Origin of the sequence: Psychrobacter sp. PL19, from assembly GCF_017875835.1 — a bacterium.
Lineage (GTDB): Bacteria > Pseudomonadota > Gammaproteobacteria > Pseudomonadales > Moraxellaceae > Psychrobacter.
The window spans coordinates 2,191,510-3,114,255 of sequence record NZ_JAGING010000001.1 but is presented as its reverse complement, the minus strand read 5'-3'; the positions used below and the strand labels follow the sequence as shown (position 1 = coordinate 3,114,255).

The 922,746-nt window shown below is 43.0% G+C and carries 697 protein-coding genes, 12 tRNA genes, 3 rRNA genes, 2 other RNA genes, 16 pseudogenes, 1 riboswitch and 1 other annotated feature (2 of these 732 cut by a window edge); of the genes and pseudogenes, 428 read left to right on the top strand and 302 right to left on the bottom strand.

Translation table 11 applies throughout. The annotated features are described in order from the left end of the window. From H4W00_RS12490 to H4W00_RS12480, 3 genes are all read left to right on the top strand, one after another. Window positions 1-1,066: the 3' portion of a TPM domain-containing protein gene (locus H4W00_RS12490; RefSeq protein ID WP_209958728.1), read on the top strand. It extends 101 nt beyond the left edge of the window; 1,066 of the gene's 1,167 nt are visible here — the last part of the coding sequence; its start codon lies beyond the left edge, outside the window; it ends in the stop codon at window positions 1,064-1,066. A gap of 110 nt (window positions 1,067-1,176) precedes the next feature. After that, the gene (locus tag H4W00_RS12485) at window positions 1,177-1,707 is read left to right on the top strand and encodes a TPM domain-containing protein (RefSeq protein ID WP_209958726.1); all 531 of its coding nucleotides are present in this window, start codon (window positions 1,177-1,179) and stop codon (window positions 1,705-1,707) included. Between the two features lie 160 nt (window positions 1,708-1,867). Next, a complete protein-coding gene (locus H4W00_RS12480) occupies window positions 1,868-2,863 on the top strand; it encodes an adenosine deaminase (RefSeq protein ID WP_209958724.1) in 996 nt (331 codons plus the stop codon). A 153-nt stretch (window positions 2,864-3,016) separates the two neighbouring features. Here the strand turns inward: H4W00_RS12480 and H4W00_RS12475 are convergent, their stop codons facing one another. Then, entirely contained in the window at window positions 3,017-3,892 is an 876-nt protein-coding gene (locus H4W00_RS12475; protein WP_209958721.1) for an SIR2 family NAD-dependent protein deacylase, read from the bottom strand. Window positions 3,893-3,927: 35 nt separating this feature from the next. Between H4W00_RS12475 and H4W00_RS12470 the strand changes: the two genes are divergently transcribed. From H4W00_RS12470 to H4W00_RS12360, 26 genes and pseudogenes are all read left to right on the top strand, one after another. Further along, window positions 3,928-4,290 (top strand): hypothetical protein, encoded by a 363-nt coding sequence (locus H4W00_RS12470; RefSeq protein ID WP_209958719.1) that lies wholly within the window; start codon window positions 3,928-3,930, stop codon window positions 4,288-4,290. A gap of 537 nt (window positions 4,291-4,827) precedes the next feature. Beyond that, entirely contained in the window at window positions 4,828-9,201 is a 4,374-nt protein-coding gene (locus tag H4W00_RS12465; RefSeq protein ID WP_209958717.1) for a hemagglutinin repeat-containing protein, read from the top strand. Next, entirely contained in the window at window positions 9,201-9,611 is a 411-nt protein-coding gene (locus tag H4W00_RS12460) for a hypothetical protein (protein WP_209958715.1), read from the top strand. Before H4W00_RS12465 ends, H4W00_RS12460 begins: the two co-directional genes overlap by 1 nt. A 95-nt stretch (window positions 9,612-9,706) precedes the next feature. Next, window positions 9,707-9,871: pseudogene (locus H4W00_RS12770) on the top strand (hemagglutinin repeat-containing protein); the annotation flags it as partial. Between the two features lie 99 nt (window positions 9,872-9,970). Then, window positions 9,971-11,779 (top strand): hypothetical protein, encoded by a 1,809-nt coding sequence (locus tag H4W00_RS12455; protein ID WP_334684975.1) that lies wholly within the window; start codon window positions 9,971-9,973, stop codon window positions 11,777-11,779. Continuing rightward, a complete protein-coding gene (locus H4W00_RS12450) occupies window positions 11,780-12,136 on the top strand; it encodes a hypothetical protein (RefSeq protein ID WP_209958714.1) in 357 nt (118 codons plus the stop codon). It abuts the gene before it with no gap. 90 nt (window positions 12,137-12,226) lie between these two features. Beyond that, a complete protein-coding gene (locus H4W00_RS12445) occupies window positions 12,227-12,649 on the top strand; it encodes a hemagglutinin repeat-containing protein (protein ID WP_209958711.1) in 423 nt (140 codons plus the stop codon). Window positions 12,650-12,661: 12 nt separating this feature from the next. Then, window positions 12,662-13,881, top strand: a pseudogene (locus H4W00_RS12440) (IS3 family transposase). Continuing rightward, window positions 12,937-13,053: a sequence feature (AL1L pseudoknot), on the top strand. Its footprint overlaps the pseudogene before it by 117 nt. An 88-nt stretch (window positions 13,882-13,969) precedes the next feature. Then, window positions 13,970-15,172 carry a hypothetical protein gene (locus H4W00_RS12435; RefSeq protein ID WP_209958709.1) on the top strand — a complete coding sequence of 401 codons (1,203 nt, stop codon included), beginning with the start codon at window positions 13,970-13,972 and terminating at the stop codon, window positions 15,170-15,172. Between the two features lie 1,134 nt (window positions 15,173-16,306). Continuing rightward, complete coding sequence (locus H4W00_RS12430; protein ID WP_209958706.1) at window positions 16,307-17,584, top strand: VENN motif pre-toxin domain-containing protein; 1,278 nt, start codon at window positions 16,307-16,309, stop codon at window positions 17,582-17,584. 65 nt (window positions 17,585-17,649) lie between these two features. Beyond that, window positions 17,650-18,549, top strand: a complete 900-nt coding sequence (locus H4W00_RS12425; protein ID WP_209958704.1) for a tetratricopeptide repeat protein — start codon at window positions 17,650-17,652, stop codon at window positions 18,547-18,549. A gap of 6 nt (window positions 18,550-18,555) precedes the next feature. Then, window positions 18,556-18,984 (top strand): hypothetical protein, encoded by a 429-nt coding sequence (locus H4W00_RS12420; protein ID WP_209958702.1) that lies wholly within the window; start codon window positions 18,556-18,558, stop codon window positions 18,982-18,984. Window positions 18,985-19,084: 100 nt separating this feature from the next. Beyond that, window positions 19,085-19,264: pseudogene (locus H4W00_RS12765) on the top strand (hemagglutinin repeat-containing protein); the annotation flags it as partial. Window positions 19,265-19,276: 12 nt separating this feature from the next. Continuing rightward, window positions 19,277-20,614: a hypothetical protein gene (locus H4W00_RS12415; protein WP_334684974.1), complete on the top strand. Its 1,338-nt coding sequence runs from the start codon at window positions 19,277-19,279 to the stop codon at window positions 20,612-20,614. A 2-nt stretch (window positions 20,615-20,616) separates the two neighbouring features. Next, window positions 20,617-20,982, top strand: a complete 366-nt coding sequence (locus H4W00_RS12410) for a hypothetical protein (protein WP_209958700.1) — start codon at window positions 20,617-20,619, stop codon at window positions 20,980-20,982. Between the two features lie 147 nt (window positions 20,983-21,129). Continuing rightward, window positions 21,130-21,492, top strand: coding sequence for a hypothetical protein (locus tag H4W00_RS12405; RefSeq protein ID WP_209958698.1), 363 nt, complete (start codon window positions 21,130-21,132; stop codon window positions 21,490-21,492). A 528-nt stretch (window positions 21,493-22,020) separates the two neighbouring features. Continuing rightward, on the top strand, window positions 22,021-22,386 hold the full coding sequence (locus H4W00_RS12400) for a hypothetical protein (RefSeq protein WP_209958696.1): 366 nt from the start codon (window positions 22,021-22,023) through the stop codon (window positions 22,384-22,386). A 170-nt stretch (window positions 22,387-22,556) separates the two neighbouring features. Further along, window positions 22,557-23,282 carry a hypothetical protein gene (locus H4W00_RS12395; protein ID WP_209958694.1) on the top strand — a complete coding sequence of 242 codons (726 nt, stop codon included), beginning with the start codon at window positions 22,557-22,559 and terminating at the stop codon, window positions 23,280-23,282. A gap of 1,126 nt (window positions 23,283-24,408) precedes the next feature. Beyond that, window positions 24,409-24,669 carry a hypothetical protein gene (locus H4W00_RS12390; RefSeq protein ID WP_209958692.1) on the top strand — a complete coding sequence of 87 codons (261 nt, stop codon included), beginning with the start codon at window positions 24,409-24,411 and terminating at the stop codon, window positions 24,667-24,669. A gap of 365 nt (window positions 24,670-25,034) precedes the next feature. After that, entirely contained in the window at window positions 25,035-25,295 is a 261-nt protein-coding gene (locus H4W00_RS12385; RefSeq protein ID WP_209958690.1) for a hypothetical protein, read from the top strand. A 194-nt stretch (window positions 25,296-25,489) separates the two neighbouring features. Then, window positions 25,490-25,684: a hypothetical protein gene (locus H4W00_RS12380; RefSeq protein ID WP_209958688.1), complete on the top strand. Its 195-nt coding sequence runs from the start codon at window positions 25,490-25,492 to the stop codon at window positions 25,682-25,684. 334 nt (window positions 25,685-26,018) lie between these two features. Further along, the gene (locus tag H4W00_RS12675; protein WP_334684838.1) at window positions 26,019-26,357 is read left to right on the top strand and encodes an IS630 transposase-related protein; all 339 of its coding nucleotides are present in this window, start codon (window positions 26,019-26,021) and stop codon (window positions 26,355-26,357) included. 13 nt (window positions 26,358-26,370) lie between these two features. Then, window positions 26,371-26,862: pseudogene (locus H4W00_RS12670) on the top strand (IS630 family transposase); the annotation flags it as partial. A 16-nt stretch (window positions 26,863-26,878) separates the two neighbouring features. Continuing rightward, window positions 26,879-27,547, top strand: a complete 669-nt coding sequence (locus H4W00_RS12370; protein ID WP_209958685.1) for a hypothetical protein — start codon at window positions 26,879-26,881, stop codon at window positions 27,545-27,547. Window positions 27,548-27,721: 174 nt separating this feature from the next. Beyond that, entirely contained in the window at window positions 27,722-27,988 is a 267-nt protein-coding gene (locus H4W00_RS12365) for a transposase (RefSeq protein WP_334684973.1), read from the top strand. A gap of 68 nt (window positions 27,989-28,056) precedes the next feature. Next, window positions 28,057-28,386, top strand: coding sequence for a hypothetical protein (locus tag H4W00_RS12360; protein WP_209958683.1), 330 nt, complete (start codon window positions 28,057-28,059; stop codon window positions 28,384-28,386). Window positions 28,387-28,683: 297 nt separating this feature from the next. On the opposite strand, the gene H4W00_RS12355 is transcribed toward H4W00_RS12360, so the two are convergent. Continuing rightward, window positions 28,684-28,760, bottom strand: a tRNA-Arg gene (locus tag H4W00_RS12355). 437 nt (window positions 28,761-29,197) lie between these two features. Here H4W00_RS12355 and H4W00_RS12350 point away from each other — a divergent pair. The 4 genes from H4W00_RS12350 to queF all read left to right on the top strand — a co-directional run bounded on the left by H4W00_RS12350 (window position 29,198) and on the right by queF (window position 33,099). After that, a complete protein-coding gene (locus tag H4W00_RS12350) occupies window positions 29,198-29,836 on the top strand; it encodes a c-type cytochrome (RefSeq protein WP_334684972.1) in 639 nt (212 codons plus the stop codon). 353 nt (window positions 29,837-30,189) lie between these two features. Then, entirely contained in the window at window positions 30,190-31,152 is a 963-nt protein-coding gene (locus H4W00_RS12345) for an ABC transporter ATP-binding protein (RefSeq protein ID WP_209958677.1), read from the top strand. Window positions 31,153-31,184: 32 nt separating this feature from the next. Further along, window positions 31,185-31,958, top strand: a complete 774-nt coding sequence (locus tag H4W00_RS12340; protein ID WP_209959249.1) for an ABC transporter permease — start codon at window positions 31,185-31,187, stop codon at window positions 31,956-31,958. Between the two features lie 262 nt (window positions 31,959-32,220). Next, on the top strand, window positions 32,221-33,099 hold the full coding sequence (gene queF, locus H4W00_RS12335) for an NADPH-dependent 7-cyano-7-deazaguanine reductase QueF (protein WP_209958675.1): 879 nt from the start codon (window positions 32,221-32,223) through the stop codon (window positions 33,097-33,099). Between the two features lie 147 nt (window positions 33,100-33,246). On the opposite strand, the gene H4W00_RS12330 is transcribed toward queF, so the two are convergent. Further along, the gene (locus H4W00_RS12330) at window positions 33,247-34,965 is read right to left on the bottom strand and encodes a proline--tRNA ligase (RefSeq protein WP_209958664.1); all 1,719 of its coding nucleotides are present in this window, start codon (window positions 34,963-34,965) and stop codon (window positions 33,247-33,249) included. 637 nt (window positions 34,966-35,602) lie between these two features. Here H4W00_RS12330 and H4W00_RS12325 point away from each other — a divergent pair. Continuing rightward, on the top strand, window positions 35,603-36,298 hold the full coding sequence (locus H4W00_RS12325; protein ID WP_442966474.1) for a DUF4230 domain-containing protein: 696 nt from the start codon (window positions 35,603-35,605) through the stop codon (window positions 36,296-36,298). 295 nt (window positions 36,299-36,593) lie between these two features. Here H4W00_RS12325 and H4W00_RS12320 read toward each other — a convergent pair whose 3' ends face one another. After that, window positions 36,594-38,279 (bottom strand): cryptochrome/photolyase family protein, encoded by a 1,686-nt coding sequence (locus H4W00_RS12320; protein ID WP_209958660.1) that lies wholly within the window; start codon window positions 38,277-38,279, stop codon window positions 36,594-36,596. Window positions 38,280-38,497: 218 nt separating this feature from the next. Here H4W00_RS12320 and H4W00_RS12315 point away from each other — a divergent pair, with 218 nt between their 5' ends. The 7 genes from H4W00_RS12315 (at window position 38,498) to H4W00_RS12285 (ending at window position 47,349) form a co-directional block, all read left to right on the top strand. After that, entirely contained in the window at window positions 38,498-39,166 is a 669-nt protein-coding gene (locus H4W00_RS12315) for a phosphoribosylanthranilate isomerase (protein ID WP_209958658.1), read from the top strand. A gap of 203 nt (window positions 39,167-39,369) precedes the next feature. Then, window positions 39,370-40,644 (top strand): tryptophan synthase subunit beta, encoded by a 1,275-nt coding sequence (trpB, locus tag H4W00_RS12310; RefSeq protein WP_334684971.1) that lies wholly within the window; start codon window positions 39,370-39,372, stop codon window positions 40,642-40,644. Window positions 40,645-41,012: 368 nt separating this feature from the next. Next, window positions 41,013-41,837 carry a tryptophan synthase subunit alpha gene (gene trpA, locus H4W00_RS12305; RefSeq protein WP_209959245.1) on the top strand — a complete coding sequence of 275 codons (825 nt, stop codon included), beginning with the start codon at window positions 41,013-41,015 and terminating at the stop codon, window positions 41,835-41,837. Window positions 41,838-42,267: 430 nt separating this feature from the next. Continuing rightward, the gene (gene accD / locus H4W00_RS12300; RefSeq protein ID WP_209958656.1) at window positions 42,268-43,218 is read left to right on the top strand and encodes an acetyl-CoA carboxylase, carboxyltransferase subunit beta; all 951 of its coding nucleotides are present in this window, start codon (window positions 42,268-42,270) and stop codon (window positions 43,216-43,218) included. 449 nt (window positions 43,219-43,667) lie between these two features. Continuing rightward, window positions 43,668-45,062 carry a bifunctional folylpolyglutamate synthase/dihydrofolate synthase gene (locus H4W00_RS12295; RefSeq protein WP_209958654.1) on the top strand — a complete coding sequence of 465 codons (1,395 nt, stop codon included), beginning with the start codon at window positions 43,668-43,670 and terminating at the stop codon, window positions 45,060-45,062. Between the two features lie 199 nt (window positions 45,063-45,261). Continuing rightward, on the top strand, window positions 45,262-46,521 hold the full coding sequence (locus H4W00_RS12290) for an SPOR domain-containing protein (RefSeq protein ID WP_209958652.1): 1,260 nt from the start codon (window positions 45,262-45,264) through the stop codon (window positions 46,519-46,521). Between the two features lie 273 nt (window positions 46,522-46,794). After that, the gene (locus tag H4W00_RS12285; protein WP_209958650.1) at window positions 46,795-47,349 is read left to right on the top strand and encodes a DUF2726 domain-containing protein; all 555 of its coding nucleotides are present in this window, start codon (window positions 46,795-46,797) and stop codon (window positions 47,347-47,349) included. Window positions 47,350-47,533: 184 nt separating this feature from the next. Here H4W00_RS12285 and H4W00_RS12280 read toward each other — a convergent pair whose 3' ends face one another. From H4W00_RS12280 to gatC, 10 genes are all read right to left on the bottom strand, one after another. Continuing rightward, window positions 47,534-48,553, bottom strand: a complete 1,020-nt coding sequence (locus H4W00_RS12280; protein WP_209958647.1) for a DUF1853 family protein — start codon at window positions 48,551-48,553, stop codon at window positions 47,534-47,536. Window positions 48,554-50,014: 1,461 nt separating this feature from the next. After that, the gene (locus H4W00_RS12275; RefSeq protein WP_209958645.1) at window positions 50,015-50,320 is read right to left on the bottom strand and encodes an addiction module antidote protein; all 306 of its coding nucleotides are present in this window, start codon (window positions 50,318-50,320) and stop codon (window positions 50,015-50,017) included. After that, window positions 50,313-50,642 carry a type II toxin-antitoxin system RelE/ParE family toxin gene (locus H4W00_RS12270; RefSeq protein WP_334684970.1) on the bottom strand — a complete coding sequence of 110 codons (330 nt, stop codon included), beginning with the start codon at window positions 50,640-50,642 and terminating at the stop codon, window positions 50,313-50,315. Before H4W00_RS12270 ends, H4W00_RS12275 begins: the two co-directional genes overlap by 8 nt. A gap of 148 nt (window positions 50,643-50,790) precedes the next feature. Next, window positions 50,791-50,979 carry a hypothetical protein gene (locus tag H4W00_RS12265; protein ID WP_209958644.1) on the bottom strand — a complete coding sequence of 63 codons (189 nt, stop codon included), beginning with the start codon at window positions 50,977-50,979 and terminating at the stop codon, window positions 50,791-50,793. A gap of 66 nt (window positions 50,980-51,045) precedes the next feature. Continuing rightward, window positions 51,046-51,345 carry a hypothetical protein gene (locus tag H4W00_RS12260; RefSeq protein WP_209958641.1) on the bottom strand — a complete coding sequence of 100 codons (300 nt, stop codon included), beginning with the start codon at window positions 51,343-51,345 and terminating at the stop codon, window positions 51,046-51,048. A 728-nt stretch (window positions 51,346-52,073) separates the two neighbouring features. Next, a complete protein-coding gene (locus tag H4W00_RS12255) occupies window positions 52,074-53,315 on the bottom strand; it encodes a tyrosine-type recombinase/integrase (RefSeq protein ID WP_209959240.1) in 1,242 nt (413 codons plus the stop codon). Between the two features lie 163 nt (window positions 53,316-53,478). Then, window positions 53,479-53,555, bottom strand: a tRNA-Pro gene (locus H4W00_RS12250). Between the two features lie 111 nt (window positions 53,556-53,666). After that, complete coding sequence (gatB, locus tag H4W00_RS12245) at window positions 53,667-55,205, bottom strand: Asp-tRNA(Asn)/Glu-tRNA(Gln) amidotransferase subunit GatB (RefSeq protein WP_209958639.1); 1,539 nt, start codon at window positions 55,203-55,205, stop codon at window positions 53,667-53,669. After that, entirely contained in the window at window positions 55,205-56,701 is a 1,497-nt protein-coding gene (gatA, locus tag H4W00_RS12240; RefSeq protein ID WP_209958637.1) for an Asp-tRNA(Asn)/Glu-tRNA(Gln) amidotransferase subunit GatA, read from the bottom strand. The genes gatB and gatA overlap by 1 nt, the downstream gene beginning before the upstream one ends. Window positions 56,702-56,789: 88 nt before the next feature. Continuing rightward, window positions 56,790-57,104, bottom strand: a complete 315-nt coding sequence (gatC, locus tag H4W00_RS12235) for an Asp-tRNA(Asn)/Glu-tRNA(Gln) amidotransferase subunit GatC (protein WP_209959238.1) — start codon at window positions 57,102-57,104, stop codon at window positions 56,790-56,792. 744 nt (window positions 57,105-57,848) lie between these two features. On the opposite strand from gatC, the gene H4W00_RS12230 reads away from it, so the two are divergent. The 33 genes from H4W00_RS12230 to rplQ all read left to right on the top strand — a co-directional run bounded on the left by H4W00_RS12230 (window position 57,849) and on the right by rplQ (window position 77,957). Continuing rightward, window positions 57,849-58,886 (top strand): rod shape-determining protein, encoded by a 1,038-nt coding sequence (locus tag H4W00_RS12230; RefSeq protein ID WP_209959236.1) that lies wholly within the window; start codon window positions 57,849-57,851, stop codon window positions 58,884-58,886. Between the two features lie 252 nt (window positions 58,887-59,138). Then, window positions 59,139-60,074 carry a rod shape-determining protein MreC gene (gene mreC, locus H4W00_RS12225; RefSeq protein WP_209958634.1) on the top strand — a complete coding sequence of 312 codons (936 nt, stop codon included), beginning with the start codon at window positions 59,139-59,141 and terminating at the stop codon, window positions 60,072-60,074. Between the two features lie 92 nt (window positions 60,075-60,166). After that, complete coding sequence (gene mreD / locus H4W00_RS12220) at window positions 60,167-60,652, top strand: rod shape-determining protein MreD (RefSeq protein WP_209958632.1); 486 nt, start codon at window positions 60,167-60,169, stop codon at window positions 60,650-60,652. A 146-nt stretch (window positions 60,653-60,798) separates the two neighbouring features. After that, complete coding sequence (locus tag H4W00_RS12215) at window positions 60,799-61,530, top strand: Maf family protein (protein WP_209958629.1); 732 nt, start codon at window positions 60,799-60,801, stop codon at window positions 61,528-61,530. 146 nt (window positions 61,531-61,676) lie between these two features. Then, window positions 61,677-63,290, top strand: a complete 1,614-nt coding sequence (locus H4W00_RS12210; RefSeq protein ID WP_209958627.1) for an Rne/Rng family ribonuclease — start codon at window positions 61,677-61,679, stop codon at window positions 63,288-63,290. 461 nt (window positions 63,291-63,751) lie between these two features. Then, on the top strand, window positions 63,752-64,063 hold the full coding sequence (gene rpsJ / locus H4W00_RS12205; RefSeq protein WP_010196670.1) for a 30S ribosomal protein S10: 312 nt from the start codon (window positions 63,752-63,754) through the stop codon (window positions 64,061-64,063). 49 nt (window positions 64,064-64,112) lie between these two features. Continuing rightward, entirely contained in the window at window positions 64,113-64,751 is a 639-nt protein-coding gene (gene rplC, locus H4W00_RS12200; protein WP_209958625.1) for a 50S ribosomal protein L3, read from the top strand. Between the two features lie 14 nt (window positions 64,752-64,765). After that, window positions 64,766-65,368 carry a 50S ribosomal protein L4 gene (gene rplD, locus H4W00_RS12195; RefSeq protein ID WP_209958623.1) on the top strand — a complete coding sequence of 201 codons (603 nt, stop codon included), beginning with the start codon at window positions 64,766-64,768 and terminating at the stop codon, window positions 65,366-65,368. Further along, a complete protein-coding gene (gene rplW, locus H4W00_RS12190; RefSeq protein WP_209958621.1) occupies window positions 65,365-65,712 on the top strand; it encodes a 50S ribosomal protein L23 in 348 nt (115 codons plus the stop codon). Before rplD ends, rplW begins: the two co-directional genes overlap by 4 nt. An 11-nt stretch (window positions 65,713-65,723) precedes the next feature. After that, window positions 65,724-66,548, top strand: a complete 825-nt coding sequence (gene rplB / locus H4W00_RS12185; protein WP_209958619.1) for a 50S ribosomal protein L2 — start codon at window positions 65,724-65,726, stop codon at window positions 66,546-66,548. 12 nt (window positions 66,549-66,560) lie between these two features. Then, a complete protein-coding gene (rpsS, locus tag H4W00_RS12180; RefSeq protein WP_209958617.1) occupies window positions 66,561-66,836 on the top strand; it encodes a 30S ribosomal protein S19 in 276 nt (91 codons plus the stop codon). Window positions 66,837-66,846: 10 nt separating this feature from the next. After that, window positions 66,847-67,176 (top strand): 50S ribosomal protein L22, encoded by a 330-nt coding sequence (rplV, locus tag H4W00_RS12175; protein ID WP_201556517.1) that lies wholly within the window; start codon window positions 66,847-66,849, stop codon window positions 67,174-67,176. A gap of 3 nt (window positions 67,177-67,179) precedes the next feature. Next, window positions 67,180-67,905: a 30S ribosomal protein S3 gene (gene rpsC, locus H4W00_RS12170; RefSeq protein ID WP_209958613.1), complete on the top strand. Its 726-nt coding sequence runs from the start codon at window positions 67,180-67,182 to the stop codon at window positions 67,903-67,905. Window positions 67,906-67,908: 3 nt separating this feature from the next. Then, entirely contained in the window at window positions 67,909-68,322 is a 414-nt protein-coding gene (gene rplP, locus H4W00_RS12165) for a 50S ribosomal protein L16 (RefSeq protein ID WP_209958610.1), read from the top strand. Beyond that, complete coding sequence (rpmC, locus tag H4W00_RS12160) at window positions 68,322-68,519, top strand: 50S ribosomal protein L29 (protein WP_209958609.1); 198 nt, start codon at window positions 68,322-68,324, stop codon at window positions 68,517-68,519. The genes rplP and rpmC overlap by 1 nt, the downstream gene beginning before the upstream one ends. Beyond that, complete coding sequence (rpsQ, locus tag H4W00_RS12155; RefSeq protein ID WP_209958606.1) at window positions 68,516-68,791, top strand: 30S ribosomal protein S17; 276 nt, start codon at window positions 68,516-68,518, stop codon at window positions 68,789-68,791. Before rpmC ends, rpsQ begins: the two co-directional genes overlap by 4 nt. A gap of 179 nt (window positions 68,792-68,970) precedes the next feature. Then, window positions 68,971-69,339, top strand: coding sequence for a 50S ribosomal protein L14 (gene rplN / locus H4W00_RS12150; protein ID WP_010196702.1), 369 nt, complete (start codon window positions 68,971-68,973; stop codon window positions 69,337-69,339). A gap of 8 nt (window positions 69,340-69,347) precedes the next feature. Beyond that, window positions 69,348-69,665 carry a 50S ribosomal protein L24 gene (gene rplX / locus H4W00_RS12145; RefSeq protein ID WP_209958604.1) on the top strand — a complete coding sequence of 106 codons (318 nt, stop codon included), beginning with the start codon at window positions 69,348-69,350 and terminating at the stop codon, window positions 69,663-69,665. Between the two features lie 21 nt (window positions 69,666-69,686). Continuing rightward, a complete protein-coding gene (gene rplE, locus H4W00_RS12140) occupies window positions 69,687-70,223 on the top strand; it encodes a 50S ribosomal protein L5 (RefSeq protein ID WP_209958602.1) in 537 nt (178 codons plus the stop codon). Between the two features lie 12 nt (window positions 70,224-70,235). Further along, complete coding sequence (gene rpsN, locus H4W00_RS12135) at window positions 70,236-70,541, top strand: 30S ribosomal protein S14 (RefSeq protein WP_209958599.1); 306 nt, start codon at window positions 70,236-70,238, stop codon at window positions 70,539-70,541. Between the two features lie 11 nt (window positions 70,542-70,552). After that, entirely contained in the window at window positions 70,553-70,951 is a 399-nt protein-coding gene (gene rpsH / locus H4W00_RS12130) for a 30S ribosomal protein S8 (protein ID WP_209958597.1), read from the top strand. Window positions 70,952-71,171: 220 nt separating this feature from the next. Further along, entirely contained in the window at window positions 71,172-71,705 is a 534-nt protein-coding gene (gene rplF, locus H4W00_RS12125) for a 50S ribosomal protein L6 (RefSeq protein ID WP_209958595.1), read from the top strand. Between the two features lie 11 nt (window positions 71,706-71,716). Further along, window positions 71,717-72,067: a 50S ribosomal protein L18 gene (rplR, locus tag H4W00_RS12120; RefSeq protein ID WP_209958592.1), complete on the top strand. Its 351-nt coding sequence runs from the start codon at window positions 71,717-71,719 to the stop codon at window positions 72,065-72,067. A 2-nt stretch (window positions 72,068-72,069) separates the two neighbouring features. Beyond that, the gene (gene rpsE, locus H4W00_RS12115) at window positions 72,070-72,585 is read left to right on the top strand and encodes a 30S ribosomal protein S5 (RefSeq protein ID WP_010196711.1); all 516 of its coding nucleotides are present in this window, start codon (window positions 72,070-72,072) and stop codon (window positions 72,583-72,585) included. Window positions 72,586-72,605: 20 nt separating this feature from the next. After that, window positions 72,606-72,785: a 50S ribosomal protein L30 gene (rpmD, locus tag H4W00_RS12110; protein WP_209958590.1), complete on the top strand. Its 180-nt coding sequence runs from the start codon at window positions 72,606-72,608 to the stop codon at window positions 72,783-72,785. Beyond that, the gene (gene rplO, locus H4W00_RS12105) at window positions 72,785-73,225 is read left to right on the top strand and encodes a 50S ribosomal protein L15 (RefSeq protein ID WP_209958588.1); all 441 of its coding nucleotides are present in this window, start codon (window positions 72,785-72,787) and stop codon (window positions 73,223-73,225) included. The genes rpmD and rplO overlap by 1 nt, the downstream gene beginning before the upstream one ends. A 19-nt stretch (window positions 73,226-73,244) precedes the next feature. Then, complete coding sequence (secY, locus tag H4W00_RS12100; protein ID WP_209959234.1) at window positions 73,245-74,576, top strand: preprotein translocase subunit SecY; 1,332 nt, start codon at window positions 73,245-73,247, stop codon at window positions 74,574-74,576. 45 nt (window positions 74,577-74,621) lie between these two features. Then, window positions 74,622-74,738, top strand: a complete 117-nt coding sequence (gene rpmJ / locus H4W00_RS12095) for a 50S ribosomal protein L36 (protein ID WP_010196721.1) — start codon at window positions 74,622-74,624, stop codon at window positions 74,736-74,738. Window positions 74,739-75,000: 262 nt separating this feature from the next. Beyond that, the gene (gene rpsM / locus H4W00_RS12090; RefSeq protein WP_209958586.1) at window positions 75,001-75,357 is read left to right on the top strand and encodes a 30S ribosomal protein S13; all 357 of its coding nucleotides are present in this window, start codon (window positions 75,001-75,003) and stop codon (window positions 75,355-75,357) included. 20 nt (window positions 75,358-75,377) lie between these two features. Continuing rightward, window positions 75,378-75,767: a 30S ribosomal protein S11 gene (gene rpsK / locus H4W00_RS12085; RefSeq protein ID WP_192518015.1), complete on the top strand. Its 390-nt coding sequence runs from the start codon at window positions 75,378-75,380 to the stop codon at window positions 75,765-75,767. Between the two features lie 48 nt (window positions 75,768-75,815). Further along, entirely contained in the window at window positions 75,816-76,457 is a 642-nt protein-coding gene (gene rpsD / locus H4W00_RS12080) for a 30S ribosomal protein S4 (protein WP_058025563.1), read from the top strand. 113 nt (window positions 76,458-76,570) lie between these two features. After that, window positions 76,571-77,578: a DNA-directed RNA polymerase subunit alpha gene (locus H4W00_RS12075; RefSeq protein ID WP_087040762.1), complete on the top strand. Its 1,008-nt coding sequence runs from the start codon at window positions 76,571-76,573 to the stop codon at window positions 77,576-77,578. A 19-nt stretch (window positions 77,579-77,597) separates the two neighbouring features. Next, the gene (gene rplQ / locus H4W00_RS12070) at window positions 77,598-77,957 is read left to right on the top strand and encodes a 50S ribosomal protein L17 (protein ID WP_209958584.1); all 360 of its coding nucleotides are present in this window, start codon (window positions 77,598-77,600) and stop codon (window positions 77,955-77,957) included. A 116-nt stretch (window positions 77,958-78,073) separates the two neighbouring features. Here the strand turns inward: rplQ and H4W00_RS12065 are convergent, their stop codons facing one another. Beyond that, on the bottom strand, window positions 78,074-78,694 hold the full coding sequence (locus tag H4W00_RS12065) for an L-threonylcarbamoyladenylate synthase (RefSeq protein ID WP_209958582.1): 621 nt from the start codon (window positions 78,692-78,694) through the stop codon (window positions 78,074-78,076). A 325-nt stretch (window positions 78,695-79,019) separates the two neighbouring features. After that, on the bottom strand, window positions 79,020-79,781 hold the full coding sequence (locus H4W00_RS12060; RefSeq protein WP_209958580.1) for an elongation factor P hydroxylase: 762 nt from the start codon (window positions 79,779-79,781) through the stop codon (window positions 79,020-79,022). A 180-nt stretch (window positions 79,782-79,961) separates the two neighbouring features. On the opposite strand from H4W00_RS12060, the gene H4W00_RS12055 reads away from it, so the two are divergent. The 6 genes from H4W00_RS12055 (at window position 79,962) to lysM (ending at window position 84,527) form a co-directional block, all read left to right on the top strand. Beyond that, a complete protein-coding gene (locus H4W00_RS12055; protein WP_209958578.1) occupies window positions 79,962-80,552 on the top strand; it encodes a YceD family protein in 591 nt (196 codons plus the stop codon). Window positions 80,553-80,888: 336 nt separating this feature from the next. Then, window positions 80,889-81,071 (top strand): 50S ribosomal protein L32, encoded by a 183-nt coding sequence (gene rpmF, locus H4W00_RS12050; RefSeq protein WP_209958576.1) that lies wholly within the window; start codon window positions 80,889-80,891, stop codon window positions 81,069-81,071. A gap of 443 nt (window positions 81,072-81,514) precedes the next feature. Next, window positions 81,515-82,483 (top strand): ACP S-malonyltransferase, encoded by a 969-nt coding sequence (fabD, locus tag H4W00_RS12045; protein WP_209958574.1) that lies wholly within the window; start codon window positions 81,515-81,517, stop codon window positions 82,481-82,483. Then, window positions 82,480-83,208, top strand: a complete 729-nt coding sequence (gene fabG / locus H4W00_RS12040; protein WP_209958572.1) for a 3-oxoacyl-ACP reductase FabG — start codon at window positions 82,480-82,482, stop codon at window positions 83,206-83,208. The genes fabD and fabG overlap by 4 nt, the downstream gene beginning before the upstream one ends. 274 nt (window positions 83,209-83,482) lie before the next feature. Next, window positions 83,483-83,719 carry an acyl carrier protein gene (acpP, locus tag H4W00_RS12035; RefSeq protein ID WP_025652201.1) on the top strand — a complete coding sequence of 79 codons (237 nt, stop codon included), beginning with the start codon at window positions 83,483-83,485 and terminating at the stop codon, window positions 83,717-83,719. 298 nt (window positions 83,720-84,017) lie between these two features. Beyond that, on the top strand, window positions 84,018-84,527 hold the full coding sequence (gene lysM, locus H4W00_RS12030; protein WP_209958570.1) for a peptidoglycan-binding protein LysM: 510 nt from the start codon (window positions 84,018-84,020) through the stop codon (window positions 84,525-84,527). 166 nt (window positions 84,528-84,693) lie between these two features. On the opposite strand, the gene queG is transcribed toward lysM, so the two are convergent. Beyond that, the gene (queG, locus tag H4W00_RS12025; RefSeq protein ID WP_209958567.1) at window positions 84,694-85,908 is read right to left on the bottom strand and encodes a tRNA epoxyqueuosine(34) reductase QueG; all 1,215 of its coding nucleotides are present in this window, start codon (window positions 85,906-85,908) and stop codon (window positions 84,694-84,696) included. Between the two features lie 210 nt (window positions 85,909-86,118). Here queG and H4W00_RS12020 point away from each other — a divergent pair, with 210 nt between their 5' ends. Further along, window positions 86,119-87,963 carry an NAD(P)H-hydrate dehydratase gene (locus H4W00_RS12020; RefSeq protein WP_209958565.1) on the top strand — a complete coding sequence of 615 codons (1,845 nt, stop codon included), beginning with the start codon at window positions 86,119-86,121 and terminating at the stop codon, window positions 87,961-87,963. 177 nt (window positions 87,964-88,140) lie between these two features. Here H4W00_RS12020 and H4W00_RS12015 read toward each other — a convergent pair whose 3' ends face one another. Continuing rightward, window positions 88,141-88,659, bottom strand: a complete 519-nt coding sequence (locus H4W00_RS12015) for a DUF4124 domain-containing protein (protein ID WP_209958562.1) — start codon at window positions 88,657-88,659, stop codon at window positions 88,141-88,143. Between the two features lie 967 nt (window positions 88,660-89,626). Here H4W00_RS12015 and H4W00_RS12010 point away from each other — a divergent pair. The 7 genes from H4W00_RS12010 (at window position 89,627) to H4W00_RS11980 (ending at window position 96,781) form a co-directional block, all read left to right on the top strand. Continuing rightward, entirely contained in the window at window positions 89,627-91,339 is a 1,713-nt protein-coding gene (locus tag H4W00_RS12010; protein ID WP_209959232.1) for an acetolactate synthase 3 large subunit, read from the top strand. Continuing rightward, on the top strand, window positions 91,339-91,836 hold the full coding sequence (ilvN, locus tag H4W00_RS12005) for an acetolactate synthase small subunit (RefSeq protein WP_209958560.1): 498 nt from the start codon (window positions 91,339-91,341) through the stop codon (window positions 91,834-91,836). The genes H4W00_RS12010 and ilvN overlap by 1 nt, the downstream gene beginning before the upstream one ends. A 179-nt stretch (window positions 91,837-92,015) precedes the next feature. Continuing rightward, window positions 92,016-93,032 (top strand): ketol-acid reductoisomerase, encoded by a 1,017-nt coding sequence (gene ilvC / locus H4W00_RS12000; RefSeq protein ID WP_209958557.1) that lies wholly within the window; start codon window positions 92,016-92,018, stop codon window positions 93,030-93,032. Window positions 93,033-93,290: 258 nt separating this feature from the next. Continuing rightward, complete coding sequence (locus H4W00_RS11995) at window positions 93,291-93,716, top strand: hypothetical protein (protein WP_209958556.1); 426 nt, start codon at window positions 93,291-93,293, stop codon at window positions 93,714-93,716. Window positions 93,717-94,118: 402 nt separating this feature from the next. Continuing rightward, window positions 94,119-94,331, top strand: a complete 213-nt coding sequence (locus H4W00_RS11990) for a cold-shock protein (protein ID WP_010196799.1) — start codon at window positions 94,119-94,121, stop codon at window positions 94,329-94,331. A gap of 640 nt (window positions 94,332-94,971) precedes the next feature. After that, window positions 94,972-95,721, top strand: coding sequence for an electron transfer flavoprotein subunit beta/FixA family protein (locus H4W00_RS11985; protein ID WP_209958554.1), 750 nt, complete (start codon window positions 94,972-94,974; stop codon window positions 95,719-95,721). A gap of 127 nt (window positions 95,722-95,848) precedes the next feature. Beyond that, window positions 95,849-96,781: an electron transfer flavoprotein subunit alpha/FixB family protein gene (locus tag H4W00_RS11980; RefSeq protein ID WP_209958552.1), complete on the top strand. Its 933-nt coding sequence runs from the start codon at window positions 95,849-95,851 to the stop codon at window positions 96,779-96,781. Between the two features lie 77 nt (window positions 96,782-96,858). Here the strand turns inward: H4W00_RS11980 and H4W00_RS11975 are convergent, their stop codons facing one another. Together H4W00_RS11975 and H4W00_RS11970 are read right to left on the bottom strand one after the other, a co-directional pair. Further along, on the bottom strand, window positions 96,859-97,662 hold the full coding sequence (locus H4W00_RS11975; RefSeq protein WP_209958550.1) for a TrmH family RNA methyltransferase: 804 nt from the start codon (window positions 97,660-97,662) through the stop codon (window positions 96,859-96,861). 55 nt (window positions 97,663-97,717) lie between these two features. Continuing rightward, window positions 97,718-98,701 carry a class 1 fructose-bisphosphatase gene (locus H4W00_RS11970; RefSeq protein WP_209958548.1) on the bottom strand — a complete coding sequence of 328 codons (984 nt, stop codon included), beginning with the start codon at window positions 98,699-98,701 and terminating at the stop codon, window positions 97,718-97,720. A gap of 447 nt (window positions 98,702-99,148) precedes the next feature. On the opposite strand from H4W00_RS11970, the gene H4W00_RS11965 reads away from it, so the two are divergent. From H4W00_RS11965 to H4W00_RS11955, 3 genes are all read left to right on the top strand, one after another. After that, complete coding sequence (locus H4W00_RS11965) at window positions 99,149-100,192, top strand: aspartate carbamoyltransferase catalytic subunit (RefSeq protein WP_442966473.1); 1,044 nt, start codon at window positions 99,149-99,151, stop codon at window positions 100,190-100,192. A 163-nt stretch (window positions 100,193-100,355) separates the two neighbouring features. Beyond that, window positions 100,356-101,537: a dihydroorotase gene (locus tag H4W00_RS11960; protein WP_442966472.1), complete on the top strand. Its 1,182-nt coding sequence runs from the start codon at window positions 100,356-100,358 to the stop codon at window positions 101,535-101,537. Then, window positions 101,530-102,096, top strand: coding sequence for a DUF2127 domain-containing protein (locus H4W00_RS11955; protein ID WP_209958541.1), 567 nt, complete (start codon window positions 101,530-101,532; stop codon window positions 102,094-102,096). The genes H4W00_RS11960 and H4W00_RS11955 overlap by 8 nt, the downstream gene beginning before the upstream one ends. Before the next feature lie 123 nt (window positions 102,097-102,219). On the opposite strand, the gene H4W00_RS11950 is transcribed toward H4W00_RS11955, so the two are convergent. The 3 genes from H4W00_RS11950 to H4W00_RS11940 form a co-directional block, all read right to left on the bottom strand. Then, complete coding sequence (locus tag H4W00_RS11950; RefSeq protein WP_209958539.1) at window positions 102,220-103,503, bottom strand: cation:proton antiporter; 1,284 nt, start codon at window positions 103,501-103,503, stop codon at window positions 102,220-102,222. A 101-nt stretch (window positions 103,504-103,604) separates the two neighbouring features. Beyond that, window positions 103,605-105,215 carry a DUF2254 domain-containing protein gene (locus H4W00_RS11945; protein WP_334684969.1) on the bottom strand — a complete coding sequence of 537 codons (1,611 nt, stop codon included), beginning with the start codon at window positions 105,213-105,215 and terminating at the stop codon, window positions 103,605-103,607. Window positions 105,216-105,290: 75 nt separating this feature from the next. After that, the gene (locus H4W00_RS11940; RefSeq protein WP_209958537.1) at window positions 105,291-106,844 is read right to left on the bottom strand and encodes a YihY/virulence factor BrkB family protein; all 1,554 of its coding nucleotides are present in this window, start codon (window positions 106,842-106,844) and stop codon (window positions 105,291-105,293) included. Between the two features lie 282 nt (window positions 106,845-107,126). Between H4W00_RS11940 and wrbA the strand changes: the two genes are divergently transcribed. Further along, window positions 107,127-107,744, top strand: coding sequence for an NAD(P)H:quinone oxidoreductase (gene wrbA, locus H4W00_RS11935; RefSeq protein WP_209958535.1), 618 nt, complete (start codon window positions 107,127-107,129; stop codon window positions 107,742-107,744). Window positions 107,745-107,990: 246 nt separating this feature from the next. Further along, entirely contained in the window at window positions 107,991-108,464 is a 474-nt protein-coding gene (locus tag H4W00_RS11930; RefSeq protein WP_209958533.1) for a hypothetical protein, read from the top strand. A gap of 148 nt (window positions 108,465-108,612) precedes the next feature. On the opposite strand, the gene H4W00_RS11925 is transcribed toward H4W00_RS11930, so the two are convergent. Next, on the bottom strand, window positions 108,613-109,383 hold the full coding sequence (locus tag H4W00_RS11925) for a DUF3108 domain-containing protein (RefSeq protein ID WP_209958530.1): 771 nt from the start codon (window positions 109,381-109,383) through the stop codon (window positions 108,613-108,615). 570 nt (window positions 109,384-109,953) lie between these two features. On the opposite strand from H4W00_RS11925, the gene H4W00_RS11920 reads away from it, so the two are divergent. Both H4W00_RS11920 and groL read left to right on the top strand, forming a co-directional pair. Then, entirely contained in the window at window positions 109,954-110,244 is a 291-nt protein-coding gene (locus tag H4W00_RS11920; protein ID WP_010196840.1) for a co-chaperone GroES, read from the top strand. A gap of 198 nt (window positions 110,245-110,442) precedes the next feature. Next, entirely contained in the window at window positions 110,443-112,083 is a 1,641-nt protein-coding gene (groL, locus tag H4W00_RS11915) for a chaperonin GroEL (RefSeq protein WP_209958527.1), read from the top strand. 265 nt (window positions 112,084-112,348) lie between these two features. Here the strand turns inward: groL and H4W00_RS11910 are convergent, their stop codons facing one another. Beyond that, window positions 112,349-113,101, bottom strand: coding sequence for an IS5 family transposase (locus H4W00_RS11910; RefSeq protein WP_209958524.1), 753 nt, complete (start codon window positions 113,099-113,101; stop codon window positions 112,349-112,351). 192 nt (window positions 113,102-113,293) lie between these two features. Here H4W00_RS11910 and H4W00_RS11905 point away from each other — a divergent pair, with 192 nt between their 5' ends. Further along, entirely contained in the window at window positions 113,294-113,680 is a 387-nt protein-coding gene (locus H4W00_RS11905) for a hypothetical protein (protein ID WP_209958522.1), read from the top strand. A 346-nt stretch (window positions 113,681-114,026) separates the two neighbouring features. Here the strand turns inward: H4W00_RS11905 and yaaA are convergent, their stop codons facing one another. Next, window positions 114,027-114,827: a peroxide stress protein YaaA gene (gene yaaA, locus H4W00_RS11900; protein WP_209958520.1), complete on the bottom strand. Its 801-nt coding sequence runs from the start codon at window positions 114,825-114,827 to the stop codon at window positions 114,027-114,029. Between the two features lie 427 nt (window positions 114,828-115,254). On the opposite strand from yaaA, the gene H4W00_RS11895 reads away from it, so the two are divergent. The 7 genes from H4W00_RS11895 (at window position 115,255) to H4W00_RS11865 (ending at window position 120,530) form a co-directional block, all read left to right on the top strand. Next, window positions 115,255-116,442 (top strand): NAD(P) transhydrogenase subunit alpha, encoded by a 1,188-nt coding sequence (locus H4W00_RS11895; RefSeq protein ID WP_209958517.1) that lies wholly within the window; start codon window positions 115,255-115,257, stop codon window positions 116,440-116,442. Window positions 116,443-116,559: 117 nt separating this feature from the next. Beyond that, window positions 116,560-116,895, top strand: coding sequence for a proton-translocating transhydrogenase family protein (locus tag H4W00_RS11890; protein WP_209959228.1), 336 nt, complete (start codon window positions 116,560-116,562; stop codon window positions 116,893-116,895). Next, window positions 116,892-118,292: an NAD(P)(+) transhydrogenase (Re/Si-specific) subunit beta gene (locus tag H4W00_RS11885; protein WP_209958515.1), complete on the top strand. Its 1,401-nt coding sequence runs from the start codon at window positions 116,892-116,894 to the stop codon at window positions 118,290-118,292. Before H4W00_RS11890 ends, H4W00_RS11885 begins: the two co-directional genes overlap by 4 nt. A 260-nt stretch (window positions 118,293-118,552) precedes the next feature. Continuing rightward, window positions 118,553-119,104 (top strand): acyl-CoA thioesterase, encoded by a 552-nt coding sequence (locus tag H4W00_RS11880; protein WP_209958512.1) that lies wholly within the window; start codon window positions 118,553-118,555, stop codon window positions 119,102-119,104. Window positions 119,105-119,262: 158 nt separating this feature from the next. Further along, the gene (iscX, locus tag H4W00_RS11875; RefSeq protein ID WP_209958510.1) at window positions 119,263-119,475 is read left to right on the top strand and encodes a Fe-S cluster assembly protein IscX; all 213 of its coding nucleotides are present in this window, start codon (window positions 119,263-119,265) and stop codon (window positions 119,473-119,475) included. Between the two features lie 72 nt (window positions 119,476-119,547). Next, window positions 119,548-120,057, top strand: a complete 510-nt coding sequence (locus H4W00_RS11870) for a GyrI-like domain-containing protein (RefSeq protein ID WP_209958498.1) — start codon at window positions 119,548-119,550, stop codon at window positions 120,055-120,057. A gap of 35 nt (window positions 120,058-120,092) precedes the next feature. After that, window positions 120,093-120,530 carry a GNAT family N-acetyltransferase gene (locus H4W00_RS11865; protein WP_209958496.1) on the top strand — a complete coding sequence of 146 codons (438 nt, stop codon included), beginning with the start codon at window positions 120,093-120,095 and terminating at the stop codon, window positions 120,528-120,530. A gap of 237 nt (window positions 120,531-120,767) precedes the next feature. Here H4W00_RS11865 and dapE read toward each other — a convergent pair whose 3' ends face one another. Both dapE and H4W00_RS11855 read right to left on the bottom strand, forming a co-directional pair. Continuing rightward, window positions 120,768-121,964: a succinyl-diaminopimelate desuccinylase gene (gene dapE, locus H4W00_RS11860; RefSeq protein ID WP_334685012.1), complete on the bottom strand. Its 1,197-nt coding sequence runs from the start codon at window positions 121,962-121,964 to the stop codon at window positions 120,768-120,770. 101 nt (window positions 121,965-122,065) lie between these two features. Then, window positions 122,066-122,833 carry a 2OG-Fe(II) oxygenase gene (locus tag H4W00_RS11855; protein WP_209958484.1) on the bottom strand — a complete coding sequence of 256 codons (768 nt, stop codon included), beginning with the start codon at window positions 122,831-122,833 and terminating at the stop codon, window positions 122,066-122,068. A gap of 119 nt (window positions 122,834-122,952) precedes the next feature. On the opposite strand from H4W00_RS11855, the gene H4W00_RS11850 reads away from it, so the two are divergent. The 11 genes from H4W00_RS11850 (at window position 122,953) to H4W00_RS11800 (ending at window position 133,302) form a co-directional block, all read left to right on the top strand. Continuing rightward, window positions 122,953-123,828 (top strand): 23S rRNA (adenine(2030)-N(6))-methyltransferase RlmJ, encoded by an 876-nt coding sequence (locus H4W00_RS11850; RefSeq protein WP_209958481.1) that lies wholly within the window; start codon window positions 122,953-122,955, stop codon window positions 123,826-123,828. A gap of 10 nt (window positions 123,829-123,838) precedes the next feature. Next, complete coding sequence (gene pssA / locus H4W00_RS11845) at window positions 123,839-124,780, top strand: CDP-diacylglycerol--serine O-phosphatidyltransferase (protein ID WP_209958479.1); 942 nt, start codon at window positions 123,839-123,841, stop codon at window positions 124,778-124,780. 731 nt (window positions 124,781-125,511) lie between these two features. Then, a 16S ribosomal RNA gene (locus H4W00_RS11840) occupies window positions 125,512-127,050 on the top strand. A gap of 77 nt (window positions 127,051-127,127) precedes the next feature. Then, window positions 127,128-127,204 (top strand) — tRNA-Ile (locus H4W00_RS11835). A gap of 8 nt (window positions 127,205-127,212) precedes the next feature. Further along, a tRNA-Ala gene (locus H4W00_RS11830) sits at window positions 127,213-127,288 on the top strand. A 348-nt stretch (window positions 127,289-127,636) separates the two neighbouring features. Beyond that, window positions 127,637-130,495 (top strand): 23S ribosomal RNA (locus H4W00_RS11825). A gap of 180 nt (window positions 130,496-130,675) precedes the next feature. Then, a 5S ribosomal RNA gene (gene rrf, locus H4W00_RS11820) occupies window positions 130,676-130,790 on the top strand. Together the 16S, 23S and 5S rRNA genes with 2 tRNA genes alongside form the textbook arrangement of a ribosomal RNA operon. 288 nt (window positions 130,791-131,078) lie before the next feature. Continuing rightward, complete coding sequence (locus H4W00_RS11815) at window positions 131,079-131,423, top strand: hypothetical protein (protein WP_209958477.1); 345 nt, start codon at window positions 131,079-131,081, stop codon at window positions 131,421-131,423. Window positions 131,424-131,732: 309 nt separating this feature from the next. After that, window positions 131,733-132,146, top strand: coding sequence for an OsmC family protein (locus tag H4W00_RS11810; protein WP_209958475.1), 414 nt, complete (start codon window positions 131,733-131,735; stop codon window positions 132,144-132,146). A 1-nt stretch (window position 132,147) separates the two neighbouring features. Beyond that, entirely contained in the window at window positions 132,148-132,612 is a 465-nt protein-coding gene (locus H4W00_RS11805; RefSeq protein ID WP_209958473.1) for a flavodoxin family protein, read from the top strand. A 12-nt stretch (window positions 132,613-132,624) separates the two neighbouring features. Continuing rightward, a complete protein-coding gene (locus H4W00_RS11800; protein ID WP_209958471.1) occupies window positions 132,625-133,302 on the top strand; it encodes a DUF938 domain-containing protein in 678 nt (225 codons plus the stop codon). Window positions 133,303-133,432: 130 nt separating this feature from the next. On the opposite strand, the gene H4W00_RS11795 is transcribed toward H4W00_RS11800, so the two are convergent. After that, window positions 133,433-134,224, bottom strand: coding sequence for a dienelactone hydrolase family protein (locus H4W00_RS11795; RefSeq protein ID WP_209958469.1), 792 nt, complete (start codon window positions 134,222-134,224; stop codon window positions 133,433-133,435). Between the two features lie 623 nt (window positions 134,225-134,847). Between H4W00_RS11795 and H4W00_RS11790 the strand changes: the two genes are divergently transcribed. Further along, window positions 134,848-135,636: an MBL fold metallo-hydrolase gene (locus H4W00_RS11790; RefSeq protein ID WP_209958467.1), complete on the top strand. Its 789-nt coding sequence runs from the start codon at window positions 134,848-134,850 to the stop codon at window positions 135,634-135,636. Window positions 135,637-136,051: 415 nt separating this feature from the next. On the opposite strand, the gene H4W00_RS11785 is transcribed toward H4W00_RS11790, so the two are convergent. The 7 genes from H4W00_RS11785 to leuS form a co-directional block, all read right to left on the bottom strand. Then, window positions 136,052-136,127 (bottom strand) — tRNA-Lys (locus H4W00_RS11785). Between the two features lie 159 nt (window positions 136,128-136,286). Then, window positions 136,287-136,362 (bottom strand) — tRNA-Lys (locus H4W00_RS11780). Window positions 136,363-136,858: 496 nt separating this feature from the next. After that, window positions 136,859-138,874 carry a MacB family efflux pump subunit gene (locus tag H4W00_RS11775; RefSeq protein WP_209958465.1) on the bottom strand — a complete coding sequence of 672 codons (2,016 nt, stop codon included), beginning with the start codon at window positions 138,872-138,874 and terminating at the stop codon, window positions 136,859-136,861. A gap of 110 nt (window positions 138,875-138,984) precedes the next feature. Then, complete coding sequence (locus H4W00_RS11770) at window positions 138,985-140,316, bottom strand: efflux RND transporter periplasmic adaptor subunit (RefSeq protein ID WP_209958463.1); 1,332 nt, start codon at window positions 140,314-140,316, stop codon at window positions 138,985-138,987. Window positions 140,317-140,520: 204 nt separating this feature from the next. Further along, complete coding sequence (holA, locus tag H4W00_RS11765) at window positions 140,521-141,606, bottom strand: DNA polymerase III subunit delta (protein ID WP_209958461.1); 1,086 nt, start codon at window positions 141,604-141,606, stop codon at window positions 140,521-140,523. A gap of 30 nt (window positions 141,607-141,636) precedes the next feature. Further along, complete coding sequence (locus H4W00_RS11760) at window positions 141,637-142,377, bottom strand: LPS-assembly lipoprotein LptE (RefSeq protein ID WP_334684968.1); 741 nt, start codon at window positions 142,375-142,377, stop codon at window positions 141,637-141,639. A 39-nt stretch (window positions 142,378-142,416) separates the two neighbouring features. Beyond that, window positions 142,417-145,158: a leucine--tRNA ligase gene (leuS, locus tag H4W00_RS11755; protein ID WP_209958459.1), complete on the bottom strand. Its 2,742-nt coding sequence runs from the start codon at window positions 145,156-145,158 to the stop codon at window positions 142,417-142,419. A gap of 399 nt (window positions 145,159-145,557) precedes the next feature. Between leuS and H4W00_RS11750 the strand changes: the two genes are divergently transcribed. After that, window positions 145,558-145,935: a Spx/MgsR family RNA polymerase-binding regulatory protein gene (locus H4W00_RS11750; RefSeq protein ID WP_209958457.1), complete on the top strand. Its 378-nt coding sequence runs from the start codon at window positions 145,558-145,560 to the stop codon at window positions 145,933-145,935. A gap of 76 nt (window positions 145,936-146,011) precedes the next feature. Here H4W00_RS11750 and H4W00_RS11745 read toward each other — a convergent pair whose 3' ends face one another. The 14 genes from H4W00_RS11745 to H4W00_RS11680 form a co-directional block, all read right to left on the bottom strand. Then, window positions 146,012-146,245, bottom strand: a complete 234-nt coding sequence (locus H4W00_RS11745; RefSeq protein WP_209958455.1) for a hypothetical protein — start codon at window positions 146,243-146,245, stop codon at window positions 146,012-146,014. A 9-nt stretch (window positions 146,246-146,254) separates the two neighbouring features. After that, a complete protein-coding gene (gene argB / locus H4W00_RS11740; protein WP_209958453.1) occupies window positions 146,255-147,163 on the bottom strand; it encodes an acetylglutamate kinase in 909 nt (302 codons plus the stop codon). A gap of 268 nt (window positions 147,164-147,431) precedes the next feature. Next, window positions 147,432-149,309: a phosphomannomutase gene (locus H4W00_RS11735; protein ID WP_209958451.1), complete on the bottom strand. Its 1,878-nt coding sequence runs from the start codon at window positions 149,307-149,309 to the stop codon at window positions 147,432-147,434. A gap of 104 nt (window positions 149,310-149,413) precedes the next feature. Then, entirely contained in the window at window positions 149,414-149,878 is a 465-nt protein-coding gene (gene dut, locus H4W00_RS11730; protein ID WP_209958449.1) for a dUTP diphosphatase, read from the bottom strand. Between the two features lie 199 nt (window positions 149,879-150,077). Continuing rightward, window positions 150,078-151,229: an IS200/IS605 family element RNA-guided endonuclease TnpB gene (gene tnpB / locus H4W00_RS11725; RefSeq protein ID WP_209957110.1), complete on the bottom strand. Its 1,152-nt coding sequence runs from the start codon at window positions 151,227-151,229 to the stop codon at window positions 150,078-150,080. 168 nt (window positions 151,230-151,397) lie between these two features. Continuing rightward, entirely contained in the window at window positions 151,398-152,801 is a 1,404-nt protein-coding gene (gene mgtE / locus H4W00_RS11720) for a magnesium transporter (RefSeq protein ID WP_209958447.1), read from the bottom strand. A gap of 185 nt (window positions 152,802-152,986) precedes the next feature. After that, window positions 152,987-153,835, bottom strand: coding sequence for an IS3 family transposase (locus H4W00_RS11715; protein WP_334684932.1), 849 nt, complete (start codon window positions 153,833-153,835; stop codon window positions 152,987-152,989). A gap of 29 nt (window positions 153,836-153,864) precedes the next feature. After that, on the bottom strand, window positions 153,865-154,176 hold the full coding sequence (locus H4W00_RS11710; RefSeq protein WP_209957413.1) for a transposase: 312 nt from the start codon (window positions 154,174-154,176) through the stop codon (window positions 153,865-153,867). A gap of 148 nt (window positions 154,177-154,324) precedes the next feature. Then, entirely contained in the window at window positions 154,325-156,364 is a 2,040-nt protein-coding gene (locus H4W00_RS11705) for a UvrD-helicase domain-containing protein (RefSeq protein ID WP_209958444.1), read from the bottom strand. 472 nt (window positions 156,365-156,836) lie between these two features. Further along, the gene (gene hemB / locus H4W00_RS11700; RefSeq protein WP_209958441.1) at window positions 156,837-157,844 is read right to left on the bottom strand and encodes a porphobilinogen synthase; all 1,008 of its coding nucleotides are present in this window, start codon (window positions 157,842-157,844) and stop codon (window positions 156,837-156,839) included. Window positions 157,845-158,110: 266 nt separating this feature from the next. Further along, complete coding sequence (locus H4W00_RS11695; protein WP_209958439.1) at window positions 158,111-159,973, bottom strand: efflux transporter outer membrane subunit; 1,863 nt, start codon at window positions 159,971-159,973, stop codon at window positions 158,111-158,113. After that, the gene (locus H4W00_RS11690) at window positions 159,970-163,335 is read right to left on the bottom strand and encodes an efflux RND transporter permease subunit (protein ID WP_209958437.1); all 3,366 of its coding nucleotides are present in this window, start codon (window positions 163,333-163,335) and stop codon (window positions 159,970-159,972) included. The genes H4W00_RS11695 and H4W00_RS11690 overlap by 4 nt, the downstream gene beginning before the upstream one ends. A 35-nt stretch (window positions 163,336-163,370) precedes the next feature. Next, entirely contained in the window at window positions 163,371-164,771 is a 1,401-nt protein-coding gene (locus H4W00_RS11685; RefSeq protein ID WP_209958435.1) for an efflux RND transporter periplasmic adaptor subunit, read from the bottom strand. Between the two features lie 476 nt (window positions 164,772-165,247). Further along, window positions 165,248-166,177, bottom strand: a complete 930-nt coding sequence (locus H4W00_RS11680) for a polyprenyl synthetase family protein (protein WP_209959226.1) — start codon at window positions 166,175-166,177, stop codon at window positions 165,248-165,250. Window positions 166,178-166,761: 584 nt separating this feature from the next. On the opposite strand from H4W00_RS11680, the gene rplU reads away from it, so the two are divergent. The 17 genes from rplU (at window position 166,762) to H4W00_RS11595 (ending at window position 186,972) form a co-directional block, all read left to right on the top strand. Next, window positions 166,762-167,073 carry a 50S ribosomal protein L21 gene (gene rplU, locus H4W00_RS11675; RefSeq protein WP_209958433.1) on the top strand — a complete coding sequence of 104 codons (312 nt, stop codon included), beginning with the start codon at window positions 166,762-166,764 and terminating at the stop codon, window positions 167,071-167,073. 91 nt (window positions 167,074-167,164) lie between these two features. Continuing rightward, on the top strand, window positions 167,165-167,422 hold the full coding sequence (gene rpmA, locus H4W00_RS11670; RefSeq protein WP_209958430.1) for a 50S ribosomal protein L27: 258 nt from the start codon (window positions 167,165-167,167) through the stop codon (window positions 167,420-167,422). Window positions 167,423-167,856: 434 nt separating this feature from the next. Continuing rightward, window positions 167,857-168,558, top strand: a complete 702-nt coding sequence (gene lolA / locus H4W00_RS11665; RefSeq protein ID WP_209959223.1) for an outer membrane lipoprotein chaperone LolA — start codon at window positions 167,857-167,859, stop codon at window positions 168,556-168,558. Between the two features lie 935 nt (window positions 168,559-169,493). After that, window positions 169,494-170,123 carry an NADH-quinone oxidoreductase subunit A gene (gene ndhC / locus H4W00_RS11660; protein ID WP_209958427.1) on the top strand — a complete coding sequence of 210 codons (630 nt, stop codon included), beginning with the start codon at window positions 169,494-169,496 and terminating at the stop codon, window positions 170,121-170,123. A gap of 188 nt (window positions 170,124-170,311) precedes the next feature. Beyond that, on the top strand, window positions 170,312-170,980 hold the full coding sequence (locus H4W00_RS11655) for a NuoB/complex I 20 kDa subunit family protein (protein ID WP_209958425.1): 669 nt from the start codon (window positions 170,312-170,314) through the stop codon (window positions 170,978-170,980). 145 nt (window positions 170,981-171,125) lie between these two features. Beyond that, window positions 171,126-172,901: an NADH-quinone oxidoreductase subunit C/D gene (nuoC, locus tag H4W00_RS11650; protein ID WP_209958424.1), complete on the top strand. Its 1,776-nt coding sequence runs from the start codon at window positions 171,126-171,128 to the stop codon at window positions 172,899-172,901. 241 nt (window positions 172,902-173,142) lie between these two features. Then, complete coding sequence (nuoE, locus tag H4W00_RS11645; RefSeq protein ID WP_209958423.1) at window positions 173,143-173,652, top strand: NADH-quinone oxidoreductase subunit NuoE; 510 nt, start codon at window positions 173,143-173,145, stop codon at window positions 173,650-173,652. Next, window positions 173,649-175,073: an NADH-quinone oxidoreductase subunit NuoF gene (gene nuoF, locus H4W00_RS11640; RefSeq protein WP_209958420.1), complete on the top strand. Its 1,425-nt coding sequence runs from the start codon at window positions 173,649-173,651 to the stop codon at window positions 175,071-175,073. The genes nuoE and nuoF overlap by 4 nt, the downstream gene beginning before the upstream one ends. Window positions 175,074-175,083: 10 nt before the next feature. Further along, the gene (nuoG, locus tag H4W00_RS11635) at window positions 175,084-178,233 is read left to right on the top strand and encodes an NADH-quinone oxidoreductase subunit NuoG (protein WP_209958417.1); all 3,150 of its coding nucleotides are present in this window, start codon (window positions 175,084-175,086) and stop codon (window positions 178,231-178,233) included. A gap of 52 nt (window positions 178,234-178,285) precedes the next feature. Beyond that, window positions 178,286-179,278, top strand: a complete 993-nt coding sequence (gene nuoH / locus H4W00_RS11630; RefSeq protein ID WP_209959221.1) for an NADH-quinone oxidoreductase subunit NuoH — start codon at window positions 178,286-178,288, stop codon at window positions 179,276-179,278. 44 nt (window positions 179,279-179,322) lie between these two features. Beyond that, on the top strand, window positions 179,323-179,871 hold the full coding sequence (nuoI, locus tag H4W00_RS11625) for an NADH-quinone oxidoreductase subunit NuoI (protein WP_209958415.1): 549 nt from the start codon (window positions 179,323-179,325) through the stop codon (window positions 179,869-179,871). Beyond that, window positions 179,868-180,611, top strand: coding sequence for an NADH-quinone oxidoreductase subunit J (gene nuoJ, locus H4W00_RS11620; protein ID WP_209958413.1), 744 nt, complete (start codon window positions 179,868-179,870; stop codon window positions 180,609-180,611). Before nuoI ends, nuoJ begins: the two co-directional genes overlap by 4 nt. A gap of 98 nt (window positions 180,612-180,709) precedes the next feature. Continuing rightward, on the top strand, window positions 180,710-181,018 hold the full coding sequence (gene nuoK / locus H4W00_RS11615) for an NADH-quinone oxidoreductase subunit NuoK (RefSeq protein ID WP_209959220.1): 309 nt from the start codon (window positions 180,710-180,712) through the stop codon (window positions 181,016-181,018). 4 nt (window positions 181,019-181,022) lie between these two features. Then, complete coding sequence (gene nuoL, locus H4W00_RS11610) at window positions 181,023-182,897, top strand: NADH-quinone oxidoreductase subunit L (RefSeq protein WP_209958411.1); 1,875 nt, start codon at window positions 181,023-181,025, stop codon at window positions 182,895-182,897. A gap of 1 nt (window position 182,898) precedes the next feature. After that, window positions 182,899-184,527 carry an NADH-quinone oxidoreductase subunit M gene (gene nuoM / locus H4W00_RS11605; RefSeq protein ID WP_209958409.1) on the top strand — a complete coding sequence of 543 codons (1,629 nt, stop codon included), beginning with the start codon at window positions 182,899-182,901 and terminating at the stop codon, window positions 184,525-184,527. A gap of 3 nt (window positions 184,528-184,530) precedes the next feature. Continuing rightward, a complete protein-coding gene (locus H4W00_RS11600) occupies window positions 184,531-186,009 on the top strand; it encodes an NADH-quinone oxidoreductase subunit N (RefSeq protein WP_209958406.1) in 1,479 nt (492 codons plus the stop codon). Between the two features lie 93 nt (window positions 186,010-186,102). After that, the gene (locus tag H4W00_RS11595; RefSeq protein ID WP_209958404.1) at window positions 186,103-186,972 is read left to right on the top strand and encodes a ferredoxin--NADP reductase; all 870 of its coding nucleotides are present in this window, start codon (window positions 186,103-186,105) and stop codon (window positions 186,970-186,972) included. A gap of 260 nt (window positions 186,973-187,232) precedes the next feature. Here H4W00_RS11595 and H4W00_RS11590 read toward each other — a convergent pair whose 3' ends face one another. After that, a complete protein-coding gene (locus H4W00_RS11590) occupies window positions 187,233-188,012 on the bottom strand; it encodes a hypothetical protein (RefSeq protein ID WP_209958402.1) in 780 nt (259 codons plus the stop codon). Between the two features lie 674 nt (window positions 188,013-188,686). Between H4W00_RS11590 and H4W00_RS11585 the strand changes: the two genes are divergently transcribed. Continuing rightward, window positions 188,687-189,562 carry a mechanosensitive ion channel family protein gene (locus H4W00_RS11585; protein WP_209958400.1) on the top strand — a complete coding sequence of 292 codons (876 nt, stop codon included), beginning with the start codon at window positions 188,687-188,689 and terminating at the stop codon, window positions 189,560-189,562. A gap of 123 nt (window positions 189,563-189,685) precedes the next feature. Here H4W00_RS11585 and ybeY read toward each other — a convergent pair whose 3' ends face one another. Together ybeY and H4W00_RS11575 are read right to left on the bottom strand one after the other, a co-directional pair. Further along, window positions 189,686-190,279 carry an rRNA maturation RNase YbeY gene (gene ybeY, locus H4W00_RS11580; protein ID WP_209958398.1) on the bottom strand — a complete coding sequence of 198 codons (594 nt, stop codon included), beginning with the start codon at window positions 190,277-190,279 and terminating at the stop codon, window positions 189,686-189,688. Between the two features lie 163 nt (window positions 190,280-190,442). Beyond that, window positions 190,443-191,531, bottom strand: a complete 1,089-nt coding sequence (locus H4W00_RS11575; protein WP_209959219.1) for a PhoH family protein — start codon at window positions 191,529-191,531, stop codon at window positions 190,443-190,445. Window positions 191,532-192,370: 839 nt separating this feature from the next. On the opposite strand from H4W00_RS11575, the gene H4W00_RS11570 reads away from it, so the two are divergent. The 5 genes from H4W00_RS11570 (at window position 192,371) to H4W00_RS11550 (ending at window position 197,213) form a co-directional block, all read left to right on the top strand. Continuing rightward, window positions 192,371-193,633 (top strand): FAD-dependent monooxygenase, encoded by a 1,263-nt coding sequence (locus tag H4W00_RS11570; RefSeq protein WP_209959218.1) that lies wholly within the window; start codon window positions 192,371-192,373, stop codon window positions 193,631-193,633. Between the two features lie 74 nt (window positions 193,634-193,707). Further along, window positions 193,708-195,036, top strand: coding sequence for an FAD-dependent monooxygenase (locus H4W00_RS11565; protein ID WP_209958395.1), 1,329 nt, complete (start codon window positions 193,708-193,710; stop codon window positions 195,034-195,036). Between the two features lie 26 nt (window positions 195,037-195,062). Beyond that, the gene (locus tag H4W00_RS11560) at window positions 195,063-195,692 is read left to right on the top strand and encodes an OmpA family protein (RefSeq protein WP_209958393.1); all 630 of its coding nucleotides are present in this window, start codon (window positions 195,063-195,065) and stop codon (window positions 195,690-195,692) included. Window positions 195,693-195,727: 35 nt separating this feature from the next. Next, window positions 195,728-196,333 carry an OmpA family protein gene (locus H4W00_RS11555; protein ID WP_209958392.1) on the top strand — a complete coding sequence of 202 codons (606 nt, stop codon included), beginning with the start codon at window positions 195,728-195,730 and terminating at the stop codon, window positions 196,331-196,333. A 190-nt stretch (window positions 196,334-196,523) separates the two neighbouring features. Continuing rightward, window positions 196,524-197,213 carry an OmpA family protein gene (locus H4W00_RS11550; RefSeq protein WP_209958389.1) on the top strand — a complete coding sequence of 230 codons (690 nt, stop codon included), beginning with the start codon at window positions 196,524-196,526 and terminating at the stop codon, window positions 197,211-197,213. Window positions 197,214-197,239: 26 nt separating this feature from the next. On the opposite strand, the gene H4W00_RS11545 is transcribed toward H4W00_RS11550, so the two are convergent. The 3 genes from H4W00_RS11545 to nadA all read right to left on the bottom strand — a co-directional run bounded on the left by H4W00_RS11545 (window position 197,240) and on the right by nadA (window position 201,783). Then, window positions 197,240-198,151, bottom strand: a complete 912-nt coding sequence (locus H4W00_RS11545; protein ID WP_209958387.1) for a lysine exporter LysO family protein — start codon at window positions 198,149-198,151, stop codon at window positions 197,240-197,242. Window positions 198,152-198,353: 202 nt separating this feature from the next. Further along, entirely contained in the window at window positions 198,354-200,642 is a 2,289-nt protein-coding gene (locus H4W00_RS11540) for an L-aspartate oxidase (RefSeq protein ID WP_209958386.1), read from the bottom strand. 1 nt (window position 200,643) lies between these two features. Beyond that, window positions 200,644-201,783 (bottom strand): quinolinate synthase NadA, encoded by a 1,140-nt coding sequence (gene nadA, locus H4W00_RS11535; RefSeq protein ID WP_209958383.1) that lies wholly within the window; start codon window positions 201,781-201,783, stop codon window positions 200,644-200,646. Between the two features lie 776 nt (window positions 201,784-202,559). On the opposite strand from nadA, the gene H4W00_RS11530 reads away from it, so the two are divergent. The 4 genes from H4W00_RS11530 (at window position 202,560) to H4W00_RS11515 (ending at window position 207,542) form a co-directional block, all read left to right on the top strand. After that, the gene (locus H4W00_RS11530; RefSeq protein ID WP_209958382.1) at window positions 202,560-203,687 is read left to right on the top strand and encodes an NUDIX hydrolase; all 1,128 of its coding nucleotides are present in this window, start codon (window positions 202,560-202,562) and stop codon (window positions 203,685-203,687) included. A gap of 474 nt (window positions 203,688-204,161) precedes the next feature. Further along, window positions 204,162-205,022, top strand: coding sequence for a carboxylating nicotinate-nucleotide diphosphorylase (gene nadC / locus H4W00_RS11525; RefSeq protein WP_209958379.1), 861 nt, complete (start codon window positions 204,162-204,164; stop codon window positions 205,020-205,022). Between the two features lie 254 nt (window positions 205,023-205,276). Continuing rightward, on the top strand, window positions 205,277-205,918 hold the full coding sequence (locus tag H4W00_RS11520) for a MarC family protein (RefSeq protein WP_209958377.1): 642 nt from the start codon (window positions 205,277-205,279) through the stop codon (window positions 205,916-205,918). A 241-nt stretch (window positions 205,919-206,159) separates the two neighbouring features. After that, window positions 206,160-207,542: an NAD(P)-binding domain-containing protein gene (locus tag H4W00_RS11515; RefSeq protein ID WP_209958376.1), complete on the top strand. Its 1,383-nt coding sequence runs from the start codon at window positions 206,160-206,162 to the stop codon at window positions 207,540-207,542. Between the two features lie 270 nt (window positions 207,543-207,812). Here the strand turns inward: H4W00_RS11515 and H4W00_RS11510 are convergent, their stop codons facing one another. Next, complete coding sequence (locus H4W00_RS11510) at window positions 207,813-208,415, bottom strand: LysE/ArgO family amino acid transporter (protein WP_209958375.1); 603 nt, start codon at window positions 208,413-208,415, stop codon at window positions 207,813-207,815. A 152-nt stretch (window positions 208,416-208,567) separates the two neighbouring features. Here H4W00_RS11510 and H4W00_RS11505 point away from each other — a divergent pair, with 152 nt between their 5' ends. After that, window positions 208,568-209,347: a hypothetical protein gene (locus tag H4W00_RS11505; RefSeq protein ID WP_209958374.1), complete on the top strand. Its 780-nt coding sequence runs from the start codon at window positions 208,568-208,570 to the stop codon at window positions 209,345-209,347. Window positions 209,348-209,383: 36 nt separating this feature from the next. Then, window positions 209,384-210,001, top strand: coding sequence for a hypothetical protein (locus tag H4W00_RS11500; RefSeq protein WP_334684967.1), 618 nt, complete (start codon window positions 209,384-209,386; stop codon window positions 209,999-210,001). An 11-nt stretch (window positions 210,002-210,012) separates the two neighbouring features. Here H4W00_RS11500 and H4W00_RS11495 read toward each other — a convergent pair whose 3' ends face one another. Next, the gene (locus H4W00_RS11495; RefSeq protein WP_209958373.1) at window positions 210,013-210,567 is read right to left on the bottom strand and encodes an IS30 family transposase; all 555 of its coding nucleotides are present in this window, start codon (window positions 210,565-210,567) and stop codon (window positions 210,013-210,015) included. A gap of 330 nt (window positions 210,568-210,897) precedes the next feature. On the opposite strand from H4W00_RS11495, the gene H4W00_RS11490 reads away from it, so the two are divergent. Continuing rightward, on the top strand, window positions 210,898-211,938 hold the full coding sequence (locus tag H4W00_RS11490) for an SEL1-like repeat protein (protein WP_334684966.1): 1,041 nt from the start codon (window positions 210,898-210,900) through the stop codon (window positions 211,936-211,938). Window positions 211,939-212,114: 176 nt separating this feature from the next. Next, window positions 212,115-212,705, top strand: a complete 591-nt coding sequence (locus H4W00_RS11485) for a hypothetical protein (RefSeq protein ID WP_209958372.1) — start codon at window positions 212,115-212,117, stop codon at window positions 212,703-212,705. Window positions 212,706-212,939: 234 nt separating this feature from the next. Here the strand turns inward: H4W00_RS11485 and rluB are convergent, their stop codons facing one another. Next, the gene (gene rluB / locus H4W00_RS11480) at window positions 212,940-213,875 is read right to left on the bottom strand and encodes a 23S rRNA pseudouridine(2605) synthase RluB (protein ID WP_209958371.1); all 936 of its coding nucleotides are present in this window, start codon (window positions 213,873-213,875) and stop codon (window positions 212,940-212,942) included. Window positions 213,876-213,988: 113 nt separating this feature from the next. Continuing rightward, window positions 213,989-214,213, bottom strand: a complete 225-nt coding sequence (locus H4W00_RS11475) for a hypothetical protein (protein ID WP_209958370.1) — start codon at window positions 214,211-214,213, stop codon at window positions 213,989-213,991. Window positions 214,214-214,690: 477 nt separating this feature from the next. Here H4W00_RS11475 and H4W00_RS11470 point away from each other — a divergent pair, with 477 nt between their 5' ends. The 23 genes and pseudogenes from H4W00_RS11470 (at window position 214,691) to H4W00_RS11360 (ending at window position 241,112) form a co-directional block, all read left to right on the top strand. Next, a complete protein-coding gene (locus H4W00_RS11470; RefSeq protein ID WP_209958368.1) occupies window positions 214,691-215,767 on the top strand; it encodes a polysaccharide biosynthesis/export family protein in 1,077 nt (358 codons plus the stop codon). A 29-nt stretch (window positions 215,768-215,796) separates the two neighbouring features. Next, window positions 215,797-216,228 carry a low molecular weight protein-tyrosine-phosphatase gene (locus H4W00_RS11465; RefSeq protein ID WP_209958366.1) on the top strand — a complete coding sequence of 144 codons (432 nt, stop codon included), beginning with the start codon at window positions 215,797-215,799 and terminating at the stop codon, window positions 216,226-216,228. A 31-nt stretch (window positions 216,229-216,259) separates the two neighbouring features. After that, window positions 216,260-218,494, top strand: a complete 2,235-nt coding sequence (locus tag H4W00_RS11460) for a polysaccharide biosynthesis tyrosine autokinase (protein ID WP_209958364.1) — start codon at window positions 216,260-216,262, stop codon at window positions 218,492-218,494. 30 nt (window positions 218,495-218,524) lie between these two features. Next, on the top strand, window positions 218,525-220,648 hold the full coding sequence (locus H4W00_RS11455; RefSeq protein ID WP_209958362.1) for a polysaccharide biosynthesis protein: 2,124 nt from the start codon (window positions 218,525-218,527) through the stop codon (window positions 220,646-220,648). Between the two features lie 179 nt (window positions 220,649-220,827). Continuing rightward, entirely contained in the window at window positions 220,828-222,627 is a 1,800-nt protein-coding gene (locus H4W00_RS11450) for an ABC transporter ATP-binding protein (RefSeq protein ID WP_209958360.1), read from the top strand. A 51-nt stretch (window positions 222,628-222,678) separates the two neighbouring features. Continuing rightward, window positions 222,679-223,779 (top strand): dTDP-glucose 4,6-dehydratase, encoded by a 1,101-nt coding sequence (rfbB, locus tag H4W00_RS11445; RefSeq protein WP_209958358.1) that lies wholly within the window; start codon window positions 222,679-222,681, stop codon window positions 223,777-223,779. Continuing rightward, the gene (rfbA, locus tag H4W00_RS11440) at window positions 223,776-224,657 is read left to right on the top strand and encodes a glucose-1-phosphate thymidylyltransferase RfbA (protein WP_209958356.1); all 882 of its coding nucleotides are present in this window, start codon (window positions 223,776-223,778) and stop codon (window positions 224,655-224,657) included. Before rfbB ends, rfbA begins: the two co-directional genes overlap by 4 nt. Beyond that, window positions 224,657-225,055: a sugar 3,4-ketoisomerase gene (locus tag H4W00_RS11435; protein WP_209958354.1), complete on the top strand. Its 399-nt coding sequence runs from the start codon at window positions 224,657-224,659 to the stop codon at window positions 225,053-225,055. Before rfbA ends, H4W00_RS11435 begins: the two co-directional genes overlap by 1 nt. Continuing rightward, the gene (locus H4W00_RS11430; RefSeq protein WP_209958345.1) at window positions 225,052-226,224 is read left to right on the top strand and encodes a formyltransferase family protein; all 1,173 of its coding nucleotides are present in this window, start codon (window positions 225,052-225,054) and stop codon (window positions 226,222-226,224) included. The genes H4W00_RS11435 and H4W00_RS11430 overlap by 4 nt, the downstream gene beginning before the upstream one ends. Next, entirely contained in the window at window positions 226,224-227,333 is a 1,110-nt protein-coding gene (locus tag H4W00_RS11425; protein WP_209958344.1) for a DegT/DnrJ/EryC1/StrS family aminotransferase, read from the top strand. Before H4W00_RS11430 ends, H4W00_RS11425 begins: the two co-directional genes overlap by 1 nt. 81 nt (window positions 227,334-227,414) lie before the next feature. After that, window positions 227,415-228,365, top strand: a complete 951-nt coding sequence (locus tag H4W00_RS11420; RefSeq protein ID WP_209958341.1) for a glycosyltransferase family 2 protein — start codon at window positions 227,415-227,417, stop codon at window positions 228,363-228,365. A gap of 7 nt (window positions 228,366-228,372) precedes the next feature. Further along, window positions 228,373-229,236 carry a glycosyltransferase family 2 protein gene (locus H4W00_RS11415; RefSeq protein WP_209958339.1) on the top strand — a complete coding sequence of 288 codons (864 nt, stop codon included), beginning with the start codon at window positions 228,373-228,375 and terminating at the stop codon, window positions 229,234-229,236. Between the two features lie 183 nt (window positions 229,237-229,419). After that, window positions 229,420-230,634 (top strand): annotated as a pseudogene (locus H4W00_RS11410) (IS256 family transposase). Between the two features lie 155 nt (window positions 230,635-230,789). Further along, complete coding sequence (locus H4W00_RS11405; RefSeq protein ID WP_209958337.1) at window positions 230,790-231,860, top strand: DegT/DnrJ/EryC1/StrS family aminotransferase; 1,071 nt, start codon at window positions 230,790-230,792, stop codon at window positions 231,858-231,860. Window position 231,861: 1 nt separating this feature from the next. Beyond that, complete coding sequence (locus H4W00_RS11400; protein ID WP_209958334.1) at window positions 231,862-232,419, top strand: acyltransferase; 558 nt, start codon at window positions 231,862-231,864, stop codon at window positions 232,417-232,419. 671 nt (window positions 232,420-233,090) lie between these two features. Continuing rightward, window positions 233,091-234,071 (top strand): glycosyltransferase family 2 protein, encoded by a 981-nt coding sequence (locus H4W00_RS11395; RefSeq protein ID WP_209958332.1) that lies wholly within the window; start codon window positions 233,091-233,093, stop codon window positions 234,069-234,071. Window positions 234,072-234,187: 116 nt separating this feature from the next. After that, window positions 234,188-235,252, top strand: coding sequence for a glycosyltransferase (locus H4W00_RS11390; RefSeq protein WP_334684965.1), 1,065 nt, complete (start codon window positions 234,188-234,190; stop codon window positions 235,250-235,252). A 22-nt stretch (window positions 235,253-235,274) separates the two neighbouring features. After that, on the top strand, window positions 235,275-236,366 hold the full coding sequence (locus H4W00_RS11385; RefSeq protein WP_209958326.1) for a glycosyltransferase: 1,092 nt from the start codon (window positions 235,275-235,277) through the stop codon (window positions 236,364-236,366). Next, entirely contained in the window at window positions 236,356-237,435 is a 1,080-nt protein-coding gene (locus tag H4W00_RS11380; RefSeq protein WP_209958325.1) for a hypothetical protein, read from the top strand. Before H4W00_RS11385 ends, H4W00_RS11380 begins: the two co-directional genes overlap by 11 nt. A gap of 10 nt (window positions 237,436-237,445) precedes the next feature. Next, a complete protein-coding gene (locus H4W00_RS11375) occupies window positions 237,446-238,573 on the top strand; it encodes a glycosyltransferase family 4 protein (protein ID WP_209958322.1) in 1,128 nt (375 codons plus the stop codon). After that, window positions 238,574-239,170, top strand: coding sequence for a sugar transferase (locus tag H4W00_RS11370; RefSeq protein ID WP_209958320.1), 597 nt, complete (start codon window positions 238,574-238,576; stop codon window positions 239,168-239,170). Window positions 239,171-239,177: 7 nt separating this feature from the next. Further along, window positions 239,178-239,834: an acetyltransferase gene (locus tag H4W00_RS11365; protein ID WP_209958317.1), complete on the top strand. Its 657-nt coding sequence runs from the start codon at window positions 239,178-239,180 to the stop codon at window positions 239,832-239,834. A 60-nt stretch (window positions 239,835-239,894) separates the two neighbouring features. After that, a complete protein-coding gene (locus H4W00_RS11360) occupies window positions 239,895-241,112 on the top strand; it encodes a DegT/DnrJ/EryC1/StrS family aminotransferase (protein ID WP_209958315.1) in 1,218 nt (405 codons plus the stop codon). A 69-nt stretch (window positions 241,113-241,181) separates the two neighbouring features. Here H4W00_RS11360 and H4W00_RS11355 read toward each other — a convergent pair whose 3' ends face one another. Further along, a complete protein-coding gene (locus tag H4W00_RS11355; RefSeq protein WP_209958313.1) occupies window positions 241,182-242,030 on the bottom strand; it encodes an IS630 family transposase in 849 nt (282 codons plus the stop codon). A 181-nt stretch (window positions 242,031-242,211) separates the two neighbouring features. Here H4W00_RS11355 and H4W00_RS11350 point away from each other — a divergent pair, with 181 nt between their 5' ends. Next, window positions 242,212-243,285, top strand: a complete 1,074-nt coding sequence (locus H4W00_RS11350) for a glycosyltransferase family 4 protein (RefSeq protein WP_334684964.1) — start codon at window positions 242,212-242,214, stop codon at window positions 243,283-243,285. A gap of 128 nt (window positions 243,286-243,413) precedes the next feature. Here H4W00_RS11350 and H4W00_RS11345 read toward each other — a convergent pair. Then, window positions 243,414-244,163 (bottom strand): annotated as a pseudogene (locus H4W00_RS11345) (IS630 family transposase); the annotation flags it as partial. 304 nt (window positions 244,164-244,467) lie between these two features. Between H4W00_RS11345 and H4W00_RS11340 the strand changes: the two are divergent. Beyond that, window positions 244,468-245,624 (top strand): annotated as a pseudogene (locus H4W00_RS11340) (RNA-guided endonuclease InsQ/TnpB family protein). Between the two features lie 12 nt (window positions 245,625-245,636). Next, complete coding sequence (locus H4W00_RS11335; RefSeq protein ID WP_209958307.1) at window positions 245,637-247,085, top strand: capsule assembly Wzi family protein; 1,449 nt, start codon at window positions 245,637-245,639, stop codon at window positions 247,083-247,085. Window positions 247,086-247,343: 258 nt separating this feature from the next. Here the strand turns inward: H4W00_RS11335 and scpB are convergent, their stop codons facing one another. The 8 genes from scpB to mrdA all read right to left on the bottom strand — a co-directional run bounded on the left by scpB (window position 247,344) and on the right by mrdA (window position 255,653). After that, window positions 247,344-247,931 carry an SMC-Scp complex subunit ScpB gene (gene scpB / locus H4W00_RS11330; protein WP_209958304.1) on the bottom strand — a complete coding sequence of 196 codons (588 nt, stop codon included), beginning with the start codon at window positions 247,929-247,931 and terminating at the stop codon, window positions 247,344-247,346. 230 nt (window positions 247,932-248,161) lie between these two features. Continuing rightward, entirely contained in the window at window positions 248,162-248,974 is an 813-nt protein-coding gene (locus tag H4W00_RS11325; RefSeq protein WP_209958303.1) for a segregation and condensation protein A, read from the bottom strand. 4 nt (window positions 248,975-248,978) lie between these two features. Then, window positions 248,979-250,061, bottom strand: coding sequence for a tryptophan--tRNA ligase (locus H4W00_RS11320; protein WP_209958300.1), 1,083 nt, complete (start codon window positions 250,059-250,061; stop codon window positions 248,979-248,981). Window positions 250,062-250,247: 186 nt separating this feature from the next. Next, window positions 250,248-251,369, bottom strand: coding sequence for an LpxL/LpxP family acyltransferase (locus H4W00_RS11315; RefSeq protein WP_209958298.1), 1,122 nt, complete (start codon window positions 251,367-251,369; stop codon window positions 250,248-250,250). Between the two features lie 333 nt (window positions 251,370-251,702). After that, a complete protein-coding gene (gene rpsI / locus H4W00_RS11310; RefSeq protein ID WP_209958296.1) occupies window positions 251,703-252,089 on the bottom strand; it encodes a 30S ribosomal protein S9 in 387 nt (128 codons plus the stop codon). A 10-nt stretch (window positions 252,090-252,099) separates the two neighbouring features. Then, window positions 252,100-252,528, bottom strand: coding sequence for a 50S ribosomal protein L13 (gene rplM / locus H4W00_RS11305; protein WP_209958293.1), 429 nt, complete (start codon window positions 252,526-252,528; stop codon window positions 252,100-252,102). 282 nt (window positions 252,529-252,810) lie between these two features. Further along, window positions 252,811-253,575: a 16S rRNA (guanine(966)-N(2))-methyltransferase RsmD gene (gene rsmD / locus H4W00_RS11300; RefSeq protein WP_209958291.1), complete on the bottom strand. Its 765-nt coding sequence runs from the start codon at window positions 253,573-253,575 to the stop codon at window positions 252,811-252,813. A 92-nt stretch (window positions 253,576-253,667) separates the two neighbouring features. After that, window positions 253,668-255,653 carry a penicillin-binding protein 2 gene (mrdA, locus tag H4W00_RS11295; RefSeq protein ID WP_209958289.1) on the bottom strand — a complete coding sequence of 662 codons (1,986 nt, stop codon included), beginning with the start codon at window positions 255,651-255,653 and terminating at the stop codon, window positions 253,668-253,670. A 537-nt stretch (window positions 255,654-256,190) separates the two neighbouring features. Between mrdA and H4W00_RS11290 the strand changes: the two genes are divergently transcribed. The 6 genes from H4W00_RS11290 to adk all read left to right on the top strand — a co-directional run bounded on the left by H4W00_RS11290 (window position 256,191) and on the right by adk (window position 263,475). Further along, window positions 256,191-257,525 carry a hypothetical protein gene (locus H4W00_RS11290; RefSeq protein ID WP_209958287.1) on the top strand — a complete coding sequence of 445 codons (1,335 nt, stop codon included), beginning with the start codon at window positions 256,191-256,193 and terminating at the stop codon, window positions 257,523-257,525. Window positions 257,526-257,770: 245 nt separating this feature from the next. After that, complete coding sequence (locus H4W00_RS11285; RefSeq protein ID WP_334684963.1) at window positions 257,771-259,798, top strand: heme lyase CcmF/NrfE family subunit; 2,028 nt, start codon at window positions 257,771-257,773, stop codon at window positions 259,796-259,798. 75 nt (window positions 259,799-259,873) lie between these two features. Next, window positions 259,874-260,470: a DsbE family thiol:disulfide interchange protein gene (locus tag H4W00_RS11280; RefSeq protein ID WP_334684962.1), complete on the top strand. Its 597-nt coding sequence runs from the start codon at window positions 259,874-259,876 to the stop codon at window positions 260,468-260,470. 83 nt (window positions 260,471-260,553) lie between these two features. Continuing rightward, window positions 260,554-261,060 (top strand): cytochrome c-type biogenesis protein, encoded by a 507-nt coding sequence (locus H4W00_RS11275; protein ID WP_327193134.1) that lies wholly within the window; start codon window positions 260,554-260,556, stop codon window positions 261,058-261,060. Further along, entirely contained in the window at window positions 261,057-262,337 is a 1,281-nt protein-coding gene (gene ccmI, locus H4W00_RS11270) for a c-type cytochrome biogenesis protein CcmI (protein ID WP_209958283.1), read from the top strand. Before H4W00_RS11275 ends, ccmI begins: the two co-directional genes overlap by 4 nt. A 472-nt stretch (window positions 262,338-262,809) precedes the next feature. Beyond that, entirely contained in the window at window positions 262,810-263,475 is a 666-nt protein-coding gene (adk, locus tag H4W00_RS11265) for an adenylate kinase (RefSeq protein WP_209959214.1), read from the top strand. Window positions 263,476-263,597: 122 nt separating this feature from the next. Here the strand turns inward: adk and secB are convergent, their stop codons facing one another. The 4 genes from secB to rsgA form a co-directional block, all read right to left on the bottom strand. After that, window positions 263,598-264,050, bottom strand: a complete 453-nt coding sequence (gene secB / locus H4W00_RS11260) for a protein-export chaperone SecB (protein ID WP_209958281.1) — start codon at window positions 264,048-264,050, stop codon at window positions 263,598-263,600. Window positions 264,051-264,273: 223 nt separating this feature from the next. Further along, complete coding sequence (gene grxC / locus H4W00_RS11255) at window positions 264,274-264,537, bottom strand: glutaredoxin 3 (protein WP_209958278.1); 264 nt, start codon at window positions 264,535-264,537, stop codon at window positions 264,274-264,276. Between the two features lie 301 nt (window positions 264,538-264,838). Next, entirely contained in the window at window positions 264,839-265,294 is a 456-nt protein-coding gene (locus H4W00_RS11250) for a rhodanese-like domain-containing protein (protein ID WP_209958276.1), read from the bottom strand. Between the two features lie 189 nt (window positions 265,295-265,483). Beyond that, window positions 265,484-266,587: a ribosome small subunit-dependent GTPase A gene (rsgA, locus tag H4W00_RS11245; RefSeq protein WP_209958273.1), complete on the bottom strand. Its 1,104-nt coding sequence runs from the start codon at window positions 266,585-266,587 to the stop codon at window positions 265,484-265,486. A 234-nt stretch (window positions 266,588-266,821) separates the two neighbouring features. Between rsgA and orn the strand changes: the two genes are divergently transcribed. Continuing rightward, a complete protein-coding gene (gene orn / locus H4W00_RS11240; protein WP_209958272.1) occupies window positions 266,822-267,421 on the top strand; it encodes an oligoribonuclease in 600 nt (199 codons plus the stop codon). A gap of 110 nt (window positions 267,422-267,531) precedes the next feature. On the opposite strand, the gene H4W00_RS11235 is transcribed toward orn, so the two are convergent. Further along, window positions 267,532-268,383 carry a UDP-2,3-diacylglucosamine diphosphatase gene (locus tag H4W00_RS11235; protein ID WP_209958269.1) on the bottom strand — a complete coding sequence of 284 codons (852 nt, stop codon included), beginning with the start codon at window positions 268,381-268,383 and terminating at the stop codon, window positions 267,532-267,534. Between the two features lie 60 nt (window positions 268,384-268,443). Then, window positions 268,444-268,956, bottom strand: a complete 513-nt coding sequence (locus tag H4W00_RS11230) for a peptidylprolyl isomerase (protein ID WP_327193090.1) — start codon at window positions 268,954-268,956, stop codon at window positions 268,444-268,446. Between the two features lie 502 nt (window positions 268,957-269,458). On the opposite strand from H4W00_RS11230, the gene H4W00_RS11225 reads away from it, so the two are divergent. From H4W00_RS11225 to H4W00_RS11210, 4 genes are all read left to right on the top strand, one after another. Then, a complete protein-coding gene (locus H4W00_RS11225) occupies window positions 269,459-271,201 on the top strand; it encodes a glutamine--tRNA ligase/YqeY domain fusion protein (RefSeq protein ID WP_209958267.1) in 1,743 nt (580 codons plus the stop codon). A gap of 568 nt (window positions 271,202-271,769) precedes the next feature. Next, window positions 271,770-272,408, top strand: a complete 639-nt coding sequence (locus H4W00_RS11220; protein ID WP_209958264.1) for a peroxiredoxin — start codon at window positions 271,770-271,772, stop codon at window positions 272,406-272,408. A gap of 205 nt (window positions 272,409-272,613) precedes the next feature. Beyond that, window positions 272,614-273,273, top strand: coding sequence for a glutathione S-transferase family protein (locus H4W00_RS11215; RefSeq protein WP_209958262.1), 660 nt, complete (start codon window positions 272,614-272,616; stop codon window positions 273,271-273,273). 724 nt (window positions 273,274-273,997) lie between these two features. Beyond that, window positions 273,998-274,897 (top strand): META domain-containing protein, encoded by a 900-nt coding sequence (locus tag H4W00_RS11210; protein ID WP_209958259.1) that lies wholly within the window; start codon window positions 273,998-274,000, stop codon window positions 274,895-274,897. A 99-nt stretch (window positions 274,898-274,996) separates the two neighbouring features. Here H4W00_RS11210 and ruvC read toward each other — a convergent pair whose 3' ends face one another. Next, window positions 274,997-275,581 (bottom strand): crossover junction endodeoxyribonuclease RuvC, encoded by a 585-nt coding sequence (gene ruvC / locus H4W00_RS11205; RefSeq protein WP_209958257.1) that lies wholly within the window; start codon window positions 275,579-275,581, stop codon window positions 274,997-274,999. Window positions 275,582-275,790: 209 nt separating this feature from the next. Here ruvC and H4W00_RS11200 point away from each other — a divergent pair, with 209 nt between their 5' ends. Then, window positions 275,791-276,432 (top strand): FxsA family protein, encoded by a 642-nt coding sequence (locus H4W00_RS11200; RefSeq protein ID WP_209958254.1) that lies wholly within the window; start codon window positions 275,791-275,793, stop codon window positions 276,430-276,432. A gap of 371 nt (window positions 276,433-276,803) precedes the next feature. Here H4W00_RS11200 and ssrS read toward each other — a convergent pair. Continuing rightward, window positions 276,804-276,999: non-coding RNA, 6S RNA (ssrS, locus tag H4W00_RS11195), on the bottom strand. A gap of 253 nt (window positions 277,000-277,252) precedes the next feature. Between ssrS and gpmI the strand changes: the two genes are divergently transcribed. Both gpmI and H4W00_RS11185 read left to right on the top strand, forming a co-directional pair. Then, entirely contained in the window at window positions 277,253-278,881 is a 1,629-nt protein-coding gene (gene gpmI / locus H4W00_RS11190) for a 2,3-bisphosphoglycerate-independent phosphoglycerate mutase (protein WP_209958252.1), read from the top strand. Window positions 278,882-279,157: 276 nt separating this feature from the next. Next, a complete protein-coding gene (locus H4W00_RS11185; protein WP_334684961.1) occupies window positions 279,158-280,660 on the top strand; it encodes a S41 family peptidase in 1,503 nt (500 codons plus the stop codon). Window positions 280,661-280,695: 35 nt separating this feature from the next. Here the strand turns inward: H4W00_RS11185 and H4W00_RS11180 are convergent, their stop codons facing one another. The 3 genes from H4W00_RS11180 to H4W00_RS11170 all read right to left on the bottom strand — a co-directional run bounded on the left by H4W00_RS11180 (window position 280,696) and on the right by H4W00_RS11170 (window position 285,003). After that, a complete protein-coding gene (locus H4W00_RS11180; protein ID WP_209958246.1) occupies window positions 280,696-282,267 on the bottom strand; it encodes a sigma-54-dependent transcriptional regulator in 1,572 nt (523 codons plus the stop codon). Between the two features lie 168 nt (window positions 282,268-282,435). Further along, complete coding sequence (locus tag H4W00_RS11175) at window positions 282,436-284,301, bottom strand: sensor histidine kinase (protein WP_209958244.1); 1,866 nt, start codon at window positions 284,299-284,301, stop codon at window positions 282,436-282,438. 66 nt (window positions 284,302-284,367) lie between these two features. Beyond that, entirely contained in the window at window positions 284,368-285,003 is a 636-nt protein-coding gene (locus H4W00_RS11170) for a response regulator (RefSeq protein WP_209958242.1), read from the bottom strand. Window positions 285,004-285,463: 460 nt separating this feature from the next. Between H4W00_RS11170 and H4W00_RS11165 the strand changes: the two genes are divergently transcribed. Then, window positions 285,464-286,567 carry a D-alanyl-D-alanine carboxypeptidase family protein gene (locus tag H4W00_RS11165; protein ID WP_209958239.1) on the top strand — a complete coding sequence of 368 codons (1,104 nt, stop codon included), beginning with the start codon at window positions 285,464-285,466 and terminating at the stop codon, window positions 286,565-286,567. A 122-nt stretch (window positions 286,568-286,689) separates the two neighbouring features. Next, the gene (locus H4W00_RS11160; protein WP_209958237.1) at window positions 286,690-287,382 is read left to right on the top strand and encodes a thiamine phosphate synthase; all 693 of its coding nucleotides are present in this window, start codon (window positions 286,690-286,692) and stop codon (window positions 287,380-287,382) included. 289 nt (window positions 287,383-287,671) lie between these two features. Here H4W00_RS11160 and H4W00_RS11155 read toward each other — a convergent pair whose 3' ends face one another. After that, on the bottom strand, window positions 287,672-288,001 hold the full coding sequence (locus H4W00_RS11155; protein WP_209958235.1) for a TraR/DksA family transcriptional regulator: 330 nt from the start codon (window positions 287,999-288,001) through the stop codon (window positions 287,672-287,674). 487 nt (window positions 288,002-288,488) lie between these two features. Between H4W00_RS11155 and H4W00_RS11150 the strand changes: the two genes are divergently transcribed. The 5 genes from H4W00_RS11150 to ruvB all read left to right on the top strand — a co-directional run bounded on the left by H4W00_RS11150 (window position 288,489) and on the right by ruvB (window position 294,010). Further along, window positions 288,489-289,706, top strand: coding sequence for a phosphoglycerate kinase (locus tag H4W00_RS11150; RefSeq protein ID WP_209958234.1), 1,218 nt, complete (start codon window positions 288,489-288,491; stop codon window positions 289,704-289,706). 281 nt (window positions 289,707-289,987) lie between these two features. Beyond that, window positions 289,988-290,392 (top strand): hypothetical protein, encoded by a 405-nt coding sequence (locus H4W00_RS11145; RefSeq protein ID WP_209958232.1) that lies wholly within the window; start codon window positions 289,988-289,990, stop codon window positions 290,390-290,392. A gap of 539 nt (window positions 290,393-290,931) precedes the next feature. Next, window positions 290,932-291,969, top strand: a complete 1,038-nt coding sequence (fba, locus tag H4W00_RS11140; RefSeq protein WP_209958230.1) for a class II fructose-bisphosphate aldolase — start codon at window positions 290,932-290,934, stop codon at window positions 291,967-291,969. 235 nt (window positions 291,970-292,204) lie between these two features. Next, window positions 292,205-292,825, top strand: a complete 621-nt coding sequence (ruvA, locus tag H4W00_RS11135) for a Holliday junction branch migration protein RuvA (RefSeq protein ID WP_209958228.1) — start codon at window positions 292,205-292,207, stop codon at window positions 292,823-292,825. A gap of 204 nt (window positions 292,826-293,029) precedes the next feature. Continuing rightward, entirely contained in the window at window positions 293,030-294,010 is a 981-nt protein-coding gene (ruvB, locus tag H4W00_RS11130) for a Holliday junction branch migration DNA helicase RuvB (protein WP_209958226.1), read from the top strand. A 72-nt stretch (window positions 294,011-294,082) separates the two neighbouring features. Here the strand turns inward: ruvB and H4W00_RS11125 are convergent, their stop codons facing one another. The 4 genes from H4W00_RS11125 to H4W00_RS11110 all read right to left on the bottom strand — a co-directional run bounded on the left by H4W00_RS11125 (window position 294,083) and on the right by H4W00_RS11110 (window position 298,566). Further along, window positions 294,083-295,744 (bottom strand): ABC1 kinase family protein, encoded by a 1,662-nt coding sequence (locus H4W00_RS11125; RefSeq protein WP_209958223.1) that lies wholly within the window; start codon window positions 295,742-295,744, stop codon window positions 294,083-294,085. Between the two features lie 88 nt (window positions 295,745-295,832). Further along, window positions 295,833-296,531, bottom strand: coding sequence for a ubiquinone biosynthesis accessory factor UbiJ (locus tag H4W00_RS11120; protein WP_209958221.1), 699 nt, complete (start codon window positions 296,529-296,531; stop codon window positions 295,833-295,835). Between the two features lie 100 nt (window positions 296,532-296,631). Continuing rightward, a complete protein-coding gene (gene ubiE / locus H4W00_RS11115; RefSeq protein ID WP_209959209.1) occupies window positions 296,632-297,495 on the bottom strand; it encodes a bifunctional demethylmenaquinone methyltransferase/2-methoxy-6-polyprenyl-1,4-benzoquinol methylase UbiE in 864 nt (287 codons plus the stop codon). 357 nt (window positions 297,496-297,852) lie between these two features. Further along, entirely contained in the window at window positions 297,853-298,566 is a 714-nt protein-coding gene (locus H4W00_RS11110) for an FFLEELY motif protein (RefSeq protein WP_209958219.1), read from the bottom strand. Between the two features lie 376 nt (window positions 298,567-298,942). On the opposite strand from H4W00_RS11110, the gene H4W00_RS11105 reads away from it, so the two are divergent. Continuing rightward, window positions 298,943-300,652: an ATPase gene (locus H4W00_RS11105; protein WP_209958216.1), complete on the top strand. Its 1,710-nt coding sequence runs from the start codon at window positions 298,943-298,945 to the stop codon at window positions 300,650-300,652. Window positions 300,653-301,410: 758 nt separating this feature from the next. Next, window positions 301,411-303,018 (top strand): inorganic phosphate transporter, encoded by a 1,608-nt coding sequence (locus H4W00_RS11100; RefSeq protein WP_209958214.1) that lies wholly within the window; start codon window positions 301,411-301,413, stop codon window positions 303,016-303,018. A gap of 210 nt (window positions 303,019-303,228) precedes the next feature. On the opposite strand, the gene H4W00_RS11095 is transcribed toward H4W00_RS11100, so the two are convergent. Beyond that, window positions 303,229-304,905 carry an aminotransferase class I/II-fold pyridoxal phosphate-dependent enzyme gene (locus H4W00_RS11095; RefSeq protein WP_334684960.1) on the bottom strand — a complete coding sequence of 559 codons (1,677 nt, stop codon included), beginning with the start codon at window positions 304,903-304,905 and terminating at the stop codon, window positions 303,229-303,231. Between the two features lie 535 nt (window positions 304,906-305,440). On the opposite strand from H4W00_RS11095, the gene msrB reads away from it, so the two are divergent. From msrB to H4W00_RS11065, 6 genes are all read left to right on the top strand, one after another. Beyond that, complete coding sequence (gene msrB, locus H4W00_RS11090) at window positions 305,441-305,866, top strand: peptide-methionine (R)-S-oxide reductase MsrB (protein WP_209958211.1); 426 nt, start codon at window positions 305,441-305,443, stop codon at window positions 305,864-305,866. A gap of 219 nt (window positions 305,867-306,085) precedes the next feature. Further along, a complete protein-coding gene (locus tag H4W00_RS11085; protein ID WP_209958209.1) occupies window positions 306,086-306,580 on the top strand; it encodes a glutathione peroxidase in 495 nt (164 codons plus the stop codon). A 423-nt stretch (window positions 306,581-307,003) separates the two neighbouring features. Beyond that, window positions 307,004-307,079, top strand: a tRNA-Val gene (locus H4W00_RS11080). Window positions 307,080-307,117: 38 nt separating this feature from the next. Then, window positions 307,118-307,194: transfer RNA gene (locus H4W00_RS11075), tRNA-Asp, on the top strand. Window positions 307,195-307,745: 551 nt separating this feature from the next. Then, on the top strand, window positions 307,746-308,651 hold the full coding sequence (gene folD, locus H4W00_RS11070) for a bifunctional methylenetetrahydrofolate dehydrogenase/methenyltetrahydrofolate cyclohydrolase FolD (RefSeq protein ID WP_209958207.1): 906 nt from the start codon (window positions 307,746-307,748) through the stop codon (window positions 308,649-308,651). Further along, window positions 308,651-309,292, top strand: a complete 642-nt coding sequence (locus H4W00_RS11065; protein ID WP_327193106.1) for a phosphate-starvation-inducible protein PsiE — start codon at window positions 308,651-308,653, stop codon at window positions 309,290-309,292. The genes folD and H4W00_RS11065 overlap by 1 nt, the downstream gene beginning before the upstream one ends. Window positions 309,293-309,437: 145 nt before the next feature. Here the strand turns inward: H4W00_RS11065 and corA are convergent, their stop codons facing one another. Together corA and H4W00_RS11055 are read right to left on the bottom strand one after the other, a co-directional pair. Continuing rightward, window positions 309,438-310,649: a magnesium/cobalt transporter CorA gene (gene corA, locus H4W00_RS11060; protein ID WP_209958205.1), complete on the bottom strand. Its 1,212-nt coding sequence runs from the start codon at window positions 310,647-310,649 to the stop codon at window positions 309,438-309,440. A 176-nt stretch (window positions 310,650-310,825) separates the two neighbouring features. Then, on the bottom strand, window positions 310,826-311,215 hold the full coding sequence (locus H4W00_RS11055; RefSeq protein WP_209958203.1) for a DUF2237 family protein: 390 nt from the start codon (window positions 311,213-311,215) through the stop codon (window positions 310,826-310,828). A gap of 527 nt (window positions 311,216-311,742) precedes the next feature. Between H4W00_RS11055 and H4W00_RS11050 the strand changes: the two genes are divergently transcribed. The 12 genes from H4W00_RS11050 (at window position 311,743) to H4W00_RS10995 (ending at window position 328,161) form a co-directional block, all read left to right on the top strand. Next, window positions 311,743-313,050, top strand: a complete 1,308-nt coding sequence (locus H4W00_RS11050; protein ID WP_209958200.1) for an ATP phosphoribosyltransferase regulatory subunit — start codon at window positions 311,743-311,745, stop codon at window positions 313,048-313,050. A 153-nt stretch (window positions 313,051-313,203) separates the two neighbouring features. Continuing rightward, window positions 313,204-314,493: an adenylosuccinate synthase gene (locus H4W00_RS11045; RefSeq protein ID WP_209958198.1), complete on the top strand. Its 1,290-nt coding sequence runs from the start codon at window positions 313,204-313,206 to the stop codon at window positions 314,491-314,493. Between the two features lie 639 nt (window positions 314,494-315,132). After that, complete coding sequence (gene ndk / locus H4W00_RS11040; RefSeq protein WP_209958196.1) at window positions 315,133-315,564, top strand: nucleoside-diphosphate kinase; 432 nt, start codon at window positions 315,133-315,135, stop codon at window positions 315,562-315,564. Window positions 315,565-315,924: 360 nt separating this feature from the next. Beyond that, the gene (gene rlmN, locus H4W00_RS11035; RefSeq protein WP_209958194.1) at window positions 315,925-317,193 is read left to right on the top strand and encodes a 23S rRNA (adenine(2503)-C(2))-methyltransferase RlmN; all 1,269 of its coding nucleotides are present in this window, start codon (window positions 315,925-315,927) and stop codon (window positions 317,191-317,193) included. Window positions 317,194-317,497: 304 nt separating this feature from the next. Beyond that, window positions 317,498-318,325 (top strand): type IV pilus biogenesis/stability protein PilW, encoded by an 828-nt coding sequence (pilW, locus tag H4W00_RS11030; protein ID WP_334684959.1) that lies wholly within the window; start codon window positions 317,498-317,500, stop codon window positions 318,323-318,325. Next, window positions 318,322-319,137: a helix-turn-helix domain-containing protein gene (locus tag H4W00_RS11025; RefSeq protein WP_209958192.1), complete on the top strand. Its 816-nt coding sequence runs from the start codon at window positions 318,322-318,324 to the stop codon at window positions 319,135-319,137. Before pilW ends, H4W00_RS11025 begins: the two co-directional genes overlap by 4 nt. Window positions 319,138-319,279: 142 nt before the next feature. Beyond that, the gene (ispG, locus tag H4W00_RS11020; RefSeq protein ID WP_209958190.1) at window positions 319,280-320,395 is read left to right on the top strand and encodes a flavodoxin-dependent (E)-4-hydroxy-3-methylbut-2-enyl-diphosphate synthase; all 1,116 of its coding nucleotides are present in this window, start codon (window positions 319,280-319,282) and stop codon (window positions 320,393-320,395) included. Between the two features lie 69 nt (window positions 320,396-320,464). Beyond that, the gene (gene hisS / locus H4W00_RS11015) at window positions 320,465-321,778 is read left to right on the top strand and encodes a histidine--tRNA ligase (protein WP_209958188.1); all 1,314 of its coding nucleotides are present in this window, start codon (window positions 320,465-320,467) and stop codon (window positions 321,776-321,778) included. 183 nt (window positions 321,779-321,961) lie between these two features. Further along, on the top strand, window positions 321,962-322,771 hold the full coding sequence (locus tag H4W00_RS11010) for a YfgM family protein (protein ID WP_209958185.1): 810 nt from the start codon (window positions 321,962-321,964) through the stop codon (window positions 322,769-322,771). A 243-nt stretch (window positions 322,772-323,014) separates the two neighbouring features. After that, entirely contained in the window at window positions 323,015-324,223 is a 1,209-nt protein-coding gene (bamB, locus tag H4W00_RS11005; RefSeq protein WP_209958183.1) for an outer membrane protein assembly factor BamB, read from the top strand. A 367-nt stretch (window positions 324,224-324,590) separates the two neighbouring features. Further along, complete coding sequence (gene der, locus H4W00_RS11000; protein WP_209958181.1) at window positions 324,591-326,012, top strand: ribosome biogenesis GTPase Der; 1,422 nt, start codon at window positions 324,591-324,593, stop codon at window positions 326,010-326,012. A gap of 202 nt (window positions 326,013-326,214) precedes the next feature. Beyond that, complete coding sequence (locus H4W00_RS10995; protein ID WP_209958179.1) at window positions 326,215-328,161, top strand: sensor histidine kinase; 1,947 nt, start codon at window positions 326,215-326,217, stop codon at window positions 328,159-328,161. 336 nt (window positions 328,162-328,497) lie between these two features. Here the strand turns inward: H4W00_RS10995 and H4W00_RS10985 are convergent, their stop codons facing one another. Both H4W00_RS10985 and H4W00_RS10980 read right to left on the bottom strand, forming a co-directional pair. Beyond that, entirely contained in the window at window positions 328,498-329,664 is a 1,167-nt protein-coding gene (locus H4W00_RS10985) for a D-alanyl-D-alanine carboxypeptidase family protein (protein ID WP_209958175.1), read from the bottom strand. A gap of 624 nt (window positions 329,665-330,288) precedes the next feature. Next, complete coding sequence (locus H4W00_RS10980; protein ID WP_209958173.1) at window positions 330,289-330,723, bottom strand: MCR_0457 family protein; 435 nt, start codon at window positions 330,721-330,723, stop codon at window positions 330,289-330,291. A 784-nt stretch (window positions 330,724-331,507) separates the two neighbouring features. Between H4W00_RS10980 and H4W00_RS10975 the strand changes: the two genes are divergently transcribed. The 3 genes from H4W00_RS10975 (at window position 331,508) to H4W00_RS10965 (ending at window position 334,504) form a co-directional block, all read left to right on the top strand. Beyond that, window positions 331,508-331,951, top strand: a complete 444-nt coding sequence (locus H4W00_RS10975) for a 5'/3'-nucleotidase SurE (protein ID WP_334684958.1) — start codon at window positions 331,508-331,510, stop codon at window positions 331,949-331,951. 385 nt (window positions 331,952-332,336) lie between these two features. Further along, the gene (locus H4W00_RS10970) at window positions 332,337-333,128 is read left to right on the top strand and encodes a peptidoglycan DD-metalloendopeptidase family protein (RefSeq protein ID WP_209958172.1); all 792 of its coding nucleotides are present in this window, start codon (window positions 332,337-332,339) and stop codon (window positions 333,126-333,128) included. A gap of 62 nt (window positions 333,129-333,190) precedes the next feature. Continuing rightward, window positions 333,191-334,504, top strand: a complete 1,314-nt coding sequence (locus tag H4W00_RS10965; RefSeq protein WP_209958170.1) for a lytic murein transglycosylase — start codon at window positions 333,191-333,193, stop codon at window positions 334,502-334,504. Between the two features lie 205 nt (window positions 334,505-334,709). Here H4W00_RS10965 and H4W00_RS10960 read toward each other — a convergent pair whose 3' ends face one another. Both H4W00_RS10960 and H4W00_RS10955 read right to left on the bottom strand, forming a co-directional pair. Next, window positions 334,710-335,621 carry an SMP-30/gluconolactonase/LRE family protein gene (locus H4W00_RS10960; RefSeq protein WP_334684957.1) on the bottom strand — a complete coding sequence of 304 codons (912 nt, stop codon included), beginning with the start codon at window positions 335,619-335,621 and terminating at the stop codon, window positions 334,710-334,712. 76 nt (window positions 335,622-335,697) lie between these two features. Beyond that, on the bottom strand, window positions 335,698-336,861 hold the full coding sequence (locus tag H4W00_RS10955) for an iron-containing alcohol dehydrogenase (protein ID WP_209958168.1): 1,164 nt from the start codon (window positions 336,859-336,861) through the stop codon (window positions 335,698-335,700). A gap of 245 nt (window positions 336,862-337,106) precedes the next feature. Between H4W00_RS10955 and H4W00_RS10950 the strand changes: the two genes are divergently transcribed. Together H4W00_RS10950 and H4W00_RS10945 are read left to right on the top strand one after the other, a co-directional pair. Beyond that, the gene (locus H4W00_RS10950) at window positions 337,107-337,607 is read left to right on the top strand and encodes an alpha/beta hydrolase fold domain-containing protein (protein ID WP_209958166.1); all 501 of its coding nucleotides are present in this window, start codon (window positions 337,107-337,109) and stop codon (window positions 337,605-337,607) included. Between the two features lie 191 nt (window positions 337,608-337,798). Beyond that, window positions 337,799-338,041, top strand: a complete 243-nt coding sequence (locus H4W00_RS10945; RefSeq protein WP_209958163.1) for a hypothetical protein — start codon at window positions 337,799-337,801, stop codon at window positions 338,039-338,041. 130 nt (window positions 338,042-338,171) lie between these two features. On the opposite strand, the gene H4W00_RS10940 is transcribed toward H4W00_RS10945, so the two are convergent. The 8 genes from H4W00_RS10940 to H4W00_RS10905 all read right to left on the bottom strand — a co-directional run bounded on the left by H4W00_RS10940 (window position 338,172) and on the right by H4W00_RS10905 (window position 347,430). Then, window positions 338,172-339,785 (bottom strand): ATP-binding protein, encoded by a 1,614-nt coding sequence (locus H4W00_RS10940; RefSeq protein WP_209958160.1) that lies wholly within the window; start codon window positions 339,783-339,785, stop codon window positions 338,172-338,174. A 123-nt stretch (window positions 339,786-339,908) separates the two neighbouring features. Beyond that, on the bottom strand, window positions 339,909-340,592 hold the full coding sequence (locus H4W00_RS10935) for a response regulator (RefSeq protein WP_209958158.1): 684 nt from the start codon (window positions 340,590-340,592) through the stop codon (window positions 339,909-339,911). Window positions 340,593-340,860: 268 nt separating this feature from the next. Then, on the bottom strand, window positions 340,861-341,439 hold the full coding sequence (locus H4W00_RS10930; protein WP_209958156.1) for a PepSY domain-containing protein: 579 nt from the start codon (window positions 341,437-341,439) through the stop codon (window positions 340,861-340,863). Between the two features lie 233 nt (window positions 341,440-341,672). Beyond that, window positions 341,673-342,404, bottom strand: coding sequence for a PAP2 family lipid A phosphatase (locus H4W00_RS10925; protein ID WP_209958153.1), 732 nt, complete (start codon window positions 342,402-342,404; stop codon window positions 341,673-341,675). A 47-nt stretch (window positions 342,405-342,451) separates the two neighbouring features. After that, on the bottom strand, window positions 342,452-342,925 hold the full coding sequence (locus H4W00_RS10920; RefSeq protein ID WP_209958151.1) for a diacylglycerol kinase: 474 nt from the start codon (window positions 342,923-342,925) through the stop codon (window positions 342,452-342,454). 603 nt (window positions 342,926-343,528) lie between these two features. Next, window positions 343,529-344,887, bottom strand: coding sequence for a sensor histidine kinase (locus H4W00_RS10915; protein ID WP_209958149.1), 1,359 nt, complete (start codon window positions 344,885-344,887; stop codon window positions 343,529-343,531). Window positions 344,888-344,986: 99 nt separating this feature from the next. Next, entirely contained in the window at window positions 344,987-345,673 is a 687-nt protein-coding gene (locus tag H4W00_RS10910) for a response regulator transcription factor (protein WP_209958147.1), read from the bottom strand. 80 nt (window positions 345,674-345,753) lie between these two features. Beyond that, window positions 345,754-347,430 carry a phosphoethanolamine transferase gene (locus H4W00_RS10905; RefSeq protein WP_209958145.1) on the bottom strand — a complete coding sequence of 559 codons (1,677 nt, stop codon included), beginning with the start codon at window positions 347,428-347,430 and terminating at the stop codon, window positions 345,754-345,756. A gap of 116 nt (window positions 347,431-347,546) precedes the next feature. Here H4W00_RS10905 and H4W00_RS10900 point away from each other — a divergent pair, with 116 nt between their 5' ends. Next, entirely contained in the window at window positions 347,547-348,032 is a 486-nt protein-coding gene (locus H4W00_RS10900) for a winged helix-turn-helix domain-containing protein (RefSeq protein WP_209958143.1), read from the top strand. After that, window positions 348,029-348,583: an IS630 family transposase gene (locus H4W00_RS10895; RefSeq protein ID WP_209959199.1), complete on the top strand. Its 555-nt coding sequence runs from the start codon at window positions 348,029-348,031 to the stop codon at window positions 348,581-348,583. Before H4W00_RS10900 ends, H4W00_RS10895 begins: the two co-directional genes overlap by 4 nt. 88 nt (window positions 348,584-348,671) lie before the next feature. Here the strand turns inward: H4W00_RS10895 and H4W00_RS10890 are convergent, their stop codons facing one another. From H4W00_RS10890 to H4W00_RS10880, 3 genes are all read right to left on the bottom strand, one after another. Further along, window positions 348,672-349,301 carry a DedA family protein gene (locus H4W00_RS10890; protein ID WP_209958141.1) on the bottom strand — a complete coding sequence of 210 codons (630 nt, stop codon included), beginning with the start codon at window positions 349,299-349,301 and terminating at the stop codon, window positions 348,672-348,674. A gap of 908 nt (window positions 349,302-350,209) precedes the next feature. Beyond that, window positions 350,210-351,073 carry a hypothetical protein gene (locus H4W00_RS10885; protein ID WP_209958139.1) on the bottom strand — a complete coding sequence of 288 codons (864 nt, stop codon included), beginning with the start codon at window positions 351,071-351,073 and terminating at the stop codon, window positions 350,210-350,212. A 1-nt stretch (window position 351,074) separates the two neighbouring features. Further along, window positions 351,075-352,040, bottom strand: a complete 966-nt coding sequence (locus H4W00_RS10880) for a polymorphic toxin-type HINT domain-containing protein (protein ID WP_209958136.1) — start codon at window positions 352,038-352,040, stop codon at window positions 351,075-351,077. Between the two features lie 155 nt (window positions 352,041-352,195). Here H4W00_RS10880 and H4W00_RS12665 point away from each other — a divergent pair, with 155 nt between their 5' ends. Further along, complete coding sequence (locus H4W00_RS12665; protein ID WP_334684838.1) at window positions 352,196-352,534, top strand: IS630 transposase-related protein; 339 nt, start codon at window positions 352,196-352,198, stop codon at window positions 352,532-352,534. Window positions 352,535-352,547: 13 nt separating this feature from the next. Beyond that, window positions 352,548-353,039, top strand: a pseudogene (locus H4W00_RS12660) (IS630 family transposase); the annotation flags it as partial. Here the strand turns inward: H4W00_RS12660 and H4W00_RS10870 are convergent. The 3 genes and pseudogenes from H4W00_RS10870 to H4W00_RS12650 all read right to left on the bottom strand — a co-directional run bounded on the left by H4W00_RS10870 (window position 353,026) and on the right by H4W00_RS12650 (window position 354,959). Continuing rightward, the gene (locus H4W00_RS10870; RefSeq protein ID WP_209958134.1) at window positions 353,026-354,099 is read right to left on the bottom strand and encodes a leucine-rich repeat domain-containing protein; all 1,074 of its coding nucleotides are present in this window, start codon (window positions 354,097-354,099) and stop codon (window positions 353,026-353,028) included. The pseudogene H4W00_RS12660 and the gene H4W00_RS10870 overlap by 14 nt on opposite strands. Window positions 354,100-354,115: 16 nt before the next feature. Then, window positions 354,116-354,607 (bottom strand): annotated as a pseudogene (locus tag H4W00_RS12655) (IS630 family transposase); the annotation flags it as partial. 13 nt (window positions 354,608-354,620) lie between these two features. Then, window positions 354,621-354,959 (bottom strand): IS630 transposase-related protein, encoded by a 339-nt coding sequence (locus H4W00_RS12650; RefSeq protein ID WP_334684838.1) that lies wholly within the window; start codon window positions 354,957-354,959, stop codon window positions 354,621-354,623. Between the two features lie 357 nt (window positions 354,960-355,316). Here H4W00_RS12650 and H4W00_RS10860 point away from each other — a divergent pair, with 357 nt between their 5' ends. Together H4W00_RS10860 and H4W00_RS10855 are read left to right on the top strand one after the other, a co-directional pair. Further along, window positions 355,317-357,647 carry an AAA family ATPase gene (locus H4W00_RS10860; protein ID WP_334684956.1) on the top strand — a complete coding sequence of 777 codons (2,331 nt, stop codon included), beginning with the start codon at window positions 355,317-355,319 and terminating at the stop codon, window positions 357,645-357,647. After that, complete coding sequence (locus tag H4W00_RS10855; RefSeq protein ID WP_209958133.1) at window positions 357,644-358,921, top strand: McrC family protein; 1,278 nt, start codon at window positions 357,644-357,646, stop codon at window positions 358,919-358,921. Before H4W00_RS10860 ends, H4W00_RS10855 begins: the two co-directional genes overlap by 4 nt. A 339-nt stretch (window positions 358,922-359,260) precedes the next feature. Here H4W00_RS10855 and H4W00_RS10850 read toward each other — a convergent pair. Both H4W00_RS10850 and H4W00_RS10845 read right to left on the bottom strand, forming a co-directional pair. After that, a tRNA-Asp gene (locus H4W00_RS10850) sits at window positions 359,261-359,337 on the bottom strand. Between the two features lie 38 nt (window positions 359,338-359,375). Next, window positions 359,376-359,451 (bottom strand) — tRNA-Val (locus tag H4W00_RS10845). Window positions 359,452-359,855: 404 nt separating this feature from the next. On the opposite strand from H4W00_RS10845, the gene H4W00_RS10840 reads away from it, so the two are divergent. The 7 genes from H4W00_RS10840 to H4W00_RS10810 all read left to right on the top strand — a co-directional run bounded on the left by H4W00_RS10840 (window position 359,856) and on the right by H4W00_RS10810 (window position 370,813). After that, window positions 359,856-361,493, top strand: a complete 1,638-nt coding sequence (locus tag H4W00_RS10840) for a cardiolipin synthase (RefSeq protein ID WP_209958132.1) — start codon at window positions 359,856-359,858, stop codon at window positions 361,491-361,493. A gap of 135 nt (window positions 361,494-361,628) precedes the next feature. Then, a complete protein-coding gene (locus H4W00_RS10835) occupies window positions 361,629-363,257 on the top strand; it encodes a tetratricopeptide repeat protein (RefSeq protein WP_334684955.1) in 1,629 nt (542 codons plus the stop codon). A 276-nt stretch (window positions 363,258-363,533) separates the two neighbouring features. After that, window positions 363,534-365,189, top strand: coding sequence for a 3-deoxy-D-manno-octulosonic acid transferase (locus tag H4W00_RS10830; protein WP_442966471.1), 1,656 nt, complete (start codon window positions 363,534-363,536; stop codon window positions 365,187-365,189). A gap of 301 nt (window positions 365,190-365,490) precedes the next feature. Next, window positions 365,491-366,237, top strand: coding sequence for a 16S rRNA (uracil(1498)-N(3))-methyltransferase (locus tag H4W00_RS10825; RefSeq protein ID WP_209958128.1), 747 nt, complete (start codon window positions 365,491-365,493; stop codon window positions 366,235-366,237). A gap of 217 nt (window positions 366,238-366,454) precedes the next feature. Then, the gene (locus H4W00_RS10820) at window positions 366,455-367,579 is read left to right on the top strand and encodes an extracellular solute-binding protein (RefSeq protein WP_209958125.1); all 1,125 of its coding nucleotides are present in this window, start codon (window positions 366,455-366,457) and stop codon (window positions 367,577-367,579) included. A gap of 71 nt (window positions 367,580-367,650) precedes the next feature. Continuing rightward, the gene (locus tag H4W00_RS10815; protein WP_209958122.1) at window positions 367,651-369,339 is read left to right on the top strand and encodes an ABC transporter permease; all 1,689 of its coding nucleotides are present in this window, start codon (window positions 367,651-367,653) and stop codon (window positions 369,337-369,339) included. A gap of 292 nt (window positions 369,340-369,631) precedes the next feature. Further along, window positions 369,632-370,813 carry an ABC transporter ATP-binding protein gene (locus H4W00_RS10810; RefSeq protein ID WP_442966470.1) on the top strand — a complete coding sequence of 394 codons (1,182 nt, stop codon included), beginning with the start codon at window positions 369,632-369,634 and terminating at the stop codon, window positions 370,811-370,813. Between the two features lie 45 nt (window positions 370,814-370,858). Here the strand turns inward: H4W00_RS10810 and H4W00_RS10805 are convergent, their stop codons facing one another. Further along, window positions 370,859-371,851: a methyltransferase gene (locus H4W00_RS10805; protein WP_209958117.1), complete on the bottom strand. Its 993-nt coding sequence runs from the start codon at window positions 371,849-371,851 to the stop codon at window positions 370,859-370,861. Window positions 371,852-371,910: 59 nt separating this feature from the next. After that, entirely contained in the window at window positions 371,911-372,186 is a 276-nt protein-coding gene (locus H4W00_RS10800; protein ID WP_209958115.1) for a hypothetical protein, read from the bottom strand. 1,296 nt (window positions 372,187-373,482) lie between these two features. Here H4W00_RS10800 and gyrA point away from each other — a divergent pair. The 4 genes from gyrA to H4W00_RS10780 all read left to right on the top strand — a co-directional run bounded on the left by gyrA (window position 373,483) and on the right by H4W00_RS10780 (window position 378,936). Then, window positions 373,483-376,305 carry a DNA gyrase subunit A gene (gyrA, locus tag H4W00_RS10795; protein ID WP_334684954.1) on the top strand — a complete coding sequence of 941 codons (2,823 nt, stop codon included), beginning with the start codon at window positions 373,483-373,485 and terminating at the stop codon, window positions 376,303-376,305. 261 nt (window positions 376,306-376,566) lie between these two features. Continuing rightward, window positions 376,567-377,637, top strand: a complete 1,071-nt coding sequence (gene rarD, locus H4W00_RS10790) for an EamA family transporter RarD (protein ID WP_209958112.1) — start codon at window positions 376,567-376,569, stop codon at window positions 377,635-377,637. Window positions 377,638-377,914: 277 nt separating this feature from the next. After that, the gene (locus H4W00_RS10785; protein ID WP_209958109.1) at window positions 377,915-378,583 is read left to right on the top strand and encodes a glutathione S-transferase; all 669 of its coding nucleotides are present in this window, start codon (window positions 377,915-377,917) and stop codon (window positions 378,581-378,583) included. A 104-nt stretch (window positions 378,584-378,687) separates the two neighbouring features. After that, on the top strand, window positions 378,688-378,936 hold the full coding sequence (locus H4W00_RS10780; RefSeq protein WP_209958107.1) for a hypothetical protein: 249 nt from the start codon (window positions 378,688-378,690) through the stop codon (window positions 378,934-378,936). Window positions 378,937-379,126: 190 nt separating this feature from the next. Here the strand turns inward: H4W00_RS10780 and H4W00_RS10775 are convergent, their stop codons facing one another. Then, window positions 379,127-380,098, bottom strand: a complete 972-nt coding sequence (locus tag H4W00_RS10775) for an ATP-binding protein (RefSeq protein ID WP_209958105.1) — start codon at window positions 380,096-380,098, stop codon at window positions 379,127-379,129. A gap of 119 nt (window positions 380,099-380,217) precedes the next feature. Between H4W00_RS10775 and H4W00_RS10770 the strand changes: the two genes are divergently transcribed. Then, window positions 380,218-381,300: a serine/threonine-protein kinase gene (locus tag H4W00_RS10770; protein ID WP_209958102.1), complete on the top strand. Its 1,083-nt coding sequence runs from the start codon at window positions 380,218-380,220 to the stop codon at window positions 381,298-381,300. Window positions 381,301-381,306: 6 nt separating this feature from the next. On the opposite strand, the gene H4W00_RS10765 is transcribed toward H4W00_RS10770, so the two are convergent. The 4 genes from H4W00_RS10765 to H4W00_RS10750 form a co-directional block, all read right to left on the bottom strand. Then, on the bottom strand, window positions 381,307-381,834 hold the full coding sequence (locus H4W00_RS10765) for a hypothetical protein (protein WP_209958100.1): 528 nt from the start codon (window positions 381,832-381,834) through the stop codon (window positions 381,307-381,309). A gap of 444 nt (window positions 381,835-382,278) precedes the next feature. Continuing rightward, window positions 382,279-382,363, bottom strand: a tRNA-Leu gene (locus H4W00_RS10760). Window positions 382,364-382,560: 197 nt separating this feature from the next. Then, window positions 382,561-384,390 (bottom strand): sigma 54-interacting transcriptional regulator, encoded by a 1,830-nt coding sequence (locus H4W00_RS10755; RefSeq protein WP_209958098.1) that lies wholly within the window; start codon window positions 384,388-384,390, stop codon window positions 382,561-382,563. Window positions 384,391-384,443: 53 nt separating this feature from the next. Then, window positions 384,444-385,868 carry a two-component system sensor histidine kinase NtrB gene (locus H4W00_RS10750; RefSeq protein WP_209958095.1) on the bottom strand — a complete coding sequence of 475 codons (1,425 nt, stop codon included), beginning with the start codon at window positions 385,866-385,868 and terminating at the stop codon, window positions 384,444-384,446. A gap of 139 nt (window positions 385,869-386,007) precedes the next feature. On the opposite strand from H4W00_RS10750, the gene rimO reads away from it, so the two are divergent. The 12 genes from rimO (at window position 386,008) to H4W00_RS10690 (ending at window position 401,314) form a co-directional block, all read left to right on the top strand. Continuing rightward, window positions 386,008-387,645 carry a 30S ribosomal protein S12 methylthiotransferase RimO gene (gene rimO / locus H4W00_RS10745; RefSeq protein WP_327192919.1) on the top strand — a complete coding sequence of 546 codons (1,638 nt, stop codon included), beginning with the start codon at window positions 386,008-386,010 and terminating at the stop codon, window positions 387,643-387,645. Between the two features lie 168 nt (window positions 387,646-387,813). Beyond that, window positions 387,814-388,539, top strand: a complete 726-nt coding sequence (pyrH, locus tag H4W00_RS10740) for a UMP kinase (protein WP_209958093.1) — start codon at window positions 387,814-387,816, stop codon at window positions 388,537-388,539. 124 nt (window positions 388,540-388,663) lie between these two features. After that, window positions 388,664-389,218 (top strand): ribosome recycling factor, encoded by a 555-nt coding sequence (frr, locus tag H4W00_RS10735; protein ID WP_209958090.1) that lies wholly within the window; start codon window positions 388,664-388,666, stop codon window positions 389,216-389,218. Window positions 389,219-389,513: 295 nt separating this feature from the next. Further along, complete coding sequence (gene uppS / locus H4W00_RS10730) at window positions 389,514-390,269, top strand: polyprenyl diphosphate synthase (RefSeq protein WP_209958088.1); 756 nt, start codon at window positions 389,514-389,516, stop codon at window positions 390,267-390,269. A gap of 182 nt (window positions 390,270-390,451) precedes the next feature. Beyond that, window positions 390,452-391,261, top strand: coding sequence for a phosphatidate cytidylyltransferase (locus H4W00_RS10725; RefSeq protein ID WP_209958086.1), 810 nt, complete (start codon window positions 390,452-390,454; stop codon window positions 391,259-391,261). A gap of 237 nt (window positions 391,262-391,498) precedes the next feature. Continuing rightward, on the top strand, window positions 391,499-392,701 hold the full coding sequence (gene dxr / locus H4W00_RS10720) for a 1-deoxy-D-xylulose-5-phosphate reductoisomerase (RefSeq protein WP_209958084.1): 1,203 nt from the start codon (window positions 391,499-391,501) through the stop codon (window positions 392,699-392,701). Between the two features lie 119 nt (window positions 392,702-392,820). Next, the gene (gene rseP / locus H4W00_RS10715) at window positions 392,821-394,197 is read left to right on the top strand and encodes an RIP metalloprotease RseP (RefSeq protein WP_209958082.1); all 1,377 of its coding nucleotides are present in this window, start codon (window positions 392,821-392,823) and stop codon (window positions 394,195-394,197) included. A 263-nt stretch (window positions 394,198-394,460) separates the two neighbouring features. Then, window positions 394,461-396,908 (top strand): outer membrane protein assembly factor BamA, encoded by a 2,448-nt coding sequence (bamA, locus tag H4W00_RS10710; RefSeq protein WP_209958080.1) that lies wholly within the window; start codon window positions 394,461-394,463, stop codon window positions 396,906-396,908. 123 nt (window positions 396,909-397,031) lie between these two features. Further along, window positions 397,032-398,048, top strand: a complete 1,017-nt coding sequence (gene lpxD, locus H4W00_RS10705) for a UDP-3-O-(3-hydroxymyristoyl)glucosamine N-acyltransferase (protein ID WP_209958079.1) — start codon at window positions 397,032-397,034, stop codon at window positions 398,046-398,048. A gap of 159 nt (window positions 398,049-398,207) precedes the next feature. Next, window positions 398,208-398,735 (top strand): 3-hydroxyacyl-ACP dehydratase FabZ, encoded by a 528-nt coding sequence (gene fabZ, locus H4W00_RS10700; RefSeq protein ID WP_209958077.1) that lies wholly within the window; start codon window positions 398,208-398,210, stop codon window positions 398,733-398,735. 180 nt (window positions 398,736-398,915) lie between these two features. Further along, window positions 398,916-399,695, top strand: coding sequence for an acyl-ACP--UDP-N-acetylglucosamine O-acyltransferase (gene lpxA / locus H4W00_RS10695; RefSeq protein ID WP_209958075.1), 780 nt, complete (start codon window positions 398,916-398,918; stop codon window positions 399,693-399,695). A gap of 266 nt (window positions 399,696-399,961) precedes the next feature. Next, a complete protein-coding gene (locus H4W00_RS10690) occupies window positions 399,962-401,314 on the top strand; it encodes a sodium-dependent transporter (RefSeq protein ID WP_209958072.1) in 1,353 nt (450 codons plus the stop codon). Window positions 401,315-401,423: 109 nt separating this feature from the next. Here H4W00_RS10690 and tgt read toward each other — a convergent pair whose 3' ends face one another. Further along, window positions 401,424-402,575, bottom strand: a complete 1,152-nt coding sequence (gene tgt, locus H4W00_RS10685) for a tRNA guanosine(34) transglycosylase Tgt (protein WP_209958070.1) — start codon at window positions 402,573-402,575, stop codon at window positions 401,424-401,426. Window positions 402,576-403,143: 568 nt separating this feature from the next. On the opposite strand from tgt, the gene H4W00_RS10680 reads away from it, so the two are divergent. Further along, window positions 403,144-403,764, top strand: a complete 621-nt coding sequence (locus tag H4W00_RS10680) for an SOUL family heme-binding protein (RefSeq protein ID WP_327192926.1) — start codon at window positions 403,144-403,146, stop codon at window positions 403,762-403,764. A 96-nt stretch (window positions 403,765-403,860) separates the two neighbouring features. Here the strand turns inward: H4W00_RS10680 and asd are convergent, their stop codons facing one another. Further along, window positions 403,861-404,985: an aspartate-semialdehyde dehydrogenase gene (gene asd, locus H4W00_RS10675; protein WP_209959190.1), complete on the bottom strand. Its 1,125-nt coding sequence runs from the start codon at window positions 404,983-404,985 to the stop codon at window positions 403,861-403,863. Between the two features lie 388 nt (window positions 404,986-405,373). On the opposite strand from asd, the gene H4W00_RS10670 reads away from it, so the two are divergent. Then, on the top strand, window positions 405,374-406,492 hold the full coding sequence (locus H4W00_RS10670) for an endonuclease/exonuclease/phosphatase family protein (RefSeq protein ID WP_209958065.1): 1,119 nt from the start codon (window positions 405,374-405,376) through the stop codon (window positions 406,490-406,492). Window positions 406,493-407,196: 704 nt separating this feature from the next. Here H4W00_RS10670 and H4W00_RS10665 read toward each other — a convergent pair. Beyond that, the gene (locus H4W00_RS10665; protein ID WP_209958063.1) at window positions 407,197-408,600 is read right to left on the bottom strand and encodes a peptidylprolyl isomerase; all 1,404 of its coding nucleotides are present in this window, start codon (window positions 408,598-408,600) and stop codon (window positions 407,197-407,199) included. 231 nt (window positions 408,601-408,831) lie between these two features. Further along, on the bottom strand, window positions 408,832-411,744 hold the full coding sequence (locus H4W00_RS10660) for an LPS assembly protein LptD (RefSeq protein ID WP_209958061.1): 2,913 nt from the start codon (window positions 411,742-411,744) through the stop codon (window positions 408,832-408,834). 499 nt (window positions 411,745-412,243) lie between these two features. Between H4W00_RS10660 and H4W00_RS10655 the strand changes: the two genes are divergently transcribed. Both H4W00_RS10655 and murU read left to right on the top strand, forming a co-directional pair. Further along, on the top strand, window positions 412,244-413,347 hold the full coding sequence (locus tag H4W00_RS10655; RefSeq protein ID WP_209958059.1) for an aminoglycoside phosphotransferase family protein: 1,104 nt from the start codon (window positions 412,244-412,246) through the stop codon (window positions 413,345-413,347). 82 nt (window positions 413,348-413,429) lie between these two features. Further along, window positions 413,430-414,158 carry an N-acetylmuramate alpha-1-phosphate uridylyltransferase MurU gene (gene murU / locus H4W00_RS10650; RefSeq protein WP_209958057.1) on the top strand — a complete coding sequence of 243 codons (729 nt, stop codon included), beginning with the start codon at window positions 413,430-413,432 and terminating at the stop codon, window positions 414,156-414,158. Between the two features lie 448 nt (window positions 414,159-414,606). On the opposite strand, the gene cydB is transcribed toward murU, so the two are convergent. The 6 genes from cydB to H4W00_RS10620 form a co-directional block, all read right to left on the bottom strand. After that, a complete protein-coding gene (gene cydB, locus H4W00_RS10645) occupies window positions 414,607-415,623 on the bottom strand; it encodes a cytochrome d ubiquinol oxidase subunit II (RefSeq protein WP_209958055.1) in 1,017 nt (338 codons plus the stop codon). After that, window positions 415,623-417,131 (bottom strand): cytochrome ubiquinol oxidase subunit I, encoded by a 1,509-nt coding sequence (locus H4W00_RS10640; protein WP_442966445.1) that lies wholly within the window; start codon window positions 417,129-417,131, stop codon window positions 415,623-415,625. The genes cydB and H4W00_RS10640 overlap by 1 nt, the downstream gene beginning before the upstream one ends. Window positions 417,132-417,932: 801 nt before the next feature. Beyond that, a complete protein-coding gene (locus tag H4W00_RS10635; protein WP_209958053.1) occupies window positions 417,933-420,413 on the bottom strand; it encodes an esterase/lipase family protein in 2,481 nt (826 codons plus the stop codon). A gap of 527 nt (window positions 420,414-420,940) precedes the next feature. Next, window positions 420,941-422,047: a tetratricopeptide repeat protein gene (locus tag H4W00_RS10630; RefSeq protein ID WP_209958051.1), complete on the bottom strand. Its 1,107-nt coding sequence runs from the start codon at window positions 422,045-422,047 to the stop codon at window positions 420,941-420,943. 172 nt (window positions 422,048-422,219) lie between these two features. Further along, entirely contained in the window at window positions 422,220-422,858 is a 639-nt protein-coding gene (gene coq7 / locus H4W00_RS10625) for a 2-polyprenyl-3-methyl-6-methoxy-1,4-benzoquinone monooxygenase (protein WP_334685009.1), read from the bottom strand. Between the two features lie 213 nt (window positions 422,859-423,071). Further along, window positions 423,072-424,412: an MFS transporter gene (locus H4W00_RS10620; protein WP_209958046.1), complete on the bottom strand. Its 1,341-nt coding sequence runs from the start codon at window positions 424,410-424,412 to the stop codon at window positions 423,072-423,074. 474 nt (window positions 424,413-424,886) lie between these two features. Here H4W00_RS10620 and H4W00_RS10615 point away from each other — a divergent pair, with 474 nt between their 5' ends. Together H4W00_RS10615 and H4W00_RS10610 are read left to right on the top strand one after the other, a co-directional pair. Continuing rightward, a complete protein-coding gene (locus H4W00_RS10615; protein WP_209958044.1) occupies window positions 424,887-428,315 on the top strand; it encodes an autotransporter assembly complex protein TamA in 3,429 nt (1,142 codons plus the stop codon). Window positions 428,316-428,422: 107 nt separating this feature from the next. Beyond that, on the top strand, window positions 428,423-433,432 hold the full coding sequence (locus H4W00_RS10610) for a translocation/assembly module TamB domain-containing protein (RefSeq protein WP_209959185.1): 5,010 nt from the start codon (window positions 428,423-428,425) through the stop codon (window positions 433,430-433,432). A gap of 194 nt (window positions 433,433-433,626) precedes the next feature. Here H4W00_RS10610 and hemP read toward each other — a convergent pair whose 3' ends face one another. Continuing rightward, window positions 433,627-433,785 carry a hemin uptake protein HemP gene (gene hemP, locus H4W00_RS10605; protein WP_227672156.1) on the bottom strand — a complete coding sequence of 53 codons (159 nt, stop codon included), beginning with the start codon at window positions 433,783-433,785 and terminating at the stop codon, window positions 433,627-433,629. 304 nt (window positions 433,786-434,089) lie between these two features. Between hemP and H4W00_RS10600 the strand changes: the two genes are divergently transcribed. From H4W00_RS10600 to H4W00_RS10510, 19 genes are all read left to right on the top strand, one after another. Continuing rightward, complete coding sequence (locus H4W00_RS10600; protein ID WP_209958042.1) at window positions 434,090-435,406, top strand: NUDIX domain-containing protein; 1,317 nt, start codon at window positions 434,090-434,092, stop codon at window positions 435,404-435,406. Window positions 435,407-435,752: 346 nt separating this feature from the next. Further along, the gene (locus tag H4W00_RS10595; RefSeq protein WP_209958040.1) at window positions 435,753-437,006 is read left to right on the top strand and encodes a lipocalin family protein; all 1,254 of its coding nucleotides are present in this window, start codon (window positions 435,753-435,755) and stop codon (window positions 437,004-437,006) included. 378 nt (window positions 437,007-437,384) lie between these two features. Then, entirely contained in the window at window positions 437,385-438,830 is a 1,446-nt protein-coding gene (locus H4W00_RS10590) for a glyceraldehyde-3-phosphate dehydrogenase (RefSeq protein ID WP_209958038.1), read from the top strand. A gap of 306 nt (window positions 438,831-439,136) precedes the next feature. Continuing rightward, window positions 439,137-440,390, top strand: a complete 1,254-nt coding sequence (gene cgtA, locus H4W00_RS10585) for an Obg family GTPase CgtA (protein ID WP_209958035.1) — start codon at window positions 439,137-439,139, stop codon at window positions 440,388-440,390. Between the two features lie 138 nt (window positions 440,391-440,528). Beyond that, the gene (gene proB, locus H4W00_RS10580) at window positions 440,529-441,701 is read left to right on the top strand and encodes a glutamate 5-kinase (RefSeq protein ID WP_209958033.1); all 1,173 of its coding nucleotides are present in this window, start codon (window positions 440,529-440,531) and stop codon (window positions 441,699-441,701) included. A 212-nt stretch (window positions 441,702-441,913) separates the two neighbouring features. Beyond that, window positions 441,914-443,029, top strand: a complete 1,116-nt coding sequence (gene hemE / locus H4W00_RS10575; RefSeq protein ID WP_209958030.1) for a uroporphyrinogen decarboxylase — start codon at window positions 441,914-441,916, stop codon at window positions 443,027-443,029. Between the two features lie 268 nt (window positions 443,030-443,297). After that, window positions 443,298-444,365 carry an N-acetyl-gamma-glutamyl-phosphate reductase gene (gene argC, locus H4W00_RS10570; RefSeq protein WP_209958028.1) on the top strand — a complete coding sequence of 356 codons (1,068 nt, stop codon included), beginning with the start codon at window positions 443,298-443,300 and terminating at the stop codon, window positions 444,363-444,365. Between the two features lie 200 nt (window positions 444,366-444,565). Next, complete coding sequence (locus H4W00_RS10565) at window positions 444,566-445,456, top strand: hypothetical protein (protein ID WP_209958026.1); 891 nt, start codon at window positions 444,566-444,568, stop codon at window positions 445,454-445,456. A 235-nt stretch (window positions 445,457-445,691) separates the two neighbouring features. Beyond that, a complete protein-coding gene (locus H4W00_RS10560) occupies window positions 445,692-446,099 on the top strand; it encodes an ATP-dependent Clp protease adaptor ClpS (RefSeq protein WP_209958024.1) in 408 nt (135 codons plus the stop codon). A 679-nt stretch (window positions 446,100-446,778) separates the two neighbouring features. Continuing rightward, a complete protein-coding gene (clpA, locus tag H4W00_RS10555; RefSeq protein WP_209958022.1) occupies window positions 446,779-449,355 on the top strand; it encodes an ATP-dependent Clp protease ATP-binding subunit ClpA in 2,577 nt (858 codons plus the stop codon). A 247-nt stretch (window positions 449,356-449,602) separates the two neighbouring features. Continuing rightward, window positions 449,603-450,358, top strand: a complete 756-nt coding sequence (locus H4W00_RS10550; RefSeq protein ID WP_209958020.1) for a uracil-DNA glycosylase — start codon at window positions 449,603-449,605, stop codon at window positions 450,356-450,358. 112 nt (window positions 450,359-450,470) lie between these two features. Then, on the top strand, window positions 450,471-451,025 hold the full coding sequence (tadA, locus tag H4W00_RS10545; protein WP_209958017.1) for a tRNA adenosine(34) deaminase TadA: 555 nt from the start codon (window positions 450,471-450,473) through the stop codon (window positions 451,023-451,025). A gap of 182 nt (window positions 451,026-451,207) precedes the next feature. After that, window positions 451,208-451,960 carry a (d)CMP kinase gene (gene cmk / locus H4W00_RS10540; RefSeq protein ID WP_209958015.1) on the top strand — a complete coding sequence of 251 codons (753 nt, stop codon included), beginning with the start codon at window positions 451,208-451,210 and terminating at the stop codon, window positions 451,958-451,960. Between the two features lie 356 nt (window positions 451,961-452,316). Continuing rightward, window positions 452,317-454,020 (top strand): 30S ribosomal protein S1, encoded by a 1,704-nt coding sequence (gene rpsA / locus H4W00_RS10535; RefSeq protein WP_209959183.1) that lies wholly within the window; start codon window positions 452,317-452,319, stop codon window positions 454,018-454,020. Window positions 454,021-454,452: 432 nt separating this feature from the next. Further along, on the top strand, window positions 454,453-454,755 hold the full coding sequence (locus H4W00_RS10530; RefSeq protein WP_209958013.1) for an integration host factor subunit beta: 303 nt from the start codon (window positions 454,453-454,455) through the stop codon (window positions 454,753-454,755). A gap of 327 nt (window positions 454,756-455,082) precedes the next feature. Further along, window positions 455,083-455,499, top strand: coding sequence for a lipopolysaccharide assembly protein LapA domain-containing protein (locus tag H4W00_RS10525; RefSeq protein WP_209959181.1), 417 nt, complete (start codon window positions 455,083-455,085; stop codon window positions 455,497-455,499). An 83-nt stretch (window positions 455,500-455,582) separates the two neighbouring features. Next, window positions 455,583-456,290 (top strand): orotidine-5'-phosphate decarboxylase, encoded by a 708-nt coding sequence (gene pyrF, locus H4W00_RS10520; RefSeq protein ID WP_209958011.1) that lies wholly within the window; start codon window positions 455,583-455,585, stop codon window positions 456,288-456,290. 67 nt (window positions 456,291-456,357) lie between these two features. Continuing rightward, entirely contained in the window at window positions 456,358-457,155 is a 798-nt protein-coding gene (locus H4W00_RS10515) for a metallophosphoesterase (protein WP_209958010.1), read from the top strand. Between the two features lie 329 nt (window positions 457,156-457,484). After that, complete coding sequence (locus H4W00_RS10510; protein ID WP_442793108.1) at window positions 457,485-458,252, top strand: histidine phosphatase family protein; 768 nt, start codon at window positions 457,485-457,487, stop codon at window positions 458,250-458,252. Between the two features lie 60 nt (window positions 458,253-458,312). Here the strand turns inward: H4W00_RS10510 and H4W00_RS10505 are convergent, their stop codons facing one another. Both H4W00_RS10505 and rpsT read right to left on the bottom strand, forming a co-directional pair. After that, window positions 458,313-459,464, bottom strand: coding sequence for an FAD binding domain-containing protein (locus tag H4W00_RS10505; protein ID WP_334684951.1), 1,152 nt, complete (start codon window positions 459,462-459,464; stop codon window positions 458,313-458,315). A gap of 550 nt (window positions 459,465-460,014) precedes the next feature. Then, the gene (gene rpsT / locus H4W00_RS10500; RefSeq protein ID WP_209958006.1) at window positions 460,015-460,281 is read right to left on the bottom strand and encodes a 30S ribosomal protein S20; all 267 of its coding nucleotides are present in this window, start codon (window positions 460,279-460,281) and stop codon (window positions 460,015-460,017) included. A gap of 653 nt (window positions 460,282-460,934) precedes the next feature. On the opposite strand from rpsT, the gene H4W00_RS10495 reads away from it, so the two are divergent. Both H4W00_RS10495 and rraA read left to right on the top strand, forming a co-directional pair. Beyond that, window positions 460,935-461,636 carry an NAD-dependent epimerase/dehydratase family protein gene (locus H4W00_RS10495; protein ID WP_209958003.1) on the top strand — a complete coding sequence of 234 codons (702 nt, stop codon included), beginning with the start codon at window positions 460,935-460,937 and terminating at the stop codon, window positions 461,634-461,636. 157 nt (window positions 461,637-461,793) lie between these two features. Continuing rightward, the gene (rraA, locus tag H4W00_RS10490; protein ID WP_209958000.1) at window positions 461,794-462,327 is read left to right on the top strand and encodes a ribonuclease E activity regulator RraA; all 534 of its coding nucleotides are present in this window, start codon (window positions 461,794-461,796) and stop codon (window positions 462,325-462,327) included. Between the two features lie 379 nt (window positions 462,328-462,706). Here the strand turns inward: rraA and H4W00_RS10485 are convergent, their stop codons facing one another. Then, window positions 462,707-464,341: a BCCT family transporter gene (locus tag H4W00_RS10485; RefSeq protein WP_209957998.1), complete on the bottom strand. Its 1,635-nt coding sequence runs from the start codon at window positions 464,339-464,341 to the stop codon at window positions 462,707-462,709. Window positions 464,342-464,855: 514 nt separating this feature from the next. Between H4W00_RS10485 and mfd the strand changes: the two genes are divergently transcribed. The 3 genes from mfd to H4W00_RS10470 all read left to right on the top strand — a co-directional run bounded on the left by mfd (window position 464,856) and on the right by H4W00_RS10470 (window position 470,985). After that, entirely contained in the window at window positions 464,856-468,545 is a 3,690-nt protein-coding gene (gene mfd, locus H4W00_RS10480) for a transcription-repair coupling factor (protein ID WP_209957996.1), read from the top strand. Window positions 468,546-468,702: 157 nt separating this feature from the next. After that, window positions 468,703-469,134 (top strand): HIT domain-containing protein, encoded by a 432-nt coding sequence (locus H4W00_RS10475; protein ID WP_209957994.1) that lies wholly within the window; start codon window positions 468,703-468,705, stop codon window positions 469,132-469,134. Between the two features lie 450 nt (window positions 469,135-469,584). Continuing rightward, complete coding sequence (locus tag H4W00_RS10470; protein ID WP_209957992.1) at window positions 469,585-470,985, top strand: adenylate/guanylate cyclase domain-containing protein; 1,401 nt, start codon at window positions 469,585-469,587, stop codon at window positions 470,983-470,985. A 137-nt stretch (window positions 470,986-471,122) separates the two neighbouring features. Here H4W00_RS10470 and fdx read toward each other — a convergent pair whose 3' ends face one another. The 8 genes from fdx to H4W00_RS10430 form a co-directional block, all read right to left on the bottom strand. Next, window positions 471,123-471,461 (bottom strand): ISC system 2Fe-2S type ferredoxin, encoded by a 339-nt coding sequence (gene fdx, locus H4W00_RS10465; RefSeq protein ID WP_209957990.1) that lies wholly within the window; start codon window positions 471,459-471,461, stop codon window positions 471,123-471,125. A 120-nt stretch (window positions 471,462-471,581) separates the two neighbouring features. After that, entirely contained in the window at window positions 471,582-473,459 is a 1,878-nt protein-coding gene (hscA, locus tag H4W00_RS10460) for a Fe-S protein assembly chaperone HscA (protein ID WP_209957988.1), read from the bottom strand. 208 nt (window positions 473,460-473,667) lie between these two features. Further along, window positions 473,668-474,249: a Fe-S protein assembly co-chaperone HscB gene (hscB, locus tag H4W00_RS10455; protein ID WP_209957987.1), complete on the bottom strand. Its 582-nt coding sequence runs from the start codon at window positions 474,247-474,249 to the stop codon at window positions 473,668-473,670. A 116-nt stretch (window positions 474,250-474,365) separates the two neighbouring features. Beyond that, window positions 474,366-474,686, bottom strand: a complete 321-nt coding sequence (iscA, locus tag H4W00_RS10450; protein WP_209957985.1) for an iron-sulfur cluster assembly protein IscA — start codon at window positions 474,684-474,686, stop codon at window positions 474,366-474,368. Between the two features lie 181 nt (window positions 474,687-474,867). After that, window positions 474,868-475,281: a Fe-S cluster assembly scaffold IscU gene (gene iscU / locus H4W00_RS10445; protein WP_209957983.1), complete on the bottom strand. Its 414-nt coding sequence runs from the start codon at window positions 475,279-475,281 to the stop codon at window positions 474,868-474,870. Between the two features lie 134 nt (window positions 475,282-475,415). After that, window positions 475,416-476,642 (bottom strand): IscS subfamily cysteine desulfurase, encoded by a 1,227-nt coding sequence (locus H4W00_RS10440; RefSeq protein ID WP_209957981.1) that lies wholly within the window; start codon window positions 476,640-476,642, stop codon window positions 475,416-475,418. Then, window positions 476,639-477,139, bottom strand: a complete 501-nt coding sequence (locus H4W00_RS10435) for an Rrf2 family transcriptional regulator (protein ID WP_209957979.1) — start codon at window positions 477,137-477,139, stop codon at window positions 476,639-476,641. Before H4W00_RS10435 ends, H4W00_RS10440 begins: the two co-directional genes overlap by 4 nt. Window positions 477,140-477,794: 655 nt before the next feature. Further along, window positions 477,795-478,439: a hypothetical protein gene (locus H4W00_RS10430; RefSeq protein WP_209957977.1), complete on the bottom strand. Its 645-nt coding sequence runs from the start codon at window positions 478,437-478,439 to the stop codon at window positions 477,795-477,797. Between the two features lie 504 nt (window positions 478,440-478,943). On the opposite strand from H4W00_RS10430, the gene H4W00_RS10425 reads away from it, so the two are divergent. Then, the gene (locus tag H4W00_RS10425) at window positions 478,944-479,216 is read left to right on the top strand and encodes an HU family DNA-binding protein (protein ID WP_209957974.1); all 273 of its coding nucleotides are present in this window, start codon (window positions 478,944-478,946) and stop codon (window positions 479,214-479,216) included. A 382-nt stretch (window positions 479,217-479,598) separates the two neighbouring features. Beyond that, entirely contained in the window at window positions 479,599-481,473 is a 1,875-nt protein-coding gene (locus tag H4W00_RS10420) for a SurA N-terminal domain-containing protein (protein ID WP_209957972.1), read from the top strand. 159 nt (window positions 481,474-481,632) lie between these two features. On the opposite strand, the gene purH is transcribed toward H4W00_RS10420, so the two are convergent. The 6 genes from purH to mrcB all read right to left on the bottom strand — a co-directional run bounded on the left by purH (window position 481,633) and on the right by mrcB (window position 489,466). Further along, window positions 481,633-483,213, bottom strand: a complete 1,581-nt coding sequence (gene purH / locus H4W00_RS10415) for a bifunctional phosphoribosylaminoimidazolecarboxamide formyltransferase/IMP cyclohydrolase (protein WP_209957970.1) — start codon at window positions 483,211-483,213, stop codon at window positions 481,633-481,635. Between the two features lie 303 nt (window positions 483,214-483,516). Then, window positions 483,517-483,780, bottom strand: a complete 264-nt coding sequence (gene fis / locus H4W00_RS10410) for a DNA-binding transcriptional regulator Fis (RefSeq protein ID WP_442793109.1) — start codon at window positions 483,778-483,780, stop codon at window positions 483,517-483,519. A gap of 234 nt (window positions 483,781-484,014) precedes the next feature. Then, a complete protein-coding gene (locus H4W00_RS10405; RefSeq protein WP_209957965.1) occupies window positions 484,015-484,881 on the bottom strand; it encodes a DUF3426 domain-containing protein in 867 nt (288 codons plus the stop codon). Window positions 484,882-485,064: 183 nt separating this feature from the next. Beyond that, window positions 485,065-485,991 carry a 50S ribosomal protein L11 methyltransferase gene (gene prmA / locus H4W00_RS10400; RefSeq protein ID WP_209957963.1) on the bottom strand — a complete coding sequence of 309 codons (927 nt, stop codon included), beginning with the start codon at window positions 485,989-485,991 and terminating at the stop codon, window positions 485,065-485,067. A gap of 105 nt (window positions 485,992-486,096) precedes the next feature. Continuing rightward, on the bottom strand, window positions 486,097-486,903 hold the full coding sequence (locus H4W00_RS10395) for a tetratricopeptide repeat protein (RefSeq protein ID WP_327192952.1): 807 nt from the start codon (window positions 486,901-486,903) through the stop codon (window positions 486,097-486,099). 82 nt (window positions 486,904-486,985) lie between these two features. Next, a complete protein-coding gene (gene mrcB / locus H4W00_RS10390; RefSeq protein WP_209957959.1) occupies window positions 486,986-489,466 on the bottom strand; it encodes a penicillin-binding protein 1B in 2,481 nt (826 codons plus the stop codon). 409 nt (window positions 489,467-489,875) lie between these two features. Between mrcB and H4W00_RS10385 the strand changes: the two genes are divergently transcribed. Next, the gene (locus tag H4W00_RS10385; protein WP_334684950.1) at window positions 489,876-492,905 is read left to right on the top strand and encodes a heavy metal translocating P-type ATPase; all 3,030 of its coding nucleotides are present in this window, start codon (window positions 489,876-489,878) and stop codon (window positions 492,903-492,905) included. Window positions 492,906-493,050: 145 nt separating this feature from the next. Here H4W00_RS10385 and H4W00_RS10380 read toward each other — a convergent pair whose 3' ends face one another. Next, a complete protein-coding gene (locus H4W00_RS10380) occupies window positions 493,051-493,773 on the bottom strand; it encodes a Bax inhibitor-1/YccA family protein (protein ID WP_209957955.1) in 723 nt (240 codons plus the stop codon). Window positions 493,774-494,114: 341 nt separating this feature from the next. Between H4W00_RS10380 and H4W00_RS10375 the strand changes: the two genes are divergently transcribed. After that, a complete protein-coding gene (locus H4W00_RS10375; RefSeq protein WP_334684949.1) occupies window positions 494,115-495,119 on the top strand; it encodes an NAD(+) kinase in 1,005 nt (334 codons plus the stop codon). A 45-nt stretch (window positions 495,120-495,164) separates the two neighbouring features. Beyond that, window positions 495,165-495,476, top strand: a complete 312-nt coding sequence (locus H4W00_RS10370) for a YeaC family protein (protein ID WP_209957951.1) — start codon at window positions 495,165-495,167, stop codon at window positions 495,474-495,476. Between the two features lie 205 nt (window positions 495,477-495,681). On the opposite strand, the gene H4W00_RS10365 is transcribed toward H4W00_RS10370, so the two are convergent. From H4W00_RS10365 to H4W00_RS10345, 5 genes and pseudogenes are all read right to left on the bottom strand, one after another. After that, window positions 495,682-496,056 (bottom strand): HopJ type III effector protein, encoded by a 375-nt coding sequence (locus tag H4W00_RS10365; protein ID WP_209957948.1) that lies wholly within the window; start codon window positions 496,054-496,056, stop codon window positions 495,682-495,684. Window positions 496,057-496,220: 164 nt separating this feature from the next. Further along, a pseudogene (csrA, locus tag H4W00_RS10360) lies at window positions 496,221-496,388 on the bottom strand (carbon storage regulator CsrA); the annotation flags it as partial. Between the two features lie 368 nt (window positions 496,389-496,756). Then, complete coding sequence (locus H4W00_RS10355; protein ID WP_209957945.1) at window positions 496,757-498,040, bottom strand: aspartate kinase; 1,284 nt, start codon at window positions 498,038-498,040, stop codon at window positions 496,757-496,759. Between the two features lie 302 nt (window positions 498,041-498,342). Further along, window positions 498,343-501,027: an alanine--tRNA ligase gene (gene alaS / locus H4W00_RS10350; protein WP_209957941.1), complete on the bottom strand. Its 2,685-nt coding sequence runs from the start codon at window positions 501,025-501,027 to the stop codon at window positions 498,343-498,345. Window positions 501,028-501,209: 182 nt separating this feature from the next. Beyond that, a complete protein-coding gene (locus H4W00_RS10345) occupies window positions 501,210-501,464 on the bottom strand; it encodes a hypothetical protein (RefSeq protein ID WP_209957939.1) in 255 nt (84 codons plus the stop codon). Between the two features lie 553 nt (window positions 501,465-502,017). Between H4W00_RS10345 and H4W00_RS10340 the strand changes: the two genes are divergently transcribed. After that, entirely contained in the window at window positions 502,018-502,263 is a 246-nt protein-coding gene (locus H4W00_RS10340) for a hypothetical protein (protein ID WP_209957937.1), read from the top strand. 384 nt (window positions 502,264-502,647) lie between these two features. Here H4W00_RS10340 and H4W00_RS10335 read toward each other — a convergent pair whose 3' ends face one another. Continuing rightward, window positions 502,648-504,090, bottom strand: coding sequence for a L,D-transpeptidase family protein (locus tag H4W00_RS10335; protein ID WP_209957936.1), 1,443 nt, complete (start codon window positions 504,088-504,090; stop codon window positions 502,648-502,650). Between the two features lie 449 nt (window positions 504,091-504,539). On the opposite strand from H4W00_RS10335, the gene prmB reads away from it, so the two are divergent. Both prmB and aroC read left to right on the top strand, forming a co-directional pair. After that, window positions 504,540-505,724, top strand: coding sequence for a 50S ribosomal protein L3 N(5)-glutamine methyltransferase (gene prmB / locus H4W00_RS10330; protein WP_209957933.1), 1,185 nt, complete (start codon window positions 504,540-504,542; stop codon window positions 505,722-505,724). Window positions 505,725-505,808: 84 nt separating this feature from the next. After that, window positions 505,809-506,912, top strand: coding sequence for a chorismate synthase (aroC, locus tag H4W00_RS10325; RefSeq protein ID WP_209957931.1), 1,104 nt, complete (start codon window positions 505,809-505,811; stop codon window positions 506,910-506,912). A 78-nt stretch (window positions 506,913-506,990) separates the two neighbouring features. Here the strand turns inward: aroC and creC are convergent, their stop codons facing one another. From creC to H4W00_RS10310, 3 genes are all read right to left on the bottom strand, one after another. Further along, complete coding sequence (gene creC / locus H4W00_RS10320) at window positions 506,991-508,739, bottom strand: two-component system sensor histidine kinase CreC (protein ID WP_209957929.1); 1,749 nt, start codon at window positions 508,737-508,739, stop codon at window positions 506,991-506,993. Between the two features lie 46 nt (window positions 508,740-508,785). Further along, complete coding sequence (locus tag H4W00_RS10315; protein WP_209957927.1) at window positions 508,786-509,607, bottom strand: response regulator; 822 nt, start codon at window positions 509,605-509,607, stop codon at window positions 508,786-508,788. A gap of 298 nt (window positions 509,608-509,905) precedes the next feature. Next, window positions 509,906-511,267 carry a glycerophosphodiester phosphodiesterase family protein gene (locus H4W00_RS10310; RefSeq protein ID WP_209957926.1) on the bottom strand — a complete coding sequence of 454 codons (1,362 nt, stop codon included), beginning with the start codon at window positions 511,265-511,267 and terminating at the stop codon, window positions 509,906-509,908. Between the two features lie 163 nt (window positions 511,268-511,430). On the opposite strand from H4W00_RS10310, the gene H4W00_RS10305 reads away from it, so the two are divergent. Then, entirely contained in the window at window positions 511,431-512,102 is a 672-nt protein-coding gene (locus H4W00_RS10305; RefSeq protein ID WP_209957924.1) for an alpha/beta hydrolase, read from the top strand. A 122-nt stretch (window positions 512,103-512,224) separates the two neighbouring features. Next, window positions 512,225-512,583, top strand: a transfer-messenger RNA (tmRNA) gene (gene ssrA / locus H4W00_RS10300). A 291-nt stretch (window positions 512,584-512,874) separates the two neighbouring features. On the opposite strand, the gene H4W00_RS10295 is transcribed toward ssrA, so the two are convergent. From H4W00_RS10295 to ppsA, 6 genes are all read right to left on the bottom strand, one after another. Further along, window positions 512,875-514,215, bottom strand: coding sequence for a questin oxidase family protein (locus H4W00_RS10295; protein WP_209957922.1), 1,341 nt, complete (start codon window positions 514,213-514,215; stop codon window positions 512,875-512,877). A gap of 366 nt (window positions 514,216-514,581) precedes the next feature. Continuing rightward, the gene (gene rplI, locus H4W00_RS10290) at window positions 514,582-515,082 is read right to left on the bottom strand and encodes a 50S ribosomal protein L9 (protein WP_209957920.1); all 501 of its coding nucleotides are present in this window, start codon (window positions 515,080-515,082) and stop codon (window positions 514,582-514,584) included. A gap of 24 nt (window positions 515,083-515,106) precedes the next feature. Then, a complete protein-coding gene (gene rpsR, locus H4W00_RS10285; protein WP_209957918.1) occupies window positions 515,107-515,334 on the bottom strand; it encodes a 30S ribosomal protein S18 in 228 nt (75 codons plus the stop codon). Between the two features lie 16 nt (window positions 515,335-515,350). Then, window positions 515,351-515,773 carry a 30S ribosomal protein S6 gene (gene rpsF / locus H4W00_RS10280; RefSeq protein WP_209957917.1) on the bottom strand — a complete coding sequence of 141 codons (423 nt, stop codon included), beginning with the start codon at window positions 515,771-515,773 and terminating at the stop codon, window positions 515,351-515,353. A 313-nt stretch (window positions 515,774-516,086) separates the two neighbouring features. After that, window positions 516,087-517,067: an RDD family protein gene (locus H4W00_RS10275; RefSeq protein ID WP_334684948.1), complete on the bottom strand. Its 981-nt coding sequence runs from the start codon at window positions 517,065-517,067 to the stop codon at window positions 516,087-516,089. Window positions 517,068-517,335: 268 nt separating this feature from the next. After that, window positions 517,336-519,720, bottom strand: coding sequence for a phosphoenolpyruvate synthase (ppsA, locus tag H4W00_RS10270; protein WP_209957915.1), 2,385 nt, complete (start codon window positions 519,718-519,720; stop codon window positions 517,336-517,338). A gap of 771 nt (window positions 519,721-520,491) precedes the next feature. Here ppsA and ppsR point away from each other — a divergent pair. Both ppsR and sthA read left to right on the top strand, forming a co-directional pair. Further along, window positions 520,492-521,388 (top strand): posphoenolpyruvate synthetase regulatory kinase/phosphorylase PpsR, encoded by an 897-nt coding sequence (gene ppsR, locus H4W00_RS10265; RefSeq protein WP_334684947.1) that lies wholly within the window; start codon window positions 520,492-520,494, stop codon window positions 521,386-521,388. Window positions 521,389-521,560: 172 nt separating this feature from the next. After that, entirely contained in the window at window positions 521,561-523,210 is a 1,650-nt protein-coding gene (gene sthA / locus H4W00_RS10260; RefSeq protein WP_327192966.1) for a Si-specific NAD(P)(+) transhydrogenase, read from the top strand. Window positions 523,211-523,384: 174 nt separating this feature from the next. Here sthA and H4W00_RS12645 read toward each other — a convergent pair whose 3' ends face one another. The 3 genes from H4W00_RS12645 to H4W00_RS10245 all read right to left on the bottom strand — a co-directional run bounded on the left by H4W00_RS12645 (window position 523,385) and on the right by H4W00_RS10245 (window position 524,751). Continuing rightward, window positions 523,385-523,579, bottom strand: a complete 195-nt coding sequence (locus H4W00_RS12645; RefSeq protein ID WP_442793104.1) for an ABC transporter permease — start codon at window positions 523,577-523,579, stop codon at window positions 523,385-523,387. A 5-nt stretch (window positions 523,580-523,584) separates the two neighbouring features. Next, window positions 523,585-523,794: a hypothetical protein gene (locus tag H4W00_RS10250; protein WP_209957913.1), complete on the bottom strand. Its 210-nt coding sequence runs from the start codon at window positions 523,792-523,794 to the stop codon at window positions 523,585-523,587. 78 nt (window positions 523,795-523,872) lie between these two features. Further along, on the bottom strand, window positions 523,873-524,751 hold the full coding sequence (locus tag H4W00_RS10245; protein WP_209957911.1) for a YihY/virulence factor BrkB family protein: 879 nt from the start codon (window positions 524,749-524,751) through the stop codon (window positions 523,873-523,875). A 1,043-nt stretch (window positions 524,752-525,794) separates the two neighbouring features. Between H4W00_RS10245 and glpK the strand changes: the two genes are divergently transcribed. The 4 genes from glpK to H4W00_RS10225 all read left to right on the top strand — a co-directional run bounded on the left by glpK (window position 525,795) and on the right by H4W00_RS10225 (window position 530,714). Then, a complete protein-coding gene (glpK, locus tag H4W00_RS10240) occupies window positions 525,795-527,399 on the top strand; it encodes a glycerol kinase GlpK (RefSeq protein WP_209957908.1) in 1,605 nt (534 codons plus the stop codon). 396 nt (window positions 527,400-527,795) lie between these two features. Then, on the top strand, window positions 527,796-528,308 hold the full coding sequence (locus H4W00_RS10235) for a hypothetical protein (RefSeq protein WP_334685008.1): 513 nt from the start codon (window positions 527,796-527,798) through the stop codon (window positions 528,306-528,308). A 483-nt stretch (window positions 528,309-528,791) separates the two neighbouring features. Continuing rightward, window positions 528,792-529,817 carry an endonuclease/exonuclease/phosphatase family protein gene (locus H4W00_RS10230; RefSeq protein ID WP_209957903.1) on the top strand — a complete coding sequence of 342 codons (1,026 nt, stop codon included), beginning with the start codon at window positions 528,792-528,794 and terminating at the stop codon, window positions 529,815-529,817. Between the two features lie 204 nt (window positions 529,818-530,021). Continuing rightward, window positions 530,022-530,714, top strand: a complete 693-nt coding sequence (locus H4W00_RS10225; RefSeq protein WP_209957896.1) for a TetR/AcrR family transcriptional regulator — start codon at window positions 530,022-530,024, stop codon at window positions 530,712-530,714. Between the two features lie 278 nt (window positions 530,715-530,992). Here H4W00_RS10225 and H4W00_RS10220 read toward each other — a convergent pair whose 3' ends face one another. From H4W00_RS10220 to H4W00_RS10200, 5 genes are all read right to left on the bottom strand, one after another. Further along, entirely contained in the window at window positions 530,993-531,949 is a 957-nt protein-coding gene (locus H4W00_RS10220; RefSeq protein WP_209957894.1) for a hypothetical protein, read from the bottom strand. Window positions 531,950-532,089: 140 nt separating this feature from the next. Beyond that, window positions 532,090-537,411, bottom strand: coding sequence for a DUF11 domain-containing protein (locus H4W00_RS10215; RefSeq protein WP_209957891.1), 5,322 nt, complete (start codon window positions 537,409-537,411; stop codon window positions 532,090-532,092). 172 nt (window positions 537,412-537,583) lie between these two features. Beyond that, complete coding sequence (locus H4W00_RS10210) at window positions 537,584-539,662, bottom strand: hypothetical protein (protein WP_209957889.1); 2,079 nt, start codon at window positions 539,660-539,662, stop codon at window positions 537,584-537,586. Between the two features lie 78 nt (window positions 539,663-539,740). After that, window positions 539,741-540,205, bottom strand: coding sequence for a hypothetical protein (locus H4W00_RS10205; protein WP_209957887.1), 465 nt, complete (start codon window positions 540,203-540,205; stop codon window positions 539,741-539,743). 287 nt (window positions 540,206-540,492) lie between these two features. Beyond that, window positions 540,493-542,514 carry a hypothetical protein gene (locus H4W00_RS10200; RefSeq protein ID WP_209957885.1) on the bottom strand — a complete coding sequence of 674 codons (2,022 nt, stop codon included), beginning with the start codon at window positions 542,512-542,514 and terminating at the stop codon, window positions 540,493-540,495. A gap of 555 nt (window positions 542,515-543,069) precedes the next feature. Between H4W00_RS10200 and aceE the strand changes: the two genes are divergently transcribed. Together aceE and H4W00_RS10190 are read left to right on the top strand one after the other, a co-directional pair. Beyond that, window positions 543,070-545,883 carry a pyruvate dehydrogenase (acetyl-transferring), homodimeric type gene (gene aceE / locus H4W00_RS10195; protein WP_209957883.1) on the top strand — a complete coding sequence of 938 codons (2,814 nt, stop codon included), beginning with the start codon at window positions 543,070-543,072 and terminating at the stop codon, window positions 545,881-545,883. A gap of 41 nt (window positions 545,884-545,924) precedes the next feature. Continuing rightward, window positions 545,925-547,676 (top strand): 2-oxo acid dehydrogenase subunit E2, encoded by a 1,752-nt coding sequence (locus tag H4W00_RS10190; protein ID WP_209957881.1) that lies wholly within the window; start codon window positions 545,925-545,927, stop codon window positions 547,674-547,676. A gap of 173 nt (window positions 547,677-547,849) precedes the next feature. On the opposite strand, the gene H4W00_RS10185 is transcribed toward H4W00_RS10190, so the two are convergent. Next, the gene (locus tag H4W00_RS10185) at window positions 547,850-548,479 is read right to left on the bottom strand and encodes an OmpW/AlkL family protein (RefSeq protein WP_209957879.1); all 630 of its coding nucleotides are present in this window, start codon (window positions 548,477-548,479) and stop codon (window positions 547,850-547,852) included. Window positions 548,480-549,231: 752 nt separating this feature from the next. Here H4W00_RS10185 and H4W00_RS10180 point away from each other — a divergent pair. Then, window positions 549,232-550,212, top strand: coding sequence for an ion transporter (locus H4W00_RS10180; protein ID WP_209957877.1), 981 nt, complete (start codon window positions 549,232-549,234; stop codon window positions 550,210-550,212). Between the two features lie 77 nt (window positions 550,213-550,289). Here the strand turns inward: H4W00_RS10180 and H4W00_RS10175 are convergent, their stop codons facing one another. The 3 genes from H4W00_RS10175 to H4W00_RS10165 all read right to left on the bottom strand — a co-directional run bounded on the left by H4W00_RS10175 (window position 550,290) and on the right by H4W00_RS10165 (window position 555,637). Further along, entirely contained in the window at window positions 550,290-550,958 is a 669-nt protein-coding gene (locus tag H4W00_RS10175) for a TerD family protein (protein ID WP_209957875.1), read from the bottom strand. A 102-nt stretch (window positions 550,959-551,060) separates the two neighbouring features. Continuing rightward, a complete protein-coding gene (locus H4W00_RS10170) occupies window positions 551,061-552,179 on the bottom strand; it encodes a helix-turn-helix transcriptional regulator (RefSeq protein ID WP_209957873.1) in 1,119 nt (372 codons plus the stop codon). Between the two features lie 614 nt (window positions 552,180-552,793). Further along, on the bottom strand, window positions 552,794-555,637 hold the full coding sequence (locus tag H4W00_RS10165; RefSeq protein WP_334684946.1) for an ATP-binding protein: 2,844 nt from the start codon (window positions 555,635-555,637) through the stop codon (window positions 552,794-552,796). A gap of 348 nt (window positions 555,638-555,985) precedes the next feature. Between H4W00_RS10165 and rsmG the strand changes: the two genes are divergently transcribed. From rsmG to H4W00_RS10125, 8 genes are all read left to right on the top strand, one after another. Continuing rightward, window positions 555,986-556,705: a 16S rRNA (guanine(527)-N(7))-methyltransferase RsmG gene (gene rsmG, locus H4W00_RS10160; protein WP_209957871.1), complete on the top strand. Its 720-nt coding sequence runs from the start codon at window positions 555,986-555,988 to the stop codon at window positions 556,703-556,705. 141 nt (window positions 556,706-556,846) lie between these two features. Then, window positions 556,847-557,626, top strand: coding sequence for a ParA family protein (locus H4W00_RS10155; RefSeq protein WP_209957869.1), 780 nt, complete (start codon window positions 556,847-556,849; stop codon window positions 557,624-557,626). Between the two features lie 158 nt (window positions 557,627-557,784). Further along, entirely contained in the window at window positions 557,785-558,975 is a 1,191-nt protein-coding gene (locus H4W00_RS10150; protein ID WP_209957866.1) for a ParB/RepB/Spo0J family partition protein, read from the top strand. Between the two features lie 75 nt (window positions 558,976-559,050). After that, entirely contained in the window at window positions 559,051-560,838 is a 1,788-nt protein-coding gene (msbA, locus tag H4W00_RS10145; protein ID WP_209957864.1) for a lipid A export permease/ATP-binding protein MsbA, read from the top strand. A gap of 131 nt (window positions 560,839-560,969) precedes the next feature. Next, window positions 560,970-562,226, top strand: coding sequence for a tetraacyldisaccharide 4'-kinase (lpxK, locus tag H4W00_RS10140; protein ID WP_209957862.1), 1,257 nt, complete (start codon window positions 560,970-560,972; stop codon window positions 562,224-562,226). Window positions 562,227-562,278: 52 nt separating this feature from the next. Continuing rightward, window positions 562,279-563,124: a 3-deoxy-manno-octulosonate cytidylyltransferase gene (gene kdsB / locus H4W00_RS10135; protein WP_209957860.1), complete on the top strand. Its 846-nt coding sequence runs from the start codon at window positions 562,279-562,281 to the stop codon at window positions 563,122-563,124. A gap of 110 nt (window positions 563,125-563,234) precedes the next feature. Then, on the top strand, window positions 563,235-564,365 hold the full coding sequence (locus tag H4W00_RS10130) for a DNA polymerase III subunit delta' (protein ID WP_209957858.1): 1,131 nt from the start codon (window positions 563,235-563,237) through the stop codon (window positions 564,363-564,365). 123 nt (window positions 564,366-564,488) lie between these two features. Beyond that, window positions 564,489-564,836 (top strand): PilZ domain-containing protein, encoded by a 348-nt coding sequence (locus H4W00_RS10125; RefSeq protein WP_209957856.1) that lies wholly within the window; start codon window positions 564,489-564,491, stop codon window positions 564,834-564,836. A gap of 96 nt (window positions 564,837-564,932) precedes the next feature. Here H4W00_RS10125 and ppk2 read toward each other — a convergent pair whose 3' ends face one another. Together ppk2 and H4W00_RS10115 are read right to left on the bottom strand one after the other, a co-directional pair. Further along, window positions 564,933-565,946, bottom strand: a complete 1,014-nt coding sequence (gene ppk2, locus H4W00_RS10120) for a polyphosphate kinase 2 (protein WP_334684945.1) — start codon at window positions 565,944-565,946, stop codon at window positions 564,933-564,935. A 258-nt stretch (window positions 565,947-566,204) separates the two neighbouring features. Next, the gene (locus tag H4W00_RS10115; protein ID WP_209959165.1) at window positions 566,205-567,743 is read right to left on the bottom strand and encodes an acetyl-CoA C-acetyltransferase; all 1,539 of its coding nucleotides are present in this window, start codon (window positions 567,741-567,743) and stop codon (window positions 566,205-566,207) included. Between the two features lie 963 nt (window positions 567,744-568,706). Here H4W00_RS10115 and H4W00_RS10110 point away from each other — a divergent pair. The 4 genes from H4W00_RS10110 to H4W00_RS10095 all read left to right on the top strand — a co-directional run bounded on the left by H4W00_RS10110 (window position 568,707) and on the right by H4W00_RS10095 (window position 573,736). After that, the gene (locus H4W00_RS10110) at window positions 568,707-570,107 is read left to right on the top strand and encodes a 3-oxoacyl-ACP reductase (protein WP_209957854.1); all 1,401 of its coding nucleotides are present in this window, start codon (window positions 568,707-568,709) and stop codon (window positions 570,105-570,107) included. Window positions 570,108-570,427: 320 nt separating this feature from the next. Beyond that, window positions 570,428-571,345: a MaoC family dehydratase gene (locus H4W00_RS10105; RefSeq protein WP_209957852.1), complete on the top strand. Its 918-nt coding sequence runs from the start codon at window positions 570,428-570,430 to the stop codon at window positions 571,343-571,345. Between the two features lie 173 nt (window positions 571,346-571,518). Continuing rightward, window positions 571,519-572,094: a beta-lactamase hydrolase domain-containing protein gene (locus tag H4W00_RS10100; protein ID WP_334684943.1), complete on the top strand. Its 576-nt coding sequence runs from the start codon at window positions 571,519-571,521 to the stop codon at window positions 572,092-572,094. A gap of 190 nt (window positions 572,095-572,284) precedes the next feature. Continuing rightward, window positions 572,285-573,736 (top strand): serine hydrolase domain-containing protein, encoded by a 1,452-nt coding sequence (locus tag H4W00_RS10095; protein WP_209957849.1) that lies wholly within the window; start codon window positions 572,285-572,287, stop codon window positions 573,734-573,736. A 119-nt stretch (window positions 573,737-573,855) separates the two neighbouring features. Here the strand turns inward: H4W00_RS10095 and H4W00_RS10090 are convergent, their stop codons facing one another. The 3 genes from H4W00_RS10090 to H4W00_RS10080 all read right to left on the bottom strand — a co-directional run bounded on the left by H4W00_RS10090 (window position 573,856) and on the right by H4W00_RS10080 (window position 578,308). After that, window positions 573,856-575,106: a cation:proton antiporter gene (locus tag H4W00_RS10090; RefSeq protein ID WP_209957847.1), complete on the bottom strand. Its 1,251-nt coding sequence runs from the start codon at window positions 575,104-575,106 to the stop codon at window positions 573,856-573,858. Between the two features lie 338 nt (window positions 575,107-575,444). After that, entirely contained in the window at window positions 575,445-577,328 is a 1,884-nt protein-coding gene (gene ilvD / locus H4W00_RS10085; RefSeq protein WP_209957845.1) for a dihydroxy-acid dehydratase, read from the bottom strand. A 224-nt stretch (window positions 577,329-577,552) separates the two neighbouring features. Continuing rightward, the gene (locus H4W00_RS10080; protein WP_334684942.1) at window positions 577,553-578,308 is read right to left on the bottom strand and encodes a hypothetical protein; all 756 of its coding nucleotides are present in this window, start codon (window positions 578,306-578,308) and stop codon (window positions 577,553-577,555) included. A gap of 413 nt (window positions 578,309-578,721) precedes the next feature. On the opposite strand from H4W00_RS10080, the gene H4W00_RS10075 reads away from it, so the two are divergent. The 3 genes from H4W00_RS10075 (at window position 578,722) to dusB (ending at window position 582,765) form a co-directional block, all read left to right on the top strand. Further along, on the top strand, window positions 578,722-579,162 hold the full coding sequence (locus H4W00_RS10075) for an HIT family protein (protein ID WP_209957840.1): 441 nt from the start codon (window positions 578,722-578,724) through the stop codon (window positions 579,160-579,162). Between the two features lie 396 nt (window positions 579,163-579,558). Further along, window positions 579,559-581,607: a BCCT family transporter gene (locus H4W00_RS10070; RefSeq protein ID WP_209957838.1), complete on the top strand. Its 2,049-nt coding sequence runs from the start codon at window positions 579,559-579,561 to the stop codon at window positions 581,605-581,607. Between the two features lie 111 nt (window positions 581,608-581,718). Next, the gene (gene dusB, locus H4W00_RS10065; RefSeq protein ID WP_209957836.1) at window positions 581,719-582,765 is read left to right on the top strand and encodes a tRNA dihydrouridine synthase DusB; all 1,047 of its coding nucleotides are present in this window, start codon (window positions 581,719-581,721) and stop codon (window positions 582,763-582,765) included. Window positions 582,766-582,853: 88 nt separating this feature from the next. Here dusB and H4W00_RS10060 read toward each other — a convergent pair whose 3' ends face one another. The 4 genes from H4W00_RS10060 to H4W00_RS10045 all read right to left on the bottom strand — a co-directional run bounded on the left by H4W00_RS10060 (window position 582,854) and on the right by H4W00_RS10045 (window position 585,814). After that, a complete protein-coding gene (locus H4W00_RS10060) occupies window positions 582,854-583,069 on the bottom strand; it encodes a hypothetical protein (RefSeq protein WP_209957834.1) in 216 nt (71 codons plus the stop codon). Window positions 583,070-583,164: 95 nt separating this feature from the next. Then, complete coding sequence (locus H4W00_RS10055) at window positions 583,165-583,629, bottom strand: hypothetical protein (protein ID WP_209957832.1); 465 nt, start codon at window positions 583,627-583,629, stop codon at window positions 583,165-583,167. A 394-nt stretch (window positions 583,630-584,023) separates the two neighbouring features. Next, window positions 584,024-584,554 (bottom strand): inorganic diphosphatase, encoded by a 531-nt coding sequence (locus H4W00_RS10050; RefSeq protein ID WP_209957830.1) that lies wholly within the window; start codon window positions 584,552-584,554, stop codon window positions 584,024-584,026. A 342-nt stretch (window positions 584,555-584,896) separates the two neighbouring features. Then, window positions 584,897-585,814 carry a lipoyl protein ligase domain-containing protein gene (locus H4W00_RS10045; RefSeq protein ID WP_209959160.1) on the bottom strand — a complete coding sequence of 306 codons (918 nt, stop codon included), beginning with the start codon at window positions 585,812-585,814 and terminating at the stop codon, window positions 584,897-584,899. A gap of 454 nt (window positions 585,815-586,268) precedes the next feature. On the opposite strand from H4W00_RS10045, the gene H4W00_RS10040 reads away from it, so the two are divergent. The 4 genes from H4W00_RS10040 to pncB all read left to right on the top strand — a co-directional run bounded on the left by H4W00_RS10040 (window position 586,269) and on the right by pncB (window position 592,516). After that, on the top strand, window positions 586,269-587,732 hold the full coding sequence (locus H4W00_RS10040) for a coniferyl aldehyde dehydrogenase (protein ID WP_209957827.1): 1,464 nt from the start codon (window positions 586,269-586,271) through the stop codon (window positions 587,730-587,732). Window positions 587,733-587,993: 261 nt separating this feature from the next. Continuing rightward, window positions 587,994-589,973, top strand: a complete 1,980-nt coding sequence (locus tag H4W00_RS10035; RefSeq protein WP_209957824.1) for a glycine betaine ABC transporter substrate-binding protein — start codon at window positions 587,994-587,996, stop codon at window positions 589,971-589,973. Window positions 589,974-590,055: 82 nt separating this feature from the next. Next, window positions 590,056-590,964, top strand: a complete 909-nt coding sequence (locus tag H4W00_RS10030) for an ATP-binding cassette domain-containing protein (RefSeq protein ID WP_209957822.1) — start codon at window positions 590,056-590,058, stop codon at window positions 590,962-590,964. 298 nt (window positions 590,965-591,262) lie between these two features. Next, on the top strand, window positions 591,263-592,516 hold the full coding sequence (gene pncB / locus H4W00_RS10025; protein WP_209957820.1) for a nicotinate phosphoribosyltransferase: 1,254 nt from the start codon (window positions 591,263-591,265) through the stop codon (window positions 592,514-592,516). A gap of 120 nt (window positions 592,517-592,636) precedes the next feature. Here pncB and xseB read toward each other — a convergent pair. The 3 genes and pseudogenes from xseB to H4W00_RS10010 all read right to left on the bottom strand — a co-directional run. Then, window positions 592,637-592,873, bottom strand: a pseudogene (gene xseB, locus H4W00_RS10020) (exodeoxyribonuclease VII small subunit); the annotation flags it as partial. 218 nt (window positions 592,874-593,091) lie between these two features. Beyond that, window positions 593,092-594,684, bottom strand: a complete 1,593-nt coding sequence (gene xseA, locus H4W00_RS10015; protein ID WP_209957817.1) for an exodeoxyribonuclease VII large subunit — start codon at window positions 594,682-594,684, stop codon at window positions 593,092-593,094. 239 nt (window positions 594,685-594,923) lie between these two features. Next, a complete protein-coding gene (locus H4W00_RS10010; RefSeq protein WP_209957816.1) occupies window positions 594,924-595,304 on the bottom strand; it encodes a hypothetical protein in 381 nt (126 codons plus the stop codon). Window positions 595,305-595,678: 374 nt separating this feature from the next. Between H4W00_RS10010 and H4W00_RS10005 the strand changes: the two genes are divergently transcribed. From H4W00_RS10005 to purF, 11 genes are all read left to right on the top strand, one after another. After that, the gene (locus H4W00_RS10005) at window positions 595,679-596,338 is read left to right on the top strand and encodes an alpha/beta hydrolase (protein ID WP_209957814.1); all 660 of its coding nucleotides are present in this window, start codon (window positions 595,679-595,681) and stop codon (window positions 596,336-596,338) included. A gap of 218 nt (window positions 596,339-596,556) precedes the next feature. Continuing rightward, a complete protein-coding gene (zapE, locus tag H4W00_RS10000) occupies window positions 596,557-597,657 on the top strand; it encodes a cell division protein ZapE (protein WP_209957811.1) in 1,101 nt (366 codons plus the stop codon). Between the two features lie 256 nt (window positions 597,658-597,913). Further along, the gene (locus H4W00_RS09995) at window positions 597,914-598,567 is read left to right on the top strand and encodes a nitroreductase family protein (protein ID WP_442966468.1); all 654 of its coding nucleotides are present in this window, start codon (window positions 597,914-597,916) and stop codon (window positions 598,565-598,567) included. 136 nt (window positions 598,568-598,703) lie between these two features. Next, window positions 598,704-600,023, top strand: a complete 1,320-nt coding sequence (locus H4W00_RS09990; RefSeq protein ID WP_209957807.1) for an NAD(P)H-dependent glycerol-3-phosphate dehydrogenase — start codon at window positions 598,704-598,706, stop codon at window positions 600,021-600,023. Between the two features lie 57 nt (window positions 600,024-600,080). Further along, window positions 600,081-600,539 carry a phosphohistidine phosphatase SixA gene (sixA, locus tag H4W00_RS09985; RefSeq protein ID WP_209957805.1) on the top strand — a complete coding sequence of 153 codons (459 nt, stop codon included), beginning with the start codon at window positions 600,081-600,083 and terminating at the stop codon, window positions 600,537-600,539. Between the two features lie 189 nt (window positions 600,540-600,728). Further along, on the top strand, window positions 600,729-601,964 hold the full coding sequence (gene gspL, locus H4W00_RS09980; RefSeq protein ID WP_209957802.1) for a type II secretion system protein GspL: 1,236 nt from the start codon (window positions 600,729-600,731) through the stop codon (window positions 601,962-601,964). A 149-nt stretch (window positions 601,965-602,113) separates the two neighbouring features. Then, on the top strand, window positions 602,114-602,659 hold the full coding sequence (gspM, locus tag H4W00_RS09975; RefSeq protein WP_209957800.1) for a type II secretion system protein GspM: 546 nt from the start codon (window positions 602,114-602,116) through the stop codon (window positions 602,657-602,659). A gap of 226 nt (window positions 602,660-602,885) precedes the next feature. After that, window positions 602,886-603,428: a DUF4870 family protein gene (locus tag H4W00_RS09970; protein WP_334684941.1), complete on the top strand. Its 543-nt coding sequence runs from the start codon at window positions 602,886-602,888 to the stop codon at window positions 603,426-603,428. A 178-nt stretch (window positions 603,429-603,606) separates the two neighbouring features. Further along, complete coding sequence (locus H4W00_RS09965) at window positions 603,607-604,641, top strand: quinone-dependent dihydroorotate dehydrogenase (RefSeq protein ID WP_209957798.1); 1,035 nt, start codon at window positions 603,607-603,609, stop codon at window positions 604,639-604,641. Window positions 604,642-604,701: 60 nt separating this feature from the next. Next, window positions 604,702-605,199, top strand: coding sequence for a CvpA family protein (locus tag H4W00_RS09960; RefSeq protein WP_209957795.1), 498 nt, complete (start codon window positions 604,702-604,704; stop codon window positions 605,197-605,199). A 307-nt stretch (window positions 605,200-605,506) separates the two neighbouring features. Then, window positions 605,507-607,042, top strand: coding sequence for an amidophosphoribosyltransferase (purF, locus tag H4W00_RS09955; protein WP_209957793.1), 1,536 nt, complete (start codon window positions 605,507-605,509; stop codon window positions 607,040-607,042). 147 nt (window positions 607,043-607,189) lie between these two features. Here purF and H4W00_RS09950 read toward each other — a convergent pair whose 3' ends face one another. From H4W00_RS09950 to yajC, 6 genes are all read right to left on the bottom strand, one after another. Then, complete coding sequence (locus tag H4W00_RS09950) at window positions 607,190-607,546, bottom strand: AzlD domain-containing protein (RefSeq protein WP_209957790.1); 357 nt, start codon at window positions 607,544-607,546, stop codon at window positions 607,190-607,192. Then, window positions 607,536-608,258, bottom strand: a complete 723-nt coding sequence (locus tag H4W00_RS09945; protein ID WP_327193137.1) for an AzlC family ABC transporter permease — start codon at window positions 608,256-608,258, stop codon at window positions 607,536-607,538. Before H4W00_RS09945 ends, H4W00_RS09950 begins: the two co-directional genes overlap by 11 nt. Before the next feature lie 135 nt (window positions 608,259-608,393). Continuing rightward, window positions 608,394-609,815 (bottom strand): MATE family efflux transporter, encoded by a 1,422-nt coding sequence (locus tag H4W00_RS09940; protein WP_209957788.1) that lies wholly within the window; start codon window positions 609,813-609,815, stop codon window positions 608,394-608,396. 275 nt (window positions 609,816-610,090) lie between these two features. Continuing rightward, entirely contained in the window at window positions 610,091-611,098 is a 1,008-nt protein-coding gene (gene secF, locus H4W00_RS09935) for a protein translocase subunit SecF (protein WP_442793113.1), read from the bottom strand. 291 nt (window positions 611,099-611,389) lie between these two features. Beyond that, entirely contained in the window at window positions 611,390-613,267 is a 1,878-nt protein-coding gene (secD, locus tag H4W00_RS09930) for a protein translocase subunit SecD (protein ID WP_209957784.1), read from the bottom strand. Between the two features lie 540 nt (window positions 613,268-613,807). Next, window positions 613,808-614,086, bottom strand: coding sequence for a preprotein translocase subunit YajC (yajC, locus tag H4W00_RS09925; protein ID WP_209957782.1), 279 nt, complete (start codon window positions 614,084-614,086; stop codon window positions 613,808-613,810). A gap of 623 nt (window positions 614,087-614,709) precedes the next feature. Between yajC and H4W00_RS09920 the strand changes: the two genes are divergently transcribed. The 3 genes from H4W00_RS09920 (at window position 614,710) to H4W00_RS09910 (ending at window position 620,199) form a co-directional block, all read left to right on the top strand. Beyond that, the gene (locus tag H4W00_RS09920; protein WP_442793114.1) at window positions 614,710-615,915 is read left to right on the top strand and encodes a CNNM domain-containing protein; all 1,206 of its coding nucleotides are present in this window, start codon (window positions 614,710-614,712) and stop codon (window positions 615,913-615,915) included. Between the two features lie 512 nt (window positions 615,916-616,427). Further along, complete coding sequence (locus H4W00_RS09915; RefSeq protein ID WP_209957781.1) at window positions 616,428-616,922, top strand: hypothetical protein; 495 nt, start codon at window positions 616,428-616,430, stop codon at window positions 616,920-616,922. A 271-nt stretch (window positions 616,923-617,193) separates the two neighbouring features. Beyond that, complete coding sequence (locus tag H4W00_RS09910; RefSeq protein ID WP_209957780.1) at window positions 617,194-620,199, top strand: LysM peptidoglycan-binding domain-containing protein; 3,006 nt, start codon at window positions 617,194-617,196, stop codon at window positions 620,197-620,199. A gap of 119 nt (window positions 620,200-620,318) precedes the next feature. Here H4W00_RS09910 and H4W00_RS09905 read toward each other — a convergent pair whose 3' ends face one another. Then, a complete protein-coding gene (locus H4W00_RS09905; protein WP_209957779.1) occupies window positions 620,319-621,509 on the bottom strand; it encodes a transglycosylase SLT domain-containing protein in 1,191 nt (396 codons plus the stop codon). 1,139 nt (window positions 621,510-622,648) lie between these two features. Then, the gene (locus tag H4W00_RS09900; RefSeq protein WP_209957777.1) at window positions 622,649-623,491 is read right to left on the bottom strand and encodes a Nif3-like dinuclear metal center hexameric protein; all 843 of its coding nucleotides are present in this window, start codon (window positions 623,489-623,491) and stop codon (window positions 622,649-622,651) included. A gap of 337 nt (window positions 623,492-623,828) precedes the next feature. Here H4W00_RS09900 and H4W00_RS09895 point away from each other — a divergent pair, with 337 nt between their 5' ends. Next, the gene (locus H4W00_RS09895; protein ID WP_209957768.1) at window positions 623,829-625,157 is read left to right on the top strand and encodes a S1C family serine protease; all 1,329 of its coding nucleotides are present in this window, start codon (window positions 623,829-623,831) and stop codon (window positions 625,155-625,157) included. A gap of 85 nt (window positions 625,158-625,242) precedes the next feature. Here H4W00_RS09895 and yfaE read toward each other — a convergent pair whose 3' ends face one another. The 9 genes from yfaE to H4W00_RS09850 all read right to left on the bottom strand — a co-directional run bounded on the left by yfaE (window position 625,243) and on the right by H4W00_RS09850 (window position 638,637). Next, window positions 625,243-625,509 (bottom strand): class I ribonucleotide reductase maintenance protein YfaE, encoded by a 267-nt coding sequence (gene yfaE / locus H4W00_RS09890; RefSeq protein ID WP_209957765.1) that lies wholly within the window; start codon window positions 625,507-625,509, stop codon window positions 625,243-625,245. 110 nt (window positions 625,510-625,619) lie between these two features. Then, window positions 625,620-626,753: a class Ia ribonucleoside-diphosphate reductase subunit beta gene (gene nrdB, locus H4W00_RS09885; protein ID WP_209957762.1), complete on the bottom strand. Its 1,134-nt coding sequence runs from the start codon at window positions 626,751-626,753 to the stop codon at window positions 625,620-625,622. 79 nt (window positions 626,754-626,832) lie between these two features. Continuing rightward, window positions 626,833-627,189 carry a hypothetical protein gene (locus tag H4W00_RS09880; protein WP_209957760.1) on the bottom strand — a complete coding sequence of 119 codons (357 nt, stop codon included), beginning with the start codon at window positions 627,187-627,189 and terminating at the stop codon, window positions 626,833-626,835. 161 nt (window positions 627,190-627,350) lie between these two features. Further along, window positions 627,351-628,238, bottom strand: a complete 888-nt coding sequence (locus H4W00_RS09875; protein ID WP_209957758.1) for a hypothetical protein — start codon at window positions 628,236-628,238, stop codon at window positions 627,351-627,353. A gap of 751 nt (window positions 628,239-628,989) precedes the next feature. Then, window positions 628,990-631,266 (bottom strand): class 1a ribonucleoside-diphosphate reductase subunit alpha, encoded by a 2,277-nt coding sequence (nrdA, locus tag H4W00_RS09870; protein ID WP_209957756.1) that lies wholly within the window; start codon window positions 631,264-631,266, stop codon window positions 628,990-628,992. 584 nt (window positions 631,267-631,850) lie between these two features. Further along, window positions 631,851-632,210 (bottom strand): YbeD family protein, encoded by a 360-nt coding sequence (locus H4W00_RS09865; protein WP_209957754.1) that lies wholly within the window; start codon window positions 632,208-632,210, stop codon window positions 631,851-631,853. 254 nt (window positions 632,211-632,464) lie between these two features. Then, a complete protein-coding gene (gene rpoD / locus H4W00_RS09860; RefSeq protein WP_209957752.1) occupies window positions 632,465-634,345 on the bottom strand; it encodes an RNA polymerase sigma factor RpoD in 1,881 nt (626 codons plus the stop codon). Between the two features lie 708 nt (window positions 634,346-635,053). After that, on the bottom strand, window positions 635,054-637,222 hold the full coding sequence (locus H4W00_RS09855) for a DNA primase (protein ID WP_209957750.1): 2,169 nt from the start codon (window positions 637,220-637,222) through the stop codon (window positions 635,054-635,056). A gap of 299 nt (window positions 637,223-637,521) precedes the next feature. Next, window positions 637,522-638,637, bottom strand: coding sequence for an outer membrane protein assembly factor BamD (locus tag H4W00_RS09850; protein ID WP_209957747.1), 1,116 nt, complete (start codon window positions 638,635-638,637; stop codon window positions 637,522-637,524). A 763-nt stretch (window positions 638,638-639,400) separates the two neighbouring features. Here H4W00_RS09850 and H4W00_RS09845 point away from each other — a divergent pair. Continuing rightward, a complete protein-coding gene (locus tag H4W00_RS09845; RefSeq protein WP_334684940.1) occupies window positions 639,401-640,636 on the top strand; it encodes an RluA family pseudouridine synthase in 1,236 nt (411 codons plus the stop codon). An 87-nt stretch (window positions 640,637-640,723) separates the two neighbouring features. Continuing rightward, on the top strand, window positions 640,724-641,749 hold the full coding sequence (locus tag H4W00_RS09840) for a polyphenol oxidase family protein (RefSeq protein ID WP_209957745.1): 1,026 nt from the start codon (window positions 640,724-640,726) through the stop codon (window positions 641,747-641,749). 123 nt (window positions 641,750-641,872) lie between these two features. On the opposite strand, the gene H4W00_RS09835 is transcribed toward H4W00_RS09840, so the two are convergent. Continuing rightward, window positions 641,873-643,105: a YeeE/YedE family protein gene (locus H4W00_RS09835; RefSeq protein ID WP_327193151.1), complete on the bottom strand. Its 1,233-nt coding sequence runs from the start codon at window positions 643,103-643,105 to the stop codon at window positions 641,873-641,875. A gap of 842 nt (window positions 643,106-643,947) precedes the next feature. Between H4W00_RS09835 and H4W00_RS09830 the strand changes: the two genes are divergently transcribed. Then, window positions 643,948-644,598, top strand: a complete 651-nt coding sequence (locus H4W00_RS09830) for a flavodoxin family protein (protein WP_209957741.1) — start codon at window positions 643,948-643,950, stop codon at window positions 644,596-644,598. A gap of 484 nt (window positions 644,599-645,082) precedes the next feature. Here H4W00_RS09830 and H4W00_RS09825 read toward each other — a convergent pair. Beyond that, a pseudogene (locus tag H4W00_RS09825) lies at window positions 645,083-645,384 on the bottom strand (integrase core domain-containing protein); the annotation flags it as partial. Window positions 645,385-645,555: 171 nt separating this feature from the next. Here H4W00_RS09825 and H4W00_RS09820 point away from each other — a divergent pair. The 3 genes from H4W00_RS09820 (at window position 645,556) to H4W00_RS09810 (ending at window position 649,297) form a co-directional block, all read left to right on the top strand. Continuing rightward, on the top strand, window positions 645,556-646,887 hold the full coding sequence (locus H4W00_RS09820; RefSeq protein WP_209957739.1) for a c-type cytochrome: 1,332 nt from the start codon (window positions 645,556-645,558) through the stop codon (window positions 646,885-646,887). 78 nt (window positions 646,888-646,965) lie between these two features. Further along, window positions 646,966-648,567, top strand: coding sequence for a flavin monoamine oxidase family protein (locus tag H4W00_RS09815; protein WP_209957738.1), 1,602 nt, complete (start codon window positions 646,966-646,968; stop codon window positions 648,565-648,567). A 76-nt stretch (window positions 648,568-648,643) separates the two neighbouring features. Continuing rightward, the gene (locus H4W00_RS09810) at window positions 648,644-649,297 is read left to right on the top strand and encodes a c-type cytochrome (protein ID WP_209957724.1); all 654 of its coding nucleotides are present in this window, start codon (window positions 648,644-648,646) and stop codon (window positions 649,295-649,297) included. 76 nt (window positions 649,298-649,373) lie between these two features. On the opposite strand, the gene H4W00_RS09805 is transcribed toward H4W00_RS09810, so the two are convergent. The 4 genes from H4W00_RS09805 to tolQ form a co-directional block, all read right to left on the bottom strand. Then, entirely contained in the window at window positions 649,374-650,666 is a 1,293-nt protein-coding gene (locus tag H4W00_RS09805; RefSeq protein ID WP_209957721.1) for a PD40 domain-containing protein, read from the bottom strand. Between the two features lie 135 nt (window positions 650,667-650,801). Then, window positions 650,802-651,839, bottom strand: a complete 1,038-nt coding sequence (locus tag H4W00_RS09800) for a cell envelope integrity protein TolA (RefSeq protein WP_334684939.1) — start codon at window positions 651,837-651,839, stop codon at window positions 650,802-650,804. Between the two features lie 147 nt (window positions 651,840-651,986). Next, window positions 651,987-652,445, bottom strand: a complete 459-nt coding sequence (gene tolR / locus H4W00_RS09795; protein WP_209957718.1) for a protein TolR — start codon at window positions 652,443-652,445, stop codon at window positions 651,987-651,989. Then, entirely contained in the window at window positions 652,442-653,164 is a 723-nt protein-coding gene (tolQ, locus tag H4W00_RS09790; RefSeq protein WP_209957716.1) for a protein TolQ, read from the bottom strand. Before tolQ ends, tolR begins: the two co-directional genes overlap by 4 nt. 784 nt (window positions 653,165-653,948) lie before the next feature. On the opposite strand from tolQ, the gene H4W00_RS09785 reads away from it, so the two are divergent. The 8 genes from H4W00_RS09785 (at window position 653,949) to guaD (ending at window position 670,405) form a co-directional block, all read left to right on the top strand. Next, window positions 653,949-655,244: an NCS2 family permease gene (locus tag H4W00_RS09785; RefSeq protein ID WP_209957715.1), complete on the top strand. Its 1,296-nt coding sequence runs from the start codon at window positions 653,949-653,951 to the stop codon at window positions 655,242-655,244. Between the two features lie 693 nt (window positions 655,245-655,937). Next, window positions 655,938-659,189: a bifunctional proline dehydrogenase/L-glutamate gamma-semialdehyde dehydrogenase PutA gene (gene putA, locus H4W00_RS09780; protein ID WP_209957713.1), complete on the top strand. Its 3,252-nt coding sequence runs from the start codon at window positions 655,938-655,940 to the stop codon at window positions 659,187-659,189. 11 nt (window positions 659,190-659,200) lie between these two features. Then, window positions 659,201-659,893, top strand: coding sequence for a 1-pyrroline-5-carboxylate dehydrogenase (locus H4W00_RS09775; RefSeq protein ID WP_209957710.1), 693 nt, complete (start codon window positions 659,201-659,203; stop codon window positions 659,891-659,893). Window positions 659,894-660,759: 866 nt separating this feature from the next. Further along, complete coding sequence (locus H4W00_RS09770; protein ID WP_209957708.1) at window positions 660,760-662,124, top strand: uracil-xanthine permease family protein; 1,365 nt, start codon at window positions 660,760-660,762, stop codon at window positions 662,122-662,124. A gap of 928 nt (window positions 662,125-663,052) precedes the next feature. Further along, a complete protein-coding gene (locus H4W00_RS09765; RefSeq protein ID WP_209957706.1) occupies window positions 663,053-664,903 on the top strand; it encodes a xanthine dehydrogenase small subunit in 1,851 nt (616 codons plus the stop codon). A gap of 217 nt (window positions 664,904-665,120) precedes the next feature. After that, on the top strand, window positions 665,121-667,688 hold the full coding sequence (gene xdhB, locus H4W00_RS09760; RefSeq protein WP_209957704.1) for a xanthine dehydrogenase molybdopterin binding subunit: 2,568 nt from the start codon (window positions 665,121-665,123) through the stop codon (window positions 667,686-667,688). 16 nt (window positions 667,689-667,704) lie between these two features. Then, the gene (locus tag H4W00_RS09755; protein ID WP_209959154.1) at window positions 667,705-668,784 is read left to right on the top strand and encodes an XdhC family protein; all 1,080 of its coding nucleotides are present in this window, start codon (window positions 667,705-667,707) and stop codon (window positions 668,782-668,784) included. A 229-nt stretch (window positions 668,785-669,013) separates the two neighbouring features. Further along, the gene (guaD, locus tag H4W00_RS09750) at window positions 669,014-670,405 is read left to right on the top strand and encodes a guanine deaminase (RefSeq protein ID WP_209957702.1); all 1,392 of its coding nucleotides are present in this window, start codon (window positions 669,014-669,016) and stop codon (window positions 670,403-670,405) included. A gap of 158 nt (window positions 670,406-670,563) precedes the next feature. Here the strand turns inward: guaD and H4W00_RS09745 are convergent, their stop codons facing one another. Next, on the bottom strand, window positions 670,564-671,796 hold the full coding sequence (locus H4W00_RS09745; protein WP_209957699.1) for a JmjC domain-containing protein: 1,233 nt from the start codon (window positions 671,794-671,796) through the stop codon (window positions 670,564-670,566). 489 nt (window positions 671,797-672,285) lie between these two features. Here H4W00_RS09745 and H4W00_RS09740 point away from each other — a divergent pair, with 489 nt between their 5' ends. After that, the gene (locus tag H4W00_RS09740) at window positions 672,286-672,480 is read left to right on the top strand and encodes an NF038104 family lipoprotein (protein WP_209957697.1); all 195 of its coding nucleotides are present in this window, start codon (window positions 672,286-672,288) and stop codon (window positions 672,478-672,480) included. Between the two features lie 187 nt (window positions 672,481-672,667). On the opposite strand, the gene purB is transcribed toward H4W00_RS09740, so the two are convergent. Beyond that, window positions 672,668-674,077, bottom strand: coding sequence for an adenylosuccinate lyase (gene purB / locus H4W00_RS09735; protein ID WP_209957695.1), 1,410 nt, complete (start codon window positions 674,075-674,077; stop codon window positions 672,668-672,670). A gap of 176 nt (window positions 674,078-674,253) precedes the next feature. Then, the gene (gene mnmA, locus H4W00_RS09730; protein WP_334685007.1) at window positions 674,254-675,480 is read right to left on the bottom strand and encodes a tRNA 2-thiouridine(34) synthase MnmA; all 1,227 of its coding nucleotides are present in this window, start codon (window positions 675,478-675,480) and stop codon (window positions 674,254-674,256) included. Window positions 675,481-675,740: 260 nt separating this feature from the next. Here mnmA and ispF point away from each other — a divergent pair, with 260 nt between their 5' ends. From ispF to H4W00_RS09690, 8 genes are all read left to right on the top strand, one after another. Continuing rightward, a complete protein-coding gene (gene ispF, locus H4W00_RS09725; protein ID WP_209957693.1) occupies window positions 675,741-676,232 on the top strand; it encodes a 2-C-methyl-D-erythritol 2,4-cyclodiphosphate synthase in 492 nt (163 codons plus the stop codon). Between the two features lie 196 nt (window positions 676,233-676,428). Further along, window positions 676,429-676,779, top strand: coding sequence for a Grx4 family monothiol glutaredoxin (grxD, locus tag H4W00_RS09720; RefSeq protein WP_209957691.1), 351 nt, complete (start codon window positions 676,429-676,431; stop codon window positions 676,777-676,779). Between the two features lie 229 nt (window positions 676,780-677,008). Further along, window positions 677,009-677,569, top strand: coding sequence for a hypothetical protein (locus H4W00_RS09715; protein ID WP_209957689.1), 561 nt, complete (start codon window positions 677,009-677,011; stop codon window positions 677,567-677,569). A gap of 237 nt (window positions 677,570-677,806) precedes the next feature. Beyond that, entirely contained in the window at window positions 677,807-679,702 is a 1,896-nt protein-coding gene (gene mnmG, locus H4W00_RS09710) for a tRNA uridine-5-carboxymethylaminomethyl(34) synthesis enzyme MnmG (RefSeq protein WP_209957687.1), read from the top strand. 527 nt (window positions 679,703-680,229) lie between these two features. Beyond that, window positions 680,230-681,189, top strand: a complete 960-nt coding sequence (locus H4W00_RS09705) for an AEC family transporter (protein WP_209957685.1) — start codon at window positions 680,230-680,232, stop codon at window positions 681,187-681,189. Between the two features lie 644 nt (window positions 681,190-681,833). Continuing rightward, the gene (locus H4W00_RS09700; protein ID WP_209957683.1) at window positions 681,834-683,339 is read left to right on the top strand and encodes a hypothetical protein; all 1,506 of its coding nucleotides are present in this window, start codon (window positions 681,834-681,836) and stop codon (window positions 683,337-683,339) included. 17 nt (window positions 683,340-683,356) lie between these two features. Continuing rightward, window positions 683,357-685,390 carry a hypothetical protein gene (locus H4W00_RS09695; RefSeq protein ID WP_334684937.1) on the top strand — a complete coding sequence of 678 codons (2,034 nt, stop codon included), beginning with the start codon at window positions 683,357-683,359 and terminating at the stop codon, window positions 685,388-685,390. 12 nt (window positions 685,391-685,402) lie between these two features. Continuing rightward, window positions 685,403-686,095 (top strand): hypothetical protein, encoded by a 693-nt coding sequence (locus tag H4W00_RS09690; protein ID WP_209957680.1) that lies wholly within the window; start codon window positions 685,403-685,405, stop codon window positions 686,093-686,095. Window positions 686,096-686,406: 311 nt separating this feature from the next. Here the strand turns inward: H4W00_RS09690 and H4W00_RS12760 are convergent. Then, window positions 686,407-686,760: pseudogene (locus H4W00_RS12760) on the bottom strand (transposase); the annotation flags it as partial. A gap of 65 nt (window positions 686,761-686,825) precedes the next feature. Here H4W00_RS12760 and H4W00_RS09675 point away from each other — a divergent pair. The 3 genes and pseudogenes from H4W00_RS09675 (at window position 686,826) to H4W00_RS09665 (ending at window position 688,970) form a co-directional block, all read left to right on the top strand. Continuing rightward, window positions 686,826-687,266 (top strand): transposase family protein, encoded by a 441-nt coding sequence (locus tag H4W00_RS09675; RefSeq protein WP_209957675.1) that lies wholly within the window; start codon window positions 686,826-686,828, stop codon window positions 687,264-687,266. Between the two features lie 8 nt (window positions 687,267-687,274). Beyond that, window positions 687,275-687,760, top strand: a pseudogene (locus tag H4W00_RS09670) (transposase family protein); the annotation flags it as partial. Window positions 687,761-687,899: 139 nt separating this feature from the next. After that, window positions 687,900-688,970, top strand: a complete 1,071-nt coding sequence (locus H4W00_RS09665) for an ornithine cyclodeaminase family protein (RefSeq protein ID WP_209957673.1) — start codon at window positions 687,900-687,902, stop codon at window positions 688,968-688,970. 306 nt (window positions 688,971-689,276) lie between these two features. Here H4W00_RS09665 and H4W00_RS09660 read toward each other — a convergent pair whose 3' ends face one another. From H4W00_RS09660 to katG, 3 genes are all read right to left on the bottom strand, one after another. Then, window positions 689,277-690,296, bottom strand: a complete 1,020-nt coding sequence (locus H4W00_RS09660; RefSeq protein ID WP_209957672.1) for an LLM class flavin-dependent oxidoreductase — start codon at window positions 690,294-690,296, stop codon at window positions 689,277-689,279. 603 nt (window positions 690,297-690,899) lie between these two features. After that, on the bottom strand, window positions 690,900-691,787 hold the full coding sequence (locus tag H4W00_RS09655) for a LysR substrate-binding domain-containing protein (protein WP_442793116.1): 888 nt from the start codon (window positions 691,785-691,787) through the stop codon (window positions 690,900-690,902). A gap of 649 nt (window positions 691,788-692,436) precedes the next feature. Continuing rightward, complete coding sequence (katG, locus tag H4W00_RS09650; protein ID WP_209959146.1) at window positions 692,437-694,617, bottom strand: catalase/peroxidase HPI; 2,181 nt, start codon at window positions 694,615-694,617, stop codon at window positions 692,437-692,439. An 855-nt stretch (window positions 694,618-695,472) separates the two neighbouring features. Between katG and H4W00_RS09645 the strand changes: the two genes are divergently transcribed. The 5 genes from H4W00_RS09645 (at window position 695,473) to H4W00_RS09625 (ending at window position 702,156) form a co-directional block, all read left to right on the top strand. Next, complete coding sequence (locus H4W00_RS09645; protein WP_209957669.1) at window positions 695,473-697,140, top strand: AmpG family muropeptide MFS transporter; 1,668 nt, start codon at window positions 695,473-695,475, stop codon at window positions 697,138-697,140. 48 nt (window positions 697,141-697,188) lie between these two features. Further along, a complete protein-coding gene (gene prmC, locus H4W00_RS09640; protein ID WP_209957666.1) occupies window positions 697,189-698,157 on the top strand; it encodes a peptide chain release factor N(5)-glutamine methyltransferase in 969 nt (322 codons plus the stop codon). Between the two features lie 329 nt (window positions 698,158-698,486). Then, entirely contained in the window at window positions 698,487-699,260 is a 774-nt protein-coding gene (locus H4W00_RS09635) for a HesA/MoeB/ThiF family protein (protein ID WP_327193172.1), read from the top strand. Window positions 699,261-699,441: 181 nt separating this feature from the next. Continuing rightward, entirely contained in the window at window positions 699,442-700,755 is a 1,314-nt protein-coding gene (locus H4W00_RS09630; RefSeq protein WP_209957661.1) for an ABC1 kinase family protein, read from the top strand. Window positions 700,756-700,887: 132 nt separating this feature from the next. After that, on the top strand, window positions 700,888-702,156 hold the full coding sequence (locus tag H4W00_RS09625) for a YbfB/YjiJ family MFS transporter (RefSeq protein ID WP_334684936.1): 1,269 nt from the start codon (window positions 700,888-700,890) through the stop codon (window positions 702,154-702,156). Between the two features lie 95 nt (window positions 702,157-702,251). Here H4W00_RS09625 and H4W00_RS09620 read toward each other — a convergent pair whose 3' ends face one another. After that, window positions 702,252-702,740, bottom strand: a complete 489-nt coding sequence (locus H4W00_RS09620; RefSeq protein ID WP_209957658.1) for an Lrp/AsnC family transcriptional regulator — start codon at window positions 702,738-702,740, stop codon at window positions 702,252-702,254. Between the two features lie 234 nt (window positions 702,741-702,974). Between H4W00_RS09620 and leuA the strand changes: the two genes are divergently transcribed. Continuing rightward, the gene (gene leuA, locus H4W00_RS09615) at window positions 702,975-704,750 is read left to right on the top strand and encodes a 2-isopropylmalate synthase (protein WP_209957656.1); all 1,776 of its coding nucleotides are present in this window, start codon (window positions 702,975-702,977) and stop codon (window positions 704,748-704,750) included. A gap of 325 nt (window positions 704,751-705,075) precedes the next feature. Next, window positions 705,076-705,681, top strand: coding sequence for a hypothetical protein (locus tag H4W00_RS09610; protein WP_209957654.1), 606 nt, complete (start codon window positions 705,076-705,078; stop codon window positions 705,679-705,681). A 111-nt stretch (window positions 705,682-705,792) separates the two neighbouring features. Here the strand turns inward: H4W00_RS09610 and accC are convergent, their stop codons facing one another. The 4 genes from accC to H4W00_RS09590 form a co-directional block, all read right to left on the bottom strand. After that, entirely contained in the window at window positions 705,793-707,154 is a 1,362-nt protein-coding gene (gene accC / locus H4W00_RS09605; protein ID WP_209957651.1) for an acetyl-CoA carboxylase biotin carboxylase subunit, read from the bottom strand. Between the two features lie 80 nt (window positions 707,155-707,234). Then, window positions 707,235-707,663: an acetyl-CoA carboxylase biotin carboxyl carrier protein gene (gene accB, locus H4W00_RS09600; RefSeq protein ID WP_209957649.1), complete on the bottom strand. Its 429-nt coding sequence runs from the start codon at window positions 707,661-707,663 to the stop codon at window positions 707,235-707,237. 363 nt (window positions 707,664-708,026) lie between these two features. Beyond that, the gene (locus tag H4W00_RS09595) at window positions 708,027-709,394 is read right to left on the bottom strand and encodes an MATE family efflux transporter (RefSeq protein WP_209957647.1); all 1,368 of its coding nucleotides are present in this window, start codon (window positions 709,392-709,394) and stop codon (window positions 708,027-708,029) included. 543 nt (window positions 709,395-709,937) lie between these two features. Beyond that, window positions 709,938-710,411: an EVE domain-containing protein gene (locus H4W00_RS09590; RefSeq protein ID WP_209957645.1), complete on the bottom strand. Its 474-nt coding sequence runs from the start codon at window positions 710,409-710,411 to the stop codon at window positions 709,938-709,940. A gap of 507 nt (window positions 710,412-710,918) precedes the next feature. Between H4W00_RS09590 and hemW the strand changes: the two genes are divergently transcribed. Continuing rightward, window positions 710,919-712,256 carry a radical SAM family heme chaperone HemW gene (gene hemW / locus H4W00_RS09585; protein ID WP_209959142.1) on the top strand — a complete coding sequence of 446 codons (1,338 nt, stop codon included), beginning with the start codon at window positions 710,919-710,921 and terminating at the stop codon, window positions 712,254-712,256. Between the two features lie 181 nt (window positions 712,257-712,437). Here the strand turns inward: hemW and H4W00_RS09580 are convergent, their stop codons facing one another. Beyond that, window positions 712,438-712,578 (bottom strand): entericidin A/B family lipoprotein, encoded by a 141-nt coding sequence (locus H4W00_RS09580; RefSeq protein WP_209957643.1) that lies wholly within the window; start codon window positions 712,576-712,578, stop codon window positions 712,438-712,440. 390 nt (window positions 712,579-712,968) lie between these two features. Between H4W00_RS09580 and H4W00_RS09575 the strand changes: the two genes are divergently transcribed. Beyond that, window positions 712,969-713,604 carry a tRNA (cytidine(34)-2'-O)-methyltransferase gene (locus H4W00_RS09575; protein WP_209957641.1) on the top strand — a complete coding sequence of 212 codons (636 nt, stop codon included), beginning with the start codon at window positions 712,969-712,971 and terminating at the stop codon, window positions 713,602-713,604. 55 nt (window positions 713,605-713,659) lie between these two features. Here H4W00_RS09575 and H4W00_RS09570 read toward each other — a convergent pair whose 3' ends face one another. Genes H4W00_RS09570 through tusD form a run of 4 tightly spaced genes read right to left on the bottom strand, consistent with a single transcriptional unit; the run spans window position 713,660 to window position 715,256 of the window. Next, a complete protein-coding gene (locus H4W00_RS09570) occupies window positions 713,660-714,025 on the bottom strand; it encodes a TusE/DsrC/DsvC family sulfur relay protein (RefSeq protein ID WP_209957639.1) in 366 nt (121 codons plus the stop codon). Continuing rightward, entirely contained in the window at window positions 714,022-714,351 is a 330-nt protein-coding gene (locus H4W00_RS09565; protein WP_209957637.1) for a hypothetical protein, read from the bottom strand. Before H4W00_RS09565 ends, H4W00_RS09570 begins: the two co-directional genes overlap by 4 nt. Window positions 714,352-714,411: 60 nt before the next feature. Beyond that, on the bottom strand, window positions 714,412-714,735 hold the full coding sequence (locus H4W00_RS09560) for a hypothetical protein (protein ID WP_209957635.1): 324 nt from the start codon (window positions 714,733-714,735) through the stop codon (window positions 714,412-714,414). A 23-nt stretch (window positions 714,736-714,758) separates the two neighbouring features. Continuing rightward, entirely contained in the window at window positions 714,759-715,256 is a 498-nt protein-coding gene (gene tusD, locus H4W00_RS09555) for a sulfurtransferase complex subunit TusD (RefSeq protein WP_442966467.1), read from the bottom strand. A 415-nt stretch (window positions 715,257-715,671) separates the two neighbouring features. Between tusD and glnE the strand changes: the two genes are divergently transcribed. The 6 genes and pseudogenes from glnE to H4W00_RS12640 form a co-directional block, all read left to right on the top strand. Next, the gene (gene glnE / locus H4W00_RS09550) at window positions 715,672-718,527 is read left to right on the top strand and encodes a bifunctional [glutamate--ammonia ligase]-adenylyl-L-tyrosine phosphorylase/[glutamate--ammonia-ligase] adenylyltransferase (RefSeq protein ID WP_209957631.1); all 2,856 of its coding nucleotides are present in this window, start codon (window positions 715,672-715,674) and stop codon (window positions 718,525-718,527) included. A gap of 211 nt (window positions 718,528-718,738) precedes the next feature. After that, window positions 718,739-719,668, top strand: coding sequence for a branched-chain amino acid transaminase (locus H4W00_RS09545; RefSeq protein WP_209957629.1), 930 nt, complete (start codon window positions 718,739-718,741; stop codon window positions 719,666-719,668). Between the two features lie 223 nt (window positions 719,669-719,891). Continuing rightward, the gene (locus H4W00_RS09540; protein ID WP_334685006.1) at window positions 719,892-720,833 is read left to right on the top strand and encodes a polysaccharide pyruvyl transferase family protein; all 942 of its coding nucleotides are present in this window, start codon (window positions 719,892-719,894) and stop codon (window positions 720,831-720,833) included. Between the two features lie 236 nt (window positions 720,834-721,069). Next, window positions 721,070-722,023 (top strand): N(5)-(carboxyethyl)ornithine synthase, encoded by a 954-nt coding sequence (locus H4W00_RS09535; RefSeq protein ID WP_209957624.1) that lies wholly within the window; start codon window positions 721,070-721,072, stop codon window positions 722,021-722,023. 129 nt (window positions 722,024-722,152) lie between these two features. After that, window positions 722,153-723,298, top strand: coding sequence for a hypothetical protein (locus tag H4W00_RS09530; protein WP_209957622.1), 1,146 nt, complete (start codon window positions 722,153-722,155; stop codon window positions 723,296-723,298). A 186-nt stretch (window positions 723,299-723,484) separates the two neighbouring features. Then, window positions 723,485-723,661, top strand: a pseudogene (locus H4W00_RS12640) (IS3 family transposase); the annotation flags it as partial. Here H4W00_RS12640 and H4W00_RS09525 read toward each other — a convergent pair. The 3 genes from H4W00_RS09525 to H4W00_RS09515 all read right to left on the bottom strand — a co-directional run bounded on the left by H4W00_RS09525 (window position 723,594) and on the right by H4W00_RS09515 (window position 725,991). Next, on the bottom strand, window positions 723,594-724,253 hold the full coding sequence (locus tag H4W00_RS09525; protein ID WP_334685005.1) for a glycosyltransferase family 2 protein: 660 nt from the start codon (window positions 724,251-724,253) through the stop codon (window positions 723,594-723,596). The pseudogene H4W00_RS12640 and the gene H4W00_RS09525 sit on opposite strands and share 68 nt — an antisense overlap. Before the next feature lie 96 nt (window positions 724,254-724,349). Then, window positions 724,350-725,813, bottom strand: a complete 1,464-nt coding sequence (locus H4W00_RS09520; protein ID WP_209957619.1) for a glycosyltransferase family 39 protein — start codon at window positions 725,811-725,813, stop codon at window positions 724,350-724,352. Between the two features lie 4 nt (window positions 725,814-725,817). Beyond that, window positions 725,818-725,991 carry a hypothetical protein gene (locus H4W00_RS09515; protein WP_209957616.1) on the bottom strand — a complete coding sequence of 58 codons (174 nt, stop codon included), beginning with the start codon at window positions 725,989-725,991 and terminating at the stop codon, window positions 725,818-725,820. A 298-nt stretch (window positions 725,992-726,289) separates the two neighbouring features. On the opposite strand from H4W00_RS09515, the gene H4W00_RS09510 reads away from it, so the two are divergent. Further along, entirely contained in the window at window positions 726,290-727,177 is an 888-nt protein-coding gene (locus H4W00_RS09510) for a glycosyltransferase (protein WP_209957614.1), read from the top strand. 41 nt (window positions 727,178-727,218) lie between these two features. On the opposite strand, the gene H4W00_RS09505 is transcribed toward H4W00_RS09510, so the two are convergent. The 3 genes from H4W00_RS09505 to H4W00_RS09495 all read right to left on the bottom strand — a co-directional run bounded on the left by H4W00_RS09505 (window position 727,219) and on the right by H4W00_RS09495 (window position 729,992). Beyond that, window positions 727,219-728,328: a glycosyltransferase family 8 protein gene (locus H4W00_RS09505; protein ID WP_209957613.1), complete on the bottom strand. Its 1,110-nt coding sequence runs from the start codon at window positions 728,326-728,328 to the stop codon at window positions 727,219-727,221. Between the two features lie 110 nt (window positions 728,329-728,438). Continuing rightward, window positions 728,439-729,134: a putative nucleotide-diphospho-sugar transferase gene (locus H4W00_RS09500; protein ID WP_209957611.1), complete on the bottom strand. Its 696-nt coding sequence runs from the start codon at window positions 729,132-729,134 to the stop codon at window positions 728,439-728,441. An 84-nt stretch (window positions 729,135-729,218) separates the two neighbouring features. Further along, a complete protein-coding gene (locus H4W00_RS09495) occupies window positions 729,219-729,992 on the bottom strand; it encodes a hypothetical protein (RefSeq protein ID WP_209957608.1) in 774 nt (257 codons plus the stop codon). A 433-nt stretch (window positions 729,993-730,425) separates the two neighbouring features. Here H4W00_RS09495 and H4W00_RS09490 point away from each other — a divergent pair, with 433 nt between their 5' ends. Both H4W00_RS09490 and H4W00_RS09485 read left to right on the top strand, forming a co-directional pair. Further along, window positions 730,426-731,226, top strand: coding sequence for a glycosyltransferase family 25 protein (locus H4W00_RS09490; protein ID WP_209957606.1), 801 nt, complete (start codon window positions 730,426-730,428; stop codon window positions 731,224-731,226). A gap of 275 nt (window positions 731,227-731,501) precedes the next feature. Next, window positions 731,502-732,665 carry a glycosyltransferase gene (locus tag H4W00_RS09485; RefSeq protein WP_209957604.1) on the top strand — a complete coding sequence of 388 codons (1,164 nt, stop codon included), beginning with the start codon at window positions 731,502-731,504 and terminating at the stop codon, window positions 732,663-732,665. A 5-nt stretch (window positions 732,666-732,670) separates the two neighbouring features. Here the strand turns inward: H4W00_RS09485 and H4W00_RS09480 are convergent, their stop codons facing one another. The 4 genes from H4W00_RS09480 to aspS all read right to left on the bottom strand — a co-directional run bounded on the left by H4W00_RS09480 (window position 732,671) and on the right by aspS (window position 737,568). After that, window positions 732,671-733,531: a hypothetical protein gene (locus tag H4W00_RS09480; protein ID WP_209957601.1), complete on the bottom strand. Its 861-nt coding sequence runs from the start codon at window positions 733,529-733,531 to the stop codon at window positions 732,671-732,673. Window positions 733,532-733,650: 119 nt separating this feature from the next. Continuing rightward, window positions 733,651-734,367 carry a glycosyltransferase gene (locus tag H4W00_RS09475; protein ID WP_209959140.1) on the bottom strand — a complete coding sequence of 239 codons (717 nt, stop codon included), beginning with the start codon at window positions 734,365-734,367 and terminating at the stop codon, window positions 733,651-733,653. A 251-nt stretch (window positions 734,368-734,618) separates the two neighbouring features. Continuing rightward, window positions 734,619-735,590, bottom strand: a complete 972-nt coding sequence (locus H4W00_RS09470) for a lysophospholipid acyltransferase family protein (protein ID WP_209957599.1) — start codon at window positions 735,588-735,590, stop codon at window positions 734,619-734,621. Between the two features lie 151 nt (window positions 735,591-735,741). Next, the gene (gene aspS, locus H4W00_RS09465) at window positions 735,742-737,568 is read right to left on the bottom strand and encodes an aspartate--tRNA ligase (RefSeq protein WP_209959137.1); all 1,827 of its coding nucleotides are present in this window, start codon (window positions 737,566-737,568) and stop codon (window positions 735,742-735,744) included. Between the two features lie 571 nt (window positions 737,569-738,139). Here aspS and sohB point away from each other — a divergent pair. From sohB to H4W00_RS09440, 5 genes are all read left to right on the top strand, one after another. Continuing rightward, a complete protein-coding gene (gene sohB, locus H4W00_RS09460) occupies window positions 738,140-739,129 on the top strand; it encodes a protease SohB (protein ID WP_334685004.1) in 990 nt (329 codons plus the stop codon). Window positions 739,130-739,589: 460 nt separating this feature from the next. Beyond that, entirely contained in the window at window positions 739,590-740,837 is a 1,248-nt protein-coding gene (locus tag H4W00_RS09455) for an acyl-CoA dehydrogenase family protein (RefSeq protein WP_209959134.1), read from the top strand. A 61-nt stretch (window positions 740,838-740,898) separates the two neighbouring features. After that, on the top strand, window positions 740,899-742,323 hold the full coding sequence (locus tag H4W00_RS09450) for a phosphotransferase family protein (RefSeq protein WP_334684935.1): 1,425 nt from the start codon (window positions 740,899-740,901) through the stop codon (window positions 742,321-742,323). A 144-nt stretch (window positions 742,324-742,467) separates the two neighbouring features. Further along, window positions 742,468-743,220, top strand: a complete 753-nt coding sequence (locus H4W00_RS09445) for a histidine phosphatase family protein (RefSeq protein WP_209957594.1) — start codon at window positions 742,468-742,470, stop codon at window positions 743,218-743,220. Between the two features lie 188 nt (window positions 743,221-743,408). Beyond that, window positions 743,409-744,278, top strand: coding sequence for an SDR family oxidoreductase (locus tag H4W00_RS09440; protein WP_209957591.1), 870 nt, complete (start codon window positions 743,409-743,411; stop codon window positions 744,276-744,278). A 181-nt stretch (window positions 744,279-744,459) separates the two neighbouring features. On the opposite strand, the gene H4W00_RS09435 is transcribed toward H4W00_RS09440, so the two are convergent. Both H4W00_RS09435 and H4W00_RS09430 read right to left on the bottom strand, forming a co-directional pair. Further along, the gene (locus H4W00_RS09435; RefSeq protein ID WP_209957589.1) at window positions 744,460-746,151 is read right to left on the bottom strand and encodes an AMP-binding protein; all 1,692 of its coding nucleotides are present in this window, start codon (window positions 746,149-746,151) and stop codon (window positions 744,460-744,462) included. Window positions 746,152-746,847: 696 nt separating this feature from the next. Continuing rightward, window positions 746,848-747,462: a hotdog domain-containing protein gene (locus H4W00_RS09430; RefSeq protein WP_209957587.1), complete on the bottom strand. Its 615-nt coding sequence runs from the start codon at window positions 747,460-747,462 to the stop codon at window positions 746,848-746,850. 185 nt (window positions 747,463-747,647) lie between these two features. Here H4W00_RS09430 and xthA point away from each other — a divergent pair, with 185 nt between their 5' ends. From xthA to H4W00_RS09415, 3 genes are all read left to right on the top strand, one after another. After that, window positions 747,648-748,466: an exodeoxyribonuclease III gene (xthA, locus tag H4W00_RS09425; protein ID WP_209957585.1), complete on the top strand. Its 819-nt coding sequence runs from the start codon at window positions 747,648-747,650 to the stop codon at window positions 748,464-748,466. A gap of 112 nt (window positions 748,467-748,578) precedes the next feature. Further along, a complete protein-coding gene (gene argJ / locus H4W00_RS09420) occupies window positions 748,579-749,802 on the top strand; it encodes a bifunctional glutamate N-acetyltransferase/amino-acid acetyltransferase ArgJ (RefSeq protein WP_209957584.1) in 1,224 nt (407 codons plus the stop codon). A gap of 337 nt (window positions 749,803-750,139) precedes the next feature. Beyond that, window positions 750,140-750,538: a DUF4377 domain-containing protein gene (locus H4W00_RS09415; protein WP_209957582.1), complete on the top strand. Its 399-nt coding sequence runs from the start codon at window positions 750,140-750,142 to the stop codon at window positions 750,536-750,538. A gap of 122 nt (window positions 750,539-750,660) precedes the next feature. Here H4W00_RS09415 and H4W00_RS09410 read toward each other — a convergent pair whose 3' ends face one another. Continuing rightward, complete coding sequence (locus H4W00_RS09410) at window positions 750,661-752,094, bottom strand: L-serine ammonia-lyase (protein ID WP_209957580.1); 1,434 nt, start codon at window positions 752,092-752,094, stop codon at window positions 750,661-750,663. A gap of 477 nt (window positions 752,095-752,571) precedes the next feature. Between H4W00_RS09410 and H4W00_RS09405 the strand changes: the two genes are divergently transcribed. Next, complete coding sequence (locus H4W00_RS09405; protein WP_209957578.1) at window positions 752,572-753,975, top strand: solute carrier family 23 protein; 1,404 nt, start codon at window positions 752,572-752,574, stop codon at window positions 753,973-753,975. A gap of 431 nt (window positions 753,976-754,406) precedes the next feature. Here the strand turns inward: H4W00_RS09405 and H4W00_RS09400 are convergent, their stop codons facing one another. After that, on the bottom strand, window positions 754,407-755,339 hold the full coding sequence (locus H4W00_RS09400; RefSeq protein WP_209957576.1) for a DMT family transporter: 933 nt from the start codon (window positions 755,337-755,339) through the stop codon (window positions 754,407-754,409). Between the two features lie 397 nt (window positions 755,340-755,736). Here H4W00_RS09400 and H4W00_RS09395 point away from each other — a divergent pair, with 397 nt between their 5' ends. Beyond that, window positions 755,737-756,819, top strand: coding sequence for a WG repeat-containing protein (locus tag H4W00_RS09395; protein ID WP_209957574.1), 1,083 nt, complete (start codon window positions 755,737-755,739; stop codon window positions 756,817-756,819). 141 nt (window positions 756,820-756,960) lie between these two features. Here H4W00_RS09395 and H4W00_RS09390 read toward each other — a convergent pair whose 3' ends face one another. Then, window positions 756,961-757,983, bottom strand: a complete 1,023-nt coding sequence (locus H4W00_RS09390) for an alpha/beta fold hydrolase (RefSeq protein WP_209957571.1) — start codon at window positions 757,981-757,983, stop codon at window positions 756,961-756,963. 31 nt (window positions 757,984-758,014) lie between these two features. Further along, entirely contained in the window at window positions 758,015-758,179 is a 165-nt protein-coding gene (locus H4W00_RS09385; RefSeq protein WP_209957569.1) for a rubredoxin, read from the bottom strand. A 337-nt stretch (window positions 758,180-758,516) separates the two neighbouring features. Here H4W00_RS09385 and H4W00_RS09380 point away from each other — a divergent pair, with 337 nt between their 5' ends. Then, on the top strand, window positions 758,517-759,086 hold the full coding sequence (locus H4W00_RS09380) for an adenine phosphoribosyltransferase (protein WP_209959126.1): 570 nt from the start codon (window positions 758,517-758,519) through the stop codon (window positions 759,084-759,086). Window positions 759,087-759,362: 276 nt separating this feature from the next. Here the strand turns inward: H4W00_RS09380 and H4W00_RS09375 are convergent, their stop codons facing one another. Next, complete coding sequence (locus tag H4W00_RS09375; RefSeq protein ID WP_209957566.1) at window positions 759,363-760,304, bottom strand: transaldolase; 942 nt, start codon at window positions 760,302-760,304, stop codon at window positions 759,363-759,365. Window positions 760,305-760,745: 441 nt separating this feature from the next. Here H4W00_RS09375 and pheA point away from each other — a divergent pair, with 441 nt between their 5' ends. The 6 genes from pheA (at window position 760,746) to H4W00_RS09345 (ending at window position 767,872) form a co-directional block, all read left to right on the top strand. Next, the gene (gene pheA / locus H4W00_RS09370) at window positions 760,746-761,930 is read left to right on the top strand and encodes a prephenate dehydratase (protein WP_209957564.1); all 1,185 of its coding nucleotides are present in this window, start codon (window positions 760,746-760,748) and stop codon (window positions 761,928-761,930) included. Window positions 761,931-761,999: 69 nt separating this feature from the next. After that, window positions 762,000-763,130: a histidinol-phosphate transaminase gene (gene hisC, locus H4W00_RS09365; RefSeq protein ID WP_209957561.1), complete on the top strand. Its 1,131-nt coding sequence runs from the start codon at window positions 762,000-762,002 to the stop codon at window positions 763,128-763,130. A 37-nt stretch (window positions 763,131-763,167) separates the two neighbouring features. Continuing rightward, on the top strand, window positions 763,168-765,525 hold the full coding sequence (locus H4W00_RS09360; protein ID WP_209957559.1) for a bifunctional prephenate dehydrogenase/3-phosphoshikimate 1-carboxyvinyltransferase: 2,358 nt from the start codon (window positions 763,168-763,170) through the stop codon (window positions 765,523-765,525). A gap of 337 nt (window positions 765,526-765,862) precedes the next feature. Beyond that, the gene (gene rarD / locus H4W00_RS09355) at window positions 765,863-766,804 is read left to right on the top strand and encodes an EamA family transporter RarD (RefSeq protein WP_209957557.1); all 942 of its coding nucleotides are present in this window, start codon (window positions 765,863-765,865) and stop codon (window positions 766,802-766,804) included. Window positions 766,805-766,887: 83 nt separating this feature from the next. After that, complete coding sequence (gene folB, locus H4W00_RS09350; RefSeq protein WP_209957555.1) at window positions 766,888-767,328, top strand: dihydroneopterin aldolase; 441 nt, start codon at window positions 766,888-766,890, stop codon at window positions 767,326-767,328. Window position 767,329: 1 nt separating this feature from the next. Then, window positions 767,330-767,872 (top strand): 2-amino-4-hydroxy-6-hydroxymethyldihydropteridine diphosphokinase, encoded by a 543-nt coding sequence (locus H4W00_RS09345; protein WP_209957552.1) that lies wholly within the window; start codon window positions 767,330-767,332, stop codon window positions 767,870-767,872. A gap of 67 nt (window positions 767,873-767,939) precedes the next feature. Here the strand turns inward: H4W00_RS09345 and H4W00_RS09340 are convergent, their stop codons facing one another. From H4W00_RS09340 to ggt, 11 genes are all read right to left on the bottom strand, one after another. After that, window positions 767,940-768,383 (bottom strand): PACE efflux transporter, encoded by a 444-nt coding sequence (locus tag H4W00_RS09340; RefSeq protein ID WP_209957550.1) that lies wholly within the window; start codon window positions 768,381-768,383, stop codon window positions 767,940-767,942. 182 nt (window positions 768,384-768,565) lie between these two features. Continuing rightward, entirely contained in the window at window positions 768,566-769,489 is a 924-nt protein-coding gene (cysE, locus tag H4W00_RS09335) for a serine O-acetyltransferase (RefSeq protein WP_209957548.1), read from the bottom strand. 229 nt (window positions 769,490-769,718) lie between these two features. Next, a complete protein-coding gene (locus H4W00_RS09330) occupies window positions 769,719-770,162 on the bottom strand; it encodes a YtoQ family protein (protein WP_209957545.1) in 444 nt (147 codons plus the stop codon). A gap of 121 nt (window positions 770,163-770,283) precedes the next feature. Next, window positions 770,284-771,246, bottom strand: a complete 963-nt coding sequence (locus H4W00_RS09325) for an RNA methyltransferase (RefSeq protein WP_209957543.1) — start codon at window positions 771,244-771,246, stop codon at window positions 770,284-770,286. Further along, on the bottom strand, window positions 771,246-771,641 hold the full coding sequence (locus H4W00_RS09320) for an Hpt domain-containing protein (RefSeq protein WP_327193223.1): 396 nt from the start codon (window positions 771,639-771,641) through the stop codon (window positions 771,246-771,248). The genes H4W00_RS09325 and H4W00_RS09320 overlap by 1 nt, the downstream gene beginning before the upstream one ends. Window positions 771,642-771,718: 77 nt before the next feature. Beyond that, complete coding sequence (dnaE, locus tag H4W00_RS09315; protein ID WP_209957541.1) at window positions 771,719-775,423, bottom strand: DNA polymerase III subunit alpha; 3,705 nt, start codon at window positions 775,421-775,423, stop codon at window positions 771,719-771,721. Window positions 775,424-775,747: 324 nt separating this feature from the next. After that, entirely contained in the window at window positions 775,748-776,200 is a 453-nt protein-coding gene (locus H4W00_RS09310; protein WP_209957538.1) for a DUF4236 domain-containing protein, read from the bottom strand. Window positions 776,201-776,417: 217 nt separating this feature from the next. Continuing rightward, a complete protein-coding gene (glcF, locus tag H4W00_RS09305) occupies window positions 776,418-777,629 on the bottom strand; it encodes a glycolate oxidase subunit GlcF (RefSeq protein WP_209957536.1) in 1,212 nt (403 codons plus the stop codon). A gap of 67 nt (window positions 777,630-777,696) precedes the next feature. Next, complete coding sequence (gene glcE, locus H4W00_RS09300) at window positions 777,697-778,764, bottom strand: glycolate oxidase subunit GlcE (protein WP_209957533.1); 1,068 nt, start codon at window positions 778,762-778,764, stop codon at window positions 777,697-777,699. After that, window positions 778,761-780,245, bottom strand: a complete 1,485-nt coding sequence (locus tag H4W00_RS09295; protein WP_209957531.1) for an FAD-linked oxidase C-terminal domain-containing protein — start codon at window positions 780,243-780,245, stop codon at window positions 778,761-778,763. Before H4W00_RS09295 ends, glcE begins: the two co-directional genes overlap by 4 nt. 227 nt (window positions 780,246-780,472) lie before the next feature. Continuing rightward, window positions 780,473-782,431 (bottom strand): gamma-glutamyltransferase, encoded by a 1,959-nt coding sequence (gene ggt / locus H4W00_RS09290; RefSeq protein ID WP_209957528.1) that lies wholly within the window; start codon window positions 782,429-782,431, stop codon window positions 780,473-780,475. A gap of 1,031 nt (window positions 782,432-783,462) precedes the next feature. Between ggt and H4W00_RS09285 the strand changes: the two genes are divergently transcribed. Then, window positions 783,463-791,226: a YadA-like family protein gene (locus H4W00_RS09285; RefSeq protein WP_209957527.1), complete on the top strand. Its 7,764-nt coding sequence runs from the start codon at window positions 783,463-783,465 to the stop codon at window positions 791,224-791,226. An 82-nt stretch (window positions 791,227-791,308) separates the two neighbouring features. Then, window positions 791,309-791,749 carry an outer membrane protein assembly factor BamE gene (locus tag H4W00_RS09280; RefSeq protein WP_209957526.1) on the top strand — a complete coding sequence of 147 codons (441 nt, stop codon included), beginning with the start codon at window positions 791,309-791,311 and terminating at the stop codon, window positions 791,747-791,749. 397 nt (window positions 791,750-792,146) lie between these two features. On the opposite strand, the gene H4W00_RS09275 is transcribed toward H4W00_RS09280, so the two are convergent. Next, window positions 792,147-792,392 (bottom strand): hypothetical protein, encoded by a 246-nt coding sequence (locus H4W00_RS09275; RefSeq protein WP_209957524.1) that lies wholly within the window; start codon window positions 792,390-792,392, stop codon window positions 792,147-792,149. Between the two features lie 829 nt (window positions 792,393-793,221). Further along, window positions 793,222-794,466 carry an amidohydrolase family protein gene (locus H4W00_RS09270; protein WP_209957522.1) on the bottom strand — a complete coding sequence of 415 codons (1,245 nt, stop codon included), beginning with the start codon at window positions 794,464-794,466 and terminating at the stop codon, window positions 793,222-793,224. Window positions 794,467-794,852: 386 nt separating this feature from the next. Between H4W00_RS09270 and H4W00_RS09265 the strand changes: the two genes are divergently transcribed. The 3 genes from H4W00_RS09265 (at window position 794,853) to H4W00_RS09255 (ending at window position 819,091) form a co-directional block, all read left to right on the top strand. Then, a complete protein-coding gene (locus H4W00_RS09265; RefSeq protein ID WP_209957520.1) occupies window positions 794,853-795,275 on the top strand; it encodes a tetratricopeptide repeat protein in 423 nt (140 codons plus the stop codon). A gap of 1,459 nt (window positions 795,276-796,734) precedes the next feature. Then, window positions 796,735-797,712 (top strand): OmpA family protein, encoded by a 978-nt coding sequence (locus H4W00_RS09260; protein ID WP_209957518.1) that lies wholly within the window; start codon window positions 796,735-796,737, stop codon window positions 797,710-797,712. A gap of 88 nt (window positions 797,713-797,800) precedes the next feature. Then, the gene (locus H4W00_RS09255; protein WP_209957516.1) at window positions 797,801-819,091 is read left to right on the top strand and encodes a tandem-95 repeat protein; all 21,291 of its coding nucleotides are present in this window, start codon (window positions 797,801-797,803) and stop codon (window positions 819,089-819,091) included. A gap of 64 nt (window positions 819,092-819,155) precedes the next feature. On the opposite strand, the gene H4W00_RS09250 is transcribed toward H4W00_RS09255, so the two are convergent. Further along, window positions 819,156-819,638: a hypothetical protein gene (locus H4W00_RS09250; RefSeq protein ID WP_209957513.1), complete on the bottom strand. Its 483-nt coding sequence runs from the start codon at window positions 819,636-819,638 to the stop codon at window positions 819,156-819,158. Between the two features lie 601 nt (window positions 819,639-820,239). On the opposite strand from H4W00_RS09250, the gene H4W00_RS09245 reads away from it, so the two are divergent. The 3 genes from H4W00_RS09245 to H4W00_RS09235 all read left to right on the top strand — a co-directional run bounded on the left by H4W00_RS09245 (window position 820,240) and on the right by H4W00_RS09235 (window position 825,237). Next, window positions 820,240-821,685 (top strand): TolC family protein, encoded by a 1,446-nt coding sequence (locus H4W00_RS09245; protein ID WP_209957510.1) that lies wholly within the window; start codon window positions 820,240-820,242, stop codon window positions 821,683-821,685. Between the two features lie 92 nt (window positions 821,686-821,777). Beyond that, window positions 821,778-824,075 (top strand): type I secretion system permease/ATPase, encoded by a 2,298-nt coding sequence (locus H4W00_RS09240; protein WP_209957508.1) that lies wholly within the window; start codon window positions 821,778-821,780, stop codon window positions 824,073-824,075. Then, window positions 824,068-825,237 (top strand): HlyD family efflux transporter periplasmic adaptor subunit, encoded by a 1,170-nt coding sequence (locus H4W00_RS09235; protein WP_209957505.1) that lies wholly within the window; start codon window positions 824,068-824,070, stop codon window positions 825,235-825,237. The genes H4W00_RS09240 and H4W00_RS09235 overlap by 8 nt, the downstream gene beginning before the upstream one ends. Before the next feature lie 411 nt (window positions 825,238-825,648). Here H4W00_RS09235 and H4W00_RS09230 read toward each other — a convergent pair whose 3' ends face one another. After that, complete coding sequence (locus H4W00_RS09230; RefSeq protein ID WP_209957503.1) at window positions 825,649-827,463, bottom strand: NAD(P)/FAD-dependent oxidoreductase; 1,815 nt, start codon at window positions 827,461-827,463, stop codon at window positions 825,649-825,651. A gap of 354 nt (window positions 827,464-827,817) precedes the next feature. Between H4W00_RS09230 and H4W00_RS09225 the strand changes: the two are divergent. Both H4W00_RS09225 and H4W00_RS09220 read left to right on the top strand, forming a co-directional pair. After that, a pseudogene (locus H4W00_RS09225) lies at window positions 827,818-827,958 on the top strand (integrase core domain-containing protein); the annotation flags it as partial. Window positions 827,959-828,253: 295 nt separating this feature from the next. Further along, the gene (locus tag H4W00_RS09220) at window positions 828,254-829,393 is read left to right on the top strand and encodes a M14 family metallopeptidase (RefSeq protein WP_209957500.1); all 1,140 of its coding nucleotides are present in this window, start codon (window positions 828,254-828,256) and stop codon (window positions 829,391-829,393) included. A gap of 1,277 nt (window positions 829,394-830,670) precedes the next feature. Here H4W00_RS09220 and H4W00_RS09215 read toward each other — a convergent pair. Further along, window positions 830,671-831,051, bottom strand: coding sequence for a hypothetical protein (locus H4W00_RS09215; RefSeq protein ID WP_209957498.1), 381 nt, complete (start codon window positions 831,049-831,051; stop codon window positions 830,671-830,673). Window positions 831,052-831,416: 365 nt separating this feature from the next. Here H4W00_RS09215 and H4W00_RS09210 point away from each other — a divergent pair, with 365 nt between their 5' ends. The 4 genes from H4W00_RS09210 (at window position 831,417) to H4W00_RS09195 (ending at window position 839,236) form a co-directional block, all read left to right on the top strand. Further along, complete coding sequence (locus H4W00_RS09210) at window positions 831,417-833,804, top strand: type I restriction-modification system subunit M (protein WP_209957496.1); 2,388 nt, start codon at window positions 831,417-831,419, stop codon at window positions 833,802-833,804. Continuing rightward, window positions 833,804-835,096 (top strand): restriction endonuclease subunit S, encoded by a 1,293-nt coding sequence (locus tag H4W00_RS09205; RefSeq protein ID WP_209957494.1) that lies wholly within the window; start codon window positions 833,804-833,806, stop codon window positions 835,094-835,096. Before H4W00_RS09210 ends, H4W00_RS09205 begins: the two co-directional genes overlap by 1 nt. A 74-nt stretch (window positions 835,097-835,170) precedes the next feature. Further along, window positions 835,171-835,782, top strand: a complete 612-nt coding sequence (locus H4W00_RS09200) for a hypothetical protein (RefSeq protein ID WP_209957491.1) — start codon at window positions 835,171-835,173, stop codon at window positions 835,780-835,782. 151 nt (window positions 835,783-835,933) lie between these two features. Continuing rightward, a complete protein-coding gene (locus tag H4W00_RS09195; RefSeq protein WP_209957489.1) occupies window positions 835,934-839,236 on the top strand; it encodes a type I restriction endonuclease subunit R in 3,303 nt (1,100 codons plus the stop codon). A 955-nt stretch (window positions 839,237-840,191) separates the two neighbouring features. Here H4W00_RS09195 and H4W00_RS09190 read toward each other — a convergent pair. The 12 genes from H4W00_RS09190 to H4W00_RS09135 form a co-directional block, all read right to left on the bottom strand. Further along, window positions 840,192-840,503 (bottom strand): addiction module antidote protein, encoded by a 312-nt coding sequence (locus H4W00_RS09190; protein ID WP_209957487.1) that lies wholly within the window; start codon window positions 840,501-840,503, stop codon window positions 840,192-840,194. Continuing rightward, window positions 840,496-840,822, bottom strand: a complete 327-nt coding sequence (locus H4W00_RS09185) for a type II toxin-antitoxin system RelE/ParE family toxin (RefSeq protein WP_209957485.1) — start codon at window positions 840,820-840,822, stop codon at window positions 840,496-840,498. The genes H4W00_RS09190 and H4W00_RS09185 overlap by 8 nt, the downstream gene beginning before the upstream one ends. Before the next feature lie 368 nt (window positions 840,823-841,190). Next, a complete protein-coding gene (locus H4W00_RS09180; protein WP_209957483.1) occupies window positions 841,191-843,338 on the bottom strand; it encodes a DUF3987 domain-containing protein in 2,148 nt (715 codons plus the stop codon). 109 nt (window positions 843,339-843,447) lie between these two features. Next, a complete protein-coding gene (locus H4W00_RS09175; protein ID WP_209957480.1) occupies window positions 843,448-844,125 on the bottom strand; it encodes a hypothetical protein in 678 nt (225 codons plus the stop codon). Next, a complete protein-coding gene (locus H4W00_RS09170; RefSeq protein ID WP_209957479.1) occupies window positions 844,118-844,405 on the bottom strand; it encodes a hypothetical protein in 288 nt (95 codons plus the stop codon). The genes H4W00_RS09175 and H4W00_RS09170 overlap by 8 nt, the downstream gene beginning before the upstream one ends. Continuing rightward, the gene (locus H4W00_RS09165; RefSeq protein ID WP_209957477.1) at window positions 844,402-844,686 is read right to left on the bottom strand and encodes a helix-turn-helix domain-containing protein; all 285 of its coding nucleotides are present in this window, start codon (window positions 844,684-844,686) and stop codon (window positions 844,402-844,404) included. Before H4W00_RS09165 ends, H4W00_RS09170 begins: the two co-directional genes overlap by 4 nt. Window position 844,687: 1 nt before the next feature. Beyond that, window positions 844,688-844,984 carry a helix-turn-helix transcriptional regulator gene (locus H4W00_RS09160; RefSeq protein WP_209957475.1) on the bottom strand — a complete coding sequence of 99 codons (297 nt, stop codon included), beginning with the start codon at window positions 844,982-844,984 and terminating at the stop codon, window positions 844,688-844,690. Between the two features lie 126 nt (window positions 844,985-845,110). Next, window positions 845,111-846,016 (bottom strand): hypothetical protein, encoded by a 906-nt coding sequence (locus H4W00_RS09155; RefSeq protein WP_209957473.1) that lies wholly within the window; start codon window positions 846,014-846,016, stop codon window positions 845,111-845,113. A 190-nt stretch (window positions 846,017-846,206) separates the two neighbouring features. After that, window positions 846,207-847,670, bottom strand: a complete 1,464-nt coding sequence (locus H4W00_RS09150) for a tyrosine-type recombinase/integrase (protein ID WP_209957471.1) — start codon at window positions 847,668-847,670, stop codon at window positions 846,207-846,209. A 220-nt stretch (window positions 847,671-847,890) separates the two neighbouring features. Beyond that, window positions 847,891-847,966 (bottom strand) — tRNA-Arg (locus tag H4W00_RS09145). A gap of 64 nt (window positions 847,967-848,030) precedes the next feature. Next, window positions 848,031-848,825, bottom strand: a complete 795-nt coding sequence (locus H4W00_RS09140; protein ID WP_209957469.1) for a hypothetical protein — start codon at window positions 848,823-848,825, stop codon at window positions 848,031-848,033. 65 nt (window positions 848,826-848,890) lie between these two features. After that, window positions 848,891-849,385 (bottom strand): hypothetical protein, encoded by a 495-nt coding sequence (locus H4W00_RS09135; RefSeq protein WP_209957466.1) that lies wholly within the window; start codon window positions 849,383-849,385, stop codon window positions 848,891-848,893. 675 nt (window positions 849,386-850,060) lie between these two features. Between H4W00_RS09135 and H4W00_RS09130 the strand changes: the two genes are divergently transcribed. The 3 genes from H4W00_RS09130 to recD all read left to right on the top strand — a co-directional run bounded on the left by H4W00_RS09130 (window position 850,061) and on the right by recD (window position 861,634). Beyond that, the gene (locus H4W00_RS09130) at window positions 850,061-854,533 is read left to right on the top strand and encodes an exodeoxyribonuclease V subunit gamma (RefSeq protein ID WP_209957464.1); all 4,473 of its coding nucleotides are present in this window, start codon (window positions 850,061-850,063) and stop codon (window positions 854,531-854,533) included. 101 nt (window positions 854,534-854,634) lie between these two features. Beyond that, on the top strand, window positions 854,635-859,173 hold the full coding sequence (locus H4W00_RS09125; protein ID WP_334684934.1) for a UvrD-helicase domain-containing protein: 4,539 nt from the start codon (window positions 854,635-854,637) through the stop codon (window positions 859,171-859,173). Window positions 859,174-859,282: 109 nt separating this feature from the next. Beyond that, a complete protein-coding gene (gene recD / locus H4W00_RS09120; RefSeq protein WP_209957460.1) occupies window positions 859,283-861,634 on the top strand; it encodes an exodeoxyribonuclease V subunit alpha in 2,352 nt (783 codons plus the stop codon). 94 nt (window positions 861,635-861,728) lie between these two features. On the opposite strand, the gene H4W00_RS09115 is transcribed toward recD, so the two are convergent. Both H4W00_RS09115 and H4W00_RS09110 read right to left on the bottom strand, forming a co-directional pair. Continuing rightward, window positions 861,729-862,292, bottom strand: a complete 564-nt coding sequence (locus H4W00_RS09115; RefSeq protein WP_209957458.1) for a hypoxanthine-guanine phosphoribosyltransferase — start codon at window positions 862,290-862,292, stop codon at window positions 861,729-861,731. A gap of 109 nt (window positions 862,293-862,401) precedes the next feature. Beyond that, complete coding sequence (locus H4W00_RS09110; RefSeq protein WP_209957456.1) at window positions 862,402-863,073, bottom strand: hypothetical protein; 672 nt, start codon at window positions 863,071-863,073, stop codon at window positions 862,402-862,404. 693 nt (window positions 863,074-863,766) lie between these two features. Here H4W00_RS09110 and H4W00_RS09105 point away from each other — a divergent pair. From H4W00_RS09105 to H4W00_RS09095, 3 genes are all read left to right on the top strand, one after another. Then, window positions 863,767-865,446, top strand: a complete 1,680-nt coding sequence (locus H4W00_RS09105; RefSeq protein WP_209957454.1) for a carbon starvation CstA family protein — start codon at window positions 863,767-863,769, stop codon at window positions 865,444-865,446. A 287-nt stretch (window positions 865,447-865,733) separates the two neighbouring features. Further along, window positions 865,734-866,048 carry a cory-CC-star protein gene (locus tag H4W00_RS09100; protein ID WP_327193625.1) on the top strand — a complete coding sequence of 105 codons (315 nt, stop codon included), beginning with the start codon at window positions 865,734-865,736 and terminating at the stop codon, window positions 866,046-866,048. Between the two features lie 115 nt (window positions 866,049-866,163). Further along, window positions 866,164-867,171: an ArsA family ATPase gene (locus H4W00_RS09095; RefSeq protein WP_209957452.1), complete on the top strand. Its 1,008-nt coding sequence runs from the start codon at window positions 866,164-866,166 to the stop codon at window positions 867,169-867,171. 80 nt (window positions 867,172-867,251) lie between these two features. Here H4W00_RS09095 and H4W00_RS09090 read toward each other — a convergent pair whose 3' ends face one another. Together H4W00_RS09090 and H4W00_RS09085 are read right to left on the bottom strand one after the other, a co-directional pair. Next, on the bottom strand, window positions 867,252-869,051 hold the full coding sequence (locus H4W00_RS09090) for a DUF3482 domain-containing protein (RefSeq protein ID WP_334684933.1): 1,800 nt from the start codon (window positions 869,049-869,051) through the stop codon (window positions 867,252-867,254). A 291-nt stretch (window positions 869,052-869,342) separates the two neighbouring features. Then, on the bottom strand, window positions 869,343-870,722 hold the full coding sequence (locus H4W00_RS09085; RefSeq protein WP_209957449.1) for a DUF2868 domain-containing protein: 1,380 nt from the start codon (window positions 870,720-870,722) through the stop codon (window positions 869,343-869,345). Window positions 870,723-871,326: 604 nt separating this feature from the next. Here H4W00_RS09085 and H4W00_RS09080 point away from each other — a divergent pair. Beyond that, a complete protein-coding gene (locus H4W00_RS09080) occupies window positions 871,327-872,835 on the top strand; it encodes a nucleobase:cation symporter-2 family protein (protein WP_209957447.1) in 1,509 nt (502 codons plus the stop codon). Between the two features lie 261 nt (window positions 872,836-873,096). Further along, window positions 873,097-873,837 (top strand): SDR family oxidoreductase, encoded by a 741-nt coding sequence (locus H4W00_RS09075; RefSeq protein WP_209957445.1) that lies wholly within the window; start codon window positions 873,097-873,099, stop codon window positions 873,835-873,837. 162 nt (window positions 873,838-873,999) lie between these two features. Here H4W00_RS09075 and H4W00_RS09070 read toward each other — a convergent pair whose 3' ends face one another. The 5 genes from H4W00_RS09070 to prpF form a co-directional block, all read right to left on the bottom strand. After that, on the bottom strand, window positions 874,000-875,514 hold the full coding sequence (locus H4W00_RS09070; protein WP_209957443.1) for a bifunctional 2-methylcitrate dehydratase/aconitate hydratase: 1,515 nt from the start codon (window positions 875,512-875,514) through the stop codon (window positions 874,000-874,002). 227 nt (window positions 875,515-875,741) lie between these two features. Beyond that, window positions 875,742-876,305, bottom strand: coding sequence for a GNAT family N-acetyltransferase (locus H4W00_RS09065; RefSeq protein WP_209957441.1), 564 nt, complete (start codon window positions 876,303-876,305; stop codon window positions 875,742-875,744). 27 nt (window positions 876,306-876,332) lie between these two features. Beyond that, on the bottom strand, window positions 876,333-876,926 hold the full coding sequence (locus H4W00_RS09060; protein WP_209957438.1) for a GNAT family N-acetyltransferase: 594 nt from the start codon (window positions 876,924-876,926) through the stop codon (window positions 876,333-876,335). A 136-nt stretch (window positions 876,927-877,062) separates the two neighbouring features. Beyond that, a complete protein-coding gene (locus H4W00_RS09055) occupies window positions 877,063-878,916 on the bottom strand; it encodes an ABC transporter ATP-binding protein (RefSeq protein ID WP_209957435.1) in 1,854 nt (617 codons plus the stop codon). Between the two features lie 215 nt (window positions 878,917-879,131). Next, entirely contained in the window at window positions 879,132-880,364 is a 1,233-nt protein-coding gene (gene prpF, locus H4W00_RS09050) for a 2-methylaconitate cis-trans isomerase PrpF (RefSeq protein ID WP_209957434.1), read from the bottom strand. Between the two features lie 148 nt (window positions 880,365-880,512). On the opposite strand from prpF, the gene H4W00_RS09045 reads away from it, so the two are divergent. Further along, window positions 880,513-880,734 (top strand): TA system antitoxin ParD family protein, encoded by a 222-nt coding sequence (locus tag H4W00_RS09045; RefSeq protein ID WP_209957431.1) that lies wholly within the window; start codon window positions 880,513-880,515, stop codon window positions 880,732-880,734. Window positions 880,735-880,751: 17 nt separating this feature from the next. Further along, window positions 880,752-881,042, top strand: a complete 291-nt coding sequence (locus H4W00_RS09040; protein WP_209957429.1) for a type II toxin-antitoxin system RelE/ParE family toxin — start codon at window positions 880,752-880,754, stop codon at window positions 881,040-881,042. A gap of 239 nt (window positions 881,043-881,281) precedes the next feature. On the opposite strand, the gene acnD is transcribed toward H4W00_RS09040, so the two are convergent. The 5 genes from acnD to H4W00_RS09015 form a co-directional block, all read right to left on the bottom strand. Next, window positions 881,282-883,927 (bottom strand): Fe/S-dependent 2-methylisocitrate dehydratase AcnD, encoded by a 2,646-nt coding sequence (gene acnD, locus H4W00_RS09035; protein WP_209959117.1) that lies wholly within the window; start codon window positions 883,925-883,927, stop codon window positions 881,282-881,284. Between the two features lie 334 nt (window positions 883,928-884,261). Continuing rightward, a complete protein-coding gene (gene prpC / locus H4W00_RS09030) occupies window positions 884,262-885,392 on the bottom strand; it encodes a bifunctional 2-methylcitrate synthase/citrate synthase (protein ID WP_209957427.1) in 1,131 nt (376 codons plus the stop codon). A gap of 88 nt (window positions 885,393-885,480) precedes the next feature. Beyond that, window positions 885,481-886,374, bottom strand: coding sequence for a methylisocitrate lyase (gene prpB, locus H4W00_RS09025; RefSeq protein WP_209957425.1), 894 nt, complete (start codon window positions 886,372-886,374; stop codon window positions 885,481-885,483). A 608-nt stretch (window positions 886,375-886,982) separates the two neighbouring features. After that, the gene (locus H4W00_RS09020) at window positions 886,983-888,275 is read right to left on the bottom strand and encodes an NRAMP family divalent metal transporter (protein WP_209957423.1); all 1,293 of its coding nucleotides are present in this window, start codon (window positions 888,273-888,275) and stop codon (window positions 886,983-886,985) included. Between the two features lie 266 nt (window positions 888,276-888,541). Continuing rightward, window positions 888,542-889,588, bottom strand: coding sequence for a LysR family transcriptional regulator (locus H4W00_RS09015; RefSeq protein WP_209957420.1), 1,047 nt, complete (start codon window positions 889,586-889,588; stop codon window positions 888,542-888,544). A 338-nt stretch (window positions 889,589-889,926) separates the two neighbouring features. On the opposite strand from H4W00_RS09015, the gene H4W00_RS09010 reads away from it, so the two are divergent. Further along, entirely contained in the window at window positions 889,927-890,823 is an 897-nt protein-coding gene (locus tag H4W00_RS09010; protein ID WP_209957418.1) for a hypothetical protein, read from the top strand. Window positions 890,824-891,199: 376 nt separating this feature from the next. Here the strand turns inward: H4W00_RS09010 and H4W00_RS09005 are convergent, their stop codons facing one another. The 3 genes from H4W00_RS09005 to H4W00_RS08995 form a co-directional block, all read right to left on the bottom strand. Further along, window positions 891,200-891,772, bottom strand: a complete 573-nt coding sequence (locus tag H4W00_RS09005; RefSeq protein WP_209957415.1) for a manganese efflux pump MntP — start codon at window positions 891,770-891,772, stop codon at window positions 891,200-891,202. 4 nt (window positions 891,773-891,776) lie between these two features. Then, window positions 891,777-891,950: riboswitch (yybP-ykoY riboswitch) on the bottom strand. 80 nt (window positions 891,951-892,030) lie between these two features. Further along, complete coding sequence (locus H4W00_RS09000; RefSeq protein ID WP_334684932.1) at window positions 892,031-892,879, bottom strand: IS3 family transposase; 849 nt, start codon at window positions 892,877-892,879, stop codon at window positions 892,031-892,033. Window positions 892,880-892,908: 29 nt separating this feature from the next. Next, window positions 892,909-893,220, bottom strand: a complete 312-nt coding sequence (locus tag H4W00_RS08995) for a transposase (RefSeq protein WP_209957413.1) — start codon at window positions 893,218-893,220, stop codon at window positions 892,909-892,911. Window positions 893,221-894,071: 851 nt separating this feature from the next. Between H4W00_RS08995 and chrA the strand changes: the two genes are divergently transcribed. From chrA to H4W00_RS08980, 3 genes are all read left to right on the top strand, one after another. Further along, entirely contained in the window at window positions 894,072-895,280 is a 1,209-nt protein-coding gene (gene chrA, locus H4W00_RS08990) for a chromate efflux transporter (protein ID WP_209957411.1), read from the top strand. A 311-nt stretch (window positions 895,281-895,591) separates the two neighbouring features. Continuing rightward, window positions 895,592-896,542 (top strand): EamA family transporter, encoded by a 951-nt coding sequence (locus H4W00_RS08985; RefSeq protein WP_209957409.1) that lies wholly within the window; start codon window positions 895,592-895,594, stop codon window positions 896,540-896,542. A gap of 383 nt (window positions 896,543-896,925) precedes the next feature. Continuing rightward, window positions 896,926-897,495 (top strand): plasmid pRiA4b ORF-3 family protein, encoded by a 570-nt coding sequence (locus H4W00_RS08980; protein WP_209957407.1) that lies wholly within the window; start codon window positions 896,926-896,928, stop codon window positions 897,493-897,495. 264 nt (window positions 897,496-897,759) lie between these two features. On the opposite strand, the gene H4W00_RS08975 is transcribed toward H4W00_RS08980, so the two are convergent. The 3 genes from H4W00_RS08975 to H4W00_RS08965 form a co-directional block, all read right to left on the bottom strand. Beyond that, window positions 897,760-899,040, bottom strand: coding sequence for a tyrosine-type recombinase/integrase (locus tag H4W00_RS08975; protein ID WP_209957405.1), 1,281 nt, complete (start codon window positions 899,038-899,040; stop codon window positions 897,760-897,762). A gap of 841 nt (window positions 899,041-899,881) precedes the next feature. Then, window positions 899,882-901,009 carry a zinc-binding dehydrogenase gene (locus H4W00_RS08970; RefSeq protein ID WP_209957402.1) on the bottom strand — a complete coding sequence of 376 codons (1,128 nt, stop codon included), beginning with the start codon at window positions 901,007-901,009 and terminating at the stop codon, window positions 899,882-899,884. 78 nt (window positions 901,010-901,087) lie between these two features. Continuing rightward, window positions 901,088-901,765 (bottom strand): glutathione S-transferase family protein, encoded by a 678-nt coding sequence (locus tag H4W00_RS08965; protein ID WP_209957400.1) that lies wholly within the window; start codon window positions 901,763-901,765, stop codon window positions 901,088-901,090. Window positions 901,766-901,964: 199 nt separating this feature from the next. Between H4W00_RS08965 and H4W00_RS08960 the strand changes: the two genes are divergently transcribed. Beyond that, complete coding sequence (locus H4W00_RS08960; RefSeq protein WP_209957398.1) at window positions 901,965-902,120, top strand: helix-turn-helix domain-containing protein; 156 nt, start codon at window positions 901,965-901,967, stop codon at window positions 902,118-902,120. 444 nt (window positions 902,121-902,564) lie between these two features. Here H4W00_RS08960 and H4W00_RS08955 read toward each other — a convergent pair whose 3' ends face one another. Next, window positions 902,565-903,041, bottom strand: a complete 477-nt coding sequence (locus H4W00_RS08955) for a hypothetical protein (protein ID WP_209957396.1) — start codon at window positions 903,039-903,041, stop codon at window positions 902,565-902,567. A gap of 444 nt (window positions 903,042-903,485) precedes the next feature. Here H4W00_RS08955 and H4W00_RS08950 point away from each other — a divergent pair, with 444 nt between their 5' ends. Next, the gene (locus H4W00_RS08950; protein ID WP_209957394.1) at window positions 903,486-903,860 is read left to right on the top strand and encodes a hypothetical protein; all 375 of its coding nucleotides are present in this window, start codon (window positions 903,486-903,488) and stop codon (window positions 903,858-903,860) included. 143 nt (window positions 903,861-904,003) lie between these two features. Here the strand turns inward: H4W00_RS08950 and H4W00_RS08945 are convergent, their stop codons facing one another. Further along, window positions 904,004-904,759 carry a zinc-dependent peptidase gene (locus H4W00_RS08945; protein WP_209957392.1) on the bottom strand — a complete coding sequence of 252 codons (756 nt, stop codon included), beginning with the start codon at window positions 904,757-904,759 and terminating at the stop codon, window positions 904,004-904,006. 219 nt (window positions 904,760-904,978) lie between these two features. Next, complete coding sequence (locus tag H4W00_RS08940; protein ID WP_209957390.1) at window positions 904,979-905,263, bottom strand: hypothetical protein; 285 nt, start codon at window positions 905,261-905,263, stop codon at window positions 904,979-904,981. A gap of 422 nt (window positions 905,264-905,685) precedes the next feature. Here H4W00_RS08940 and H4W00_RS08935 point away from each other — a divergent pair, with 422 nt between their 5' ends. The 3 genes from H4W00_RS08935 (at window position 905,686) to H4W00_RS08925 (ending at window position 909,777) form a co-directional block, all read left to right on the top strand. After that, complete coding sequence (locus H4W00_RS08935; protein ID WP_209957388.1) at window positions 905,686-908,055, top strand: circularly permuted type 2 ATP-grasp protein; 2,370 nt, start codon at window positions 905,686-905,688, stop codon at window positions 908,053-908,055. 116 nt (window positions 908,056-908,171) lie between these two features. Then, window positions 908,172-908,957: a transglutaminase family protein gene (locus tag H4W00_RS08930; RefSeq protein ID WP_209957385.1), complete on the top strand. Its 786-nt coding sequence runs from the start codon at window positions 908,172-908,174 to the stop codon at window positions 908,955-908,957. 79 nt (window positions 908,958-909,036) lie between these two features. Then, window positions 909,037-909,777 (top strand): peptidase, encoded by a 741-nt coding sequence (locus H4W00_RS08925; RefSeq protein ID WP_209957382.1) that lies wholly within the window; start codon window positions 909,037-909,039, stop codon window positions 909,775-909,777. Here the strand turns inward: H4W00_RS08925 and H4W00_RS08920 are convergent. The 5 genes from H4W00_RS08920 to yghU all read right to left on the bottom strand — a co-directional run bounded on the left by H4W00_RS08920 (window position 909,745) and on the right by yghU (window position 916,541). Then, window positions 909,745-910,044, bottom strand: a complete 300-nt coding sequence (locus H4W00_RS08920; RefSeq protein ID WP_209957380.1) for a hypothetical protein — start codon at window positions 910,042-910,044, stop codon at window positions 909,745-909,747. The genes H4W00_RS08925 and H4W00_RS08920 overlap by 33 nt on opposite strands. A gap of 150 nt (window positions 910,045-910,194) precedes the next feature. Further along, window positions 910,195-911,439, bottom strand: coding sequence for a DUF819 family protein (locus H4W00_RS08915; RefSeq protein ID WP_209957378.1), 1,245 nt, complete (start codon window positions 911,437-911,439; stop codon window positions 910,195-910,197). 494 nt (window positions 911,440-911,933) lie between these two features. After that, complete coding sequence (locus H4W00_RS08910; protein WP_209957376.1) at window positions 911,934-913,613, bottom strand: DEAD/DEAH box helicase; 1,680 nt, start codon at window positions 913,611-913,613, stop codon at window positions 911,934-911,936. 591 nt (window positions 913,614-914,204) lie between these two features. Further along, window positions 914,205-915,407: a DUF1176 domain-containing protein gene (locus H4W00_RS08905; protein WP_209957374.1), complete on the bottom strand. Its 1,203-nt coding sequence runs from the start codon at window positions 915,405-915,407 to the stop codon at window positions 914,205-914,207. A gap of 282 nt (window positions 915,408-915,689) precedes the next feature. After that, window positions 915,690-916,541 carry a glutathione-dependent disulfide-bond oxidoreductase gene (gene yghU, locus H4W00_RS08900; RefSeq protein WP_209957371.1) on the bottom strand — a complete coding sequence of 284 codons (852 nt, stop codon included), beginning with the start codon at window positions 916,539-916,541 and terminating at the stop codon, window positions 915,690-915,692. A gap of 279 nt (window positions 916,542-916,820) precedes the next feature. Here yghU and H4W00_RS08895 point away from each other — a divergent pair, with 279 nt between their 5' ends. After that, window positions 916,821-918,197, top strand: coding sequence for a DHA2 family efflux MFS transporter permease subunit (locus H4W00_RS08895; RefSeq protein WP_209957369.1), 1,377 nt, complete (start codon window positions 916,821-916,823; stop codon window positions 918,195-918,197). Window positions 918,198-918,365: 168 nt separating this feature from the next. Here H4W00_RS08895 and bfr (H4W00_RS08890) read toward each other — a convergent pair whose 3' ends face one another. From bfr (H4W00_RS08890) to H4W00_RS08880, 3 genes are all read right to left on the bottom strand, one after another. Beyond that, the gene (bfr, locus tag H4W00_RS08890) at window positions 918,366-918,848 is read right to left on the bottom strand and encodes a bacterioferritin (protein WP_209957367.1); all 483 of its coding nucleotides are present in this window, start codon (window positions 918,846-918,848) and stop codon (window positions 918,366-918,368) included. Window positions 918,849-918,922: 74 nt separating this feature from the next. Then, a complete protein-coding gene (gene bfr, locus H4W00_RS08885) occupies window positions 918,923-919,411 on the bottom strand; it encodes a bacterioferritin (protein ID WP_209957365.1) in 489 nt (162 codons plus the stop codon). A gap of 381 nt (window positions 919,412-919,792) precedes the next feature. After that, a complete protein-coding gene (locus tag H4W00_RS08880; RefSeq protein ID WP_209957362.1) occupies window positions 919,793-919,984 on the bottom strand; it encodes a (2Fe-2S)-binding protein in 192 nt (63 codons plus the stop codon). 723 nt (window positions 919,985-920,707) lie between these two features. Between H4W00_RS08880 and H4W00_RS08875 the strand changes: the two genes are divergently transcribed. Next, window positions 920,708-921,019, top strand: a complete 312-nt coding sequence (locus H4W00_RS08875; protein WP_209957360.1) for an ArsR/SmtB family transcription factor — start codon at window positions 920,708-920,710, stop codon at window positions 921,017-921,019. A 285-nt stretch (window positions 921,020-921,304) separates the two neighbouring features. Here the strand turns inward: H4W00_RS08875 and H4W00_RS08870 are convergent, their stop codons facing one another. Then, entirely contained in the window at window positions 921,305-922,027 is a 723-nt protein-coding gene (locus H4W00_RS08870) for a sulfate/molybdate ABC transporter ATP-binding protein (protein WP_209957358.1), read from the bottom strand. A 135-nt stretch (window positions 922,028-922,162) separates the two neighbouring features. After that, window positions 922,163-922,746, bottom strand: partial view of a sulfate ABC transporter permease subunit CysW gene (gene cysW / locus H4W00_RS08865; RefSeq protein WP_209957356.1) — the 3' portion only. 337 nt of this gene lie beyond the right edge of the window; only the last 584 of its 921 coding nucleotides appear in the window; the start codon falls outside the window, past its right edge — the gene reads right to left on this strand; the stop codon is at window positions 922,163-922,165.

Here is a 922,746-nt window from a genome sequence, read left to right as displayed (position 1 = left end):
GGATAGTACCTCGAATATACAAAATCGTAGCGTTGAGGACCTAGCGGGCATTGCCAAAGTAGGCAAAGCCAATGAGGCTATCAATGATGCGGTACTAGGTAATGATGCTATTAATGAAGCAGTGTTGGGTAATGATGCTCTAAATCCTAATGCTGCTAATACTGATGTTGCTAATAGCGCGACTAATACTCAGGCAAATAATGCTACTTTACCGCCAGTCCAGTCCAGTGCCGCTAGTATAGATGCTGATAAACTGATATTAAATCAGCCAGTCGTTGACCAAGCCAATATTTTAACGGCTCAGCAAAAGCAGCGTTTAACCGAGCAGCTGAGTAGTATTTACCAGAAAGGTTTGGCTCAAGCGGCGGTAGTTATTGTACCGACTACTAATGGTCTACCGATTTTTGACTATGCGTTACAAGTTGCAGATAAATGGCAGTTGGGTGATAAAGACATCGATGATGGCCTGTTAATTGTGCTGGCAGTCAATGATCGTGAGATCTATATTTTAAGCGGTTATGGACTCGAAGGTGTGCTGCCTGATTCCGCACTCAATCGTATTATCCGTGAAGATATTACGCCGCTTTTTAAACAGAACGATTACGCTGCGGGACTTGCTGCGGGTGTTAGTGCCCTCGAAACTCGCCTAAATGCGGATCCTGAAGTGTTGGCACGTGCTGACGCTCAAGCTGCTGAGCGTAGTACTCAGCAAGCCACAGATGAGAACCCGTCATCAATTGCCCTATTCGTTATGGCCTTAATATTCGGTAGCTTTATTACTAGTATCTTTGGCCGTGTGTTTGGCTCTATCTTAACTGCTGGTGGCTTTTTTGCCGGTTCACTGGCATTAGGTGGGGGCTTTTTCATGACCCTGATCATGGCGATATTCTTGTGGATGTTCTTAATTGCTCGTGGTTCTGGCGGTGGACGCGGAGGACGTGGCGGTGGAATGTTCTTCCTACCGGGCTTAGGTGGCGGTAGTAGCGGCGGCGGCGGATTTGGTGGCGGCGGTTTCGGTGGTGGTGGTGGCGGCTTCGGCGGTGGCGGCGCAGGTGGTTCGTGGTAGACTTATTGATTAGACCACATTTAATACGTGACAGCATTTATTAGGCTATATGCATTAAGCTATATTTACTAAATTGTAGTCGCTAGTAGCGTACTTGAGGAAATAATATAATGGCACAAAACAACTTAACCTCATCACAGCCAAGTTTTGCTCGCTGGTGGCGTCAAGTCTTATTTGTCCCAATGCTACATAGCAGGTGGTTGACAGCAGAGTCCAAAGCGCGTTTGACGACCAAAGTGACCAAAGCGGAGCGCGGGCATCGCGGTGAGATATTTTTGGTTATAGAAAACAACCTACCCATTCAAGAGGCTTATCATACTAACTGCCGTGCGCGCGCTATTGACCTATTTAGTGAGTATCGGGTCTGGGATACCGAAGAGAATACCGGTGTCTTAGTCTATGTGAATATCTGTGAACAAAGCTTAGATATCGTCGCTGATCGTGGCATCAGTACGCATGTCAGCCCCACAGTATGGCGAGCAATGTGTGACAAAGCAGTAGCAGGTATCGCTAATAAAAAGACAGAACAGAGCTTGACTGACTTGCTAGATGAAATTGGGCAATTACTCGGTCAGTATTATTATCTTGAAAACAATCCGGAAGGCAATGAGTTGTCTGATACGGTAGTTTTCTTGAAGTAGTTTCTACTACTAAAATAGTGCTGATTTTGAGATTCATTTTTTATGAGTCAATTTACCCTGAGGGTATTGTGCTTTGTATCATAAAATATTTGTGCAGAGTGCTATAAATCAAAAATTACTTGACGTTATTAACCAAAGTAAAAAGTATTACTGGAGCCATATGATTGACTTAATAAGAAGGTTGCCAAAAGCTGAACTGCATTTACATATTGAAGGCTCACTAGAACCTGAGCTAATGTTTAGGCTAGCCAAAAAAAATAATATTGAGATTCCCTATAAAAATATAGAAGATGTGAGAGATGCTTATAATTTTACCAATTTACAAACCTTCTTAGACATATATTATGCCGGTGCCAACGTACTTATTACCAAAGATGATTTTTATGATTTGACCTGGGAATATATTTTAAAATGTGTTGAAGATAACGTTATTCACACTGAAATATTCTTTGACCCCCAAACGCATACTGCAAGAGGAATACCTTTTGCGACGGTAATAACCGGCATCAAAGAAGCGTTAGCGGATGCAAAAGAAAAGTATGGCATTACCTCTTGTATTATCATGTGCTTTTTGAGGCATTTGTCACAAGAAGAAGCCTTTGAAACGTTAGAACAGTCTTTAATGTTTAAAGAAGACATCGTTGGTGTTGGCCTCGATTCTGCAGAGCTAGGAAACCCGCCTTCGAAGTTTGAACAGGTGTTTAAAAAAGCCAAAGAACAGGGCTTTAAGTTGGTGGCTCATGCCGGTGAAGAAGCTGATTTTACCTATATTTATGAAGCTTTAGATTTGTTAGGTATTGATAGAATTGACCATGGTGTTCAATCTATCAACAGCCCAGAACTTATGCAAAGACTTAAAGATGAACAAGTACCGCTTACCGTTTGTCCGAACTCAAATATCGAGCTAAAAGTTTTTGAGGCTTACACAGAGCATAATATAAAAGAGCTATTAGATTATGGACTGAATGTCAGTGTAAATTCAGATGATCCAGCCTATTTTAAAGGTTACATGAACCAAAACTTTATAAACTTGTATGAAAACCTACCATTATCGGAAGATGATGTTATCACCTTGGTAAAAAACTCCTTTAGATCTTCATTTATAGATGAAGATTTAAAAAAAGAGTACTTAGCTAGAGTTGATAGAGCGGTATAAATATAATTAGCACAGCTATTCATATCGTTATTAGCTAGCATCAGTAACCTGTGTCTTGAAACAATAGAATAAGTCCCTTATCTATGCTTTAAGCTTCTAGTAGACCATTGGCATTAGAAGCTACTCTGTCAGTGCTCAATATTGCTAATATTATTACGGCTGTAGCGCAATGACCTGTTTGATCAGTTGCGGCATCACTATCCCTGCCTTAGCTGCTAGGGTAATATCAACTACGGTATTGGGTGTGGGATCAGGATTTATTTCGATAATTTTAGCGCCGCTTTGCTTGGCCAACTGCGCAAGTCCAGCGGCTGGATACACCAGACTTGAGGTGCCGATACTGATAAATACCTCACAACGCTCGGCGTTACTTTCTGCTGTTTGCCAGGCCTGCATAGGTAATGACTCACCGAACCAGACAATATCAGGTCGAATATAACACCCACAATGTGTGCAATTTAATAGTTTATCGTCATGATTTCTGACTATATTTGAGCTCTCGGACTGTTCATTAGACTGAGTGGGTAATGTATTGTGGTCAGCGTTATGAGTCTTGGATTGATTATTAGGCTTATTATTGGATTTATCGTTATAAGGCTGGTCACATTGACTACAGCGATTATGCCAAAGATGTCCATGTAAATGAGTGACCGTGCTGCCAGCTTGTTCGTGCAAATCGTCAACGTTTTGAGTGATTAAACTAAGCTGCTGCTTATGTAACTTAGCATGCTGCTGCCATTGAGCCAGAGCATGATGCGCCGGATTAGGTACTTTATCGCTTACTAGTTGCCTACGCCATTGATACCACGACCATACCAGCTGAGGATCACGTGCAAAAGCGGTACAAGTCGCTAAATCCTCAGCGCGGTATTGTTGCCATAAGCCAGTTTGCTTATCCCGGAAAGTAGGGATGCCACTTTCTGCTGAGACCCCAGCTCCCGTTAAGATACAAATACGCTTTTTTGAAACTAACAATTCGGCAGCACGCTTCACGTCGCCTACTAACGCTGCTGATAACGCTGTTAACATGGCATAACCCCTGCTAATAATGGATATATACCCTCATGATAGACGGAATTTGGTGGCTTGTCATATTGCTTGCAGTGGGCGCTGGTCTATGGTTGCTGGCACATAAGCGCGGTGCTAAAAAGGATGACGTAAACACGGTCGCCACGCGTACAAAAGTGGCTTCTAACGATGCGCTACAAAAAACAGCTGTTATGCTTAAACAACACTTTCCTGACTATCGTGTCACTCGTAAAGGAAATCATTTGCTGATTATCAAACAGGGCAAAAAAATCGCGATGATTACTATTGATAAGAAGCTCGCCACCGGTCAGCGTCGTTTGGGTGACGTGCCTATCCTTAACTATCATCGTACACCCAGCCGCACACAATTAAGCACGAACTTACAAGAAGTCAAGTAGTCTAAAATAGTTAGGCGATGTCAGGACAGTTAGAACAATACGGATAATATTAAAGTGCTAAAGCCAATAAATCTTTGATTCAAGTTTTAAAGGTAATAACAAGTAACAGCCAAGCACATAAAGCGTTGGTATCAAAGGGGTTTAGAGGTGTGAGGTAATACTAGGGAAGGGTGAAATACGATTATTGGTGCGCTCGGCGGGAATCGAACCCTCGGCTTCGGAGGCTAGACCCACCATATTTCGTTAACTAATCTTAATGTATAATAACCTGCCATGGTATACGTAGAAATGGCTTAAGTAAGATGCACTGAATGACCTTTAGCATAATTTAAAGCAATATATGAAGTCCTAATATCCAATTTTGGTCACTATTAAAGCATCAATATGATGTATTTACAGTAGTATAAATACATCGTATTGATGTCTTATTTTTTATGGCTCACCTCTTTAACTATTCTCTAAGCATCTATACCCTAAGATCATCTAAACAATCTGCTGTGAAAGTGGTTTACTATTTCCACTACTATCAAAAATTTAATGCTATTAAATCCATCACCTTTTAAGCAACAGGCACCAAACGTTGACAACCAAATTAAAGATGGTGGTCCTGCCTTATCTAATTTGCAACAAGGAGATGGCCCTACTAATAATACGGCTATTAACGTAGCCACTTCACCATCTGGTGATGAAATAAGAAGCGTCAATGGAGCCACGAGCCTACCTAATAATAGCTTGTACAATATCAATCCAGACAAGCAAAATGACTATTTGATTGAAAGTGATCCGGCCTTTACAGGTTATCGCAATTGGCTAACCTCAGACTATATGTTAGAGCGGCTACAGTTTGATCCCAATATTACTCAAAAGCGCTTAGGCGACGGTTATTACGAGCAACAGTATATCCGTGATCAAATCATGATGCTGACAGGACGCTATTATCTACAAGATTACAGCACCCAAGATGCTCAGTTTAAAGGGTTGATGGATGCGGGGGTCACAACTGCGCAGACGTTAAATCTACGTCCAGGCATTGCTCTGACGGCAAGCCAAGTCGCCAGTCTCACTAGCGATATCATTTGGATGGAGCAGCAACAAGTCACTCTCGCTGATGGTAGTACTCAAAGCGTACTCGTGCCTAAAGTCTATGTGCGTGCTAAACAAGGCGCGATCAGAGGAGACGGTAGTTTCATTGCAGCTGAGAGAGTCAATCTCAGGCTGACAGGTGATTTGGATAACCAAGGGCTCATCTCTGCTCAAAAAACGCTCAATATCACGGCAAACAACATCAATAATACTAACGGTGGGCGTCTGAGCGCGGCTGATGCTAGATTGAATGCTGAGAATAAGATAACTAACGTCGGCGGTAGTATCTCCGCTGACAATACGTTAGGTCTAAAGGCCAAGAGTGTTAAAAATACTAGCACCACATTTACAACCAATAATCAGCTTGGCGCCAGTAGCGCGACACGCACAGGTATCGATCAAATAGGATCAATCCGTGTCGGTGATGGTCTGCGAGGTCAAGTAGATGCTGATGGTAAAGTGCTAACTACTTTGGCTATCAGCGCTACCAATGATGTCACTTTCAATGCTGGGGTTCTAAACAACCAAGGAGGCAAGACTCAAATTGTCTCTCAAGAAGGCGACGTGGTTTTTAACGCTATCAAGACTGGCAATGAAGTTCGTGCCATTGGCGACGCTAATAACTACTACATAGACGGTCAAACCCAAGATATTGGCAGTCGTGTTACAAGCGATGGCGACTTAGATATCACTGCCAAAAATGTTTCAGGAACGGCAGCGATACTGACTAGCGATGGTGGTAATACTTCTATTTACGCTGAGAACGACGTCACCTTTGTCGAGGGCCGTGCCACCCAGAGTTTCTCAACGGCTAATAAAATGACCAGCACTGGGTTTTTAAGTAAAAAAACCACTCAAGACCGTTTCGATAGCCAACGTGATAGTGCTATTAGCAGCAATATTGAAGGCGATAAAATCATCGTTAAAGCAGGACAAGATATCAACTTCACTGGCACCAACGTTATCAGTGATCGCGGCACGCAGCTGTCAGCAGGTCGTGATGTCAATATTCTAGCCGCTGAGAACACTTCTGGTGAAAGCACTTTTAGTCAAACCAAAAAATCAGGCTTATTCGGTGCAGATGGGGGTATGGGATTCACTATTGGCAAGCAGCAAACCGATGACAGCAATGCCAAAACAGCACTTACTCATACTGCTAGTAACATTGCTGCAATCGATGGTAACGTCATTATTGATGCCGGCCGCACCTATCAACAGACAGGCAGCAACCTCGTCGCAGGAATGGGTGCAGATACTGGTGCATATATCAATGACGCCCCTGATAACAGCAGTCGTGGCAACGTTGTCGTACGCGCCCAAGACATCAATGTCGATAATGTCATGGATGTCTATACCAATCAAAGCGAGCAAAAGTTCAAGCAAAGCGGTTTTACTGTTGCCGTTTCTAATAGTCTCATTGACAGCGCTAAGAGCATTGACAGTTTAGTGACTGCTGCTGGTAACACAGACAGCACTCGCATGAAAGGCATGGCAGGAGTTGCAGCAGCGCTCAAAATTAGAGGCTTAGCTAAGAAAAACGACGATGGTATTAGTCAACTCGGCGCCCTCAAAAACGGTAATCTTAAAGAAGCAGGCAATACTCGCATACAAGCCACTTGGGGTACCTCAAAGAGCCAATCGAATAGCTCAAGCTATACTGAGCAAAACCAAGCTTCAAACATCACTACCAACAACCTAGCGCTTATCGCTACCGGCGCAGGTACTGAGAGCGACATCAACATCAATGGCAGTAATCTCAACGTCACCAATGATGCCCTGTTCCAAGCCGACAACGACTTCAACGTCAATGGTGTCGCACAAAACAGCAATACTCGTAGTGATAATAAGAGCTCAAGCGCTGCCATTGGGGGTTATGCCAGCTTTGGTCAAAACACTAGTGCAGGCATCACTGCTAATGCTAGCCGTGCTAAAGGCTATGCCAACAGCGACAGCACCACCTATGCCAACAGCCAAATCAACGTTGGTGGCACCACTACCTTAGACATTGGTAACGACTTAAGTATCAAAGGCGGCGTGATTAACACGAATAGAGCGCAAGGTACTATTGGTGGTAACACCACTATCGAATCGCTACAAGACACCGCCACCTATGACAGCGACCAAAAGAACATGGGCTTTAGCGCTGATATCGATATAGCAGGCGGTGGCGCAGGCTCCAGTCTCTCCGTCAATGGTGGTAAGACGAATGTCAATGCTGACTATAAGGGTGTTGGCGAGCAGTCAGGACTCTTTACCGGAGATGGCGGCTTTGATCTTGCTGCTAAAGGAAAAACCACGCTAATAGGTGGTGCCATTACCACCACTGATACGGCGGTAGCGGCTGGGCGCAATAACTATACGAGTCTTGGCGGTATCACCACTCAAGACATCGATAACACCACGAGTTATAAAGGCGATGCGATCTCTGTAGGTTTAAGTGTGGGTAAAGATAAAAACCCTAGCATGAATGGGCTTGGCTACGGCACAGATGGTGATAGTGATAGCAGTGTGACTCGTGCAGGTATTACGGGTGTCGCTGGTAATAAAGACATCACCACGGATAATCGTGCAGAGTATGCAGGTGCACTTGAGAATGTGTTTGATGAAACTCGTGTGAATGAGGAGCTTGGGGCGCAGACGCAGATTACGCAGGAGTTTGGCAAGGAAGCACCGAAGGCGGTTGGGGATTATGCGAGTAGCCGTCAACTAGATCTTATCAATGAAGGTAGAGTAAATGAAGCCGATAAATGGGCAGAAGGTGGCGCTTATCGCGTTGCGCTACATACGTTAGTTGGTGCTATTGCCACAGGTAGTGTAGAGGGTGCATTAGCCAGTGGAACGACGGCAGTTTCTGTACCAGCGGTAGATAAGTATTTAGAGAAACAAGGCGTTGATGAGACCACTCGTGATGCACTTTTATTAGGTTTATCAGCGGCAGCTGGCGCAGTCGTTGGCGGTGATACTGCTAGTACAGCTACAAGTTTTAGTCAGACGCAGAATAACTATTTGACCCATAAACAAATTGCCGAATGGGGTAAAGAGTTAGAGTCTTGTGTTAAAAATAGAGGCAGTCAATGTACTATATCGGCTAAAGAAGCTATTAATAATAAATACACTAAAAAATCTGAACAGCAGCAACAAGAACTAAAGTCAGCTTGTGGTGCAAATGGTAATGCACAAAAATGCGATATCATAAGAAACAACTACTACAATGTTGAGGGTATACCATACGATAAACAAGCTGATAAATATGCACCAAAAATTATAAGCTACGGTTATGGATCAAAAGCTAGTAGTAAGTTGGGTGTAATACAAACCATGCATAACATGGAAGCAGAAGGCGTATTTATTCAGCAAACTGCTAATCAAGAAAGAGAAAAAGGTCGTTCTGGTAAGGCTTTTGCGATGGAGATGGCTCCTGTAATAGCTGGAAGTGTTATAGCAGGAAAAATGGGTAGTAGTCGTGGTAATGTTACTAAAGTAGTTCCCAATGGTAAACACATTCAAGTTGAAACCAAAACGCGTATTATTTCTGGTGCAAAAGTAGAAGACAAACCAACTGGTCGAGTAATAACAGGGAATGTAGATTTAAAACCAACCATAGATAGAATCAATAGCGGACAAAAGTCTAAACACCGTAACGATGGTGAAAACTTTAGAAATAGTCAAGGTAGATTACCCGCTAAACCAAAAGGATATTATACTGAGTATGTTGTATCTCCTCCTCCAACTTTTAGATATCCTGGTGCTCAAAGAGTTGTAGTTGGTAAAAATGGAGAAACCTATTATACTCCTAACCATTATGAAAGTTTTATAAGGGTTCAATAATGAACAATATCGAAATAAAAGATTGTTTAGATATGGTTAATATTCATGAAAACGGTATAGTGATAACTTTAAATAAAGAGTATCTTTCTGGTAAAGATGTCGCTAAAGATATTGAAAGTCAGCTACCTAATAACAATGATCTAGAGGTTGAAAACTGGGATGCCTTTTATGATAATTTATGTTCTTTAGACTATGAACTTGATAAGAAATTTAAAAGTGTAACTATAATTCATAGTTCATATTTAGATGTAAATGACGACTCAATGATTACTTATCTTCAAATTATTTTTGACGCTTGTAACAGTTACTATAAATCTACTGATATTAACGAGGGGTTTAGTTTGCATGCTGTTTTTTTATCTAAGCATATGACTATTTACAAAGAAGTAGAGTCTCTAGAATTCTATTGATTCCGACATATAAACTATATGGAGCTCCCACCTCTAAAATGGCCTAAACTTAAATAAAAGCTACGATACAATAAGTGTCGTAGCTTTTTTCATTTATCTATGCCAACAGCCAAATCAACGTCGGCGGCACCACAACCCTTGACATCGGCAACGATCTAAACATCAAAGGGGGCGTCATTAATACAGGTCGCGCCCAAGGCACTATCGGTGGCGATGTCAACATAGAGTCACTACAAGACACCGCTACCTATGACAGCAAACAAAAGAACGCAGGCTTTACTCTTGATGTGGCTTTAGAGGGTGCAGGGCCTAGTCTATCGGTCAATGGCGGCAAGACCGATATCAATGCAGACTCTAAGATGGTAGCTCAGCAATCAGGCATCTTCACAGGGGATGGCGGCTTTGATCTAGAAGTTGGCGGTAAGACTACTCTAATTGGGGGCGCTATAACTACGACTGATGCCGCCGTAGCAGCAGGACGTAATAAGTATGTCAGCAAAGGCGGTATCGTCACCCAAGACATTGAGAACTACAGCAACTATGAGGGTGATGCAATACAAGTTGGTTTAAGTTTAGGCAATACTACAGGCAAACCACAAGCGACGATGAATGGGCTTGGCTATGGCACCGATGGCGATAGTAATAGTAGTACTACCAAAGCTGGTATTACTGGAATAGCAGGCAATAGCGGTATCACCACTGATAATCAAGCAGAGTATGCAGGGGCTCTTGAGAATGTGTTTGATGCTACAAGAGTCAATGAGGAGCTTGGGGCGCAGGTTGATATTACTAAGGAATTTGGCAAGGAAGCGCCAAAGGCAGTGGCTGAGTTCTCTGGAAATAGACAGACACAGTTGATACTCGATGGTGATTTAGAGGGTGCTGAAAAGTGGGCAGATGGTGGCGCTTATCGGGTTGCCCTACATACCTTAGTTGGCGCTATTGCTACTGGTAATGTGGAAGGTGCACTAGCAACTGGTACTACAGCGGTGTCTATTCCCGCGGTAGATAAATATTTAGAAGAACAAGGTGTTGATGAGACTACGCGCGATGCATTACTACTAGGCTTATCGGCTGCTGCTGGCGCTATTGTAGGTGGAGACACGGCCAGTACTGCAAGTAGTGTCAATCAGACGCAGAATAACTTCTTAAGTCATAAAGATAGAAAAGCCCTGAACGCATTGTTAGGCAAAGCTAAGAGAAATGGTGGGCTTAGTCTAAAAGACTCAGAAAATTTAATATACTTAGTACAATATGATCAGGTCACTAATATACTGCTAGAAGCATATAGAAAAAATCCATCTTCCTTAAGTGTAACAGATCGTAAGTTTCTGGAAGTAGCATTAAATGATTTGATGGCAAAAGGTGGTTATGATGCAGTAGCAGCTAAAACACTTATTAGTGGAAGTTCAGCCGCAGGGTATACTACAGACAACTTTTTAAATGCCCCTAAAGTTGCAAGTGAGGTATCGAATGCAAGAGGTGATTTCTGGGATAATCCCCTAAAGTTCTTGTCTTATACTAGACCTAAAAGTGAGAATCAGGAGGTCTACAATGAAGCTCTTGCTACCAGTAGTATCAATACTCGACAAAGAGAGCTATCTAGATTGGGTGGCGATGCTATATTTGTATCGCCTGGTGCTTTAGGATTAGCTCTACGTGGCGCATTGGCAGCTAAAGGTGTATATGATGTCGGTTATGGTGGTGCAGCAATTTACGATGGTCAATATAAAGCGGGTATAGTTAAAGTTGGTATTGGTGCTTTAGAGATTGTGCCTGCTGTTGCGTTGGGTTCAGTTAAAGCTGGAACAAATAGATTAAATAATCAAAATAAAAATAGAACTTTCGAGTCCACTGATCCTCACGTTGCAGATGTAGCAAATTATATTGAGAGCAAATATCCAGGCTTAATTAAAAATGTAAATGTTCCAGTACGTAGGGGCGATGGTTCGTTAATTACTGACGCTGATATATTACTCACCAATGGAACAATAATCCAAATAAAATCTGGCGGAGGTAAGGGATTGACAAGTCAAATTCAAAGAACAGAGACTGGCACTGGTGCAAAAACTGTGGGCTATGGTCCAGACTTGAAACCATCAATTGTAAAAAATGGGCAAGGCAAAGTTACTAAAAATATTGACGAACTCATTGAAATGGTGAAATAGATGAAAATTATAACCATGTATATTGAAAATGACAAAGCAGAAATGATTTATAAATCAGGTGAACATGTACATGAATGTATCTATATTCCTAGTTCTCATATAGCTAATTTGATAATAAATACATACGATGATTGGAATGTCGAACTTGATGAAGAAGAAATTAAATTTATAGCAAATAAAATAGGAAAGTTTAAAGCCTATTCTATAACTTGGAAGTCAGATATAAGTTTATATGAATATGTTATTAGTTTAAGTGATAAGTTAAATTTTATTCTAGATAACGACAAGGGGAACGTAAATAGTGATAAAGAGATAGCAGCAATGAGTTTCAATGAATTCTTGAATTGGATAAGCTAATTAATATTAAATAATGTCTATCAAAATTATATAGACGTAGCTTTACTACTTCTCTTGCGAAACCCAATCAATACAGTAAGAGATAACGTTATGAAAGAATACTTAACACATCAAGAAGCTTATGAAGCTATGTTTGCTTTTTTAGAAGATTATTACAACAGGTCAAAGTCCAACGAAATAGCTAACGACGTCAACATCAAAGGCGGCGTGTTTGATACCGACAAAGCACAAGGCATCATCCGTGGTAACGTCAATACCGAATCGCTACAAGATACGGCCACCTATGATAGTAATCAGAAGAACATGGGCTTTAACCTTGATGTCGATCTAAAAGGCGCAGGCTCAAGCCTATCTCTCAATGGCGCTAAAACCAATATCAATGCCGACTATAAAATCGTCGGTCAGCAAACAGGTCTCTTCGCCAACGAAGCCGACTTAGTTGTTGAAGACAAAGGCAACTTTAAAGGCGCCGTCTTGAACCGGCCCGGGATTGTCGGAGACTTAACATTCTGAGAGAATACGACAATGAAAACACGAAACTATACCCCTGAGATTAAAGAACGCGCTGTTCGCATGCTGATTGAAGCCGCGAGCGACTACCCCTCCACATAGTCAGCTATCCAAGCTATTGCCCCTAAAATAGGCTGCACACCTGAAACTCTACGATCCTGGCATAAGAAGCATATAGAACAAACCATTCCTGCCTCGGTACAAGCTCAAAGCCAAGAGCAACGTATCAAAGATCTTGAACGCGAAAATAGAGAACTCAAGCAAGCCAATGAGATTATACGTAAGGCTGCTGCTTTTTTCGCCCAGATAGAGACGGGCCGTTCACCAAAATAATGGTTAATTTCATCGACGACAATAAATTCCTTTATGGGGTCGAGCTGATTTGTAGAGTCCTACCGATTGCCCCATCAACTTACTATCACGCTAAGAATTTAGAGAGTTGCCCTGAAAAGCGCTCACTACGCAGTCAGCATGACGACTATTATCTCAGCGAGATTAAACGCGTCTGGCAGAACAGTAAATGTCGTTACGGTGCGCGTAAAATCTGGCAGCAGATGAAAGCTGACAGGTTAAAGGTTGCTCGATGTACCGTAGAGCGTTTAATGAGACAGCATGGCCTACAAGGCGTCTGGCGTGGCAAAGGTAAGATTACCACCAATAGCCGTGACGATCAGCTGCGGGCTGATGACTTAGTGAAACGTAACTTTACAGCCAGTCATCCCAATCAGTTATGGGTTGCTGACTTTACTTATATCAAGACGACTAGCGGCTGGGTTTACACGGCCTCCATCATTGATGTGTTCGCTCGTAGCATTGTCGGCTGGAAGGTGGCCAATCGTATGAATACCAAATTAGTATTAGATGCCTTAGAGCAAGCCCTGTCTGACAGAGGCAAGCCTAAGGATGTTATTCACCATAGCGATAGAGGCAGTCAGTATTTATCCATTCGCTATACGGATAGAATGACCGAGGTGGGCGTTCAAGCATCCGTGGGTACGACGGGTGATTCATACGATAATGCGTTAGCTGAAACCGTCAATGGGCTGTACAAGACGGAGGTGATTCATTATTTAAAAGAGCAATGGAATGGCATAAATGATGTTGAATTAGCAACGCTTGAGTGGGTTGATTGGTTTAATAAGATACGTTTGCACAGCGCGATTGGATATGTATCGCCTTTTAAGTATGAGTCAATGTATTATGATAATCTTAATCGGTTAAGCCTAGTGGCCTAACTTAAATAAACAGTCTCCGATATAGTCGGGGCGGTTCAGTATTCTCACCACTGACAATCGCGAAGCACTCGCGGGTAAGCTTGAGAGTGTGTTTGATGCCACTCGTGTGACTGAGGAGCTGCAAGCACAGAATCAGATTACTAAAGAGTTCGGTAAGGAAGCGCCGAAAGCGGTTGGGGATTTTGCGGTTAATCGACAAATAGATCTTATTGAACAAGGCAAAGTAGATGAAGCTGACAAATGGGCAGAAGGTGGCGCTTATCGTGTTGCCCTGCATACCTTAGTTGGTGCTATCGCTACAGGTAGTGTTGAAGGCGCATTAGCAAGTGGGACAACCGCTGTCTCTATTCCTGCGGTAGGTCGTTATCTTGATGAGCAAGGCGTTGATGAGACGACCAAAAGCGCTATATTGCTAGGATTATCAGCAGGTGTAGGTAGTGTTGTTGGTGGAAATACAGCAGGTGCAGCTAGTAGTGTCAATCAAACTCAGAATAATTACTTGAATCATATTGAACATGAAATATTGAATGAATTACGTGCTAAGAAAGAACGTATGACTGGCAAAGGAAACGTACGTTTATGTAATAGAAGCGCAGAATGTAGAGCAGAACTTGCTGATATAAATAAAGATATTAAGATTTATGAGGATCTAAGTGCTGATCGTGATGCAGAGTTCAACGCTGCTTATGATAATTGCAGAAAGGGTGCGGGCTGTAATAAATTCTATGATCTTCATGTTACTCAGAGAATAAGATGGAATGAATCAGCTGACGAATTATTTAAATCTGAGCGTCAGAAGTGGACAGCTGTAAGTGATGATGAAAATGCTTTTCATAACTATGATGCTAATGGAAAACTTTCATATCTGTCTGGTGGCAAGTTACGGTATAAGAAATACGTTCATGATAATGGTCAGCTTGAAATTGTAGTAGACTCATTGCAAAATAATAAAGTCGTTTATGATCCAAAAAATGCTGGAAGCTATAACTACTATAGCTCAGTTAAAGGTACACCTGCTACAGATACATTAGGACATATAGACTATGATGTTGATCCTTATATAGATTTTGGTAGCGGCAAAGGAGACACAACAACAATATCTCAGCGAAGAAAAATTCCTGTTAGTAAAACACTTCCTTATGTTAAGGTTTCAACTACGGCTGGGAAATTGTTTGGAGAATTACAAGACCCAAATAACTTTCCAGGGTGGAATCAAAAAAATATGGTGCAATTAGAAAATGATAAAGCTATTTTGAAATATAAAGAGGCAGAAGGAAATGCTAGAAAATAGTTTAATTAAATATGCAGTAATTACTACTTTTTCAATATTGTTGGGATGTTTTTTTATTTTTCTGTTCATCCAAGCAGGTATAACTGACAACTCGTTATATTTATCAACTGTTATAATGAATTTTATAGCTAGTTGCTTTATATGGTCGCGAAGTAAAAGAAATATATACTTTGTATTCGGTTTCTTGCTTGTTAGTTTTTTTACAATGTTTGTTGGAAATTTTTCAGATTCAAAATTATTATTTATCATTTACTTGGTAAATGGTGCTTTGTTTCCTGCATTAGCAATTGTTTACTTAAATTTGCTCGAAGGATATAAAAATGGATTATCTATAATTCTATTTACTATATTTTTTTACTTAGTTTTTCTATTGGCTTTTAATGGCTCACTATTTTTTACTTATGCATTTTTCTCAACATGGGTTCATGTTTAAATTTTAAAAGGTAGTTGATTCTAAAACTACGAAATAACTTGTATCATAGCTTTTTATTTCTCTATGCCAACACTCAAGTCAACGTTGGTGGCACTACCACCTGTTTTAGGTACGAAAGGAAGTATAGCGAACAAATTGAGCCAAGCATATATAGATAGAGCTTTAGAAGATTTTAAAAAGGAAAATAAATGAAAAATAAATTTTTCATTTTAATCGCTATTATCTTGATTTCTGCTTTGTTTTTTTTATGGATGGCAATTATACAATGCTTATAATTTATGATTATTCATGATTTAAAACAACTAAAAAAAGAGAAGGTACAGTGTAAAAATTAAGAAAATAATGTTAAATATATTTTTTATGCTATTGTTTTTTTAGTTGTTTTTCTAGCGTACGACTTTTATAAAGGCTTTCAAATAGGTATGGGAGTTTAACGCCTATAATAGTTGAAAATTGTTATATTTAAAAAGAAACGAAAAAGCTACGACTCTTAATGAATCGTAGCTTTTTCGTTTCTCCACGCCAACAGTCAAATTAATATTGATGTCATCAGCAGGGCCAATGAAGAGCTTGGGGCGCAGGTTGAGATTACCCAAGCCTTTGATCAAGAGCGTCGTAAGGTTAAGACGGATATTAATACGAAAGAGAAGGATTTAAGAGACGAAGCACAAGAAGCTCGTGATATTGGAAACTTTCCACTTGTGGTAGAAAAAGAAAATGCTGCGAACAAAGTCAAAAATCAAGGTCTGCTCTTTGATGGTATAACGGGTGCTATTTATGGACCGAACAGCAATGGCATTACAGGCTACGTTGCAAAAGCTGCTAGTCCATTTGTAGCGAATCAAATTGGAGATTATTATAAGGATAATAAAGTATTTAATGAGGTTGATGGTGGTAATCGACTAGAAACGAATAGCCCTGCTCACATTCTTGCTCAAGGTATATTAGGAGCTGCTATTAGCTTTGCAACTGGTAATGATGCACTTACAGGAGGCTTATCTGCTAGCGCAGGAGAAGCCTCAGCACCTCTGATCTCTAAGTTCTTATATGGTACTTCTGATTCTTCTGATTTAACGGCTGATCAAAAGGATACCGTTAGTGCAATTACTAGTGCTCTTGGTGTTGGTATTGGTGCGACAACAGGTAGTGCCAATGACGCAGCCAATGCTGCTGAAACAAACAAGGTGGCGGTTGAAGATAACTGGGCAGCAGAAGGCCATTTCTCAACAACAGCAGCAGTGATGTATTTAGGTGGTTTTCCTCCAAAAGTAGCCGAAGCGATAGGTTATGCCGCATGGGGACCTGATACTGATACTCGTAATGCAATTACATTTTATAATGTAGCTGGAGACAGAAATGTCACTGCTCAAAGAGAAATACATTTACTTGATAGTATGACGAACTTGAATGATATAGCTCAGCAGAGAACAGACATTGAAACATTCTTAGTTCCGATATTAAGAGAGATATACTTAAATCCAGCGAGAGCTTCTGAAATATTGAAAAACCCTAATGTGCAGAATGCCTTACACTCTTACGGAGATTCCTTTGCTCATGTAAGAGCAGACGGTACTCACTATGCTCCGTGGCAAGGTCATTTAGAAGATATGGAAAATCCTGATCAACCCAATAGTAATCCTCAGGCATATAAAAATTATGTTGAAGGTTTACAAAAGCTTGTAAATCGTGCAACGAGGCAGAACATTAATGGTAGTGCAATTAATCGTATAGCTAATGAAGTTGTAAGAGTAAATGGTGAAAACGATCAAATATCTACTATTCAGAACATTGTTAACGATAATTCTTCAGGTAGAAACAACATAAAAGCTGAATCAGCAATTCCAGGTTGCAGATTAAATCAAAAGTGTGCCATAAGTGGATCTTTAGTTGATCCCCAACTCAATTTAATACTTAATGGAATACCGAAGCCTAAACCAAAGCCTATTCCTAAAGGGTATATTCCTATGAGAGATAGATAATAGTTGTAAGGTGTAATTATTTAAGTGTAAAACTATACATTAATAAAGCATAAGGAGTACTACTATTGAATAAGATAACGCTTTCGTTAACAATTCTAATATTAACTATAAAAATAGTAGAGAGTGTAGCTATGACTCCTACCTTAGTAACAAAAGCTTTGATAATTAGCGACTGTCAGATTCCTGATTCTGGTATAGATATAGGGTTATCTAAAGAAATAAGTATTCAAGAGCTTGTAGATATGAAACAAAAAGTTCTAAATGGTGAACTACAAGAGGCAAATGCTCTATATAGCTATTTGAGAGATGATTATTCTGATATGGCTATCTGTTGGCTAAAGCTAGCAGCTAATGAAAATAATGCTTATGCTCAGAATACTTTAGCTGAGAATTATCTCATAGGGCAGTATTTAGAAAAAGATATTAATAAAGCCATTTATTGGTACGAACAAGCTGCACAGGGTAAAGAGTCGTATGATTACTCTAAGATAAGTTTGGGTGATATATACTCTAACGGTCAATATATTGCTAAAAATGATAAAAAAGCAATGTTTTGGTATACAAAGGCTACTCAAGGAGATAAAGAGAGCCCAACTTATGGTAATGCTTTATACAAAGTGGCATATGCTAATCAATATGGTGTTGGAGTTGCAAAGAATGAAGATAAAGCTTTAGAAATCTACAATGAAATTCTTGATTTACCTCTAAATATTGCTAGAGATGATGTTAAATACCTAGCAAATGCCAACATGTATGAAACAGGTCTTGGCGTCAGGAAGGATATTAAAGAAGCAGCAGACTATTATTTTTATGCGGCAATAGACGGTGATAAATCTGCTCAATTCAAGATGAATGAGTTGTACCGAGAAGGCAAAGGTGTTCCGCAAGACAGTGATATGGCAAATGGTTGGCTTGAAATCTCTCAGCTGACTCCAGAACAATTATCAGTCAGTATTTATGAGTAGAATAATATGAAATCTGTTATTAAAAAGATATTTGTTTGGATACCAATTGCTATTGTAACTTTAGTAGTGTTGTCCATTGGCATCACTTATGCAAAAGCTCAGACCTATCACTGGATCATTGCTCCATTCTCAGGTGGTGGCAGCGAACCCTATATTTTTTATTGGGACAAGAATTCTACTAAACCTGAAAATAGCGAAGGTAAAGCTTATGCCCAATTTAAAATGGCATTTGGCACACCGCCTAATAAAATAGAGAAAATGTATTTTTTAACTTACACTGAGTACGACTGTAATAGCAGCACTATGAATCTTAAAACAGAGCTGTACGCTGTAGGTGTTGCTCTTCCCTTACGTACATCTACTGACACTAAAGAACACAAAGAAGGTAATATCTTAGGATTAGACTATTTGTACGATAAGCTTTGTAAAAAATAGATTAAAACAAATATTTAATAAAGTTCAATACTACTTTTCTAGTTTTATAACGCACAATTAATATGTTTAATAATTATCCAAAAGCTACGACTCTCAACGAATCGTAGCTTTTTTATGTCCATATGCCAACAGCCACATCAATGTTGGTGGAACCATCACCTTAGACATTGGCAGAGATGTCAACATCAAAGGCGGCGTCCTCAATACCGACAAAGCACAAGGCATCATCCGTGGTAACGTCAATACCGAATCGCTACAAGATACGGCCACCTATGATAGTAATCAGAAGAACATGGGCTTTAACCTTGATGTCGATCTAAAAGGCGCAGGCTCAAGCCTATCTCTCAATGGCGCTAAAACCAATATCAATGCAGACTCTAAGATGGTCGGTCAGCAAACAGGTCTCTTCGCCAACGAAGCCGACTTAGTTGTTGAAGACAAAGGCAACTTTAAAGGCGCGGTCTTCCTCACCTCAGAGGAAGCACAAGCCAATCGCAAGAGCAATATTGTCTTCAAACAAGGCGTCACCTCAACCGACATCGTAAACACCACAAGCTATGAGGGTGATGCGATCTCTGTTGGTCTCAGTGTTGGTAAGATCAAAGATAAACCACAAGCCACCATGAATGGTCTCGGCTATGGCACCGATGGCGATAGTGATAGCAGTATCACCAAAGGCGGTGTGAGTGGCTTTAATGATCCACAAGGTAATCTGACTACAGAGAACCGTGAAGCTCTTGGCGGCAAGCTTGAGAACAACTTCAATGCCAATGCTGTGTTAAAAGACCTCAACGTACAAGTTGAAATCACCAAAGAATTCCGTAAAGAAAGCTTTCAAGCCATTAACGACTACACTGGCACTCGCCAAGTTGACTTACTCAAGCAGCTTGAAACCGCTAGTGACGAGCAAAAGACAGCCATTTATAATGAAATCTACAAACTACAGTACCAAAAGCGTTTATTACAAACCTTAGTAGGCATACTAGCAGGATTACCTGAACCTGCCATCACTCAAGGTAGCTTACAACTGGCAGCCACCAAAATGCGTAAAGAGAGCTTGGACAATTCAAGACAGTCACCAGGGGTGGTATATACTGATGAAAACGGCGATAGCCAAGTCATCAATAACGTCTCCTACGACAGTGGCTATTTTGATGGGGTTAAATTGGGTGGTACGCGTTTATCTACTGATGTGATTTGTGGGGAGGGGAATACACGTTGTGCTAGAGATGCTAATAATCAACTATTGACTGATGTAAATGGTAATTATATTTATGAAGGTAATGATAAATATCCCACCTACCAAAGCTTAAAAGATGATAAGAAAGAATTCAAACCTCAAATTGGCGCTACAGGTGGCTTTCAGGCAGAGCAAGGAACCTTGTTTGGCTTTGAATACAAGCCTGGTGGACTTATCGACATGAATATCGAAAGCTTCGCGGGTCCGCATGATTTGGCAGGGGGTCAAGGGCCAGGCTATTATGGCGATGATGGCAATACGAAGCCTGGTGATAAGCCATTCCAAGGGATTGTTACAGGCGCTGCCATTCCAGCTGTCGCACCATTTGCATTAGCAGACTTACTATCACCCGATATAATGATTATGCTATTAAAACTAGGAGGTAACTGATTATGAAAGTTCTGTATTTACTGATATTTAGCGCTGTATTAAGTGCTTGTAATACATTTAACGTTGTCCCTGGATATAGTCCTTATGTATCATTGTCTCCACCTTATATACAACATTGGCAAAAGTCAGATACTATTGGCCGTACCAACGTTGATAAGCGTTGGCAAGACTTTCAGAGCTGCGGGGTTAAGAAGTATTTTGATGGTAACCTAGATTTAACAGTAGTGTATCCAGACATGACTATTGAACAAATGTCAAAACGTAGAAAAAAAATAGAATCTTGCATGAAAAATAAAGGCTATGTTTATCTTGGTGCAACCGAATGTGTCGATGGTAAGAATAATAAGCTAACGGGGTTGTGTAATTAGTCTTAGCTTATCTAAATCATTTAACATAGCGCAGGCATTTAGCTTGCGCTTATTTTTTAGCGATCCAGTCTCTGCACCATTTGCGCTAGCGGACTTACTCTCGCCCGACATGATGGCAATACTCTTACAGTTATCAGGAAATTAACCATGAGAATTTTTTGTTTATCCATACTTGCAGTTATACTAAGCGCTTGTAATACTTTCAATGTCGTCCCAGGCTATAATCCATATGTATCATTAGCACCACCTGTGATACAAGGCTGGCAAAAAGCAGATAACGTTGGTCGCACCAACGTTGATAAGCGTTGGCAAGATTTCCAGAGTTGTGGAGTAAAAAACTATAATAATGGAACATTGGACTTATCAGTTGAGTACTCAAACATGAGTACGGATGATGTAATAAAGCGTCGTAGGAGAATAGAGTCTTGTATGAAAAATAAAGGCTATATTTACCTTGGCAGTAAATGTGTTGATGGCAAGAATAATAAGCTAACAGGGCTGTGTAATTAGGAGGTAACTGATTATGAGAATTCTTTGTTCATCCATACTTGCAGTTATACTAAGCACCTGCTCAGCCTTTAACGTTGTCCCTGGCTATATCCATATGTATCATTAGCACCACCTCATATACAGCGATGGCAAAAGTCAGATACTATTGGCCGTACCAAAGTTGATAAGCGTTGGCAAGACTTTCAAAGTTGCGGGGTTAAAATCTATCGTGATGGCCACTTGGATTTAAACGTACAATATCCAGGGATGACTAGTAATCAAGTGTCGGAACGCAGTAAGAAAATAAGATCATGCATGAAAAATAAAGGCTATATTTATTTGGGTGAAACAGAATGTGTCGATGGCAAGAATAATAAGCTAACAGGACTGTGTAATTAGCTTTAGCTTATCTAAATCATTTAACATGGCGCAGGCATTTAGCTTGCGCTTATTCTTTTCTAGCAATCCAGCTGTCGCCCCATTTGCATTAGCAGACTTACTCTCACCCGATATAATGATTATGCTATTAAAACTAGGAGGTAACTGATTATGAGAATGATTTTTTTATCCATACTTGCAGTTTTATTAAGCGCCTGCTCAGCCTTTTATGTAGTGCCTGGTTATAGTCCTTACGTTTCATTAGCACCGCCTCAGATACAAGGTTGGCAAAAGGCAGATACTGTTGGTCGTACTAATGTAGATAAGCGTCGGCAAGATTTTCAGAGCTGTGGAGTGAAAAACTTTCGTGATGGTAGTCTAGATTTAAATAATCATTATCCAGGTATGACGAGTGAAGATGTCAGTAAGCGCAGTAAAGCTATTAGAAGTTGTATGAAAAACAAAGGCTATATCTACTTAGGTGAAACAGAATGTGTCGATGGCAAGAATAATAAGCTAACGGGTCTGTGTAATTAGCTTTAGCTTATCTAAATCATTTAACATAGCGCAGGCATTTAGCTTGCGCTTATTTTTTTAGCGCCATAACTCTATCTAATCCTGGTATCTTCAACGATAAAGAAGCCTCCTTAGCCAATGCCGCCAAACAGAACACCAATGATACTAATAAAGTAGGCGCTCTAGTCGTCATGAATCAGCCAACAGGTAAGTATGATGGCTGGTGGATACTATCGTCATTAACTTCAGAGTTAATGTATGCTGGATATGACAAGTTTAATGATACTTTAGGTGGCAGGCTGCCCTTAACTAATTCAGAAAAACTCAATCAAGATATCTACCTTGACGCTATGGAAAAAGGCTTACAGATAGATACCAGTAATCACAGTCGAGGTGGACTGACCGGTAGCGTTGCTCTAAAAGACTTAAATAACAATCAGAATATTACAAATATTCCTATTCGTCAGTCACGCTTTTATGGTACTGCCACTAACGTACAGGACTACGCTGATCAGCTTGCCAAAAATGGATATACTTATGTGGGTATAGACAAAGATGGTAATGAGGTTGTTTATCAAAGCGGTGCTTATTCTGCAGTACACAAAGCGGACTTTGTCGGTCGTCCTCCGATAATATTAGGCGGTAATCCTGCGACAGGGGGCGAGTGCTGGGCATGTTATTCACACAGTAGTTATTATGCGGAGATACCAGCAGAGTACCTAACGAATAATCAAGGTCAGTATATTAATAATGCAGGTAAAGTTGTTTCAGAAACACAGAAAGTAGAAAATCCACTTTATGTAGATTTTGTAGATAAATGGGGTACGCCAAAAGACAATATTAATCCATCAATTCCTGTTTTGGTTAAGCCTAAAAACCCTCAATTAGAAGGAGTTTATAATGAAGATGCTTTTTAATATCATAACAGTCGTTTTCTGCCTAAGTTTATCCGCTTGTAACTATGGTATCTTTGATTGGAATAACCAAAATATCGATAAAACTAGAGCTTATAAGTTGACGCAAAGCTGCCGTATAGAACAGCAAAACATTGCAAGGAATAGTTTAGGTACTAAATATAACGATGAGGTTGATATTGATATACTAAATAAGTGTATTGAAAACCATAACTACAAATTCAAATCCGACCCTAAATACAGGTAGGAATAAGGAGTTTGAATACAATGAAGAGCCTTATGACTATTAGTGCTTTATGCTTATTTCATACAGGCTGTCAATCTTGTCGCTTTCTTGACTGGAATTGTAGTGAGCCAAATCCCAAATGGTCTAACTCAGTTGACGAATGTCAATTAACCCAAAGACAGAAAGCTAAACAGATTTTAAAAGAAAAATATTCGGATGATATACAAAATAATATTAATTATCAATGTATAAAAAATACCAATTATCAGTATAAGTAGTAAGGTGGATTTCAATTAAAATGAAAAACATTATTAGTTCCATTATGGTATTGGTGTTTATTTCAGGTTGTGTATTTCCTGGGCCTAGTTGTGGCTATGACATCAATTGTAATAAAGATATCAGCAATACTGCGTGGTATAAGAAAAGAACATCATGCATTAATGAACAACAAAACATAGCCAAAAAATTATTGAAACAGAATTACAATGAAAAAATTGATAGTGAAATTTATAGCGAGTGTGTTAAAAATACGGACTATAAATTTAGGACCACAGGCTAATTACAATGAATATTAATCTTAGTGTTTTGACTCTCATTTGTATGTTTTTAATCAGCGGTTGCAGTTATGGAATATTCGACTGGAATCAAATTCATCTTGATGAAACACCTGGATATAAAAAACGTGCAGAGTGTACAAGCTCTCAACAAGCTATAGCTAGACAAGTACTTGGTTCTAGTTACAACTATGAGATAGAACAACATATTTTTAATAAATGTGGTTCTAATCCAAATTACAAGTTTAAGACTTCAAACTAAATTGCGGTCTTGATCAGACTTTATAAGCAGATTCATACTAATAGATTGAAACCAATTAATCATGACTGCAATTAGAAGGAGTTTACAATGAAGATGCTTTTTAATGTAATGGCAGTCACTTTATGCTTAAGTCTGTCCGCTTGTAACTACGGTATCTTTGATTGGAATAATAAAAATCTTGATAAAAGAAAGGATTATCAAGCATGGAGTAGTTGTATTACCGATCAACAAAGTATTGCAAGGGTAAAATTGCAAGATAAGTATAACAAAGTAATTGATCAGTACATTTTTGAAAAATGTAGTAATAACTCTAACTATAAGTTTAAATCTGACCCTAAATATAGGTAGGAATAAGGAGTTCAAATACAATGAAAAGCCTTATTAAGACCAACGTTATCATGATGTCGTGTCTGATATTATTAGGATGTTCCCCGTGTAAACTAGGGGACTGGAATTGTAGCGAAATAAACTCTCAACTCTCAAAAAATGTTAATGAATGTAACAGTACGCAGCAGGCGGCAGCTAGATCATTCTTAGGTTCACAGTATACTGATAAAGTAAGAACAAATATATTGAATAGCTGTATAGATAATACAAACTACAAGTTTAAGACTTCAAACTAATTTGTCATCTTAATCAGGCTTCAATAAGCAGATTCATACTAATAGATTGAAGCCAATTAATGCTAAAGTCTCAATCAGAAGGAGTTTATGATGAAGATGCTTTTTAATATTATGACAGTCGTTTTCTGCTTAAGTCTGTCCGCTTGTAACTACGGTATCTTTGATTGGAATAATCAAAATATTGATAAGACTAGAGCTTATAAAGAAAAAAATGCTTGTGTTTCTTCTCAACAAAACATTGCAAGAACAATATTAGGTAGTAACTATAATAAGGCTGTTGATGATGACATTTATTACAAATGCTTAGAAACACCATCCTATAAGTTTAAATCCGATCCTAAGTATAGGTAGGAATAGGGAGTTTCAACATAATGAAAAGCCTTATGACTATTAGTGCTTTATGCTTATTTCTTACAGGTTACCAATCTTGTCGCTTTCTTGACTGGAATTGTAGTGAGCCAAATCCCAAATGGTCTAATTCAGTTGATGAATGTCAATTAACTCAAAGCCAAAAAGCTAAACATATTTTATAAGGGAAATTCGTAATGAAAATAGTTAAGATCACACTCATTTTTTTAATGCTAAATATGAGTGGCTGTGTTTTAAGTGATTATTACCAACAAGACTGTGCAATCAGTGGAGACTACTACAAGCAACTACCACCGGATGAACAAAAGCGTTTAAATAAGAAGTGTGGCGGCGCACCGCAATGGAAATTGGTGAAATCAGATAATAATTAGACCTCTTGCGAAAGTACCAGTTCATTGACTTCCACTGATGGAGTTACGAGGGCTAGCGATGACTTATGCAAGAGGTCTATTAAGGTGTTGATGAGACTACTAAAAATGCTCTACTTTTAGGGTTGTCAGCAGCTGCTGGTGCTATCGTAGGTGGAGACACGGCAGGTACAGCTAGTAGTGTGAATCAAACGCAGAATAATTATTTGACTTACATACAGGAAGCTGCAAGAGCGAAAGAGCTATCAGCTTGTAATACTAACGAATGTCGTATAGTCAATTTCCTTTAAAAATGTTATAAACTAAACCAACTAACCTATTACTATTATAAATACTCATGACTTATTCACTAGATTTTCGCAAACAAGTCCTTAAAAGCTTGGACGGGGGTATGACCTTTGCTCAAGCGGTTGATTTCTATGATCTTAGTCCAACCACCATACAAAACTGGAAGCGGCGTGTCCACAGCAAAACAACAAGGCAAACTAAACCTCATAAGATAAGCGATGACGTTCTGCTCAATGATGTTAAAGAGCATCCTGACGATTACCAGTATGAGCGAGCTCGTCGATTAAACTGTAGCCCATCAGGCATTTATCACGCCTTAAAGCGCTTAGGTATTAGCAAAAAAAAAGACCTTAGAGCATCCAAAAGCTTGCCCCCTAAAGAGAGCTAAGTATCTAAGCAAACTCAACGACTATATCACTCAAGGCTTTGCTATTGTATACATGGATGAAAGCGGCTTTGAGTCTGAAACCCTGCGTCCCTTTGGCTATGCACCCATTGGAACCCCATGCATTGATAGCTATAACTGGCAAAGTAAAAAAAGAACCAACGTTATTGGTGCTTTATATGAAAAGATACTGTTTGCGCTTGATTACTTTAATAAGAATATCAATGGCGACATATTCTACAACTGGTGCAAATATACCTTAATTCCAAGCCTTAAACGTAAGTGCGTGATTGTGATGGATAACGCAAGCTTTCATAAACGTGTGAAAAGACTGCTTAACAGGCATGGTCACAGGCTTCTATTCTTACCCCCTTATAGCCCTGACTTAAACCCTATTGAGAAAAAATGGGCACAAGCAAAGTTTCTACGCCAAGGATGGATGGAAAACGACTTATCTAAATTGTTTTATGATATTAATCCTTGTCATAACACTTTTATTTTGAATTGACTATAGAGCTGTTTTAGTGAAATATATCGATATAGATAAGGAGCAAAACGAAGAATTCAACGCAGCGTATAAAGGGTGCCGTAATGCTAATACAGATTCATGTAAAACGTTTGATTACCTCCATGTCACTCAACGGAGAGATTTAAATGCTAAGGCAGGTCAAAACCTCATAAATGATCTTAAATCGGGTAACTTGAATAATAATTGGAATCAATTATCAGATGACAAAAATATTTTCCATAACTTTGGTCCTGATGGTAAACCGAGAAAGTTACCTAATGGACAATATCAGTATAAAAAGTTTGTTAGCAAAGATGGACGGCTTGAAGTAATTGTTGATAGTGGCAAAGATGGGGTTCTCAAGCCTAATGAAATTAAATCGAGTAATATAGTAACCGATCCTACTAATGCAGGAAGTTATAATTATTATGCACCAAATAAACTATCTCATCTAACTTATGATGTTTCTCCATATATCGATTTTGGCAACGTTAAAGGAGATAAAACTAGTCTAATAGATAGGAGAAAAGTTCCAACTCCTTATAATATTGAGACTGGAACTATATTAGGCAATTTGCCTAATGTAAATAAAAACTCGAATTCGATTTTAGGTCAAAAATATTACGAAAAAATTATCAATGATAAAATTAACAATGCTACTAAAGCATTTGAACAAGCGAAATAAGCCAATGAGAAAAAAGGAAAAGTATATATATATAATTTCGTTCATTATTATTATGAAAGGATGCTGTTTGCCCTTGATTACTTTGAGACAAACATTAATAGTCACGTATTTTATGACTGGTGCAAACACACCTTAATTCCAAATCTTGAAACGAAATGCGTGATTGTAATGGATATGAGCAAGGATAGAGCAAAGCACTGCTTTGCCCGAGCGCAAGGTAAGAGCTGTGCTCGAGTGACTCGGTTTCATAAAAATAAGCGTATTCAAAAACTACTCAATAGGCATGGCCATCGCATTCTATGGCTACCACCGTACAGCCCTGATCTTAACCCTATCGAGAAAAAATGGGCTCAGGCTAAATTCCTACGCCAAGGTTGGATGGAGAATGATCTACCTAAACTATTTCATGATATGGGCTGTATCGATTTTATAAGGACTTAACTATATCTTGTATTCGAGAAAAGAACTTTTGGAATAAAGGTATAACTAAAGAACTACTTGATATTTATATGAATTCTCAAGTAGTGAACAAAAAGCTATACCATTTATTTTATGCTTTAGAAAACCACGTTTTATGTTTAAGTGATTTTAAAAGTATATTATTAAAGTTATTTATTGAAATAACTACAGCCAGTCTATCTGATGAAACTAAACAAATTGTTTACAGTGAAATGGACAAATTAACCAAAATATTGCAGAGAATATATGATGAAGCGGTCGATGATGAGGACGATGTTACTCTGAGTCTATGCTTAGATGTTTGGGATAATTTGTTAAGGTCAGATAGCTATGAGGTAAAGCGAGCAACTAGGCATATTGAAAATGGACTGCTGAGTTAGCGATTATTACTTCGAAAATGGACTAAGTAACCATAACCGACTTTTAACAACTTTGGTCACAAAATGGTCACCGTTTGGTCACCGAGCACTTGGTCACTGATTTTTAATTGTAGGATGTATGAACGTAAACTTGTAATAAATACATTATTGTAGGGCAGGCTATTTATTAAGATTCAGTATAGATATATTATCTGACCCTCATTAATAAAGGGTTCGAAGAGAAATAGCAGACACAAAAAAACCTCAAACAATCTAATGCTTGGGGCGAAATTTGAACAAAACTTAAGCTATAAATAGTGGTGCGCTCGGCGGGAATCGAACCCACGACCCTCGGCTTCGGAGACCGATACTCTATCCAACTGAGCTACGAGCGCATTGTCATTACTTAAAATATCATCACTCAAAAGTATGATTATCTAAAGGTATAATTGTTTAAAATATCGACGATTAATCGTGGTTTATTTTAAATTGTTTTTATTTAAACAAACACCCTGTTTTAAAGAGCATGGAGAAATAAAGACCGCCTAGTCTAACAAATAAAAGCTCAAAAGCCAATCGGTGAAACGGATGATTAATATTTTTTAAGAAAAAACAACACAGTCAGTAAACAAGCATGGCAATCTAACCCTCTTTTCCCTTATAATGAAGGGGAGAATGCCCATTGATGATCACCGATTACAATTGTGCCCGCTAACCTGAAGCCTGTTTGCTATTGATGATGACTTCATCAAACGAAGATAAACAGAGCGTCTCTGTTGAGCCAGCCACTTGTATACGTAATAAGAGAACGTGACGAATGAGAAAAGTAGTTATGTTATCGGCAGCTGCCATTCTAGGAATCGCTAGTATCGCAGTGAGCCAAGCTGAAGATATCGCAGAAACTCCCGTAACCACTTCTGATGTAGCAGAAGCTAAGGAAGTTGTAGCAGAGGCTCCTGAAGTGCTTGGTGACGATACCCAGGCCGCCGCCGATACAACAACCGATGCTGCTGCTGACACAACAATGGCTGCTGCCGCTCCAGTTGCTGCACCGATGGTCGCTGTCGCTGACGAAGAGCCTATTCCACAAGATACGCCACAAGTGCAAAAGCTAATTGCCCTGTATCCAAACCTTATTGCACGTATTCAGCCTGTTGGCCAAGTGTGTTTTGAAGAAGGTGATATCTGCGATGTGACGGCGCGCTCATCTGGTCCGTCAGCCGGTGACGGACCTCGTGACGGTGTGGCTGTTTATAATGCTGTATGTCAAACCTGTCACGCAGCAGGCTTGCTCGGTTCACCGATTCTAGGTGATGTTGGCGCTTGGGGACCACGGATAGCGCAAGGTGCAGAGACTTTATATACTCATGCTATCAATGGCTACAATGCCATGCCTGCTAAAGGTGGCGCTGATATCCCTGATGAAGAAGTACAAAATGCTGTCGATTACATGATCAGCGAAGCCAGCTAATTGGTCGCCATTAGCACGGTTAGCAACTGTCAATAGAATTGAGCATTGAAGAACATCGAGTTGATCAGTTAATTATTGACTCATCTACTTACTCATAATTTAGTTTGCTTTTTATGATGTTCGAATCTGCAGTTTGTTCTACTGCCTACGTTTAAAAAGCGCCTATTTCATGTGATGAGATAGGCGCTTTTTTGTGGCTACTCATTGCATTCTTCACAATATATAGCGTATCAATATGATGCTGATGACTTCATACAGTTGAAATCTATCAGTAGCAGCCTCACATTAAGGCACTACAACATCTATTTTATAATTCATGTTATTTATTTCATAAACCTATAAAAGAGGTATTCATGTCTGAAGTACCAGCGCTTTCTGTCCAGAATTTATCCAAAACTTACGGCAACGGCTTTTCAGCGCTAAAAAATGTCAGCTTAACGGTGCCACAAGGTGGGTTTTTTGCGCTGCTTGGGCCAAACGGTGCTGGCAAGTCAACAATGATTGGCATTATCAGCTCTTTGTTCCAACCGACCAATGGTAGTGTGCAGATTTTCGGCGCTGACTTGCTAGCCAATCCTTCGGTAGCCAAGCAGTATCTAGGCGTGGTGCCGCAAGAGTTCAATTTTAACCAGTTTGAAAAAGTAGAAGATATTTTAATTACTCAAGCGGGTTATTTTGGCATATCCGCTAAAGAGTCAAAGCCGCGTGCCGAGCGCTTGCTAAAAGCATTAGGTCTGTGGGACAAGCGCGATAGCATGTCGCGAGAGCTGTCAGGTGGTATGAAGCGCCGGTTGATGATTGCGCGGGCATTGATTCATAAGCCTAAACTATTGATTCTTGACGAGCCCACTGCCGGGGTCGATATTGAGTTGCGCCGCTCGATGTGGGAGTTTATGCAGCAAATTAATATTGAAGAAAACACCACTATCATTCTCACGACTCACTATCTAGAAGAAGCCGAGCAGCTGTGTAAGCGCATTGCAATCTTAGATCATGGCGAGATACGTATTAATACTGAAATGAAAGATTTGCTGGCGCAGTTGTCGGTCGAGACTTTTGTGCTAGATTTGACTAAACCGCTCACTCAGCCTTTAAAGATAGATAAGGTAACTGCAATTGCCCAGCCCGATGAGATGACTGTAGAAGTGACCTTGAGTAAGGGCGAGACTCTCAACTGTGTTTTTGACCAGCTCACCAAGCGTGATGTCAAGGTGGCTAGTATGCGCAACAAGTCTAACCGTCTAGAGGAACTGTTTATGCGGTTAGTAGACAAAAATGTTCAGAATGAGGACAGTATGAAGGAGGCAGGGTTATGAAACAGCCAGTAGTTATAGACCCTAATGAGACCATGTCTTGGGCCAAAAAGTGGATTGCTTTTCGCACTATATTAGTAAAAGAAATTCGTCGCATCATGCGCATCTGGCCACAAACTTTGTTACCACCAGTCATTACCATGGCTTTATATTTTGTCATCTTTGGTAAGATGATCGGCTCAAGAGTAGGAGACATGGGCGGTGTACCCTATATGCAATTCATTGTGCCTGGTCTCATCATGATGGCGGTTATTACCAACAGTTATTCTAACGTGGTATCGAGCTTTTTTAGTGCCAAATTTACCGCCAGTATTGAAGAGCTGTTAGTATCTCCAGTTTCTAAACATGCCATATTATTGGGTTATATCGGTGGTGGTATTTTTCGCGGTCTGATTATTGCTATTGTTGTTTCTATCGTCGCGCTATTTTTTACCAAGTTAGGTATCGACCATCTATTTGTCACTATCTTTACGGTGCTAGGAACGTCTATCCTGTTCTCGCTCGGCGGCTTTATTAACGCGGCATATGCACGTTCATTTGATGACATTACTATTATTCCAAGCTTTGTATTGACACCGCTAACCTTTCTGGGCGGGGTATTTTATTCAATGGAAAATTTATCTACATTCTGGTACAACGTCTCACTATTGAATCCTATCGTTTATATGGTTAACGCTTTCCGTTACGGTATTCTCGGTCACTCTGATGTCAATGTTTGGTATTCGATGATGGCCATTTTTGTATTTTGTGTGGTGTTCTATATCATCTCTTACCGTCTATTGAGTAATGGCTCGCGTATTCGCTTGTAGATAAATACTGAGCTTAATCAAAAGTTATCAGTATGAACCTTGATAATAAACAACCAGTAATAAATAACAGTTACGAATAATAGTAATACAAACTAGGTATGGCGAATACTAACTAAAATAGATATGGGTCATACATTGACAAGACTGACAATTTTCTTGCTTACTGTGTGGCTGCGTTATTTCAGAGGCCTTGGCAATTTCCAACAGTCATACTGACAGTATCTGTTTTAGAGTAGACCAGTTATATAATGAGGAAGTATAAATGAGCATCCATGGTATTTTGGGCGAGCAAACCACTGATTATCCAACCCAGTATAGTCCTGAGACCCTATATCCTATTGCCCGAAGTATTGGGCGTGATGCTATTGGCTGGCAGGATGCTAAGTTGAAAGTTGGCGTAGATTGGTGGCATGCGTTTGAGATGTCGTGGCTTAATCTGCAGGGTATCTCGCAAGTGGCAATGGCGCGTTTTAGCATTCCCGCCAGCTCGTCATATATTGTCGAGTCTAAATCATTAAAGTTATATCTTAACAGCATTAACTTCACTGAATTTAGCAGCTGGGAAGAAGTACAAACCCTGATTGCTAAAGACTTATCAGCTTGCGTGCAAGCCGAGGTAAAATTTGAGTTAATCGGTTTAAGTAATACTGAGTCAGGACTGCTGATTAGCCAACCTGAGGGCATTTGTATTGATGAGGCCTTGGCAGATAGCATAGGCAAAGTCGCGCTCACTCTCCATCCTGATGCCTCATTGCTTGGTAATATGGCTGTAACGGAACAATCGAACATTACTGAAATAGACAAAAAAAGTGGTCAGTCCCATACTTTTTATTCTAATTTACTACGCAGTAATTGTCCGGTAACCAATCAGCCGGATTGGGGCACTCTGGCGGTGTCGATGACCAGTACGTGTGCAGTTGATGATGCCGCTATGCTACGTTACATTTTAAGCTTTCGTCAGCATAATGGCTTTCATGAGCAGTGTGTGGAGCAAATATTTGCCGATTTGAGCCGCTACTATCAGCCCAGTTCATTGATGGTACGTGCGTGGTATACACGCCGCGGTGGTATAGATATTAATCCTTGCCGCGTCAGTGAGTTGTCATTACTACCAGCGCCAAGCCGTTTGATTCGCCAGTGATTTGATGGGTCAGAAATTTGATTTGTAAGACAATAACAGTATCTATATGATTTCAGTAATTTTTAGCTGAGTTATTAAGCATAAAAAAGCGCCTATCCCAGTTAATGAGATAGGCGCTTTTTCGTTAGCTAAGATTGTCTTGCTAAGCTATTTACTACTCACTTTTGCTAGAACTTCCTCGCGATTTAACATTAGCTTTTCATTATTACGGCGATTGACGTACTCGTATTTGTCTTCGGCAAGGTTGCGATCAGACACGACGATACGGTGCGGAATACCAATCAACTCAAGATCAGCAAATTTAACCCCAGGGCGTTCGTTACGATCATCAAGTAACACGTTGATACCAAGAGATTTAAGCTGTTCATATAAAGCAGTGGCCGTCTGCATGACTAGATCTTCTTTGGACTTCATCGGTACAATAGCCACTTCAAACGGCGCGAGAGAATCGGTAACGTCTGGCGTTGACGGCCACATAATGCCAGCTTCATCATAATTTTGTTCGATAGCAGCGGCAATAATACGACTAACACCAATACCGTAACAGCCCATCAATAAGGTTACTGGCTTACCATCTTCGCCTGAAACTCTACAGTTCATCGCTTGCGAGTATTTATCTCCCAACTGGAAGATATGACCGACTTCAATACCGCGTTTGATTTGTAGCGAGCCTTTACCATCTGGGGACGGATCGCCCTCTTGAACATTACGGACGTCGACGATGCGCGTGATACGTGTATCACGTGTCCAATTCATGCCTGTGGTGTGCTTATTCATTTCATTGGCGCCAGAAACAAAGTCAGATAAGGTCGCTGCCGCGCGATCAACAAACACTGGCATATCGAGATCAACACCGATATAACCTTTATGCAGACCCGCCGTTTTTAACTCTTCATCGGAGGCCAGGGTAAGCGGAACGTTGGCTTCTTCTATTTTTTCAGCTTTAACAGTATTTAGTTGGTGATCACCGCGTAGGACAATCGCGATCAGCTGCGGCTCGTTAGTCACTGTATGACCATGTACGATAAGGGTTTTTACGGTGGTTGAGAGCGCAACACCTAAGTGCTCAGCGACTATTTTACAGCTCGTCATATTTTCCGTTAAGACATCTTCACGTGGCATCGTTGGCGGTTGACGTTCAGCGGTACTGACCGACTCGGCAAGCTCAACGTTCGCCGCATAATCAGAAGAATCTGAAAAGGCAATATCGTCCTCACCACTATCGGCAAGCACATGAAACTCATGTGAGGCAAAACCGCCAATTGAGCCAGTATCGGCTTGTACGGCGCGGAAGTCGAGGCCTAAGCGGGTAAATATACGGGTATAAGCCTCAAACATATCATAATAAGTTTTGGCCAATGACGCTTGGTCAACATGAAATGAATAGGCGTCTTTCATGGTAAATTCACGCGCACGCATTACCCCAAATCGCGGACGAATCTCATCACGAAATTTACCTTGAATCTGAAAGAAGGTAATGGGTAGCTGCTTATAACTGCGCAGCTCCCCTTGCGCTAAGTTGGTAATCACCTCTTCATGGGTCGGACCTAGTACAAAATCACGATCATGACGGTCTTTAAAACGTAATAGCTCAGGACCATAATCATTAAAACGTCCCGTAGTCTGCCAAAGTTCAGCGGGCTGGGTCATCGGCATTAACACTTCTTGCGCACCGATATTTTGCATCTCTTCGCGAACGATACGCTCGACTTTCTGCAATACGCGCAGCCCCATGGGCAACCAAATATACAATCCAGAAGCGATTTTACGAATAAGACCGGCACGCACCATCAATTGGCTTGAAGCGATATCGGCATCACTTGGGGTCTCTTTTAGCGTAGCAAACAAAAACTGACTGGCTTTCATAAATAAAGCATAACCTTATCAACGATAAAATAAAAAATAAACAGTAGAAGGCCAAGCATTTGCGAATGGTTTGATGACCACCGCAAGCTCATCTTTATAGCGACTGTTTATAGCCACAACAACAAAGGAATGGACCGTAGTGAAGGTATTAATAATTAACCTATACGACGATTTCAAACCTGATAAATAAATTTTTGTCGACATTTTCTCGATACAATCGGACTATGTTAGGTAAACTTTGTCTAAGACGCAATGACTTTTTTCTTTTTCAGCTTTAACAGCGCAAAAACAGGTAAATAGTGCTAAAAATAAAGCAGTTATTGAATCGTTTTTATGGCAGTTCACGATGGATAACCCACCAGTTTTTATCAGTACGCTTATAGGAAGTTGTCTGGAAAATTAGTAGTCATTACCTGCAGTTATCTTAGAAAAGTAGCATTTATACCGTAGGATCTATTCATGATATGTCGTATATTCATAAATATTGATTATAAATTCTGAGGCAACTTATATGACAGGTCCTGATAACCACTCTTCAGATGATGATCGGTCAATTGACCACTCTTCAATTGATAGCCCCTCAATAAGTAATAATGGCGCTATTAGCAAGCATGCTAAAAAACCACCTATTGCGACGATGTCATGGTTGTTATTGCTTGTCGGTTTGGCTGCAGTAGCTTTTGCTATTTATATCGCACAGCAGGCCGAAGCAGAACAACCCATTGAGACCGTTACTCGTGAGGGTGTGGTAACACAGATACAGCAGCTGAACCGCTTACAAACGGTGGCTTTTAGTGTGGATACCGTTATTACTAGCCAACGTCAAGGCAGCTGGATGAAGCTATGGCAAGATCAACAAAAAGGCTTGTTTATCGCTCGCGGGCGCGTGGAAGCCGGTATTGATTTGAGTGCGTTAACACCAGAGATGGTACAAGTAGTGCAACCTATGGATCAAGTTAACGTCAGTAATACGAACGATGCTAACGATAACGCGTCGGCTGCTGATACTAATGTGCCGACTTCTATCATGCCGCAGATTAATATCACCTTGCCGCCGTCAGAAATATTTTCAGTGTATCTAGATGATATTGAGATTTACGATTGGCAAACGGGTGTTTTTGGTATGACGCAGGTCGATCCTAAAATTTTAGCGCAAGCACAAAGTATGGCCAAAAAAGAAGTATTAGAGCGAGCATGTCGCGGTGATATTATGACTATGGCCCTAAAAAATGCCCAAACTCAATTGCAGCAGTTATTCTCTCTCACAGGTGCGGTGGTGACTGTGACGACCCAAGGTACAGGCGCGTGTCAAATGCCCTTAAAAACGTCATAGCGTTTCGATAACAGAATAACTGATCAGATCTGTCTTAAATTGACTCAAACTACTTGTAGCGTACTAGCGATGAGTCGCAAAAAATATTCTGTATAATTTTGTACGTGAGACCGGCGTTATTGACGAGAGATAGCACTGACCCTAATCATCGGTTTTAAAGTCAGTGTTATTTTCCAAAAATATTACAATGGTTATTCAATTGGTAGTGTTTGCTTAGCTGCAGTATGGAAAATCGGGTTGCAGCCAATCAATATTTGCAGTGGTCTTAATAACTGATCAAACAACTGATACTTTACTATTTCTTAAATTCAGCAATGGCCAGTTGTCGTGCCACTTTATGCTCTACCATCGGCACTGGATAGTCGATTTTGACCAGTTGACCATTATTGATGAGCATCTTGCGCAATTTATCTTCGCTATGCAAGATGCTGGCAGGAACCTCTTTTAGCTCAGGTAGCCAGGTCTTGATAAATATCCCATCAGGGTCATGGCTTTTGGCTTGGCTGAAAGGATTCATAATACGAAAGTAGGGCGCCGCATCGGTACCGGTCGAAGCGCTCCATTGCCAGCCACCATTATTAGATGCAAAATCGCCATCTATTAGCTGCTGCATAAAATAACGTTCGCCCCAGCGCCAATCAATCAATAAGTCTTTAGTCAAAAACATCGCCGTGACCATACGCAAACGATTGTGCATAAAGCCTGTGGCACTGAGGCAACGCATCGCTGCATCGACCAAGGGAACCCCAGTCTTGCCGGCACACCATGCGTCAAAGTCATCATGATCATAGGACCAGTTAATACCGATATCTAGCTCGTCTTTATAAGCGTGATGACGGATAAGGGCTGGCTTGTCAGCTAGGACATGACGATAAAAATCTCGCCATGCAAGCTCGCTAATCCAGCGATTAATATCGTTGCTGTTGCCTACATCGCCTGCATCGCTGTCTACATACGCCTCACTTTCGCTGTTGCTATTCAGCGCTCTGGTCGCTTGTAAGTAGCAATATCTAGCACTGATTGACCCAATAGTAAGATAGGCCGACATCTGGCTAGTAGCCTGTAAGCTAGGAACGTCACGGCTCACATTGTAGTTATCAATATCATCAGCAATAAATTGATCTAAACGATGGCACGCAGCAACCTCACCAGCAGGGTAGGCATCACGCGCCTGGTCAAGCTGCGCCTCACGGTCAACTGGCTGCATGGCCTGATTGGTGTGGGCGTCTTTTAATGAACCTAGATAGTCTTTAACAACATTTTCACCCAATATTGTTATCGTTTCAACGGTGTTTGCACTAGCCGTTGTTTGAGTTAAGGCAAGCAGTTTATCTTTGCATGTAGCACTGTTATTAGTACTGCTATTAGCACTGTTATCAGTATTGATCGCCTGCGCTTCATGTATTTGAATGGGGCTGGTATCTAAGGTATGCTGCCATTTTTTATAAAACGGTGTAAATACCTGATACATGCTGTCGTCATTAGTAGTGATGCTTTTCGGTGGCAAAACACATTGATCATGCCAACGAATAAATTCAATATCCTTTTTGGCCAGCCGCTTAGCTAATTGTTCATCACGCGCAATTTCATTACCTTCGTATTCACGATTGGCCATCACGCCGCTGATATTTTGGCTGTCACAAAGCTCGCTAATAGCACCTACACAGTCAGAAAATTGTGGGCAGACATAGACGGTTAACGTGATATTCAACTGTTGACTCAAATCTTGGGCCAGCTTGGGTAAGGTGCGAGCGATAAGGTCTAGTTGTGATAACGAATTATCGTGCGATTGCCATTGTTCAGGCGTAAAAAAAAATACCGCAGTGACCTGACCCTCGTTTAAATGGGCACGTTCGCAAAGAGCGGTTAATGCGGTATTATCACGTACTCGCAAGTCACGTCGAAACCACATCAAATAATGTGGTTGGATAGCAGTAGTCTCAAGGGCTGAGCTTTTATTAGGTGACGTGGTAATGGGCATAAGTGATCCTTTTTATTTTCATAAACGAAACTATGAATAAAAGTGTGCTAGGATAAGTTTTCAGATGCAATTTATTTAGCATTTGATTAACAAATCATAATTATTATGATGACTGGTGTTTAGCGCTATTGTCGCCATATTGATCTACTGTACTAATCGTAATAAAGCGCTTTGCTACGGCTTTTTTCGTTAGGATTATAAATTTTTAAGGTCATAAAATGCACGTGAAGTTTTGTGGTTTTACTCAGCTTGCTGATATTCATGCCGCCACCCAATCAGGTGTTGATGCGGTAGGCCTAGTGCTATATCCGCCAAGCCCACGTGCCGTGACTCATGCGCAAGCGCAAGTACTCAGTGCTGCTGTACCGGCTTTTGTTAGTGTGGTGGCCTTAGTGGTTAACATGCTGCCTGAGCAACTGTCTGATCTGGCTGACAACGTGGCATTTGACATCATTCAATTCCACGGTGACGAAAGCCCTGAGCAATGCCAACAGCTTGCTGGGGCAGTGAATAAACGCTGGATAAAAGCGTTACGCATTAATACTGAACAAGATACCTCTAACAGCGTAAATACGCAAATAGAGCGCTTTGCTGAAGCAGGCGCTAGCAGTATTTTACTTGATGCCTATCATCAACATAAATATGGCGGTACAGGTGCGCGCTTTGATTGGGATTTGATACCACACAACAGTGCGCTACCGATTATTCTCGCTGGTGGTCTTAACGCCCAGAATGTCGCCGCGACACGTGATCTACCCCTTTATGGGGTCGATGTCAGTGGCGGGATTGAACACGACAAGGGCAAAAAAGACAATGCTAAGATGCGCGCCTTTATGAAAGCGGTTAAGCGTGACCGATGGCAAAATAACACGCTAAGCGACCTTTAAACTCAAGTCAATGGCACCATTATAATAGACTTGCAAGTTTGTCCTATTTGAATGTTCACTAATAGCTTATCTGCTTTTTAACGTTCATTCTTCTCCGTTACTATCAAGACATCATTATCAAGACAGCTATCGAACCGTTATTTTTAAGAGCGCTATCTAAACAATTATCCCAAAAAATACCACTTCTTACAGTAGGAATTACCATGAGTTATGTTGCTAATAAATCCCCATCTATCACAGCAGACGCTATTAACACCTTTGTTAATCCAGAAAACGTGCAAGACTTTAACCAATATCCTGATTCACGCGGGCATTTCGGCGTCCACGGTGGTCGTTTTGTCTCCGAAACCTTGATGGCAGCGCTTGAAGAGCTAGAGGCGTTATATAATAAAGTCAAAGTAGATCCAGCGTTTTGGGAAGAATATCACAACGATTTAGTCAATTATGTCGGTCGTCCAACACCCTTGTACCATGCCAAGCGTTTGAGTAATGAAATTGGTGGGGCGCAAATTTACTTTAAGCGTGAAGACTTAAATCACACTGGTGCACACAAGGTAAATAACACTATCGGGCAAGCGCTATTGGCCAAAATGTGTGGCAAAAAACGTATTATTGCAGAAACGGGCGCCGGGCAGCATGGCGTTGCTACTGCTACTATTGCAGCGCGTTTGGGACTAGAATGCATTGTCTATATGGGCGCTGATGATGTCGAACGCCAGAAGACCAACGTTTACCGTATGCGTTTGCTTGGTGCGACTGTCGTACCTGTCACTTCTGGCTCACGGACGCTCAAAGACGCGCTGAACGAAGCCATGCGCGATTGGGTGACTAACGTAGACACCACTTACTATATTATTGGTACAGTGGCAGGCCCGCATCCTTATCCATTACTAGTTCGCGATTTTCAGGCGATTATAGGTAAAGAGACGCGTGTTCAGCATCTAGAGCAGACTGGCAAATTACCAGATGCCTTGGTCGCTTGTGTTGGCGGCGGTTCAAACGCTATCGGGTTATTCTTTGACTTCTTAAATGATACTGACGTCAAAATGTATGGTGTCGAAGCCACCGGTGAGGGCATCGAAACCGGTCGTCATTCAGCCCCACTCGCAGCAGGTCGGATTGGTGTCTTACATGGCAACCGTACTTATCTGATGGCAGATGATGACGGTCAAATTCAAGAAACTCACTCCATTTCAGCTGGACTTGACTATCCTGGTGTTGGTCCTGAGCATAGTTTCTTAAAAGACATGGAACGTGTTGAGTATGTCGGCTGTACGGACAAAGAGGCGTTAGCAGGTTTTCATGAATCTACGCTTAAAGAAGGTATCATTCCAGCGCTTGAAACAGCGCACGCTATCGCCTATGCCCTTAAGCTTGCTAAAACTATGACGCCTGATCAGACCATCGTGGTCAATATGTCTGGTCGTGGTGATAAAGATTTGGATTCAGTCATGAAAGCGGAAGGGCTTGAGTATTAATAAAATTTTGATTGATTATCGTCAAAAATAGTCAGTGTGTTTTTCAGTACGTCTTTTAGTGCTCTCTGCTAAACATAGCAGAGGGCTCTTAAGATAGTGATATTTTATATCGTTATTCCTTATGCGGTGTTTAAAATGTCAAAGCCTGCTCAATACTTTACACGCAGGACATCTAGTACCTATCGAAAGCTGGCAGCAGCACTCTATTATCGAACAATTAGACAGTGAGGCGTTGCGCCAAATTGACGCTGTTATATAAACGGCTCCAATAGATTTTGATAAATCTGTCCAACAAATACCTGTCTTACGTGATTCTATAACAACAAATCAAATTCAATTAAGAGACCATTATGACCAGAATTGAAACTATGACCAGAATTGAAACTACTTTTGAAACTTTAAAAGCACACAATAAAAAAGCCTTGATTCCTTACATTATGGCCGGCGATCCCAATCCTCAAACTACCGTAGGCCTGCTACACGATTTAGTTAAGCATGGTGCAGATATGATTGAGATCGGATTGCCATTCTCAGACCCAATGGCAGATGGTCCAACAGTGGCTTTAGCTGCGGAGCGTGCTTTAGATGCCGGTACCAGTACCCGTGATGCCTTAAAAATGGTGGCAGAATTCCGCACGAAAGATACCCAAACCCCAATCATTTTGATGGGCTATCTTAATCCGGTTGAAATTATTGGTTACGACAACTTCGTCGCGCTGTGTGAGCAGGCGGGTGTCGATGGCGTTTTGATGGTTGATTTACCACCATCAGAGGCCGGTAGTTTTACTCAGCATTTGACTGAACATACGATGAATGAGATTTTCTTATTATCGCCAACCACTGTAGCTGAGCGTCGCCAGCAAGTGCTGACCTATTGTGGCGGCTATATTTATTACGTATCGCTGACTGGTGTGACTGGCTCAGCAACTTTGGATACTGACGATGTGGCAAAACACGTCCAAGCGATTAAAGCAGAGACGGATTTACCCGTTTGTGTGGGCTTTGGTATCCGTGATGGCGCATCGGCCAAAGCGATTGGCGCGCATGCAGATGGTGTTATTGTTGGTAGTGCGTTGGTACAAAATTTCGCTGATATAGATCCTAACGATAATACTGCCGTTGCTGCTGCTCAGCAAAATATTATGGCCAAAATGGATGAGTTACGTGAAGCGTTAGACAGCTTAAGTGCATAAGTTAATATAAGAAGAGTCAATTTAAAATTAATAGTAAGTCAAGACTCGATAGGTATTTGATAGAGGGAGACGGGCGACTGTGAGAGCTGTTATGAATCATAGCGTTGAGTATTCCTTATCAAATGGCAGCCATAATAAACGATACTGAAATAAACGGCACTGAAATAAACGGCACTGAAATAAACGATACTGACAATAAATATATGCGTAATTATCGATAGTAAACAATAGTTATAATGGTAATGTTTATAGTGACAATACGGAATGACTTTGCTAAAGTTAGTTTACGTGTGTAAACTAACCCAACGCATAAATTGTTACAATTACGCGTAAGCGTGTGTCATAACAGCTCATGCTATGACTGTATTCAACTCCCAATTTAACTCTCAGCGACAAGTATGTGAGCAAACTTGTCGATAAGCCTACGATAATGGCAAATAATATGACTGATATAACAACCTCTGACTCTCATAACGATGGCGCTGATACTCTGGTAGTGAATGCTAATATTGCTGGACACTCATGGTTCAAGCGCTCAGTACCTGGCATCAAGCAGCAACTATCCGCGCCACTGACCGCAGTGGAGACCGAACCATCAACAGAATGTACCAGCTGTCATTCGATGATTACCAATACAGCGCTTATTTTCAACTGTTACATCTGCCCGCATTGCGACCATCATCTGGCGATGACGGCACGTGAGCGTTTGCATTGGCTTTTAGATCAAGTGGACGGCGAGCTTGGGCAAGAATTTACTGCCAAAGACCCGCTCGGGTTCATTGATAGCAAGCCGTACCCACAGCGTATGACTGAAGCGCAGACTAAAACTGGTGAGACTGAAGCGTTAATTGTTATGTATGGCAAGCTTCGTAACCTTGATGTGGTCGCTTGTGCTTTTGACTTTCGCTTTATGGGTGGCTCGATGGGCTCGGTGGTCGGTGATCGCTTCGTGCAAGCCGCTGAAAAAGCCTTGGCAGAAAATAGACCCTTGGTTTGTTTTGCGGCATCCGGTGGCGCGCGCATGCAAGAAGGCATACTGTCATTGATGCAAATGGCACGGACAGGCGCCGCGATTGAGCGCTTAAGAATTGCTGGCATCCCCTATATCGTAGTATTGACCAATCCAGTTTATGGCGGCGTTACTGCCTCCTTGGCCATGTTAGGTGATATTCATTTAGCGGAACCAAAAGCGATGATTGGCTTTGCTGGTAAGCGTGTGATTGAACAAACGGTTCGCGAGACTTTAGAAGAACCGTTCCAGCGTGCAGAATTCTTATTAGAACATGGCGTAGTCGATGAAGTGGTGCATCGTCATCAGCTGATCGATACTATTTATCGTCTGCTAGCAAAACTATGTAGCGTGCCAAACGTTGATGTCTAGTGCATGACTAATTAACTGACTCAGCGTCAATAGCTAAATAAATAGCGGTGCTGAGCTATATATTGATCGTCGCTTAGTTGATAGATTCCTCTAATAGCATTTACCGAACTTTAACGGTAAATGCTATTTTTGCTTTTGAGCGCCACTATTGAGCGCCATCATTTAAGTGTTATAGTTAAAATACCTTAAAAACGCGACGGTACTGCTGGTATGAGCTTTTTGCAGCCTCTGTCTGCGTAGGCACAGCAAGCAAGAAGAACCTATGCCAGCAGTATGTTGTGTATCGATATCACTTTTCATTGACTATACTAGCTGGGTTAACAGTTTATTTCTAACTGTTGGTTTTAATTTACTGCCTCTAGTTTCCCGCTTTTAATTTCGGTTTTTAGTAGGCTTGATATACACTGAGTTAATGCTCTATTACAAGTTTCTTAACATAGGTCCCGTCCATGTCTGCACTTTTAACTTCCAGTCCTGTTAATCCTGATAGCCCTAATGGCAACGCCAGCCTAACCGAGTGGCTGGACTATATGCAGCAAATACATGTCACCGCCATAGATATGGGGTTATCACGAGTATTGCCAGTAGCCGAGTACTTAGGCGTGGTGCAATCGGCTAAAGATGAGGCTTATGTATTTACCGTAGCTGGCACCAATGGCAAAGGCTCTACCACCGCAGTTATCAGTGAAATGTGCCAGGCTGCGGGTTATAAAACGGCTTTATATCAGTCGCCGCATTTAAGCTGCTTTAATGAGCGAGTCCGTATTAATGGCGAAATGGTTAGTGACCAGACCTTGATTATAGCTTTTACCAAGGTAGAGATAGCACGTTTACAATGCGCTTTAACACTATCCTTCTTTGAGATGACGACATTGGCCGCGCTGCTCATATTTGCTGAAGCCGACTGTGATGTCTGGGTTTTAGAAGTGGGATTGGGTGGTCGCTTAGATGTGGTCAATATTATTGATTGTGATATGGCAGTGATTACTAATATTGGTATCGATCATGTCGATTGGTTGGGGGATAATGTTGAGGATATTGGTGCTGAAAAGGCCGGTATTTTACGTAACAATGTGCCTTTGATTTTTGGCGCTACCGATATGCCAAACAGCGTGCAGAAAATTATCATCACCCACAGTGTCAGCTGTTATCAAGTGCAGCGAGACTTTAATTACCGCCTGCTTGACGCGCAAACCTGGCAGTATAGTAATGCTGCCGTCACGCTACAGTTACCACGTCCTGCGCTATCATTGATGAATACGGCTAACGCTTTATCAGCGGTGCTGGCAAGTCCGCTTAATATCGATATTTCAGCTATTGAACACGCATTACAAACGGTGACGTTAGCAGGGCGCTTTGATTACCGAGAGAGTAAAGATCGTTGTTGGTTGTTTGATGTGGCGCATAACGAACAAGGGGTTGAGTTTTTATTGGCGCAGTTATTACCACTGTGGCAGGAGCACCTTAACCGTCAAACAAGTAATGTGACAACTACGGTTAGCTCTGATAATGTTAAGACAGCCAGGGTTAAAACCAGTAGGATCAAAATGTTGTTCTCGATGCTTGGTGATAAAGATATTGATAAGGTGGTACAGCGTTTAACGGAAGCTGGATTACCGATTACTGAGTGGTTTATTGCAGAAATTGACTATCCACGTGCGGCTAGCACTGAGCAATTACAGAATATTTTGGCGAAGCATGTTGATAAGAGTTGTGTACATGAATTTAGTAGTTTATCTCAGGCCACACAGGCGGTTATAAACGCCAGTCAGCCGCAAGATCTAATTCTAGTCTGTGGTTCTTTCCATACCATTGGTGAAGCGCTTGCAGCACTTGAAATATAATAGTTTATCTTAACAAAGAGTTAGCTTAATGTTAATTTTGACCACAGTGCGATAGCAGACAGCGTGAAAAATATGTTTTATAATCAAAGCGCTGTTATAAAAATAAGACAATACCTGACAACTGATGACGTTAGCGGTTGGCAATAATTACTGTTATGCTGATCAATCAGCCCTACTACCAACTAAGAGACGTAAACGGATGAACTTTTCGAGACAAGCCTTATTGGGCATTGGGATGATTATAGGTGGTAGCGTGATGCTGTACGCTATGGTGCAGCAAATTGGTGTGGATAATGACCCCCAACCAAAGCCGGCTATGGTGGACAAATCGTATACTGAACAAGCATCACCGCAGCCATTAACGACAGATATTGACACTGAAAAGCGTCTTTTGGCACAAAAGCAAAAAGAGCGTGCTGCGCGCGTGGCTGAGCAAGAAAAACGTGCTCAACAGTTTTTGACTGAGCAAGAAACCGCTGAGGCGCAAGCGTTGGCCAAAGCACGTGCTGAAAATCAGCAGTACATGGCAAACAGTGTTTCAACTGGTGGAGACAGCGACAGCCCAGAAGCAGCACAAAATGCTACTGCTGCTCCAAAAGTACAGCCAAGTACTGATAATTCAGCGACTACCACGCCAGCTGTGTCTGCTGCAAACTTGAGCGACAGCGACACGCAAAAAGCGGCACAGGCCCAAAAAAAAGAATCGCTGAGGCAGGTAGAACTTAAGAAACAAGCCGAAGCTAAGAAACTAGCAGACAGTAAGAAACAGGCCGAAGCCAAGAAACTAGCAGACAGTAAGAAACAAGCCGAAGCCAAAAAACAAGCGGACGCCAAGAAACAAGCCGACGCTAAGAAACAAGCCGACGCTAAGAAGCAGGCTGAAGCGCAAGCAACGGCTGAGCGCAAAAAACAGGCTGAAGAAAAATCAGCTACTGAAGCCGCTAAAAAAGAATCGCCCAAATCGTCTATAGATTACACCGTCAAAAGTGGTGACGGTCTATTAAGGCTGGCGCGCCAATACAATATGCCTGTTGAAGCCTTAGCACAAGCCAATGATATTGCACCGACTGCTGATTTACAGGTTGGGCAGGCATTGACTATTCCCTCCCGTAAGCAGGTCCAACGTTTAGAGCGTGAAGCGGCTACTGTTCAACAGGCGCGCGAAGATAAGCGTGATGCTAAGCAAAGGCTGCGCGAGGCACGTAAAGAAGTTAAAGAAACGGATGCCAAAGGCAGCTTTGGGGTACAGGTTGCTTTGGCGAACAATCAGGCGACTGCTGATGAGATGGCCAAAAAACTAAAATCAGCTGGCTATCAAGTCAAGACCAGCGCTACTAGTCGCGGTGTACGGGTCGTTGTTGGCCCTGAACGCGGTAAAGTCGCTGCATTAGCGTTAAAAGATCAAATTAATAGCGACCCTAAGGTCAATACTACCAGCGCTTGGGTGCTTTACTGGTAATAAGGTTGCTGTATAGTTAACGCTTCATTTAGACAGCATTATAACTTCTCAACTTTCCATTTTTTTGACTCTCAAAACACGACAGAGAATGTCGTGTTTTGTGGTTTATAGATTGCCGATTATGGCAAGCTTATATAAAGTGAGCACCATTTATTTTTTCTTCTGTATGACACGTTAGCCTATAGGGGTTGCCGTGTAGTGACTGGTTATTTAAAATGTGTCATGTGGCCATGATAGATACTCAGTCACTTTGATATTTTATAAGGTAAAACTATGTCGTTTGGTGTTATATTTTTAGTATTGGCTGTTGGGTTCTTAGGTTTAATTACGCTGCCAAAGTTAATACCGTTCTTCACTGCAAAGCGTCAAGCAGAGTCTAAAAATACTGATCCTACACCACAACCCGTTCGCGGTGATGATTTGGCTATTTGGCCATTTGCGCCTATGCCTATTATGACTGATACCGAAGTGCTGTTCTTTCATAAACTAAAAAATGCATTGCCAGAATATCATATCTTTGTCCAGGTCCAGCTGTCACGCATTATTGCAGCGAATAGTGATGAGACTTCTGAACGTAGCTTCTGGTTCAATCGTATCTGCCGACAAAGCGTAGATTATGTGGTGGTCGCGCAAGATGCGCAGACCTCACTGGTTGCTATTGAGCTTGATGACTGGACCCACAGTAGTAAATCTCGTCAAAAAGCCGATGATAAGAAAGACAAGGCCCTTGCTAGTGCCGGTATTCCCATCGTACGCTTTCATGCTGAGCGCATGCCTAGTGCTGACATGCTTAGGTATGAACTGATGCAGGTTATTGAGACTTATTAGAGTAAGTCACCTTTCAAGTAAACCATCCTGACCGGCATTGATTTCAGTTTGTATCGTTAAAATACCTTAAAAACGCGACGGTACTGCTGGTATAAGCTTTTTGTAGCCTCTGTCTGCGTAGGCACAGCAAGCAAGAAAAACTTATGCCAGCAGTAGGTTATGTATCGATATTACTTTTCATTGACTATAGGACAACTAAGGGCTCATAGGGTTCTTGATTAGACCTTTGAATAAAGTACAGCCCTTGTGGCAAGGTCGTTAAACTAGACAACACCTGAGTGGTATTTCTATGTTTATTATAAAAACTTCGCTGAGTAAACCATTCAATATAATGAGCTCGGCGTATATCTGTGAGGTTCGAAAAAGGAGTTATCGCTGCTTCAAGGTTATTAGTTAAATCTTTAATTTGGCTTTTATTTTGATTAGAAGTCTCTGACCTAGCATCGGAGCTTTGATTATTAGGCGTCGCCAACCAGCGGTCTATGGGTAAGCTAGGCTCAAGCCACTCAGGGTAACTGAAATCAGTTATGGCAATCGGCAAAAAAAATCGGCCCTTTATAACGGCATAGCGCTGATCAATTTTGACTTGGCCATGATTGTTGGTGTCTACCGATACGGTACGAAACTGTTTGGTTTGCATATGGGTCATCTTACGCTGCAAGTTATCATTGGAATTGATACCGACCCAATTGACGGGCGTAAATGGTGCTGAACCCATAAAAAACTTAATCGCTAACTCCCAGTGCTCGGTTATCTTCTCTTGATGATTGTATAAAACCAAATCTAGCTCACCAATGGTTTGTTTACCGCAGAATAACTGGACGTTACTCGCTAGCATTTCATAATGATGCAACTTACGCGCAAAACCATCTTCCAACCAAAACAATAATAGCCCTTCAAAATGAAAACCCAAACGATTGGGGCTGGGCCTTATTAGCAAATAGCGGGTTAGCTCTTGATAGGCATTAGTAGTGTCAAGCTCATTCAAACGTTCGTGATAGGCGGCATATTGTGCTCGCCAAAAGTTAGGGCTATGCACCGCAATCGTCGGATTAGTTTGATGTGGCGCAAAATCTAACCACTCAGTCAATACGTTTGGGCAGGCAAGGGCATATGCTAAGTCACGCACATAAGGTCGTTGATATTCTTCCCACGGTGTACTGTTTTTGAGAGTAGGAGAGGGCTGAGAGGTAGGCTCGAGCATAGGATGAACCAAAGTGAGTTGTAGAGGATTTACCCTAACGGCTCGTCTAGTAAAAGTCTAGCTATAGTAGGTATGTAGTGGCCAACTAATTTAGGACAGCTGATAAGAGGTTTTTGTTAAAGTATCGTTTTTCTTTCTATAGCGGTGTCAGGTAGTTGTTGAAAGTATAGGTTTTATATTTTTATATATTGACGATACCAACAATAATACCAACAATCATTTTTGATAATACTATTTTTCGGCTGTTTGCAGCTCATTGGATATTATTTTGTAATTGATTGTACTATTTGAGAGTTCGGTATTATTCAGTATTGTCATAGAGCTATTTACTCTTAGGTTCATTCTATATATTCGTTTATAAGAATACTAACTAAACAACACTATTTTTAGCTTGCAACTTTCTTGCATGAGGTCAAATTCTGAATAGGGGGTGACTTGTCACAAAACTACCTTGTACCTGAAAGAAACTATCCATCATTAGCATGAATTGCACCCGTGCGCGTACTGTTCCATAAACCCACCCTAACGTGTCCAACAACTCAATTTTAGCCGCGCTTAGCATGTGTAATAACTACCCCTTTTTATGGACTCCAAAAAATCCTTTTTTATAGTGTGCAAGTATTATATAAATCACCTCTTTTTATGGACTCTAATTATTATTGTGAATAGCCTTTTTATAGTGTAAAAAAACCCTGTAATTGGTGCTTACCTCGCGTGTGCGCGCGATACTTGTCTATAAACTAGATAAGCCTTTGTAGCTACTGGGTTTGCTAATAGTGTAATGATGAGGTTATGAGCTACTTAATGTCAGCATTATCGGAGTTTGAGTGTATGGTTTTGACAGGTTTTCAATGTAAGGTTTTATAAGGTTTTGACCGTTGGCGGTGTCGCTGTAAATGTTAAGTTTAGTTAAGTTCTTGGGCTTATCATCGGTGGGCAAAATGTACGGTTTTGTATGGTTCTTGATATGGGGTTTTATGGGGTTGTTGAGGCAATCTAAGGTAGATGATTGTAGATGATTTGATGGAGCAATCTTGCGTAGTGAGTGTTGCTAATATTGAAATAAAAGCGAGGTTTTGTGAGGTTCTACGCTTGCGGTGGTAAGCTTTATACTGCTTAAATGGCGTTGTAATGGCGTTGTAACGCTATAGGCTAATGATAGCGATGCTTTGCGCTATCGTCCCCTCTATCCATTTTTTGTGATCCGTATCGCTGGGTAAAGGTAATTTCATTTTATGACTATACTTTTTTACTGCCTGTAAACTGATTTGAACGTCAACATTGGTCAACATGTTGCACCTCATATCAAAGTAAACATTGTGGATCAATAAACCTTAGGGAAATCCTAGTGTTTTTGGACACTATAAAAAGGGCTGATTGGTGGGTTTTTCGGACTACTATAAAAAAAGGCAGACGATAAACGCCTACCTCTTAAAATAATAATTGAATACTGTTCAACGTCTAAGCGTCTAAGCAAGGTTCTGCTTTAGGGGTCAAAGTGATTTGTAAGCCCATGCCGTCAATAATCTTTAGCATGGTATCAAAACGCGGCTTTTCTGATCTCAACGTCTTATAAAGGCTTTCGCGTCTTATACCTGTCTTTTGTGCCAGCTCGTTCATTCCTTTTGCTTTTGCCACATCGTTTAAAGCTTGGATAAACTCGCTAGGCATACCATCAGTTAATATTTCGTTTAAATAAGCATTGATGAGAGTTTCATCTGTCAGGTATTCCGCCACATCAAATTGGCTAGTTTTAATATCAGTCATTAGGAAGCTCCTTTTCTTGATCCGTGACTTGCTGCCATAGTGTGCAAGCCTTAGTAATATCGTTTGGTTGGCTGTCTTTACTGCCTCCTATCAACAATAGATAGAGGGTATCTCCTTGCTGGGCATAATAGACACGGTAACCGTTACCTTTGAATATACGCATCTCATAGATACCGCCTGTGTCTGGCAGAAGCTTATGGTCACCAAAATTACCACCTTGCGCTCGCTTAATACGTGCTAATACACCAACTTTACCTAGTGGATCTTTCAGCTTATGCAGCCAGCGACTAAATTGTTCGGTTTGGTTAATGTCAATCATCATGGCAAATTATTAGAATACTTATGCTTGATTGTAAACTTTTGGATAATAGATAACAAGTTGTGATTGTGTTCGCTATTTTGTTTACCTTTGATCTATACAAAACTCTAGGCATAAAAAAGGCAGACGATGAACGCTTACCAATATAGTTTTATACCTCTAAAAACCTGCTAAAGTTGCCATAAGCCTTGTCATGTAAGGGCAGAACATCTTTAGCTCTGCCCATGCCAGTAGTAGGCAGTTGCATAGATGGATTGTTTGCAGTGGTTGGTTCGGTGTTGTGCGAGGTGTCACCAGTAAAAGGGATCACTGGTGTATTTTGCGTAGTTTGTAGCTCCATGACATACCGCTACGGTGTGTAACGGCTCATGGTTGCTATATTATGGGGTAGGGCTTAATAGAGGTTCTATAGTAAGGTAGTAATACTAGCGTTTAAAGATGGATTATTTTGGCTGTATGGTTTTGAATTATCCACTTTAGTAAGTTGAGCCATTGCATACATTACTCTATCTACAGTCTTGTATGCTTGGTGTGGCACTGTTTTTAAGTCATCGGCTGGCGTATCTGCTAGGCTTTCTAGTCGTTTATCGAGATTGTCATTATCAGCAATAAGCTGCACTACCTGCTCTTTAAGGTCGTTGATAAGTTGATTGCTTGTTTCTAGTTCGCCTTGCACTATTGTTTCAGGCTCTCCTTTTGCTGCCATCTCAAGAGTCTTATAGATACTATGCGCTTGTGATCCATAGCCATACTCATCTATTATAGATTATTCTTGTTTGGCTCTTTCCGCCGCACTTACGACATTAGTGTCTATTAGTTTAAATGATCTTATCCCGTCCTTAGGCTCTTTAGCTGTCACCATATCATCGCCAGTCACGCTATAATCTAGCGTCCTACCTTTCTCTAAAGGCAAGTTGAGCTTCTTTAAAAAGCCAATTTTCTGCAGTTCTTCTAAACTATAATAAAAGTCTATTTCAATAGGCTCGTAAAAATCTAAATCTAAATCTGCATCATCATCTTTTAGGCAATCATCATAAAAAAATTACAAAACATCATATAGTCGAGAAAGCCATCTTTTGCGATCTCATGAAATAGCGTACTGGTTTTATACTTACAATCAATATCGTTGTATGAGTAAATGCGGTAATGTTGATCTATGTAATATTCGTTTACTAGCTCATCAAAATTGTTATGCAGCAAAAAAGATATGATCTCTTTAATTGGCTCTCCTAGCTTATACGACATAAAACATAAGAAGTCTTTTGGTGATATATAGCAGTTCGCTTTCTCTATTGCTGCATCTAGTAATCCCACAATTCACACCCCTACACCCTTAAATCAAAGTAGGTGCAAGGCAGTGACAGCATAAGGGTGTGTGAACGGCTGGCTTTTGGGTAATTAGTCCTAGCCAGGCATAGTTGTTATAGCTAAGCCCTAACTTAGCTTTTGTGCTTGTTGCTTAAAGTTACCGTGTATGACGTTATCCAACTTGCCAGCGTAAGCATCATCAATGAAGTTTGCCCATTCGTTCATCATCTTGGTTCTGTAGGGTAAATGCTGCGCCCCGTTGTATGCCTTGCTGATCTTGTTCTCTTTTTCATGTGCCAGCTGTAGCTCTATGGCTTCGTGCATAAATTCTTGTTCGTGTAGGGTAGTGCTGGCAAGTCCACGAAAGCCGTGACCAGTCATACGCCCTTTATAGCCCATGCGCCATAGGGCAGTGATAAATGCGTTCATGCTGTATGGTTTACGGGTTGAGGTATTAAAGAAAACATACTTGTCCGAAAAGCCTAGTTGTTTGATTTGCTCTAAGAGTGCCATTGTTTGCGGTACTAACGGTACTAGATGCGGTCTATCCATTTTCATCTTGTCGGCTGGTATGCGCCATACTTTAGCTTGATAGTCTATTTCTGCCCACTCCATAAAGCGTAGTTCTTGCGTTCTCACAAACGTGTAGCACAAAAACCATAAGCCTAGCTTTATCAGTACATCACCATCATAGGCGTTAATGTCTTGTAGTAGCTTTGGTAATTGCTGGCTAGTGATACGACTATGGTGCTTTACCTTATGCGGTTTTAGCGCTTCGGTTAAGTCGTTGGCTGGGTTGGTATTGATTAAGCCCTCACGTATGGCTTGTTTGAATATCTGCCCTACTTGACGTATTGCACGCCTTGCCATATCACTAGCGCCCCTCGCTTCGATAGCTTTACCGATAGCCAAAACATCAGGAGCGGTTATGTCCTCTATATTCATGTTACCAATGAACGGCTTAATATCGCGTTGGTACTGTGAGTAATCACGGCTATAGGTAGTAGGGGCTATATGTGACTTGCGGTCATCATGCCAGCGCTGGGCTATGGTATTGAACGCCCGTGATCCGTCATTGTCAGCTTGTTGGCGTTTTTTATCGTCTTTGGGATTCACACCATCAGCTATTAATCTTTTGATTTCAATATTGCGCTGGCGTGCATTTTGTAAGCTCATTACTGGATAAGTGCCAATAGTGAGGGTTTGCTGTTTGCCTTGCCAGCGGTAGGCGCTGATCCATGACTTAACGCCCGTATAACGCACCCATAATTGCAGCCCGTTACCATCGCTATGTTTATCAGGTCGTTTTGTATCAATAGAGGTGGGGCTAGGAGTTAGCTTGTTGATACCTGTATGGGTTAGGGGTATGGGTCTATCCTTTGTTGGTATTGTCCATGTTGGTACTGCTCAATACCAACAATAATACCAACATTCTATATAGAACGCCATACACCTATAAGGCAGTGAAAACCCAAAAAACGCCCAAAATAAAGGGCAGACAGTCAATGACGGTCTACCCTATATCTATGTTTGGTCGGAACGGCAGGATTTGAACCTGCGACCCCTACACCCCCAGTGTAGTGCGCTACCAGACTGCGCTACGCCCCGAATGCCTGACTATTCTACGCAAAATCTTGCATATTGCAAGAGTTAATTATTTCTCGAATCTGCAAATAGATTTTACTGACAACAATCAGTCCAGTTTACTACTAATTAACCTTAACCCAATAACTCTTTTAGGATTTGATTCACCTGTTGTGGGTTGGCACTACCGCGGCTGGCTTTCATCACTTGCCCGACCAGACCGTTAAAGGCTTTTTCCTTACCACCACGATACTCTTCAACCATAGCTTCATTGTTGGCAATCACATCTTCAACGATAGCTTTAATAGCGCCGGTATCAGTTTCTTGTTTGAGACCCTTGGCTTCGATGATTTGATCCGCGGCATCCTCGGCATCACCAAATTCGCGCTCATATAACGCGCTAAAAGCTTTTTTAGCCAGCTTACCTGATAGTGTGTCATCAAAGAGTCGTTTGAGCATACCGGCTAATTGCTTAGCGCTAATAGGAGAGGTTGTAATGTCTTTATCGTCTTTATTCAGCGCACCCAACAAGTCACCCATGACCCAGTTAGCAGCAATCTTGGCGTGTTGCTGACCGACTTCGCTAACCACAGCTTCAAAATAATCAGCCAGCTGACGGCTACCAGTCAAGATACGCGCGTCATATTCAGATAGCTCAAGCTCGATCTCTAAGCGCGCACGGCGTGCCACTGGTAGTTCAGGCATTGTTGCTCTAATGGTATCAACGGTATGTTGCTCAATACGCACTGGTAGCAAGTCAGGGTCAGGGAAGTAACGATAGTCGTTGGCTTCTTCCTTGCTACGCATGGCGCGGGTCTCGTCTTGCTCTGGATCATAAAGCATCGTCGCTTGTACGACTTTACCACCTTCCTCGATAATATCAATCTGACGTTCGATTTCACGGTTGATAGCGCGTTCGATATTGCGGAATGAGTTTAGGTTTTTGAGCTCAGTACGAGTACCCAGTGGCGTACCAGGTTTGCGTATGGAGACGTTACAGTCACAACGGAACGAACCTTCCGCCATGATGGCATCAGAGATACCCAGCCAGGTGACCAGCTGATGAATGGCTTTGATATAAGCAAGTGCTTCATGAGCTGAGCGCATATCAGGCTCTGAGACAATCTCAATCAGCGGCGTGCCAGCGCGGTTGAGGTCCACGCCGGTCATACCATCGACCGCATCGTGGACAGACTTGCCCGCATCTTCTTCTAAGTGAGCGCGTGTGATGCCCATACGTTTAGGGTATTCGTTGTTATCACCTTCATTAACTACCACATCAATATGGCCACGACCAACGATAGGGTTGGCCATTTGGGTGATTTGATAGCCTTTTGGTAAGTCAGGGTAAAAGTAGTTTTTACGGTCAAAGGTATTGAATAGTCCAAGTTCAGCATCAACGCCCATCCCAAATTTTAGCGCGCGTTCTACTACGCCACTATTGAGGACAGGTAAGACACCAGGCAGACCTAAATCCACGATGCTGGCTTGGGTATTGGGCTCATGGCCGAAGTCGATTGGCGCGCTTGAAAAGATCTTACTGTCGGTATTGAGCTGACAGTGAACCTCAATGCCAATGACCACTTCATAGCCATCGACCAATAGCTCTGAACGCAAAGCCTCAGGGCGTACAGTATTTTCATGGACGGTGCTGTTATCAGTTGCTGTATTCATTATACCGTCTCCTTAGCGATGGCAGAGTGTTGTAAATGATGATCGGTATGCTGCTGGAACAGATGCGCGGTAGTCAGCAGTTGGCTCTCTTGCCAATGCTGTCCGATCAACTGGAGACCAACAGGCAACCCTTCAGAGGTCAGGCCAACTGGTTGGCTGAGCGCAGGCAAACCGGCTAAGTTAACCCCAATGGTATAAACGTCGCCCAGATACATGGTGGCGGGATCTAAGTTGTCGCTAAGTTTATAAGCGGCGGTTGGTGCCGTTGGGCTGGCAATCACATCACAGTTGGCAAAAGCGTCATCGAAGTCTTTGATGATTAAGCGGCGTACTTTTTGAGCTTTAATATAGTAAGCATCAAAATAACCGGCTGATAGAGCATAAGTCCCCATCAAGATCCGGCGTTGTACTTCAGGGCCAAAGCCTTCAGAGCGTGAGCGCGTGTATAAGTCGATTAAGTCCTTTGGATTTTCACAGCGATAACCAAAACGCACGCCATCGAAGCGCGATAAGTTTGAAGAGGCTTCGGCGGGTGCTAGCATATAGTAAGTCGCCAGGGTGATTTCAGGGTCAGTGATATTCACTTCGACAATCGTCGCACCAAGTTCCTCATACTTATGTAATGCCGCGCGCACCACCTTATCGACTTCGGCATTTAGTCCCTTACCGAAATACTCTTTGGCAATTCCGATACGCAGACCTGCGAATGGCTTATCGCCTGCTTGCGCTTCGGCATCGTTGATATCTTGCACGTAGTCGGGGATGTCGTATTTAATACAAGTGGCATCGCGTGGGTCATGGCCGACCATAGGCTGTAATAGATAAGCGCAATCTTTGGCGCTACGACCTAGGCTGCCGGCTTGATCCAGACTTGAGGCATAGGCAATCATACCAAAACGCGAGACTCGGCCATAAGTAGGCTTAATACCGGTCAAACCACAAAACGAAGCGGGCTGACGAATAGAGCCACCAGTATCACTAGCGGTCGCAACTGGAATAAATCCTGCTGCTACTGCTGATGCGCTACCACCGGATGAGCCGCCAGGCACGCGCTCAAGATTCCATGGATTCTGCACTGTGCCATAATAAGAGCTGCTATTGTCTGAGCCCATCGCGAACTCATCCATATTGAGCTTGCCGAGACTAATCATGCCGGCCCTAGCAATATTGGTCACAATAGTCGCGTCATAAGGTGAGACAAAATTATGCAGCATTTTAGAGCCGCAGGTGGTCAGTACGCCTTGGGTACAAAAGATATCTTTATGCGCCATCGGCACGCCAAGTAGTGGACGCTTATCGCCTTGCGCACGCATCTCATCTGCTGCCTGCGCTTGTGCACGCGCGGTCTCAGAAGTATGGGTAATAAAGCTATTAATCTTGCTATCTAAAGCGTCAATACGCTTGATATAGTGTTCGGTCAGCTCAAGGCTACTAAATTGTTGGTCTTGTAAGCCCGTAATCAGCTGCTGGGTACTTAATAGATGAAGTTCAGACATAAGGGGTCGTCCGTCAAAATGTTAACTGCATAAAATAAAATAAAGCTAAATAAAATCAGTTGGTCAGTCGAAGTTTTTAAGCGAAAAGCTATTCAATAACTTGCGGTACTAGGTATAAGCCTTGCTCAACGGCTGGCGCGACCGATTGATTGCGTTCACGATTGATATCATGCTTGGCAACATCCGCACGCAAGTCTTGGCAGGCTTCATGAATATTAGCCAACGGGGTTAAATCTGTGGTATCTACGGCTGCTAAGGTATTCATTAAGTTTAAAATCTTGCTGATATCATTGGCGTAGCTGTCAGCTGTATTTTCGTCAATACCCAACCGCGCTAGGCTGGCAACTTCTAGGATTTCGTGGCGGCTGACGCTACTGTCAGTCGTTGACGGTTGCTCGGACATATTTGACATTGTTTCTCCAGGGAAGGACAGTGTTTGTTAAAATAAGCGCCTGTTAATAGTCCTCAATACGCTTATAGATTTAATGGTAAATATAATTAGGGTTTTGAGCTTGTATTATTAATAAGGTACTGAGCTTGTTTTATTGAGAGTAGGGATCATTATTGCGGCCTACTTGATAAGCGCTATTGCTATTGAGGCAGTGCTTTTACTTTTAGTAGGCGCTAAAATAACAATGAGTACTTTTTATCAGTGTTTTTATCATAATCAGTGACACATTATAAAGCATCTGAACCAAGTTTACAGAGCATGCGGCTTGATTGCTGCCCAATCTCAGTTAAGATAGGTGAGTTTGCTATAATGACGGTATAGTTGTTGATTTATTATTAATCGTTTACCTATTAAGCCATGAAATACGTTACAGTGACCGAGAAACGCTAAGCAAAAATCCTGTACGAATGTGAAGCCTTGTTATTTGTTTGTTAAAACCGCACTTGCTGTCGTTTCAAACGTCGTAACAAATTCTATCACTTAAGATTAAAATCCTTGCTTACTAATGTAAATATCTATGTTTTTTTTGAGCTAAATCGGTATAATTTAGGCCGATTTCATTGTTTCATTGTTTTTTTAGTTCTGACGGGTTGCGACGATAAGTTTTCGCTACAGTCAATACTCAACGACGACCTACTCGACACTGACGAGTAGCCCCTCAGTCACCTCATTCGCCTCATTTGTAAGACGCTGGATATATTAGTCATGAACCTGTTTGGATTTTTATCAAATAATATCGCAATCGACCTCGGTACTGCTAACACCCTAATCTTTATTCCTAATAAAGGTGTGGTGCTCAACGAGCCAACAGTGGTCGCCCTACGCAGTAATCGCACGCAAAACCCTACGGTAGCGGCGGTTGGTATTGATGCCAAGCAAATGCTTGGGCGTACTCCTGCCAACATTACGGCCATTCGTCCACTAAAAGACGGGGTGATCGCTGACTTTGAAGTAACACAAAAGATGCTCAAGCATTTTATTGGAAAAGTGAAGGCTAAGCGCTTCATGGCCCAGCCTAATGTGGTGGTCTGTGTGCCATGCAAGTCAACCTTAGTTGAGCGTAAAGCCATTCGTGAGGCAGTGTCATCAGCAGGTGCTAGCAAAGTTCTCTTACTAGAAGAACCGATGGCAGCGGCGATTGGTGCCGGCATGCCGGTCCATGAAGCCAGTGGCTCTATGGTCGTCGATATCGGTGGCGGTACCACTGAGATTGCTGTAATCGCATTGTCAGGCTGTGTTTATGCAGAATCAATTCGTATCGGTGGCGATATATTTGATGAAGCCATCATCACTCATGTACGTCGTACTCACGGTTGTGTGATTGGTGAAACCACTGCTGAGCGTATCAAACAAGAGGTAGGCTCAGCGCTTAATGAAGATAACTCGCTAGAAGTGGAAGTTCGTGGTCGTAGCATGGCAGAAGGGGTTCCTAAGACCTTCACGGTCAATTCTGAAGAAATTCAAAAAGCGCTGAGCGATCCCTTAAGCGGTATCATTAGTGCGATAAAAGTAGCTCTTGAACAAACGCCACCTGAACTGTCGTCGGATATTGCTGAACGTGGCATTGTCTTAACTGGTGGTGGTGCGTTACTGCGTGACCTAGACAAGCTGATCTCAAAAGAGACTGGTTTGCCAGTGACTGTCGCTGAAGACCCACTAACTTGTGTCAGTCGTGGCGGCGGTATTGCGCTTGATTTTATTAATAATAAAAGCCTGAATATGATTTTTGTATAAGTATTCTAGATAAACACTCTAGATAGTATATTTCTAAATGGGTAATGCTGGTTAACTTGACTTGGCTTATTTAACACCAGAGCCACAGGCAGCCAAAGCCAATAGAGCTGCCTGTTATAGTATCAAAAAATGGTAATAATAAGGCGCATTGAGACACAGTATATGGTCGCCGACAGTTAACTTTTTTGTAGCCAGTACTGTGTTCTGATCAAATTAGAACTGCTAAATTAGAACTGCTAAATTAGACTCCTTATGACTCCAAGTATTTTTGTACGCCAGCCGCTCTCACTTCGTAAGACTGCTATTGTATTAATAATAGCCTTGATACTGATGTGGTTTGACAGCAAAAATCCAGAATGGTTCCAACCGGTTCGCAATATTAGCCATGCCGCTATGCAGCCTATTTATGAGCTGTCTTTATTACCGAGTTATGCTCAACATTGGGCAAGTGATAGCATGCAATCAAAAGAAACGCTGCGCCGCGAAAATGTACGATTAAAGTCGCAAGTGATTCACGCGCAAGCCAAGCTACAGCAGCAAGATTATATTTTGGCTCAAAACGCGCGCTTGCAAGGTATTTTATCAACCACTAAGCCTGAACAATTTGAGCTCAATTTGGCCCAAGTTATCGGTACCGATACCAGTCTGCTCAAGCAAATCGTCGTGCTTAATAAAGGCGCACAAGATGGGGTAGAAGTTGGGCAGACAGTCATTGATGAAGATGGTATTTTGGGACAAATTATTAATGTTTATCCTAATACCAGTCGTTTATTGCTGATTACTGACGAGCAACAGTCGGTTGCAGTGACTGTTAAGCGTACGGGCCAACGTGCTATTGTCACTGGTGAAGGTATACCGACGTCATTGCGTCTTAACTATGTGTTCAAAACCTCAGATGTGCGGGTCGGTGATGAGCTGATTTCCTCAGGTCTTGGGGGGCGTATTCCAGCAGGTTATCGAGTCGGTCGCATTACCTATATCAATGACACGCAAGCAGATAATTTTAGAACGATCAAAGTGTCGCCAGCGGCTAATTTTGTTGATAATTCTTACGTATTAATTTTACAAGATAAGACAGTAAGTGCGGATAGTGAGTTATCGTCATTAATGTCCACCGACAAGACCAGCACTGATACAACGAGTACTGATATTGTCACTATAGCGCCGCGCTTGCACTCAGCAGGATAACCACTGAGTCCTTATCCGTTACTGCTTATCCTACTCATCGCTAAATAAACGTTAAAGCAGTCGCCGCTACATACTCGTTAAGGTCAGCATTCATGGTGCATTCCAACTCTGAGCACTCAACTGGCTTGTTGCTGTTCGCAATTATCCTAAGTTTCGTGGTTTCTTCATCACTCAATGTCTATCCATTAAGTCCAAATATGGCCACCCTGCGCCCGATGGTGATGATTATGGTGCTGATCTTTTGGTTACTGTTTCAGCCGCGTTATGTTGGTATCTTTACCGCCTTTACTATAGGTCTTATTGCAGACTTACTAATGGACACGCGATTAGGGCATCAAGCCTTTGCCGCTGTAGTGGTCGCGTTGGTAACTAAAATAAGCAGCACTTATATTAAGCAATTGGACACCTCTGCGGCATGGCTAATAGCAACACTAGGATTATTAGTGTTTCAGCTGAACCTATGGATATTACAGCTGATCACCCAAAATACATTGGTAGCTCAGTCAGGGGCATCCTTAATAATGAGCATTATTAGCTGGCCTTTGGTGCTATTAATTTTACGCAAATTTATTTATTAGATGGTTCAGCAACCACTGCAATACCTATTGTAAGCACTACTTGAATAAAAATTACGGGCTATTTTATACTTTTTGAGTAGCTGGCTAACTGTCAAAGCGTCTGACATCGCAAACCCTATATAACGTAACAATACAAGAGAATAGCGATGGATATTATTTTGGCTTCTGGTTCACCGCGGCGTCGCGAGTTACTCACTAGTGCACAGCTGGATTTTAGTATCATGAGTGTTGACGCCGATGAAACCCCTCTCTATGGCGAGCTACCAAAAGATTATATCGAACGTATGGTCGCCAGCAAAGCTGCAGCGGCTATCGAACAGCTAAATACCAGTTCTAAAAGTGAAAGCACTGAATTATCTACATTTTCTACCTCGTTTAATAAGTCATTTATAATGCTAACTGCCGATACCATCGGTGTCTTACCGGATGGCCGAACGGTATTGACCAAACCAATAGATCGCCATCATGCCTACAGTATGTGGCAGGAAATGTCTGATAACACTCACCAAGTATGGACCGCCGTACAAGCGACGCTAATAACACCAATTGACGATTTTAATAACAGTGCGGGGCAGAATGCCACTGATCTTATTAATAGCTGGGATACTAATAGCCATGTTGCAGAAACCTTTAGAGCCCTATGGCAGCAGCAAATTATTGAGCGCACTGAAGTAACCTTTGTGCCATTAACAGTGGATATGATGACAGACTATTGGAACAGCGGTGAACCTGCTGATAAAGCGGGTGGTTATGGCATCCAAGGCTTAGCCGCCGCATGGGTCACTCGGATCAATGGTAGCTATACCAATGTGGTCGGGTTGCCTTTAGCGCAAACACTGGCCTTAATCAAAGAAGCGAGTGCCGTGGTTATAAGTTAGATAGTAACAATAGGGTAACTGCGCAGCTGCCTGCACATAATGACACGCTAGGGTAATGGGCAGGGTCGAGTCGCATTTGCTACACTGTAAGAATAGAAAACGATTAACTCCTAATAAGAAAGCTGAGCGATAAGAGAAGAGACCCTATGTCTGAAGAGCTGCTGATCAATATCAGTCCAATGGAATCCCGTGTCGCAGTTTTAGATAATGGTGTGCTGGGTGAAATTTATATTGAACGCCATCATAAGCTAGGCTTAGTTGGCAATATTTATTTGGGCACGGTAGTACGCGTCCTGCCAGGAATGCAAGCTGCCTTTGTCGATATTGGCCAATCACGGACGGCATTTTTGCATGTTAATGATATGCAGCGAGCGCCACGTCAACCAGTAGCGGCCACTAATAAATCTGAAGATAAGACTGATAAAAACGCCATTACTGACAACGATGAGAACAATGCTGCCATACCTGCTACTAATTTGGCAGTGACGCCGCCAGTGGTCAGCCCGCAAAGCACCACTATAGTACCCACCGCCAGCAAACTTCTGATTCAACATCGCCTGCACGAAAGCCAACGTATTTTAGTACAAGTGACCAAGGACCAGTTGGGCAGTAAAGGCGCACGTCTGACTACCAATGTTTCCTTACCTTCACGCTATCTGGTTTATTTGCCTTCTAGTGATCATATCGGTATTTCCCAACGTATTGATAGCGAAGAAGAGCGCACGCGTCTAAAGACCGAACTTACTAGCCTGATGCAAACGGTTAACCTGCAAGGTGGTCTTATCGCCCGCACTGCTGCTGAGCGTGTACCAGTAGATAAGTTAGAGGAAGATGTTTATTATTTATTGCAATTGTGGCGTACTATTCGCGCGCGCAAGCAGGAAATGAAACACAATCAAAGCTCAGAGTTAATCTATCAAGAGCTTTCCTTGCCGCTACGATCTATTCGCGACCTAGTACATGAGGGCACCGAAAAGGTCATTATCGATAACGCTCAGATATATGAGAAAGTCAGGACTTTTGCCAAAGAATTCGTACCTTTCGTTTATGATCGTATCGTTCACTATACCGCTGAGCAGGCGTTATTTGATGTGCACCGAGTTGAAGAAGACTTGCGGGATGCGCTAAAACGCCGCGTTGATCTGAAGTCTGGTGGCTATCTGATTATCGATCAAACTGAAGCCATGACTACCATTGATGTCAATACTGGCTCTTTCGTCGGTGGTCGCTCATTAGAAGATACCGTTTATAAGACTAATCTAGAGGCCACTCATGCTATAGCACGGCAGCTGCGCTTGCGCAATTTAGGCGGTATTATAATCCTAGATTTTATCGACATGCTTGAGCAGCAGCATAAAGACGATGTACTCGAGAGCTTACAGTCTCAGCTAACGCAAGACTATGCTAAAAGTAATATCACTCAAGTTAGTGAGTTGGGCTTGGTAGAAATGACTCGCAAACGTACTCGAGAGTCGCTAGGGCAGCAATTGTGCGAGCCGTGTTCAACCTGTCAAGGTCGCGGTTTTGTCAAAACGGCTGAGACTGTTTGCTTTGAGATTTTTCGCGAAATCATGCGCTGCGCCCGTACTTACAATTCACCCAAGAAGTTCACTGTGGTCGCGCATGCGGCGGTTATTGACCTACTATTGACTTCGGAAGCAGACACGGTAGCCGATCTTGAATATCTACTGGGGCGGGTGATCACTTTTGATGTAGAAAATCTTTATACTCAAGAACAATACGATATTGTCTTAGATTAAGGCACTACCTAATATTAAGTTATCTGTACTTACTGAGTTCATAAGTTAAAATTAATACTGTAAAGTAAATGTAGATCAATCAAGAATGGCTGAAATAAAATCGATAAGTTTTGTTGATAGATAGCCCCTAAAGTGCTCTGATATTACTCTTGCAATTAACAAAATACTCTGTATAATGTATACCACTGATTTATATGCGCGCGGCCAATTAAAAAGCTGGCGCCATGACAGCTAGAGCATCGTTTCTAGCACTATTTCATTATGCCCTTGCTGCTTTCCAATAAATGGGAGAGACGGCGGGGCTTTAAACTATTTTGCTTTTAGCACGCTACTGGTTCTGTTAAAGAACAGCTTCTGATTAAGAACAGCAGGCCGCTCGAAGTAAATATTTAACCAAACGGCTTTTGGTCATCCACTTGCAAAGCAAGAATGACGAAAGCACATATTAGGAGCTTGCTGGCATGGCTAACCAGAGAATCCGTATCCGTCTCAAGTCTTTTGATCATCGTCTGATTGATCAATCTGCACAAGAGATCGTTGATACTGCAAAGCGCACCGGTGCGCAAGTTTGTGGTCCTGTACCGTTGCCGACTCGTATTGAGCGTTTCAACGTTCTAACCTCGCCACACGTCAATAAAGATGCTCGTGACCAGTACGAAATCCGTACTCACAAGCGTATGGTTGATATTGTTCAGCCTACTGACAAAACTGTGGACGCGTTAATGAAGTTAGACTTAGCGGCGGGCGTAGACGTTCAGATTGCTTTGGGTTAATGCACATTAAACGCCCAATCCATTAATAGAAGATATAAAGAGGTTTAAAATGGCGATTGGTTTAGTCGGTAAAAAATGCGGCATGACCCGTGTCTTCACTGCAACAGGTGATTCTATCCCTGTGACAGTGGTTGAGATCGATGCAAACCGCATCACTCAAGTAAAAAATACTGATATAGATGGCTATCAAGCTATTCAAATTACCACAGGTACTCGTCGTGACAGCCGCGTAACAGCCGCACAAAAAGGTCACTTCGCAAAAGCTGGCGTTAAAGCCGGTCGTGGTGTTTGGGAATTTCGTGCTAATGACAGCGATCTTGAAGGTCGTGAAATTGGTGGTGAAATCCTAGCTGACCTATTTGAAGAAGGTCAGATGGTTGATGTCACAGGAAATAGTAAAGGTAAAGGCTTTCAAGGCGGCGTAAAGCGTCACAACTTTAGCATGCAAGATGCCACCCATGGTAACTCAGTATCTCACCGTGCCATTGGCTCAACTGGTCAAAACCAGTCACCAGGTAAGGTATTTAAAGGTAAGAAGATGCCAGGTCAAATGGGTAACAAGCGTGTTACAGTTCAAGGCCTAGAAGTGGTTTCGGTTGATGCCGAAAAAGGATTACTTGTCATCAAGGGTGCTATCCCAGGTGCCACCGGTGGCGATGTCATCGTACGTCCGTCAGTCAAAGCCTAAGCAAGGGGATTAACGTGGATTTAAAAACAGTTACAGGTGCGGCGGTTGAGCTTTCTGATACGGCTTTTGGTCGTGAATTCAACGAAGCATTAGTGCATCAAGTCGTCACCGCATATCTTGCTGGTGCTCGCCAAGGTACACGTGCACAGAAAACCCGTGCCGAAGTTTCTGGCGGTGGTATTAAGCCATGGCGTCAAAAAGGTACTGGTCGCGCTCGTGCAGGCTCTATTCGTAGCCCAATCTGGCGTGGTGGTGGTCGTACATTCGCCGCCAAACCACAAGATTGGTCACAGAAAGTCAACCGCAAAATGTATCGCGGTGCTATGCAGTGCATCCTAGCCGAATTAATACGTCAAGAGCGTTTAATTTTGGTTGAAGAGCTGAGCGTTTCTGGACCTAAGACCAAAGAGCTGATCGCAAAGTTAAATGAGTTAAATGCATCTCGTGCATTAATCGTCACCAAAGAAGTTGACGAAAACTTATATTTAGCAGCGCGCAATATTCCAAACGTCAATGTACTTGGTACAAACGAAGTGGATCCAGTGAGCTTGATCGCGTATGACAAAGTGATCATGACAGTCGAAGCTGCGAAACAATTTGAGGAAGCACTAGCATGAATAACGCAAGACTTTATCAGGTCTTAAGAGGGCCTGTATTCTCAGAAAAATCTCAAATGCTTGGTGACTCACTTGGCGTTCAGGTATTTAAAATTGATTCTAATGCTACCAAGCTTGAAGTCAAAAAAGCAGTTGAGCTAATGTTTGAAGGTGTTGAAGTTTTAAAAGTAAACACTTTGAATGTTAAAGGTAAGACAAAGCGTTTTGGTAAAAACATCGGCCGTCGTAATGACTACAAAAAAGCCTATGTCACCTTAAAAGCTGGTCACGATGTACAAATGGCTGATGCTGGTGAGGAAGTAGCTGCTACTACCTCTACTAGTGAAACAGCGAACAACGAATAAGGATAACACTCATGCCTATCGTAAAAGCGAAGCCAACATCACCAGGCCGCCGTTTTGTTGAAAAAGTGGTGCATCCACACCTTTATAAAGGTCGTCCGTTTGCAGCGCTTCTAGAATCAAAAAGCAAGTCAGGTGGTCGTAATAATAATGGCCGCATTACTACTCGTCATATTGGCGGTGGTCATAAACAACATTACCGTATTATTGACTTCAAACGTACCAAAGACAATATTCCAGCAACGGTAGAGCGTATTGAATACGATCCTAACCGTACTGCACATATTGCCTTGCTTAAGTATGCTGATGGTGAGCGTCGCTACATCATCGCTGCTAAAAAACAAGCCGTTGGTGATACCGTGCTATCAGGTGAAACGTCTCCAATTCGCCCAGGTAACTGTCTACCGCTTAAAAATATCCCATTGGGTACTGTGATCCATAATATCGAGCTTAAAATCGGTAAAGGCGCACAGATGGCTCGCGCAGCGGGAACAAGCGTTCAGTTACTAGGTCGTGACGGTGTTTATGCGATTCTTCGCCTGCGTTCAGGTGAGACTCGTCGTGTACACGTTAACTGCCGTGCCGTTATTGGTGAAGTCTCTAATACTGAAAACAACTTGAAATCACTTGGTAAAGCGGGTGCTTCACGTTGGCGTGGTATTCGTCCTTCCGTTCGCGGTGTGGCGATGAACCCTGTTGATCACCCACATGGTGGTGGTGAAGGTCGTAATAAAGGTCGCCATCCAACCAGCCCTTGGGGTCAGAAGTCTAAAGGACTTAAAACGCGTCATAATAAGCGTACTGACAGTATGATCATCCGTCGCGCCAAGAAGAAATAAAGGAAGAATTTCATGCCTCGTTCATTGAAAAAAGGTCCATTCATAGACGCGCACTTGTTTGCCAAAGTTGAGACTGCATTAGAAACCAACTCACGCAAACCCATTAAAACTTGGTCGCGCCGTTCTATGATTCTGCCACAAATGGTTGGCCTAACCTTGTCTGTTCACAACGGCCGTACTCATGTACCGGTTATCGTGAGCGAACAGATGGTTGGTCATAAACTAGGTGAATTTGCCCCGACTCGTACGTATCGTGGTCATGGCATTGACAGAAAAGCTAAGAAATAAGGTGCTTACCATGGAAGTAACTGCAAAATTACGCGGTGCCGCCATATCGGCACAAAAAGTTAGACTCGTTGCTGATGAAGTTCGTGGCAAATCTATTGAACGTGCTTTGGATATCCTGACGTATAGCAATAAAAAAGGTGCTGTGTTTGTTAAGAAATGTCTTAACTCAGCCATCGCCAATGCCGAACATAATCACGGCTTAGATATTGACGACCTGAAAGTCGGCACTATCTACGTTGATGAAGGCATTACGCTAAAGCGTATCCTACCACGTGCTAAAGGTCGCGCTGATCGTATCAGCAAGCGTACCTGTCACATCACTATAAAGGTAGGAGAATAAGTCATGGGTCAAAAAGTACATCCAATCGGAATACGTCTTGGTGTTGTCAAAAAGCATAACGCAAACTGGTATGCTAGCCCTAAACAATACTCAGAATACCTAATCAACGACATACAAGTTCGTGAATATCTACGCAAAAAACTAGATAACGCTATGATTAGTAATATTATGATCGAGCGTCCTACTGGTGCTGCTAAGATTACCATCGCCACTGCGCGTCCTGGTATTGTTATCGGTAAAAAAGGCGAAGATATCGAAAGACTTCAAAAAGAATTGACCAAAATTATGGGCGTACCTGCTCAGGTCAACATTGAAGAAATCACGTCACCTGATCTCGATGCGCGTCTGGTAGCAGATGGTATTGGTAGCCAGCTTGAGCGTCGTGTTATGTTTCGTCGTGCGATGAAGCGCGCCGTACAGAACAGCATGCGTTCTGGTGCTAAAGGTATTAAAGTTGAGCTGTCTGGCCGTCTTGGCGGTGCTGAGATTGCTCGTACTGAATGGTACCGTGAAGGTCGTGTGCCACTGCATACGCTACGTGCTGATATTGACTATTCGTCAGTACGTGCGGAAACTACTTACGGCACCATCGGTGTAAAAGTTTGGATCTTCCGTGGCGAAATCCTTGACGGCATGAATAGCGTATATAATCCCGTCAAAGAAGAGCAGACTCGTGCGCCAAAACGCCGTGGTCGTGGTGGAAACCGTCGAAACACAGACAGAGGTTAAACTATGTTACAGCCAAAACGTACCAAGTTTCGTAAAATGCACAAAGGTCGTAACACTGGGCTAGCTCATCGTGGAAGCACCGTTGCATTCGGACAAATTGGTCTAAAATCTTTGACTCGCGGTCGTATGACTGCCCGTCAAATTGAAGCGGCACGTCGTACCATTACTCGTAAAGTTAAGCGTGGTGGTAAGATTTGGATTCGTGTATTCCCAGACAAACCTATTACCAAAAAGCCTTTAGAAGTACGTATGGGTAAAGGTAAAGGTCCTGTAGAATATTGGGTATGCGAAGTCAAGCCTGGTAAAGTATTATATGAAATTGAAGGGGTTTCAGAAGAACTTGCTCGTGAAGCGTTAACGCTTGCTGCAGCAAAGCTGCCCTTTAAAACTACCATTGTTAAGCGGACGATAATGTAATGAAGATCAGTGAATTACGTGATAAATCATTAGAAGACCTGACTCAGTTACTTGATGAAAAGCAACTTGATGCTTTCCGTATTCGTATGGCTAAAGCAACCGGTCAGTTGGGGAATACCCATGAAGTTCGTGGCAATCGTCGTACGATTGCTCAGCTTCAGACTTTGATTAACGAGAAACAGCGAGGCGACTCATGAGTGATAACAATCAAGCAACCGCAAATGCTAGCGTCCTAACAGGACGAGTTGTCAGCGATAAGATGGACAAGTCCATCACGGTTTTGATTGAGCGTCTGGTTCGTCATCCTTTGTATGGCAAGCAGCTTCGTCGTTCGACTAAAATCAAAGCCCATGATGAGAACAACGTTTGCCAACAAGGCGACCTTGTCCAAATCAAAGAAACGCGTCCAATCTCAAAAACTAAGTCGTGGACTTTAGTAAATGTGGTTGAAAAAGTAGAGAAAATCTAAGTAAATTGCATTATTAACCAGAAGCTGTTAAAATGTCCGCCTTTTTAAGGATGCTGATTGCGCCGAGCGTATATCACTCATATTAAGAGTAATGCGGTCATTTACATTAAATGCCGTCTACTCATACTGTGCTAGCGGCAGCAACTGGTTTTTATTGCTCATACGTGCGGAGTAACGCTATGATTCAGGTTGAGTCAATGCTGGAAGTTGCAGATAATAGCGGTGCAAGACGAGTTCAGTGCATTAAAGTACTGGGTGGCTCTCATCGTCGTTATGCATCAGTCGGCGATATCATCAAAGTAACGGTTAAAGAAGCCATTCCTCGCGGTCGTGTTAAAAAAGGCGATGTGATGAATGCGGTAGTTGTACGTACCAAAAAAGGCGTTCGTCGCCCCGATGGTTCTGTGCTACGTTTTGACGACAATGCTGCGGTATTGTTGAATCAAAACAAAGCGCCGATTGCAACTCGTATTTTTGGACCGGTAACTCGTGAACTACGTGGTGATCAGTTTATGAAAATTGTATCCCTAGCACCAGAAGTATTGTGAGGTAACCCATGGCTAAATTACGAAAAGGCGATACAGTTATTGTTATTGCTGGTAAAGACAAAGGCAAACAAGGTACTGTACAAGCTGTAAAAAACGATCGTATTAAAGTTGAAGGCATTAATATTGTCACTAAACATCAGAAGCCAAATCAGGCAACTGGCGTTGAAGGCGGTATCATTAAGCAAGAAGCTTTTCTGCATCTCTCAAATGTCGCAATTTTAAATGCGCAAACCCAAAAAGCAGACCGTATTACTTACCAATTTAACGAAGACGGCAAAAAACAGCGCGTTTATCGTTCAAATGGTGAAGTCGTGGCGACTGCGTAAGACACTAAGGGTGTAATGGTAATGGCAAGATTAAAAGCTTTATATAACAATGAACTAAAGCAGCAGATCAAAGAAGATCTTGGTTTAGCTAACGTGATGCAAGTGCCTAAAATCACTAAAATCACACTTAATATGGGTGTAGGCGGCGCGTCTCAAGACAAGAAATTGCTTGAAGGTGCAGTAGCTGATATGACGGCGATTGCTGGTCAAAAACCTGTAGTCACCAAAGCGCGTAAATCAATCGCTGGCTTCAAAATTCGTGAAGAATGGCCAATTGGTTGTAAAGTAACGCTACGCGGTGAGCAAATGTACGAATTTTTAGATCGTCTCATTGCCGTTGCAATTCCTCGTGTTCGTGACTTCCGCGGTTTTTCACCTAAAGCTTTCGATGGTCGTGGTAACTACTCATTGGGTATCAAAGAACAAATCGTATTCCCAGAAGTAGACTTTGACAAGATTGATCGTATCCGTGGCATGGATGTGACAATTACCACGTCAGCTGCTACTGATGATGAAGGTCGTGCGCTGCTTAAAGCATTCGGCTTCCCATTTAAATAAGGTAAAGACGTTATGGCAAAGAAGAGCATGATCAACCGCGAATTAAAGCGCGAAAAAATGGTTGCTAAGTACGCTGATAAGCGTATCAAGCTAAAAGAGACTATCGGTGATATCAACGCAAGTGATGAACAGCGTATGGAAGCAATGCTAGAGCTACAAGCTCTACCACGTAATTCATCGCCAGTACGTCTGCGTAATCGTTGTGCTATCACAGGTCGTCCTCATGGCTACTTCCGTAAGTTTGGCTTATCACGCAATATGCTGCGTGAGCGAGTCATGCAAGGCGATGTGCCTGGTGTTCGTAAAGCAAGCTGGTAAGGAGTAACTACATGAGTATGCAAGATACCGTTGGGGATATGCTAACCCGTATTCGTAACGCCCAAATGGCTAATAAAGTATCCGTAGCCATGCCAAGTTCAAAACTACGTAAATCAATCGCTGACCTATTAGTTAGTGAAGGTTATGTGGCTAATGCTGTTGTTACTGCAGAAGATAACAACAAAGCAACTCTATCTATCGAACTAAAATACTTCGAAGGCAAAGCTGTCATCGAAACTATTCAGCGCTTTAGCCGTCCTGGTTTACGCCAGCATCGTGGTAAAGACGCTATCCCTACTGTTAAGCAAGGTATGGGTGTTGCTATCGTATCTACTAGCCAAGGTATCATGAGTGATCGTGCTGCCCGCGCTGCTGGTATCGGTGGTGAAGTTGTCGCATTTGTAGCGTAAGCTACCCGACGATGAAGTCTATTTGCATCTCGTTAGAACTATATTAATCTTATGATAATGCATTATAAGGTTGATATAAAATCAGCCTCATTAATTATTTAAAATTGATAGGTGTCTAACGGGGTCAATTATGCTAAGCTAACACGCTTTTTAGCCTGTTAGTTTTTTCGCTATTATTTATTGCTAACAGAAGCTGTTAATTTTTTTAAGGAATATTCCTATGTCTCGTGTGGCTAAAGCCCCAGTGACGCTGCCAAACGGCGTAAGCGTCACTCTGAACGATCGGCAGGTCGAAGTGAAAGGCAAGAACGGCAATTTGTCTTTACGCCTGCATGAATTGGTCGAGCTGAAACAGGAAGATGATGTTGTTACTCTCTCACCTACAGTCGATTCAAAAGAAGCCATGATGCATACTGGCACCATCCGCGCCCTACTTAACAACTATGTTATAGGCGTGAACGAAGGCTTTGTAAAACGCCTTCAATTGATCGGTGTTGGTTATCGCGCGCAAGCTACTGGCAATAAAGTAACCCTAAACGTTGGTTACTCGCATCCAGTAGAATATACGTTACCTGAAGGTGTGTCAGCTGAAACCCCAACGCAAACTGAAATTGTTTTAAAATCAAACAATAAGCAGCAGCTTGGTCAAGCAGCGGCTAAAATCCGTGGTTTCCGTCCACCAGAGCCTTATAAAGGCAAAGGTATTCGTTATAGCGACGAACATGTGGTTCGTAAAGAAGCTAAGAAAAAATAAGGTGAGATGAAATGTTTGATAAAAAAGCAGCTCGTCTGCGTCGATCTAAAAAAACCCGTGCGCATATTCGCTTCTTAGGTGTTCATCGCCTAACAGTTAATCGCACACCAAAGCATATCTATGCCCAGATTATCTCTCCGAACGGTGGTGAAGTGATCGCTCAGGCATCTACCTTAGACGGCAGCTTGCGCTCAGGCGCGACTGGTAACGTTGATGCAGCGACGTCTGTAGGCCAAATGATCGCAGAACGCGCAAAAGCAGCTGGTATTACTAAAGTTGCCTTTGACCGTAGTGGTTTTAAATATCATGGTCGAGTTAAAGCTTTAGCTGAAGCCGCTCGTGAAAATGGATTGGAGTTTTAATCATGGCTAGAAATGATAAAAATGATAAAAATGAACAAACAGACGGTTTAGTAGAGCGTTTGGTTACTGTTGACCGCGTTGCAAAAGTGGTCAAAGGTGGTCGCATTTTCTCTTTCACTGCTTTGACAGTAGTGGGCGACGGCAATGGCCGTGTTGGTTTTGGTCGCGGTAAAGCACGTGAAGTGCCAGCTGCTATTCAAAAAGCACTAGAAGCTGCCAAACGTAATATGATTACCGTTGAGCTAAATGATGCAACCTTGTATCATCCGATCAAAGCACGTCACGGTGCTAGTAAAGTCTATATGCAACCTGCATCTGAAGGTACTGGCGTAATCGCTGGTGGCGCAATGCGTGCGGTATTAGAAGTTGCTGGTGTCAAAGATGTTTTGACTAAATGTTATGGTTCTACCAATACTGCTAACGTTGTACGTGCAACGTTTAATGGTTTACGTGATATGTCAACTCCAGAAAAGATGGCAGCTAAACGTGGTAAATCTGTAGACGAAATTTTGGGCTAACTTAGACTAGGCGAGTTACGATGAAAACAATGAAAGTCACTCAATTAAAATCAGGTGCCCATCGCCTCAAGAGCCACAAAGCGAGCTTGAAAGGATTGGGTTTACGCCGTATTAATCATACTGTTGAAGTTGAAGATACTCCTTCAAACCGTGGTATGGTCAATCGCGTTAACTACATGGTAAAAGTGGAGGAAGCGTAATGGGACTTAGATTAAATGAATTATCACCAGGTGTTGGCGCGAAAAAAACCGCCCAACGTCGTGGTCGTGGTATCGGCTCAGGCCTTGGTAAAACTGGTGGCCGTGGTGTAAAAGGTCAGAAGTCACGTTCAGGTTCTGGTATTCGCAGAGGGTTTGAAGGTGGTCAAATGCCATTATTCCGCCGTCTACCTAAATTTGGCTTTACCAGTAAAATGGCAATGACGACTGCAGAAGTCCGTTTGTCTGAACTGAATAAAGTTGAAGGCGATATCGTTAACGTTATTACTCTTAAAGCGGCTAACCTTATTCGTCACGATATGAAACGTGCCCGTATTATCTTGTCAGGTGACGTCACTAAAGCTTATACCTTCCAAGGTGTAAAAGTGACTAAAGGTGCCAAGCAAGCAATCGAAGCTGCTGGTGGTAGCATCGAGGAGTAGCAACGTGTCAAAACAATCAATGTCATCATCTGGTATACCGCTCAATCCTTTTGCGTTTATACGTAAGTATGACGAGCTATGGACGCGTTTACTGTTCTTAATTGGCGCATTGATTGTTTATCGTTTAGGGTCGCACATTCCAGTACCCGGTATTAATCCAGTCAATTTGGCAGACCTGTTCTCTCGCAATGAAAACACCATCTTGAGCATGTTTAATATGTTCTCAGGTGGTGCGCTTGAGCGGATGTCTATCATGGCGCTTGGCATCATGCCGTATATTTCAGCGTCGATTATTGTACAGATGATGTCAGCGGTACTGCCGTCGCTTGAAGCCCTCAAAAAAGAGGGTGAAGCAGGTCGACGTAAGCTTAACAAGTATACCCGACAAGGGACACTTGCTTTAGCGTTGGTACAGTCATTAGGAATGTGCGCTGGCCTTATTAGCCAGAATCTAACTCTGTCGTCCGGACTTACCTTTTATATCCCAGCGGTTACTTCTTTAGTAGCTGGCGCTATGTTCTTAATGTGGCTTGGTGAGCAGATTACAGAACGCGGTGTGGGTAATGGTATTTCAATGCTAATCTTTGCTAGTATTGTTGCCGGTACGCCAGGTATGATTTCGCAATCTATCGAACAGGTCAATCAAGGGCAGATGAACTTGATTGTACTCTTTATCTTTGTAGTGCTCGGAGTCGCGGTCACCGCGGGTATCGTTTATATTGAACGTGCTCAACGTCGTGTGCCGGTAAACTATGCGCAAAAGCAACAACAAGGTCGTAAAATTTATGCTCAGCAGCAATCACATTTGCCACTGAAGCTTAATATGGCAGGGGTTATCCCTGCTATTTTTGCCAGCTCATTGTTGTTATTTCCAGCAAGTTTAGGGCAATGGGTTGGTCAATCAACCGATCCCACCTTTGTGCAAAAGATACTACAAAATATGGCTTTGGTATTGTCTCCTGGACAGCCGCTATATCTAGTCCTGTTTGGTGCGATGATTATTTTCTTCTGCTACTTTTATACAGCATTGGTCTTTAGTCCGCGCGAAGTTGCCGAAAACCTTAAACGTAGTGGTGCGTATATTCCAGGTATTCGTCCTGGACAACAAACTCAACGATATCTCGATCATGTATTAAATCGACTGACCTTTATTGGCGCGATGTATATGACGGTTATTTGTTTAATGCCGATGGTCGTCCAGTCGTCATTTGGTGTACCGTTTCAACTCGGTGGTACATCATTACTGATTATGGTGGTTGTGGTAATGGACTTCATCTCGCAGATCCAAGCGCATTTGATGACCCATCAATATCATGATCAGACGTTAATTCAGTCGCCCACGCAACCTTAAATACTTTGTATTAAGTAAGCGGTGCGATATTTCAAGGAGCATGCGATGAAAGTCCAAGCATCAGTTAAGAAGATTTGTGGTAGCTGTAAAGTTGTACGCCGTAAAGGCCGTGTGCATATTATTTGCACAGCAGAACCACGCCACAAACAACGTCAAGGTTAATCAAATAAGTAGAATACGGCATTGTGCCTATGCTACCAATTGAATTAACACTTGAAAAATAACGGCGGATGCGATATCATCCGCCACTTGCCGTAGTTTGTACCGATATCTTTTATAGCTTGACGCTATTTGGCCAGTCTGCCTAGCAGATTAGTGCGATAGTGATAACTGTGAAAGGCTAGGTATCAACAGCAATAAATCTGAAAAGCAATGCGCTATTTATAATGAATAATGCTTGTTTTTCTTTAATGGGGAGAAATCGATGGCTCGTATTGCCGGCGTCAACATTCCGGATAATAAGCATGCTGTTATTTCGCTAACTTACATTTTTGGTGTAGGTCGTACCACTGCTAAGAAAATTTTAGAAGCAGTTGGCATTGCACCGACCACTAAAATCAGTCAGTTAGATGATTCACAGTTAGACGCTATCCGTGCACAGATTACAAATTTTACGACTGAAGGTGATCTTCGTCGCGAAGTATCAATGAATATCAAGCGTTTGGTTGATCTAGGCTGCTACCGTGGTATTCGTCATCGTCGTAACTTGCCTGTAAATGGCCAACGTACGAAAACGAATGCGCGTACTCGTAAGGGTCCACGTAGAGCAATTAAAAGATAATTAACTTAGGAAGCTAAAAGATGGCAAAAGACACTCGTAGTCGCAAGAAAGTGGCTCGTCGTTCAGTATCGGAGGGCGTCGCCCATATCCATGCGTCTTTTAATAACACCATTGTTACGATTACCGATCGTCAAGGTAATGCATTGGCTTGGGCCACTTCAGGTGGACAAGGCTTCCGTGGTTCACGTAAATCTACACCATTTGCAGCTCAGGTTGCAGCTGAAGTCGCTGGTAAAGCGGCTCAAGAATATGGTGTTAAGAATATCGATGTTTTGGTCAAAGGACCAGGACCGGGTCGTGAGTCTGCGGTAAGAGCACTAGGTGCATTGGGTTATAAAGTTAACAGTATTTCTGATGTAACCCCAATCCCACACAATGGTTGCCGTGCGCCGAAAAAGCGCCGCGTCTAATATTAAAGACGAAGCTTTTTATTAAAAAAGCTTACAGGAGACATGAATATGGCCCGCTATATTGGACCAAAACTTAAATTATCACGTCGTGAAGGGACAGACTTAGGTCTTAAGTCTGGCGTTAAACCTTACGATGTGAAAACGAAAAAAGCTGGCCGTCCGCCTGGTCAACACGGCGTCAGCCGTAATAAAACCTCGGAATATGCATTACAGTTACGTGAAAAACAAAAAGTTAAACGTATCTATGGTGTGTTAGAGCGTCAGTTTGCAAACTATTATAAAGAAGCGGCTCGTAAGCGCGGTGCTACTGGTGAAAACTTGTTAGCCATGCTAGAAAGTCGTCTAGATAATGTGGTTTATCGCATGGGCTTTGGCTCAACTCGCGCCGAAGCACGTCAGCTAGTCAGCCATCGCACAGTGATGGTAAAAAAAGCCGGTCGTGATGAGTTTGTTCGTGTGAACATTCCTTCAATTCAGCTGCAAGATGGTGATGTCATCGCTATCCAAGAGAAATCTCGCGAACAATTGCGTATTAAAAACGCGATTGAACTGGCTACCCAACGTGGTATCCCAGAATGGCTAGATGTTGATCACAGCAAATTACAAGGCACGTTCAAAAAAGCGCCTGATCGTATTGATCTACCTGCTGAAATCAACGAAAGCTTGATCGTTGAGCTATACTCTAAATAACTGACGTTGCGACTGATGTTAATACTGACATCAATGAATGTTGATGTCAGTAAATAATTCCAGTAAACATAAGTAACGTTAATTAAACCAGTTAAATAAATCGAGGTGACATCATGATGCTAAATGCAACTGAGTTTCTAACGCCGAATGCCATTAACGTGGACACGGTTAATGAAACGATTGCGAAAGTCACGCTCGAACCGTTAGAACGCGGCTTTGGGCATACCCTAGGGAATGCCTTACGTCGTATCTTGTTATCTTCATTACCTGGCGCTGCTGTCATTGAAGCTGAGATTGATGGTGTTGACCATGAATACTCAACGCTTGAAGGCTTGCAAGAAGACGTACTTGACCTGCTTTTGAACTTAAAAGGCTTGGCCATTACTCTTCATGACCAAAATGAAGTATTTTTGACCTTGGATAAACAAGGTCCAGGCACCATTACTGCTGCAGATATTGCCCTGCCGCATAATGTCGATATTATCAATCCAGAATTGGTATTGGGTACATTAAGCGACCGTGGTCATCTTAAGATGCGTCTGCGCGTAGTCATGGGTCGTGGATATGAGCCAGCAAATCAGCGCCGTGAAGATGGCGATACCAAAGCAATTGGTCGTTTAAAGCTTGATGCAAGCTTTAGCCCAGTGCTGCGAGTCGCTTATCAGGTTGAGAACGCACGTGTAGAACAACGTACCGATCTTGACCGTCTTATCGTCGAGCTTGAAACTAATGGCACTATTGATCCAGAAGAAGCAATTCGTAAAGCAGCAACTATCTTGCAACAACAGATTTCTATCTTTGTTGACTTAGAAGCTGAAGAAGCGCCTGAGCCTGTGAAAGAAAAAGAAGAGGTTGATCCAGTGCTATTACGCCCTGTGGACGACCTTGAACTAACGGTTCGCTCAGCCAACTGCTTGAAAGCTGAAAACATTTACTATATCGGTGATTTGGTCCAGCGTTCAGAGACTGAACTACTTAAAACCCCAAATCTTGGTAAGAAATCATTAACGGAAATCAAAGACGTACTAGCGTCTAAAGATTTAGAGCTCGGTATGCGCCTAGATAACTGGCCACCCGCTGACTTACGTGTTGATGATCGTTTCTCTTATCGTAGCCGTTAAACTTTAAGGATATTTGACCATGCGCCATCGTAAGAGTGGAGTCAAGCTGGGTCGTACCGGCAGTCATCGCAAAGCAATGTTCCAGAACATGACCAACTCGTTATTTGAGCATGAACTGATTAAAACAACATTACCAAAAGCTAAAGAATTACGCCGCGTTGCTGAGCCATTAATCACTATGGCAAAAGACGATAGCGTCGCTAATCGTCGTCTAGCATTCAGCCGTATGCGTAGCAAAGCTATGGTAGGCAAACTATTTGGCACGTTAGGTCCTCGTTACCAAACGCGTCCAGGTGGTTATCTGCGTATCGTAAAATGCGGTAATCGTGATGGTGACAATGCACCAATGGCCTATGTAGAATTAGTTGATCGCGACTAAATCTATACGCTATCTGTATATTTTATAAAAAAGCCCCAATAATATGGGGCTTTTTTTTGCGTTGATATTTTTAAATGTTTATTAGCGCTTATTTATTTCTTATAACCACCGCTTATTCATAATAATAGCGAGCTGACGTCGGCGGCACCTTGTCTAATGATTTCAGGTTGGCCGCTGGTCATATCTACGATGGTAGTGAGCTTAGTCGTTTTTATACCAGCGTTGATTAGGCCGTCTATCTGATTGCCTAATAAGTCCTCGATATCGAAAGGATCATCCAAAACATGGTCATGGGTAGGTAATATTAATGAACTGGTCAAGATGGGCTCACCCATTGCTGTTAGCAATGCTTGAGCGATAGGATTGCTAGGAACACGAATACCAATTGTTTTTTTCTTAGCATGCGCCAGTTTTTTAGGTACATCTTTAGTGGCGTTTAAAATAAAAGTAATCGGCGCTGGCGTATGAGCCTTAAGTTGCTTAAATTGCACATTATCTACTGCCGCATAAGTGGCAATCTCACTTAAATCACGGCACAGTAGAGTAAATTGATGCTTATCGTCGAGCTCGCGAATTTGCTTAAGCTTATCAAGTGCATCTTTAGCCCCTAGTCGGCAACCAAAAGCATAGCTGGTATCAGTAGGGTAGATCAGCAATTGATCAGCGCGTAGTAAGTCAGCAGCTTGCTCAATCAGGCGTGGTTGTGGGTTGTCAGGATGAATATAGAATATTTGCATGAGAGCTCCTATTTAATAATATTACAGGTCTTATAGTTTTGGCTTTGTGTCGTTATGATTATTAATATGCTGATTAATTGGACGTCACTATTGATTCGGTGCGTCTGATGTAAGTATGTATTGTCTTCTCTTACGTTTAGACAAATTATATCAGTTACATCATTAGTATAGTACCAAAGCAAATATGGATTATAGAGGTAAGGCGTTACCAGTTGTAGGTACTTGTTTAACAGCTTGTTTGATAGCATGTCTGGTAGGTAGCGGGCAAATAAAACAGCTGATATCTAATACAATAGATAACGCAAAGCGCGGTTAGTAATTTAAGCTATTTGATAATACAGATCGTTAATAATGCTCGCAGTAATGTTTTCGCATCACGAGGTAGGTTTTTTGGTGCGGCAAGATATTGGGCAGCCTGTCGATAAACATCAGCAGTAAAGGTGCTAGCGCTAGTATCAAAATCGGCAAACAGGTTGTCTTGTGAGACTTGAAAAGGCCGTCTACAGGCAAGAGTAAATAAACACTCTAAGGCCTGGGGCTTTATTTCTAGGCACTCAAATGCGTGCTGTTGTGCTGCTGAGCGTCCATCTGGTGCATACCAATAGCCAAAGTCTGGCAGTTGCCTACGCCTTTCGCCGGCAATACACCAGTGACTAACTTCATGCAAAGCACTAGCAAAAAAACCATGAGCAAATTCAATACGCGCAGGATTGGTGTTATCAGCAGGAATATACTCAGGCTCACTACCACTGCGAACTAATTTTACTTGTTGGCTAGCAAACAGCCTATCAAACAGGGTCATTAAGCTGCTAGTAGCTAACTGTTCGTCATAGCTATTTAGAATACCCGTATCATCACTAACACTAGTACCAATACTAGCATCACTATTTTCTTTTCTATCGAGCGCCTCAATATTGCACAGCGATTGCCGTGCCAGATAGCTCAAATGCTCATCTATGTGAGTTTGTATTGGGCCATTAGCGTCTGCTATCTCATTTTCTAACGCTACCAAATGTTGCAATAAGACCTCGGCGTCAACAGTGTTTAACAAGGTGGAAAAATCAGGATTGGCGGTGTGAGAGATCATAAGTAAATAATTAGCCGAATGAAGGGTCAGATAGTAAAAAACGTATTTTCGACCTTGCCCGCTAAGCTATTATCGCGTCAAATGTCAAAAATCGTAACATACTAGCGCTAGCGTCGTCTTGAGCTTTCGGTTAGTATGGCAGGCAATATTATACACCGTTTTTGACTAATGAGGCCGCGCATGTCAAGTACTCCAGCGAACAAACCATCAGCAGTTCACACCGGTGCTACTCAAGCGTCTATCTTAGTAGATATGCCTGAACATATTTCTTTAGATAAGTGGGCTGATAGCGGTTTTGAGTGGCAAGGCGAAGTAGTGCCGACGACTTTTTCGCGTCTGGCTGCGCAATTAACCACAGAGCACGAGCAACCAAAATTACAAATAGACGCTAAGTTATATCGTCGTAATAATGTTTTGCACCTTGCTTTTAAAACGACTGGTGAGGTATGGCTAAACTGTCAACGCTGTTTGCAACCGGTGGCAATTGATATCACAGATGATTGTGATATTGCGTTATTAGATGATGAAAGCCAAGTACGTATAGTAAATGAGGAACAAGACTACTTGTTATTAAATGAGGTGATTAGCGATCAGACACCTGAGCGTTTATTGCTACTTAAGAATTTAGTTGAAGATGAAATACTGCTCAAAATTCCAATGGCAGCAAAGCATGATGACTGTGAGATGGCTGTTGAGCAAGTGGGAGATATACCTGAAGAGGAAACAGAAAACCCCTTTGCAGCACTGGCTGCATTAAAAGGTAAACTATAAGCCAAACCCTTAATCACCGCGCTTAATTATCTTGCATTAACCTAGCTGTCTCGCCTTTTAGTATTTTTATACATAACAGCGCAAGGCAGGGCTTTATTAATCGGTTAAACATGCGTATAATATCCCGTTTATTGCTTTCTAGCAACGTGCCGTTGGTAGACAGAAACTAACTGAGCGAATTATCCATAGATTTTAGACTTAGTTAGCCTCTCAATGCACGTGGCAAACCCTTTATTAATGATGCTTAAGACTTAGGTTGTTGTGATTACATAGCCTCTGTCAGTATCGATTAAAGCTGAATTTCAAGCTTATCCCTTTAAGTATAGGAGCTATATCATGGCCGTTCAAAAAAGCCGCAAAAGCCGTTCACGTCGTGACATGCGCCGTTCACATCACCGTATGACTGTCGCTGAACTCAGCGTAGATGCCACCACTGGTGAAAAACATCAGCGTCATCATATGACCAAAGATGGTTTCTATCGTGGTCGTCAGCTGTTCAAAGTCAGTCAAGACGCTTAAGTTATTGGCTATATAATAGTTGATGCAAGAATACAATAGCGGCCGTAGTAGCTACGATATTCAAGTACAACTATTATTAAGCAATAAACATTGAGCTAATAAAAGCCAAGTTATTTCGCCATCAACTATTAGGTGGCTGGATAACTTGGCTTTTTGTTATGCGTTATCTGCTGAACATTTTGTTTACGATGCATGGCAATTATATACAGCGTGCCATAGCCACAAAACTTAGTTACAGCAGAAGTAGCGCTTTGTTACCCAAGGTCAGCCTGCTCAGTAGCTATGATAATAGTATTCAGCAGTGTATAGTTTGCTAACAATCAGCTATGATTGATGGTTCGTTAAAACATTATTTTAGAATAAATTCCCCAAATAGCCTCTAATTTAGAATACCATCCTTATTTATTTTAGGGATATTTCCAATTATATAAGGAATATTGTCTATGGCATCCGCACCAGATATGACAAAAAAACAGCCCTCTCGTATTGCAGTCATTTTTCCTGGACAGGGCTCGCAAGTAGTTGGTATGACTACCGATCTGGCTGAATTTTATCCTCAAATTCACGACACCTTTACTGAAGCTAGTGCCGCTCTGGGCGAAGACTTGTGGGCAATCTGTCAAGATGAAAACCGACTCAACCAAACTCAGTATACTCAGCCGGCATTATTGACGGCCAGCATCGCAATTTGGCGTGTTTTGCAAACTAAAATGGACAAAGCGCCTTGTTATCTAGCCGGTCACTCTTTGGGCGAATATAGCGCTCTTTGTGCCGCTGGTGTGATTCCTTTTGCCGATGCGGTAAGACTGGTACATAAGCGTGGCCAATTGATGAAACAGGCAGTCGAAGGTATTGATACGGCTATGGCAGCGGTATTAGGACTAGAAGATCATCGAGTCGAAACCCTATGCGAACAGGCAACTGAGCATGTCGATGGTGCCATCGTCGGAGCGGCGAATTTTAATAGTCCAGGACAGGTGGTGGTATCGGGTAACGCTGCTGGTGTTAACGCGGTAATCGATAAAGTGCAGAACACTGGCAAAAAAGCCATTGCTCTAAAAGTTAGCGTGCCGTCACATTGTGCGTTGATGCAGCCGGCGAGCAGAGCGTTAGCTGAAGCCTTAGCAGCAATACCATTTAACCAAGCCAATATTCCAGTTATTCAAAATCGCAATGCTCGAGTTGAGACCAGTGCTCAAGGTATCAAGCAAGCCCTAACTGAGCAGCTCAGTGAGCCGGTGTTATGGTCACAGACCATGCAGGAGTTAGCGGACAAACAAATTAATGTCTTAATTGAATGTGGTAGTGGCAACGTATTGAGCAATTTAGCCAAACGTCAAGCGCAGCCTATTGCCAGTTATCCGGTAGACAAGCCTGTTCGCCTAGATAAACTTATGGAGATTTTAGTATGAGCCGAACGATTACTTTAGTTACCGGTGCAAGCCGTGGTATTGGTAAAGCGGTTGCCAAACGCTTTGCTAAAGAAGGACATTTTGTTATTGGTACTGCAACCACAGAAAAAGGTGCCGCACTTATTGACACTTATTTGCATGATTCAGGTGGCATTGGACGAGTGTTAGATGTCCGTGATAGTGCGCAGATCGATAAGTTGTTCGAAGAGATTGAAAGTGTGTATGGTGCGGTACAAGTACTAGTGAACAATGCCGGTATCACTCAAGATGGCTTGTTGATGCGCATGAAAGATGATGACTGGGACAATGTGGTTGATACTAACCTGTCATCAGTGTACCGAATGAGCAAACGCGCTGTTCGAGGTATGATGAAAGCGCGCCGTGGCCGTATTATCAATATCAGCTCTGTCGTTGCGCAGATGGGTAACGCTGGACAATCTAACTACGCCGCTACCAAAGCTGGGGTCGAAGGTTTCAGTCGTACGCTTGCGCGTGAAATTGGTTCACGGCAAGTAACCATCAACTGTGTTGCTCCAGGCTTAATCGAAACGGATATGACTGACGAGCTCGACGAGCGCCTGCTCAATTCTATGTTGGATGCTGTACCGATTAGCCGTCTTGGCCAGCCAGAAGACATCGCTGCTGCGGTGCTGTTTTTGGCAAGTGACGAGGCCAGCTATATCACTGGAGCTGTTATTCCAGTCAATGGCGGCATGTATATGTAGTCTGAAAAATAGACGTTACACATTGATAATAAAAATTTGCGTGAACGAGTGTAAACTCTAATAAATGGTGCTACAATAGCGGATACTTTTGTGTCAAAGACCTGTATGATAGCAAGTCTTAATCAGACATTAGATAAGAACGTACAGTAGGTTATAGGGTACTGAATCGGCAACGCTGATTTGATAATCACCATCTTATATGAAATGCTGTCGGCGTGAAAAACAGCGCTATAGCAATTTATCAAAAATAATAGATGAACAAGGAGAGATCTACATGAGTAATGATACCGAGTTAAGAGTAAAAGCCGCAGTAGCTGAACAATTGGGCATGAATGTTGAAGACATCAACAATGATGCTTCATTTATGGAAGACCTAGGTGCGGATTCATTGGACCTAGTTGAATTGGTCATGTCATTTGAAAGTGATTTTGGCATTACTATTCCTGATGAAGATTCAGCAGAATTGACCACTGTTCAAAAAGCAATTGACTACGTACAGGCTCAACTATAAGTAACCACCGTTACCCATTATAGTTCGTTCTTTGAACCGCTTATCCGCAAAGGTAGGCGGTTTTTTTATGGATATAATTAAATATTTTATAATCATATAAAAATCCAAAAAACTACTTACATAAGTGACGTGTATTTAACATTAATCAACACACTTTTACGATGCAAAACTATCCAAATCTAAGGCCTTTGTTACACTCATAATCGGTGACAACAACAATGTTTTCTATAATCCATTACTGTCATTTATATAAATAACAAGATTAATAATTAATAACAACTTAACAAGGAGTTTATATATGGGAATGTTTAGCTTCGCAAAAGACATTGGTGACAAGATTTTTAACCGTGATGATGACCAGCATGATGCTAAAGTAGACACTAACGCTGATGCTAACACGCCAGCAGCCAGTGGCGAGCCCTCTGCTCAGTCGGTAGCAAGCCTTCTTCTACGTCGTATCCAGCAGCAAAATCTGAATATTAGTAATTTAAAAGTTAAATATAGCGGTTCAACAGATACGGCAGAGATTAGTGGCTCAGCTAAAACTCAAGCTGACCGCGAAAAGGCTATTATTGCTATCGGCAACGTACAGAATGTCGCAAAAGTTATTGATAATATCGACATTGAAGAAGATGCCCCTGAATCTACGATGTATACGGTCAAGTCTGGTGATAGTTTGTCCAAGATTGCCCGGGATGTTTATGGCTCATCTAGCGATTATTTGAAGATATTTGAAGCCAACAAGCCTATGCTTGCTGATCCAGATAAAATATACCCCGGTCAAGTATTGCGTATTCCTAAGCCATAGATTTTTAATCTGTAATCTGTAATCTGTAATCTGTAATCTGTAATCTGTAATCTATAGTTTTGTTGGCTATTCCTTCTTAGACTAGAATACCAAGTACAAAAAACGCCTTTTAATTGTTAAAAGGCGTTTTTCATTGTCCATATTTTTATCAATATATAAATCCTATCTAAAGTAGCGATAGTTTATGACGCTGTTCGTTAATTGCCCACTCAATATGCTCATCTAGCATGTCACTGTGAACACCCAACTTAGACTGTAATTGCGTGATGATATCTATACTGGCATTAGCATTACCCAAACCAATAGTGATATTGCGTAAAAAGTTAACGTAGCCTGTGCGCCTGAGCGGGCTGCCTTCCGTGTATCGCAAAAACTCTGTCTCCTGCCATTGCCACAATTCAACTAAGCTACTGTTATCAAGTTTATGCCTGGGGGTAAAGTCATCTACTGGCGTTAATTGGGCATAGCGGTTCCACGGACAGACTAGCTGACAATCATCGCAGCCGAAGACACGATTGCCAATGGCACGGCGGTACTTAGTGTCAATTGACCCTTTGTGCTCGATAGTCAAATAAGAGATACAGGCCGATGCATTGAGCTCGTAGGGCGCGACAATTGCCTGGGTAGGGCAGATATCGATACAGGCGCTACAACTGCCACAGTGGGCCTCAACGGGCTCATCATCAGGCAATTCGAGACTCATAAACAGCTCGCCCAGCACAAAGAACGAGCCAGCTTGCTTATTAAGCAATAAAGTATGCTTACCTGTCCAACCCAGTCCAGCCGCATCGGCTATGGGACGCTCAAAAATAGGAGCAGAGTCGCTAAACGGTCGAAAAATAAACTCGGTCTCAGCGCCAATATCTAAATGCCGCCACTCAGGCAGCATGCCTTCAATCTTTAGTGCCAATTGTTTTAGACGACCCCGCATGGTTTTATGATAATCACGCCCACGGGCATACCGGGCAATGATGCCCTGATTAGGCCGAGCATTATCGGCGACCGTTCGCGGTGTTGGCGCTTGGGTCAGATAATCCATCCGGACACTGATGATGGTTTTTGCCCCTTCTACCAGCTGTTCAGGATGTGCACGTAGATCGTGATTGTTATGCATAAATTGTAATTGGCCTTCATAACCTTTAGCTAGCCAACGTTGTAGCTGTTCCATTTGTGCAATAAATAACGGATGGTGCACCGACAAAAAACCACAATCAGCAAATCCTAAAGCTTGTGCCTGAGTTTTAATCCATTGTTTTACTTCGGTTGTCGTCGCAAAGCTCGTTAGGTTATTGACCGTGATATTATCTTGCGCCTTACTACTGCCTACTGATGGCTGTGTGGATTTTTTAGATGGCAGAACCACTTGAGATTTTGTATTCATAAATAATGATAAATGATAGCGTGAATACCGTTATGATAAGCCAGTTAGCGAAGAGCGCAAGGGCAAAGATGCATAAATCTGCATGAGTATTGATATATAAGAGTAATACATAACGATAAGGACGCTTTTGCTAAGCTTATATGAGTTAATACCGTTCATGTTGATAAAAATTAAGTCATAAATTATTAGGATAATAATTGAGGATCAGCTATGTCAATGCAAGCGACTTTACTCTCGCCACAGACAACGATGCCTATTGCGTTATATAACAGCCAGCAACTTTATACGATAGAGCAGGCATGGTTTGCACAAGGTCATGATAGTTTTGGATTGATGCACCAAGCGGCTTGGCAGATGGCACAGCATATCAAACAGCTGAGTGCTCTAAAGTCTTCTGCCTCTCGTTCAGCAGGCATGAGTCCGAGTTACCCGCGTGATAGTCGTCAGCAACGAGCTAGTATTTGGGTGGGACAAGGTAATAATGGTGGAGACGGCTGGCTGATTGCTTATTATTTACAGCAAGCGGGCTGGCAGGTACAAGTCATAATCGTTAGTAGTGATAAAAGCAGTAAAGCTACAGTCAATGATAATAAGACTAATAATAAGGCTGCTAACAATAAAGGTGAACAAGCCTCTATAGCTGATGCGATCAAGGCAAAACAGCTGGCGTTGTCTATTAACTGCCATTATCAATATTTTGAAGATAGCGTGTATAGCCAAATTAATACTACTCAAAGTAATACAGACAATAACGCTCGACCACGTGAAGCTCCTTTCACCGATATTCCCTTGGCCAATGTGTATGTCGACGCGTTATTTGGGATTGGATTGGACCGCATACCCACAGGAGTCTACAAGCAAGCAATCACTAGCTTTAACTGGGCTGCTAAGCACGCTACTGCCACTGAGTCTTTGGTGGTGGCCGTTGACATTCCGAGTGGTCTGGTGGCATCCACGGGTCAAGTATTTGAGCGTATAGCCATACAGGCTGATGTGACCTTGTGTCTGATTGCTCGTAAATTCGGTCTTCATACTAAAGACGGTAACGATTATAGCGGAGAAGTGCTTGATATACCGCTGATACCTTATCAAACGACTGATCAAGCATTGACGCCAGTCGCGACTTTGCTTAATACCGCACACGACCTATCTGCACGCCGACAAAACAGCTATAAAGGCAGCTATGGTCAGGTACTAATAATCGGTGGCAATCGAGTTGATGGCTCACAAGGTATGGGCGGGGCGGCAATATTAGCAGCTTCCAGCGCGATGGCGACCGGAGCGGGTAAAATCACTGTCGCTTGCCATGAAGCCTTTCACGGCGCGTTATTAACCTCGCTACCAGATGCGATGACTATCAGCTTGCATGATGAGGATGGGGTCAAACGCTTAATTGCAGATGCTAGGGTGGTGGCTATTGGCATGGGGCTCGGTCGTGATAAAAAAGCACAACATTTATTTATAACTTATATCCAAGCTGCAATCGCACAGGGCAAGCCTATAGTAATAGACGCCGATGGTCTTTATCATTTAGCCTCATTGCATGTCGATAACCCTGAACTAGTAGCACAGCTGCGACAGTACAGTACTGAATACTCAGTTTGTTTGACCCCACACAGTGGTGAAGCAGCGAAACTGCTTGATAGAGAGGTAAGTGACGTAGAAAGCGATAGATTAGCTGCAATAAAACAGTGTGCGGCGATTTATGGCGGTGCCTGGGTACTCAAAGGGGTAGGTTCCTTAGTATTAGAGCCGGTATTAGAGCCGGTATTAGAGCAACACAAAGTATATGTCTGTGGCACCGGTAACGCGGGTATGGCAACGGCGGGTATGGGGGATATATTATCTGGAGTGACCGCCGGTTTATTAGCCCAACAAGATTTAGAGGGTGAATTACACAGTTTACATCAAGCCGTTCTTATTCATGGGCTGGCAGGAGATAGGCTGGTGAATAGTGATAACAATGCATCGTTATTGATTGGACAGCGAGGTCTACAGGCACAGGATATGCCTGCGGCCATTCGGCATGTGATGCAATTACTGATCATTCATTGACTGATTAATCCTAACCTATAGTCAATGAAAAGTAATATCGATACATAACCTACTGCTGGCATAAGTTGTTCTTGTTTGCTGTGCCTACGCAGACAGAGGCTGCAAAAAGCGTATACCAGCAGTACCGTCGCGTTTTTAAGGTATTTTAACTATATTATCGATAAAATAGCCTTAAAACTAGGTGGTCGAGCCGTTACAGTATTGACTGATTGCTTGTTGAACCCGTTCACGCTTTAGCTCAATTTCACGGCCATCTAAATACTGGCGCTTACCGCTAGCGTCCATTTCATAAATACGGCCACCCACGTTGAGGTTGGTTAAGTTATTACGTAATGATTGACAGCGCTGAGCATTCGCATTTGCCTCTTGATCTCTAATACGCGCCTCTAATTGTGCAACGCGCTGATCCTCTGCATTTTGGGTGTTATTATTTTGGTTGGTTTCAGTTTTACCTGCCAGTTGGCCGGTATTGGTTTGTCTGCCATCACTACGAAACTCAATGACTTCAATATTTTTACCATTTTTCGGCGCATGCTGACTGTATTTAACTTCACCATGGCTGCCGATAGATTTATACACCTGGATGGCATGACTGGCATTCATAGTTAGTGCCAGCATACAGGTGGTGCTAAGCGTAACCAGCAGCTTAGTAGCGGTACTTATGGTAGGCGCATATGTAGTAGGCGCATATGGCATAATGGCAATCCTTTCAAATGATAATAAAAACATGCGCAGTCATATAAAAACATCGTATCGGTCTGTTGATAACCTTGCTAGTACAGTAGAATTTGATTCTAGCAAAGAACTATTATGAATGCATACTATTTAATAACCAATAGTTAGGGGTAGGCGTTAGAAGTTTTCCTTGACAATAGCGCCCAAACCATCGAATATAATAGGTGTTGGTTGGTCAGTGAGCGGCTTTTATTACATTGCCGTGGCACTTGGAAATAATAACGACAGGTTACTTATCGGTAGCTCATGTGGTTCTATTTTCTTTGTGACAATGATGCAGCAAAGATAGCAGTTATCGTAACTACTATTAATGATTGCATTTATTGTCTCCGGACTTATCTGTCTACAATGACTAAGATGAACTTATTATTTTAAATCTGTTAAATGCAATCTATGCGGTAAGTAGGCATTGATAGAAAGCATCATATAGCGTGCTGACGTTATGGTAACTTCTTGATAGGTGCGCAATACGATTTAGCATTAAATGTGATAGATGCTCTATTGTTATATATCAAGGTATATAATGAACCATAGTTCGCATCGATAACAAATAATAAACTTCCTTTATAGATGCCCACGCATCTTGTCACGGTACATCGATAATTTCTTGTCACAAAACTGACCCTATAAAGTGCTGTATTTGAGTCGCATACTGTCTTACAACACAGTGGTACTTGGATATAATGGACACACATTCTTGATATGGACAAGGGCTAGTGACTGTTCTCATAAGTATAAAACAACCACGTTTTGGCGTCGCTGTTTACTACTGTGAAAAACTGCTAGTTTGCGCCGCAAAATAAAGGTGATGACAGTGACACAGACTACACAAAGTCCGAATATGACCGGACACACTCAAACGGCTAACGCCGCCAAAAACTTCCCTGAAAAGCAACGAAAACTCGCTGAAGGTAGTGATCAACCAGTAATGCTATCAGGTGCTGAAATGTTGGTGCAAGCGTTGACCGACGAGGGTGTCAAATATATTTTTGGCTATCCAGGCGGTGCGGTCCTGCATATTTATGACGCCTTGTTTCAGCAGGAACAAATTGAGCATATTTTAGTACGTCATGAGCAAGCAGCGGGCCATATGGCTGATGCCTACTCACGGGTCACCGGTAATACGGGTGTGGTGCTAGCGACTTCTGGTCCGGGTGCGACTAACACAGTTACTGCTATTGCCACTGCCTTTATGGATTCAGTACCGATGGTAGTGATTGCCGGTCAGGTACCGAGTAGCTTAATCGGTGAAGATGCTTTTCAAGAAACCGATATGATTGGGGTATCACGTCCTATCGTCAAGCACAGCTTTCAAGTGCGTCATGCTAGCGAAATTCCGATGATTGTCAAAAAAGCCTTCCATATTGCCAAGGCTGGTCGTCCGGGTCCCGTGGTCATTGATGTTCCTAAAGATATGACTGCACCTAGCGAAAAATATGCTTATGAATACCCAGCAGAAGTGTTCGTACGTTCTTATCAGCCTTCGATTAAAGGCCATAGCGGTCAAATAAAAAAAGCCGTTGAGACCTTACTCGCTGCAAAACGCCCGGTCGTTTATGCGGGTGGTGGTGTCATTTGGAGTAAAGCTCATAAAGAGTTGACTGAGCTTGGTCATCGCTTAAATTTACCCGTGACCAACACCTTGATGGGGCTAGGTACATTCCCAGGTTCTGATCCGCAGTTTCTTGGTATGCTTGGTATGCATGGCACCTATGAGGCCAATATGAGCATGCATCATGCGGACGTCATTTTGGCAGTCGGCGCACGTTTTGATGATCGTGTGACTAACAATGTCAAAAAATTCTGTCCTAATGCGACCATCATTCATATCGATATTGACCCCACTTCTATTTCAAAGACTGTCTTTGCCCACATTCCTATTGTTGGTGACGTAAAATCGGTACTGACGGACATGTTAGGAATCATTGGCGAAGATAAAGAATTAGAGCAGCATGCATTACTAGACTGGTGGTCACAAATCAATGAATGGCGTAAACGTCATGGCTTGCGTTATGACACTAGCACAGACAATGGTATCAAGCCGCAAAGCGCCGTACAAACCTTATGCAAAGTGACTAATGGTAATGCCATTATCACCAGTGACGTTGGTCAGCACCAAATGTTCGCCGCACTTTATTACACCTATAAAGAGCCAGGTCAATGGCTTAACTCGGGTGGTCTTGGTACTATGGGTGTTGGCCTGCCGTATGCTATGGCGGCCAAACTTGCCTATCCTGATCGCGATGTGGTTTGTGTCACCGGTGAAGGCTCTATTCAGATGAATATTCAAGAGCTGTCAACCTGCTTACAATACAATCTACCGGTCAAAATCTTTAATATAAACAACGCGCAGCTAGGTATGGTAAAGCAGTGGCAGGACATGGTGTATGAAGGCCGTCACGCGCAGTCTTATATGAACTCGCTACCAGACTTTGTAAAATTAGCCGAAAGTTATGGTCACGTCGGGATCAAAATTACCGACCCTGAGACTATGGAAGCACAAATTGCTGAAGCAATGGCCATGACAGACAAGCTAGTATTTATTGATGTTCATGTTGATCGCAATGAGCATGTGTATCCGATGCACGTTGCTGGGCAAACGATGCGTGACATGTGGTTATCAAAAGGGGAGCGTACTTAATGCAACAACAACATCTGATTTCGGTATTAATGGAAAACGAAGCGGGGTCGTTGTCGCGGTTAGTCGGCTTATTCTCCCAACGTGGTTACAATATTGAGACTCTGAACGTCGCACCGACCGACGATCCGACCATCTCACGCTTGACCTTGACCACCACCACCTCCCCTGAAAAAATTGAGCAAGTGACCAAGCAATTGCATAAGCTGATTGAAGTGGTTAAGGTGCTTAACTTATCAGATACTGTACACGTTGAGCGCGAACTAATGCTGATTAAAGTTCGCGCTACTGGTAACGTGCGTGAAGAGATTAAGCGCAGTGCTGATGTCTTTCGAGCACAGATTGTTGACGTCAATGCCAATTTATATACCATTCAAATCGTTGGTGATACTGCCAAGCTTGATGGCTTTATTGAGGTCATCGGTCGCGAACGTATCTTAGAAGTGGTACGCTCGGGTACGATTGGCATTGCCCGTGGTGAAAAAACGCTGAGTATATAACATCATTCTTGTCATTTTATCTAATTGAAAGTATTTAGACTGTTGCAGCTTATCTTAGATAAAATTATTTATTCGAAATTTAAAATCATGCTTATATATTAAGCCATCTTAAGCTAAAGGTGGCGATATAAGCGTTTACTATCCATGGCTTTCCATGATTGAGGAAAAGGACTCTACTTATGAACGTTTTTTATGATAAAGACTGTGATCTATCTATTATCCAAGGCAAAAAAGTTGCCATTATTGGTTACGGTTCACAAGGTCACGCCCACGCCTTAAACCTACAAGAATCTGGCGTAGATGTGACTGTTGGCTTACGTGCTAACTCAAGCTCATGGAAAAAAGCTGAAAATGCCGGCCTAAAAGTCGCCGAAGCACAAGATGCCGTAAAAGGCGCTGACGTGGTCATGATTTTGACCCCTGATGAGTTCCAAAAGCAGCTATACAATGACGTGATTGAGCCTAATATTAAACAAGGTGCTACTCTAGCCTTTGCTCATGGTTTTGCCATTCATTATAACCAAGTTGAGCCACGTGCCGATCTCGACGTTATTATGGTTGCCCCTAAAGCGCCAGGTCATACGGTACGCTCTGAGTTCGAAAAAGGCCGTGGTATTCCTGATCTTATCGCCATCTATCAAGATGCATCAGGTCAAGCCAAGCAATTAGCCTTGTCGTACGCTGCTGGTGTGGGTGGCGGTCGTTCCGGTATTATTGAAACTACCTTTAAAGATGAAACTGAAACTGATCTCTTTGGTGAGCAAGCAGTACTGTGTGGCGGCGCCGTTGAGCTGGTCAAAATGGGCTTTGAAACCCTAACTGAAGCCGGTTATGCACCAGAAATGGCCTACTTTGAGTGCTTACATGAGTTAAAGCTGATTGTTGACTTGATGTATGAAGGCGGTATTGCTGATATGAACTACTCAATCAGTAACAATGCCGAATATGGCGAATATGTGACTGGTCCTGAAGTTATCAATGAGCAATCACGTGAAGCCATGCGTAATGCGCTAAAACGTATCCAGTCTGGCGAATACGCTAAAATGTTCATCACTGAAGGGGCGACTAATTACCCATCAATGACCGCTCGTCGTCGTAACAATGCTGAGCATGAAATTGAACTTACTGGTGCTAAATTGCGCGGTATGATGCCTTGGATTGGTAGTAATAAAATTATCGATAAAGACAAAAACTAAGTGGTTACTTAACAGCTTTTAACCAGCTGTGGAGTCAATACACTCCAAAACAGTTATTACCCGTGCGATCAAGTTGATTGTACGGGTTTTTTTATGAGTTTTCTTCGGACTGGTTTGTGAGGGGTAATTTGATGGATATCCAGTATTCGGCTTGAAAACCTATGTTGGCTGCCTAATATAAGAGTCCGGCATAGTTGTTAATCAGTTAACGACCGCCGCATTTATTTTTCCTTATTCTCAGATTATAGGTTGTGTGTTGTGCAAATACCTTTTCCAGACTGGCTGACGCCGCAGTTCGCATATATTGTCCTCAGCGCCATAGTTGCCGTTCTCATTTGGACAGAAGGGGAGATGCTCAAGCGCACTGATGGCAAGCTGCCTAAATCATTATTATTTCAAATCAGCTCTCTATTAGATACAGCCTGGTTTTTTGTCTCAGTAGTCATGCTATATGTGATAGATTTAACACCTCTAGCTACTGCTGTTCCTGCTGCCTATGGGATTTACACTATCTTTGGCTGGGTTTATGGCACTCGCTTAATCAAACGCAAAGGTATTCCAGACTCGCCCAAAGATTTAGTCGTACCCCCTAAATACATTGCCTACAGCCAGTCATTTTCGTTGATATTCTTTGCCCTTTGTTTATTGGTATTGACCTCTCCATGGTTACCGCTATCTAACTAACCAGTAGCCTAGGGTATGACCTATGACTTATGACTGGTACTAGCGAGTAATCAATGATTTATTATGTGTCATAAAGTCCAAAGCGACAATAAATAATAATTATTAGACAATTATGCTCTCGAGCTAAAAACCTGAAATATATAAGCGAATAGGCTATAAGAATGCCATAAAAGTCTGGTTAGATAGCTAGTTGATCATTTACAAAAAGACCTAATTTAAACTTCTACCGTTAAGAAAAGCTGTTATAATAAATTTGTACTCATAGGATTTAAGACGAAAGTGAACTATCTTAAAGATATACCACCTTCGACTTCGAGCATCTGCTCACAAATCAGACGAGTATATATCAATTAATCGGTGACGACACACGTCTCGCCAACAGTTAAAGAGTTAGGAAAATTTATGTCAGATAAAGTTGAAGGCACTGTAAAGTGGTTTAATGAAGCTAAAGGTTTTGGTTTTATCGCTCAAGACAATGGCGGACAAGACGTATTCGCTCACTACAGCGCTATCCAAGGTGGCGGTTTCAAAACCCTAGCCGAAGGACAAAAAGTGTCTTTCATCTTAGGTGATGGCAAAAAAGGCCCACAAGCTGAGCAAATCGAGGCTATCTAATCTAACTGACGACTAGTTTCGGTTGATTTATCAGTCATTACTACAGTCACCAGTTAATAGATACTTATAGATTACTATGTCGTTAACACGACAAAAATACTGTTTAGATTGTATATTAAGAGCAACCTCTCATCAGGTTGCTCTTTTTTGTTATAAAAATGCTTTTAATGACGTTCGTGATAGTGAGCTGTTAATAAGTCGGGTTAAGTAATCGTCGGAAAATAAATTGGTATTATAAATGACAACAAAATATCAAGCATGTTGAGGGCGAGTAATGCTATAAAGGTAGAGAAACCCAAACTATTAAATAAAAAAAGGGACGATTTTATAGATTTAAAGGCTATTTTCTAGAGAATGGTGACAAATTTATGACGCATTATTCACGCCCTTGTCTTGACCTTATCGGCATGCTCACGCAAGATAGTTGAGTATAATAAATAACGATGAACTTAGGTTTTGTATCACTTGTCAACAATCTTGCTAAGCAAGTACATTTTATTTCGGTATTCCCTTGCAGGGGTTTTATTGATTAGTGACCCCTGGCTAAGTCATAATATCTGATTGAAATTTTGAACGACAATAAACCAGTGGTTTTTAATTTATAATTTTTTAATTCATAACATTAATAAACGAGGAACGTATGAAAGCATTAGTAGCGGTCAAGCGTGTCATTGATTATAACGTCAAAGTTCGTGTAAAAGCTGATAACTCTGGTGTGGATCTATCCAACACCAAAATGTCTATTAACCCCTTTGATGAAATCGCGGTTGAAGAAGCGGTGCGCCTAAAAGAAGCGGGTGTGATCGACGAAATCATTGTGGCCTCAATTGGGCCAAAAGAATCACAAGAACAGATCCGTGCTGCCTTAGCACTGGGTGCTGATCGCGGTGTACTGGTAGTATCTGATGACAAGCCTTATCCGCTACAAGTAGCTAAAATCTTGAAAAGCATTGCTGAGCAAGAAGGCACCGACATCATTTTATTGGGTAAACAGGCCATTGATGATGATAACAACCAAACTGGTCAGATGCTTGCTGCGCTAATGGGTGCTGGTCAGGGTACATTCGCCTCAGAAGTTAAAGTCGAAGGCGACAAGGTCCATGTTACTCGTGAAGTGGATGGTGGCCTACAAACTGTTGAACTTGCGTTACCGGCGATTATTACTACCGATTTGCGTTTAAATGAGCCACGCTACGCGAAGTTACCAAATATCATGAAAGCGAAGAAGAAGCCGCTTGATGAAAAAACACCAGCAGATTTTGGTGTAGAAATGGCCTCTAAGCAAGAAATTATTAAAGTCGAGCCACCTGCCGAGCGTAAAGCTGGTATCAAGGTGGGTTCAGTTGATGAGTTGGTCGACAAGTTACGAAATGAAGCACAGGTAATTTAATCTTTGCTTTGGTGCATACACAGTAGTTATAGGTTTGCCGTCATACTCCGAAAGCTAGTCTGATAAATAACTATGTGCATAACTGATCGTACAAATCGACGATACGAATAAATAAGGGACAAAAATAATGGCAATTTTGGTATATGCAGAACATGACAATGCCAGTCTAAAAAAGGCAACCTTGAATACCATCACTGCTGCTAAGCAAATGGGCGATGATATTCATGTATTGGTCGCAGGTAGTGGTAATCAAGCGGTAGCTGACGAAGCTGCAAAAGCAGAAGGCGTGAGCAAAGTACTTCTTGTAGACAATGCTGCCTATGAGCACCAAATGGCAGAAACTATTGCACTGTTGGTAGTCGATCTTGCTGGTGATTATAGCCACATCGTCGCTCCAGCAACCACAACTGGCAAGAACTTTATGCCACGTGTCGCCGCTTTACTTGATGTGAGTATGCTGTCAGACGTGACTGCGGTCATTGATGCGCAGACATTTGAACGTCCTATTTATGCAGGTAATGCGACGGCAACCGTTAAGACTACAGAAAGTAAAGTTGTCTTAACGGTACGTACTACCGGTTTTGACGCTGCTGTAGCTGAAGGTGGTTCAGCGACTGTTGAAACTATCGATAATGTGCAACAGTCTGACAAATCGAGTTTTGTCAATGAAGAGATGGCTACCTCTGATCGTCCTGAACTGACCTCAGCTAGCATTGTGATTTCTGGTGGTCGCGCGTTAGCAAATGGTGAGAACTTCACTAAATACATTGAGCCATTGGCTGATAAATTGGGCGCTGCTGTTGGCGCATCACGTGCCGCTGTCGACGCAGGCTATGTTCCAAACGATATGCAAGTGGGTCAAACGGGTAAAATCGTAGCCCCAGACTTGTACATTGCTGCCGGTATTTCAGGTGCTATCCAGCATTTAGCGGGTATGAAGGATTCTAAAATCATCGTGGCGATTAACAATGATCCAGAATCACCAATCGCTAGTGTGGCTGATTACTTCTTAGAAGCCGATTTATTTGACGCGTTACCTGAGCTTACCAGCAAGGTTTAATAACCAGTGATAAGACAAACATAAAAATCCCGCCATCAATGATGGCGGGATTTTTTTATGCTCAAAAGAGAGGTCGTTTAGGAGTAGTGGCGCTGACGTAAGGTTTCATATAAACAAAGCGCGCCTGCAATGGCGACATTGAGACTTTCTTGACCATTAGGTTGTGGCAATGCAATAGGGGTAGCACATTGCATTAAGTCAGCACAAACACCTTGACCTTCATGGCCCATGATCCAAGCGATTGGCGCCCGGAGATCATGCTCGTAAATTAAAGTATCGGTATGCGAGCTGGTTGCTAATAGTGGGACTTGCACATGATCTAGAATCTCTGTGCTGCTCAGTCCTTCATAAATATTTAACGCAAACTGCGCGCCCATGCCGGCACGTAAGGTTTTAGGTGACCATGCTTGGGCAGTCGCGCTGGTGCACAATACAGTATTGATACCGACTGCTGCTGCGGTTCGCAGTAGGGTACCGACATTACCGCTGTCCTGTACATCATTGAGAATCAGGCAATCATTATTGATCATTGGTAGGCTTGGGGTCGGTATGTCAATAATCGCCATGATATCGATGCCAGCGCCTAAGCTACGAATGCTTTGATATAAGGGGTCAGACACGGTTAAAATAGCAGTATAGGTTGGCAGACGGGTCAAAATCTGCTGCACCTCGATATCTGCCCGTGCTGATTCCGCTAGTAATATTTGTACAAATGGATAATCACTACGCAGCGCCGCGTCGATTAGATGTACGCCTTCAAGTATGGTCTGCCCCTGTTTTTTGCGCTGGCGTGCCTGTGATAAAAGCGCGCCTGCCAGTTTTACCGTCTGGTTTTTATCTGAGGTAACTAAGATAGTGGGCTCATTTAGATTCGATGTCATAATAGACCGTTTAAAAGTAAACATTAAATTAAAAATGACTTATAACAAGTCTGTCTTATTTTTCGCTATGCTGTGCATGTAATTCTTTCACATAATTGACTTCGTTTTGGCTGCCGAGTACCACTGGGATACGCTGATGAATATCAGTGGGATCTATATCAAGAATACGATTGACGGCGTCAGTTGCCGCGCCACCAGCACGCTCAATCAATAGGCTCATGGGATTGGCCTCATACATTAAACGTAATTTGCCGGCTTTATGCGCATACTTAGTATCAAAAGGATACGCGAATAAGCCACCACGACATAAGATACGATGCACGTCACCGACCATTGCTGCTACCCAGCGGGTATTAAAGTCGCGACCGCGTACTCCAGTCTCGCCAGCAATGAGCTCATCGATGTATTGTTGCATGGGCGCGCGCCAGTAGCGATAGTTTGAACCATTGATAGCATATTCGCTAGTGTCAGCAGCGATTTGCACATTATCTTCTATCAGCACATAATCATCGCTATCTGGATCTAGACTAAACATGACGACATTATCAGCGACAGTCAGTGCCAACATAGTAGAGGTGCCGTATAATAAATAACCCGCTGCTAGCTGCTGATTACCGGGCTGCAAAAAATCACTATTTTCACTGATGTGACCTTGGCGTTGATAGGGTAGAATAGAAAAAATTGTTCCTACTGCCATGTTGATGTCAATATTTGAAGAGCCATCCAGTGGATCGAATAACACTAACAAGCTGCCATCCGCATTGGCAGGAGTGGCATTATCAAGCTCTTCTGAAGCCACGCCGGCACAATGTGTGTTTTGCTCCAAAGCATTCAAAAGTAAATCATTGGCCAGTACATCCAGCTTTTTTTGCTCTTCGCCTTGAATGTTTTGATTGCCTGCTTCGCCTAAAATATCTGCTAATGCGCCTTTTCTAAGTAACTGTGAAATAGTTTTGCCAACGTCAGTGATGGTCATAATTACATCGCTAACCACAGGATTGGCTGCATGGTTGTTTAGGTATTGCGCTAGGGTCGTCATAAGGCTTCCTGATAAATGGGATTAAAAATTAAAGAGTGTTAAAGGTATTATTTAGTAGGTGAGGCTACACTTGCGAAAAATATAATATAAGCCAAAATAGGCCGTTAAGCGGGCAAATATTTAAATAGCCGATGCCGCATCTTTGTCCTGACCACAAAATCAGCTACACTATATCCATTATTATTTATAAGTTGAGCAAAAGTATTATCCGTGACGGTCAACAGCCGTCCATTTGCAGCATCGCTAGTAGTGTTATTGAGATTATTGATGCTAGTAGCTACCACTGCGGTAAATTGTAGCAAATAAGCATCAAAATGTCCTTGTATCTATACTCATCGCTATAAATGAATAGAAAGTTATGAATGAAGTCATATAAGCCAAATCAATATAAACCGACAATAAAGACTTGCCATTATGCCAAATTTTATAAATAACAGTTCAATAAATATGGTATCGCCATCTGACGATGCCAAGTTTGATCCTGATAACATTCACCAACGGCTTAATAAATCGTTAAGCCGTCCGCAGCTGAATACCGATGGCAGTCTTCGGCATTTCTTGGGTGTAGAAGGCCTGAATAAAGCACAACTGCAAGCTATTATCGCTAAAGCAGAAACGTTTTTTGATGATAATGGCCAGCTTATAAACAGCCCAGAGCTTAGAGGCTGTACAGTGATGAATCTGTTTTTTGAGCCGTCAACGCGTACTCGAACCACCTTTGAGGTGGCAGAAAAGCGTTTGGGTGCCAACGTGTTAAACATTGATATCGAACGCTCTAGCACCAAAAAAGGTGAGAGTCTGCGTGATACGCTCTGGAACTTGCAGGCGATGACCGCCGATATCTTTGTGGTACGGCACTCAGCCTCTGGCGCTGCTCATTTTATGGCTACTGAGGTGACACCAGACATCGCTATTATTAATGGCGGTGATGGTTGGCATGCGCATCCGACCCAAGGAATGCTCGACATGTTGACCATTCACCGCGAAGCGCCGCGTCCGTTTGAGGCGTTATCAGTCGCTATCATTGGTGATATCAAGCATTCACGAGTGGCACGTTCAGACATTAGTGCTTTGCAAACGCTGGGGGTAAAAGACATTCGGGTCATTGCACCACGTACTCTATTACCTAAGGGCATTGAGCGCTTTGGGGTACAGGTGTACGAAGATATGAACAGCTGTGTGACCGATTGCGATGTCATCATGGGTCTTAGAATACAAAATGAGCGTATTGGCTCGCCTTTACTGGCCTCATCTAGCGAGTATTATAAGCATTACGGCATTACCCCTGAGCGGGTAGCATTGGCTAAACCTGATGCGTTAATCATGCATCCAGGGCCGATGAATCGCGGGGTGGAGATTGCCTCAAGTGTCGCTGATGGTGCGCAGTCAGTGATCTTAAAGCAAGTCAATAACGGCGTTGCTATTCGTATGGCAGTGTTGGCAATGGCGATGGAAGGGCAACGTGCGCATCAAGCGGCTAGAAAATTCTAGCCAGTTCTACCAAGATAAAGATGCTGGTTATGCTGGCCAGTTTATCTGGAAGGCGACCGAATTATCTCGATTTTAGCTTATTTTATTTCGCTATCTTATTTATTTAATGCTTATTAATACGGTAATAACCTCTATGACCAACGTTATAACCCCTCATGTACAGATGCTTGACTTACTGCCTAAAACCTTTAAAAACTCGCTACCAAGCGCTACCATAGATCAGTTGGCAAACTTTGCAGCTGAGCGTGAGACTTGGCTGCTACCGCCACTGGTTGATCTGTGTGCACGCATGCGTGAGCCTGGACAACAGCAACACGGAACCCTCGCTTCAGAAGGGCGTGCTGCACGTGCTAATGGTTTTTTGCATGTGGTTATTCCACCTGATACCAGTCCTATTTTAGAAAATGGCTCGTTACTTAAAGGTCTACGTGAGCGCGCGCTTGAAGATGGCGGTATTTATTTGCATATTCTGGGCGCCTTGAGCGCTGGTCTTAAAGGCGAGCGCCCTTCTAATATCGCTGGCCTAAAAAAAGGTGGCTGCATTGCGGTTTCTAACGCTCGCCGGCCTTTTAGCAATGATTTAGTACTACTGCGGACCCTGGAGTACGCAGCAACTTTTGCCATGAAAGTATTCTTTTATCCTGACGAGCCCAGCTTATCTAATGATGGGGTGGCGCATGAAGGCTATATTGCTTCATACCATGGTTTACAAGGCATTCCGTGGATTGCTGAAACTGTGGCATTATCAACTCAATTATTGATGGTTGAAGAGACCGGAATAGCGGCACACTTTAGTCAGCTGTCCTGCAAGTCTTCGGTAGAACTGATGCGCTGGGCCAAAAGTAAAAAATTGCCAGTGACTTGTGATGTGGCTATGCATCAGCTGTACTTAACGGATGATAATCTAGAAGGGTTTAATGCGATGGCCTACGTATTGCCGCCATTGCGTAGTAATACCGATCAAAAAGCACTACGTCGTGGTTTAACAGACGGTACCATTGACGCCATTTGTAGTCATCATGAGCCATTAAATGCCACTGCAAAAAAAGCCCCGTTTGAAGAGAGCAAACCCGGTATTTCAAATTTTGATACTTTTATGGCGCTAGCCTGCCAATTGGTACGTGATGAGGTGCTCACCTTGGAGCAACTGGTCGATAAAATCTGCCTGAATCCTGCAAAAATTGCAGGCATTGATACACAATATCAAGATATTGGTGGCGCCATAGTGGTTGATCCCAATCTTGAATGGCAGGTGACCGCGGAAACGATGCACTCTAGCGGCAAAAATACCCCTTTCTTTACTCAACGGTTACAAGGGCGCGTTGTGGAGACTTTCTTTGGCTAACTTGCCCCCTCAGGACGACAGTCAGCAGCTGCCCCCGATGGGTCAACAGCACAAGCCAACAGGCAATAATAACCCCAAGAAAAGACCGCGACCCAAAGTAAGTAAGTCCAGCGAATCCATTAAAGCAGTCGCAATTTATGAACTGGTAAAAGGTATTGGCGCGCTGATAGGCGCCGTTGCGTTATGGCTGTGGCATACAGATATGGAGCGCTGGCTGTCAACAGCAACACACTCTTGGCAACAGAGTTTTGGCCGCCTGCTTGCCCCGCAAGTCGAGAGCGCGGTACAGATTGCGCAGCAGGCCGGCAAAAACTGGACGTTATTCTTGTTATTAATATTTTCTTATGCGAGCCTGCGCTTTATTGAGGCTTATGGACTATGGCAAGATAGAACTTGGGCCTATTGGTTTGGAGTGGTGGGTTACGGCATATTTATTCCCATCGAGCTGTATTATTTGCTCACGAGCCCCTTTGACTGGTTTAAACTAAGCATTTTAGTCTTAAATATTGTGATTGTTATTATTGTTTATCGCAATATGAAACGCAAAGGTCTGATATAGAGTCTCACTATCTACGCTATGATTGGCATTGAATATGACTGGCTCTAAACATAATTAGTATTGAATATGAATGGCACTAAAACCTTAACGATACTTCCGCAGAAATGTTCAATCAGCAAGGTGTTAAGAAGCATTGTCCACTGACTTCTCTTCAGTAGGACAAATAGTTTTGGCCACTTTACCGACGCTCAAACCTTGCACCAAGATAGAGAACACCACCACCGCATAAGTCAGGGCCAATAAAATATCGCGCTCTGATCCTATTGGCAGCTGTAATACTAACGCCACTGAGATACCGCCGCGCAGTCCGCCCCAAGTTAATACTTTCCAGGCACCGTCCGGCAGATTGAGCTGACGGCTAAAGGTCTTGGTAGTCATACCTACTACGATAAGGCGAGCCAGTAGGGCGATAATAATAGTTAAGCCAGCAGCAATAAACAAGTTACCGGAGTAGGCAATCATCACTACTTCAAGACCAATCAAAACAAACAAGATCGCGTTTAGTATCTCATCAATCAATTCCCAGAATAGATCAATGTAGTGGCGGGTCTTATCACTCATCGCCAGCTCACGCCCGCGATTACCAACCATTAGCCCCATCATTACCATAGCTAACGGTCCTGACAAATGCCAATGACTGGCCAGCGCATAACCCCCTATTACGCCTGCCAGTGTTAATAGCACCTCTTCTTGATAACTATTAATACTTTTAATGAGGTAATATAAAATTGCTCCTAGTACAATACCGAATACAATACCGCCGCCAGCCTCAACTGCTAGCGTGTGCGCCACATAATTGGCGGTTGGAATATCACCACTAGATAATATCCCAAGTAGTATCACGAAGATAACGACACCGATACCGTCATTAAATAACGACTCGCCTGCAATGACAGTTTCGATGCTCTTAGGTGCGCCTGCCGAAGCCAAAATACCCATTACAGCGATCGGGTCAGTAGGTGATATTAAAGCACCAAATAATAAACACCAAATAAAAGGTAGCCCAAAGCCGAACAGCGGCAGCATGAAATAAAGTGCAGTAGCGATCAGCACTGCCGACACTACTGTACCGATACAGGCTAAAATACCAATCGGCAGTTTATAACGCCTTAAATCGCTAATATTGACATGCAATGCACCTGCGAATAGCAGCATGGATAACATGCCATCAAGTAATACCTCGGTAAAATCAAGCTGGTCTAATAAGCTGACTTCATAATCAATCAGCTGATCAAAGCCTAAAAACCCTAAAAATATCGCTACAATAGACAACAGGATAGAAATAACCATGACACCGATGGTCGTTGGTAGACCGATAAAACGGTGATTGATATAGGTCAGTGAGGCAGTAATCGATAAAAAAATGGCGCTGATTTCAAGTATGGTTAGGTCAGTTGCAGATGCCATGAAGAGAGTCTCAAATTAATATAAAAATCTGCCTTAAGCCTAAATGTGGTCAGGGTTATGTGCAGGGTGAATCTTATGATTTTACTGATACCTATAAAAGCTTAGCTCGACTGCGTTTGTAGCGCTTGATAAATATGAGTTGAAAACGCGCTGACATATTCAAAGTGTTGGTGGTTGGCATCATCGTTATGGATAAATTGTCGCGCTTGATGGCACATTGCCTTCAGATCAACGACCAACTCGTTATAACTTAGATTTTCTTCTCCTGCTCTTTCAATGAGAGACAGCTCGTGTAGTAGCGTTTGTCGCTGAGCGCTGTTGACACGGGCATAATTAAGATCAGTCATTGCTTGACACAAAGCTTTTAAAACCATTAAGTCAGTAGTGGCATAACGACGTATCTCTCCAAGAGACACATCAATGAAGTCGGATATTCTAGGAGTCTTGGTAATGACTGATAATATCGCTACTCGTGATTGATCAACGATGTCTTCAGGCGAGTCCACATTATGCGGAGGGGTATAAAAATGATAGGAATTAGGCGGCTGCCGACGCATCATCAAACTCAGACAGGCAGTCAACGACTGTACGCAATTAACGGCAGTTTTAGGGTCATTAATACCAGGAGATAAGGCCCGTACTGCAATTTCGGTCATCTGTCCCAAGCTGTAAGCAATATCATTAGAATGTACTGGTCGGCGTTCAAGATGAATGCCAGTCGCAAAACGTTGCCAGAACAGGCCATCAGGTGTGCGCGGCATAATAGCAAGATTGGCAGTTTGGGTTTTTTGTAGGTTGCCGGCATGATCGGTGGGACGCTGATAAAAATATCCCATGACATTTTTGTCAGTGACAAAGTGCCCTAGACTGGTATGTAGCTGCAGTACGCCGCCATAATCTTGCGCCAAAGTGATTAGCGATTCAGTATAAATTTGCTGGAGATAGCCTGAGCTTGGCGCATAAATGGTGGTCGCTGGCCAGTCAGAAAACTGTGTCACATCTTCATGTGCTAAATCGCGCTGGTATTGAATGTCACAGTTATCACTGTACCAATAATTAATATTTTCAATGGCATCATCGCTGGCATCTTTAATGACATGAGAGGCTTGAATAGCATGCACCATGTGTTGCACAAAATAAACCAACAATAAGGCGCAGACAATAGCCATGATAATAGCAAAGGTCACCGCCAACTGCGGCACACCAAATTCAACATCGTATTTATGAATAGATTTTAAGACCAGTAAGCTGTAGCTAAAAGTACCGATAAATGCCCCAAGTACGAACTGGTTTGGGGTATCAGTTAAAAAGTTACGTAATAATCGCGGCCCAAATTGTGATGAGGCCATCGATAGCACGGCAATAGTGATTGAGAACGTCGTGCCTGCTACCCCAAGTACCGCTCCTGCAATCACCGTCATGATCGCGCGTGCTGCTTGATCATCACCAGTAAAAGCAAAACTGATTTCCTTAACGGTTTCACGATCAAACTGCTGATCAATAGTGACTAAGATAGGCGCTAAAAGTATACCTACTAACACACAAGCCGTCGGGATAAACCAGTAGGAGCTAAGCAGCTGCTGCCATATATTTTTCAAGCGCTCAGGTAAGTTAGTTAAGGTCTGTATCGACCACAGATGTAGAAATTTCTTCACCCACTGTAAGCTGGTAGTAATGATGTTGTTAGGTAGTTTGTGTTTAGTATTGTTCACCCCCACGATCTCCAGAATTCGTATATTCTCAATTTTTTACAGTGTTTACCTGCTATTTCGCAGCAGTAGCAGCGTTTACTGATGACTTTCTGGATTATCAGCTTCGGTAATAAGATAGCCCTTACTCCCGTTAGCTTCATTGGTAGAAGGTTGCCATTTGTCACGATCGTTATCAGGTATTAAAATTTCACGACCATGGTTATCGTATTCTACTTCGCTGTCTTTATCATAAGCTGCTGGCTCAAATTCTGGCATGTCACTATTATCAGATCGCTCTTTAGGGGATTTGCCAAAATTTTCATCGACAGACTTTTTAACCATTTTATGATCACCGCTGCTATATGCAGTCGCTTCATCAGTTGGCGATTTTTGGCGTGGCTGACTGTGGGCAAAAATAGCAGATAAGGGTAAATTAAGTTGGTCTTTAGCGCAGGCTTCAGTATTTTCAAAACGATTGACCAACCAGCTGAGCCATGGCTTTTGCTGCTCTTGTTTCATCTCCTCAAGCTCATCTTTGATCGGCAGCGGATAAGGCAAGGTGCGATAAAAATCCCACAGTGTCATATTGCTGAGGTCTTTTTTGAGCACATAATCATCGTCTTCGGTCATCGCAATTAAATTACTGTCTTGCAGGTAATTGATATAGGTATACCATTTCGGCAGCTCTTTGCGACCCAATACATTGCGCAGCTCTTGTTCGCTTACCGCATCACCTGTTAAATGATGAGTATAAACCAGATTAAGCATATCCAATAAGCTCAGCAGTGGATGACGCGGATAGACTTCTTTGGTCTCAAAAATCGTCAAGGTATAACTAATTTCGACGCCCAATAGAATTAAATTCCATGATAAGAAAATCCATAATAAAAAGATCGGTAATGCCGCGAATGCGCCATAAATGGCTTCATAGCTGGTAAAGTTAGTCATTACTGTGCCAAAGACATACTTAAGCAGTTCAAATACGATGGCCACAAAGATACCAGCAATGGCGGCATTCTTCACAGGTACGCGTGCTTTTGGAATAAACCAATACATAGCAATGAAACCTGCCATGGTTACTCCAATGGATACGACCTGTACCCAAAATGACCAGTCAATACCATAACCTGCAATTTGGCGATTCAAAAAGCCTAAACTCTGTACCGTACTTGAGGCGATAAATGCAGTGCCTAGTACCAGTGGGCCTAGGGTAACAATGGTCCAATAACGTAGCATACTCTTCATGCCGCCGGAACGATTTTCTACGCGCCAAATCTGATTAAAGGCGCGTTCAATAGTCGTTAGGGTCAAGATAGTCGTGATAAATAATACCATCGCCCCGATAGCGGTCAAATTAGAGGATTTTTCAGCGAAACTATTAATGTATTTACTGACCTGTAATCCCGATTGTGGCAGTAAATTACTATAGATAACCTCATAAATCTGTGCTCTAACTGAAGCGAGTGCCGGTACAGAAGACAGAATCATCAGCAGTACAGTCAACATAGGAACAATGGACAGCATAGTGGTATAAGTAAGAGAGGCGGCTTTTTGTTGGCAATTATCTTCGAAGAAATGCCGCGTTAAAAATCGCAAAAACTGAAACCAGGGTTGCTGTAAAAACGGGATTTTTTTTAGTAATTTTTCCATGTTGACCATTTAGAGCGATTAAAAGTAAGAATAGTGTAACAAAAATATGCTGCCAGAATCTGCCACTTATTTGTGTCAAAATGCTCAGGGTTGTTAACAGTACCAGTAACCGTGCTGCTAATAATAAACCTACTAAAAATAGCACTGAAAATAGCACTGAACGATACGTTTGCATCTGGGCTTATGAGTCGGGCATAATATACTCGTACGTTTATACTTGTACCCCTATAATAGGAATGACTTTAAAAGAGTCACTCATCATTTTAAAAGGAAGCTTTGCTAATGAGTCAGACCACCCCTTATGTTTTGGTACTCTATTACTCTAATTATGGGACTACTAAGACTTTGGCTTATTCGATTGCTCAAGGTATTGAAGATGCTGGCATGACGGCGCGTATTCGTACTGTACCAACGGTCGCGCCTGAAACCACGTCAAGTAAGCCTGCGATTCCTGACGAGGGTGATCTCTACTGTACGATGGATGATCTAAAAGACTGTATAGGTCTAGCCATGGGTAGTCCGACCCATTTTGGTAATATGGCCGCACCCCTGAAATATTTTTGGGACACTACGGTTACCGTTTGGCTGGCAGGTGATTTACAAAATAAGCCCGCTTCAGTATTTACTGCCACAGGCTCGATGCATGGTGGACAGGAAACGACCTTGCTAACTATGATGTTGCCACTGATCCATCATGGCATGATGATTATTGGTATTCCATATGCTGAGCCGGCGCTAAATCGTACCAGTCGTGGTGGCACGCCTTATGGCGTGAGTCATGTTAGTGGCGCTGCCCATGACCAACCAGTAACAGCAGACGAGCTTGAATTAGCGATAGCCCAAGGTCGCCGCCTAGCTATTAGCGCGACCGCTTTAGCGCAAGCGAATTGGAAACGTTAAACTAATTTAGTTTGACGGGCCAGTCTGTTAGTGTTGACCAATCGGCTGGTTTTAAAAGGGTAACAATGGTTTAATGAGTTAGCCACTATTTATGTAATAGCTGTAATCATTAGTGGTCGCAAATGAATACACCAGCATTCTCAGAAACACTTCCAGCATTTTAAGTAACACTCTAAGTAACACTCTAAGTAACATTGTTCTGTGTAAGAATGAATGATGTCATCAATTAGGAAGCACATATATCTAATGCCGAATCATTCCAACCCTGCTAAACGTCCAACGCCGACTAAACAGTCCGCTAAAGCCAACAAGCCTATTGCCCCAATGCGTCAGCGCTTAGTATTGACCTGGTTAGCTTGGCTAGTCTATCGCTTGCTAGGACTGCCTATTTTAATCAGTATTTTTAACCCAATGAATCCTGATATCATTGGTGGTATTGCTTGGCAAGCATTATGGCTGGTGCCAGCCTTGGTTTTAACGCCGTCGATATTACGCGGACGCTCGCCTTATGCGCTATTGATAGACAGCATGGTGACCTTGGTTTATCTAGGGGCCAGTGGGGTTGTGCTGTTCACTCGCATTTATGGCAGTAGTTGGGCAGAGTTGGCAGTCTATTTACTTGATTTTGTATTAATACTTTTGATTAATACCTGGTTGTTCTTGCTATTAAAACGTCTACCCTCAATGAATAATATAGAAAAAAAACCCAGACAACACTAAGTTTATCAACGGCTATGGGTTTAAGGGTACACAATAAAGTCATAAAAAAGCGGCGCTCTAATAGTTAGAGCGCCGCTTTTTTATGATAAGACTTTTTTATAACAACTAGCTGGACGTTAAGCTAAAGTGCCCAAAGCTAAAGTACTTATTAATTTACTTTGGTTAACTCTAAGTCCATTTTTTTACCATCGTTCACTTGGCTTACTTTAACGGGTAGATAATCTAAACTTGGCGCCAACCAAAAGCTGGTAGAGCGACTGTTATCCTCATGAATGCGATCAACGCGGACGGTATCAAAAGTACCAGCAGGGACTGTGATTTTAGTATTGCCGGACTTTTTGAATGGCGTTTTTTCAATCTCGTTTTTTTTGGCCATATAGTAATTGCCTGAAAATTTACCATTCAGTAAATCTTGGCGAATTTGTACTTCAAGGCTCAAGTCATCAAAAGCTTGTTGGGCCATTTTAAGGTTAACCGTTTTACCTTTATAGGTACTGGCCACCTGTTTTTTGCCAGCATTAAAATTGAGATTATGAGTGCGACCAAAGCCAAAGAGTTTATAAGTGGTACTGGCTTGGGTAGGGTTAACATTATTGCCAACAATGGTAAAAGCACTGTTTTGCGAGGCGGTCGCAATACCCGCAACGCGTGCATTAACCTCATATTTCCAGAGATTGCCTGATTTGCTTAAGTTGCGAGTGGCGCTGCCTTTATACTTATCTTCTATTGTAAAGTTATAATCGGCACTGGAGGCCTGAATGGTCTTCGCGTTAGCAAGGGTGGGGGTGGTCATACTAAGTGCTCCAACAGCAGCAATGCTCGCACCCATGGTCAATGCTGACAGCAGTTTGTGTTTACTGCGCTTTGTGTGAGTAGAATGGCTTTCTGTAGATGGCTTATTTATTAATGAAGCGCTCATGGATATTCCTTAATTAGTGTACATCCTTTAATACAGGACTTTTCTTTAATACACGACTTTCATCGCTATTATTGGTCTCTAGGCACCGTCTTGTCTCTAGGATTTTTCTGTAGGTGCTATAACTCTAGCCATCATAATGAGTATATCTTGTTACATTTTCAAGAGCAGGCGTTGCTATTGGCGTTTGGGTTTTGTTGTTAGTGTTACGCAAATGACTTGGCTATTACTAGAAGTAACGCGCTGTTAGTAACGTTACTGACTGCGGATGTTTATGACTATTACTAGAGCAATGACTGGGCTAGTTTTAGAAAAAATTTAGCCTTCAGGTCAGCCGTTAGAGTCTTATATCCAGTTTTTAAAGTCTTTATACAGTAATACTGCTTTATCTCTACCAATCATGCAGCATTCTTGTAAAATTTATTAGCTTTACACTTGAAGATATTTGATATTGCCCCCACTTTTGGGGACAAGCTCAAGGCTTATGTTCAAGACTGTTTTGAGATTAGTGCTTGAGTCTCTTAAATTAAATAATTCATTAATTCAAATAACTAACATTTTGGAGTCATACCGATGAATATCCGTCCTTTACATGACCGTATTGTCGTACGCCGCATAGAAGAAGAAACAAAAACTGCTGGTGGTATTTTATTACCAGGTTCTGCACAAGAAAAGCCGTCACAAGGCGAAGTGTTAGCAACTGGTAATGGTCAAATTCGTGACAATGGTGAGACTCGTGCGCTAGATGTAAAAGCTGGTGACAAAGTACTATTTGGTCAATATGCGGGTCAAACTGTTAAGGTTGACGGCGAAGAACTACTTATTATGAAAGAGTCTGATGTATTGGGTGTGCTAGAAGGTTAATGGCTAGAAAAGCTACTGTCTATAAGAGTGTATATATTATCGCTAGATAAATATGCTTATAGAAAAGTAGTAAGGGTTTAAAACCCAAGCTGCGCCCTTATAACAACAAGTAACCTATTCAAGAGCACTCTTAATGATATAAGAGTATTTTTAATAATCTCATCAGATTATTCAATCAAATTATTGGAGTAATTTAACATGGCAAAAGACGTAAAATTTGGCAGCGATGCCCGTAAACAGATGATGGATGGCGTAAACATCCTAGCAAACGCAGTTAAAGTCACCTTAGGCCCTAAAGGTCGTAACGTGGTTATCGATAAGTCATTTGGCGCGCCGACCATCACCAAAGATGGTGTGTCAGTAGCGAAAGAAATCGAGCTTGAAAACAAATTTGAAAACATGGGCGCACAATTGGTCCGCGAAGTTGCTAGCCGTACTAATGATGTGGCTGGTGATGGTACAACGACTGCGACTGTACTTGCCCAATCAATCTTGCAAGAAGGCATGAAATCAGTAGCCGCTGGCATGAACCCAATGGATCTTAAGCGTGGTATCGATAAAGCGGTACGTGAAGCCGTGAAGCAAATTCATTTGCTAGCCACTCCCGCTGACGACGAAAAAGCCATTGCTCAAGTGGGCTCTATCTCTGCCAACTCAGACACCAAAATTGGTGAATTGATTTCGCAAGCGATGCAAAAAGTCGGCAAGCAAGGCGTTATCACCGTTGAAGAAGGTTCAAGCTTTGAAGATACCTTAGAAGTTGTTGAAGGTATGCAGTTTGACCGTGGTTATATCAGCCCATATTTTGCTAATAAGCAAGACAGCTTAACCGCTGAATTTGAAAACCCTTATATCTTGCTCGTTGACAAAAAAATCAGCAATATTCGTGAAATTGTGCCATTACTTGAGCAAGTAATGCAGCAAAGCAAACCGTTACTAATCATCGCTGAAGATGTTGAAAACGAAGCATTGGCAACGTTGGTTGTGAACAACATGCGTGGCGGCTTAAAAACTTGTGCGGTAAAAGCACCCGGTTTTGGCGATCGTCGCAAAGCAATGCTACAAGATATCGCTACCCTAACTGGCGGTACAGTTATCTCAGAAGAAATTGGTCTGAGTTTAGAAACGGCTACTCTTGAGCAGCTTGGTACCGCGAAAAAAGTCACGGTCGGTAAAGAAAACACCGTTATCGTTGATGGCGCTGGTAACAAAGCTGACATCGATGCACGCGTTGAATCTATCCTTCGTCAATCTGAAGAATCAACTTCGGACTACGACAAAGAAAAGCTTCAAGAGCGTATGGCCAAACTAGCTGGCGGCGTTGCCGTTATCAAAGTTGGCGCAGCGACTGAAACCGAAATGAAAGAGAAGAAAGATCGCGTTGATGATGCCTTGCATGCGACTCGTGCTGCGGTTGAAGAAGGCGTTGTTCCTGGCGGCGGTGTTGCATTAGTTCGTGCCATGAATGCTATGTCTGAGCTTAAAGGCGATAACGACGACCAAGACGCTGGTATTAATATCCTACGTCGCGCTATGGAATCACCATTACGTCAAATCGTGACTAACTCAGGTGAAGAAGCCTCAGTTGTGGTCAACGAAGTGAAAAATGGCACTGGTAACTACGGTTATAACGCAGCTACTGGCCAATATGGCGATATGCTTGAAATGGGTATTCTTGACCCAGCAAAAGTGGCACGCTCAGCACTAGAAAATGCGGCGTCTATTGCTGGTTTGATGCTGACTACTGAAGCTATGATTACTGACCTACCAGAAAGCGATGACGGTATGGCTAGTATGGGCGGCGGCGGCGGTATGGGTGGTATGGGCGGCATGATGTAAGCTGCTTCATAAACCCTAATGCTATATAGCCCTTAAAGCTTTATAACATTAAAGTAAAAACCCCCGATAGGCTTAGCTTATCGGGGTTTTTTATTGCCAAAATATAATTAAATAGCATTGCTTATAGACAGCAACAAGAGAGGTGTATCTGGGGTATTTAGCTTGTTTTACGATAGCATCGTACCGTTATCTTTAGCAGTTAGTTAGTTTAACAGCTAGAATTTTAATACTATATTGTTGCAATAGATTAGGGTCTGTTGAACATTCATAATTTCAGCCAGATATAAGCGCAAGCTAGCGCCACCGTATTCTCATAACTTTGCTTAAGTTTATCGTATCTGGTGGCTACTGCTCTGAACCGTTTTAAGTGTGCAAACGCATTTTCAACTAAATGGCGTATCTTATACAAGTCCCAGTCCATATGATGGTTATCAGATTTTGTATTCTTCTTTCTAGGAATATTATCGAAACTCCCTGCTTGCTTAATGTGTTCTCTTAGTGTGTCAGAGTCGTAGCCTTTATCGGCACATAAAATATCGGTATCGCTTAAATCTATCTTATCAACTAAATCTGGCGCGACTTTAACATCGTGAGTGGTGCCATCTGACAAGATAAAAGTAATAGGGTTACCATGAGCATCGACTGCTAGATGGATCTTAGTTGCTCGTCCTGCGACACTTTTACTAATGGCCTGATCCGCTTCATTACCACCACTACTGTGCTGATGCGCTTTGATATGAGTACCATCTATAAACACCCATTCAAGGTCTGAGTCTTTGATTAGCAAAGCAAACAGTTGAATTAACTTATTGCTGCGAAACCAACGCTGATAAGCTTTGTAGACCGTATTAGGCTTACCAAAGTAAGCGGGCAAATCACGCCAAGGACAGCCAACACGCATACGATACAGCACACCTTCAACCGTATTCCTAAGATTTCCTTTGTCATAGATGTTAAGTTCTAGTAGTATAGGTTTTAGTCTTATCCAGTGTTCATCTTTGAGCATTGTACGAGGCATAGCGAACGGTATCTTTTTTGTGTGAGAACTTAAAGATTACCCGTTTGCTATTTTTTTGCCATCATTTTATCCCCAATGTTCAACAGACCCTACTATCATGCATGTATATTGTAATTTTTTGAAAATTAGACTATTCTCCGCTCTGTTTACTGATGATTAAAAACTTAAATGATAATTGAAAAGGAACATTCATTGAAAAATAAATTACCCATTACACTCATAACTTTAGCTACCGTTTTTATCCTAAGTGGTTGTGCTAGTAAATCTATTAATATTCCTGCAACTTATGTATCTCCAAATGAATATGCTAGTTTTAGCTGCTCTACTTTAGAAGATGAAATGAGAGAGATATCGCAAAGAGTAGCCACAACTACTGGTCAAGTAGATAAAAAAGCATCAGTTGATTCATGGCAAATGGGCGTTGGATTAGTATTATTTTGGCCTGCACTTTTATTTTTAGAGGGAGGTGATGGCGTACTCCAATCCGAATATGCCCTCTTAAAAGGTAAGTATGAAGCAGTATCATCGCAGTACAATCGAAAGGGATGTGCGACTATGACTGAAAAAGTCTCTGGATAACTATGCTTTGCCAAATAGGTATTTTTGACATCATAAAATGTAGTGGTCTATTTCTATTAATACGAGCCACTTTTATAATATTACCTGTTTCGCTTTCCCTTGACTTGCTTTAATAGTAGATGCCCTTTTACAAGCACGTACTCAATAGACCGTTCTCCATGCGTACTTGTGCATCATTTTGATCGATTAATATAATCTGATACTGTAGAAGAATAGTTTCTTACAAGATATTCAATTAGTGCTGTTTGCTTTTAATACCTAGATGGTTAATAACACTACTTCAAAAAAACCCCGACTTAGTAAGTCGGGGTTTTTCTCTACTCATCTAATGATTCTGTTACTGTTACTACTGGTCATTCTCATTACGTCTAAAAGTCCAAGTATTACCATCCGACGCTTCTGCACAATAATAATATCCCGCTAGGTTAAAGTCCTTTAGCTGTTCTGCGTGGGTAAGTTTATTATCAGCGGCATACTTCACCATCAGCCCTCGCGCTTTTTTGGCATAAAAGCTAATGACTTTATATTGGCCGTTTTTTTGATCTTCAAAGCGTGGGGTAATTATTTCCGCTTGCAGTGCTTTTTTCTTGACGGCTTTAAAGTATTCATTCGAGGCCAGGTTGACTAATACCGGCAATTCACCGTCTGACTGGGTATCTTTAATCCGCTGATTGAGCAGATCGGTAATCTGCTCACCCCAAAACTCGTACAAATTCTCACCGCGCTCGTTCTTAAGTTTAGTGCCCATCTCTAACCGATAAGGCTGCATTAAATCTAATGGCTTAAGTAAACCATATAAGCCTGATAATATTCCCAAATGTTCATTTAAATATAGTATTGTTTGTTTATCCATGGCATAACTATCAAGTCCAGTATAAACATCACCATCGAACAAATAGCTGGCTGGTTTGGCGTTATCAGTGGTAAAGGGCAGTTGCCAAGCATGATTACGAACGGCATTCAAAGTAGCAAGCTCGGATGAAATGTTCATTAGCTCCTGTAAATCCATTGGGTCTTTGTTTTTAAGTCCCTTGATGAGTTGTGCTGATTCGTCAACAAACACTGGTTGGCTATAATAATTGTCAAGATTGAGGGGTATAGCATCGCTCTCGTTCAAAGATTTCGCAGGGGAAAGTACAAAATACATAATTATTCCTTATATAGTAGACTAATGACAAACCTGTGACAGGCTCAGGGTCGCTTAGTATGCAACGTTTACTGCTTTGATTGGTCTTTCTTATCGCTGTTTTAGGGTGTTTTTCTTGAAAGCCAGAGTTCGTTGGAAAAATAAAACTTCCAAATATAACAATAAAATTTATGGAAATGGTGTAAATACCTAACTTTTTATTATACTTACGGGTCATCAATAACCAATGAAAGTTGGTTCTTGATGTCTTTATAATAAAAAGGCGTGATGGCAACGTAGCTATCATTTATTCATTTATTAAATTGATAATCTTTAGTTATTGTTCTTAGTTTAAGCAGTGCTCAATTTTTTTTGTCCCTTGTCCCTTGTACTCTGTAAATGTGAATTGAGAGTATCCAAGGTAAGTTATTCGACGTAAGGAGATGGTATGAAAATCGGTGTAATCAGTGCAGATGTCGCCCATGAGAGCCGGGTGGCGCTAACTCCAGACGCAGTCAAAAAACTGCGCAAGCTTGGCTTTGAGGTAATCATACAGTCTGGAGCAGGTCAGGCGGCCTATTATTCTGATGACAGCTATCAAGCTGCCGGTGCTAGCATTGCTGCTAGCAATGCTGAGGTTACTGCTGATGCTCGTATAATCACCACGGTAGATGACTTGCCAGCGACTATAGCTGCGAGTTTGACATCGGGACAGATTGTCATTGGTATGCTAGATCCTTACCGCAATACCCAGCTTGACGCTTATGCTGAACAAGGTGTCACTGCTTTTGCCATGGAGCTACTGCCCCGCACCTTGTCACGAGCACAAAACATGGATGTCCTGTCATCACAGGCCAACCTTGCCGGCTATAAAGCAGTACTGCTCGCTGCCAATGAGTTTTCGCGTCCTTTCCCTATGTTCATGACCTCAGCAGGAACGGTCAAGCCCGCTAAAGTAGTTATTCTGGGCGTTGGGGTCGCAGGCTTGCAAGCGATTGCCACTGCTAAGCGTTTAGGGGCAGTGGTTGAGGCCAGTGATTTACGTCCTGCCGCCAAAGAGCAAGTCGAATCGCTCGGTGGTAAGTGGCTTGATGTACCGATGAGTGAAGATGAAGCGCAAAAGGCTAAAGGCACAGGCGGCTATGCATGGACGCCCTCAGAACAGTATATCAAAGACCAAGCAGCAGTAGTGGACAAAGCATTAAGTGCCGCTGATATTGTGATTACTACCGCGCAAATTCCTGGTCGACAAGCCCCACGCTTAGTGCACCAAGCCACGCTTGCCAAAATGAAAGCGGGTGCGGTACTGATTGATATGGCCGCTGGTACTGGCGGTAATGTTGAAGGCTGCGTGGCCAATGAAACCATCACTACCGAGAATGGCGTGCGGATCGTTGGCGCCGCTAATATTCCTTCGATGTTGGCTGCGCAATCTTCAGATTTTTATGCCAATAACTTGGTTCATTTTATCACCACCTTAATTGCTTCTGAATCGACACCTGAAGCCGTAGCCGACAATGATGGCTCAGGCAATGCATCACCCAATGAATTGACCCTGCGCTTAAATATGGAAGATGAGATTCAAGGTGCATTGGCAGTCACGCATGATGGTCAGGTACGTCTCGCTCAACGTTAATAATATAAATGACCACCGCCAAACGCCAGTAAAACCCATGAATAGTAATAAATAGATTTTTAGGAGGATAAGATGATTGCGACTATTTTAGCCGCGGCACCAGCTGGTGAAGCCATGATGAGTACGCCTTTTGTAGCGATTTTCACGATATTCGTGCTCGCTATTCTTGTAGGGTATTACGTTGTTTGGGGCGTAACACCAGCGCTACACACGCCATTGATGGCAGTGACCAATGCCCTATCGAGTATTGTCATCGTCGGTGCGATGCTCCAGACCGTTACCATTGACGGTAGCATGTTTACCGCGACCAGCTTACTCGGTACTTTTGCCGTATTTTTAGCCAGTGTCAATATCTTTGGTGGTTTTGCTGTGACGGAACGTATGCTTGCAATGTTTAAACCAAAACCTAAAAAAGCCCCGGTTGTAACCACTGATAGTGGAGGTGACGCATGAACGACTTAACTAATACGATTGCTACCAATGCTGATTGGTTTTACTTAGTTGGTGCGATATTATTTGTCTTGACCTTACGTGGTCTGTCCAGCCCAAAAACGGCTATTCGTGGCAACCGGTTAGGTATGGTGGCGATGGCCATTGCGGTCATTACGACGTTTTTCTTAGCCGAAGGCCCAGTGCTATGGCTAATTATTGGCGCGATGGTTTTAGGTGCAATCGTTGGACTGTGGAAAGCCAAAACGGTTGCAATGACCCAGATGCCAGAAACGGTGGCGCTGATGCATTCCTTCGTTGGTTTAGCGGCGGTAGCCATTGCTTTAGCAACGGTGCTACATACTGAGGAAGCGTACAGTACCATTACCCGTCTAGAATTATTTATAGGTTGCTTTATTGGTGCGATTACCTTTTCAGCTTCATTTTTTGCCTTTGGTAAATTAGCTGCTAAGAGTTGGGCAAAAACTCTAGTAGGCGGCTGGGTTAAACCGGTACAGGCCATTTTGTTTATCGCTATGGTTAGTTTTGGCGCGGTTTACTTTTTGACCGATTCGCTGCCTGCATTTTATGCGATGACGGTATTGGCGGTAGTGTTTGGTTGGATGTGGATTGCCCCGATTGGTGGCGGTGATATGCCGGTAGTGGTGTCTTTACTGAACTCATTCTCAGGTTGGGCAGCAGCGGGTATTGGTTTTACGCTCGGTAACTCGATGCTGATTATTGCCGGTTCCTTAGTTGGGTCATCTGGTGCTATTTTGTCCTACATCATGTGTAAAGCGATGAATCGCTCATTATTAAACGTCTTATTTGGCGGTATAGGTACAGTAGCCGTCGCTGCAGGCGGAGATGATGGCGCGCCAAAAAATTATAAATCAGGCTCGGCAGAAGATGCTGGATTCCTAATGGCCAACGCTAACGATGTGATTATTGTACCTGGTTATGGCATGGCGCAAGGTCGCGCACAAAATGCGGTCAAAGAGTTATATGAATTATTGAAAGCAGAAGGTGTTAACGTACGCTTTGCTATCCATCCGGTTGCTGGTCGTATGCCCGGACATATGAACGTCTTACTGGCTGAAGCTGATGTGCCTTATGATGATATTCTTGAGATGGATGAGATTAACTCCGACTTTTCAAGTACTGATGTAGTAGTCGTCATTGGCGCTAATGACGTGGTGAACCCTTCTGCGAAGGACGATCCTACCTCGCCAATATTTGGTATGCCTATCTTGGAGGTCAGCAAAGCCCGAACAGTCATGGTTATTAAGCGTTCGATGAGCACCGGTTACGCCGGCTTAGACAACAGCTTGTTCTATATGGACAAAACCATGATGATATTTGGTGATGCTAAAAAAGTGGTCGAAGAGATGGTTCGTAGTATCAATGGCGCGGGTCATTAAGCTGCTAATTTAATCAGCTATTAGGTTAAGAGACTAGGCGTCACTAATCTGATTTTGCAATCACTGTCAGCGTCTAGCTTGTGCACTACTAAAAATGAGCAGTGTTGCTAAAATAGATTAAATTAGTCTTTAACTTGACGGTCTTGAATACTAACGATAATCGCTAAAAGTCACTGAGGTGGCTTTTTTTGCGTCAAACCAATTTACCTTTTTTCTGCTATAACCTTCAGCAGTTTATATACTTAATAAGAGAGTTGCTCGTGAATATGTTACTGCGTTTTTTTATTATGATTGGCTTGCTTAAGCAGCAACTGAAACAGCAGGCGGTTAATGGTCAGCTCAGTATCGAAGCCCTCACTACCCCTGTGTTACGCCACTATCGAGTATTGCCGCACGACATGGGCTTTCGTAATCACTTGCCCAACTATCGTTATTTATCTTTTATTGAGCTAAACGTCACTCACTGGCTGCTGGCCTGTAGTCACCAAAAAGGTATCAAGTCATTGCAATGGATTATCGCCATGCAAGAGGTCATCTATCTTAAAGAAATTAAGTTTTTGGATAAAATGACGGTTAGTAGCACTCTGGCCGGCTGGGACCATAAATATATCTACTTTGAGCATCGTTTCTTCGTAAAAAATCAGCTGATGGCAGTGGCAATGACTAAGTTTGTATTGATGGATAAGCGAGGTAAGTGTAAACCCAGTTGCCTTGATATGGTGGGTGAGCGACTGACCGAGGTCATCACTTCTTGGAACAAGCATCAGATAGCAGTGAAGTCTGCGCCAACGCCATCAATAGAGGGTCATTAATTTAGACGGTTGTTAATAATTGTGAGGCTTGGCTATACATCATCAGGCGAAGTTTGCTAGGATAGAGCACATTGATTGGGTATCCCATTAATCAATGATAGCGTTAATGAGTGATGCCGCTAATTATAAACATTGTAATTTAATTTTAAGGAGCCGTTATGATCCCGCAGTCATTAAAATGGACAGATAGCTTGGATATCGCTATTGAGCTTTACGAAAAATTTCCTGAGACCGACCCACAACAAGTACGTTTTACCGATTTACATCGTTGGATAACAGAGCTTGAGGGCTTTGATGATGATCCCAAAAAATCGAACGAAGGTATATTAGAATCCATTCAAATGAATTGGATTGATGAAGCTGCTGACTAGTTCGATTTTACTGCTTTACGTATGACCTCAAATAACCAGGCTCTTAAACAAAAGAACAGGACAGGCAGTATCATGACTTCACAAATTAAAGAGCTAACCGAAGCGGTAGCTTGTAAAGGTATCAGCGTTCGCACCACCAATATTGCTGAAATCAGCCACGACACTGCCAAATTAGGTAGATTATGGCAAAAGTTTTATCAAGGTCATGTGAGTCATCTCGAAAAGGGTGAGGATATTTATGGTATTTATCACAACTATGAGAGCAATGATGAAGTCGGCGCTTTTGATGTCGTAGCCAGTTGGAAGGTAGGCAGTCAGCAAGGCGAGCAAGAGCAGCCAGGCAAAGACGCTACTCTCAATGCTGGCAGTGTGATGACAGTGACTATTCCTGCAGGAAAGTATTTAGTATTCTCTGAGCATGGCAACATGCCTAATACGGTGATGAATGCTTGGGAGAAGGTCTGGGAATATTTTAATGACCCAAGCTGCGAACACACGCGAGTTTACGATGTCGATTTTGAGTGTTATGTCGATGGCAATCTAGAATACGGTCAAGTTGATGTCTATATTGGTATCGAGTGAATTCAGTCATGTGATGAGCATTAAAAGGACAGTCTGTGACGACGCATCAGGTAACCTATCAAATCAATACAGCTATTAGCCCTGAACAGTTCATCGAACTACTTAATAAGTGCAGCTTAGGCGCAAGCCGACCAATAGATAACTACTATGTAATAAAAGGCATGCTTGATAATGCGGACTTATTAATCACGGCATGGATAGATGAACAGTTGGATGATGATGGCGTCAATGAAAAACAGTTGATTGGGGTCGCACGCTGCGTGAGTGATTTTAGCTACTGCTGTTATCTATCAGAATTAGCAGTGGTGGAAGACTATCAACACCAGGGTATCGGTAAGATGATGATTAAAAAGATTGAGCAGCAATTACCACCCAACTGTCAGATTATTCTATTATCTGATCTGCAAGCGAGTGATGTGGCTAATAAAACGAGCTATCCAAAGATTGGTTTTGCTAAGCATGATAACGCCTAGGTCAAAGTAGTCAGTTGATAACTATTTTAAAACGTAGCTAATTGTTTACTATTGACCTATTACTTGATATGACTGGCTATAGTTTGAAGCGCACAGCTAATGATTTGCAGCTCGTCATAATCCTTATTACACATAGCCTTTATCAAAAACAGTCCTGACTAAAAATAAAAAAAGCGCTACTTGTTTAGCAAGTAGCGCTTTTTTATGGATAAAATATAATCAGTCTCACTGAAGTTCTTAATCAAGCAATAAGTTCTCTAAAATCCCTTCATATATTTGCGCCAATCTTCCTAAATCATCAATCTCAATCTTTTCATCGACTTGATGAATGGTGGCATTGCGTACGCCAAGCTCTACCACTTGCGCACCCGTTGGGGCAATAAAGCGTCCGTCGGAGGTGCCACCAGAAGTGGATAAAGTAGTATCAGTATCGGTAACTGCTTTAATCGCTTGCTGGCATGCTGAGACTAGTTGGCCTTCAGGGGTCAAAAACGGTTCACCTGATAACTTCCAATTAATCTCATACTTAGCCTTACTATCTGAAAAATATTTGTCAAATATTGCGTGAGTTTTTGCTTTTAATTCATCTTCGGTAGTTTCAGTAGAAAAGCGAAAGTTAAAGACCACCTCTAACGTTGCAGGAATGACGTTGGTTGCGCCAGTGCCGCCGTTGATATTAGAGATTTGTAGTGAGGTGGCGGGGAAGTACTCATTACCTTTATCCCAAGTCGCCTCAGTCAATTCCGCCAGTGCTGGCAGGACCGCATGAATAGGGTTGGAAGCTAGATGTAGGTAGGCAACATGGCCTTGTTTACCAGTAACGGTTAAGACTGCACCCAATGAGCCACGGCGACCGTTTTTGATAATATCGCCGAGGGTGTCGGTACTCGATGGCTCACCAACGAGGCAATAAGTAATTTTTTCATTTCGTGCTTCTAGCGCTTCGATTACTTTGACTGTGCCATTAATTGATGGGCCTTCTTCGTCAGAAGTAATTAAGAATGCAATAGAGCCGTTATGTTCTGGATGGTTGAGGACAAAGCGTTCGGCAGCGACCGTAAAGGCGGCAATACCGGTTTTCATATCAGCCGCGCCGCGTCCCCATAGATAACCATTAGCAAGCGTTGGAGTAAATGGCGGATAAGTCCAATTGTTTTCATCGCCTGTCGGTACCACATCGGTATGACCTGCAAAGCAAATCACTGGCTCAGTGGTTCCGCGCCGCGCCCATAAGTTTTTGACTTCAGCATGTTCACCGCTTTGTTGTCTATCGCCGAAGTACATAAACTCGCAGTCAAATCCCGCTTGCTGAAGTCGCGCTGACAATATGTCTTGGCATCCGGTATCGTCAGGTGTCACCGAAGGACGCTCCATCAATGCCATACTTAAGGCTAAAGTTGCTTGCTGAGAAGTATCTGTTGTGGAGGTTTTCATGCTTTCGCTATGATTGCTAACAGTCTCTGCTGTTAAGTTATGATTTGACATTGGGAGCCTTTTCAAAGTTAAAAGTAGTTCATTATTAGTTGCTTTCAATATTAAGTGTTTTCAACGAAAGGAACTAAGCCATCACGGCGCATCCAGGTAGCAATAGAGTAACGTTGCCGGTGGGCTGTCTGTACTTGATGTTGTATATTACTATTAAAGATTACTAAGCGATTAGCCACTGGCATAACATTGTGATGCTTGCCATGATTATCGATCACTTCTAACGCACCGCCGTCACTGTTTGCCCATTCATCATTGAGATAAAACACCGCTGAGAGGACGCGCTCATCACGGTTCGTAGGATTATCTTTATGCCATTGGTAACCAAAGCCGACCGGATAGCAGGCATAATGCGCCTCGCTATGGCGGATACCAGTGAATAAACTGCGATTAAATACGGTAGCAAGTGCGTTAATGCTTTGTAGATAATAAAACCCAGCAAAAAAAACCTGCGTAATCCAGCGGATGTTATCACCGCGAATATCACTGACCTGAATACCGGCGGTGAGCTGTGCTGCTCGATAGTCAACAAAGCCACTTTCCGCCTGTAGCGCTAACAGAGCCTTACTGTTAAATACATCATCGATAATGATCCAACCCTCATTGACGAGCTTATCAAGCTGGGTGTTAGTAAGCCTATCTCCCCAGTCAACTTCGAAATCAGACAGTTGTAGTTCATGTTGGGTAAGTGAAACATCATTAATGCCATCGATATTCGGAGTAAGCAGCGGCGGATTATTATCCCCTATCGGATTATCGATGACCAACTCTGTTGAGCTTAAATCTGTCAAATGAAGGTTACTGCTAATCTCTATCATTTCATTACCACCTTGCTCTATCAACGGTCAATCAACACCTATTTACCAAAACCATCGTTATTTTTTGCGCTTCCTATGCTACCATAGATGCAATTTTTCTTACTTAAACTTTTAAACTTATGAATTATAAACATGCCTATCACGCCGGTAACTTTGCTGATGTGGTCAAACACATTTTATTGGTACAACTGCTTAATCAATTAAGCCAAAAAAACAAACCTTTTTATGTGCTTGACGCCTATGGTGGCCGTGGCCTGTATTCGCTTGCCAGTGAAGAGGCACGTAAGACAGGAGAGTTTAGAGGCGGTGTTCAAGCCTTGATGAAAGCTGATACCGAACAAGCGCCAACAGCGGTTAAAGATTACGTGGAAGGCGTTAAGCAAGCCCGTTTTACTTATGACAAAAAAGTTTATCCTGGCTCGCCGTGGTGGATTGCGCATCATGTCGAAAAAAGCACTGATGGTAGTGTTCGCGGTGAAGCGTTTGAAGCAAAAGCTAGCGAGTATGATGCCCTTAACTACCAGCTGCATAAATTGCCTATTGGTATTCATCATCGCAATGCATTTGAAGGTATTGCTGCGGTCATCCCGCCACAAGAGAAACGTGGTCTAATTCTACTTGATCCGCCATATGAACAAGAACATAAAGATTTTACCCGTCTGATCAATTTATTAGTAGCGTCTTATAATAAGTGGCCACAAGGCACTTACGCGTTATGGTTCCCTATTAAGAACATTGAAGCGGTAGAGTTGTTTTATAAGAAACTGAAACGTACCGAGATGAGACGTCAGCTGGTTTGTGAGCTGAATATCTATCCCAATGATATTGCTGTTGGCCTAAATGGTACGGGTATGCTCATTATCAATCCACCGTGGCAGTTTGACAACCATGCACGTGAGATATTACGTTTCTTACAACCTGTATTTAAAGTAGCTGATGCGCCTAACCTAACCCCCGATAGCGCGACTAATGTGCGCTGGCTGGTTGGCGAATAAGGACCTTGTTATGACCACCGAGCAACCACCCAATAACTCAGGTAACACCAATAATTCAAGTAACAATCGTACAGATAGTAACCATCTGAACGCTGGACTGCCAAAAGAACCTCTATTGCAGGACAGTGCGGCTACCCAGCCGCCCTTTGTAGATGAGCATGAGTCTAATATCCGTTTAGCGGATAATGATGACTATGACGGTCTGACTTTTGAGGTGATTGAATCAGAAGTCGCTGAAGGTAAGCAAGTGGTGAGTCGTGGTGTTTATTTAGCACCTAACTTAATTACCACTTTGTCATTACTATCTGGTTTTTACTCAATTTTGGCCAGTACTGATGGACGATTTTATCAAGCGTCCTTAGCGATTTTCTTATCAGCTATTTTAGATGGTGCAGATGGTCGAGTTGCACGGATGCTCAATGCGCAAAGTCCATTTGGGGAGCAATATGACTCTCTGGCCGATATGTTGGCTTTTGGTATTGCCCCGGCAATTCTAATTTATAGCTTTGCGCTAGAGCCATTAGGTCGCATTGGTCTAGGTTGTGCATTTGTGTTCACTGCCTGCGGGGCTTTTCGTTTGGCACGCTTTAATGTACAGGTCGGTATAGTTGACAAAAAGTACTTTGTCGGCTTGGCCAGTCCACTGGCTGCTATTTTAGTAACATCTGCCGTCATGGTCGCGATTGATCATAACGAGTGGGTGGGGCAATATGATACGCTGGTGATAATGTTGTTCGCCGCTTGGGTGGTGATATGTGGTTTATTGATGGTCAGTAACGTAAAGTACTACAGCTTTAAAGAGTTCGACAAAAAGAAGGTCCCCTTTGTAGTCTTGATCGTTGGCGTATTAGTTATGAGCATAGCGATATATGACATACCAGTTGGCATTCTAGCCATTGGTTTTATTTATGCGCTATCCGGCATCGTTACGACGTTAAAAAGTAAGGTTTAGAAACGATATCTACAATACAGTCTTAGACTTAGATAAAATTTCTAGTAGATAGAGCGTCAGTTTTGTATTGTGAAAAGAGCCGCCCTGTCTAGGATGGCTCTTTCTTTATCTTTGATTTTATATCTGATTCAAAGACTATAATTAATTTAACCACCAAAACCGCTTGACCCACACATGAAACTGCGTATAATGCCACCCAGTCGGAAGGGAAGAGCGGCTTTATGAAGTGGTTTACCACTTTAGAAAAAGTTAGTTAAATAACTTCTTGACACCGTATTAAAAGCGTCTATAATACGCACCTCAGCAAGGGAAGCTAGCAAGTTTAAGAGTAATTCATTACTCAATGACTACCGAGCTAACCTACTGAAACGAATTGGAACAAAGACTTGACAGGTTATTTCAACATGATATACTAGTCAGCTCGCTAAACGAGATAAGCTAAATAGCTTACCTTAATTAGCGAAAACATTATTTACTGGACGACAGTGAATAACACTATTTAAAAGCATAACTAAAGAACAACTTGTGTGGATTTTTGCTGATTCAGAATGCTAAAAAATAAAGTTGACTGTCTTCTCTTTTCGGGAAGTCTATTAACTATAAAAATTATCATTTAAGACAGCAAGAAAACTCAAAGTTAATTCATTTAAATGAAAACATACGAAGAGCGTAATTGCCAGATTAGATGAGCCAAGTTTAGTAACCTCTTTAAAGGGTTACATAGCAAGATTAAACTGAAGAGTTTGATCATGGCTCAGATTGAACGCTGGCGGCAGGCTTAACACATGCAAGTCGAGCGGAAACGATGGTAGCTTGCTACCAGGCGTCGAGCGGCGGACGGGTGAGTAATACTTAGGAATCTACCTAGTAGTGGGGGATAGCTCGGGGAAACTCGAATTAATACCGCATACGACCTACGGGAGAAAGGGGGCAGTTTACTGCTCTCGCTATTAGATGAGCCTAAGTCGGATTAGCTAGATGGTGGGGTAAAGGCCTACCATGGCGACGATCTGTAGCTGGTCTGAGAGGATGATCAGCCACACCGGGACTGAGACACGGCCCGGACTCCTACGGGAGGCAGCAGTGGGGAATATTGGACAATGGGCGAAAGCCTGATCCAGCCATGCCGCGTGTGTGAAGAAGGCCTTTTGGTTGTAAAGCACTTTAAGCAGTGAAGAAGACTCCATGGTTAATACCCATGGACGATGACATTAGCTGCAGAATAAGCACCGGCTAACTCTGTGCCAGCAGCCGCGGTAATACAGAGGGTGCAAGCGTTAATCGGAATTACTGGGCGTAAAGCGAGCGTAGGTGGCTTGATAAGTCAGATGTGAAATCCCCGGGCTTAACCTGGGAACTGCATCTGAAACTGTTAGGCTAGAGTAGGTGAGAGGAAGGTAGAATTCCAGGTGTAGCGGTGAAATGCGTAGAGATCTGGAGGAATACCGATGGCGAAGGCAGCCTTCTGGCATCATACTGACACTGAGGCTCGAAAGCGTGGGTAGCAAACAGGATTAGATACCCTGGTAGTCCACGCCGTAAACGATGTCTACTAGTCGTTGGGTCCCTTGAGGACTTAGTGACGCAGCTAACGCAATAAGTAGACCGCCTGGGGAGTACGGCCGCAAGGTTAAAACTCAAATGAATTGACGGGGGCCCGCACAAGCGGTGGAGCATGTGGTTTAATTCGATGCAACGCGAAGAACCTTACCTGGTCTTGACATATCTAGAATCCTGCAGAGATGCGGGAGTGCCTTCGGGAATTAGAATACAGGTGCTGCATGGCTGTCGTCAGCTCGTGTCGTGAGATGTTGGGTTAAGTCCCGCAACGAGCGCAACCCTTGTCCTTAGTTACCAGCGGGTTAAGCCGGGAACTCTAAGGATACTGCCAGTGACAAACTGGAGGAAGGCGGGGACGACGTCAAGTCATCATGGCCCTTACGACCAGGGCTACACACGTGCTACAATGGTAGGTACAGAGGGCAGCTACACAGCGATGTGATGCGAATCTCAAAAAGCCTATCGTAGTCCAGATTGGAGTCTGCAACTCGACTCCATGAAGTAGGAATCGCTAGTAATCGCGGATCAGAATGCCGCGGTGAATACGTTCCCGGGCCTTGTACACACCGCCCGTCACACCATGGGAGTTGATTGCACCAGAAGTGGATAGCCTAACCTTAGGGATGGCGTTCACCACGGTGTGGTTGGCGACTGGGGTGAAGTCGTAACAAGGTAGCCGTAGGGGAACCTGCGGCTGGATCACCTCCTTATAGACGCATTCGGTCAGCAAGAATTCACAACAAGTTGTTCTTTAGTTTAAGCTTACGTTTATTGCATAAACGTATATGGGTCTGTAGCTCAGCTGGTTAGAGCACCGTGTTGATAACGCGGGGGTCAGTGGTTCAAGTCCACTTAGACCCACCATTTTATATGGGGCCATAGCTCAGCTGGTAGAGCGCCTGCCTTGCACGCAGGAGGTCAACGGTTCGACTCCGTTTGGCTCCACCATCATAAACACAGAGTAAGCTTAGAGTGCGAATAACATAGAAACAAGTGATTTAGATATAGCGAAATATATCTTAAGATTACTTCTTTCTGTTTTATACAGAACCTGTAATTCGACGAGAATACAGGAACTATTTAAAAACATAGATATGAGTCTGGGTTAGAACAACATGTTCACGTGTTGTTTCTAACCTGATAATCGATTCTCTTAACGACATCAGTTGTTATCCCAGAGGATTGATTATCAAATAATAAAGAGAACTGAATCAAGCGTATAAAATTAGGTGATATCGTTATCATAATTAGACTCATATAACACTTAGATAGTTGAAAGACTACTTGGGGTTGTATGGTCAAGTAATGAAGCGCACATGGTGGATGCCTTGGCAGTCAGAGGCGATGAAAGACGTGACAGCCTGCGATAAGCTTCGGGGAGGCGGCAATATCCTGTGATCCGGAGATTTCTGAATGGGGAAACCCACTTACCATAAGGTAGGTATCTCGTACTTGTACGAGAAGCGAACGAGGGGAAGTGAAACATCTCAGTACCCTTAGGAAAAGACATCAAATGAGATTCCCCAAGTAGCGGCGAGCGAACGGGGAGAAGCCGATTAATTCTAATGTAGAAGAACAGCGTGGGAAAGCTGACCGTAGTAGGTGATAGTCCTGTATTCGAAACATTAGAGTTAACATATTAAGTAGGGCGGGACACGAGAAATCCTGTTTGAAGATGGGGGGACCATCCTCCAAGGCTAAATACTCCTGACTGACCGATAGTGAACCAGTACCGTGAGGGAAAGGCGAAAAGAACCCCTGTGAGGGGAGTGAAATAGAACCTGAAACCGTGTGCGTACAAGCAGTGGGAGCCTCAATTTATTGGGGTGACCGCGTACCTTTTGTATAATGGGTCAGCGACTTATGTTCTGTAGCGAGGTTAACCATTTAGGGGAGCCGTAGGGAAACCGAGTCTTAATAGGGCGAATAGTTGCAGGGCATAGACCCGAAACCGAGTGATCTATCCATGAGCAGGTTGAAAGTGCCGTAACAGGCACCGGAGGACCGAACCCACTATCGTTGAAAAGCTAGGGGATGACTTGTGGATAGGGGTGAAAGGCTAATCAAACTCGGTGATAGCTGGTTCTCCCCGAAAGCTATTTAGGTAGCGCCTCGGACGAACACCATTGGGGGTAGAGCACTGTTTCGGCTAGGGGGTCATACCGACTTACCAAACCGATGCAAACTCCGAATACCGATGAGTGATATCCGGGAGACACACAGTGGGTGCTAACGTCCATTGTGGAGAGGGAAACAACCCAGACCGCCAGCTAAGGCCCCAAATTCCTAGTTAAGTGGGAAACGAGGTGGGAAGGCATAGACAGCTAGGAGGTTGGCTTAGAAGCAGCCATCCTTTAAAGAAAGCGTAATAGCTCACTAGTCGAGTCGGCCCGCGCGGAAGATGTAACGGGGCTCAAACTAGGAGCCGAAGCTGCGGATTTGAATTTGTTTTCAAGTGGTAGGGGAGCGTTGTGTAAGCCTGTGAAGGTGTGTCGTAAGGCATGCTGGAGGTATCACAAGAGCGAATGCTGACGTGAGTAACGATAATGCGAGTGAAAAGCTCGCACGCCGGAAGATCAAGGGTTCCAGTCCAACGTTAATCGGGGCTGGGTGAGTCGACCCCTAAGGCGAGGCCGAAAGGCGTAGTCGATGGGAAATCAGTTAATATTCTGATACTTGTTTATAATGCGATGGAGGGACGGAGAAGGTTATGCCAGCCTGGCGACGGTTGTCCAGGTGAAAGGATGTAGGTAGACAGTTTAGGCAAATCCGGACTGTTAATACCGAGATCTGATAGCAAGCTGTACTTGTACAGCGAAGTGGCAAATACCATGCTTCCAGGAAAAGCTTCTAAGCAATAGTTATAAACGAATCGTACCCTAAACCGACACAGGTGATCAGGTAGAGAATACCAAGGCGCTTGAGAGAACTCTGCTGAAGGAACTAGGCAAAATGGTACCGTAACTTCGGGAGAAGGTACGCTGCTGATGGTGAAGGACTTGCTCCGTAAGCTATTAGCAGTCGCAGATACCAGGCTGCTGCAACTGTTTATTAAAAACACAGCACTCTGCAAACACGAAAGTGGACGTATAGGGTGTGATGCCTGCCCGGTGCTGGAAGGTTAATTGATGGGGTTAGCGTAAGCGAAGCTCTTGATCGAAGCCCCAGTAAACGGCGGCCGTAACTATAACGGTCCTAAGGTAGCGAAATTCCTTGTCAGGTAAGTTCTGACCTGCACGAATGGCATAATGACGGCAGCGCTGTCTCCAGCAGAGACTCAGTGAAATCGAAATCGCAGTGAAGATGCTGTGTACCCGCGGCTAGACGGAAAGACCCCGTGAACCTTTACTACAGCTTTACATTGAACTTTGACCTGACTTGTGCAGGATAGGTGGGAGGCTTTGAAGCCGAGACGCTAGTCTTGGTGGAGCCAATCTTGAAATACCACCCTGGTCATGTCGGGGTTCTAACTCAGGTATAACAATACCGAGGACAATGTATGGTGGGTAGTTTGACTGGGGCGGTCTCCTCCTAAAGAGTAACGGAGGAGTACGAAGGTGCGCTCAGAACGGTCGGAAATCGTTCATAGAGTATAAAGGCAAAAGCGCGCTTAACTGCGAGACCCACAAGTCGAGCAGGTACGAAAGTAGGTCTTAGTGATCCGGTGGTTCTGTATGGAAGGGCCATCGCTCAACGGATAAAAGGTACTCTGGGGATAACAGGCTGATACCGCCCAAGAGTTCATATCGACGGCGGTGTTTGGCACCTCGATGTCGGCTCATCTCATCCTAGGGCTGAAGCAGGTCCTAAGGGTATGGCTGTTCGCCATTTAAAGAGGTACGCGAGCTGGGTTTAGAACGTCGTGAGACAGTTCGGTCCCTATCTACCGTGGGCGTTGGAAATTTGAGAGGATCTGCTCCTAGTACGAGAGGACCAGAGTGGACGAACCTCTGGTGTTCGGGTTGTCACGCCAGTGGCATTGCCCGGTAGCTACGTTCGGATGGGATAACCGCTGAAAGCATCTAAGCGGGAAGCCCACCTCAAGATAAGATTTCCCTAAAGAGCCGTTGAAGACTACGACGTTGATAGGCAGGGTGTGGAAGCACAGCGATGTGTGTAGCTAACCTGTACTAATTGCTCGTTTGGCTTGACCATACAACACCCAAGTGGTTTGTATGAGAGCTCTAATTAATCTATCTTGTATAGCTAAAATGCTATAGAATATAAATACATTTCGATATCACCTTAAACCTTGATTCAGTTAGGTTTATGTTGACAGGCTTTAAGCTAATACTTAAGTCAATAACAACAACAGACTCATATCTAACCCCCTTTGCTGACGACAATAGCATGATGGAACCACCTGATCCCTTACCGAACTCAGAAGTGAAACATCATCGCGCCAATGGTAGTGTGGATTCGTCCATGTGAGAGTAGGTCATCGTCAGCTCTCTATTCTAGTAAAGCCCCCAACGTTAATTCGTTGGGGGCTTTTCTTTGCCTAAGTTTCTAGTGGGCCGTAGCGCAAGGCGTAAAGCTTTCCCTGTAGGAATTCACTCTTGAGAGCTCTTTATATCTAATGTTGGGGGCTTTTTATTACTTACGTCATACTCATAACTACGCAAATATTATTCAAAATGCATACCTTGTTAGTTGAGTTAAATTAGCTCATCTGATTACGTATCAGTAACATACATGTTAGAATTAGTTACTTAAAGGTTTTTTGAAGGATAATAAAATGCGTAAAAATGTAGTTATTAAAATAGTTACACTCATTCCAGTATTTATAATTTCCGGGTGTATGAATATGCCTACTCCTTCTGCTCAGATTACTGGTTCATATACCTCCGGATTAAATTATGAAAAGTTTGACTGTGGAGATTTAAGTACTGAAATTGCTTCTCTAGCTCGCCGAGAAAATCAGCTATATGTTGCACAGGAACAAAGAATTAAAACGAGTAAGGTTCAGGCCTTTTGGATGGGATATGGTCAAGGTGATGGTGTCGAAGCATCGGAACTTGCTAACGTAAGAGGTGAGAAAGAAGCAGTTAGAAAAGCGTTCGAATCTAAGAGATGTAACTAACTTAAACGATGTCTGATTAAGCTTTGAAGTAAAGTACTGATAATAATGTAGAGTTATCCATACAAAAGTAGGTTGCCGTTAGATGTTTACATCGAAAACCCCTTAGCCTAGGGGTTTTTCTTTGGCTTTATGTTTTATATTTTATTTTTCACTCTAAATAAAGAATCTTCGCTTCATAACATGCAGTGGGGCTTCTTATTGGTTATTCTAAAAAGAAAATCTTGAGATTTGAGGTTGCTGGTTATTACTATGAGGTTCCGGTACACTAGTTTTATACTTAATCACATTCAATATAACTAGGACAGTAATATGGTAATGTCTAAAGTCACTTACCAAGGCAATCTACGTACCCAAGCTATTCATCTGCAATCTAATAATGAAATCATTACTGATGCTCCTGTCGATAATCATGGTAAAGGTGAAGCATTTTCACCCACTGATTTATTAGCAACCAGCTTAGCCAGTTGTATGCTCACTATTATTGGTATAAAAGCCGCTGATATGGGTGTCGATATTATAGGCACGACGGCTGAAGTCACTAAAATTATGGCTGCTAACCCTAGACGTGTTAGTGAAGTGCATATTGTGATGACCTTTATGCATGCGCTTGACGATAGAACCCAAAAGATACTTTATAACACTGCGCTCAGTTGCCCTGTTGCTCAAAGCATCCATCCTGACATTACCCAAAATTTGACCTTTAGCTATGCAGATGGGTCCTAATATGCCAACTAAAACCTTACTTATAATCGCACACGCACCATCGGTAAATACTAAGAAATTATCACAAGCGGCTTATGACGGCGCTAATCATCCAGATATAGATATCAAGGTAGTTATCAAGTCTCCCCAAGACACCCAGCCTGAAGATGTGCTGGCAGCTGACGCGCTACTTTTAGGAACCACTGAAAACCTAGCCTATATGGCTGGACTGACCAAAGACTTCTTTGATCGCTGTTATTATCCAGTACTGGAAAAGAAACAAGGTATGCCTTTTGCCTTATATATTCGTGCGGGCGAAGATGGTACCGGTACCAAACGCGCGATACAGACGATTACGACTGGTTTACGTTGGTCATGGATACAAGAGGCGCTGATCTTACAGGGGGTTTGGCAAGATGAGTTTACGGCACAAGTCGAAGAGCTAGCAATGACCCTTGCTGCTGGCGTAGAGGCAGGTATTTATTAATAGCCTGTTGTTATGGATAAAAATAATCTAAGAAACTTAAGTAATACTGATAATTTAGGTAATAGTGATATGAGCTTATCTGCTGCGCCACCGTTTTCTCGAGCTTGTGAGAATAATAAGCATGCAATCTTAGAAGTATTAAAAATAGAGTTGATATCTTTTAAGCATGTACTTGAGATAGGGTCGGGTACTGGTCAACATAGCGTGTATTTCGCGCCGCAGTTGCCAAAGATAACGTGGCAAACCAGCGACCTCGTAGCTAATCATTGGGCTATTAATGCTTGGCATGATGCCCATCCTGCAGCTAATCTCTATGCGCCTCTACCTTTGGATTTGGCGGTTGATCCATTACCCATCAGTCTTTCTTCTAATCGACCTTATGATGCGGTGTTTACGGCTAACACGCTACACATCATCGCATGGTCTCTAGTCGAAAAACTATTCGAATCGGTGGGTAATGCATTACCGATTGATGGTAAGCTGCTTATTTATGGCCCATTCAATGAGAGTGGACATTATACCAGTGAGGGTAACCATCGTTTTGATGACATGCTACGTCAGCAGAATCCCAGCAGTGGTATTCGTCATAAGGAAGATGTTATAGAGCTAGCGGACCAACATCATTTAGTATTATTTGCTACTCATGCAATGCCAGCCAGCAACCAGCTACTGATTTTTAAAAAACGATAATACTGTTGAGTATTAGAAAATTAGCATCAAAAAAACTCTCTTAACCGATCATGATACGATCTGAATTAAGGGAGTTTTTTATTTGAGTTTGCTTATGTTTTTTTTCGATGAAACTTTTTATATTCCTCTGCTAATTATATTCCTCTGCTAAAAAATCCATATAACGCTTCCAAGAGCGTTTATCTGCTCGAGCATCATATCTATCGCTATCGAACACAGTGAAGGCGTGTTTTGCACCACTATAAGTAACCATCTCATGTTGTACATTCGAAGCTTCTAACGTTTTACCGAGTGTGGCAAAGTCTGCTAACGGAATTGACTCATCAGCTGAACCGTGAAAGACAAGTATTTCTCCAACTGTCTTATCATAGTTTTGACCGACTGGAATATCGAGTCCACCATGAAAGGGCACAAAGGCTTTTTGCGGGAATCCTGAGCGTGCTAACTCGAGAGCAACGGTGCCACCAAAACAGTATCCCATCGTCACACCTTGGCGCACATCATTGCCTTGTTTCTGACCTATGTTCAACGCTCCTTCGAGTAATTTGCGCATCTTCACCCGATCGTCATATAACGCTGAAGTAAGACGTTTTTTGTCTTCAATAGTAGTAGGGCGGATACCCAGTCCAAACATGTCTGCAGCCAAAACATTATAGCCTTCAGTTGCCAACATATCGGCACGCTGACGCTCATAATCCGTTAAGCCATCCCAATCGTGAATAAGTAAGATAAAAGGTGCATTAGGCTGGTCAGCTTTCGCGTAATAACCTTGATAAGACTGATTATTTACCGTATAGGTAATGTTTTTGGTAGTGATGGCTGCGGCAGTTTGGCTAACAGCCAATGCCATGAAGCCGATTGAGGTTGCAAGAAGTAATGAGCGGAAAGAGATGGTGGGCGAGTGAGCAGAATTTGACAACATAGGCAGTCTCATTATTTAAGGTGAAGAATAAAAATAGTTAGCCAAACAATACTTCTACTATATTTCTACTATCGCTTGGCATTAGGGTTTATCACTAATTTACAGCCTTCTATATCAAGGGTATTGCAAGAAGATTATAAGAATGGTTTCTTGATAGTAGCATGTGATTAAAAAAACATAAGATTTATTTGTTGGATGCAAACGTTAACCAAATATAAACAAGGGTCTTTATGTGTAAATTGGGCTTTACGGGTAATATTAGTTACTGATGTGACTGCAAGTTCTCTATGATTTTTGCTTAGTGCTAAGCTAATGACCCATCTAAAGGCTAACAACGGTGGTTTTTAAAAACTAACAATAGCCATTGGCACCGACATTAGCAATTAATGCTTGGCAATAAAATAAAACAGTCCGTTAAATATTTATAAGTAGCCTGGTCTAATGCATAAGTATTAACAGGGTGATTATTGAACTATGGACACAACCGTTCACTCAAAACAGCGCACACTTAAACTATCAGCGTTATACTAACGGCAGTGAGCTTCATGTTTAATGAATCCTGAATTCTAATCAAACATGAAGCCTAACCAAAATAGTAATTGATAATGACACAAAGGCTATTAATGAATTTATGTGAGATTGTGCGTATAGAAGGGTATGTTCAAAGTTCTTACCTAGCGATATATCCTGACAAGCTGTTATTATTAGATGGCTGTTGCCGCCCTGATGTGCCGGTAGTGCTAGACTATATTCTGAAAACCTTGGGTCGACCAGTCAGTGATTTAAAAGTGGTATTAGTATCCCATATGCATCCCGATCATGCAGGTGGAGCGATTAAGCTTAGAAAAGAGACTGGTTGTCTTATCGTGTCTGCGGATAAGCCGCAGCAGTGGTATAAAGGGGTGGGCGGTCGGCTGATGCATTTAGCAGATATGGGAATGGCTCATTTCGCGGCCAAGCGCATGGGTCGCACGTTTGAAATTCTATGGTATTCGCCACATCTTCATGCTGATATTACCGTGCAGGATGGTGATAGTGTACCCAAGTTTGCTGATTGGCAAATACTAGAAACTCCCGGACATACCGATCGAGACTTATCATTTTTTCATTTGCCCAGCCGCCAAGTTTATACTGGTGATTTGATCATTAAGCTCAAGCGAAAATTTGTGGCTCCGTTTCCAGTCTATGATCCTAAAGTTTATATTCGTTCTTTACAAAAAATTAAAGACTTAAACCCTTCAAACGTCATGATGGCTCATGGGCGCAGCCTTCCAATTGATGCAGCGACTTTTGACCTACTCATTACCCAAGCTCCTGAGCATCCGCGTACGGTAAAAGACACTATTCGCCATAAGCTGCTAGGGGGTCAGGGTATTGATTCCTACTCTCAAAATTTGTCTAAGAAAGGTTAGGATGGATATAAAAAATTGAGTGAACCGACCATAGAGTTGCTATATTATAAAGCTACTATGTTGTCAGGCTGTCTCAACGCAGCACCTGTATAATTTTTAGTTGGCAGTTGGCAGTTGGCAGTTGGCAGTTGGCAGTTGGCACATGATTAGTAGCTTAGCTTTATAATTGATTCATGACAGACTATAGTCAATGAAACGTAGTATCGATACATAACCTACTGCTGGCATACGTTTTTCTTGCTTGCTGTGCCTATACAGACAGAGGCTGCAAACATCTTATACCAGCAGTACCGTCGCGTTTTAAGGTATTTTAACTATACTTGCACTTTTTATTAATGATTCGAGTATGAAAAGTTACTCAAGAATAGCAAGCAAAAAAAAGCCCAGTCATATTAATGACTGGGCTTTTAGAATATGGTGGGCCGTCCGCGATTCGAACGCGGGACCAATTGATTAAAAGTCAACTGCTCTACCAACTGAGCTAACGGCCCTGAAGAGCGTATAAAAAAAGCACTGCTTTTTTAGCTCTGCAAGTCAAAATCCTTTAAATAGGACTTTGTTAGAACTAAACATCTTAAAGATGTCTTTAAACAATCTTACTACGCTAATGCCGAGTAGGGCAATATACATAATAAGTATCTAGCTAAAAATGGTGGGCCGTCCGCGATTCGAACGCGGGACCAATTGATTAAAAGTCAACTGCTCTACCAACTGAGCTAACGGCCCTGAAGAGCGTATAAAAAAAGCACTGCTTTTTTAGCTCTGCAAGTCAAAATCCTTTAAATAGGATTTTGTTGGAACGTTGCAATCAAATAAGCTATCTACTTGAGCGCAAGTGAATTTACATTTTCGTAAATTCTGTGGAAACTAAAAATTGCATGCAATTTTAGCTTCGCAAGTCAAAATCCTTCAAATAGGATTTTGTTAGAACGTTGCAATCAAGTAAGCTATCTACTTGAGCGCAAGTGAACTTACATGTTAATAAGTCCCGTACATCTACAAGCTTAACACTCTATTAAAACAGACAATAAGCTTGGTTCACTGTTTAAATGATTTGTATCTCTAAACGTGAGAGCACATTATATATATTATTGTGATAATTACAACCCCGCAGCTTGAAATAAGTGTAATTGGTGCTAAAAACAGCCGCTTTAATAAGATATTACTTGTCGTCTATATTCTGAAATTTTTAAGTTATTATCAAAAATCTAGCATGTTGCTGTTAATCTCTAGAAAGGGCCTCAACAGGATCAAGTTTGGCTGCATTGCGAGCGGGTAGGAAGCCAAAAATCACCCCAATGAGCGTTGAACAGACAAAGGCGGCAATAATTGATGTTGACGAGTAGATAACTTTAAAGCTATCACCACCAACACGGTTGATTAATTCACCAATTGTAAATGCCAAACCGATGCCGAGCAGGCCTCCTAAAATACAGACCAATATAGCTTCAATCAAAAATTGCTGCATAATATCACTTTGGCGTGCACCTACGGCCATGCGCACCCCAATCTCATTAGTGCGTTCGGTGACTGATACCAGCATGATATTCATGACCCCGATACCGCCGACTATTAAGGAAATAATCGCAATAGATGAAATCAGTAGGGTAAGCGCCGTAGTCGTAGATTCTATGGTCTGGCGAATGGAGTCGGAGTTGCGAATACGAAAGTCATCCGTACCGTGGCGACTTTCTATCAGTCTAGCAATAGCAGTCTCAGCAGCAGAGGAAGAAATATCATTATCAATCAGTGCCACGAAGCTTTCGATATAAGCACTGCCTATGAGCCGTGACATCATAGTGGTGTAAGGCATATATAGGGTCGGTGAGTCTACGCCACCGCCAAACCCGCTATCATTAGGCGCTAATACCCCAATCACTCGTCCTGGTACACTGCCTATCAGCAATACTTCACCGATGGGGTTGGCATTATCAGGGAAAAAGGTTCGTTTGGCGCTACTATCAATAATAATATCTTGAGTACGGCGCAAGATGCTTTGTTCATCAAAGCCTTGACCTTCAGCTAGCGTCTCGCCCGTTACGTCCAGGTAGTCTTTACCGACTCCCTTGACGCTTGCTGCCTCTTGCACATTGCGGTAGCGCACATCAATATTATTATTAATCTGTGGACTGACACTGATGACATAGGGTTGATCGGCCACTGCTTGAGCATCTTGCGGAGTCAGATTGTCATCGTTATATTGGCGTCTAGGGTCGCCATATGGGTAGCCGTCAGAGAGGGTAATGGTGTTAGTACCTAGGGAGCTAATACTGGTCAAGATTTGCGCTTGTGAGCCTTTGCCCAGTCCCACGACAGATACTACTGAGGCAATACCGATGATAATACCTAGCATGGTCAGTAGGGTGCGCATTTTGTGAGCGCGCATGGCCAGTAAGGACATTTTAAAGGCTTCGAATAAGCGGTCGACAAAGCTGCCAAAAGCGCTTTTACGATGGCGATCCAAAATTGCTTCAGGCTGCGCTTGCGTTTGCTGATAGTGCTCGTTTTTATAGTCGGCAATAATAATGCCGTCTTTAATCTCAATCACTCGCTCAGCTTGAGCCGCTAAAAGAGGATCATGAGTAACCATAATAATAGTATGGCCTTGTGCATTTAAGTCTTGCAAAATCTTCATCACATCGTCGCCAGACTTACTGTCAAGCGCACCAGTCGGCTCATCGGCTAAGATGATGTCGCCACCATTCATCAATGCCCGCGCGATAGAGACCCGCTGCTGCTGTCCACCAGACAGCTGGCTTGGACGGTTATTGACCTTGTCTGACAATCCCAAGCCTGATAGCAGCTGTTCGGCACGTTGGTTGCGTGCTTGGCCATCCATGCCAGCATATACTGCTGGTACCGCCACGTTATCACGAGCGCTAATATCACCCAGTAGATGATAACGCTGAAAAATAAAGCCAAAGTGTTCACGGCGTAGCTTGGCCAGCTCGTCAGCCTCTAAGCGGCTGACCGGTTGACCAAATATTTTATAGCTGCCAGCAGTCGCTTGATCCAAACAGCCTAGAATATTCATTAAGGTAGACTTACCAGAGCCTGACTGGCCAATGATAGCGACCATCTCACCGTGGTTAATGGTTAGATTGATGTCATCTAGCACACGAATAGTCTGCTCGCCTGCTTTAAACTCTTTAATCAGCCCTTTGACCTGCATTAATGGGACGTTAATCACATCAATTACATCAGTCTTGGTGTTAGAGATAGGATCTTGGTTGGTCATCTTTCCTGCTACCTATATCAATCAATATCAAAGATCACCTGCTACTACGAAACGCTCACTGGGTCATTTTTTACCCTATACAGTTAAATATTACTGCTTAGGGGTGACCGCTAAAACCGCCCTTTGCCATCTTCCGCCGGACCTTCTTCGCTTAGTATCACTTCATCGCCTTTATTTAAACCACTTATGATTTCAGCGCTAACGCGATTGTTTATCCCGACGGTTACAAGTTGATCCACGACCTCGCCATCTGCTTTAAGCACACGTACTTTAGCCATGGTTTCGCCTGAATCTGGGTCATTAGCAACAGTCGTATTATCAGATTTCTTAGCATTACCCGCAGCTTGTAAGGCAGCGGAAGGAATCAATAAGGCGTTTTTGGCTTGATTGACCACGATGTAAACTTGAGCGGTCATATCAATACGAAAGCGACGCTCAGTATTGGGTACTTCGATATAGCCCACATAGTAAATAGCGGCATCGGTTGAGCTGGTGTCACTAATACGCTCAGGGGCCGGTTCAATCGCTTCAAGTATCGCGTCATACTTTTTATCAGGATTGCCAATAATATTGAAATAAACGGGTAGCCCTGCCTTAACGTTGATAACGTCTGCTTCAGAAATTTGGGCGTTGATGCGTACAACTGACAAATCCGCTAAGGTGACAATGGTAGGCGCGGTCTGGTTGGCATTAACGGTTGTTCCTTGTTCGGTAGTGATCGAGACCACTGTACCGGACATTGGCGCGCGAATGGTGGTGTAGCTGAGGTCTTCTTGGGCAGTATCGACGTTGGTCTGTGATTTGCGCAAAGCAGCCTGCTGGCTATTGATATTAGCCGCTGTGGTGGCGATCGCCGCCTTAGCAGTATCGATAGCAGCGCGCGCATTGGCAACCGCGGCTTTGGCGGTATCAATACGAGTGGCTTGAGTGTCGTACTCCTGCTGTGAGATCGCATCGATAGCGACTAATGATTGCAAGCGCGAGAAATCAGATTGAGCTTGTTTTAGCTCAGACTGGCGGCTGGCAAGATCAGCAAAAGCACTTTTTAAGCCGGCTTCTCGACTTAAGGTTTCTGCGCGAGCGCTTTGCAGAGCCGCTTCACTTTGGTCAAGGCTGGCTTGTTGATTGCTTAAGTTATTCTTTTGGGTGACTTGATCAATCTGTGCGATTAAGTCACCTTTTTGTACTTGGTCGCCCACTTCAACAAATAGCCGTTTGACCTCACCAGATACCTGCGCGCCGACGTCAACAGTATTTAGGGCCTTGACTTTACCGGATGCCATCACGTTATTTTCGATATCGCCAATCTCAACCAGCGCTGTGAGATAGTTAGGCTGGATTTCTTTGGGCTTAAAGGTTTTATAGGCCAAAGCCGCTAACCCTAAGACGATTAAGGCTATGATGCCCCACTTAATAGCAGACTTTTTGCTGATTTTGCGCATGATGACAATCCAATTACAATTAAATCAAATATAGGTGTAGTAAAGGCGCCATCCCCCAAAAAGGAATGGTAATTAATTTACGAAAGGTCAAGGTAGAAAGAGGCTGGAAGCGGTTTGCTAGGCTGCTAACAAACTCAGTCTAATAAGTGGCGTAAGGATGGCTGAGATTAAAGAATACCAAAAATAAGCAGCCGCTAGCCATATTTATTTAGCCATAAATAAACGTTTTCCTGATAACTCTAACGCCGCTTGCAACAACAGTTCCCATGCTGGTTGGCGCACAATACCTTTAATGGCTTGGTCACAGTGATAAATAAGCTTAGGCCACTGGGCCGTTTGTATTTTTGACTGCCGACGACAAGCCTGCTGATATAGTCCTTGTTTGCTACGCCAAATTCCTAACGCTTGCGGGTCTTGGCCATCGAGTAAGGCCATAATCTGACGCATATCCTTGCTAATCGCCCACAGCACTAAGGTTGTTGGTTCATCGGAGGCTCTGAGCTGAAATATAATTTTCGCGACTTGTGCACTATTACCCGCTAACATCGCATCGGACAAATCAAACACACTAAACTGCGCGTCGCTGACCAGTGCTGCTTGTAAATCAGTAATATCGAGCGCTATACTTTTGGACGTTGCCGTAGAAGTGCCGCTCCTGTCACTGGCGTCACTGATGTCACTGCCGCTTGCGACTAGCTTGGGCGCAAACAGGTAGGACAATCGCCATAAGGTCTGATAGGCACTCAACAAGTAATGCTCGGTATGTGACATCAATAGTTGCCACGCTTCTTGTGACAATCGTAGTCCGAACTGTTGTGCTTGAATCTGGAGCAGTTGCTGTCGCTGCTGCTCATTGTACAAGTTACAATCAATGACGTGCCCGTATTGCGCAAAAGGAGCAAACCATTTGCTGCTTTGGGCACGGCGGTCTTGCTTGGACGTCAACCATAATAAGCTATGACCATGCGCCCCCGTTTGGGCTTCTTGTGCAAAGCGCTCCAGCTCAGTAATAACGGCTTTATCCGGTTTATGGTTACCCGTCACAATTAAGGCGCTGGCATCATCGAATAATGACAAGCTACCCAGCTCAGACAAGACCTCTTGCCAGCTCTTCACTGATATTAGCTCGATACGCTTGATCGCATAGTTTTGCGCGCGCCAATGTGGACGCAGTACATCAACGAGCCACTGATGTAACAGCGGTTCATCACCATGTGCCAGCCACAAGCCTGCTACTGCAACTGGTGGTTGCAATAGCTTTGGATAGGCTTGAATAAAAGTATCTTGCATAAATGTTGTACTACAAAGTAGATAAGTTCATTAAGAGTCAGGCGCGATAATTGTTGTCACTTCTGCTGCAGTTGCAGGGTTTTTGATAAGGGTTGACGACTGATTGGCATTAGTAGGGGCAACCTTGGGTAGGCTGAGCGCGACATATTGATCGGTAATACGGCGTGCTAAGCTTTCATACAGCCAGTCACGAGTCTGGTCGCCTTGTTGGTCATCAGTACTGACCGAGGCTTCGTTATACTGATAGCTGCGCTCAATTTGAATAGGATTGGTCAAGGTGACAGGTTGGCCGTTTTGCACCGTCTGATAACTGACATCCGCTGACAAGGCCAGTCGAATTTCTGTTAGAACACCAACCAATTCATAACGCTTAAAGCGCACGTTATTGACCCTAATAATAGCAATTTGCTCCGCATTGGTATTGTTTGCGCTGTTGTTGACAGTAGGGTTGCTGGTGTTTTCCAGCAGCGTCATACTGTCGACCACATCGACTCCCAATGCTTCTAGGCGCCGTGTTAAAGGTAACTTTAGTGGAAATGAGGTGCGATTGTCTTCAATAATAACCGCGGTCTTCGCGACATCAAAGCGCAAGGGGGTATCGTAACCACGTAGCTGAAAGCCACAGCCGGTCAAGATGCTAGTCGTACCCAGTACCACAATCATTGGCACTACAGCGAGTACCGCTACAGCTATCTTTTGTGCAGGATGTTTTTTGACCCTCTGCTTTTGGGCGGCTGATGATAACTGCGTAGCTCGGTGTTTGTACGACATAATCGCTATCCTTATTTTTTATCAAAAGGCTTAAGGTGCTTAGCCTATCACCACAATGTTGACCAATTTATTGGGAACGACAATCTCTTTTTTAATCTCGCCAGTGATAAACTTAGCCACACTATCAATAGCACGTGCTTGCACTTTAAGCTGTTCAGGATCGCCATTGGGCGCGACATCCATCTTGCCGCGTACCTTACCGTTGACTTGCACCACCATGGTGACTGTATCTTGCACTAAAGCACTCGCATCAACAGTGGGATAGCTGAGGGTCTTGGTATCGAGACCTAATTGCTCTAATAAATGCTCACCAACGTGCGGCGCATAGACTGACAGTATAATCAGCAAATCAATCAATGCTTCATGCTGGACTTGTAGGTCTTGCTCGTTACTGGCCTTGAAGCTTCCCAGATCGTTAGCAAGCTCCATTAGGCTAGATACTGGAGTATTAAGTGCCAAACGACCACCAAGGTCACCATCAATCTTGGCTATAGTTTCATGAGTTTTACGGCGCAAATCTTTGGCTGCTTTGCCCAAGCCTTCATTAGTTAGCGTCTGGCTGCTCAAAGCGTCTTGATTAAGGGTGTTTTTATTAAGGGTATCAAGATCCAAGTTTGCCGCCGTCAGTGCTTGCATATGTTCATTAGCAATACGCCAGACCTTTTTAACAAAGTTATAAGGGCCTTTTAGGGCGTCATCTGACCATTCAAGAGTCTGATCGGCTGGGGCGGTAAATAGGGTATAAAGGCGTACGGTGTCTGCGCCATATTGGTCAATGGTGGTTTGTGGATCAACTCCGTTGTTTTTCGACTTAGACATTTTTTCGATTTTGCCAATCGTGACTGGCTGTCCATCCGCTTTCAGGATGGCGGTTATCGGATGTCCACGCTCGTTATAGTCGATATCGACATCATGCGGGAAGTAATACGTGGTGCTGCCGTCAGCATTAACGCGGTAGAAAGTGCCAGCCAGCACCATGCCTTGAGTCATTAAATTAGCAAATGGCTCATCTCCTGATACTAGGTTTTCATCACGCATTAGCTTGTGGAAAAAACGAGCGTAGAGTAGATGCATGACTGCATGTTCAACGCCGCCCACGTACTGGTCAACGGGCAGCCATTTATTAGCAGCTGATTTATTGACCATGTTCAGAGCATCTTTCGGGCTGGCAAAGCGGGCATAGTACCAACTCGACTCGACAAAGGTGTCAAAGGTGTCGGTTTCGCGCTCAGCAGGATTACCACATTTAGGACAGCTGGTATTGACAAATTCTGGAATATTTTTAAGAGGGTTACCACGACCATCGGGCACCACGTTAGTCGGCAGCACTACCGGTAAGTCTTGTTCTTCAACGGGAACCGTACCGCAGTGCTCACAGTTGACCATGGGGATAGGGCAGCCCCAATAACGCTGACGCGAGACCCCCCAGTCACGAAGGCGGTATTGAATCTTCTTATTGGCCAGCGCTTGCGGCTCAAGGTTATCTAGCATAGCCTCAAAAGCTTGCTCAAAGTTCATACCGTCAAACTCGCCAGAATTCACTAAGGTATTACGTTCGGTATAAGCACGATTATCGTCGTCCGCGGCGACATCGTCAAAATAACCGTCAGGCATAGCAATGACTTGCTTAATAGGCAAGTCATATTTGACAGCAAACTCATAATCGCGTTCATCATGGGCTGGCACCGCCATCACTGCGCCTGAACCATAGCTCATTAACACATAATTGGCGACCCAGACCGGTACTTGCTCGCCAGTCAATGGATGGGTGACCGTCAGACCAGTATCCATACCAATTTTTTCAGCTTTGGCCAGATCTGCTTCAGCGACCGAGCCTTTTTTGCAAAGCGCGCAGAATTCAGCAATGACGTCACTGTGTTCAGCGGCATATTGTGCTAACGGATGCTCAGCAGCAACAGCGACATAGGTAACACCCATTAAGGTATCAGGACGGGTGGTAAATACATCTAAGGTATTGTCTTGACCAGCGAGGTTATAAGGGAAATGCACTTCCATACCAGCACTACGACCAATCCAATTACGCTGCATGGTCAGCACTTCAGCCGGCCAATGACCCTCTAACTGATCCAAATCATCAAGTAGCTCATCGGCATAATCAGTGATTTTAAAGTAATACATTGGAATATCGCGCTTTTCGACTGCCGCACCACTACGCCAGCCTTTACCATCAATAACTTGCTCGTTTGCGAGTACCGTATTGTCAACTGGGTCCCAATTGACGGTAGCCAGCTTCTTGTAGACCATGCCTTTTTTGTATAACTGTAAGAAAAGCCACTGTTCCCATTGGTAGTATTCAGGGCTACAGGTCGCAAATTCACGTGACCAATCCACTGACAAACCGAGTAGTTTAAGTTGAGCACGCATGTTGTCGATATTGGCAAACGTCCATTCGGCAGGTGGTGTCTGATTGGCAATAGCCGCATTTTCAGCTGGCAAGCCAAACGCATCCCAGCCCATTGGCTGCATAACTTCAAAGCCTTTAAGACGGTAGTAACGGCTTAATACATCGGAGATGGTGTAGTTACGCACGTGGCCCATGTGCAGCTTACCGCTTGGATAAGGAAACATAGAGAGCATGTAGCGGCTTGGCTTATCACTGGGCTCATCGCTCACTTCAAAGCGCTTGTCTGTGGCCCATTTAGCTTGCTGCTGCGCTTCAATGATCTGCGGCTGATAGTGGCTGTTGTTGATAAGTGTGTCACTGGCTAGGTCATTAGCGCTATTAGTATTTGATGGGTCTGCTGTCACGGCGTTGCTCATAATTGGCTCAAAATTGAAAGTTAGCATTAAAAAAGTAGCGGAATTTGGATAAGGTAGAATAGCTTAAATTAGCAAAAATTGCGATGGGCCAAGGCGACAATAGGGCAATAATAGACCATTATTGATACTATTTGTGGTTTGTACAGGGTATCGGTATGCTTGAATGACCATATAGTCAATGAAACGTAATATTGATACATAACCTACTGCTGGCATAAATTTTTCTCGCTTGCTGTGCCTATGCAGACAGGGGTTGCAAAAATCTTATACCAGCGGTACCGTCGCGTTTTTAAGGTATTTTAACGATAGATAAATACTCGAAATTTATTATCTAAAAGTACTCAATAACAGCATTGAATAACAAGGTTGAATAACAAGGTTGAATAACAAGGAGCAACAATGACCATTACTATTTACGGCATTAAATCATGTAGCACTATGAAAAAAGCATTTATCAAGCTTGAGGAGCTGGGCGTCAACTATGATTTTCACGATTATAAAAAACGCGGTATCGATCAAGATAGCGTACAGCGCTGGGTCGACTTGTTAGGACTAGACCAAGTGCTTAATAAGCGCGGAACCACCTGGCGCAACTTAAGCGACGAGCAAAAAGCGGCAGCAGATGCAAACGATGCAGATGCAATTGAATTATTACTGGCCAATACCAGTATGCTCAAACGTCCTATTGTAGAAGGCCAGCTCGAGAGTAAAAACCAAGCTCGGTCAGTATTGTTATGCGGTTTTGATGCAGCAGACTATGAAGCCAATCTTTTATAAAGTCGTTGTTTCTTAGATGGTGATAGCTATCAAAACAGTCGCACAATAGCAGCAATCAAATTAATTAACCCTGAGCTTAGAATACCCTAAGCTCGGGGTTAATTATTGCTAAGATAAAATACACCAGACTGGCCAGCCAAATAAGCAACACATACATGCGGATTTGCTCGGCGTTCCAATCTAGCGCAATCCAATCAATTAAAAAGAACGACTTCCAGCCTGCTACCCACTTTGCACCGCCATAACCGATAATCCACCAGCAGTATGCGCTGTGAATGATGAAGATAAGACACCACAGCCCCAAAGTCATTATTCACTCCTAGCTCGACGACCCTAGATCACGACTGATTAGCGTGCCCACCCCTTCATTGGTAAAGATTTCTAACAAGGTAGCATGTGGGACGCGGCCATCAACAATGACTGCACTTTTTACGCCACTACGAACCGCATTCAGCGCGCATTGTATCTTTGGAATCATACCACCGGAAATAGTACCGTCTTCAATTAAAGTATCTACAGTTTTCGGGGTCAAGCCAGTTACTACTTGACCGTCGCGTCCTAACACCCCTTTAATATTGGTCAGCAGCATCAGCTTTTCAGCTTGTAAAAATTCAGCAACTTTGCCCGCGACCAAGTCCGCGTTGATATTATAAGTATTGCCTTCGCTATCGACTCCAAGTGGGGCAATAACGGGGATAAAATTAGAGGCAATAAGCATATTAATCACGTCCTTATTGACGCTGACCACATCACCGACAAATCCCAAGTCTACCGGTACCGCAATACCATCTTCGCCAATTTTTTCCATCATTAATTTTTTGGCAATAATCAAGTTGGCATCTTTACCGGTTAAACCAATGGCGCTACCACCATGTTTGTTAATTAGGCTGACAATGGATTTATTGACACTGCCGCCCAGTACCATCTCGACAATATCCATGGTGCTTTTGTCGGTCACCCGCATACCATCAATACGTTCAGACTGGCGGCCGAGCTCTTTTAATAAATTATCAACCTGTGGACCACCACCATGTACCACTACTGGATGCATACCAACGGTTTTTAACAACACAATATCGCGGGCAAATGAGCTTTCAAGCGCTGGATCAGTCATGGCATTACCACCATATTTGACTACAATCAGCTTGTCTACAAAGCGTTGAATATAGGGTAGCGCTGTGGTTAACACTTCAGCGGTAATTTTGGCATCATCAAAATTAAGCGACATCGTAAACTCCTAAAATACGGTTTTAAAACTCACGTTCGATCTATAGATATAGGTCAGACGCGGTAAAAAGATTATGTTTAAAGGTTATCGTTATAGGAACGTTATTTAAGAATAGGAACGTTATTTAAGAATAGGAACGTTATTTAAGAATAGGAATGTTATTTAAGAAAGTATTACTTTTGAGTTATGAGCTAATTATTATCGTGGTAGCTGGCTATAACCACTCATAACGACCGCCACCTATAGGCAAACTTGCTTATGACTAAAGTTATTCAGGGTAAATGGCTGCAATTTGCTCCGCTAAATTTTTATCGAATGGGCGGCATAACGCTATAAAACGTCTTTGAACGTCTTTAAGATCAGCATTGCTGTCACCGGCCAAGCGCACCGTAAGGCTATTGCTAGTATTGGATTGACGCAATACGCCAAAGCCATGAGCAAAGTCTAACCGAACTCCATCAATACAGGTTAAGCGCGTTCCTGCTGGCAACAACTGCTTGGCCTGTACTAAGCTCAATTGTAGCTTACTATCAACACAAGTACACAGCGACGGTACATCTGCAGGGATAGGTGTCTTACCATAGGAATCGGACACTGATGAGTCTTCAACCAGCTGCTGTAAATAGTGACAAAAGGCATCTAATTGCTGCACGATTGAGCATTCTGTCAGCGCTGTGCTGGGTAGCGGTAAGTAGTGGTCGGCGGTACTCACCATCATAGGTAAATATTGGGTAATATCGGTTAACTTATAAGGCGTGATGGTCGGTCTGAGCTCGCCCCATGAGTCATTGATTATTGGCAAGGCATCATTAGGAATAGTAGCGGTACGGACTAACCAGTGTAGCAACCGCAACCCGGCATACATGGCGTCATCATAAACTATAAAATAACCATCATTAAAAATAAAATGACCCGATAACTCGCCGGCGAATACAAAATGATTGCGATAAGCTTGTAGCTGTTGCCGCATTAGGCTACTGCCTGTTCTACTCATCACAGGTATTGCACCCAGCTGGGTAAGCAGCTTCGATAAGTGATGGGAGCATTTGATATCAAAGAGAACCTTCGGCGCTGAAATTGACTCTTTTAATGCTTGGGGCCGTTCAGTCAGGGCCACTTGCGCTAATAAATACAGTAGGTGGTCGGGCGTGACCACTTTACCGCTGTTATCAACAATCATCAGCCGATCGCCATCGCCATCAAAGGCCAGACCAATATCTGCCTCATTAATGATAACGACCTGCTGTAGCTCCGCCAGACGATTGGGTTCGGTGGGATCAGGATTGCCGGTTGGGAAATTGCCGTCAGGCATATCATTAAGCATGATCACCTGTCGACAAAATCGCTCAAATAAACGCTGGGCAATATTGCTAGTCGCGCCATGCATACAATCAATGACCACTGTTAAATCGAGTTTAGATAAGGGAATACACTGATTTTCGGTTGTGGTGTTGCTATGCTGATCAATACGAGTAAATACTTGCGTGATGGCATTGATATAAGTCGTCGCTACTTGCATAGCAGGCAAGCGGGTAGTAGGGCCATTATCGTTAGCTATGACATTTGAATTTAACAGGGTGTTTTGATTGTGCGGTACTTTTTTAGGATGGTTGACGCTTTGTAGATGGTGCTGTTTTTGCGACGGGGGCTGTTTTTGATTATTAGTACCCTGCAGTTGCTGATACAGGGCCTGAATATCCTCACTACTAGAAGAGGCGTTGCCTACCAGCCACTTTATCCCTAGCGTGTCTTTCGCAGAATGGCTGGCGGTGACCATAATGCCATGGCCGTCATATTGATCAGCCCAAAATGCCATCATCGGGGTGGTAACAAGACCTAAACCAATAACCGTCAAGCCACGTTGCCGCAAGGTATTTGCTAGCCATTGAGCAATAGTGTCACTACCGTAGCGCACATCGTAGCCGATGACCACGATATTGGTACTATTTTCATTGATAGTCTTAGGGTCATGCACTTGCTCATTATGCTGAGCGACACTGTTGTTTTTTATAGATTGATTCTGCGAATTATAAAGTTGAGCGAAAGCCTCACCTAATGCCTGCACAAACTCAGAGGTAAAGTGCTGCCGTGCACCGCGAATATCGTAAGCACGAAATAAGGAGTGTTGGGCGGAAAAAGATGGCATCGCTTTAATATCCTTATTATCGTATCCATGAGTAGTGAAAAAACAGGTGTTACTGTAAACATTACAACGTTATTGGCTAATTTTATTCGCTCTATTGGCTAAAGTTATTGGCGACCTGAATGTCCAAAACCGCCTGCCCCACGTGCACTTTCATCATCAAACTCAGTCACGACTTCAAATTCAGGACGGGCAACGGGCACGACAATATACTGCGCCATACGTTCGGCAGGATTGAGGACAAAATCTTCATTACTGCGATTCCAAATGCTAACCATGAGCTCACCCTGATAATCGGCATCAATGAGTCCCACTAAGTTACCGAGCACAATGCCATGCTTATGACCGAGGCCTGAGCGCGGCAAAATCATCCCAGCATAATTGGGGTTTTGAATATAAACGGCCAATCCTGTGCCTATTAAATGTGTCGACCCTGCCTTAATAGTTAAGGGCTCATCAATACAAGCGCGCAAGTCGATACCTGCTGAACCATCAGTGGCACGAGTAGGTAGAGAAAATGCTGGATCTTGAGTGATTTTAGGGTTTAGGACTTTGACTTGTACCGCTTGCATAACACGCTCACTTAATAATTTGACTGTTTTATAAAAAATCTGAATAGATTGCTTTTAGCAATATACTGGCATGACAAGGGTAACCCTAACACTTTATCAGCGGCGGTTAATGAACTACCGACCACCTATAGAGGTGGCGGTTTCTTAGGTAATACCCATACTTGATACGATATTCTGTATCAGAGGTTAGGCAAATTCACTAAGCTAACCCTGTCACACCGACAGTTTTGAGTGTTACCAGTCTTAATCCCTCGTTTAAGATATTAAGGCTGGCATTGATATCTCGATTATTTTTTTGCAAGCAGCTCGGGCAATCCCATGATCTTACCGATAGTGGCAGCTCAGCTTTAGTCAGTAAGTGACCGCACCCTGAGCAGGTTTTAGAGGACGGATACCACCTGTCTATTTTGACAAGCTCTTTGCCATACCAGTCTGCTTTATACGCAAGCATGGTGGTAAAAGTAGACCATGAGCTGTCCAATATGGCTTTGGCAAGTTTGTGGTTTTTAACCATGCCCTTGACGTTTAAATCCTCAATTGCAATAACATCGTGGTTTTTAATGAGATTGAACGAGAGTTTGTGTAGGAAGTCTTTGCGTGCATTGGTTATTTTTTCATAAACTTTAGCGACTTTTGTTTTCTGCTTTTGATAGTTGCTGCTCTCAGACAGCTTGCGCTGCTGAGTTTTAGCAACCAATCTGCGTTTGGCCAATATTTTTTGTTCTCGCGCCAGTTTATTTTGCAATTTTGATAGAAATTTAGGATTAGCAACTTTTGACCCGTCTGATAGGACGATGAAGTCTATTAATCCTAAATCAATACCGGTGTTTGACTGGGTTTTAGGCAGGTCATCGACCACTGTTTCAACCAATAAGCTGACATGGTAGTTACCGGATGGGCTTTTACTGATGGTAGCGCTTTTAATTAAGCCATTGATAGAGCGGTGTACCTTCGCCTTGATGTGACCGATTTTAGGCAACTTAACGCTGCTTTGTGTGACCGCTACCGTACCCTTTTGATTGTTGGTGGTGTAACTGTCTTTGATGCCTTTCTTCTTGAACTTAGGGAAGCCTGACCCTTGTTTGAAGAATTTATTATAAGCACTGCGTAGGTTCTGCTGGACGTTGGCCAGCGCCAAACTATCAATCTCTTTTAGCCACTCAAACTCAGTCTTATATTGAGCAGGGGTATTTTTAAGCTCAGTCTTACTCTCTTTATAATGCTCAATCTTATCACTAAGCATCTTGTTCCAAATAAAGCGCGTGCAACCAAACGACTTAGCAAAGAATATTTGTTGATCCTCTGTCGGGTACAGTCTGATTTTATGGGCTTTAAGGATTTGTTTGCTCATATAGAAGTTGTTTGTCATTGGCGGTATAATTATTAATTATTATAACAAATACACCAAATAGTAACCCAAAAATACGCATTCATCCCACTACTTTAGAAGTAGGGGAATTCTGCGCCGAGGTGTTAAATTTAAACGATTAATGACAATTTTAACTTTTAAAGATAAAAACTAGAGTAATAAAATGCTCGCTAATCCCAAAAACGACATAAAGCCGACAATATCAGTCACTGTGGTCAGAATCACTGAGGCGGACAATGCCGGGTCAATATCCATATTCTTTAATACTATGGGAATAGTAATGCCCGATACATTAGCAGCGGTCATGTTAATGGCAATCGCACAGCCAATTACCGCGCTAATTCTAACATCCTGAAACCACATTTGGGCAATAATCGCCATGATAAAGGCCCAGACAATACCGTTTATCGCGCCAACCCACAGCTCTTTATTGAACAACCACCAGCGGTTTGAACCCCCAATTTGCCCCATTGCCATACCGCGAATAACCACGGTCAATGTTTGCGAGCCAGCAATACCGCCCATACTGGCCACTACTGGCATTAGTATGGCTAGTGCCACCACTTTTGCGAGTACCGCTTCGAACTGACCAATCACTGCTGCTGCTAAAAGTGCGGTACATAAGTTAATACCGAGCCAAATACTACGGCTTTTGGCACTGGTTAGAATAGGTGCAAACAACTCTTCATCTTGACTGACACCAGCCAAGCTTTTCATGGTGCTATCGACATCGTCTTGGATAATCTCCATGATGTCTTCGCCATTTAACTGACCAACCAGCTCGCCATGGCTATTAATTACTGGTGCAAAACGAATGTCTTCTGAACGAAAAATTGCTGCCGCATCTTGGATATCCAAGCGATCGTTGATAGTCACCGCATTATCTATAAAGCTTGAGACTAGCGCGCTTTGCTCATGTTTGATCAAATCCACTAGGCTAAGTAGCCCGAGTAACTGCTGGCTTTGATCGACCACTAATAGCTCTTGGCTTTGATCATCGAGCAATTCAATATTAGCGCGTAGCCAGTCTTGTACCTGCGCCAAGCTAATATCATCTTGCACTTGGACGATATCAGGATCCATATAGCTGCCGACTTCCCAATCTTTATAGGTATCAAGCTTATTGACCTGTATACGAACATCTTCATCTAAAGTCGCCATTACCGAGGTACGAACTGTTTCGGTAACGGTCTCTAAAATCTCTGAGATGTCCTGCGCATCAAGATCTTGAGTAAGTAATGAAATCTCTTTTGAGGAAATATTCTGCATTAGCGGCTGGCGCGTATCAAATTCCAGCTCAGCGAGTACTTCGCCCTTAAGGTTTTCGGGTACTTGTGCCCAAATCAGCAGTCGATCTTGGGTGGGGAATGATTCTAATAAGTTAGCAATTTCGTACTCTGACTGCTTAGCCAAAAAATCCGTAATAGCAACATAGGCGTCATCAGCGACCAGTTCCTGCAAATACAGTAGCTTATATTCAGCACTATATTCTAGCGAATTATAGTCTGCCCGCGGTTTGAATGGGTGTTTAGAGCTGGGCGTAGAAGCAGGCATGAGTGTTCCATCAATATTAAAAAAATATAAAACGAGATAAGGTTGAAAAATAAATGAATAGTCACCTGATGCTATTCATTGAGACCTTATAGTCAGTTCGAAATAAAAGAGAGTCGTTCATATCAAAGTGCTACTGGTATAACTTTTTCTTGCTTGCTGTTCGCAAGCGTGATTGTAGTGGTCAACTAATTTAGGACACCTGATAAGAGGTTTTGATTAAAGTAACGTTTCTCTTTTTCTAGCGGTGACAAATAATCGTTAAAACGGTGAGGTCTCACGGTTTGATAGTAGCCCCAAATATAATCAATAATGGCACTTTTAGCCTCAGCGATATTCTCATAACCGCCCTTTGGCATCCATTCTGTTTTAAAGCTCCTGAAGAACCTTTCAGTTGGGGCATTGTCCCAACAGTTACCTTTTCGACTCATGCTTTGCGTCATGCCATTACAACTCGCCACGGATTCAGCGAATTTCTTACTGGTATAATGGGTTCCCTGATCGGAATGAAACAGCATACCACTGGGTTTAAGTCTGCTGTGGTATGCCATTTGCAGGGCTTTAGCGGTCAGCACACTGTCAGGGGATTCTGATACGGCAAATCCCACCACACGCCGAGCATACAAATCTAAAACCACCGCTAAATAGCACCAGCCACCTTTGATGCGAACATAAGTTACATCGCCCGTCCAGACTTGATTGGGCGCTGATGGGCTAAAGTTACGGTTCAATAAGTTCCCATGGGTTTTGTGCGCCTCGTCAGCATGCTTGTATTTATGCGTCTTTAACTGACAGCTTTTAAGCCCCATGCTGCTCATAAGTTTACCTACCATATAACGTGACAGCTTGATGTTATGCTCATTCATTAGTATGGCTGCAATGCTGCGAGCTCCTGCTGAGTACTTTGAGTCGTTGAATATTTGGCGTATTAAGGCTTTGGTTTTGACAGTGTCAAGACTGATGGCCTGTGGCTTTAGTCTATAGTAGTAACTGCTCTTAATCACACCAAATAGCCTGCAAAGTTGGCTTTTACTCATCTGTTCGTCTTGCTCTGCAAGCTGGCTGATCAGCGATAGCCGTTCAGACTGTCCAACGCCAGCAGAGCAGAAGCCTTTTTTAATATATCGCGTTCCATCCTCAAACGCTTATTCTCTTTACGCAGCTCTTGAAGCTCGCGTTGCTCGTCAGTTAACGCATTACCAGCTTTAGGTGCTTGACCATTTATTTCTTGATGGTATTGACTCAGCCATTTCTGCAAGGTGGATTTGCCAATACCAAGTGAGCTGGCCACATCAGGTATTTTACGTTTGTGATCAGTGACTAAGCTGATGGCTTCTAACTTAAACTCTCGGGTATATTGATTGCGTTTGTTGGTCATACTATTTTCCTTCTTTGGGTTAGTATAGCCTCTTAAACACTGTCCAAGTTTATTATGCCACTACAGACAGAGGCTGCAAAAAATTTATACCAGCAGTACCGTCGCGTTGCACTTGGTGTGTTAATCTATGGATATTTTAGTACACAAGCTAGCGTTTACCCAATAACGCCCGAATATTGGCCAAGTACTCATCAGCGACCGCTTCTGGATCTTTAGTGGCTTTTTTCTTTTTAGCTTTGGCGGGCCAGTCGATATGGTCTTCGGGCAACTCGTCTAAAAAGCGCGATTCAGAGGTGACTCGCATTTGTCCACCGGCACGGCGTTGGGTGGCAAGTGTTAAGGTCAGTTCACGGCGTGCACGAGTAATGCCCACGTACATGAGTCGGCGCTCTTCTTCGACCGTTTCACTCATAATGGAGTTACGATGCGGCAGCATTTCTTCTTCTAAGCCCATAATATAGACGTAATTAAATTCTAAGCCCTTTGCCGCATGCAGGGTCATTAAATTGACTTTATTGGTATTCTCATCTTCTTGCTGCTGCTCTAACATATCGAGCAATACTAGCTTGCGGATGATGGTATCAATAGTACGGTCTTCGTCATTTTCCGCGCGGTTGATCAGCGATTGAATACTGGTATATAGCACCTCGATATTATCGAGACGGTTCTTTTCTTGCTGCGGGGTTTTGGCTTCTGAGCGCACCACATCGACGTAACCAGTTTCATCAATCATCTGCCGTACAATAGGCACGGGGTCCGGATGCTGATCTAGGTCGCGGGTATAATGTTCAATAAAATCGCCGAACTCTTTTAAGGTACTATAGGCCTTAGAGGGTAATACATGACTGAGACCGGCATGGGTACAAGAGGCCAGTAACGAGATACTGTGCTCTTGGGAGAATAACCCAAGCTTCTCTAGGGTTGCAGGTCCCATACCGCGCTTGGGGGTATTAATAATACGCAAAAAGGCACTGTCATCTTCTGGGTTTAGAATCAGACGCAGATAGCCCATGATGTCTTTGATTTCACTGCGGGCAAAAAACGACTGACCACCCGATATCTTATAAGGTATTTGCAATTGGCGTAACTGCGCTTCTAACATCCGCGCTTGAAAGTTACTGCGATACAACACCGCGTAATCTTCCCACTCATTACCGAAACGTAGCTTGTGAGTGGCAATTTCTTTGGCCACGCGCTCAGATTCATCGTCATCATTACGACAATTGATAATACGGATTTTTTCGCCATGACCTTTATCTGACCACAGTTTTTTCTCAAATAAATGCTCATTATTAGTAATAACCGCGTTGGCAGCGGTCAAGATGCGACTGGTCGAGCGGTAGTTTTGCTCAAGCATCACGATTTTTAATTTAGGAAAATCTTCTTTTAGTAGCGCCATATTTTCAGGTTTGGCCCCGCGCCACGCATAGATAGATTGGTCATCATCGCCCACTACTGTAAAGCGCCCTAGTGGCCCCACTAGATATTTAATCATCTCATACTGAGCGGTATTGGTATCTTGATACTCATCGACTAGTAGGTAGCGGATACGGTTTTGCCATTTGTCTCGCAGCTGGGTATTGTCGCGTAATATTTTGGTCGGTAAGACAATCAGGTCATCAAAATCAACGGCATTATAAGCGCGCAAATTACGTTCGTAGAGGGCATATAACGTCGCAAAAATCATATCTTCGGGATCGTCTAAGGTCTCAGCCGCATGTGCGGGGTCAATCAAATCGTTTTTCCAGTCGGAGATAAACTTCATCGCTTTGCCGACCAACTCGCGACTTTCAGCGCCACTTAAGTTGTCGCGCATCATTAATTCCATGAGTAGGCGCTTGCTGTCCTCGCCATCCATAATGGAGAAGTTACCCTTCAGCGGAGTGTGAATCAGCTCATAACGCAAAAACTGTAAACCAAACTGGTGAAAGGTCGATACGGTTAAACCGCGGGTCTTATCGCTGGGCATTAACTTGCTAACCCGGGCCTTCATTTCCCGAGCGGCTTTATTAGTAAAAGTCACTGCGGTAATACGCTCCGCTGGCACGTTGCACTCTTCGATAAGGTGGGCAATCTTACGGGTGATGACCGAGGTTTTACCAGAGCCTGCACCTGCTAACACCAGTAGTGGGCCAGACACGTAGAGCATGGCTTCTTGTTGTTTGGGATTAAGTTGACTCTGACTCATAGCGTGACCTTTGGGACAAATGGTTCAAAAGCAAAAAAAGGGTAGCCGCGGAATTAACCCGTTAAAGCCCCAGAAAAATGGTTGGGCAAGCGACAGAATAAAGGCAGTAAAATGTAGCGGTTAGCGTAAACATACGTTTAAAATTAGGTAGGCTATTATAAAGCAAAAACCGTACGTTTTGGCGGGAGATGGCAGACAGATATAGTCAATAAAAAGTAATATCGATACATAACCTACTGCTGGCATACGTTTTTCTTGCTCGCTGTGCCTACGCAGACAGAGGCTGCAAAAAGCTTATACCAGCAGTACCGTCGCGTTTTTAAGGTATTTTAACGATAGTGTGGTTAAAAAAGTGCTAAAAATAAAAAGAAGAGAAAAACAGAATCGCGCCAACTGATCTAAATCAATGGGCGCGAAAATAAGCGTTGTAGCTAATTGTTTCAACTAATTTTTTTAATTCAGTAGACTGGCTTTAAGCATTATTTAACTGGCGTGCTGCTTCTAACGCAAAATAAGTCAAGATGCCATCAGCACCGGCGCGGCGAAAGCCAATCAGCGATTCTAAAATCACTGCATCACTTAACCAACCGTTTTGAATCGCCGCCATATGCATGGCGTATTCCCCAGAGACCTGATACGCAAAAGTCGGTACGCCAAAGGTGTTTTTAACTTCACGAATGAGGTCCAAGTAGGGCTGACCTGGTTTAATCATCACCATATCAGCACCTTCGTTGATGTCCATCGCGACTTCATGTAAGGCTTCGGCACGATTACCATAATCCATCTGGTATTGTTTTTTATGACCCCCTTTTAGGTTGCCGGCACTACCGACTGCATCACGGAAAGGACCATAATAAGCAGAAGCATATTTAGCCGAGTAAGCCATGATAGCGGTATTGAAAAAGCCTTCTGATTCCAAAGCGTCACGCATGGCTTTGATACGCCCGTCCATCATATCGCTGGGTGAGATGATATCGGCACCAGCGCGGGCATGTACTAACACTTGCTTGACCAGCACCTCAACAGTTTCGTCATTTACCACATAACCTTCGTCATCAAGCAAACCATCCTGACCGTGTGAAGTATAAGGGTCTAATGCCACATCAGTCATTACTACCATTTCAGGTATGGCATCTTTGACGGCTTTTACCGCACGGGCACTCAGACCATTTTCATCATAGGCTGTACGACCATCGGCTGTTTTTAGCGCGTTATCAATGACTGGAAAGATATCGATGGTGGTCACACCCTCGGCTAGTAATTCTTTCGCGTACTTGATCAGTAAATCAATCGATAGGCGCTCAACCCCTGGCATACTAGCAATTGCTTCGCGTTGATTTTCGCCTTCTAAAACAAATACCGGTGCAATAAAATGCTTGGGATGCAGTTCAACCTCACGAATCATCGCTCGTACATTGTCGTTATAACGCAAACGACGTAGGCGAGTAGCAGGGAATTGGCGATTAAAAGTATAAGTCATTATTATTCCTTATTAGGTTGTGAACTAAATATAAATCTATGACAAGGTCAGACATTACTTGCTGTGCCTACGCAGACAGAGGCTGCAAAAAGCTGATAGCAGCAGTACTGTCGCGTTTTTAAGGTATTTTAACGACAGATATAAAGTAGCGCTCAGGACAGTATGCTTACTATAACCAAAAGTGCCATCTAAAGGCAAAAAGCCCCACCAAGTTGGCAGGGCTAATGGTCAGATGTTTATGCAATAGTCATGCGATAAGTAAACATTTAAGGTTCGATAATCTGGGTCACTGGCACTTGCTCAACCGGTGTTTCTGTGGTGACGATTCCGACGGTGGCATCTGCTTTGCCGTCATTGTTAACATCAACCACTGCAGTCGGATTAAAGGTAGCTGTCGCAGGCGACTCTGACTGTTTAATCGCCACAGCTTCTTGCACAGAAAGTACCCGTGCTGAGCTGGTGGCATTAAGTGCGTAAGTGGCTTTTGCTTCTGCACTATTACCAGGCGCTCTACCTAATTGTGCCACATTGGTATACTGCGGTACGGGAATAATCGTTGGTACATCAAGATTGGCCCCGCCACCAAGTGCTTGATATAACTCAACCTGGCTGATGATTTTTTGAAGTTCTAAATCCAAAATACCTTGCTGAGTTGAGAACAATGAGCGCTGGGCATCGAGTACATCTAGGTAGTTGGAAATACCGGCTTTAAAGCGTGCGTCCGCAATTTGATAGGTTTGCTCAAAGTTATCTTGTAGACGGTACTGCGATTCAAGCTGACTGCCTAGCGTTGCCCGCGTTGCAAGAACATCTGAGACTTCTCGGAATGCCACTTGGATAGATCTTTCATAACTGGCAAGCGTCTGCTTACGTTCGATGGTAGCCACATCATAATTGGCATCTAGACGACCGCCATCAAAGATCGGTACGCTGAGCGTGGGGCCGAATGACCAACCGAACGAACCACTGCTAAATAAATCGTCTAAGCTGCCACTCCGCAGACCCACACTACTGGCAAGGCTAATTGAAGGGTAATAAGAGGTGCGCGCCACTTCAATATTAGCGCCAGCGGCTTTTAAGTTATATTCTGCTTGTAGCACGTCAGGACGATAACGTAGTAGCTCGCTTGGTAGACCGGTACTAAAGATTTGTTGCGTGGTAATGTTACTGACGGCTGGCGCCGGAATAAGACCTGCTGGAATTGACGCACCCACCAAAAACTGTAATGCATTACGCGAGGTTAAGATGCTGCTTTGCGCCCTTAATACCGCAAGTTTGGCATTTTCTAGTGAGGCACTGGACTGTAAAGAGGGTAGCTTGGGATCAATACCGGCTTCAAAGCGTTTGCTGGCAATGAATAGTGACCTCTCACGACTTTCTACCGTCGCTTCAGCCAGCTTTAGCTGTGCGAGGCTATAGCTTAAGTTAGCATAGCTTTGCGCAACGTTACTAATCAGACTGATTTGGGTGGCATCTTTTGCCGCGGTGGTCGCCAAAAAGTTCTGCAATGCTTGATCTTTTAGACTGGCAATTTTGCCCCAAAAGTCGAGCTCGTAGTTGGCCAAGCCCAATTGTACATTGTAACTATCGCCCGTTTGACCACTTCGACCACTTATTTGACTTCCTTGGCGTTGGCGAGAGTAGCCGGCGCTACCATCAATAGAAGGTAGGTCGCGAATATCAGTAATTCGATATTGAGCACGTGCTTTTTCAATAGCTAAGCTGGCGCTTTCAAAGTCTTTGTTATTCTCCAGACTCAAGGCAATGAGACCTTTCAAGCGCTCGTCGCTATAAAAATTCTGCCAGCGTTGACTGGCGAGACTGGGCTGGTCAGCGCTACTAGTGGTCTCACGATCAAAGGCACCGTAAGCCTGTTCAATGGGCAAATTTGGCTCAGCAAGTACCGGGCGCATATCAGCTTTTGGAATAGTATTACAGGCGGCCATGCTCATTGCTAACGCTGTTAAGCCTAGCAAGCGCCCGCTATTTTTGCGTACCCGTGATACTGAGAAAGTCGCGATCATAGCGGTAGGGGCAAACCAAGTGCCTGTCATTGGGCGCACGCTAGCAGTAGTGGTAACTACTGCTTTGGTGGCTGAGTTAGGGGTAAATAACGTACTAAAACTCATTTTGTATTATCTCCAAAGCTTAGAGGCTGATAACTCTCAGAGGGAGTTGGATCTTGCATATCATTGGTCGGTGTATCTAGCACTTTTGGCGTAACTAGGGTTTCGTCAGGATCCTGTGAGCCATTGGGATCAGTTGGTCCATCTGGATTGCTTGGTCCATTTGGATTGTTTGGTCCATTTGGATTGTTTGGTCCATTTGGATCATTGCCGTCATCTTTATCATTCGGATCATGCGCTTCGTTACCTTTATAAGGGAAAATACTACGCATCCAAATATAGAACATAGGAATAAAGAAGATACCTAAGAAGGTAGCAGTGATCACTCCACCAACCACACTGGTACCGATCGCGTTTTGGCTACCAGACCCGGCACCGGTGGCTATGAATAATGGCACAACGCCCAGACCAAAGGCAAGTGAGGTCATGATAATCGGACGTAAACGTTGCCGCGCTGCGAGCATTACCGAATCTTTAAGGCTATAACCTTCCTCTTGGTGGTCCCTCGCAAACTCGATAATCAAGATGGCGTTTTTGGCAGATAGCCCGACCACCGTGAGTAGACCGACTTGTAGGTAAATATCGTTGGAGAAACCGCGGAACCAGGTAAACAGCACCGCCCCCAATACCCCAAGTGGAATCACCAATAGTACTGAGAATGGCACTGACCAACTTTCATACAGCGCCGCCAGACATAGGAATACCACTAGGATTGAGATAGCGTATAGCATGGGCGCCTGAGCGCCTGACTTTTGCTCCTCAAGTGACAGGCCTGTCCATTCATAGCTAATGCCATCAGGGAGTTTTTCGACCATGGCTTCCATGGCATCCATCGCTTCACCAGTACTTAAGCCTTCAGCCGCATTACCCTGGATGTTCATTGACGCCAAACTGTTATAGCGCGTGAGACCGGGTGAACCGCTTTCCCATTCACTACTAGAAAAAGCATCAAACGAAATCATTTCGTTGCTGTCATTACGCACATACCATTTACCAAGATCATCAGGGTTAGTACGGCTACTAGGCTGACCTTGTACAAACACCCGTTTAACACGACCACGGTCAATGAAGTCATTGATATAGGTTGAGCCCCAAGCGATTGAGATAACACTATTAATACTCGCCAGAGATAAACCATAAGCGGCGGCTTGTTCTTGGTTGATATTGATTTTCAGCTGCGGCGCATCTTCTTGGCCGTTGGGACGCACGCCGGCGACTTGATCATTTTGAGCGGCCATGCCCAGTAACATATTACGTGCTTCAAGTAGACCCTCGTGTCCAAGGTTACCAGAATCTTGGATCATTAAGTCAAAACCACTAGAGTTACCAAGCCCACTAATCGCTGGCGGTATAATATTAAAAACAGTCGCTTCGTTAATTTGGCTAAAGAAGTAACCCTGTGCACGATCAGATATGGCCCGCGCTGTATTTTCATCCCCTTCGCGATCTGCCCAGTCATTTAGTTTTACGAAGGCGATACCGACGTTTTGTCCTTGTCCCACAAAACTAAAGCCCGCGATTGTATACACTGAAGCCACATTATCCGGTTCTTGGCTACTATAATAATCACTCACTTTACCTAGCACATCTTGGGTTTGATCAAGGGTCGAACCAGCAGGTAACTGGACGGCGGTAAACATAATCCCTTGGTCTTCTTCTGGTAAAAATGAACCAGGGATCCGTAAGAATACCACTGCCATAATACCGATGATGGCGGCATAGGCTATGAAGTACACCCATTTAAAGCGGAAACTCTTACCGACAAAACTTTCATAAGAGCGGCTGGCTTTGGTGAAAGAACGGTTAAACCAACCAAAGAAGCCTTTTTGCTGTTCGCTATTGCCTTTTTCATGGCTCTTACTACGTTTTAGCAAGGTCACACAGAGGGCAGGGGTAAAGATAAGGGCCACTAGAGCCGATAGCACCATGCTAGTGATAAGCGTAATGGCAAACTGACGATAAATCACCCCAGTTGAGCCGCCGAAGAAGGCCATCGGTACGAACACCGCTGACAAGATAATCGCGATACCCACTACGATTTTACTAATTTCCCCCATCGATTGGATGGTGGCGTCCTTGATAGAGATATGCGGGTCTTCTTCTAAAATCCGCTCAACGTTCTCTACCACCACAATGGCATCATCCACCAGTAGACCAATGGACAGCACCATCGCAAACATGGTCAGTACGTTAATACTGAACCCTGCTATATAGAGCACCGAAAAAGTACCCAGTAGTACCACAGGTACCGCAAGGGTTGGGATAATAGTCGCACGCCAGTTCTGTAAGAAAACGAACATGACAATAAATACTAATATAATCGCTTCGATCAGCGTATAAACCACTTGTTCAATAGACAAGCGGACAAATGGGGTGGTGTCGTAAGGAACGACGGACTTTAGACCTACAGGAAAGTTTGCTTCTAGCTCGGCGATTTGAGCACCGACCAATTCGCGGGTTTCAAGCGCGTTAGCACCGCCCGCTAGTGATACCGCAAGGCCAGCGGCTTGTTGGCCATTAAACAATGAAATAGTACTATAATCTTCACTACCAATTTCAACGTCTGCAACATCGCCTAAGCGCACCTGTGCACCAGAGGTATCTGTTTTTAGTAGAATGTCTTCGAACTCGTCAGGTGTTTTTAGATAGCTTTGTACGGTAACGGTCGCATTAATAACTTGTTCATCGACATCAGCAGGTGCTTGGCCTAATTGACCGGCAGATACTTGGGCGTTTTGCGCTTGTACGGCTTTGACCACATCAGATGGCACCAAGTTATAGCCACGTAAGCGTGCTGGATCAAGCCAAATACGCATGGCGTAAGAGGCGCCAAATGCTTGCACTTGACCAACCCCTTCAACACGGCTGAGCGGATCGACGACATTCGAGTTGATATAATCACCGATATCAGCCCGATCCATACTGCCGTCTTCGGAGACAAACCCAAACACGGCCAAAAAGCCATCAGAGGCCTTATTAACGGTGACGCCCTGACGCTGTACTTGCTCAGGCAAAGAGCTCATTGCGGCCTGGAGTTTGTTCTGAACCTGTACTTGTGCTGTATCGGCATCCGTACCGTTTTCAAAGTAAAGCTGTACGGAGGCACTACCATTTGAGGCACTCGACGACTTCATATACATCAAGCCATCAAGCCCCTTCATGCGTTGCTCGATAACCTGTACCACTGAGTTTTCAACGGTTTCAGCGTTAGCACCAGGGTAGCTGGCACTGACCGAAATAGTTGGCGGCGCAATAGCTGGATACTGCTCAATCGGTAGGTTAATAACCGATATTATCCCGATGAGCATAACCAAAATGGCCATCACCCATGCAAAGATAGGGCGATTAATAAAAAAAACTGACATAGTATATCCCTAAGTCTTCCTAGCTTTGAATGGAATTAATTGGCGGCTGCTGGTGCCGGTTTATTGGCAGTTTTGCCATCGGTAGACTTATCCATATTTTTTGCAGCTTGCTGCGGTGTTTTGGCAGCAGTGCCAGTAGGGGCAGCTTGCTCGGAGGGTGCTGGGTTTGGATTTTCCAAAGGCTCAGTGACCACTTCTTGTTCAGGCTTCACTTTTGCGCCACCGATAACCACCACTTTATCGCCACTCTCTAGACCGTCAGTGACTACCCATTGTCCATTATAAGTACCATTAATCGTAACCGGACGAACTTGGATTTTGTTATTTTCATCAACGATATAAACTTGAGTTTCGCTTTTAGTCGAACGCATAACCGCACTTTGTGGCACTAAAGCGGCATTGGTAATGACACTTTGGGTCAAGCGTGCGCTGACATACATGCCTGGGAGCAAGATGTTGTTCTTATTTGGAAATACGGCACGTAAGGTTACTGCCCCAGTTGACTCATCGACTTTCGCCTCTGATAAAGAAAGCTTACCTTTTACCGGATAAACAGAACCGTCTTCTAATACCAGTTCGACGGTATTCATGCCTGTTTGGGCTTTACCCGCAGATATTTGCTGGCGTAGATTGAGCAGCTCAGACGATGATTGACTGATATCGACATAGATAGGATCTAAGCGTGAAATAGTGACCAGCGGATTGGCTTGACTGGCACTGACTAAGGTACCGGCAGTGACGCTCGATCGGTCACTACGACCGGTGATTGGCGCCCGTACGATAGTACGATTGAGATCTAAGGTGCTGGTATCGAGACCGGCTTTTGCCGTTTGAATACCGGCTTTTGCACTTTCAATACCTGCTTGCGATTGACCGATAGCCGCATTGGCACTTTGCACAGCGGCTTGGGCAGTACGCACTTGGGTTACCGCTTGATCATATTGCTGTTTAGAGATGGCATCAATTTCGACCAAACCACTCAAACGCTGTAAGTCATTTTGAGCTTGTGATAATGACGCTTGGCGACTGACTAGCTCCGCTTTCGCATTGGCATTATTAGCCACGGCGGTCTGATAGTTGGCCTCTGCCTGTGCTACCGCTGCTTGACCACTCACAATAGAAGTCGTGTAGTTATCGGTATTGATACGATATAAGGGCTGGCCCTTTTGGACCGTACTGCCTTCACGGAATAGTATTTCGTCAATAATGCCATTTACTTGTGGGCGAACGTCTGCAGTCTGATAGGCTGCAGTACGGCCAGAAAAGATCTGTACTTGAGGTACGGTGCCAAAAGTCACGGTCTGGACGTTGACGACGGCAGGTGGCATCTGCTGCTGTGCTGCTCCACCAGCGGCGTCCTCGTTTTTGTCACAGCCAACCAGTACAGCTCCAGATAGTACAGATGCTATTACAAGCGCAAGATAAGAATGCTTCATCAATGTCCTCGGCAATAATATAATATTGATACAGTATGAAAAGTGTAGTGATAAATTTGGAACGTTATCGATATAAACAATAATTATGCAGTCACCGTTGCCAATATTCATTAGCGACTAGGCACGTGTAGATAGAGAGTAGCACGTGCAAAAACCGGATAAGCAGATTTAATTTAGTAGGCTATTATAAACTATAGGGTCTACCCCGTAGTCAAGCACTCAAAAGCATGTCTGCTCTCATAAAGTTGTATTTGGGTTTTGACTCTCTATAAAGAACACTGGTAACACAAGCGTTACACGAAAAAACGCTTAGGAAACTTTATAATAACTGGCTGTTTGGCATATTGTTAAGTTTTGTTGTATAAGTGAGTTTGCATAGAATCAGAACGATAATGACTGATCAATACAGTAAAAAAGCGCCTCGTACAGAAAACGAGCGCTTTAGCAATAATTAAATGTGATCGATAAAAAAAGTCTTATAGCAACCGCGCGCTGGCAAGCTCAGTCAACTGAAACAATCCTTGGCGATAGCGATTATTGGGTAGAGTGCTGAGAGCTTGTTGGGCCAGCTTGGTCTCTTCTAAAGCGCGCTGCTTACAATAAGTTAATGACCCTGAATTGCGCACCAGTTCAATTAACTGTGCGGCATCTGGGGTTTTGCCAGTTTGTACCGCGATACGTAACTGATCATAACCTGGTTGGCTGCTATCTTTTAATAGATCGAGCGCTTTGATAGTCGGTAGGGTAGGTTTGCCTTCTGCTAAATCATCGCCTAGATTCTTGCCCATTAACTCACTATCACCACTGTAATCGAGCACATCATCAACAATCTGAAAGGCATTACCAAAATGCTGACCGAAAGCGGCCAATGCAGCAAGGTGCTGGGTTTGTCCTTGCAAGATAGCAGTCCCTTGAGTCGCCATCATAAACAGCCGTGAGGTTTTGCCATCAATGATGCGCAGATAATCCTCTTCGGTGGCAGCCGGGTTATGCTGATGCTGAAGCTGCAATACTTCGCCTTCGGCAATATCACAAGTACCATCTGAGAACAGTTGCAACAGTGGCAAACTTTGAAAGCCGACCAATAAGTTAAAGGCTCGCGCAATCAGATAATCACCCACTAGCACAGCGGTGGCATTGTCCCAAGTTGCATTGGCTGTGGGCTTACCACGGCGTTGCCCTGATTCATCAATCACATCATCATGGACTAAGGTTGCGGTATGCAGCATCTCGGTAATGGCAGCCAAATGCATCGCTTGTTGTGACGGCGCATCATGAAACATTCGTGCACACAGCAAGGTGATCAATGGCCGCATCCGTTTGCCGCCCGCGTCGATCACATGTTTTGAGACGTTCATCACTAGCTGTACTTTGGAATTAAGACTACCAAAAACTTGCTTATCCATAATCTCAAAATCATCAGCAACGATGCTTTGAATATCGGCATAGCTTGGTGTGGACAGTAGTGTGGCAGATGCACTAGATGAGGCGCTAGACAAAGAAGTAAGGGTCATAGTAAATAGTCATATTAAGTAGAATAAAGAGAGTTTTTTGATAGTGATATCAATTAGTGCAATTGGCTTGCTTATAATAGCATAGCTAAACGCTCAAATCGGTGACTAAAATATGATATAAAATGAGCTAAGAACCAAATGGTTGCCTTACTTACAGCTTAAAAAGCCACCAACATAGGCATTAAACAATAATTAATAGCCATTAATTATTATTTAATAGTAGAGACAAATATATAAGGCATTGTAAGTCACTGATTGTATAAGTTATAATAGCGCTGCTTATGCATAGATTTATGGGCATCATCATTTTTTAGAACACTTTTTAAAATTAGAACACTTTTTAAAATTAGGACGAGCGGCTTGCTTTTATGGGCAAAAAGCCGTAAAATCTTGCCTTTAATTTTTCCCTGTCGTGTTCGTTTACGAAGCGCTGGTATAATATTAGCCACGGCACACGGGTTAAACGGAGTTAGACAATGTACGCAGTAATCAAAACTGGTGGTAAACAGCACCGTGTAGTCGTCAACGAGTTGCTTAAAGTTGAACTACTAAAAGCAGAAGTCGGCGAAACAATCAAATTTGAAGACGTGTTGATGATTGTTGACGGCGAAACCGTCAAAATTGGTCAGCCAGTCGTTGATGGTGTCAGCGTAGAAGTTGAAGTGGTTGAGCATGGCCGCGGCGAAAAAATCCGTATCGTCAAGCACAATCGTCGTAAGCATTATCACAAAGAGCAAGGTCACCGCCAATGGTATACCTTGTTAAAAATCAAAGCGATTAATGCTTAGTTATCAGCTTACTTATTAAAGCTTAACAGCGCACTAAAAGCTTAAGAGTTATCGCATTAGCGATAAGTCACATTAACAAGGAGATTTTCTCATGGCACATAAAAAAGCTGCCGGCTCGACACGTAACGGTCGTGATTCAAACCCAAAAATGCTCGGCGTAAAAATCTTCGGTGGTCAAACCATCGTTGCTGGTAACATCATTGTTCGTCAACGTGGTACAGAATTCCACGCCGGCGCTGGTGTTGGCATGGGTCGTGACCATACTTTATTTGCACTGAATGATGGTGTGGTAAAGTTTGCGACCAAAGGTAAATTTAATCGTCGCTACGTGATGGTTGAAGGCGCATAATTGCTGCTGTGCTACTGGCTTATTGTATTTAAATAAGTCCTTATAGCAAATAGAAAAGTCCCTATTACCAGTCGGTGATGGGGACTTTTTTATGTTTATATTTTACTAATATTTATCAAATAGCGCCTGATATCCATGCTCTAGAAGTAACAAGGTTCTACGGCACTATTTGATAAAAATTCTATAAACACCAGAATAAAATAGGGTGAATTTTTTAGTTACAAGCGTGTATGGCAGGCGTAGTAATGATTGCAATTCAGGTCTAGGCGCGTAATAAAAAAACTGCCACAATGTGGTCGTTGGTCAATAGCGCTGTGATAACTAATAAATAACACTCAAAAAATTCTACCAGAACAAATACGCGGCTGCTTTAAAGACTAACAGACCAATTGCTAGAGACTAATTGCTATTTTTTTAAAATGAGAGGAAATATGATGACTTTATTAACTAAGCAAACCATTAAACCAACAGCGACTGTCAAACAAAAAATAATGAGTGGCGCTTTGGCTGGGGTATTGATGACCACGCTTGGGGTCGCTGCACCCATGATAGCCTTGACCCAGTCAGCTAGTGCCGCTCCTGCTGACAGTCTAGTCGCTGCCAAACGCTTAAATAAGCTATTGACCAATACCAAAAGCATGACCGCTGACTTTACTCAGACCACAAAAGGCGCAAGCAGTGGTACCTTTAAAGGCTCAATGAGCGTCCAGCGCCCTAATAATTTCCGCTGGGAAACCAAGTCGCCATCACAACAGCTGATCATAGCTAATAGCAGTTCGATGTGGATATATGATAAAGATTTAGAGCAAGCGACCAATCAAAAGGTAGATAGCCAAGTAGGCAATACGCCAGCGCTATTGTTATCAGGCGATCCCAGTAAAATTGATAAAAACTTTAAAATTACTCAGCCTTATGCTAATAAAAACTACTACGTGCTGTATCCCAAATCAGATAGTGCCAGTTTTAAAAACTTGTCAGTGAGCTTTAGTGGTGGTAAGCCAGTCATGATGGTGCTTAATGATACCCTAGGGCAAACGACTTCCATTAAGTTTAGTAGTATCAAGCTCAACCCAAGTATCAGTAGCAGCCAGTTTAAATTTACTCCGCCAAAAGGTGTTGATGTTATCAACCAGTAATCGGTCATTAAAGCTATCATTAGACAAACATGTTTGAATAAATAAAAAAGGACAAACCACTATTTGGTTTGTCCTTTTTTATTGAGTAGCAGGTTGGCAATAGTTTATTTTGATAGCATCAGCCCTTAGCCATAACCAATAGTGAGTGGCTATGTAATAAACGGTAAACGACTGCTTTATGTGTCAATGTTTACTCAAACTAGTGTTTGGACCGGTTGCAATTGGAATTAATAGGTTTACAATATCCGCTAATTTATTGCTTATATCAAGTCACTATGTTGGTTTTTATGCCTTACAGAGTAAAATATAACATAGGCCGTAGCATGGTTTTCTGCTCGAGATACATATTTTGTAGCATATAAAGTGACCGCTCCATACAGTTAAAAACTGGCTTTCAAAGCCTAATATGCGTATAGTAAGTGAACAGTTTATGCCAGTTGTCACGCCATTGTTGACCAGGTGTTAATAAGTTATTAAATCAGTCGCTGTTGAAGCAGTCACTATAATATTGATTTAATAAGTTTATCTAGCGTTGGTAGAGTATGCGTTCGACGACCAGCTTTTATCCAAGCTGGATTTCGTATTTGATGTTAATAGTTTTTCAATACGCTCATTTATTCAAAAACTATTGTTCTGTAATTGCTACTATTTATCATTAGCAGATTGCAGTCAATATCAGTAACGCTCAATGTATAGATAGTTTTACGGTTGCGACCGTTTCGCACTGTCAGCAATAAGCTCGATAATTGGCCATTACCAGTATAATTAATTGTGTTTTTGTTCGTATCAGATAGACTGTTATACCATCACGTTGCTATTGATCAGACTTGCATTAATGTGACTTGTATTAATGTGACTTGCATTAATGTGACCTGGTAAGTGATTGGAGTCTAAGGTGCTTATGATACTCGATTGGGTGAGGAGCACGTATTATCATGTCTGCCTTTAATTGGTCAGCAGTTGCTTTTATTCTAGCCGCTATCGGCCTAGTTGTGTTTATGCTGGTCGTCCCGCGCTTGCTGGGTGGACGTTCTCACGGCTTACAAAAAGAAGAAGTGTTTGAAGCAGGTGTGGTCGGATCCGGCAACGCCCGTATTCGTTTGTCCGCTAAATTCTATCTGGTTGCCATTTTCTTTGTCATTTTCGATTTAGAAGCTTTATATCTGTATGCCTATGCGGTTTCAGTCCGTGAAGTCGGCTGGCTTGGGTTCGCAGCGGCGGCAGTGTTTATCGGCGTCCTAATTATCGGCCTGATATATGAGCTAGGCTTAGGGGCCTTGAATTGGGCACCTGTTGACAAGCTTGGTAAAAAAGCACGACTTTATGCGACGCCTGCTGGCTTTAACTTAGCGGATATTACTAAGTTTGATGGGGTCGATGAGCTGATGGTAGATCCCACCGGCAAGATCCCAGCGCAATCCTCAGGACAAATTAACGTCTCTAACAATATTGAAGCCAATCGCCGCCACTTACAGACCATTGATCATATTAATACCACAGGTAACATTACCTCTGTGGATTTTGCGGCGTCTGCGCAAAACACCAATGTTGAGCCCAACCGTTAATAATCATAGGATTAAGCGACTGTACTACAAACTCAGTCGCCATTGAAGTTACGAACAAATCAAGTTACGAACAAATCAAGTTACGAACAAGGCCATGAATAAAGTTACGAACAAACCAAATATTCGCAGGATAATCGGCAGTTATTAATAGCATTGCCATACTGCGCTTCATTTAAAGGTTAACTGTTATGAAATATACCTTAACAAAAGCCAACCCTGATGCAGAGACTTATCCTGCGCAGACCCGTCAAACTGTCAATGATCCCCTTGAAGACGAGGTCAACAAAAACGTCTTTATGGGTCGTCTAGAAGATGTAGTGCACTCAACTGCCAACTGGGGACGTAAGAACTCATTGTGGCCCTTTAACTTTGGTACGTCTTGCTGCTATGTGGAATATGCCACTACCTTAACCGCGGTTCATGATTTGTCGCGTTTTGGGGCAGAAGTTATTCGCGCCTCTCCGCGTCAGGCGGATGTGATGATTGTAGCGGGTACTTGCTTTATCAAAATGGCACCCGTTATTCAGCGGCTTTATGAGCAAATGCTCGAGCCCAAATGGGTTATTTCTATGGGTGCCTGTGCCAACTCTGGCGGTATGTACGATATTTATTCGGTGGTACAGGGCGTGGATAAAATTATTCCAGTCGATGTCTATGTACCTGGCTGCCCACCGCGTCCAGAAGCCTTGATTCAAGGGCTGATGTTATTGCAAGAGTCCATCACTAAAGAGCGTCGTCCGCTAGGTATTCATGTCGATGACAAAGGGGTCTATCAGCCACAAATGACCCCTGAGCGTGATCGCAAACAAGCGGATCGTATCGCGGTGAAAAACCTGCGCAGTCCGGACAGCGTTTAATATATTAGGGTCAGCCTAACAGGGGATAACCTGTTAGGGCATACCTTAATAGTTGATGTGCTCATCACAATCTGCTCATAAAATCTGGTTACAAACAGTCTAGTGATGATTAATTAGTTATGATTAATGAAGGAAGGCGTCATTCATGGTCACGGTAGTCGAAAATACAGATCCTAAGATCAAACCTGTCCCAGCAGTCATCAAGGAGCTGGAGCTTAAGTATGCCGGCAAGTTCGTCGTCCAGCAGACTGTCGATGAGATTCCGACTGTTTGGGTGGCACGCGCTGACCTGCTAGACGTTCTTTTATTCTTAAGAAAGCTGCCCAAGCCTTACGTCATGCTATATGACTTATCGGCGATGGATGAGCGCTTGCGTCAACATCGTAAAGGGCTACCAGCCAGCGACTTTACCGTGTTTTACCACTTGATGTCACTTGAGCGTAATAGTGATGTACGTATCAAGGTGGCGCTCAGTGAAGAGGACTTAAACGTGCCAAGCGCTACCAAGATTTGGCCCAATGCCAACTGGTATGAGCGTGAAGTATGGGATATGTTCGGAATTGTGGTTACTGGTCATCCGCATTTAACCCGCATTTTATTACCTAAATACTGGGAAGGTCATCCACTGCGTAAAGAATATCATGCGCGTGCGACTGAATTCACCCCGTATTTCCTTAATACTGCCAAACAGCAATACGAGCAAGAAAACTTGCGCTTCGTTCCTGAAGAGTGGGGCATGAAGCGTTCAGGGCGTGATGAAGACTTTATGTTCTTGAACATTGGTCCCAACCATCCCTCCGCTCATGGTGCCTTTAGGTTGGTATTACAGCTAGATGGCGAAGAAGTCATCGATTGTATTCCTGATATTGGCTACCACCATCGCGGCGCAGAAAAAATGGCCGAACGCCAAACCTGGCATTCTTATATTCCCTATACCGATCGGATTGATTATCTGGGCGGGGTAATGAATGAGCTGCCTTATATCATGTCGGTTGAAAAGTTGGCGGGCATCACTATTCCGGCTCGCGCTGAAACCATTCGCGTGATGATGAGTGAGTTTTTTCGGATTACCAACAACTTGCTATTCGTCGGTACCTTTATTCAAGATGCTGGCGGTATGACCCCCGTATTCTATGCATTTACCGATCGCCAAAAGGCGTATGACGTGATCGAAGCGGTTACTGGTTATCGTATGCATCCCGCATGGTTTCGTATTGGCGGTACTGCTGCTGATTTACCGCGTGGTTGGCAGCGTTTGGTACGTGAGTTCTTGGACTGGATGCCAAAGCGTTTGGATGAGTACGTCAAAGCGGCGATGATGAACAGCGTACTTAAAGGTCGTACTCAAGGCGTTGCTCAGTATGATGCCAAACAAGCATTGGCTTGGGGTGTGACAGGTGTGGGTCTGCGTGCGACTGGTGTTGATTTTGACCTGCGTAAAGCGCGTCCATATATGGGCTATGAAAACTTCGACTTTGAAGTGCCGATTGGCTATAACGGCGACGCTTACGATCGCTGTATGATCAAAATTGAAGAGATCCGCCAGTCCATGCGTATTATCAAACAGTGTATGGATAATATGCCCCAAGGTCCTTATAAAGCCGATCACCCATTAGCAGTACCGCCACCGAAAGACCGTACCCTAAATGATATTGAGACCTTGATTAACCACTTTCTTTCAGTATCTTGGGGCCCTGTGATGCCGGCTGGTGAATGCTCAACCATGGTTGAGGCCACTAAAGGTCTTAATAGCTATTACATTACCTCGGATCACGCCACTATGAGCTATCGTACGCGGATTCGCACACCGACATTCGCACATTTACAGCAGATGCCGTCGGTCATTAATGGCTCATTGGTATCTGACGCTATTATGTATTTAGCCTCGATTGATATTGTCATGGCCGACTGTGACCGTTAATGGCGACTAAGTTGAAGACACAATACTTGAAAACTAGTGTCTAAAACCCAGTGTTTAAAAGCTAGTGTTTAAAACCTAGTACTTACGAGTTAATTACGGCAGTTGTAACGGATCGTTGTAGCTATCATAAAGAATTTAATCAATAGGTTATCGCCAATAGGCACACCAAAACGCTGTAGCATTTCAATGTGGCGACAGTCGCAACCTGACACGGCGTGATGAGTGAGGATAAAGACAAGATATGAGAATTGTTTCCGATAAAATGCCAAAAGTAGATGTGGCAAGTATTTTAACTGCTGAAGAAATTGCAACCATCAATGAGGTGGTGCGTCACTATCCGCATGCGCGTGCTGCTTCGCTAGATTCGCTGAAAATTGTACAAAAGCGTAATGGCTGGGTTGATGACGCGCAAGTTAATGCTATTGCCAATATTTTAGATATTCCGATGTCCGATATGGACGGGGTAGCGACCTTCTTTAACCGTATTTATCGTCAGCCGGTTGGTCGTCATGTGATCTTAATTTGTGACTCGGTTTCCTGCTATCTAACCGGTTACGAAGCGTTGTCAGCCGAGTTGAGATCTCAGTTAGGTATTGAATATGGTCAAACCACCACTGACGGTCGTTTTACCTTATTACCGATTTGTTGTTTAGGCAACTGTGATAAAGGCCCTGCGGTACTGATTGATGAAGACACCTATGGTCCCGTCCAGCCTGATGAAGTTGCCCAGTTATTGGAGCTATACGCATGAGATTAACTGTTTCAGAGCAAATTGCCCTTCGCAGCCAAGGCAAAGCACCGAGCCAACTCAATGAGCAGCGCATCGCAGTATATGGCGATAAAGCGACTGCTACTAGCGAAACCAAGCCATTAACCTGGCGTTTGGCGCATCATGACGCGGTGTTGGATCTGGCTACCTACGAATCCTTACAAGGTTTTGCAGCGCTTAAAATGGCTTTAAACCAATCGCCAGATGCCACGTTAAAGACCATCAAAGAAGCGGTGATCAAAGGACGCGGTGGCGCCGGTTTTCCAGCAGGTATCAAGTGGTCATTAATGGCACCACCTGATGGTGGGCCACGCTACCTAGTCTGTAACGCGGACGAAATGGAGCCAGGTACTTTTAAAGACCGCTTGCTAATGGAGCGTTTGCCACTACAGCTTATCGAGGGCATGTTGATCTCCGCCTATGCTATTGGGGCAACCGCGGGTTACATTTTTATCCGTGGTGAATATATCCTTGCTGCTGAGCGTTTGACTGTCGCTATCGAAGAGTTAAAAGCCAATAATATCGTTGGTGATAACATCTTAGGTTCAGATTTTAGTTTTGATTTACATGTGCATACTGGTGCGGGTCGCTATATCTGCGGCGAAGAAACCGCGCTACTCAATTCTCTAGAAGGTCGCCGGGCCAATCCACGTACCAAGCCACCATTTCCACAAGTCGCTGGCGCATGGGGACGACCAACTGTAGTTAACAACGTCGAAACCCTACATAACGTGCCAGCCATTATTTTTCATGGCAGCAAATGGTATCAAGACTTGCCAAAAGCCAAGGGCGTGGTCGAAACCCCAGGCACCAAGCTATTTGGTTGCTCAGGATTGGTTAATGATCCCGGTTTATGGGAATTGCCTTTTGGTTATACCGCGCGCGAAATCATTGAAGATTTCGCCGGTGGTATGCAAGCAGGCCGTAAGCTCAAAGCTTGGTTACCAGGCGGCGCGTCAACTGACTTTTTGACGGCGGATCATCTAGATACGGTAGTCGATTTCGACTCCATCCAAAAAGCCGGTAGCCGTATGGGTACGGGGCTGATTATGGTGGTTGATGAACAGCAAGATATGGTGCCATTACTACGCAATCTTGAGATTTTCTTCCAACGTGAGTCCTGTGGTTTTTGTACCCCATGCCGCGATGGCTTGCCGTGGGGGGTCAAACTGCTCACCGCTATTAATGATGGCGATGGGCAAATAGGCGATGTGGAGAAGCTAGAAGGGCTAACCCGTGACTTATGGATCGGCAAAACTTTCTGTGCGCACGCCCCTGGTGCCATGGAACCACTCATGAGTGCGATTAAATATTTCCGTCCTGAGTTTGATCAAAAAATTGCGCAGGCGGTTGGTGTAGATATCATTGAGGCTGCAGCCAGTCAACAGCCAGTAATGAAATAAGGAGAGCGGCATGGCAGTCATACATATTGATGGATCCACTGTCGAAGTAGATAGCAGCGATAACTTGCTACAGGCTTGTTTGTCACTCGGCATTGATGTGCCTTATTTTTGTTATCATCCCGCGCTAGGCTCGGTAGGCTCGTGCCGTCAGTGCGCAGTCAAGCAATACAAAGACAAAGAAGATTTGGAAGCAGGTCGTGGCAGATTAGTCATGTCATGTATGGTGGCGCCCACTGATGATATGTATATCTCAGTGACTGACGACGAAGCCAAAGAGTTCCGTAAGTCGATGGTCGAGTTATTGATGACCAACCATCCACACGACTGCCCAACTTGTGAAGAGGGCGGACATTGTCATTTGCAAGACATGACTTATATGTCAGGTCATAGCCGTCGTCGCTATCGCTTCACCAAGCGTACCCATCACAACCAAGAGCTTGGACCCTTTATCGGTCATGAAATGAACCGCTGTATCGCTTGCTATCGTTGTGTCCGTTTTTATAAAGACTACGCCGGTGGCGAGGATTTAGGTGTCTACGGTGCCAATAATCGAGTTTATTTTGGTCGCGATAAAGATGGTCAGTTCGAAAGTGAGTTTTCTGGTAACTTAACGGAAGTGTGCCCAACCGGTGTTTTTACTGACAAAACCCACTCTGAGCGTTATAACCGTAAATGGGATATGCAGTATGCCCCCAGCATCTGTCATGGCTGTTCTGCAGGCTGTAATATCTCAGCTGGTGAGCGCTATGGCGAGTTACGCCGGATCGAAAACCGTTATAACGGTGAAGTGAACCGTTACTTCTTATGTGACCGTGGTCGCTTCGGTTATGGATATGTCAACCGTGAGGATCGCCCCAATCAAGCGCTTGAGCTTATTAATAATAAACATGTCAAAATCAATATCGACTATGCGCTTGACGAAACTATCAAGCGTCTTAAAGATAAAAAAGTCATCGGGATTGGTTCTCCACGTGCCAGCCTTGAGACTAACTTTGCTTTAAAGAATCTAGTGGGCTTTGATAACTTCTCCACCGGTCTCAGTCATCAACAGCAGGCACTGGTTAACAAATGTATTGAAGTGTTGAGCACAGAAGGTATCTATAACCCAGGCATGACGGATATCGAAAGCCATGATGCCGTGTTGATTTTGGGTGAAGACATTACTCAGACCTCAGCACGGGTGGCCTTATCAGTACGCCAAGCAGCGAAAAACGAAGGGCTCAAAATGGCCGCCGCTGCGAAAACGCAAGCATGGTTGGCTGAGCCAGTACAACGTATCGCTCAAGGCGCGCTGAGTCCGGTCTATGTTATCGACGTGACTCAAACCAAGCTTGATGACATCAGTAAATTCAGCGTGGTGGCAACCCCTGAAGACATCACTAAGCTGGGCTTTAAAGTGGCTGATGAGATTAAACTATTGGCCGATGATCTGTCGCAAATAGTAGACCAGCAAGCGTCCGATTCATCATTAGCACCGACTGATCAAGCGCAGTCAGAGTCTGATCCGATGCAAGCGTTGGCACAGCAAATTGCTTATGACTTGGTACAAGCTGATCGGCCATTAGTGATATCGGGTACCAGCTTATCTTCTACCGCTTTGATAGAAGCTGCGGCGCAGATCACTCAAGTACTGAGCCAAAAACGTGCCGCCATTAAGGCGACTGAGCTCAAACATATTGAAGCTCACAATGCGACTGTTCGTGATGCGACTGTTCGTGCTGCTGAAGCACAAGCGCAAACGGCGCAGCCTACTGATGATCAAGAGCTGGTCGCTAAACCAGCCAAGCCAGAAATCGGCACCAATAAAGAGGTGCAAGACGATGTCGAGCGTGAGCCGGCAACCAAGCTTGAGCCTAGAGAAGGAAATAGCAATTATTGCGCCCAAGCAAGTATTTATTTAATCGTTCCTGATGCCAATAGTATGGGTGTCTGTTTGCTGGGTGGGCGGTCAGTAGAAGAGCTACTAGCGACTGACTTTGATGTGGTGGTGGTTGCTGAAAACCAGCTCACCGATGCCATTGATGCGCAGAAGCTCACGCAGCTAATAGTCGATAAAACCGTGATTGCGCTCGATCATCAGCTATTAGACTGGCATAAAGATGTCGATATTGTACTACCAGCGGCCAGCTTTGCCGAAGCAGACGGAACTTTGGTGTCCGCGGAAGGCCGTGCTCAGCGCTTTTTCCAAGTGTATGACAACAACTATTACCATCCGCTGAGCAGTATTAAAGAAGGCTGGCGTTGGTTGCACGCGGTTCATAGTAGCTTAATGGGCAAATCGGTCGACTGGACCCAACTCGATGATGTGATTAACGCTTTAATAGCGTCTCATCCTAAGCTTGCGGGTATTAAAGGCGCTGCTCCTGATGCTGACTACCGGATTACCGGTCTAAAAATAGCCCGTGAACCGCGTCGTTATTCCGGTCGTACCGCGATGCGCGCGCAAATATCAGTACATGAGCCGATGCAGCCGAAAGATTTAGATACTGGTTTGACCTTTTCGATGGAAGGCTATAGCGGTGAGCAAACGCCAAGCTCGATGATTCCTTTCGCTAATTCAGCTGGCTGGAACTCACCCCAAGCTTGGAATAAGTACCAAGACAAGGTGGGTGGTAGTCTAAAGAATGGCGATCCTGGAGTCCGCTTATTTGATCAGCTAGAGCGCCTAGCGCTGCGTCAATATATTGCGCCAGAATCCAGCTCGCAAGCGACCACTGATATACAGCAAGGGTACGCCAAGCTAGTGCCTATCCACAATATTTATGGCAGCTCGATGATGGCCTCACGTAGCCCAATCGTCGCTGAGCAATTACTGACTGCCACTTGGCATATTGGTATTGATGATGCTAAAGATTGGGACATTGGTGCTGGTGACTACTTGGCTATCGAAGTCGATAAGCAGCAAATCACTTTACCCGTGCAGCTGGTACAATATCTAGCAGAAGGCTGTATCGGTTATCCAGTTGGACAGGTGAGTATCATCCATCCTTCCATGCCAGCTTCAGTACGTAAGGTTGATGCGCCGGTGGCTTTCGTTACCATGACTGGTAATATGGCCAACGATACGGCGCCAACCGCTGATTCTGATTTTAATGCTGACCGTGCCACGCATGTAGCACCACATGCAACAACAGCACCGACTACTACTCAGGAAATGTAATATGCAAGTCACCCGTATTATTCCTGATGTACCCAGCTTTTTGGCCAGCAGCATGACGGTTGACAGCTGGTCAATTTTATTTATGGTCGTACAATCGATTGTCATCTTTTTGGTGGTAGTGGTGGTAGCGGCCATGATGATTATCTATGAGCGCCGCATGCTCGCGCTTTGGCAAGATCGGCATGGTCCTAACCGTGTAGGGCCGTTTGGCTCTCTACAATTGGTCGCTGATATGCTCAAAATCTTCTTTAAAGAAGATTGGACACCAAAATTCACTGATAAGTTTATTTTTGTCCTAGCACCCGCGGTCGCCATGTTTACCGCGCTGGCGTCCTTTGCCATTATTCCAATATCGCCAACCCTAGGTGTGGCAGATTGGGATATCGGTATTTTATTTTTCTTTGCTATGGCCGGTATCGCCGTTTATGCCGTGATGTTCGGTGGCTGGGCGTCGGCGAACAAATTCTCGTTACTCGGCGGGCTGCGTTCTGCTGCGCAAACCATCAGTTACGAGGTGTTCTTAGGCCTGTCATTGATGGGTGTGGTAGCGTTAACGGGATCATTTAACTTACGCGCGATTGTCGAGGCGCAAGCGGATGGCTGGTATATTATCCCGCAGTTTTTTGGGTTTTTAACCTTTGTGGTAGCAGGGGTGGCGGTCACCCACAGACATCCCTTTGATCAGCCAGAAGCGGAGCAAGAGTTGGCCGAAGGCTATCATGTTGAATACTCTGGCATGAAGTTCGGCATGTTCTTTATTGGCGAATACGTCAACGTGGTCTTGATTTCAGCCTTGATGACTTGCTTGTTCTTTGGTGGCTGGTTGGCACCGTTTAACTTAGATATTCCGTTTGTGCCCCCTGCCTTTTGGTTCATGATTAAGACCCTGTTCTTTATGACCCTGTTTGTTTTGGCTCGAGGTTCACTCATGCGTCCGCGCTATGATCAGGTGATGAATTTTGGCTGGAGAGTCTGCCTACCGGTGACCTTGATTAATTTGCTGGTTACCGCTGCGGTCATTTTGATTTTTTCTCCCACGCTGTAACTTTGCGGATGATCTAGAGTGATGCTGATAAGGATAATAATCCCATGTTTACTACGATAAAAAAGATTGTCATTGGTATGTTTACCATTGTTCGCAGCATGTGGATGGTCAATAGCCATGCAATAAGGCCGCGCGATACTATCTTGTATCCTGAAGTGCCGGTACCGGTACCGCCACGCTTTCGTGGGCGTATTATATTGTCTCGCGATCCTGATGGTGATGAGCGCTGCGTTGCTTGTAACTTATGTGCGGTGGCCTGCCCAGTTGGCTGCATCTCTTTGCAAAAAGCTGAGCGTGAAGATGGGCGCTGGTATCCAGAGTTTTTTCGGATTAACTTCTCACGCTGCATTTTTTGTGGACTGTGCGAAGAAGCTTGTCCAACGACCGCTATTCAGATGACCCCTGATTTTGAGATGGGCGAATATGTGCGTCAAGACTTAGTCTACGAAAAAGAGCATTTACTGATCTCAGGACCGGGTAAATATCCTGATTACAACTATTATCGCGTGTCTGGTATGGCGCTGGCAGATAAACCAAAAGGGGCGGCACAAAATGAAGCGGCGCCTATTGATATAAGGAGTTTGCTGCCATGATGGATTTTTTCAGTCACCCTGATCTAGTAGGGTTTTATGCCCTAGCAGCGGTGGCCATCTTTGCCAGTTTGCGGGTCATTATTCATCCGAATGCGGTACATGCCATCCTAGCGATGATTGTGTCGTTATTGGCGGTTGCTGGCATACTGTTTATATTGGGGGCGCCATTTGCAGGCGCGTTGGAAGTTGTGGTGTACGCGGGGGCGATTTTAGTACTGTTCGTGTTTGTGATCATGATGCTCAATTTAGGTATGGCCAACGAGGCACGAGAAGAGAGCTGGCTCGATGCCAAAACTTGGGCGGTACCGACTGGATTGACCATAATTATCGCGGTTGTGCTGTATGCGATGATTGGCTTAAACCCTAATGAAGCCGCCGTTATTGGCGGCATTAGTATTCCTGCTAAAGCAGTGGGTGTCGCGCTATTTAGTAAATATATTGTGCTGGTCGAAGTCGCGGCCCTATTGTTATTGGCAGCGTTAGTAGCCGCTTATCATTTGGGCAAAGAATCAATTACTGATGAAATTCTTGCTGATGACAGCCAGAATATTGACCGACGTGGCGATGACTTTAAAGACTATCTGACTAATAATAATAACCAAGATATCGATACACGTGCCGATGCTATGACTGAAACCACTGAAACCCCTGAAACCTATGAATACAAAGAGGTCGATCCCCATGATTACGTAGGTATGCAGGTAGGCATGCAGAAAGACACGCGCAAGGAGTCAGACTGATGGTACAAGCAGTGAGCGTGGCACAAGAGCTGTCAAACGTGCCGTTCGCCCACGAGGTAGCAGGCTTGGTACAGCCAGTTGCTGAGGCGCAAAATGTACTGGGCCTGATACCCATGAGTCATGGACTGATATTGGCAGGTATTTTATTTGCTATTGGTCTGTGCGGGGTCATGGTACGGCGTAATTTTCTATTTATGCTGATGAGTCTGGAAATTATGATGAATGCCGCAGCGCTAGCATTTGTGGTGGCAGGCAGTCGTTGGCTCGATCCAGATGGCCAGGTTATGTTTATCTTCATTCTAACCCTAGCCGCGGCCGAAGCAGCAATTGGTCTGGCGATATTACTACAGTTTTATCATAAGCGTGGGCATCTCGATGTCGACAGCGCCAATGAGATGAAAGGATGATGTCATGAGTTTATTACCATTAACCTTTATATTCCCGCTCATTGGCTTTTTAATCCTAGCCTTTATGCGCGATCGGTTAACTGAACAAGTAGCCGCGTTTGTTGGTGTCGGTAGCATGTTGCTATCAGCACTCTGTACGCTAGTGGCTAGTTTTACTTTTTTAACGACCTATCCGGCGGGTACGGTCATAGAGATACCGCTATGGACTTGGTTTCAAGTAGGCGATTTTGCGCCAAGCTTTGGCTTAAGCTTTGACGGTTTAGCACTGACTATGATGGGTGTGATTACCGGCGTTGGCTTTTTGATTCACTTATTTGCCGCCTGGTATATGAAAGGTGATACTGGTTTTGCCCGCTTCTTTAGCTATATGAACTTGTTCGTTGCCAGTATGATTTTACTGGTATTGGGCGATAATTTATTATTGTTATATCTTGGCTGGGAAGGCGTTGGTATTTGTTCGTACTTGCTGATTGGTTTTTATTACCAAGACCGTGCCAATGGTCGCGCAGCCATAAAAGCCTTTACTGTCACCCGTATTGGTGATGTATTTTTAGCTTTCGGGCTATTTTTATTATTCCGTGAATTTGGCACGCTTAATATTCAAGAGATTATTACCCGCGCCCCTGAAATATTCGATGTTAATAACCCCACTATGATTTTGGTCACCATGATGTTGGTTGGTGGCGCGATGGGTAAGTCGGCACAATTACCGTTACACACCTGGCTGGCCGATGCCATGGCCGGTCCAACGCCGGTATCAGCCCTGATTCACGCGGCAACTATGGTAACAGCGGGGGTTTATTTAATCGCCCGTATGCATCCATTATTCATGCTGACCCCAGGTATTTTATTATACTGGGTTGGTGGGGTCGGTGCCTTAACCTTGGTAGTGGCTGGCTTTTGTGCGTTGGCACAAACGGACATCAAACGCATTCTTGCGTACTCGACCATGAGTCAAATTGGCTACATGTTCTTAGCGTTAGGTGTTGGGGCATGGCAGGGCGCTATCTTCCATCTGATGACTCATGCCTTCTTTAAAGCCTTGCTATTTTTATCGTCAGGTGCGGTGATCCTGGCCGTTCACCATGAGCAAAATATCTTTAAAATGGGTGGTTTACGTAAGAAGATACCCTTAGTATTCTGGTGTTATGTCGTTGGTGGCGGCGCGCTTGCTGCCATACCCTGGGTGACCGTTGGTTTTTATTCTAAAGAAGCCATCCTTTGGGAAACCTATGCTACCGGTCATCAAGTCCTATTCTATATGGGCGTATTCGGTGCCTTCTTGACCGCGTTATATACTTTCCGTATGATTTGGATCATCTTTTTTGGTGTAGAAAAAACCCCCGCGCACAAGTTATCTGGCATGTCGTATTGGCTGCCACTGAGCGTGTTGTTAGTGCTATCGACTGCGGTTGGTGCGCTGATTACGCCACCATTGCAAGGGGTATTGCCAGAGAGTGTTGGACACTTATTAGAAGTGGCCAATCAGGCACAGGGCAAACATACCGCGGAATACATTGCCATGGGTGCGATGGCTGCCGGTTTGATTATTGCTGCATTCTTATATGTGGTGAATAAAGGCCGCTTGCTAGCGAGTTTCAAACAGTCACGTATTGGCGGGGCATTATATTATTGGTGTTATAACGGTATGGGCTTTGATGCGCTATATGATTTAATTTTCGTAAAACCTTTTTTATTCATTGGGCGCTTATTCAAAGCCGACCCTGTTGATAAGACCTGGCTGGTGTTACCAAAGCTGGCGTCAGTGGGCAATAAAATGTTGTCCGCGACCCAAACTGGGTCACTTCGAGGCTATGCCGCAAGCTTTGGCTTGGGTATGGCTGTGCTGTTGGTGCTGGTAATGATGACGGTGGTATAAGATGATAGATTTACAACAAACGTGGATGCTGCCAGCATTAATTGCCATACCCTTTATTGCCGGCTTGTTATGCTGGCTGGTTGAGCGCTTTAATAGACGTCTGCCGCGCTGGATTGCTTTAATCGGCATGATGCTGACTTTTGTATTGTCGTTAGTGCTCTGGCATTACGGCGACTTTGGTGGCATGAGTAAGCAAGTGATTGTGCCTGATGTTGCGGTGCCATGGGTCGCTGAATTCAGTGTGCCATGGATACCGAGCTTTGGTATTAGCTTTCATTTAGCGATGGACGGTTTGTCGCTAATGATGGTGGCCTTGACTGGATTACTAGGTGTGGCCGCGGTGGCCTGTTCGTGGAACGAGATTCAGCGTCGCGTCGGCTTCTTCCACCTGAACCTACTGTGGAGCTTAGGCGGGGTCATTGGGGTATTTTTAGCCATTGATTTGTTCTTGTTCTTCTTCTTTTGGGAGATGATGCTGGTTCCAATCTACTTCTTGATTGCGATTTGGGGTCATGACGTTGTTGGCGGTAAGACCAAAGAATATGCAGCAACTAAGTTCTTTATCTATACCCAAGCGTCCGGGCTTATCATGCTGGTCGGTGTTTTGGTATTGGTCATTATTAGCTATTCCTTAAGCGGGGTAGTCAGTTTCAATTATAATGATTTACTCGGTACGCCACTTGGCAGCTGGGAATATCCGATCATGTTGTGCTTCTTTATTGGCTTTGCGGTCAAGTTACCTATTATTCCCTTTCACGGTTGGTTACCTGATGCCCATGCGCAAGCGCCAACTGCGGGCTCGGTGGATTTGGCTGGGGTACTGATTAAGACTGCCGCTTATGGTTTGCTTCGTTTTGTGTTGCCACTGTTCCCAGTCGCGTCACAAGAGTTTGCACCGATTGCCATGACCTTGGGTACCATTGGTATCTTCTATGGCGCGTGGCTGGCCTTTATGCAGACCGATATGAAGCGTTTGCTGGCTTATACCAGTATCTCGCACATGGGCTTTGTGGTATTGGCAATTTACGCTGGTACCTTATTAAGCTTGCAAGGTCTAATGATTCAAATGCTGGCGCATGGCTTAAGCTCAGCGGCGCTATTTATCATGGCCGGTCAGTTATATGAGCGTCTACATACCCGCGATTTGACCCTGATGGGTGGTATGTGGGGTCAGTTTCGCTACTATGCACCGATACTGATGTTCTTCTGTGCCGCGCTACTCGGTATTCCAGGTACTGGCAACTTCATTGGCGAGTTTATGATTTTGCTAGGTGCCTTTGCGCAATATCCGGTGTTTGTGGTGTTCGCCACCTTTAGCTTAGTATTGGCGGGTTTATACTCGTTGATCCTAATCCATCGCGCGCTATTTGGTGCTAATAATACTAAAGAGCTGGCCATGCATGAAACCAAGTCAAATGGTTTGCCTGAACGTCCATTAAAGGATTTGGGTAAACGTGAGTTGTCATTACTACTGATGTTAGCAGTGGGCTTGGTATGGCTCGGACTGTATCCACAGCCGTTCCTTGATACCTCAAGTCACGCCATGCAGTGGATTAATAATGCATATATTTACAGTCAGGTGACACAAGTAGATGCGTCGCAGTTACTTGATGCAATGGAGGCACGTTAAGTCATGAATGAATTTACGATGAATGATTTGATGGGGCTGCTGCCTTACGCGCCAATCATGGTAGTGGTGATTACCTCATTGGTGGTGATGATTGCTATCACCATCAAACGCTCGCATGTGGTTACTGGCACACTGACAGTGGTAGGGTTGAACATCGCCTTATTTACCTTGCTCGGACAAATAACCGGGATACTCAGTAATGGATCGGTAACGCCAGTCGCTGAGCAGCTGTTCGTGGTTGATAATTTTGCCCAGTTCAATATGGTGGTGATTCTGATCTGTGCGCTGGCGTGTTGTACCTTGTCATACGCCTATTTAGCCAAGCTAAAAGACAATAAAGATGAGCTGTATTTGCTGATGTTGTTATCGACTACCGGCGCACTGCTCATGGTCTGTGCTCAGCATATGACCTCATTCTTTATGAGTTTAGAGCTATTGTCAGTACCTTTATACGGTCTGCTGTCTTATACCTTTTTACGTAATAAATCGCTTGAATCAGGGCTTAAATATTTGGTCCTATCAGGGACAGCGTCCGCTACCTTATTAATGGGTATGGCGTTTATTTATGCGGAAGTGGGCTCGTTAAGCTTTAAGGCTATTAGTTTCATGTTAGGTGATTTCTTTGAATCGCCACTATTGATACTAGGGTCGGCGATGATGATGTTTGGTATTGCCTTTAAGCTATCGGCAGCGCCTTTTCATGCTTGGACCCCAGATGTGTATGAAGGCGCGCCAGCACCTATCGCCACCTATCTGGCATCAGTCACGAAAGTGGCGATGATGGCACTGGCCGTGCGTTTCTTAATTGATACCTCCTTATTGGCCTTGCCATCGGTACAGATGCTGATCATGGTCATGGCGACTTTATCAATTCTCATCGGTAACCTATTGGCTGTGCGTCAGACCAATCTCAAACGCCTACTGGGTTATTCTTCTATTGCCCATATGGGTTATGTACTGATCGTTATTGTCAGTATTGGCTCGGCTGCTGATAGTATTTCTAGCATGTATATGGCGGTTTATGCCTTTACCTCTATTGGTGCCTTTGGGGTCGTGACCCTGATGTCGAGTCCTTATCGTTTGTCTAGTGATGCCAGTGAATTGATCCATTATCAAGGGTTATTTTGGCGACGTCCGGTATTGACGGCAGTAATGACTATTATGATGCTGTCGTTAGCAGGTATTCCATTAACCGCAGGCTTTATTACCAAGCTATTCGCTATCTTGTCTGCGGTACAGGGGACCCAGTGGTTCTTAGCCGCGATGATTATCTTAGGCAGTTCAATCGGCTTGTTCTACTATCTGCGTGTGATGTTAACGCTATTTAAGCGTCCAAAAGAGTTTATTGAGTTTGACGCTGCCGGGCAGTGGGGTATCCGGATGGGCGGTATTATGGTGATTGCTGTGACTGCGATGATTGTGTTCTTTGGCGTATTACCAAACAGCCTCATTGTATGGTCAAGCATGGCGCGTATTTGGTAGGCTAAGCGTGAGGATGTTATGATAAGCAGTAGCTAGCAATACATACAGCCTGACGATTAAATACATAATAATGACTATAAGTGAATAATCTTTATGAGCGAAGACAATATCCAAACCGTTAAAGTCCTTAGTAAAACCACCTGGACGCCCAGTCTCTTTAGTTTTACGGTCACCCGTCCGGATAGCTTTAAGTTTACGGCGGGGCAGTTTGTGCGTTTGGGACTCAACCCTAGTGATCTGCACTACTATCAACAACTAGGTAAAGACTCGCAGCAAGATTCAGAATCAAGCGCTGACTCAGCCACAGTACTGGCGTCTGATGCCGCGCCGAACGAAGATATTTTTCGCGGCTATTCTATTGTGTCATCGCCATTCGATGAAATATTAGAATTCTTCTCTATTGTTATTCCTGATGGTGCCTTTACTTCGCAGCTGCAATATCTCGAAGTGGGCGATGAGCTGTTACTCAACACCCTGCCATTCGGGTTTTTAACCTTAGCGCGTTACCAAAAGCCATATCCCAAAGACTTATGGTTGTTGGCCACTGGAACTGGGCTGGCACCCTTCTTGTCGATGCTACAGGATATGCAGACCTGGCAGGATTATGAGCACATCATACTGGCTTACAGCGCTCGCACATCCGAAGAGCTCGCATACGTCGATAAGATTAAGCAATTGCAAGATGACTTTGGCTCACTAGTCGACAATCCAGCCCGCTTGATCTTTATTCCGATCGTCACTCGCGAGCATGTCGAAGGGGCGCTAACCGAGCGTCTACCCAAGCTATTATTAGATGGCACGCTACAACAGCAAGCTGGCATTGCATTGGATGTTGATAGCACGCACGTGATGTTATGCGGTAATCCGGAGATGGTGGAGGACACTAAAGAAGCGCTTAAAACCCTAGGATTAGTGATGAATCGCCGCGGTGAAGGTAATATCGCAGTAGAAAATTATTGGTAGAATCATTGGTAGATTGATGAACATTAATCTAGATTGACACAAAAAAGCCGCGGCCTTATTAATACTAAGGTCGCGGCGTTTTGGTTTGGGTAAGAGCTACAGTCAATGAAACGTAATATCGATACATAACCTACTGCTGGCATAAGTTTTTCTTGCTTGCTGTGCCTACGCAGACAGAGGCGGCAAAAAGCTTATACCAGCCACACTGTGTCCATTTTAAATGGGATCGACTGTAGCTGAAACGCTAACATCTGGTCTTATTAGACCTGGCTTGGTTCAATCGCGTTCCCTAAAGGATTAATAGGGCCGTGCATCAGTTCGGGTTCATCGTCATCGCCGATGATGTCTTCGCCGCTACTACCACTTAATAAATCACGGTAATTAATTTGCGCCTTTAACACCAGCTGCTCTTCTTCGACCTCGCCATAATTGACTTGCACCTTGTGTAAGGTGCTCATAATTTTTTTATTCTTTTTGAGCCAGCGATGAATATCTAGATAAATGATGTCATCTTTGGCACGCGCAATATTGATATAGGACAAAATAACCCCTAAAGGGTCTTTTTTGAGTACGCTGTGATAAAACCAGATGGCCAGCTTAACACCTTGGCGCTTGGCAAGGGACTCACAGCGCAAGTTAAGCACGTCGGTATAGGTCTGTTGTTGAAAGACCAAGCGCTGTACATTACGGTCAAGCTGGGCATGCACGAGATAAAAATTACTGGCTACTTCCACATAAATACCCACAGCATTGACCGTACAATACAAGCGAAACCAGTCATCATGCAGCTCAACACGCAGCTCTAAGATCGCTTTAACATTGTCAGTAACGAACTTTTGTAACGCATCATTGACGTAATTTTGTGCGACTGGCAAGCGAATCTCGTCATCAAGCTTGTCGGTAGTTTTGTTATAGAGGTTTTTGATGGTTTGGGTTAGGCTGTCCCAACCATCACTAAAGGACTCTTCAAAACGGTAACCGAGATTGTCAGAGAAGTGATCAAAATTATTAGTATGATCAAGGTCATCAAATTTGCTCAAACTTATTATCCTTATGACTGATTTTGGTAGGGCTAAGTAGGGTGGTTTAAGTCTGATTGTTTGAATACGACTGTTTAAATATTACCGTGTAAATATGACGGTTTGACTACGAATATTTAGGTCCAGCCCGTTGCGAATAGGGCGCTAAATAAGAACACAGCTAGTAAAATAGATCTTAAAAATAGTATATAGCAAAATAGCATGGTGCAAAACTGAAGGCACCACATTGTAGCAAATAACCTAAAGAAGGTAACGAATAATGCTAAACTGCCCGAGTCGTTGTTTGAGCTGGGTGTATTTAAGTTTGAATATGCGAAAAACGTCAACAACTGCGCTAAAGACTGCGTTTGAGAAACAGCGTTAAAGTGCGTATTTGACACTATGAGTACTTGACACTATGAGTACTTGACACTATGAGTACTTGATACTATGAGTACTTGATACTATGAGTGCTTGATACCAAGTGTAATTGTGGCTTTAAAGGTTATAAAACTTAAAGTTTATAAAAAATAAAACTATAGTCAATGAGAAGTAATATCGATACATAACCTACTGCTGGCATACGTTTTTCTTGCTTGCTGTGCCTACGCAGACAGAGGCTGCAAAAAGCTTATACCAGCAGTACCGTCGCGTTTTTAAGGTATTTTAACTATATTTAATAAAGAAGAGTAGGTATGGAGTTTTTAGGGTTTACGCTTGATGTTGCGGCACTGACAGACAGTGCCTTAACATTACTACTTAAAGTGGTCTTGGCGTTAGTAATACTGTTGGTTGGACGTTGGCTGGCTAAAAAAGCCATTACTATCGCCAATCGCATCATGTTACGTAGTCGTTTAGATGATACAGTCGCCAGCTTTTTGAGCCGGTTGTTATACGGCATTTTATTGGTGATCGTGGTGCTAGCGGCGCTCAGTAAAATAGGCGTACAAACCACCTCAGTCGTGGCTATCTTGGGTGGTGTGGCTATCGCGGTTGGTCTGTCGTTAAAAGATCAGCTGTCAAACTTCGCTGCTGGCATTATGATTGTGACCTTTCGGCCCTTTGTGCGTGGTGATTTTATCCAAGTCAACGGCTTCACGGGTACCGTGACTGAGATTACCTTGGTCAATACTCATATAACCACGACCAACAACCACGATATTATTTTCCCAAACAGCGATATCACTACTTCAGCCACTACCAACTATAGCTCGCTACCCAATCGCCGCGTGGATATCACCATAGGTATTGGTTATGATGCGGATATCAAAACCGCCAAAAATATTATGCTAGATTTGGCCGCCAGCAATCCGGTTTCCTTTAGTGATCCTGCGCCTATCGTGCGAGTCACTAACTTGGGTGATAATTCGGTTGATTTGACTTTGAATGTTTGGACCACTAATGCGGACTGGTGGGACATGCAGTGCGATTTACTCGAGCAGCTTAAATACGCGCTTGATGACAACAAAATCGATATCCCATTCCCGCAGCGCAGTGTGCATGTTAAAGGCTTGGATCAGATGGTCAATAATATGAATCAGGCGCAAAAGCCGTTGCCAGATAAAGATTAATGCCATCTATTACTTGAACCCTCATCCACAAACTCAAGCTAACGAGGACAGTGATGGTAAGCAGTACCAGCCGCACTGTCTCTTTTTTGAATTGTCTCAACTGTACTGTTCTTAATGCTGCTATTAATTTTCGAGATAAGGGTTAGGCAGTGCCAAGCGCGCCAAAATATCAATCTCAAAGCTTTCCATTTGATCTTGCTCAGCTTGCCCGGTTATATGATCAAAGCCGAATAAGTGCAGCACGCCATGGATTAATAAATGGCTAATATGCTGTGCCACAGTCTTGTCTTGCTCAGCAGCTTCCCGCACCATTACTTCATGACATATAATCAGTTCACCCAGTGGTATGGTCGGCATCAGCTCAAACACGGCGGCAGGAAAATCACTTGGATAAGACAAAATATTGGTCGGATAATCTTTACCAAGCGCCTCTAAGTTTAGTGCTCGCCCCTCATTACTATCAGTGATATAGATATCCAAGGCTTTAGGTTTTTGTTGCCACAACGCCTCATCTATATCCACAAAGTAAGGCAGCTCAAGACCAGTTTTAAGCCGCTGATTCATATAATCTAAAGTCGCTAACACGACTGGTAGCAAAATATCCTCGGTATAAAATGTATTGAGCAGCTCGGCATCAATGCTATCCGCACCGCTGATCGTTAGTTCAGTAGCGTTATCGTTGTCCATAGGATCATTTTCGTCATTGGCTTGCTTCATCAGTTTTTCCTTTCATTAACGCCACTGTTTTCATGGCACTGTGTCCTTTGTAAGTTGGATCGACTATAGCCCATAAGCTGTCAATCATAAAAAAGCCGCATATCTGATGCGGCTTTTGCGATCTAATATTAGCTCGTTAATAGTACGGGTGTGGGACTATGAATTACAACCTAGCGGCCGCGTTTGCTATCGCCTGTTTATGTTCTTGTTCAGCCAGTCGCTCTTGCTTACGCCGTTCTTTGAGCATTTCTTCTTTTTCGTCAAACACATCATAAGCTTCAACGATTTTTTGTACCAACTGATGGCGTACCACATCCTTTGAATCAAATTTAGTGATATGAATCTCTTCTATATCACTTAAGATTTCCATTGCTTGCGTCAGCCCAGACTTAGTACCACGCGGTAAATCGACCTGGGTAATGTCACCAGTAATCACCGCCCGTGAACCAAAGCCTAAACGGGTTAAAAACATTTTCATCTGCTCAGGTGTGGTGTTTTGGGCCTCATCTAAGATTACAAATGAATTGTTCAGCGTCCGGCCGCGCATATAGGCTAACGGGGCAACTTCGATCACTTGACGCTCAAGCATTTTGCCTACTTTTTCAAAGCCTAGCATTTCATATAGCGCATCATACAAAGGACGGAGATAGGGGTCAATTTTTTGGGTTAAGTCGCCTGGCAAGAAGCCAAGTTTCTCCCCAGCCTCAACCGCAGGACGTACCAGTAAGATACGTTCAATCTCGTTACGCTCGATCATATCAACGGCACAGGCTACCGCTAGATAGGTTTTACCAGTACCTGCAGGGCCAATACCAAATGACACATCAGACGATAGAATATCCTTAACATAGCGCTGCTGGTTACCACCGCGTGGGATGATTTTGCCGTTACGAGTACGCAGGCTAATAGGGGTAAAGTCGCTAGGCGAGTCTAAATCATCTGGATTTTCGCTAATTTCTGTTGGCGCATCGTCTTCCACGTCTTGGTCACGCGCAATACTCGATTGGATAATCAGATGTAGCTCTTCTGGAGTGATATTCTTAGTGTTTTGAGTTTCATCCACCAGCTTATATAAGATACGTTCAGCGCGTTCAACATCTGCCAAATCACCACTCAGGCAAAAATCGCCTTGGCGCTGACTGATTTTAATATTAAGGCGGGTTTGGATATATTTCATGTGATTATTATATTCACCAAGCACGGTTTTAAGTTGGGCTGGGGTCAACGATTCAAATTTTACACGGCGGCTCATGGAGTCAGTCAAGCGATTATCCTTGTATTAATGGCCTGATATCATGGTCACAACGTCATCGTTATAACACCATAATATGGATAGGCTAAATATATAAAGTAGTCAATACGGTAATGTTAAATTCAAAAAGCTGTTTTTTTAAGTGCGTATTTAAATGTGACGGTTAAAATGTGACGGTTAATAGGGTTGCTGGTCAGTTATTTTAATAGAGGTGAAAGTAAGGGTACTGCTATCATTATGGTTGATAGTTTCTAAATTTCAAGCATTGTGTAGCGCTAGACTAGGCTGTTTTGTATGTGGATTGCAAGCAGCTGAGCTAAAGCCATTATTTGTGTCATTTATCACTAAGAGTTTGTGCTGATTCTGCTATCGGCTAACCGTTAACTCACTCATAGCAACCGCTTAAAAGTCATAATTATACTCGGCAGACACAGTGACACTCACGGAAATTTAGCCAATCTGTGGTAATCTATTAGGCTCTAGTAATTGTTCATTCGTTATCTGTTAATAGTGCTCAAATATGTATCTGGGTTACCAGTAATATAGAAAACAAATAAAAAGTTAAACCAACTCTATGTAAAAAAATCACATAACAAAGCTATAAAAATAATGCTACGAGCAGCCGCTCTATCAGAGATGACTGTAATGATGGTAACACCTTAATAGGATCAATGATGATGGATAATAATGGTTTGCAAGATTCAAATGCTGAACAATCCAAAGCAATTGATAATTCAACTGACAATGCGACTGATAATGTGGCTAGCAACACCGCTCATAACAACACGGCTCATAGTAACCAAGCGAGTGAGACGCTTAACCAAGCAAGTACGGCAAAACTGACCGAACAGCAAGTGCTTATCGTTGGTGGTGGCCATGTCGGTTTATCCTATGCTTTACTATTAGCGCATCACGGTATTAGCAGCACCTTGTTAGAAAAAAACAACTATCCAACCATCAGTCCCAATGATGACAGCAATCGTAATCATTATTTAGACAGTCGCAATACTGCGCTATCACGGCGGACGGTACAAATTTATCAAGAGATTGGCCTGTGGTCAGCGCTACAAAGTCACGCCTGCCGTATTGATGCGGTGCAGATTAGCGAACAAGGCAGTTTTGGGATCGCGCAGTTGAATAAAGCTGATGAGCAGGTTGAATCATTTGGACAAGTGATGGAAAATGCGTGGCTGGGGCGTAAGCTATTATTAGCGGCGCAACAGGAGTCGCTGATTACCTTGATAGACAATGCCAATGTCATTGCTATTAAGCAGCAGTCAGGGTCGCAATCAACTGCTGGAGTTACCCTTAGCTTCAATTATTATGATAGCGACGAGCATGAGCAGCAATTACAGGGCAGTGTATTAGTGGCCTGCGATGGTCGCGATTCGACTGTGCGTCAGCTGTTAAATATTGGCACGACCACCTATGATTATCAGCAAACCGCTATTGTGGGTGTGGTCGAGACTGATCAGCCGCATGAGCATGTCGCTATTGAGCGTTTTAGTCCAGCAGGACCACTGGCTGTATTGCCGCTGACTGATCCGAACGGTGATGGCAATGATGAGTATCAGACGGGCTACCGCCGTTCTGTGGTTTGGGTCTGCCCAACGGGTGAGGAAGCACAATACCTAGAAGATGATGCGCATTTTTTGCAGACCTTGCAGCAGGCCTTTGGTGAGCGCGCTGGCAGGTTCGTCACTGCGGGTCGCCGCGGTGCTTATCCACTAACCAAGGTACTGGCAGATGCACAAGTGGATGGCCGCTGCGTCATCATGGGCAATGCAGCACATACCTTACATCCGGTAGCCGGTCAGGGCTTTAACCTGTGTATGCGCGATGCGCATGTGCTCGCGCAAATGATGAGTACGCAAGTGCTTAAAGGCGCCGATATTGGTGATCCACAACTGTTAAAACGCTACGAGAAGTCACGGCAAACCGATCAAAAGCGGGTGATTCGCTTCTGTGATGCGATCGTACATGGCTTTACCCATCCCAATCCGGTTATTAAGCTGGCACGTAATGTGGCCTTGGTTGCCTTTGATAAGTTACCCAATATCAAACCATTGATTGCTAATTATGCGATGGGTCTAAAATCTTAAGCTTTAACAGAGTTTTTAAATAGTAACTCGAACCACTTTTAGCTTTGTCAGCTGCTATTAATAAAGGATATCTTATGAAAAATGACCATACGCTTATTATTGGCGGCGGTATCGTCGGTGCCAGTCTGGCGCTCAAGCTGGCACAAGCAAAGCGGCCAGTGACATTGGTCGATGCGAGGCCTAAACGTGATGATGCTCATTGGCAAGATAAGCTCAGCCAACGAGATGCCCGTGTCTATGCGCTCAGCCTGGCCAGCATTGGTTTGTTAACAGATATTGGTGTGTGGCAGAAGATAGCAGCATCAGAGCGCAAAGCCGATTATTCACAAATGCAGGTCTGGCAACTCAATGGGATTGGCGAGTTAAAGTTCGGTGATGACTGTGCTGATAACAAGGGTACTGATAACAAGGGTACTGATAATAACGCTACTGGTAATAACGAAAAGGGTACTGAAGGCAGTGATACGCCCAAGCTACTTGGTAGTATGGTAGAGCCTACGGTTATTGAGTATGCCCTTTGGCAGCGCTTGTTCGAAGACGATGTAAGTGATTATCTGACCGTCATCGCTGGCCATAAGGTGATGCAAATGGATTGGCTAGGATCTGAACAAGGCTACCGTATCACTTTAGATAATGAGACTGCTATTGAGGCGAATCTGTTAGTTGGCTCTGATGGCCGTGGTTCGTTTGTGCGCCGGCAAGCTGGAATTGAGCTGGATACTTTGGATTATAAGCAGACCGCGATTTGCTGTGCCATTAAAACTGCAAAACCGCATCAAGCGACCGCTCGCCAAGCAATGCTGCCTACTGGTACGCTAGCATTATTACCCTTGGCTGATATTACAGATGAGGATAAGGTCAATCCGCAGCATTGGCAGTCAGTGGTCTGGACTTTGCCACGCAATCAAGCGCTTGAGCTTGAGATTCAAGAGCCACGAATTATCGCTGACAAATTAGCAGCTGCCAGTACCTATGAGCTTGGCGCTATCAATCAGATTGAGTCGATTGCTAGCTTTCCATTAATGGCCCAGCAGGCGCGCAATTATGTCGCTGATAACTTAGTCTTGATTGGTGATGCCGCGCACGGGGTGCATCCATTAGCGGGTCAAGGACTGAATCTCGGTATGCTCGATGTGCAGGCATTAAGTGATCAGCTCGAGCATGATTTTGCTCGTAGTGGTGGCAAATTATGGGGAGCCAATCAAACGCTGCGCACTTATGAGCGGATGCGTCGTCCGCATAACAGTCTAATGATGCATAGTTTTTCTGCGCTTAACTGGCTGTTTGCTGGCGAGTTTGCGCAACTGCGACCGATACAACAATTGCGTAACGAAGGCATGTCTCGGGTCAGTAAAATCAAACCGTTAATGCGTTTGTTTGCCAAGCAGGCGAGTGGGGTCTAGGGTTTTGACTTAGTGAAGAGTAGAGTATGAACGTTAAGTTATGGACAATAGCGACGGTTATGATAGGTGCCTTAGCTCTGACCGGTTGCCAAACAGCCGATTTGTCTAATCAGAAAATTAAAACTATCAATATGCCAATTGTTTCGATTAGTTTGGATAGCGATGGTGATGGTGTGGCTGACGAGTTAGACCTGTGCCCAGGCACTCCGTATAACATGGTGGTCGATCCAAATGGCTGTCCTGCTTCGCTACTTCCTGATGAAAATAGCTTCAAAATGGAGGCTAGAGCTTTCTACAATGAAAATAGTAGTGAGATAAAAAGTCAATATTATGAAGAGCTAAACAGACTAGGTGAGAGAATGCAGCAGCGTTCGGAAGCTATAAGTATTATTGATGGTCACATCTCAAAACGTGAAGACCACACAACCAATCAAACACTATCTAAAGAACGCGTTGAAGGCGTTAAGAATTATTTGATATTAAAATATAAGATCGCCCCTAATCGTATTAAGACTTTTTACTATGGATCAGAGCGACCTATTGCGCCAGATGATAACGCCGAAGGCAGTGATCTGAATCAACGTGTCTATATCATGATAAGTAACGCAGAGTATGATGTTGAACGTTTTAAAAAAATTGAAAATGATGACAAATAAAGCCATAAGTCATTCTGGATGAAGAGAGAATAATAATGACAATTAAAAGCTACCGCACTTTATTGCTACTAGCAGCATCTGTAACTCTAGCTGGCTGTCAAACTACTACGACTACGCCGCTTAAAGATGCACCTCAATATGAGGATATCATGACGATGCAAGCAGATATTTCTGATTCAGATGGTGATGGCGTACCTGATGATATAGACCAGTGCCCAGCCACTCCGTATAACGTGATAGTAGATGAAAGAGGCTGTCCTTTTACGGTTCCTGGTATAGGTCTAAAAATGGAGTATCGCGCCTTTTTTGCTAAAGGTAGTAGTGAGCTATCGCCAGAGTACCAGCTTGAGCTGGATAAAGTAGGAATGAGATTGCAAGAGTATAAAAACGCCACCATATTGATTGAAGGTCATAACTCAAGAACTGAAGTCGATAGCGCTTCTATAGACAAAGCGAATGCTTTAGCGCAAGACAGAGCGAATAAAGTTAAGAATTATTTAATATCTAAATATAACATTGCCTCTGAGCGCATCACGGCGACTGAGTATGGCGCAAGAAGACCGATTGCGCCGTCTGATAGTGAAGAGGGCAATATGTTGAACCGGCGCGTTTATGCGATTGCGTCTGAACCTCAAGAATAAAAAATCAATTTATTATTAAAGCCACTCAAACTTAGATAGGTGTATCGAGTTTTAAATACAGCAATCATAAATTAGTGAATGTAAACGGCGTAAGTTGTCCTTCTTCAGTAACTATCAATGATAATTGGCCTTTTCACTACGTTAGGTAAGATAAATAATGACTACGAAACTGAGACTCAACAGTGCTGTTTTGTTAGCAGCCTCTATAACATTAGCTGGCTGCCAGACTACCGAAATCATAACGCCCAAAACCACACCTCAACATGAAAATATCAGGACGATGCAAGCAGATATTCCTGATTCAGATGGTGATGGTGTGCTTGATAGTATAGACGAGTGTCCTGAAACGCCACCTTATACGGTAGTAGATGCTAAAGGTTGTGAAATAATAATTGAGGGAGGCGAAGCACTTGAAATGGAGTTCAATGGCTTTTTCCCGCCAATGAGCAGTCAATTGCCTGCTATCTATGATGCAGACTTTATAAAAATGGCAGAAACGATCAATGAGTACCCAGAAGCCAATGTTTTTATTTTTGGTCATGCAGCATTGAATGAAATTAATGACGAATCTTTAGCAAATTTTGGTTTTAATTCTTTAGCGCGCAATCGAGCGCTTATCATCAAGAATACCCTAGTATTGCAACATGATATTACTGCTGAGCGTATCCGTACTTATGAGTGCTCAAACAAATATCTTTCTATAGATACAGGCGCTTTAGACCGTAACTTTAAAGCGCTTAAACTCAAAAATATCAAGTCAAAGCAAAGCCGTGTAACTTTGATGGCGAGCAGTAACGTGAGTGACTTAATGAATCTTGAATATGATTATTATATACAAAGATATGGTGAATATGCAAAGCACTGTGACAAGTTTGAATAGTTATGATTAACCATTATTATTTGTCTTTACCCCAACGCCGAAAATACCACCATCAGTACTGGTGAGACAATATTAATAATAAAGCCAAAGCTGATGGCTAATGGCACGACTTTTAGTCCGCCAGATTGCTGAATAATGGGTAAGGTAAAGTCCATACTGGTCGCGCCGCCAAGCCCTACTGCCGCTGACGGATACTGACGCATAAACACTGGAATAAATAACAACGCAAAAAACTCACGTATCAAGTCATTAAATAACGCCACACTGCCCCAAATGGCCCCATAAGCATCGGTCATCACAATTGCCGATAGCGAATACCAACCGAAGCCCGACGCCAATGCCAGCCCTTTAGTCCATGACACGTCGGCAAACAACAGCGCGAACACCAGGCCACCAACCAATACTGATAGGGTAAAGATAACACTCATCTCCACACCACGTTTATTCAGCAGCACTTCTTTGAGAGTGATGCCCGAGCCCTTAAGGCCGATACCGACCAGCAGGATTAATAGCATCAGCATTATGGTCATGCTGCTCTCATGCGGCATATAAGCAGCTGGCAAAAAGTGCCCAATCACAAAGCCAATAACCACACAAATTACTTGGGTTAAGCTGCCACGGATACTGACTCGGTGTTGCTGTGACTTAGTGCTTGGTTGTTTGGCATGCCATGGCCGCCAATGATCAAACAGCATCAGCGCAAACAGCCCAGCGGCAATGGTCAGTATCGACAATACGGCCACATATAAGGCAATTTCGCCCAATTGACTGCCAAGCTCTTCCACCTGTGACAGCTCAATACCGATAAGCGTTAGGATAATAAATACTAGATAAGACAAGCCCTTTTCAGAAAACGCCGTCAACTTTGGGTTGCTAGGAATAATAAAGCCAATAAATAGCGGCATTAAGACTAAAACAAGGGTGATTATGCTTTGCATGAGGGGCAGGCTCGTAAGATTTTTGGCAAACCTAGGATTGTAACATATTAGGCGAATAATGCTGGCATGAGCGTGTAAAAATCATGATTCGAGTAGGGGCTTGTAGACCAAGCCCCTAAAGTCAAATATCAAGCGAGCGTAAAACTAGTAAATAGCTGTAGTCGTTAATCTTAGTAGCAACCAGGCTAAATTACCAAGGTCATTAGATCGCCACTGCCGTTTGTAATTGCTTAGCACCATTATGACTACTTACGAGAGCCTGTGGTAACCACGCTATCGGTTCCTCTATCGTATCAATTACATCAATGCTATCAATGCTATCAATGCTATATATTTGGCTTGTGAAAGGCTCGATAATACTTACTAACGGCGTGCTGGCCAACTGCGGGTAGTCTTGTCGATAATGGCCACCGCGACTTTCACAGCGCTGATAAGCGGATTGAATAATCAGGGTCGCTAACTGCAATTGCCGCGTTAGCTGAAAATTTGCCAGCTTTTTAAGAGTAGTAGAGCTATTAGCACTATTAGCTCCATTTAAGTCATCTGTACTTGAATGCTCTGTAGCTAAATCCTTTAACGCATCGCTCTTTGAAGTCAAGCTCTCTGAGATTGAGTCAGACTCTTTAATTGTTTGTTGCCATTGTTGGATCTGTACCAGTGCTTGCTCCAACGTTTCAGCGCTGCGCATGATGCCCATGTGGTTGCTCATTAAGGCTTTTAGCTCAGCGGTAATATCATCAGTACTTACATTAGTACTTACATTAGTACTTACATCAGCACTCGGATCAATACTAGGGGTATAATCAGTATGAGCCGACATGACAGCTGAAGGCAGAGTAATAGATTGTGTGCTCAGTATTTTTGGTGACGTCCAAATGGTAGCAGCTAAAGCTACTGATTCAGCATCAAGCTCAGTATTGGGTTCGGTATTAAATTGGGTATTGATTTCGGCATTTGACCTAGTATTGAACTTGATATCAACCGGTAACTCAGGCGTCGCTGCCAGATAGCTAGGTAGATGAGCGGCAATATTACGGCCAACCACCACACACTCTAATAAAGAGTTACTCGCCAAGCGGTTGGCACCATGCAAGCCGGTATAAGCGACTTCGCCAGCTGCATATAGTCCCGGTAAATCAGTCAGACCATCCGCACAAGTAACCACACCGCCACAACTATAATGCGCGGTAGGCGCAACTGGAACGGGATCGGTAGTGATATCGATACCTAGGTCTAATAAGGTCTGATAAATCTGCGGAAAATGCTGTCGTAAGAATTCAGCTGGCAAGTGGCTGACGTCAAGATGCACGTAACCGAGGCCATTATTGGTGATTTGCTCGCTAATTGCTCGAGCGACAATATCTCGTGGGGCCAGCTCTGCACGTGAGTCAACATTCAGCATAAAGCGTTGGCCGGTCTGCGGACAATACAACCGACCCCCTTCGCCGCGCAGAGCCTCTGAGACCAAAAAGCTACTGTTGCCCAATGCCAAGCCAGTCGGATGAAATTGGATGAATTCCAAATTTGCTAAGCGACAGCCTGCTTGCCAAGCCATCATCACTCCGTCACCCACACAGACGTTGGGTGCGCTGGCACGTTGGAATAACTGTCCCAAACCACCGCTTGCCAACACTATCGCGCGACTATAAAAAGTTCGTCGGCGCTGAGTGTTATGGTCAAAGACCAGCGCGCCCTTTGCGTGTTGAGAAGGGTGGCGATCATGAGAATGTTGCGACTGGCTGGACGTCTCAGATTGGTTGGTGACAGTATTACTCAAGCGTTCTGTGAAGGGTTCTGTGAGAGGCTCTGTCAATAATTCTAGCGCCTCATGGTAAGGTAAAATAGTTATATTGCCAGCGACCTGCGCTTGGGCCGATAGCGTCTGCATGATATGCCGACCTGTAGCGTCGTCAGCATGTGCAACTCGACGACAGCCGTGCCCGCCTTCTTGAGTCAAATGTAAGTCAGCAGTTTTTAACTCAGCTAAAGCGCCAGTAGTCGGAATAGCATTGGCTATTAGGTCTTGTGGGCTTTGCTGGGGAATCTGAGTAAAAGGCACGCCTTGTGCACACAGCCACTGTACGGCTTGTTGCCCCGCGCTCAAAATACTGGTGGTGTTATCAGTGGCACACAGTCCTGCGCCAGCAATCAAGGTATCCGCTACATGGTCAGCGACCTGGTCATTTTTATCCAAGCTGGCAGCGATACCACCTTGGGCATAGTGACTTGAACAAGTCTCAAGTGCGGCCTTACTCAATAGGGTAATGCTTAGCGACTTTGGCAAGGCCAGCGCGGTACTTAGACCTGCCAATCCTGCACCAATAATTAAGACATCAGTATGGATAGCGCCATTATCGTTATTGTCGCTGTTACTGTTATGAGCACTGACATGAGCACTGACATGAGCACTGACATGAGCACTGACATGAGTGAGGTCGTTCAAGCCCGGCTTATCGAGGCCCACTTTATCAGCTGTTAATACTGTGTTCATATTAGGCTGCTCCGACGTTGGCAAACAGGGGACGGTCCTTGACAATATCACCACTGGCGGCCACCCGTTGCTGTTGCAATTTGGCGAAATCAAGCATACGTTGTAAGGGCTTTCTGGCCGCTGTTGCCAGCTCTATCGTTAAATCGACTTCGCCGCTGTTATTGGTCAAGCATTGCTCAATGCCTTGTAGGCCATTCATCGCCATCCAAGGACAAAAAGCACAGCTTTTACAGCTGGCACTTTCACCGGCAGTCGGCGCGGCTAGAAAATGTTTGTGTGGTGAGCGCTTTTGCATTTCGTGTAAGATACCCAAGTCAGTGGCAACAATAAAGGTATCGGCGTCCATTTCATAAGTCGATTGCAGTAACTTGCTGGTCGAACCGACCACATCAGCCAACTGTACGACGCTATCGGGCGACTCAGGATGTACCAACACTTTTGCCTGTGGGTGTTCTTGTTTTAATTGCATGAGTTCGGTGGCTTTAAACTCGTTGTGTACCAAGCATGAGCCTTGCCATAACAGCATATCTGCGCCGGTTTCTTGCGCAATGTACTTACCCAAATGTCGATCAGGGCCCCAAATAATCGGCTCGCCTTGCTCATGTAGGTGACGGACAATGTCAATGCCCACTGATGAGGTTACTACCCAATCTGCCCGCGCTTTGACCGCCGCGCTGGTATTGGCATAAACCACCACTGTACGCTCGGGATGGGCGTCACAAAAGGCTGAAAACTCATCGGCAGGACAGCCCAAATCAAGTGAACACTCTGCCTCTAAATCGGGCATCAGGACGGTTTTTTCCATGCTCAGAATTTTCGCAGACTCACCCATAAAGCGCACCCCGGCCACTACTAGTGTCTGCGCGCTATGCGCTTGACCAAAGCGTGCCATCTCTAATGAGTCGCCCACACAGCCACCAGTTGCTAGGGCCAAGTCTTGAATGAAAGGGTCAACATAGTAATGGGCGACTAATACCGCATTATGCTCCTTTAACAGCTGTTTAATACGGTCTTCAACCAGCAAACGCTCGGAACGCGGTAAGTCTACCGGTATCTTGGCCTTGGCATATTCGATATTAAGCTGGATCGCACTGCGGTTATCAGTACTGAGTAGCGGAGCGTCATAGGGATACGTTTTCATAGGGACAAGCCTCTGGTGCGATAGCGACAGTAATAGTCTTCTCAAGTAACAGTTTTCTCAAGTAATAGTCTTCTCAAGTAATAATCTATAGTCAATGCAAAGTAATATCGACACATACCGTCGCGTTTTTAAGGTATTTTGACTATAGTATCAATAGGCTCAGTCAGACTTATTTAAGATCCCTGAGCTTATTGATGGCTGTACTTGCCTTGGTATCAGTCGTTATCTTTACTTTTTGGGATTGATAGTAGTAAACAGCTAAAAGTGGGTGAGATAGGGCAGAACAAAGCCGCTGTTTTGATACAAGGGCTTAATTATGCTCTTATTGAGCATAAGTGCAAGTGGTTTCTGCGGAACTTTTGTTAAAGTTGCCATTGATCATTAAACATATTTTCTGTAGTCAATGAAAAGTAATATTGATACATAACCTACTGCTGGTATACGTTGCTCTTGCTTGCGTAAGTTGCTATTGCTTGCTGTGCCTACGCAGACAGAGACTGCAAAGAGCTGATACCAGCAGTACCGTCGCATTTTTAAGGTATTTTAACTATAGCGCGGTTTCTGGTACGGTTTTTCAGTGTGGCAATTCAGCATGGCAATTCAGTATGGCAATTCAGTATGGTCATGATGGCGCCTAAGAAGATAAGTCGGCATTCATAATTATGCTCATGCTATCTTCACCCTACATTCACGTTATACTTATACTTGGCTATTGAGCTATTATTTTGTCAACAGATCAGCCACTCATTAATAATAAAAGGTAATCACAAATAACCATGACATTGTCTTATTCACATGCGCACCAGCAGGGCAGTGGCACCACTGAGGTGGTCGCGGTGTTAGTCGCTATCACTGATCATACTGCGCGGGTTCTAACGGTAGACCAGGGTAAGCTATTGCCTAACGGGCCTTTGATGCCATTACATCGCTCATTGCAAGCAGGCGTGCGTCAGTGGGTCGAAGAACAGACCCAACAGCCACTGGGCTATTTAGAGCAGTTATATACCTTTGTTGATACCAGTCGGCGTAATGTTGATGGTCATGCGTTGGTCTACGTCAGCTATCTAGGGCTGGTACAAGAGACCCAAACCGCTAAGTTACAAAGCCAGGCGTTATGGCGCGATTGGTACGATTACTTCCCATGGGAAAATCACTTAGAAGGCACACCCGATATTATTATGCGCTTGCTTGTCCCAGCCTTATTGGCTTGGGCAGATACCGCTGAAGATGTCTCTGTCCGGTACCGTCGGCGTCAGCGTATTGGCTTGTGTTGGGGGGTGGGTACGGAGTTTTTAAACAATAACCAAGACAAAGATCAAAATACTGACGATCAAGTAAGCGACCGTCATGAAGACCACAGTTATGAAAACCACAGTAACCAGTATTCGACTACTAAGTACGAGCATGAATACGAGCATGAGTACGAGTGGGTTGCAGAACATGTCCTGCTGCGTTATGAGATGTTATATGAAGCCGGTCTAATTCCTGAGTCGCCTGACTATTCACCCAGCTATCCATCCACTCACTTATCTAATCATCAGCCTAATAAGCTACCCACAGATTGGTCGCAAGTGATGGGGGTGCCGATGTATTATGACCACCGCCGGGTGATCGCTACCGCTATTTCAAGGCTACGTGCCAAGATTGAATATCGACCGCTGATCTTTGGCTTGATGCCTGAAGTGTTCAGCTTGTCGCAGTTACAACAAAGTGTGGAGGCCTTATCAGGTGTGCCTTTGCACAAACAAAATTTCCGCCGTTTGCTTGATTCGCAAAATTTAGTCATGCCCACTGGGGACAGTAGTAGCGCCCAGCGTGGCCGCCCCGCAAAACTTTATCGCTTCCGTCATGATATCGAACTACAAAGCTTGCTGATGGACAGCAAGTTACCCAAGCGTAAATAGCTGTATTTTTTGCTTGATGTTCGCCAGTGTGACAGCGGCTGCAAAAAATCCATACCAGCAATGTTATGTCTTTTTTAAACGCTGTTCTTTTTAAATTAGATCAGCTACAGGCACTTTTGATAAATATTTACGAAGAAATGCCCGCAAATAACTGCTCATAAAATTCCAGTTATTCTATCCAAATATCTATTGTGCCTCGTGAGCCTATTGGTTTTATCTTGCGAGCGCGCTTGCTTTACGCTATATTTATGCCTCACTATTTATGCTCATTTTGAGTTTAAATAAACCATTAAACTGAAGTAAGTGGCTGAACTTAAGTGATCCCTGAAATCAAACGACGATTAAACTTAAGTGACGGTTAAATTTAAGGAACGGTTAAGTTTAGACAGACAGCGTTCTAACAAATAGCACTGTAATAAATAGCACTCTAATAAACAGCACTGATATTAATAAAGCGTCAAGCAAGGGGTAGATATGACAAATAAAGCAGAGCCAGCGTTAGATCAGGTGTTGCTTAAGCCGTTAGTAGCAGCGGCACTGACGGAAGACTTGGGTCGGCGCGGTGACGTGACTTCACAAGCGACTATTCCAGCAGACATGCAAGCGCAATTACAGATCAAGGCACGGCAAGCGGGTGTGATTTGCGGTATGGATTTAGCGCGATTGGCTTTTGTCTTAATCGATGCGCAGATTGAGTTTGTCGCAACGGTTAGCGATGGTGAGAGTGTGGACGCTGACACGGTATTAGCCACCGTTCGCGGTAATGCGCGCCATTTACTGACTGCAGAACGCACTGCACTGAATTTTATGACTCATTTGAGTGGTATCGCGACCGCTACCCGGCAGATTGTCGATAGCGTGGCCGATTATCCGGCGCAGATTACCTGTACCCGTAAGACCATTCCCGGACTGCGAATTGTACAGAAGTACGCGGTACGTTGCGGCGGTGGACGCAACCATCGCTTAGGATTGGATGATGCTATTTTGATTAAAGACAATCATATCGCGATTGCCGGTGATATCACTACTGCCATTCAGCAAGCGCAAGCGTTTGCTGGTCATCTGATTCCGATTGAGGTCGAGGTTGATAACTTGGCACAACTGGCATTGGCACTAGAGGCTGGCGTGAGCCTAGTGTTACTGGATAATATGCCCCCTGACATATTGACTCAGGCGGTTGCGATGTGCAAAGGACGCGCAAAAACCGAAGCTTCAGGTGGTATCACCCCTGAAAATGTGCAAGCCGCCGCAAAAACAGGCGTTGATTTTATCGCTATGGGTTACCTGACTCACAGTACCACTGCGCTGGATATTGGCCTTGATTTTAGTGCTTAGCTGTTATGCTTAGTATTAATAAGATGTTCAACGTTGACTGCTAAAGGTGACTTTATTGATGGGTTTGATCGGTTTCATATTATCGTAAATGGGCTAATATTTAGTTAAAAATACAGATCTGACAAATCCTCTGAAGTTAATGATTTAACTCGCTTATCTGCTTATGCTACAATGCCATTGTTAACCGAATATTGGGTCATCGTTGCACACGCACGATGGCCTTCTCTTTTTGCCGATGGAAAAGTGAGCGTTCAGTGGATACTGAAATTATCAAAATTATTTTAGCCTTTATGGTGCTGATCAATCCGTTTAGCGCTTTGACGCTATTTTTGGATTTGACCCGCGGCTACTCGATGATTGATCGACGCAAAGTGGCGCGTATTGCTTGCCTGACTATTTTTATTACCATTAGCTTCTTTACTGTGGCTGGCGAGACCCTGCTTAATCTGCTGGGCATTTCAATTGGTTCGTTCCAGATGGCGGGTGGTATTTTAGTCTTTCTAATTGCCATTAATATGATGAATGGTGAAGGTAACCCGGTTAAGCCTGATGCTGACAACTTCGACGTTGATCATATTCAAGACCGACCACCCAGTACTGCTTCGGCCGTCGTACCACTGGCCATTCCGATGATGATTGGTCCAGGTGGTATCTCAACTGTTATTATTTACTCGTCACAAACTTCTGGCATCCTACGAGTGTCTGCGGTAATTATCGCGGGCTTATTGATTAGTATCTTTTGTTATTTGGCCTTGATGGCGGCCGGACGTATCAGTCGCGTGTTGGGCGATACTGGGCTTAACATCATGAGTCGGATTATGGGTATGTTACTGGCCGCGGTTGCTATTGAGATTATCGTCAGTGGCCTACGCACGCTATTTCCTGATTTAATATAGCTGTGATCTGCTAACTTGAGGCAAGGTTGATGGAATGACCTTGAAAAAACTCACCCCAATAACACTGTGCCGTCCCTAAATCTATGTATGTTTCCCATTTTTTATGCTGCAAATAGCAGTCTCAATAGCCGTGCGTAAAACTCATTACCACAGTCCTCCTAGTCGTAAAACCAATACCTAAAAATGGCATTCATGAGAATATGTTATAATAGGGCTCATTTATCGTTAGCGGGAGCTGATTTTGAGTAAGACAAAAATTGCTATTTTAGGTGCAGGTCCAAGCGGTTTGGCACAATTAAGGGCTTTTGAAGCGGCTCGATTGGCCGGTGTTAAAGATTTGCCAGAGATAGTTTGTTATGAAAAACAAAATGATATCGGCGGGATGTGGAACTATACCTGGCGCACTGGTTTAGATAAGCACGGCGAACCAGTACACGGCAGCATGTATCGTTATCTGTGGTCGAATGGCCCCAAAGAATGCTTAGAGTTTGCAGATTATTCGTTTGAAGAACATTTTGGTCAACCAATTCCGTCGTACCCGCCACGTGAAGTGTTAAAAGACTACATCATGGGGCGCATTAATAACCAAGACATTCGCAAATATATCCGCTTTGAATGTCCTGTACGCTGGGTTACCTTTGATGATGATACCCAAAAGTTCACCGTGACGGTCATGAACCATAAAACGGGTGAGCAAGAAACCAATGAATTTGATTATGTGGTAGTGGCGACCGGTCATTTCTCAACGCCCAATATGCCCTATTTTAAAGGCCTAGAAGAATATCCTGGCCGAGTAATGCATGCCCATGACTTCCGCGATGCTTTAGAGTTCAAAGACCAAGATATTTTATTGATTGGTAGCAGTTACTCCGCCGAAGATATTGGCACCCAGTGTTATAAGTACGGTACCAACTCAGTGACTATCAGCTATCGCAGTAACCCGATAGGTTATGACTGGCCTGATGGTATTAGTGAAGTGCCATTACTAACTCATTTTGAAGGCGATATCGCACATTTCGTCGATGGCACCAGCCAACGTTTTGATGCGGTGATTATGTGCACGGGCTATCTGTTCCATTTCCGCTTTATGCCTGATGAGTTGCGTTTGCAAACTCATAACTGCCTGTACCCGGCTAATCTATACAAGGGTATCTTTTGGCAGCCGAATCCCAAGCTGATTTACTTAGGCATGCAAGATCAATACTTCACCTTTAATATGTTCGATGCCCAAGCTTGGTATGTGCGCGATGTTATTTTAGAGGATATTAAATTGCCGGATTTAGCCACCCGCCAAGCAGATGAACAACAGTGGCTAGCGGACTATACGCAGGTGAATAGCGCTTATGAAGAGATAGATTTCCAAGCGAGCTATATCCGTGATTTAACCAATGCGACCGATTACCCTGAGTTTGCAGTAGAAAAGCAAGGCGAAATCTTTAAGCAGTGGAAGAAGGACAAGACTGCCAATATTATGAGCTTTAGAGAAAAAGCGTTCCGCTCTACCTTAACGGGCACTTTAGCGCCTAAATTACCGGTGCCTTGGTTGGATATTCTTGATGATTCACTAGAGCATTTTTTGAACTTATCATTCATCGAAAGTAAAAAGACCAAAAAAGCCTCATAAATACTGTTGAGTCATTTTATCCTTAAAGTGAATAAACTAGATCAAGCCAAACACCTCAATATTAAGTGTTTGGCTTTTTTAGCTCCGATATTTTAGCTCTGATATTTTAGCTTTGAGATATACTTAAAGTACCTTAAAAACGCGACGGTACTGCTGGTATGAGTTTTTTGCAGCCTCTGTCTGCGTAGGCACAGCAAGCAAGAAAAACGTATGCCAGCAGTAGGTTATATATCGATATTACTTTTCACTGACTATACTAGCTCCGAGATATCAGCTCCGATACAAATGCCACGCCAAGTACAGCATCAATATACCTACTAGGGCATCGAGTATATTCCAGGCTTTTGGCTTGGCAAATAATGGCCTAAGCAGACGGGCGCCATAGCCTAAGGCAAAGAAGAATAAAAACGAAGCACTGACCGCGCCACTGGCAAATACTAATTTACTACTGGCACCGGTTGAAACCATGCCTACTAAGACCAATGTATCTAGGTAGACGTGCGGATTGAGCCAGGTAAAGCCGAAGCATAACAGCAGCGCTTTTTTTAAGCTGGTGACCACTTGTCCCTCAGCAGTCAGTGCATGGGACAAGCGCATACTGGCATACAAGCTCTGTAAGCCATAGCCGAGCAAAAATATCACGCCAGCGAGTTTGGCCACAGTAACTACTTGCGGATAGCGGGCGGTGACTGCGCCAAACCCTGCGACGCCAGCAGAAATTAATAAGGCATCACTAACGGCACAAAATAGGCAAATAAAGAAGATATGTTCACGCTTGAGCCCTTGTTTGAGGACAAAGGCGTTTTGCGAGCCAATCGCTATAATCAGCGTTAACCCTAATAATAGACCCGAAAAATAATCAGTGGCATTCATAATAATTTACTTAATATTCAAGCAGCAAAACACTGACGTTTGCTTACTGGTAGACTGGTAAAAAGCTGTTAAGATAAGCTATCTAGTAATTGAGTGCAATAGTAATAAATAGGTAAGGGGCAGAGTAGGTCATGGTCATAAGTTTGACGAGAATGCTACAGTCATTTGGGCAAGCACAAGATGACCTGCCAACCACGGCAGCTAAAAATGCCAAGCAGGCGGCGACTAATGCCACTAATAATAGTGCAAATGGTAACAATCATAGAAATAGGGGTGTCGATGCGGCACAATCAAATACTGCTCAAGAAACAGCCATGCCACAAAATACTGGCGAGTTGCCGCTTAATGCCCCACAGCAGGTTGACCGTATTTGTGATGCGTTAGCACAGGTGAATGATATTCGTTCGCCGACCCCGCTTACCGATCGCTATTTAGCCAATCGGGCGCAGATGGTATGGCCCAATCGCCCGCCTTTTAACCCGGATACCCTATGGTATCTCAAACATGGACGCTGCCCTATCATGACCGAACTTGTCGATGTGGTTGATGAGGCCACCCTAAATGCGATGCCTATTGAAGCCGTAGCGGTCTTAGACCGAATCAATGGCAAGCTCAAACGTTATCGTGACTGGAGCCATGAGCTCAATGAACAACAGCAGCAACAGCACAATGAGCGGCAGTTTGCCATTGACAAGCTGGTGAACGAAAGCATTCCAGAAGCGCTACATCATTATGAGCAGCTGCTACGCTTTAGTCCGCACCGTACTAAGAACAACAAGGTACAAGGCAATATGACCGCCGGTGGCATGCTGACGGACTTATTCTTAGAGATTGATTATGAGCTGGATGAGCTACTAGATCAGCTGCATCAAACGGTCATGAATAGCCTAGCCTCTACCCATCGTTATGTTAAGAGTCGCACCAAAAGCTAAGCTTGGTTTCATTCGAGTTTTAATTAGGACACCATAATGACCCAAATAACCGCCATGCTAGTGATGTTTGTATTGTACGGCGTGCTACCGGCAGCTGGCTTGTATCTGGGCTATCGTGGGATCAAAAAGGTCACGGCACCCAAGATGCTGGAATACAAGGCCATGCCGCAACTGGGTTATATCCCCGAAAAAAGCTTACCGGAAGTGGTCAAAAGCTCACTGGCTGAGATCAATCAAAAAGGTGAAAAGCTACGGGTGATTTATGGCGATACCAATAATGATGGCAAAATCGATGACAAAGACACCGTCAACGAAACCTATATCATGATTCAAAACTTAATGGATACTCATATCCCGCAAGCAGTGGCTGATTATCGACGCTTACATGACCTAGACGGTGGCCATGTTGATACTACTAAGATAAAACATTCCGATGTCACGGGCAAAGAGGCGCTGTTAGAAGTACTGGGCACCATTAACACCCAGTTTGACGACCTGCTGACTGCTTCTTATCATCAGGATGGGCAAAAGCTACTGGTGACCCATCGCTATCTACAACAGCGTTTTGAGAATCCATCATCCAATGCGCCGCTGCAACAGCTTACCAATGATCCTGCTAATAACAATGAGACGGTTATCGACAAAACTTTATAGTTAAAATACCTCTAGATTAACACACCAAGTGCAACGCTAAATGATGTTAAAGAATATCTGATTCGGTGTTTTGAATCCCAATCGCCAATACGGGATCGGTCTTCGACTACTTGCGGACGCTTATGAATAGAGACCCTGTCATTGATGCGACCACGAGTCTCGTCAGTCAGCCTTTGACGGTAAGGTTTGGCTTTACGTCTTAAACACTGCCATAACCCACCACCTTGTCTTTTGTCTGTCCACAGGTAGCGATAGATACTCATGTGGCTGATACCGCCATGGACGCCTGCTATTTGTTCTGGGCTCCATTGTAACTTTAGCTTAGCAATGACCCAATCCCAGACGTTTGATACAATAGTGAGGGCGTTGTTTGCTCGCCGCGCTTTAGACGTTGTGTGGGCATGCTTTGGTCGGTAGCCACGCTGACTTTCATTGCGTCTAAGCTCTCTTGATATGGTGCTAGAACTTCTATTTAATTCGCCCGCTATAAATTTAATGCTGTGGCTTGCCCCTTTAAGGGCATAAATCTGATATCGCTCCCCTAGGCTTAGATGTGTATAGCTCATCTAGGCCTCTTTTTCACCTGCTGTTTGAAATTGCACTTCACGTGTTAATCTAAATACCTTAAAAACGCTAGGGTACTGCTGGTATGACGATAAATATATTCTATATTTTATATATAATTAGTTTAACTTTAATATATAATTATTTTTATTTTAAGATACAATCATTTTTATTTTAAGATACAATCATTTTGTTTGTTATTACAGTAAAATGTAACTTAACGTTAACAAAACTATAGCAAGCATTTCATATTAGATAGATTTAAACATTAATATACGAATACTTTTGCCATCGTTTAATTACTCATGCAGTTATTTTCTAAGGGTGAAACAATGACATTACAAACGCTAAAGCGAATGTTGTTTTATAGAGTAGTGGTTTTAGGTGTATTTCTAAAAATCCCACTATCAGCTAAGGCCATGAACTTAGTAGTTTCTACAAATTTAGCAGAAAATGGGGATATGTCAGATCAGTTCCACCTTGGTTCAATGTATGAAAATAGCAAAGGTGTTCACCAAAATTTTGCTATAGCAATTAAATGGTATCAGAAGGCCGCTAATCAAGGTCATATTGACGCTCAGTTCCGTCTTGGATCAATGTATGAGAATGCCAAAGGTGTTCAGCAAGACTACTCTATAGTAGTCAAGTGGTATCAGAAAGCCGCTAACCAAGGGCACATTAAATCTCAATTCAAGCTTGGGTCCATGTATGAGAACGCCAAAGGCATCCAGCAAGACCTTACCATAGCAACTAAATGGTATCATAAGGCAGCTGACCAAGGTCATGCTGACTCTAAGTTCCATCTCGGGTTAATGTATAGGAATGGACTTGGGGTTCCACAAGACTACTCTATGGCAGTTGAATGGTTTCAAAAGGCGGCTGATCAAGGCCACATTAGATCTCAGTTAAATCTCGGCTTGATGCATAAGAATGGATTCGGGACGTCTCAAGATTTTCTTATGGCAGTGGAATGGTTCCAAAAAGCAGCTAACCAAGGCCATGCTGACTCTCAATTCAATCTTGGGCTGATGTATGAGAATGGATTCGGTATCACTCAAGATCTTTCTGCGGCAGCGCAGTGGTATGAAAAGGCAGTCAATCAAAATCACCTATCAGCACGAATCAGCCTTGGAGAAATATACTCGAGTGGCCAAGGCGCTCTACAAAACTATACCAAAGCACTTGAGCTGTTTCAAAAGGCAGCGGAACAAGGAAGTCATTCAGCTGAATTTAATTTGGGAATAATGTACATTGAGGGATATGGTGTGCGCCAAAGCAAAGTGATAGCAAAAGAATGGTTTGGTAAATCTTGCGACAATGGAAATCAATGTGCCTGTGATCGATATAAAATACTAAATACAGAAGAAAAATAGCAAGTATTAACCCATAGCCATCGATTTTTTGACAATTAGATAGGCGTTTGAACAAGTAAACCGTGAACTTCGAAACAATCCCAGGTGAGCTGCCGTTAAGTTATGATGAGTAGCGGAATAGTGACGGAATAGTGACAGACTTTGGGATGGGCTTATAGATGCAGGATGTCACAGACATGAGCATATTATTAGGTGTGGGTATTGCTACTACGATTGTTATCCTTTATTTGGGTAAAAAGGGCTGGCAAGCATTACATAGCGCAGTTGGCATCACACCAGGGGTGCTGACTTATCAAGACCCTAACGCGCCTCTATCATTGCCTAACCTGACCTGGCAACAGCTGAGCTTGAATAGCCAGCATCTAAGTGCGTTATCAGACCACCAACTGCGTCAGTTACAGCACATTGATAATAAAGTAGCGACCTATCAGCGTTATCAGCTAGACTCACAAGCACAACACCGAACGCCAGCGCTGACTGAGCAGCAATTTGTGCTGCACAAGCTATTACAGTCACGGCTACCGGAGATGTTAGCCAGTCATTATCATTTAGCAGGGATTAATGGAGGTTCTGACGCTACTGTTAGTGCTGATACCACTAGCGATAAAGGCGCTACTAATCATAAACGCACTGAGGCCGGGCAACTCTTACAAGACGCCTTGAATAATATTGACAGCCGCTTGGATGAATTATTAGAGCAGGTGGACAGCCAGCACTTGCAAGACTTACGGGTAATGAAGAAATATATAGACAGCCACAACACTTAAAGTGTTAAAACATAAAAAAAGCTGCCAGCGATTACATATCGCTGGCAGCTTTTTTATGTTTTTGTTCAGCTATAGTCAATGAAAAGTAATATCGATACCTAACCTACTGCTGGCATAAGTTTTTCTTGCTTGCTGTGTGGCGATGCCACTCCAGAGGCTACAAAAATTTCTCCCAGCCTCACGATAATCATTTTGACTTAGTGTAAAGCCGACTGACTATAGCAGGGGTTTATCTTAACGGCGATTGTTGCGCTCAGGGGTGTTACGCGTACCACGATTGGCTGGTTTGGTACTGTCGCTAGATTTTGGACCCTCGTTAGGCTTGGGCTTTTTATTGTGACCGCTGTCACTACGGCGCGCTTTAAGGGGCTTATTCTTAATACGTTCTTGCTTGTCTTTGGCGGCGCCGTGTAGACCCGTACCATAACGTGGACGCATGCTGACCAAGTCGGTTAAGGTATTGATGTCTTTTCTATCCAATTCCAAGAAGCGACCGGTACGCAGCTCTTTTGGTAGCGCGATGCCGCCGTAGCTTGTGCGCAACAGACGGCTAACTTTTAGGCTTTGTGATTCAAATAGACGGCGTACTTCACGGTTACGGCCTTCTTTTAGCTTGACGTGATACCACTTATTAACGCCTTCGCCGCCGCCTTCTTTGATATCTTCAAAGTGGGCCATACCATCTTCTAGCATGACGCCAGTAGTCATGTTACGGGCGATATCTGGTGTGACTTCACCCAATACGCGTACGGCGTATTCACGGGTCACTTCACCAGAGGGATGCATCAAGCGATGGGCCATTTCACCATCATTGGTAAATAACAATAACCCGGTAGAGTTGATGTCCAAGCGACCGACCATTACCCAGCGATCGTGAGTCAGTTTAGGCAAGCGTTCAAACACAGTTGGACGACCTTCTGGGTCATTAGCAGAGCAGACTTCGCCCTCGGGCTTATAATAAGCCAAGACCCGGCGGCGCTTTTCATGTTCAGAGGTATATTTAATCTGACGGCCATCGACGCGAATCTCGTCGCCTTGCTCGACCCGATCGCCGATGGTGGCAGGCGCATTATTGACCGTTACACGGCCCGATTTAATGACTTCTTCCATCTGACGGCGTGAGCCAAGACCCATACGGGCGAGGGCTTTTTGTAATTTTTCATCTTTCATAATCATATCCTGGAGTCGGTTAGGGCTACATTTCTCAATGTAGGAATTTTGGTAAGATAATTTACAGCCGCTATTCTACGCTATTTATGAGGGCCTATCAGTAAATCTGTACATTATTGTGAGCTATTTTCATCCGCTCTATTCGAAATCATCATTCTTATCTTGTTCTTAATGACGATTAATTCTAACCTAAAAGCGTCTATCCGCTCATTCATCTCTTGTTCTTCATCGTCAGTGACTAGATCCGTTCTAAACGCTTCTATGGTAATCATTCGTTCTCGTAGAGAATTTTTAATTATGCCAAGCTCATAAACTGACAATTCCCTATCGTCACTCATCTTCTTTCTCCTTTATTAATAGTGCTGTACTCAAATGGGGTACTACGTTTTACATCAACATCCATTGTTTCTTAGGAACTTTTGTTTTCTATTGTTAAGTTTTTCGTTAGTGTGATGTTGTATTTTATAATAATATATATATTTTCTTACAGAATACCGACGAGTTTTTTATAAGCAATAACTATTTGGTAAATAATTTTGACAGCAATCTCTATTAATTAAGCCACCTTTACAGTAACTCTAAAATTTTAATCATTGGCCGATAAAACACTACTGGATACCGATAAAAGGTAAAAAATGGATTATTTATTAAACCTTTATGCTAATATGCAGTTATTTTGTAGCCATTGAAAAATAAGAATAAAGATTCATGTATTTACTATGACAAATATATGGATTCATTATGGTGAATATTATTATTTTCTTTACTGAATATAATTTTCAGTCGTGCTTGCTAGGATTGATAAGGTCAACGCTATGTATAGGTCTTCCAAGGCTTTTTTATCGATATTTGTATTACTAGCGACCCTGCTCTCTGGTTGTGCCACCACTACTATTAACTCTGGCTTCCAATCTGGCGACTTGCCTCCCAGTGGTTCGTTTGTTGCAGACAATGGCATACAGTTTGACGTACAGCCGTTAAGTTTGGCCACGCTACCGCCTAAGCAAGTGGTTCGACCCAGTAGTGACTTAGCACGTCTAGTAAGAACCTCTACCCGAGTAGATTACCGCATTGCGCCAGGCGATATTCTCAATGTTGTCCTGGTGGACTATCCAAATATTAATACCTCGACCTCGAGTCTAACCGTCGATCAGCAAGGCTTCGTTCAGATTCCTCTAATAGGTCGTATTAAAGCCAGCGGTCTAAGTGTCCCGAAATTTACTACAAACCTACGCGGACAGTTGCAACGTTATCTGAAATATTCAGATCCACAAGTAAAAGTCATCGAGTATCGCGGCAATAAATTCATTATTGATGGTGAAGTCAGTAAAGCGGGCGAGTTTAATATTACCGACACCCCTGTGTCTCTCTATAGCGCTATTTCTATGGCAGGCGGGGTAACCGTTACTGGTGATTCAGACAACATGGTATTGAATCGTAAAGGCACAAGCTACAACATAAACCTATCCTCACTGCGGAAAATAGGCTCATCGGCCAATCAAATTTATGTACAAGATGGCGACTCAATCCACGTCAATACCCTAGACATCAATAAAGTATATGTCTTAGGCGAGTTTGGACGAGTGGCGCCGGTGCCTATTCTTGAACAAGGATTGAATTTGGCGCAAGTATTGGGGGAGTCTGCTGGTCTTAACGCCAATACTGCCAACGCCGCCAAAGTATACATCGTTCGTGATAACCCCGGTTACCCGCGTACCAATATCTATTATATCGATATGCAAACCATTACCAGCTTTCCCTTGGCCAGTCGTTTTGAGATGCGCCCTAACGACATTGTGTATGTTGATCCGACTGGCTTAACCCGCTGGAACCGTGTTCTCAGTGCGTTATTACCCTCTTCGTCGGCAATTAGATCTTTTTCTGATCTATAAATAGACTTATGTATTATGAGTTATATGTTATGAGTTTTAATAATATCTTAGTGATCTGTGTGGGCAATATTTGTCGCAGTCCAATAGCGGCTGCACTCTTGATCGACCATTATCCACAAAAGCATATTGATTCTGCTGGTTTATCGGCCGTCGTCGGCCATGCTGCTGATTCAAACGCGCAAGAGGTGATGATAGCCCGCAATATAGATATGTCTGACCATATCGCTAAACAAATAAGCGAAGAGTTGGTCATGACAGCCGACCTAATATTTACGATGTCAGAGAGCCAAACCAAATGGATCGAAGATCGCTGGCCGCATTGCCGCGGTAAAACTTTTAGGATTGGTCATTGGATCGACAAAGATATTGCTGATCCTTATCAGCATGATAAATCAGCGTTTGAGACTGCCGAAAAAGACATCGTTGATAGTCTTGAGCGGTGGACGGATAAAATCAGCTAAACGACTACCATTAAGTGATGAAGATATAGTTATGAATACAGATGCGAATAACCTATCGAAGCCTGCGGCAGAAAAAGACGACGATGATATCGACTTATTGGCTTTATTGTTAGTATTATTACGCGGCTGGAAAGTGGTGGTTTTTCTAGCGCTATTGGGTTTGGCTATCGGGGTGCTATATAGCCGCTATTTGAATCCTGTTTTTAAGTCAGATGCGCTGATCCAGATTGAGGAGCAGTCACAAGGCGTCTCATCAGCACTGGATTCAAGTGATCTGGTATCGTCAAATGCCAGTCCGGCTCAGACAGAAGCACAGTTAATAAAATCACGCATGGTATTAGAGCCAGTGGTTGACCTGTTGCACTTAGATATTCGCTTAAGTGACCCTACTATCAATAACCTAGATAGAATAAAAAGCAACCGTACCAGTACTCAATTAAGTACCCCTAAAGGAGTAACGTTAGAGACTGAAGACGGTCAAGTGCAAGTCAGTCAATTTGAGGTCTCACAAGACTATTTAAATCAGACTTTTACCCTAGTGAGATCCGGCTCTGATGCTGATGGTAGTTTCACACTTAGCAATGGCCTTGATGATTTTAAGGGACAACTGAACCAGCCACAGCGCTTTAGAGGTTCAAACGGTATCATTCAAATCACAGTGAATGACCTACCCGCTAGTAACCACTCTATCAATATTGCCAAACAGTCATTACAGAATACTACGGATGCCATAAATGGCGCTTTGACCGTAGCGGAAATCGGTGGTAAGACGGGTATTATTCAGCTGTCACTGATTGGCTCGAATCAGCAACAAATAAGTTTGATACTAAAGCAGATTATTGTGTCTTATATTGATCAAAACCAATCTCGCGGCTCTGAGGAAACCACCAAAACCATTAAATTTATGGAAAGCCAAATACCGTTATTAAAGCAAAAGCTGGAAGCTTCTGAAGCCGTCTTTAATAAGTTCCGTGCAGAGTCTGGCACTATCGATATTGGTCAAGAAGCGGGCATTCTAGTCGGACAAAATGCTGAAATTGACGCGCAACTGAATGAGCTCAAACTCAAAAAAGCAGATTTGACTACCTACTATACCGAAGAGCATCCGCTGGTCATTCAAATAAATGATCAAATCGAAGTCTTAAACGATAGACAACGAGAAATAGAAGATAGAGTGGCAGGTTTGCCTGAGATACAAAGAGAGTTTCTAAGATTATCAGAAGATACCAGCATCAATAGAGAAATTTATCTCACCATGCTCAAAAACTATCAACAACTCAACATTGTTAAAGCTGGTCAAATTGGTTACGCCCGTATTATTGACCTGCCTATCAGTACCTATCGGACTATCGCACCTAAAAAGCCACTGATAATAATGCTGGCAACGATTCTAGGCGCAATGTTAGGAGCCGTACTGGTATTGATTAGCAGCTTGCTTAAAAATGTAGTCAAAGACCCTGATCGTGTAGAAGCAAAAACAGGGATTCCGGTGATTGCCACGATTCCGCGCTCACCCTCATTATCCCGGCTATCAAAGAATAAAAAAGCGCCAAATCGCCTGTTGGCTTATGCTGACCATAATAGCTTAAGCTACGAAGCGATAAAAAGTCTCAGAACGCACTTGATGTTCGGTATGCCCACCGCAGGCAAGGCTGGCCGGCGCGCCAAAGTGATCCTTATTTCAGGTGAAAGCCCAGGGGTCGGCAAGTCATTTATCTCTGCCAACCTAACAGAGGTATTCGCCCAACTCGATAACAAAGTGTTAATCATAGATGCAGACATGCGCTTAGGCGAGTTGCATAAGATGTTTCATACGGAGCAAAATAATGGGCTAGCAGATTACTTATCACAGCATGATAGTAGCGAGCAAGTAGATAACAGGATAGATAACCTTATTCATCCGACTACCATGGATAATATTGACTTTATGCCCAGAGGTCAGCAGCCACATAATCCAACCTCACTGCTAGCGGGTGATAAGTTTGGTGGCTTGATGGCGAAGCTGAATGCGCATTACGATTATATTATCATTGACTCCCCACCGATATTAGCCGCGTCAGATGCCGTGATATTGTCACAATATGCGGATAAAGTACTGATGGTCACGCGCTATGATAAATCGATAGAAGGCCAGTTGGTTTATGCTATTAACCAGCTGGCCAAAGCACAGGTGCAAGTCGACGGTATTATCCTTAATGATGTACAACAGGGTCTGACCAGTAAATATAGCTATCATTACAGCTATGCCTACGGCAAGAATAAATAGCCAGTCGTCAATCAATTGAGCGTTATATCTATGAGTTCAGATCTTAATCCTACTTATCATAGCTCTGCCACCAGTGTTAACAACAGTGTTGATAGCATTGATGGTAGCGATAGCGTGGGCAATGCCAATAATGCTAGCAAGTCGACCAGTCGGCTGCAGCGCTTTGCTGAGCGCTTATTAGCGCTGCCACGGCCGGTTAAAAAAGGCATTTTGATCAGTGCTGATTTTGTCATGGCAGGGGTGTGTCTTTATTGTGCGCTGGCCTTAAGATTTGGTTACATGGACAACCATATTAGCCCAATAGCCTTAGCACTTTATGCCTTGATGCCTATTATTGGCCTGTATGCTATCGGCTTTTACAAGGGTGTGGCCAGGGTATTCTTTGATACCGTGATGCGTAGTGTCTTACAGATGTTAGTGGTGCTGATCATTATCTATGAGGGCATTCTTTATTTTGAGTGGATGCCTCGCATACCGCGTTCAGTGCCTATTTTTTATCTGTTCTTATTCTTTATGTGGCTTTGGAACAGTCGTCTGACCATTAGAGAGCTATTAACCCGCTGCCAGGGCAATCGTCCCCATCGCCGTCTCGACCATACTGACTATGACAATGTGGTGATCTATGGCGCGGGCAGTGCTGGTAGAGAGTTGTTCGAAGGCTTAGGAGACTCGCATAAGTATAATGTGGTGGCTTTTATCGATGACAATCCGCACTTGACCGGCGGTTATATCTTGGGCAAAAGGGTCTATGCCGCGCATGAACTGATTAATATCGTTGATAAGCTAGATATCGCCCAAATATTTTTAGCCATGCCGTCTATCAGCCGCGCGCACAAAAGACAGATTATAGATAAGCTGGCAGACATTTCTATCAAGATTAAAGAGTTGCCCAGTTTGCACGAGCTTGCGGATGACAAGGTCACGGTCAGTCACATGCGTAAGATAGACATATTGGATGTGTTAGATCGGCAGACGGTCGAGCCAGATGAGCGGCTACTACAAAAAAACATCACCAATAAATGTGTGCTGGTCACGGGCGCAGGGGGCTCTATCGGTAGCGAGCTGTGCCGGCAGATTATAAAAAATAAGCCCAAGTGCTTGGTACTGTATGAGCTGTCTGAATTTGCCCTGTATAGTATCCATCAAGAGCTGCTCGCGAAGCAGGCTAATAATCCTATTTATCAGCATATCGAGATCGTCGCAGTCATTGGTAATGTGACTAACGAAGCCAATCTGATGAGACTATTTAACCTGCATCAGATACAGACCGTCTATCACGCAGCTGCCTATAAGCATGTGCCTATCGTTGAACACAATCCCTTTGAAGGGGTCATTAATAATAGTAAGGGCACGTACCATTGCGCGCGTGCGGCCATTCAGGCCCAGGTTGAGACCTTTGTACTGATTTCGACTGACAAGGCCGTGCGGCCAACCAATGTGATGGGCGCGTCCAAGCGCTTAGCAGAGCTGGTCTGTCAGGGGCTCAGCCAAGAATGCCAATATAAAAATAGTCAGGATAAAAATAACCAGGTAAGCTCATTAGCCAGCCAAACTCGGATCAGCATGGTGCGCTTTGGTAATGTACTGGGCTCGTCCGGCTCAGTCGTACCGCTATTCACCAAGCAAATCAAAAAAGGACAAGCAATCACCGTTACTCATCCTGATGTCACGCGTTACTTTATGACTATTCCAGAAGCCGCTAACCTAGTCATTCAGGCGGGTGCGATGGCAGCGGGTGGTGAAGTGTTTGTGCTGAATATGGGCGCGCCGGTCAAAATCGTTGATCTGGCTCGGCGTATGATTCATTTGAGTGGCAATGAGCTCAAAGACGAAAACTACCCAGATGGCGATATTGAGATTGTCTTTACCGGACTACGGCCAGGTGAAAAGCTCTATGAGGAGCTGATCATTGGTGAAGACAACGTTGAGGATACCTCGCATCCCTTGATCATGCAGGCGATGGAGCATAGCTTTCCGTTAACTGATATTGAACAGACCTTGTCTGAGCTCACTAATAAAGCACAACAGCATGATGTAGATTGGCTAAAACAAAGGTTTAAGCATTTCGTAGCCGGTTATCAGGAAGGGACACCGATTACAGTGTCTGAGAAATCCAAACAACATAGCATCACAGCAATCAAAAAGGTTGGTTAACAGGACATTATGATAAATATCAATAATATTAAGATAGCTGTGATTGGTCTAGTAGGTATATATTAGCAAGATTCAAACCCGACTGGGTTATGCTCCGCAGTTTGATATTATCCAAGGAATTCAGAAAGCCATGCCTTGGTATGTACAGTTTTTAGCTTAATTTTGATAGTGGAATTTATATGTTTAAGATGATTAGGCAGCTTTTCTCATTGCTATCCCCTCAGCAAGTAAAGCAGTTTTATATCTTGCAAGTGCTGGTAGTGGTCATGGCTTTTACTGAGTTGTTAGGTATTGCTTCTATAGCGCCCTTTATGGCTCTAGTCGGTGATATTAGCATATTAGAAAAAAGTAATGTCTTTGCAGAACTGTACCAGATGTCTGGCCTAACAGATCCTATGGATTTTGTGTTTTATACTGGTCTACTGGTGCTTGTTGCCTTAACGGTTTCTACCCTAGTGTCTATGTTTACCATTTGGAAACTGTCTCTTTATGGGGCGAGCGTCGGTATTGAAATTGCGGATCGTCTCTATGCTTATTATATGCAAGAGGACTGGCAATTTCATGCCAGTGGTAGCAGTGCCCAGTTGACCAAGCAAGTATCTACAGAAGCCATGCGCATAACAAACGGCATAGTTCAGCCACTGATGCAAATGAATGCCAAAGTAGTTTTAGCGGTCCTCATATCGGTCAGTATCTTAATTTATAACCCGGTCGTCGCGATAGTCGGTTTACTCATATTTGCTCTCGCCTATTTCTTACTTTATAAGTTGGTCCGTAACAAGCTAGTCTCTAATGGTCAAAAGATATCTCAAGTCTCTACTGCTCGCTTTAGGTTAATGAATGAAGGCTTTGGTGGCATTAAAGATGTCTTGCTGCTGAATCGTAGTCATGATTTTGTCAAGCGTTTTGAAGAAAGTGGCACGATTTACGCTCGCGCTCTAGGATTAAATTCTGGTATTAGCCAAGTGCCACGCTATTTTATGGAGCTAATAGCTTTTGGCACCATGATTGGATTAGTGTTGCTACTGATTAAGTTACACGACGGTAATCTAGGGGCGGTACTGCCAATTTTAGCTGTTTACGCTCTAGCGGCGTTTAAGTTACTGCCTGCCTTACAGCAAATATATTCTAGCGTCGCTCAGATTAAAGGCAATATAGCGGCGTTTGAAGCGGTCAAAGAAGACCTAGAGCAGTCTCTTGATCATAAAGGTTCTATTCCTGAAGAGACCATAACTATACGTAAAGACTTAAAGCAAAAAATTACCCTAAACGATATTCAGTTTAGTTATCCTGGCAAATCAAAACCTGCTGTCAATGGGGTCACTATGACTATTCCTGCTAATAGCGTGGTCGGTCTAGTAGGATCGACTGGTTCTGGAAAGTCTACCTTAATAGACTTATTGCTTGGTCTGCTAACGCCACAAAGTGGTCGTTTAACTATAGATGATACTTGCATTACTGCTGAAAACAAACGCGCTTGGCAAAATACCTTAGGCTTCGTCCCGCAAAGTATCTTTCTCAGTGAAGGCACTATCGCTGAAAATATTGCTTTTGGTTTACCTGCCGCAGACATCGATCTAGAGCAAGTAAATAAAACACTCCAGCTTGCTCATCTAACAGAGCTGGTTGCACAGCTTCCGGATGGGGTCAATACCAAGGTAGGCGAGCGAGGGGTGCAGCTGTCCGGTGGCCAACGTCAGCGTATTGGTATTGCGCGAGCACTTTACCATGAAGCAGAGGTCTTAGTATTTGATGAAGCCACTAGTGCTCTAGATGGTATTACAGAAAAAATAATCATGGATGCGATACATGACTTTAGCGGTCAGAAGACCATCATTATGATTGCTCATCGTCTAAAAACAGTACAGAAATGTGATATTATTTATTTAATGGATCAAGGAAAAATAGTGGATCAAGGTACATACCAAGAGCTGGTAGAGAAAAACTCTCAATTCAAAGAAATGGCAGAGCACGCTTAATAAAGACCCTGTAGGAAGTTAAATTAGTAACTTAAATTAGGAACAACTTAAATGAAAATTCTGGTTACAGGTGGTGCAGGCTTTATTGGTTCGGCTGTTATACGCCATATTATGAATAATACCCAAGACAGTGTGGTCAACCTAGATAAACTAACCTATGCTGGTAATCTTGAGTCCCTTATTAGTGTCAGTGATAGCCAGCGTTACACCTTTGAGCAAGTGGATATCTGCAATTCAGACGAACTTAAGCGGGTATTCGCAGAACATCAGCCTGATGCGGTAATGCACCTTGCTGCTGAATCACACGTTGACCGTTCTATTGATGGCCCAGCTGAGTTTATTCAGACCAATATCGTCGGTACTTATACTTTACTCGAGGCGGCGCGAGCTTACTGGAATACTCTTGCTGAAGCTCAAAAGCTCGCTTTTCGCTTTCATCATATAAGTACAGATGAGGTTTATGGTGACCTTCCACATCCGAGTGATGCGTCTATAGATACAGCTGACGCCTGTGGAGATGGTCTTCCATTATTTACAGAATGTACGGCATATGCGCCAAGCTCTCCGTATAGCGCTAGCAAGGCCAGCTCTGATCACTTAGTTCGTGCATGGCAACGTACTTATGGCTTTCCAGTCTTACTGACTAATTGCTCAAATAACTATGGCCCTTATCATTTCCCAGAAAAGCTTATCCCATTAGTGATTTTAAATGCTTTAGAGGGTAAGCCATTACCTATTTATGGTAAAGGCGACCAAATCCGTGATTGGCTATTTGTCGAAGACCACGCTCGGGCCTTATATAAAGTGGTCACTGAAGGGGTAGTCGGTGAAACTTATAATATCGGCGGTCATAATGAAAAGCAGAATATTGAGGTTGTTAGAAGCATTTGTCAGATTTTAGATGAACTACAACCGCGAGCCGATGGGCAGCCATATGAGACTCTGATTACCTTTGTAAAAGATCGTCCCGGCCATGATCTACGTTATGCTATCGACGCCAGTAAAATAAAACATGATTTAGGCTGGCAGCCAGAAGAAACCTTTGAATCAGGTATCCGTAAAACGGTGCAATGGTATTTAGACCATCATCAATGGTGCCAAAACATACAAGACGGCAGCTACCAGCGCGAACGCTTAGGAGTTACATTATGAGTAATAATACAAAAGGAATCATCCTAGCAGGTGGTTCAGGAACTCGTCTTTATCCTATTACTAAAGGCGTATCTAAGCAGCTGTTACCTATATATGATAAACCGATGATTTATTATCCGTTATCAGTATTGATGCTGGCAGGTATTCGAGACGTGCTGATTATTAGTACGCCTGATGACATTGATGGTTTTAAGCGCCTACTTGGTGACGGTAGCGAGCTTGGCGTTCATCTGACTTATGCAGTGCAGCCAAGCCCTGATGGTCTCGCGCAAGCCTTTATTATCGGTGAAAGCTTCATTGGTGATAGTAATGTATGTTTAGTACTTGGTGATAATATTTTTTATGGTCAAGGCTTTACCCCACTACTACGCGAAGCTGTCAGCCGCCAAAAAGGCGCCACTGTCTTTGGCTACCAAGTCAAAGATCCTGAGCGTTTTGGGGTAGTTGAGTTCGATGAGCAAAAGCGAGCTATTTCACTAGAGGAAAAACCGAAGCAGCCGAAGTCCAACTTTGCCGTCACTGGTCTTTATTTCTATGATAATGACGTAATTGAAATCGCTAAACGAGTGCAACCTTCAGAACGTGGTGAGCTAGAGATTACTAGTATTAACCAAGCTTATCTAGAGCGTGGTGATTTGAGCGTTGAGTTGCTAGGGCGTGGCTTCGCTTGGTTGGATACGGGTACTCATGAAAGTCTACTAGAAGCAGCTCAATTTGTAGAAACTATTGAGAAGCGTCAAGGCTATAAAGTGGCTTGTTTAGAAGAAATTGCGCTGAATAATGGTTGGCTAACCAAGCAACAAGTATTAGAAGCTGGCCAAAGTATGAGTAAGAATAGTTATGGTCAGTATCTTATTTCTTTAGTGGATGAAGAGTGATGAGTTTAATCCATTTGATTGATTTTCCGCCACTAGGGGATGAACGTGGCTCATTGGTGGCACTTGAGTCAGAACAGACAGTTCCTTTTAATATCAAGCGTGTGTATTACCTATTTGGTACGCAGCAAGGCGTAGCACGAGGCTTTCATGCCCACCATAATCTTCAGCAAGTTGCCGTCTGTATTACTGGAAAATGCCGGATGATTTTAGATGACGGACATCATCGCGAGGAAGTGTGGTTAGATTCGTCAACTAAAGGACTGGTGATTGGCGACTTAATATGGCGTGAAATGCATGACTTTAGTGAGGACTGTGTTCTCTTAGTATTAGCTAGTGAGCATTATGATGAAAATGATTATATCCGTGATTATGAAGAGTTCTTAGAGGTAGCTAAATGATTGTAATAGCAGGTAAAAATGATATAGCAGTTCATGGGTTATTTTTAGCAATGGATTTTTTTGACTTAGATAAAATTATAGTTATTCCAAATAAAAATGATCTGGGTATTAATGGATGGCAACGATCATTATCTAAAGCTGCTAAAGACAACAACATAATTATTAGAAGTCTTAATGAGGTATATGATATTGAGATAGACTATTTTATATCATTAGAGTTTGATCAGTTAATAAAGCCTGAATTACTATCTACAGAAAATGTGTTTAATATACACTTTTCAAAGTTGCCTAAATATAAGGGAATGTATACTTCAGTTTGGCCTGTGCTGCATGGTGATGAGGAGTCTGGTGTTACACTACACAAAATAGATAAAGGTATAGATACAGGTGATATAGTTTCTCAGAAAGTGTTTAATTTAAATATGAGTGACAGAAGCCAGGATTGTTACAGAAAATATATAGATAATGCCAAAATATTAATTTCAGAATGGTTCGAAAGTATTTTAAATAACAAAGTTGTTCAAGAAAAACAATCAGCTATTAAGTCTACTTACTATTCTGCTAGTTCTATAGACTATAAAAACTTAAAAATCAATTTTAAAAAAACTGCTTGGCAAATTAAAAGACAGGTATATGCATTTAGTTTTAGACCATATCAACTTTTGAAGTTTGAGGGATTTAACATTTCAGATGTGTTAATAACAGATAAAAAGTCTATAGTTCCACCTGGCACTATTATTTCAAAAGAACCAAGTTATTTTCTAGTTTCATCAATAGACTATGATATAAAGTTATATTTTGATTGTTTGGATAGTATACTTGATAACATTAATAATATGAGTGTTGAAGAATTTTCTGATAATTTAGTGAGTATTTTAGGTATAAACGATAGAAATGAAAAAGGATGGTCTCCGATTATTGTTGCAGCATACTACGGAAGGATAGATTTGATAAGTTATCTACTTGATAATGGTGCACTAATAAATGATAGAAATTATCGAGGAACAACTGTTCTTATGTATGCAAAAGATTATTCATTAAAGTATAAGAGTAATGAAATAATAAAGTTTCTTATTGAAAATGGTGCAGATCCTATGTTAAAAGATTGGTCAGGTAAGACTGTCTATGATTATATTACTAAACAGCAAGCTAAATTTTTGGATTTATAATGACTAATATGTCTTTCCTAGATCTTAAAGCTATTAATGCCCAATACCGTGATGAGCTTATAGATGCTTGCACGCGTGTTATTGATTCTGGTTGGTATGTACAAGGCACAGAAGTGAGTGCCTTTGAGCAAGAGTTTGCCGCTTACTGTGGTACCAAGCATGCAATTGGGGTTGCCAACGGACTTGATGCCCTAATCCTTACTTTACGAGCTTGGAAAGAGCTGGGCAAGCTAAAAGAAGGTGATGAGGTTATCGTTCCTGCGAATACTTATATTGCTAGTATTCTTGCTATTACTGAAAACCGTTTAGTACCAGTATTGGTCGAGCCTGATCTGGCAACTTATAATGTATGTCCAAAAAATACAGAAGCAGCAATTACCGAAAAAACACGGGTAATTTTACCTGTGCATTTATACGGTCAATTGGCTGATATGCCCGCTATTATGGATATAGCTAAACGTCATGACTTGCTGGTATTAGAAGACTCAGCACAAGCGCATGGGGCTAGTATCGATGGCAAAAGAGCAGGTAATTGGGGCGATGCCAGTGGTTTTAGCTTCTATCCAGGTAAAAACCTTGGTGCGTTGGGTGATGCAGGTGCAATTACTACCAATGATGATGAATTGGCTCAAGTACTACGTGCATTAGGAAACTATGGCAGTCATAAAAAGTATGAAAACCTCTATCAAGGTGTAAATAGCCGACTTGATGAAATTCAGGCTGCTATGCTGCGCGTTAAACTTAGTCATTTAGATACTGAGATCGCTGCTCGTCGTGCTGTTGCTAAGGTTTATATGGAGGGTATAAGCAATCCAAGCATTACTTTACCCAGCTGGCAGAATGAAGAATCGCATGTGTTTCATCTATTTGTTATTCGCACCAATCAGCGTACTGAACTACAGCAGCACCTATTGGAACACGGTGTTCAATCATTGATTCATTATCCGATACCACCACATCAGCAGCAAGCTTATAGTCAGTGGGCTACTCAGAGCTATCCTATGACTGAGATGATTCATCAGCAAGTTTTGAGTTTACCCATTAGCCCAGTGCTGGCATCAAGTAATGTAAGAAATATTATAAATATTTGCAATGAATTTAATATATAAAAAAATTGGAACAATACTTTCCATTAACTATAATCAATAGCTTGTGTTTATTTTTTATTTAATATATTAAAAGAGGTTTAAATGAACTTGGTTACTATAATAATTCCTATGTACAATGAACAAGAAAATATAAAAAATTGTATCAAGGTTTTGAGAAGCCAGAAAAATCAAAATTTTGATGCTGTATTTATTGATGATGGCTCTACTGACTCTACTGTAAAAGAAGTTGAAAGTTGTTTAGATTTAGGTGTTGATTTTAATTACAAAGTTATCAAACAAACTAATAAAGGTGCAGCTGAAGCGCGAAGAATAGGTATCGAAAACAGCTCAACTAAGTTTGTTATGATCTTCGATTGTGATGACAATTTATCAGATGACATGGTTAGTGAAGTCTACACACAATATGTTGCATATCCTAATGTAGATATTATTATGCCAAACATGCTTTTACAAAATAGTAATAAAGACTGGAATGATCTAATATTTTACACTAAAGAAACTATTTTAGAACCTTTGGATTGTATAGAAAATTCAATAGGTGGTTGGCATGTACATGGATGTCTCGCAGTTAGAAAAACAGTTTTTGAAAAAAGTTATAAAAGTTATAAAAGTTATAATGTTAAAAATACAAATTACATAAACAATGATGAAGTTATAACACGATTAAACTTCTTAAATTCTAAAGTAATAATAAGAAGTAAAGCTACTTATTATTATTGTTATAATGCATACTCTACGACTAAAAGAGTAAATCATAAAAAATATTTAATGATAAAAAACTCTTTAATCTTATATAATATTTTTAAGGATGAGAAAAAAATAATACCAAATGTTACATCTGAATTAGTTTCGGGATTATGGGGTAATTTTAGATATATGCAGAAACATAAGATAGAAATTGAAAATATAGCAGAATGGAAAAAAGAGATAAAAGTAACTTTAAAACATATTAAATATTTTAAAGTTATAAAAAATATCAACTTAAAGAAAAAAATACAGTTGGCCATCTTACAAACAATATTTTTATTATGAGAAATTTATGTTGCCTTTAGTCTCTATTGTTATCCCCTGTTATAACCATGAAGATTTTGTACAGGACTCTATTCAGAGCGTGATTGATCAAACATATAACAATATAGAGCTTATTATTATAGATGATGGCTCTAAAGATAACTCTATTTCTAAGATTCAGGAAATGGTTGATTCTTGTGAGCAACGGTTTGTTAGATTTGAATTTAGAAGCAGACCTAACAAAGGCTTAAGTGCAACTTTAAACGAAGCTATAAAGTGGTGTAAAGGAGAGTATTATTCAGCTATTGCTTCTGATGATCAGATATTTGATTATAAAACGAGCACTCAAGTAAATTTTTTAGAAAATAATAGGGACTATGTTGCTGTGTTTGGAGGAGTGCAAGTAATAGATGAAAATAACAAAAAGTTAGAAAAGGTTATTAGTAAAGCAAGAGCTTATAGTTTTGATGATATCATAATGAACAAACACAGTCTTTTTGCACCTACGCAAATGATTAGAATGAATAGTATCAAGAAGACAGGTGGCTATAAACCAAATATGTTGATTGAAGATTGGTATATGTGGTTACTTCTAAGTAGGGAAGGTAAGATTTTTAACACAGGTAAAGTAATTGCATTTTATAGACGTCATGATACAAATATGACGAAAGACTTGAAAAAGATGAATTCTGGACGACTTGAAGTATTAAGTTTTTTTTCAGACTCAAGACTCCATGTTAAAGCAGTAAATAACATAAAGTGGCATAACACATATAGTGAATTAAAATATTCAAATAATAAAAAACTACCTAATATAGTTAAGCTAGTTATTTTAGACCCAAAAAAAACAAGCAAGAATTTAATAAAAATGATCTTTAGAAAATTTTTATAGTAACTATAATTAATAGTATAAAACTATGGTCTAGTATGAGCGTCTAGATATAAGTGTGAATGTTATAGTTAAAGATATCTTAAAAAATATTGAGAAGCCCTAAGCTCATAAAATCGTCTGTCTAGAGGAGCCTTTCCCAAAAAGTGTGTAACTGCTTATAATCCAATAACAGGAGAATAAGCAATGACTAACCAAACTGACATTAAAAAACTGGCCGAGCAAATGGCTGGTAGCATGAACAGCTTTGATGACATCAAAGACTTCCAAAAGCAGCTCATGCAGTCCTTTATCGACACTGCTTTAGAGGCTGAGATGGAAAACCATCTCGGCTACCCCAAGCATGAAAAGGCGGATAAACCTAACAAGCGCAACGGGCACAGTAAAAAGAGAGTTCGCAGTGATAGCGGAGAGCTTGAGATATCCACCCCAAGAGACCGCGGTGGCAGCTTTGAGCCCGTGCTAGTCAGTAAGCATCAAAGTCGTATTACTGGTCTTGACGATAAAATCATATTCTTTTACGCCAAAGGTCAAACGACGACTGAGATTGTCGATACCATCAAAGAGCTTTACGATGTCGACATATCAAGCACACTGGTTTTAAGGGTTACTGACAACATCATAGACGACATCACCGCTTGGCAGAACCGGCCACTCAGCAGTATCTATCCTATTGTCTACTTAGACTGCATCGTCGTTAAGATACGGCAAGACAAGCAAATCATAAACAAAGCTATTTATCTGGCTTTAGGCGTTAATCTTAACGGTAAAAAAGAGCTGCTTGGCATGTGGCTATCAGAGAACGAAGGCGCTAAGTTCTGGCTTAGTGTGCTCACTGAGCTACAAAACCGAGGGGTACAGGATATTCTAATTGCCTGTGTGGATGGTTTAAAAGGCTTTCCTGATGCCATCAACACCGTCTATCCTAAAGCACAGGTTCAGCTGTGTATCGTACACATGGTGCGTTACTCAATGAAGTTTGTGCCATGGATGAATAAGAAGGCAGTAGCTGCTGACTTAAAGGCTGTTTATGGCGCCGATACGCTTGAGCTTGCAGAGGCCAACCTTGAGAGATTCGATGAGACATGGGGTGATGAGTATCCGCATGTGGTCAAGTCCTGGCGTAGCAACTGGGAGGGGCTCACAGTATTCTTTAATTATCCTAAAGATATTAGAAAAGCTATATATACCACGAATGCTATTGAGTCTCTAAACAGCGTGATTCGTACGGCGGTGAATAAGCGTAAGGTGTTCCCATCCGATCAGGCAGCGTTTAAAGTGGTGTACTTAGCAACCCAGCAAGCATCCAAAAAGTGATCTATGCCGATTCGTAACTGGACGGCTGCTCTTAATCGCTTTATGATTATGTTTGATGATCGTATCAGCAGGCATTTAACCTAAATGGCAGTTACACAGAATCTGGGATGGTCTCGTCTAGAGGGAACTACTTGCAATAAGGGTTGGCTATTTAAATAGTAGATGGAGCTACAAATTTATTTTTTTAGCAAGAATAATCATGAGCAGTATCTATTAGGTTTAATTAAAGAGTGATTCAAATGATTCCTGTAACTAAAGCTTATCTACCCAATAAAGATAAATACCAATCGTACGTAGATCGTATTTTTGCAAGTGGCTGGTTAACCAACAACGGTAGCTTACTTCAAGAGTTAGAGCAAAGGCTGGCAGAATATCTTGGTGTAAAAAATATAATTTTAGTGGCAAATGGCTCATTGGCACTACAACTTGCTTATAAAGCTTTAGAGCTGAAAGGTGAAGTGATCACCACGCCATTTAGCTTTGCAGCTACCACCAGCACCTTGGCTTGGGAAGGCTTAACACCTATCTTTGCTGATATAGATCCAAACAGCTTTAATATCGATCCAGTAAAGATAGAAGCGCAAATAACGGCCAACACCAGCGCTATTGTGCCTGTGCATGTATTTGGTAATCCGTGTGAGGTTGAAGCTATTCAGGCAATTGCAGACAAGCACAACCTAAAAGTAATTTATGATGCTGCTCATGCTTTTGGCTCAGAATATAAAGGGCAAAGCGTATTGAACTTTGGTGATATCAGCACCTTAAGTTTTCATGCGACCAAACTGTTCCATACCATTGAAGGTGGTGCAGTGATTACCAACGATGATGAGTTAGCTAAAAAAATTCGACTATTAATAAATTTTGGTATCAGTAGTCCAACCACTATCACGTCAGTTGGAACTAACGCCAAGATGAACGAGTTTGAAGCGGCGATGGGCTTGTGTGTACTCGATGAGATAGAAACTATTAAGCAGCAGCGCGCGGATATTTGGCAAATATATACTGAAGAATTGGCAGGTTTATTTCAGTTTCAGCAGTGGAATGAGAATGGACAGAATAATCATGCTTATGCTCCTGTACTTTTTGAAAGCGAAGAGCAATTACTTAAAGTTGAAGTTCAGTTAAAAGAAAATAACATATTAGCTAGACGGTATTTTTATCCAAGTCTAGATACTCTTGATTATTTGAAAACGAAGCAAGTGTGTAAATACTCTAGAGATATTGCAAGCCGAATACTTTGTTTACCTATTTATCCAAACCTCACTATTGAATCTGTAAAAAAAGTGATTCATTTAATTAAGAGTAACTGATATGGCATTTCTGACAGCAGATAAAATAAATGAAATGGGGTTTAAGCACGTAGGTAAAAACTGCTTACTTTCTGATAAAGCGTCTTATTATAATTGTAAGAATATAACTATTGGTAATAACACCCGTATTGATGATTTTGCCGTACTATCCGCTGGCGAAGGTGGTATTGAAATCGGCAGCTATATTCATATTGCTGTTTACTCTTCTTTAATTGGTGCGGGTAAAATTATCTTAAAAGATTTTTGTAATATATCATCAAGAGTCTGTATATATAGTAGTAATGATGATTATAGTGGCGAGTATATGACTAACCCCATGGTACCTAGTCAATATACTAATGTAACAAGTTCAGACGTTATCATTGAAGAGCATGTAATTGTTGGATCAGGATCTATAATTCTACCTGGTGTTATATTAGAACAAGGTGTAGCAATTGGCGCATTAAGTTTAGTAACAAAGAGTTGTAGTGAGTTCGGGGTTTATATCGGTACTCCTGCAAAAAAAATTAAGGAAAGGAAACGAGATTTATTATCATTAGAGAAGAACATATTATATTAGGCTTCTATTATTTGTAGAAGCAATTTTTTATATCATTAATTAAAAAAACATAATAAGATGTATTCTTAAGATTAATATATATTACTTTTAATAATTACTTGATAAATAACTCTTTATAGAAAATAAAAATTTATTTTTTAAGTAAACTGTAGTTCTAGTATTAAATAAAATTTACATAATTAATGCATATGAGATAAATTATAGTAAGTATAGATATATGCTTGGCTAGAAATCTAGCACTTACAGTTAAATTGGCTCTAGTATATTGTTATATATGCTAGGAAATACCTTGCTAGCATTATGGCTCTTCTCTACTATTTACAGTATGTAAAGAATAATTTGAAATATTACCTTATGTGTATAGTCGACCCATTTTAAAAATAATACCGTGTTGCTGGAATAATTTTTTTAGCATCGAGCTACGCAAGTAGCAATAAGCTAGAAAAATTTATGCCAGTAGGACTTGGTTGTAAACGTATCTGTTTCATTTTAAACTGACTATAAGATGGAAGTGTTATCATATTAATTCCTACTATAATTTAAGTATCGACACATTATATTGTAAGGGAAGTAGGGCGAGTTTAATTTTTTACTCAGTCAGTGTATTTATTGTGATCCTGAGTTTAACTAGACTCTTAAACATGTCTAAAGTAAGGTTTCTAAAAAATATTATGAGTAAATTTGAAAATGATATCCAAGTCTCTGTATGTGTTACAACTTATAATCAAGAAGGGTATATTAGAGAATGTTTAGAGAGTTTAGTAACGCAGATAACTAATTTCAAATTTGAAATTATCATTGGTGAAGATTGCTCTACTGACAACACGCGCCATATTGTTCAAGAATATGTAGAAAAATATCCTGATTTAATAGTTCCTATTTTTCATCTTAAAAACATAGGTCCAATTAAAAATCTTAAGCAGGTATACTTGCAGGCAAAAGGAAAATATATTGCCCATGTAGATGGTGATGATATGGCGTGTTCAGGCAAGTTGCAAAAGCAATTTGATGTATTAGAGGCTCATCCAGAAGCAATTATTTGCAGCCATAATATGATAGAGATATTAGACAATACTATTGTTAAAAAAGATTCATGGAGTCATCCTGCAGGCGAATATAATCTTGTAGATCTAATAAAAAAACTTCCTTTTTTTGCACATTCTTCAAAATTATTTAGGGTGATAGATAATAAAGACTTGTGTTCTCTTTTGAACGATCCTCATGTTTTAGACCTTGAATTACATTTATACCAAGCTTCTATGGGTTCGATTATACATTTAGAAGAGAATCTTGGCTACTATAGAGCTGAAGTTGGCATTTCTGCTATTAAAAATGATAAGTTAAACTATAATATGATAAAGAGAGTTCTAATGATTTATGAAAAATTGTTAGTTGCCTATCCAGATATAAACCATGAAATTAGAAGGTCTTATGCTATGTCTTTATTAAGTATGGCTAATAGGTCCGCTGTTTTTGAACCTAATGGTAAAAAAATGAAAGAATATGCTATTAGATCCGTAAAACAAGATCTTTTTTCAAGTAAACAAGTTCTAATGGTTTTATTATGTCTCTCACCTAATTTAGGTGCTTCAATTCTAAAGTATAGGTATAAGTTAAGAAAAACTAAAGCACATAAAAATAAGAATAGTTAAAAAATTAATTATGATATTAAATAATTTTAGTATTAAAGATAGCTGAAAACAACAGATTGTTATAAATATTTCTCTACTTAAGGCCATATATGAAACTGTGTTTTATAGTAAATCAAATGTATAAATCTGGTGGCATCGAGAAAGCCTTAACCTCCAGACTTAAAGAATTAAGTAGTTTTTATGAAATATATCTTATAACTCTGGAGAATGGAAACAGAGACTTTTATTTTGGTAGGATTGAAAACATAATACATTTAGACCTAGATTTAAATTTTAATAGGAAGAGTAACGGTGGTTTTAAGCTAAACTTTGGTAATATATCTAAGAGCTTATCTAGTTATTTAAAACTACAGAAAGTGTTAATTAAAATAAGGCCAGACTTTACGATAAATGTAGTAGGCGTGCATAGTTTCTATTTTTTATCATATATAGGATTTACAGGAAAGACAATATTAGAATATCATTCAAGTTTATATGAAAATCCACCAAGTAATTTTAAAAAATATATAACTAATAAATTTGATTACCATGTATTTTTAAATAAGGAGGAGTGTAATATAGCGAGCTTTATAAATAAAAATAAGTATATTATACCTAACCCAGCTCAAATTAATAATATAGAAAAGAAGCCATACTCTAATAAAAGCAAGCGTATCATAGCAGCAGGAAGAATAGTAGATGTAAAAGGATTTGATCGTTTAGTTAAGGCATGGGAAATAATCTATAAAGAATTTCCAGATTGGATAGTAGAAGTTTATGGTGAACCTGATTTAGTGGTATTAAATAAAATCCAAAAAATGATCTATTACTATAGATTGGAAAATAGTTTTTTTATTAAAGGGGCTGATACAAGTATTTTAGATATTATAAATGATTCAAAAATCTATGCAATGACATCACATTTTGAAAGTTTCTCGATTGTTGTTTTAGAAGCTATTTCTTTAGGGACCTTAGTTATAGCATTTGACTGCCCCACGGGACCACGCAATATCATTGATAAAGAGTCTGGTTATTTGATAGAAAATGATGATATAGAGCTTTATGCACAAGCTCTTAAAGAGGCGATTTTAAATGAAAGTAATTCTGAGATACTAGCAAATAATGGATATAAGAAAAGCCAAGTTTTTTCACTAGATAAAATTATAGAAAAATGGAAAAATTTATTTTCTAATAAAATATAGTATTTATTTAAGGACACGTTGAATGAAGATTCTTTATGTTATTACAGGGCTAGCACAAGGAGGAGCTGAACGTGTAGTTTGTGATTTAGCTGATAAGATGTATGAAAAAGGTTATGAAGTAAAAATAGCTTACCTAACAGGTAATGTTTTAACTCACCCTTCACACGAAGAGATTGAGCTAATTAAAGTTAACTTAAACAATATTGGCACATTAGTACCAGCATATATTAAATTAGCGAAAATAGTTAGAGATTATCAGCCAGATGTCGTTCATGCGCATATGGTGCATGCCAATCTATTGTCACGATTAGTTAGATTAATATCACCTATAGATAGACTCATTACTACTGCTCATAATAGTAATGAGGGTGGGCGTGCACGAATGATTTTATATAGAGCAACTCATCGCTTGGCGGATACTACGACTAACGTAAGTAAAGAAGCTGTTTTAGCTTTTGAAAATATAGGTGCTGTCCCTAAAGGTGGCATGAAACATATATATAATGGAATTAATTTAGATAAATTTCAATTTTCTAAAAATTCCAGGTCAAATTTATATAAAGAGCTAAGTCTTAGTGAAAATTATAAAATAATTTTAGCAGTTGGACGATTTAACGATCAAAAAGATTATCCTAGCTTATTGAAAGCTATTGGTTTATTTAAGAAAGAAGGTTCATTTCCCTTTAAGTTAATAATAGCAGGGGATGGTGAACTAAGAACAACATTAGAGCAGAAAATTAAAGAACTAAACTTAGAACAAGATGTTATTTTATTAGGCAGAAGAAATGATATACCTGAGCTTATTAGTGCTGCAGATTTGTTCGTACTTTCTTCTAAGTATGAAGGTTTTGGTTTAGTTGTTGCAGAAGCAATGGCGTGTGAATGTTTGGTTGTAGCAACAGATTCTGGTGGTGTAGCTGAGGTTTTAAATAATTCAGAATTCTTGGTTCCACCATGTGATCCGCTAGCTTTATCAAATAAAATATATTATGCCTTGAGTATAAATAAAAAGTTAAAAGAAAGTATTATTAAAAAAAATATGCAACATGTTCATAAGAGTTTTTCTTTAGATAATATTATCAACGAGTGGATTTTTTTATATAATGAGAAGTAATAGTTCTTTCCTCAATAGAATTCCCAACTCAACAATATTGATGTCAATATTAATATTAATATCTTTTAAAATAATTATCTTTTTATTAATAAAGAATAATGTCATTAATTTTAGCTTGGGTGGAGGGAGTGACGCAGGTTATTATGACGCATATGCTGAGGGATACATCAATGTATCCGTAAATATTTGGGCAGTAATATTAAGAGCTCTTAATGATTATAATTTATATTCACGCGAAGGTATTTCTTATATTTTTTTCTTACTAAATGTATTCGTTATCCCTATTTTGGCTATAAGTACATCAGGTATAAGCTACAAGCATAATCAAAAAAATTATCTTTACATGTTTCTATTGTGTTCTATTTACCCAACACTATTTTATTATACATTTGATATTTATCGTGATGTTTTCATGGTTTTTATCTTTTTGATTGGCTGTTTAGTGGTTAGGTTTTTTTTAAATACTAATAAGGTTTTATCATCAGTATTTTATTTATCTATTTCTATTATGATAGGCTTGTTTCTAATAGACTTACGGCCTTATTTAGGCTATACATTCCTGATATCTCTCTTTCTATGGAAAATAAGGTTCACTAAAAAACGTCTCATATTTTATTCGTTACTATACCTACTGATTCTGTTTGTTGCAAACTATGTAGGTATACTAGATGGTCTTACTGAATATCGTTCAGGTTTTGAATTATCTGATGGTGGGTCTACATTAGGTCTAACATTTTCTAATCCTTTAATGTTTATACCTAATTTGATTTTGAGTGCTCTAGGTCAGCTTTTAGGCTTGTACATTACTAATCCAATTGCTGTTGGCATACTATTGCTTGAGTCTTTTCCATTTATTTTTATGTCTATTTATATCATAAAAAACATAAGACTAGCGGACGAATTTTCTAGATTTCTAATTATATTTTTTGTTCTTTATGCTAGCGTTTGGTTGATTGGTAATGATAACTTAGGAACAGCACTTCGTCTGAGATTCTACAATTATCTTTCAGTTTATATCTGTTTTTTCCATATCTTAAAACTTAAAAAATTATCTTTAGTAACAGCATAGGTTATTCTTAATGAAGATTGTTCTTATTGGTACTGTAGCTGGCAGCTTGCTAGGTTTTCGGGCAGATTTAATTAAACAGCTTCTACTCCAAGAGCATCAAGTGTATGCTTTTACATCTGAATACACTCAAGATGATCTTAAAAAAATAGAAGCACTAGGTGCTATTCCTGTAACCTATGATCTGAATCGTGGAGGTTTAAACCCACTATCAGACATTAGAGCAACCTACTTACTATCAAAGAAAATTAAAGCAATAGCTCCAAACTTAGTCTTTTCTTACTTTGCCAAACCAGTAATTTTTGGAACTTTAGCAGCTAAAATAGCTAAGGTTCCTACTGTAATAGGTATGTTAGAAGGGTTAGGTTACACCTTTACGGAACAGCCAGAAGGGCTGAGTAAAAAGACGCAGCTTATTAAAAGCGTGCAGGTATTATTATATAAAGTCGCTTTGCCGCAACTGGATAAGATTGTTTTTCTAAATCCTGACGATCCTAAAGACTTATTGGAGGAGTATTCAATAGAAGTCAAACAAGTAGAAGTATTAGGAGGAATTGGCTTGAATTTAGAAGATTATCCTTATTCGAGCATTTATCCTGAGCAGCCAACCTTTATCTTTATAGCAAGACTACTAGCTGAAAAGGGTATCCACGATTATATTGCCGCTGCTAAAGTAGTAAAAGGTAGTTATCCTGAGACTAAATTTATTGTATTAGGTGCTATAGGTAAAGAAGCATTAGGAGCATTGACAGAAGCAGAGCTTCGAGAGATTACAGAAGCTAATATTGTAGAGTATCCGGGACATGTCGATAACGTTCCAGAATGGATAGCAAAGTCTAGTGTTTTTGTCCTACCTTCTTACTATCGTGAAGGCGTACCACGTAGCACTCAAGAAGCTATGGCTATCGGACGTGCTGTTATCACTACCGATGTACCGGGCTGTCGCGAAACTGTCGTCGATGGGGTAAATGGCTTTTTAGTTGAAAAGTGGAATCCGCAAGCTCTAGCTGACAAGATGATCTACTTTATAGAACATCCAGGGCAAATTGAAAAAATGGGCTATGAAAGCTATAAAATAGCTCAAGAGAAATTTGACGCTGATAAAGTAAATAAACGACTATTAGATATTTTAGGTTTATAAATGATAAAACGTTTTTTTGATATTACTGCTGCAAGCACAGCACTTTTGATTTTGTCTCCAGTATATGCCTTAACTGCCTATAAAGTTAAGAAAAATCTTGGTTCACCAGTTCTTTTTCGTCAGACTCGTCCCGGTCAGAATGGTAAACCTTTTGAGATGATTAAGTTTCGTTCTATGACAGATGCGATAGACAATGATGGTAACTTTCTACCTAACAACGAGCGACTCACAGCATTTGGGAAGATGTTACGAGCTACTAGTCTTGATGAATTACCTGAGCTATGGAATGTCATCAAAGGCGATATGAGCCTAGTCGGTCCGCGTCCGTTATTGATGGAATATCTACCGCTATATAGTGCTGAGCAACACCGTCGTCATCAGTTGCGTCCAGGTATTACTGGCTATGCGCAAGTTAATGGTCGCAATGCTATCGCTTGGGATCAAAAGTTTAAGCTCGATGTTTGGTATGTTGACAACCAGTCGCTATGGCTAGATATTAAAATATTATTTAAAACAGTAAAGAAAGTAGTCATTAAAGAAGATATAAATGCTGACAATGACACTACTATGAGTAAATTTACCGGTAATCAAGAATGAGAAAAAAATGCAGCAGTTAATTGGTATATACGGAGCAAGCGGATTCGGCAAACAAGTTATGCCTTTGGTAAAAAAGCAATACCCAAATTTAGATAAAAAATGTTTTGTATTTATTGATGATGGCATGAATTTAACAGAGCTAAATGGATATCAAGTACTAACTTATAAAAATTTTTTAAAGTCTCCCCATATAGATAAGAAAGTAACGATAGCTATTGCTAATGGTAAAGTTCGCGAGCTACTTGCAAAAAAATTAATCCAAGATAATATTAAAAATATTGCAGTTAACTCTGAGTCAGTCATTGTCTTAGATACGGATACTATAGAGCTGGCAGAAGGTAGTATTTTATGTAGTAATGTTTGCTTAAAAGTTAATATTAAAATTGGTAAATTTTTTCATGCTAATACCTATAGTTATGTTTCCCATGACTGTGTAATCGGTGATTATGTGACTTTTGCACCTCGGGTAAGCTGTAATGGAAACGTTCATATCCATGACCATGCCTACATTGGTACTGGTGCTATTATTAAGCAGGGTACACCGGATAAACCATTGATCATCGGTGCAGGCGCTATTGTCGGTATGGGAGCTGTCGTAACCAAAGACGTGCCAGCCGGTGCAGTAGTGGTTGGTAATCCTGCCCGTCTTTTGCATAAATTATAGCTATTAACCCTAGCTATTAATAACTATCAACCATAACCATTATTAACTATTGAGGTAACTATGCTAAACACTCAATTTGCACCATGGCCAAGCTTTACCCAGCAAGAGGCTGATGCGGTTAGCCAAGTGGTTTTATCTAATAAAGTAAATTATTGGACTGGGCAAGAGTGCCGTCAGTTTGAAAAAGAATTTGCTACTTGGGCAGATAGCAGCTATGCGGTAGCGATGGGCAACGGTACTTTAGCCTTAGATGTGGCCTTGCAAGCACTCGGTATTGGCGCTGGTGATGAAGTCATCGTCACCCCACGTACCTTTATCGCCAGTATCTCCTGTGTGGTCAATGCTGGTGCCATTCCTATCTTTGCTGATGTCGATCAAGCTACCGGTAATATCACCGTTGAGACTATTAGTGCAGTATTAACACCGAAGACCCGCGCTATTATCTGTGTGCATTTGGCTGGCTGGCCTTGTGATATGGATGGCATTATGGCTTTAGCTGAGCAGCATGACCTTTATGTGATTGAAGACTGTGCGCAGGCGCATGGTGCCAAGTATAAAGGCCGTAGTGTCGGTAGTATCGGTCATATTGGCGCTTGGAGCTTTTGCCAAGATAAGATTATGACCACTGGTGGTGAGGGTGGGATGGTCACTACCAATGATGAGCAGCTATGGCGCAAGATGTGGGCTTATAAAGACCATGGCAAGAGCTATGCTGCGGTCTATGAGAAGGATCATCCACCAGGCTATCGCTGGCTACATGAGAGCTTTGGCACTAATTGGCGCATGCTAGAGATGCAAGCCGTCATCGGTCGTATTCAGCTAACACGCATGGCCGATTGGACGGTTAAGCGTACAGCTAATGCCCATGCAATCCTGCAAGCTTGTGATAGTTGGGCTGCTAAAGGTTATCTGTCCGTACCTAGACTAGAGAATACGCTAGCATTTGCTGACTGCACGCATGCTTATTATAAGCTCTACGTCTATGTACAGCCTGCGAATTTACCTGAAGGCTGGTCACGAGATCGGATTATTGCTGAGATTAATGCGCTGAATGTACCGTGCTTCTCCGGCTCTGCATCGGAAGTTTATTTAGAAAAAGCTTTTGACCATACTGGCTTGCGTCCAGAGCCAGGATTACCGATGGCGAAGCAGTTGGGTGAGACCAGTTTAATGTTCTTAGTGCATCCGACCTTAACTGCGGACGAGATTGCCCAAACTGTCGCTGCTATTGATAGCGTATTTACTGAGATGGCTAGCGTAGATAATAAATATATTTGATTCACTTTATAAATGATATCAGTGGCATGTTGCTATAAACGTGTCTATTTTATTTTGAACTGACTATAGTCATTGCACTACAAAAGAGTTATTTTTTGGATGAATATCATAAAACAATTTAGATAAGTCATTTTCCATCCAGCCTTGGCGTAGAAACTTCACTTGAGCCCACTTCTTCTCGATAGGGTTCAGATTAGGGCTGTAGGGTGGCAGCCATAGAATACGATGGCCATGTCTATTCAGTAGTTTTTGAATACGCTTATTTTTATGAAAGGCAGCGTTATCCATGACAATCACACATTTTTTCTTAAGCTTTGGTATCAGCGTGAACTTGCACCAGTGATAGAAAACCTCTTTATTGATTTTGGTCTTTAAGCAATCGAGTGCAAACAGCATTTTGCCATAGAGCGCACCAATGACATTGGTTCTATCTTTAGCTTGCCAGTTATAACCGTCAATGCAAGGGCTACCAATAGGCGCGTAACCATAACGGCGTATCGTCTCACTTTCAAAGCCACTCTCATCCATGTAGACAATAGCAAAGCCCTGAGCTATGTAGTGGTTAAGCTTGGTCAGATAAGTCGCTCTTCTCACAGGACAAGCTTTGGGATGCTCAAGTGTCTTTTTTTTGCTAATACCAATACGCTTTAAGGCTTTACTAATGCCTGTTGGACTGCAATTAAAACGCCGGGCTCGCTCATAGTGATAATCGTCAGGGTGGTTTTTGACGTCTTGAGCTAAGGCTTCATCCTCTATTTTGTAGTTCTTGATGTCTCGAGTGGTTTTACTGTGGAGACGCTTTTTCCACTTCTGGATGGTCGTTGGACTGATATCATAGAAAATAGCAGCTTCGGCAAAAGTCATGCCCTCATCTAAGCTTTTAAGAACTTGTTTGCAGTAATCTAGGGAGTAAGTCATGGTTATTTATACTGATAATCGTTTAATTGATTTATTTTATAACATTTTTGAAGTCATCTGACTATATTATATCTTTAGTATCTAAAACTAGAATTAAGATAAAACTACTATTACTAGTGAAGTTTTCTATTAGTTACTTCATAATAGGTAACTTTATATATAGATGAATGAGGTGGTCAATTTGAAAATTTTAATGGTTGTTAGTGATCTTAATAATGGCGCTGGCATTGAGCGAGTCTGTTCTATGCTTGCTAATGGTTTATCTGAATCTGGTTATAAGATAGTGTTAGCAACTATTACACCTAGTGAAAGACCTTTTTTTCCTCTAAATAAAAATATACAAATAATTTCATTATCGAGCTTACTAAGCTGCAGGTTATGTCGTATTCCCAATACTATTTATCAGATAAGAAAACTGTTGAAAAAAGAGCGTATTGATACAGTAATAGCAGTAGACACATTGTGTGCTATGTTTACTGTACCAGCGACTTTAGGCTTGCCAATGAACCATATAGCTTGGGAGCATTTTAATTTTAAAAATAATTTAGGGCAAAGAAAAAGATCAATAGCCAGAAAATTGGCTGCACGATATTGTGACTCAATTGTTACTTTAACTGAAAGAGATAAGAAATACTGGTTAGAAGATACTCATCATAAATCGCAGATAACTGTAATAGCTAATCCTTGTCCATTCCCAGTGCAAAAGTACATCAGAGAAGAAAATACAAAAATAGTATTGGCTGTCGGTCGTTTAGCTTCTCTAAAAGGCTTTGATATGTTACTTGAAGCTTGGATTCAGGTGAGTAAAAATATGCCCGACTGGACGTTAAAAATAGTTGGAGAGGGTGAGGATAGAGCGAAGTTAACTGATTTTATTATAAAAAATAAATTAACTGATAGTGTAGAGTTAATTGGTAATACTGATGATGTAAGTCAGTATTATAAAGAAGCTGAGATATTTTGTTTAAGCTCTCGTTTCGAAGGTTTCCCAATGGTTTTGCTTGAGACTTTAGCCTTTGGTTTACCTGTAGTTAGTTTTAATTGCGATACTGGTCCTTCAGAGATATTAGAAGGTACAGGCTCTATTTTAGTTCCTGAAAATGATGTTAATAAACTCGCTTTATCTTTAACTGAATTGATGAATTGTCAAAAAACTCGGCTAATGATTAACTTAAAGAGTAAAGAGAAAGCTAAGCTTTATCAACCTGAAAACATAATTGACCAATGGATAGCTCTACTTGAAAGCTTTAAATAATTACAATATTTAAAATATCCGAGCCTTTCCCAAACTTTGTGTCACTGCTTATAATCCACTAACCGGAGAATAAGTAATGACTACTCAATCTGACATTAAAAAACTGGCCGAGCAAATGGCTGGTATAGTCAATTCAAAATAAAAGTGTTATGGCGAGGATTAAGATCATAAAACAGTTTAGTTAAATCGTTTTCCATCCAGCCTTGACGTAGAAACTTCGCTTGTGCCCATTTCTTCTCGATAGGATTCAAGTCAGGACTATAAGGGGGTAGAAATAAAAGCCTGTGGCCATGCCTATTAAGTAGTCTTTGAACGCGTTTATGAAAGCTGGCGTTATCCATGACAATCACGCATTTTTTCTTAAGTTTTGGTATTAGTGTATATTTGCACCAGTCATAAAATATATCACCATTGATATTTGTTTCTAAGCAATCAAGCGCAAACATCACTTTGCCATATAAAGCACCAATAACATTGGTTCGCTTTTTAGCTTGCCAGTTATAGCTGTCGATACAAGGCGTGCCAATGGGAGCATAACCATAAGGGCGCAGGGTCTCATGCTCAAAGCCACTCTCATCCATGTATACAATAGGAAAGCCTTGTTCGATGTAGTTGTTAAGCTTACTTAGATAGTCAGCTCTTTTTACTGGGCATGCTTTAGGATGCTCTAGGGTCTTTTTTTTACTAATCTTCAGCCTTTTTAGAGCGTGATAAATGCCCGTTTTGCTACAGTTTAATCGACGGGCTCGCTCATACTGGTAATCATCAGGATGTTCTTTGACATCAGTGAGTAGAACGTCATCCATTATTTTATGAGGCTTAGTTTGCCTTGTTGCTTTGCTATGGACACGTCTCTTCCAGTTTTGTATGGTGGTTGGGCTAAGATCGTAGAACTAAACTGCTTGAGCATAAGTCATACCGTCATCCAGACTTTTGAGTACTTGTTTGCGAAAATCTAGTGAATAAGTCATGGCTATTTATAATAATAATGGTTTAGTTGATTTATTTTATAACATTTTTAAAAGAGCTTGGCTATAGGTAATAATATCAGCTAATAGTTATTTTATCAAAAAGCGCCGTAAAACCACGTCACTTCTAGGGCGTGGATATCAGGCGTCAGCCATTGTCGTCTAATCTTGAAACCACCTTGTTAACCAAACCCATTGAGATCATAATTACCCTATGAAGACCCTCAAATTACGCATCAAAGACAAACACGCTAATCAGCTAAATATCTTGGCTGGGTCGGTTAACTTTGTCTGGAATTACGTCAATGAGTTGAGTTTCAAGCACTTACAACGCACTGGTAAATTCTTCTCAGCCTATGACTTGGCAGCTTACACCAAAGGCAGTGGCGAGTATTTAAACCTACATAGCCAAACATTGCAAGCTGTCGCTGAAACCCATGCTAAAGCTCGTAAACAGTTCAAAAAAGCCAAGCTAAAATGGCGTACTAATAACCCTAAATCAAGTCGTAAAAATCTTGGTTGGATTCCCTTTAAGAAAACCGCAATTAAGCATTTAGCGACCCGTCAATCAGGTAAAAAGAGCTTAAAAACCACCCTGCAATTCAGTCTGGCTAAGGGTAAGAAGCTCATTATTGATTTGTGGGACAGCTATAATTTAGCGCTTTACACCATTAACACCTGTGAATTGGTACAGGATTCTCGCGGTCATTGGTACGCCTGTATTACCGTTAAAGAATTTCCAAAAACAGTTTGTGGTGACGGTAAAATTGGTATTGATTTGGGCTGTAAAGATTCAGCAGTCACCAGTGATGGCGATGTACTGACCACTAAGCTGACCCATAAATATGCTGAAAAATTAGCCATTGCGGGGCGCGCTAAGAATAAAAATAGGGTTAAGGCGATTCATGCCAAAATAAAAAACACTCGCCAAGACCTCATTCATAAATTCACCAATAAACTGGTCAAAGCTAACAATCTAATCGTTGTTGGAAAAATAAAATCTAAATCATTTACTTCAACAAATCTAGCCAAATCCGTCTATGACGCTGGTTGGTTTGAAATTAAGCGGCAACTGGATTACAAATGCGCGAACGCAGGTTGCCACTATATTGAAGTTAATGAAGCGTACACCACCCAAACCTGCTCGTGTTGCGGCTCTCGCCAAGACAGTCCGAAAGGTAGAGCGGGTCTTGCTGTAAGAGTGTGGTTCTGTAGTTCTTGTAAAACTACCCATAGCAGAGACGTTAATGGAGCAAAGAACATACTCGCGGTCGGGCTTGACCGTCTTTAGTAGGAATCCCCTTCGCTTTTAGGGAGGGGAGGAAGTCAATAGTTAACAAAAGCCCCGTTGATAAAAGCTCCCATTTATAAAAGTAGATAACCATGTGTAAGAAACTAAAGTATAAAAAATTGAGTGTTTTATTGGGTTTTGGCATGGTGTCTATGCTGGCATCGGCACAAAGTTTATATATGAATGATTTGCGACTCAAAGCAGATATCGATTGGCTCAATAGCCAGGGTGTGACTCAGATAAGTACCAGCACCTGGCCATTAACAGCCAATGAAATTAAGCGTGGACTAAGCACTGTTAATGTAGCAACGCCAGCCCAGCAGCAGGTATTACAGTCGATATATACCAAACTTAAGCAAAATCCTAACTCTCTAGTCCATGCGGATGTAGGCGTGTACCTACAGACCGATCGACAACAGCTGCCACAGACCTTTGCGGATAACCAGCTGGCAGGACAACAAGCCAGCGTGTCCATAGGTCTCAGTGAAGAAAATTTCGAGTTTAATCTGCAAGCAAATCTTAAGAACGATAAGCTGATTGAGGATGGCTCTGATGTGAGCTTTGAAGGCTCGTATATTGCTGGTACAGCTGCCAATCAATGGTTAATCGCCGGGAAGATTCCAGCATGGTGGGGTCCTGGCAACGACGGTAGCCTCATTCGAGGTGATGCCAGTATTCCAGTTACTGGTGTCACCATGCAGCGTGATCAGCAAAGCGCGCCTACCTACCAGTATCTGTCTTGGGTAGGCCCTTGGCAGTATCAGCTCTTTGCCGGTCAGCTTGATGATTATGAGGCGGTACCAGAAACCAAGCTGTTTGGTGCCCGTCTGACTGCCAGTCCATTACCCTGGCTAGAGCTTGGCGCGTCACGTACCTTTATGTGGGGTGGAGAGGGTCGACCAGATAGCTTTAGGTCGTTTGTTGATGCCGTACAAGGAACCAAAGATAATGGCGGTAATGAGAGAGGAGACCCTGCCAATCAGCTGGCTGGTTTTGATGCTCGAGTACAGCTATCATCGCTAATCAATGTGCCAGCTGGGATCTATGGTCAATATGTAGGCGAGGATGAGGCAGGGGGACTACCAGCTAAGAATATGTATCTAGCCGGCGTAGATTATGCCTCTGCTGCTTATGGCAAGCCCTATCAGCTGTATGCTGAATATGCAGATACCCGTACTAGTGGTGAATCAAAAGGAATATCCTATGATCACAGTACCTATACCGATGGTTACTATCAACAAGGCTATCCCCTCGGCCATGCGCTAGGTGGTGATGCTCAAAGTGTCTCAGTCGGTGGTCGATTATGGCTGAATGAACGTAATTTTATTAACGCAAAATTGCAGCACGCTAAAGTAAACCAAGCGGACGAGCCCATCAATCAGGCCTTTCCAACTACTGATAAGCTAACCGCTATTGATGTGGCTTGGGAACATCAGTTACGACCACAAGCGCTAGTAACCACTCGACTTTGGGCCGTAGACTCTGATACCCAGTCAAGTGACATTGGTGCGGGCATAGGCCTAGAGTTTAAAAATTATTGAATTTTGTTCTCAGGCACTTCCAAAATTCTATGCTTGAGTACTTCCAAAATAGGCTCGGTTGAGTTTTCAGCAGATCCTATTTTTTTGTATGAGAACCACTTAAGATACAGCGCCTATTGCAGTCATATAGTTAAAATACCTTAAAAACGATATGGTACTGCTGGTATAAGCTTTTTGCAGCCTCTGTCTGCGTAGGCACAGCAAGCAAGAAAAACTTATACCAGTAGCATGTTAGGTATCGATATTACGTTTCATTGACTATATTGCATTCATATCCGGCATTGGCGGCAGCTGCTCTAAACTCGTTAGCCCAAAAGCATCTAAAAACTGCGGCGTAGTATGTAATAGCGCCGGGCGACCTAAGCTGTCTTTATAACCGTCCTCCATAATCCAACCCTTATCAAACAACTGCCGCAAGATATTACTCGATAGCGTCACCCCGCGTACCTGCTCGATATCACTACGGGTTACCGGCTGCTTATAAGCAACCACACTTAAGGTTTCCAATAATGCTTGGCTGAGACGCTGTTGGCGCTGTGGAAAGACCCGCTGAATGAGTGTGCTATAGCTGTCTGCGACTTGTAAGCGGTAACCACTAGCCGTTTCACTAAGACTGAGTACACCAGTGCTTAAACGCGCTTGTAGCGCTTCTAAGGCTAGTTGTAATTCTTGCGTAGACAAGGATAAGTGTTTTTTAAGATCAGTCGCAGTCAGTGGCGCTTCCGAAGCATGCAGCAGTACTTCTATATGGTGGCTGCTAGTGTGCTGTTCACTATTACTTGGTCTACTGTTACTTGGTTTACTATCACTTGGTTTACTGTTACTTGGTTTACTAGGGTCAACCATTATTATGCTGCTCTCAAAAAAAGGTTAAAAGTTGGTTTAAAACTAATATAGTAGGTGTCTTATAAAAAACTCTATTATAAAGCGGATACTGGGAGCATGGCTGTGGGAAATTTTCGAAGCCTCTGGAGTGGCGCAGCCACACAGCAAGCGAGTAAATTTTGCCAGCCTTATGAGTTTACGAGCCATATCTATTTTATTTTGAACTGGCTACAGTGGGATCTAACCAGGTATTACCTCAACCATCGTAAGGTTAACTGACTAGGCGGGCTATCACCGTCACTAGCCGTACTGACTACCCCAACCAGCTGGCGTTTCATCAGCTCTAACACCGCGACAAAGCTAACCACCACCCCGATTTTACCTTGCGTTTTATCTAATAGCTGATAAAAGGAGCGGGTGCCATCGCTACTTAGCTGCCTGCTGATACTGGCGATACGATCCGCCAGTGGTACCGCGTCGACCTTAACCGTATGGGCATTCAACTGATAGTCCGGCTGCAATTGCATCTTAAATAAGCTATCAACTAACAAATTAGCCGAATAACTGGGTAGCTCAGCGTTCATAATAGCTTGATTGGGCATACTTACCATTGCTAAGAACACATCACGCTCCAGGCGTACCAGAGTGTCTAAGCGCTGGCTGGCCCCCTTGATTTGCGCATAGGCTTCTAGGCGTTCAATCAGCTCGGCCTTGGGATCACGCTCATCAGTTGGGGTCTGTGGTTTGGGTAATAACAGCTCAGTCTTGATCGCAATCAAGGTTGAAGCCATCAATAGGTAGTCACCCGCCAATTCAAAATGTTCAGTGTCTAGCTCGCTAATATAAGCCAGATATTGCTCAGTAATGGGCAATATCGGCATCTGGGTCAGATCGACATTGTTCTTTTTGACCAGATATAACAAAAAATCCAGTGGCCCAGCAAACTGCTCCAGCCAAATGGCAAACGCTTGCGGCGGCACGTACAAATCTTCCGGCAACTGCTGTACCGGGGTCTGATAGATACGTAGCGCGGTTCGGTCATGCGCATCTGCAGTCACGCTCAAGCGGTTACTTAAGCTTGGCAAGTGGGCGAATACCAATCGCGCGGCGGGTTTTATCCAGCTGCTTACGGCTATGGCGACGGGCCTTGTCTGCACCCATTTGTAATATTTCTTCTAACTGTTTGGGATTGGCCATCAGCTCTAGATAGCGTTCGCGGAATGGCGCAATCTCAGTATTTATCTTTTCAAACAAGGCTTGCTTGGCATCGCCCCAACCAATACCGGCGGCAAACTGCGCGCGCATAGCAGCAATTTCTTCAGCAGTCGCAAAGGCCTTATAAATCTCAAATATGGCCGAGTCATCAGGGTCTTTTGGCTCAGCAGGCAGCTGTGAATTGGTGACGATTTTCATAATCGCTTTATGCATTTGTTTTTCAGGACTGACCTGTGGATTCAGCTCACCAAATAATGGAATGGTATTGCCGTAGCTTTTACTCATTTTACGGCCATCAAGGCCAGTCAGTAAGGGGGTGTCATCATCGACTACCGCCTTGGGTAGGGTAAACAGCGGTTTGTATCTATGGTTAAAAGTACCGGCAATATCACGGGCCATTTCGATATGCTGAACTTGGTCGCGGCCAACCGGCACATGAGTGGCATTAAACATCAGGATATCTGCGGCCATCAGCACCGGATAGCCAAACAGCCCCATAGTGACCCCTTGATCTGGATCAACGTCATTGTCCACATTGATATCGACTGAGGCCTTATAGGCATGGGCACGGTTCATCAGACCCTTGGCACACGAGCAATTTAAAATCCAAGCCAACTCTGGAATCTCTGGCACATCTGATTGACGATAAAAAGTCACGCGTTCAGGATCTAGCCCGCACGCCAGCCAAGTGGCGGCAATTGATTTGGTCGACTCATGAATCACTGCCGGATCATGACAACCGATAATGCCATGATAATCGGCTAAAAAGAAAAACGCCTCATGATCACTATTTTGGATAGCCTCAATCGCCGGGCGAATGGCACCCACATAATTACCCAAATGTAGAGTACCGGTTGGCTTGATACCGGTTAAAATGCGTTTCACTGCCGTCTCTGCAGGGTTATTTAAATCATCAGAAATGCTATTGTCGCTCATGAGAGTTCCGTCTTTAATCTATGGTTGTTTATTTTGCATGAATACTAGGGCTGAGCCAGTTTAAAATAGAATGAGTATGAACATATAGTCAGTATGACTGGGAGAAATTTTCGCAGCCTCTGGAGTGACGCAGTCACACAGCAAGCCAGAAAAATTTATAACAGTAGTGCGCTGACACAAATGTATCTATTTTATTTTGAACTGACTATAGATATCAGTACGACCATTTGGGCCATTTTTAAAGCGGCGATGGAACCACATCCACTGGGTCGGATCAATACGAATCAGCCCTTCCAAAATCTCATTGACCCGGGTGGCATCAGCCACCTCATCATCACTGGGATAATTATCCAGTTCTGGGGTAATGGTCAGATGATAATGCGGGCGCTTGCCTCTGGGCATATTATCAGGGGTTTGCCGATAGGTATGGAGGGCCATCACTGCTGGCTGCCGTCCTGGCTCGCCCACAGTAGATAAGCGCCGGGTGGCGGTGATAGTGGCCGCTGGTACCCCAAAGAATGGGGCCATGACCCCGTATTTAAGACCATAGTCTTGATCTGGTGAGTACCAGACCACGTGGCCGGTCTTGAGAGAATCGACCAAGCCGCGCATATTGCGACTAGAAATTAATTTACCAAAGATAGGGGCCCGACCGTTATAAATAAACCACTCTAATAGCGCGTTATTCTGCGGCCGATACATGCCATCCATCGGGAAGAACTGGGTACATAGCATAGCACCTAGATCCAGTAGGGTATAATGGGCACCCAGTAAAATAACCCCGCGACCCTCATTTTGCGCCTTGACCACATGCTGTAGCCCTGAGATAGAGACCGTACGGGTAAATATATCAGGACGAAACCAAGTGCATAAAGTTTCAAATATGCCAATACCTTGATTGACAAATACCTGCTTGGCCATCAGTTCACGCTCCGCTTCTGGCTTGTCAGGAAAGGCCAATCTGAGGTTAATCAGGGTATCACGCCGCCGCGAGCCGACCATTTTATAGAATAAAATACCCAACTTGCGACCCAGCCAAAACTGCCAACGTAGCGGCAAATAAGCCAGGGGGACAATGATTGCGAGCAGCAGCCACAACGCCCAATATTTGGGCAACAAAAATTGCCATTGAAACGGCATCTTTTTTGCTATTGAGGTTTGCTTGTGAGTCTGGGTAATAGTAGGGGTGCCGACCGGAATAGCGGGCGACTTAGCCTGCTTGCTATTTGACGTAGGCGACGCAGCGTTCGGTGGCGTGCCATTTTGCGCAGCAGACTTACTGGGATCAAATTGTTCAGGCGCTTTCATAATGCGGTTACTGATAAATTAAAAATTATCATAATGATGGCGTAGTAGGGTAAGCTTTGCAAGTCCTATATGGTAGAGCCCCTTTAAAAAGCTCGGTCTAACAAGGCTTGGCTTACTAAAACAGCGCGCTGCTGGGATGCAACTTGAATAAATGTTTTGCCGCCTCTGTCACGCCGGCGAACAGTAGGCAAAAAAAAACCTTATAAGCTGTGACCAACTTATAAGGTTTCGCAAAGCTATTGTTTTATCAGCGACTGCTATAAAACGGTTTTTACCCAATAACTATGGAAAAACCCGTAAACGTAACAGCAAGCCGACAAAAAATAGCTTTGATTAACGTTTCGAGAATTGTGGACGTTTACGTGCTTTACGTAGGCCCAATTTCTTACGTTCAACTTGACGTGAGTCACGAGTCACAAAACCAGCTGCTTTTAGGGCAGGCTTTAAGGTTTCGTCAGACTCGATTAGCGCGCGAGTGATGCCGTGGCGGATTGCGCCCGCTTGACCACTAGTGCCGCCACCAGTGACGGTGACATATAAGTCATAGGCACTGATAGAGTCTAATAATGCTAATGGCTGACGAACAACCATGCGCGAGGTTTCGCGGCTGAAATATTCATCCAGTGGCTTACCGTTAACGACGATGCTACCAGTACCTTTCGCTAAAAAGACACGAGCGGTAGAAGTCTTGCGGCGACCAGTTCCGTAATTGCGTTCCATAAGTGATTCCTTAGATGTCTAGTTCTTTAGGTTGCTGAGCTTCATGTGGATGTTCGTTACCCGCATATAGTTTCAGCTTCTTGATCATCGCATAGCCAAGAGGACCCTTTGGAAGCATACCCTTAACGGCTTTGTGTAGAACATCTTCAGGCTTATGTGCAATCAGCTTGGTGAAGTTGGTTTCTTTAATCCCACCTGGATAGCCACTGTGACGATAATACTTTTTATCTTTTGCTTTTTTACCCGTTACCGCAACTTTTTCAGCATTGATGACGACAATGAAGTCACCAGTGTCAACGTGCGGGGTAAATGAGGCCTTATGCTTACCACGTAGGCGGTGAGCGATTTGGCTAGCTAGGCGACCAAGGGTCTTGCCGTCAGCATCGACGACGAACCAGTCATGGGTCACTTCAGCTGGTTTTGCACTAAGTGTTTTCATGATAAAACCTTAAATTTAAAATTCGTTGAGAGTTTGTCTGGGAACGGGGCTCTCAAAAAACAGACTGCACATTATAAGCAGTAGCGCCTACGCTTGCAAGCTGCATTGGGGTTTATTTTCGCCCGCTGGTCATTAAATGCTAATGTTTAACGGGTTTTTTGGCGGTTGCTGTATTTGTAGACGCTCTGGTAGACGCTGTTAATGTCCAAGCGGTCAGCATATGTCAGCATTTTTCAGCGTTTTTTAGCATTGTTCGGCATATTGTTAATTTTGGCTACATTATTATGACGATGACAGGCGATAAAGTCCAGCGACAACTTGTCCGACCCTGGTCTGTTTGAGACATTCAAAGTGATCACAAGCTGGCATAGCCAAGTTTTCGTTGCCTGCAACCCCTGCAACCAGGGTCATGGCCAATTCTGCTAACTGGGGGCTGAGATCTTTGTCCGCTTCTAAATAAATAAGGGTCTCGCTGCTGATTAGGGACTGGTTAATCAGAGCCGTTAAGATCGGCTGCCATAAGTCATCGGCATAGGGTGGGTCAATGAACACCATGTCAAACGGCTGCTGAAAGGCTTGATTTTGGCTTTGGCTTTGGCTTTGACTTTGGCTTTGACTTAACACCTGCTCAGCCGCGCCGTGCATGATTTGATAACGCTCGGTAGCAATACCCAGCTGTTCAGCGCTTTGCAACAGCATCTGACTTTGCGCGCGATTGGTTTCGATAAAGCTACAATGCGCGGCCCCACGTGATAAGGCCTCAAAGCCTAACACCCCGCTACCCGCGCAGCTATCGAGTACCCGTGCGCCATGCATATCAGCCAATAACCAGTTAAATAAGGTCTCACGTAAGCGGTCTGGGGTGGGCCGCAAACCGTCGGCCGCAATAAAATTGACACTACGACGCTTAAACTGGCCACCAATGATTCGTACGTTACCAGCGGCTGTTTGCTTGGTGTTTGTAGCCGTTTTATGAGCAGTATTATGAGTGTTTTTAGGCTGCGACTGTTTATGTTTGGGGTGCCGTGAGGCTGACGGTTTTTTCATAGGGTTACTTTCTATATAAATTGATAGACTTTATGAATTGACAGTCTTTATAAATCAATAGACGCTGTAAATTGACAGATTTTATAAAGACCTTATTCAGCTGCTTGAGACAGCGCGGCGTCCGCCTGTGCTTGTGCCTGTTGTTTTAACTCGTTTGCCTGGTCGCGTCTGATATCGCTAGCGGCTTTGGCCAATGCTTTTTGCTGTTTAATCACTGTCAGCTGATCGGCAGTCGGCGGCAAGATAGGATCGTTCTTACGTTGTAGGACCCAATAATCAAACAGCGCGCGGCCGATAGGGGCCGCCACTGTACTACCGCCACCGCCATTTTCGACCAGTACCGATAGCGCGATTTGCGGCTCTTCGACTGGGGCAAAACCACTGAACCAGGCATGATCCCAGTGGCGTTTATCCAGGGCTGATTTATCGTAGCTTTCACCTTGGGCAATCGACTTGACCTGCGCGGTACCGGTTTTGCCTGCGATACGATAGCGCGAGGTATAGATACCGCGTCCGGTGCCGCCCTTGATAGTATCTTCCATGGCATCATGCATACGTAGCCAGTCGGAGTCCTTACCATTATAGTCAATCTTGCCATCAGGCTTGGTAATGACCTCCACCTCTGCCGCGCCGTCACTACTTTTTAACAGATGAGGAGTAATGTGGTAACCCTTGTTGGCGGTCATCGCAGTGGCATTGGCAATCTGTAGCGGCGTGGCTAAGAAGTAACCCTGACCAATACTGACTGAGATGGTCTCACCCGGTAACCAGCCTCTACCATATCTGTCCTGTTTCCACTTGGGCGAGGGCATAATACCTGATTTTTCATTGGGCAAATCAATGCCGGTCTCTTCACCGAAGCCAAACCGTACCATCCAGTCATGTAAGCGCTGAATACCCATCTCATAGGCCAGTTTATAATAATAAGTATCAACCGACATCACGATAGATTTTTTTAGATCCACCGTGCCGTGACCGCCACGCTTCCAATCTCGAAACCGATGCGAGTCGCCAGGCAGGGTAAAGTAACCGGGATCGTAGATAGTGGTGTTCCAATCGCGTAGACCATAATGGATACCGCCCAAGGCCTCAAACGGCTTGATAGTCGAGGCCGGTGGGTACATGCCCTGTAGCGCACGGTTATACAGCGGCTCGTCAGGGTCATCTCGCAGCGCGTCATAGTCTTTAAAGGAAATGCCTGAAATAAAGGGGTTTGGGTCATAACTGGGATTACTGACAAAGGCCAGTACATCGCCATTTTTGGGGTCGATGGCCACAATCGCGCCGCGGCGACCATCGAGTTGCTGCTGCGCCACCTTTTGCAAGCCATAATCCAGACTCAAGGTAATGTCATTACCGGCAATCGGCGGCTTGGCCTCCAACTGGCGTATGATCTTGCCATAAGCATCAGTCTCTACTGACTGATAGCCGGGTTGGCCGAGCAAAATATCTTCATAAAAGTCTTCGATACCGATTTTACCGATTAGATCGGTACCGGCATAGCGATCCTTATCAATCTTTTGGCTCTCTTTATCGTTAATCCGGCCAACATAACCAATCACGTGGGCAAACAGCTCATCATAAGGGTAGGAGCGGGTCAGCTTGCTTTGAATCGTGACCCCGCGAAAAAAGGGCTTGCGCTCACTAAACTGCGCCACTTGCGACTCGGTCAAATCAATCTTGATGGTGACTGGATCATTCTTACTTTCACTGATCCGTGCCAAAATATTGGTAATGTCGGCATCGGTCAGCGCAAAAATAGGCGCCAGTAAGGTTAGGGTGCGCTTGGGATCTGTTACTTCATCGGGACTCAGCATCGCGGTAAATACCGGCTGATTGTCTGCCAGTAATATGCCATTGCGATCATAGATATAACCCCGGCTGGGCGGCGCTGATATCAGCTTGATGCGGTTATTGTCTGCTTGGGTGGTATATTTCTCGTGAGCATAGACCTGCAAAAAACCATAACGCAATAACAAACCACTCAGACCTATGAACACCAAAACCCCAAAGATGGCGATCCGCTGCATAAAAATGCGGTTGATCTGTTCGGTATCGGGTGCATGCGGTTTGTTCATAAAAGGTCAGTACCTAGAAAAGCAATAGAAGGCGATTAATAAAGATCAATATAAAGGCTGGCAAATAAAAAGGCTGGCAAATAAAAAGGCTGGCGAATAAAAAGGCTGGCGTATAGTCAATCCAATTCAAAAACGATACAGTGCTGCTGTTATAAATTTTTCGCAGCCTCTGTCACGCTTGCGAACAGCAAGCAAGAAAAATTTATAACAGTAGTACGCTGACACAAGTGTATATATTTTTTTCGTAGCCGCTGTCACACCCTGCTATAAATTATAACAGAATAACGCTTATGACGTTGAGTTTAGCCGCCGGATTTAGCCAGGCTGCTGTCAATAACCATTGGCTGACCGGGTAGGTTATTGGTGCTTGATAGGAGACCGCAAAACGTGTCACCAACAGTCACAACTTACCTAGGGTCTAGCGGTGTTAATAGCGAGCAAGTATGCTAATATTAGGCGATTTAATTTGCATTATTGACTAAAGACACATTAACCACCACCATTAACCACCACCGTAGGTCAGGGGTATAAAAAACCATGCTCGCAACTTCAATATGGCAGACATTCGCTGAGCATCCAGAGTTTCTCGCCATGCTGACTATTCCACCAGTAACCGCATTTGTCACCTGGGTGCATGTGTGGATGGCGCTAAAAATGCTGTTCTATCCCATTAAGTTTCGGGGTATTCGCGTACCGCATTTTCCATTCTTTGGCCTACCTGGTATTGGTTGGCAAGGTATTGTGCCGCGCAAGGCTGGCAAGATAGCGGGTGTTATCGTTGATCAGACGCTATCCAAACTGGGCTCGCTTGACGAGTTTTTTCAAGCGATGGAACCAGAGCAGATGGCGGTATTCATTACCGATACCATTGATAAGAATCTTGAAGCTCTGATTGACGAGATTATGCTGGAGCGCTCAGAGACCCTATGGAACAATATTCCTTATGCGCTAAAGCGCCGGATCTATAAGCAAGCGCATCAAGCACTGCCTGGTATCATGAGTTCGCTGGTGATCGACTTGACCCAAAATGTCGAACAACTGGTCGACATGCGGCAAATGATCGTCAATAAGATGGAAAGTGACCGGCGCTTGATGGTCAATATGTTTCTAAAGGTCGGTCAAAAAGAAATTGATTTTATCTGGCATATTAGTGCGCTGATCGGGCTGCTCTTTGGCATCATCCAGATGTTTATCTTTTTGGTCATACCCGTCCATTGGACCGTGCCATTTTTTGCCGCGATCTGGGGGCTATTGACCAACTGGATTGCGATTTGGATGGTGTTTAATCCGGTAGAACCGCGTTTCATCTCATATTTGCAGCTGTTTGCACGCCGTCAGACCTTTCCCTTTATTAGCCTGCAATTGCCACACATAGCGACGTTTCGCTGGCAAGGCGGCTTTATGAAGCGTCAAGAAGAAGTGTCGGTGGTCTTCGCTGAGATCGTGGTCAATGATTTGGTGACTCTAGAGAACATCATGAATGAAATGATGTATGGCGAGCGTGCGGCGCAAACGCGTGATCTTATGAAGTCGCATCTTTATCAGGTGTTAGAGTCGCCCGTGGTCAATACCACCTTGCGTATGGGTCTCGGTCGCCGGGAGTTTGGTCAGCTAAAAAACACCATTCTTGATAAATCTATCATAGCCACTATGGTACCGATGCGTGATCCTGAGCTCAATGAGAGCCGCGCCAGCAAAATATTTGGTCTGTTTCGAGATCGCATTCGGGGGTTATCGCCCCATGAATTTCAAAACCTGTTGCGTCCTGCCTTTCATGAAGATGAGCTGACCTTGATCGTATTGGGCGGGTTAACTGGGTTTTTAGCCGGTTGGTTGCACTTAGTGTTGGTGTTTTTTCCCGCCATGCAATAGGGCATTTATAGGGTGATATTAGTCCTATACATAGCCCGTACAACTCAGATATGCCAGCGCAATAAACTGACGGTAATGTACGCGACTGTAAGTGCATTAAACGATACAATTAAGTCACCAAATTATACTATCAAGTTACCAAACACTAATAACCGCTATACCTGCATCACTACTGGGCTCTTTTAAAACCATTAAATGGCCCAATCCATAACTGTAACGTATTAAGGTAAACAAGGTTAGACCGTATGTTAATAACAGAATTAGGTTATTTTGCCTTGCTGGCCGCTTTTGTATTGGCGATTTTGCAAGTGGTATTACCAACCATGGGCGTCATGCGTGATCAAATCGCCTTGCAGCGTCTCGCACCTAGCTTGGCTTGGGCGCAATTTGCAGCGATGATAACGTCATTTAGCGCGTTAATGGCCGGCTTTTTTTATAATGACTTTAGCCTAGTCTACGTCACACAGCACTCCAATACCTTGTTGCCTTGGTACTATAAGTTATCGGCGACTTGGGGCGGGCACGAAGGCTCGCTGTTGCTTTGGATGACCATCATGGCCACCTGGTGCGCGCTGGTATCGTACTTCAGTCGCGGTCTACCGCTGTCAATGCGGGCGCGAGTACTCGTTATTCTAGCCGCTGTACAGCTGATGATGCTGGCGATGATGATCTTTACCTCGTCACCATTTGATCGTACCTTGCCGAACTTAGCAGTCGATGGGGCTGATCTAAACCCAGTACTACAAGATTTTGGTCTGATCATTCACCCACCGATGCTGTACATGGGTTATGTGGGTATGGTGGTGCCGTTTGCGTTCTGTATGGCGGCATTGTGGGAAGGGCGCTTGGATGCGGTATGGACGCGCTGGTCACGTCCGTGGGCACTTGCTGCTTGGGGTTTTTTGACGATTGGTATCGCCTTGGGCTCGTGGTGGGCCTATTACGAGCTTGGCTGGGGCGGTTGGTGGTTCTGGGATCCAGTAGAAAACGCGTCGTTATTGCCTTGGCTGGCAGGTCTAGCCTTGCTGCACTCTTTAGCGGTGACCGAAAAGCGTGGTGTATTCAAAGCATGGACCATCATGCTGTCAATTTTTGCCTTTGCGCTTAGTTTATTAGGGACGTTTTTGGTGCGCTCAGGGGTTATTACCTCGGTGCATTCATTCGCCGCTGATCCGACCCGTGGTCTAGTGATTTTAGCCATTTTAGGGGTGATCGTGGGTAGTGGCTTATTGATGTTCGCGTTTCGTGGCTGGCGTTTGACGGTCGAAAGTCAGTATCAACTGATTTCACGCGAGTCGTTTTTGGTGATGAACAACGTCATCATTCTAATATCCACTTTAGTCGTGCTGTTGGGTACCCTATATCCTATTATTGCTGATGCCTTTAATTTAGGTCAGGTCTCGGTAGGAACCCCTTACTTTAATGCGTTATTTGTACCCTTGACCTGGTTGCTGTTATTTGCAATGGGCATGGGCTCTAATATTCGCTGGAAACAAGACAAGCGTCCATTATTGGGCGTTGGGATGGTCGTGGCTGCCAGTAGCTTGCTGTTAGCAGCTATTATTACTTACTTCGTCAATCCGTCGTCCATGCTCAATATCGGCGTGACTTTATTAGTCAGCTTTTGGGTCCTATTTTGGATGGTGGTCGACTTTAGAGATAAGACCAAAAATGCGCCAAACTTCTTTAAAGGCTTGCGTCAATTACGCCTCAGCTATTGGGGTCAGCAAACCGCCCATATTGGGGTAATTATCGCTGTGATTGGGGTGGCCTTTACCAGCAGCTTAAGTATTGAGCGTGACGTGGCACTGGGTGTCGGTGACACGGTCAACGTGCAAGGCTACGACTTTGAACTTGCTGACTTCCGTAAAGTGCAAGGCAGTAACTTTGATGCGGTACAAGCGCAAGTGGACGTCACCAAAGATGGTAATCCGGTAGCCACCTTGTATCCTGAAAAACGCACCTATATCATCAGTATGATGCCGATGACTGAGGCCGCAATTGATGCCAGCTTGATGCGTGATGTCTATGTCGCATTGGGTGAGCCTATTTCCGCAGACAGTAACCAATGGGCCGTACGTATCTACGTCAAACCCTTGATTCGCTGGATATGGCTAGGGGCGATTATTATGGCCCTCGGTGGTTTAATAAGCATGCTGGACAAACGCTATCGCCTCAAAAAGACCAGGGGTTCAGACCAGGTTGCTGATAATACGGTTGCAAGCAGCATTACGGGTAGCGAAATACCAGTGACCGCGACGGGGGAGAAATAATATGACTACCCCCGACAACAGCCCTGATTTTAAAGGCGGCCAAAATGGCCAGCGTAATAACAGTCAGGGGGTCAAATGATGAAACAAAACCAACTCAAAATATGGTTTTTAATCCCGCTGATCATATTTATGGGGTTAATCGTTATGCTATATATGCGCTTGGGCAAACCGACAGATATCGTCACCAATACCGCTCTGGAGCGTCCGGTGCCGACTTTTGAGCTGCCGTTATTAGCAGATACCACCCGCACCATGACCAATGACAATCTGCCTAATGAGCCGTTTTTAATGAATATTTGGGGCTCTTGGTGTCCCACCTGTATCGTCGAGCACCCCTTTTTGATGGCGCTCGAAGAACGCGGGATCAATATCGTTGGGGTAAATTACAAAGACGATATTGGTGACGCGCTCAGTTATCTAAACCAGCGCGGCGACCCATTCTCCATGTCTATTCAAGATTTGTCTGGGCAGTTTGCCTTAGACCTAGGGTTAACCGGCGCGCCTGAGACCTTCATTGTCGATGGCAAAGGTATCATTCGCCAGCATATTGTTGGTGAAATCAATGAAGCCAATTGGCAGAGTCGTATTACCCCGTGCTTGAGCCTGCTCAATGAAGCGAGTAAGAACAACGGCGATCCTGATCCCAGTCAGGTTGAGGAGATGTGCAAATGATAGCGGTTCAAGCAAGAGCGCCACAGTCAAAAGCCACTGCAGCCACGGTTTTGAGGCTATTAGTTTCAAGGCTATTAGGCCTAATGCTGGCATGTGTGCTGAGCATCACCTCATACGCGGCTATTAACGTCTATGAATTTGATTCCGTTCAGCAAGAAGCCCAGTATCGCGGCATGATCGAAGAGCTGCGTTGTCCAAAATGCCAAAACCAAAACTTGGCCGGTTCTGATGCGCCGATCGCCCAAGATCTCAAACAAAAAACTTATGACCTGATTAAAGATGGTCGTAGTGATGGAGAGATTCGGAACTACATGCAAGATCGCTATGGTGACTTTATCACTTACAACCCACCCGTGCGTCCATCGACCTGGATACTTTGGTTCTTTCCACCATTATTATTACTCTTTCTCATTATTGGCTGGTTTTGGCAGAGCAAACGCCGTCAAGTTAGCGCCCGTGGCCAAGATGGCGTAACGGTTGATAGCGCTGTCGAAGCCCTGACATCTGCGGAGCAGGCCCAGCTTGATCGTCTGTTGTCGCGCCCTGATAACACTGATCTTGACATCACAAGCACCGAGGACAAAAAATGACCCTATTCTCTACTGTTGGCTTATTTATTGCCTTAAGCTTACTCATTGCTCTATTACTGGCGGTTATTGTCATTATGCCGTGGTTGCGTGCCGCCCGCGCCCCCGAAAAACCACTAGACAATAAGCTGCTAGACATCAACGTGGCGGTATTTCGTGAGCGACTAGCAGAACTCAAAACCGACAAAGACAGCGGTACTATCGATGACAGCCATTATCAAAACCAAAAGCTCGAGCTTGAGCGTCAGCTATTAGATGCCCAGCGCCAAATCGCGCCGATGGTTGTTCCTGGTATTAAAAGTCGCATAATCATTACTATTGGTGTGCCAGTATTAGCCGCGATGGCTTATTTATTGATTGGTGACCGCACGCCGGTGTTTGATCTGTGGGCTGCTGAAGACAAGGTCGGTCAAGTGGCTGATGACCTATTAACCGGTAAGATTGATCAGCCGCCAGAGTGGGCGATTGAAGACAGCCGTCAGCTGATTACCGCGATGCAGACCAACGTCCACCGTAACGCGAGTGACCCCGATCGTTGGATGCGGCTGTCAGAGCTGTTCTTATCGCTAGAAGCGACAGATTCCGCGCTAGAAGCCTTGTCTCGTGCCTATCGGTTATCACCTGATAACGAACAGATTGCCACCACCTATGCTCAGATTAGCTTTTTTACTAATGAAGGCCAGCTAGATGCTACTAGCCGCCGAGTACTACAAGACGTACTGGCCAAAAACCCAGAGCACGAAGGCGCACAAATGCTAATGGCCATGGGCGAGGCACGGGGTAGTAACTTTCAACAAGCCCAAGGCTGGATTCGCCGCTTGCGTGCCAGTATCGAGGCCAAGCCCGGCGATCATACTCAGGCATTGGCAAGTTTGGACGAGCTGAGCGCTAATGTCACGGTACAACAGCAGCAAGCGGCTGCTGGTATCGACGTGACCATAACCATTAATGCCAGCTTATTGCCATTGGTAAAAGGTGATGACGTGTTATTCGTCGCGATTCGTGATGTCAAAGGTGGCCCACCCTTTGCCGCCAAGCGTTTGCCTATTAGCGTTATCCAACAAGGTCAAGCCAATATCAGTCTCAGCGATCTGGATGCGATGATGCCAGAGCGCACGTTAAAAGCGGCTCGTGCTGACCAAGTTCAGTTAGCGGTAGTGGCGCGTATCAGCCATAGTGGCAATGCACTGGCCGAGTCAGGAGATCTATCGGGTAATCCAGTGGTGATCAGCCCGGACCAAAACCAAGTCAACGTGACTATTAATCAGCAAGTGCCCTGATTAACAAGCAAGCTATGTTCTATGCTCCGCGCTCTGTGCAAAACAAAAGAGCGTGGTTTATAGCAACCTGCTACGGGTAGCATTTTTTTCGCTGGCTGTTCGCAAGCGTGACAGAGGCTACAAAAAATCCATACCAGCAGCAGGGGGTCTTTTCTAACTTGGATCTACCCTAGCAAGCCAGCAAGCCGGATCAAATAAGCGCTATAACCCAGTTCTAAGTGTTATAGCGTCATAACAACATCATTATATAGCCACATAGCCTCTGATAATTTACCTAATATACCAGCGCCGTAGTTGCTTTCTACGGCGCTTAATAGTAGCCAGTGAACAGATAAGTCATGGTAACTTACCGCATCAAGACTAAAAAAACTTGAGATTTTTAAAGCCACAAGGTAAGGTAAGCCTCGTAATTGGCCAATCCCTAAGTTTTATTTATCCTAAAATCCCATATATTGAGGAGAGTCGTGTAATGATGCGTATTATTTTGCTAGGTCCACCAGGTGCCGGTAAAGGTACTCAAGCTCAATTTATTTCTAAACAATATGATATCCCGCAGATTTCAACCGGTGATATGCTACGTGCGGCCATTAAAGAAGGCAGCGAGCTTGGCAAGCAAGCCAAAGGCATTATGAATGCTGGTGGTTTGGTGTCTGACGACCTGATCATTAACTTAGTAAAAGAACGCATCGCTAAGCCTGATTGTATCAATGGTTGTATTCTTGATGGTTTTCCGCGTACTATTCCTCAAGCCCAAGCGCTTGCTGACGCTGACGTCACGATTAATCATGTGGTCGAAATCAGTGTGCCGGATGATGAGATTGTCAAGCGTCTATCGGGCCGCCGCCAGCATTCAGACTCAGGTCGTGTGTATCACATCGATCACAATCCACCCAAGCAAGAGGGTATCGATGATGTCACTGGCGAAGCGCTTATCCAGCGTGAAGACGATAAAGAGTCTACTATTCGTGAGCGTTTAGCGACCTATCATCAGCAGACTTCAGCCTTGGTTGGTTTTTATCAAGACAAAGCCCAACAAGATGGCAATGCTGGTAGTAATGCTCCTGGCTATGACAAGTTTGATGGTACTCAGTCTATCGATGAGGTTAAAGCACAAATATTAGCCGCTCTACAAGGCTAAGCATTGGTAGCCAACGATTTTATTGGATAGTGTAAAAAAGCCCTGCTAATCAGCAGGGCTTTTTTACACTAAATTTCTGTTACTAGGTCTTCTATATTATATTGCTAAGCCTAACTTAGAGCTTATGCATTACCTTCAGCGTCTATTTGTGCTTGCTGTTGGCTTTGGGCATAGGCTTGGTCAAAGTTAACGGGCGCTAACAATAACTGCGGGAAGCTACCACGAGTGACGATGTCGCTAATCACTTCACGGGCATAAGGGAACAACACGTTAGGGCAGTAGGCACCTAAGATCTGACCGATTTGATCTTCTGGAATGTCTTTTAATAAGAAGATACCCGCTTGATGTACTTCTGCGATAAATGCGGCTTCTTCAGCATTTTTGGCAGTGACACTCACGGTCAAAATCACTTGATAATGGTCATCGTCTAGCTTATCTGCATTGCTTGATAAATTGATATCCAGCTCAGGATTCCACTCTTTGGTGAACACGTCAGCGCCAGGCACTTCAAGTGACATATCTTTTACATAAATGCGTTCTAGGGCCAGTTGTGGTTGTGCTTGTTCTTCAGCCATGATAACTCCTATAATAGTGGGTCAAATGTTCGGACAAAATAACAATATCATTCTAATCTTAATCATTCTAATCTTAATGGTCACTTAATCTTAATGCTTTGTTATTAATATCTTATCTACTGGTGATTGCTCACTCAGTCATTGCCCACCTAACTAGCGGAGGCAATGATCAATAGTAAGATAAATCAGCCAGTAAGGCAAATCAGTAAAGCCCGCCAGCAGATTAACCGGCTAGTAGCTCATCAAGCTTACCTTGTTGGTTAAACTGACTGAGCTCACTAAAACCACCGACGAAGGTATCACCAACGAAAATTTGTGGGACGGTACGATAGTTATTGGTCTTTTGCATTAGCGCCCGGCGCTCGTCGCTGCTCATGTCATGCATACCAATTTCTTCGTACTCAACGCCTTTAGATTTTAATAGTTGTTTGGCGTTTGAGCAGTAAGGGCAAATAGGGGTGGTGTAAACTTTAACAGATACAGTCATAGTAAATCCTTAATTTATAGTGTGTAACGCGATATTCATATTTTAGAAAATAGTGTTATAGAAAATAGTGCTATAGAAAACAGTATTATAAGATTCGATCTGGTCGGCTGCAATCAAGTTAATTACAAGCCTGTATTCGATTGCGCTCATTACCAAAGTGGGGATGGGAGGGCCAAATTCAAGCCAGCAGCCCTTAAACTTGCGAAAAGTAACACAAGCCAAAGATAAGAGACTCGCCACAAAAAAAGACACGCCATTAGGTCGTGTCTTTTTTAAATTAATCAGCCATAACACAAGCCAGTTATTTACGTAAGCTTGGTTTCGCTTTGCCTTTATTTTTGGTCTGGGCGTCCTTGATGCCAACCAAGGGCATACCGGCACCTTGCCAGCCACCGACCCCACCTTCTAGACGATAGATATTGTCTTTGCCAATCATCTGTACCGCCGCACCTGCTTGCACGCCCACATCGCAGATGATAATCACTGGCGACTCAATCGCACGCACTTCTTCTAGGCTTTCTTTCAGCTGGGTGAAAGGAATATTGCGACTGCCTTGGATATAGCCAGCCGTAAACTTCTTCTTAGGGCGAATATCGATAAGTTGCGCATTTTGGGAGTTGACCATCATGCCTAGTGTATTGGGCGACACTTTTTTGCCGCTACGTTTGTTTTCAATAGCAAAAAACAGTACGGCAAGTACTGCTAAAAGGCCAAATAAAAACGGGTGGTTGCCCACAAATCCAAGCGCACGATCCAAACCATACCTCCAAAAAATAAGCGTTCTATTGAGCTGCGAATACAGCCCAATGATACCGAACAAGGCGCTATTATACCGATTAGGTCCTCTATAGTAAACGTGCGATAACCACCGACTGTATTTGATCGCTGAGGCAAAAAGCTTATACCAGCGGTACCGTCGCGTTTTTAAGGTATTCTAACTCTTGGGCTAGTAGGGCTTAGTATCGGCCTCGATCCGCAAAGTGATGAGGTTTTCAACGCGGCGCTGTAGCACCTTGCCATCAGCAACCGCTTGCCATAACGCGCAGCCTTTACTGTTATGAGTGTGGCGGCAATCACGGAACTGACAGTCACCAGATAACGGGGCCAGCTCAATAAAGCCGGAGATAATATCATCAGGGGTCAAATGCCAAATACCGTACTCGCGAATGCCGGGGGTATCAACGATGCCACCTTGGGTCAGGTCATCCGGATTAAAGGGCAATAACCGGCTGGTAGTGGTGGTGTGTTGACCGAGCTGCGAGTTCTCCGAGATAATATTGACGCTTTGTGCAGACTCAGGCAGTAGCGCATTGATTAAGCTGCTTTTTCCGACTCCCGATTGACCGGCGAAAATGACTAACTTGTTATCGATATAACGTTTCAGTTCACTCAGACCTTGTTGGTCGTTACTATCAGCGACGTTTTCAGGACAATCAACAGAGGTCAGCACGCTTTCATAACCCAGCGCCGCATACTGGGTCAGTAATTCATTGGTATTGGCATCGTCATTTTCTGCTAATAAGTCTGCTTTGTTTAACACCAATAGCGGCTTGATACCGGCATGGTGGCAGACCACCAAATAACGATCGATTAAGCTTGGCGCAGCCGCGGGCAGCGGTGCAAAAACGATCGCTAGAATATCGACATTAGCCGCTACTGGCTTGAGCTTATGATAGCGGTCAGGACGCGATACTAGAGACGTACGCGGCTTTACCGACTCAATGCGGCCAAAGCCAGTATTAGAATCGGCATTCCAGCGTACTTGATCGCCGGCTGCGAGCATCGGTAGGTTGGTGCGCACATGACAGCGCCAAATATCTCCTAAGGCCAACGCTTGCCAAAATGGCTCAGGATCATCGGGTGCAATCTCAGGTTGCACCGCTATAAAAGCGGGCAAGCTGGTCACCTGTACTTCTAACTGCTTACCATAATGCGCCATGACTACGCCATCCATTAAGCTGTCGTCAATGCTGTCTTGATTGGACAGCTGTTGTTTATCGATGCGACGAATCTGCTGTTTGGTCAGTTTGCGTTGCCGGATTAATGCCATGGGTGGTGACCTATTATAAAAATATTGCTAAGTGTAGCGTGAAAATTTGCTAACATACAGCTTAAAGCGCACGCGCCTGACAGTGGTTTTGTAACGCTTTGGTCTTGATCAATGCTGAGACCTATGGCAGGCTACTTTTTAGACCATTGACTGTATTAAGACCGCATTAAAAGCCTAATGAATGCAACCTGGCTTGAAAAACGACTGATTAAGTTATCAATTATAGGACACCTTATGAGTACCAGTACCAGCGACCACCCCAACAAGATTAGAATTAAGAACCAAGGTAAAAAAGGGCTGGTATGGATTGATTTAGAAATGACCGGACTCGACACCCTGAACGATGAGATTATTGAGATTGCCACCGTGGTGACCGATGAAGATTTAAATGTCCTAGCCGAAGGGCCAGTGTTTGCGATCAAGGTATCCGACCGTAAGTTAAACGGTATGGATGACTGGAATACCAAGCAGCATGGTCAATCAGGTTTGGTTGATCGTGTACGGCGTAGTACCGTAACTCTGGCCGAAGCGGAAGCTGAAACCATCAAGTTTTTGAACAAATGGGTTGATAGCGGGAAGTCGCCGATGTGTGGTAATTCTATTTGCCAAGATCGCCGCTTTATGGCGCGGCAAATGCCAGAGTTAGAGAAGTTCTTTCATTATCGCAATCTTGATGTGTCTTCTATTAAAGAGCTGTGCTTCCGCTGGCGTCCCGATATCCTTAGAAACTTTGAAAAGGGTGGCAGTCATTTAGCACTAGATGATATTCGTGACTCTATCCGTGAGCTCAAGCATTATCGTCAACACTTCTTTAAATTAATGCCGCAGGATTAAAGCTGGTGTCAAGTTAGAAAGGCTATTGTAAAAAAAGGTCTGTTGAATATTCAACAGACCTTTTTTTTAAATTATGAGTTTTTAAATTATGAGTTTTTAAAGTCGCGGCCTTATCTGGACAAATATTTAAATTCAATCAAATTAAACTCAGCGCTAGGATCATTATGGTCTGCGTTTATGTCGGCGGTAATCGTACCGATAACCGCGCTAACTTTTGGCTGGCGTGTTTCTGTATCTGATAACCGCCAATCCCCTAGCACGTAGCGGCTTTTGCCGTCAGAGCTGCGATGAATCCTAGGGCGATGGGTGTGACCATGTAGCAGCGCGTCAAAGCTGTAAACGGCTCTATTTACTGACACTTCATTGACATCCATGATATAGGACGCTTTGGTGGTATTGTTCTGCTGGCTTTTATGGCGCATTTTATCAGCGATAGCCAAGCGTTTTTCTAGTGATTTATTGAGCAGATACCACTGGGTCAAGCGGTGGCGCATTATTTTGCGAAAAAATTGATATTTTTTATCATCGGTACATAGCGCGTCACCATGTTCTAAGCGGTAACTCTGCTCGCCAATGACTAGCTTATAAGGCTCATAGATGATCTGGCCACCGAATAGACTACAAAAGGGCTGACCTAATAAAAAATCACGATTGCCATGCATGACTAAGATTTCGCAACCGTCTATCCGTAGCTGTTTGAGTTTGGCAATCAGCGGCGTGAGCCAATGGGCCTGTTGTTCTGCTTTTGCTAAAGTCAAATAAGCGTCATCACCCAGCCACACTTCAAACCAATCGCCTAGAATAAACAAGCGTTTAAGGGCTGGCAGGGCCAGGCAATCATCAAGCAGCGCCAAAAAAGCCTGCACTAGGGCAGGCTCTTCAGGCGATAAATGCAAATCGCTAATGAGTACTTGCCGCACTTCATGAGGGCGGGTGGTAATCAGATGATTAAAATTTTGCATTTATCATAACCTTAAATGATGGCTGGTTATTTATTTAGAAAGTGCTTATTCAGAAACTACTTATTTAGAAACGATGGTCGCTGAGTTGATGATAACCGCTTCTTTTGGCACATCAGCATGCATACCGAAACGACCAGTAGGGACGCCGCGCATTTTTTCGATGACGTCCATACCGCTCGTGACTTTACCAAAGACGGTATAACCCCAACCTTGGGCATTTTTGCCAGTATGGTTTAAAAAGTCATTGTCTTTTACGTTGACAAAGAACTGGCTGGTTGCTGAGTGTGGATCCTGGGTACGCGCCATGGCTAGCGTGCCAGCGTTATTTTTCAGACCATTGTCTGCTTCGTTTTGAATAGGCGCATTGGTGCCTTTTTCATTCATCTCAGCATCCATACCGCCGCCTTGAATCATAAAGCCGTCGATGATGCGATGAAAGATGGTACCGTCATACTGACCAGATTTGACGTAGTTTAAAAAGTTTTCTACGGTTTTTGGCGCTTTTTCTTCGTTAAGTTCGATAACGATTGCACCCATAGTGGTGTCAAGTTCTACTACTGGCATATCTACCATACTGTATTCCTTTCTAATTGCAGTACCTAAAATGGCACTGTGGTGAGTTGTTGATAAAAAGTTAGGCTTAGTCTAACGGCTTTTTTGTCGCCTGTCATGTATCAGGCTGTTAATGCGTTTGAGAAACCTGATAGAATAACGCAACCTTATAAATTATTAATATAGTTAATAGCAAATAAAATAGATACGCTATAGCCAGTTCAAAATAAAATAGGTACATTTATGTCAGCGTGCTGCTGGTATAAATTTTTCTCGCTTGCTGTTCGCAAGCGTGACAGAGGCTGCGAAAAATTCATAACAGTAGCACTGTATCTTTTTTAAATTGGTTTAACTATGTGTGCATGTACTGCAAAAATTTATCCCAGCCACACTGTACCCGTTGTAAAGTAAACCGACTGTATCTTTGTCATAACTTTTATTTTCTTTATGACTTTTGAATTTTTCTATGATGCGTGATGGCACGCACTATAACCTGATTAATTTGCGTTAGGAGCAATGCCCCATGAGTGAGCACTCGAGCAATACTGAACAAAAAGTGGAACCAAAAAACGACTTTATTCGTAATATAATTCGTGAGGACATTAAGGCACAAAAATACAACCAGATTGTCACTCGTTTTCCACCTGAGCCCAATGGTTATTTGCACCTTGGCCACGTGAAGTCTATCTGCTTAAACTTTGGCGTTGCCGAAGAGTTTGATGGTATTTGTCATTTGCGTTATGACGACACCAATCCAACGGCTGAGAAACAGGACTACATCGATAATATCAAAAAAGATTTGCATTGGCTGGGCTTTGAGTGGGCAGGCGAGGCGTTACATGCGTCTAGCTATTTTGACCAACTACATGCGTGGGCGGTACAATTAATTGAGCAGGGCGAGGCCTATGTAGACTTGCAAACGCCTGAGCAAATCAAAGACCATCGTGGTTCATATAAGGAAGCCGGCAAGCCATCGCCGCAGCGTGATGCCAGTGTTGCCGATAACTTGCAATTGTTTGCTGATATGAAAAATGCTAAATACGCGGAAGGTAAAGCGGTTTTGCGTGCCAAGATTGACATGTCTGATGCCAATATGAACATGCGCGACCCGATTATTTATCGGGTCATGCATCAAGAGCATCATCAGACCGGCGATAAATGGTGCATCTATCCAATGTATGATTTTGCCCATCCGTTATCAGATGCCATTGAAAATATTACCCATTCATTGTGTACCTTAGAGTTTGAAGATCATCGCCCGTTTTATGATTGGATCGTCAATAAAATCGGCTTTGAGCAGCCACCGCATCAGTATGAATTTTCCCGCTTGAACGTGGACCATACCTTGACCAGTAAGCGTAAGCTCAAGCAATTGGTCGATGAAGGTATCGTCGATGGTTGGGATGACCCGCGTATGCCCACGGTTGCTGGCATGCGCCGCCGTGGTTATACCCCTGCAGGCTTGCGCGACTTTTGTAATCGGGTCGGTATCGCTAAATCGGACGGCGTGGTTGATATGCGTCTGCTAGAGTTTAGTATTCGTCAGTCATTAGATGACACTACTGCCCGCGGTATGGCCGTACTAAAACCGTTAAAAGTGACCATTACTAACTTCGCAGAAGCGGTTAGTAGTTGGGAGTCGCAAAAAGCGGACAGTGTCAATGCACGCTGGGACGATCAGTCAAAAACCCTGTGGTTAACGCAGCCTAATCATCCGAACGTCGCCGATATGGGCGAGCGTGAAATTCCCTTTACTGAGACGCTTTATATTGACCAAGGTGACTACGAAATTGAGCCACCAGCGGGTTACAAACGTTTGTCACCCGAAAAGACTGAAATTCGTCTGCGCAATACTTATATATTGGCAGTGAGCGAGCATATTACTGATGAAAACGGCCAGGTTATTGAGCTAAAAGCGACCATAGATCCGACTACCCTAGGTAACAATCCTGAAGGTCGCAAGGTCAAGGGTGTGATTCATTGGGTATCGGCCAGTCAAGGCGTGCCCGCTACTGTACGTTTATATCAGTCGCTGTTTAGTGTCGAAGACCCGGGTAGCGTGAGCGATGTTCATGGCGCGCTAAACCCCAATTCCTTGACTGAGCTTAACGCAGTGGTTGAGCCGTCATTGGTCAATGCCGATGCTGGCACACGCTTTCAGTTTGAGCGTGAAGGCTACTTTATTAGCGATGCTCTCGAGCATAGCAATGAGAAGCCGGTATTTAACCAAATCGTGAGCTTACGTGACAGCTATAAACCAGCTTAATTGACACAGCTTAGAGTTATGAGTTATGAGTTAAGAGTTAAGACTTAAGACTTAACAAATTAAGATCTGACAATAGTGGTTTGCAAGCACGCCCATTTCTAGTAGGCTAGAGGTGGGCTTTTTTATGGAAAACGCTAAGCGCCTTAATAGCTATAGTTAAAATAGCTATCGTTAAAATAGCTTAAAAACGTGACGGTACTGCTGGTATAAGTTTTTTGCAGCCTCTGTCTGCGTAGGCACAGCAAGCAAGAAAAAATTATACCAGCAGTGCGTTATATATCGATATTACTTTTCATTGACTATATCTAGGTCTTACTGAAAGTAGTCAGCCTCATATAGCAGTATTGCAGGTGTTATAATGGCATTACAATCCATCACAAGACATTGGTAACCAGTTTGTTAAGATGGAATGAGCTTCCAAGGACGCGGCTTTAGTTATTAGTTAAGTTATTAGTTAAGTTAGTCATTAATAGCTGAACCCGCGATGATAATAATATAGCGCAATGGCACACTTCGACATTAGCGTCGGCATGAGCGCTCAAAACTACTCATAAATAAGGAATTAAGCATGGCACATTTACGTTTGGGTGATGACGCACCAAATTTTGACGCGAGCACAACAGAAGGCGATATCAATTTTTATGATTGGGCGGGCGATGGCTGGGTCGTTTTTTTCTCACATCCTGCTGACTATACGCCAGTATGTACTACTGAGCTGGGCCGTACCGCCGCATTGGGCGGTGAGTTTCAAAAGCGCAATACCAAGTCAATCGCACTATCAGTTGACGGCTTAGAAGATCATAAAGGCTGGGTTAGTGATATTGAAGAAACTCAGGGCACTGCCGTGAACTTCCCTATTATTGCTGATCCGGATCGCAAAGTGGCAAACCTATATGACATGATCCATCCGAATGCTGATAATACTGCTACGGTTAGAAGCGTATTCATTATCGACCCTAAGAAAAAAGTGCGTTTGACGCTGACTTATCCTGCCAGCTGTGGTCGTAACTTTGATGAAATCGTACGTGTGATTGACGCCATGCAACTGTCTGATAAATACAACGTCGCGACCCCGGTTGATTGGAAAGAAGGCGATGACGTCATCATTCCACCCAGTGTCAAAAATGAAGACATTGCAGCCAATTATCCCAAAGGTCATACAGAGATTAAGCCTTATTTACGGACGACGCCTGCACCAAACAAGTAAGCTCGATAACGTACAGCACAAAAAAGCAGTATCACGACTAATATTTAAAAGCCTCACAATTTAAGGTTGTGGGGCTTTTTGCTATTTGTCTGACATATTTACCTAACAAGAGTCGATAAGGTTTTGCTATGATAGCAAGGTCAGATAAAAGCGCTGAATCACTACTTTATTAATCTTACTTTATTAACCTTACAGGGAGTTTGCCATGAAAAAGTTATATCTAACCCGCACTGCACCTAATCCACGCAAAGCTATTATTTTATTGGCCTCAAAAGGCATCGATATTGACAATATGGATGATATCGATGTGATAGATATCGACTTTGGTGCTGAGGAACAGCTCTCAGAAGCCTTCACAAAAATTAATCCTATGCAAACGGTACCCGTACTAACGCTAGATGACGGTACCGTACTTAATGACTCACAGGCTATCTGTGAATATCTGGATCGCGTCTATGGTGAGCGTTCGGTTATGGGCAATGATGTGATACAGCGTGCACAAGTCTGTGCCATGCGCCGTATTGCTGAGCTTGAAGTGTTGTATAATCTTATGCTGGCCTTTCAGCACGGCCACCCCTCCAAAGCTCAGCGCGTCGATCAGGTAGCAGATTTCGTAGCGTCGTCTATCGCGCGCGCGGTTAAAGCCTTGGCTTATTTTGAAGCAGCTTTGCAAGATCGTGAGTACTTGGTAAATGATCAGCTAAGCTTTGCTGATATTGTGTTATATCTGAGCTTAGATTTTGGTAAGTTATTAAAAGTAAATCCTGTTAAGCAGGGTGACAATCTGGCACGTTTTTATCGTATGATGCATGAGCGCTTTAGCAACCAAAAAATGGCCAAAGCCGTATCTAAAACGGTTGATTAGAAGCAGTGCAAGTGGTTGTAAAATATTTAAGCTGGGCTCGATATAAGAATGTGGATAGTTGCAACTATAAGCAATTATCCATATTTTTTTATAGACATTTAGAAAATTCAAAAGTAGCTATCGTTAAAATACCTTAAAAACGCGACGGTACTGCTGGTATCAGCTTTTTGCCGCCTCTGTCTGCCTAGGCACAGCAAGCAAGAAAAACGTATGCCAGCAGTAGGTTATGTATCGATATTACTTTTCATTGACTATATTACAAATAACGTGTCAGAAATATGGGCAATGAAACTCAACACTTCATTACAAGGTATATAGACATCAAGGCTATAGTGGTCGGGTGATTCCGTGTTTTTGACCGGCGCGATATCATTAACCTAATTTAGAAACAGCACAGTGCTACCTTGCTACAACTGACCCTCTTTTATGTTGAACCGACTATGTGTCAAATAATAGACCAAAAATAATAGACCAAAAATAATAGACCAAAAATAATAGACCAAATAGGCACCCTAGTTCGTTCCCAAACTAGCTAGTTCTCAAACCAGTACCCCAGCCAGTTCCTAAATTAGTACCCAGTCAATACCCAATTAATAACCAATTAATAACCACCACTTTAAAAGTGAATGGGTTATTAAAGGTGAGTATTTTAGAAATAGCGACTATCACCAATAGATGCTCTAAAAAAGTACTCTAATAGATAAGTAATACGATAGGTGTAATTATGACCCCGACTTTGAAATTAGCCTTATTACCAAGTTTGCTAGCGGCCAGCTTGGTTTTGAGCGCTTGTAACGATGCCTCAACGACTACTGGAGCAGAGGCAGAAGGAAACAGTGCCAATGACCCTGCCAATGAGGTGGTACTCTCTGCTATGGCTGCTGAAGCCACATCTGCCACTGATAACATCACTGCCGAGCAAAAAATGATTGATAATTTGGCCCATTATCGTTGGACATTGGCCACTGCTACCGATAGTGATGCTCAGCCGTTAACCTCACTACTGGCTATTAAAGACCAAGTCATCCTGACTTTTGGTGAGTATCAAGGTCAAGATACGGTGAGCTACAGCGTCGGCTGTAATACGATGGGCGCCGCCTACCAGCTCCAAGGCCAGACGATAACGACTGAAGACAGTATGAGTACAAAAATGCTATGCGATGACTTAAATGTGGCCGAAAACCGCTTAAATACATTGATGCAGGGTGAAAGCCAGTTAAGTCTAGCTGAGGGTGAACCACTCATGCTCACCCAGGTTACTAGCGATTCTGCGACCCTAGTTTGGCAAGGAAAAATGACTTCTCAAGCAAAATATCACAGTAAAGGTGAGACCTTATTTTGGGCTGTGAATTCTGAGACCAAACCTTGTACAGATAATAGTGCAGCGATGTGTCTGCAAGTTAGGTCTGTTACTTACAATGAGCAAGGCGTGAAGATCAGTGAAGGCAAGTGGGCTAATTTTGTAGGGGATATTGATGGTTATCAGCCTGACGGAAAGCATGATGACGTATTGCGTTTACAGCGTTATAAGCTGAATACAAACGATAGGTCAGATAAGGATGCGTTGGGCGAAGAATATGCCTACGTGTTAGACACGGTTATAGAAAGTGCCGTCGCCAAATAAGCTAGGGTCAATAGTGCCAGTCACATAAATAATGCGACATAAATTAGTAGCCGCTCAACTAAAAACCACGCGTCGCTCTTTATAAAGAACGCCAGATTGTTAACGTAAGTTGCCTAAATCTTCTTCCGTTAAGCGCCAGCGGCCCTTTTTCTTAGAGGCGCCGCGACCGCGCGCACCGCTGTTGAGCAGGAGCTTATTCATAGAGTGGCTGGAGTGTGCATGACAGATGGCGCAAGCCAGTCCGTCGGCGGCATCCTGTTGTGGCACTACATCTAGCGACAGTATGCGACAAACCATCTCTTGCACTTGCTCTTTAGCGGCGGCGCCATAACCACAAACCGCTTGTTTAATCTGCCGCGCGGTATATTCTGATACTTCTAAATCCAAGGCCACCATAGCAGCAATGGCCGCGCCACGCGCTTGCCCGAGTTTGAGCGCAGAGTCGGGGTTTTCTGCCATAAATACTTGTTCGATAGCCGCATAAATAGGCTCTTCAGCGTACTTTAGGTGATGCTGAGTAATGCGAGTCAAACCATTAAAGATGCGCTTCAGACGCTCAGGCATCTCTTTGGTGTCAGTGCGAATAGTACCGGCATCAATATACGTCAGCTTATCGCCAGTTTGCTGGACGATACCATAGCCGGTCATACGTGAACCCGGATCAATTCCAATAATAATTGCCATAACACTCCATTTTAGTATTGCGGGTTACTTCTATATAATTTTTTAGCTTAAAAAACCGCCGTAAGTTTGATAGTATAGGGCGTAAGTTTGATAGCATAAGCTGCAAGTTTGATAGTATAGCAAGCCATCCCCATATACATGACAAGATCAATATTTTAATTTGCATAGTGCTTAATTTTTTCAGTTTTAATTTTATAGGACGACATTTTATGGGTCAGATAGTTGGTATTGCCATTGTTTGGTTTATTATCGAGATGCTGCTGTGGTACTTAATTGCCCAGTTTGTTAGTGGCTGGCTGGTGTTTGTTTGGTTTATCATTGCCGCTGTCATTGGTGTCTCTTTTATTCGCAAAGGTTTGGCTACTCTCAATCCCATGGCGCAGCAAATGAAAGCGGGTGGCATGATGAACTCGTCGTCGCGCCCACCAGAGACCACCATGATTAAGAGTGTCGCTATGGCTGCCGCGGGTATTTTATTGCTTATTCCAGGCGTCGTCAGTGATCTGCTAGCATTATTAGTGATATTACCACCTGTGCAAAAGAAGCTAAAAGATGTGGCCAATAAATATGTCATGAACAATCAGCAAAAAATGATGGAAATGATGGCCAAGCAGATGGGTGGCCAAATGGGCGGCCAAATGGGTGGCCAAAATCCATTTGGCGGCGCTGGTGGTATGGGTGGTCAGAATCCATTCGGCGGTTCAGGCGGCATGGGTGGTCAAAACCCGTTTGATAAGCAGCAACAAAATTCTTTTGGTAATGTTTTCAAACAGCATACCACCGTTGATGGCACAGCCAAAAATATCCCGAAAGATGTCAAGAAGATTACTAAATCCGCTAATGACGAGTAGTTGATCGGTCGTTAGACAGTAGCGATTATATTATGAAGTTTTTTGTAAAAGCGGATCAGTAAAGACAATTCAGTGACTCTCGGAATTTACGAATAGTCGAGTAATGAAGATCATTGATCTGCCCCTCTTAAACTAGGATTTAAGCCAAAACAAAATCTGCCATACTAAAAAGCCCTCTTTGTTATGACAAAGAGGGCTTTTTAGTATTTATTGATTTGCAGTGCCAATTTGCAGTGCTAACTGGGCTTACTGGTTAGTCGTATTACTCTTACAGCATTTTTGCTAAGTGGCTTTTGGGAGACAACCAGTGGTGGATAACAGGACATCTAACCAGATAAAAGCAACCAAATAATAAGTAATAGCAACTGAATATAACAACCGGAGTGCCGCTGTAAAATGGCGACCCATGAACCGTGAAGTTCAGGGCGGATACGTCATTGCCTCGGCAGGTTTCCTGAGACACCGCGGACGGTGCAGGTATACACAATGAAGCAATAGGTAGCGCATCCAGGTATAGCATTATCGGCTCAGGGAAATAACATTCACTAGCCAACACTCCAGAATAGCTCTATCTTAACCAATGAAATAGCCGATTGCAAGTCTGTTTTATAGATTGGTCGGTTGCGTTAATAATCGTTTTAGCTGTCCTAATAATTGGCTGTTTTAAATTTTATTCCAGAAGAAACGGGGTCAATAACTTCTGAAATAATACCTAAAAATGTCGAGTTTTAGGCAATTTTGAGATTTGTGGTAGTATAGAGGGCTTTAAACATCCTAATACAACATTATAAGCGTTCATCCACTTGAGGAGCGGTAATCTATGACCAGTATGCAGCAACAATCAGAGTCTATTGAAGACAGTCAGGGCAATAATAAGAAAATACCGCATGTCTTAATGATCTTAGATGGCTTTGGGCATCGTGAAGATGAGAAAGACAATGCCGTCGCTGCCGCTAATATGCCAAATTTAGATAAAATTTACCAACAATATCCTCATGGACTAATATCAGCGTCAGGGCAAGATGTTGGTTTGCCAGAAGGGCAGTTTGGTAACTCGGAAGTTGGGCATATGAACCTAGGGGCAGGCCGAGTCCTTTACCAAGATTCAACTCGGATCTCAAGCGAGGTCGCTGATCGTGAGTTTTATAAAAACGAAGCGTTAGTTGGCGCCGTGACCGCCGCTAATGAGCGGGGCGGCAATGTGCATATCATGGGTCTATTGTCTGATGGCGGCGTCCATTCGCACCAAGATCATATTGAAGCCATGTGTCATTCCGCGTTAGTGCATGGCGCAAAAAAAGTTTTTGTTCATTGCTTTTTAGATGGCCGCGATACCCCGCCCAAGTCTGCTGACAGATATATCAATCGTTTACGTGAGTATCTTAATAAACTCAATGCCCACTATGACGGTCGGGTACAAATTGCCAGTATCATCGGCCGTTACTATGCGATGGATCGGGATAACCGCTGGGACCGAGTGCAAAAAGCTTATGAGTTAATTACCGAAGGTAAAGCCGATCGCTTGGCAACCCGTGCAGACGGAGCGGTACAAGCCGCTTATAAAGCGCGCGAGACCGACGAGTTTATCAGCCCTACTGTCGTTATTGGACGTGACGAAACGCCGTTTACCGTTGATGATAATGATGCGTTAATCTTTATGAATTTCCGTGCTGACCGAGCCCGCGAGTTGGCACAAGCATTTGTATTGCCAGACCATGAGTTTTCAGGCTTTGCCCGTCACAAACGTCCGAAGCTTGCCGCCTTTGTCATGCTGACCCGATATTCAGACGTGTTAGCGGACAATGCCAAGACTAGTATTGCTTATTATCCAGCACCATTAACCAATACGCTGGGCGAATTTTTGCAGGACAAAGGCAAAACCCAGCTGCGTATCGCTGAGACTGAAAAGTACGCTCACGTGACCTTCTTTTTTAGTGGTGGTCGTGAAGCAGAATATGAGGGAGAGGCGCGTATCTTAATACCGTCCCCTGATGTGGCGACTTATGACTTGCAGCCCGAAATGAGTGCTCATGAGGTTACTGATAAGCTAGTAGCAGCGATTGAATCAGGCAAATATGACGTATTGATCGTGAATTATGCCAATGGCGACATGGTTGGGCATACGGGTATTTTTGATGCCGCTGTACAAGCTGTAGAAGTGTTAGATACCTGCGTAGGTCGTATTGAGTCCGCTGTACGCGCGGCGGATGGCAATATGATAATTACCGCTGATCATGGCAACTGTGAGCAAATGCAAGATTACGATAGCGGGCAAGTACATACCCAGCATACCACCGAGCATGTGCCCTTGATTTATATCGGAGAGCAAAAGGTGAAGGTACGTAGTGGCGGTAAGCTTAGCGATGTGGCCCCTACCATTTTGGCACTTATGAGTATTGAGCCACCTACTGAGATGACTGGAGAAAATTTACTGATTCCAGCATTATAACCATAAGATTGACAAAGGAATGACAAAGGAATGACAAAGGAATGACAAAGGAATGACAGTTTTTCTAACTGCGACACGCCTATAAAAAAGGGAAGGGTAACTATTATCCCTCCCTTTTTTATAGGTCCATATTTTCGTGGGCAAGACGCGCACTTGCAATACAGTCCTAGTTTTTAGCGCGCTGTTAATGCTATCTTACAAGGTATTATTTGAGCATAATATTATAGTATTATAATAGCCACCCTGCGTACTTCCTTATTTTAGATGAGTCCTTCTATGCGTCTATCCGCTTTTAAACGACCAACAAACCCAGTGATGTCAACCTCTATCAAGCCTGTCAACGTTAAGTCTGCGCTTATGATTGGTCTCGTCGGTTTAGGTAGCGTCAGTCTATCCGCACAAGCGGCTACTCAGGCGGCCGTTACCGTACCTGTCGATACCAGTGTCAGTAGTCCTACAGCAGGCATACAGCTTATTAGTTTAAAAGATGATGCAGTGGCAGTAGAGAATGGTACTGATGACTTATCTGAGGTAGACGATATGTTGGATGCTGCTGATCAAGCCGATCAAGCCGATCAAGCTGATGACTGGATAGACAATGTACCTGATGCCAGCGCTCTAGATATCGACTCAGACTATAACGATTCAAACGAGATAACTACGGATATTCCCGCCGAAGTTGCCGAGGTTTCTTTAAATGCTATTGCACCTGAGACTTTAAAGACCTTTGTTGCTGTTGTGGATCTAGTACGGCGTGAATATGTTGAGGCGGTCAACGATGAGGAACTGTTTATAAATGCCATGAGTGGCATGTTGACCAAGCTTGACAGTCATGCTGAGTTTTTAGATGCCGAGGCCTATGAAAACCTACGGGCTTTTACTCAAGGGGATGTGGGTGATATCGGATTGACAGCCACGTATCAACCGAAGAGAGGTTACTGGGTCATTACCGAGGTGATTACTGACTCGCCTGCTGATAAAAAAGGCATTGCTATTGGTGATTATTTGCATCAAATCGATGACTTTAAGCTAGATGAAAATAAGCAATCTAATGATATCAAGCAGCTGCTGACCGGTATTGCAGGCACGCAAGTGGATGTGGTGGTCTCAAAAGCAGGTCGCCGCAAACGTACCACTACCTTACAACGCAACAATGCTCATCCTCAGGCTATCGAAACCCAACTGATTGATGGTGTTGCCATTATTAGGCTACCGGCCTTTCAAAATAACAGTCGCGAGCAAATCTTACAAAGCTTGATTGGCTTAGATGCGCCCGTTACTGGTATCTTGCTAGATATGCGTGACAATCCTGGTGGTGTACTGACTTCAGCCGTAAAAGTAGCCAGCTTATTTATGACCGATACCGATGTAGTGCAAGTAAAAGGTCGCCAAAGCGCCCCGCGTACCTTGTCGACCCAAGGCACTGCAGTACTTAAACCATTGCCAGTTGTCGTCCTACAAAATCGCTATTCGGCATCAGCCGCTGAAGTGCTGGCAAGTAGCTTACAGGCACAAAAGCGGGCGACTATCGTAGGCGAGATCAGTTATGGTAAAGGCTCGGTACAGTCGGTAATACCGCTCAATGATGAGCAGGCTGTTAAGCTTACCGTCGCCAACTATCTGACTGCCGCTGGCAAAAAAATAGATAAAATTGGCGTGCAGCCCGATGTGCGCTTATCGGGTAATGAGAGTACCTGGGAGCAGCAAGCGCTCAATTTACTTCGCCAACAAGTGCAGTCTTCGGGACTTCGTTTCGTGCGACAAGACCCGTTAAAATAAAACCATCCCTATATTCACAATCGGTACACTCAAAACTACTTACCATGTTGATCTTCAGCGATATCAAGCTTTTTCATCCGATAGCGTAAGGAGCGAAAAGTGGTGCCTAGCAGCTCTGCTGCTTGGGTCTTATTCCAGTCAGTCTGTTTAAGCGCCGTAATAATCAGATGTTTTTCTTGGTCCTGTAAGTACGCTGCCAAGCCTTTTAGGGGTAACTCACCGTCAAACGATAATTCGCTGTCAGAGCTGCCTACTACCTGTGGATTATCTTCCGTTCGAACAATAGCGCTAGCCGCTGGTCTTTGTTCAAATGAGTCAGTTAAATGCTCAGAGGGCTTTGCTGGACCAGCCGCCGAGCTCTGAACTTTAGAGATCGCAGCAGTATGATTATCGGCAATCGTCTTTTCACCATGCCTTGTGGTCTCATAATCGATGCTAAGCTCAGGTAGCCCTAGGTGACTGATATCAATCGTTGAGGTTTCAGCTAGCGTCACTGCGCGCTCAAGGACATTACGCAGCTCGCGGACATTACCAGCAAACCCATGATTCTGTAATCGCAGGCAAGCGTCTGCCGTTAACGACGGCGGCGTACCAAGTTGCCATTCTTCAGTAATGAGCGCCAAAAAATGTTGGGCTAAGACTGGAATATCCTCACGACGGGCATTAAGAGTGGGCAGCTTAAGCTCAATAACGTTGATACGGTAGTACAAATCTTGTCGGAATGTACCCTCTTGTACCAGTTGATTTAAGTCTTTATGAGTCGCTGACAGGATACGAGTATCTACTGGCACCTCTTTTGTGTCGCCAATAGCTCGTACGGTTTTTTCTTGAATAGCGCGCAGCAGTTTAACCTGCATTGCCAGTGGCAAGTCTGCAACTTCATCCAAGAATAAAGTACCGCCATTGGCCTGCTGAAACAAACCTTGTTTGTCCGCAAAGGCACCGGTAAAGCTGCCTTTTTTATGACCAAAAAACTCTGATTCCATCAATTCCGTAGGTATTGCACCACAGTTCACCGGTACAAAATTGCCGTCTCGGCGCGGACTCAAATCATGAATCAATCTCGCTACCACCTCTTTACCGGTCCCTGAAGCACCAGATAAAAATACCGGCGCTTGTGAGCGTGCTAGTTTCAAAATAGTGTGTTTAAGGGTTTGCATGACTGCCGAATCACCGATCAGACGGCTGTCTAGCATCTGCTGTTCAGGTGATCCTTCAGTAGGTACTTCTGTACTATAATCTTGATGGATAACCTTAAGAGCATTTTCGACCAACTGGCGTAAACGGGGGAGTTCGAGTGGTTTATTGACGAAGTCAAACGCGCCAAGTTTTAGCGCCTCAATAGCCAAATCCATATTGCCATAGGCAGTAATGACGGCTACTGGGGTGCTAGAGCTGTTACTAATCTGCTTGACCAACTCCAGCCCTGAACCATCAGGCAGCTTTAAATCGGTCAAACAAAAGTCATAATGATTGTCTTGCCAGTATGATTTTGCTTGCGATAAAGTGTAAGCCACGTCGCTTTTAATACCCATCTTGGTTAGGGTAATTTGCATCAGCCGGCATAAATCCACTTCATCATCGACGACTAGCGCAGTTTTTGTCATACATAACCTCAGTGTGTTCATTGCTACAAGTGACGTTCTTTTATCAAGTGATGCTCTTTCGTATTGAATGAATCATATATCTATATGAGTGCTCTATTCAAATAAGTGCTCTATAGTTAAAATACCTTAAAAACGCGACGGTACTGCTGGTTAAAAAATTAGTGAGCATTAGTTATTAATGGCTGCAGTATCAGCAGCAGGCGCCACTAAGCGAAAGCAGGTCTTTTTATGCTCAGGAACATAAAGTAGGCGGGCTTGATTGGCCTCACAAAATGATTGAGATAAATACAGTCCTAAACCTGTCCCCGACTTACCGGTAGTAAAAAATGGATTGAATAAATGCAGCAAATTAGCAGTGCTAACACCAGTGCCATTATCTAACACGTCAACTATAACATCGTTCTCAGCACAATAAATCTCGATTTCTACATAAGCATGAGGGTGAGCGTAGCTACTATGGCGTAAGCCATTGTTAATTAGGTTGATTAAAATCTGCTCTAACTGGTGGGTATCAAACAGTATGATTGGTTGTGTGTGCATGCGTAAGAAAACGTCGTGGTCTCGAAAATAATTATCCAAGAATAGTGGTATCCACTCAGCCAGCACTAGGGTTTGTTGCTTAGGCATCTGCTGCCGAGATAGCTTTAACACATTCTCAATAATATGATTGACCCGCTTAGTTTGGGCAAAGATCATTTTATAAAGCTCATGGTTGCCAGTTAGCTCACTAGTATGATTGCTATCAGCATGAGCATCACGGGCTGCTGCATTGATGTTGCCACTTGTAGTATCAGAAGCAATATTATTATCTGTAACCCTTTCTACGACCTCTTCCATTAATAGCTGACTGGCTTGGGAAATGGCCGCTAGAGGATTCCTTATTTCATGAGCAATACTGGCGGTTAACTGTCCAAGTGACGCTAATTTTAATTGCTGAGCGCTGGCCTGTTCACGGCGCAAATCTTCTAATATCACCAGCTGGCTGTAATCCTTCAAAGGGATGATCTGTACGCGCAGTTTACCGACTACTGAAGCGCTGGCCGCCGCGGGTAACTCATAAGTAAAGGTACGTGATTGACCAATTGCGACTGACAAGCAGCCGTCAAGCAGTTGAGGATGCTGCTCAGCGAGCTGTTGTTGAAAGGCAGATAATAGACTGCTGTCAGTATCTGTTTGTTGATCGTCATTCTGATTTTGTGCCGACTTGTCCTGAACAGTAGGGTAGATATCAGAATCGGCTACTGTTTTGGTAAGTATCTCGCTAGCAGCGTCAGGCAGCGACAGCAGTAAGTGTTTAGGGATGCTCAGTAGTTGGTAGGTGGCAAGGTTTGCTAAGATGATCTGTTGTCTATCGATTACTATGACCCCATTGACCATTTGACTGATGACTTCTTGGTTGAGGTCATGAAGTCGCGCGACCTCTTTAGCGTGGTGTGCAGCCACCCTTTCAGCGTGTACCAAGCGCTGCGAGATAGACCAGCTTAAAAATCCCACTGCCAAAAAGCTTGCTGACATCAGCAATGCATCACCTAAGTTGGACAAACTCATGCTATTGGCGATAGCATAAAAAAACTGCTGATAAATGACAAAGATAATGGCGAGCAGGGTGATAACTAGCGCTTGTGAGCTGTGTAGCATCATAAAGCTCGCCGCTACTACTACCATGTACAGCATAGTGAGCTGTAGATCAGGCGCGCCCTTGGTATAAAGCAGTAGACTTAATATAATGACATCTAGCGCCAGTCCAAAAGCGAGCTGCCGCCGTAACTGTTTGGTAGCCACATAAAACAACCCCAGCATAATTAAGCTGAGTAATACATAAAAACTAAGCACGGTTTGCTGCAATAAGCTCGGCAGTAGCAAACTGCCATCATTGTTGGTGGTGACATACACCGTCAACATAAAAAAGATGCTGATGATAAACCGATAACTGCTATAAATTAACCCAATCCGGCGTAACTGCGATGCGGGCAAGGTATTAACTTGTTGCAAATAGGTGGTAAGGGCCGTGATGGTTTTTACAGCGACTTTCATAAATTGACTCAAACAATAAGGATACCTACCAAGTGTTCAACACGCCCTAAGTATTAGGAATTTAGTTTACGGTTGGATTAAGCCATGACGTATCGCTAAATGAGTCAATTTCACATCACTATCGACATTGACCTTTTCATAAATACGGTAGCGATAAGTGTTAATGGTTTTGACACTGACAAATAATTGATCCGCAATTTCCTGTGGGCTTTGACAATTAACCACCATCAACGCGACCTGTTTTTCGCGATCACTTAATAAATCAAAAGGGGAGGTGGCATTATCTGATAACAGCACTTCGGCCAGCTGCTCGGCCACGTCCTGACTAAAATAACGCCCGCCTTGATAGACTTTTTTGACGGCTATTAACATCTCATCCAGTGGGGTACCCTTGGTGATGTAACCATTAACGCCCGCTTTGAGGAGCATCGATGGATAAGGCTGTGCGGACATACTACTTACTGCCAAAATCTTAATGCCCATATCCAGTTGTACCAAGCGTTTGGTTGCTTCAATGCCACCGATATTAGGCATGTTGACATCCAGTAACACCACATCAGGGCGCAGCTGTTTGGCCAACTTGATAGCCATGTCGCCACTGTCTGCTTCGCCCACTACCTCAATATCAGCACTATCAGCCAACATACGACTGATGCCCATTCGCACCAGATCATGATCATCTACTACTAATACTCGAATCATAGGTATACTCTTTGCTATCTGACAAAATGGAAGCTATGTCATTAAAGTGAATCATTAAAGTGAATCATTAAAGTGAATCATTAAAGTGAATCTACTTCAACTAATGTTTGTAATTCATACAAACCATGTAAATATTGGTACTTCACCTAAGCAATAGCCATGCTGCTACTGACTTTACACTATGATGAGGTAATTGTGAGCGTATTTGGCTGGAAAATTATTATATATTGCTTGAATGTTAGTTAATCTTGCTTGAAACTAAAGCAAGTGTAGCAAACATTGAACAGAATCAAAAAAATGCTATGAAATTGGTGCAGCGGATCAAACTTAAATGCAAATCATGATACACTAAAAATACAAATACTCTATATGAGTCTCTACAAACACATTCATACAAGCTAGGTATGTTATCAGCGTCAAGCTATTTGTAACCGACGTGATATCGACAGCAGGGGGAAGAATGAAGCATCTACCATTAACCAAACAGCAAGTAACCGCTGCACTGATTTCGTTGAGTTTGGGCAGTGTTGCACAAGCGGCACTTACTATTAATGGTAGCGCTGAAGCTAACTCTAGTGCTCGCATGAGCTGGGGTGGTGCTGATAGCTTGTCAGAAGCACGCAATATTATGTATACGCCCAGTGGTTCCGCTATCAAAAAAGTCGATAATGGCTACGGTACTACTAATGTTACCAATGCGAACAGTTATGGTAGCGGCAGTAATAGCAACAGCAGTAATAGTTATAATAACACTAATACCTATAACACCACCTATCGTGGCAGTTTTGGCAGCAGTGATATGTTACCGATCAGCACTGATTCGCGCAGCGTAGTCGTGATTGATGTGGAAACTGGCAAGTCGATATACGAAAAAGATGCGGACATTGCTCGTCCTATGGCATCGATCACTAAGCTTATGACCGCCATGGTAGTATTAGATAGCGGACAAGATATGCGCCAAGAGATTACCCTGGTGCCCAGTGATTTTGTGGGTCCAAAGCGTGCCAGCTCAAATCTGAAGTCAGGTGATCGCATGAACCGTGCTGAGGTGCTGTTAATGACCTTAATGAAATCAGAAAACCCTGCGGCAAAAACCTTAGCCCGTAATTATCCAGGTGGCTACGATGCCTTTATGCGTGCGATGAACCGTAAAGCGCAAGATTTAGGGATGAGTAGCGCTTTTTTTGGTGATCCAACCGGTCTTGATGCTCGTAACGTTGCTTCATCAAATGATTTGGTCAAAATGGTACGTGCTGCTGGCAACTATGATGTCATCCGCCGTTTTTCTACCACCAAAAGCTATGACTTCTTCGTGGGTAATAACTCTAGCGGTAACCGCACTTATAAAGCTAACAATACCAGCAGCCTAGTACGTTCTGGTGACTATCCAATTGGTATCTCAAAAACAGGTTTTATCAATGAAGCGGGTCGTTGTGTGGTCATGGAAACTCGGGTTAACAATCGTCCAGCCATTATTGTTATCCTAGGCGCTAACAGTTCAGCAACGCGTTGGGGCGATGCTAAAAACATCTTAAGTAGCTTAGCAACTCGCCGTACAGTTTAAATAAAATTTTTATAAATATTTATGATGTTATTTCCCCCATAAAAATTACGTCGTAACGTAAATAAAAAGGCTGTTATCTGCTATAACGGTCTTTTTTTTGCTCAGAGTTTGAGGATATTCATATGGCTAAACCCCTAACGCTAGTACCCGTGCCTAAGTTGTATTTACTTACCAATGATGACGAGTTTGAGTTGCTCTACCGCAAGCTCGAGACTGCCTTGGCCACAGGATTGATAGGATTATTACAGATTCGGCGCAAACAAGTACTCGCAATGCCAAATGGACAAACATTGCTATATGACGAAGCGGTGAAAATTGTGGCATTGGCCGCAGAATATAACGTGCCAGTAGTAATAAATGATGACCTCACATTGGCAGCTCAGCTGGGAGTTGGGGTACATTTAGGACAGCAGGACGGCAGTATTAGTCAGGCAAAACAGCAATTAATGCCCAATACGATTATTGGACGGACTTGTCATGGTAATGTGGATTTAGTAAAAGCAGCGCAAGACGACGGTGCGAGCTATGCGGCAATGGGAGCGGTATTTGCCTCCACTACCAAACCGAATGCCAATACCCTCTCGCGCTCGCAGCTTATCGATGGCTGTCAGCAAGGTAGGGATAACAGTGTTAATAAAAGCATTGATATGTGTGTGATTGGGGGTCTAACTGCCGAGAATATCGGACAGCTAGCAGGCTTACCGATTACTTATATTGCGGTTGTGGGTGATATTATGGATTTACCGCTTGATAGGATTACTAAGCGTTGTCAAGAGTGGCAGCAGGCGCTTGCCGAATGGCAATCACCTGCTTAATATCTTAAATTCAACACGCTCTAAATCCAGTAACTGTTTGAAAAGTGACTGTTTGAAAAGTGACTGTTTAGCAAGTAACTGTCGCTAAAATACCTTAAAAACGCGACGGCACTGCTGGTATGAGCTTTTTGCAGCCTCTGTCTGCGTAGGCACAGCAAGCAAGAAAAACGTATGCCAGCAGTAGGTTATGTATCGATATTACTTTTCATTGACTATATTTAAAAAGTGACTGGCTTAAGCAAGCAGCAATGGTTTTTATAATGCATGGGTTATGCGTTAAGGTTAAAAACTATTCAGCATGATCCATACACAAGGTGGCGTAGGGGACGGCTTCCAAACGTTGGGGCTGAATATCTTTACCACATACTTCGCATTCCCCATAAGTCCCGTTTGCAATAATGCTTAGCGCATTTTTAACATAAATAAGGTTTTGGTGTGCTTCAGCTGCTAGTAGTTGGCGGGTATCATTCTGACGAATAGAGATTGCCTGGTCTTCCCAGTCTTTATTGAGCTCATCCTGCGGATTTTGAATGTCATTTTTTATTTTCTCAATGCGGGTCTCATACTCTTCTTGTAGTGTTAATAGTTTCTGTTTGGCAGCATCTAAGTCAACGCTCATAATGATCTCCTGATCGCTTTTAATAAATTATTGTGGAAAGGATTGTTGTTATTGTCTACTGTTCTATCATAAGGGCGGTAGTGACTGAGTACCACCACGAAATGTTACTGGGTTTTTTAATTAATTTTGGCTGATTTATCTCTACAGTCGACAACTGATTTTTTGGTTTTAACAATAGTCTTAAGAATTTGAGATTGGGCTACCTCTATACTTAAAGCCACGGCTAAAGTTTATAGCAGCTTGCCTATAGAGCTTTGATAGCAATTTGATAGGGCTTTAATAGCAATTTGATAGAGCTTTGATAGCAATTTGATAGGATCTTGGTAGAAAGCTGATAGAATGCAGCGGCTATTGTTTGCTACTAAATATTTTTGATAAAATTACCCATCAAAAAGCTAACAATAAGAACCAATTCATAAAGACCACTTAACGAAGATAAAACATTAAAAATTAATAGATAGATTGAGACCTAGCATAGGAGCAGGTAATGAATTTTTTGCGTATGAGCGAGTTGGTTTTAGCCGGCAAAGTGGTATTAATTCGCGAAGATCTAAATGTACCTATCAAAGGCGGCAAGATTACTAGTGATGCCCGTTTGCAAGCCAGTTTGCCGTCCATTAAAATGGCGCTAGACAAGGGTGCGGCAGTAATTATCTGCTCGCATTTAGGTCGTCCAACTGAAGGCACGCCCGAAGCGCAATATTCATTGGCCCCTGTTGCTGAGTATTTAACAGATAAGCTAGGGGCGCAGTTAACCCAGCCAGTGACGCTTGACCGCGATTATCTCACTCAAGGGGTAACCATCAAGGCCGGCGAGGTAGTACTGTTAGAAAATGTTCGCTTTAACCAAGGTGAAAAGAACAATGATACCGTGCTCGCACAACTATACGCTGATTTATGCGACATATTTGTGATGGATGCCTTTGGCACCGCTCATCGTGCGCAGGCCTCAACGGAAGGCGTTACTCAAGCGATGCGTCAAGCGGATAAAACGGTGTGCGCAGGCCCTTTATTAGCCGCCGAGCTAGATGCATTAAGTAAAGCCCTAGAAGCGCCAGCGCAGCCGATGCTGGCTATTGTTGGGGGCTCAAAAGTATCGACTAAACTTGAAGTCTTACACAGTCTAGCAGCGCTTTGTACGCAAATTATTGTTGGTGGTGGCATTGCCAATACTTTCTTAGCGGCACAAGGTCATAGTGTTGGCGCCTCCTTGTATGAGGCAGACTTGGTTGATACTGCCCGTCAAATCATGCAAAAAACGGAGATCTTATTGCCTGAGTATGTCGTGGTTGCTGATAAAAATGACATTGACTTTACTGACTTTATTGGCTCCTTGCAACAGGTAACCGCCACTGTCAAAGCTGTTGATGCTATCGGCGAACATGATATGATTTTAGATATTGCACCGCAGAGTGCTGCCATATTAGCCGAGGCTATTGCTCATGCAAAAACCATCTTATGGAATGGGCCGGTTGGGGTTTTTGAAGTAGATGCCTTTGGTGCTGGCACTCAAATTGTGGCGACTGCAGTCAAGAATAGTGAGGGCTTCTCGATCGCTGGTGGCGGCGATACACTAGCGGCGATTGACAAGTATCAAGTGGCCGATGGGGTCAGTTATATGTCAACGGGTGGTGGTGCGTTCTTAGAGTTCGTAGAAGGCAAAACCTTACCAGCAGTGGCGGCATTGCAAATGAGTGACCAGTAACTTTACAGTACTTATTGATTCAGTAACATTACGCTTACAACCTGTACTAAATATATAAGTTAGGCTGTAAAGCTCTACCATGGTGAATAGTTAGCGCTTATAGGGTGAAAGGGTTATAGTTAGAAAGCTAGCTTATCAATCCAAAAGCTAATATATAACGACTATTATTAAGTCGTTATTATTTGTTAATATACTAAAAACTGTTATTGCATGTCTTATTTGCACTCTATAAAATAGCGCCACCATGTATTTTGACATGCATTATTTACTAGAGGTTTATTATGTTAAAACGTCATTTGTTACTTGCTAGCGTGCTTGCTGGTACCTTCGCAGTCACTGCATGCAGCCAACAAACTGAAGAACAAGCAGAAGCCACCGCCGCAGAAGCTGTAGATACTGCTGAGTCAGCTGGTGATGATATTGCCGCTAACACTGCAGCCGCTACTGCTGAAGCTGAAGCTGCAGCACAAGATGCTGGTACTGAGCTTGCTGATGGTGCCCAAACTGCTGGCGCGGCTGCTACTGGTGCGGTTGCAAACACCGGCGACGCAATTGCCGATGGTGCTAACACTGCAGTTGCCAATACCGCTGAAGCCGTCGCTAATGGTGCTAACTCTGTTGCTGAGGGTGCCACTGATGTAGCGAACAACGCAGAAGAAAAAGTACCTGCAGATCAACAGTACTAATTCTAAAAAGTTACTAATTCCAAAAGTTACTAATTCCAAAAATTTACTGGTTTTAAATAGTAACTGGTTTTAAATAGTAACTTTAGTGGTATTAAGAAAATAATTAATAGTGATATGTCGTAGACACTAACATTTATTAAACCACGTAGTGTTTATTAACTATCCTAGTAATAATTTTATTAGCGTACAAAATATCTAAAGAGCCTTGGTGATTACCAAGGCTTTTTTGTGTTTTATATTGTAATTATTATAGGATAGGGTAACAGGCTTGGGCTTTTATTCTGAACTGATTATTGTGAACTGACTATATGGAAGCTCTTATAAGTGATGGAGAACGATTCAGACAGATAAATAGCCCCGTAACAGCTGCGAAGAGTAGGTAGTTTTGTTATAATCACTGCGTACTGACGACTATCAAAGATCATGGCATCTTTTATGGACTTATAGTCGTAAAACTATTTTTAAACAGTGTTTTTAGACAGTCATTAGCAAACCCTGTGTGCAAAAATTATTTTTAAAATTCAACTAGAGAGCGTGTTATGGCCTTAATTTCTTTACGTCAACTTTTAGATCATGCCGCTGAGCACAGCTACGGTGTTCCTGCTTTTAACGTCAATAACCTAGAGCAGATGCGAGCGATCATGATGGCAGCCGATGCTTGTGATTCACCAGTGATAGTCCAAGCCAGCGCGGGCGCACGCGGTTATGCGGGGTCGGCTTTTTTACGTCACTTAATCAGCGCCGCTATTGAAGAATGGCCACATATTCCGGTAGTGATGCATCAAGACCATGGCATGTCACCTGCGGTCTGCCAGCGTTCAATCCAGTTAGGTTTTTCATCAGTGATGATGGATGGTTCACTCGGTGAAGACGGTAAAACCCCAATGGATTATGACTACAATGCTAGTGTGACTCGCGAAGTGGTTAAGTTTTCGCATGCTTGCGGCGTGTCGGTAGAAGGCGAGATTGGTTGTTTGGGTAGTCTGGAAACTGGCTTGGCTGGCGAAGAAGACGGTTCTGGCGCAGAAGGCGTGCTCGGTCATGAGCAGTTATTAACCAGTGCAGACGAAGCAGAACAGTTTGTAAAAGACACCAACGTTGATGCCTTAGCCATAGCTATTGGTACCAGTCATGGTGCCTATAAGTTTACCCGTCCACCGACAGGTGATATTTTATCTATTGAGCGGGTAAAAGAGATTCATGCGCGTATTCCAAATACTCACCTAGTCATGCATGGCTCTTCGTCAGTGCCACAAGAATGGCTAAAAATTATTAATGAATATGGTGGTGATATTGGCGAAACTTACGGTGTGCCAGTTGAGCAAATCGTGGAAGCGATTAAGCATGGTGTCCGCAAAGTGAACATCGATACTGATCTACGTCTAGCGTCAACAGCTGCTATTCGTCAGCATTTAGCGCACAACCCCAGCAACTTTGATCCTCGTAAGTACTTCAAAGCCTCAATGGTGGCAATGTCCGATATCTGTACCAATCGTTTTGAAGCGTTCGGCTCTGCGGGTCAAGCACATAAAATTCGCCCAATTAGTCTCGAAAGCATGGTTGATTTTTATCAGTAAGTTAACGTAGCGAACCTCTTGAGTTGGTTCATGAAGCTCTGTAGATTATCGTAATACAGTGAATCGAATCTCAAAATGTTACAGTGTTACTGGTATAAATTTTTTGTAGTCTCGAGACACGCTTGCGAACAGCAGGTAAGAAGATTTGCAGCAGTAGCACGCTGTTACAGACGTCTATTTTTTATTCTGAAGCAACTATAGCAGCTCATTTTATTATTTATGATAGGTGATGATTATGATAGGACTGATCACTGGACAGGTGCAATATTTGATGGCACCTACTGCCTGTATCATGACCACCTCTGGAGTAGGTTATGATGTTGAGCTGCCATTGCCTTCGTTTTGCCAGTTACGCGTGGATGAGCCCGCGAGAATTTGGACTCATTTACATGTCCGCGAAGACGCGCAGCTGCTGTTTGGCTTTATCGATCGTAAAGAGCGTGACGTCTTTCGACAGTTGATCAAGATCAATGGGGTCGGCGCTAAAATGGCGCTGGCTATGCTGTCGGCTATGTCGGCTGCAGAGTTAAAGATGCATGTTGAGCAAGATTCAGAAACGGCGTTGATGCGTATTCCAGGTATCGGTAAAAAAACCGCTCAGCGTTTATTAATTGAGCTAAAAGACAAGCTCAAAAATATTGAAGTCGATGACAGTAATTTGGAGTTTGCTACCCAATCAGCGCCGGTTTCTCACGAAAGCAGTATTATTGCTGAAGTAGAAGGCGCGCTAATTAGCTTGGGCTATAAAGAAAAAGAAGCCCAGCAAGCGATTAAAGCTGCCAAGAATAATGGGACTGTTTTTGAAGACACGCAGGGACTATTAAAGGCCACCCTTCAACAGCTCTCTGGCTTTTAAGTAAGTCCCGCAATTTTTATAAGCTTTGCTGTATATTGTCTCTGCCTTTAATATATAGTTAAAATACCTTAAAAACGCGACGGTACTGCTGGTATACGCTTTTTGCAGCCTCTGTCTGCGTAGGCACAGCAAGCAAGAAAAACTTATACCTAGCAGTATGTTATGTATCGATATTACTTTTCATTGACTATAGCGATAAAATATATGACACAAGATCGCTTGATTAATCCTTTGGAAGGGGCAAGTGACGCTCCTGATGCCAACATTCGTCCCTCATCTCTAGCTGAGTATATTGGTCAGCCGGTCGTGCGCGAGCAAATGGAAGTCTTTATTGAGGCGGCACGTGCGCGCGATGAAGCGCTGGATCATACCCTTATCTTTGGTCCTCCTGGCTTAGGTAAGACTACCCTTGCCAATATTATCGCTCGCGAGATGGGCGGCAATCTACGCTCTACGTCTGGACCGGTACTAGAGCGTGCAGGCGACTTGGCCGCGATGTTGACCAACTTGGAAGCGGGCGATATCCTTTTTATCGATGAAATTCACCGTTTGAGCCCAGTAATCGAAGAGATACTCTATCCTGCGATGGAAGATTTTCAGCTGGATATTATGATTGGTGAAGGGCCGGCGGCTCGCTCTATCAAGCTTGATCTGCCACCATTTACCTTAGTGGCAGCAACCACGCGAGCAGGATTATTAACCTCGCCATTACGAGATCGTTTTGGTATTGTTCAGCGTCTTGAATTTTATAATATAGCTGATTTGACTACTATTGTCAGTCGCGCTGCGCGTCTGATGCGGGTGACGATGAGCGAGGATGGCGCGGTCGAGATTGCTCGCCGGGCACGTGGTACACCAAGGATTGCCAATCGCTTATTACGCCGTGTGCGTGATTATGCTCAAGTAAGAGGTGATGGTCGGATCAACAGCGATATTGCTGGTAGTGCTCTTGATATGCTAGCGGTCGATCGGCGTGGTCTTGACCATTTAGATCGGCGTTATATTGAAATCTTGCACGAACGCTTTGATGGTGGTCCTGCTGGCGTCGAGGCGGTAGCAGCAGCCATGGCTGAAGATCGTGGCACGCTCGAGGACGTGATTGAACCTTATCTTATACAACAAGGCTATGTGCTGCGTACTGCGCGTGGACGGATGTTGACACAGATGGCTATTGATCAGATGTGAGAATATTCATCTTAATTTATAGATGTGGATACAAACAGCTCTCACAAACCAAGTCATTTTAAGCCGCTTTCATTACCCCAAAATACGCCAAACTACCATCAGTAGCGCTAAAATATAAAAGACTGGCGAGAGCCAACCGACCACTTGGGTGGCAATGGCAATGAACAGTCCAAATCCTGCTAGCGCTATCCAGTCACGGCGTCGGTCATTGAGCATATCAGCGCGTATCTGTTGTATCTCACGCAATTGACTGTCTTGGCGTGAGCCTTGAGAGGCTAGGCTCTGCAAGCTTTGATCCAGTAGCTTTGGAATATCGGTCGCGGACAATAAAATCTCCGGCAGCTGCGCGCGTAGCTGTTGTAAATTACGCATCGGATCCAGCTGTTCTTTAATCCAGCTGCTTAAAATCGGTTTGGCTAATGACCAAATATCTAGATCGGGATATAGGTCGCGTCCCAGTCCCTCGACATGCACCAAAGTCTTGAGCAGCAGCATCAGTTGCGGTGGAATGCTCATATGATGACGGCGAGCAATGTCCAAAATTTGCATTAACACACCGGCAAAGTCTATCTCATTAATGGATTTCTTTAGCATAGGGCCAACGGTACGGCTCATATCACGCATCAAGGCATGCTTATTACTATTGGGCGGTATCCAGCCCGCGCGGCTGACGATATCAACCACAGCGGTAAAGTTATTATTCATTACTGCCAGTAGCATCCGCGCTACAATCAGCTGATCATCCTTTGATAAGGTGCCCATAATGGCGCAATCAAGACCGATGTAGCGTGGCTCACGTCCCAAATCAACAGCCACCATGTCAGCGGTGTTCGCTGTGACTGGCGGAGTCTCTACGAACACATTGCCCGGATGCATATCGGCATGAAAGAAATTATCACGAAAGACTTGGGTAAAAAATATAGTTAAGCCTTTTTCGGCTAAAATAGCGCGATCATAACCGAGTTGGTCAAAGATCTGTGTTTGTGAAATTGGCACGCCCTGAATACGCTCCATCACCATGACATTTTTGGCAGCGTCATAGACTTCAGGGACGTACATTAAGCCTGAACCCAAGAAGTTATTACGCATCTGCGTGGTGTTTTCTGCCTCAAGTGTTAAATCCAACTCATTAAGCATTACTTGCCGATAGTCTTCGACAATGGCAATGATATGTATCGCGCGCGCCGCTTCTACCCGTGCCGACACCCAATTGGCCAGTTCACGTAGTAGCTCAAAGTCTGCAACAATGGTGGTGCGAATATCAGGACGGACGACTTTTACCACCACTTCACGACCATCGTTTAGGGCGGCGGTATGCACTTGCGCAATCGAGGCTGCCGCTAACGGCTTTACGTCAAAACGGGCAAATAAAGTGTCAATAGACTGACCAAGGCCATGCTTAGAATCTTGAATTTGAGTGATAGCAATATCAACATCGAAGGGTTTGACTTTATCTTGTAGCTGAATTAACTGGGTGATGATTTCAGGCGATACCAGGTCACGACGGGTAGAGAGCAGTTGCCCGAGCTTTAAAAACAAGGTGCCCATGTCTTCTAAGGCATATTTAATCGCGTTTGGCTGATGCTTTTTACCCCAAGCTGCTGGGTGTAGACGAATTAAGCGCGCAAGCGGTTGTAGCTGCGGCGCGTCTTCAACGGAAAAGTGAGTGTCAATGCGGTAGCTGGCGGCAATGCGCCAAAGCTCAAGTAGACGGGCGCGATGAGATAGTAGCATAGGCGATAGACACTCTAAGTGGTTATTTTATATCGTTAATCTGTATAGATATTCTAGATAAATACGCGAATAAGAGGGTGGGTTATGGCTATTGTTGATGTCTTAAACGCGCCTGTTCCGCCTTAATGGCAGCCAGTCTGGCCTCTTCGCGTTCAACGTCAGCGCGCAGTTGTAATATTTGTTGCTTCAAATCATTTGCTTGCGCTTTTTCAGCCGGATCAGGCACACTATTTCCTGACACGTCATTTGCCCAGTCACTCACATCATCAAAGGCACGTTTGGCGCTGTGGCGAAAACTGCCTTTGAGCTGCGAGATAAGGAGCTGTAATTGGCCGGCCAGTGGTCTGCCAATCAGGGGCTCAAGCTGTCCAGCAATGTCAGGGTCAAAACCAGCTATTAACTGTTTCAACTGCATGAGTACTTTATAATCACCCGCAATCGGCAAATTACCTTCCGCGCCGCGCATTAGATTGAGTAATTGGGCTGGATTGTCGACAGTGATGATGCAGTCAGGGCTACTATGACCTATACGACTGTTATCAAAACCCGCTCGTTGGCGTTCATCTAAAGTGCTACCGTTTGGCTCAAACACACCGTCAGTAGTCACCGGCTCAAAACGCAGACGTTCGTGATTGAATAAAACATCGATGTGAATCTCCGGCATGACTATATTCAGTCGTAGTACTTTGCCAGCCAGTGGGGCAAGGCCCGCTTGAGTGATTTCATCACTAGCAATGGCAATATTAATTAGCTTTTCGGCACCGGCCAAAAGTAATACAGTCAGCATAAAATACTCGCATATTATTTAAGCATGTGGAAATGGGGCACACATGCAATTAGGGTCTGTTGTTTATGACAATCTTGCACTATCTGCCTATATTTCAACGTTACGCTTTAAAGCCACGATGTACGGCCACAATTCCAGCGGTCAGATTATGATAGTCACAGCTCTCAAATCCTGCTTGCGTCATCATTTGCTTTAAAGTCTGCTGATCAGGGTGCATACGAATGGACTCGGCTAAATATTTATAGCTTTCTGAATCGTTAGCAACCAGTTTACCCATTATCGGTAGGGCTGTGAACGAGTATAGGTCATAGGCCTTGGATAACGGCTCAAAAATAGGTTTTGAGAACTCTAGGATTAATAAACGACCACCTGGTTTGAGCACACGATACATCGCGCGCAATGCGGCCTCTTTATCCGTGACATTGCGTAGGCCAAAGCTAATGGTCAACAAGTCAAAGCTATTGTCGTCGAATGGTGCTAGGGTTTCGGCATTGGCTAATACGAAGTCAACGTTATTACAGCCCGCGTTAATCAAGCGTTCACGGCCAACTTCTAACATGGCCGCATTGATATCAGAGAGCACCACTTTACCGTTGCGACCCACTTCACGGCTAAATACCTTGGCTAAATCACCCGTACCGCCAGCAATATCAAGCACGTGCTGGCCGGCACGAACGCCAGATAAGCTGATGGCATAACGCTTCCATAAACGGTGAATACCAAAAGACATCAAGTCATTCATAATGTCGTATTTTTTGGCCACTGAGGTAAAGACATCAGCCACACGGGCTTGTTTCTCAGCCTTGTTAACGGTTTTATAGCCAAAGTGGGTTTCTTCTTCGCCATCAGTGTCTGCTGTATGCGGATTATTAATATCATCACGTTGATGAAAGGCTTTTTGTGCGCTAGTAGCTTGCGTTTGCAGGTCACTAGTGTTGTTTGGATTACTACTGCCACTTGGCATACTGGTTTGTTGGCCTTGCGGTGTTCCAGTTGGTAGATCCTGAACTTGAGTAAAGTCAGCACCACTATCATTTTCTGCTACCGCATTAAACGCAGGAGTTTGACGTGCTAGCACTTTGGCAGTAATATTTTGCTTATGAGCAATACTATCTCTAATCAATTTATCTTGGATATTACCATTGCTGCTGGGGTAGCGAGGAGCGTGGTCGCTACTTTTATTTGAGTTGTTATTCAAGTTACTGTCCAAGTTATTATCTAGGGTACTGTCTAAGTTATCGTTTAGATGGTTATTTGTAGTGTCAGTCATTAGTTCATCCGTTTGCTTGTTTTGTATGGTCATCAGACTAAAATTATAAGGTTATGATACACCAAACGCGGCTGTCTTGCCGTCATTATCCGACGCGTGTACTTGGTCAATAATCATCAGCTCACGCTCGCAAAAAGAATCGATAAATTCGCTGACGCTATCCAGTGGTTTCATAGCAATGAAGCCGGCATTAATAAAGTCATATAGTGGCTGATAGTTATGACGATAGGCGGTACCTTTGGCTAAAGCGAAAGCCTTTTTTAGCATAAACGAGTTGAGATACTTATCGGTACGATAACAGACGTCTTTGAGATTATTAATCTGGATGCGCCGCGCACTCGACTCATCAACCGTGCGATAAGCCATTAGTATATTTTCTTCATCCACTGACAAATCGTGAGCAACCAACCACTCAGCCAAATGCAAATCCAATTCAATCGCTAAAATAGACGCCTGAATGGCCATACTGCCCGTTTCTAATGCTGACTCTTTGGCGAGACGCTCAAGCTTTTTTGCTTTAGGGAGAATACGGGCTAGCTGCTCAGCCAATTGCTTAAACTCTTCACCACCATATAGTTGAGTGAGAAAGTAACTCGCCATAGCTTGGTTTTTTGGCTGCTCAAACAGCGCACTATGGGTACGTTGAATACGTGCCCGTTGCCATGTTTGCACGCCATTGAGAATGTCCCTTAGCTTAGCGTCTTCGTGATAAGGTAGCGCCCAATAACGCGTCAAATGTTGTTGCAGCTCTGATAAAGCGGCCATGATGTTGAATCCTGTGTAAATAAACGGTGGGTAACATTGGGTTTTGAGAGCGTTAGTCTTAAAATCATGCTTATTAAGCCAGTTACATAGCTGGTGATGATCTAAAAAGTAATAGTAACAATATAACCTGTAATAGTATAAAAATAGCCAATAATAATATAAAACTGTTGGTAAGCTTAACCAGTAACGCATACCACTATTATAGTGACCACTTTAAAAGAAAATAAATCACAATACAAATGCCAAACTGCTACATAGCGGCACTATTTACTCACCAAGTGAGTGCTATTATTAAGTGATTAAGCGATTCGATCAGGGTATTCGATTAGGGTGTTCAATAACCATATCATTTGATGACAACATAGCGAGTCTAGATATGCCTAAAAAAAATAATACTACCGAACAAGCACCGCCACAAGCGGTAAGTGCACAATTTAGCGAGCAGGTAGTTAATCAGCGCTTAATACCTAACCCTTTAAGCCAGTTTTCAATGGATAAAGACACGCTCAAGCTAGCGCTGGTGACGGCGCAATATGCCCTACAAGCAACGCGTCAACAGTCGCCGCCAACCAGCAATAAACCGACTGGCTTATTGGTGCTGGTCAATGGTATGGAGCAGGCCGGCAAGGGTATCGCAGTCAAGCAACTGCGGCAATGGGTGGATCCGCGCCTCCTAAAGGTTGAGGCCACCATTGGTTATCCGCCGTTGGCTTATCAACCACTCTGGCAAGCACATACCAAGGCCATGCCGCGTCACGGCGACGTTATGGTTTATTTTGGTAATTGGTATGCCGATTTGATACATAACGTCATGCACATGGCAACTAGTAGTGAAAATGAAGATACGAATAGAAAGTTGAGTAAAAAGTCTAAAGATAAGCCAACGGATGAGTGGCAAGCGTTACCTGTTGCTGAGTGGCAAGACTATTTGCAACAACAACTCATTGAACTACAAACGTTTGAACGTGATCTCGATGCCAATCAAACCAAACTATTAAAATGCTGGTTTCATGTTGAGGTTGAGACCTTGCAAGAACGTTTAAGTGAAGAGAAGGCAGATCCACAATTTTTATATCAGATTGACTGGCATAAGGCTGAGGTTTTAGAGCGATTCAATCAAGTCGCTACTAGCTTGTTACAGCAACAAGATGACTGGATCATTATTGATGGCGGTGATAAGTCACAAGCTGCGACCCGTTTTTGTCATGCAGTGCTGCAGGCGATGCAAACCGCGCTATTAAGTAGTAGCAGCCTGCCGGCGCCTGATACTACTGCGTATAATGACAGTGATATACAGTCAGACGATAAGCTGAAACCAGGACCAAGGACTCAAAAGTTATCAAGATTTGAGCCTGTCAAGATACCCAAAACTTTAAAAAATATTGATGATCCTGATCTGAATAAATCAGACTATCACGAGCAATTAGGCATTAAACAGGCTGAATTGGCTAAATTACTACGCAATCGTGATGGTCGCCACGTGGTCTTTGCGTTTGAAGGTATGGACGCTGCGGGCAAAGGCGGCGCCATCAAAAGGCTGGTTGCACCACTCGATCCACGTGAATATCAGGTTCATAATATTGGTGCGCCCATGCTTTATGAGCGTCAACATTCGTATCTCTGGCGCTTTTGGACACGGCTGCCCAACGAGCAAGCCGATCGCCCTAGTCGCATCGCCATCTTTGATCGCACCTGGTATGGCAGGGTCTTGGTTGAACGCATCGAGCAGCTAGCGGATGATTATGAATGGCAGCGCGCTTACGATGAAATTAATCGTTTTGAGGCAGATCTGACAGCAGCCGGAACCCTAGTGATTAAGTACTGGCTGGCTATTGACAAACAACAGCAACTAGAGCGCTTTGAAGACCGTCATGATACCCCGCACAAGCAGTTTAAACTCACCGATGATGACTGGCGCAATCGTGACAAGTGGTCAGACTATGTGCAATCTGCTGCTGATATGTTGGCGCGTACCGATACCAAAGCAGCACCATGGTGCGTGGTGGCGACTAATGATAAGCGTCAGGCACGCCTAGACGTTCTAGACCATGCTATTAAGCAGTTAGCGGCAGCTTCTAAAGTCTAGAGTTCTAATAGCTATAGTCAGTTCAAAATAAAAGAGAGTCGTTCATAACAGTGTGCTACGGGTATCCTCTTTTAGATTTAATTGACTATAAATTTTCAATGGTTAAGTGCAGAACCGTTAAATACCAATCATTGATACGATTGTCTTTGACAATTCACTACAAATAACCATAATAGGGCGGATGCCAAACAGGCGCACTATCAGGCGCACTATTCTTTTATCAAGCCTAACTAACAGTGTGCTGTTAGGGCAATATTAAAACCATACCGCTACGGTTACAAATTTCGCAGTATCATCATGCATTATGTTCATTTATTTCATATAATAGGCGCGTGATAACAGCGGGCAATCGTTAATGGTATTAAGTCCCAGCTTTTAGCGATTATAAATGACCCCGTCATGATTGAAAGCATCACATACTATATATTTAAGCCACAATAATACTATATTTCAGCCGCAAGAATATTTAAGCCGCAAGATGATTAAATCATAAGATTTGGTCATTTGATTTGCGGCTTAATGACATGTCGCTTGCCGTACTGGCTGTATTATCTTGCATTCAAATAGAATCAGAATCAAATTTTTAATTTAAAAGCTCAGTTCAATATCGTATTTTAATATCATATTTCAACATATTATTGCTAGAAAAAATCATACGGCTTAGATGGTCTTGTCGTCAGATACTCGACATAGTACCGGTAATAGCCACGTTATCAATCGCATAATTTTTAATAAGCTTACGCAGGGCGTATTAACCTATGGGTATTAGCAGTAGTTCTACAGAGCCGGCCGAACAAGTTGGCACTATGAAAATGAATCTATTTTTTGCCATTTTACTGATTGCAATGACCAGCTATTTCTTATGGTGGGGTCTTGATTACACCATGCATCAGCAAACGCTGCTATTTGTCATGGCCACCGCGTTTGGTATTTTCATGGCCTTCAATATTGGTGGTAATGACGTCGCCAACTCCTTTGGTACCTCAGTAGGTGCCGGAACCTTGACCATTCCCCAAGCACTAGTGATAGCGGCAATATTTGAAGTGTCAGGAGCAGTGCTGGCCGGTGGTGAAGTGACTGATACCATTCGCAAAGGTATCGTTGACTTAGACGGTTTAGCGGTCTCACCCAACCAATTTATTTATGTGATGCTTTCTGCATTGATTGCGGCGGCATTTTGGCTACTATTTGCCACTCGTAAAGGCTTACCCGTGTCTACAACGCATGCCATCATCGGTGGTGTAATCGGTAGTTCTATTGTTTTAGGTTTTGATTTGGGTGGTGCCGAGACTGCATTATCGACAGTTAACTGGGGAACTATTGGTCAAATTGCCATGTCGTGGGTATTATCGCCACTATTAGGTGGTGTGTTGGCCTACTTACTTTATGGACAAATTAAGAAAAATATTATTGACTATAATGACAAGACCGAAGCCCATATTGCTGAATTAAAAATAGACAAGAGAACTTTGAAGAAAGACCATAAAGAATTCTTCGATGGCTTGTCAGAGTCTCTGCAACTATCGTATACCTCAGCGATGCTGCGCGATCAGGACATCTATAAAGATGATGATTGTACGCTTGAAGATTTAGAAACCGACTATTATAAAAACCTTTATGAGATTGAACATGAGCGTAATGGTCTCGATACTTTAAAAGCACTAAAAAAATGGGTACCTATTATTGCCGCTATGGGCGGGGTGGTCATGACTTCGTTAGTGGTCTTTAAAGGCCTCAAAAACGTCAATAGTAATCTCACGACCTTGCATGGCTTCTTATTCATGGGCATGGTGGGTGCGCTGGTTTGGCTTGCCACCTTTATCTATACCAAAAGTATCCGCGGTAAGCATAAAGAAGATCTTACCAAAGCGACTTTTATTATGTTCAGCTGGATGCAAGTATTTACCGCATCAGCGTTTGCGTTCAGTCATGGCTCGAATGATATTGCCAACGCAGTCGGTCCTTTTGCTGCGATTATGGATGTTATCCGTACCAATACCATTGCGACTCAGGCAGCGGTACCACCAGCGGTGATGTTGACCTTTGGTGTGGCGCTGATCGTTGGTCTTTGGTTTATTGGTAAAGAAGTCATTCAGACGGTCGGTACTAACTTGGCCAAGATGCACCCAGCGTCTGGTTTTTCAGCCGAATTAGCAGCAGCTGCCGTGGTAATGGGCGCATCAACCATGGGTCTACCGGTATCAAGTACCCATACCTTAGTTGGTGCCGTTTTAGGCATTGGTATCGTTAATAGAGATACCAATTGGGCCTTGATGAAGCCTATCGGGCTGGCATGGATAATCACCTTACCGGTCGCAGCCTCGTTGTCCGCCGTTAGCTATATAATCTTAAAACAAATTTTCTAACGGGCTTTGTAGCTCGCTAAAAGTACAGTGACTTTTTTGGTCACTATAAATTGTTGCCACTGCACAGCATCACTGGTCAGAACAAAGCATAAAAAACGCTTATTGGTAATATACCAATAAGCGTTTTTTATGGACAAGCTAATAAGGTTTAGAGTTAGATCTCGACCTCAATAACGATTACTTAGCCCTTACCAAACAGCTGAATCCGGACTAAGCAGCTGAGTTCGTACCAAATTGCAGGCGTTTTTTCGCAAAGAAGCGATCCAAGCGATCCATGGCATCTTCTAACTCATGTAAGTTAGGTAAGAACACCACGCGGAAATGATCAGGCACATTCCAGTTAAAGCCGGTACCTTGCACCATGAGGACCTTTTCTTCGAGTAATAATTCCATCATAAACTGCATGTCATCTTGGATAGGGTAAACGCTAGGGTCCATTTTTGGAAAGCAATAGAAGGCACCTTGGGGCATGGTACAAGAGATGCCTGGAATCGCATTCAGCCGTGAGATAGCCAATTCACGCTGCTTATGGAGACGGCCCTTCTTTGAGGTCAAGTCTTTCATACTTTGATAGCCACCCATCGCCGTTTGGATCGCATATTGTCCGGGTACGTTAGAACACAGGCGCATGGAGGCCAGCATATTTAAGCCTTCAATAAAGTCGGTAGCGTGATGTGTTCTACCCGATACCATCAGCCAGCCGGCACGGAACCCAGCAATACGGTGCGACTTTGATAGACCGTTATAGGATAAGACCAGCACCTCATCAGTCAAGGTACTGATGGGGGTATGAACCATATCGTCATATAACACCCGATCATAGATCTCATCAGCCATGATGATTAAGTCATGCTCTATAGCCACTTCGATAATTTGCTTGAGAATGTCATCAGAGTATAGCGCGCCTGTGGGGTTATTGGGATTTATGACCACAATACCTTTGGTTTTACTGGTAATTTTAGACTTGATATCTTCGATGTCAGGATGCCAATTGTCTTCTTCATTACAGCGATAATGCACTGCTGTACCACCCGCAAGGTTAGCTGCTGCTGTCCATAGCGGGTAATCTGGCATGGGAATTAATACTTCATCACCATCATTCATTAGCGCCTGCATAGTCATTACAATCAGCTCAGAAACGCCGTTACCCAAATACACGTCACGTACGTCGACTGCCGACAGTAGCCCTTTTGCTTGATAATATTGCAACACGGCTTTACGCGCTGCAAAGATCCCTTGCGAGTCTGAGTAACCAGTGGCCTCAGGCAAGTTCATAGCGACATCGCGGAGAATCTCATGTGGTGCCTCAAAGCCAAAAGGAGCTGGGTTGCCCACATTGAGCTTTAAAATTTTCTGACCCTCCGCTTCCATCTTATTGGCCGTTTGTAATAGTGGACCACGGATGTCATAGCAGACGTTCTGTAATTTATCAGATTTTTTTAATGCACTCATAGAGTTACTATCCATAGTATTGTTTTGTGAGTTTTTACGGTTGTCAGCTGCTATTGCCAAAGTACTGGCTTGCGGCTGATTTTTGTTCTTAAGAGGGGTGTCTGCTGGCACGACATGAGTGAGGTTGTCACTTTCTGCACTGTTAGGCGTGTTCAAACCAGTATTAGCATTAGCGTCAAGAGTATAACCAAGGTCATTATGAAGATCACCGCGTAACAGATAGCCTTCAGTGCAGCCCAATATGCGCGCAAGAGTAGGCAGCTTTGAGGAGACGATACCATTGATACCCCGTTCCCAGTTAGAGATAGCACCTCGGCTGACCTTCGCGCCAGCCTCTGTCATGGCCTGTGCCAACTGCTCAGCGGTAAGGCTTTTATCACGGCGTAGTTTTACTAAGCGTTCGGCTTGTGTTTGTTTGCGTTGGTCATTATCCATAATTATCCAAGCCTTCTTTTCTAATATAATAATTTTGCAATAAGTATGGTGTTGAACGAATAAGTTAACTCGATTACCTAATGCAAGATATTATTGCATTGAGTAGCGAAATGCAAGTATTTTACAATAAGTTTTAATGCAAGAAAAACTTGCATTAAAACTGTGTGTTCTAACAGCATTGCTCTCAGTACCGCTTTGCCTAACCCTCATATAAGCTTTACTATTGCCACTATATGGTCGTACTTAACTGCTTATTAAGCAGGGCCTTAGCACTCATATTACCGCCTATATTACTACTCATTCTGGCACGTGTGGATTTGGTAAACATCAGCGTCTATTTATTGCATAATCAAAAGCAATTGCTATATCTTAATTGTCTATATCGCTATACAACGCCAACAATAAAGGATGGCGCTAGCACTTGAATACTGGTTAAAAACCAACAGATAGAGCGCATTGCTATCATAAATTACTAATGATAACGATAAAAAAGTTATAGCAGATCAGACAATACATAATTAAATAAGGATCAATCATGCAAGACAACCAACTTAGCAAAGAAGAGATTACCCAACTGACCGAAGCGGACTGGAAGCAGCGCCTGAGTGCTGATGAATATCATGTGATGCGTGAGAAAGGTACAGAGCGTCCATTTACTGGTGTTTATAATGATACTGAAGATGAGGGTGTCTATCGCTGTAAAGGCTGTGGCGCTAACTTATTTGATGCTGGCAGCAAGTTTGATGCCGGTTGTGGCTGGCCGAGTTTTGACCAAGGTATCGACAACAAAGCTATCGACGAGCACGTTGACGACTCTTTAGGTATGCGTCGTACCGAAGTCACCTGTAGCAATTGCGGTGCGCATCTAGGTCACGTTTTCCCTGATGGCCCACAAGAGACCACCGGTATGCGCTATTGCATCAACTCAGTCTCTATAGATTTAGATAAAACTGAAAAGTAGTGGTAGTATAAAAGCCCGTCAATAACAAGTCAGTGCAAGAGTGACTAAGTAAGTAAATAAGTAGAGACGGCTTCTATTGTGATTCAGCAGTTGGTAGGGAGATTGATAACATCTCTCTACCAACTCTTAGCATTAATATCATCTAGGCTAGTAACGCTAATTAAATACGCTTTTAAAACACCTCATCAGACGATGAAGATCATAAACTAAGGATAAGTTATGAGTAGCATTTACGATTTTACAGCTGAACGTATGGACGGTACATCGCAAGCATTTGCTGATTATCAAGGTCAAGTATTGTTGATTGTTAATACCGCTAGCAAATGTGGATTTACCCCGCAGTTTGAGGGCTTAGAAGCATTACACCAAGAGTATAAAGACCAAGGCGTGACAGTCATTGGCTTTCCTTGTAACCAATTTGGTGGTCAAGATCCGGGTAGTAATGACGAGATTGGCGAATTTTGCCAAAAGAACTATGGCGTAAGTTTTCCTATGATGGCAAAAATAGACGTTAATGGTAGTGATGCCCATCCAATATTCAATTGGCTAAAGGAACAAAAAGGTGGGGTAATAACGGACGGTATTAAATGGAATTTCAGCAAATTTTTAGTCGGTAGTGATGGACAGGTCATAGATCGTTATGCATCAACGACTAAACCTGAATCTATGAAGGGTGATATCGAACAGGCACTAGCAGCAGCAGCTGATAAATAGTAAATATCCACTATGATCTACAAAAATATAAACTTAACGAAAACAACTGCTTGTCAGTATAGTCAGTAACAATACGAAAAATAGCCTGTTAAAAGGCAAATAATATTTGACAGGCAGGTGTAAGTGTATATAATACACACCCACAGCAAGGGGCTTTAAACAGTTCTAGGTTGTTGGAAGTTTTATGATTCTAGAGTGTGACATCTTTAGATAGCAAAGCTTCTAAGAAATTCTATTTAAAGAATTTCACTTGCGGATAAATATCTACGTTATGTAGGTGCTGAGCTTTTAGAATTTTCAGATACGAAAATTCTCTTGCACTCGGACGAAGCGGTGCTTCGTTAATTTACGCTTTAAGAAATTCTATTTAAAGAATTTCACTTGCGAAGCTAAAATTGCAATGCAATTTTTTAACGCTTCTCAGGGTGATTAGCTCAGTTGGTAGAGCGTCTGCCTTACACGCAGAATGTCGGCGGTTCGAACCCGTCATCACCCACCACTCTTTAGCGAGTGTTAAAACATGCTAAAACGACCTAAGCAGCGGTAGTTCAGTTGGTTAGAATACCGGCCTGTCACGCCGGGGGTCGCGGGTTCGAGTCCCGTCCGCTGCGCCATATTTAGTAAAAAGTTAAAACAAATTTAGACTTTGAGTTTAAGCAAGTTTCGCCTCAGACATTAGATTGTTTGGGGTTTTTTTGTGTCTGTTGGTTGTTATAAAATAATGATCAATAACTGGTTTTTTGACGTGTTACTAACACACTAGACATTAACTGCGGACTCTTACTGCCAGTAATATGGCTTCATAAAAGCATATCTAGGAAAGTACATTTATAGAAAGTATGGTTACGAAACGACAGCTCATCTCTAGAAAGTAGCTAACCTAATGCACTGTTAACTGAATAACACATCGCTGCATAAGCACTGATTGGATTTGCGATTACTTTGGAGCCAAGCAAGAACTAAGGTTAAGTGTAGTGGTTGTATACTGGCTTTATTCTGCCTTGTTAGGTCTTAGCAAGCAATCAAGTTATAGCGAATCCTAGGATTTTTGGGTTTAGGCAGGTACAATACGATGCTTAATCAACCGCTCATTAAGGATAAGACAGCCATGTAAGACATTTGCGCGCTGTCTTTATTTTTTATCTTATCCTCTATTGGAGTCATCATGTCAACTGCTAAAGAGTCGTCAACTGCCGAAGGATCCGCCACCGTTTTGGACGGCAAAGCACTTGCTACACAGATAGAACAGCAATTACGCACGCGAGTGGACGCTATTAAGGACAAAACGGGGCGGACACCAATCTTAGCGACCATATTGGTCGGTGAAGATCCGGCCTCTGCGACTTATGTTCGTATGAAAGGCAATGCCTGTAAGCGGGTTGGCATGAAATCCATTAAGGTAGAGCTACCGCATAGTACGACTACAGAGCAGCTTATAGCTAAGATAAATGAGCTGAATGACAACCCTGATGTGCACGGTATCCTGCTGCAGCATCCGGTACCTGATCATGTTAATGAACGCGCTTGTTTTGAGAAAATTGACCCCAAAAAAGATGTTGATGGGGTAACTTGCCTTGGCTTTGGGCGCATGAGTATGCAAGAGTCCGCCTTTGGCTCATGTACTCCACAGGGCATTATGCATCTATTGAGTCATTATAATATTGAGCTTGCGGGTAAAGAAGCCGTGGTGGTAGGCCGTAGTCCTATCTTAGGTAAGCCAATGGCGATGATGTTATTAAATTCGAACTGTAGCGTGACTATATGTCATTCAAGAACTCAAGATTTGGCTGCTCATGTGAAGCGTGCTGACATTATCGTTGGCGCAGTAGGTGTGCCTGAACTGATTAAAGCGGACTGGATTAAAACCGGTGCTGTGGTCATTGATGCGGGCTTTCACCCGACTGATAACGGCGGCGTGGGTGATATTGAAATGTGTGGTTTGTCGGACATTGCTAGCGCCTATACCCCAGTACCGGGCGGTGTGGGGCCGATGACGATCAATACTCTTATCCGCCAAACGGTCACTGCTGCTGAAAAATCAGCCGGTCTCGATGTCAGTATGATCGACTAATGAGTCACTCATCCGACCCGAAATTGCCATTAGATAAAAATCAGGAGCCTGAAGCGACAGAGTCTCAGGCTGAACCGACCACGCCCAAGTTGACAGGTTCTAAAATGGCTAAAAAAAACGTAGGTATTCATGAGCGACTACAACATATCGGCAGAGAGTTTGTCGATATATGCCATTACATTATCTTACTTTTGATTAGTGTGGTGGTGGTCTGGACCGCGGGCAAAGAGTTTATCGTGATTGTCCAAAAAGGCTCAGCAGATTTAGAAGATATCCTAATGTTATTCATTTATCTTGAACTGCTAGCAATGATTGGTATTTATTTCAAGACTCATCGTTTGCCGGTACAGTTTTTGATATTCATTGCCATAACGGCCTTGTCACGACATTTGGTTGTTGATGTGCAGGCGGTATCAGACTACTTTCATCTGTGGTTGCTGGCAACGATTTCTGTGGCTATTATGGCATTGAGCGTCTCTATTGTAGTACTCACTTGGACAGCAAAAATGTTTGGTCGTCCAGAAGACAATCTGGACACAGAAGACAATCTGGACAGTCAGCATGCAGAATACCGTACCAAACCGCTTCTTCCTGATAACGCTGAGGCACTTGATAATAGTACGAAACATCGTCGTGAGTGATGATTGAAGCTTGTAATGTGGCACAATAAAGAAGTGGTACCACCAAAAATGCACAAAAAAAGAGCTAACAATGGTAGCTCTTTTTTTGTGCTGAAATTATGCGCTGTTTGGCTGTCAGTTGAATCCTATATTAATTAATCGACACTTATAACCAGCCCAGTTTTTTAAAGTTATAGTATAAATAACTACATAACGAGCCGATAAATAACATAATGACGAGGTAAGAGAATTTCCAGTGTAGCTCAGGCATAAAGTCAAAGTTCATGCCATAAATACCGGCTATGGCGGTTGGTACCGCCAAGATACCGGCCCAGGCGGCAAGTTTACGTACCACTTCGTTCTGTCCCATATTAACCATTGCTAAGTAGGTATTCATTACCACACTGAGCATTTCATTAAGTCCATTAATCGCATCTAAAGAGTGCAATAAATGGTCATTGACGTCACGGAAGTAAGGCTTGGCAGCATGAGAAAATGGTGAGACCAAGTCACTTTTTTGATGATTGATAAAAAAACTACAGATGTCTTGTACCGGTAAAATGACCGCCCGCATATGTACCAGCTGTGACTTTAGTTCATATAACTTTTTTAGAGTCTCTTTATTAAACTCGTAAGTAAAAATATTGCGTTCTTGCTCTCGTAAGTAGCTGCCTAAGCGATCGGTAACCGGCATATAATTATCGACAATAAAGTCAAGAATCGCGTGCAAGACAAAAATCGGTCCCATTCGTAGCTTTTCAGGGCGACGGTTACAGTGTTCACGCACTGGCGTGTAGGAGTTCGACGGACCATTACGAATAGTAATGAGATAGTTTTTACCCATAAATATCGCGGTCGTACCGTAGCGAATAATATTGTCTTCAAGTTTTGCAGTACGTATGACTAAGAATATCGTATTGTTGTCATAGTTTTCGACTTTAGCGCGCTGATGATCAGCGAATGCATCTTCAATCGCTAACTCATGTAAATCAAATGCGCTTTGCACTTTAGCGATAGTTTGCAAACTGGGGTCGTATAAACCGAGCCAAATAAACTGACCACTATTGGCTAGCGCTTTACTGACATCGCTAAGTGCTAATTGGTCAAGCTGCTCTCCAGTTTTACGAGAATAGGCATAGCAGTTGACGATCTCATCGGCACTTGACACATCAATGTCTTCATAGCGTTCAGAGTCCGGGTCATAAACAGTCATAGTCTCAATAGTATCTTCGGGTGTCGCATCGGCATCACCGTAGATATAACTGTCGTAATCGAGGTATGAACGTTCATCATCCCTATCAGAATAGGTATGGTTGACATTAGATTCAGGGGTGATGCGAGCTGTCGTTTTGACCAGTTGGTCGTCATCGTAATTCATACACCCTCCCTTAAGCTAAGTATAAAAAATAATCACAAGTAAACACCACAAAAACAGTCAAGCATTGTTTCGATGACTAAGTATAAATGGCTGTCCAATATAAATAACTGTCTAAAAGTTAAGTTATTAATAAGTGCTTTTAAACCACCACCTATATTTTATTGCAGTGCACAACTTTATAGGGCGTAACGTTTCAAAGTCTCAATATCGACTAACGATAATAAGCTTTCGTGACAGGCTTCTAACTTTATGTTCGGTGCAATATCGAAGTCTAGCGCTTCAACCCAACGTAGGGCGCAGATACACCAATAGTCGCCAGGCTTCAAGCCAGGAAAGTTATATTCCGGAAGTGGGGTAATCAAATCGTTACCATTACTGGCCGAAAAGTTTAAAAATGCACTGGTCATTTTGACACAAACAGTGTGTTGGCCGACATCGTGGTTACCGGTATGACAAAAACCGTTACGGTAATAGCCAGTGATAGGGTCGAAGCAACAGCTGGCCAGTTCAGTACCTAGCACGTTGGTTTGGTTGATAGCGGGATTGGGATGGTAGTCAGATGACATAAGGCTTCCAAGATAAAATTATGCGTTAGTGTAACATGAGTTTGCGATGAAGACGTAGTCCAAATAGTACCGGTAGTGACCGTTATAGATAAGTGCTACACCGTTTGCTAATTGTCTTATAAACGCTATATGACTATCAAATGCATATTTTAATGAATGTTCAAAAATCAGTTAATCACTGTGAGTAAATAGTGCTAATGTTAGTCAATTGAGCTGATGGTGAGTAACGATTCAGTTAAACATTAGCGCTAATTGTGACTAGGCGAAACTTAGCTGCTATGCTAAACTTGAATATGAAGTGCCTTGATTATTTATCGCATTAATACAGTTGTTTTATCATCTTAATCTAGTCTTATATTAATATTTATTACTCACCCTCTGGGTGTTACCTAGTTTGTTTATGATAATTAGGCCTGTGGTGTTGTGCGCTAAAAAAAATAACGTACTCATTAGTAGTGATCTAATCATAAATATAACCCTATAATACTGCGTTTTTTGGTAAGCGATACGCCAAACAAGGATTTATTGTGTCTGTCAGTTCTGATTCCGCTAACGCCGCCCCATCGAATGCTACGCATAAAGCCGCTACTGCTATGGCTAATGAGTATGCTGATAATAGTACCGTACCCAATCGTCTTCCTTATCTGAGTAATTTTGCTGCCGAAGTTGCCAATAGTTGGTTGCTCCCTGATGGTGTGGTTGATGTATTGTTTGACGATGCTCAAAAGCAAGAAGTGCTACGTCACCGACTTACTCAGCAGCTGATTACTTATGGTTATCAGTTGGTTTGCCCGCCAATGATTGAATTTACTGAGTCATTATTAAGTAATGCCTCCGAAGATTTGAAGCGACAAACTTTTAAAATTATCGATCAGCTTAGTGGTCGCTTGATGGGCGTGCGCGCTGATATTACCCCACAGATTTTACGTATAGATTCGCATCATGGTGGCACGGGCATTGCGCGTTATTGCTATGCTGGCGATGTTATTCATACCTTACCATCAGGTTTATTTGGCTCGCGTACGCCATTACAGTTGGGCGCCGAGATATTTGGTTGCGCCTCACTTAGCGCCGATATTGAACTGATAGATGTGTTATTTGCAATGATAGATAGCTTAAACATGAGCGCTGCGCTGCATGTGGATTTAGGTCATGTGGCCATATTTAAACGCCTAGCAGTATTGGCCCAGCTGTCAGATGATGACACTGAGCAGTTGATGCATTTATATGCTAATAAGAATTTGCCAGAACTAAAGAGTGTCTGCCAAGCATTGCCAATGGGTAATGATTTTTATGTGTTAGCACGCTTTGGTCATGATATGGCCCAGCTATTAACTAAGCTGTCAGACACCGCCCAGCAAGACCTATTGATTGCCGAGGCTATCGATGAATTACAACGTCTAACAATACACTTGCAAGATCAATGGCAGTGTCAAGTGAGCATCGATGTCACAGAGCTTTCAGGCTATCACTATCACACGGGTATTGTGTTTAATGGCTATATTAATAGCGAGACTCAGCCGTTAGTACGTGGTGGGCGTTTTGATGGCTTGCAAAGCTATAGCAAACAGCCGCGCGCTGCGACTGGCTTCAGTATGGATGTGAGCCGTTTACTGGCTCATGTTCACCTTGATCAGCCGACAGTGGTAGTGGTCGATTATGAGGCCATCAATAGTGCAGACAATGCGCAAACTCAAGCATTGCAGCAGCAGGTTGCCAGCTTACGTCAGCAAGGCTATCAGGTCACCATGCCACTAGACGTTCACGATTGCCCTGTAGATCTCACACATCGTTTGAGTCTTATTGATCAGCAGTGGCAGTTAAAAGCCGTTTAGTTAAAAGCTGCTTATATAAGTAGTTTACAATCAAGATTTATTATCGTTAAAGCACAGTATTATTTTTTAGCTTGTTATTAATTTTAAAGCTAAGTTATTGTTAACATTTAAATTATTAGCGTACACCTCAATACATAATAGTAGGGATTGATCATGGGTAAGAATGTCGTAGTTTTAGGTAGCCAATGGGGCGATGAAGGTAAAGGCAAGATCGTTGATTTGCTTACTGAAAAAGCCGCTGCAGTGGCGCGTTTTCAAGGTGGCCATAATGCGGGTCACACACTAGTTGTCGATGGCAAAACCACCGTCTTACACTTAATTCCATCAGGCATTCTACGTGAAGGCGTTACTTGCTTCATCGGTAATGGGGTAGTGTTAGCCCCTGACGCCTTGCTTAAAGAGATGAAAGAGTTAGAGGCTAATAATGTACCTGTGCGTGAGCGTTTGCGTATTTCGCCTAACTGTCCACTTATTATGCCTTATCATGTGGCATTAGACCAAGCCCGTGAAGCCAAACGTGGTAGTGGTAAAATCGGTACGACCGGTCGTGGTATTGGCCCAGCCTACGAAGATAAAGTGGCGCGCCGTGCTATCAAGCTTGTAGATTTGTTCCGTGATGACCTAGAAGAAAAGCTACGTAATCTCATTGAATATCATAACTTCCAGTTGACTCAGTATTATAAAGTTGAAGGGATTGATTTTGACGAGACTTATAAGCTGTGCCAAGAGTGGAAAGAAGAAATCAGAGATATGGTTACTGACGTGACTGAAGAGTTAGATCAATTACGCCGCGCCGGTAAAAACCTAATGTTCGAAGGGGCACAGGGTACGCTATTAGATATCGATCATGGTACTTATCCGTTTGTGACCAGCTCAAGTGTTACCGCAGGCGGGGTGTCTACCGGTACTGGTATTGGTCCACTATATTTAGACTATGTCTTGGGTATTACTAAAGCCTATACCACCCGCGTGGGTAGCGGTCCGTTTCCCACTGAATTGTTTGATGATGTTGGCGCCCATTTAGCCAAAGTTGGCCGTGAATTCGGTGCGACTACTGGCCGTGCCCGTCGCTGTGGTTGGTTCGACGCTGCAGCACTACGTCGTGCAGTGGTACTCAATTCACTATCAGGTATTTGCCTGACCAAACTTGACGTTTTAGATGGTCTGGAAGAACTGCGGATTGGGGTCGGCTACGAGCTACCGGAAACTGAATGTGCAGGCGCGCATGATGCGGAGTTCTACGAGTCTGTCACACCAAAATATGAAACTCTTGTAGGCTGGAGCGAATCCACAGTTGGCATTACTAACTATGACGATTTGCCTGAAAACGCTAAAAAGTATATTAAACGTATCGAAGCATTGATTGATTGTCCGATTGATATTATTTCAACTGGCCCAGAGCGTGATGAGACTATCGTACTACGTGACCCGTATGACGTGTAAGTAGAATAAACAGTCATTATTAGACTGTGATTGTTTAATGATAACGCAAAACCTCAGTACATTGTGCTGGGGTTTTTGTTTTCCCACAGTGTTATCAGCAGTAAGCTATTTTCTGAGTCAGTTTTATAAGAGTTTAATAAACAGGAGCTGAAGTATAGTCAATGAAAAGTAATATCGATATATAACCTACTGCTGGCATACGTTGTTCTTGCTTGCTGTGCCTACGCAGACAGAGGCGGCAAAAAGCTGATACCAGCAGTACCGTCGCGTTTTTAAGGTATTTTAACCATAGGAACTGAAATAATAACTTAAAAAGGGACTATTAATAAATAATGAATGCTAAGTTTACCCTTAAGCAAGCTATGATTATAAATTGCCCCTAGCATTTATAGCCTTAATCATTATAATAGGCAGCAATCACGCGCTTAGTAAAATAACCACCACTCTGTTACAGCGTTAGACTCGCCTAAAGTACGCCGTGGACGATTTTAACGGGTCTTTTTTGTAGCGGTTTAACCGTTGTTTCACTATGGCTCTGAGGTGCCCGCATTGGTAGCACATTAGTCAGTGACCTCAGCGCGGTGATCAAAGACAACATTAACCCCTTATCATCATCTTTTTATTTATTAGGAGCCTTTTATGGCTAACGAACGCACGCTATCTATCATCAAACCTGACGCTATTGCTGGCAATCACATCGGTGCTATCTATAGCCGTTTTGAACAAGCCGGTCTAAAAATTGTTGCGGCTAAAATGCAACAGCTTGATGATGAAAAAGCTGGCGGCTTCTATGCTGAGCACGCTGAGCGTCCATTTTACAATGACCTAAAATCTTTTATGATGTCAGGTCCAGTATTGGTATCAGTATTAGAAGGCGAAAACGCTATTGCTAAGCATCGCGAAATCATGGGTGCTACCAACCCAAAAGATGCTGATGAAGGCACTATCCGTGCTGACTTTGCTAGCAGCATCGATGAAAATGCGGTTCACGGTTCAGATTCAGCCGAATCAGCTCAACGCGAAATCAGCTACTTCTTCAATGATGACGAAGTTTGTGCTCGTACGCGTTAATCGCTATTAGTAGTAATGATTAACAGTACCGCAAGACGGCTTATACTCAAGAGGGTATAGGCCGTTTCATCTATTATTAATGGCACTAATAAGTGTTTTTTATTGAAATTTACTTTAATGCCCTTCATGATAAGCAGGCATAATGAGTAAATGTACTATTTTTATTGCTCATTTAATCAGCGTTATCAATCCTTTATCAGCATTACGTCTTATGAAATATTTATGTATAAATCGATAAGATATAAAATATACCTAAAATTATAAGTTACTAGCGCTGCGCTGCTAATGGATTGCTCATGCACCCCTATATTGCATAGATTATTCTATGCCAACCGGCTTTATGCCAACAGGTCACCGATTATGTCAACCACCAGCACCACCACTAATGCTACTACTAATGTCACGCCCGCTCAGCCAGTACAAGCGCATACCCCAGCTAAACGCAATAATAGTATCAAGCTATTAGATGAGGCGCAGGCAAAAACCAATCTATTGGGCATGACCCAAGCGCAATTGTCTGATTACTTTAAGAGTATCGGCGAAAAGCCGTTTCGTGCCACGCAAGTGATTAAATGGATTTATCAGCAAGGGGTCACTGACTTTGAGCAGATGACTAATCTAAGCAAAGGCTTGCGCGACAAATTGTCAGCCCATGCATGTGTTGTTCCACCAAAAGTTATTCATCGTCAATATAGTGATGATGGTACGCGTAAATGGGTGTTCGAAGTCACCGGCGGCTCGTTAGTCGAAACCGTATTAATACCGGCGGATGACAGCAAAATCAATGGTCGTAAGACCTTGTGCGTCTCTTCGCAAGTGGGTTGTGCATTGGACTGTAGCTTTTGTAGTACCGGCAAGCAGGGCTTTGAGCGTGATTTAACTCCTTCTGAGATTCTGGGGCAGTTATGGGTCGCTAATGCCTCTTATATGACCGATGATCAGGACAGTTTAGCGGGTGTTGACCACAGCTTATGGCATAATCAAGTTACCAATGTGGTGATGATGGGTATGGGTGAGCCGTTATTAAATTATCAGCCGGTAGTTAGTTCAATGGAGCTGATGTTGAGTGACCATGCTTATGGTTTATCCAAGCGCCGCGTGACCTTATCGACTTCGGGTGTGGTACCCAAAATGTATAAGTTGGCACAAGATATCGATGTGGCGTTAGCGATCTCTCTACATGCGCCTAATGATGAGTTGCGCAATGAGCTGGTACCGATCAATAAAAAATATCCCCTAGTAGAGCTTATAGCTGCCGCAAAAAATTATGTCTACGATGTTAATCCGCGCCATAAAAAGCATGTCACTATTGAATATGTCATGCTAAATGGGGTCAATGACCATGATGAGCATGCCCATCAACTAGTAACCTTGCTAGCAGGTCTGCCCAGTAAAATTAATCTAATCCCTTTCAATCCCTTTCCACATGCGGGTTACGACAAATCTAGTAATAATCGTATTCATTCTTTTAGCAATATCCTGAGTGAGGCGGGTTTTGTCTGCACTATTCGCCAAACGCGCGGTGACGATATCGATGCGGCCTGTGGTCAGCTGGTCGGGCAGGTGGCTGATCGTACCAGACGTTCAGCCAAATGGCAGCAGAGCATTAAAGACCGTGAAAACGTCTAAAGAGAGCTTGATATAAGTACTCAGCTGTCTTTTATCCCTCTTAACCGTAATAAAAATGTAGCCATAGTGATTAATAACAACTAAATTGTACTTAATGGCTCTAAATCTATTAAACTTATGCCTCGGTGAGTCAAAGTACTGAACTACAGTTTACAGTTTTATGATGGCGGTTATGATGATGACTTATAGGTATTCTGGTAGGTATTCTGGTCAGTTTAAATCTCAAGAACACTTTTGTTTATCAACTAATGGGTTTAGGCTTGGGGCAAGGATTTATAACCAGATAGGTCGATCAAAGCGCATTATGCTTGCAAGTGTGTTGCTGCCACTGTTATTAACAGGGTGCCAAAACACCCCAACTAACGACTTAACTGGTGGCATAAGCTATCAAACCTTGACGCAACCGAGTAATAACCGTAACCTAGATACGCAAAAAATTGCGCGCATTCGTACTTCACTCGCCGCGCAATATATCCGAAAAAACGAGCTTGACACGGCCCAGCGGCAGCTAGAAAAAGCTTTTGCGGCCGATAACCGATACGCGCCGGCCTATGATATGATGGGCGTTTTACTGCAGCAAGAAGGCAGCCGTATCAATCTTGAAAAAGCAGATCAATATTTTAAGAAAGCGATCGCGCTCGATAAGGATTTTGAGCAGGCGCGCAACAATTACGGCGTGTACCTATCTCAGATGAAACGCTATAACGAAGCAGTGGCGCAGTTTGAGATTGCAGGTTCGGCACTGGGTTATGAAGGTCGCATTGGTGCCCTTGAAAATTTAGGGCGTACCTATCTTCAGCTAGATGACCGTACTGCCGCTGCTAAAGTATTTTTGCGAGTATTAGACTCTAATCGTAGCAGTTTAATTGCCCATATTGAGTTGGTGGACTTGCTACTAGCGCAGCAGCGTGTTCAGCAAGCACAGCTTCTTTATGATGAGACTTTGATACTAGTGCAAGGTCAAGGTATTAGCCCGCGCTTGCTGTTACAAGGTATCAAACTTGCTGCAGCACAAAATAATAAAACGACGCGTCAGCAGTTAGCGCAGCAGCTTTTGTCTGCTTATCCGCTAAGCGATGAAGCAAAACAACTTAAGACTTGGCTTAACAATCCAGAGGCACCATGGAAATGACCACCCCACCATCAAATCATCAATCTAACGCTCAAGGCTCATTTGGTGCCATGTTGCAGCAAGCCCGCAAAACTCAGCAAGTGAGCTTAGAGGACGCGGCAGCCGAGCTGTTTATTTTAAAGCGCCATTTGCAGGCGCTAGAAAGTGAAAACTTTTCTGAGCTACCACAAGCGGCTTTTGCTCGTGGTTTTGCGATCAATTATGCTAAGTTTTTAGGTTTAGATCCGGTACAAGTCGTGAGTAGTTTTGATGCCGCTTATCCGAACGAGCTCAAGTCGCGTTCGGTGAACAACATCGATTCACCATTGCAGCCAATGGGCACGTTACAGCGTGATACTCATAATCGGATTCGCTTTAACCCGTTATTGATTGTGGCAGTGATTGCATTAATTATCTTAGCGGTGTTCTTGTTTCGTATGGTCAGTAATGCTAGCAAAGACAACCAAGACCCTGCACCAGTCACCGAAGACATATCCGCAGCAGAGCAAGCGCAAGGGGCCGCAATCAATAATCAGTCTAGTGGGGTCGGTGCGTCCGGTTCCGCACTGAATCTGGGTGGTAGTGAGAGTATGAGCAGTGCCTCATTAGAGGTCAAACTGACTGATACTGCCACGATCAGCATCATGGATGCATCGGGCAGCAGCTTGATGAACGGCAGTCAGAATCGCGGAGATTACAAGTTATTAGGTACGCCACCATTTAATGTGCAGATTGATAATGTTGATAATGTTAGCTTGATGCTTAACCAACAATCGGTCGCATTAGATCAGTATACAATTGATAAAAAAGCCAGTTTTGAGCTCGCACCTTAAATTATTTAAGTGGCCCTCAGATTGTGTTTATGACTGCTATCGCAGTATAAGTGGTTTGACCTATACAGCATATTCGATATAGGGTGTTCTATTATAGTTTGCCATTTTTTTATATCTTTAGATGGGATTAAAGGATTTTTATATGTCAACGTCAGCACCTATTAACCGTCGCCTTACCAAAAAAATATACGTCGGTGATGTTGCGATTGGTGGCGATGCGCCGATTAGTGTGCAAAGCATGACCAATACCGATACCTGTGATGTGGCAGCTACTGTCGCACAAATTGAGCGCTGCGTTGAGGCCGGTGCTGATCTGATGCGGGTATCCACGCCAACCATGGATACCGTTAAAGCCTTTGGTGAAATTCGTAAATTGGTCAGTGTGCCACTAATAGCGGATGTCCATTTTGATCATAAAATAGCGCTTGCGGTGGCTGAAGCGGGGGCTGATTGCTTACGTATTAATCCCGGCAATATTGGTAGCGATGCTAAGGTACGTGAAGTGGTCGCCTGCGCTAAATATCACAATATTCCCATCCGTATCGGGGTTAATGCCGGCTCATTAGAAAAAGAAATCCAGCGCAAATATACTGAGCCGACAGGCGAGGCGATGCTAGAATCAGCCATGCGCCATATTGATATTTTAGAGCGCCTAAATTTTGACCAATATAAAATATCAGTTAAAGCCAGTAATGTATTTTTAACCTTAGATGCTTATCGCTTAATATCAGCGCAAATTGATAACCCGCTACATCTAGGAGTGACAGAGGCTGGTGTTTATCGCACGGGTGCGGTCAAGTCTGCTATTGCACTGGGTGGTCTGTTATTAGACGGTATCGGCGACACCATACGTATTTCGCTAGCAGCAGAACCTGAAGAAGAAATTAAGATCGGTTTTGATATTCTAAAATCGCTTAATATTCGTTCTAATGGGGTAAATTTCATTGCTTGCCCTAGTTGTTCACGCCAAGAGTTCGATGTGATTAGAGTCATGACCGCTTTAGAATCGCGCTTAGAAGATATCCGTGAACCGATGAATTTGTCAGTGATTGGCTGTAAGGTCAATGGGCCTGGCGAAGCCAAAGAGGCAGATATCGGTATTGTAGGTGCGGCGCCAAAGTCTCTAGTATACCGTATGGGCAAAAAGAGCCATCTTATTGATACTGACAATTTAGTCGATGAGATAGAAAGCATGGTACGGGCTCATGCCGATAAGCTAGAAAAACTACGTGAAAACGAAATTATTCGAGTAAAATAGCGCTCACTTGATAATAGAAACAACAATAACAAATACAACAGCATTAACGTTTGAGGATATAACGGCACCATGATCAAAGCTATCAAAGGGTTTAACGATATTTTGCCAGAGCAAGCTGCCAAATGGCTGCAATTAGAAGCAGTATTAGCCGATGTGCTAGGCAGATACGGTTATGAGCATATTCGCTTACCGATCGTTGAGCAAACTGATTTATTCGCCCGTGCTATCGGCGGTGCTACGGACATTGTTGAAAAAGAAATGTATAGCTTTACCGACAAGTCTGAGCCACCAACGCCGCTAGCTCTGCGCCCTGAAGGCACAGCGGGTGCCGTACGCGCGGTCATTGAGCACAACTTGTTGCGCGGCGACACCCCAAAGCTGTGGTACATCGGTCCGATGTTTCGCTATGAGCGTCCGCAAAAAGGTCGTTATCGTCAATTTCATCAATTGGGTGTTGAGAGCTTTGGCAGTGCGCTACCGGATGCGGATGCCGAATTGATTGCTATGACCCACTTGATGTGGCAAGCGCTCGGTCTCAAAGATGAGATGCGTCTCCAGCTTAATAGCTTAGGCGAGCTTGATGAGCGTCATGCTTATCGCAATGCTTTGGTGGCCTATTTAACGGACAAACAAGACCAGTTGGATGATGATAGTAAGCGTCGATTAACCACCAACCCTCTACGCATACTTGATAGCAAAGAAGCGAGCACTCAGGCGGTATTGGTTGATGCACCGAAGCTCGCTGAGTTTTTGGGTGCAGACAGTGTGGCACATTTTGCACAGGTTCAAGCATATCTAACGGCGCTCGGTATTGATTATGAGTTGAACCCGCATCTGGTACGTGGTTTAGATTATTATAATAAGACGGTATTTGAATGGGTGACCGATAAGCTTGGCAGTCAAGCAACGGTCTGTGCTGGCGGTCGTTATGATGGTCTGGTTGGGCAATTAAAATCTGTAAACTCACGTAATGATACACTGGACAATAAGCCGGTGACGTCTGAGCCTGCTGTTGGTTTTGCGATGGGTCTTGAGCGTTTGTTGTTACTGCTTGAGGCGGTAGCACCTCTAACAGAAACGTCCGCTTGTGATGTTTTTGTGGCCACCCATCCTGATGTTTATAGTGCGGGTCTCAGCTATGCACAAAATTTACGTTACAGTCGCCCAGATCTGCGAGTCAAGATGGCCAGCGCCACTAGCTTAAAAGCTCAGATGAAAAAAGCGGACAAGTCAGGCGCAGCGTTGACGGTTATTATTGCGCAGCAAGAGCTTGATGCTAATACGATCAGCATTAAAAATATGCAGACCGGCGAGCAAAAGACGGAAGCGCAGGATTGGCTGGCAAGTGTGGATAATTTTTCATGTGAGCGCTTAAGTCAGTAACACTCGATTAAGCACCGAATAGCTGCTAGGTAACGCGCTTGTTCTTAGCAGACCCAAATATACTATGTATGATATTAGCACTCAGAAGAAATACGAGTATTAATATCAGATGCTATCAGTATTTGATAGTACGAACCGTATATAAATTTATTTTAGTCACTAGTTTTCATCAGGTAAATAAACATGGCTCAGACACCTCGTTCGCCGAATGCAGATAACTCGATGCAAGCGCTTAAGCAATATGGCAGCTATACTATTACTGCTATTTTATTGGCACTAGCTGGCTACTTTGGCTGGACCTATTGGCAAGACAACCACGCGCGGGTAGACACGGTCGCCGCCGACCATTATGCCGATATTCAACGGCTAAATGAAGAGGTGAGCTTGGCAGCGCAAAACCCAGATCTAGAAGCAGAGGCACTGACCGCACTTACGAACAGTCGTACGCAGCTCAGCAAGGATATTGATGCGCTTGTTAGCACTCATGGCGACTCTATATATGCATGGCAAGCGCTAATGATAAAAGCACGCTCACAAGTCGATAGTGATGATTTTTCTGGTGCGGTTGAGAGCTTTAAAAAAGCATTAGCAATCGATTTGGGTGATGCCGGTTTAAACGCTATTACCCGTTTGCGGTATGCAGAAACCTTACTGGCCTCGGGCGATGCTGATGCCGCGTTAGCGGAAGCCAATAACGATCTACCAAGCTCGTTTGAAGCCAGTCAGCAAGAAGTCTTAGGTGACATTTATTTGGCAAAATCCGATAAAAAGGCGGCTATTCAAGCTTATAATAATGCTTGGGAATTGCTACGTAAACGTCAAGAAACCCGTGCCGTGCTAGCCTTAAAAATGGAAAGCCTTGGGACTATCCCTGAGCCTATCAGTGAGCCAGCAGCACTTATTCGAGCGTCTACTGTCCCGCAACAGCCGTTAGCCATTGATGATGCCATAGAAAGTGTGGCAGACGATGATGCTGGTAATGCTGCAAACTAAGCTTAATTTGGCAAATTAAGTTACCAGCTAAAATAGCTCAGATTACTTGTTAGTATGTTTTAGATAGTATGTTAAGCAAGGTCTGAAGCTGAGCCGCGCAGTAAGTTGGTAGGATACTACTAAGTCATAGTACTGATAAGTTATAGTGCTGATTCGGGCTGCTGTCTGCTTGTTATTTACCGTTTGGTTATTTACTGATAGTCCATTTAATAATCGTTAATTTATTCGTAGTGAGAACATATAATGACCCGATCTATTCGCTCCAGTAAAATGATAAAAGGCAGAACCATCAAAGCGACTGTCATGAATGTGGCGGTATTGGCGCTAATGACCACTGCTGTCGTTGGGTGTAACCGGGGTATTAAGCCGGTCGTTAATGATCCTGTGAAACTGGTCCAGATTGCACAACCTATGAGCGTGCTACAGCCAGTCTTTAGTGTGGATGTTGGTAATAAAAAAGCCAGTAAAAAAGATCCGCTTAGTCTGCAGGTTGGTTATAACACTACGCAAATGGTTATCGCATCACGTGGCGGTGATTTGACGGGTTTTGATAAAGCGGGTCAGCCTTTATGGTCACTTAATGTTGGTGATCAAATCACCGGTGGCGTCGCCTTAGATTCTCTAAGTCAGACCGCTATCGTGAGTACGCGCAGCGGCCAAGTGCTCGCCTTTGATAGTGCCACTGGTGCCAAACGCTGGCAGCAGCAGCTATCAGGTTCGGTGTTAACGCCTGCATTAATTAGTAATAACCGAGTTATTTTGTCCGCTAACAATGGCTTTTTGCACGGCTTGTCGCTACAAAATGGTCAGTCAATATGGCAGTTTGCCACTCAGACACCGGCCATTAGTATTCGCGGTGCTGCCGAGCCGACCTTATTAGATGATAGAACTGCTCTATTAGCAACTGCTGATGGACGCTTACATGCTATTACTACTGATAGTGGTTTACCACAGTGGTCAAGACGCATTGGGGTAGGTGCGGGTAGCAGCGAAGTCGAGCGCATGAGTGATGTCGATGGTATGCCTACTGTTGATAACAACCAACTGTTTGCTATTAGCTACAGTGGCCAGCTGCTTGGGATTGATTTAGCATCGCGGCAGGTAATGTTTCTTAACGAGCTTGCCAGTCTTAAAGCGCTTGCGGTGAATAGTACACAAGTTATTGCCACCAGCTTAGAAGGCAAAGTCGTTGCCTATGACCGTAACAATGGTCAGGTATCATGGGAAAGTGAAGCCTTGGCTTATCGCGATTTGACCAATCCAGTAATGATCGGTAATTATATTGCAATTGGTGATTTGGATGGCGTCGTCCATTTATTCGACCCTGTAGCTGGTAATATCGTGAGCCGTGTGCAGACCAAAGGTCCGCTGACTAATTTACAAGTTCAAGGTAGCCGCTTGATAACCCAAAGCACCTCAGGGCAGGTGGCCATTTGGCAGTTGGCTCGCTAGGTGTTTTACGACTAAAACGCTTAACGAACCAGTATTAATTAATAGCAACTTTACGGGATATAAACGCTGCTTGTTCAGCGTTTAACGCCTTGTGCAAATCGCTTGTTTAAACATTTAGTTTCGCGTAGTCTATGCGCCCTTAACAAATTTAACGTTTATTAACCATTGATCAAATATTTACAGTTGAATTAGTATTAAATCAAATTAATATATTAATCAACAATTTAGTAGCCGGCTCTATTTAGAATATTAATGTTATTTATACTATTAATATTCTATTATCACTATCATCCATTTAAGTTTGCAGTAATATAAAGCATATTTGCTTTAGTCATTGTCCGTCACTGCAAATCATTGAGAGTAACGCATGAGTATCAAGCCTGTGGTCGCTTTAATCGGCCGCCCAAATGTCGGTAAATCTACCTTATTCAATCAGTTCACCAAAAGTCGGCAGGCCTTAGTTGCCGATCTATCTGGTCTGACCCGTGATCGTCAATATGGTGATGCTGAATATGAAGGCAAAGCATTTATCGTTGTAGATACTGGTGGCATTGGTGAAGCGGACGATGGCAGGGGCGATATTGACGACTACATGTCTGAGCAGTCGCATACCGCGATTCATGAAGCAGATATTATTGTCTTTGTAGTCGATGCCCGCGTCGGCTTGATTGGTGCCGATGCTGAAATTGGCAAGTTTTTGCACACACTAGGCAAGCCGGTATATGTGGTTGCCAATAAGGTTGACGGCGCCCATGACTCTGCGCCTGCTGAGTTTTACGCATTAGGCTTAGGTGAGCCGTATCCGATGGCGGCCAGCCATGGTCGCGGTGTTGGTAATCTGCTCGAAGTTTTAACTGCGGATATGCCAGAGCAAGACAATACACAAGAGCCAAGTGGCCTAAAACTGGCCATTATCGGCCGTCCGAACGTTGGTAAATCAACGCTAGTAAATCGTCTGTTAGGCGAAGACCGAGTGGTGGTGTTCGATATGCCAGGCACAACGCGCGATAGTATTTATATTCCTTATCAGCGTAACGGCAAAGACTACGTACTGATCGATACCGCTGGAGTACGTCGCCGTGGCAAAATTGATGAAAAAGTAGAAAAGTTCTCCGTTATTAAGACCTTGCAAGCGATTGAAGACTCAAACGTCACTGTTATTGTGATTGATGCCCAAGAAGGTATCGTTGATCAAGATTTACATATGATTGGTTACGCGCTTGATGCTGGCCGCGCACTAGTCGTCGCGATCAATAAGTGGGATGGTTTAAGCTCTGATCAAAAAGATTTTATTAAGATAGAAATGGATCGTCGTTTTAACTTTATTTCGTATGTCAAAGTTCATATGATATCTGCATTGCACGGCACGAATGTGGGCAACTTATACCCCTCAATCCTACGTGCTTATGAGTCTTCGATGTTCGAAGTGTCAACCAACCGTTTGACCCAAATTTTGCAAGATGCGGTTACTGCGAGCCCACCGCCGACAGTTGGTGGTCGCCGTATTAAACTGCGTTACGCGCATATCGGTGGTCATAATCCACCGGTGATTGTTATTCATGGTAACCAAACGGGATCGCTACCTAAGAGCTATCAGCGCTACCTTGAAAATCAATTCCGTCAAGTGTTTAAGCTTGAGGGTACGCCGCTTAATGTGATCTTTAAGCTCAACGAAAATCCATATGCCAGCAAAAGTGACACCCCGACCAAAGCAAAAGCCCAACAGCTGCGTCAGCGCGGGCGCAATCGGGCACAAAAATTCACCACTAAAGATAAAAAGCCTCGTTAGATAGTATTTTTCATTAATTCTATTAATACAATAATGTATCACTAACGGCAAGGCTAATAAATACCCTTAAAATTATCAAGTTAAGAAAAAACTGCGGTGATGGCAGTATCTAGCATCACCGTAAAGTGTTGCAAAATAAATAAATGATTGACGCAGTTATTAGATACTATGACTAAAAGCTGCCCTACATTGATTGAGTGACATGAGCCCAAGCCCTATTAGAACCATGCCCAAGACTATCAGGCGCGCTGTTATACAAGCCATCACTGTGGGGGTTTTGTCGGCTTTTTTAATGTCCTTTGTTTATGGTTTTGTTTACCACTATCAACAAAAACGTCTACACATCGAGCAATTATCCGCATTACTCGCCAATAGCGCTTCAACGCCCAACGGTGCTAACTTAGTTGCTAGACAAGTCAGTACCTTATTAGATGACGATCCTACTTTACAAAGCATTGTGTTTTATTCAACCGATCATCCTATCGTTAATCTTGACGAAGCCACTACTGAGGTCGTCAGTGGTGATTGGTATGACGCTCTATTTGCGGACACTATCAGTTTTAATCAGGCAGTAACCAGTCGCTACTTTGACGGCAGTAGTATTCAACGGGCCAACTCTAGCCAACAGCTTATTGACACCTCCTCTATCAGTGATGTAGAAATACAATCGTCTGCACGGCAGTTTTCTGCTCGCAATACTTTAGTTGGCTATATCGATATCACCTTAGATATTAACAGACTGCGTTGGCAGTGGCTATTCCTGAGTCTATTACCCTGGCTTGCGACTGTGGCTTTCACTGTTCTTATTGTTTGGTTTATTTTGCGTAAACTTTACTGGCCGAATAAAGATATTATTGAGCTGGCTAAGGTATGTGAAGTGGCCACTAACAATCCGAAGTTGCAGCAGCTACCAGCTATTCAGCAGTATTTTGATTTCCAAGAGTTAATAGGTATTAAAAAAGCATTCATTATCTTATTTGATCGTCTACAGCAGGCGAAGACAAACTATGAAGCGCTTGCGGTCTTTGAGCATCAGCTACATAACAAGGATCTATCACTTAATCTGCAGCGCTATAATTTTCAAGGCATGATTACTCATGAGTTAAGAACCTCATTAAATGCCATTGTCGGTGGCCTACAGCTGCTAGATCACCAAAGCTTAAATATAGAGCAAAAAGATGCTTTGGCTATCGTTCGTAAAGGCAGTCAACAGTTAGTGCGAACGCTGGAGCAGATTATTCAGCTGAATAAGATCGAAAAAGGTCAAATTAGCATTAATTTAAGTGAGTTTAATCCATTACAACTGATTGCCGATCTCCTTGCAGAATATGAGCCAATTGGCCAAAAAGAAGGTTTAGAGCTGATCAGTCACATCCATCATATCGATTATATACTGGAGGGTGATGCGGCAAAAATCCAGCAAATTTTATCTTCACTGCTTGATAATGCTATTAAATTTACTCCGTCAGGGCAAGTCACTATTAAGTCGCAACTGACCCATTTTCACGAAAGTAATCGCTGGCAGATTAGCGTAACAGATACCGGTATCGGTATTGCAGACAATCATCTAGAAGATATTTTCAATCCGTTTTTTCAAGTAGATTCATCGCAAACCCGTGCCTATGAAGGTACCGGTATAGGCTTGTCAGTCGTTAAACAAATGGCCCAACTGATTGGTGCAGCTATTGAGGTTGACAGCACACCAGGCGTCGGTAGTCAGTTTACAGTTATTATTCCTCTGCGCAATCAGGACCAGGTGCGACAGCAGTATGTACTCGCCGGCCTGGTTATGGTTTATTACTACTATCATGAGATAGGATTTATGGTTGACGAGTTACGGCGTCTTGGTGCTACCGTCACTTGTCAGCAGTATGACCAATCAATTATTGAACAGATAAGTACTATAAAAATGGATATGGTGATGTTTGCAGAGGATATCCTACCTGAGCAGGCCGCAACGTTAGCAAGGCACATTCGTGAGCACGAAACAGCGCATCGTGCCTTATTGATTTATTGGTATCCCCAGCATCAAACGCATTATTCAGACAGCATCGAGCATGGACTGAAAGCGGCGGGTGTCGACTACTGTCATAATGCTATTCGTGATGACCAAGTACTCAGTAAACAGCTAAAGGATTGGATGGTTTGACTTCCTCCGCTCTCTAAATGGAGTGGATTCCTACTGCTATAGTTAAAATACCTTAAAAATGCGACGGTACTGCTAGTATAAGCGTTTTGCAGCCTCTGTCTGCGTAGGTACAGCAAGCAAGAACAACGTATGCCAGCAGTAGGTTCTGTATCGACATTACTTTTCATTGACTATAAACGCTCAAGCGCGAGCGCGAGAATATTCTTAGCCGCATTAATATAACGGTCATGAGTGACACCGCACCCGCAAGAAAAATAATAAAATATAATCATAAAAAAACGCCCAATACGAGGGCGTTTTTTTATGGTTGAGCAGCATTATTAACCGCTTATTTTACTAGAACAAGTTTTGTGCCCAGCGTACGACATGTTGCCACATCCGGCTCATAAAGCCTGATTGCTTGACATCATTAGTAGCAATAATAGGGACTGATGCGACCGCTTTGCCATCAATGACGGCCATCATCTTGCCAATCTGTTGGCCTTTTTCGATAGGGGCCTCTATGCTGTCAGGAATATCAATGACGGTAGTGATTTTATTTTTCTGGGTTTTGCTGGTGAGTACCTGTAAGTGGCCTCCTGTCGCCAGTTCCACCTCATCGGCTTCGCCAAACCATACCGGTAGCTTACTAACAAACTGTCCTGATGGGGCTTTAGTAACGGTGGTGAAATGACCAAAGCCCCAGTTAAGTAGTTCGCGCGACTGATCAGCACGTGCTTGCATACTTTCTGTGCCCATGATTACAGAAATTAGACGCATATCGTCACGATTGCTAGAGGCAACCAGGCAGTAGCCAGCCGCATCAGTATGCCCTGTTTTTAGCCCGTCGACCGTAGAGTCAGTGGCGAGTAGGGCGTTGCGGTTACCTTGGGTAATGCCATTATAGGTAAATTCTTTTTCTGCATAAATACTGTAGTAATCACCACTGTTTTTGATGATAGCTCGTGCCAGTATGGCCAAATCTAAAGCGGAGGCTTCGTGACCTTGATCAGGCATGCCGGTGGAGTTTATGAAATTAGTATTCTTCATACCCAGCTTTTGTGCCTGCTCGTTCATCAATATCGCAAATGAGCTTTCGCTACCAGCGATGTGCTCAGCCATTGCTTTTGAGGCATCATTGCCGGACTGAATGATAATGCCGCGTAGCATATCGATAACGCTGGCGGTTTTATTAACCGGTACATACATACAAGACTGACTGCTACTGCCACGACACCAAGCGTTCTCACTCATGAGCACTTGGTCGTCTTCCTTAAGATCTCCTGAAGCTAAGCGCTGCTCAATGATGTAACTGGTCATCATTTTAGTTAGTGAGGCTGGTGGTAGAGGTTGGTTAGCATTTTTTTGCGCTAATATTTCTCCAGTATTATAATCCATTAATACATAGGCAGTATTGTCCATCTCAGGTGGTTGTATAGCAGCGCTCGCCATCACCGCACTCATAGAAATACTCACACCAATTGCCAGTTGTACAAACTGCTGTTTTACACGCTTTACTATCATATATTGTTACACCACATCATGAAACCAAATGCATCTATCGCCTCATACATCATCCCGAACCTCATTCCGTGTTTTAAACACCGCGTCTTAAACAGGGTGCATGCAACATCTAGTCTTGAAGGTCGCATTTCGAAATTTAATCTTGACCAGGACAACGATAACCAAGCGATGGACATAAAATTAACCCCCCATCTTAGCAAAATGCCAACCGATGGGGAAACAATAAATAAGATAAAGTCAGGCTTTGATAGAAAGAGAATAGCAGGCGGATAGAAGATCAAAAAAATGCTTAAAAATAATGCGCACAATAGTACTTTTTTATAGCATAAAAAAGCTTGCTGCGCCGCTCGCGAAGATACGCGGGGCTACAGCAAGCTATATACAGATAACAATAAAATCTAAATGGAGCGTTTTAAGCCTTTACTGGTTATTCTTAAGTCATTACTACATTTACAAAGCCGTTATAAAAACCATAATTGATAACGTTGATTTATTATTGTCGCTCATTTCAATCTCTTGTATCAACGCCATTTTTGCCTAAGCCAATCGTATAACATTTATGTCAACAAGCTTGTTTTAATCAATAAGCCTAGGCCAATCAATCCACCTATGCTACTAGTACCGCTAGTATTCTGCATTTGCTAGATCTTCGCACAATGCTTTGTTCTCTTGTTTAGAGAACTTCATTGTCCAGCTGCGAATACCCTGTAGAATCTGGCGATAATCCTGCTGCGTTGATAAATACTGAATAGCGGCTTTTGGGTCTTCTAACGAGGGCATTAGCTCATGCAGTTGCACCGTATAAGATTTATAGAATCGCTGCTTTTGTTTGCCATAAAGCATGGGTGGGCAAATCTCCGACAACACTTGCATAACCGCGATCTCATGCTTGGTTATATTCATACCGGACATATCGAGTGGTATAGTGGTTGCTGGGTTACTAGCAGCATTGGCCGTTTGGGATAGCATGGCAGCTGATGTTATCAGTCCAGCAAAACCGACTTTTGAAGCGAACTTTGCTATGGTAGAAGCTATAGATAATATCGATTGATTTTTCATTAAGTATCACACTCGCTTATCTTCATTTAATGGTCATATGGTAATAGTTAAAAAAACAAAAGTCACATAAAATATTGCGTCGTGTGTGGCTATATTGTGACCTGTGAGCGTTTTACAGCAACATATCAGCAGTATCCATTCATAAGTTACGTCAGCCTAAAAGTATGATTTAACATTGTTATCATTTATTGCTTATTGTAACAGGATATTTCAAATACCAACCAATAATCATAATAATAAAACCGACTGCTAAGTAAATCAGAGGTCAAGAGTTAGTTCGTGCCTGCAGATTATTAGGGTATACTCGACTGCAATCTTATAATGTCTTAACTTATCGCGTCGTAACTTATCGCGTCGTAACCATGCGGTTCTATTTAAATTGGCGTTGTTATCTTTCACCTTTCATATTAACTGCTACTTTTTATTATGATCAAAACTATTTATAGTAGTAGCATTTTATAGCAGTAGAGCTGTCGCCTCGTGTCGCCCACCGATTATCTCTGACTCGCTAAGATTTACACTATGCTCGTATGATAGCGATATATGAAGACAACAATGCCATAGCCAAAGATAAGAATCTGCCGATGGTATGAGTAATCATCATAATAGAGACAAAAGAGCGTTTGAAAATTCGCTAGCTGTCATAATAAAGTGCTAGTACCGTTAAGTAGTAAAGGTGTGATACCCAGCGTTTATTATAGCAATTCTATAGTAGCAAGGTGCTCAGATAGACGGATGGTTATACCAGTAGATAAGCGGTTAAATATGAGTATATTGAGTAGAAATGAATTTTTTAATTAGTAATGATGATGGGATACTGGCCATTGCTACTTCGTTGGTCGGTGGTGCAATAATAGGCAATGGGCAGGACGACAGCAGTCATTATCAAGTAGCAGCCAATGAGATCGTCAAGATTTTGACCGAAACATCTATATTAGAAGCGCTCAAAAGTTTGCCCTATCATGTATTAAACGTTAATATTCCTGATGTAAAAAATGCCGATAGTATCAAAGGTCGTAAGATTACCAGTCTGGGGCACAGTCAGATAGCTCGTCCTGTGCATCATGTGATTGACCCGCGTGGGCGCGATGCCTACTGGTTGTCTTTACGCAAATGGTTGTCTTTACGCAAAAGTCAGAAAGCGTTGCCAATAGAGAGCATAGGCGAGTATTGTTTGTCGCCAACACCAGCCATTGAAGATGCAAATGAGTCATCGTTAACCAAATAGGCTGATGCGTCAGCTATATATACTGACGATCAAGCGGTCGCAGCCGGTTATATTAGCTTGTCACCAGTGCGACTACATCATACGCCAACGGCTACCCTTGCTAGGCTTTCAGCATTGACGCTATGAAGACATAATAACAAAAGCTACCATAATAAAGATCACAGTAAAAATAATAGTAACCTTGTAACTAGCATTATAAGTGGCCACTAATTATATTACAAAGTAACACCAACCATAGAGTGATAATGGCAGTGGCTGCACATATACGACTGTATATATAGGACCGTCCACACAATAGAGCCTTTATGACTGTACATATGCGCTCTTAAGTCGTACACCAACCCATAGGATACTTGTGAGTAACTTAAAAAATAGGAAACCTTATATGAAAAACCTGATGACTGGCTCTCAGCTAGCGACTGCCGCTTTGGTGGGCACCATGACAGTAGCGATGCTAACGATGGTAGGTTGCGCCACTAAACCCAGCTATCAATCGCCGACCCAAATGGGACCTAAAGTTACTACCAATGCTCAAGGTGTTCCTAATTATTATCTGGTAAAGCGTGGTGATACGGTCAGTCAAATCGCTTCGCGCTATAAATTAAATTATCGTCAAGTTGGGGCGTTTAATGGTTTAGATAGTAAATATACAATCTATAGTGGGCAATGGCTCAAGTTATGGGAGGGGAGCGAAGCAACCCCTGCACGTAACAATACTGACAACGCTGCTGCTAGTACGCCGGCACCAACATATACGCCGCCCGCGACTACCAACTCAAGTCCAGCGTACGAAGTGACTGCCAATTCGACCTCAGGCTACGAGTACCCCAGTCGTAACCAAGTGGTTCGTAACTTTGATGCGTCAACGGGCAACATGGGTATGTGGTTTGCCGGCAAAGAAGGTGATCCAATCGTTGCTAGTCAATCTGGAACAGTGCTTTATTCGGGTAACGGACTGCCAGAATATGGTAACTTAATCATGATTCGCCATAGTGAAAACTATATCACCGCCTACGCTCACAACAGTCAGTTGCTAGTCAAAGAGGGTGATCAGGTACAGCGTGCTCAGCGTATTGCCAGTATGGGTAGCTCTGGCCAAACCAATCAAGTTGGCTTAGAGTTTCAAGTGCGCCTAAATGGTAATCCTATCGATCCACGCGCAGTCTTAGGACGTTAAATATAATGCTGTTTTTTGATAACTGTACTAATTACTTTATTTGTTAATACTTGAGGCCTTTTATGATATTAAAAAAACAATATATTGCCTTTTTGCCTACGTCACTTTTTGCTTTATTGATAGTAGGTTGTACAAGCCAGCAGGCCATCAAGAAGCCTAGTACACCAGTGCGTCAAGGTAGCGTTCAAATTACTCAGACTCAAACCATTCAAGTAAAGCCCGTACCGAGTATAGTGACGCCCAAGCCTGTTCCGCAGCCAAGCTATAATAGTTTTTCGGACTGGAAGTCAGACTTCTCTATGCGTGCGATGTCATCAGGTTATGATGCTTCAGCTGTCCAGCGTCTGCTCGGGTCTGCTTATTTAAATCAACAGGTTATTTCATTAGATTCAGGTCAGCCAGAATTTTCTAAGATGCCGTGGGACTATGCGGATTCTGCGGTCTCAGATGGACGGGTTAGTACGGGTAAAAGTAAGTTTTCGGAGCAGCGTCCATATTTATTGGGTTTAGAATCGCAATATGGGGTCAATGCCGAAGTGATTGCTGCGATCTGGGGTATGGAGTCATCATACGGTGCTGTGACTGGGAACAGCCATCTACCTAGTGCGCTTGCCACTCTTGCTTATGATGGTCGTCGCCAAGCGTTTGCCGAGACTCAGTTATTGTCCTTAATGACCCTGCTACAACGTGGTGATGTGTCTTGGTTACAGCTTGAAGGCTCTTGGGCAGGTGGCATGGGACAGACGCAATTTATCCCAGATACCTGGCTAAAACAGGGGGTAGATGGTGATGGTAATGGCCATCGTAATCCGTGGTCAACGGCTGATGCATTGGCCTCTACCGCCAACTATTTGAGTAACTCAGGTTGGGTTCGTGGTCTGGCACCTTTTTATGAAGTTACCTTGCCGGCCTCGTTTGACTACTCGATTGTTGATAGTAAGCAACCCGCGGCTAGATGGGCGTCTCTTGGTGTTGATACCATCGCTGACGTATTTTTAGATGCCAATACCCCAATGGAGCTTTGGCTTCCAGCTGGCAAAGATGGCCCAGCATTATTGTTAAGTCAGAACTTCGACGTTATCAAGGTCTATAACAATTCGTCTAGCTATGCGCTAGGAGTTAGCTTATTGGGTAAAGCCATCGCTGGACAAAGCGGACTGCAAAAGTCATGGCCACGCTATGAGCGTCCCTTATCAACCTCGCAAGTGACCAATTTACAGCAACGGCTGACCAATGCAGGCTACGACACTAAGGGTGCTGATGGCATCGTCGGTACTAATACTCGCAAAGCATTTCAGCGCTGGCAAGGGGACAATGGGCAAACGCCGGATGGCTTTATCACCCAGCGTAGCGCGTTATCATTGGCGTCATGGTGAAAAGGCTTGATACTTTTTAGATCTTTAATACGGCAGTTGCAATCAATAAGCGAGTTGTCAGTATTAGCGTTAACCATTAAAAATAGCAGACAAGGCTCAATTATTTGATAGTCAATCGTTAAAATAATGAGCAAAAAAAGCAGCAACTAAGAAACAGTGGGTGATAGATACCCTCGTTTCTTAATTGCTACTTTATTACCCTAGGCTAAGGGGTACCGGCATGACCAACATTCACTTGGGTAGATAGCATACGACCCTTGGTCTCAGACTTGCGAGAGGCCTCATCCCAATCTGGTGCCGCGCACATAAACAGCGTTTTACCCTCTTTGCCACCCAAAGCGACGGCAAAGACCCCTTCAGGGCTAGTATCTATTACTTCTAAAACCTCACCGCCTTCTGCCATACGCACGGCGCGATGATTTAAAGTATCAGCAAACCATACCGCTCCTTCTGCATCTAAAGCCAAGCCATCTGGTAATATTTTAGCCTGACCTATACGGGAGCCGAGATTAGGCTCATCCCCTAATGCGCCAAAACTCGCAAAATCGCGTCTTTCGCCAAGAGAGCCATCTGCTTTGATATCGAATTGTGAAATTCTATTACCAAACAGCTCGTTGACGATTAAGGTCTTTTGATCGGCAGAGATAACCATACCGTTTGGAAAAGATAAGCCTTCGGCAACCACCTGTGAGCTACCGTCTACTTTGACCAGTATTAATGCGGCATCTTTATGATCAGCGCCACTCATCAAGTCAAAGCCAAAGTTGCCGACATAGGCATTACCATTTGGTGCCACCACCATATCATTGGCATGACCTGCACAATGATCCCAAATATCGGCATGCACGACCAACTCACCATTGTCTTCTAAGCGTAATACTTTACGGTCTTTCATGGATACGACTAGCATACGGCCATCCGGTAACCAGCCTAAACCGGAGGGTTGTTGCTCGACATGAACGATTTTGTCTGCCACACCCTGGTCGTTCACCCGGTAGACGCCTTGAGTATAAAAATCGACAAACCATAAAGCCTCTTTGTACCAGCGAGGGCCTTCTAAATAATGAAAGCCATCAACAACCACACTTATTTCATATTTCGACATAATTTTTGACATAATAATCTTCCTTGATTAGTAATGGTTTTGTCAGGTCATGATTTTAGCAAATAGTCTTAATGAATGCCGCTATTTATTAGAGTATTTCTTTATAAATGGCAGTCACATCTCCTAAGGTCATATCTCTAGGGTTGGTGGCAATGAGCCGTGCGTAAGTATTGATGACGATATCCGCTAGATCGGGAATATCTTGTTCTTTAATCTCCAATTCGCTCAAACGATATTTAAGACCACTCACCTCTAAAAACTTTTTTAATTGCTCAATAAAGCGTTCTGCCGCGACTAAATCAGTCATATTAGAAATTTGAGTTGGCATGACGACTCTGGCTAATTCTGCGTACATGGATGCTGCTTCTGGCAAATTAAAAGTAAATACCGGACACATCACCAGCGCATTAGCGTGTCCATGGGGAATATGGAAATTAATACTAAGCGGATAAGATAACCCGTGAACCGCAGCTACCGAAGAATTGACAAATGCTATGCCTGCTAGAGTCGAGCCTAATAGCATCTCGGCACGGGCTTCAAGATCATCACCTTGCTCAAGTACCCGTTCAAAGTTATTCCATAGCATCTGCAACCCTTTAGCGGCCATCGCATCTGAAATAGGATTCTTTTTAGTACGGCTGGTATAAGCCTCAATACAATGTACCATCGCATCAAGTGCGGTCGCAGCAGTGATATGCTGAGGCAGCTTGAGTGTTAGGGTGGCATCTAGAATGGCGACATCGGGTAATATTTTGGGGGTATAAATGGCCTTTTTACTGCCATCTTTAGCCGTGATTACCGATACAAAGGTGGCCTCGGCCCCTGTGCCTGCAGTAGTGGGTATTGCGAACAGTGGTAACTTCTTAAAATCACTCAAATCAAGATCTAAAATATCGTCGACTGATTCGAAATCATTGGGATATAAAGCAACGATTTTTGCGGTATCAATAGAGCTGCCACCACCCAAACCGATGACTAAGTCACATTGATTGGCTCTAGCAAGTTCAATAGCGTTATTAACCACTTCAATAGGGGGATCAGCAACGACCTCATTAAAGATAACCACCTGAACGCCAGCATCTTGCAATGACCGTTGCGCAATATCGTCATAACCCAGCTGAGAAATTCCAGCATCGGTGATAATGATGGCCGATGTGGCACAGTACTGCTTAGCTAATGCGCCTAATTTTTGGCGCATACTATCAGTTTCGCTGATGATATGCCCATTGGTGTAAAACTCAATTCCTATCATACGGCTCTTCCTTGTATAGTCCTCTTAGTCTATCAGTTATCAATAAAACTATGTAAATACGCTGCTTGTTATATAGATATGAGTTTCTTATGACTGAGTCAATACTCATTTATACTGGATTTTTATGAGTCTACTTGAGTTGGCTTGGTAAAGTAAATATTAAGTCTATATTCCATAAATGACGACGCAGCATTCGTCTGCGCCGTTATCGACCCCGAGACGCAGCAGATCAGCAATCCGCCATAGTGTATTATCATGGTGGTGATAGTGCTGGCGGCAATTTGGCAGCTGTGGTGGCGCAGCAGACCAAACTTGACCAAGATTCACCCATGCTACAATTATTATGGGTACCTTGGGTTGATATGAGTACAGAGCGGTCGTCTTATGATTTATTTGGTGATGGCTTCTTTCTGGATCGCTCACAGGCCCGTTGGTACATTGACCATTATATAAATAATGAGAGCAATAAGGTTGATCCACTTGTATCGCCATTATTTGGTGATGTCAGTGACGTTGCACCGGCGGTAATACTGGTGGCAGGCTTTGATGTACTTAGAGATGAGGGTATTGAGTACGCGCAAAAGCTTAAAGATGCTGGCGTCGACACTGAGCTAAAAATCTATGAAACTCTACCGCATCCCTTTATGAACATGGCAGGAGAAATAGACGACGCAAGAGTAGCGTTTTCAGAGGCTGCAAAGATACTGAAAGAGAGACTGTCGGATGGCCGTAAAGCTATGAAATAACCCACAACCAACATAAGACAGTCTATATCTTTAATCAGATCATAAAATGCTCGTTAAAATCAATAAAGTATATAAAATACTTATAAACTGCCCAGTGTTTTACGCAACACATTCGAGCTTAACGGGTCAATTTATCACTCTCATTAAAATATGCTCATGCTTGTCTCTAATCGGCCGTCTTATAAACTCTTATGATACCAAATTCATTTACTCGCTCTATTAATGCCTTGATAACGATGCTAGTCATCATATTGCACGGTCTCACTGCCTGGGCTGTAGTATCTATGGCTAGTCTGGCACGTCCCGAGATAAAAACAGTTGAGCTTAAACCGATTCAACTAGAGCTAGTTACCTTGGTGACATCGCCTATTAAAGACTCTCCTGCTGAAGACTCTCCTGCTGAAGACTCTCTTGCTGAAAAACCTTCCTACTGAAAAACTTACGATATCCAACACAAGTGAACAAAAGTTTAAATAATAAAACTAAGTGTTTATTACGTTATTCTAAATAATGATTTGTCTTTACGTTATTATACAGTCGTTCATTTATATGCTGTAGCAGGCTTTAAAAAACCAACGTGACACACAGCCCCCGATTGTCTTCCCGATTGGCAGCCGTCAAGATAGAACCATGCATAAAAACATCGATACCTGCTTGCTCACAGATCGATTTAACTATCGACAGTCCCAACCCTGTCCCCTCTATGACTTCAGATTTGGTTGTCGCACTATCAGATCGCGTGAGACCAATATTGTTTAAGGTTTTTTCAACAGTACTATGCATCTGACTAAGTCTTACAAATGGCTCAAATGAATTTTTATACTCATCAGGGCGAATACCTGGGCCTGAATCCATGACTTGTAATACCAGTCTACCAGCAAGCCAACGGGGTAAATTATTTTGCTTTGTAAGTCCAATAATATGAGTGCCAAGGCTATTTAGTAGACTAGTGTCGTGACGTCTGACTTCTTTCGCTGTTGCGCTAAATCGTGACAGTTTAACCGCTACTTGGCCGTTATCGGGAGTATAAACAATAGCGTTTTGGATAAGGTTTTTGACGAGCATTAACAAGGCAGTTTCATCCACGCTCACTTGTGCTGCCAATGTGGGAACGTCTGATAATTGGACAGTCAGTTCTATATTTTTATTATCAGCGATTGGCACTAATAGACCGATCACTTGTTCGACAATAGTTTTGATAGAGATTCGCTCATGCTTGGCATTATTTACAATATTAATATTACCTGCTCGAGCGAGCGTTAGAAGCTGTTCGACCAATCGTTGATTGCGCTTCAGGCGGATGGCAAGCTTGTCTAAGCCTTCGGTCATGACCGCATCACTGGTCAGACGTTGTAACCGCTGTAGTTGTAAGGAAACTGCCGTTAGGGGAGAGCGCAGCTCGTGTGCGGCGTCAGCAATAAAACGTTGCTGACGTTCAATACTGATCTTCACTAGCGCTAATAGGCGATTTAAAGACTCCGCTAAAGGTAATAGCTCAGTTGGCAAATTGCTAATAGATAAAGGATGCAGATCACTTTCTTGACGCTTATTAATCTCAATCTGTAGCTGACGTACAGGTTTGAGCATCCGCCACATAATGAATGGTAGTAGCAACATCAAAAATGTCATACCAATAATTAAAGGAAGAAAAGATTGCATAGCGCTAGATTTGGCCAGGTCTTCTTGAAACTCGGTACGCTGCCTCACGATGATAACTTGGTCTGCATTATTACTGCGATAGACGCGCCATACATGGTCATCTATCATTTTGGTACTGATGCCTACTGGTATCGAATCGAGATCGTCTAAAGTCAGATCATCAAAATCGTCATCGCTATGATCTTTGGAGGTACTGTCGTTATGCGATGAGTTGTAGGTTATTGGCGCTGTTACCGCCGTATTGATTACATCAACCGTGATACTGCCATCGTCTTCATCGGTATCAAAGTGGATGCTCGTTTCATGCAGCTGATTGGAATCAGACATGCCAATATCAAGCGTTTGTTCAAGTAACGCTGACATGCTCTTAAGGTTGTCGTCTTGGAACTCATTAATTTCTTTATAGCTGTACCAAAACCCATAGCCACCAGCGATTATCGCTAATAGTAACAGCGCTAAAACTGACCAAAAAATCAGCTGAAACTGCATAGATTTAAAGAGCTGGCGTATAGATGGCATAGTATGAGTCTTTGAAAGTAGTATAGGTTTTATAGGTAATAAAGGATAAATATCGTATAGCACCTGAGCGCATAGCTGCGCCTTTAAGACCTTCCTAATGACTGTATGCTGTGAAAGTATTGACTAACTATCCTTTGGCGTAATTACTTTGTTATTACTGATATACCAACCAAGTCCTCGTACGTTTTTAATTCTATTTTGTCCAAGTTTTTTTCTTAAGCTATGAATCAGAAACTCAACGGCATTACTTTCAACTTCACCACCCCAGCCATATAGCGAGTCCTCAAGCTCAGTTTTTGACATGACTTTTTCAGGTGACAGCATGAAGGTGGCGAGTAGCATATATTCTTTAGCAGTCAAATCGACAGGAATAGAGTCCATGGCGACTCGTTTATGGGCGGTATCTAGGTTTAAGTTGCCAACGGTGAGCTGATTGTCGGCTTTACCTTGAGCCCGACGAATCAGGACTCGCATTCGCGCAAAAATTTCCCCCAGCTCAAAAGGTTTGACCACATAATCATCTGCCCCTGAATCAAGACCTGCAATACGGTCCTTTACCTCATCGCGAGCGGTAATGATCAACACAGGGGTGTCAATCTTAGCATCGCGAATGGCGGTCAGGACACCCATACCATCGATTTCTGGTAGGCCCAAGTCCAATAATATAATGTCATAAGGTTGTACCTTTAGCGTCAGAATAGCCTGGCGGCCATTTTTAACCCAATCAACGATATAAGCCTCGTCGTGCAAAGCGTCGCTTAGACTCTCGCCAATCATTAAGTCGTCTTCGGCCAGTAACACGCGCATGGCAATTCCTTTATTTATGTGTCAACACTCATATCAATACGTTACAGCGTTAATCTCACTGCTTGATATATTTGGTGGTCCATCTGCGTCCAGTATCTCAGTTTTCTAGTTTCGATATGCTAGAGATATGACTATAGTGACCTATTTATAGTAACGTTTTTAAACCAAAAAGCTCTAAACAATACCGTCGTATTGCTTAGAGCTTTTTATAAAGTATTAAAGGTAAGGTTCTAGCTGGCTATCTTAGTATTTATTATTTGCAGTGCTATTAGTCATCACTGTCTACTGCTTCGACTTGACTACGAATAATCTTGCCGGTCATGCTGTCAATAACTACTTTATGTACTTGATTGCCTTTAACGACTTCAATCTTATAGGCAGGTTTGCCAAAATCTATGTCAAACTCTGCTTCAATCACTGTTCCATTGACGCTTTGGGTAGCCTTTTTTATCGCCTGGTTTAGACTAATTTTAGACTGTCTCATAGCGTTATATTCTGCTATATCTTCTTTATCAAGTTTGTCTTGCTTGTTTCTCGCCACCTTACCGGTATTTGCGTCGATTTTTACTTCATACTCAGTATTATTAGCGATAATTTTAACCTCGTATTTACCACCCGCTGCATGGTCATTTTGATCAAATTCTGCGCTGATGACATCACCTTTGACTGTTTTGTTGGCAATAACAATCGCTTGCTCAAGACTGACCTTACTTTGGGTCGCCGCCATTGCTTCACTGATCTGACTGTTTGACGTAGCTGCTTGTCCTACAGCGATCGTAGCGCTACCGATACTGATGATACTAAGTGCCATAATAATAGATTTGCTTAGGGTTGATAGCTTTTTCATGATGTCATCCTTTGTTGGGTATAAGCTCATTATACAGAGTAATACATAGCAGAGACTTAGCGCATATCAAACGTTAAGTTAGCAGCTATATTTAACTGTCCAGAGTTTTAGCCGGTCAATGACCCTGATATACGGATTAAGCTAAACCATCGAATATTGCTGTCTTTGGTTATAGTAACCCACATCGATCCTATCGCTGCAGGCTTTACCTTAAGCCTGTTGGCAATCAACGCTTATCTGATAGGTCTAACTGCCGCTCTTTTAAAAAAGACACTTGCGAGCGCGCAAGCTATTGTCAATGACAGCAACATAGATACTAGGGTATGACTAAAAAAATGGTCGCCAAAAAGCATTTTATATAGGCCCATCGTCCATCCTAAAACAGTGATTATTACAAATATTTTATAGCGATGCTGTCGTAGTGTGGGTAAAAACGCTAACCCATATAAAGAAAACCCGGCGCTGGCATGAGCGGCTGGAAAGCACTTTGCTGGTGTCATAGCGACTATGTTTTGCCAGAGATTAAGGTAGGGCAAATCGCCATTAAAAAGAGTCAAGTGATTCGGGCAACTAACGTGAGTTACGCCTTTGAGCAGCGCAATAGTAGTAGGTACCATAATGATAGTGATTAACAGATAGCCTAGCTCTCGGCTAGACAATGCTGCGATTGGCTTAATAAAAAATGGCTTAGCATTCACAGTATCAGGATATCGGCTCTGCCAATACCGCCAAGTCAATATCGTTATTAAATAGACGCCCAATAAAATTAATAATAACTTAGGAAAGTCATAAAAGATAAAGGCATAAGGCTGTGCGCCTTTTTCTAACAGCCAATGTCCATCTGCGTAGAAAAGCTCACTAATACCAACATCTAATTGGCTATGCTCAAATGTCAGGGTCGCAATGATGGTTAAGCATAGTAGCTTGAGCCAAACCCAATCAGTTGAATTACTTTCTGAAGTCATTGAAACACCTTATAAGATATATTAAGCTGCAAATACCCAAGTATTGCTTAATACAAAAGGCCTGATAACGCCATTGACCATAAGATAAATAATAGCAATAACGCCAAAAACTGCGCGGCAGAACCCACATCTTTAGCTATTTTAGCCAGTGGATGTTGGTCCGTTGAAGTATGGTCAACACTGGCTTCAAGCCCCGTGTTAAATAGCTCGACGATAAGTGATAAAAAAGAGGCGATTATTAACATCATTTTTATGCTGGTACCAAACGGTATGAATATAATCGGCATAAACAATACGAGATTAAGCCAAAAAACCTGTCTAAAAGCCGCTTCAAGCTCGTAAGCGGCTTTAAAACCATCTACAGAGTAACCGGTGGCTTTTATAATACGAGAAACCCCTTTTTTGCCTTTAGCCTGACTGGCATAGCTATCGGGAGCAAGCAACTGATTAGAGGTTGTTTGGCTTAAAGGATTATGATCGGCCTGGTCGTTCGCAAGATTAATGGGATTAACTTTGCTCATATTGAATTCTCAATAGTCATTAATATCAAGGTATGCTGTGAATTTTGAATAGCGAAAAAATAATGCAACAAAAAATCAGGACACTGTTCTTATCAAACCAGTATAAGACAGGGCAGATTAAGAAAGCGTTAAGACAATATTGGTTCGTGGAAGCATAAAGCACTGTAAAACATGATGGTTATTAAACGAGAGAAGTTTTTGATAGCGTCATCAATAAGCATTCCAATGTTAAACGCTACACATACAAAAAAGCAGTAATCGACACCTCGTCTATCATGGTATCGGCTACTGCTGTTCATTAAGGTTAAAATTATAGTTTAAGTGTGATCACCAATATCATTATTGTTGCAATTATCGCAGTTGAGAGGAAGTCACTAGCTATAGTCGAGCTGATTTTAAAAGGACATAGTGTGCTGCTGATAAGAATTTTTTGTAGCCTCTGTCACGCTTACGAACAGCAAGAAAAAAAATATTAAGGGCACATTGCATCGCAAGTTTGATTTTTTTAGCCAGTTATATATAAAGTGTTTTACAGCCTTGTAAGTTTTTAACAGCAATCTATTAATAGGCTTTATTCATAAGAAACCCTACTTATAATAAATACTACTTATAACAAATACTAAAAGTACTACCACCGGTCTTATTTGCTTGATGCGTTAATTCCCAGCCCATATGAGTCATGATACGTTGCACGATGCTAAGACCTAACCCTGTACCTTCCACTTTATTATTAGAATACTCATATGATTCTGTATGATTTGTGAACTTGCCGTTACTCTGAAAGTCTGTATTGTTACGGCCTAAACGCTCAAACCTTTCATACAGTAGCGGCATCATAATCTCAGGAATGCCAAGACCGGTATCGGTCACTGTAATCTTTTTAGCATCAATAGTGACCGTTATTTCACCATCATCAGTGTACTGAAAGGCGTTCTTTATTAGATTACCTAAAGCCATTTTTAGCAGCTCAGGCCGTACGCCTGCCACATAGTCCTGCTCAGCGACTACGGTACAAGTCACGGGTTTATACTTGATTAAATATTTTAGGCGTGCAATCTCGCTAATAGCGATACTATTGATAGACGTTTGCGGCGTGTCCAGTTGTTCAGGATTACGAGATAGTAATAATAAGGCACTGATAATTTCAGAGGTTTCTTTAGCCGTATTACTGATACGGTTAGTGAATTCGCTTAGATAGTGATCGTCTTCTAATTGCGCGGCAAGCACTTCTGATGCCCCTAGTATAATAGTCAATGGCGTGCGCAATTCGTGGCTGACGTCCCCGGTAAATAGCTGCTCACGTTTTAGATACTCTGCCAGTTTATGATTTTGAGTATCTATTGCCCTTGCTAACACTCCAACCTCTGAGGGCAGGTGAGTCAATTCGGTTAAATTTTGATGATCGGTTTCCACCGCTTGCTTCAGATTTAATAGTGGCTTGGTAATTTGTCTAGATGATAAATGAGAGAATATCGCGGCGATAAGCAAACTTAAAATGACAGCGATTCTCAGCGCATCAGCAAAGATGTCTTCTAGATGCTCAAAAATTGCCAAAACAGGATAGTTCTCCATCACCATTTCGCTGTCTTCTAAGTAAGTCAAAAGATAGGCTTGTTTGTCTTGTTGATAGGTAAAAAAGTGTAAATTGGTCCTTAGCTTGCCAGCCTGATTATTCACTGTCACAGGGATTTCCTGTACTGTTTCGGTCGCTAAAGTCTGTAAGTCTGTTGGTGCGACATCGTAGTGATAGATCTTAATGCCTGGGTCTGCAACATAAACAGACTGCTCACCCTTTCTTTCTTGACTAAGCTCTAACTGTTGTAGCAGACGAGCTTTGACCAATTCTTGCTCTATTCTGACTTCAGCATACATAAAAATACTGACGAAAGTGGTGCAAAGCAATAAAGCAAATAAAAAATATGAGATGCGAAACTTATTGGCTATTGAGTCTATATTGAACATGGCATTTACTTAATAGTGTAAGGCAGTAGATAGGGTAAGAAGAAACACAGATACGGCTGCTTATAATAGTGCTTATTATTTTAATCATATTATAAAATTTTATATCTTGCCCGGATCAATAATTTGGTAGCCAACACCAGGCATCGTTACTATCATATTTTTATCAAAGGGTTTATCAACTTGTGCACGCACACTATGTAAATGGGTGCGAAGGGCATCACTACTTGGAATATCTTGTCCCCATACTTTTTCTTCAAGTTCGGTTTTACTGACGACCCGAGGTGAGGCATTCATCAAGGCATGTAAGATTTTGAATCCTGTGGGGGTTAGCTTGAGCAGTTGGTCTTCTCGTTTGATACTATGTTCAGCTACATTTATGGACAGAGCACCTACCTCTATACTATGCCCAAAATGCTCATCTTGATAACGACGTATCAAGGCTTTGATACGAGCTTCTAATTCAATCAAGGAGAAGGGCTTGACTAGATAATCATCAGCACCACTATCAAACCCTGCCACCTTATCCAAAATAGTGTCACGCGCGGTCAACATTAATACCGGCGTTTTGTTATGCAGTTCTTCTCTAAGCGTTTTGCACAGTTTGGTGCCATCCATACCGGGTAGCATCACATCTAGCAGTATAACGTCATAACGATTGTTTGCTGCCAGTGCCAAGCCACTGAGTCCATTGTGGGCATTGTCCAATTCAAAGCCCTTTGGTTCAAAAAAAGCATAGATATTTGCCACGATATCGGGATTGTCTTCAACGATAAGTATTTTATACATGAGTGTTTTGTCCATGAGCGTTTTATCTACAATTATTGTCTATTAAAAAAGTTCAATATGCTCTAGAGTAAAAAAACAGTTTAATTAGTAGATTTAAAAAAAGTGGGGGCTGATGCCACCTCTTGGGTAGAAATACCGAAGAAATTAAGTAAAGTTGGCGTGATAAAATCGTGTGATACTGGCTGACTGGTCATACGAGAAAGGCTGTCTGCGTCAATATTATTGCCATTGGGCGACCAAATAATCACTGGTACCTTTTTCTGGGCATCTGGGGCAATATTGAAGGGCAGGCCATGCAAATAGATGTTGTTTTCGCCCAAACTTTCTCCATGATCACTAATATATACCATCACCACATCATAATCTTGCTGATAAAGTTTTAGCGTATCGATAACCGCATTCAAGAAGTAATCGGTATAACGAATAGCATTGTCATAACCGTTGATAACTGACTGATCATCACATTTGGACAGCTCGTTAGTCATACAAACCGGTTTGTATGTTTCAAATGTTTTGGGGTAACGTTGGTAATAAGCAGGTCCATGATTGCCCATTTGATGTAGCAAAATTAGCGTGTCTTTTGGCGTTGTGTCTGACTTAACCAATGTGTCAAAACCATCAAGCATTCCGATATCTCGGCATTCAATATCACAGTTAGGATTCACTTCAGGTGTTTTATAGTCCTCTAAAATCACTCGATCTGCCACGCCTTTAGAGCTAGAGTTATTATCACGCCAAATGACATTAACGCCTTGTTTATTAAGCGTATCTAAGACGTTTTCATTATACTTAGCAGTATCTACGTCGTAGTTCGCTCTATTAGAGTAACTAAACATACAAGGGACTGAATAAGCAGTAGAAGTGCCACAGGAAGTCGCATCCTTAAAGCTATAGATATCTGGTTGGCTGGCTAGTAATGGCATGGTATCGCGCTTATAATCATTTAAGCCAATATGATCAGCACGAACGGTTTCACCCACCACAAATACCATTAGCTTAGGCTTTGCGGTATTACTGGCGGGCGCTACACGCTTTGCATCTGTCGCATGCAGTATTAAGGTATCAGGTCGGCGCAGCTCATAGAAATAGTCAGTACCTAGTTTGATCACCGAATAAATAGGGGTAATAGGATTGGTATAACTACGCACCATTTTATGCTGACGAAAAAAGCTGGCGTATTGATCGCCGAATGGCAAAAGACAGATTGCGATTAGCGCAATAGACAGTATCAGTGTGACTGCTTTTTGCAATATAGCTCGTCGCCAAGTGGGACGCCTTATACGAATCTTGCTAATAATAAAAGCGGGTAGTACACCCAATAATAATATGCGGATGACGAAGCTTGGTGCCATCAATCCCATCGCTTCAGCTTGATCGGTCTGCAAGCTGTTAATCAGCATATCACGGTCAAATATCGTCCCGTAAGCATCAGTAAAATAGCCACAGATTGCAGCAATAATAACTATGGCAACCAGCACTACTTTTGCTGTGGGCCGGTAGCATAGCAGCTGAAATAGCAACCACATCAGCCCAAACAGTAAGCCGGTAAGAGAAACTATAAAGCCAATATTGTCAGCAAAAGGATAAATAGCCAACGCTTGCCTAAAGAAGCCAATATTTGCAGTCGCAACGAGATATAGCGCAACCATTATAATAAGATAAGCGAGACTAACCTCACGATTATAGAACTTACTGATATCGCTGTCTGTGTTATTAGCTTTAGCAATATTTATATTAGGAACTAGTTGTCTTAACATATACTGACTTCTTAACAGAGTTAGAGAGGGCTTAGGCTTCTAAGGTAGCAAGTAGTCTGTTAAGAAAATGTTAAGAGAACTAATACCAAACCCAAAATATATAGTATAATTGAACCATGACTATACCAACAGACACCCTAAAAGATCATAACTTTGGCAAACTCTCGAAGACCGAGCGTAACCCCAGAGCCCGCCAACGTCTCCTTATTCTATATCAATATAGCATAGGCAAAGCCACTAACGACATTGCCAAAGACCTCTACATTCACCCTGAAACCGCCAGACGCACCAAGAAACGTTATCTTCAACGTGGACTTGACAGTATCTATGACCGTCCCCGCCGAGGTCGGCATAGCAAACTGGCGGAAGCCGACATAGATGCCTTCAAAGCCATGATCGTCTCTGAGCAAGAAAAGCGAGCTGGCGGTCGTCTAACCGGTAAAGACATCCAACAGATAGCCAAAGAGCACTATAATGCTCACTATACCGTTAACGGTATTTACGAGATGTTAAAGCGTATCGGTATGAGCTGGATAAGTGCTCGTAGTCAGCACCCAAAAGCCAATGATGCGGTACAAGAAGCTTTTAAAAAAACTTTATAACCCATGTCGAAGAAATATTACCTGAAGGTATTGATTTACAACAAGTCGATATCTGGTTTCAAGATGAAACTCGCATAGGACAACAAGGATCACTGACTCGAGTTTGGCATTACCGCGGTCAAAGACCTCGGCTCATCAGACAACAACAGTTCTTATCAACCTATATCTTTGGTGCTTTCTGTCCTGCTACGGGAAACAGTGTGGGACTGGTTCTGCCTTGGGTTAATAAGCAAACCATGCTCTTGCATATGCAAGAGATCAGTAAGGCGGTTCCCGAAGGTCGTCATGCGGTGGTGGTGATGGACGGGGCATTATGGCATCAACCAAGCTTGAATCTACACAATGTGACGATGCTTAAACTGCCCCCTTATTCACCTGAGTTAAACCCGTCTGAAAACGTGTGGCAGTATCTCAAACAGAATGAGTTGTCTAATCGCTGCTATGAGGACTATGAGTCTATTGTTGATGCGGCTTGCTGTGCTTGGAATAAGTTGCTTGAGCAGCCAGAGAGAGTTCGCTCTTTGACTACTCGGACTTGGGCGCAACTTTAGTTATTGGGATTGGTATAAGTTGGAAAAGTCATTCAGAGTTAATATTTAAAGTGGTTAAATTTATAGGATTAACGAGTAAGTTCCAGTACTAGACAGTGTTTTTATTGTGCTGACTAGAGAGTCGCCGCTTAATAAACCAACCAATGATAATAGCCACGGCAACTAGCAAGAAAACTTTAGAATATGGCGCGAGTACGGCTTCGATAACGTCATAATTACTACCGAAGTGATAGCCTGCCAGTGTCAGTAAAGTTATCCAAATACTTGACCCCAGAGCAGTCAGTAGCAAAAAGGGAAGCATCGGCATTTTATTCATACCGGCAGGAATAGAGATAAGTGAGCGAATGCCGGGCACCATTCGTCCAAAAAACACTGCTTTTTTACCATGTTTATCGAACCAATGACTAGAAGCTAGGACGTCATCAGACTTAACAAACACATACTTGCCATATTTTTTAGCAAACAGTACTAGACGCTCTTCATCAAACAGGCTCCCCAAGTAATATAACGGTAGAGCGCCAAGTACCGTTCCGAGCGTACCTGCTAGTATGACTAATACTAGGTTTAAGTCGCCTCTCGCCACAGCAAAACCTGCTGCTGGCATAATAACCTCAGACGGTATGGGCGGAAAAACGTTTTCGGCAAACATGGCAAATATAATACCGAAGTAGCCAAACTTTGCCATGATAGCCAGTACCCAGTCGCTAATTTGATTCATGGTGATACCTTGTTGAATATCTGCTTGAAGGCCATTAGAGTAGCAAATTGCATATTAAAGAAAGGTTAAGATAAGAAACATAATGCTTAGTATTACACTTAATATAGAAGGGTAATTGATCTTTGTAAGTGTTGGTTTTATAAGTTTGTTATAGGTCCTGTTGACGTAGTCCTATCAAACCCTTAATTAAATCAGTAAGGAATAGGAAACACCAGACACAAAAAAACCCCAAACAATCTAATGTCTGAGGCGAAACTTGCTTAAACCTAAAGTCTAAATTCGTTTTAACTTTTTACTAAATATGGCGCAGCGGACGGGACTCGAACCCGCGACCCCCGGCGTGACAGGCTAGACCCACCATATTTCATTAACCTGTATTAAAGTACTTTAACCTAAAAATCCTTACCAATAAGGGGATACAGGATAATATTTCAAATGACGTTTAGCGTCATTTAACGTTATTTATCAAGTCAGATATGTCAATCTTGGTCACTTATAATGTATAAAAATTATACTTTATCATAAAAAATTAGGTATATATTTTATACATTTAACTTAGATAGATTTTGCTAAAAAGGGTGTAAATCTACATCCGCACTCCTCCAAAAGTCGTATCATACTGTTTCATTGTTAGCGAATGGCTACCGATTGCTGAACTAAACGTGGTTTGATTTACTGTTAAGATGCGTGATTAAAATCTCCCAAATTTAACTGTATGGGATTGACGGCAAGGTTCAGTGTTTTACTGTTCTATCGTTTACCATTAACAAAAGCCTTAGTCTTACAATTAGTCAAAGGTTTTTAATTGAGCTTAAGTATATCGGTGCTCTATTACTTTAAACAATTAAGAAGTTGAAGGTCTCAAGCTCTGATCAGTCCATACAATTCATAAAATACATAATTTTATTTCAATATTGAAACTCTTCTCCATAATCTCTAAAGTCAAAGAAACCGTCCTGTCTTGATAGTAAATGGGCTGCGTACTTGTCTATTGCTTGTGCTGGATTGACAAGTTTCTTAATGCTATAAACATCTTGGTCTTGGATAAGAAACATATCCTTTTGAATATGATTAGTGATAGAGAATATTTGGAAATTTTCCTGTTGTTCTAAACCGTTAAACCTTGTATCAATTAATGCGTGCAATTGAAAGTGCGTATCATGTTTTTCATCGCCTTTATAACCATATTCTATCAAAAAAGGTTGATCAAATTTTTTCTCTAAAAAAGATACCTTTCCCTGAGCTTTTTTGTCTGTTTTTCTAAGATCTTTATAGACCGACCCTATGGATGGATTATTACTAGACGGCAAGCCACTTGCATTTAGTGGTGGAATATTAATACCCTCAGGAATATACCAACCAGCACTATGCCATAGCCAAGATTGAATAATCTCTCTAGGTAAATTGAACTCATTTCTTTGAGCATGCTTATCAATGTAAGGCGTATACCCTAAAAATACAATAATACCATTTATATTTATACCAAACGCCGTAGCATCAGAAAGTATCTCTGGAATAGACGATCTCTCAATTCCGTAGAAAAAAACTTCTTTAACCTCAGATAAAATCTTGTACATTTCAGGTTGGGTATCTTTAAAAGGTTTAAAAAAATACTCACTAAAACTTTGATCTTTAGGCTTATCATTTTTAAAATTTAATGGGTTAAATTCAATTTCTGTTTCATCTTTATTTCTAATATAAACATCATTAATACTAACTTCGTTTAAGTCATAAAAAATCTTATCAAACCTATCTAAAATATGTGTATTCATTTTATTTTCCCTCTTTAGCTTCAACCGCTTTTCTAATTTTTTCTTGAATTCTTAATTGAATCCTTCCAATACTTTCCTTATAAATTGGGCTAATCGGTATTGGCTTACCTTTATTGCCATATTCTACCCAACCGCCATTTGAATATTCTACCTTTCTCCCTTTTGATGAGTTGAGATACTTCGGTAATGGCATAAGATTCTCAGGCGCATTAACAATGTTATTTAATTCTGTCGCTGTCAATTTACCTCCTGCTAAATCTTTTGCTTCAGCTCTTGGCAAAATATGATCAACAGATGGTTTTACGTCATCAGGAAAGTTCTTTAATTTACCATCGAATGGATCTAAATATCTGACCTTATTGGTTTTGGAATCAACCCAACCAGCTGCCTTGAATTTTGGTTCAATACTTCCCCAGTTGTTGGTAAAGTCGCAACAATCCGCATTATGTACCCAAATACCCATCTCACCAATATGATAAGTATGGAAGTCCTGTACTTCAAAGTTATAAACTGTGTCAGTTTCTTCTAATTGAGTTTGGCTAATAACAGTTGCTGTCACATTGCCATGCTTATCTAATAGCTTCATACCTGACTCTAAGATTGAAGCTTTGCGCCAACCTTCACCATCAATCCAGAATGGATGCTCTTCAGTAGTATTAAAGGTTTCTTCTAAGCCACTATCATGCTTGATCTTAACTTCATAAATAGGCACATTGGGTGCTACTTTGGTTTCAACTACTGGAAGATAGTCATACTTATTACCAAACTCTTCTCGCGACCAAACTAACTCACCACAGTTAATCGTTTCAATCGGTTTTAGACCATTTATAGTGTGTACTAAAGTACCTGCGGTGAAGCATACTGTACCACTACATACCTTGCTAAAATCCATATTTTTGGGTGCGCTTTCTTGCACTGTTTCTTTAACAGCTTTCTGAGCAGTTGTACCAGTAGGTACTTTTCTCAATGCACCAGCGCCTAGAGCTTCATAAACTGCGCCATTTATAACTCTTAAACCCCCATCTATATAGATACAATCAGCAGGACGCGATGTACTATAGTCAATTTCCTTTAAAAATGTTATAAACTAAACCAACTAACCTATTACTATTATAAATACTCATGACTTATTCACTAGATTTTCGCAAACAAGTCCTTAAAAGCTTGGACGGGGGTATGACCTTTGCTCAGGCGGTTGATTTCTATGATCTTAGTCCAACCACCATACAAAACTGGAAGCGGCGTGTCCACAGCAAAACAACAAGGCAAACTAAACCTCATAAGATAAGCGATGACGTTCTGCTCAATGATGTTAAAGAGCATCCTGACGATTACCAGTATGAGCGAGCTCGTCGATTAAACTGTAGCCCATCAGGCATTTATCACGCCTTAAAGCGCTTAGGTATTAGCAAAAAAAAAGACCTTAGAGCATCCAAAAGCTTGCCCCCTAAAGAGAGCTAAGTATCTAAGCAAACTCAACGACTATATCACTCAAGGCTTTGCTATTGTATACATGGATGAAAGCGGCTTTGAGTCTGAAACCCTGCGTCCCTTTGGCTATGCACCCATTGGAACCCCATGCATTGATAGCTATAACTGGCAAGGTAAAAAAAGAACCAACGTTATTGGTGCTTTATATGAAAAGATACTGTTTGCGCTTGATTACTTTAATAAGAATATCAATGGCGACATATTCTACAACTGGTGCAAATATACCTTAATTCCAAGCCTTAAACGTAAGTGCGTGATTGTGATGGATAACGCAAGCTTTCATAAACGTGTGAAAAGACTGCTTAACAGGCATGGTCACAGGCTTCTATTCTTACCCCCTTATAGCCCTGACTTAAACCCTATTGAGAAAAAATGGGCACAAGCAAAGTTTCTACGCCAAGGATGGATGGAAAACGACTTATCTAAATTGTTTTATGATATTAATCCTTGTCATAACACTTTTATTTTGAATTGACTATACAAGAAACGACAGAATTGTTGTTTTGTTTATAACCATCTAAAGTCGTTTGTGTACCAGGATATAAACGATATACATTCTCAAGCTCTTCAAAATTAACGTTACTATAATCAACTCTAAGCTGATTTAGACAGGCTTCGGTGGGGTTATCTTGACAAGATTTTATCTCTTTAAAATTATCTTCAGCCATTTTTGCTGCTAAAGATCTAATCTCTCTAAGTTCAGTATCAAGTTTACCGCCCGTATATCTTCTTTTTGCTACGGCAATCTTATATAGCAAACTCTCAACATCTTTATTCTTTAAATTATTATTCTCAACCGCAAGTTCAGTTAAGTTATTGAGTTGACCTATGCTTTCAGGTAATTTACTAAGCTCGTTATTTCTAACATAAAGTTTAGTTAAGTTGCTAAGCTGACCGATGCTTTCAGGTAGCTCTCTAAGCTCGTTTTTAATTGCATAAAATCCTGTCAAGTTACTGAGTTGACCTATACTTTCAGGTAATTCTCTAAGCTCATTAGAGCTGATATTAAGTTTAGTTAAGTTACTGAGTCGACATACACTTTCAGGTAATTTACTAAGCTCGTTATAGCTAATATTAAGTTCAGTTAAATTGCTAAGCTGACCGATGCTTTCAGGTAGCTCTCTAAGCTCGTTGTCAATAATCATAAGTGTAATTAAATTATTGAGATTACCTATGTTGTATGGTAAATGACTCAAATTAAGGCCAACAAATGCAATAAAAGAAAGGTTTGTAAGATATATTAATTCATCAGGTATATAGTCGATTTTAGATAAGACTGTATCTTTATGCCCTTTAAGTTTATTTGTGTAAATAACCGATTTTTTTGTATTAATAATTAGAGTATCTATAGCCAGTAGTTCATCTCGATTACGTGGTATTGTTTTCTCAGGAATCTTAAATTCATCTGCCCAATCCCATATTTTCTCCATCCAACTATCATCAACTAATACTTGGCTAGAGGCTCGTGATGTTGCCGCCGCTTTGATGATATCAGTCGTTAAACTGATTTGGCTCCTACGACCTTTGCTAGTCATTAAACCCTTGCTATAGTCAATTCAAAATAAAAGTGTTATGACAAGGATTAATATCATAAAACAATTTAGATAAGTCGTTTTCCATCCATCCTTGGCGTAGAAACTTTGCTTGTGCCCATTTTTTCTCAATAGGGTTTAAGTCAGGGCTATAAGGGGGTAAGAATAGAAGCCTGTGACCATGCCTGTTAAGCAGTCTTTTCACACGTTTATGAAAGCTTGCGTTATCCATCACAATCACGCACTTACGTTTAAGGCTTGGAATTAAGGTATATTTGCACCAGTTGTAGAATATGTCGCCATTGATATTCTTATTAAAGTAATCAAGCGCAAACAGTATCTTTTCATATAAAGCACCAATAACGTTGGTTCTTTTTTTACCTTGCCAGTTATAGCTATCAATGCATGGGGTTCCAATGGGTGCATAGCCAAAGGGACGCAGGGTTTCAGACTCAAAGCCGCTTTCATCCATGTATACAATAGCAAAGCCTTGAGTGATATAGTCGTTGAGTTTGCTTAGATACTTAGCTCTCTTTAGGGGGCAAGCTTTTGGATGCTCTAAGGTCTTTTTTTTTGCTAATACCTAAGCGCTTTAAGGCGTGATAAATGCCTGATGGGCTACAGTTTAATCGACGAGCTCGCTCATACTGGTAATCGTCAGGATGCTCTTTAACATCATTGAGCAGAACGTCATCGCTTATCTTATGAGGTTTAGTTTGCCTTGTTGTTTTGCTGTGGACACGCCGCTTCCAGTTTTGTATGGTGGTTGGACTAAGATCATAGAAATCAACCGCCTGAGCAAAGGTCATACCCCCGTCCAAGCTTTTAAGGACTTGTTTGCGAAAATCTAGTGAATAAGTCATGAGTATTTATAATAGTAATAGGTTAGTTGGTTTAGTTTATAACATTTTTAAAGGAAATTGACTATACCGCATCTGCCTCTCCAAATTAATTATATTTGAATTTATTTAGGCTTTGCATTTCCACGATTTGATCCTGACGAATTGTTTGATCCGTTCTTAGTTGGCCAGTTTCCGCCGTTGCCTTGGTTCGAAGTTGGCTTTGCTTGTGTAGACTTACTCATGGTGTAGCTCCTATTTTTATATGCCTTTAGTGGCATGAGTATAGTCTCAAATACTTGAGCGACTGCCCACTGGGTTAGTGCCGAGAAAATTTTTATTTTTAAGTCGTAGACAAATTTTTAATTGGATAAGTGCTTAATGGTTACAAAACATAGTAGTGAAAAATATACGTGGATGCCTGCGTTTGAGGCAATTGCTAATTGGATAGTTGATTACGAGAATAATCAGGAAAGACTATTAGATATACTCAGAAGGAACGGAATCAGTATTTCGAGAAAGTCTACGAACGAAATTGGTTTTCAAGCAGTAAGTATGATGGATCCCTTTACGTTTTTTTTATTAATCACAAGAAGCCAATCGATACATAATCTGTTAGTGGATCTTTTTCATATAATGCGTTCAGATGCTATTACTCCTGCAGATTATGATGGTATTCCACTTTTTAAAGATTGTAAAAAGTACGTTTTTCCAGAAGACCCTAAACTGCATACATCTGAAATAGGAGATGTTTTATGGAAGCTATTTCATCAAGCTAGAGCGTCGAATATACAAGCTGAAACCTTTAAGCAAGCCTTAGCTATACCCGACACAGGATTTGTTTTAATTACGCTTTGCCTTTACCTTGTTTGTCCTAGTAGTTACCTTCCTATAGATAGTCATGTGAGGCGTTGGCTAGTCCATCATGAAGTTGAGATCCCGAGTTTTAACTGGAAAGACTATAAACGTACGCTAGATAGAGTAAAAGAAATTTCTAACAAACCTTTTTGTCAAATATATGATGAAGCATCTACAGAGAATCTTGTAAATGGAATTAATATTATGATGAGTAGTAATCACTCTGAAGAAACTATGATAGTGGCTCCAAGTCTAAGTCGCATATTATATGGTCCTCCGGGGACGGGTAAGACCTACCACACTACAGAACTTGCTGTACAGTGCGTTGCTTCCGATTGGTATTATGAATTGAATAATGAATACCTAGATGAGCCAGAGAGAAGAGAGCTTATAAAAGCTAAGTATGATGAGTTAACGGCAAAAGGACGTATTGCTTTCACAACATTCCATCAAAGTTTTTCTTATGAGGATTTCGTTGAAGGAATTAGACCTGTAGTTGTAGAAGGAAACGATAATAATTCAAACATTAGCTATGAAGTGGTTGATGGTATTTTCAAGCAATTATGTACTAATGCTATAACAACAGAACAGACGGGCTCTACGCAAACAGTCAATATTGAAGGTAAGAATATATGGAAGCTTTCTTTAGGAAATACTAATATCTCCGATGAGAATGAGATATTTAATGAATGCATTGATAACAATTATGTGCTTCTAGGTTGGGGTGATGACATCGACTTTTCCAACTGTAGTAATCGTAGAGAAGTGGTTGCAAAGATAGAGCAATCGCATAACATTTCTTTAGCTGATGATCCTAATAATTATAAAGCTACAGCTGTTAATATTTTCAAAAATGCAGTTAGTATTGGCGACCTAGTAATCATATCTGATGGCAACCATAAATTTCGTGCTATTGCTGAGATTACAGACGACTATGAATTTTTAGACACGAAAGAGCGTTATGGATTTCAGCAATTAAGAAAAGTTAAGTGGCTGCGTATATATAGCCCGAGTCTTCCAAAAGAACGTTTATTTGATAAGTCATTGTCTCAAATGGCTATTTACCAGTTACGTGACACAACCATTGATCGAGAAAAATTAAAACAATTGCTTACTCCAGAACCTACTACCAATTCTAGAGAGTTACCATATTTGATTATTATTGATGAAATTAACCGCGGAAACATATCTCGTATCTTCGGTGAGCTTATTACATTACTTGAGCCTGATAAGCGTAAAGGTGGTACAGATGCGCGCGAAGTTATACTGCCTTACTCAAAATTACCGTTCTCAGTGCCCTCAAATCTTTACGTACTAGGGACTATGAATACCGCTGATAAATCACTCGCACAGCTGGATTTAGCATTACGTCGCCGTTTTGATTTTATTGAGCTACTACCTAAACCTGAACTATTAGAAGGTGTAGAAGTATACGATATAGAAATCGCTGATTTATTGAAAGTAATCAATCAGCGTATTGAAGTACTTTTAGATCGTGAACACACTATAGGTCACTCATACTTTTGGTCGTTAAAAGACTTGAATACAGATGACGAAAAAGAAATTGAATTAGGCAATATTTTCAAGAGACGGATTATCCCGTTACTGCAAGAATACTTCTTTTCAGATTGGGAGCGTATTGGCTGGGTATTGAATGATCCTAGCAAACATAACTCAGAACAATTTATTCAAACTGGGAATATATCTCCAGCAATTAGTGAATTGTTTGATAGTAGTATCAACGGTTTAAATGATCGTCGCTACCATATCAATGAGACTGCTTTTAACAACCCTGAATCCTATAAGAAAATATTAACCCAGCCTAAGTCTAAATCTTCGGATAGCGAAGCATGATTCAAGTCAGAGAATATGCTCAGCTGACTACCGATCGGACAGCATTCCCCAGCTTAGACTTAGCTATCATCGAACAAGAAACTTTCAATTGGCTAGTGGAGTTAAGTGAAAAAGAGAGCTATGGGCGGTTTATTACTTATAAGCGTCCACAATACTTGAAGCTTCACTCTTATGTAGGTTATTTAGAAAGTCCTTGCGGCGAAGGTATTGAGATACTACCAAAGACAGGATTAGGTGCTCAAGAGCCGGACAAGAGCAGAGCTGTCTTATGCAAAATGCTAAGATCCACTTTAAACCTATCTCATAAAGAGGCTCAGTCTGCCAGTCTCAATCGAATGAACTTACCTATTCATGAGTGGATATACTATCAGTTTTTATATCTGTTAAAGGAGTTGGTAGCGTCTGGGCTCAGATTTGATTATCAAAGAATCGAAGAAGAAAGTAGATTTATTCGTGGCCAGCTTGATATTGCAGTTCAACAAAGACAGACGGTTGGCCGAGCTCATCTTTTTCATATTCGTCATGACGTCTATCATCCAAATCGACTTGAGAATCAATTAATTAAAACGGCATTGGATTACGTACAGCAGCACTGTAGGAGTTCTGAGAACTGGCGACTGGCTAATGAGCTATCACATATCTTAGACCCTATAACGAGTCTTAGAGAGCCTCTAAACTCAATGCCCAAATGGTCAGACATCAAAATATTGCAATCCTACCGAGCGATAAAGCCATGGTGCCAACTAATACTTGAAAAGCTTAATCCAAACTTTCAAAAGGGAGATCACCGGGGTATTGCATTGTTATTCCCAATGGAAATTTTGTTCGAGAAGTATGTGGCAAACTGCCTACGACAAGATATCAAAGCACCATGGCAACTAACAACACAAGCTTCTAGTAAGCACATGGTGAGTGACCAAGAAGGTTTAAAAACGCGCTTTCAGTTAAAGCCTGATTTATTAATTAGTAAAGAAAGAAAAAATTACCATATACTCGATACCAAATGGAAGTTAATAAACTTAAGCAGCAATGATAACGACTACAATATTAGCCAGTCAGATATTTATCAGTTGTTTGCTTATGGTCATAAGTATTTAGATGGGAGTGGAGACATGATGCTTATTTATCCTAAGCATCATCAGTTCGAAATACCTTTGGAGTGTTTTTATTTAGCAGAAAAATTGAGGTTGTGGGCAATACCATTTTGTATTGAAACTGACAAATTGGTTATCGGTGAATGGGTAGAAAGGTTTCCGTCTTTACCTCAAACTTAGTTTGAGGCTAATCCTTTAATCTCCTGAACTTATCGATAAGCATAAAACTTAGGGATCATTTACCGTCAGCAACTTTTAATAACCTTGGTCACAAAATGGTCACCGTTTGGTCACCGAGCACTTGGTCACCGATTTTCAAAAGGTAAAGTACATGCACGCAGACTTATAGAGAATACATTGTTAAAGAGTAGATTGCTTCTTAGGGATTAATAAAGACAGAATAACTAACCCTTACGGATAAAGACTTTAAGGAGAATTACAGACACAAAAAAACCTCAAGTAAACTAATACTTGAGGCGAAACTTGCTTAAACTCGAAAGTTTAAATTCGTTTTAAATGTGGCGCAGCGGACGGGACTCGAACCCGCGACCCCCGGCGTGACAGGCCGGTATTCTAACCAACTGAACTACCGCTGCTTAGGTCGTTTTAGCATGTTTTAACACTTGCTAAGAAGTGGTGGGTGATGACGGGTTCGAACCGCCGACATTCTGCGTGTAAGGCAGACGCTCTACCAACTGAGCTAATCACCCTGAGAAGCGTTAAAAAATTGCATTGCAATTTTAGCTTCGCAAGTGAAATTCTTTAAATAGAATTTCCTAGAGGCTTTGCTATCTAAAGATGTCACACTCTAGAATCATAAAACATCTAACAACCTAGAACTGTTTAAAGCCCCTTGCCGTGGGTGTGTATTATATACATTTACATCTGCCTGTCAAATATTATTTGATATATTTTATACCGTGCTTATTATTAGCGCATGAGACTTAGAGAGAACCAGGTGCACATAATATAGTATAACTGTATAGTTACCTGTTATGTAGTGGTCAAAAACCACTATACTTATAGCGTTTTAGTGATTATGGTTACATTGAACGGTTACATTGAACGGTTACATTGAATGGTTATATTAAATTAGTTTTGATTAAATTAGTTGATGGAGGCGCACATAATCGCTTTAGCTGCTGAACAACCACTTGCACCCTGGTCATGGGCCGATTTTGCAGGATATGGTCTGATTTTACACATTATTCTTATGGTGGTGCTGACCTTGCGTATTGTCTCGGTGCAGCGCAACATCGGGGTAGCGATTGCATGGATAGCGATTTTGTATACGCTGCCTTTGTTTGGACTGATTGCTTATATCTTGGTTGGTGAACCAATGGTTGGGCGCCGCTATCGTCAACGCATGGATCAGGCGCGGCTGCTTATGAACGAAATGGCAGAGCGTGAGCGTTTGATTTTTGATCAAGGTAAGGAGTTACTCCCTGAGCATTATCGGGGTGTTAGTCAAATTGGCACTCGCTGGACGGGGTTTGGCGTTTTTTCAGATCATCAAATGCAGCTACTGACGCACCCTAGTGCTATTTTTAAACGTTTGATCGACGATATTGACGCCGCACAACGTAGTGTTTTGATGGAGTTTTATATCATCTATCCTAAGGGACGGATATTAGACGTGCTACAAGCGTTGATAGCCGCCGCCAAGCGCGGGATAGAATGTCATATTCTTATAGACAGCGTGGGTAGTTTTAGCTTTTTTAATAGTGCTGAGCATAAGGATTTAGAACGTGCTGGCGTCTTTGTGCACCAGTCATTACCAGTGGGATTGTTTAAGACCTTGTTTAAGCGTTCTGATTTGCGCAATCACCGTAAAATCGTAGTCATTGATGAATATATTGGTTATATCGGCAGTTTTAACTTAGTAGATCCTAAGTTTTTTAAGCAAGACAAAGATATTGGTCAATGGATCGATGTGGCTATACGTAGTTTTAGCCAGCAGCCGATCAATATCGCTACTGCGATGGCCAAGGTCGTGATTACCGATATTGGTGCTGAAAGTAGTGACAACTTAGATGCGTTGCATCAACGTGTGAACAGCTATACCCGTAAATTGTATGTGCGACATCCCACTATTAACGATATGAACAGTCGCGTAAAGGTGCTAGAGAACGCCGCAGACCATATCGAACAACCTAGCGCAGGGGCAATGTCAATTGTGATTCCGCAGATGCCGGTGGTAGAAGGGGTGATAGCACAGTTGATTCCCTCAGCGCCACAAGTGACTGCGCATGTCATTTATAATACTTTAGTGACTATTATACATCGCGCTAATAAACGTATACGGATCACCACACCATATTTCGTCCCTGATGAAGCGCTATCAGGGGCATTGGTGACGGCGGCTAAGCGCGGGGTTGAAGTAACCATAATTATTCCCGAAAAGGTTGATTCGTTTTTAGTACAGCATGCTTCGCAGGCCTATTATCAAGAGCTGCTAGAAGCGGGGGTGACTATCGCCTTGTTTAAAGGTGGATTATTACATGCCAAAACAGTGATCATCGATGATGATTATTGTCTATTTGGCACAGTCAATATTGATATGCGCAGTTTTTATTTAAATATGGAAGTCAGTATGGCGATTTATACGCCAGAAATGGTCGCACAAGTCGCTGACTGTCAGGAAACCTACTTACAAAGCTGTCGTTTTTTAGAGCTAGATGAATGGCAGCAGCGCCGTGATTACGAGCGTTTATTCGATAATGTAGTACGCCTGTTTAGTCCCTTATTATAACTGCTTATATTGTAGGTACTTATATTGTAGGCGCTTAGATTTTAGGTTAAGGTGAGCCATTAAGATTTTATTATTGTCGTTATTGACTTATTATGGCCACCGCAGCCTGATTTTATGAAAGGATACGCCTGCCTCATGCCTGCTATGTCTGTTTCTCCCTTAACACCTCTTGATTATATCGCAGAAGGTTACTGGCAAGACTTCTTAGCGAGTCGCCCTATTGCTGGTGGTATTGCTTATAAAGTAGAGTTGCACAACTGTCAATTAGATGGGTCGTTAATAAGTTTACAGCGTATAGATACGCTACTATCACAAATACGCCGTGACCTGGTTAAGTCCGACACTTGGAACGAGACCACAATATTAGCGGATGAGCGTTATCGTAATTTGCTGGTGTTTTTGGCATTTTATGCGGGACGAGTATTAGCACGGCAATGGCAAAATCCGCCGCATTGGTATGGTCAGTTTGAGCTGCGTACCCACTATCCTGAGTTGCTATTGACAGTCGATGACTTTTATCAACACATGGCCGTGTTGTATAATGAGGTATCTGCGACTGCTGCTGCCCATGATACAAAGAGTAGCGGGAACGAAGATAGTAATCGCGTCAACCACAATGAGCACGCACGCGCGTCTGTGTTTTTCGTCTTAGAGCCAATAGGATTGCGTCTATTTGGTCACATTGATCGACAGTTCAGGGCTGTACAAGGCGGACAAGTCGCTAACGGCTTATATCAGGCAGTTAGCGCACGGCTACCGAACATTATTGCTGAACCTACAGCGGCACGTTTGCAAGCAAATAACGCTTTAAATTCAAGCGCCACTATCAGTCCAAACGCCACTCAATCTGTGACAGCTACCCAGCGGGTAAATGATGATCTTCTTCCTGAAATAGGCGCCAAAGAGGCTCTTGCTGTTTCTCATAAAGCGACTGATAAAACGGCTCCTAACATTGGTTTTGAAACCACAACCACTATAATTGATACAAGGTTAAACAATCTTGCTAGCGATACTCTCAAACCAATAGTTAGCCTAGCTGATAGTAGATCTACAATTTCGACGACTACTCCTTTGACGAATGATGATTCATCTTCAGCATTACCCAAAGCAAAAGTACCTTCAACTGCATCGCCAACGCCTGAAATTTTTATCCAATTGCTCATAGAGCTGGACGAGATTGAGGTGGTACAGACCGCGGGTGATGCTGAGTATCAAAGAGCCTGTAAAGTACTTGATCAGTTTGAGCGTCATATTGCTAAACAGAACAAACCGCGTGCCCAAGTCGTTTTTTTAGAGTCTCATCAAGCGGCAAAGCAGCATGCTCTTAAAATGCTGCAAAACGCCGCGACCCTTGGTAATACCACTGCTATGATACGGCTGGCTATGTATGAACTATTAGACGAAGGTTTGCTAGCCGACCACTCAGTAGATGCAGCGATTAGTAAAGACACCACTACTGGCGAAGCGGCTGGGGTTGATTGGATTAAGCAGGCGGCTAATGAAAAAGATATTCGGGCTCAGCGTCTATTAAGTAAAATCTATTATCAAGGGATAGGTGTGCCGCAGGATATAAATAATGGAAAGTATTGGCTAGAACAAGCGGCAGAGAATGGTCATGTAGAAGCCGCTAGTTTGGTCGGTCAATGGCAACAAGCGCAAGCGTTGATAACGACACGCCAGCAAGAACAGCACAGTATTAAGCGTTATCAATTATTGATTGGAGTGATTGTAGTGGTCGCATTGTTGTTAATCATTTTCGTCTAAAGAGCTGTGTTTTAATAGTTTAAATAGCATCGCTTAAAAGATTATGGATAAGCGTTACCGGCAGGTAGAATGGGCGTATTTCTTGACAGGATAGCTTTTAGCTAGATATCCTCTATTGTTTTATTATGGTTCTATCAATATCACTTCATCACTATCTCATCAATTATTAATATGGGCGTTCTCATGCCATCTTTTCCTGTGCCACCGCATAAACCAGTGTCTGAATCTGAGTTGCTTACGGCTGCAGATCAGCCAATTGGCCAGACTACGAAAAGCATGTCTGCACCACTGACTATGCGCACGCCTAGCACGCCACCTTGGTATTATCGCTTTATCATTAGCTTAATAAAACCCTTATATCGCATGCAGGTTTGGCATCGCTCGCATAATCGCGATAATTATCAGCAAGAAGTGGCGCAGCGCTTTGGTAAAGATTATCCACCGCGACCGACAGCTGGTTTTGATTATATCAATGCTACTGATATCAATAATACTGATATTAGCAGTGCTGATACTAGCAGTACTGATGTTAGCAGTGCTGATGTTAATAAAGTCGGTCTAAATCAGACAGTAATTTGGTGTCATGCGGTATCGTTGGGTGAGACCAATACCGTTGCGCCCTTGTTGGACGCTTTATTAGCGCATGGTTATCAGATTTGGCTGACCAACACGACGCAGACTGGTTTTGCTCGTGGCGCGAGCCGTTTTGCAGATGATATTGCTCAAGGGCGACTGAGTCACAGTTATGTACCGGTGGACAGTCCAGCAGTGATTGAGACCTTTTTGGCACATGTGCAGCCAGTGGCTGCTTTATTTGTGGAAACCGAGTTATGGGCAAATATTTTGGCCAAGCTTGCTGGGCATCATATTCCCAGCATACTAGTTAATGGCCGGCTGTCAGCATCGTCTTTTACCCGCTATCAAAAAATTAGTGCGGTAAGTCGTAGCATGATGCAGAACCTGACTTTAATCATCGCGCAAGATGATGAATCTGCTCAGCGCTTTTGTCAGCTAGGCGCCTATCGTACACAAATTCGGGTCGCCGGCTCCCTTAAATGGGTCATTAACACCCCTAAACGTGAAGCAAAAATTAATCATATAAATGACGATAATGCCATTGCAGAGAAGCAAACGGAGAAGCCAGCAGATAAGCAAAAAGGTGCTGTTGAGAGTAATATCAAAAATGGTATTAGTACTGAGTTGGGAAAATCAAATCGTCCCATTTGGGTTGCTGCAAGTACCCATAGCGGTGAAGAAGAGGCCGCGCTATCATTACAGCAGCAGATATTATCAATACCCGCACTTGCTGACACCTTATTAATTATCGTACCCAGACATCCTGAACGCTTCGACGAGGTAGCAGACCTGATCAAAAAGTCAGGGTTAGGTATGGCGCGCCGTAGTATTAACGAAGCTATTAGCACACAGACGCAAGTTTATCTGGCCGATAGTATGGGTGAGCTCATGCAGTGGTATACGCTAGCTGATGTGGCACTGGTCGGTGGCTCATTGGTTGCTGTCGGGGGGCATAACCCTGTTGAGCCGTCGAGTGTGGGCACGCCGGTATTGATGGGCCCCTATACCCAGTCTTGTCAAAGCGTGGTAGATAAGCTGGCGGGTGTGGGTGCGTTATATCAGCCAGATAACCATTTTTATCAGCCTCTTGTTATTGATGAACAGATAACCGATGGACAGACAGTCAAGCAACATAAGTCCGAAGAAAAAACTCCGCAGTTTTCTCCTAAACCAGCATTAATTGCTGATACCACACTAATTTATGAGCAACTGCAGCTTTGGCTTAGTAATCCGCAGCTGGCGACATTGGCAGGGCAGGCAGGTGAGCAGTTAACCCTACAGCAGCAATCAGTACTGACTCGTCAGCTGACTATGATTGAAGAGGTTGTGAAGCAATTTAATAGTAATAAGGCTTAGGTTTTATTCATACCGTTTAACCACTAGATCTTTTGCATAAGTCGTCGCTAACCCTTGAAATTTCGTTAGTGGGAGTCAATAAAAATGAAATGGCACTTTTGCAAGGAGTCTACGACAATACTCGCTTTCTCTTATCCCTAACAATCATTACTTTATCGGTATCTAAAATGGGTACTTAACATTAGTACCTGATATGGGTACTTAACATTAGTACCTGATATGGGTATCTAACGCTCATCATTCCTCCTAATTACTAACATTAATTACTAACATTAATTACTAATACTAAGCGACTTGCTGTATGAACTGTATTTTATTGCCAGCTGCTAATTTTTCGCTAGCAAACGCATTGATTGATGCCCCCGAGCAAATTGAACATATTAATAAAATATTAGGTGCGCAAGTGGGCGATACACTAAAAATTGGACAGCTTGGTGGTCATCTTGGCACCGCAATCATTGATGAAATGACGTCTGAGCAGATTCAGCTTGGCAATGTACAACTGTCCCTTGCCCCGCCGCCCAAGCTTGAGGTCACTGTGGTGCTAGCATTACCGCGCCCCAAAGTATTACGGCGTCTCATTATGGATATGACCGCGCTTGGCGTGCGTGATATTGTACTGATTAATAGTTATCGGACTCAAAAAAGCTATTGGCAGAGTCCACTATTAGCGCGTCTTGATGAGTTCGTATTAGAAGGCTTGCAACAAGGCGTTGATACTATTGCCCCGCGTATCACTCTACAAAAACGCTTTAAACCTTTTGTTGAAGACCAGCTGGCAAGTTTAATCACTAACCGCGCTATTGTGGCACACCCTTATAGTGAGCTGTCGTTAGGACAATATCTACAGCAACACTCTGCGTACTATTCTGCGCTTCAACCTCAAAGCTCATTACCAAGCGTGGTCTGTATTGGGGCAGAAGGCGGCTGGATTGATTACGAGATCGAGTTACTTGCTGGGCAAGGTTGCCAAGCGGTTAATATCGGTCGGCGAGTACTGCGGACCGAGGCGGCTGTAAATGCACTTCTTGGTCAGTGGTTGTTATGAGATTCAGGTCGAAATGTTACTATTAAATACGAGTTTTATGAGTGTTTTTGAGTCAACAAAAATATTCAGATTAGACGTCCATACAAATGTATTGATAATTAGTCTCATTTCGATTAGTATGTTGATTCTAGATATTATCCGGTTATAAGTCTTGATGGCGTGTCGTTTATAATATCGTTTTCCCTTACTTATTTGTGTTATTACTATGGAGAAACCCATGTCCTTGAATGCGGTCAGCGCACGTTTACCTTCTACCAAGCTTACTTTATCGGTTGCTGTATTTAGCATGATGTTAGGGTTGGTAGGGTGTAATAAAGCGTCTACCCCTGAACAGGATACCGATGCTGAAACCACAGCACCGGTTGCTGAGCAAGGTGTTGCTACTGATAGCGCTGCTACTGATGATGGACAGGTAGTTACTATCTATTCATCACGTAATGAGCAGTTGATCCAGCCGTTACTGGATAAATATACTGAAGAGACTGGGGTAAAAATTGAGCTAGTGACTGATAAGACCGGTCCACTAATGGCACGTTTACAAGCTGAAGGTAAAAACACCCCAGCGGATATGTTATTGACTGTTGATGCCGGTAATTTATGGCAAGCAGCACAACAAGGCTTGCTACAACCTGTATCTTCTACTGTTCTAGAGACTAACGTTCCAGCTAAATACCGTGATCCAAAAGGTCAGTGGACAGGTTTGTCGTTACGTGCACGTACTATTTTTTATGATCCAAGCAAAGTTGACGCTACTCAGTTGTCTACTTACGCAGATCTTGCCGATCCAAAATGGAAAGGTAAGCTGTGTTTACGTACCTCGAAAGCTGTCTATAATCAGTCATTGGTTGCTAGCATGATTGAAAACTTAGGCGAGGAAAAAACTGAACAAGTTATCCGTGGCTGGGTTGATAACTTAGCCACTGATGTGTTCAGTGATGACACCAGCATGTTAGAAGCTATCGCTGCTGGCCAGTGTGAAGTGGGCCTAGCCAACAGTTATTATTATGGCCGTATCCTTGATGAGAAGCCTAACTTCCCTGTGAAAATATTCTGGGCAAACCAAGACACGACTGGTACGCATGTAAACATCTCTGGTGCTGGTGTGATAGCAAATTCAGACAATCCAGATGGTGCTCTCAAGTTGATGGAATGGTTGTCATCTGACAAAGCCCAAGGTGTTTATGCCAGCGCCGATAAAGAATATCCGGTAAAAGAAGGTATCGATGAGTCAGAGCTGCTTAGATCATGGGGTGAGTTTAAACAAGACGCTATTAATGTACAAAAGTTTGGCTCGTTGCAGACCCAAGCGATTAAAATGATGGATAAAGCCGGTTATAAATAACGACCGATAAGTCAGTTTGTATGGTCTTTATGCGTCTGAAATGGTAATAATTCTATGATAACACTAATTCTATGATGACAATGCCCAAAGCGTCCGATCGTCAAGACGACACTGCCAATGATAATAATGTTGGCAGTGATAATAACCATCAGGCTGTCAGCCAAGATCATGCTGTTCGCAAACGTATCACCTCAAAATCAGTCTTAGGACTGATTTCGTTGTTTATGCTGATACCTATTTTAGTAGTGCTACTGTCGTGGACCCAGCCTGTAGCGGATATCTGGACCCACATGCGTGAGTATGTCCTGCCGCAAGTACTCAAGAATACGGCTATTTTATTGTTAATGGTCACCACCATTTCTGGTACTATCGGTACGGCGTTGGCATGGGTGACGAGCATGTATCGTTTTCCTGGTCAGCGGTTTTTTTCTTGGGCGCTGATGCTACCGCTTGCGATGCCGGCTTACGTACTGGCTTTCGTCACGGTAGGCATTGTCGACTTTAGTGGCCCTTTGCAGACCGCACTTCGTGATTTGGGCATTAGTACCGCCATACCATCAGTACGTAACGTCTGGGGCGCAGGTTTGGTCTTGTCGTTGGCCTTTTATCCTTATGTGTATTTGCTCGCTCGCCAAGCGTTTTTATCGCAAGGTCGGCGTGCGATTGAAGCCGGCCAAATGCTAGGACTGAGCCGCAGTCGTATATTTTTTCGTTTGGCCTTGCCGCAAGCATTGCCTTGGGTGATTGGCGGGTTATTGCTAGCCAGCATGGAGACCCTTGCTGACTTTGGTGCTGTGTCTGTATTTAACGTCGATACCTTTACCACAGCTATTTATAAGGCGTGGTTTGGCTTTTTTAGCTTGACCACTGCGGCTCAGTTGGCGGCTCTGTTAATTGGGGTGATATTTATCGTAGTACTGTTTGAGCAATATTGGCAAGCACGGCGCGGTAACGCGGTCACTCAAGGCAGTAACCGCCGTTTTGATGCCAGTACTCCAGCCAAAATTGCCATGATGCTATTGTGTACTACGATGTTTTTAATTGCTTTTTTAATACCATTCTTGCAGCTGCTTTATTGGACAGCGATGAACTTTCGGCAAGATTTTGATGCACGCTATATTGATTTTGTCGCAAACAGCCTAATCATTGCTAGTATGACCACGCTTTTTATTGCCTTTTTAGCGATTATTATCGCGTGGGTCAAGCGTCAGTATCCGGATAAAACCACTAAGCTACTGACTACTTTAGCTAATTTAGGTTATGTGGTACCGGGGACCGTATTGGCTGTCGGGGTTTTTATACCTATTGCTTGGGTTGATAATCAGCTGATTGCCTTCGGTATTACCTCGCATCAGGTACTGTCAGGTAGTGTCATTGTCATGCTGCTGGCTTTATCGACACGATTTATGACCGTCAGCTTTCAACCGGTAGACCGGCAACTACAGCGTCTAACTGTCAATCAGGAAGCCGCTGCTAAATTACTCAGTGATAGTCCGTTACAACGTTGGCGACAAGTGGTATTGCCTGTGCTTAGTCCTGGAGTGTTGACTGCACTATTGATGGGCTTTGTTGAGGTTATGAAAGAAATGCCCATTACCTTGATGACCCGTCGGCAGGGTTGGGATACGTTAGCAGTACGGGTATTTGAGATGACCAGTGAAGGGATGTGGGCGCGCGCTGCACTGCCGAGCTTATTGATTGTGTTGGTCGGGCTGCTTCCAGTCTGGATATTGTTGCGCCAGAGTGACAAAACAGGTTAACTTGCTCTCTTATAAACTGATAAAAAATAGCATAGACTATTATCTGAGTATGATTACTTTAAGTGCTTTGTCTGACCAATTGTTATTTTAATGCTTTGTCACACTGTGCTATTTTTACCGTTTCTCTCATTCATCGCTTCTTATTTATCGCCTAATGGTACCGTCTATGTATACTGACTTGACTAACGATTCGACAGACCAATTATCCCCAAAGTCAACCAAGACCAAGGCGCGACTTAATATTTTTGAGAAAACCACCCGGTCTATAAAGCTGCAAACTAAAAACAATCATATGGATAACAATCAAGAGTCTAGAGAAGATAGCCATAAAGCAAACATCGCTGATAAGCCCTATTTTAGCGTGCAGAATTTAGTCGTTGGTTATGACAATATTACGGTCGTTGATGGGCTGTCTTTAACCTTGCAGCAAGGGGAAATTGGTTGCTTTTTAGGGTATAGCGGTTGTGGCAAGACTACCGCGTTACGCGCTATTGCCGGTTTAGAACCTACCCGTCTTGGGATAATTGGCCTAAACAACCAGCGTTTGACTGAGCAAGCTGCTCGTACCTCATTTGCGGTCGCGCCGGCCAAGCGTGGAATGGGTATGGTGTTCCAAGACTATGCCTTATTTGGCCATTTAAGCGTCGCAAAAAATATCGCTTTTGGCCTTAATAAATGGTCGGCAGCTGACAAAAAAGCGCGGGTTGCTGAGATGTTGAGTCTGGTTGAGCTGACAGAGCATGCTGACAAACGGCCCACCGAACTTTCAGGTGGCCAGCAGCAGCGGGTAGCATTAGCACGCGCATTAGCACCGAAGCCTAAGTTACTATTACTTGACGAGCCATTTTCTAATTTAGATGTGGTGCTACGTGAATCATTGGCTATGAGCGTTCGCGATATTCTTAAGCGTACCAACACTACCGCAATTTTAGTCACTCATGACCAAAACGAGGCCTTTGCCTTAGCGGATAAGGTTGGGGTTATGCACCAAGGCAAACTGGTACAGTGGGCGACTCCAACTGAGCTATATCATGAGCCCGTCAGCCCATTTGTCGCCGAGTTCGTGGGTGAAGGCGCCATGATAGATGGGGTCATTAAAGAAGGTCATGTCGAGACTGCGCTAGGCGATATTTACCGGCGTATGGAAGTATATGATGATAGAGGGCAGCCACGATATTGCGAGTATGATTATCCCAATGGCACATTAATAAAGGTATTGGTGCGTCCTGATGATATTATTCATGACGATGACAGCACCCAAACTGCACTGGTAGTTGGTCGAGTATTTCGCGGCGCAAACTATCTGTATCGCTTGCAGTTGGACGATGGCCAGACAGTATTGTCTTTGGTTTCCAGCCATCATAACCATCCGGTTGGCACACGTATTGGTATTTTACCGATGCTTAAACATGTGGTGGTCTTCGATGAAAAAAATATCAACGCTACAACCTGGTCAGATTATCATATGTCATAAACCGATGTTGAAAGGCCTTACGATATTTGGTGACATCTATTAGAATTAGGTCTCACGAGTCGCTAATATATGTAAATAGCGCCCCAACCATTTATAGGGCTCTTGCTGTGAGTAGCGTAACTCCATCCGTATCACTGCTTCAGGATCGGTATTGCCCCCGCGTTTTAGTGGCGTATAGTCATGAAATACGCGCAGTCCGCTGGTAAGCATGGTTTGATAATGATGCGCTTGTAGCCATGATTCTACTTGCTGCTTGGCTACCGGATAGTTTGGGGTCAAGCTTTTCTCGTTGTCTGCTTTGTAAGACGGGCTGTCGAGTAGATTAAAATTACCCATAATAAGATTGCGATAATCAAAGCTCGCTGGATTATAAAAGCATAACGACAGTGCGCCATTATCGGTCAGCTGAGCATCAAAGAAGTCCATGATCGCTGCTGGTTCTGCCAGCCATTCCAGCAAAGCATGACATAGAATTAAATCAAACTTGTCTGATTTATCAATGCTCGCTTTATCAATACCATTACTATCAAGGTGACCATTGTCAATACTTAGCGTCGCCTCAAGCTGTTGATAAGGGCAGACCACCCAGGTCACAGCACCAAAAACCTTCTCATCAAAAACCTTCTCATCAAAAACATTGTTATTGGCAACAGCCTGTTGTTTTTCAAAACTGGCTTTGGCCTTATTAAGCATGTTTTCTGAGATATCATTGACCACCACGCTATGACCTTGCAGGGCAAGATCGATGGCTATTTGTGCAAGACCTGCACCGACATCTAAAATACGTAGCGGACGTGCAAGCATTTTAGTCAGCTTATCAGCATATTCGAAGATATCACGACGTAGCACTGCTAGCCGAATCTCACCTTTTAAGCCACCATACACCTTCTTTTCAAAATGATCGGCGATGGTATCAAAGCTGCGATCGCTTCTGATTTCATTAGTTTCATTAGATGTTGTTAATTCTGCAGTGTGACTGTTATCGGTAGCTAAGGCATTAGCTATTGGGTTATTGCTGTCTTTATTATCATTTTGCATAAGAGTTTACGATATCTTTACTATGGTGTTCACGGGGAGGTTGTTTAAACGGCACTGCACTAGCGCCGTCTATTAATAACCCATTTAAAGATCAGTTTGGATAAGGTAATGATTACAAACACCACCGCAACAAATACCCAAATACCAGAGCCTTGCAAGTTGGCTTTATAGACTTGCGCCAAATAGGCGGATAGTCCCATAGCAACTAGGAGCGAACCCCAGCGCACAAACGGTAAGGCCTTGTTATTATGATTGGGAAAACCGGTGGCGTAATCGCTAGAAAAGCTATACAACACCATCGCCAAGATCCAAACGATAGCCAAAACAATGTCCATAAAAATAAACGCCTATATATTGAGTGGCCGTATTTTGCGTGCGATATAGTCAACACCTATATTAAACTGTACCTAGTGTAGCGGGTAGAAATATTTTGTCTACAATAACTGAAAGTTTCATGAAGTAAGTGGCTCTTGAAACTATTCTATTGTCACTATTAAAGGTAATGAACGAAGCATTGTTTACTACATTGTTTACTATAGGGTATCAAAGTTAGTTTTAAAACATCACTCTCTAAAAATCAGTCTCTAAAAATCAGCCTCTAAACATCGGCTTCCATCGGCGGCTTACTCTATCGGCGGCTTATATTGTGCAATGCTAGATATTTGTACATTTCGTAGTAGCTATTAGTAACATCTTAGATGTATGAGCAGTAAGGTACCAGACACAAATCTGCCTCTTATCAACTGCTTAAAATGTAGAAACTCCCTTTTGATTGCTGCTAAGGATAGCGCCAGTAATTGATAACGTTCAAGACAGGTTTGCTGCTACATTAGCCGCCGTTAAAAGTGAGGCTAACGCAGATGCTAGAGCGGCGAATATAACTGATCTGATACTGTTAGCACAAGTCGAAGGAGCTGCAGTATTGGCTGTCTACCATGGCGGTCTACTATGGCGGTCTTGTCAGCACCGCTTGTACGCAAGCAACCCGTGAATATTTTGACCAACACTTTATCAATGTAGCTAAAACATCCTAAGACAGCCAAATTCAATAATCTATAGCTAAATAAATAACGAAATAAAAACTTATGCCAGCAGTAGGCTATGTATCGATATTGCCTTTCATTGACTATAGCGCTTGCTTTTACTATAGCACCGATAACTCAAGCACAGGCCCAAAATACGCCTTGCTCTGGAAAAATAGGCGGGGTAGCACACTGCTCAAAAGATGGCAAGTTTGTCTGCAAAAATGGTAAGACCAGTCAATCTAAAAAAGTCTGCCATTAATATTATTTTAGGAGTAGCGTTATAAATGCCCCATTTATAGAGCCTAATAAATAATACGAATTACTCGCTATAAATGACCTGTTCCTCCATGGGTTAATAGCACTCAAATGCCCCTAAATAGGCAAATTTGTGCTAAAATAGCTTCTTTTATTTACCATTAAAACTATCGCCATTTTCCTAGATTTTTGTACGGTTTGTAGTTCTTTATCTATAGTTTATATTTACGTTATATATCTAAATAACAGCGGCACATCTCTGCGGCTCATTTTACGTATAGCTGAATATGACTATCAGTAAACTATCAATGATGCAAATGCTAGAGAATGGATGTGAGTGAGGGAGTGTATATGAGCGAATCGGTCAGTCCTATTGGCATCGTCGATGAATTAAAACAATCCTATTTGGATTATGCGATGAGCGTGATTGTCTCGCGTGCGCTGCCGGATGTGCGTGATGGGTTCAAGCCAGTACACCGTCGCGTGATGTATGCGATGCACGTGCTATCTAATGACTACAACAAAGCCTATAAGAAATCGGCACGTGTGGTCGGTGATGTCATTGGTAAATATCACCCCCATGGCGATAGTGCTGTATATGATGCGATTGTGCGTATGGCGCAGGACTTTAGCTTGCGCTACCCCATGATTGATGGTCAAGGTAACTTTGGCTCGATTGATGATGATCCACCTGCTGCCATGCGTTATACCGAAGTACGCATGACTAAGCTGACCCATCAAATGCTTGCGGATCTGGATAAAGATACTGTCGACTGGGAAGACAACTACGATGGTTCTGAGCGTATGCCTAGCGTTATGCCGGCACGGGTCCCAAACCTATTAGTCAACGGCGCAACTGGTATCGCAGTCGGTATGGCGACCAATATGGCACCACATAACCTCACCGAAGTGATTAATGCCTGTTTGGCCTATGCCAACAATCCGCAAATTTCTGCTGAAGAGCTGATGACCCATATCTCAGGTCCTGACTTTCCTACAGGCGGAATCATCTACGGTCGTGCGGGTATTTTAGATGCCTATCGCACCGGTAAAGGTCGTCTGCATATACGTGGGCGCTACATTATCGAGGCGATGGCTGATACTGGTGTCAACCGCGATCGTGAACGTATCGTATTCACTGAAGTGCCTTATCAGGCCAATAAAGCCAAGCTGATTGAGCGTATTGCTGAATTGGTTCGTGATAAGAAAATCGAAGGTATTAGCGAGATTCGCGACGAGTCTGATAAAGACGGTATGCGTATTGCTATTGATCTGCGTCGTGGTGAAACGGCTGAAGTTATCGTTAATAACTTATTTTTGCAAACGCCACTCGAATCAAGCTTCAGTATCAACATGGTGGCGCTAGACAACGGCCAGCCGAAGCTATTGACCTTGCGTCAACTAATTGCTGCTTTTGTACGCCATCGTCAAGAAGTCGTGACTCGCCGTACTATCTATGAGCTGAATAAAGCTCGGGTCCGTGGTCACCTGCTCGAAGGTTTGACGGTCGCGCTGGCCAATATCGACGAGATTATTGCAGAAATCAAAGTGTCTGCTAGCCGTGGTATGGCACGTGAGAACTTACTTAATAACACTTGGGGATCAGGTAGCGTCCAAGCGATGCTCACTGCTGCAGGTAGCCAATCAGTACGTCCTGATTTCATCGAAGGTGAAGATCCAAAAGCACCGTTTGGTTTAATTAGTGATAGTGCTGAAGGTGCCGAAAGCTATCGCTTGTCATTAGATCAGGTCAATGCAATTTTAGAGATGCAATTGCATCGTTTGACCGGTCTCGAGCAAGATAAGCTGACGGAAGAGTATCAAGACTTATTACGCGAAATTGCTAATTTAGAATCTATCCTAGGCGATTTTGATAAGCTTATGACCATTATCTCTAATGAGATGATTGAAATTCGTGAAAATTTCGGTGATGAGCGCCGTACTGACATTATTGATTCGCGTACTGATTTTAGCCGTGAAGATCTTATTCCTGAGCAAACGGTGGTGATGACGGTTTCTCGCACTGGCTATGCAAAGACCCAACCAATTCACGATTATGTGGCACAAAAACGTGGGGGTAAAGGCAAGTCCGCCACTGCGATGAAAGAAGATGATGTCATTGATCATCTAGTCGTTACCTCAACCCACGCGACGGTACTGTGTTTCACTGACACTGGCCGCGTATTTAGTTTGCGCGGTTTTGAAGTACCGATTGCCAGTCGCGGTGCACGTGGTCGTCCATTAGTGAATCTCATTGGACTTAATAATGATGAGACGGTAACCACTATTTTACCGATACCGCAAACCACTGATGAAGTGACCGGTCATTTCGTGTTCTTTGCTACTGCCAATGGTACCGTCAAGCGGGTAGAGCTTGAGCAGTTTGCCAGTATTCGGTCTAACGGTCTGATAGCAGTTGGTCTAGAAGATGGCGACAAGCTAGTCAGTGCCCGTATTACTGATGGCTCGCAAGACGTCATGTTATTTGCTTCAAGTGGTAAGGCCATTCGCTTCGATGAAAATGATGCCCGCTCTATGGGACGTACTGCTAAGGGTGTTCGCGGTATGCGTCTAACTAATGATGAGTTTATTAAGTCGTTAGTGGTCATCGAAGATGATGTCCAAGAAATCTTGATTGCTTGTGAAAATGGCTTTGGCAAACGTACCTCCATCGAAGAGTTTAATAAGCAAGGGCGTGGCGGCGGCGGTGTCATCGCTATCAAAACCAGTGCGCGTAATGGCGCTTTGGTACGCGCGACTAAGGTTGATCCTGAAGACGATATTATCCTAATATCTGATAAAGGTACTCTGGTGCGTACGCCAGTTGAGCATGTCGCCACTTCTGGTCGTAATACTCAGGGTGTCACCTTAATTCGCCTATCAAAAGACGAGAAACTGGTCGCTATGGCGTGTGTTGAGCATGAAGAAGACGACAATGAGTTAGTCGATGCGCTCAGAGAAGATGGGGTCTTTGCGGTAGAAGGTCAGGAGCAAATGGACGTAGATGCTGCGACTGATCGTACGGTCACAACTGATATTACCGATTCTGTTGATATCGCCAATGACTATACTTCAGATAAAGAGGCTTTAGATGAAGAGGTTTTAGATGAAGAGGCTTCGGACGGTGATATTAGTTTAGACGACGATACTGATTTGGACAACGACGCTGAATAAGTATTGAAATGAGTTGTTTGGCAGACTGAATCAGTAGAATTATTGCTTATTCGGTCTGCATTTGACATAATATTGACATGTAATATTAGTATCATAAAGTAATACCGGTTGTCTTAGCCTGGTTCAATTGGCTAATGACATAAAGAAAGGAAGCCTCCGACGTTCGCGTCTGAGGCTTTTGTTTTTTTCTGATAAACCATTATTGATTTACCCTACTTATAAAGGCTGTTTTTTAAAAACTATTTTTTCAAGGCTGTTGTAATGCTAACTACCAACCAGACTGTGCAAGGAACCGCTGCGGCGTCGACTGCCAACTTTTTATTCTCATTACTGTTCTTGTTTGGGCTCTTTTTGCACCCATTATCGGGTACCCAAGTGGCGTCATGGCGTGTGGTAATGATGTTGTTTAGTCTGGTGTTATTGGTGAGTCTAATAAAGCAGTGGCAGCATGTTTTTGATTATCTAAAGACTTTAAAAACTTCCAAAGAATGGCTGCTATTTATATTACCCACCCCGATTTTAGGGGGGCAAATTTGGCTGTTTATGTGGGGACCAGTGAATGGTTTAGGCCTCGATGTGACCTTGGGTTATTTCTTATACCCATTAGTAATGATACTGGTTGGTCGCTTCTTTTATCATGAGTATGTCAGTAAATTGCAGTGGCTGGCCACTCTATGTGCAGCGGTTGGTATCGCTTATGAAGTGTGGCAATTTGGGTCACTATCGTGGGCAACCCTGTTTGTGTGCTTGGGTTATCCGCCTTATTATCTATTGCGGCGCAAGTTAGCAGTTCCACCTATTACCGGCTTACTGTCGGATTTAACGTTACTATTACCCTTAGTTTTAGTGGCGCTTTATACCAGTGGCGGTTTTGATTTGGCGGTATCGACCAGTAAGTTATGGTATCTGTTACCGTTATTGGGTATTATCAGTACGGCGGCGATGTCATTGACCATGATTGCCAGTCGTAAGCTGCCAGTCTCGCTATTTGGTACCTTATCTTATCTTGAACCTATCTTTTTACTTGTTTTTTCTTTAACGTTTTTGAATCAAAGTATCGAAGAGGCTGGTTCGTTATTCATGTACGCGATGATTTTTGTCGCGCTATTTATCATGATTATGGACAGCACGCTTGGCTACTTAGCGCGCCGCCGTGACAACCGTTTGCAGGGTTACAACGAACCACAAATTAACAGCTTTCCACCGCGCCGCCGCATAAAGAATCGCCGTATCAAAGGCGTACTGGTTGCGCATCGCTTTCGAAAAATTAGACGTTATCAACAAAAAATCGATAAAATGGCTCGTAAAATCAACCAACTACATTCAAAGTAAATAGTTCTTAAATTATACGATGACTAGTGCTAAGCGATATAACAATAGTGTTTGAGACAAGTGATACCTAAGTAAGGGTTGAGCGAAACTTGGAGAAAGTTTAATTAAGTATTCAACAGATTGAAATTGACCCTGTAGACATTGTTTTTCGTAACCGTAGCACGCGCCTGCTGTGTTAAAGGCGAGTTAAGTACGCTATTATCAGTAATAACACGTATCAATAGTAACGTTATATTGCTTCGGTTTATAAAACAATAACTTATTATAAGGATGGTTTATGTTACATCTTCATCATTTAGAAAATTCGCGTTCATTCCGCATTCTGTGGTTATTAGAAGAATTGAATGTTGACTATAAGCTAACCAGTTATAAACGCAACAAAGCTTATTTGGCGCCCGACAGTCTAAAGAAAATTCATCCGTTAGGTCATGCGCCCATACTAGAAGTAGACGATCGTGTGCTTCTTGAGTCGGGATTTATCATTGAATATCTACTCAAACATTACGACAAAGAAAAAATGTTTAAGCCAGCTGATGATAATGAAGCGGCGTGGGAGGCCTACACTTTCTGGCTACATTTTGCCGAAGCGTCCGCCATGCCACCATTAGTCATGCGTTTGGTATTCAACAAAGTGGTCGAAAAGTCACCGATGCTAGTCAAACCTGTTAGTAAGAACATCCAAAAACAAGTCGAAAGTAGCCTGATCGAAAGCAGTATTAACAATATATTAATCATGATGGAACGACAGCTGCAAGACAATCATTGGTTCGCAGGCGAGGCGTTTAGTGCGGCTGATATTCAGATGTATTTTGTGGCGGTTGCTGCCCAATCTCGTGCAGGACTAGATAATGGTCAGTACGCTAATTTATTAAACTGGCTCAAACGTTGCCAGGAACGTCCTGCTTTTAAACGCACTGAAGAGAAGGGCGGTCGCATCCAGTTTTAACTATAAAATTGCCTGTACAAAAACCCTGTGTCCAAGCTGATTTACAAGTTAAACGCTTGCGCATAAATGCCCGCGCATAAACCGCGCATAAACAAGGTAATGTAATGACAGACCCCAATAAATTGGATACTAAAACGGCTCGTACCAATGTCGAAAGCCGTACAGAACGACCGATAGATTCACAGCAAGTATCGATTAAAGCATGGTCACAAAAACTATTGGTCGCTTTGTTATGTTTGGCCAGTTTTTATGGTGGCTGGAAGTCACATGAGTCGACTATGGCCAACCAATGTTTTGCGAGCGGTGGGCAAATCGTTGAAGGTGGCAAAACTATCTTGTGTAAATTACCGTAAATCGTCTGCTTTATAAATAATAGATGCGCTATGAATAATAATTCATGCTACAGCTGACCTTCTCAGGCACATCAGCTGGTGTGCCCAATAAACAGCGCAACGTTACTGCATTGGCTGTCGAGTGCTTTAATCTTTATTCATCGGGGTCTAAACAGCACAGTTGGCAGCATAGTTCTTCTCATCTTATAAATTAGCGCTTATTATCTTCAGCTTTCAGTTGTGCTTGCCCTGTCCAAAAACGGCTGAATTGATATGCCACACGTCCTGAACGCCCACCACGCTCTGATGCCCATCGTAGCGCATCGGCCCTAATACCTGCCGCTAACTCTGCATCATTCATACTAGCATCAAGCTTCAGTGCTATATCAGTGGCATCATTAGTACTATTAATGTGCTCTTTTTGGATGGCTAAATAATGCTGAACGATTTGCAAATAGGTCTGCTGATTCATTGGATAAAAGGACAACCATAAGCCGAAGCGATCTGATAGCGATACAGTTTCATCAATGGTTTCGTAAGGATTAACTTCGTCGGTCTGCCCATTATAAATATTAACGTTATCTTTCATCAACTGCGGTAATAGATGCCGACGGTTACTGGTAGCATATACCAACAGCTTGTCCTGCTCAGAATCTAACGAGCCATCAAGCACGCTTTTTAGCGTACGATAGCTCTCATCTTGACCGCTAAATGCCAAGTCATCGCAGTACACCACATAGTGACAATTACAATCAGCAGGCAACTTATTAATGGCTGCGCGAATTTTATCTAATACCAATAAGTCATCGCGAGCAATTTCAATAATACGCAACCCTTCACTATGATAAGTTTGAAGTAGGGCGCGAATCAGCGAGGATTTACCTGCGCCGCGGGTACCGGTCATTAATACGTGATTGGCAGGGTAACCCTTTAAAAACTGCCGCGTATTCTGTACCAGTTTTGACTTTTGAGTAGCAATACCGAGCAAGTCGTCTAAGCTTAAAAACAAATTGACCGCTAACGGCTCTAGGTGACCATTACGACCACCAACCCAGCGATAGGCCAGTTGCGTCGGATCAATCTCTATAGTTGGCGTTACTTGCTGCTGTAAATACTGACTGAGTAAATCTAGCAATGGTTCAGGCAGAGCGTAAGGAGCTGATGGTTTAGGTGAGGGGGACATAATTACTCTATCGTTAATAAAAAATGAATGTGAGGTTTAATATGTATAAACTATTTTTAACAAACCACTTGTAATAGTGTGGCAGCGGCTTTTTATAAGTAGGAGGATTTGACTGTATCATGACAAATAATGCTAGCAATCGGCCTAAAACAGCAGCCATAACTCAAGCGTTGCGTGCACAAGCTAGCCAGTTGTTGCCGGTATTGACTGCGATGTTATCAACATTGGAGTATAAGGCAATTTCTCACCAGCGTATCAGTCAACAGCGCAATGATAACATTACTGGTTACCAAGGTTTAACGGGCGCCCAACATCCACAGTTTGGTAGCGTGATGATAAAGTGGGCGCTAAGCCCTGATACTAATCCTGATGCAGCTAATCATAATGTGTCTAATAATAATGCACTTAATTATAATGTATCTAATCATAGTAGGTTTAACCTTAGCCATGACGTCGCTGTTTTACATGATTTAAAACAGTCACAATCAACTAAAGCGCAAAATAACACTACGCCCATATTAACTATAGTGCCGCCAGTATTGGCTTATGACACTTTGCGAACGAACATATCAGAGCAAAACCAGCAATTCACTATGCTAGTTATGCCTTATTATTCAATGGGCAGTCTGGCGCATTATTTACATCAGCCATTAACAGACACTCAAAAACACCAACTCATTGTTCGAGTCGCGCATCTTATAGCTGATTTACATAGTAGTGGCTGGCTACATAACGATATCAAGCCAAGTAACATCTTGCTAGATGATTTTTTAGTAGATAATGCTGATTATAGCAGTATAACGCCACGCTGCTTACTGACTGATTTTGCCTTGGCTGAGAGATTGGGACAAGATTTTAATGACTGTGTTGACCAAAAGTGCGCCACAAATACTGCTGGCACGCCCGCTTATCTCGCTCCTGAACGTTGGCAAGCATATGCTGCTAGCCAGCAAAGTGATATTTACGCATTTGGGATAATGGTGTATGAAATCCTAATGGGCGCGCGTCCGTTTAAGTTAGCAACGCAAAGCAATGATCCATTAAAAGAGTGGGCGATTCAGCATTGCCAGAAACCAATTCCAGTATTGCCGGCAGAATATGGTCATTATCAGCAGGTTATTAATAAGGCATTGGCGAAGCGGGTTGAGAAGCGCTATAAAAGTATGGAGGAAATGTGGAGGGATTTAAAAAATATTAGATAACGCATATCATTGGTAGTCTTGATAGAGTGCCGCAACAGGTTTGTCATTAACGATGCTTTGACACTGGCCAAACTGTGTATTAAATGTATTTCTCATCTCATCTATTTGGCCAATATTCATTGAGTCCGCAGCAGAATAATAAGTTTTAGAGGCAACAGCGTAACGACCCAAGGTAGCTAGCGCCTCGTCACAAACCTCAAAAGGCGCAATAGTTGGTATGCGACTAACACTCACATTATCCATAATTCTATAGGTATTGTTCACCGTACTGTCTAATAAGCCAATATCTTTAGTAGCAACTGCACTTTCCAGACCTGCTTTTAAAACGGTTAACTTTTCTAGCAATATCTCCGCATCATGATGAAAGCCCTCAAAACTTTCCAAACTTATCGTAAGCTTAGGATCTGAATCGCTACTAAGAGTCGCGGCGTTAGTATCTGTTGAGGTAGCAGGTTTAAAAAAGCTTCGAAGCCCTATAAGCCCTCCTGCTAACAGTACCAACAGACCTACTGACATCCATAATCCTTTATTCATTGTTTCCTCAATAATTTAACAGTCAACTTGTTTAACCCGTTTGAATAGCGTTCGAGTATGAACTAGGTTCTGGAACATCTGAAAAAGTGTCGTTAAACATAAACAAGCTAATGTTTATGATCTTTATAGGGTGATGAGACAGGGTCTACAATTCATTGAGAAGATAGATTAAAACGAACTAAATTTTTAGTCAAAAGATATTTCTATATTCCATCCCACGCGAAAACAGCTGGGATATGAGTAAAAAGTGGCTGAAGGGCAATGTAGGTTAGGTTTAGACAGTAATAAGTAATTATTAGTAAATCCCACGAGCTATCTCAGTGTGGGAAGACAGTCAAATTTTAGATATAAAAAAACCTGCCCGAAGGCAGGTCTAGTATATGCTTGAGACAGTCGTTCAATTAAATGGATATCGTTTAATTAAAATAAGTCATTATCGAATAATGGTGGGGCTGGAGAGACTCGAACTCTCACACCTTACGGCGCTAGAACCTAAATCTAGTGCGTCTACCAATTCCGCCACAGCCCCATTTCGTTACTCTATCATCACTAGCGCTTAAATTCAAACACCGTTTAGACAGTTAACTGATTCGGTAATGCGTCTCAGTGGTTGGCTATTATATAGATTTTGATGGGTTTGGCAACCCCCTTCCGCAATTATTTCTATTATGCGCAATTTTTTTTGTACTTATTTTAATAAATAGCTGATATTACTGTGTTTTTATATTAGTCTTTTTTAAGATTTGATTGCTCCTTTATCTGAACCATTGCTGTAGATAGATTCAGCTGTTGCAGCTTACGAGTTAAGGTGTTGCGTCCCCAGCCCAGAAGGTCGGCAGCAGCTATCTTTTTACCGCCACTATGATTGAGAGCAGCGGTTAGCAATACGCGTTCAAACTCAGGCGTTGCCGCTTGTAAAATGTCTATTGCACCTGCTTGTAGAGACTGCTCTGCCCACTCCGCCAATGCTTGCTGCCAGCTTGGGTTGGTCGGCTGATCTGATAGTGGAACACTATGCTGTGACTGTATAGCGCCCTCTGCTATTACCGTTTGCGAACTGGCTTGCGAACCGGCTTGGGAGTTGATATGACTATTATTCTGCTCACCAGCTTGTTGAGTGAGAGGTTGATGCTGCTGTGTACTCGTGTGCAAATTCGTATGCAAAGCAGTATCGACATTAGCCAGTAATTCTGGTGGCAAATCATCAACCAGTACTGTGTCTCCGGTCGCCATGACCGTCAACCATAGACAGACGTTTTCGAGTTGGCGAACGTTACCGCGCCAGTCAAAGTTCTGCATGATGCGCAGTGCATCAGGTCGAATGCATTTCGGTGTGGTATTCATTTGCTTGCCGGCACTTTGCATGAAATGGGTGGTGAGTGCGGGTATATCTTCACGCCGTGCGCGTAGTGGCGGTAGTGGCAGACGAATGACGTTGAGACGATAAAATAAATCTTCCCGGAACTTGCCTTGCTGTACGAGATGTTCTAAGTTTTGATGGGTCGCTGCGATGATACGGACATTGACATTGACCGGTTGCTGACCGCCAACACGATAAAACTCCGAGTTGGCCAATACCCGTAGCAAGCGTGTTTGAGTACTAAAGGGCATGTCGCCAATTTCATCTAAAAATAGCGTACCGCCATCTGCTTGCTCAAAGCGACCTTGTCTTTGGGCGCTGGCCCCAGTGAAGGCTCCCTTTTCATGACCGAACAGTTCGGATTCAATTAAGTCATGAGGAATGGCGGCCATATTAAGCGCAATGAAAGGCTGCTGCTGTCGAGGTGAATGTTGATGCAACGCATTGGCAACCAGCTCTTTACCTGTACCTGATTCTCCGGTAATTAGCACGGTAATCGGTGAGTGCGCCAAGCGCCCGATCGCGCGAAAGACAGTTTGCATGGCTTGTGATTGACCAATGATACCGCTAGGGTTATTGCTAGCGTTTGCATTAGTTGTACCATTGGGAATGCTGACAGACTTGACGCTAGCGTTAACTGTACTTTTTTTTTGTGGCTCCGCTTTTGTTTTAGGATCAGGGGTTGCCTTAGTAGCCGTTTCATTTGATTCAGCGGTCGTATTATTAGCAGGTTGATAATTAAGAGCTTTATAAATGGTCGCAACGGCGTCATCTAAGTCAAAAGGTTTGGGTAAGTATTCAAAAGCGCCCGCTTGATAGCTGCTAATCGCTGAAGTCAGGTCTGAGTGAGCAGTCATGATAACGATAGGCAGAGCAGGAAAATGTAGGTGCACCCAGTCACTAAACGATAAACCATCCATTAGCGGCATACGAATATCGGTCAAGATCACATCCGGTAGCGGTGGAATAGGTTCGTGCTGCTGCAAGATATCGTTAAGACGCGTCCACGCCGCTTGTGCTTGGGTGAAGCTAATGACCTCAAGCCCAGCATCAATAAAGGTATCGGTTAATACCAGACGCAGTGCTGCATCGTCATCGATTAGCCATAATGTCGCAAGGTCTTTACGAGACCCACTAGCAACATCTATCTTAGATAATTGACTATTATTTTCATCTTTATTACAGTTTTCAGTCATATATATAAGCCTTAAAAAGTCATTAAGCCAGGGTGGTCATTCAGCATTCGCACTTAAGCGTTATAAGCTGGCGAGTTGAACGGTAAATATACCGTAAAACGTGTTTGGCCGCGGACTGAGCTAACGTCAATCATACCATGATGCTGGTTGATAATATCTTGCACGATAGCCAGACCCAAACCTGTTCCTGACGCACGGCTGGTCACCATAGGGAAGAATATCTGCCCAATAAGTGCAGGGTCAATACCGCAGCCATTATCAGTGATAGTTATTTGTACGACTTGCTTATGTTGCCGGCTACCGATGGTATGTTGAAAAATGACCCGCGTTTGAATATGTAGCTTCGGTTGATAGTTGCCACCCTGCTGGTCACCGTGCTGCGGATAGTTAATATGCGTCTGAGTATTAATTGCTTTGGCGGGGTTATCACTAGTGGTAATGGTTTGTTGATGCTCTATCATGGCTTCACAAGCGTTATTGATCAGGTTTAAAAATACTTGAATCAGTTGGTCTTTATCAGCGCGCAGCTCTGGCAACGACAGATCATAATCTCGTTGTACTGTTATTAAAGGGTTTTTTATCGGAGAATCTGTTATTAAAGAACTTTGTATTTGTGAATAATGACTGAGTACCAAGGTCAAGACATGTTCAATAGGCTCGTGAATGTTGAGCGCTTGCCAGTTTGGTAGCTGGTTAGAGCCTAAGAGTTGACCAATGAGCTGGGTTAATCGGTCAGTCTCTGAAATGATGATATCAGTGTAAGCACGTAGTTTTTTTGCTGTCGTTCGGATGTTTGGATCCGTGATAGCGGGTGCTGTGTCCTGGTTTTTATCATTAGGTACATGGTCGGGTGCAGTCATATCGCTGAACTTGGTAAATTGTCTTTGTAATAGCTGGGCCGCCCCACGAATACCAGCAAGTGGGTTTTTTATTTCATGGGCGACCGAGCGAAGCATATGACGCGCAACATTATATTGTTGCTGCTGGCGCTGCTCTTCTGAAATACGACTCTGACGATCTTTACCCCACATTTCAATAATAAAATAAGTCTGCTGCTCATATATGACTGGTGTCACACTATAATCCACTGTTATCGAAGCACCGCCATTCATCGGTAACCTTATAGTATGATCATGGTCAATAAAGGGCTGCTGATACTGCTGAGCTTGAATAAAGCGCTCAGTTAAAGGGCATGTTTCATCAGTATCAGATGTTATATCAGTATTTAAACCATCATTATGTAGATCATCATTATGTAGATTATAATTACTGTTTTCTTTTAATTCATCAGGTGCAAGCACGTTCAAGATAGATTTATTCAGCAACCGTCCACTACTGATGGCTAATAGTTGCTCAGCTTGAGGGTTAAGCCAGGTAATAAAGAGCCCTTCATCTACCCATAAAATAGCGGTAAATAACTGCTGCAACATAAAGGCTGAGTCGGGAGCAGGGCGAGATGATGATATTGGGTAAGCCATAAACATAGAAAACCTGGTTACTGATCATGTTAGGTATAATATTTAACCACAAATCAACACTATAGCGCGGCAAAACTGGTGATTATCATAAAAAAAACGTACAATGCGCTCAGCCAATTTATCTCAAGCAAGGTCAGCTATGCCCAAGATTTCTATCCCATCTAATGATTCTACGGTGACGATTAAGCCCACTACTTTATCTACTCATCCAGTTGATGCTCTAAATACAGAGTCGCATGCTTCTAATACGCACGGTATCAAGAACAGCGCCAGCGTATTTAATCCTGCGCAATCTCAAACACAAAATGAGCGCGTGGTAGACAGCGCTCAGCCATATCATCATAAAGCCAATCACAATCAAAACCGCAGTATCGCTCAAAGTGGCGATGCAACCATACAGGCAAACATCAGCGCGACCGCCTCTAGTCCAGCAACGACTGCGCCAAAGATTGGGTTTGTATCGTTAGGCTGTCCTAAAGCGTTGGTCGATAGTGAACGTATTATCACTGAGCTGAGCCGTGATGGTTATCAGGTTGCTAGTGATTATGAAGGCGCAGATTTAGTGGTAGTTAATACCTGCGGCTTTATCGAATCAGCGGTACAAGAGTCGTTGGATGCTATCGGTGAAGCCATTAGCAAAAACGGAAAAGTGATTGTCACTGGTTGCCTCGGCAAAGAAGCGGACAAAATCCGCAAGATGCACCCTGCGGTATTGGCAGTGACTGGCGCGCACGCCTATGATGAAGTGATTAGGGCGGTAGCGCTACACGTACCGAAGCCTGACCGCAGCACCGATAAAGATTATAATCCTAAAATAGATTTGATTAACGAGGCGGGGATTAAGCTAACGCCCAGTCACTATGCCTATTTAAAGATTTCAGAAGGCTGTAATCATCGTTGCACTTTTTGCATTATCCCAAGCTTACGTGGCGATTTGGTATCGCGCCCGATTGATAGCGTGATGAATGAGGCGATGGCGCTCAAAAACGCTGGGGTCAAAGAGCTGTTAATCATTTCGCAAGACACTTCTGCGTATGGTTTGGATTTAAAGTACAAAACCAGCTTTTGGAACGGTATGCCGCTAAAGTCTAAATTTTATGACTTATGCCAAGCGCTGAATGATTTAGGCATTTGGGTGCGTCTGCACTATGTCTATCCTTATCCGCACGTGGATAAAGTGGTTCAGTTAATGAGTGAAAAGAAGCTGTTACCTTATCTGGATATTCCCTTCCAACATGCCAGTCATAGCATCCTAAAGGCCATGAAACGTCCAGCGCATAGTGAAAATACTCTGGCACGTATTCATGCATGGCGTGCTATTTGTCCTGATATCGTCATTCGCTCAACCTTCGTGGTCGGCTTCCCAGGGGAAACTGAAGCAGACTTTCAGTGTTTGCTTGATTGGTTAGTCGAGGCACGTCTCGATCGCGTGGGCGCTTTCACTTATTCAGAAGTAGAAGGTGCAGTGGCCAACGATTTGCCCAATCCCGTACCTGAAGCTATTAAGCAACAACGTTATGAGCGCTTTATGACCTTGCAACAAACTATCTCTGCGCAGAAATTGCAAGAGAAAATTGGCAGAACCTTAACCGTATTAGTCGATGAGATTGACTTTGAAGAGAACGTTGCGATCTGCCGTAGTTATGCCGATGCGCCAGAAATTGACGGTCATGTTTATGTTGATGATATTACTACTGCTGTAAAAGTTGGCCAGTTCTTAACAGTTACTGTTGACGATGCTAGTGAATATGATTTGTTCGCCAGTTATAATGGTTAAAAAAGTGCACACGCAATTGAAGGTTAAAATTACCCAACCATGAGTAGTTTTTGCTACAATTGGCGCAATTTGGCCTGTGTTGGTTCAAAGGCTAATTTTATTTGTGTGTTAACGATTTTTATTTTTATATTAACGATAATTATAATTCAATGATAATAAGGTGACCTCATGTCTGACAAAAACCCCCGTTACTCTCGTATTCTGCTAAAACTCTCTGGCGAAGCTTTAGCTGGCGGCAAAGACATGGGTATTGATAGTGAAGTGCTTGATAAAATGAGCTTATCCATTGCGCATTTACGTGGTCTGGGGGTGCAAGTTGGCATCGTCGTGGGCGGTGGTAACTTATATCGCGGTGCGCAGCTACAAAAAGAAGGCTTGGTCGGCCGAGTTACTGGTGACCAAATGGGTATGCTAGCCACAGTAATGAATGGTTTAGCGATGCGTGATGCCCTTGAGCGCCGCAATATTAAAACCCGCTTGATGTCAGCTTTACCGATTGGTGAGGTAACCGAAAGCTATAGCAGCCGTAATGCGATTCGCTATCTCAAAAACGGCGAAGTTTGTATTTTCGTTGCCGGTACTGGCAATCCATTCTTTACGACTGATACTGCAGCCTGTTTGCGCGGCATCGAGATTGAGGCCGGTCTGATTCTTAAAGCCACCAAAGTTGATGGCGTCTATGACAAAGATCCTAGCCTGCATGCTGATGCGGTCAAATATGACGGTTTGACCTTTGATGAAGTCTTAGAGCAAAAGCTTGGCGTGATGGATTTGACTGCGATTGCACTATGCCGTGAACACAATGTGCCGTTACAAGTGTTTGATATGACTAAGCCCAATGCCTTGTTAAATGTCATTATGGGCGAAAATGAAGGCACGCGCGTTTATCATTGAGGTCATTTTATAGCCTGTAATAACCCAGTTTGTAATCAGAAAGTAACCCCTACTAATATTTAATAACATCTAACAAGCTCTAACAATAGCTAATATTATCGGCAGCGATAAATAAGGACACGTAATGATTAAAGAGATTAAGCAAGATGGCGAAGCGCGTATGCAAAAGACCCTAGAAGCGCTTGAGAGTACTTTTAGTAAAGTCCGTACTGGTCGTGCGCACGCAGGCATGTTGTCAGGCGTAATGGTGAGCTATTATGGTTCAGACACACCTTTGAACCAAGTTGCTAGCGTCAACGTTGAAGATTCGCGTACGCTATTGGTACAGCCGTTCGATCGCACTATGGTACAAGCGATAGACAAGGCCATTCGTGAAGCTGGTTTAGGCCTGAACCCAATGACTGCTGACGTCATTCGAGTACCGCTGCCTGCTTTGACTGAAGAGACCCGCCGTGATATGCAAAAACTTGCGCGCGGTGAGGCCGAAAATAGCCGGGTATCTATTCGTAATATTCGCCGCGATATGCTGGGTGATATTAAAGACTTGGCTAAAGAGAAAGAAATATCAGAAGATGAAGAACATCGCGCTAGTGATGACATTCAAAAAATTACTGATAAGTTTATCGAAACTATAGACAGTCGTCTGAGTAAGAAAGAAACGGACTTGATGGCAGTATAAGCAAAGTTTCTTGTTTAAAGTTCAAGGTCTATAGCTTCTTGCTTATAGTTTAAGCAGCTAGACTATTGGCTAAAAGGTTTTTTAATAATAGCTAGTAGTGTAATACTACTGGCTATTATTATATATCAACTGGTGCTGTATTAACTGCTTGAATACAATCAGCCCTAATGCTTGCAAGTTATATCCAGTATCTCAGCTTGTTTATGATAAGTTTGTGAATTCTATGCGCTGTACTTTTTAATTGGCATAGAGCGCGATATGATTATTTTTATATTAATAATAAGCAGTATAGTCCATGTCAATTTTCGCCCCTTTACTTCCTGTCTTTATTCCTCGTCATATTGCGATCATTATGGACGGTAATAACCGTTATGGTAAAGCCAATGATTTAAATAAGGGTGAAGGACATGTTGCTGGCAAAGATGCTTTAGATCCTATCGTTGAGTATTGTCTTGAGACTGGGGTTGAGGTATTAACTGTATTTGCGTTTTCGAGTGAAAATTGGCAACGTCCAGCAACTGAAGTAGCCTTACTCATGCATTTGTTAGCCCTGACGGTTAACGAACAAATGCCGCGCATGCATAAATACCGTATTCGGATGCGCTTCATTGGTGATCGTAGCCAGCTTACGGCTGACTTGCAACACTTACTGGCAGATGCAGAGGTCAAAACCGCCCATTTTGATGCTATGACATTAGTGATTGCCATTAGTTATGGTGGACAGTGGGACATCGCTAATGCAGCACAACAACTGGCGCAGCAGGTGCAAGACGGTCAGTTACGTGCCGAGGATATCAATAAAACTATGCTCAGCCAGCACGTACAACTGGCAGATGAGCCAGCGGTGGATATGTTAATACGTACTGGTGGAGAGTACCGCATTTCCAATTTTTTATTGTGGCAATCAGCATATGCTGAGCTGTTTTTTACCCAGACACTCTGGCCAAACTTTGCAGCACCTGAACTTGAAGCAATGGTAGTAGAGTTTGCTCAACGTCAGCGCCGTTTTGGCAAGACGAGTGAGCAGATAGAGACGCAAACTTCACAGTGATTAAAATAACCGTTAATCTAAACCAGTCTTGAACAGCGTATGCTAAACATCTAGCCACGCTTGTTAATGAAAGGTTCGTTCACCTTAAATAGTGAAAAAAGGCTATCGATGAGCTATTGTTGATTAACTGTTATAATATATCTTTGACCAGATGTCTCTCATTATTATAAGGCTCGATAAATATGTGGCAACGGATTAAAACGGCAGTCATCTTAATTATTATCGTTGGTATTGCATTATTTGCGAGCCAGACACCCGTCTTATTTGCGCCATTATTAATAGTTGGTGTCATCATTGCTGCGCATGAATGGACAAAATTGATGCCAAAATGGCGGCAGCCTATAGTTTTTGTCTTATTAGTACTGGTAGTAACCCTAATATCACTACTGTTTGAAATGACTTGGGTGTTTTGGTGGGCAGCGTCATTAATAATATGGCTGATGGCCTTGTCTTGGGTGGGCAAGTTCCCAACCCATACTAATTGGTATGGTAAACAGCTGGCATTGATGGGGGTGGTTATTCTTACTGCTTCTATTACTGCGATGTTTTATTTATGGCAACAGTCGGCGTGGTGGCTACTTTATGTATTCTTACTGGTCTGGTGTGCTGATAGCGGCGCCTACTTCGTTGGACGCAAGCTCGGTCGTCGCAAAATGGCACCGAACGTCTCGCCTAATAAAAGTATGGAAGGGCTGGCAGGTGGACTAGTAACTGGCTTGATAGTGGTTGTGGTTATCAGTGTCTTTAAGCTACAACTGACCGGCACGGCTATGATCGCTTTTGTCGCTTTATCCGCGTTCACTATTTTAGCATCAGTACTTGGTGATTTATTTGAGTCGATGTTAAAGCGCCGTGCAGGGGTCAAAGACTCGGGAACTATTTTACCCGGACACGGTGGCATCCTTGATCGTATTGATTCATTATTGTCTGCCACTCCGATATTTGCACTTGGTTTTTGGGGTCTACAACAGCTAGGTTTATTGGTGGTTTAGAAGTTTATTGGTGGTTTAGAATGAATCGTCATAGTCTTTGCCTATAGCGTAAGCCATAGAATAAATTAATCCGTGGGTAAGCTAACTCTGCTCTACTAGAGCAGAGCGACGTCTATAATCATTTGGCTTTTTATTTTCTTTAATTTCTAACGATATTTTTTATAAAGCTCTTTCATAAAATTCTTTCATAAACATCTTTTATAAAAATCTTTCATAAAACCATGGGCACGAATAGTTATGACGCAACGCATTGCCGTATTAGGCGCAACAGGCTCTATTGGCGATAGTACCTTGGCAATTCTGGCAACGCAGCTTCAAGACCATGAGGTTTACGCCTTATCCGGTTATCAGCGTTTAGATAAGCTATTTGCACTCTGTCAGCAGTTTGAGCCTCAGCGTGTTTGCGTCCCCATGATAGCAGTTGACGATTTTGCTAAGCGACTTAGTGATGCAGGTTTGCGTATTGATGTGGTGGGCGGTGCGGCGGGTCTGATAGATATTGCTACTGACTCGCAGACGGATACCCTAGTCGCAGCTATTGTCGGCGCGGCTGGCTTGTCATCGACATTAGCGGCAGCGCGGGCTGGCAAGCGTATCTTGCTGGCCAATAAAGAAGCGTTGGTTATGGCAGGACAAGTGCTGATTAAAGCTGTAAAGACCCATCATGCGACCTTGCTGCCGATCGACTCTGAGCACAATGCTATTTTTCAGTGTTTGCCATCTGCTATTCAACAGGATAACACCCAGATTCACAACCCTAGCCACGGTGTGCGCAAGTTGTGGTTAACCGCTTCTGGTGGCCCATTTTTGAATCAATCTTTTGAGCAAATGCAGCAAGCGGGGGTAGCCGAAGCGATCAAGCACCCCAACTGGTCAATGGGACAAAAGATATCTGTTGATTCTGCGACCATGATGAATAAAGGTTTAGAGCTGATAGAAGCTTGTCACTTATTTGATTTGCCAGAAGATAAGATAAATGTGGTTATTCACCCACAAAGTATTATTCACTCAATGGTAGAATATAGCGATGGCAGTTTTTTAGCTCAGCTTGGCAGTCCAGATATGAAGACCCCAATCGCGCATGCGTTAAGCTATCCTGCACGTATTAATAGTGGCTCGCAGCCGTTAGACCTATATGCGCTGAGTAATTTAACCTTTATTAAGCCAGATCTACAAAAATTTGCCTGTCTGAAATTGGCACGTCAAGCGATGCAAGCGGGGGCGCAGGCAACTATTGTGCTCAATGCTGCTAATGAAATGGCAGTCGCGGCATTTTTAGCCGGTCAAGTACGCCTGACTGACATTGCAGATATTAATGAGCAAGCGCTGAGTCAATCACAGGCACCTCTGTTAGGTGCTGATGCAGACATTGAAGACATATTAGCGATTGATGCGTCAGCACGGCGTTATACCAATGCTATCATTGCAAATATTGTCTAAAAAATATTGCCTCAGTAGGTCTAGATAAAACAAGCTTTTATAGCATAATCTCCTGTAAAATACGTCTATCAAATATCAAATATCAAAAATGTTGATTAAAACAGTAATGAGGGGTAGTGATGACGTTTTTATTAACGCTATTGGCGGCAATTTTTGTCCTAGGTCCTCTGATTGCTTTGCATGAGTGGGGTCATTATATCGTGGCACGCCTGTGCGGCGTTAAAGTCTTGACCTATTCGATCGGTTTTGGCCCCAAGCTTACTGGCTGGACCAGTAAGCGTAGCGGTATTGACTATCGTATTTCGATGCTACCGCTCGGCGGTTACGTCAAGATGCTGGATGAACGCGAAGGTGAAGTAGCAGAGCACGAACAGCATTTGGCTTTTAATCGCCAGCATCCACTGAAGAAAATCGCTATTGTTGCTGCTGGTCCTATCATGAACTTTATTATCGCTATTGCGCTGTTCTGGGTATTGTTTATGACCCCGTCTGAGCAGCTAGCGACCAAGATTGGCAGTATATTGCCCGATACGCCAGCGGCAATAGCCCAACTTCCGGCTGGTGATAAGATTGTCGCTATTGATGGTCACGAAGTACAGACATGGGAAGGGATCAATTACCGTCTAGCAGGACGTATGGGTGAGACCGACAACGTCAGCATTACTTTGCAATCGCCTACAGGTTCTGCTGAGAATTTAAAGACTTACCAAGCACCAGTCAATCGCTTTATGCAAGGTGATGCGCAAGGTAAGGATGCTTTAAGTAGCTTTGGAATGTTACCATGGCAGCCGCAGATTGCACCAGTGATTGGTGAACTGACGGCTGATGGTGCCGCCAGTCTTCAAGGTCTACAAGTTGGCGATCAAATCTCTGCTATTAATGGTATTGCAGTAACCGATTGGATTAGCGCCACTCGACTCATTCGCGACAACCCTGAGACCTTACTGAACTTCACCGTACTGCGTAATGATAAGTCAGTACAATTACAAATAATGCCGCAAGGTAAAAAAGACAATTTGGGTAACGATTATGGACAAATTGGTGCTATGGTTGCACAATCCGAAATCATCATCCCTGATGCCTATAAAACGACGGTAGTTTATGGCCCTGGTGAATCACTGGTTAAATCGTTTGAGAAGACTGAACAGCTTGCTGTGATGACTTTAAGCTCAATGGGAAAAATGCTCTCAGGTACGATTGGTCTTGACAATTTGTCTGGTCCCATTACCATTGCGAAAGTCGCCAAACAAAGTTTTGATATCAGTTGGGAGATGGTGCTATCTACCGCCGGCTTAATTAGCTTGAGTCTTGCGGTGTTGAATCTGCTGCCCATTCCAGTGTTAGATGGTGGTCATATTGTATATTACGTGATTGAGCTCATTCGTGGTAAGCCACTTTCTGAAGGGGTACAAATTGCTGGGTTGAATATTGGTTTACTCTTGCTGGTAGGTTTCATGGTGTTAGCGATTGGTAATGATATTAGTAGGCTGTTTTAATTGAGTGCGACATGACTCATAGGGAAAGGCGCGATACACTAATGGCTACGTGGGGATAGGGTTTTGATTGTTAGTCTTATATTGTGCCGTTCCTATGGCGCCAGTGGTGTACCAGTAGTAATTTTTAGTTTATTTTATGATGGGTTTTATATAGAGTGTTCTGAGTCACCCATGATTGAGTTACAGACTCCGCATTAATTGGGCTAGACAAACGGTGCTTTTTAACTTAACTTAAGCAAGTTTTTTATTGACGGATAGTGTTTATGCGTACGCCTTTATTTATGAGCGCGGCTGGGTTGCCGTTAGTTGTAGCAATGATGAGTGTTTCGGCACAGGCCGCAGAATTTGTGGTAACCGATATTGCTTTTACTGGTCTGCAACGTCTAACTCCCGATAGTCTCTATCCGGTCTTGCCTATTTCGGTCGGTGACACGGTTACTGATAGCAGTCTGGCAGCAAGTATTAAAGCGCTGTATGCCACTGATAATTTTGCTAATATCCAAAGTCGAGTGGCAGGCAGCCAACTGCGCTTTGAAGTTACTGAGCGCCCAATTATTAGCGAAGTAAATTTTGAGGGCAATAAACTTATCCCTAAAGAAGGGCTGACAGAAGGTCTCAAAAATGCCGGTCTATCGGTAGGTGAAGTGCTCAAGCAGTCGACCTTACTAGGCGTGGCTAATGAGCTACAACAGCAATATATCAGCCAAGGTTACTACAATAGCGATATTGAAGTCGACCAGACTGTGCTTGATGGTAACCGGGTCAAATTAGACGTGCGTTTTGTCGAAGGTAAGCCTGCTAAAGTCGTTGATATTAATATCATTGGCAACCAGCACTTTAGCGACTCTGAGATTAAGGACGTGTTTGCGGTAAAAGAATCCTCATGGACCCGTCTGCTATCTAAGTCTGATCGTTATGCCAAAGAAAAACTGGCCGCCAGTCTAGAGAACTTAAAAGCGCTGTACCAGAATGATGGCTATGTGCGTTTTGACGTTGATAACGCCGTGCTTAATATCAGTGAAGATAAGCGCAGTGTATTTATCGAAATCAGCCTAAACGAAGGTGAGCAGTATCAATTTGGTGACGTTAATTTCTTAGGTCAGCCAACATTTGATACTGATGAGCTACAAGAGCTCGTTACCTTTGCACCCAATGACAAGTACTCACAAACCAAGCTTGATGCGACGTCCGCGGCGCTCAAAAGCCGTTATGGCAATGAAGGCTACTATCTAGCTCAGATTCGTCCTGTGCCACGCATTAATGATGAGACTAAAGTGGTCGATATAGACTACTTTATAGACCCTGCGCGTCCTATTTATGTTCGCCGTATCAATTTTAGTGGTAACTTGGGTACGCAAGATGAAGTGCTACGCCGTGAAATGCGTCAATTAGAAGGTGCGCTTTCTTCTAACGAAAAAATCCAGCTGTCACGCACGCGTCTACTCCGTACCGGCTTCTTCAAAACTGTTAGCGTTGACGTCAAGCCTGTACCCAACCAGCCTGATCAAATCGATGTCAACTATACCGTTGAAGAACAGCCTTCTGGTAGTTCAACGATTGCTGCTGGTTTCTCCCAAAGTGGCGGTGTCACCTTCCAGTTAGAACTGACCCAAAATAACTTTATGGGTACCGGTAATCGAGTCCAAGCGGCCTTGTCACGTTCAGAAACGCGCGACTCCTACAGCCTTGGCTATACCGATCCCTACTTCACTGAAAATGGTGTGTCACAAGGCGTTAGTGCCTATTATCGTGAAACCAAATTCGATGATAGAAACGTTAGCAACTTCGTTACTGACTCTTATGGCGGTACCTTAAATTATGGTTATCCGGTCGATGAGACCACGCGAGTCAGCGCGGGTATAAATATTGATAACACGTCAGTACGTGGCGGTAGCCGACTGGGTGTTTCTAACGTCCAACAGATTGTTGATGACGGCGGTAAGTTTACTAACTTTGACAATGGTCGTACTGGATTTAAAAACGATTATATGACTTATAACCTGCTATTAGGTTGGGATTATAGTACCTTAGATCGTCCGGTATTTCCGACCAAGGGTATGAGTCACAACGTAGATGCAACTCTGGCGTTTGGTGATGCGAGTTATCAAAAACTAATCTACCGTGGTAACGTGTATCAGCCATTGTTTAAAGATTTGGTAGCACGCGGCTACACCAAAATTGGTTATGGTAACGACTTGCCCTTTTACGAGAATTTCTACGCGGGTGGTTATGGTTCGGTACGGGGCTACGAAGCCTCGACCCTTGGTCCTAGATCGAAAAGCTATAATGATGCCATTACGGGTACCGACCGTCTCCGTGACGAAGAGGTTGGTGGTAATGCCCTAGTTAGTTTTGGTACGGAATTGATTTTACCCATGCCATTTAAAGGCGACTGGGCTGATCAAGTGCGTCCAGTGCTGTTCGCTGAAGGCGGACAAGTGTTTGATACCACTGATAGGGAAGATCGTAACTTTATCGATCCTGCTACTGGTTCTGATAGACTTCCTGACCGTAGTGACGATAGTGACCCTGACAAGACTCGAACGGTACCGTTACTCACTCAAGATAATAAACTACGTTTTAGTGCTGGTGTTGGTCTCACTTGGTTTACACCTATTGGACCGATTTCGCTCAGCTATGCTGTGCCTATTGGTGATAAAGAAGGCGATGAGACTGAGAAAGTTCAGTTCCAAATTGGTAGCACGTTCTAAATTATAATCTGGACTTGTTGTTAGTTCGACTGTATTATTTCAATTTTTTATTTTAATAGGTCGCTAAGCTGATGTCTGAGCTTAGTGCTGGTCTTACTTGTATTAATCATATTAGCGTTAACTATGATAACGATTGAGCAACTTATATCCCAAATTGAGCAGCGTCAGCCAGTATTGAATAAAGCTGGGCTCAGCGCTGCCCAGTTGTGCTTGAGCCTGAATAGCGTCGGTAGCTTGACTGATGCCGAGCATACGCAGCTAACTTTTTTGGCTGACCCTCATTATATAGCCAGTCTTGCTAGTAGTCGGGCAGGAGCGGTGTTGGTTACTGAGCAATATTATGAGCAAGTACCAGAGGGGTCTTTGGCATTAGTAGTTGCAATGCCCTATCTGGCTTATGCTAGTGGTAGTCAGTTATTCGCGCGCCATTCGTCCGTCAGCGGTATTCATCCTACAGCAGTGATTGCCGATAGTGCAGTCATTGGCGAACAGGTCAGTATCGGGCCTTTTTGTGTGATTGGTGAACAGGTACACATTGGTGACCGTAGCTTTTTGGCTTCGCATGTGGCGATTGAGGCGCATACCAATATCGGTGCTGACTGTGTCTTTAAATCACAAGTAGTGGTAGGACATGATTGCATTATCGGTAATCATGTTCGGTTGCATGCTGGGGTGAGTATAGGGGCTGAAGGCTTTGGCTTTGCGCCAACGCGAAATCCTAGTGTTAGTGGTTGGGAGCGTATTGCTCAGCTTGGTCGGGTGATCATTGGTGACCATGTACGAATCGGTAGTAATACCTGTGTTGATCGCGGTGCGATTGAGGATACCGTGATAGGCAATCATGTTATTATCGACAACTTAGTACAGGTAGGACATAACGTCCATATCGGTGATGGTACGGCTATTGCGGCTAACACTGGCATCGCTGGCAGTACCACTATTGGCAAGCGTTGTATTATTGGTGGTGCTGTTGGAATCACGGGTCATATTAAGATCACAGACGATGTGACTTTGTCCGGTATGACCATGGTGACTAAATCGATAAAAGTTGCTGGTTCATACTCTTCAGGAACAACCGCGATGCCAACAGCCAATTGGCGCCGAGCAGCAGTACGTTTCCGCCAATTGGGCCATAACTAGTTCTGTCAGGGAAGCCTTATTGCCCCTGAATAAAAAACGCACAACATAAAGTTATGCTATTAACAACGTAGCACATTATTATCAAAAGCAAGTGATAGTAGCCTATAAACTAATAGCCTATAAACCAATAGTCTATAAAAATAGCAAGGAAGCTCCGTTATGAGCAGCACCGATCTCGATACTTTAAATGATGCAGACATCAAAACCTTATCTGAACAAGGTTTGACGTTACCGTTAACCTACCATACGCTCAAACATTATCTACCGCATCGCTATCCATTCATGCTGGTAGACAAGATTACGGCTTGCAAGCCTGGCGAATGCATCACTGGTATTAAGAACGTTACTATCAATGAAGAGTTCTTCAATGGACATTTCCCTGGTGAGCCTATTATGCCTGGGGTGCTAATGGTAGAGTCTATGGCTCAAGTCTCAGGGGTGCTGGGTTTCATTAGTGCTGGACTGACCGCAGAAGACGGCTATTTATATTTATTTGCAGGTGTGGATAAAGTTCGCTTCAGACGACGGGTCATTCCTGGCGATCAACTGATAATTCGCGCAAAAACTGTGATGCAAAAGCGCGGTATTTATAAGTTTGATTGTACGGTACACGTCGAAGATGAGCTTGCCGCCAGCGCGCAAGTAATGATTGCTCGTCAAGAACAACCAAAGTCTGATCATCGATAATGCATAGCATTGCCTTTATTATCATAAATTGTGCTAAAGTTCAGAACTCATCACAATTTTACATAAAAGGTTAATATTACTGTCAGCAGTAGTCGTCAGACCGCTTAATCGTAGGTATTTTTAATCACAGGTATTTTGTTTTACCATTTACTCGCATTACATGATACAAAGGCCCGAATTATGAGTCAGATCCATCACACAGCACTCATCTCACCATCCGCTAAGATCGATGAAACTGCAATCATTGGACCCTACTGTATTGTCGGTGATGAGGTGACGATCGGTGCGCATACGATTTTGCATCGGCATGTAGTAGTGACAAAGCTCACTCGTATTGGTAAGCACAATCAATTTTATCAGTTCGCCAGTATCGGCGAAGACTCACAGGATTTAAAATATGCCGGCGAGCGAACTTGGCTGGAAATAGGCGATTACAATAATATCCGCGAGGCTTGTAGTCTGCATCGTGGGACATCACAGGACAGGGGCTTGACTAAGATTGGTAGTCATAATCTGCTGATGGTAAACACTCACATTGCTCACGATTGCTTAATTGGTGATCACAATGTATTGGCCAACAATGTCGGTATTGCAGGGCATGTTACTATCGGTGATCACACGATTATTGGTGGCAACTCGGGCATCCATCAGTTCTGTAAGATTGATGATTATAGCTTGGTAGGAGGGGCCAGTTTAATCTTAAAAGATGTCGCGGCTTTTACTATGGTATCGGGTAACCCAGCGCACGTGCATGGCCTTAATATAGAAGGGATGCGTCGTAAAGAATGGTCGCAACAAACTATTGATACCTTACGCCAAGCTTATCGTATTATTTTTAGATCTGGCTTAACGACGGTACAAGCACTTACGGTACTACAAGAAGAACTGTTACCGAAAGAACCTAAAATTCAGCTGTTAATTGACTCTTTACAGCAGAGTAAACGTGGTGTTGTCCGCTAAAACTTACCCTCTTTACTCTTAATATATAAAAATATACGTTTCTCATTAAGCCATAACTATTTGTTATGGCTTTTTGTGTTTATGAACACTTGACTTTTTAAAGCGCTTAGCAGAAACTGATTATCTATAAAATTGTAAACAATTCTTTCTTAATGTTGCTAAGCATGTCACATTGTACAGTGTTAAATAGCTTCAGCGGTTAAGTACTATTTAAGATAACAATCTCTGACTACAGACAATATTAAAAAAAGTACAAGGACGGCAAAATGGCTATTAACAAACAAGATCATGCGCAGTGGAGCTCGAGCTTTGGCTTTGTACTCGCGGCAGTGGGATCAGCAGTTGGCTTAGGAAATATTTGGAAATTCCCCTACATGGTTGGGGAGAGTGGTGGTTCAGCCTTTGTTATCGCCTACCTATTTTGTATCGCATTGGTTGGTTTTCCCGTACTGGTTGCCGAGTGGTTGATCGGTCGCCGTGGACAGAAAAATCCTATCAATAGCTTTACGGATGTGGCGGTAAAAGAAGGCAAATCGCGCAGTTGGGGTATTATTGGTGCCACTGGTATTCTAGGTGGTTTTTTAATCCTATCCTTCTACAGTGTCATCGGTGGTTGGGCGCTCAACTATATTACTAAAGTAGGCACCGGTAGCTTTGCAGGACAAGATAGCGATGCCGTCGCCGCTACCTTTGATGCTATGCTAGCATCAGCTGGTACGTTGACTATCTGGCATACTATATTTATGATCGTTACCGCATTAATTGTGGGCATTGGTGTGACTCGCGGAATTGAGACTACTGCTAAGATTTTAATGCCATTATTAGGTATTATTCTATTTATTATCGTTGGTTATAACGTAGTAAATGGTGGTTTTGGTGAGGCAGTTAATTATTTGTTTGCTCCTGATCTGAGCAAATTAACAGGTGATGTTATGTTGGCGGCGTTAGGTCATGCCTTCTTCACGCTCTCTATTGGTATGGGTATCATGGTTGCTTACGGTTCATACTTAGGCCGTGAAGTAAACTTACTCAAAACAGCACGAACAGTTGTGATTTTAGATACAGTCATTGCTTTAGCTGCTGGCCTAGCTATTTTCCCGATTATCTTTAGCAATGGTCTCGATCCTGCTTCAGGTCCTGGGCTTATCTTTGTCAGCTTGCCGATTGCCTTTGGTAGCATGGCAGGCGGCGTTATTATTGGTACTTTATTCTTCTTGTTAATTACTTTTGCTGCAGTAACTTCATCGATATCATTACTTGAGCCTACAGTAGAGTTTTTAGAAGAGCGCACATCGATGGGTCGTACCATGTCGACTATTGCTGCTAGTACGGTAATTTGGTTATTAGGTATTGCCGCACTATTGTCGTTCAACCTATGGGCTGACTTTACGATCATGGGCAACGGTATATTTGACGCTCTAGATAAACTTACCAGCAAATTCTTGTTGCCATTGACTGGTCTTGCAGGAATCATCTTCTTTGCTTGGAAAATGGATCAAAATAGTATCCAGCAAGAGCTTGGCTTGTCTAATGGTGCTTGGAAGGTATGGCAGGTTGTCGCTAAGTTTGTAGCGCCAATCGCTGTGATCGTGGTTTTTGTCGCGACCTTAATTGGTTAAAACTGCTAACCTCATTGATTAACTTCAATAGATATGAAAAAAGGGCTTAAGATATATCTTAAGCCCTTTTTTCATATCTATATTTAGTAAAATTAGCAATAAAAAGCGATTAGCGCAAGGTTAACTCGGGAACTTCTTGTCCACGTTTAGTATAAAATTCAGTGACGAACTGATCGAAGCAATCTTGCTCAATAGCATCTCTGATACCTATCATTAAACGCTGGTAGTAGCGCAAATTATGAATGGTTCCTAACTGTGCAGCTAGCATCTCTTTACATTTATTAAGATGATACAAGTAAGCACGGCTAAAATTTTGACAGGTATAGCAATCGCATTCAGGATCTAACGAACCTTCATCATTACGATATTGGCTATTACGAATACGTACCACCCCAGCGTTGTCCACATTACCGGTGACAAAGTAGTGACCATTACGAGCATTACGAGTCGGCATGACACAGTCGAACATGTCCACTCCGCGGCGCACGGCTTCAACGATATCTTCAGGCTTACCGACCCCCATCAGGTAGCGTGGCTTATCGGCAGGCATGGCATCTGGGATATAGTCTAAGACTTCCATCATCTCATCTTTAGGCTCACCAACTGATAGGCCACCTATCGCATAGCCATCAAAGCCAATATTGAGTAGACCTTCAAGTGACTGTCGACGCAGGTCTTCATACATACTGCCTTGGATAATGCCAAATAAGGCATTGGTACTGCCAAGATTTTGATGTTCATCCAGGCAACGCTGCCCCCAACGTAGTGATAGCTCTAAAGATGTCTTTGCCTCATCATGAGTGGCTGGGTAGGGCGTACACTCATCAAACTGCATCACGATATCAGAATTCAGGCTGTACTGAATTTGCATAGATTTTTCGGGTGACAAGAACACCTTAGCGCCATCAATGGGTGATTTGAAATGTACGCCCTCTTCAGTAATTTTACGCATGGCACCTAAACTAAATACCTGAAATCCGCCTGAATCCGTTAAGATTGGCTTATCCCAATGCATGAATTTATGCAGACCGCCAAACTTATCAATAATATCGGTACCCGGACGCAACCATAAATGAAAGGTATTGCCCAAAATAATGTCAGCACCGATAGCTTCGATATCTCGGGGTAGCATGCCTTTGACCGTACCGTAAGTACCAACGGGCATAAAAGCGGGGGTTTGTACCTCACCATGATTAAGATGAATCGTACCACGGCGTGCTCGCGTTTCACCGCTGGCTGTTCTGTGTAGAGTAAATTGCATATGATAGTCACTATCTAAGCTATGAAAATGGCGCTAATTATAGCATTGCTAGGTATTTTTTGGGTGCGGATGTTTAAAGTCTGCTGACTATGTTGAGTGTGTATCTCGTATGGCATGTAAATTCAAAGGCAGCGGATCAACCGTACTCATATAGTCAATCCAATTTAAAAACGACACAGGGCTGCTGTTATGGCTTTTTCGCAGCCTCTGTCACGCGTGCGAACAGCGAGCAAGAAAAATTTATACCAGTAGCACGTTGATACAAATGTAGCTATTTTATTTTGAACTAGCTATAGCAAACACTATGCTTTAATTTATACTGAAAAAGCACAGACAGTAGTGCCTAATGCCTGATAAAGTGTGAAGTAGATTAATAAGTCATTATTTTAATGGACAGCCTTATTAAAGGACTGCATTAGACAAAACGTTATTAAGATCAGCCCGAATTTAGATCAACCCGAATTTAGATCAACCTGACAATAACATCGTTATTCGTCTGCGGAGACAAATTATGAAGATTGTGCTGCCCATGTTAATCAGTAGTTTATTATGGATACCAGGAGTTGCTATGGCCACTGAAGAACCCAGTTATACAATTTTGACCCAAAGCGAAGACTTTGAACTGCGCCGTTACGATGCACAAATCGTCGCACAAACTTGGGTCACAGGCGATCAAGATGCTGCCAGTCGTCAAGGGTTTAAAACGCTAGCGGGCTACATTTTTGGTAACAATACGGCTGAAAATGGCAACAGCAGTAAAATTAGCATGACTGCTCCGGTGATGATGCAACCGCAACAGAAGACTACCGATAAAAGTGGCGATGATAAGGGTAACTCGCAAAAAATTGCTATGACGGCACCAGTAATGACGCAAAAAGCACAGCAGGGTAATGACCAGTGGCGAGTACAATTTATCATGCCTAGTAACTACACCATGCAAACGCTGCCCAAGCCAAATAACCCAGATATTACGATTACTGAGTTGCCGGTAAAAACTTATGCAGTAATTAAGTTCTCAGGATTAGCAGGTGCTAAAAAAGTCGCAGACAAAACCAAAAAACTGCAGTCATGGGTACAAAAGCAAGACTTAACGATTACAGGCACACCCGAGCTGGCACGTTACAATCCGCCATGGACTCTACCATTCATGCGTCGTAATGAGATTATGATTGCCTATCAGAAAAAGTGATTGTTCTTACTCACTTATATGATCAATAAAAAAGACAGCAAATGCTGTCTTTTTTATTGATCTTTAAAACAGAAATGTTCTCAAAGACAAAATGGCTTAGCTGTTTTGCTCGCGAATGATGTTTAGCATCCGGCGTAAGGGCTCAGCGGCGCCCCATAACAGCTGATCACCAACCGTAAATGCACCTAAGTATTCACCGCCCATATTAAGCTTGCGTAGCCGGCCAATAGCAACGGTTAACGTGCCGGTAACGGCTACTGGCGTTAAACGGTTCATAGTCGCTTCTTTGTCATCTTCGACCACATCTAACCACTGGTTACTGCTGTTTTTTAGCGCCGCTTCGATTTCTTCTAATGGGATATCTTGCTTCAGCTTAATAGTTAAGCCTTGGGCATGACAGCGCATGGCACCAACACGTACGCACATCCCATCAATGGCGATGTTATTTTCTTGGTTATTACCAAGAATTTTATTGGTTTCAACACCACCTTTCCATTCTTCGCGTGATTGTTTGTTTTCTAGTTGTGAGTCGATATATGGAATTAAGCTACCTGCTAATGGTACACCGAAATATTGCTTAGGAAAATCAGCTGAACGTTGAGTTTGCGCAATTTTTTTATCAATCTCTAGTATCGCGCTGGCAGGATCAGCCAGTTCATCTTTTACAGCATCGTGTAGTATGCCCATACCATTGATTAGCTCGCGCATATTATTCGCACCTGAGCCGCTTGCCGCTTGATAAGTCATGGCACTGACCCATTCTACCCAGCCTCTGTTAAACAGCTCACCAATTGCCATCAGCATAAGTGATACCGTACAGTTACCACCGATAAAGTCTTTTTTGCCATTAGCAAGCGCGCTATCGATAACCTTACGATTGACAGGATCAAGAATGATAATACTATCCTCTTCCATTCGTAGCGTGCTCGCCGCATCAATCCAATAGCCATGCCAGCCACTGGCTCTTAATGGCTGATGTACTTTTTGGGTATAATCGCCACCTTGACAAGTGATAACCACATCACAAGCGGCCAGTGCCTTAATATCATGAGCATCTTTTAGTTGGCTTGCGTTAATGCCATCAAAACTTGGGGCATCGCCACCTGTATTGCTGGTCGAAAAAAACACCGGTGTCATTTTGTCAAAGTCATTTTCTTCACGCATACGTTGTATCAGTACCGATCCTACCATCCCGCGCCAGCCTACCAAGCCTACTGTCAAATTACTCATGAAACGTTATCCTATTTACAGTTGTTTATTGCTTTACCAACCAATGACAATGCCGTGAATAACCATAAAAAGCAAGGCGTTTTGAATAATTTTAGCCCGTTTTTAATCAATATTAACTATGTTTACCATAACTTTAGGTTATCAAACCACAAGGGTTTTGATCTGGTTTAAATGGTTGTTGAAGGATTGGACTACCTAGATGGCTATTGTAATGTTTTGATGACAGCTCATACTAATCAAGGGCTAGCAGTAGGTGATTGGCGCGTGAAATGCTAAAGTAAGCATCAGCTGCTAAAATAGAGTTATTATAGTTTTGATTGTAATGCTTACGATTGGCTATAGATTCGGTAATTAACTTGACAATAGGTTTATAGATTTTATGGATTCTTCCCTACTATATTATGGCGTACAGCTGCTGGCAGGGCTGATTGCCTTTATAACAATTTGGGGCTGGCTACCATTGGATAACTGGTGGGTACGTAGCGTTGATTTTCCGCGTATCCAACTCTTGGTGCTTGGTATTATTGCGTGGTTCGCAATGCTGCTATTTTGGTCGCAGTGGCAGCTTGGGCAGTGGGCGTTATTTATTATCTTAAGCATGGCATTGGCCTTTCAGCTCAGAATGGTATTGCCTTACACCAAGCTATGGAAAAAGGAAGTACAGCACGCCAAAAAAAAACCAAAAGGGGAGGCAAATCACCTCAAAATTATGGTCTCTAATGTCCTTACCCCTAATAATAAAATGCAAGACTTGGTTGATCTGGTCGAACAAAAACAACCTGACATATTAATTACCCTCGAGAGTGACCAGAAATGGCAGGATGCGCTTACCCAAATTGAGCCCGATTACCCCTATACGGTCAAAGTACCGCTAGACAATCTATATGGTATGCATCTGTACTCTAAACTTGAGTTGATAGATCCGGAAGTCAAGTACTTAATTATTGATGATATCCCCTCTATCCATACTCAGTTACGGCTGCAAAGTGGCCGTATCATTTGGCTATATTGTCTACACCCGATGCCCCCAAGTCCAACAGAAGCGGATAAATCTACCACGCGTGATGCTGAACTGCTGATGGTTGGACGTCACATTAAAGAGCAAAGTCAGACTGCGATATTAGCCGGAGATCTTAACGATGTGGCTTGGTCAAAGACCACCCGTCGCTTTCAACGTATTTCAGGCTTGTTAGATCCACGTATTGGTCGGTATTTTGTCAATACTTTTCATGTCAATTACCCGTTGCTACGCTGGGCGTTAGACCATATCTTTCATAGTGCTTGCTTTACGGTAGTTGCTATTGAACGCTTACCCTCTGTTGGTTCTGATCATTTTCCGGTATTGACTACCTTACAATATGAGCCAGAACAAACCAGCAAACAGCAAGAAAACGCCCCGACGGCACAAGCTGAAGATATCGAAGAGACCGAAAATAAAATTAAAGAAGGTAAAAAAGAAGGATCTAAAGTCTCAAAAGATCGTGCGGAAAATCAGTAGTTTTAGTAAAAGTGGTCAATATAGGTGATAAGGTAGCGTCTGTAAGCAAATGCGTACATAAAATAGAGTCTTTAGCGTCTAGTAGCGCCACAGCGATTGCCATACAATACCTTCATCAACACAAGGATAGGCAAGGATGCAGTGTTGAGGCAGTAGCAATACAAGCACAGGTCAGCCCACTGTCTTATAGGCTACTGTTTATGACTTAGGATAAGTCGCCATGGAAGACAAGATAATAATAACAATATGAAACGCTAAAGCCCCGAACCCATTGCCCTAGGTTCGGGGCTTTTCTTTGTGTATAAATTGCTGATCTTAAAGGTCTGAGGTCATGAGTCATAATATTTGGTACATATTTTGGTACACATTTTGGTACATAGCTTGATCATTAATAATTTTTGTGTGGCTCTAGAGAATATAGTCAATGAAAAGTAATATCGATACATAACCTACTGCTGGCATACGTTTTTCTTGCTTGCTGTGCCTAGGCAGACAGAGGCTGCAAAAAGCTTATACCAGCAGTACCGTCGCGTTTTTAAGGTATTTTAACTATAGCAATATTGTCAGACTCAGTTAAGGCACTCAAATAAATCAGCTGCAATTCTGACTCATTTTTTACCCCATAAAAAGGGCATACGCGTTCACATATGCCCTTATCAACTCATTGCTATCAAACTAGGTTAACGCAGCGATAGCTATGTAACTTACGACGCCAGCACTTGAATATAAGCGCTAGTACGCAGCTCTTGTAACCAATCTTCTTTGGCCTGTGGTGCCAAGCGTTGATATAGCGCTTGGCGCGCCATATTACGGCGATACTGATCGCTCACATCAAACTGACGCTCGCCTTCTAGTTTAAGGATGTGCCAACCAAACTGAGTTTTAAATGGCGCAGAATAGTCACCGACTGTGGTGGTTTTCATTACCGCTTCAAAGGGACCGATCATATCATCTTCGCTAACCCAGTCAAGATCACCACCGCGTCCAGCAGAGCCCGGATCGTCTGAATAAGTGGCTGCTAGACCGGCAAAATCTGCTCCCTTACGTAGCTGATCATACAAGTCATTGATCTTTTGCTCCGCCAAGGCGTCAGTTTGCAACTCATCAACCTTGATCAAAATATGGCGAGTGTTCCACTGCGGTATAAGCATGGTATCGCTAGACTTTTTATTAGCCAGTTTAATAATATCGATGCCTTCAGGCGTTACTAACGGTGCACTGACAGCGCCCACTTCTAGCTTGGTAATTTCGCTTGATAACTCGGTAGGTAGGGCGGCGGCTTTATTAAAACCCATATCACCACCTTGCAACGGAATCGGGTAATTACCCTGAGCAGCGGCTACCGCCTCAGCGACATCCACATTCGGTACTTGCAAGCGAGTACGTAGTGTTAGGGCGACTTTGAGTGCTTCATCGCGTTGGGCGGGTGATAGACGGCTATAATCATCTATATAAGGCACTCGCACATGAATGGTCTGGTACTCGCTTTGGTTTAAGCGTTTGGCTTCAGGAGAGGCCAAAAACGCATCAATATCTTGTTCGCTAATGCGCACACGATTGGTAATCTGGCGTTGTTGCAAAGATTGAATGGCCGCATCTTCAATTAACTGCGCGCGCAGGCTGGCATACCTACCGACTTGGCTCGCATCTAGGCGCTGTTGTAAGGCGGCAATACTATCAAGACCTTCAGACTGAGCAATTTGAGCCAGGCGCTGATTGATAGCAGCTTCGTCAGGCTTGAGTCCGACACGATTAACCAATGACAGCTGTAGCTCACGTAAAATCAGCGCATTCAATACTTCAGACTGTAGCTGCGCTGAATTAGCAATAGGCTCGCCAGCCGCCTGCGCACGGGCTTGAGTTTGATTAACGGCATCGATCAAATCGCTTTTGAGAATGGCATTATCATTGACTAGTGCAATGATGCCATCTGTACTATTAGCAGGGGTTAGACGAGTACTGCTACCTTGGTCGGTAGCCGTATTGGCCGACACGTTTGCAGGTTTGACTGTCGCTGCTTGAGTACTGAAGCTAAGTACAAGACCTGCGCCCATACCCATAGAAAACAGTACAGCACGGCTGGTTTGACGTAAAGAAAAAAATCTCATGAGGTTCCTCATCAATGACATTGCATTGGATGGTAGTTGGTCAACCATATCCACTATATTTTAATGATCATATACTAGATAGTTGTGTCCGCAATGGTATTACAACAAATAGTGCCACGTAAACAGCTAAACGAGTAATAGTTCGAGCTAACTTGCTTTGCCAGCTTATGTTATTGGATGGTTTACACCTAACAAATAGCTGGCTTTATAATCCTATCTATAAATACTTTACTAGTCTTTCCATGCAGTTTGAACTGGCTCAAAGCCAAGCACTTTATCAGAGAGTAAGCGTGTCAATCGGCTACTACCACTGCCCAGACCATTGAGTCTAATCTCTGCCATAATGGCTTGAGTAGGCTTGTCTTTAACATTTAAGTCATTGAAGTAACGGCGGCCATAAACCGCAAAACCGAAGCAGCAATCTTCATAATCAATACCGACTAGGGAGTCGAGCATTCTATTATTTTGATAATCATATTGACCTTGTGCGAGTACCCGCCAGTTATTATTTACAGGGAAAACAGCTGATGCGGTAAATGCCGATAACGCAAGTTGATTGGTATTGTCATCGCGTTGACGTTTAACAAATCCAACGTTAAATAAGCTGTTGTCTGTTGGCTGGTAACGCAGTTCAGTAGTGATGAAATTTAAATCGTAGCTGTTAGTAAGCGCGCCACTGACATCGACCCATACATTGTTATAAGGTTGGGTACTGACATCCCATACCATCCCAGAGGATGAGGTGTTAAATACTGGGGTTTGGCCTTCTAGAGTAACGCGACTCTCACCAAGATAGAACTGCTCCGCAATGCTACCATCAAAACGTGTCACACCCGTTGCGTCGATGTAACGATAGTTAATACCAGGGGTAAGCGAGTGCAAGTCTTGCAAGCGGTCATGCCCTAAAAACCAACTGTCTGAGAAGAGCTGCTCATAGTTAATAGAGGCAATACGGGAGTTAAAGTTAGGAATACCCTTTTGATCTTCAAATGGTGAGTAAATATATTTGAGGCGTGGGCTGAGTAGCTGATAGCCACCCATAGTATCGTCGAATGCTCCGAATGGTGAACCAGATTGGTATAGATTCAGTCCTGCATCGATGCTGGCTTGCGGTACAAATACTGATCGACTGCCGTCTTCTTCACTTAGCGAAAGAGCTGCCAAGCTGTCTTGGTCAAATGAGGTATATAAGTGTTGTAGGCTAAGCTGAGGTTTTACATAACCCCAGGCCTTTTCCACTGGGTAAGCGGCGCTGATTTTGTTATAAAGGCGTGCGCCACTTTTTTCAGCTTCTGAGCCATCATCGATAGACTTTTTAAAATAAGCAGAATCACTGGTACCGGTAATGTCTATGCTTTTCAACCAGGGTAGGCGGTAGTTCAACTCTAATTGTGGCAAACGCGAGTAGGGCTTATCCTTATCTTGTAACGGCTGACCGATGCTATTAAAGGCATCAAGGGTCTGGAACGTTTCAACTTTTAGCTCCCCATCGACATAATCATTATAGTAGTTGAGACGGGCGCGCCGTGGCAGATTTAAGGTGTTGTCTGACAGACCTAGCGTGTCAAAGTCATTGAGATAGTCGGAGTCTGATACATAGCTGTATTTGGCGTCAGCGCTTAGGCGCGGAATGCTTTTTGATGCCCATGAGTAATCATAAAAAAGGCTGCTGCGGTCTTCGCCATCAAACTCCTGGTCGTTGGGTAAATATGAGCCACTAACAATGCCTTTACCGTATTGTTCTGTTAAATAGCGAAACTCGCCTGAAAGCATTGGGTTGCGACTGGTATAAACATGCGTGTTGATTGTAGCATCGTAGTTGGGCGCTATATTCAAATAATAAGGAACATCGATCTCAAGACCACTTTCACTACCAATGCTAGCGCTAGGTAACAAAAATCCGCTACTGCGTCGACTGTCTATCGGGAAGTTAAAATAAGGCAAATACAGTACGGGAATATCAGCGATACGGAAGATAGTATTATAAGCCTTACCACGGCCACTATCAGTGTCTAAATCAATACTTGAAGCCTCAAGTTGCCACTTGCGATCGGTGGGTGGACAGGTGCTAAACATTACCTGATCAAGCTCAACTTGACTGTCATTAGGACGATTAAGGCGTTTGGCGTAGCCATGCGCTTGCAATGGCACACTGGCAAAGGCCACGTTATAGGCAGTCGACTGACCCGTTTCAGTACTATAAGCCAGGCTATCCGCTACCCCAATTAGACCGCCTTGCGAGGCTTTTTCGGTAATGGACGCTTGATCATTATTTGGGGTCTTGCCTTTGCCAGTGGCTTGGTCAGTAAACAGTACTTTACCCTCTGCGCTAGCTACGCCAGTGCTTAAATCTAAGAGAATTTTCTCTGCTTCAATATGCTGGGTGCCTTGGTCAATGATGACGTTACCTGATAATTCGGCATAGTCGACGTTATCATAATAGCCATAATCGGACTCGGCAAACAGTGCTGCTTGGCTATTGGGAGTAGCGTTTAAATCGTTAGGGGCTTGTCCGTTGTTCGCATTGGCTTCATTGACAGCGCGCTGATAATTAGGGTTGCTCTTTGGAGAGACCCATTGACCTTCACAGCGCAGACTGCTGTCTGCCATACGCGGTAATAAATCCAGATCTTTTCCAAGTGGGCGCACAGGCTGACTGGCCATGGTAGGCTGTAGAGCATTGTTTGATCCGGATGGCGTGTTATTAGTACTGCTATCTATAGTGTTATCGGCAGTATTTGGTTTAGAAGCGTCAGAATCGGGGGTAAGCTCATAAAATTCTGCCAAGCGCATGAGACTGTCTTGAATACTTTCATCATTGACATTCAGGCGACTGCTATCCAGCGCCGGCTTAGTGATTGCCTCAGTTATCGCTTCATTGCGGGCCTGTACTTGTATAGTGCCGCTATTAGTAGAGTTAGTATCAGTAGCGTTATTTTCACTACCAACATCATCGCTGTTTAGCAACCGTATGGTAGTATTCTCAGTGATTTCAGTCATGTTACTGCTGATGCTGGTACTATCATCTAGAAACGGCTCGGTCGTCTGTATGTCAGCATTCGCTGCAACAGCCGCACTCACAGTCAATCCTAATGCACCAAATAAAATTAGACGTATGCTTTGGTAGAGCGGAGAATATAACAAGGGCACACCTATGATTGCAGAGCCTAGGGGGTCGCGGTATTTAGTTTGTTAGTACTATTTAGCCAGTAATTTTTGATCAGTCATGCTATTTAATCCAGTAATCGTTAGTGACAAATAAGATTGTCAGTGTCGCAAAGGAGCGTAAAATACTGGAGCAGCACCGTAAACGGGTTTAGTCCATCATATACTGGTCTATTAATAGACAATTCTGCGATCACTATACGATAATATGGCTTTAGATATTCGCTCATATCACAACTATCAACGACTTATCATAGTCAAAAAAAACCAAATCAGCTACACTATTCATCAAATTTTATGGTGTAGCAAGGCGTTTTTTTAAATCCATGCTCAGTGCCAAGCATTAAACCATATAATACAACAGCCAGTATGAATAAAATCGCTCACCATTTTAGCAAGTATTGGCCTGAATTATCACTACTTTAGTTGTTTACCACTGATATTTAACCTGCGATGCTCTTATATGATAAATAATAATATGACAGATAAAACACCTTCAACAACTCACTTGACTGCCAACACCCGTAAGCAGCAGTTAGAGAACTGGCTACAGCAAATATTTGTCAATCAAGATTTTACACTTGATAGCCTACCCGGTGATGCCAGTGCCCGTCAATATCATCGTATTCAGTTGTCAAACAGTAATAATGACAGCATTGAGCGCTATATTGTCATGGATTCTGCTGATGAACAAGAAGCGTTGCAGCAATTTATCAATGTTGGTAAATTAATGTCACCCGCAATCAATGTGCCGGATTTTATTGCCCAAGATTTAGAACAAGGGTTTTTGGTGCTACAAGATTTCGGCACGATAGAATTTGCTCATCTACTGATCGACGCGACTCCGACGCAAGTGAATAACTATTATCAGTTGGCAATGCACACGCTACTCGCATTACAGAAGTTACCAGTAGCGACCGCCAAGACCCAGCATCAATTACCCGATTATGATACAGCGCTGTTAACTCGCGAGATGGACTTATTTAGCGACTGGTTTATACCGTATATTGGCGTAAATGTTGATAACATACTGTGGGAAAACCTAAAAGAAGCGTTAATAGCAGAAATTCTAACGCAGCCACAAGTGATCGTCCATCGTGATTACCACAGTCGCAATCTGATGCAAGATCAGGCAGCGCACTCACGTTTAGGCGTGATTGACTTTCAAGATGCGGTGATTGGTGCGTACAGTTATGATTTAGTATCACTGGTGCGTGATGCCTATGTGGAATGGCCCGAGCGACAGGTAACACATTGGATCCATGATTTTTGGCAATTACAGCAGCAGTCTGAACTGCAAACAGTGAGTAGCGCAGCACAGCTGGAAAATGACGTCAATGTCATGGGCGTACAGCGACATCTAAAAGTTTTGGGTATTTTTGTCCGCTTATATGAGCGTGATGGCAAGAGTCGTTATCTGGCTGATATTCCCAAAGTTATGCGCGATTTGATGTTTGAGCTGGAGTGGCTCGCTGCTCATGGCAGTGATAATATGCAGCAGGCGGCATTGCCATTTAATGTATGGATACAAGATAGGATTCTGCCAGCCTATCAGCTTAAGTTTGCGCAGCAATATATTTAGCTATTTTTGTTGAAGTTATATTGACTGAATAAGTGGTTATAAAACATCAATAGCTACAACCCCTCTTTAGAAAGGAATGAGTATGTCCGCACTAACGCAAGCAATGATTTTGGCTGCTGGCAAGGGAACGCGCCTGCGTCCGCTAACCCTTGAAACCCCCAAACCTCTAGTCGAAGTGGGCGGACAGCCACTGATTGTCTGGCACATTAAGGCGCTACAAGCGGTAGGTATTACTGATATCACTATTAATGCCTCATGGCTTGCCAACAAGTTAATGGACACTTTAGGTGATGGTTCGCAATATGGCGTGACGCTGCATTGGTCGTTAGAAAATGATGAGCCATTAGAGACTGCAGGTGGTATTTTTCAGGCGCTACAAACAGGCAAGCTACAAGATGCACCATTTATCCTAGTTAATTCTGATGTGTGGACAACGTTTGACTTTGCACAATTACAGGATTATACCTTAGGGGCAGATCAGCGCGCCCATTTATTTCTTATTGACAATCCAGAACACAATAATGGCGGCGACTTCGCGGTGAATAATGGCTTGGCAAGTGAGCATGCTGTTGGTGACGCTGATAAATATACTTTCGCAGGGCTTAGCGTTATGTCGCCGCGATTGCTTGATGGCCTAGTACCAGGACAGCCAGCTGCCCTCGCACCATTATTGAAGCAAGCGATGATGAGGTTTCAAGTGACTGCAGAAGTCATCAAAGACCACTGGATCGACGTGGGCACGGAAGAGCGCTTAACGCAGGTCAATCACTTTATTGAGACTAAAGGGGTAGGCGACCATCGTGGTGTTTAGCCTTTTTTAAAACAAAGTTAAGAAACAAAGCTTGCAGAGATAAAGCTATTAAATCAAAAATGCAGCGCTGATAATTTTTCAGCGCTGCATTTTTGTTATTATTGATTAAAATCAGTTAGAGCCAGTTACAGCCAATCAAAACTAGATACAGATCTAAACACCCATTGCCAGCTTGATCAGTTGGGCAATAATAAAGATAGTCAAAAAACCTACTAAATATAAGCCGATAAACCATGCCCATTGTGTTTGTTTTTTACTGAGCTTTTTCATGATGACCTCTTAGTTATCGTTAATCCCTTGTAAGTTTTCAGTAGCAACTATGCTTGGTAGCATTACGTTTATCTAGGATTAACTGTAGCTTGTTGAACTGAGCTGCCGCAATGATTGGCGGCAGCTACTATAATTCTTAGCGCTCAAAATAATATTTATACTACCTACTACCTACTACCTAGTACATAGGCTTATGGTCTGATTTACCTTTAAAAGTATAATAGGCAAAAGCGGTATAGCTTAAAATTATCGGTAGCATAATACCCGCGCCAATCAACATAAATGATAGTGAGGTATCAGCCGCAGCGGCTTCATAAATAGTCATTTGATACGGCACAATATATGGGAACATAGCATAACAGACGCCAATATAACCCATTAGAAACAACGCCACCGTCAATAAAAAAGGACGATACTCGCGCTCAGTGGTTAAGTCTTTACGCATCACAAAGAACAGTAACAGCACAATAATGGGCATAGGTGCTATGTACAACACGCCTGGCAGACTGAACCAACCTTCAATTGCTTTGATATCTGAAAAGTACATAAATGCCGTTACTACCACCATCGCTAATACCAGCGCTGATAGAATCCAGCCTGATATTTTCCGTGCCCAAACTTGTAGCTTGTGCTCAGTTTTGATGATGAGCCATGTGGATCCGAGTAACGCATAGCCGATAACAAGGGCAACACCGCAGACCATAGCGAACGGTGTGACCCAATCAAAGGGTCCCCCTGAATATAAACGATTACTGGCCTGTAAGCCCTGTACTAGTGCACCTAACATAACCCCTTGAGAGAAGGCGGCAATGACTGAGCCTGCAAAGAAGAAAAAGTCCCATACATAGCGCCGTGACGTGGCTTTGAAGCGAAACTCGAACGCCACTCCGCGTAGGATAAGACCAAATAACATTAAAGTGACCGGCAGATATAGCCCCGTCATAATGATGCCATAAGCAACGGGGAAAGCTGCAAACAAACCGCCGCCGCCTAGCACCAACCAAGTCTCATTACCATCCCAGAACGGTGCGATAGAGTTCATCATCCGGCTACGGTTCTTGTCAGAGCCTGCAAACGGGAATAAGATGCCGCAGCCTAAATCAAAGCCATCGAGTAGGACATAAACAAAAACAGCCAAAGCAACTAAGCCACCCCAAATCAAGGGTAAGTCTAATACATCACCATAGTTAAACATTAGCGTAACCCTCCATTATCTTTGTCATTCGCAGGCTGGTCAAGATCTTCAGTTGACTCTTTTTTCATGTCATCACTGGCTTCACTATTACCACTTAAGGTAAGGCCTTGGCCTTCGGTGACAGAGTTTTCATAGTAGTTATCTTTCGTAGGATCTAGGTACGGTTTAGGTCCTTGAGCAATCAAGCGTAGGATATAAAAAGTACCGGCGCCAAAGACGAAGATGTACATTACAATAAAGCCAATCAGGGTCGTTGCAACTTGCTGTGCCGCAATTGGTGACATACTTTCAGCAGTGCGGATTACGCCATATACTGTCCAAGGCTGACGGCCGGTTTCGGTAACAAACCAACCTGCGAGTAGAGCGATGAATCCGAGCGGCGTCATCATCATCCATAAGCGGTGAAACCATTTGCTTTCAGGACTGAATTGTTGCTTTTTAAAGTATTTATAAGCACTAAATATACCCACAAGCAACATTAACATGCCAATACTAACCATGACCCGGAATGACCAGAACACAATAGGAACGTACGGCCGGTCTTCTGGTGCAAAACTTTTGAGACCTTTTACTTCGCCATCTAATGAATGCGTTAGGATCAAACCTGATAGGTAAGGAATTTTAACTTCGTAATGGTTCTTTTCGGCTTTTTGATCTGGAATACCGAATAACACCAGTGGCGCCCCGCGTTCATTCTCCCAAAGACCTTCCATTGCCGCTACTTTTGCCGGCTGATGCTCGAGGGTATTAAGCCCATGCATATCACCGATAAATATTTGTACTGGCGCAACGAATATGGCCATAACCATCGCCATACTTAACATGACTCGGCCATGCTTGCGGTGTTCGATGTGTTTTTTAGATTGAATATAATAAGCACCGATACCACCGATAACAAAGGCAGTGGTCAAGAATGCTGCAGTCATCATATGGGCGTAACGATAAGGGAATGAGGGGTTAAAGATGATTTTGAGCCAGTCGGTTGGATACAATAGACCATCTGCACCGATCATAAAGCCTTGTGGTGTTTGCATGAAGCTGTTGGCAGATAAGATCCAAAATCCTGAGATGAGGGTACCAATAGCCACAATCGCAGTCGATGCAAAGTGCATACGCTTGCTGACTCGTCCCCAACCAAAGAGCATGATGCCTAAGAATGAGGCTTCTAAGAAAAATGCAGTCAGGACTTCGTAGGCCAATAGTGGCCCTAAGACGTTACCCGCCTTGTCAGCGAATACCGCCCAGTTAGTCCCAAACTGGTAGGACATGACCACACCTGAGACAGTACCCATCCCAAAGACCACAGCGAATATTTTTATCCATTGCTTATAGACTTCAGCATAAATGGCTTCGCCTGTTCTAAGCCAGCGAAATTCAATCACAGTCAAAAAGCTGGCAAGTCCGATAGAAAATGCGGGGAAGACAATATGAAAGGAGATAACGAATGCAAATTGAATACGCGCAAGCATCAGCGCATCAAGCTGGTCGATCATAAACGTAGCGAACATAAACGGTTACCTTTATCTGTTAGCTGTGTGGCGCTAGCTTCCATGATACGCTTAAGTAACTGTCCGTAACTGATGTAGTGAATACGCTATATTTGCGATGCGGTATCTGCCGAGTTTGTCACACCTGTCTTGATAGTCTAGGTATAACTGACATTCGGTTGTCTGGTTTCGCTACTAAATATGGTATTAACGCTAGTAAAAGTTTTACGGGCAATAGCCAGTTGTTGTTTGTCTGCAAATGGTATTTAGCCGAGGATTATTTAGCTAAAGTGAATAATCTATGTCCTTATAAATTACAAATCATTCGTCTGTTTAATTAAAGGTTAAGTGAAATTAACGTTCGTGTATTATGCGCTTCCTCAAGTGGGCGTGCAACAAAGGTCTTATAATCAATTCGTACGTACCAGTCACGAATCCGTCAGTCATTACTTATTTAAATAAACTTTGCAGCCATTTAATAAGTAGGGGATTGTTTAACTGTATTTATCAATAACGATATTTGCTGAGCCTATCATCACTGTTAAAAATCACTATGCTCAAGCACCTAACACTAGGTTTTTAAATTCAGGTTTTATAATTTAGCTCTAGCTTATTATCGGCGTCTGGGGCTATATCTGCGTTCAAGATTATAGTCCCAGAATTTATCAAATATTGTAAATCTATTGTTGCTATTCCTTGCTTTGAGATGTTTGCATTTTTAAGTGTGTGTAAGGATTGATCACAAAAACAGCGCTTATATCCGCTGAGGTTAATAAGGCGTGTACTGTCAAAGTTATCGTTACTAGCTCCTTAACGTCTCGTTTAACGCGAGCTCTGTAGCTGTTGATGCAAAATACGCCGTAAGGTTAGAATGGTCTGTGGATTGGCTTGAATACTATGACCCCCATTGATAATGGTTTCAGATGCGGCACCATCGAGATGGGCGCTAGTATAAGGCACGATACCGTCGGATAACCGTGCGGTTAACGCTTGGCTGATGTCTTCATTAACGGTTACTGCCGCCACCAGTGGCTGATTGGGTAACGCGCTCATGTCAGTGCTATTAGCCGCGCTGTCGCCTATAATCTTACTATCTTCTGGTAACGCTTGAGACAAATCAATTTTCGCCCCATTCGGCTGCATTTGCGCCAAGCCTCTGGTGATATCTGCATCGTTATTAGCAATGATTGAGTGATAAGTAATGCGGTCGTTGATAGTGATGTCTTTGGTTAGTTGAATAAATGATGATTTATTACTCAACTGGCTAGCGCCATTTTGTAAGTATAGAGCCCCTAACGGATTCTGTGCCAAATCACCTTGAGTGGCGATAGTCGCTAAGTTATCAGTGACTGTTTTTACCAAACTTATTGGTAGATAAATAATACGACGCAGGGCGCGAGTAAACCAGCGATCAGCATAGTCGGTACCTCGGAATGGCGCGGATAAAAATACCGCGGTATCGACTTGTGGTAAGGTCTTAAGCTCAAAGCGTTTGCCTAGATCTGCTTTACCAAATTCTTGTTTTAGCATGGCATCGATTTGACGCCTATTACTGGACAGCATGCTTTGATCGTCTAATGCATCGAGATTTTGGGTCAAGTTATCATCAGATAGCATCATACGAGCGATAATGGCCCCCATGCTATGGCTCACAATAACGCTATTCTTACTGGCACGATTCTTCCCGCTAGGGTCTGTTTGCTGATAAGCAGCTTTAAGTAATTCTTGAATCTGATAGCGATTTTCTAAAATAGGCAAGTTAGTAGGGTAGAAAATTTGCCATACTTGGTAGTTATCACGCAGCTTGTCATCATTAAAAATATCGTTGGTCAAATTAACCCAAGTCGCCGGGCTCGATGCCAAACCATGTAACATGACAATCACTCGCTTATCAGGGTCATAGGGCTCTAACATAAATAGTTTGGGTAAGCTGGCTTGTTGCTGGCGGGTCAAAAGGTTTAAATAGCCCACGCCGTCAAGTTGGTTTTCCGCCAGCCACAGGCCATAACCTGCTGAGAAATTAGCCGCAAGGGGATAGTCATCACCCAATATATTGACATTCTCGCTGCGGTAGGGGTTGTATAAATGAATGCCGAGCTGCTTACTACTGAGTACATCGAGGACGCTATCGCCGGTAGGCTTAATCAGACCGGTCATTAACAAATGGCCTGTAGGATAGATACGTGCGCTGGCTTCGCTGTCATCCATGCTGCCATTGGTCGTCTCTTTACCGAGTCTGCCTGAGAGCGTTGAGATTAGTAGCTGGCGAATAGTTGTCGTATAGCGGTCATCTAACGAAGCCACCAAGCTCACACCCAAACCAGGGCGTTTGCTAACCGAGTTCAAGCCAGAGAGACGTAACTCATAAGTTGATACCAAATCTACTAGCGCAGAAGTTTGCTTATTAGCATTCTGCAGATAGTTGTTTTCGTTTGGTAGATAAACATTAAGATTGTACTTATCCACTTGCATGGCCATAACCTTAATTTGGTCGGTGGGCTTGCCAGCAAGCGGGGAGCGATTAGCGATAGCGGCTTTATTATCCTCGTCTAGGGCAGCCGTGGTTGACAAGTAGTTGATTTTGCCATCGCCTAGCAGCTTATGTGAGTTATCAGCTGAGTCATAAAGTTGGGTAATAACATCGTTACTGGCGGCGTTATAGATGTCTTGGGTTTGGATGTCAATATCACTTGGTATGCGATTTTGCTGTACTGAGCGGCGGCTGTCTAAATCTGCTCCTTCAAAATCATGATCTAAACTGTCATAAAATAGATAGGTATAACTGTATTTAACGGCATTAAATAGTCGCCCCTGATAGCCAACCAAACACTGATCGGTATTTTGTTGTTGGTTGTTTGCTTGAGTAGGGGTTAATGGGGCGTTGGCATAATAAGGGTCAATTGGTGGACGTGAGAGCGCATCACGGCAATCTTGTGATTTTGCCAGCTCGCGTGCTTTGGCATAGTGTAACTCTGCAAAAATGGCCAGCGCTGGGCGATAATGCTCATTGAGCATGCTGTCACTGAGCTGCGCTAAGCACAAGTCGAATTGCTGCATACATGCCTGCTCATTAAGACCGGCTGATAACAAGGTTGAGGCGGTATCGCTACTGAGTTTATTGTCAGTAACGATATTGCCACGCTGAGCAGAAATAGTCTTTGCCGAGGCTTGCCTATCCACTGAGATTGTACTGCAGGCTGGCAGTAGCACTATTACTCCTACTAAAGCGAACAGGGGGGCGATAGCAGTGAGTTTTCTATTAGCGTGCGCCGCTAGGGCTATGACAAGTCTGGCAAACGTCATCGGGGTTCTCATTAAAGAATAGTTAAGAATTAGCAATCAGCATGTTATTGACACATACAAAAGTGTAGCTGAACTTTGGTGATGGTACTGTTTTATTTGAGCTATTTTATTTGAGCTGTTTTATTTGAGCTTTGTTACTTACAAGCTATAGTCAATGAAAAGTAATATCGATACATAACCTACTGCTGGTATACGTTTTTCTTGCTTGCTGTGTCTACGCAGACAGAGGCTGCAAAAAGCTTATGCCAGCAGTACCGTCGCGTTTTTAAGGTGTTTTAACTATATATTAAGGATGAGGTTTGGCTAGATAAATGGGTGAGTGGACGAATAGCTATTAGCACACCCACAAAAAAGCGCGTTCGTTTGGTATTGATTTAATGTCAATACAAAACGAACGCGCTTATGGTTTCAATCTCAGAATTTTTTCACGTCAGCGCTTACTGAGCAGTACTTATGTGTCGACGCTTACAGATCAGCGCGTACTGATAGCTGCATCTAAACAATGAAGCCTAAGTCCCTCATTAACGTTAGCTCATACCTTTAATTTTAACGTTAGGAGCCGGCAAATCCCAAATATAAAACTTACCGTCTTCAACTAACTTGATTTGTTGACGAATAATACTGTTGTCAGGTACTTGTTGCTCAAGGCGACGCAGACGATCTAAGGCTTGGCTACGGCGATCGCTCAACAGATCTGACTGTGCCAAGCTTTGTTCTGCTTCGGTATAGCCAAGCGCTACTGCACGGTCCAGATACTTTTGGCCTTCTTTAAAGCCACCGCCTTCTGCTAGCATCATGCCATACAGAAAGTTGGCTTCCCCACTATCAGGCTTGTTTTTAATGGCGCGATCAACATACTGTCCACCACGTATCGTAAAGGCGGTACCTAAATCTAAGTTACGTCCCATACCGTTTAGTTTGGCCGCCCGCAGTAGCACATCATAAGACGCATTAGGCGCTTTGGCATAAGGTTCAATCCATTCAGCCAATACTTTGATTTTTTCACGGGTATTATGACGTTGGGTGCGGTTAGGAAAGTTTGGTGGATAGTGACGGGCGTTAGGAGACACTTCTGTGATGAAATCGTCAACCAAGCTGACATCTAGCTTATCGATACCTGAGCCTTGCTGCTGCGAGATTAACACCGTAGGCACAAAGCTAATATCTGACAGTCGCACTTGTGGTGTGGGGATACTAGAGAGCTGACCGCCGCTAATATCGATACCGGTACTGGTCATAGGCCCACGTTGATACACCAGAGTCGATCCAGTCAGCTCCGACGCACCAGGTATTTGTATTGGTTGTTGTGGCGGTACTGCTGCTGGTGCGGTACTAAATTGAACATTGCTTTGTTGTGAACTGTTTTGTTGTGAACTGCTGGGCTGTACGGTATTTGACTGTGCGCTAGTTTGAGTTGCAGCACTTACAGTAGCATTAGGCTGAGCCAGACGAATAACCCGTTTGCTGGAGTCGATAGCGCTAGGCGCACTAGTACTGATATCAGCAGTAGTTGCAGTATCAGGGGCAGCAATAGCAGGTGCCGCTAGCATCATAGTGCACGCTGCCGCTAGGGCAGTTAAGGTCGCAAGCTTAGGCGATTTAGTAAAATTATTAGGCGGGCTTATGGCTTTCATAGAAGTCGTTACCTTGTTTATTTAGCAGTTGTTTATTGTCATTAGCTTTAAAATAGAGAAAATAGTACAAACTTCCATTACCCTAGCAAATTAACCCTAATGTTATCAGTAGTAGGATTGTTAAAAATAAAAAATTGAGTAAGCTTAATTATGACTTCATCTATAAGTGCTGTTATAAATGATAGGCGGTAGTTTTCATACCATTGGCCATCCAGCGCATGGTAAAGCGTATAGGCGGTGACAGTGCGCCCCCCCCATTTTCTAATGCCACCTGACGATGGTGTAATTCTTCAATATCCATTTGCGCTAGTATTTCTCGTGACCGTTTGTCTTGCGCAGGGAGTTGCTCAATATGGTCTTGTAAATGCTCACTCACCTGTGCCTCAGTCTCCGCGACAAACCCTAAACTAAACTTATTAGAGATTGCCCCTGCCACCGCACCGAGTCCGAATGACATGCCATACCACAATGGGGTAAAGATACTGGCATGACTGCCCAATTCATCCAGACGGGTCTCACACCAGACCAGATGATCGATCTCTTCTACTGCTGATTCGTGCATAGCTTGCCTAACACCATCATTTTTTGCGGTAAAGGCTTGCCCATGATAAAGCCCTTGTGCACAGACTTCGCCCGTATGATTGACACGCATCAGCCCAGCGACATGTCTGGCTTCAGTAATGGTCAGCTCCGGAATATTATCACTACTGACCGGTAGCGGACGGGTACTGGGATTCGAATGCGGTACGACAGCCCGCAAGGCCTTGTCAACGCCAAGTAGTAAGTGATCAATCTTAGATAAAGAACGCAGTGCCATGATTAACACCTTATTGGTTTAGGTATGACCGAGGTCATATCGCTATTTATAGTTAGAACGTGAGGGTAACGGCTTAACGACTGCCGATAAACATTACTATAGCAAACAATACTGATTATCGGCATGGAAATTATAAGTTCAGCCGTCACTTTTTGACTGCGACTTGTTAACCAGCAGTCAAGGACGACATTGACTGTCGGTCCTGAATTAATCTAAGCGCTTGAGTACATCGTCATGAGTTTGTATAGTTGCCTGTTTAATATGTTTATTTAACTTAATATACAAAAATAATCCAAAGGCAATATTAAGTACGCCCGTGACTAAGAATAATTGCGGTAGCGTCATTCCTAGGCTATTCAATACGACGATAGCAAAGATGGCTGAACTGACCATGAATATGGCATTAAAGATATTATTAGCACCAACAATACGCGCGCGATGACTTTTTGGCGCATAAGCCTGCATTGAGGCATATAGCGGTACGATATATAAGCCGCCGCTGAACCCTAAAAAGAACAAGTCAGCAAACACCCGCCAACTACCAGGCACATTAGACAGCGCCCCAATACCTAACAGCGCTTCGGTATTAACATCGATGGACAATCCCGACAAGGAAAAGTACAAATCGATGGCGAAAATACTTAAGCCCGCAATACCAAAGGGTAGTAATCGCAAACTAACCTGATTTTTGGTGAAGGTTTTACATAGTAGTGAGCCGATAGATACCCCAACAGAAAACAAGGTCAGCAGGAAGATCACCACTGACTCATCTCCATGCAAGATAACTTTGCTAAATTCGGGGGTTTGGGTTAAAAATGTTGCACCATAAAACCAAAACCAACTGTTGCCTAGAATGACAAAGAATAAAAAGGGTAAAGAGTACAAATAGCGTACGGTCGCCATACTGGTGGTAAAGATATTCCAATTGATATCTAAATTAGGCTGCATTGCTGGCATGACAGGAATATATCGCGCCGCCATATAGCCTAATACCGCTACTACCAATACTGTCACACTGATCCAATATAAGGACTGTGGTAGCTGGGTCAATACGCCCGCAATAATCATACCGAGTAAGATGGCAAGTGAGGTACCCATTTGAAACAGACCATTGGCACCAACTAACTCATCTTCTTGCATCGCTTGGGGTAAATAGGCATATTTAATCGGGCCAAAAAAGGTTGAATGAGTACCCATCAAAAACAACGCCACAAACAATAGCGTATACCACTCAAATACGAAGCCTACTGCCGCGATCACCATGATGACTATTTCAAGCAACTTAATAAATCGCGTCAGTTTTGATTTTTCAAATTTATCGGCAATTTGCCCTGCCAATGCTGAAAATAAGAAGTAGGGCAAAATAAATAGCATTGCCGCCAAGTTATTTAGAATACTAACTGCTACGCCCATTTGGCTGGCAGCAGTGTAGGTCAACACTAATATTAGCGCTTGCTTAAAAACATTGTCGTTAAAAGCACCTAAAAACTGGGTGAAAAACATGGCGCTAAAACGGCGGCGCTTAAATAACTGAAACTGATTTGCCATGAAGACTCCTACAAGCGGATGGCGTCTAGTAAGTTGAGTGGACGAGCTATATTAAGGCTAACTATATAAAGCTAACGCGCTTCTAGTATTCAAATTATTATCCGTAATTGTGAATAGTATCAAAAACTTATCAAAATATAAGATAGGTTTTATCAATGTTAGGTCGTATAATAGCAAGGCTCTACAGGAAATACATGCGCCCGGTGCTATGATTTGATAATTAACTAAGTTATGATTTGTGATTTGTGATTTGTGATTTGTGATTTTTATGGATCTATAGGGGTCAAAGGCCTGGTAAAAACCACTAACAGCAATACTATCATGTTATTTCAGAACAACTGTCAAGCGTTATTAGCGCTACGGCATCAGCCAGATAATATCAACCACGTACGACAGGTTTATTCACCCATAAGACTAGGTGACTAGTATCTTCAGTAATCTTGTGCCGTGTTAGGCGATAGGAAGTAAGTAATCATGAGACATCAGCCTTCAATTATAGCGCGCAACTTGCCTCGCAAAATTTTTGCTCGCTCAGCGATCTTTACTGCTCTTGCCAGCAGCTTAGTTGGCTTTGGTGTGGCACCCGCGATAGCTGCTGATTCTGATGGTAGTAACAATAACAGCGCTAATAGCAATGTTAATAATAGTTCAGAAGTGTCTGGCTCAGATGCCCAGCTTGATGACGCCTTGGACGCGTTACGTCTAAAAAAGGCGGTAGAACAAGGCATTATCGATCGATCGGTACTTTATGATTATACCGAACAAAATTTAGATATTGAACTTCAGAAAAACCCAGCAGCTCAGTCGAATAATGATGACGAATCAGACATCTCGACTAGTGCTCAGCAGACTATGCTTAATGAGCGTTTGCAACAACAAGCCGCAATGGTACAACAGCAGGGTTATCAAATGATGACGCCTGAGCAGATTGAGCGCGAGCTTGACGCTATGGATGCCCAAAATAATGGTGGTGACATTAATGGCAATAACGGCTTTGATATACCCGTTGCCACTCTAGACGGTCGCGCGCCACCTATTGGCTTAGATGTTAGTCTAGATGCGGCCAGTTTACTCGCACCTACGAACCTCGACACTTTGGGCAGGAACGAGACCGCTGCCGAGCGCGCGGAGACCGCCGAGATTATGGCGCGTCCTATTAGCGTGAGTGACGCTGTCAGTAGTGGACGTGCTGATGCGAGCGTATACATTAATCAACAAGTTGATCCCGCAAAAACCTTAGCACAGCAAGCGCGTAAGCCGGTCACTGGAGCGGGCAATACTACAACGGATATTCAAGCACAGATTAGTGCTGGCAAGTTACCCACTGTACCGGATACAGTAGACGGCACAGAAAATAGGTCAGAGAAGCTGCTAGATCCTGATGATTATTTGCCAGACTATCAAGTGGCGACCGAGACTCAAGCGGTCAGTGATAGCATCGCACAAGCGTCCAAGCCCAAACCACGCGCTCGCGATAGTAGCAACTTTATTAAGCGTTTATACAATCGCTTTTTCAATAGCGGCTATACAGCATTGCCAAACGTCGAAACGACGGTTTATTTACAGCAAGCTCCTGCTGCCAGCGATGTGAGTGCCGTCAACGCACCACCAAAACTTATAAAAGCTGACGATGACATTCAACCTATCAACAACATTAAAGCCGCGCTTGATGATATCACGGTGCAATCAGTGGTTGATTTCACTGCTGCTTTACCGCGTCTGCGCCAAACCGCGTTGGATGCTGCCCGCGTTGTTGGCTATTACGACATTACCTTAAAATTGCGCCAGCCTAACTCTGATACCATCGATGTCATCATCGAAAATCTTGGTGAGCCAGTACGTGTTGACAGCCGCATCGTTGATGTTCGTGGTGCAGGTATTGAGCTACCAGAATACCAAACGCTTGAGAAAGAGTTGCCGCCCAAAGAGGGTGACATATTCAATCACCGTGTCTATAAAAATAGTAAGGCGGCGCTTGAGGGCTTGAGCGGCACTTACGGTTATTTTGATCAATATTGGCTAAACAAATCGGTCGACATCATTTTGCCGGATAATACCGCAGATGTCTCGCTAGTGTATAACACTGGGGACCGTTATGAGTTCGATGACGTGGTGTTTTTTACTTACGATAGAGAGTCTGGCACGCTCACCCAAGACCCTGATAAACTGCCTGTAGAGACGTCACTACTGCGTCAATTGTACAATTTTAAGGCCGGCGACCCCTTTTATCGTCCTGATATTACCAAGTTCAGTAACGATCTATCAGCCACTCGTTATTTCAATACGGTCAACGTCGAGACCATCTTACCGCCAGATGAGCGCAGCGCAGGCAGTTCTTTAGCCTTTGATAACACGCCTACAAATAGCGAGGAGGGTATTGGTATTGATAATAATGACCTCGATGGAGATGTGAATAGTGACGGTCTATTGAATACCTCAAATACAAGCAATGGATCCAGTCAAGGTCGTTCTGGCAGCCGCACTAATAATGGTAGTGTGGCCATTAATAATGATGATGATGCCAACGTTAATGACAATACTAATACCGATGCTAATACCGATGACAATAATAGTACCACGGTTAATGAAAATGACATTGCACCTATTGAGTTTGAAGTAGACGAGGAAACCTATGAAAAGTTACTTGCCATTAGACAAAAAGCAGATCGTTTAAGCCGTTTGCCCACCGATCGTGTGCTTGATGAAAAGACGCAAGAAACAGACACTATTTTAGGTAAGATTAGTGATTCCATTAGCAACGTCGCTAAAAAGATATTCCCGGATGAAAAAAGTTTAATCGCTGATGAAAACTTTGTACCGCCAACGCTTGAAGGTCGTAAGACCCCTGAGCAAGTAGCAGAAAGTAAGAAAGTACCCCTATATGTGTTTGTGTCTTCTGATAAACCACGTGATGCGCAAGCGGGCCTAGGTTATGGAACGGATACCGGCGTGCGAGCTACCGCAAAAATAGATTATAACTTAATCAACCGTAAGGGCTACCAAGCAGGTGCAGAGGTAGAATTATCACGCATTAGTAAAAATGCGACTGTTTACGGCATTCGCCCGTTGACCCATCCGCTTAATGATAAGCTCGAAGCGCGTCTGACATATAAAGAGGAGATCATCGATCAAGGTGAAGGTAATTTTGATTTGTCGACCCAAACTTTAAAGGCTGCATTAGGCCGTAATATCCATCGTGAAAATGGCTGGGATAGTAGCTACTTTGTGCGTTATCGACTAGATGAATTAGAGACGGGCGTCGATGACGCTGCTTTAGATGATTTGCCGATTCGCTTTATTTCCTCTAAGCCTCAGCAACAGGCGCTGCTATTTGGTTATGGTGTAAGCAAAACTAGTGTGGATAATGCCATCAATCCTACCCGTGGTATTCGTCAGTACTACAGTATTGAGGCTGGATCAGACAGTCTGCTTAGCGATACTAATTTGGCGATTGTCAATGCTGGGGTTAGTGGTCTTTATAGTTTTGGTGAGGATAATAGACACCAGGTGCTTGGCCGCTTTACTGGCGGCTATATTTGGGCTGACGACTTTAATGATGTGCCCTACAAATTACGCTTTTTTGCCGGTGGCGATCAAAGTCTGCGCGGTTATGATTTTGAGAGTCTCTCGCCGCTAGAAAAAGGCTTTTTAGCTGGTGGGCAAATACTAGCCGTGGGTAGTGCTGAATATAATTATGAATTTAAACCGGGCTTCCGTGGGGCGTTATTTAGCGATGTGGGTAATGCTTATGACAAAGATTTTAAGACTGATACCAAGGTCGGCGTCGGCGTTGGTATTCGCTGGGCCTCACCTGTAGGTGTCGTGCGGGTTGATATTGCCGCTGGTGTAACAGAAGAGAGTATTCCAATTAGACTGCATTTCTTTATCGGCTCGCCTTTATAAGCAAATAAGTAAGTGGTAAGCTCACTAAGCGTCACCCCTGCATGGCATCAATCTTATTGTATTAGCGATGAGCTGATGCCGAACCTATCTTAACCCAGTTGAGTGTCATATTGAACAATCATACCCCGCCCACCCCTGAGCCATTGGACGAAGATCCGGCGCAAAGAGACGCGCGTGCCGTACGTCGTTGGTATCCGCTATCCTTTGTACTCAAGCTATTGGCACTGGTTGTTATTGTGCTGATGATTATGTTTGCAGTATTTTTTTATATGATAGGCACGGACTCAGGTACTAAGTTTATATTAGAAAAGATTAGTGCGGAGACGGGAATTGAGTTTAAATATGGCCGTGGTAACTTACGTGATGGCATTTGGGTCACGGACATCGATATCGAAGCGACTGACGATTTAGAAATATTAGTAGATAAGGCTTATATTAAGATTGGCTGGCGCGCTATTTTTGCCAAAGAAGTCCATCTACGTGATGCTGATATCGAGCGTATTGAAATCATCAATAAAAAGCCACCAACTGGCAAGCCGTTCGATTATAGAACCCTTAAGCTACCGGTTAATCTGCGCTTTGATCAAGCAAAAATAAAGACTATCGTCTACAACCAAGTCACTAAAAATCCTCTTGTTATTCATAATATAACGGCTCGTGATTTGACCTGGGTAGGCAGTAAGATCACTGTCGGTCGCGGCGACTTACGCTATGCCGACACAGTCAAAATCAGTGCTTTACAGGGTAATATTGATTTACAGGGTGATTATCCGCTGGACTTTACCGCGATTGCTGAGGTTAGTGGCTTAGAAAAAGTCTATATCGATCCGCTAGACATCACTGCAACCGGTAGTTTGAAACGCACGGTAGGTAAGGTAAGTAGCCGCTACAATGACGGCGACGTGAGTGGTGATATCGTCGTACAAGGACTCGATAAAGGGGCACCGTTCCAAGCCAAGTTGCAATGGGATGACATCCTGATACCGTATGCGGATGAGCAAAATATCCATCTAAAAAGTGGTACGCTAGTCGCCGATGGTGTTATCTCTGAAATAAGGTTACGGATTAATGCTGAACTAACAGCAAAAGATATTCCATCAGGACATTATCAAGGTCGTGCAGTCATTGAGAACAAGCAACTGCGTATTGATCGCCTAAGCGCTAATGTTCCAGCAGGACGCTTGATGCTACAAGGTATTTTAGATTGGAAACAGAGCTTTGATGCCAAAGTAGTGGCGACCAGTAGTGATTTTGACATTCGCCGTGCCATTCCCAAAGAGTATACCGATTACAAGGTATATGCGCCGCAAAAGCTTGATGGTAAGCTATTCGTACATTACCAACAAAAAAATACCACGGGCAATCTACAGCTCAATGCTGACTTAAAACAACGTGATGGTGAACACGTTAATGCCAAAATTATACGTGGCAAAGTGTTAGCGAAATCCAAGCAAAAAGCACCTATATATATTGATGCGACCTGGCAAAATCTGGTGCGCCGTCAATTACCAAATATTGGCAACGTTAATAGCCCTAGTGGCCAAGCGAGCGTCATCGTCCGTGGTTCACGCTTATCTGTTGATGCCAACGCAGTGATTAATGAGCTCAATGTCGCGCCTAAAGGCAACTATGATGTGCGCGTGCGTAAAGCCGGCAACGTCATAGATATCAATCGTTTGAACTACCAAGGTATCGTAGGTGACCTAGCTGGTAGTGGTCAAATTCAGTTGGCGACCAAAAATCGCCCGCTAAGGTGGCAGATTGATGCACGGACTACTGGCCTGTTGCCCAAAAAGTATCGTAGTGACTTGCCACTTGAGCGTCTTACTGGCCGCCTAAATGCGCGTGGGCGTCTGCTTAATATTAGCAAAAACCAGGTCAAAGGCCAGCGTCATATTATTAACTTCAGTAACACGGACTTGCAGGCGCAGCTAGACGCCTCACAGGACAGTCGTGCTATTGGTATTACCGGCGGCGGCAAGGCCAGTGTAGATATTATCGACGGTAAGCTGTCGGTCTTCGACGCACGCTTTGACGGCAATATCGATACTAAAGATGTGCCCAAAGGTCGCCTATCGATTGACGCGGCAGGTACGCCCAAGCTAATAAGTTTCCGTAAATTAAACTATAGCGGAGAAGCAGGTGCGGTTAAAGCCAAAGGTGTGATTGACTTACGCAACAATATTGGCTGGAACGTCAAAGGACGCTTTGATCAGTTCAATTTGGGTTATTTCTTACCGAACAACGCCGCGATTCTTACTGGCGACTTGACTACTAGTGGGCAGTGGCAGCCGGCGCCCAAAAACAACCCTAATGCTAAAGGTAAATTGCAGCGATTCGCCGTTGATTTCGCAGGCATGCTGGATGCTGAGCAGCTGCCAGCCGGTAGATTAACCCTCAATGCTAGCGGTGATGACAAGCTAATTCGCATCAAACGTTTTCGGCATGTAGGCGCGGCAGGTAGTATTGATGCCAAAGGAACTGTTGATGTGCGTCAAGGTATCGCTTGGGATATCAGCGCCGTTATGGATCGCTTTAATTTAGGCTACTTTCTTAAAGACACCCCAAGCGTCATTACCGGTTCATTCAACAGTGATGGACGCTGGACAAAGACGCAGCAAGTCATTAATTTAAATCAGCTCAACTTGAATGGCGTGCTAAAGGGTCGGCCCTTAAGTGCTAAAGGGAGCTTAAAAGCCAAGCTGCACTTACCTGAAGACTTAGCAAGCTATTTTAAGGGTCTGCAAAAGCAAGATGCCGAGGCGCAATATAAGCAAGTCAATGCCTTAATAGAGAGCCTAAATGCTGATAATTTAGTGATACGTTGGGGGGATAACTACCTGACTGCTAATGGCAATGCGAAGCAGCTACAGGCAAAAATTAACATCACCAGTCTCGATCAGCTGTCAAACAAGCTTGCGGGCAAAGTAACGGGTGGCGTCACCTTATCGCAGCCATCTGGGCAAGCGTTACCCACCATCTATATTGATCTGGTTGGTGAACGTATCGCACTACCTGGATTTATTCTGCGTCAAGGTCGTATTCGTGGCAAGCTGGTTAATTTAGCCAACAGCCCAAGCCAGTTGATTATCAGTGCTGAAGGTCTGGACGCTGCTGGACAAACTTTTAAAAGTGTCAACGCCTCTTTTAATGGTACTGAGCAAGCGCACGTGGTCGATATTGAGGTTGCTAATGAGCAGCTTAAACTATCGGCGCGACTCAAAGGGGGCTTTAACCGTCAAAACCTCAGTTGGACGGGGGCGATCGGTAAAGGTCGCGTCAAATCCAAATATGCCACTTTGAACCAATTACAACCGGCGCAGCTGATTGTTAACTTACCGCAAAATAGTAAAGGCGGTAAAAAGAGTAATACAGGGGAGCTAAAAGTACAGCTGGCTGCCCACTGTTGGCAAGCAGAAGATCAAACCGGCAAGCTATGTCTGCGTGAGAACCTTATTGCTTCAGCAGCAGCGGGACAAGTTAATCTGGCGGTACAAAAGTTGGATACCTCGCTGTTTGCCGTGTTCTTACCTAAAGACATCGATTGGCATGGCAAAATTAATGGTCGAGCAATCGTTGGCTGGCAGCGTGGCAAGCCGCCGACCATTAATACCACCTTATATTCTGACAACGGTAAGATTGGCCTCATTCAAGATGGTGATGCTGCACCTGTTACCTTGCCTTATAAGCGCGTGTCGCTCATCGCACTATCTGTTCCGGAAGGACTAAAACTGCGAACTGATATTAATACCGGTCGCGGTGGCCGTGGTTACGCTGAGGTAATCGTCGACCCTTACAAGACCCCGAAGCCTATTTCAGGTGCACTAGTGCTCAATGAGCTTAACTTAGCAATTTTCAAACCTTTCTTCCCTGGGATGCGCGTACTTGAGGGCAATATTACGATGGCAGGTGGCCTGGGTGGCACGCTTGAGAAACCACAGTTTTATGGCGATGTTGACTTGATGGATGGTCGCGTCGCTATGCTGGACTTACCGATTAATTTGACTAACGTTAATGTCGCGGCCAAAATCCGTGGTACGCAAGCGACGATTGATGGAAAATTTAATAGTGGTACTGGTAAAGGCACCTTAACAGGTACTGTCGATTGGCGACAAAAACTACAAGCTAAGCTCAGTGTTGTCGGTGAGCGCTTAGTACTGACCCAGCCACCGTTATTGTTGGCTGAAATTAATCCTGATATTGACATCATCGTGCGCCCAGGCGACCGCTATGTCAAAATCGAAGGGGCCATCAGTGTGCCATCAGCGACCATTCGCCCACCTGAGGCTAGTGAAGACATTATCACCCAAACCGAAGATGCGGTAGTTCTTGATCGACGCTTAATTGGTAATATTGATGAGGTTTTGGCCATCTCAAAACCATGGTCGATCAACGCAGACATCGGTATTGATTTGGGTGATGATATTAACTTCCGAGGCTTTGGGGCTGTTATTCCGCTTGCTGGTGCTATCAACATCACCCAAAACGGCCAAGGTATCATGCGTGCTAAAGGCGTAGTACAAGCCTCACGTCGTACTAATATCAATATTTTTGGTCAGAGTTTAGAGCTCAATTATGGCCAAGTGCGTTTTAATGGTAATGTATTGAAGCCGAATCTGAGTATTGAGGCGGTAAAAATCATCAATGGCAAAACGGTTGGTCTACGGGTCAAAGGTAATACTGAAAATCCGAATATTGTGGTCTTTAATAATGCAGGGCTTACGCAACAACAAGCAATGAATGCCTTGATTACAGGTCGAATCAATAATACCAGTGCGACTCAGATTAGTGAGCAAGGCTTTAAATCTGAGGTGACCAATAATTTGGCTGCGGCTGGATTGAGCTTTGGTTTGAGTGGCACGCGCAGCTTAACCAACCAGATCGGACAAGCCTTTGGTCTACAAAGCTTAACGGTTGATGCGTCAGGAACCAGTGAAGACACCAATGTCAACGTCACTGGCTATGTCACACCTGACTTATATATTCGCTATGGGGTAGGTGTCTTCAACGCGCAAAACAGCTTATCTGTTCGTTATCAGCTTACCCGCCGTATCTATGTTGAAGCGACTTCTGCTGCGGAAAATGCGGTAGATGTGGTCTATAGCTGGCAATTTTAGCGCTGGCAAGTGTGAGTAATGGGCGGTTTGGCTGTTGATATTATCAGTTCAGTTCAGTTCAGCTTAGTTAAGCCTATTGATTTTTAGTGTCCTTGATCAACACAATAAACCTTGTCCAATAAAAAAACGCCTCTGATTGGCGTTTTTTTATGGTTGTCAGACGATCGACGATTAAATTATTGCTAGCATATAAGCTATTTGGTCAGGATTAAGCGATTATTGCGGGTTAGCCGCAAGCGATATTCTTCGCCCTCATGCTCAATACGTACTTCTTTAGTTAGCGCAAATAGATGCTGTGATTGCAGCGTAGGCAGACGATTTTCACGGCAATTTAGATAACGAGAGATAACCATGCTCATAATGAATTCCTTTTGTCTTTTTGGTAAGTGGCTGGCTGGATAGTAAATAATAATCAATATAAACAGCGTTGAGCTAAGCAAAGGACACGCTGAATAAATCTAATTAACGATAATAATTATCATTTATATTAATATAATTTACAAGGCAATTGGTAAAATAAATGTTAAGTATTGAGTAAACTTATGTAACTATACTTATTGTTTTCTTATAAAACCGGCACTGACTACCCTTCGCTGCATAAATCAATTACTTAAAACACTGTTAATGACATAACAGGCACTCTTCTAGGAAACAGTCATGTTAAATAAGACAAAACAGCAAATTAGTACTGATGATAAGGCGGTCGCTGGCAGAACGGTGGCTACCCAAGCAAGGGTCACTGTCGCTGTGGCAGTGATACATTACCAACAGCAGTACTTACTTGGGTTTCGTAGTTCTACACAGCACCAAGGCAACCGCTATGAGTTTGCCGGCGGTAAGACAGATGAGCATGAAACTGTGTCAGCGGCCTTAGTACGTGAGGTTGGTGAGGAGACTGGTATTGATATTCAGAACAACAATCTCGTCAAGCTTGGCCGTTTGCATCATGATTATGGTGATAAGCAAGTATGTCTGCAGGTATACAAGGTGGCGCTGACAGCAGAGCAGTATAAGCAGCATCAACACTGCGACTATGGATTAGAAGGTCAAGCATTAACTTGGGTAGACAAAATCCCACTACTGGCAGGCCATTATCCGCTACCAGCGGCTAACCGGACTATTTTGGCATGGCTACAGCTACCAGCGCAGATAACGATTACGCATCCGTTAGCACCATTTAGCGAATATACTGATGTTAGCAATGCTTGGTTTGATTACCACCAACAGCGCATTTCTAAAGGAGCTTGGGTATACATACGCACTAAAGCCGCAGAGCTAGAAAACACACTTACCAAAGCCAAGCGGACTACTGATGCGGAACTTGCGATTCAGCTAATGCGCTTGCGACCTGATATTCATAGCATCGTAACTTATGATTATGCTCATCAAGATTATGCTCATCAAATAGTGCAGCAGCCTAATTCGCTCGAAATAACACAATTAGCAACCAGCAATGAAAACGTCAAAATTTCTAAGCATATTGACACCACTAAGCAGGTTATGGCTTGCCACTTGACCCATCATGAAGTGATGCAGTGGTTCAATGCCTATATAGACAATGACTGTCAAGATAATGATTCTAAAAAGAGTGTTCCTGCAGGCGATTTCTCTAAAGACCAGTCCAAAGGCAGTCGATCTTCTTTAGACGGTCAGCTATCCAGATTGCCGTTAATAGCTTTGCCATTAATAATAAGTTGCCATGATGCGGATAGCATTTATGCTGCCAATCAACTCGCTGCGACGCGCTTACAAAATCAACTGTCACCCGTGATCGGTATCTTCTTATCACCAGTATTGGCCACTAAAACGCATCCTGATAGCGCGCCACTGGGATGGGAAGCATGGGCAGTATTAGCGCAGTTAGCTGATATGCCAGTCATTGGTTTGGGTGGGTTGTCACCACTGATGATTGATCAGGCTGAGCAGCATGGTGCGCTAAGTGTCGCCGGTATTCGTCAGTTCTTAGGGCAATAAAAGACTAATTATACAGTGCTGGGGTTTGGGTCTGTATGGTTAGTATGAAGCTGAGCTATGAATATAATAGAATGTAACTCATGAGTACAAATGATTGTTTTTCAACATGTTTTACAGTTTAGTAACTATATAACTAATATATGAAATAGACACAGAATTACTTACAAACTGTTGCCTTTTCCTACACTGCCGCACTGTTTTAATAGTAGCACTACCCTCAATATAGGATATGAGATTAAGGAGAGACTAAATCACTAATAATTAATTATGGCCTATTGATTCAGTTGAGTCTCTGTTATTAAACCAATCAAATCCAATTTTTTATACAACTATCAATGGTACGACTATGAAAACCAATAAGTTACCTGAATCAGCAGGGACTGACTCGCAGGCAGCTGGTTTTCAATCGCAGCAGATTAGCATAAATACTCGTCATCTGAGTGGCGATAAAATGAAACAGACCGGTAGCGCCAGTAATGACGCTAACGATGTCGATGAAGACTCACACTATCATGTAGAGGGGTGGCCTTCAAAAGATAACTATTCTGCATATAAGTGTTTCGACAACAGCTTAATAAAGGCACAAGAGTCTATTATGACTAAAGATACAAATATAATTACAACCACAATTACAACTATAAAAAACGACGATCTAGATAAACCCAGCATTGCCAGTGGCTACAAAAAAATGAATAAAACTGCTGATGTAGCGCCATTTATGACCCAGTTACCAGCTGCGTACATTGAGAAACTACAAAGCGATTTTGAACGAGACCTTGCTGAGCAGGACAGCGTAGAACAGGATAGCTTTAAGCAAAGTAATGCTAAGCCAGACGACAATATTCCACCATCAGTGACAGTCATCCCTAATATGTCTAGTACTGAAATACCAGAGCGATTCTTTATGAATGGATTGATCAAGCATACCGCGATTGCACTAGCGATTATTATACCGTTAGCGGCATTTTCAGCTTATGCCGCACCGCAAGCAACCCCAGCTGGCACAACGAATACAGCAACTACTAATAAGACCACTACTAATAAGACCACTACGGCTGCGACATTAGCAGTGACCCCAAGCGCCATCATTCATAAATCTGCAACGGTGCCAACGACTGTAGACAGTGTTGACCTCGAACAGTATGCGGGTACTTGGTATGAGATAGGGCGCTTGCCGATGTACTTTCAGCGCAACTGTGCTCGCGATGTGACCGCCACTTATACCGGAAAAACTGACGGTTCAGGCATTACCGTACTGAATGAGTGCATTGGCAAAGATGGCGCAGCCATTAGTGCTGAAGGACTGGCAAAAGTGGTTGATAATACTGGTAGTAAACTAAAAGTTACCTTTTTGCCTGCATGGATTCGTTGGTTGCCGGTAGGTCGTGCCGATTATTGGGTGCTAGCTCGTGATGCTAATTATCAAACCGCCTTAGTGGGCACGCCGGATAATAAATATCTATGGTTATTGGCGCGTTCGCCTAATATTACCCAGCAGACTTATGCCAAATACCGTGAGATTGCTCAGCAACAAGGCTATGATCTAAAAAAATTCAAGCTAACCACCCAGACCAAGCAAACGATTAATCTAGCTCCTTAAGCTATTTTTGCAATAAGGTGTATCTCAATGCGCTATATTATAGAGGTTGGTGTGCTAAAAAACTGTTCGACAAGGCAAAGGCAGCTGTATAGGCTGCCTTTGCCTTGTGAGTTTCTAAATAAATATCTAATAATCTACAATTTTTTGCCAAAGTTATCTACAGAATAGAGTAACTGCTATTAATAATGGTTATCACTGGCAAAAAAGGGCGTTCTGAGCTAAAATGTAGGCGATTTAACCGCACTAATAGCAATAACTTCTTGTAGTTATAACTTCGTTTTAATAAACGACTCGTTTATTCTTAGCTTTATCCTATTGCATACGTTATTGTTTTCATTACCCTATTTTGATTAATATCAAATTCTACCGACCATAAGGATGTTTCTCGTGAGCAACGCTGATACCTTACGCCACCTACATCAAGAGCATTTAAGCAATTATAATAACCAAGAGCAACAAGCTATCGAGCTGATTGGTCTACTTAATAAGCTGTATAACGAGCAAGACGTACAAATCACCCTGTTTGGTGAAATGCTTGATACCACCTCAGTTGGTCAAGTGTTGGCCTTGCATCAAAAAGCGGCAATACGTGAACAAGGTGCTAAGCCGATCGCTATTGCAGATACTTTAGCGATGGTTAAAGCAGTGGCGGCTAGCGATAATATTCAAGCAGCGCGAGTCGATGTGGGTCAGCTGATTGCTAATGACAGTGATATACAGGCCGTATTGCAGTCTATCAGCAATGATGAAACGGCTACTAACGGTGCGACTGATGTGGTGTTATATGGTTTCGGTCGTATTGGCCGTATTGTAACGCGTCTCTTGTTATCACAAGCGTCAAGTGCCAAGGGTCTACAATTAAAAGCGATTGTCGTACGTCCTGCTGCTGCAGGCGACTTAGCCAAACGTATCTCATTGCTTGAGCGTGACTCGATTCATGGTAGATTTTTAGGTGGCATCAGTATTGATGATGACAACAATGGCATGATTATTAACGGCCGTTTTGTACAAATCATTTACGCCAATGACCCAAGCGAAATTGACTATACTGCTTATGGTATCGATAATGCTTTGATTATTGATAATACTGGTATTTGGAAAGACGAAGCCGGTCTTGGCAAGCATTTGCAAGCTCAAGGTGTGAATAAGGTCCTACTCACTGCGCCTGCTGGTGGCGAGATTAAGAACGTGGTATATGGCGTTAATAATGACACTATCGGTGATGACCCTATCGTTAGTGCCGCCAGCTGTACCACCAACGCTATTACGCCCATGTTAAAAGTATTGAATGATGAGTATGGTATTAAAAATGGTCATGTGGAAACTATTCATTCATTTACTAACGACCAAAATTTGATTGATAATTATCACAAAGCGGATCGCCGTGGTCGTAGTGCCGTATTGAATATGGTGATTACCAGTACGGGTGCGGCAAAAGCAGCTGGCAAAGCGCTGCCAGAGTTGAGTGGCAAACTAACAGGCAACGCGATTCGTGTACCCACGCCAAACGTCAGCTTGGCAATTTTAAACTTGAATCTAAAAACGGCACCGCAAAGTGTTGATGCCCTAAATGAATTTATGCGTAACATATCTAACAGTAATCTGTGGCAATCACAAATTGCTTATACGGACTCAACTGAAGCAGTATCGACTGACTTTGTTGGGACGACTCACGTTGGCGTGGTTGATGCTCAAGCCACTATCCTCACTGACAATCAGGCCATTGTCTATATTTGGTATGACAATGAAGTGGGCTATAGTACTCAAGTACTGCGCTTAGCGAATCAGATGGCTGGTATTAGTTACACTCAAATTCCAGCATAAAGCCTCTAGTATAAGATTTCTAGTATAAAAGTTGGCACTGTTAGACATTGCTATATAAGCATGGTTCGAATGTCGTCCTTAAATGTTATACTGGCTATTATAGTTATCACTATTACACACAGCACCCGATAGTCCGATTGGTTATCGGGTGTTGTTGCCATAACAATGGCTAACATTAATTTTTAGACATCACCCTACGCTAGCGTAAACGCACCCACATAAAGCGTGCGAAAACAAACGTGGATATAAAGCGAATACAAACACAGTCACTGGCTGTAAACCAGATTGTAAATTAAGGAACGTAACATGCGATTTATTGATGAAGCTGTCGTAACGGTAAAAGCGGGTGACGGTGGCAACGGTATCGCCAGTTTTCGCCGAGAAAAATACGTCCCTCGTGGCGGTCCTGATGGTGGTGATGGGGGTACTGGTGGTGACGTTTATGTTATCACTGATGACAATACCAACACCTTAGTCGACTACCGTTATACCCGCCGTTATGATGCGATGCGCGGTGAAAATGGTCATAGTAAGAACTGCGCAGGCAAAGGTTCTGACATTGTTTACTTGCCAGTTCCTGTCGGTACCACTATTATCGATACTGAAACTGATGAAGTTATCGGTGATATGATTGAGATCGGCCAGACATTACTAATCGCCAAAGGTGGTGATGGTGGTTTGGGCAATACCCATTTCAAAAGCTCGACCAACCAAGCACCACGTAAAGCCACATCAGGTTTTGAAGGCGAGCTTAAAGTATTAAAGTTTGAGCTAAAAGTTGTGGCCGATGTTGGGCTAATTGGCCTACCGAATGCTGGCAAGTCTACTTTTATTCGTCAAGTTTCTGCGGCGAAGCCAAAAGTCGCCGATTATCCCTTTACCACCATCGTGCCAAATCTAGGTGTGGTTGATATTGGTCGCCATCGCTCATTTGTAATGGCTGATATCCCAGGACTCATTGAAGGCGCCTCAGAAGGCGCTGGTCTTGGTATACGCTTTTTAAAACATGTGGCACGTACACGTCGTTTGCTACATATCGTTGATGTACAGCCTATTGACGCTTCTGATCCAGTCAATAACGCGCGTATTATTTTAAATGAGCTTGAGCGTTTTTCGCCAGAATTAGCAAAATTGCCGCAAGTTCTAATCCTAAACAAGATTGATCAGGTGATTGATCCAGAAGAGTTAGACGAGCTGTGCAATCATATCGTCGCTGATCTCGGCTGGACTGGCATGGTATTTCGTACTTCAACCCTAATGGGTGAGGGTACTGACGCCGTGAAATATCATCTAATGAATGAGATTGAGCGTGAGCGTGAGCGTGAAGAAGAAGAACCGGAATTTGCTGAGGCGCAAAAAGCGCGTTTCGAGCGTTTAGAGGCAGAAGTGCGCCGTAATACTGAAGCACAACGTGAAGCGTACCGTGCTGCTCGCAAAGCGCAACGTGAAGGTGCCGACTTACCCGAAGACGATAGCTTTGATAGTGAAGGTTTTGACGACGATTTTGATGACGATGATTTTGATGACGATGATGGTGTTGAAGTGGTGTACGCCCCTTAATTTATCTTCATTATCAGAAAAGACTCATTTAAAGAGGATGTAAGCCAGTTGGCTAGCATCTTCTTTTAACTAATTTTTCAGCCCTTTATTTATAAAAAAAGTTCTTCAAACCAATCCCTGCAATATATAGGAGTTTTTATGGCAGATGACATGGAACAACCCACCGAAGAAGCAAGGTTTATTAAGCAAACTCGTAACTTTGATATTCAGCGCGTTATTGTCAAGATCGGCTCATCATTATTAACTAATAATGGTCGAGGGCTGGATCGAACTGCCATCTACGAGTGGGCAACCCAGATTGCTGAATTGCACAATCAGGGTGTGGAAGTGCTGTTGGTGTCATCAGGTGCGGTCGCTGAAGGTGTGGTACGCATGAACCTTGATGAGCGCCCAAAAAAGCTTGCAGCATTACAAGCCTGTGCCTCTATCGGCCAGATGGGCTTGATTGGTACCTGGTGGTCAGCACTTATCCAACATGGGATACAGAGCTCTCAGTTGTTGTTGACTCATGATGACTTGTCCAATCGTAGCCGTTACTTGAACACTACTAGTGCGTTGACTCAGCTATTAGAATGGCGTGTATTGCCGGTAATTAATGAAAACGATACCATCACTATTGATGAAATTAAGTTTGGCGACAATGATACCTTAGGCGCGATGGCAGCGGCGATGGTCAATGCTGACTTATACATTATATTAACTGATCAAGAAGGGGTATTTACTGACAATCCACGCGATAATCCCGATGCCAGAATGATTCGTCAAGAACGTGCGATGGCTGATTATTTATTTGATATTGCTGGTGATGGTGGCAAATTAGGCCGTGGTGGGATGTTGACTAAAATTCGTGCTGGTCGTTTGGCGGCAATGGGTGGCTGCCCGACAGTAATTGTCAGCGGTGCGATCGAAGATGTTATCACTCGTGTGGTGGCAGGTGAAGCGGTAGGTACATTGCTAACTACCAATGATGAGGACAAAATCATCGCTCGTAAACAGTGGATCGCGGCGCATTTACGGATGTCCGGTTCCCTGATTGTGGATGCTGGTGCGGCAACAGCACTGACCAAACATAACAGAAGCTTATTACCAGTTGGGGTAGTAGAAGTACGTGGCGACTTTGATGAAGGTGATGTAGTAGAGATTATTCATCAAGACACCAATGAGCGCTTAGCGGTTGGCCAAGTTAACTTCTCGTCTACCGATGCGCGCAGTGTTGCGCGTGAACGTACTGAGCAGTTCGATAGAATCTTGGGCAATAATGAAGAGCGCGTGGTCATGGTACATCGTGATAATTTAGCCTTGTCTATGTAAAAGAGTGGTCTATGGCTAACAGATACATAGCTGGCCTATTAATGCCATAACAGAACAATTCTTTATGGCATTAATTCTATATGTGCTTCAAACAATGACAATTACCTCCTCAATCAAAAATTTTTAAATTATCTCACCTACTTACTATTCTTATTTATCCTTATTTTTAACAATGATAATAATGAATATTGCATTATTTTGGAGATTTGTACATGAGCGCCTCAGACAATAGTAACTTGCCTAAGCAAAACTTTGCCCCCCTTAAAAATGACCGACTGCTGCGTGCGCTACGCTTTGAGACTGTCGATACCACGCCAGTATGGATGATGCGTCAAGCCGGGCGTTATTTACCAGAGTATAAAGCCACCCGCGCGGAAGCAGGCGATTTTATGAGCCTGTGCAAAGATACTGCCCGTGCCACGGAAGTGACATTGCAGCCGTTACGACGTATGGATCTAGATGCAGCGATTTTATTCAGTGACATACTGACTATTCCTGATGCTATGGGTTTGGGTCTGTACTTTGAGACTGGTGAAGGTCCTAAGTTTAAATATCCTATCCGTACGCAGGCAGATCTTGATCGGCTACCGACACTTGACGTCAATGACTCACTCGATTATGTTATGCGTGCAGTGACCAGTATCCGTACCGCACTAAACGGACAAGTGCCACTATTTGGCTTTTCAGGTAGTCCTTGGACCCTAGCTACTTATATGATTGAAGGGGGCAGCTCAAAAGACTATCGTTATACCAAAGGCTTTTTGTATAGCAACCCTGAGTTTTTGCATCAGCTGCTTGATAAAATTGCAATTTCTGTGATTGATTATCTAGATGCACAAGTGGTCGCTGGTGCGCAAATCTTACAGATATTTGACAGTTGGGGTGGTGCATTAGGCCATCGTCAGTTCATTGAATTTTCACATGCGTATAACAAGCGTATCGTTGCTGAGTTAAAAGTACGTCACCCTGATATTCCAGTGGTTTTATTCACCAAAGGTGGTGGCCTCTGGTTAGAGACTCAAGCAGATAGTGAAGCGGATGCATTGGGACTAGATTGGACCATGCCGCTTGATCGGGCGCGCCAAGTCTTGACTGCACAGCATAAACCATTACAGCGCAAAAAAGCCGTTCAAGGTAATTTAGACCCTGCGACCCTGTATGGCTCACCGGAAACTATCCGTTCGGAAGTGACGTTGATGCTCGATAGAGCTTACGCTTGTGGCGAGAAGACTGGCTATGTGGCAAACTTAGGTCATGGTATTACCCAATGGGTTAACCCTGATAATGCTAAAGTATTTATCGATGCGGTACATGACTATAAGCTTTAACAATCTATAAAATTAACCGCTTTTTGATTCAAGTAAATAGCGGTTTAAGACAAAATTCTGGACCGCTTTAGATATTTAGTGTTATATAGTTAACATACCTTAAAAACGCGACAAAAACGCGACGGTACTGCTGGCATACGCTTTTTGCAGCCTCTGTCTGCGTAGGCACAGCAAGCAAGAAAAACTTATGCCAGCAGTAGGTTATGTATCGATATTACTTTTCATTGACTATATATATTAGCGTTTATTTAGCAAACAAGGATTTCTTATGATTTCAGCAGCCATCGTCGGTGGAACAGGCTACACAGGTATCGAGCTCATTCGTCTGCTATCTGCACATCCTGAGGTGTCCATTGATTTATTGACTTCGCGTAGTGAGGCAGGAACGCGTGCTGATGAGATATTTCCAAGTTTGCGCGGTATTTCCGACATTGTTTTTAGTGACTTAGGTGATGATACGCTTGCCGCACTACAACGTTGCGACGTGGTGTTTTTTGCCACACCGCATGGGGTTGCTATGAAACAAGCACAAGCGCTAACCCAAGCGGGTGTTCGAGTCATTGATTTGGCCGCTGACTTTCGTTTACAGTCATTAACTGAGTTTGAGCAGTGGTATCAACAGCCACATGCTTGTCCAGAACTGTTAAAAACCGCTGTTTATGGTCTACCAGAAATCAATCGTGATAAGCTTGCAAATGCTTTGCTGGTCGGTAATCCTGGTTGCTACCCAACTACTGCTATTTTAGGATTAAAGCCTATTATAGAGGCGCAGAATAAACAAGCCATGCGCTTAATTGAAGCCCGTATTGTCATTGATGCCAAATCGGGAGTCTCAGGCGCTGGTCGCCAAGCAAGTATTGCCCTTAACTATGCCGAAACGACTGATAACTTTAAGGCGTATGGGGTGACCGGCCACCGTCACTTGCCAGAAATTGAACAAGGTATTGCCCAGTTATTAGACAGCCAGTTTACTCAGAGAGTCCGCTTTTTGCCACATTTAGTACCGATGATCCGCGGTATGTTTAGCTCTATTCACATGGAGTTAACCGAGGCTGGAAAAGCTATAGACTGGCAGCAAGCGTTTGAGACTGACTATGCTACAGAGGTTTTTATTGACATCATGCCAAGCGGTATTTATCCGGATACTCGTAGCGTGCGTGCCAGTAATCGCTTACGCATTGCAGTATATCAAGATAATGACCGCGCTGAGTTAACGGTATTGGTAGTACAAGATAATTTAGTGAAAGGTGCAGCAGGACAGGCGGTGCAAAACATGAATGTGATGTTTGGGCTTGATGAGACGTTGGGGTTAAATTTTGCACCGATTGTTCCTTAAGATATCTTTAAGCTGTTTGTAGCTATTTGATTTTTAACTTTTTTAGTCAGTAGTATTGGATGAATGTTACTTCATATATTTTAACATTGATCCTTTATTACTGAACCTTTACTGTTGGGTCATTCCTATTTACGATGCTAGGTATTGATTCTAAATTCCGTTATAATACAGCGCTCTTACTGTTACGAGATACACTCTAGATGCTTGTTAAGAATGCCCACCGCTTGCGCTCGCAGGTAGCTTCCTTGTCGTGCCAAGCTTCCGTATTAGACGATTCTGATCGCAGATTACAGTCTTCTTATCAAAGTATCGATAACATAATAAATACTAATACGACCCATAATTATATAAATGGCAAACAACAAGGTGCGTCGACCTTGGTATTAGCGTTATTTGTCGTGGCGGTACTAGTGACCGCTATTGTTGGGCTAATGTTTGGTCATAAGCTGGGTTACCAGCGTGGCTACTATTCCATGCAAACCGAAACCAAACAAGCTTTCATTAACAGTGAGCAGGCGACTAAAGAGCTCACAGAATTGCGTTTAAGTGATAAAATATTGACCAATCAAGCGGCTACCGCCAAGCAAGAGCTAACGATCAGTCTGTCAAATTTAGATGATCTGCGCCAGGCTCAGCAAGCACTAGAAATCGAAAATAAACAAATGGCTCAGCTTAATGAGTTATATGCTAATGTGATTGGTGAAAAAGGTGGTATGCCGTTACAAGTACTTGGCGCTAAGATTGCACCTCTACCTGAAAATGCTTTTGAATACGGTTTCGATATCGGTATGCTTGGTAGCGATGGACAAGCAAAAAATTTGCAGATCACTTTAACGCTACTTAATGATAATAGTTTGGTAGAAGTGCCGTTAGAGCCAGCGCGTTATAATATTCAGGGCATTGAACGTGTTCGTGGGCGCTTTGTCATGCCGTCAGGCTTTAAGCCCCTACAAATTAAGCTCAGCTTGAAGTCAGGAGCGCAGGAAGTAGAGCAATTGTATGATTGGAAGCTTGGTGCTATGGTTGATAATATGCCATTATCGCTCTTAGATTTACCAGAAGCAGACAAAAACCCTATTGATCCTGAGTGACTGTCCAGTTCTTAGTATTATCTGATGCTAGTAACTATTTAGTCTAGTAACCGTTTAATCTAGTAACTGTTTAGTCTAGTAGCTGTTTAGTCTAGTAGCTGTTTAGTCTAGTAACTGTTTAGTCTAGTAACTGTTGCATTTTTAACACTCAGTTCGCAGTCTGTTGTACCTAGCATGTTTGTACTTGATACTCTCTCCCTTATTGTTAGTTTCCCTTTTATTTTATAATTTGGTTATGATGAAAAAAATATTATCACAAGCTAAGCCTGTTGTTTTTGATTGGCATTTCCCAAATATGCCGGCTCACCGTGCGCAAGATAGTGACCCTGATGGTGAAACGGCACCACAAGCCGACGTTATGGTGGCGGAACCAGAAGTGGCCAAACCGCCCATGTACGCGGTGGTCATGTACAACGATAACTACACACCGATGGAGTTTGTGGTTTATATTCTGCAGTCAGAATTTCGTCATACTGTGGATTCAGCCGTTGAAGTGATGTTAACGATTCACAATAGCAGCAAAGGTATTGCCGGTATTTATCCTAAAGATATTGCTGAGACTAAAGCAAAAAAAGTCAACAGTCTTGCTCACCGTGAGGGCTATCCGTTACTTACCCAGATCGAGCCCCATCAAGGCGAATAAGTAATGTCAGTCATTTCGTTGTTCGTTTAGAATTGTCTTTTGATAGGGTGGTCTCAACGAGATAGTTGGGAAATCAGCAATCCGATCGTTGTAATAGCGCTCATAAATGACTCCTCCTAACCCGATTTTGTGTCACTCCTACTGCATAAAAATACCTAAGTCTGCTGCTTTCTCTCTGCATCAACCTTGATTTTTTACCCAAGTAACCCTATCTATTATTGTATAGAGAATTAAATGCTCGCCACTGCTATCGCATATCCTAATGCGCTACCAGTAAAGAAAAGCAGCGTTTAGCGTCGCTACTTTTAAACGCCTTTATTGCTATTCTTCTACTGCTGTTTTTACCATTAGCTTTTCTGTCCATCGAATTAGCTGTTAAAGATATCGTTATTTCTGTTGCGTTGTCATCTTCTTGTTCGCTGCATTATTTGATACATTTTAGTACGTGTTAATTGATTGACTATATGTGCTTATCATGTTGAGATAAAGAAAAGCTGACGTAAACCATTTTATGATAACCGTCTCGTATTAACTGTTGCTTATTAACTATTGTTACCTAATGACTGGTTAATTATTAGTAATACTGCATAGTAATCTGACTTGAACAATCCACCTGTCGCCCTGATTTACTCACTAAGCTATTAAATCCTAAAGATATGTATAACCGTAGGAATTCGTTATGTTAAGTCGTCATCTTGAAGTTTCCTTGCGTCTAGCCATGACGCTTGCGCGCCAAAAATCACATGAATACCTCACTGTTGAGCACTTATTACTGGCATTGCTGGAAAACACGCATGCTGCTAATACCTTGACTGCTTGTAATGCTAATGTCTCAAATCTGCGTACCGAGCTTGAAGCTTATATTAATAAGCACACGCCAACAGTAGATGCAGAGTTAGAGCAATCACCACAGCCAACCCAAAGTTTTGATCGTATCTTGCAACGGGCAATATTCCATGTGCAATCTATCGGCGGCGGTCGCTTGGTTGAAGGCTCAGATATCCTAGTGTCCATGTTTTCAGAACATGATACCTATGCGGTTTATCTACTGAAAAAACAAGGCATTAGCCGTCTTGAGCTAACCCAATATCTATCCCATGGGCAGGACAAAAATGAACCATCAGAGCCGCGTGCTTCTATGACTGGCGAGCGTCGCAGTGCCTCTGAAAAGACCAGTAAAGATCCATTAGTAGAATTTGCTAGTAACCTTAACCAGCGGGCAGCCGAAGGTAAGACTGATCCACTCATTGGCCGTGGTCCTGAGATTGAGCGTGCCGCACAAGTCTTGTGCCGCCGCCGCAAAAATAACCCGCTATTAGTTGGTGAACCCGGCGTTGGTAAAACTTCAATTGCTGAAGGTTTGGCATGGTTAATTATTAATAATAAAGCCCCAAAACCACTCAATGGCTGTGTGATCTACAGTCTTGATATTGGTGCCCTGATTGCAGGTACGAAATATCGTGGTGACTTTGAAAAACGCATGAAGGCGTTACTTGACGCACTGAAAAATAAACCCAATGCTATCTTGTTTATCGATGAGATTCATATGATTATCGGTGCAGGCTCGTCCATGAGTAGCAACATGGACGTATCTAACCTTATCAAGCCAGCCCTTGCCAATGGTGAGTTACGCTGTGTGGGTTCAACCACATTTACAGAATATCGTCAGGTGTTTGAAAAAGACCATGCGTTATCACGTCGTTTTCAAAAAATTGATGTTAAAGAGCCAAGTGTCGAAGAAAGCATCGATATCTTACGCGGTCTTAAACCTCGCTATGAAGAGTTTCATAATGTCGAATATACTGATGAGGCATTAATTAGCGCAGTACAGTTATCATCTAAGCATATACATGAGCGTTTCTTACCTGATAAAGCTATTGATGTTATCGATGAAGCCGGTGCGTATAAACGCTTAGGTGTGATTCCTGATGCGGACGATATTAATGCTGAAGACAGCTTTATCGCTGATTTAGAGCAGGATTTTGACGAGCAAACCGCTATGGATATTGATGACACGGATATCGATAACGAAATGCAAGATGAAGCCGCCGCTGCTAAAGCCAAGGATAAGTCTAAGGCTGATAATTTACAAAAGCCCAAAAAGAAAAAGCCACCAATGAAGATTGGCGTAGCAGATATTGAAGCTATCGTCGCCAAACTAGCGCGTATTCCACCCAAGTCCATTTCAAGTGATGACAAGAGTGTTCTTGAGCACCTAGATCGCGACTTAAAACGCCTAGTCTTTGGTCAAGATCAAGCGATCGCGACCTTAGCCGATGCCATTAAGTTGTCACGTGCCGGTCTTAAAGAGCCAGAAAAACCAATTGGTTCCTTCATGTTTGCCGGTCCAACAGGGGTTGGTAAAACAGAGGTATCACGTCAGCTAGCCAGCTTATTAGGCGTTGAGCTGGTACGTTTTGATATGTCAGAGTATATGGAAGCACATACTGCCTCACGCTTGATTGGCGCGCCTCCAGGCTATGTTGGTTTTGATCAAGGTGGCTTGCTCACTGAAAAAATCAATCAGCACCCGCATTGTGTATTGTTATTTGATGAGATTGAAAAAGCGCATCCAGATGTCTTTAACTTATTATTACAAGTAATGGACCATGGCACCTTGACTGATAATAATGGTCGCGTGGCTAGTTTCAAACAAGTCGTCGTTATCATGACCACCAACGTTGGTGCTGATAGTATTAGCCGCTCTTCTATGGGCTTCACCCAACAAGATCATAGCCGTGATAACAATGAATCACTCAAACGGGTATTTAGTCCTGAATTTCGTAACCGTTTGGATGCGATTATTCAATTCAATCCGCTTGACACGTCAATCGTTATTTCAGTGGTCGACAAGTTCTTGGTCGAGCTACAAGTCCAGCTTGATGATAAGCGAGTGACCTTAGAGATTGATGATGAGGTACGTGACTATTTAGCTGAGAAGGGTTATGACCGTCTGATGGGCGCACGTCCGATGCAGCGCTTGATCCAAGACGAGATTAAAAAGCCGTTGGCAGGTATGATTTTATTTGGTGACCTAGTCAATGGTGGGGTAGTGCATCTTGCCTTGGAGCCGAAAGAGTCAGACTCTGATATCAAATCTGACAGCACCTCTAACCAGATTTCTATCGATAAAACGGCTGCTACCGCACAGGGTGGCAATAGACAAAGCGATAAAGGCTCGGCCGATAGTCGAATCATATTGACGGTCGTTGAAACCTACGAGCCGCGTCCAGACTCTGAATCATTAGCCAGCTAATTGAAGTGATCTCATCAGTTGGACGACTGGTTTTGGACTAGATAGCGGTAAAAATACAAGACGGTTGCTACGGCAGCCGTTTTTTTTCGCTAATTTTTGACTGATGATATTATGATTATTAACTTTTATAATGAAACGTGACATCCTTTTTTGCTACCATCACTATATCGAATGAGAATCTTATTAATATGATGCCCTAATAAGCATTGAACCAGCTATAAAATAACTACAAAGAGGCGATATACCCATGCAATTATTTGATGATGACCACCTAGAGAGCAAAACCGCAACCAAAACAGTTGAGCAAAAACAAGCTATTTTAAATAATGTGCGTCTGCCAGAAGACTGGAAACTGGCATTAACTGATGAGTTGACTTCTGATAATATGGACAGTCTTCGTGCTTTTTTAAAGCAGGCCTACCAGTCAAATGACAGTATTTATCCACCAGCACCCTTGATGTTCAACGCCTTTAACCTAACCCCTTTAGCACATGTTAAAGTGGTTATTTTAGGTCAAGACCCTTACCATCGTCCAGGGCAAGCAATGGGGCTATCATTTTCGGTACCCAAGACCATTCCTAAACCGCCATCACTCAATAACGTGCTAAAAGAAATGGCCGATGATATTGGTACCAGCTATTCAGCCCACGGGGATTTGACTTATTGGGCGCAACAAGGGGTATTGCTATTAAATAGCTCGCTCACAGTGAGTGAGGGCGAGCCCAACAGCCATCAAAACAAAGGTTGGGAGCAGTTTACCGATGCCGTTATTGATATTATTAATGAGCAAACAGAACATACTGTATTTATTTTGTGGGGTAGCAAGGCGCAAAAAAAAGGCAAGTATATCAACACTGACAAACACCTTATCTTAACCGCTGTACATCCTTCACCACTTGCCGCTAATCGCGGTGGATTTTTTGGTTCAAAGCCGTTTTCTAAAACCAATGATTATTTGAAGCAATACGGTCAAACTCCCATAGATTGGCAGCTGCCGCAATAAGTGCTCAACAGAGTGACTGCTAAATAAAGCAGATTTGGTATCTAAACTCAAGAGGCTGCAAAATTTTTCCACAGCCAGGCTCACTGTGTTCGTTTCAAAGTAGACAAACTATATGCAGACTATAAGTTTACAGCCATGCCAACCAGTAGGTCATCAGCTAATCACTGCTAGCACCTTTTGGTCAATTGAAGATGCCCAGTGGATGAAATTTGCGTTAGCATTGGCAAAGCAAGGAGCTGCCAGTGGTGAGGTGCCGGTAGGGGCGGTATTAGTACATGATCAGGTGGTCATTGGTAGTGGCTTTAATGAGCCAATCGGTCGTAATGATGCGACTGCCCATGCCGAGATAGTCGCGTTAAGAGACGCTTGTCAACGCTTAAACAACTACCGATTACCGCTACAGACCACGCTATATGTTACCTTAGAGCCATGCACTATGTGTGTGGGTGCACTTATTCATGCGCGCGTCGATAGGCTAGTGTATGCCACCAGTGAACCTCGTGCCGGTATGGTTGGTAGCCAGATGAATCTACCCGCAGAGCCGTTTTATAACCATCAAATTAGGACTTATCAAGGTTTGTGTGCAGAACACAGCAGTCAAATGCTCAAAGTCTTTTTTCGTCAGCGCCGACAACTGGCGAAAGAAAATAAAAGCAGTCCTACATAATCTATTCAGAGCATATTTATTATTCACTGATAAAGAAGATATCAACCACAACGCTAGTGATTGCATAGATTATTTGCTATAATGTTGCCCTATTTGGCCATGCAAAAATACGCTGCCCGATAAATAATTTAGTATCACTGCATAAGCACCTAAATATAGCCATTTAAATATAAGCCTCTAATATGACTGCCTTAGCGTCGCCGAATAAACCTACTGACCAATATAGCCCAGTGTTACGCTATCCGGTTATTTGTATTGATGGTCCAAGTGGTGCTGGTAAAGGCACTGCAGCTTGGCGTTTGGCACAGACCTTAGGCTATCAATTATTAGACTCAGGGGCACTGTATCGTATTGTGGGATTAAAGGCGTTTGCAGCAGGATTGCTTGGTGATGATGCTAAATCGCCAATCGATGCTGCAGCGCTGTTAGAGTTGACGCAAAGTTTGCAGATTGCCTTTAAGCCTAATGAAGAATCAGGTCGCGTTGATATTGTTGTTAATGGCGTCGCTGTAGGTGAGCAAGTACGCAATGAGACTGTTGGTGGCTATGCGTCGCAAGTAGCGGTATTTCCACAGGTACGCCAAGCTTTGCTTCAATTGCAACAAGCTATGGCCAGTCGTTCGGGACTAGTAGCAGACGGTCGTGATATGGGAACCGTGGTATTTCCCAATGCCGATGTCAAGATTTTTTTGACCGCTAGTGCCAGTGCGCGCGCTGAGCGCCGTGCGACTCAGCTTATTAATACGGGACAAACAGCAGATTTTGAAGCGATTCTGACGACGATCAAAGCACGTGATTATCGCGACGAAAATCGTGCTGCAGCGCCGTCTAAGCCAGCAGAGGATGCGTTATTAATAGACAGCTCAAGCCTTGATGCTGATGCGGTTTATCAGCAGATAAAGACCCATTGCCAAGCACAGGGTATTTGCTTCTAATATGTTTTTTCAAGTGTTAAAATATGCTGGTAATTATTATGAATCAGCAAAGCGCAAGAGGACTTACTAAAAAGATAATCGACAAAAAATTTCCTATAACCCTCAGTTTTAGTATAAAATTGCAGTAATTAGAATAAGATAGCAAGGCTATGGGAATTGTTAGTAAACAATCGATATAACGATAGTTTTATAAAATAAAGACAGTTGTTGCTAGTGAGCTTTATCAATCATGCGCTTATTAACAACAAATGTTTTTTTATATGAAGATATAAGATATAAAACCAGTATCTCGTTTTACATCTTCATAAATTTGATCCGTACTGTGCTGGACAGGCTACGGCTATACAAAGGTAGACATAATGGAATCATTTGCTGAACTATTTGAAGCGAGTATTGAAAATCAGGGTCTGGACATCGAGCGTGGCTCGGTTATTACAGGTACTGTTGTGGCCATCGACAGCGATTGGATCACAGTAGACACTGGTTTGAAATCTGAAGGCATCGTTGCTCGTGAAGAGTTCTTAAGCGAAGAAGGCGAGCTTGAAGTAGAAGTTGGCGATAGCGTTGATGTCGTGGTTGAAGCGGTTGATAACGGTATGGGTAACACCTTACTGTCACGCGAAAAAGCCAAACGCGTCGAAACGTGGAATATCCTTGAAAAAATCTATGACAACAATGAGATTGTAAAAGGTATTATTTCTAGCAAAGTAAAAGGTGGCTTCACGGTAGATATTGGTACCGTACGCGCATTCCTACCAGGTTCATTGGTAGACGTTCGTCCTATCCGCGATACGACGCACCTAGAAGGCAAAGAGTTAGAATTCAAAGTTATCAAGCTTGATCAAAAACGTAACAACGTTGTGGTCAGCCGTCGCGCAGTTATGGAAGCTGAAAACTCAGCTGAGCGCGAAGAGCTATTGAACAAGCTTGAAGAAGGTATCGAGATCGAAGGTATCGTTAAGAACCTAACTGATTACGGCGCATTCGTTGATCTTGGTGGTATTGATGGTCTATTGCACATCACTGACATGGCATGGCGCCGTATCAAGCATCCATCTGAAGTCGTTGAAGTGGGTCAAGACCTAAAAGTCAAAGTATTGAAATTTGACCGTGAACGCAACCGCGTTAGCCTAGGTCTAAAACAACTTGGTACTGATCCTTGGGATAACGTTGGCGCCACTTACCCAGTGGGTAGTGTGGTTAAAGCTCGCGTAACCAACTTGACTGATTACGGTTGCTTCGCTGAAATCTCTGAAGGTATTGAAGGTCTAGTTCACGTATCTGAAATGGATCACACCAACAAAAACATTCATCCATCGAAAGTTGTTCAAGTGGGTGATGATGTTGAAGTGATGATTCTTGATATCGATGAAGAACGTCGTCGCATTAGCTTAGGTATCAAACAGACTCTAGCCAATCCATGGGATGAGTTTGATAAGAAACATGAGCGCGGTGATAAAATCACTGGTACGATCAAATCAATCACTGACTTTGGTATCTTTATCGGTCTAGACGGCGGCATTGATGGTTTAGTTCACTTATCAGACATTTCTTGGAATGAAACTGGTGAAGATGCTATCCGTAACTACAACAAAGGCGACACTGTAGAAGCTATGGTATTGTCTGTAGATTCAGAAGCCAATCGCATTAGTTTAGGCGTTAAGCAACTCACTTCAGATCCATTCAACGAATACCTAGTCAATAATGACCGTGGTGCCATCGTTAATGGTAAAGTAAAAGAAGTTGACGCTAAAGGTGCAACGATTGTGCTTGCTGAAGAAGTTGAAGCTTACTTACGTGCCTCTGAAATCCAGCGTGACCGTGTCGAAGATGCTACTAAGCATCTGACTGTTGGTGATGATGTAGAAGCTAAAATCATCAGCGTTGATCGCAAAACTCGTAACATCAGCTTGTCAATCAAATCAAAAGACGAAGCTGAAGAACGCCAAGCGATTAAAGAACTGGGTAGTAACAGCACTAGTGCTGCTGCTCCGCAAGCATCGTCATCTGATGCACAGCCAAAAACAATTGGTGATTTGATCAAAGAGCAAATGCAGTAAGTTGTGTATGTTGACTAACTAGCTGTTTTCAATAAATAGTAATATAATAAAAAAGCGACCTCGGTCGCTTTTTTTGTGATTAATTTTTGTTGTTTCCCTAGATAAAAATAACAACACACACATATAGTCAATGAAAAGTAATATCGACACATAACCTACTGCTGGCATCAGCTTTTCTTGCTTGCTGTGCCTACGCAGACAGAGGCCGCAAAAAGCTTATACCAGCAGTACCGTCGCGTTTTTAAGGTATTTTAACTATATAGATTTTTTATTAGAATATTTGAACTTTTATTCTCAGCCATAATAATATCCACTATCATTTGCAACGTTGAGTAACAAAATATAAACTAGTACTTAAGTATCGCTACGAGAGTAGATTTACTATAGTATCTAGCCGTATCATTACCACCAATTAATAAGGCAAGCGTAATAATGGAGCAAACGATCAATAAGTCTGAATTTATTAATAATTTGAGTGCTAACTGTGACACTATGACCGATATGGTCGTTGATGATGCCGTACGCGAAATATTAACCTTAATGGTGGATACTCTAGCCAATGATGGCCGAGTTGAAGTTCGCGGATTTGGCAGCTTTTGTTTGCACCATCGGCGTGCACGCATGGGACGCAATCCTAAAACAGGCGAAAGTGTACCTGTGCCTGCTAAAGCTATTCCGCATTTTAAGCCGGGTAAAGCATTACGCGAAGCTGTAAATGACAAAGTGTCGGGATAATTAATAAAGTGCTCGTAATAAAGGTACCTGTAATAAAAGTAACTGTAATAAAAGTAACTGTGATAAAAGTAACCGTGATAAAAGTAACCGTGATAAAAGTAACTGTGATAAAAGTACGTATAAATATTGGTGCATAAAGAGCAGCTTGGCATCTAACAGCTGGATTGCTAATAGATTTTTATTTATCTGGGTTGTTTTTATTGAACTGACTATCAGACCGTTTTTTACGATTACGATTACGATTACGATTGGTTTTGTACTATCATTAACACTATTACCCTTTATCCATAATTGGTCACGTCTATTCATAACTGAGACAACTGCATGATGCGCTTTTTACTGTTTGTGTTACTATTTTTAAGCTTTGCTTATGCGCTTGGTTTGGTATTAGCGAACAACACCGAAGTAGGAGTGAATTTGCTGTTCTCGCAATCACCTACTATGAATCTAGGGCTACTCCTGATACTTTGCCTCATATTAGGTATCGTAATTGGACTATTATTGGCTCTATTAATATTCCGAGTATTACAAAATAAGTGGGAAATATCGCGCTTAACCAAGCTAACTACTAGCTTGCAAGAGCAGTTGGCACAGGCTAATGTGGTCATTGACCGGCAAGCAAGCGCGCCTACTGTAGAAGAGGCGGTCTACGGTGCAACTGCAACTAATGTCCAAGATAGTACAGGTGACCCCCATCTTAATGACAGCGCTCATGCGTCATTAACCAAGCGTAAGCGTGATTAATTCTATAGCGCTAACAACGATGATATTTAACGCATATATTTTCGACCGTCTTACCATAATATTTTATATAAAATGGCTTACACATGAATAATAACGTAATAACTTCCCCTGTTATTGTTGCGCTAGATAACCTCACAATGGCCGCTGCTCTAACATTAGCCGATCATTTAGATCCTAGTTTGTGCCGTCTAAAAGTAGGCAAAGAACTCTTTACTCGCTGTGGCCCTGCGATCGTCGAAGCGTTACATCAGCGAAAATTTGAGGTGTTTCTAGATCTAAAGTTTCATGATATTCCTAACACTACTGCACAAGCCGTATTGGCTGCTGCAGAGCTTGGTGTGTGGATGGTCAATGTGCATGCCAGTGCCGGCAGTGCTGCTATGTCACTGGCCAAACAGCGGCTGTTAGATGGTCATTATGAAACTCTATTAATAGCGGTGACTGTACTGACCTCTATGGGTAATGATGTGCTGCCTCAAATTGGCGTTACTGATGATTTAGAAGGTCAAGTCAGCCGATTGGCGCAACTGACCAAACAAGCAGGTCTAGATGGTGTGGTATGTTCAGCACAAGAAGCAAAAGTAATCAAAGCGCTTTGTGGCGCTGACTTTAAACTGATAACGCCAGGTATTCGTTTACCAGAAGATAGTGTAGATGACCAAAAGCGGATCTGTACACCCAAGCAAGCATTAAGCGATGGGGCAGACTATCTGGTCATTGGCCGTTCAATTACTCAAGCTGTAGACCCCGCCGCTAAATTACAAAAGATCCTGCAAAGCATTCAAAACTAGCAGTATTTTATATAAGTGCTACACTAGATGTTCTAATTAATTTGCATTTTTATTAATATTGGACAATATGAAATTACAGATTTTAAGTGACTTACACATTGACAGCTATGCCAGACAATCACATCCGATAGGGCATATTCCAAAGACTGATGCAGACTTGGTCTTGGTCGCTGGCGATACCGCTAATAGTGATAGTGGTATGCCGTGGCTGCAACAGCAAGCTGCCCATCTAAAAGTGCCTATTATTACTATTTCTGGTAATCATGAATACTTTGGTGAGGATGTCCTGCACTTCGACCACAAGCTGGCGACTTGGGACAACTATAGTGTCTCGTCCGGTCAAGGTGTTCGGGTACTACAGTGTCAACATATCGATATCGGCGAGGTACGCATCTTAGGGTGTACGCTGTGGACTGACTATCAATACCAAGCCAATGAAGACACCATGGTGGTTGCTAGGCGATTTATGCGCGACTATAAGCAGATCTATGCTGGTAGCGAGCTGTTTTCCCCTGAACTATCAATACAACTGCATACCGAGCAACGTCAATGGTTGAAGCAAGCGTTGATAACGGCCAAACAGCTGGGCAAAAAAACAGTCGTTATGAGCCATCATAGCATCAGCCCGTTATCGGTCTCTGAAAAGTATGACACTCTGCCAAGTAACGCCGCCTTTGTCAGTGATTTTACTGCGTGGATGCATGAGCCATGGGCACCTACGTTATGGATACATGGACATACCCACGAGGCGTTTGATTACCGTATTCATAATACTCGAGTAATCGTCAATCCACGCGCTTATCCGAATGAAGTAAGCAGTACAGCATTAGAGTTTGCCTGGGACAAGGTGGTTGAGATTGGGTGATTATATTAATCACACAGTAGTCCAACATTGTCAGATTCCTTAGGCCTATTTATTACAATACTTGTGATCGTAATATTTACAATGAACGGCTTCGGTGTCTCAACTTATTGAAAACAATATGAGGACGCCCAAGCAACGATGTATGCTAAAAGTATGGCTTAATAAATTAAAATTATCACATATAGTTCAATGGGTTGTTTTATTGCTACGAAACTTGTATTTTTTTCACTCTAGACAAAAAATCTGCTACGCTATCACCTATGAGTAAATTCACCGATTCCCCCCAGCCTGAAATAGCGAATGATAAGCTCGCGACTCCTAGTTCAAGCATGCCGGCACCTGCACATCTGCCTGACAGCATGATGTCCTCAGTCAGCTTGTTGCCTCATGATAAGCGTCTGATATTGTTTACTAGGCACTCTTTACGTGAGCGTTCTGACGGTAATGGCTTTGCCAGTTATCAGTTGCCATTAACCCCCAAAGGTCGCGTGTTAGCGAAATCTTGGGGACGTTGGTTGGCAGGCCATTTACCATATTCGCTTGATGTTGATAGTATCTCAAGCCCGATTGGGCGTTGTATTGATACGGCACAGCTAATGCAAGAGGGTGCGGGACTGCGGCGTAATATTACCCATCAATCATTATTGGTTGAACCGGGTAGCCTAGTTACTGAGCCTGAGATTGCCAATGCGATATTCAAAGAGATTGGTGTGCTTAACTTTATCAATCGATTTTTACAGGGCAACCTTGAAGGCACTAAAAATGCTTATCAAGGTGGGCTAGATATTTTGTCACTGTTCTATCAGCACCAACCACAGCAAGGCCATTTAATGTTGGCGGTGAGTCATGATACTTTATTATCGGCGTTTTTAGCAGTGATGCTAGATGTACTTGAAATTGACTGGAATGATTGGCCAAAAATGATGGAAGGGGTGTTTTTATGGTTTGATGACCAGCCCTTCGATCAGGCCAACGCTTATTTTGTCTGGCGTGGTGAAATTTATATTCGTCCAGTTACCGCCCTGTTAGAAGGTTGCCGTGCTAGTGGGTTTCATCCTAGTAAATTACTGCTACCGCCAGATGTGACGTGGACCTAAATTTATGGGGTAGCACAGACCTGGTTTGCTTACCGATCCTTATCCAAGCCTATTAAGCTCCTATCCTGCTGTTCGGCCTTTACCATAAGAAAACTGAGAGTTATTGCCTAAGTTGCGACCGTGTTCACATAAATGCATTCCTTGTGGCAGCTGGTTGGCTTCCCATTCCTGTAACGCTTTAGGAATATCATGCTCATGGTCGACCAGTGCCTCTGTCAGCGCGATAGCATTTGCCGCCGCTTTTGCTGTTCCCGCGGCTGTATGAGGTCGAGGAATAAAAGCGGCGTCTCCCATTAGCGCAATTCTATCGAATGCCATTTGCGGCACAGCCAAGTCCAATATTGACTGGACAAAAGGCTCTTTAGTCGCGGCTATTAGCGCTTTAAAGGGAGTAGCGAGCACAAGATCTGCGTAGCTGCGCATTGCTTGCTCAACATTAGCGGACATCCTCCCTGGCGGAACGGAGTTGGCTCTTTGTCTACCATCTTTGTCAGTGAGTACATGAGGTAACTCTGTTTCCTCGTCGTAATTAACGTACCAAACCCAGTTAAACCGACGTTTTCCAGGGACCAGTGACTCGTTTTCACCAGGGATAACATAGGCCAAAATATGTGAGTTTGGGAAGTCGTAAAACACGAACCGCTCAGTAAATATCGTGGCCGCTGCTGGTGCCAAGTCCACTTCGTCAATTAAGCCTCGATAAGCCACATAACCAGTATACTGAGGCACATAAGTAGGTAAAAGCTGCTGCCGCACCGTCGAAGTTGGCCCGTCAGCGCCAATCAATAAATCCCCAGTTTCACAAGAACCATCGTTAAAAATAGCCGTGACCTTAGCGCCTTCTGACTGTACCTGCTCTAAAACCTTACCTTGGTGATAATGTTCGTCTGGAAAGTGTCTTCGCATTGAGCGATAAAGAATATTCCAAGAGGTGAGTGTCTGACGCATGGCCATTTTTTCGATACGGCCATCTTTTTGTAAGTAGTAGCGTTCAGTGGCATCAACGCCTAGCTTATCGGTCGCAATTCCCGCTTTTTTGAGAGCGGTAACCACATCAGCTTGCAAAACAACACCACCGCCTCGACTGTCTAAATCATGAGCCGAGCGCTCATAAATATCTACCTGCCAGCCTATAGAACGTAATAGGGTCCCTGAGAATAAGCCGGCTAACGAACCACCGATCACAATGGCACGCTTATCTATTGATTTCACTGAGTCTCTCCTAAGTATCTATATGCGAACAAGCTTAGCATAAATAAACGCCACACAAATTAGTGTGATTGTTATAGCCATAAAAACACATTCCTTTCGCTTACCATCAAGACCACTTACTTTGTAGAGTTGCACAGGCACACTAAGCCACTGGCTAAAGTAAAATCATTTGAGTTAGCTAGAAGGTTGTCTTTTCAGATCATTTTACATTTTGACCTGCTGCCATCTATCTATAGTTAAAATACCTTAAAAACGCGACGGTACTGCTGGTATAAGTTTTTTGCAGCCTCTGTCTGCGTAGGTACAGCAAGCAAGAAAAACGTATGCCAGCAGTAGGTTATGTATCGATATTACTTTTCATTGACTATAGCGCCAATTTCTGTAGACCCCTATTTTCATACATATATATTTTCGTACATACATAATTTTTAAAGACACATAAAAAAACCTTGCCACTAGGGCAAGGTTTTAGTTATCGCGTTATTCGAATTAATATCACAAGACGCAGTATTAATAGGTAAGTCGCGATACGATCTAAACAGAGTAAATCTTAAGCTTGTAGGCCTTTGATTGTCTTGTTCAGGCGGCTCTTACGACGAGCCGCTTTATTCTTATGAATAATACCTTTGTCAGCCATGCGATCAATAACTGGTACCGCTCTTTTGTAAGCTTCGGTAGCCGCGTCATAATCTTTAGCTGCGATTGCCGCATCAATACGCTTTAAATATGTACGAACCATTGAACGTTGTGATGCAGAATTCTGACGACGTTTGGTATTTTGACGGGCGCGTTTACGAGCTTGTGCAGTGTTAGCCACGCGTATCTCCTTGATAAAAGACAGATAAAAATATGAATGTTGATTGTAATAATATGTTTAACAATCATATTTGATGAGTAGCCGTCTCGTCAAATATAATATCGATGCCAAATATAAGTAAGTCATCGCATACGCTGAGGCTATTTGGAATAATTAAACAGCCTCGACGTGTAAAGGCGGTTATCTTAACAAATTATTGTGCCTAGAACAATATATTTGACGGTTAAAGCGCAAAGAAGTTGTGTTAATCTGTACTTTTTGACTGGTTCGTTCATTAGCAACCAATAACCTGACAAAATCTCTTACAATAAATGTGGGCAATTGCGTGATTTATAACGTAACTTATAGCTTTATCTATAACCATAACCTTTCCAAACCCGTCTTGTTGATATCGTCAGTTCAAAATGAAAGAGTGTTGTCCATAGTAACGTGCGGCTGGTATGATTTTTTTGCTTGCTGTTCGTAAGTATGACAGAAGCTACAAAAAATCCGTACCAGTAGTAGTATGTCCTTTTTAAATTGGATCGACTATAGTGCTGCTAAGGTAGTACGAATGCTCATCACGCCCTGATGACTGTCAATGAACCGACAATGTATTAACCAGTGCGACTTTATAGAGATATCGTTTTATAAATATAAAAGATGGATAAATTATGCAGCGAAAAGCAATTGTAATAGGCGCAACAGGATTAGTAGGGCAGCATCTTGTCAATCAGCTCAGCGAAATTTATGACACCTTAATTGTGATTGCGAGGCGTCCACCGCGTTATATTAATGCCTGCATGCGCTTTTATCAGATCAATGATTTTGATAACCTAGCTGAAGTGTTTGCAAGTGTTGGCGCAGATCAGACGACCGATGCTTTCACTTGTCTTGGTACCACCAAAAAGCAGGCTGGTAGCGATGAAGCGTTCCGAAAAGTGGATCATGATCATAATGTCACTTTCGCTAAGTTATGCCGAGATAAAAAGATTGAAAACTTTTTTTTGTTATCATCAATGAATGCTGATAGCGACAGCCGATTTTTATATAATCGTGTAAAAGCAGAGACTGAGCAGTCTATTATAGCGCTAGGTTTCACCAGGCTGGTTATTTTCCGCCCTTCTTTACTGTTAGGTAAGCACAAGGGTCGCCCACTTGAAAGTATCAGCCAAAAGGCTTTTAAGCTAATTTCGCCTTTAATTTCAGAATCGCTACCACTGCATCCTATTTCTGCCAAACGGGTAGCAAGTTTCATGGCTATGACTGCGCATGATATCTATGAGCGCCGTAAGTATCGTACTGAAACGGCGCCTACTAACACTGATATTATTGAAAATAAGCAGATGCTGGCAATGACCCGGGTAAAACGTTAGGCTGGTCAATGGCATAAATCGCAGCACAAGGCTTGAAACAATGATTAGCCTGAAGAAAAAATATTCAGATTAAATAAAAAAGTGACTATTCAAAAGTACAATACCTAATAATTAATGCCTACTAATCAACATTTAGTAATCAACAAGGAGCGTGACTATGTCGGAGTCGACAGCAATGGATAAAGAAAATTTTGTAACCTGTGATTTATTGGATGCCAATCCTGAGTCGCAAGTATGCTTGCCGAATATCGAAAGCAAATCATTTTATAGCTTCGGTGCCAAAGACAAGTTTTGTGGCGAGATTGTGACTGTAAAATGTTTTGAGGATAACAGCCGTGTTAAAGAGCTACTAAATAGTAATGGCAAAGACAAAAATGGCGACGGCAAGGTATTGGTGGTTGATGGCGGCGGCTCAATGCGCTGCGCATTGCTGGGCGATATGATCGCACAAGCGGCAATCGATCACGGTTGGGCTGGGGTAGTAGTCTATGGCTGTGTCCGTGATGTTGATGACATGGCACAGATGGAGATTGGGGTCATGGCACTTGGCTGCGTCCCGCGCAAATCAACCCGCCGTGATGAAGGCCAGACTGATATTGAGATTAGCTTTGGTGATTTGACCTTAAATTCAGGTATGTTTATTTATGCCGACAACAATGGCATGATTGCTAGCGAGAAGCCTCTCATATAAGGGCTTTAGAAACTGATACATAGGTGCTTATATAATAGAAGTCGATATGTACAGTTACAATACCTTAAAAACGCGACGGTACTGCTGGTATAAGCTTTTTGCAGCCTCTGTCTGCGTAAGCACAGCAAGCAAGAAAAACGTATGCCAGCAGTAGGTTATGTATCGACATTACTTTTCATTGACTATAAAAGCTTGCGGTTAAGACTCATTGAAAACAATACCGACCAAGACTAACAATTGAGTAAAATCTTTGTTGGCCAATATGAAACGTATCGCTACAAAAAAATCCCAGCTCACTAGAGGCTGGGATTTTTATGTTTAAATAGGTTAAAACCTTTTATTGTATAGCCTGTCAGGCAATAATCTTTAAACAGACATATTAGTACTTTTCTAATTCGGACAGCATCTGCTCACGCGCCTTATAAATACGTCGTAACCCTAGCCATAAACTGACACACATCACCAGTAAAAGAATAGTGAATGGCAGGCCGGTACTAACAGAGCCTGCTTGGATGGTTCTTAGCGCTTCAGTACCACCGCCATAGAGTAAGGCAATAGCGATACAGCCTTCGGCAATTGCCCAAAATACGCGCTGCGACATAGGAGATTCAAGCTTGCCCCCGGAAGTAATCGTATCAATGACTAGTGAGCCTGAATCTGATGACGTCACAAAAAACACCATTACCAAGATAATAGCAATTAACGAAGTAATCATCGCCCATGGCAAGTTATCGAGCATCTGAAATAAGGTCAGAGAGGCGTTACTAACACCACCTGATAACTCTCCAACTTGGTTAGCATATTGACTGAGACCCGTTTGTCCAAATACAGTCATCCACACAATAGTCACTAGGGTTGGTGCTAGCATGACAGAAATGATGAATTCACGTACGGTACGGCCTTTAGAGATTCGGGCGATAAACATCCCAACGAAAGGTGACCAGCTGATCCACCACGCCCAATAAAATACAGTCCAAGTATGGAAGAAGTTACTATCAGTACGCCCTATCGGATTAGATAAGGGAATAATATAAGTGACATAATCAACGGTTGTTTCAGCTATTTTACCGATAAGACCTAGAGAATTTCCTGCAAAAAAGACAAATAATAATAGCAATCCGGCTGCCAGCATATTGACATTACTTAAAAACTTTACCCCGCCATCAATACCACGTGCCACCGAAATAGTTGCCAGCCCTGTGACTAATACGATAATAATTATCTCAAGAGTATTACCTGCAAAGTCCCAACCAAACAAGTAGTTTAGTCCACTTGCCGCTTGTTGGGCACCAAGACCGAGGGAAGTCGCTAAACCAAAGATAGTGGCCAATACGGCCAATACATCAATCACATGCCCGGGCCATCCCCAGGTTTTTTCTTTTAATAGGGGATAAAATACCGAACGCATAGTCAAGGGAAAGCGAAAATTATAGGCAAATATTGCCAACGACAAGCCTACTACTGCATAGATAGCCCATGGGTGTAGTCCCCAATGATACATGGTCGCGCCCATTGCTGCCCTAAAGGCTTCGGGACTGTCGGCTTCGATACCCAGTGGTGTACCTGCCCAACCGCTAGCATACGCTAAAGGCTCAGCGACACTCCAGAACATCAAGCCAATGCCCATTCCGGCAGCGAATAGCATCGCCAGCCAAGAGCCCCGCTTAAAGTCGGGCGTGGCATTGATACCGCCAATGCGAATATTGCCATAGGGTGAGACAATAAGCAGTAGGCAGAATACCACCATGATGTTGGCCACGCTGATAAACAGCCAATCGAAACTGTTGACTACCCAATTTTTGGTACCATTGAGCCATAAGTTAGCAATATCAGGGAGCAGCAGAGCGAATAATACAAAAGCAATAACCGCGAGAGCGGTGACAAAAAATACAGGGTTGTGGAGTTCTAAACCGAGAATATTGACATTATCCTCTCCAACCTTGTGTTTAGTGCTATAAAGCCTGCGTTGAAATTTATCAAGTAATACTTGAGGGATTTTTTTTGGCTCTTTCATAGGTAATGAATTTCCTAATGAGTGTGGCAAGTGGCTTACTTTTATGCCAAGGGGCTTACTTTTATGCATAGTCATTACATCATTTGATGCTACGCCACATATATTTTTAGCTTGCCACATAATAAGATGCACGATATAAGGCAGTCAGAAATAATTAAAGCGCTTAATGTCATGGTAGTAACCAAGGTAAAAGTTATAACCAGGATAAGGATTTTAAGCGATTATCTGAAACTGCCAAATAGGCAGAGAGAACGACTAAACCCACGACTTATTTATGATAAGTCGTGGGTTGTCAGTAATAAGACATAAATGTGATTATCAACAAAAGCACACCATGTTAACAAAATGCTTGGTATTGTCAAATGGGCACGTAAACCTGTAACAACGGCTATAAACGAAAGTTAGGGGACTAAGTAACCAACTGGGTGACAAACCGTTACGGCATAAATTTTGGTCAATGGCCAAAATGTTCGTATAATGGTATTCTGACTTCTAACCTTGATCCTGTACTGCTATGCCTATCACTGCTTTGACCGACGCGTTTGCTCCTATCAACCAACAGCTATTTCCTATCCAAAACACGCAGCGGCGCTGGCTGGCACCTGTTCATGGTGCTGTCAGCAGTCTGTGGCTGGCCAGTTTGGCCAGTGCGTCTATATGGAACGTGGCAGAGCGACTAAAGATCGTGGTGGCGCGCGATCAAAACCAGCTCAATCAAATAGAAACCGAGTTGGCATTTTGCGGTATTGATGCCTATGTGTTTCCCGATTGGGAGACTTTGACCTATGATGAGTTGTCACCGCATCAAGATATTGTCAGTGAGCGCATTAATATATTGACTGATATGCCAACATCGGGGGTACTACTGATCTCGGTACAGGCCTTAATGCATCGCGTTGCGCCACCAAGCTGGCTTATTGGTCAGCATTTTGATTTAAGCGTTGGTGACCGTTTCGATATTAATACTCAGCGTGAACTACTGACAAGGGCCGGTTACCGAGCCGTTGACAATGTATTTGAGCCAGGTGAATTCGCCGTGCGCGGTAGCATTATCGATATCTTTGCGATGGGACAGCCATTTCCGCTGCGCCTAGATTTGTTCGATGATGAAATTGAAACCATTCGCTTTTTCCATCCGCAAACTCAGCGCACATTAACGACTGATGATCTGAAAGCGATGGCCTCAGGCAATGATACCAGTATGGGCCAAGAGCCCCTGTCACTACTACATAAGCTGCCAGATATATCCAAACCTATTCAACAGTTTCAGATTTTACCCGCCAAAGAGTTTCCTTTAGAAGAAGGCAAAGAAACCTTTCGCATGAACTTTGCGGCCATGTTCCCTAATGCCAGCAGTCGTAAATTTGAGCTGCATAAGGATGTGATGGCAGGCATTGCTAGTAGTGGTCTTGAATATTATCAGCCTTTATTTTTTACTCTAAAAGAGTGGCAACAAGAAAGCAGTCTATTTGCTTATTTTCCCAGTAATGCATTATTTATTACTGATGAATTGATTAGTGAGCGACAGGTAGATTACTGGTCACAAATTCAGCGCCGCTATGAAGAGCGCCGGCATGATATCGACAAGCCGGTAGTGGCTCCTGAGCTATTATACTTATTATCCAACACCTTGAATGAACACCTTAATCACTATCCCAGAGTCATATTAAGTGCGCGTAATGAACTGGCCACAATGACCGATGTGGCCGCTATTGACCATGACATATCAGCGCCAAACAAGCAGCAAGGTGTTGTCACGCTTAGCGCCCTCATACCACCGCAGTTATCGGTCAATCATCAAAAAGCAGAGCCGTTAGCTGAGCTGCTAGAATTTTTGTATCTACAAGCGCAAACAGCGACGCCTGTGTTAATCGTTGCCGAAACTGCTGGGCGCCGCGAGATTTTGATTGAGCTATTTAGAGGCAAAATTGAGCTACAGGCATATGATAGTTTTAAAGATTTTTTAGCAGCCGACCATACTGGGGCAGTGAATAACAACCACGATCGACCCTCTGTTGGTTTGACTGTTGCCCCTATTGAGCGCGGGGTGTATGTTCCTGAACGCTTAGTGATTATTAGTGAGACTCAACTGTTCGGTAGACAAGTGCTACAAACGCGCCGTCGTCGGCAAAGTGGGGTGTCAGAAGAGTTCTTAGTCAAAAGTGTCACTGAGATGACCCAAGGTAGCCCAATCGTCCATATCGAGCATGGTATCGGTCGTTATAGCGGCTTGATTACCTTAGATGTGGGCGATGGTGAGCAAGAATTTATTCATCTTAAGTATGCTGATGATGCTAGCATTTATGTGCCGGTCGCCAACCTACAGATGATCAGCCGTTATAGCGGCGGTGATCCTGCACTGGCACCTCTACACAAGATTGGTAGCGGTAAGTGGGATAAAGCCAAACAAAAAGCCCTGGAACAAATTCATGATGTCGCGGCTGAGCTGCTGAATATACAAGCACGGCGTGAAGCCAAGGTTGGTATTCATTTCAAAATAGATCACTCGCAATATGAGTTGTTTGCCAGTCAGTTTGAGTTTGAAGAGACCCCAGATCAGGCCAATGCTATCCATGCCGTAATGGAAGATATGAAACAAAATCAGCCGATGGATCGTCTCATCTGCGGTGATGTTGGTTTTGGCAAGACAGAAGTAGCGATGCGTGCGGCGTTCATTGCAGTAAGTGCCGGCTATCAGGTCGCTATATTGGTACCGACCACCTTGCTGGCAGGACAGCATGAAGATAACTTTTTAGATCGTTTTGCTGATTGGCCAGTACGTATTGAGACCTTGTCACGTTTTGGCGGTAAAAAACATCAAGAGACTGTTCTCACAGACCTAGCTGCAGGCAAAGTCGATATCGTCATTGGCACGCATAAGCTGCTACAAAAAGATGTTAAATTTGCCAATCTAGGCTTGATGATCGTCGATGAAGAACACCGCTTTGGCGTTCGCCATAAAGAACGAATCAAAGCGATTCAGACCGATGTTGATAGCATGTCGATGACGGCGACTCCGATACCGCGAACGCTCAATATGGCGTTATCAGGCATGCGTGATATGTCAATCATTGCCACCCCACCGGCGCGTCGTCTGGCCATCAAAACTTTCGTCATGCAAAAGACTGATGCCCTGATGAAAGAAGCTATTTTACGTGAGCTGCTACGCGGTGGACAGGTGTATTTGCTACATAATGATGTTGCCAGTATTGAGCGTATGGCAGAAACTATCCGCGAACTGGTGCCCGAAGCCCGGGTAGGGGTCGCGCATGGACAAATGCAAGAGCGCCAACTTGAACAAATTATGCAGCAGTATTACCATAAAAAATTCAATGTCTTAATTTGCTCAACAATTATTGAAACGGGTATTGATGTCCCTAATGCCAATACCATTATTATTGAACGTGCCGATAAATTTGGTTTAGCCCAGTTGCATCAGCTGCGTGGACGGGTGGGACGTAGTCATCATCAAGCGTATTGTTATCTGCTAGTACCTTCCATCAAGGGACTTAAAGGTGATGCCAAGCGTAGGCTACATGCGATTGAGCGTGCTAATACACTGGGGGCAGGATTTATGTTGGCCAGTGAAGATTTAGAGATTCGCGGGGCAGGTGAACTATTAGGCAAGCAGCAAAGTGGTAATATGCAAGCGATTGGTTTTAGTTTATATATGGATATGCTTGAGCGTGCGACCAAAGCCATCAAAGCGGGTAAAGAGCCTGACCTAAATACGCCATTATCACTGACCAGTGAGATCAACTTGCACAGTTCGGCACTGGTACCTGAAGAATATGTGCACGATGTGCATCAGCGCTTATTATTTTATAAGCGTATCGGTAAGGCTGATGATAAAGAGGCGTTAACCGACATCCGTACCGAAATGATTGACCGTTTTGGCATTTTACCAGATCAAACCAAGCAGCTATTTGCCGTTCATGGCTTGCGTATACAAGCTGAGCCTCTAAAGATTAACAAAGTTGATGCCAATAGTAATAGCATGACGCTAGAGTTTGCACCAGACACCCCGGTTGATGCTTTGGCGATTATTAAATTGATTCAGTCGAATGGTCAGCGTTATCGTATGAATGGCGCGTCTGGTATTCGCTATAGCGATGCCGATAAACTTGCGACTGGTCCACAACGAGTCAATGCAGTACAAGAGCTGCTACGCTATTTTAGTGAACATATGGTAGTCGAAGCTTAATAGCGACCAACGACATAGGGTGAATGTTATCGCCCCAACCTAAATGCTGCTGCCGCTATTTTATCCTGTAGATACCTGATAAAATAGCGGCAGTATAAGTTTTTACGTACTTTTTATTTACTTTTATTAATACTTTATAACAAGAGAAGCCGTCATTATGTTCCAACTGCATCCTAAGCTTGCCGCCGATAGTTTTTTAGTGGGTGATTTTCCACTATCAACCTGTCGTTTGATTAATGACTGTCAGTTTCCTTGGTTAATTCTGGTACCACGCGTATCAGGTATTAAAGAGCTATATGAGTTATCCGAGACCGATCAGACCCAGTTTTTACGTGAGTCGAGCTGGTTATCAAGTCAGCTTGCCAAAACGTTTCAGGCAGATAAAATGAACGTCGCAGCTCTTGGTAACCAAGTTCCCCAGCTACATTTTCATCATATCGTGCGTTATCAAAATGATATGCAGTGGCCGAACCCTGTGTGGGGCATTCCTGCTATACCTTATAGCCAAGAAATATTGGCGCAAATGCAACAAACCTTGATGATGGCGCTACGAGGTCATCACCAGATGCCATTTGACTGGCAAATGTAGTTAGATCTACTATCTTAGCTTTTAGTCTCTGAATTAGCAGTGGCACTAGTTGTATAAATTTTTTGTGCAATCATTTCGATTATCAGACATCACTTATTTGTTATTGCTGTTATAAACAAAGCGCAATATACGATAAGTGGTGTCTTTTTGGTTGTCAGTTACATAGGTTCCATACTGTTAAGACGGTATAATATAGCCAGTGAAAAGTAATATCGATACATAACCTACTGCTGGCATAAGTTTTTCTTGCTTGCTGTGCCTACGCAGACAGAGGCTGCAAAAAGCTTATACCAGCAGTACCGTCGCGTTTTTAAGGTGCTTTAACGATAAATATGGATGTCAGATTTTCTGGCATTCAACCTGCCATAACAACAATTGACTGCCTTATTCCTCATTGCTACTTCTTATCTTTTTTTCTTCTGATTTTTCTTGCTTAAGCGAGTATCGAACATGGCATCTTCAGATAGATTGAGACTGTATGCCTTATCAAAAGATAAGGAAGTCCGTCGTTTCGACTATCCAGAAGTTTTTGTTTTGCTGCTTACTGTAACGCTCATCACCATAAAGTTCGATTTTAATTCAACCTCAATGGCGTTGTTCGTTGCGGTCTGTTTACCAAGCTTAATGATTTTAATTTACAATTATCAGCGACTCGCCAATTTTTGGACGTCCAATATCGTAGTCTTTTTACTGTCCACAGTGATTGGCTCAATGCAGTTCTGCAGTGTGTTATCGTTAAGTTTGGTACTATTGTTGGGTATCCGAATTATTGTTAACGAACCCGAAAATCGTGTCAAACTTATTACGGTATCCGTGGTCACTAGCGCAATGTTCTATTATGTCAGTGTCATCCTGTATGGTACGGGCATAGAGTGCGAGGGCGGATGGCTACCATCAACGGTGTTGCTGGCAAGTATTACTGCCTTTTTGTGGCAGTTTTGGGGTATTTACCATAAGTATATCAACTACGATGAAATCGCGCAGCAAGCAGCAGGGCGGATAAACATTATGGCTTCAGTCATTAACAAACTGACTCGTTTTGTACCGCTACAAGTTTGGCAGCCGATTGTAAAAACAGATAATCCCGTTAGCGTTTCTAATAAACGCGCTAAACTATCGATTATGTTCTCAGATATTGTAGGTTTTACTGAGCTGTCTGATAGCTTGAGTGCTGATAATTTAGCTGATATTCTCAACACTTATATGCACTGCATGACGGTAATTGCCAATAAACATGGCGCGGTACTCGATAAGTTCATTGGCGATGGGATGGTATGTTTTTTTGGCGAACCTGATAGCCGCGGCGCGCGTCAAGATGCATTGGACTGTGTGGCCATGGCGATTGATATGCGCCGTGAAATGCGCAGCTTACGGCAAAAATGGCGGTTGATGGGCTTTGACGGGTTACATTTGCGCATCGGTATCACTACCGGCTACTGCCATGTCGGTAATTTTGGCAGTAATAGCCGTCTCAGTTATACGCTTATTGGCAAAGAAGCCAATTTGGCAGCAAGGCTTGAATCTGCCGCTACTAAAGGTGAGATACTAATTAGCGAAAGCACCTACGATTATATTTGCCATGATTATGAGTGTGAGTATGGGGGTGGCTATCAACTTAAAGGGTTCGAAAAGAAGGTTGACGCATGGCAAGTGCTGGATCCTGATGCCAATAAAGGGCATTTTTCAAAATGGGTTGATCACACGTTACCTGGCTTTAACTTGCATCTAAATTTTAAAGATATGAAGGAAAATGATTATAAAGAGATTAGAGACCGCTTGAATTTTGCGCTTGAACGTATTGAACAAGAAAAGCAGGCAGCTGTATTCGATTCTAATGAAAATAAGAACTAGGACAATGATAAACAGTAAAATGTGACACAAAACTCAAGTCTATATAGCCTAAATTTAGCCACAAAAAAGCCAGCTATTATGATGAAAGCTGGCTTTTTGATACATATAAATGCAGTAGTCTTCAGCACTACTACTATTTAGTGGTTTTCTTTGGCGTGGTTCAAGGTATATTTAGGTATCTCGATAGTTAAATCTTCATCGTCGAGCATCACTTGGCAGGACAGCCGCGAATCAGGTTCTAGACCCCAAGCGCGATCTAGCAAATCTGCTTCGATATCGTCCATTTCTTCTAAGCCGTTAAAGCCTTTACGGACGACAACATGGCAGGTGGTACAGGCTTTTGACATCTCGCAAGCATGCTCAATCTTAATGCCTTTTTCTAACAGTGCTTTACATAAATTTTCGCCAGCTTCAAGCTCAACTTCGACGCCTTCAGGGCAAACATCATGATGGGGTAGTACAGTAATTTTTGGCATGGGTCATATATCCAGTGCTAATCAATTCAAAAAATGTGAAATCCAAGTGGGATCTAAAATGTACGTAGGATCTAAGATATAGTCTGTTATTCACTGCTCTAAAACTATCGGTCTTAAACGCTACCAATCTTGAGCGCTAGTACCAGCCATACTGGTCTGAACACTCTGATTCATAATGCGGGCAGCAAAAGCATCGCTATGTGGTTTAAGCTGCGCTTGTTGTGCTTCAATAAGCGTTGAGTCGTTAGAGTCTAAAGCCGTTTGCATCTCTTTCATCTGTGCGGCCAAGGTTTGCTGTTCCTCAGAAGTTAATAAGGCTGAGAACTCAGTTAGCGCTGACTGTAATGCCAGTAATTCACGCTCAGTCTCTACTCTAGCTTCAATTGAAGAGCGCGCATTCTTATCTTCTTCCGCATGTTTGAACCCAGCCGTGAGCAGCTGTTCTTTTTGCTCGTCGGATAAGCCATAAGCCGGCGTAATCTCAATTTTGCTTTCGGTACCTGTCGTGGTTTCTTGAGCACTAACAGTCAGTTGTCCATTGGCATCGATACTAAAAGTCACTTCAATACGGCCAAAACCTGCTTTCATTGACGGAATGCCGTATAGCTCAAAGCGCCCTAGTGAGCGGCAGTTTTCGACCGTTTCACGCTCACCCTGTATGACATGAATGACCATACCGGTCTGACCGTCTTGGTAAGTGGTAAATACTTGGCGCTTTTTGACTGGGATAGGCGTATTGCGTGGAATCAGCACTTCAACTAAGCCACCCATAGTCTCAAGCCCAAGTGATAAGGGCGTGACATCTAATAGCAGCAAGTTATTATCGCTGTTACCATTCACCAGTTGATGCGCTGTCTGTGCTGCACCTAATGCGACTACTTCGTCTGGATTGAGACGGCATAAAGGTTCCTGAGCAAAAAATGCTGTGACCACTTGCTTAACCGCTGGCATTCGGGTCGAGCCGCCTACCAAGATAACTTCATCGAGCTCTTGCGTGCTTAACTTGGCATCACGTAGTACTTGTTCGCAGACAGTTAGCGTTCGGCTGCTAACAGGGTCAGCGATGGTGAGCAAATCTTCACGGCGTAATACACCTTTAAAAGATTGTTCATTAACAATAATATCTATATCGACTTGTTCAGCTTCCGTTAAAGCTTGTTTATAGTCTTTGGCTTGCTGAGCCAATACGGACTTATCGTGTAGGCTTACATCTGCTGGTGCAATATTAAGCTGTTTAATCAACCAATTGGTAAGTAGGCGGTCAATATCATCACCACCAAGGGCGCTATTGCCACCGGTTGCTAGTACTTCAAACACGCCATCAGTGAGCTTTAAAATAGACACATCGAAGGTACCACCACCGAGATCATAAATTAAATAGTAACGAGCAATATTATCTTCGGTAGGTCTATCGAGCCCATAAGCAACAGCCGCTGCGGTTGGTTCATTCAATAATCGCAGAACATTAATACCCGCAGCCTGTGCAGCGTCTTTAGTCGCTTGGCGCTGAGCCTCATCAAAATAGGCAGGAACAGTGATTACAGCACCTTCAATACTGTCTTCAGGTAACGCACTTGTTGCCCGCTGCTTCAGGGTAGCCAAAATACGTGCAGACACCTCAACAGGTGACACTTCACCTTGGGCAGTGACAAAAACGGGCATAGCGTCTGCGTTGCCACTCAATTCATAAGGATGCGAAAATTTGATATCATTTTGGCTACGACCCATAAAGCGTTTGGCGGAAATGATGGTATTCTTTGGGTCATTTGGCAACTGAGCTAGGGCGTGATAACCGACTAGCGGAGTACCTGTGCTTGGATAATAGACCACTGAAGGCAATAAAGTATCTGCACTTGCATTTGCCTCTAATACTTGCGCTTTGCCTGAGCGTACCACCGCGACTAACGATCGCGTTGTACCAAGGTCAATTCCCAGACCAAAACGATGCTGGTGTGGTTGGGCACTTTGATTGGGTTCAGCAATTTGCAATAAAGACATAAGATAACTCAGATATAAAATGAATAAGTAAAATTGAACAAATAGAGCATAAGTGATGGCTGGCGTAGCTCACTTAAAGACTACAGTAGTTGGCAATAAATACTAATTAGCCGCGCTTACAGTGGTGCGTTTAAACTATTGACTTAAAATATGAATGCCGCGGTGTACGGATACTATTTTAACCCTCTTTATGAGTTTTAGCCAAGTATTAGACGTATAAATCATCATCGTCTGTCTGCGCTGCGCTGGCAATATCATCCAGACCAGTGGTGATATCGGCATCAAGTTTGACTAAGAACTTTAACTTTTGTGTGGCATCAATCGCTGCTGACCATTCTTCGTTTTGATATGTCGCATTAAAACGTTCCGATTGATTGTTCAATCGCTGCAAAATTTGTGGATGCAGTTTTTCTAGTTCTGGGCGGTCGTTGCTATCGATGGCTTCACCTAGATCAATACGCAGCTCCATAGCATCTTCTAAAAACTCGAGGTCTGCAATTGAATTTTCAAGTGTTTGAGCTTGTCCTGCCATATCGAGTAGATAAGCTGCGCGGCTGTCAGGGGCGCTTAAAGTCTGATAGCCTTGATTGATCAATGCGGAGGCTTGCTCAGACTGCTGCTGAGCTTTTGTTTTGTCAGTTAAATTTTTAGCAACATTATCAGGGTGATAGCGTTTCTGTAATAGACGTAGATGTTGATCTAAACTATCTTGTGACAGCTCAAACTGTACCGGCTGCTCAAATAGGGCAAAGAAATTATCGAATTGAGCTTCTGGAATGAGATCTGCCATAATATGTGCCTTACTTTTTATTTTTATTTATTTTTTACAAATTTGACTTTTAAAGCCGTCTTAAAAATAGGCCTTAATAAGTAGTTATAATATTATGCTAGCAATACCTAGGTATTTTATATCGTAAATGATTCACCGCAACCACATTCGCCTTTTTGATTGGGGTTGGTGAACTTAAAGCCTTCGTTCAAGCCTTCTTTCTCATAATCCATTAACAAGCCATCCAAATAAACCAAGCTTTTAGGATCGATAAAAATACTCACGTCACGGCTATCATAACGGGTATCATTTTCATCAGGCACATCGACAAACTCTAAAACATAAGCCAGACCTGAACATCCTGCCGTGCGAATACCAACACGAATACCTGCACCTTTACCGCGATTGTCCAAAAATCCTTGAACATGCTGAGCGGCGCGTTCTGTCATTTCAATCATGCCAACTCCTATTGACTGTCAATAATATGGATATTGTTCTACTAAAGAAGTTTTAAACTTTTAGCACTTAAAATAAAAGGTGACAATTACATAACTGTCATTGTCACCCTCGTAGCGTTGCGTCAGCAGCTCTTTTAAACAATAGTCTTGTTAATAAAAGAGCGAATACATTAAAGTAAACTTAGCTGACTGCTTCTTCTACCTTACTTTCAACAACACTGTGCTTGCCTTTGTAGTCACTAATAGCAGATTTAATCGCATCTTCTGCTAATACTGAGCAATGCACTTTTACTGGTGGTAATGCCAACGCTACAACGATATCGTTATTCTTAATCTCGCCTGCCTGCTCTAAGCTTTTACCTTTTAGCCACTCAGTAACGAGTGAGCTTGAGGCAATCGCTGAGCCGCAGCCGTAAGTTTTAAAGCGTGCATCTTCAATGATACCGTTATCATCAACTTGAATTTGCAGACGCATCACATCGCCACAGGCTGGGGCACCGACCATACCGGTACCAACGTTTTTGGCATTTTTGTCAAGATTACCAACGTTGCGTGGATTTTCGTAATGATCAATAACTTGGTCACTATAGGCCATGGTTCTTCTCCTAGTTAGATGATGAGCAGTAATACTACTGGTTCACATACTCATCGGTAATTGGGGTCAAATACTCATTCTATAATTGTCTGATTCTTTATTCAACGGCTATATTATATAGCCGTACGGTTATCTTAGTGCTCAGCCCATTCTAAGGAATCTAAATCAACGCCATCTTGATACATATCCCAAAGTGGCGATAGGTCGCGTAATTTGTCAACTGCGCCATGCATCTGACGGATCACGGTATCAATATCTTCTTCGGTGGTATAACGACCGAAGCTAAAGCGTATAGAGCTGTGAGCCAATTCATCAGGACGACCAATAGCACGTAGGACATATGATGGCTCAAGGGTAGCTGACGTACATGCTGACCCTGATGATACCGCTAAGTCTTTAAGCGACATCATCAACGATTCGCCTTCAACGAAGTTAAAACTAATATTTACGATATTGGGAACACTGTGTTCAAGATCACCGTTTAGGTAAATCTCTTCAATATCTTGAAGTCCATCCCAAAGCTTTTGGCGCAATTTCGCGGCATGAGCATTGTCTTCTTTATAACGCTCATTAGCGAGACTAAACGCGGCGCCAAGGGCAACGATTTGATGCGTTGGCAATGTACCTGAACGCATTCCGCGCTCATGACCACCGCCATGTTGTTCGGCTTTTAGACGGACACGTGGCTTACGGCTGACGAACAATGCGCCAATACCTTTAGGACCGTACGCTTTATGGCCCGAAAAGCTCATTAAGTCAATTTTGGTAGTTGCCAGGTCGATCAGAATTTTACCTACTGCTTGTGCACCATCGACATGGAGAATGATACCCGCTTCACGAGTGATTTCGCCAATAGCAGCCACATCAGTGATCGTGCCAAGTTCGTTATTAATAATCATCAATGACACTAGAATAGTATCTTCACGTAAAGCGTCTTTGACTTGTTGCGGTAAAATTAGGCCGGTACTTTTTTGTGGTTCAAGATAGGTAATCTCAAAGCCTTCTTGCTCCAGTTCACGGCAAGTATCAAGTACCGCTTTGTGTTCGATTTGACTGGTAATGATATGCTTACCACGTGAATGGTAAAAATGTGCTGCGCCTTTAATGGCTAAGTTGTTAGACTCTGTTGCCCCTGAGGTAAACACTATCTCGCGAGGGTCAGCGTTGATGACTTCAGCAACTTGTTGACGCGCGGTTTCGACTGCTTCTTCAGCTTGCCAGCCGTAGCCATGCGAACGCGATGCTGGATTACCAAAGATGCCATCTACAGTTAGATATTCGCTCATCTTCACAGCGACCGACTTGGCAACTGGTGTAGTAGCGGCGTAATCTAAGTATATCAGTTTATTATTTTGACTCATGCTGGGTGTGCCTCGCTGGTCGATAAAGTAATGGTATTGATGTCTTTTATGATTGAATCAATATGCTGGCGTTCTGAAACAGACTGTACATTTTCCATCTTTAATAATTGCGCTAATGTTATATTTTTCAAGTACTGTTCGATATGATTGGATAGGGCACACCACAAATCGTGAGTTAGGCACATTGTGCCATCTTGGCAGTCGCCACGTCCTTCACACTGCATGGCATCAACTGATTCGTCGACTGCCGAAATGATGCTCATTACATCAATCTCATCTAAAGGCTTGGCTAGATAATAGCCCCCTGAGGCACCGCGAATACTGATTACTAGACCACGCTTACGCAGTTTAGAAAATAACTGTTCAAGATAGGAGATTGATATAGACTGCCGTTTAGCGATATCAGATAAAGAAACCGCGCCCTCTTGTTGGCTAGCTTGTAGTGCTAGATCTAACAAGGCGGTAACTGCATATCTGCCTCGAGTCGTTAAACGCATAAAATATCTCCAAACTGATCGGTTATAGGCCAAATTCAATAGCGAGCTTAGTAGGGGTTTTATAGAACGAATAAATGGATAGGTTACTAAGACTAGCGTTAACGCCATTAAACAACAGATGGTTAACCCGATGTGTGCTGCGATAAAGTTATTATACTCAATCCCGACTAATTTAGTCAAGATTAAAATGTGGTTGAATGGTTAATCCAATCTAACACTATGATGAGTAAAAACAATCAGGCATTTCATCAGCTAAAAGGTAGGAGGTATCAAGACAGAGGCGTTCAAAAAACCAAGGTAGCGAATAAATAGTGGTAATTTATAATAGCATTTAATAGCCAGAGTCAGCGCTTCATTTTGTTAGATACTTTTTGCTAAAAATTTATCTATTGAGCGTCTATTTGCTAAGCATATGCCTCATTGGAGCTCATCAAAATTGGAGCTCATCAAAACTTAGGATGACTATTGAATGAGGTGCTAAGCTGAATGAGGTGCTAAGCGACTTTTATATGATAGTCACCTCTATGATAATAGGAATTCACGCTCAACAGGGTAAGCGAATGTTTCGATGTCTTACAGCGGCTGAATGAACCAAAAATTGATCTTTACCATTCAACGTTATCTTATCAACGTTATCTTATTCATTAAAAATAGCTCAATTCATGAACAATACAATAAGTAATCCGATGGCAATGATGCCCGCGACAACAGCAGTAATTAGCATTGTTTTTTGTTTGCTTTGTAATTCTTTGACAGTCATTTCTAGTTCACGGTTCTTGATAGTTAGGGTGCTAATCTGGGTTTGTTGCTCACTGATACGTTGCTTGTAGTTATCTTTTTTGCTTTCCATCTCAGCGTCACTAGGCTTAGATTTGCTTTTATCGCCTTTGAACTTCTTAACGACACTCTGAATGAGACTGCCGAGACCCAGCTGCATGATGAACTGTTTGATCAGCTGTACTTGAGCCGACTCACCACGCATTTGTAGCTTATCGGTCGTTTCGCTATCATGGGTAGTAATGGCGTTTAGGACTTGAATACTATAAGCGTTAATGATCACATCTGGTTCACTGCGTCCAGCAGGCAGCTTGGCATCTAGCAGCACGCCTTTATAACTAAAAGTAGCAAACACCTGCACATGCGGTAGATATAATCGAAGAGCGACCACAGTGCTTTTCTTAGCCAGTGGATAAGCGGCTTTACGTAGCTCAGGATCTAAACGTAGCAATAGTGTCAATGCCGACTCGATGAACACTAGAATGATATTAAGAAAAGAGCTAGACAACGTAGAACGCTTCATGTGGGTAGTCCATTTTTATTGGCAAGTTGAGATAAAAGTTAAAATTGGTGCAAGCGGTGTCTTTATGTTGTGCTTATAGTACCGTCTTTATAATAAAAAGTAACGTTGGTACCTGTCAGTTAGCAAATTGTTGCCAGTTAGCAAATTGTTGCCTTGGACCTTGGGTTGTAAATAAATATAATATACTTAACAAACGTTGGTATTTAATACGTAATGGTTATAACATGAATAAGAAAGGTAGTGGTCATCTCATTTGAGGTGAGTCAAAGAGTTGACAGTTAAGTTACAGATGTATTGCGTAACGTTAAGTGTCAAATGCGTAGTATAGGATACGAAAATATGTAAAATCGCTTGCGCTCCTTATGCTGCCTTGATATAAAGACGTTAACAAAGTGTAACCTGCTAATGCATAAGTAGGATGGTTCTTATTGCTTAAATAGCATGAGAGCGATACAATGCCTGACGTTAGCCTTTATTATACCCCTTAAACCTGAAGGAAATTTTATGAATAAGTCAGAATTAATTGATAGCATTGCAGACAAAAGCGGTCTAAATAAGACCCAAGCTGGTGATGCCCTAAACGCAGTAATGGAAAGTGTTGGCCAAGCTTTAGAAGCGGGCGAAAGCATTTCATTAGTTGGTTTTGGTACCTTTAGCGTAAAAGATCGTAAAGCCCGTACAGGCCGTAACCCTAAGACTGGTGAAGAACTTGCTATCCCAGCAAGTAAAGTACCTAGCTTTAAAGCCGGTAAAAACTTAAAAGAGCGCTTGAACTAAGCGGTTACTTAAAGTAGTTCGCTACACATAGGTATATGCTACATAGCTATTTTATTCACTAATAAAAAAAGTGCTTGTAGCCAGTAGATAGTAGGTTTGCAGCTGACAATTAAAGCTGCAAATTGAGTAATAAAAAAGCACCTCACAGGGGTGCTTTTTTTTATAGATGTCATTTATGCTCATATCGCGCGAATATTTTGAGTCTACACCAAAAATCACGTATCATAGGGCGCGTTAGCTGTGATGCTTAAACAAGCTTTAGCTGGCGTTTATAAGTTACCGATGTTCCTCACCTTGCCATTGCCTGCTCGAACAGCATGAATGTTATTATTAGTATTACAATGGTTTTTCATCAATATAGGTTAATAAAGCAGAAATAATTATGGATAAATTGCGCGATTTTTTAAAAAGCTGGCCTGGTCGCATTTTATTGATTTTATGCCTATCGCCGCTTGCTCTATTGGGTATTGAAAGCTACTTCCAAAGTGGTGTTGATCCCAACCAAATCGCGCAAGTAGGTGAGGCGAGTGTGGGGTCATCAGAGTATCAAAGTGCAGTGAACAGCAGACGTACGGAGATTTTGGATCAGCTCGATGACGCCAGTTTGCTCAATGAAGACGTGCTCCATAAACAAGTGTTAAAAGGTTTGATTGATCGCACTTTATTAGAACAGCAGGCTGGCAAGCTGGGTATGACCGTATCTGATGACACTATTAATCGTTTGTTACGCCAAGAAGATATTTTTAAAGATGCCAATGGTGACTTTTCTAATGAGCAATTTTCAAACTTTTTGCGTCAGCGCGGTATGAATAAGGACCAGCTATTTACAGAATTTCGCAATCAATTGAGTCTGGATCAGCTGAATGCCAGCATTGTTGGTACGGCTATTTATCCAATGAAAGCAGTCAGTCAGTTGATTGAGTTACAGCTAGAAGCGCGCAATGTTTGGTTATATCGCTTCAATTGGCAGAATTATCAGCAGCAGGTCAAATTGACCAAAGCTGACGTGCAGGCTTATTATGACGCCAATAAGGGCACGCTTAAGAGTGCAGCTATGGTCGATTTGGCCTACATTCAGCTCAGCCCGGCGACTATGCAAGTTGAAAATGTCACCACAGAAGAGTTGCAGCGGCAGTACGCAGGATATAAGCAAGGGTTAGCCATAGTCGATGAGCGCAAACTCAGTCAAATATTATTGACGGGTGACGATGCTAAGGCGCGAGCGGATAAAATTAATGCGCGTTTGGCCAAAGGTGAATCATTTGCAGCGCTGGCAAAAAATGAGTCTGATGACCCATCAGGTGCTACTGGCGGCGCCATTGGTAGTTTTAATCCATCGGTGTTCGGCAGCGATGCGCAAGCGGTCCAACAAGCACTACAGGGATTAAGCGTTGGTGACATCAGTAAGCCCATCAAGACTAGCTTTGGCTATCAGATATTTACTATAACTGAAGACAAGGGTAGTCAAGTACCCAGTCTAGACAGTATGCGTGAAGAGTTGACGGTTAAAGCTAAAGAATATAAGCGTCAGGAAATTTATGCAGATAAAGTGACTGCGATTAACGATTTAGCAGCAGATGGCTTTAGTATCGAAGATATTGCGCAGCAAGAGAACGTGCCATTAAAACGTCTCAAAAATTATCGCAAAGAGAATAATACCTCGGTATTGGCGCAGCCGGCGGTTATCAAGCAAGCCTTTGATGATTTTATTATTCAAGATCAAGCAGTGACGACAGGTATTGATGTGGGCTCAGGTATCGCCTGGGTACAACCAAGCAATTATCGTCCTACCAAGACCCTCACCTTGGCAGCTGCAACGCCTACTATCACGCAAATATTACGTCAGCAAAAAGCCAGCGCCTTGGCGTTAAAAGACGCCAAACAGTTGGCTGCTGGTATTAAGACCGCGGCTGATATCAGTAAGCAAAAAGTAACTTTCCAAGCGCTAGGTGAAATAAATCGTCAGACCACACGCCTGACAGAAAAAGAACGTGGATTGGCATTCAGTCAGCAAGCGCCTGCTAATGGGGTAGTGGCGTTAGCGAGCGAAACGGAAATAGGCGCGACAGTCATAGTCGGTGACTCTATTAAAACTGAACAACAATCACCACTGTCTGCTGCTGAGAAAGCGCAAACAGCTGCAATTATTCGTGACAATTTAGGGCAAGATCAGCTGCAAGATTATTTAGACTATTTGCGCTTGATTTATAAAGTTGAAGTAAATGAAACCAATATGGCAAGTGCACAAGGGCGTTAAAACTTTCTCAACAATTATCACTATTGAGCGTTATCAATAGCGCAATAAAAAATAGTAATGATAAAAAAGCCACGGTATTCATACCGTGGCTTTTTTAATGGAGGACTAATAATTTTTTTAAAATTAGACGTCTTAAAAATCGGTCATCTCGAAGATGGATTAATGACGGAAATGGCGCATGCCGGTGAACACCATAGCGATACCATGTTCATTAGCCGCGGCGATAGTTTCGTCATCACGCATTGAGCCACCAGGTTGAATGATAGCGGAGATGCCTACTTCTGCGGCATTATCAATGCCATCACGGAAGGGAAAAAATGCATCAGAAGCCATAACAGCGCCTTCAGTGATCAAGCCTGCATGCTCGGCTTTAATCGCAGCAATACGTGCTGAGTTTACACGGCTCATCTGACCGGCCCCAACACCGATAGTGCGCTGATTTTTACCATAAACAATCGCATTAGACTTAACGTATTTAGCCACTGTCCATGTGAATAACAGATCAGCAATCTGTGCTTCTGTGGGTTGAACATCAGTCACAATTTGTAATTCGCCGGCATTAATAATACCTGAGTCTTGCTCTTGTACCAATAAACCGCCATTAACACGCTTGTAATCCAGCTGGGTCATGGGTGCATCAGAAGCCGTCAGCTCGCCACAGACCAATACCCGTACGTTTTTCTTACTAGCAGTGGCTTGAAGCACACCCTCTTCAAGACTTGGTGCAATGATGACTTCTACAAACTGATTGTCGATAATGGCTTTGGCTGCTGCCACTGTTAATTGACGGTTAAAAGCAATAATACCGCCAAAAGAAGACTCAGGGTCGGTGCTAAAAGCAGTACGATAAGCCGCTACTTGATCATTATCAATGGCGACGCCGCAAGGATTAGCATGTTTGACGATGACACAAGCAGGAGCGCTAAAGGCTTTAACACATTCAAGAGCCGCATCAGTATCGGCGATATTGTTATACGACAGCGCCTTACCTTGTCGCTGCTGGGCGGTAGCAATGGATGCTTGCTTACTTTGTAGAACTTGGTTTTCTATATAGAATGCGGCTTTTTGATGCGGGTTTTCACCGTAACGTAGGTCTTGCACTTTCTCAAGCTGTAAATTAAAAGTACGCGCAAAAGTATCAGGCTGCTGAGTTTCATTCACTCGGCTGCCTAAGAAATTGGCAATCATACCGTCGTATTGGGCTGTATGCTCAAATGCTTTAACGGCTAAGTCGTAACGTAATGCGGCAGTCAGCTCGGTATTATTACCTAAGGCTGTTAATACTCGATCATAATCTTTAGGATCAGTGACGATACCAACATGGGCATGGTTCTTAGCAGCAGCACGTACCATAGTAGGGCCACCGATATCAATATTTTCGATAGCATCGTTCATGGTCACATCCGCACGAGCGATAGTTTCGGCAAAGGGATATAGATTAACAACCACCAGATCAATACGATCGATACCATGAGCGCTCATAATAGCGTCGTCGGTACCACGGCGTCCTAAAATTCCGCCATGAATCTTAGGATGTAGGGTTTTGACCCGGCCATCCATCATCTCAGGAAAGCCGGTATAGTCTGATACTTCGGTCACTGCTACATTGTGCTCTGTGAGCAATCGATAAGTACCACCAGTAGACAGTAAGCCAAAACCTGCTTTAATAAGACCTTGAGCGAACTCAACAATATTAGCCTTGTTGGAGACCGACAGTAGTGCAAGTGGTGTTGTGCTCATAAAAACAGTTCCATAAAAAAAGCCTGACACAAAGGTCTGGCAAGATAGTAATGACCGTCATGGCGATTATTGCAGACGGTATCACAAGTGATAAGATTGAGACTATGAATTGTCATAGGTAATGAGTATTAATTTTAATAAAGAGTCGTTAATTATATCAAGAAGCGCAGTGAATGATGACGCAATAAACTCTAAGTGGTTAAAGCGTTACAGTGTAATGACTATAAAACCTAATAACTGTGTCGATAAACGGCTTGTCAAACTGATATAAAAACATAGATGCTTCCATAGCATGACCAGCTATTACATGAGGTCGTAGGTTTTAAGTTTTTTGCGTAAGGTACCACGATTGAGGCCTAATATCTGCGCGCACTTAGTTTGATTGCCTCGAGTCTGTTCAAGGACGACGGACAAGAGTGGTCGCTCCATTTCCTTCAAAATAAGCTCATATAATTCAGTTGGCATCTCATCACCTAACATGGCAAAATACTGACGTACTACGCGCTCAACATGCACGCACAAAGGTTCATGCATATGGTTGGTTTGGCTATTACAGTCACCGCTCAAAGACAGCTCTAAATCGTCAATTGCATACTGACCAGCACTTGGTTCACTGTAGTTAGTAAAATTCTCAGAGCTGTGGGCAAAACGGTTGGCAGGGTGTTGTACGTGATGTGCCATAAGGTGATGTCCTTGAAATTAAAGGGTATAAAATAAGAGGTTAAACTCAGCACATCTTAGATGAATAGAGCGGCGCTGCTATATTAGCGCCTATTAAAACACGCCTTGCGCACGCATGCATTAATAAATAGGATTAATACTAATTCTATCAATCTGGTCAGCTGCGACGGGTATAGTGAACATGAGTTGTTTATGACCTTCGGCGACCAGCTGATTTTGCGGGCTCAATAGATAGTCGTCTGGCATGGCGATAAATTCTCCAATGAGCACATTTGGACTGTAAATACTCACTTTAAGGCTGGGCAGCAGTTGTGGCTGTGAACTCGTATTATTCAAGGTGCCGGTTACATCGCTAAACGTGTTCGTAGCGCTGATCCTACTGGCACTATAATTGAGACCAGTAACTGTCATGGTTGTCAGATCTGCACTGGGTAAGCTACAGGCTGCTATAGCACATACTGTTTGTAAGCGCTCGGCATGAGCGGGGTTCTTAATCAAGGTGTCCAAGTTAAAAATAACATACTGGGCAAAAAGTAGGAGCACTAGTACCAAGCATCCCATAGTCCATAGTAATACGACAATGGAGGTTCCAGTCTCCATTGGTGTGGACTGCATGTGTATTCGAGTGTTATTAGCATATTTTGGGTCGATTTTAACTTTGACTTCTTCATTAACAGGACCCTCCCTGTTGAGTAGCAATTGTGCCAAATCAGTCTCAGGTTGGCCGCCATCTTCAACATCGCTTTTGTCTTTTAGCAGCTGTTCTAGCCATACATTTTCAGCAGTGTTAGGAACACTGGCTCGAATATCAGTAGTAACTGTATTGATAGCGGCATCAGTGTTGACTACAAGGTACTCGTTCACCAAAAAGACTTGTTGGCAATGATTACAGCGTACTGTGGTACCTGCTTGATTTAACTGAATCCTTTGTAAGTTAAAACAAGCATGACAATGAGGGCATTGGGTTTTTATTGGCGTGGTGGTCATATGATTGAATCCAAAAAGGTATGGCCTTCAATACCGCGTAGCCATTCAGCAAACGTTGCTTGTTATTTTCAACCCAACTATTTGCGAGTATTATACATTCTCATCCATGAGCAATTATAAAGTAGCATCGAACACGCACATTTTACGTTGTTTCCCTATCGTAACAGATGTAAATGAATGTTTCTAGCCTGTAAATGTACCAGATAAGCGCTGCCAATGCTGATCCTCTTGGGCACTAAAAGCATGCTTAGGGTCAAGTGCAAAGTAAGGCTGATAGGCATCACTGACTTGCTCCGTTTGCGACTCAATGAGTCCTGCCAATACAATGCGTCCTTCGGAGGCGATTAAGGTGGCGAAATAAGGCGCCAAGCCGATGAGAGGTTTGGCCAAAATATTAGCGACAATAACGTCTACTGGCACGATATTGTGCTGCGAGCAGTAGGTAGTAAAGTCTTCAGGCAAAAATGCTTGCAAGCGATCTTCAACATGATTACGTACGGCATTTTGATTGGTAGCCAATACGGCTTGCGGGTCAATATCTACCGCATAAACATGGCGAGCGCCCAACAATAACGCCGCAACGCCCAAAATACCTGAGCCACAACCATAATCAATCACTACTTTATTACTTAGATCTTGTTCGGTCAGCCAATCAAGACATAAACGGGTAGTCGCATGGTAACCGGTACCAAAAGCCAGTCCAGGATCCATAATAATATTAGTAGCATCAGGATCTGGAGGGGTCAGCCAGTTAGGTACAATCCATAGGTTGTTAGCACACTTAATAGGATGATAATGGGTCATCCACTCGCGCTCCCAGTCTTTATCCTCAACGGCAGTCAGCCAAATACGGCTGGCTTGCACCTGGGCGGCAATTTCATGCCCCAACTGCTCAACCACTTGCTGGCTACCCACTTCAGTGGTGGCATCAAAAAGCCCAGTTAATATTACTTCATCCCATAGTGGCGACTCTCCCGGTAGGGGTTCAAATAAGGGCTGATCACCCGCATCATCCAATGCAATAGATAATGCACCGGCTTCTAATAACAGCGTTTCTGCTAAATCAACGTTTTCTTTTTCACATTGTAAATGCAGTTGTTGCCATGCCATAACGATAACCTTAGATTGAAATAAAAAATAAATAGGGGTGAATTAAAAAAACACATGCTGTATCGGCATTCTAAACATGATGGCCGATATTGAATAGCTAAAAGCCTAGCGTAATGCCTGCTGCGCTTCGCGAATCACACGCGGATTGTTCTGTAGTTGTCCTGAGCGCAGAATAATTTGCCACAACGCACGGCGACGACTGTTGTCTTTTGAGACATTGAGACCTCGCCGTGCCATGGCTTCTGCCTTGCGCGGCTGGTTTTTTTTGAGTGCTACTTGTGCCGAATAAAAATACACCGCCGATGACTTGGGTGCAAGACGTTGCGCACGGGTAAAACTGCTTTCGGCAGCCGTTAAATTTCCTGCCTTGAGCTGATTAATACCGGACTGCATCAAGTTTTGAAATGCGGGTAGCTTACTGTTATTAGCAGTCGCTTGACGAGGTTGTTGCTTAGAGTTTTGCCGTGCACGCTCCAACAGTTCATTATGTGACGGCGATGTTGGCTGTGCCGGTGGTAAAGTAGGCGGCCTTACTGGCGTCGGCATGGTGATGTAGTCCTCGCTAGAGGGCGTAGTGACAATCATACTAGGCGGCGCAAATATTGGTGTTTGTTCTATTATAGGATCTGGCGTAGCGGACGGCTCAGGTGGAATATAAGGCTCAATAGGGAAGTCGTCTTCGTCAAGGTCTTCGGCAGAATCTCCATCAAGGTCTTGGTCAATGTAGTCGTCTTCGCCCTCATAATCATTACTGTCGACCGCAGGGGCCTGACGTACAATCGTAGTGACGGATGACCCTGTTGTTGTACTCGGCACAGTTTGACAGGCGTTTAAACTTAGCATAACCAGTATGGTGCTAGTCACAAGCACGGTTTTAGGTAGCAGAATCTGCTTGATAGATCCCTTGTTCATAGTCCACCTTTGCTTATATGATACAGTTTGATGTATAGACGACAGCATGTTAAAGCCCTTTCTTAAATGTCAAAAAACAACCCTAAAACCATTCTAGTGCCCGGTCATACCAGGTGTCGGCACGTTTTTGAGCGTCATTATTGTTTGGTGTTTCACTGTTACTTTCAATAGTAGTTTCTTCACCATTTGGGTTGTCTAGTCCTTCGCGGTTACGCTGTTGCTGCATAGAATCTTGTCGATTTGGCCTCTGCTCGCGTGCGCGATCCTGCTGATATAAGTTGAGCGCGCAGCTACTGGCCTCTTCTGGTAAGTAGGCTGACATGACGGGTAGGTAGCGGGCATCGGCACAGCGCTCGTTGGATAGTTTGCCAGAGTTGTTTTCAAGCCACAGCCATTCAATACCCTCTGGCTCTGGTAAGGCCACCGGAGTGAGCCTTAGTCGCTTCATATAGTCAACCCATACTGGCAGCGCGCCAGTACCGCCGCTGAGTCCGATCGGTTTATTGTCATCGCGACCAACCCATACCACGCTCACATAGTTACCGCTGTAACCGGCAAACCAGGCATCACGATAGTCGTTAGTCGTACCCGTTTTACCAGCGAGATTCAGATTACTACCAAGCGCTTGAAGGCCTCTACCAGTACCGTTTTTGACCACTTGCTGTAAGGCATAATTGGTCAAATAATTGGTCTCAGGTGGAATGCTACGCTGGGTGTTTAGTCCAGTACGCTGCAAAATTTGCCCGCGATCATCAATCACCGTGCGGATACTATGAATCGGCGTGCGAAAGCCGCCAGTAGCAAACACCTGATAAACACCAAGCATATCCATCGGACTTAAATTGACTGAACCTAGCAACACTGAAGGATATGAAGGGATTTTTTCTTTTACACCCATGCGTTGTAATTGCTTGGCAAAGGTGTCGATCCCAAATTCCATTCCTAAGCGTACAGCACTATGATTATAAGATTTTGCAAGGGCAGTGGTTAACGGAACAAAACCATGATCACGATTGTCGTAATTATTAGGATTCCATTGACTGCCGTCTTTTAAGTTTACCGTTATCGGCGAATCATCGACCGAACTTGCTAAGTTGTAACGACCGCTTTCAAAGGCAGTCATATAAATCACTGGCTTCAATAATGAACCGACTTGACGTTTGGCATCGACCGCACGGTTAAAGCCGGTAAACTCGCTACCACTACCCACCACAGCGACCAGCTCACCCGTTTCAGGGTTGGCACTGACTAACGCCCCTTGTAACTCTTTGGTTTCATTACTACCGCGACGTAACTCACCCAGCTCTTTTTCAACTGCTTTATCTGCCGCTAATTGAGCAATAGGGTCGAGCGTACTTATAATGATCAAACCTTCGTTTTTGAGGTCATCTGAATAATAAACGTCGTTCAGCTCGCGTTTGACGATATCCAAAAAGTCAGGAAATTGGCTCTTGCCTTCCACCGGCTTATCAACCACACCGAGCGACTGCTTTATTGCAGCATCATAGCCTGCTTGTGACAGTGTCCCCACTGCTAGCATATTATTGAGTACAACGTCACGACGTGCTTTGGAGTCGTTTGGATTGCGGCGAGGATTGTAGACACTAGGGCCTTTTGCCATACCGACTAGCATCGCTTGTTGATCTAAACGCAGCTCATTAAGCGGTTGATCAAAATAGAACTGTGATGCTAGGCCAAAACCATTAATAGAGCGATTGCCATTTTGGCCCAAGTAAATCTCGTTCAGATAGGTTTGTAGTATTTCATCTTTGCTATAATGCAGCTCTAGTAGCACCGCCATCATTGCTTCATTGGCTTTGCGCTTTAATGTGCGATCAGAGTTTAAGTAGAAGTTTTTGATTAGCTGCTGCGTGATGGTTGAGCCACCTTGCCTAGCGCCACCAGTGAAGTTATTAATTACGGCGCGAGCAATACCACGTACTGAGACCCCCTTGTGTTCATAAAAACCACGATCTTCAGTCGCTATCAGGGCATCAATCAGTGGCTGCGGTACCTCGTCTAAAGAGACGACCATCCGATCTTCATTACTGTCTGGATAAATACCACCAATACTCACGGGCTCAAGGCGAATGATCCCGGTCTTGGCAGGTAAGGTACTTTGGATCGACTCAACCTTATTACCAGCAATGGTCATTTTGATGACTTGTTCTTTATCCACATCATTGGCGCTATAGGTAAAGCCGCGGGTATGAATAAAGTAGGTGTTACCCGATTTTCGATAAGTGCCGGTGCGATCATAGGCTTTATCACTACTATAATTGAGCAGCTCAAGCCAAGTCTTCATCGTATCTTTGTCGACATTGGCACCTTGATACAGCTCGAGTGGCTGTGAGTAGACTTTGGCAGGAATGTCCCAGCGTTTGCCCTCAAACTTATTAGTAATAGTGCGGTCGAGCTTGACTAAATACAGTGTCAATAGCACCATGCCGGCAATAACGATAATTAATAAGATACTGCTAAACACCAAGCCTCGCTGCTGCGAAGGTAGGGTGTTTACGGCAGATGTAGGCGACTGTGGTAGCTTAGAACGAGATTTTTGCACTGATAACGCACCGTTTTAGAATAAAAAACTGCCTCATAATGACGCAAATTGACAAAATTTTCAATCTATCATCATCAACGGCCGCATTCATTCGCTATTTATGAGTAGGGTTCTATGAAGGTGTATACTGAATAGCAATAAAAGTCAGCAAGCTGTTTATTATCAAACAGCTTAAGTGTTGACCAGTGTTCAACCACCATTATATGGATAATTACTAAAATTATTAGGCTTTTAATGTGGTGAATGACTACCATATAAGATAGCAATCTACGATACTCATCGATACGAATTATAACGATGTTTTTTATGCGAATTATCAGCTGTCACCCAGTCGATAGCAGGTTGGCCTAAGCTGAATTCAACATAGCCAATGTTAAAGCAAGCCTGCTTAAAGGAAATTATATTTAACATGTCCAGTGCCTTGTCCTCAACTGCCTCTCATTACGACGACCTCTCAATTACTCAGGGGCTAGTGCTGCCACCAGCCGGACACTGCTTTCATTGCGGTGATCCGGTACCACGCCCCCCCTTTTATACCGAGGTGCTTAGTAGCGCGCGTGAGATGTGCTGTATGGGCTGTCAGCTGGCGTCGCAAAGTATCGTTGAAGCGGGACTTGAGCAGTATTATCTCGATCGCTCAGAGATTAACCGTACTGCAAGTTTGCCCACGCAGATGACCAACCTTGAAGCTTATGATCATGATGAAATAAAATCACAGTTTGTCTACGCACAAGACGGACTGTCAGTCGCCGAGCTGTCAGTAAATAATCTACGCTGCGCCGCTTGTACCTGGCTGATAGAATCGCGGTTGTATGAAATTGAGGGTATTAATAAATGCCAAGTCAATTTGACCAACCAGCGTATGCGGGTGATCTGGGATGAAACCAAGCTGCCGATTAGCCGTATCTTGGCCGTGATTAATGCGATTGGTTATGAAGCCAAGCCCTACCGTCAAGACACCCATGAAGCGATGCTAGCAAAGCATACCAACAAAATGCTATTACGATTGGGTATCGCCGCTTTAGGTGCGATGCAAGCGATGATGTATGCGGTCGCCCTATATTTTGGTGAATATAGTGGCATGCTGATATTACAGCGTGATTTTTTGCGCTGGGTATCTTTGTTTGTCAGTATTCCGGTGTTCTTTTATGCAGGCGTACCATTTTTTACTTCCGCCTGGTCAGCCATTCGTGCTCGCCAAGTCAATATGGATGTGCCAGTAAGTGTGGCGCTGATAGTGACATTTTTTGCCAGCCTTTACGCGACTATTACCGGATACGGGCAGACTTATTATGATTCGGTCAGTATGTTTATTTTCTTCTTGCTGGCAGGGCGTTACATTGAGCACAATGCGCGACTAAAAGCGGCAACCATGGCCAATGACTTGGTAGTGGTAGAGCCGGTCCTAGTACAAAAGATTGCGGAAGATAAAGCAGCGGCTGAGCTTATCTTGCAGCAGCTTAAACAGTCTGCTGCTAATACGTCCGACAACGATACCCTTAATGCACCTGACCATGAGCTCAAAACCGAAAATAAGCCAGTTGCTTTATCCAAAAATTTACCTGTTGCTCAAACTACTAGCGTATCTACTACTGTCAGTAGCTCACAAAATATAAACGCCCAAGACCTAAGTTTTAAAGCTATCAGCCCTCAAACCGATACACCGGTCGCTACTATGCCAAACTTTATGTCAAAGATGGAAGCAAGCGTGCATGAAGTCACTGAGCGCATTGCTATTGCGTGGCAACAAGCAAGTATTCAAAGGTCAGCAGCAGCAGAACAAAATAAGCGCTCGAATCAAAGTCAGACCCCAGAGCAAAATCGTCTTTCTAGACAAAGCAGCATGGTGACCGCTCAAAGCTTACAAGTGGGTGACATTATTATGATTGATGCTGGGGCTGAGATCATCAGCGACGGTATCTTACTTAGTCCAACGGCAACCGTGTCTCAAAGCTTGCTGACCGGTGAGGGTGACTTGATTATAAAAAATCAAGGCGACTATATTATTGGTGGCGCGCAGAATGACAGCCAACCGTTTGAAATGCTAGTCACTGTGTTACCAGAAGACAGTCAGATTGGACTGATTGATCGGTTAATGAACCGTGCGATGAGCGAAAAACCCAAGCTAGCCCAGCAGGCAGATAAGCTGGCACGTTGGTTCGTGGCGCGGATTTTAGTATTGTCGGTATTGGTATTTATTGGCTGGTATATCGTTGATCCGAGCCAGGCAATCTGGGCAACAGTTGCCGTCTTAGTAGCTACCTGTCCTTGCGCCTTGTCTTTAGCCACTCCTATCGCCTTAACAGTATCGACTAACCGCCTGGCCAGCTATGGCTTTTTGACCACTCGCGGTCATACTTTGCAAACTTTGGCCGAAATTACCCATGTGGCTTTTGATAAAACCGGTACGCTGACTTATGGTAAGCCCAATCTATTAAATATTGAATTGCTAGCACCCAATAATGCTCCAACGACTAAGGCTACCACAGAATTATCAAACCAAAAAGATAAGGTGTTATCAATAGCCGCTGCTCTAGAAGTAGGCAGTCGTCATCCAGTTGCTCACGCCCTGCTGACAGCGGCTTATCAGTTGCATCTACCAGCAACCCAAGCTTTGGAGCATTATCCAGCAGGCGGCGTAGAGGCGATGATTGATGGGGTACTATACCGGATAGGTCATGTTGATTTTGCTTTAGATAGAATGGCTTATAATGAGAGTGATGGCACTGACGACATCGATAGCATTGACCGTATAAATGCTAATGATGATCTCAATCCAGATTTAGTGGCGCATCGTGCCAGCTCAGCTGTGGTATTGTCTTGTCGTCAACCCTCGTCACAAGCTAATACTCATACTCATGATGAGACGCTAGCAGATTCATGGCAAGCACTGGCCTGTTTTTACTTCAATGATAAGGTGCGTGATACCGCGAAGCCCATGTTGGACAAGCTAAAAGCATTGGGTATTGAGTCAGTAATGTTGACTGGTGATCCAAGCCCGCAGTCGCTAGTTGTGGCGGAGTCTTTGGGCATACAGTCAGCATACAAGGGTCTATCACCCACGGCTAAGGTCAACCATATCCAACAACTACAAGCGCAGGGCGCGGTAGTACTGATGGTCGGTGATGGTATTAATGATGCCCCGGTATTGGCCGCTGCTGATGTCTCCACTTCAATTGCTGGGGCGGCTGATTTAGCGCAAGTCTCAAGCGATAGTATTATCTTAAATGGTCAAATTGAAGCTATTGTAGCTGCTAAGCGTATCGCTGATAAAACCGAACGGATCATCAAACAAAACTTCCGCTGGGCACTGGGCTATAACGGCATTGTGTTATTGCCAGCCATATTTGGCTACGTACCGCCTTGGCTTGCGGCCATTGGTATGTCGCTTAGCTCTTTGCTAGTGGTGTTAAATGCGTTACGTCTAAAACGTGCCTAGTTTGTGAACCGTTAACCACCTACTCAACTTTTAATCATAAAAAACCGCCTGTCACTATTATTAGCAACAGGCGGTTTTTGCTTTTTAGAGCGAAAAGCTAAGCAGTAGCAGCTTTTCAAAACAAGTTTCTACAACCACTGTCGAACTAGTCTTGTAAGTAGCTTAGCAGACGCATAAATTCAATATACATCCATACTAGGGTGGTAAGGATGCCGATACTGAACAACCATTCGTAGTCTTCAGAGATACCCGCTGCGACGCCGCGGTCAATATTATCAAAGTCTAATAACAGCGTAAAAGAAGCGATAACGATCACAAATAGGCTGAAGCCAATAGCAATGGCACCACCCTCAAACAAAAACGGTAAGCTAGAGCCAAACGCTAGTGACAGTACCCATTGAGCGACATAAACCAACATAATAGCAATGATAGCTGAGGTCATGATTGAGCGAAATTTCTCAGTGACTTTGACCAGACCAGAACGATACAGTCCGAGCATCACCGCTGCAGTAACGAAAGTTGCACACATGGCAGTGACTGGCACGCTTGGATACATTCTCATAAAGAATAGCGAGATACCGCCCAAGAAGATGCCTTCTAGCAGTGTAAAAGGTATCGCTAGAGTTTTGGCTTTTTGTGGCTTAAAAGTAATATATAACGCTAGACCAAAGGCGGCGAACATGCTGCCAAAGGCAGCCATAGTAATAAAGCCTTGTGATAGACCAGTCATAAGAGCATAAAAGAAAAAGCCCACACCAGTAGTGGCAGACAGCCCCAATAATAGACTGGTTTTCTGTATTACGCCTTTGACGGTCATCGGCTCACCACCGATCGCAAGTTCTGCGCGACTGACAATAGGATTGGCCATATATGTGTCCTCAATAAAAAATATAAATGAAATAGATGATAGATACTTTAGCAAAATTGCTATTATTGTCAACGGTGTTTACGTGACTGTATTCAAGGGCTAGCGCTACTATTTAACCCGTTATTCACCCACTCATAAAGCAACGTCCAGTAGCAGCACTAGTGTGTTAATAATTCAGTCATAAAGTGCACCTCATAGCTTATATATGGGGTTGATTACGACAGTTAACAACGATAATTGATAAAACATGCTAGTTTAACGGCTCGTTTATCGCTATTATTGTCATATAATTTTTATCATACAATTATTGTCAATTATCCTAAGTTATGCCGAGTCGTTTTATGGAAAACTCAGCGCAGTCAGAAAGATTGCCACATTTACATGAATCAGAGCTGTTTCATGCCATTAAAAACCCCGCTTTTCGTCGTATTGGTCTCATGGGCCGAGCAGGAAAACGTAGCGTGACCCAAAGTTTGGTCCAGATTGCCCAAACCATTAATGAGATGGGCCTGACTTTGATCATGGATGTGCAAACGGCTCATCTACCCACCCTAGATCTCACTGAAATAGAAAAGGTCAAACTCGTCAAACGCAGTTTGATTGGCGAGATTTGTGACCTGGTCATTGTGGTAGGCGGGGATGGTTCAATATTACATGCTGCCGAAGCGTTGGCGCGCTATCGAGTACCCGTACTTGGTGTGAATCGCGGTCGTCTTGGGTTTTTGGCGGACGTGAAGCCTGATGAAGCGGCGTTCAAATTACGCCAAGTATTGATGGGTGACTATCAGCTGGATCATCGGTTTTTGTTGACCATGGAAATTCGGGAAGGTCGAAAAATCATTCATGAAGATATGGCGTTAAATGACATTGTCCTACATGCTGGCAAGTCGGTACATATGATTGATTTTCAGATGAAAATCGACGGTCAAGACGTCTATCGTCAGCACAGTGATGGTTTGATTGTGGCTACACCAACCGGATCAACCGCCTATGCGCTATCTGGTGGTGGACCGATTATTCATCCCAGCATGGATGCCATTTGTTTGGTTCCCATGCATCCGCATACTTTATCAAGTCGGCCGATTGTGGTGAGTGGTAATAGTGAAATTAGTATTCGCATTCACGAAGACAATCGTACTCAGCCTATGGTTAGCGCTGATGGCAAGCAAAGCGTGCCGCTAGAGCAAGAGCAGCGCTTGTATATCCGTAAGCATCCTGACAAGCTAACCTTACTACATCCACCAGGTTTCGACTTTTACGAGGCCTGCCGCACCAAATTGCACTGGAACGTACATGCCGAAGAGTTCAGTCTTGACCACGATGATGATATTATGGACGACGAATGAAGGCATTATATATAATATAAAAAATAGTAGTGGAGAGTAGGCAGCATGGATAAACAGACGATACTAGCAAGCTTAACACCTGAGGTAGTCGATAAATTTCGCATGGCTATTGAGCTGGGAAAATGGCCTGATGGGCGAAAATTGACGGCTGAGCAGCGTGAAACCTGTATGCAAGCGACGATGATTTGGGAGCACGAACACTTAACACCTGTTGAGCGTATTGGGTATATGCACAAGCCAGTAAGAGGTGATGGCTCTATCGTTGGCGCTGAGTGTGATGTTGAGCACGAGAATCAATATCCCAATATGCCCAACCCCAAAGGCGCCATTCAGCCAGTAAAATTCCGTGATAAATAAAGCGCTGCATTAGTCGTCATTTATTATTGAGTCGGATTGCCAACAATTTAGGTGGTTAGCCGTTTAAAAGATCATAATTCCTAGATTAATGAATATTAGAGTATAGAATAACAAAAGAGCCACGCTATCAATGATAACGTGGCTCTTTTAATCTCGCTCATCAATACTAAAGAAATTGATAACACTAAGATTGATTCAAAGAATATTAAAGCGCCTTAGTCTTAACGCTGGTATGCATAGTCAACGGGTTTTTTTGCATCAAAAAACCTTGCCAGCCCCAATGTAAAAAGTTACGAATATTGGCATGATCAGTACCATTTGGCGTTGCCTGCACTTGCGCATAATGCTCACCAAATAGTTTCAGGGTATCCAGTTGGCTTAAACCATGGTGTTTAGCAAAGCCAAAAACCTTGGCGCTACCTTCATTTTCACCAGCGGCATTGTTCACCATGCCATTGGTAAAGGAGGCGGGCGCATAACGATAAAAATCATCGATAAAACTAATGACATCGTTGAATTTAATGGCTTTTTTATTCAAACCATTAAGTAGAGCTGATACATCTGATTGGCGAATACTCATAAGTAAGTGACCTCAAAGCAGATTAAAGAGCCAGAAACAATTAGCACTTAATTTATGCTTAGTGATTAAATGGTAAGTACGACAGCTTATCGATTAAAGTAGTCTTCGTCATCAAACGAAGGTGCAAAATTACCTTGTTCAAGATGCTGCATCTGTGATTGTACCGAACGCTCCTGTTGAATGCGCTGATAAATCTCTTCACGGTGCACGGCAATATCTTTTGGCGCGTCAACACCGATGCGTACTTGATTGCCCTTGACGCCTAAGACAGTCACACTGACCTCATCGCCAACCATTAAAGTTTCGCCCACTCGGCGGGTCAAAATTAACATGCGTCACACTCCTTATGTCGCATTAACAAGTCATTGCTCATTAAATTACATCTCAATTGCAGGGTATCACCACGCAGCAGAACCACTAAGTTCATTCAAAATAAAAAATATCATTCAAAATTTATTAACAGAAAACATAGCCGTTAGGCAAATTGCCCAAAACGCTGCGCGTTATGGTGATAATAGGTAAATTCATTTAGCCCAAATGAAGCTTCCATTATAGGTGGCATAACAGATACTGTCACGGCTTTTCACAAAACTACTGTATAGAGACTGACCGTAGCAGTCACAAATGCAAAAAAACGGCGTCATAAAGACCCCGTTGATCAAAACTGACTAAATATTGTCAATGATTATTTTATAAAAGACTACCCAGCAATCTTGCTTTCGCCATCTTCACGGTCCAGGCCAAAAGCAGTATGCAGTGATCTGACCGCTTTTTCTAGATACTGCTCTTGGATAAGGACTGAGACTTTAATCTCACTGGTCGATATCATTTGAATGTTGATATTGTTTTCAGCAAGGGTTTGAAACATAAGACTAGCAACACCAGCGTGTGAACGCATGCCAACACCAACTAATGAGACTTTTACGACATCGCTATTGCCTAAGACTTCTTTGGCACCAATCTCGTCTTTGACTTCTTCATTAAGCACTTTCATGGTTTTATCCATGTCGGTACGGTTCACGGTAAAACTGAAGTCAGTAGTACCATTAGTAGATAGGTTCTGAACAATCATGTCAATTTCGATATTCGCGCGGCCAATGGGGCTTAAAATCGCAGAGGCAATGCCAGGATGGTCCGGTACGGCACGCACTACAATTTTTGCTTCATCGCGGTTAAAGGCGATACCTGAGATGACTGCATGTTCCATATTATCTCCTTCGTCTATCGTAATTAGGGTGCCGACGTTATTTTTGAAATCGTCGTCGTAACTGCCATCAGTGTCTTCATCAAAGCTAGAGAGTACGCGCAATGGTACGCCATATTTGCCAGCGAATTCTACTGAGCGAATTTGCAAAATTTTAGAGCCCAGGCTGGCCATCTCTAGCATTTCTTCAAAGGTAATCTTCTCAAGCTTTTTGGCTTTTGAAGTGACACGAGGGTCAGTAGTATAGACGCCGTCGACATCAGTATAAATTTGGCATTCATCCGCACCTAAGGCTGCCGCAATCGCGACCCCAGTAGTATCAGATCCACCGCGACCTAGGGTGGTGGCGTTACCAGCGGCGTCGATGCCCTGAAAGCCTGCCACGATAACCACATTACCAGCGTCTAGTTGTGCGCGGATATTCTGGTCATCGATACTTTCGATCCGAGCTTTATTATGCACACTATCAGTTTTAATCGCTACTTGACGACCGGTAAAGGAATGCGCACCAATGCCCAGCTCTTTAATCGCCATCGCGAGCAGTGAAATTGAGACCTGCTCACCGGTGGACACCATTTGATCATATTCACGGGGATCAGGATCATTACTGATTTGGCGTGCTAGATCAATCAATCGGTTGGTCTCTCCGCTCATGGCAGACACTACGACTACAATCTGATGACCGTTATCATGCCAGCGTTTGACCCGTTTGGCGACATTTTTGATGCGGTCGATACTGCCCATTGACGTGCCGCCGTATTTTTGTACTATTAACGCCATAAAAGTATTACCTATTATTCATCAAAGGCTATCTGTGAGTGGTTAGCGTTGATTTATGCAGATTTGTATCGCTTTAAATCAATGCTAATAACGAGGAAGCCGGATTATAAAAACTACGCTGCTGTTTATTGACCGTCTTATTAATTAACGTATTAACGAACCGCTGTACTTTATACCATATTTGCGCCGACATTTTAAGCCACAGCAGGGGGCTGGATAGAGCAATTGCTCATAAATTTATAAGTAATTGCCTCATTCAAACGCAGCAGTCTAGTATTTTGCACAAAAATTAAACCAGCGATTTAGCCAAGCTGCGATTCAAGCCACACAGGAAGGGCACTGATAACTGCTGAGGTATTTGCCGCTTTTGGAGCGCCACCTTGTGCATAATCAGGTTTGCCACCGCCTTTACCACCCAATTCGCCCGCCAAATGACGAATAATATCACCGGCTTTGACGCGGTTAGTGACAGATTTGGCCACACTGGCAGCCAATGCTAACTGTTCATCTTTGTCGCCAATCAGTACAATCACACTATCGGGTAGTTTGGATTTGACATCGTCCATTAACGTACGTATCGATTTACCATCCACGCCACTCAAGATACTAATCAATACTGGCGTACCTGCAATAGTCTGCACGTCAGCAAGTAAATTAGCCGCTTGAGCGCTGGCAATTTTTTGCTCTAAGCGTTCAAGTTGTTTTTCAAGATCGCGCTGTTTGTCTGCCATGGTGCGGACCCGCTGCGCCACTTCTGGGCGTTTGACTTTAAGTTGGCTGGCCAACTCGCCCAATTGCTGCTCGCTTTGCTGCATATATTTGACGGCGTTCATACCCGTAACGGCTTCAACTCGCCGAATACCTGAGGCAATACCTGACTCACTAGTGATTTTCAATATTCCAATATCACCAGTGCGCTGGACATGCAAACCACCACACAGCTCAATCGAGAAGGGTTGGCGTTTACCATCAACCATACCGTCTGTACCTGAAGCCGTGCCCATAGTCAGGACCCGAACGTCTGTACCATATTTTTCGCCAAATAGTGCCATTGCGCCTTTATCCATGGCTTCATCGATAGACATGTTTTCGATATAAGCTGGGGCATTGGCTTGAATTTGCTCATTGACCAAACGTTCAATATGAGTAATTTCAGCAGTGGTAACCGGTTTATCATGAGAGAAGTCAAAACGCAGCACGTCACTGGAGACCAATGAGCCTTTTTGAGTCACTGCCGCGCCTAAGACTTGGCGTAGGGCCGCATGTAATAAATGAGTGGCAGAGTGGTTTTTGGCGCTGGCAGCACGAATGCTGGAGAGTACTTGCGCCTCAGCCACCTGGCTTGCACTAACGGTACCCATAGTGACAATGCCATAATGAATAATGGCTTGACCAGACTTTTTGGTATCTTGCACTTCAAAGACGCCTGAAGCGCTACGAATTTCACCCAGCTCACCAACTTGTCCGCCGCCTTCCGCATAAAACGGCGTACGATCGAGGACAATAACCCCTTCCATACCTTCTTCTAAGCCAGCGACTGCTTGACCATCTTGGTAAAGGGCAACGATATTGACATTATCGTCGTTTAATTGCTCATAGCCAATAAAGGTGGTTGGGGTATCTACCTGGATGACGCTACTATAATCGACGTCGAATTTACCGGCATCACGGGCGCGTTCACGTTGCGCTTGCATGTGTTCATCAAATTCAGCTTCATCGATGCTAATACCGCGCTCACGCGTAATATCAGCGGTTAAATCAAGCGGGAAACCATAAGTATCATAAAGTTTAAATGCTGCTTCACCAGATAGAACATCGCCATCTTTTAAGCCTTCAAGTTCAGTGGCCAGCAAACGTAAGCCTTGCGCTAAGGTCTTAGCAAACTGAGTTTCTTCTTTTTGAATGGCGTTTTCAATTACGCTTTGCTGGTCTTTAAGCTCTGGATAAGCATCACTCATTTCAGCGACTAAAGGCGCAACCATTTTATAGAAAAACTCACTTTCTGCGCCAAGTTTATTACCATGACGAACCGCACGACGGATAATCCGGCGTAGCACGTAACCGCGACCTTCATTGCTCGGCATAACACCATCAGCAATCAAAAATGATACCGCACGTATATGATCAGCAATGACCTTTAGTGACGACTGCTGCTCATTACTAATCTCTAAAATGGCCGCTGCTGCATCCATTAAATGAGTAAATAAATCAATTTGATAGTTACCGTGCAAGCCTTGCATGATGGCACTAATACGCTCAAGACCCATACCAGTATCAACACTAGGCGCGGGTAGCGGTAGCATGGTGCCGTCTTTTTGACGGTTAAACTGCATGAAGACACAGTTCCAAATCTCAATAAAGCGGTCGCCATCTTCTTCAGGCGTACCGGGCAAGCCACCTTCGATATCCGCGCCGTGGTCATAAAAGACTTCGGTACAAGGACCACAAGGACCCGTGTCACCCATGGTCCAAAAGTTATCAGAAGCGTAGGGTGCGCCTTTATTGTCACCAATACGAATGATACGTTCCGCTGGCACGCCGATATCTTTATGCCATATATTGAACGCTTCGTCGTCGGTCTCGTAGATGGTGACGTACAAGCGGTCCTTATCGATCGCCAACCAATCAGCAGAAGTCAGAAACTCCCAAATATAGCCAATACCTGTCTGCTTAAAATAATCGCCAAAAGAGAAGTTACCCAACATTTCAAAGAAGGTATGATGTCGCGCGGTATAGCCGACGTTATCCAAATCATTATGTTTGCCACCAGCGCGCACACATTTTTGTGAGGTCACCGCTCGCGTATAATCGCGAGGCTCCATGCCCAAAAAGGTCTCTTTAAACTGGTTCATACCGGCATTGGTGAATAATAATGTCGGATCATTGTGCGGGATAAGGCTCGATGAGGGGACGGGGGTATGCTGCTTGCTTATAAAAAAATTGATAAAAGCTTGGCGAATATCGGCTGAGCGAAATGGCTGGCTCACAGCGGCTCCTTACTGACGAATGGAATGAGTGATGGATTGCATAACTGAATAACAACCACAATAAAACAAAAACAGATTAAATAATTTTGCAAGCGATTTTAGCACAATCACCCCAGCTCTTGGTAAACCATATACACACTGCTACGTTATTCCGTGGGTCTAGATAAAGAATAGTACATAAATCACTTGGTTAAAATCGCGGCATCAGTCTGATCAAGTTTATCTTGAATCATTGGATCGGACTCAATCACTTGTACGGGTAGATAGCGCAGCTGTAACTTTATGGGTAAATACTCGGGAAAATTATCCGCCATGTCTTGAGTAATAGTCGCTTCAATCCGGCGCACATCGTATGAGCTAGGGGTGGTCTCGCCGCGAATAACAGCGTGTATGGTTTGATAGCCATTGACATTAGTAAATTGGGTGTTGGTCAGCACGTTACCCTTGTTTATAAAGTAACGGTTAATGGTTTCTTTGGTATTACTTTCAAAGGTCTGTTGTCGAGCATTGGTAAAAGGTTGTTTGCATTGCTGTTACCAGTTTCATCATTATCTAACGTATGAGCTGAAGACTGAGAGTCTGGCTCTTTTTTTGATGGTGGAGTATTCGTAGATGAGGTCATGATAACAAGGCTTTATGAATAAAATAAAAGACAGGCACTATTGTAATGATAAATCATTAGCCACGTATGAATTTTTTGCCAAGCACCGAGCATGTAGGTACGACCAATAAAGTCGTATCAGTTGAGTTGATAAAATACTTAAAGATAATAAAGACAGCCAACCAGCATAGAAATAGAGATTTTTTAAAAAGACCTAAATGAAAAAAATATTTTTACATAGGTTATTGATCAATAACCCCAACATTAACATGGCTTTACTAAAATGTTAGGTAATATAACGACCGTAAGGGCTTATGGGAAAGACTTACTATTGGTGTGGGTTTAGTGTATAAAGGTATTATACCCACATCAATTATAAGGATTACATTATGAACTGGCCATTATTCTCTGTGATCTATTCGATAGCAGCAACCGTTAGTATGGGCGTGTTGATGATTACAGCATTGGTAACCGGATTTGATCAAATTCCACATATTCAAATGGCGGTGGTAGCGGGCATCTTAATATCTATTCCTGCGGCCTGGCACTTCACCAAAAAAATCGGTAGCATTACTGGTAATGAAGAAGGTTATAAAACTGATAACGAAGAAAGTTATATAGTTAAAATACCTTAAAAACGCGACGGTACTGCTGGTATAAGCTTTTTGCAGCCTCTGTCTGCGTAGGCACAGCAAGTAAGAAAAATGTATGCCAGCAGTAGGTTCTATATCGATATTACTTCTCATTGACTATAGCGTTTAAGTATAAGAAAACGCGTTAGTTAACACACTCATTCGAACAAGCAGCATCGCCCCTTATATTTGACAATGCCAGATAGTAAAAACTAGATAGTAAAAAATAAGCAACAAAAAAACAGCCCCTAAAAAGGAGCTGTTTTTTTGTTGTAATTAATATTTCTTAAGGAATTAAACCAGGCCTTAGCAAAAAGCGTTATTTGTCATTATAAATATATTTGACACCATCAATATTGCGACCAGCTCAGTTTAACTGTATTGCAATTAGTTCAGTACAACCGTCGCGCCATTTTCAATATTGGCATAGACCTCTAACACATCCCAGTTCGTCAAGCGCACGCAACCTGCTGACGCTTGACGACTGATACCTTCGGGCTTAGGCGAGCCATGTAGGCCATAAGAGGGCTTAGATAAACCCATCCATACCACACCTACAGGGTTATTCGGTCCTGGTGGTAGCATATGAATTTTTTTCTGGTCGCCTTCACCAACGGTGGCTTTATACCATGGCATTTTCACTTTATTAACGATTTTGAAGGTGCCTTGTGGTGATGGTGTGCTGTCACTACCAATAGTGGTTGGATAGGTAGCGACCAGCTTGTCATCATTGTAAGCGTAAAGTGTTTTGTCGGCTTTGTTAGCGACCACACGGTTAATACGTTGCTTGAGCGCTGGACGGGCATTAAGCACAGTGACCGTTTCGCCTGCTTGATAGGCTTTATCTTTATTCAACTTATCAAGATAACGCACGTCCATATGAAAGCGCTCACCAAGCATCTCTTTAATATCTTGGTAATACAGACCTTTCACTTTTGACTTAGCTTCTGAAGTGGTAGGCATGACTGCAAAGTTAGTATTAATGTCATCGTCAGTAATCGTATAAGTGACCAAAACTGGCTTATTAGTAGGCACATTTTTAATCAAAGCAGCCCAAGTTTTTTGATCCATTTTACCGTTTGCTGGTAGACCCTTCATGGTTTGGAAGTTAATTAAGGCTTTTTTACTATTCATGCCCCAACCGCCATCGATAGGCCCAGGTGAGGCATGGTTCCAATCTAGTAGGGCTTGCATTTTGATCGTCATCGCCGAGTTGACTTTCATATTGGGTGACCATGCCGCATCATTTACTTGTTTGGCATAACTAGACAGATTCAGTGTGGTATATCTTTTACCATCTTTATCTTCGATATTTTTAATGGTAGGGTCGTCACTAAAATCTTGACGCTGTTCATGATCAGGCAGCTCAAAGGACAAAGGGTCTGATGAGTCAATAGAGGCGGCGTTGATAGGAGCGGCGAAGGCTTGACCTTCACTAATATCGTCAGTGCTATCAGATTGTTCGTCTTTACGCGTCAGCTCTTCTGCGCTCATATTGTCAGCAGCGACTGCCTGGGGTGCTGTTTTTAATTGGGCATTTTGTTTGGCATCAATTAACTGAGTCATACGATCAGCTGATTTGGGTTTAGCAGCAGGTTTAGCTTTTGGCTTGGCCGTAGACGCCGCTACTTGAGCACGACCATCGATTGAGCTGCTACGGTTTTCTTGCACCTTGAGGCTAGCTAATTTAGCAAGACTGGGCAGGCTGTCGACGTTGCGTACCGGCAAGGTACGAGCTTTATCATCGGGAGCAGCAAGCGCGCTAACGCTAACACTAGCAGTAAGAATAGCAATAGATATAGAGGTAACGAGGAGCTTTATTTTCATCATATTAAGTCACAGTTGGTTGCTACTAATGGGGCTATTATGCGCATAATTTGGGCGCTTCGCAAACTTTTGACACATCTTTTTTTGCATATAGAGTGCCAAGCGTCATTTTTTGACGTATCCACTACAATGTGGTGATAATTGAGTTATGGTCTGGGTAATGTACGGTATGAAACACACTCTTTGTTAAAGTAACACTCTATTCAAGTCACTGTTTATTATACTAACTTAGTATAGTAACGCTCTATTTTATTACAGTTATCTTCTATTAAAATAGTTTTTTATTAAAGTAAAGACCACAGTGATTGGCGCTGTCTAACGTTTGCGTCTATAATGCTTAGACCGTTTTTATCTAATATGTATGCCAGTAATTTAAAGCCGTTTAATCAGCCCAAACGTAGCAAATACATTCATAATTAATATTAACAAGACCAATATTAACAAGGTGCAATATGCCAGAAGACCAGATCATGAGTGCAAAAGACTTTCAGAATCAATATTTCAGTGACCCTGAGTCTCAAGAATTAGAGCACAACCTGGGTCACGATCTAGAGACGGGTGACACGGGACTTCTCACTGAGCACAGCGATTTTGCGTCCCTGCATGCAGAGCTTGAAGAAGCGCGCGAGCAGCTGTTTACCATTCGCGACTTTATTCGCTTTTCAGTCACGCAGCTGCGCAATTATGATGTAGTAGTGGCGCAAGGAACGACGGATGAGTTTGCTGAAGCGGCAGCGATTGTTTTGCATACTTTGTCTTTAGACTGGTCAGCGAATGACCAGATTTTGGACTGTCGTCTGACCAACTCAGAAAAGCAGGCAGTACTGAGCCTATTAGAAGAGCGTATCGCTGAGCGTAAGCCACTGAGTTATTTGATTAACTTATCTTATTTCTGTGATTTACCTTTTTATGTTGATGAGCGGGTATTAATTCCACGCTCACCCGTAGCAGAGCTGATTCGTCAACAGTTTTATCCTTACTTCGATGCTAATGAGCTTGCCAAGCGGCTTGGGGCAACAGTCAACGATCAGCCAGCAGCGTTCTACGATCATGGCCTTGATATGAAACAGTTGTCACAACCAGAGCGCATCCTAGACTTATGTACTGGTTCAGGCTGTATTGCTATTGCTTTGGCAACACGTTTCGTTGATGCGTTGGTTGATGCTGTTGACATTGACAAAGGGGCATTAGAAGTAGCAATGGTCAATGTTGACCATCATGATCTGGGTCATCAAGTCAATGTGATCGAATCTGATTTGTTTGCTAAGCTACCAGCAGAGCATCAATATGAGTTGATCGTTACCAATCCGCCTTATGTCGATGCGGCGGTTATGGCAGATTTACCGCCCGAATTTCTATATGAGCCTGAACATGCGCTAGCTGCTGGCCAAGATGGATTAGAATTGGTACATCATATTTTATTCGAGGCTGCAGATTATCTTAGCCCTGAAGGCTTGCTGGTTTGTGAAGTGGGCGATAGCGAGTGGGCATTGAGCCAGGCTTATCCAGATATTCAGTTTGATTGGCTAAAATTTGCACACGGTGGTCATGGTGTATTTGCAATCACCTTTGATGAGTTGATGAAACATCGTGAGCTGTTTGCAAGCTATGTACAGTTACTAGATAACAGCCATTAACAGTTGTGGCTAGACAGTCAAGAGTGGGGTATAGAAGCCAATAACCACGACCAATCAATAGAGTTAACTCGTTTAAGGACAGATATGGCAGGCAATAGTATTGGAAAGCTTTTTTGTGTGACCACCTGTGGTGAGTCACATGGTGCCGGACTGCTGGCCATTGTAGATGGCGTGCCGCCAGGTTTAGAGCTATGCGCAGCAGACTTACAACTTGATTTAGATCGGCGCAAACCTGGCAGCTCTAAATACTCGACCCAGCGCCGTGAGTCCGATGAGGTTGAGATTATCTCTGGGGTATTCGAAGGTCAAACCACGGGCACGTCCATTGGCTTACTCATTCGCAATACCAATCAAAAATCCAAAGACTACACCGAGATTAAAGACACTTTTCGTCCTGGTCACGCTGACTATACCTATAGCATGAAGTATGGCTTTCGTGATTATCGTGGTGGTGGACGTTCTTCAGCCCGCGAAACGGCTATGCGGGTCGCTGCTGGCGCGATCGCCAAAAAGTATTTGCAGGATCGTTTGGGGGTGCAGGTACGTGGCCACGTCACTCAAATTGGCCCTGAACACAGTAAAGTCTTAGATCCTAATGCGATTGATTGGGAGTTTGTCAATAGTAACCCGTTCTTTTGTGCGGATAAAGAGGCTGTTGGTCGCTTCGAGACCTTGATAGATAGCCTACGCCGTCAAGGCACCAGCTGTGGTGCGCGTCTTGAAATTATTGCCAGTGGGGTGCCGGTAGGTTTGGGCGAGCCCGTATTTGATCGATTAGATGCCGAGATTGCTCATGCCATGATGAGTATCAATGCGGTAAAAGGTGTTGAAATTGGTGATGGTATGGCTGTTGCTGAGCAATTTGGTCATAGTGCGCGTGATGAATTAACGCCAGATGGCTTTACCGCCAACCATGCTGGCGGTATTTTGGGTGGCATTTCTTCAGGGCAAGATATCCGTGTCAGTATTGCACTCAAGCCGACCTCTAGTATCACTACTGCCGGTAAAAGTATTAATACCCAAGGTGAAGCGGTTGATATGCTCACCAAAGGCCGTCATGACCCTTGCGTCGGTGTCCGTGCGACGCCAATCGCTGAGGCCATGTTAGCCATCGTATTACTCGATCATTATTTGCGTCATCGTGGTCAAAATGCCGATGTAGAGCAGCCGGTAAGCTCAATTACTTAATCTATCCTTTTTAATAAATAGTTAAAATACCTTAAAAACGCGACGGTACTGCTGGTATAAGACATTTCTGGTAAAGACCTAACTAACGATAGGCCTTGTTAATAATAGGGTCATACTAACGAGCACCCCTTCGGACCCATCAATAGCAGAATAGATACTGATATCGTTTGTTCTTGAGCTATTAGCTGCAACGTTAGTGATAGTAACACTGCCACCATGGTGCTCCATTACTTGTTTTACTAAAGTTAAGCCTAATCCAGTACCTTTTTTTGGGGTGTTGATGGGCATATTGTCTGGATTTTGGATAGAGGTTTGATTGGTGCTGCTTTGATGCGATAGGCTAAAGTAGCGATCAAAAATCTTACTAACCGCATAATCAGGAATGAGCTTGCCATCATTGAAGATATCAATGGTCACTGTACTCGAAGTTGAAGTATGAACATAGATAGTGACGATATTATTAGCAAAATAAATAGCGTTGTCCAGTATATTCTGTAAGGCTTGTACCAACCAAAAGTGGTCAACATATATTAATATTCGATCAATAACTTGGTCATTATTGTCTTCAGGCGAGCCAATGAGTAGTTTGCCGTTAACGTAGATAGCAACAGGCGCTAAATGTTGCTGCTGTAACTTTGCGCCACTCTCATTTACCAATTTATAAAGCATGGGCAATAACAGTAATGCTTGGCGATTTAATTTAAATGTCGGTTGCTCAACCTTAGCTAGTAGTAATAAGCGATCAATTAACTGTTGCATTTTAACGCTTTGCTCACTAATGGTATGGCTGAGCATTTGCCGGTCATCATTATCTAGGCTGTCATCTTCCAATAGCTCGCTACTGGCCCGAATAGCGGTCAATGGGCTTTTGAGCTCATGAGTCAGAGTGTGTACATAATCAGTCACGTAAGCTCTGTTTTCTAGTCTGTGCTTCATCGTTTCAATAGTGTCGGTCAAACCATTAAGCTCGTGACCTAAATAAAAGTAAGGCTTTTGAGTATCCTCTGCCAATGTATCCGTATATTGAGTGACTAAGTTGATACTTTGTTTAAGCCACCATGCTACTAGTCCTGCTAAGATCAGCGCGATAATACTGACTAGTAGCGCGGTCATAAACATGCGCTGGCGCGTATTGTCCAGATAGGGTGACACACTAGCGACCGGCTTTCCAACGCTGACCACGCCAATAAGATTGCCGGATGGATCTGTTATCGGTTGTGCCACATACATGACTGAGCTATTACGTTTGAGGTCATCGCGCACTGTGCTCCTTGCACCATATTCACCTTCTAATGTCAGATAGACGTCATTCCAACGGCTATAGTCTTTGCCTTCAGAATTGGTAGGCAGTGGCAGTGAGTCATAAATGACCATGCCATCGCTATCAGTCACGTACACTCGAAAGCGGCTATAAATTTGTTGTTCATATGGCGGACTGGCTGAAGCACCTATTACCGGTGTGCTGATAAATGCAGAATCAAGTTGCGTTTGATACGCCTCGCTATATAGCTCACCTGAGCGTAATGGCATCTGCAAACTCGCTGCCAGCAACTTACTGGTATCCAACAACGTGTCTTCAATGACTTGCTGGGCGATAGGCTTAACATAACTATATAACTGATTAAAGACAACCATGCCGCAGATAATCAGTACTAAAGCGAGGGCCAACCAAACTCTAAAAAATATACTTAAGTTCAGAGCTTTTTTAGGTGCTTTAGTCTGTTGAGTCGTACCAATAGGGTGCAACTTAGCGTACCAATTAGTCTGGCTAAGCTTAGCTCTGCTATTGGCTTTATGTTTGGCTGAATTTGGATGATGTAAGGTCATTCGCTTATTCTAAATATGGTTATTCTAAACGAGAGAGTGTTAATCACTAGGCAGGGCATAACGCATAACCGAGTCCGCGGTGGGTATGGATAATATCGATACTAGGATTTACGCCTGCCAGTTGTTTGCGAATGGACTTGATATGACTGTCTATGGTTCTCGCTAAGCGATGATCTGGATAGTCACTTACCGAACTCAGTAATTGCTGACGGCTAAAGACCTGATTGGGCGCTTGCAGTAAAGTTAATAATAACTTGCGTTCAGTGTTACTGAGGTCTAACTTTTGATCTTGCCATACCAGTGAATAGTTCAGCGGATTATAGCGCCAAATACCAGAGTGGTATTCAAAGGTTAATATTTGGCTTGAATGGGTACTCATAGCTGTGTGGCTAGCAGTAGTATTGTTTGTCTGCTCTGTCTGGTGAATAACTGATGCCAAAGAAGTAGCTGAACGCATAATAGACGATTGCTGAGCAGGCAGTTGCTCCCGTCGCCAAATAGCTTTAAGACGCGCAACCAATTCACGAGGACTAAACGGTTTGGCACAGTAGTCATCACCGCCCATTTCCAAACCTAAAATCCGATCTTCCTCATCACTACGCGCGGTCAAAAATACGACAGGAATATCTTTTAAACCCTTGATGTCAGGCGTATGCCGAATTTGTTGACATAAATTCAAACCGTCTCCATCGGGCAGACCAACATCTAATATAATAGCTGATAGGGTCTGTGCTTGCTCACTGTGTAGCATCGGTAGCACACTACTGGCATTATCTAGCCATGTGATTTGCCAACCTTCACGTTTGCAAGTGACTTTTAAAGACATGGCGATAGCCGGATCATCTTCTACTAATAAAATATGAGTCATAAGTGCTACACAGTTATTTGAGACATGAATAATATAGAAAATAAGTGTTGGGAAATAGTTATTGGAAATAGCTTCAAATCGTCATAAAGCGGTTGCAGATATAAGATTACAAATACCAAAAGTATTGCATACTCGCGCTATCAAATTATCCTAGCATAAAATTATGCTCAGATTGTCCTATGACCCACTAAAAATAAATAATACTAACACTACTAATTAGCAACAGCCATCAAAAGACCCACTTAACTGTTGCTAAGTTGATCTCCTAATTTAATAGGATTTTTTGTTACCAGGCAGACTATTTCAGGCCTTTGCAATTGGCATAGTAGCTGACGGTCGCAGGCCAATCTGAGAAGATTCCTCGGACACCTACTTGTTGTGCCAATACATCGATATAGTTCATTATATCGCCATCATTATTAATGACATCGCCAAGACCACTATAGTACCAACCGCCGCTATCTGCCAGCGGTCCTGAGCGCTCAAGTGACCAGGTAATAATGTCCAGACTATTGGTTTTGGCTTGTTTGGCATATACTGATGGTACCAGCTTGCCGTTATCATTAACGGTGACCAATATCCAAGGCGGCGGTGCGATAGTGTTAATGCCACGCGCTTTGATATTTATTAATGAATGCTTCCATGTGGCTGGGTTGTTGTTATCAAAAGTTTTGCCTATCGCGGTTTCATTGCTATCGTCCATTAAATAGATAGCATTCGCACCAAACGCGGGCTCATTTTTGATCCAGTAATCAAGATCTTCAATATTAAATGATTGTGGGTACACCTCATTTGCGGGCACACTAGCGGTCTTATAAGTATCAATCAGCTGTTGACGATAAGCGTCTAAACTATAGCCATTGAACGGCATGTCGACCACCGGTGCTTTAAGCTCAGGAGTGTGCTTCATACCCAGGCTTCGCGCTAGGTTAATGTGCTCTTTTAAAGTCAGTAACTCACCGTTTTGCGAGTACAGGTCCGTTCGCCATGAGGCCGTGGCATTCATGTACTCATTGACACTGGTTGCTTGCAGGTTAGCCGCATCCATTTTTCCTGTAAGACTTTTGAACTCATTCACACTAATATCAGAGGTTCTACATTCAATGTCCGCCGCATTGGTCAATATGCCATTGGCGTCTATTATTGGTGGTACAGTACATTGATCTGCTAATTTAGTCATGAGAATGTTGGTGGTGGTGTGTAAATCATTTTGTGCGTGGCGACAAACTAAGTCACCATCTTCAGTAAAGGCAACATCACATTCTGATATGCCAGCGCCCATTTGTGCTGAAGCAAAATAACTGTCATAAGTATGCTCTGGGAACTGTAAGGGAGCCCCTCGATGGGCAATAGAGAAGTCAGTCTTACTTGGCATCTGCCCTTTGCAGGCCAATAACTGGTCTTTGAGCGGGCTATCGTCCATATCATTGACCAAATAAAATGGCCGAATCCCATAGGTATAAGCCAGGTCTTGAGTCGGCTCAGCGGCTATTGGAATGGATACAAATTTAGCCGATAATTCATTATATTTACCGCAGCCTGTTATCAGTAGAGCGCTGGTAATAGCTAATGATAAAGTGAGACTCATTGTACTAAATTTTTTAACTGCCGCTTTCTGATACTGATTGAGCGTAGGTCCTGAATTATTTGAAATTGTCATGTAAACTGTCCCTACAAAAAATGAAAAAATGATAATTACTAACTTTACCGTCATTAATCTAGCGCTTAAATTACCAAGTTATATTTAAGGAATGATGACAACCCAACCACCTTTACAAAATTAACCTATATTCGAAACTTTTGAATGGTATTAAGGATGAATCATGAGTGAGTATTTAGAGTGCGTCATCGTTGAGCACAACCCCAGCCAAAAAACGATAGACCGGGCAGTCATTTGGCTACATGGTTTGGGTGCCAGCGGTCATGACTTCGAGCCAGTGGTACCACAACTGGGGCTATCTAATAATATGGCAGTACGCTTTATTTTCCCGCACGCGCCTCAGCGTCCAGTGACCATTAACGGTGGTATGGTGATGCCAGCTTGGTATGACATCTTTGAGATGAGTTTGGAACGCAAAGTTGACATCGCACAAATTGAACAGTCTAGCCAACAAATCCATAACTTAATTGCTCGCGAAATTGAGCGCGGCGTTGCACCTGAGCACATTGTGATGGCTGGATTTTCACAGGGTGGGGCAGTCGCGTACCATGTAGCACTTGGCTATCCACAGCGCTTAGCAGGTCTGATGGCGTTATCCACTTATCTGGCAACCAATGATAATATTGACTATAGCGCAGCCAATCAAGATTTACCAATTTTGATTGAGCATGGTACTCAAGACCCTGTCGTGCCTGTTATTCTTGGTGAGCAAGCAAATCAGTTATTATCAACCAAAGGCTATAATATTGACTATCGGACTTATCCGATGGCGCATCAGGTCTGTATGCCACAAATTCAAGGCATTGGGAAATGGTTAAATAAAGTTTTAGGCTAGCGTTATAGTTAGGGGTGCGACACTAGATATAGCATAACTTTGTCAGCTGTAACGCAATATAATACTAGTGACTAATCGATTGCAATAATACATCTAACTGATGTATAATGTATCCATCTATTGGGGATGTTCTGGCTTCGACGCTGGTGATGAAACTCAATGATGCATGTCGAGAGTATATGTCCTCTCGTTAATCCAACATATATTGTTATAGTCGCAAACGACGAAAATTACGCTCTAGCAGCTTAAACCCTGTTTACTTGGTTGCTGATCACCTACAGTTGGTCAACTAAGTTGAAGCGTCCGCATGTAGGATCGCCACAATCGATTGTCTCAATCGTTTGGGTTCAAAAGTAGAGAATCGCTCAATCCATCCTGACTGTCGGATCGGTGCGAGTTAAAGCCAAAGACAGAAACTAAACATGTAGATTCATGAGCGTAATACTGGCGGACGCGGGTTCAACTCCCGCCATCTCCACCACACACTAATAAAGGCTTACTCGTAGCGACACGGTAAGCCTTTATTTTTGCGTGTTTTTTAGGTTTTAGAGTTATGTAGGGGTATGGCGTCCTATATAAAATGTTGGTATTATTATTGATACCAAGCAACTTAATAAGCACAGCGATGGTAACTAGCTGAAATTGTAAGCATATTATAGCGGTGTTCTATTTTAGTAGTCTCTTATACGTTTATAAACATCTGCTACTTCAACTCAAAGTAGTGCAATAGGTACGAATTATTACGCAAGATCCTCTTCTTTAGCCATATAGCTTAATCGTACCTGTTGCGATTGTCTTGCGAAGTCGTTGAGAATCCTTTACTAAACCATAAGTTATCTTGTATTCCATCACCCTCACTGACTGCTATAACATTACGAGCTGCTTTAGCATAGACATCGTTGGATACACTTGAGAAAGCCTGCCACTCAGCCCAGCGCTTTAAAACGTAGACTGCTTTTGGCACATGCTCATCCAGACTGCCTGTGGTAGATTTTAGAGTTTGCAACCACCAAGCTTTTTGTTCGTCACTTAATTGATATCCGCTAGCTTTTTCTTTACCTTTATTTGCGTCCCATTTATCAAGTGATGCAAGACTATCTTTTATTCCGGGGCTGCCTTGGATGACGATAGTAGCTATTAGCGCTCTAAACCAATAACCCAATGCATTTCTCTGCGCATTTTCATCAAGATGCGGTAGCACACATAAAACAGCGTGTAGACTCGTTAACCCATGCAGTATAAAAAATTCGTTGTTGCTGCTACGTAAGGCGCTCGCTGCAATAACACTTAACTCTTCGACTGCCGTGGTCAAGTTATACCCAACAGCAGGCAATCTAAGCGTCACCATCTCGTTAAGAAACAGTGACATCGGTTGTTGTGGATTATCAAAAGTAATTAATCGCTGCTGGAAACCACCTCTGTTCAGCTTTTTATAGTCTTGAGTTTTACTTAACGAATAGGCTGTTTCAGCCAGTTGCAGTATTCTGTCATCACCTAAGATCTGCTTAAGCGCTTGAATAGGGCAAGGTGCATCGGGTGACCAAAGCTGATGTTTGGTGTGGATTGAGCCAGTAGCCAGAGGTTGGAATGCGGTTGCCATGTAGGCTAACCCTTCAGCTGCCATATCAGTAGAGTCAACATCAACTGCCCAACCGAGGTGTATCGTGGCATGCAAGGCTGCACCAGCCATGCCTTCTGACAGCGCAGGGTAGTAGCGCTTAAGGCATGCGCTTAAGCCTAGCTCTGCTATTTTTTTATCAAAAAAATCACGATACAAAGGAAAAGCAATCCGAATAGACTGCAAATTGTTCAACCAGTTGGCATCGGTTATTTCTGTGTAGTCTATTGGGTTATTGCGAGGCGCTTCTAGCTTATTTGCAGTGCTGATAGATATTGTGGCAGTAGCTTCAGTGGTTTTGTTGGCAGCTTTGTTAGTATAAACATCCTCCCACCATTGCATTTTTTCCTGGTTAGCACCAGCAGCATCTAATGCAATCCAATTGTGGGTGATGTGATTTGATAGATAGCCTCCATATTCAATGTGCCAATTTCTGCCGCGCTTGAGCCATTCATGTAGGTATTTAGAATAATTGGGCGTTGAGTAAAATGTCATATGAATTCTCTAGTTCGTGATAAGTACATAAAAAAAAGACACTTATAGCACTATTTAGCGTCATGATAAAAACATCATAATATTTTTAAAATATCTTAAAAATATGTCAATAACATTCATAGTAATGGACGGTTACGTCCATATCAAATAGTTTTACATGGAAGTGCTTTAATTAGTAGATGGTATAGAGAAAGTTTGGTCTTAACCAAATGACGTTATGTCTGAGTGAAAAATAAAGCCAGTAGCTGCTAGCTTCTCAATTAAATAAAATCTTTATGAAAAATTTGCAAGTATTGATAAGCAAAAAGAAGCCAGCAACTAAGTCACTGGCTTCTTTATTAACATTAAAGCAGATGATCCTAAAGATTACTCTTCAGAATAATCTTCTTCGCTGTCAGCTTCTTCTACTTGATCATCGCCATCTTCAGAAAGAATAGTGACTAGAATAGTAGCAACAACGTCATGATGTAACTGGATATCAACGTTATATTCGCCAACTTGACGTAGTGCGCCTTCTGGAAGCTTAACTTCAGAACGGTCAACTTCTAAGCCTGAATTGGTTAACGCTTCAGCGATATCACGAGTACCGATAGAACCAAATAGCTTGCCTTCGTCGCCTGATTTAGCACGCATGATGACGTTAACATCTGTTAATGCGTCAGCACGTTCTTGGGCAGCATTAAGCTCTACAGCTTCTTCAGCTTCAAGTTCAGCACGACGTGTTTCGAACTTTTCAATGTTCGCTTTAGTCGCAGGCAATGCTTTGCCATGAGGGATAAGAAAGTTACGTCCGTAACCTGGTTTAACATCGACAGTTTCACCGAGTTTACCAAGGTTGACGATACGTTGTAACAAAATAATTTGCATGTGTCACTCCTAGATAATCGTCAATTACTGATGATTGTCAGTATACGGAAGTAGCGAAAGATAACGAGCTTGCTTGATAGCAGTCGCTAATTGACGCTGATATTTGGTAGATGTACCGGTAATACGGCTTGGTACGATTTTGCCATTTTCACTGATATACTGTTTGAGCAATTCAACATCTTTATAATCGATGTGAGTGATGCCTTCAGCAGTGAAACGGCAGAATTTGCGACGGCGATAGAAACGTGCCATGAGTATTCTCCTTTAATTAGTCTTCACTGTTGTCGTTGTTGTCGTCGTTATTATCGTCACTGTCGTTTTCATTACGACTGTCTGGACGACGGCTAGTAGCTTTGCGTGCACGTTTTTCATCGGCATTCTTAGCTAACTGCGACTCTTCAGTGATAGCATCGTCACGGCGCATAACTAGGCTACGAATGATCGCGTCGTTATAACGGAATAATTCTTCAAGTTCAGCTAAAGTCTCACCGTCAGTTTCTATGTTGAATAGAAGGTAATGAGCTTTATGAATCTTGTTGATTGGGTAAGCCAGTTGACGACGGCCCCAGTCTTCTAGACGATGAATAAGACCATTGTTGTCTTGAACTAACTTAATGTAGCGTTCAACCATGCCGACCACTTGGTCGCTTTGGTCTGGGTGTACAATTAACACCACTTCGTAATGTCGCATATGGACTCCTTACGGATTAGTAGCTATCAACCCTATGTTAATAGCAAGGAGATCTATAAAGTAAGCCTTATCTCAAATAGAATAATGAACAAAAATTAGGAGACAAGCTTATTTTATAAAGCGCCATATTATAACAGTAACTGCGCGCCAACACAAAGACTAATCAGGGTGTAGTTGTTTATAAAAAGATAAGTATAAATAAAGACTTTTAAATAAATGGTTATGACTAAATGACCGCAAACAAAAAAGCAACGACTGAGCGCTGCTTTTTATCATGGTTATATTATTTGTTTCAAACAGCCGTACTGATGAATTATTTTACTTTTGGCTGTTTGATCAATTGACTGCTGTCTGCTTTCACCACCAATGTTTTGGCTAACTTATCGTGCCAACCAATACTTTCAGGGCTCTTAGATGCCATATAATAATGAATGGCAATGACTACAAAGCCTAAAAAGCTAGTGAAGGAGAAGAGTAAATTATAAATTACAAACAGCACCAGAGTACGCATACCGATCAGTTTAATCAAAGACGGTAGACGATGGGTAGTCTGATCCACCACTCGAATCCCTGTAATCAGCTTACCTAATGATTGACCGCGCAGCGTGATAAATACTAGCTGTAGGGCAAACAGACCAAAGACCAAAATCTGCGACACCATTAGCGTGGCGCTTGGCAGGCTCTCCATTAGTGTCATTGAGTACTGATATGCGGCATCCATATTTTGGATGTCTTGAAATTTAGAGTAGTCCACATCCATCTTGGTTAAGGCCATCACGAGCGGAAAAATTGCTAATAAATACATGAGGGCGTTAATTGCGGTGGCTAATATTCGTGACATGATAGGCGCCAGTACCATGTTGCCCACTACTTTATCTTTGGCGGTAGTAGGTTTTTTAGTACCAGTCTTGTTCAATGACACATTGTTATGCGGCGTTTGATGACGGTTGCTGGTCATGTCGGCTTTGCCACTTTTAGCGTCAGGTTTTGGACGTTCAGGTTTGCCGTATAATCTATCAATAGATACATCTTTGGCACCTTGACTACTATTAGTATCAGCATCTTCAGGGAAAACAGTGACATTGTTAATAATAGAATCGTTAGGCGCAGCACTGCCTACCGGACGATAGGTATATTGGTTACCGGTTAAGTTCCCAAGACGCTGCCATTGATCTAAGCCGTCATGCCAGACCAAATCCTCTAGGGTCACTTCACCGGATTTCAGCATGATATTGAGCTGATCCAAATCATAAGGACCGGCTTGTACATTATTTCGAGCAAGGAAAATCTGCATAGTTGCCTGTATAGTTAGTCATATCTTAAGTCATTGTATAATAAACCAATTATCAACCTGTTACTACGTGAGACTCACTTAATATATCAGCGTTGACAAGCAAGCTAAAATTTCCGCTGGTCTGTCATGTACTGGTTATATATTTGCTTCACTATAATAGGGTCTGCCAGACAGTTAACAGAATGTATTGTCCATATCAAACAGACCCTAATGACAAAGTTTATTACGCCAGTGTGTTATTGCCTATTACTGTGGCAGCTTAGGCCGTTTACTTTACTTCTTCACCTGCTAAGAAGAACCAAGTATCAAGTACTGAGTCAGGGTTTAATGACACTGAGCTGATACCTTGTTCCATAAGCCACAAAGCAAGATCAGGATGGTCTGATGGACCTTGACCGCAGATACCGACGTATTTGTCAGCTTTGCGACAAGCATCAATCGCCATAGATAGTAGCTTTTTAACCGCTGGATCACGTTCATCAAATAAATGTGAGACGATACCCGAGTCGCGGTCAAGGCCTAATGTTAACTGGGTTAAATCGTTAGAGCCGATTGAGAAGCCATCGAAGTGTTCTAGGAACTCTTCTGCAAGCAAGCAGTTAGTTGGTAGCTCACACATCATGATGATGCGTAGACCATTTTCGCCACGTTTAAGACCATTTTTCTCAAGTATTTCAATTACTTGTGCCGCTTCATCAACGGTACGGACGAATGGAATCATTATCTCAACGTTCGTTAGACCCATGTCATCACGGACACGTTTAAGGGCTTTACATTCAAGCTCAAAGCAGTCGCGGAAGTTGTCAGAGACGTAGCGGCTAGCACCACGGAAGCCTAGCATTGGGTTCTCTTCTGAGGGCTCGTATAATTTACCACCCAGCAAGTTAGCATATTCGTTTGATTTAAAGTCTGACATACGAACGATTACAGGCTGATCCATAAAAGCGACGGCTAGAGTTGAGATACCTTCAACCAGTTTATCAACATAGAAGTCAACGGGTGAGGCGTAACCTGCAATGCGCTCATTAATCGCTTGAGCGACTTCACGTGGCAAGCTATTCATATTCAATAGCGCCTTTGGATGCACACCAATCATACGGTTGATAATAAATTCTAGACGGGCAAGACCAATACCTTCATTTGGCATTTGGGTAAATGAGAATGCACGATCTGGGTTACCAACGTTCATCATGATTTTGAATGCTAAGTCTGGCATAGACTCAATAGAGTTGGTCTGTATTTCAAAATCAATTTGGCTTTCATAAATAAAGCCAGTATCACCTTCAGCACAAGAAACGGTAACGTCTTGACCGTCAACTAATAACTCAGTGGCATTACCACAACCAACGATAGCGGGTACACCAAGTTCACGAGCGATAATCGCCGCGTGACAGGTACGACCACCACGGTTAGTGATGATGGCTGACGCGCGCTTCATGACTGGTTCCCAATCCGGATCAGTCATATCAGAGACTAACACGTCGCCTTCTTGTACTTTGTCCATTTCATTTAAGTTATCAACGATACGCACTTTACCCGCGCCGATACGTTGACCGATTGAACGACCTTCGCACAATATTTTAGCGCCAGTGGTATTGATTACATAGCGTTCCATAACATTACTGTCTTGGCGGCTCTTAACGGTTTCTGGACGGGCTTGAACGATAAATATTTCATTGGTATCGCCGTCTTTTGCCCACTCAATATCCATCGCTTGACCATAGTGCTTTTCGATTGTCATCGCTTGCTTGGCAAGTGAAGTCAGCTCTTCAGTTGATAAAGAGAACTGCATGCGCTCTTGCTTCTCAACGTCAACGACTTTGACAGATTTAGCGGTACTGCCTTCATCGCCATAAATCATTTTCTTTTGCTTGCTACCTAGATTGCGACGAATAACTGCAGGCTTGCCATTAGCTAATAGCTGTTTTGAGATGTAGAATTCATCTGGGTTAACTGCGCCTTGCACAACCATTTCACCTAAGCCATAGCTTGAAGTGATAAACACCACTTGATCAAAGCCGCTCTCAGTATCTAGCGTAAACATAACGCCCGCAGCGCCAGTTTCTGAGCGTACCATACGCTGAACTGCTGCAGACAAAGCAACGCCTTCGTGCTCAAAGCCTTTATGGACTCGATAAGAAATAGCTCGGTCATTATATAATGAGGCAAATACTTCTTTTATAGCGATAAGAACGTTATCAATACCGCGGATGTTCAGATATGTTTCTTGCTGACCGGCAAATGAGGCATCTGGCAAATCTTCAGCAGTCGCAGAAGAGCGCACAGCAACAGCAATATCCTTGCCATCACTCATTTCCTCGAATGATTTGCGAACTTCTTGCTCTAAATCCTTTGGTAACTCTTGTTCGATAATCCAGTTACGGATTTTTTTACCAGTAGCCGCCAGCTTAGTAACGTCATTGACGTCTAACTCTCTAAGCTCGCTGTTGATTTTGTCAAGTAGACCGGTATCAGTCAAAAAGCGATTAAAAGCATTTGAGGTAGTGGCAAAGCCGCCTGGGACACTAACACCCAAATCAGATAGATGGCTGATCATCTCGCCAAGCGAGGCGTTCTTACCACCAACCGTATCAACATCGTTTTTTCCTAGCTGATCAAGATTGATTACAAGTGTTGAAGATTGCGCTGCCATGATAACTCCAAGAAATAAGGTTATTTAGTAAGGATTATAACGCTAAATTATACCGCTATATTAGGACAATTTCGAGAGCTGAACCGAAAAACTTGTGAAAAAGATACAAATTGTAGAGTATGGTGGTAACCGACCCAGACAACGGCCGATAAGTATGTAATATAAAACGGCAATAACGCCTTAGATATTCCTTTAAGTGATAGCTCTAGATATCACATGTAATATTTAATGCTATAGAAGATAGCACAAAAAACCGGAGTTGCAAGCCAGTATTGTTGCTAGCCAGTTATGCTAACATTGATACCTATTGGGCGTCTATTATGCGTATAATGTAGGGTAAAATATCAAGTGCGCAATGACGCTTATAACGATCAAATGCAGGTACGATGCCGCCGCTTAACGAGCGATTACTAAGGCTACTATTATTCCATAGGGCATTATTTATCCTGCTAGGATCTTGATTATGGAACTAATGGACATCATAACAACAAGCAGTGAAAACAAGTAAAACAATAGCTGCTGTTATTATTATTCACAACGATGATTATCTACAACTATCACTCATATATAGCGGTCTACGATGACCCGCCTAAATGATACTGTAACGTCCAAAATAACTACGCAACGAAGATACTGAGGCAACAAAAAGTCAAGACCGCCTTGCAGCATTGTTTATAACATTATGGTTCATCTTATTATTACTTATCTATTTCAGCATCATCTATCTTATCAACACCCATCATAGCGCGCTACTATCGAGGTCTTTACACTATGTACGCTAACAATCCATCTGAACAAGACAAATCCACTATCCAAAATCGCCATGCCTTGAGTTTAGACAACTCCCAGACGATAAGAAGCGCGTTTTTTATCTCTGATGGCACTGCTATTACTGCTGAGACTCTTGGCCGCTCTATTTTGAGTCAGTTTGCTTCTGTACCTTTTGAAACTCGGGTATTGCCATATGTGGATAGCTTGGAGCGCGCTGAAGATGCGGTAGAGCAAATCAATATGGCGTACCAACGTGATGGTTTGCTGCCACTGGTATTTGATACCATTGTTAATCCTGATATTCGCGAAAAAGTAAACTCGGCGCATGGTTGTAATTTGGATATGTATGAGGGGTTAATCGGGCGTATCGCCGAAGAAACGGGTATTGAGCCTGATGGAGACTCAGGTCATGCACATGATAATGTCGACTCTGAAACCTATAAAGAACGTATTGATGCGGTACATTTCGCGTTAGATAATGATGATGGCGCGCGTACCCGTCATTATAGTGCGGCAGACATTATTCTTATTGGGGTCTCACGCTCAGGCAAAACACCAACGTCATTATATTTAGCCTTGCAATTTGGTATTCGCGCTGCTAACTACCCGCTGACTGAAGACGACCTGTATGACAATCAGTTGCCTAAGGCGCTACGTGAGCATAAAGACAAGCTGTTCGGTCTTATCATCGACACTGATCGCTTAGTAAAAATTCGTCAAGAACGCCGTGCGGGCAGTCGCTATTCGAGCTATCAGCAGTGTCAGCAAGAACAGCGAGCGATACAAGGCATCTATACCTCGCAAGGTATTCCAAGTCTTGATGTCTCTGAGATGTCAGTTGAAGAGATTGCCACGCGAATTTTGCAGATGACTGGGTTAAAGCGTCGTATTGGTTAAGGTTATACGAGATTGATGGGGCACTGAATATTGCAAAACATCTAACCACAACGTATGGTGGGCTCGCTTGAATAGCCTGTTAGCAGCACACAAAAATACTCTAGCAAACCATAAATAAATAAATCAATAAATAGCCAAACTATACAATAAACCAATAAGTAATGAGAACACCATGGGAAAAAAAGGTAAAGACGACACCACTAACGATACTGGTGAAGATATTCATACTGACGTTTCTAACAAAGACAGTGGCAGCGCGCCGGTGACCACGCCTGAACGCACCAAAGATGAAGATAAGAAAGAACAAATTGAGCAAACGCATGAGCAAGTGACTGACGACTTCATACATCATCCTGATTTGGTCAATCCGCTCGATGACACGCGTATCGATATCAAGTCGGGCTTTAGTAAAGACTCAAAACGTATAAAAGATGACCAGCATGAGTTTGAATACGATGCCGTGGTATTAGGTGCCGGTCCTGCTGGCGAAGCGGCAGCAATGAAGCTGGCTAAGTCTGGCAAAAAAGTAGTGGTGGTTGATCCGCGCGAGCAAGTTGGTGGTAACTGTACTCATGTTGGTACGATTCCGAGTAAAGCGCTGCGTCAATCGGTATTTAACTTGATCAACTTTCGCCGCGATCAGATGTTTACTAAAGCGATGGACTATCATCAAGTACCATTGAACATTGTACTTGCTAAAGCACGTCAAGTGATACGTCAGCAAGTCAGTACTCACACACGCTTTTACGAGCGTAACCAAATAGAAGTTATTCATGGCTGGGCAAATTTCGTCGATAAAAATACCTTACGGATTGAAATCAGCGAAAATACCTTTGAAACCATTACTTTTAATAAAGCCATTATTACGGTAGGTAGTCGCCCTTATCGTCCTGATATTCTGGACTTTGATCATCCTCGGGTGTTTGACTCTGATAAAATCCTCCAAATGGATTATGTCATCAAAAAGATTATTATTTATGGCGCGGGTGTGATTGGTTGTGAATACGCGTCTATCTTTACCGGTCTGGGCTATAAAGTGGATCTTATTAATAACCAAGATCAGTTATTGAATTATCTCGACAGTGAGATTAGTGACGCTATTGCTCATGACTTTAGACAGTTTGGGGTGGTTATTCGTAGTAATGAAGAGATTGATCACTTAGAGACTCATGATGACTGTGTTATTTTGCATTTAAAAAGTGGTAAGAAAATTAAATCAGATGCTATTTTATGGTCAAATGGGCGCTCAGGTAACACGGAAGGTTTGAATCTAGAAGCAGTTGGTCTAAAAGCCAATGGTCGTGGCCAGTTGAAAATAGACGACACCTATCGTACTGAGGTTGAGAATATTCATGCGGCTGGTGATGTTATTGGTTGGCCATCACTGGCTTCTGCCGCCTATGATCAAGGACGCTGTGCTGCAGCATTTATGGTCGGCGATAGTGATGCTGAATTTGTTTCCAGTGTTCCGACTGGTATTTATACCATTCCTGAAATCTCATGTATTGGTAAGACTGAGCAAGAACTAACTGATGCCAAAGTTCCTTATGAAGTGGGTCAAGCTTTCTTTAAACACCTAGCACGTGCGCAAATTATTGGTGAACGTTCTGGGGTCTTAAAAATATTATTCCATCGTGAGACCCTTGAGGTTCTAGGCATTCATTGCTACGGCAATCACGCTTCAGAAATTATTCACATTGGTCAGGCGGTGATGAAGTGTAATGCTACCCTTGAGTACTTTGTGAACACCACCTTTAATTATCCAACCATGGCAGAAGCCTATCGGGTAGCTGCATTAAATGGCCTAAACCGCGTGTTCTGATAGCTCATAAATAGGAAGTATAGGGTAATAAAAGAGCGTCTGTATAATATACAGGCGCTCTTTTTTGCCTATTTATACTGTCGGTGACAGCTATAGTCAATGAAAAGTAATATCGATACATAACCTACTGCTGGCATAAGTTTTTAGTACCGTCGCGTTTTTAAGGTATTTTAACTATATTTGGTTGAGCTGTGCAGAAGTATTAATACCGAGAGTGGTTGGTACTAGCCAGCGTACGACTTGTAATGCTGCGGGCAGTTGGTCTGCCGGCCAAGGATAACCACTTAAGAAGAATATTAGTAGCGAGCTAAAAATTAAAATTTGCATACCGCGTTCGCGTTGACGGAACCACAGCCCAATAATGACCAACAGCGTCAGGATAGATTCTTTATTACGGCCAATTTTTTCGCAGATGTGGCTGCTGATTTAACGCGATTATAATCAGGCGCTATTTGCTCTACGCTACCAGTTTCAACTGCATTAGATGTTTGCTCGTTATCAAGAGTATCTGATGGGTCTAATTCTTTAGTGTTATCAGAGTCATTATCAGAGTCATTATCAGATTCATTGTGAGGTTCGGACATAACAGCAGGTTTCCCAAAGCAGTAGAGGAGACAATAAAGGGCTAATTTAATCGTTTAACGAGCTGTTCAAGGATATATTCAAATAGCATCAGCATCAGCATCAGCATCAGCACTTGCTAAGAGTTCAGAGTTAAAAACAGCACCAAGCGCCACAATAAATGCCGAATAATAAAGCCACAGCATTATTACCACAGCAGCTGAAAGCGCACCAAATTCAGCGCTATAGTTATTAAAGTTTTGTACATAGATTGAGAACACAATAGACAATACAATCCAAAGCACGGTTGCCAAGGCAGCCCCTGGTATTAGTTTTTTGAAACGTACTGTTTCGCGGTTTGGCGCAAAACGATAAAGGCCTAGAAAACTAAAGAATATGATGACCGCTAATATAGGCCACCTGCTCCAAAGCGCAATCGTCTTTGTTATCTGCGGAAAAGGAAAATACGCAGCTATTAAAGGAATGGCAGCAATTGATGCCAGTGCTATGATAAATATGACCAGTGCTGCAAAAGTCAGACCAATTGCGCGGATGAGCCCTTGTATAAAATTTCGCTCTTGAGTGATGTCAAAGGCAAGGTTTATGAGGATAATCAAGTATTTGATACCGCGGGAGCCTGCATAAAGTGCCAACGATGTTGAGAGAATTAGACTGTAAGTCAGGCGTGACGTGGTATTAGCAACCAGTTCACTCAAGCGTGCATCAAGGACGTCATACACTGTCGGAGGCATGAATGGACGCAGAAATGAGATTTGTGCTGCCATTTCAGCAGGCGAAAAGGCCAAACCATAAATCAGTACAAATACGGCCATTATTGGAAAAATAGATAAAAAACCAAAAAACCCCACGCTGGCGCAATGTGCCCAAACATTAGATTTGTTAGTATTTCGCCATGTTTTGAGTATAAGGTGTTGCCACTTTGCTGCTTGAGTAGGGTTATTCAGAGTAGGTTTATTCATAGCATAGCCATTTAGTAGTGAGCGCTTTATTCAGTTGTCTTCGATATGATTAATATCATCGTTTTTACAAGCATTATTCTTTGTATAATGTCGGCAGCTGAATATCAGCATCGACAATTTGGGTGACCGTCATCGGCATTGCTGTATTCTGGGGTTGATTACTTGCTACGTCGATATCGCCAGTTCAAAATAAAATAGATACTTTTGTGTCAGCCTGCTACTGGTATAAACTTTTCTTGCTTGCTGTTCGCGAGCGTGAACGAGTCTACGAAAAATTCATAATAGCAGCACTGTGTCGTTTTTAAATTGGATTAACTGTATCAGCGCGCCAAGGTAGGTACAGATATCCCTGTCAATATAATGGCAACCATAGTAGGAGGCAAAGACGACAGAACAAGTTTCATAAATTACATAGGCCATTAGGTAGATTGTAGGGTGTTGTCAAGCAAGTCACACTATTAGTCTTTCTGGATCGGCCATAACAGGCAATATTGATAGGAGTAACCAGCTACAGGCGCCAAAAAACTATCGCCAACAACAAGGCGTATACTTTAGAGCGACAATGATGACAGGTCAATGCTCAGTGTTCCTTTATTAGCCATTGAATAAACGATCTATTCATGGCGCAGGATTTTTTTAATACAGAACTTTTGACACAGAATTTTTGATACAAAACATAGCACCATTCATTTATAAATTATAAAAGGTTTATTAGAAGTAATCATTATAGTTTTGATAAGTTTTTTTGTTTTATACAGTAGCGCTAATAATCGTCAGATAATGATGGTGTATGCTATATTTCACCTGTTATAAATACGCGTGTAGCCAATCCAAATGAGAAATGGCACAGTGCTATCGGGATGAATTTTTTGCCGCTTCCCACAGGCCTGCTAGCAGTACGCCAGAAAAAATTACACCAGTAGTACCTTGCTAGCAGTGACTTTCTTTTATATTGAATCGGCTACACTAAAAATTAATAACTATGCTGTGGCAATATAATTTTTAAGATATATTTTAATCTAAGAAACAAAAAGGGACTAGTGATGGAAGGGTATATTTTGGCTTTAGATCAAGGGACAACATCGAGTCGAGCGATCTTGTATGACGACCATGCCCGCCCGATTAAAATGGTGCAAAAGCCGACTACGCTACAAACCCCAAAAGCTGGCTATGTCGAACAAGATGCACAACAAATTTGGCAGACTCAAATCAGCTGTGCTCATGATGTCATTAACCAAGCTGGGCTACTGGCCACTGATGTCGGCAGTATTGCCATTACCAATCAACGTGAGTCTATTGTCATTTGGGACAAACAAACTGGCAAACCTTTGGCACCTGCCATCATTTGGCAAGATCGACGCACGGCAGATTATTGTAAGGCACTTGCTGCTAAAAGCGTCAGTAACAGTACTGATAATAGTAATGAGGATATGGCGAAACAGGTTCAACGTATCACGGGCTTGCGTTTAGATCCTTATTTTAGTGCCAGTAAAATTGCTTGGCTGCTTGAGAATAATTCTAAAATTAAAGCGCGGGCAAGCAGTGGACAGATAGCCGTTGGTACTATTGACAGCTGGCTAATCTATAAATTGACAGGGGGTGAGCATGTCATTGATATCACCAATGCTTCACGTACTTTGTTGTTTGATATTCATAAATTGGCCTGGTCGGATGAGCTGTGCGCACGCTTTGATATACCGACGTCCATATTACCCAAAGTACTGCCCTCTGATGGTGACTTTGGCAAGACCAAGAAAGGCTTATTCGCTAAGCAAATCCCGATTCATGCCGTATTGGGGGACCAGCAAGCAGCGCTCTTTGGACAAGGTTGCCTAGATGCTGGCATGGCTAAGAATACTTATGGCACCGGCTGCTTTATGCTGATGAATATCGGTGAAAACCCCCAGCTTAGTGAGCATCAACTGCTAACCACCATCGCTTGGCAACGAAAAATTGGGCCCAGTCGTATAGACAATCGGTCACTAGGACAGATTATGCAGTCCGGAAAACGCATGTTACAGCCGTCCAGTTTTGGTATGAACCGAGAAATAAATTACGCATTAGAAGGGAGCGTATTTATGGCTGGGGCGATCATGCAATGGCTACGCGATAATTTAGGTATGATTAAGCAAAGCTGTGATGTCGAAGCGTTAGCATTACAAGTAGACAGTAGTGAATCGGTAGTCGTGCTGCCAGCATTTACAGGACTTGGTGCCCCTTATTGGCGCTCTGATGTCAGTGCCAGTATTAGTGGCATGAGCCGCGGTACTACCAAAGCGCATATTGCGCGAGCGGCCTTAGAAGCGGTTGCTTATCAGACTTATGATGTATTAGTTGCGATGCAAAAGGACAGTCCTCATCCTCTCACCGAGCTAAGAGTTGATGGCGGCGCGGCTAATAATGATTTACTAATGCAGTTTCAAGCTGACTTACTGGGTGTGCCCGTACTACGACCCAAAGATACCGAAATTACCGCCAAAGGTGCGGCTTTATTGGCTGGTCTAAAAAGTGGCTTATATGATGAAGCCACAATGAAAACATCCTGGCAGGTTGATCGTGTCTTTGAGCCGAGCATGTCAGCTGATAGCCGCGAGCAGCATCTCTATAAATGGCAGCAAGCTGTTAAGAGAGCCTTGATGGATATATAGACGGCTAGCTTAAAAGTTACTCAAAATACTATGCGGTCATACAGAAGTACTATATGGCTACAAACTGTAACCTAAGGTCATCGTGATTTGGACAAGATTTACATATTCGGTCTATCTGGTTTCGTGTTTAATTTCCTATACTTTAGATGAGTTAAATAAGACTGCTGACCTGGTCTAGATTAGCAATCAATAAAAGCAAAATACAACAAATAATTTAAGGACAATACTATGAATAACGATGGCCGTATTACAGACCCTAATAATCGTGTGATTGATGATGACTACCTTGAAGTAGGTGATAGAGAGCGAATCATTGACGATAACGAGCGTAGAGTAACTGGCAGTGATCATCATGCAGTTGATAATACGGTAATTAGACATGAAGACGATAATATTATAGACAATCATGATAGTATCAATCGCGATGCAGTAAAGCACTTATCAAAAGAGTCAAAAAAAGATCTTAATGCCGATATTATTACGGGCGAGCCGGGTTCACATCCAGTAGGTACTGGCGTTGGGGGTGTAGGCGGTGCAGCAGTAGGTGCCGCTATCGGTACTATGGCCGGACCATTAGGCACATTAATCGGTGGCGCAATCGGTGCCATTGCAGGTGGCGGTGCAGGCCATGCATCAGCAGAAGCAATTGACCCCACACGTGAAGAAGCTTATTGGCGCGCAGAACATGCCAATCTCGACTATCAGAAAGAAGGCTATGACTTTGATCGTGACATGCATCCCGCTTATGCAGTAGGGTATGCTAATCGTGCTCGTTATCCTGCTGATGCCCGTTTTGAAGATCATGAAGCAGATCTAGAAAGCTCTTGGCATGAGGTTAAAGGTGATTCACGTATGGCTTGGGGAGATGCTCGGATAGCCTCTCGTGATGCTTGGAATCGCGTGTCATGACGTGTGTCATAAACTGCAACGTTATTAGTAAAGTATTATAGTTAGTAGGTTATCATCAATAGACTAAAAGCTAGGGACATCGGCTCAGTCTAAACTCAATAAACAGTATATAAATGAGCCATTTTGTTATTATGGCCCATACAATTGTAGATAACTACTGGGCAGCAGCTCTAAATGATTTTTATAGCGCTACAGAAAAGCTTTCAGAGTAAACTCTGAAAGCTTTTCTGTTATTCAATGGTTGATACGCAGATAAAAATAAAATGTTATATATTTAGTAGGCCTTATATATAGTATACTTAAAATTTAGAGCAATTAAACAAACAAACTTCTATTCCTACAGGTTTAATACCAAGTAAAGAGTAGAAAATCTAATGTGTAATAGTACCAACCAATAATAATTGTCAGGTTATAGGTAATATTAACAACCACAAAAAGTTAACACCCTCAAAAAATATAACTATAACTGACAGGTAACTTATCATGCACCGTGATGGCCCGGACAATCGTAAACAGTTCTATATTGCTACCGCTAATTTACTTAACCTTGCCAATCCCAATCGAATTTATTACGATAACGCCCCAGCCTACGACCATAAAGCTTACGATAAAAAAGTACGGGGTATTACAGAACTACTAGCCAAAACCCACGCTGATATTATTGCGGTGCAAGAAGTTTGGGATAGTGAGGCGTTAGAAGCCGTCGCCGTAGCATTAGGTTTTAAACCAGAAAACGTAGTCATTCCGCTGGCAAGCAATGATAGTGCTAGCCCCTATACCCAAGGGCGCGGTGCACAAAAGACGCCTGCTGTTGGTATTATCAGTCGTTTTGAACAATTAGAGATCAGCCTATTAGAAAATATCGCCCCTAAAGCTGTGATCGATATTCCTGATATTGGCCTTTATCGTCATTTTAACCGTCCGCCTCTATTATTACGTGTGAATGCATTTGGCCAGCCGATAACCGTTATTACTGCTCATCTCAAAAGTAAACGCGCCTTTTTCCTACGCGACGCAGACGGTAATTTGTTAGAAGATATGGATGATCCAAATATTCGTGTTCGTGCCAAACTTCGCAGTCTATGTATGCGCGCGGCAGAGGCAGCATCAATTCGAATGTCTATTATTGAGCGTTTACTGCATACGCGCGAGCCACTCATATTGCTCGGTGATATGAATGATGTCACTGGCAGCGTGACTACCCAGTTGATGGCTGAGACTGGTGAGGTAAATTATGACAAAAGTATGCGTGATATTGCTCTCTTCGATGCAGCACGGGTTCAAGCCCGTTATGGCTGGATGAAGGATATGGCTTATACCCATATTTATCAAGGGATACCAGAGGTGATTGATCAGCTGTTTGTCTCAGAAGAATTTTTACCTGATAGTAAGTTTGCACTTGGGCAAGTGGAGCGAGTGGATTACTTTAATGATCATCTGAAATGGGACTATGCAGATAGAATGACTGATCATGGTATTATAAGAGCTAAAATAAAGCTGCATGACTAAACATCTGATATTGTTAACTGATATATTACGTTTGTAACCCATCGACGCGCTTGCTTGATAATATACAAGTGTTTATGATGCACTATTCATTAAATATGGTAGTGGTTACATTGACCAAAAGCTGCCAACAGCATGCCGATTTAGTGCAAGTGCTATTTAATAAAATATACCCTGTAAATAAGGCGTAACATCGAGAGGTTTATAATGAGCGAAAATAAAGACGACAAAATTGAAGATGTATTAGTAGATTCCGAGCTGGCAAAAAAGCTGGTACCTAATAAATTTAAATTTACCAGCCAGCAAGGCCGCGTACGCCGTCAAAAGTTATTGATGGGTGCCAAAAAGCTGAGTGAAACTCAATCTATTAATGACATTACTCTAGCTGCTGTCTGCGAAGAAGCGGGTATTCCAAGAGCTTCTGCCTATCATTTCTTCCCAAACATCGAAGCGATATTCTTAGCGCTACGCTTTTTAAATGCTATTGACATCTTAGAAGTACTGACCACAGTTGAGACTGTGAATTACGATAGATGGCAAGCTTATTTGACGGCTTTGATTGAACGTTGCGTACAGATTTTCCGCAATGACGAGACTAAAGCTAAGCTGGTATATGGAACCAATACACCAGATTTTGAAGGTGATAGTTTCGGTGAAGATATTGACTATCAAATAGTTCAATTGGTCTATAAGCGTTTGTCAGAACGCTATGAGATGCCGGTATTTGAAGATATTGAAGATGTTTTGTTAGTCACTTATAGCATTGTCAACGGCATATTCACGTTATCTTATCGTCATCATGAAAGTATCACTGATAGCTATTTGCAAGAAGCCAATACCGCCTCTATCGCTTATTTGCGTTGTTATTTACCAGAAAAGCTGCCACGTAAAAATCGCTAAATCGGTCTCAACAAACTGCTGCTATAGTCGATCTAATTTAAAAAGGATGCAGTGCTGCTGGTATAGATGTTTTGTAGCCTCTGTCACGCTTGCGAACAGCAAGTAAAAAAATTATACCAGTAGCCCATTGCTATGAATGACTCTCATTTATTTTGAACTGACTATACATAATATAATTATAGTCCCATAAAAAAGCCGGCCTGATGCCGGTTCTTTTTTATCAGTTTTTTAGTAGTTATAAATATATCGTGTCATAAAATAGATCTAATAAACACAGTCTAATAAACAATGCGACCGTTTGCAGTTGAGATGGAAATAGCGTCCGTTTGTGCGACCGACAAAGTACGGTTAATTTCGGTATGTAACGTTGGTAGCTGCATCGGTAATGCCTGTCCACGACAAATATCGTCGCTCGGATCTAAGGGTGAAAATTGCTTATAATACTGGTTTATTAAGCTTTCAAGTTTTACATTTAGGTGCGAGTCATGAGTATTAATATAAGCTTCGCGAGCTTGTTCTAGCCAGCGATCAGCCATGCGAAAATGACCACCTGACTGCTGCGAACCATATTTACAGTGATTGGTAGCTGCCCATATTAAGGCCACTTCACTAAACGCCAGCTCACGTGGTGCAGTCGTTATACCGCCACTGTCTTTTAAAGCCGTTAAAGTCGCCCAAAGATCTGGTCGCATCAAAGCAGAGGTCGGTGGAATGTCGGTCGTTATGTGGAGGCTCTGATCGTTATTGTGTTGCAGCGCTGTCAGGATAGAGGTGCCACTTTGTAGAGCATGTACGCCTGCAGCTGAGCGACTACTAATACTGTCTTCATGAGAGGCATAATTCAACCAAGCTTGAGCTTTATAGGCAAGGTATTGCTCACGTGGTGACAGAATATCTGGTGGTCGATTGTCTTGTTCAACTTGATAGGAGTCTTGCCCAAGCCGATAATCACCTAGTTGTGTGAGCATACAGTCTATATTCTGACACCTTAAACTTTGAATCTTTGCACGTGACGTTTGTGCTTCTATGTTGTTATGACACGCAGTGGTCTGAGCTTTCAAGGTATCAGCAGCAGCCGTGGAGACATTGCTAGCGTTATTATTATTTGCTGCTTGCACAGATGGCATAAATGCTAGTAGCAGTAATACTGATAACGAGGACTTTTGTGAGAGTTGTAATAAACGAGGCAGTTTGTTAGCTACTGAGTTAATCGCTGAATTCTTAGAGTCAAGCATAATGCCAGCCTTGGATTATAATGAGCCGTTAACGGCTCATTAGCTACAAAGTAATTTTATGATAATAGCTATAAATTATGAGCAAATTATAACCGTCTATAAGGTTATGTTAGCTTTAGTGTAGACTTATCGTGTAAGCGCTAATTTTTGCGTGGATCAGTACCTTTAAATAGATCTTCATCAAACTTAAAGCGTACTCTGAAGTAAGCGCCTTCTTGAGTGCTGTCATCATAAGCAATATCCTCATCTTCAAAGCCCATAAAGTTATAGCCCAGTGATAGCCATAAGTTAGTCATAGGGCTGTAGCCAATTTCAGCGCCAAGCATATAGGCTAGGTCATTCGCTTGCTTATTCCAATAGGTACCCGCTTGCAAGCCAACATCCCAGCGCTCATTGATGTCATAGAGACCACGCGCATAAGCGGCATGGGCGGTGTTATCGCTGGTGATATTATCGGCGCTGTACTCTGTATACTTACCGGCATAATGACCTGACAACGTTAACGGGCGAGTCGGATGATAATTACCACTCCATGACCAAACAATGGCGTCTTTTTGGTATGGATCAGTACCTGTTTGATTATCATCTAGGCGATATTCAAGTTTTGCCAGCATATCGAGCTGATTGCTATCATAGTCGCGATAAGCTGCACCAAGCTGAAAGCGGTTAATGGTACGGTTACCATCGTCATAATCAACCCGCGAATAGATATCTTTAGCCAGTAGAGTAATGTCGTCAGTATAGCGATAAGCAATACCTGCGCTACCAAGCAAGGTATCACTGGTATCGCCCCAGCGTTTCTCAAAACGACCTGACGCTTTGTAGTTTTCTTTCGCCAGGTACTCAACCCCAAAACCGGCGGCGGTTGAGGTACTGTCTTCTTCACCTTCGAGCGACTCAACCCGCTCGAATAGTGTGTTTACCGTTAAGCCTTTTTGGACATACCATTTGTTCTTGAGGCCGATAGCGGCTTCGGCTTCGCGAGCATCAATAGCATCACGCATGCGGTATTCGCTATAAACTTTGCCATCTTTCATATAAGTGGCGTCAAAACCAACCACCGTGCGTTGACGTTCATCGGTATCATCCAGACCGTAACTGCCTGATAAGCTATTGATTAAATCATGGCGTGCATAAAGGCGACCAAGGTTACCTAGTGGGGTTTCACCACCGATAGAAGTCGCATTACGCGAGCTATGGTTGATATCTTGCTCGTATTCGGCAAATACCAACGCTTTATTTAGCTTGGGCAAACGGGCAGTAACACGGGCGCGGGCAGTGGTACCTTCGATATCTTTCTCTGCACTACTAACGCCATTAAGCGCCGACTGATTGATGTCGTCGTTAAAAACAGTATCATCAGTGACATCTACTACGTCGGTTGCTGCTTGGATATTACGCGAGGCGGCGGTGGCTTGTTGCTTATAGTAACGTACACCCACTTCACCAACGATATTTTTGCTCAATCTTTGCTCAATGCTGGCTTGTACGCCTTCGCGGCTGGCTTCAGTAGTATGGTCTGTGGTGCGTACGCCTTCGATTTTTAGCGCGGTTTTTTTATTGGCTAATGCATGAGTGACTTCCACCCCGGATTCGGTACGGCCAGCGGTTAAGGGTGAGGCACCAGTAACGAAGCCTATATCGGCGTCGTTATAGTAAGCTTTAGCACGGGTATTTTTTTTATTATCGTAATCTAGCTCAATACGAAAGGCGTCACCCTCAGCATCATTGCCTGCTAATTCTGCTGCATTAACCTGATTACTTGCTTGATAATTGGGATCCTCAGCTTTACTTTTCGCATATTCCGCCACCAGTTTTAAGGTATTGTTAATTTTAACCACACTATTAATGCTGGCAAGCTGTTCTTTATTCAGTGGGTCATCACTATTGATATAGCTGCCGCCAATAGCTACTTTCTCAGTCAGTTGCTGTTTGCCTGCTATACCACCGACCCAATATTTTTCGCCACCTTCGTCCACTTCCACAGTCACGCGCAGATAGATAGGGTTACCGTCAATGTCTTGGCTAGCAATCGGCGCTTTCAGATATAAGCTACGGCTGATCGGATCGATTTCATAATCAGCGAAGCGGGTAAGGGTCTCGCGGCGAATGATAAGTCCCGAATTATTAGCATCACGGGTGATAATTTCTATGGTCTCAGAGTTCTCTAATACCGCATCGAAGTTTTCGGCCAGTGGGTAAGGGCCTGAGATGCCTAGGCCACGAGTCTCATTAACCCGCTGTGAAGAGCTGGTCTCGGCGATAAACGTGGTAATGCGGGTATTGGCATCTTCGTATTGGGCTTTAACCCCTGTCAAAGTACGATTGTATTGACCCAGCTTAATGCCATCATCGTTATCAATTTGGGTTTTTAGGTCGCCATACATCGCGAATGAGCGACCCTTATCTAAGCGCACATAAAGCTTGCCAGTAGATTGCGCATCAAAGCCTTTGGCTGATGAGTCGCCATACACAGGATAATACTCGCCCGGCTCGATATCACGAAACAAGCGCTCGCCTTTTTTGTCGCTGTCATAAGACAAAGTGAGCAGATAGTCGCCACGTACTTTACCTTTAAGAAACATCGCGGCGCGGCCAGTCGCGGAATAGTCGTCATTACCGGCAAACTCCTTCAGCTCTTGTTCGAACGCGCCTTGAGCATCGGTAATATTACCACCGTCGAAGTCCTTGAGCGATATCGCCCCTTCAACGATACCAACGGCGATAAGAGGGCGCAATTTGGCAGTGAACTGTAGCGGAATCACTTGCTTACTGCTGCCAGTATCAACTACCAATTCGCCTTTACCCGGTACACTAGGCGCAATTACGGAAACTAACAGCTCGCCGCCATTTACAGTAACTTGCGTGCCCGCTTGGTCTTTACTGCTATCTGGTAGATTAATACGGCCAATATTGGTATCGATAGTAATAGGCGTTGAAGCGATATACGGACGGTTGTCACGGTCTTTTAAACTAATAACCATCTGATATTCGCTTACGCCATCCGCTTGTACTAACTGCTCTTGGGTACGATAGTCGATGGCTTGCAAACTATCTGGCGTTAAGACCTCAATGGTCTTCTCAGAGATAATCTTGCCATTTATATCAGTTGCGACGCCGCGTAGGGTATTGCGTCCACGTTTTAGATCTACTGCATAATAATCAAAGGCGGTAACGTTTTGTTTTTGCTGCTTGGCAGTTTTACCGATTTGTTCCTCAGACACTGCTTTGTCATTGGCATAAAGGGTGAAGTTCGATCCCAGTGGTGCTTGTACTTGTACCATCTGCTTGTAGGTATTAAGCTGTTGATCTGCTGATAAATTAATAAAGGCAACGTCGTTGTTAGCCACTTCTTTTAAATATTCTTCGAGCTCTTTCTCTACTGGGGGAGCAACAGTCGTAATGCTCATATCGACACGTGCAGCGCTAGGATTGACCATGTCAGCTACTATCGCTGAGTCACATTGAATGCCTTGATCTAATATATCGTTAGACTTACAGCCAGTGGCATCAACGTTATCTTTATAATCGCGATTATAATCAGGATCTAGGGTCAGCTCGCTTTTAACCGCTTGCTCTAAGCTATCATTTTTAGCACTAATGCTCTTGCTACGGGCAACCAGATCTTGGTTTAAGCGCTCAGTACTGTCTGCCATACCGCTGACAATAGCGAAATCAGCACGATGTAGCTCGCCGTATTTGAGATCGACAAAGCGGCTACCGGCATCACCCGCATTACGGTTGCTTTGGATAATCAGCTCAGTTTCTCTAGGTAAGGTAGTGCGGTCCACCTTTAAGACGTGAGTCTTAGCACTAATCCCATAAAAGTTATACTTGCCTTCAGGGTCAGTAACGATAAAATTACCGTTTTCCATATAGATACGCACGCCAGCAACGCCAAGCTCGCCATCTTCTTTTTGCTGAATGCCGTCGCGATTGATGTCGTGATAGACTTTACCAACGATGATACCGTCAGTGTTCATCATGCCGCGGCTCACTTCGATCGGCCACTGTGCTTCTCTTGAAGTAAGCACCTTGCCAGCATCATCTTTTTTATCACGACCATGAGCAGTAGCGCGGTTGACACCGTCACCGCCGAGTGCTGATGATCCGATAAGCACACGATAGGTTATTTTTTTACTTGTGCCTACATCCATATCACCCAAACTTAGGACTTGGTATTTACCTTCAGTCTTAAAATCATTAGTCTGAGCTTTATCAATTTTCAAACTATTTTCAGTATAACGAACTGTGCCTTCGACATAATCAAAGCCGCGTGGCAATGCGTCTTTTAGTTCAACATCATAAGCAGTCGCTTTTCCATCGTTTTTAACAGTTATACTGTAGTTAACATAGTCACCTAAAGATGCGGTTTTAACATCGCCTTCTTTTTCGACTTGTAAGCTAGGGTTTTCGTCAACGATATCGATCTTACTGGTATAGCCGCTGATAAAAGTTGTAAAGTCAGATTGGTTGGGCTTTTGGTTTAGAGGAAGCTCAGGATCAATACAGGCGACCAATTCTGCTCCTAAAGTATCACCTTGTAGTGTCTGGACAATCTTGTCATCAATAGCGTTAGCGTTATTTTCAGTTCGCGCGTTTAGGCGAAATTTACCAGTATTGTATTTTCCCGTAACATCATCTGGGATTTCTAAAGCTTTTAACGAATAGATATCACCTGTTGCAGGAGACGTAATAGCGACCCAGACTTGATCTTGCTCATCAGGGTCAGCGTTACACTGCGCATAGCTGGCTTGTAGATAAATATTTTCGCCTATCTGAGAAGTGCCTTTGCTATTGATCGCCCAGTCACTGCTCATAAAGTTAATGCTAGGCTCAACGATAATTAAACTATCTGTTGCAGTGGCGGCTTTTACTGAAGGGTCTTCTACAACAATGGCATCGATTTCGATATCGGCAGTACTACCTTCTACGGCACTAGGGTCAGATAGCGCTTCAACGATGAGGTCGATGCTTTCACTTTGACCCAAAGTAATCTGAGTGGTTAGATTCTTATCTAACTTAATTTCTTTATCTGCACCATCGAAAATGCCGTTATCATTCAAGTCTTGATAGACTTTTATGTTCGACAAGCTATTAGCTATGATAAGCGACAAATCGATAGTCTGATCGCTGTAGCTGGTGTTTGTAAGAACGTTTTTCCAACTAACTGTCTTACCTGGCTCTACCGTCTTTCTTAGTGGCGATTCTAAGGTGATACCATACTTAGGAAAAGCAGACGATTGGACGCGCACTTGGTTAGAGCTACTGCTTAGCAGCACACTTGTTTGACCATGAACAATGTAGCTAGCGTTAGCAATGTTGTCGATAAGCTGTAAAGCTGAATTAGTGGCCGCTAGGGCAGTATTCGATTGCATAAGCAACATCGCCAACGACAACGCGGAGATCCTCGCTGTACATAGGGCAGTACGATTAGACAGTATCATTATAGATTTGGTCATATGTCGCTTATGCAATAAAACAAAATGGGCGGTCTAGATTCCTCTAGCCTAAATAAATTCAGACTGTAGGAAGTCTATAAGTACCGATAGATACTTATAGACATTTAAATTAGATGGCAAAGTTAGACGTTAAAATGACATTTATAATAGCAATAGCAATATCAAAACAAAGCTATAATGTACGAGCGGTTTTTATTTTGACCTTAAACTGCAGGGTTGCTGCTCCTTGAGGCGCTAATGTAGCAATATTAGTAGTAATCGCAGTTCCATTGTTAGTCGCTGTATAGGTGCCACCAGCACTGGCAGTAGTCGTTGCAGTACCTTCTACATAATCAGCGTTGGCTGAGAATTTAGCCAATTCGTCTGTGATGACTACATCAGTAATGTTAAAACCTTCTGTCGCAGTAGAGGTGTTTTGGGCTTGGACTTGGTAAATAATACACTCACCAGGTAAGGCACCAGTAAGATCTTTGATAAGGAATCCGTCTGCAGTAATAGTAGTACCGTCACAATTTTTATTTATCGCCTGTTTTTTAACTAGCACTAAGCCGCGAACAGTTGTAGTATCTTCTATCGGAGGCACTGTAGGTGCGCCTTCTAGCTTCGGAATCAAGGTAACAATAGTCTTCTCAAACGTAGGGTCATTGGAACCTAATGGTGTGAACAGTGGTGCCTTAACTGACGACACTTTATAATTAATAGTGACGGTTCCACTAGGTGCTATGCCACCACTTAAAACACTGTTAATATCGTAGGCACCGTTAACAGCCGTAATCTTCTGTCCTTCCACTGTTGGTGTTGTAGTGTCATTACCATCTGGATAATAAGTGACAGTGACGGTATTAGGTTCTATGTTAACCGCATCCTGCGTGTTGCCATCATTATCAGTGATAGTGAACGTTAACTCACCAGCTTTACTCCCCTCGCGGTCTTTACCCGTGTTGGTAATGACCGTTTGATGAGTAACTTGACCGGCAGTACCTGAGGTCGGTGCAATTTCTCTGGTAGTAACACCGGTTAGGGTTAGAGCACGTTTGATGGTCAGTAATGGCACCGTTGAGTCGTCACCTGCAGAAGCTGGAGTCTGACCATTGACGTTATCAACATCGTTAGTAGGGTAAAATGTAGCAACGTTTTCAACAGTACTGTCTGTACTATCGATAAGCTCATTATCAGTTGCAGTATTATTGTCCAAGTCATCAGTGACTTTCACATGGTTGATGGCGGTTGCAGGAACAAGCGTACCGTTGCCAGCTTGTTTTACTTTAAAAGTGATGGTTAGCTTTTGACCTACTGGGATATTGATATCAGTAATGTTGAAGCCGCCATCACCCGCATTACCAGCGCCTATAGTGCCTTTGGTAGCTTGACCAGTGACTATTATGTTAGTGGCTGTTAGTGCTTCTGCCATGACTAGACCGGCTGGTAAAGTGTCTGTGATAGTAACAACAGTGGCATCAGTACTAAAGTCAGTGTTGCCGTCGTTGTTCACAACGATCTGATAAGTGGCGGTATCCGTTTTATCATTGAGGTCTAAACCATTAGTAATGGTCTTAACAATACCAAAGGTAGGGAGCCTTGTGAATGAGCTATCAGTGTTAGTAAGTGTGCTCGTTGGAGCATTAGGGTTAGCAGCCAAGACTGCACTCTTGGCAGATATTTGTAGTTGTTGACTATCTCCGCCTTTGTTACCAGTAGTTTTGGCATTAATAGAAAACTCAATATAATGCCCCTCTTCTAGAGGAAATGACTTGCCATTAGCTACACTATAGGGTGCGTTTGCTACAGTACGACCTGTATCTTCGGTTCCATCTGCGTCATATATCTTGTATGAGACAGTAGATTTAGCCGTATCATACTTTGCATCAGGTTCGGTCAGGGTTATAGTATAGGTGTCGGTGCGGTTACCGGTGTTAATCAAAGTATGCTTAAAGATGGCGAACCCATTAGGAGCCACTTCTTCTTGAATGTTTGCGTTATCACCTTGCTCACTGCCTGCTGCACTATCATCATTATCAGCACTCAATGAGAATGATACCTGTTCTGATACAATAACTCTTACTATATTAGATTTAACTTCAGGCTGATTCTGACCGCTAACGTTATAGCTGGCGCTCGCTTGGTTGGTGATATTTACTTCTGTTGTTGTTGAGCCAGTGTCTGCTGGTGCTGCGTTAGCAGTAGAACTAATGCCTAGCACTGCAGCGATTCCAACAGCTAATAAGCTGTAATTAAAAATGTTTGAACGCATGTATAACTCCGAAATTAAAAAACATTTAGAAATTGGGATTCTAGGGGGGTAACTGGGCTGCTTTAATCAATGATCGTATTAATCAACGATGGTATTAAGCGCCACAGCTGCCGATTTATTCGCTGGTAATAGCTTGATATCCCAACGTAAGGTACGGTATTCGGATAAGGGGATCTTGACCAGCTTGCCATCGACTTTGCGCATCAACGGCATATCGGCGTAGTTCTTGCCATCGATACTTGCTTGGGCGCTACTAGGATATACGTCACCAGTAAAAGTCATATTAGCGGGAATAGGCAGAGTCACGGCTAAGTCATTGATATTTTTATTGATCGCATTGGTATAAGTTGCTTTGTACTGAATGATGGTACCCGTTGGAGCAGTACGGACTGGTAAGTAGCTAACTTTACCCTCGGTATTTTTAATAACCTTGTTAGCTGTCAGCTCCATTTTCAGAGCGTCATCAGCATGAGCAGCACTCAATAAAAACACAGACGTTACGGTGACCAATAAAACACTGTGTAAAGCATTAAAACCTTTCATATCGTATTCCTTGCTTAAACCATTACTATCAGTGCGACCTTAACTTTTTGCTACGCAGTATCACGATCTGCAATTTATTATTTATGGATGGCTCTGACAAAAAATAGAATTATATCTCGATGGCATTGTCACAAAATAAATATAAAGAATCATTATAAAAACGATGGACGGAATTTTGAGGTAGTCAGACGGTAAAAGCCCTATGCAAGTAGACAGGGCTTTAGTTGAACTATATTGAGGTAGGTGATGTAGCTAGAAAGAGTCGAAGTTACAAACAGCAATTGATGCTATTTCGAAGCAGTTGTACTATATTTTGAATTAAAGTATAGAGTTGCCTTAGTAGCACTATCTGATGCTCTTCTCAAACTAAACTTATTAGAGATGATTTTATTAGTTGTTGGTAGGGCATTACTAGTGTATATAGTTGCAGGATCACCTTTTGGTACTGGCATTGAAAAGCTCGACTTAATTGACTGAAGTGGGTCGGTAATTTCCACTTCCTTTAATTCTACATGGCCACGATTATAAGCAACTACGCGGTAGGCGATACATTGGTCTGGAGTAATGTCGCTCACTGGTTGATCACTAAAGCCAATAGTCGGGTCACTCGTACTTTGATTGATAGTAGCGTCAAGGTAATTCAGATTGACATTGCAAGTATGGACATACTGTGTCTTCTTAAGTACCAACGCAGTGTTATTAGCTTTGACCTCACCAAAGTCAAGATTGTCATAAATATAATTACCATTGATGATCTTAACTTCTCTTTTATTAGATGTGGTATCAATACTGTAGTCCCATGAGTCCGGCTCGTTTTCAGTTAAACACACCATCTGTCCTACAGCTAGAGAGCTTTGAGGTACATTAAAGCTGTATTGGCCTGTACTGGATACTGTCTGCGGATTGGGCAAGCTGGTAATTATAAGAGTATTGCTATCACAGTCCGTTAGACTGACTTTTAGCTTACTGTTATATATTCCCAATTCACCTTTATTTAAGATGCCATTGAAGTATTTGCTGTCAACGTTGTTGATCTCGTCAGTTGTAAGACTCAGGCCAGCATTGTCATTAAATACTGTTCCAGAAAACGTATAAGGTTTTGGTGCATTTGCATTCGTAATAGTACAGGTAATCTCATCGCCATAGGTGGTATCAGCAAGCGTAAACGCGCGAGTTTTAGTAGTCGAGTTGTAGGCCATCGTTGCAGTAGGCATGACAGTCGTGCTACCCGTTGTGGCGTTGTTACAGGTATAGGTAGCATTGTAATTCGCTATATCGCCAAGTGTCGTTCCATTGATCACTCTTTCAGTAACCGTATAGCTGGTGCTTTCTTTTAAAGTTATTACAGGGCTACTGTCGTTGGTAACAGTTGTACCAGATCCGGTCGTCGTGAAGCGATTCGGCGTTGTCGTACCTTGTGTAGTAATTATCTCAAACTGATCGTTAGGGTTGACACGCGCACCTTCTAGCTGCTTTTTAATAATTACTTTAGGTGGAGCAAGACAAAAATAGAAATCAGAATATCCAACAGTATGGTCACTATTAGTTTCACTAAAAGTATTGTTATGTTTAAGGCTCAGAGGACTATTAGCAGGTTTATAATTCCAAGCGGCATCGATAGTACATTCTCCGGTCGCGCAGTTTCGGCCTTCGATAGCAGTTACTATACTGGTATTAGGAGCAGGATTATTAGCAGTGTGAAAGGCACTATCAAACGATAATCTACCGTTGTTGGCAGAGACATCTGCCTGTTCAATATAGGGTGTTCTTTGCACAGGAAAAAAACCGAAAATAAAACGAGTAACAGTAACTGAATCTAAATCTTGTATTTTATAGCCGGTTTTACTGACTGAACGATTGATACTAACGTCCATAACATGGTTGGTCTTGGCAGTTGTGGATTCATGAGATAAGTTTATAGCAGACGTAGTAGCACCAGGGATGGAACCAAAGAATGGGAGTATTCCCTCAGAACTATTTTTGTCTAAAATAGAAGAAAAATTAATATTGAAAGTTTTTTTACCTGAGGTCTCATTAAAGGTAAAGTTACCAGTAGAACTTCCAGCAATCCAGCTTAGAGGTATGGCTGTTACAGGAAATGTTGTAGTAGAAGTAGGAGCATTGGCACCAATATAATACATTTTATGATCAGCTGGACACATACCATTGCTAGAGCTGTCAGTCGATTCAAAGTTAGCATGAGCATTGTTCATACTTAGCCCAATGAATAGCAGCGCAGATATAATGAAAATAAATATCAGTCGAATGTTTGTATATTTTCCAAAGCTCGCATGTTTACTTTCTTGCATCTAGTCACCTCAAAGCCAAATTTACTTTAAACACATAAATACCGTACAAAAAAAGTAAAGAACGGCAAGCTAATTTATCTAAATGTAAAAAAATTACAAGCGACCAATTAACAAATAAGATGGAAGGTCAAATAGTAAGATGAGTAGCATTTTTTCTATAGTAATGATTATAAAGCGGTAAAAAGATATCGTATTTCCCATAAACATTTCTAAAAACACTAATCACTATTTATTTCAAAAATACTTGTTATATCTTCATTTCTCTACAGCTATAAACAATTGAGCCATAAACGCCTATAATAGACCCTGATAATTATTTAACGACCGAATATACGGCATTAACTGTACGGTCTATTTTATCATTATGCTCATTTAACGCGTATGCTAATGCACACTGCCACTATTTTGTATGACCTAGCTATATATAGACCGCATAAGACAATGGAATGCTTGAGCGTAGCAAGGAAGTCGTAAGTAATCCGGTATCTCATTACACACTATTTAATAAGACCCTGCCATTAGGTAGGTATGACTGATATAAAAGGATTAACAAAGATGAATTATTATAAGGATGCTGACAGCACCGAAACGCAGGAATGGTTGGAAGCTTTTGAGTCCGTTATCAAACATGCTGATAAAGATCGTGCCCAGTTTTTGCTAAAAGCGTTATACAATATGGCGGTGCAAGAAGGACTGCCGTTTAATCGTCTTGATACCGCTTACATCAATACTATCGCGGTTGAAGACGAGCCCATGTATCCCGGTGATTTGGCTATCGAACGCAAAATTCGCGCTTTAATTCGTTATAACGCTTTAGCGATGGTCATGCGCGCGAATAAAAATGATGATGATCTAGGGGGTCACTTAGCGACGTTTGCGTCTAGTGCTACTCTTTATGAAACCGGTTTTAACCATTTTTTCCGTGCCGCGAGCGATCATTTCGGCGGTGACATGATTTATTATCAAGGTCACTCAGCACCAGGTATCTACGCGCGCTCTTATTTAGAAGGCCGCTTGACTGAAGAGCAGCTCGATAACTTCCGTCGTGAAGTGGGCGGTAAAGGTTTATCAAGTTACCCGCATCCGTACTTGATGCCAGACTACTGGCAGTTCCCGACTGTCTCAATGGGTATTGGTCCCATTATGTCGATCTATCATGCCCACGTGCATCGCTATATGGAAAACCGTGGCTTGCTTGAAAAAGAAGGCCGTAAGATTTGGACATTCTTGGGTGATGGTGAGACCGATGAGCCAGAAAGCTTAGGCGCAATTTCTCTTGCTGGCCGTGAAAAGCTGGACAACCTGATTTGGGTGGTCAACTGTAACTTACAACGTCTTGATGGCCCAGTACGCGGTAATGGTAAGATCATTCAAGAACTAGAATCCGTATTCCGCGGCGCAGGCTGGCGAGTAATAAAAGTCGTTTGGGGCGGTAAATGGGATAGTCTATTGGCCAATGATTCTACCGGTGTCCTCAAACATCGCATGGAAGAATCGGTTGACGGTGAGTATCAATTATACGAAGCGCGTGACCCTGATTTTGTACGCAAAGAGTTCTTTGGTAAATATCCAGAACTTGAGGAAATGGCTAATGAGTTATCTAATGAGGATATTTCAAGCCTAAACCGTGGCGGTCATGATCCAATGAAAGTCTACGCCGCCTTTAGCGAAGCGATGAAAACCAAAGGTCAGCCAACGGTTATTCTGGCAAAAACAGTTAAAGGCTACGGTTTATCGACCCAAACTCAAGCGGTCAACAAATCGCATCAAATCAAAAAGTTGGATCAAGAAGCCTTGATGTATTTCCGTGATCGCTTTGATTTACCTTTTACTGACGAGCAGTTAGAGACCCTACCGTTTTATCGTCCTGAAGAGGGCTCAGCGGAGATGAAATATCTTAAAGGTCGCCGTGAAGCGTTAGGGGGTCATTTACCCAATCGCCGTAGTGGTCATATTCCTTTAGATATTCCTGAGCTGTCTATTTTTGATCGTGTGCTTCAGGGTAGTAAAGGAAAAGAGCAATCGACCACGATGGTATTTGTGCGTCTACTATCAGCGATGCTGAAAAATAAAGACATTCAAGATCGTGTCGTGCCAATCGTTCCTGATGAAGCACGTACCTTTGGTCTAGAAGGTATGTTCCGTCAATTGGGTATCTATTCTGCTGTTGGCCAGAAATATACTCCAGAAGACAGCGAAGCGTTAATGGGCTACAAAGAAGCCCTCGACGGTCACATGCTAGAAGAAGGTATTAACGAAGCAGGCGCCATGAGTACTTGGATTGCACTAGCAACCAGCTATTCTGTCAATGCGTTACCGATGATTCCGATGTACATTTACTACTCTATGTTTGGTTTCCAGCGTATTGGTGATTTGGCATGGGCCGCAGGTGACTGTCAAGCGCAAGGCTTCTTACTAGGCGCAACGGCTGGTCGTACCACTCTAAACGGTGAAGGCTTGCAGCATCAAGATGGCCATTCACAAATCTTATTCAACGTCGTACCTAACTGTGTGTCTTATGATCCTTGCTTTGGCTATGAGCTAGCAGTGGTGATGCATGATGGCCTGCGCCGTATGTATGGTGAAGGCGAGCGGGTCTATTATTACTTGACCTTGATGAATGAAAACTATGAGCAACCTGCAATGCCAGAGGGTGCTGAAGAAGGCATCAAACGCGGCATGTATCTGTTAGAAGACAATGGTTCAACCCAAGTACAGCTACTGGGTTCTGGTGTTATCCTACGCGAAGTACAAAAAGCGGCGAAAATACTACAAGACGAGTTTAATATTACTGCTAACGTTTGGAGCGTGACCAGCTTTAATGAGCTGACTCGCGATGGTATGGTCTGTGATGATTATAACCGTCTACATCCAATGGATGAAGAGCGCGTGCCATGGGTTACAGAACAGCTTGCGCCGCACGAAGGTATCGTAGTGGCAGCAACGGATTATATGCGCAACTACTCAGAGCAAATCCGAGCCTGGTTACCTGATAATCGTCCTTATACCACCTTGGGTACGGATGGTTATGGTCGCTCTGATAGCCGTGAGCAATTACGCAGTTTCTTCAACGTTGATGCTGCGCATATTGTTGTTGCCACGCTTAAACGCTTAGCTGACGAAGGCGAAGTAGAAATGCGCTTGGTAAAAGATGCTATTTCAAGCTTGGGTATTGATGTCGATCTACCACCTGCATGGCAGCAGCAGCCTTATTATGACCATTCTCCAGATGCACCAGCACCTGGTAATGTGAATCCGAATCCTGTCCCTGAGTTTGTCAGTGAAGACGATGACGAAATTAGTAATGAAGGCCGTGCTGAAGACCAAGCCGATGCCACTTTACTCAATGATGATGACGTCACAGAATAAAACCTATAAGACAAGGCAATCTTAAGATAAGGAGAATAAGGATGGATATTAAAGCCCCCGATTTGGGTGTCGATAGCGCCGAAGTCAGTGAGATTATGGTTAGTGTTGGTGATGTTATCGCAAAAGACGATAATATTATCCTACTAGAATCTGATAAAGCCTCGGTAGAAGTACCGAGTTCCGCTGGTGGTAAAATTACCAAGATTAATGTTGCTGTTGGCGATCAAGTCAGTGAAGGCATGGTACTCATTGAGCTCGATAGCGATGTAGATAGCGATAGCTCAGATGCTAATGACGCAAGCGCTGATGTGACTGACTCTAAGAAAGACAGTGAGACTGCTAATAGCGACAAAAGTGATAATGATAATAACGACAATAGTAGCGACGACCAAGCTGCTGTTGCTACTGAAGACCGTTCATCATCTTCTGCTACTACAGCAGGGACAGCGACTACGCATGCGCTACCAGATCTAGGTGTTGATGAAGCAGAAGTGTCGGAGATTATGGTCAGCGAAGGCGATATGGTCAGTGCCGATCAATCAATCTTGTTGATTGAGTCTGATAAAGCGTCAGTCGAAGTGCCTGCGCCCGAAGCCGGCAGAATTGAAAAAATATTAGTAAAAGCCGGTGACATGGTGGCTAATGGCCAAGACTTTATTATTATCGTTAGTAGTGCAGCTGCCACTAGCAATGAGCAAGCTGACACGCCCAAGGTTGAAGAAGCTGCAACGCCCAAACCAGCTGCTACGGCTGCACCGCAAACCACAGACGAACCAAAACCAGCTGCCGTTAAATCGTCGCCTGTGGTCAATAACGCGCCTACGAACACTGCGGATAGTAAGTTAACAGAAGCTCAGGTTAATGATAAGGCAGCCGAAGTATATGCTGGTCCTGCAGTACGTAAGCTAGCTCGTCAATTGGGTGTGGACATCACCCAAGTCAATGGTTCAGCGTTGAATAATCGTATCCTAAAAGAAGATCTGTTTGCACACGTCAAAAATAGTTTGACTACTCCGCAAGCAGCCCCTACTAGCGTTAGTGTTGCCAGCACAAGTTTGCCAAAACTGCCTGACATGAGCAATGTTGAGATTTGGGGCGAGACCGAAACCACAGACCTCACGCGTTTGCAAAAAGTCTCTATACCGCAGCTCAATTACAACACCTATTTACCGCAAGTGACCCAGTTCGACGTCTCTGATATCACTGAAACTGAGAAGCTACGTGGTGAACTAAAAGGGGGTATGAAAGCCCAAGGTATTGGCCTGACTATTCTAGCCTTTATCGTCAAAGCGACGGCTTATGCGCTGACTCAACATCCACGCTTTAACAGTCATTTAAGTGATGACAATACCCAAGTGATTCTGCGTAAAAGCGTGAATATGGGTATTGCGGTGGCAACTGATGATGGTCTGATTGTCCCGGTCATCAAAAATGCGCAAGATAAAGGTATCAAGCAGATTGCCATTGAAATTGGTGAGCTGGCAGTAAAAGCACGTGATAAAAAGTTAAGCACTAAAGATTTGCAAGGTGCCAGCTTCACGATTTCAAGCCAAGGTATCTTAGGTGGTACGGCATTTACACCACTGGTCAACTGGCCACAAGTGGCTATTTTAGGCGCTTCAGAAGCAACTATGCAGCCGCATTGGAATGCTGCCAAGCAAACCTTTGAACCACGCCTGATGTTGCCCTTGTCACTATCTTATGATCATCGAGTTATTAACGGCGCTGATGCTGCGGTATTTACTCGTTATGTCGCCGGTCTACTTGCCGATCCACGCCGTATCTTGCTATAGGCTGTTTGATCGCTTAATAACCATACTGATAATAAAAAGGACTGTCCATGGACGGTCTTTTTTACGTCTAATATTTAATAAAAGCTTGGATGAAATACTCATTGTATAAAATAATAGACACAAAAAAGCCAGCATATAGCCGGCTTTTTTCATTCATATTACTTTATGTTATATTAGAAAGTTTTAACAAAAGCAACGCCATAAACCCAAGGACTGATATCGATTTCACCAATATCTGCACCATCTAAGCTAGCATCAGTTTTGATGTCCATATAACGCGCATCAATACGGAAAGCTTCAGTTGGCGCAAATGGAATATCTAAGCCAATGTGGCCAGCAACACCAACGCTATCGTCAAGGTTTAATTCAACACCAGGAAAATTAATCTTTTCTTCAAAGAAAGTAGTGTAGTTGACACCAATACCAATGAACGGCTTCACATTCATCGGCATGTTATAGCCATCGAAGTGATACTGTAAAGAAAGAGTAGGTGGTAAATGTTGAGTTTTACCTTCAATAATATTACCATTAGGAGCAGTAAAGGTGATGTCATGATGAAAAGGAATCGCAGCTAGCAACTCAATACCGACGTTATTAGCGATAAAATATTCACCACTGATGGTTGGACGCACATCACCATCAACGTCAACAGATACATCACCATCAAGTAAGGTACCATTATCGCTTTTAGGGTCAACATAGTGTGCGCCAGCAGCGACTGTCCAAGTACCAGCAGGTATCGCAAAGGCGGTGGTCATTGTGAGAGCAGCAGCAGTCGCTAAAACTAGGGATTGTAGTTTCATTAATTGGTTCCTTAAGGTAATAAATGATTGCCGATAAATTACTAATGAGGGATGACATTAGTTACCGATACATGATGTTATTGTTATAAATTAACTGGTAACATCACCACTTCATTATAATACAAAACCCTTATTAACTGTAATGTTTTAGATATAATTTAGTAACATTCACTTAATAACCTATTATTGTAGGTGCTCTAGAGCCCATTTTTACATAACCTACAGCAAGGAATCAGTCATATATTATGCTCGGCTACTGCAGTAACTCACCACTTCGTTGTGCCAATGCGCGCTCAATGATAATGCTAAATCAAGTTGACCAATGTTGTTCTGAGTGCAGACTGCATTTATTACCTGCTCAGCAGCTGCGTGATGGTTCACATGCTGATCAACGGGTTTTACAGTTGGCTTTGTTAGTAATGGTGTTAATTGTGCTGGCTCTGGTCTATATTTATTACACTGGTCTTGCATAACCATTACCATCCACCAGCATTTCAGGATGAGTGGCAATCGGTTTAAGGAAACCATTTTAACAATAGTTTTTAAAATTAATCTCTCAAGCAGCAGTGTTAATCTGCTAGATTTAAATAGGGCAAATACTGTTCTTATAATTATATTTGAGACTTATATCACTCCCTTATAATGATATCGTGGTAACTTAAGTCACTTGGCGGCTGAAATAAAACAGTTCTTATTGTTTCTGCCTCACTCTTTATTACTATAAGACCGGTATTGCACCGCATAGGGACGGCATGATATTCCAATCTATACGGCGCTTGCGTCATTTTGTTTATAATATTTTGCAAAATGATGACCACGACACCTTGTTCAGTCGTTACGTTGACTATTTTCTAATTTTTTTGATTATGACCAATGTAGCCGCAGTAATTGCGGAGTCTGTTGATCAGTGGTACTACCCCAATCAAAGCTACTTTACTTGGTTTGAGAATTTTTCTATCGTGGTGTTTTCTATTGAGTATTCACTGCGCTTATGGAGCGTGGCTGAAGCCAAGCCTGACAATACCACCTGGCGGCAACGTTGGGATTGGTTGAGAAGCCCTTCGGCTCTCATTGATTTGATAGCCATTGCCCCCGCTTTCTTAAACTTCTTCGTCAGTATTGATTTACGTTTCTTACGTATTCTACGTTTGTTCCGCATTCTTAAGCTGACCCGCTATTTTGCCTCCATGCGTATTTTATTGGTGGTTATCAGCAAAGAGAAAGGCTCATTTCAAGCGGTTATTTTTATCTTAATTATTATGATTGTGACGGCCTCTAGTGGTATTTATTTAGTCGAAAACCATGCCCAGCCGGATGAGTTTGAGTCGATACCTAAGGCTATGTGGTGGGCGGTGGTCACCCTGACCACGGTTGGTTATGGCGACGTCATACCGATTACCACTGCAGGTAAGATATTAGGTGCGATTATCACGATATTAGGTGTGGGTCTGGCAGCACTGCCAGCCGGTATTTTGGCGACGGGTTTGGCCAATGAGTTAAGCCAACGCCGTGATGAGTTGGAACAACAGTTTCGCGAACTCTTAGTCGATGGTGATTTTGATTTGGTACAAAATCAAAGTATGATCGATAAAATTCGTCGTGAGCTGGGCTTGGATAAAGAGCAGGCACAAGATATTGTGCTCCAAGTACTACGGGAGCAATCGCTTGAACGCCGAGAAAAAGACGTGCAGAAAAAGAATTTTTGCCCGCATTGCGGGGAAGCGCTAGAGTAAGTTGATGTCTTTAAGGTTTGATTAAGGGTTACGAACAGTTAAGGCAATCCATATCGGCGATAGTAATAATAGTCAAATTATTCACGAGCTGTTTGTGGCATTGGCAGGGCGCGGGCAAGCTCATGTGCGACTTGTTGCGCCGCTTTTTGTATATCAGTATCGGTTAATGGCAAGTTTTGTAGCGTTAAATGCCAGTCATCCACTTCGCGGCGTAAACTGGCTATCCAAATGGCGCTACAGCCGTGTGGCAGCTGCTTCAGAGACACTTCAAAAGCGCGGTTGCCTTCATCATCACTAAGATGCATTTCACCACTATCAACTGCTCTGAATGGTTGACCGTAGTACGAGCTGGCTATCAAGCCAATGTGGTTAATGTGTGCTGGAATTTTATTTAGATACAAGCGAATTTGCTCTTGATCTAGCGGCGCATGATACAGTGCTTGTTCGCCGCGATCTTTGCCGTCTAGGCTATCCCCTTGATGCCTTACTGTTTCACTTTTATCGCGCAACTGCTTGAACCATACTATATCGTTTATGGTGCACTTGTCATCATATAGCACGCAAGCCAAATCAAGATCAATCGTTCCTTGATTTTGTTTGAAACGCTTCATCATACCTTTCGGGTCAGTCTTGGTAAATTTATAATTTAAACTAAAAAATAAAGTATCGGCTGTCAAGCCAAGCGCAGCCAAACTGCCTGAAATGAGCGGTGGTGACGTAGGCGATGAGGGGGTAGCGGTCGACATAATATTCCTTTTGGATGCTTAATTTTTATTTTTAAGGGGCTGTTGTCACTGGCTTATATACATTGTTTCTTGACGCTGCCTATAAATAAGGGGCTATAACGGCTATTCAACATCTAAGTCTAATACGACTTGATAAAGTAGCGATGGTTTGGCATCTAATAGTCCTTTACCGAAACCGCGTAGCCACCACACTAACTGAGAGTTCAAGTTAACTGTCGTATTTATCGTGAGGGTGTCATCGTCATTCATGATCACTGTTTGGTCGTCGCTGAGCTTACTTTCAGTAAGGCTCTTACCGGCTTTTTTGGTAAATGTCAGCTCGATCGCCGTATTTTTGCCGTGATCGGGTAGCTGACTGAGTAAGGGGTGGGTAAAGCCCATACCACCGGCATCCAAGTAGCTGTCTAAATGAAAGTTATCAGGGGTCTGTGCGGTACTATCAAGTATCTCAACATTGGCAAATCGATGTAAGGCAAAGGTACGAATGATAGCATCTGGGTCATCGGTGCGGGTCGCCAGCAGATAAATAATGACCCCGCGTTGAATGATGGCAATGGGGTTTAATACATACTCACCGGCTTGCGATTTGTTACTGCGGGTATAGCAGGCTTTGATTTGTAACTGATAAAATAGGGCATGGTAAATATTATCTTTACTGTCCAAATCGATATGTGGCGCAATTAAAGGTTGGGTAGCCGGTTCAATACGTACTCTGTCAATCCATGAATGAGTCACCTTGCTATTTTTGAGTTGTCGCCGCGCCAAATCGAACCACGGAAACAGTTCCCCTAAAATAGCAGGGGGCAGCAGTTGGGTCAGATTGGCTTCGACCATGTTAAAGGCAACCGCTTGTGATAGGTTCATATGCGGTAAGCTCTGCAAAGGTGCGTCTTCTTCCCAGCGCCAGCCCTGCGGATTGGCATTATTCTTTTCGATAGGAAAGCGTTTGGCTAAAGCGTTTAAGTCTCTTTGCACAGTGCGTAAGCTGATGTCAAAGCCTGCTAAGCTCAGCTGCTCATATACATGGGTAGTGCCCACCCAACGATTACGCTGTAGCTGCGACAGTACTTGCCACTGACGCGCAGTGGTTGCAGCCCCGTGTCGACTATCAGCTATATCTTCAGAGACGTTATTAGCCGAAACTGGCAGGGTATCAGTTTGCGGCTCACTAGCAGGCTGTCGAACCTTGAGGCTATCGGCGTCAGTATTCTGTACAGTCATTAAGAGATAACCTTTATAAAGTTAATCTTATACCAATACCCAAAAAATAAGCTAACGCCGTCAAATTTGCTAAGCCTACTCGTTGTAGAGGCTGCATTCGATTTTTGCGTTATCCTCGATTTCTGAACATGGTATTAGTATCGAATAGGATCTTTCTGTTAAGATTTTTGCCTTTATATCTTTCTAGCTATAGTTAAAATACCTTAAAAACGCGACGGTACTGCTGGTATAAGTTTTTTGCAGCCTCTGTCTGCGTAGGCACAGCAAGCAAGAAAAACGTATGCCAGCAGTATATTATGTATCGATATTACTTTTCATTGACTATAGTAGTCTTTTGTTTATCATCGCAGAAAATAGGGGTAGCGTCTAGGAAGATTACGCGCGCTTTGACTATTACTTCAGACTAACGACTGGGTTGATATGGTCGTTAGTCTAAAATCAACGTTCGTTCAAAACGAAAATAACATGCAGATGTTACCAGTATTTGGAACAAGGCTTTTTACTCAAATTTTTGAATGTCTTGTCTATGAACCTTTGCAGGCGGGTTCATTCATTGTTACTGAATCTACCTCAGTCATGACCTCATCGCCATAGGACATAACGTTAAACTGCTTTTAGACGTTGTCGTCTGCTAGCTCATCCTGGTTATTATCTGTGTCTTTTCTATCTTGTTCTTTCTTCCTCTTAGCCTCTTTTTTCTGCTTTTTAGCTTTGCGCTTGTTCTTAGCTTTTGTTTTAGATTTTTTGTCTTCTGCATCATCAGAGGTATCCTGATTGTCATCCCATAGCATTAGGCGGCTTAAGACCTTGCCAAATAAAGTTTCTTTGCGATAGCGCTTCTTTTTATTCATGCTATCGATAGGCAGTCCAGTCATCAGAGTCAAAGCTTCACTAAGGGTGTGCACGCCATAAATATGGAATTGTTCGTTTTCAACGGCGTTAATAATATCATCACGCAGCATTAACTGCTTAACATTGGCCATTGGAATGACCACACCCTGCTGTCCGGTCAATTTTTGCTCTCGGCAGGCATCAAAGAAGCCCGCAATTTTGGCATTAATACCGCCGACCGCCTGTACTTCGCCCAGCTGATTCATAGAACCAGTAATCGCCAACGCTTGATTGATTGGTACATTTGCTAGGGCTGATAATAACGCACAGGCTTCGCTAACGGTGGCACTATCACCATCAATATGGGCATAACTCTGCTCAAAGGCTAAGGAGGCGCTAAAGTTTAATGCGTGATGCTGGCTAAATAGGGCTCGCAAATAGCTGGTCATAATTAGCATGCCTTTAGCATGCAAGCTACCCCCCAAATCGACATCACGTTCAATATCTAGAATGTCACCAGCACCGATATTAGGTTGAATAACCGCCGTTAAACGGGCAGGCATACCAAATTCACTATCGGCATAGCTGACCACGGTCAAGGCGTTAACTTGTCCAACGGCTTGACCCTGGGTGTTGATGAGCTGTTGACCATTTTTGAGCTCATCCCAATAAAGATCGCGCAAGTATCCTGAGCGCTCATCCATGTCAGCAATGGCCTGGGTAACATGACTGGCATCGACGATATCTTGATTATCAAGGCGGGCGTGGCGATTGGATTCGTGTAACAGGGCAATTAAGCGATCACTATGTAGACTCAAGCGTTCTTGGTCTTCAGCTTGCAAACTTAGATGTTCGAGTAAAGCAGCTTGGGCGCTACTATCGAAAGGATAGAGCTTGGCATAACTGATAATATCGGCCATTTTAGCCACCAGTGCTAACTCATGTTCACGCGTGCGGGGAACGTCGTCATGAAAATCAGCGCGTACCTTAAAGACGGCATCAAACTCTGGCTCTAGCTCTAATAACTCATAGTATAAATCGGCTTCCCCTAATAAAACCACTTTAATATTAAGGTCGATAGGCGTAGGCGCTAACGACAAGCTGCCGGTCAAGGTGAGCATTTGCTCAAGGCTGGATAGTTTTATTTTGCGTGATTGTAGGGCGCGTTTTAGTCCTTGCCAGGCATAAGGATGTTCGAGCAGATGACTGGCTTCTAATAAAAGATAACCGCCATTAGCACGATGTAATGCGCCGGCACGAATCATGCTGACATCGGTGGTAACCGTACCAAGTTGGGTGATTTGCTCGACATGACCCAATAGATTTAGATGGGTTGGCAAGTCTTCAAAAATGACTGGCGCACCACTGCCAGGCGTATGACTGACTATAACGTTGACCGCATAACGGCTAGGAGTCGTTGCCAATACCGCAGCCACAAATTCCTCATCATCGCCATTTACGATACGTTCGACATGAGTGACCATATCAGTAAACAGTACTTCCAAATAATTGATGACTGAGGGTAACGTAACAAATTGCTCACGAATAGGCAGGAATAAAGGTTGTAGTGCACGGCGGGCAATATTACGATGCAGCGCTTCTATAGCATCATTGGCATCATCTTCTAATTGCTCTAATTCGATGGTCAGCTGATTAAGACGCTTTTGCATGTGGTTCTTTTTTGCAAAGTTATTTAAATCATTCTTGTGATCAGTATGGGCATCTGCATCGGTGTCACGGTCGGTCTTTGAGTCTGAAGTTATATCTGAGGCTAAGCTTTGGTTACTGTTCTTGTTTGACTGAATCTTGTTTGACCGAACATCCGATCCAAGAGCTAAGTCAGAGTCAGCAATATCTTCAACCTCTTTCTTATCCTTAACTGTTTTGTCGCCATCCTCTGTTAACAGTTGGCTGGGATGGACAAATATAGCTTTATTATCATAGGGACGAAAGGTAAGCGCTAAGTCATACTGCTTACCCTCAGCGTTTAGCGCATCGTAAGCGCAACTTTCCTTTTGATCAGTATCATTTTTAATTATTTCTATTTTGCTTTGGTAATGGTCACTGCGAAAGCGTTGGGTTAAGCGCTTTTTGGCCTGTTGCCATAAGTTATTGACGTGCTGTTGCAGCAGTGTCGCTTGTCCAGCAGGCAAATGCAGTGCCACTGGAGTCCGTGGGTCAGTGAAATTATGTACGTAGACCCAATCATTAGGCGTCGGTGCGTTTGCAGCAATATGCTGTAGTAGGCGGCTAATGACCGTACGTTTGCCCAGCCCATTTTCACCAGCGGCAAACACATGATAACCGCTAGCGTTGATATCTAATGCGGTTTGCAAGGCCTTGAGCGCGCGCTGTTGACCAAAGCCAATATCTAGTACGGGAGCATTGCGCGTATCTATAGGCAGATCCCTAATGTTGCTATAGCGTTTGAGCTGCTCAGCCCTTATCAGACAGCGCTGATTCACTGCTGTAAATATAGGGTCAGGGGTAACAGGTAGTGTTGCTTGAGACTCAGTTACGTCAGCAGTGGACGCTAGCGAGTCTTTAGAATTATCTGGGTTGTGAGTCATATCTTCTAGGCTTTGAGTCATAATAGTGTTTGGCTGTTCGGTCAGCTTTGCGTTCATAGGCAGATGATTGATCATCAAGGATTTCATGCATAACAAATAGAATGAATAAATGGTATTAAATTATTGATAGTAAAGTAAAAAAGTCAAGACAAGCCATTTATGGTTAGTTGTGGCTCGCAGTAATAAACAATAAACATCGTACTTAAAAAGGTTATGTCGTCACATCAAATACATTATCAATTGTTGTTTATAGTTATAAATTTAGTGCGACAAAAGACGAATAAGTCATTAATGGCTTCGAAGATAGTATAAGATGGCGGACATTGGCGCAATCTGCAACTATTCAACACGCAGCCCTCATGATAAAATAAACGGTTCACATGCCAAAACGGGATAACTTGTTTTATGTCAGCATCCGCTAAGCCTTCTGTCAACTCTACAAGTAGCACGCCTTTTTCTAACATTGACCCCACTGGCTTTGTTAAACTTGGCGCACAGTTACCGATGCTCGCTGACATATTAGCGCAGGCAACAACTGCATTGGCATTGTCGCTCGATAATAGTCAGCAACGCACGCTATTATTATACTTGGATAAGCTTTTATTATGGAATAAAGCGTATAATCTGACCGCTATTACCGACCCAGTAGAAGCGCTTACTAAGCACATTATCGATTGCTTGGCCATTATAGCGCATTTACCGCCAGGAACTTTGTTAGATATCGGTACGGGTGCCGGACTACCAGCGGTGATTATTGCCATTTGTCAGCCTGAACGTCAGTGCACCGCTTTAGATAGTAATCAAAAAAAGATTCGCTTTATTAAACAGATTAGTAGTGAGCTTGGCTTGACCAATGTGCAACCGATTGCGGCTCGGATTGAAGCGCATGACGCTCAATATGACGTGGTCACATCCAGAGCTTTTGCCAGCTTGATAGATTTTGTAGCAGCAGCAAATCCGCGCCTAGCCAATAATGGCCGTCTATGTGCCATGAAAGGTAAAGCGCCTACTAGTGAAGAGCTTAACATGTTAGATAAAGAGTGGCAGATTAATACTATTAAATTGGATGTGCCACGGTTGCATGACAGTCGGCATCTGATTGAATTATCGCTAAAAAATGTCTAAGCTATCTGTCTATGAGCGCCCTAGTTTATGAGCATACTAGTGTTATCTATGACCATATTAGTGGCTATAAAACCAGTACCACTGGTTACTGGCCTATAACAATAAGCGGTGAGTGTCACATTAATTAAATTGAGTGAGTGTATGGAAATCATAGCAATTGCGAATCAAAAAGGCGGCGTTGGCAAAACCACGACGGCGGTCAACTTGACTGCCAGTTTGGCCGCCAAGCGCAAGCGGGTACTGCTGATTGACTTAGACCCACAGGGTAATGCCACTAGTGGTACTGGCCTTGATAAGAACGACCTTGAGTTAACGATTACTGACGTGTTACTTGATGGCACGTCTTTGCAAGAGGCTATTATCAAAAGCCCGGCAGGCTTTGATGTGATTGGTGCCAATCGTGAGCTGGCAGGTATGGATATTACCTTGATGGGTCAAACCAATAGCCACGAGCTATTAAAGACTGCGATGGCGGAATTAGTAGCGGATCAAATTAATGATCAAAAAAAGCCTTACGATTATATTATTATGGACTGTGCACCCAGTTTAAACTTATTGACTATCAATGCTTTAGTCGCTACTGACGGGGTTATTATTCCGATGCAGTGTGAGTATTATGCGCTAGAAGGTCTTGCTGACTTGTCACAAACGATTGAGCGGTTAACGGAGCTGAATCCTAAGCTGTATATTCGCGGAGTGGTTAGAACCTTATTTGATGCGCGCAATACCTTGGCCAATGATGTATCCGCTGAGCTTGACGCACATTTTGGCGACATAATGTACAAAACTCATATTCCAAGAAATATTCGTTTGGCTGAAGCACCAGCCCATGGCATGCCAGTACTGGCGTTTGAAAAAAGCTCAAAAGGTGCGCAAGCCTATCAAAAGCTCGCTGCTGAAGTTATTAAGCAAAGCCGCTAGTAGAGTAGTTGTAGCTATTAGTGCACTAATAATAGCGGTCTGAAAATTTACTAAACTGTTTAAGTGTTATTTTTTATATTCATTAATCATTATAGTTATCAATAAGCACTTATTAATAATCATTGGGCTTTTATTTTAGCGTTAGAGGATAGGTAATCATGGCGAAGAAAAGAGGGTTGGCTGCCAATCGAGGCTTAGATGCCCTATTGGGGTCAATCAAAAAAGAAAAGCAAATTACCGCCTCTGCCTTACAAGATGACACGGTTGTAAGTAATAGTATCGTTGTAAGTGACGATACGGCTATAAGTGATGATACGGTTATAAGTGATGATACGGTGCTGAATACAGTCTCAAACTTAGCTTCAGAAGCAACATCAGAAGCAAGTAAACTAGCTAAAACTAGCCGTGCAAAAGCTCGTGAAAAATCAGCTATTGCTATAGAAGAGGCTAACAACAAGAGCAATCGTACGCCACGCCCAGCACGAAATAGTAGTAGGATGCGTAACAGCGTTACCGATAACAGTGCGGCTGACGACCAAATTAGTTTAGTACAAATAGATGTTAATCGGTTGCAAGCCGGTAAATACCAGCCACGTCGTGATATGAGCGAGACCGCGCTTGCAGAGTTGGCCTCTTCTATTGAACAGCACGGCGTCATGCAACCTATCGTTATTCGTCCGTTACTGGCAAATGAAGACAAAAGTGCTGCGGTGGTTACTCATGAGATTATCGCTGGTGAGCGCCGCTGGCGTGCCGCAAAAATGGCCGGTAAAACAGTTATCCCAGCGATTGAACGTGCGTTATCCGATGAGCTGGCCATTGCGCTGGCATTAATCGAGAATATTCAACGTGAAGACTTATCTGTGATTGAGCAGGCTGCCGCATTACAGCGGTTTCATACTGAATTTGGTATGAGTCATGCCATGATTGCTGAAGTGGTGGGCAAAGCGCGTACGACGGTATCGAATTTATTAAGATTGAACCAGTTACATGACACGGTCAAAGACCACCTAGCAAATAGTGCGCTCGATATGGGTCATGCACGTACGTTACTGGCACTATCCTCCGAGCAACAACCGATCATTGCCCAAAAGATAATCGATGGTGGTATGACGGTACGAGAAGCCGAAAAGTTGGTTAAATCAATCTTAAACCCTGCGCCCAAAATAAACCGTACAGAACAGGTGCAGAGTCATGATGCTGAGCGCTTAACTCAGCGTCTGACGGATGCGTTAGGGGCTGAGGTCAAGCTCAAACATAAAAAAGACGGTCAAGGTAGTGTCGAAATATTTTTCCACAATCAAGATGAGTTTGCCAGCTTGATTAAATATTTAGAAGCACAAAATTGATACTGTTTCAAACGTTTATATCGTCACGCTGTCAGTGTGAAAAATTCATAGATTTACACCCAAATTGAGGCTTTTATGAGCCAAGCTTTTCAGTCTGACTCTAAAAAAAATACGGCTAAAAAAATATCAGCGTCGCCATCAACTACGCCCAAGCACAAGACATTACTGCGCCTATTAAGCTACCTTAAACCCTATTGGTGGGCGTTATTACTGACGGTGGTCGGTTTTAGTATTAACGCTGCAACAGAGATTTGGATTGCTAAGTTACTGCAATATATTACTGATGCCATTAACCAAAACGACCAAAGTAAACAAGATTTATTTCCATTTATTATTATTGCGCTATTTTTCGTGCGCGGTGTGGGCAGCTTTTTGGGTAACTACTATACTGCCTTGGTATCGCGGAATCTGGTTTATGAGCTGCGGGTGCAAGTGTTTAACAAGTTGCTGCGCTTACCGAGTTCATTCTATCTAGCCAATCCAGCAGGCACGATATCTTCTAAGCTTATTTTTGATGTGGAGCAGGTGACTGCTGCTAGTACTGACTCTTTGAAGACCCTGTTGCGTGATGGTCTAACGGTTTTAGCTTTGATGGGCTTTTTACTTTATAGCAATTGGCGTTTGACCTTAATTCTGTTTTTAGTGTTACCGCCAATATTATGGCTGATTCGTATTGCCTCTAGGCGCTATCTCAAACTGTCAAAGGGCATCCAAGAAACTATGGGTGATGTTAGTCATATCACTAATGAAGTGATTGGCGGTTATCAGGTGGTCAAAAATTATGGTGGGCAAGCTTATGAAGCGAAGCGTTTTGACGCGACTTCAAAAAAGAACTTACGCCAAGGCATGAAGGTAGTCGTTACTAACAGCATTAATACGCCAGCGGTACAGCTATTGATGGCGATAGCAATGGCCGTAGTCGTGTGGCTTGCGCTACGTCCTGCGGTCATTGATAACATCTCAGCGGGTGAGTTTATCTCTTATATCGCGGCGGCGGGTTTGCTCAGTAAGCCGGTGCGCTCGTTGACCGATGTCAATCAAAAACTGCAAAAAGGTATTGCTGCTGGCGAGTCTATATTCGCGCTGATTGATGAGCCCGAAGAGCAAGACAGCGGCACGCTTAATCCGGCCCTATCAGGCGCGATTCATTTAAATAACGTCGGCTTGGTCTACCCAGACTCGACTGTGGCCTTACAAGACTTTAACTTAGACATACGCGCAGGCGAAACCGTCGCGTTGGTTGGGCGTAGTGGTGCCGGCAAGTCATCCTTAGTGAACTTACTAACGCGCACCCTAACGACTTCTTCAGGGCAAATTACGATGGACGGTATGCCGATTGAGGACATTACTTTAGAGAGTTTGCGTTCGCAGATTGCGATGGTCAATCAGCAAGTGGTACTGTTTAATACCACCGTATTTAATAATATTGCTTATGGTAGTTTAGCGCAAAAAACTCAGGCTGAAGTTGAGCTTGCAGCAAAAGATGCCTTTGCTCATGACTTCATTATGAAGATGCCACGCGGCTATCAAAGTGAGATTGGCGCGGAAGGTCTTCAGTTATCTGGTGGACAGCGTCAGCGCTTATCTATTGCTCGTGCTCTCCTAAAAGATGCGCCCATTTTAATATTGGATGAAGCGACTAGTGCGCTTGATAATGAGTCGGAATATTTCATCCAGCAAGCACTCGATAATGTCATGAAAAATCGCACAACTCTAGTTATTGCGCATCGCTTAACCACTATTGAATCTGCCGACCGCATCGCAGTGATGAATGGCGGCCAGATTGTCGAGATTGGAACCCACAGCGAGCTGATGCAAAAGCAAGGTCATTACGCGCAAATGTATGAAAGAGATTTTGAGTAGCTTTTTGCGGTTGATAAAACGATTGAGCTGCTACTCATTAAGAGCTGCTAAGTATAAAGGCGTGGTCAAATCTCTAATAAATGACAGTACGATAATCTACAATTAAGCAATGATAGGTGAAGTGGTAGCCCATGAGCATTGAAACGACAGTGACCCATGCATGGCAACGTCAAGCTGCTTGGTTATGGCTATTGCTGCCTATCAGCTGGCTGTATGGTTTGCTTATGATGCTACGCCGTCAGGCTTACAAAACGGGGTTGTTTTCTAGCTATCGTGCGCCCACTGCTGTCATGGTCATCGGTAATATTACGGTCGGTGGCAGTGGTAAGACCCCATTAATTATTACCTTGGTCAGTTATTTGCAGCAGCAGGGCGTGAAGGTTGGGGTTATCAGTCGCGGCTACGGCGGCGATAGTAGTAAAATGCCAGCATTAGTCACTGCAGATAGTGTGCCTAGTGAAGTTGGTGATGAGCCGTGCTTAATTGTCAATATGACCGGTGCTGCAATGGCGGTATGCCCTGATCGCAAACAAGCCATTACGACTTTATTAGTGGCTTATCCTGATCTACAGCTCATTATTGCAGATGACGGCTTGCAGCATTATGCGCTGCAACGTGATATCGAGTGGATTGTAGTAGATGCGGCACGTGGTTTTGGTAATCAACAGTTATTACCGACAGGATTTTTACGTGAGCCGATATCGCGGCTAAAAGGTGCTAGCGTCATCTATCATAAAAAACCAAATGCAAAACCAACGCCTGACCAGCAAAAACACAACCTTCAATACGATCATCACGATAACGATCAATCTTCAAGCACGCGTTTAACCATGCAGCTACAGCCAGATAGCTTACAACGATTATGGCAACCCCTGCTCGCTAATGACGTTCAGATGAATAGCATAGAGCCAATCGATAAAACTGAGGATATAGTGCTGATTGAGGATATAGCGCTGATTGATGGCGTGGTGTCCACCGATACAACAGCACCGACCACAGGCAGTCAAGTACATGCGGTTAGCGGTATTGGTTATCCGCAGCGGTTTTTTGACACGCTTAGCATGCTTGGGTTTGTCGTTATCCCGCACCCTTATCCTGATCATTATGATTTTGACATTATTGATCTCTTACAATACACGCAGTATCCAATCATCGTCACTAGCAAAGATGCGGTCAAAATAAAGACGCTATTAATACATGAGTCAGCGTTAGCAGCCAAAACTAAGCAAACGCTCAACGATGAGTATCAAGATTTAATAACCAGGCTATGGGTATTACCAGTGACGGCCTTATTATCTGACAGCTGTTATGTTGATCTGCAGAAGCAGCTAGTAGCTTTGGACATTCATATTGATAGCGGTGACAAGAGTAAAACAAATAACTGCTAGTGATTATGATTTTGTATGACTTATTTTGTGTGATTTATTATAGGAACCAGCCATGTCGACTGTATTAGCGCCAGCTAAAACTCATATTGTTATTCCCGCGCGTTTCAAGAGTACTCGGCTGCCTGGTAAACCCTTATTAAGTATCCACGGCAAGCCCATGATACTGTGGGTAGCTGAAAAAGCGCAAGCGGCGCATTTTGCTGACGATATGTGTATTGCTACTGATGATCAGCGTATCGCCGAAGTCTGTATAGCGGCAGGTTACGAGGTAGTAATGACTAGCGCTAATCACGTATCAGGTACGGATCGTTTGGCTGAAGTCGCTGCGATCAAAGGCTGGGCCGCTCAGGATGTTGTTATTAATATGCAAGGCGATGAGCCATTAGTGCCACCACTGCTATTAGAGCAGGTCAAAACATTGCTGCTACAAGATAGCGATAGCGTTATGGCGACTTTATATGAGCCTATTGACGATTATTATACTTTTATGCGTCCATCGGTAGTGAAAGTAGTCAGCCAAACTCATGGTAATCAACAGCGCGCGCTGTATTTTAGCCGTGCGCCTATTCCTTGTGATCGCGATGTCGCACTGGCTGTGGACAGCAATGAACAAAAACCAGCCATAGCAGATCTATCACAATTGCCACCACCCAAGCATGCTTATCGCCATTTAGGGCTATATGCTTATCGGGTTAGTTTGTTACAACAATTTATCCATTGGTCGCAAACGCCACTTGAGATTCTCGAAAGTTTAGAGCAACTACGAATTTTAGAGAATGGGGGTAGTATCGCGATCGCTGCCGCTGCCCATCGGTTACCGGCAGGGGTCGATACCCAAGAAGATTTGGACCGCTTAAATGCCATGAGCTTAACTGAGTTTCAAAGTGATATACGATAAAATAGCCTAAGTAGCATAATTTAAAATCTGAATGAAATCTTAAATGAGAATCTAAAAAATTAAACTTATTAAGTGGCGTATTACATTATGGGTCAGTAGGTGTGAATGATATGACAGACACAACCAGCATGACAGACAGTATATATTTCGCGCCTCTATTACCGTGGCAGCAAACCTTGTGGACCCAGCTTACGAGTCGAGTGCTACTGCCGCAGCAGTCCCTTCCGCATGCGTTATTGGCTGCGGGTATGCAAGGCATGGGCAAGCGTGCGTTTGTTTGGCGCTTGGTCGCATGGTTATTATGCCGCGAGCATCACAGTCATCCACTGGGTGCTTGCGGCGCTTGTGAAAGCTGTCAATGGCTTAGATCCGGTACTCATCCCAGCTTACAAGTATTGCCCATTATCACCATGCCGGTTAGTGTTGAAAGCGCCAACAGTCGGGAAGCTTCAAGCAGTCCCGCTAAAAGTAGCAAATCAAACAAAAAATCGACCAAAACAGCAAGCAATACGGCACTGACAATAAAAATTGATGATATCCGTGCCTTACACCCTTTTATCTATCAAGGCGGGCGGGGGATGCGAATTTGTGTATTAGATCATGCGGAGCAAATGACTATTGCTGCTGCTAACGCATTGCTCAAGACCTTAGAAGAGCCACAAGCGCAAGTCCATCTGTTTCTTATTAGTGATACCCCAGCACAGCTACTGCCAACCATCAAAAGCCGTGTCCAGCAGCTGGCATTACAGAGCATTGATCCCGCTATCACGTTGGATTATGTCACCCACGCATTGGGCAGTACCGTCAATCGTGAAGCGGTTGGCCCGGCAGCGATTGAGCAGCTATTACAATTAGCAAATGGTGCACCTTTAGCGGCAATAGATTTAGCTCGGGCCAACTGGTACAGCAAACGTGCGTTATGGCTAACCACATGGCAGGCGCTGCGTAGCGGCAAACGTAGTAGTATGGCAGCAAGCGATTATTGGCAAGGCCAGCTCAATATAGTTGAATTTACCAAGCTATCTGAGCTAATGCTACTTGACATTCGGCGTGTTGGTCTTGGACTCAACGCGGTGCAAAAAGACCTTAATTTGTCAGAAGCACTAATGCATTATCAACCCTCTGATAGTGCATTAGAAACCTTAGCAAACAGCTTACAACAAACGAAAATGGCCCTACAGCAAAATGTACAAGAAAAATTTGGTTATGATAAGCTGATGCAGGATTTGGCACTTTTATAGCGTCGCTTTTATGGCTTGTGCCTTATAAGCTAGCAAGGTAAAAGTCAAATGATCGCTTTATAGTATTAGCCCAAATCTCGTTTACCACGTATTTAGGAACACCTTTAATCTAGGGAGCTGATTATGGCAATGCCAGGACGTGGCGGGATTCTTACCTGTCATATTGAAGACATCGCAACGTTATATGCCAGTTATTTATCTTTTGTAAATAATGGGGCCTTGTTTGTTCCTTCCAACCGCATTCAGCAATTGGGCGATGAAGTGTTCATTGCCGTTACTCTGCCAAATTCCAGTGAACGCTTACCGATGAATGGTAAGGTAGTTTGGATTAACCATAAGGCTCAAGCCAATCGCCCAGCAGGTTTTGCCGTACAGATGGGCACTGATGTGGCGGGCCAAAGAATAAAAAATGAAGTTGAGCGTTTATTGGTTGGTAAGATTGATGGCGTGCAGGCCACTTATACCATGTAGCTTAGTTATTAAATAGCTTAGTCATTAACTGGCTTTGCTATATATTACATAATATAGTGCTATAGACATACAGCATAATCGTTATATCAAATACGATTAATAACGCGGTGGCACATACATATCGTCCGGAATAGGTTCGCGATAGTATTCATCATCGCGTTTGCGATCAGGCAATTCTACTTCTTCGCGTGGCACTTCGTTATAAGGTATTTGTTCCAGTAGATGAGCGATACAATTTAGCCGAGCCCGTTTTTTGTTGTTGCCTTCCACTACCCACCATGGCGCTTCTGGGATATGAGTGCGCTCAAACATGGTCTCTTTGGCCTTAGTATAATCTTCCCAGCGTCGCCGTGATTGCAAGTCCATCGCCGAGAGTTTCCACTGTTTCAGTGGGTCATGAATCCTACTCATAAAGCGCGAATGCTGCTCATCATCGGTGATCGAAAACCAATATTTTACCAAGCGAATACCTGAACGCACTAGCATGCGCTCAAATTCAGGAACCGATTGAAAAAACTCCTCGTACTGGGCATCGGTACAAAACCCCATTACTCGCTCAACGCCAACGCGGTTGTACCAGCTGCGATCAAACAGCACGATCTCGCCAGCTGCTGGCAAGTGCGCCACATAGCGTTGAAAATACCATTGTGATTGCTCGCGTTCAGTCGGCGCTGGCAAAGCGGCCACTCTACAGACCCGCGGGTTCAGTCGTTGAGTAATGCGTTTGATGGCGCCGCCTTTACCGGCAGAGTCGCGCCCTTCGAATATCACTACGATACGTTCACCGCGGTCAACCACCCAATCTTGTAACTTAATCAACTCACGTTGTAAGCGTACCAGCTCTTGGAAATACGTACGACGATCAAGCCTTTCTTGCTTGGTCATTTCACGGCCATCAAAACGAAAATCGCGGACATAGTCATCGATTTCGTTCTCAAGCTCTTCGTCGTAGGAATCTATTAAATCTTGATGCATTTTATGGCGCATCTTATCATTAAAAACCTCTTTATCTATCCGTTCGACGATCTTGCTTTTCTCGGATACGCTTAGCTCATTAGGTTGCTGCTGTGGTAGAGATTTAGGGTCAATCTCTGAAGGTACCTTGGTCATAATCAACTCCTCTTAAATCAGATCAGCATTGTTTATTATGTATGCTTGTGACTTACTTTAGCACATTTAGTATTGTGCCTAAAAATAGGCGACGCTTTATTGATCGGTATTTATTTTATTTTTTAATGATAGCCACCTTAATGAATAACCCCAATTAATAGCCAAAAAAACACCGTCTAACCAGGTGATTAAACGGTGTTTACAGTCAGCAAGTATAAGTCAGATCAGTAAGATTAAAATAACGTGCTGTCTCTAATATTACTTCTCTAAGATACAAGTCACACCTTGACCACCAGCAGCGCAAATAGAGATAAGCGCACGGCCTGAGCCTTTTTGATCCAGTAATTTAGCAGCAGTGGCTAAAATACGAGCGCCGGTTGCGGCAAAAGGATGTCCAGCAGCCAGTGACGAACCATTCACGTTCAGCTTGCTACGGTCAATAGATCCTAATGGGGTATCTAATCCCAAGCGCTCTTGGCAGAAGCTGTCATCTTCCCAAGCGCTAAGGGTTGATAGTACTTGTGAAGCAAAAGCTTCATGAATCTCATAAAAATCGAAGTCTTGTAAGCTAAGACCGGCACGATCAAGCATGCGTGGTACGGCGTAAGCTGGCGCCATAAGCAAACCTTCTCTGTCACCCGCTTTACCAATGAAGTCGACAGCAGCCGTTTCCTGATGGACGATATAAGCAAGCGCTTTAAGGCCATGCGCTGCAGCCCATTCGTCATTAGCCAATAGTACACAAGAGGCACCATCGGTCAATGGAGTAGAGTTGGCAGCAGTCATAGTAGGGTTGGCATTCTTTTTGCCAAAGGCGGGCTTGAGTTTACCCAGTTTTTCAAGGGTAGAATCTGGACGTAAGTTATTATCGCGAGTCAACCCTTTGTATGGCGTGATCAAATCATCAAAGAAGCCTTCATCATAGGCACGCGCCAAATTTTTATGGCTATTAAAGGCCAGCTCATCTTGTGCTTCACGACTGATATTCCACTCAAGGGTCGTGATTGCTTGATGGTCGCCCATTGATAAACCGGTACGTGGTTCGCCGTTTTGTGGTGCGTCAATCAAATCTTTTGGATTCAGACCCATTAATGCCTGTAGGCGTTGCTTGTTATTTTTAGCAGCACCCAACTTAATCATCACTTTACGTAGGCCGTCACCGATCGCGATGGGCGCATCTGAAGTGGTGTCAACGCCGCCGGTGATAGCGGAATCAATAATACCTAGGGCGATTTTATTGGCAGAAGCAAACGTCGCCTGTAGACCGGTACCGCAAGCTTGTGAGATGTCATAAGAAGGGGTATGCGGGTCTAGTGCGGTATTCAGTACGGTTTCACGGGTTAGGTTAATATCACGGCTTAGCTTCATCACTGCACCAGCAACCACTTCGCCCATTTTTTCATCTTGCAAATTATAACGTTCAATCAGACCGTTAAGAGCAGCAGTCAACATATCAATATTGCTGGCATCAGCATACGGGCCGTTTGAGCGGGCAAATGGGATACGGTTGCCACCTAAGACAGCCACGCGATGCTGACCGGCGCTTAATTTTGTATTACTGGCTTTTTTAGTAGCAGTCTGCGTTTTTTTATCAGCATCGTCAGATTTTTTACCAGTACTTTTTTTATCACTGCTGTCTTTCGCAGGGCTTTTATCTTTCTCAACGGCTTTTTCTTTTTTGGCATCAGCTGCTTTAGGGTCAGATACTTTTTCTGCTGATTTATTACTTTTATCATCATCCTTTTTAGCCGATTTTTTGGTAGTATTGGTCTCAGCAGTGCCATTAGAATTGTTCACATCGTAAGCATTGTCTTGTTCTTTAGCTGTGGCGTCTTTACTAGTATCTTCATTGGTAGGGTCTTTATTGGCAGTCGCCGCTTTTGAGTTGGCAGTCGTATCAAAAGCATCAACCTCATTAGCTTCATTGGCTATATCTTCTTTAATTTTCGCTTTTTTCTCAGCTTGTTCCTGATTGGAGCTGTTATCTACAGGGTGGCCTTTAGCATCAATGACATCGGTCGCTTCTTTAAGCTCAGCGATTGAATCATAATGAGCGTCATTATTGCCATTACTTTTGGCACTGGTAGTGCTGTGATTATTAGCCGTTGCTTTATCAGTGCCTTTGACGACGGTGCTGTTAATAACAGGGCTACTGTTTTTATCGCTCATAATATTATCCTTAAAAGTTGGGTTAAAAAAAGATGAAAAGTAAACATCAAAAAGTAATGTCAGATAAAAAAACCAATTAACTGTAAAATATGTCTTGAATGAATAGTATCTAAATAATATCTTATTTCGTATAACGTCGCTGCTTATGATAATGCGTTTTTACTGCATTATTGTAGGTCTTTGGCAAACCAAGTAACGGTCACTAAACGCTAAGTAAATTTCAAAAAGGCGATAAGTATTACCTATATGATAGTCTATATGTGTTGTTGGCACAGCATAGCATCTTGTTTGATAATATATTATTATCAATAGAACCGCTTTCCATAACTTATAGGCTTGATTTTATCATAGCTCAGTTGTCTTTAAATCTAGGTAAACCAGCCCTATTGTAGACTGGTTTGTCTACAAACTCTCATAGACATTACTAGATTTTGGACATGTTTACGATGGGCGTGTATAGTTGAGACAGTTTTAAACCCGCTTACTAAAGACTATTAATTTTTAATAATTATGATATTCATAAGTCTTTATAATAGTGGTATTGCATTTTTTGCTTATCATTATTTCAAATGTTAACTACAGGAATATATTATGTCAGACCGTTATGGTGATTTTGTTCAGTCTTCTATTGGTAAAAAAGTCGCAAAAAATTTAGGCTTACCATTGCCAGTAAATCTTGATCGCTTTGAAAGTGGTGAGCGTTTGGTGCGCGGCAGTGTGCTCGTCGGCTCAGCTGGTGGCGATGATACGCGCGTTAGTGAATCAGTCGCTCGTATTTTGTCAGAGTTACACGCTGAAGTGTTTGTGAATAGCAGTGATGATATCAAGGATGCTATTGCAGACGCGGGGATTGAAGCAAAAGCCAATACCGGTAGTGACGATAAATTTAAAGTATTGCTGTTTGATGCCAGTAACATCAGTAACGCGAATGAGCTTAAACAGGTTTATGAGTTTTTTCATTCAGTGGCACGCCGGGTAGAGACCTCAGGTCGAGTGATCATTATTGGTCGTCCTCCTGAAGCGACTACAGATATCGAGACCGCATTGGCCCAACGTGCCCTCGAAGGTTTTATAAAATCGGTAGGTAAAGAGTTTAAACGTGGTATCACTGCGCAACTCATTTATGTCGCTGAAGACGCTGAGCAAAACCTTGATTCGACATTACGCTTTTTCACCTCAGCGCGTTCCTCTTACGTCTCAGGACAAGTGGTACGTGTCGCTAAAGGCACTGCCGTTGAGGTAGATTGGAGCCAGTCGCTGGGCGGCAGAACCATGTTGGTTACTGGCGCCAGTCGCGGTATTGGTGAAGCGATTGCCCGAGTACTGGCTCGCGAAGGCGCGCATGTGATCTGTCTAGATGTGCCGCAGCAACAAGCTGACTTACAGAAAGTGGCCAGTGAAATTAGTGGTTCAGCCTTGATGGTCGATATCACTAGTGAGGATGCGGGTGTAGAAATTGCGGATGCTGCTGAAAAACGCGGTGGTCTAGATGCCGTTATCCATAATGCTGGTGTGACGCGTGACAAGACGCTTGCTAATATGGATGAGAAAAAGTGGGATATGGTTATTGATATTAACCTTGGTAGTATAGCTAAGCTCAACCACTATTTACTCGATAACGATGTCCTAAAAGACGACGCGCGTATTATTTGTGTCTCGTCAATTTCAGGCATCGCTGGTAACCTGGGTCAGACCAACTATGCGACCTCTAAAGCCGGAGTCATTGGACTGGTTGATGCCACTGCGAAATTGTTGGAAGACAATGCCAAAGGCATGACCATCAACGCCGTTGCGCCAGGCTTTATTGAAACTCAAATGACTGAAGCCATTCCGTTTGGCACTCGTGAAGCCGGTCGTCGTATGAACTCAATGAGTCAAGGTGGATTGCCGGTAGATGTGGCTGAAACGATTGCATGGTTTGCTTCGCCTGCTTCTGGTGGTCTGAATGGCAATACCATTCGGGTTTGTGGTCAAAGCTTGCTTGGCGCATAACCTCAGTTTATAAGATAGGCCCTCAGCAAATAACTGATTTCATTGATTGTTTCTAATTTAATTCACATATGCTTACGAAATAATTGCTGAGAAATGGTAATAAAGCTGCCCGAGGGTGGCTTTTTTATGATAAAAACACAGACTTAACACGCTAAATTTGCGGTTCACACATTTATATTCAGCTGTTTTCTTACTCGTTTAGACAGTTAGTTGGACTTATGGTTTCATCTATTGTGTAAAGATAAGACTGTAAAATAAGCCATTCAGTGGCCTCACGGATGCGCTAACAAAATTTGTTAAAGCCCACTTAGGATTGATTTATGTCAGACAAACATTATGATGCGTTACCAAAAGCGCATACCACCTACGCCAATATTATCAAAAGCTTATTGCCTATTGGCGATAACGCTAAAGTCGGTAAAGATGCGTTGCCGCAAGCAACCTACTATGTGGACGATCTGCACATTGATCAGGCTAATCTCAAAGACTACCGTAAGATCTGTGGTTTTGCCGATAATGGTAAAGTCCCTATCACTTATTTCTCAGTGCTGTCACAAGCGCTACAGATGAACATGATGGTCAAAGAGCCGTTTCCTTTTGCAATGTTAGGTATGGTGCACGTTGACAATAGTGTGACTCAGTATCGTCGTATTGGTGAGCGTGAGACGGTCACCATGTCTGTGGCATTCGATAATTTACGTGATCACAATCAAGGTCAGCAATTTGATTTTGTCACGATTATTAAGTCTGGTAACGAGATCATTTGGCAAGGCACATCAACTTATTTGTCACGTAGCAAAAAGCCTGATAGCAGTGCAAGTGGTAAAAGTGCCCCACGTCCAGTTACTGTGAAGCCGATAGTAGACGAAGCGGGGGTGCATAACATCTTTGAAGTGCCAGAAGATATAGGTCGCCGTTATGCCTTTATTTCTGGTGATTTTAATCTCATTCATTTACATCCTTTATCAGCGCGTGCCTTTGGGTTTCCTAAAGCCATTGCTCATGGTATGTGGTCAAAGGCCAAATGTTTGGCGATGATGGGCGAGTTACCTGACGCTTGTACAGTCGAAGTATCATTCAAGCTACCCATCTTTTTACCATCAGAAGTAGAGTTAATCGCTGAACCAGTAGCGACACTTGACAGCGTAGAGAATACTTGTCATTTCGGCTTATATAGCGCGAAAAACGACAAGCCTCATCTTGCCGGACATATTAAATTGCTTGCTGAAGACCAGTAACCTTGCCAGTAACCTTGCCAGTAACCTTGCCAGTAACTTTGCCAGTAACTTTGCCAGTAACTTTGCCAGTAACTTTGCCAGTAACTTTGATAGATGAGCAATAGCTGTCTACCTTTACTTAACCGCTATATTTAACTAATAAATTTATGACTATGACTTCACATGAAAATGCTATGAGCCTTCAAATTTCCACCAGCACATCTGGCTCTAATAGCTCATCAGCTCAAGCGTCTACTACTGAACAAGTAGCCGCTAACGACATCGTTGCTAATACTAGTAGTGATGCTAATAATATTGATAACGGTATCAATCTTGCCACCGTGCTGCAGCCTTATTTTCGCCCTGATGAACAAACTATCGTCTGCGGTGCGCTTAATAGTGATAGAGTCATTGCGTTAGCGAATGCTGGGGTTGAAGTGGTGCTCAACTTGCAACCTGATGATGAATTATGCTTCGACGAGGCAGCAGCTGTTGAGCAAGCGGGCATGTATTACCAACACCTGCCAATATGCGGTGTAGAAGATTTAAAACAGCTAAATATCCTAGCGTTTGATAGAATTTTACGCCAGTATCACGGCAAAAAAATAGCGATGCATTGTCAGTCAGGTAACCGAGTAGGAGCAGCAATGACCTTACGTGCAGGCTGGTTACGTGGTCGTAAAGTAGAAACAGCAATGGAACGTGGATACAGTCACGGTCTGACCAGTCTTGAGCAAGAGGTACATAATCGCCTATTAGTACCACGTTAAGTAGGCAGGCATGTAGCGGCTATGTTGAACAATAACAACCCAGTAATTTAACAATATCAGGCGACCAGTAGGTGGCCTTTTTTAATGTCAGTAGAGGCCAATCTTAAGCGCTTATTTTAAAATTTTTAGCACTTTAATCAGCATTGGTGTTTAAGATTATCCTTAAAACAATAATAAAAAAGAGACAGTCATGACTGATCACAATAGCAGTAGCTCTGACCAAGATGGTCATAAAGATGGTCATAAAGATGGTCATAAAGATGATCATAAAGATGATCATAAAGATAGTAATAGTATCAATACCAAACTTCAGCAATGCCTGCAGCAGCTGTTAGCCGACTTGCAGCTTGACGATGCCCCCGCCGGTGGTTCACTGGTGGTTTATCAAGCTGGCAAGTGTATCGCACAGGCATCTATCGGCATGGCACAGGCAGAGTTGCCATGGCAGACCGACACCTTGTCACTGAACTTCTCTACTGGCAAAGGAGTGCTGGCAACGTTAGTACATGTTTTGGTCACTCAGCAATTATTAGACTATGATCTGCCGATAGCGAGCTATTGGCCGGCATTTGCTGCTAACGGCAAAGCCGATATCACGCTACGTGGAGTGATGTCGCATCAAGCTGGTTTGTTTGCGATCACCACTATTGATGCTGATAACGAGACGCTAGTTGATTGGGATAAGATGGTTGCTAAGGTTGCTGCCATGCCGACCGCTCAAGCACATAATAGTGGCTCGTATGTCAGTGCTTATAGCGCCTTGGTCTATGGTTGGGTATTAGGCGGTTTAATAGAGCAAGTCACGGATATGTCGTTGGCCTCAGCGTTACGTCATTATTTAACTGAGCCGTTAGGTATTGCCGATAGCTGCTATTTTGGTGTGCCTATTAATAAAGTACAACAGCTTGCCAAGCCAGTTAAAAATTTTTCAGTTAAGAAAATTGAGACGTCGGAGCAAGACCGCCCACAGCTGCATGGCAAACGTCATAAGCCTGTGCTAAAAGCGGACTCTGCACAAACACTAGATACTTATGCCAAGCTGCCCAGTTACCATTGCTGGCAACAACTGGCCACCGACCAAAAGTTAACCCCAGAAAATACTCGGCTGTCCGCTACCCAAATCAATCGCTTATATTTTGATCACAGCAAGCTCAATCTAAATAATTATAAAGCGGCGCTAATACCTACTAGCAAACAACCTATTGATTATTACAGTGCCGAGGCATTACAGGCGGTTATTCCAGCCGTTAATGGTGTTGCTTCAGCACAGGCACTCGCCACTATTTATGCCATGTTGGCAAACGGCGGCGAGTGGCAAGGACAGACCCTTATTGATACAGCAACATTTGCCCAACTTTCTACCGTACAGGGGTCCGGTATGGATGCGGTTATGCCGACGAATATGGAGTGGCGTCTGGGCTACCATCGTTTACTACAACTTTGTGCAGAACGTACACAAGACGAAGCGACCAAAGTCAGTGACCGAGGTTTTGGTCATATGGGCTACAACGGCTCAGTAGCATGGTGCGATCCTGCACAGCAACTGTCATTTGCCTTTGTGCATAATTTTGATGTGACCATGCTCAATGATATCCGTCAGTTTGCTTTGACCGAAGCACTGCTAGCTTTGATTGATGTTTAATTTTCTCACTTTAAAATTGCTACAGGGTCAACCTAAGTGATAACAATATATCGCTTAGGTCGTTAATAGAGGTACTGCTGCTTATCCATCTTATGGTGGATTGACTATTAGCAATCGCATTACTTGCGCGGCTTGTTTATGGTCATTTGTAATAGCCTTGGCGCACTCAAGCCATGAATAAAGATAGAAGCTAAAATTACAATTGAGCACACCACCCATAATTTAATGGCATCCTCTTCGGCGAAAAATCCCTGATTGAGTGCGTATGATAAGTAGTATAGGGTACCAATGCCACGGATACCCAGAGCAGATATAGCATATTTTTCTGTAGGGGGCATTTTTAGCCCTGACAACGCGATCATCCCACCAATCGGACGTATTAATAGTAAGAATGTAAAACTAACAATATATACCCGCCATGTTAGCTCGACCCCCGATTGTAAACCTTGACCAATGAACATACCAAAAGTCACCAACACTAATGACATCAGTAATCCCTCTGACTGTTCAGCGAAGTCGTGCAACTTATGGTGATAAGTGTGTTCACGCTCTAAACGACGAAACACAAAAGCGGCGATAAAAACTGCAATAAAGCCATAACTGTGTACATATTCGGCCAGTCCATAGGCCAGCAAGGTCAGTGCAATCACCACATAACCTTGAGAAATAGTGGTCTCTTTCAGATGTTTTGAGAATACGACTTTTGCCAGTACTTTACCGACCACCACGCCAACGACCAAGCCCGCGCCAATTTTCCATAGTACATCATGGGTAAACCACGACCATAACATCTCACCAGTAAAGCGTTGCCCTTGATCATAGGCTTCGGCTATCTTTATGGCGAGATAAACAAAGGGAAAGGCTAAACCATCATTCAGTCCTGCCTCTGAAGTTAAAGTAAAGCGCGGCGTATCCTCACCGCCAGTATTAGGTGGTCCAACTTGAATACTAGAGGCTAGTACGGGATCTGTGGGTGCCAGTACCGCCCCGAGTAAAATCGCTGCGCCCATGCTGAGCCCAAACGCGTAGTAGCCCAAAAATGCCATCGCGAAGATACCAATCGGCATAGTAATAAGTAATAAACGCGCCGTAGGACGCCATAACTGCCAAGTGAGGGGCGTGTCAATCTTGATACCGGCACCAACTAAGGAGACTAGCACCACAATTTCAGTGAGCTTTTCAATAATTAAGCCATTATCTATGGGATCTAAAAATGACAATGTTGTCCACCAGTAACCCGTCATCATCCCAAAACTAACCTGTAACATAGGCAAGGAGATAGGCGCGCGCTTAAACATAATAGGGAATAATGCCCCAAATAAGAAGGCAACCCCGCACACTAATAAGAATAAGTTATAGTTTTCGATCATAAGGTTTACGCACACGGGTATGTTAATTTGAATAGCGAAAAAACGCTTAAAACGGGCAATTAATAACAGCTACCAGAATGCAAGGCCAAGATAGTTCAATACCGTCAAATATGGATAATAAAGAATATAAGTTATAAACAATATTTATCATGACGGTAAAAGCTGGCGAGCTCCGCAAAAAATCGTTATCAGAACGGCTGCTACGTTGTTTTTTGGTGAAAAAAAAGCCAGCGCTAGGCTGACTTAGGATAAATTTAGAATATAGGCATCAAAAAAATACCGTGTCATTGTCTGTCTTTAAGTGATTGCTAGTTTAATATGAGCTCAGCATTTAAATCCTAGCGCTCTACCTGGGTCACATCACGCACCGCACCGGTATCAGCACTGGTGGTCATAGCGGCGTAGGCGCGTAGGGCAGGAGATACATGACGCTGGCGATGGGTAGGCTTCCAGGCATCACGGCCACGACTTTCCATTTCTTCGCGGCGCGCGGCTATGTCAGCATCACTGACTTGCATATTAATGGTACGGTTAGGAATATCAATGTGAATGATATCGCCTTCGTGAACCAGACCGATTGCGCCACCTTCAGCCGCTTCAGGGCTAGAATGACCAATGGATAGGCCTGACGTACCACCAGAGAAACGACCATCAGTGAATAGCGCGCAGGCTTTACCGAGGCCTTTAGCCTTCAGGTAAGTAGTCGGGTAGAGCATTTCTTGCATACCGGGACCGCCTTTGGGGCCTTCATAGCGGATAAGAACCACGTCACCGGCCACGATACTATTGGCTAGCACGGCGGTTACCGCGTCATCTTGGGACTCAAATATACGCGCGCGTCCAGTAAAGACTAAGATACTGTCATCGACCCCAGCAGTTTTGACCACGCAGCCACGCTCGGCAATATTACCATAGAGGACTGCTAGGCCACCATCTTCGGAATAAGCATGCTCGGCACTACGAATACAACCTGACTCACGATTAACATCGAGGTTCGACCATTCTTTTGATTGGGAGAAGGCCTCGGTGGTACGTACGCCGCCTGGTGCTGCGATATATCTTGCGCGCGCCTCAAGATTGTCAGGATTCATAATATCCCACTTATCAATGGCGGCTTTTAACGTTGGACTATGGACAGTTGGCAAACCAGTATTGAGCAAGCCGATCCGGTCAAGCTCGGCTAGCAGCGCAAAGACACCGCCAGCGCGATGCACATCTTCCATATGATATTTTTGCGAGGCTGGGGCAACCTTAGCCAGACAAGGTACATTGCGACTTAAACGGTCAATATCAGGCATTTTAAAGTCGACTTCTGCTTCATTAGCAGCGGCCAGTAGGTGCAAAATAGTATTGGTCGAGCCGCCCATGGTGATATCTAAGGTCATGGCATTTTCAAAGGCCGCTTTAGTAGCGATTGAGCGCGGTAGGACTGAATCATCATCTTGCTCATAGCGACGTTTGGCCAGGGACACAATAGTACGTCCCGCTTCTAAGAACAGCTCGCGACGTAGTGAGTGAGTCGCAAGCAGCGAGCCATTACCCGGTAATGCCAGTCCTAATGCCTCGGTCAAGCAGTTCATAGAGTTGGCAGTAAACATACCAGAGCACGAACCGCAAGTGGGACAGGCTGAGACTTCGATAGCGGCGACATCTTCATCACTGATACTTTCATCTGCCGCATCCATCATCGCATCAACAAGGTCAAGCTTACGAATGGTACTGCCACCATCTTCACTATTATGACTTTTTCCAACCGTACTGGCTAGAATTTTGCCCGCTTCCATTGGGCCGCCTGAGATAAAGATGGTGGGAATATTAAGACGCATGGCGGCCATTAACATACCGGGGGTGATTTTATCGCAGTTAGAGATACAAACTAGGGCATCCGCGCAATGGGCATTGACCATATATTCCACAGAGTCAGCAATCAAGTCACGGCTGGGCAAAGAGTACAGCATACCGCTATGTCCCATGGCAATACCGTCATCGACCGCAATGGTATTAAACTCTTTGGCGACGCCGCCTGCGCTTTCAATCTCGCGCGCGACCAGTTGTCCTAAGTCTTTAAGATGGACATGACCGGGCACAAACTGAGTGAATGAGTTAGCAATGGCAATAATAGGTTTGCCAAAGTCGCCATCAGTCATGCCGGTGGCGCGCCACAGTGCTCGTGCACCTGCCATGTTACGACCGCCAGTAGAAGTTTTTGAGAGATAGTCCATATGATATTCCTTACAAGTAGTCGGGGTGTATTCAGGTATGAGTCCCCAACTAGGACGTTGATAATGTATTTTTTATAGATAGGGGGTACTATTAGAAAGTCGGTATTAAAAAACTATTTTTAATAAATAACCAGATGTTATGAAGAAGTCACGATACCATACCATTAGATATCAGTAACTAAAACCAATCCGTGGACAATCGTAAAGAAATTGGGACTCAAACGTTACTCGAGGCGTTCTAAGATAGCCGACTCAAACCAGGGTAGCTCTGCTTTATCTGCCTCTAGCTTGGCGATAACGATTAGGGCGTGAGTCGCTGGCAGATACTGATAATCAGCGCTGGCATCAATAGTGTGTAGTTGTTCTTGGTCTTCATTGTGCTCATCAATACTAATTAGTGGCTGTTTGTCGTTTTTATACAGCACATCCACACGACCAAAAAATTGCCAGTCTTTAAAGGCTGTGGTAAGGGCTTCATCTGCACTTTGGGTATATAGCTGCTGAGTACTTTTGCCGGTATTGGTCCAACGTAGCCGCACGGCCAATTGTAATGCTTCGCTAAACACCACTAACGAGCCGACAACTTTTACATGCCAAGGGCTTGCTAACAAGTCGCCTGTAATACCAATCAGTTTGGCAGCAGTATCAGCAGTCATAGAGGTGTTAAATTGCATAAGTAAAGCAGGTGTCAATGGGTGCGCCTGTTTGACACTGTCATCCAAACTATCATAATGATATAAAAACAACATCGGTAACTCTTGGGTCACGGTCTTTTTACTAATTTTACAATTATGAATACGCCAGCTGACCGCAGTATCTGTTAACGATTGTGCCAAAATAATAGCGTTGGGATCGATAGTTTTGCTAATATTTTCGTCGGCCGCAGGCTCTCGCGATTCACTACTAGAGGTAGCCGCCGCCTCTATAATATTAGGTGGTTCTACATAAGTGTCAGTATGATTTGATAATTGAGTGGGCAAGGCAGTCGATTCCATAAACTTAAAGTTAATAAAACGTGTGATTAATATAACATTTAAACCACGTTACTCGCCAATAAATTAGCATGCTTAAGTTACAAGCATTATTATTGATACGGTATTTATTATTTGTACTACTTTTATGATAGCTTTTCACATAGTTAATCCAATTCAGAAATGGCATAGTGCCACAAGTGACTTTACCTTATACGGAATCGACTGTATCAACTTAACCGCAACTTGTACTGTAAGGATATTTCGTCCACTATATTGTAGACACCATCATTAACAGCGATAACTGTCAAATGCTATTACCTAATAGCCAAGTTATCAAAAAACTAAGTTATCAAAAAACTAAGTTGTCAAAAAACTAAGTTGTCAAAAAACTAAGTTGTCAAAAAACCAAGGAAGAAATAATGAGTCAAGCCAATCAACAAACTACTTATGATGATAACAACATTTTTGCCAAAATGTTAAAGGGTGAGATTCCTTATCATAAGGTATATGAAGACGATAAAACCCTCGCCTTTATGGATATCATGCCACAAGCAGCAGGCCATGTATTGGTAATACCTAAGCAAAAAGCGGTTGATTTAGGTGAGCTTGAGCCTGAGTACGCCGCGGCGGTATTAATGACGGCCAAAAAAATCATGCAAGCGCAGCGCCAAGTATTTGAGCGTGAAGGCATTATTCAGATGCAGTTTAATGGGGCGCAGGCTGGACAAACCGTTTTTCATTATCACGTGCATCTTATTCCTGCTAGCGTTCATGAGCTTGGTATGCATGCGGCAAAAATGGCCGATCAAGAACAGCTTGCTGAGACGGCCAAGCAACTCGCTGCTGTAATTTCTATTTAAGTGACCCATTATATGAGTGGTATTCAATAGATTCACCCATTTAAAGTTCAGTCTCTCTTAACAATATAAAAAGGCAACTAACAAGTTGCCTTTTTTATTGCTTGGTAATAGTGATGTAACACGTGTTAAAAAAATGTTACAAAACAGTGGTAGTCCTGGGGTTTATACCATGTATGTGGTAAACCTTACAGGCATTTTACTATTTGCTACTAACTGGCGGCCCTAACCTTTAATCACTACTATTATTAGATTCTGATTGTAAGTGTTATTAGATTCTGGTTGTAAGCATTAGGTTTTGTGCTGTCAAAAGATATTTTCATTTTATTTGGAGTGGCCCCTTGCTAGGGATCGCTTTAAGGACAACCGCTTTTGTAAGATTCTTAAGAGACCCTTTTTATGAACAATAAATTACCTCGATCTACTATTTTACTGCCGGTTTTTGTACCGGCAGCGGTCATTATGTTGTTATTAGTGATCGGCACTGCTGTTAACCCTGAAGCGGCTGGTGAGCTATTCAGTACTGTACTGAATTTTACCACCAATACTTTTGGTTGGTTTTATATGCTGGCCGTAGCATTATTTCTGATGTTTATTATTGCCTTGGCATTTTCGCCTTATGGCAGTATTAAGCTAGGTCCAGATCACGCTGAGGCTGAGTACAAGTTCCTCGAGTGGTTTGCTATGTTGTTTTCGGCAGGTTACGGGATTGCCTTGCTGTTCTTTGGGGTAGCAGAGCCAGTAATGCACTTTGCTAGTCCGCCGCTCTCTGACCCACAGACTATTGAGGCTGCCAAAGAAGCGATGCAAATTGCTTATTTTCATTGGGGCTTTCATATTTGGGCCATTTACGGGGTAGTCGGATTATCACTAGCCTATTTTGCTTTTCGTCATGGTTTGCCGTTGTCGATACGCTCGACGCTGTATCCATTAATCGGTGATAAAATCTATGGCCCTATTGGTCATACCGTTGATGTGTTTGCGATTGTGGGTACCATGTTTGGTATTGCTACCAGCTTGGGTCTATCAGTATCACAAATCAACGCCGGCTTGAATTATCTATTACCGGATCTAATTCCAGTTAATACCACGGTTCAGGTCATCGCTATTACCTTAATTACGGCAGCGGCACTGGTATCGGTGCTAGCAGGGATGGATAAGGGCGTGAAGCGCTTATCTATTTTGAACATGGTACTGGCTACCGCGTTGATGGTTTTTGTATTCATCGTCGGTCCGACCATATTTATTCTCAATGCCTTTATGGAAAATACGGGTAGCTATTTGGGCAATATTGTTGAGCGTACTTTTAGCCTGCAAGCTTATGAAAGCAGCAACTGGATGGGCAGTTGGACCTTGTTTATCTTTGCATGGACGATTGCCTGGGCACCATTTGTTGGTCTGTTTATTGCCAAAATTAGCCGTGGCCGCACCATCCGTGAGTTTGTGTTTGGCGTAATGCTAGTACCGACCTTCTTTACCTTCTTTTGGTTTGCAGTTTTCGGCGATACCGCGCTACATATGATCATGGTAGATGGGTACACCTCACTAATTGGTGATGTACAAGACAACCAAGCGATTGCCTTATTCAAGTTATTAGAAAACTTACCTTTTACTGAGTTTGTTTCTTCATTAACTATTTTATTAATTATCACCTTTTTTGTGACCTCATCGGATTCAGGCTCATTGGTTATTGATTCGTTAGCAGCCGGTGGCCGCAGCGACACGCCATGGTGGCAGCGATCGTTTTGGGTCATAACTGAGGGGGCGGTAGCATCCGTGTTACTACTGGCCGGTGGCTTAACAGCGCTACAAACAGCCGCTATTGTCAGCGCTTTACCCTTTGCAATTATTATATTGATCTCGATGTTTGGTATGTGGCGTGCGCTACGTATTGAAGGACATCGTAATCAAAGTCTCGGTAATGACAATAGAATACCACCGCATCTACTCAAACCCTCAGCATGGCGCGAGCGTATTGACTATATGACTGATAAGCCGACTCGTGACAAAGTCTTGGCCTATATCAAAGGGGTGGTTATGCCCTCAATGGTAGAAGTGTCAGAAAAATTTGTAGAAACCGGCTGGACGACTCATGTTAATTATGATGCGGTCAATGATCGTGCGGTACTGGAATTACAACGTGGTGATGATGTTGAGTTTTGGTATGAAGTGCGCTTGTCTGAGCATGATGTACCGGACTACTATACTGAAGACATGGCCAGTGGATTGCCACAAGAGCATCATCATCGCGCTGAAGTTTATCTGCGCCGTGGTGGTCAAACCTATGACCTATATGGCTATGAGTCTGAATCAGTGATCAATGACATTATCGATCAGTTTGAGAAGTACTTGCACTTCCTAGACGTCTCACCTGATAGCTTGCCGTGGCGTATGCAGCAGCATGACGATGACATTACCCTAGAGCAGGGCAGTGTGTTTGATAAGTAGCTGTTGTTATAAATATTTATTTTGATAAGTGATTAACGCTAATTGCTTGCAATAATATCAAGAATGCTTAGAATAACGGCTTGTTTTCACTGTAAATCAAGCCGTTTTTTTATGTCTATAAATACTTCAGCTACTGCTGTTTCACCAGCAAAAAACCACGACCACCACCCTTTATTACAGCCATTAATTATCGGCGGGCTCACGATTGAAAATCGTTTGATGGTGGCACCAATGGCAGGTGTGACGGACAACCCCTTTCGTAAGTTATGCAAATCATTTGGCGCCGGTCACGCAGTCAGTGAAATGATAATTGCTGATACGGCGCTGTATGCCCGCAAAAAGTCCTTATATCGAGCTAACTTTGATGGCGAAATAGCGCCTATTTCAGCGCAAATCGCAGGCGCTGATCCAGATAAACTTGCCGAGGCTGCCCGTTATCAGATCGATAATGGGGCGCAGATTATTGATATTAATATGGGCTGTCCGGCTAAGAAGGTTTGCCGTAAGCTAGCCGGTTCTGCACTATTGCAAGATGAAGACTTGGTGGCGCGGCTGCTTGATACCGCAGTGAATGCCGTTGATGCGCCTGTGACTTTAAAAACGCGATTGGGTTATGAGAATGGCCGCGAAAATATTCTACGCGTTGCCCGACGTGCCGAACAGGCAGGCATTGCCGCGATTGCCATTCATGGTCGCACCCGTGAAGATATGTATAACGGTGAAGCGCGTTATGAGCTAATTCGTGAAGTGAAAGAAAGCATCAGTATTCCGGTGATTGCCAATGGTGATATTGATAGTGCTCAAAAAGCCCAGCGGGTTTATGAGCTGACCGGTTGTGATGCAGTGATGATAGGGCGTGCTGCCCAAGGACAACCGTGGATATTTCGGGACATCGAGCATTTTTTACGGACAGGTGAAACCCTTGCCGCGCCAACAGTTAGTGAGATTAAAGAGATTGTATTGACCCATCTGCAAGAATTATATGGATTTTATGGTGAATACTCTGGCTGCCGAATCGCTCGCAAGCATATCGCTTGGTATACCACGGGTATTCCTAATTCTAATGCTTTTCGGCAAGCGATGTATAGTGAGGAAAGTACCGCTGGACAATTTAAAGCGGTTGAGACATTTTTGACTGCCCACACTCATAGCCAATAAGAAGTAAATAAAGTGAACCGTTACTATTGAAGCCCTGCCACGTCGACGGTGGTAACAGTGGTTGTGACAAAACTGACTGTGCTAAAATTTATTGCGTTAAGAAGGATTGTTGGGAGTCTCTGGACACTTTTCTCTGGTGTAGCGGCTTTTTTTGCTGTGGAAAACGGCCTTCTAACGCCACTTGTAATGACAAGCTCAAGAATGTCTGAATCAGGACGATAAAGCCTAAAACCATAATAAGAACGCCGATAAATTCTATAATTTTGGCTATCAATTCAATGTATTGAGCTAAGATTTCTATCAAAAATGCCTCCTCATAATTAACTAGACTCGACTGCTCGTGACCTAGCAGATTTGATTAGATAAATCGGATATATTATTTATATTCGTTACGACTCATCAACTAAATACCCGCCATAATATCCAAAATATTCCTGCCATAATAATCGCAATAACCAGTAACCGCTTGGCCCAATAAGGCAGGAGTGGTTTTTTATACCCTAAATCATTGAATTGGCTATCGACACCATCTTGTAGGCCTTTGAAATTTTGTTCTGAGGGGGTAGTCTTAACTCGATCTTTTATTAAGTGCTCAGAGCTGTCTGCAACTGGCTCTCTATCAAAGCTAATCGCCTGGCTAGGAATGCCTTGTTTATTAGCAATAGTACTTAACTTTTGCTGCTGCTTGACCTTTAGCCCGGTCTCATAAGCATCAATGCGTATTTTGGCCGCCTCCATGCTGATATTTTCGTCGGCAGCTAAGGTTTTTATGGCCATCACTAAATTGCTTTTTTCTATCATCATGATCACCGCTTTGGGCAATTTAGCGCTGATAGGTTTTGAGCTGGGGTCAGAGTCAAACATGTTTATCCTTATGATCTGCTAGACGTATTAATAACGGCTCTATTATAGCAATTCTATCAGTATGCTTTACGATGGAATAGTTAAGCTAAGATAATAATCGTTGCAGGGCATTATAACTCTCTAGCAAAGTGTTTTTTAGTAAGGAATCTGTTAGTACCGTATTCTACGACAAAATACTGTATTTTGTTGGTTGTAGCCTGTTAAAGCCACTCATTATTCTGCACTAACTTGCAGCAATAAAAATGATTTTATAAGACTGCTTATATCGAGTTAGCTTTGGTTATAAACGTGCACCTACAACGCACGCAAAAAAATACCGCAATCACATTAATGATGGCGGTAAATGTCATAAAATTAGTTCTTATTTATTATAAAGTCTAATGGCATTGATAGCTTATAGATCTTTCCAGCGCTGGATAGACTCTTTAATCACTTCTTTAGCTTCTACGACATCGCCCCATGATTCAACCACGGTGCTGCCTTTTTTCTTAAGGTCTTTATAATGGCTAAAGTGGAAATGCAATTGCTTGATTAACTGCTCAGGCAGGTCGGCTAAACTATTATAAGCGTTACCATTGTTGCGGTCATCAGCAGGTACAACTACAATTTTGTCATCAACTTCGCCGTCATCAACGAATTTCATCACCCCAATAACCTTGGCTTTTAAGAAAATACCGGTAGTCAAAGGATGCTCAGTGATGATCAAGGCATCAAGCTCATCGCCATCTTCGTCAAGGGTTTGAGGAATAAAACCATAGTTACATGGTTTGGCAAAAATCTGTGGGTCAATACGGTCTAGCTCAAATACGGCCAGCTCGCGATTCCATTCAATTTTATGACTGCTGCCAGTTGGGATTTCAACGACTACATTAATGATACCGCCGTCGACGTCGCCTGCATCTAAAATTTTATTAAAATCTGCCATAAAGTATTCCTATTTGCTTTTGTTAGGGATGGTTCAACGATAAGGGATGGGTAACGTTATTAATTTTACTCGTCATCTTAATGAAGGTTCAAGTAAAAACTATACAAGCACAGTAAGGCTATAACCGTGCCTGATTTATGCTGCCTGCAATTATAACAAGTTTGATTTAAATTTTCTCGTTATGCTTAAGTCTAAGCGCGCACGATATTATGCAAAATAGGACTCAATGTCTGGCTGACAATACTGTATAACCGTCAAAATAAAGCAATCCGCTTTAAAAAAGCTAAGTTGAAAGCAAAGTTAGAAGCAAGGGAGTAGCAAAGTGAGCAAGTGCCAAAACTGCTATTTTGAGGCTATTGGGCGCAACTCGATTTGTCCTGCATGACGTTGAGCAATGTTATCGATCAATTTTTGAGTGACTTGCGCATAGTTTAGTGGCCCAGCATCGCTACCGTGTCCCCCATGCATGTCTATAAAGTCAGACAATCGCAGCATCTGCATACCAGCGTAGCCACAGGGGTTGATGGCGTTAAATGCAGATAAGTCACAGTCTAAATTCAGTGCAATACCATGATAACTAAAACCATGCTTAATTTTAAAGCCTAGCGAGGCAATTTTACCTAACATAATATCGTTATCATTTGGCACAGGGGAGCCAGCGCTACTGTCTTGACCATCAACCTGGTCAGTAACTTCAGACATAGCCGCACACGAGTTATTGTATAAGTATACGCCTGGCGCATCACGGCGCGCATGAGCACTAATGTTGGTAGCAGCGTTAATAATAGGAACACTAGGGTTTGCATTACTAGGTGTGTTCGTAGCGGTGTTTATTGATACTAATGATTGTGGCTTTAGGCAGTCATTGACCACATCTTCGATTGCTTGTTCTGCATGCGTGACTAGGTTGCGCACACTCCAACCCAAACTGTGCAGGTCAAACAACCAATAAACCACCAGTTGTCCATGTCCGTGCCACGTCACTTGGCCACCGCGATCGGTTTTGATAATAGGAGTATCGGTGCGTTGCAAGATATGTTCTTCTTTGCCGGCCTGCCCAAGGGTATAGACATCATTATGGTCGACGATCCATAACTCATCAGGAGTACGTAATCCTTGTTCTTTTTTTAAGGCAATACGCTCTAAAGTGCGCTGTAGCATGGCCTCATGAGTGGGATTATAATCAGCTGCATTCAGTGATTTACTGATAAGGCTGTCACTAATAAAGTGATCATTAACTTTTCGCTCTGTGTTTGCTATTGAGTTTGGCATTAGGGTCGCCGTCTTATGGTTTTAACAGTGATGAAACTGATTGATTAGTGTCATTGAGTTTAGCAGTTTTTAAACCCATCACTCAAATTTAAATTGCAGGACAATAAAGACTGATACTGAAAACATGATTACTAAAGATATGGCTATTAATAAAGCAGTTATTAAAGGCTGCTTACTCAAAAGTCATCATTAAAAGCTGTCATTCAAAAATGGTTACTAAAAAACACCCCAATAATAGCCTAACGACCAAAACTTGGCGGCGTTCATGTATACAAACCCACCAGTTAGCCAAACGTGCTTTTCATTCGCCATTCAATGCGCTACATTGGATAATAATGAACAGTTGTTTCTTAGTGCTACTATTTTCAGCACTTTACGATAAACATAGAGTTTTGATATAACTATAGCGTATTGACTCTAGCACATATGACAAGGATGACAAATGACAGACCATAATCAAAGTGACAGCAATCAAACCACAGGCGACGCTGACCAGGCGCTCAGCACGGTTCACACTACCGAGCAATTACAAGCCCAGTTTACCCGTTTACAAGCACTGAGCCGTAGTCATCCTATACTTGACTGGTCGGCTCGCGCCACTCAATTAGACAATTTAGAAACCATGCTCAGTGACAAACAACAAGAGCTTGCTAAAGCGATCAGTGCAGATTTTGGTTATCGCAGTGAGTCAGAAACTCAGTTTGCAGAATTGTTCCCAAGCTTTGCGGGTATCAGCCACTCTAGAAAGCATGGAAAAAAGTGGATGAGAACGCGGCGGGTAGGGATTTCAGCACTTTATATGCCTGCCCATAACGAAATTCAACCGCAGCCATTAGGGGTAATAGGCATAATGGTGCCATGGAACTATCCGCTATATTTAGCGATAGGACCTATGATCGATGCCATTACTGCCGGTAATCGAATTATGATTAAGCTAAGCGAGGCTGCACCGCAATTTGCAGAAGCCTTTGCCAAAGCGGTTGAGCAGTACTTTTCACCTGATTTGGTGTGTGTGGTGCTGGGTGAAGTTGATATTGCTGAAGCTTTTAGCAAATTGCCCTTTGACCATCTGATTTATACCGGCTCTACTGAAGTCGGTAAGAAAATTATGGCCGCTGCCGCTCCTAACTTAACGCCAGTGACGCTTGAGCTTGGTGGTAAGTCGCCAGTGATCATATTGGATGATGTCAACCTTGAAGCTGCGGTCAATCGGGTGATGATGGGCAAAACCCTTAATGCTGGTCAGACCTGTGTCGCCCCCGATTATGTTTTGATTCAGCGGCAACATCATCAACGTTTCATCAGCTTAGCGAAAGAGTGGGTGAAAGAACACTATCCTAATATCAGCGATAACCCAGACTATAGTCATATCATTAATAACCAACAGTTTAAGCGGGTACAAAGCTATATCGATAGCTTACCTGTTGAAGAGGTGCATCCACTAACCGAGGTTGAATCGAACGTGGAGACTCGTTTGATGCCGCCCATTGTGGTGACGGAACCTGCACCAACCAGCAAGTTGATGCAAAATGAAATCTTTGCACCGATTGTGCCGTTGATGCATTACGAGACCCTTGATGATGCGATTAAATTCATTAATGATCGTCCGCGTCCACTAGCGCTGTACATTTTCGGTAAGAATGATCGCGATATCAAAAAAGTGCGTACGCACACGGTATCAGGCGGCGTCTCTATTAATGAAGTCCTGTTACATTTATTACAACATGACCTACCTTTTGGTGGCGTCGGGCATTCAGGCCATGGCGTCTATCACGGTCAGGCAGGTTTTGAGCGCTTCAGTCACATGAAGTCGGTTTTTGTGCAATCTAAGGTTAACGGTATGAACTTGCTATTACCGCCTTATGGTGCGCTGTTCAAAAAAGGCATGGCGGTAATGTTAAAATAACGCAAGCTGAGTAATGACCTCTACTTTTTAAATAGCGCTTATTATGATAAGTGCTATTTTTTTGCCTACTATTTGGCTTATTAATCGCTAACCAATAAAATATGTGTTTCTATACATACTATTCACCAAAAATGGTGTTTAATCATTTGCTATAACCTTTAATCATAGACTAAAGTAGTCGCAGCACTGAAATTCAAGTAATGAACTTTGAGAAACCAACCGCCACCGCTCAGTAAAAGATAATAATAAATAGGATATGCTATGCGCCAATGGATTGCGTTAAGTTTACTGTTGCTAAGCTCGTTGTTGTTGCCCGCATCAGCACTGGCCGCTTCGGCGGCCTCGACCACAACATCGGCCTGCGAGAATCCAATTAAGTTTGGTGCGCTAACCTGGGAAAGCGGTCAATTTACTGCTGGTGTGCTGAAATATATCGCTGAGAGTGGATACGGTTGTACGATTGAAGAGGTGCCAGGAGCAGGGCCAGCACTGGAGACTGCCTTATCACAAAACGATATTCAAATTATTAGTGAGCAGTGGGTAGGGCGTTCGCCCATCATGGAACAAGCCATCAAGGACAATAAAGTGGAGGTGATTGGTGATACGCTTAAAGGCGGTGCCACTCAAGGCTGGTACGTTCCTAAGTATGTGATGGATGAAAACCCAGGTCTTCGCCGCTATCAAGACTTGCCTAAGTATGCTGAGCTGTTTAAAGACCCTGAAGACCCAAACAAATCTCGTTTTATGAACTGTCCATCTGGCTGGGCGTGCGAGGTATTTAATACCCGCCTGCTCAAAAATACGGGTTTGGGCACTACTTTTAACAATGTCCATCCTGGTACCGGCGCGGCACTTGACGCTGAGATTGCTTCAGCTTTTGAGCAGCGTAAACCCTTATTATTCTATTATTGGCAACCGACAGGTTTGATCGCCAAATATGATTTTGCACTCATAGAATTTCCCGCTTATGACGAGGCTTGCTGGCAAGACTTGCTGCTGGCAAACGGTACTTCAGATTGTATATCAGGCGCTCCAGTCTCACCGCTTAAAATTGCAGTATCGACGCCATTTCTTAAGGCCAATCCTGAGCTATCTGAGGTATTCAAAAAAGTACAATTCACTGCTGAGGAGTTGAATGGCGCTATTCTTGAGATGACTGAGAGTAAGCGCAGTGGCGATGAGCAAGCGCTTAAGTTTTTGCGTGATAATCCGAATGTCTGGCAAGATTGGTTATCTGCTGAGGCGGCAACCGCTCTGGCTGCTAAACTGGGTATCAGCTTAACAGGAGATGGAGCGGAAAACACCAGTATCAATTCACCACTTAATACGGTCACACCGTCTGACAATATCTTAGGTCTGTCATCAAACTTTCCCTCGTGGTCGCTTGAAACCCCTCTTAATGAGTCATTGGCCAGTGTAGTCAAAAATTATGGTGACGTTTTTCGCAGTATTAGCACCGTCGCCTTGAAGTATTTGCTGCTGCCTATTGAACGGTTTTTAACCTTTGTTCCACCGTGGCTAATCATCGCCTTAGTAACCGTGTTAGCGTGGTTTGGGGTGCGTAAGATATGGTTTGCACTGGCTTGTGGTGCCGGGCTATTCTTGATTGGCGCATTTGGACTATGGGGTGCATTGATTGAAACTCTAGCGCTATTGATGGTATCAGTCTTAGTGACCGTGGTCATTGGTATTCCCATTGGTATTGTCATGTCGGGCAGTAATGTACTTCGTAAAATTGTGACACCGATACTCGATGTAATGCAAACCATGCCCAGCTTTGTCTATCTGATTCCGGTGCTGATGCTATTCGGCATTGGTAAAGTACCGGCATTGTTTGCTACTGTTATTTATGCACTGCCGCCACTTATTCGTTTGACGACCTTAGGTATTACCCAAGTGAATCATGAGATGGTTGAGGCTGGACGCTCATTCGGCAGTACTCATTGGCAATTGCTGATTTGGATTAAGCTACCGCAAGCGCTACCAAGTATTATGGCGGGTGTTAATCAAGCAGTGATGATGTCGCTGTCGATGGTGGTCTTAGCTTCTATGATCGGTGCACCAGGTCTTGGTGAAGATGTGTTGCAATCTATTCAAACCTTGAATATCGGTCAAGGCTTACAAGCAGGTACCGCTATCGTCATTGTAGCGATTATTATTGACCGTATTACCCAAGCGTTTGGTCAAGGTAAGCGTGCACGTCAAAAAACCATCAAGGCGGGTAGGAGACAGATTGGTTGAAGAGTGGTTTAGAGTCTCATAAACCACTTACTGTAAGAGCCAATCACTATAAAATCGCTGCTAAAAAACAACGAGAATAATAATGAATCATATCCAGCTAGAGAACATCAGTAAAATTTATAATGCCAATGCGACTCAGGCACAGGCTGCGCTGGCATTGTTGGCCGAAGGTATGGATAGCATCGCAGTCAAAGAACAAACAGGTTATTCGGTAGGGCTTTATGATATTAATCTAGCCATTAAGGCAGGCGAGCTGCATTGTATTATGGGACTGTCAGGTTCAGGAAAATCAACGTTAATACGCCATATCAATCGTCTAATTGACCCCACTGGCGGTAAGATCTGGGTTGACACCGGGATTCATTCAAAACAAACTTCCCAAAGCTCACAAGTCGCCAGTGCTGACACGAATCAGGGTGCTTCGGGCAGAGCTTCTTCAGATTCGGCTATTAATATATTAGATTTAGATGATAAGGCGTTACAAGGATATCGGCAACAAACGGTCAGTATGGTGTTTCAGCATTTCGGTTTAGTGCCGCATATGACGGTCATTCAAAACGTTGCTTATGGGCTGCGGGTGCGTAAAATGAGTACGGCTGAGCGCCATGAAATCGCTCGGCACTGGTTGAATGAAGTGGGTCTACCTAACCTAGAACACAGCTATCCTGATGAATTGTCAGGCGGCATGCAGCAGCGCGTGGGGCTGGCAAGAGCACTAGCAACTGATACGCCTATATTACTGATGGATGAAGCATTTTCTGCTCTTGATCCTTTAATTCGGGCCCAATTACAAGATCAGTTGCTTGAACTGCAGGCGCGTCTCAATAAGACTATTGTATTTATTACCCATGATATTGATGAGGCGATTAAAGTGGGTCAGCGTATTAGTATCTTAAATGGCGGACGTTTGATACAAACAGGGTCTCCTAACGACTTGCGCGATCATCCTGCCGATGATTACGTGGCACAGTTTATGAGCGCAAAAACATAAAATAACTTGAGTGCCTTTTGGGCTTAGCGTCTTCAGAATGCCTTCAATAAGTAACTAACAGCCATACTGTTATGGAGCCAACCTTGAACTGACTGTCATTATCAAGAAAAAATAAATAGGGTATGAATTCAGAAAAATGCCCCAAATTTCGTTATACTTCATGACTTGCTGATGGGTGATTAGTCATTTATTCACAACATCATTAACCGCGTTTAGTAGTACTCGCCCCCATATTTTGTCGCTTAACTGATTGACTGATATTCAATTCATTGCTTATTTTTGCGTTTAAGGCTGTAACATGACCGTTGCCTATGTACCTATTATCACCTCATTACTTGATAACGACTTGTATAAATTCACTATGCTCCAAGCCATGTTGCATCAATTTCCGCAGACTCATGGGGTCTATCGTTTTCGCTGTCGTAATAATAAAGATGCCGCTTATCCGCTTGCCGATATTAAAGACGATTTAGAGCAGCAGTTAGACAGCTTATGTGAGTTACGTTTTTTACCAGACGAGTTAGATTATTTACGTCAATTACGTTTTATGCGTTCAGATTTTGTCGATTATCTTGAATTATTTAAACTCAAGCGCCGATTCATTACCATCAGCACCGATAGCCAAGGTCGCTTGCTGATTGATATCGAAGGGCCAATGATTCAGGCGATGTTTTTTGAAGTGTTCGTACTGGCTATCGTTAATGAGCTGTATTTCAAAGCTTTTCCAGACCCCAGTGTGATTAAAGAAGGGCAGCGACGATTAGATGAAAAAGTGGCACTGCTGCACAGTTATTCTAAGCAACAAAAAGCCGAGCAGCAGGCGACTCATAAGCACAAGACCAATGCACCACCCTTTATTGTCGCCGATTTTGGTACCCGCCGCCGTTTTAGTAAGGTTTGGCAGGCGCATGTAGTGGCTACGTTACATAATGCTGAGCCCAATATTGTCAGTGGGACTTCCAATGTGCTGCTTGCCAAAACGCTAGGAATGACCCCAATTGGTACTATGGCGCATGAGTTTATGCAGGCCTTTCAGGCGCTAGATGTGCGTCTACGCGACTCACAAAAAGCGGCTCTTGAGGCTTGGGTACATGAGTATCGAGGTGATTTGGGTATCGCCTTGACTGATGTGGTGGGAATGGATGCATTTTTACGCGATTTTGATCTATATTTTGCCAAGCTGTTTGATGGACTGCGTCATGACAGTGGCGACCCTTATATATGGGGCGATAAAGCCGTTGCTCATTATCAAAAATTAAAAATAGACCCAAAAACTAAAATATTAACCTTTAGCGACGGTTTGGATCTTAATAAAGCCTGGGATTTGCATCAATACTTTAAAGACCGTATCAAGACCAGCTTTGGTATCGGTACCAATCTGACCAATGATATGGGTTTGACGCCTCTCAATATCGTCCTTAAATTGGTCGAATGTAACGGTCAGCCAGTAGCCAAACTCTCTGACAGCCCCGGCAAGACCATGATTAATAACGACACTTATTTGGCTTATTTACGCCAAGTATTTGACGTTGAGGCCCCTGAGTCTAAGTAACCATTCAAACCAAGCCAAGCCAAGCCAAGCCAAACCTTAACTATTGCTACTGTCTTCGCTAGCAGTAGTTTTATTGGCATCGTTTTTTAGCTCGTTATTATCTTTTTTAGTCACACTATTCTTATCGGTGCTGTCTTCTTCGGCAAAGGCGGCATCTAAAGCGCGTTGCACGGCATTAATACGGGTTTCGCAAATCCGATAAGCGGTAATTGACTCTTCGACTGTCGTCATTAGATTATCAATATCAGGTTCATCTTGTTGCTGTAATTCGGCGGCATTGGTTTTTAGAATGTCGTAGGCTGCCTTAAAGGTTTTTGGGGTAGCTTTTTTGCGTTTACGAGTGGGGGCAGTGCTCATAATAGTTCCTAAAATTTTAGAGTAATAAATGACAAAGTATAGTCGATTTAAGATAAGAGGAATACTCTGGTAGCAACGTGCTACTGGTACAAATTTTTCTGGCGTGCTGTTCACAAGCGTGACAGAGGCTGCAAAAAATTCATCTCAGTAGCCTAGTAACATTAGATTGTTGTTAAATTGGGTTAACTATTTATATATAATATTTAGATAAAGCTATGTTATTCATTTGGCAAATTATCAATTGCTACGGTTTCAAAATTAGTGCTTTCAATATCAGTACTCTCAACAGCCAAAACTCGCGCCGTTGCTTTACCATCTTTTAAGACAATATGAATGGTCTGCTCAGGGTGGAGTTGATCGCTACTGGTTAGGATCTTCTTACCCTTTTCATCCATAAGCATACTATAGCCTTGCTTAAGCACGCGCGTTGGTCGATGTAGCAGCACGATATCACGCAAGTGTTCACTATTACGCTGTGCGTGGAGCACTTGCTGTTGGGCATTTTTTATAATTGTGTTTTGATAGCTGTCACACTCAATACCTGCAGCTACTAGCTGCTGATGAGCAGTTGCTTTAGTCTGAGCCTGCCATTCAGTGGTCAGTCTTGCCGCTTGCTTGACTTGCCGTTGCGCGCTCTGCTGAATGCTACGCCAAGCAAAATCGCTGTCTTTACGCATGGCTGTCAACCGCCCAATAGTTTGCGATTGTATTTGACTTAATTGCCGTGCGGTTTGCTGCTCAACTAAGGTCACTTGACGCTGGGCGGCTTGTCTAATTTGTGTTTGATACTGTAGCACTTGAGCCACCAGTTGCGCTAAATGGGCACTAATCGCAGCAATTACTTTTGATGGCGTATCGAAGCTGCTATGTGCGACCTCATCTAAGATAACTTTATCGCGCTCATGACCGATACCCACCCACACGGGCACCGGCTGCTCAGCGATCAAGGCTGCTAGCTCATAATCATTTAGATAGGCGAGATCGCCTACCGCACCACCGCCACGAATAATAACCAATAAATCCGGCAAACGCTGATAAGTAGCATAGAATTGTTGTTGAGCGCTGACAATCGCTTGGCGTATTTCTGCTGGCGCATGATTACCTTGAAAAGTTGCATGATGATAGTGAAACTGACAAGCATTGGTGGTTGCTAATCTGTCCGCATCGGCTTGAAAGTCGCCCAATCCTGCGGCTTTTTCAGGAGCGATAACGATCACATGTTCGATATCGAAAGGAGCTGGCAGTTGCTGATTCAGGTTCATCAGGCCTTCACCAGTCAAGCGGTCTACCATGTCGGCATATTGTCGCGCCAAATCGCCTAAGGTATAACTGGGATCTATATCTTCAATCGTTAATGAAAAGCCATACTGCGCATGAAAGCCTGCGGACACCTTGAGTAGAACGGTTAGATCACGACTGAGTGGCATACCAGTTGCGCGCTCAAACTTTGCCAATACGCGTGCTGCTTTAAAACGCCAAAGGTTACCCCGGCAGCTGGCAACGACTTTACCGTCATCATCTTTTTCAGCCAATTCGAAGTAATAATGACCGCCTTTACTAGAAAGATTCCGAATCTCGGCTTTGACCCAAACGCGGTGGTCAAAGGTTTGTTTGATCACCATCCCAACCGCTGCTAAATAATCACTAAGGCGTAGTACTGTATCCTCAAGATTCTCTTCAAGACTGCTTTCTTGCTCAGCAAGCTCGGCCTCTAAAGTAGACAAGTCTTTGGCAGGGGCCAATGTCTTAGCAGCAGTTTTATTATTGTTCGTAGTGAGTTGCGCCAGATTAGCGAGATTGGGTTTGCGCATAATATCAGACCGACTATGGATAACAGGTATGGTTAATAGCTTAGCCTAAAAGCGCGCCAACCAACAGAGCGTTCATAAAAAGAAAGCCAATAAATGTGCAACTCAGACCTTGTCTTCGTCACATATTTATTGGCTAGAGGCTACCTTTCTGTTCAGCAGCTACTCAATCATTCAATAGAATAGTGAACAGATAATTTAATAGTAGAAGATAGACAATTAAAACCGCTTAGACGCATGACCTATTGGCAGCGGAAGCTGATCATATATTCATAATCATCATTACGAGATAGATCAGGCGAACCAGTACCAAATATGGTACCGACTACTGCACCCACTTGACCAATTATACGGCCCATATTTTCATCCACAATACCATTATACTTAACCTTATCATCAACGACGATCACTTGCTTGCCTCGACACGTATTTTTAGCGCTATCTAGCGCATTTTGTTGGGCTTTTATTTTGGTGCCGGCAATACCTGTGGTCTCAAAAGTAGAGTTAGCACGCTGAATGACTGGTGATGAGTTGGTACTTTGGCAAGCGCTCAATGCTAGTACCGCTGCTAGCATTGCAGTCAAAGTGGCTGTTTTATTAAAAGTTCTATTGAAAACGGTCATAAAAAATCCCTATAAATCAGTCAAAATAAAATGAATCAAAGCTCGATAACAAGTGTAGTGAATTAAGCATTGAGAATTTAACCTATTTATATCCTTAACGTCTAGGTGGTTATTGTGTGCGGTGTTGTGTGCGGTGTTGTGTCTGTGTTGTGTTTCTATAGCGTTCTAAAATAGGCTCAAAAATCAAATTGAGTGCAAGTAATAAAGGGGCAATTATTAACAGGCAGCTCAGTTGTATAGCTGGATACAGCTTGTGCTGATAGCGAACTGATAGCGAACTCATAGAGAAATAGTATGGTTACACAGCAAATCACTTGAAATATAAATCATATCTAGGATAATTGAAGCAACTTTTTCAACCAATAGTCAAAACTATGCTATTAATTCCTGCCCCTGCCGGCGTGTTAGAGATCGATGCACTGTGGCAACAAGACAATCCAAACGATCCTAATACGGATACGGTCGCGTTACTTTGTCACCCTAATCCGTTGTTTGAAGGAACGATGAACAATAAAGTAGTGACCACCATGTACCGATTTGCGCGTGATCACGGCATGCATGTGGTACGTTTTAATTTTCGTGGCGTAGGGCAGTCAACCGGTGAGCATGATTATGCCGAAGGCGAAGTGCTAGATGCTATGACCGTGTTACAATGGATCGCAGGGCAAACGAATGCTCGTAAATTATGGTTGGGTGGGTTTTCTTTTGGTGGTTACATAACCGCGCGGGTCGCTGAGCAAGTACTGGTATCAGCGCATGTGTGGGGCTTAAACGATTTTGAGCTGCTTAAAGTTGCCCTGATTTCACCATCTATAGAAAAAAATGACAGCATTGATCTAAGTTTACCGACTCAAAAGACCTTTGAGATCTATGGCAATGCTGATGAAGTGATTGATCCTGCGAACATGCAAGCGTTTGCCGAGCGTTTGGGGCTTGATGTGAGCGTGGTTGATGGCGCTGGGCATTTTTTTCATGGACGTTTGTCTGAACTTAAACGCTTGTTAAAGCAGCATAGCTTTGACGATGTGAATTAGTTACTCCCTAATTTGATCGCATTTAATAGTATTATCTAAAGTAGTTTCTGTTTATTAAAGCAATGCCTTAAGCCGTGTTAACCTAAAGAGTGGCTACAAATTGCGCCATTCTGACAACTCAGTCGCTACCATCTCAGTGTAAAAATCATAAGTTAGTAGCAACTGACGGTAACAACATATTACTTTATTATTTATTTTGTCTAATGACGAGTCGCATTATGAAATTATCTCCATTACAGCGCTATGAGCAAGCCGTCAGTACTGATGACTTTACCCGAGATGAACAGCAGTATCAGGCCATGAGCTATCTTGATGATTTATATCACCAGCTCAACAATACCGCAGAACAAAAGCAAGGATTTTTTAGCTTTTTAAAGTCCAAACCGGTGGCACCCAAAGGTTTGTATATGTGGGGAGGTGTGGGGCGTGGCAAAACATGGATGATGGACATGTTTTATGACTCCTTAACCATTGATCGTAAGATGCGCCAGCATTTTCATCACTTCATGCAGCGTGTGCATCAGGAGCTCCATGCGATTCAAGGCCAAAGTGATCCGCTTGAAAAAGTTGCTGATATTATTTATAAAGAAGCGGTTATTATCTGCTTTGACGAGTTTTTTGTCTCTAACGTGTCTGATGCCATGATTTTAGGTGATTTATTTACTATGCTGTTTAACCGTGGTATCACCTTAGTGGCCACTTCAAACATTGAACCATCAGGCATATACAAGGATGGTCTACATCGCGATCGTTTTATGCCTGCTATCGCTGAAGTTGAGCGTAATACTAATGTCATGAATATTGACTCTGGCATCGACTACCGTCTGCGAGTCTTGCAGCAAGCTGAGCTGTACAAGTCGCCCATGACCAAAAGCAATCATCATTGGCTTGCCAATCGCTTTGCGAGTTTGTCAAATAATTTAAAGACCAGTAGCGAGCCCATCACTATCAATGGCCGTGAAGTCAAAATCAACGCGCGTACCGAAACTATATTATTTTGTGACTTCCGCCATTTATGTATGCAACCGCGTTCAGCGGCTGACTTTATCGAAATTGCCAATCAATTTAGTACCGTGTTGGTCAATGCAGTACCCGCCTTAGATGACGATCTTCGCGATCCAACCCGGCGTTTTATCTACATGGTTGATGAGTTTTACGATCGGCGCGTGAAGCTATTGATTCGGGCAGAGCAGTCTATTCTTGATCTATACCAAGGCGATAAGCTATCGTTTGAGATTGAGCGTACGCGCTCGCGGTTGCTTGAGATGCAATCAGAAGACTATCTAAAAATGAAGCATCGTCTTGATGACGCTGCGTAATGAGTATCTTATTATAGATCTCTTGATCGAGATGTTTTGATTTGACTACTCACATAACGATAGCTTAGAAATACTGGTTATAAACATACGATAGTGCAGGACGCTCAATTTTGCCTACAGTTTCTTGCAGCCGTTATTTGCAGAAACTGTAGGCAAGGTTGTGTAGTAGTGGATATACCATTAAGAGTAATGATAATAAAACACATGCTATGTATTAATATCTAACGATAATAACAAATAAGGATGAATTATGAGCATGCTCGATGACAATGAAATACAGAGAAATAATGAATCGGCGCATACTGAAGATAAAACAGTGGATAATGCACAAGTCACTGACGAACAGCTGATTAATTGGATTAAATCAAGACGCAGTATTGGTAATTTAAGTATTCCTGCGCCCACTCATACCCAAATTGAAGCCGCAATCGAATGTGCGGCGACGGCACCTGATCATAAAAAACTACAGCCATGGCGATTCATTATCACCGAAGGCAATGCGCGCCACCAACTGGGACACGCCTTCCTTGCTGCCGCTGAGGCAAAAGCGGCTAGAGAAGGGGAGGTACTGTCTGAGAAAACTCAGCAAAAAACCTACAATATGCCGCTACGAGCACCCGTTATCATTACGGTCGTTACTCAGATGCAAGACCACAAAAAAGTGCCGTTTTTTGAACAAATGCTGAGTGCAGGCGCGGCGATACAAAATCTTATTTTAGCTTTAAAAGCCCAAGGATTCAGTACTGTATGGCGCACGGGCCTGCTGTGTAACGAGCCTGCAGTAAAAGAATACTTTGGCGTTGCGGCAGATGATTATGTCACGGCTTTTGTTTATACTGGTACCAGTCCTTGTGATAAACCTGTACGTAAACCGATAGATATTGAGCCACTACTACGCTTTGAGTCGTAAACAACGCTGAGCCTGGTAAATACACGCCCTAACCTAACCATTTATTAAGCAAGTTAGCCTCAGTATAGATGTGCCATACTAGCGCTATAAATAATAGCGATAAACCATATAAGTCGGCCAACACGGATAAATGATTATGACTAGCTCAACCGATAATAATGCTAAAGACACAGACCATAGTATTGACAATAGCGCTGTTGAAAAACAAAACAGGCTACTGGCAAGTATTATTGAACGTGCTACCAAGTCAGGTCTTGGCCGAAAAAAGCTGAATCCCAGTGCAGTGGAGGCCGCTGTAGCTGAAAAAATGTCGCAAATTCATAATAATTCTACCAAATTGCGCTTGGCGTTCTTGGGTGGTGGCAGTTTTGGCACGGCGATGGCAAACTTAGCGGCGCGTAACGGTTGTGACACCACGCTATGGGTGCGTAATAAACGTACGGTCAAATCTATGGCAAAACTGCAGATGAATAAAAAATATCTGCCTGGTCACAAACTTGATGACCGTCTTAAGTACAGTCATGATTTAGAAGCGACAGTCAAAGATAAAGACATTATTTTCCTCGCGGTACCCAGCTTAGCTTTTCGCGAAACCCTAAAGAATATTGCGCCCTTTATTACCGGGCAATCAATCGTATCGTTGACCAAAGGTATGGAAAAAGATACTTTCGCCTTCATGAGCGATATCATTAAAGACGAGTTACCTGAGGTTAATTTTGGCGTTATGTCAGGACCAAATTTAGCAATAGAAATTATGAAAAACATGCCGTCTGCAACCGTGATTGCTAGTGACTCTGAGCCCCTACGCCATGCGGTACAAGCGGCATTACATAGTGCGTTTTTTCGAGTCTTTGCCAGTGATGATATTCGTGGTGTTGAGTTGGGAGGCACCCTCAAAAATATTTATGCCATTGCAATGGGCATGGCAGCGGCCTACGAGGTTGGCGAAAACACCAAAGCAATGTTATTAACGCGTGCCTTAGCAGAGATGAGCCGCTTCGGTGTCGAAACGGGCGCTAATCCTTTGACCTTTTTAGGCTTATCTGGGGTTGGCGACTTATATGCTACTTGTAGCTCTGAGCTAAGCCGTAACTACCGTATTGGTAATATGCTGGGTCGCGGTATGAGTATTGATGCTGCCGTAAAAAAGCTGGGTCAAACGGCTGAAGGGGTAAATACGATCCAACAGGTGCACGAAAAAGCCGTTAAAGAGGGTATTTATATGCCCATTACCCATGCTTTATACGCGGTTATTTATGAAGATAAAGCAGCGCTTGGCGTGGCTTTACACTTGATGGAAGCAGGCTTTCGTAGTGACGTCGAATTTGTGATGGCTCATGACCACAGCAATGAGTCGCTCACCGCGAAAATGCAAGCCGCAAGTAATAACTTGCTTGAAGATGACTCTGATAACAATGCTGCTGATAAAAGTGCTGCTGATGAAAATAAAGACTGAGAATGATAAAAACAATAGAAATTAAGGTTTTAATTAAAACTTAAGCCAAGGAACGTTATGAAGATTATATTGATGCGTCATGGTCAAGCAGAAGACGAGACCCGACCAGATAGCGCGCGCCAACTGACTGATTATGGACAACAACAAGCAGTGCAAACAGCAGATTATATTATTGAACATTATGCGCCTGATTATTTCGTCGTTAGTCCTTACCATAGAGCGCAGCAGACTCTAGCGCAATTGCAAACGTGCGCGCCCACAGTGCCAGTAACGGTGCAAGACAATATCACTCCTGCTGATGATGCAAAAACGGCTCTAACAGCACTGGCGAATATCGAGGCAGAGTGTTTGGTGATAGTATGTCATATGTCCATCGTGGCTAATCTTGCGGGCCTACTAACTAATAATAATCCTGAAGCATTTTCTTTAGCAGAGGCGCGGGTGTTTGAGATGGAATTTGTAATGGCTGGTATGGCTAATGAAATTGATCGCTTTGTTCCCACTCAACCACGTTAGTACTAGCTGTAGTGTTATCATTTAATTTAACAAGTATGGGTATTACCTAAGAAACCGCCACCTCTATAGGTGGTCGGTAGTTCATCCTCAATACTGAGTAATATTGATAACCGCTGTAACAGAAAATATTATAAAACTTGTTTATATATTTCGCTTTTACCCACAGTTCGATGAGCAAGGACGCGTTTAGTGTTACACGTTTGGTTAAGAGCACAAAATAGTCCGCTGGCTGTGTGGCATGCGGATACAAAACAGTGGCAGTCGGTTGACAGCTGGCAGCAGTTACATGATGTCTATAGCAGCTATAAAACCAATAGTCACAAAACGTTGTGCCTATACTTTCCTTCAAGTCATCTGTTACAAGTAAGTACTGAGCTGAGCTCTACTCAGCTTAAGCAGTTAGGTACGACGGGCAAACAATACTTGTTTGAAGAAACCTCACTCGCTCCAGTCGAACAACTGGCGGTGCGGCAGATCAGCTATGCCAATAGCCATTATTTATACGCACTTGCGCAAAGTGATATCGAAACGTGGCAGCAAAGTGCCACCCTGGCAGGTTTAACGGTTCAAGCGTTACTGCCTGATTTTTTATTGTTGCCTATTCCCGAAGAGGGCGCTGGGCAACAAGTGGTGTTATACCAAGATGAACATACCACCATCCTGCGACAGTCGTCGCACCAAGGTTTGGCAGTCAGTTATCTGCCATTGATTTTTGAGCGGCTGCCACAGTTAAGTGATGTTTGTGTGTTAGCCCCAATTGACAGCTCTATGCACCCATCTGGCACAGCAAATATAGCCACAGAAACTGCCGCACTCATTATCGACAGTAAGCTGCTATTGACTAGCTTAGCAGCCACGCCCACGCCGATCGAAAACCCTGAGCGTCACGCGCTTAACTTTTTTGTTAAGTCGTCAGACTCACAGTTATCGCCTTATTTACGCGTTGCTATGATGGTGGCATTATCGGCATTAGTCCTACAAATTGCGACTGATGGTGTCCAATGGTATCGCTATAGTGAAGCTGCGGTTGCCACCAAAATCGAGGTTGCTGCGCAGTATCAGTCTTGGTTCCCAAATGAAGCCCTGAGCACCCGCACAAAATTGCAAGCACAAGTACAACCAAAATTACGTAGTGACAGTCAAGCTCCCGCATCGCACATGGCGATCTTGGCGCGAGTATCACCATTGATCAAACAGTCGTCCTTACGGGCGCAGTCGTTAGTTATGGAGCCAAATGCGCTTAGCTTTACGTTAATTGCACCGAATCGTGATAGTCTTGATCAGTTTGCCAGTACGCTGATGTCACAAGGTTTGAATGCCAATTTGGAGCGAGTAAATAGCAATGGGCAAGGTCAGTTTAGCGGCCAAATAACCGTAAATTTGATGGAAGATGGTTTAGTACCGACTCAGGCTGCTGAGTCTTAAAAAAGCTTTAACGTACTCACCGTTTATTTGCAGTATTCGTTTATTATTCAGCTATTCATTAGTCCATTAATGATGGTTAATGACTCAGAGTTTTGAAACCTATTAATGATTGTTATTGAGTGAGTAATACGAGCAACCAAGGTCAGGTAATGAAAATATTACAACGTCGTGCCAAACCTAGTCCATCGACAGATAGCGCCTTGTCAGGGCATATAAATCACTACCAAAACCTATTGAGGTTGCGCTGGCAGGTACTGTCTCCTCGTGACCAGCTGGCCTTGGGTGTGTTAATAGTATTTTTACTGTTGTTCGTAGGTGGCTACGGTGGTTATAGCATGCGCCAAGCGGCAATAGACAGTAAGGCGGATTACCAAGAACAAGTCGCCGATTATTTCTGGCTACGCGCGCAAGCTGGTAATATTGATAGTAATGCTTTGAGCGCTGCCAATACTCAAAGTGGTGATGCACCACCAGCCAGCAGTATCAGCTCGCTATTAAATGCCTCTGGTATCGATAATGCGCAAGTGGTCGCTGCTGGTGATGCGGTACAACTGAGCTTCTCCAATGCCAGTCAAGCAGTAGTAAGCGCGGCACTTGGCAAGCTTGAACAGCAAGGCTGGCAATTTACCCAACTATCGATGGAGCAAGACCCAGCTACTAAGTTTGTTCAAGTACAAGCTATAGTCAGTTCTTAGCGTTATCTAATGTAATGACTTGAGCCCAACCATAGGTTATCTTTTAGGTGTTGGCACTGCATGTCTCAACACTGATGCTATAAATCTGTATTTTGACATTAGCCTCTTGAAATAATCCTGATTCACCACAATGGAATGCCTAGCAGTTACGTTAATATGTAGTGGTTACGCTAGTGTACGTTGCCACTTTGATAGTAGTGGCTATTGCTAGTTATGGATAATTATTATGAACCGTTCTTCTGAGCCTCATTCTGATGAGAGTTTGCATCGTCAGACTAAGACCGCTGATCCTGACATCGTTAATGACTATATATCTTCTAGCTACCAGCCTAATCAAGAGCTGGCACGGCAACAACAGGGGGGCATGATGAGTGATAACAAACAACGCGCTCTAATCACCTATAACCATGTGACTTATTTGTTATACGTATTGAGCTATTTTACCGCTGGGCTACTGTGGATTGTGCCTATTGTCATGAATTATGCCAAGCGTCATGATGCCGATAGAACCTGGTTGGCAACTCATTTTGATTGGCAGATCAAAACCTTTTGGTATAGTATTGTTCTATTTGCACTTGGTGGTATGTTACTGGTATTCGCCTTAGGCGGTCTAGGGGTCAGCATCATGGCCGACAGCGGTAATATCGCCATTGGATCGATTTTACTGACCGTACTGGGTGTGCTCATTATAGGATTCACTTTTATTTGGCACTTATACCGCATTGTACGTGGTTGGATTGCGCTAACGGATAATCGCCCTGTGCCGTAAAGCTGGCTAGCTTTACTAAGTGTTTACTCGTTAAAGGCTTATTGGTTCAGCATTTGTTTGTGGCTGCCAGCACAGGAAACTTTGGTCTTACTTCCGCTAAACTGATATAATCGCAGCGCTGGATTTATCTCATTTAGTTCCACTCATCGTTTTTATTCAATTAGGGTTTATTGTCATTATGTCCTACGCCTTACTTCGCCCGTTTTTGTTTAAGATGGACCCTGAGCATGCTCATGACATGACCTTATCTTTGTTGGCTAAGGCACATAAAGCTCGAGCGTTAGGGCTGGTCTATGGCCAGCAAATGCAGCCGATAGATTGTATGGGTTTACAATTTGCTAATCCAGTTGGCCTGGCAGCAGGTTTGGACAAAGATGGCGATTATATTGATGCGTTGGCCGAATTGGGTTTCGGCTTTATCGAAGTGGGCACGGTCACCCCGCAGCCGCAAACTGGCAATGACAAACCACGTTTATTTAGGCTCAAACAAGCGGATGCGATTATTAACCGTATGGGCTTTAATAATCAGGGCGTCGACTATCTGATCGAAAACGTCAAACGCTGCAAATATAAAGGCAACATCGGCATTAATATTGGTAAAAATGCCAGTACGCCAGTCGAAAATGCCGCAGACGATTATGTTTACTGTCTTGAACGCGTGTATCCGCATGCTTCTTATATTACGGTTAATATCTCATCACCCAATACTAAAAACTTGCGTGACTTGCAAAGTGGCGAAGCATTAACGTATCTACTAGACACTATTAAAAACCGTCATAATCAGTTGGCAACCGAGTATGGTTTTTATGTGCCAATCGTACTCAAAGTCGCCCCGGATCTAGATCCATTACAGGTCGATTATATCTCGCAACAGCTGTTAGATTTTGAAATTGATGGCTTGATTGCTACCAATACTACTCTAAGCCGAGTCGGGGTCGAAGATCTAACCGATGGCGATCAAGCTGGTGGTTTATCAGGCCGTCCGGTTAGCCACATTAGCACCCAAATATTACAACAATTCTCTGATCAATTGGATGATAAAGTCACTTTAATTGGGGTTGGTGGTATCGATAGCGGCGAAAAAGCGGTGAAAAAAATCAAAGCGGGTGCCGATATGGTGCAGTTATATACTGGTCTTATTTATCGAGGTCCAGGTCTAGTGCAATCTTGCATTCAAGGGATTGGCGGCTACTATGATGCGATGGAAGGATAAAAAAGTAAGGCTCGAGTCATAAAAGCTAAAGCAAGTTAATAGGACAATAGGGCGGTAAACATGAGTGGTTTAGATATTGTGATTGCCTTTATTGTTTTAATTGGCTTATGGCGCGGTTTTCAAGTGGGCTTGGTCAAAACGGCATTCGGTCTAATAGGATGGTTTATTGCTTTGGTTGCCGCTACTCGGTTGGCCAGTGCTATTGCACCACAGTTGTCAGGATTTGTGCAAAGCTCGGTCTTGCAGATGGCCATGGCATTCTTATTAGTGGTCATAGTCATCTTGGCGATCATGCATCTGGTAGGATTTGTATTTTCAGGGGTGCTTAAAACGTTACGGCTGGGCGTGGTAGACAAAATGGCTGGCGGCGTACTTGGCGCGGCCAAAAATATTCTTATCGTCTTAGTAGTGCTTAGTGTGAGTGCGCCGTTATTGGTACAAATGCCGCAATGGCAAACCTCAGTATTAGCACCAGAGTTACTGCCATACGCGCCTATGGCCAAGACTTTGGCCTCAGATGTGCTAGGCGTTGCTTGGGATCAAATTAACCAATCATAAGTCTTGATAAATGGCTGACAAGCCTCATCTAGCGCTCATAACTTTTAATGCTAACGATTATTAATACTAATAATTTTTAATACTAATGACTAATAATGCTAATGATTTTTAACATTAATAACTTAATTTTCAACATTAATAACTTAGTAGTCATAAAGCATCATTCATAGATCATCAATTAATTGTTTTTAATGACAATCTAATTTCAGCAAGCAAAATAATCAAAGCCGTTTGTCTGCCAGCTCTTACTGCCAGCAATCGTGCTGTTATTGTGTTACTAATATGTGGCTAAAAATAGGATATAACTATGTGTGGAGTCGTTGGGGTTGCAGCTCATGAGCCAGTCAATCAAATTCTTTATGATGCCTTAACTATGTTACAACACCGCGGGCAAGATGCTGCGGGTATTGTGACTTTACAAGATGGGCGCTTATACTTACGTAAAGAAAATGGCATGGTACGTGATGTCTTTATGAACCACCACATGCAGCGTTTGGTGGGTCAGTTTGGTATCGGTCACGTTCGCTATCCTACTGCTGGCACGTCTAGCAGTGCTGAGGCCCAACCTTTTTATGTCAACTCACCTTACGGTATTACCTTGGCCCACAATGGTAATTTGACTAATGCTGAGAGCTTGGCAAAATCATTATATCAAGATGATCGCCGTCATTTAAATACCGATTCAGACTCTGAAGTGTTATTGAACGTTCTGGCACATGAAATGCAGAACCTTGATAAAACTCATCCAACCCCTGACGATATTTTTGAAGCAGTAAAAGCAGTTTATAGCCGCTGTGAAGGGGCTTATGGGGTAGTGGCATTGATTACTGGTCATGGTTTGCTGGCATTTCGTGACCCGAACGGTATTCGTCCTTTAATCTTTGGTGAACGTCTCGCAAAAAATGGCGGCACCGAATATATGGTGGCCTCAGAGTCAGTGGCGCTTACCGGCTCAGGCTTTAGCATTATTCGTGATGTCAAACCAGGTGAAGCAATCTTTATTGACCTCAATCACCAGTTGCATACCCATCAATGTGTAGAGCAACAAGAATATACGCCGTGTATTTTTGAGTATGTTTATTTTGCCCGTCCAGACTCGATTATGGATAACATTTCAGTCTACAAATCACGTCTACGTATGGGCGAAAAACTGGGCCAAAAAATCCTTAGAGAGTGGGGTGAGGATCACGATATTGATGTGGTCATACCGATTCCAGATACTTCGCGCACTTCAGCGATGGAGTTAGCGCTACAGATGAACATCAAGTACCGCGAAGGCTTTATGAAGAACCGCTATATTGGCCGTACCTTTATCATGCCTGGTCAACAGCAACGTAAGAAATCAGTGCGTCAAAAACTCAGCCCAGTACCATTAGAGTTTAAAGGTAAGAATGTACTATTGGTTGATGACTCTATCGTGCGCGGTACCACCTGTCACGAAATCATCCAGATGGCAAGGGATGCAGGTGCTAAAAAGGTATTTTTTGCCAGCGCTGCGCCGCCAGTAAAATATCCCAATGTATACGGTATTGATATGCCAGTACGCAGTGAGCTGATTGCTTCAGGTCATAGCGTGGATGAAGTGCGCAAGATTATCGGTGCTGACCGCTTGATTTTTCAAGATCTGGACGACCTAATTGATGCGGTAAAAGACACCAAGCACAGTAAGGTTGAAGGTTTTGATTGTGCGGTATTTAATGGCTGTTATATTACTGGTCAAATCAATGAAGCGTACCTTGACCACTTACAACAGCTGCGTAGCGAAGCCGCTAAAACCGGCAAAAAAGGCATGCAAATCGTTGCTGACACGCCTGTTGATATGACTGGTGTAGAAGAAATGTAGTAGCCCGCCCAAAAATAAGCTGACTTTAAATAAAAAAAATTCAATAAAAAGTTAAATAAAAAAGGCTGAATTCTCTAGGGAATTTAGCCTTTTTTTGCGATTATTCTATGACAAAATATTTTTACATAGCCTTTTTACATAGCCCCTTTACAAGACATAACTAAATAACCAAAGCAGCCCATTAATAGCGGCAATACCAACCACCATGCTGACTAGTAGCTGACGACTGACATGGTAAATGAATAATACCAACAGCAAGGCACCCATTTGCGCCAATAATAAATGCAGCTCCGTACTACTTAAACCGGTGGTTAGCGATAAATCTTGATAGGCAAGGCTGGTTAAAATTAATAATACCAAAACCGATAGCGGTAAACTCTCGTTAAGACGATGTAACCAGGGCTTATCGAGCATTTTTTGTGGTATCAAGGCTGGAATAGCACGGGTGATGAAGGTGACTCCTGCCATCGCAAAGGTGGCGGCAATCAGGTAGCTACTGGTCATTAGAGTCTCCTGTTACGGTCTGCTGTATCCAAAATGCACGCATCAAAATCAGCACCATGCAAACCGCAATAGCGACCAGCAATAACCAATTATTAGTAAATAGCGAGGCAATAACCAAACCAATAACAGCAATACCAATGGGGAAATAACGTTTGATATTTTGGAACTGCTCATAAGCTAAAATTACAAACAGACAAATCAAGGCAAAATCTAAGTTTGGTACGAGATCATTGAGGGTACTACCTATCATTACGCCAAGGGCGCTTGCCAATACCCACCAACTTTGGTTGAATAAACTCACCGGCAGTATTAGCGCTTGCCGTGTTTCAGTAGGTAAACTGGTCATGACCGAAAAGGTCTCATCAGTGAGCGCGAATAAACAATAGGTTTTGGCAAGCTTGTTGGTTGGCAAGTATTGCAACAAGGGTACGCCATAAAACACATGACGTAAATTAATAGCAGCGATATTAGTAGCGATACTACCAATCGGTAATCCAGCACTTAGCATAGGCAAGCAAGCATATTGAGCAGCACCCGCATATAATACGACGCTGAGCATGATAGTCGCCCATATTGGCACACCAGCGACTTGTGCGAGTACCCCAAAGGCGATCCCTGCCGGTAAATAGCCCATTGCTACCGGAATGCTTTTTTTGAAGCCCGCAGCCCACTGGTAGGTCGGTTGCGGTAGTTGCTTAGATTGAGTGGTCACATGAGGTCCTAAATTGTCTATCTTGGTTGTCTAACTCGTCTGCATTTATGAGAGTACTATTTTTTAAATGAATAGTGATTTTACTGGCTCGATAACACTAGTGCTTGAAGTCAGGTTATTTAATTAGGACAGGCTTCATAAACTAGGCCGTAGCTTTTCGTAGCTACCAGTAAGGTGCGCCCGGTATAAAAAACCACTCAGAATAATGAATCGTAGCAGTAATAAGCACCAGACACTGAGCCAAATGCCGGTCATAGCCCATTGCTGGTATAGTAGCCAACTGAGTGGGAAAAAGACCACGGCTAATATTAGAGCGGCGTTACGGATTATACTTCCTGCAGTTAAACCAAAAAATATTCCATCGAGCCAGTAAGCCCCGACCCCAACTAGGGGTAGCAGTATCGCGTAAATATGATACTCATAAGCCAAGGTAAATACTGGCTCAATATTAGTCATCAGCTGTAAGTAGGTGGGCATTACCAGCCACCATATGGCGCTCAGCATTAAAGCAAGGCCGTAGCTGACCACACCAGTGCGCTTGACAATAATACGAAAACGCGCCCAATCACGGCGTCCTGCTGCCTGACCACTTAAGGTCTCTGCTGATACTGCCACACCATCGAGGGCAAAGGCTGAAATGCTTAATACCTGTAATAAAATGGCGTTGGCCGCCAGTATCAAATCGCCACTTTGAGCGGACAAACGGGTTATCCAAGCAAAGCTTAAGGTCAATATTAATGTGCGAATAAAAATATCTTTATTAAGTGAGAATAGCCTCAGCATTTTTTCTTTGGCGAAATGCTGTGGATCCGCAGTAAAGAACGCTTGCCAAGACAATTGTAAGTGACGACGACTCAGCCATAACGCCAATACAACCCCCAACCAGAAGGCAATAGCCGTTCCTAATGCCACGCCTACCAGGCCCATTTGCATACCGTAGACAAAAAATACGGTTAGGATAATATTAAGTAGCGCAATAAACCCCTGTTGATAGAGCATATAACGGGTCTTGCCTTGTCCGGCAAACCAGCCAATAAATGCAAAGTTCATTAGCTCAGCTATCACGCCCCAAAACCGTACATCTAGATAGGTCTTTGCAGCAACGCCGCTTTCAGGGTTGGCTGATAACGCCTGTAAACCAAAATCAATGAGCCACGGTTTTGCCAGTAGTAGTATTCCACCGATGATAAAAGCCAATAGCAATGCCCGCTGTAAAATAGACAGTAGGGGTGATTGCATCTGCGGCTTATCACTTGCAGTACTGCTCGTCGATGCCTGATCATGATTAGCAAGTTGCCCTAGTGCTTGTGCGGACAGACCGGATGAAGCGTATTGCAAAAAGTTAAAGCTAACCAACAATAAAGACAATAGCTGTATTGCCAAACCCATACCAGCCAACTTGGCAGTATCATTCATATTGCCCACAATTGCGGTGTCAATAACGCTTTGTAGTGGCATGGCTAAATTAGCCAATAACACCGGCAAGGCAATAGCGATAATGCGCGTGTAGCGAGTATCAATCGGTGGCAGGGTACTCAGCGGCGTAGTAGAAGACATAAAACAGTCGCTTATGCGGAAACATAGGGAATATGCCTGCTACTACATCATGTGGTTACAGGGAAGATAGCTTGATGGTTAAAGCTTAACAAAATATAAGACTTATAAAGCATACAACTTATAAAGTAAAAATAGTATAAAAACAAAAGCACCTATTGGGTTAGGTGCTTTTGTTTTACACTTTTTTATAGCCACTCGAAGCAACTTCTTCGTGAAATGCTTATCTTGGCATGTTAGCTTTGAAACATTAGTTTTGAAACATTAATCTTAAAATATTAGTCTTGTTCGAACATTTTTGGGTCATTAAAAGTAACAATCTCTTCTTCAAACTCAGGCTTAACCTTCACAACAAAATCGTCACGTGACAGCCCCATAGCTAAGGGGATAGAGCTTGAAATATAGATTGACGAGTAAGTACCTGCGATCAGACCAATAAACAGGGCCACAGCGAACCAATATAAGCCATCACCACCTAAGAACATCATAGCCAACACTACCAACATCACTGTTGAGATAGTCATAATGGTACGACGCAAGGTTTCCGTTAATGACAAGTCGATGGTTTGGCGGGGGGTTACACCACGCACACGGCGAAAGTTTTCACGGATGCGGTCATAGACCACGATAGTATCGTTCAATGAATAACCGATGAGCGCGAGTACGGCCGCCAAAACTGTTAAGTCGAATGGGAAGCCGAACAGGGCAAACACTCCAACTGTTACAATGGCATCATGGAACAAGGCTGCTACTGCACCCACCGCTAGCTTAAATTGGAAGCGCAGAGCAACATAGCCCAGCATAGAGACGAGTGCTAAGGCCACGGCCATCACTGAGTTTAAGTATACTTCGTTACCGACTTGGCTACCAATAATATTAACATTACTAATTTCAGCTTTGTTGTTGGGTAAATTTAAGGCTTTGCCGAGTGAAAGATTAAGCCCATTAATATTATCCGATTGCGGTGGCAAGCGCACTAATAGCTCTTGGCGCGTACCGAGATACTGTACGACAGCATTGTCAAAGCCATTATCTGCTAAGGCTTTAACCACTTCAGTTTGCTCAGCAGGTTGCTCGTAGCGCACATCTGTAGATACCCCACCAGTAAAATCAAGACCTAAATTAAGACCATTAACGGCGATGGCAATAATACTACCGATTATTAGCAAAATAGATAGAATAGCCATTGGCTTTTCTATGTTCATAAAAGGAATAATGCGCTGATTGCCAATGGCTTTAATACCACCTTCCGCTTTTGCCGCCGCATCATCAGCCGCGTTATTCATCGACTCATTAGGGTCTAGATCGACCTCAGAATCGGGCATTTGGGTTGTTAGCGCTTGACTGCCTTGACCACTGCGGCGAGCCTTATCTTTTTTGCTTAGTGATGCTTGCTTAGTTGAGCCTTTGGTCTGGTTGTTGCTGCCTTTACCGTCGCGGCGTGGTTTATTACGGCGGCGATTGGTTTTATCATTTGGGTCTTTCGGGTTACCGTCTGAGCCACCACCTGAACCAGTAGAAGTTGGCGTATTTTCTTTTCTTGGGGGATTTTTCTGTTCAATCGCCATAGTTTTCTCCTAACCGATGCTCAAACGTTTGATAGATTTACGCTTACCGTAAGCAATTTGTACCAGCGCGCGTGTGACTAAAAGCGCTGTAAATAACGAGCTGACAATACCGATTGCTAAAGTAATTGCAAAGCCCTTAATAGGGCCGGTGCCGATAGCAAATAGAATAAAGGCCACTAATAATGTAGTGATGTTAGCATCGAAAACACTACTAAAGGCTCGATCAAAACCTGCCGTAATAGCAGATTTGGGTCGGACCCCATTTGCCAGCTCTTCACGTATACGTTCAAATATGAGTACGTTGGCATCTACCGCCATACCAATGGTCAATACAATACCGGCGATACCAGGTAGCGTCAGCGATGAGCCTATAATAGACATAATCGCCATTATGATAATGACGTTAATCGCTAATGCGACGTTGGCAATCAAACCAAACAGACGATAAAAGACAATCATAAAGGCGAATACTAATAGATAGCCGACTTGAGTTGAAAACAAGCCTTTATCAATATTCTCTTGGCCCAGTGACGGACCAATCGTACGTTCTTCAACGAAATACATTGGAGCTGCCAGTGCCCCTGAACGTAGTAATAATGCCAGCTCAGCGGATTCAGCATTGCTGTCTAAGCCAGTGATACGGAATGACGAACCGAGTACCGCTTGAATGTTGGCACGGTTAATGACTTTAGTTTCAGCATAAGGTGTACGTATTTCAATAGTCTCACCAGTAGCGGGGTCTTCCTCATAGGTGATTTTTTGCTTATTTTCAATGAACAATACTGCCATTTGCTCACCAACTGCGGTACGCGTGGCATTTTGCATCAGTTTACCGCCCGCGCTGTCCAAGGTAATATTTACTTCAGGACGACCACTTTCATCAAGGCTAGACTGAGCATTAGTGACCTTGTCACCGGTGACAATAGCTTGGCGATCTAACAATACTGGTGGACCATCAAGCGTTCTAAACGGGAAGGCTTCAGTACCAGCAGGTGGAATACCACCCATGAAGTTTTCGCTGTCTTGGGCGACCATTCGAAACTCAAGGTTTGCGGTACGACCAAGTACTCGCTTGGCCTCAGCAGTATCCTGCACACCAGGCAGCTCAACAACGATACGATTAGAACCTTGTGACTGCACCAACGCTTCTGCAACGCCAAGTTCACTAATTCGGTTACGTAGAGTGTTCAAGTTTTGGTTGACTGCGTAGCTATTAATTTCATCTAAGGTCGCATCGTTATACGACATAATCAGGGCAGGGCCTTGGTTATCAATAGAGGATTGTAGGTTGAAATCATTACCCGCTGATCCTTGCAAGATATTTTGAGCGCGGTTACGACTGTCAGTATCAGCAAAATGCAGCACGATACCTTGAGCTTCCGTTTTAATGCCCTTAATAACGACACGCTCAGCACGTAGGTCACGACGCACATCGCGACTGGCACTCGTCAAACGCTGCTCAAGTGCTTTATTCATATCCACTTCAAGTACGAAGCGTACGCCACCGCGTAGATCAAGACCTAGCTTCATCGGTTTAGCACCAATATCACGCAGCCACTGCGGTGTAGTCTGCGCTAAGCTAAGCGCCACTACATAATCGTCACCCAAGTTCTGCCTCAACACTTCTTGTGCTTTGAGCTGAGCTACTGGGTTATCGAGACGTACTAGCGCACTATTGCCCTCAAAAGTGCCGTCATGAGAGTCCACACCAGCCTCTTGTAGTAAGGTTTGTGACCGGATCAAGAGATCTTCAGACAGCTGAGTACCTGCCGCTGCACTGGTAACCTGCACCGCAGGCTCATCAGGATAGAGGTTGGGTGCAGCATACAGACCGGCAACGACCAGCACGATGGCAATGAGTACGTATTTCCAAGCGGGATATTGCATAATCACTTCTTTAAGTTGATAAAGTACTGGCGACACAGGCCACAAGTCAGCAGATGGAATGTTAGCGATTGCAATGGGTAACTGCCATGTTTGGCATTTGGCACCTTTATCATTTGCAATTGTCCACCATCGCGACCATCCGCTATGATAATAGAGCGTAGAACGGTAGCGTATAAAATACTATAGGGTGTAAAGCGATATCGCTTCCCAATATAACTATTTAATTTATCTTTAAACATTTTATTAAAGGTTATACAGCCTTTAAAACGATAAATTAGGCTATTTCTAAGGTCACAATGTATAGCGATAAGTCTGCTATTTGAAGCTTGTCCGGCTGTGCTGCCGCTTTATTTGACTGACTAACAGCGGAAAATGACCGTAAACAATGAACGGTCATTTTTATAAATACGATGATAATAGATAAATACAACGATTTTAATAGCAGTCTGATAGCAATCAAATCTGATCGTGATCAATTATTACTATCAACAACTGCAATCATAATCATTAATAACGACCATAAGTCATTATCGCGGTTACTTATACGCTCTCAATAGTGCCTTTAGGCAATACTGAAATCACAGACGCGCGCTGTACCTTAACATCGGTATTATTGTTTAAGCTAACAACAGCATAGACCTCTTCAAGGTCTTTGATACGACCCATCAAACCGCCGGCAAAGATTACTTCACTGCCAACCGTCAAAGAACTGACCATCGCGCGATGTTCTTTAGTACGTTTAGATTGTGGACGGATCACCAAAAAGTAAAAAATGGCAAAAAATGCTACTGGTAATAAGATTTGACCAAATTGTTCCATATCTCTCTCAATGAATAATAGACAATAATAAAATTAGACGCATAGTAACAAAAAATCCCATACTTGGTAACTGTTAATCATGGGATGAGCGTATTTTTCTTGACAGACCGGCATACTATCAGCCGATACCTATCAGGACAATCCTTTTGGGTGGCTAAAAGCAATAAGATCACTATGTAAAAACACCTTAGCAGACAGCTATTAGATTTGTACATTGATATCAAAGGCACTAATGAAAGGCACTGATTATGGTGATAGACTGCAATAATGTTAGTAGCCATACTCACTTTGCTACTATCTTTCTATAGTAGATTGTTTTACTCAAAAAAAGTAGATAGCATGACAAATTATTGTTAAACCTTAGTATCAATGCTAATATCAAATTGCTGCACTTATTACTGTTAAATTTAACAAAAATTGCTTAGTGATATCCAATAACATTATTATATTAGATAGTAGTTTTTTTATTGTATGTAAAGTAATTGCTTGTCCCGTATTTTATCCTTTTTCGTTTTCTCTCTTTGTTTAGGTTACCCAACTTGTTCCCCACTTTTTTGTTTACACCACGTTTGTGTCGTCCACGCGCTTATCGTAAAGAAGCGTCTGCTAAACCTCCCCCGGCGATGCGATATCACGCCCGTTTTGGCGTTATAGGAGTATCTGCAACTTTACTGTTGGCAATATTATTGATGATGTTGCCTCATCCTGCACTGGCAGTTGAAACTCTAGCAGAGCCGACGACAGCTAACGTATTATTCCTGTTGTTGTTCGTTTTGATCGCCATTGGGATTTCATTTATCTGCTCATTGGCAGAAGCCGCATTACTGACCATGACCCCGTCATATATCGCTGACGTCCAGGAAAATAATCCCAAAAAAGCGAATATGCTAAAACGCCTAAAAGTCGATAATATCGATCAGTCGCTAGCCGCTATTTTGACCTTGAATACCATGGCTCACACCTTAGGCTCTATTGGTGCAGGTGCGCAGGCAACTATCGTCTTCGGTAGTGCTTGGTTTGGGGTGTTCTCTGCGGTTATGACTTTTGCCATTTTGATATTCTCAGAGATTATCCCAAAAACACTAGGGACAATGTATTGGCGGCAATTGAGCGGTTTGGTGACCTATTTTGTACGCGGTATTATTATTCTTTTATATCCTATCATCTGGTTGTCTGAGCGCCTGACTAAATTCTTGGTGCGCGGTAAAGAAGCTGATGTCTTTAGTCGCCGTGAGTTTTCTGCCTTGGCCAGTATCGGTGAGGAAGCAGGACACATCGATCCGCTAGAGGCGCGCATTATTCGTAACTTATTAGCGTTTGGCGCGATTAAGGTTGAAGATATTATGACCCCACGCTCTGTAATGCTGGCGTTTGAGCAGACCAAGACTATCGCTGATGTGATGGCAGATCGACCCAAATTAACCTTTTCGCGATTGCCAATTTATGATGGCGATCTCGATAATATCACGGGCTTTGTATTAAAAACCGATATGCTATTAGCGAAGGTCAATCATGCTATGCATAAGCCACTGATTCAGTTTCAGCGGGAGATTACTTATGTATTCTCAAAAATGAAGCTGTTTGATTTATTAGACTTGATGCTAAAAAATCGGATTCATATCGCTGTTACCGTTGGCGAGTACGGTGAAGTAAAAGGGCTGGTTACCTTAGAGGATGTGCTTGAAACCTTGTTAGGTCTTGAAATTGTCGATGAAATAGACCGCGTAGAGGACATGCAGGCGTTGGCACGGCAAATGATGGATAGGCGCGTAGAGCGTCTAGGTATGAAGCTTAGTGACGACGAAGAATATGATAATGGTAATACTTAAACTAAACTTTGAGGTCAAACTCCAAAGCGACCGCACCAACTAGAGCTTCACTCAAACCTAATCTAACAATAGTATTATTATGAGTGAGACAACAAAAGCAGTGGCCAGTAGAAGATGAAACGCTGGCTGTTGCCAATGATATTTACCTCATAATATATGCAAGAACGACACATGCCGTCACACAGCTGTGAGGATTTGATGATAGTCTGAAGCTCTAAATTGTAACAAATTAATTTCTAGCGCTGCAGTATGCTGGCATAGACATTAAAATATAGTCAATCAGCAATATATAGGCACTCAGAATCATGGTACAAACACCGTCGCTTGTGCAAATACTAATTACAAGCATTAATCAAAACTACTCGACTAAAAAATAAATAGATCTCTAAGCAATTTAAAAAAGCGTCATTTGAACACCAGTAACGTCAATCAAATCTCAAATAAAAGAAAATCCTTGATTAACTACAATTACGAGTATGATCTCGCTAAGGCCTATTCGACTAAGGAATATGATGAAACGACTATGGGAAAAAGGGCTGTTGGCTCTGTTTATTAAGTCTGCTAGCGCGACCGCTGTAGTGGCGATAGCAAGTACCGCCAGCATCAGTGCTCAAGCGGCACCGATGACCCAAGGCGCGGTACAAAGCTATGCAACGGCTATGAAGTCAGCGGCCAACAGCCAAAATATTAGCCAAGTGGCAAGCTTAGTTTCTGATGATGCGCTTATTTCATTATCAAGAAAAGGCAAGTCTACTAGCTTAGACAAAGATGCCTACTTAAAGTTATTGCAAAATAGCTGGAATCAAACGTCGAACTATCGCTACGACATCACTATCGATAACATTGTCATTACTGGAGTGCAGGCCAAAGCCAATGTAACGACAAACGAAAGCTGGGTAAAAGAGGGGAGAAATGTTTCATTTGTGACGACCTCACGAGTGACGCTGACCTCACCAACTGGTAATGCAGTACTGTTACGTGCAGTATCGCAAGTGACTATTGAATAATAAAAAACAACGAGTGAATAATAAAAGATAACGAGTGAATAATAAAAGACAAGAAGGATACGCCCTAGTAGCATTACTCCAACCGACTAGTCTTTCTAGTACTCCGGTTTATATAGCCAGCATTTATAGTGTTAGTTTTAAGCCTTAAGACAATCGCTTACGTTTTGTCTATTATCTTTTATATTACACTGGTCTTTGCTTTACGTTGCATACTATACTGTCAATTAATTTTATTTCCATCTATTCTTGTTGTTAGGAAGCTCCTATTATCATGTCTACTGTGTCATCAACTTCTCGCTCATTTATCGCTTTGCCACTGACGCTTGCGGTGTCAGCTCTGCTCCTCAGTGCTTGTAGTAATACCTCAACAGTGAAAAGTACTGGTGCAACCAATAGCGTGCCCGTGGTCACTAAGCGCCCTGCTACTGCGGTAAAACCAATCACTAGCGCTGACTATTCAACTGCGTATTTAGATGCTGATAGCTTAGATGAGCTGGCAGATTTATTAGAAGCCAGTGATATGACCATGGTTGAAGACAATAGACTTGCCATCCAGCAATACGGAGACTTGTGGAGTCGCTTGCGGGCTGGCTATCAAATGAATGGTAGTAAAGCGGTTTATAATCAGCGTATTGAAGGACAAAAAAGCTGGTTTACCAGCCGTCAGGATTATCTAAACCGTTTGACTGCGCGTGCCAGCCGTTACCTATACCATACCGTACGTGAAGCGGAACGTCGCAATATCCCTACTGAGTTGGCCTTGTTACCCGTTATTGAGAGCTCGTATGACCCTAGTGGCACGAGTAGTGCTGCTGCGGCAGGTTTATGGCAATTTATTCCAAGCACGGGCCGTATTTACGGTTTGAACCAAAGTAGCAGCTATGACGGTCGCCGTGACGTTATCGAGTCCACCCGCGCAGCATACGACTTCTTGACCGCATTACACAATCAGTTTGGCAGCTGGGAGCTGGCTTTAGCCGCTTATAATGCCGGCCCTGGTCGTGTTCAAAAAGCTATCGATGCCAATGCGGCTCAAGGATTGCCAACTGATTACTGGTCACTCAGGCTACCGACTGAAACCATGAATTATGTTCCGCGCTTTTTAGCCGTTGCTGAAATTGTTGCTCAACCTGAGCAATATGGGGTTTATCTGCCAGCGATTGCCAACCGTCAGCATTTTCGTAGTGTGCCGGCCAACTATGGCGTGAGCTTATCTGAAGTGTCGCAATTGACAGGGGTCAGTTACGACGAGCTAGAAAAGCTTAATACAGCTCTAACTTCATCACGTATTGACTCATCAGGTCCACAGCGGGTCATCATCCCTAATGACGTTAACTTGACGGTTGATGCCAAGCTAAGCGCATTGAGAGGTAATGGCACCAGTAATGTTATTGCTTCAAGCAACAGCAATACGGCGGCGCCAAGCTATTCAAGCCCAACGACTCCTAGCTACAATAGCAAGCCTTATAGCAGCTCATCATTGCCTACTACGGGTAGCGGCCTAGCTGATTATGCTGCCAGTGCTAGTGTGCCTCAGCAGACGACCAGTTACATTACCCCAACCAGCACGCCTAACAACAGCTCGGTCTATAGTAGTAACGCGTCTGTCCGTACTGAACCACCACTGACTAGTAAAGAGACCAATAAGATTAACGCTGAGCTAAAAAATAGCAATAGCTTACCAACGACTTCAGCAATGATTACTCAAAATAACACCATTGTTCAAGAGCCACCACTAAGCAAACAAGAGCGCGACTTCATCGTACAACAAATTCAGTCACAAACCCCTGAAACCAACGTGATTAGCGCCATCGATGGTAATATTAAGCTATCTGCAATTCAGACGCAGCAGTCTATCCTAGAAGCCAGCGGTAAAGAGAAAACGCTTAGTTTCGCTAAAAATTCAGCAAGCAAACCAAAACCACAAGGCACACGGACTACCTATTCGGTAAAACGTGGCGACACCCTATCTAATATAGCCAGCCGAGCTGGTGTTAGCTGGCGTGATATCACGGAGTGGAACCAAATAGATGCTAGTGCAACTCTATTATCTGGTAGTACCTTATATCTATACAATGCCAAAACTATTGAGCCGCTAAGCAGTGCTGGTGCCACAACAGCAAACCAACCTGAAAGTTACGTGGTACAGGGAGGTGATACTCTTATTGGTACCGCTAATCGCTTTGGTTTATCAGTGACCCAGCTGGCAACCTACAATAATTTGAGTAGCCGTGCTGATTTGTTAAGAGGTCAAAAATTATGGTTGATTGCCGGTAAAGTGACGGCACCTGCCGTTACCCCTGCCGCTCCGTCTTCAAAACCTAGCCGTAAGTCGACCGCCGCGACTAAGAACTACAAGGTAAAATCTGGTGACGGCCTAATTGCACTAGCACGTCAATTCAATATTTCAACGGATGCTTTAGCCAGTCTCAATAGCCTTGGCACGACCGATTCGTTATATGTGGGTCAAACGCTCAAAGTACCTACCAGCGTAGATTTCACAGCTCCTAGCAGTAGCAGTAATAATAGTAGTAGTGCCAGTGCCAGCAGTTCAACGCCTACTAGTAACTATAAAGTAAAATCAGGGGATACTTTAATTGGTATTGCCAATAGTATCGGTGTTAGTGCGGGGCAAGTGGCTGCTGTCAACAGCAGCTTTGACGCTAACGCGCGTTTACAACGTGGTCAGACGATTAAAGTTCCCGTTTCTAAGATAGAAGTAAGCCGTCAATTAAACAACCAGCCAACCAGCTACAAAGTGCAGTCAGGCGATAGCTTAACAGGCGTGGCCAATCGATATAATATTGGTTTGAGCGACCTGGCATCAGCCAACGGTTTGAGCAATACGTCCAACTTGATACTTGGCCGTACCATCATTATTCCTGTAAGTGGTAGTAGCGCGAATGTTTCAGCTAGCAGCAGTAGCAACAGTAGCAGTAGCAGTACCGCGACCAACAGCAGTGGCAAGAAGCTTAGTAATACAGAAAACTATAAAGTGCAGTCAGGTGACGGCTTAATCGCTTTAGCGCGCAGTCTAGGGGTTTCAGTAGAAGACTTAGCTGCGACTAATAATCTAGCGCCTAATGCACAGCTACAGCGCGGGCAAACGATTAAAGTGCCAAAAGTCACGGTCAGTTATACTGTAGGTTCAGGCGATAGCTTGATCGGTCTAGCACGTAAATATGGGGTTTCAACCCAAGAGCTGGCTGATATGAACAAGATTGCAGCCGATACTATGTTACAGCGTGGCCAGCGTCTGACCGTACCGAACCGCTAATAGCTGTTTTATAGCCATTACTTTAACTGATGATTTAAACTTGTCCTTATCCCACAAAAAAAGCTGCTCTTATCAAAGAGCAGCTTTTTTGTCTGAAGTTTTTTACTTGAAAGAGTCTATTAAACCATCTCGGTTTTCATGGTTTCAAGATAACTTCTAATATTACTGACATAGTCCATAACCTGACCAAAACGACTATTTGACGCCTCATTTTCTGATAGATAGGCATAAATATTTGCCCAGCTCTTATCATCAATCCCGTCTGCTCTAAGCTTGCGTTGAATACCCTTAACTGCATTCGGCCCCATGTTATAGCCGGCGAGTGCGAACCAAATGCGGTCAGTTTTTGGCACATCTGCAAAGTCGGACTTCATCTGCTCTAAATAACGTGCACCGCCACTAATACTTTGGCCGGGATCAACACGGTTAGAGACCCCCATTGCCTTAGCGGTATTATTGGTGAGCATCATGATACCGCGCACTCCTGTAGGCGATACAGCATTGGCATCGAGATGCGACTCTTGATAACCCATTGCTACCAATAATTCCCAATCATGATTGTAGTATTGCGCTTGCTCTTTAAAAGAAGACTGATAATCAGGAAGTTTTTCAGTCATAGTCTTTTTAAAATGCTGCTGACTGTAGGCATCTTTGAGTAAGTTTTGATTGTAGAACGCCGCTAACTTTTGAGTTTCTTCTAGCTTAATGCCGTTACATAAGAAATAGCTGGCTTTTTTTGACAGTGGGTCATTTGCTTGGTTGAACGTCCAGCTGACTCTGGGATGTAAGCCATTTTTAGTCAAGCTGGTGTCATAACCACAGCTTAAATTTACTGAGGGTAGGCCAAATTGACTTTTTAGTTGGGTGCTAGCAGTGGTTAGTGCCATATCAGCATTACCTGATTGTAGCGCTCTTAGTGCTGCTTCCTCGCTAGCGTAGGCTTTTAGGTCAATAGTTACCCCAAGCTGATCAGCATAGCTACGCAACAAATCATAGCCGAAGCCATGTTGGAAGCCATCGGTGGCAAAGTAGGTGCTATCACCAGGCACGGCTGCAATAGTCAATGTCTGTTCTAGCATCACATGATCATAGGCTGGCACAGGGTCGCTCATGGTCGTGAGACTCTCAGCGGGTAGGGATAGTAATGCAATGCCGGATACTTGTATAAATTTCTTAGACTTGGCAAAACGAGTAGATGGAACGAGGTTACTTCTGGTGTTAAGCAAGCGTCTAGCAGGATGCAGTAAATAAGAAATACGGCGTTTGGCACCTTGCGCGGATACTTTGACACGATAAGTAATACGTTGCATGCATGTCTCCTAATTTTAGCCATCCTGCTTACCGTAAAATGAGTCATTAACGAATGCTTATATCGCTAGCATTCGCTAAATTTACATTTTAAGTGCTGTTCACTCCTCAATAGGAAAAGTGAATATCACCTTGCTTAAATATAAAAGCCACCATTATCAATGTTATTTGTATTGGTTATTGATACAAATAGCTAATATGAAGATGGGGTTCAACCTATCCGCTAGCGTCGATTTAAAAAGACTTAAACGCTGCACAATCAAAGATACGAATTACACAATTCGTTAGCAAAGCTCGCTACAAAAATAGGGTAAAAATTATATTAAACATAGGTAAGGCCATGAATAAGTTATTGAGACATAGGCATAAACAGTAATATTGATATGGTAGTGGTAAAACCCAACTAAAAATCTAAATCAACGTCTACTGTACTGATATTAACGACCATCTGCTCTACAAGTAACTTATAGAGTAGAAGACGTAATAATATGCCATCGTCTAGCAATACAGATAAATAATGAATTTTATGACCGTCACGTTTCAAATAGAAAGTGAGGTCAAAAAATCGTTCTATACTGTTATTGCTACGCTAAATATAGGATACATAGTGATCATTAAATATATGGTGTCATCACAGGGTATCACTGCAAGTCGTTACTCAGATTCTCATCAGTACTAGTAGCCGCTACAAAAATAGGCCAACGCATAACACGGATAAATAGCCACCTGCCTCAGAAAACTGCAGGTAAAATCATAGGCCGTATCATGTAATGAATATATGAATAACTACCGCATCATTTAACGCTATAACCGGAAGCTATAATAAATGGGAAGTTTCATGACAAAACATTCTCTTACAAGTTGCTAATATGCGGGTATTAGTTGCAGTATTCAAGTTAAGTTAAGAAAAGAGTGATAAAACTTAACAATTAGGTGGTAGACGGTCAAAAATAGATATATTTTGCTTAATTTTTAACCAACTAAAGTTTATCAAAATAACTTAACAAATATCCATTAATTTTCTATCCTAGCTCGCTGAATCTAAATGTAGTCTTAATACTGCTATCAAATCATATTAAGCCTTTCGTCTAAATAAGCACAGGCCCTAACATAATGCAGCAAGGATAGTTTTAACTCGTGATTACGCTGGATTATCAATATCAATAAAAGTCACTGGTACGCTAAAGTGTTGTGCAATTAACTCACCTAATGCCTGAATACCGTCACGTTCTGTAGCGTGATGACCGCAGGCAAAGTAGTCAATACCAAGTTCGCGAGCGATATGAGTGGTACGTTCTGATATTTCACCCGAGATAAAAGCATCACAGCCCATTACTGCCGCCTGTTCGATCATATCTTGCGCGCCGCCCGTACATATCCCAATACGCTCGAGGCGCTTCGAGTGAGTAGCGGTACTATTATTATCAGCCGTATTATCAGCCGCATTATAGTCGCCAGAGATATGCAGCGGCGCACGTCCTAATGCTTCGGTGATGATAGCGCTTAGACTATGGGCAGTTTGCGGGGCACACGTTGCGATGTTGCCCACCGGATGTGAATCATTAGGATAGAGCGCCTCAGTGATGGTCATGTTTAGCGCCTCTGCAAGTTTGACGTTATTACCAATTACTGGGTGACCATCAAGGGGTAGGTGATAAGCGATTAACGAGATGCCGTTCTGCAGCAATTTACGAATACGTTGTCCTTTCATACCTACTATAGGGGCAGGTTCACCTTTCCAAAAGTAACCATGATGTACCATGATTGCATCGGCATTATCAGCAATCGCCGCATCGATCAAGGCTTCACAAGCAGTAACGCCAGTGACAATGCGCCGTATAGGTCGGCCACCATCCACTTGTAAGCCATTAGGAGCGTAGTCTTTAAAAGCAGCAGCACTCAGATAGTCGTCACAAAATTGTGTCAAGGTCTGAGCGGTTACGGAAGGGCTGGATTCTTCAGTTATGACGTCTTTAGTAGTCATTATGGTTTCCTGTTTTGGTTTAATTAAGTCGGTTTAATTAAGTGAGATTAACTACTGTGATTTGATTAATCTAACTTAATTATTTAGATTCGATTGTTATTGTAACTTACTAATATTTCGTATTAGCTAAGTACTTGCTGTCAATAAAAGCATATAATATGGATGACAGTTATTTTATCATACTGCTGAAAAAATTCTGACAAGCATACTAACTGAAACGGTACACGATCCGTTACAATTTAACCTTGTTGCCAGTTATAATTTACAGACGAAATATTGTTGGTCTGAGAGTCTCAGACGCTGTACGTCTGTATCAAATACATAGAGGTTTTTCTATATGTCGTCATCCCTGAACACCAATAACAAGGCCGGTTTCTTAAAATGGCTACCTTGGGCCTTATTGCTGATAGTTATTGCAGCTTTTGTCTGGTTGTTTGCGAGTATGAAGACCCCGTCAGAGGCCAAATGGGAGCCACCAAGAACCACGGCTGTTGAGCAACAAGCATCCGCTTCAGTGTCTGACACCCCAGCACCTATCTCTTCTTATCACAATGCAGTTGCCCGTGCCTCGCAGTCGGTGGTAAATATCTACACGACTCAAGTGATGGAAGAGCATCCCTATATGGATGATCCGGTCTTGCGCCGCTTTTTTGAGTTTCATAATGAGGGTCCGCAAGGACAAGGTCCTACCAATTTAGGCTCTGGAGTCATAGTGTCAAAGGATGGCTATATTGTCACTAATGCTCATGTCATAGAAAAAGCGGATGAAATTACTGTCGCCTTCAACGATGGTCGTAAAAGTCGTGCCACACTCATTGGTACCGATCCTGACAGTGATTTAGCCGTCATTAAGGTAGACATGACTGGGCTAACACCGCTTGGTTTTCGTGAAATTCCTATTCGCGTGGGTGATTTAGCATTAGCGATTGGTAATCCATTTGGCGTGGGGCAAACGGTGACTCAAGGGATTATCTCAGCGACCGGTCGTACTGGGCTTGGGGTGAATAAATTTGAAGATTTCATTCAAACGGATGCCGCTATTAACCCAGGCAATTCAGGCGGTGCGCTAGTTGATGCTCGTGGTGAGCTAGTGGGGATTAATACTGTTATATTTTCACGTTCTGGGGGCTCGATGGGTATCGGCTTTGCCATTCCAACGGCTTTAGTGGAACAGGTAATGAACGCGCTGATTAAAGATGGTCGTGTGACTCGGGGCTGGCTAGGGATTGAAATCCAGTCACAGCTACAAGATCCGACCCGTCTTGAAACCTCAACGGGTGTGGAAGTACTCAAAGTTATCGATAAAGGCCCAGCGGCAAAAAGTGGCCTAAAGGCCGGTGATGTGATCTTAACCATTGATGGTATTGAGATGACTGATGCCAATACTCTGATACAATATGTGGCTCGCAAACCCATCCGTACTGAGCTCAACACGCAGATATTGCGTGACGGCAAAAACAAGCAAGCCAAAATTATGCTAGCCGAACGCCCACAGCAAGAGACAGTTGAGCCACCAACTACCATCGATAAGGGCAGCTTAAATGGTCAACCAAGTTATCATGGTGGCGATCAAGACGGACCGATGATGTCTGAAGAAGAACGGTTACGTATGCGTGAAGAATTGCTACAGCTGTTCGAAAATGACGCCGCTACTCAGCAGCAGTAGAGCTCATAGTAAGTGATAAAAAAAAGCGCGCTATCTTGATTAAGATAACGCGCTTTTTTATGGCTGCTGATAACGGTTCTACAAATTAGTCTTTGATAAACTCATGCTCGATATAAATAACGCCTTGTACCCGGCAACAACAAGCTAGGATCTCATCGTCCTCAATCATAGCCAGTGGTGCAAACGGATAATCGACCGGATGTGAGCCTGCAATCCGGCGTATACGGCAACTGCCACAATAGCCTTCCTTACATTGGTAGTTAACCTCATGACCAGTCCGCAGCAGCCCATCTAGTAGGCTCTCATCGTCATGTAAGTAGAACTGCTGTTTACTGGTCATTACCCATGTCATAGTTGATCCTATCGCGATTAGTCCTGTCGTATGCTATCTGTTTGTCAATCGACCTTATTCATTGTTAATGAGACACCAAGCTAAACTTTTACTCAGCTGGCTACCATTCTCTATAGCTCAAAGTCATCAAAATCATTATTTGATAAATCTGAATCAATCTGACCAACTAAATATGAACTGATTTCAGTTTCTTGTGGCGCGACCTGAACATTATCAGAGGACAGCCAGGTATTGATCCATGGAATGGGGTTCGATTTAGAATTTGGGAATGCTGATGGTAGGCCAACCGCTTCCATACGCAAGTTAGTGATGTATTCAATATATTGGCATAAAATATCTTTATTCAGGCCAATCATTGAGCCATCTTTAAATAAATAGCTGGCCCATTCTTTTTCTTGCTCAGCGGCCTTGCGGAATATCTCGATGCTTTGCTCATAGCACTCATTGGCAATCTGTACCATTTCTGGATCGTCTTTACCATTGCGCATTAGGTTCAGCATATGCTGTGTACCAGTCAAATGTAAGGCTTCATCACGAGCAATTAGCTTGATGATTTTGGCATTGCCTTCCATCAGCTTACGTTCAGCAAAGGCGAACGAGCAGGCAAACGATACATAAAAGCGAATTGCTTCAAGGACGTTAACCGCCATGATGCACAGATATAGTTGCTTTTTTAGGGAGGTCAAATCAACCGTCACTTCTTTGTCATTAATAGTATGCGTGCCTGCGCCGAACAAGCTGTAAATCTGCGAGTTGTGATATAGCTCGTCATAGTACTGGGCGATATCAGAGGCGCGCCCTAAGATATGCTCATTGGTCATGATGTCATCAAACACTAGGCTTGGGTCATTGACGATGTTACGAATAATATGGGTATAACTGCGCGAGTGAATGGTCTCTGAAAATGACCAAGTCTCAATCCAGGTTTCAAGCTCAGGAATAGAGACTAACGGGAGTAGCACCACGTTTGGGCTACGACCTTGGATAGAGTCGAGTAGGGTCTGGTACTTCAGGTTACTCAAAAATATATGCTGCTCATGCGAGGATAGGTTGCCAAAGTCCATACGGTCTTTTGACACGTCGACTTCTTCTGGACGCCAAAAGAACGACAATTGCTTTTCAATCAACTGTTCAAAGATAGGATGCTTTTGTTGATCATAGCGGGCAATATTGACGGGCTGACCAAAAAACATCGGTTCTTTCATAGCGTTGTTTGGCGTTTGGTTAAAGATTGAGTAAGTCATGGTCATGCCTTTTTATGTTGTACAGATTATTAGTCTAAAATTTTGAAAATAGTTGTAAAAACGCGCTATAGGTTTTCTACTATAAGTTCTCTAAAGATATTTGTACTGGTACTTGTCCATCATTCATATAAGCTTTGAGCATTTCGCTTAGCTCTATATCATCCAATGCTTCTAATTCATCGATATCACTCTTCTGAAGTGTACCTAGGCCAAGGTCTTGAGGTTCTTTCGATGGTTGCTTTGGCGTCTGTTTCTTCAATTGTTTTTTAGGTTCTTTTATTGCTGCTTTCTTTGGTTCTTCGCTTGAGTTTAACTGCTTACGAACGTCTTCGATGTCTACTTCCACTTGTACAATGTATGAGCGACCATCGTTTAGGTCTGAAAATACGTTAGGGATAAATAAACCACCGTCTTTGATGATTGCGGTATATTGCACGCCTTGACCTCCGTCGTTTTTATTCTCGGTATCTTAAATATGGTTTAATTATAACAACTTAAGAACTTGATTTGAGTGTAGGTTGGTATAGAGGAACGAGACCGAACAAGTTGTTAAATTAAAACCGTTGGGGCCGTAAGCTCCGCCCAACCTACGCTTCATTAATGTTCGAAACAAGCGTTCAAAAACCTTTTTAACTTTCTATGCCTTGTACTACTTATCAAAGGCGTAAATTGTCTCATATTATCTGATTCAAATAACTTGAAACCTTCCATAATAATACTATGAGCTTCACGAACACTATCTTGTAAATGTTCAATATCTCTGATCATTCTATTGAGATCTTTAAAGGTTATATTACCTTCATCAAACTTATCTAAACTTTTAAGAATTGCATTGTTATTTTGAATCATGGCTTTAATCTTAACTCTATCAATAAGATAGTTTAGACCTTTCAGGTTACCTAAGCTCTTGGTAATATAAAAAGGACTTTGAACGTCTTTTCCTATTCTAACCTCTTCAAGTTCAATCTCAGATTGTGCAGCTCTACGCTGTATTGAAATGATGGAACTCTTACTATGCTTCATTTGTTCTAACTTGTCATACAGTCCATCAAGACCTTCAGATTTTATAGCCCTATAAACGCGCTCAATCTTTTTCCAATCAGCTTCCATTTCACTTAACTTTCTATAATTTTCAGTAATATTGGATTTTGCTAATTTTATATTCTCGACTTTGTTGAAATAATCAATCTCTTTATTAAGTTTGTTACTCAAAGACGTAAAGTTTTCTCCGAAATACTTCTTACCACAGACATTTCCTAAATTAGTCAGCCTTCCAGACTCAGTTTCAACAATACATCCATTATTATGAGCTGTACGACAATTTGATAAACCACATCTACCCTTATTTGGAAGTTCATATCTATTAATAACTTGCTTTAATTTTTCCTTCTTAGGATCTAATGAGTCAGTATATCCACTCATTTTAAAAATATCATCCCAAGTAGTAATTCTCACAAAATGCTTTTTACTAACTGACATATTCAAATTTTTATCCCTCTCAGCAACTTATACTTAATAGTGCTAAGGTGCCGAAACACCCGAACACTAAACCATTTAGGTCAGACCAAATACCTATGCTATTTTTCTAGCATAAGTGTGTTTAGCATTTAAGTTTATGTATCCGTTAAGTCCATTTCCCATTCTAGCCAGTCTTATCATATTATTGACATGGTAAGAGCCAGTTGTGAAATAGTTATACAGATACGTACCACCTTTCGTAAAACGTACAATTATAAAGTCGGTACCGACTTCAAACGCGCTTACGCCAGAGTCACCATGGGTATCACAATAAATCTCCATACTCATTACTCCTGAGCTGAAACATTTGTGACTATCACTTCACGGTTTGTCTTGGACAAGGGATAAGTTTTGAATTAGAATAGATGCCTTACAACGAAACGTTATTCTATTTGCTTACCACTTGTGAAAGTCGATAGTCTTAACTTCCTGATAACAAATATTAGCGTATTTATTATCTCCAATGGCAAAGATGAGAAATCGTCTTTGCCATTTTTATTGCCTGATACTTTTAGAATCAGGCAAATTTAAAAAATCTCTATAATATATTATTGATGGATAGCGAGCTCAATCAAATAAGCCAAACCCGCCATCCGTCGGAAATTCTATTTAAAGAATTTCTCTTGCGAACCTTGAGTAGGGATAGAGTGAAGCATTGCTTCGTCCTGACGCAAGAGAAAATTTATAATTTTATATCAGTGGAATTTTTTAACGGTTCTCAGATCTTACATGCCCCACCAGCACAATCATCTTCCATATCTGCTTGAGCATCGTTCGCGCCATCACGAGTATTGTGATAATACAAAGTCTTTACACCCAGCTTATAGGCAGTCAATAAGTCTTTGAGCAAGACCTTCATAGGTACACGACCCCCTTCAAAGTGAGTCGGGTCATAGTTAGTATTGGCTGAGATACTTTGGTCAACGAACTTTTGCATAATGGCGACTAGCTTTAAGTAACCATCATTGTTAGGCATTTGCCACAATAGCTCATACTGGCCTCTAAGCTTCTCAATTTCCGGTACTACTTGCTTCAAGATACCGTCTTTTGACGCTTTGATAGACACCAGACCGCGTGGGGGCTCGATACCGTTAGTCGCATTGGCAATCTGACTAGAGGTCTCAGACGGCATCAAGGCAGTTAAGGTCGAGTTACGTAGACCATGCGTGGTGATGTCAGTACGTAGGGTTTCCCAATCGAGATGTAGTGGCTCTTGACAGATTTTATCCAAGTCTTTTTTATAAGTATCAATTGGCAAGATACCTTGTGAGTAAGTGGTCTCATTAAAGGCAGGGCAGGCACCTTGCTCTTTGGCCAATTTGTTTGAGGCTTTCAATAAATAATACTGTAGCGCTTCAAAGGTTTGATGAGTTAGACCCAATGCTGAGCCATCTGAATAGCGCACGCCATTTTTCGCAAGATAATAGGCGTAGTTAATCACGCCCACACCTAATGTACGGCGACGCATGCTACCATTTTCAGCGGCTTTGACCGGATAGTCTTGATAATCGAGTAGGGCATCCAGTGCCCGTACAATCAGCTCAGCAGGCTCTTCGATATCGCTGACATGCTCAACTTTACCTAAGTTAACCGCAGATAGCGTACATAGGGCAATCTCGCCTTCTTCGTCATTGATGTTATCAAGTGGCTTAGTTGGTAGCGCAATTTCCATACATAGATTTGATTGGCGGATAGGCGCAACGCTGGCATCAAATGGACTATGAGTATTGCAATGATCGACGTTTTGAATGTAGATACGACCCGTACTGGCACGCTCTTGCATCATTAGGCTGAATAGCTCAGACGCTGGGATTTGACGGCTACGAATGGAATCATCTTGCTCGTACTTAGTATACAATTCTTCGAATTTGTCTTGATCTTCAAAGAAGGCGTCGTATAAGCCTGGCACATCAGATGGTGAAAATAAGCTAATATCTTGGCCTTTAATCAGACGGCTATATAGAGTCTTGTTAATCTGTACGCCATAATCCATATGACGAACACGGTTGTCTTCAACGCCACGGTTATTTTTGAGGACTAGCAGCGACTCTACTTCTAAATGCCATAATGGGTAGAATAAGGTTGCAGCTCCGCCACGGACGCCACCTTGTGAGCAGCATTTGACAGCGGTTTGGAATAGCTTATAGAAGGGTACACAGCCAGTATGTTGCGCTTCACCGCCGCGAATAGGGCTACCAAGGGCGCGGATACGACCAGCATTGATGCCGATGCCAGCACGCTGTGATACATAACGCACGATGGCGCTAGTGGTCGCGTTGATGGAGTCCAGGTTATCACCGCACTCAATTAGCACGCATGAGCTAAACTGACGTGATGGGGTACGTACGCCTGACATAATCGGTGTTGGTAGAGAGATTTTAAATTGTGAGGTAGCATCATAAAAGCGCTTCACAAAGTCTAGACGCTCTGATTTATCATAGCTGCTAAATAAGCACATACCGACTAACATATATAAGAACTGCGGGCTCTCATAAACGGTCTTGCTGACACGGTCTTGTACCAGATATTTACCAGCCATTTGCTCAACAGCAGCATAGGCAAGATTCATATCGCGCCAATGATCGATATAGTCATTTAGCTCATCAAATTCGGCAAGGCTGTAATCGGCTAGGATATGTTGATCGTATTTGCCAGCGTCAGTGAGCTTTTGTACATGATCAAACAAAGAGGGCGGGGTAAATCTATTGTAAGCGATTTTACGTAAGTGAAAGATCGCCAAACGTGCCGCTAAATATTGATAATCAGGCGTGGTTTCAGAAATTAAATCAGCGGCAGACTTAATAATAGTTTCATGAATATCACGAGTTTTGATACCTTCATAGAACTGAATGTGCGACTTTAGCTCAACTTGTGATACTGACACATTATCTAACTTGTGAGCGGCCCACTCGATGACTTTATGAATTTTATCTAAATCAATTGGTTCGAGACGTCCATCACGTTTGGTGACTTGAATGCTATCGATATGTGTCATGCTAACCTCTATTGTTGATTGCTAATATTGTTCGTTATATGGCTAAATCGGCTAGCCATTTATTTATTGTATTGTTGCTTATCATTGTGACTGACTATTGTTATTTATCACTGTTGCTTACTACCGCTAATTACTACTATGCGTCAGTTTCTATCAGGCTAACTCAGCTTTTTTCAGGCAAAAAAATAGCACCGCTCATAGTGATGATAAAATCACTGAGCACTACATATAGCGTTTGTGTTAGTAGATAGGCACAATATAGCGGGAATATTTTGAAAAAGCTATATTGATTTTAGGAGTAAACTATGTTGCTACGAGGTTGTGGCGTGCTTATATTTTAGCAAAGGGCGATGGAGTAAGGGCTAGCTGAGATTACTAGAAATAATAAAATTTTTGTAAAAACTATTTATTATTTTAGGTCGGCCATGCTACAAAAATTCTTGTAGAAATTACTAGGGCAGCGGCCATAATTGCGCTGACGATTGTACCTGAGACGAGCAAAAATCGCCACTCATATGAGTGACGATTGTGATTATTATTACCGCTAGGTTTTTACGTACTACATGTGATGGGTCGCAATAATCTTACAGTGCCATGCGTACGGTTTTGGCATTATCAAGCGCCGCATATAGGGTGTTGACCTGTTCAGCTGAGGTCATGTATAGATTAACCCGTGCCGAGTGAAAACGGCCGGTTTTGGACGGTTTAACCTTAATAGAAGCCAAATCAAAATCAGGGAATTGGCTACCAAGAATCAGCTTAACTTCATTAAGTAAGCTGTCGTGCTCACCTTCATGACCGATAATACTTAACGGATAATCCATAGGAAAATCCCAGAGTTCAGGATTCTGGATATCAGTTTTTTTACCTTTGATCTTGTCATTCCCTAATGACAGATTAGAGACAGTGACTTCTTTTTTTGGATCTTGTTGATTATCGCTCATTATAGAGTCCTTATTTTTGATTGTCTTATTTAATAATGGTTATTCAATGGCTATTATTCAACAGTATAGCCTGGCGGTGCTGTTCAGCACACTTATCGACAGGCCACAAAAAAGCTGAGACTCGCTCAGCTATTAGGTCTATATCTGGTGCTATGCTTAAAAGCTAAACCCTTTATAAGGGATTAGCTTGTGCCTTTAAAGAAGCACTCATTTTCAAAAACCAATCACTTTCAAAAACCAATCACTTTCAAAAATTAGTCATTTTCAAGGAACGAGCGAAGATGCTCAGAGCGTGATGGATGACGTAATTTACGTAAGGCTTTGGCTTCGATCTGACGAATACGCTCACGAGTCACATCGAACTGCTTACCGACTTCCTCCAAAGTATGATCGGTGGGCATATCGATACCAAAACGCATTTTTAGCACACGTGCTTCACGTTCAGTTAGATTGCTAAGCACATCACGAGTCGCTTCACGTAGGCCAGCTGAGGTAGCATCATCGACTGGGCTAGAGATGGTCTGATCTTCAATGAAGTCGCCTAGGTGTGAATCTTCGTCATCACCGATAGGGGTTTCCATAGAGATTGGCTCTTTAGCGATTTTGAGCACTTTGCGGACTTTAACTTCGTCCATCTCTAAGCGTTCGCCTAATTCCTCAGGCGTTGGCTCGCGTCCCATCTCTTGGAGTAGCTGGCGAGAAACACGGTTAATCTTGTTAATCGTCTCAATCATATGCACTGGAATACGGATGGTGCGCGCTTGGTCAGCGATAGAGCGAGTAATGGCCTGACGAATCCACCAAGTGGCATAGGTTGAGAACTTATAACCACGACGATATTCAAATTTATCAACCGCTTTCATCAGACCAATGTTACCTTCTTGAATTAAATCTAAGAACTGTAAACCACGGTTGGTGTACTTCTTAGCAATAGAGATAACCAGACGTAGGTTCGCTTCAACCATTTCTTTCTTGGCGCGGCGAGCCTTGGCTTCACCGATTGCCATGCGGCGTGCCACATCTTTCATTTCTTGAATGGTCATATCGAGCTTGTGCTCGTAATCACGGATGGCACGTTGTAAAAGAATAACATCATCGGTGACTTTTTCTAAGGTCCCAGCAAACGCCGGCTTACCAGCTAGACGTTCAGTGAGCCAATCAACGTTGGTCTCATTACTTGGAAAAGTCTTACGGAACTCTTCACGCGGCATACGGCCACGGCGAATAACCAAGCGCATGATTTGACGCTCTTGTTTACGCACATCATCATACACATCATGCATGATGGCCATTACTTGATCTGACAAGCGGTTGTTAAGCTTGAGCATCATGAAGCGCATGGCAAGCTGTTCGTAAGCCTCATTGGCTTGTACGCTACCCCGACCGAAATCTAGCAGGGCTTGTTTGGCTGCAATGAATAGGCCTTCAATCTCTTCTAGACGTACTCGCACTTCTTCTGGATCAATACCACCGGTTTCTTCTTCGGCGTCATCATCTTCAGTAGCTTCACCGTCTTCACCATCTTCGTCATCTTCGCGTTCAGCTTTCGCTTTGGCTTTTGACTTGATGACCATGATTTTTTCTTCTTTTGCGGCGGCGGTCTCAGCATCAGTTTCAGGATCTAAAAAACCAGTGATAACGTCAGAGAGCTTCTTATCACCATCTAATACACGCTGATATTCGTCCAGTACATACTGTACCGTTCCTGGCCAATAAGACATCGCATGCTGAACGTCACGAATACCTTCTTCGATACGCTTAGCAATGGCAATCTCACCTTCGCGGGTCAGCAAGTCCACTGTACCCATCTCACGCATATACATACGGACAGGATCAGTGGTGCGACCAGGCTCAGTCTCAACAGCAGCTAATACTGCCGCTGCTTCGTCAGCTGCTGACTCGTCATCACTTGAATCGTCATTCATCAAGATATCATCAGCATCAGGCGCAGACTCAAAGATTTTAATACCAACATCCGTTAGCATTTGGATAATATCTTCGATCTGATCGCTTTCGGTAATGGAGTCGGGGAGTTGGTCATTCACCTCAGCATAGGTCAAATATCCTTGCTCTTTACCCATTTGGATCAAGGTGGCCAGCTGAGATGTGGACTTAGAAACTGACTTATCGTTCATAAATACTCACTTTGTTTGCGTCGGACATTTTCGTGATATGACGGGCTACTGCTTGTTCAGGGCGCTGATCTAATCAAAAGATTGATCACAAAAAAGCGTAGGCGTAGTCAATAACAACAAAAATGAATTGATATGAATTAGAATTCAAAAAAATACAATAAAAATACTCAAAAATGGCTAAAAGTTAAAAGCCTAAAAAGTTCAAACCTAAAAAATTTAAAATAATAATAATAAGGTTCAGTACGGTTATGTCAATATGCTTGCTCAAACCTTACTTAGTGCTAAAAATTCACTTAACAACCTGTCGTTAAACAACAGAAATAGGACCGTAAATATAATAGCGGCACAGTTTAACACAGACCTTAGTAAGCAAGCACAATGTCGCTGACGACCTTTTATAATATTTTAGCAATAAGCTGCTATTGATTGCTGGCCATAATCATAAATAATGGGGTCAGCAGGCCTTAATTTAAAGAGCGAGCATATTATAAACAAAAAGTTGAGCTTAAAAAATTAATATCGACGGTCAGTTTTTACGATTAATAAAATAAATTCAAAGCAAACTGGCCATTTTGTTTGCCTAACGACCGGGTAAATACGCCAATACCTAAGTGAGATTCGTTGATTTCACTATTTATAAGCTGCTGAAATCGCTGATTTAGGCCCATTGAATCGTCGTAGCCACGACCATCTATAATACTGCCTGTATTAGATACTAATCATTTGCGCTGATTGTTCCGCTTGCTGGGCACGTAACCAGTTGCTTAATAGCTGCGCCTGAATGCGTACGATAGTGGCCTTGATATGATCAGGATTTTTTACCAACTCTTGTATTTTTTTCTTCATATTGCGCTCTAAGAGTTGACTCACTAAGTTTTCAATCTGCTCATCAAGGCTTAAAATATTTCTAGTGATCAGGGTTTTATAAAAGGATCCCCAATTACGGCTAAGCGCTTCTTGAGTTAACGGGTTTAGATTAGATAAAATAAAATGTGCGGCGGCGTTGGCATCGGTCGGCAAATAAGCCAGACAGCGCTTAATAGTACTAACGACATCCAATAAGGCAGCATCTTGTAAATCTTCCCAAGCCAAGGGTCGCAATGCATCAGAGGAGGCCTTTTGCTTGATATGTGCGGGCAGATTCAAACCATCAATACCGGTCTGTTGCCAAATGGACTCTATAGGATCATCAATCAGGGCACGCGGCTGAAACAAAAAACACAGCTGTAATTGCTGGCTGATGGTCATATCACCATCGAAGTCTAGTAGCGCATCCTTTGCCTCAATATTCTGGCTACGCTTACCGCCCAGCTTTTGATAAATGTCGTTGTTGAGCAGGTAACGAAAGCTACTGCCTTTGGGCAATAAAGCGGTTAGCGTACGCACTTGCGACATCAGCTTCGCTTTACCTTCCGCTAATGTTAAGTCATGGCGCTCACTTAGATAGGCAAAAATATACTGCGATAGGGGCATCGCCGTTGCAATTTGCTCATGCATAGCCTCTGCGCCATGACTTTTAATAAAAGTATCGGGATCATGATTATTTGGTAGGGTCAAAAACCGCAGCTCTTTATCGTCGCCGAGCACTGGTAGACTGACTTCAAGCGTACGCCAAGCCGCTTTTTGTCCCGCGCTATCACCATCGAAGCTCAAGGTTAATGTAGGGTTTAAGGTCAATAGGCGTGATATTTGAGCTTCATTAATAGCCGTGCCCATTGAGGCAATGGCACCATAGATACCGGCTTGGTGTAGGGCGATGACATCCATGTAGCCTTCGACCACTAGCCAGCGGTTTGCCCGCTGCTGGCGTGATTCGTAGTAGCCATATAGCACGTGCTGCTTATGAAAAACTGGTGAGTCTGATGAATTAATATACTTGGGCTTTACCTCATCATCGAGTGCACGACCCCCAAAGCCGATGATACGACCTTGATTGTCACGAATCGGAAAGATAACCCGATCGCGCAATAAATCATAATCACGCCCCGATTCTGAACTACGGACTAACCCCAGTGCTTTGAGTCCTTCGATATCTTGTGGGAATTGATGTTCAAGATGCTGCCAGCCGAATGGGGCATAACCCAACCCAAAAACATCTAAGCTCTGTTCAGTGATACCACGTGCGGCAAAATAATGCTGAGCATGGGGATGGGTGGTTAAATTATGCTGATAAAACTGCTGAATCTGGGTCAATAACTCATATAAATTGCCGTCTTTATCAGCGGACGCATGGTCTATATCTGAGCCTACAAACGCATCGTCACCTGTCAGCCAAGCGGGTGGTTCTGTATTATACTCTGCGCTATTATAATCATTGTCATAAGGAATATTGGGTGGTAAGCCATCATACCTGCCACTATTTTCATAGTCATACTGGTCAGAGTACTCGTTAGCAGTATTAATATTATCGTTATCAATACTGCCATCGTTACTACTATCAGGTGGGGCAGTTGCTGACGATGGATTATCTACTGACGACAGTTGCTGGGTCGTCGAGTTATTGAACGACGGCTTGGGCGTCTGGTGTTGTGGTTTGGCGATAGGTTTAGGTTTGCTACGCTGATAGCTAACATTCTGTTGTTCTTCTTGTGGTACTTCGATACCGGTTTGCTTTGACAGCTCATTAACTGCTTCTATAAAGGTGAGGTTCTCATAATCGCGCAAAAAGCTGATGGCGTTACCACCGACACTACAACCAAAGCAGTGGTAGATATTTTTTTGTGGATTGACATAAAATGATGGCGACTTTTCCCCATGAAATGGACAGCAGCCTTTATACTCGCCACCGGCGCGTTTGAGCGTAGTATGACGCCCAATAATGCTGATCAGGTCAGCTTGGCTATTTAATTGCTCGAGAATATGGTTTGGAATGCTCATGGAAGAAATATTTTACCATATGGCTGTGATCATAGTGCGGTGATTGTAGGGTAGTGGCTTTTGAACAAAGAGATTGTTTATTAAAGTGGCTCTCAAGCAAGGTGGCTTTTAAGTAAAAAGATTGTCGTATAAAAAACGGTAGCACAAAGACAGAAAAATAAGGCCAACGGGGTCGTTGACCTTATTTTTTAATATCTTTTTTATTCTTCAGATTTTATCAGTTAAGGCATTTTTTATTAACTGTTTCAGTTAATGGTTCCTAACATCAACGCTCAGCTATCGTCATTTATATTGATATTTTATGGCTCGACAGCAGCTTCTTTAGCGGCAGCGCTAGAACTACCTTGGCCAGAGACTTGTTCAGTGGCGCTATCAGGCAGACCTAAACCTACCTTGATTCCGCTAGAGCGGGCTGGTGTGCTACTGATAATGGCAGTATCAGCAGCAGTAGCATCGTCGGTAGGCAATCTGAGCTGATTTGCATTACGAATCATTTGGGTTTTGGTAGCGCCACTATATTGACCCTCAGCAATTGAGGTGTTTTGTATGCTGGCACGTCCAAGCTGACCAAAAGTCAATTTATTCAACCAGGTGCGGTCACTTTTGGTAGTAAGCTTGACGCGTCCGTCATTGGTAAGCAATTCTGGATAGTTAATTTGTAGCAGCGTCTTATAGTCTTTTGCTAAGTCCGTCAGCCCTAATTTATCATGGCTATAAGCAAGAATAGCAATAGCTTCCGGTACTGACTCGCTTAGTGGATAGTATTGAAATACCCATTTAGCACGATTGGCAGCAGCCACATGCGCCTCACGCTCAATATACCAGCGAGCTGCTGTCAGCTCACTTTGGGCAAACTGATTATAAATAAATAGCATGCGCTGGGCAGAATCTGGTGCATAAGGGCTGTTAGGGTATTTATTGATAAGCTCTTGAAAGTTAGCAAAGGCGATCCGCAGATAAGCAGTATCACGTTCGGCTTGATTCATTTTGAATATTTGGATGCCGTCAGATGCGCCTTGCATATTGGCGACACCGCGCACGTAGTAAGCGTAGCTGACTTGCGGGTTAGACGGATATAGGCTAATAAACTGCTCAGCACTGCCTGCCGTAGTCTCATAGCTGCCACTTTCGAATTGGGCATACATGATATCGAGCAATGCTTGTTCAGCGTATATTCCGGTAGGATAAAAGGTACGCAGATTGGTCAAATCTTCAATAGCTTGCGTATAGCGACCTTTATCAATCTGGGTAATGGCGTCATTATAGTAGGCTTGTTCTGACTTCTCAGCAGTTTCGACTGCATCCACATCCTTACTGGTCAAATTTTTAAAAGTTTGACAGCCCACCAAGTTCACACTTAATGCAAGCAGGGTTACTGAGGATAGTTTGATAAACGTGTTGCCAACAGGGCGCATACTTCTTCTCCGACACAAGACGCATAATAGCAATGGTGCTATCACACTATATAACAGGTTAATGATCAAAAGGCGACGATTACGGCAACAATTGATTACGGCAACAATAAAGAGTCTATCATTAAGTTTGTCTATGATTAAACCTAACGGTGCCTAGATGTGACCATAGTTGCTCGGGTGTGACTATAATTAAATAGAACTTTAAATGATTTCTGATTAAACACAGTGCCATAGCATACAGCAAAATCTTGATTAATTTATAGAATAACTTGAGACGGGTCTATTTTTTCATTATCTGTTTTGTAGTTATCTGCACCAGGGTGAAGCAAATTTTAGAGTGAGATAAGGTTTTATACTTATTGTTCTAAATGACAACGGTCTTCAACCGCTCTAATTGACTCTATCTAGGCGGTTGTCTGTTGAGATATTATCAATTGATACAGACGATATAGTATTTGGTCAGCACCTAGTAATGACTGTTTTAATAAGCGATGACCATGGTCGTCCGTACTAGCCAAGATACAGTAACTTACCATAACGTCATATTATAGAGAGTTAATAGTGGATTATTAGTGTGCTCAATGATGAGTATCAAATGACAGATAACTGTTAGCTACTATAGGGCTTGTGCTTTTGGCATGGTACACTATAGCAACACTAAACTCGCTTTTTTTTGGCTATTTTAATTTTTGATGGCCAGCTGATTGCCTTTCTGTTTTCTTATAAAGCTCACCTTGGTGACTTTGCCCTATATGAATCTGCTATGAATAATGAAGCTATGACCACAAATTTAACGCCCAGTCAGTTGCTAGATAACGATCTAACCACGCAAGATGAGCTACCAAATAACAGTGAACCACGTGATGGTGGTCAGGTATCGTCAGAAGATGATAATGATGATGACAACAAGTCACTAGATGATGTACTTGATACTGATTCACTCGACGATGACGATGACGATGACGATGACGATCAAGGCGATGAGGCACCGCTAGCTAGACAAGCTGTGCTAGAAATAATCGATGTGACTTATACGGCCTCTGAAGATGAAGCTGGCCTACGCATTGATAAACTTGCTTCGCTAGCTTTTACGGACTTTTCGCGTGCCCAGTTACAAGGCTGGGTTAGCGACGGTAGCTTACTGTGTAACGGCATTGAGCAAAAGCCAAAGTACCGGGTCAAGGCTGCAGACGTGTTGCATCTGTCCACCACCTTGCAGCAGCACAGTGAAGATCAGCCGGAAAATATAGCTATCGATGTGGTTTATGAAGATGATGCGGTATTGGTTATTAATAAACCAGTAGGTATGGTGGTGCATCCAGGTGCTGGTAACCAGACGGGCACGCTAGTCAATGCGTTGCTATATCATTATCCACAACAGCATCATTTGCCACGGGCAGGTCTGGTACATCGTATTGATAAAGACACCTCAGGACTGTTACTTATCGGTAAAACCAAACCGGCCCAGATGGCATTGATGGCGCAGCTCAAAGATAAGTCAGTCTATCGTCATTATCAATGTGTGGTAGCCGGGGATCAAGCGAGCCTAATGCGTCATCGACGTATTGACGCGCCGATTGGTCGTCATCGTAACCAACGTACCAAAATGACAGTGATGACTGCTGGGCGAGAGGCCGTCACGCATCTATTAGAGGTTACCGCACTTAATGACAACTATACGCTATTGGATGTTGGGCTTGAAACTGGTCGTACCCATCAAATTCGCGTGCATTTGAGTCACATTACTTACCCAATCGTCGGCGATCGGGTCTATGGTGGTCGTCGCCAATTGCGTGCTGGATTGACAGAACAGCAGCGTAATATAATCAGTAACTTCCCGCGCCAAGCCTTGCATGCTTATGCCTTAGGTTTTGTTCATCCCACTACCGGTGAAGACATTAAAGTAACGACGCCTATTCCTGAAGATATGCAAAAGTTAATGACTGTATTAAGTGATGGCTATTACCCTGAAGAAAAAGCACCGTATAAAAGTTACTAAGAGAATTAATAAGAAAAGCTACTAAAAAAATCTATTAAATAAGCTGCGATGAACCAAAAGTGATGACTGAGCGATGATAAATAAGCCATGACTACTAAGCCTCCGATTACATTATTGGCGCAGTTTGATGACGTGGCTATTTTTCAAACCGCGGCTTATGAGAACGCTGATTTCGAATATGCTGACTTTGAACATGCTGATATCGAAAGTACTGATATTAAAAGCAATGAACAAAAAAATCAGCAACTGTGTCAGTTAGGACGAGCGAGCTATGGTGAGTTAAATTTGGGCTTACATGTCAATGACGATGCCGCGCAGGTATTGACCAATCGGATGCGCTTGCTGGCGGCAATTAATGAACAACTAAGTGCTCAACCATTAAAACAACAGCGCTCACCTATCACTAGCTTGCACTGGGTCAATCAGGTTCATGGCAAGCAAGTTTATGACGTCGATAGTGCGTCATTTAGCATGCATCTAGTAGATGCTGACGCGATGATTAGCCAGCAAGCCGACTTAGGGCTAGCGATTATGACTGCTGATTGTGTGCCTATCGTCTTATATCAACCTGCAAGTGGACAAATAGCAGCCATTCACGCCGGCTGGCAAGGGTTAGCTTGCGGTGTCATTAAGGCAACGGTTGAGCGCTTTATGGCCAAAGGGCAGGTTATGGCATGGATTGGTGTCAGTATCAGTCCGGTGCATTATGAAGTCGGCAATCATGTTGCTGATCGGCTGTTAGCGGGTTGCGTAGAAAATCAATCATTAACACAAGCTAGCATTGATAATTTTGCTCAGATCTACTGTATAGCTGCTGATACTAGCGATTATCCTAATACTGTTAATAATTTGGCTACCAATACCGAGTGCGTAGATAAGACCATCGATAACCCATCCGTTCACACTCCAGTAGGCGCGGATAAGATAAAGCTAAACTTACCCAAGCTGGCTCATGACCAATTAGTATCTGCAGGTATTATAGTGTGCACTGATTTACCAGTGGGTTGTAGTTATGCTGATCGCCATTATTATTCTTATCGGCGTCAGACTCATTTACAGCAGCCAGCAACTGGACGTATGGCCTTAATCATCGTGCGTAGTTTATCGGTTTAATATTTATCTATGACGTATAGCAAAAAGAGATAGCAGGTTTTTAGCCGGCTATCTCTTTTTATTGATGGACACTGAACAATTATTTAATGATGGTTGATAACTAATAGCAGCCATTAGTCTGTATCAGCAGACAGAATCGTTCGATTTTGGCACCGACAGTCCGAATAAGGGACGTAAGTATAAAGCCAATAAAGTGCCCGCTAGTGCGAGTATGCCCCAGACATAACCGTGCAAGCTGAACGAGGCAATACCACCGAAATAAGCACCGATGTTGCAGCCGAATGCAAGGCGTGCACCATAGCCCATCATCAAGCCACCAATAACTGAAGCGGCGAAATTGCCCGCAGTAACCTGGGTGAACTTGAATAGTCCGCCAGCAGCTGAAGCGATAAAGGCACCAAGAATTATACCGATATTCAATACCGTGGTCGAGTCTGCAAAGATAGAAACATCAAGCGCCGCAGCATTAGCCCCTTGCCAATAGCCCCAATTAGTCACATCGACCCCTAAGGTTCTAGCAATTTTAGAGCCCCATAATGCAAACGCAGAAGTGATGCCCCAAGGCTGGCCACGGGTCATCAAAGTCAGTGCGTTAAGCAGGGCTAACACAATCGCTGCCGCAAATAGTGGCCAAGAGCCACGTAAAATTCGCTTCCATCCGCTTGTAGAAGGTACCGGCGCCATTTTAGGGGCCTTTGTTTTCTTTTCAACAACCAAGGTTACCCAAGCGATTAAACCGAAAAATGCCAAAGACAAAAGCCAAGCACCGCTGTAGCCAAGATTAGTCGACGTAGCAAGTGAGTAGGGTTCAAACGCTGGCATCTCTTCGGTCCAAAATGGCAAATGATAAGCACCAATGGTGGCGCCAATTATAAAGAAAATAAACGTCACGAACATGACAGAACGCCCACCGCCCAGAGCATAAAGCGTACCGGAAGCACAACCGCCACCAAGCTGCATACCGATGCCGAACATGAAAGACCCTACTATGAGGCTGACGCCCACTGGTGCGACATAGCCTGCGAGCGGCCCGCCAAAAAATGTGGCGCCGTAAGCCAAGATTGGCGCAAACAATGTGACGGCGACCGCTAGCATTAGCATATGAGAACGCATAGCCTGCCCATTCCCTACTGACATTATACGTCTGAAGGCAGAGGTAAAACCAAAACGAGCATGGAACAGGGTATAACCTAGCAGCAAACCGATTCCCAGCAGCAGCGATTGAGAAACATGCTGGGTATCGAGTAAATAAATCAGTAGTATCAGGCCAGCAATGGCGCCGCCTGCTATTAATATTTTTTGCGGTGCATTTAATGCCAAACTGTCTGTGACAATCGGACCTTTTGTATCGTTCACAGGTTGAACTCTAGTAATCGTAGTCAATGTAATAACGTCCCTTTCCAACGCAGTTCGCTGGAATCAATTTCTATAATATATCGGAATACTTAAGTTGTTTTTTCGAGTGGGTTAATGATCAAAAAGCCAATAGTAAAAGGTCATCATGTTATAGCTTTTTCCGTAACGGCAAGCGTCAATGGTGTCAATAGCGGCAAGAAAAACGCACTGTAAAAAGCGAAAATGCGGCTATACCATACTAGATCTCTTGAAAATGTTGAATGGCTAATTGCACCATCATAATCTTATTGTCATTGAAGTAAACATAGAGACACTAGAAGAATGAGAATCAACATATGATTATATGGAATAACAGAGATTCTACAGGGACTAATTTGTTGGCAGCATTGTTGGCGAATGGCGGAAGCAGATATTAATGATTTTAATAGGATTTTTTATTTTTTCTAATACTAGGGCGTGTTGCACGTCCACAAATAAGCACTGCTGATAATCTATTAAATTTCACTACAGTGTGTACCAATAAACAGCATGACCTAATAAATTCAGCGTTCATAAAAATGTAGCTGTTAAAATAAGGTTGAATTTGTCACTGTCTGCCGCATATCAGTTAACCGATGCCGGTATTACCACCTGTACTGATATTCTTTGTCAATGCAGCTATAATAGTCAGAGTTATTATCCCTATGGGTGTCAGGTTTATTCACAGCAGCCAGCAATCCGACTTATGGCATTGATTATTGTGCGCAGCTTGCTTATTACGGATGCCAATCGTATCCAGCAGGTTTTAACCTATTAATTTTTGTTATTAAATCAAACACTTATTACCTATTATTAGAGTTCGTATGAATACAACTGTAGCGCCTTCTTTATCAACGTCTTCGCAACTTTCTGCTAGCAAGCCTAGTGTATCAATAGCAGTTATTTATCATAGTAGCTATGGTCACACTAGGCGCGTCGCTGAAGCGGTAGTGGTAGGGGCACGTCAACAACTACCACAATCCCAGGTAAGGGCGATAGATATTCATGATGTAGATTGGGACTTTGTCGACGCAGCAGATCTGCTGGTTTTTGGTAGTGCCGTATATATGGGTAGTGCGCCAGCCGCATTTAAAACTTTTATGGATGAGACCTCGAAGCGTTGGTATCACAGAGAATGGGAAGGAAAGTGGGCAGCAGGTTTTGCCAATTCAGGTGGGTTAAGTGGTGACAAACTTGCCGTATTACAGCAAATTTGTATATTTGCGATGCAGCATGGTATGAATTGGGTTGGCATGCCACTGATGCCTACAGGGCACGAAGTGAATGATTTAAATCGACTGTCTAGCTTTTTGGGGTTAATGACCCAATCTATTAATGCGCCCCCTGAAGAAACACCTGGCAAAGGCGATATTGATACTGCCATTTGGTTTGGCGATCATTTAGCAAAGACTATCATCAAGCATCAGCCAACAGGATCAGAACCAGCAAAATCAGTACAAGCAAAATCAGTATAAGCAAAGTAAGCGTGCGTCAAAACAAATAGCCAATAAAAATTGAGTAAATAAAAAAGCAGATATCAATATTGATATCTGCTTTTTTTTGTTTTTCTAAACACTATTTATTTATTGGTTTCGATTATCAACATTTTTCAACAGCAAATTTATAGACAAGCTTGAGTAATGTTAAGCTTTATGCCGTTTTAGGTCTTGAGGTAATATTAAGCTATTTGCTGTGGTTTTTAGTAGAGTTTACTGGAATAGGGCTGTCAAAAAACTGAAACAACGCTTGGCAGCCTGTAAGGAAGGTCATCAGTGTGAATATAAACGTACAAGCAAATGTCTTCATAGTTATTCTCAGTGGACTATTACTAATAATAAAAACCGACCATAAATCAAGTCACATCATATACAAAACTCGGTATTAATCAATAGGGCGCCGCTATTGATTACAGAGGTGATACGGTAATTATCCCAACTATAAGACACTAATCAAATAGAATTAAGCGGCGTGGTTTAGTTTCTGTATTGGCGTAAAATCGGCATTGCTCATATTAGGGCGCTCATGATGGTAGTGATATAGTAAATCCAATTTAAAAACGACACAGTAGTGCGCTGACACAAATGTATCTATTTTATTTTGAACTGACTATATAGCCAAGCTTCAGCTTGTTGACGGACTTGATCTAAATTAGTAAACAACTCTTGGTTTAGCCAATCATAACGCATCGTTCTATTGTAGCGTTCAACATAAGCATTTTGTTGTGGATTACCAGGTTCAATACACTTAAGAGTAATGCTTTGTTCGGCTTGTTTGAGGATGCTCATCAGTCAATATCAATTAACCTGCTTATTTTTTACTGTAACTTTTGTAAAAAAACGTGCACTACGAATAATTAAACAAGCAATTTTGATCAAAAAGTTTTATTTTAGTAAAGAGTGTTCAAGGTCATTCGCTAGCGGTATAAGGATATTATGAAGCCAATTTCTATGATGTTGTCAGCACTGGTGCTTAGTATGGTTTCTAGTGCTGTAATGGCTGATGGTGTTAGCCTACTAGCTATCAGTTTACCCAATGTAAGCCCAGCCAACAGTGATTTGGCCAATCGTGGGGCTTATATTGCCCGTACTGCTGACTGTATGGCCTGTCACCGTGAAGACTATAGCGGTGGTGTAGCGATTGAAACCCCCATTGGCACCATTTATTCGACTAATATTACCCCTTCTCAGCGTTATGGTATCGGTAATTATACCGAAGCTGACTTAAAAAAAGTCTTGCAGAAGGGCCGTACTCCTAATCATCAGATTTATCCTGCGATGCCATATCCGTCCTATCATGGTATGAAAGATGAGGATGTTAGCGCATTATTTGCTTATTTTCAGACTGTACCTGCCGTTGAGATCCCGCCCGAGCGTACGACTAAGTTGCCGTTTCCCTTAAATATACGCAGTTTAATGCTGGCTTGGAATATTATAAATGTACCTGCTACCGAAAATCGCTCAGGCCTCACCCAAACGCAGCAGCGCGGTGAGTATCTGGTTAATAACTTAGAACATTGCGGTACTTGTCATACTCCGCGCAACCTCACTCAGGGGCTCAATAAGGATAAATATTTATCTGGTGCGCCGCTCGGTAAGTGGTATGCGCCCAACATCACTCCTGATGATGAGAGTGGTATTGGTCGCTGGAGCGAGCAAGATATCGTCACTTATCTGCGTACTGGAACATTGTATCAGCGCGCTTATGCTGGCGGGCCGATGGCTGAAGCCGTCGCTCACAGCACTCGTTATTTAACAGACGAAGACTTGAGTGCAATGGCTTCTTATCTAAAGGCCGTACCCATCATAAAAACGGACGATAAGATGATTCCGGTAGACATATCGCGCTTGCCTCAGCCGTCGAGCCATTCTATTACCTATAATCTAATCGAACAAAAAGACTATTTAGCGCAGGAAAAAGTGAATGCTAGGGTTGGTACTGATACTAATGCCAATACGTCACCAAAAGCGCTGTACCTTGCCGCTTGCGCCAGCTGTCATGGGGCAGATGGTTACGCGCAGCCAGATGCTCGTTATGCATCTATCGTAGGATTGAGTAGCATACGCCGTGATAAACCTGATGCACTGATTAATGTTATTGCTTATGGTGCCAAAGGGGCTTTAAATACCGCGCCTAAAATGCCTGGCTTTTCTAAAGAGTTAAGTGATGCGCAGATTGCCAGTATCAGCAATTACGTCCGTGTCACTTTCGGCGGTCATAGCCGTAGCGAGGTCAGTGCCACCGATGTCAAACGCCTACTAAAGTAAGTCTGAATATTAATTATAGTTATGAAAAAAATCACTATCTGCGGTCATGGATGAGTGCGCTCTTACAAGGACAATAAAATGAACGATCTATTTCAATCGCCCACACGAAGACAGTTACTCGCGATGATCGGTAAGACCGCAGGGGCAACGGCGATGTATCAAGCGATGACTACGCTTGGGTTTGCTTCGGAGTCTAGCTTTAAAAAAGAAATGGACTTAAAAGGAGCTCCTGCTGGTGCCAGTATTGTTGTTCTTGGCGCAGGGTTAGGTGGTCTCACTGCTGCTTATGAGCTGCGTAAAGCGGGCTATAAAGTAACCGTTCTTGAGTTTCAAAATCGTGGTGGTGGGCGCAGTTGGACCTTGAATAGTGGTGATAAATACACTGAGCTGGGTGGCGGAGAAGTGACCTGCGACTTTGAAAAAGGTAATTATTTCAATGGTGGACCATGGCGACTACCGGTTCATCACTATGCGGTATTTCATTATTGTAAGAAGTTTGGGGTAGCGTTACAGCCATTTATACAAACCAACGACCGTGCCTACTTACACCGTATCAATCATTTTAATGGCGCACCGCAGCGCTTAGGTGAAGTGCAAAGTGATATACGTGGTTATGTTTCAGAGTTATTGTCCAAAGCGGTTAACGTAGGCAGCCTTGATAGTACCGTGAATAAAGAAGACAAAGAAAAACTGTTAGAAGGTTTAAAAGGTTGGGGTGTGCTTGATAATAACTATCGCTATACCAAAAGCCATGATACCAGTAAGCATCGCGGCTATAGTGTCTATCCAGGTGGCGGGCTGATGCCTGATGCCAAACCTTCAACACCGATACCAATGAATAAATTATTAGATTCGGGCATGTGGTCAGATATTTATGCCAACTATACCATCTACGATCACCAACCGGCGATGTTCCAGCCGGTCGGTGGTATGGGCAAAATCGGTGATGCGTTCACCCGTGAGTGCCGTGACATGATTGAGTTCAATGCTAAAGTTACTAAGATCTATCAAGACGATAGCGGCGTGACTGTTGATTATGTCGATAGCACTAATCCAGATAGCGCATCCAAAACCATTCGCGCGGACTGGTGTGTCTGTAATATTCCATTATCAGTCTTAACCCAAATTGACATCAACGTTTCAGCGCCAATGAAGCAAGCAATGGCGGCTGTGCCTTATGATACTTCTTATAAAGTGGGCTTGGAGTTTAAACGTCGGTTTTGGGAAGAAGACGAATGGATTTATGGGGGCATTAGCTATACCGATATGCCCATCTCTCAAATTTCTTATCCCTCACACGATATGTTCACCAGCGGTTCAGGGGTGCTACTTGGCGCGTATGGGTTTGGAGAAGCCTCTTATAAATTTAATACGCTAAGTCCAAAAGAGCGCATTAGTGCGGCACTAGAGTATGGCAAATATATTCATCCGCAATATACCAAAGAGTTCCGTGCCGGTACTTCCGTGGCATGGCATCGTATTCCCTGGTCACTGGGGTGCTATGGCCTTTGGAGTGAATCAAGCCGCGATCAATATTACGATACCCTATGTAGCATTGATCATCGTATCGTACTGGCAGGTGAGCACTGCTCGCACATTCCTGCATGGCAAGAAGGAGCGATTTTGTCAGGAATGGATGCAGCCCAGCGCTTACATCAAAAAGCAAAAAAGCTGGGCTAGTAGCAACAGCTATCAATTAGCTGTAATGATTAAGTAGGGACAGTCGTTAGTAATAATAATGAACTCAGAGGTAATCATGAATATGATCAAACCAAACCTGCTTACTGTGGTAATGATGTTGAGTGTCGGAGGAACCGTTGCGCTATCAGGCTGTAGTCGCTATAACAAAGACCAAACCGCTCATACAGCAGCCACCCTTGCTAATCTACAAGCAGCGCAAGTGGTATTTGATAATCAAGCCAGCCGCAATAATGGCGCGTGGGGCGCAGTCTATATGTCTAAAGAAGAACTTAGATCGCCGCGAGCCAATATCGTTGATGTCAGCTCGCTACCAAAAATGTCAGAGGATGTAAATCTACAGCAGTGGCTAGCAAAATTTGAAGGTAGTTTAGAAGGTAAAACCGGATTCTTTACTACGAATGGTAAAAAGCTCTACGACGACTCCTGTGCGGGCTGCCATATGCAAAAAGGCGAAGGCGCACAAGGCGCTGGCTATTATCCGCCGCTAGCTGACAACAGTAAGATGCAATCTAAATACTATATTATCAGCGTGGTGATCAATGGTCTTCGTGGTATGCCCTCATTTCACAGCATGATGACTGATCAACAAATCGCGGCGGTCACGCAATATGTGCAAAGTGACCTTAATAATTTTACCGATACAGTCACTGCTGCTGATGTCGCTCAGCTGCGCCATGATTTCCCGCCCGGTTCTGATCCGAGTGAATAGCCTTAACGCGTGATAAATAAACAGTTAATCATTGCACTAAATATAAAAAATGTAACTATAGTTGTGCTGATGTTATTTATTTAGGACTGGCGGACCACACTGGTGAGCGGAGAGTCCCTTGACCTGATTTACCGAATGATTCTCCACCGTTGAGAGACTTAATAGTGAGAACACCTTTGCCGCCCTGGGTTGAGGCGTAGACCACACGTTTGCCATTGGGTGAAAAGCTAGGTGCTTCATCAATACCGGTGTTGCCCAGATTGGCAGTTACTGTACCGCTGCTATTCATAATAGCGGCTGAACGGCCATTTAAAAAAGCGATTTGCGTGCCATCAATACTAAACTGCGGGCTGGTTGCATAGCCGCTGTTAGACACTTTAATGGTGCGTCCTGAACCGAATTCATAGCGGTAAATTTGCGGTTTATTAAATCCCGTTTTATCAGAGACAAACACAAAAGATTTACCATCAGGCGCGTAGCTTGGTTGAACTTCGCTGCTTGGCCAATTGATAATTCGTCTGGGCTGACCGCCGTTGGCACTTATCTCATAAATATCGGAGCTGCCCTCAAAGCTACTAGAGAATAATATTCTGCTACCATCGGGTGAGAATGAAGGGCTCAAATTACTGCCCGGAAAAGGGGTCAATACACGGGTACTGCCACCACTGATATTCTGTACATAAATAACCGGATGTGATTTTTCACGTTGTACAGCGTAAGCGATCCGGTTGGCATCGGGCGACCAAGCTGGCGAAAATATAGAGCCTTTAACTTCAGTGATGGTACTGGCATTTTCACCGTCAGCATCCATAACTTTTAATCGTGAGACTTTATCTTTACCGCGGCCAATCTCCTCAATATAAGCAATGCGCCCTGAGAAGTCACCTGGAGTTCCAGTGATAAGCTCATAAACTTTATCTGCGATAACGTGACCGGCATAACGCATACTTTGCGGGTCTTTATCTGACGATAAGCTTTGCTTGCCCTCTATAACTTGCCCTGACTTAACATTAATCACTTCATAATCAGTAACGATCTTACCGCGATTGGTACGAGTATTACCGATGACTAGATAGGGAATGCCCATATTTTGCCAGACTGGTAACGTACCAGCCAGCTCACTGCTAGTACGAGGCTGCTGTGGCAGATTTTTGCTAGTGACGTTTAGCTCAGTCCGGCTCAAGTCGCTTAGGATAATGGCTGACAATATCGAATCACCCGCAAAAGGCACAAAGGCGACTTGGTTTTGTTGTACCGGAATATCATAATCCAATTCTAACACCACAGGTGCTGCGAATAAACTAGGAGCGGTTAACAGACTTGAGGCGCTGGCAAGTAAAGTAATCAATAGTTTTTTATGGGTACGCATGACCAAATTGAACTCCTAAAATGGTGTAAAATTATTTTTTATAGGCAATAAGTGGCCTATTACGTTAAGGTAATATGGCAGAGGGTGCAAGGAGCTTAAGGTAAAATCAGCGCATACATGATTGCGGGTCGCTGACTAGTTGCTACCTTTAAACTGGATGGTAAAGGTCGGGTATTTGGGGTCATCAGTATCAATGGGTAGATTACGAGTACTCAATACCGCCTGCTTCGCCGCTTCATTGACCGCATTATCAGGGCCTGAGGTAGAGACAGTCACCACATCGCCATTGGCATTGACCGTAATCGTCAAGGTGGCGCGCTGAGTTGACCCTTTAGCGGCTATGGGTGGGTTATAGTTACGTTTGATTAAGGTGATAATCTCGTTATTACTGGCTCCACTATTACCATTTGATGCAGAACGGTTGCTACCTTTTGCGGTGCTAGAAGTTGCCGTGTCGCCTGATAGGGTAGATTGTCCCTCTGACAAGTTATAATTTTTGCCGCCACTACCTGAGCTACCGGTGTCAATTTCAATATTACGTTGACTGCTATTGGGGCGTTCAATCTTGGGAGGGTGGTTCTTTTTATTGCGAAATTCTTTTAGCTTTTCGCGCTCTTCTTCAAGATTGCTTTGTTTGTTTTGTTCAACGCGTTCCAGTCTTTCTAGGGTAACAGCATCTTGCTGTGCTCGCCATTCATCGAGGTTACGCTCATACTCTTCTGACTGTTCGATAAAGCGTTGTTCCTGTTCTTGACTCATGAGTATTGGCGCTTCATTATAACTGTCAGAAGGATTGTCAGATTGTAAAAAAACGGGCGCTCTTTGCGAGCTCGTTTGACCATTATTAGGTGCGGTGTTGCTGCTATCATTTGGGTTCAGTGGCTCATTACTTACCGCACCGCTAAGACTACTATCTGTTTGTGAGCCATTAGAAGCCGCCGCACGATTGGCCAATATTTGTCCTTGCATCTTAGCCAGTTGCTCAGGCGATACCATGACAGTTTCAATACTGCCTGTGGTCTCTGTTTCAGTATGCTGGTAAGTATAAATCAATATTCCAATGACTAGACCATGTGCCAGCACGCTTAATAAGGTAGGCAGCGTCAGCCTATTACCTTCAGGCTGGGTAGGAATATAGACGGCAGGACCATTATTCATTATATCGATACTCATGGACGTGATTCATCGGGTTATCTGCTTTATTTGACTAGGCTCATTTAGGTGTTTTTTAAGCGGTAGGCCATTGCGTGGCATGTCATTATGAATAGGTTGCTAATAGCGATAGTCAATAAGTTATACGGTTAATAAATAGGTCGTTAATCATAAGGTAGGCGTGGGTAGGGGTGTACCTGTTAACAGTCCTACCTTTTTAATGCCAGCTTGCTGTAAGTTTGCCATCAAACCCATAATCGCCCCATATTGGTTATTCTGATCGGCATTAATCATGACTTGTAATGGTTGCTCACCAGTATCACTGTTTTGTGATTGTAAGTTTGATAAGGTATCAATGAGCTGAGGCTCACTAATTGGCATATCGATATTGTTCTCATAGCTAATAAAAATCTCACCACTGTCTGTTAATGACACAATCACCGGCAGTTGATTTTGGCTTAAAGTATTGGTTTGCTCTCTTGGCAAGTCCACATCGACTCCAGTAGTCAGCATTGGGGTAGTTACCATAAATATGACTAGCAGCACTAACATCACGTCGATATAAGGGACAACGTTCATTTCTGCATTCAGTGGTACTTTTTTACGGGCGTAGGGACTTGGCTTCATAGTCCTTTTACCTGACTGGTTGGCGTGGTTGGTGTCACCGCTATTGGATTGTCTGTGCTGGTTTCACGTTGGAGCATGCCGGTCATCTCATCACAAAATAACGCGCGCGAGTCATAAAGGCGACTGGATATGGCGGTAAAGTGGTTATAGGCTAAAACTGCAGGAATGGCTGCAAACAGACCCATGGCTGTCGCGATTAGTGCTTCAGCAATACCAGGTGCCACGGAAGCAATGGTCGCTTGTTCAGTCTGTGATAGTCCTAAAAAGGCATTCATAATGCCCCATACTGTACCAAATAATCCGACATAAGGCGCCACCGAACCAATACTGGCTAGAGTGGTCAGTCCTGACTCTAATAACTGCTGCTGACGACCTAATCCCACTCGTAATTTACGCTCGACCCCATCGATGATATCGTCTTTAGGCTGGCGTTTTTTATGCATTCTTAGATATTCAGAAAAGCCCACATAAAAAATCTGCTCAAGGCCCTGGCGTTCAGGTGAACCTTGGATACCTTGGTACAGCTTGGCCAAATCTTCACCTGACCAAAACCAGGTTTCAAACTGCTCATCGAAGTTTTTAGCGGTGCCTAGGCGCGCGCTCATCCGAAAAATAACAACCCAACTGAGCAGGGAGGCTAATAATAATAATGCCATCACAATCTGCACCAATAGGCTGGCTTGGGCGATAAGATCGATAATGTTTAATGATTCAGGCATGTAATAGACTCACGGATAATTAATAACAAGCTAAGTTGTAGTCAATTCAAAATAATATAAACACAAAAAAACTGAGCGTAGGCTGTATCTTAATGCAGTAAAAGAGGTTTACGATGTCGTCGTTTCATTATGAGCGGACTAGAACCACTTGATACAGATAGGGCTTCTAACAACTGAAATGTTATGAGCTTAAAAAAGCCAAATTTATATCTATCGTTGACGTGGTTTTCTTATACATAATTTTTTATATGGTTTTCTTATGAAATTCCGATGCACAATCAACGCTGTGCGCTCATTCTAACCCGCTAGTGTACTGTTAAATGAACAAAAGGTCATTTATTAATGTGTTAAAGATATAGTGGACAGTCGTTTTATAAAATATCTGACGACAACCCCTTTGACTATAATATCGTCCCTAATATATACCAAATTGTAACTTTATATTCACAAGGTAACAGTAGTGATTGAATTTGTAGGTTGATTTCACTAAAATGTTAGTATTTGTTTTTAAATTTTTCTCATTATGACACTGTCTTTTTTCTGCTGTCGGTATTTTTATCTGTAATCGAATAGTCAGTCGGTTAGAAACATCATCCATAGTCGCAATTTGGAAGCGTTATTTATGGTCGCAATTTGGAAGCGTCAGTCATAGTCGCACTTTAAAAGTGTCACTTACATCCTCAATTTAAAAAAGACGTTTGCTTACAGCCGCAATTTGGAAGCGGCATTTACTTAATGCAATTTGGAAGCGATATTGATTTAACGCAATCTGGAAGCTGAACTTATGAATGCAATTGAACGCTATTTTGGGATTAATGGTGATAACACCACCATCAAAACAGAAATTCTCGCTGGTGCAACCACGTTTTTAACGATGGCTTACATCATATTTGTTAACCCCAACGTATTGGCAGAAGCTGGCATGGACAAAGGCGCAGTATTTGTCGCCACTTGTTTAGCTGCTGCGGTGGGTTGTTTTATAATGGGTCTTTACGCCCGTCTGCCAGTCGCATTAGCGCCAGGCATGGGACTCAACGCCTTCTTTACTTACGGTGTGGTCTTGGGTATGGGCTATGCGTGGGAAACCGCGTTGGGTGCGGTATTCCTATCGGGTTGTATCTTTGTACTACTAAGTTTGTTTAAAATTCGCGAATGGATTATCAATGCGATTCCAACCGCTCTTAAACAAGGTGTGGTCGCTGGTATTGGCGCGTTTTTAGCCTTCATTGCCTTGCAAAGCTCTGGCATTATCGTTGGGCAAGACGCGACCTTGGTTGCCCTCGGTGATATGACCACGTTTTCACCCGTGATGGCCTCGTTAGGGTTTTTTGTCATCGTCGGCCTGTCTTACAAAAAAATTCCTGGTGCAGTAACGATTGGTATTTTACTGGTCGCCTTGATCAGTTTATTAACAGGTAATACTCAGTTTACGGGGATTATATCTACGCCGCCATCAATTGCGCCTACCTTAATGCAGCTTGATATTGCAGGTGCATTTGACGTCGGCATGATCAGTGTCGTTTTTGCCTTCTTATTCGTAGATTTGTTTGATACTGCAGGCACCTTGATGGCGACCACTAATCAGGCTGGTCTGGTTGACAAAAATGGTAACATTCCCAATCTAGGCAAGGCGCTAATAGCGGATTCAACAGCGACTGTTGCCGGCTCGTTGTTTGGTACCTCATCGACGACCAGTTATGTTGAAAGTGTCGCAGGGATCGCCTCAGGTGGCCGCACCGGATTGATGGCAGTAACAGTCGGTGTGCTATTTTTACTCAGTATTTTCTTTGCGCCATTAGCCGGTATGATTCCAGCCTACGCCACTGCCGGTGCCATTTTTTATGTGGGCGTATTGATGCTGGCCACACTAAAAGAGGTCAATTGGGGTGATGTTACGGATGCCGCACCTGTGGCAGTCGTGCTATTGTTTACACCGCTAACATACTCTATCGCTGACGGTATTGCGCTTGGTTTTATCACCTTTACTGCAGTCAAATTATTGGCGGGTAAATTTGCTGAAATCACCCTCGCAGTTTGGGTATTGACGCTAATCTTATTAGCCAAAATCATATTTCTTTAAATTTTAAGGCTAGATAAACTCAGATGTCAGCTCTCGAACCTTCCTTATCATTGAATGACAAGGAAGGTTTTTTGCTTCAGTATTCAGGTAATGTTCAACTATTTATTTAGCATTACTAATTGGTAGAATTATGCCCAATAGCCAATAGTAAACAAAAAACCATAACTTGAGCGTCATTGTGGTGGCCACCCTGCTATCTAATTGTTTTTTAATGGTATATTTATTATCGTAAACGGTCGATATCGTTAGTTTGAAAGTTTTTTTCGTGATAACATAGCGGAGTTAAGCGCATCACCTCAATCAACGCCGTAGAGGTTTTTCTTACAGTGAATTAGCGTCATCTAAGATCACAAATTAACGATATTAAGGCTATGTTTCGCCATACCTTGATAGTTGGATAATCTACTGGTCATACTCGTTTCACTACCAACAAGAAGAAGGCACTAATGCCGCCTAACTGTTCGTTGTTGCCTTTGCATTGTTAACGTAGTTCGTTGAACGTTCGAACGACATACTTAACCGTCTCCAGCATATGCTGGATTTGCTCGTTTTGTGATGGCGCCGTTCGGTTCTTTGTTGATAGTTTTTATAAATTAACCGCTTGTGTAAATAACTGGCTTTTATAAACCGCTCTCATAAAAAGTTCCTGCGCACCATTTATTATGGTTTTTAAACGATAGTTGTGGAGTTGGTATGAATCCAATAGACCAGTTTGCCCCGAAAGAGCCGATTTTATTTAATCCCACCGATTTGTTGGTGCCAGAGTATATCGAGCAGTCAGCAGATGAGCTGTATGCGCGTATCTCGCCACTATATAGTGTGGACGAAGACCGCTGGTTAACCGACTTGCTGCCACTTGCCAAGCCTAGTGATGAAGAGCGCGAGGCTGCTGCTCAGCAGACGCGCAAGCTAGTCGAGTATGTGCGCAATGATGGTAAAGCCGTCAAGATGGTAGACTCACTATTGCTTGAGTATAGCCTTGACACTCAAGAAGGTATCTTGCTGATGAGTTTGGCAGAAGCCTTAATTCGGGTGCCAGATAACTATACCGCTGATGCACTGATCCGTGACAAGATGAGCGTCGCGGATTGGAAGAAGCACCTTGGAGGTGACAATGGTTTTATCACTAATGCCTCGACCTGGGGATTGATGATGACCGGACGCGTGGTCAGTATTGATAGTGATACGACAGCGTCAGGATTTTTGGATCGTATGACCAAAAAAATGGGCGAGCCAATGATTCGCGGGGCCATGCAAAAAGCCATGCGTGTTATGGGTCATCAATTTGTATTGGGCGAGACCATTGAGGAAGCCAACAAAAACAGTCAAAGCTATCGCAATAAAGGCTATACCTATTCGTTCGATATGCTAGGTGAAGCCGCGGTTACTCATAAAGATGCCGAAAATTACTTTAACGACTATTTGCATGCCGTTAAGTCTACGGCCAATATCAAAGTTAAAGAGGGCATGCCCAAGCCTTCTGTATCTATCAAGTTGTCAGCACTACATCCTCGTTATGAAGCGACCCAAGAAGCACAAGTGATGGGTCTGCTACGTCAGCGTTGCTTATTGCTCATTGAAGCGGCACGCGAAGTCAACGTCGACCTCAGTATCGATGCCGAGGAAGCGGATCGCCTAGAGATTTCTCTAAAATTATTTGAATCGCTATATCGTGACCCGCTAACCGTTGGCTGGGATGGTCTTGGTCTGGTTGTTCAAGGCTACGCAAAACGTGCTATTGCTATTTTTGCATGGGTGGCTCGTTTGTCTACCGAAGTTGGTGACCGTATTCCGCTACGTCTAGTAAAAGGCGCATACTGGGATACTGAAATCAAATTGGCTCAGCAAAAAGGTCTGTCCGGCTATCCGGTCTGGACGCGCAAAGAAGGCACAGATACTGCCTATCTGGCGTGCGCGCGTTTCTTATTATCAGAGCATTTACGCGGGTTGATTTGGCCGCAGTTTGCGACTCATAATGCCCACACGCTAGCAACAGTAATGACCATGAGTGCGCATAGAGACTTTGAGTTTCAGCGTTTGCATGGTATGGGTGATGCGCTCTATGATCACATCTTACAAGCGTATAATATTCCTGTGCGTATCTACGCACCCGTTGGTGCGCATAAAGACTTGCTACCATATTTGGTGCGTCGTCTGCTCGAAAACGGTGCGAATAGTTCATTTGTCCATCAGTTATTAGATAAATCTTATCCTATCGACAAGCTAGTCGTGCATCCGTATGACAAGCTACTCACTAATGACACCTGGCACAATCCAGATATTCCGTTGCCACTTGATATCTATGGCGAGCGTCGTGCTAGCTTTGGTCCTAATATATTTGTCGAGTCACAGTGGCTACCGCTTAAAACAGCTATTGATGGCTATTTGCATAAATCATGGACAGCAGCGCCTATTATTAATGGCCAAACCATTAGTGAGCATGCTGTCGATGGTGTATTTAACAAGCTAGATAACCATACGATACGCGCCCCTTGGAACCATGAAGTCATTGCTGGCGAAGTAAACTATGCCAACGCTGAACTTGCTCGTAACGCTATAGACGCAGCAGTTGCTGGACAAGAAGCGTGGCAAGCGGTATCAGCCTCCAAGCGCGCTGCGATATTGCGTAAAATGGCTGATTTATACGAAGAAAACTACGCTGAGCTAATGGCTTTGTGCCAAGTTGAAGCTGGCAAGACCATACAGGACAGTATTGATGAAATTAAAGAAGCCGTTGATTTTTGTCGCTTTTATGCGGATGAAGCCGAGCGCTTAGATAAAATTGTACATGAAATCAAAGACTTGTCAGGTAAGCCGTTGCGCCAAGCATATAAGGCGCGCGGTACCTTTGTTTGTATTAGCCCTTGGAACTTTCCACTGGCTATTTACACCGGCCAAATTGTTGCGGCCCTAGCGGCAGGTAATACGGTAGTTGCCAAACCTGCTGAACAAACCAGCTTAATTGCCCACTTTGGTGCACAATTGATGTATCAGGCGGGTGTACCTGCTGAGGCGTTACAGTTTGTCACGGGTGCTGGCGAAGTAGGGGCAGCGTTAACAGCGGCTGACAATTTATCTGGCGTTATCTTTACTGGTTCAACCCAAACCGCTCAGCGTATCAATCAAAGCTTAAATGATCATGCGCAAGCCAGCGGCGAGCTACCGGTATTGATTGCTGAAACGGGTGGTCAAAATGCCATGATCGCCGATTCAACTGCCTTGCCTGAGCAAGTGGTTAAAGATGCGGTATTATCTGCCTTTGGCTCAGCCGGTCAGCGCTGCTCGGCGTGCCGTATTTTATGTGTACAAGAAGAAGTGGCAGACGGCATCATTGAGCTACTACAAGGCAGTATGGCCGAGTTGGTTGTGGGTAATCCTCTTTATGCTGCCACTGATGTGGGTCCAGTCATTGATAGTGATGCCAAGCAGGGTCTTGAGGCGCATATTGAACGCATGACCGCAGAGCCAACGGCCAAAATCTTAGGCCAAGCCACAATGAGTGCCAGTTCAATAGTCAGTCAAGATCAGTCTACCTTTGTATTGCCAACAGCAATTGAAGTGAACAGTATTGATGTTATTGGCGGTGAGCATTTCGGCCCTATATTGCATGTATTGCGATATCAAGCGCGCGATTTAGACAAGCTTATTGACGCGATTAACGGTACTGGCTTTGGTTTAACCTTAGGCATTCATAGCCGTATTGAAAGTATCGCTGAGCGCATCGAACGCCGTGCTTGTGTGGGTAATACCTATGTTAACCGTAACCAAATTGGGGCGGTAGTCAACGTCCAGCCTTTCGGTGGCTATGGTCTATCAGGTACAGGTCCAAAGGCCGGTGGCCCACATTACGTGGCACGCTTAATGCGCCTTAGTGATCTAAACAATGCTACAGATAGCAGTGATACCACTGTCTCAACCCAGACCACTCAAACTGATGTCGCATAAGGAGTAGCAACATGGCAATTGAATTCAAAAAAAATCATGCCCAAGCTTGTGAAGCTTGGCGGCTACTTAGCGCGGTCAATCGCGCCGCTCACCTTGAAGCGGCGATCCCTAAGTTGGCATTGCTTACCGGCGATGCTAACAAGGCGCGGCGACTATTTAAGCATTTATTAAGCTTTGCACCCACGCTTGATGAAGTACACCGTATGACTGGGGCTACTGGTGAGTCTAACGACTTATACGTGACAGCTCGTGGTAAAACTATGGTTATTGGTGGCGAATCCGCTAAGACTATGGCCGTACTTGGCCAGCTCATTGCAGCATTGGTGACGGGTAATGAGGTAATACTACATTGCCCAAGCCAAGATGAGATGTGCATCGAAGCCGTAAAAGTGCTTTATGAGACTGGTATCGATAATGATGTCATTAGTATTGCTAATGACTCACAAACCGTGACGCTATTATATATTGATCGTCTCGCGCAAGTAGCCGTGGCCGGTAGTCCTGCTGAAGTACAAGCAGTCAGCCAAGAGCTTGCCAACACTGACGGTATCTTGACGCAAGTGATTGCGGTAACCGATATGGGTGGTTTGTCTGATATGCTCACGCCTGACTATTTATATCACTTCACCACTGAACGAGTAAGAACTATCAACACTACCGCAATTGGTGGTAATGCTAGCCTACTTGAGCTTGGTACTGAATAAGACTGTTGCTGGCTAAACAATATTTAGCCGCGCATGCGTTACGGTTAGTGTCTATTTACGAGAGTCTTAGGATTCTTATAAATGGACACTAACCGTTTTTTTGTGCGTAGTTTCTGTGCCTATTATTTTTATAGGTTTTTGTCATAACTACAGGCGCTGCGCTTATATAGAAGCAGTTAGCTACCAACAGCGAATGAGGTTGAATTTATCAATTATTTACTGTTACGAGGCCAATGACCTCTGAACGCTGATCTTTAAAGCAAACAGAACGAATTATAATATCAATCTTGTAGGTGTTGTAGGTGTTGTAGGTGTTGTTTTGACCCAATACTTCTTAAGTTTTCTAAGATAGAAAGCTTAGGCTTAGCGACAGAAACTTAAGCAACACTGTACGTTTTCGTTGAACTCATTTGGTCGAAAAGTCCTAAAGGAACTGTTCTTATAAGTTGTAAAGTGTGTCAAAACAATGCTAGTATATTGATAGTTGACTAAATAGTCAGCTATTGTCTGGATATGAAAAAAGAAAGCTGTTGGCAAGTAAGCTATGAAGCAAAAAATTAAATACTAGCGATGCCATAAACGAAATACTAATAAGAGAAGTTTTCTACTGAGTCTTTTATAACTATGAATTTTGAATACTGCTATTAAAGATTTTTCAGTATAACTTAAGAGTAGTTTGCATGTTGGAGCTGGCAAGGAGCCATTATAGTTGCTGCAGCAAACTGATAAGCCTTTTTCTATATAAAGGTTATCTGTATCATCGGACGATAATTTCGCATATAGCGAAGCAACGAGTTGTAATATATAGATTATAAACAGGGACTGTTAATTGGCTTACGGTCATATAAATTAAGGATGATTTATCAATGTCTAAATCTTTAGAGTCACAAAATAATTCCGAGTTAATGTATCAACTGAATGATAAGCCTAGCTTTTGGCCGGCGAGCTTTGCCGCCTTACAGCACTTACTGGCCGCTATCGTCGCTATTGTCACGCCTACCTTAATCGTTGCTGGAACCTTGGGTTTAGGTGCCTATGTACCTTACCTAATTAGCTGCGCTCTAATTTCTTCTGGTATTGGCACCTATATTCAATGTAAAAAAATAGGTCCTATAGGTGCTGGGATGTTAAGTTTACAAGGGACTAGCTTCGCTTTTTTAACGGCTATTATCTCTGCTGGATTGATTGTTAAAGGGCGAGGTGGTTCACCGGAAGATATTTTGGCCACCATTTTTGGGGTTAGCTTTTGTGCCGCATTTATTGAGGTTATCATTAGTCGCTTTATTCATAAATTAAAAAGAATATTTACCCCTGTTGTTACGGGTACTATTATTATTCTAATTGGTGTGCCGTTGATTGAAGTAGCAATGACTGATATCGCTGGTGGTTATGGTGCCAAAGACTTCGGTAGTCTACAAAACCTTCTGTTAGGTATGATCGTACTGGTATCAGTGATTGCATTTAACCGCTCAAAAAATCCTCTATTAAGACTTTCTTCAATTGTAATCGCCCTAATCCTAGGTATGATAGCCGCCTTTTTTATGGGTAGACTAGACTTTTCCTCACTAAGTAACGTTGGTTTTATTACTATTCCAATTCCATTTAAATTTGGTTTCCAATTTGATTTCGCAGCGTTTATTCCGCTAGTCATTCTGTATTGCGTCAGTGCACTTGAAACAACCGGCGATCTAACGGCCAACTCTGTTATTTCTAAAGAACCGGTCAAAGGTCCTGTCTATCTTGACCGAATTCAAGGCGGCGTATTGGCAGATGGGGTCAACTCTATGATTGCCGCTGCCCTGAACAGTATGCCGTCGACTACCTTTAGCCAGAATAACGGAGTTATTGCCTTAACCGGCGTAGCAAGCCGTCATGTTGGCATCTACATCGCAACTTTCATGATTATTATTGGGCTGTTTCCTGTTTTTGGTGCCATATTACAAACCATGCCTCAACCGGTACTTGGTGGGGCAACATTGGTCATGTTTGGTACGGTAGCGGTGGCTGGTATCAAAGTATTGGCCAGCGCCAAGCTTGACCGCCGCGATATGCTGATCATTGCCACTTCTGTAGGGATGGGTGTTGGCGTATCGATGGTACCCGAGGTATTGTCGCAACTGCCTGAAGCACTGCGTAATGTGCTGATATCACCGGTGGCGATAGGCGCTATAACGGCAATAGCACTGAGTTTGTTTTTACCTATAGACCCAAGAAGCTCCGATGAAGTATAAATAAAAAGTTGTTGACGTAGTTGCTATATATATGGTGTAGATTAAATGTCTACTGGCCGACTGTCACGATTTACCAAAAGCCTGCGCTAAATGTTCGAGCCGCCAAATATCAAGTATAGCTGTGGTCGTAGGTGGCTATCGTCCAGCAAGCTCTGCAACCCACCGACACTGATATTAAATTTGCCAAACGCGTGGTAGAGGAGTATCAACGTAATGGGTAAGCGGTATTTAAAATAGACGGTAATATGGTCGATGCGCCCGTGATTCAGCGTTGCCTTCGGTTGTTAGGTAAAGATGTGGATTTAAATATTTTGGACGGACGCTAACCAACACTGCAAATCAAAAATTTAGCTATGAGCGTCTAAGTTAAATATATTTTTATCGAACTCATTTGGTTTAATCACCGCTATTTTGGTTTTTTATAAGTTGTAAAGTGAATAGAAGTAGTGATAATATAGTTAATAACTGACCATGTAGTCAAGTGTCAGTTAACTCAAAAATTTCAAATGTAAAAACCTCTCAAGTGTTTTTTAACACTGTTCAAGCATTATTTGAGAGCTGCGTAATCGCTGATAACAAATATTATAACTCAGTTAGAGCAGCTTTTTTTATGTAGTGCGTAGTATCAAAAACGGCCTAGGCATTAATTTACGGCCATATTAATCAAGGATGATTAATCATGTTTAAATTTTTAGCATCACAACATAGTTCCGAACAGTTCCGAGTGTATGTATCAGCTGAACGATAAGCCTCGCTTTTAGGCTATTCGCCTTGCTGCTTTACAGCGCCTGTTTAACCTTATGATTGCTACCTTTACCCCAAATTTTTATTAATAGCCTGCGCTAACCGTTTGAGGTTTCGAAGAACATTTGAGTTTTCAGATGTCGTTAAGTGCCGCCTTATTATTTTACTTTAGCCGAGTATTGCTATGATTAATTTCTATCTGAATGGAAAGCACCATGAGCTAACCCAACTTAACCCCAATACGACGGTGCTTGAGTATTTGCGCTTACATGTGCGTCAAACGGATACCAAAGAAGGCTGCGGCAGTGGGGATTGCGGTGCCTGCACCATTATGGCGCAACGCTTGCCTTTTAACGCTACTGATAACTCTAGTAGCAACGCTAGCAATAGCAGCGAACCTTTCTATACGTTGAATTCTTGTATCACTCTATTGTCGCTCATGGATGGTCATCATTTGATGACCGCTTCTTATCTAGCGGACAATCCTGAGAATCACCCAGAGCGCGCGCTACTACATCCTGTACAGCAAGCGATGGTTGAGTGTCATGGGTCGCAATGTGGATTTTGTACCCCTGGGTTTGTGATGTCGTTGGCGAGTGTCTATGAAAATAAGCGCATGCAACGACTTAACCGACCGACTCAAAGCGTATCTAGCGATGGATCAAATGCAAATAACTCAGACTCTGATGATCTAAGCCATGAAGACCTAAGCTATGAAGACCTAAGCTATGAAGACCTAAGTTACGATGAGATCGTTGCCTCCATATCAGGAAATCTATGTCGATGTACAGGCTACCGGCCTATTATCGAAGCCGGTTTGATGATGGAAAAGATTGGTCAGCAAAGAGATGCTGAACAGGCCGCAGTGAAAGATTTAACCATTGGTTTAGCCACCGATGCAATGGCAAGTACTAATATAAGTGCCGATATTAGTACTAGCATTAATGCTGGGGTAAGCACAAAAGAGTCCTCAATAGCATCTATCGAGCCTGCACTTAGTGATGCTGGGCGAAAACTGTTTATCCCACAATCTATTGAGACACTTAATCAGGTGTTAGCTGCGAACCCAACAGCGACAATTTGGGCAGGTGGCACAGACTTAGGTTTGAGTGTGACTCAGCACTTGGTCGATCATGAGGTGATTGTTCAGCTGTCAGCTATTGCGTCGCTAAAATCCTGGTCGTTATCTGATGTTGAGGAAGTCTTTAACAGTGACGCAAAGCCATCAACAGCTCAAATATCGCAAGAGCTAATCTTTGGTGCTGGCATGAGCTACGCAAAAATGTTGCCTGTATTAGAGCAGTATTTTCCTGAGTTTGCTCAACTGTTCGAACGCATTGCCTCTCCGCAAATCCGTAACATGGGTACTATTGGTGGTAACGTTGCTAATGCTTCGCCTATTGGGGATTTGCCGCCGATTCTATTGGCATTAGGGGCGCGCATTCATTTGCGTCATTGCGATGGCAATGTTTATGACAATGTTTATGACAATGTTAGTGTTGATGCTTATGTTGATGACAATGCTGAAAGCCACGCTAATAGTAGTGCTAACGATGATAGTAATGAACAGCCATATACTGACGAGGTTATACCTTTATCAGACTTTTTCTTAGATTATAAAAAAACCAAGCTGCTAGCTGGCAGTTATGTGGTTGCCATTCATATTCCACTGATGCAAGACCATCAGCACTTATTCATTCATAAGATTAGTAAGCGTTACGAAGATGATATTTCTGCCTGTCTACTGGCGGCAAAAATTGAGCTGTCAGCGGATGGCACAACCATTAATAACGTAAAATTTGGTTTGGGCGGTATGGCAGCGATACCCTTGTTGGCCGCACATTGCCAGCAAGCACTTATCGGTCAGCCTGTTGAAGTTGCTAGCTTTGAAAAGGCAGCACAAGCTTTGCCTTTAGACGTCTCACCATTAACCGATGTCAGAGCCAGCCGTGAGTATCGTATGCATGTCGTACAACGTTTATTAATTAAATGCGGCAAGCAATTAGTTAAAAATTCGCAAATAGAGACTGCTTAGTAGCTTATTACTGAAAACTGTCATTTAGCACATACTGTTTAACATATATTTTTAACATACAGTTTTCACAATATCCTCCTATAAAGCACAGTTTGCGCGGCATCATTACTTCTTGCACCAAAAATTATTAGTAAAAAATACCATAAGCTAAATATATATCTTATGTCAAAAATAAAAGAGCATCAATAAAAGAGCACCAATAAAAGAGAGAGCCATTATGAGCCACCAGTCCTCGTTATTTGACAGCTACAGTATTCGCCGCGTGCGTCCGCCCAAAAATAAAATTGGTACCTCAGCTAAACATGACAGTGCGATTAGTCATGTCATGGGGACCGCAACTTATGTGGATGACATGCTAAAGCCGCAGGGCACTCTGCACTTAGCTGTAGGTAAAAGCAAGCACGCTCACGCACGCGTATTGAGTATGGATTTAAATGCTGTCAAAGCGGCCGACGGGGTAGTGGATGTTTTAAGCTTTAAAGACTTGCCTGCCAAAACGGATATTGGTGCGGTTTTTGATGGTGAGCCGCTAATGGTGGATGAGATCACAGAATATGTGGGCCAGACATTATTTGCGGTAGTAGCGACCAGTCATCGCGCCGCAAAACAAGCGGTACTCCAAGCTATTGTAGAATACGAGACCTTACCGTCGGTACTCACTATTGATGAGGCATTAGAAAAGGATTACTTTGTCCGGCCCACTCATACCATGCAGCGCGGCGATGCCCAAGTAGCGCTTGAGAATGCGCCTCTACGCATCAAAGGTCATATTCATATGCTGGGCCAAGAGCATTTTTATCTTGAAGGCCAAGTCTCATATGTGGTGCCTTGTGATGATGGCGGACTGGAAGTTTATACTTCATCGCAGCATCCAAGTGAAGTACAGCAGCTGGTCGCTGAAGTGGTGGATTTGCCTTTTCATGCAGTCAATACTATAGTGCGAAGAATGGGTGGCGGTTTTGGTGGTAAAGAGACCCAAGCCGCAGCATGGGCGTGCCTGTGCGGTATTGTTGCCAAACGTCATAATGTACCTGTCAGTATGCGCTTAGATCGGCAAGACGACATGGTGGTCACGGGTAAACGCCACGAATTTGCCAATCGCTATGAAGTCGGGGTAAATGAGTCTGGTCAAGTACTTGGCGTTGATATGCAGTTGGCAGGCTTATGTGGTTATGCGCCGGATTTATCCGATGCGATCGTCGATCGCGCCATGTTCCACTGTGACAATGCCTACCATTATCCTGCTGCCCATGTGGCAGGACATCGCTGCAAAACCCATACGGTATCTAATACTGCCTTTCGAGGTTTTGGTGGGCCACAAGGTCTTCTCACTGCTGAATATATGATGGATGACATCGCTTACACCTTAGGGATAGACCCTCTGCAAGTGCGCTTAACTAATTTATATCAAAATGGTCAAAGCACTCATTATGGACAGCCGATTGAGCATTTTGATTTGGCAACTATCATCAATACACTGGCAGAAGACTGTGAGTATGATAAGCGTCGCCAGCAAATTATCAAGGTTAATCAGCAAGCCGAAGCTGAGGGCAGTGATAAACGCCTTGGTCTGGCTTTAACGCCTGTGAAGTTTGGTATTTCATTTACAGTGCAGACGCTGAATCAAGGTGGCGCTCTAGTACATATTTATACCGATGGTAGTATCCACCTCAATCATGGTGGTACCGAGATGGGTCAGGGGCTCTATATCAAAATTGCCCAAATCGTTGCTAATGAATTCGACGTTGACTTAGACACGGTTAAAGTATCGGCCACGCGGACAGATAAAGTACCCAATACTTCACCAACGGCCGCTTCATCAGGTACTGATATTAATGGTAAAGCAGCACAAAATGCCTGTATAACCATTAAAGGTCGCATTATTGAGTTTGCTGCTGAGCATTTTAAGGTAGCAGAAAGTGACATACGTTTTGAGCGTAATCATGTCTATATTGGTGACAAAGAAGATCTCACCTTTGCTGAAATGGTGCTGTTGGCGTATCAACACCGTATCAGTTTATCTTCTACCGGCTATTACAAAACCCCGAAGATCTTTTATGACCGTTCGAAAGCTTGGGGCCGCCCCTTCTTTTATTTTGCTCTAGGCGCATCGTGTTCTGAGGTCGAAATTGATACCTTAACGGGTGAGTATAAGGTACTGCGCTGCGATATCTTACATGATGTGGGGCAGTCGATTAACCCGGCCATTGACATCGGTCAGATTGAAGGCGGCTTTATTCAAGGCATGGGTTGGCTTACGGCTGAAGAGCTCACTTGGGACAAAAAAGGTAACCTAGCATCCAATAGTGCGGCCAATTATAAGATTCCTACCGCTCATGACTTACCGAAGCAGTGGCAAGTTAAATTGTTTGATCGCAAAAATGAAGAGCAGACCATTTATAACTCTAAAGCTGTTGGTGAGCCACCATTGATGTTGGCCGCTAGCGTCTGGTGTGCGATTAATAATGCCGTAGCAAGCTTAGGTGATTATAAGAAAAACCCAGAGCTGACCATGCCTGCCACCCCAGAGGCGGTACTAAAAGCCGTGATGCGTATGCAAGGCGTGCCGTGGGAAATTAACGCTAAGGTAGATATGGCTACTGTTGATAGCCTCACTACAGAGGATGACTCTGGTATCGATGATGATCGAGTGATGCCGCAGCAAGTGCCTCACGCTAAAGATAACAAACCGCTAGAAGTCGAAGGTCAGTTAGCGGATGCTCAACCGGATGCAGTAGAACATCCAAATGTGTCAACGGCTAGAGGTCCTGCTCACAGTGAATGATTTATTATCAGCTCCAATGCCACCCACACGCTGGTATGATGGCCTAGCCCAATATCAGCAGCAGGGTGTCGCTCACGTGCTGGCGACTGTCATTGCAGTAAATGGATCAGCACCCAGGGCACTGCAAGCCAAGATGATTGTTACTGTCGATAGCTACTGCGATACGCTCGGTGGTGGTGGTCTTGAGCATGATGTCATTATGACCGCGCGTCAATTGCTGAGTGGGGAAATAGAGGCAACCGTATCAAAAGATGTCAAAGAAAAGCACTCTAGAAAAGATAAAGATTCTCAGCAAGGTAACACTATTAATAGTGATGGTGATAGCGACCTAGAGTCGAAGCCAGCCAAAGCAGTACGCCGCGATAGCGTTTACACCAAACATTATCCGCTCGGTGCAAAGTTGGCACAGTGCTGCGGTGGTAGCGTCACGGTTATGTTTGAGTGTTTTAACGTGATACCACCGCTGTCGATATTGGTATTCGGAGCAGGGCATGTGGCCGCGGCTTTGATGACCATATTGGCTGAGTTGCCTTGCCAAGTGGACTGGATAGATAGTCGTCCTGAGATGTTTGCGCCTTATTTACTAAATAAATCGGACCAAATTAATGAATTCCCTAAAGCCTTCGGTGAGCCATCAGCGTCAGAGCAATCGTCTCTTTATCAACTTCCGGCGCACATCCGTCCCCATGTTAGTGAGGAGCCCGTTGATTTTATTCACCCGTTTATTGAACCTTTTATAGAACAAGGCGATCAGCGTTTTATTCTGATCATGACTCATGATCACAGTCTTGATTTTGAGCTGGTGCGTGCTGCTATAGATGTTAGCTTAGCTACTAATGATGCGGATATCAGGCGAAATACTGATAATGTTATTGCAGATCACGACGGTCTACAGGTTTCAATGCCATATATCGGCTGTATTGGCTCAGCGACTAAGGCAAAACGTTTCAAAGATCGTCTGACTCAACGCGGCTATAGTGAGCAAGTAGTCGATAGATTAACCATGCCAATAGGGTTATTGATTGGTGGTAAAGAACCCATGGCGGTTGCGGTATCTATTGCTGCTCAAATTTTACAACATTACTATCAGACATAACCCAGGCAGGTATAGCCCAGCAAGACATAGCCCAGCGATTTATAAAACCACTATAGTTTACCAATTATAAACGACACCATTATGAACGACACTATTGTTAGCCTCGCTAGCTATACTAATATATAGGCTGCGTTCAATATCTTTGTGTTCATATTAGGGTGGATTGACGATGTTAATTTAACTAACTTCCAATCAACATATTTATTATCAATTAATGTGAGATCTCATTATGACCCTGCATATATATCAAGCCCAGTTGCTGCATTATCTTACCGAAAAGGACCTTGCTGACCGTTCACCGAAGGCTACGACGGTTGATAAAAGCATCACTTTACTACCAGTCAACACTGGCGTGAAGGTTTATCCTGAGTATATTGTTGATGGTGCACTGGTTGTCGATGATGCGACCGGTCTTATTGTAGACTATGGCAGTAGTCAGGCAATGTTAGCGGATTATGGCAGCGCTAAAGAAGGACAGGCGCCAGTACAGATTCACAACCATCAGCACAAGCTAATCATGCCAGGTTTTATTGATACCCACGTGCATTATCCGCAGATAGATATGATTGCCGCTTATGGAGAGCAGCTGCTTGACTGGCTCAATAATTATACCTTTGTCACTGAGGCCAACTTTGATGACCCAAAGGTCGCGCATGATACCGCAAAGTTCTTTTTAAATCAGTTGCTCGCCAATGGCACCACGAGTGCCTTGGTGTTTTCTACCAGTCACCCGCAATCAGTAGAGGCATTCTTTATTGAAAGCCATCAACTAAATACCCGTATGATTACCGGTAATGTCCTAATGGATCAAAACGCACCTGCCCATCTTTGTGTGTCAGCTGAGCAAGGTATTCGCGACACCCAAGATATTATAGATAAGTGGCATGAGCGCGGGCGTCAGCATGTGGCTATTACCCCAAGATTTGCCATTACTTCAACGCCAAAGCAGCTGCGCTTGGCTGGCGAGTTATACGCCAGTTACGATAGCGTCTACTTACAAACGCATTTGGCCGAAAACCGTGATGAAATTGCTGTTGTGCGCGAGCTATATCCCAATCATAAAGGGTATCTGGATGTCTACGAAGACATGGGGCTACTGGGTCGCCGCACAACTTTGGCGCATGGTATTTACCTTGAAACTTCAGAGTACGAAAGGCTACGCGAGACCGGCGCGCAAATAGCACACTGCCCAACGTCTAATCTATTTTTGGGTAGTGGACTGTTTGATTTACCCAAAACCTTAAGCTACACCGGCGTTAGTGTTGGCACTGATGTGGGCGCGGGAACCAGTCTGTCGATGTTGACCACCTTGTCAGAGGCGTATAAAGTCCAACAGTTACAAAATAATCCGTTATCCGCTCATCAAGGGCTCTATCAAATTACTTTAGGCAACGCCCAATCGTTATTATTAGACAATAAAATCGGTAACTTTATGCCTAACAAGGAAGCGGATTTTGTGGTTATAGACATGAGCGCCACTGCGTTACTTGAGCGCCGTATGACTCAGACCAAATCGCTTGATGAGCGTCTGTTTGTGCTGATGATGTTAGGTGATGATAGAGTGATTGAACAGACAGTAGTCGCGGGAGTGAGTCGTTATCTTAAAGCTGAGGCGTCCTAAGATAAGGAATAAAAATCTCGTTTATTTATTAAAGATAATCGTAGACGCAATTTTTTAATGATTCGAATCTTATAATTCCTAGATTAAAAAACCGATTTTTGAGCAATGCCAAAAACAGGTTTTTTGTTGTTACTAATTGAAGCTAAGATTATTAAGGTTTACTCAGGATAATCTACCCACATCCAACCATTTTCTAGCCATTCCATTAAATCATCAGGATCAATGTCTACAACATCGCTTGCTATGATATGTTCGCCATCAGCCAAACGCATTAATAGTGCTGTTGCCGTGTCATCCAGACCATCCAATCGCTGACCATTCGCATACAAGGCTACGCTATTATTTTTTTGTTGACAGTCTTTTTGGTTAGAGCCAGTTTGATTAGGGCTAGTTTGGTTATATAGCAGACGATTACTGTAATCCGCTTGTAGGGTGGCGCCTTCGGCTAACGCTTGCATCAGCTCATCAGTATTCATAGTTTCTTCAGGTACCAATACATCATATTGGCGTTTGCTCACCACTTCACACACCGCTTGGCGAATGATATTAGCACCACGATCTGACTGTAGTAGTTGTAATAGCTGGGTGGTGATGGCATCGATACTATCGGTTTGCAACTCACCTGAAGCTTGGCGCGCTTGCGGCAATAGCATTGGTACAAACAATGCGCTGTCATTGGTTGCCACATCAGCAAGACTATCGATAACTTGCATCAAATTAGGACGACGGCAGCCGAACGAAAAAGTCATACAATCATCTTGTGCTACGCCAAAATGCGCTAGTTTGGGCGGTACATACAACACGTCACCAGCTTCTAAAATCTCATCAAAAATAATTTCACCCATATCATCAAAAATACGAATTGGCTCATCAGGCACAAACTCTGTATGCTCATCACAGAATTTACCCAGTTGCCAACGACGATGACCATAGCCTTGCGCTAAGAACACATCATAATCATCATAGTGCTTGCCGACCGAACCCCCTTTAGGCGCATATGAAACCATAATATCATCACGCTGCCACTGCGGAATAAAGTCAAGCGCTTGCCATAATTGTGCCAGTTCGGGTGACCACTGTTCTAAATTTTGTACCAGTACCGTCCATTGTTGTGGTAAATCCTCAAAATCCGCTTCAGTTAATGGGCTTTTTTTAAGGTGCCATTGTGGTTCGCCAGCCTTGCCATTCGAAGTTTGCTTAGTTGCTGATTGAGTCAGTAAGCGAGCTGAAGCATCTTCCTCAAGGGCAAGCCCTAGCATGTCATCAGGCTCAAACATCCCAATAAGCTGGGGCAATCCCTGCTTAATTAGCAGTGGTTTTTTTTGCCAGTATTCGCTTAGAAACTGTTCTGGTGTTATGTCATCGGGTAAACAAAGTTTTAAAGCGCTCATTAATAAATCCGTGTCGTTTGATGGGTTTAGAATAATGTTTAGTTTTTGTTTAGAAAAATAAGGTAATCGTTTATGATTGGCCAATAGCCTATAATAAGTTATTTGTTGAGTCTTAACTCTCTTAAATCAGGCATGCTTCAATATATAGTCAATGAAAAGTAATATCGATACATAACGTACTGCCGGCATAAGTTTTTCTTGCTTGCTGTGCCTACGCAGACAGAGGCTGCAAAAAGCTTATACCAGCAGTACCGTAGTGTTTTTAAGATATTTTAACTATAGTGCTGCTAAAGCCAATAAGTGCTGTTAAGAAAAGCTGCTGTCCTATCTTCACGCGAGCTCTAGATGTTTACCCGCTGATTATGCTAGTTTTCTAGAGTGAACTGTTTATTGTTATACTCCACTAAAACTGCTTATAAACCGCACGACTTGATGAACTCAAAAAAAGTGCAAGCCGTATTGAGTCATCTACTTAACCATAGGACAATCATGAAAAAACTACAAATTATCGCCTTACTTGCCAGCATATTTTTACTACAAGCTTGCGTGCACAAATTGGTCACTGTACCGGTCAAGGTTGCTTATATAACTACTAAAGGTGTGGTTAAAGGTACCGTTGCCGTTACTAAAGCCATCATACCGGGCAGTTCTGAAGACGATGGTGATAAAAAAGATAAAAAATAAAACCTTACTCATCCACTAGGTCTTTGAAGATAAATCCTAGCATTCAGAGTAAGGTTATCAACTGGCTTGATTTAAATAAGGGACTAGCAACCACTCATTTAAATCTTTTATTTATCAAGCCTATTATTTATCAAGCCTATTATTTATCAAGCCTATTATTTATCAAGCCTATTATTTATCAAGCCTATTATTTATCAAGCTTAGCAATCCAGTCTTTAATAGTTCGCGCTTGCTCAGCGGCATTACCAATATAGGTCGCAGGGGTCATTTCACGTAGGCGTGTTTTATCAGCATCGCTAACCGCAGACAGCTCATCACTTTCAACGAAAGTCAGCATCGCTTCACGGGTCATGGCATTGCCACGAGTTAACGCTTTAAGCTTCTCGTAAGGGTTCTCTACGCGGTAGCGGCGCATAACGGTTTGAATCGGCTCGGCCAGTACTTCTTGAGCTTGATCAAGATCGCTATTTAGGCGCTGCGCATTTAATTCAAGTTTACCAACCCCTTTTAAACAGGCATCATAGGCAATCATGCTTTGTGCCAGACCAACCCCAATATTACGTAATACAGTCGAGTCTGATAAATCGCGCTGCATGCGTGAAATCGGGAGCTTTTCACCCAAATGCGCCAGCATAGCATTCGCTACGCCAAGGTTACCTTCCGAGTTTTCAAAGTCAATGGGGTTAACCTTATGCGGCATAGTAGAAGAACCCACTTCGCCATCTTTTAGACGCTGTTTAAAATAGCCTAGGCTAATATACTGCCAAATATCACGATTGAAATCGAGAAGTATGGTATTAAAACGTTTTACCGCGTCAAACAGTTCAGCGATATAATCATGCGGCTCAATCTGCGTAGTGTAAGGGTTAAAAGTCAGCTCAAGGCTCTGCTCAATAAAACGCTCAGCATGCGCCTGCCAATCAACGTCAGGGTAGGCTGCGTAATGAGCGTTATAGTTACCGACCGCACCATTGATTTTACCCAATAACTCAACCTGACCAACTTGCTTGATTTGACGTGCGAGACGATAAGCCACGTTAGCCATTTCTTTACCCAGCGTGGTTGGACTAGCCGTTTGACCGTGCGTGCGCGACAGCATGGGCTGATCAGCGTGAGTCAAGGCTAAATCAATAATACTATCAGTCATTTGCTGCATTTTATCGAGTACGATTACGCGACTGTCTTTCAACATCAAGGCATATGATAAGTTATTAATATCTTCACTCGTACAAGCAAAATGAATAAATTCTAGTGAGTCGTTAAGGGCTGCCTGACCACGAAATTTATCTTTGATGAAGTACTCAACCGCTTTAACGTCATGATTGGTCGTGGCTTCGATATCTTTAATCGCCTGCGCGTCCACTTCGCTAAAATTATCAACGATGGCATTTAAAAAGGCCTTGGTATCGGTATCAAACGCGGTCAATTCACCAATCGCACTGTTGTCAGCCAATGACTGTAACCAGCGAATTTCAACGGTGACGCGAGCTTTAATTAAGCCAAATTCAGACAGATAAGGGCGCAAGCTGTCAGCTTTGGACGCATAGCGGCCATCAATCGGAGAGAGTGCGGTCAAGGCAGATAAAGAGGTGGGCATAGATATCCTTTAGGTTAGTTGGGCACGTTTAGTTCAGTTGAATTACAGGTTGTAATACAGTTAATAAGTTGAAATTGAGTCGGTAAAATAGATTTTTTACGTTGACGTCTGTTGATTTTCTTAGCTCAATCAGCGACTATAATCACAAGCATTTATACTTGTCCTTTATGTTTATCCTAAAACCCACACGGCGCATCAATAGACTCAATCACACCACCGCCCAAGCAGACCTCATCAATATAGAATACCGCTGACTGACCTGGGGTGACTGCGCGTTGGGGCTCATCAAATACTACCCGTACTTCACTACCGTCTTCATTAGCAGCAGTTACGGTGCAAGCTTGGTCTGGTTGACGATAACGCGCCTTAGCCATACAGCGTAAACCATCAGGGCTAAAAATATCCGTAGGTGGCAAGATATCGACCCAATCAAGCTTATAAGCGTGCAGTTCGGTACTTAGCAGCATTGGGTGCTCATGACCTTGACCCACTATTAAGCGATTTTTATCTAAGTCCTTTGCTAGTACAAACCAAGGCTCTTCTGGACGGTCTTTAACGCCACCAATACCGATACCACCACGTTGGCCTAAGGTATAGTACATTAGCCCGTCATGGGTACCGATAACTTTATTATCATCAGTTAGGATATCGCCTTTTTGCGCAGGTAAATACTGCTGTAAAAAGTCTTTAAAGCGGCGCTCTCCAATAAAGCAAATACCGGTAGAGTCTTTTTTGTTGGCCGTAATTAAGTCATGCTCTTCGGCAATCTGACGAACGATGGGTTTTTCTAGTTCGCCCACAGGAAATAGCGTTTTGGCAATTTTGTCGCCGCCAACCGCATGTAAAAAATAGCTTTGGTCTTTATTATTATCCAGACCGCGCAACAGCTGTGCGACACAGCTGCCATCAGCGTTGTTATAATTAATACTGCGACGGGTATAATGACCCGTGGCAATATAATCGGCACCAAGCGTTAAGGCATAATCTAAAAAGGCTTTAAACTTAATTTCTTTATTACATAAAATATCTGGGTTGGGCGTCCGTCCGGCTTTATATTCGGCTAAGAAGTGCTCAAAGACTCGGTCCCAATATTCCATGGCAAAGTTAGCAGTATGTAGTTTAATGCCAATTTTATCGCATACTGATTGGGCGTCTGCCAAGTCGTCCATCGCTGTACAATATTCAGTGCCATCATCTTCTTCCCAGTTTTTCATGAATAACCCTTCTACCATAAATCCTGCTTGCTGAAGCAGAACGGCAGATACCGAAGAATCGACCCCACCGGACATACCAACAATTACTCGCGTGGTAGCAGGATTATCGATATCGGCAAGGGTTAAAGCGCGCTGGGCGTTAAAAGAATGCGATACTGGCGTGGCTAATCTATCTTGGGTGGTTGACATAGCTGACATAAAAAGTGCTCAACAACTTATGGTAAAATAAGCATCATATTATAACAGCTAATTGAAACCGGTGGCGAAGTGCAGGGCTCGACCTCGTTAAAAACTTCCGTAATAATTATTGATAGATGGTCATCGGTAGACTTGCGTTGATAGACTATTCATTAATAGATACTGAAACCACTGTTTTATAAATTTCAAATTAATTTTACTTCTCCTTTTTAACAGCTTTTAACAGCTTTTTAACCGCTTCTGGAATAATAATGATAAAAATTGGTCAGGGTATCGACGTTCACGCCTTTCATAATAATGGCGAACAGCAGCAATATGTGGTGCTGGCAGGTGTGCACATTGAGCACAGTCACAGCTTACTCGCTCACTCTGATGGCGACGTGGTGCTTCATGCCCTCGCCGATGCGCTGCTTGGTGCTTTAGCATTAGGCGATATTGGTCAGCATTTCCCTGATACTGATGCTGTAAACTCCGGTCTTGATTCTAGAGTATTATTGCGCTATGTTTATGGCAAAGTACAGGCAGCAGGCTATACCTTGGGTAATGCTGATATTACCGTGATGTGTGAACGCCCGAAACTGGCACCTCACAGCCAAGCGATGCGCGCCAATATCGCTAGCGATTTGCAAACTGAGATTGGTAATGTCAGCATTAAAGCCACTACCACCGAAAAGTTGGGCTTCACCGGTCGGCAAGAGGGTATCATGGCTAATGCCGTGGTATTATTGATCCCTTACCCTTAATATCTGACATTTAGGTATTGTTATAAATAGGCATTAATAAAAATGCGATCTCAACTGTCTCAGTTACGCTTGTAATGGGGCAGCTATTGCCCCATCTAATGACATTATATACCTGCTTCTTTTGAACACTATTGTTTCTAACGAGCCATTCTTACTAAACCACCTTTAATAAGCTATTCCATAAATAGGAGTCTTTATGACTGACCAAACCCCAAATAATGCTGCAACTGATGTTGAACAACTGATCCGTGACCAAATTAAAGATAATAAAGTTATTCTATATATGAAAGGTACGCCACAGTTTCCACAGTGTGGCTTTTCTGCGCGTTCTATTGAAGTGTTGACTCAAATTGGTCGTCCGTTTGCCTTTGTGAACATTTTAGAAAATCCGGAAATTCGCTCGACCTTGCCAACAATCGCTAACTGGCCAACCTTTCCACAGTTATGGATTGACGGCGAATTGATGGGCGGCTCAGATATCATTCTACAAATGTATCAATCAGGTGAGCTAAAGCCATTGGTTGAATCAAATAGCCCTGCCGCCTAGTCTCCAACGACATAATATTATGATGATTTTATTTAGCCATATTTAACCGCTAAATCAATAATTATTATGCCTAATTATTATGCCTAAAAGACAGTAAGCCCAAGCAATCCTATAATGACTGCTTGGGCTTTTTACTGTCTTTAAACCGTGTTGCCTTTACAGTTTTCACCCCCATATAGTGCACATGACAGACACCCTATAAATATCGCTTTAAGAATAAGAGAGACTTATGAATAATCAAGCAAATAAGCCACAAACACCTGAACAAGAAAACTTTGAGCAACAAGCAATTGAAAAGCGTCGTGAGCATTTAAAACTTGAATCTGCTCGTATTATTAAGATCGCTGATAGCGAGCCGCATTCTGCCCTAAAATGTGTTCATCAGCTTAGTGTTGCTGGTGGCGCAACCGAAGGTACTTATATTGCTATTGAACAACGTATTGTCGCGGATCAAGATGCAGCTGGCGCTTATCATCTAGCATTACTGGCACAAAATACCCCAGACTTGCCGATTGATACGCGTCAACTTATTGAGTTGGTGGTGAATAAAGGGGACAATCAGCAGCGTTTAGCCCTTCTTAAAAATTTACCATTACCGCCTGTTGAGCTGATTAAAGCGCAAATTTTGGTCAGTAATGATGGTGAAGCGATTGGACAGATGAATGCTTATCTACAAATAAATCCTGAAGGTTATGGCAGTCAGCATATGCTCTCTAGTGGTCAGGCAGATCCAATTGTACCGCTTAGTCTTGGTAACAATACAAATGACGGTAAAGACTTCAAAGGCTGATTTTTAGCAGTTGGTTTCTAGAGAGAGGTTCTTAGCAACCAGATCTTAATATTTTTAGTACAAAAATTCTTATAGCTCGCAAAAATTGTTATAATTACCCATCCAAATTTTAGCGACTTATTCCAGCCGCTATCCATTTTTAAAATACGATTAACGTCTATTTGTCACGAAGTAGGTCATTGCTAGCAATGAATACCTCGTAGTTAATAGTCGCGTTATGAGTCAAGTGAGGCACACATGCAATACCCAAAAAATTACGACGTGGTGGTGATCGGTGGTGGTCATGCCGGTACGGAAGCGGCCTTAGCTGCCGCGCGTATGGGCGCACAGACCTTGTTATTGACCCATAATATTGAGACTCTCGGCCAGATGAGCTGTAATCCGGCGATTGGTGGTATTGGTAAATCACATCTGGTACGTGAGATTGATGCACTGGGCGGTGCAATGGCGCTGGCTACTGATAAAGCGGGTATTCAGTTTCGGGTCTTAAACAGTCGCAAAGGCGCAGCGGTACGAGCGACACGAGCGCAGGCTGATCGTGTCCTATATAAAGCCGCTATTCGCCACACGCTCGAAAATCAACCCAACTTAGATATCTTTCAGCAAGCTGCTGATGACATCTTAGTCGAAAACGGACGCGCAACGGCGGTGGTGACTTCGACAGGCATTGTCTTTAAGACTGAAACAGTGGTTTTGACCTCGGGAACCTTCCTAGGCGGCGTTATTCATATTGGTCTTGAAAACTCTAAAGGTGGACGGGCAGGGGATCAACCCTCTATTAAACTTGCTGATCGTTTGCGCGAGCTTAAACTTCCGGTAGGCCGTCTAAAAACCGGTACTCCCGCCCGTATTGATGCGCGCAGCGTCGACTTTAGTGTGATGAGCGTTCAACCTGGCGACACTCCTTTACCGGTAATGAGCTACATGGGTGACGTGTCTATGCATCCTGAGCAAGTAAATTGCTACATCACTCATACTAATGCGCGCACTCATGATATCATCCGCGAAAATTTAGATCGTTCGCCGATGTTCTCTGGCAAAATCGAAGGCGTAGGTCCGCGTTATTGCCCCTCTATTGAGGATAAGATCCATCGTTTTGCAGATAAAGACAGCCATCAGATATTTATTGAGCCGGAAGGTTTGACTACTCATGAGCTGTATCCCAATGGCATCTCAACCAGTTTGCCGTTCGATGTGCAACTAGAGTTTATTCATAGTATGAAAGGACTTGAGAATGCGCATATTACTCGTCCAGGCTACGCCATTGAATATGATTATTTCGATCCGCAAAACTTAAAATCAACCCTAGAAACCAAATCTATTGATCGCCTATATTTTGCCGGTCAAATTAATGGTACGACTGGTTATGAGGAGGCTGGGGTGCAGGGGCTACTTGCGGGTACCAATGCTGCCTTAGTAACCACTAATAATAGCGAATTTGAAACCTGGACTCCGCGCCGTGATGAAGCGTACCTCGGCGTGCTGGTTGATGATCTAATCACTCATGGCACCACTGAGCCGTATCGAATGTTTACCAGTCGCGCTGAATATCGTCTGCTGCTACGCGAAGACAATGCCGATCAACGTCTCACTGAAACCGGACGCAAGCTTGGCCTGGTTGATGATGTCCGCTGGCAAGCACATCAAGAAAAAATGGATGCCATTAATAAAGAGACCAGTCGCCTAAAAGACCTATGGGCAACGCCTGCTAATGCTTTAGGCGCGCAAGTCACTGAGCAAACGGGTGAGGTATTGTCGAAAGAATCTACCGCTTATGACCTACTTAAACGGCCACAGATTCATTTTGCTGATATTGCCGCCATCACTGACTCACAAGTCGCTGCACAAGTAGGCGAGCAGATTGAAATATCAGTCAAATATGCCGGCTATATAGATCGTCAGCAAGAAGACATTGACCAGATGAAACGTCTAGAGAATACGCCATTGCCGATGGACTTTGATTATAGCGTGGTCTCTGGACTGTCAAATGAGATAGTAGAAAAGATGGCACAGGTACGTCCTGCAACGCTTGCACAGGCCGGCCGTATTAGTGGGGTGACACCAGCCGCTATCCAGCTATTAGCCATGACGGTCAAAAAACAGAAAAAAGCTAAGGCGGCATTAGAATCATAATGTTGAGTTTGAGCATGCAGTAAAGGTATCAAAGGCAATGACATCTGTTAGTAATTATTTGAAGCAGGGCTGCCATCGAGTTATCGCACTTTGAAAATTAGCCGCAGGTAAAAATGCGGCTATCAGCGGTTACTAATGATTTAAATGGATAATCACAGACAAGGAATGTCTCAATGCTCTACGATAACTTATCAAATCTACTAGACTCGCCAGATACTATAAGCGATACCTGACCGAAACCTACGCAATCCTGCTTAATAACGCTTCCAAGCTATCCGTATCCAAGCCGCTTTTAATAATGCTAGCAAATAGCATGACGATGACTCTCGCCAGTTTGCTATCGCACGGATGGCAGTCGAGAAGGTCTACGAAAAAATACCGATGGCCTTTGGGTAAAAAGCTAGAGCACAAATAACCTAAGCTTGACATTATAGCGTACTCGCTATAATCCATTCTCTATAATCTAATCTGACCTACAGTGATGATCTACTCATTATCTTGGGCTTCTCTCTGACTCGAGCCTACCCATGACCGACGCTATTATTTTTGCGATAACTATTGTTTTGCCCAACTTAGCCTTAATGGCGTTGGGCTTTTTTATGCAAAGACGCGGGGAGACTAGTCAAGCCTTTATCGATCAGGCTTCGAGTTTTGTTTTTAATTATTGCTTGCCGTGCCTACTGTTTTTTAGTGTGGTGGACAGTAATGTGGATTACGCTAAGCAAATAGTATTAATCATTGCTGGTATTGTAGTGACGTTTATTTTATTTATTGGTTCTGAGATTTATGCCAAACGTTTTATCAGTCGACCTGCTGATCAAGGTGTGTTTGTACAAGGTATATTTCGCAGCAATATGGCGATCATTGGCTTGGCAACCGTTGCCAACGCTTATGGGGAACGTGGCTTGAGTATCGGCGCTGTATATATGGGTGTCGTAACTATATTGTTTAATATCTTGGCAGTTATCACTCTCAGCCGAGTGTCTAAAAGTGTGGATGATACCTGGTCTAGCCGTAGTGTCATGATTATCAAAAAGCTATTTACCAACCCGCTTATCCTCGCGTTATTAGCAGCGTTTGCCTATAAGGCCTTGCCATTGCCACCAATTCCTGGGGTTATTAATACTACTGGCGGTTTATTAGCGGCTGTTGCGCTACCATTGGCATTAATTTGTGCTGGCGCCAGTATTGATCTAAAATCCATGTTGAGCCCTTCAGGACTATCGATGCAAGCCAGCATTGGTCGTATTGTTATTGCGCCATTATTAGCCATCGCAGTCGGACTGGGTTTTGGTCTTACTGGTGTTCATATGGGCGTGCTATTTTTGATGGTGGCCTCGCCAACTGCGGCGGCAAGCTATGTGATGGCTAAAGCAATGGGTGGTAATGATATATTGGCGGCTAATATTTTAGCATTTACTACTGTGGTTGGCTTGTTTGGCATGGCGATTGGAGCGGCGCTGTTGCGTGGAATGGGGATGATGTAGTCAATGAAAAGTAATATTGATACACAGCATACTGCTGACATAAGTTAGCAATAATAAGTTAATAAAAATTTAGTAAACATTTAAATTTTAGCCCATCTCGAAATTAGATGGGCTTTTTTAATACGACACTAGACCTCTTGCATAAGTCATCGCTAAGCGTTGAAGCTTCGTTAATACAGCTCAATGGATTGGTACTTTCGCAAGAGGTCTAATAAATAAAGGAAAAAATTGCTTTCCATAAGAGTCTTTCAATAATTTATCGTTAACTAATTATTAGTCCTTAATGAGACTCAAACTAACAGTCTTTTCATAATAATTTTATTCATTATAAGCAGTGCTGTAATTGTAAGCCTCATTCTAAATTAAACCTTAGTTCATTTTTCATGCACGTACTTATTGCTAGAGTATTACTAATCGGTTATAGTCACGATAATAAAGTAACTTACAGTAAGTTTAAGAGGCTGGCAATGGGTAGTTATATTGACGCAAATCTAACCTCTAATGGGTTAATTTTAGGACTTACGCAAACTTTAAAGAAGGCGACCTTAATTGCTGACAGAGATAATTATCGAGTAAGCCCTGAATTTAAAATCTAGTAAAGAAATTATAAAGGTAGCTAGAAATTTTAATTAAGAGGGTGAATTATGAAAAAGGCTATATTGATACTTTTGTGTTTGGGGGCTGTTCAAGTTAGTAATGCTGAAATTATTAAAGTGAATGGGGAAGGTGCTACACCTATTATCAAAAAAGATCTGAATGGCACACGTAATCAAGCATACAACAATGCAAAAACTGATGCTGTCATTGCTCTCATTAAGCGTATTAATGGTCCGCAGGCGATGAATGAAGCGAATCAATATTTAAATGACATTGTAAAACAAGTTGACAGTAATTATGTGCTGAACCGAGGCAGTATTACCAACAGCAACAATGAATTAGTCACTCAAGTTAGTCTGGAAATAGATGACCAAGAATTTCGTTCAATTCTTAATGATTTAGGATTGGCAAAGAAAAATAGTCGAACCAGTCCGATTATGATTGTGATGGATGAGTATTTCGGCGTACCAAAAGATAACTCTAAGCCAGTTAAAGAATTCACTTCTTATTTTTCAGATGGTAGCTATAGCTATGATGAAGATGCAAGTTACAAAGCTAGTGAAAGTGCTAAAGCCAGTGCGTCAGATTCTTATTCTTCAAAAGGACGCTCAGCTGCCGCCTCAGGTTATGCCTATGATAATTATTATGGGGCTGGTGTAGGTGTTGCTGCCCGCTCATCAAACCATAATAATTCAAGTAAATCAGCATCTTCAAGTAACTACAATGCCAGTGAGTCTGCAAAATATAGCCAATCTGAACGTCAAAATGATATTCAAAGTTTTGTGAAATATGTGGAATATCAAACACCAAGTACTAAAGCTGAGCGTAATAATCAAACATTAAATTCAATTGCAAGTGCTGCATCTCGTTATGATTTGCGGTTGCTCGATTCTGACCGTTTCAGAAGTCAGTACCTAAATGGTCGTAGTATGACGATTCAACAACTAACGAGTGATGTAGAGCTTAATAAGTTAGTAATCGCGGCGCGTAAAGAAAAAGCGGACTGGTTTATGGCTGGTAGCTCTTATATCTATGATCGTGGTCGTTCGACTGCCACGGGTCAATTTGTCTGCGATGGTGCTGTAAGTTTTAAAATTTATTCAGTAGATGATTCAACTTTAATGGGCGGGGAGACTCGTACAGAGTCATCGACAGGTGCGACCATAGATTCATGCCGCACTAATGTAGCAAAGAAACTGGGTGAATTAGCAGTTAGCCAAGTTGGACCACAGATTTTAGGTTATGCAAAAAATCGCTCTATGTATGGTAAAGAAATTACCGTTTTTTTGAAAAGCATGTCTGGCATTGTGACTTCACGTCTCGGGGATGACTTGTATATTGCCTTAGATGAAATGGATGGCGCAGAAAATATCGATATTCGCACTCAAAATGGCAAGTTGGTTGAGATGACCATGACCTATAAGAGTGAAAAACCGATTAGTGGAGAGTTGGCGAAAGCGCTACGTAAAGTAAGCCCAATGCTATCGAGCGCTGAGCGTCTACAAGCTGGCAATACAATCACGCTTTGCATGGGTGGTATTCAGTGCAAATAAAATTCAAAGCGTTATGTTTGGCGATACCGATGCTTGTGTCAGCATGGGCAAATGCGAACATTCAAATCTATCCATCAAAAGGTGTTTTTGGATTGGAGCAAGGTTGCCGCCCCGATCCTAGCAAATATGAGGCGAATGGTTCTTCTATTGTGTGTGATTTCAGTCAAGCGATTGACAATGAAATCATTCGTAAACAAGCCGAGCAATTTTTTGTACAAGGTTTAAAACAAGGTTTCGGTGAGCAAGTTGTCGATACTATTTCGCAAAAAACCAAAAATCGTACTTATATAGCATCTCTAGAGGTTTTACGCGCGAGTGAATATATTGTAAAAAAGGACTCGACAGCAGAGATTTTTCTACCAGTCACCTTAAGTCTAAAACTCACTAACGTGTTGTCGGGCGAGGTTATTTATAGTGACAGTGCGACATTGTCGCAACCAATCCAAGTACTGACTACAGACATTGATTCCCCGACAACAAAAGCCGCCATTAAACAAAAATTTCAAAGCACTTTGCTGACGTTAACCAAGCAAGTGACTGAAGAATTAAAATCGAAACTTAAGATTTCTGAAATTGAGACCCAAGTGGTTGATCGGTGGAAATCTTATTTGGTTCTAGATAAAGGCTTTAAGCAAGGGATCGCTGCACAAGATGAGCTGAGTTCAATAGAGGGCGATTTGATTCGTGTGGTACATGCAGACAGTGATTACGCTGTGGCTGTGCCGATATTGATGCAGGGTCGCACTAAGCGCTTTAGTAAAATCTCAACCGATACACGTCAGGCTATGAATAAGCCTAAAGCATTAGTGGTTGATGTACTGACTTATCAAGGCGAATCAAAAGATTTAATTGAGCAAATCTTTTCAGATGCAGTAGGTGAGCAAGCTTCATTTACTTTGACTCCAGTCAATCGACGTTATAGTGCTATGGCACAAAGTGTTAGCGAACAGACTGGATTAGCGCAAAGTGAAGACATTAACCAACGTGAGTTACCTGAATTTTTTATTCGGATTAATGTCATTCCTGTAATTGCTTATCAACAGCAGATTGGGAAAATGACTCAGCAACAGGTTCTCCATAGTGAAGTTTTTGCTGAAATGATTGATCGTTCTGGTCGCGTGATCTATTCAGCACATGCAACAGATGATATTAAAGACGTGATTTCAGAAGGAATGGGATTTTCTCTAGAGGCACGTAAAGAAGTTGTATTGAAAAATGCACTTTTGAAATTAGGTCAAAAATTTCAAAAAGGGATTCAATTTACTCGTTCTGATTTAAAAGTCTCGAGTTCAAGTGGTCATAACATTACTATTGATGATGCGGGGGAACGCTTAAGTACCGGAATGAAAGTTCATGTTTATCATTCAGATAAGGCAGCAGGACGTAATATTCTGATTCCAACATGGGAAGCGACTGTTTTGGAACGTCAAGGTGCGAAAGTTACAGCGCAATTAGATTTCCCTGTCAACAGCAATGATCGTTTACCCGTGCGTTCTGGAGACAGGATTTTGCTTGATAGTTCTGCTCCAGTGGGTGACTCGAAGCAATCGCGTGTTTTATGTCCAGGCTTACATATCGAACAAGTCGGTGAAATTCCATTTTATGGTTTTGGTCCTTTGATTTACCACGCTTTTACCAGTCAGTCGAAACGACCATTTTATGCGACAGGTTCAGGCTTTAAAGGACAGACCCTACTGAAAGATTCAGTCGTTGCTATGACTGAAAATGCTGGGTTTAAAAAAGATATGAAAGTTAACTTTTATATTCCAAAAGATGAATGTTTACAGCCAGTACTTAAGATTGAAGAGAAACAAGACAGTATTAAATGTAATGCAGACAAAAGTAATTGTGACGCCACATTGGTTATGGCCAGTGGTGCACGCATATTCAACCAAAAGTCTGAAAAAATAGGGGCTTATGGTTTGCAACAAGAAATTAGACTAAAGGGTATAGACCATCAGCATCGTAATGAAATGTATAACATTCAGATGTTTGAGGCTTTACCAAAAATTTTAAATCAAATCGTGCAAAAAGCCGATTCTTCAAAATAGGGATAACAAGGTATGAAAAAAATTGCAATTGTTTTAGCAATAGCAGCTTCAATGGGAGCATCAAGCGTCTATGCAGGTTTTGGGTCGCTGAGTAAGATGGCATCGTCGTTATCTGAATCTGTTACTGGCGTATCTTCTTCAAATATGGATATCAATGGTTTCTTCACGCAGGCTAAAGCAACCAATGCAATGTTTACTCAGAGTCGTACTGCTTTAGCTTCATTACTCGCAAGTAAACAAGATTCAGATGAATTAAAAGCAAAACAGAAAAGTCTGAAAATGACCTCTGATCCGAAAGAACAAGAAGCAATTCAAAAGAAAATTGTAGTGTTGTCTAATGCTGTTTTAGAAGCCTCTCAAAAAGATGAAGAAGGAACAGTAGCTAAGCTGTCAGCATTGAATGTGGAGCAGAAGCAGCATTTGTTGGACTCTGCAACAAACTTTGTAATCGCAAGTTTAACCGCTCGTGAATTGGCGGTAGGCGCTAAACAAGTAGGTACGAGTTTAATAGCAAATCCAAGAAGCTTGACCAATACAGGAATGTCTTTAGTTGAGGCTAAAGGTGTGGTTGGAGATATCACTGGTATTGCTAAAAATTCAACGATGGCTTTGGTGGAATATCCAAAACTATTTAAAAAGGCTGGTATTGAATTCAAAATGCCGACAAGTTCATCAGATAAACCAAAAGTACTGAGTGATATTTAAAAATATTAATTTAGGTTAAACCTTAAATACAATCAAAATTGTAAATGATGATTAAATCATTTAAAGAAATAAGAGAGCCCTCTAGAGGGCTCTCTTATGTTTTAGTATTTTACGGAATTTAAAGCACTAAAATATGGTCAACGTCTCGGGACTTTCCCTTAAGCTGACCAATCAAGACATGGAATTATACCAATACCGTTGCTGATAAATTTTATAAAAGTAATGGTGTGATGTCGCAAATTACCAACAACACACGTTATCAAGCGATGCTAGACGATTTCCCTCGAGCCATTGATGATGCCATTCTATAGTCAACGAACTATTAAATCGCCACACAACCATAAGAAATAAAAGAATAAGGTATCAATACAATTAAGCCGCCATTCCTTACGTTTTTTCTTCACCCATGCCCATGTTTGTTCAATAGGATTCAAGTCAGGACTGTAAGGAGGCAATCATAATATAATATGCCTCGCATCTTCGATGAGTTCGATGATATCTTTTCGTTTATGGAAAGTGGCATTGTCCATAATAATAACGCTATGGCTGTGTAGATTGGGCAGCAGTAACTGATTTACCCAGCTGTGAAAGACATCACTGTTTATACTGCAATTGTATAGCCCCACTACAAATAGATCGTTGTTTAAAATAGCATCGATAGCATTAGACCTCTTGCAAAAGTGTCATCATGAATTAGAATGAACGTATCACTCTCAATCAGATGATCGTCATGCCCGACATAAATAAACTACTTGAGCAAAATGATGCAGGCTTTAAACGCTATACTGGTATTCAAAAAATCACCTTTAAAGCCATGTTAGAAGCCATGAAACAACATGAAGCAGCCAAGACCAAATTAGGTCGTCCAAGCGAGCTTAGCTTGGAGGCGCAGATATTGCTTGCACTGACTTATTGGCGTGAATACCGAACACTTTATCATATTGGTATGGACTTTGGTATTCACGAATCTTCTGCCAGTCGTATGGTTCGTAAAGTAGAAGATATTCTTATCAGATCAGGTCAGTTCGACTTACCCAAAAAGCTACCTCGGGGTGATGTTGACGATATTAACTGGTCAGCGGTTATTATAGATGCGACTGAGACCCCAATTGAGCGTCCAAAAAAAACCAAGGCGACTACTACAGCGGTAAGCGAAAACAACACACCTTAAAAGCGCAAGTCATTGTGCACTGGCAGACGGGTCTGATACTCGATGTTCAAACTCGCAAAGGTGCGGTACATGACTTTAGTCTTTACAAACAGACTTGTCCTGACTGGTTGCCTAAATGCACCAACTACCTAGCAGACAGCGGCTATCAAGGTATCGCCAAACTCCATGACCAAGCATTTATACCTTTTAAAAAACCAAAAGGGGGTGAATTATTAACGCTTTGCAAGCAAGCGAATCAGTACCTAGCAAAGCTCCGTATTCTAGTTGAACACAAAATAGGTCTGATTAAGCTGTTTAAAATTATTGCCCACCGCTATCGTAATCGTCGTCAGCGCTATGATTTGAGAATGAAGCTGTTCGCAGCGGTGGTTAATTTCGAGCTTGAGCTATGGCTTTTTCAAGAGGTCTACTTACCTTACAGTATTAATGCTTTTTATTTTAAACAATATTGTGGCGCAACTCTTGTTAAGTGGTTAAAACAATATCCATCGTGATTCTAAGAGTATAACGGCACCATGAATAGTCAATAATAAGTCAATAATAAGTCAATAATAAGTCAATAATAAGTCAATAATAAGTCAATAATAAGTCAATAAAAATTTAGTAAACATTTAATAAACAAGGAGTCTGGTTATGCAGTGGTTAAATCAAGAAACGGTCACCGAACATCTCAACATGCAAGCGGCTATCGATACTATTGAAGCGTTACTACATCGGCAAGCCGTGCATCCCAGTTGGATTAAATCACCTGAACGTCTGGTGATTGAGACTTTTAGTGATGAGCTTTTTAGTGATGAGCTTTTTAGCAACAGTAGTACGCACAGCTCAGGCACCCATTTATCGATGCCCGCGACGATTTACGATGGTCAGCAAGAGTATACGGCAGTCAAATTAGTTACTATTTGTCCTGACAACCCCAGTCGTAATCTACCGACTACCACTGCAATTATTACCGTATCGAACAATGCCACGGGTGAAGTATTAGCCGTGATGGATGGGATCTATATTACCCAGGTGCGCACAGCAGCGCTATCGGGTATCGCGACTAAATACATGGCGCCCGACGACTGCCAAAGGGTCGCAGTGGTCGGTTGCGGTGGTATGGCTTATGAGCAGCTAAACGCTGTACTTACCGTGCGGCCTGAGATTAAAACTGTTTATCTCTGGAATAGAAGCCATGAAGGTGCTGAGAGTTTTAAAAAGAGATTTGCCCATGATTATCAGCAGTGGAATGTTGAACTTATAGTTTGCGAACAGCTCGAAGATGCCATTAAAGATGCAGACATTATTAATGTGGCCACGCGCGCTAAGAGTGGTTTGTTTTCGGTAGATCAGATTAAGCCTAACGTGCATATTAATGCGGTTGGGGCTTATCAGGCCTCAATGAAAGAGATTAGTAACGATGTTATTGCAGCCGGTTGCATGATCGTCGTTGATGATCTAGTCGGTAGCCATCATGAAGCCGGGGATTTAATTCAAGCTCATAACGCAACTGATTGTGCATGGACTTGGGATGAGCTTAATGGTGATCTCCAAGCGCTGGTGACAGGGAAAATAACACCATCATCAAAAGAGCAGGCTACCAAAGCTGAGCAAACCATCACTTTATTTAAGTCGGTGGGCGCCGCCAGCTTTGATGCGGCAGTAGCTGTACATATTACGGAACTTGCTCAGCAAAAAAACCTTGGTATTGCTCTTTATTAAAACCTTGGCTGTCCGTTTTGATCAATAAGGGAATAATAAAACCCTATTATTAGAACTAAAAATAAGCACAAAAAAAGCCTCCCCATCTTAGTGTGATAGGAAGGCTTTTAAAGTTAATTTAATAGTGAACAGTTAGCGTTGATTATGGTCTTCATCTCGAAGTTTATGACGCTTACTGGTGCTACGATAGGTCAGATAGGCACCAAGGGCCATAAGTGCAATAAAGGCCAGAATATATAAAAATATTGTGGAACCAATGAGAGCCGAGGGATGCATATTAGTTATCTCATAGAGGTTGATAAGCTATTATGCAGGGACCGTATGGGATTGTAAAGAAAACAGATTTAATTGAGGCGCTAGTGATAGCGAATGCAAACGCGCTGCTTGGTCATAAATATTTGCTGTTACAATCAGCTCATCAGGCTCGTATTGAGCAATAAAATCAGCAAGCTTCGGCTTGACGGTTTCAACTGACCCAATGAAGGATACTGATAAGGCTTTATCAACGCCCATTTTTTCTGCAGGACTCCACATACTATCCATGTTTTCTATAGGTTTTGGCATTTTGCCACTCGTATTACGGAACAGGTTCACAAAGCCTTGCTGAGCTGAACTAAAGTGGTAGTTTGCGGTTGCGTCATCATCTGCTAGCAATAAGTTTGCTGCTACCATCATATAAGGTTTATCGAGATAAGCGGAGGGCTGGAACTGCTCACGATAAGCCGTGATCGCCTTACTAAGCATTTGCGGGGCAAAATGGGACGCAAACACATAAGGTAGACCTAGATGTGCAGCCAACGTAGCACCAAATAGTGAAGACCCTAAGATCCAAATAGGGACATTTGATTGTGCACCTGGGAACGCTTGTACTGGGCTATTACTGGTCTCGTCACCTAGTAAATACATCAGTTCTTGCACATCTTGTGGGAAGCGTTCAGCATCTTGCATTTGGCGGCGTAAGGCTTGAAAGGTCGCGCCATCAGATCCTGGTGCGCGTCCGAGTCCCAAGTCAATACGGTCGCCATATAAGGCTTGTAGGGTGCCGAACTGTTCAGCGACTACCAATGGCGCATGGTTCGGTAACATGATGCCACCTGAGCCAATACGGATATGGTCAGTTTGGCTGCCGATATGTGATAACAATACTGAGGTTGCTGCGCTAGCAATACCAGGCATGTTGTGGTGCTCAGCCAGCCAATAACGATTTAAGCCGATTTGTTCTGCTTGCTGCGCCATCTCAACGGTTTGAGCAATACCATCAGCGATGGTTTTACCGGTAGGGACGGGCGCTAAGTCTAAGAAGGATAAAGGAATCGTATTACTCATAAGTCACCTAGTTTTCTGCCATATCAACGATGGCATTATTATGTTTGTATCATATTATATCGAAAAAAAAGCCACCGTCATTCGCGTCACAATGACTCGAATTATCTTCAGTAGTTATGCGAGTAGCTATGCGAGTACTAATGGCTTGACAGCTTATATGATGGGGCGATTAGGCTTGACAACTTATATGATGGGGCGGTTATTATGGATATAAAGGTTAATACTCTAGTTAATAACAATTCTTAATAATACCGCTTTAATGAGGCAGCTTTTAATAATACGATAAAGTAAAAAATACAGCGTAAGTAAAAGTATAGTTAAAATACCTTAAAAACGCTACGTTACTGCTGGTATACGCTTTTTGCAGCCTCTGTCTGCGTAGGCACAGCAAGCAAGAAAAACTTATGCCAGCAGTAGGTTATGTATCGATATTACTTTTCATTAACTATAGGTGAGGCAAGGACCAAAAAAAGGCACCGCTATCCATTCAATAGCGGTACCGTTCATCTGGGTCATCTTTTAATAGAGGTAGGGGTTATAAATTAAAAGCGGTTATTATTTCCTAAACAGCTACTACCTAAACAGCTACTACCTAAACAGCTACTAACTAAACTGCTGCTGGCACAGTTCTATAAAAGCACGACCATATTGACGGATTTCTGCATCGTCACGTACCGCCATCCAACTGGTAAAGCGGCCAAAATGATCGACTGGAATGGCCGTTAGATTCTGATAATGGCTGGGCTCAAAGGCCATCTCTGCGATAATACCAACGCCTAATCCGAGGCCCACATAGGTGCTAATCACGTCAGCATCTAGTGCTGCTAAAACAATATCAGGCTCGAGTCCGGCATCACTAAAGGCCTTGTCAATCGTTCCGCGTCCGGTAAAGCCGCCGTGATAAGTGATTAGTGGGTAGCTGGCAAGCGTCGGTAGATCGACAGTCTCTTGACTTGCAAGCTCATGATCACTTGGTACGATGACACGGTGTGTCCAGTCGTAATAGCGATGGCAACGCAAATAGTTATTATGAAGTAACGATTCGGTGGCAATACCGATATCTGCTTGGCCACGAATCACCATCTGCGCGATAGTCTCAGGATCCGCTTGTTGGAGAATCAGATTTACTTTAGGGAAGCGTTCTTTAAATTCTTTAACCACTTGAGGCAACACATAGCGTGCCTGCGTATGAGTGGTCGCAATGGTCAAGGTACCAGTGTTTGGATTATTAAAATCAAGGCTTAAATTCTCGATGGTACGAATTTCGGCAAATATAGACTCAATATGCGGCATGAGCGCCGTGCCCATAGTTGTCAGTCCGGTCAATCGCTTGCCTTGGCGGACAAAAACTTCAGTTTTGAGCTGGTTCTCAAGGGCCGCAATATGCTTGGACAAGCTCGACTGGCTGGTATGCAATACCGTTGCGGCTTGGCTTAAGTTATAACCATTAACTACGGTATGCCAGACGGTTTCTAATTGCTTAAGCTGAATTTGTAGATGCCGCTGGTTGACCACTACGTCAATTGCCATAACCTAATTCCTCGTAAATATAAAATAGCCACTGTCTGGATGTAAGCACAACAAAGCCTACAAAAATGCAGCAAGGCCTCAGTGTAAAACAAATTCATTATTCTTGTATATAATTAATAGGTATCTATTTATGTTATTTTGGAATAATGGGCTACACTGTTATATGGCTAAATAGGATGTAACGAAATTTAAGATACCTATCAATAACACCGATAAACAACACCGATAAACAATACCGATAAACAACACTAATTTTTATGAGATTGTTTCTTATAATCTTGTTATAAAGGCAAAGTAATAAATAACACTAGACCGCACTGATAGCGAACGATTAAATCAGCTGGTAGGTATAGTTAAGATACCTTAAAAACGCGACGGTACTGCCAGTACAATATTTTTGCAGCCCCTGTCTGCGTAGGCACAGCAAGCAAGAAAAACTTATGCCAGTAGTATGCTATGTATCGATATTACTCTTCATTGACTATATCTGCTAAATTAACATCTATTAAGTTACAGATTATGAAATTTCAGTTTGTGATAGACAATAAAAAAGAGCCCCCTTTTAAGGGGGCTCTTTTGGTAGCGTTAAATAGTAGCTAGAAGGCGGATGCTAGAAGCGATCAGTATTCATTACTTTGTCCCATGCTTTGATGAAGTCATGGACGAATTTTTCCAAGTTATCATCTTGTGCATATAACTCTGCATAAGAACGCAATATAGAGTTAGAGCCAAATACCAAGTCAACACGAGTGGCCTGCCATTTAACGTTACCAGTCGCACGTTCGCGCACTTCATATAGGTTGCGACCAGCGTTTTCGCTATTCTCTTCCTTAATGGGGTGCCAAGTGAGATTCATATCGGTTAAATTAACAAAGAAATCATTACTGAGCGTGCCGGCGCGGTCGGTAAAGACCCCATTTTGACTGTGGCTATGATTGGTATCAAGGACACGCATACCGCCGACTAATACCACCATTTCAGGAGCGCTCAGTCCCATCAATTGGGTACGATCAAGCAACATCTCTTCAGGTGATACTGTATAGCTGTCTTTAACCCAGTTGCGATAGCCGTCATGACGTGGCTCAAGATCGCCAAACGATTCAGCATCGGTCATTTCATCTGTTGCATCACCGCGGCCTGGATTGAAGGGTACGTTGGCCTCGACGCCGGCAGCAGCAGCAGCTTGCTCAATAGCAGTGTTACCAGCCAGTACAATTAAATCAGCAATACTAACGGGCTTGGCAAACTTAGCCTGAATAAGAGTCAAGGCTTCAAGCACACGTTGCAATTGCTCAGGCTCATTGCCAACCCAGTCTTTTTGCGGGGCTAAGCGAATACGAGCACCGTTGGCACCGCCGCGATAGTCAGAGAAACGGAAAGTGCTTGCGCTGTCCCAGGCCGTAATAATCATCTCGCGACGACTCAGACCGCTGTCTAAGATTTGCGCTTTTAGCGTTGCAATATCATCGGTGCTTAAATCAGTATTGCCTTCTACAACTGGGTCTTGCCATACAAAGGTTTCTGCTGGTACATCAGCACCTAAATAACGTGCTTTAGGTCCCAAGTCGCGATGGGTAAGCTTAAACCAAGCTTTGGCAAACACTTCATCAAAGTATTCTGGGTTTTTATGGAAGTTTTCTGAAATCACGCGATAAGCCGGATCTTTGATCATTGCCATATCGGCATCGGTCATCATGGGATTACGGCGTATACTTGGGTCATGCGCATCTAAAGGCTTGTCTTCCTCACGGATGTCGGTAGGCTCCCATTGCCATGCACCAGCTGGACTCTTAGTGAGTTCCCAGTTGTGACCAAGTAGCATCTCAAAGTACTCATAATCCCACCGCGTAGGGTTGGTGGTCCATGCGCCTTCAATACCACTTGAGACCGTATCGCCTGCATTGCCGGTACCATTAGGGTTGCGCCAGCCGAAACCTTGCTCAGTGACATCTGCTGCTTCAGGCTCACTTCCTAATAAGCTTGCATCACCGTTACCATGGGACTTACCGACAGTGTGTCCACCTGCGGTTAAAGCGACGGTTTCTTCATCATTCATAGACATCCGGCCAAAGGTCGTACGAATATCGTGTGCGGTTTTTATGGGGTCAGGGTTACCATCAACACCTTCAGGGTTGACATATACTAAGCCCATTTGTACAGCAGCAAGAGGATTCTCAAGCGAGGTACGTTCTTGGTCATCATAGTAACGGTTATTGGTTGCCGCTAGCCATTCGCGCTCAGAGCCCCAATTAATGTCTTTTTCTGGATGCCAGATATCAGCGCGACCGCCAGCGAAGCCTAAGGTCTTAAAGCCCATTGACTCGTAGGCCATATTACCGGCCAAAATCATTAAATCTGCCCAAGACAATTTATTGCCGTATTTCTTCTTCATTGGCCATAATAGACGACGCGCTTTGTCCAAGTTAACGTTATCTGGCCAACTGTTTAGTGGTGCAAAGCGTTGATTACCAGTGTTAGAGCCACCGCGTCCATCGGCGCCACGATAGGTACCAGCAGAATGCCATGCCATGCGAATCATCAGACCGCCGTAATGGCCCCAATCCGCTGGCCACCATTCTTGCGAATCGGTCATCAGGTCTTTTAAATCTTGCTTAACGGCTTCTAAGTTTAATTGCTTAAAGGCAGCAGCATAGTCAAAATCAGGATCCATGGGATTGGTCTTGTGATCTTGCTGATGCAAAATATCTAGATTTAAGGCGTTAGGCCACCAATCAGTTGCTGCTGATGAGGTGTTGGTATGTGACTGATTCATGACCGGACAGCCGCTCATACTGGGACGCTGAGCAGCTTGCGACTGATCGACGTTTTCACTATGAATGGTTGGGCCATCGCCTTGGTCGTGGGCAGTACTGCTAGCATTAGTATTTTCGTTATTGCTGTCATGATTGACAGGGCAGCGCTCATTATCCGAGGCTGTATTATTAGTAGTCGAGTCTGACATCTTGTAACTCCTAGGTGGTGATAGTAAAACTGTCAATAGCATCGGTCGGCGCTACTGTTTATTTGTCTAGCATAGAGGGTTATCTATAATTTATAAAACCAATAAATAAAAAGGATATGATTTAAATAACTCATCATTGTATAAACGACAGCTTGTTTTTTTATGATGGCCAACGTTATAAATAATAAGTGCAGATCATTAATATTGCTATACTTTTGTCATAAGATTATTGTTTTAAAAAATAATATTTTAAATGTAACCTATAGGATCTTCTATAATATCGATTTTTGATATCTATGAACTAAATTTTATAGCCATTGACACTAACAGTTATCGATGCCAGTAGCACGTAATAAAAGCTTTTATTATACAGGGGTAAATAAAAATAGATAAGGCTTAACAGTTACGTAAGCTGGTGATACCTTGTGTTACGTCTTTGAGGCAAAAATGGCGCTATAGTGCGCTTGATGTGACAGTTAGTGCAAAAATATCGACAGAATGTCTAGTCAAGCTACGCGTTCTGAAGTACCATAATTAAATTTTGCGATCAGCGTTATTTTCTTTGCGCAGAGCTAGGCAGTTTTTTATCCCAATGGTATTGATGTCATGAGACGAGTCGGTATAATTTTGGATAAAGAATAGCGCACTGTCGTATTTTTTATTCTCAGTTTTTGGTGAGTCGTTATGTCTGCTGTCCAACCGGTAACCCCCAACCCTAAGGTCGCCAAAAAGTCATTTAGCGAGTCCTTGCAAGCGTATCTTGATCGGCGTTCGATTATCATGCTGTTTTTAGGTTTTGTCGCGGGTATTCCTATTTTACTGATTTTTTCGAGCCTATCGTTATGGCTGCGCGAAGCAGGTATTGACCGTAGTGTGGTAACAATGTTCAGCTGGGCGGCGCTTGGTTATGCCTTTAAGTTTATCTGGGCACCACTTATTGATGCGGTGCCATTGCCCATATTAACCAAGTTACTTGGTCGTCGGCGTAGCTGGATACTAGTAGCGCAGCTGATGATTATTGCCGCGATTTGTATCATGGCCAGTGTTAACCCGGCTAATGAAGGCAGCTTGGTGCTGATGGCCGTTGGTGCGGTACTGCTCGGATTCTCATCTGCCACTCAAGATATCGTTATTGATGCTTACCGTATTGAATTGGCACCGCCCAGTCTACAGGCAGTGTTATCTGCTATGTATGTCACTGGCTACCGTTTGGGCATGATTGTCGCGGGTGCTGGTGCGCTATATCTAGCTGATTATTTTGGTTCTACCGAAAGCTTTTATAGCTATGCAGCGTGGCGTAATACCTATTGGATTATGGCAGGGGTCATGGGTGTGGGGGTGATTACCACTTTAGTCATTCATGAGCCGATCAGGCAACAAGTAGACGTTGAGCGTAAGACCTCAGACTACACTCGTCTGGTACTGGTATTTGCTATCTCAGTCATAGGTTTTGTATTGGTGTTTGCTAATGCCGGACTAGTACTACCCGAGACCGAAGGTGTGTTTTCGGGTTTTCTAATCGAAGTGGTGCGGATGGTATTGAGCTTAGCAGCCGCTTTAGCTGTCGGTTATGGTTTAGTAAAAGCCAATCTTGTAGAGCAGGAGTTTGCTAAGACCACATGGATTGAGCCTATTGCTGACTTTTTCCGTCGTTACGGCAAAAAAGCCTTATTGTTATTAGCACTGATTGGTCTCTACCGTATCTCTGATATTGTCGCTGGGGTCATCTCTAACGTCTTTTATCAAGATATGGATTTCACTAAGGTTGATATTGCCAATGCGGTTAAACTGGTTGGTGTGGTCATGGCCATCGCTGGTGGCTTTTTAGGTGGCTTATTAGCCCAAAAAATGCGTATTATGCGCGCCATGATGGTCGGGGCAATCCTAGCTTGCGTGACTAACCTGCTATTTATTTTGCTGACTTACCATCCAGGTAGTCTACCCTATATGTATTTTGCCGTGATTCTTGATAATCTTGCTGCCGGTCTTGCCAGTGCCGTATTTATTGCTTTTTTGTCTGCCTTAACTTCCATTCGCTTTACTGCTGTCCAGTATTCGATATTCTCATCACTCATGACCCTGCTACCAAAAGTAGTGGGTGGTTACTCGGGTACTATCGTTGATAGCACCAGTTATCCATTCTTTTTTATGCTTACCTTTTTAATTGGTATTCCTATTCTAGCGTTGATTTATTATGTTGATAAGCATATCGTTATTGGTGATAACGATGATATTTATGGTGATGGCGGTGACGACAACAACAATAACAGTGGTGGCAATAAAGGGGTTGAATTAACCAAGGCCAATCCTAATCTGACCAATACCAAGGAACCACCGCGTGCGCCAGAATAAAGCACGAATTACAATGAATAAGATGCGGATAACTACTAAGAGTCGTTTATGACAGCGCCCAAAGCACAAGAAATGACAGTAAAGCAAATCAAACAGCAAGTAGCAAGTATGTCTAAAAGCACGGCTAACGATGCTGGTATTCCACAGTTTTGGCTAACCGATTGGTTGCTTTATGTACTAGCTAAGCCATCTACATTTCTTATTATGGAAGAGAATTACCAGCTGACGGGTAGTGAGTTTGAACAATTCACTGCTGGTGTGGCCGAGATGCAGCAGGGTGTACCTTTAGCGTATTTGACCGGTCAGCAAGAGTTTTGGTCATTAGATTTTAAAGTGAATGAACATACCTTGATACCGAGACCAGATACTGAGATCTTGGTTGAGCAAGTATTACACTGGATCATGGCTCAAGCTGACTTTATGAACCTGCAACCTAATGCTGTAACCAGTGTAGCTAACAAGCGACTACTCGATTTGGGCACAGGTTCAGGCTGTATTGCCATTAGTCTTGCTCATGAGCTAGCGCAAAACAGTGCTACTATGGCAAAAACTAGCAATGCAAAAATTGAGGTTGTAACAAATAGCTGGCAGGTAGTCGCCGTTGATTTTTCAGCGGCAGCACTGGAAGTAGCGCGGCACAACGCCGTCGCTAATAAGATCACGAATATCGAATTTGTCCAAAGCAGCTGGTATAGCGAATTATCTACCGATACTAGGCAGTTATTCGATGTGATTGTCTCCAATCCACCTTATATCGATGAAGCTGATGAGCACCTGGTAGGTTTGCTAGCAGAGCCAATCAGTGCTTTGAGTGCGCGCAATCATGGTTTGGCTGATATTGAACATATCGTTGAGCAAGCCCCGCAGTACCTACGAGCGGGTGGGTTACTAGCTATTGAACATGGCTTCGACCAGGGCGCTGCCGTCCGACAGCTATTTATTGATAATGGTTTTAAGAATGTGAAAATAGTGCAAGATTTTGGTGGCAATGATCGAATAACTCTTGGGCAGCTCTAGCGAAATTTTCGCCGGTTTAATCGGTTTAATCGGTTTGGCTAAGGTGAATGATCCAAACGTAAATAACGGGTCTAGATCCTTTTCCCCAAGCAGATTTTAGTTGCTACAGCTGGTTCAAAATAAAATAGATACATTTGTGTCAGGGTACTACTGGTATAAATTTTTCTTGCTTGCTATTCGCGCGCGTGACAGAGGCTGCGAAAAATTCATAACAGCAGCACTGTATCGTTTTTAAATTGGATTGACTATAGTCAAGCTTTAAATGGCCAGCTCTTAAATAATAGTTTTTAAATGAATACTTTTTTTAAACGATGAATTTGGTAATTAATATGACGCAATTAACCGACGCTGAGCTGTTACGTTATGCCCGACAAGTATTGCTCGACGGCTGGGATATTGATGCCCAGTTACGGCTAAAGTCAGCGCGGGTGGTAATGATAGGCGCGGGTGGTCTTGGCTGTCCAGCTTCTGAGACCCTAGTGCGTGCTGGTCTGGGGCAAGTACACCTGATTGATGATGATGTGATTGAGGCCAGTAACCTACAACGACAAACACTGTTCTTACCCGCTGACATCGGTCAGCCAAAAGCCTTAACGGCGGCACAGATGCTGCAACGGATTAATCCACTTATCAAGGCTCGTGGCACCGTGGCGCGTCTTAGTGAAGACAACGCTTATGAGCTATTAGATATGGTGTCAGGTAAGCCGGACTTGCTGCTAGACTGTACTGATAATTTTGCGACTCGCGATATTATTAATCGTATCAGTGTGCGCTATCAGATTCCGCTACTGTCTGCTTCAGCGATTGCGATGCAAGGTCAGCTGGCATTGTTTGAGCCGCAGTTAAAAACAGGCTGTTACCACTGTGTGTTCGGTGCACCTCATACTGATACAGAGTTTGACGAGCTCACTTGCGCTAATTCTGGGGTGCTGGCCAGTACCACTGCTATCATGGGCAGCTTGCAAGCCAACGCCGCCTTGCAATATTTAGGATTAGCCAAAAATCCCCTAGCAAATAAACTGCTAATATGGGACGGTAGCCAAATGCAGCAGAAGCTGATGGGCTATCGGCAAGATCAGCAGTGTCCGATCTGTGCTGTTTAAGATCTGATAATGAATTCATTAGCAATCGGTTACGGTAGCAGACTCAGCTCATGTATCAAGTGTATGATCTTCACGGCTGTTACTAATACCCGTTTTATATTTAACCCACTACACTGTATACGTTCTTAACTAATTTCATATGTTCTTAACTAATTTTGCTTACTGATAACAGTTGTCATTTATGAAAACGCATCGTCCTCATTTATTAAAGCATACCTTCAATATCGTTAACCGTGTTTGTCAAACAGCCAGTATCGCAGGGTTGTCTGCGTTAAGAGTGGCAAAAGGTGAAAAGCCTGATGCCAAGCTGTTAAAAGAAACCTTTGAGCAGCTGGGTACCACTTATATCAAAATCGGACAGTTTATTGCTAGTACGCCGTCGCTATTTCCGCGTGAATATGTTGAGGCGTTTCAAGGCTGTTTAGATCAAACTACCCCTTTATCGTATGATTATATAGAGCGAGTATTGACGAACGAGTTGGCGACACATGGTCAGACCCTAAGCGATAAATTTGCTCACATCGACAAAAAACCATTGGCATCTGCCTCTATTGCCCAAGTGCATGCCGCGCGCCTCTACAATGGTGATGAAGTGGTCATCAAGGTGCAAAAGCCCGGTGTCGAAATCATCATGCAGACAGATCTGGGGGTATTACACGCCGTCACTAAGCTGTTAGAGCTGCTAATGCCGTCCATGAAGTTTGCCAGTATCGCTCCGATTATCGATGAGATTCGGTTACGTATGCTAGCAGAAACAGACTTTATCGCTGAGGCAAAAAATATTCGTGATTTTCAGCAGTTTTTGACGGTATCAGGTAATACGCGGGTTATAGCACCTGAAGTCTATGATGAGTTGACCACTAAGCGCATATTGACCATGAGTCGATTGCGCGGGGTTTCTATGGTCGATGAGGCCGCCATGCGTCAATATTGCGATGACCCAGCACAAGTGATGGCTGATACTCTAAATACCTGGTTTGCCAGCTTGATGCTGTGCAATAGCTTTCACGCTGATTTGCACGCCGGCAATTTGATGCTGTTAACGGATGGTCGAATTGGGTTTTTAGACTTTGGTATCGTGGGCAAATTAAAAGCGGAAAGCTGGCGTGCTTGTATCGGCATGATGCAAGCCCTGCAAGATAATGATTATCAGGCGATGGCGCACCATATGATCGATATGGAAATGACCCACGGGCGTAATGATGTGAACGCAGTTGATCTGGCTAACGATTTGCAGCGTATGATGCGCTCGATCGTAGCGGAAGACGTTACCTTCACCAGTGGGGTGCCTTTTAATACTAAAGAGCAGGCGAATGAGCTCAATAAAATGATGCTTGAGATTGTCGATGTGGGCAAACGCCATGGTATCCATTTTCCACGTGATTTTGCCTTATTGACCAAACAACTATTATACTTTGATCGGTTCATGCGTACGTTGGCCCCTGATATGGATATGTTTAGTGATAAGCGAGTCGCTATGCTGGGACAGAATTAGCCAACAATAATTTCGTAAATCTCATAGTAATCGATAGCAAGGTTAACTGCTGCTTCAGAGTGCTAAGTGCGGTTCTTCCAAAGTTTTCTAACACAAAGGATTGTGTGCTAATCGACACAAATTGGCTCCGTCATGATGACTGAATCTCGCCGCCGTATTATACCCGCCATTACCAACGAAACCGCCATCGCAGGGATAGGACTGTACTGTCTGGCGGTGGTGATGGGCTATGGGCGCTTTTTGTTTACCGCTACCTTACCCGATATTATGACTCAGCTGACGCTGTCGACCACTATTGCCGGATGGCTTGCTTCGATCAATTATATTGGTTACTTTATTGGTGCGCTTATTGCGATGTTTGTGCCCCACCGCTTGACCTGGCAAATGCTGATCGTGTGGACCAGTGTGAGTATTATCACCACTATGCTGTTAGTTGTGCCCGAGTTGTCTTTAGGCTCTTGGTATGTCATTCGTCTGCTGTCAGGGGTCGCTAGTGGGGTGGCAATGATTTTGAGTTCCTCATTGGTTATCCAGCGTTTTAGCATCAAGCGTCGTTCAGTACTCTCGACCCTACATTACGCGGGTATTGGAGTGGGTATTAGTGCTTCTGCCATATTGACCTGGTCGCTGTTAACGTTAGGCTATCATTTTGATATTATTTGGCTGGTTGCTGGCATAAGTAGTCTGCCGCTTTTATGGTTACTCTATGCCATACGGCCAGTTATTGAACCCAGTAAGGCCGCCGAGCAATTAGAGTCGCAACATCAACATCAACATCAGCGCTTTTCCGTGCAACAGACCTATATTAATTTCAAAAGATCGTTGTACGAGGCGGTCGTTGGTCACACCAAAGCCATCTTATTACTGTCAGCAAGTTATGTGCTTGCCGGATTTGGCTATATTACCTCAGCGACTTTTTTGCCGGTAATGGCTGCGCAGCGCCTGACCACGCAGACCTATGCTGGACTGCTCATTTGGCTGGTTGTGGGTATTTTTGCGATGCTATCCCCAATTTGGGGCGTACTTGCTAAGCGCATTGGTGAGATTAAAACCCTGATAGGCTTAACACTACTACAAGCCTTGGGTATGTTTTTGCCCTTATGGCTCGATGGGGCGCTGGGCTTATATGCTAACGCTGCTATTTTAGGACTAACCTTCGTCGGTATGGTTTCTATGACCTTGACTATTATTAAGAATATCAATCCAATCTATTCTAATTTACTGATGGGGCTAGCAACGTTGGCTTATGCATTAGGGCAGTTCATTGGACCGCTCGTGACGGTAGCGTTAGCTGGAGAAAGTGATAATTTTAATGCCGGATTACTGGTTGCCAGTGTGGGTCTGCTTATTGGCGTTGTTTTACTATTATTATTTTGGCGGCAAGTAAGACGTACAGCGTAGGATTGATGATCAGTATTCATCAATCAACGTTCAAATAAACTTTTTGCCTGTCCTCTTATATATTGGTATGGCGCCACTGCTTAGTAATGGCCCAATTAAACCACGCTGCGGCTAAACACTTCCCGCAGCTCAAAGCTAGTATGCACTTGAGCAACACCCTCAATACGATTGAGACGATGTAATAAAAACTCTTCATAGTGGGCCATATCGCGTACCCGTACCTTAATCAAATAATCTTCAGTACGGCCAGTGACGATGCTACAACTAATGACTTCATCGAAGCTTTGTACTTTACGCTCAAATTGCTCAAAGCGCTCAGCGGTATGGCGATCCATACTGATGGCAATAAATACCGCCAAAGGATAGCCTAATTTTTGCGCGTCGGTTTGAGTCTGGTAGCCAGTGATAATCCCAGTGTCTTCCAAACGCTTAATCCGCCGCGCACAGGGAGTAGCAGAAAGATTGACCCGTTCAGCAAGCTCGGTAATGCTCATGCGCGCTTGGGTCTGCAATAGGCGCAATAAACGCTTATCGGTGTCATCGATATCCGGGGGCACTAGGCTGTCGGAATAATTATTTGGCATAATGTGTTAAGTAATTAGAGGATTAAGTTGATTATAGCTATAAAATTAGAATTTATCACTAAAAAATGAATTATATAGCTATAATAAAGCTGTTTTTCACTTCATGAACTTTGCTACTATAATAGTATCAATTTTGACTGTCTTGCACGACAAACGCTGGCGGGCTCATAAACTACCCGGCCAACAATATAACTATTTAGAAATATAAACTATCACCTCTTCTAAGGATTGATTATGTCTGACCATGCCACACCTACTGCCAAAATAGCCCCAAAAAGTGCTGCTTTTGATTTTAATAAATATCGTGCATTTGCTTTTGCGCCATCGTTACCAGACCGTACTTGGCCGAGTAAAACGCTTGAGAAGTCGCCGATATGGGCCAGTGTGGATCTGCGTGATGGCAACCAAGCTCTAATTGATCCCATGACTATCGAGCAAAAAATGCGCTTTTTTAAGACCCTAGTTGACGTGGGCTTTAAAGAAATTGAAATTGGTTTCCCGTCAGCGGCGCAAGTTGAGTTCGATTTTGCTCGTAAATTAATTGAAGAAAATCACGTTCCAGAAGGCGTTACCTTACAAGTCTTGGTTCAAGCCCGCGAGCATTTGATTGCCCGTACTTTTGAGTCCTTAAAAGGCGCAAAACGTGCCATTGTTCATGTTTATAACTCAACTTGCCGTATCCAGCGTGAAAAGGTCTATGGCAAGGATAAAGCTGAGATTAAAGAAATTGCGGTTACCGGTGCTCATTTATTGGTTGAATATGCCGCCAAATACCCTGAAACAGAATGGGTATTCCAGTATTCTCCGGAGAGCTTTAGCCAAACAGAAACTGAATATGCAGTAGAAGTCTGCGATGCGGTCTGTGATGTGTGGCAGCCACAGCATGGCCAAGAAGTTATTCTCAACTTGCCAGCCACTGTTGAAGCGTCTATGCCTAATATCTTCGCTGACCAGGTCGAATATTTTTGCCGTAACCTTGCCAAGCGTGAGTATGTGACGATTAGCTTGCATACTCACAACGATCGTGGCTGTGCTGTAGCCGCCGCTGAGCTTGGTGTGCTTGCTGGCGCCGATCGTATCGAAGGCACATTACTTGGTAATGGTGAGCGCACTGGTAATATGGATATCATGGTTATGGCTATGAATTTATTCAGCCAAGGCATCGATCCTGAACTTGATTTCAGTAATATGAGTGAGATTGTGCAGGTGGTCAGCGAGTGTAATAACTTACCGGTACATCCGCGTCATCCTTATGTGGGTGAGCTGGTATTTACCGCCTTTAGTGGCTCGCATCAAGATGCCATCAAAAAATGCCTCGATTATAATGAGAGTCATGTCGAGCAGACCGAAAACGTTTGGGACGTGGCTTATTTGCCCATTGATCCGGCGCATATTGGTCGCAGTTACCAAGATGTGGTACGGATCAATAGCCAGTCAGGAAAAGGCGGGGTCGCTTATATCCTGCAGCGCAACTATGGCTTTAATTTACCGCGTTGGATGCAAATTGACTTTAGCCGGGTGGTACAGCATCAAGCCGAAACTGCTGCGCGTGAATTACAAAACGATGAAATATTGCAGACCTTCGAAACCACCTATCTACAGCAAGGCAGCTTTGAGCTATTAGATTACAGCGTCAATAACAAAGGTGGCGAGGTTTATTTTAACGGTCAAGTACAAATGAATGGTGAGACCATTACTCTTGATGGCACCGGAAACGGTCCATTGTCATCATTTATCAATGGCTTAGCGCAACATACTGGCAAGTCGCTACATGTCATCAACTATGCTGAGCACGCAATCAATCCACAGCATAGTAATGTTAATGGTGATGGTATTGATGATGATACCAACAGCGATAACAAGACTAATGCTAATGCCGCTGCTTATATTCAACTGAATGTCGATGGTGAGGTTTACTCAGGTATTGGTACTTGTAGCAGTACGGTTTCAGCGATGTTAAAAGGAGCGTTATCAGCCTTTGCTCAAGCACCAAGTTCCACTGCTGCATAACGGCTAATAACTGTCTTATTAAGCCCGTTAATCAAACACTCAGCTGGCTGTTGAGGTTTGCTTAGCCGCGTCAATAATTATAACGCCAGGTCTCCTTGCGGCACGCAAGTTAAGGTCATGGCGTTATTTTTTGCCAGAGGATTATCACTTTCTTCAACCGCTAAATATTTTTCAATGATAAGTTTATTAAAGTATAATTTGAACGTCAGTAGGTGACCTGTTAATTTATGTTTAGACACTAATAGCATAATGTTACTTGTGTTTTTAGGGTCTAAGATTTACGCTGAAGGTCATATTACCCATCAATAGTGAAAAAAGGTTGACCATGGAACCCGTCTCATTTGCCTCATTTACATTAGCCTCTATTTTAGCGTCGCTGCCAGTAAATGGCGAAGCAGTTCAGAAGTCGACGATTACGACACACATTAGCCCCGCCATCGCTGGACAATGGGAGATAGACTTAGGCAGTAACATTAATAATACTGCTATTAACAAGCGTATAGCCCAGTCTGCTGATGCCGTAATCGCTACTGACGAGCCTAAGGTGACAACAGGCCAAACAGATGGATTATTAGATCAAGATGAAAGGCGAATTATTAGTATTGCGCCTAATACCACAAGTGGGTCAGCGTCGAAGTCGACCCAGTGCCGTGAAGTATATAACTTCGGTGCAGACAATGAAATGTGGGCAGTCAGTGGCAAAGAATGGACCTATGGCCGTTATCTAGTCACGCACCGTGAAGAAGGGCTGCCAATTATCGCCATCAAAACTATTTATGACAATAACGAAAAGGACTGTTCGGGTAATCAGGTTGATCAAACTGATGAAGCCCTACTTGCCTTTTTAAATCATGATGGTAATAAAATGCAATGGTGTGCGGATCCTGATGGTAAAGAGTGCTATATGAACTTCAAAAGAGTCTTGCCTTAGTCTACCAAAGGTTGTCTTATCCAATCTCATTAAAAAACCGCTATCGTTGCTGATAGCGGTTTTTTTGATATAGATGTCGATAATCACCGAGCATCATAACAATGATACAGATCATGATGCCGCTTTTTCTTTATTAGCCGTCAGCAACTCTTTTTCAAGGTAATGAATATTTTGTGCTTCATTAACAAAATTCTCATCGGCTAAAATCACATCACGATGCAATGGGATGTTGGTTTTTATACCTTCAATGATTAGCTCATCCAGTGCATGTATGGTCTTAGCAATCGCTTGTTGGCGTGTCTGTCCATGACAGATAAGCTTGCCAATTAATGAATCATAATAACTGGGAATCTCATAACCAGGGTAAAGGTGCGAGTCAAAGCGAACCCCGGCACCACTTGGTGCAAACAGTTGGGTCACGGTACCAGGAGACGGCATAAAGGTAGTGGCATCTTCTGCATTGATACGACATTCGATAGCGTGACCTTGAACTTCAATCTCGCTTTGGCGATAGGACAGACCGTAGCCCGCAGCAATTTTTAATTGCTCAACCACCACGTCAATACCAGTAATCATTTCGGTGACTGGATGTTCAACCTGAACCCGAGTATTCATTTCAATAAAGAAAAATTCGTTATTTTCAAACAAAAATTCAAAGGTACCGGCACCGCGATATTTGACCAGCTCGCAAGCTTTGACACAAGCATCCAAAATTGGCTGACGCACATCATCAGGGATGTCAGGTGCTGGCGCTTCTTCTAATACCTTTTGATGGCGGCGTTGTAGTGAGCAGTCACGATCATATAAATGAATGGCGTTACCGTTACCATCGCCCAGCACTTGAACTTCGACGTGACGTGGGTTCTGTAAATAGCGTTCCATGTAGACGGTGTCGTCACCAAACCACAGCTCGGCTTCTTGTTTTGCCGCTTGGACTTGTCCGATAACTTCATCAAAACGCTCGACCACACGCATACCGCGTCCGCCGCCGCCCGATGCGGCTTTAATTATCAGCGGAAAGCCGATGTTGCGCGCTTGTTCTTCGGCGTTATGTAGGTTTACCGCACCAACAGAACCCGGTACGGTGGGCACACCCGCTTTTTTCATGGCATTAATAGCGGAAACTTTATTACCCATCAAACGAATATGATCAGCGTTCGGACCGACGAAAGTTAATCCTGCTTCTTCGACCCGCTCAGCGAACTCCGCATTTTCAGCTAAAAAGCCATAACCAGGGTGAATAGCATCAGCACCAGTAATTTCAGCCGCGGTTAAGATGGTACTAATATTTAAATAGCTTTGGTTGGCATTAGGCTTGCCAATACAGACGGCTTCGTCAACGAAGCGCAGGTGCATCAGATTTTCATCAGCGGTCGAATAGACGCCAACGGTCTCGATGCCAAGCGCTTTGCAGGCGCGTACGATACGTAAGGCAATCTCACCTCGATTGGCGATGAGCAGTTTTTTTATCATGGGGTCATCCTTGTCAAAGCGGCGTTGATTGATTAAATATTTATAATCAATCACAACAAAGTAAAGTGTGGCAGATACCGTTAGGCTTTATAGCGTATGACGGGCTGACCAAACTGTACGACATCAGAGTTTTCCACTAAGATTTCGTCAACGATACCACTTTGGGTGGCTTCAAGTGGGTTCATGATTTTCATCGCTTCGATAATACCTACAGTATCACCAGCCTGTATTTTTTGTCCGACTTTGACAAATGGGGGATCATTAGGGCTAGGAGCGGAATAAAACACACCAACCATTGGTGAGGTCTCAACGCTACCAGGCTTTACGATTGATTTAGCTGCTACAGCGATCGGCGCACCAACAGCAGTAGGGGCAGCCATCATCGTGGGAGCAGGGGCATCGTAATGACGAGTAAGACTAATATGCTCATCGTCTGAACTGATTTCTAGATTGACCAGTTCGTTTTCTTCCATGAGGGCGATTAGGGTGCGTATCTTTTCAATATCCATAATTTTAATGAGACCTTGTGCCAAATTTTAAGAAAGAACAAAATTTAAGAAATAAATAGTGTAACAAAATATTGTTTAATGGGTTACTAATCATACCTATATTCAAGGCAATGAGCAATCGATGTACAGTTGTTAACTGGAAAATTTTACATATTTTGACGCCAGTATACCTATTAGTAAGAAATGCGCGGTCATTTATCATAGTCTATGCGGCTAACTAGTGCCAGTAAAGGTTATCAGAAACTACCAGAGGCCTTGATAATAAGAAAATGGCGTTAAAAAACCTCAAGGAAAGTATTCATATCACGAGCATCAGCAGCACATTTATGGGTAACCACTGATACTAGCATATGATTAATTAAGCTAAGCCCACATTACTCTTAAGCGTCTTAGTTGGTAACGCAGACGCAGAGTCAGTAAGATAGAAGACAAAAATAGCCCGGTGATTAGCGCCATCCAAAACCCTTGTGCGCCCGTGTCCGTAAAGCGTACTAGATAAATACCAAGCGGCAAGGCGACTATCCAATAACAAAATAGCGTCACCCACATCGGTATAGTAGTGTCCTGCATACCGCGTAGGATACCAGCGATATTGACCTGCCAGCCATCAAATAACTGATAAGCGAGCGCAAAGATTAATAGATGCATGGCTTGGGCGCGTACTTCTAAGTTATCAGTAAAAGCGGCTGCCAGTTGCGGCCTGAACATCCAGATTCCTAGCATACAAACGATAGCAATAAGTACGGTCCAAATAAGCCCCGTTGCTTGCACCTGGCGCACGGCAAGAAGGTTCTTTTCGCCAAAACGGTTGGAGACCATAATGGTCAGCGCCATGGCTACTGAGATTGGTATCATAAACAGCTGCGAGGTCACTGCCAGCGCCACTTGATGCGAGGCGGTTGCCAATTCTCCTAACGGACTGATCACCAATGCTCCTAAGCTAAATAGGCTGGCCTCAAAGAAGATAGAAATACCAATCGGTATTCCCAGCTTGAGTAGCTTGGTGATTTGTGCGCGATTGGGCCTGGTGAAGCCGTAGAAGAAGCGAGTACTGGCAAATTGCTGACGCTTAGTAAAGGCGGTATAAGCGGCCAACAGCAACACGTTTATCCATAGCACTATAGCGGTTGCTACTCCGCAACCTGCACCGCCCATTTCAGGCATACCGTACAGACCATGGATAAAAATATAATTAAGCGGGATATCGGCTAACAATCCAATGATACTGATAATAGTCACAGGCTCAGGACGACCAAGTGCCTCGCAGTAACTGCGTAGTACGGCATATACTGCCAAAGCTGGGAAGCCAAAAGATACGCCATACAAATATTGAGTCGCTATAGGCTGAATATTCTCAGGAACACCCATCACACCAAGTATGTTGGGCGCTAGGTTGACAATAACAAAGCCAATAATACCAATGACTGCTGCGGTCCATAGCGACTGCTGAGTGATGTGTGGCACCTGGTCGTGTTTATTTTGACCTATTGCCTCTCCAATAAGAGGGGTGGTGGCAATCAAAATTCCTGTCGCTAATAAAAATAGCGGTAGCCAAATACCAGAACCAACGGCCACAGCCGCTAAATCAAGCGCTGAGACTTGGCCGGCCATAATGGCATCAACGACCCCAAGTGCGGCCTGGCAAAACTGCGTGACTAAGATAGGCAGCGCTAGCACACCCAGTCGTAGGCTGTAGCTTTTAAAATCTTTAAAGGATAAGGGAAAAACCATAGTTAGCAACTTGTCAATTATTCACGGTGGTTATTGCTGATGGACAAATACGGCCATCAACGAATCAATAGCGAGACAGTAAGATAGAAATAGTAAGATAGGAACAGTGCCGGCAATCATACTCCAATAAGACTCAATTAACCCAAACATGCTTTTAATTAGGCCCATATCTTTTGATGGGAAGCAGTCAGTTATTGAAACAGCGGAATATCTAAGGTTTTAGAGTACAGATACTAAAACAAAAATAACCCGTCAATTCAAGGAATGAATGGACGAGTTAATAGTGGACAAGATGGTAAACAAGCCTTGCTATGATGTCAACGGCCGAATGTTCAATACACTCTAATATCTGTCATATTCATTTAGAGGCTGTCTCCATCACACTCTAAATCCTCTACTGCATCATCTAAAGTCAATGAAAAGCAATATCGATATATAACGTACTGCTGGCATAAGTTTTTCTTGCTTACTGTACCTACGCAAACAGAGGCTGCAAAAAACCTAGACCAGTCGCACGGTCTCTTTGTTAAATTGGCTTCTTAACTATAATAACTCCAGCGTCTCTGCCATATCCATGATGGTTCGCCAGTGCTTGGGCTCCAGTGGAATAACCGTTAATTGCTGACAGCCTTTTCTAAGCAATAATGAATCCTCAAGCGCCGGCAAAAACTTGAGTTCTGATAGTGGTAGTATATCGCTAAATGCCTGCTCAAAGGTGACGTCCACCATATACCAGCGTGGTTGTTCTTCAGTCGCTATAGGGTCAAAATGTCGATGCTCAGGGTGAAACTGAGTGGGGTCGGCATAACCGGCCTTGCTAATGGTCATAATGCCTGCGACCCCAGATGGTTTGGCACTGGAATGATAAAAGAATACCTGATCGCCCACTTGCATGTCATCGCGCATAAAGTTACGGGCACGGTAGTTACGCACCCCATCCCACATTTCCGTCTGCATGCGTTGTAAGTCTTTTATTCCAAAAAAACGAGGGTTAGACTTCATCAGCCAATATGCCATTTTTGTTTTCCTATTATTTGTTGTGAGGTGCTGGTCAGCGATTATTATGTAAAATTGTTCAGTTCTTAATAAAGACAGCTATTCATTGAGATAATCATTCATAAAGATAATCATTCATAAAGATAATCATTCATAAAGATAATCATTCATAAAGATAATTACTCATAAAAATAGTTACTCATAAAAATAGTTACTGAGCGACTGACCGTGAGTTATTTGGCCTTTATGGCTGGGTAGTTAACATCAGCGTTTGTTACTGGTTTTGTTATTAGTAACAATAGGTTCAAGAAATATAGTCTTTGATGATGTTAGTGATATCAGTGCTTTTCTTTATAGCAGGTAGCCGTTATCCTAGCAATAATTTTGCGGTTTGCCGCATTCTTTTACCGATAAGTTTACGCTATGCCAATACCTGAGTCTGATAATTCTGTGAATACCCGTGATTCTAATAGCCGTGAGGTCATTAACGGCTCTAATGGGGCCATTAACCGCTCTAATATCGATGCGATGAGTATTCCGCTTGCGCTATACATTCACATTCCGTGGTGTGTGAAAAAGTGCCCTTACTGCGATTTTAACTCGCATGAATTGGGTACGGATGTCTCGACGTCCATGTATGATGAATACGTGGATGCGCTATTACTAGACGCGCGTATGCAGCGGCCATTAACCCAAGGGCGAGAGATTAGTTCTATATTTATTGGTGGTGGTACGCCATCATTGTTACCTATAGCCCAGTATCAGCGCTTATTTTCCGGATTACGGGCGTGTTTTAATTTTGCTGATGACATTGAAGTCACGATGGAGGCCAATCCAGGTACTTTAGAGCATGCGCCATTTCCTGAGTATTTAGAAGTGGGTATCAATCGCTTGTCTATTGGGGTACAAAGCTTCGCCGCTGATAAATTACAAACGCTTGGGCGTATTCATGACCCTGAGCAAGCAGTGTCTGCGATTAAAGCGGCGCGCGAAGCTGGGTTTGCGCGAGTAAATGTAGATTTAATGCACGGATTGCCACAACAAACGCTGGTTGAAGCGCTACATGATATTCAAATGGCACACGATACCGGTGCGACCCATATCTCATGGTATCAGCTGACTATTGAGCCTAATACGGTGTTTTATCGTAGCCAGCCCATCTTGCCAGACGAGGACAGCTTGGCTGATATTGAGGAAGCAGGGCAGGCGTTATTGCAGAGTTTGGGTTATAACAATTATGAAGTGTCAGCATGGGCTGGCAGGTTAGATGCCCCTTGTCGTCATAATGTGAATTACTGGCAGTTTGGCGATTATCTAGCGATTGGTGCAGGTGCGCATGGCAAAGTCAGTATTAATGAGCCTGCTGATTCAAAAGATGATAGTTCAAAAGATAATAGTTCAAAAGATAATAGTTTGCTCAATACAGGTTCACTAGATACGGATTTAACAGCTATTAGCTTTAAAAATAACCCCTACTTAAAACAAGCCGGTATTTACCGTTTCAGTAAATCACGATTGCCTAAGGATTATGTGGCCCACAAAGATGAGGCAATTGATCCAGATAATAGGGCTGGTCAAGATTCAAAACAGCAAAGTGAAGTGGGCCAAAAGGCACCAAAAATGATTGGTTGGCAGGTGATTGCCAGTGATGAGTTGGTCAGCGAGTTTATGCTAAATGCCTTGCGTCTGCATGACGGCGTAACCTGGGCCTTATTCGAAGCTCGAACCAATTTAAGCTATAGTGATATTGCTAGCCAAGTAGACAAGCTAGTAAGCCAAGGCTTATTAATAGACAGTAAGGATAAGCTACAACCTACCGCACTAGGTCAGCGTTATCTCAATCAGATATTGCGAGAGTTTTTGTAGCCTAGTTCGTTATGAACGACCATAACTTTGTATCCTAAGATACCAGTAGCACCCTGACACAAATGTATCTATTTTATTTCTAACTGGCTATCCCCTTCTATAAATGAGCATCAAAAACAGCATAAAAAAAAGGCTTACCAATAAGGTAAGCCTTTTAAACATTAAATCTGAGTATTAAAACCTAGATTTTGTTTTGTACTTCTTGAGCACTACCCGTTACAGCGCTACCAGCACTTGATACGTCTTGGCCTAAACCTTTAAAAGTGTTGCAACCAGTCAGTACAAACATAGCAGCTAAAGATGCGATAATTAATTTTTTCATAATACTTTCCTCAAGATGGGTGAATTTATAACAATAAAGTAAATAACGTTGAGCTTTTGGCTAAAACGCCATAAACTAATTTTAGAATAAAGTGACACTGTTATTAAGTCATGTCAGACATGATAAAAAATGTCTTCCTGATCCTTAGCATTGCACTGCAATCCAACATAGCTATCATAATAAAAGTTAAAAACTATGCACAGTATCAAAATGTAATTATTGAAACTAAACTGTAACTTCTCATTACGCTCAACTACAAACTGCCTTACATAGCTGTCATTTAATTAGGGTTACTTATACTCTTATACTAATGAGTTATAAGCAGAACATAGTTATAAAGACAGACCAGACCCTTACTCAGTTATTGATTGAACAACTTACGGAATTGTTATGACCATACACATTGTGCTGGTAGCCCCAAAAATGCCCAGCAACACCGGCAATATTATTCGTTTGTGTGCTAATAGCGGTGCGCAGCTACATTTAGTGAGACCTTTAGGGTTTGAACTGGATGATAAGAAGTTACGCCGTGCAGGCCTTGATTACCATGAATATGCACATTTAAAAGTGCATGATGACTGGATGGTGGCGAAACAGGCATTAATAGCGGCAGACTGCCAGATCATCACGGCATTGACCACCAAGCTTAGCAAGCCGTTTTATGATTATGATTTTACTGCTCAGCCAAATGCCAATTCAAAAGACAGTTTAAAAGACAGTTTAAAAGATAGCTTGGAAGACAGTCCGGAGCAATCATCAAATACTGACGCTAATGGCGCATTAAATACAGCGCCCAATGTCGCACTGGTATTTGGCTCTGAGACCGCAGGTTTGTTGGAGGTGATACGTGATGATATTGGCGCCGCTCATTGGTTGAGACTGCCCATGCTACCTGACTCGCGCAGCTTGAACTTATCCAATAGCGTGGCGATTTGTTTGTATGAAGTATGGCGTCAGCAAGGCTTTGGTGGCGATGAAGGTCGCAGTGTAGGCTACGAGACTCTCACGGTCTATGATCCGAAATGATACCGGCTGGTGCGCCAAGCGTTATGACTCGCTAGGCGTTATAACCTGCTAAGCATTATAAACAGTTAGGCGGTTTGGGCAGTCCAGCAAGACGATTAACATGGCGGGCGACCAAGCCGGTATTGAATAATTGTTGTAGCTTTTGATTACTAATCTCGTGCTCAGGTAGGGTCTGTTGTAGCCATTTGATCAGTGGACGAGTAGCAGGCGCGTGATTGAATTTATCAAAAAATGCGCGTACTTGCTGCAAGATCTGCAGATGTTCAACACTCAAATTGACATCCAACGTATCTGCAAGCTGTTGGGCAAGTATAGGTGTCCAAATGGAATGATCACATAAGTGGCCGTCTTGATCCAACGTAATGTCGCCACTGCTGATAGACGCGTTATTAGCAATAGTAGGCTTGGTAGAAATAGTCATAAGGCAATGGTTACCACTTTATCAAACTGGGGGTCTTGGGTCATTTTAACCCACTCTTCATCAGTCAAAATTCGGGTCAATTTGGCATTGAGGTTTAGCTCAGCGGTCGTACTGGCTGCTAGCTGTGCCACATCATCGACAAGCGCATAAATACCGCCAACACCTCGTATTTCACTCTCATCCAAATAAGCCTCTAACCAGTCAATAAAAGCGACCGTCGTACCCAGTAATAGAATACTGTCGCCAGCGCGCCAGGTCAGCGCTATTTCTTTAGTGCTGCGCCTCAGGGTATCCATGGCGCTGTGTAATTGGTATAAGGTGGCCATAAGGGTGTCCAATTGGTGTGGCTATGATATATACAATGATCAGAAGCTAGAAGCTAGAAGCTAGAAGCTTAGAATCTGATCAAAGTCTTGTGAGTTAATGATTGCAGGTATCAATGTCAATTGCGTCGCCAAGTCAGCTGGCAACATACCCGTGAGCCAACCGCTAAACACGTCATTAGGTAGCCAAGCGGCTGGCATGTCATATAATTCGAGAGACTGAATCATACCCTGTAAACGGGATTTGGGCTGCAGTAATAAGCCAAACACTGACGCGTCCAAATACAGCTGCACCTCATGACCAAAGGTCGCCAATGTCAAAGCGAGCGCGCAGCCTTCATAACTGGCCACTTCGGTCGGTGTGCGCAGCTGAATGAGTAATTTCATGGTTTATTCCCAATAAGGCGTTATTAGAACTGTATCAGGCGGCAGTCACCCTGCATCATCATTGCCAGCTCACTTAATCCTACTAAATGAAACCCTGTCGCTAGATTTTCGCCATCTAACCGGTGACGAGCGCTATTGTCAGTATCGCTAATACCGCGGGTGAGCGCAGTACTGACACAGCTTGGTAGCGGCAGCTGATACTGCTCAGACAGACGTTGCCACTGCTGTGTTAAGTTTAGCTGGTCAGCAGATTGCCAGCGTAAGCGATTGGCAGTATACGCGGCATCGGCATAAAAGAAGATGTTTAGCGGCTGCTTTATATTATCACTGGTAGCAGGGCTATGAGGTACATCAGAGCTATTAAGCTGGCCAGTACCATCATCACCCTCGTTACTAGCAGCAGTAGCCGTTACTGTGAGTTGAAGCAATGCTCGAGCATAGCGTAGTGCTAAATGAGCAAGCGGATGACTGGGGTCAGCGGTAATTAATAGCAGTGTAGTAGGGGCAGCGGTTGCAAGCATAGTCATAGGTATCGTATCGCAAGTATTGCAGGTCGCTAGTATTATACCACTCCCCAAGCTGTTTTTTGGCATCGTCAAACTGGTGTTTGAAGTCAAAGACCAAAAATCCTTCTATAGAGGCACCTTTTTGACTAAAGTGTTCATGGGTCTCGAGCCTTGAGGTGGTCTTGCTTGAGGTGGTCTTGATAGCCACCTAGACAGAAGATTGCTACAAAAAGAAAGGCACGCCGTCTATGTTTGCATTATTCATGCTACCATAAAGCCGACTAAATCAGAGGATGATAACGCTGTTAAAAGTAATTCTGTACTCATTATAGTCAAGGATTACTATGGTCATATCGTAAGAAAAAACGATAAAATTTCCGCTAAGTTTACGTAGCCTTATCCTTCTATGCTGCCAGGAGTTGTTGTCGTTATGCTATCTGCCACACCCAATAGTACCGGTTACCAGCCTACACCCATCCAGCTACAAGTACTGGAAACTGCCAGTGAGTTTGCGTATCAGATTTGGGAAAGTCGAACGGTTTCGTGCCAGACATTTTTACGCAGCTATCCATTAGAATATACCTTAACTCGCCAGCAAATTGATGATCTTATTCAAGATTATACCTTAGATGAGAATTACCAGCTGGCTGATGAGTCCAAGGTAATGAGTGGTCTACGGCATCTGCGTATGCTGCTAATGATGCGTTGGATTTGGCAAGATGCCTTGGCATTAATTACGCTTGAGCAACTGACTGATGAGCTGTCTGAATTCGCTGATGGCTGTATTTTATTTGCTAAGGAGTATACCTATCAGCACCTAGCTAGGCAGTATGGGCATCCCATGTTTATTAACGCCAAAGGTAACAGCCAAATTGATGATATGGCGATTATGGCGATGGGTAAGCTAGGGGCTCATGAGCTGAACCTGTCTAGTGATATTGATCTGATATTTGTACATCAGGGCCGAGGTGAGACTGATGGTGACAAGGCTCAGGGTACACGCAGTATAGATAATAAGCGTTTTATGACTAGATTGGGTCAAGGCATTATCAAGCTGCTTGATAATAATACCGCTGATGGCTTTGTATTTCGGGTAGACATGCGCTTGCGCCCATGGGGTGACGGTAGTGACCTCGCTATTCATCTATCAGCACTAAAAAAATACTTTACCCATCATGGTCGTCCCTGGGAGCGTTTTGCTTGGTTAAAGGCGCGCGTGGTTGGTCAAATTCCACCGCCGTTTTATGACCAACTACAAGCCCTTATCAAGCCGTTCGTCTTTCGATACTATGTTGACTATAGTGCATTTTCGGCGCTGCGTGAGATGAAATCGTTAATTCAAAATCAAGTGGCGCAGCGTGAGGATTTGGACAATATCAAGCTTGGGGCAGGTGGCATCCGCGATATTGAATTTATTGTACAAGCTTTTCAGTTGATTCATGGCGGTAGGCACCCACAGTTACAGGTCAAGTCTTGCTTGCAAGCTTTGCAAGCCTTATGCAAATTGGGCTACCTAGAGCAGTTAACTTATGAGCAATTACAGGCGGCCTATCGATTCTTACGTCGGCTTGAGCATGGCATTCAAGCGATTAATGATCAACAGACCCAGCGTTTGCCGCATGATGCTCAGTGGCAGCATAACCTCGCCATTACTCTTGGTTTTGAAGATTGGACGGCATTACTGACGACACTCAACCACCACCGGGACACTGTCAACGTACCGTTTGAGCGGATGGTGACTGAACGTCAAACTCCGGCACAAGAAGACACTGCCCTTGAGCCGGTTGATCTTGATAAAAAAATCGCTCAGCTCGATACCGTATTAACCGAAGAGAATCGTGCGCAATTAGCGGTTTTTTGGCAGTCAAAGATGGTGGCTAACCTTAGTGATGAGGCCAGAACTCGTTTAGATGAAGCCTACCCCCTGATCGTACATGCGCTGCTGTCGCATCAAGAACACCAGCAATTAGCCAATACCGCACTGCCGCGCTTGATTGCCCTGCTTGAGGCTATTTGTCGCCGTTCCATTTATTTAGTTATGATCGCAGAAAACCCTAACGCGACGGTCGAATTGATTCCGATGCTGTCAGCCAGTCCTTGGATTGCCAAAGAGCTGGCTCGTTATCCGGTATTGCTCGATACTTTTTTACAGCAGCGCTATCGTCACTTGCCTGATAAGCCTGAGCTGCGTGATATTTTACGTCAACAGTTATTACGGGTAGAGCCCAGTGACGAAGAAAAACTGCTCAGTGTACTGCGCTTATTCAAAAAGAATCAAGTATTGGCAGTGGCCGCTAGTGATGTGCTCGCTGAGCGGCCTATTATGAAGGTGTCAGATTCTCTAACACACATCGCAGCAGTGGTGTTAGAGGCGGCGCTTGAGCGTGCCTTTGCAGAAATAGTTAAGCGCTATGGTTACCCCATCGCTCAAGATGGTGATCCGGTTACTGAAGCGGATTGTGGCTTTGCTATCATTGGTTATGGCAAGCTTGGCGGGCTTGAACTCTCGTATTCTTCCGATTTAGATCTGGTGTTCTTACACAAGATAAAAGAGCAGGGCATGACCACGGGCGAGCATTCGGTAAGTGGCATGAAGTTTGCGGCGCGCCTCGCTCAAAAGTTGATGACCTTTTTAAATACCCAAACCCGTGATGGTCGCGCTTATGAAGTTGACATGCGCTTGCGTCCCTCTGGGAATGCCGGCATGATGGTAGTCTCCTGTCACGCGTTTGAGACTTATCAGCTGCGTAAGGCCTGGTCATGGGAACATCAAGCACTAGTACGAGCACGGGCGATCTGCGGTGACAAGCGTGTGACTATGCGCTTTTGTGATATTCGTCGAACGGTGCTGGCATTGCCACGTACTCTAGAACAGGTGCGTATAGAAGTGACGAGCATGCGTATTAAGATGCAAAAACATCTGGGCACCAGTCAGTGGCAACAACAAGCTGGCAAGTTTCATTTAAAACAAGATGCTGGTGGTATTATTGACATTGAGTTTCTGGCTCAGTTTGCGGTACTGGCTTATTCCCATGACTATCCAACGCTCACTAAATGGAGTGATAACGTTCGTATCTTTGAAGAAGTGGCATTGCTGGGTATCTGGAACACGCAAGTATGTCAGGACTTGACTGATGCTTATTTAAGAATTCGGGCAGCGACCCATCAATTGGCTTTATCTGAGCAATCGTTATTAGTTGATGAGTCGTTATGGACAGACACTAGAGCTTTGGTGCAAGCTCAATGGCAGCATCTTATGGGTGTAGAACCAACAGAGGAACAGTAGGTCATATCAACCAGCAAGTTGATATAAATAAAAGCCACTTAACCCCCAACTAAAATATTTCATTCGCTTAGTCTGCCAGTGATATAATCATTTGCACACTATAAAGTCTGAAAATAGATAGTCGTTTAGAATCAGCATCATTGGTAGAGATAACTTTAATCAACACTTACTCAAAAAAGTTAGACGACAGCGCTAGCAAAAGGAATATAAAATGAACATGGCAACACAAGATGGCAAGCTTTGGATGAATGGCACGATGATAGATCAGCCAGATGCCAAGGTTCATGTATTGACCCACAGCCTACATTACGGCATTGCGGTATTTGAAGGCGTTCGCGCTTACCAAACGGCGGACAAGCGTACTGCCGTTTTTCGCTTAACTGATCATGTCGAGCGTTTGCTGGGTTCGGCCTTTATTTTTCAATTGGAAGTGCCTTTTGATGCGGCTACTCTTGAGCAAGCACATAAAGATGTGGTCAAGCAGAACAATCTAGAAGAAGCCTATATTCGTCCGCTGATATGGCTCGGCGCAGAAAAGCTAGGCTTAGCGGCTCATGATAATAGTGTCAATGCGATGGTTGCGGCCTGGCATTGGGGTGCTTATCTTGGTGAAGAAGGTATCCAAAATGGTATCCGTGTAAAGACTTCATCGTACACGCATCATCTACCTAATGTGACCATGTGCAAAGCCAAAGCCTCGAGTAATTATCCAGTGTCTATTATGGCCAATCGAGAAGTCACTCGTAACGGCTATGACGAAGCAATCATGATGGACTCACAAGGTTATGTCTGCCAAGGCTCAGGTGAAAACTTATTCTTAGTTAAGAATGGCGAGCTACATACCCCAGATTTAGCGGGCGGGGCACTAGATGGTATTACTCGTCGCACGATTATTCAGTTTGCTGCTGATTTAGGTATTAAAGTCACTGAACGTCGCATCACTCGCGATGAGTTTTATCTGGCTGACGAAATATTTATGACCGGTACGGCTGCTGAAGTCACACCTATTCGTGAATATGACGATCGTAAAATTGGTAATGGTGGTCGCGGTGAGATGACTGAAAAATTACAAACTCTATATTTTGATGTGGTTCACGGCCGCAATGAGCAGTATATGGGTTGGTTAGATTTTATTGATTAAGTATTATTTGTCCAGTGTTAATGCACTATTAAAAAAGCCAAGTTTTTGAATGGATCTTGGCTTTCATTGAATTAACAATCTAACTTAGAAAGTGCTATTACTTTACTGTCTTTTTAAAACTAATGTTGATAGTGTTGTAATGATATTTTAATATTTATAATATTCCGAAGTAGACTGACTGTAAAACTGAATAACTTACAATGGAGATATTATTTTGACAGCCATGCGCTTATTAAAAAATAAACTCAACAAAATATTAGAGTTTATAGAAGATAAAAATGATGTGATTTTTATAGACTTTCCTTTGTATCATAATATTGGTGATTTACTAATATTATCGGGTACTGTTCAGTTTTTTAAAAACAATAACATAAATATAAAGTCGCATTTATCAGTTCATAATACTAACGTTTCTTGTGTGAAGAGCTCTGTAACTAAAAGTACAACAATTATATGCCAAGGCGGAGGTAATTTTGGTGATATTTATGATATTCATCAAATATTACGAGAGAATATAATAAAGGCTTTCCCAAATAATAGAGTTATCATTTTGCCACAAACGGCTTTCTTCAGTGAGAGTAAAAATAAAGAAAAATCGAAAAATATTTTTAGGAGTCATAATAATGTCATCATGTTTGCTCGAGATAAACCAACATATGATGTTTTTAAAGAGTTTTCTGATCATACTTACTTGATGCCAGATATGGCACATGAACTCTATGATACTTTACCTAAATCTGTTAAAGAAAAACCTATTTTATATTTTCTAAGAAATGACATAGAGGTAAACCCTACACAACTACAACTACAAAAAAAAATTAAAGAGGACGACTATTTTGATTGGAGTGACTGGCTTACTAAGAATGACCATAGAGTTTTACGTCGTGTTTATAAATTAACTCGACTTAATAAGAAGCTGAGGCTCAATTTATTAGATAAAGTAATTTTTAAAATTTGGAGTAGTCACTCAGAAGCCTTAGTTCATAGAATGTCAAAAAAGTTCTCAAGTTATGATGGAGTAGTCACTTCACGCTTGCACGGTCATATTTTATCTTGCTTAGTTGATGTCCCTTCCTCTGTCGTCGATAATAGTTATGGTAAAAACATAGCGTATTACGAGCTATGGACAAAAGACTTAGAAATAGCGTCTATTTGGAATGGGTAAGGTGTAATAGTTGGAATATAGTCAATCCCAAATAAAACAGATACGTTGCATCCCAGTCCCGCTGTATCGTTTTTATACTGAACTCACTATAGTCGATCTCTATTTGTGTCTTCATAACTCCAGATTTATATCTTGCTTTTACCCTTCTTTAATTCTTAGTATGCTTTCTGATGCCCTACTAGAGTATTTGATAAAAGAGTGTTGATGAACATTGTTTCTGAAAAGGATGTTATTACGTGAAAAAAATCGGCTTTCCTATTAGTGATAAATTAAATGAAAATAGACGTGCCTTGACGCCTAGTTATCTAATAAACTTAAAGAATCCAAGTTGTATTTATATTGAAAAAGGTTATGGAGAAGTGCTTGGTTATAGTGATGAAGATTACGTTCAATGGGGAATTCATATTGCAACACGCGAACAAGTATTAAAAAAAGATATTATCTGCGATCCTAAAGTTGGTGATGCTGATTATTTAAATCAGTTAAATGGCCAAATAATATTTGGTTGGATACATGCTATACAAAATATAGGTATTACGAATAAGCTAATTGAAAATCATATAACAGCTTATGCTTGGGAGGATATGTTTGACCAAGGAAGACATGTTTTCTGGCGAAATAATGAGATTGCGGGCGAAGCAGCAATAGTTCATGCATATACCTTACACGGTTTATTTCCTTACAACACAAAAGTAGCTTTGATAGGCCGTGGTAATATTGCACGTGGTGCCTTAAAAGTATTAACTATGATGGGTGCTGAAGTAACTGTATATGATCGCCGTACTGAAGCATTCTTCCGCAAAGATGTAGGGAGTTATGATGTACTTGTAAATGGTGTTTTATGGAATACTAATCGTAAGGATCATATTATTTATAAAGAAGATTTAAAGCGCATGAAAAAAGGTGCGTTAATTATTGATATTTCATGTGATAGAAATGGTGGTTTTGAAACATCTGTTCCTACAACATTGAATAATCCAACATATATCATTGATAATATAGTACATTATGTGGTTGATCATACTCCAACATTATTTCATAAAACAGTTTCTGACAGCTTAAGTGAGAACTTAATAAGTTATTTAGATGATTTAATTGAAGGTACTGCAAACCCAGTATTAGAATCAGCACTAATTATCAAAAATGGCAGTATAATTGACCAACGTATTAATGACTTTCAGGGAAGATAGTTATATTTAAAAAGTATTATGTTTTATACAAAATATAATACTATTATTTTTGAGATAAGCGTATATCTATAACATTCTAGCTAGTATAATATTAAAGTTATAGTTTATATTATAAATAAGGAATACTTTTTGAGAAGTTATGTTGAACTATATCCACAGTCTCTTGATGTAAATAGCGAAGGACAGCGTCGTGCTTGCCTAATAAAAGAAAACGCTGCTACTGGAGAGTCTACTGAAAAAGAGTTGTGGTTTATTTATCCTACAGACTTGCCAATGCCTGAAGATGATAATTGTGACGCTTATTTAATTGCTGTATTACATTCCGCTATGATAATGGGAACTGATATTAGAGTATATGGCAGCGTTTCTCGAGAATTACTATCTAATTTAACTGAGTTTCAATACGTTTGGGAAAAATGGTATCCAGAACTGTATTCTTTAGTTGAAATAAAAGTTGAGCATATAAGAGAGAATGAAATACCAGTAAATGGAGCTGTATCAGCATTTTCTGGTGGTGCAGATGCACAGTTTACTTCTTATCGCCACGCTAAAGGAAAAGCAGGATACAGAACGCAGTCACTTCGAGCGGGTGTCTTTGTACATGGTTTTGATATACCGCTAGATGATATAGAAGGGTTTTTTGGAGCAGCTAAAAAGGCAGCTGAATCACTTGATGATTTGGATTTAGCTTTATTAATAGTAAAAACAAATATTCGAAACATTTTTCCTATTAACTGGGAGCATCATTGTGGTGCTGCTCTTGTTTCTGTTCTTTGCGGATTGAATAGTTATGCTGGGATAGGACTAATTGGTAGTAGTGATACTTATGAACGATTGCCTCCTTGGGGGTCGCATCCAATGACTGATCCATTATTGAGTTCTGGTAGTTTTAGGATTATCCACGATGGATCTGGTTTTAATCGTACGGATAAACTCAAAGTCATTGCAGAGTGGTCGCTAGGTATACAAAACCTTCGTGTATGTTGGGAGGGCGATCAGTCAGATCGTAACTGCGGTAGTTGTGAAAAATGTGTAAGAACACGTATGAATTTTCTAGCCGCAGGTAGTGTGAACCCTAGTTGCTTTAACACTCCTCTTTGCAAAGGACACTTGAGAGCAATAATACCGTCCCAAGGTGTACGTGTGGAGTGGGTAAAGATTAGTAAAGAAATAATAAAGACAGGTAATGGTGTAGAATGGCTACCTGAAGTGAAAAAGCTTCTCAATCGTAAAACTAAATCCAAGCTTGGATTCTTATTCCCATTTGGTACTTAACTTAGTATGCTTATTAAAAAACTATAGCAAAGCCTTTAAAAGGCTTTGCTATAGTTTTAAAAATCTAAAAGCGAAAGAAAACTTGACTTATTTAGCAGGCCCTAATAAAAGTCTGACAATTTCACCAGCCTCACTTTGAACCGCCCCGGGATTGTCGGAGACCCAACAATCTGAGGGAATACGACAATGAAAACACTAAACTACACCCCCGAGATTAAAGAACGCGCCGTTCGCATGCTGATTGAAGCAGCAAGCGACTATCCCTCCACATGGTCAGCGACTCAAGCCATCGCCCCTAAGATTGGTTACGGCCCTGAAACCCTTCGATCATGGCATAAGAAGCATGTCGAGCAAAGCATACCCAAGCATACAAACCCTTCATAAAGCGCTGGCGTTCTGGCAATGAACGCAGCGCCTGAACAACCTTGCGGTTCATTACCCGAAAGTCGCCAGCGTTTGGACGAATTTCATAGCGTTGGCGGTCTTGTATAAAGTGATAAAAGCTGCTTTTTAAGGTTTTAGCCAGTTTACTCTCATGGGGTCGATTGGCTTGAATACCAGCGACCATATCGATACCAGATTGCTCAATCATATTGAGCATTTGAGCCAATACTGATAAAGGGTGCTGTCCGTCAGCATCAATCATCGCCACTAAATCGCCCTCTGCCTTCGCAAGACCTGCACTAAGAGCCGGCTCCTTACCAAAGTTACGTGATAGGCGCACCAAATATAGGGTGGTATTGGGCGGGCGTATTGCCATTAAAGTAGTAACGACGTCGATTAGATGATCACGGCTGCCATCATCAACGATAATGATTTCACAGTTTGCAGGTGTTGCTTTATTGCCAAGCTCTTCAATATTCGCAATGCCTTTAGGGACAGTTAATGCACCAGTAAACTTAAATACTTCTGGCAAAAATACCTGTAACGCTTCGGCATCATTATATGCTGGCATGATAATAGACAGGTAAGGATGGCTTTGTGACATGAAAACACTCATCGGTATTGGTTGGTATGAATAGTTATTAAATAGCCAATAGTTAGCCGTTATCTATTGGGGTAACTTAAGACAATGGCTGGGTACATAAGCGATCCAGTTTATCGCTAAGGGTTTATTGGCTTTGGTGTCACGCCAAGCAATCTGCCATTGGCCTTGGTGTTTTACCAATGGCGATAGGTTGCTTTTGTCAGAACCAACACTGTTATTTACATTGCCAACGGCATCAGTATCAGTCGTGATAATCTCGTCCAGCAAAGGTAACATGATATCTTGGTCATCACCATCTTGCCACATTGCTAAGGTGCCGTATTGTTGCACGCGTTTAGCATTCATCCACGGTGAGTGGCTGGCAGGCCCTGAGATCATTTGCGATGGAAAGCCATTATTCATAGCCACCAAAGCACCCAGCCAGCGATCGCCTGATACGCTATTCAATGGACAACTGCTCATGTTCTGCCATGTATTATGTGCTTGCACAGCTAAAGCTTGCTCAGGCCACTGCATCCGTGATGGCTTATGACGTATTTTATCACCAAAACTGACGTATACGAGCATTAACGCTGTGGCGAGCGTTAGCCAAATAACCAATGATTTGCGAAGTCTAACAGCAGTGAAAGCATGGGCTGCGGGCGCAACAAATGATGCTGCCAATAGTCCTGACAGTCCCCACATCGGCATGCCCCATAAATCACGCAGTCCAATACCGAATACTAAGCTCAGCACCACCAGTACTATTATAGGCGTCACCCACAGATACCATAATAGTGGCGCACCGACTGGCAGGTTATGCTTATAGGTAGATATACTGACTAAACGCTTACGATTAAGGATGAGTATTATAATTAATGGAATATGAGCGACAATCTGCGCGCCAATGAAGCTTAGCCAACTGAAGTGGCGCTTGATATTACTGGCAGCTTCACCGGTGTCATGAGAACGTCCATTGGCATAGCCGAGAGGTAACCAATCATGCATCACTAACCAGTATAAATGCGGGGCAAATACAGCCAGCATCACAAAAGCAGCTATCCATGGCTGTGGTTGTTTTAATAGTGGCCATTGTTTCGGTAATACTAAGTATAGCGCCATTGGTAGTAGTAAAAATATCACGCTGTACTTAGTCAGCATTCCTAAACCGCCCAGTACCCCAAGTAATAACCAGTCTTTCAGTCGATTGTGGGTTAATGCTTGATAGAATACTAAGTACAATCCTGCCCAAATAGGAAATTGTGCGATATTATGATTAAACTCGAGACTAGGGTAGGTATAATAGATGATGGCTAGAGTTAGGACACTACCTAACAGGGCAATCGATGGTGACCATAATTTTTTACCCAATTGGTAGACTAAAAATAAAGTCAGTAGTATGTATAATTGACTGAGCAGGTAAGGTCCAATATGTCCAAACAGCTTATAAAAACTATATAGCACCCAAGATGAGAATGGGGGATGTTTATAATAACCCCATTGCCATTCGCTACCCCAATTAATACCTTCGCTAACATCAAATGGCACACTGCTAGCAATAAATGCTGGAACTATAGACCAAATAAATCAGCAAAAATAGACCAAACCATCGCCACTGTTTAAGCGCTTTCTTCTCAATAGTATTATCAAAGCTACGATGATTATCAACATCATCAGGGTGGAGCGAAGTGTGAGAAGATGGCTTGTTAGCGAATGGGTTGGTCATGACTACACTCTTCTTATAATTAACTGACTTTGTGGTTCAAGTAGTTCAGATTTTTTAAATACATGAGTTTGGCAGGGCAGCAAGGTTTGTTGCGGGAATCTATCTGCATTATAGAGTCTATTGTTAGTCAGTCATAGTAGAACGACTGTTTATAAACAAAATGTTCAACCTAGTGATCTATTATTGATTGACGGCATAATAAGTCAAACTATGACATTTAAATATAATAGTGTTTAACTATATTTTATTTTCTAACTTTTTATTTTTAAATACAGACATAAACTTAAGAGAGTACGTTATGAACAATGACATTATCAAAGTTTTTGTTGGATGTGATCCTAATAACTGTGATCTAGAGCAGATGATGGTCCTAGATTATAGTATTCATAAAAACACCAGTTTACCTGTTGAAATTGTATGGATGCAGCTATCACGTGACCCCAAAAGCTATTGGTATTCGAATCCTGAAAAAGGGGAGGGCTGGAACACAACCAAATGGGCCACTCCTTTTTCAGGGTTTCGTTGGGCCATTCCAGAATATTGTGACTATAGTGGAAAAGCGATTTATATGGACTCAGATGTTGTTATCCTAGGCGACTTAGCGGAATTATGGCACCATCCTATTGATGGGCAGTCTATTGTCGCTGCCAAAACCAATGCTGACATGACCAGACTGTGTACTTGTACTTGTACTTGTACTTGTACTTGTATTTGGGATTGTGACAATGCTAAAAGTACAATTTTACCTGTTGAGCAGCTAAGACAATATCCTGACAGCCATCAAAAAATGATGGACTTACTCCAAGAGAACCCACAGTTAGTTGAGCCCTATCAGGACAGCTATAACTGTATAGACGGTGAGGAGCTGGCAATAGAAGATATAAAGATATTACATTATTCAGATATGGGCACTCAGTTCAGCCATAAATATTCCATAGCAAGATTACATGAGGAAGAGTCTGAGCATTGGTTTGACGGTAAAATAATGGCGCATCCACGGCAAGAACTGATTGAGTTATTTGATAGCTATTATAACGAAGCGCTTGCTTCTGGTTACCAGCTTGATAACTATCGTGTGAACAGTTTTGGTAAATTCCCCAAAAAGACGAATCGGCGCTATAAAGGCAATAAAATAACCCGTCCAAGTAGCTTTAAATCGTTTTTTTCGAGGTTATTAAATAGCTAAACCGTTAGTTAATTTAGTATTAATAGAAATAGCTGATCTCTTTATGAATTGTTTTTTCTCACAACAGTTGAGCTGTTATCAATAGACATTAGAAAAGGTGTCTCTATTAATATTTCCTTAATACTATACTTATCTCTTGATTCCTTAGATTTTGATGCTTGCGTAAAATAATCTATCAAATTTCCCTTCATACGTTCTCCTTCTCTTGAGATAAACTCTCTGATAGGATTATCATATTTTGGATTTCTACGTCTTTGCTCAAGCATCGATAGTATATCTGGAGTAATGTCAGGGAAGTTCTCTGATAAAAAGTCTATATAGAAACTTTGGTAATGCTTTGTATATTTATTATCTGTACGCCAAGGTTTGTTATTGCTAATAAAATGAATAATATAAGGATTTACAGTATCTGTGAATTCGTAAGTAAGTTTATTTATCTGCCAGTTAAAACCAAAAGGTAGCAGTTCTATATTGTTTAATAGCGCCCCGTTAAGTGCAGACTGGTCATGACACTGCAATCTATCTGCATTGTCGACAGCATAATCAAACACCTGATTCAGTACATCTTGTATGACATAGTTTTTAGTATTAAATACTAAGACGCCTGAATTACGATAAATATGTTCAAATTGATGGTATGTTTTCACATACAAGTCCACAATCCTTGGTTTTTTGTCAAAAGAAGATCGAAACTTTAACTCCATAATATCGGCAGAAGCTGCCACACAAAAGTCTTTTTTCATACGAGATATATATTTTAAGAGATCGTCATAAAAAGGTTTGTTGATATAGGTGTCAGCATCCAAATAAATAATATATTTATAAGTGTTTTCAAAAATCTGAGGTAAAAATAGACGATGATACGCTGCAAGGCTCAGTTGCCCGACTGGTAAAGAGTCTATACCGCTAATAGACAGCTCAATAAAACGAATCTGAGTATTTCTAAAGTTTTTAGGAACTTTGTCGATATCAGTTAAGCATATACAGATATCGCAGGGTAATTCGGGGTGTAAGTAAATAAATTGTTCAGCAACGAATAAAGCATAGGGCAGATAGTTTTCATCAACACAAAAAGCTAAGGTATTACTATTCTGAGCTTTACCTGTTTGCTTAGAGATTACTGCAGAAATATTAGTAGACGTAAAGCTCATACTGCACTCTCTTAAATAAGATAAAATTGAATCATTAAGTACATTGATTGTCTATGTTATTAATTTGAGTAAGAGATGAATCTTACTCAAATCAGTTAATGTTAAAATAGCTAATTAAAAATAGCTATGATGAGCAGCAATATTACTAATAGGACTGAAAATATGAGAAATCTATTACGCCGTCTTATTTTTTGTCTCTTAAGTTTGGTTTGACCTCTACTAGCCTGATATTGCTCGATATAAACGTCACCATCATAATCCTTATCGAATATTTTTATATACCCTGGATTTAGGGACTCAACTGATATAGTAGCTTCTAGTTTGTTCATAGCAGAATCAAGACTATCTTGATCGACTTGTGTACGCTTACCATCTGTTTGCTCAGCGATCCACTGTTGAACAAGATTGATAGTATTTTTTGTATTATTAAAAAACATTGTACTTGCTAAATAGTCATGAGACATACCTGGCATACCCTTGGTCTTATAAAAAGCAACGTCAGCAGTGATATGGTTAAAATAATCTAATGACTTTTTTACTAGAGCATCTGCATCTAAATATAAAACATTCTTATCAGGAAATTGCTGTAAGCATTCTAAGATGAAATGCGGTTTAATACGGGTGTTTGCTTCCCAGTAACCTGCGTCTTCAACTTCTTTAAAATAATAATTCAAATCAAACTCGTCAAGTGACTGTTTTAAAGCTAAGGCATGAGCACGGTAGCTTTCAGTATAAAAACAACATACTATGAAACTGTCTTTAGCGTTTGTGTTGGTGAAAGATAAAGGGTTAGAAGTTGTAGTCATTGATAACTCTATAAAAATTGGTGAAGAATAAAATTAAAGTGATAGTCCTAAATAACTAATTAAATTAGCAAAGAAAATAAAGAGCTAATAGCTATCAACCCACCATTTAGACTTGTTATCCTTATGCAGGGCTCGCAAAGTAGAAAAGGCACTATCATTATTTTGTAGCCTGTCAAAAACAAATAATAACATAGTCGTTGCTAGTTTATCGAGGTCATAAAACTGTTGATAGCGGAGGCGCATGTTTTTTAGAGTATCATCGGTCCCAATACGAAAATAAGTAAGACTGTCATATAGTGGCAGATGGGTGCGATAAAGCGCATTAATTTTATCCTCTAATAACGTTTCCTGTTCAATAGTATTATTTAACTGTAAAAACTGCTTGGTTTCATATACTTTTAAGGTGTTAATTAGAGTGGTAACATTCATCAGAATAGCAGCTCTAGTCGTGTCTTCTGTATGATCAATGAAGGTGTCACAAGCGGAGATAATCCAGCGAAGCGATAAATTGTTCAATAGATAATCGCTTTCTATTGTCCATATCATCTCAAATTCAGCAAACGTTTCTTTAGGCTTATAATCTCGGCGTAGTAATACAATTAGTGTTGCGTGGTAAAAACACAGTTCTGATTGACCAATAAATTGATGTTTTAGGTTATCCAAATGGCGTGTAAGATCTTTAATTCGAGTATTATTAGATGAATTAATAGGTTCACACATTGTTTCTGTAATAATTATCACCTTCATTTCATCCATATTTTTATTAGTAAATGCTCTGATAATTGTGTTGGCGTTAAGTGTTTTTTCACTTTTAAAAAGTAAAGTAAGTTTCCTGTACCAATTTGAAGATGTCGTCATACATTAAAGATCCTACTAATGAAAATAATTATGGCTAGATAAATATCTAAATATTGGTCAATAAAGCCAATCTATTTATCTAACCCTATATATTCATTTTAAGATATAAATACTGTGTTTGTGATAATATTAAAACAGTAAGGCTACAAAATTTTAGTTATAACTAACTGATTAATCACATTATTTACATAAATATAAGACATAACCATCAAAAAATTACATAGAGAAACCTATGACTCTACATATTATTTTTCTAAAACTAAAAGCCTTAAAGAACTTCCAATGTTATCATCTTTAAAAATTTTATTTAAAAAGCACTCATTAAACACTACCGAACTTTCTGGTAGAGCATCATTTTTTATCATACAATTATACTTTCTTAGAACAGTCTACATACGATAGTGGTTTAATCAAAATAAATAAAGTTGCCTTAATGAAAAATATATTTGTCGTTAGTCTTATAAGTGACCAAGAGCGCCGCCAGCATATCAATGCTTTGTTTGCAAAAAATAAGCTCAATTTCAGATACTTTGATGCTATTAATAAGTTACAAGTGCCTGATATTTTAAAAAAATACGAAATTATAGCCAATTTAGACAAAGTATCTGTGGGCGAGGTGGCCTGTTATCTCAGTCATTATTGTTTGTGGCAGCAAGTCGTAATGCAAAAACTACCTTACTTAATAGTGTTTGAAGATGATATTTACTTTTCTAAGAATGCTAAGGAGATTTTAGATACGCTTGATTGGTTACCCAATGATTTTGATGTCATTAAACTTGAGACTATGTATGATAACGTGGTTATCGATAACGGTGTGAATGTCTTACCACCACATAGGCTCTGTCATATAAAGAGTCCTCATATGGGTACGGCAGGCTATATTATTAGCCATAAAGGTGCTGCAAAACTACTGTCCATAGTGCAGGAGCAAGGTATAGACTGCCCAGTTGATCATTTAGTATTTAGTCAACTCGTTGCTGGTAATGAACAAAGGGTTTATCAGCTGTCTCCTGCAATATGTATTCAAGATAAGATTTACAATGAACATGAAGTAAAGTTTGATAGTGTACTTGAGGATGAAAGGATACCACTGCAAACTATCGTAAAGCCTAAGCCTTCTACGAAATTTAACAGAGAATTAATGAGATTACAGAAACAGTTAAAAGAATGTCCTCTCAAGATATTTCTAGCTTTACAGGGTTACAGAACAAAGAAAATTAATTATAAAGAATAATTGTGGTTGATTACTATTCAGTATTACATTACCAGAGTGTTGAGCTCGCTGCGATATAGGCGACGATCTCAAAGCTATAAAGCTTTAAGTGACGCCAAAGAACATGCTAATAAGCTTTGTTTCATCAGAGGTATCGATAGCTATATCTAGACAAGTAGCAAAATGAGTTAAAGAGTTATCTTTGCCTAAAAACAAGCTTGCCAAACCAAATTATATTTGTTTACCACCAGCTATTAATATTTGTTTGCTAACTATTGAGTAATATAAAGACCTCTATGAGCCAACCTATTATTTTGCTGATATTAAAAGCCCTAGAAGGCCGTGGTGCTGAACGTATGGTAACCACATTAGCGCGTGTTTATGTGAAGATGGATTATCGTGTTCATGTACTTTGTCTAGAAGATACTCAAGATATGCCACTAGATCCTCGTGTCCAACATCATGTGGTACCGTACAATCAGGCCCATAATCCTGCGGTCTTTGAAGAAAGCTCTGAGCAAGCGGCGGCTTATAAAGTAGTTGCCAAACGCATAGATGATTATGTTTTACAAAACATAGGGGTGCCGAATCTAATATTAGCCAACATCTACAAAGTAAACTGGATTATGGCCTATAGCAACCTGCCAAATATTGTCAATGTATTACATACTGCGTTATCCAGACAATTCCAAGATCAGCTAGCAACCACACCTGCTCAAATTATCGCGCATTTGACAATGGTATATGGCGCTCATCCTTGTAGCTGTGTTAGTGATGGTGCACGTAAGGATTTACTAGCGCTTATAGGCAACCATGAATATAGAGCTAATAATGGGGCTGACAATGTAGTTGAGGCTCATAGAACGACAACTATTTATAACCCATGTGATGTCTATGAAATCAAAAGAGCAGCAGCATTGTCGCCGACTATCGATCAATTTGGTTTAACCGTCAAAGGCTATCTGATTCATGTGGCATCGTTTGATATTATGAAAGGTCATCAAGACTTGTTGCAAGCCTATGCCCAAACCAAACCAAAGCTACCTCTGGTATTGGTGGGTAAAGGCAAGCTTGAAGATGAGATTAAACAGTTGGCTATGGAACTGGGTATTGCTGATAGCGTTAAGTTTTTGGGGTTTCAGGCCAATCCTTATCCATTAATTGCCGGCGCAGCATTACTAGTACTGACCTCCAAATTTGAAGGGTTTGGTTATGTGATTGTCGAGGCGCAAGTATTAGGTGTTTCAGTGATTAGTACGGATTGTCCATTTGGCCCAAGAGAGTTATTACCTGAACAGAACTTAGTACCAGTAGGGGACATCGACGCATTAGCACAGCTAATAATTCAGGCAGTAGAGAATATAGCGCACTATAAAGTACCCTTCAATCAGCAGCTATTACCCAAGCATGTCGCTCGGCAATATTTAGAGTTTGGTGAGGTGTTAGAGAGAAAGAAATGACAGGATTAATCCAAACCGTCGAATAAGAATTTAGAAACAGGCGAGTGATTAATCACTGATACGCCGTGCTCTTTGTAGGCCTTACCCAATAAATTAAACGATGGCACGATACGATCGCGAATCGCTTTATCAAGTTTACTCGGTGCGCTATTGTCTTCATTTTCGTAAAACCGCGGCTGACTACTATTAAGCAGATCAATTCCGTACAGATGAATGGTCGAAGCATGGCGTGAGAATGCTAATTGGGTTGCCACATAGGTGACAGTTCCGGCTTCTACAAAGCCATAAGTAATATTAAGAGAGGCGCCAACGGGGTTAGGCTTATGACTACTATCAATAATAAAGTTTGGATGATCTGTAAAGTAGGACAACGGCTTTTTTTTATTGAGTAATTTTTTTCTAAAAGCTAATTTACTAAATAACAGCCGATTTGACTTGACCCCCCAAGGCCGATCGACAGGGTATAACACACGTATAGCTGCATGATAAGTGCGCATGATATCAGGGTGGGTTACTGCCATTGCCTCTAATACAGCCAAGGTTGCATACAAAGGCTGGCCGGTATAATGTTTTCGTAAGATCTCAGGCTGATGGTGAATAAAGCGCGCATCACTAATCACATAACCGACGACTTCGGTGAACTCATACTGATCAATGAGGCTAATACTGCCGTTGACAAAAATAGTAGGGTCATCTAGCATTTCTGAGAACGCTAAGCTGGCAATAGAAGGGCCAGAGGCGATAATATTGACTGCTTGTTTATGCAGGCTTTGCTGTGCGTCATTGGCATCAAAAGCACGGATGGTAATCAGTTGGTTATTAATATTGAATCTAGCGGTAGGCGGTAGCCCCCAAGTTAACACCATATTATTTTCCACTCGTTGCTCTCAACCATGTTGTGCAATTGTCTGTTTTCATAGCTAGCATGCTCACTAATTGTAGTTTGTTCCATAGGGCTAAAAGATAATAAGCGATCAAACTTAGCTTATTGCCAGTATGCTTTTAGCCATGGACTGGGCTTGACATGACGGTACCATTTACCACCGCCGCCATTAATAGCGTCTGGTGGGTTGATCTCACCATGGAAGACAACGATTTTTGCGCCCTTAGGTAGGATCGGTGCGCGTAATAAGTTAAAAGGGATCGGTGCAACACATTGATACTTAAAGCTAACACACCAGGTTTTATCCCAATACTCTAGATGGTGGTGCTCACGCAAGTAGTTAGAGAGATAAGCTTGTTCATGGCGAACTTGCAGACGAATAGTCTCAAAATTACGCTCAAAGCTATCGAGTAGGTCAGGGTAGGTGTCCATGCCCACATTGAAACGATAGACAGAGCTGTTACCAATCATCCGCCATGGCTTTTTCCAGTCACGAATGATGACCACGCTATCCTCATACTCAGCCTTGTGGGTAAAGAAGCCGTCTATATTATCAACGATCACAATATCAATATCTAAAAACAGGGCGGTACCTTTAAGATCATACAGATCGTGCTTAAAGGTAGTTAGTTTTTTCCAACCGCGTTCAGGACCTGGTGGTAAATTAAGCTCAGGTATCGGATAGCATTGTATAGCAGGATCAATGCCAGTACTGTCGTCGGTCAAGCAGACCATCTGAAAGTCTAGCGTTAGATGTCGATTGACCATATTATATAGGCGGTTGACGTACTCAGGTCCATACTTGTCACCCCATTTCATACAGATAATATAGCGCTGCTCAGGCGTACTGCTATCTGTTTGAGTTTGGCCAGTCGATGAGGTTTCAGTTACGTCAGTTGCCATGGTACGCTCGTATTGATGGGAATAAGGAGTTAATGATTTAAAAAGCCAGAAGGCTTAGGAATACTACAAGGCTTACAGATAGGAGTATTATTAGTATGGCTTAAATTATTGATATGCCTAGACATTCAAATATTTATTATTTGTGAATATTCACTATGTACATTGTATTACCAATTATCATAGTCTACGTTATTTTTACTGTCGTCGTGGCCAGATTGAGCCGAGGATTTAAAATGACTAACCCGAATAAAATCTGCCAGCGCACTTTCAGTGGTATTGTAAGGATTATTTAAGCCAGGTATATGCTTAAAGCGCCGATAACCCCACATATAATGACTGAGTCTGTCCTCGATCATCTGCTCCATGGCTTGATTTAAGGCATGGGTAGAAGTCGCCGCGTCACGATCATACAGCGCAGGGTTATCGAGTTTATAGCAAAATATATCGAAACCACAGCCATCATCACGGCGAATACAAGACACACCGACTAAGGCGCATTTGGTTTTGCTAGCCAGTTTCGAGGCCAAGGTACTGGTCAAGGTTTCAACCCCAAAGAAGGGCACGATTACGCCGCCTGAAGGGTCAGGGACATGGTCAGGTAGGACAATGCTAAAGCCGCCTTGCTTAAGAGTCTTAAAAATAGCTTTGACGCCGCTACCGTCGGTCGGTACTAAGGTTGCGTTAAGTCGCGCTCGGCCCTGTAGTATAAAGTCGTTGATGACCTTACCTTTAACGGGCTTATACATGATGGTAGGTGAGCCAAACTGATTAAGCCACGCATTCATCATCTCCCAGGTACCTAGGTGCGGCACGATGGCTAGCATGCCATTGGGATTGGCCAATCCCTCTAGCAAAATGTCTTTATTATGCACGTCACGAATTTGTGCGATGCTCCATTTAGGCGGCATGGCCCAGCTTTTCATGGACTCGACGCTACTCAGACATTGATGCCTGACGATGTCTTTCATTATAGTTTGTTTTTGGGCAGCAGATAAGGCGGGGGTGATTAGCGCTAAATTAATATCAATAGTACGCACGATACTGAGATTGGGTAGTAACACCATTATCCAAGCAACAAAACGTGCCAATATCTGTAACACAGACAATGGCACGACTTTAAAAATATGAAACGGATTCATGGCTGCTCACATGATAATGAGTCATATGGTGATAGGACACAGTGCCGTTCTTTATATTGCAAAAATCTGCAATACAAAGAACTTTGGTTTAAGGTGTCCCATTGTAGATTTTGATTACACCATAACAAATATCTGTGCATAACTAGACCATTTATTGGGCAGGTTTGTTAGTGTCAGCCTGCACTTTTTCACGCACACGGATACCAAGCTCACGTAGTTGTCTGCTGTCAACTTCAGCTGGCGCTTGGGTCAATGGACACTCTGCTGTTTTGGTTTTTGGGAATGCTATCACATCACGAATGGAGCTGGCATCTACCATGAGCATAATTAAGCGATCTAAACCAAATGCCAAACCACCATGCGGCGGCGCACCAAATTTCAAGGCGTCCAGCAAGAAGCCAAACTTATCTTCGGCTTCTTGCTCGTCGATACCCAGGGCTTCAAATACCGCTTTCTGCATCTCAAGCGTATTGATACGTAAGCTACCGCCACCGATTTCAGTACCATTCAGTACCATATCATAGGCGATAGAAAGAGCCGTTGCTGGATTGTCTTTCAATTCTTCAACTGAGCCTTTAGGCTTGGTAAATGGGTGATGCATTGAGGTCCATTTGCCATCGTCAGTTTCTTCAAACATTGGGAAGTCAGTCACCCATAGTGGCGCCCACTGACAAGTAGCCATCTCAAGATCAAGACCAATTTTTTGACGAAGCGCACCCATTGCATCATTCACAACCTTGGCTTTATCCGCACCAAAGAAGATAATATCGCCATCTTGGGCGCCAGTGCGTTCAATGAGGCTAGCAAGCACGTCATCAGTCATATTTTTGATGATTGGTGATTGTAAGCCTGACTCTTTATCCACGCCATTGTTGATGTTACTGGCATCGTTGACTTTAATATAAGCCAAACCACGTGCGCCATAGATACCAACAAACTTAGTATATTCATCAATTTGCTTACGGCTAATGGAACTACCATTAGGAATACGTAGCGCTGCCACACGGCCTTTAGGGTCGTTAGCAGGGCCGGCGAAGACTTTGAAATCAACGCTTTGCATAAGATCTGCGACATCGACCAACTTCAATGGAATACGTAAGTCAGGTTTGTCTGACGCATAGTCACGCATGGCCTCGAAGTAAGTCATCCGCGGAAACTGCTCAAATTCAACGTCCAACATGGTCTTAAATACGTGCTTAATGAGACCTTCGTTGATATTCATGATCTCTTCTTCGTTAAGAAAAGAAGTCTCAATATCCACTTGGGTAAATTCAGGCTGACGATCGGCACGCAAGTCTTCATCGCGGAAGCACTTGGCAATTTGATAATAACGATCAAAACCTGCCACCATCAACAGTTGCTTAAATAACTGGGGCGACTGCGGCAAAGCAAAGAAGCTACCCGGACGCGTACGCGAAGGTACGAGATAATCTCGAGCGCCCTCAGGAGTGGCCTTGGTCAGAATAGGGGTCTCAACATCCAAGAAGCCGTGATCGTCTAAATAACGGCGAATCGATGAAGTGGCTTTGGCACGAAAGACCATGCGATCTTGCATTTGCGGGCGGCGCATATCAAGATAACGATACTTCAGGCGTAGTTCTTCTGAAACCGTGGTGTTCTCATCATTTAGCGGGAACGGCGGGGTTTCAGATTTAGCTAGGACTTCAATTTCTTTGCCTAATAGCTCAACTTGACCACTGGTCATATTGGCGTTTTCAGTACCCTCGTAACGGCGACGAACGCGGCCAGTAATTTTAAGTACATATTCAGGACGCACAACATCAGCAATAGCAAAGGCTTCTGGGGTATCGGGATCCACAACTACCTGTAGAATACCGGCGCGATCACGCATGTCTAAGAAAATCACCCCACCGTGATCACGGCGACGATGTACCCAGCCGACGATACTAATGGTTTGCTCTAACAAGCTTTCGGTTACAGCCCCGCAATATTCGTCCCGGTATTCGCTGTGCATCATCATTTCGCTTTGCGTCATAATATAATTTTCCAGTTATCAGCCCAATTCAAAGTACAATAATGCTGCCATCGTTATCTGTTTTCAACCAAAGTTATCTGCTTTCGGCCAATTTAGCGACAGTCGGCAGGGCCTATGAGCACCAAAAATTTCAGCGCTCATTCAGTACTCATTCAGTGTTAATTCAGTACTAAAAAATAAGGCCCGCTTGGTTAATAGTGCAATCTCATTGGCTATGGGCGTTGTTACTTTGAGGAGTACTAGCATTCATTAATATCCTTAATCGATGCCCTCAAAAAATAGCATATACAACGCATTCAAGACAAACAGTCATCACGTTGGCGGCATAAAAATAGATGTAAACGCATATTATGCCTAAACTGCCTTTGTTATACAACTATACCAATAGATTCAAAACCTAGAAATACGATGTCAGCAAGCTATCTTTCAGCAAAGTTAGTCACTGATTAAATATTATCTCCATGCTTGAAAACCCGCGTTACTGCGCGCATATCAGGATGACGTCTATAACATTATTCACAAAAATTATTGATAAAAGACGGCCATCATTTTAATTATTAAAGGAATTATTTTTATGCTATTTCATCCTCCTAAAAACCCTGTTGAACTCAAAGTTATGCATCTTAACAAGACCCAAGCGCAACGCCGCCAAGATGTAATGGAAGCCACGCAAGGCAAAGCGGCACTGAAACAGCTCAAAAAAAGTATGGCCAAACAAGCCAAGCAAGCGTCAAAAAATAAAGCCAAAGGCAAACACGACAACCAGCAAGTCTTTGTACTCGACTTTGATGGTGATATTAAAGCGACAGCGGTCAAGCACCTACGCGAAGAGATTAGTACGCTAATCAGTACCGCTAATAAAGGTGATGAAGTGGTCGTCCGCCTCGAATCAGGCGGTGGTTTGGTACATGGTTATGGGCTAGCAGCAGCGCAGTTGGCTCGCCTAAAAGAGGCGGGTTTCAAACTGACAGTATGTGTCGATAAAGTCGCTGCCAGTGGTGGCTACATGATGGCTTGTGTGGCGGACAATATCGTTGCCGCGCCATTTGCAATTATTGGTTCTATCGGTGTGGTGTCGCAATTACCCAATTTTCATAAATGGCTCAAAAATCACGATGTTGATTATGAAATGTTTACCGCAGGCGATTATAAGCGCACCGTAACCGTGTTCGGTGAAAATGATGATGAAGACCGTGCCAAGTATCAAGAAGAGCTGGAACAGACCCATCAATTATTTAAGCATTTTGTGAATACTTATCGTCCAACTCTTGATATAGATAAAGTCGCTACCGGTGAGCATTGGTATGGTGAAGATGCATTGGCTCTTAACTTGATCGATAGCCTGCAAACGTCTGACAGCTACATTTTAAATTTGATGGACAATAATGAAGTCTATGCGTTACATTCACGCCAAAAGCCAACCTTGGCAGAGAAGTTAGGGCTGTCGCAAGCGGCTGAAGCCACGCTCAGTATGGCAGTTGATAAATTACCTGATGCTCTAATGCGTTTTGACTTCAATAGTCGCTTAAACATCTTAAAGTAATAAGTTTAAGCATTAAGCATTAAGCATTAAGCATTAAGCATTAAGCATTAAGCGCTATTCTCGTGGTTAAGATGTGATTATAAATATTGATTTATGTCATTATCTTCAGTAAGTTAATCAGAACTCTTAAAGGCGTGGCCTAGCCGGTCGCGCCTTTTTGCTGCTTCATAATAGTGAGTATGCTATAAATAGACAGCTTTGAAGCGATTAGACCCGTATTAAGAAGACAGGATGTCGGCGTTATGTATGATAAAAATTGGCGGCAGACCAAAAGGACGGCTGATTGAACGACATAATATGTCTTTTGGCGTCGGGGAGTAGGCTGCTATTAAGCAGGCAAAAAAGTCTGGTTTTTATCAGCAATATAGCTTTAATAATTAAGATATCTCATTTAAAAATCAGCAACTAAAAATATCCAACAAGGAAGAGGAAGTTCACTATGTCTACAGCATCCACCCTAATGTTTACCGCCACCCCACATGGTCAAGCCATGCATGCACAAGTCAAAGACTTTATTGCCACTTATATTGAGCCGATTGAAGCCCAATTTTGGCAAGACTGCCATGAACAAAATCCTGATGGCAATTGGCGCAATTGGCAGTGGCCAGAAAAATATGAGGCACTGCGTACGCAAGCGCGCGAGGCGGGGCTTTGGAATTTATTCTTGCCAGACGATGAGCTAGGTGCTGGGCTATCAGTGACGGATTACGCGCCCATTGCAGAGCTGACAGGACGCAGCTTATTGGCGCCGTATGTCTTTAACTGTAATGCACCGGACAGTGGCAATATGGAACTGTTGTGGCGCTATGGCACTCAACAGCAGCAAGATCAGTGGTTAACACCGTTATTGGCTGGTAAGACTCGCTCGGTATTTTGTATGACTGAGCCTGATGTGGCGTCCAGTGATGCCACCAATATGCAGGCAACTGCTGTGGTTGCAGGTGATGAAATCGTTATCAACGGTAGTAAATGGTGGTCCTCTGGTCTTGGTGATCCGGCGGTTAATCTACTGATTGTGATGGCTTATACGCCTGATGACAGTAAAGACCGCCATCATCAACACTCCATGGTATTAGTACCTGCTAACACTGCTGGGGTTAAGATTGAACGCATGCTAAAAGTATTTGGTGATTATGATGCCCCGCATGGTCATGGCGAGGTCAGCTTTACCGATGTGCGTGTGCCGGTTACCCGTTTTATTGGTGGGGCGGGGATGGGCTTTGAGATTGCCCAAGGCCGTTTAGGGCCAGGCCGGATTCATCATTGTATGCGCTGTGTTGGCGCGGCCGAAAAGTCATTAGAGCTTGCCATTCATCGGGGCATGAGTCGTACTGCCTTTGGCAAACCTCTACTACAACTAGGGGGCAATCTAGAACGCATTGCTGAAGCCCGTATTAAGATTGACCAAGCCCGTCTACTAACACTATATGCGGCGCAAAAAATGGACAGCCAGGGGACTAAAGCGGCATTGACTGAAATATCAGCGATTAAAGTAGTGGCACCTACCGTATTACAAGAAGTGGTCGATATGGCAATTCAAATCTATGGCGGTATGGGTGTCTGCCAAGATACCATGCTACCGAGCTTTTTTGCGCAGGCAAGGGCGCTACGCTTAGCGGATGGCCCTGATGAAGTGCATAAAACCATGATTGCCAAACTAGAGCTAAAGCGTCAAGGCTTCAGTCGTCCTTCTAAGCCTAAAGCGTAATGAACCAGCAATTAAAATAGCCTAAGTAAAAAATAATATGCTAAATGATAAGGAGCATCGCATGGCAAATGATAGTGACACTGAGAACAATGCTATCAACGATAGTGGCAACAGCAACAGCAACAGCAACAGCAACAGCAATAACGACACTGATATTAATACTGACATTAATACTGATAAAAAAGTCACAGTAGGTGACCAGGTACAAGATGAGCAGGTACAAGATGAGCAAGCACGAGATCAGCAAGTACTAAACAAGTCCTTGAATGAGTTATTAGATAAAGGGGGCGCTATTCGTGATGGCGAAGAACTCGATGCCCAAGCTGTCAGCCATTGGCTGCGTGGCCAAGGTGTTGAGGTAGTTGGCGAACCTACCGTTACCCAGTTTTCAGGTGGCGCATCAAATTGGACATATCGTTTACAGTATGACAGTCAACATGAGGGCCAAGACCTAATATTGCGTCGCCCACCCAAGGGTACCAAGGCCAAATCTGCTCATGATATGGTGCGCGAATATACCGTCCAAAAAGCACTTGCCGATGCCTATCCTTATGTACCAAAAATGCTCGCACTATGTACTGATGAAGCGATTATTGGCGCTGATTTTTATGTTATGGAACGTATGGCCGGTATCATTCCACGTGCTAATTTGCCCAAAGGTATTGATTTTGACCCCGCACAAACCCGCGAATTATGCACCAATGTCATCGATGCTTTAGTTGAGCTACATCAAGTTGATTATCAGGATCATCCTGATCTGGTAGCGCTAGGTCGTGGTGACGGCTATTGCGAGCGGCAAGTAAGTGGCTGGGATAAACGCTATGTCAAAGCAAAAACCCCTAATGTACCAAGCTTTGCACTAGTACGCCAATGGCTCACTAAGCATACGCCTGCTGATAGTAGTACCTGCGTTATTCATAATGACTGGCGCTTTGACAATGTAATTTTGGATGCTGATAACCCGACTAAGGTGATTGGGGTGTTAGATTGGGAAATGGCAACCATTGGTGATCCTTTAATGGATTTAGGCAGTGCCTTGGCTTATTGGATTGAAGCGGATGATAATAGCATTATGCAGCAATCGCGCCGTCAGCCGACCCATCTAGAAGGGATGATGACCCGCGATGAAGTGGTCGACTATTACCTTGAGAAGACTGGCTTACAGATTGATAACTGGACCTTTTATGAAGTGTTTGGCTTGTTCCGCTTAGCCGGTATTGTGCAGCAAATCTACTATCGCTACTATCATAAGCAAACCACTAATCCGGCCTTTAAAAACTTTTGGATTATCGTTCATGTCTTACACGCCAAATGCCTCAAACTCATTGCCAAGTATGAAGGGGATGCGTTGTTTACCAGTCATGTGCAACCCCACCTGCAAGATATGGGTGTTGATGCGGCGACTATTGAAAAGTTACCAAGCCCGGTACAGTCAGTCATTAAAGGTATTTTGCCAAAAAGCTATTTTGATGCGACACCTAAATAGTGTCAGCATTTTACGGGGCAATACTCTTGCGCTTAAGGTCTTAGACTATAAGCATTATGACAGTAGCTAGCATTCTAGCTACCAATAGACGTTTTACAAATAAGTAAATCAAGAATAGCTAACCTAAAACTAGGCAGTATCACTATGACAACCATACTTTTAGCCCGCCATGGTCAAGCATCATTTGGACAAGAAAATTACGATCAGCTCTCAGAGTTGGGTGGAACACAAGCGCGTCTGCTCGGTCAGCATTACGCGACTACCCAGCGCCGAATCGATGCTATTTTTACCGGTAGTTTGCTACGGCAACAGGATTCTGCCCGCTGTTTTTGGGAGGCTTATCAGCCATCAGTAGCTGGTGGTGCTGAGTCATCGATCATAAATATTGAAGCGCCTGACAGCTATGTGTTGCCGGTTTTTGATGAGTTTAATCATAAAGATGTGTTTATCAAGTCTGACCCCGCCTTTATCAGTCGGGCTGTGGTTGCAGCTGAGCTGGCCAAAGCTGATGCCCCAAACACCCGCCTAGCTGAGCTGTTTGATCGTGCTATGCAGCGCTGGCATGCAGGTGACAATGATACGGATTATGTGGAAAGCTGGCCGCAGTTCAACGTCCGTGCGCAGCAAGCGCTGGAGCAGGTGCGCTCACAAATAACAAATCTGAGCCACTTAGAGCGAGATAGCACGGTGCTGGTCTTCACTTCAGGGGGTGTTATAGCCGCTATTACATCGCAGTTATTGCAACAGGGCAGTCAAGTCGCTTATCAGCTTAATAAAAGTTTGGTTAATACTGGCGTTACTGCGATCACTCTAAAAGATCAGTCTGCGCGCTTATTATCAGTAAATGAATATAGCCATCTATTCGCTGATGGCAAGCGGTTTGTGACTTGGCGATAAGCTGACCGACGATAGTAAGAATAAAAAGTTGGTCTTTAATACATAACCGTACTTATGTATAAAAACATAAACCTTATAATGGGTTGTTTTTAGCAAGATGTTTTTAAACAGCAAAATGCTTTCAAGACGCTATAAACTGGGTTTGTAGCGTCTTATTCTTTTTTAATTTTGATATACAAGGGACTGCCATGCAAAATAAATTAATGAGCCTAATGACCCAAACAGCCAGACAAGGTAAAGAACAAGCATTTAGTGCCATTCAGCCTGCACGCTACTTAAAAGGCTTGGGCAAACAGCAAGTGGGCCGCGGCAAAACGGTTTTGATTACTGGTGCTAGCTCAGGACTAGGCGAAGGCATGGCCCGGATATTCGCAAAGTTAGGCTACAATTTGGCAATCTGTGCACGCCGTGCCGAACGCTTAGAGCAACTTAAAGCGGAGCTCATGGATCGCTATCCTGAGGTTCGTATTGAACACCGCGTTTTAGATGTTAGTGACTATGATGCTATATTTGAAGTATTTGATGCGTTCAAAGCGGACTTTGGTCATATTGACCGGATCGTAGTGAACGCCGGCGTTGGTGACAGTCGCCGCATTGGCAAAGGGCGTTTTGAGATTAATCGCCACACGGCTGAGATTAACTTTATTTCAGCCTTAGCGCAGTGTGAAGCGGCAATGCAAATATTCCGGGAACAAAACAGTGGTCATCTAGTGGTGATATCGAGTATATCAGCGATGCGGGGTCTGCCCGGTCACATAACTACTTATGGGGCCAGTAAGGCGGGCTTGGCGTATTTAGCAGAAGGTATCCGCGCTGATATGCTGCTTACCAAATTGCCTATTAAAGTCTCTACTATCTATCCGGGTTATATTCGTACTGAGATTAATGAAAAAGCCCAAAAACTGCCGTTTGAAGTCGATGCGGCTACTGGTACTACCGCTATGGTGGCAGCGATTGAGTCCGGTGTTGAAGAAGCTTCTGTACCAAGCCTGCCATGGTCAATCGTGGGTCAAGCTATGAAGCGTTTACCATTAAGTATGGTTAATAAGATCAGCTAAGCGGATTGAACATCGACTCACTGATATCGCTAGACTTATCTTACTGTGCAAATATTACTGTGCGAATGCTACTGTGCAAATGCTACTGAAATTAAGACCATAAAAAGCCCTCTATATTGTGATGTGGAGGGCTTTTTTGATGATTTATTATCGATAAAACACGACAGTTGAATAAACAGTCTTAACCATGATCTGCTAGATGCTGTTCACGCAACTTTTGACGTAGCACTTTGCCGATATTGTTCTTTGGCAGTTCAGTAACGAACTCGATATACCGGGGACATTTATAGCCCGTTAGATTATCCAGCGCAAATTCTTTAACCGTCTCTTTGGTGACCTTGTTATCTGTGCGAACGATATAGATTTTGACCGCTTCACCTTGGCGCTCATCAGGAACACCGATTACTGCACAGTCAACAATGCCATCGCAGTCCAGCATCACCAATTCAACTTCATTCGGGTAAACATTAAATCCCGAGACCAAAACCATATCTTTTTTGCGATCTAGTAAGGTAATGTAGCCCCTTTCATCCATACTGACGATATCGCCGGTACGAAAGTAACCGTCTTTGGTAAAGCTATCACTGTTATCACGATTGAAATAGCCAGAAGTCACGTTAGGGCCTTTAATACACATTTCGCCCGACTGATGAGCACCAACGCGCTCGTTATCTTCATCAATCACAATGACATCAACGCTAGGACCTGGAATGCCTATCGTGGCGTTAAACTTACGGTCAGTGACCACGTTTGCTGTTCCTACGGCCAACCCTTCAGTCATTCCCCAACCTTCAATCATAGGGCAGCCAGTAACCTCGAGCCAGCGCGCTGCCGTCTGTTCAGTTGCTGCCATCCCACCCGCTTGAGAAATACGCAGTGACGTGAAGTTCAGCTGTTTAAATTGTGGCTGATCAAGCAACTCTTTAAACATAGTGTTAACGCCAGGGAATATATGAAAAGGTTGCTTGGATAAAGTTTTGATAAATCCTGGCATATCGCGCGGGTTAGGTACCAATATAAAGGTATACCCTGAACGCATGCTTAACAGGCTAAGCATAAAGGCGTAAGTATGATACAGCGGTAACGCCATAATCATATTGATATAGACTTCATTAATATTTGAAGTAACAGGACGGTACCATGCTTCGGATTGTAGGCCAGCGGCCACGATATTGCGTTGGGTTAAAATCACCCCTTTGGGTAGGCCGGTCGTACCACCGGTATATTGCAATATGGCTGTTTGCTCTAAGGCCATTGTTGGTTGTTGAAACGTTAAGTCTCTACCCATTTTAAGCACGTCAGGGAACTTGGTCACTTCATGCTTAGGATCATTGAGCTTATATTTAGGCACTAAGCGTTTGACTTGACGAACAATGGTGTTAACCAAAATTCCCTTTAAGCCCATCATATCGCCCATTTTTGACAGGACAATACGCTTAATAGGAGTCTCATCAACCACTTGCTCAAGTGCTTGGGCAAAATTATCAATGATAAATATAATTTTAGCGCCGGAGTCATTCAGTTGATGGCGCAATTCACGGCCCGTACATAACGGATTGATAGGGGTACAGACGTAGCCTGCGCGCAGGATGCCAATCATAGTTGGCAAGTACTGGGGTACGTTTGGCATCATTAGCGCTACGATACTACCCTTGGGAATACCTTGTGCCTGTAACCATGCCGCTACCGCAAGCGATGCTTCATCAACCTCGTTATAACTATGAGTAACATCCATACAAATACTCATAGGCTGCCAACGGAAGCGATCAAAACACTCCTCGTATAGCTCCATCAAGCTACCATACTTATCAGGGTCAATTGTTTTAGGTACAGTGGTAGGATAATAAGCCAGCCAAGGTTTATTCACTATCATTGTCCGCGTCCTCAAAATTTAATAATTAATACTGGGTAAGGTGTTATAAAGAAGCAGTCCTGCCTATGCTAATAATACGAATCAGCGCTGACGTGCTGAGTGCGATACCATTTTTATTCATTGACGGACTGCTAGGGTCTGGCTATGTTATATCATTATTGCTCATTTATTAAACAACTTTAACAATTCAACATACAGTTATGTTTACATACTGCTGATCGAACATTATTAACTGAAGTTTTATTAATTGAAGTTTTTATTGACTAAAAGTTAAGATAAATATGACTATGTATTCTAGCAAGATACTAGCATAGCTATAACCAAATCGCGTGTTAGTATGCTGTAACTGAACAGTCTATGTAAAAATAACACATAGTTTTATAGACGAATTTTAATATGGGTAGCCGAGGGCTCACTGAAGGCTAACTAATTGACAGAAAAATAATATTTACTCTCTATAAAATAGATAAATGAGCAAGCAAGGCCAGCCGTCAACATAAGAGTAAGCATCAGTATTGTACGGATGACAAAACTTGCACCTATTTATAGTGAATGGCTTATAGTGAATGGCGCTGAGAAGCGCTCGCTGCATACTTGAATATCACAAAACCTGGGTATAGGATTGATACTAGTAGGGGTGCTCCCAATAGGGGTACCACTATGCGTATAGTCAAGACTAGTGTTTATCAGCCGCGGTCATTGCTCACTAGCATGATGCGTGATGGCTTGCTGAATGCTATCATGTAGGTCTTGTGGTACTCGAATCAGTCGTATTGGTGCAGCGCTAGCAACTACCGTAGGCGCCACTGAATCCTGATTGGATGGCTGTACTGATGGAGTAGGATTTATCTGATTTTGGACGCAGGCAATAACGATCTTAGTACTGCTCAATAAGGTATTGGTAGACTTGGATTTATCTACTGACTTATTTTCTGCTAATATACGATGAATGCTTTGATAAAATACAATACTAGCAGGTTTTAGTTCAACCTTATCAATACGTACCGAAATCACTTCATCTAAAAATATAGCCTGATGATAGTTTAGCTGCGCCTCACTCACCACAAAATGTTGCACTTGACCATCTGTGGTCTGTAAAAAATAGCCATTTAATCCGAGTTCAGTAAACCAATCACGTCGGCAGTTCTCAAAAAACACTAAATGATTGGCATGATAGACTATGCCACCAGCGTCAGTATGGTTGATGTAAACATGATAGTTGGTAGCAAATAGTGGCGTGGTCATAGTTTTAGTTGCCGATGCTGCATTTGCAGGCGAGTTTGTCGTTGTTGTCATTTTAGGGGTTTTCATAAAATTACTCGATAAAAAACAGTGCAGGTTGTTGTGATAGTAATAAATTATCATTCTACTGTAGCCTAACCGTCAAAAGCACGCAACAAATAGACCGTTTTAGGTCCATAATCATTTGTATATCTTGTAGCCATTCATATGTTCGAATTAGCACCGTATTCAAATCACCTAGTATAGGATAATGTATGACCCGTTTTGTCTGTTTTAATATCAATGGTATTCGTGCTCGCCAGCATCAGCTTGAGGCGGTACGTGACATAATCGATCCTGATGTGATGGGTCTACAAGAGACCAAAGTCCATGATGAGCAATTTCCTCTCGAAAATATTGAAAGTTTAGGCTACCACGTCGAATACTTTGGCCAAAAAGCGCACTATGGGGTAGCACTGGTCTCGAAAGTTGCGCCTATTTTTGTACAAAAAGGCTTTCCTGGTGAAGATGAAGAGGCACAAAAGCGCTTTATTCATGCGCGGTATGTGCTACAAGGGCGCGAGATTGATGTGCTCAATGGCTATTTCCCGCAAGGGGAGAGCCAAGACCATCCGACCAAATTCCCGATGAAACGCGCTTACTATGCGGATTTGACGGCGTATATCGATACCTTAAAAGCTGAAGGCCGCTCGCTGATTATCATGGGTGATATGAATGTCGCCCCAGAAGATATTGATATCGGCGTTGGCGAGGTTAATGCCAAGCGCTGGCTAAAGAATAGAAAAACCTCGTTCTTACCCGAGGAGCGTGAGTGGTATGACACCCTTATGTCGCGTGAGCTGACAGACACCTATCGTCTGCATTATCCAGAGAGTACCGAGCTATATAGTTGGTTTGACTACCGCAGTCGTGGTTTCGATGACGATCCTAAGCGCGGCTTACGGATTGACCATATTTTATGCACCCCAGATTTAAAAGATCAATGTGTTGATGCCGGTATCAGCTATGAGCTGCGTGCGATGGAAAAACCGTCTGACCATGCCCCGATTTGGTCAGAATTTGACTTGAGCTAACAACTTAAACCAATACCTTAAGCTGAGCATGCTATTAACGATTTTATTGCTAATGAAGCATTGCTAATAATCTAATAAATAATGCTAAAAATTAATTAACAAGGATCTTGCTATGGCTGTTGGAAATGTCGCGGTACCCAGTATAATTTATGCCATCGACGGTATTAAGCTTAGTGCCACTGCAGCGGGCGTGCGCTATAAAGACCGTGATGATTTGGTCGTGATAGAAATTAATGATAGCGCTACTACGGCTGTGGTCACTACTAAAAATGCTTTCTGTGCGGCCCCTGTGCGAGTATTGCGCGAGCATTTTGCGCTGGCCAGTCCGCGCTATTTGGTGACCAACACTGGTAATGCGAATGCGGGTACGGGCGCGGATGGTAAACGCCGAGCCGCAAATATCTGCGCGGCACTGGCTAATAAAGCGGGGGTGGATACTCATACTGTGCTGCCGTTTTCTACCGGAGTCATTGGCGAGCCGCTAAATAGCGACGCGGTAATTGCCGGATTAGATGTGGCACTGGCCAACTTAGCGGCAGACAACTGGCTAGCCGCGGCAAATGGTATTCGTACTACTGACACTATACCCAAGCTTGCCAGCCAGCAGTTACAGATTGACGGTACTGACTACCATATCACGGGTATCTCTAAAGGCTCAGGAATGATTCGCCCTAATATGGCAACCATGCTTGGTTATGTCGCCACCGATGCCAATATCGCCGCCGATTTATTGCAAGAAATGCTCAGTGCTATCAACGAGCAATCTTTTAATCGCATTACGGTCGACGGTGACACCTCTACCAATGATTGCTGCGTGCTGATAGCGACGGGCACTGCCAATACGCAAACAATCGATAGCACGGATCATCCGCATTATCAGCCATTATTTACAGCCTTGACTGAGGTCTTTGTACGCTTGGCCCAATTGATTGTCCGTGATGGTGAAGGGGCAACGAAGTTTATTACCGTTAATGTTACCGGCGGTAAGACCACTCAAGAATGCTGCGATGTGGCTTATGCTGTCGCTCATTCACCCTTGGTCAAAACCGCATTTTTCGCTAGTGATGCCAATTGGGGCCGCATATTGGCAGCCGTTGGTTATGCTGGTGTTGAAGACCTCGATACCGAGCAGATCGATGTCTCATTAGATGACGTGCTGATTTGTCAAAATGGTGGGGTTGCTACTGATTATACTGAAGCTGCAGGCAAGTCGGTCATGAGCCGTCCTGAGATTACTATTCGTATTGATTTAGCGCGTGGTACCGCAAGCGACACCGTCTATACCTGCGATCTGTCCTACGATTATGTCAAGATTAATGCAGATTATCGCAGCTGATCCATATATTTCGCTATACAGACGCTTAAGTTCAGTTGCAAAACCTGACGTTAAGTTACAAAGCAGTCACAGAGGCTAAGGTTTCAAGCATCTTATACTGGTGGTAGTACAATATTAAACAGTAGTGGCGATACTTGGCCAATCTTTGGCTAGGGTTCAATACTGCTGTCATGACTGCCTGATTTGCTCTGAGCACGAATAAGTGACTTTAATAAATCGCTCATATCTAATAAAGCGTGTAAATAAAGTACCTATAAGTAATTTAAGCAATTTAAGTAATTTTAATCAGTGCAGACCGGCAGTAGTGATTTAATGGTAATTAACTGAGGATAGATGAATGAAAAAATTAGCAATTGCAGCAATGGCCACCACTTTTGCATTAGCGGGCTGTTCTACCATGGCCTTGGATGATGAGCGAGACATGGTCGTTGAAGGCCAAGCCGTTAGTGTTAAAGTCGTTAGTATTCCAAGTTTTGAAGTAGAAATTGCACCACGCAAAGCTATCTGTGAAATGATGGACACCGGTGGCAATAAGATTGAAGCCGAATGCCTACAATACCGTCAGACCTATCAGAAAAACTACAATACCTTGACAGGTAATATCCAAGGCTTCACTTATGAGCCAAATTATCGTTATGTACTAGATGTGCGTCAAGAAGCGGTTGCTGATACTGACTCTGGTATGGTGAAGCCAGTATGGTTACTAAACGAAATTGTTTCAAAAACTGCTGAGTAATTTTTGATTCACGTGGTTTATAGTATCTAGTTTATTGAGCTTTGCAAAAAGCCAGTAGCAAAAAGGCCTCTAATTCGTTAGAGGCCTTTTTTATGGTAATAAAGTAGTGCGCCTGTATTAGATTAGCACTGACTATACTTCACGCTAACGCCTTGGCTTGCGGTGGGTATACGGTTATCTGCATAGACTGCAAGACCGCCCCGGGAGGTTTCTTTATAGCTGTCCAACATATCAGCGCCCGTTTGTTTCATGGTCTCAACGACTTTATCAAAAGACACAAAGTGTTGTCCGTTACCACGGCAGGCAAGCCGTGCCGCATTAACTGCTTTTACAGCGCCCATCGCATTGCGCTCTATACAAGGCACTTGTACCAAACCGCCAACCGGATCGCAGGTGAGACCTAGATTATGCTCGATGCCTATTTCAGCAGCATTAAGACACTTGGCAGGATCGCCACCTAAAATTTCAGCCAACGCCGAGGCAGCCATCGCACAGGCGGAGCCTACTTCTCCTTGACAGCCTACTTCAGCACCAGAAATAGAGGCGTTTTGTTTGATTAAGCTACCAATAGCGGTGGCATTCAACAAAAATTTGCGGGCACCATCTTGACTGTAGCTCGACAAGAAATCGCGATAATAGTGCATGACTGCAGGAATAATGCCAGCAGCACCATTGGTTGGTGCGGTCACTACGTTACCACCATTGGCATTTTCTTCGTTGACCGCCAAGGCATACAAGTCTATCCAATCCATCGCGGCGAGCTTATCAGTTTTTGTGATGGGTTGATTTTTCTCAGCGCACAGCTGTAAATGTAATGCTTGGGCGCGGCGTTTGACATCCAAACCGCCGGGTAATATGCCGCTGTTTTGACAGCCTCGGATCACGCAATCTTGCATTGCATCCCAAATGGAATCCAAGTAGGCAAAGATGTCTTTTTTATCGCGATAATGGCATTCGTTAGCCAATACCAAGTCACTAATGCTTAAACGGTGCTGACGACACTGTTCAAGAAGTTCTGCGGCACTATTAAAGGGATAAGGAATGACATTTATAGTCGGCGTGCCATGATCTTCATCTGGATTGTCAGCATCTTCATCATTGATGACAAAACCGCCACCCACTGAGTAATAGGTTTGTTGATAGTTTTTGTCATTTGCTAACAGTGCTCGGATGGTCATGGCATTAGGATGGTACGGTAGGACGGTATCACCATACCAGTGGATATCGCGCTCGGTATCAAAGGCAACAGTATGACTGCCTGCTATGTGCAATTGTTTATCAGAAAAAATAGGCGCAAGATATTGGCTGGTTAAACGCGTATCAATAGTGCTTGGGGCGTAGCCTAGTAAGCCCAATAGTATGGCAGTGTCGGTAGCGTGACCTTTACCGGTTTCGGCTAAAGAGCCATATAGTTCAATTTCAATACCCTTTATATCGGTCAGCTCGGCTTGCTTAAGAAAAGAGGCTAAAAATAAATTAGCTGCCACCATTGGGCCGACAGTATGCGAGCTTGATGGGCCTATCCCGATTTTGAATAAGTCAAATACACTAATCATAATAAATTACCAAAAAGAAGTAAAAGTGAGTAAGCGCTATCACACAGCCTAGACTAGGCACCTGTAGCACAAATGTGAAAGGCAGCAATAGGTAACAGGCACCGCTAATGGGTGAATCTGGAGCATCGTTTATGGAAATATTTAAACGTGGTAATACAGATGACGGGTGAATAATAGCTGTTGTTTATTATTAAATTCCGTTATGATGCTCGGCATCAACGCTTATGTAACATCCTGTAAGTAGTCGTCGCTGTAGAATACCGTAAGGCGCGAGCAACTAAAGCGGTACGTTCAGTAAAACATATCTAATCAGATACGGCCAGTAAAACATAATATTTTTATAAAAATCTTTCTGCTGGATTTTTTTGTTAGATAAATGAGCTAATATAACGCGATATGTCAAATAGGGTAGTATTGGTTCGCACTATTTTTCATTGGCCTGTTATTATTAATGTAAGCTACATAGGACAAGTGTGTATGGCAACTCCATCAGATAAACAGTCCCAAGCAGAACCTCGCTCTCCAACAGCCCTAGATGCCGCGGGTATTGATTCGGCTACCATGAGCTTGCCGCACAATCCAGATTTTGAAAATGGTCGCTGGTTCCCGACTTGGCGTCCCTATGGTGGTGATTTAGATCGTGATCCTGTTGGCATCAATGAGTATTTACCGCCATCAAAAAGTATTTTATTGGGCGTGCAACACACTTTTGCGATGTTTGGGTCTACGGTACTTGCACCCTTGTTGATGGGCTTTGATCCCAATATGGCTATTTTAATGTCCGGTATTTGTACCGTGATGTTTTTTATAATTACTGGTGGGCGCATGCCCAGTTATTTAGGGTCAAGCTTTGCCTTTATCGGTCCAGTCATCGCGGTGACCGCTTATGCTGGGGTCGGATTTAACAGTAACCTGAATGTCGCTTTAGGCGGCATTATGGTATGCGGTATTATCTATGCTTTGGTGGGCTTGCTGGTCATAAAGACGGGAACCGGTTGGATTGAACGTTTGATGCCGCCTATTGTGACCGGTGCGATCGTGATGATTATCGGGCTTAATTTAGCACCGGTGACTATCCAAGGGGTGTCGGCTAACCAGTTTGATGCTTGGATGGCGGCCTTGACCGTATTGCTTATCAGTGGGGTGGCGGTATTTACTCGCGGTATGCTGCGGCGTTTATTATTACTGGTGGGCTTGATATTATCGTATGTTGCTTACTACGTGATGACCAATATTATGGGCTTTGGGGTGCCGATTGACTTTAGCGCTATCCAAGCAGCCTCGTGGTTTGGGTTGCCGAGTATTCATGCACCGCGTTTTGAGATGAGTGCGATTATTTTAATTGCGCCAGTCGCCTTTATTTTGATTGCCGAAAATTTAGGACATTTTAAAGCGGTCGAAGGCATGACCAAAGCTCGGGTAACCCCTTATATGGGTCGAGCGTTCTTTGCTGATGGCTTGGCCACGACTTTTTCAGCAGGTTTTGGTGGTACTGGTGTGACTACTTATGCTGAGAATATTGGCGTAATGGCAGTGACCAAGGTGTATAGCACGACCATATTTGTGATTGCAGGGGTGGTCGCTATATTATTGGGATTGTCGCCGAAATTTGGCGCGATTATTCAGACTATTCCACCGGCACTATTAGGCGGGGCATCTATCGTGGTGTTTGGTTTAATTGCCATTGCTGGGGCAAAAATATGGATAGACAGTCATATTGATTTTAGCAAAAACAGTAATTTAATTATTGCTGCAGTCACTGTGATTATGGGCACTGGTAACTTCAGCTTGCATTTAGGCGGCTTTGACTTAGGGGGTATTGGCACCGCTACTCTCACTGCGATTGTGCTTAATGCTTTATTTAATCGTCAAAAGGACTAAGCCATTAGCGTTTTGAACAGAAGGCTCAAGGAAAGTATAGCCAGAGCAATTGAAGATAAAAATATAAATTTCATAACGATTTAGTAAGGTTTTTAGCAAACAGACCATAGCAAACAGATAATAGCAAAAAATCGCTTAGTAAATAGCCAAAATACCTTTAAATGTTATAGTACTGCTGGTATAAGCTTTTTGCAGCCTCTGTCTGCGTAGGCACAGCAAGCAAGAAAAACGTATGCCAGCAGTACGTTATGTATCGATATCACTTTTCATTGACTCCAGCAAAAAGCCAGTGACTTTGAAACTCTTAAAGTCACTGGCTTTTCTTTGTCAAAATCCTACTGAGAATCGTATTCATAATAATTTTTTCAATCTGTTCTCACGATATTGAGTGAATACTGTATGAATGGATAGCCTTCGTTTTATCGTTAGTGCTATTTGTATTTTCGCTTATAAAACCGTGCAAAAAATCGATAGCGTCTTAGGGCGCGTGGCTTGGGTTTGAGAGAGCCTGAGTAGATAGCAAACATGGTCAACAGCGCGCCGCTCCACTGTAAGGTATTGATGGGTTTATCCAACCAGCTATAGTCAATGAACAAGGCAGCAATAGGCTCAGTCAATAGCAGCAAACCGGTCAGTGTTAAAGACAGCTTGGGAATAGAGTAAGCAATCAGTCCCCAAGCCAAACATTGCATTACCGCGCCATAGATAAGCACCCAACCAAACTCAGACCAGGTATTGGGCAATATATGGCCCATATCAAAGACAAACATCGGCACAATCATCGCCAATACCCCACCAATACTGATTAGCTGCATCAACACAAATATTGGTGTCGGCTCAGTGTCGTGGGTTTTACGAATAAAAGTCATGGACGCCGCTAGCATGGCACCGGAAACGATGCCAGTAATGAAGCCCCAAGTGGCGGCAGTATTTTGAGCAAATTCAGGGCTACCAATCATCGCCACTCCCAGCATGGCCAGACACAAGCTGACCAGCTGTAAAATAGATTGGCGTTCATTAAAGTATAAAAACCCAATAGCGGCTAAAAAGAAAATTTGTAAGCTATTAAGTAAGGTCGAGATGCCAGGACCGACGGCATAGATGCTTTCGTGCCACAAGGCTAAGTCTAGCCCTAAAAACACCCCTGATAATAAACCATAAACGATAGCGCGCCTTGAACGGGGCAGGCGCTGGCCAGTTAGTTTGGCCAATACTGCAAATATCATCCCTGAAATAGCAAGTCGCCAAAACGACATCGCCCAACCACCAATATCGACATGCGCGACAATCAGGCTGCCTAAGCCGAAAATAATACAGCCAATAAGTAAGCCGGTAGACGCAGAGTGTGATGAGGAGACAGCCATAAGCTACCCTTGTAGTTGAGTAATGAACCACTTAAAAAAGCCGACATTGTAGATTCTTTGACCCAAAATCTAAATGCTCTCGGGAAAATATAGGGTTCATAATAAGGTGTTTTTGAATGGGATTGGCACTATCAGAATTAAAGTATAGTGAGCATCACGTTATGGTTTGGACTCGTTGCTAACACTGGCTATATAACGCTGTTATATTCTTACAGGATTAATATTGGCGTCGCCCTCACTATTTGTTAGTCTAGCAGGTTGTAACGGCGACCAATAATAAATAATACTGTCTCACTTTAAGTTTGCGATTACCCCGTTTGTTAGACTCTTTCATCTGTAATATTTAATGTACAACATATGCTATTGTTTTTTAAATCCTTTTAGCTTAGGGTTATTTATGCCACAACGCTTTATATTAACATCACAATCACCGTCGATATCTCATTTACATCTGAAGAAAACATCGAGGTTAGGTTTGACGCTTGGCACTTTATTAGCGGCCATGGTTGTACTACCGACGGCCCACGCAGCCAGCTGTAAACCACCTAAAAGTTATTATAAAAATGTTTCCTGTACGGCCAGCAGCAGCTACTTCTTAGCTATAAAAGACTTTGGTGCACCTGTGGCACTAATTGATAACAGCGGCAAAAAGAGTATTGATTTAACACGCTACCAAAGAGTCGACGCCAACAAAATAGCCAATGGCCTATTACCAGTCCAACGTAACAGTCGTGTTGGTTATGTGAATATGCAAGGTCGCGAGGTTATTCCTACTATCTATGACATGCTAAATGAGGCTGGCGGCAAAAACTGGGCTCGTTCGGTCTCTGACGGGCGCATTATAGTAAAAAAAGGCGGCAACTACGGGATTATTAGTACCTCTAATGAGACTATTCTGCCATTCTCAGCGGCAATTAGTGACATTGATAACTATCGTAGCGGTACCGCTCGCGTTCGTAAGAATAAAGTGACCAGCTGGGTGGATAAAAATGGAAAAGTAATCGACAACCTGAACGGTAGTGATCGGCTATCAGCCTCTGATAGCAAGCCATCTTCTAACCGACAATCTTCTACCCAGCAATCTTCTAACAATGCGGCGGCCACTACTTTATCACCGCCAGCACAGGCAGGATTACCAGTATCTGATGGCTTTACCACCTTACTACCGTATCAGCAAGATGGCAGATGGGGCTTTGTTGACGATAATGACGTTACTATGATTACCTATTCATTTAATGAAGTGCGATCTTTTTCTGAAGGCTTAGCCGGGGTACGCGTCAATAATAGTTGGGGTTTTGTCAATTTAGGGGGTGAGCTGGTGATTCCTTTCCGTTTCGATAACAGTCCTTTGATAACCAATGGTAACTACAACGGCGTGCCTTCTTTTGTGTTTAAAGACAATAAAGCATGGATTGGCAGTCTAGAGAATGGCAGTAAAATGTGCATCGATACAGCAGGCACGAGCGTTGGTTGTGACTAACGAGGCCGTTACTATAGTTAAAATACCTTAAAAACGCTAAAGCGCTAGTGCAAAAAAAGAGAGTAAAAGGTATGCATAATTCATACCCTTTGCTCTCTTTTTCATTGTCTGGTTTTAGAGCAATAAGCGTTTAAACACTTGTTAATCTAACAAATGATTGCGGATTAAATCAACCAAATAAGGCTGATAATAGGCTGGAATATCATGAGCCATGCCTTCTATAAGATGAAACTTCGCGTTCGGAATGGTTTTAGCGACGACACGTCCTTGTGAAGAGGGCAGCAGACCATCAACACTACCATGAATGACAATGGTCGGCGCTTTGACTTGCTTACTAAAGCGGCTGATAGAGCCTGACGATAAGATAGCATTGAGCTGCTGTACCGAGCCTAGAGGGTGGAAATTACGTTGATAACGTAATTTAGCAATCTCACGAACCGTTCGTACGTTCACATGCCCGGGCGTACCCACTGTCTTCATAAACCACACACTATGACGCACGATATCACGCTCAGAATGGCTTTCAGGGCGATTGATCAAGGTATACAGCTGCTTGGCTCTAGGGGGTTTTAAAAACGCACGATTGGTGGTGGTAAACATCAAGGCCATGCGCTTCACTAAACTAGGATATCGCGCCGCGACAATCTGGGCGATCATACCACCCATCGATGCGCCCAGTAGATGAGTACTACTAATATTCAATGCTTTAATCAGCCGTACCGTGTCCTCAGCCATGTCAGTCAAATTATAAGCGACCTGCTGGCCTTTATTAGACAGACCCGTCTGCAGGCGCAGCATCATTTTTAGCTGGCTGACGCGCGGCAGGCCTTCAATCTGTACTTTAGAGGACAGACCGATATCACGGTTATCAAAACGAATCACAAAAAATCCAGCACTAATCAAACGTTTAATAAAATCGTCTGGCCAAAAGATCATCTGTGAGCCCAAGCCCATAACCATTAGCAATGGCGGGTTGTTAGGATTACCACCCGCTTCGATACACAGCTCAATGCCGTCACCGATATCGATCATTGCCTGATGAAGGTGCTCGCTCAGATCTGAGGCGCGCCAGAAATGCTCGCCAAATCGTTGCCATTCGTGAGTAGGGTAATTACCTATCTGCCCAGGCAAGTTAGCACTATCGGGATAATTGGGGTTGGTCATGAGATCTCCTATTTAGAGTGCCAGCTATTTCTTATAGCTCCATCATCTCAAAGTCTATCTTGCCAACACCGCATTCTGGGCAAGTCCAGTCATCAGGGATATCATCCCATTTGGTGCCAGGAGCGATACCTTCTTCGGGGCAGCCAAGCGCTTCATCATAGATCCAACCGCAAACAATACATTCATAACGTTTCATACATAGTCCTATCGTTGTTACCAATTTTACAGCCTATTACCGCTGTTATAACTTGAGCTAATATTCATTAGTAGAGGTTATAAAAGCGAGCGTAGTGTAGCATATAACCACACTTTACACATTTAAGTTTACACTTGTATATTGAGATTAATAACCCTTTATCAAGCTGTTGTTTATCTCACGGGTCATGGTTTGTGCTATTTAAAAAGTAGTATTTATGCCTGCCTACCGCAACGATAAAGTCAGTTATGCTATGATGGCCGGCGTCAATTTTACTGTTTATACGTTATTTGTCGCTGTTATATTATTATTCAAGCCAGCTAAGTTAAGGGTTATTATGAGCGCTACCGCCGTGAATGCACCAGTTGATATCGTACTTGAAGCGTCTAATACGCTCAATAACGATCATCCGTTTTGGCAGATTATCCGCACAGTACCAGATTTTCCTAAAGTCGGTATTGATTTTTATGATATTACGCCATTACTGCGCAGTCATATTAATGACGTCATTGATGCGATGCTAGCGGCATTGCCTGATGGCTTAATGGATGACGTGGACTGCTTAGGTGCGGTTGAAGCCCGCGGATTTGTATTTGCAAGTTTGCTAGCGGGTCGATTGGGCAAAGGCATGATTTTGCTGCGTAAACCGGGTAAGCTGCCACCACCTGTGGCTAACAAAGCCTATTCACTAGAATATGGTAAAGATATGTTGGAGATGCAAAGTAACTTGCCACCTGAGCGTGTACTTTTGGTCGATGATATTTTGGCCACTGGTGGCACGCTGACCACTGCCTACGAGCTGTGTAAATCAGCATCACATACGGTAGTAGGTGCATTAGTGTTGTTAGATTTAGTGGCTTTACATGGCGAGTTCCCAGTACCCATCTATACCGTGCTAAGAGCTTAAACACTTGCCCATTAAGAATTTGGCTATTAATGACTTAGTCATATAGCATAAAAAAGCGCACTGATTTGAGGTCAGCGCGCTTTTTTTCGAAGATATTTTTTTAAAGATGAAAGAGGGTGGTTAAACTAGACACTGAGTCTAATACACTGAGTCTAATACACTGAGTCTAATACACTGAGCCTAAATTGTCCTTATATTACCTACTAACTTCAAATGTTTATAAGAAAGCTCATCGAATAAACATCTTAAGTTCTCTCTAATGCCAATTTTCTAATACTAATTGCGTATAGCTGCCAAGGTATGACCAAGCTCATCACGAGCGTTGATAAAGCCGTCAATGCCTTTGGGCAATAAGTCTTGAGTGACTTTATCTTGTTGGTAGGCTTGACTAAACTCTTCCTGCGTTAAGCTCACGCGCTTCATGCTGTCCAACTCCATTGACATACTCGAAGACAGCTGGCGAGTCACGGTGATATCCATTGCCGCTAGCTCATCAATTAAGTTCGGAGCAATAGTCAATAAATCGCAGCCTGCCAGTGCCAATATCTGCTCAGTTGAACGAAAGCTTGCACCCATCACCTGCGTCTTATAGCCGTGCTGCTTATAATATTGATAAATCAGCTTTACTGATTGTACGCCCATATCATCAGATGCTGGTACGTTTTGACGGTTTTGCTGGCGTTTTTGCCAATCTAAAATACGGCCAACGAATGGTGAGATCAGGGTCACACCGGCATCTGCACAGGCGACTGCCTGATGCTGGCCAAATAGCAGTGTCAAATTACAGTGAATATTTTGAGTCTCAAGATAGCGTGCTGCTTCAATACCTTGCCAGGTAGCTGCCATCTTAATTAATACACGTTCAGGGTCAACGCCCGCTCTTTGGTAGGCTGCCATAAACTCTAACGCTTTATCAATGGTCGCTTGGGTGTCATAAGACAATCGAGCATCGACCTCGGTTGAGACTCGACCCTCAATTAACTCTAAAATATCGCAGCCCACCTGAATAGTGAGTGCGTCAATGGTGGCATCTACATCACCTTGATGCTGACTCATGGTGTCGGCAAGCATGGCTTGATTGTCAGGATGGAGGAGCGCCTTGGTAATTAGGCTGGGGTTGGTGGTCGCATCAATAGGTTTTAGGCGCGCAATAGTGGCAAGATCGCCCGTATCAGCGACAATAGTGGTCATAGTGCGAAGCTGTTGTAATGCGCTCATCGTATATCCTTATAGGTTCAATTAACGGTATTATTTGCTTATTAATGGTTCTAATAGTCAACAGCTTGGAACTTTAACATAGTTTTGCGACTGGGTTTGTCGATAGTTTTATAGCGTTCAGCGGTCATATTCAGTAACTACGCTAAGATTTATACCGTTTTGCGTGTTTATAGTTGTTTATGGCTATTTACACCTATTTACACCTATTTACACATGGGCACCCTGTCTCGTTTTTGCTATAGTATAGGCGGCAACCTTTAGAGTTACCCAGTAGGGACTTAGCAGGCTGATAAAGACCAACAATAATTAGCTATGATTAGCTATTGGTATGACGTATCTGGTAGCAAATGACTTCCTAGATATACTAATAATCGGCTAAATGTATTGGCATTTAACGGTATCGCAGTGATATCTAACAGATCTAAAAAAGGATAAACGGTAATGAGTGAGCAGTCATCAGAGCAAAACACGGACAATCTGAACCAAACTACCCCAGACGTCAGCGACACCTCAACCGATCAAGCGTTTTTAAATCGCCTACGTCAAAATATTGATACGGTAGACTGCGAAATTCAGGCATTAATTAATAATCGTGCCCAGTTAGCGCAACAAGTCGCTGTTGTGAAAAAGGAGCATGCTGCCAATAGTGATGCTGACGTTACGGCGCGCAACCCCATATTTTATCGTCCTGAACGTGAGGCGCAAGTATTAAAAGCGGTGATGGCTCGTAATACGGGACCTATCGCTGATGAAAAAATGGCGCGCCTATTTCGTGAGATTATGTCGGTCTGCCTAGATTTAGAAGCCCCGCAACGTATCGCCTTTTTGGGTCCTTTGGGGACCTTCACTCATGCCGCTGCATTAAAGCATTTTGGTAAAGCAGCCGACACTCTGCCACTGACTACCATTACCGATGTGTTCCGTGAAGTAGAGGCGGGTACTGCCATGTATGGCGTAGTACCAGTAGAAAACTCGTCTGAAGGCGTAGTGAATCACACGCTAGATGGATTTTTATCCTCAACATTGAAGATTATTGGCGAGGTTGAGCTGCCCATTCATCAGAACTTTTTAGTGGCTGAACACACCAAGCTTGATGGTCTAAGCCGTATTTACTCGCATCAGCAATCACTTGCTCAGTGTCGTCATTGGCTCGATGTCAACTTTCCCAACATAGAGCGCGTTGCGGTCTCTAGTAATGGCGAAGCGGCGCGTCGTCTTAAAAATGAGTGGCATTCAGCGGCTATCGCTGGCGATGTAGCCGCTGCAGAATATGACCTACATAAGCTCTATTCAAATATCGAAGACAATCCAAGTAATACCACCCGCTTTCTCATTATCGGTCACGAAGCGATTGCGCCATCAGGGCAAGATAAAACCTCGATTATGGTCTCCGCTAATGATAAAGCTGGCGCGTTGATTGAAATTCTAAAACCCTTATCGTATCACGGCGTATCAATGACCAGTATTGAAACTCGTCCAGAGCGTCCAAACAAATGGGCTTATGTGTTCTTTATTGATATGGACGGCCATATTCAAGACCCCAATGTCAGCGCTGCGATTGCTGATATCCGCCCATTGGTTAAAGATTTACGTATATTAGGCTCTTATCCAAAAGCTGTTTTATAGTTAGAGCACCTTACTGTTAATACCCATAAATACCCATAGTAGATGAGTACTCACATCTAAGGATAACCCATGCAGTCCACTGAATCGACAGACGTAAACTCAGTACAGCCAACAGTTGCTTATGATAGTATTCTAGAGCTGGCGCCTTATCAAACAGGTAAGCCAGTTGAAGAGCTGACCCGTGAGTATGGGGTCTCTGACGTGGTGAAGTTGGCGAGTAATGAAAATTCGATGGGCTGCTCACCTTATGTGACTTTAGCGATTACCGAACAGCTGGGGCAGTTGGCACGTTATCCTGATGGTAACGGCTATTATCTTAAGCAAGCCCTTGCTGACTTTACTGATGTAAAATTAGAGTGCATTACTTTAGGCAATGGCTCTAATGATTTACTCGATATCTTAGCACGCACGTTTGTGGGTACGGATGATGCGATAGTCTATAGTCAGTATGCCTTTGTGGTCTATTCAATGTTGGCTAAGATGCAAGGTGCAACAGGTATTGAAGTGCCGGCGCAGCGTTTTGGTCATGACCTCGACGCGATGCGTCAGGCCGTTGAAGATAATGCCAATACTAAAATGGTATTTATTGCCAATCCTAACAATCCAACCGGTACCCAGCTTGAGCATGCAGAATTGCATGAGTTTGTTGCCAGCCTACCAAGTTCGGTGTTAGTGGTATTAGATGAGGCTTATATTGAGTACAGCCCGGAAAGTAATAATCGAGCGCTATTAGATGAGTTTGATAATGTAGTGATTGTGCGCACTTTTTCTAAAGCGTATGGACTAGCAGGACTGCGTGTTGGTTATGCCCTCAGCTCTGCGCCGATAGCAGGCTTGTTGAATCGCATTCGTCAACCCTTTAACGTTAGCCGTATCGGCTTGGCCGCTGCCGCTGCCGCTCTAGCTGACCAAGACTTTATCGACAGTGTCCGTCTGACCAACCAAGAACAAATGCGCTGGTTAGAAAAGCAATTTGACGCGCTTGGACTTGGGTTTATCAAGTCACATGCTAATTTCATCATGGTTGAAATAGACGATGAAGATACAGCTGCTATTAATCAAGCGCTACTTGAGCAAGGCGTTATCGTTCGTCCGCTTGTCAATTATGGCCTACCTGACTGGTTGCGAATTACCGTTGGGGTAGCTGAAGACAATATGCGCCTGATTGATACCTTGCGCTCTATATTGACGGATGATTGAGCCGAAACTTGTTACATTAAATGATAATTAAGATACTATGCAAAAAGTAAACCACGCCACCATAAGCCAAGCGCCATCCGCTCCGATATTGCCAACCAAACCACTGTTTAAGCAAGTATGTGTCATTGGTTTAGGCCTGATCGGTGCCAGCTTAGCGCAAGCGATTAAAGACCATGGTTTAAGTACGCGGTTGGTGGCAGTAGATAACGACGCGCCAAGTCTAGCGGAAGCTACTAAGCAAGGGTTGCTAAGTGCAGGAAGCTCTGTGCTCAGTGATGTGGTACTTGGCAGTGATTTAATTGTCATTGCTGTGCCCGTACAAGCTGTACAAGCCGTATTTATGGATATTAAAATAGCCATGGATAATGGCCAGCTGGCCACTAACTGTATTATCACTGATGTCTGTAGTACCAAGGTTAATGTTATTGACGCGGCCAAAACGGTGTTCACGTCCTTGCCTGTAGGTCTGGTGCCTGCGCATCCAATTGCGGGTGCTGAAGATTCAGGATATCAGGCTCGCCGCGCCGAATTGTTTGTCAATCACAGCGTCATTATTTGTGAGCTACCAACCACTAATGCGACTGCAATTACTAAGCTGCGACAGTTATGGGAAGCAGTAGGCGCGACGGTGATGGCCATGGCTGCTGATCATCATGATTCTATATTAGCGCATACCAGTCATTTGCCACATCTGCTGGCCTTCAATTTGGTTGAGCAACTGGCAAGTCATGACGATAATTTAGATATGTTTCGCTATGCTGCCGGTGGCTTTCGAGACTTTACCCGTATCGCTGCCAGTGATCCTAAAATGTGGCATGATATATTTTTTGCCAACCAAAGCGCAGTTGTGAGCGCCCTTGACGAGTACAGCGACTATCTACAGACGATAAGACAGCTTATCATTGATCAAGATTCCACCGCCCTGATGGGACTTTTGGGCCGCGCGCAAGCCGCACGGCGACATTTTGGCCATATGTTAGCCAGCACCCCTTATACGGATACCCCTGCCATGTCAGCTTCTTATATTATTTCGCCTAGCAATACCGTTGTTGGCACTATCGCTATTCCTGGTGACAAGTCAATCTCCCACCGTAGCATTATGCTCGGTAGTCTTGCAGAGGGTGTAACACACGTCACAGGGTTTTTAGAAGGTGAAGATGCGCTAGCCACTCTGCAAGCATTTCGTGATATGGGTGTGACGATCGAAGGGCCTGACAAAGGCCAGCTGATCATTCATGGCGTGGGTATGAATGGTCTAAAACCGAGTAAAACACCGCTATATATGGGCAACTCTGGTACCAGCATGCGCCTGCTCTCAGGTATCTTAGCCGCGCAAGCTTTTGATAGCGTATTGGTTGGTGATACCAGTTTGAATAAGCGTCCGATGGAGCGGGTTGCTGCACCACTTCGCGCTATGGGCGCCGTTATTCAAAGCACGGGTCACAGTGGCACGTCGCCGCTCAGCATCACGGGTCGTGATAATGTCGGTAAGCCGCTACATGGTATAGAATATGCTATGCCAGTGGCGTCAGCACAGATCAAATCTTGCCTACTATTAGCAGGACTGTGGGCAGAGGGTACCACCACAGTTACTCAGCCAGAAGTGAGCCGCGACCATACCGAGCGTATGCTATCGGCATTTGGCTATAAGGTAAAAGTAGAGGGCAATCGTATTAGCGTTGAAGGCGGTGGTAAGCTAACTGGTGGCGATATCGCGATACCTGCTGATATCTCATCCGCCGCGTTTTTTATGGTGGCGGCAGCTATTAGCCAAGATAGCGAGCTAACGCTGACTCAGGTGGGTATCAATCCGACGCGCACTGGCATCATTGATATTTTAAAATTAATGCAAGCGGATATCACCTTAAGTAATGAGACTCATGTTGGCGGTGAGCCAGTAGCAGATATTACTATTCGTGGTTCCAACTTGATTGGTATTGAAATACCAGAGGTACTAGTACCCTTAGCGATTGATGAGTTCCCAGTGTTATTCATTGCCGCCAGCTGTGCAAAAGGCCGTACGGTATTGACTGGTGCTAAAGAGTTACGGGTCAAGGAGTCTGACCGTATTGCAGTGATGGCAGAAGGTTTGCAAACGCTTGGAGTCGAGTGTACCGTGACTGAAGATGGTCTCATCATTGAAGGTAAAGGAATTGAAAGCCAAGGTAGTAATAATGCAGGCAGCCAAGTAAACAATAGCCTGCCAGTATTCGGTGGTGGTCATATTGTTTCGCATCATGATCACCGTATCGCGATGAGCTTTGCCGTTGCGAGTTTACGCGCCTCGAAGCAGATTACTATTGAAGGCGTTGAGACTGTCAATACTAGCTTTCCAGGATTCGCTGAGCTTGCCAATCAAATCGGTCTGTCTATTCAAGTTAATAGCGGCGCTTAGTATTTACCAGCAAATATAAGTACGATGTTGTTTATAATACTGTTTATATTGTTCGCCAATATAGCAACAGTGAGATCATTGAGATCGATTATTATCACTTACCAGTATTAAAAATATTAAAATTCATATGGTTAACACCATTAATAAACTACCATCAAAAGTTATTTTAAAATTGTTGTTATCGTCAGCAATGCGCTAGTGCCACTATGGGTACCAGCGCATTGCTTTTTACCTTCTATTCTATATGTAGTGAACCTAGCGTCCTTGCCCCTATATTCTTATCAATGATAAAAAGTCGGTGAGGGCCCGCTTTGCTCTAAAACAGTTGTATTGTCCCATGACCACCCAGAATGTCACCAAAAAATCAGTAACCCCTATCAAAACCACCAGACGTGGTATTATCACCGCGCTCATCGCTTTTTCTATTTGGGGCGCATTCCCATTATATTTCAAACAGTTAGCTGCCTATGATGCTACCGAAATTATCGGTCATCGTATTATATGGACGTTTTTGTGTTTGCTGGTGGTGCTGGTAGTCACCAAGCGTTGGCATTGGATAGATACCCTAAAGAAAAACCCAAGATGGATATTGTTTAGTTTTTTATCAGGCTTACTGATCGCCGCTAATTGGTTGACCTACGTTTGGGCCGTTAACCATGATCGTATTCTTGAGGCCAGTTTAGGATACTTTATTGGGCCATTGGTTGGCGTGGCATTATCGATGATCCTGTTCAAAGAGCGCCTGCGTACGCTACAATGGGTTGCTATTGGATTTGCTTTATTATCTGTCGTTATTCAGGTGGTTATGATTGGTAGCCTGCCATGGATATCGCTGATTCTAGCATTTAGCTTTAGTACTTATGGCACGATTCAGCGGCAAACGCCCCTCACTGCTGTCGATGCGATGTTTGTTGAAACGGCTATGTTAGTGCCTATTTGTTTATGGTGGTTCTGGCAATCTGATGTGGTCAGTAGTCAATTGAGCTTTTGGTTCACACCCTCTATCTGGCTACTAATGATAGCGGGGCCGATTACTTTGATACCTTTACTGCTGTTTAATAAGTCTACCAAATTGGTTGCCTTTAGTATCCTAAGCTTTATGAATTATTTGACCCCGACCTTTATTTTCTTCTTAGCGGTATTTTATTATAACGAGCCTTTTGATTTACATCGTCTGGCGGTATTTGGCTTGATTTGGTTGGGTTTGCTCTTATTTAGTATTGATTTATGGCGTCATCGTCCAAGCAAACAGCTAAAAGCGGCGCGTCTGCGTGATTAAGCCCTATGATTAAGCCTTATGGAAAGCTCATAAGAGTAAACTAAACGTTCACATTTAAAAGTACAATCAATAAGGATGAGAACATGTTGCACACTGAATCTGATGTGGTATTTGTAAAAGCCCTAAAAGTCGAGGCAGTGATTGGCGTTTACGATTGGGAGCGTGCGATTACTCAGCCATTGCTGATTGATATTGTACTTGAGACTGATATTAGTAAGGCTGCGGCGTCGGATGATGTTAATTACGCCCTTAATTATAAAGCGGTCTGTGATGACGTTAGTGCTTGGTGCCAGGAGCTTAAAGCAAAACTTCTTGAGCATTTAGCCGAGCACATTGCACATAAACTATTGGCGAATTATGCGTGTCATAAAGTGACTTTAAGTGTGGCTAAACCTACTGCTATTAAACCAGCAGATGCGGTCGGGGTACAAATTACCCGATATGCTCAAACCACTGAAAATAAAAGCGCTGAAAATAAAAGCGCTGAAACAGAGCCTGCTGTCAGCAAGTCTAATGATACATAAAATGAGGCAAGCGTTGCCATTAGGGTTGGATGTTACCAAACTAAAAAAATGCGCGCCTGAACCGCTGCAATCGCAATTTGTGACGGCGTTAGTATTAGCATTAGGCAGTAATCATCACGCTGAGCATTACTTAGCACGCGTTCGTGAAGACTTAGCTGTACTTGGCGAGACCAACTATTCTATTGCCTTTCAAAACCCTGACTTTACTGCCACGCTAGAACAGCCAAAACCTGACTATACCAATCAATGTGTTTATTTAGCGCTAACGTCACCAACAAGCTTGCAGCAATTACAACAGATCTTTAAACAGTTTGAGGGTGATTGTGGTAGGCTGCGTCCCTTATCAAGGCTCACCCACACTAAAAACAAGTATTTGCCTGAAGCTGAGTCTGGGCCAATACGGCAAGTGACAATGGATATCGACATTTTATTGGTAAAATTGAGTGGACAGAGTGATCAAGATAATAATGAGTGGATAATAATGGCAGATCGTTATCCGTTTAAGGCGCATGAGAATACTGGAATAGTTGAGCTTACGATATGAAAACTAGAATATAGACCTTTCTAGTTTTCACTAAGGTTATTATAACTATTTGAAAAGTTCATAGATGCTACTTATTTTCACTTGCTAGGTAGTGATGCGGCAGCGTAAATATTTTGTCAAAAATCAGCGTAAAGATAAAAGTATAAATAAAGAAAAATAGTAGTAATGCTACTTCCATAGTAAAAGCGACCCACAGTCCAACCCCATACCACAGCATATAAAGGGGTAAGCAAATCAAAACTAGCCCACTCTCAAACCCTAATGCATGCACAATGCGTACGATTAGCGTACGCTCTTTTATCTGCCAGCGGTGTTCTAAGCGCTCAAAAATAGAGTTGTATATAAAGTTCCAAATTACCGCCGCGCTAGAGATGATGACAGCAACCGGTAAGGACTGCATAGCATCGCCACCACTAAGCAACATAAGAATAAAAGTGGACAGTAGAATGGCCAGTATCTCAAAAACAGTAACGTAGACAATACGGCGTTTAACAGGGGTGAGTGTAATCAACCGAAACTCCAATGAGCCTTTTGGCTTTTATAATCAATAAAAAGCCGGTCCGTCCCGGTTGAAAAAGTAAAATCTCATAACAGCAGTACCACGGTTTCCGTCTGCAATATATTATACTCAGCTTTAAGGGCTTACTTAAACTGAGTACCTAGCAATAATGACAAAGTTATAAAATAGTAGGTTTATTTTACGCCTCCTTCTGCCTCATTCATATCATCTTTACCAATCACATCCAAATCTTTTAAGCACAGTTTGTCATATTCTTTTTTACAAAAATCAGCATCAATTTTGCACATCGCTGCTTGTAACTGATCAAGACGATTTTCTGACTGCTGAATATGCTCGAGCATCTTGGCAAAAGCCTCAGCAACGGGATCGTTAGAGGAGGGGTCAATGCCATAAGCCTGAAATGCTGTTTTACGTGCTGAGCTGTGATTGTTATTTTGGTTGTCTAAAGATTCATTGTTAGTATCTGTGATGATTGCTTTTGCAGCTTTTTCTTGTTGTTTGGCATCGCTAACCTTGGTCGCGATTGGATTGCCTTTTTCGTCATGATAGTCTGAAATCATGCGTGCTGCACCGCCGACCATAGTGGCACCTGCTGGAACGGGCTTGACCACCACCGCGTTTGAGCCTATTTTAGCATTTTTACCAACGGTAAATGGCCCTAAGACTTTTGCACCAGCACCAACAGTCACGCCATCTTCTAAGGTGGGGTGACGCTTACCGTTATTCTGTGAGACGCCGCCAAGGGTGACGCCATGGTATAAAGTAACGTCATTGCCAATTTCAGCGGTCTCGCCAATCACCACCCCAACGCCATGATCAATAAAGAAGCGTCTACCAATTTTGGCGGCAGGATGGATTTCAATACCGGTGATGATGCGTGAGCCATAAGAGATCGAGCGCGCGGCAAGTTTCTGGTCGTGTTGCCATAAATAATGCGCCCCGCGGTGTAAAATAAGCGCATGGATACCAGGATAAGTCAGCAAGACTTCCACACTATTGCGTGCCGCAGGATCGCGAGTGAAGACGGCCTCGATATCTTCTTTTAAGTCTTTTTTGAGGTTGCAAAGCGATTTGAACCAGGCGGTTGGCAATGACATAAAGCATCCTATTGAGTCGTCAGTATGATTAGGATATCACTATCCATAGTCTATAAGCATATCTTACTTACGTTCTTTTTAAGTTATAGCAGCTTTGCATCATAAAATATAGCTGTGAGTGATAAAGAAAACCATATTGTAAGTTAACTTTAGTTTTTCAGCTAAAGGCGGTCGTTTCTGTTCGCAATACCGCCACATGGCTATATAAGTTGTGCTTTCACTGCAACGCCTAGCTATCACTGGTAATGTATTTTAGCAGCTCGACAACCTGCTCAGGTGTCTGCGCCCACGCCATTGCCGCCGCATCAACCTCTTTTAGCGGATGAATAATATCATCAGCATGCAGGGTGATATACGGCTTGCCCAAGGCAGAGCAATAGCCGGCGTCGAATGCCGCGTTCCACTGCTTGTATTTATCACCAAAACGGATGATGGCAATATCGCATTTTTGTATCATATTTTTAGTACGAATTGCATTGACCTTCGACGACTTATGGTCGCGCCAGAACGCATTTTCGTCTTTACCCAGCATATCAGCGGCCGCGTCGCTGGCTTCGTGTTCAGTCACTGCTGATGTGAACTCAATAGCAAGGCCATGTTCTTTAGCGCCTTGCATAATTTTCTGCCGCCAGTCGGTGTGAATTTCTCCAGATAAATAAACTGTCCAATTCATAATTAACTCCATTTTATTATTAAAGGGTGTGCAACTGCTAGCTAGCAGTTGCTGATATTAATCGCTTGATAAGAAAATCGGTTGATAAGAAATAATAGTTATTAAATGATGCCTGTAAGCTTTAGCCTTTTAACAGTTTGGCAATCAAGGCGCTTAATAGCTGGTATTCTTTTTGGTCGAGCTGAACCCGAGAGCCGAGTCGAGATAATCGGGACGGTAGTGATTTTAAATGATCAGCATCAGCGATGCCGCGCTGCACCATAAGCTCGGTGGTACGATTAGTTAATTGCTGTAACTGCTGCTGAGTAATGGCAGGCTCATCCCATTGTTGACGGGTATGCAACGCTAACAGTGGTTGTGCCGTGTTCGGATTATCGTTATTATTATTACTAGCATTATTACTAGCATTAATAGCGTCATTAATACTATCAATATGGGTCCGAGCATAGGCAAAAATAAAGCTGGCTATGACTTGCACCGCTGAGGCGACATTAAGCACCGGATAAGCAGGATTGGCGTCGATTTGGATATGATAATCGGCACAAGCCAACTCTTCATTGGTCAGACCACGATCCTCTCGGCCAAATAAAATAGCAATATTAGGTTGGGTGCTGCTATGACTTGTTTGCTTATTACTAATAGTACTGTCTTGGTGCTGGCTTGTCGAATTGTTATTGGGATTTTGATCGACAGTGGCGTTATTAATAGTCATCTGACTATCAATGAAATCCAGCATAATTTTTGCTGCTTGGGTTGGGGTAACCACAGGGCGAGGTAAATGACGGCTACGGCTACTGGCGGCAAAGACCAGCTGACAATCGCTAATGGCTGTTTCTAACGTGGGGGTAATCTGAGCATCTGCTAGCACGACGCTACCGCCTGCTGCATGAGACCTACTGGTGTCATCAATAGGATGTTTGGGGTTGACCACACTTAGCCGAGACAAGCCCATAGTGTGCATAGCACGTGCCGCTGAACCAATATTAGCAGGCAAAGTAGTATTAACCATGACCACTTGTAAACAAGTTAGATAGTCAGTGACAGTAGGCTTTGATAATGTAGGTAACATGGATTCTTTATTCATTACTGGCTCAACCGTCGATTTATTTCTTGTTCTACCTGCTGCAATGCGCTGGCTGTTTGTTCAATAAGCTCCGCTTGCTGACCGATAGTGTGCTCGCGGCAGAGTTGTTGTAACTGTCCACTAAGTGTTACCACTTGCGTGGCTCCTAAGTTAGCGCTAGCGCCTTTTAGAGCATGAGCCGCTTCGAAGCCATTAGCGTTGTCATCCGCTGCTTGGGCGGTCTTTAACAGTGCAATACGTTGTTTGCTATCAGTAATATAAGTGTGTACCAAATCGGCAAAATCTTCTTCGAGTAAGTCGCGCATATCATCAAACTGTTGGTCATTGATGATTTCGTGATCCGTATTACTATTAGGGTGGTTCATACTGTCGTTATTACCATGAACGTCGACCATGATTAAATATCCAATAAGGTAAAAGATGTCGTTTTAATCAAGCAGCTGTAAGAAAAATACTCACTGTGATGGCAACGCTAGCTGTAATGGAAGTGTAAGTTTTCTTCGTTAATCAGGTTCTTTAACTGTTGTAGGTTATCATCATTAGGGTAGACGCGCCAATGCTCAGACAGTCCTACATTGGCAATGCCATAATCCTCATAAATGCTCAGTCCTAGTGGCGTACAATTATCATTAATTGAGGCGTCGGTATTACTAAGAGGCTGATTGGCATCGCCTTGGCTCATGCCTCTATCTTGCGCCAATAAGTCATTACCATCTTCGTCATATAGACTGCCACCGCCGTTACTCATAGCAGTGTCATCATAATAATCATGAGATGGGCCATTACTTTGCTCGTCCTCATCAGTGTCGTGCGACAGACGCGGCGCCGGTATTAAGTCAGCTTGAGCTGATTTGAGCAGCGGTTGCAAGCGGGTTAGTAGAGTGATATCGCTACCATGAACCTTAATACTAATTTTCTTTAACCAACGCAAACGGGCATCAACCATGGTCAGGACATTATCAAGACGTGCAAAAAGACGGCCATCACGCTCACGGATACTGCCTTTAATGACCACCACTTCATCAACTTTTAATTGGTCTTTGACCCGGTTAAAACGCTCAGCGTAGCAGCTGACCTCTAATCTTGAGGTACCGTCATCTAAGGTAATCACGTTACGATTGCCAAAGTTAGCCATATCGATGATTAGCCCAGCAAAGTAGCAGCTGCCGTTATAGCCCGTGTCAGTTAGCTTATCGAGACGTGCGCCTGAAGTGTAGCGTTTGAGTTCTTCACGGTATTCATCAATAGGATGACCGGTTAAGTACAGTCCTAAGGTATTCTTTTCTGCTTTTAGGCGATGCTTATCACCCCAAATCAGCTCTGGAGTCATGACTAATGGTGGCGCGGCCACAGCGCCATCCATTTCTCCAAATAAATCCATCATGCCAAATTCTTTATTCTGGCGATCTTGTTCAGCCGCCTGGACGGCGCTCGGTAGCTGACTCATCAAGGCCCCACGGATCTCGTAGGCTTCGTCGTTTGGCAAGTCAGGTCGTAAGGTGGCAGCAAAGTCATCAAAACAGCCCGCGCTCACTAACGCTACTAGGGTACGCTTATTGATTTTTTTGAGATCAACTCGGCGACAAAAGTCATATAAATCTAGGAAATAACCATCGCGACGGCGGGCTTCAACGATAGATTCAACCGCACTTTCACCAACCCCTTTAATTGCGCCCAAGCCATAAATAATATTGGTTGGGGTATCGGCAACAAAGTGCCACTCACTGCGGTTCACAGAAGGATTGACCACCGTCAAGTCAAAATTTTCACGGCAATCATTGATAAAGAACACCACGTTATCGGTATTGTTCATATCAGAGGTGAGAACTGCTGCCATAAATTCAGCAGGGTAGTATTGTTTTAAGTAAGCTGTTTGATAGGCCAGTACCCCATAAGCGGCAGAATGCGATCTGTTAAAACCGTAACCAGCAAACTTCTCCATCAAATCAAACACGCCGCCCGAGGTCACCTCATCAATACCTTGCGCGGTAGCGCCAGTGATGAAAATATCGCGCTGCTTGGCCATTTCTTCTGGTTTTTTCTTACCCATTGCACGGCGCAACATATCCGCACCGCCCAAACTATAGCCTGCCATAACCTGTGAGATTTTCATCACCTGCTCTTGGTAGACGATAACGCCATTGGTGTTTTCTAAAATAGGCTCAAGGTTGGGGTGATCGTAAATAACTTCTTCGCGGCCGTGCTTGCGGTCAATATACATCTCTACCATGCCAGCATCAAGCGGGCCGGGTCGATACAGCGCACACATGGCAATAACGTCTTCGATATTGGTGGGTTGTAACTTGGCCAAGTATTTTTTCATACCCATACTTTCAAGCTGAAATACGGCGGTAGTCTTGGCATCTTGAAGCAGGCGATAAGCCTTACTGTCATCTAGTGGTAAATCCTCTAATACTAACTCGGCCACACCTTCTTTAGTTCGGCGTAGATTGATATTTTTAACTGCCGCACTAATCACTGTCAAGTTACGCAGGCCCAGAAAGTCAAACTTCACCAGGCCAACCGCTTCAACGTCATCTTTATCAAACTGGCTCACGCGGTGACCGTCGTCATCACAGTAAATGGCGCTAAAGTCAGTGATTTTATGCGGTGCAATCAGCACACCACCCGCATGTTTACCCACGTTCCGGCAAATCCCTTCTAGCTTAATGGCCATCTCCCAAATCTCAAGGGCATCGTCATAATCCATATTATCAGGGTTAGAGATCAAGTCTTTCAGCTGTGGTTCTTGCTCAAGCGCCTGGCTCAGTGTTATCCCTGGGGTTTTGGGTATAAGTTTCGACATTTTGCTAGCTAAGAAGTACGATTTACTTTGCGCGCGCGCGACGTCACGTACCACGGCTTTTGCAGCCATAGTACCAAAGGTAATGATTTGTGAGACCGCTTCTCGTCCATAGGTTTGGGCGACATAATCGATAACTTTATCGCGACCTTCAATACAAAAGTCAATATCAAAGTCGGGCATCGATACCCGCTCAGGATTCAAGAAGCGCTCGAATAATAAATCGTAATGTATGGGATCAAGGTCAGTAATATTTAGCGCATAGGCCACGAGTGAGCCGGCACCTGAACCACGACCCGGACCAACCGGGACACCATTGGCTTTTGCCCAGCGGATAAAGTCCATCACGATTAAGAAATAACCAGGGAATCCCATTGATAGAATAATACCCAGCTCATACTCTAAACGATCATCATATTTCTGCCTAATATCGTTCCAATTATCACTACGTGCCTCAATGGGAAACAACTTCTCTAGACGTTGATCAAGACCGCGCTGAGACTCTGCACGAAAAAAGGATTCTGTAGTCTCGCCCTCAGGTACTGGGAACTCTGGCAGTACGTTAATACCTAGGGTCAAGGTCACGTTACAGCGAGTGGCCAGTCGTAAGGTATTATCGATTACTTGCGGGATATCAGCAAATAACTGCTGCATCTGCGCTTGGGTCTTTAAGTATTGTTCATCTGAATACGACTGCGGACGATTAAGATCTGCCAATACATATGAGCCAGCAATACAGACGCGCGCTTCATGGGCATCGAAGTCATCTTGCTCCAAAAAGCGCACATCGTTATGGGCAATAATAGGAATGTTGTGTTTAGCGCCGGCATGAATAGCGGTTTTGATAAAGGCGTCTTCACCAGCACGATTGGTGCGCTTGATCGCAAAATATAAGCGATCTTTAAACTGCGCTTGCCACTCTGTAATCAGCTCATCTGCTTTTTCTGGCATAGAGCTCACCAAAGCCTGACCAACATCCGACTTTTCGGTGAATAATATAATCACGCCTGCCGCATGTCCCAGAATATGGCTGCGCTTAACGATAGGTGTGCCATGATTGGCAGGATCAGCGCGTCCTTCGGTGAAGCCAAGCGATACGATACGGGTAATGTTCTGATACCCTTCATTATCCATCGCTAATAGCATCAAGCGCGAGTCTTCATTTTCCATGATGACTTCACTACCGATGATCGGCTTGATACCGGCACCTAAGCAAGCGCGATAAAACTTTACTGTGGCGTAAAGGTTAGATAAATCAGTCAATGCTAACGCGCGCTGATTGTCTGCCGCGGCCGCCTTAACCAGCGGCTTAATACGCACGATAGAATCGGTAATTGAATATTCGCTGTGCATGCCAAGGTGTACGAATGCCATAGAGGACTCTTACTGATACAATCAAAAGGGGAAGTGTGCTGACTAGGAGTAGAAATAAAGTATAGTTATTTTTCTAAAAATTATTAGTTATCAATGCTTTATGATGCTACTCAAACAAAAATAAGGCGTTAATAGCCTTGTTTGGTATTCTTAATCTTAGTTGCTAATAATAGCATTATTTGTCGGTGACAGCCACTTATTCAATAGGAGGGCTTTAACTAAGGGCTGCTAAAAGTACACGTTCATTACGTTTCCCAGATCTAAACAATGCAGTTTCAATTAACAAGGTTATCCTTTAGAGAGTGACTTTTTAAGCAAATTATTTTAACGCATGGCAAAAATAACAATAACCATCCACACCATACTGATGGCTCGGCTGACTGTCGAATAGCCTTGTCTAAGGGTGAACCACGCAAAAATAATCGGTATTAGTAAGATACCTAACCCTAGCAGGATGCTGACTTTTCTTTGTGTTGGATCGGCATCAACATCAACATCAACATCAACACCAACACCAGTATCGTGTATTGGCGGCGGGCGAGCAGAGGTATTATTATCTGGTGCAAGTGGTGGTTGACGTTTAGAGTCACCGTGCGATTGATAAGAAGAGTACGACAGTCCGCTACCGGGAATACCAACCGTACCGCGCGTGCCTTTTTTACCCAAGTTTACAGTCGCGCCGCGTTTGCCTACTGAGAGGCTTGAAACGCCTTTTTTAGTCAGATTAATACGCACACCAGGTGCGATTCTAATGCTTTTTCTAAATCGAAAGCCCATAGTTATTGGTCGCTTGTTCGAGGGTGTGAGTACAGGGCCTAATATGAATTTATAAACGGCAAAACTTATTAAAAAGCCCTCGCTACCTAGATAGCAACGAGGGTCTAGCTAGATCTCTAGATATTATAATTTCACTTTATGTAATGGATATCACTCACTATCGATCCATCCCGCTGCTGAGCAGTACACATCTACAATTAGACATCCACAATTCACATTACTGCGGGTCTAACAATTCAATCCAGTGCTTCACTGGTATTGATGATTTAGTGCTTAAGTGCAGCTGGCAACCAATGTTGGCGGTCACTATTTGTTCTGGATTACCAATCGTTAAATCTGCTAACTTATTGGTCAGTAATTGCTGGCTCATTTCTGGTTGAAGTATTGAATAGGTTCCCGCAGAACCGCAGCATAAATGTCCGTCCTTGGTACGGGTCAGCTTGATACCGGCTTGCTGTAAAATTTGTTCAACTTGGCCACCCAACTGCTGGGCATGTTGCAAGGAGCAAGGGCAGTGTACGGCTGTCTTGCGACCGATCCCTTGTAACTCTAATTGACTCAAATCTTCTTTAAACAATACTTCGCTAAGATCTTTAGCCAGTTCGCTAACTCGTAGTGCTTTAGCTGCATAAGCTGGATCTTGACTCAGTTTCTCGCCATAGTCTTTGACCATAGTGCCGCAGCCAGAGGCACTAATAACAATAGCTTCTACTCCCATCTCAATATGAGGCCACCAAGCATCAATATTACGGCGCATAAATGCCAGCCCTTCCTCATGAGCAGAAAGATGATAGTTCACCGCCCCGCAGCATCCGGCTTTAGGCGCAGTGAACAGGCCAATGCCTAGTTTATCAAGCACACGCGCCGCTACAATATTAGTGTTGGGGGTCGCTGCAGGTTGAGCACATCCTGCAAGTACCAACATCTGGCGCGTATGTTGTTGCGTTGGCAAAGAGCGCTTAATCTGTCTGGCGGGTACTTTAGCTTTCAGACTACTGGGCAATAGTGGTCGCCCTAACTGTCCCAAACGTAACAAAGTTCCAAAGCGACGTGAATAGGGCAAAACCCTACGTATCAGCCAGCGCAATAGCTTCTGCTGCAAGGGTCGTTCCAATTGAGTTTCCATGATGCCACGGCCTATTTCGGCCAAGCGTCCATACTTGACACCAGAAGGGCAGGTGGTCTCACAACTACGACAGGTCAAACAACGGTCTAAGTGAGTTTGTGATTTTTCGCTGATATCACCCGTTTCTAGCAGCTGCTTAATCAAATAAATTCGTCCGCGTGGACCATCCCGTTCATCACCCAGCTCTTGATAAGTGGGACAAGTCGCATTACAAAACCCACAGTGTACGCAGCTGCGCAAAATAGAGTCGGCTTCTTCAATTTCTGGGTGATTCAGATACTTCACATTAATTTGGGTACGCATGATGTCCTCTTATTATTACTTTTAGCTATTCCATTCAGCTATTAAGTCTGGCTATTAAATCTAGCCATTACATCCAGCTATAGAGACGACCAGGGTTAAAGATTCCGTTCGGATCGAAGGCGTGTTTAAGTCGTTGGTGGAGTTGACGCAGCGCCTCGGGCTGAGTATGAAAAACGTCTTGTAGTCGATCGCCACCACGATAAAGGCTCACTTGGCCACCCGCACTCTCAGCCAACGCTTCTAATTCATCAACCGCAAAATCACCGCGTAGCCAACGCTGGCTCCCACCCCAATCAAGCAGCCAATCTGCCTCTGGCAAAAAATGTTGGGCATTACTATTGACTGAAAACCGCCATAAGGGGGCGTCTTGTCTAGCAAAATAATCCAACTGCTGCTCACGTAATTGTGTCCATAGATTATCGCCATCTTCTAGCACTGTGCCTTGCCACTGGGTAACAGTACTGTCTACCGCACTACGAGCGCCTTCCAAACGCAAGTAAAGATGATTATCAAACCAACACGCCGCGGTTAGGGGTTTGGATTGTCCCGCCAAACGATTCATCTCTGCAATGGCTTGTACCGCATTCATTTCTTGCTTGAGGGTCATGGTAGCGGCAGGCTTGGGCATTACTTTTAGACTGACCTCGCTGATGACTCCTAAAGTCCCCATCGCGCCAGCTTGCATACGTGAGACATCATATCCCGCCACGTTTTTCATCACTTGCCCGCCAAAGCGCAGTTCTTCTGCACGCCCATTGATTAAGCGAACACCTAGAACATGGTCTCTTATCGAGCCATTCCATGGACGTCCTGGTCCAGATAAATGACAAGCCAAAGTACCGCCTAGGGTCGCTCGTCCATCAAATAATGGCGGCTCAAACGCCAGTCTTTGATTGTGCTCGGCCAAAGCTGTACTGATTTCAAGCAAAGGTGTACCTGCTCGAGCGGTAAGCACCAGTTCAATCGGCTCATAACTGACAATACCGCTATGCTCAGCAAGACTGATGGGCTGACCTTCATGGTACCGACCCATGAAATGCTTACTACCACCACCAATTATTTTTAACGGTGTGCCATCAGTGCTGGCTTGTTTAACCTGTTCGATCAGCTCATGACTGAGGTCTTTATCACTCATGCGGGCTCTCCTTGCTGCATTGGCTCACTTTTACCTATATCGCCTCTGCCTACATCTAGTGCACGATATTCCTGACAATTTTTTAGCACAGGAATGCCTTTACCTGGATTGAGAGTGCCAGCAGGATCAAAGGCCGCCTTAATAGCGTGAAACTGGCGTAACTCCTGCTCGTTAAACTGTACATTCATTTGTCGGATTTTTTCTATGCCTACGCCATGTTCACCGGTAATACAGCCACCTACTTCCACGCATAGTTCTAATATGCGACCGCCGAATGCTTCAGTTTTTTCAAAATCGCCGGGCACGTTGGCATCAAATAAGATTAAGGGGTGTAAGTTACCATCACCTGCATGAAATACGTTGGCTACTCGCAAACCGTAGTGTTCTGAGAGTTTTTCCATTTCAGTCAATACATGAGCAAGTTGGCTGCGGGGAATGGTGCCGTCCATACAATAGTAATCCGCTGATATCCGGCCCACGGCTGGAAACGCAGACTTACGACCTTTCCATAATAAAGCGCGTTCTGCCTCGCTCTGAGATACTCGAGTTGAGGTGGCACCCAGCTGAATAAAAAGCTGCTCAACTTCTGCGATCTGTTCTTTAACTTCAGCTTCGCTACCATCTAATTCACATAACAGCAACGCCTTAGCATCGGTAGGATAACCGGCATGAACGAAGGCCTCAGCAGCTATAATCGCTAGGCTGTCCATCATTTCGAGGCCAGCTGGAATAATGCCTTTGGCAATCACGTCACCTACCGCGTCACCTGCGGTCTGTACATTATCGAAAGCTGCCATAATTACCTGTGCCTTTTCAGGACTCGGTAATAGCTTGACAGTTACTTCAGTCACTATGCCAAGCAACCCTTCAGAACCGGTAATTAAGGCCATTAGATCGAAGCCGTTACTGTCCAGTCCTTCGCTACCTATGCTGATCAGATCGCCTTCTACAGTAACCATTTCTACTTTTAATAAGTTATGTACGGTCAGTCCATATTTAAGACAATGGACACCGCCAGAGTTTTGCGCAACATTACCGCCTATCGTACAAGCAATCTGTGAGGAGGGGTCCGGACCATAATACAAGCCATGTATGCTTGCCGCTTCACTAATGGCTAAGTTACGGACGCCTGGTTGTAAGCGCGCGCTACGCGCTAGGGGATCAATCCCAAGAATATGTTTAAAACGAGATAATACCAGCAATACGCCATCAGGATTGGGCATGGCACCTGCACAAAGACCAGTGCCAGCACCACGAGCCACTACAGGAATTTGATAGCGATGGCAGAGTCGCATTATCTCCTGTACCTGCTCGACCGTATCTGGCAACACCACTATTAATGGCATATCACAATATACAGATAAGCCATCACACTCGTAAGGCTTCTGAGTTTCTTCATCACTGATCACGTGCTCAGGCTCAATAAATGCCCGAAACATCTGTACTAATGCGGCCTTATTAGGTCTTTCAATCTGGTTCATACTTTGCTCTCCCTAGCTAACTGGATTGACGATGATTTTCTTACTGTTGTCCAGCTAACAACGCTCACATTCATCGTTAATAAAAAACGTTTTTATTAATACCAACTGAAGATCAACTAAAAATATATCATTTTTAGCCGATGGTTCAAAAATGTCATAGGAATACCATCATCTCAATTTCGATAAGCTCAGCTGTTAGTAATAGGCTACACTAACAGCCGACCAACTTAGTAGCCTACTACGGCTGCATCCACGATACGCGGATCTGAAGATCCATATATACCGGTTGGAGTAATCATAATGGACTGTGTTGAGCCCATGGCTGCTTGCGGACTGACAGTATGACCCATCGATTCTAACTTTTTGATAGTATCGACATTCAGCGCTTTTTCGATACGAATCTCATCGGGTAGCCATTGATCATGAATACGCGGGGCATGAGTGGCTTCAGCGATATTCATATCATGATCGATAACGTTAGAGATAACTTGGGTGACGGTAGTGATAATACGACTACCGCCCGGGCTGCCGGTGACGATATAAGGCTTGCTGTCTTTAAATACCAGCGTTGGACTCATAGAAGATAAAGGACGCTTGTCTGCTTCGACGGCATTGGCTTCACCGCCAAGTAGGCCATAACCGTTAGGAACACCAGGCTTGGCTGAAAAGTCATCCATTTCATTATTTAATAAAATACCTGTCCCTTCAGCGACCATGCCCGTGCCATAAGAGAAGTTTAAGGTATAGGTGTTCGCTACCGCATTGCCATCTTTATCAACGATAGAGAAATGGGTGGTTTGATCGCTCTCATAAGGCAGTGGGTTATTGGCTTTAACCGTTGCGGCAGGCGTGGCTTTATTGGGATCAATCAAGGCACGCAGCTTATCTGCATAAGGACGCGCCGTTAGCCCATTGACTGGTACGTCGACGAAGTCCGCATCACCTAAGTACTCAGCACGATCAGCATAGGCCAATTGCATTGCTTCGGCCATTAAGTGGATGGTCTGGGCGCTATTTTGTCCATACTTATTTAGAGGATAGCCCTCTAAAATGTTTAGAATTTGGACGATGTGAATACCACCAGAGGATGGTGGTGGCATAGAGACAATCTCATAACCACGATAAGTACCTTTGACTGGCGCGCGGGCGATGGCTTGATAATTGGCTAAATCTTGCAAGCTCATACTACCGCCAGCCTCATTCACTGCCTTGACTATTTTACGAGCAGTTTCGCCTTTATAAAATCCATCTTTTCCTTGTGCCGCAATCAGCTTTAGCGATTGTGCAAGTTCTGGTTGTTTTAAGCGCTCACCAGGTTGATAAGCGCTGCCATCAGATTTGAAAAATATTTTTTTGGTACTTGGCCATTTTTGCATGCGCTCACTTAAGGCTTCTAGCGATTCGGTTAAGCCAGCGGTAACTTCTATACCATTCTCTGCTAATGAAATCGCCGGTGCCATCACTTGCCCGCGACTCATAGTGCCATGATCTTCTAGTGCTTTGAGTAGTCCTGCCACTGTGCCTGGTACACCGATAGCCAAGCCGTGATAGCGTGATAAATCACTGACTGCATTGCCCTCTTTATCAAGGTACATATCACGTGAGGCACTGCTTGGTGCTTTTTCGCGATAATCGAGCGCTACTGTCTTGTCTTTATCCGCATCATAAATCATCATGAAGCCACCACCACCAATATTACCAGCGCGTGGTAGGGTCACTGCCAGTGCAAAGCCAACCGCAACACTAGCATCAACGGCATTACCACCTTGCTTTAGAATCTGTAAACCAACATCAGAGGCAATCGCTTCTTGAGTGGCCACCATGCCATTCCTGGCCCATAGCGGATGCTGGATAGCATCGTTTGAGTAGATGGCTTGGTCGGCTTTAGCGGTAGTTAGAGCCGTGGTCGTGCTAGGTGCTTTTTTTAGACTGTTAGGCGTCGCAACCGTAATACGCTGGGTCTCAGACAGTACGGTCGGCGCGCTAGTCATAATAGCTAGATTTATCGCGCTAGTATTAATGTCAGTGGTATTGGTTACTTTACTGTTGGCGGGCTCAGCGGCATGAGCAGATATGGATACTAGGAAGCTGCTACTAATAAGTAAAATGGCAGCTCTAATGGCTGTTTTGCTTTGAAGATTAGGGCGGTGAGACTCTTGCTGAGTTTTTGATAGTGAGCGTTGCATCGCAAAATCCTTTTTACTCGGGAGAGATAGGTTGAGTTGTATTGTGACAGTTATTGGCAAAAGAGACGAATGGTAAATGATTCAAATTAAGTATTAAAAGGGGGCTGGCTATTTAAGCAAGCTGGCTAAATGATAGGCTTGTCGCATGAGTAGTAACAGGTACCGGCTGGTACAATTGCAATGCCACTTGAACCTCATTAATCTTACCAAGCATACTATAATTTATGCTTAACTGCTTTGGATTTTTTCTGTATAAATTATCTATAAAGTAATGGATTTAAACTGAGCGCTACTGCCCATATACAGATGATATAAGATGTTTTTTAGGGTAATTATCACTGAGTTTAAGGGCTGCCCACCTGCACCTCATCGCTTTATATTTTAAGTTTTACACTGGCCTATATTTTACACTTGCCTATACAGACGAGTTCAATCCTCTATTTTTGCGGGCAAATGCTTGTATTGTCCGGTCTAAAGTCAATAAGCTATCAATCAGCACCACAAAAAAGCGCATCAGGATCAACTGATGCGCTTTTTTATGATATTTACAATAGTTGCTATTTTATATATTTCCGATCTGTATAGTCGTGTGGCAGCACCAGTAACTAAGACTAAATAGTATATCAAAATGTAAGAAACATCATTTTTTACTAATGCATTTATGCCTGAGTAATGAAGGATTTTTTAACTTTGATATCGGTAAGTTGATAAAAATTAGTAATATATTTGCGGTTTGCAGTACAAATATGTCTAATATATTCATTTTTTAGCATATATTCCGACGAACGGTAGTAAATATGGCTAAAAAGTATTGTTACACTCTCTATATATCCGGTAATATGAATATATAGAGAGTGGTCATAGACTTACAAGACTGAACGTTCTTGTTTCTCAAACGCTAGTAACTGTTACATTTTAGCAAAAAACTTTCAGTCATATAAACTTATAGCCTGTTTTATTTTGTTATTTCGACTCTCTGTTACATGGATTTTATTTTCTATATCTCATAAATTTGTAAGGGAGTACACGTTATGAACCGCAATTATAAAGTTATATGGAATGCCTCTTTGAACTGCTTTATGGCAGTTGCAGAATATGCCAAGAGTCGGGGCAAGTCCTCAAGTGGCGCAGTGAGTTCTAGCTCTAGCGCCTCAGCAGCGGTATCGACAGGCGCACGATTATTGCGCGTAAGTGCTATATGTGCAGGACTGGCTGCATCTGGTCTGAGTATGCAGGCGACAGCAGCTAACGAATATGAGGGTGATATTGGTGGTAACGTTTTTACTGGTTTATACGGTGATCTAAACGTTAAAGGTGGCGAGAGTACTCTTGCCAATCTGACGAATAACAATATTGGCGTGGTCGGAACGGATACTGGCTTCACCAACACTCTAACCATCAAATTGGCTAAAGATCTAACGGGTCTTACTAGTGCTAATTTTGGTGCAGCTCCTCCAGCTAATGGAAATGCTGCAATTTCTGGAGTTACGATTTCAGGTGCAGGTATTAATAACGACGGCAAGCAGATTACTGAGTTAGCAAGCGCGGGTAACGTTAAATTGTTGACCAACGCTAAGAATGCAGTCAACGTAACTGACTTGAATAACGCAATTGACGCTAACAAGACACATTTCTACAGTGTCAACAGTACAGATGCAACTGCAGGTAACTACAACAACGACGGTGCGACTGGCGTTGATGCAATGGCAGCTGGTATTGGTGCGACTGCTACGGCTAATCGCGCGGTTGCTATGGGTACCGATGCGTCTGCTATGGGTCCTGAGTCAACTGCTCTGGGTTCAGCAGCACAAGCGTTTGCTGGTTCAGCTACTGCGGTTGGTTTTGGTGCACGAGCGGATCAGTACGGTGCAACTGCGATGGGTGTGAACTCTCGCGCTCAAGGCGAGTACAGCACCGCTGTTGGTCAGACAGCCAAGGCTACAGGTGCGAACTCCGTTGCTTTAGGTAAAGGTTCTGAAGCTACAGATGATTCGTCAACTGCTCTGGGTTCAGCAGCACAAGCGTTTGCTGGTTCAGCTACTGCGGTTGGTTTTGGCGCACGAGCGGATCAGTACGGTGCAACTGCGATGGGTGTGAACTCTCGCGCTCAAGGCGAGTACAGCACCGCTGTTGGTCAGACAGCCAAGGCTACGGGTGCGAACTCCGTTGCTTTAGGTAAAGGTTCTGAAGCTACAGATGATTCGTCAACTGCTCTGGGTTCAGCAGCACAAGCGTTTGCTAGTTCAGCTACTGCGGTTGGTTTTGGTGCACGAGCGGATCAGTACGGTGCAACTGCGATGGGTGTGAACTCTCGCGCTCAAGGCGAGTACAGCACCGCTGTTGGTCAGACAGCCAAGGCTACGGGTGCGAACTCCGTTGCTTTAGGTAAAGGTTCTGAAGCTACAGATGATTCGTCAACTGCTCTGGGTTCAGCAGCACAAGCGTTTGCTGGTTCAGCTACTGCGGTTGGTTTTGGTGCACGAGCGGATCAGTACGGTGCAACTGCGATGGGTGTGAACTCTCGCGCTCAAGGCGAGTACAGCACCGCTGTTGGTCAGACAGCCAAGGCTACGGGTGCTAGCTCTGTGGCCATCGGCGACGGATCCGAGGCAACCAAGGATAGCAACATTGCATTAGGCAACAGAGCACAGGCGACCGGAAACCAATCGATTGCGCAGGGCAGTAATGCGAAGGCACTCGGAAGCCAGTCAATTGCGCAAGGCACTTACGCCAAGGCAACAGGTAACTTCAGCTCGGCGCAAGGCTATTTCTCTGAGGCGACCCAGTCCGGTTCGATCGCACAGGGTCGGAGTGCAAAAGCATTCGGCGTGAACTCGATTGCGATGGGCACAGGCTCAAAAGCATTTGGTACTTCTAGTATCGCTATTGGAACTGGAAACGTAGTCTCTGGTGACAACTCAGGTGCGTTTGGTGATCCTAACTCAGTTAGCGGTACCGGTAGTTATGCCATTGGTAACAACAATACTATTGATAACGATAACACCTTTGTTTTAGGTAATGATGTCGTTACAAGCCAAGATAACAGTGTAGTGCTGGGCAACGGTTCTAGCGATCGCGCTTTCACAATTGAAACCGGTGCCGGCCAAGCAGTTGGTGTAGTCAGCGTTGGTTCTGATGGCGGCGAGCGTCAGGTTATTAATGTGGCAGCAGGTGCTCTAAACGCAGCATCAACTGATGCAGTTAATGGTAGCCAATTATTTACCACTAACAGTAACGTGACAGAAAATAGAGTTATTTCTCAAGGCAATATGGCCGCGCTTGGTGGTAGCTATGACTCTGTTAATGGTAGTTATACTGCTCCTGTTTATAATGTAATAGTTAATACTGCTACCGGAGCAACATCAGCAGTTGATACTGTCGCTGGTGCTGTGAACGCTCTTAATACTGCAGTACAGACTCCCCTCACTTTTGCTGGTGATAACGGTAGTCCAGTTACTCGTAAGCTTGGTCAAACGCTCAAAGTCAAAGGTGGTAGAACAGTTGCGTCTAACTCAGCAACTACAAACATCAGCGTAACTGCTGATGGTACGGATACCTTATCCGTCAAACTGGCTGAAGACATTGATCTTGGCACTAATGGTAGCGTGAGAATGGGTAGAAATGGGCTACTAAGTGTCAATACTACAGTTAGCGATACTGGCGTTTCCATAGTAAGACAAATAGGGTTTACTCCATTAAGTCGTTCTAGTGCTACCTTAAATAGCAACAGTCTTACTTTTGCTAGTGGCCGATTCGGTAGCCTTACTGGCGCTGGCGCTGCTACTCTCAGCAGCAACGGTCTCAACATTCTTAATGGACCAAGTGTTACTAAATCTGGTATCGATGCGGGTAACAGAAGAATCACACGGGTCTCTAACGGTGTTGACCCAACTGACGCCGTTAACCTAAGCCAGCTTACCGGTTCTGCTGCTGCTGCAAGAACAGAAGTGGTTGCAGGTACTAACGTCGCTGATGTTGAGAAGTCTACGGGCCTTAACGGTCAAGACATCTATACTGTCAATGCCAATGGCTCTAAAACCTCGGCAGGCTCTCTTGCATTAGAAGTAACCTCTACTACTGATGCCAACAACTTGACTGACTATGCGGTTGATCTAAGTCAAGGCACTAAAGACAGCTTAGGTAAAGCTGACAGCGCTATGCAGAATGTCATTACTCAAATTGATGGTGTTACTGTTAAAACCCTTGATAAGGATGACAATACTGCTAACTTTATCACAGGTGATAATATTGCTTTGACAGCTGATAGTTCTGGTATCAAAGTTGCTCTAAAAAACCAAATCGATCTAAGCAGCGCTGGTAGCCTCAAAATAGGTGATGCTTCGCTAACCAATAGTGACGGTAGAGGCTTTAGTGTTAACGGTTCTAAAATCGTTGATGTAGCAGACGGTAATGTCGGTGAATTTAGCAAACAAGCTATTAATGGTAGCCAGCTGTTTGAGACTAACCAAGTTATCGATCAAGGCTTAAAATTCAGAGGTGATAACGGTCTTACTATCACTCGTAAGTTAGGTCAACGCCTAGATATCACTGGTGGTGCGATAGGTAATCTGACTACAGGCAATATCGCAGTAAGCAATGACGGTAGTAATGGTCTGATTGTAGAGCTTGCGGAGAACGTTGACTTAGGCGCAACTGGTAGTATCGAAACTGGCGCAACCACTGTAAATAACGCTGGCATTAGTGTACTTGGTGGCACTCAAGGTAACGGCAATCCTGTTAGATTGACTGAAGACGGTCTATTCAACGGCGGCAATACCATCAAAGGTGTCGCTGATGGCCGTGTTGATGAAACCAGTCAGCAAGCTATTAATGGTAGTCAGTTAAATACAACTAACGATCTGATTGCTGACTTAACCAATGGTGTAACTGGTATCGTTCGCGAAGATAGTGGCAACGGCGCGCTTAGTGTCGGTTCTACGGCAGATGCAACGGGTGATAACTCCATTGCAATGGGTAAAAACGCAATAGCCTCTGGTAAATCTAGTATCAGTATCGGTACTGGTAATGAGGTCTCTGGCAATAACTCTGGTGCTATCGGTGATCCGACTGTTATCACAGGTAATAACAGCTATTCATTAGGCAACGATAATAATATCGCTGGTAATAAATCCTTTACCATTGGTAATGACAATAACATAAGTGGTAATAAGTCCACTACATTGGGCAACGACAATATAATCAGTGGTAACAGATCCTTTGCACTAGGTAACAATAATACAATCGCTGGTAATAGATCCTTTGCACTGGGTAATAACATCACTATTGGTACTGGTGTAAATGGTGCAGTAGGTATCGGTAATAACACTGATGTGACTGCCTCTACTGTCGGAAGCTTTACACCTACTGGCTCAACTGTGGTAGGAACATCAACTGGTAGCAATGTAGTGAGTATCGGCAGTGCTGGTAATGAACGTCGATTGACCAATGTAGCCGCTGGTGGTGCAGATACTGATGCGGTGAACGTCAGCCAACTTAAAGCAGTTAACAATAAAGTCAGTGAAGGCTTTAATATTAGCGCCCAAGGTGGTACTGCAGATAATGTCCAACTAGGCGAAACTGTTGACTTCACTAACACTGACAGTAACCTTGTAGTCACTAACACTGATAACAAGATCAACTATGATCTAGCTGATGATATTACTGTAGAGAGTGTGACTATTGGCAATGGCACTAATGACACTAAACTAACTACCGATGTTAGAGGCTTGAGTGTCAATCAGTCTAAAATCGTTGATGTAGCAGACGGTAATGTCGGTGAATTTAGCAAACAAGCTATTAATGGTAGCCAGCTGTTCAATAATGCACAGTCTGTAGCTAATAACTTCGGTGGCGGTTCAGTAGTCAGCGCTGATGGTACGGTTAGCGCGCCAACTTACAACGTGCGCAATACTGCAGGTACAACACAAAGCACCGTTGCTGAAGCTATTGATGCCCTAAACCAAGGCTTTAAGTTACAAAGCAACAGCGCTGACACTACCACTATTCAACCTAGTGAAACTGTAGACATCGGTACCGTTACTGGTGAGACTAATATCTTAGTTGAGAAAAATGGCAACATTATCGATTTCAGCTTAAACAGAGAGATCGACGTTGATAGTGTGACAGTTGGTCCTAACGTACTAAACGCTGCTGGTTTGACCGCAGGTAACACTTTTATATCTTCTGATGGCCTAACCTTTCTCGGTGGCAGCACAGTTTCTGTGACATCTACTGGTATCAATGCGGGTGGTCAAAAAATTACTAACGTTCAAGACGGCAAAGTAGGTCCTAACAGTAAGCAAGCTATCAATGGTAGTCAGCTCTTTGAAACGAACCAAATCATGGGTAAAGGCTTCAACATCACAACTAACAGTAATGTTACAACCAAAGACAACGTCAAACTTAGTGAAACGGTCGACTTCACCAATACTGATGGCAACTTAGTCGTTAGTAATACTGTCGATAATGGTGTGAACTATGACTTAGCTGATGATATTACGGTTAATCAAGTGACTATTGGCGACGGAACCAACGACACTGTATTAACCACTGATGCTAGAGGCTTAAGTGTCAATCAGTCTAAAATCGTTGATATATTAGACGGTAATGTTAATGCTGGTAGCCAACAAGCTATCAACGGTCGTCAGCTGTTCAATAATGCACAGTCTGTAGCTAATAACTTCGGTGGCAATTCAAGTGTCAATGCTAATGGTACGGTTAGCGCGCCAACGTATACGGTAAATAGCGCATCTAAGAATAATGTTGGTGATGCAATCACAGCATTAGACCAAGGCTTTACCTTACAAAGCAATGGTAATGGTGCTGCTGCTGTCAAAGCAGGTGATGTTGTTGACATCGGTATCGCTGCTGGTGAGAACAATCTACAAGTCACTAAAACTGGTAACAACATCACATACAACCTCAAAAAGAATCTTGATTTAGGTGCTACCGGTAGTGTTAAATTAGGTAGCGTTCTACTGAATACTGATGTTAGAGGCTTAAGTGTCAATCAGTCTAAAATCGTTGATATAGCAGACGGTGATGTCACTTCTACTAGCCAACAAGCTATTAATGGTCGTCAGCTGTTCCAGACCAATCAAGATGTAATAGCTGCACAAGCTGCTGCTGATCAAGGCTTTAATATTAAAGGTGGTAGCAGTACTGTTGATAATGTCGAACTTGGTCAAACCGTTAACTTCACTAACACTGATGGTAACCTAGTCACAACCAATAGCGACAACGGTATTAACTATGATCTTGCTGATGACATTACGGTTAATCAAGTGACTATCGGTGACGGAACCAATGATACTGTATTAACCACTGATGCTAGAGGCTTAAGCGTCAATCAATCTAAAATCGTTGATATATTAGATGGTGATATCACTTCGACTAGTCAGCAAGCTATCAATGGTCGTCAGTTAAATAGAACCAATACCAATGTTGCAGGCAATATGGCAGCGCTGGGCGGCGGGGCAACTTATAACGCAACAACTAACGTCTATACTGCGCCAACGTATACCCTGAACAATGGGGCTGACGTCTTTAATAATGTTGGCGATGCACTGGGCAATCTGGATGGTCGTACTACCACCAACACTAACAACATTGGAAATAACACTACTGCTATCAATAATCTAACTAATGGCACCACTGGCATCGTTCGGCAAAATCCTACTGGTACTGGCAACATCACTGTAGGTGGTACAACAGGTGGTACTAACGTAAACTTCTCTGGTACAGCTGGTGATCGTGTATTGAGTGGCGTTGCAGATGGTTCTGTTGCTACAGGAAGTAAAGATGCTATCAATGGCGGTCAGTTGTATGCTCAAGGCGCTGGTGTCGCAGGTATCATTGGTGGTACTACAGTTTATAACCCATCTACTGGTAACTTCACGAACGCTAATATCGGCGATACTGGTAAAAGTAGTATTCATGAGGCAATCAAATCTGTCAATACAGCGGCGGCAGCTAAGACCACAGTAACCGCTGGTGATAATATTGTTGTAGATTCAGTACCCAACGGAGATGGCTCTACTAATTATCGTGTATCTACTTCTAAAAACCTAAATGTTGATAGCGTCAAGGCTGATGATGGCGCAGGTAATATAACTACAGTCACTGCTGTTGGTACTAGCGTTACTAACGGTGATTATACTACTAAATATAGTGCGACAGGTTCAAGTCAAACAGATCTTACTGGCAACGCCAATAACATCACAGCACTTGGCCAAACCATTGCTACAGGCGCTAACATAACAACCGCAACCAGTGCCGGCACAGATGTCACTGACGGCAAGAACAGAAGCATCCATGGCGCAAACGGCTTCTCTGCCACTGATGCTGAAGGCAAAAATGGCACGGTCGTTGATCAAACAGGTGTAAGTTTCAGAGACAGCGCAGGCGCTGCCGCTGGTCCAAATATGACCGCAGCCGGTATTAAGGGTGTTGTTGATGGCAGAGAACTTGACGACGCCGTCAACTTCGGTCAGTTAAGTCGTATGGAGAGGAGACTTGGTAATAGCGTCAACGAGTTAGGCTACAGAATTGGTGAGGTTGAAGATGATGCGAATGCTGGTATCTCAGCAGCGATGGCAATGTCTTCATTACCACAGTCTAATATCGCAGGTAGATCTATGGTAGGTGGCGGTATCGCGACTTATAATGGTGAAAGCGCAGTAGCGGTTGGTGTCTCTAGAGTTTCTGATAACGGACGTTGGGTGATGAAGGTAAGTGGTACTGCGGATACCCAGGGTAATGCTGGTGGATCCATTGGTGCAGGCTTCCATTTCTAATTTAATCAAACGTAAGATGACAGTGTCTATTTTCAATAAATAGGTGCTGTCAATTCACTCAAGACCTATCAAGGAACGCATAATGAATTTACATCTATACCGTTATGGCCTACTGGCTACTGCTTTACTGTTAACTGCAACGGGTTGTACTTGGCACGTAAGTCCTGGCGCTCAGTATGGATCAGTTGATGCTAATGACTTAATATTTCCTGATGAAAGTAAGGCATGGCAAAAATCGGGTAAACTCGTTGACCAAAGCGACGTGGCCAAAATTAAGGTCGGCACTACCAAAAGTGAGATCTATGAGCTGATTGGTACGCCACACTTTCAAGAAGGGTTTAACGCCCGCGAATGGGATTATATTCTCAAATTCTCTAATGCAAATAAGAATATAGAGACCTGCCGCTATAAAGTTATTTTTGATAATAGCTACGAAGGAAGACTGCTTGGTGATGAATTTTTTGTCACAGAGATCTATTGGCAGCCTGCATCATGTCAGAAGTATTCCCAGGCTGATCGTTAGTTTGAATAATATTGTGACGTTTTAAATAAAAAAGCAAGACATCTAATGTCTTGCTTTTTTATGGCTTAAAGCTCAAATTAACAGTGTTAACAGCTGCTTTTAATACGAATATATACCTATAATATTTTCTGATATTTGAATCACTATAGGCTATAAAAACAACTTTAGATGTTGTGGCATTAAATCTCTATTTGCACTCCGCCTCCCAAGTTATATTGAAATATAGACATAAAAAATCCCTAGATAAGGGATTCTTAATTATAAATGAGTTCAACGACGCATCTCTACATTGCGCCTAATAATAGTTAATAACAACGCCCTAGTAATATTAGAAGTTACCGTAAGTCAATAAATAAAGGTAATAGCACTTTATTATCGTTACCTTCGTTTGAGGTGCTTATAATCCTACGTCAGATTGCAATGCTTCACTTATCTTGACGGGTACAGCAAACATCCAAGGCATACCGCCTGTACAGAAAAATTTACCATCACTAAAAGATATAATGTGGGCTGTAAAGTCGTTGCCGCCGTGATCTGTCATTGCTTGTTCATCGCTATCATCATCTATAGCGCACCAGATGTTTTCGTCACCACGTTCTAGCATCGCGCGAGTTAAAGCGCTACCTGTTAGTATATTATGCATTTTGAGCTCCTTGTCATTTACTGTATCGAAACTACAGCAGGCCCGAGATACTAAAGCCTTTTATAATTACAGCAGTTTGCTCTCACTAGCGTCCATTCCATTGTATTAATTTAACGTGATTAATAGTATTGCTAGCTATTTGCCAATAGGGTTGTTTGTCAATGGCTATATATTTGTTAGGCTCCATTATACTCTTTAGTGTTACTAAAGTGTTAGTATATAACCGTAATTATGGATATAGTAGTCTACATCCATAATATAGCAACAAAATAAATCTTTTATATACTATTAATTGGTTGTGTGTTGTGATTATAAACATAACATAATATTTATAAAAGTGGAATAATTTTTATAACGCTCTATATACGACAAGCGTGTTCGATCAGGTAAAGAAACAAGTCCAACACGTTAACTAAAGTAATGTTTTATAATAAATTTTAACAAATATCATAATGGTACTTCACCAAATCTAAATTTGGGCAACTGGCTTGGTAATCCCGCCCATAATTATAATAGTAACACCGTCAAGTTATCTTTACATCTCAACTTTTTGGTTTGAATGGACCTTCATTAGGACCTCTGCCAGCTAGGATAATGCTCGTTGATGGCTAAAGATTTGAGACGATAAAAGCCTCTAAGAATACGTACAGTCAATCCAATTTAAAGACGATACAGTGCCGCTGATATGAATTTTCCGCAGCCTCTGTCACGCGTGCGAAGAGGAAGTAAGAAAATAACTGGTCTAAACCTACTGTGCTATCATCTACTGAGTCAGTTCCAACAATTCCGCTGCGCTAATAGCCTCATTTTTTCAGCTTTTACTTTTGAGTTACTCAAAGCAAATATAAGCAGCGTGATTGTAAAACGTTTGTTTACCATTTTTAAAACCTGCTACTGCTTGTGATGCGGTTCTAATGGCCTCTATCTCATCCTTTGCTTCTAATACTACCAAGGTAGCTGGTGCACCTACTGTTATCTCAGATTGGTGTGACAGTAATTTAGCTGCATTTTTGCTGATCATATCAAAAACATCTGCCATTTCAGTGTCCTTAGATAGCTGAGCAATATTGGCATACATATTTGCCATTCTAATCAATGAGGCATCACCATAAGGCGTGAATGCATTCAAAATATTGTTACTGGCAATAGTGGTATTAATGCCCATTTCTGCCAATTCATTGGCGTTAACCATACCTCTAGGTATCAAAGCATCATAGTTACGCCCATTTAGATAGATATCGGTCGCCGGCAACACAGTTAAGGAGATATTAGCAAACTTCAGTAAACCTGCCATTGCTCTTCGCTGCATCTTATCCATAGCAGAAAGCTTGGTGACATGACCAATAGACACACGGCCCTGATAGTTACGTTTGATGGTTTCTTCTACCAGTTTTGGGATGGTTGAGCTATCAGGATCTAAATCAAAATCTAGATGAAAATCAACATTGACATTAAACTGCTCAGCTAAGTCAAATATCATCTCGATATGTTGGTTTGGATGGTCATCTTTGTACGGACAACCACCTACCAAATCCGCGCCCTGTGCTAGTGCTTGTTGCAGCAGTTCATAGGTTTGTGGTGCATTGGTCAAGCCATCCTGGGCAAAGGCACAAATTTCTATATCAATCGCAAATGCATACTTCTTTTGGACTCTCTTTATAGCTTCAAAACTGCGCAATTGAGTTTTAGCATCTGTTTCGACGAAGGTTCGCAGGCCAACGGTGCCTTTTTTAATGGCCATTTCTATGACTCTTGATGCGCGTTCAAACACATCTTCTTCAGTAAACTCTTTTTTGGCTTTACCGGTTTCTTCTACCGCTTCTTCTAGATTGCCTTCCTCTAAGCTACAGCGGTCCAGTATGCAGGCCTTATCGAGATGTATGTGACTCTCATAAAAACCAGAACAGACAAAATTACCTTTTGCGTCGTAAACAGTGCCATCATAAATAACGTCATCATCAATACTATTATCTTCAACGACATCAATGCCCGTAATATGAGCTTCTTTTATACTAATATTAACCAAGCCTTTATGACTTTTTAGTCGTGCATTTTTAATTATTAAATCAGTCATCATTATCTCCCTCGTGTCCATTAGTACTCAATTAAGTACCATTTGGGCTTTTTTGTCTAGTGAGTCATTGCCTCTATAGTTTTATTTTATGTGTTTGGTATGGTAGTAAAACTGATTATTATCTGCTGGTCGTTATTGACACCTTGCAAAGATTTCAGCTCTTATGGTGTTTATTCCTGCGTTAATCATGGCTCTCTCTGTTATAGTTAGCGGCTTTTATCTGGTCTTAGTCTTTGAGATAACTCTCCATAAGACTAATATTACGCTCGTTATCTTAGTCAAGCATTGCCAGACACCGTCAACTTACTTAGATTAAGCTTTTCCACTGCCAAGTAAGTTCATTTACTGGTTGTTATTTTATTAGTAGTAAAGAGAGGAAATGAGTAATGATCAATACCAAAATATATAAATCAGTCTATATTTTAGCTGAAGAGCTGCTAGAGGCGAACAATAGACGTAATCAAGAAGCTTTCGATGCACTTTATGTAGAGTTACAGACTATATGCAGCGATAACGAAAACACCGATAAAGACCATCCCGTACAATGGGAGACACTGGCTGACTTTACAGAGGAATTAGATGAGGCGCTAATTATCTACGAAAAAGCCCTAAAAAAAGCGATTGCGATTAATTCAAAAGACTGTATGTCCTCAATTGCTTTTTCCATGGCGGTATTGCAAGTTGAATTAGGGCAAACTGAGGCAGCTATTGAAAATCTACAAAATGCGAAAATTAGTGCTAATAAAATCGAAGATAAAGAACTCAAGAACGAAATACATGATTTACTGGTTAAGCTATTGGCAGAATAACATTAAGTAAGTGCTCAAATAAATGAGCAAGGTATCGACTTGATGCCTTGCTGCCAATATTGTGGCGGGCTAGTGGCAAATTATCTCGCTTGGTTCAGACTGTATGCCACTAAATCTTATAGTCCATCTTCAGCACACCAAACGACATATTCATCTACAATTTTTTGTTGCAACAGTTAATCCGTTGTGCCGCTATCGTTAATCTAAGATAAAAGAAATACAGCCCATATTATAAAATAGTTTATTCAAACTATTATTTATCCAACCTTGGCGTAGAAACTTAGCCTGTGCCTATTTCTTCTCCCACTTGAGTAGAGCTCTCGTCTTGCACTCGGGCAAAGCAGTGCTTTGCTTTATCCTCGTCCATGACCATCATGGGTTTAGTCTTCAGGCTTGGAACGAGAGTGCATTTGCACCAGTCTTATAATATATATCCATTGATATCCCCTCCCAAGGTAACTAAGCCCGAATAGTGTGTTTTCGTACAAATCACCAATCATATTGGTTCAGCTTGAACCCTGCAAGCTGTAGTTGTCGATACAAGGTGAACCTATCGGCGCATAGCCTCTCATACTCAAAGTCGCTCTAATCCATGTAAAACACAGGATAGCCTTCAGCGATGTAATCATTAAGCTGACTTTGATACTGCGTTCTTTTGATCGCGTAGGCTTTTGGGTGTATCAATGTCTTTTTTTTGGCTGATATTTAAGCACTTGCGTTCTAGAATCTGCCGAGTCAATCATCGTTTCATTTCACCTTACCTATTTTGGAGATAGCGCACCCCTCCTATTTTGGAATTACTATAGCTAAGTAAGTGTATAGAGTTATTTTATACATAAAACAAGATGAACGGTCTATTAAGTAGAATGGCTGGCCTAGCACATCAATATTATATTGTATAAAATATATTAGGGAGCGTTAAATATTTATCAATAAGCACTGCTGCCAGTCAATGAGCGCTGTGTTCCAGACAACAGATAACTCGATGATAATGCAGCTGCGTCAGCTAAAGTTGCTACATGGTACGGAGCCGTTTTAGCATCAGCCCCAACCCTCTAAAACGGAAACAGTACTCTTTTTTGCCGCTACTTTGCCAAAATTATCCGCTTAGAATGACTAGACCTTTTGTAAAAATACCATTCCATTGATTGCCATTAACCGAGTTTCAATGGTTAACGATGACTTGTGCAAGAGAGCTATTAAACTAGATATTTTTGACTTTGAAGTGACTAAAAGATAGTCACTGTCAGTGCTATGGTCAAATGTTCAACATGCCTCAAACACACTCATAAAAATAAAAATTTAATTTTTCAAGTAAATGCAATTCTCTCAGATGTTCTATGGGCTTACTTAAAAAACATAGCAATATAACAAAGAGTGTCTTGTCCATAACATTTAATTAAAAAACCACTATTTTTAACCACGAGTGACTCTACAAACTATCATTCAGGAATTTACTATGGAAAGGGTATTTAAAAATACTATCGCCACTGTTGTAGTGCCAATTATTTTATTTAGTATTACTGCATGTGCTATCACTGGTAATGATGGTATCGATAACGATGGAGACACCCGCCGTGTCGGCAGTGTGGTATGGAATAACCAAGTAGATATTGATATTAATGCTGTATTAGTAAAACAAGTGGCTACTGATAATACTAGGTTAGTTTTTGTCCGAAAAAACGATAGTGACCCTGAACAAACAAGCGCCAATATTGCGGTTAACAATAGGTTTCAAGTTAGTCTGCATCCGGGAAATTATACTGTAGTCAACTCGTGTGTTGGTATCAATCAGCTTAGCGCAAATGCTACTGGATTTAAAAACAACAACTTATTAGCGGATAAAAAAATATATGAATTAGTTGGTGGTCAAACATACTTTTTCTATATTGATATGGACGAAACAGGAAAGGGGACACTAGAGCAGATTACGTCTGATAGTGCATTACAGCTATTAGCTAATAAGCGTTATCAAACGCATCAAATCAGCCGGGTAGTTCCAAGCTGTCCAGCTCCTATCGCTACTTCGTTACCTGTAGTACTGCCTCCAGTGATACAGCCACAACCTCCTATTTTAGCTGAAAGGGTCACTATTGATCTTGAAGTGCTGTTTGAAACTGATAAAGCCGTTGTCCAGCCAGAATATTATATAAAAATAGCGGAACTAGCAGAGTTTATGATGCAGTATCCAAACACAGCCACTACCGTCGAAGGTCATACAGACAAGCGCGGCAGTGATACCTATAACCAAGCTTTATCGCAACGACGAGTTGATGCCGTAAAAGAGGTGTTAATCACTCGTTTTGGGATTGCAGCTGAGCGCTTAAAAGCGGTTGGTTATGGAGAATCAAAGCCGAGAGCAAGTAATGATAATGCAGAAGGACAACGAATCAATAGACGTGTAGTCGCTGTCGTTGAAGAGCGCTTAACCAATTGATAATCGTATTAACCTCCAATAATTGAGGTTGCCTGATACAAAAATAATTTAACCGGTATCAAAAAAATAAAAAACGAAAGGTGAGAATATGAATATTATTATTGTTAAGACACATAACGCTACTAGTACTGTTAATGAAGTGCAGGTCATCACTGAAGATGGTAAGCCCACTATCATTAATGCGGTGGACAAAGTTAACTACGAGTTTCATGATACCGCTATTGGACGTGCTCCCAACCATATTATTACTAAACGTATAAAAAATGATTTACACGTCTCATTTGAAAAAGACGGCCAAGATAGTGACCTTATTATTGAAAATTTTTATAATAAAAAAGATATCTCGCTGCTCGGAATTGGCGAAGATGGCGAGTACTATTATTACATTCCTGATACTGGCGAAACCTATGATTACGTGACTCAATTAGAGATAGGAGATGTGGAAGGGCAGGCATTAGGCGGTACAGAATATATTGCAGCAGCAGGTATGCCATGGTGGATACCCGCAGCGGCCGGTCTTGGATTAGTCGGTTTAGTTGCTGGTATTAGTAGTAGGAATAACGATAAATATGTCAACAGCGCACCCGTTGTTGCCCCTGAAGTGACAACCACCCTAGAAGACACCAGCATCATTGGTAACGTACTAAGCAACGACACCGATGTGGATGGTGACACCCTCACCGTAAGCTCTGCGACCATTGATACCAATGGCAATGGTACTTCAGAAGCATTAACCCTAGGCACAGCAACGACAATCACCGCCGCTAATGGTAGCGCTATTGGGGAGCTGACATTAAATAGCGATGGCAGCTATAGCTTTGTCTCAGCAGCCGACTTTAATGGCAGCGTTCCACAAATATCCTACACCGTATCAGATGGTATCGACACTGCTAATACCACACTTGACATCACCGTAGATCCTATCAACGATGCGCCTATCGCCGTTGATGACAGCTATAGTGTGAATGAAGATGGCTCGGTTATCTTAACGCCACTCAAAGGGGACAGCGACATCGATGGTGATACTTTAACCATCACCTCGATCAATGGCACCGTACTGACAGGAGCGGCACAAGTCATCGCTGCTCCTAACGGCAGCGTCAGCATCGACAGCAATGGCGGCATCCTCTTTACCCCAGAGGCCAACTTTAATGGTGAGGTTGAATTTGACTACACCATTAGTGATGGTAATGGCAGCACGGATACCGCGACTGAAACCATCACCGTCACTTCTGTGAATGATGCACCTGTTGCTGTAAACGATGCGTACACCGTTGCTGAAGATGGATCAGTGGCCCTCAACCCCCTTAAGAGTGACAGTGATATTGATGGCAACCCCTTAACGGTCACCAGCATCAATGGCACAGCCTTAACAGGCGCGACTCAAAGCATTACCGTGCCTAATGGCGTAGTAAACATTGACGTCAAAGGCGTTATCAGCTTTAGCCCAAATAGTAACTTTAATGGCAGCGTCAGCTTCCCGTACACCATCAGTGATGGCAGCACCACCGCCAGTGCTATTGAAACCATCACCGTCACCCCAGTAAATGATGCACCCGTTGCTGTAAGCGATGCGTACACCGTTGCTGAGGATGGGTCAATAGCCCTCAACCCCCTTAAGAGTGACAGTGATATTGATGGCAACCCCTTAACGGTCACCAGCATCAATGGCACAGCCTTAACAGGCGCGACTCAAAGCATTACCGTGCCTAATGGCGTGGTAAACATTGACGCCAATGGCGGCATCAACTTTAGCCCAAATAGCAACTTTAATGGCAGCGTCAGCTTCCCGTACACCATCAGTGATGGCAGCACCACCGCCAGTGCTATTGAAACCATCACCGTCACCCCAGTAAATGATGCACCCGTTGCTGTAAACGACGCGTACACCGTTGCTGAGGATGGGTCAGTGGCCCTCAACCCCCTTAAGAGTGACAGTGATATTGATGGCAACCCCTTAACGGTCACCAGCATCAATGGCACAGCCTTAACAGGCGCGACTCAAAGCATTACCGTGCCTAATGGCGTGGTAAACATTGACGCCAATGGTGGCATCCTCTTTACCCCAGAGGCCAACTTTAATGGCAGCGTCAGCTTCCCGTACACCATCAGTGATGGCAGCACCACCGCCAGTGCTATTGAAACCATCACTGTCACTCCTGTGAATGATGCGCCTGTTGTTGCCCCTGAAGTGACCACCACCCTAGAAGACACCAGCATTACTGGTAACGTACTAAGCAACGACACCGATGTGGATGGTGACACCCTCACCGTAAGCTCTGCGACCATTGATACCAATGGCAATGGTACTTCAGAAGCATTAACCCTAGGCACAGCAACGACAATCACCGCCGCTAATGATAGCGCCATTGGCATATTGACGCTCAACAGTGATGGCAGCTATACCTTTACTCCTGCCACCAACTTTAATGGCAGCGCGCCACAAGTGGTCTACACCGTAACTGATAGTAAAGGGGGCAGCGTTAGCACCACCTTAGACATCACCGTCACCCCAGTAAATGATGCACCCGTTGTTGCCCCTGAAGTGACCACCACCCTAGAAGACACCAGCATCATTGGTAACGTACTAAGCAACGACACCGATGTGGATGGTGACACCCTCACCGTAAGTTCTGCGACCATTGATACCAATGGCAATGGTACTTTAGAAGCATTAACCCTAGGCACAGCCACGACAATTACCGCCGCTAATGATAGCGCCATCGGCACATTGACGCTCAACAGTGATGGCAGCTATGTGTTTACTCCTGCCACCAACTTTAATGGCAGCGCGCCACAAGTGGTCTACACCGTGACTGATAGTAAAGGGGGCAGCGTTAGCACCACCTTAGACATCACCGTCACCCCAGTAAATGATGCGCCTGTTGCTGTAAACGATGCGTACACCGTTGCTGAGGATGGGTCAGTGGCCCTCAACCCCCTTAAGAATGACAGCGATATTGATGGCAACCCCTTAACGGTCACCAGCATCAATGGCACAGCCTTAACAGGCGCGGCTCAAAGCATTACCGTGCCTAATGGCGTAGTAAACATTGACGCCAATGGCGGCATCAACTTTAGCCCAAATAGCAACTTTAATGGCAGCGTCAGCTTCCCGTACACCATCAGTGATGGCAGCACCACCGCCAGTGCTATTGAAACCATCACCGTCACTTCTGTGAATGATGCACCTGTTGCTGTAAACGACGCGTACACCGTTGCTGAAGATAGGTCAGTGGCCCTCAACCCCCTTAAGAATGACAGTGATATTGATGGCAACCCCTTAACGGTCACCAGCATCAATGGCACAGCCTTAACAGGCGCGGCTCAAAGCATTACCGTGCCTAATGGCAGCGTCAGCATCGACAGCAATGGTGGCATCCTCTTTACCCCAGAGGCCAACTTTAATGGCAGCGTCAGCTTCCCGTACACCATCAGTGATGGCAGCACCACCGCCAGTGCTATTGAAACCATCACCGTCACCCCAGTAAATGATGCACCCGTTGTTGCCCCTGAAGTGACAACCACCCTAGAAGACACCAGCATCATTGGTAACGTACTAAGCAACGACACCGATGTGGATGGTGACACCCTCACCGTAAGCTCTGCGACCATTGATACCAATGGCAATGGTACTTCAGAAGCATTAACCCTAGGCACAGCAACGACAATCACCGCCGCTAATGGTAGCGCTATTGGGGAGCTGACATTAAATAGCGATGGCAGCTATAGCTTTGTCTCAGCAGCCGACTTTAATGGCAGCGTTCCACAAATATCCTACACCGTATCAGATGGTATCGACACTGCTAATACCACACTTGACATCACCGTAGATCCTATCAACGATGCGCCTATCGCCGTTGATGACAGCTATAGTGTGAATGAAGATGGCTCGGTTATCTTAACGCCACTCAAAGGGGACAGCGACATCGATGGTGATACTTTAACCATCACCTCGATCAATGGCACCGTACTGACAGGAGCGGCACAAGTCATCGCTGCTCCTAACGGCAGCGTCAGCATCGACAGCAATGGCGGCATCCTCTTTACCCCAGAGGCCAACTTTAATGGTGAGGTTGAATTTGACTACACCATTAGTGATGGTAATGGCAGCACGGATACCGCGACTGAAACCATCACCGTCACTTCTGTGAATGATGCACCTGTTGCTGTAAACGATGCGTACACCGTTGCTGAAGATGGATCAGTGGCCCTCAACCCCCTTAAGAGTGACAGTGATATTGATGGCAACCCCTTAACGGTCACCAGCATCAATGGCACAGCCTTAACAGGCGCGACTCAAAGCATTACCGTGCCTAATGGCGTAGTAAACATTGACGTCAAAGGCGTTATCAGCTTTAGCCCAAATAGTAACTTTAATGGCAGCGTCAGCTTCCCGTACACCATCAGTGATGGCAGCACCACCGCCAGTGCTATTGAAACCATCACCGTCACCCCAGTAAATGATGCACCCGTTGCTGTAAGCGATGCGTACACCGTTGCTGAGGATGGGTCAATAGCCCTCAATCCCCTCAAGGGCGATAGTGATATTGATGGCGATATGCTAAGCATCATCAATATTAATGGCACCGCGGTTACCCCAGAGGTCGCCCAAAGCATTGCTGTAGATAATGGCGTGGTCAAGATTGACGTTAACGGTGCGATCACCTTTACCCCAGAGGCCAACTTTAATGGTGAGGTTGAATTTGACTACACCATTAGTGATGGTAATGGCAGCACGGATACCGCGACTGAAACCATCACCGTCACTCCTGTGAATGATGCACCTGTGGCCAAGCCTGAAGTTGAGACAACGGATGAGGACGTCACCTTGACAGGCAACGTGCTTGACAATGACACCGACATAGATAGCAGTACGCTCACCGTTTCAGCCGCAAGCGTTGATGTGGATGGCAGTGGCACCCAAGTGGCGATCACCCTTGGCAGCGCCACCACCATCACCGCCGCTAATGGTAGCGCTATTGGGGAGCTGACATTAAATAGCGATGGCAGCTATAGCTTTGTCTCAGCAGCCGACTTTAATGGCAGCGTTCCACAAATATCCTACACCGTATCAGATGGTATCGACACTGCTAATACCACACTTGACATCACCGTAGATCCTATCAACGATGTGCCTATCGCCGTTGATGACAGCTATAGTGTGAATGAAGATGGCTCGGTTATCTTAACGCCACTCAAAGGGGACAGCGACATCGATGGTGATACTTTAACCATCACCTCGATCAATGGCACCGTACTGACAGGAGCGGCACAAGTCATCGCTGCTCCTAACGGCAGCGTCAGCATCGACAGCAATGGCGGCATCCTCTTTACCCCAGAGGCCAACTTTAATGGTGAGGTTGAATTTGACTACACCATTAGTGATGGTAATGGCAGCACGGATACCGCGACTGAAACCATCACCGTCACTTCTGTGAATGATGCACCTGTTGCTGTAAACGATGCGTACACCGTTGCTGAAGATGGATCAGTGGCCCTCAACCCCCTTAAGAGTGACAGTGATATTGATGGCAACCCCTTAACGGTCACCAGCATCAATGGCACAGCCTTAACAGGCGCGACTCAAAGCATTACCGTGCCTAATGGCGTAGTAAACATTGACGCCAATGGCGGCATCAGCTTTAGCCCAGATAGCAACTTTAATGGCAGCGTCAGCTTCCCATACACCATCAGTGATGGCAGCACCACCGCCAGTGCTATTGAAACTATCACCGTCACCCCAGTAAATGATGCACCCGTTGCTGTAAACGACGCATACACCGTTGCTGAGGATGGGTCAGTAGCCCTCAACCCCCTTAAGAGTGACAGTGATATTGATGGCAACCCCTTAACGGTCACCAGCATCAATGGCACAGCCTTAACAGGCGCGGCTCAAAGCATTACCGTGCCTAATGGCGTGGTAAACATTGACGCCAATGGCGGCATCAACTTTAGCCCAAATAGCAACTTTAATGGCAGCGTCAGCTTCCCGTACACCATCAGTGATGGCAGCACCACCGCCAGTGCTATTGAAACCATCACCGTCACTCCTGTGAATGATGCACCTGTGGCCGTAAACGACGCATACACCGTTACTGAGGATGGGTCAGTGGCCCTCAACCCCCTTAAGAGTGACAGTGATATTGATGGCAACCCCTTAACGGTCACCAGCATCAATGGCACAGCCTTAACAGGCGCGACTCAAAGCATTACCGTGCCTAATGGCGTGGTAAACATTGACGCCAATGGCGGCATCAACTTTAGCCCAAATAGCAACTTTAATGGCAGCGTCAGCTTCCCGTACACCATCAGTGATGGCAGTACCACCGCCAGTGCTATTGAAACCATCACCGTCACCCCAGTAAATGATGCACCCGTTGCTGTAAACGACGCGTACACCGTTGCTGAAGATAGGTCAGTGGCCCTCAACCCCCTTAAGAATGACAGTGATATTGATGGCAACCCCTTAACGGTCACCAGCATCAATGGCACAGCCTTAACAGGCGCGGCTCAAAGCATTACCGTGCCTAATGGCAGCGTCAGCATCGACAGCAATGGTGGCATCCTCTTTACCCCAGAGGCCAACTTTAATGGCAGCGTCAGCTTCCCGTACACCATCAGTGATGGCAGCACCACCGCCAGTGCTATTGAAACCATCACCGTCACCCCAGTAAATGATGCACCCGTTGCTGTAAACGACGCGTACACCGTTGCTGAAGATAGGTCAGTGGCCCTCAACCCCCTTAAGAATGACAGTGATATTGATGGCAACCCCTTAACGGTCACCAGCATCAATGGCACAGCCTTAACAGGCGCGGCTCAAAGCATTACCGTGCCTAATGGCAGCGTCAGCATCGACAGCAATGGTGGCATCCTCTTTACCCCAGAGGCCAACTTTAATGGCAGCGTCAGCTTCCCGTACACCATCAGTGATGGCAGCACCACCGCCAGTGCTATTGAAACCATCACCGTCACCCCAGTAAATGATGCACCCGTTGTTGCCCCTGAAGTGACAACCACCCTAGAAGACACCAGCATCATTGGTAACGTACTAAGCAACGACACCGATGTGGATGGTGACACCCTCACCGTAAGCTCTGCGACCATTGATACCAATGGCAATGGTACTTCAGAAGCATTAACCCTAGGCACAGCAACGACAATCACCGCCGCTAATGGTAGCACCATCGGCATATTGACGCTCAACAGTGATGGCAGCTATACCTTTACTCCTGCCACCAACTTTAATGGCAGCGTGCCACAAGTGGTCTACACCGTGACTGATAGTAAAGGGGGCAGCGTTAGCACCACCTTAGACATCACCGTCACCCCAGTAAATGATGCACCCGTTGCTGTAAACGACGCATACACCGTTGCTGAGGATGGGTCAGTGGCCCTCAACCCCCTTAAGAGTGACAGCGATATTGATGGCAACCCCTTAACGGTCACCAGCATCAATGGCACAGCCTTAACAGGCGCGACTCAAAGCATTACCGTGCCTAATGGCGTAGTAAACATTGACGCCAATGGCGGCATCAACTTTAGCCCAAATAGCAACTTTAATGGCAGCGTCAGCTTCCCGTACACCATCAGTGATGGCAGCACCACCGCCAGTGCTATTGAAACCATCACCGTCACCCCAGTAAATGATGCACCCGTTGCTGTAAACGACGCGTACACCGTTGCTGAAGATAGGTCAGTGGCCCTCAACCCCCTTAAGAATGACAGTGATATTGATGGCAACCCCTTAACGGTCACCAGCATCAATGGCACAGCCTTAACAGGCGCGACTCAAAGCATTACCGTGCCTAATGGCGTGGTAAACATTGACGCCAATGGCGGCATCCTCTTTACCCCAGAGGCCAACTTTAATGGCAGCGTCAGCTTCCCGTACACCATCAGTGATGGCAGCACCACCGCCAGTGCTATTGAAACCATCACCGTCACCCCAGTAAATGATGCACCCGTTGCTGTAAACGACGCGTACACCGTTGCTGAAGATAGGTCAGTGGCCCTCAACCCCCTTAAGAATGACAGTGATATTGATGGCAACCCCTTAACGGTCACCAGCATCAATGGCACAGCCTTAACAGGCGCGGCTCAAAGCATTACCGTGCCTAATGGCAGCGTCAGCATCGACAGCAATGGTGGCATCCTCTTTACCCCAGAGGCCAACTTTAATGGCAGCGTCAGCTTCCCGTACACCATCAGTGATGGCAGCACCACCGCCAGTGCTATTGAAACCATCACCGTCACCCCAGTAAATGATGCACCCGTTGTTGCCCCTGAAGTGACAACCACCCTAGAAGACACCAGCATCATTGGTAACGTACTAAGCAACGACACCGATGTGGATGGTGACACCCTCACCGTAAGCTCTGCGACCATTGATACCAATGGCAATGGTACTTCAGAAGCATTAACCCTAGGCACAGCAACGACAATCACCGCCGCTAATGGTAGCACCATCGGCATATTGACGCTCAACAGTGATGGCAGCTATACCTTTACTCCTGCCACCAACTTTAATGGCAGCGTGCCACAAGTGGTCTACACCGTGACTGATAGTAAAGGGGGCAGCGTTAGCACCACCTTAGACATCACCGTCACCCCAGTAAATGATGCACCCGTTGCTGTAAACGACGCATACACCGTTGCTGAGGATGGGTCAGTGGCCCTCAACCCCCTTAAGAGTGACAGCGATATTGATGGCAACCCCTTAACGGTCACCAGCATCAATGGCACAGCCTTAACAGGCGCGACTCAAAGCATTACCGTGCCTAATGGCGTAGTAAACATTGACGCCAATGGCGGCATCAACTTTAGCCCAAATAGCAACTTTAATGGCAGCGTCAGCTTCCCGTACACCATCAGTGATGGCAGCACCACCGCCAGTGCTATTGAAACCATCACCGTCACCCCAGTAAATGATGCACCCGTTGCTGTAAACGACGCGTACACCGTTGCTGAAGATAGGTCAGTGGCCCTCAACCCCCTTAAGAATGACAGTGATATTGATGGCAACCCCTTAACGGTCACCAGCATCAATGGCACAGCCTTAACAGGCGCGACTCAAAGCATTACCGTGCCTAATGGCGTGGTAAACATTGACGCCAATGGCGGCATCCTCTTTACCCCAGAGGCCAACTTTAATGGTAAGGTTGAATTTGACTACACCATTAGTGATGGTAATGGCAGCACGGATACCGCGACTGAAACCATCACCGTCACTTCTGTGAATGATGCACCTGTGGCCAAGCCTGAAGTTGAGACAACGGATGAGGACGTCACCTTGACAGGCAACGTGCTTGACAATGACACCGACATAGATAGCAGTACGCTCACCGTTTCAGCCGCAAGCGTTGATGTGGATGGCAGTGGCACCCAAGTGGCGATCACCCTTGGCAGCGCCACCACCATCACCGCCGCTAATGGTAGCGCTATTGGGGAGCTGACATTAAATAGCGATGGCAGCTATAGCTTTGTCCCAGCAGCCGACTTTAATGGCAGCGTTCCACAAATATCCTACACCGTATCAGATGGTATCGACACCGCTAATACCACACTTGACATCACCGTAGATCCTATCAACGATGCGCCTATCGCCGTTGATGACAGCTATAGTGTGAATGAAGATGGCTCGGTTATCTTAACGCCACTCAAAGGGGACAGTGACATCGATGGTGATACTTTAACCATCACCTCGATCAATGGCACCGTACTGACAGGAGCGGCACAAGTCATCGCTGCTCCTAACGGCAGCGTCAGCATCGACAGCAATGGCGGCATCCTCTTTACCCCAGAGGCTAACTTTAATGGTGAGGTTGAATTTGACTACACCATTAGTGATGGTAATGGCAGCACGGATACCGCGACTGAAACCATCACCATCACTTCTGTGAATGATGCGCCTGTGGTCAAGCCTGAAGTTGAGACAACGGATGAGGACGTCACCTTGACAGGCAACGTGCTTGACAATGACACCGACATAGATAGCAGTACGCTCACCGTTTCAGCCGCAAGCGTTGATGTGGATGGCAGTGGCACCCAAGTGGCGATCACCCTTGGCAGCGCCACCACCATCACCGCCGCTAATGGTAGCGCTATTGGGGAGCTGACATTAAATAGCGATGGCAGCTATAGCTTTGTCCCAGCAGCCGACTTTAATGGCAGCGTTCCACAAATATCCTACACCGTATCAGATGGTATCGACACCGCTAATACCACACTTGACATCACCGTAGATCCTATCAACGATGCGCCTATCGCCGTTGATGACAGCTATAGTGTGAATGAAGATGGCTCGGTTATCTTAACGCCACTCAAAGGGGACAGCGACATCGATGGTGATACTTTAACCATCACCTCGATCAATGGCACCGTACTGACAGGAGCGGCACAAGTCATTGCTGCTCCTAACGGCAGCGTCAGCATCGACAGCAATGGTGGCATCCTCTTTACCCCAGAGGCCAACTTTAATGGCAGCGTCAGCTTCCCGTACACCATCAGTGATGGCAGCACCACCGCCAGTGCTATTGAAACCATCACCGTCACTCCTGTGAATGATGCACCTGTGGCCGTAAACGACGCATACACCGTTACTGAGGATGGGTCAGTGGCCCTCAACCCCCTTAAGAGTGACAGTGATATTGATGGCAACCCCTTAACGGTCACCAGCATCAATGGCACAGCCTTAACAGGCGCGACTCAAAGCATTACCGTGCCTAATGGCGTGGTAAACATTGACGCCAATGGCGGCATCAGCTTTAGCCCAAATAGCAACTTTAATGGCAGCGTCAGCTTCCCGTACACCATCAGTGATGGCAGTACCACCGCCAGTGCTATTGAAACCATCACCGTCACCCCAGTAAATGATGCACCCGTTGCTGTAAACGACGCGTACACCGTTGCTGAAGATAGGTCAGTGGCCCTCAACCCCCTTAAGAATGACAGTGATATTGATGGCAACCCCTTAACGGTCACCAGCATCAATGGCACAGCCTTAACAGGCGCGGCTCAAAGCATTACCGTGCCTAATGGCAGCGTCAGCATCGACAGCAATGGTGGCATCCTCTTTACCCCAGAGGCCAACTTTAATGGCAGCGTCAGCTTCCCGTACACCATCAGTGATGGCAGCACCACCGCCAGTGCTATTGAAACCATCACCGTCACCCCAGTAAATGATGCACCCGTTGCTGTAAACGACGCGTACACCGTTGCTGAAGATAGGTCAGTGGCCCTCAACCCCCTTAAGAATGACAGTGATATTGATGGCAACCCCTTAACGGTCACCAGCATCAATGGCACAGCCTTAACAGGCGCGGCTCAAAGCATTACCGTGCCTAATGGCAGCGTCAGCATCGACAGCAATGGTGGCATCCTCTTTACCCCAGAGGCCAACTTTAATGGCAGCGTCAGCTTCCCGTACACCATCAGTGATGGCAGCACCACCGCCAGTGCTATTGAAACCATCACCGTCACCCCAGTAAATGATGCGCCTGTTGTTGCCCCTGAAGTGACAACCACCCTAGAAGACACCAGCATCATTGGTAACGTACTAAGCAACGACACCGATGTGGATGGTGACACCCTCACCGTAAGCTCTGCGACCATTGATACCAATGGCAATGGTACTTCAGAAGCATTAACCCTAGGCACAGCAACGACAATCACCGCCGCTAATGGTAGCACCATCGGCATATTGACGCTCAACAGTGATGGCAGCTATACCTTTACTCCTGCCACCAACTTTAATGGCAGCGTGCCACAAGTGGCCTACACCGTGACTGACAGCAAAGGGGGCAGCGTTAGCACCACCTTAGACATCACCGTCACCCCAGTAAATGATGCACCTGTTGTTGCCCCTGAAGTGACCACCACCCTAGAAGACACCAGCATCATTGGTAACGTACTAAGCAACGACACCGATGTGGATGGTGACACCCTCACCGTAAGTTCTGCGACCATTGATACCAATGGCAATGGTACTTCAGAAGCATTAACCCTAGGCACAGCAACGACAATCACCGCCGCTAATGGTAGCACCATCGGCACATTGACGCTCAACAGTGATGGCAGCTATGTGTTTACTCCTGCCACCAACTTTAATGGCAGCGCGCCACAAGTGGTCTACACCGTGACTGATAGTAAAGGGGGCAGCGTTAGCACCACCTTAGACATCACCGTCACCCCAGTAAATGATGCACCCGTTGCTGTAAACGATGCATACACCGTTGCTGAGGATGGGTCAGTAGTATTGACGCCGCTAACAACCGGTATTGCGGATAGCGACATAGATCTTGACACATTAAGCATTACTAATATCAACGGCACCGCGCTTACTCCAGGCACCGCCCAAAGCATTACCGTGCCTAATGGCGTGGTAAACATTGACGTCAAAGGCGTTATCAGCTTTAGCCCAGATAGCAACTTTAATGGCAGCGTCAGCTTCCCGTACACCATCAGTGATGGCAGCACCACCGCCAGTGCTATTGAAACCATCACCGTCACCCCAGTAAATGATGCACCCGTTGCCGTAAACGACGCATACACCGTTGCTGAGGATGGGTCAGTGGCCCTCAACCCCCTTAAGAGTGACAGTGATATTGATGGCAACCCCTTAACGGTCACCAGCATCAATGGCACAGCCTTAACAGGCGCGACTCAAAGCATTACCGTGCCTAATGGCGTGGTAAACATTGACGCCAATGGCGGCATCAACTTTAGCCCAAATAGCAACTTTAATGGCAGCGTCAGCTTCCCGTACACCATCAGTGATGGCAGCACCACCGCCAGTGCTATTGAAACCATCACTGTCACTCCTGTGAATGATGCGCCTGTTGTTGCCCCTGAAGTGACAACCACCCTAGAAGACACCAGCATCATTGGTAACGTACTAAGCAACGACACCGATGTGGATGGTGACACCCTCACCGTAAGTTCTGCGACCATTGATACCAATGGCAATGGTACTTCAGAAGCATTAACCCTAGGCACAGCAACGACAATCACCGCCGCTAATGATAGCGCCATTGGCATATTGACGCTCAACAGTGATGGCAGCTATACCTTTACTCCTGCCACCAACTTTAATGGCAGCGCGCCACAAGTGGTCTACACCGTGACTGATAGTAAAGGGGGCAGCGTTAGCACCACCTTAGACATCACCGTCACCCCAGTAAATGATGCACCTGTTGTTGCCCCTGAAGTGACCACCACCCTAGAAGACACCAGCATCATTGGTAACGTACTAAGCAACGACACCGATGTGGATGGTGACACCCTCACCGTAAGTTCTGCGACCATTGATACCAATGGCAATGGTACTTCAGAAGCATTAACCCTAGGCACAGCAACGACAATCACCGCCGCTAATGATAGCGCCATTGGCATATTGACGCTCAACAGTGATGGCAGCTATACCTTTACTCCTGCCACCAACTTTAATGGCAGCGCGCCACAAGTGGTCTACACCGTGACTGATAGTAAAGGGGGCAGCGTTAGCACCACCTTAGACATCACCGTCACCCCAGTAAATGATGCACCCGTTGTTGCCCCTGAAGTGACAACCACCCTAGAAGACACCAGCATCATTGGTAACGTACTAAGCAACGACACCGATGTGGATGGTGACACCCTCACCGTAAGTTCTGCGACCATTGATACCAATGGCAATGGTACTTCAGAAGCATTAACCCTAGGCACAGCAACGACAATCACCGCCGCTAATGGTAGCACCATCGGCACATTGACGCTCAACAGTGATGGCAGCTATGTGTTTACTCCTGCCACCAACTTTAATGGCAGCGCGCCACAAGTGGTCTACACCGTGACTGATAGTAAAGGGGGCAGCGTTAGCACCACCTTAGACATCACCGTCACCCCAGTAAATGATGCGCCTGTTGCCGTGGATGACACTAAAACTGGTATCAGTGGTCAGCCATTGGTAATCAGAGTGTTGGACAACGACAGCGATCTTGAAAACAACATTGACGCTACCCGCGTGCGACTCATTGACCCCAATACTGGCACTCAAGTGAGCAGCATTACTGTTGCTAATGAAGGTGTCTGGACTATAAGCTCAGTTACAGGCGAGGTCACCTTTACCCCGAAGACGGGCTTTACCTCAGACCCTACGCCTGTCAAGTACGTGGTTTCCGACCTTAACGGTTTGCAGTCTAATCCAGCGCTCATCACCTTGAACTATCCAAATATCACTCCAGTTGCCCAACCAGACACCAAAAGTCTTATAGAAGATTCAGGAGCGGCAACGGTTACTGGTAATGTATTAACCAACGATAATTTGGGCAACACACCTATCCAAAAAATCGTATGGGGTAGTGAAACAGCCAACTATGGCAGTGTCACCAAAAACAGTGATGGAACTTATAGTTACACTCTTAACAACAGTAACTCTTCAGTACAAGCTCTTGCTCAAGAACAAAAAGTAACTGAAATATTTAACTATACTATTACTGACCAAGATGGTCAGACATCAACTTCAAGCCTTACTATCACCATTACTGGCACCAATGACCGTCCAACGATTACTAACGGTGCTACTGCCACAGGTATCATCGATTCAAGGCAGATTACAGAACAAACAGATACTGTTGCTATCATTCGAACAGGGGTCATAAACTTTGCTGATGTCGATACCACTGATACGCTAACACTCAGCTATCTAAAAACTGAAAACTTATACAGCTATGGTAGCGGCAACACGCTCACTTCGTTAACTACTGAGCAGAAGACAGCTTTAGAAAACATATTCTCTGTAACCAAAACCGACAATAGTCAGGGAAGTTGGAACATTAACGCTATCTCAACTGCGCTTGATATTATCCCTGAGGGGCAGAGCGTTACTATTCGTTATGCAGTGCAGGTAGCAGACAATAAAAGTGTTGTCACTACTGCTAACGGTAATCAAATCAGCAAAAGTGAAATCCGCTATGTTGAAGTGACGATTATCGGTACTAACGATGGTGGCATTGCACTGGCTAATAATGCGATTACTATCAATGAAAATGGCACAACCACCAAAAGCGGTGTTAAAGCTACTATCTTTGATGCAAATGATACCGATGACCCAGACTTTGGTGAGCAGCTAACCGTAGAGAGTTTTGAGATTGGTGGTGGGACAACTATTAGTGTAGATCCTATCAATGCAAACAATACAGCTCAAAATGTAGTGATAAACGGTAATAAAGTTGGTGAGATTATCTTTAACAGCGATGGTACTTATGTATATACAGCAACCACTGATTATAGCGGCACATTACCTGTAATCACTGCCAATGTGTCTAATGGCGTTACTGGTGCTACTCGCGAAACAGCAAGCCAAACCCTAACCATCACCGTAAAACCAGTATCTGACAAACCTGGGCTTACTGCAGTTAGCGTTTCAACTCCTGAAGATACTACAGTGCTGTTAGGTTTGAAAGCGCCTACCATTACTGACAATCAAGATTTAAATGGCGCTGTCAATAATACTGATAATCCTGAGCGTATTGGTTTAATCACTTTAACGGGTATACCTAGTGGTGTAGTGCTGAATTATGGTAGCGGAATTATTAATACTACTGCCAATCAAACGATTAGAATAAAACTTAGTGATGTGCCTATTATTAATAATCCACCAAACTTAAGCTCGCTAACAGCCACTATGACCAAAGCTGAGTTTGAATCGATGACACTGACACCGCCCAAAGACAATGCGACAAACATATCTATTAGTATGTCAGTCACTGAATACGAGGTTAATACAGACGGCGATATTGCAAGGGTAGATAGCAATGGCAATCCTGTCAATACAGGTGGCACTCTTATTGCAGGTGCAACGTCTACCACTAACATTGTTGTCAATGTTCAAGCCGTTACTGATAGTGTCGGTAACAACGCGACTGGTGATGATGTCAGTCAGTTCGGATATACAGCGGACGCAGCAAATGTTAGTGGCAACACATTCACAGCCACAGCAAATGAAGGCGAATATACCACCCTACCAATAACCACTAAGTTTGGTGACCTAGTAGGTGGCACCAGTAATCAAGAGACTTATGGATTTGTGATAAAAGGTCTAATTTCTGGTGCTATTATCGAATTTACACCCGCGGGTAGTACCACGGCGACTCTTTATACCGCTAATGCTAGTGGTCAAGTATTGATTGGTGCTACTCAAAGTGGTACTACTATCACTGCAACTACCTTGATTGCTAGAGCTGGTACAGAGCCACAGATTCGCATTAAGTCTGCAGATTATGATTCAAGAGACATGAGCAGTGTCACTATATCGCTATATACTCAAGATCATGACTCTGACCTTGCCTCTACTCCTAAAGATAAAACTGTCGAGCTGATCAGTACGGTCAACGTAAATTTAACCGTCACTCCAGTTGGTGGTCAAGTAGGGATGACTGCAAGCGCTATTAGCACTACTGAAGACACGGCAGTGACTCTTGATAAGTTCGGTTTTAAAGTACTCGATAATAAATCAGATACAAGCAATGCCAATCCAGAAACGATTACTAAGATTGAGTTTACTCTATTAGAAGGTTGGATTTACAAAGACAGTGCCGGTAATTCGACCACAGGTATAAGTGGTGGTAGCAATATCACTGTTAACGTCATAAGCTCAACTGACTTAAGCAATTTCTCAATCAAGCCACCAGCACAATCATCGAAAGATGCTAACTTTACTTTTAAAGTCACAAGCTCAGATATTGATGACGATGGTGGTAATAGTAATAGTAAAACGACTGAGTTACCGCCTAAAAAGATCACCGTCACTCCAGTCGCCGAGATGGTTGGAGGACGTAGCGATAGTGATCAGGTAGATGATTTAACCATCAATTCAGACCACACTTACACCACCACTGCGCAAGAAGATACGGCATTCAATCTTGGCGTTGATGGCACGTTCAATCTACAAACGGGATGGTCTAACCAAGATGATACGGTTAATTTTGGACAAGAAAGCCACACCAACAACCCTACCGACTCTGAGCAGACTTACGCTCACTTAACCTTTGGTAATAAGGACGGCACCGTTTTTACCTCTATTGCTGGTGCTGTATTTACTTATAATAATGGCAGTAAGACTGTTAGCATCATAGATAATGGCTTAGGTGTGGACATTCCAGCCGCTTATCTTAATACAGTGACGGTAACAGCGCCCACAAATTATAGTGATTTCAGTAAAACTGCTTCTGCAAGTACCGCAGTAAAGGTGCAGGCTAAGACTCTAGACTATGATGAAGATGGTACTGGTAAAGTGGAAACAACCAGTGGTGAGAGTTACTTGACGTTTGTAGTTAAAGGTGTCGCAGATAAAGTGACCCTAGCAGTTGATCCTGCTACAGGCAATGAAGATCAGGCAATCAACGGTGGTAATCAGCGTGATGGTTCATCAGCTGCTGTCATCGATTCTGCCAAAGGTATTCCGCTAAAAATCCGTCCAAGCTCACGAGATAATGATGGCTCAGAAGTTTATGATGTCACCATCTCAAGTATACCAGTAGGGGCTCAGCTGTATATTCATAAGGGTACTACGATAACAGAGTTAGTTCCTATTAACGGCTCTGTGACCATCGCAGACTATACTAAAGCGGTAGATAAATTATACTTTATCCCTGCCGAAAACTTTAGCGGTACGGTAAATCTACAAGTATCATCAGTCAGTAAAGAGAGTGATGGTGACATCAGTGTGCCTCTGATTCTAACATTACCGGTTACAGTGGTTGGCAAAGCTGACCTCATCTTAAATGATGACTTAAAGGTAAGTGCTGAAAGTGGTAAAAACTATACCTATATTACCGATGAAGCAACAGTAGATGCTACTGTCAATAAAACTATTGCGTTATCTGACTTATTTAATACGGTAGCCGATATCAAAGCCTATGATGCTGATGTACCTCTGGCTGAGCAGGTGATTTACCGTGTCGAGGGTCTGCCTGTCGGTTTTAATCTGACCGGTGAAGGGGTGACATTTTTGGGTGGTGTTGGTGACAAACGTGTATGGTCAATAATGCTAGAGTCGCTAAAAGATGGTAGCGCCCAACTAGTCGCACCCAACAACTTCGCAGGTGATGTCAGCTTTACCATTACTGGTGTTACCACAGAGACAGGGTCAGGAAACAGTGTTTCTCATGACAAAAAACAAGTCACTATTTTAGTTAAACCAGATGCTGCCGATAGTACAATGAACAATCCGCAAATCGTTGCCACTGAAGATGTATGGACAACGATAGACTTTAAGGCAGCCTTTGTCAGTACTGATACTACAAACTCAGCCAATAGTATGACGGGCTATGAAGCGTTGAAGAGTATTATAATCTCAGCTAATACCTTGTCAGACGCTGACCTTACCTTACGAGTAGATGGTGGCGTGGTGGCTCTTAAGGCCAACGAAAACATAACCATTACGGCAGGTCAAAAAGTCGAGTTTAAATATGATAGTGATAAATTACACAGTGATAGCAATGTCAATATAGCGTTTGACTATACTTATACTGATATTACTAAGCTATCAGATGATTCAGAGATATCTGAAACCTCTTTAACTAAGAGTGCTATTGTAAATGTGACTTTCCAATCTGTCACTGATCAACCAGTCATCACTTTAAGCTCAACAGACAATAAGATTGATAACAGCGGGAACGATGATACATTATCAGTTGTGGTCTCTATGACTTCCCTAGACCAAGATGGTTCAGAGAGTTTTACCCGTCTAGAGGTCAGAGATGTACCTGAAGGACTAATTGTAGTAGGTGGTATATTGTCAGATAGTATTTGGTATGTTGATATAACAGACCAAGCAATCACAGCCGCTCAACCGACCTACGAGCTAGTATTAGCGCTTAATGAAAGCAGCCCTAACATTCCTGAAGGCACTTTTGCGATTAAGGTAACGGGTGTTACCCAAGATATCAATGGGCAAGGTCGTGATGGTAAAGAGGAGAAGGTTGAAGCACAGAAGTTTGATATCGTTCTGAGCAGACCGGTTACTGATAGCACTGATCCTACTCGTACTGCTGATTTGATAGCTATTTTTCAAAAAGAGACAATAGAACCATCACAGTCAGATGAGGATACCAAAATAGTATTAGGCGACATACTAAACGCCACCTTGGTCTCTGATCTCTCAGTACCAGTAATCGCATATACTTTCCTTATAAGCAACCTACCAGTAGGCACTCTGTTACAGAGCCCTAATGATGATGTGAGCATACAGCAGGTCAATGGAAAATATCTTATTGACGTTAAGGAGGCCAGTAATCTCACCCCGGAGGAGGCACTTAATACCATCACAGTAACGCCACCTGCTAACTTTAGTACTAATGTATCTGAAACCAATCAGGATATTAGTTTTGATGTGATATTTACCGCTTTAGACAATAATGGTCGTGAGGCAATCGCCAAAATCGATAATGTTAGGGTCACTATAAAGCCACTTACAGACCCAATGGACGCAGCTGGCAAAAACACGATTGTACAGATAGCTGAAGATACTACCGTCAATATCAATATTAACTTGAAAAATAGCGCTGATGGCGACTATGTAGAACTTATCGATGGCAACCTATATATACAACTTAATGAGACCAAGCTATTCACAGGTACTGGTCCTGCTGGGGTATTAACTGACGCCAGTGGTAATGTATTACTGCCAGTCACATTACAAGCGAATGCTGTTGGTAATATCCCTGCTGGCACTTATTATGTCTTAAAAGTAACAGATGCCAATACTTTTATAAGTGGTATAAATCCACCTGATACTGTGATGATCAAATATACTCCTGCTGAAAATGCGGATGGTAGTGCAGTGGTCAAGGTTTATACTGCGCACAAAGAAGTCACTGATATCGTAGAACACGATAGCGGCACGCTGACCTATGAGCATAGCTATGATATAAAGGTGGCCAAACAGTCAGATAACATGAAGATAACCAGTAGTAGTAATGGCTCAACCACCACCGCTATAGGTGATGAAGATACGATGATTGCTATCGATTATAAGATTACTAATATCGATGAAGGCGATACGGCAGCTGCTATCAGTTTGGATAATATTCCTAATGATTATTTGGTCTACTACACTAATAAAAATGGCACCAAAGCATTGGCCAATAACAATGGCGATATTGATGGTGACGGCGATAATTTATGGTCAATCAATGTCTCTAATTTAGGTAGTATCAACAGCGGCGAAACCAGCAATATCTTTATCGTACCTCCTAATAATATCAGTGGCACTGAAGTACAGGGTATTGAGATGAAAGTCATCAATGACAGTGGCAGTATAAGTGCGCCGCTAGTTATTGACCTTGATATAACCCCAGTCGCTGACCAAATAATCTTTAAGCCAACGTCAGTACTCGGCTTTCAAGGGAAATGGACAGCGTTGAATCTAAATGCAAACATGGTAGATATTGATGGTAGTGAAACGGTCAACGTCATACTTACAGGTGAGAATCTGTATGGTGATGTCCTCAAAGTCGCCACTAGTGCGGGTACTGCCATTGATGTAACTTGGAGTGCTGCCACTAAGACCTATACTATTGTAGGCATCACACCGGCCCAACTTAATGATTTACTAGTACAATCAGCGACCTCATATGTTGGTACGCTGAAGATAAGCTTGCAAACGGTCGAAACCGCGAATAGTGCCAGTCAGACCACTTTAGTCACTGATATCGATGTTGATATTGCTCCTACTTTAACATTTAGCGGAACAGATAAAGATGATGCACTCATCTCGGTCAATCAGACCAATTCTGTCAATTATTCTGGTGGGGCTGGCAATGATACTTTCATCGGCGGCAGTGGTAATGATTTCTTAGCTGGCGGCAGTGGCAATGATTTCTTAGTTGGCGGCAGTGGTAATGATTTCTTAGATGGCGGTAGTGGCAACGATTTCTTAGATGGCGGTATTGGTGCTGATACTCTCAAAGGTGGCATAGGTAATGATACTATCGTATTTACCGCAGACAATATTTTGATGGATGGCGGTGACGGTATTGATTCCTTACTCATTAATATAGCTGACACTAGTATTGACTTCAGTAACTTTGATTCAACGGTATTCGAGAGCTTTGAAGTTATCGATATGACGGGTAATGGCGCACAAAAACTGACCAATCTAAGTACTAGTGACGTGCTTGATATTATGAATGAGACGGTGATGACTGGTAAAAAACTGATTATCAATGGTGATAGTGCAGATAGTGTCTCGTTATCTGGTACTGGTTGGACAAATACCGGTACTAGACAACAAGATGGTAATAGCTATGATGTTTATAGCTTTGGCGATACTAACGGAACGCATGATGTTCTCATTCAATCGGCTATCGACATCGACACTACCTTGATAATATAAGTTGTGTCACTAACCATCATTTATATAAAACTATCTATCTGCTTCTAGACTGCCAGTGGCTGTTTTACTTATCGTTAGTTGCTTCTGATAACGAGGTAATAGGGGTAATAGGATAATCAGATTCGATCGCTGGCGTATTCTTGATATCGCTAGCGTTTGGTTTGGGTGTTTGATGCTGTTGTATTTGGCTTTGATTACGTTTTTTGACCTCGTCAATGAGCTTAGCCAATTGCTCATTATTTTTATCAATCTCTGCATCTAGCTGTTGATATTGTTTGGTCTGCTTAAGCCTGTATTCAGGCGGGCTCTGTTGATTGTTGATATCTGAGTCTGTAAACCCTGCTGCATCATCGTTGGCAGTAAGCTTCATTGGTTGATTTGGTGAATCATAGATATTACTTCCTTGTGTTGTATCCTCAATGATAGAGCTTTGTTTTTGATCTATAGCAGCATTTTTATTGACCAAATTATTATTGGCATCAGTCGTTTTTTTATTGTTTTGCAGGCTACTAGCTTGCGGGGTAGTGTCCTTTATGTTGTCCTTCACTGCTGCTGTCTCAGACGATGCTCGCTGGTCTTTTGTTATTACAGAGGTTGTTGATATTAGAGAAGCACCGTCGATAGGTGACGACCCTAATATTGATGACGGTTTATCTTTAAAAACGGTAAAATAGATAACGAGCGCAATTACAACGTGGAGCAACACTGCCAGAACAATAGCAATTATTGACCTGTTTTTTGGTCTTCTTGTTTGAGTAGGTAGTGGTGAGGGTTTAATCATCGTTTTTATGATCCATAAGCCAAAAACAAGTGTTTAGTAGTCTATCAGTATAAAATATTTACGTGATGATATTAATTATAGACATCAATGTTCTGGTCTGCGAGTATTAAGTCATTTAAATAAGAGGCTTGATCTATAGCAGGGATGACAGACACATTCAAAAATATTCTGAATATGCAACACGGTCCAATTTAGTTACGCTATTTTCATACTATATGTCGTAGCGCTTGATTTTTTATTTGCTTAAAGCAGGACTGAGCCAAACCTCATGAACATTTATCAGCATGACCCGTCGATAAAAATATTGCCTAAAAAAAGTTATATCATAAAAAAAACATGGCATAGACTATGCTTGAGCGTGCTGTTTATGACGATGTCGGGCGCAGCATTTGCCAATGCTGATACTTATATGAGTTCGCTGATTAATCAGGCAATCCAGAGCCACCCTCTGGTCGGTGCTGCACGCGCGGAACAACAAGCGACCACTGTAAGTATACGTGCCGCTAAGCTCAATATGCTGCCGGCTCCCACCATATCGTCAGGTTACGATCGTAATGATGGCATGGTGTCGCAGCTACAGATTAGACAGTCGTTATGGACTGGTGGCAAGTTGACTGCGAATGTGAATCAAGCGATTTTTGATGACAAAGCAGCGATAGAGTACGTCTACGAGCAACAAAACCAAGTGGCCAAAACGACAATTGAAGCGTGGCAAAGTTATATTGCCGCTTTATCTAAACAGCGTGTCTATTACGACAATTTGCAGTTACTCGCAGAGTTTGAGGCGATGATGCAGCGTCGTGTCAGTCAAGGAGTCTCAGCACGTATCGAGATGGATTTGATTACTAATCGTATCCTACAAGAGCAAAATTCTTACCAAGGAGCGGTTGAGCAGCAGCGTATTGCTATTGCACGCTTGGAGCAAATTACTGGTCGTAGACTCTCAGCAGCTGAGTTGCCCGCACCAAACTTAAGTGAGCTTGTTGGGCGTGCCAAAGGTTACTCACAAGATTTTGAGCGGATGGCATTTGACCAGGCCAGTTTTTACAATCCTACTGTCGTAAAAGAGCATTATAGAGTTGAAGCTGCTAAGCAAGGGGTCAAATCATTGCAGTCATCACGTTATCCCTCCGTGTATGCGCAATACGGATATGACTATTATCATGATGACAAAAATAATAGTAATGATGATGGCAAGTTCTCAGTGGGTCTTAGCTATGATCCAGGGGCAGGACTGTCTAATCTGGCGCTGGCTCAGGCGTCAGAGTCGCGAGTGAATAGTCTTGAGCAATCAAAAGAAGCATCAAGACGACTGGTTCTTGAAACCATACAAACTCAATATCAGCAGTTCGCTAGTGCTAAAGATCAAGAGCGTTCATTAATTGCCGCAGTCGCAGGTGCTCAAATTGTGGTTAGCTCTTATCGCCGTCAGTTCATTGCAGGGCGCAAGTCTTGGCTTGAAGTTCTTAACGCGGTGCGTGAACACTCTCAATATCAGATACAGCTGGTTGAGACCCAATCCTCTATTATCGCCAGCTTTTATAAGCTACAAGTCGACTTTGGTATGATGTCGTGGCAACAGTTCGATCAAAGTCGTCAGCCACAGCCATTATATCACCCGCTAGATCCTATCAAAAACTGGTTTAACCGTCGAGATATCGCCTGGCAGCCGACGAATGAAGTGGCTATTCAGCCTATTGTTATGAAAAGAGATGATATAAATACGTATCCTATTAATGATCCTATCAACGATACTGTCGGTTATGCGAACACTAGTGAGGCTAAAGCAAGGTTGCTAACAGATACCCCCTGATTTTGTATCAATACGCCCTAAATAACACTATTTTTATTACATTTTTCGATCATTGACTACCTGCTAATCATAATCAGTCGGATACATTTATCATGAGTACACCTGTTAACGCTTCGAATGACCAGACATCTGACAGTGAGCTGATAGCAAACCCTACTTCGCAACTATTATTGTCTGCAGAAAATGAGCAGATAGATGAGCCAGCGGTTCAGCTGGCTGCAGCGCTACGTACCTTACTGACTGAGCAAGGATATCCTGTTGATAATACGCGCTTGCATGGCGTGATTCATCAGCAGCAAGATTTACGGACGCTGGCAGGTATCATTAATGTGCTTAGTCAGTTGGGTATTGATCAATTACCCGAAGCGTTACCGACACCTGATGCTGCATTTTTACCACTATTGGCTTTGCATCACACACAGGGTTGGGGTGTCATTAATCAACAAACCCCCCAAGGACTATGGCAATTTAGTCAGCTTAAGAAGACTAGTGCTTATCCCAGTGATGCATTTTTACAGTTGTTACGTATTCGCTTAGGGAATGAACCAAGTAAGCGTAGGCAGTTCTCCTTTGATCAATTACTTAAAAAGGATTTAAAAAACTATCGCGGTATCGTTGTTGAGGCGGTAGTGGCGTCATTCTTGATTAACATGTTAGCACTAGCAGTGTCGTTGTTTTCGATGCAGGTCTATGATCGGGTGATACCTACTCGTAGCGAGTACACCTTAATTATTTTGGCAAGCGGTGTAGGGCTAGTCATTTTATTTGAAACTTTTATGAAATTTGCCCGCTCAAAGATTATGGATAAAGTAGTCGTTAATCTTGATCAATATTTATCTCGTGAAGTATTCCAGCGTTTGCTAAGTGTGCGCATTGATCAAATGCCAGGATCGGTTGGTTCGATGGCAGCGCAGCTACGTGGTTATGAGCAAGTACGTAGTTTTTACACGGCCAGTACACTGTTCGGTTTAGTTGATATTCCAATGGCTATCATTTTTGTATCATTGATTATTGTTATTGGTAATCCCTTAGTGGCTTTAGTACCGATAGTTGCAGCGGTTATAGCCATTATATTAGGGTTCAGTGCGCGAAGAAAAATCGATAGTATCGCTGCAGTTGGGGCAGCAGCGTCTTATCGTAAAACAGGTATACTTGTGGAGACTGTAGAAGGCGTTGAAACCATTAAGGCAGGATCAGGTAACTGGAAGTTCTTATCACGCTGGCTTGATGTGATGAATATCACTACCAAGAATGATTTGGATATGAAGCATGCTAATGACAATTTGAGCTATCTGTCACAAATGATTCAACAGACCAGTTATGTGGGCATTGTGATTGTTGGTTCATTTGTAGTGATGTCAGGTGATATGACGATGGGCGGCTTAATTGCGTGTTCGATTCTAGGTGGTCGTATTTTAGCGCCGGTGATGAGTATTCCTAGTTTATTAATACAGCATTCACATGCCAAAGCCGCCAAGCTTAATATTGAACAGTTATTTTCATTGAAACAAGACAATCATGGTGTCAGTCATCCCTTATCTCCTAGCAAAATCGCTGGTAATTTTAATTTAGATAAAGTTACTTTTAATTATCAAAATAATGACCAGCCGGCATTAGCAATCAATAGTTTGAATATAACAGCTGGTGAGCGTATTGCAGTACTGGGTCCTATTGGCTCAGGTAAGTCAACGTTACTAAAAGTCATGTCAGGTCTGTATGCGGCTACTCAAGGTCGGATATTACTAGATGGATTAGACATTCAACAGATTAGCCGTGAGTCTTTGAGTGAGCAAGTTGGCTATCTACAACAAGACCATCGTCTGTTCGAAGGCACACTACGAGAAAACCTACTGATTGGTTTACCAGCTCCCAGTGATGATGTGATGCGCGAGGCTCTTGTGAAGACTGGTCTGATTAAGTTAGTTGCCAGTCATTCTAGTGGTTTAGACCTACCCATTAGTGAAGGTGGTAAAGGGTTGTCAGGAGGTCAAAAACAACTGGTGGCTTTTACCCGTTTGTTACTGACCAAACCTTCTGTACTACTGATGGATGAGCCGACTGCTTCTATGGATAATCGTCAAGAGTTGCAATGTATTGATGTGCTCAACAAGGAGTTTGGGCAAGGGCATACCTTGATAGTTTCCACTCATAAGATGCCACTGCTGCAGCTGGTTGATCGCATCATTATTATGGACAATCAAAAAATTGTAATGGATGGTCCTAAAGCCCAAGTTTTAGAACAATTAAAAGGTAACGAGGGTCAGAAACACACTAATAAAACATCAGTTAAAGTGAGTACACCGACAGTGAAAGTTATTAGTAATAAGACGTCTAATATTGCACTGAAAAGTGATGGTGAAGGCGATAATGTAGGGCAAGATAATGGATAACTACAGGCACAAGTCTCATGATCCTAAAATTGGGCGTACGCGCATTATAATTTGGGGTGCACTGGTCGGGATAATCACACTAATTGTTTGGGCTTATTTTGCCCAAATTGACCAAGTCACGCGAGCGACAGGAACTATTATTGCCAGCGCCCGTACACAAGATATCCAAGCTGTAGAAGGGGGTGTACTGACGGAAATATTAGTCAAAGAAGGTGAGGATGTCACTAAAGGACAGCTGATAGTTGCCTTAGAAGAAGAGCGTGCGCAAGCGGCAGTAGCTAATGCAGGCTCGAAGATAGCAGCGCTTAAAGCCAAGCTTGCGCGCCTAGAGGCCGAGATATTTGAGCGGCCATTGATGTTTCCAGAGGATATCAAAAACTATAGCGAATATATAGAAAACCAAACCCAGCTCTATAACCGTCGCCGGCAAGCGATTGATCAAGATGTCAGTTCACTACAAAATATGAAGGTGTTGGCACAGCAAGAGTTGAGCATGAATGAACCATTACTATCATATGGTGATGTGAGTCAGGCTGACGTGATTAAATTGCGTCGGCAAGTGGCGGAGATCCAAGCCCAAATTACTAACAAGCGTAATAAGTATTTTGAAGAGGCACAATCAGAGATGACCAAGGCGCAAGAGGATTTAGATACTGAACTTGAGCAATTGCGCGATCACTCACAAGTGCTAGAAGAGAAAAAATTGTTTGCACCGACAGATGGTAAGGTAAACAACATCCTAGTGACGACTATCGGCGGAGTAGTTAAGCCTGGTGAGATCATCATGCAGATATTACCAACCAGCAGTGACCTTATCGTTGAGGCTAAGATAAGCCCCGTAGATATCGCTTATGTCAAAGAGCAGCAGGATGCTACCGTCAAGCTTGATGCTTATGATTATTCTATTTTTGGAGCAATGAATGGTACGGTAATATATATAAGTCCAGACACACTAATGGAGCAGACTCCTAAAGGCGAAGAGCCTTATTATCGGGTACAGATAAAAATAATTGGCGCTGAATTTTCTAGACGCCGTGATGAGATTGTCATCAAGCCTGGAATGACTGCCTCAGTCGATATCAAAGCGCAGCAACGTTCAGTATTATCGTATTTGACCAAGCCACTTACTAAAACATTCTCTGAAGGCTTAGGTGAACGTTAGAGCTTTTGGGTACAAGCCTTTATGTCAGCGAGGTAGACACAGTTGGAGAGAAAATCCTAACAATATATGTATCCTAACCAAGTTGCTTACTTAAAGATCTACTTCACATCGTCATGTTGAATTTAGTATGAATGGTAACGCAGCTTGAATCCTAATGGTCACAACTGTAGCAACTCTAGCTAAGGTATCTGTATTATCGTCGAGTTGCTTCTTGTCTGGAATACAGCTCTGATAAATTAGTAGCTATCAGAAGTGCTTATTTGTGAATGTTCAACACGCCAAAATTTTATAAACCTATCAAAGCAACCTGTCAAAAATAGCTGACCTAATACAAAAATGGCCGTACTGAACCAAATCAGTGCGGCCATCAAACTTATGGTTTTTTATAAGTTACTCACAGTAATATTAAACTTATTCTAAGTGATGAACTTCTTGCAAACCGTAAATAGGGGTCTCTATACCCTCCATTCTGGCTTTAAGCTGCAGTGACAAGTATTGTGAATAATGTCGCGACTGATGCAAGTTGCCGCCATGAAACCATAATGCCTGTTGCTGGGTTGGTTTCCACATATTTCTTAACTCACCTTCCCAAGGGCCTGGGTCTTTGGCTGTATCTGAACCCATACCCCAACATTTACCGACTTTATCGGCTACTTCTTGTGAAATTATTTTTGCAGCCCAACCATTCATGGAGCCATATCCAGTGGCATACACAATTAGATCAGCTTCTAGTTCTGTGCCATCAGTTAGCACCACTGAATGAGATTTAATATGATCAATACCTACTTGGGGTTTAAGCTTTATTTTCCCTTCTGCTACCAGTTCAGAAGCACCGACATCGATATAATAACCAGAACCTCGACGTAAATATTTCATAAAGAGACCGGTATGATCTTCACCAAAGTCGAGCATAAAGCCTGCATCGGTTAGTTTCTGATAGAAATCAGCATCTAACTCCGCCACTTTACGGTAAACAGGCTCATGAAACTGCGGCATAACTTTAAAAGGAATAGACCCGAAAGTCAGATCCGCCTTATAGGTGGTAATTCCTTTTTCAACCGCTTCTTCTGAATACAAACCACCTAGTACCTCATCCATCAAGGTATCTGACTTAATAATATGCGTTGATGAGCGTTGTATCATAGTGACGTCTGCGCCATTTTCCCAAAGGGCAGCACAGATATCATGTGCTGAGTTATTAGCACCCAGTACCACACATTTTTTCCCTTGATAAGCCTCACCACCTGGGTGTTGGCTTGAGTGATGCTGCTCTCCGGCAAAATCTTCCCTACCAGGAATTTCAGGAGTGTTTGGTAATCCGGACATACCTGTAGCTATCACCAACTGTTTAGGATGCATTGTTAAACGTTCACCTGCTCTATCAACCTCGACATTCCATTGCTGTAACTCTTCATCAAAAGCCGCGCTGATGCATTCAGTTGATCCCCAATAGTTTAACTCCATAAGCTTAGTGTACATCTCTAACCAATCAGCAACCTTATCTTTTGGGGTAAATACTGGCCAGTTTTCAGGAAAAGGAAGATACGGCATATGGTCGTACCACACAGGATCATGCAAACATAATGACTTATAACGGTTACGCCAAGTGTCACCTGGCTTTGGTTGCTTATCAATGATAATCGTCGGAACTTCAAGTTGTCGTAAACGAGCGCCTAGACCTATACCACCTTGGCCACCACCAATAACTAAGCAATAAGGCTGATCGCTATAACCCAGATTTTTTTCCTCAAATTCACGTTCTTCCAACCAGGTTAAACGATTAGGGTTAACACCATGTTCAGCACCTTTTGGGCGTAATTTTTTACGCTTTTCAGGAAAATCTTTGAGCTCAACCATGGTGGTTAATAATGTCCAAGCTTTGCCATTACGCAGACGTAAGTGACCGTAGCCTTTCGCCACCTTGGTGTTAAAAGTTATCCAAGCTTCTATGACCCCATCATTTTCTACCGCTTGTTCATCAAGCTGCCAGTCATACGGTTCAGTAGTCTCTAAGGTATGCGAAAGCATTTTTTTAATTTCATCTTGCCCCTCTAGCGTTTTTATATTCCAGGTAAAGGAAACTAAATCACGCCAGTATCCTTCGGTTTCGAAATATTCAACTACCTTGTCTATATTTTTTGTACGCAATGATTGATCAAAATCCTGCAGCCAGTTGGTTACTTCTTGGCTTGCGGACAGCTCATTATCTACTTTTTGATAAGTCATGAAATCCCTCTCCTTGGTTGTTTTTATTTGACGCTATTGCCGAACTTCCTGTACAGCAGTAAAAAATGTACTAAACAAGATGCTTTTCGAAGTGAATAAAAAGCAAAACCTGTTGATTCTAATAATTTTTTAAAAAAAGAAAATCAGTAAATATATGAAAAAAAATGACAGTCTTTCCAGACTATAGCTCTTCTAAAGAGATATTGTCAAACTCTGATTTTGAGTCTCTCACCTAGATAAAATTTATTTTAGAAAAAGGTTTTTTAATCCATATACCCCATAGCCTAAAGGGTCTTTTTTTATCCTTTAATTATGAGATAGCCATGATATCTCGCAATAACCAGATTTTTATAATGGTTAAAGCAAGAGTTGTTCACTGATTTAAATCAAGTCCGTCAGCAAGCTGAAGCTTGGTTATATCACTATAATAATGAGCGCCTTAATATGGGCAATGGCGGCTTTACGCCTATACAGAAACTAAACCGTGCAGCTTAATTCTATTTATTAGGTGTCTTATAGTTGGGATGACTACCATATGTCGGATTGACTACAGTCTGCACAGTGCGGTTGGTTATGTGTCGCCTTTTGAGTTTGAATCGATGTATTATGATAATATTGATCTAACAATATTAAAAAATAATTTATTAGGATAAATGGATGTACAACTTTTTAGAGCGTTAATCAGTTAAAAAGGTTTGGCTGTTTTACAATCGCTTTTTAAGATAATTTAATAGCGTCTCTAATCTGTTTACACCCAGGTTACTTCATAGAAACTAATTAAGGAAAGGCTATGCATATCACTGCTAATTTTGATGCGGGTAATATTGAGGTTATTAATTTAGAGGATAAAAAAGATATCCAATTGGCTATTCGTCTGGACTTTGGGGGAGAGTTTTTCCAGTGGTTTAACTTTCGTTTAGCAGGTCAGGTTGGAGAGCAGTATATTCTTAATATTCTTAATGCAGGCGAAGCGTCATTTCCTGCAGGGTGGGAAGATTACCAAGCGGTTGCTTCGTACGATCGTCAGCATTGGTTTCGTCTGCCAACTTCTTATAAAGACGGAAAGTTAACCATAGTGGCAGATATGGAGTGTGACAGCATTCAAATTGCTTATTTTGCTCCTTACAGTTACGAGCGTCATCAAGATTTATTAGCAGCCGTACAAATGCACCCGTTAGTGACTTTAGAGCATTTAGGTGAAACCTTTGATAAGCGCGACTTAACGGTAGTCAAAATTGGTGATAGTGATAGCAATAGTAATGCGAATAAACGCAACATTTGGATTACTGCGCGTCAGCATCCAGGTGAAACGATGGCTGAATGGTTGGTCGAAGGTTTAATGGACAGCTTGTTAGACAGTGATAATGCCACTAGCAAGTTGTTATTAGAAAAAGCTAACTTCTATATTGTGCCTAATATGAACCCCGACGGTAGTGTGCGTGGACATTTACGTACTAATGCATTAGGTATTAACTTAAACCGTGAATGGTTAAACCCAAGTTTAGAAAAAAGCCCTGAAGTATTTCATGTGATCAATAAAATGGAAGAGACCGGTGTGGATCTATTTTATGATGTGCACGGCGATGAAGCATTACCTTTTGTGTTCCTTGCCGGCTCTGAAGGTGCGCCCAGCTATAACGACCGCCTCGCGGGTCTCCGCAATAGATTTTCAGAAGTGTTGAAATTAGCCAGTGCCGACTTTCAGTCTGAAATTGGTTATGGCATTGGTGCGCCGGGTGAAGCGAATATGACTCTCGCAACTCACTGGGTGGCTGAACGTTTTGATTGCCTTGCAAATACTTTAGAGATGCCCTTTAAAGATAACGATAATGTACCCGACTCAGCTATGGGTTGGTCACCAGAGCGTTCTGCTAAATTAGGGGAAGCATCGTTAATTGCCATGTTGGCGGTCGTTGACACCTTACGTTAACTAATATTCGCTAAATTAAATATGAAAAACATATTTTAATTTGCTATTCATACTACTTCTACTTATTTCTACGATATCAAATTTATAGATAATGATAATATCTATCGGTATGAGTAGTAGTTAACAACAACTCAGCAGTCCTTTAACAATATTGTAGTGGTGCTAGTAGGTAACGAGTAAAGATCTGGTGCTAATGATTTGAAGGTATCCGAGTTGGGTGATGTGCTCAATACCGTAAAGAATACCGTAAAAACCCCGTGTGTAAGCGTATTTATTGAGTATATATCGGTGATTTACGTCTTACTAGATAATAAAAAAACCCGGTAGCATAAGGGCTACGGGGTTATATGTTTACTTGTTATAATGTTTATTGGTGCGCCCACCACGCTTCAATCATTAATCTATAGGCCTTTATTGGTAAGGGTTACAGGTTTTATTATTATTATATGCACAACAATATGTACAACATTTAGCTATCGCTAGTCACGTTTTGTGATTATAAAAAGGAATGAAAAGATATTTACAAGAAAGTTTGGAAACATCTCATAAGTAGAGACAAGATTTCACTATTGGGGTAAACGTACCAGCTACTTACTCAACACCATCTACTACTTATACATTTCTTACATAGAGTTGTTCTGCGAATGACCATGCGCGCGCGATCAACGCACATTCTTTCGTGTCTTATTTGAGCTAAAAATAGTTGCTAGGTAAAATCAGGGAATTACGTCATTCTTGTTTCCTAACAATATTCTTGCTTCCAACGCCAGCTCTCTAATTTATTGACCTAGAAGTAGTTTTTGACTTTGGAAACAAAATCTAATAAAGGGTTTTTTGTTTCCTGATCCTTTTGTTTCCATCTATTCTGTTTCCATATATTAGTGTCAAACACTGACTCTAATGAAGCTTTCCCCCGATCCTGTCATGTGATTAATTTTCCGAAACGTATCTATAAAATTTTTGCGTGTCCTATTTTACACTTAAAATAACTGCTGGTTAGAATTAACGAATTCCATCGTTTTTGATTCCTGTGATTATTTTTGATTCCCGTTACAGTCATTATACCCATTGACGTAGCGGTGGTTTTTAGCATTGGAATCACAATCCAATAAAGGGTGTTTTGATTCCTGCTTTTCTGGATTCTACCTATTTTGATTCCATATATCACCGTCAAACATTAAGCCTGAAAGCTCTTGTACTGTTCTCGTATGGGGTTAATTTGCCAAAGCGCGTCCTGCTACGATAACTACGATAACTACGATAACTACGATAACTACCTAAGAGTTAAAGCCAGCTCCCTGTGATTTGACCTTCTCACAATGATCTAAACCAATCTTAATAGCTTCTGATAAATCAGCGTTAGGTATAACAGGATTGATTATAGTTGTCTTTAGATTGTTTTTCTTCAAACCAATTTCAGCCAGACGGTTGAGTGGCCAGCCTATTTGCGACTCATCATTAGCGGTATCGTTAGGGAAAAAGTAAACCTCACTCATACTACAGGCAATTTCCCCATATTCAACTGTGAATGGATAAGGTTTGATGTTGTCCACTGCTGTCCATTGTGACTCCCTTATTTGTACAAAGTCGTCATCAATATTTTGCACAGGCTGGCAAGCTGTTAGTAATATCAGTATTAAGTAAACGGGCTTATTCATTCTTTGCCTTTTAATATCTTAAGTAACGCGAAGAAACTTAGTATGAGGGTGTTATTAATGGGTTTTACAATTCTAACATTCCCTGATAGCACATTATTATTAGTCTTTTTAACTTTATCGCTATATGACAAAGCCCGCAACTCACGAAGTCAATTATTGCTTCTACATCAAATAATAGTTAATAAAACACCTTACTTCTAATATAACGAGCAATTAAGTTTGCATCTTAACCTCGCTAGCCCTTACTATCATACAGTGACCGTCACCAGTCGATACCCTACATTACTGTGTGTATTATCAAAAATCCAAACTTATACCGTAATACCAAGTATTTACCTTTGCTCAACAAACAATAAGATGAACTAATGACCAAAAACTTTTCTCAAACAGCTGCTTTTATCTGGTCAGTTGCTGACCTATTACGTGGTGATTTTAAACAATCACAATATGGGCGAGTGATACTGCCATTTACGCTATTGCGCCGTTTAGAGTGCGTGTTAGAAAATACTAAGGCAGATGTGGTCGCTGAGAGTCAGCGTATCGCTGGCATGGATTTGCCTGAGGAGGCGCAAGAGCAGTTCATTATTCGTGCCAGCAAGCATGCGTTCTATAATATCTCGCCTATGGACCTGAGTAAGATGGGTCAAAGCGATATTAAAGACAACTTGAACACTTATATTCAATCCTTCTCTAAAGACGCACGTGAAATATTCGAGCATTTTAAGTTTGAAGAGTTTGTCGGTCAGCTAGCAGACGCCAATTTACTTTATAAAGTGGTACAAAAATTCGCCAATACTGATCTTAGCCCTGAAAATATTTCTAATCATGAAATGGGCTTTGTGTTCGAAGAGCTGATCCGCCGATTTGCGGAGAGTTCTAACGAAACCGCAGGAGAGCACTTTACCCCACGTGATATCGTGCGCCTGACCACTTCCTTAGTATTTATGGAAGATGATGATGCACTGACCAAAGACGGCATTATTCGCACCATATATGACCCCACAGCAGGGACGGGCGGCTTCTTATCTTCTGGTATGGAGTATGTGCTTGAGCTAAACCCTGACGCTGTGATGCGTACCTATGGTCAAGAGCTAAACCCTGAGTCTTACGCCATCTGTAAAGCCGATATGCTGATCAAAGGGCAAGAGGTGGATAACATTAAGCTGGGTAACACCTTGTCTAGTGATCAGCTGGTCGCTGAGAAGTTTAACTACATGCTGTCTAATCCACCGTTTGGGGTAGATTGGAAAAAGATATCAGGTGAGATTAATGATGAACACCAGCAAAAAGGCTTTGATGGCCGCTTTGGTGCTGGCTTGCCGCGCGTATCAGATGGCTCGCTATTATTCCTCATGCACTTGCTCAGTAAGATGCGTTCTATCACTGGTAGCAGCCAAGATGACAATCAAGACAGTAATGCTAAAGACCAAAACAACGGCAGCCGTATCGGTATTATCTTAAACGGCTCACCGCTATTCACAGGCGGCGCAGGTAGTGGCGAAAGTGAGATTCGCCGTTATATCCTTGAGGCAGACTTGCTTGAAGCAATCATCGCCTTACCGAACGATATGTTCTATAACACGGGTATTGCTACCTATGTCTGGATATTAAGTAATAAGAAAACGCTTGAACGTCGCGGCAAGGTACAGCTGATTGACGGTAGTAATCTATACAGCAAGATGCGTAAGTCGCTGGGCTCTAAGCGTAATGAGATGAGCGAAGACGATATCAAGACCATTACCCGCAGCTTTGGTGACTTTGAAGTGGTTGATGCACGGGTACTTGATAAGCCAGAAGAGGTTAAATCTAACCGTGGTCGTCAATCGGCAAACCCTAAAGCGGAACCTGCTAAGACTTTTGCCAGTAAGATATTTGCCACCCATGAGTTTGGCTATCGCCGTCTAACGATTGAGCGTCCGTTACGTTTATCTGCTCAGCTATCTGATAGTGCTATCGATAGCCTACGTTATGCAGCTAAGCCATTTGATATCGTCATGCCAGCGTTGTATGAAGCGTTTGGTAGTGATTGGACGACTGACGATAATACCGATGCTAATACTAGCAATTACGGCGACTTATCAGCGGTCACGGTAGATGCACGCGCAATGATCAAGGCAGACTTTAGCGAGCTTAAAGAACGCCAAGTCAAAGACGTACTCGATGCCAAGCTATGGCAGGATCAGCTTGAGATACTGAACAAAGCCAAGTCTTTGCAAGCGGCTATAGGCGCGCGCCAATTCGATGATTTCAATGAGTTTGAAAAAGTGTTTAAACAAGCGTTAAAAGACGCTGATGTCAATCTTGATACGAAAGAGAAAAAGCAGCTGCTAGATGCTATCACTTGGAAAAACCCCAATGCTGAGCCAGTGATTAAAAAATCAGTGAAAGCTGCCAATCCGCTCTATGGTGCGTTTAGCTACACTGACCCTGCGAGCAAGACTAAAATTGTAGAGTTCCAAACAGACAGTGATCTACGCGATTATGAAAACGTACCGCTCAATCCTGATGTAACGACCACTGAGTTAATTGAAGCTTACTTCGCCCGTGAGGTACAGCCGCATGTGCCTGATGCGTGGATAAATAGCGATAAAATAGATGCCATTGATGAAGAGATCGGCATCGTTGGCTTTGAGATACCGTTTAACCGTCACTTCTATGTCTATGAGCCACCGCGCGCGCTGGCGGACATCGATACAGATTTGGATAAGGTTAGCTCAGAGATTATGCAGTTATTGGGTGAGGTGCATTCGTAATGGCTGAATTGGTGACGAAGTATCGGCAGTACGCAGAATATAAAGATTCTGGGGTTTTGGTCTTAGGTTTCATACCTAATCAATGGATAACTAGTAAACTTGCCTATACTTTTTTAAAAGCTAATGCAGGTGAAGTTATTGATAAAACTTATTGGGGAAACGGTAAAGAGACTTTATACACTTGCAATAAAACACCGTTATTATCAGATTATATTGGATTCCCTGAAGAAAAACGTACAACAAAAAATGATTTGCTTTTAACTAGAAATGGAACTCCGTACGTTCACAAACCTGTTGAAAATTCGATATATTCTAATGTTGTTCAACGTATAACTTTGAGCTCTGATTTTGACAGGAACTATTTATCCTATTGCTTAGGAAACTCAGCATTGAGTCTTAAAGGTTACGGTGTTTCTATAGAGAGTTTTAACTTTGAAACTTGGAAATCAATGCAGTTTGCTGTCCCTTCAATGAAAGAACAAAAGAAAATCGTTGATTTTCTCGACCATGAAACTATCCAAATCGATACGCTAATCGAAAAACAGCAAACCCTTATCCAACTGTTAAAAGAGAAGCGCCAAGCGGTTATCAGTCATGCGGTGACTAAAGGCTTAAACCCTGATGTACCGATGAAAGATTCTGGGGTGGAGTGGTTGGGGGATGTGCCGGAGCATTGGCAAATTGTACCAGTAAAACACATATCAAAAATACGATATGGAATAGGTGAACCCCCTAAATATCAAGAAGAAGGAATTCCGTTGATACGAGCTACAAATATTCGTTCAGGCAAGATTTCGGAAGCTGGTTTAGTTTTTGTTAACTCAGACGATATTCCTGAAAATAGAATCGTTTGGTTGGATAAAGGCGACATCATTGTTGTTAGAAGTGGTGCAGGTACTGGAGATTCATCAATTATTCCAAGCAAGTACAAAGGTAGTATCGCAGGCTTTGATATGGTTGTTAGGGCTACAGGCTGTCTACCTGAATTTTTAGGGTATGTTTTGTTAAGCAACTATGTGAGGAATAGTCAGTTTGACCTTGAAAAGACACGTGCAGCACAGCCTCATCTTAATGCTGAAGAGCTAGGAGATAGTTTTATTATTTTGCCTAAAGATAAAGAGCAGAAGCTAATAGTCGAGTATATAGATCGAGAGATTTTAAAGTTTGATAAGCTAGTTACTAATGCGCAGTCAGCCGTTCAACTCATGCAAGAACGCCGCACTGCTTTAATATCTTCCGCTGTCACTGGCAAGATTGATGTTCGTAGCTGGGAAGCGCCTGACAATATCTAATACCAATTTAAAGCAAAGCAAAGTTTAAGATATACTTCTATTAAGATATCCTTATTAAATTACAGGTTGTTCAAATGACTAGTTTTGAAGATGATAATGGCTCAAGCTATGTGGGCGTCGGTGGTGATTTTGCTAATGTATTAGATCATAACGACTATTTAGCTTTGATTAATTCAACAGACACAGCAGGAGTCGTTTTAAGAGTACATTTAATTTTAGAAGATTTTCTTAATATTTGGTGCTCTAAAACATCAGGAAGTGAGGATTTATTTAAAGGTCCTTTTATTGGTTTTAGATCTAAGTTGTCTATAGCTCAAAACCTAGGATTAGATAGTAAGATTTTCGAAGTATTGGATAGGTTTAATAAGATTAGAAATAGTTATTCGCATAATAGGAAATATACTTTAGAACAAAGCCGCCTAGATGCATTGATTTTATTCGTAGATGAATTGCCTTTATCTGAGAATCTGTTGCCTTGTAAAGAGTTCTCTATTCACATTGGAGGAACTGACACAACAACTGGTAAAGACATAGAAAGAAGTTATAAATATGAAGATGCTGATTTAAATAAAAAGATAATTATAGTTTTTATTGTGCTAGTTCTTAAATTACTTGGTTGGATGCAGTCAGAGTTTGAACGTAAAGGTATTAACTATACTATTATTTCGGATTTTCTTGAAAAATAAAAATATCAGAAAGAGTAGTTGGAGTAAAATCTATTTATATTATAGTTTTGCTAAACTTTCTGTTGGCTTATAACTTTCTTTACCTATGCTAATCCTTCATAAGAATTCTCAAATAATAACTTAATTCTCCTAACTATAATAAGAAAAAACTATGACCGACACTACTTACGAATCTGTCTTTCAAGCCGATATCGTCAGCCAAATGCAAGTAACTGGCTGGCAGTTGGGTCATGCCAGCGGCTATCAAGCAGAGACCGCGCTATATGAGCAAGATGTGCTGGACTTTGTGCAGACTACCCAGCCGCAGGAGTGGGAGAAGTTTTGTCGTACTTATCCTATCGACTCTGAGCGCCACTTTATTGCAGCATTGGTTAAGCAGCTGAATAAAGCGGATGAACACTCTACCGATAAAGCCTCACGCACCTATGGCACGCTTGGTGTATTGCGTCATGGTCTAAAGATTCGTAATGCTCGTTTCTCTCTCTGCCAGTTTAAGCCTGAGCACAGCCTTAACCCTGAGATCATGGCACGCTATGAGAGCAATATCTGCCGTGTTGTCCCTGAGGTGGTCTATAGCCCTCACGTCAGTCTTCAAGACGGCGAAGACAGTAATGGCAAGGTCGCTAAACGTAACCGTATTGATGTGGTGCTATTCGTCAATGGCTTGCCAGTAGTCACCATGGAGCTCAAATCTGAGTTTAAGCAATCCGTACAAAACGCTATTACTCAATATAAGCGTACACGCCTGCCAAAAGACCCAGATACCAAGAAACTTGAGCCACTGCTGACGTTTAAGCGTGGCGCACTGGTACATTTCGCTGTCAGTCAATATGAGGTCTATATGACCACTAGGCTGGCAGGTAATAGCACTTACTTCTTACCCTTTAATAAAGGCACAGCGGAGGGCGGTGCGGGCAATGACACGCCTACCGATAGCAGCCGCTATGCCACTGATTACCTATGGAATGAGGTATTAACGCCGGAGAACTTACTCTCGATCCTTGGGCATTTTATGCACTTGCAGATCGAAGCAGAAGAAGATGTCATCGGACGTAAGTCCAAAAAAGAAACTATGATGTTTCCGCGCTATCATCAGTGGGATGTGGTGACTAAGTTGGTCAATGCCGCCATTAATGAGGGCGCTGGTCAAAAGTATCTGATTCAGCATAGTGCAGGTTCAGGTAAGTCCAACTCTATCGCATGGACAGCGCATCAGCTATCAACCTTGTACAATCATCAAGGCGATAAGCAATTTCATTCAGTGATCGTCATTACTGACCGTACTGTGCTCGATGACCAGCTTCAAGATACCATCTATCAGTTTGAACATGCTGATGGGGTGGTTGGCAAGATCAATAAAAAAGAAGGTGACGGCTCTAAGTCTGAGCAGCTTGCCGCCGCATTGGTGAACGCGCAACCGATCATTATCGTGACCATTCAAACCTTTCCTCATGTTCTAAAAGCCATTGAAGACTCTAGTGTTTTAAAGTCGCGCCGTTATGCCATTATCGCCGATGAGGCGCATTCATCGCAGACAGGCTCTACCGCACGCCAGCTAAAAGAAGTATTGGTCTCTGGTGATATAGAGAGTAATCAAGGCAATGCTATTGGTAATGACGCGCCGTTATCTAGTGAAGACAGTCTTGATGCTATATTGGATGCCACGCTTGCCGCGCGCCGTAGCAGTGAAAACCTAAGTTACTATGCCTTTACTGCCACGCCTAAGCCGAAGACTATTGAGCTATTTGGGCGTTTGCCTAATTCTGACTTGCCAGCATCGAAAGATAACTTGCCAGCCGCTTATCACGTTTACTCAATGCGCCAAGCGATTGAAGAGGGCTTTATCTTAGATGTCCTCAAGAACTACACCAACTATAAAGTGGTCTATCAGCTCAAGCAAAAGCTGGCCGCAGCCGATGATGAAGTGGATGCTCGCCGCGCTAAGATTAAGCTGAATAGCTGGGTGCGCCTACATGAGCATAATATCGCGCAAAAGGTCAAAATCATTATTGAACACTTTCACGATAACATCAAAGGTTTATTAGGCGGACAAGCCAAAGCCATGGTTGTGACTGGTTCACGTAAAGAAGCCGTACGCTATAAGCTGGCGTTTGATAATTATATTACTGAGCACTGCTACAAAGGCATCAATGCGATGGTAGCGTTCTCAGGTGAGGTCAGCTTTAACGACAATGACCCTGACAGTGGCGCGTTGATCGACCATAAGTTCACTGAGCATAATATGAATATCGGGCTAAAAGGCCGCGATCTACGTAAAGCCTTTGATAGTGATGACTATCAAGTGATGCTAGTGGCTAACAAGTTTCAGACGGGCTTTGATCAGCCGAAACTGTGCGCCATGTATGTTGATAAGAAGCTGACAGGCGTGGACTGCGTACAGACCTTATCACGGCTTAACCGCACCTATAAAGGTAAGGCGGAGAGCGGCACCTTCGTGCTCGACTTCTTTAATGATCCTGAAGATATTTTGGCAGCATTCCAGCCGTATTATGAGACTGCAGCCTTAGCGGATGTGTCTGACCCAGATCAAGTGTTTGATCTTTATAACAAACTCGATAACAGTGATATCTTCACTAAGAACGAAGTTGAGCAGTTCGTTGCGGCTTTTTATAGTAAGCACAAGTCCAATGCCGCCATTAGTAATATCTGCAAGCCAGCGGTCGATCGTTGGCAGAAGCGCTATAAGCTGGCACGTGAGCAAGCACAATATGCTAAGGCAATGCTTGAGCGTACCAAAGCGACTGGTGATGTAGTACTGATGACCAATGCTGAAAACGACTATAAAGGCTTCAAACTTGAGCAAGATGAGCTGGAAATCTTTAAAAAGGATTTAGGTACATTCACACGCCAGTATGAGTTTATGTCGCAAATTGTTGACTATGACGATAAAGAATTAGAGAAGCTTAGCCTATACGCGCGTAATCTACAGCCACTACTGCGTGAAAGCTTTGATGATGAAGATGATGTCGATCTAAGTAACATCGTCATGAGTCATTACCGTGTCTCAATTCTGCATCAGCAACACCTAAAGCTAGAAGAAAGTAAAAGTGAGTATCAACTGGATACTGGTGGCGGCGGTGGTACAGGGAAACCAAAGGATCAAAAAGAAGCGTTTTTATCGCAGATTATTGAGCGGTTGAATGAAGTGTTTGCAGGCGAAGACTTTACCGAAAATGACATGGTCAATTTTCAAAATACTATTTGGGATAAGGTCACTGAAAATGAGATCGTCGTAAAGCAGTTCGCTAATAATAAGAACAGTCCTGATCAAATTATGTTAGGTGGTTATCCTGATGCTGCCATGGACGCGCTGTTTGAAAGCCAAGAGGCTTATGAAGGTATGACCATGCATCTATTATCTAATCCTAATCAGTTTAAGAAGTTCATTAGACTAATGCTTGATACTAAGCTAGGTGCTGAGGAAATGATATAATATCTGAGTCAGATAAACTTGCCCGAAAACGATTGGTTTTCACGCCTTTTTTATCGCTTTAGTGGTACACAGCTACTTCCAGTTTCAGGTGTTTTTTTGGTTCCAAAGCTATTTTTGGTTCCAAGCTGAAACTATTTCTGTGACTGGGCTAAGAGTAGTTTTTCATGTTGGAACCAAAAGATAAACAGGGGTGTTTTGGTTCCAAATTCCACTGGTTCCATGGTTTTTGGTTCCAATATTTCGTCCTGAATAGTGTGATTTAAAAGCAAGATCAATAGCACTGATAAGTTGGCTATTGGGCTTGCTTTTGGTACATGTAGAAAATTAAACTGATTCCAAGTTAATGCTGTTTTTTGCTTCCAAGCACTTTTTTGCTTCCAAGGTGAAACGCTTTATACGGCTGGGCTAAGCTTGGTTTTTTCATGTTGGAAGCAGTTTTTTATAGGGTCTTTTTGCTTCCTGCTTCCACTGCTTCTAGGGTTTTTGCTTCCAATATTTTCTATTCATTTAATATCAAGGTCAATAGCGTTTATAGGCGGGTTAGTTGGCGTGTTTTTGGCATAACTATCATATTAGACTGATTCCATATTTATGCTATTTTTGATTCCACAAGCCTTTTTGATTCCAAGCTGAATTGCTTTATATGACTGGGATAGAGGTGGTTTTTTGACATTGGAATCAGTTGTTAATATAGGTTTTTTGATTCCAATATCGTATGATTCCAATATCGTATGATTCCGCTATTTTTGATTCCAATATCTTTCACTAATATCGTTAGAATACAAACACTAAAAAAGGCATGCGTATTAACGTATGCCTTTTAATATTTTAGTCGTCGAGATAGTTATTAGTTATGAATAATTGGCTATCCTGCCAAATGGTGGAATCTCGTCATCAGGCTCAGTTTAGCCAGTTCAAAAGATTGGCTCAACCGTTTAGCTTTGTGACCTGATTATCACAATTGTGTGAGTTGGGCAGGTTCTTGTTTCGGTGTCAGTGTGACTTGCAAGCCCATAGCATCAATAATCTTTAGCATAGTGTCAAAGCGTGGCTTTTCTGACTGCAAGGTCTTATAAAGGCTCTCACGTCTTATCCTTGTCTTTTGTGCCAGCTCATTCATGCCCTTTGCCCGCGCCACATCGTTTAAGGCTTGGATAAACTCGCTGGGCATACCGTCAGTCAATATCTCATTTAAGTAAGCATTGATAAGAGTTTCATCTGTCAGATACTCCGCCACATCAAAACGGCTGGTTTTAATATTAGTCATTGGGACGCTCCTTTGTTTGTTCTTTAACTTGTTGCCACATCGCACAAGCCTTTGTAATGTCGCTTTTCTGGCTATCTTTGCTGCCACCTAACAGTAGCAGATAAACCACATCACCTTGCTTGGCATAATAGACGCGGTAACCGTTGCCTTTGAATATGCGCATCTCATAAATACCGCCTGTGTCAGGAAGTAATTTATGGTCACCAAAGTTGCCGTTTTCTGCTCGTTTAATCCGTGCCAGTATGCCAACTTTACCTAGTGGGTCTTTAAGCTTGTGCAGCCAGCGGCTAAATTGGTCGGTTTGGTCAACACTAATCATTATCAAAACCTAATATATATCATTATCAGTGTAAACTTTCGGATAATGGAATACAAGTGCATTTGGTAGCTGCTCTCATATCTGAAAAAGGCAGACGATTAGCGGCTGCCAATATAGTTTCATATCTAAGAAAACCTGCTTAAACTGCTTAAATTGGCTGTAACGTATGATGGTTAAGGGTTTTGCTTAAGACAGGGGTTTGCTTAACGTTGCTTAAATTGCTTAAGTTTGTCTTAAACAGGGTTATTTTGAGCTGAGTTTAAGCCGTTTAAGCAAGCTTAAAATTTGGTCATCTTAATGAAAACCCCCTAACTATAAGGGATAGAGGCTGTTTAAGCAGTTTAAGCAGGATTTCTTAAGCGTTAATACTAATCGTATAGATTTGGATTGATTAATACTACTTTGCTGCGTCCCTCCATTTCCTGCCTGATATGTTTAGCAGACTCCAATTTGTCTAACTCACTTTGCAATAACTTGGTATTTTTACGCATTGGGTTAGGGGCATTGTTTGATATATAAGTTCTGCCTAATTTATGCGGCTTCTTGTCCTTTGCCTTATCAACTAGCCAGCCGCTTAGCTTCTCACTGTCGTTCTGTTCACCTGTAGGGGTTGCATCAAGATAGCGCAAGCGTTCGGCTGTGGAATACTCTACCAACATAAAAGCGCGTGTAATGTCGTCTGTGGTGATTGTATTGCGTCCCTCAAAAAACGCCATTAATGATGCTATACGACTGGAATTTTCTGCCATACGCGACGCATACGCTTTTACAGTAGCAAACACGCTGCCTTGTCTTTGCCTGTTCTCTATCGCTTGCATGTGACCATAAAAGACTTGTTCAGTTTGTTTGTCTACCCATTGCATTTTGATGCGTTTAGGCTTACCTGTGGTGTCGTTAGGCTCGTTGGCTGGCAATGGATCAAGTAAAATTTGGCAGCGTGACCAGTATTCTATTAAGCAAGGGTCATCGTTTGGGTCATCGCTTAGGCGCTTTGGGTCGTCATATGTTCGATAACCTCGCAAGTCCTCAGGACAAGCAATTAAAGCACGGGCTAAAAATCCTTGCCCATTCATCAGTGGGTCGGTTAATGCTGGCTCTAAAATAATACGTTGAGCCATTAACATAAGTGTAAACCGTGCGTCATAGGCTTTAGTACGTGGATTAGCAAAAGCGTTCTTTAGCGAGCGTGTACGATTGACCACCCCACCACTGTAAAGGTCTGTAAAACTTGTTAGGGCGTTTCCTGCAGTCTTACTGGTCATTGAGTGACCGTTAAAAAATTGTGCGCCGTCATCGGTTGCCCATGAGCCGTTAATAATCTCAAGATTGACATATTTATCAAGTATCGTTTCTATGGTGGCTTCTTTAAAAACGGTTTCAGGGTTATATGGCTTTGGTGTGCTATCAAGGAATGTCTTTAATTCACCACCCTTCAAGCTGGCTTTTTCTGTGTCCCATATATCTAAGTCAGTTAAATATTGCTCATATTGCTGTTTCTCATAGGCATCTATTTTGAAGTAAGTTAGGTTCATAGCTTCGGTTTTACCGCTGCCACTCTCGCCCTCTGTTATCAGTATTAGGCTGGCTGGCTTATGACCATGGCCAAAAGGTGCATCAACAAAGCGTTGCCCCATGTGTGCTAGTGCGCCTAAAACGCATTGCGCTGCCATACCAAGCGATACTTGTGCATAATATGCTACGGCTTCAATGACCCGTCTTAGTAATCCGTTCCATGCTTCTATAGGGTAGGGTGTTGGCTGGCTTGAGTCACTAGCTAAGGGTTCAGGGTCGCCCCACTCGAGTGCTTCAAGCTCTATAGTTTCCGCATCTGCGATAAGGTCACTTATTAAGTCACCCTCATTCAGTCTGCTAATAATGTCATCTATTGCAATATGAGCAATCGCGTTCACGCCTGCCAAACGGCTTGTTATTCTGTCTTTGTGCTGGGCGGTGTCAATAATATTTATAGTTTTAACTTCGGCAAAATGTCTTAGCGTTTTATCGTATAGACTTTGATTAAGACACGCGAAGACGGTTACGTTTTCGTTACCGTTCATCATGGCTAGGGCTGCGTAAAGCGTGACTGCATCACTCAAACCAGTTACTAGCCACCAGTCATCGTTAAGGCTCATTGAGCCAATAGCGTAGGCGCTTGCTTGCGTGGTGTCCGATATGTTAGGCGGTTTATCACTATTAGGCATGTGTGCTGCCACGTTGACAGGTTCACCTTTATTCTTGACCATAATAAGGCCATAAGCGCCTTTAGTATTAGGTAGTTTATCGCCTTTGCTATTACCGCCCCTCATGCTAATATCATCATGTAGGTAGCGCGTATTATCAATATGGTTTGTTGGCAATCCTAAGTCATCATGCAAGCTATCTAACTGGCTTAAGTCACCATCTTGTGCACGTTGTCCTAGTGTAGTGTTATCAAAGTCAGCAATGTATTCAATGAAGCCGCCCGTGTTCTCAGCACGGGCTTTTTCATGGGTGTCTGTTACTGGTGTTGTGTTCATCTATTCCCCCTTGCTTGCGATTTTTTCGGCTGGCGCGTCGCTCTATATTTTTTGTAGTAGCATTTGCGCTTGGCGTATTTACGGCGTTGTTTAGGCTGTGGGTAGGTTGTCACTGTGACACCTGATTACCGTAACGAATCAATAAAAAGAGACGGGGAATTAATAGCGCACACAAAACCGCATCACCAATATCAAAGGTGGCTGGTTTGGTCGTCGGGGTAGTGGTGTTTGAAGTCGTGCGGATTGAATTAGCCATATAGCTATTTCCTAACGTTTTTTGAGTGAATGCCACGCTATACAATAAAAGTATAGGGTGACGGGTCTTACTCTCGGTAACGTTAGTAACCGCCTTGCATATTCGCCTTACGGCTATTTTATTTTGCAGCGTCAACCCGTCATAGTCGGTTGGCAAGCATTGAGGTGCTGCCATAGATATGAGGTATTGCCCCCTTGGTACGCTTGTATGCGTGGGTGGGGCGGTATCTGTATGTTTTGATAAGGATTGAGAGTCCAGATCAATAACAGACACAAAAAAAGCCAAAATTTTACGGCTGGCTTGTCCGCTAACGTTTTTTGAGAGGTCTATATAGTAACCGCTGGTGTCATCGCTTGCAATCAGTTTTGCATTGACAGGCTGGCAAGCTATCAATGACAGTAGCAAGCCAATGCCTATCACCCATGCCATAAAGATAGTAAATCTTAGTAGTAAGCCACGCTTGCTAGCCTGTGGCTCATTAGCTGGCGTATGGTTGGGCTTTAGGTTGGTTTTGATAGGTTTGTTACTCATGGCTTGATACCTCCGCTTGGTACGGCAATGCGTAGTCAAGAAGCATTTCACTAACAAGGCCTGCCAGCTCGCTATTGGCAAGCAATGCTCCTTTGACTGCGACAAGAACACCTTGGCTAATACCATCTTTTGTTTTGATGGCATCTAGCGCGGCGGCTAAGTGTTCTGTATCGATATAAATATCTTGTACACGGGCATTAATAAGCTGTAAGTACATACTATCCACGGTCACTAGGCGACTGTCTGGGGTATTGTTCGTTACGCTGGGGTGGTTATTCACAGGGTCACCTCGCTATTAGATAGTTCACTTTCAAGTAAGGTCTGTTCATCGAGCCAATAGACCGCAAACCATTTATTGTTATGCTTGATCATTTCACTTTGAATTAGCAGTCCTGCACTGCGTAAGTCGTGTATGCGTGGGGCTAGACTTGTAATTCTATAAAGACGGATAGAGTCCCATATGGTGATAGTTGCGCCTGTCATTAGATGCGATCTAACTATTTCTATTTGGGTCTTAGGTGCTGGCTGGTTGGTCACTGGGGCGGTGGCTGTAGTCGTCATATTAAACACCCTCTTGTGCGTTGGCATTGTCGTCTGACGACTGGGTATGACTGTCTAGCCAGCGATTGATTTCGGACAAGCGCCATAGACTAGCCCGTCCGATTTTTACGGGGGCTGGGAATTGGTTTTGATTAATTAGATGGTAAATGTGCTTGGCAGAGAAGCCAGTAATGCCACGGGTAGCGGCTTTGGCGGTGACGGTGCGCTGTTGACCTGCTGCGGTGGTGTGGGTACTAGCGGGACGCGCTGGTTGATTGGCAAGGTTTGCCATTCTTAGATACTGATCGACTAAGGTCATGATAGTTCACCTCATAGCGGTTAAGGGAATAGCCGGTAATGGCTGGTTGCTATGAGGTGAATGATAGGGGGTAGTTTATTTCTTGTCGTTTCTACAGAAATTTTGGTTTTTTCTAATAGAAATTATTTAAGGTATAAATCTTTGATTTAGATGCTTTTTTGCTTCTGTGTATTTCTTATCTAAAGTGCCTTTCGATATACCACTAACGCTTTTGTACTCTGTCAAAATAGTTTGAGTTAATGACTCTTGTGTAAGATTTTTCTTAGCAGCCTTTTTTATACAGTGCATGACTGCGCCTAGTAGTAATAAACTATCACCTTGACCTTCTTTTTTATCGGTATCAGTAGCTGGCGTGTCTGCTTGCTTACTTAGCTGGTCATTGAGCCTATTTATATCTTGCTCTTGTTGTTCGATCTGCGCGTTGGCGGCTGCCAGTTCTTCGAGTAGCTGTTCATTGGTTTTAGGTTCGCCATGCGCTACCGTTGGCGTTCCCATTGCAAAGCTACCATTAGATTTTTCTGCTTCTAGCTCATTTATTTTTTCTTGTAGGCGCTGCAACTTAATAAGTATTTCGTCATCAACTAAAGAGGGTTTTACTTCTAAAAGACGATGCTCTCCTACGCCAAAAAATACTGGGTTAGTGAAGTCAACGATACCATTAGGAAGTACTTGTTCTATAGATTCTTTAAGCCAAAAACAATTTTTAAACAGGTTTTGAATTTTTATTACTTCAGTAGGCGCAATTTTTTTACCAGACTTTAGAAGTAACATTTTTAAAAATAACTTTGCTTCATCAGTCTCTGGCTCATCTATTTGCTTAAAATCAAAATCCTCAGGGTCATAAATAAAGTAACGAACTTTTTCATGTAGTTTTAATCTCAATAAAGCCTCAACTACGGTGAAATAAGTTTCATTACTAGCGTAAGTGTTATCGCTTCTTTCCTCATCAACAGCAATTATGTTAGAAACTAACCCCCAAAAAGAAATATATTTCTTGTCCTGCCTATCTTTCAACGTATCAAGTAACGACACATTCGCACCCTCGTACACCCTTAAGTTAAAATAGGAGCAAGGCGATGACAGCTTAAGGGTGCGATAGCTATCGTTCGGGTAATTAGTCCTAGCCTTGCAATTGATATTGACGGCGGTTGACGCTATCAAGTTCGGTCTGCCAGTCTAATGCTGGCTATAGTTGTTAAAACCATGTTGTTAAATGTCGTTGTTAAAGCTGTTCAGCAAGTTTTAATAATACATCCTGTGATATGCCTTGCGCTTGCAAGCTTTTTATTAAATTTTCTTTGTCATGCGCCGCTATTTCAGTTGCTTGCTCATTCCTGCTATTCACTTCTTTTGTGACTTCATCAGGGGTCAATAAGTCAAAGCTAACCGCTTTGCCAGCGCGTAAATCATCAAGATGGTTCGCCCACTTATTCATCATCATTTGGCGTTCAGCTAAGTGTGCAGATAAATCATACCGTTTTTTCACGCTTGATTGTTCAAGGTGTGCAAGTTGTATCTCAATCAGATTATCATTGAATTGCAGCTCATACAGCCCTGTACTAGCCAGCTGCCTAAAACCGTGTCCTGTCATCTTAGGGTAAGGGTCGCCTGTGTAACCCATGCGCTTGAGTGCTTGATTAAACCACACTTCACTATAGGTATTACTGCGCTCGAAGTTATAGAACACATACCCCGTCTTTTCTGTCAGTGGACGCATACGCTCAATGATAGCCATAGCTTGTGGTGACAGTGGAATGATATGGTCTTGACGCATTTTCATCTTAGCCGCTGGTATGCGCCACACGTTTTTATGATAATCAATCTCTGACCATTCAAAAAACCTTAACTCTTTAGTTCTGACAAAACACAGCGTCATCAGCTGCATACCTGCCACTGTCTGGCCATGCCCATTCGGATTATCTTTACCATAGTTGTCAATATTGCGTAAAAGCTCTGAGAATTGGTGTTGTTCAATAGCTTTCATACGTTCAGCTTTATGGGTCCTAAGCGCCTTGCTGCGCCCATAAGCGACATTGATAATGTCATAGGCTAGTGTATTAATAGCATACTCAAACACTGACGTTATAAATGCCACGCTCTTGTGGGCGGTGTCCGTCGTCAATTTACCTTGCTGCTCAAAGTAGGTCTGTACGGCTAAACCTGTCTTAATCACATCTTGAGCTGTGATAGCTTGAATAGGGTAGTCACCGATATGTGGCGCTACATGCTTATCGAGGTAGGTTTGTAGCTTCTGGACGTTTTTGGGTGTGGTGTCTGATTTATCATTGATATAGCTTTGCGCTATCACATTGAATAAGTCTTTTTGCTCAACGCTATTCTTGTGCTTGTTCTTATCAATGGCGGGGTCAATATCATCAGCAAGTAATGCCTTCGCTTTATCACGCAAAGAACGAGCTTGTTTAAGACTAATATCAGGTTTGAATACGGTGTCAACATCTTGCTTTGATGACCTGTATGTTCCAATGTGAAAGGTTTTTTGTTTGGGCTTAATATCTTTATCTGACTGATAACGGTAAGTCATTACCCAGTACAGCGAACCCTTTGGGTCATGGACTAGATGAAGGCTATCACCATCGCTATATCTTTTACGTTTAGCCGGTGGTGCAAGCTTAGCAATAGCTTTTATGCCATTAACATTTAATAGGTAGTTTTTGCGCTCAGCCATTGCCACACCTCGATTAGCCACGATTAATAATTACCATGTACAACAATAATGCGATTTGTGTACAACAAAATAATGATAATTTCATGTATGTACATCAGTATGTACAACATTGTAAAGGTGATGATAGGTAATGACAAGTAATATCAGGAGACGTACAATGATTGTATAGAAGGGTTTGAGAGGGTTTAGGTAATGCGAGGTTACTGCTAAATACAATGATTGGTGCGCCCACCAAGACTCGAACTCGGATCGATCGCTTAGGAGGCAACTGCTCTATCCTGTTGAGCTATAGGCGCATTATAAGGAATGCCATTGTAAGAAAAAATACTTAAAAAAGCAATCAATGAAAGGCAGGTGCGATTACTTTCCATTGCTGAGCGCATCAGTGACTGTCACTGAGCTTTTATCTACTGCTGATTTTGCCTGTGATTTAGTATTAAACAAGTCGTCCATGTTATTTCTATAACCGTCGATATTGCCATAATCATATTTTTTTAATACGTCTTGCCCAGCGCTTGACAATAAAAAATTACGAAAGCTAATGGCAATAGGATTATCCGTTAAGACAACACCATCAACTGCTTGTGACTCTTTTATCCCATAGCTAAATGAAGTCAGATTGCGAGCTTCGTTATTAGCAGTGTCATCCTGCGCCATACTATCAGCATCAGCATCAGCATCAGCATTGACTTTACTCTGCTTAAGCTTGGTTTGAGCCTCATTAATTAAAGTTTGTAGGGAAGATAGTTGAGCTTGGGTGAGACCATCATCAGCAATAATGAGGTCAACATTGACCATAGATTTCGAAGGTTCGTTACCAGAGATACGGCTATCGGGTAAGGTAAGTAACATGCTATTGGAAACGTAGCGGGCTAAGACCTGTACATTTGGATAGCGCGATTCAAAGCTTATGATGACATCATCTAGGGGAACTTGTAGTTTATCCTCTGCCTGCACATATAAAACATTGCTGATAGCTGTATCTAGGTCTTCTGAGGCATTGGCAGACAGCTGACTGTTCGTAGCTTCGTTGGCAACGATCGGTAATGGGTCTACATTTTTACGATTACTCTGCCATAGCCATGTGAAGACACTGTTAGAGATAATTAGCATCAATAAGATCAGCCCAATCAACAGCACCTTATAATCTTTCATAGTTAACGGCTCGTTTCTTAATCAGTTTAGTTAGAAATTTAAATAGTTATGAGGTCTTATTTGGATTAGAGTGGCTGCTGCATCACTTCATCCGCTAAGTCTGCCAGCATATCGGTAAAGATATCTGTGGCTACGACTTGAACGCTTGTTTGACTGTTATCGCTACTAGGTAGGTTGGGTTTGTGCGTTAGATTAAATACAAATGGTTCGCCAGACATTTTTGCATGTGCGGCTAGTGGTGATTGGCTTGCAGTTAATTTATTTTTGAGCCAGTCAAAACCATGTGTTTCCCACCAGGCTTCAAAGCGTGGCACAGTGATACCGCGTATCGCAGCAGGTAGGTCTAATGTTCGCAGTTTGAGTGCCAATATAGGATCAACAATAGCTTGATGACTACTGAGATAAAGTGCATTTTTTGAACCATTATAAGGCTGTCGGCGCTGCCATGAAGTATTATCAATTTTCATACGTGGTAATTGCCACAGCGCTCCACGATAGTATACGACATACAAACGCTGTTCAGGATGAACAAAAATGGCATCGATGGGGCGCAGGGGCATAATGTTAAATTATCTCCTTGCCAAAAGGATTATATCTACGCATGGGTGCTCTTACTTTTAGTTGATATAAGTGTTGCGGTAGGGCGACACTGTTTGACGCAAAAGATTGCATCTGCAACTTATATGCTGGTAAACATGATTAATCAATGGCACACTCGTTAGTTATAATCTTGCGATAATTAAGTAAAGCTTTGTTTTTAGTTGCCACTATTATCATTTAATTTGTAATTATTATTTTAGCAGAAATAATGGGCAGGCACGAATGATAAACATAAATTGATAGTTGTTGTCTGCGTCTTTTTGCTCTAAAGCTAGCTGTATCCGCAATGATTTTACTCATATATTCCTGAGAATTGCTTTGATGATTACTCTAAGGCCATCTAAACCAGTTTGTTTTTGTTAGCATTATCTAGCGCGTTGTAGAATTTTATTATCTACTCTAACAAAATTATTAAATAACAACGCTTGTGATTAAGCCTATCACCACTATAGTCAATGAAAAGTAATATCGATACATAACCTACTGCTGGCATAAGTTGTTCTTGTTTGCTGTGCCTAAGCAGACAGAGGCTGCAAAAAGCTTATACCAGTAGTACCGTCGCGTTTTTAAGGTATTTTAACTATAGTACTCATCATTTTTTCTTCCACTTCACTATTCTAATCAGATTATTGTCTATGTTTACGATTATTCAGTCGCACCGTACCGAACGCTTGGTTGAGCAGTTACTGATTGCTTATAAATCTAAAAATCAGCCTATTTTTGAAGAGTTTATTGTCATTGTACCTTCAATGGTATTGGGTGATTGGTTGGATAAGTCTATTGCTAGCCAAGCCGGTATTAGTACCTTAGTCACCACCAAGTTTTGGGGGCAGTATCAGTGGACATTGATGCAAAAAGTTTTGGCTGAGTATAATTCGTGGCTTGAAAGCGTACAGCGTGAACAAGAGACTATCACCGTACCTGAGGTCGCCGTGCTAACGGGTTCAGTCATGCAATGGCGGTTATTTGGCTATTTTACCTATTACCAAAATGACATTATGGCGAATGACAGCCACCCCTTATATCCACTGCTGTCAGCGTTATTGGATGCAGAAGCGGATCGTAGCCAGCAAGATGTACGATTGTGGTCGTTGGCCACTGATTTCTCACGAGTATTTAGCCGTTACCTAAACCACCGTGAAGAATGGTTAGATCTGTGGTCGGTAAATAAAGCAGTAGAGGTAGAGGTATTGGTGGCGGCAAAGGACGAACTCTCTAAGAAATTTGATAAATATGCTACTGATACCCCGGATTGGCTGGTCGCTCATTATACTGAGCTTGAAGCTGCACAACGCTACCTGTGGCGCCTTTTATTTGCTGCTGTTTATGAGCATCGTGCGTCTATTGAGACTAGGTTTTGGCAGATTATGTCGGACAAGGTTAATAACGCAGCGATAGATATTGAAGCCATATTACCCAGCCAGCTGCATATTTTTACCATTCAGCAGTTGCCGCCAAATGAGCTGACGTTTTTGCAGCGCCTATCAACGCACATTAATATTACCTTACTCCATTACAATCCTTCGCAATTATTCTGGGCAGATATTGTCGATAAGCAGTGGCTGCAGCGGCAACAGGTGATTAATCCTGAAAGCGTGTTTTTACGAGATCATGGACATACCTTGCTGTCACGTCTGGGCAAGCAATCGCGTGAGACTTTTGCGATGCTGGCAGGTCTCTCTGGTAACGAAAGCCAAAATGATTTTGAACTGGTTTGGCAAGATAAGTTCGATGAAGACGCTCAGTATATTGACTCAGAAAATAGTGCTCAACCACTTAGTCTACTCGCACATTTACAGCAGGATGTATTGATGCTGGATGAGAGCGCAACCCAGCAAACGACTGCTGGACGATTGAGTGCAGCGCTGGGCGCGCAGATGTCACCTAATTCCAAGGAATCAGCAAAAGAGTTAGAGGATAAAAATAGCCTAAGCAATAATGAAAATAAAGATAATGACTGGTACGAAGATGCTACTTTAGGAGGTAAGCGTAACCAACAATCCCGTGAATGGCGATTGTCGCAATATGATAATAGCCTAAGTATTCATTCCTGTCATAACTTGCAGCGCCAACTTGAGGTATTACGCGGCATGATTGGCCGTTGGCTCAACGAACCTAGTGATAGCGGTAGACCGCGTCATCTGTCTGATATCGTCGTGCTATTACCTGACGTTGATCGTCACCATGAACTGATTAACTCGGTATTTGTCAATGGAGAAGGGCAGGATGGCCTGACGTTACCAGCGAAGGTGACAGGGGTGGTCGATAAGTCTATTCGACAATTGTGGGAAGCGATACGTGGTTTTTATGGCTTACTAGGTAGTGACACGGCACGATTTGAGGTCGCTGAAGTGTTGGATTGGTTGATGCTACCACCACTTTACGAAAGTCTTGGGCTGACCCATGAACAGATGCGTCGGGCTTGCGACTTGTTAGAGCAAGCAGGTTTTGTGCGTGGATTTGATGAGGCGCATCTACAGCAGACGCTTGACCCACAAGATTATGATTATCGTTTTAGCTTTGCTTATGCTTTAGATCAAATGGCGTTAGGTTTGGTAATGCCAGAAGCGGGTATTAGTGATTGTTTGTATCCTGAGCATTGGCAGGATAATACCTTAGCTGAGAAAACAGTGCCCATCTCAGCGATTAGCTTGGGCGATGCGCCGATTATTGAGGCGCTATGCCGTGTTCATACTGGGCTTGATGGGTGTCGAAATGAGTATCAAGCCCGTTATAAAGCTGAGAATTGGCTAAATAATATTGAGAATCATATTATTCATCCTTATTTTGGCGCACTTGATCAGACACGGCCTATGCGTGCTATTTTTAATGCGATGAACGGCTTTAAGAGTAGTCTACGCGCCAATCGTCATTATCAGCGTTATCATGCGGACAGTGATATTCAGGCTAATTCTACCTCGAATGATGCATTTGATTCATTGACTGCAGTGCAGAACGAGGCCAACCAAGTTGAGTCCAAGCTGTCGCAAGTTAGTACCTTACCGCTCAAGCTGAGCTTTATGCTTGACAGCATTGAGGATGAACTTGAGAGCCAACAAGTTAGTGCCGAGCCCACCGGAGTGATTACTTTTGGGCGTTTTGGTGCACTGCGTAACGTACCGTTTGGTTTAGTGGTTATGCTCAATATGGACTTATCTGAGTTTCCCAGTCGCGACCGTGATAATCGTTATGACTTGATGAAAGCCGGGTTAGCACAACGTGGTGACAGGTTTAGTGAAGATGATGATAATGGGGCGTTTTTAGACGCTTTATTGTGCGCGCGTAATGCCTGCTGGATTTTTTATAATGGGCAACGTTTAACCGATACCCATGAGCACCTGCCTGCCAATCCTGTGAGTGAGTTATTGCACTTTTTACAAGGTGAAGTGACGTGGCAATGGAATCCATTAATAGACGAGCAAAAAAAATTAGATGATTTAGATAATAAGCAACATGCTAACAGTCTTGACAGCAGTGACGTCTTGACCGCCCAAGTACAGCGTTATTTGCCCAAACTTATCGAACAGTGGTTAGTCACCCGCCACTCGGCACTGCCATTTGCAGCCGAAATATTTATTCAACATGAAGTGTCGGAAGGGTCGAGTGCACCAGCAGCTAAGAGTTCAAAGAACTCGGAGTCTGAGAAAAATAGCGAACAAGATAGTGGACAAGAAATGATACGGTTACTAGGCCGTGCCATGCAAAAAGAAAAACTAAGTCAGAAACAAACCAATGCCCCAGCGAGAGTTTGGCATGATGTATTTGAGCGCCTGCAAGCCCAAGATGGTGCTGATATCTCACCCCCTGTTAAAGTCGAGCTACCGAGCAAAGAGGACTATGCCCATATTGCTCAGCGGATTGAGTCAGATCGTGAGGCTGACGCTCGCTTGGATATCACTCAAGTCGATATGCAGTCTTTATATTATCAAGTCCGTCATCCGGCAAAGCACTTCTTAAAAGAACAGCAAGTGCATATCGTATTACCTGATAAGGACATAGTGCATCAAGAGCCTTTATCCTTATCAGGCTTGGATGCCTATAAGGTAAACGAGCAACTACTCAGCGAACTAAAAGCCAGTACTAAGAGCAATGCTACCGACAATGCTAAAGACGCTGCCGAATCTATTGAGAAAGGCGTAAGTAAGCAACAGACTGACTCATTAAATGCTCTATTATACGATCCTGTCATGCCAGCAGGTGTCGCTCGTCAATCAACCTTGCATTATCAACAGCTTCAAATGGCCCAGCAGTGCCAAGAGTTTGCCGAACAGCTGTCTGAGCTGGGTATTGATATCGATAATAATAGTAATAGTAATGAAAATAGCGCCAGCATGTTATTGACACCCTGTGCTGAGACCATGATTACTGTTTGTGCTACTGATATTAACACTCATGGTCAATTACAAATTAAAGGGACCGTTCCAACAGAAAGCAATCCAGTCAATAGTGCTAAGTCAACGCTATTAGAAATATCGCCACCATTGGAATCAGAGTCAGAACTAACATCACCTAAGCTTTGGTTAAACATCCTGCCAAATAGTGCACGCACGCAGTACCTTTTACGTTTTTGGTTATCACATGTCTATTGGCAGGTAGCGCGGCGTACCACTGAAGCGCAAGTAGCGGCTGATGACGGTAAGAGTATTTGGCGCTTTAATAAGCCTAGCGATGAACACAGTAAATATAAAGGTAAGACCGCTTTTTCACTAGCGCCCATCGCTTATGATGCTGCTTTGACTGAGTTGCTTAAATGGATTAGATTTTCTCATATCGCTGGCAAGACCCCAATGACGATATTACCAGTCCATGCCATGACCTATCTTGATAAAGTAAACGATCCTAAAAATAATGATAGTGACGTTGCTGTCGATACTCATAACCATAATCATGACGCCAGCCAGTCCAATTATCAGCCCAAACGCAGTGATTTTGATAGCTGGCTGTGGTCAGGGTATAACAGCGATGTGATCTATGATACCTGCTCACAACATGAGTTATGGCAATACATGCTTTATAAACAAGACGTCTTTACTAAGTTGATGGATGCTTTACCAGCATTGGCCAAGCCGTTGTTTGGAACAATGAATGACGCCTTAAAGCCGTTATAAGATTCATTAGTCATTATTTTTTAAGTGAGCTTTGCTCTAAATAGCAATAAAAAATATGCAAACTGTACGACTTTGAACAAGTGCCTTTTATGGATAAGTTTATGGATCAGCCTAATAACGATAGCATTGATGCCAGTAGTACGGCTAAAGTTCCACCTGTCAATGCGATTAACAAGACCGAGCAACCGCCGGCGATACGTGTACCGTTAAACGGTAAATATTTGATTGAGGCTTCAGCGGGTACAGGTAAGACCTGGACACTGACCGGTATTGTACTGCGGCTATTAATTGAAGCAAAGCGGCCACCTGAGCAGATTATTGCCACAACCTTTACTCGTGCAGCTGCTGCTGAGATGCGTCAACGTATCAATGAACGCTTGGTTGACTTTTATCAATTATTGCAATGGTTTAATAAACTACCCATTAATCCTATTACCCACGATATTCTTTACCCTCAGTTAAAAAATAGCAGCGTTAAAAGTTCTACAGGCAAAACCGTTGGTGATGTTAAAACAAATAAAGATGTTAAAGACGATAAAGGTACTAAGAAATCTGAATTACCCAATACTAAGATAACCGCTGAGCAGCGCCAAGAACGCCAAAAGTGGCTTGATACGCAAGCGCAGCTGGCAGGCAATACCGATCTTATGAATGATCCGGTTAATAGCTATCTGCTGGTGTATTTGTTAGATAACACGACAGACTATCCATTAGCTGATGCTATTAGGCGCTGTGCCTTGGTGCTTACTACCTTGGATAAGCTGTTCGTGGGTACCTTAGACAGTCTGTCACAGAAGTGGCTGTCTGAGTACAGTGCCGAGACTGGTCATCAGCAAGGTATGCAAATCAGCGATCATGAGCAAGTGGTCATAGAAAGTATCATTCACGATGCTGTGCGCGCGCATCAAAGTCATATGTATTACCAGCAACCACAGATTTATGCCCTATTACAGCATACCAAGCGCTTAACTGCCCCTGCTGATCATTTATCTGTTGCGCAAAAGGCCTTACAGTTTATATCAACTCCGATTGCAGAGGTTGAGCTGGGCGCAACAATTGATTTTGGCGCTTATCAGCAGGCGTTGGATAATTTTGCAAAGTGTGATTTAAAGGATGTTGAGCCTTATTTTGATATTGAATACCGTACGGCGCAAGGGTTTGGCAAAGCAGGTAAGATTGGCAAAAATATAGCATCTATCGTCACGATTCAACAAGTTATTCGCCAGTATGGTGCCACGTTCTTTACCCATTTAGAGGACAAGGCTGACGTTCTATACACCGAACTACCCAATGCTTTTATTAGTAAAGAAGAGGGTGGAAAGGTTTTTAATAAAGGTAAAGAAGCCGAGCGTTTAGTATTTATTAACCTTGACAGTATACAAGCACTAAAGACGCTGCGTGATTATGCCGAGCATATTGAGCTTTATCTCGATGCGCTAAATGAGAAACTGAACCGTGATATCGCCATTAAAGTACGCCAAAAGCTGCCATCGATATTAGAGGCACGGCACGAGACTACCTTTGGGTTGCAAATGGTGCGCCTAAACCAGGCGCTATCAGGTAAGCAAGGCGAGCGGCTGGCCCGTTATATCCGTCATCATTATCCGGTAGCATTGATTGATGAGTCGCAAGATATCAATGGCGAACAAGCGCGCATGATTGAGCGTATTTATCTTAAGGACACTAAAGGCAGTAACGACTCTAATGTTAAAAATACCCATCGTGGATTTTTATTGCTAGTAGGGGATCCCAAACAAGCAATCTATGGTTTTCGTGGTGGAGATGTCGCCAATTATAATGCCATGAAAGCGCTGTTTGATGATAGGCATATGATGAGCCTTGATGTTAATTGGCGCTCAAATCAGCGATTGATTACCGCGTTAAATCATTGGTTTGGTAGAGCTGAATCAGTGGTTAATGGTAATGATCCGTCAAACTCACAAAGCGCGGACCAATTAGCGCAGTTGGGTAAGGATATTTATTATCAGCACATCACTGCAAAAAATACTGACAACCATGCATCGTGGCAGCAGGCAGGATCAGATATTGACCAAGGTGCAACGACAGCAGAGCCAGCCAGTGTATCCGCAGCGGTGTTAGCGGAAACAGCTGCGATTCTACCCAATATATTACCCAGTATTTTACCCAACAGTCCGGTCAGCATTATTCATCTGCCTTATGACAAACAAGCAAAATACGATGCTTATGAGCTGACAGCGCTGCACATTGCCGCCTTGCTGGCCAGTCAGCAAACCATAAAGGGCCGAACATTACAGCCAAGTGATATCGGTGTACTGGGCCGCCGTAAGCATGAGTTAAAGCAAGTTGAAGATATGCTGAGTAAACTTGGTGTGCCTACGCTTGAGACTGCAGAAAACAATGTTTTTGACACGCCTATTGCTGGTGATCTAGCGGCCTTATTAGAAGCGATGCTAAAACCGCATCGCCGCGATATCATTAACCGAGTATTGACCAGTCATTTTTATCAGTTAACTCTCAACGATGTGCAAGCACTGATGCTAAGTACGGATGACGAACATATAGCGCCAGTAAACGTAGAACCAGGCAATACAGTACCAGAACATTCAGATGCTAAGCAGGCACAACTCAAGCAGCGCTACCAAGATTTCCAAACCTATCTCAAAACTGCCGCTACGCATTGGCAGCATAATGGTGTTTTGTCAGCCCTGCATTACTTGTTTGCTCATAATCCCATGGCCAAAGAGAACTTTAAACAGGGCAGTCAGCCAAAAGATAAGCAGAGCACGCACCAAAACGTGTGGGTGGGGCTTGCTGATTTAGAAGACGGTGCCCGTTATCTGATGGATTTGCGCCATTTGTTAGATATTCTAGCGCAGCACGGTATGCATATTGGAGAGTATGAATTACTGGTATGGTACAAGAAAAATATGAATAGTAGCCGTATACCGGAATGGGCGCGCCAGCAGCCACTACCGACTGAGTCTGGTGTGCAGCTCATGACTATTCATAAGTCTAAAGGTTTGGAGTTTCCGGTAGTCTATGTCATAGGTATGGACGGTGCTAGTCCTGATGCTAGTTCTAAAACTGGTGGTCGTAATAAGCATAAATTATATTTATATGATCATGCTATTGAAGGTGAAGTGAAAGCAACGCAGCGCAGACTATCGGCCAGTGCTGGTAAGCTGCACAGCCAGTCCGTAAAAGGTGATAAACCTACAGACTATTATGCCCAGTTTGAAACCATTGAAAACTATGAAGAGCTGAGGCGGCTAGCCTATGTCGCATTTACCCGCGCTAGTGAGCAGTTATATATGGTGTTTAAGGATGGCTATAATAAAACCGATGCTGAGCGTAAACCAAGCTTGAAATGGCTAAGCTGTGAGAGTCACAAGTTTGTGCTGCCAGAGCGATTACAGAATCAAATTGGCTGGCTGGAATATGAGACCATTGCAACTAATGCCGAAGCGCTAATAAAAGCTAACAAACAATCAAAAGGCACTATCAGTACTCAGTCTGAATTCAGCGCTCCCACGGTGACGCGGGTTGACTATCAAAATGCTTATGCACAAATTCAATCACGCTATTTCAAGGGTTGGGCAAAGACCAGCTTTACCGCCTTGTCACGGCAACTGGGCGAACAAAGCCAAGCGCTCGCTATTTTTGATGATGGTATCGAGGACGAGCTGGATTTGACTGATAGCATGGCATTGCTAAATAATAGGTCCTCTTCTATTTACCAAGGCGATGATGATATTAACGATATGATTTCCGAAGATGATATTCGTTTTCGCTTTGTTAAAGGTGCTAATGCTGGTACGTTCTTGCATGAAGTCTTTGAAAAAATAGATTTCACTAACCAGAGTAAATGGTCAACCATTATTGACCAAAGCCTTCGTCAATATCAGCTGCCTGTCAGTTATAGCAGTGCTGACTATCAACAACGGTTAGCGAAAAATAAAACGCCGATTTTATCATCACCAATAGGGTTATCAGAGAATGAGGAAGTATTAGATAACGATACTGAGTTACTAACGACTGCCGATAATCAGTTAGCAACCGACCATAATGAGGTGATAGAGTGGATAGCAGAAGTCCTGAGCGCACCCTTGCTAGCATCGGGCCAGCCACTACAAGTAATACCAATTAAACAGCGTATTGCCGAGCTGGGATTTAATATGGGATTGTCAGAAGATTTTACCCCTGAAAGTATTAATGATGTTTTTACGACATATCTACCTGATGAACCTGAAAAGCACATTCAGCTTACCGCCCAATACTCTGGTCATATCTATCGCTATTTACGTGGCGAAATTGACTTGGTTTATGAATATGCAGGCAAGTACCATGTGGTGGACTATAAAAGCAACTACTTAGGAAATAGCCTAAGCGATTATAATGATAAAAATTTAAGTGCTGCAATGAATAAAGCAGGCTACTGGTTGCAAGCTGCTATTTACCAAGTTGCTTTGCATCGTTTTCTAGGTTTACGTTTGCCTGACTATGAAGGTAATGAGGCGCAGTATTTAGGCGCAGTAGAGTACGTGTTCTTACGGGGCATTAGTACCCAAGGGACACATAATTACGGTCGCATACAATGGCAGATTCCGTTCGCATTGGTACAAGCCTTGGATGAAATGTTTGGTACGCCCAACGCCTAGCCTAATACATCAAGTAAAACGTGATGGTTTGATAGATAGTTAAATTAGCTTATGGCGATGATAGCTACCTTTTATAATCGATATAATTAAAAAAATAAATGGATAAATGATGAACAATAATAATAACGTTGAGCAAGAAACCGCTGAAAAAGTAACTCAAGACGCAAACAGTTCGGCAAAAAATATACCAGCCTCTCAACAGGGGCAGGCAGGCAAGCACCAGAGCAGCGTTCAAAGCAACGCTAATAGCGATGTTGGGAGTAGTTGGCCCACCACAATCAGTCGGTATCTATTACAGCGCCGCAAGCAGACTCAACTGGCCTATCATACTCAACTACAACCTGACGCTGTATATGCTGAAGGTAACGATACACAGGATTGGTTATTTGAAGCGGTATTTGAGGTGCTGGTACAGCGTTTGGAAGAGGGGCATACCGTATTAGTGTTGGAGGATAATTATCCTAGCACTTATATGCGCAACAGTACTGATATAGAAAGCAGTGTTGATCTATCAGTCAAAGGCGCTGAACTTTTCGGCTGGCAGCAGCAGTTATTGCAACCACTGTTGCAACCGTTATTCATAGTATTGGAAGGCACATCAGCGGCTGTGATTGACATTGAGCTTATGGAGCATACGGCGTTATGGGATACCGCAATGCGCCAATCCACTTTGCCTGAATATGAAAAGCTAATATTAGAGCAGCGGTATAACGTATGCGGTCAACTTTATCGCTATTTACAGCAGATGGCGGCAACTTCTAGCCCTAAAGAAAATAGCCTAAGTAAGTTCAAAAATATTTTAAGCCATCAGCCACTTTTCAAAGACGACGACCCTAGCAATGAAAGTGGGCCCAATCGGCCCATTATTTTTCACTCAGAGCGAAGTCCAAATAATAGCCATAATAAGGTAACCTTATGGCTACACCGTACATGGCAGGCTGAGTATGCGCTTGCTCATCACATTATTCGCATCAAAGCTCAAAAGGTTAATAAACTACCGATAACACTCAATCCACTTTTGAACACTGAGCAACAAGATGCTATTCATATGGCGAATCAATCCGCTTTTAGTATTATCACTGGGGGACCGGGTACTGGAAAGACCTTTACCGTCGCCCAGTTAGTGATTGCTCTACAACAGGCACAGCCTGACGAAGCAGGAGTAGGGAACACAACTAGTGCTAACTTAGCGTTAGCTGCCCCAACAGGTAAAGCGGCCCAGCGTATGCAAGAGTCGCTACAAAAAGCGATACAACAGGCTGACGTGTCTATACAGTTGCCAGAAGCAAAAACTATTCATCGTTTGCTTGGTATCGGGCAGGGGGGTCGGCCACGTTATAATGATAAAAACCCGCTGAGTGAAGATATTATCATTATTGATGAAGCGTCTATGCTAGGAGTGGAGTTAGCTAACTATTTAGTCGGCGCAATCAAGCCTAATGCGCGACTTATTCTATTAGGAGATGCCAATCAATTGGCGGCGGTGGATGCTGGAGCGGTACTGGCCGATCTATGCCGTATACCTGCGCTACAGGACGTTCATAAGCGTCTTGAGATGAGTCGGCGTTTTACTGAGGACTCTGGGATTGGTAAATTGGCGCGGTTGATTAATCAAGAAAACCTACAACGGCCTACGGATAAAAATGAGATGACCGCAGTTTGGAAGTTGTTGCAGGATGATGAGGCATTAAATTTTTATCACTTAACTAATGATATACCTGACAGTTCAAATGATAATAATGTGGCTTCTAGCAATGCAGCAATAATAAATGGCCTAAGTAATTATAATCTTTTAAAAAGCCTCTCGAATAGCTATCACGGATATGTGAGACAGGCTCAGGAAATATTGGCAAGCCTAGGAAAAGCAAATTCTGTGCCAACAGAAAAATATATCAGCCACTTTAACGATCTAATAATTTTGCTTAATCAATTTAGAGTGCTTACTGCTGGTCATCATGGCCGTTGCGGTGACCATTATATTAATCATTATCTAAGCGAACAGCATCGGAAGCAACTCAAGCTACCATTGTCTAAATCTCCTTGGTATCACGGACGCCCAGTGATGGTCTTACAGAATAATTATGAGCTGGGTTTATTTAACGGTGATATTGGTATTTGTCTGCAGACAGAAAAGGGGCATTTACAAGTATTTTTTGAGAACAAAACGCAGGGCTTAGCTACTAGCATGCTTAATGATGAGATGATTGCAACCGCTTATGCGATGACTATTCATAAGTCGCAGGGGTCAGAATTTGACCATGTAGCGATTGCCTTTGATGCTCACAATGAACGTTTACTTAATCAGGAACTCATCTATACCGCTGTTACGCGTGCTAAGAAACAAGTCTCTATTTTTAGCACCGCTTCCGCCTTTACGCATGCACTGTCCACACCAACTAAAAGGCAAACTGGGCTAGGACTACAATTCTTAGCACTTAATAATGCCTCTGAAAATTATTAGTCAGGAACTTATTTATAGCAAAATAAAGAAATAAAAAAGCATCCTAGTTGGATGCTTTTTTATTTCATATTGAGAGTAAAGTAAACGTTAAAAACTATATTTTGCTCTCTTTGATAGCATAGATACCGGGTAGATGACGTAAGTAACCATGGAAATCCATACCGCAACCATAAACATAACGATCAGCAACATCGATACCTACGAAATCAACATCAAAGCCTTCTATTTTACGATCGTGTTGTTTATTGAGTAATACACAAGACTCAATAGAAACGGGTTTCTCTTTACTTAATTCTTCGACGATGGCTTTTAGGGTAATCCCTTCATCAAAAATATCATCAATCAATAACACATGCTCGCCGGCGATATTAACATCGGGCTTAAATTTCCAATCCAATTCATTGGTGCCTTCGTTGTCACGATAGCGCGAAGCGTGGATATAGTGCATGCGATGATAGAACGTAAGATGGGTAAGTAGCTGACCAGCTGGAATCAACCCACCATTCATAACGACCATGACAATTGGATTTAAGCCAGCATAGTGTAGATTTAGCTGCGCGGCAAGACGCTCATAAGCAGCGGCCACTTCAATACTACTGATAAGGCACTCTGAGTTACGTAACGTTTTTTCAATTTCTTGATTACTGATTTGAGTCATAGGTTGCGCCTTCGGTAAAAATTGCTGCTTATTTTAGCAAGTTTTACCAAATTTTCCCAATGCCATATAACTTTTAAGACAAAATTAATCTGATATTGTTATCAATGCTTTATTCATCCGGTAATTCTATAAGAAAAGGGCGATAGAAACTTGCTAAACGATTCAGTCCTGCATCAGACAGCTGGGGCAGTAGTTTATTGATCGCCATACTCATTCCTTTATTAATAGCCGCTTTGGCGACAGGAATAGACTTACGTTTGATCATGCCAAGTTTCAGTGTTTCAGTAAAGTGGCTAATGAAATGAGTTAATGCTTCTTCGTTCATAGTTTCAAGCGCTGTTTTGAACTTTACTTTATTAACCGTATCTGGCGTGACTGATGCAAAACCTTCATTAATTTTTTGTGCCGAGTCTTTAGAGAGTTTAAATCCTACACGGCGTAGCCCTTCATTATCTATAAACATCGACTGGCTTTTTAAAAAGTTAAAGCTAGGCATAACGTCCTCATTGGTATCTTTACCAAGCAAGGCGTTAAGTAGTGTTTCAGTCGCGCGCTCAATAGTTCCAATAATTTTACGCATAGACGCTTGGCGTTCAGGGTTTGGAATCACATCTATTAAGCTGACCAATAAACTATCAATAAGTTCACTAGCAATCTGTTGTGTAAGCTCATTACGATAAGGATAGTAGTCAATTTTCTCATTTGAGGTAATAATGCGTTCTGCTTCGTCTATCATGTCAGTGAGTTTATCTGAGGGTATAAATCCAAAATAGTGTGCCATTACAGTCTCTTTATTTAAAATTTATTTATTGTCACTAGCGATGGTAGTGTAGAAAAAATATTACCGCTGAAATATTATTGATAGATATAAGATAATAATGCATATTTGTTAATAAATACGCCAAACTGATGAACAATAGTAAAGATTTATGAAATACAAGCATCAGTTTTTCTTACAATTTTCCAGTATTGATACTTAAATATTACAAAGTAGACATTAAACGTTACATTTGATGTCAAATCAGCTACAATTGACGCAGACCATCGATTTTTAGGTAAATCTTATGCCTCAGTTTTATATAACACTAGGGTAGTTCTATAATCACTTAAGCATAACATTCTTTGTTTACACTTAATAAATATAAACTTCTGCTTGGTATTCTAACTTAGCACAATCGTAAGCGTTTGACGATAGCAGCTTGCATTCAACAGCATATAAAGCCTCAGTTAAAAATAGATAATATGAGAGTAGGGTCGAACTCATATCATTTGATGTCGATTACTCTCAATGTGATGCCAAGCACAGAAATTGAGCCACACAAGGGTAACGCCACAGCGGATTTGTATAAGTTTGACTATAGACTAATACTGGTATCTTGCCAGCGTTTATTATGAAACAAAAACTATGAAATAAAAAACAAGGATAACAAGGTGAGAGTATTGACCGCGCTCACTTTATCTAGGGAGAGATAAGATGAATAGTGCCATTGTATTGTTACTTGGCGTCGCCGCGATGCTCTGCGGTTATATTTTTTATTCGAAGTTTATCGCCACCAAAATTTTAGCATTAGATAATAGCCGTCCCACGCCAGCACACACCATGAAAGATGGGGTAGATTATGTTCCCACCAATAAATATGTATTGTGGGGGCATCACTTTACTTCAGTTGCGGGTGCCGCACCGATTATTGGTCCCGGTATTGCGGTAATTTGGGGTTGGTTACCCGCTGTAATTTGGGTAGTCTTTGGTACGATTTTTATGGCAGGCGTTCATGATATGTCAGCCATATGGGCCAGTATGCGTAATCGAGGTCAGTCCATTGGCTCCATCGCTGGTACGGTTATGGGTACGCGCGTACGTAGTTTGATGATGGTCGTTATCTTCTTACTATTGCTCATGGTTAATGCTGTATTCGGCGTTGCTATTGCCAATATGATGATTAAAACCCCGTCAGCTGTATTGCCAGTATGGGGCGCGTTAATTGTTGCCCTTATCATCGGTCAGTGTATTTATCGCTATAAGATGAATTTAGTTTGGGTATCAATAATTGGGGTAAGTGCATTATATGGGCTTATTTACCTTGGTCCTATGTTCCCATTCGCCTTCCCTGAGACGGTTTTTGGTCTGCCTGATAATGCCATTTGGATTATCATTTTATTTGCCTATGCGGCAGTTGCCTCATTATTGCCAGTATGGATGTTATTGCAACCACGCGATTATATTAATGGCTTACAGTTATTCGTTGGTTTGATTTTATTATATGCCGCCATCTTTATCTCAACACCTACTATTGTGGCACCGGCAATTAATACTAATTTACCAATAGACACACCTTCAATCATGCCACTGCTCTTTGTTACTATTGCTTGTGGTGCCATTTCAGGCTTCCATGGTTTGGTTGCAACAGGTACAACCTCTAAGCAGATTGATAAAGAAGAAGACGCGCGTTTCGTTGGTTACTTCGGTGCGCTTGGTGAAGGTATGCTAGCGTTAGGTGCGATTCTTGCGGCGACCGCGGGTTTTGCCACACTTGGTGATTGGGAAGCCGTTTATCAAAAATTCGGTGACGGCTCTATCGGTGCCTTTATTGACGGTGGCGCTGCGATATTGAATGCCGGCGTAGGTATTGATATGGTATTGTCACAAACCATGTTAACGGTTATGGCAGCACTATTTGCGGGTACCACTATGGATACTGGGGTACGCTTGCAACGTTATATCTTCCAAGAATTTGGCGAGTTTTATAACATTCCAATCTTAACCAAAGGTGTAGTGGCTACGCTGTTAGCAGTAGGAACCTGTTTGCTGTTGGCATTTGGTGCCGGCGGTATCGATGGTGCGGGTGGTATGATCATCTGGCCTTTATTCGGTACTACTAACCAGTTAATGGCCGCATTAACCTTAATGATTGTGACTGTTATCTTATTACGTAAAGGCAAGCCGGTTTGGTATACCTTAGCACCCTTATCATTCTTATTAGTGATGACGGTGTTTGCGTTATTAATCCAGCTTAAAACCTTCTACGTTGATGGCAATTGGTTGCTCATTACCATGGATATCATTATCCTGATTGCTACCATATTGGTCACCTTCGAGAGTTTGTCGGTCTTACGCCGTGAATGGTCAGAGCATAAAGGGAAAGATAGAACTTAACTGACCATTTATCAAAAGTAATCATTAAAACTAACGGTTAAATTAGAAGAAGACGCTAGCAATCGCTGGCGTTTTTTTATGTCATTAAGTGATGATTGATTCTTGCAAAGAAAAGCAAACAATAACTATCGTGACCCATTTATCACTATAATAGCTAAGTATGCTATGTTTTAGCTATCATTCCATATCAGTTCCACATGAGTGTTACCAAAAAATTAGGTCAAACTATGGACAATCAAGGTAATAACAATCTGTTAAACCAGCTATTAGATGGCTCAGTGCTTCCAATGAAAACGCCAGATAACCTTGGCAAGGATGACCAGGTACAAGCACAAGCACAAAATATCGCACCATGGTGGCAGCGTTTTGCAGCGGGTCTTAATGAGTTCTATCATGCCCCTTATCGACAAACGATGGCACGTGCCGCTCGTGATGAAGAAGATTTCTTTATGCTGCTGATGTTTGCTGAGAGTTTAGGTATCGATAATCCAGCGAGCTTTTATACCCTTGAGTTACAGCCGTTATTCTTAGAGAACTTTCATGAGTGGCATACCCGTATGGGAATGGACAGATGCCCGTTTGATCACGTTGGCTGCTGCTAACCATAGTTATAATCATAGCCCAGCACTGTAGACAGTAACGTTAATAGCAAAAATAGTAACGATTAAAATAGCATTTATTGACACAGTAATTGAGACAAAAATACTGAGAAAAAATATGGCACTACAACCCTTAAGCTCGTTAGTTAAGCAACTGGGCTCGCAGCCCATTATATTTGTTGGTGGTAAAGGCGGGGTGGGTAAGACCACTGCAGCAGCAGCACTGGCCAGCTATTATGCTGCTCAGAAAAAGAAAACCCTCATCATTTCGACCGATCCTGCACATAGCTTAGGTGATGTACTGAATGTAGCGCTAAGCAATGAAAAAACAGCGATCACCCCGTACCTTGATGCTATTGAGTTGAATCCTGAGATCATCGTCGATGCTCACTTTGCACAAGTAGAACGCACTATTTCAGGCTACACCAATCCTGATATGATGCCCAAGATTCGTGAGCATCTGCGTCTATCAAAGTCAGCTCCTGGGGCACAGGAAGCAGCAATGCTAGAGTCGATGTGTCAGCATTTAGTGGCGGCTGCCGATACCGGCTACGATCATATTTTTTTTGATACCGCGCCTACAGGTCATACTTTACGTTTACTGGTATTACCTGAAATGATGGGTGCGTGGACGGATGGGCTCTTAGCACAGCAACGGCGACAAGCGAAGCTACGTTCAGTTGCTACTCATTTAGATACCAGCAATCATACAGATAATAAAAATGACGTGCCCAACCCGTTTGCTAAGCACAAACCAGATCGCTGGGAGCAGGCAGTTACCGTGCTTGAAAAGCGCAAAGAGTTGTTTCGTCAGGCAGGATTATTGCTTCATGACCGCACGAAAACGGCCATCGTACAGGTTATGACCGCTGATGTATTACCTTTGGCTGAAACCAAACGCGCTATAGAGCAGTTAGAAGAAACCAAGCTCACGCCAGCGGCAATCATAGTGAATCAGCTTATCACCCCAACACAAACAGACGAGTTTTGGCGGCAACGTGCTGATAGACAACAGCAGCTCATGGGTGACATTGAAAAAACTTTTAACAACTACCCCACATATCCGATTTATTTGCAGCAAACAGATGTGCGTGGTATTGAGGCGCTAAGTGCTCTGTTAACCTAAGGTGTTGGACTGGGTTATTACTCTAGTATCAACTCGTCAATTTATGGGCGTTCAAACATAGTGGTCTCGATTTTGTAGGTCTAAAGCTCATGAGTTTCTAGCTCATGGGTTTCTAGCTGGTGTGATAGCGACCAGGCCGCATCCATACGTAAGCTTTGTGCTTGTTCAGATTTACCGCTATTTAATGAGGACCATTGCGGCTTGCCGCGCGCTCTTTTGAGCTCACTTGGTAGCTTATGGGTTGGCCAGAGAGTCTTTTGAGTCGCGCTACCATCAATATAGTGAGTATCGTCATGGCCACTGGTTTTCTGAGCGTCAGCTTGCTCAGTGCTATATAACATTTGGGTCGCATCAGTAGCCGCATGGCCACGGTGACGTAGGGCGGTAAGTAGATCTATAGCACGAGTGGCCAGTAACGTTAAAGTAGCAGGGTCAATGTATAAGCGCTTTACCCCTGTTATTTTATCGGCGAGACTACTAGTATTGGACAATAGCCCGCCGGCGATACCGCCTAATATCGCACCCAGTCCTAAGGTAGTCCCTAAGGCTGCAGCATCAAACCCCAATCCTAATAACGCGCCAGCCGCCGCCCCTGAAGTAGTGCGAATACCATAACTTTTGAGCAACTCAGGATCAAAGGGGTCTTGCTGATAAGCTGGCAATTCAAGCGGTGTTGCTGCTGCGGCATTGTCATAAAACTTGTATAGATTTAATAAATGATGCTGCATGGTACGCTCGCTTTGGCGTACCGCTTCTTGCATTTGTTGTAATACGGGTAATGGGTCGTCGTCATTGTTGATCTCACGCACAAAGGCGGCAACATTTAATAAAAAATCTGCAATGATAATATTGGCCTCATCATATAACTGTGCCCAGTCTTCAGCTCGGCGTTGCATTAGCTGCTCGAGCATTTCGGCATGGGTAAGCATGGCAGCCAAGTTTTGCCACAGTCTTATCTCATCGGTAAATTCAAACGCCACCGAATCAAAACGTGTTGAAATATGTAGATTACGACGTGCCAGCATGGTCTGCCACTGATCGATATTGGCGTCTTGGCTATCTGTGAAGTTGAATACAGGCATCACTGGAATCGCAGCCCACGACAAAATAGCCAATTCATCCTTATACTTACCGAGTACCGGCTCACGCGCATCAATCACATAAATAGCCATATCACTCGCCAGCAGTTGCCTAACGACCTTAGCTTCTTGGCTATAATCGTGGTAGCCGTAACCGTCATTAGTATCCAATGTATCAATACCTGTAGACCCAGACGCAATACCAGACGCAATGTCGGCTGCCAAGAACTGTTGTAAACGCTCAATACCGTCTCGACGACTGGCCGTATTATCTTCCAGCCAATCCATCAGACCGGAAGCATCTTCTAACCCAGGTGTATCATATAACGCCACCAATACTTCACCCGTTTGACTGTCAGTCAGTTGGGCACGTTCAACATGGCGGGTAGTCGCTGCTTCATTTTTAACCTTACCGAAATAAACATCACGTAGTAGGGTGCGCAATACTGAAGTCTTGCCAGTATTAGTATGTCCAACAACCGCTAGTTTTAATGGCTCACCACTGGCAATCGTTTTTTTATTGCGCGCCACAGGTTCAGTTATTGATGATGAAGAATAACTACTATCAATGGTATAGACCTTATCTTGGTTTTTGTTAATACTAACAGTCGATTCATGGCTTAAGGGCTCTTGGTTAAAGGCTTTTTGGTTAAAGGGCTTTTGGTTGAGGGTATCTGTATCTCCCGATGCCAATAATACCTGACTTGGTTCAGAGGGTGCATCGTAAGCTTTATCTGCAAAAAGACTTTTTTGCAGATTGGGGTTATTGACGTCAATATTTTTATTATTATCATGATTCATAATGGTGTCTTACGTTATTAATATTGAAATTTTATTCAACTAAGGTCTGACTGTACTCACCTAAATTCATTGAGCTATTGCTATCATCTGATATTGCCATAACTTATCGTCACTTGTCTGCTGTTGTTTTACATCTTCGCTCCCTTAATATAAGGCTAAAGCTTTGATTAATTAACATTTGTTGTGTGCACATGTTACTTAGTAGTGTCTATAATATTTTAAATACCAGTCATTTGACGACAATTTAGCGCTAACTTAATAATAAATTAAAAGTTTATCATCAAAAAATTATTAATTATTGACCAAGCCTATTTTCCGAGCAGCGAGTACGGTTTGCCATTGTTGCTGCCTTACTGCCGGTGGTGAGGTTGGGATCAGAGACCCTTCTGCTGCAGAAGTATCAGTATTTTTATCATTGAGTAGTTGCACAATCAGGCCGTGCCTAGCATGAGTCGCAATTTGATCCAGTTTGCGCAACGTACCTCGATCAGGCAACGCTTTGTTATTAATTCCGAGTAGTACTTGTACGGGATTTTGATCTAGATAAGTTATTAAACGCATCATATCGTCGCGATCATCGACGATACCAAAGTCTTCTATTTTATGATCACTATTATCTAAATGCTCAACACCTATCTGCCACCATTGCTCTATATCAGAAGGATATTCCAGCAAGGCGACCAACTTCTCGCCTGCACTTACGGTCGCTTTTGGTGCCACAGGTGCGGTGATCTCGGTGAAGTCGTCCGCATCCACCACTTGACGCTGCCAAAAGTTCAAAATCTTTTGATAATAGGGTAGCTTGATATCTAAACGCATTTTTTTACGGCTAAATATTAGTGCACAAAACGACCATGCGATGGCACGCGGTACGATGCCATACATCAGCAGACTACCGACCAATAAACTTGCCCACTGCCTAGCCACTGATAAAGGCAGGGCATCCGACACCAACCGACTTTGTACAATAGCGGCATTATCCGGCACATCAAATCCTACCATATTAGGCAACCAGCCGAGCAGATGGGTAAGTGTAATCAGTGCTTGATCCGATAGTAAAGTCGATTCCCAGCTAAAACTATACTGGCGCACAATCAACAAAAATATAATCGCGCACAACATGCCGGTTAGGGTGGCAAGCCAAAGCTGATGACTGAATTTACCCAGATACCAGCGCATGCCACTATGCTGAAGTTGTCGTTCATATAGGCCCACCGCCGCTTGGGTAATATCGTCTTTACCACGAATAAGGTGGCTTGGGCTAACAAAACTTGCAAACCAGTTTGAGGATTGTTTACCTCGATTAACCAAAGTTAATACTAGCCAGCTAACTAGCATAATCGTATGAAAGCCGAGCAAGCACACCAACACATAAAAAAAGTTGATCACATTGGCCTGTAGCAGGGTAAACAAACCCAAGAACCCTGACACACACCATACGATACTCATGACCGTTATGATGCCTTTGATACGCCCATCAATCTTACCTAGCACCCTTGTCAGTGCGCCATTACTATCAATACCTGATGCGCGGCGATGCAACTTTTGGGTAGGCGTGCCTTTTTCTGTTTGCAGCTTTTCAGTGATTAGTAGTGGATCAGTGGCAAAGACATGCTGCTGAGTCTCAAGGGCTCGTACCAGCTCAGTCAATTGGTCTTGGGGTGATAGCATGGTGGGTTAATGTCCGTATAAAAGCGTTAGGTTGAATGGTAAGTGACTATTTAACGGCTATAATATTGCAGATCTGAAGTAAATAATCATTACAGAATGTCCATATTTTTTGCTAATACCTATGTGTAAATGGATGTAATTTGACAAAGAAAACAAAAACCTGACCATTTGGTCAAAAAATTACTAGCAGTTATTATAAATACGCGCTATGCTAAAAGTGCGAGATAAGCCGACTATCATAACTAAAAAAATAGTAACCGCAAATAACTCACGTGTTAACTCAAGATTTACAATAATAGTAGCACACGGTTTTGATGCTCCTGTATCAGCTGTCCGTGACATTCAGACCATTTACACAGAAAAAGCATCATAAATAGCGGGCTATCTACACTCTCTATAACCTTAAATCCTAATCATCAATCAATGTTGCATCCTATTCCTGATTGGGAACTACGGTTGCTCTTTTTATAGTAACGCCGGAAAAAATTCTTCTTATGTATTAAGCATTAAGCTATTTTCAAACTATTCGTATTTATTTCTACACTACTAATAATGTGTCAGTCAGACATATTAAAAATATAACATGCAGGGAGCACGTTTATTCATGGATATGAAACCCACCTCTCAACCGACATTTGCACGGCCAGAAGATGAAAATCTGGGTGTTGTCGCCAATATTGCTTATGGCTTTCAGCATGTACTCACCATGTATGGTGGCATCATTGCTGTACCACTAATTGTTGGACAAGCGGCTGGATTACTACCAGCTGAAATTGGCTTATTGATTGCCGCCTCTTTATTTATTGGTGGTCTTGCAACATTATTACAGACCCTAGGTGTACCATTCTTTGGTTGTCAGCTGCCACTGGTACAGGGAGTGTCTTTTGCCAGTGTCGCGACTGTTGTGGCGATTGTGACCTCAGGGGGCGGGCTATCTTCGGTATTTGGTGCGGTAATTGCGGCCTCTGCCCTTGGCTTTTTGATTACCCCTATTTTCTCCCAAATTATTAAGTTTTTCCCACCCCTGGTAACTGGTACGGTCATTACCACCATCGGTTTGACCTTAATGCCGGTAGCGGCGCGCTGGGCAATGGGTGGCAATAGTAACTTACCTGAATTTGGTAGCGTGACTAATATTGGTCTGGCAGGCTTTACCTTGTTGATGGTATTACTGCTAAGCAAGTTGGGTAATGCGGCCATCAGTCGCTTATCAATTTTGCTGGCTATGGTCATCGGCACCTCTGCGGCTTGGGCTTTCGGCCTAGTCAATTTCTCTGGTATTACCACCGGTTCTATTTTTGCCTTTCCCACACCCTTCCATTTTGGCGCACCTACCTTTGAGCTGGCCGCCATCATCTCTATGTTTATTGTAGTGTTGGTTATTTTAGTAGAAACCTCAGCAGATATTTTGGCAGTTGGTGATATTATTGATACTAAGGTCGACTCAAAACGTTTAGGTAATGGTCTACGTGCCGATATGGCAGCAAGTATGATTGCCCCAATATTTGGCTCTTTTACTCAAAGTGCTTTTGCACAGAACGTGGGTTTGGTTGCGGTAACGGGTGTTAAAAGCCGTTTCGTAGTAGCCTATGCCGGTATTATTTTAGTAGTCTTAGGCTTGATGCCTATTATGGGACGGGTGATTGCCACCGTTCCGACTGCTGTTTTAGGCGGTGCAGGCATTGTATTATTTGGTACAGTTGCTGCCAGTGGTATACGTACGTTAGCACAAGTCAGCTACTCTAATAATATGAACCTAATCATTGTGGCTACCTCTATCGGTTTTGGTATGTTACCGATTGCCGCGCCATCTTTTTACGATCAATTCCCAGACTGGTTTGCGACTATTTTCCATTCAGGCATCAGCTCTGCTGCGATTATGGCCATCGCCCTAAACTTATTATTCAACCATTTAAAGATAGGTAATTCAGAAAATCAGTCCGTATTTGTGGCAGGAACAGAAGACCGCTCAGTACGTCATGCTGTGCTCTTAGATTTGACTGAAGGTGATTACTTCACTGAAGGTAAGCTATATGATGCTGAAGGCAATGAGATTGCGGTAGTGGCATTAGAAGGTGAAGAGATACCACCAAAAGCTGCGGCTCACCATTAACTTTTGCTTGCCAGTGGTGAAAAATAATTATATGACAATGTGATCGACACTCAGAACAAAAAAGCTGCCTCATTAGGTGGCTTTTTTTATGGGCCAGTTGACTAAACTAAATTGGTAAAGATGTAAAAAAGTAGCCATAATAAATAACCAGCACATTAATGCAACTTAGAATGAATGGTCAGTTGGCTTATTACGCTTAGTATGAGAGTAGTGGTTGATGGAGTTACTAATTGATAATTGGTTTTAAGACAAGGAGTTAGTATGAGCAATAAAACGTATCTTATCATTGGCGGTACCGGCGGTATCGGCCAAGCAATGGTTAAGCAACTGGTAAACAGCACCAGTAATCAGGTCTTTGCCACTTATCATAGAAGTGTCCCTGATTTTGAAGCGGACAATCTACATTGGCTAAAAATGGACGTAAGCGATGAAGACAGCATCAAGCAGGCAGCCGATGTTATTAAACAACAGAGCCCGCATATTGATTGGGTGATTAACTGCGTGGGGCTACTTCATACCGAGCACTCACAGCCAGAAAAAGCGCTCAGACAAGTTGAGACTGACTTTTTCTTATACAACATGCAAGTGAACGCTTTAGCTGGATTACTCATTGCTAAGCATTTAAAACCCTTATTAACTAAAGCTGAGCGCGATGCTGACAAGCCTGCAATATTTGCGACTATCTCAGCACGCGTTGGCAGTATCAGTGACAACCAAATGGGCGGTTGGTATAGCTACCGGATGAGTAAAACGGCGCTAAATATGGGTATGAAAAACCTAAGTATCGAATGGGGACGTTCACTCAAAAATGTCTGTGTAGTGGTCATGCAACCAGGTACAGTAAATACCCAGCTGTCTGCTCCCTTTCAAAGTAATGTCGCGGATGGACACCTGTTCTCGCCAGCCTATAGCGCTGAATGCCTATTAGAAGTACTTGCCAGCATGACCGCTGACCAATCAGGAAGTTTCGTTGATTGGTCAGGTGAGTCGATACCCTGGTAAATGTTGATAACTTGGGTCTATGTCTATACAGCCCAAGCATTCTATAACACTCACCAAACAAACAGCGCTTGATATCCCCATCGTTCAAGTCGGGGATATCAAGCGCTGTTTTGATAGATACTAAAGAGTGGCTCGTGCGCCAGTAGCGTTTATGAATACTAATCAGTTAATGACAAACATATCCATAAACTCATTCACTGGCGTTTGCTCTAATTGCGCTTGATCGTCACATAGCCTGGCAATGGCTTCACAACGACTGTCTATAAACCGAGTGGCAAGACTGGCATGGAACTTGGCTTCTAATATCGGAATACTTTCCTCACGGCGGCGTTTGTGGCCGAGAGGATATTCAACCGCTACCTTGTCCGTGCTGCTACCATCTTTAAAGAATATCTGGATGGCATTAGCAATTGAGCGCTTGCTGGGGTCATGATAATCTATTGAATAATGAGCGTCTTCTTCTACAAACATTTTGCGCCGCAATTCATCGATTGATGAATGCTGAGCATGATAGTCATCCTCGTAGTTTTCTGCCATAAGATCACCGGTAAGCAACGGCACAGCAACCATATACTGTAAACAATGGTCACGATCAGCCGGATTGGCTAGCGGGCCTTCTTTTGAGATGATTCGAATTGCTGATTCATGAGTGGTCAGTACAATTTTATCGATATCATCAATTCTACCTTCGATTTGTGGATGCAAAATTACGGCGGCCTCGCAGGCGGTCTGTGCATGAAACTCAGCTGGGAAACTTATCTTAAATAAGACATTTTCCATCACATAACTGCCAAAGTCTCGTTGAAAGGTAAAGTGTCGATCGCTTGCAGACTTAGGGGCTAGGTCCTTATTGGTATGGCTAAATAGTACATCATAAAATCCCCACTGCGGTGCGGTCAAGGCACTAGGTATTCCCATCTCGCCCCGTCTAGTAAAGTCTACCAAGCGCACCGCTCGACTAGTGGCATCACCTGCCGCCCATGATTTTCGGCTACCGGCATTGGGACTATGACGATAGGTGCGTAGTGCTTGGCCATCGACAATAGCTTGCGATAAAGCCGCCATAATGCGTTCGCGTGGCAAGTTATATAATTTGGCCACCACTGCAGTTGAGGCCAGCTTGACTAAGAATACATGATCGAGACCAACACGGTTAAAGGAGTTATCTAATGCCAATATTCCTTGAATCTCGTGGGCCATGATCATGGCCTCAAGTACCGTTCTCATAGTTAGTGGCGCACGTCCTTGGCTGACGTTTTGCTGACTGATATAGTCTGCAACCGCCAAAATACCGCCTAAATTATCTGACGGATGTCCCCACTCAGCAGCCAACCAAGTGTCATTGTAATCGAGCCAACGCACCATGCAACCAATATCAAAAGCGGCCTTAATAGGATCAAGTCGATGGGAGGTGCCGGGGACACGCGCACCATTAGGGGTGATTTGATCGGCACAACTTGGTCCTAAATGTTTGGTGCATTCAGGGAATCGCAGCGCAAGTAGGCCGCAACCAAGGGTATCCATCAGACAATGACGCGCAGTATTCCATGCCACCTCTCTGTTTGGAGAGTCCTCATCTATAGAGTAATTTAGGACATAGTCAGCGATTTTTTGAATTTCGTCGTCATATTCTGGACGGACGTTACTTTCTACAGTAGTCCTTTGGGCGTTTGTCATAGTCATGTCCTTTGTCTTAAGTGAGGTATCCTACCTACTGCTTTATGATTGTTAATTTACAGCTACCACTTTACCGTCATTCTTGGCAATCATTACTACCTAATAAGGTAACACACTCGCTATAAAACAACAGTAGGAGAGTGTACAACTAGGCTCAGTTTGTTGACGGTTAGCCAGCAGTATGGTGAGCGTTTGAGTTGCTAGGCATTTTGTTCAGCCTTATAAGCTTATAGACTGTCTAAACTCATATGAATGTGCTCGATGCCTTGTTCTTCAAAGGCTACCCCATCACAGATAAAACCCAACGATTGATAAAATTCGATTAGATAGGTTTGGGCCGAAATATGAATCGGTTGCTTGGGCAATTGAAGGTGACAATAGTCAATTGCCCTAATCATAAGCTCACGTGCCAGCCCATAACCGCGATAATCCGCTAATACCAATACTCTACCGATACGTGGATGGCTTGTGTTTGAATGCTGCTGTATATCGTGGTTATCAAAGTTTATTGGCATCAGTATTCGGCAGTAAGCCAATAGCTGTGGGGCAATACTTTCGCTCTCAGCATCACCTTGATAAGCGGATAAGTGCAGCGCCTCAAAATCTAAACCATCAGCATCAATATAAGAACAGTCCTGATCTTTGACAAAGACCTGTTCACGCGCTTGAATGATGTTATAGATCTGATAAGCACTCAGCTCAGCAAAGGAGGTTAATTGCCATACGACTGACAATAATGATGGTGGTGATAGTAATAAAGGTTTCGTGTTTGGAGTGGTAGTACTTGGCATAGCTTTGGGTTCTCACTAATTAGACGACTAAAGCATTAAATAAACCAAACCTGCGATGAACGAAAGAGCGAGCACTAAAAGCAGAAAAGTTAAGATGCTGGTCACAGGGGAACCCGGCTTTTCTACCTTGACTTTTTTGAGTAGGTGTAGCGTCATATTAACGTGTTCAAGACCATCTTCAAGGTAAAACTCACCATTGGGAACGAACCCTAGAGATTCATAGAAGTTGATTAAATAGGTCTGTGCTGAGATGGCAATCGGTTTCTTAGCGTATTTTTTACGGCAATACTTGATGGCATGGATCATGATTGCGCGTGCCAAGCCATCACCTCGATATTCTGGCAATACTAACACTCTGCCAATTGCAGACATTGATCCTAGAGCACTCACTGAGCTATGAGCAACCATGGTATTAAATTCAGGCGCAATAATCCGGCAATAGCCTATAAGCGCCTCATCCTTATGAGCGATGAAGTGCAGACAATCAAGATCAAGGCTATCAATATCTTGATAAGCACAATTTTGCTCGACCACAAATACCTGCGAGCGAGATTTTAAAATATGATAAAGGTCGACTGACGTCAGCTCATCAAAAGTTTTTATAGAAAATTCATAGGTCATAGTTAAATAGCTTCTGACGACTTAGTGGATAGTGGATAATAGATATAGATAGAATATACATAGCTAGATATATAACTGAATACATAGCTCGGCATGATAATATGATAAGCAGCCATTATAACGACTTAAGTGCTTGCTAACCGTTTAAGGTTTGAGTGATTTTATCTAAGTTCAAACTATCAGACATGGCATTAAATATCTCGAAATACTTGCCATGTTGTGCGTATAACTCTTCGTGCGTTCCAGTCTCGACCACTTGGCCGTTTTCTATTACTACCAAGTCATCGGCATCAATAATTTGGGCAATATTGTGCGAGACCATAATCACCGTGCGGTTTTTTTTAATCAAATCGAGGCTTCTTTTAATCTGTTGACTGGCAATCGCATCCAGGCTAGCCGTCGGTTCATCCAAAAACACAATCGGTGGATCTTTTAAGAACATTCTTGCCAAGGCAATACGCTGCTGTTGACCACCAGATAATGAATTGGCCTCGCTCTCATAGCCGTCAGGCAACTTAATGACTTGCTCATGAATTGAGGCTTTGGTTGCGGCAGTGAAGATTTCATCATCGCTAGCATGCATGTCACCATAGCGGATGTTCTCAGCGATCGTACCTGAAAATATATGATTTTTTTGTAGTACCAAACCAACCTGCTGACGTAATTCATGGGTGTCGTATTCTGCCAGATCGCGTCCATCTAGATATATCTTGCCAGCGTTTGGCTCATAAAATTTAACCAACAGGCTAATAATAGTGCTCTTACCAGCGCCACTTAAGCCCACAAGCGCTGTGATACGATTGGGTTTGATGCTAAAGCTAACATCTTGCAAAGCTTGAGTACCGTTAGGATACGTAAAGTCGACATTTTTGAGTTCGATGTGACCTTTTAAGCCTTTGCTACTCGCCCCTGCTATATTTTCAACTTGTTGGTCGTCTTCTAAAATCTCAAAAAAGCCTTCAGCATAGGTCAAAGCATTATTAATTTGATCATAAATACGGTGTAATTGGCGAATAGGCGCCGCGACGTTCTGAAAAAGTATCACATGAAATAAAATCATACCGATGGTCATTTCGCCCTTTAATACAAAGTAGGCGGTCAGTAGGATAATAACCACGATACCAATTTGCTCAATAAAGGTTTTTACCGCGTCATAAATGAAACCAATACTGCGAATCCTAAGCTGGTTTTCAGTCATGTCTTTTTGAATGTTTAAGTGCTTATCCGCTTCAATCACCTCGCGAACGAAAGATTTAACCACACTGATAGAGTTAATAAGTGAGATTACCAAGCCACTTTTGGCTTCCCTAAAGCCGCGCATCTGCCGCCGAAAGCCTTGTAAGCGCCGCGCTTGTCTTTGACTGATAAAGAAATATATCGGTATGATAATAAGACCAACTAGACCAATCCAAAAGTTGGTCGAAAACATAATAATCAGCGATACAAAGGCACTGGCAAACAAAGGTAACATATCAATAAAGAAGTTTTGCACTAAGCTTGTGAGACTACTGACACCGTAATCGATACGGGTTTGTAACTTGCCACTGTCATTTTCGCTACTGGTATAAAACGCCATGCGGTAGGTAAGGATGCGCTCGATAATGCGCTGTGATAAATCGCGTGATAGGTTAATACGAATTTTTTCACCAAAGTAGCGCTGTCCAAAAGAGATGAATATTGATAACACTTCTTTAGTTAGCAAGACAACACTGATGATGCCTAGCATTCGCAAACCTGCCTCCCAAGGGTCGGGTAGGGTCGCAATCTCAGTCAGGGTATCCACGGTATAACGCAATACAAAAGCATTGACTTGGGCGGTAAAGGAGCCAAGCACTGTCAAAATCAGCGTGAAGATAATTAAAGTTTTGTAAGGCGCGGCAAATACCGCCAGCTTTTTGAGAATATCCCACAGCAAGGCCCTCCGCTCAGTTTTTTTGACTGGTGGCTTTTTGTCTAGATGTATACGTCGGGGTTGGCTAGAGTTTGGCATAAACGTAATATAAAAAATTAGATGGTTATGTTAAAACAAATCTAACGATTTTGAAGCGTTAAACTTGTTAAATTTTTTGGCTGGTGTGTTCGATTTAGAGTTTAAAATCTTCTATTAATCATATTTAATACGGTCTTTAGTAAGAATGCCTGTTTTAGATATTCCTACTGAATTTTTGGCTAATAAAAAAGACCTTATTGCAACTTAGTCCCAGCTTAGAAGCAGTCCGCTGGTACAAAAACTTGTCCAACCATGATACGACGCGCAGAACGACTCATAGAGACTTTCTTAGCTTGCCAGCGCCCATTAACTTGTTCTGTTTTTCCGCCAACCAATAACGTTCCTGACGGATGACCAAAGCGCACTTCAGACAGCTGTTTTTCGGATTGGCCAGCACCTGCTGCTTGATTGACTAGGGTGCCTTGGGTCGTTGCTGCTGCTGCAATCGCTACTGCTGCTGTGCCCATCATAGCGTGATGCAACTGTCCCATACTCATCGCCCGAACTACTAAATCAATCTCATCCGCAGAGACCTCACTGCCACTAGAGGCCGTATAGCTGCTAGCTTGAGCTACCCATGCTAATTTTGGGGTATGCTGACGAGTTTGCGCCTCACTGATATCAGAAAATAAGCCCATCGCCACCCCGCCATGGGCGCGAATAGTTTCAAGCTTGGTCAGTAAGTCAGTATCGCTATTAACATCACTTTGCAGCTCTGTACCGGTTAAGCCTAAATCTTCGGCCTTTAAGAAAATAGTGGGAATACCGGCGCTAATGAAAGTCGCTTCAAAACTGCCAATATTAGGCACGGTAAATTCATCGACTAAGTTACCAGTAGGAAACATAGCACTGTCACCATCTACGGGATCAATAAACTCAACTTTGACTTCAGCAGCAGGGAAGGTCACGCCATCCAACACAAAATCACCGGTTTCTTGTACTTGAACCTTTTGATTGTCGTCTGTATAGACAGGAACGTGAGCAATAATAGTCTTACCAATGTTCTCTTGCCAGATACGTACTGCACAAATACCATTTTCAGGAATACGGTCAGCAGCTACTAAACCCATATTAATGGCACAAGCGCCCACCGCTGCCGTTAGATTACCGCAGTTACCACTCCAGTCAATCATGGGCTTGGCAATATTGACCTGACCAAACAGATAATTGACATCATAGTCATTGCTATCTGCTGGAGATAGAATGACGGTTTTTGAAGTGCTAGAACTGCCATTACCCAAGCCGTCGATTTGCTTGCCATAAGGATCAGGGCTGCCGATAACACGTAATAAGAAATTATCACGCGACTCGCCAGCGACTTGGCAACGCTCAGGTAAGTCAGAGAGTTTAAAGAAGGTGCCTTTTGACGTGCCTCCACGCATATAGGTGGCAGAGACAGATATTTGCGGGGCGAAATTGGTGTTTGGGTTATTATTTGATTGGGTCATTAGAAGAAGTCCTTTTTATGGGTTTATTAACCTGTTTTCTTGATGATATTCGTAAATAATTAATATCTGTGGTAAAATACCACAAAATCATAAGCCGTTGAGTTTGCTTGTTTTTTTAAACTTAACCTAGCTCATTTAGGAGAGCATCATGGCAACAGCAAGCATTCGACTTGACCGAGCATTGGTCGATAAAGCATCGGCAATCGCAAAGGCACATCACCGAACACCCCCTAAACAAATCGAACATTGGGCAACTATCGGCCAAATTATGGAAGACAATCCTGATCTATCTTATGAGTTCGTACGCCAATTATTAATAGCTCAAGCAGAGGTTGATGCTGATATGGTCGAGCCTTACGAGTTTGGATAGACTATTTTGGATAAATCATGAGCCAACCTTTGCGTATTGTTCAATCTAGCAGCTTCAAAAAAGCAGTCAAAAAACTGCATAAAAATCAAAAAGTAGACCTTGATGATGCCGTGCGCGCCATCGCTGGCAATCCTAGTTTAGGAATTCAAAAAACTGGTGACCTATCCACTGTACAGGTCTATAAATTTAAGATGATGAAGCAGTTGACACTACTAGCATATCAAATTGACAACGGCCAGCTGGTGTTAACTCTATTGCTAATAGGTACACATGAAAACTTTTATCGTGATCTAAAATTATCTTTATGATTCTTATTTATTCATGATTAATGTCAATATCAGATGGCGCATGCACAACAGTCTCGCCAGCCTTAGCTTGGTCGACAGATTTAGCAAGATGAGTGACATTAGCAGGCGACTTTAATAAGTAAAGCGTTTCCATTAAGACATTAGTTTGTTTGCAACTAAAGTTAAAAAAGAGCCGACGCCATATAAAATATATACAACGCCAGCTCTTCTATTGTTTACATTACTAGCAAACTAAACGCTTAAGCAATATCTAAAGTACCATCGATAAACTCTTTGGCGAAGCGTTGGAGCATACCGCCAGCGTTGTACATTTTGACTTCATCAGCAGTATCTAAGCGGCAAATGATTGGTACTTCAGTTTTGCTACCATCAGTGCGGTTAATGACTAAAGTCATAAGCCCGCCAGCAGATACTTCGCCAGTGACATCAAACACTTCTGAGCCATCAATATTTAAGGTATGACGATTTACGCCTTTCTCAAACTGTAGCGGTAGGGCGCCCATACCCACTAAGTTTTGACGATGAATACGCTCAAAGTCCTCAGCAACTACTGTTTCCACACCAGCTAAACGTACACCTTTGGCAGCCCAGTCGCGGCTTGAGCCTTGACCATAGCCATCACCTGCAATGATAATTAAAGGCTGTTCGCGGTTCATGTAGGTTTCAATCGCTTCCCACATACGCATAACCTGACCTTCAGGCTCAACACGAGCAAGTGAGCCCTGAATCACCTCACCACTTCTGCTGTCATTGCCATCGCGTACCATTTCATTGAGCAATTTAGGGTTGGCAAAAGTTGCACGTTGAGCGGTTAAGTGATCACCGCGATGAGTCGCATACGAGTTGTAATCCTCGGCAGGTAAACCCATGGTGTCAAGATATTCACCAGCCGCTGAATCACCCAAGATAGCGTTCGATGGTGACATATGATCGGTTGTGATGTTATCACCAAGTACCGCTAATGGACGCATACCTGTTAGCGCATTTTTCTTGGCCATTTTGCCTTCCCAATAGGGCGGACGGCGGATATAAGTAGTCTGATCACGCCAGTTGTATAATGGGCTTAGCGCTTTACCAGTGTCTTTTTTGGCTTCATCAAACATTGGGATATAAACAGCATTGAACTGTTCAGGCTTCACCGCTTCTGCCACGATAGCATCAACTTCGTCATCGTCGAACCAGATATCTTTTAGGTAAACCTCATTGCCCTCTTGGTCTTGGCCTAATGAATCTTTTTCGATATCAAAGCGAATGTTACCCGCGATAGCATAAGCGATAACCAGGGGTGGTGACGCTAAGAATGCTTGCTTGGCATAAGGATGGATACGACCATCAAAGTTACGGTTACCGGATAGCACTGCGGTGGTGAATAAATCATTATCAATGATTTCTTTTTCGATATCAGGATCAAGTGCGCCACTCATACCATTACAAGTAGTACAAGCAAAGCCAACCACATCAAATCCTATCTGCTGCATCTCAGACATCAGACCTGCTTCTTCTAGGTACATTTTTACAGTTTTAGAACCAGGGGCTAATGATGTTTTTACCCAAGATTTGCGTAATAAGCCTTTGGCATTGGCGTTACGGGCGACTAGGCCAGCCGCAACCATATTGCGTGGGTTAGACGTATTGGTACAACTGGTAATCGCAGCAATGATAACCGCACCATCTGGCATCATGCCTTCTTTGGGTTCTGGTAACTTGTCATCAGCGCCGTGGGCAATGCCTTTGGCAACTAAATCAGTGGTTGAAACCCGTGCATGGGGACGCGAAGGACCCGCCAAATTGCGGACTACTGCTGATAAGTCAAACTCAAGCACGCGCGCGTATTCGGCGTCTTCCATGCCATCAGCCCATAGACCCGTTTGCTTGGCATACTGTTCGACTAATTTTATTTGCGGTTCACTACGACCCGTAAGGCGTAGATAGTCGATGGTTTGCTCATCGATATAGAACATCGCTGCGGTGGCGCCATATTCAGGAGTCATATTAGAGATAGAAGCACGATCACCAACCGTCAGCTGGCGTGCACCATCACCGAAGAATTCGATATAGGTAGAAACCACGCCTTCGTTGCGTAAGAACTCAGCCATGGCCAAGACTAAATCAGTACCGGTAACACCTTTTTCCAATTTACCGCTGAGCTTAACCCCAACGAAATCTGGCAGGCGCATATATGAGGGGTTGCCTAGCATCACACTTTCAGCTTCTAGACCACCAACACCGATAGAGATGACACCCAAGGCATCAACCATGGGAGTATGACTGTCAGTACCCACTAACGTGTCAGCAAAAGCAACCTTGTAGCCGTCTTTACCTTGTGCCACTTGTACGACCGGCGACATTTTCTCAAGATTAATTTGATGCATGATGCCGTTACCAGGCGGTACGACGTTGACGTTATCAAAGGCATATTCGCACCAATTGATAAAGTGAAAGCGGTCATCGTTACGGCGCTCTTCAATCGCCCGATTTTTCTCGAAGGCATTTTCTTCAAAGCCGGCATGTTCAACTGCCAACGAATGATCAACAATCAATTGGGTGGGAACGATAGGGTTAACTTGAGAGGGATCACCACCTCGCTCAGCAATAGCATCACGCAGTCCAGCCAAGTCAACAAAGGCGGTCTGACCTAAAATATCATGACAAACCACACGAGCAGGATACCAAGGAAAATCAAGATCTTGCTTGCCCTGAATATGCTGGGTCAATGCTGCGGTCAAGTCTTTTGGCGTACAACGACGAACCAAGTTTTCGCACAGTACTTTTGATGAGTATGGTAGTTTGTCATATGCGCCCACTTCGATATTCTCGACGGCTTCGCGGGTATCGAAGTAATACAGGTCAGTACCGGGTAGTGGCTTTTTAAATTGCTCATTCATGGGCTGAATTAGGTTGTCCATAGGTTACCTTTGGCGGTTAGCTGGTTAAACTGAGGGTTAAGTTGAATCAGAAAGGCGGATTTTTTTAGCAAAATCATTGTTATGCCGTTGTTGTTCTAAATGTTGCTGTCATTAACGTGATAGTCATTAGTCACGCTGGCAGGCTTTGCTAAAAAAACGTTGTTAAATAAATTCAGACTTACCGAAAACAGGCATAGTAATACAATTTAACTGCTAAGCCACAATCAAAAGATAGACGACTTAACAGCTAAACGTATACTAATACTAACTATTTATCATAACGGGTTACGATAAATAGTATATGAAGACTAAATTAACGCTCACTCATATCTGGTACAGAACGTAATTCTTCACCGATATATTCTGCACTTGGGCGAATGATACGGTTATTGGCACGTTGCTCAAATACATGAGAAGCCCAACCTGTTAGACGCGAGATAACAAAGATTGGCGTGAACAGCTTGGTGGGTATACCCATGAAATGATACGTTGACGCATGGAAGAAATCGGCATTACAGAACAGTTTCTTCTCGCGCCACATGACTTCTTCACAGCGTACGGATACTGGGTAAAGTACATCATCACCAACATCTGCCGCTAGTTTTTCAGCCCAACCTTTGATAACCACGTTACGGGGATCAGAATCAGTGTAGATAGCATGGCCAAAGCCCATGATTTTATCTTTACGCGCCAGCATGGCCATCATTTCTTTTTCAGCGTCATCAGGTGAGCTGAAGCCTTCAATCATATCCATAGCCGCCTCATTAGCGCCGCCATGTAAAGGACCACGTAGTGAGCCAATCGCGCCGGTAATACAAGAATGGATATCAGATAGGGTAGAGGCACAAACACGTGCAGTAAAGGTTGAGGCGTTGAATTCGTGCTCAGCGTATAAAATAAGGGATACGTTCATCACCTTGGTATGTAGCTCATTTGGCTTCTCACCTTTAAGCAGATGTAAGAAATGTCCGCCCATGGTGTCATCGTCAGTTTCAGTTTCGATACGCACATCATCATGGGTAAAGCGATACCAGTAGTTAATGATTGATGGGAAAACCGCCAGCATACGATCTGCTTGGTCGTTTTGTTCGTCGAAACTCATTTCAGTCTCAAGGTTACCCAGCATAGAACAACCCGTACGCAATACATCCATCGGATGTGCGTCAGCAGGAATACGTTCAAGCACATCTTTTAGCGGCTGTGATAGTCCACGTAAACCTTTAAGCTTGGTTTGATAAGCATCAAGCTCACTTTGAGTAGGCAGATTGCCATAGAGTAAAAGATAAGCGACTTCTTCAAAGATGCACTTGTCTGCTAGTTCTGACACATCATAACCACGGTAAGTTAGGCCTGAGCCTGATTTGCCAACGGTAGATAAAGCGGTCTTGCCAGCGACTTGACCGCGTAGGCCTGCGCCTGAGAGTTCTTTTTGTACTGCTGCCATGATAAATTCCTTTTGGTGGTAGCGTGTTGTTAAGTGATTGTTTTAAGCCATGATGCTAAGTAATAGCGGTAACTGTAAAAGATACGGTTTACTTGTTACCAGCGAACAGCTTGTCTAGAGTCTGCTCGAACTCATGATAGTTCAAAAAGTCATATAGCTCCATACGAGTCTGCATGGTATCGACGACCTTGTCTTGCGTGCCGTCAGATAAGATATGTTGGTAAACATTGAGCGCGGCTTTATTCATCGCACGGAATGCAGATAGCGGGTACAGCACCATGTTCACACCAACGCCATATAGCTGATCAGTGGTGTAAAGATCAGTCTGGCCAAATTCAGTCATGTTGGCCAGTACAGGAATATCTAGCACATCGGTAAACTTACGGTACATCTCAATATCGGTTAATGCTTCAGCAAAAATCATATCAGCACCGGCTTCTTGAAAGGCAACTGCGCGCTCAACAGCAGCGTCAAGACCTTCGACAGATAAGGCATCAGTACGTGCCATAACCACAAAATCACTATCAGTTTTGGCATCAAGGGCTGCTTTTAAACGATCAACCATCTCTGAAATACTAACGATTTCTTTATTAGGGCGATGACCACAGCGTTTTTGTGCCACTTGGTCTTCAATATGTACTGCTGCAACGCCCGCTTTTTCCATTTTTCTAACGGTTTGGGCGATATTAAACGCGCCACCAAAACCGGTATCAATATCAACCAATAGTGGGGTATCAACGGCATCAGTAATCCGGCGAGCATCTTCTAAGACATTATCAAGACTGGTCATACCTAAATCAGGTAAGCCAAATGATGCATTGGCCACGCCAGCACCAGAAAGATATAAGGCTTGATGACCCACTTGAGTCGCCATCATGGCAGTATAAGCGTTAATAGCACCGGCAATTTGTAGGGGTTGGTTGTTAGTGTTTTTTTGGGTAAGTGCACTGCGAAAACGAGAGCCAGCTGATTGCGATGTCATGCGGAAATCCTTTTATAGAGGGTTTGTCTTATCATTATTAATTCTTTGTTGACTCTGATTATACCTAATTACCCGGCACTTCAAAGTAGTACTTCATTCCAAATAGTTAATATAATTAATAATTTATTTTAATTTAAATACATCAATTCATTAAATAAATAGTAATATCCATTATTGTATAGCTAAGCCGATTCATTATTCATATACGTAAAATAAGCTATTATATTATGCTATCATTTTTACATTTAGTTACAATTAGAGGTAAGAAAATAAAGTTAATACGTATTTCATGACCTTAAATTAATCTATGGCCATAACGAATTTGCGGTTAATTGAGTCTACTTGCATACTGAACTGGCATCCTGGAATAAGAGCCATAGGTTATTTTTATTGTGTTTGATAGCATTCTGTTGAATACCTACAACAAAGATAGCAACTATATAACCTGCTTCAGATCTAAGTATTATCAATAAAAAGAAATATCAGTAATAAAAAAGCCTCAATAACCGAGCTATTGAGGCCTTAAACTATACAGGTGTTGGTAATGCTTTTAAAAACTAGCTACTTAAACAATAGGGGTTAGCTGAGAAATACTTAACCAAAAGGGCTTAGCCAAACAACCCGGCAAGGTTGGCTAGGAATAATAGCGCAAAGCTTGCTAAAAATATTAAACCGGCAATTGACAATGCATTCATACCTGCTGAAAGTTTTTGATGACTTTTTACTAATGAGTAGTTTAACCAACCAAAGATAGGGGCCGAAAGAAATGCCGATATCATAGCAAACTTGAGCATAGTGCCTAACTGTCCAGTAAAGAAAGTGATGATTATCAGCCCGCCACCAATGGCATAAGTGGTCCAAAAAGCGATCTGCTTTTTATTGATTTCGTCTTGACCTTTTAACAAGCGCCAACATTCGGCATTGGCACGCCCATAACCATCAGCACAAGTGATGGTAGTGCCAAACATACACATAAAGGCCACGAAGGCGACCAGCAACCTTGACCACTCACCAATGGTATTGGTATACATGCTAATGAGCTGATCGATATAAGCACCGCCAGCAATCTGAATCTCTTGACCTGAACCATACTGCACAAAAACACCCAGTGCTAAGAAAAATAACGCCAAAATAGCAGAGATTGAATAACCAAGGTTAAAATCTAGTAGACCTTGACGTTTGGTAGTATTGTCAGATTTTCTTTTTGCTGAGGTCCACATCGAGGTAATAGCAGCAAACTCAAGCGGTGCCGGCATCCAGCCCATTAGTGCCACAATAAAACCTAAAGTAGCTAAGTTCCAGGGGGAGGCTGCCACAAAGTCAACCGCCATAACCGTAGGCTTACCAGCCGCAATAATGACTGCCGCAACGGTCGCGGTAGTAAGCGCAATCATAATCCATTTGGTTACCCCGTCGAGCAGCTTATAATGACCAGCTATTAAAAACACCCAACATACCGCAGTCACTATTAACGCTAGAGTAATGGTGGACAGTCCGACAGAAGCCGGTAGCATAAAGCCTAAGATTACCGCAGCAATTAACGATACCGCGCCAGTACTAATCACCGCTGACAGCATAGATAGGATGAAATATACCCAAAGATAGGCTTTAGAGCGCTTGGCATAACCGGCAATTAAACTCTCGCCAGTATCATAAACGTAATCGGTAGCGAAACGAAAGAAAGGATATTTAAAAAGGTTGGCTAAAATAATCATAATGGCTAACTGCCAGCCATAAAGTGCGCCTGCCTGAGTCGATGAAATCAGATGTGAGCCACCAATAGCCGCCGTTGCCATTAAGATGCCAGGGCCAAAAATTCGCCAACTGAAGCCTTCTTGTGCTGCTGCGCTATCTGGATTGTTAGCGCTATTATTAGGGTTGTTAAGTCGTTGTGTGGTCATGAATACCTCAAAATAGTTAAAGCGGCATGTTGTCACTTACCTGTGAGCGCTCGCCAGTAATCAGTACAGCAAAATTATGAACTAATGGCTACGGAGCTATTAATTGCGGCCTGACTTTAGCACACCGATGCCACTCGAGATAATGATTATTTGCATTATTATTAGCGTTTTTTAATGTCATCATTAATCGTTATTTTAGGGTTTAAAGTATCTGTTAGCGGTACTTGATAAGCTTATGTTGACTTAATAGTGCATGTTTATATTGGTTAAACAAATTGCTGCTGACGGTAGGTAATGCCACGCTTTTCATATACCTGGTAGATGGCATTGAGAAGATCAGGAACTTTAGGATGCACAAAGTCCTTTAGGGTATGTAAATAAATAGGGGAAGTGACGTTCTCGTGAACCAGCCGCTGATAGCTAATCTGATCTGTCCGAACGGTTTGTAGGCTGGCAGGTACTAAGGTAATGCCTTCGCCTGCGGCCACCAAGCCCAGGGCAACTTGTAAATCACTGACTTTAGAAGTCATAAGAGGCGCGATACCGTATTGAGCAAATAGATACAGTAAAGGCTCTGTGACTGAGTTTGCTAAATTGGTATTTGTTACGTTTGACTTATTATTTAGCTTAAATTTACTTTCGCTAATAGTACTATCCATCTGAGCTGTCTGTATTTGTTCTGCAGAAATAGTCGTGCTGTGCGCTGGCAAGTGCGTTTGATGATATAAGATCAAGCGATTATTTGCCAAGTCAATCAAACGTTGTTCCCCAACATGGGCAAGGGGATGGGCTTTAGGAAGTGCGACTACATAGCGCTCGTGGCGCAACAGTATTTGTTGTATCCAGGGATCTTGATGAGCAAAACGACCGAAACCGACATCAATTTCACCCGTTTTAAGCGCATCAACCTGTTGGTAGGAGCTGATATCTTTGAGGTTGACCTCGAGATCTGTGTTCTGATTGGCGTTATGCAGTTTTAAGGTTGCAATGATTTCTGGCAGTAAGCCATATAGCACGGATGGTACAAAGCCAATATTTAGTACGGTGCTGGGTGTGGATAGCCTCTGCGTCATACTAGTAATAGTTTCAAGCTCTGTTAGTACCGCGCTGATCTTGTCGTAGAAGAAAACCCCCGCTGCTGTTAGATGTAGTGGTCTGTGATAGCGATCGACCAGTACCACGCCCATATCAGTCTCAAGCTGTTTAAGCAAACGGCTCAAGGTAGGTTGTGATAAACCCGTTGTGGTTGCCGCAGCACTAAAGCTTCTTAAGTCAGCGATGGCAATAAAGGCATTAAGTTGCTTTAAATCCATGTATTACTACCTATAGTTAAAATACCTTAAAAACGCGACGGTACTGCTGGTACAAGCTTTTTGCAGCCTCTGTCTGCGTAGGCACAGCAAGCAAGAAAAATGTATGCCAGCAGTAGGTCATGTATCGATATTATTTTTTATTGACTATAATTAGTACTGTTTTTTGCTGTTTATCGCATAATTACAGCTGTTGATACTGTTTATGCTTGAAGGTAAGCGACCAGCCAATTATATTATCTAAGTACAGTGCCGTTACACTTTAGCAAAAAATCAGTATCATAACGTAATTTTAACGGTCATTTGTTATTTATAATATAAATCGACTTGGTACTATACTTATGAACGACTCAGATAATAACACTGATGATAGGATCGGCTTATCTACAGCCACTCATACCAAACCTAGTGGTAATGCTCGTACCAGTGATGTCTGTGAGCGCTTCATCGATCGTGTTGATGACATTGATAATGACCGTAATCTTGATATTGATAACTTGAAAAGCTTGGATGAATTTAAAAAGTCATCCTCATACGAGCTTCTGAATGAAGAAGAGCTGCTACTGTTTACCAACCATGAACAAGAGGAACAAGAGCTCGATCCTAAAATACCGGAAACTATCAGCCTTGATATCACTTCTTCTGATAATGATAAAGCCATAGCAACAATGCTTCATACTTTAGTTGATGATAACGAGATCAAAAATTTACTAGTTGACGACCAACCTAAGTATGACAATAGCCACCTATTAACCAATGAGCCAATAGCTGACTCAAGTAATAAAGAGACAGGGACACTATTTGGTAAGCAAATTAGTAGTAGCAAGCTATTAATAGTGGGTATGGTCTCTGGGCTAATATTAAGCGCTGTTATTATATTGCTTCTCAATACCATAGGCATTTTATCTGTTGCCGAAGACCGTTTGGCTTATGATAACTCTAATACTATGCCAATTAGCGCACCAGCCGCTAATACCGAGCAATCGACTGGTATAGAGGAAAATAAGGTAGCAGCTTCGACTTCAGACACTCAAGTAATATCAGAGCCAGTACTCAATAAAAATTCATCAGTGAATACTGCTAGTGTGGACAATTATGTGAGCATTGATGATGCTGACAAATCTGACCTCACACCAAAACCAGTGTTAGCCGCATTAAACAAAGAAGAATCAAATATTACTTATGAGGATTTTAGGGAAGAGGCGCAGGACACTTTATACCGTGATGATAAAAATTAGAGTGAGCTTTGGCTAAAGCATGATCCACAACTACATGTTTGCATCGTACTTTAGTTCTAAAAAATCATAATGGCTGGGGCAAAAGTGGCTTTGTAAGTAATAAGTAAAAGGGAGTGCAATATTTATCACTGACTTATCGCTTAAATCCAGATTTTCACATAAATTTTAAGGAAACCACTAAGTCCAGATTAGGTATAGCGGTGTAATGGAGTGGTTCCGTTGAGGTATACTCAAAAGAACCTACCATAAATAAAGCAAAAGATATCGTTGGGCCAGTGGCTGACAAGGCGGCTGACTTGACGGATGCGGCTGTTAAGAAAATCAAAGAGGCTCGTAAAGAAGACTAAACTATCAAGTCGCGTATAAAGTTTTGCAATTAGAGGTGGCTGGACAGAATCCACCCACCGATAGCGATTAGCATTAGCCCACCAAATATTTCAGTCTTATGACCGAGTAGTGAACCCAATACTTTCCCCAGCATGACGCCTAAAGTGACCATTATTGTAGTAGCCAGACCAATAAGACCCGCTGCCAGTAAAATACTGACCTCTATAAACGCTAGACTAACACCTATAGCCATTGCATCAATGCTGGTGCCGAATGCGGTTACAGCAAGTTTAAAGGAAGAGTGCCTTGACGGTACTTCTGCCTTTGCGCTACTTGGCTTCAAACCTTCATAAATCATATGCAGACCGAGAACGACGAGTATAGTGAACGCTATCCAATGATCCCATGCTTCGACAAAAGAAGCGTCTACCAAAGAAGCTGTTGAATGGCCGATGAACCAACCAATAATGGGCGTGATAGCTTCAATAGTACCAAAAATAAGGCCTATTCTTAAAGCTTCGGTGAAACGAGGATTTTTGAGGCTTGCGCCTTTACTAATTGCCACAGAGAAGGCATCAGTAGACATAGAGAGAGCAAGTAACAGAAGGGCTACAGGGTTCATTGTTATCTTCTCAGGTCGAGTATAGAGTCCACGACATACTCACACCCCCGACCTGCAGTGTGAATATATCGATGGTCTCGCCAACCGAGAGGTGTTCGTACCATGGCATATGGCCAAGCGTGTTGACACGAACTCTTTCGTAGAACGAAAGCAGGCTACTCCCCAAAGAATGCTCAGGTTAACACGCATATGTTACAAGTCAATAAGAAAGTATCTTGTTAGACTACATATTTTTTTATGTAATATTGTAGTGGTCAACTAATTTAGGACACCTGATAAGAGGTTTTGATTAAAGTAACGTTTCTCTTTTTCTAGCGGTGACAAATAATCGTTAAAACGGTGAGGTCTCACGGTTTGATAGTAGCCCCAAATATAATCAATAATGGCACTTTTAGCCTCAGCGATATTCTCATAACCGCCCTTTGGCATCCATTCTGTTTTAAAGCTCCTGAAGAACCTTTCAGTTGGGGCATTGTCCCAACAGTTACCTTTTCGACTCATGCTTTGCGTCATGCCATTACAACTCGCCACGGATTCAGCGAATTTCTTACTGGTATAATGGGTTCCCTGATCGGAATGAAACAGCATACCACTGGGTTTAAGTCTGCTGTGGTATGCCATTTGCAGGGCTTTAGCGGTCAGCACACTGTCAGGGGATTCTGATACGGCAAATCCCACCACACGCCGAGCATACAAATCTAAAACCACCGCTAAATAGCACCAGCCACCTTTGATGCGAACATAAGTTACATCGCCCGTCCAGACTTGATTGGGCGCTGATGGGCTAAAGTTACGGTTCAATAAGTTCCCATGGGTTTTGTGCGCCTCGTCAGCATGCTTGTATTTATGCGTCTTTAACTGACAGCTTTTAAGCCCCATGCTGCTCATAAGTTTACCTACCATATAACGTGACAGCTTGATGTTATGCTCATTCATTAGTATGGCTGCAATGCTGCGAGCTCCTGCTGAGTACTTTGAGTCGTTGAATATTTGGCGTATTAAGGCTTTGGTTTTGACAGTGTCAAGACTGATGGCCTGTGGCTTTAGTCTATAGTAGTAACTGCTCTTAATCACACCAAATAGCCTGCAAAGTTGGCTTTTACTCATCTGTTCGTCTTGCTCTGCAAGCTGGCTGATCAGCGATAGCCGTTCAGACTGTCCAACGCCAGCAGAGCAGAAGCCTTTTTTAATATATCGCGTTCCATCCTCAAACGCTTATTCTCTTTACGCAGCTCTTGAAGCTCGCGTTGCTCGTCAGTTAACGCATTACCAGCTTTAGGTGCTTGACCATTTATTTCTTGATGGTATTGACTCAGCCATTTCTGCAAGGTGGATTTGCCAATACCAAGTGAGCTGGCCACATCAGGTATTTTACGTTTGTGATCAGTGACTAAGCTGATGGCTTCTAACTTAAACTCTCGGGTATATTGATTGCGTTTGTTGGTCATACTATTTTCCTTCTTTGGGTTAGTATAGCCTCTTAAACACTGTCCAAGTTTATTATGCCACTACATATAGAGGTAGCCTAAAATCAATTAAATATGAAGGATGAATAGAGACTGAATGTGAATAATACATAAGCAGGCAATGACATAACTCGCTTAATGTTAGTAGATGGGTAGGAAGAAGTGTGGCCTGCTGTAAGCAATAATAGCGATGAGCTCGCTATGGTCACTGTTGACAACGATTTTATGGCTCGCATCATACCCTAATCAATGATCACAGATTACAGTTCGACTACTCACTTGACCGCCAAATACAATTAATGGGCACAAAAAAAGCCTTATTTAGGCTTTAATTTCAAAAGTAGTTTCCGTTAGAAGGTATTAGATAAAATACTGCTATTAGTTGGCATCAGGTTAAGGATAATTATGACGGCAGCTGTCAGTCCAACAATCAAAACACAGGCTGCTATTGCTCGTAGTATAGATCTATCAATTTTTATAGATTACTCCTCAAGTCGTCTGTCATTAATTAACATCGTGTCACCTAATGGCTGAAATTTCAAATCAGCTTGAACAATCCCTTACAAGTATACTACTAAGTACATTTAGCAAAGCTAGCTATTTGAGATATGACTGCTAGCTATTTGAGATATGACTGCTAGCTATTTGAGATATGACTGCTAGCTATTTGAGATATGACTGTAAGTATTGCTGTTATTACATTTTTCGATCTGATCATGCCATCCATACAGGTATCACACTAAACAATTCCAGTAAAAGATAGACACATCATCATAACCTAGGTAAATTATCGTATTTCGATAATTAAGAGAATCTGCCGAGGAGAGTCAGTCGTGGCATATCATAATAGTCATAATATTGAAAGTAGGTCAGCATGGGCTGTTTTTCTTATTTTCCTTAGATTGGGTCTAACCTCATTTGGTGGTCCCGTCGCTCATTTGGGCTATTTTCGTGATGAATTTGTGATACGACGACAATGGCTAACTGAGAACAGCTATGCCGACTTAGTCGCACTTTGCCAGTTTTTACCAGGACCAGCAAGCAGTCAAGTCGGCATCGCCATAGGGCTATCTCGAGCGGGATATACTGGCGCTCTCGCTGCTTGGACTGGGTTTACCTTGCCCTCTGCCATAGCGCTTATTTTATTTGCTATGGGTATTACCAGTTATGGGGATATTATTCCACCTGGCGTACTACAGGGTTTAAAAGTAGCAGCGGTGGCGGTGGTTGCACAAGCGGTATGGGGTATGGGTCGAAATCTCTGCACCGATGTTGCGCGAGTCTCTATCATGGCGCTGGCCGCTTGTTTTGTGCTGTTAGTACCCTCTGCATTAGGCCAAGTGATCGTCATTGCTATTGCTGCCATTATTGGACTGGTATTATTTAAACCTGAAAAGGTGATTGCTCATGACCCGCTTCCTATTACTATCAGACGTCGGACTGGGGTTTTTTGGTTGTTCTTATTTTTCTCATTGCTAATTGGCTTGCCACTGCTGACTGCATTGTACCCAAGTCACACCCTCTCTATGGTAGATACCTTCTTTCGTGCAGGATCATTAGTGTTTGGTGGTGGGCATGTGGTGTTACCCTTGTTACAAGCTGAGGTTATTCCGGCTGGTTGGCTCAGTAATGATACTTTCTTGGCAGGTTACGGGGCCACGCAAGCAGTTCCAGGGCCTTTATTCACCTTCTCTGCATTTCTTGGGAGTTCGATGAACCAAGCGCCCAGTAGCTGGTTGGGAGGTATGATTTGCTTAATAGCCATCTTTGCGCCATCCTTTTTGTTGGTTATGGGTGCCCTACCATTTTGGGAAGGTCTACGCCAAAATTTGCGGACACGAGCCGCCCTGTCTGGTGTTAATGCTGCAGTCGTCGGTTTGCTACTGGCAGCGCTTTATCAGCCTGTATGGACAAGCGCCATTGTTGAAGCAAAAGATTTTGGTCTGGCATTAATTGCTCTAGTTGCCTTGATGTTCTGGAAATTACCTGCTTGGCTGGTGGTTATGAATTGCGGAGCCGCTGGATGGCTACTAACATTATGAGGTGACAATCGTTAGAAAAACTACAGCAAAGACATAGCATGGCACAAGGCTTATGATGATGAGCGTCAAGTCAGCTGCAACTGTTATAGAAAACTAAATACAAGAGAGTATTAACAGCCGAATACACACTATAGGTCGAACTCCTTGAGAGCTGTTAATCTCGAATAGACCACATAAGCTACTATAGACCAGACGAGACCCATAAGAGCACTGTGAGGGAGGCTAATACCATATCAGTGTTATATGAACTTCACTATAACCCAACCAATTAATAAATCTACTAATTAGTCATGATTTTCTAGGCCAACGATATGACCCCTTTACACACCGCATTAGCTGTACTGGTTACCTTTATTTGGGGCGTGAACTTTACCTTTATTGCGTGGGGGCTTGAAAGCTTTCCACCGCTGATGCTTACAGCCTTGCGTTTTTTCTTTACCGCCGTGCCACTGGTTTTGTTTCTCAAGCCGCCCAAGTTTAACCGTACGTTATTTATCTATGCCATTGGTACCTTTGTCATGCAGTATGCCTTTGTATTCACCGCCATGCATTTGGGGGCGTCGGCAGGGTTGACCGCACTATTACTACAACTTCAGGTTTTTATCACCGTATTACTGGCGTATGTCATCTTGGGGGAGGCAATGAGTCGCATACAGGTCATCGGTATGTTGATCGGTATGTTGGGGTTGGGTGTGATCCTGCTAAACCTTGGCGGTGACATGCCTTTGGTTGGGTTTGTCTGTATTTTGATTGCGGCAATAGGCTGGAGCTTTGGCAACATTGCATCAAAGCAGGCGTCAACGCAAGCCGCTATAAAAGCAACGCAGCAGGGATCTGGCGTGTCTATTGTCTCGCCTACCACTGGGAAGAATAAGGCATCTGCGTTGTCTGCCCTAGCATTGGTGGTATGGGGTGGCCTGATCGCTTGTGTGATTTTGACCCTATCGTCCCTCATGTTTGAAACCGGCGCATGGCAGTTGGCGACGTTTATGGAGGCATCGCTCAAGTCTTGGTTGGCGCTTGGATTTATCGTGTACACCTCAACTCTTATTGGCTTTGGGCTGTGGGCGTATTTACTGAGTCAAAATACTGCCTCCAAGGTTATGCCGTTTGCGCTACTGGTGCCGATATTCGGTATGGCAACGTCAGTGCTGCTCACAGGGGAAGTGGTGACATGGTGGAAGATGCTAGCGATGGTGTTGATCTTATCAGGATTATTACTGGCAAATGTGAAGATGGGGCTGGGTAGAAAGCTCTGTTAATAACAGCACTGAGCAAGCTGACTCTGATCTAAAATCTGATCTAAAAGAAATACCGACAGCACAACAAATAGAAGCGTCTAATATTACTTATGAGTATTTCAGGGAAGAGGAAAATCGACGATAATGCAGATGACTTAGCTAAAGTGTGTTACACAGTATGGCGCGGTTGTAGCATCAGCCCTGAGGACAGAGTAAGCAAAGCACTGCTTTGCCCGTCCGCAAGACAAGAGCTATGCGCGCAGTTGGACAGGACTCTTTTTTGCTGCTATTTGGTCAAAACTATTCGCTTAGAATGACTAAATTAGATATTCTTGGCTTACTTCTATTTTATAAGCGTCCCTTTTAAAGGATTTAAAGTTTCTCAACTAACAGTGAGTAAATCAATGAGCCAAAAAAAACAAACCTATCAAATTAAAATTACTCTGCAATGGAGTAAACCTCCGATTTGGCGAAGAGTTCTGATTGACAGTCGTTACCATCTTGACGATTTGCACGTTATTATCCAAGAGGCTATGGGTTGGGACAACAGCCATTTGCACCAGTTTTATCATAAACAGTCTACCTATGTACAGTATAACCCTGAATTTGGTGAGCTATGGGAAGGACAAGAATATGAGATGGGCAAACCTATTTCCTTATTTTTAAAAGAGGAAAAAGACAAATTAATGTATGAATATGACATGGGTGATGGCTGGGTTCATGTTATCGAACTTGAAAAGATATTGCCCACAGATAAGAAGCTATCCCTGCCTATTTGCATTGCTGGTCGGCGTGCCTGTCCTCCTGAAGATATCGGAGGAATCGGTGGTTATGACTATCTGCAGCAGGTAATGGCAGACGAAACTCACGAAGATCATGCCAATATGCTAGATTGGCTTGGCCTAGACAGTGGTAATGATTTTGACCCGGCAACCTTTAGCAAAGATGAGGTCAATGAACGTTTTGCTCGCTAATCTATCATTTTATGACTATTGCCAAAATCTGTGTACGTCGTAATAGCGCTATGCATTACTAATAGCAGAGCTGTTATGACGTACGCTAAATCAGTGAGTAATAGCTTTAATGCTAGCGTATCTAGGCCTATTTTCCCCCTTCTTTTTGAAACTGCACTTCATATGTCAATCTAAGTAATAATAAAAATGCTAACTTAAAGTTAATTGAGAATGATTGAATTGATCACTGAGTGCCCACAACGCATTGGTGTTTTTTGCTAAACACTATGGTGATTTTTTAGAATAATTTCGGAGCTCATCTATATAGTCTGCCCAATCCTGCATCATTTGTACTCTAGTATCTATTTCATCCAGTCTGTTGTAAGCACCACCATGCGTGTCTTTTATTCTATGACCTAGCTGTAACTCTGTTACGATGTCCGAATAGCGTAATTCAGATTGTTCCATGAGTAAGGTTTTGGCTGATGCCCGAAATCCATGGGCACACTGCACGTCTTTGTATCCAAGTCTATGAAATATCTGCACTAGTGTTGCTTTACTAATATAAGAATTCCTTGATGCGCGCATCGATGCAAATACATGCTCTTTATGACCTGTGACTGATTGCATTGCTCGTAAACGCGCAATTACCTGAGTGGCCAGTGGTACAACCAAGTGCGATACCATATCTTCACGACCTTCGCCTTTAGTAGGGGAGAACTCCCATAGTTTATTATCCCAATCTATATCCTGCCAGCGCATAGACCGCAAATCGATACTACGTACAAACATATAAGGGAGCAAATTCATTGCTTCTAGCGTAATCTTGCTCGCGTTTTTGAATGCGGACATATCGTTTAATAGGGTCGCAAACTGGTCAGGTTTAGTAATGGCGGGTAAATGATTGCCTGAATTGGCAGGCGCAAGCTCACCGCGCGTATCAATAGCCACATTTTTATTACATAATCCTCGCGCTACAGCGAATGAAAATACTTTTTCAGTATAAAGTCGGGTACTTGCGCCAACGAAGGTCGCTTGGTTTTCATTATTTTGAATAGTCTCACATACATTCAGTATAATCTCGCTAGTAATATCATTCATTCTTAAGTCGCCAATTTCACGACACATATATCCTAGACACAAATCCCAAAATTTGAGGGTCGACGCACTGAACGAGACATTTTTAGATTTACCTTGATGGCGACTCGCTATCTTGTTATTTCTCCAGGCTTGCGCAACCTCAGCAAACGTGGCATTTTTTAGATGGGCGTATTTATTGACTTGTTCTTGTTGGTGTAGGGCCTTGGGATCAGTACCCTTTGAGACCAGGTTAAGTATGGACTCTGCTTTATACTTAACCTCATACAAACTAATCTCATCGATCTTGCCAAGCATCATTCTAGGTCGCTTACCGTCAATGTTTGGATGAGAATAACGAAGGTAGTATTCTTTTTTGCCATTTGGGTAGATACGAACACTTAAACCAGAGATGCCTGAAATACTGACTGAATAATCTTTATCTCGGAATTCAAGTTTATTGATATCATTTATACTGTTGACAGTCATTACGTATATCCATGGACATTATAAGTGAGATGAATTAAGAATACTTATATATTAACTTGGGGCTATGCTTGCCAAAATGACTATGATTTATGAAAAACATTCTATATATAAACTAAAAATATAATTGGACACTAATATGGACACTGTTTATGTGTCTATATCTGACAAACCTAATAAATAAAGGGTTTATAGAACGAATCATCCCCAAGGTCCACTTGGGGATGATTTTAGTATAATGAATGAGTAGGGAGTAAGCTATATTTTACTTGAGGTGCGTAGCATTATTCTTGATTAACACCAGAGATATTAGGAGGTCTATCAAGCTCTGCGTTCGTTAAAAGAATGATTGAGCAGATTTGAGCAAAATCCATGCTCTTGTACTCGCACAGAATCATTTAATCAGGGTGATAGTACTGTTCTGTGCAAATTTAGCGGGTGGCGATTTTATGAGATATTTTTAGTTCTAATTGTCTCTATTTTATCGAAACGCAATTGTGTACTAAGAATTATTTTGATCAAGATTTTAAGATCTCAAATAGAGCATCGAATGGAATGGCATGGCATGATGTGTCCTTAATGCCACCATTTGGATTGTTTTTTTAGGGGTGATAACCATCCTACCATAGGGGGTAACTTTCACTATTAAGTTAAACACACTAAACCTTACTTAACTTTTTAAACCATATTTACTTATGCTCGAATTAAAGTTCGGTAATACATAGAAAGGAGCAAGTAAGGTTATATCCTTTTGAAATATCACTTCCTATAGCAAACACAAAAAAAAGCAGATATCACAATCGATATCTGCTTTTTTATTTAAAAGCCATTCTTCAAGGAACTATCAGCCTTGAGGTGTGATTAAGTATTTTTCACCAGTTGCTTGTTTACCATAAGCAGCGATTGACTGTAATTGCAAAGCTTCTTGTAGTGTCACTTCATGCGTATAGCTGCTTGCAAATGTGGTGGTGATTTCCTCCGCCACACGTTGACGCATCGACATGACCGTTTTGGTGCCCAGCTTGGTGAGCACATTGAATAATAAGAATCCATTGACACCCCAAGCAAAACCAAAGTTACGATTTAGGGTAATAGGGCCACGGTTCAATGCACCATAAATATACGCTTGTTTAAAAGTGTCTGAGCCGTAAACGCTGTATTCTTCTACGTCACAGATTATAGCTGCTTCCATACAATTTATAATATCGCTGGATAATTGACCACCACCAATGGGGTCGAATGAAATAGTGGCACCTGTTTCGATAATCGCTGCCGTTAAGTCTGCAATGAATGTATCGCTGCTTGAGTTGACCACATATTTTGCACCCATATCACGTAATAGTTTTTCTTGTTCTTTTTTACGTACGATATTGATCAAATCAATACCATCAGCCATACAAATACGGTTGAGCATTTGACCAAGGCTAGATGCTGCTGCCGCATGAATTATGGCTTTATGACCATCAGCACGCATGGTTTCGACCATTGCTAATGCGGTAAGTGGATTCACAAAAGACGAAGCAGCTTCTTTAGCTGACGTGCCTTCTTTTAACTCTAGGCAACTTTTTACATTGACACAGTGATATTGACGATAAGTACCGCCGCCAATCACAGCAACCATTTTACCCATTAGTGCTTGTGCGGCTGGTGATGAGCCTGCTGCGACAACGGTGCCAGCACCTTCGTTACCCACGGGTGTGTCTTTGCCAACACGCGTTTTAAGTGCTGGCATGAACTTGGCAGGAACATCAGCGGTAATGACAGGGTTTTGGTCGGTGCCTGATTGTACGGCGGTTGACATGTCAGCGGCGCTAAACATCACCCCAAAGTCAGATGGATTCAATGGTGCTGCTTCAATGCGAACGACAACTTCATCGGCACTAGGTTGCGGCATCTTGATCTCTTGTAAGGTAAGCATTAATTTGTTGTTGTCACTGATCGTTGAAACCAGTTGGATATTTTTATCGGTCATAATTGTTGCTCCTATAGATAGTGAAAGGTGTTGCATTACCATTATTATGTTATGAGTCGTATTTTATTCTTAGCTGCATTATCTAGACTGGGCAGATTGTATCTGAGTCTTCACATGTTGCATAAACTCAGGCATATTTGCCAAGCGATCTGCCTCTATTGTCTGGGCAATGTCAGATTGACTCATAGCGTCGTTCCATTCTTTCATGCCAGGTATCTCTGCCAGCACATCCCAGTCAAGTTGGGTTGTGGCAAAGGCGCTGACGATTGTGCTGACATAATGAACATAGATGTCAGCCATTGTGAACTGTTCGCCTGCAATCCAGGGTGAAAATTGACATAAGCGATTTAAGGCAGTAATACCGCGGATCAATACTTGGTGTACTTCTTCTTTGACGGCATCAGGAGCGTTGGTGCCTGAAAGCACATAAGGAATCAGTCGGCGGCTTGGCAATTCAAAATAAAGCTCTGATATTTTCATAATTTGACGGACAACCGCACGCTCTGTTGCAGATTCAGGATAGAGCGGTATGGCAGGGTAGGTCTCTTCAAGAAAGTCACAAATAACACTCGATTCTGAAATATTAAAGCCTTCGGGCGTTACGATAGCAGGTACTTTGCCAACAGGACTGACTGTCAGTAATTCGTCACTGCCGCCGTAAAGCAAGTTTTCTTGAAATGGCAATTCTTTATATAGAAGTACATATTTTACTATGTTGTAATAGTTGCTTGCGGCGAAGCCATGCAAAGTAATCATAAGTTAGTTGTCCATCGTTAATGTGAAGGTGGTTTTTATTTACAATGCTCAAGCTAAACACATTATTACTGTTTTTAATAGGGTGATATATGGCGTAAATCGTGAATTACTGTTTTGTTAAGATAATAATAAAGCCAAAATACTTAAAGATTGATGTTTATATAGTAGTTATTGAATATTCATCGAATGGAGACAGGAATTGGATCAACTACGTGCAATACGTTATTTTAGTAAAGTCGTCGGAACAGGGGGTTTTACTAAAGCAGCAAAGGTATTTGATGTGCCATTATTGGATGAGTTTGGTACGTTGTATCCCCAGATTGTTCTATTTGAGCATAAATTAACAATCACTTAGAACTCTGATATGGCGGTTTATTTGATTTATCAAAAACAGCGTTATTCAGTGCCCAAAGTAAAAGCAGCAGGATATTTTTTAGCCGAAAGAATAAAAGCAACCTATGAGCGCTAAAAGACAAAGTCACAAAACAGAATTCATTTAACATAATATACATTATACGAAAACAAACCAACGGTCTGAGGGAATTGCTAAAATTAATTACTGTCACGAATTCATTAACTTATATGTTATGCAATGGCCTTTAAGATATAGCTTTTCTAAATTTATTTCACGACTAAATTATTCGTACTATATTTTTTGAAAACTTCAAAAATACTTATCACTATGGGCTGTCAAATATAAGAAACCAGTTTCGATTGATTGCTAACAGCCATCTAACTAAAACTGACAGTCACCTTGGCTAATAACTTACTCAGCACTTTGTTTAATAAACGCTTTTTATTAACCACAAGCCTCCTTTAAATAATCTTTTAATGAATTGCCTTGGTCATCCAAAATAACATCTGTCACTTGGTAATTAGAATTATCACAGGATAACTCATAATATACGTCGCTGCCTTGTGCCAAGCTGACTTTAACCAATCCTTGCTCAGTCACTGAAAACTGCTTATCTTGCTCATAATTAGGATCTTGCGAATCCCATAAAACGTCATAACCGATATGACAGGACATTTGCTCTCTATCGAAGTAATCTCGCTCAAGTTTCATAGCCGCTTGTAGCTCTTGACTGCCGTATTGCTGCAGCACCACAGGATCATCCATTCCTTGATTAATGACATCCTGTTCGTACATTTTTGTGATAGTAGCCTCTTTTATGGCGGAATTTGGCTGCGACGGCTCAGCTATATTTGCTGTGGCGGTACTTATAGCCACCAGTCCCATTATTAGTGTCAGTGTCAGCAATCCCAACTTTTGCATAGTAACCTCTATAGACCCTCAGTTATAGGCTATCAAGATCTAACCTTATGATTAATATTACTTATTGCACCGTGTCTACCTCATAAATTTTCTGCATTATCGTATGAGATCAATTTAAGGGCTAAAAACAATAGTCTACATGGCTCTATTATAAATATTCGTAAATTATTTTTATAATGATATTTAATATAGTTAACTCAACATTTGCTTTTCTATTTCTGCGGTAAGGGCGATCTTATGGCAATGTTATTTCACTAGTAACTAGTAGCTGTTTAGAGTTCCTGCTCGCAGCCACTGGCTGTCAGTCTCTAGCTGAAACTTATTATACCGACTGCTAGAAACAACACTCAGAGTAGCAATCAAAACAACGACCCACCTACTCCAGAAAATACACAGCCAACACAGCAATCGCTTACCCAGCAAGCATTACGTATTCAGCGCACATTGGCTAATAACAACTATGCCAGCATTGTTGATGATATTCATCCGACCCGTGGCGTACGATTTTCGATGTATGCTTATATACGCCCAGAAGTTGATAAGACCTTTAGCTGTGCCCAATTCGTACAATATCTGCAACAGTCAAAAACCCGCTTCACTTGGGGTGACTTGCATGGTACTGGCGAGCTATTAATCGTTCCGTTACCAACATACTTAGAGTCTTGGGTTGATGGTGGTAACTATAATGATGCTTATATAACGGTCAATACCTTTGCATCTAGAGGTAATATGATTAATAACGTCAAAGATATCTATCAAAAATCGGATGTCGTTGATTTTTATTATAAAGGCAGTGATGAGTATGTGGGTATAGACTGACGTGGAGTGCTCTTAGCATTTAATGACTATCAAGGTCAGCGTTATCTGATTGCTATACACAACTTTTTTTATTGTGAACTGACTATATATATGTATTTGATATAGGCTGTGCTAACACACCTTATGAAACCTAGATCATAAACTTACGATCTCGGTCTTAGCGGATTCTGAATAAAAAATTTGACCATAATATCGTAAATCTCAGGATAAGCATCAACCAATTTTTGAGGAGTCTCAAAGAACACTTCACTAAGAACCGCAAAAAACTCAGCCGGATTGGTAGTGCCATAACGATTCAATCCTGATTTTCGGCGCTTTTGAAAGTCTTCAAAATCTCGCGTCATAATCTCAGTCCATCTAGCAGGATCCATGTCAGGTTGTAGCGGTGGAAAGCCGTTGGCTCGTCCATTTAGCATGTCTAGTTTGTGTACAAACTCGTGAATGACGACATTGTGGCCATCACGCTCGCCTGAATGTTTAGCATCCTTCCATGACAGAATAACAGGGCCTCGAACCCAGGCTTCACCGCTACGATGTTGGTGACCCTCATGGACGATACCGAACTCGTCTACGGTGCTGCTTTCGCTGGTGTATGAACCAGGATAGATGATAATCGATGACCAGCCAACGTACCATTCAAGGCTTAGATTCAAGATAGGTAGACAGGCTTGCAAGGCAATGGACTGTCTTACTTTATCTGTAATCTCAAAGCCCTGAGCACCGGTGATCGACTTATCATCCAAAAACAAGGTTGCCAACTCAAACAGCCGGCTCATCTCTTCCTCGTTCAGCCTATCCAGTATCACAATGCGCTTGGCAGCTTGCATCCAGTCGGCATTGGTAAATTCACTGTTGTCCAATACACGCTGCTCGCGCCAGTCTTTTATCATGCTGAACATTAGTCTATTTTTCCTCTAATATTGACGTTTAGATCGCATTTTTTGCTGCTGTTGCAACGCTATACGTAGAGAGCGCCCAGCACACCTATTTTATAACTGTGTATATTATAATGCTACGTAGGGCGTACCCTACCCAATTGCTTAAAACACATGTCTTAAAATACAATATAATCAGCTATCTAAACAATCTTTATCTCATCAATCTGCTGCATAATCTTATCAGTTAGACTCAGTACAGCGATAATATTCATATAGTGTTTGATATCTTTGAGCAGACTTGATGGTCTGACCACCGTAAACACAAAAATCGCGTAGTAGCTCAACTAAGCGCGCAAATTCACTGTCATAAGATGTGACCACGCCAGCAACTAACTCACCGACGCACACCTCATGAACGCGTTCGCCATTGACATAAAATTCGAAGTGCAAGTAGTCGGTGATGATTAGATTGTCTAGTACCGCCTTATAGCGGTCGAATTGCTCTTTATATGGTCTGGCGCGCAAATCTTTGCCCAAGTCTTTGGCTTCTATAAAGCCGATAGGAATGTCTTTTTTGCTGATTAAAAAGTCAGGGTTGCCGCAATCAATGAAATGTATTCTTATTGTTTGAAGAAGATTAATATTATAACCAAGAAGCCAAAGCTTCCAGCCAAGTGACTGATTTAAATTAATCTAAATGTACCACAGCGTGATGACCCTATTCTACACCTTCACCTACTGCGATTCTTAAAAAGCATCAGCTTACCTTTAACCGCTTATTCTCAGTTTATCAGAACCTATTACCTAAAGCTTGTTGTGAAGGACACTATAGACGATGTATAGTTTATTTCAGACATAGGCTATACATTGGAGGTATTGCCTACCTTATAATAAGGTCAGTCTGATAATTATAATCAATAACTTTACCAAGGATGCGTGAGGTATTTATGAATCAGAAATCAGCCCAGTCTCAAAGTCAGTCCCAGAATCAGACTCAAAATGACAATAAAAATGGTGGCCAAAGCCAAAATCAGGCTCAAGGACAAACTAAACATACAGCCACAGATGCTATCAAGTCCACTGCAAAAGACGCCCCGCAAAAAAATATAAAAAAGCTGCCAAGCTTTGATGAGTTGCAAACCGCCAAAGGTCAATATCGACCCGTGGCTCAAATGGTTGGCAACTGGTTAGACAACATCAATATTGATGCCCTCAACCATCTAAACGAACAAGCAGAAAACATCTTTTACCGCAAAGGCGTCACTTTTACCGTCTATAGCGATGCTAAAAATATCGAGCGTATGATACCGTTTGATATTATTCCACGGATCATTGCTGCTAGCGAATGGCAACTGATAGAAAAGGGTTGTAAGCAGCGAATCACTGCACTAAATGCTTTTCTTCATGACATCTACCATGACCAAGCTATTATGAAAGCTGGTATCGTGCCAGCCAGCTACGTCTATGCCAGCGGCTGCTATGAGCCTTGGATGATGGGCATTGAGCTGGACAAGCCTATCTACTCACATATTAGCGGTATCGATTTGATTCGTGATGAGACTGGTAGATTCTGTGTATTAGAAGACAATTTACGCACCCCTTCTGGTGTCTCTTACATGCTTGAGAGCCGCAATATATCAGAGACATTATTGTCTGATATGTTTACCCATACCCCTATTTTGGGTATCAGTGATTACCCAACGCGTCTCAAAAAATGCCTCGTCAGCTCAACCAGTAAGTATGACCCACAAATTGCAATCTTGACTCCAGGGCGTTTTAACAGTGCTTATTATGAGCATGCCTTTTTAGCGCACGAGATGAATGTACCGCTGGTACATGGCTATGACTTGGTGGTTGAAAACAGCAAAGTCTACATGCAAGGTATTCGCGGTAAAGTTCAGGTCGATGTTATTTATCGGCGCATTGATGATCCTTATATTGACCCACTAGCGTTCCAATCCAGTTCTATATTGGGTGTGTCAGGGCTAATGAGTGCTTATCGAGCCGGAAATGTGGTTATCGTCAATGCTCCGGGCACTGGCGTCGCAGATGACAAAAGCCTATATCCATTCGTCCCTGACATGATTAAGTTTTATTTAGATGAAGACCCTATTTTACCTAATATCGAAACTTATCAATGTCGCAAGCCTGATGAGTTGAGCTACGTTCTCGATAACCTAGACAAGCTGGTGGTCAAAGAAACCCAAGGCTCAGGTGGCTACGGGATGTTGATTGGACCCACTTCTACCAAACAAGAAATCAGCGATTATCGTAAGCGTTTACTTGACAATCCATCTGGTTTTATTGCCCAACCGACCATCTCACTCTCCACTAACCCTACCGCTGTCGCTGATGGTATCGCGCCGCGTCACATCGACCTGCGCCCATTCATACTCAGTCATGGTGACGGCTCAGTAGATATTGTGCCTGGCGGCTTAACTCGGGTGGCAATGGTTGAAGGCTCCTTGGTGGTCAACTCCTCCCAAGGTGGCGGTATCAAAGACACCTGGGTCATTGATGACAGTAATTTAGACACTGTTAATTCAAATAATGCCTTGTCAGCGTCTGCCAAAGCACCGCCACATAACCATTCATCACTAGAGAATGGTGCCACTGATCACGCCAACTACTATGATCGTGTACAGCCTATAGAGGCTGGGTATGAGCATTTGGGTGATGCCTCGATGATACTGCTATTATCCACCGCCAGTCATCTAATCTGGCTGGGTAGATATAGTGAGCGGCTCTATTATTACGACAGCATACTGAAACAGCTGATCAAAGGCGATCTCAAAAAGTCACAAGTACAGCATCTAATAAGCCGTTTGGGCTTTGAGGCGGATGCAAATGAATCATTAAAAGTGATGAAAGCGCAGATGATGACTGATTTGGAACAAAAAATAATACCCAATGTGGTCCAGTCGATTGAGACCAATGTTCAAGAGGCTAAGGGCGTGATCGGCAAAGACACCGCTGAGCTGTACAACCTAATTAAAAGACTTTCAAGTGCGGGCACTTATCGGGCGGCCACCTTGCAACTTTATGCGTGTAATGCCGCTATGAAACAAGAGCATGCCACGGTTACTTGTTTTTGGCAGTTAGGACGACACTTTGAGCAGTTGGAGCGTGCTGTTTTATTAAATGAGGACTCAATGGCAGCCAGTCTTGAATTTAAACATTGGATTAATGAGCTACCAGAGAATACACGCTGGCGTGAGCTGACGCGCCTGACCAACCAGATGATCAGATCAAAGCGGTTTAGTGACTTTAAGCTTATAAGCCAAGAGTTTAATATTATATTGCGGCAAGGTGTTTAGCAGAAGATAGATCATAGATGTCCCGTGATGAACACTAGACATTAGAATGTTCGACCAGACAATATAAATAGCTCGGATAGCAGACCAAACAATGGCTACGATAAAAGGATGATATTATGAAACTTCAAATCAGCCACCAAACTAATTACTATTATGATGAGTTGGCGCAGCGCAGTGTACAGTATATTCGTATGACCCCCATGCAACTACCGCACCAAATTATTCATCGGTGGGATGTTATGCTGCCTAAGGTAGCCACCAATCAAAAAGACGGTTTCGGCAACGATTGGCTAACCCTCAGCCGCAACGAGGCGCATAACAACTTACAAATGCAGGCTTCAGGTATCGTTGAGATTAATACCGATACCGAGCGATTAGAGGATATGGACAACGTCCCCTACTTGTTATTCACCGTACAAACTCCCTTGACCAAATGCTCAGAGGCAATGCGTGAATTTGCAGCGCCTTATCTAAAAGACCACACCCATGACAGCCTAAAAGCGATGGCTAATGCACTTATCATGAAAATGCCTTTTGTTAAAGATGTGACTAATGTGGGTACAACCGCTGCTGAATCTTTTGAGACAAGTGCTGGCGTGTGCCAAGACCATACGCATGTGTTTTTGAGTCTCTTACGAGATCAGCAGATTCCAGCACGCTATGTGTCGGGGTATCTATATGATGATTCCGAAAACCATATGGCCAGTCATGCGTGGGCAGAAGCTTGGTTAGAGGGCTACTGGTATACTTTTGATATCTCCAATCAGGCATTTCAACCAAACTCGCATGTCTATGTGGCCATTGGACGCGATTATTTGGATACCGCACCGGTACGTGGTGTCAGAATGGGCGGCGGTTATGAAAATCTTTACAGTCAAGTGCTAGTCACACGATTATCATAGGTCCGGATGTTCTAGTGCCAGATACTTGAGTATCAGATATGTTGTTGTTTATTAATCTTATCTTCCTTAAGGATACGTTATGACTTATTGTGCGGCTATTCGTCTAAAAGACGGTATGGTCTTTGCTAGTGACACCCGTACTAATGCTGGTGTTGATCACATATCGACATTTAGAAAGCTGTATCAATATGGTATCGAGGGCGAGCGCTTTATAGTCTTACAAACTGCCGGTAGCTTGGCCACTTCGCAGGCGGTGTTCACTAAATTACAGAACGATATTGACCAGCGTACAGAGAGCAACCTCAATACCGTATTGACCTTATTTGACGCCGCGCAAATGGTTGGCGAATGTATGCGTGAAAAGATGAACCATGCAAAATCGGTCGCTAATACTGATGTCGACGGCTCCTTTACCAGCTCGTTTATGCTCGGCGGCCAAATAAAAGGCCAACCGCCTGAGCTGTATATGATTTACCCTGAGGGTAACTGTATCAAAGCCACTGAAGATACGCCGTTTTTTCAGTTGGGCGAGAGCAAATATGGCAAGCCTATTCTTGATCGTTCTGTCAACTATAATACTGAGGTCAGGCATGCTGCGCGCGCGTTGATGCTGTCATTTGACTCTACGATTCACTCAAACCTATCAGTAGGTATGCCGATAGATTTTGTGCTTTATCAAAATGACAGTTTAACCCTACCTAATGGCCGCCGTGTCGATGAGCGTGATGAGTACTTTAATACCATTCGTCATCAGTGGTCAGAGGCGCTACGTCGCACTTTAATTGAATTACCCAAGTGCCCTGATGGCTATTGGGAATAGATGACTTTTGAGAGCGAAGTAATGTAGATCATGGCTGCACGCCTTTGCGACAACTGCTTCTTTATCTAGCTCTCCTTCTTTAAACACATTATTAATGTGCTTACCCAGCGTTTTTACATCACGGTCAAACAACTCAGATAGCTGCTGACGGTTTAGCCAAACACTGTCATTTTCGATATGTACACGGATATCAGACCGCCCATCTGCTAACTTATATATCTCTATTTTCGAGTTTTCAGCAGTTTTATCATTTTCAGTAACTTTCATTTATTCACCCCCTATTTATACAGAGTTGGTATTGACCGACTATTGCTTAGCTCTATAGATAGTACATGACATTAAGCGCAGTTGACACCGTAGCTATTTCAAGGTTTTGGACGATATTTATAGCGCGTTGCTTGTGCTATTTTATTCAGGTTAAGTCACGACTAAACGCATCAACTGAGTGCTGATATAACCGCCTATCGTGCCCATCGCATAACCTAGAATCCCCAAAAACACCCCAACTGGTGCCAGCGAAGGATGAAAAGCAGTGGCAACAATCGGTGCTGAGGATGCGCCGCCAGTATTGGCATTAGAGCCGACCGCTAAGAAGAAGAAAGGTGCACGAATAATCCTTGCGACTATAAATATAATCACTATATGAATGCTCATCCATACCAAGCCAATTAGCAAAAGTCGCCACTGTGAGACGATACCCGCCAAATTAATCTGCATACCGATAGCGGCAATCAAAATAAAAATAAATACCGTACCGATTTTGGACGCACCCACGTGATCCAGACGACGTATCTTAGTAAACGAAAAGCCCACACCTAATAAAGTGACAATCACTACCATCCAAAAGAAGGAGCTGGCAAAGCTATATTGCACTGCCCAATCATAGGGCGCAAAAAGTCCAGCAATCTGTCCGCCGGCAAAATGTGCCAATCCTACCATCGCAAAACACAGCCCAAACATCACCATCAAATCGTTTAAGGTCGCCGGACGTGCATGATCACGCTCATAGCTTTCAACGGCTTTGATGACTTTATCAATGCTGCTGGTATCGGCCTTTAAAAATCGGTCTATTTTATCGCTATGCTTGGCCATGACTAATATTGCCAGCAGCCACAATGACGCATTGGTGGTATCAACCAAAATCATCATGCCGAACAAGTCATCACTGACCCCAAACAGCTCTTTCATGGCCGCTTGGTTGGCAGCCCCGCCTATCCAGCTGCCGGCCACTGCCGAAAACCCGCGCCATAGCGTATCATCAGTAAACATCTCTGGTGATACCCATTTAGCCAACCCCAAACTAACAGGCCCACTAATAACAATCGCGACACTAGCGGCGACAAACATGGCAATGGCCTTCCAGCCTAGGCCTAAAATCTTAGGTACATCCATAGATAAGGTCATAAGCAGCAAACTTGCTGGCAGTAGATAAGTGGCGGTAAAGCCATATATCTGCGAGCCGATACCATCCGCGAACACCCCAAGGCTGTTTAGCGTTGCGGGTATAAAGCAGCACAGTACAATACCCGGCAATACGGCATAAAAACGCCGCCAAAACTTACCAGGTAAGCCTTGAGTATAGAATACCAACCCAATAATGGCCATAATTACGCCAAACGCTACTGGTAGACTATCAATAGCTAAATGAGAAATAACAGGCATCTCATGACTCCAAATCGTTGTAAGTATAATGAATAACTACAGACCTGATATGGTATTAGACTCGTTTATTGAGCCTACTTTGATAAGCGAGCTACTATTTACGCTCAATACCCTACTATAGTTAAAACACCTTAAAAACGCGACGGTACTGCTGGTATCAGCTTTTTGCAGTCTCTGTCTGCGTAGGCACAGCAAGCAAAAAAAACGTATGCCAGCAGTAGGTTATGTATCGATATTACTTTTCATTGACTATACTTGCGCTCAATACCCTACTACCAGTGTTATGTGTGATGCACCTTAATGAAGGGTTGCCAGTATAAACAAGGCCAAAATTACGCGCAAGTAAGGGTTTTAAAAAACTCTGGCATAAATAATAATACCTTTAGACCTAACAGACACAAAAAAGCCAGATAACAAGTATCTGGCTTTTTTTGTTCATTTTATAAGCTATTTTTTAGTCACTAAACTGATGTTAGTAGCTAAGCAATCGCTTATTATGAATTTTTGTTGCGATTACCGCCAGTTGGACGGCCGCCTTGACTGTTACCTGAACCTGAACCAGTACGACCTTGGCTGCCACTTGGACGACCACGACCGGTTGCAGCGCGTTCACCACGTGGGGCGCTTGCGCCGTCACCACGGCTAGGAGCACGTTTGCCTTGATACGGCTTGCCACCTGAACGCTCATTCGGCTTACCAGATGAGTCACGTGGCTTACCTTGATAACCGCTGTCATTACTGGCGCGTTGACCAGTACCAGTGCTGCTATCGCTTGAACGACCACGGCCTTGACCATTGCCACTAGGCTTGCCAGCATAACCACCCGCTGAACGACCACGGCCTTGACCGTTACCGCCGCCGTTAGAGCGACCACGGCCACGACCGCGTGTGTTGCCTTTATTTTCGCTTGGGACATAAGTCTTTTTAGGCTCCATGCCTTCAATGACACATACTTCCATTTTGCGATCTAAATAACGATTAATAGCGTTTAGCTGTGGACGATCATCCATGCTACATAAGCTGATGGCCACACCAGTACGACCGGCACGACCACAACGACCGATACGATGCACGTAATCTTCAGTTTGGCGTGGCAAGTCATAGTTAATGACATGTGATAGTGCTGGCACGTCAAGACCACGAGCGGCAACGTCAGTAGCGACTAGGATTTTGCATTTACCATTACGTAGGTCTTGGACAATGCGGTTACGTTTGCTTTGTGGCAAATCACCATGTAGGAAGCTGGCTTTATGACCGTCTTCTTGTAGCGATTTAGCAAGCTTTTCAGTGCTACGCTTGGTGGCAGCAAAGATAATGACTTGTTCCACATCTTGTTGGCAAACTACTTTGTCTAAAATTCTGTTTTTATGATCAAAGTCGTCACAGTAATAGACTTTTTCGTCGATATGTGCTGATTCTACCTTGATCGCAACGCGTTCAGGGTTCTTGGTGAAGTTTGCAGCAATCTTGCCAACAGGACCATCCCAAGTTGCAGAACACATGATGGTTTGACGATCGCTAGGCGCAGCTTTTAAGATATCGCTGATGTCATCAGCAAAACCCATGTCTAGCATGCGATCTGCTTCATCAAGTACCAACACTTCTAGTTGTGACAAATCAACACGGCCAGCATTGATATGGTCAAGTAGACGACCAGGAGTCGCTACAATAACTTGCACGCCTTTTTTCAAAGCCGTAATCTGACCATTATATGGTGCGCCGCCAACTAGAGGCACGCAGAACAAACCACGCATGTCTTTAGAATAAGTACGGACACTATCATGTACTTGCTGAGCAAGTTCACGCGTTGGCGTTAGGATAAGGGCTTTGGTATATTTATCGAAGCTAGTGGCACGGCTTAAACGATCGAGCAGTGGAATGACAAAAGCAGCTGTTTTGCCACTACCCGTTTGCGCTGACAATAATAAGTCACGACCGGCTAGAGCAAAAGGAATGGCTTGAGCTTGAATAGGAGTAGGGTTGGTATAACCACTACGCTCAAGTGCGCTAAGAATGGGCTTGGCAATATTAAGGTCAGTAAAACTGACTTCATTAGCGTCAGTAGTAGCCGCTTGAGTGTCAGTACTGGTATTTTGAGTGGTATCGGTGTTTTTATTTTCAGTATCTTGAATAATACCGTTTTGTGATGCGATTGTAGATAAGATGTCAGTCATGAGTAGCCTTAGTAGTATAAGCTGCTGTGCATTCAGAAGCTTGTTGCATACCACTGATAACCGTTCACCACGTTACCTAATTATTAACAATTACCAAACTTTAATATAAATAAAAAGTATCGATAATCAGAAGTTCAGCTACCATGAGCGTATCACTTCTATAAAAGGCGTTGCGTGCTGTCTGACGTATTTTGGTGGTAGTGCCGAGTGTCTCATCCTTGTCCGTTATAGGCGATTTATCTGTGCTTTATCTAAAGCTGACAAATGCAAACAACAACCAATCTAGTCCATAATATATGGAGCCAGTAGATAAGATATGAGTCAAAAATAATAGGATTATTTAAGTACACAAAATCATCGGCAACAATTACTCTCGGTCATCCTAGACCCAAAATCGCAGGCGATGTTATCAATCTCATAATTCACGTCAGTCGAAGCTAACGTGGCGACGCAGTATAGCACAACAAAATTGCTATCTGTGTTTAATTTCTAATTTTTTATAAAGTTTCAGGTATTTTCTGCTAATAATCACTTTCTAACAATGGTAAATAATGGCGACGCCACACTTGTTTGCCATAAAGTTAGTGTCAGTTAACGCGATGTGGTTACTTCAGAGACGTAGGTTGGCATCTGCCACGCGCCGCCAGCTTCTATTAAACGACAAAGTCCAGTGGTACTTTCATGACTCTTAACGAAGCGGTTGCCGGTCCATAACCAGTCGGTTCTAGAGACACAATCACCAATCCCGCGCCCCTTTTGTACGGAGCTTATCTTACCATTGCTGTAGTCTGTTGCACTGCTAGTGACCAGTGTTGGTTTATGGGGCTTGCTGTCGTTCAACAGCCATACGCCCGTACCGGTATTATAGGCACCGGTCCAGCAACTATGCTGCGCTAATAACTGGGTGTTATTTAGGCGGCTAACACGCCATGGTGACTTGTCAAACAAGTTTGGGCAGTCACTACTCGCGTCTTTCATCGTATCTTGCATCAGTGTAGACAACTGCGAGGACTTCATGCTAAAACTTTTATTACTACTCGATATTGCTTTAGTATCGGGTATTACCAAACGTAGCGACGGCGCAGGCTCAGAGGCTAGTATGCCATTATTGGATTTACGGCCGCTCTCGTTGTTGACAAAGGCGCTTGCTGTCCCTACTCGACCTTGTGCTTCATCAGCTTTGAGCATCACGGCGGTTGCCCCTTTATCAGACAGTTGCCAACGCGAATTACGCAGTACCAGCTCGATCTTGCTGGATTTGGTTAGTGCTTCTAGCAGGGCGGCTACTTGAGATGTGGTGAGATCTGCATCTCCGGCAGCTGCTGAGAAGGGCTTGGTTTCTCCCAAATCTTTATCATTGATAAATAACGAGATGCGGTGGCGGTTACCCAATTGCATTAAGGCCTTTGATGAATTCTCTTTAGCGCCACCAAGTTTAACTTTGCCGTCTACGCTAGCATTAACACCAGCGCGGCGCGTCAATAATATAGATACTGGAAATTCGCTGTCATTCTCAGCCTGATAGCCAGCCAGCCGGCATGTGCGTGTATTATCACAGACTACTTGCCAGTCTTGATAGTTAAACGCAACAGGCGCCGCTGCAATACTCATAGGGCTGATTAAAGACATGCCCATCGCAGTAAAAATAGGCAGCAGGAGTTTATTTTTGAATATCGATTTTAGTGTACTATTTAAATCAAAACAGCTATCAACATGATTATAGTGGTCAGCATTATTATCGTTTGTTAGTAACGGTACCTTTACAAGCTTATTATAGTCATTTTTTCTTATCATCAAACATCCTCATTAATCGAAGAGATATGAACGTCTACCCCTTATGATGGCAGGCAGCCATCTTAGCTTACCTATGTAAGCTATCTGTCTAAGCCATGTACCGCTATATAAGTAACAATGTAAGTAATGACGTAAGTAATGACGTAATTTGTAAATTTATATTCTTTTATATGGATATAATCACCATAAAAATTAATAAAAGTGAAGGTTAATAAGTAAGTTACTTATTAACCTTATTATTCGTATTACTTTTATTATCGACGTTTATTAACTGGTTGCCAATTAATCAAGGGGTTTCAACGTTAATGCTGCGGCTCGTTTTACCGCTGGGCGTTCAGCTATTTTTTTTGCCCAACGTTGTACATGTTCATAACTATCAACCTGTAAAAATTCAGCTGCATTATAAAGTTTGCCAAGTACCAGCTGGCCATACCATGCCCAAATAATGATGTCAGCAATGTTGTAGTCGGTTTCCTCGTTACCACACATATACTCATGATCTTTTAAATGGATATCTAATACATCGAGTTGACGTTTAGTCTCCATAGCGTAGCGATTGATAGGGTATTCCATCGGTTCGGGTGCATAAGCATAAAAATGCCCAAATCCGCCACCTAAGAAAGGCGTACTACCCATCTGCCACATAAACCAAGACAAGCATTCTGCCCGCGCCTCACCTTGTGACTCATTATGCATGGGGACAAATTTGCCAAATTTTTCAGCTAGGTACCATAAAATGGCACCCGACTCGAAAAGCCTGATAGGCTTGCCAGATTCAGAGTGATCCACTAGTGCAGGAATTTTAGAATTAGGATTAATAGCAACGAAGTCTGAACCAAACTGATCGCCTTGAGAGATATCGATTTTGTAGGCATCGTAGGCCGCCTCTTTTATGCCAAGTTCATCCAACTCTTCTAGTAGAATATTGACCTTAACGCCATTCGGCGTATTCAACGAATAAAGCTGTAGCGGCGCCTCACCTACTGGCAAGTCTTGCTGTTGGCGTGAACCGGCCGTTGGACGATTGATACTGGAGAACTGGCCTCCATTTTCTTTATCATTGGTCCAAACTTTAGGTGGCGTATAGTTATTATTCTGTGCACTGGTATTCGTTTGGTTACTATCATTACTCATAAGATATCCTGTAGCTTGATGGGTACCCTACTATAGTTAACGGTTAGCTACTTCATAAAGCCCTCTCATGTAATTAATGTATCTATTTTTAAACTGAGTTTTACAACAGACGGTAATCTAGGTTTTAAATGGCGCTTTTCTTACCAACTTTTTGAGCCCACTGCGTTACAATGTGCTGTTAGTGTTTATAAGCGTGAGGTCATTAGAGATGTTGTTAGCTGTAGCAATCTCTAAACAGACATAGCCTTTGGTATGAGAGATAGAGATGATGATTTCAGTATGGTGACATTAACAGCAACCCAAACTAAATACCTGCCATACGTGCTAGCAGTGGCGCTGTTTATGCAGATTCTAGATGCCACTATCTTAAATACGTCACTGCCGCAAATGGCGCAAGCGCTTGGTGAGTCGCCACTCAAAATGCAGTGGGCGGTGATCAGCTATGCCTTGACCTTAGCTATATTTATTCCTATTAGTGGGTTTTTAGCGGATAAATATGGGACGCGGCGGGTATTTTTATCTGCAATTATTATCTTCTGTATTGGCTCACTATTATGTGCCGCCTCTCCTACCTTAGACTTTCTGATTGGTTCGCGCATTGTACAAGGCATCGGTGGCGCAATGATGACACCGGTCGCACGTCTAATTTTGGTCAAGTCCTATCCGCGCAATCAGCTGTTAACGGTGATGAACTTTGCAGTGATTCCAGCCTTGATCGCCCCTTTAGTTGGACCTTTACTAGGCGGTTACATAGTGCAGTATGCCAGTTGGCATTGGATATTTTTGATTAACATTCCAATGGGAGTATTGGGCTTTGTGTTAGGCAGAAAGCTGGTACCGGCACTATTTGAGGATACCAAACGTCTGGATTGGGCAGGTTTTGTGTTATTTGCAGCAGCGGCTTGTGGGTTTACACTAGCGGTTGAGTTCGGTGCGCAGACTGGTCGTGGGCTATATGGCTTAATGCTTGCCCTAACAGCCACCGTCCTAATCGGGGTTTATGTTTGGCACGCCAAACGTCAACCAGCACCGCTATTTCCCTTGAGTTTGTTCGACATCCGTACTTTTCGCATTGGTATTACCGGTAACTTGTTTACGCGCCTTGGCATCAGCGCAGTGCCTTTTCTACTGCCGCTATTACTACAAGTGGTGTTTGAATATTCTCCCTCGCAAGCAGGTTGGCTACTCGCTCCTATCGCTGTGGGTGCGATAGGAATCAAACCTTGGGTGAGTAAACTTATTCAGCGCTATAGCTATCGTACTGTGCTGGTCTATAACACCTTTTTGATGGGTGTCTTGATTATCGTGTTGGCACAGTTTAGCGACTCATCACAATGGCCCTGGTTCATACCTATTTTGACGATAATGGGCGCTTGCAACTCCATGCAATTTAGCGCGATGAACACCATTACTATTGGCGATCTAGAAGGCACGCAAACCAGTAGCGGTAACAGTCTCATGGCGGTCAATCAGCAGCTGGCCATTAGCTTTGGTATTGCGTTTGGTGCCGCAATGCTTATTTTACTGCGTGAGCGGCTACAGTTTGATACCTTAATGGCATTTCAAACCACTTACTGGATATTAGGTAGTCTAACCATTCTATCAGGACTGTATTTTTTACGTCTCAAACCAGAAGATGGACGCGGACTTTATTGATACAGTTTGGCAATGATAGACCATTAAAAAATAATAACTTACAGCAAGTTACTGAATCTCGGCCACAAAAAAGCCAGTGAGCACTCTATATAAAATAAAGCATTGGCTGGCAAGTTTAAGCAATATTATCCGGTTTAAACGACCTGAGACATTTCGATATTTTATTATCTAAGGCGCGCTATCATCATCAATTTGCGATTGGATGTAATTCTGTACCCCAAGATCTTGAATCAAGTCTTCTTGAGTCTCTAACCAATCTTGATATTCTTCATTACCATCTTTAAGTATGATCAGTAACTTACGTGATACATAGTCATGACGCTCTTCACATAACGTGATGGCATCAGTAATGATATCGAACTTTTGCTGTTCTAAGCAGAGATTACCATTGATAATCTCTGGTACGTCTTCACCCACAAACACTTTACCCAAATCTTGTAAATTTGGTAGGCCCTCTAACAGTAAAATTCGCTCAATCAAATCATCTGACCATTTCATTTCTTGGATAGACTGATGATATAGAGAGTCATTGAGTGACTCAAGTCCCCAGTGCCTTGCTATGCGGGCATGCAAGAAATACTGGTTAATAGCTATTAGAGACTGTCCTAGAACCTTGTTTAGAGCCCGAATAACGTCTTTGTCACCTTTCATAACTTTTCTTCCTTTATGATTACCTGCTAAGCTCAATATCCCATCATACCTGTCAAGATCCATAATATTAGAATCTAAGCGAGATTAGGCGGCACTTCAGCCATTTGACTTTGTAGGTAATTAGGCAGACCTATCATATCAATCAGGCGCAGCTGCTGCTCGAGCCAATGGGCATGATCTTCTTCGGTGTCTTTGAGCTGTCCAACCAGCATTTCACGGGTCACATAGTCATGCTCTGTTTCACATATCGCGATACCATCTTTTAGATGCTGTTGTACTTCATATTCAAGATTGAGATCGAGCTGCAGCATCTCAGGAACTGTGCTACCGATATGAATGTCATTGACAGTCATCTTTGGCGTACCGCTAAGCATTAAGATACGGCGGATAATGGCTTGTGCATGCGCGGTCTCGTCTTGCATCTCATGGCTAATGCGATCGTACAGCTTGCCATAATACCATTCAGCATACATCTCAGAATGGATAAAATACTGGTCACGAGCAGCCAGCTCACCACCTAACAAGAAGTTTAAATAATCAATTACTTTTTGGCTACCTATCATAACGTACACTCCTATGGCTTTACCTGCTAGTTTACCCTGCATTCACACAATTAACTTCAAAACAGTTATTTTCTTTGAACGGTTTAGTAAAATTAATTTTAGTGAAGTCGACTAAAATTTTGTAGATATAGGTTAACATACAGGCCTAGTAGAGCCTGTAACGTTATGAACTAAGAATAAGATAACAGTTGAGAATCATAATCAACTGGCATTATTGATAACGGTTCAATAGGGCTTTATGACAAACAGATAGGGGTTTAGACGTTACTCATATAGGCGACGACCGCCCTACTTTTAATGGACAATCAATAAGCAGTAATCATGCAGATTTACTAGGCTTCGGTCAAATGAGTACATAAGGGTGGTCTGAATAGACGATGCCTAGACGGCATAAGCTAGGACATCAAGTTTGGCATGATGTTCATCCAGGTAATCATTAACCATGGGCTCACAGCAGCCGCAGCAAGTGGCAACGTCAAGCGTGTCTTTTAACCCATCAAGGGTATCGATACCTGAGGCAATGGCTGCCTGAATTTGCTTTTCTTTCACGTTATTACAGATGCATACGTACATGTGCTTGCTCCTATAGTGATTATTATTTTCACTTATGCTCATTCTTTAAGCCAAACGCTTGTATTTGGGGAGTAATGTCCCTATAAACGACTATTGGCGAATAGATAAGTTACTTAACAATCAATATGTTACCACTTTTGACTTAGTGATGATTATAATAACGATAATTATTACTATTTACAATGACTTTTAGAAAAAAAGTTACTAAAAGCAGAATCGAAAGCATTTTTTGCTACTATCTTGATGAATCTGATATTCAAATAACAGCATGATTGCTTATTCTAATATGGATACTTGCAATAACAGAAAATTATTACAAGCCGCCACCGTTTAATTTTATACTGAGGCTATTGTTATAAGTTATAAACAGTAGTGAAATTATGATGAAAGGTAGTAAAATTGCGATAAAGTGTAAATTAAGTCGTTTATTAATCGATATCATCTGTAACTGCTGTTATATTGATCTCTTAATACTTAAAGGTCGATAGTTGTTTTAGGTATAAAACTGCGGTCTGATTATTTAGCAAGCGACTTGTTTATAGACCTCTTGTACGCTATCGGCACCACCATCCGCGATGGTCACATTTTTGTCAAATTTTTTTATGTTTCATCGCATTCTATGCGCCCTCTTCTTGGATTATTAGTTGTTGAACTGATAGACAAGAGGATTAATTATAAGTTTTTAATGGGCGTAACAATATATTTGGTATTTGGAAATATTCTATGTCCGATCATAAATTTACGATACAACCTCTTGATCTATTTAAAGTGTTGTCTGATCCCACTCGTCTGAAGCTGTTTCAGATTTTATTTAAGAAAGAAGCTCGCTGTGTGGGCGAGCTGGTTGAACTACTTGATCAGCCGCAGCCGACCATATCTAGACATTTGAACCATCTCAAAAAATTAGGCATTCTTAATTGTGTGCGTGATGGTACGTGGATGTGGTACGAAGTAGCAGATGACCTCCCAGAATGGTGTCACACTATTTTAGAAACCACCTATGATACTTTGCTTAAGCAAGTGGACAGACACTAATGACTGAATTAGAGTCGTAACTCGCCCTTTCTATCACCATAAAAAAAGACCTACAGCTGTAGGTCTTTTTTTATGGTTAAAACAAATAATAATTAAGTGCTAAAGTTAAAGTACCTTAAAAACGCTATGGTACTGCTGCTATAAGCTTTTTGCAGCCTCTGTCTGCGTAGGCACAGCAAGCAAGAAAAACGTATGCCAGCAGTAGGTTATGTATCAATATTACTTTTCATTGACTATATAGCTAATGCAGCGATAAACCACATTCAAGCCAGCTTACATTATAGTTTAGGTTAGGTCTAAAAAGTCACTGACAAAGGCGTTGGATGGATTGTGGAACAATGACTCTGGAGTCCCTACTTGCTCAACACGACCCTGATTCATGACCACAATCTCATCAGATACAGCGCGCGCTTCTTCTTGGTCATGAGTAACCATAATACTAGTAATACCGAGCTCATGATGGATATCTTTTAGCCAGGTGCGCAGCTCTTTACGTACTTTAGCATCGAGCGCGCCAAAGGGCTCATCGAGTAATAATAGCTTCGGCTTTACCGCTAGCGCACGCGCCAGCGCAATACGTTGACGCTGACCGCCTGAGAGCTGATGCGGATAAGCATTGGCAATTTGCGGTAACTGTACTAAATCTAATAACTCTGCCACGCGCTTATTAATGTCGGCTTTGTTCGGTCGCTCATGTTTCGGTAATAAGGTCAGCCCAAATGCCACGTTATCCGCGATGTTTTTATGACGAAACAGCGCATAGTTCTGAAACATAAAGCCGATATGGCGTTTTTGCACAGGGGTATTAGTGACATCGACTTCGTCAAACAGTACCTGCCCTGAGTCGGCATACTCTAGCCCAGCAATGATACGCAGCAAGGTGGTTTTACCACAGCCAGAAGGGCCCAATAATGTAGTCATCTTACCAGTAGGTACGGTGACACTGATATCATTTAAGGCCGCAAAATTGCCAAACTTTTTATCAACGTTTCTAATCTCGATGCTCATAGCGGTATCTCTTATTATCTCTCATGTTGGGTCTTTTGCAGCGTGGCAATGGCAGCTTGGTAATAATAGTGCGGTAATTGCCTATTGGCTGAGCGATCTTGCAAGCGATCAGTCAATGCTATGGTTCAAATGTTGTTATTTCTTTTCAACCGTCGCATTAGCACTGACTGGTAGTTTGGGTGCACTGACCAACCGTTCAGACTTGGCAAATTTGCGCTCTTGGTACTTAGTCATCACTTGTTGGACCAGTAGTGTGATTAAGGCCAAACCAGCAAGTAGGCTTGATAAAGCAAAGGCGGCGGTAAAGTTATAATCATTATAAGCAACTTCCACCAACAACGGCATGGTGTTGGTCTCACCGCGAATATGACCGGAGACCACACTAACTGCACCAAATTCGCCCATCGCCCGTGCATTAGTCAAGATCAAACCGTATAACAATGCCCATTTAATATTAGGTAAGGTTATGTGCCAAAACGTTTGCCAACCGGTGGCGCCTAGTGTCAATGCCGCTTGTTCCTCAGAGTCACCTTGGGTTTGCATTAAGGGTATCAGCTCGCGCGCCACAAAGGGGAAAGTCACAAATAAAGTTGCCAACACAATACCGGGGACCGCATAAATAATCTGTATACCCATGCTTTCAAGCCAGCCACCAACGGTAGAGTTGAGACCAAATAACAGGATAAACATCAAGCCGGCGACCACTGGTGACACCGAAA

What these genes read in the sequence shown, in the direction of transcription:
- H4W00_RS12485 (WP_209958726.1), top strand. Translation starts at nt 1,177, where the DNA reads ATGGCACAAAACAACTTAACCTCATCACAGCCAAGTTTTGCTCGCTGG.
- H4W00_RS12480 (WP_209958724.1), top strand. Translation starts at nt 1,868, where the DNA reads ATGATTGACTTAATAAGAAGGTTGCCAAAAGCTGAACTGCATTTACAT.
- H4W00_RS12475 (WP_209958721.1), bottom strand. Translation starts at nt 3,892, where the DNA reads ATGTTAACAGCGTTATCAGCAGCGTTAGTAGGCGACGTGAAGCGTGCT.
- H4W00_RS12470 (WP_209958719.1), top strand. Translation starts at nt 3,928, where the DNA reads ATGATAGACGGAATTTGGTGGCTTGTCATATTGCTTGCAGTGGGCGCT.
- H4W00_RS12465 (WP_209958717.1), top strand. Translation starts at nt 4,828, where the DNA reads ATGCTATTAAATCCATCACCTTTTAAGCAACAGGCACCAAACGTTGAC.
- H4W00_RS12460 (WP_209958715.1), top strand. Translation starts at nt 9,201, where the DNA reads ATGAACAATATCGAAATAAAAGATTGTTTAGATATGGTTAATATTCAT.
- H4W00_RS12455 (WP_334684975.1), top strand. Translation starts at nt 9,971, where the DNA reads ATGGTAGCTCAGCAATCAGGCATCTTCACAGGGGATGGCGGCTTTGAT.
- H4W00_RS12450 (WP_209958714.1), top strand. Translation starts at nt 11,780, where the DNA reads ATGAAAATTATAACCATGTATATTGAAAATGACAAAGCAGAAATGATT.
- H4W00_RS12445 (WP_209958711.1), top strand. Translation starts at nt 12,227, where the DNA reads ATGAAAGAATACTTAACACATCAAGAAGCTTATGAAGCTATGTTTGCT.
- H4W00_RS12420 (WP_209958702.1), top strand. Translation starts at nt 18,556, where the DNA reads ATGAAATCTGTTATTAAAAAGATATTTGTTTGGATACCAATTGCTATT.
- H4W00_RS12415 (WP_334684974.1), top strand. Translation starts at nt 19,277, where the DNA reads ATGGGCTTTAACCTTGATGTCGATCTAAAAGGCGCAGGCTCAAGCCTA.
- H4W00_RS12410 (WP_209958700.1), top strand. Translation starts at nt 20,617, where the DNA reads ATGAAAGTTCTGTATTTACTGATATTTAGCGCTGTATTAAGTGCTTGT.
- H4W00_RS12405 (WP_209958698.1), top strand. Translation starts at nt 21,130, where the DNA reads ATGAGAATTTTTTGTTTATCCATACTTGCAGTTATACTAAGCGCTTGT.
- H4W00_RS12400 (WP_209958696.1), top strand. Translation starts at nt 22,021, where the DNA reads ATGAGAATGATTTTTTTATCCATACTTGCAGTTTTATTAAGCGCCTGC.
- H4W00_RS12395 (WP_209958694.1), top strand. Translation starts at nt 22,557, where the DNA reads ATGAATCAGCCAACAGGTAAGTATGATGGCTGGTGGATACTATCGTCA.
- H4W00_RS12390 (WP_209958692.1), top strand. Translation starts at nt 24,409, where the DNA reads ATGAAGATGCTTTTTAATGTAATGGCAGTCACTTTATGCTTAAGTCTG.
- H4W00_RS12385 (WP_209958690.1), top strand. Translation starts at nt 25,035, where the DNA reads ATGAAGATGCTTTTTAATATTATGACAGTCGTTTTCTGCTTAAGTCTG.
- H4W00_RS12380 (WP_209958688.1), top strand. Translation starts at nt 25,490, where the DNA reads ATGAAAATAGTTAAGATCACACTCATTTTTTTAATGCTAAATATGAGT.
- H4W00_RS12675 (WP_334684838.1), top strand. Translation starts at nt 26,019, where the DNA reads ATGACTTATTCACTAGATTTTCGCAAACAAGTCCTTAAAAGCTTGGAC.
- H4W00_RS12365 (WP_334684973.1), top strand. Translation starts at nt 27,722, where the DNA reads ATGAGCAAGGATAGAGCAAAGCACTGCTTTGCCCGAGCGCAAGGTAAG.
- H4W00_RS12360 (WP_209958683.1), top strand. Translation starts at nt 28,057, where the DNA reads ATGAATTCTCAAGTAGTGAACAAAAAGCTATACCATTTATTTTATGCT.
- H4W00_RS12350 (WP_334684972.1), top strand. Translation starts at nt 29,198, where the DNA reads ATGTTATCGGCAGCTGCCATTCTAGGAATCGCTAGTATCGCAGTGAGC.
- H4W00_RS12345 (WP_209958677.1), top strand. Translation starts at nt 30,190, where the DNA reads ATGTCTGAAGTACCAGCGCTTTCTGTCCAGAATTTATCCAAAACTTAC.
- H4W00_RS12340 (WP_209959249.1), top strand. Translation starts at nt 31,185, where the DNA reads ATGTCTTGGGCCAAAAAGTGGATTGCTTTTCGCACTATATTAGTAAAA.
- queF (WP_209958675.1), top strand. Translation starts at nt 32,221, where the DNA reads ATGAGCATCCATGGTATTTTGGGCGAGCAAACCACTGATTATCCAACC.
- H4W00_RS12330 (WP_209958664.1), bottom strand. Translation starts at nt 34,965, where the DNA reads ATGAAAGCCAGTCAGTTTTTGTTTGCTACGCTAAAAGAGACCCCAAGT.
- H4W00_RS12325 (WP_442966474.1), top strand. Translation starts at nt 35,603, where the DNA reads ATGTCATGGTTGTTATTGCTTGTCGGTTTGGCTGCAGTAGCTTTTGCT.
- H4W00_RS12320 (WP_209958660.1), bottom strand. Translation starts at nt 38,279, where the DNA reads ATGCCCATTACCACGTCACCTAATAAAAGCTCAGCCCTTGAGACTACT.
- H4W00_RS12315 (WP_209958658.1), top strand. Translation starts at nt 38,498, where the DNA reads ATGCACGTGAAGTTTTGTGGTTTTACTCAGCTTGCTGATATTCATGCC.
- trpB (WP_334684971.1), top strand. Translation starts at nt 39,370, where the DNA reads ATGAGTTATGTTGCTAATAAATCCCCATCTATCACAGCAGACGCTATT.
- trpA (WP_209959245.1), top strand. Translation starts at nt 41,013, where the DNA reads ATGACCAGAATTGAAACTACTTTTGAAACTTTAAAAGCACACAATAAA.
- accD (WP_209958656.1), top strand. Translation starts at nt 42,268, where the DNA reads ATGGCAAATAATATGACTGATATAACAACCTCTGACTCTCATAACGAT.
- H4W00_RS12295 (WP_209958654.1), top strand. Translation starts at nt 43,668, where the DNA reads ATGTCTGCACTTTTAACTTCCAGTCCTGTTAATCCTGATAGCCCTAAT.
- H4W00_RS12290 (WP_209958652.1), top strand. Translation starts at nt 45,262, where the DNA reads ATGAACTTTTCGAGACAAGCCTTATTGGGCATTGGGATGATTATAGGT.
- H4W00_RS12285 (WP_209958650.1), top strand. Translation starts at nt 46,795, where the DNA reads ATGTCGTTTGGTGTTATATTTTTAGTATTGGCTGTTGGGTTCTTAGGT.
- H4W00_RS12280 (WP_209958647.1), bottom strand. Translation starts at nt 48,553, where the DNA reads ATGCTCGAGCCTACCTCTCAGCCCTCTCCTACTCTCAAAAACAGTACA.
- H4W00_RS12275 (WP_209958645.1), bottom strand. Translation starts at nt 50,320, where the DNA reads ATGACTGATATTAAAACTAGCCAATTTGATGTGGCGGAATACCTGACA.
- H4W00_RS12270 (WP_334684970.1), bottom strand. Translation starts at nt 50,642, where the DNA reads ATGATGATTGACATTAACCAAACCGAACAATTTAGTCGCTGGCTGCAT.
- H4W00_RS12265 (WP_209958644.1), bottom strand. Translation starts at nt 50,979, where the DNA reads ATGGAGCTACAAACTACGCAAAATACACCAGTGATCCCTTTTACTGGT.
- H4W00_RS12260 (WP_209958641.1), bottom strand. Translation starts at nt 51,345, where the DNA reads ATGGCAGCAAAAGGAGAGCCTGAAACAATAGTGCAAGGCGAACTAGAA.
- gatB (WP_209958639.1), bottom strand. Translation starts at nt 55,205, where the DNA reads ATGAATACAGCAACTGATAACAGCACCGTCCATGAAAATACTGTACGC.
- gatA (WP_209958637.1), bottom strand. Translation starts at nt 56,701, where the DNA reads ATGTCTGAACTTCATCTATTAAGTACCCAGCAGCTGATTACGGGCTTA.
- gatC (WP_209959238.1), bottom strand. Translation starts at nt 57,104, where the DNA reads ATGTCCGAGCAACCGTCAACGACTGACAGTAGCGTCAGCCGCCACGAA.
- mreC (WP_209958634.1), top strand. Translation starts at nt 59,139, where the DNA reads ATGACTCCAAGTATTTTTGTACGCCAGCCGCTCTCACTTCGTAAGACT.
- mreD (WP_209958632.1), top strand. Translation starts at nt 60,167, where the DNA reads ATGGTGCATTCCAACTCTGAGCACTCAACTGGCTTGTTGCTGTTCGCA.
- H4W00_RS12215 (WP_209958629.1), top strand. Translation starts at nt 60,799, where the DNA reads ATGGATATTATTTTGGCTTCTGGTTCACCGCGGCGTCGCGAGTTACTC.
- H4W00_RS12210 (WP_209958627.1), top strand. Translation starts at nt 61,677, where the DNA reads ATGTCTGAAGAGCTGCTGATCAATATCAGTCCAATGGAATCCCGTGTC.
- rpsJ (WP_010196670.1), top strand. Translation starts at nt 63,752, where the DNA reads ATGGCTAACCAGAGAATCCGTATCCGTCTCAAGTCTTTTGATCATCGT.
- rplC (WP_209958625.1), top strand. Translation starts at nt 64,113, where the DNA reads ATGGCGATTGGTTTAGTCGGTAAAAAATGCGGCATGACCCGTGTCTTC.
- rplW (WP_209958621.1), top strand. Translation starts at nt 65,365, where the DNA reads ATGAATAACGCAAGACTTTATCAGGTCTTAAGAGGGCCTGTATTCTCA.
- rplB (WP_209958619.1), top strand. Translation starts at nt 65,724, where the DNA reads ATGCCTATCGTAAAAGCGAAGCCAACATCACCAGGCCGCCGTTTTGTT.
- rpsS (WP_209958617.1), top strand. Translation starts at nt 66,561, where the DNA reads ATGCCTCGTTCATTGAAAAAAGGTCCATTCATAGACGCGCACTTGTTT.
- rplV (WP_201556517.1), top strand. Translation starts at nt 66,847, where the DNA reads ATGGAAGTAACTGCAAAATTACGCGGTGCCGCCATATCGGCACAAAAA.
- rpsC (WP_209958613.1), top strand. Translation starts at nt 67,180, where the DNA reads ATGGGTCAAAAAGTACATCCAATCGGAATACGTCTTGGTGTTGTCAAA.
- rplP (WP_209958610.1), top strand. Translation starts at nt 67,909, where the DNA reads ATGTTACAGCCAAAACGTACCAAGTTTCGTAAAATGCACAAAGGTCGT.
- rpmC (WP_209958609.1), top strand. Translation starts at nt 68,322, where the DNA reads ATGAAGATCAGTGAATTACGTGATAAATCATTAGAAGACCTGACTCAG.
- rpsQ (WP_209958606.1), top strand. Translation starts at nt 68,516, where the DNA reads ATGAGTGATAACAATCAAGCAACCGCAAATGCTAGCGTCCTAACAGGA.
- rplN (WP_010196702.1), top strand. Translation starts at nt 68,971, where the DNA reads ATGATTCAGGTTGAGTCAATGCTGGAAGTTGCAGATAATAGCGGTGCA.
- rplX (WP_209958604.1), top strand. Translation starts at nt 69,348, where the DNA reads ATGGCTAAATTACGAAAAGGCGATACAGTTATTGTTATTGCTGGTAAA.
- rplE (WP_209958602.1), top strand. Translation starts at nt 69,687, where the DNA reads ATGGCAAGATTAAAAGCTTTATATAACAATGAACTAAAGCAGCAGATC.
- rpsN (WP_209958599.1), top strand. Translation starts at nt 70,236, where the DNA reads ATGGCAAAGAAGAGCATGATCAACCGCGAATTAAAGCGCGAAAAAATG.
- rpsH (WP_209958597.1), top strand. Translation starts at nt 70,553, where the DNA reads ATGAGTATGCAAGATACCGTTGGGGATATGCTAACCCGTATTCGTAAC.
- rplF (WP_209958595.1), top strand. Translation starts at nt 71,172, where the DNA reads ATGTCTCGTGTGGCTAAAGCCCCAGTGACGCTGCCAAACGGCGTAAGC.
- rplR (WP_209958592.1), top strand. Translation starts at nt 71,717, where the DNA reads ATGTTTGATAAAAAAGCAGCTCGTCTGCGTCGATCTAAAAAAACCCGT.
- rpsE (WP_010196711.1), top strand. Translation starts at nt 72,070, where the DNA reads ATGGCTAGAAATGATAAAAATGATAAAAATGAACAAACAGACGGTTTA.
- rpmD (WP_209958590.1), top strand. Translation starts at nt 72,606, where the DNA reads ATGAAAACAATGAAAGTCACTCAATTAAAATCAGGTGCCCATCGCCTC.
- rplO (WP_209958588.1), top strand. Translation starts at nt 72,785, where the DNA reads ATGGGACTTAGATTAAATGAATTATCACCAGGTGTTGGCGCGAAAAAA.
- secY (WP_209959234.1), top strand. Translation starts at nt 73,245, where the DNA reads ATGTCATCATCTGGTATACCGCTCAATCCTTTTGCGTTTATACGTAAG.
- rpmJ (WP_010196721.1), top strand. Translation starts at nt 74,622, where the DNA reads ATGAAAGTCCAAGCATCAGTTAAGAAGATTTGTGGTAGCTGTAAAGTT.
- rpsM (WP_209958586.1), top strand. Translation starts at nt 75,001, where the DNA reads ATGGCTCGTATTGCCGGCGTCAACATTCCGGATAATAAGCATGCTGTT.
- rpsK (WP_192518015.1), top strand. Translation starts at nt 75,378, where the DNA reads ATGGCAAAAGACACTCGTAGTCGCAAGAAAGTGGCTCGTCGTTCAGTA.
- rpsD (WP_058025563.1), top strand. Translation starts at nt 75,816, where the DNA reads ATGGCCCGCTATATTGGACCAAAACTTAAATTATCACGTCGTGAAGGG.
- H4W00_RS12075 (WP_087040762.1), top strand. Translation starts at nt 76,571, where the DNA reads ATGATGCTAAATGCAACTGAGTTTCTAACGCCGAATGCCATTAACGTG.
- rplQ (WP_209958584.1), top strand. Translation starts at nt 77,598, where the DNA reads ATGCGCCATCGTAAGAGTGGAGTCAAGCTGGGTCGTACCGGCAGTCAT.
- H4W00_RS12065 (WP_209958582.1), bottom strand. Translation starts at nt 78,694, where the DNA reads ATGCAAATATTCTATATTCATCCTGACAACCCACAACCACGCCTGATT.
- H4W00_RS12060 (WP_209958580.1), bottom strand. Translation starts at nt 79,781, where the DNA reads ATGATCTCTCACACCGCCAATCCTGATTTTTCCACCTTGTTAAACACT.
- H4W00_RS12055 (WP_209958578.1), top strand. Translation starts at nt 79,962, where the DNA reads ATGTCAAGTACTCCAGCGAACAAACCATCAGCAGTTCACACCGGTGCT.
- rpmF (WP_209958576.1), top strand. Translation starts at nt 80,889, where the DNA reads ATGGCCGTTCAAAAAAGCCGCAAAAGCCGTTCACGTCGTGACATGCGC.
- fabD (WP_209958574.1), top strand. Translation starts at nt 81,515, where the DNA reads ATGGCATCCGCACCAGATATGACAAAAAAACAGCCCTCTCGTATTGCA.
- fabG (WP_209958572.1), top strand. Translation starts at nt 82,480, where the DNA reads ATGAGCCGAACGATTACTTTAGTTACCGGTGCAAGCCGTGGTATTGGT.
- acpP (WP_025652201.1), top strand. Translation starts at nt 83,483, where the DNA reads ATGAGTAATGATACCGAGTTAAGAGTAAAAGCCGCAGTAGCTGAACAA.
- lysM (WP_209958570.1), top strand. Translation starts at nt 84,018, where the DNA reads ATGGGAATGTTTAGCTTCGCAAAAGACATTGGTGACAAGATTTTTAAC.
- queG (WP_209958567.1), bottom strand. Translation starts at nt 85,908, where the DNA reads ATGAATACAAAATCTCAAGTGGTTCTGCCATCTAAAAAATCCACACAG.
- H4W00_RS12020 (WP_209958565.1), top strand. Translation starts at nt 86,119, where the DNA reads ATGTCAATGCAAGCGACTTTACTCTCGCCACAGACAACGATGCCTATT.
- H4W00_RS12015 (WP_209958562.1), bottom strand. Translation starts at nt 88,659, where the DNA reads ATGCCATATGCGCCTACTACATATGCGCCTACCATAAGTACCGCTACT.
- H4W00_RS12010 (WP_209959232.1), top strand. Translation starts at nt 89,627, where the DNA reads ATGCTATCAGGTGCTGAAATGTTGGTGCAAGCGTTGACCGACGAGGGT.
- ilvN (WP_209958560.1), top strand. Translation starts at nt 91,339, where the DNA reads ATGCAACAACAACATCTGATTTCGGTATTAATGGAAAACGAAGCGGGG.
- ilvC (WP_209958557.1), top strand. Translation starts at nt 92,016, where the DNA reads ATGAACGTTTTTTATGATAAAGACTGTGATCTATCTATTATCCAAGGC.
- H4W00_RS11990 (WP_010196799.1), top strand. Translation starts at nt 94,119, where the DNA reads ATGTCAGATAAAGTTGAAGGCACTGTAAAGTGGTTTAATGAAGCTAAA.
- H4W00_RS11985 (WP_209958554.1), top strand. Translation starts at nt 94,972, where the DNA reads ATGAAAGCATTAGTAGCGGTCAAGCGTGTCATTGATTATAACGTCAAA.
- H4W00_RS11980 (WP_209958552.1), top strand. Translation starts at nt 95,849, where the DNA reads ATGGCAATTTTGGTATATGCAGAACATGACAATGCCAGTCTAAAAAAG.
- H4W00_RS11975 (WP_209958550.1), bottom strand. Translation starts at nt 97,662, where the DNA reads ATGACATCGAATCTAAATGAGCCCACTATCTTAGTTACCTCAGATAAA.
- H4W00_RS11970 (WP_209958548.1), bottom strand. Translation starts at nt 98,701, where the DNA reads ATGACGACCCTAGCGCAATACCTAAACAACCATGCAGCCAATCCTGTG.
- H4W00_RS11965 (WP_442966473.1), top strand. Translation starts at nt 99,149, where the DNA reads ATGGTATCGCCATCTGACGATGCCAAGTTTGATCCTGATAACATTCAC.
- H4W00_RS11960 (WP_442966472.1), top strand. Translation starts at nt 100,356, where the DNA reads ATGCTTGACTTACTGCCTAAAACCTTTAAAAACTCGCTACCAAGCGCT.
- H4W00_RS11950 (WP_209958539.1), bottom strand. Translation starts at nt 103,503, where the DNA reads ATGGCATCTGCAACTGACCTAACCATACTTGAAATCAGCGCCATTTTT.
- H4W00_RS11940 (WP_209958537.1), bottom strand. Translation starts at nt 106,844, where the DNA reads ATGGAAAAATTACTAAAAAAAATCCCGTTTTTACAGCAACCCTGGTTT.
- wrbA (WP_209958535.1), top strand. Translation starts at nt 107,127, where the DNA reads ATGAGTCAGACCACCCCTTATGTTTTGGTACTCTATTACTCTAATTAT.
- H4W00_RS11930 (WP_209958533.1), top strand. Translation starts at nt 107,991, where the DNA reads ATGCCGAATCATTCCAACCCTGCTAAACGTCCAACGCCGACTAAACAG.
- H4W00_RS11925 (WP_209958530.1), bottom strand. Translation starts at nt 109,383, where the DNA reads ATGAGCGCTTCATTAATAAATAAGCCATCTACAGAAAGCCATTCTACT.
- H4W00_RS11920 (WP_010196840.1), top strand. Translation starts at nt 109,954, where the DNA reads ATGAATATCCGTCCTTTACATGACCGTATTGTCGTACGCCGCATAGAA.
- groL (WP_209958527.1), top strand. Translation starts at nt 110,443, where the DNA reads ATGGCAAAAGACGTAAAATTTGGCAGCGATGCCCGTAAACAGATGATG.
- H4W00_RS11910 (WP_209958524.1), bottom strand. Translation starts at nt 113,101, where the DNA reads ATGCCTCGTACAATGCTCAAAGATGAACACTGGATAAGACTAAAACCT.
- yaaA (WP_209958520.1), bottom strand. Translation starts at nt 114,827, where the DNA reads ATGTATTTTGTACTTTCCCCTGCGAAATCTTTGAACGAGAGCGATGCT.
- H4W00_RS11895 (WP_209958517.1), top strand. Translation starts at nt 115,255, where the DNA reads ATGAAAATCGGTGTAATCAGTGCAGATGTCGCCCATGAGAGCCGGGTG.
- H4W00_RS11890 (WP_209959228.1), top strand. Translation starts at nt 116,560, where the DNA reads ATGAGTACGCCTTTTGTAGCGATTTTCACGATATTCGTGCTCGCTATT.
- H4W00_RS11885 (WP_209958515.1), top strand. Translation starts at nt 116,892, where the DNA reads ATGAACGACTTAACTAATACGATTGCTACCAATGCTGATTGGTTTTAC.
- iscX (WP_209958510.1), top strand. Translation starts at nt 119,263, where the DNA reads ATGATCCCGCAGTCATTAAAATGGACAGATAGCTTGGATATCGCTATT.
- H4W00_RS11870 (WP_209958498.1), top strand. Translation starts at nt 119,548, where the DNA reads ATGACTTCACAAATTAAAGAGCTAACCGAAGCGGTAGCTTGTAAAGGT.
- dapE (WP_334685012.1), bottom strand. Translation starts at nt 121,964, where the DNA reads ATGAAAACCTCCACAACAGATACTTCTCAGCAAGCAACTTTAGCCTTA.
- H4W00_RS11855 (WP_209958484.1), bottom strand. Translation starts at nt 122,833, where the DNA reads ATGATAGAGATTAGCAGTAACCTTCATTTGACAGATTTAAGCTCAACA.
- H4W00_RS11850 (WP_209958481.1), top strand. Translation starts at nt 122,953, where the DNA reads ATGAATTATAAACATGCCTATCACGCCGGTAACTTTGCTGATGTGGTC.
- pssA (WP_209958479.1), top strand. Translation starts at nt 123,839, where the DNA reads ATGACCACCGAGCAACCACCCAATAACTCAGGTAACACCAATAATTCA.
- H4W00_RS11815 (WP_209958477.1), top strand. Translation starts at nt 131,079, where the DNA reads ATGCGTAAAAATGTAGTTATTAAAATAGTTACACTCATTCCAGTATTT.
- H4W00_RS11810 (WP_209958475.1), top strand. Translation starts at nt 131,733, where the DNA reads ATGGTAATGTCTAAAGTCACTTACCAAGGCAATCTACGTACCCAAGCT.
- H4W00_RS11805 (WP_209958473.1), top strand. Translation starts at nt 132,148, where the DNA reads ATGCCAACTAAAACCTTACTTATAATCGCACACGCACCATCGGTAAAT.
- H4W00_RS11800 (WP_209958471.1), top strand. Translation starts at nt 132,625, where the DNA reads ATGGATAAAAATAATCTAAGAAACTTAAGTAATACTGATAATTTAGGT.
- H4W00_RS11795 (WP_209958469.1), bottom strand. Translation starts at nt 134,224, where the DNA reads ATGTTGTCAAATTCTGCTCACTCGCCCACCATCTCTTTCCGCTCATTA.
- H4W00_RS11790 (WP_209958467.1), top strand. Translation starts at nt 134,848, where the DNA reads ATGAATTTATGTGAGATTGTGCGTATAGAAGGGTATGTTCAAAGTTCT.
- H4W00_RS11775 (WP_209958465.1), bottom strand. Translation starts at nt 138,874, where the DNA reads ATGACCAACCAAGATCCTATCTCTAACACCAAGACTGATGTAATTGAT.
- H4W00_RS11770 (WP_209958463.1), bottom strand. Translation starts at nt 140,316, where the DNA reads ATGCGCAAAATCAGCAAAAAGTCTGCTATTAAGTGGGGCATCATAGCC.
- holA (WP_209958461.1), bottom strand. Translation starts at nt 141,606, where the DNA reads ATGCAAGATACTTTTATTCAAGCCTATCCAAAGCTATTGCAACCACCA.
- H4W00_RS11760 (WP_334684968.1), bottom strand. Translation starts at nt 142,377, where the DNA reads ATGTCGTACAAACACCGAGCTACGCAGTTATCATCAGCCGCCCAAAAG.
- leuS (WP_209958459.1), bottom strand. Translation starts at nt 145,158, where the DNA reads ATGAGCAACGCCGTGACAGCAGACCCATCAAATACTAATAGCGCTAAT.
- H4W00_RS11750 (WP_209958457.1), top strand. Translation starts at nt 145,558, where the DNA reads ATGACCATTACTATTTACGGCATTAAATCATGTAGCACTATGAAAAAA.
- H4W00_RS11745 (WP_209958455.1), bottom strand. Translation starts at nt 146,245, where the DNA reads ATGACTTTGGGGCTGTGGTGTCTTATCTTCATCATTCACAGCGCATAC.
- argB (WP_209958453.1), bottom strand. Translation starts at nt 147,163, where the DNA reads ATGTCGCTTAATTTTGATGATGCCAAAATTACCGCTGAAGTGTTAACC.
- H4W00_RS11735 (WP_209958451.1), bottom strand. Translation starts at nt 149,309, where the DNA reads ATGCCATCTTTTTCCGCCCAACACTCCTTATTTCGTGCTTACGATATT.
- dut (WP_209958449.1), bottom strand. Translation starts at nt 149,878, where the DNA reads ATGCAAGCGGTACAAGTCAAAGTCCTAAACCCTAAAATCACTCAAGAT.
- tnpB (WP_209957110.1), bottom strand. Translation starts at nt 151,229, where the DNA reads ATGAGCAAACAAATCCTTAAAGCCCATAAAATCAGACTGTACCCGACA.
- mgtE (WP_209958447.1), bottom strand. Translation starts at nt 152,801, where the DNA reads ATGCCTGCTTCTACGCCCAGCTCTAAACACCCATTCAAACCGCGGGCA.
- H4W00_RS11715 (WP_334684932.1), bottom strand. Translation starts at nt 153,835, where the DNA reads ATGAGTAAAAGCCAACTTTGCAGGCTATTTGGTGTGATTAAGAGCAGT.
- H4W00_RS11710 (WP_209957413.1), bottom strand. Translation starts at nt 154,176, where the DNA reads ATGACCAACAAACGCAATCAATATACCCGAGAGTTTAAGTTAGAAGCC.
- H4W00_RS11705 (WP_209958444.1), bottom strand. Translation starts at nt 156,364, where the DNA reads ATGAGTCAGAGTCAACTTAATCCCAAACAACAAGAAGCCATGCTCTAC.
- hemB (WP_209958441.1), bottom strand. Translation starts at nt 157,844, where the DNA reads ATGACTTATACTTTTAATCGCCAATTCCCTGCTACTCGCCTACGTCGT.
- H4W00_RS11695 (WP_209958439.1), bottom strand. Translation starts at nt 159,973, where the DNA reads ATGAGTTTTAGTACGTTATTTACCCCTAACTCAGCCACCAAAGCAGTA.
- H4W00_RS11690 (WP_209958437.1), bottom strand. Translation starts at nt 163,335, where the DNA reads ATGTCAGTTTTTTTTATTAATCGCCCTATCTTTGCATGGGTGATGGCC.
- H4W00_RS11685 (WP_209958435.1), bottom strand. Translation starts at nt 164,771, where the DNA reads ATGAAGCATTCTTATCTTGCGCTTGTAATAGCATCTGTACTATCTGGA.
- H4W00_RS11680 (WP_209959226.1), bottom strand. Translation starts at nt 166,177, where the DNA reads ATGGATAAGCAAGTTTTTGGTAGTCTTAATTCCAAAGTACAGCTAGTG.
- rplU (WP_209958433.1), top strand. Translation starts at nt 166,762, where the DNA reads ATGTACGCAGTAATCAAAACTGGTGGTAAACAGCACCGTGTAGTCGTC.
- rpmA (WP_209958430.1), top strand. Translation starts at nt 167,165, where the DNA reads ATGGCACATAAAAAAGCTGCCGGCTCGACACGTAACGGTCGTGATTCA.
- lolA (WP_209959223.1), top strand. Translation starts at nt 167,857, where the DNA reads ATGACTTTATTAACTAAGCAAACCATTAAACCAACAGCGACTGTCAAA.
- ndhC (WP_209958427.1), top strand. Translation starts at nt 169,494, where the DNA reads ATGTCTGCCTTTAATTGGTCAGCAGTTGCTTTTATTCTAGCCGCTATC.
- H4W00_RS11655 (WP_209958425.1), top strand. Translation starts at nt 170,312, where the DNA reads ATGAAATATACCTTAACAAAAGCCAACCCTGATGCAGAGACTTATCCT.
- nuoC (WP_209958424.1), top strand. Translation starts at nt 171,126, where the DNA reads ATGGTCACGGTAGTCGAAAATACAGATCCTAAGATCAAACCTGTCCCA.
- nuoE (WP_209958423.1), top strand. Translation starts at nt 173,143, where the DNA reads ATGAGAATTGTTTCCGATAAAATGCCAAAAGTAGATGTGGCAAGTATT.
- nuoF (WP_209958420.1), top strand. Translation starts at nt 173,649, where the DNA reads ATGAGATTAACTGTTTCAGAGCAAATTGCCCTTCGCAGCCAAGGCAAA.
- nuoG (WP_209958417.1), top strand. Translation starts at nt 175,084, where the DNA reads ATGGCAGTCATACATATTGATGGATCCACTGTCGAAGTAGATAGCAGC.
- nuoH (WP_209959221.1), top strand. Translation starts at nt 178,286, where the DNA reads ATGACGGTTGACAGCTGGTCAATTTTATTTATGGTCGTACAATCGATT.
- nuoI (WP_209958415.1), top strand. Translation starts at nt 179,323, where the DNA reads ATGTTTACTACGATAAAAAAGATTGTCATTGGTATGTTTACCATTGTT.
- nuoJ (WP_209958413.1), top strand. Translation starts at nt 179,868, where the DNA reads ATGATGGATTTTTTCAGTCACCCTGATCTAGTAGGGTTTTATGCCCTA.
- nuoL (WP_209958411.1), top strand. Translation starts at nt 181,023, where the DNA reads ATGAGTTTATTACCATTAACCTTTATATTCCCGCTCATTGGCTTTTTA.
- nuoM (WP_209958409.1), top strand. Translation starts at nt 182,899, where the DNA reads ATGATAGATTTACAACAAACGTGGATGCTGCCAGCATTAATTGCCATA.
- H4W00_RS11600 (WP_209958406.1), top strand. Translation starts at nt 184,531, where the DNA reads ATGAATGAATTTACGATGAATGATTTGATGGGGCTGCTGCCTTACGCG.
- H4W00_RS11595 (WP_209958404.1), top strand. Translation starts at nt 186,103, where the DNA reads ATGAGCGAAGACAATATCCAAACCGTTAAAGTCCTTAGTAAAACCACC.
- H4W00_RS11585 (WP_209958400.1), top strand. Translation starts at nt 188,687, where the DNA reads ATGGAGTTTTTAGGGTTTACGCTTGATGTTGCGGCACTGACAGACAGT.
- ybeY (WP_209958398.1), bottom strand. Translation starts at nt 190,279, where the DNA reads ATGAAGCAAGCCAATGACGAAAATGATCCTATGGACAACGATAACGCT.
- H4W00_RS11575 (WP_209959219.1), bottom strand. Translation starts at nt 191,531, where the DNA reads ATGAGCCGCCGTGTAAAATTTGAATCGTTGACCCCAGCCCAACTTAAA.
- H4W00_RS11565 (WP_209958395.1), top strand. Translation starts at nt 193,708, where the DNA reads ATGAAAAATGACCATACGCTTATTATTGGCGGCGGTATCGTCGGTGCC.
- H4W00_RS11560 (WP_209958393.1), top strand. Translation starts at nt 195,063, where the DNA reads ATGAACGTTAAGTTATGGACAATAGCGACGGTTATGATAGGTGCCTTA.
- H4W00_RS11555 (WP_209958392.1), top strand. Translation starts at nt 195,728, where the DNA reads ATGACAATTAAAAGCTACCGCACTTTATTGCTACTAGCAGCATCTGTA.
- H4W00_RS11545 (WP_209958387.1), bottom strand. Translation starts at nt 198,151, where the DNA reads ATGCAAAGCATAATCACCCTTGTTTTAGTCTTAATGCCGCTATTTATT.
- H4W00_RS11540 (WP_209958386.1), bottom strand. Translation starts at nt 200,642, where the DNA reads ATGAACACAGTATTAACAGCTGATAAAGTGGGCCTCGATAAGCCGGGC.
- nadA (WP_209958383.1), bottom strand. Translation starts at nt 201,783, where the DNA reads ATGAAAACGTATCCCTATGACGCTCCGCTACTCAGTACTGATAACCGC.
- H4W00_RS11530 (WP_209958382.1), top strand. Translation starts at nt 202,560, where the DNA reads ATGACATTGTCTTATTCACATGCGCACCAGCAGGGCAGTGGCACCACT.
- nadC (WP_209958379.1), top strand. Translation starts at nt 204,162, where the DNA reads ATGACAAATAAAGCAGAGCCAGCGTTAGATCAGGTGTTGCTTAAGCCG.
- H4W00_RS11510 (WP_209958375.1), bottom strand. Translation starts at nt 208,415, where the DNA reads ATGAATGCCACTGATTATTTTTCGGGTCTATTATTAGGGTTAACGCTG.
- H4W00_RS11505 (WP_209958374.1), top strand. Translation starts at nt 208,568, where the DNA reads ATGCTACAGTCATTTGGGCAAGCACAAGATGACCTGCCAACCACGGCA.
- H4W00_RS11500 (WP_334684967.1), top strand. Translation starts at nt 209,384, where the DNA reads ATGACCCAAATAACCGCCATGCTAGTGATGTTTGTATTGTACGGCGTG.
- H4W00_RS11495 (WP_209958373.1), bottom strand. Translation starts at nt 210,567, where the DNA reads ATGAGCTATACACATCTAAGCCTAGGGGAGCGATATCAGATTTATGCC.
- H4W00_RS11490 (WP_334684966.1), top strand. Translation starts at nt 210,898, where the DNA reads ATGACATTACAAACGCTAAAGCGAATGTTGTTTTATAGAGTAGTGGTT.
- H4W00_RS11485 (WP_209958372.1), top strand. Translation starts at nt 212,115, where the DNA reads ATGAGCATATTATTAGGTGTGGGTATTGCTACTACGATTGTTATCCTT.
- rluB (WP_209958371.1), bottom strand. Translation starts at nt 213,875, where the DNA reads ATGAAAGATGAAAAATTACAAAAAGCCCTCGCCCGTATGGGTCTTGGC.
- H4W00_RS11475 (WP_209958370.1), bottom strand. Translation starts at nt 214,213, where the DNA reads ATGAGTGACGATAGGGAATTGTCAGTTTATGAGCTTGGCATAATTAAA.
- H4W00_RS11470 (WP_209958368.1), top strand. Translation starts at nt 214,691, where the DNA reads ATGTATAGGTCTTCCAAGGCTTTTTTATCGATATTTGTATTACTAGCG.
- H4W00_RS11465 (WP_209958366.1), top strand. Translation starts at nt 215,797, where the DNA reads ATGAGTTTTAATAATATCTTAGTGATCTGTGTGGGCAATATTTGTCGC.
- H4W00_RS11460 (WP_209958364.1), top strand. Translation starts at nt 216,260, where the DNA reads ATGAATACAGATGCGAATAACCTATCGAAGCCTGCGGCAGAAAAAGAC.
- H4W00_RS11455 (WP_209958362.1), top strand. Translation starts at nt 218,525, where the DNA reads ATGAGTTCAGATCTTAATCCTACTTATCATAGCTCTGCCACCAGTGTT.
- H4W00_RS11450 (WP_209958360.1), top strand. Translation starts at nt 220,828, where the DNA reads ATGTTTAAGATGATTAGGCAGCTTTTCTCATTGCTATCCCCTCAGCAA.
- rfbB (WP_209958358.1), top strand. Translation starts at nt 222,679, where the DNA reads ATGAAAATTCTGGTTACAGGTGGTGCAGGCTTTATTGGTTCGGCTGTT.
- rfbA (WP_209958356.1), top strand. Translation starts at nt 223,776, where the DNA reads ATGAGTAATAATACAAAAGGAATCATCCTAGCAGGTGGTTCAGGAACT.
- H4W00_RS11435 (WP_209958354.1), top strand. Translation starts at nt 224,657, where the DNA reads ATGAGTTTAATCCATTTGATTGATTTTCCGCCACTAGGGGATGAACGT.
- H4W00_RS11430 (WP_209958345.1), top strand. Translation starts at nt 225,052, where the DNA reads ATGATTGTAATAGCAGGTAAAAATGATATAGCAGTTCATGGGTTATTT.
- H4W00_RS11425 (WP_209958344.1), top strand. Translation starts at nt 226,224, where the DNA reads ATGACTAATATGTCTTTCCTAGATCTTAAAGCTATTAATGCCCAATAC.
- H4W00_RS11420 (WP_209958341.1), top strand. Translation starts at nt 227,415, where the DNA reads ATGAACTTGGTTACTATAATAATTCCTATGTACAATGAACAAGAAAAT.
- H4W00_RS11415 (WP_209958339.1), top strand. Translation starts at nt 228,373, where the DNA reads ATGTTGCCTTTAGTCTCTATTGTTATCCCCTGTTATAACCATGAAGAT.
- H4W00_RS11405 (WP_209958337.1), top strand. Translation starts at nt 230,790, where the DNA reads ATGATTCCTGTAACTAAAGCTTATCTACCCAATAAAGATAAATACCAA.
- H4W00_RS11400 (WP_209958334.1), top strand. Translation starts at nt 231,862, where the DNA reads ATGGCATTTCTGACAGCAGATAAAATAAATGAAATGGGGTTTAAGCAC.
- H4W00_RS11395 (WP_209958332.1), top strand. Translation starts at nt 233,091, where the DNA reads ATGAGTAAATTTGAAAATGATATCCAAGTCTCTGTATGTGTTACAACT.
- H4W00_RS11390 (WP_334684965.1), top strand. Translation starts at nt 234,188, where the DNA reads ATGTATAAATCTGGTGGCATCGAGAAAGCCTTAACCTCCAGACTTAAA.
- H4W00_RS11385 (WP_209958326.1), top strand. Translation starts at nt 235,275, where the DNA reads ATGAAGATTCTTTATGTTATTACAGGGCTAGCACAAGGAGGAGCTGAA.
- H4W00_RS11380 (WP_209958325.1), top strand. Translation starts at nt 236,356, where the DNA reads ATGAGAAGTAATAGTTCTTTCCTCAATAGAATTCCCAACTCAACAATA.
- H4W00_RS11375 (WP_209958322.1), top strand. Translation starts at nt 237,446, where the DNA reads ATGAAGATTGTTCTTATTGGTACTGTAGCTGGCAGCTTGCTAGGTTTT.
- H4W00_RS11370 (WP_209958320.1), top strand. Translation starts at nt 238,574, where the DNA reads ATGATAAAACGTTTTTTTGATATTACTGCTGCAAGCACAGCACTTTTG.
- H4W00_RS11365 (WP_209958317.1), top strand. Translation starts at nt 239,178, where the DNA reads ATGCAGCAGTTAATTGGTATATACGGAGCAAGCGGATTCGGCAAACAA.
- H4W00_RS11360 (WP_209958315.1), top strand. Translation starts at nt 239,895, where the DNA reads ATGCTAAACACTCAATTTGCACCATGGCCAAGCTTTACCCAGCAAGAG.
- H4W00_RS11355 (WP_209958313.1), bottom strand. Translation starts at nt 242,030, where the DNA reads ATGACTTACTCCCTAGATTACTGCAAACAAGTTCTTAAAAGCTTAGAT.
- H4W00_RS11335 (WP_209958307.1), top strand. Translation starts at nt 245,637, where the DNA reads ATGTGTAAGAAACTAAAGTATAAAAAATTGAGTGTTTTATTGGGTTTT.
- scpB (WP_209958304.1), bottom strand. Translation starts at nt 247,931, where the DNA reads ATGGTTGACCCTAGTAAACCAAGTAACAGTAAACCAAGTGATAGTAAA.
- H4W00_RS11320 (WP_209958300.1), bottom strand. Translation starts at nt 250,061, where the DNA reads ATGAGCGACAATAGCATTTCTGATGATTTAAATAACCCTGCAGAGACG.
- H4W00_RS11315 (WP_209958298.1), bottom strand. Translation starts at nt 251,369, where the DNA reads ATGAAAGCGCCTGAACAATTTGATCCCAGTAAGTCTGCTGCGCAAAAT.
- rpsI (WP_209958296.1), bottom strand. Translation starts at nt 252,089, where the DNA reads ATGGAACGCAATTACGGAACTGGTCGCCGCAAGACTTCTACCGCTCGT.
- rplM (WP_209958293.1), bottom strand. Translation starts at nt 252,528, where the DNA reads ATGAAAACACTTAGTGCAAAACCAGCTGAAGTGACCCATGACTGGTTC.
- rsmD (WP_209958291.1), bottom strand. Translation starts at nt 253,575, where the DNA reads ATGAAAAAACCGTCAGCCTCACGGCACCCCAAACATAAACAGTCGCAG.
- mrdA (WP_209958289.1), bottom strand. Translation starts at nt 255,653, where the DNA reads ATGAACAAACCGCATGCACCCGATACCGAACAGATCAACCGCATTTTT.
- H4W00_RS11290 (WP_209958287.1), top strand. Translation starts at nt 256,191, where the DNA reads ATGCTCGCAACTTCAATATGGCAGACATTCGCTGAGCATCCAGAGTTT.
- H4W00_RS11285 (WP_334684963.1), top strand. Translation starts at nt 257,771, where the DNA reads ATGTTAATAACAGAATTAGGTTATTTTGCCTTGCTGGCCGCTTTTGTA.
- H4W00_RS11280 (WP_334684962.1), top strand. Translation starts at nt 259,874, where the DNA reads ATGATGAAACAAAACCAACTCAAAATATGGTTTTTAATCCCGCTGATC.
- H4W00_RS11275 (WP_327193134.1), top strand. Translation starts at nt 260,554, where the DNA reads ATGCTGGCATGTGTGCTGAGCATCACCTCATACGCGGCTATTAACGTC.
- ccmI (WP_209958283.1), top strand. Translation starts at nt 261,057, where the DNA reads ATGACCCTATTCTCTACTGTTGGCTTATTTATTGCCTTAAGCTTACTC.
- adk (WP_209959214.1), top strand. Translation starts at nt 262,810, where the DNA reads ATGCGTATTATTTTGCTAGGTCCACCAGGTGCCGGTAAAGGTACTCAA.
- secB (WP_209958281.1), bottom strand. Translation starts at nt 264,050, where the DNA reads ATGGCTGAAGAACAAGCACAACCACAACTGGCCCTAGAACGCATTTAT.
- grxC (WP_209958278.1), bottom strand. Translation starts at nt 264,537, where the DNA reads ATGACTGTATCTGTTAAAGTTTACACCACCCCTATTTGCCCTTACTGC.
- rsgA (WP_209958273.1), bottom strand. Translation starts at nt 266,587, where the DNA reads ATGGCATTAATCCGGCAACGCAAACTGACCAAACAGCAGATTCGTCGC.
- orn (WP_209958272.1), top strand. Translation starts at nt 266,822, where the DNA reads ATGAGTACCAGTACCAGCGACCACCCCAACAAGATTAGAATTAAGAAC.
- H4W00_RS11235 (WP_209958269.1), bottom strand. Translation starts at nt 268,383, where the DNA reads ATGCAAAATTTTAATCATCTGATTACCACCCGCCCTCATGAAGTGCGG.
- H4W00_RS11230 (WP_327193090.1), bottom strand. Translation starts at nt 268,956, where the DNA reads ATGGTAGATATGCCAGTAGTAGAACTTGACACCACTATGGGTGCAATC.
- H4W00_RS11225 (WP_209958267.1), top strand. Translation starts at nt 269,459, where the DNA reads ATGAGTGAGCACTCGAGCAATACTGAACAAAAAGTGGAACCAAAAAAC.
- H4W00_RS11220 (WP_209958264.1), top strand. Translation starts at nt 271,770, where the DNA reads ATGGCACATTTACGTTTGGGTGATGACGCACCAAATTTTGACGCGAGC.
- H4W00_RS11215 (WP_209958262.1), top strand. Translation starts at nt 272,614, where the DNA reads ATGAAAAAGTTATATCTAACCCGCACTGCACCTAATCCACGCAAAGCT.
- H4W00_RS11210 (WP_209958259.1), top strand. Translation starts at nt 273,998, where the DNA reads ATGACCCCGACTTTGAAATTAGCCTTATTACCAAGTTTGCTAGCGGCC.
- ruvC (WP_209958257.1), bottom strand. Translation starts at nt 275,581, where the DNA reads ATGGCAATTATTATTGGAATTGATCCGGGTTCACGTATGACCGGCTAT.
- H4W00_RS11200 (WP_209958254.1), top strand. Translation starts at nt 275,791, where the DNA reads ATGGGTCAGATAGTTGGTATTGCCATTGTTTGGTTTATTATCGAGATG.
- gpmI (WP_209958252.1), top strand. Translation starts at nt 277,253, where the DNA reads ATGACCAGTATGCAGCAACAATCAGAGTCTATTGAAGACAGTCAGGGC.
- H4W00_RS11185 (WP_334684961.1), top strand. Translation starts at nt 279,158, where the DNA reads ATGCGTCTATCCGCTTTTAAACGACCAACAAACCCAGTGATGTCAACC.
- H4W00_RS11180 (WP_209958246.1), bottom strand. Translation starts at nt 282,267, where the DNA reads ATGACAAAAACTGCGCTAGTCGTCGATGATGAAGTGGATTTATGCCGG.
- H4W00_RS11175 (WP_209958244.1), bottom strand. Translation starts at nt 284,301, where the DNA reads ATGAAAGTCGCTGTAAAAACCATCACGGCCCTTACCACCTATTTGCAA.
- H4W00_RS11170 (WP_209958242.1), bottom strand. Translation starts at nt 285,003, where the DNA reads ATGATTCGAGTATTAGTAGTAGATGATCATGATCTGGTGCGAATGGGC.
- H4W00_RS11165 (WP_209958239.1), top strand. Translation starts at nt 285,464, where the DNA reads ATGAAGCATCTACCATTAACCAAACAGCAAGTAACCGCTGCACTGATT.
- H4W00_RS11160 (WP_209958237.1), top strand. Translation starts at nt 286,690, where the DNA reads ATGGCTAAACCCCTAACGCTAGTACCCGTGCCTAAGTTGTATTTACTT.
- H4W00_RS11155 (WP_209958235.1), bottom strand. Translation starts at nt 288,001, where the DNA reads ATGAGCGTTGACTTAGATGCTGCCAAACAGAAACTATTAACACTACAA.
- H4W00_RS11150 (WP_209958234.1), top strand. Translation starts at nt 288,489, where the DNA reads ATGAATTTTTTGCGTATGAGCGAGTTGGTTTTAGCCGGCAAAGTGGTA.
- H4W00_RS11145 (WP_209958232.1), top strand. Translation starts at nt 289,988, where the DNA reads ATGTTAAAACGTCATTTGTTACTTGCTAGCGTGCTTGCTGGTACCTTC.
- fba (WP_209958230.1), top strand. Translation starts at nt 290,932, where the DNA reads ATGGCCTTAATTTCTTTACGTCAACTTTTAGATCATGCCGCTGAGCAC.
- ruvA (WP_209958228.1), top strand. Translation starts at nt 292,205, where the DNA reads ATGATAGGACTGATCACTGGACAGGTGCAATATTTGATGGCACCTACT.
- ruvB (WP_209958226.1), top strand. Translation starts at nt 293,030, where the DNA reads ATGACACAAGATCGCTTGATTAATCCTTTGGAAGGGGCAAGTGACGCT.
- H4W00_RS11125 (WP_209958223.1), bottom strand. Translation starts at nt 295,744, where the DNA reads ATGCTACTATCTCATCGCGCCCGTCTACTTGAGCTTTGGCGCATTGCC.
- H4W00_RS11120 (WP_209958221.1), bottom strand. Translation starts at nt 296,531, where the DNA reads ATGCTGACTGTATTACTTTTGGCCGGTGCCGAAAAGCTAATTAATATT.
- ubiE (WP_209959209.1), bottom strand. Translation starts at nt 297,495, where the DNA reads ATGCCAAGTGGCAGTAGTAATCCAAACAACACTAGTGACCTGCAAACG.
- H4W00_RS11110 (WP_209958219.1), bottom strand. Translation starts at nt 298,566, where the DNA reads ATGGCCGCTTTATCAGAGCTGCAACAACATTTGACGCGTTATTGGGCG.
- H4W00_RS11105 (WP_209958216.1), top strand. Translation starts at nt 298,943, where the DNA reads ATGCCTAAAAAAAATAATACTACCGAACAAGCACCGCCACAAGCGGTA.
- H4W00_RS11100 (WP_209958214.1), top strand. Translation starts at nt 301,411, where the DNA reads ATGGGTATTAGCAGTAGTTCTACAGAGCCGGCCGAACAAGTTGGCACT.
- H4W00_RS11095 (WP_334684960.1), bottom strand. Translation starts at nt 304,905, where the DNA reads ATGGATAATGACCAACGCAAACAAACACAAGCCGAACGCTTAGTAAAA.
- msrB (WP_209958211.1), top strand. Translation starts at nt 305,441, where the DNA reads ATGCAAGACAACCAACTTAGCAAAGAAGAGATTACCCAACTGACCGAA.
- H4W00_RS11085 (WP_209958209.1), top strand. Translation starts at nt 306,086, where the DNA reads ATGAGTAGCATTTACGATTTTACAGCTGAACGTATGGACGGTACATCG.
- folD (WP_209958207.1), top strand. Translation starts at nt 307,746, where the DNA reads ATGTCAACTGCTAAAGAGTCGTCAACTGCCGAAGGATCCGCCACCGTT.
- H4W00_RS11065 (WP_327193106.1), top strand. Translation starts at nt 308,651, where the DNA reads ATGAGTCACTCATCCGACCCGAAATTGCCATTAGATAAAAATCAGGAG.
- corA (WP_209958205.1), bottom strand. Translation starts at nt 310,649, where the DNA reads ATGAATTACGATGACGACCAACTGGTCAAAACGACAGCTCGCATCACC.
- H4W00_RS11055 (WP_209958203.1), bottom strand. Translation starts at nt 311,215, where the DNA reads ATGTCATCTGACTACCATCCCAATCCCGCTATCAACCAAACCAACGTG.
- H4W00_RS11045 (WP_209958198.1), top strand. Translation starts at nt 313,204, where the DNA reads ATGGGTAAGAATGTCGTAGTTTTAGGTAGCCAATGGGGCGATGAAGGT.
- ndk (WP_209958196.1), top strand. Translation starts at nt 315,133, where the DNA reads ATGGCTAACGAACGCACGCTATCTATCATCAAACCTGACGCTATTGCT.
- rlmN (WP_209958194.1), top strand. Translation starts at nt 315,925, where the DNA reads ATGTCAACCACCAGCACCACCACTAATGCTACTACTAATGTCACGCCC.
- pilW (WP_334684959.1), top strand. Translation starts at nt 317,498, where the DNA reads ATGCTTGCAAGTGTGTTGCTGCCACTGTTATTAACAGGGTGCCAAAAC.
- H4W00_RS11025 (WP_209958192.1), top strand. Translation starts at nt 318,322, where the DNA reads ATGACCACCCCACCATCAAATCATCAATCTAACGCTCAAGGCTCATTT.
- ispG (WP_209958190.1), top strand. Translation starts at nt 319,280, where the DNA reads ATGTCAACGTCAGCACCTATTAACCGTCGCCTTACCAAAAAAATATAC.
- hisS (WP_209958188.1), top strand. Translation starts at nt 320,465, where the DNA reads ATGATCAAAGCTATCAAAGGGTTTAACGATATTTTGCCAGAGCAAGCT.
- H4W00_RS11010 (WP_209958185.1), top strand. Translation starts at nt 321,962, where the DNA reads ATGGCTCAGACACCTCGTTCGCCGAATGCAGATAACTCGATGCAAGCG.
- bamB (WP_209958183.1), top strand. Translation starts at nt 323,015, where the DNA reads ATGACCCGATCTATTCGCTCCAGTAAAATGATAAAAGGCAGAACCATC.
- der (WP_209958181.1), top strand. Translation starts at nt 324,591, where the DNA reads ATGAGTATCAAGCCTGTGGTCGCTTTAATCGGCCGCCCAAATGTCGGT.
- H4W00_RS10995 (WP_209958179.1), top strand. Translation starts at nt 326,215, where the DNA reads ATGAGCCCAAGCCCTATTAGAACCATGCCCAAGACTATCAGGCGCGCT.
- H4W00_RS10985 (WP_209958175.1), bottom strand. Translation starts at nt 329,664, where the DNA reads ATGATAGTAAAGCGTGTAAAACAGCAGTTTGTACAACTGGCAATTGGT.
- H4W00_RS10980 (WP_209958173.1), bottom strand. Translation starts at nt 330,723, where the DNA reads ATGAAAAATCAATCGATATTATCTATAGCTTCTACCATAGCAAAGTTC.
- H4W00_RS10975 (WP_334684958.1), top strand. Translation starts at nt 331,508, where the DNA reads ATGAATTTTTTAATTAGTAATGATGATGGGATACTGGCCATTGCTACT.
- H4W00_RS10970 (WP_209958172.1), top strand. Translation starts at nt 332,337, where the DNA reads ATGAAAAACCTGATGACTGGCTCTCAGCTAGCGACTGCCGCTTTGGTG.
- H4W00_RS10965 (WP_209958170.1), top strand. Translation starts at nt 333,191, where the DNA reads ATGATATTAAAAAAACAATATATTGCCTTTTTGCCTACGTCACTTTTT.
- H4W00_RS10960 (WP_334684957.1), bottom strand. Translation starts at nt 335,621, where the DNA reads ATGTCAAAAATTATGTCGAAATATGAAATAAGTGTGGTTGTTGATGGC.
- H4W00_RS10955 (WP_209958168.1), bottom strand. Translation starts at nt 336,861, where the DNA reads ATGATAGGAATTGAGTTTTACACCAATGGGCATATCATCAGCGAAACT.
- H4W00_RS10945 (WP_209958163.1), top strand. Translation starts at nt 337,799, where the DNA reads ATGATACCAAATTCATTTACTCGCTCTATTAATGCCTTGATAACGATG.
- H4W00_RS10940 (WP_209958160.1), bottom strand. Translation starts at nt 339,785, where the DNA reads ATGCCATCTATACGCCAGCTCTTTAAATCTATGCAGTTTCAGCTGATT.
- H4W00_RS10935 (WP_209958158.1), bottom strand. Translation starts at nt 340,592, where the DNA reads ATGCGCGTGTTACTGGCCGAAGACGACTTAATGATTGGCGAGAGTCTA.
- H4W00_RS10930 (WP_209958156.1), bottom strand. Translation starts at nt 341,439, where the DNA reads ATGAAAAAGCTATCAACCCTAAGCAAATCTATTATTATGGCACTTAGT.
- H4W00_RS10925 (WP_209958153.1), bottom strand. Translation starts at nt 342,404, where the DNA reads ATGACTTCAGAAAGTAATTCAACTGATTGGGTTTGGCTCAAGCTACTA.
- H4W00_RS10920 (WP_209958151.1), bottom strand. Translation starts at nt 342,925, where the DNA reads ATGAGCAAAGTTAATCCCATTAATCTTGCGAACGACCAGGCCGATCAT.
- H4W00_RS10915 (WP_209958149.1), bottom strand. Translation starts at nt 344,887, where the DNA reads ATGTTCAATATAGACTCAATAGCCAATAAGTTTCGCATCTCATATTTT.
- H4W00_RS10910 (WP_209958147.1), bottom strand. Translation starts at nt 345,673, where the DNA reads ATGTATAAAATACTTATCGTTGAAGACAATCCCGATATCGTGGCAAAT.
- H4W00_RS10905 (WP_209958145.1), bottom strand. Translation starts at nt 347,430, where the DNA reads ATGTTAAGACAACTAGTTCCTAATATAAATATTGCTAAAGCTAATAAC.
- H4W00_RS10900 (WP_209958143.1), top strand. Translation starts at nt 347,547, where the DNA reads ATGACTATACCAACAGACACCCTAAAAGATCATAACTTTGGCAAACTC.
- H4W00_RS10890 (WP_209958141.1), bottom strand. Translation starts at nt 349,301, where the DNA reads ATGAATCAAATTAGCGACTGGGTACTGGCTATCATGGCAAAGTTTGGC.
- H4W00_RS10885 (WP_209958139.1), bottom strand. Translation starts at nt 351,073, where the DNA reads ATGAATACACATATTTTAGATAGGTTTGATAAGATTTTTTATGACTTA.
- H4W00_RS12665 (WP_334684838.1), top strand. Translation starts at nt 352,196, where the DNA reads ATGACTTATTCACTAGATTTTCGCAAACAAGTCCTTAAAAGCTTGGAC.
- H4W00_RS10870 (WP_209958134.1), bottom strand. Translation starts at nt 354,099, where the DNA reads ATGACTAGCAAAGGTCGTAGGAGCCAAATCAGTTTAACGACTGATATC.
- H4W00_RS12650 (WP_334684838.1), bottom strand. Translation starts at nt 354,959, where the DNA reads ATGACTTATTCACTAGATTTTCGCAAACAAGTCCTTAAAAGCTTGGAC.
- H4W00_RS10860 (WP_334684956.1), top strand. Translation starts at nt 355,317, where the DNA reads ATGGTTACAAAACATAGTAGTGAAAAATATACGTGGATGCCTGCGTTT.
- H4W00_RS10855 (WP_209958133.1), top strand. Translation starts at nt 357,644, where the DNA reads ATGATTCAAGTCAGAGAATATGCTCAGCTGACTACCGATCGGACAGCA.
- H4W00_RS10840 (WP_209958132.1), top strand. Translation starts at nt 359,856, where the DNA reads ATGGAGGCGCACATAATCGCTTTAGCTGCTGAACAACCACTTGCACCC.
- H4W00_RS10835 (WP_334684955.1), top strand. Translation starts at nt 361,629, where the DNA reads ATGCCTGCTATGTCTGTTTCTCCCTTAACACCTCTTGATTATATCGCA.
- H4W00_RS10830 (WP_442966471.1), top strand. Translation starts at nt 363,534, where the DNA reads ATGTCTGCACCACTGACTATGCGCACGCCTAGCACGCCACCTTGGTAT.
- H4W00_RS10825 (WP_209958128.1), top strand. Translation starts at nt 365,491, where the DNA reads ATGAACTGTATTTTATTGCCAGCTGCTAATTTTTCGCTAGCAAACGCA.
- H4W00_RS10820 (WP_209958125.1), top strand. Translation starts at nt 366,455, where the DNA reads ATGTCCTTGAATGCGGTCAGCGCACGTTTACCTTCTACCAAGCTTACT.
- H4W00_RS10815 (WP_209958122.1), top strand. Translation starts at nt 367,651, where the DNA reads ATGATGACAATGCCCAAAGCGTCCGATCGTCAAGACGACACTGCCAAT.
- H4W00_RS10810 (WP_442966470.1), top strand. Translation starts at nt 369,632, where the DNA reads ATGGATAACAATCAAGAGTCTAGAGAAGATAGCCATAAAGCAAACATC.
- H4W00_RS10805 (WP_209958117.1), bottom strand. Translation starts at nt 371,851, where the DNA reads ATGCAAAATGATAATAAAGACAGCAATAACCCAATAGCTAATGCCTTA.
- H4W00_RS10800 (WP_209958115.1), bottom strand. Translation starts at nt 372,186, where the DNA reads ATGGACATTGTTTTGGCTATCGTTTGGATCTTGGCGATGGTGTTGTAT.
- gyrA (WP_334684954.1), top strand. Translation starts at nt 373,483, where the DNA reads ATGAGCGAATCGGTCAGTCCTATTGGCATCGTCGATGAATTAAAACAA.
- rarD (WP_209958112.1), top strand. Translation starts at nt 376,567, where the DNA reads ATGCTAACTACCAACCAGACTGTGCAAGGAACCGCTGCGGCGTCGACT.
- H4W00_RS10785 (WP_209958109.1), top strand. Translation starts at nt 377,915, where the DNA reads ATGTTACATCTTCATCATTTAGAAAATTCGCGTTCATTCCGCATTCTG.
- H4W00_RS10780 (WP_209958107.1), top strand. Translation starts at nt 378,688, where the DNA reads ATGACAGACCCCAATAAATTGGATACTAAAACGGCTCGTACCAATGTC.
- H4W00_RS10775 (WP_209958105.1), bottom strand. Translation starts at nt 380,098, where the DNA reads ATGTCCCCCTCACCTAAACCATCAGCTCCTTACGCTCTGCCTGAACCA.
- H4W00_RS10770 (WP_209958102.1), top strand. Translation starts at nt 380,218, where the DNA reads ATGACAAATAATGCTAGCAATCGGCCTAAAACAGCAGCCATAACTCAA.
- H4W00_RS10765 (WP_209958100.1), bottom strand. Translation starts at nt 381,834, where the DNA reads ATGAATAAAGGATTATGGATGTCAGTAGGTCTGTTGGTACTGTTAGCA.
- H4W00_RS10755 (WP_209958098.1), bottom strand. Translation starts at nt 384,390, where the DNA reads ATGACTGAAAACTGTAATAAAGATGAAAATAATAGTCAATTATCTAAG.
- H4W00_RS10750 (WP_209958095.1), bottom strand. Translation starts at nt 385,868, where the DNA reads ATGGCTTACCCAATATCATCATCTCGCCCTGCTCCCGACTCAGCCTTT.
- rimO (WP_327192919.1), top strand. Translation starts at nt 386,008, where the DNA reads ATGCCCAAGATTTCTATCCCATCTAATGATTCTACGGTGACGATTAAG.
- pyrH (WP_209958093.1), top strand. Translation starts at nt 387,814, where the DNA reads ATGTCTGACAAAAACCCCCGTTACTCTCGTATTCTGCTAAAACTCTCT.
- frr (WP_209958090.1), top strand. Translation starts at nt 388,664, where the DNA reads ATGATTAAAGAGATTAAGCAAGATGGCGAAGCGCGTATGCAAAAGACC.
- uppS (WP_209958088.1), top strand. Translation starts at nt 389,514, where the DNA reads ATGTCAATTTTCGCCCCTTTACTTCCTGTCTTTATTCCTCGTCATATT.
- H4W00_RS10725 (WP_209958086.1), top strand. Translation starts at nt 390,452, where the DNA reads ATGTGGCAACGGATTAAAACGGCAGTCATCTTAATTATTATCGTTGGT.
- dxr (WP_209958084.1), top strand. Translation starts at nt 391,499, where the DNA reads ATGACGCAACGCATTGCCGTATTAGGCGCAACAGGCTCTATTGGCGAT.
- rseP (WP_209958082.1), top strand. Translation starts at nt 392,821, where the DNA reads ATGACGTTTTTATTAACGCTATTGGCGGCAATTTTTGTCCTAGGTCCT.
- bamA (WP_209958080.1), top strand. Translation starts at nt 394,461, where the DNA reads ATGCGTACGCCTTTATTTATGAGCGCGGCTGGGTTGCCGTTAGTTGTA.
- lpxD (WP_209958079.1), top strand. Translation starts at nt 397,032, where the DNA reads ATGATAACGATTGAGCAACTTATATCCCAAATTGAGCAGCGTCAGCCA.
- fabZ (WP_209958077.1), top strand. Translation starts at nt 398,208, where the DNA reads ATGAGCAGCACCGATCTCGATACTTTAAATGATGCAGACATCAAAACC.
- lpxA (WP_209958075.1), top strand. Translation starts at nt 398,916, where the DNA reads ATGAGTCAGATCCATCACACAGCACTCATCTCACCATCCGCTAAGATC.
- H4W00_RS10690 (WP_209958072.1), top strand. Translation starts at nt 399,962, where the DNA reads ATGGCTATTAACAAACAAGATCATGCGCAGTGGAGCTCGAGCTTTGGC.
- tgt (WP_209958070.1), bottom strand. Translation starts at nt 402,575, where the DNA reads ATGCAATTTACTCTACACAGAACAGCCAGCGGTGAAACGCGAGCACGC.
- H4W00_RS10680 (WP_327192926.1), top strand. Translation starts at nt 403,144, where the DNA reads ATGGCCACTGAAGAACCCAGTTATACAATTTTGACCCAAAGCGAAGAC.
- H4W00_RS10670 (WP_209958065.1), top strand. Translation starts at nt 405,374, where the DNA reads ATGGATTCTTCCCTACTATATTATGGCGTACAGCTGCTGGCAGGGCTG.
- H4W00_RS10665 (WP_209958063.1), bottom strand. Translation starts at nt 408,600, where the DNA reads ATGAGATTTTTTTCTTTACGTCAAACCAGCCGTGCTGTACTGTTTTCT.
- H4W00_RS10655 (WP_209958059.1), top strand. Translation starts at nt 412,244, where the DNA reads ATGACAGATAAAACACCTTCAACAACTCACTTGACTGCCAACACCCGT.
- murU (WP_209958057.1), top strand. Translation starts at nt 413,430, where the DNA reads ATGTCCGCACTAACGCAAGCAATGATTTTGGCTGCTGGCAAGGGAACG.
- cydB (WP_209958055.1), bottom strand. Translation starts at nt 415,623, where the DNA reads ATGTTTAACTATGGTGATGTATTAGACTTACCCTTGATTTGGGGTGGC.
- H4W00_RS10640 (WP_442966445.1), bottom strand. Translation starts at nt 417,131, where the DNA reads ATGTTCGCTACGTTTATGATCGACCAGCTTGATGCGCTGATGCTTGCG.
- H4W00_RS10635 (WP_209958053.1), bottom strand. Translation starts at nt 420,413, where the DNA reads ATGACGTTTGCCAGACTTGTCATAGCCCTAGCGGCGCACGCTAATAGA.
- H4W00_RS10630 (WP_209958051.1), bottom strand. Translation starts at nt 422,047, where the DNA reads ATGAAAGCCATAAGCCCGCCTAATAATTTTACTAAATCGCCTAAGCTT.
- H4W00_RS10620 (WP_209958046.1), bottom strand. Translation starts at nt 424,412, where the DNA reads ATGGCAAATCAGTTTCAGTTATTTAAGCGCCGCCGTTTTAGCGCCATG.
- H4W00_RS10615 (WP_209958044.1), top strand. Translation starts at nt 424,887, where the DNA reads ATGAGACATCAGCCTTCAATTATAGCGCGCAACTTGCCTCGCAAAATT.
- hemP (WP_227672156.1), bottom strand. Translation starts at nt 433,785, where the DNA reads ATGGTTATCTCTCGTTATCTAAATTGCCGTGAAAATCGTCTGCCTACG.
- H4W00_RS10600 (WP_209958042.1), top strand. Translation starts at nt 434,090, where the DNA reads ATGTTAAATAAGACAAAACAGCAAATTAGTACTGATGATAAGGCGGTC.
- H4W00_RS10595 (WP_209958040.1), top strand. Translation starts at nt 435,753, where the DNA reads ATGAAAACCAATAAGTTACCTGAATCAGCAGGGACTGACTCGCAGGCA.
- H4W00_RS10590 (WP_209958038.1), top strand. Translation starts at nt 437,385, where the DNA reads ATGTTTCTCGTGAGCAACGCTGATACCTTACGCCACCTACATCAAGAG.
- cgtA (WP_209958035.1), top strand. Translation starts at nt 439,137, where the DNA reads ATGCGATTTATTGATGAAGCTGTCGTAACGGTAAAAGCGGGTGACGGT.
- proB (WP_209958033.1), top strand. Translation starts at nt 440,529, where the DNA reads ATGGCAGATGACATGGAACAACCCACCGAAGAAGCAAGGTTTATTAAG.
- hemE (WP_209958030.1), top strand. Translation starts at nt 441,914, where the DNA reads ATGAGCGCCTCAGACAATAGTAACTTGCCTAAGCAAAACTTTGCCCCC.
- argC (WP_209958028.1), top strand. Translation starts at nt 443,298, where the DNA reads ATGATTTCAGCAGCCATCGTCGGTGGAACAGGCTACACAGGTATCGAG.
- H4W00_RS10565 (WP_209958026.1), top strand. Translation starts at nt 444,566, where the DNA reads ATGCTTGTTAAGAATGCCCACCGCTTGCGCTCGCAGGTAGCTTCCTTG.
- H4W00_RS10560 (WP_209958024.1), top strand. Translation starts at nt 445,692, where the DNA reads ATGATGAAAAAAATATTATCACAAGCTAAGCCTGTTGTTTTTGATTGG.
- clpA (WP_209958022.1), top strand. Translation starts at nt 446,779, where the DNA reads ATGTTAAGTCGTCATCTTGAAGTTTCCTTGCGTCTAGCCATGACGCTT.
- H4W00_RS10550 (WP_209958020.1), top strand. Translation starts at nt 449,603, where the DNA reads ATGCAATTATTTGATGATGACCACCTAGAGAGCAAAACCGCAACCAAA.
- tadA (WP_209958017.1), top strand. Translation starts at nt 450,471, where the DNA reads ATGCAGACTATAAGTTTACAGCCATGCCAACCAGTAGGTCATCAGCTA.
- cmk (WP_209958015.1), top strand. Translation starts at nt 451,208, where the DNA reads ATGACTGCCTTAGCGTCGCCGAATAAACCTACTGACCAATATAGCCCA.
- H4W00_RS10530 (WP_209958013.1), top strand. Translation starts at nt 454,453, where the DNA reads ATGGAGCAAACGATCAATAAGTCTGAATTTATTAATAATTTGAGTGCT.
- H4W00_RS10525 (WP_209959181.1), top strand. Translation starts at nt 455,083, where the DNA reads ATGCGCTTTTTACTGTTTGTGTTACTATTTTTAAGCTTTGCTTATGCG.
- pyrF (WP_209958011.1), top strand. Translation starts at nt 455,583, where the DNA reads ATGAATAATAACGTAATAACTTCCCCTGTTATTGTTGCGCTAGATAAC.
- H4W00_RS10515 (WP_209958010.1), top strand. Translation starts at nt 456,358, where the DNA reads ATGAAATTACAGATTTTAAGTGACTTACACATTGACAGCTATGCCAGA.
- H4W00_RS10510 (WP_442793108.1), top strand. Translation starts at nt 457,485, where the DNA reads ATGCCGGCACCTGCACATCTGCCTGACAGCATGATGTCCTCAGTCAGC.
- H4W00_RS10495 (WP_209958003.1), top strand. Translation starts at nt 460,935, where the DNA reads ATGCAGCGAAAAGCAATTGTAATAGGCGCAACAGGATTAGTAGGGCAG.
- rraA (WP_209958000.1), top strand. Translation starts at nt 461,794, where the DNA reads ATGTCGGAGTCGACAGCAATGGATAAAGAAAATTTTGTAACCTGTGAT.
- H4W00_RS10485 (WP_209957998.1), bottom strand. Translation starts at nt 464,341, where the DNA reads ATGAAAGAGCCAAAAAAAATCCCTCAAGTATTACTTGATAAATTTCAA.
- mfd (WP_209957996.1), top strand. Translation starts at nt 464,856, where the DNA reads ATGCCTATCACTGCTTTGACCGACGCGTTTGCTCCTATCAACCAACAG.
- H4W00_RS10475 (WP_209957994.1), top strand. Translation starts at nt 468,703, where the DNA reads ATGTTCCAACTGCATCCTAAGCTTGCCGCCGATAGTTTTTTAGTGGGT.
- H4W00_RS10470 (WP_209957992.1), top strand. Translation starts at nt 469,585, where the DNA reads ATGGCATCTTCAGATAGATTGAGACTGTATGCCTTATCAAAAGATAAG.
- fdx (WP_209957990.1), bottom strand. Translation starts at nt 471,461, where the DNA reads ATGCCAAAAATTACTGTACTACCCCATCATGATGTTTGCCCTGAAGGC.
- hscA (WP_209957988.1), bottom strand. Translation starts at nt 473,459, where the DNA reads ATGTCTTTATTGCAAATTGCTGAACCCAATCAAAGTGCCCAACCACAC.
- hscB (WP_209957987.1), bottom strand. Translation starts at nt 474,249, where the DNA reads ATGGCAGATCTCATTCCAGAAGCTCAATTCGATAATTTCTTTGCCCTA.
- iscA (WP_209957985.1), bottom strand. Translation starts at nt 474,686, where the DNA reads ATGATTGAAATGACAGAACGCGCCGCTCAGCATGTTCAAGGATTTTTG.
- iscU (WP_209957983.1), bottom strand. Translation starts at nt 475,281, where the DNA reads ATGGCCTATAGTGACCAAGTTATTGATCATTACGAAAATCCACGCAAC.
- H4W00_RS10440 (WP_209957981.1), bottom strand. Translation starts at nt 476,642, where the DNA reads ATGAGTCAAAATAATAAACTGATATACTTAGATTACGCCGCTACTACA.
- H4W00_RS10435 (WP_209957979.1), bottom strand. Translation starts at nt 477,139, where the DNA reads ATGCGTTTAACGACTCGAGGCAGATATGCAGTTACCGCCTTGTTAGAT.
- H4W00_RS10430 (WP_209957977.1), bottom strand. Translation starts at nt 478,439, where the DNA reads ATGAAGCGTTCTACGTTGTCTAGCTCTTTTCTTAATATCATTCTAGTG.
- H4W00_RS10425 (WP_209957974.1), top strand. Translation starts at nt 478,944, where the DNA reads ATGAATAAGTCAGAATTAATTGATAGCATTGCAGACAAAAGCGGTCTA.
- H4W00_RS10420 (WP_209957972.1), top strand. Translation starts at nt 479,599, where the DNA reads ATGGATAAATTGCGCGATTTTTTAAAAAGCTGGCCTGGTCGCATTTTA.
- purH (WP_209957970.1), bottom strand. Translation starts at nt 483,213, where the DNA reads ATGAGCACAACACCACTTGCACTACTGTCGGTCTCCAACAAGGCTAAT.
- H4W00_RS10405 (WP_209957965.1), bottom strand. Translation starts at nt 484,881, where the DNA reads ATGACCACCACGCCAATAAAAACCCAATGCCCTCATTGTCATGCTTGT.
- prmA (WP_209957963.1), bottom strand. Translation starts at nt 485,991, where the DNA reads ATGGCATGGCAACAACTGCATTTACAATGTGAAAAAGAAAACGTTGAT.
- H4W00_RS10395 (WP_327192952.1), bottom strand. Translation starts at nt 486,903, where the DNA reads ATGAACAAGGGATCTATCAAGCAGATTCTGCTACCTAAAACCGTGCTT.
- H4W00_RS10385 (WP_334684950.1), top strand. Translation starts at nt 489,876, where the DNA reads ATGTCCAGTGCCTTGTCCTCAACTGCCTCTCATTACGACGACCTCTCA.
- H4W00_RS10380 (WP_209957955.1), bottom strand. Translation starts at nt 493,773, where the DNA reads ATGGCCAATCCTATTGTCAGTCGCGCAGAACTTGCGATCGGTGGTGAG.
- H4W00_RS10375 (WP_334684949.1), top strand. Translation starts at nt 494,115, where the DNA reads ATGGAAAACTCAGCGCAGTCAGAAAGATTGCCACATTTACATGAATCA.
- H4W00_RS10370 (WP_209957951.1), top strand. Translation starts at nt 495,165, where the DNA reads ATGGATAAACAGACGATACTAGCAAGCTTAACACCTGAGGTAGTCGAT.
- H4W00_RS10365 (WP_209957948.1), bottom strand. Translation starts at nt 496,056, where the DNA reads ATGAGTATTCGCCAATCAGATGTATCAGCTCTACTTAATGGTTTGAAT.
- H4W00_RS10355 (WP_209957945.1), bottom strand. Translation starts at nt 498,040, where the DNA reads ATGGCGTTAATAGTACAAAAATACGGCGGCACGTCAATGGGCAGTATC.
- H4W00_RS10340 (WP_209957937.1), top strand. Translation starts at nt 502,018, where the DNA reads ATGAACTGGCCATTATTCTCTGTGATCTATTCGATAGCAGCAACCGTT.
- H4W00_RS10335 (WP_209957936.1), bottom strand. Translation starts at nt 504,090, where the DNA reads ATGATGAAAATAAAGCTCCTCGTTACCTCTATATCTATTGCTATTCTT.
- prmB (WP_209957933.1), top strand. Translation starts at nt 504,540, where the DNA reads ATGCCAGAAGACCAGATCATGAGTGCAAAAGACTTTCAGAATCAATAT.
- aroC (WP_209957931.1), top strand. Translation starts at nt 505,809, where the DNA reads ATGGCAGGCAATAGTATTGGAAAGCTTTTTTGTGTGACCACCTGTGGT.
- creC (WP_209957929.1), bottom strand. Translation starts at nt 508,739, where the DNA reads ATGACCTTACATCATCCAAATTCAGCCAAACATAAAGCCAATAGCAGA.
- H4W00_RS10315 (WP_209957927.1), bottom strand. Translation starts at nt 509,607, where the DNA reads ATGACTCATATTTTATTAGTAGAAGATGATCCGGCTATCGCCATGTCT.
- H4W00_RS10310 (WP_209957926.1), bottom strand. Translation starts at nt 511,267, where the DNA reads ATGACAATTTCAAATAATTCAGGACCTACGCTCAATCAGTATCAGAAA.
- H4W00_RS10305 (WP_209957924.1), top strand. Translation starts at nt 511,431, where the DNA reads ATGAGTGAGTATTTAGAGTGCGTCATCGTTGAGCACAACCCCAGCCAA.
- H4W00_RS10295 (WP_209957922.1), bottom strand. Translation starts at nt 514,215, where the DNA reads ATGACATTTTACTCAACGCCCAATTATTCTAAATACCTACATGAATGG.
- rplI (WP_209957920.1), bottom strand. Translation starts at nt 515,082, where the DNA reads ATGCAAATTATTTTGTTACAACGTATCGTCAACCTTGGTAAACTCGGT.
- rpsR (WP_209957918.1), bottom strand. Translation starts at nt 515,334, where the DNA reads ATGGCACGTTTCTATCGCCGTCGCAAATTCTGCCGTTTCACTGCTGAA.
- rpsF (WP_209957917.1), bottom strand. Translation starts at nt 515,773, where the DNA reads ATGCGACATTACGAAGTGGTGTTAATTGTACACCCAGACCAAAGCGAC.
- H4W00_RS10275 (WP_334684948.1), bottom strand. Translation starts at nt 517,067, where the DNA reads ATGCAGATTTTCCTTGCTCGAAATAATGTACAAGCCGGTCCTTATGAT.
- ppsA (WP_209957915.1), bottom strand. Translation starts at nt 519,720, where the DNA reads ATGGCAGCGCAATCTTCAACACTTGTAATCAATCTTGATCAGCTAGGA.
- ppsR (WP_334684947.1), top strand. Translation starts at nt 520,492, where the DNA reads ATGTACGCTAACAATCCATCTGAACAAGACAAATCCACTATCCAAAAT.
- sthA (WP_327192966.1), top strand. Translation starts at nt 521,561, where the DNA reads ATGGGAAAAAAAGGTAAAGACGACACCACTAACGATACTGGTGAAGAT.
- H4W00_RS10250 (WP_209957913.1), bottom strand. Translation starts at nt 523,794, where the DNA reads ATGTCCGAACCTCACAATGAATCTGATAATGACTCTGATAATGACTCT.
- H4W00_RS10245 (WP_209957911.1), bottom strand. Translation starts at nt 524,751, where the DNA reads ATGAATAAACCTACTCTGAATAACCCTACTCAAGCAGCAAAGTGGCAA.
- glpK (WP_209957908.1), top strand. Translation starts at nt 525,795, where the DNA reads ATGGAAGGGTATATTTTGGCTTTAGATCAAGGGACAACATCGAGTCGA.
- H4W00_RS10230 (WP_209957903.1), top strand. Translation starts at nt 528,792, where the DNA reads ATGCACCGTGATGGCCCGGACAATCGTAAACAGTTCTATATTGCTACC.
- H4W00_RS10225 (WP_209957896.1), top strand. Translation starts at nt 530,022, where the DNA reads ATGAGCGAAAATAAAGACGACAAAATTGAAGATGTATTAGTAGATTCC.
- H4W00_RS10220 (WP_209957894.1), bottom strand. Translation starts at nt 531,949, where the DNA reads ATGCTTGACTCTAAGAATTCAGCGATTAACTCAGTAGCTAACAAACTG.
- H4W00_RS10215 (WP_209957891.1), bottom strand. Translation starts at nt 537,411, where the DNA reads ATGACCAAATCTATAATGATACTGTCTAATCGTACTGCCCTATGTACA.
- H4W00_RS10210 (WP_209957889.1), bottom strand. Translation starts at nt 539,662, where the DNA reads ATGCGTTCAAACATTTTTAATTACAGCTTATTAGCTGTTGGAATCGCT.
- H4W00_RS10205 (WP_209957887.1), bottom strand. Translation starts at nt 540,205, where the DNA reads ATGAAAGGTTTTAATGCTTTACACAGTGTTTTATTGGTCACCGTAACG.
- H4W00_RS10200 (WP_209957885.1), bottom strand. Translation starts at nt 542,514, where the DNA reads ATGCAAGAAAGTAAACATGCGAGCTTTGGAAAATATACAAACATTCGA.
- aceE (WP_209957883.1), top strand. Translation starts at nt 543,070, where the DNA reads ATGAATTATTATAAGGATGCTGACAGCACCGAAACGCAGGAATGGTTG.
- H4W00_RS10190 (WP_209957881.1), top strand. Translation starts at nt 545,925, where the DNA reads ATGGATATTAAAGCCCCCGATTTGGGTGTCGATAGCGCCGAAGTCAGT.
- H4W00_RS10185 (WP_209957879.1), bottom strand. Translation starts at nt 548,479, where the DNA reads ATGAAACTACAATCCCTAGTTTTAGCGACTGCTGCTGCTCTCACAATG.
- H4W00_RS10180 (WP_209957877.1), top strand. Translation starts at nt 549,232, where the DNA reads ATGATATTCCAATCTATACGGCGCTTGCGTCATTTTGTTTATAATATT.
- H4W00_RS10175 (WP_209957875.1), bottom strand. Translation starts at nt 550,958, where the DNA reads ATGTCGACCGCTACCCCCTCATCGCCTACGTCACCACCGCTCATTTCA.
- H4W00_RS10170 (WP_209957873.1), bottom strand. Translation starts at nt 552,179, where the DNA reads ATGACTGTACAGAATACTGACGCCGATAGCCTCAAGGTTCGACAGCCT.
- H4W00_RS10165 (WP_334684946.1), bottom strand. Translation starts at nt 555,637, where the DNA reads ATGAACGCAAAGCTGACCGAACAGCCAAACACTATTATGACTCAAAGC.
- rsmG (WP_209957871.1), top strand. Translation starts at nt 555,986, where the DNA reads ATGTCAGCATCCGCTAAGCCTTCTGTCAACTCTACAAGTAGCACGCCT.
- H4W00_RS10155 (WP_209957869.1), top strand. Translation starts at nt 556,847, where the DNA reads ATGGAAATCATAGCAATTGCGAATCAAAAAGGCGGCGTTGGCAAAACC.
- H4W00_RS10150 (WP_209957866.1), top strand. Translation starts at nt 557,785, where the DNA reads ATGGCGAAGAAAAGAGGGTTGGCTGCCAATCGAGGCTTAGATGCCCTA.
- msbA (WP_209957864.1), top strand. Translation starts at nt 559,051, where the DNA reads ATGAGCCAAGCTTTTCAGTCTGACTCTAAAAAAAATACGGCTAAAAAA.
- lpxK (WP_209957862.1), top strand. Translation starts at nt 560,970, where the DNA reads ATGAGCATTGAAACGACAGTGACCCATGCATGGCAACGTCAAGCTGCT.
- kdsB (WP_209957860.1), top strand. Translation starts at nt 562,279, where the DNA reads ATGTCGACTGTATTAGCGCCAGCTAAAACTCATATTGTTATTCCCGCG.
- H4W00_RS10130 (WP_209957858.1), top strand. Translation starts at nt 563,235, where the DNA reads ATGACAGACACAACCAGCATGACAGACAGTATATATTTCGCGCCTCTA.
- H4W00_RS10125 (WP_209957856.1), top strand. Translation starts at nt 564,489, where the DNA reads ATGGCAATGCCAGGACGTGGCGGGATTCTTACCTGTCATATTGAAGAC.
- ppk2 (WP_334684945.1), bottom strand. Translation starts at nt 565,946, where the DNA reads ATGACCAAGGTACCTTCAGAGATTGACCCTAAATCTCTACCACAGCAG.
- H4W00_RS10110 (WP_209957854.1), top strand. Translation starts at nt 568,707, where the DNA reads ATGTCAGACCGTTATGGTGATTTTGTTCAGTCTTCTATTGGTAAAAAA.
- H4W00_RS10105 (WP_209957852.1), top strand. Translation starts at nt 570,428, where the DNA reads ATGTCAGACAAACATTATGATGCGTTACCAAAAGCGCATACCACCTAC.
- H4W00_RS10100 (WP_334684943.1), top strand. Translation starts at nt 571,519, where the DNA reads ATGAGCCTTCAAATTTCCACCAGCACATCTGGCTCTAATAGCTCATCA.
- H4W00_RS10095 (WP_209957849.1), top strand. Translation starts at nt 572,285, where the DNA reads ATGACTGATCACAATAGCAGTAGCTCTGACCAAGATGGTCATAAAGAT.
- H4W00_RS10090 (WP_209957847.1), bottom strand. Translation starts at nt 575,106, where the DNA reads ATGATCGAAAACTATAACTTATTCTTATTAGTGTGCGGGGTTGCCTTC.
- ilvD (WP_209957845.1), bottom strand. Translation starts at nt 577,328, where the DNA reads ATGGACTATCTCTCAAAAACTTCTACTGGCGGTCGTAACATGGCAGGT.
- H4W00_RS10075 (WP_209957840.1), top strand. Translation starts at nt 578,722, where the DNA reads ATGAGTCAAGCCAATCAACAAACTACTTATGATGATAACAACATTTTT.
- H4W00_RS10070 (WP_209957838.1), top strand. Translation starts at nt 579,559, where the DNA reads ATGAACAATAAATTACCTCGATCTACTATTTTACTGCCGGTTTTTGTA.
- dusB (WP_209957836.1), top strand. Translation starts at nt 581,719, where the DNA reads ATGTCTATAAATACTTCAGCTACTGCTGTTTCACCAGCAAAAAACCAC.
- H4W00_RS10055 (WP_209957832.1), bottom strand. Translation starts at nt 583,629, where the DNA reads ATGTTTGACTCTGACCCCAGCTCAAAACCTATCAGCGCTAAATTGCCC.
- H4W00_RS10050 (WP_209957830.1), bottom strand. Translation starts at nt 584,554, where the DNA reads ATGGCAGATTTTAATAAAATTTTAGATGCAGGCGACGTCGACGGCGGT.
- H4W00_RS10040 (WP_209957827.1), top strand. Translation starts at nt 586,269, where the DNA reads ATGACAGACCATAATCAAAGTGACAGCAATCAAACCACAGGCGACGCT.
- H4W00_RS10035 (WP_209957824.1), top strand. Translation starts at nt 587,994, where the DNA reads ATGCGCCAATGGATTGCGTTAAGTTTACTGTTGCTAAGCTCGTTGTTG.
- H4W00_RS10030 (WP_209957822.1), top strand. Translation starts at nt 590,056, where the DNA reads ATGAATCATATCCAGCTAGAGAACATCAGTAAAATTTATAATGCCAAT.
- pncB (WP_209957820.1), top strand. Translation starts at nt 591,263, where the DNA reads ATGACCGTTGCCTATGTACCTATTATCACCTCATTACTTGATAACGAC.
- xseA (WP_209957817.1), bottom strand. Translation starts at nt 594,684, where the DNA reads ATGCGCAAACCCAATCTCGCTAATCTGGCGCAACTCACTACGAACAAT.
- H4W00_RS10010 (WP_209957816.1), bottom strand. Translation starts at nt 595,304, where the DNA reads ATGACCGTTTTCAATAGAACTTTTAATAAAACAGCCACTTTGACTGCA.
- H4W00_RS10005 (WP_209957814.1), top strand. Translation starts at nt 595,679, where the DNA reads ATGCTATTAATTCCTGCCCCTGCCGGCGTGTTAGAGATCGATGCACTG.
- zapE (WP_209957811.1), top strand. Translation starts at nt 596,557, where the DNA reads ATGAAATTATCTCCATTACAGCGCTATGAGCAAGCCGTCAGTACTGAT.
- H4W00_RS09995 (WP_442966468.1), top strand. Translation starts at nt 597,914, where the DNA reads ATGCTCGATGACAATGAAATACAGAGAAATAATGAATCGGCGCATACT.
- H4W00_RS09990 (WP_209957807.1), top strand. Translation starts at nt 598,704, where the DNA reads ATGACTAGCTCAACCGATAATAATGCTAAAGACACAGACCATAGTATT.
- sixA (WP_209957805.1), top strand. Translation starts at nt 600,081, where the DNA reads ATGAAGATTATATTGATGCGTCATGGTCAAGCAGAAGACGAGACCCGA.
- gspM (WP_209957800.1), top strand. Translation starts at nt 602,114, where the DNA reads ATGAAAATATTACAACGTCGTGCCAAACCTAGTCCATCGACAGATAGC.
- H4W00_RS09970 (WP_334684941.1), top strand. Translation starts at nt 602,886, where the DNA reads ATGAACCGTTCTTCTGAGCCTCATTCTGATGAGAGTTTGCATCGTCAG.
- H4W00_RS09965 (WP_209957798.1), top strand. Translation starts at nt 603,607, where the DNA reads ATGTCCTACGCCTTACTTCGCCCGTTTTTGTTTAAGATGGACCCTGAG.
- H4W00_RS09960 (WP_209957795.1), top strand. Translation starts at nt 604,702, where the DNA reads ATGAGTGGTTTAGATATTGTGATTGCCTTTATTGTTTTAATTGGCTTA.
- purF (WP_209957793.1), top strand. Translation starts at nt 605,507, where the DNA reads ATGTGTGGAGTCGTTGGGGTTGCAGCTCATGAGCCAGTCAATCAAATT.
- H4W00_RS09950 (WP_209957790.1), bottom strand. Translation starts at nt 607,546, where the DNA reads ATGACCAGTAGCTACCTGATTGCCGCCACCTTTGCGATGGCAGGAGTC.
- H4W00_RS09940 (WP_209957788.1), bottom strand. Translation starts at nt 609,815, where the DNA reads ATGTCTTCTACTACGCCGCTGAGTACCCTGCCACCGATTGATACTCGC.
- secF (WP_442793113.1), bottom strand. Translation starts at nt 611,098, where the DNA reads ATGAATAACGCGGCTGATGATGCGGCGGCAAAAGCGGAAGGTGGTATT.
- secD (WP_209957784.1), bottom strand. Translation starts at nt 613,267, where the DNA reads ATGCAATATCCCGCTTGGAAATACGTACTCATTGCCATCGTGCTGGTC.
- yajC (WP_209957782.1), bottom strand. Translation starts at nt 614,086, where the DNA reads ATGGAACAATTTGGTCAAATCTTATTACCAGTAGCATTTTTTGCCATT.
- H4W00_RS09920 (WP_442793114.1), top strand. Translation starts at nt 614,710, where the DNA reads ATGCGATATCACGCCCGTTTTGGCGTTATAGGAGTATCTGCAACTTTA.
- H4W00_RS09915 (WP_209957781.1), top strand. Translation starts at nt 616,428, where the DNA reads ATGAAACGACTATGGGAAAAAGGGCTGTTGGCTCTGTTTATTAAGTCT.
- H4W00_RS09910 (WP_209957780.1), top strand. Translation starts at nt 617,194, where the DNA reads ATGTCTACTGTGTCATCAACTTCTCGCTCATTTATCGCTTTGCCACTG.
- H4W00_RS09905 (WP_209957779.1), bottom strand. Translation starts at nt 621,509, where the DNA reads ATGCAACGTATTACTTATCGTGTCAAAGTATCCGCGCAAGGTGCCAAA.
- H4W00_RS09900 (WP_209957777.1), bottom strand. Translation starts at nt 623,491, where the DNA reads ATGACTACTAAAGACGTCATAACTGAAGAATCCAGCCCTTCCGTAACC.
- H4W00_RS09895 (WP_209957768.1), top strand. Translation starts at nt 623,829, where the DNA reads ATGTCGTCATCCCTGAACACCAATAACAAGGCCGGTTTCTTAAAATGG.
- yfaE (WP_209957765.1), bottom strand. Translation starts at nt 625,509, where the DNA reads ATGACATGGGTAATGACCAGTAAACAGCAGTTCTACTTACATGACGAT.
- nrdB (WP_209957762.1), bottom strand. Translation starts at nt 626,753, where the DNA reads ATGACTTACTCAATCTTTAACCAAACGCCAAACAACGCTATGAAAGAA.
- nrdA (WP_209957756.1), bottom strand. Translation starts at nt 631,266, where the DNA reads ATGACACATATCGATAGCATTCAAGTCACCAAACGTGATGGACGTCTC.
- H4W00_RS09865 (WP_209957754.1), bottom strand. Translation starts at nt 632,210, where the DNA reads ATGAGCGATAATCAACAAGATCCAAAAAAAGAAGTCACTGTCTCTAAT.
- rpoD (WP_209957752.1), bottom strand. Translation starts at nt 634,345, where the DNA reads ATGAACGATAAGTCAGTTTCTAAGTCCACATCTCAGCTGGCCACCTTG.
- H4W00_RS09855 (WP_209957750.1), bottom strand. Translation starts at nt 637,222, where the DNA reads ATGAGCATTCCAAACCATATTCTCGAGCAATTAAATAGCCAAGCTGAC.
- H4W00_RS09850 (WP_209957747.1), bottom strand. Translation starts at nt 638,637, where the DNA reads ATGCGCCCTGTTGGCAACACGTTTATCAAACTATCCTCAGTAACCCTG.
- H4W00_RS09845 (WP_334684940.1), top strand. Translation starts at nt 639,401, where the DNA reads ATGAATAATGAAGCTATGACCACAAATTTAACGCCCAGTCAGTTGCTA.
- H4W00_RS09840 (WP_209957745.1), top strand. Translation starts at nt 640,724, where the DNA reads ATGACTACTAAGCCTCCGATTACATTATTGGCGCAGTTTGATGACGTG.
- H4W00_RS09830 (WP_209957741.1), top strand. Translation starts at nt 643,948, where the DNA reads ATGAATACAACTGTAGCGCCTTCTTTATCAACGTCTTCGCAACTTTCT.
- H4W00_RS09820 (WP_209957739.1), top strand. Translation starts at nt 645,556, where the DNA reads ATGAAGCCAATTTCTATGATGTTGTCAGCACTGGTGCTTAGTATGGTT.
- H4W00_RS09815 (WP_209957738.1), top strand. Translation starts at nt 646,966, where the DNA reads ATGAACGATCTATTTCAATCGCCCACACGAAGACAGTTACTCGCGATG.
- H4W00_RS09810 (WP_209957724.1), top strand. Translation starts at nt 648,644, where the DNA reads ATGAATATGATCAAACCAAACCTGCTTACTGTGGTAATGATGTTGAGT.
- H4W00_RS09805 (WP_209957721.1), bottom strand. Translation starts at nt 650,666, where the DNA reads ATGCGTACCCATAAAAAACTATTGATTACTTTACTTGCCAGCGCCTCA.
- H4W00_RS09800 (WP_334684939.1), bottom strand. Translation starts at nt 651,839, where the DNA reads ATGAGTATCGATATAATGAATAATGGTCCTGCCGTCTATATTCCTACC.
- tolR (WP_209957718.1), bottom strand. Translation starts at nt 652,445, where the DNA reads ATGAAGCCAAGTCCCTACGCCCGTAAAAAAGTACCACTGAATGCAGAA.
- tolQ (WP_209957716.1), bottom strand. Translation starts at nt 653,164, where the DNA reads ATGCCTGAATCATTAAACATTATCGATCTTATCGCCCAAGCCAGCCTA.
- H4W00_RS09785 (WP_209957715.1), top strand. Translation starts at nt 653,949, where the DNA reads ATGAATGCAATTGAACGCTATTTTGGGATTAATGGTGATAACACCACC.
- putA (WP_209957713.1), top strand. Translation starts at nt 655,938, where the DNA reads ATGAATCCAATAGACCAGTTTGCCCCGAAAGAGCCGATTTTATTTAAT.
- H4W00_RS09775 (WP_209957710.1), top strand. Translation starts at nt 659,201, where the DNA reads ATGGCAATTGAATTCAAAAAAAATCATGCCCAAGCTTGTGAAGCTTGG.
- H4W00_RS09770 (WP_209957708.1), top strand. Translation starts at nt 660,760, where the DNA reads ATGTCTAAATCTTTAGAGTCACAAAATAATTCCGAGTTAATGTATCAA.
- H4W00_RS09765 (WP_209957706.1), top strand. Translation starts at nt 663,053, where the DNA reads ATGATTAATTTCTATCTGAATGGAAAGCACCATGAGCTAACCCAACTT.
- xdhB (WP_209957704.1), top strand. Translation starts at nt 665,121, where the DNA reads ATGAGCCACCAGTCCTCGTTATTTGACAGCTACAGTATTCGCCGCGTG.
- H4W00_RS09755 (WP_209959154.1), top strand. Translation starts at nt 667,705, where the DNA reads ATGCCACCCACACGCTGGTATGATGGCCTAGCCCAATATCAGCAGCAG.
- guaD (WP_209957702.1), top strand. Translation starts at nt 669,014, where the DNA reads ATGACCCTGCATATATATCAAGCCCAGTTGCTGCATTATCTTACCGAA.
- H4W00_RS09745 (WP_209957699.1), bottom strand. Translation starts at nt 671,796, where the DNA reads ATGAGCGCTTTAAAACTTTGTTTACCCGATGACATAACACCAGAACAG.
- H4W00_RS09740 (WP_209957697.1), top strand. Translation starts at nt 672,286, where the DNA reads ATGAAAAAACTACAAATTATCGCCTTACTTGCCAGCATATTTTTACTA.
- purB (WP_209957695.1), bottom strand. Translation starts at nt 674,077, where the DNA reads ATGCCCACCTCTTTATCTGCCTTGACCGCACTCTCTCCGATTGATGGC.
- mnmA (WP_334685007.1), bottom strand. Translation starts at nt 675,480, where the DNA reads ATGTCAACCACCCAAGATAGATTAGCCACGCCAGTATCGCATTCTTTT.
- ispF (WP_209957693.1), top strand. Translation starts at nt 675,741, where the DNA reads ATGATAAAAATTGGTCAGGGTATCGACGTTCACGCCTTTCATAATAAT.
- grxD (WP_209957691.1), top strand. Translation starts at nt 676,429, where the DNA reads ATGACTGACCAAACCCCAAATAATGCTGCAACTGATGTTGAACAACTG.
- H4W00_RS09715 (WP_209957689.1), top strand. Translation starts at nt 677,009, where the DNA reads ATGAATAATCAAGCAAATAAGCCACAAACACCTGAACAAGAAAACTTT.
- mnmG (WP_209957687.1), top strand. Translation starts at nt 677,807, where the DNA reads ATGCAATACCCAAAAAATTACGACGTGGTGGTGATCGGTGGTGGTCAT.
- H4W00_RS09705 (WP_209957685.1), top strand. Translation starts at nt 680,230, where the DNA reads ATGACCGACGCTATTATTTTTGCGATAACTATTGTTTTGCCCAACTTA.
- H4W00_RS09700 (WP_209957683.1), top strand. Translation starts at nt 681,834, where the DNA reads ATGAAAAAGGCTATATTGATACTTTTGTGTTTGGGGGCTGTTCAAGTT.
- H4W00_RS09690 (WP_209957680.1), top strand. Translation starts at nt 685,403, where the DNA reads ATGAAAAAAATTGCAATTGTTTTAGCAATAGCAGCTTCAATGGGAGCA.
- H4W00_RS09675 (WP_209957675.1), top strand. Translation starts at nt 686,826, where the DNA reads ATGCCCGACATAAATAAACTACTTGAGCAAAATGATGCAGGCTTTAAA.
- H4W00_RS09665 (WP_209957673.1), top strand. Translation starts at nt 687,900, where the DNA reads ATGCAGTGGTTAAATCAAGAAACGGTCACCGAACATCTCAACATGCAA.
- H4W00_RS09660 (WP_209957672.1), bottom strand. Translation starts at nt 690,296, where the DNA reads ATGAGTAATACGATTCCTTTATCCTTCTTAGACTTAGCGCCCGTCCCT.
- katG (WP_209959146.1), bottom strand. Translation starts at nt 694,617, where the DNA reads ATGAGCGGCTGTCCGGTCATGAATCAGTCACATACCAACACCTCATCA.
- H4W00_RS09645 (WP_209957669.1), top strand. Translation starts at nt 695,473, where the DNA reads ATGTCTGCTGTCCAACCGGTAACCCCCAACCCTAAGGTCGCCAAAAAG.
- prmC (WP_209957666.1), top strand. Translation starts at nt 697,189, where the DNA reads ATGACAGCGCCCAAAGCACAAGAAATGACAGTAAAGCAAATCAAACAG.
- H4W00_RS09635 (WP_327193172.1), top strand. Translation starts at nt 698,487, where the DNA reads ATGACGCAATTAACCGACGCTGAGCTGTTACGTTATGCCCGACAAGTA.
- H4W00_RS09630 (WP_209957661.1), top strand. Translation starts at nt 699,442, where the DNA reads ATGAAAACGCATCGTCCTCATTTATTAAAGCATACCTTCAATATCGTT.
- H4W00_RS09625 (WP_334684936.1), top strand. Translation starts at nt 700,888, where the DNA reads ATGATGACTGAATCTCGCCGCCGTATTATACCCGCCATTACCAACGAA.
- H4W00_RS09620 (WP_209957658.1), bottom strand. Translation starts at nt 702,740, where the DNA reads ATGCCAAATAATTATTCCGACAGCCTAGTGCCCCCGGATATCGATGAC.
- leuA (WP_209957656.1), top strand. Translation starts at nt 702,975, where the DNA reads ATGTCTGACCATGCCACACCTACTGCCAAAATAGCCCCAAAAAGTGCT.
- H4W00_RS09610 (WP_209957654.1), top strand. Translation starts at nt 705,076, where the DNA reads ATGGAACCCGTCTCATTTGCCTCATTTACATTAGCCTCTATTTTAGCG.
- accC (WP_209957651.1), bottom strand. Translation starts at nt 707,154, where the DNA reads ATGATAAAAAAACTGCTCATCGCCAATCGAGGTGAGATTGCCTTACGT.
- accB (WP_209957649.1), bottom strand. Translation starts at nt 707,663, where the DNA reads ATGGATATTGAAAAGATACGCACCCTAATCGCCCTCATGGAAGAAAAC.
- H4W00_RS09595 (WP_209957647.1), bottom strand. Translation starts at nt 709,394, where the DNA reads ATGGTTTTTCCCTTATCCTTTAAAGATTTTAAAAGCTACAGCCTACGA.
- H4W00_RS09590 (WP_209957645.1), bottom strand. Translation starts at nt 710,411, where the DNA reads ATGGCATATTGGCTGATGAAGTCTAACCCTCGTTTTTTTGGAATAAAA.
- hemW (WP_209959142.1), top strand. Translation starts at nt 710,919, where the DNA reads ATGAGTATTCCGCTTGCGCTATACATTCACATTCCGTGGTGTGTGAAA.
- H4W00_RS09580 (WP_209957643.1), bottom strand. Translation starts at nt 712,578, where the DNA reads ATGAAAAAATTAATTATCGCATCTTTAGCTGCTATGTTTGTACTGACT.
- H4W00_RS09575 (WP_209957641.1), top strand. Translation starts at nt 712,969, where the DNA reads ATGACCATACACATTGTGCTGGTAGCCCCAAAAATGCCCAGCAACACC.
- H4W00_RS09570 (WP_209957639.1), bottom strand. Translation starts at nt 714,025, where the DNA reads ATGACTATTTCTACCAAGCCTACTATTGCTAATAACGCGTCTATCAGC.
- H4W00_RS09565 (WP_209957637.1), bottom strand. Translation starts at nt 714,351, where the DNA reads ATGGCCACCTTATACCAATTACACAGCGCCATGGATACCCTGAGGCGC.
- H4W00_RS09560 (WP_209957635.1), bottom strand. Translation starts at nt 714,735, where the DNA reads ATGAAATTACTCATTCAGCTGCGCACACCGACCGAAGTGGCCAGTTAT.
- tusD (WP_442966467.1), bottom strand. Translation starts at nt 715,256, where the DNA reads ATGCTTGCAACCGCTGCCCCTACTACACTGCTATTAATTACCGCTGAC.
- glnE (WP_209957631.1), top strand. Translation starts at nt 715,672, where the DNA reads ATGCTATCTGCCACACCCAATAGTACCGGTTACCAGCCTACACCCATC.
- H4W00_RS09545 (WP_209957629.1), top strand. Translation starts at nt 718,739, where the DNA reads ATGAACATGGCAACACAAGATGGCAAGCTTTGGATGAATGGCACGATG.
- H4W00_RS09540 (WP_334685006.1), top strand. Translation starts at nt 719,892, where the DNA reads ATGCGCTTATTAAAAAATAAACTCAACAAAATATTAGAGTTTATAGAA.
- H4W00_RS09525 (WP_334685005.1), bottom strand. Translation starts at nt 724,253, where the DNA reads ATGCCAGCATATAATGATGCCGAAGCGTTACAGGTATTTTTGCCAGAA.
- H4W00_RS09515 (WP_209957616.1), bottom strand. Translation starts at nt 725,991, where the DNA reads ATGACCAACCCATTCGCTAACAAGCCATCTTCTCACACTTCGCTCCAC.
- H4W00_RS09510 (WP_209957614.1), top strand. Translation starts at nt 726,290, where the DNA reads ATGAACAATGACATTATCAAAGTTTTTGTTGGATGTGATCCTAATAAC.
- H4W00_RS09505 (WP_209957613.1), bottom strand. Translation starts at nt 728,328, where the DNA reads ATGAGCTTTACGTCTACTAATATTTCTGCAGTAATCTCTAAGCAAACA.
- H4W00_RS09500 (WP_209957611.1), bottom strand. Translation starts at nt 729,134, where the DNA reads ATGACTACAACTTCTAACCCTTTATCTTTCACCAACACAAACGCTAAA.
- H4W00_RS09495 (WP_209957608.1), bottom strand. Translation starts at nt 729,992, where the DNA reads ATGACGACATCTTCAAATTGGTACAGGAAACTTACTTTACTTTTTAAA.
- H4W00_RS09490 (WP_209957606.1), top strand. Translation starts at nt 730,426, where the DNA reads ATGAAAAATATATTTGTCGTTAGTCTTATAAGTGACCAAGAGCGCCGC.
- H4W00_RS09485 (WP_209957604.1), top strand. Translation starts at nt 731,502, where the DNA reads ATGAGCCAACCTATTATTTTGCTGATATTAAAAGCCCTAGAAGGCCGT.
- H4W00_RS09480 (WP_209957601.1), bottom strand. Translation starts at nt 733,531, where the DNA reads ATGGTGTTAACTTGGGGGCTACCGCCTACCGCTAGATTCAATATTAAT.
- H4W00_RS09475 (WP_209959140.1), bottom strand. Translation starts at nt 734,367, where the DNA reads ATGAAATGGGGTGACAAGTATGGACCTGAGTACGTCAACCGCCTATAT.
- H4W00_RS09470 (WP_209957599.1), bottom strand. Translation starts at nt 735,590, where the DNA reads ATGAATCCGTTTCATATTTTTAAAGTCGTGCCATTGTCTGTGTTACAG.
- aspS (WP_209959137.1), bottom strand. Translation starts at nt 737,568, where the DNA reads ATGATGCACAGCGAATACCGGGACGAATATTGCGGGGCTGTAACCGAA.
- H4W00_RS09455 (WP_209959134.1), top strand. Translation starts at nt 739,590, where the DNA reads ATGTTTACCGCCACCCCACATGGTCAAGCCATGCATGCACAAGTCAAA.
- H4W00_RS09450 (WP_334684935.1), top strand. Translation starts at nt 740,899, where the DNA reads ATGGCAAATGATAGTGACACTGAGAACAATGCTATCAACGATAGTGGC.
- H4W00_RS09445 (WP_209957594.1), top strand. Translation starts at nt 742,468, where the DNA reads ATGACAACCATACTTTTAGCCCGCCATGGTCAAGCATCATTTGGACAA.
- H4W00_RS09440 (WP_209957591.1), top strand. Translation starts at nt 743,409, where the DNA reads ATGCAAAATAAATTAATGAGCCTAATGACCCAAACAGCCAGACAAGGT.
- H4W00_RS09435 (WP_209957589.1), bottom strand. Translation starts at nt 746,151, where the DNA reads ATGATAGTGAATAAACCTTGGCTGGCTTATTATCCTACCACTGTACCT.
- H4W00_RS09430 (WP_209957587.1), bottom strand. Translation starts at nt 747,462, where the DNA reads ATGAAAACCCCTAAAATGACAACAACGACAAACTCGCCTGCAAATGCA.
- xthA (WP_209957585.1), top strand. Translation starts at nt 747,648, where the DNA reads ATGACCCGTTTTGTCTGTTTTAATATCAATGGTATTCGTGCTCGCCAG.
- argJ (WP_209957584.1), top strand. Translation starts at nt 748,579, where the DNA reads ATGGCTGTTGGAAATGTCGCGGTACCCAGTATAATTTATGCCATCGAC.
- H4W00_RS09415 (WP_209957582.1), top strand. Translation starts at nt 750,140, where the DNA reads ATGAAAAAATTAGCAATTGCAGCAATGGCCACCACTTTTGCATTAGCG.
- H4W00_RS09410 (WP_209957580.1), bottom strand. Translation starts at nt 752,094, where the DNA reads ATGATTAGTGTATTTGACTTATTCAAAATCGGGATAGGCCCATCAAGC.
- H4W00_RS09405 (WP_209957578.1), top strand. Translation starts at nt 752,572, where the DNA reads ATGGCAACTCCATCAGATAAACAGTCCCAAGCAGAACCTCGCTCTCCA.
- H4W00_RS09400 (WP_209957576.1), bottom strand. Translation starts at nt 755,339, where the DNA reads ATGGCTGTCTCCTCATCACACTCTGCGTCTACCGGCTTACTTATTGGC.
- H4W00_RS09395 (WP_209957574.1), top strand. Translation starts at nt 755,737, where the DNA reads ATGCCACAACGCTTTATATTAACATCACAATCACCGTCGATATCTCAT.
- H4W00_RS09390 (WP_209957571.1), bottom strand. Translation starts at nt 757,983, where the DNA reads ATGACCAACCCCAATTATCCCGATAGTGCTAACTTGCCTGGGCAGATA.
- H4W00_RS09385 (WP_209957569.1), bottom strand. Translation starts at nt 758,179, where the DNA reads ATGAAACGTTATGAATGTATTGTTTGCGGTTGGATCTATGATGAAGCG.
- H4W00_RS09380 (WP_209959126.1), top strand. Translation starts at nt 758,517, where the DNA reads ATGAGCGCTACCGCCGTGAATGCACCAGTTGATATCGTACTTGAAGCG.
- H4W00_RS09375 (WP_209957566.1), bottom strand. Translation starts at nt 760,304, where the DNA reads ATGAGCGCATTACAACAGCTTCGCACTATGACCACTATTGTCGCTGAT.
- pheA (WP_209957564.1), top strand. Translation starts at nt 760,746, where the DNA reads ATGAGTGAGCAGTCATCAGAGCAAAACACGGACAATCTGAACCAAACT.
- hisC (WP_209957561.1), top strand. Translation starts at nt 762,000, where the DNA reads ATGCAGTCCACTGAATCGACAGACGTAAACTCAGTACAGCCAACAGTT.
- H4W00_RS09360 (WP_209957559.1), top strand. Translation starts at nt 763,168, where the DNA reads ATGCAAAAAGTAAACCACGCCACCATAAGCCAAGCGCCATCCGCTCCG.
- rarD (WP_209957557.1), top strand. Translation starts at nt 765,863, where the DNA reads ATGACCACCCAGAATGTCACCAAAAAATCAGTAACCCCTATCAAAACC.
- folB (WP_209957555.1), top strand. Translation starts at nt 766,888, where the DNA reads ATGTTGCACACTGAATCTGATGTGGTATTTGTAAAAGCCCTAAAAGTC.
- H4W00_RS09345 (WP_209957552.1), top strand. Translation starts at nt 767,330, where the DNA reads ATGAGGCAAGCGTTGCCATTAGGGTTGGATGTTACCAAACTAAAAAAA.
- cysE (WP_209957548.1), bottom strand. Translation starts at nt 769,489, where the DNA reads ATGTCATTGCCAACCGCCTGGTTCAAATCGCTTTGCAACCTCAAAAAA.
- H4W00_RS09330 (WP_209957545.1), bottom strand. Translation starts at nt 770,162, where the DNA reads ATGAATTGGACAGTTTATTTATCTGGAGAAATTCACACCGACTGGCGG.
- H4W00_RS09325 (WP_209957543.1), bottom strand. Translation starts at nt 771,246, where the DNA reads ATGAATAAAGAATCCATGTTACCTACATTATCAAAGCCTACTGTCACT.
- H4W00_RS09320 (WP_327193223.1), bottom strand. Translation starts at nt 771,641, where the DNA reads ATGGTCGACGTTCATGGTAATAACGACAGTATGAACCACCCTAATAGT.
- dnaE (WP_209957541.1), bottom strand. Translation starts at nt 775,423, where the DNA reads ATGGCATTCGTACACCTTGGCATGCACAGCGAATATTCAATTACCGAT.
- H4W00_RS09310 (WP_209957538.1), bottom strand. Translation starts at nt 776,200, where the DNA reads ATGGGCTTTCGATTTAGAAAAAGCATTAGAATCGCACCTGGTGTGCGT.
- glcF (WP_209957536.1), bottom strand. Translation starts at nt 777,629, where the DNA reads ATGCGTACCCAAATTAATGTGAAGTATCTGAATCACCCAGAAATTGAA.
- glcE (WP_209957533.1), bottom strand. Translation starts at nt 778,764, where the DNA reads ATGAGTGATAAAGACCTCAGTCATGAGCTGATCGAACAGGTTAAACAA.
- H4W00_RS09295 (WP_209957531.1), bottom strand. Translation starts at nt 780,245, where the DNA reads ATGAACCAGATTGAAAGACCTAATAAGGCCGCATTAGTACAGATGTTT.
- ggt (WP_209957528.1), bottom strand. Translation starts at nt 782,431, where the DNA reads ATGCAACGCTCACTATCAAAAACTCAGCAAGAGTCTCACCGCCCTAAT.
- H4W00_RS09285 (WP_209957527.1), top strand. Translation starts at nt 783,463, where the DNA reads ATGAACCGCAATTATAAAGTTATATGGAATGCCTCTTTGAACTGCTTT.
- H4W00_RS09280 (WP_209957526.1), top strand. Translation starts at nt 791,309, where the DNA reads ATGAATTTACATCTATACCGTTATGGCCTACTGGCTACTGCTTTACTG.
- H4W00_RS09275 (WP_209957524.1), bottom strand. Translation starts at nt 792,392, where the DNA reads ATGCATAATATACTAACAGGTAGCGCTTTAACTCGCGCGATGCTAGAA.
- H4W00_RS09270 (WP_209957522.1), bottom strand. Translation starts at nt 794,466, where the DNA reads ATGACTGATTTAATAATTAAAAATGCACGACTAAAAAGTCATAAAGGC.
- H4W00_RS09265 (WP_209957520.1), top strand. Translation starts at nt 794,853, where the DNA reads ATGATCAATACCAAAATATATAAATCAGTCTATATTTTAGCTGAAGAG.
- H4W00_RS09260 (WP_209957518.1), top strand. Translation starts at nt 796,735, where the DNA reads ATGGAAAGGGTATTTAAAAATACTATCGCCACTGTTGTAGTGCCAATT.
- H4W00_RS09255 (WP_209957516.1), top strand. Translation starts at nt 797,801, where the DNA reads ATGAATATTATTATTGTTAAGACACATAACGCTACTAGTACTGTTAAT.
- H4W00_RS09245 (WP_209957510.1), top strand. Translation starts at nt 820,240, where the DNA reads ATGACGATGTCGGGCGCAGCATTTGCCAATGCTGATACTTATATGAGT.
- H4W00_RS09240 (WP_209957508.1), top strand. Translation starts at nt 821,778, where the DNA reads ATGAGTACACCTGTTAACGCTTCGAATGACCAGACATCTGACAGTGAG.
- H4W00_RS09235 (WP_209957505.1), top strand. Translation starts at nt 824,068, where the DNA reads ATGGATAACTACAGGCACAAGTCTCATGATCCTAAAATTGGGCGTACG.
- H4W00_RS09230 (WP_209957503.1), bottom strand. Translation starts at nt 827,463, where the DNA reads ATGACTTATCAAAAAGTAGATAATGAGCTGTCCGCAAGCCAAGAAGTA.
- H4W00_RS09220 (WP_209957500.1), top strand. Translation starts at nt 828,254, where the DNA reads ATGCATATCACTGCTAATTTTGATGCGGGTAATATTGAGGTTATTAAT.
- H4W00_RS09215 (WP_209957498.1), bottom strand. Translation starts at nt 831,051, where the DNA reads ATGAATAAGCCCGTTTACTTAATACTGATATTACTAACAGCTTGCCAG.
- H4W00_RS09210 (WP_209957496.1), top strand. Translation starts at nt 831,417, where the DNA reads ATGACCAAAAACTTTTCTCAAACAGCTGCTTTTATCTGGTCAGTTGCT.
- H4W00_RS09205 (WP_209957494.1), top strand. Translation starts at nt 833,804, where the DNA reads ATGGCTGAATTGGTGACGAAGTATCGGCAGTACGCAGAATATAAAGAT.
- H4W00_RS09200 (WP_209957491.1), top strand. Translation starts at nt 835,171, where the DNA reads ATGACTAGTTTTGAAGATGATAATGGCTCAAGCTATGTGGGCGTCGGT.
- H4W00_RS09195 (WP_209957489.1), top strand. Translation starts at nt 835,934, where the DNA reads ATGACCGACACTACTTACGAATCTGTCTTTCAAGCCGATATCGTCAGC.
- H4W00_RS09190 (WP_209957487.1), bottom strand. Translation starts at nt 840,503, where the DNA reads ATGACTAATATTAAAACCAGCCGTTTTGATGTGGCGGAGTATCTGACA.
- H4W00_RS09185 (WP_209957485.1), bottom strand. Translation starts at nt 840,822, where the DNA reads ATGATTAGTGTTGACCAAACCGACCAATTTAGCCGCTGGCTGCACAAG.
- H4W00_RS09180 (WP_209957483.1), bottom strand. Translation starts at nt 843,338, where the DNA reads ATGAACACAACACCAGTAACAGACACCCATGAAAAAGCCCGTGCTGAG.
- H4W00_RS09175 (WP_209957480.1), bottom strand. Translation starts at nt 844,125, where the DNA reads ATGAGTAACAAACCTATCAAAACCAACCTAAAGCCCAACCATACGCCA.
- H4W00_RS09165 (WP_209957477.1), bottom strand. Translation starts at nt 844,686, where the DNA reads ATGACGACTACAGCCACCGCCCCAGTGACCAACCAGCCAGCACCTAAG.
- H4W00_RS09160 (WP_209957475.1), bottom strand. Translation starts at nt 844,984, where the DNA reads ATGACCTTAGTCGATCAGTATCTAAGAATGGCAAACCTTGCCAATCAA.
- H4W00_RS09150 (WP_209957471.1), bottom strand. Translation starts at nt 847,670, where the DNA reads ATGGCTGAGCGCAAAAACTACCTATTAAATGTTAATGGCATAAAAGCT.
- H4W00_RS09140 (WP_209957469.1), bottom strand. Translation starts at nt 848,825, where the DNA reads ATGAAAGATTATAAGGTGCTGTTGATTGGGCTGATCTTATTGATGCTA.
- H4W00_RS09135 (WP_209957466.1), bottom strand. Translation starts at nt 849,385, where the DNA reads ATGCCCCTGCGCCCCATCGATGCCATTTTTGTTCATCCTGAACAGCGT.
- H4W00_RS09130 (WP_209957464.1), top strand. Translation starts at nt 850,061, where the DNA reads ATGTTTACGATTATTCAGTCGCACCGTACCGAACGCTTGGTTGAGCAG.
- H4W00_RS09125 (WP_334684934.1), top strand. Translation starts at nt 854,635, where the DNA reads ATGGATCAGCCTAATAACGATAGCATTGATGCCAGTAGTACGGCTAAA.
- recD (WP_209957460.1), top strand. Translation starts at nt 859,283, where the DNA reads ATGAACAATAATAATAACGTTGAGCAAGAAACCGCTGAAAAAGTAACT.
- H4W00_RS09115 (WP_209957458.1), bottom strand. Translation starts at nt 862,292, where the DNA reads ATGACTCAAATCAGTAATCAAGAAATTGAAAAAACGTTACGTAACTCA.
- H4W00_RS09110 (WP_209957456.1), bottom strand. Translation starts at nt 863,073, where the DNA reads ATGGCACACTATTTTGGATTTATACCCTCAGATAAACTCACTGACATG.
- H4W00_RS09105 (WP_209957454.1), top strand. Translation starts at nt 863,767, where the DNA reads ATGAATAGTGCCATTGTATTGTTACTTGGCGTCGCCGCGATGCTCTGC.
- H4W00_RS09100 (WP_327193625.1), top strand. Translation starts at nt 865,734, where the DNA reads ATGAAAACGCCAGATAACCTTGGCAAGGATGACCAGGTACAAGCACAA.
- H4W00_RS09095 (WP_209957452.1), top strand. Translation starts at nt 866,164, where the DNA reads ATGGCACTACAACCCTTAAGCTCGTTAGTTAAGCAACTGGGCTCGCAG.
- H4W00_RS09090 (WP_334684933.1), bottom strand. Translation starts at nt 869,051, where the DNA reads ATGAATCATGATAATAATAAAAATATTGACGTCAATAACCCCAATCTG.
- H4W00_RS09085 (WP_209957449.1), bottom strand. Translation starts at nt 870,722, where the DNA reads ATGCTATCACCCCAAGACCAATTGACTGAGCTGGTACGAGCCCTTGAG.
- H4W00_RS09080 (WP_209957447.1), top strand. Translation starts at nt 871,327, where the DNA reads ATGGATATGAAACCCACCTCTCAACCGACATTTGCACGGCCAGAAGAT.
- H4W00_RS09075 (WP_209957445.1), top strand. Translation starts at nt 873,097, where the DNA reads ATGAGCAATAAAACGTATCTTATCATTGGCGGTACCGGCGGTATCGGC.
- H4W00_RS09070 (WP_209957443.1), bottom strand. Translation starts at nt 875,514, where the DNA reads ATGACAAACGCCCAAAGGACTACTGTAGAAAGTAACGTCCGTCCAGAA.
- H4W00_RS09065 (WP_209957441.1), bottom strand. Translation starts at nt 876,305, where the DNA reads ATGCCAAGTACTACCACTCCAAACACGAAACCTTTATTACTATCACCA.
- H4W00_RS09060 (WP_209957438.1), bottom strand. Translation starts at nt 876,926, where the DNA reads ATGACCTATGAATTTTCTATAAAAACTTTTGATGAGCTGACGTCAGTC.
- H4W00_RS09055 (WP_209957435.1), bottom strand. Translation starts at nt 878,916, where the DNA reads ATGCCAAACTCTAGCCAACCCCGACGTATACATCTAGACAAAAAGCCA.
- prpF (WP_209957434.1), bottom strand. Translation starts at nt 880,364, where the DNA reads ATGACCCAATCAAATAATAACCCAAACACCAATTTCGCCCCGCAAATA.
- H4W00_RS09045 (WP_209957431.1), top strand. Translation starts at nt 880,513, where the DNA reads ATGGCAACAGCAAGCATTCGACTTGACCGAGCATTGGTCGATAAAGCA.
- H4W00_RS09040 (WP_209957429.1), top strand. Translation starts at nt 880,752, where the DNA reads ATGAGCCAACCTTTGCGTATTGTTCAATCTAGCAGCTTCAAAAAAGCA.
- acnD (WP_209959117.1), bottom strand. Translation starts at nt 883,927, where the DNA reads ATGAATGAGCAATTTAAAAAGCCACTACCCGGTACTGACCTGTATTAC.
- prpC (WP_209957427.1), bottom strand. Translation starts at nt 885,392, where the DNA reads ATGGCAGCAGTACAAAAAGAACTCTCAGGCGCAGGCCTACGCGGTCAA.
- prpB (WP_209957425.1), bottom strand. Translation starts at nt 886,374, where the DNA reads ATGACATCGCAATCAGCTGGCTCTCGTTTTCGCAGTGCACTTACCCAA.
- H4W00_RS09020 (WP_209957423.1), bottom strand. Translation starts at nt 888,275, where the DNA reads ATGACCACACAACGACTTAACAACCCTAATAATAGCGCTAACAATCCA.
- H4W00_RS09015 (WP_209957420.1), bottom strand. Translation starts at nt 889,588, where the DNA reads ATGGATTTAAAGCAACTTAATGCCTTTATTGCCATCGCTGACTTAAGA.
- H4W00_RS09010 (WP_209957418.1), top strand. Translation starts at nt 889,927, where the DNA reads ATGAACGACTCAGATAATAACACTGATGATAGGATCGGCTTATCTACA.
- H4W00_RS09005 (WP_209957415.1), bottom strand. Translation starts at nt 891,772, where the DNA reads ATGAACCCTGTAGCCCTTCTGTTACTTGCTCTCTCTATGTCTACTGAT.
- H4W00_RS09000 (WP_334684932.1), bottom strand. Translation starts at nt 892,879, where the DNA reads ATGAGTAAAAGCCAACTTTGCAGGCTATTTGGTGTGATTAAGAGCAGT.
- H4W00_RS08995 (WP_209957413.1), bottom strand. Translation starts at nt 893,220, where the DNA reads ATGACCAACAAACGCAATCAATATACCCGAGAGTTTAAGTTAGAAGCC.
- H4W00_RS08985 (WP_209957409.1), top strand. Translation starts at nt 895,592, where the DNA reads ATGACCCCTTTACACACCGCATTAGCTGTACTGGTTACCTTTATTTGG.
- H4W00_RS08980 (WP_209957407.1), top strand. Translation starts at nt 896,926, where the DNA reads ATGAGCCAAAAAAAACAAACCTATCAAATTAAAATTACTCTGCAATGG.
- H4W00_RS08975 (WP_209957405.1), bottom strand. Translation starts at nt 899,040, where the DNA reads ATGACTGTCAACAGTATAAATGATATCAATAAACTTGAATTCCGAGAT.
- H4W00_RS08970 (WP_209957402.1), bottom strand. Translation starts at nt 901,009, where the DNA reads ATGACCGATAAAAATATCCAACTGGTTTCAACGATCAGTGACAACAAC.
- H4W00_RS08965 (WP_209957400.1), bottom strand. Translation starts at nt 901,765, where the DNA reads ATGATTACTTTGCATGGCTTCGCCGCAAGCAACTATTACAACATAGTA.
- H4W00_RS08955 (WP_209957396.1), bottom strand. Translation starts at nt 903,041, where the DNA reads ATGCAAAAGTTGGGATTGCTGACACTGACACTAATAATGGGACTGGTG.
- H4W00_RS08945 (WP_209957392.1), bottom strand. Translation starts at nt 904,759, where the DNA reads ATGTTCAGCATGATAAAAGACTGGCGCGAGCAGCGTGTATTGGACAAC.
- H4W00_RS08935 (WP_209957388.1), top strand. Translation starts at nt 905,686, where the DNA reads ATGAATCAGAAATCAGCCCAGTCTCAAAGTCAGTCCCAGAATCAGACT.
- H4W00_RS08930 (WP_209957385.1), top strand. Translation starts at nt 908,172, where the DNA reads ATGAAACTTCAAATCAGCCACCAAACTAATTACTATTATGATGAGTTG.
- H4W00_RS08925 (WP_209957382.1), top strand. Translation starts at nt 909,037, where the DNA reads ATGACTTATTGTGCGGCTATTCGTCTAAAAGACGGTATGGTCTTTGCT.
- H4W00_RS08920 (WP_209957380.1), bottom strand. Translation starts at nt 910,044, where the DNA reads ATGAAAGTTACTGAAAATGATAAAACTGCTGAAAACTCGAAAATAGAG.
- H4W00_RS08915 (WP_209957378.1), bottom strand. Translation starts at nt 911,439, where the DNA reads ATGCCTGTTATTTCTCATTTAGCTATTGATAGTCTACCAGTAGCGTTT.
- H4W00_RS08910 (WP_209957376.1), bottom strand. Translation starts at nt 913,613, where the DNA reads ATGACTGACATCTTATCTACAATCGCATCACAAAACGGTATTATTCAA.
- H4W00_RS08905 (WP_209957374.1), bottom strand. Translation starts at nt 915,407, where the DNA reads ATGATAAGAAAAAATGACTATAATAAGCTTGTAAAGGTACCGTTACTA.
- yghU (WP_209957371.1), bottom strand. Translation starts at nt 916,541, where the DNA reads ATGAGTAATGATAGTAACCAAACGAATACCAGTGCACAGAATAATAAC.
- H4W00_RS08895 (WP_209957369.1), top strand. Translation starts at nt 916,821, where the DNA reads ATGGTGACATTAACAGCAACCCAAACTAAATACCTGCCATACGTGCTA.
- bfr (WP_209957367.1), bottom strand. Translation starts at nt 918,848, where the DNA reads ATGAAAGGTGACAAAGACGTTATTCGGGCTCTAAACAAGGTTCTAGGA.
- bfr (WP_209957365.1), bottom strand. Translation starts at nt 919,411, where the DNA reads ATGATAGGTAGCCAAAAAGTAATTGATTATTTAAACTTCTTGTTAGGT.
- H4W00_RS08880 (WP_209957362.1), bottom strand. Translation starts at nt 919,984, where the DNA reads ATGTACGTATGCATCTGTAATAACGTGAAAGAAAAGCAAATTCAGGCA.
- H4W00_RS08875 (WP_209957360.1), top strand. Translation starts at nt 920,708, where the DNA reads ATGTCCGATCATAAATTTACGATACAACCTCTTGATCTATTTAAAGTG.
- H4W00_RS08870 (WP_209957358.1), bottom strand. Translation starts at nt 922,027, where the DNA reads ATGAGCATCGAGATTAGAAACGTTGATAAAAAGTTTGGCAATTTTGCG.